Here is a 918,056-nt window from a genome sequence, read left to right as displayed (position 1 = left end):
CGCTTGACGCGGTCGCGCGATTCGGCGATCAGTTCTTCGCCGAGCTTCTGCAAGGCAGTCATCTCGCGCTTGAGCTGGGACTTGGAGGGACGGTCGTATTCTTGTTCGAACTCGCTGGACTGAAAGCCGCAGGAGCCCCGATTGGGATTTGGCATGATGTAAAGGGTGCTTCCATACTGTAAACGACTGCTATGATAACCGTTTTATACCTAATTCGAAGAAAACCGACCCATGAGCGACTCCGTATTTACCCATAGTCAAGCCCAATTACAACAGCTGGCGCAGGATGTCTTGCGTTATGCGCGCGAAAAAGGCGCTTCCAACGCCGCCGTTGAAATCAGCGAAGGCAGCGGCTTGTCGGTGGGCGTACGCAAGGGCAGCGTCGAAACGATCGAGCAAAACAAGGACAAGGGCATGGGCGTCACCGTCTACCTGGGCGAGGAAGGCCATACCCGGCGCGGCAATGCCAGCACCTCGGACTTTTCCGCCAAAGCCTTGCAGGATACGGTCGAAGCGGCCTATAACATTGCCCGTTTCACCGCCGAAGACGACTGCGCCGGCTTGCCGGACGTTGATACTTTGGAAATGAATCCACGGGATTTGCAACTTTGCTCGCCGTGGCTGATTTCGGCCGAAGAGGCGGTGGAGCTGGCGAAACGTTGCGAGGCGGCAGCATTTGCCGTCGACAAGCGCATCACCAACAGCGAAGGCGCCGGCGTCTACGCCCAGCAATCGCACTTCGTCAGCGCCAATTCGCGCGGCTTCATGGGCGGCTACCCGTTCTCGCGCCACACCATTTCGGTGGCCCCCATCGCCGGCAAGGGCGGCAACATGCAGCGCGACGACTGGTACTCTTCCATGCGCGACCCCAAGCAGCTGGCCAAGCCGGAAGCCATTGGCCGCTATGCCGCCGAGCGCGCCCTGGCGCGCCTGAATGCGCGCCAGCTGGATACGTGCAAGTGCGCGGTGCTGTTCGAAGCGCCATTGGCGGCTGGTTTGCTGGGCGCTTTCGTGCAGGCGGTGTCGGGCGGCGCGCTGTACCGCAAGTCCTCGTTCCTGCTGGACAGCCTCGGGCAGCAGGCATTTGCGCCGCATATCCAGATCGTTGAAGATCCGCACGTGATCGGTGCGGTCGGTTCCGCGCCTTTCGACGAAGAGGGCGTCAAGACCCAGCGCCGCGACGTGGTCAAGGATGGCGTGGTGCAGGGTTACTTCCTGTCGACCTATTCGGCGCGCAAGCTGGGCATGAAAACCACCGGCAATTCGGGCGGTTCGCATAACCTCAGCATGACTTCTTCGCTGACCAAGGCCGGCGACAATTTCAAGGCGATGCTGAAGAAGCTCGATACCGGCTTGCTGGTCACCGAGCTGATGGGGCAGGGCACCAACTACGTCACCGGCGATTACTCGCGCGGCGCTTCCGGCTACTGGGTGGAGAAGGGCATCATCCAGTATCCGGTCGAGGAAATCACGATCGCCGGCAACATGAAGGACATGCTGGCGCAGATCGTCGCCATCGGCGCCGATACCCTGATCCGCGGCACCAAGCAGACCGGTTCGGTGCTGATTGAAAGCATGACGGTCGCCGGCAATTGAACCGCGCTTAAAAAAGCGCCGTCTCGGCGACCCCGTCCAGGGGCGCGAAAGAGTTATCCGCTGCGCTAGCGCACTGAGCGATACAGCCCCTTGCGGCCGCGCTTGCTCAGCACCAGCTGCCACAGCTGTCCCTGGCCTGAGCGGAAAAAGCCGGCCGAGGACAGGATGAAGTATTTCCACATGCGGTAGAAGCGCTCGCCGTACTTGTCTTGCAACGTCGGCCAGGCCTTCTCGAAATTGTCCCACCACGCCATCAGCGTGCGGTCGTAGTCCTGGCCGAAATTGTGCCAGTCCTGTATCAGGAATTTCCCTTCCAGCGCATACGTGATTTCCTTGGCCGAGGGCAGGTGGCCGTTGGGGAAAATGTATTTGTCGAGCCAGACGTCGCGCTTTTTCTCGGTCTCGTAATTGCCGATGGTGTGCAGCAGGAACAGGCCGTCCGGCTTCAGCAGCCGGGCGACGACATCGAAGTATTCGTCGTAATTTTTTGCGCCCACTGCCTCGAACATGCCGACTGAAACGATCTTGTCGAATTGCCCTGCGAGCTCGCGGTAGTCGATCAGTTCGATCTGGACCGGCAGCCCGGCGCATCGTTCCTGCGCCAGTTTCTGCTGCTCCTTCGAAACCGTGATGCCGACCACTTCGGCCTGATAGTGTTGCGCCGCATGGCGCGCCAGGCCGCCCCAGCCGCAGCCGATATCCAGCAGGCGCTCGCCCGGTTTCAGTTCCAGCTTGCGGAAGATCAGGTCGAGCTTGTGCAGCTGCGCCTGTTCCAGGTTCTCGGCCTTGGGCCAGTAGCCGCAGGTATATGTCATGCTGGAATCGAGCATCTTTTCAAACAGGTCGTTGCCGATGTCGTAGTGCTGCTCGCCGACCTGGAAGGCGCGTTTGCGGCTTTGCAGGTTGAAGAATTTCTGTCGCAGGATTTCCAGGAAGAAGCCGATTTTTGCCGGGCCGACCACTGTTTGCTCCAGGTCGTGGCTGGTGACCCTGAAGAAGAACTCATCCAGCTGCTCGCAATCCCAGTCGCCATCCATATACGACTCGCCAATGCCAAGCTCCCAGGTCGCAAACATCTTTTGAAAGAACGCCGGGTCATGGATCTGCATGTCCCAGGGCTGGTCGCCGTTGAGATGGATGCCGGCGTGTTCAAACAATTGGCTGATGATTTTCGCGCTGTTCGTATCCGGGATCCTTGGCGTCGGCTGGCCGGCTTTCACATTGCTCATGCAGTGTCCCTTTTTGGTTGGAGTTATTCGTACACGGATGGAATCTTTGCGTGGAGCGGCTTTTATGAGCGGAATTCTTGTCATGGAAGCTTGGGAGTAAAGGGTAGCACCGCTTTACCGGATTTTGGTTAAGAAAGCATTAAGTTCCTCGGAATTAACTTTTACGGCAAAAAAGCAAGCGCTTGCGCAAGCGCTTGCTTTGCACTAGTATTGGTCTCAAATCAGGCCGCCGACTGCATTTTCCGGCCGCGGCGACCTAGGTAAAAAAGCAAGAGCGCCAGGAGACAAATGAAAATACCGTATCGCGACGAGGTGATCCGACCTCGTTGTCCTTTGTCAAAAAATATCAATATTGATCATTCGCTCTCGCCGGAGCTTTGCCGGTCACTGGCGATTGCTTGGCAGTGGGCCGATGCCCGCATCTTGCTATCCGTGTTTTTATTTTGGGTTGAGCATTCATTCAAACTGAGGGGCCGCCTATGACGCCAGCAACCACACCCATCCTGGAGATGCGCGGCATTTCCAAGACTTTCAGCGGTTTGCGCGTATTGAAAGAAGTCGATCTCACGGTCTACGCCGGCGAGGTGCATGCCCTGATGGGCGAGAACGGCGCCGGCAAGTCGACCTTGATGAAAGTGCTGTCCGGCGCCCATGCCGCCGATGCCGGCGGCGAAATCCGCATCGACGGCAAGACGGTCGCCAATTACGGCCCGCGCGCGGCCAAGGAGCTGGGCGTGGCGGTGATCTACCAGGAGCTGAGCCTGTGTCCGAACCTGAGCGTGGCGGAAAACATCTATCTGGGCCGCGAGCTCAAGCGCGGCTGGACGGTCGACCGCAAGGCGATGGAAGCCGGTTGCGTCGATGTGCTGACGCGCCTGGGCGCCGACTTCGGGCCGCAGACCAAGGTCAGCAGCCTGTCCATCGCCGAGCGTCAGCTGGTGGAAATTGCGCGCGCCATCCATGCCCATGCGCGCATCCTGGTGATGGACGAGCCCACCACGCCCTTGTCTTCGCGCGAGACTGACCGCCTGTTCGCCCTGATCCGCCAGCTGCGCCAGGAGGGGCTGGCGATCGTGTACATCAGCCATCGCATGGCCGAGATCTATGAATTGTCCGACCGCGTCTCGGTGCTGCGCGACGGCAAGCATGTCGGCATGCTGCCGCGCGCTGATCTTTCGGCCGAGGCGCTGGTGAAAATGATGGTCGGGCGCGATCTTTCCGGCTTCTACAAGAAGGAACATGCGCCCTACGATCCCGGCAATGTGGTGATGCGGGTGCGCGACATGGCCGACGGCCGCCGCGTGCGCGGTTGCGGCTTCGACCTGCATGCAGGCGAGGTGCTGGGCATCGCCGGCCTGGTCGGCGCCGGCCGGACCGAGCTGGCGCGCCTGATCTTCGGCGCCGATCCGCGCATCGCCGGCACGCTGGAAGTGGCCGGCCAGGCGGTCGCCAGCCTGCGCAGCCCGACCGACGCCATCCGCGCCGGCGTGGTCTACCTGACTGAAGACCGCAAGGCGCAAGGCTTGTTCCTCGACATGAGCGTGCGCGACAACATCAATGTCTGCGCCTGCGTGCCGGATTCCCGCTACGGCGGCGTGCTGGACCGCAGCCGCGGCGCCCGCCGCTCGGCAGAGGCGATCAGGTCGCTCTCGATCCGGGTCGCTTCCGGCGCCGTCAACGTCGGCGCGCTGTCCGGCGGCAACCAGCAAAAGGTGCTGCTGGCGCGCCTGCTGGAAATCAAGCCGCATGTGCTGATCCTGGACGAGCCTACGCGCGGCGTCGATATCGGTTCCAAATCAGAGATCTACCGCATCGTCAATGAACTGGCCAAGGCCGGCGTCGGCGTGGTGGTGATTTCCAGCGAACTTCCGGAAATCGTCGGCACCTCGGACCGCGTGCTGGTGATGCGCGAAGGAGAGCTGGTGGCGGAACTTGGCGGCCATTCGGGACGCGAGATCAGCCAGGAAAACATTATCGAACTGGCCACCGGCGCGCAGCAGGTAGAGCCGCAGGCGGCTTGATCGGCAGGCCGCATCAGCGAAGGACGGCAATCATGAACCAGAACAGCAAGGAGACAATGATCATGGAAGCAAGCAGCAAGATCACGGCCGAGACCATCGGCAAACGCGAGCAACTGCGCGGTGTGCTGCGCACGGCCGGCATGCTGCCGGTGCTGTTGCTGCTGGTGCTGGGTTTCGCCCTGATGAGCGAAAACTTCTTTACCGTGCAGAACCTGTCGATCATCACCCAGCAGGCCTCGGTGAATATCGTGCTGGCCGCCGGCATGACTTTCGTGATCCTGACTGCCGGCATCGATCTCTCGGTGGGCGCGATCCTGGCGGCCTCGGCGGTGGTGGCGATGCTGGCTTCGCTGTCGCCGCAGTTCGGCATGCTGGGGATCGCCGCCGGCGTCGGCTTCGGCCTGCTGCTGGGCTTGGCCAACGGCGTCCTGATCGCCTTCATGCGGCTGCCGCCTTTCATCGTCACGCTCGGCGCCCTGACCGCCATGCGCGGCCTGGCGCGCCTGCTGGCGGACGACAAGACGGTGTTCAACCCGGACCTGCCGTTCGCCTTCATCGGCAACGATTCAGTGCTGGGCGTGCCCTGGCTGGTGATCATCGCGCTGGTGGTGGTGGCGCTGTCCTGGTTCATCCTGCGCCGCACCGTGATCGGCGTGCAGATCTATGCGGTCGGCGGCAACCATGAGGCGGCGCGGTTGTCCGGCATCAAGGTATGGAAGGTGCTGCTGTTCGTGTATGCGGTGTCCGGCCTGCTGGCCGGCCTCGGCGCCGTCATGACGGCTTCGCGCCTGTCAGCCGCCAACGGCTTGCAGCTGGGGCAGTCTTACGAACTGGATGCGATTGCGGCGGTGATCCTCGGCGGCACCAGCTTTACCGGCGGCGTCGGTTCCATCGGCGGCACCCTGATCGGCGCCCTGATCATCGCCGTGCTGACCAACGGCCTGGTGCTGCTGGGCGTTTCCGATATCTGGCAATACATCATCAAGGGCATCGTGATCATCGGCGCGGTGGCGCTGGACCGCTACCGGCAGTCGGGTGCGCGCACTTAACTGATTTGACAGACCACCGGGGACGGCAAGCTGGTCGCTGCCCCTGGATTTCCATATGACCGGCAACAGGAGATCAAGCATGATGAAAAAATTCGCTTTAGCCGCAATACTGCCGTTGACGCTGGCGTTGACTGTCTCGGGCGCAGTGCAGGCGCGTGAACTGAAAGCAGTGGGCATCACCGTCGGTTCGCTCGGCAATCCGTATTTTGTGACGCTGGCCAATGGCGCCAAGGCCAAGGCGCAGCAGATCAACCCGAACGTCAAGGTCACGGCGGTGTCGGCCGACTACGACTTGAGCAAGCAGTTTACCCAGATCGACAACTTCATTTCCGCCGGGGTCGACCTGATCCTGCTCAACGCCACCGATCCGGTCGCCATCGAGCCGGCCATCAAGAAAGCGCAGAAGGCAGGCATCGTGGTGGTAGCGGTGGACGTCGGCGCCAAGGGCGTCGATGCGACGGTGCAGACCGATAATGAACAGGCCGGCCGGCTGGCTTGCAAGTACCTGGTCGACAAGCTGGGCGGCAAGGGCAACGTGATCATCCAGAACGGACCGCAGGTGACGGCCGTGACCGACCGCGTCAAAGGCTGCAAAGCCGTATTCGCTGCCGCCCCCGGCATCAAGATATTGTCCGATGACCAGGATGGCAAGGGTTCGCGCGAAGGCGGCCTGAATGCCATGCAGGGTTATCTGACGCGCTTCCCGAAAATCGACGGCTTGTTCACCATCAACGATCCGCAAGCGATCGGCAGCGATCTCGCCGCCAAGCAGCTCAAGCGCAGCGGCATCGTCATCGCTTCGGTCGACGGCGCACCGGATATCGAAGCCGCGCTGAAGTCAGGCCCCTCGATCCAGGCTTCCGCCAGCCAGGACCCATGGGCCCAGGCGCAGGATGCGGTGGCCATCGGCTACGACATCCTGAACGGCAAGCGTCCCGCCAAGCCGGTGGTTTTGCTGGCGCCGGTGCTGATTACTCATGATAATGTCGCTAGCTACAAAGGCTGGTCCAGCGCGCGCTGATGTAAAGAGGGCTGCTGCCGGAGCGGGATTGCCGGCAGCCGCCGGTCTGAAGAGGAGGAGAATAATTGGCTACGATGGATGATGTCGCAAGAATCGCGAAAGTGTCGACTTCGACGGTTTCGCATGTCTTGAACGGTACGCGCAAGGTGCGGCCGGCGACGGTGCGCGCGGTGGAGGCGGCGATCCAGGCGCTGGGCTACATACCCAACACGCTGGCGCGCTCGCTGGCGCGCTCCACCTCGAACACCATCGGCGTCGCCATTTCCGCGCTCTCCAATCACTATTTCAGCGAAACCGTGCACGCCATCGAAACCGAATGCGCCAAGCACGGCATCATGATGCTGTATGTCGATACCCGCGACGATCCGGAACAGGAACTGCGCGCGGTCAAGGCGCTGCATCACCGGCGCGTGGACGGCATCCTGCTGGCGCCGTCCGCCGATCCGCAGCACCTGGCGCTGGAGTACCTGCGCGCCAACGATATCCCGGCGGTGCTGGTCGACCGCCTGATGGCGCAGGGTTTTGACCAGGTCGGCGTGGAAAACAAGAAATCCTCGCAGCAGCTGGTCAGCCACCTGGTCGAGCACGGCCATCGCCGCATCGCCCTGATCGCCGGCCGTGCCGGCCTGACCACCACCGACGAACGGATCGACGGCTACCGCGCCGCGCTGGCTGCCGCCGGCCTGCCGTTTGACGCAGCGCTGCTGGTCAACGGCGAATCGGCCAGCGAACCGGCGCGCAGCGCCACCCGCCATTTGCTGAGCCTGGCGGAGCCGCCGACCGCGATCATGGCCGCCAACAACCTGATGACCATCGGCGCCATGCACGCGCTGCGCGACGCCAGGATCGATGTGCCGGAGCAGATCGCGCTGGTCGGCTTCGACGATTTCGACTGGGCCGACTTCTTTGTGCCGCGCCTGACGGTGATGGCGCAGCCGGTCAAGGAGCTGGGCATGCGCGCCGTCAAACTGCTGATGAAGCGCATCGAAGAGCCGGACGGCAAGAAGCAGACAGTGCGGCTGGCGCCGACGCTGCGGGTCCGCAATTCATGCGGCTGTCTTTGAACATTATTTCACCGGAAAGCAACATCTATGGGTAGTCCCATCTCTCTCGGGATTGATCTCGGCACGTCGGAACTGAAAGCCGTGCTGCTGGACGAATGCGGCACGGTGCTGGCGCATGCCGGCGCCAGGCTGAGCGTCTCGCGGCCGCAGGCCGGCTGGTCCGAACAGGATCCGGAAAGCTGGTGGCAAGCCTGCCTCTCGGCCTTGCAGCAATTGCGGCAATCCCAGCCGCAGGCCTATGCCCGGGTCTGCTGCATCGGCCTGTCCGGCCAGATGCATGGCGCGGTATTGCTGGACCAGGCGGACCGGGTGCTGCGGCCAGCCATCCTGTGGGACGATTCGCGCGCCATTGAGCAGGCGCAATGGCTGCAGCAGCGGCACCCTGAGTTTTCTGCTGTCACCGGCAGCCTGCCGATGGCCGGCCTGACGGCGCCCAAGCTGCTGTGGCTGCGGCAGTACGAGCCGCAGGTTTTCAGCGAGATTTCCTGCATCCTGTCGCCCAAGGATTACCTGCGTCTGTGCCTCACCGGCGAACGCATCAGCGATGTCTCCGATGCCGCCGGCACGCTCTGGCTGGATGTGGAAAAACGCGACTGGTTTGAGCCGATGGTGCAGGCTTGCGGCTTGCAGTTGAAGCAGCTGCCGCGGCTGGTGGAAGGTTCCGAGGTCTCGGCCGGACTCTGCGCCGCCGCGGCAGGGCAGCTTGGACTGCGCGAGCAGTTGCCGGTGGCCGGCGGTGGCGGCGACAATCCGGTATCGGCTGTCGGCATCGGCGCCATAGCCGCCGGCCACGGCTTCATCACGCTCGGCACCAGCGCCGCCATCGTCGCCATCACCGGTCATGCTGCCGGCAATCCCGCCAGCGCGGTCCACAGTTTTTGCCATGCGCTGCCGCAGCGCTGGTACACCATGGGAGCGATGCTGGCCGGCGCCAGCTGCCTGCGCTGGGCCACCGGCCTGCTGGGGCAGCCGAATGAACAAGCCTTGCTGCAGCTGGTGCAAGCCGGCTTGCCGCAGACGCAGCCGGTGGCGGCCGGCGTTCCCTTGTTCCTGCCGTATCTGGCGGGCGAGCGCACGCCGCATAACGATCCTCTGTTGCGCGGCGGCTTCATGAACCTGGGCTACGACAGCTCGCCGGCGATGCTCGGCTATGCGGTGCTGGAGGGCGTCGGCTTCGGCTTGCTGGATGCGCTGCATGCGGTGCAATCGGCCGGAGCGGCGGTCGGCGCCTGTGCGCTGGTCGGCGGCGGCGCCCGCAGCAACTATTGGGCGCAATTGCTATCCAACATCCTCGACCGCGAAATCCATACCCTGGCGGGCAGCGAGCTGAGCGCTTGCATAGGCGTCGCCAAACTAGGTTTCCTCGCCTATGGGCAGGGCGCTGATTTGCTGGCGAGCGGCATGCCAGTGAAAGAGCGCTTCCTGCCGGTTGCCGCGCAACAGCCGATGTTGCAAGAGCGCTATCAGAAATTCCGTGGACTGTTGGCAGCGGCGCAAGCCCTGCACGATTGATTTTTAAATATTTACAAGGAAAAGGCTTAACCATGAATCAGCTGGAACAATTGAAGCAATACACCACGGTCGTTGCCGACACCGGCAATTTCAAGCAGCTGGCGCAATTCAAGCCGCGCGACGCCACCACCAATCCTTCGCTGATCCTGAAGGCAGTCCAGCAAGCCGACTACGCGCCCTTGCTGGCCGAGACCGTCGCCACCTACGCGGACAGCAAGCTGGACCAGATCGTCGACCAGGTGCTGGTGCGTTTTGGCCTGGAAATCCTGAAAGTGGTGCCGGGCCGTGTCTCTACCGAAGTCGATGCCCGTCTCAGTTTCGACACCGCCGCCACGGTGGCGCGCGCGCGCCGCATCATGGCGCTGTATGAAGCGGCCGGCATCGGCCGCGAGCGGGTGCTGATCAAGATCGCCTCGACCTGGGAAGGGATACAGGCGGCGCGCCTCCTGGAGCTGGATGGCATCCGCTGCAACCTGACGCTGCTGTTTTCCTTCTGCCAGGCAGTGGCTTGCGGCGACGCCAAGGTGCGCCTGATTTCGCCGTTCGTCGGCCGCATCTACGACTGGTACAAGAAATCGGCCGGCGCGGCCTGGGACGAGTCGGCCAACACGCTGGCCAACGATCCGGGCGTCAAGTCGGTAGCGCAGATCTACAGCTACTACAAGCGCTTCGGCATAGAGACAGAAGTGATGGGCGCGAGCTTCCGCAACGTCGGCCAGATCGCCGCGCTGGCCGGCTGCGACCTGCTGACCATCAGCCCGGAACTGCTGGCGCAGCTGCAGGCCAGCGACGCCGCCTTGCCGCGCGCGCTGGACAAGGATGCCGCTGCCGGCGCCGATCTGCAGGCGGTCAGCTACAACGAAGCGGAATTCCGCTTCGCCCTGAATGAGGATGCGATGGCGACGGAAAAACTGGCGGAGGGGATACGCGGCTTTGCCGCCGATGCGATCAAGCTCGACAAGATCATCGAGGGCTTGATCGCATCAGCGCACAAGTAGGCGCACAAGTAAGCGCGCAAATAAACGAGGCGGCGGGCGCTCAGGCCGCCGTGTCGTCTTTCAATACCCGCTGGCGCCAGCGCCAGTTGAGCAGTCCGAGGGCTAGCACGGCATGCAGCAGGGCGACGCCGAGCATGGTCCAGGCGCTGCCGAGATGCAGCGGCATGAAAAATATCGCCAGTCCCTTCAATCCCAGCACGCGCGCCATGAACGGCAGCAAGCCGTTGATCACCGCCAGGTACAGGATGGTGGTGGCGCCGGCGCGTTTGCCTTTGCCGGAAAAGGCGAAGAACAGATAGACGCAGCTATCGCGCAGCAGCATCAGGGCCAGCGTCACAGCCAGCAAGGGACTGTAGGCGAAGCTCGGCGGCAGCTCGAACGGCGGCGTCTGGCCATTGCTGACCAGGAGCAGCAGGGCAAAGCAAAAACTCAACAGCAGCGTGCTGGGCCAGATCGGCAGGCTGCGCAGGAAGCCCTGCCAGTTGCCGGATTCAATGCGGGCAACGATACGCTGCCAGAGCGCGATATCGTTTTCTTCCGTGAACAAGGCGGCATAAGTCATCGCCATGGCCAGCAGCAGGCCTATCCACAGCAGGCCGACGCCGTCGGCAAAACCGGCCAGGTAGGCGGCCAGCAGGCAGCAGCCGAGCGGCCAGGCCCAGGGCATGGTGCTGATCTGCAGCGCGCTGTTCATGCTGCGCCAGGCGGCAAAGACGGCCAGCGCGGCCAGGAACACCATGCTGGCCAGCAAGAAGGGGCCGTAGGAAAAGGCCGTGCCCCACCACTGGATGGTGGTGTCGAGGCGGGAACGGAACGGCGGCGCGAACATGACCGCGATCACCACCACTGCCCAGGCGATGCCGCCGCGCTGCACGGCGCGAATGTCGCTGCGCATCAGGTGCAGGTTGAGGGCGATGGTGGCGGCATGCATCAGGATGCCAAGCGCCACCAGCGTCAGGCCCGCGCTCAGGGTCATGCTGCGTTCGCCGGCAATTGCCGTGACTGCAAACGCCGCCAGGCAGATGATTCCGCCATACCAGTTGAAGGCGGTGGCGCCAAACAATTTACCCCAGGTCATGGTCCATGGATCGAGCGCGCTCATGCGCTGCTGGTCCCAGGTCTTGTCGCGGATCTCATCGATCACGGCATTGCTGGCGTTGCGCGTGCCCCACAGGCAGACGATGCCGGCGAACAGGATCAGCGCCATGCTGTCGAGCGCAACGCCGCCGGGAAAATTGGCGGCGGCGATGCTGAGCGTGAAGAAGACCAGCCCGAGGATGGCTGGCATGGCGATCAGGCGGTGCAGGGAAAACTGCAGCCACAGGTTACGTTTGAATTCAGGATTGATCACGATGCGCTCCCGGCTATGCTTTGGCGGTTGGTTTGTCCGTTCTGTCCATTCTCGTACGTCGCTACCGAGCGCAGATAGGATTGCTGCAGGTTTTCCTTTTGATCGGCCAGGCCGCAGACGGGCAGCCCGGCGCCGACCAGGCGCGCCAGCAGGGCGGCCTGGGCGTGCTCGTCGCCGCTGAAATTGAAGTCGGCGCTGCGTTCGTCGCTGGCGCTGACTTGCAGCGCCGGCTCGGCCGCCAGCAGTGCTTGCAAGCGGGGGTCCGGCTGCGCCAGCGTCAGCCGCAGCGAGCGTTGCGGGGATTGTCCCAACGCCGGCTGGCTGCCGTTATGGAGCAGGGCGCGGTACTCCAGCACGCGGCCCTCGCGCAGCGCCAGCATGTGGGTAGAGTATTCATCCAGCTCGGCCAGGATATGCGAGGACACCAGCAACGTCATGCCGTTGGCTTGCAGCTGGCGGAACAGGCCCGCCAGGCTGGCGCGCGCTTCCGGGTCGAGGCCAGAGGCCGGTTCGTCCAGCAGCAGGATCTTCGGTCCATGGATGATGGCCTGGCCGATGGCGACCCGCTGGCGCAGGCCGCGCGACAGTTTGTCGCAGGTCTGCTGCAGGCGGTCGCTCAATCCCAGCTGGCGCGCGGTGGTCTGTATCGCCTGCGGGATGTCCGGCGCCGGCAAGCCTTGCGCCGCCGCCGCATATTCAAAGCACTGGGCCACGGTCAGCGCCTGGTACAAGCCGTAGAAATCGGACAGGTAGCCCATGATCCTATGTACTGCACGCGGCTGTTCCAGCACGTCCATGCCGGCCACGCTGATGGACCCGGCGAGCGGGGTTTCGAGGCCGGCGATGCAGCGCATCAGCGTGGTTTTGCCGGCGCCGTTGGAGCCGACCAGCGCGGTCACGCTGCCGGCTTCCACTTCCAGGCTGACCTGGTGCAGCGCGCGGTGGCCGGGATAGTCGAAGGTAAGACCAGAGATTTTTATCATGGGAGTCGATCTTATCGAGATATAGAGACGGTGTGGACATGATAGCAATGTAAGTTGGCAATAATAAAGCAATCCGCGCCGGAAGCCGCAAATTGCGCCCGGCAACACGTTGTATCAATAGGCTGCCAGCTGTTACCAAATGATTCACCTGCCGCATTGGCATGGCAACTCCGGTTAAATACGCGTTTTGATCCGAGGAGACTGCAATGCAGGGAAAGCCGCTGTCATCAACCTTGAAGCTTGCTTCACTGGCCGTCATGGCGAGCCTGAGCCTGGGGCTGGCGACGCCTGCGACGGCGTCGCCGGTGATGGATTTTCGCACCGAGGATCTGTTGTCGGTAGCCGACGGCCTGAAGGACGATCTGCACCTGAACCCGAACCAGCAAACCTTGTGGCGCCAGCTCGAAGGAAAGTCGCGCGCGATCATCAACGAGCGCGAAAAGCGGCAGCACCTGATCCAGGCGAACATGGCGAACGGCTTGAATAACCCGGCGCTCGACCTGCGTCAGCTGTCGGCCGCGATCGACGCGGAATCGGCCTTGTCAGGCCAGGACGGGCGCCAGCTGCGCGAGCTGTGGCTGACCATGAACGATGCGCTCGACGACCAGCAGCTGCAGACGGCGAGGGCTTTCCTGGCGGACCGGCTGCAACGAGTCGATGTGGCGTCCTGCGACCGCAGTTCGGCGGCGCCCAAGGATAAATCGTCCGGCAAGGGACGCGGCAGGGGAATGGGCGGCGGTTTGTAATGTCATGTGAAATTGTTGAACGTCATTTTTTGTAAGTTTTTTTTCGGCCGGCGGCATTTAACAAAAATTTGCAAATTGCCATGCTTTGATCGCCTCGTGTCCGTACTTTCTCCTCTAGAATGTTTGCAGCCGCTCTGGCTGATGTCTATCAATGCATCGTCGATCTGATCGATGGCTTATCTAGTGGATGGTGGAATGCGGTTAAAACGGATTAGTGGTTTGCTGGTGCTGTGCGCGGTAATGGGATTGAGTGCTTGCAGTTCGGTATTGACAGAAGGCAGTTCCGCCGCCGCCGGCGTTGCCGGCACTGCGCTGGCGGGCAAGGTGACCAATAACGCCGCGGTGGCGACCGGCATCGGTCTCGGTGTGCAGGCGGCGGCGCGCGCAGGCTTGCAATATGAGCAGCGCAAGATACACGGCGAAGAGCAGGACAGCATCGCCAAGGCCGCCGGCGAACTGGCGGTCGGCGCCGTCGGCAAATGGCAGGTCAGGCACTCCTTGCCGATCGAAGATAATCTGCGCGGCCGCGTCACGGTCAGCCGCGTCATCAGCACGGAAGGCATGAGCTGCAAGGAAATCGTGTTTTCCGTCGATGGCCTGGTGGACCAAGTCAACAAGCCGGACAGCGAGTTTTATGTGGCCACTGTCTGCCGCGCCGGCCAGGGCTGGAAATGGGCCTCGGCCGAACCTGCGACCGAACGCTGGGGAGCTTTGCAGTGATGCCGCTGCCGCGCTTGCCGCGTAATGCGATCGCCGCCGCTGCCGTGCTGCTGGCGACGCTGACGATCAGCGGCTGCAGCAGCATCGGCGGTTTTGCCGGCGCTGCCGCCGGCGTCGCCAGCGGCGCCGTCACTTCCAATCCTGCGGTCGGTTACGCCATCGGCATCGGCGTCCAGGCGGCCACCGACGCCACCACCAAATACATCTTCCGCAACTGGCAAAAGGGCGAACAGGATGAGATCGCCGCAGTCGTCGGCAACCTCGATGTCGGCCACGCCAGCCGCTGGGCGATCGTGCACCAGATCCCCTATGCCAACGAGCACGGCGAAGTGCGCGTGGTGCGCCTGATCGATACGCCGCTGGCCGTGTGCAAGGAAGTCATCATGTCGGTCGACAGCGGCGAAGGCGACCAGCTCAAGCGTGCCTGGTACACCGGCAGCGCCTGCCGCAGCAACGATATCTGGCGCTGGGCGGTGGCCGAGCCGGCGGTTGAACGCTGGGGCAGCTTGCAATAAATCCGCGCGGCAGCGATGCCTGGAAAGATCGGTCGCCGCCTGCATGACAGCTATTCAGATGAAATGTATAGTGTGCTGATTCTTTTCAGGATCAAAAAATGACCGCACCTTCAAAAACCCCGTTGCAGGTTGTGCAGGCGCAGCTTGATGCCTACAACGCTAAAGACATCGATGCCTTGCTGCTGGCCTATGCGCCCGACGCCGAACAGTACGCGCTGCATGGCGAACTGCTGGCGCGCGGACAGGAACAGATGCGCCAGCGTTTCCTCGCCAGGTTCGCGGAACCCGACTTGCATGCGCGCCTGCTCAATCGTACCGTCATGGCGAACGTCGTGGTTGACTACGAACTGATCACCCGCAATTTTCCTGAAGGCGTCGGCACGGTGGAGATGATCTGCGTCTATGAAGTGGCGAACGAACGGATCCAGAAGGCTTCCTTCGCCGTTGGCAAAACCAGGCTGAACCCCCGTCCTTGAACCCGGGTTAGCGCTTCATCCATCTGGATGCCGGCAGTGCCGTGCGCTCAGCCGCCCAGATACGCTTCCAGCACCTTCGGATTATCCAGCAGCCTGCTGCCGCTGTCGGCCAGCACGATCTTGCCGTTTTCCAGCACATAGCCGTGCTGGGCAATCCGCAGCGCCTGGCGGACGTTCTGTTCCACCAGCAGTATCGTCAGTCCGGTGCGGTTGATTTCCTCGACGATGCGGAAGATTTCCTGCACCAGCAGCGGCGCCAGCCCCATCGACGGTTCGTCCAGCAGCAGTACGCGCGGCTTGGCCATCAGGGCGCGGGCGATGGCCAGCATCTGCTGTTCTCCGCCCGAGAGGTTGCCGGCCAGGCCATCCTTGCGCCGCTGCAGCACCGGGAACAGGGAATATACCCACTCCAGGTCCTTGGCGATATTTTCCTTGTCCTTGCGGGTGTAGGCGCCCAGCGCCAGGTTTTCGGCGATGCTCAGCGTGGTGAGCGTGGCGCGGCCTTCGGCGACCTGCACCACGCCGCTCTGGACGATCTTGTGCGGCGACAGCCGGGTCAGGTCTTGCTGCCCGAGCAGCACCTGCCCGCGCTGCGGCTTGAGCAATCCCGAAATGGCCAGCAGGGCGGTGCTCTTGCCGGCGCCGTTGGCGCCCACCAGCGCGGTGATTTCGCCTTCGTTGAGGACCATGTCGATGCCCTTGACGGCTTCGATATGGCCATAGGAAACCGCCAGGTCCCGCACTTGCAGGATAGGCGCCGGGTTGTTGTTTGCGGTAGCCGTCATTCGCTGTCTTCCTTGCCCAGGTAGGCTTCGATCACTTCCTGGTTATTCTTGATCTCGTCCGGACTGCCTTCGGCGATGATGCGGCCGAAGTTGAGCACGGCGATGCGGTCGCACAAGCCCATCACGAAGCGCATGTCGTGCTCGATCATGAAGATGCTGAAGCCGCGCTGCTTGATATTCAGGATTTCCGTCATCAGTTCGGTTTTTTCGGCGGGATTCATGCCGGCCACCGGTTCATCCAGCAGCAGCAGTTTCGGCTTGGTCGCCAGCGCCCGGGCGAACTCCAGCTTGCGCTGTTCGCCGTAAGACAGGCTGTCAGCCAGCATCTGCGCCTTGTGGTCCAGGCGCACCCAGGACAGCAGTTCCAGCGCCCGTTCGCGCGCCTGCGCTTCTATCCTGCGGTAGCTGCCGAGATTGAGCAGCGCGCTGCCGAAGCTGTAATCCATATGGTCGTGCATGCCGACCACGACGTTTTCCAGCAGCGTCATTTCCTTGAACACGCGGATGTTCTGGAAAGTGCGGGCGATGCCGCGCTCGGTGATCTTGTGCGGCGCCACCTTGCCGATATCCTCGCCGTCCAGCGCAATGACGCCGCCGGAAGCGCGCAGCAAGCCGGTGATCAGGTTGAAGACGGTGGTCTTGCCGGCGCCGTTCGGGCCGATCAGGCCGAAGATGCCGCCTTGCGGCACATTGAAATTAACGTCCTGCAGCACCTGCAGGCCGCCGAAGTTCTTGCTGATGTTCTTGAGTTGCAGCATTAGTCGAAGCCTCCCGCTTGCGGCTTGCGCTGAGAAAAAGTGCTAACCCAGGTACGGATCCGGCGCGGATCCCAGATGCCCTTCGGCAGGTACAGGATCACCAGCACCAGGATCAGGCCGTTGACCACCGAGCGGTAGCTGTTGAAGTCGCGCAGCGCTTCCGGCAGCAGGGTCAGCAACATGCCGCCCAGGGTCGGGCCGACCAGGCTGCCGGTGCCGCCGAACACCGCCATCGTCAGGATCTCGACGGCGTTTTCGAAAGCATAGTTGCCGGGGCCGATGGTGAAGGTGTAATGGGCGTTGAGACCGCCGGCGACGCCGGCGATGGCGGCGCCGATCACGAACGCCAGCAGCTTGTAGCCAGCGACATTGACGCCCATCAGGCGCGCCGCCACTTCGTCTTCCTTGATGGCTTCGAAGGCGCGGCCGATCTTGGAGCGGCGCATGCGCGCCAGGATGTACAGCGTCAGCCCCAGCAGCAGCACGATGTGCCACCATTCGGTCTTGAGCGGGATGCCGTTCAGGCCGAGCGGGCCGCCGGTGATGTCCATGTTGAGCACCACCACCCGCACCACCTCGCCGAAGCCGAGGGTAGCCATCGCCAGGTAGACGCCGGACAGGCGCAGGGTTGGGATGCCGATGATCAGCGCCACCAGCGCCGGCAGCACGCCGCCGACCGCCAGCGCGACCGGGAACGGCAGGCCGGTCTGCATGCTGATCAGCGATGCGGCATAGGCGCCGATGCCCATGAAGGCAGCATTGGCCAGCGACAGCAGGCCGCAGGAGAGGGTGACGTAGATAGAGAGCGCCAGCATGGCGTTGACGCCGAGGCTGAAAATCACGGTGTTATAGGTCGACCAGAAACCGTCCCACCAGTCGATGAAGCCGGCCGCGCCGATCGTTGTCAGCAGTTCAGTCATGTCAGGCCTTCCTTTCCAGCACTTTGCCGAACATGCCGGAAGGCTTGACCAGCAAGATCAGGAACAGCAGGCCGAAGCCGACGGCGTCGCGGAAATCGCTGGAGATATAGGCCACGGTCAGCACTTCGGCGAAACCGAGGAACAGGCCGGCGATCATGGCGCCGCGGATATCGCCCATGCCGCCCAGGATGATCACCGCAATACCCTTGTGCAGCATCGGCTGGCCCATGAAAGGGGTGATGGCGTTGAACGACAGGCCGACCAGCACGCCGGCGGCGCCGCCCAAGGCGGCAGCGGCGAACGAGGTCAGGTAGAACAGGCCTTCGACATTGATGCCGAGCAGGTAGGCCGCCTTCGGCGATTCGGCGATGGCGCGCAGCGCGCGGCCCAGCTGGGTGCGGCGCATCACCGCCAGCAGCACCAGCATCAGGAGGAAGGAAATCACCACGATGCCGATCTGCACCGCGGTGACATGCAGATTGCCCCAGTTGTAGCTTTCTTCCGGAATGGTGCCCACCGGGAAACGCTTGTTTTCAGCGCCGAACAAGCCTTGCGCCAGGCTGGTCAGGATGGTGGCGACGCCGATGGTCGCGATCATCGGCGCCAGGTGCGGCGCGTTGCGTGCGCGCAGGGGCCGCAGCACCAGATAGTCGACTGCCAGGCCGAGCAGGCCGGAGGCCAGCATGGCGGCCAGCATCGCCAGCCACAGCGGCAGCGCCAGATGCTCGACCAGCAGCAACGCCGCATAGCTGCCCAGCATGAAGATGGCGCCGTGCGAAAGATTGATCACGCCCAGCACGCCGAAGACCAGCGTGAAGCCCAGCGCAAACAGCGCATAGACGCTGCCCAGCGAGAGGGCGTTGATGAGTTGTTGTTCAAGCATGAGGGCTTTTCTAAAAATCAGCGTAATTGCAGTCAATTGGGGTCAGAGTTTTTTTACGACGGCTGTATCGTCGTAAATTACTCTGACCCCAATTGACGGGTTACGGAGTGCAGGTGTCCGCGGTTGGTGCCGAATTCTTTCTCCGGACGCCGTCAATAGGGTACAGAGCCGCACGGGGAGAGTAATTCGTCGCGCTGCGGCGACTCATAAACTCTGTCCCCAATTGACTCCTATTGATTCGATTACTTCAACAAGATGAACTTGCCGCCCTTGGCAATATTCACAATCGCTTCCTGCTGCGCATCGTAGCCGACTTCCTTGCCGGTGACGGCTGGCGCTTTGCGGAAGGCGAACTTGCCGGTCGCGCCTTCAATCGTCACCGCAGGCAAGGCCTGCTGCAGGGCGATGCGGTCCTTGTCGATGGCGCCGCTCAGCTTGATCTTCTTCAGCGCATCGGCGACCACGTGCAGGGCGTCATAGGCTTGCGCCGCGAACTGATCCGGATCGCTGCCGAACTTGGCCTTGTAAGCGGCCATGAATGCCTTGTTGGCCGGCGTCAGGTTTTCCGACGACCATGGGCTGCCCATGATGGTGTCGTCGCCGGCGCCCTTGGCGATGTCGAACAGTTTCGGCGAGTTCAGGCCGTTGCCGCCGATGAAGGGCTGCTTCATGCCCAGCGCGCGGGTTTGCAGGATGATGTTGGCGGCTTCTTCGGTCAGGCAGGAGCAGACGATGGCGTCCGGGTTGGATGCCTTGATCTTGGTCAGCTGCGCCTTGAAGTCGACGTCGCCCTTGGCGTAGGCTTCGGTGGTGGTGACCGGAATTTTCTGGTCGGCCAGGGTGCCCTTGAAGACGTCGTAGCCGCTCTTGGTGAAGGCGTCGTCGTTGCCGTAAATGATGGCGACCTTCTTGATGCCGAAATGCTTGACCGCGGCGCGCGTGGTGACCGGCAGGACGTCGGCTTCCATCACGGAGTTGCGGAAGGTGAACGGGCCCATGGCGGTGATGCCGTCGGCAGTGTTGCTGGTGCCGAAGGCGACCACTTTGGCGGCATTGGCGATCGGGTCGGCGGCGAAGGCGGAGTTGGACAGGGTCGGGCCGAACACCAGCAGCGCCTTGTCCTTGAAGATCAGTTTCTTGAAAACGTTGATGGCTTCTTCTTTCTTGCCCTGTTCGTCTTCGATTATCAGTTGCAGCTTGTTGCCGTTGACGCCGCCGGCGGCGTTGACTTCATCGGCGGCCAGCGTAAAGCCGTTCTTGATGGCGACGCCGTATTTGGCCGCAGGGCCGGTCAGTGCCGCGGCCAGGCCAAGCTTGACGTCGGCGGCGTGGGCGGCGCTGCTCAGGCCGGCGGCCAGCATCAGAAACGGCAGCGTTTTCAATATGGTTTTGAATTGCATGTAGGTGTCCTCCAGTAGACCGTTCTTTTTAAGCGATACGTGAGGCACGGCGCAAGGACGCTGTGCAGCGCGTTATCGGCAGCGTTTTTATTTCGGCGCGCGCAAAGACGCACCAAAGGTGAACAAAGTATAAGGGATTTTCGGTCAGAAATTCCTGGTACGCAGCGTGGGGCTTCAGCGTGTGCGAAACGCCACGCCTACTACTCACGAGCCAGGTAAAAAACGGGTGTTTTACGCGGAGGATGCGGCGACTTTTGATCGCTTATGGAGAGATATTGCGTGATTCTGGGCAATTATACCCAACGCTGGATATTTGTGCCGGCCGCATTCATGCCAAATCGGCATGACGGCAAAGCATTGCGCTTCCCGTCATGCCGGCTTTTACATCAGCCTAACTGCTGGCGCAAATGCTGGATCGCCAAACGCACCTGGCGCGGCGCCGTGCCGCCGATATGGTCGCGCGCGGCGACCGAACCTTCCAGCGTCAGCACCTGGAAGATGTCGTCCTCGATCAGCGGCGAGAAAGCGCGCAGCTGTTCCAGCGACAGGTCGCTCAGGTCGCAGCCCTGGTCGACGCAGCTGCGCACGGCGTGCGCCACGGCTTCGTGGGCATCGCGGAAAGGCAGGCCCTTCTTGACCAGGTAGTCGGCCAGGTCGGTCGCGGTGGCATAGCCTTGCAGGGCGGCGGCGCGCATCGCGTCCGGCTTGACCGTGATGCCGCGCGCCATGTCGGCGAAGATGCGCAGCGTGTCGGTGAGCGTGTCGACGGTGTCGAACAGCGGTTCCTTGTCTTCCTGGTTGTCCTTGTTGTAGGCCAGCGGCTGGCCTTTCATCAGGGTCAGCAGAGCGATCAGGTGGCCGTTGACGCGGCCGGTCTTGCCGCGCGCCAGTTCCGGCACGTCCGGATTTTTCTTTTGCGGCATGATCGAGGAGCCGGTGCAGAAGCGGTCGGCGATATCGATGAAGCCGATCCGTGGGCTCATCCAGATCACCAGTTCTTCCGACATGCGCGAGACGTGGGTCATCACCAGCGCCGCGCTAGCGCAGAATTCGATGGCGAAGTCGCGGTCCGAGACGGCATCCAGCGAATTGCGGCAGACGTCGTCGAAGCCCAGCGTTTTCGCGACGCGCTCGCGGTCGATAGGGAAAGTGGTGCCGGCCAGCGCGGCGGCGCCCAGCGGCAGGCGGTTGACGCGCTTGCGGCAGTCCTGCATGCGCTCGGCGTCGCGGCCGAACATTTCGACATAGGCCAATACATGATGGCCGAACGTGATCGGCTGCGCCACCTGCATATGGGTGAAGCCGGGCAGGATGGTGTCGGCATGCTGTTCTGCCAGGTCCAGCAGCGCCAGGCGCAGTTCGCGCAGCAGGCCGCTGATGTCGTCGATGGCGCCGCGCAGGTAGAGGCGGATGTCGGTGGCGACCTGGTCGTTGCGCGAACGGCCGGTGTGCAGACGCTTGCCGGCATCGCCGACCAGCTCGGTGAGGCGTTTTTCGATGTTGAGGTGGACGTCTTCCAGGTCCAGCAGCCATTCGAACTTGCCGCCGGCGATTTCGCCCTGGATCTGGCTCATGCCTTTCTGGATCGCGGCGTAGTCGTCGGCGCTGATGATTTTTTGATATGCCAGCATCTCGGCATGCGCCAGCGAGCCCAGGATATCGACCTCGGCCAGGCGCTTGTCGAAAAATACCGACGCCGTGTAACGTTTGACCAGGTCAGAGACCGGTTCGGAGAAACGAGCCGACCAAGCTTCGCCTTTTTTGGAGAGTTGTGCTGTCATAATTGAGGTTTGAATCGCGCGTGAGAGTAAGAAGTGAAGTAAGCAATGAGCAGGCAAGGAATTATGCGATTATAAATCACTACCCTTGCACTACCCTCGCACTGCCCCGAAAATCGGCTGCGCCTGCTTGATACAGACATTTTACCCTGCGAGATATGCCTTACAACCAAGCCATGATTGTTTTTATGCCAACCAATGCCAGCGTCCATGCTTTCTGATCAGGCCGCCGATAGTTCGCCGGCGCAGCAACCCGGCGCGCAGGTGATTCCCGACGGCTGCAACCTGGGAGTCGTGTTCCGCGCGCTGATCGCGGTGAACCTGGCCGTCATGGCGGCGATCCTGCTGCGCAGCGATGGACTGATTGCGGCGATCGACAGTTTTGTCGAATCGGCGATGCTGGTCGAGCCGGCCTGTTTCCTGTCGCTGTCGGTATTGTGCGGCTTGCATCGGATTGCCCGCCACTTTTCTTTTGTGATGCAGCGGATCTTGTGCGCGCTGGCGCCTGCGCTGGTGACGATGGCGGTGATCTGGCTGCTGTCGGGCTTCGACTGGTTCCTGAACGGTTTTTCCCATCTCAACGCCGCCGGCGGCATCTTGCGCGCGGCGCTGGTGGCGGCCTTGTTCGGCATCGGCCTGCAGCATTATTTCGAATTGCGCGCACGCGCTTTTTCGCCGGTGCTGGTGGAGGCGCGCCTGCAGGCCTTGCAGGCGCGGATCCGGCCGCATTTCCTGTTCAACAGCCTCAACGCGGTGCTGTCGCTGATCCGCAGCGAGCCGCGCCGGGCCGAGGCGGCGCTGGAAGACCTGGCCGACCTGATCCGCGTGCTGATGCGCGACGGCCGCGCCATGACCACGCTGGAAAAAGAAATCCGCTTGTGCCGCCAATATCTGTCGATAGAAAAGATACGCCTGGGCGACCGCTTGCGGGTGCAATGGGAGCGCGAAGGCATCAGCGACGAGGTGGTGTACCGGGCGCAGATCCCGACCCTGCTGTTGCAGCCGCTGATAGAAAATGCGGTGCATTACGGCGTCGAGCCGAGCACCGAACCGGCCCTGATCCAGATCAAGCTCAGCCATTCGCTGGAGCGGATCGAGATTGTCATCACCAATCCCTACAATCCGTATAGCGGCAAGGGCGTCGCCGCGCTGCCGGAAGGAAACCAGATGGCGCTGGAAAATATCCGCGAGCGGCTGGCGCTGCTGTACGACGTCGAAGCGCAGCTGACCACCAGCACCACGCTGGGGCAGTTCCAGGTGCGCGCCAGCTTCCCCTATGTAAAGGCAGCGCTGGCGAAGCCCCCGGCCAGCAAGTAGAATCTGATCCGCCGACCATTCTTTAGCCAATCCGCCCAACCCATCAACATGATTCCTCGCATTTTCATTGTCGACGACGAAGCGCCTGCGCGCGCCAGGCTGAGCACGCTGCTGTCGGACATCGTTGCCGACTGTCCGCATTACCTGGTCGGCGAAGCCGCCCATGCGCAAGCTGCATTGGAAGGGATTGCCGCCACCGCGCCGGATATTGTGCTGCTGGACGTGCAGATGCCCGGCATGAGCGGCCTGCAGCTGGCCGAGCAGCTGGTGAGCAACGCGGATGCAGCCAAGATCGAGGCGCCCCTGATCATCTTCGTGACCGCCTATGACGATTACGCCTTGAATGCATTCGAGGTGCAGGCCTTCGACTATCTGGTCAAGCCGGTGCGCGCTGCACGGCTGGCGCAGGCCATCGCGCGCGCCAGCCGCCTGCGCCAGCCGCCGCAGTCGCTTGTCGCGCCGGCCGCCGACGGGGCAACGGCATCGCCGCGCCAGCATTTCGCCGTGCAGGAGCGCGGCCGCATGTCACTGGTGCCGATGGGCGAGGTGCTGTATCTGAAGGCGGAGCTGAAGTACGTCACGCTGCGCACCAAGAGCAAGGAATACCTGATCGAAGATTCGCTGGTGTCCATCGAAGAAGAACTGGCGGCGCACTTTGTGCGGGTGCACCGCAACGCGCTGGTGGCGCGCAACGCCATCATCGGCGTCGAGCGCGGCATCTACATCGCGGAAGGCGAGGGCGATGCCGACAAGCCGCAGGAAGTCTGGCAAGTCATCCTGCGCGACATCGATCACCGCCTGCCGATTTCGCGGCGGCAGTGGGCGGTGATCAAGGCGCTGGTGCGCTGAATCCGGCGGCCGCTACACCAGCAAATTCAAGGCATGCGGATTGCCCGCGCCATATTGCGGAAACAGTTTCTGCATGGCCGGATCGCCGATGCGCATATGCTTTTCCGCCAGCGTCGCCAGCACGGCGCGGAAGTCGGTGGTGACTGCCAGGTCGCGCCCCTCATTCAAGGACTTATCATCGATGCCGGGCCAGTGGCCGTGGATGGTGCGGCCGCGCACATTGCCGCCCAGCAGCCACATGGCGTTGCCATGGCCGTGATCGGTGCCGCCGTTGCCGTTCTCGCGGAAGGTCCGGCCGAATTCCGACATCACCACAATCACCGTATCGTTGAAAGCCGGTCCCAGCTCGTTCGCCAGCGTCGCCAGGCCGTCGGCCAGCGGCCGCAGCCGTCCGGCCAGCTGGCCGTTGCCATTGCCCTGGTTGGTATGGGTATCCCATCCGCCGACGGCGACGAAGCCGAGGCGGATCTCGGGATTGCCGCGCATCAGGCGCCCCAGGCGCGCGGTGTCTATCGACAAGCCGTTCGGCAGCGGCGCGCCGTTGTTCGCCATTTTTTGTTCCGAGCTGCTGGCGTCGGCCAGCAATTCCTTGCGCGCCGAGATGCCGTCGCGGTAGGACTTGCCGAGCGCGGCGTCTTGCGCATACAGGGCGGCGTAAGCCTGGCTGACTTCCGGCTTGTCGATCAGGGTGGGGCGGGTGGCGTCGCGTCCGGTCGGCATGTTGGCCACCACGGCGCGTCCGGTCAGGATGCGCGGCACCGATTCGCCCAGGGTCAGCGCCTGCATCGGCGACGGCGACTGCGGCATAAGCCCAGGTATGAGCGCTAGCATCCGGTTCATCCAGCCGTCGCGGGTGTTGTGTTCTCCCGGGGTGCCGGTTTCCATGTAGTCCTGCGCTTCGAAATGCGAGCGCGACATGTCGGGCGAACCGGAAGCGTGGATGAAAGCCAGCCGGCCGTCTTCCCAGTAGGGCAGCAGCGGCTGCAGCGCCGGATGCAGGCCGAAGTAGCCGGTCAGGTCGATGGCGCCGTTTTGCGTGCCCGGACGCGATACCGCAATGGTCGGCCGCGCCTTGTAGTAATTGTGGTCGCCATGCGGCACCACCACGTTCAAGCCGTCCACGGCGCCGCGCAGGAACACCACCACCATGCGCGGCGTGCCGTCGCCGGCGGCATGCGGCCGCAGCAGCGGATTGCCGTACGCAAGCGGGCTGTCTGCGGCCGTCGCAATGGTTACAGGCGGCGTCGCCTTGGCCTTGGCCAATGGCTTGGCGGGCGGCGCCACCACGCAGCCGGACAGGCCGACCGGGATCAGGATGGCGCCGCTGCCGGCGAGGCCGAGTTGGCGGATGAAATCGCGACGGTTCATGGCTTGCTCCTGGCTTTATCTTTTCATGAAATCCGGTCCGCCGAGTATCAGGCCGACCTGCAGATTGGGCGCTGCCGCGGTAATGGCAGCGAGACTGTGCGGTTCCAGCGCCGGCGCCAGCGTTTGCATCAGCTGTGCCGGATTCACGGGGGCGCCATAGCCAGGCATCGGGGCATAGGTGATCGGAGCCGGTGTCGGCGCCGCGGCTACTGCTGCGCCAGGCACGGGCGGAGGTGTTTCGGCGCGGGCGATCGGCGATTTGCCGTTGCTCAGGCCGTTGACGAAGTTGATACGGCGCAGCAGCGCATCCGGATTGAGCCACGCTTCTTCCGAGAACTTGTAACCCTCAGGCGTCAGCCAGCCATACAGCGGCTGGCCGAGCTGGTTCAGCACGCCGTCGATCGGCTTGACGTTCAGCACCGGCGTCGCGGTTGCGCGCAGCGACGACACCACATATTGATACGGCGTCTTGAACTGGGTCTGGTAATTGCTGCGGGCCCAGAATTCCTGGCTGTCGAACAGCGTGCGCAGCACCGCCTTGATGTCGCCGTTGGTAGCCAGGAAGCGGCGCGCCAGCTTCTCGGTCAGGGCCGGTTCCGGCTTGTCGGAGACGAAATACTGCACCAGTTTGGCGGCGACGAAGCGGGCGGTGGCGGGATGGCGCGCCAGGATATCGAGCGCCTGTTCGCCTTCCTGTTCGCCGCTGCCTTTGATGGTCTGGCCGAGGAAGATCTTGTCGCCGAAATCGTGGCGCTTGGGATTGAAGGCAAATCCGGGCTGGCCGTCCTTCATGGCTTTTTCATCGATGGTCCAGCCGGTCAGGATGCGTGCCAGCGCGATCACGTCGGCCTGGGTGTAGCCGCTGTCGACGCCCATGGTATGCAGCTCCAGCAACTCGCGGCCGTAGTTTTCATTGAGCCCCTTGAAGCGGCCCTTGGCTTCCGGCGTGTTGACGCCGCTGCTGAGCCAGTTGTCGAGGTAATACAGCATCGCCGGATGGTGGGCGACGCTGCCCAGCAGCTGGCGGAAGTTGCCCAGCGCATTCGGCCGCAGCACGTCTTTCTCATACTCGCCGTTCCAGTAGCGCACCCAGTCTTTGCCTTCGAACACATTGAAATGGTTGAACCAGAATTCGGTCATCACTTCCTGCAGCTGGCGCGGGCTTTCAGTGGCCAGCCACAAGCGCGCAAAATGGGCTTGCGGCGTGATGTCCTTGTTGGCGCGCTGGCGCGCCATGTTCTTTTCTTCGGGAGTGGCGCTGTTGGGCGGGAAGGAGGGCGGGCCGTATTGTTGGTAGAGCTGGGTGGCGCTGAGTTGATAAGTCGATAAGCCTGCCAGTTTTCCCGATAATTCTTCCGGCAGCGGCAGGCTGTCGGGCCGCAGCTGCTGGTCGATGTAGCGCTTGACGCCCATGCGCCTGACGGCGTCGACGTCGCCAGGGCGCGGGCCGTAGGCCAGCCGGTTCAGCACATGCAGCGCTTTTTCCGAATCGTTCAGCGGCGCCTGGACGGCTTGCGCGTGGGCGGCGCTGAGGCAGCCCAGCATCAGCGCCATGGACAGCAGTCCGGAGAGTCTTATGGTCGAGGTCATGTCCAGCCTTTTGCAGGTTTGCTTGCATCGGTACTTATTTGTCAGCTTATTTGTCAGCATAACGGCTGTTGGCAGGCATGCGACGACAGCCGCGGTGTAACAGATTGTAATGCGGCAACTTTTGGCGCGGCTGGTTTTAAATGACTTTGCCTGGATTCATCAGGTTGAGAGGGTCCAGCGCTTGCTTGATGGTTTTCATCAATGCGATTTCCACCGGCGATTTGTAGCGCAGGATTTCTTCGCGCTTGAGCGCGCCCAGGCCGTGCTCGGCTGAAATCGAACCGTCCATGCGGTTGACGCTGTCGTGCACGAGCAGGTTGATGGCGGCCTGCTGTTCGATGAAGCGGTCGGCTTCGACGCCTGCGGGCGGCGAAACGTTGTAGTGCAGGTTGCCGTCGCCCAGGTGGCCGAAGGTGACATTGCGGCAGCCCGGGAAGCGCTGCTGCAGCAGGGCGTCGGTGTCGGCGATGAATTCGGCGATGCGGGAGATCGGCAGCGAGATGTCGTGCTTGATGTTCTTGCCCTCTTTGGCCTGGGCTGAGGAGATGCTTTCGCGCAGCTGCCATAGCGCCCGCGACTGGGCGCCGGAGCTGGCCAGCACGGCGTCCTGGCAGATATCCTGTTCCAGCGCTTCGCTCATCAGTGCTTCCAGCAGCATGCTGGCATGGGGGGCGGGTTCGCTGTCGGACAGTTCCAGCAGGACGTAGTAGGGATGATGCTGGCCGAAGGGGAATTGCAATTGCGGGAAGTGCTTGGCCACCAGCTGCAGGCACAGGTCGGACATCAGTTCAAAGCCGGTCAGGGTGGCGCCGCAGCGTTCTTGCGCCAGCGTCAGCAGGCGCAGCGCGGCGGTCGGGCTTTGCAGCGCGGCCACGGCGGTCAGCTGGACTTTGGGTTGGGGGAAGAGTTTCAGGACGGCGGCGGTGATGATGCCTAAGGTGCCTTCGGCGCCGATGTAGAGGTCGCGCAGGTCGTAGCCGGTGTTGTCTTTTCTCAGGCCGCGCAGGCCGTGCATGATGTCGCCTTGGGCGGTGACGACTTCCAGTCCCAGGCAGAGTTCTCTGCTGTTGCCGTAGCGCAGGACGGCGGTGCCGCCGGCGTTGGTGGAGAGGTTGCCGCCTATGGTGCAGCTGCCTTCGGCGGCCAGCGAGAGGGGGAGCAGGCGGTTTGCTGTCGCGGCGGCTTCTTGCACCTGTTGCAGGATGCAGCCGGCTTCTGCGGTGATGGTGTGGTTTGTCGGATCTATGGCGCGGATCCGGTTCAGGCGTTTTAGCGACAGTACGATTGCGTGGCCGCTTTGGTCGGGGACGCTGCCCAGCACCAGGCCGGTGTTGCCGCCTTGGGGGACGATGGGGATGCGGAACTGGTTGCAGAGCTGGACCAGTCTGGCGACTTCGGCGGTGTTGGCTGGTTTGGCGACTGCTAGCGCCTGGCCGGTATAGCGCTGGCGCTGGTCGGTCAGGTAGCCGGCCTTGTCGGCGTCGCTGGTGAGCATATGCGAATCGCCAATGGCATCGCGGCAGGCAGCAAGAAAAGCGTCATTATTCATATCGTAAAATTTCGAAAAAGCAGTCAAATGCGCAGCCCACGCCGCAGTTAAATGGGGTCAGAGTTTTTTTACGACGGCCTTATCGTCGTAAATTACTCTGACCCCATTTAACGGGCTACGGAGTGCGTGCGGTGGCGTGCTAAGAACGGTCTGAGGGTTGCTAAAACGTTTTGTACTCCGTGGATGCTTGCCGGGGGCGGCCCGGCAGCCGCTCACTTTCTTTTGCTTCGCCAAAAGAAAGTAAGCAAAGAAAAGGCGACCGCAAAGCCATTGCCCTCCCTCCGGTCGGGTCCCCAAATCCGGCGCGCGCCAGCCGGGTGAGGGGCAAAACTCGCCTTCGGCTCAAACATGCCCCTCACAATTCCCGGCTGACACGCGCCGGATTTGGCAATGTCTCCATGCGGGGCACGTCAAAAGCAACGGCAACGTCAAAAGCAACCCCAACGTCAAAAGCAACCCCAACGTCAAAAGCAACCCCAACGTCAAAACCCACAGCCTCTTTGTTTCAGACAGCATCGCTGCTTTACCGTGACGCTTTCTTTATTGCTTCTTGCGCTACTTCCTTGGCTGCTTTTTTGTATGGGCGCAGGTAGAGGATGGTGCACAGGAAAAAGATGGTGCTCAGCGCCACTTCCAGCCAGCCGAGTCTTGTGCTGATCAGGTTGCTGTCGCTGGTGGCGCGGACTATGCCTTCGGTGAAATAGATCAGGATCAGCATCGAGGCCCATTGCATGGTGTAGACGTCGCGCTTGAGGACGCCGCGCAGGGGGAATAGCAGGGGCAGGACTTTCAGGACCATCCAGGAACCGCCGGGACGCAGCGGCGCCAGCACCAGTTCCCAAGCCAGGCCCAGTGCGATCAGGGCCAGCAGGCTGGCTACCGCGCCTAGGTAAAAGAAGCGCGGCTGGCGCGCGGCGTGCGGCAGCGGGTGGGTTGCCGTGTCGGGTTTCAGTTTGGTGGTCATCTTGGCCCCGCTGGGTTGAGCTTCAATGCGGTTTCGGCCAGCCGTCGCCCTTGGGCGATGGCCAGGGTGCGGCTTTCGGCGGAGACCGGCTGGGTGCCGTTCATGCCGGACCAGTGGCTGGCGCCGTAGGGAGTGCCGCCGCTGGCGGTGGTCATCAGATCGGGCAGGGTGTAGGGCAGGCCCATGATCAGCATGCCATGATGCAGCAAGGGCGTCATCATCGACATCAGCGTCGATTCCTGGCCGCCGTGCAGGCTGCCGGTGGAGGTGAACACGCAGGCCGGTTTTCCAGCCAGGGTGCCGGCCAGCCATTCGGTGCTGGTGCCGTCCCAGAAATACTTCATGGCGGAAGCCATGTTGCCGAAGCGGGTGGGCGAGCCGAGCGCCAGGCCGGCGCATTGGTGCAGGTCGGCCAGCTCGACATAGGGCGCGCCTTCGGTCGGGATATCGGGGGCGCTGGCTTCGGTCACGGTAGAGACCGCCGGCACCGTGCGCAGGCGGGCTTCGCAGCCGGCTACCGAGTCGATTCCCTGGCCGATCAGTTCGGCCAGTTTGCGGGTCGAGCCATGGCGCGAATAGTACAAAACGAGAATCGGTGTAATAACGTTAATGTTGGATGAGTTCATTTTGGTATTATAGGGCGCTTTAGCGCCAACTCATGGTGCAAAACGCATGCCGCGCCCGGTTTCCTGATGTGCCGCGGCGGGCAAAATGAGGTAACGCATGACGTCGATAAAATTTTCCAGACTGCGCGGCCTGTCCTGGGTGGAATTGCGCGATCTGTTCCGCTTCGCGGCGCGCCGCCTGGACGAGGAACGCTTGCCGCAAGTGGCCGGCAGCCTGACCTTCACCACCATCCTGGCGCTGGTGCCGATGCTGACCATCGCGCTGGCGATCTTTACCGTGTTCCCGCTGTTCAGCACCTTCCGCGCCTCGCTGGAACAGTATTTCGTGCATAACCTGATGCCGCGGGGCGTCGCCAACACGATTCTCGATTACCTGAACCAGTTCGCCACCAAATCGGCGCGCCTGTCCGCGGTCGGCGGGGTCGCCCTGATCGTGACCTCGGTGCTGACCATGTCGACCGTCGACCATGTATTCAACCGCATCTGGCGGGTCAAGACACAGCGGCCTTGGATCCACCGTGTGCTGGTGTACTGGGCCATCATCACGCTCGGCCCCTTGCTGATCGGCATCTCGATCACCGTCACCTCGTATTTGTCGGCAGCGGCCAACGGCCTGGTGGTGAGCTGGATCGGGCGCTGGTTCTATACGCTGCTGTCGGTGGCGCTGACCACCGGCGCCTTTACCCTGCTGTACGTGGCGGTGCCGAACCAGCGGGTCGATTGGCGCGATGCGATCTGGGGCGGTTTGCTGGCCGGCATCGCCTTCGAAATCGCCAAGCGCGTGTTTGCCGCCTACATCATCAAGTTCCCGACCTATACGATGGTCTACGGCACGCTGGCGGCCTTGCCGATATTCCTTTTGTGGATCTACATGCTGTGGATGATCACGCTGGTGGGAGCGCTGTTGGCAGCGGCGCTGCCGGTGGTGAAGTACGAACGCTGGTGGCATGTGCCGTCGCCAGGCAGCGCTTTCGTCGATGCCATGGCGGTGCTGCAGGTGCTGCACCAGGCACGCATGCGCGGCAGTTCGGCGGCGGTCGATGCGGGACAGATCCGGCGCGCTACGCGGCTAGGCTTCGATGAGTCCGAAAGCCTGCTGCAGCAGATGCGGGAAGCCGGCTGGGTCGGCACTGTGCAGACCGAGATGCTGGCGCGCAGCCAGTGGGGGCGCAAGGTGCGCATCAATGTCGACGGCTGGATCCTGCTGGCCAATACGGAAGTGCTGAAACTGGCCGATATCTACCGCATGTTCGTATGGAATCCTGCCGCCGGCAGAGCCATCGACAGCGGCCTCGACCGGTGCGTGGAAAGCGCCATCGAACACGGCCTGGAGCAGACGCTGGCGGCGCATTTCGCGCAGGTCCTAGCCAACCCGAACCTTGATCGTGCCGCCCTGCGGCAGTCTTGAAATCCAGAAATAGCTGATCTTTACCCTGCCGGGATACATCGGCTGGGTGTAGTTCATCAAGAACGAGGTCATCGGCCGGCGCGGCGCCACGGCGGCCGAGGCCGGTGCGGCGTCAGCCGGGTCTGGCTTCTTGAGCAGCGCCGGCAATGGATCGCTAGCTGGTGTTCCCATTAAAACTCCTGTCGCTATGCAGCGCGCCATGGCATGGATGGCGATGCCGGAAAACAAAGATACGAATTTTACGGGATAAACGGTTCACATTGCTGTGAAGAAGATTTTACATAGTTAATAAAAATGCATTCAGTAAAAAGATACCCGGCCGCTGAGCATCTGCCAGTACATTACCCAGTCGCCGAGGAATGAATACAAGGGCTGCCTGAAGGTTGCAGGGCGGTTCTTTTCAAACGCGAAATGACCGACCCAGGCAAAACCGTAGCCGCACAGCAGCGCCGCCAGCAGCCAGTAAAAATTGCCGGTAAATACCAGCATGACCACCGACGCCAGCGCCAGCGTGGAGCCGGCGAAATGCAGCTGGCGGCAGGTGCGGTTGCTATGCTGGCTCAGGTAGCTGGGATAGAACTCGGCGAAAGTCTCATACTTTTTTTCAAGCACGGTAGGCATGCTGTCTCCTGGCGGTGGCTGGATCCTGCTACTTGGTCGTCTTTATCCTTGCTGTTCCTTAAGCTTAGTCTTCCATGGCGGCCGCTGCAACCGTCGCCGCGCTGGCGAATTTGAACAGGTGATCCAGCACGGCATCCGGCTGCTCCGCCATCAGGGCATGGCCGCAAGCTTCCACCTGCACCACCTTGGCCTGCTTGATGGCGCCGATCAGGCCGGCGGCTGCCTTGGCCGGCGTCATGACGTCGCGCTGGCCCAGCAGGAACAGTGTGGGGCAGGAGACTGCCCGTGCCGCCTGTTCGCCGTTGGCGTAGGCATTGCAGGCGGCAAAGTCGGTGTAGAACACGGTCGGTTTGGCGGCCGACTGGCCGGCGATGCGCTGCATCAGGCGCTGGCTGGCGCCCTGCACGTAAAAACCCGGTCCTGGCGCCGATGGCTTGGGCGACATGGTGGAGTGCGACCAGATGTTCACCATGTCGATCGCGCTTTGCTGCGCATTGTTGGCGGCGTCCAGCAAGGCGTCCGCGACTTTCATCGGATAAGCGGTGCCGACCAGCGCAATACCGGCGATGCGGCTGGATTTCTCGGCGCGGCCGGCGCTTTCCAGCGCAATCAGCGAGCCCATGCTGTGGCCGATCAGGACCGCCTTGCCGACGCCGGCGGCATCCAGCAGGCAGGACAGCCAGTCGGATAATTCTTCGATGGTGGCCAGCGCCGGTCCCTGGCTGCGGCCGTGTCCCGGCAAATCCACCGCCAGCACGCCGAAACCGTGATGGGCGAAATAGCGGGTCTGCAGGATCCAGACGGAATGGTCGTTCTGGCCGCCGTGGATAAAGACCGCGGTCGGCAGCGCCGGGTCGAAGGCTTTGCCGCCGGTATAGCAATAGGTTTCGTGTTCGGCGCCGCGGAAATGTGTTTTCAGTAACATCTCATTTATCCTTCCGTTCAGTGCGTTGCGACATCTTCAGGCCGAAGGCCAGGTCTTCGATCAGGTCCTCGGCATTTTCCAGTCCGATCGACAGGCGCAAGGTGCCTTCGCTGATGCCGGCAGCGGCCAGCTGCTCGCTCGGCACCCGGAAATGGGTGGTCGAAGCCGGATGGATCACCAGCGATTTGGCGTCGCCGACATTGGCCAGGTGCGAAAAGATCTTGAGCGATTCCACCATGCGGCGGCCGGCCGCGCGGTCGCCCTTGAGGTTGAACGAGAACACCGCGCCGCAGCCCTTGGGCAGCAGCGTCTTGCTCAGTTCGTGGCCGGGATGCGAAGGCAATTCGGGATAAGCGACCGATTCCACCGCCGCATGCGCGGCCAGGAATTCCACCACCTTGCGTGTATTGGCGACGTGCTTTTCCATGCGCAGTCCCAGCGTTTCTATGCCTTGCAGGATGGCGAAGGCATTGTGCGGACTCATCACGGCGCCGAAGTCGCGCAGGCCCTCGCGCCGCGCGCGCAGCGAAAACGGCGCCACCGTCGACTCTTCCGAAAACACCATGCCGTGGAATCCTTCGTACGGTTCGCACAGTTCGCTGAAACGGCCGGTTTTTTCATAGGCTTGCTGCCAGTCGAAAGTGCCGCCGTCCACCAGCAGGCCGCCGACCGCGGTGCCGTGGCCGCACAGGAACTTGGTGGCCGAGTGGAACACCAGGTCGGCGCCATGGTCGAACGGCCGCAGCAGGTAAGGGGTGGTAAAGGTCGCATCCACCATCAGCGGCAGGTAATGCTCATGCGCCAGCGCGGCGATGCGCGGGATGTCCAGCACGTCCAGCCCCGGATTGCCCAGGGTTTCGCCGAACAGCACCTTGGTGCTGGGCCGGATCGCCGCGCGCCAGGCATCGATATCGCTGGGGTCGACAAAAGTGGTTTCGATGCCGAAGCGCTTCATGGTGTAGGACAGCAGGTTGTGCGAACCTCCATACAGCGCGCGCGACGCCACCACATGCGAACCGGCGCCGGCGATGGTGGCCAGGCCCAGGTGCATGGCGGCCTGGCCGCTGGCCACGGCAATCCCGGCGACGCCGCCTTCCAGCGCCGCGATGCGCTCTTCCAGCACGGCGTTGGTGGGATTGGAAATGCGTGAATAGACGTGGCCGGCGCGTTCCATGTTGAACAGCGAGGCGGCGTGGTCGGAATCCTTGAAAACAAAGGCCGAAGTCAGGTAGATCGGCGTGGCGCGCGCGCCGGTGGCAGGGTCGGGCACGCTGCCGGCATGCAGCGACATGGTGTCGAAGCCGGGATAACGGGGGCTGCTCATGATGTGGGAGGTCTCCTTCTATTTTCGATATATAGGGGCGGATGCTGCGCTGCGCGGTAGATTTTTGCTCTGGCTTACGCTACATTCTGCATACAAGCATAAGGGTAACTCTAAAAACCTACTGCGCGGCGCAATCTCTGGCCTGCGATGCTCACTGTACTAAAGTACGGCTCCGCTTCTCGACCAGACCTTGCATCATGTCAGCGCAGCCGAGGCCGCGGTTTTAAGAGCTGCCCATAACCAAAGTAAAGACTGGATGGCACCATGAAAGTATCTGAGATTCTCAAAGTCAAAGGCAATATCCTTTACACCGTGACGCCGGAAACGCCGCTGATCGAGGCAGTCAACACGATGGCGGAAAAGGATATCGGTTCGCTGGTGGTGATGGAGTTCGGTACGCTGATCGGCATGCTGACTTTCCGCGAGGTGCTCAATGCGATCCACCAGAACGGCGGCGCGGTAGGCAGCAACACGGTGCGCAAGCACATGGACGACAGTCCGATCACCGTGACGCCGGATACCGAAGTCAACGAAGTGCGCCGCATCATGCTGGAGCGCCATGCCCGCTATGTGCCGATCATGGATGCCCGCACCTTGCTGGGCGTGATGTCGTTCTATGACGTGGCGAAAGCCGTGCTGGACGCACAGGGTTTTGAAAACAAGATGCTGAAAGCCTATATCCGCGACTGGCCGGCGGCTAGCGAAGAGTAGGATTGATCCGGTCAATGAAGAGCCGTTTGCGGCAGCAAGATGCCGCAAACGGTTTTTTTTGTTGGTTCCTGGTGCAAAATGGCGGATTGGCGGATTGGCGGATTGGCGGCCAAGCCGAGACCGCGGCAGCAGCCGGTCAAAGCAATGCATTTTTATCGATTTGAAAGAGTTTATTCATGAATAATATCCGTCCGGACGGTTCCGTGATCGATACCCATAGCAAAGTGCTGGGCTATCTGCTGTGGATTTTCGGCTTTACCGGCGCCCACCGTTTTTATTACGGCAAGCCGGTCACCGGCACCATCTGGTTCTTTACGCTGGGCCTGCTGGGTATCGGCTGGCTGATCGACGTTTTCCTGATCCCGGGCATGAATCGCCAGGCCGACCTGCGCTTTACCGCCGGCGCCACTGATTACAGCGTGGCCTGGCTGCTGCTGACCTTCCTCGGTTTTTTCGGCGTGCATCGCATGTACCAGGGCAAGTGGCTCACCGGCATCCTCTATTTGTTTACCGGCGGCCTGTTCCTGCTGGGGGTGCTGTACGATTTCTGGACGTTGAACGAGCAGATATCGATGAAGAATGCGCAGCGCGGGTAGCATCGCGCTTGAATCGTTACCAAGGGATTGACGCGAGGGCGTCAGGGCTGATGCCGCAAGCTGCCGCGGCCGCGGCTTTCAGTCCTGTAAAACAATCAATTATTCACCACTGCCATACTGCGCAGCTTTCTCCCTAGCCTACCTATGTCCAAATCCAGTCAATTTTCCTTGTTGCGCCAGCGCCGGTTCGCGCCGTTCTTCTGGACCCAGTTCTTCGGCGCTTTCAACGATAACGTCTTCAAGACCGCCTTGCTGACGATCCTGACCTACGAGGCGATCAGCTGGACCAGCATGGACGTTAATGTGCTGAACAACCTGATTCCGGGTCTGTTCATCCTGCCCTTCGTAGTGTTTTCAGCGACGGCCGGCCAACTGGCGGACAAGTTCGAAAAATCCGGCCTGGCGCGCTACGTCAAGGTGCTGGAAATTGTCATCATGGCGGTCGCCGCGCTCGGCTGGATGACGCATACCCTGTGGCTGCTGATCCTGGCAGTGGTCGGCATGGGCGTGCATTCCACCATTTTCGGGCCGGTCAAATACGCCTACCTGCCGCAGCAGCTGCGCCCCAACGAGCTGGTGGGCGGCAACGGCATCATCGAAATGGGCACTTTCGTCGGCATCCTGCTGGGCGAAGTGCTGGGCGCGGTGCTGGTGGTCCGCAAGCCTTGGGGCATCGAGCTGGTGGCCGGCGGCACGGTCGCCATCGCAATCCTCGGCTGGCTGTTCAGCCGCCGCATTCCGTTGACCCCGGCCGCCGAGCCGGGGCTGAAGATCAACTGGAACCCGGTCACCGAAACCATGCGCAACCTGAGCTTCTCGCGCAAGAACCGTCCGGTGTTCCTGGCCATGCTGGCCAACTCGTGGTTCTGGTTCTACGGCGCCATCATCCTGGCGCAATTTCCGCTGTATGCGAAAAACTACCTGCATGGCGACCATAGCGTCTTTGTGCTTCTGCTGACGGTATTCTCGCTTGGCGTCGGCGCCGGCTCCCTGCTGTGCGAACGCCTGTCCGGCCACAAGGTGGAAATCGGCCTGGTGCCGTTCGGCGCGATCGGCCTGTCGGTGTTCGGCCTCGACCTGTTCCTGGCCAGCCTGAGCTATACCAACGCCGCCGCGGTGGACATGGGCAGCTTCGTGCAGCAGCACGGCAGCTGGCGCATCTTGTTCGACTGCGTGATGATCGGCCTGTTCGGCGGCTTGTACATCGTGCCGCTGTTCGCCGTGATCCAGACCCGCTGCGACCGCCAGCACCTGTCGCGCACGATCGCCGGCATGAACATCATGAACGCCTTGTTCATGGTCGTGGCGGCGCTGGTGGCGCTGACCTTGCTGAGCATGGGCTTCACCATTCCGCAGATTTTCCTGGTGACGGCGATCCTCAATGCGCTGGTGGCAATCTATATTTTCACCGTGGTGCCGGAATACCTGGTGCGTTTCGTCGCCTGGATCCTGATCCACACCATCCACCGCGTCACAACCTTCAACCGCGACCGCATTCCGGACGAGGGGGCGGCGGTGCTGGTGTGCAACCACGTCAGCTATGTCGATGCGATCGTGATCATGGCGGCCAGCCCGCGGCCGATCCGCTTTGTCATGGACCACCGCATCTTCAAGGTGCCGGTGCTGGCCTGGCTGTTCAAGACCGCCAAGGCGATCCCGATTGCGCCGGCCAAGGAGAATCCTGAATTGATGGAACGCGCTTTCGACCAGATCGCGGCGGCGCTGGCGGACGGCGACCTGGTCTGCATTTTCCCGGAAGGCAAACTGACCAGTACCGGTGAAATGAACGAATTCCGCGGCGGCATCAAGAAAATCGTCGACCGCAGCCCGGTGCCGGTGATCCCGATGGCGCTGCGCGGCCTGTGGGGCAGCATGTGGACCCGCAGCGGCGGCAATCCGTTCCAGCGTTCCTTCAAGCGCGGCCCGCTGTCGGCGCTGCAGCTGGCGGTGGGCGAGGCGGTGGCGGCTGCCCAGGCAACGCCGGAATACCTGCAGCAGCAGGTGCAGGCTTTACGCGGCGAATGGAAATGACCACGCAGACAGAAAAGGAATTAGAGTAATGGCGAAACTGAACAATCTCCTGTTGGATGAGGCCGTAGCGGTGCATGCCGCACGCCGTCGCTTCCTGACCGGCGGCGGCAAGCTGCTGGCCGGAAGCCTTTTACTGAGTACCCTGCCTATGCAAACCACGCTAGCCGCCGCTACTGTAGCTAACCCTGCAGCCGGCCCGGTTCCCCTGATCATCGACACCGATCCCGGCGCCGACGATGTGATCGCCATACTGCTGGCCTTGTCCGCGCGCGATCGCCTGGATGTCAAGGCGCTCACCACGGTGGCCGGCAATGTCCAGCTGCGCTACACCGCGCGCAATGCGCGCATGGTGCGCGAATGGGCCAACCGCCCGGACGTGCCGGTGTATGCCGGCTGCTCGCGGCCGATGCTGCGCGCGCCGATCTATGCCGCCGAGGTGCATGGCGCCGAAGGCGTCACTGGCGTCAAGATCTTTGAACCGAAGCAGCCGCTGGCCAAAGGCTCGGCGGTGCAATACCTGGTCGAGACGCTGCTGGCGGCGGCGCCGGCGAGCCTGACGATCGTGACCCTGGGCCCGCAAACCAACCTGGCCATGGCGCTGATCGAACATCCCGAGATCCGCCAGGGCATCAAGGAAATCATCATGATGGGCGGCGCCCATTTCAACGGCGGCAATATCACGCCGGCGGCGGAATTCAACGTGTTCGCCGATCCGCATGCAGCCGACGTGGTGTTCAAGAGCGGCCTGCCGCTTACTGTCATTCCGCTCGACGTTACGCACAAGATGCTGACCAGTCCGGAACGCATAGACCGGCTGCGCAAGATCGGCAACAACGCCGGCAAGATCGCCGCCGACATCCTCGACGCCTATGTCGAATATGACATCAAGCAATACGGCTTGCCGGGCGGGCCGGTGCATGACGCCACCACCATCGGCTACCTGCTCAAGCCGGACATGTTCAAGGGCCGCATGGTCAATGTTGAAGTCGATACCCGCGAAGGGCCGACCTTCGGCGCCACCGTGGTCGATTACTACCGCGCGACCAAGAAGCCGGAGAATGCGCGCTGGATCACCGAAGGCGATACCCAGGGATTTTTCGACCTGCTGACTGCGCAGCTGGCAAAATTGCCGTAGATGGGCAGCGGTGTCCTCCCGCGATCAAGGTGTTGAAAAGATAATGATTTTGCCGGCCGGGTAGCCCCTGAGGGGTGGCGCTGGTAAAATCATGCTTTTCAGCCCCTTTTTCTCTGGATTATCATGCCCGGCAATACCTTCGGCAGTCTGTTTAGCGTCACCAACTTCGGCGAATCCCACGGCCCGGCCATCGGCTGCGTGGTCGATGGCTGCCCGCCGGGCATGGAATTGTCGGAAGCCGATATCCAGCCCGATCTGGACCGCCGCAAGCCAGGCACCTCGCGCCACGTTACCCAGCGCCAGGAGCCGGACACCGTCGAGATCCTGTCCGGCGTCTACGAAGGCAAGACCACCGGCACCCCGATCATGCTGCTGATCCGCAACCAGGACCAGCGCAGCAAGGATTACGGCAATATCATCGATACCTTCCGTCCCGGCCATGCCGACTTTACCTACTGGCAGAAATACGGCATCCGCGATCCGCGCGGCGGTGGCCGCTCTTCGGCGCGCCTGACGGCGCCGGCGGTGGCGGCGGCGGCGATCGCCAAGAAGTGGCTGAAGCAGCAGTACGGCACCACTTTCAAGGGTTGCATGAGCCAGCTGGGCGAGCTGCCGATCGCTTTCGAATCCTGGGAGCATGTGCCAGACAATCCGTTTTTTGCCGCCAATGCCAGCCAGATCGCGCAGCTGGAAGCATATATGGATGCCTTGCGTAAAGACGGCGATTCCTGCGGCGCCCGCATCGATGTAGTGGCGTCCAATGTGCCGGTCGGCCTGGGCGAGCCGCTGTACGACAAGCTGGACGCCGAAATCGGCTATGCCATGATGGGCATCAACGCCGTCAAAGGAGTGGAAATCGGCGCCGGCTTTGCCTGCGTGGCGCAAAAGGGTTCGCAGCACGGCGATGAAATCACCCGCCACGGCTTCCTCACCAACAACGCCGGCGGCATCCTGGGCGGCATTTCCAGCGGCCAGGACATCACCGTGTCGATCGCCATCAAGCCGACTTCCAGCATCCGCACGCCCAAGCAATCGATTGACAAGCAGGGCAATCCGGCCACGGTCGAGACTTTCGGCCGCCACGATCCTTGCGTCGGCATCCGCGCCACGCCGATTGCCGAAGCCATGCTGGCGCTGGTCTTGATGGACCACGCCTTGCGCCATCGCGCCCAGTGCGGCGATGTACAGGTCGAGCGGCTGGTCGATCCGCAGTAATTTCTTCAGTAATTGCTTCCCGCGCCACCGTGATCCGGTGGCGTTTTTCCTTTCGCTTCCGCTGTTGATAATCGCCCGCCGGCGCCTGCGGTGCGCCGTTTGCCGCAGGCGCCAGTGGCGTCCGGGCATCAGCCCGTCATCGATTTTGCAATCCCGCTGGCTAATCTTCGGCAGCTGGCGTAGGTTTACGTTACGCTTGTTTAAATTGTGCTTCGTATAAAATGAAGATGCATGCCAGGCATGCCTGAAACCGACCCATCCGGAGAGAGAAGGGGACATCATGATCGATACACTTTCCAGTGCCGCCCTTGCTGGCGGCCTGTCCTGGGCCAGCGGCATCCGCCTCTACATGGCGCTCTTCATCGCCGGCTGGTTCGGCCGCGCCGGCTGGATCGATTTGCCGCAGGCGCTGCAGGTGCTGGAATCGCCCTGGGTGATCGGCGTGACCGGCCTGCTGACCGCAATCGAGTTTCTGGTGGACAAAATTCCCGGCCTGGATTCGGTCTGGGACGCCATCCATACCTTCATCCGGATTCCGGCCGGCGCGATCCTGGCGGTGGCGGCCATGGGCCACATGGATCCGGCCTGGACCACGGTGGCGGCGCTGGTGGGCGGCACTTTCGCCCTGGGCGCGCATGCCACCAAGGCCGGCAGTCGCGCCATGATCAATACCTCGCCGGAGCCGCTGAGCAACTGGACCGCCTCGTTTTCCGAGGATGCGACGGTGCTGGGCGGCCTGTGGGCGGCGTTTTTCCATCCCTGGCTGCTGTTTGCCTTCCTGTTCCTGTTTTTTCTGTTTGCGATCTGGCTGGTGCCTAAGCTGTGGCGCGGTATCCGCTGGGTCTTCCAAAGGCTTGCCACATGATTTTTTTGCAGTCCTTACGCATGACCCAGCGCGACTGGCGCGCCGGCGAATTACGCTTCTTGTTGATAGCCCTGATTGTTGCAGTTGCCTCATTGTCCGCGGTCGGCTTCTTTGTCGACCGCATGCGTGCCGGCCTCAGCCGCGATGCGCACCAGCTGCTGGGAGCGGACCTGCTGATTTCCGCTGACCAGCGCATCAATCCCGCCTGGCGCAGCGAAGCCGAGCGCCGTCACCTGACCCTGGCCGATACCGTGGTTTTTCCTAGCATGGCGCTGGCCGGCGAGGGCGACAGCGCACGCTCGCAGCTCGCTTCGCTCAAGGCTGTCAGCGCTGGATATCCTTTGCGCGGTAGCTTGGTGGTGGCCGATGCTTCCGGCGCCGCCGGTCAGGCCACGCGCCTGACGCCGGCCGCCGGCACGGTCTGGCTGGACGCCAACATGCTGACGGCCTTAAACCTGAAGGTCGGCGATCCGCTCAAGCTGGGCGACCGCAGCTTCACCATCGGCAAGGTGCTGGTGGTTGAACCCGACCGCGGCAGCGGCTTCATCAATTTTGCGCCGCGCGTGATGCTGTCCATGGCCGACCTGGCCTCGACCAACCTGATTCAGGACGGCTCGCGCGTCACCTATCGTTTGCTGCTGGCTGGAACCGGACCGCAGGTGCAGGATTTCCAGAAGTGGGTGGAAAGCGATATCAGCCGCGAGAACATCAAGGGCGTGCGCATCGAAGGCCTGGAAAACGGCCGCCCGGAAATGCGCGCCACGCTCGACCGCGGCGAGCAGTTCCTGTCGCTGGTGGGCTTGCTGTCGGCGCTGCTGGCAGCGGTGGCGGTGGCGATGGCGGCGCGCCGCTTCATGCTGCGCCATCTGGATGCCTGCGCCATGCTGCGCTGTCTGGGCATGACCCAGAACCAGGTGACCCAATTGTATCTGCTGGAATTCCTGCTAATCGGCCTGGCCGGCAGCGTGATCGGCGTGCTGCTGGGCTTCGGCGCCCATTTCATGCTGCTCGAACTGCTCGGCAAGTTCATCTCCAGCGACTTGCCGAACGCCAGCGCGATCCCGGCAGTGCAAGGCCTGGTCACCGGCCTGCTGCTGCTGATCGGCTTCGCCTTGCCGCCGATCCTGCAACTGCGCAATGTGCCGCACAACCGCGTGATCCGGCGCGAGCAGGACGCGCCGCAGGCGCTGGTGCTGGCCACCTACGGCCTCGGTACGCTGACCTTTATCGGCTTGCTGCTGTGGCAGGCCGGCGATCTCAAGCTGGGCTTGCTGACCGCGCTCGGCTTCCTCGGCGGCTTCGGCCTGTTCGCCTTGCTCGGCTGGCTGGCGCTCAAGGGCTCGCGCCATGTCCGCGGGCTGTCGCGCCATCCCAGCTGGCGCTTCGCGCTGACTGCGCTGCAGCGCCGGCCGGCGGCGACCGTGGTGCAGATCGTCGCCTTGTCGCTGGGTTTGATGGCGCTGCTGCTGCTGACGGTGATCCGCGGCGACCTGATCGGCGCCTGGCAGCAGGCCACGCCGGCCGATGCACCTAACCGCTTTGTGATCAATATCCAGGACGACCAGCGCGCCGAGATCGGCCAGCGCCTGCAGGGAATCGGTATCGCGCGGCCGGAACTGTTTCCGATGATCCGCGGCCGCCTGACCCAGGTCAACGGCAGGCCGATCACCGCCGATACCTATCCTGACGACAAAGCCAAGCGCCTGGTCGACCGCGAATTCAACCTGTCTACCATGCAGCAAGTGCCGCCGCAGAACATGGTCACGGCCGGCCAATGGTTCGACGACAGCCAGCCCGCCGCGTCGGTCGAGGAAGGGTTGGCCAAGACCCTCAAGCTGAAGCTGGGCGACCGGCTGCAGTTCGATATCGCCGGCCAGCTGGTGAGCGCGCCGGTGACCAGCATCCGCAAGCTGGAATGGGGTTCGATGCGGGTCAATTTCTTCGTCATCCTCAATCCCCGGCTGATGCATGACATGCCGCAAACCTGGATCACCGCCTTCAACCTGGCCGATGCGCATGCCGGCTTCGGCAACCAGCTGACGCGCGATTTCCCGAACCTGACGGTGGTCGATATCGGCAGCGTCATCAGGCAGATCCAGGGCGTGATCAACCAGGTGGTGGCAGCGGTCGAATTCCTGTTCCTGTTCACGCTGGCGTCCGGCGCGCTGGTGCTGTATGCGGCGCTGGTCGGCTCGCAGGATGAGCGCACCCGCGAAGCCGGCCTGTTGCGTGCGCTCGGCGCCACCCGTAAGCAGTTGTCACAGTCGCAATGGATAGAATTCGCCCTGATCGGCAGCCTGGCCGGCTTCCTGGCAGCCAGCGGCGCCGCCGCCATCGGCTGGGCGCTGGCGCAGTATGTGTTCAGCTTCACCTGGACCTTCAGCCCGCTGGTATGGCTGGCGGGGATGGCGATCGGCGCCGGCTGCACCTTTGCCGGCGGCTGGGTGGGTTTGCGCCATGTGCTGCGCCAGCCGCCGCTGCAGACGCTGCGCGAGGCCTGAAGCGGCACTGCATCTGCTTATTTCGAGGATAATGGCGGCTTACGCTATCATTATCCGCCATGACTACAGACACCACTGCCACCACCCAAGCGCCTGAGGAGCAATCCCAGGCCAGCATCTACGACCTGATCGGCGGCGCCGGCAAGCTGCGCGAGCTGGTCGACCGCTTTTACGACCTGATGGACCTGGAGCCGCAATTCGCCGTGATCCGGGCCTTGCATCCGACCACCCTCGACGGCTCGCGCGACAAGTTCTACTGGTTCCTGTCCGGCTGGAGCGGCGGCCCCGATCTGTACATAGAACAATTCGGCCATCCGCGCCTGCGCGCCCGCCACCTGCCTTACGCCATTGCCTCGCCCGAGCGTGACCAGTGGCTGCGCTGCATGGCGCTGGCGATGCAGGATGTCGGCATGGATGAATGGCTGCAGGAACGCCTGCTGACATCCTTCTTCCAGACCGCCGACTGGATGCGCAATAAACCAGATACTCCCCAATAACTGCTCGTTATCGAATAGCCTACATGCCCTCATCAGAATTACTCGTCCTACTTGCGGTTGCCGCCGTCATCATCGTGCTGCAGATCGTCGCCATCCTGCGCAGCGCGCGCGGCGCCGATCCGGCGCAGCAGCTGGCGCAGCTGCAGAACGATCTGCAACGCCATCAGCAAGATCAGCAAGATCGCGGCGAACGCCAGCAGCGCGACCTGCGCGGTGAAGTGCAGGGCAGCGCGCAAAACATGCGGCAGGAAATCGGCAACAACTTCGGCCAGCTGCAGCAAACGCTGGCGGCGCAGATGACCAGCGTCGCCACTTTGCAGAACAACCAGATCGACACCTTCGCACAGCAGCTGGTCAAGCTCACCGAGACCAACGCCCAGCAGCTCGACGGCATGCGGCTGGCGATGAACCAGCAGGCCCAGACCAGCCGCGAAGAGCAGGCGCAGTCGCTCAAGCGCTTCGGCGACACCCTCAACCAGACGCTGGCGGCGCTGACCGAATCGAATGCGCAGCGCATGGCCGAAGTGCGCACCACGCTGGAAGCCAGGATCAAGGACCTGCAAACCGACAATGGCTTGCGGCTGGAAGAAATGCGCAAGACCGTCGATGAGAAATTGCATGCGACGCTGGAACAGCGCCTGGGCGAATCGTTCAAGATCGTCTCCGACCGCCTGGAAAAAGTGCACCAGGGCCTGGGTGAAATGCAGCAGCTGGCGATCGGCGTCGGCGATCTCAAGCGCGTGCTGACCAATGTCAAGACGCGCGGCACCTGGGGCGAAGTGCAGCTGGAAATGCTGCTGGAACAGGTGCTGACGCCGGAGCAGTACGCCAAGAACGTGGAAACAGTTCCCGGCAGCGGCGAGCGGGTCGAGTTCGCCATCAAGCTGCCGGGCAATGACGACGGCGGCACGCCGGTATGGATGCCGATCGACGCTAAATTCCCGAAGGAACAGTATGAACGACTGGCGGATGCCGCCGACCGCGCCGATGCCGAAGGCGTTGCGCTGGCTTCGCGGGAACTGGAGCGGGCAGTGCGCCTTGAGGCCAAGACCATCGCCGAGAAATACCTGTCGCCGCCGCTGACCACCGATTTCGCCATCCTGTTCCTGCCGACCGAAGGCCTGTATGCCGAGGTCATGCGCCGCCCGGGCCTGGCCGACGAGTTGCAGCGCCTGCACCGCATCAGCATCGCCGGACCGTCTACCTTGTCGGCGCTGCTGAACAGCCTGCAGATGGGCTTCCGCACGCTGGCGCTGGAAAAGCGATCGTCGGAAGTGTGGCAAGTGCTGGGCGCAGTCAAGACAGAATTCGGCAAGTTCGGCGATGTGCTGGCCGCCACCAAGCTGACGCTGGAACGCGCCGCCAAGAACATCGACCAGGCCGAAGTGCGCAGCCGCCAGATGGCGCGCAAGCTGAAATCGGTAGAGGCTTTGCCGAGCGAAGCGGCGCAGCGGTTGCTGGGGAAAGAGCCGGATCTGTTAGGCGAGGATGAAAGCTGAAGCCTGTGTCGGGGCTGGCCGTGACGGGCTGGCTTTGTAACAAGCTGTTTCAATTAATCATTAGTAAAGCTTGTCTCTCAATTAATCGCCACGGGTATAATTGCCGAGGAAAAATATATTGAGAGTTGTGGAATGGATGAGCTTGACAAGCGGGTGTTTCCATTACCGCTGACGCCGACGCCTAAAAAGGACAGGCGATTCTCGTTGAGGCCCGTCATAGGGAAGTCTTTGGTCGCGACTATCGTGATCGTTGCCGCCATCTCCGGGATTGCCGCTTTAACGACTGGCGCGGATTTTTGGCGACACATTCATTCAGCCGACAATCTCAGCGATTCTGACCGGCAGGCCCGCAGCCAGGCATTTGCCACGCTGTCGTCTATGCGGCTGTTGTTGGTAAGTGATCACGATAGCGCGATCGCATTAGATGGCATGCAGCTTTCTCCCTCGGCCAAAGAAGCTCTGGCAAAGGATCTGCTGCCGCCTGAAACGGAGCCGGCAGCTGCCCCTGTTCCGCAGCAAGCGCCTCAGCACAGCGCTGCTGTTGCAGTCCAGCCTGCCTTGAAACCAACTAAATCAGCACCCGTTCAACTCGCCTGGATCACTCTTTGGGACACCGATGTAGAGGACGGCGACGTGGTGCGCATCGATAGCCGCGGCTACTCGCGCACAGTTACATTGACGACCAAGCCGCAGACCTTTGCGGTGCCCGTTCCGGTCGACGGCGTGATCCAGGTGACCGGTGTGCTGGATGGAGAGGGCGGCGGCATTACAGTCGGCCTGGGCTCGGGTGCTGCGCAGGCTGTATTTCCAGTCATGAGCGTTGGCCAGACCCTGGGCTTGAAAGTGAAGGTCGATTGATGCGCTGGCTATTGACGACCGCGAACAAATGGATGCCCGTTGCCTTTTTGCTGATGGCGGGGATTGCGATTGCCCAGTTCTGGTCGCAGCACGGCCCAAATGGCAGCGACATGGGCACTTATTTCCACAACGTGGCTGTTTTTTTGCATGCGTATGGATGGATTACCCTCGGTTTGGCGATACTTGCCTGGGCGATTGCATTCTTAGGTTATTTTTATGAGCGGGAACGCTCGAGTGGCGGCAAACTTGAAGGAAGAGGCTGGATGATGGACATACTGGACCGCTTGAGTAATCGTCGTATTCTCGAAGAAAAATTGGCGAGTGAACCATCTGCGATCTTCATTGATGCTGAACAGCTGGCGCAAGAACTCAAGAGTAAAGTGATCGGCCAAGATACGGTGTGCGACGACATGGCAGCGCAGATCCGGCGCCGGCTTGCGCTCAAGCAGCGCGGCAAGCCGGTTGGCGTCTTCATGCTGGCGGGGCCGCCGGGAACCGGCAAGACTTATCTGGCTAAATGCCTCAGCGTTCAATTGCAGCGCAAATTGCTGCATTTCGATATGACGCAGTTTTCCAGCGGCGGCCACGGTGCCAGCCAGTTGTTCGGGTCGTCCAAAGGCTATGTCGGATCGGATACCTACGGCAAGCTGACGGCGGGATTGCGCGATGCTCCAGAGGCAGTCGTATTGCTGGACGAGATCGAAAAGGCCCATCCCGATATCCACAAAAATTTTCTGACCGCATGGAATGACGGCTTCGTGACAGAGGCGTCGGATGGCAAGCAGATTTCCACGACCAATGCCATTTTCATCATGACAACCAATGCGGCGACTGACGCCATGCAAGCACTAAGCGTGACCTACGCAAACAATCCGGATGAACTGCGCCGAAGCTCGACCAATGTGCTGAAGGAAGCGGGATTTGCCACGGAAGTGCTGAATCGGATTGACCGCATCTTTAATTTCAAGGCGCTTTCAGGTTTGGACATCGCGCGTGTGACAGCACTGGAAATCGAAGCGATGATCAAGAATTATGAGCTGGACGTAAGCACCGGCGGCATCGATCCCGACGTGCTGATAGATATGATGCGTCGCCACGACAGACTTGGGAAAGGCGCTTCTTCGCGCGATCTGGCGCGATCCATCGAAGAATCGATTTCAGATTCGCTGATCGATGCGAAACAGAAGGGCTACACAAAGGTATCGCTTTATACCGATGGAGATACCGTGATCGCGAAGCCGGAAAAATGAAGGCCGCATCGTCGTCCGGCATGTGGGCTACGTTCAGAACGCTGTGGTTGAGGGCGCCGCTGTGGCGGCTCGCCGTCATGTCAGCACTGCTGCTGACAATGCTGTTTGTGCTCTATCCGCCACAACCTCTGGATGGAAAGCAGAAGCCCGCTAATACGGTAAAAAATACGGCTGACTATCTTTCACAGAAAACGGTGTTGCCGGTATTGCCTTTACCTAAGACACCGGTAGTAGCCGCAAAAAATCAGGCAGGTCCGGCCACGCCAGTAACCGGTAGTGCAGTGGCAGCACATTCCAAACCGGCAGTCGATGTTGCCGCGGCCGCTGCGATGCCAAAGACGGCAAGTGTGTCGATGGTGACTACCGACGCCAAGTCGGATGGCAGCAGCGGCATCAACAATGCAACCATGGGACGTCTCTACAGCGGATCGATTCAGATTGATGGATTCAAGCTTCCGCTTCCCCCAGGTAATTGGGTTCGACTTGCGGCTATTGGCATAAAAGTGCCTACCGCAACGGGAAACGGATTTTTCTTTGGGAAAATAGAAAATAAGCGCCTAGTCGCTGCTCTCAGCGGATATGTGTTGAAGAGCAAAGATAATCCTGGAGCAGGATTTAATGAAGCGAAGTCGTGCACGAAAGCCGACCCCACTCGAAATTTCGTCTCAATTGAAGAGGTGATCCCATTTGATAATGAAGCTTGCTGGCTCATTCATAGTTACTTTACGCCGCCATGGCAGCAGTGGGCAGATCGATCCATCAATATCAGTGTTATCGACCGCGCTGCTGCGGGGGACCTTACCGCTAAAGGCGTAACTTACCCGCAAGACTTGGTTGACGTTCATTTCATCCGGTTTGCAAAATGGGGCGGCATGGAGGTGCACTATCTGTTTAGCCCTGAGGCCGAAGGCATTTCTTCCAATACAGTGATGTCGTATGCCGACATGGATTGGCGTGGGAACAATATCGGTCGCTATCCGGAAAAAGTCGCCTATGTCGATAAGCTCAAGGCATGGGGAGAGATGTTTTGGCCGAAATTCAAAGCCGGCTTTGCGGAAGCTGAACCGGCTGCTGACTTGAAGTGAGATTCAGGCCGGCATCGCAAACGGCGGCTTGCCGGCCTGCTGCACCACTTCCACCTCAATCCCGAGACAAGTCCTGACGATATCCGGCGTCATGCTCAGCGCCGGGGTGTCCTGCACCAGCAAGGCGCCGTCCGCCAGCCAGGCTAGCTGGTCGGCATAGCGCGCCGCCAGGTTGGGGTCATGCATGATCGCCAGCACGCCGATATGCCATTCCTTGGCCAGTTGCCGCAAGGTGCGCAGCAGATGATGCTGGTGCGCCAGATCCAGCGCGGCGGTTGGTTCATCCAGCAACAGGTAACGTGCCGCCGGCAGGGTTTCCTGTTCGCTAGCGGCCGGCCGCAGCTGCGCCAGCACGCGAGCGAACTGTACCCGCGCCAGTTCGCCGCCGGAAAGAGTGGTGACATCGCGGTCCGCCAGGGCGGCGGCGCCGGCCAGCGCCAGGGCTTCCATCGCAATCAGGCGATCATTCGCACCGCCGCCATGCGGATAGCGGCCCAGCAAGGCGATTTCCATCGCTGTGAAGGGGAAGGAAAACTGCACGCTTTGCGGCAGCACCGCCCGGATCTGTGCCAGCTGGTGCGAGTTCATTTGATCGAGGGCGATATGGTTGATCGATATATGCCCGCTCAAGCGGGCATTGCCGCTTTGCAGCCCGCCGTGGAATTCTCCCGACATGGCTTTCAGCAGGCTGCTTTTGCCGGCGCCGTTACGGCCCAGCAAAGCTACGATCTGACCCGGCTGGATGTGCAGGTCCAGATTGCGCAGGATGGTTTTGTCGCCGCGCTGCAGAGAAAGATTGATTGCCGCTAGCATGATGGTTTTCCAGAAAATTTTAGGGTGACGCTACAAGCCAAGTTGCGCGCGGCGGCGCCACAGCAGCACGATGAAGAAGGGGCCGCCAAGCAGCGCCGTGAGTATGCCCAAGGGCAGTTCCGCCGGCGCCGCCATGGTGCGCGCCGCCAGGTCGGCCAGCAGGGTCAGCAGCGCGCCGAACAGCATGGCGCCCGGCAGCACCACGCGCTGGTCGGGGCCGCAGGCGAGGCGGATGCAGTGCGGCGCCACCAGGCCGATGAAGCCGATGGTGCCGGTGCAGGCCACCAGGCCGCCGACGCACAGCGAACTGACGATCAGCACCTGGCGCTTGACGTGCTGTACCGGCACGCCCAGGTGCTGGGCTTCTGCTTCTCCCAGCAGCATGGCATTCAAGGCTGCCGAGTGGCGCGCCATGGCCGCCACGCACAGCAGCACCACGGGTGCAGCTACCGCCAGCAAGGACCAGTGCGCGCTGGCCAGGCTGCCGAGATTCCAGAAGGTCAGGGTGCGCAGCTGGGCATCGCCGGCGATAAAGCTGAGCACGCCGATGCCGGCCATCGAGATGGCGTTGAAAGCGATCCCGGCCAGCAGCAGGATGGGCAGCGCCAGGCGACCTTTGGCGGCGCCGATCCGGTAGACCAGCAACGCCACTGCCAGGGCGCCGGCAAAGGCCGCCAGCATCGGCGCATAGATGCCGGCCACGCTGAGTGCGCTTGGCCACAGCACGCCGCCGAGCACGATGATGGTGGCGGCGCCCAGAGCTGCGCCGCTGGAGACGCCGATCAGGCCCGGATCGGCCAGCGGATTGCGGAACAAGGCTTGCAGCGCGCTGCCGGCGGCGCCGAAGCCGCAGCCGACCAGCACCGCCAGCAGCACCCGCGGCAGGCGGATATCCAGCAGCACTGCGCGTGCCTGCGCTTGCGCTGCCGAAAGTTCGGCGCCGGACCACAGCAGCCGCGGCACCTGCCATGGTTCGATGCGATAGGCGCCCAGTCCCGCGCACACCGCCATGACCGCCAGCAGCAGTAATGCCAGGACAGCCAGGACCATGCGCTGGCGCGACTGGCGCGCGAGCGCCAGCGGCGAAATTGCAACGGTGAATGTGTGTGCGACGGCGGAGTAAGAGGACGACATAGCGAATCAGGCAGTCAGTTGAGCAGCAAGGCGGCGCAGGGCCGCCGGTAGCCGCGGGCCGAAGCCGAGCAGCAGCAAGGCGTCCATGTCGGCGATCACACGCCTGTTGCGGGCAGCCGGGGTCAAGGCGAGGCCGGGCATCTTCAGCAACTGTTCGACGCCTCCCATGGAGGCCAGGCCTTCGCTGGTGGTCATCAGTACATCGGGCGCGGCGGCGATGGCGCTTTCGGCCGTCAGCGGCTTATAGCCTTTGAAGCCATCCTTGCCGCCTAGCGCATTGACGGCGCCGGCATAGCGGATCATGGCGTCGGCGGCGGTGTCGCGACCGGCGACCATGGCTTGGGTGCCGCTGTTGCTGAGGATGAACAGCACCCGCAATGGCGGCTTTCCCACCTGTTGCCGGCGCTGGCTTTGAATGTCTGCCATGGCCGCCTGCCAGTCGCTGTCGAAGCTCTTCAGCAGGCTGTTGCCGCGCAATGCCAGATCCAGCGCCCTGGCGCTGCCGCTGATCTTGTCGCGCACCGATTGCACATCGTGTTGTTCCGCCAGGGTGACGACACGCACACCGGCAGCGGCGATCTGCTGCAATGCCGTCGGCGGACCGGCTTCGGCCGACGCCAGCAGCAGGTCGGGGCGCAAGGACAGTACGCCTTCCGCCGACAACGCGCGCTGGTAGCCCATCTTGGGCAGCGCCAGTGCGGCGGCAGGATAGGTGCTGGTAGTGTCGCTGCCGATCAGCATGGCGCCGGCCTCCAGCGCATACACCACTTCCGTGATGGCGCCGCCGGCCACTGCTACCCGCAACGGTTTGGCGGCGGCGCGGGCCGGCAGCACGGTCAGCAACATGCCGGCCGCAGCCGTTCCCAGCAGCATGCGCCGTTGCTTGTCGACAGGATGTTTCACGCTTGTGCCTCGGCTTCGGTTTGCTGCGGCGGCAGGCTCATTACCGCCGCGCGCCAGGCGGGCAGTTCCGGCTGGCCCGGCTTGCGTACGCCGAACAACATGGCGATGGTGCCGCCGTCGGCGTCGAACAGTTCCAGCGAGGTGACTTCGCCGTCGCTGGTGGGTTTGCTGACGACCCAGCTGGAAGCGATCTTGTCTTCGCGCAGATGCAGGTTGAAGCCAGGATCCAGCACGTTCAGCCACGGCCCCATCGGCTTGATGTTGGAGACGGGGCCGGAATGGATCTGGATCATGCCGCGGTTGCCGACAAATACCATGATCGGCAAGCCGCTGGCGGCGGCCTGGTCGAGGATCAGGCGGACGGCGCCGTTGTCTACCCGGCGAACGAATTGCGGCGGCGCCAGGCGCAGCGCCTGGATGCGGCTGACGCCGAAATCGCGCAGCAGGCCGAAGAACTGGTGGGTGTCGGTCATGTTGCGCCAGGCGGAGCGGAAGCCGTCGCCGTCGATGTCGGCATCATTCTTGTCGATGACGGCCGGCGGCGCCGGTTCAACCGCGATGCCGGGCAGCTGCTGCGGATCGCGCCAACGCGCCACCAGCTCATCGAAAGCTGCGTGGTTGCTGTGCTCGCGCAGAAACACCTTATGCACCGCTTCGCCGTGCAGGTCATAGAACTGCAAGCTTTTCTGCAAGCTGGTTTCGGTCCCGCGGGTGATTTCTTCGATGACGGCGCAGCCGAAATGCCACTGCTTGTAGAAAATCCGCAGATCGATGGCTTCGCCCAGCGCCAGGCCGACCTGGCCGTTGTGGCTCATCTTTTCGTACAGGCCATCCTTTTCATGCACTACGTTGTCGTTGCGGGTAAGCGCCATGACCGCGCCCAGCCGCGGCATTTCTTCAAAAATATCGATGAAATCCGGCAGCAGCCGGATTGCTTCTGCGCCAACGCAGGCGGCCAGCGCTTCGCCTTCGGAAACGCCGATGGCGGCCGCGGCGTCGCGGTTGCGCAGCGTCCGGTCGCGCTTGGCGGCAAGGAATTGCGCGCGCAGCTGCTGTGCATCGGACTGCGGATTGCGAGTGGTGGTAAGCATGAGGTTCTCCTCCGGGAAGTTGAATGGTTAGTACTGGAATTTCAAGCCGACGTTGAAACTGCGGCCGGGGGCCGTGTAGGCATCCTTGACGGTGGAGCTGTCAGCCAGCCCGCGCACGTCCGGCCAGTTCCAGTACCGGCGGTTGAACAGGTTGTGGATGCCGGCGTACAGCGCCACGTTCTTGCTGATGTTGTGGCCGCCGCGCAGGTCCATCACGAACGCCGCCGGCGGTGCGAAATCAGTCTGTTTGCTCATGTCGCTGCGGCGCTTGGCGCTTTGGTAGATGACATCGGCCTGGCCGTACCAGACTTCGCTCGGCTCGTAGCGCAGGCCGAGCACCGCCATGAATGGGTTGACGGTGTCGAGCGGCGTGCTGCTGCCGTCGGCGCCTTCGGTATGGCCCTTGGTGTACGCCATGCCGGCCTTGACGCCGATGCCGTTGGCGAGCTGCCAGTCGATACGCGCTTCGGCGCCGCTGATGCGGGCCTTGGCCCGGTTCACGTACTGATAGATCAAGGGATCGACGAAGGGCCGGCCGCTGCCGCTGACTACTTCCTGCGAGATGAAGTTGCTGTAGCGGCCGGTGAATGCCGCCATGCTGTAGCGCAGGACGTTATCGCCGCCGCTCAGCTTGCCGCGCAGGCCAAGTTCAAAGGTGTTGCTGGTTTCCGGCTTCAAGTCCGGATTGCCGATGGTGGCGTAGCCATAGATCGGATTGCCGAAACTGTTGTTGACCTGGTCCGGCGTCGGCGTGCGGAAGCCGCGCGCATATTGGATATAGGGCAGCAGGGCAGGACTGATCTCGTACATCAGCGCCAGCCGCGGCGATACTGCGTTACCGCTGGAATCGGTCGGCTTGCCGGTGTACGCCGGATCGTTCTTCTGCGGAGTCAGGCGGTAGCCGTCGAAGCGCAGACCCGGCGTGATGGTGAGCGGACTATTCCGCGACAGGCGGAATTCATCCTGTAAAAACGCGCCGAACAGGGTGTAGTCGGTGGTGGGGAAAGCCTTGCTGGGGAAGGGCGATTCGCCGACGCCGGGAACGGTGCCGTCGCGCAGGCCTTCGATGTGCGCCGTACTGAGATCGAAGCCGTATACCAGTTTGTGTTGCAGGCTGCCGGTGGCAAAGCTGCTTTCGGCCTGGGCCGAGCCGCCGACAGTGCGTTCCTGGTAGGTGTTGGCGCGCGTGCGGTCGACCATCGGGAATCGCTGTTCATAGGAGAACTGATTGGTCTTGGCTTCCTGGAAGTAAAGCTGGGCGTGGGCGTTCTGGAAATAGCGGTTGGCGCTGTCCTTGAAATCGTAAGCCAGGCTGTAGCGGTTGCGCTCCAGCTTGTCGTTGGCGCGCAGCGCCAAAGTGCTTTTGGTGACGGCGGACAGCACGTCGGAATCGGTCTTCTGCTCCTGGTGGCTGATCGCCGCGCTGAAAGTGTCTTGCGCGCTGGCCTTGAACACCAGCTTGCCGAGCAGGGCATCGCCATGGATATTCTGAGGATTGGCGGTATCGCGGTTCGGGCCGTTGATATTGCGCGTGCCTTTGGTGTCGACCTCGTGGCCGTCGCGCTTGTTGGCGATCAGCAAGCCTTCAAAACGTTCGCCGCCGAAAGCTGCCACCGCGGTGGTCGAGGTGCTGCCATCGGTGGAATCGTAGGTCGGCTTGATCGAGAAGTAAGTCGGCTTGTTGAAGATTTTCAGGAAATCGGCGGGATCCTTGGTGATGAAATTGACCGCGCCGGTCAGGCCGTCGCTGCCGTACATGGCCGAGGCCGGACCGCGCAGGATTTCCACCCGCTTGTACATGTCCATCTCGACATAGTCGCCGCGGCCGGCTTCCAGCGGCCCGAATGAAAATGAACTGGGCAGGCGGATGCCGTCTTCCATCAGCAGGATGCGGTTGCCTTCCAGGCCACGGATATTGATGCCCTCGTTGCCGCCGCGGCCGCCTGCAGTGGCAGCGGAGGTCGGACGATAGGGGCCGTGGCGGACGGTCACGCCCGGTTCGTAGCGCAGCAGGTCCTTGACATCCCTGGGCTGCTGTTCCTCTATGGTGTCGGCGCTGATCACCGAGATGCTGCTGGGCGTCTGCGAGACCGCGGTTTCGCTGCGGGTCGCCGTCACCGATATCTCATCGAGCCGGTGAGCGGCAGCATAGTTACCGGCCAATAGTGGCGGCTGCTCCGCAAATGCCGGCGCGGACGCCGCGCACATGGCAAGGATGGCAAAGTGAACGGCCGCAGGCAGCCTGCGCAGCCTCGGCGCCGCAAGGCGGTTTGAATATGTATTGGGCAAAACGTCGTACTCCAGAACGATGCAGCATGTTTAGTGGCTGGCATCGCTGGAAGTGCGGCTGGCTGAAAATAGAGGTGAAGTGAGCAGGGTGGCGGAAAGCCTGGTGCACAGTTTAATTATAAATGAGAATGATTATTATTTGTATCTTTTCGTTTGACAAAATATCAGCATGGATTTTTGGGATGGAATCTCATTTGGCGGCGGTTACATCTGGTAGCAACAATGCATTCCCTGAAACAGAGACCCCCTGTGCCCTGACCTATACTATGATCACGGCATGGCTCGTGCGGATGCTGCATTTCCTGCGCATTCGTTCGCCGCCGGCATTTATCGCAGCCTGCCGCCAGGGCTGCTTGCAAGGAGTTTATTATGCGCAAATTCATTTTTCTGGCCGTGGCCGTCCTGCTGGCAGGCTGCGCCACGGATGCCGAACGTTCGCTGCAGGCGCAGAAAGACGTCGACCAGATGATGCAAATCTACGGTCCGGCGTGCCAGCGGCTGGGATATAAAGCCGACTCCAACGAATGGCGCAATTGCGTGCTGCGGCTGGACACCAAGAACAATGTCGAACGCTTCCCGACCACGACCACCTGCTTCGGCCATCCTGGCCTGTTCCAATGTAATACCTTCTGACGCCAGCATGCATTCATAGCGTAGCGTTCTGTAGTTCGCCGGCCGGACATCAAGACATCGATGTCCGGCTTTGCCATGGCGCTCAGGATTTTCTTTAAGCCGTCTGGATGGACGGGGGCTCATGGCAGCATACGCAGATCTTGTTGCCGTCGGCATCGCGGAAATACGCGCCGTAGTAGTGCGGATGGTATTCCAGGCGCAGGCCTGGCGGCCCTTCGCAGCTGCCGCCATGTTGCAGGGCCAAGCCATAGGCGGCGTCGACGGCGGCGCGGGTCGGCGCCAGCAGGGCGATCATCTGGCCATTGCCGGCAGCTGCGCTTGCACCGTTGTATGGTGCGCCGATAATGAAGAGAGGACGGGCATGGCCGGCCGCCATCCAGGCTGCCCAAGGCCTGGCATCGCAGAATTTCAGCTGCAGATCCAGTTCTTTCATGAGCGCGGAATAAAAGCGGAACGCTCTCTGAAAATCTGTGACGCCGACAAATACGTGAGAGATCACGTGCTTTTCCTTTCGGTAATTTATGCCGCGGGTATTTTTCCAATTCTGACAGAGTATCAGGACAGGTTGTTTTTGCGGAGGAAAGCCATGGACGATCAATATGATCTGCAACGCTTCGTGGCTGCCCAGCAGCCGCTCTTCGACATTGCATGCGAAGAACTGCGCAAAGGCAGCAAGCGCAGTCACTGGATGTGGTTCATTTTCCCGCAGGTCGAAGGACTGGGCCATAGTTCCATGGCGCACAAATTCGCCATTTCTTCGCTGGCCGAAGCCCGCGCCTATCTTGCGCACCCGCTGCTGGGACCCCGGCTGCTGGAATGCAGCCGGCTGGCGGCGGCCGTCGACGACCGCTCGGCAGAAGATATTTTCGGCTATCCGGACTACATGAAATTCCAGTCATGCATGACTTTGTTTGCCAGGGCCGCTCCACAGCAGCAGGTGTTCAGCGATTGCCTGCAAAAATATTTTGGCGGAGTGCAGGATGCGGCCACGCTGGACAAGCTGTGACCGTTCAGCTTGTTGCAGGCCTGGGTAAAGCTCAGCCGGGCAGCCTGCGCATGGGCACGAAGCGTATGCCATGCATTTCTACCTGTGCACCAGTGGGTGCAAAACCGAAGCGCTGGTATACAGGCAATGCGGATGGCGAGGAATTGACCGTAAAAGTTGCAGCGTCGGGAGACGATGCCAGGGCCGCCTGCCACAAGCGCGCGGCCAGGCCTTGCCGTTGGAACTCGGGTGCGATGAACAGGTGGAACACATGGCTGCGGTCGCGCATGGCGATGAAGCCAGCCAGCACGCCGCCGACGCAAGCGGTGATGTAGTGATAGCGCGGATCGGCGATATAGCCGGCTTCCGCTGCGACGGAGACCGATGCCAGGAATTGCTCGGCGCCGCTGCCGTCAGCGCTGATCGTGAATTCGCGCGTGAATTGCTGGATCAGTGTGCTGATGGCGACTGCGTCGCTGGCGTGAGCGGGGCGGAATTCATATGCAACTGTTGCCAAGGTTTTCGCGTCGTTCATGATTATGTAGTTTTGTCAGAGAGCGTGAACGCGGCAGGATATTCTCTCTGATACCAGCCATTAGCGGTATCGTGATCGGCGCCCAGGAATTCGCGCATCTTCGGAATCACCGCCAAGCCGATGCTGCACAGGGCGATCAGGATACCGAACAGCACATAGCATTGCGCCACCGATGCATGCAGCAAGGCCATGCCGGCAACCGCCGGGCCTAGCGTCGAGGCGAGCTGCCATACCATGATGTTGACCGATGCATTGCGCGCGCGGTATGCCGCCGGCATCGCCAGCAGGCGATGCGTGACGCCGACAAACTGGGTGGTCGATTGCGAGATGCCGAGCAGGAAAAATGCCATCGCCAGCATCAGCGGCGAAGTCGTCAGACCGACCACCAGGAGTGCGATGGCGCGCAGCTGGGCTGCGCCCATCAGGGCGCGGAAGCGTCCCAGCGTCTTGGAGAAGAAAGAGGCGCAGCCAAGGAAGCCCAGGAGCATGCCGGCCATGATGCCCATGTTGGTCGCGCCCAGCCAGAACGCTGACAGGCTCATGCTGGTCACTCTCAGGGCTGCCATCATGCCGATGGTCGGAGCGTAAAACACGCCGATGACAAGGTTAGTCAAGGTCCAATGGCGTTCCAGTGGAATATGCCATTTCATGCGCAGGCCTGCCTTCAGCTCATGCAGCCATTGCGCTGCTCCGAGCGCCGCGGGTTTGCCGGTCGTCAGCGCCTTGGGCAGGCGGGTGGCGGCAAGCGCTGCGATCAGCAGCAAGGCCACATGCACCCACAGCGCGCTGGCGACGCCGCTGGCGGCAATCACGCTGCCGCCTAGCGCCGGCCCCATGATGCCGCCGAGTGAACCGCTGACTTTTTGCATGCTCATGGCCAGCGACAGTTTTTCCGCCGGCACCAGTTCCGAGGCGATGGTCTGGACGCAGGGCATGATGATCGCCATGGCGCAGACGCCGATCATTTCGCAGGCGATGATGAGGTACAGATGATAGAAACCCGCTTGCGCCAGCAGCGCAAGCATCACGCTTTCGATAGCGATGGCGACGAAGCCGAACGCCATCAGGCGTTTCTTGGGATAACGGTCGCCCAGAGGCGAGAGCAGGGGAATGGCCAGCAGGCTGGCAGCTGCGACGGTGACGCCAAAGGTGGCGAGGTCGCGGGCGCCGCCGTGCTGAGCGATCCACCAGGCGATGGTGATGTTGCCGAGCAGGAGCGCACTCAGCGTCGCCATCTCGCTGACCAGCACCAGCATGAAAGGGCGGCCCAGCTGCCGCAGGTCCTGCCTGTATTGTCTGAGCATGTTTTAGTGTTCCTGGCCGACGGTGGGGATCAGATCAAACCGTCAAACAGGATCACTTCGACCTGGTCGCCGCTGGCGACGTCGGTCTGGTCGTGCGCCAGCACGATCATGCAATTGGCCTCCGCCATGGAACGCAGGATGCCTGAGCCTTGCGCAGCGGTAGGCCGCACCGACCATTGGCCGTCGCTCGTGCTGAGGATGCCGCGCTGGTATTCCGTGCGCCCAGGACGCTTGCGGATGGCGACTGCGGCGGTGGCGCGCATCAGCGGCAACGCCGAGGCTTGTGCGCCCATCATTTGCAGCAGCGCTGTGCGCGCAAAAAAGTAGAACGACACCATCACCGCCACCGGATTGCCCGGCAGGCCGAAGAACAAGGCCTGCTTGCCGCCGGAGGCGATGCGGCCGAAGGCCAGCGGCCGGCCCGGACGCATGCCGATCTTCCAGAAAGCGACGTCGCCCAGCTGCGCCATCATCTGCTTGGTATGGTCGGCATCGCCGACCGAGACGCCGCCGGAGGTGATGATGGCGTCGGCGTTTTCGCAGGCGCTGCGGAAGGCGGCTTCCAGCGCCTGCGGATCGTCGCCGACCACGCCCATGTCGATGATGTCGCAGCCGAGGCGTTGCAGCATGCCGTACAGGGTGTAGCGGTTGGAATCGTAGACGCAGCCCGGTTCGAGTATTTCGCCGACTGAGCGCAATTCATCGCCGGTGGAAAAGAAGGCTACGCGCAGACGCCGCCGCACCGAGATTTCAGCGATGCCGAGCGAGGCCAGCAGGCCGAGGTCGGCAGGACGCAGGATGCGGCCTTTGCCGATTGCCGGCGTGCCGGCTTTCAGGTCTTCGCCGGCCAGGCGGCGGTTGGCGCCCGCTTTGACTGCCCCTGCCGGGATGATGATCGAGCCGGCCGGGCTGCCGGCTGGAATCTGTACAAATTCCTGTGGAATCACGGTATCCAGGCCGGCCGGCATCAAGGCGCCGGTCATGATGCGGATCGCTTCGCCGCGGGACGCAGTGCCTTCATGGGCGCGGCCGGCGTGGGAGGTGCCGGCCACGTTCAGGATGGTATCGCTATCCTGGCGCAGGTCGGCCGAGTTGAAGGCGTAGCCATCCATCGCCGAGTTGTCGTGCGCCGGCACGTCGATGGGCGAGATGATGTCGCTCGCAAGCACCCGATCCAGCGCGCTGCGCAGCGCCACTTTTTCAATCGCGCCGACCGGCGTGATGAAGGCGTGGATGATGGCCTGCGCCTGCGCCACTGGCATGGCCTGCGGATCGTAGTCCGACAGGCAGCTGGTGAGTGAGGACAGCGATGGCTGGTGTGGGCGGCTCGAGGGTTTCATTTTGTTTTTCTTGGTGACTGCTGCAATTGTTCTTCGGTATTGATATTGCGGAAGGCGTGGTCGTCGCTGAACAGCGCTTCGCTGTAGTTGAGGCGGCGGTACCATGTCTCTATCTTACGTCCTCCGCCTTGCAGGTAGTCATTGAGATCGGTCAATAAACTGTTTTTCAGCAGCATGAATACCGGTTGCGGCTGCTGTGTTTGCGTGTTTGCGTCGATAGTAACGGCTACCGCCACGTCAGCGTCGGCGTCTTGCAGAGCTTTTGCCAGGTTTTGCAGCAGGTCAGATGGCAGATAGGGCGAGTCGCAGGGTGCGGTCAGCAGATAGGGGGTAGGACAGTGGCGCAGGCCGGCCTGCAAGCCGGCCAGCGGTCCGGCGAAACCGGCCTGTTCATCCGGCCAGACCGGATAGCCGAAGGCGGCGTAGCGCTCCTGGCTGCGGTTGGCGTTGATGATAAGGCTGCCGACTTGCGGCGCCAGCCGTGCAATCACCTGCGCCACCATGGCTTGGCCGTCCAACAGAGCCAAGCCTTTGTCGACGCCGCCCATGCGCGTGCCGCGGCCGCCGGCCAGTATCAGGCCGGTGGTCAGGCTGCGAAAGTCGGGGTGGGCATGGATTTGCACGGCGCAGGCTCCGCTCAGCCGCCGATATACGACATTTCCACTTTCTTGCGGACCGGCGCCAGCCCTTCGGTATTCTGCGTGCGCTGCTCGGAATAGCGGTCGTCGCGCGCGCGCCATAGCTGGCCGATCACACTGGAGATTTCGCGGTCGCTGCATTCGCTGCGCAGCAGGGCGCGCAGGTCGTGACCGGCACTGGCGAACAGGCAAGTGTATAGCTTGCCCTCGGTCGACAGGCGCGCCCGCGAGCAGTCATGGCAAAAAGCCTGGGTGACGCTGGAAATCAAGCCGATTTCGCCGCTGCCGTCGGCATAGCGCCAGCGCTGCGCCGTTTCGCCGAGGTAGTTGGCGGCGAGCGGCTGCATCGGCAGTTCGCTCTGGATCAGCTGCGCCACTTCGGCAGAGGAGACGACTTCATCCATTTTCCAGCCGTTGGATGCGCCTACATCCATGTATTCGATGAAGCGCAGGATGTAAGGCGTGTTCTTGAAATGGCGCGCCATCGGCAGGATTTCCTGCTCGTTGACGCCGCGCTTGACCACCATGTTGACCTTGATCGGGCCGAGCCCGACCTGATGCGCCACGTCCAGTCCGTGCAGTACCTCGGCCACCGGGAAGTCGGCGTCGTTCATGCGTTTGAAAATCTCTTCATCCAAGGCATCCAGCGATACCGTGACGCGCTTGAGGCCGGCGTCTTTCAGTGCCTGCGCCTTCTTGGCCAGCAACGATCCGTTGGTGGTCAGGGTCAGGTCGAGCTCCTTGCCGTCCGGCGTCTTCAGCACGCTCAACATGGCGATCAGCTTTTCGATGTGCTTGCGCAGCAGCGGCTCGCCGCCGGTCAGGCGGATCTTGTGTACGCCGTGGGCGACAAACAGGCTGGCCAGGCGCGTAATTTCTTCGAACGACAGCAGGGCGGTATGCGGCAGGAACGCATAGTCCTTGTCGAACACCGCGCGCGGCATGCAATACACGCAACGGAAGTTGCAGCGGTCTGTCACCGAGATGCGCAGATCGTGCAGCGGCCGCCCCAGCTCATCCGCTATCAGGCCGTCGGGCGTTTCAAGTATGGAGGGCAAGGGCAGGGGAGGCGGCAGGGAACTGCGGCGGCTGTCGATCAGCGGGATGACTTTCTTAGTCATGATGTGTTTCTTGGAAGATATGCAAAATCTGCTGCTTCTTATACTAGGTGGTAACTTCTACAAGATACCATGGTCATCGGTTTTTGGCTTCAGGTGGCGACAGATACCGTGTATGGCGCCGACGCCAGACGTGACAAAGGGAGTCTTGGACTCCCTTTGTTTATTGCTATTTCAGCATGCCGCCGGCTGGCGGCGGCATGGATTGACGCTTATGACTGCGAGCGCTGGGTTTCGATCTGCACCAGCGGTTCGCTGACCTGGACCGGCGCCGGCTTGCGTTCACGCGGTACGCGTGGCGCGGCGACGATGCTGGCGTTGGCTTCCTGGGCTGCACGCAGCTTGCTCGGATCGGTTGCCGCCAGTGTCAGGCCTGCTGCCGCCAGGACGGTTTGCAGGTCTTCTACCTTAGGCGAGGAGCTCGATACCGCGACCTTGACTGCAGCCGGTGCCGCTTCTACCGGCGCTGGCGCAACTGCTGCCGGCGCTGGTGCAAGCACCACTGGGGCCGGTTCAACGACGATCGGGGTCGTTGCTTCTACCGGCGCTGCGACGTGCTCAACTGCGGCTGGCGCTACAACTGTCGTCACCAGTGGTTCGACCACCGGATCTGCTGCTACCGGCGCTGCCACGACTGCTTCAGGCTCTGTGACCGTTGGCGCTGGTGCAACTGGAATCCACACTGGCGCGGACGCCGGTGCTTCTTCGATTGCTGCTGCCGGGGCGGCTTCCGCCACCGAGGCAACTTCCTGCGGCACCAGCGGTGCGGCGATCGCATTCGACAGTGCTGTCGGTGCAAACGTCTCCGGCTGGGCCGGAGCGGCAACTTCTTGCGTGACAGGCACGGAGGAAGCCATCATCGGCACTTCGTTGCTGACCTGGCTGACTGGCGCTGCATGCGCTGGAGCAGCGACTGGCTGCTCGGCTTCGTGGACGACAGCAGGAGCGGCGGCTGGACTTGCATCGGCTGGCGCTGCGACGACTTCGGCCGCAGCGTTTTCGCCGGCTTCCATCTCATCGCTACCTTCGCTGCTGCCTTCAGTCGCATCGGCGGCATCACGGTCGCGACGATTGCGGTTACGGCCACCGCGACGGCGACGGCGACGTGGTTCTTCGTCACCTTCGGCCTTGGTTTCGACCCGGCCGCTATCGGCCTGGACTGCTTCGCTGGTTTCTGCAACGGCGGCCACGGCCAAGCCGGCGCCGGCGGCAGCAACCACGCCGCCCTTGAGCAAGGTTTCATCGACTTTGACTTCGCTCAGGTTTTCCTTGCGCTCTTCGCGTGGCGGACGCGGTGGGCGTTCGCTGCGCTCGCGCTTACCCTCGCGGCCTTCGGCGCTGCGGGTATCGGCTTTGCTGTCGTTGGCTTCGCGCTGTTCCCTTGGCTCCCGCGGCGGACGTGGCGGACGGGCTTGCTGGGTCTTGGCTTCAGCAGTCTCGGTCACTACCGGCTTCTTGGCGCTGTCGTCGCGCGCTTCGCTGCCGTCGCGGTTGCGGCCGCCACGGTTGCGGCCGCGCTGGCCACGGTTGTTGCGGTCGCCGCGATCGTTACGGTCGCGCTGTTGCGAGCTCTTGGTTTCTGTCGTTGCGGCAGGCGCAGCAACCGGCGCTGCCGGCTTGCTGAAGAAAAAGCCGAAGATCTTGCCGAGGAAGCCGGTTTCTGCCGGAGCCGCGGCTGCGACTGGTTGTGCTTCCACCGGTTTGCGCTCGACGATAGGGGCCGGCTGGTCTGGCGTGATGCCCTTGACCACGGCTTCCTGGCGCGGCTTGCCTTCTTCTTTCTGGGTCTTGCTGTAGCCGATGTCGGTATCGGCTTGCTCTGCCATCGCATAGCTGGCCTGGGTTTCTTCCAGGCGCGGATCGTCATGCTTCAGGCGTTCCAGCTTGTAATGCGGGGTTTCCAGATGCTTGTTCGGGATCAGGATGATGCCGACGCGGTGACGCGTCTCGATCTTCAGGATCTCGCCGCGCTTCTCGTTCAGCAGGAAGGCGGCGACGTCGACCGGCGCCTGGACGTGGATCGCCGCCGAGTTTTCTTTCATCGCTTCTTCCTGGATGATGCGCAGGACTTGCAAAGCGGACGATTCGGTATCGCGGATGTGGCCGGTGCCGTTGCAGCGCGGGCAGGTCACGTGGCTGCCTTCCGACAGCGACGGACGCAGGCGCTGGCGCGACAGTTCCATCAGGCCGAAGCGTGAAATCTTGCCCATCTGGACGCGGGCGCGGTCATAGCGCAGTGCATCTTTCAGGCGGGTTTCGACTTCGCGCTGGTTCTTCGAGTTCTCCATGTCGATGAAGTCGATCACGATCAGGCCGCCGAGGTCGCGCAAACGCAATTGGCGCGCAACTTCTTCCGCTGCTTCGCAATTGGTGTTGAAGGCGGTGGTCTCGATATCGCCGCCGCGGGTCGCGCGCGCCGAGTTGACGTCCACCGAAACCAGGGCTTCGGTATGGTCGATCACGATGGCGCCGCCGGATGGCAGGGGCACGGTGCGGGAATACGCGGTTTCGATCTGATGTTCGATCTGGAAGCGGGAGAACAGCGGCACGTCGTCGCGGTAGCGCTTCACGCGGTGCACCATGTCAGGCATGACGTGGGCCATGAACTGCTGGGCCTGGTCGTGGATTTCGTCGGTGTCGATCAGGATTTCGCCGATATCCGGCTGGAAATAATCGCGGATCGCGCGGATCACCAGCGACGATTCCTGGTAAATCAGGAAGGCGCCCTTGCCTTGGGTGCCGGCGCCTTCGATGGCGCGCCAGAGTTGCATCAGGTAGTTCAAATCCCATTGCAATTCGTCAACGTTACGGCCGATGCCGGCAGTGCGGGCGATCACCGACATGCCGCTAGGCAGGTCCAGCTGATCCATGGTTTCGCGCAGTTCCTGGCGATCTTCGCCTTCGACCCGGCGCGATACGCCGCCGCCGCGCGGGTTGTTCGGCATCAGGACCAGGTAACGGCCTGCCAGCGAGACAAAGGAGGTCAGGGCTGCGCCTTTGTTGCCGCGCTCTTCCTTTTCGACCTGGACCATGATTTCCTGGCCTTCGCGCAGGGCATCCTTGATCGATGCGGTACGGACGTCGACGCCTTCCTTGAAATAGGTGCGGGCGACTTCCTTGAACGGCAAGAAGCCGTGACGCTCTTCACCGTAGTTGACGAAGCAGGCTTCCAGCGACGGCTCGATACGGGTAATCACACCTTTGTAGATATTGGACTTGCGTTGCTCGCGTCCGGTGGTTTCGATATCGATGTCGATGAGCTTTTGCCCGTCAACAATAGCCACGCGCAGTTCTTCCTGCTGCGTAGCATTAAACAACATGCGTTTCATTTTTTCGCTCCGTGACCCTTGGGTCAATTCAATGGCGCTTAATGATGCTGTTCTTCAGCATTCTGTCAGCGCCAAAAAGTACAGGGATGTACGCGAGAACGGAGTGTCTGGGGGGAGAGAATTGCCTTGGCGTGCAGCGCCTGATCTACATTCGTAGGGCGCAATGCACAGGCGCGGATACAGTGCTGTCGTATTACAGAAGACTACCAGCGTGCGCCGGCACAGCGTCTTGCAGTTCGCGGATCGCGAGCATGACGCCGGGCGGTGAGCAGCTTGATAGAGCCAAATGAAGCATTGGTTTCAGTAAAGTTAATCGACTTGTTTATAAGCACTACATCAACCGGCGAGCTCGTCGCGACTGAATCGCATCGGGCTCGCCGGACTTTATCCTAATCATCCAGACATTCTTGTTCAGCATCCGTGCGCGCTATCCGATGACAACAACGGTGCGACCTTGACTCGCGCAGGGGTGATGCGTACACATTTCCCATCAAATTTGCAAATTGGCGAGGCTGATGGGGACGCCCCTGTGTAGAATGGTCTTTTTATTCTTACACCAGCAACTGTTTCCGAACAGTCGCGCAACAATTATATATTCAAAATGAAGGACTTAGCGAGATTTTCTGGAGGGCGAGTCAAGTCTCGCCCGGAGCCGCGGACACAAGCCGCGGCCAAGTACAAGGCTGAGCCCAAAGTAGCTGTGGAGCAAGAGGTGAAGCCGCCTCCGGCGCCGCTGCAAGTTCAACTGCTGACCATAGGCGAAGAGGATGCCGGTCAACGGATCGACAATTTTTTGTTGCGCATTTGTAAAGGTGTACCCAAAAGCCATATTTATCGTGTACTGCGTTCGGGCGAGGTCAGGGTCAACAAAGGCCGTATCGACCAGACCTACCGGTTGCTGGAAGGCGATGTGATCCGGGTGCCGCCGATCCGCATTGCTGAAAAACAAGAACAAGTGGTGCCGGGCGCCGAATTCAAGATATTGCTTGAAGATAATCATATGCTGGTGATAGACAAGCCGGCCGGAGTTGCGGTGCATGGCGGATCCGGCGTCAGCTACGGCGTCATCGAGCAACTGCGGGCAGCACGTCCGCAAGCTAAATTCCTAGAACTGGTGCACCGACTGGATCGCGATACCTCCGGGATTTTGTTGTTGGCAAAGAAACGTTCGGCGCTGACCAATCTGCACGAACAGATGCGCGACGGCGATACCGACAAGCGATACCTGGTATTGGTGCACGGCGATTGGCAGAACGAGCGCCAGCATATTAAATTGCCCTTGCATAAGTATACGGCGGCCGATGGCGAACGCCGGGTGCGAGTGCAGGCCGACGGCCAGGCATCGCACACCATCTTCAACCTGATTCGCCGCTACGGCGACTATGCCTTGCTGGAAGCGGAATTGAAGACCGGACGCACGCATCAGATCCGGGTCCATCTGTCCTCGAGCGGCTTTGCCATTGCCGGCGACGACAAGTATGGCGACTTTGCGCTGAATCGCGCCTTGCAGAAGGCGGACGGCCAGCGTATTGCCCTGAAGCGGATGTTTTTGCATGCCTATCAGATTACCTTTGCCCATCCCGAGACCGGCAAGCCGGTGACCTTGAAGGCGCCACTGCCGCCGGAATGCGAGAAATTCCTGAAAAGTTTGCCTCAGGAAAACAAATCGGATGTTGCTCCTGCACCATCACGTATCACGGGCGATTAGAATATCAGTTAGTATTTATCTATCTATTGGTTTGCCGATCGCCGATTGCGCATTGTCGGCCGGCAGGCAAAACCCATGAACAGGAGCTGGCAAGCGATTGCCGGGCAATATGGCAAGAAAGAATTTTGACTTAATCGTATTTGATTGGGATGGCACCTTGATGGACAGTACCGCCATCATCGTGAAATGTATCCAGGCTGCGGCCAGGGACCTGGGCTTGCCGATTCCGGACAACAAGGCGGCTTCGCATGTGATAGGACTCGGCCTGGGCGAAGCAATGCAGGTCGCGATGCCGGGTCTGGACGCCAACCAGTATCCGCGTGTGGTGGAGCGCTATCGTTATCATTATCTGGCGCAGGACCAGGACCTGACCCTGTTCGACGGCGTCCGCGAAATGCTGGCCGATCTGTCGCAGCAAGGTTATTTCCTGGCGATCGCCACCGGCAAGAGCCGGGTCGGGCTGAACCGCGCCTTGCATGAAACCAAGCTGCTGTCGGTATTCGATGCCACGCGCTGCGCCGACGAAACCTTCTCCAAGCCGCATCCCGCCATGCTGCAGGAACTGACGCGCGAACTGGGCCAGGATCTGAAGCGGACAGTGATGATCGGCGACACGACGCATGATCTGCAGATGGCGATCAATGCCGGCGCCGCCGGCATCGCGGTGCAGTATGGCGCTCATCCTGCGCACGAACTGAATGCGCTGAAGCCGCTGTTCAGCGCGACGTCGACGCCGCAGCTGCATGACTGGCTGATCAATAACGCCTGAATTTAAAACTGATGCAGGTTGCCAACGAGAGTGTCACGCGATGTCTGAACAAGCCGTAAATAGTCTGCGCATTCCCATCTGCGCTTCCGCCGCCCTGGCGGAGCGCGGCAAGGGCGTGCGTTTTCCGGTGACGGCATGGGGCGACGATGCGGTGGCGTTTGCCATCCGCTATGACAATGTCGTGCATGCCTACCTGAATCGTTGCGCTCACGTGGCGATGGAGCTGGACTGGAACGAGGGCGACTTCTTCGAATCCAGCGGCCTGTACTTGATGTGCGCCACCCACGGCGCGGTGTATGAGCCGGAAACCGGGCGCTGTGCCGGCGGTCCCTGCCGCGGCGGACGCCTGCACAAGATTTTAGTTGAAGAAAGCAATGATCAGGTGTTCTGGATCCCTGATGAATATGTGCGGCCGGCGCTGGCCTGATCTGGCCTGGCGACCTGTTGTGCCTATTGAACGATCCCTGATAATCGACGTGAGTGAGCACCATGAGCAATAACGAATTTGATAATGTTGGTTCCGCGCTGCCGGCAAAAAAAGAAGGCTGGGAACGCGAACTGCTGGAAAAGCTGGCGTTTGCTTCGCTGCGCGAGCAGCGCGCCCGCCGCCGCTGGGGCATCTTCTTCAAGCTGGCGGTCCTCGGCGTGATCGGCTTTGCCTTTTGGCTGGGCATGAATTACGAAGGCTCAGATACGCAAACCGTCGGCGCCCATACCGCGCTGGTGAAGATCAACGGCGCCATCGAATCGGAAGGCAACGGCTCCGCCGGCGTGGTGGTGCCTGCGCTCGACAATGCTTTCGCCGCCGATGATTCGGTCGGCGTGATCTTGCGCATCAACAGCCCTGGCGGCAGTCCGGTGCAGGCCGGCATCATCAATGATGAAATCACCCGCTTGCGCAAGGAATATCCGAACAAGCCTTTGTATGTGGTGGTCGATGAGATGTGCGCTTCCGGCGGTTACTACATCGCCGCCGCAGCCGACAAGATCTATGTCAACAAGGCCAGCATCGTCGGCTCGATCGGCGTGCTGATGGATGGCTTCGGCTTCACCGGCTTGATGGACAAGGTCGGCGTCGAGCGGCGCCTGCTGACTGCGGGCGAGAACAAGGGTTTCCTTGATCCGTTCAGCCCGATGAGCACGACGCAAAAAGGTTATGCGCAAACCATGCTGGCGGAGATTCATCAGCAGTTCATCGATGTTGTCCGCAAGGGCCGCGGCGCACGCTTGAAGGAGACGCCGGAAACCTTTTCCGGCCTGTTCTGGAGCGGTTCCAAGGCAATCGACATGGGCCTGGCAGACGGTTACGGCACGGTCGACAGCGTGGCGCGCGATGTCTTGAAGCAGGAAGATATTGTCGATTACACCAAGAGCGAAGGCTTGCCTGAGCGCGTGCTGAAAAAATTCGGCGTGGCGATGGGCGCAGGTGTGGTGCAGTCGCTGGCGAACCAGGTACGGCCTAGCCTGCGTTGAGCTTTCTGCATTGATTTTTTCGCATTGAATTTTTGCGTTGGATTTTATTTAACGAACCCGCTTGCGAGAAATCGCTGGCGGGTTTTTTGTAAAACAAGGAATGTTGAAAGCGTTATAAGGTAATACCGTATTACCGTAATTCGCCTTGTATCTTAGCGATCCTGGCGTATATTGAAGGGACCAAAGGAATAGCGAACGGAGGAGGCGATTATAGAAATAGCAAACTCGTTGGCCACCCAGTTGCAATTGCTTCGGTAGCAAAGAATCGTTCCAGCGGCAATACAACCCCTTGCTTTGGAATCGTTGTTGACTACCGGACAAACCACCGCATCATTGATGCGGCACCGAGAAGTTTTCGACTTCTCAACCCCTGTCTTTCGAGACTAGCAAAAACGGCGACGGCGCAATACCGTTGCCGTTTTGCATTTGGTGCGCAGTGTTTGCCGCTGAAAAAAAACATTGCCTGAAAAGCTGCACGAAAAGCGCGGGCAAATTTTCCCGGCTGCTTTTTCAAATAAACATTACTGCGCCAGAAATAAAAACACAGTCGGCTTTTTGTGGAAGTCCGGGTGCTTGCCTGCGGCCAGCGCGCTCTTCCATTTGGCTGCTGTCTGCGTCTTGATGGTTTCAGTGGGCAGGGTCAGGTCGGTGGCGACGCAGATCAGCGTGCCGGCCTGGCAACTGTTGGCCAGCGCTTCCAGGAAGGCGCCGTTGCGATAGGGGGTTTCAATGAACAACTGGGTCTGCTGCTCCTGGCGCGAACGCAGCTCCAGTGCCTTGATGCGCTTGCCGCGCTGCTCGGCATCGGTAGGCAGGTAGCCGTTGAAGGCAAAGCTCTGGCCGTTGAGGCCGCTGCCCATGATCGCCAGCAGCAAGGACGAGGGGCCCACCAACGGCCGCACCAGGATGTTGTGCGCATGCGCCAGACGCACCAGGTTGGCGCCGGGATCCGCTACCGCCGGCACGCCCGCTTCCGAGATCAGGCCGGCGTCCTGGCCCGCCAGGATGGGCGCCAGCAAGGCCGGCAAGGCGGCGCTGGCGGTATTCACGTTGAGTTCGGCAATCTGGATTTCCTGCAGCGGCTTGATCAACGGTTGAACGCCATTGACCAGCTTCAGGAACGCGCGCGTGGTCTTTGCGTTTTCAGCGATGAAATAATCGAGCCCGGCGGTCAGCGCCTGGACTTCGGTCGGAATGACGGCGGCCAGCTGTTGTGCCGGACCGGCATCGCTTTGACCGAGGGTGTTTGGAATTAAATACAGAATGCCTGGCATGTTGGGTTCTAGTTAGTCGGGGCCAGAGTAATTCGCCACGCTGCGGCGGCTCACAAACTCTGTCCCGCAATTATTTTCTTTGTGAAAAACGGAAGGGCGGCGCGGCGTAGCATACTGGTCAGGGCGATCAATGGCAATCCGGTCAGGGCGGTCGGATCGGTGCTCTCGATTTTTTCCAGGATGGCGATGCCCAGGCCTTCATTTTTTGCGCTGCCTGCGCAATCGTAGGGTTGCTCGATGCGCAAGTAGGCGTCCAGCTCGGCGTCGGGCAGGTCGCGGAAGGTGACGAAGGTCTGGATGTTTTCGATCTGCGCCGCTTTTTCCGGCTGCGCTGCGCGGCCATCCCACAGGCACAGCGCGGTATGGAAGATGACGCGGCGGCCGCGCATCTTCTGCAGCTGTTTCAGCGCATTGACATGATCGCCCGGCTTGCCGATCTGCTCGCCATCCAAGGTGGCGACCTGATCCGAGCCGATCACTAATGCGCCGGGTGCCAGAAGTGCGACGGCACGGGCTTTTTCGAGCGCCAGGCGTAGGGCCGTGGCTTGCGGGGTTTCGCCGGGAAGGGCGGTTTCATCGATGGCCGGCACCATGACATCGAAGGGGATTTGTAGCCGGGAAAGCAATTCTTTGCGGTATTTGGAGCTGGAGCCAAGGATCAGGCGCGGCAGGGGTGGTAACATATCGGTTGCAATGCGTCCGTGTTGTAAAGAGGCCATGATTTCCGTCATTTGAGCGCACGCCTGGCGATAAAAGGCGAAAAATGCGCTAACACTTTGACGAATAAAGGAAAAGGCTGTTATTATCGCAGGTTTTCCGGGTTCGGCAGAGTTCGGCTATATTATATGAGTGCTTTTGTAATCGACGCCTTTGAGTATTCGCGCCATAAAGAGCGCCGTGAAGGCGACATCGCTGTGGCTGACCTCGGTCGCCTGGCAGATGAGTCGGCAGACCGCTCCGGCGCGCTGCACTGGATCCTGGTTGGCGGCGTCGACTCCTTGGGGCATCCGCAACTGACGATGTCGGTCACCGGCGCGATCAAGATCATGTGTCAACGCTGTTTGACGCCGTTTGCCTTCGATATCGATGCGGAATCCGTACTGGTGTTGGCAAAGGATGAAGAAAGCGCCGATGAAATCGATGCGCTTCTTGATAATGACGAAATTGACGTCATCGTCGGCACCAAATCACTGAATATTATTGAATTGATTGAAGACGAGGCCTTGCTGGCCTTGCCGCTATCACCCAAGCATGCGGTCTGTCCGGATCAGTCTGCGCTTGAAGGGCTCAAAGCCAGCAAAAAAGAATCCCCGTTTGCGATGCTTAAAAGTTTGAAGAATTAAAACGAATTGCGGTAAATTTGTCGCGCTGATTTTCACAGTCGTAGAGTGTGATTTTGATGATGTGTGACTAAGGTGTGGCAATAGGTAGTAAAATCCGCGCATTCCATACGCGGCAGGAGTATCCAGCCTTTCCCTGTTCTGAGGGTTGGATATGTTAAACTTTAGATCTTAAGAAAGCAGGAGTTATCATGGCAGTTCAACAAAATAAGAAGACCCCATCCAAGCGCGGCATGCACCGTGCCCACGATTTTCTGGTTGCGCCTCCGCTGGCTATCGAGCCAACGACTGGTGAAACACATCTGCGCCACCACATCAGCCCGAACGGCTTTTACCGTGGCCGTAAAGTGTTGAAGACCAAGAACGACGAGTAATCTCTGTTCTTGTGATGCAGGTTGAAGGCGGCGCGATGAGTTTTCTCAGCAGCGCCGTTTTTGTATGCGTAAGCTATGCGTAATAAGTCCTTGCGTCATTTTGAATCGCGCTCAATCTGCCTCATAATGATGGGGTTAGAGTAGGCACTGAATCAAAACAATGACAATTAAAATTTCTATTGACTGCATGGGTGGCGATCACGGCCCGTCGGTTACCGTACCTGCTGCAGTGTCGTTCGCCAATCGCCAGCCTGAAGCTGAATTGGTGCTGGTTGGGCTCGAAGAGGAAATTCGCGTCCAGCTGAAGAAGCACAAGGCCAGCGCGCACCCGCGCTTGTCGGTATTGCATGCATCCGAAGTGGTGACGATGGATGACTCGATCGAAACCGCATTGCGCCGTAAAAAAGACTCCTCGATGCGGGTCGCCTTGCAACTGGTCAAGGATCAGCAGGTGCAGGCTTGTGTCTCGGCCGGCAACACCGGCGCCCTGATGGCGGTTTCCCGCTATCTTCTCAAGACCTTGCACGGCGTCGACCGTCCGGCAATCTGCACGTTGCTCCCTAATCAGAAAGACGGTCCGACCTATATGCTCGACCTGGGCGCGAACGTCGACTGCGAACCGCAGCATCTGCATCAGTTTGCGCTGATGGGATCGGCCCTGGTCTCAGCCATGGAAGGCAAGCCGCGGCCGACTGTCGGTTTGCTGAATGTCGGCGAGGAAGATATCAAGGGCAATGAAGTGGTCAAGCAGACCGCCGAACTGCTGCGCGCGGATCATGAAAAAGGCATCCTGAATTTCTACGGCAATGTCGAGGGCAACGATATTTTCGAAGGCACGACCGACATCGTCGTCTGCGACGGTTTCGTCGGCAACGTCACGCTCAAGGCCTCGGAAGGCTTGGGACGTTTCGTCAAGACCGTGCTCACCACTGAATTCAAGAGCGGCGCGCTCAACATGCTGGGCGCGGTGATCGCCCGCGGCGCCATCAAGGCCATCTCGCGCCGCCTCAATCCTTCGCGTTACAACGGCGCCAGCCTGCTCGGCCTGCGGGGGCTGGTTTTCAAGAGTCACGGCGGCGCCGACGCCTATGGCTACGAGTGGGCCATACAGCGCGCATTCGACGCAGCCAAATATGATGTATTGTCTCGTATTGCCACCACGATTGCGGAGCTGATGCCGCAAGCCGATGCTGCACCCAAGGTTGCCGATGCCGGCACGGGTGAGGTCTCCGGTGAAATCGTCAATACTGAATCAACCCAACAAAAGACAGCATGACTACATATAGCAAAATTGTCGGTACCGGCAGCTATTTGCCACCGAAGCGGGTAAGCAATCAGGAGCTCACGGCGCAGCTCGCCGAGAAGGGGATTGAAACGTCCCACGAATGGATTTTTTCGCGCAGCGGCATCGCCGCGCGCCACTATGCCGAAGCCGATGTGCAATCGAGCGACCTGGCGGTAGCGGCCGCCAAACAGGCGCTGGAGATGGCGCACATGCAGGCCGAGGACATCGACCTGATCATCGTCGCCACTTCGACCCCGGATTATTTCGGCGGCTTTCCCAGCACTGCCTGCGTGGTCCAGCAAAAGCTCGGCATCGCCAATGGCGGAGCAGCGTTTGACGTGCAGGCAGTATGCAGTGGCTTCGTCTATGCAGTGTCGATTGCAGACGCCTTCATCAAGTCCGGCGCACATAAGAATGTGTTGGTGATCGGCACTGAAGTTTTTTCGCGCATCCTGAATTTCGATGATCGCACTACTTGCGTGCTGTTCGGCGACGGCGCCGGCGCCGTGGTCATGACCGGTTCCGCCGAGCCAGGCATCCTGGCCACCAAGCTGCATGCCGACGGCCGCTATAAAGACATCCTGTGCGTACCCGGCAAGGTCAGTTCCGGCGTGGTCGAAGGCAGCGCTTTCCTGTACATGGATGGCCAGGCGGTATTCAAGCTGGCAGTCTCGGTGCTGGAAAAGGTCGCCAACGAAGCTTTGCTGATGGCTGGCATGGAAGCGTCCGAAATCGACTGGCTGATCCCGCACCAGGCCAATATCCGCATCATGCAAAGCACTGCCCGCAAGCTGGGTCTGGACAACGAGCGTATGGTGGTGACGGTAGACCAGCATGGCAATACCTCGGCCGCTTCGATTCCGCTGGCGCTGGACAAGGCAGTGCGCGACGGCCGCGTCAAGCCTGGACAGAACGTCATGATGGAAGGGGTCGGCGGCGGTTTTACCTGGGGCGCAATATTGGCGCGCATGTAAAGACGCATTGAGCGCTTCAGGGCGCAATCTGGCAGCAGATTGCTGCCAGCGCGCTGTGCTACGCCGGCGCGTGTTTGATAAATTTGATATCCACAGGTAAGGCATGAATAAATTCGCATTTGTTTTCCCGGGCCAGGGTTCGCAGGCCGTTGGCATGTTGAACGGTTTTGCCGATAACCCGGTAGTGAAGGACACGGTGGCGGAAGCTTCCGAAGCGCTGCAATTTGACCTCGGCAAGCTGATCGCTGCAGGACCGAAGGAAGAACTGGACTTGACCAGCAACACCCAGCCGGTCATGCTGACGGCGGCGGTGGCTTGCTACCGGGCCTGGCTGGCGGCTGGCGGCAAAGCGCCGTCGCTGGTGGCTGGGCATAGCCTGGGCGAGTATTCGGCGCTGGTGGCTGCTGGCGTGATTGCGTTCAAGGATGCTGTGCCGCTGGTGCGTTTCCGCGCGCAAGCCATGCAGCAGGCGGTGCCGGTCGGGCAGGGCGGCATGGCCGTTATTCTGGGCCTGGCAGACGAGGACGTGCACGCGGTCTGTGCGGCGGCGGCGCAGGGCGAGGTGGTCGAGGCAGTCAATTTCAATGCGCCGGCGCAGGTGGTGATTGCCGGCCATAAGGGGGCAATCGAGCGCGCTTGTGTGATTGCGAAAGAAAAAGGTGCAAAACGCGCCTTGCCATTGCCGGTTTCGGCCCCATTTCATTCCTCGCTGTTGAAGCCGGCCTCGGATCGTTTGCGTGAATACATGCAGGATCTGGTTTTCTCTGCCCCGCAGATCGCCTTGATCAACAATGTCGATGTCGCCATCGTCAGCGATCCGCAAGCCATCAAGGATGCGCTGGTGCGCCAGGCGGCGAGCCCGGTGCGCTGGGTGGAAACGGTGCAGAAGATTGCTGCCGAAGGCGTCACACATGTGGTTGAATGCGGTCCGGGCAAGGTTCTTGCTGGTTTGACCAAGCGCATTGACGACGGCTTGATCGGCGATGTCATCGTCGACCAGGCGTCGCTGGATAAAATGTTGGAGACATTCAAGTGACTTTACAAAATACAGACGTACAGAACCTGGTGGGCCAGGTCGCCCTGGTGACCGGCGCTTCGCGCGGCATCGGCCGCGCCATCGCGCTGGAACTGCTCAAGCGCGGCGCCAAGGTGATCGGTACCGCGACTTCGGAGGCCGGCGCTGCCGCCATCACCGAATACATGCAGGCTGCGCATGCCGGCAACGGTCGCGGCATCATGCTCAACGTCAACGATGTCGCGGGCTGTGCTGCCGCGGTAGAGCTGACGCAAAAAGAATTCGGCGGCTTGTCGATTCTTGTCAATAATGCAGGTATTACCCAGGATCAACTGGCGATGCGCATGAAGGACGAGGAATGGGATGCCGTGATCGCTACCAACCTGACCGCGGTCGGGCGTTTGTCGCGCGCCGTCTTGCGTGGCATGATAAAGGCCAAGCATGGCCGCATCATCAATATCACTTCGGTGGTCGGTTCGGCCGGCAACCCGGGCCAGATGAACTATGCTGCAGCCAAGGCTGGCGTCGCCGGCATGAGCCGCGCGCTGGCGCGCGAGATCGGCAGCCGCAATATCACGGTCAATTGCGTCGCTCCGGGCTTTATCGATACCGACATGACCAAGGAGCTGGGCGAGCAGCAAACCGCCGCCTTGCTGCAGCAGATTCCGCTGGGACGCTTGGGCGCCGCAGAGGACATCGCTGCGGCTGTGGCTTTCCTGGCATCGTCGCAAGCCGGCTACATCACAGGCACTACCTTGCATGTGAATGGCGGCATGTATATGGGCTAAATCGGGCTTTTGCCTAGTATCCTTGGTCGGGCCGAAGTAAGGCCTGGTCCGGGGTTAGAAGTAAGTAGTACCTATTTAGAAGCTTTTGACATGGTTTTGCTAAATATTAAAGACTAATGTCGAAAGTAAATTTTCAATGCGCAAACCTGCTAAAATGCGCGCACTTTCTGTAACCTAATGGAGGCATCACATGTCCGATATCGAACAACGCGTTAAAAAAATCGTCGCTGAGCAACTGGGCGTCGCAGAAGCTGACATCAAGAACGAATCGTCGTTTGTCAACGATCTGGGTGCTGATTCGCTCGACACCGTTGAACTGGTGATGGCGCTGGAAGATGAGTTCGAAATGGAAATCCCTGACGAGCAAGCTGAAAAGATCACTACAGTGCAACAGGCTATCGATTACGCTACGGCGCACGTCAAGGCCGCCTAAGCACGCTTTGCATGTATCCAGGAGAACCGCTTGAGCCGCACACGTGAACGCCGCGTTGTGATAACCGGCCTGGGTTGCATTTCACCGGTCGGCAATACTATTGCCGATGCGTGGAGTGCGATTATTTCAGGCAAATCGGGTATCGCAACCATCACCAAGTTTGACGCCACTGCCTTTTCCACGCGTTTTGCGGGAGAAGTCAAAGGCTTCAATATCGAAGATTACATTCCGGCCAAAGAAGCACGGCATATGGATACTTTTATCCACTATGGCATGGCGGCGGGAATGCAGGCGATGCAAGACAGTGGCCTGGAAGTAACTGACGCTAATGCTGAGCGGATAGGCGTCATTATCGGCTCCGGCATTGGTGGCTTGCCTTTGATCGAAGAAACGCACGCCGAACTGACTAATCGCGGTCCGCGCCGCATCAGTCCGTTCTTCATCCCGGCATCGATCATCAATATGATTTCCGGCAATCTGTCGATCAAATACGGTCTGAAAGGACCGAATCTGGCGATTGTGACTGCCTGTACCACGGGCTTGCATTGTATCGGTGCAGCCGGCCGCATGATTCAGTACGGCGACGCCGACGTGATGATTGCCGGTGGCGCAGAATCCAGCGTATCGCCGCTGGGTGTCGGCGGCTTTGCCTCGGCACGCGCCTTGTCGGCGCGCAATGACGATCCTGCCACCGCTTCGCGTCCCTGGGACAAGGACCGCGACGGTTTTGTATTGGGCGAGGGCGCCGGCGTACTGGTGCTCGAAGAATACGAACACGCCAAGGCGCGCGGCGCCAAGATCTATGCGGAACTGCTCGGCTTCGGCATGAGCGGCGACGCTTATCACATGACGGCGCCAAGCCTGGATGGCCCGCGTCGCTGCGTCGGGAATGCCTTGCGCGATGCCGGCGTCAATGCCGATCAGGTGCAGTACCTGAATGCGCACGGAACATCGACGCCGCTGGGCGACAAGAATGAAACCGATGCCATCAAGGCGGCTTTTGGCGATCACGCCTACAAGCTGGTAGTGAACTCCACCAAGTCGATGACCGGGCATTTGCTGGGCGGCGCCGGTGGCCTGGAGTCGGTATTCACTGTGCTGGCTCTGCATAACCAGATTTCGCCGCCGACCACCAATATCTTCAATCAGGATCCTGAGTGCGATCTTGATTACTGCGCCAATACCGCGCGGGACATGAAGATCGACATCGCTGTCAAAAACTCATTCGGCTTTGGCGGTACGAATGGCACCTTGGTTTTTGGCAAAATCTAAGCTTTTGCAAAACGGCTTTGAACCGGTTTCCCTGGCGACCGGTTCAAAATTCGCTTCAGGCTAGGCATCATGTCAATCGCCCTTAGTACCGTTATCAAACCGTCCAGGTTGCTGCTGGCCTTGGTGGCGACGGAATGCGCGCTGGCCGGGCTGGTTGGTGTTCTTATTGCCAGCGGAGTTATTGGTAATTTGCTATTGCCGGTACGTGCCGCTCTGGCCACACTATGCGTGTCGGCAGCTGCGTACGGCATGCTGCGCTACTATCGAGGGCGCTGTGCGATTCAGCTCGATATCGCCGCAAACGGCCAGATCAGAATGGCTGAAATTGCTGCCAGCAATATCAATCGGATCTCAAATCCGGCGCCGGTGCAGCTGCTTGAAAGCACTATCATCTGGTCACATTTACTGTTGCTGCGCCTCCGATTGGCTAGCGGCTCGGTCCGAACAATCGCTATACTGCCTGATTGTGTTTCTAACGATACTTTTAGAGTTTTGTCCGTGGCTTGCCGCTGGATTGCCGCACACCGCGGCGGCACGCACAAAACCGGGGGCGCTGGCTTGGCTAATGAATGAGCTTTTCATTGAACTTATGTTATTGCTTACTATCTATGTCCGGTCCCGTATGCAAGTCGCAACAAAACAAGGGAATGGGGTTTGACGACAGAACGCGAAATTGATCAACTGCTTGTCGAGCGCGTGCAGCGCGGCGATAAGAAGGCGTTCGAGCTGCTGGTTCTCAAATACCAGCGAAAGCTAATGCGTCTTGTTTCGCGCCTGGTGCGCGATCAGGCAGAAGCCGAGGATGTTGTGCAGGAAGCCTTTATCAAGGCTTACCGGGCGCTGCCTCAGTTCCGGGGCGACTCGGCCTTTTATACCTGGCTGTATCGCATTGGCATTAATACTGCCAAAAATTATTTGGTGACCCAGGGGCGCAGGGCGCCGACCTCAACCGAGGCAAATTCAGAAGAAGCAGAAACTTTTGACGACGGCGAGCAACTAAGGGATATAAACACTCCTGAATCTTTGCTGGCCACCAAGCAGATAGCGCAAACCGTGAATACTGCAATGGAGGCTTTGCCGGCAGAGCTGCGTACGGCCATCACCTTGCGCGAGATCGAGGGTTTGAGTTATGACGAAATTGCTGACGCAATGGGGTGTCCCATAGGTACGGTACGCAGTCGGATATTTAGGGCACGGGAAGCTATCGCAGATAAGTTGAGGCCATTGCTGGGTACGGCCATCGACAAACGTTGGTAAAAAAGATAGTGGTTTTTCGGGAACGAAGGGGTTGGCCAGGTTTTAAGGTGACTTATGAATACCAAAGATATGACCCAAGAGCAGATTTCTGCCTTGGCTGATGGGGAGTTATCCAGCGCCTATATTGACATGGCGCTAGCGGCCTTGCGCCAGGCCGACGGCCGCGATGCGTGGGATGTCTATCACCAGATAGGCGATATCCTGCGTTCCGACGATATGGCGCTGACCATGAGTTCGGATTTTTCCGCGCGCATGGCGGCGCGGCTCGATGCCGAGCCAACGATCATTGCAGCGCCGTTGGCCGTCACCGCGCAGCCATCTGAACAGATCGCTGTCGGTGGCGGCCAGCCTGTGCATATCGCTGTCGCAGGCGGCAGACGCAGCATCAAGCGCTTTGCCCTGCCAGGCATGGCAGCGGCGGCGGTAGCAGCGGCGGCATTCATCATTTCGCCTCAGCTGGCGATCGTCAGCGCTCCGGCGCCTGCTCCTGCTGCGGTGGCAGCGCCGCAACTGGCCCTGGCGTCCAATGCCGGAGATGTTCGCGTGATGACGCATGCCGGAGAAGTATTGCGTGATTCCCGGATGGATGAATATCTGTCGGCGCATCAACGTTTCTCTCCTTCCCTTTACAGTGCTGCGCAGTATGCACGGCCGGCCAAATTTGCACCTGATGCTGATAACTAATATGCGGCAGGCGCGAGTTTTGCCGGGAGTATTGCTGGGAGTATTGCTGTCGATGATGATAGTGCTTTCCGCCCAGGCGGAAAGTACGGATGCCGGAAATGCTGCCGACAGGCAGGATGCGCAAGCCTTGCTGAAAAAAATCCAGGCGGCGGCGCAAAAGCTGAACTATTCCGGCACCTTCATCTACCAGCAGGCCAACCAGATACGTACTTCACGTATTACGCATGTGCTCGAAGGCCGGAATGAGATAGAAAAACTGGAAATCCTCGACGGTCAGCCGCGCGAGTATATCCGGCGCAATGAAGACGTCACCGGCTACATGCCGGAGACGAAAACCAAGATCGTCGAAAAGCGCGTCACCCAGGATGGTTTTCCTGCGATCCTGGCCGCGCTGCCGTCCGACTTGAGCGATTACTACAATATAAAACTGGGCGAGACCGGTCGGGTTGCCGGTTTCGACTGCCAGGCTGTGCTGCTGGAGCCGAGGGACAATATGCGCTATGGTTACAAGCTGTGGGCGGAAAAGAATTCCGGCCTGCTGTTGCGGGCGCAAACTCTGAACGGCAAGAATGAAATCATCGAGCAGATTTCATTTACCCAGATTGGCATAGGCAATGTCGACCACCGCAGCCTGAAGCCGAGTTTCGGCAACACCAGCAGCTGGCATACGGAAAGCAATGTCATTAATCCGGCCAACCTGAACGAATGGAGCGTCACCGGCATGCCTGCCGGTTTCAAGAAGGTGCGCGAGCTCAAGCGCCTGGTGACCGATGGCCCGCCGGCCAAGAGCAGCGCCAGCGCGCCTGCGACGGCGGCGCGCCGTGAAGTATCGCAATTGATTTTTTCGGATGGGCTGGTGGCGATTTCCATATTCATCGAGCCGGGCAGTCAAAGCCGTACCGAAGGCTCCCTGCAGCAGGGCGCTTTGAATATTGTCGGCAAACGGCAGGGGGATTATTGGTTGACGATTGTTGGTGACGTGCCGCCAGCAGCGATGAGGCAGGTGGCGAATTCTATTGAACTCAAAAACAAATAAAACTTTATGACTATGAAAATGCTTGGGCCGATTCGTGGTGTTTTATCTGCAATGGCAGTCAGTGCGACTGCCGCTTTTTTTGTTCCAGCCATGGTCGGCGCAGGCCCCCAGGCAATTGCCGCACCGGTATCCGGCCTGCCGGACTTTACCGATATCGTTGAGAAGACCGGGCCGGCAGTAGTCAATATCCGCACCACCGAAAAGATCAGGTCCGGCCAGGGCGATTCAGGCGACCCGAGCGACGACGAGATGCAGGAATTCTTCCGTCGTTTTTTTGGCGTTCCAATCCCTAACATGCCGCGTCCGCAAGTTCCTGGCCAGCGTGGCCGCAAGGCTGATCCGAAGGCGCAGGAAGAAGTGCCGCGCGGCGTCGGTTCCGGTTTCGTGATCTCCGCCGACGGCTATGTGATGACGAATGCCCACGTAATCGACGGCGCCAGCGAGGTCTATGTCACGCTGACCGACAAACGTGAATTCAAAGCCAAGGTGATAGGCGCGGATACCCGCAGCGACGTCGCCTTGCTGAAAATCGACGGCGCCAACCTGCCGCGCCTGACCATGGGCGATTCCGACAAGATCAAGGCCGGCGAATGGGTGCTGGCGATCGGCTCGCCGTTCGGCCTGGAAAACACCGTGACCGCGGGCATCATTTCAGCCAAGGCGCGCGATACAGGCGACTACCTGCCGCTGATCCAGACTGATGTTGCCGTCAACCCCGGCAATTCCGGCGGCCCGCTGATCAATATGCGTGGCGAAGTGGTTGGCATCAATTCGCAGATCTACAGCCGCTCCGGCGGCTTCATGGGAATTTCGTTTGCCGTGCCTATCGATGAAGCGATGCGCGTCTCGGATCAGCTGAAAGCCTCGGGCAAAGTGACGCGCGGCCGCATCGGGGTGCAGATCGGCGAAGTCACCAAGGACGTGGCGGAATCGCTGGGCCTGCCGAAGGCTGAAGGCGCCCTGGTGGCGCGGGTCGAGGCGGATGGTCCGGCGGCCAAGGCCGGCTTGCAAGCGGGCGACATTATCTTGAAATTCAACGGCACGGCTATCGAAAAGGCTAATGATCTGCCACGCCTGGTTGGTAATGCCAAGCCCGGCGCGCGCGGCACCATCAGCGTCTGGCGCAAGGGCAGCAGCCGCGATTTCCCAATCGTCATCACTGAACTGGCCGCCGACAAAGTCGCCAGCGACGATGATGCCAAGCCCAAGAAGGAGCAGCAGGTCGCCAATGCGCTCGGCCTGATCGTCAGTGATTTGAGCGACGCCAAGAAGAAAGAACTGGGCATCGACGGCGGCGTGCAGGTCGAATCGGCTGAAGGCAGTGCGGCCAAGGTCGGATTGCGTGCCGGCGACGTGGTGCAGCGCCTGAATAATACCGATATCAAGGACGCCAAGCAGTTCAACGCGCTGGTGGCCAAGCTGGAGCCGAAGAAAATGGCGGTGCTGCTGGTGCGACGCGGCGAGTCATCGCAATTCGTGCCTTTGCGTCCAAGCAATTGATTTAACCGGTAATTCTTGTCTGGGGCTGCAGATCTGTATGATCTGCAGCTTTTTGTTTTCCGGCCTGGTTTTTCCAAAAGCGTGAATGCATGCCAAAAAAACATTTCATCTTGTATAGCCGCTCATACTGCCATCTTTGCGAAGACATGTTGCAGGCTCTGCTGGCCTTGCGGCCCGCGGATGGGAATGATGCGGGCTGGTTCACCGTCGACGTGGTTGATGTCGACGCGGATCCCGCACTGGTGGCGAAATACGATGAGCTGGTGCCGGTTCTGACGGGCGGCTATAACGGTGGGGCAGCGATCCAGCTCTGCCACTATTTCCTCGATGCGGAGTCGGTAAAGCAATTTTTGAGCGAATAAGCAGGGACTCTGCGGCTCAAAAATTCATGATTTATTTGCAATAAACAGACATTGCTTTGCATTGCTTGCTTAATTCGCACTAAATCAACTTATGTACCTATACTCCGGCACTGATGCTCAAAAATAGCGCGGGACCACGCTGTTCTTAAGGTGTTTTTAAGATACTTGTAGGAGTATGTCGATAATCCGCTTTCCTTGTTATACTGGAAGGCAATACTCTCAGGCCATTGATTTGTCGGTTTTCCCCTCTGAAATCCGGTAAAATGGCGGCACTGAATAACCTGTCATAAAAGGCGCTCGCCTGGGACACAAGTGCAGTGTTTCGTACTTGCCGGCACAGCTCGTCTTTTTGCCCCATACGTTGTTGCGCATGCCCGCGATAGTTCGCTATCGCTCTGCTGCGCGCCGCGTCCGGGACAAAAATTCCTTTGTGCCGCCAAACACAAGACACTGGACTGAGCCCGGCTCAGAGCGCTTTTTTTGTAATCGCGCCTGTCAATGAACAACATCCGTAATTTCTCCATCATCGCCCATATCGACCACGGTAAATCTACCCTGGCGGACCGTATCATCCAGTCTTGCGGCGGCTTGTCCGACCGCGAGATGGAGGCGCAGGTACTCGACTCCATGGATATCGAGCGCGAGCGCGGCATCACCATCAAGGCCCAGACCGCGGCGTTGACGTACAAGGCGATGGATGGCCAGATCTACAATCTGAACCTGATCGACACCCCCGGCCACGTCGACTTCAGCTATGAGGTCAGCCGTTCGCTGTCGGCCTGCGAAGGCGCGCTGCTGGTGGTGGATGCCTCGCAGGGCGTGGAAGCGCAGACCGTCGCCAACTGCTATACCGCGCTGGACCTGGGCGTGGAAGTGGTGCCGGTGCTGAACAAGATCGACCTGCCTTCGGCTGATCCGGATAATGCGATTGCCGAAATCGAAGACGTGATCGGGATTGATGCTCACGATGCTGTGCATTGCTCGGCCAAGACAGGCCTCGGCGTACGCGAAGTGCTGGAATCCCTGATCCTCAAGGTGCCGCCGCCGAAAGGCGATCCGGATGCGCCTTTGCAGGCCCTGATCGTCGATTCCTGGTTCGACAATTACGTCGGCGTCGTCATGCTGGTGCGCATCAAGAACGGCACCTTGCGTCCGAAGGACAAGATCCTGCTGATGGCTACCGGCTCCCAGCATCTGACCGAAAGCGTCGGTGTGTTCACGCCTAAATCGCAGTCGCGCGAATCGCTGTCGGCCGGCCAGGTGGGCTTCATCATCGCCGGCATCAAAGAATTGAAGGCAGCCAAGGTGGGCGACACGGTCACGCTGGCATCCAAGCCCGCCGCCGAAGCGTTGCCTGGCTTTAAAGAAGTGCAACCGCAAGTGTTTGCCGGCCTGTTCCCGGTCGAAGCGAATCAGTACGATGCGCTGCGCGACTCGCTGGAAAAGCTCAAGCTGAATGACGCTGCCCTGCAATACGAACCGGAAGTATCGCAGGCGCTGGGCTTCGGCTTCCGTTGCGGCTTCCTCGGCTTGCTGCACATGGAAATCGTCCAGGAACGTCTCGAGCGCGAGTTCGACATGGACCTGATCACCACCGCGCCTACCGTCATCTACGAAGTAGTCAAGCGCGACGGCACCATCCTGCTGGTCGACAATCCGTCGAAGATGCCGGATCCGTCGAATATCGAGGAAGTGCGCGAGCCTATCGTCACGGTCAACCTGTACATGCCGCAAGAATATGTGGGCTCGGTTATCACGCTGTGCACGCAGAAGCGCGGCCAGCAGGTCGACATGAGCTATCACGGCAAGCAGGTCAAGCTGACCTATGAAATCCCGATGGCCGAAGTGGTGCTGGATTTCTTCGATCGCCTGAAATCGACCTCGCGCGGCTATGCCTCGATGGACTACGAGTTCAAGGAATACCGCTCGGCCGACGTGGTCAAGGTCGACATGCTGATCAACAGCGAAAAAGTCGATGCGCTGGCGATCATCGTCCACCGCGCCAACAGCCAGTACCGCGGCCGCGCCGTCGCCGCCAAGATGCGCGAACTGATTCCGCGCCAGATGTTCGACGTGGCGATCCAGGCGGCCATCGGCGCCAACATCATTTCGCGCGAAAACGTCAAGGCGCTGCGCAAGAACGTGCTGGCCAAATGCTACGGCGGCGATATCAGCCGCAAGCGCAAACTGCTGGAAAAGCAGAAGGCCGGTAAAAAACGCATGAAGCAGGTGGGGTCGGTCGAGATCCCGCAAGAAGCATTCCTGGCAATCTTACAAGTGGATGAAAAATGACATTGCAATCGATCTTAGGAAATTTCGCATTAATCCTGTTTGTCCTTACCATTGTCACCGGCGTCATCTGGTTTTACGATCGCTTCTCCTTGAGCAAGCAGCGCCGCGCCAAGGCTGACGCTGCGCTGGCTGAATTCGATGCGCGCAACGCCAAGCTGAGCGCCGACGGCATCAAGCTGGAAAACAGCGGCCGCGCCGCGCTGGAAGCAGACCTGCTGCGGCAGCCGACCTGGGTCGAGTACTCGGGCAGCTTCTTCCCGGTGATCGCCATGGTGTTTTTCCTGCGCTCGTTCCTGTATGAGCCGTTCAAGATTCCATCGAGCTCGATGGTGCCGACCCTGCTGGTGGGCGACCTGATCCTGGTGAACAAATTCACTTACGGTATCCGTCTGCCGATCATCAATAAAAAAGTGATCGAGATGAATCATCCGCAGCGCGGTGATGTGATGGTGTTCAAATATCCGAAGGATATGTCGCTCGACTACATCAAACGCGTGGTTGGGGTGCCCGGTGATAAAATAACTTACCAAAACAAGCGCTTAACAATTAATGGTCAAGCTCTTTCTTATGCGCCGTTGCCGGATTACCTGAATGAAGATACGCTGGATTACTCCCAGCAGTACACAGAGAATTTGTCGAACGTACAACATACGATTGCGGTGCGCAGCAGCCGGATGCCGATCTCGCTGGAAGGCGTGATGGATTTTCCTAACAAGGATGCCTGTAGCTATAACCCGGAAGGTTTCACCTGTACGGTTCCTGCTGGAAATTATTTCATGATGGGGGATAATCGGGATAACAGCGAAGACAGTCGTTACTGGGGATTCGTGCCGGATGAAAATATTGTCGGAAAGGCATTCCTGGTCTGGATGAACCTGGGTAATTTCAAGCGTATTGGTACTTTCTTTAAATAAATCAAATAATTGAAAGCGGAGTCAGGGATGACAAGAATGTCTGTAGCACCACGCAAGCAGCAAGGCATCACGTTGTTTGGCTTGATCGTTGTTCTGGCGGTACTCGGTTGCATCGGCGTGCTGGTGGCCAAGGTGACGCCGACCACGATTGAATATTTTTCTATCAAGAAGGCGATTGTCAGCGCCAAGACGGGCGGCACTACGGTGCAGGAAATCCAGAACGCATTTAACAAGCAGGCTGAAGTGGGTTATATCGATGCGATTTCAGGCAAAGACCTGGACATCAGCAAGAACGGCGACGAAATCCAGATCAGCTTTGCGTACCAGAAAAAAATTCCGCTGGTTGGACCGGTCAGCCTGCTGATCGATTATGCCGGCAGCACTGCCAAGTAGTAAAACAGTAAAATAATCAAACAACAACAGCAGCAGACGGCGACCATCGGTGTCGACGAAAAAATGGATCTCATGTTATTGCAAAATCGGCTAGGCCACACTTTCAAGGATGCTACTTTGTTGCAGCAGGCCTTGACGCATCGCAGCCATAGCACCTTGCATAACGAGCGCTTGGAGTTCCTCGGCGATTCGATCCTTAACTGCGTGGTCGCGTCCCTGCTGTTTGACCGCTACACCAAGATAGACGAAGGCGATCTGTCGCGGGTGCGGGCCAACCTGGTCAAGCAGCAGTCGCTTTACGAAATCGCGCAAAGGCTGGAATTGTCGCAATTCCTGCGGCTGGGCGAAGGTGAGCTGAAATCGGGCGGCTTCCGCCGTCCTTCGATCCTGGCCGATACGCTGGAAGCCTTGTTTGGCGCTATCTTCCTGGATGCCGGCTTCGACGCCGCCCGGGATGTGATCCGCGCCCTGTATATCCCGATCCTGGATACGGTCGATCCCAAGACCCTGGGCAAGGATGCCAAGACCCTGCTGCAGGAATACCTGCAAGGGAAAAAGATCGCTTTGCCGCAATATAATGTGGTCGCCACGCATGGCGCCGCGCACAATCAGGAATTTGAAATTGAATGCCTGGTGCCCAAGCTGGATATCCAGGTGTTCGGCAGCGGCGGCAGCCGCCGTGCCGGCGAGCAGGCGGCAGCCAAGCTGGCGCTGGAAGCGGTGCAAAAAGCCTTTGTCAAAGCCCCCTCGGCCGCAAAAAAAGCCAAGCCGCGTACCGCGCAGCTGAAACTGAGCGGCATCGCCACGATCCAGCCGGACGCTCCGGATGCGCCTGCCGCAACGGCGGCGACAGCGCCGGCAGAAGTTGCCGGCGCCAAGACTGGCGCCGCGGCCAAGGAAAAAGCCGTGGCCGAAATGCCGGCTAAGGTGGCGGTCAAGGCAGCCAACGGCAGCGTCGAAAACGTTGCGCCAAGTGCCGCGGCCAAGGCAGGCACGACGGCCCATGCCATCACTGAAACAGCCGTCGCAGCAGCAGCGGGCAACCCTGCCGCCGCGACCGTACCGACCCCTAATGCAGCACCCCATACTACGAGTAAATCGAAAACCGCATGACAGACTCTACACCCAAGGCCCCGACCACAGTAACGCCGGCAGCTGATTTTCGTTGCGGCTATATCGCGATTGTCGGTCGCCCCAACGTAGGCAAGTCGACCCTGATGAATGAACTGATCGGGGCCAAGGTCAGCATTACCTCGCGCAAGGCGCAAACCACGCGGCACCGGATTACCGGCATCCAGACCGTCGCCGATACCCAGTTCGTCTATGTCGATACGCCCGGTTTCCAGACCCGCCACTCGAATGCGCTGAACAAGACGCTGAACCGCACCGTGACCACCACGCTGACTGCGGCCGACGTCATCCTGTACATCATCGAAGCCGGCACTTTCGGTCCGGCCGACCAGCAGGTGATGGCGCTGCTGCCGGCCAACGTGCCTTGCATCCTGGTCATCAACAAGTCGGACCGCGTCAAGGATAAGGCCGTGCTGCTGCCGTTCGCACAGAAGATCGCCGCCATGCGCGACTTCGCCGCGGTGGTGCCGGTATCGGCCAAGCTGCGCTTCCAGCTGGACAACCTGCAAGGCGAGATCCGCAAGCATCTGCCGGCCAATCCGCCAATGTTCGGCGAGGACGACATTACCGACCGCAGCGAAAAATTCCTCGCCGCCGAAATCGTCCGTGAAAAAGTGTTCCGCTTCGTCGGCGATGAGCTGCCGTACACCAGCACCGTGCTGATCGAAAAATTCGAACTGGAAGGCAACCTGCGCCGCGTGTTTGCCGCGATCCTGGTGGAGCGCGATACCCACAAATCGATGGTGATCGGCCAGAAGGGCGCGCGCCTCAAGGATATCTCCACCCAGGCGCGGCTCGACATGGAGCGCCTGTTCGGCGGTCCGGTCTACCTGGAAATCTGGGTCAAGGTGAAATCCGGCTGGGCCGACAACGAAGCCGGATTGCGCGCCTACGGCTACGAATAAGCCACCCGCCCACCACACGCCTAACCGCCAGACATGAACGCGATCATCGCTGACGCCGATGCCGAGCAGGCGCTGCCGGAAGATGCCGCCGTGTTGATCAGCATCGCCCCCGGTCCGGCCGCCACGGCAGCCGCTGCCGCCCCCAAGCGGCGCGCCCGGGCTCCAGAACGAGATACCCGTGTCACCGGTCAGCCAGGCTTTGTCCTGCACAGCTATCCGCATCGGGAAACCAGCCTGATCATCGATGTCTTCACCCGCGACTACGGCCGCATCGCCCTGGTCGCCAAAGGCGCCAAGCGGCCTTTGTCCAAATTGCGCGGCGTCTTGCAAACCTTCCAGCCGCTGTCGCTGAGCTGGAGCGGAAAATCCGAAATCCGCACCTTGATCGCCGCCGAATGGGTAGGCGGCCTGCTGCCGCTGGAAAAATCGGCGCTGCTGTGCGGCTTCTACCTGAATGAATTGCTGGTCAAGCTGGTCGCGCGCGACGATCCGCATGCCGCCTTGTTCAATCATTACGTCACCACCCTCAATCAGCTGGCCCACCTGGAACCGGCGCCCATCGTCCTGCGGCAGTTTGAAAGAGCGCTGCTCAAGCAGACCGGCGTGGCCGGCGATTTCACCCGCTGCACCAGCAGCCGCCAGCCGGTCGATCCGGCTGAAAGCTACGTGGTCGATCCCGAGCGCGGGCCGAGGCTGGCGCGCGCGGCCGATGCCTGGCCGCGGGTCAGCGGCAAGACCCTGCTCGACATGGAGCGCGAAGACTACAGCGATCCCGCCACCCAGGCGCAAAGCAAGGTGCTGATGCGTTTCCTGCTGGCGCATCATCTGGGAGGGGCGCCATTGAACACGCGCCAGATCCTGATAGACCTGATGCAGTTGTAGGGCAACCGCTCAGCGCTGCTGGGCGCGCCATTGAGTGGATAACAAGTAGCCGATATATAGTTGATAGCCGATGAAAAATTTCCCCTGGTCTAGCGTCGCAGCCGGTTTTGTTACGGTGCTGGTAGGTTTCACGAGTTCCGCAGTCATCGTCTTGCAGGCCGCAGCCGCCGCCGGCGCCACGCCACAGCAGATCAGTTCATGGATGCTGGCGCTGGGCCTCGGCATGGGGTTGACCTGCATCGGCTTGTCGCTGCGCTACAAGGCCCCGGTAGTGACCGCATGGTCGACGCCAGGCGCTGCCTTGCTGGTCACCAGCCTGTCCGGGATTCCGATGGCGGAAGCGATCGGCGCCTTCATGTTCGCCGCCGCCCTGGTCAGTTTGTGCGGCGTCACCGGCTGGTTCGAGCGCGCCATGGGCAAGATCCCGCTGTCGATCGCGGCCGCCATGCTGGCGGGCATCCTGGCCCATTTCGGCATGAACGTATTCGTCGCCATGAAGCCGCAATTCATCATGGTGTTCGCCATGTTCATGGCCTACCTGCTGTGCAAGCGCTGGCTGCCGCGCTACGCCATCATCGTCGTGCTGCTGATCGGCGTCGCCCTGGCGGCCGGCCGCGGCCTGCTGCATTTCGAACATTTCCATTTCGCCTGGGCGGCGCCGGCATTCACCATGCCGAGCTTTTCCTGGTCGACCATCATCGGCGTCGGCATTCCCTTGTTCGTGGTCACCATGGCGTCGCAAAATGCGCCCGGCGTCGCCGTGATCCGCGCTTCCGGCTACCGCACGCCGATTTCCCCGCTGATGACCTGGACCGGGCTGACCACGCTGGTGCTGGCGCCGTTCGGCTGCTTCTCGCTCAACCTGGCCGCCATCACCGCCGCTATCTGCATGGGCAAGGAAGCCCATGAAGATCCGGCCAAGCGCTACTGGGCGGCAGTGGCGGCCGGCGGCTTCTATTTGCTGGTGGGCGTGTTCGGCGCCACCGTTGGCGCCTTGTTCGCCGCTTTCCCGCAGGAACTGGTGCTGGCGATCGCCGGCCTAGCGCTGTTCGGCACCATTGCCAACAGCCTGACCATGGCGATGGCTAACGACGCCCAGCGCGAAGCGGCGCTGATCACCTTTCTGGTTACCGCCTCGGGTGTTACCCTGTTTGGCGTCGGCGCCGCATTCTGGGGACTGGTGGCCGGCGCCGTGGCATTCTTTGTGTTGAACTGGAAGCGGCATGCAATGGCCTCGCCAGAGACGCCGGCATTGCCAGCGCGCCAGAATTAATGCAGTCTTGATACTCGATAAACTCCATCCATACACTGAGCAACCGATGAGCTATCTCAATCCAACATCGTCGATCATCGACCTTGGCATCAATATCGATCACGTGGCGACGCTGCGCAATGCGCGCGGCACTACTTATCCAGATCCTTTGCGGGCGGCGCTGCTGGCGGAAGAGGCCGGCGCCGACGCCATCACCCTGCATCTGCGTGAAGACCGCCGCCATATCCGCGACGCCGACGTTGAAGCGATTCGTCCGCAACTGCGCACGCGCATGAACCTGGAAGCCGCGGTGACACAGGAAATGATCGATTTCTCTTGCAAGATCAAGCCGCAGGATTCCTGCCTGGTGCCGGAACGCCGTCATGAGCTGACTACCGAAGGCGGCCTCGACGTGGTGAAATATTTCACCCAGGTGCAGGCTGCGGTGCGCCAGCTGCAAGGCGAGGGCATACGCGTCAGCCTGTTCATCGATCCCGAAGCCGACCAGATCCAGGCCGCCGCCGAAGCCGGCGCGCCGGTGATCGAACTGCACACCGGCCGCTATGCCGAAGCGCATGATGACGCGGAACAGCGCGCCGAACTGGAGCGGGTGCAGCGCGCGGTGCAAGAGGGCGTGCGGCGCGGCCTCAAGGTGAATGCCGGCCACGGCCTGCATTACACCAATGTGCAGGCCATCGCGGCGATTGCAGATATCGCCGAACTGAACATCGGCCATGCCATCGTGGCGCATGCAGTGTTCGTCGGCTGGCAGGCTGCGGTCAGCGAAATGAAGGCGTTGATGGTGAAGGCGCGTTTGGCGCATCCGGCAAAACCGAATTGAACATGGTGCTAAGCTGACAGAGTCATCTGGGGTCAGAGTCGACTTTCGCGGTGCTTTTTCGCGAAACTCGACTCTGACCCCACATGACGGATTCGGAGAAAATAGAGTGCGATGTGCGGGTTTTTTACGCGACACGGCACGCACTCCGTAGCCCGCTAAGTGGGGTCAGAGTGAAGTTTCTGCAAAAGGCATGCAGAAAGTTCACTCTGACCCCAGTTAGCTACATTTGTTAAGCGCGACGAAAAACCGGGTTGTAGTTTTGTCGTGTTTTATGAAATTTCAACAGGAAAAAATCAGCATGATCTACGGCATCGGCACCGACATCATCCAGATTCCGCGCATCGCGGCGGCGTTGCAGCGTAACGGCGACCGTTTCGCGCAAAAGATCCTCGGCCCGCAAGAGATGGAAAAGTACCTGCAGCGCAAAGCCAAGGTGGAAGCGCGCGGGATTCGTTTCCTGGCCACCCGCTTCGCTGCCAAGGAAGCGTTTTCCAAGGCACTCGGGCTGGGCATGAAGATGCCGATGACCTGGCGCGCCATGCAAACCTTGAATGCGCCCAGCGGCAAGCCGATCGTGGTGGTCAATCCGGCGCTGGAAGAATACATGCAACAGAAGGGCTTGACTGCGCAGGTGTCGATCACCGACGAGGTCGAATACGCGGTCGCCTTTGTCATTGTGGAACAACATCGCGTGGAGCAAAAATGAGTGGCGGCAATCCTGTAGCAAAAACGGCGCTGGGCCCGGTCATGCTGGACGTCGTTGGCGCCAGCCTGAGCGCGGACGATATCCGCCGCATCCAGCACCCGCTTACCGGCGGCGTGATCCTGTTTACCCGCAATTACCAGGACCGCGCCCAGCTGTGCGCGCTGACTGCGGCGATCCATGCTGCACGGCCTGGCATCCTGATTGCGGTCGATCATGAAGGCGGCCGCGTCCAGCGTTTCCGCACTGACGGCTTCACCCGCCTGCCGGCGATGCGCCTGCTCGGGCAGTTGTGGGACCGTGATGTGCTGGCGGCGACCAAGGCCGCCACCGCAGTCGGCTTCGTGCTGGCCAGCGAGCTGCGCGCCTGCGGCGTCGACCTGTCGTTTACGCCGGTGCTGGATCTCGATTACGGCGATTCCACCGTCATCGGCGAACGCGCCTTCCACCGCGATGCGCGCGTGGTGACGCTGCTGGCGAAAAGCCTGAACCACGGCCTGGCGCTGGCCGGCATGGCGAATTGCGGCAAGCATTTCCCCGGCCATGGTTTTGTCGAAGGCGATTCGCATCTGTCGCTGCCGATCGACGAACGCAGCCTGGAGCAGATCATGGAAGAGGACGTCAAGCCCTACGACTGGCTCGGCATGAGCCTGGCGGCGGTGATGCCGGCGCACGTGATCTATTCCAAGGTGGACCGGCACTCGGCCGGCTTTTCAAAAAAATGGCTGGACATCCTGCGCCAGGATGTCGGTTTCGGCGGCGTGATTTTCAGCGACGACCTCAGCATGCAGGCAGCCAGTTCGGCCGGCGGCGTGCTGGATGGCGCCAAGGCTGCATTGGCAGCCGGCTGCGATGTGGTCCTGATCTGCAATTCGCCGGACAAGGCCGACCAGTTGCTGGGCGGGCTCGGCGGCGTTGCCGACGACGATCGTGCCGCTGCCTCGCGTGCGCGCCTGATGGCGCTGCTGCCGCAAGGCGCGGCGCTCGGCTGGGAGGCATTGCAGGCCGACGCCCGCTACCAGGCTGCCAGGTCGCTGGCGCAATCATTGCTGGCCTGAATGAGCAGAAAGCCATGACTGAAGCTGAACTGCCCGATCCGCGCGCGCTGGTGCTGGAAACCGTCGCCAAGCTGCCGAACCTGCCCGGCGTCTACCGCTATTTCGACGCCGCCGACAATATCCTGTATGTCGGCAAGGCGCGCGACTTGAAGAAGCGCGTATCGAGTTATTTCCAGAAGAACCTGGCCAGCCCGCGCACCGCCATGATGGTGGAGCGCATCGCCCGCCTGGAGACCACGGTGACGCGCAGCGAAGCCGAGGCGCTGATCCTGGAAAGCAACCTGATCAAGTCGCTGCAGCCGCGCTACAACATCCTGTTCCGCGACGACAAGTCCTATCCCTACCTCAAGATCAGCAACCAGGAATATCCGCGCATGGCCTACTACCGCGGCGCGGTCGACAAGAAGAACCAGTACTTCGGTCCGTTTCCAAATGCCTGGGCTGTCAAGGAATCGATGCAGATCCTGCAGAAGGTTTTCCTGCTGCGCACTTGCGAGGACAGCGTGTTCGCCAACCGTACGCGGCCTTGCCTGCTGCACCAGATCCAGCGCTGCAGCGCGCCCTGCGTCAAGCTGGTCAGCCATGAAGACTACCAGACCGATGTCGACAATGCCGCCAAGTTCCTGCGCGGCCGCCAGACTGAAGTGCTGTCCGCGCTTGAGCAAAAGATGCACGCCTATGCGGCGGAGCTGAAATTCGAGCAGGCGGCCGGCGTGCGCAACCAGATCACTTCGCTGTCGCGCGTGCTGCACCAGCAAAGCATGGAAACCGTGGGCGACAGCGATATCGACATCATCGCCGTCATCGTCCAGGGCGGACGCGCCTGCGTCAACCTGGCGATGGTGCGCGGCGGCCGCCACCTGGGCGACCGCGCGTATTTCCCCAGCCATGTCGACGGCGCCTTGTCGAGTCCGGAGGAAGCCTCCGGCGAGTCGATCGAGGCAGCTGTGCTGAAGGCCTTCCTGGCGCAGCACTACATCGACATGTTCATTCCCGGCATCCTGATCCTCAACACCGAATTCGACGAACCGGCGCTGATGGTGGCGCTGATGGAGCAATGCGGCCACCGCATCAACCTGCTGTTCCAGCCGCAGGGTCAGCGCCGCCAATGGCTGGAAATGGCGCACAAGGGCGCCGAGATCTCGCTGGCGCGGCTGTTGTCGGAGCAGGGCTCGCAGCAAGCCAGGACGCGCGCCCTGGTCGAAGTGCTGGGCCTGGAAGTGGAAGATATCGACAGTTTGCGCGCAGAGTGTTTCGACATCAGCCACACCTCGGGCGAAGCGACCCAGGCCTCCTGCGTGGTGTTCCATCACCATGCGATGCAGAACGGCGAATACCGCCGCTACAACATCAAGGACATCACCCCCGGCGACGATTACGCGGCGATGCGCCAGGTGCTGATGCGCCGCTATGAAAAAGTGGCGAACGGCGACGGCGTCATGCCGGATATCGTGCTGATCGACGGCGGCAAGGGCCAGGTGGAAATGGCGCGCCAGGTGCTGGCCGAACTGGGCCTGGACATCAGCCTGATCGTCGGCGTTGCCAAGGGGGAGGGCCGCAAGGTCGGCCTGGAAACCCTGATCTTCGCCGACGGCCGCGCCGCGCGCGAGCTGGGGAAGGAATCGGCCGCCCTGATGCTGATCGCACAGATCCGCGACGAGGCGCACCGTTTCGCCATCACCGGCATGCGCGCCAAACGCGCCAAGGCGCGCCAGAGCTCGCGCCTGGAAGAGATCGAAGGCATCGGCGCCAAACGCCGCCAGAAGCTGCTGGCGCGCTTCGGCGGCCTGCGCGGCGTGGCCGACGCCAGCATCGAGGATATCGCTTCGGTGGAAGGGATCTCGCGGCAGCTGGCCGAGGAAATCTATCGGCAGCTGCATTGAGCCGGGGAAAGCTGATATTGACCTTGGACACATCCGGTAAATCAAGCGGCAATCGGACATGTGTTGCAATTGAGGCGCTGCTTGTTGCTTTTGCAGGTTTTATTTCCCAATAGCTTCATACTCCTAGATAATTAGCGCAGCGGCTTCCTTATCAATCAAACTATTTATGCCATTTAATATTCCGATTTTACTGACCTGGCTGCGGGTCGCATTGATCCCGCTGGTGGTCGGCGTTTTCTATCTTCCTGAGCTTGGCTTCCACGGTTTTTCAATATTGCAATTGGGCCTGGCTTCGACCATCATTTTTATCGTCGCTGCAGTGACCGACTGGTTCGACGGCTTCCTGGCGCGGCGCTGGAACCAGACTTCGGCTTTCGGCGCCTTCCTCGATCCGGTCGCCGACAAGCTGATGGTCGCCGGAGCCTTGCTGGTGCTGGTGCATCTGCAGCGGGTCGATCCGATCATCGCTTTCGTCATCATCGGCCGCGAGATTGCGATCAGCGCGCTGCGCGAATGGATGGCGCAAATCGGCGCCTCGAAATCGGTCGCGGTCAGCTCCATCGGTAAAATTAAAACCACCGCACAGATGGTGGCAATCCCAATGTTGCTGTATTATGGCGGTCTGTTTGGCATCGACACCCGTTTCTGGGGGCAGGTGCTTTTACTGATTGCAGCAGTGCTCACGGTCTGGTCGATGTTTTACTATTTGCGTAAAGCCTGGCCATTAATCAAAGAGAGTACGGCGGTAAGCAGTGAAAACAACAAGCCGTGAAGTAAAAGTCGGCGATTTGAAAAAAGTTGGTGAAAAATTTCAAATTTCGTTGACAAACTCTGTAGATCAACTATAATGTCGTCTCTGTAGTTGATGCAGAAATGGCGTAGTAAAAAGAAACAAAATGCGGGAGTAGCTCAGTTGGTAGAGCGCAACCTTGCCAAGGTTGAGGTCGAGAGTTCGAGCCTCTTCTCCCGCTCCAGATTCAAAAAAAGGAAGCTGGCAAAGCTTCCTTTTTTTATTAAGTTTGAACGAGATATCGGTTGTAGAAGGTGATACACCGATATTGATTTAGTATTTTGGCGCAACACCCCTGGCGGGGTAGCAAAGTGGTTATGCAGCGGCCTGCAAAGCCGTTTACGCCGGTTCGATCCCGACCCCCGCCTCCAAAAACTCCTTACGCGGGAGTAGCTCAGTTGGTAGAGCGCAACCTTGCCAAGGTTGAGGTCGAGAGTTCGAGCCTCTTCTCCCGCTCCAAATGCCAGGCCAGGAAGGTATTATTGCCTTCCTGGCCGGTTCAGTAAGAAAATCCCACCTTGATTTTTCTCCTGATGTGCAACGTGTGTTTTCACGTCCGCATGATTTCCATGGAGTCGCCGCTATCGTGGCATGATCGTTCTCCTTGCCGGAACCGATAAACGAGTAGATTCACCTTTCGCCGAGGCCACTTTCCAGATAGGACTGGGTTTCGGGAGTCTCCTCCTTTATCGGTGAGAATGCCGCCATCCGCCGCATTGTCGGGCGCAGCCGTTTTCCTTGCAGGAGCCGATAAACGAGTAGATTCACCTTTCGCCGGGGCCACTTTCCAGATAGGACTGGGTTTCGGGAGTCTCCTCCTTTATCGGTGAGAATGCCGCCATCCGCTGCATTGTCGGGCGCAGCCGTTTTCCTTGCAGGAGCCGATAAACGAGTAGATTCACCTTTCGCCGGGGCCACTTTCCAGATAGGACTGGGTTTCGGGAGTCTTCTCCTTTATCGGTGAGAATGCCGCCATCCGCCGCATTGTCGGGCGCAGCCGTTTCCTTGCAGGAGCTGATAGACGAGTAGATTCACCTTTCGCCGGGGCCACTTTCCAGATAGGACTGGGTCTCGGGAGTCTTCTCCTCTATCGGTAAACGCCGCCATTGGCAGGGCATCGTCAAAGCACGGCAAATCACTGCCATCAGCCGGATGCAAAAAAACGCCCCGTTTGCTCACGCGAACGGGGCGTTTTTCATGCATGCCGAATTTACATCCGGCAATCGCGGCTTGCCGGCATGGATCCGCAGCGCTGCGCAGATCCATCTGCCGGCTTTACCTTCAGACCTGCGCGGCGCTCAATGCAGCATTGAAGGTCGCGCTTGGGCACATGACGGCTTCCATCTTCTTCGGGTCGGGCAGGAAATAGCCGCCGATATCCACCGCATGGCCTTGCACATCCTTGAGTTCGGCGGCGATCTTTTGCTCGTTCTCGGTCAGGGTCTTGGCCAGCGGCGCGAAATGCGCTTGCAGTTCCTTGTCTTCGGTTTGTGCCGCCAGCGCCTGCGCCCAGTACAGGGCCAGGTAGAACTGGCTGCCGCGGTTGTCCAGTTCGCCGGTGCGCGGCGATGGCGACTGGTTGTTGTCGAGCAGCTTGCCGGTAGCATCGTCCAGGGTTTTCGCCAGGATCTTGGCCTTGTTGTTGCCGGTCTTGATGCCCATGTCTTCCAGCGATACCGCCAGCGCCAGGAATTCACCCAGCGAATCCCAGCGCAGGTGGTTTTCTTCCACCAGCTGCTTGACGTGCTTAGGCGCGGAGCCGCCGGCGCCGGTTTCAAACATGCCGCCGCCAGCCATCAGCGGGACGATCGACAGCATCTTGGCGCTGGTGCCCAGTTCCATGATCGGGAACAGGTCAGTCAGGTAGTCGCGCAGGATGTTGCCGGTGACCGAGATGGTGTCCTTGCCGCGGATCACGCGTTCCAGCGTGTAGCGCATGGCGCGTACCTGCGACATGATCTGGATATCCAGGCCGGTAAGATCGTATTCTTTCAGGTAGGCGCGGACCTTCTTGATCAGCTCGGCTTCGTGCGGACGGTACTCGTCCAGCCAGAAGATCGCAGGCATGCCCGACAGGCGCGCGCGGTTGACTGCCAGCTTGACCCAGTCGCGGATCGGTTCGTCCTTGACCTGGCACATGCGCCAGATATCGCCTTCCTCAACGTTCTGTTCCAGCAGCACGGTGCCGTCGAGCTTGACGATGCGCGCCACGCCGTCGGCCGGCACTTCAAAGGTCTTGTCGTGCGAACCGTATTCTTCCGCCTTCTGCGCCATCAGGCCGACGTTCGGCACGGTGCCCATGGTGGTCGGGTCGAAAGCGCCGTTGGTCTTGCAGAAATTGATCATTTCCTGATAGATGCGGGCGAAGGTGCTTTCCGGGATCACCGCCTTGGTGTCCTTCGGGCGGCCATCGGCGCCCCACATCTTGCCGCCCAGGCGGATCATCGCAGGCATCGAAGCGTCGACGATGACGTCGTTCGGCGCGTGCAGGTTGGAGATGCCCTTGGCCGAATCGACCATCGCCAGTTCCGGGCGGTGCTCGTGGCAGGCGTGCAGGTCCTTGATCACTTCATCGCGCTTCGATTCCGGCAGGGTGGCGATCTTTTCGTAGACGCTGGAGAGGCCGTTGTTGGCGTTCACGCCCAGTTCTTCGAACAGCTTGCCGTGCTTGGCGAAAGCGTCCTTGTAGAAAATCTTGACGGCGTGGCCGAACACGATCGGGTGCGACACCTTCATCATGGTTGCCTTGACGTGCAGCGACAGCATGACGCCGGTTTCGCGCGCATCTTCCATTTGCTCTTCGTAGAAGGCGCACAGGGCCTTCTTGCTCATGAACATGCTGTCGATGATTTCACCGGCCAGCAGCGATACCTTGTTCTTCAGGACGATGGTTTCGCCGGCCTTGGTGACCAGTTCCATGCGGACGTCGCAGGCTTCGGCCAGCGTCATGCACTTTTCGCTGGCGTAGAAATCGCCGCCGTGCATGTGCGACACGTGGGTGCGCGAAGCCGGGCTCCACTTGGACATCGAGTGCGGATGCTTGCGCGCGTAGCGCTTGACGGCGGCTGGTGCGCGGCGGTCGGAATTGCCTTCGCGCAGGACCGGGTTGACGGCGCTGCCGATGATCTTCGAATAGCGCTTCTGGATTGCCTTGTCTTCATCCGACTTCGGATCTTCCGGGAAATCGGGGATGTTGTAGCCGCCGGCCTGCAGTTCGCGGATCGCCGCGATCAGCTGCGGCACCGAGGCGCTGATGTTAGGCAGCTTGATGATGTTGGTGTCGGGGAGCTGGGTCAGCCGGCCCAGTTCAGCCAGGTTGTCCGGCACTTTCTGCTCTGGCTTGAGGTTGTCGGAGAACTCGGCAAGAATCCGCGCTGCCACCGAAATATCACTCTTGACGACGGCTATGCCTGCCGGTGCGGCGAAAGTCTTGATGATAGGCAGAAAAGAAGCGGTCGCCAGCAGCGGCGCCTCGTCGGTCAGGGTGTAGATGATGGTCGATTTACTTGCAGTCACTGTAACTCTCCTAGCGGTTGATGCGTTGGTCGGTGCCGCCACATGATATTGGTGTTTGCTTTCACCAAGCTTAAGGGCGCGCTGAATCAGCTGAATTAGTTTGCGGATTGCTCATTTTTTCGGGCAATGCTTGCCTGGATGAAGGCCGCGTCCATCCCGAGGGATGAAATTTCATCTCAAAGGATGAAGTTTATTCGTAGTTGGGTTCCAGCACCAACAAAATGTTAGCGATTGACATGCATTGGCGGCTTGGCAATGCATGTTGCACCGGAGTGGGGCACGGAGGCGTCTTGCGCTTGCCGGGAAGTGCCAATGTGGCAATGGTTTTCGCGGGTCACGGCCCTTGGGCGGGTCAAGCGGGATTAAAAAAAATCCTGGCGGCCAGGAAGGCCGACAGGATATTGCTACAGTGTGCGAGCCGGCTGCTTACTGCGGCGCCGGCGCCGGCACAAACCGCCCATTCTTGAAGTCCGTGAAGGCCTGGGCGATTTCTTCCTCGCTGTTCATCACGAACGGACCATGGCCGACGATAGGCTCATCGATAGGTTCGCCGCTCAGCAGCAGCACCACAGCGTCGTTGTTGGCCTCCAGCGCGACCTTGCTGCCGCTGGCGTCCAGTAGGACCATCTGCGATTCACGGCTGACGGTTTCGCCGTTCACCAGCACCGTGCCGCGCAGCACGACCAGCGCCGAGTTCCAGCCATCCGGCAGCGTCAGTTCGGCCACGCCGTTCTGTGCCAGCCGCAGGTCCCACACGTTCATCGGACTGAAGGTGCGCGCAGGGCCAGCATGGCCGTCGAAACTGCCGGCGATCACGCGCACCGTGCCGGCCTGGTCCGGCAAAGCCACTACCGGGATGTCGGCATTGCGGATCGCCTGGTAGCCGGGCGCCGTCATCTTGTCCTTGGCCGGCAGGTTGACCCACAGCTGCACCATTTCCATGGCGCCGCCGGTCCGGGTGAACGCTTCCGAATGAAACTCTTCATGCAGGATGCCTGCGCCGGCAGTCATCCACTGCACATCGCCGGGGCCGATCAGGCCGCCCTGGCCGGTCGAATCGCGGTGCGCCACCTCGCCCTTGTAGACGATGGTCACGGTTTCAAAGCCGCGATGCGAATGCTGGCCGACGCCGCGCGGTTTCTTAGCCGGGTTGAAATCGATAGGCCCGGCGTGATCCAGCAGCAGGAACGGGCTCAACTGCTTGCCGTGGCTGTCGTAGGAAAACATCGAACGCACCGGAAAACCGTCGCCGACCCAATGTGGTCGGGGTGCGCTATAGACGCCGAGGACTTTTTTCATTTCCATCTCCTTGCAAAGTTTGCAAAAATTGTTGATGCAGGAATGATAGGGCAGGAACGATGAAGGCGGTAGGATGTAAAATTCATCTTCAGTGTTCTATATTGTGAACGATGGAGGAGCCGGATGCAGGACTTGAACGACCTCTACTACTATGCCCAGGTAGTCGAACATGGCGGCTTTGCGCCGGCGGGGCGGGCGCTGGGCATGCCCAAATCCAAGCTCAGCCGGCGCGTCGTGTTGCTCGAAGAGCGGCTCGGTGTGCGGCTGCTGCAACGGACCACGCGTCACTTTTCAGTGACGGAAGTCGGCCAGACTTACTACGAGCATTGCAAGGCGATGCTGGTGGAAGCCGAATGCGCCCAGGATGCGATCGACATCACCCGCGCCGAGCCGCGCGGCATCGTCCGCATCAGTTGCCCGGTCACTTTGCTGCAGGCGAATGTCAGCGTCATGCTGGCTGACTTCATGGTCAGCCATCCGCGCGTCACGCTGCATCTGGAAGCTACCAATCGCCGCGTCGACCTGGTGGCGGAAGCGATCGATATCGCGATCCGTGTGCGGCCGCCGCCGCTGGCCGACAGCGACCTGGTGCTGCGGGTGCTGGCCGAGCGCGGGCAGTGCCTGGTCGCCAGCCGGCTGCTGTGCGAGGGGCGTGCATTGCCGCGTGCGCCGGCCGAGCTGAACGACTGGCCGAGCCTGGCGCTGGGGGCGCCGCAGCAGGCCCATGTCTGGAACCTGCTGGGCCCGGACGGCGCGCAAGCCAGCGTGCATCACACGCCGCGCTTCCTCAGCGGCGACATGATCGCCCTGCGCGATGCGGCGCAGGCCGGGGTCGGCATCGTGCAGCTGCCGAGCATGATGGTGCGAGATCAGCTGGCAGATGGCAGTCTGCTGCGCCTGCTGCCGGCCTGGGCGCCGCGCAAGGACATCATCCACCTGGTGTTTCCGTCGCGCCGCGGCTTGCTGCCGTCGGTGCGCAGCCTGGTGGATTATCTGGCGCGGCGCTTCGAGGCTCTCAACGACGAATGAGCAGGGCGCTCAGGCCAGCCCGAACGGCGGCGGCCGGCGCTTGATCGGCTGCGCCTTGACGATGGCGGTATTGGTCTCGGCCTTGTCGGCGATGCGGTCGATGATCTGGTCGAGCTGGGCTATCGAACGCACAAACAGGCGGGCGATGAAGCAATCCTCGCCGGTGACCTTGTCGCATTCGCAGAATTCGGGCGTCTGCTCGATCAGCTTCTGCACCATCAGCAGCTTGCCGGGCAAGGGACGGATGCGGACGATGGCTTGCAGCTGGTAACCCAGCGCTTGCGGATCGATGTCGATGGTGAAGGCGCGGATGACGCCGCGCTCTTCCAGGCGCTGCAGGCGTTCCGAGACGCTGGGAGAGGACAGGCCGACTTGCGCGGCCAGGTCCTTCAGCGAAATGCGCGCATCGCCCTGCAGTATTTCCAGGATGCGCTGGTCCATATTGTTGAGCATTTTCGATTCCTTGGAAAAATTTCAATATTGCCTTATATAGTAAGGTAAATCCTGCAAAAATCCTTTCCGTAGGCATGGAAAACCTTGCGGCTAAATGCGATTATCAATTTCTGACGTTTTCCAGGGAAGAGGCATGGACAAGAAAGTAAGCGGCACGATAGAGATGACGGCGGCGATGGTGATCTCCGGCACCATAGGCTGGTTCGTGGTGGTCTCCGGCCAGCCGGTGCCGGACGTGGTGTTCTGGCGCTGCGTGTTCGGCGCGGCGACGCTGCTGGCGGTGTGCGCGGCGCTGGGGCTGCTGCGCGGCGCCTTCAACTGGCGCCTGCTGGGCCTGGCGGCGCTCGGCGGCGTGGCGATCGTACTCAACTGGCTGCTGCTGTTCGGTTCCTACTCGCGCGCGTCGATTGCGATTTCCACCGCGGTGTATAACACCCAGCCCTTCATGCTGGTGGCGCTCGGCGCCGTGTTCTTCGCGGAGCGCCTGACGGTGGCCAAGCTGACCTGGCTGACGCTGGCCTTTATCGGCATGCTGCTGATCGTGCAGGCCAAGCCGGAAGCTGCCGGCGGCGGCAGCAACTATTTTGCCGGCATCGTGATGGCGCTGGGCGCGGCGTTCTGCTATGCCGTCGCCGCCATCATCACCAAGAAACTGGCCGGCACGCCGCCGCATCTGATCGCCCTGGTCCAGGTCTGCGTCGGCATCCTGATGCTGGCGCCGTTTGCGCATTTGTCGGCGCTGCCGGCCGGCGTCCATGCCTGGAGCATACTGCTCGCGGTGGGGGTGGTGCATACCGGGCTGATGTATATCCTGCTGTACGGCGCGATCCAGAAATTGCCGACCCATCTGACCGGTTCACTGTCCTTCATCTATCCTATCGTCGCCATCCTGGTCGACTACCTGGCTTTCGGCCACCGGCTGCAGCTGAGCCAGCTGCTGGGCGCCGCCGCCATCCTGGTCGCCGCTGCGGGCATGAATCTCGGCTGGTCCTTGTGGAAACCGAAGCTGCAGGTCGAGGATTCCAGTCCGCTCCGCTGAAAGCCGGCAGGCGCTCTGCCGTGGGCTCATGCGGGCTTCGGGAAAGCGCTCCAGCAGCAGGTCCGAGAGCACCCGCAACCGGCTGCTGATATGCCGTCGCGACGGATACGGCAGCCAGGTCTGAGATGGCCAGCCGCACAACTGCAGCTAGCGGCGCGGCTTCTTCTGTCTGCTGGCCAGCACCAGCGCAATGCCGCCAAGGATTGCCACGGAGGCAGCCGCCAGGCGCGGCGTGATTGCTTCCGACAGGAAGGCCACGCCGCCGAATGCGGCGATGAGCGGCACCGACAGTTGCACCGTCGCCGCGCGCATGGCGGAAAGCCTGCTCAGCGCGGCATACCAGATGACATACCCGAGGCCGGAGGTGAGCGCGCCGGAGGCAATCGCCAGGACCACTCCGGCCGCATTCGCGTAAGCATTGGCGACGGAGAGCAAGCTCAGCACCAGGGCCAGCGGCGCCGCCCGCGCGAAGTTGCCCGCGGTGGCGGCCAGCGGATCGGGCACGCCACGGCCGCGCAGCGAGTACACGCCCCACGCCACGCCGGCAACCGCCATCAACGCGGCGCCAAGGAGCGGCGGCGCAGCCACGCCCGGCGACACCAGGTAGACCAGCCCCGCGACAGCCAGCGCAAGGCCTAGCCATGCAATGGCGCCGAACATTTCGCCCGAGCGCAAGCCGACGATGAACATCGTCAGTTGCACCGCGCCGAATAGAATCAAGGCGCCGGTACCTGCCGGCAAGCTGAGATATGCGAAGGAGAATAATGCGACATAGGCAAACAGCATGGCTGCGGCGAGCCAGTCGGCATGGCCGGGCGAGGAGCGTGCGGCCCTGAAGCGCACAAAACGCACAATCGCGGCCAGCGTGATCGCGCCGGAAACCAGCCTGATGCTGGCAAAGCTGGCCGGATCGATGCCCCCTTGCTGCAGCGCCAGCCGGCACAACAGGGAATTGGCCGCGAAGGCGAGCATCGCCGCCGCAGTGAGGATGATCGTCTGCAAGGCGGACAGGCTGTTGCGTTCTTCATGCATGGGTCGCCACCAGGACCACGGCCCAGGACAGCAGCGCGATACCGAGCGGCGCGCTGAGGCGCCGGCCCCAGCGCACATTTTTTTCGATCGCCATCGCGGCCGCCAGCAGGAGCATCCAGCCAAGGCTGCCGGCGCCGAGCGCGAACATCAACAGCATCAGCGCCCAGCAGCAGCCGACGCAGAACAGGCCGTGCCGCAGGCCAAGCATAAACGCGTGCCGCGCTTGCGCCTGCCCGCGCCAGCGTTCGATCACGAAACTCAAGGGCGTGCGGCACTTTTCCAGGCAGCGGTATTTGAGCGAGCTGAACTGAAAGGCGCCGGCCAGCGCAATGGTGGCGGCGCCGATCAGCCAGCCGTGCCAAGCCAGTACGGGTATGTTGGCGAGCAAGAACAGCACTGCGCCATGCAGCGCGTGCGCCAGCAGCCCGAAGGCGCCCCACACCGTCATGTAGCCCAGCCCGAGCAGCGTCAGCAGGCGCCCATGGTCCGGACGCCGCGCCGTCAGCCGCTCGAAGGTGCTAAACAAGGGTAAGGTGGTTGGCAGCATCATGGCTGCCGTCATGAGTATCCAGGCAGCGGCGTAGAGCGCCATCGGCACGACCACGGCGCCGGCGGGAACGACGCGGCATAGAAACGCCGCCGGTCCCGAAGCGGTCCAGTCGCCGTGCTCAAGATAGCGTCCGTACGGACTGCGCGCCCATGCCCACAGCGTCAGCCACGCCAACCCGATCAACGCCGCCAGGAGCGGCAGGAACACCCGCCGGCGACGGGCGTTGCCGGGCGGCAGCGGGCCTGCCGAAGCGTTCATGCGTCGAAGACGAAGATGCTCTGCAAGGCGTTGTGGTTCTTGATGTTGAGATCGATGCCGAGGGCCGCGTTTTTGGATCGATAGACGGGGGCCTTGCCGACAAACACCGGCGCTCCCGGGACCGTCGAGAACACGGTGTCGGAGAGGGTAGTCTGGCCGCCGGTCGCACCGAGATAGGGATCGAGTTCGGCGTAGTAGTTGTTGCCGATTGCAAGTTCACCCTTGCCTTCGTTCACGTTGAAGCGTATCGGCGCCCGCTCTACCGACACCACCTCGCCGATCAGTGCGGCGAGCTCGGCGACCGGTCCGCCGGCCTTGCCGGTGTAGACCTTCAGCAGCGCCTCTTCCTGCGCTTTGGAGGCTTGGTCGTCGACGTAGATGGCGGCAGTCCAGTTGCCTAGCAGAATATTGCCGGGCACATGCGCCACGGCCGCGATGGTGTTGCCGCCCACATCGACACCGTCGACCATTCCCTTGTCTATGCGCCAGGCGACGATAGTGTCGCAGGTGCCGTTGTCGGGATCTTCGCCGATCCAGCAGGGACACAGGACCTTGCAATTGCAAACCTCAAGCAGGCGACCTTCCAGGTGATAGCTCATACCGACCTCCGCAGCAGTTGCACGAACACGGGCTTGTCGCCGCGGCTCACAGCGGCAAGGAATAAGTCATTCTAGGTTGCGTGGTGGGGCAATTCAAGCTCGATGACGGTCAGGAAAACCGCCGTGCGAAGCCGCTTTTTTCTTTGATTGAAATCCTGCAGGCGTAGTCGTTTTTACTGATTTATCTTCTTTGCCGGCAAGCTTGTCCGGTTGTAATCCGAGCTTGCGGCGAGCTGCCGCGGCGGCATTGAATTGAGGGAGAACAGCTGTCGAATTCACGTCAATTCAGCCTACGTTCCGACGCCAGGACTTGCGGAACGGATAGGACTATCATTGCGCAATGAATACGCTAAACATCCGGGCACTGCGAGCGAGCGTGCTTGGCACCATCGCCCTGGCGGCCCTGCTTTTTATCCCGGCGGGGACCCTGGATTATTGGCAGGGATGGCTGTTCATGACGGTCTTCGTAGGCGCATCCTCCGCAGTCACGGTATATCTTGCCATCAAGGATCCTGAACTCCTTGAACGGCGCATGAGTGCAGGGCCGACAGCTGAGAAGGAGCGTACGCAAAAAGTCGTGATGCTCATTGCGATGACGGGATTCATTGCCATGATTGTTGTTCCCGCCCTCGACCATCGTTTCGGCTGGTCGCCGGCGCCGCCATATGTGTCGCTGGCAGGAGATGTGCTGGTCGGATTCAGCTTCCTACTGGTGTTCATGGTGTTCAAGGCCAATACCTACGCCGCGTCGACGATCCAGGTCGCCCAAGGACAGCAGGTCATTTCGAGCGGGCCGTACGCGCTGGTGCGGCATCCGATGTATGCCGGCTCGCTGCCGCTGCTGATCGGCATGCCGCTGGCGCTGGGCTCGTGGCTGGGATTGATCGTGCTGCTGCTGTTCATGCCTGCGCTCATCTGGCGGCTGCTGGACGAGGAAAAATTCTTGCGGAAGAACCTGGCGGGATATGCGGCCTACTGCCAGGAAGTCCGCTATCGTCTGCTGCCTTATATCTGGTAGCCGCTTAACGCACAGGCCCTAAGCTCAGTCGGCTATCATCCGCGCAAACTCGCCGCTATCGATCAGGCGCTGCAAGTCGGTTGCGCCGCCCACCAGCACACCCTTCACGAATATCATCGGGAAAGTCGGCCAGCCGGTCCACATCTTGAGAGCATTGCGGCGCTTCCACTGACCCAGGTAGCTGCCGTATTCAAGATATTTATAGGGCACGGAAATCGCATCCAGCGTCTTGCGCGCCTTGCGCGGAAAAGGGTTTTGCCTCATGCCGACCACGACTACCTTGTTGCTGGCGATGGCGTCCTGCACTTCGCGAACGATGTCGGCATGCTTGTCGGCGATGGTCTGGCGGATGGCGGGGTGGATCTGGGCTTCGTCGAGCACGTTGCGGGTCATATTGGCTTTCCAGGTTGGTATCGCGTTGTCGCTGCAACAGGAGTTGAATCGTCTCACATTATCGGCCGCTTTTGCAGCCGTTTCCGATGCCAATTTGTAGTGGCGCAAAAAAAGCCGGCGATTTATTCAAGCGTCATTTCCGATCCCGTTATTGCTATTTCACCTTCTTTATCAATGTTTCATAGCTTGACCATTGCGGATCGGCGGCGCTATGAATTTCAATGGGAAATGGCGGCTTTCCGGCGAGGGCTTGGTTAATCGCTGAGATAAACTGCTTTTCCGATTTTGCATAGTATGTCCATTCCCTGAGATTGTTCCCGGTCGAAACCAGGACCAGGTTGGCCCTGTCATCGCTTTCTATCACGGGCTGAAGCAGATTTTCCAGGTCATTCATCCTGGCCTGTTCCGCAGTCGACGGCATTCCTTTGTCAGAGGCATATTTCCAGACCAGGATAATGCGGGCCGGCTTTGCTGCCCGGTCAAAGTTCGGCGCAAACTCGGATATGTATCGGAAAATAATAACCCGGTCATCGCTCCGGTGCTTCGATACCGCGAGCGACCACATCTCGGCGGAAGCATCCGTGATCATCAGCAGCGACAGCAAGGCGCTGCAAAGGAAGTGGTACGACATATTATTGCGCATCATTTTGGCTGGAATTTAGACAGCAGCGTCCGCAACAAGGGCCGCGTGAATCTGGCGATGAATACCATCAAAGCCGCAGCCACAAAAACCGTCGCGGCCATTTCAAGGTATGGGTTTGACGGTTCGCCGTTTGCCAGCTTTTCTGCAAAGCGAGAGAACAGTGGCACTGTTGCTGGATGCAGCATGGCAGCAGCCTTTTCAGTTGAAGACGACCTGTACGCTGATCAGGGAATTGTCTCCGCGTTGAGCGGTGCACAGGCGGCCTGTTTCCACCGAATCGATTGAAATCGCTGCCTTTTTCGCTTCATCGGCAGAAAGCGCCGGCATCAATTTTTGCATCGCTTCGATTTTTTCCGGCGCTACTTCTGTCGGCGCCTCGATTTGCGGCACGCAGATCAGGCTTATTTTCTCGCCTTGCTGTGTAGCGACAATACCTTTGGTAGTTTCGTCATCAATACCTTTGAGAATGGATTTTCCGTCTATCTTCAACACGTAAACGTCGTGTGCAAAATTCCCCTGTGATACGCAGAGCTCGATTTTTTGCGATGTTTCGCCAAGTTGGCGGACAGTTGATTCGCATACGGATTTTCCTGCCGCTGCGGCAATTTTCAGAGAAGTCTCTTCCGCACCGACGGCGGCGGCTGTCAGAAATGAGCTCGTTAATATGATTGCCAATATCTTCGCTGAACGCTGCATAAAGATTCCTGATGTGATGAGGATGAAAATCAAGCTGCAGGATGGCGCACAGTATTCTTGCGCTATTTTCATAGTAGGCATGGGACGCGAGAACTGTAGACATTGCGTCATTGCAATAGTCTGTCTATTGTCGCTGCAGTATTGTATTTTTGCAATTGGTGAACGGGAGCGTATGGTTCTGGTCTTTGTTATTCTCGATAATTATTGATAGATAAAATTGATTTTAATTAAAATATCAATAGTCAATTGCTGCTGATATGCCTGCTCTCATATTCCGGTCTTTTAAAGTCGAAAACATGACCATAGCGTCCATGCGGGTTCCAAACCATGATGATTCAGGTACATATTGTCCAAAGTCGAAAACACATTAGCGTAAGCACGGGGACTCGGCGTTTCTCCAACAAATAAAGTCGAAAACTAATCGTTTCGATACGTCGAGATCTAGTCACAACCGTTAATAGCCGAGATTTTGTGTGTGATCTCGGTAAATCCCGGGATCTTACAGCTCTGCTATTGGACTCCTTATTGGAGGCGCTACTGCTCAGGCCAGAGGTCGTCTATGCTGCTAGGTTTGCGTTTTCATATATTCCTCATATTTCCATGTTAAATTGCTATTTTGCAATATATAACAAGTAGAATGCTATGGAGCCTCGGATTGATACACCTCTGCCGTCCAGCGGTGCGTTACAAACGGTGTATTTCCCAGTACCGATGTGGCGTTATCCTCATCGTTTTGGCATCTGTAACTGCATACACAAGAATGGAGCTTTTGCGCGACGTATCATTTTTTTGAAATGAAATAGGAGACATATGAAAATATTTTTCGTCACACTGACACTCGTCTTGTCTCTTCCATTATCCGCTTCAGCATCGCCGCCAGAGCAAATCTCTACTAGATTACAGCTGGCACAAGTGGACTATGCAGTGATGCATGACCGCCTAATTGAAAAATGCAAAACATCTTCTCCTGAATCTATTCCTGAACTTACTAAAGCAATCGCACAATGGGATAGCAATAATTCGCCGGCTCTGAGGCAGTTAAAAATAATTTCAAGCGAACATATTGCGAAGATACGAGGTATTTCTCAAATTGAAGCTACGGCACAATCTGAAAAAATATCCGAGATGATGACAAATGGATTGAGAACTCAATTTGACAATGTCTCTGGTGACGAATTGAAGGCGGCATGCAATGGTGGTTATGCTGCCACCTCGTTACAAAGCCCAATGTTGAATTTTTCAGAATTGCTTAATGAAGTGGTGCAAGGCAAGAAAGCTGAATAGTTTTCGTTTCTGCTTTTGAACAAACTGACTGACCGTTTTTTGTCAAATTGAACCGGTCACAACCGGCTCAATACGGCCAATTGCGGCCAGTCTAAAGTGTCTGTCAAATTGATGGCGAGTCATAGCGGAGCCTATAGAACTGATTGGTCACCATAATCGAAACAAATTTAAAAAGGAATGAATATGCTGTTGGTTCCGGGGCCGTTTCGTTACTATTGTGAGCCTGATGAAGATTATTTCTTCGCTTGGTTGAAAGCCATTCCCGCAGTTAAGGCTGTTGTTGGCACTCCCTCTGGCCTGGAGTTAACTTTGGAAGCACCAATAGATAAAACAAGTTTTTACGAGCTCGTCGGCTTAATGGCCAGATATGGTTTGGATCGAAAGTGTCTCCGGCCCTTATGTCAGTCGCAATCAGATCCATGGTTCAACGATCCCCAAAACTATTGGTATGAGGCTGTCTTTGGCACTTAGGGACTGATAGGGGCATTCACGGTTGCCTGCAATCGGCCAGAAGCAGCCATTTAAGAGATTTCGTGAAAGCGGCCATTCAGTATGCCAAAATCCATCCTCTAACTATGCAATCACTTTCGTCGTCGTCGACCTATTTTTATAAATTTATACTGCCAGTATTGTTGGCGGTGGTAGCTTGCGTTATATATTTTCGGGTGCTAGCTGAGGATAGATATAACGCACCGTTGGTTCTATTTACCTCTGGCGTCATTTTATTTCTTGAGTACTGGTTCTTTGGTCGAGCAAAGAAAATCTCACTCGATGGCGCGACTTTGGTGATATCAAATTTTCGGCAGGAAGTTCGGGTTCCGCTATCAAATCTCGAAAAAGCATCTGGTAGTCTCGGAATGAAGCCCGATGTAGTTTGGCTATATTTTCGACAGGCCACGCCCTTCGGCAAAAAAATACTTTTTGTGCCAACTGAAAGGGCATTTCCGGGTTTTAACCAGCATCCTATCGTTGCCATGCTTAACGCAAAGGCTAGAACTCACCACTAACCAATCAACCGGTTGCAGTCGGCCAATTTCCGCCATCCAGATATTGGTCTTGAAAGTAACTGGAAATCTTAAATGACTTATGCCGTACTAACTCATACTAAACTTCATCGCCCTGGGTATCGAGGCGTCGGTGCTACTATCATGGAACTCAACAATGCCGACACCTCTCTCCCCAGGGGCATGTCTCGAAACGGCGGTACTAAAACCGAACGCGACTCTTCCGATTTCTTGATTAACGGTCAGTCCTTGCTGCATCTTCTCGTTGCAATCAATGGCGGGCACGGCGATTTCATGGGCTGTTTCGTTCGAGGCTCCGAAGATGCTATCAAGATGGCCCTTGATGAAATTTTGCCTACCTCTGACAATGCGCCTCGAAGAGTCGGGCTCTACATCTGCCCGGAATGTAGCGATATCAGCTGCGGAAGATACTCAGTACTAATTGAGAAGAAATCTGAGGCAGTGTTTTGGAGCGAGTTTGCCTATGAAAACGACTATGAGCCTGCCTGGTTGATTGAAGGGCTAGGGCCATTCCAATTTGAATCCGTTCAGTACGAGCAGGCCATTCGAGAAGCGGCCAGCCCTTGAAGTTGGCTTCAAACGGCCATTAAGAGACAGTCAGGCGTAACATCTATTTGATATTATCCAAACAATTTTTTTAATTTGCGGAGATGAGTGAAAACGAAGTATGCGAATACTATGTACTAGCCATGATGTCATGCGGATTTTTAGAATCCTCCTTCTCGTATATCCATCTCTTGTGTTCGCCCAAGCACCCAGCACTATCACGCAGGGAGATGTGCATTACAGCTATCTCAATGGAAAGCGATTTGCATTCGTCATATCTAAAGAAAAATACGCATCGATGCGGTCTTGGAGCCCTTTGCTATCTCCTAACCCTCCCGTCAGCGCTCAACGCGCATTGCAGTTGGCGCAGACTCGTTTGTCTTCTATTCCAATACCAGACGGCTTTGGATGGAATCTAGAGGAAATATCCCTTATACCTGGCTTACAAGAAGCGAAATGGATGTACGAAGTGAGATTTCGTTACGTCCTGAAGGGACAACCTATGACGGGTGTATGGCCAACAATGAACTTTATAGTCACTATGGATGACGAACTTATCGAGCCAAAAATCGACCCCTATGAGCCTAACCGATGATGGCTTAATCCAATATTGACTGCGCTCGTGAGTTGGATTGCTTGAATCTTACGGTACAGACGGAACCCTTATCTTTCCGCGCGGACTGGCAGCTTTGAAGCTGTAGCGATGGCGGGTTTGGGTCGAAATCGACATGTTGCGGCCGGCTCAAAACGGCCAAGATCGGTCGTTAGGTCCGACATGAGAATTTCACGTTTTTTTGCGGCGATACAGACGCTTAACTGCAAACTATATAGTAGAACATAAATGACTATGTCAAAAATAGACGCGAACCTTGTACGGATGCTCGTTGAAAACGGTCGTGCCAAGGATATTGCTGATTTATTGGAAGGTGAGTCTAAATTTCATTCAAATTCCTCCAAAAATATACCTAAATCCGAAGATGAGCTTACTTTTTGTAGAATGGCATTGGACCACATACTATTTGTCGCTAAGTTCGGTACAGAGATAAAAAAAGCGAAAGACGGTTCCCATTTTTATGCAGCATATCCCGACTATTTTGAAAAATGGTTGGCGGCAGGATGCCTTGGGATCGATGCGCAAGATTTGGCATCGTATTTGGTAAGCAAACCTTTCAAATAATCTAAATAGCAGGATCGATGTCAGGTCTTGCAATGACATATTTCATGTGCATTAACGCTGACTTGATCTGACAAGAAATGCCAGTTCAAGTCTAGAGCGACCAATGATTTTATTGGCTGCAATCGGCCAGTAGCGGCCGTTGACGGACTAGTCTTAAATGATGCTGCGAGGCTATCCGAACACTCTCAAAGCTGAGTCAATATTCAACTCCGTAAGAATGACACGCATCTAATACGAAGCGAGACTGATATGAGGATTAAACGATTCAAGCCAATATTATTGTGGCTTGTAGGTAGTACGATGGTGATTTCTCTTAGTGGACCGAGCTCATATGGAGCAACTCGCACAGCGAACGATCGGCGGCTTACATCTGCAAGCGAGCTTGTTGCAATGCTGAAGTACGATATGCAACTCCAGGATATGTTGAGTCGCTGCAAGGAAGTGGCGGGAGTAGTTACCCCCGAAAGTTACCTTAAGTCAAATCCCGACATCTTCAATGGTATTGCGCCTGGATCCATACTTTGGCCGCAAGTGGTGGGAGCATTCAGGGAATTTTATACAGAAGCTTGCGGGTATATCGACACCAATATGCTCCTCGCATCAATGGCTCAGGCGTACTCGTCGAATTTGACAGAACGAGAGTTGGCGGAGGTAATTAAATTCTATTTTTCGCCAGTTGGTAAAAAGCTCATTGTCGCAAATGTCGCCGCAAATATTGCCTTGCAAAGAACTTCGTATGAGCAACTGCCAGAAGTTGCTCAAAAGGCGAATGCGCATTTAATTAAAACACTTGCCGATTTAGCAAAAAAGAATGGCGAATTAAATCAAAAACCTTGGTGGCGATTTTGGTAAATGCACACGTAGTCGTTAGCCCTTGATCGAGGGCCATCCTTCAATCAGACGCCGGCGTCTCAATAAATAGAGAAGCGGCGATCCCAATCAGAAGTAGAAATTTAACGGACAAAAATGAATATCGAATACCCAGCGTCAAAATCTATGAATTGGCGCGCCGTGTTTTTGGGAGCATGTGTGTCGATTGCTCTGAGCGCCTTTTTCGGTACACTGCAGTTTCACGTTTTTCGTTGGCTGGGAATGAAAATTCCAACTACTCTTTCGGGAGACCCGGTAGATTACGTATGGTTCATGGTACCCATTATCTACAATATGTGTGGCGGATATATATCGGCATCATTCAGCCAGAGTCGTAAGATACTTCATGGACTGGCCTCAGGGTTGGGACCTTTTGTATTTATGGCTGTAATGCTTCTGGCGCCAGGATCAGTTCAATTGATGGGTTTATTGGGTGTTGTACTAGCTTTTTCTTGTCCCATTTTAGGGGCACCCTTGGGAGCTTGGCTATACGTACGACGCACGAAAATATGAGGCAAAGGGCTGTGAAGGGCCGTCTTGATGCGAACCGAATGAATCCACAGGCTATAGCAGACCGTCAGTTTTCGGCCAAGAGCGGTTAGTCAAAAAATCACAGAAATTAACGTAAATAAATGAGATTAATTGAACGAAAAAAAATCATCAGTTTACTAATAACTTCATTTTCAACTTTATTAGTTGGATGTGCCACCGATTTAGACAAAAATATTAGCCAAACGGACCAAAAATTTTCCAAGACAATGAAGGACAATAAATTGGAAGAGAAACAAATAAATTCTACTGATGAGTCATGGTACACCTTGCGTAATGCCGTATATTCGCACGATTTCGTAGAGGCATCACTGCTCGTTAAAAAAAAGCCGTCTTTGTTAAGTTCCACGAACTCAATTGGTGAAACAGTCCTTCATTTCGTTGCTGTTGAAAACGATTTGGAAGGAGTTGAATGGCTGCACGCCAACGGCGCGAATATAGACACAAAGAATGAATTTGGCGAGCCTGTCATTTTCGAGGTCGCGTCTTTGGGATATAAAGAACTGTTCGCTTGGTTTGCAAAATCAGGAGCTAATTTACATGTTATTGACGCAGAAAATCGGGACGTAGTTGCCTATTTAATAGCATTTGATAAACATGAAATGGCCGAATGGATTCGAACTAATTACCCTGATATTCAAAAAAATTAACGGGCAGATTTCGACCAATCGCGGACGGTCGATAGTGTCCGCAAAATTGATGGCGATTCAATATGACTAAAATGGCTGGTGGTTGTTTATCAAAACTGTATTTGGAAATTGATCATCATGCCCAACGTATTGATCGGGCAGTACTTTGTTTGGGCGACAGCAATTGGATTGAGTTAACTGCAATTGTCACAAATGGCCAAGGCGGTTTTAGCATACCTATGCCGTTTGGATGCGAATGTACTGTGACTGATATCACGGATCGTCAATGGGGTAACGCGAACTACGAAGTGGAATTCGCCTCATCGTATTCCAGAGATGGGGTTTTCTGGGCCAAGGGTTTTCGTGAAGTCGCGGGCATTTAGTGTAATAAGCAAGACTGGCAATTGGGCGATATATCTCGTGTTCTAACTAACAATGCAGCAATAAGCCAGCAGCACGCGGCCAATAGCCGGCATTAAAAACGTCCCTTCGCTAGCATTTTTTTAAAATTTAAATTACGAAAGGGCCCGATTGTGCAATATCCTCCCGTACTCGAACCTTCCAAAGTAGGTACGTACCCAGCCCTTGCAAAGGCTGGTGGTGGTTTTGTTTGGGATGCTGTTCTCGAATACAGAGTGTGGTGTCACACAGAACGAGGGGCGCCCGATGATGAGGATGGATCTGATTATTATTACGCCTTTGCCAGTTACGAAGATGCCGATGCATTTTCCAGAACTAATGACGGAACAGAGGAGCCGCTGGTGTTAGTCTTGCAACGTAAGTACATTGAGGAATCAATTCCCGGACAATATGTTCATGTTCAGGAGCAGCGAATTACTGAATGGCCTGTGGCATTTCTATCCAGACCGCAGCGCGATGCAACGACTATTCCAGAGTTCTTTGCTTCTAATACTCCTGCGAATCGCTTAGAGATTCTGCGGGGACTCGCTCTGAGAAAGAGTCGTGATACCTAGTTGACGCGCACAAAGGGTCTGTGAACTGCCAAAAACAGTCCTTTAATGCAACCGCGATACTTGACTCTCGACACGATGTGCGCCCCGTTTAACTGCATACTCGTTGGAACTCTATGTCAGACCGTCCCGAACTTACCGACTATCTAGGTTTTTTTGAAGCCGAACCCGTGATACTCCACCCTGAAGTGGGATGGTACTACGGCGCGAAATTCGTGTCGGTTCGCAACTGTGACCGGATAGTAGCCATCATTGCACCAGATGATGGTGAGATTTCATTCAGGTGGTGGCACAACGATACGCTTCGCACAGATTTTAACTTGAGGGGTGTGGTCGATTGGAACCTCGAGAGTAACTCTCAACGAGAAGTCCTATTCCTCAAATTCCAACAACCGGGGATTGGCTTTTTCTCGCTACAGTTAAAGCCAGTAATCAGCTTTTCGTGGGTCACAGAATGGGCATAGGCAAAAGTCTCAAGTGCGAAAATCGGCGAGAGTCAGACGTTCAATTTAATGAACAACTAATACAGATATGGGCACCTCCAGCACCTCTCTTTTTGCAGACGACGTGGCGTCCGACGTACGTGATGAATTCACCGAACTATTGGCCCGTGGGGTTAGCGCTACCGACGCAACCCAGTCACTCGTGCAGTCTTGGTCCACTGCAATCGACGATATCGATGATGGGCCAACGTTTTGGCTGGCGCTTGCCGCAACCCAGTGGAAGTTCGGCTGCCTTGGGCAAGAAGTTCAGACCCGCGCCATTGAAGTGATTGACAGTGGGCGCGATCTCAACAAATGGAATGGTGCCTCCGCTATACGCCGCGGCGCAGTTCTTTCGGCCCTAAAAGATAAACTGCTTTCACCGCCACCACCTTTACGGCGACCGCGTCGACGGAAAATCGTCGTAGTTCCCTCAATCAAAGTTTCATCCCCTGACGGACGCGGGCTAGCCACGGCTTTTGAAATAACGCCAAGCTCGGCTCTCACTACTCCGCAAATGCAGGTAATGGTTGAGTTGGTAGTAGGGCAGTCTCGAGGAGGAGGCGGAGTGTTTGTCGCGGATTGCGAATTCGACAAAGTCACGCTCGACTGGCTTGATGCAGAAACGTTGCAGATTTCCTATCCGCGCTCTGTCGCGATAAGTTCCAAAAGCGCCAGCTCTTTCTACTGTGGACGCGTCGTCCAAATCAAGTACATCTCAACACCAGATTAATTCATGATTTGGAGCTTGCCACGGACCGTGAGGGGCCGCTTTGATGCAAACCGGATGAATCCACAGGCTATGGCAGACCATCCGTTTTCGGCCACTGCCGGCCAGCTACAGTTGTCATTACGTTTTCGTTGTACCACGAAGTTATACTGGATATGAAAAACAACCGCATGCTGCAAATTTTCGGCTCGTTCGCCCTGGGCGCCTTTTCGGCGTGGGCTCTCCCTTCAGGTTGGTTCCTTCACGTATTTCTGGTTTTTATAGGCGTTACACTTCTGTTTGGGATACTTTGCACGATAGGTGTCGACGAGCCAAACAAACTTCATCCAGTCACTAAAGCTATTTCGTTCCTCTTAATCAGCACAAGTAGGCCAAACGCCATCATCAAAGAACGCTGGGATTTGTGGTTGTTTCTTCTCTCGGCTGCTTGGGTGCTGGGCATGGGTGTTGGTATTATTTTGATGACAAACGCTTAGAGGCCGATATATGCAGTGCCAACACTCAGGAACCGCAGAAGTAACATGTTGAGCGCCCGCTTTGGGGAAACTCGACTGGCGGCTTAGGGTCGAAATCGACCTGTTGTGGCCGGCTCAAAACGGTCATCACCGGCCGCTGACAAATCAATGGATAAATTTGTCTCGATAATATAACCGTGGCGTAGAAATCTATCGTGGGAATTTTAAATTTTGTTCTTGTGGCAGTTACCTTCTTTGGGGCTTACATTTTCCTCGTGCGCTGGCTAACTGGCTGGAAGACTCTTGAAGAAAAATATCGGTGTGATCGAGAAAGCCCGAACGAATTAATTTCAAATGGCTCCTACCGCTGGGTACCTGCTTCTCTCAAAGACACCAAGATCGTCGTAGCTGTTGAGGTATATCCTGATGCTCTTTGGCTCCGCTCGACCCTTCCTCTAACTATCATATTTAAGCCTTTGCGTGTTCCATGGCATTCTATAGAGTCAGCCGGATTGAGATCTAGTTTCTTCGGTAAGAAAGCATGTTTGAAAATTGCGGGGATCAAGTCACCTATCTATATTTTAGGAGAGGCTGGCCAAAAAGTTTGCGAAGCGGTCCAGCAATCCAACGCTTCGATATGATCGAAGAGATCCACGCTGGCGACAATCGGCCAGAAGCAGGCGCTATCTTCCCCCCTTCCTTTTTTTGAGCGCAGGTTTAAGAGTGAGATATGAAATTCAGTTACTCGTTTAGCATTACGCCCCCACCGCTCAAAAAGTCGCCCGAGAAGCTCACTGAGTATTCTTACAACGAGTTCCTTCTTGACTTGCTCCGACCTTGACGATGACACCGTTATGGTTGGTTTGTACGCTCGAGGAAAATTGCAACGCGATGCGTGGCAATCTAGTTCCTATGTGACGGTTACGCCACCTTGATCGCCTGTCTTTGATGCGCGGACAAGAGGCGATTTTCAAAAATTCCAAAGTCGTATGACCGGTTTAGAGAAATCGCTATGTCGCCTTTGGGTCGGGTCCGGTCTCTCAAAGTTTAGAACCCGGCCATTCAAAAAAAGCGACGCTAAAGTGTTTGCTATTTGAATCGGCGAACGGCAGCTATGTGAATTGAACCCGCCGTTCAGGATTACATCTGAGGCAGGCCAATCCCGTCAACATCAATTTCCGCAGCCGCATTGCAGGCGCTCAAGGAACCTGCTTGACCATGTGATGGCGGCGCTTGCCGCTTGTCGCAACACGCATTTGGTGGTCATTCATGAACCGAGGTCAACGCCACCAGGAAAGGTTAGCGCGAACCAGCTGGTACACCCTGCAGCAGAAGAGTTTCCAGCCTTGTTCCCAGTTTGTATCCAAACTAATAGCCTAGTCGCATCCCCAACTAATGGGCGTTTCCAGTAGTTAGCATCTTTGTTCTGAAGGGTCACCAATGTTTTCGACTTTAATTGTAAGGAACATCTCAGGCAGCCGGCAGTGGAATCCATTCAGGGTCCCCCGGCACCGGGTCGAAACGCTGCTCGCGCCAGTTTTGCTTGGCGGTCTCGATCAGTTCAGAGTTGCTGGCGACGAAATTCCACCAGATCAAGCGCGGGCCGTCGACAGGCTCGCCGCCCAGCAGCATGACCTGGGACGGCTCGCTGGCAACGATGTTGACCGCTACGTCCGGCTGCAATACCGCCAGCACGCCCAGCTCCAGGGCTTCGCCATCGAGGGTGACGCTGCCGCTGGCGACATAGACGGCTTGCTGCGGATATTCCGGCGCCAGCGTGAACTGCGCGCCGGCGGTCATGTCGGCGGCGACATACAGGGTCGGCGAACTGACCTTGACCGGCGCTTCCTGGCCGAAGGCGCGGCCGGCGATCACGCGCAACTGGTAGCCCTCGCCCTGGATCAAGGGCAGGCTGGCGGCCGGGTGATGGGCAAAGGCCGGCGCGCATTCTTCATCGGCCAGCGGCAGCGCCACCCAGGTCTGGATGCCGTGCAGGCGCCAGCCGTCGGCGCGCTGCGCGTCGGGCGTGCGTTCGGTATGGACGATGCCGCGGCCGGCGGTCATCCAGTTGACGTCCCCAGGAATGATTTCCTGGTCGTTGCCGAGGCTGTCGCGATGGCGGATCGCGCCCTCGAACAGATAGGTGACGGTGGCCAGGCCGATATGCGGATGCGGCCGCACGTCTATGCCCTGGCCGCTGGCGAATGCGACCGGCCCCATGTGGTCGAAAAACAGGAACGGGCCGACGCTCTGGTGGTGGCCGGCGGGTAGGACGCGGCGCACTACCAGTTCGCCCAGATCGCGGGCGCGTCCCGGAATGCGGTAGGCAATCGATGAAGTCATGATGTATCCAGTCTGAATAGGCAAAATCGGCAGATGAGACCTTAGCATATTTGCATGTGCCTGGCGGCGGACAAAAAAGCCGGCTTGTCTCGCAATCCATTGCGGAACAAGCTGACCTTTATTCTAGCCTTGGTGATCGCCGCATGTTGCCGGCGCCGTGCGATCCGGATTTTTAGAACGCCCCGCTCAGCAGGCAGCCGCCTACCGCCGCAATTGCGATGCTGCCTACGCGCACCGCCTGCGCCGCCGTTTTCTGGCCGGCGGCCAGTCCGATCGCCAGGCCCGACAGATGCAGCAGGGCGGTGGCGGCGACAAAGCCGGCGCCGTACCAGAGTGCCGATGCGCCATGCGGCAATTCGCTGCCGTGGGCGTAGCCATGGAACAAGGCAAATACCGACACCACGGCGGCACCTGCCCACACCGGCATGCGGATGGCGAAGGCGATCAGCAGGCCGAGCACGGCGACCGAGACGGCGATGCCGGTTTCCACACCCGGCAGCGCGACGCCGGCCAGCGCCAGCAAGGCGCCTGCCGCCATCATCAGCGGAAACGCCAGCGGCAATACCCACAGCGCCGAGCGCTTGTTTTGCGCAGCCCACAGGCCGACCGCCAGCATCGCCAGCAAATGGTCGAGGCCGCTGAATGGATGGGCGAAGCCGTCGTTGAAGCCGAAGGCGTCGGGATGGCCGGGATGGGCCAGGGCAGCGCTGACGCCAAGTACGGCGAGGGTCAAGGCGCTGATGCGGCCGCAGGTTCTGGCTGAAAGATGGGACATGGCTGGTTCCTGTGAGGAAGTAAGAAAGCGATCTGTACGAACGCTTATTTGGGTTGCTTATTTGGGTTCATCAAGCAGCCCTTGCCTGCGAATGAAAGCGATCACTTGCTCGACGCCGTCGCCGCTGCGCAGGTTGGTGAAAATGAACGGCCGTTCGCCGCGCATTCTTTTGGCGTCGTGCGCCATCACGTTCAGGTTGGCGCCGACATAGGGCGCGAGGTCGGTCTTGTTGATGATCAGCAGGTCGGAGCGGGTGATGCCGGGGCCGCCCTTGCGCGGGATTTTTTCGCCGCCGGCGACGTCGATCACGTAGATGGTCAGGTCCGACAGCTCCGGGCTGAAGGTGGCGGCAAGGTTGTCGCCGCCGGATTCCAGCAGGATCAGGTCCAGGTTGGGGAAATCCGCGCTCATGCGCGCGATCGCTTCCAGGTTGATCGAGGCGTCTTCGCGGATGGCGGTGTGCGGACAGCCGCCGGTCTCCACGCCCATCAGGCGTTCCGCCGGCAGCGCATCGGCGCGCAGCAGGATCTCCATATCTTCCTTGGTGTAGATGTCGTTGGTGATGACCGCCATGTCGTAGTGGTCGCGCATGCCCTTGCACAGCATTTCGCACAGCGCGGTCTTGCCGGAACCGACCGGGCCGCCGATGCCGACGCGCAGGGGATTGGAGGTGGAGGAAGTGCTCATTTTGAGAATCGCTTAAGAAGTGTGAGTGCTTGGTTTCAGGATCGGTAGAGGCGGCTGTACTGTTCTTCATGCTGCATCGACAGCAGCGACAGGCCGGGCGCCCAGTTGCATAATTCGTGATCGGCCAGCCGCTGCGCGCGCGCGGCGGCAGCTTGCAGTTCCGCCTGCAAGGACAGCAGCAGGCGCTGGCCGGCGACCTGGCCCAGTGGAATGGTCTTGACGCACACCAGCACCTGGTTTTCCGCCCAGGAAAACAGCATGCCCAGCAAGGCGGCCTGATGCGGCACCCGCAAGGCGACTGCGGCATAAGCGTAGGCGGTCGGCAGCGGCAGTTCCGGCTGCGCCTGCAGGATAGCCAGCAGGGTGGCGTCGCCGATCTGCAATTCGATCGCCAGCTTGCCCAGCGAATAGCCCATCTGTATGGTTTCGGCGCGGAATTCGGCGCTGTCGCGGGCGGCGATGAAGCGTTCAGTCCAGAACTGCACGGCGGCGCCGTCGCGCTGCTCGAAGGCCTGCAGCAGACGCCATGTCACGGGTGCCTCGAACAGCGCAACCACTTGCTGCAAATGTTCGCAGATCCAGCCATGCGCCGATGCCGCATCCTTGACCCAGCCTTTGTCGATGGCGCTCTCCAGTCCTTGCGAATAGCTGTACGCGCCTATCGGCAGCGACGGGCTGGCCAGTTGCAGCAGGTGGAGCAGTGCGGTCGGCTGCATATCGTGTATTTGTTTAAATGAGCGCTCAGTTGCTATCGGCATCGCCGGGGCGATGGATTTTCTGGCGCAGCGGCACCGGCGCCAGCAGGCTGTCGTGATGGTGGTGATGACCGCCGCTGTCGTGTCCATATGCCCCGGATTCAGGTTCGAACGCCGCCAGTTCTTCGGTCACCTTGGCTTGCAAGCCTTCCAGCATTTCCCTCAGCACCGGGTCCTTGCGTATGCGCAGGAAGCCCTCGCCGACGTGCGCCTGCGTGTGGCGGTTGCCCAGGTGGAAAGCGCAGCGCAGCAGGTCATGCGGGTTCTGGCATTCGATGCGGTAGGTGGTCTCGGCAGCCGCCAGCACCTTGACCACGCGCTGCCTGCCGCTATCGTCCGCGCCCTTGATCAGGTCGCCATGGCGCAGCACCGTGCCGCGCACGGTGAACACGCCGACTTCCTCGCCGCTGCTGAGGGTGGCGCGCAGGCGGCTCTTTTCACGCAGGTCGTAAGGCAGGATCAGTTCGCCTTCGATCAGGTCTGCGTGTTCTACTTTGGTGTTGAGGATTAACATCTTGTGCCGTCAATGTGGGAATGAAAATCGGAATCAGAACAGGAAATAACGCTGCGCCATCGGCAGCACGCTGGCCGGCTCGCACACCAGCAGCTCGCCGTCGGCCCGCACTTCATAGGTTTCCGGATTGACTTCCATGTGCGGCGTGGCGCTGTTGTGGATCATGTGATGCTTGCGCAGATGGCGCACGTCCTTGATCGCTATCACCGGCTTGTTCAATTTCAAGCGCTCGGCGATGCCGTCGTCGTAAGCCGCTTGCGAGACAAAGGTCAGCGAAGTCTTGAGGCCGCCGCCATAGGCGCCGAACATCATGCGGTAGTGCACCGGCTGCGGCGTCGGGATGGAAGCGTTCGGATCGCCCATCTGCGCTGCCGCGATCATGCCGCTCTTCAGGATGGTGGATGGCTTGACGCCGAAGAAGGCCGGCTTCCACAGCACCAGGTCGGCGATCTTGCCGACTTCGATCGATCCCGCCACGTGCGAGATGCCATGGGTGATGGCGGGATTGATGGTGTATTTGGCGATGTAGCGCTTGACCCGGAAATTGTCTGCCTTGCTGCCGCTGTCTTCCGGCAGCGCGCCGCGCTGGACTTTCATCTTGTGCGCGGTCTGCCAGGTGCGCATGATGACTTCGCCGACCCGGCCCATGGCTTGCGAATCGGAAGACATCATGCTGATGGCGCCGATGTCGTGCAGGATATCTTCGGCGGCGATGGTCTCGCGCCGGATGCGCGATTCGGCGAAGGCGACGTCTTCCGCGATCGCCGCATCGAGGTGATGGCAGACCATCAGCATGTCGAGATGCTCGTCCAGCGTGTTGACGGTAAACGGCCGGGTCGGGTTGGTGGAAGAGGGCAGCACATTGCTGTTGCCGACCGCGGCGATGATGTCCGGCGCGTGGCCGCCGCCGGCGCCTTCGGTATGGAAGGTGTGGATGGTGCGGTCCTGGAACGCCGCCAGCGTATGCTCCAGGAAGCCGCCTTCGTTCAGGGTGTCGCTGTGGATCGCGACCTGCACATCCATGCGGTCGGCCACGCTCAGGCAATTGTCGATGGCGGCCGGGGTCGAGCCCCAGTCTTCATGCAGCTTGAGGCCGATGGCGCCGGCGCGCACCTGCTCTTCCAGCGGTCCCGGCAGGCTGATGTTGCCCTTGCCGAGGAAACCCAGGTTCATCGGAAAGGCGTCGGCCGCCGACAGCATCGCATGCAGGTGCCAGGGGCCGGGCGTGCAGGTGGTGGCGAAGGAGCCCGCGGCCGGGCCGGTGCCGCCGCCCAGCATGGTGGTGACGCCGCTCATCAGGGCTTCTTCCATCTGCTGCGGGCAGATGAAATGGATGTGGGTATCGATGCCGCCGGCGGTGACGATCTTGCCTTCGCCGGCAATGATCTCGGTGGCGCCGCCGATCACCATGGCCACGTCCGGCTGGATATCGGGATTGCCGGCCTTGCCGATGGCGGCGATCTTGCCGCCCTTGATGCCGATGTCGGCCTTGACGATGCCCCAGTGGTCGACGATCACGGCGTTGGTGACCACCGTGTCCATGACATCGCGGTGCAAGCGCTGCGACTGGCCCATGCCGTCGCGGATCACCTTGCCGCCGCCGAATTTCACTTCTTCGCCGTAGGCGGCGTAGTCGTGTTCGATTTCGATGAAGAGTTCGGTATCGGCCAGGCGGATGCGGTCGCCGACGGTCGGTCCGTACATTTCGGCGTAGGCATGCCTTGAGATTTTGCTCATGATTTCACTCGTTTCGTCAGTGCGCCCATGACCTTGCCGTTGAAGCCGTAGACGATGCGGTCGCCCGCCAGCTCCACCAGTTCCACCGTGCGTTTCTGGCCCGGCTCGAAGCGCACCGCGGTGCCGGCGGCGATATTGAGCCGCATGCCGTAGGCATCCTCGCGCTCGAACAGCAAGGCCGGGTTGACTTCGTAAAAATGAAAGTGCGAACCGATCTGGATCGGCCGGTCGCCGCTGTTGGCTACCGTCACAGCGTGCACGCGGCGGCCGGCATTGAGCTCGATGTCGCCGGCCTGGACCAGCATTTCTCCTGGGATCATGGGGTTCTCCGCTTGTCTCTATGCTATGGAATCGGGTGATGCACGGTGACCAGCTTGCTGCCGTCCGGGAAGGTGGCTTCGACCTGGATGTCAGGAATCATTTCGGCGATGCCGTCCATGACATCGGCCCGCGTCAAGATCTTGCTGCCGTAGGACATCAGCTCGGCCACGCTCTTGCCGTCGCGCGCGCCCTCCATGATGGCGGCGCTGATCAGGGCGACCGCTTCCGGATAATTCAACTTCAAGCCGCGCGCCAGGCGCCGCTCGGCCAGCAGGGCAGCCGTGAAAATCAGCAGCTTGTCCTTTTCTCTTGGCGTCAGATCCATATGGTTCTTTCTTGTGCGGTGACTTTAGTTGATCGTGTTTGCTGCAAGCCGCTGCCGGGTTGTATCACGGCCCGCAGCGGCGGCATATCAAGTGTTCCAGATGCGCGGTATATGCGCTGCATGCCCCAATAGTTCCGGACGCAGCATCTGCCAGGCCTGCATCGTCCATTGCCTTGCCAGTTCGCTGGAATGCCCGAGATGGCGCAATACCAATACCGATTTCACCTGGCTGGCGCCGACGCTGGCGCGGCCGTCCGACAGCTGGCTGGCGCAGTCGCGCAGCTGCTGCACAAAGCTGCCGGGGAAAACCTTGCCGGCCACCACCAGAGTGGCGCATACCGTGCAATCCGCCAATCCGAGACGACTTTGCATGGCGGCGCTGCCGCCTCCCATCGCGCCTTGTTCAAACCACAATAATTTGCCGTCGCGGCGGATGCTGGTCTGCTGCGAGATGCGGCCGCTGTTGAACGATTCGCCCGAGGCGGTGCGGCCGAAACACAGGATCTCGCCGCCGATATAGCGGGCGTCGCCCTGCAGCTCTACCTGATGTTCCAGCGCGACCTCGGCGCGGTCGAAAAAAATGGTTTCCTGCGGCAGCCATTCCAGCGCGGCGCCGCCGGCAACTTGCAGCCGCACTTGCTGCTGTGAGAGCTTGCCGTTGGCCTGGTACCACTTGGCGGCGCCCGGTGTTGTAAGGAAAGCATGGGCGCCTTCGCCGACGCTGGCCTTGATCGTCAGTTCGTCGCCCCCGACCACGCCGCCGGGCGGATGGACGATGATGGCGTGGCAGATCGACGGGTGCTCGGGATACAGCGCCTTTTGCACACGCAGGGGGCCGTAATGGGCGCGGTCCAACAGGCGCGTGGTGCCTTGGTCCTCAGCGAAGGCGAGCGACAGCCAGGCCTGGTTGGAGTTGTTGTGAAATTGTTCAGCCGGCAGCGCGTCGGGCAGCGTTGGAACAGTCAGATTATCCATGCGGCACTATACCGCCAAGTGTCGTTTCACGCTGTCGTCATCCATGGCTGCCTGGCTGCCGGCAGCCACCACCTCGCCGCGCGACAGCACTACGAAATTGTCGGCCAGGTCGCGTGCGAAATCGAAATACTGCTCACACAGCAGGATGCCGATGTTGCCGCGTTCGCGCAGCAGGCGGATCACGCGTCCGATATCCTTGATGATGGAGGGCTGGATGCCTTCTGTCGGCTCATCCAGGATGATCAGCTTGGGTTCCGCCAGCAGGGCGCGCGCGATCGCCAGCTGCTGCTGCTGGCCGCCGGACAGGTCGCCGCCGCGCCGCTGCAGCATTTCCTTCAGCACCGGGAACAGCTCATATACTTCTTCCTTGATCAGCAAGGCTTGCTTGCCGGATTTGGTGGCCATGCCCATCAGCAGGTTTTCTTCCACCGACAGGCGGGCGAATATTTCGCGTCCCTGCGGCACATAGGCGATTCCCAGCGCAGCGCGCTGGTGCGGCTTCAGGCTGGTGATGTCGCGCCCCTCCAGCATGACCTTGCCGCTGGCGCTGGGCAGCACGCCCATCAGGCATTTCAGCAGGGTGGTCTTGCCGACGCCGTTGCGGCCGAGAAGGGCCAGGCACTTGCCTTTTTCCAGCGACAGCGAGATGCCGCGCAAGGTGTGCGAGGAGCCGTAGTACTGATTCAGTTGGTCAACGTTTAACATGTTGTGCTAGCGCCCAAGATAGACTTCGATTACCCGTTCGTCGGCCTGGACTTCCGACATCTTGCCCGCTGCCAGCACCGAACCTTCATGCAGCACCGTGACCTTGCCCTCCTGCGCGATCTCGGCGACAAAGCCCATGTCGTGCTCGACCACCATGATCGAATGCTTGCCGCGCAATTCGTTGAGCAGTTCCGCCGTGCGTGCGGTTTCCGCATCGGACATGCCGGCCACCGGTTCGTCCAGCAGCAACAGCTGCGGCTCCTGCATCAGCAGCATGCCGATTTCCAGCCATTGCTTCTGCCCGTGCGACAGCAGGCCGGCCAGCCGCCGTTCGTTGCCGTTGAGGCGGATCAGGCGCAGGCAGGCATCGATCTTGTCGACTTGTTCCGAGCTCAGGCGCGAAAGCAACGTCCTTTTGACGCGCTTGTCCATCTTCATCGCCAGCTCCAGGTTCTCGAACACGGTGTGCTGTTCGAATACGGTAGGCCGCTGGAACTTGCGGCCGATGCCGGCGTGGGCGATGTCGTATTCGGTCAGCCTGGTCAGATCTATGCTCTGGCCGAAGAAGGCGGTGCCGGCGCTGGGCCGGGTCTTGCCGGTGATGACGTCCATCATGGTGGTCTTGCCGGCGCCGTTGGGGCCGATGATGCAGCGCAGCTCGCCCACCGAGATATCCAGGTTCAGGTTGTTCAGCGCCTTGAAGCCGTCGAACGAGACTGTGATGTTTTCCAGGTAGAGGATGGCGCCGTGGGTAGTGTCGACGCCCTCCGGCTTGATCCGCGCATACGAGGTGCCGTAGTCGGCGTGGAGCGCGTTGTCGACCTTTTCCGACGGCTGCGCCGGATCATAGATCGGGCTGATGCGCGGGTTGACAGGCTGATTCATGCTGCCTCCTTGCTGCCGCTGGCTTCGGTCTCAGGCTGGCTTGCGGGTTTGCTTTTCAGTTTGTTTTTCAGATTCGCCGCCAATCCCAGGATCCCCTGCGGCATGAACAGCGTCACCAGGATGAAGATCAGGCCCAGCGCATACAGCCAAAGGTCAGGGAAGGCGCCGGTGAACCAGCTCTTCAGGCCGTTCACGGAGAAGGCGCCGATGATGGGGCCGAGCAGCGAGCCGCGGCCGCCGACCGCGGCCCAGATCACCATTTCGATCGAATTGGCCGGCGACATCTCGGAGGGATTGATGATGCCCACCTGAGGCACGTACAGGGCGCCGGCGATGCCGCACAAGATGGCCGACAAGGTCCAGACAAACAGCTTGAACCACAAGGGGTTGTAGCCGATGAACATCAGGCGCGATTCGGAGTCGCGCACCGCTTGCAGCACGCGGCCCAGTTTCGAGGTCACGATCCAGCGGCACAATACCAGCGCAGCGAGCAGGAAAGCCAGCGTGATCAGGTACAGCGCCGCCTTGGTCGACGGCGCGGTGATGGAGTAGCCGAGGATGCGCTTGAAATCGGTGAAGCCGTTGTTGCCGCCGAAGCCGGTATTGTTGCGGAAGAACAGCAGCATGAAGGCGAAAGTCATCGCCTGCGTGATAATCGAAAAATAGACGCCCTTGATGCGCGAGCGGAAGGCGAAGTAGCCGAACACGAAGGCCAGCACGCCCGGCACCAGCACCACCAGCGCCATGCAATACCAGAAGTTGTCGGTGAGCGACCAGAACCAGGGATAGGTCTTCCAGTCGAGGAACACCATGAAGTCCGGCAGGTTGCTTTGGTAGACGCCGTCGCGGCCGATGGCCCGCATCAGGTACATGCCGTGGGCGTAGCCGCCCAGCGCAAAGAACACGCCGTGGCCGAGCGAGAGGATGCCGGTGTAGCCCCACACCAGGTCCAGCGCCAGCGCCGCCATGGCATAGCACATGAACTTGCCGACCAGGGCCACTGTGTAGCTGGAGATATGCAGCGCGTGGCCCGCCGGGAAGGCCAGGTTGAGGATCGGCAGCAGCGCCAGGATCGCGCAGCAGAGGACGATGCCGGTCCAGGCCGGACGCGAGAACAATGGAGTCTTCGCCATGGAAATTTGCATGGATGCGGTTTTCATTCGACGCTCCTGCCTTTCAGCGCAAACAGGCCTTGCGGGCGTTTCTGGATGAAGACGATGATGAACACCAGGATCGCGATCTTGGCCAGCACCGCGCCTGCCATCGGCTCCAGGAATTTGTTGACTTCGCCCAGTCCGAAGGCGGCGATCACGGTGCCGGCCAGCTGGCCGACGCCGCCCAGCACCACCACCATGAAGGAATCGACGATATAGCCTTGGCCGAGGTCGGGGCCGACATTGCCCAGCTGCGACAGGGCGACGCCGCCGAGGCCGGCGATGCCGCAGCCGAGGCCGAAGGTCATCATGTCGATCTTGCCGGTGGAGACGCCGACGCAGGCCGCCATGCGGCGGTTCTGCATGACTGCGCGCACGAACAGGCCGAGCCGGGTCTTGTTCAAGATCAGCCACACCGCCAGCACCACGAACAGCGCAAAGAAAATGATCACGATGCGGTTATACGACAGCACCAGCGAACCGAGCACGGTGACGCCGCCCGACATCCAGCCGGGGTTGGCGACTTCGACATTCTGGGCGCCGAAGATCGAGCGCACGGTTTGCATCAGGATCAGGCTGATGCCCCAGGTGCAGAGCAGGGTTTCCAGCGGCCGGCCGTACAGCCAGCGCAGCACCAGCCGTTCCAGCACGATGCCGACGGCGGCGGTGACGATGAAGGCGGCCGGCAGGGCGACCAGCAGGTAGCCGTCCAGCGCCGCAGGGAAGTACTGGCGGAACAGCAGCTGGCACATGTAGGTGGTGTAGGCGCCTATCATCAGCAGTTCGCCGTGCGCCATGTTGATGATGCCCATCAGGCCGAAGGTGATCGCCAGGCCCAGCGCGGCCAGCAGCAGTACGCTGCCGAGCGAGACGCCGTAGAACACTTTGCCGATGAAGTCGACCGTGGCCAGGTGGCGGTCCAGCACGCCCAGGGTGCGCACGGCTTCGATGCGGACGGCGGGATCGGCTTCGATGTAGCTGCCGTCGGGATTCTTGTTGAGCAGGTTTTGCAGGGCCGGGCGGATGTTGGCGTTGGTGCTGGCGGCCAGCGTCTGCACCGCGGCTTTGCGGGTAGCGGCGTCGGGCGAGTGCAGGTTGGCGGTGGCGATGACCTGTTGCAGGATGTCCTGGATCTCGGGGTCGCTTTCCTTGTGCAGGGCTGTGCTGATCAAGGGTATCTGGGCCGGATCGGCGGTTTTCATGAGGTCGGTGGCGGCGGCGATGCGCAGCTTGCGGTTGGCTGAGAACAGCTTCAGTCCCGAGAGTGCGCCTTCGACCACGCCGCGCAGGCGGTTGTTGACGCTGATGCCGTCGGCGTCGTCCGGCGTGGGCAGGGTCTGGCCGGTGGCGGGGTTGAAGGCCTGTGTATCGTCGACGATCAGGACGGTGCCGTCGGGCCGGGCGTAGAGGGTATCGGTATTGAGAGCGTTGAGGATCTTGAGAGCATCGTCGTTGGCCAGCGCCGCGATCTGGTTGACGGCGGTGATGCGGGCATCGGGATCGTCGCCGGCCAGCGGCTTGAGCAGCGCGGGGTCGATCGCGGCATGGGCAAGCAATCCTTGCATGCAAAGAGCTACGGCGAGAAGAATTTTTCGTGAGATTTTCATCAGTATTTTTTATCGCCACCTGAAAAGCAGTTATAGCGCTGCCACAAAAGCAGTTAAATGGGGTCAGAGTTTTTGTTCGGCGGCCTTATCGCCGAAAATTACTCTGACCCCATTTAACGGGCTGCGGAGTACATTCGGCAGTATGCAAAGAAAGGTCTGCTGGTTGATAACACGGTTGCTACTCCGTGGATGCTTGCCGGGGGCGGCCCGGCAGCCGCTCACTTTCTTTGCTTCGCCAAAGAAAGTAAGCAAAGAAAGGCGACCGCAAAGCCGTTGCCCTCCCTCCGGTCTGGTCCCCAAATCCAGCGCGTATCAGCCGGGTGGGAGGACCAACTCGCCTTCGGCTCAAACATGTCCTCCCACAATTCCCGGCTGACACGCGCCGGATTTGGCAACGTCTCAATGCGGAATTCAAAAGCAACGGCAACCCCAACGTCAAAAACAACCCCAACCCCAACGTCAAAAACAACCCCAACCCCAACGTCAAAAACAACCCCAACCCCAACGTCAAAAACAACCCCAACCCCAACCCCAACGTCAAAAACAATCGCAACCCCACGCAGTTAAATGGGGTCAGAGTTTTTTTACGGCAGCCTTATCGCCGTAAATTACTCTGACCCCATTTAACGGGCCACGGAGTACATACGGTAGGCATTCGCCTTCAAAGCCTCCAACCCTTCCAGCCATCAAAGCTTCTGCTTGCCCTCATTCCCCGGAATATACGGACTCCAAGGCTGCGCGCGAATCGTGGTCTTGGTTTTGTTGACTACGTTGAACTGCCCATCCGCCTTGATTTCGCCGATCATCACCGGTTTGTGCAGGTGATGGTTGGTGGCGTCCATTTCGAGTTCATAGCCGGACGGGGCCTTGAATTTTTGGCCGGACATGGCGGCGATGACTTTGTCGGTGTCGGTGGACTTGGCTTTTTCCACCGCCTGCTTCCACATGTAGATGCCGGCATAGGTCGCTTCCATCGGATCGTTGGTGACGACGGTGGCGGCGTTCGGCAGGTTCTTGGCTAATGCGTAGGCTTTCCATTTCTTGATGAAGGCCGCATTCACCGGATTCTTGACCGATTCAAAATAGTTCCAGGCTGCCAGGTGGCCGACCAGGGGTTTGGCGTCGACGCCGCGCAGTTCTTCTTCACCGACCGAGAACGCTACCACCGGCACGTCCGTGGCTTTCAGGCCGGCGTTGCCCAGCTCCTTGTAGAACGGCACGTTGGAGTCGCCGTTGATGGTGGAGATCACCGCGGTCTTGCCGCCGGCGGAGAATTTCTTGATGTTGGCGACGATGGTCTGGTAGTCGGAATGGCCGAACGGGGTGTAGACCTCGTCGATGTCGCTATCCTTGACGCCCTTGCTGTGCAGGAAGGCGCGCAGGATCTTGTTGGTGGTGCGCGGATAGACGTAATCGGTGCCCAGCAGCACGAAGCGCTTGGCGCCGCCGCCTTCTTTCGACATCAGGTATTCGGTGGCGGGGATCGCTTGCTGGTTCGGCGCGGCGCCGGTGTAGAACACGTTTTTCTCCAGCTCTTCGCCTTCATATTGCACCGGATAGAACAGCAGGCTGTTGAGTTCCTTGAACACCGGCAGCACCGATTTGCGCGATACCGAGGTCCAGCAGCCGAACACCACCGAAACCTTGTCCTGCGAAATCAGCTGGCGCGCCTTCTCGGCGAACAGCGGCCAGTTGGAGGCCGGATCGACCACTACCGGTTCCAGTTTCTTGCCCAGCACGCCGCCGTTGGCATTGATTTCGTCGATGGCCATCAAGGCCACGTCTTTCAGCGAGGTCTCGGAAATCGCCATGGTGCCGGACAATGAATGCAGGACGCCTACCTTGATGGTATCCGCGGCAAAGGCGGACGGCAGCCAGGAACTGGCGGCAAGGGCGAAAGCGCCAAGCGCGGTGGCTTTCAGAAGGGTGCGACGTGACATGATTTTTCTCTCCCTGTAGCGAACGATGAATATGCATGAACCCAGAACAAAATCGAACAAGAAATCAGCGAGCCCTATGGCGGCAGGCATGGAGCCGGAGTGCCGGGGCTACCACATGCCTATAGCAGAATGCATGCCAATGGCCTGGCAAGGCAGGTAGCGGGGATTTTTATACCCAGGCTTAAATTTGAGCGAGCTGGCAGGGCTGTAAAGAAAGGCTATGCGCCCGGATTTGGTGAAAACGGCTTTTGGCGCGAAACAGGCGCACCAGCGTGGTGCCGCCAGCAAGGAAACAGGCGCCCGGCTGGCGGCGGTCGCTGCGAATGTGTTCAGAAGTCAGGAGATTTGACAGGCGAGGGAGGTAGGCGCCGTCGGAAGTTTTCGGACATCATGCCGGCGGGGTTGGCTTGAGCCAACCCCGCCATGGAACTGCGGGGAACTTTGAGGCGATCAAGGCACAATCGTGGTGAACAGGTAGACCGCGAAGATCACCAGGTGCACCGTGCCTTGCATCACCGTGGTGCGACCGGTGCCGAGCGACAGGGTGGCGACGATGAAGGACAGCAGCAGCAGCACGGTGGATTTGATGTCCAGCCCGAGCGACAGCGTCAGGCCGGTGGTCAGCGAAACGATCGCCACCGCCGGAATGGTCAGGCCGATGCTGGCCAGCGCCGAGCCCAGCGCCAGGTTGAGGCTGGTCTGCAAGCGGTTGGCGCGCGCCGCCCGCACTGCCGCCAGGCCTTCCGGCAGCAGCACCACAGCGGCGATGATGATGCCGACCAGGGTCTTCGGCGCGCCGATGCCGGCGACCGCGGTTTCCAGCGCCGGCGCCAGCGACTTCGCCAGCAGCACCACCGCGCCCAGGCAGACCAGCAGCAGGCCGGCGCTGACGGCAGCCACCTTGCCGGATGGCGGCGGCGCATGCACGTCTTCATCGGCGACGGCGTCCTGCGGCAGGAAATAATCGCGGTGGCGCACGGTCTGCACCAGCACGAAGGTGCCGTACAAAATCAGTGAAATGATGGCGATGAAGGCTAGCTGGCTCTTGCTGTAGAACGGCCCCAGGGCGCTTGAGGTGTAGTTCGGCAGGACCAGCGTCAGCACCGCAATTGCCGCCAGCGTCGCCAGCGAGGCGCTCACGCCCAGCAGGCCGAAGCTTTGTTCGCGGTGGCGGCTGGCGCCCACCAGCAGGCAGATGCCGACGATGCCGTTGAGGATGATCATGATGGCGGCAAACACGGTGTCGCGCGCCAGTCCGGTGGTTTCCTCGCCGCCGGCCAGCATCAGCGAAACGATCAGCGCCACCTCGATCAGGGTCACCGCCAGCGCCAGCACCAGCGTGCCGTAGGGTTCGCCGACCCGGTGCGCCACCACTTCGGCGTGGTAGACCGCCGCCAGCACGCTGCCGAGCAGGCCGGCTACCAGCAGCAGTGTATAGAAGCCGCCCGGATTGAAGCTGGCGCCGCCCAGCAAAAGCCAGCCGGCTATCGGGGCCGCAATGGACCATATAGGGAGTGCAGGGGAAATTTTCATAAGGCGATTGAACACTTAACAAGCTTTTTTTGCAAGCATTGTGTGCATCGCCTGTGTCTTGCCAGCCGCGCACCGGGCTATCCCGTGGGCGGCGAATCGATCGCAATTTCGCCCGAATGCAGGCGCCGCAGCTCAGGCGCAGGCGCTGCAGCAGTGGCCGTAGAGCGCCTGGTACAAGGCGCCGAGCGAGGCGTCGTCCCGTTTTGTCGCCGACAAATGAAGAAAGCGCAAGCTGGCGATGCTGGCCGACAGGGTTGACATGAGCTGTTGCCCGGCCGGGCTGTCGTCGATCAGCGCCACCAGCGGCAAGCCCGGCCTGAGCGCGCTGGCGGTGTGCATGCTGGCGGCCGGCGCTTCGTCCGCGCGCCAGTTCTCGGCGCTGACGGCGAACAAGGCCAGGTCAGCGTTCGCAAGTGCGCCGCGCGAACCGTCGTCGTCGCGTTTCGGCAGATGGACCAGGATGTCGTGATAGCTGCTTTTGGCGGCGGCAAGTTCAGCGCCGATATCCTGGGCAGCGATGCTGCGGATTTCCGCGCCGGTCTTGATCGCCGTCGCCAGCCAGCCGGCCTGCGGCATTTCCGGATCTTGGTAAACCAACAAGACATTGCGGCCGGCGCGCGCCCGTCGCCGTGCTATCGCGGCGGCCAGCGAAGCGGCGATATCGGTTGAGGCGCTGGGGACATGTTCAGAAGCGATGGTCAGGATCATGAACGGCTCATCTCACCAGTCCCAGTTGGCGTGATCTGCCGCCGATGGAAAATCCCGGCTTCTCGATTTTCATCGCAAACGGCAGCGCCATCAGCTCATCCAGCGCACGCGCCAGCTTGACCCGGCCGACCGCCGACATCGGCGTCATCGGCAAGCGCAGCTCATCCTGGATATGGCCCTGCAGCGCCAGCGCGGCCTTCACCGGCGCCGGGTTGGGTTCGGAAAACAGCAGATGGATCGCCGGCAGCAGCTGCTTGAACAGGGCGCGTGCGCGTTCGATCTGACCGGCCCGCACCAGTTCGAACAGGCGCACGAACAGGTCCGGCCGGATATGGGCGGCGGCGGAAATCGCGCCATGCGCGCCCAGGCAAAGCGTGTTGAACAGCTGGGCGTCGTCGCCGCACAGGATCTTCAGGCCGCTGTGATGAATCAGTTCCGTGGTTTGCGCCAGGCTGCCGCCGCATTCCTTGATGGCGACGATGTTCGCATGGCGTTCCAGCGCAATTACCGTGGCCGGCTCGATATTGACGCCGGTGCGTGCGGGGATGTTGTACAGCACGACAGGGCCGTGCGCGGCGGCGGCGACTGCTTCGAAGTGGAGCCGTATGCCTTCCTGCGATGGCCGTACGTAGGAGGGCGCCGAGACCAGGAAGCCGGCCGGCTGCAGCGTGTTCAGGTGGCTGATTTTTTCAGCGACGGCGCGGGTATCGCTGCCGCTTACGCCCATCAGCACCGGGCAGCGGTTTTGCACCGCTTCCAGGACGCCGCACAGCAGCTTGTCTTGCTCATGCTCATTCAAGGTCGCTGCCTCGCCGGTGGTGCCGCAGACTACCAGCCCGTGTATACCGGCGCCGGACAGGCTCAATGCCAGTTGCTGAGCGCCGTGAAGATCCAGCTTGCCCTGGCGGAAAGGCGTGACGAGAGGAACCCAGATGCCTTCAAAGGTGGCCATGATGTCCTGATTTCAGTAAGAGTTGATTGAGAATGTTTGTCGCAATGAAGGCACGCGTTGGCGCTTATGCAGGCAGCATGGGAGTGATGCGGCCGAACTCGGCCTGCGGCAGGGCGCGCATGATGTTGCCGATGACGGAGTCTATCGATTTCTTGTTCAGGCACAGCCAGAATTTCATCTTGCTGGCGTGGTCTACCGGCTTGACGCGCATGTAGAGCATGAGGTCGCCGCAGGTGCTGACGATCACGCGGCGCAATTCAGATACCGACGCCGCATCGACCGTGATGAGCATCATGAAATCTTTCTGGGTGGGGAGATGTTGGCGACGGCGGAGCGGAAAAGGCAAGGCGGCTTGCATTTTTTTTGATGCTGCTTCTGGAAGCAATGAAAAATGCCATGTCGAAGCTGCTGAAATTACCTGATTCATAGAAGGATTCTACTGGTCGTTTTGGTAGTTACAGATTAGCAGCGGCTACGTAAAGATTCTCTAAAAAGGGATGCCGCCGCTGTAAACGCGGCGTAAAAATTGAAGGCGTCTGTGTATTTCGGAAAAAGGAAATCAATCTGCCTTTTCGGAGAGATATCTGCTTGGCGAGACGCCCAGTGCGCGGCGGAACATGGCGATGAAGGCGCTCAGGCTGTCATAGCCCAGCTCAAGCGCGATGCTGGTCACCGGCTTTCCGGCGGCCAGCAGTTCCAGCGCGCGCAACAGCCTGGCGCGCTGGCGCCACTCGGACAAGGGCATGCCGGTTTCGGCGGCGAAGCGGCGTGTCAGGGTGCGCGGCGCAATGGCAGCCCATTGCGCCCATTGCAGCAAAGTGCGGCTGTCGGCGGGATCGTCGGCGATGGCCTGGGCGATTTTCTTCAGGCGGCGTTCCGCCGGCAGCGGAAGCGCCAGTTTCTCGCCGGGCAGGGCGGCGATCTCATCGAGGATCACCGCCAGCACGCGCGCTTGCGCAGCTTCAAGCTGGATTGCCGCGGACCAGCCGGCCGCGCGCAGCACGGCGGCGCGCAACAGGGCGGACACCTGGATCACCAGCGCGCGCGCCGGCAGCTGGATTTGCGCGGCGGCGACATACACGCTCCAGCCGTCGAAGGGGCCATGCGAGCGCAGGCTGTGCGGCTGGCCGGGCGGCACCCAGATCGCATGGCTGGGCGGCACCACCAGCCGTTCCTGGTCGGTGTCTATGGTGAGCAGGCCGCTGTTGGCGGCGATCAGCTGGCCGCGCGCGTGGCTATGGCGCGGCGTAGCGCGGAAGTCATTGCTGCGGCAGGTCACCGCAATGACGCTAGGCCCGTCCTGCGCGTTGCTGCGGACGGCGTCCAACATGGGTTGTGGATTGGCTTGCATGCGATACATTATGGCTTAACCCCGCAAGCCGCGCCAGGAAGGGGCTCGCATACTGAAGTCCCTTTTCTAATGAAAGCACATCATGCGCGCACAAGACTTACTCCCCGATCAGCTCGACAGCCGCGAATTCAATGGCGCTGTCGTGCGCAAAGGCACGGTCGGGGCTTTCCTGGCCAACGCCAGGATGTTTCTCGATCCGGCAGCTTCAGCCGCCGACCGGCAGGAAGCCGAAGTCCATATGGTCGAAGCGATAGCCGCACTCGATGCGCTTGGCGTCTTCACTGTGCTCGAGATCCGCGATCCGGCCTTGCGCGCTTTCGTGGCCCGCCATCGGCGCTAACGGCCGGCAGGCTGGCGAGCAGGAAATCGACAAACACGCGCAAGCGCGGCAGCATGTGGCGGCTGGATGGCCACAGCACCGAGAAGCTGCCGTGGCTGATTGCGTAGTCGTCCAGCACCGTGCGCAGGCGGCCGTCGGCCAGCGCTTCCTGCGCCACGAACGAGGGCAGGTAAGCCAGGCCGAGGCCGTTGATGGCGGCCGCCAGCAAGGCTTCGATGTTGTTGCAGGTCAGGGTAGCCGGCAGCCTTAGCTCGGGCGCGTCATGTTCGCTGCGCAGGACCCAGTCCTGCAGCTTGCTGCTGGAGAGGAATTTATAACGCAGGCAGGCGTGCTGCAGAAGGTCTTGCGGCCGTTGCGGCTGGCCCCGGCGGTGCAGATAGCCGGGCGCGGCGCAGATCATGAAGCTGTACGGCCACAAGGTGCGCGCCATCAGGCGCGAGTCGGCCAGGCTGCCGCTGCGGATCACGGCGTCGAATCCTTCTTCGATGACATCCACCATGCGGTCGCTGAAGTCGAGGTCGAGTTCGACTTCCGGATAGGCTTGCATGAAGGCAGACAGCTGCTTGCTGAGCAGCCGGTAGCCGATCGCAGGCAAGCTGATCTTGAGGCGTCCGCGCGGCGTTTCGGTGGACTTCAGCAACTCGTTTTGCGCATCCTCAATGTCGTCCAGGATGCCGCGGCAGCGCTCGAAAAACAGTGTGCCTTCATCGGTCAGCCGGATTTGCCGCGTGCTGCGGTGAAACAGGCGCACGCCCAGCTTCGCCTCCAGCCGCGCAATGCTTTTTCCGATCGCCGAAGCCGACACGCCGAGCTGGCGGCCGGCCGCCACGAAGCTGCTGGTTTCGGCGGCTTGCACGAAGGCGGCCAGGCCGCTCAGGCTATCCATGCAGGCTCTCCATTAGGGATATTTTGTCCGTATATAGCGGACATTTGAGTGATTTAAACATGATTAAAGCCACTATATCATTCAAAACACTAGCTCTGAAAAGGAAGCCGTCATGCGCAATACCCGAAACTCCAACGAAATGCGACACCCGCTACAGCGATTTCTGGTGCTGGGCGCAGTCTGCCTGGCGGCATTGGTGATGCCGCTCAGTTTTACCGGCCCTGCGGTAGCGATGCCGGCGATCGCCAAGGCGCTGGGCGGCAGCCCGATCGCCCTCAACTGGATCACCAATGCCTTCATGCTGGCGTTCGGCAGCTGCCTGATGGCGGCCGGCGCGCTGGCCGACAGTTATGGCCGCAAGCGTTTGTTCATCGTCGGCGTTGCTGCGTTTGCCTTGAGTTCGCTGGCGCTGGCATGGGCCCCTGACATCCTCTGGCTCGATCTGTTGCGGGCGCTGCAGGGCGTGGCCGGCGCTGCTGCTTTTTCGGGCGGCGTGGCGACCCTGGCGCAAGAGTTCGACGGCCACGCCCGCACCCGCGCCTTCAGCTTGCTCGGCACCACTTTCGGCGTCGGCCTGGCGTTCGGGCCGGTGCTGGCCGGCGCCTTGGTTGAAAGCTTCGGCTGGCGTTCCGTCTTCCTCGGCGTGGCGGCGCTTGCCGCGCTGGCGCTGGCGGCTGGCCTGCGCTGCATCAGGGAGTCGCGCGATCCCGGCGCCAGCGGACTGGACTGGCCGGGCGCCATCAGCTTTACCGCCGCCCTGAGCTTGTTTACCTATGGCGTGCTGCGCATCCCGGAAAGCGGCTGGAACAGCCTGCCGACCTTGCTGCTGCTGGGCAGCTCGCTGTTGTTGCTGGGCGCCTTTGCCGTGATCGAAAAGCGGGTGCGGCGGCCGATGCTGGATCTGTCGCTGTTGCGCTACCCGCGCTTCGTCGGCGTCCAGTTCCTGGCAGCCGCTCCCGCCTATTCCTATGTGGTGCTGCTGGTGCTGCTGCCGATGCGTTTCATCGGCATCGAGGGCTGCAGCGCGATGCAGGCGGGGCAGATGATGATGGCGCTGTCGGCGCCCATGCTGGCGCTGCCGTTTATCGCCGGCGTGCTGACGCGCTGGATTTCCGCCGGCGTGATCTGCGGCGCCGGCCTGCTGATCTGCGCCGCCGGCCTGCTGTGGCTGGCGCAGATCGCTCCAGGTCAGGCGCCGTCTTCGCTGCTGCTGCCGATGCTGACCATAGGGTTCGGCATCAGTCTGCCATGGGGTTTGATGGATGGCTTGGCGGTCAGCGTCGTGCCGAAGGAACGGGCCGGCATGGCTACCGGGATCTTCAGCACAACGCGGGTAGCGGGCGAGGGCATGGCGCTGGCCATCGTCGCGGCCATCCTTGCCGCGCTGGTGCAAGCGCGCCTGCATGGCTTGCTGGCTTCGGTGCCGCCGCGGATGGCGGAAGCGGCGCAACGCTTGGCGATGGGCGATATGCCGCAGGCCTTGCAATTGCTCCCGCAAGCCAGCCAGGCGCTATTGGTGCAGAGCTATGGCGATGCTTTCCATATCCTGCTGTACATCCTGGCCGGGATCACGCTACTGTCGGCGGCGATGGTGTTCGGCTTTCTCAGCCAGCCGCACGTGCCGGCGGCTGGCCGGATCGATGCGCTCAATACAGACGAAGTCGAGGCCGTCTGATGCACAGCCGCTCAATGCGGCGCCGGCAAGCACTGGCGGATGCCGCTGGCGATGGCGTCGGCGGCGCGCTCGGCAAACTGCCGGGTAGCGAGGCGCGGTTCTTCGTCGGGATTGGCCAGCACGCCGACCTCCATCAGCAGCGCCGGCGATTCCGCGGTTTTCAGCACCACCAGATCGTCAAAGCGGTGTATCCCCAGGGTGCGGTCGATCAAGGGCCGGTTTTCGCCGCGAATCGGGGTGGCGTGATACAGCGAGGGATGTTCGCCGATGGCCAGCATATTGCGGCTGATGTCTTTGGCGCAATCCAGGCTGCGCCCGTAGTACGGCTTGCTGGCGGAAACGAACAGCGCGTAGCCGGAAAATTCACGGCTCCTGCCGGCGTCCAGCCAGGCTTGCTGCATCGAGTCATGGTGGATGGAGATGAACAGCGCGGCGCCGGTGCTGTCTTTGGTGCGCGCTTGCAGGGAAGCCGGCGCACCGGCCGCGGCGACATCGGTTACGCTCACGCCCTTGGTGCGCAAGGCCGTGACCAGGGCGATGGCCAGTTGGCGGTTGAGGTCGAATTCACGCTTGCCGGCGGGACCGATGGCGCCGGGTTTTTCGGTGGTGTGGCCGGTGTCGACGATGACTTGTTGGGCGCTGCAGATGGCGCTCAGCGCGTACAGGCAAGCCGGCAACAGCAGCTGTCGGCGCAGACAGGCAAGCGTCATGTGCCGGCCGCCAGCCGCGGCCGTTCCGCCGGCTTCAGGTCTGCTGCCAGATGCTGCACAAGATAATCGATGAACACCCGCATCTTGGGCGCCAGATAACGCGTCGGCAGATATTGTATGTAGGCCGTACCCTGGTAGGCGGAGACGAATTCCCACTCGCTCAGCAGCACTTTCACCAAGCCTTGTTCGATCGCCCCGCGCGCCGTGAAGTAGGGCAGGCAGGCGATCCCCAGGTGCTGCAGCACGCCTTGCAGCCGCGCTTCGCTGTGGTTGACGACGTAGCGGCCGCTGATCCTGACGATGGTGGCTTCGCCCTTGCGCAGGAAGCGCCAGTCGGCGTCGCCCGGGGTTTCTCCCAGCGACAGGCAGCTGTGGCCGCACAAGTCTTGCGGCTGGCGCGGCGTGCCATGCCGCGCCAGGTATTCGGGGGTCGCGCACAGCACCTGCGCCACCGACATCAGCGGCCGCGCCGCCAGTCCTTCAACCGGATTGCGGGTGATCTGGATCACCAGGTCGGCATCGTCGTCGAGCAGGTTCAACTGGCGATCGTTGAGGATCAATTGCATATCGACTTGCGGATATTTTTCCAGGAACCCCGGCACCAGAGGCGCCACTACCGCCTTGCCGAAGGCCTTCGGCATGCCGACCCGCAGCAGGCCGCGCGGCGCCGCCACGAACTTGTCGGCAACCTCCATCGCCGCCTTGGCGGCGTTGACCATTTCCTGGCAGCGCTGGAAAGCCTCATTGCCGGATTCGCTCAGGCGCAGCTTGCGGGTGGTGCGCTCCAGCAGCCTGACCGCCAGGGCCTGTTCCAGCCGCGACACCTGGCGGCTGACAGCCGAGGGCGTCATGCCCAGCTCCGACGCCGCGGCAGAGAAACTGCCGGTTTCCACCACGCGCACGAACACCGCCATATCCGGCATCAGCTTGATGTATCGATGATTGCTCATTTATTCCCGTTGGGTACAAGTGTTGTTCCGAGCCGATAGGTTATCGTATTTGCCCAGGTAAAACATAATAAGCGCTGGCGCAGAGTACGCTGATTATTCTCCTGACTTGCCGTTTTATCCTAGGCGATTTGCCTTTGGTTCCGTCCGGCCCCCACGCCGGACGGAACTTTTTTTTCCACCGATCGCGCCGTCGCCGCCGGCGGCCCCAGCCAGAGTAAATGCAATTGCCGACATCTCCTCCCGCCTCGCCAACAAAGAAAATCTGGATCGCCGACTTGCTGCTGTTGCTGGTCGCAGTGGTCTGGGGCAGCAGCTACGGTGTTGCCAAACAGGCCCTGGCTTTTTATCCGGTGCTGGGCTTGCTGGCACTGCGCTTCGGCATGACGTTTCTGCTATTGCTGCCCAGCCTGCGTCGGCTGATGCAGCCGCACGGCAGGGCGGCCTTGCGCGCGGGATTGCCGCTAGGGGCGATCTTGCTTGCGATATTGACATGCGAAACCTTTGGCGTAGCGCTGACCAAGGCGTCCAATGCGGCTTTCCTGATCAGCCTGTGTGTCGTATTTACGCCACTTGTCGAATGGCTGGTGATGGCGCGGCGCCCAAGCGGCAGCGCTTTCCTGATGGCGTTTGTCTCGCTTTTCGGCACCTGGCTGCTGACTTACGGCAGCAGTTTGACATTCAATCTGGGCGACGGCCTGATGCTGGCCGCCGCCGTGCTGCGCGCTTTCATGGTGTGCATGACCAAGCGCCTGACGCAAAACCGGAGCATGTCGACGCTGGCGCTGACGGCTGTGCAAGCCGGCGTGGTCGGGCTTGGCTGCCTGCTGCTTGCCACCTTGTTCCTGCAAGGCGGGCTGCCGTCCCTGCCAAGCGCTGCCGGCTTCTGGATAGCGACGCTGTACCTGGTTTTGTGTTGCACCATCTTTGCCTTCTTTGCGCAAAACTACGCTGTCCGCCAGAGCGATCCCACCCGGGTTTCCCTGTTGATGGGAAGCGAGCCGGTGTTCGGCGCGCTGTTCGCCGCCTTCTGGCTGGGCGAGCAGCTCAGCCTCTTGTCCTGGATCGGCGGCGCGCTGATCGTCGCTGCCACATTATGGGCGAGCCTGCCGCGTTCGATATTTGTCGCGCGGCTGGCAAAATAAATGCACGTCGCCATGTAACATCCGGAGCGGGATATCGCGCCGCATTTAACTGAATAATTTCGTCTTTTCCGCAATGGACGCCGGAGTTTCCCGGGGGATGAAAATATACTTGTCGTTAGCGATAACATCGCAATCTCCCATCCTGCAGCCGGATTCCAGCTGCATCAATCATGCGGCGCATCGTTTGACATTGGAATTTCGGTGTGCACATTCGAGCTTTATCAGATGCCAACTAAATTACTCAAGGCAGACAAAAGGCTCTAATAAATTCTGTTTACATGTGCCGGCGGCTGTCATATTATTAGCCTCACAAACTATACAGACCTGTATGTATATGAGAAATTTTTCATAGGACCGCAGATATTCAAGGGGCAGGAATTTGATGTTTTATATTCAATTGACGCCTCTGCGGCGCTTATAAGAAAACGATAAGAACTAACCAGTAAATCATCGGCCAGGAATCTGCTTGTGCGAGAAGAATCCAGCCGATTTTTACGGAGACGAATACAGCAAGCATGTCTTTGCCAAGACATGTGTTTGGCCCAATATCCTCGGTGCTCCCGCCGTTTGTTCCGCCTGCTCCCCGCGGGCGGAACGTTTTTTTTCCAGCTGTTGGCGCTGCCGGCGCCCGCTTGTTCCAGTGTAGTGTTTTGTAGGTAATGGCGCTTCAGAAATGGTGGATTTTCATGCCAGGCCAGGCGCGAACCGGAGCGATAGCGGGACTATCGCGAGGATTCGCAACGACGCATGGCGTGAAAAGATGCCGTTTCTGAAGTGCCATTATCTGCAAAACACTGCACTAGCATATGTAAAACAGTCGATGAAATAAGGTTTTATCTGTCGGAAAACGCAAACGAAATACGCGATTCGATAGAAGAAAATATCAGTTTATTTTGTATTGCCACGTAGAAATAAATGATTTATTCTGATTCATCGAAAAAGCATATTGAAGTTGTTGGAACAGGATGCATAGCGTTGATTTTTTACACGGCACTCGCTCCAAAAGAGCAATCGGTGCTGCTGTTAATCCTCAAGAGGGAAGTCCCATGATTTGCGCCAGACTCAATTTGAAATTCCTGCTTTTGCATGCGCCGCATGTTCCTTTCGCCGCAGCTTCCTCCGTCTTCCGGCACAGGCAGTGTTAACGCCGTCGCCAACCCCTTAACGGACTAGCACCGTTATCCGCTGCATCGCTACCCGCGTTGCAGACTCCAGCGCCAACACCCTTTGCATTGCAGATCGCCCTGCAAGGCTGCGGCGTCCTTCATTTGTTCCATTCAAGAGGAATAAGCGTATGAAATCGAGAATCACAGCAGGAAATTCCAAGATTCCCCAGGCTTCGGCATTGTCGTTAGCGCTGTCCCTGGTGTTTGCATCTTTGTCCGTCCACGCTGCCGTCGCTGACAACAGCACTTGGGTGGCCACCAAGACCCAGGCTTTCCTGCCCCAGGTCCAGGCCAATCAAAAGAGCCTGGCGGTCGACGCCAGCGTCGCAACGCCGGCAGAATCCGCCATGCAGCTGGCGCAAGGCGAGCCGGTGCATGTCACGCTGAGCCTGAACCTGCGCAACGAAGCCAAGCTGGATCAGTTCCTGCAAGACCTGCATACCCCTGGCAGCGCTTCCTACGGCAAGTTCCTGACGCCAGCGCAATTCGCTGAAAAATTTGCGCCGACCGAAAAAGATGTGGCTGCCGTGGTGGCGCATCTGAGCAAATCGGGTTTCATCAACATCACCGTCTCGCCTAACCGCCAACTGGTTTCGGCCGACGGCACTGCGGCGACTGTGCAAACCGGTTTCCGTACCTCGCTGAAACGCTTCCAGCAAGATGGCCGCAATGTCTTCGCCAATACCGACGCCGCACAAGTGCCAGCCGCCCTGAGCAACATCGTCGGTTCGGTGCTGGGCCTGCAAAACGTCGCGCTGGCGCAGACCCATCATCGCTTCGTGCTGGATGCCGCGCCAGGCAGCGCGGTGCAAGCCAAGGTCACGCCAGCCGCAACGCCGGTGGCGACACCGCACAGCCCTGCGCAATTCCCTGCGATCTACAACGCCGGCAGCACGCCTACCGCCTCCAACACCACGGTCGGCATCATCTCCGAAGGCGATATCTCGCCGACCATTACCGACCTGAAGGCGTTCACTACCGCCAAGGGCCTGGCAACCGTCAATACAGCGGTGGTGCAGACCGGTCCTGCCGGCAGCGATTACAGCGATACTTCCGGCCAGGTCGAGTGGAACCTGGACAGCCAGACCATCACCGGCACTTCCGGCGGCGTCAAGAAACTGATTTTCTACGCATCGCCAGACATGCAGTTCAGCAGCATCACCACTTCCTATAACAAGGCGGTGACTGACAACCTGGCGAAAGTCATCAACGTCTCGCTCGGCGGCTGCGAAGCGGATACGCACAGCACCGGCACCCAGGCAGCCGATGACAATGTCTTCAAGCAGGCGGTGGCGCAAGGCCAGACCTTCTCGATTTCCACGGGCGACGCCGGCACCTACAACTGCCAGACCAGTTCGATTTCAGGTGCGCCAGGCGTACCGACAAACAAGTCGACCTATGACGTCAGCGAACCGGCCAGCTCGCCCTACGTGATCGCCGTCGGCGGCACCACCTTGTACACCAATGCCGGCGCCTACAGCAGCGAAACCGTGTGGAACGAAGGCCTGAGCCCGATCGGCGTCTATGATGCCCAGGGCGATTCCGATCCTACCAAGCGTCTGTGGGCAACCGGCGGCGGCTTCAGCAAGTACGAAGCGATACCTAGCTACCAGAAGGGCGTGGTCACCGCCGGCAAGACGACCCGCGGTTTGCCGGACATCGCTTTTGATGCCGCCAGCGCCAGCGGCGCCACCATCTACTACAACGGCCAGACCGGCACGGTAGGCGGCACCAGCCTGGCAGCACCGATCTTCACCGGCGTCTGGGCACGCTTGCAATCGGCCAACGCCAACGGCCTGGGCTTCCCGGCAGCCAGCTTCTACAAGTATTTCCCATTGGCTGCCAATGCTTCGCTGCTGCACGACGTCATTTCGGGCACCAACGGCGCCAGCAGCTCCTACGGCTACAAGGCCGCCAAGGGCTGGGATGCAACTACAGGTTTCGGCAGCTTGAACATCGCCAACCTGAATGCCTTCGTCAAGAAAACCTCGGATTTTGCGCGTTGATCGGCAAAGCGCCTGTCCGGGTTTTTTATAGAAGTTGAGCAGGACATCGCCGCTGCGGGCATTCCGGTCCGCAGCGGCGACGCAGCCGCAATAAATGGATCGGAAAAAAAAGGATGGTTTGACAGAATTGCGATGGCGTACGGAGAATCGACATGAATAAATCGAATCTGGCCTGGCTTGCCGCGGCGCTTGCGTTGGGTCTGGGCAGCATCTATGCCGTGTGGGCAGCCGACGATTCAGGCGCGGCAAAGCACGGCGTCGTCGCGGCGCAGGACAAGAACAGTGCTCCAGGCGTGGCGTCGGGCCCGCCAAAAGATGCCGTGAATATCAATCCGTTTGGGAAATAGCCCTGTCAGGCCTGCATTCAGAGGGGCGGAGCAGGCAAGCATTTGTAGAAGGAAGATTCAGCAATGACCGCATATCTGCAGCGACAAGACCGGCTGGCGCTGGTTACCCAGGCCACCGCAAACGTGACCGGCAAACGCTATTGTTCGCACCATCAGGGTGAAGTGGCGGTAGCGGAAGGCGATTTTGTGATGCGCAATAAATCCCGGCGCTGGATCTGCTTCCGCTGCCAGGAACGCAGCCGCTCGCACGGGCTGCTGAAACGGGCGGGATAGGATATATTTCAGGCGAAAAAAATCGCCACAGCGTGGCGATTTTTGTAAAGGCAGACCGTGCTGCGGCGTTGCTTCGGTCTAGCGGAATGCCGCCAGCGGATCGTAATGCTGGCCCGGCTTGTCTTCCTGTTCCTTGGCCTTCGCGCTGTTGCGGATAAAGCTCGCCGTTGCCGCGCGCCATTCGCCGCGTTGCAGCTTCCAGCCATGGATGACTTTGTGCCAGCCCGGCTTCAGGTAATGCTGGTCGGCGCGCGCCAGTTCCCAGTGGCCGGCTTCCCATACATACCAGCCATCGACGTAATCCCAGAAACCAGGGCTCCATACCAGCCCGGCGCGCGCGTGCGGTTCGGCTTCCTGCTTGGCTGGCGGCGGCGGATTCCTGAGAATGACGCTGGGACCGGCCGGGATAGGCCCGCCTCGGCTTTTTTGCGAGGGGTTCACGAAAGACGAGAAGTGTCCGGCGATGATCGCTGCGATGCTGAGTTGCTGTTTCATATGCGCTCCTGAATGAGTTCAGTGCTAACGATTGTACGAAGCCAGGTCCGGAATAATGTGTCCTGTGCATTTACTTACACTTTTCACCGCTCATTTACAGGGGAGCAAACGGGGAGGAATGCGCGCCATCGGCGCTGCCCTTGATGTGATTTACCTATGAGAAATGGGAATTTACGAAGCTGCCGAAGGCGCTGGAAACCACTGCGATCAGCTTGTCATTAAGCTAAGAGAATGATTTTCCTTTCCTAAAAATAGAGGATTTCGACTACCGCTGCGGGAAAATAAGAAGGATTTGTTTCTTAATGTGTCACTGCTCCTTGATATATATTAGGCGTTCCCACCGCCGCTTAAAATCAAGAGGAAAGCGCCATGACAGAGACTCGCCGCATCACGTTTTTTCATTGCCCGAACACGCGCTCCAAGGGCACCCGTATCCTGCTGGAAGAGCTGGGCGCAGACTATGAACTGCACGCCCTCAACATCAAAGCCGGCGAGCAGCGCAGCGCCGCTTACCTGGCGATCAATCCGATGGGAAAGGTGCCGGCGATCAGGCATGGCGATGCTCTCATCACGGAACAAGGCGCTGTCTTCCTGTACCTGGCGGATCTCTACATGGACAAGGGCTTGGCGCCGGCGCTCGACGATCCCTTGCGCGGCCCTTACCTGCGCTGGATGGTCTACTACGGTTCTTGTTTTGAGCCGGCGGTGGTCGACCGCGCGCAGAAGAATCCGCCGGCATCGCCATCGACCTGTCCCTACGGCGATTTCGACACCATGCTCAAGACGCTCACCGACCAGTTGCAGCAGGGGCCGTACATGCTAGGCGAGAAGTTCAGCGCCGCCGATATCCTGTGGGGCACGGCGCTGACCTGGACCACCGGTTTCCAGATAGTGCCGATGTCGCCGGTGATCCAGGCCTATATCGACCGGATCAATGCCCGCCCGGCGGTGCAGCGGGTGACGGCCCTGGATGCAGAGCTGTCAGCGCAGCTCGCCGGCCAGGCAGCAGCGAAATCCTGAGCGGATGAGCGCAGGGAAAATCCGGCAGCCGCAGCTTGCCGGTCCGCCGGCCTGCGGCTGCGCGGCATCGATAAATCGAATATCAAATATTAAATATCAAATATCAACAATAGGGAGCTCTTCTTGAATACTATCGCCAACCTGCTGATCGCCCTGGTCGCTCTACTGCACGTGTATTTCCTGGTGCTCGAAATGTTCTTGTGGGATAAGCCGTTCGGCCGCAAGACTTTCAAGTTGACGCCAGAGTTCGCTTCCGCGTCCAAGGCGCTGGCCGCCAACCAGGGCCTGTACAACGGCTTCCTGGCCGCAGGCCTGGCGTGGGGCATCTGCCTGGGCGAAGCTGGCTTGTCGATTAAGGTTTTTTTCCTCGCCTGCGTGATCGTCGCCGGCATCTTCGGCGCCATCACGGTGGGCCGCAAGATTCTGTTCATTCAAGCTTTGCCGGCCGCGCTTGCGCTGGCCTTGCTGCTGGCGTTCCGCTAGACCGGCAGGCGCGCTATCCCGGCGGACCGGGATGCCGCTGCAGCGTCAGCCGTGCAGTTTCTTGTAGTCGTCGGACAGCATGCCGCCGAAGCCCCAGTCGTCCTCGTTGATTTCCTGGATCACGATATGGGTCTGCTCGGGCTTTTTACCCAGCACCCGCACCAGCGAAGCGGTGACGTCCTTGACCAGCTCTTCCTTCTGCTGGCGGCTGGCGCCCTTGGTGATTTGAATATTTACATATGGCATAGCGTGCTTTCCTTTTGAGGCGATGGCGATGCTGAATCATACAAGCTAAACGCTAGCGCTGCTGTGTGCCGCCAGCCGCCACCGCAGCCCGCAAGGCCGCCAGCGCGGTACGCAGCAGCGCGGAAATTTCGGGGTGGGCGGCGATCTGTTCTTCGCTCAGTCCAGAGCCCAGGACCGGCACGGTGACCGATGCCTCTTCGACGATCTGCGCCGACATCATCGTCACTATTTCTCTTAGTGATGCCTGTGCGTGCGTTGCCCGCGGCGAAGCGTTGAGCAACGCCACCGGCTTGTGCACGAAAGCTTCGCAGCCGACCATCCAGTCCAGCGCATTCTTCATCGCACCGGTGATGCCGTGCGCATATTCAGGGCTGGCGATCAGCAGGGCGTCGGCGGCTATGATGCGGGCGCGCAGCGCCGCCACCGGCGCCGGATCGCTGGCTTCGATGTCAGGATTGAACAGCGGCAGGTCGCCCAGGCCGCGATACAGCTCGATGCTGGTTGCGGCCGGCGCCAGGCGCGCCATGGCGCGCAGCAGGGCGGAATTATGCGAGGCAGCGCGCAGGCTGCCGCAGATGGCGAGGAATTTCATGTGGCCCGAAGTAGGTGCAGGGGCGATCATTATGCCGACAAGCTCGCTTTGCTGCAGGCGCTAAAAAACAAGCCCGCGCGAAACAAGTCGGCGCGGGCTTGCTGCCGGCAGCGCGCCAAGGCCGTTTGCGGCCCTGGCGCGGCCAGACAGTTGCTTACTTGGCTGGGGCCGGCTGCGCAGCAGGGGCTGCCGCATGCGCCGCCGCAGCCTGGTCGGCCGCTTTTTTATTGGCCAGGTGCCGTCCGACCACGCAGCCGCCGATAGCGCCAACCACAGCATGATGACCGGCATAGTGCCCCGCCACGCCGCCTACCGCAGCGCCTTTCAGGCAGCCTTTGGCGCTGGCGGCGCCGGTGGTGCCTGCCAGTGCAAGCGCGCATAACATGACAGCAATGATTTTCGTTTTCATGGTGTTCCCCTATTCGTGGTGGATGGCAGCGATTGCGCCGTTTCAGCTTGATTCTGAGTTCATTAACGTCAGGCGCCGGGCGCGCGGTTGACAAGCCGGTAAAAAAAATGCCGGCAGAGACAATTGTTGATCTTCCGGCGTCATAGATCAAGTAGCTGGCTAGCGTATTTTTAATGCAAATAAGCAATCCCACGCAGCGCAGTATTAACGGCCTCGGCGCCGCTGATCTGCGACGATGCCCCGGGCGTAGACAGAAGCGCCGAACATGCCAGGATAAACGCCGAAATCGTCGATTTCTTCGGCCGCAAGCTGCCTTCCCGGCAATGAAGCGGCCGCGGGGGAGCATCTGGCGTCGCAAAAGCGCGCAGCTGGACGCTTCCGGTTATAGAATTGGGGTTTTCACGAACGGATACTCCCATGCCTCATTCCAACCATATCGGCGCCGCCGCCGCCCTGCAGACGCTCACTACCTGGACCGCAGCCGAAGGCCGCGACGCGATTCAAAAGACTTTCAAGTTTGCCGATTTCAACGCTGCCTTCGGCTTCATGACCCGCGTCGCCTTGCTGGCTGAGAAAATGGATCATCATCCGGAATGGTCCAACGTATATAACCGCGTCGACGTGCTGCTGACCACGCACGATGCCAACGGCGTCACCGACCTCGACCTGCGCCTGGCGCAATTCATGGATAGCAGCGCTGGCGCTGCCGCCAAGCATTGAGCACGCCGGCTACGCAGCAGCCGGTGGCGCTGATCACCGGCGCTGCCCGGCGGGTCGGGCGGGTCATTGCCGAGCGCTTTGCCGCCGCCGGCTATGCCGTGGTGGTGCACTACGGCAGCTCGCAGCAGGACGCTCTGCAGACAGTGCAGGAAATTGAAGCCGGAGGCGGCGTTGCCGTCGCCCACCGGGCCGACCTGCAGTCGCCGTCGGAATTGGCGGCCATGGTCGACGCCGCCTATGCCGGCTTCGGCAGGCTCGACGTGCTGGTCAACTGTGCGGCGATTTTTTTTCCCGACACGCTGGCCGATTTTGCGCTCGATGACCTGGAGCGCTCCTGGCAAGTCAACTGCCGTGCGCCGCTGCTGCTGACCCAGGCTTTTCATCGGCAAGCGGCGCAGCGCGGCCAGCAGGGCGTGGTGATCAATGTGGTGGACCAGAAGGTGAAGGCGAATTTTCATCCGGAGGATTTCAGTTACACCGTGGCCAAGGCGGCGCTCGGCAACCTGACCGCAATGCTGGCCATGTCGGCGGCGCCGGTGCTGCGCGTGAATGCGCTGTATCCTGGCCTGATGACGCCCAGCGGCGACCAGACCCAGGCCGATTTCGAGTATTCCTCGGCCCGCTCGACGCCGCTAGGCTATATCGCGCCGACCACGGAAATCGCCGACGCCATCTTGTTGTTGACGAGGCAATCTTTCAACGGCGCGGAATTCGTCGTCGATGCCGGGCAGAACCTGGTGCGGGTGGAGCGGGACGTGATCAACCTGTACCGGGCGCCATAGGGATGGGCCTGAGGCCGGGCGGATTTGTAAGGAAGCGGCGCGCGCTACGACCAAGCTTCACATGACCAGCCAGGAGACTCAGGTGCCTACCTCTATCAACCTTACTAAAACCTTTGTTCTGGGCGCGCTTGCGTTCGGATTTTCCGCGAGCGTCCACGCCGCCGACTATATGGCGCAGAGTCCGGCCAACCGGGTGGCGCTGGTCGAACTGTATTCCAGCGAAGGCTGCAGCAGCTGCCCGCCGGCAGACCAGTGGCTGTCCAGGCTGGGCGCCCAGACCAGGCCGGACCGGGCGGTGCCGCTGGCCTTGCATGTCGATTATTGGGACAACCTGGGCTGGAAGGACCGCTTCGGCGATCATCGGTTCACCGCGCGCCAGCAGGAGCTGGCGGGCTATGCCAAAACCACCCTGGTGTATACCCCTGAAGTCTTTGCCGGCGGCCGCGAACTGCGGCGCTGGAGTTCCGCCAGCGCGTCTGACGCCGCCATCGATAAGATCGCGGCACAGCCGTCGCCTGCGGATATTGCGATCAAGCTGTCCGGCACCGCGCCGCGCAGCTTCGACCTGGCCGCCAGCGTCAAGCTGCGCCAGGATTCCAAGGATGCCCACGAGGCCTATATCGCCGTCTATGAAAACAAGCTGGTCTCCAACGTGGCGGCTGGCGAGAACGGCGGCGTCACCCTGCATCACGACTATGTGGTGCGGCGCTGGCTGGGCCCGTTCGCACTGAAGAACGGCATGGTGCAGATCCATGAAAAGATTGCGCTCGACAGCATCGCCCCCGACCTGCGCGCCGACCGCTTCGGCATTGTCGCCTTCGTCCAGAATACGGGCAGCGGCGAAGTGCTGCAAGTGGCCAGGCTGGCGGTCGATCACTGAGAATTTCATAAAGAGCGGCAAAACCGCAACCAGGTTTTTGTCGCGCTTAACTTACGCAGCTAACTGGGGTCAGAGTGAATTTTCTGCGTGCTTTTTGCAGAAACTTCACTCTGACCCCACTTAGCGGGCCACGGAGTGCATGCTCCTGCACTGTCAAAAAAAGCACGTAGCACGCCCGTTCTTTCTCCGAATCCGTCATGTGGGGTCAGAGTAATTTACGACGATACTGCCGTCGTAAAAAAACTCTGACCCCACATGACTCTCTCCATTTAATTATTGCGCAACAGACCTTCCACCGCCAGGCCGATCTCCAGGATTTTCCTGTCCTGCCCGGCAACGCCCGCCAGCATCAGCCCGACCGGCGCTGCGCCGGGCGCATGGCAAGGCAGCGACAAGGCGCAGCCGTCCAGGAAATTGATCAGCGCCGGATTGCGCAGGATCATGCCGTTGGCGGCAAAATAGGCTTCATCGCTGGCTTCCAGCGTCGCAATCGGGGGCGCGACGATAGGCACGGTCGGCATCAGCATGGCGTCGTAGCCGGCGACGCGTTGTTCAATTGCAGCGATCCATTGCTTGCGTGCCGCGAACAGGTCGAGCAGATCTGCTGCGCTGATTTCCTGGCCGCGCCGGATGCGGGAAATCACGCGCGGGTCGTAGCTGGCGGCGCGTTCGGCGATCAGCTTGCGGTGCCAGGCATAGGCTTCGGCAGCAGTGAAGCCGCCTTTGGCATTGATCGTTGCTGCGGTCGAAAATTCCGGAATCTCCACTTCGTCGACCAGGGCGCCGGCCGCTTGCAGCCGAGCGCGGGCGCTGGTGAACGCTGCGGCTACCTGCTGATCGACCCCGTCCAGCACCAGCGTGGTCGGCAGCGCCAGGCGCAGGCCGCGCAGTGGGAACGGCGTCAGGCTCGGCACCGGCTCGCCGGCCAGGATGGCATCGAGCACCGCGCAGCAGCTGACGCTGGCGGCGATCGGACCAAGCGAATCGAGTTGCGCCGACAGCGGCAGCGTACCCTCCAGCGGGACGCGGCGCGCGGTCGGCTTGAAACCGGTCAGGCCGCACAGCGCCGCCGGAATGCGCACCGAGCCGCCGGTGTCGGAACCGATGGCGGCCACCGCCATGCCGTCGCTCACCGAAACCGCTGCGCCGGAGGAGGAACCGCCGGGAATCCGGGCATTGGCGCGGTCCCAAGGATTGCGCGGGGTGCCGTAGTGCGGATTGACACCGAGCCCGGAGTAGGCGAATTCCGTCATGTTGGTGCGGCCGACGATCACCGCGCCCGCCGCCAGCAGGCGCTGCACCGCCACGGCATTGACGCTGGCTGGCGCTGCATCGTTCAACACTACCGAGGCGGCGCGGGTCACGCTGCCGGCGACATCGAACAAATCCTTGACCGAAATCGGCAAGCCCTCTATCGGCGAACGCGGCTGGCCGCTGGCGCGCAACAGGTCGGAGGCCTGCGCCGCCGCCCTTGCCGGCGCGGCATACAATTCGGTAAAAACACGGCGGCCTTCGCCGGCCGGATCCAAGGCACGCGTCAGCGCTGCTTCGGTGAGCGAGGTCGAGCTGGCGCGGTTCTGTCGCAGGGCCTCTGCCAGGCTGTGCAGGGTAGGGAGTGTCTCAGTCATACATGCTCGCAAATGAAGTAAAGGCGGTGCTGGATTCAGGTCCCGTTAGGCGACTTCGGGCAGCACTTCCACAGTGTAGTGATGGCGCAGCGCGCGTTGCCGGCGCGGATCGAACAATTCCATTGTAAATGAATGCGCCGGCCGGATGCCGCCGATCGCCGCCACGGTGCCGCAGGTCATGCCGCTGCCCTCCGGCAGGATGACTGCGCCGCCGGTGTAGCCGGCGATCAGGTCCTGCGGCGTGCGCAGCGAAGCCAGCGCGCCTTCCTGGTACAGCAGCCGGGCGCCGTTTTCCTCGATGTAGGATCGGATCACCAGCTCATCCCAGTAGTCGGCTACCTCGGCCAGGCGCCAGGCACGGCTTGCCACCGGCTTGACGCAAGCCTGTTTCGACAGCGCCACGCTATGCGCTTCCAGCTTGCGGTCGGTATGGTCGGAGGCGATGCTGACATACAGCTCGCCGCCGGCGGCGAAGACAAAGGTTTCCACCTCGCCGGAAGAATCCGGCCCGACTACCTGAACCTGCGACGCTTGCGTCAGCTGGTTGCTGGCGATGCGGTAATACAGCGGCACCGCGCTCGGGCGCGAAATGCCGAGTGCGGCCAGTTCTTCAATGTGGTGCTCGATGGCGGCGTGGTCGCGCCCGGCCCAGCCGGCGACGATCAGGGTGTGGATGTCGGTATCGAGCTGGCGCGAGCCATGTTCGGTGTCTACCTGAAAAGAAATATGCATGATGATTCCAGCTTTAAAGAAATGGAGCGTGACGGATCCGGCCGGCAAAGCGGCCGGTAAAACAGGACAGCAGGATCAGCGGACTTTTTTTATGAACAGCAAGACCAGCACCGTCGCCGTGAATTCCAGCCCGGCGACAAAGTACAAGCCTGCAGACAAGCTGCCGGTGCTGGTCTTGAGCGAGCCGATCATGTAAGGCGCGGCAAAGCCGGCCAGGTTGCCGATCGAATTGATCAGCGCAATGCCGCCGGCGGCCGCGGTGCCGGTCAGGAAGGCTGCCGGAATCGACCAGAACACCGGAAATGCCGCCAGGATGCCGATCGCCGCCAGCGTCAAGGCGCACAGCGCCAGCACCGCATTGCCGAGGAAGAAGCCGGTCAGTATCAGGCCGATGCTGGCCACCAGCGTGGCTATGGCGCAATGCAGGCGCCGCTCGCCGCTCTTGTCGGAATGGATGCCGTTCCACACCATGGCGATGGTGCCGGCCAGAAAAGGAATAGCCGAAATCAGGCCGATCTGCAGGTTGCCGACCACGCCGATTTCCTTGATGATGGACGGCGACCAGAAGGCGATCGTGGCATTGCCGCTGACCACGCAGAAATACACCGCGGCGCAGATCCAGACGCGGGAATTGAGGCAGGCGTCGCGCAGCGAAGCATGCTTGTGGCCATGGTTTTCCGCCGCCAGCGCCCGGGTCACCGCCTGCTGTTCGGCAGCCAGCAGCCATCTGGCGTTGACTGGTTTTTCCGGCAGATAGATCAGCACCAGGATGCCGGCGATCACAGAGGGAATCCCTTCCAGCAGGAACAGCCACTGCCAGTTGGCGAAATGGCCGACGCCGTCCATGGCGCTCATGATGAAGCCGGCAATCGGTCCGCCGACCACGCCGGCGATGGCGAACGAGGTCATGAATAAGCCGTTGACGCGAGCGCGCCGCTCGGCCGGGAACCAGTAGGTCAGGTACAGCACCACGCCGGGGAAGAAGCCGGCTTCGAACACGCCCAGGAAAAAGCGGATGATATAAAACATGGCGGGCGTCTTCACATACACCATCGCCATCGAGGTCAGGCCCCACAGGATAGTGATGCGCGCCAAGGTTTTGCGGGCGCCGATTTTTTCCAGCAGCAGGTTGCTCGGCACCTCGAACAGGAAATAGCCGACGAAGAAGATGCCTGCGCCCAGCCCATAGATCGCCTCGCTGAACTGCAGGTCCTGCAGCATCTGCAGCTTGGCGAAGCCGACATTGACGCGGTCTATCCAGGCCAGCACGAACAGGAAAACCAGGAAAGGAATCAGGCGCCAGGCGATTTTCCGATAAGTGCTTTCCAGCAAATCTGGCGCTGCGTTGATATTGTTGCTCATGTGATGTCACCCGATAGAGGATTCTGCTGCGCCGCGGGCGGTGCAGGATGAAGCGGCGTTTCTGTGACGGCCGTCACCGGCGGCTGCGCGTGCTGCCGGATGAATCGAGTATGCGTAAGGGGCTGACGGCTGTCCAACAAGAAATTGTCAGCGCGATTGATTGGAAAATCTTATGAGCAAAGTTGGGGCGGGTGCGCACCAATAGCGCCGGTGCAGACCTGGCAATCTTATACCGGGGGAAACGGCAGTTCCAGCGGCTCAGCCGGCAGCCTGGCGATCTCCGGTCCCCAATTGAGTGCGAATTCAGAGGCGGTTTCCTGGGCGATGCTGGCGATGGTTTCGGTCAAGGCATTTTCCGGATCGTTGCGGAACGAGGCCATCAGCTGCAGCGCCGGGAAATCGGCGTCGACCCGCAGCTGCTGCAGGCTGCCGTCGTTCAGTTCGCGCTGGATGATGGCCGGCGGCACCACCGCCACGCCGAAGCCGTCGCTGACCAGCCGTATCATGGTGGCGACAGAAGTGATGCAATTGATATGCAGGGAGCCGCGCTCGCTGTCGGAAAACAGTTGCTCCAGCACGGTATGCGGCCCGGAATTGCGGGCGAAGCTGACCAGCGGGAAGGCCGCCAGGTCGGACAGGCTCAGGGTTTCATTGCCGATGTCGAGCTTGGCGCTGCCGACCCAGCGCATCGGGAATTCGCACAGCTTGAGATTGCGGATATTCGGCGCGATCACCGCTTCCGCCTGCAGCACCAGGTCGAGGTCGCCCTTGCTGAACTGTTCGCGCAGGTGGATGGTGGTGTCGCTGGCGATTTCGATTTCCAGCTGAGGAAACAGCTTGTGGATGCGGCCGATCAGGTCCGGGAACCAGCTGTGCACGATCGATTCGATCACGCCGATGCGCAGCACGCCGGAATAATGATCCTTGGCCGACATCTCGTCCTTCATCTCGCGCATCAGCTTGACGATGCGCTCGGCGTACGCCAGCGCCTTGCCGCCATCGGTAGTCAGGGCCACTTCGCGGGCGCCGCGGTCGAACAGGCGCACGCCGAAATCCTGCTCCAGCGTGGCAATGCGGCTCGATACCGCGGCCTGCGTAGTGTGAAGCTTTTCTGCCGTCAGCCGGAAATTCTTGAGCTTGGCCAGCCAGACGAAGGTTTCGAGGAAGCGGATGTTCATCGGCGCTGTCCGGAATCTATGATGGGTCGTACTGCAGTGTAGCGCATTGCGATCCGCGGCAGAAGGACGGGCTTACTCCTCATCCAGCGGCAGCTTGCCGTCGTCGGTCAGGCTGATGAAGCGTCGCAGCAGGGTGCGCAGGGCGACGGTGTCGACCGCGCCCAGGCTGTTCAGCAGCGCCAGCTCGGTCTGCTTGCCGCTGTCGCCGATCTCCTGCGCCAGGGCGCGTCCGATGGCGGTCAGGTAGAACAGGCCGTGGTCGTTGCGTTCGCCTTTATCCACCACGACCTGCAGCAAGCCGCGCGCGGTCATGTCGTCCAGCACATTGATCAGCGGCGTATGGCCGGCATACACGAACAGGCGGTTCAGTTCCGCCAGGCTGCGGCCGTCGCGCGCCGCCAGCGTATTGAGCACAAAAAACTCGGCATCGTTCAGGCCCTTGGCGGCGCCGAATTCGCGCAGCTTGCCGTACAGATGGAAATACGCGCTGCCGAGCAGGTAGCTCATCGAACTTTCATCGAAGCTGCTGGAGGCTGCAGTGGCCTTGATCAAGGCTTCCGCTTCGTCGGCCAGCTCCTTGCGGGTGGCGATGGCGTAATTGCCGCGCTGATAGACCAGCGGGGCGATATCGGAATGCTCGAAATGCATCACCTCGCCGACCATGATGATATGGTCGCCGCCATCATAGCGGTAGGCGGTCTTGCATTGCATGCGGGTGGTGCAGCCGGCCAGCAAGGGCGCGCCGCCCATGCCGGACTCGATCTCCAGGCCGGCGAACTTGTCGTGGGCGCGCTTGCTGAAATGGGTGGCCAGCTGGTCCTGGTCGTGCGACAGGATGTGCACAGCCCAGTGTTCGGCGGCTTCAAACGCCGCCAGGCTGTTGGATGACTTGGCCAGGCTCCATAGCACCAGCGGCGGATCCAGCGAGACCGAGTTGAAGCTGTTGGCTGTGACGCCAACCAGCTTGCCGTCGGCCTGGCAGGCGGTAATGATGGTGACGCCGGTGGTGAAGGTTCCCAGGGCGTTGCGGAATTCGCGCTGGTCGAACGGAGTTGACGGCTGGTTTGCGGTGGACATCTAGATTGCTTTCTGACAAATGCTTTTTTGCATCATGTTATCAGGCAAACGGGTTAGTGTGGCGCTCCCCCCATTTACGAAGCACCACGCCAAACGAGAAATGTTTATGTTTGGACTTATGCGAGGCCAGGTTTGCCCATGCTACGATATCAATCTATTAATCCGCCAGGCGTTGATGTGTCTGATATGTGTCTGATATGCGCCTGATAATTTCCCAAGGATCGCCCGATGTGGATAGATACGCACTGCCATCTGGATGCCGCTGAATTCGGCGGCGAACAGGCACAGGTCGCCGCGGCTGCCGCAGAGCAGCAGGTAAGGTGGATCGTGATCCCGGCAGTGGAGCGCGCCAATTTCGCCTCAGTGGCGGCGCTGGCCGCGCAACTGCCTAACTGCAGCTATGCGCTTGGCATTCATCCACTCTATGTAGAACACGCCGACGACGGCGATCTGCTAGCCTTGCGCGCGGCCGTCGGCGCGGCCATGGCGGACCCGCGCTTTGTCGCCATCGGTGAAATCGGCCTGGATTTCTTCGTGCCCGGCATGGACCGCGGCCCTTTGCGCGACAAGCAGGAATACTTCTATGTTGAACAGTTAAAGCTGGCGCGCGAGTTCGGCCTGCCGGTGCTGCTGCACGTACGGCGCTCGCAAGACATCCTGCTCAAGCATCTGCGCCGGATCAAGGTCACCGGCGGCATCGCGCATGCCTTCAACGGCAGCTTCCAGCAAGCGCAAGCCTTCATCGGCCTGGGTTTCCGGCTCGGCTTCGGCGGCGCCATGACGTTTACCCGCGCTTTGCAGATCCGCCGCCTGGCGGTGGAGTTGCCGCTGGACGCTTTGGTGCTGGAAACCGATGCGCCCGACATGTCCCCGGCATGGCTGCATCCCGCCACCAACCAGCCCCAGCAAATCCCCCGCATCGGCGCCGTGCTGGCCGAGCTGCGCGGCATGCCGCTGGCCGAGCTGGCGCATGCCACTGCCGCCAACGCCCGCGCCGCATTGCCGCGCCTGGCGGCCTTGGCCTGAACCAGGTAGGAGCGCGCTCCGGATGCGTAGCGCGATCATCGGCTTCCTGCTTGGGGTTGTCTTTTTGCAAATTCAGGCGGTCTTGCCGCCAGTCTGGCTGCTGGCAGGCCTGGCGCCGGCGGCGATATCGCTGGCTTGCGCGGCTTATAAGATCCCCAATTGGCAGCTCAGGTTTGCCGCCCGCCTGCTGGCAGGTTTTGCCTGCGGCTTCGCCTGGGCGGCCTTGTTCGCGCATTGCTACTTGCGGCAAGAGCTGGCGCCGGAATGGGAAGGGCGCGATGTCACGGTGATTGGCACGATAGCCAGCCTGCCATCGAATTTTGAAACAGGCGCGCGCTTCGATTTTGCCGTCGAAAATGTCGTGCAGCAGGACGGTGAGTCGCCGCTCATCCCGCAGCGCCTGGCGCTGGCCTGGTACCGCAACGGCGACCAGGAGCAAGCGCCGCAGCCGCTGCTTGCCGCAGGAGCGCGCTGGCAGCTGACGGTGCGTTTGAAGCGGCCCCATGGCAACGCCAATCCGCATGCGTTCGACTATGAGGCCTGGCTGCTGGAGCGCAACCTGCGCGCTACCGGCTATGTCCGCGGCGACCCGGGAGCGAGTTCAGGGAACCGCCAATTGCAGCCGTTTGTATTCAGCCCTGGCAATCTGGTGGAGCTGTTGCGCGGCCGTTTGCGCGAACGCATCCTGGATGCCTTGCCCGGACATCGCTACGCCGGCGTGCTGGTGGCGCTGGCGATCGGCGACCAGCGCGCCATCGACCAGTCCGACTGGGAAATCTTCAACCGCACCGGCATCAGCCACCTGGTCGCGATCTCAGGCTTGCACATCACCATGATTGCCGGCATGTTCGCCGCCGCCATGGCTGCGTTATGGCGGCGTTCTTTTTTCACAAAGGCTGCCTTGCCCTTGCTGCTGCCGACGCAAAAAGCCGCCGCCCTGAGCGGCGCGCTGGCCGCCCTGGCCTATGTGCTGCTGGCCGGCTTCGGCATACCGGCGCAACGCACCCTGTACATGCTGCTGGTAGTGGCGCTGGCTTTGTGGAGCGGCCGCATCGCCAGCGTTTCGCACGTGCTGTGCATCGCGCTCCTTGTGGTATTGCTGGTCGATCCCTGGGCCGTGCTGTGGCCTGGATTCTGGCTATCGTTCTGCGCCGTCGGCGTGATCCTGTACACCAGCGTCGGCCGCCGGCCGGCCGCGCGCGATGATGGCAATACGCGCATTTCAACATGGTGGCAAGGCTTGCGGGCCGCCGGCGCCACGCAATATGCGGTCACCATCGGCCTGCTGCCGCTTACTGTCCTGTTGTTCGGACGTGTTTCGCTGATTGCGCCGCTGGCCAATGCCGTGGCGATTCCATTGGTCGGCCTGGTGGTGACGCCGCTGACGCTGATCGCCAGTGCGCTGCCGGCGCCGCTGTCGACCTGGCTGTGGCGCGCCGCGCATCTGCTGCTGGAACAATTGGCGCTGCTGTTGGGCTGGCTCAGCGCCTTGCCGTTTGCGGTATGGCAGACGCCGGCGCCGCCGGCGTGGACCTCCGCGCTGGCCTTGCTGTCCACCGTGTGGCTGCTGGCGCCGCGCGGCTGGCCCCTGCGCTGGCTGGCGCTGGCCGGCTGGCTGCCCCTGCTGTTGGATAACGGCAGCCGTCCGCCCGCCGGTGAAATGTGGGTGACCGCCCTCGACGTCGGCCAGGGCATGGCGGTGCTGGTGGAAACAGCCGACCAGCGCCTGCTGTACGACAGCGGTCCCTACCACTCGCCCGGATCCGACGCCGGCAACCGCGTCATCGTCCCCTACCTGAAAGCGCGCGGCATCACCGCGCTGGACGCGCTGGTGATATCGCATGTCCACAACGACCATGCCGGCGGCGCCCTGTCGGTCATGGATGCCGTCAAGGTCGGAAAAGTGTATTCATCGCTGCCGCCGCAGCATCCGATCGTCCAGGCCGCGGCCGATCATCAAGCTTGTCACGCAGGGCAGGCATGGCAGTGGGGAGAGATGAAATTCGAAATGCTGTATCCGGATATTGCGCAATACCAGGCATCGGCCGCGCAACAAAAAAGCAAACCGCACATAGTCAGTTGCACGCTCAAGGTCAGCCATGGCCCGCATGCCATTTTGCTGCCCGGAGATATCGAAGCCGCGCAGGAGCAGCAGCTGGTTGCCCGCTATGGCGAGGATTTGAAATCCACTGTGCTGCTGGCGCCGCATCACGGCAGCGGGACTTCATCCACGGCGGCATTCCTGGCGCAGGTTGATCCTCAGATTGTGTTGTTCCAGGTCGGCTATCGCAACCGGTTTCATCATCCCAAACAGCAGGTGGCGGCGCGCTATCAGGAACGCGGGGTAGAGGGATTCCGGAACGACGAAGGAGGAGCGATCTTGTTGAAATTTGGAGATGACGTGACGGTGGATACCTACAGGAACCAACATCGCCGGTATTGGTACGGGCGTTGATCTGATAGCCTTTAACTTGCTTATCGGCGATCATCTGCGCAATTGGCAGCGTTGTTAACCTGGATTCATATTTGATGAAACGAGCACTATTCATTTGCAGTCAGAACCGCCTAAGGAGCCCGACCGCGGAACAAGTTTTTTCCACCTGGCCAGGCGTTGAAAGCGATTCGGCCGGCTTGGGCGGCGACGCGACTGTTCCCTTGTCGACGGAGCAGATTGAATGGGCGACGATCATTTTCGTGATGGAGAAGGCTCATCGCAGCAAGTTATCTGCCAAATTCAAGACCCATCTCGGCGGCAAGCGGATTATTTGCCTCGATATCCCGGATGACTATGAGTACATGCAGCCTGAACTGGTGAAGCTGCTTACTGCGAAGGCTGGTAGATTTTTAGTGCAGAGCTAAAATGATATTTTTCCTGTGTTATAAAAAAGCTTGCGGATTTGCGATGACCAAAGGCCGGAAAAAGCGCCATGTTTTTTTGACGAACTCTCGGGTCATCGATGCCTTTCGTCATTATCTGCATGACCGGCAAAAGCAAGAAGGGATTTTGTTCAATTACGATGCTGCACTATTCCTATCGCAGAAAGGTGATGCGTTTTCACCCAACACCCTGCAACAGCTATTTCATTGCATGTTCCGAGAGGCCAGATTGCAGGGAGCATCGAGCCATTTTGGGCGCAGATCATTCGCGACAGCATTGATCGAAAAAGGGATAGACATCAAAGCAGTCTCGACGGTGATGGGACATTCTAGCATCGCTATGACCGCGAAATACGTTCAAAACAATCCCGTGCGATTGAAACAGATTTGCACCGATCTGTTCTAGTGCCGGCGAAGTACCTTATCTCATCTGAGTTCAAAAGCTCGCACCATTTATTTTCAATTTTTTTGAATAGCTCACTCTCTTTCGGTTCGCGTATTCGTAATACATCTAGTCCCACAAAAGCCACATGCCTTCCCCGGGGAAGGCATCGGTACGAACGGCGAGTCACCAAAAGCAAGTCCCAGCAGATCGATGCGCTGTAAGGGATTCCCTCCGATATAGTTGAACTCATTTATTCCGCCCAGTTACTCACTCACTGGCATTTAGACAGTAAATGTCGAAATCAACACTAGCGTTAATTTCGGCCAGTAATTTTATGATCCGCTCGTCCAGCGTAAATGCCGGCGCGCAATTTCTAATATATGCACAACAAGCCAGTTGTATAACCGAATTATTTGGAAGATATTGGAATTTATCCTTGATTGGATTTAAATTTCTGAAAATGTCGTCAAACAAATCACGAAAATCCAATACTTTTTCTTCGGAATCCAAATTTGAACACCACGCCCAGCCATTTTCTTGGTGTCTCAGAATGCCTTTACCTGTTTTCGAAACAATTTCCCCCTTAACCCACGTTGAGGTGGGCTGGAGATTCAAGCATTTAGTAATTTCAGACGGATCGCATCCGAATTCCAAAATCCTCAATTCCGCATTTATCTCAGAATCCATATCTAAATATTTCGCCTGTTAAAAATGATTTATATTAAGACCCGTTGGAGTCCCAGTTCCCACTCCATTTTTCCTAAACACGTAGATATCGCCGTCTGGAGTTTTATAGAGATCAAAATCCGACCCTCCTTTTTTTGGTTTAAGGTTATGAGGATCTTCCCCGCCCGCTTTCAACTTATCGATTTCACCTTTTGAAAGCATCTTGCAATTTTTAGCAGTGACTTCGTCATTTTCATGGGAGTTAGCTGCCTTAATTGCATCCGCGAGCCTATTCACGGCCTGGTACGTTCGGTAGGCCCTATAGCCTTGATAGGCAATTCGTCCAACAATAATTGCCTCACCAATACAGAGGTCCTCAACACACAGTCCACTTGGATCTGAGAAGCTTAGTGGATTCCCTTCAACGTAGCTGAACGTATTCAGCCCCCCATTTAACCCAATCGGATCGGATTGAACGTAGCGCCCTTGCTGCGGATCATAGTCGCGATAGTAGTTGTAGAAATTGTTGGTCTCTTTATCGTACACCTGACCGGGGAAGCGTTGGTTGTAGGTGAAGGTTCCCAGGCTGCTCGGATTCTCATCCGGGGGTTGTAGCCCAAACGGATCCGCATTGTCCCAACGCCAAACCATCTGATTGTCGGTTGCCTGTGTAATTACTCGCGGCGTGTTGATGTGGTCTGCATAGACATAAAAGACGTTCGTCGTTGTGTTCTGACTTGATCCTGTGCCTGTAACCGCTTGCTTCAGTACTGCCACCGGCAAATTGCCCAGATACACCGTCTCTTCAATGGACTGTTGATTGGCATCGTATTCACCAATCAAGTGCCCCGCACTGTCATACACATAGCTGTTGCTGCCTGTGGCGATGATGCTGGTCGGTCCTTGCTTTTGTACTCGCTCCTCAATGCCATTGTGGGTGTACGTGACAGTATTGCCACCGTTAGTCGCACTGACCATTCTTCCACGGTCGCTATAGATATAGCTGATGGTGCCGTCACTGGTCAGGTTGCCTGCAGCGTCATAGGTGTTGCTCTTGGCCGGTGTTGGTCCAGTCGTGGCCGTCAGCTGATTGCTGTTCGCGGCAATCGTATTGGCGTAGCTGCCGCTGCCGAAAGTCGCTTGAGTTCGGTTGCCGTTCTGATCGTACTGGAAGCTCTGGTTGCTGGTACTGCTGCTGCCCGTGACGGAGTTAAGCCGGTCCAGGTTGTCATAGCCGTAGCTTTGGTTGAAGTTGGCCGGTGCGCTGTTGCCGATGCCCGTACCGCTGTGGCTAGTCGCTGTGATACGGCTAGCTGCATCGTAGCTGATCGTCCGGTTGGTACCGTTGCTTAAGGCATTGCCCAGCGGGTAGCTGGTGACACGACCATCCAGGTCAATTCCCCTGGCATAGGTGTTCGTGCTGGTACTGCTGCTATTGCCCCAGGTCCAGGCATTCACAGGACCGAAGGCTTGGTAGCCGATACCGGTGAGTAAGGGGATGGTGCTGCCGGTATTGGTGCCGCCACCGGTCGCATTGGTCGGATTCAGGGTCAGACTATTGATCCGTCCTGCAGCGTCATAGCCGTAGTTGATCCGGTTGCCGCTTGGGTAAGTCGTGCTGATCAATTTACCGGTGGTGGTGCCGCTGCTGCCGTAGGCGTAGCTGATCGTGCTGCTGGTGCCCGTACTGCTCAGTGTCTGCACCTTGGTGAGCAAGCGACCAAAACCGTCGTAGGCATAGGTCGTCTGACCGGAGCCGTCGATCATCCGTGTCAGGTGGCCCTTGGCGTTCGGGGCGCCTGTTGATCCCCCATCGTATTCAAACTGGGTGGCAGTACCGCTGGCATAGCTGATCTGGGTCAGGCGGTTGAGGGCATCGTAGCTGTAGGTGGTGGTCTTGCCACGGGCATCGGTACGGGTCTTCAGGTTGCCGGCGGCATCATAGGTTTTACTGGTGCTGCCGGTATCGGGGCTGGTGAGCGCGTTCTGGTTACCCAGGCCATCGACCGTATAGCTGGTCACCAGGTTACGCGGATCCGTGACGGTATTGATTTGGTCCTGGCCGTCATAGGTAAAACTGACGGTGGGGCTGGCGCCGCCTGCGGCCGGAACCGGTTGGACCTGCTGGATCAGGCGTCCCAGCGGATCGTAGCTTTGGGTGGTGATGTTCCCCAGGGGATCGGTGATCTTGGTCTGATTCCCCATGGCATCGTATTCATAGCTGGTAGTCGTGTTCTGGACCGCTTGCGCCAGTGCTGCCGTGCCATTGACACTGCCCAGCAATGGACTGTAGGCCAGCGTGAACAGGACCGCACTGGCCAGGGTCTTGATACCCGCTTGTTTCCCCATGAAACGCCCTCTCATTGCACTGCTCCCGTGATTTGTTGTATGCGATTTAAGGCATCTACGACACGACTGGTCTGGCGTGCCAGAGCACCGCTCGGATCTTTGACTTGTTCACTGATCCGGTTACCCATGTTGTCCAGGGTATAGGCGATGCTGTTGCCAAGGCTGTCGGCGATGTTGGTCAGGCGATGGGCCGGGTCGTAGGTGTAGCTGACCGTAGAGGTATTGGGCAGTGTGACCAGGGTCAACTGGCCGACGCCGTCGTAGCCATAGGTGGTGGTTTCAACCGTACCGCCAGAGGTCACCGTCTTGCCGGTCAGCCAGCCGCGTGGGCTGTAGGTCAAGGCAGTCGTCGCGCCATTGGCATCGGTGATCAGTCCTACGCGGCCATTGGCGTCGTAGTTCGACAAGGTCGTGACTTGACCGATGGCGTTGGTGATTGTGCTCAGGTTGCCGGAGGGGTCATAGGTATAGGTGGTCTTGTCTGTCACATCGGTTCTGGGACCGGCAGCCGTCAATACCTGACCAAAGTTGTTGTAAGTGTAGCTCCAGGTGCGCGCTGTGCCGACCAACGTTGGCGACAAGCCCTGGGCGCCTATTGCATCGCTGGTGGCTTGCACCGTCTTGCTCAACAGGTTACCGGACGCATCGTAGACATAGGTCGTCAACAGCTTTGGCTCGGCAATCGTCAGAGGCAAGCGATAGGTCGCGTGCCAAGCGGTCGTGATCGTTCTGGTTTGCGCTGTCCCCGACGCCTCTACCCGACGGGTCTCCAGATTGCGTGTCAGGTCGTAGCTATAGGTAGTGACTGCGCCGTTGAAATCGGTAGCGGTAGCGACATTACCGTTGGCATCGTAAGTCTGCGTCGTGGCGCTCTGGCCACAATAATCGCAAGGAGCATCCAGCGAAGTCAAGCGGGCTACACCAAATTGCACAGCAAAGCCGAAAGTACGCGCCTTCGCCAACGCATCGGTCACTGTCGTCGTGCCATCGGCGTTGAAAACAACGCTAGTCCGGTCTATGGTGCCACTGCTGTAGGCGCCGTGCACGCTCAGAATGCCGCGTCCGCTACCGTCATAAGCCCAGCTTGCATAGCGGTTGCCGTTTTCATCGATGATGCCAGTCAAGGCATGCGTTTGTGCGACACCGCCGTTCTGTGCCGCTTCGTTATAGACATAGGTGCGCGTTGTTGCCGAGCCGCTGCTGTCAGGATATTGCACGCTGGTCAAATTACCATTGCTGTCGTAGGCATAGCCATAGACCTCGCCTAGGTTGTCGGTGATACTCGCCACTTGTCCAGCAGGGTTGTATGTGAAGGTGAGAACGCGACCATTCGGGCCGGTGACCTTCTGTACATTATTGCTGGGCCGTCCAGTGCTATCCAAATAGCCCAGTGTCTGAGTTAAACCAGCGCGATTGGTGACCGTGGACAACCGGCCTTGCGTGTCATAGGTTTCCGTCTCATCGTCCTTATTGATATAGGTCCAACCCAATGCGCTTGCATTGCTGGTTTGCCACTGCAACCGTTCAGCGGTGTCGCCGTCGGTTGTCCACACGCCTCCGACCAGCAAAAATTTCTGCATCATCCCATCGTGCCGATACATGACTGCGCTGTCGATGTCGCCGCCGCTCATCGACGGATAGGCCGCGATGTTGCGTTGATAGGTATGCGACCAGCCGACACCCAACGGGATCGGCGCGTTTTCCAGGGTGCGATTGCTGTTATAGAAGCGCTCAAACCGCAGTGGGAACAAGCCGCCGCTGACTAGATCGGTTTCCCGTTGGAATTTATTGCCGGAAGCGGAGTGGATCGGATTAGTACCGTTGGCACAAATGCCGCAACATGACGAGGTGCATTTTGGCTTGCCGCACTGTCCGGTATCGGGATCAGAGTAATTAGGGATGGCGCATTGGTTGGCCCCACCCTGCGGGCCATACACCAGGGTATCGACCAGTTCGACCGTCACCCAGTTAGACGCATAAGTGCGTTCAATGACGCCACGGCAGACGCGTTCGCCGATACCCTCATCGGGGCCGACATTCACTGAGCGATAGCGAAATTTGACGTTGGGGTTCGTCTCGGCGGAGCGACGCGTATTCATCCGGGTCATCAGCTCACCGGTGACGCATGCTTCTTCCCCCGTCCGGTAGTGAGCCAGGGCATCGTTAGAATTGGAGTCCAGCCAGTAAATGGCAGCTTGGGCTGATGGCGCGAACACCAGCATGGTCAATAGCAATGTGACAAAAACACATAATCGCGATGCAACAGACGAACACAAACGGCCAGCCTGAAAAGCTTGCTGCATAAACGGCACTCCTTATTTTGATATCGCGTGCATCGCTTGACTCATGCTTCTTCAATGGACGCACTATGTATGCGGCAGACAAGCTTTTTACTCTGTCTCAAAACACAACATAAATTTCTGTACTGCAATAGTATCTGATGTTTATTACAATGAGTTACTTGTAGGTAAATAAATCTACAAATGTTTTTGTTGCCTTAAGGGAAATTTATATTGTCAAAACATGCACGGGCCGCATTTGCGCTCATAGTTCAGACGGTATTGGGTCTTTCCTTTATGGCATGAGTTGTTAGCAACCTCGCCTGCGGGAATAGAACTTGAGTGAAACATGGGGAAGTCTTGAGACTATTTTTGGGGTGCAGTTCAGGAATGCCGGTGCTAACACACGCCGTCTAGTATTTACAGAAGTTAGAATTGAGTTAGCACCCTCCCCAAGCCTGGCTCTTGAATTTAAGAATGGCCTAGTATGCTTTTTCTTCCAGAATGTTTATTTGTTGCCTTTGCAATAATTATTAAAACATTCTTCTTGCCTCCTGCCTTTCCTGCCTCGAAAAGGTGGCATCAGATATAGGCATGTTTACTAATTGCATTTAGCAAACATTTCCGATAGGCGAGTAGAGCATCCCCACACAACTTGACACACAACATATTTGATGCGTAACATCGGACATGTCTACTAATTTCATCATTTCGAACGACCGCCAAGCACGCGAAACCGCAACGCTAATTGACCAAATTAACCATGCGTTGTCATCTGAGCAGGTATTGAAATCTATTGTTGAGGGCTTGTCCCGTGAAGTCATCGACGGAGTGCGGCGATCCTTAACTTCTGAAAAAAAAGAGCTATCTGAAGTACTAAATGCTTACCTGAAGGCAAAAGACGGTGATTTCGAACTTTTGAAGAAACGTGCAGGGAATGATCTTGGAGATTTTCTCATTGTCGCGAGGATAACAAATGGCTGGTCCCAAAAGGACTTAGCTAGAAAGCTTGGCCTTCGAGAGCAGGCGATTCAGCGGTATGAATCTGAGCGTTATCGCAGCATTAGTCTAGCTAATTATATGAGAGTTGCACGAGTGCTCTCGGTACATCTGTCGGCGGATTTTCTTCCGGCGCTAACCAGAGATTGGCGCCCAACTTTTGAAGCACCTCCTAGCGAAGTGCAAAAGGTCTTGAAACATGCACGTACAAATGGCTGGTTACAAGACAATGATGAATCTGATGAAAATGCGAAAAACCAGTTAATTCGTTATGTTGCCGAACATGTGGAAATGCACGGCACCCCATCATTGCTTAGAACAGGCTTGAATGTGGAGGACCATTCAGAAGACTGGATTTTGTTGTCATGGAAGGCACAAATAACCCGCCGCGCCAAGGCAATAATTGACCGAGATAAAGTCAAGTATCGACCCTTAGATGTTTCATGGTTAGTCGATCTTGTAAAGTTGAGTAAGCTGGACGATGGGCCAATGCGAGCCGGTGAATTACTGAAAGAGCATGGCATTATCCTTATAGTTGAGCCGTATATTCCGGGGATGAAGGTTGACGGTGCAGCCTTTCTAGTAGATCAAATTCCAGTCATTGGAATGACATTGTTGCGTGACGCACTTGATAATTTCTGGTTTACCCTGCTGCATGAGGTTGGTCATGTAATTCTTCATTATCGCACTGGCCTCGCGGCAGGATTCTTTGATGATTCTGAGTCGATGCAAGTGGACGAACTGGAGGAAGAGGCCAACCGATTTGCTGCCAATATGCTAATTCCAGAGGAGTTATGGTCTCGCTCACCGGCACGAATTGCGAAAACGGCAGGCCCCATTGAGTCGTTTGCAGAGCAGCTTGGTATTTCGTCAGCTATAGTATTTGGCCGTGTAAGGTTGGAACGAAAGAATTACGCAATATTTTCCGACAAAATTGGACGTGGCAAGGTCCGTAAGCAACTTCTTCCCACAACCCTTGGAGACGCTTAATGAGTGGGCTTGAAAAGATTTTGTATTCCCCTGCTTTGCGATTGAAAGCTGGTGAATTAAATGGTGTCCGCGATCTCAAACATGATGTCGCAGCTTATGTTGTGCCACGCTTTATTGTGCCTCCGTTAGGAGAGCGCGATGATAACCAGGATGAGCTATTCCCTCCCGGAAAAGCGCCTGATGTTGGTGGAATTTTGTCTAAGTATTGGTTTGGCCGCCGTGCCTTCGTTGATCTGACCTATCTCATCGACGAGGCGGGGCGAGAAAGCATTGCGACGTGGTTGCCCCAGATGTTTGTTCGTGCACGTAGCCTGAAGGCCAGGGGGATTCCAATGGCAATGCTTCGTGATCTCATTGGCGACGAAGCATTAGCCTTTAAGGCTGCAATACCGCAGGACGAGACACTAAAGTTCGCTATCTGCGTTGCGTCCGGTGAGCTGGTGAATACTGATTTGGGTGTCCAAGTGAATGCGGCCTTGGCGAAATTAGGTTTGAATGCCACTAACTGCGCAATAATTGCAGATTTTTCGGATTCTGATTTTTCGCAACCTGATCACGTCGCTCCGGTTATTAGTGGCGCACTTGAGCAGTTGCAGGAACTGGGGGCTTGGCAGCATATTATCTTCCAAGCCACACATTATCCTGAGAAGAATCCTGCTGAACCAGGACAAAGCGCACTGTGCCCGCGCAACGAATGGGCGGCTTGGCGTCAGGCGGTAAAATTTGATCCCACAACTGCGGAGTACATGACCTTTGGTGACTTTGCTGCGGACTCTTCCAAAATGTCTTTCGGTGGTGCAGGTGGTGCTCCTGCAATTCGACATTACCGCTATACGACAGAAGATGCGTGGCTTGTCGTACGCGGCGAAAAGTCTGGCGCTGATAAAGCCATTATGAAAGATGTATGCAGCAGAATTGTGGCAAGCGGCCATTTCGCCAGTGCACGTTTTTCAACAGCAGATGCCTATATTTATCGCACGGCAAATGATTTGGATGGCCCAGGAAATTCCACCATGTGGCGACAAGTCAACACCACGCACCATATCACTCGCGTGGTGACTGATGTTGCCAAAGTGAGAGCTATTCCAATTTCCGAAATTCAGGAAGAACCAATTGCTCAACAAATGTCACTACTGGAGCAATGAATAAAGACAGCTTAACGCTGTCGATGCAACTTACATAAGGTAGTCTATGGCGGTCGCATCCCCTAAGACGTGGTAAAAGTGATTTGTAATTCACGTCTCTATTGTTTGTTTCCTGCACAACACAATTCTGGTATAGTCGAGTTGCTCCATGCAAAGGTATGGAGGGACTTCACATGATGTCAAGCCCGCCGAAGCCCGCAACATGGCACGACAGCGAGATTGATAGCACAGTCTGGACGATTAGCTTCATAATTGCCTCCATGACTACATGGTAATACATTTCTAACATACGTGGCTCGGCCTGACTTAGTCGGGTGAAATAGTTGGAGAAAGACCGCTGGCCTAATCCGGACGGGTGGCTCATAGATTGCCACCATCTTTCACCTGTCCGGTTTGCTAGAACTCCTATGTCTAATCGCAAGCATCCCTGGTTTCGGCACAGGGGGTACCCTCATTTTGACCATCCAATAAGCTTTCGCGAGGCGAAGCGTATTGTGAAAGACCCTGAGCAGGTCGCTCGACACAGTTTTTACCCATTCGTCGAATTTTCCATCCAGACTTTCAAGGTCAAGCGCAATAAGATTACTGATAAAGTTGAACGAGTCGGCAAGACTCGCCCAATTGCATATGCGTCACATGTAGATTGTCATATCTATTCGTACTATGCTTTTCGTATATCAAAGTTATACGAAAAATGGATTAGATCGAATAACCTAGACGAATCTGTGCTGGCCTTTCGGTCACTTGGGAAAAGCAACGTTCATTTTGCAGCTAATGCGTTTGATGCCATTCGGAAACTTGGCAATTGTTACGTCGTCGCACTTGATATAACAGGCTTCTTCGATAATCTTGATCATAAAATTCTCAAAAATTCATGGGCCGATGTGCTAGATGAGAGCGCATTACCACCGGACCACTATGCAGTATTCAAATCGCTAACAAAATTTGCTACCGTAAATAAGGGTGCGCTATACGAAGCACTTGGTATTTCGCTAAATAATCATAAATCTAGCCCTAAAAGGCTTTGTACTCCTGAAGAATTTCGCGAAACAGTTCGTAAAAACAACTCGCTTGTGAAGAGGAACGCGGAAGCAAAGGGAATACCCCAGGGATCTCCAATTAGCGCGTTGTTGTCAAATATCTACATGCGTCAATTTGATATCGAATTGCATTCTTTTGCATCGAACTGTGGCGGATTTTATTTTAGATACTGTGATGACATTCTGCTGATTGTTCCCCCAGTTCGAAAGGACGATGTGGAAGGTTTTGCGATGGATGAGATTGCAAAACTTAATCTTCCAATTAATCCGACTAAGACCGATCGAGTTTCATTCGAGGTGAGTGCTGACGGCCAACTCAAGGGCAGTAAACCACTTCAATATCTTGGTTTCTTATTTGATGGTCAGCGCGTTATTCTTCGGTCGGCATCACTGGCACGTTATTCGGAGAAGATGAGAAGAGGCGTGCGGATCGCTAAAGCCACTATGGCTAAGCGAAATAGTGCTCGCATTGTACGAGGTGATGAGGTAAAACCATTATTTCGTCGTAAGCTCAATAGCAGATACACCTATTTGGGGCGGCGAAACTTTATTACGTATGGCTACGCGGCTGCTCGGGTGATGGACTCGCAAGCAATTCGAAAGCAGTTGCGTGGATTATGGCAGCGCCTGAACGACGAGATCGACAATGATTGAGGAAGCATTCAGACCGCACTAAGCTATATGCCTTCCATCGTACTCAATATTCATCTGGCAGAAGAAGCGTTGTTGACGAACGGTCGGCTTCCGTAATGATCCATATTTTGGCGTCTGCACTGAATCGGTAACTGGAAAATATGCGCATGCCCGAACGTATTGCGATCAAATTTTGCTGTTGATCTCCCTCACATAAATCGCCCCAATCGCCCGTGATATGGCGGTGAATCAGTCTATCGGGTGGAATACCGAATTCGATCATTGTGTTCAATGCGCCGCGTGTTGCGACAACTTGGCCGAGTGAGAACAAAGGCTTGCCACTAGACGGCGATGGTTTTAAACCGTCACTCATTACCGTCTTTCGCTTTGATCGAATATCCTTCTGAAATCAGGTTGCCGAGCCATATATACAGACTGTCGTTTAGCACGCGTTTTGCCAGAATATCGATGTGATTCTTGCGTGGCGAATAAACCGAGTCAGACATGTAAGCATCGTGATACGTCAGGGCTTCGGCCATGCCGCTGTGAAGATAGACCGCAATGGTCATTTCCGGATTGCTAAAGACCTTGCCAGATTTGTGCCGGTCGATGTGACTCAGCGAAATAATTAACTTTTCCTGCGTGCGTTGTATGACGTCAAAAGTGAGTGGCATCAGTCCGTCTACTTCGGATACGCTGGTGCCATCGATGGTGCGCAAATCAGGTATCACATCGAGTAGCCGATGAAAGATTCGAGCGTGGATGTTCTCGAATGAATAGTCGTGAGTCATCGTAATCCCTAAACAGTTCGATGATCGTCAGGCGACGACAGAAGTTAAAACTTTCCGTGGCCGCCGTATGTTGACGATAGCAATTTAGATTTCGATGATTTGATGGACGATGGCTTGAACTGCCGGATCGCTCTTTTTGAGCAATGCAGCAAAACGGGCAACGATCAATCGATTCTTCCGAGTTTCGATCTTGTTGATATCACGCAGAGCAGCATGATCGAGTGGCTTACCTGGTTTCAGATTTTCGATAGTGGATTTCACCAACGCTGTGCGGTCGGCATCCAGTTGTTCGATTGCTGCCTTGAGTTTGACCGCTGGCGATGTTGTGGTTGCGGTGTCGGCAGGTTGCTTTTGTTCTGTCTTATCGACTGGCTCGATTCCGACAGTAGCTGCAATGGTTTGCTTCGATTCAGGTTTGGTGCTCATGCTGTTCTCCGTAAGTATTTGTCAAAACGACAATTACACACTATCCAGCATTTTTGATTTCGTACATATCTATTGCCTAATTGCAATATATTATGCTTTGCCCGAACGATTGAATGAGGGATGACGTATTCCAAATGTAAATTGCTCTATGAAGAGAATTTGTTGTCTTGGATTAATGTTTTGGCCCAATTCTGCGACTATAGGCAAGTTCAGCCAATTGGTAGTGACTAAGGTCGCATCCAAATACCATCGTACTTTTTTCCATCGAGAATATCTGGATGGTCGTTGCTGTCATGTCGATGACTTGAAGTAGAAACCATGATGTCATGAAATTTTATTTTTTGCGGACGGACATAAAAACCTAGCTATGCAATGAGCAAAATCTGCTTGTTCGTTATTTTCTCGAAAGGGTATGTACTCCATGTCAGTGCCATATTTTGACCCCCGAACGTTGTGGGCGAAGTCTCCAGATGACTTCAACGCGTGGCGCGAAGCCAATGACTTGCCGATTTTTCTCACTTTCGTCCTAAAACGACTACCCGGATTTCAACAATGGATGGCTGAACATAAAATTGATGCACCGCTGTTCTGTAAGCTTGTTCCATCAGGAGACTGGTTTTATGGGGAAGAACGAAAACTTATCGTTCGCACTGAGAACGACATGCGAACTCACAAATACTTGATAGCTTATGCACCTCAGTCAGATGATACGTTCGAAGCGATGAAGAGCCGCATCGATCCCGAGAAAATTGTGACCGAAATTGAACCGTATTTCAATTGGGCTCGTCGTACATTGGGGCGCGATCGCTTTTTTCCAATCAACGGCATTGATGGCGTAAAAACGGAGAGTCTGCTTTTTAATTCATGGGATGCATACGATTCTCCACATCATTCACGAGCTACATTGCTAAGCGAATTTATTGTATTGAAATTGGGGGGAGTGGTACTCGAGGAAATGGCCAACATTGGAAGACGCAATTTGGATTTCGCCGATCTTGACCATTTGACGATTACCGGAAAATATCACTCTAACTATCGTGTTCCAATTAACTTTAGCTCATGCAAGAAAATACAATTTCTGCAAGCAAGGGTAGCGTTCTTTGCCTTTCTTCATTGCTACCTAGAAGATTTGAATTGCGAAAACTCTCAGTTCTATGACATGTCATTCATAGATTGCGAGGCCTTCAAAGCAAAGTTTTCTGGCTGTCTTCTGCATAAGATGACATTTTCCTCGACCTTAATTCGTCCAATGTTATCTAATTGTGAGCTTCGAGATATCCAATTTCAACCGGCATCTATGCATGACCCATCTGGTATCGCGGACGTGTATCGATTACTTCGCAGTGCTTATCAGCAAGGGGGGCAAATACAAGAGGCTGCTGAGCACTATTATTTAGAACGAACGTATCGACGGAAGGCCTTATGGGAGCCATATTATGGCTACGAATACATCGAATATTTTCCTAAAATTTCAAAAGGCATGCGCAGCAATGCATTCAATAAAGGTGTTGAACGTGGCATTTACATGGAATCTCAGAGAAGAGAGCAAGCTAGACTCTATTGGAAATACCTTTGGACTGTATGGACAACACCTCGTAGTGCATGGCACGCTCTCCGATTTAAAATGAAGTGGCTGTGTTCGTGGATAGACAACGCAATTTGGGGATATGGTGAACGTCCGCTTCGTATTTTTGGAACGGCTGCCGTACTGATAGCTAGCTACACGGGATTGTATTACGTGTGGGGCGAGACTCTGTCTGTCGCAACGGATGGCAAAGTACCGCTGCTGGAATGCCTTTATTTTTCGCTTGTTACTTTTTCCACTCTTGGATATGGGGATATAACACCTGTGCAAATGCCGATGAAATTATTGTGCGGTTCGGAAGCGATATTGGGCGGATTTACCATGGGATTGGTGGTTGCTGGATTTTCGAACAAAAGCCGTTACTAATATCGGAATATAAAGTCCGTCGAAGATGGCAAATGATATGAGCTAATGCCTGAACCGCAGTGCATGGATTTTTATGATCCCTCCTCACAGCGAATGCTGTTGGTGATCAGACGATTATTTCGTGTATTCATAGTCTCTATGTTGCGATCTCAGGCTTGCACATCACCATGATTGCCGGCATGTTCGCCGCCGCCATGGCTGCGTTATGGCGGCGTTCTTTTTTCACTAAGGCTGCCTTGCCCTTGCTGCTGCCGACGCAAAAAGCCGCCGCCCTGAGCGGCGCGCTGGCCGCCTTGGCCTATGTGCTGCTGGCCGGCTTCGGCATACCGGCGCAACGCACCCTGTACATGCTGCTGGTAGTGGCGCTGGCTTTGTGGAGCGGCCGCATCGCCAGCGTTTCGCACGTGCTGTGCATCGCGCTCCTTGTGGTATTGCTGGTCGATCCCTGGGCGGTGCTGTGGCCTGGATTCTGGCTATCGTTCTGCGCCGTCGGCGTGATCCTGTACACCAGCGTCGGCCGCCGGCCGGCCGCGCGCGATGATGGCAATACGCGCATTTCAACATGGTGGCAAGGCTTGCGGGCCGCCGGCGCCACGCAATATGCGGTCACCATCGGCCTGCTGTCGCTTACTGTCCTGTTGTTCGGACGTGTTTCGCTGATTGCGCCGCTGGCCAATGCCGTGGCGATTCCATTGGTCGGCCTGGTGGTGACGCCGCTGACGCTGATCGCCAGTGCGCTGCCGGCGCCGCTGTCGACCTGGCTGTGGCGCGCCGCGCATCTGCTGCTGGAACAATTGGCGCTGCTGCTGGGCTGGCTCAGCGCCTTGCCGTTTGCGGTATGGCAGACGCCGGCGCCGCCGGCGTGGACCTCCGCGCTGGCCTTGCTGTCCACCGTGTGGCTGCTGGCGCCGCGCGGCTGGCCCCTGCGCTGGCTGGCGCTGGCCGGCTGGCTGCCCCTGCTGCTGGATAACGGCAGCCGCCCGCCCGCCGGTGAAATGTGGGTGACCGCCCTCGACGTCGGCCAGGGCATGGCGGTGCTGGTGGAAACAGCCGACCAGCGCCTGCTGTACGACAGCGGTCCCTACCACTCGCCCGGATCCGACGCCGGCAACCGCGTCATCGTCCCCTACCTGAAAGCGCGCGGCATCACCGCGCTGGACGCGCTGGTGATATCGCATGTCCACAACGACCATGCCGGCGGCGCCCTGTCGGTCATGGATGCCGTCAAGGTCGGAACGGTGTATTCATCGCTGCCGCCGCAGCATCCGATCGTCCAGACCGCGACCGACCATCAAACTTGTCACGCAGGGCAGGCATGGCAGTGGGGAGAGATGAAATTCGAAATGCTGTATCCGGATATTGCGCAATACCAGGCATCGGCCGCGCAACAAAAAAGCAAACCGCACATAGTCAGTTGCACGCTCAAGGTCAGCCATGGCCCGCATGCCATTTTGCTGCCCGGAGATATCGAAGCTGCGCAGGAACAGCAGCTGGTTGCCCGCTATGGCGAGGATTTGAAATCCACTGTGCTGCTGGCGCCGCATCACGGCAGCGGGACTTCATCCACGGCCGCGTTCCTGGCGCAGGTTGATCCTCAGATTGTGTTGTTCCAGGTCGGCTATCGCAACCGGTTTCATCATCCCAAACAGCAGGTGGCGGCGCGCTATCAGGAACGCGGGGTAGAGGGATTCCGGAACGACGAAGGAGGAGCGATCTTGTTGAAATTTGGAGATGGCGTGGCGGTGGATACCTACAGGAACCAACATCGCCGGTATTGGTATGGGCGATAGATATTTGCGGATTTGACCAAGAAGATTTCAATAAAAAAGCTCGCGGATTTGCGAGCTTTTTGTGAGCTCATTATTTGCAACGGGCCACATGCGGCCCATTGACCCGGCATCGGCAGAGCCTTCATTTCCTCCAGCTACTTCGAAGCCACCGCCGCCAACGGCCTATGCAAGCGCGGCAAGGCGCACAGCACTGCAACCGCCATCAGCGCCGACAATAGCGCGATCACACTCATCCCGCTCAGCCTGCCATCCACCGTCTCGCCCAGCATCAGGCTGGAGGCCACCGCAGCGGCGGTGATCGCCAGATCCTGCACGATATTCTGCAAGGACATGAAGCCGGCCCGTTCATGCGGCGCCGGCACCCGGCTGGTGAGGGCGGCCAGGGTGACGTTGCGGCCGGCGTTGCCGGCCATGAACAGGATGAAGGGCAGTACCAGCGGCATCACGCCGAGGTCAAAAAACGGCGCGAGGCCGGCGCAGAAGGCGAGAGAGGCGATGGCTGCGGCCGGCAGCGGGCCGGCGCGGTCGGCCAGGCGGCCCAGCAACTGCACCGTGACCATCGCGGTGACGCCGCCGGCGAAGTACAGCATGCCCAGGCGTTCGCGCGGAAAGCCGAGGTTCAGCAGCAGGTAGGCGGAGAATTGCGGGATCACCAGGAAGGCGGAGAACTGGCTGAGCGCTTGCACCAGGCAGGCTGCGCGCACCGCCGGCTGGGCCAGCAGGCTGCGTGCCGACACCGTTTGCTTGCGCGGCTGTTCCAGGTGGGCGCGCAGGCTGGGCAGGCGCCATGCCGCCAGCAGCCAGACCAGCGAGGCCAGCGCCGCCACTGCATAAAACGGCAAGCGCCAGCCGCCCCAGCGCGCCAGTTCCAGCGCCAGCGGGACGCCGGCGATGACTGCCATCGAAAACCCCAGCATGACCTTGCCGATAGCGCGGCCGCGCTGCTCCGGCGGCGTGCTGTCGATGATGATCGCCATGCCGAGCGCGATCGCAGGGCCGCCGCACAGGCCGGTCAGGCCGCGCGCCAGCATCAGCGTCGGCAGGCTGCTGGCGAAGGCGGCCGCCAGCGTGCACAGGCCGACGGCGCCGAACGCCAGCAGCAGCACCGAGCGGCGGTCGAAGCGGTCGAGCAGGCGCACCGACAGCAGGCCGGAGACTACCGCGGCCGAGGTGTAGACGGCCGACAGCCAGCCCAGCTTGTCGCTGGGGAAGGCCAGCGCCCGCGCCAGGTCGGGGCCGAGCGGCAGCAGCATGATGAAATCGAGGATGTAGACGAACTGGATGGCGGCGACGATGACGATGGCTTGAGTGGGCGACAGCTGTTTCATTGCATTCCTGTAGTGCTGGTATCGATATCGGTTTCGATGCGCGCCGGCAGCGCATCGCGCAGTTGCGCGGCGGCGTCGCGCAGCATGGCGGCGGTGCCGTCCCAGTCGACGCAGGCGTCGGTCACCGAGCAGCCATAGCGCAGCTGCGCCAGGTCGGACGGGATAGCCTGGTTGCCTGCTTCGAGAAAGCTTTCGATCATGCTGCCGAGGATGCTGCGGTTGCCATGGCGGATCTGCCGCACCAGGTCGGTCATCACGGCCGCTTGCAGCCTGTGGTCCTTGTAAGAGTTGCCGTGGGCGCAGTCGATGACGATGTTGGGCGCGAGCTTGGCCTTGGCCAGTGCGCGTTCGGCCAGGGCGACGCTGACGCTATCGTAGTTGGGCCGGCTGCTGCCGCCGCGCAGCACCAGATGGCTGTGGGCGTTGCCGCGGGTGCGGATGACGGCGGCGCGGCCGTCGCTGTCGATGCCGAGGAAGGCGTGCGGGCGCGAGGTCGACAAGATGGCGTTGACCGCGGTCTCGACGCCGCCGTCGGTGCCGTTCTTGAAGCCAACCGGCATCGGCAGGCCGGACGACATCTCGCGATGGGTTTGCGATTCGGTGGTGCGGGCGCCGATCGCCACCCAGCTGATCAGCTCGCCCAAGTAGTGCGGCGAAACCGGATCGAGCGCCTCGGCGGCGGCTGGCAGGCCGAGCCGGTTGACCGCCAGCAGGAAGCTGCGGGCCTGCTGCATGCCGTCGGCGATGCGGAAAGTATTGTCCATGCCGGGATCGTTGATCAGGCCCTTCCAGCCGATGCTGGTGCGCGGCTTTTCGAAATACACCCGCATCACGATATATAGCGTGTCAGCCAGTTCGGCCGCCAGCTGCCGCAGCCTGTGCGCATATTCCAGCCCGGCGGCCGGATCATGGATGGAGCAGGGCCCCACCACTACCAGCAGGCGCGGATCGCGCCGCTCCAGGATATCGCGCACGGTGCGGCGGCCCGTGGCGACCGTCTGCGCCGCCAGCGCGTCGAGCGGCAGCAGGCTGCGCAGCTCGGCGGGCGAGGGCATGGGATCGATGCCGGCCAGGTTGAGGAAGCTTTCTTCATCGACGACAAGTTGGTCTCTTTTCATGAGGGTGCTCGGTAGGTGGTGGCTGCCTTGGCTGCGCGAATTGCGGGGCTGGATGCGAGGAGGAATATCTGTCTGCCATGCATATTAATTCCATTCGGTTAATAAATCAATTGCTAATCATTCTCATTTGCATTTACAATCTCATTTACAATTGGTTACGTCGAGCACGCTCTTGCCGGCCTCCCGTTCTGCTCAAGAAGCATGAACGGCAGCGGAAATAAAGCGCGCAACTGATCGCGCCGAAGGCAATGCAATCGTTCCGATGCGGACGACGCATTCGCTGGCGGGCAGGGCAACCATTCATCCGGCTAGCCGCATGCCACGCCACCACTCATTTCTTGCGAGGACCGTCATCATGAACGACAGACTTCATCATGCATTTTTAAAACAAGCCAGCGCCGCGGATCTGCTCCAGCACTACCAGGCCGGCGCCACCTTCTTTGCATCGCCGCGGCGCTCGTTGCTGGCGCATGGCGTCAAGGCGGTATTGCCGCCATGCGAGGCCGGCCAGCTCGCCGCCAAGGCGGCAGCCTGGCTGCAGGAAGTCCAGCAGGAAGGCCGGCCGCCCGCCGTGCTGATGGGCGCGCTGCCGTTCCGCCTGGACGGCAGTTCGGCCTCGCCCTACCTGTACATGCCGCAGCAGCTGGCCAGCGGTGCCGGCGTCGACAGCGCGGTCGCCGCCTTGAGCCCGGCGGAAAAATCCTGCGGCGCCCAGCTGTCGACGACGCCTTTGATGCAGCCGACGCCCGAAGCCTACCGCAGCAATGTGCGCAGCGCGCTGGCGGCAATCCGCGATTTGCGCTTTGAAAAAACCGTGCTGTCGCGCTCGCTTACGCTCGACGCCCAGATCGCAGTCCCGGCCCTGCTGCAGCGGCTGGCGGCACGCAATCTGCGCGGCTACACCTTTGCCATCGACCTGGCCGACGCGGCTGCAGCGCGGGCAGGGGGGCATCGCACGCTGATCGGGGCCAGCCCCGAACTGCTGCTGGCGCGCTACGGCCGCGAGCTGGTGTCACATCCGCTGGCAGGTTCGATCCCGCGCAGCGCCGATGCGGCGGAAGACCGCCGCCGCGCCGATGGCTTGCTGCAGTCGGTCAAGGATCTGCATGAACATGCGCTGGTGGTCGATGCGGTGGCCGCCGCCATGCGGCCGTATTGCAAGAGCCTGAAGGTGCCGGCGGCGCCGAGCCTGCTGGCGACGCCGACCATGTGGCATCTGGGCACGGAGCTGCGCGGCGAACTGGCCGATCTCGCCACCACCTCGCTGGAAGTGGCGCTGGCGCTGCATCCGACGCCGGCCGTATGCGGCCATCCGGCTGTGCCGGCGGCCAAATTCATCGCTGACGCCGAAGGTTTCGACCGCCGCTATTTCGCCGGCCTGGTGGGCTGGTGCGACAGCCATGGCGACGGCGAATGGGCGGTGACGCTGCGCTGCGCCGAAGTTGGCGCCGATAGCGCGACGCTGTATGCCGGCGCCGGCATCGTCGCCGGCTCCGAGCCGCAGCTGGAACTGCTGGAAACCTCGGCCAAGCTGCGCACCATGCTGGCGGCGATGAACCTGGAGCTGATGCTGGAAGACGAGCAGGCGAAGGCGGCGTCATGAGCAACGCCGATCAGCTTGACTATTTGCCGGGATTCACACCCTGGCCGGCGGAGGCCGCCGAGACCTACCGCGCTGCCGGCTACTGGACCGGTGAAACCTTCGGCGCCATGCTGCGCCGGCGCGCGCAGCAATATCCATCGCGCCTTGCGCTGGTGTGCGGTGCGCGGCGCTGGACCTATGCCGAGCTGGACCGTCGCAGCGATCAGCTGGCGGCGGGTTTCGACCGGCTCGGCATCCGCCCGCGCGAGCGGGTGGTGGTGCAGCTGCCGAATATCGCCGAATTCTTCGCCGTATGCTTTGCCCTGTTCCGCCTGGGAGCGGTGCCGGTGTTTGCCTTGCCGGCGCATCGCCGCACCGAGATCGGCTATTTCTGCGCCCACAGCGAAGCGACGGCCTACGTCATCGCCGATGTCGATGGCGGTTTCGATTACCGCCAGCTGGCGCGCCAGGTCCTGGCCGAGCAGGCTGGCCTGCGGCATGTCGTCGTAGTGGGAGAGGCGGAGGAGTTTTGCCCGCTTGACAGCCTGTATGACGAGGCGCGCACCTTCCCTGAGCCGCGCGCGGATGACGTCGCTTTCCTGCAGCTGTCCGGCGGCAGCACCGGCTTGCCCAAGCTGATTCCGCGCACGCCCGATGATTATCTCTACAGCATCCGCGCCAGCGCCGAAATCTGCGCCTTGACGGCGGACAGCGTCTATCTGTGCGCGTTGCCGGTGGCGCACAACTTCACGCTCAGCTCGCCGGGCACGCTCGGCATCCTGTATGCCGGCGGCTGCGTGGTAATGACGCGGCGCGCCAGTCCCGACGATGCATTCCCGCTGATCGAAGCGGAACGGGTCACCATCACCTCGCTGGTGCCGCCGCTGGCGATGGTGTGGCTGGATGCTGTCGGCAACAGCAACAGCAACGGCGACGATAGCCGGCGCCGCGATTTGAGCAGCCTGGCGCTGCTGCAGGTAGGCGGCGCCAAATTCACCACCGAAGTCGCGCAACGCGTGCGGCCGGTGCTCGGCTGCGCCTTGCAGCAAGTGTTCGGCATGGCCGAAGGACTGGTCAACTACACCCGTGACGAAGATACCGAGCAGCTGGTCACCTCGACCCAGGGGCGACCCATTTCGGCCGCCGATGAAGTACTCGTGGTGGATGACGAAGACCGCGATGTGATGCCGGGAGAAGTCGGCCATCTGCTGACCCGCGGCCCGTACACCATACGCGGCTACTACAAGGCGGAAGAGCACAATGCCCGCGCATTTACCGTCGATGGCTTCTACCGCACCGGCGACCTGGTATCGCGTCTGCCGTCAGGCCACCTGGTGGTCGAGGGCCGCGCCAAGGACCAGATCAACCGCGGCGGCGACAAGGTGGCCGCCGATGAAGTCGAAAACCATTTGCTGGCGCACCCGAACGTGCACGACGTCGCCCTGGTGGCCATGCCGGACGCTTACCTTGGCGAGCGCAGCTGCGCCTTCGTGATTCCGCGCGGCCAGGTGCCGCGGGCCATGGACCTGACCGGCTTCCTGCGCGAGCGCGGCATCGCCCACTACAAGATCCCGGACCGCATCGAATTCGTCGACCGCTTCCCCAAGACCGGCGTCGGCAAGGTCAACAAGCGCGTCCTGCGCGAACGCATCGCAGAACAGCTGGCCAAGGCCGGCGTCCATCCTTAACCAATCACCAGTTCAAGACATCACCATGACTATTCCAAGAATCGCTTCCTATCCCATGCCAGCCGCCATGCCCTCCAACCGCGTCGACTGGAAGCCTGATCCGGCGCGCGCGGTGCTGCTGATCCATGACATGCAAGAGTATTTCCTCGATTTCTACGATAGCAAGGCGGCGCCGATCCCGGCCCTGCTGGAGCATATCGGCCGCTTGCGCGATGCCTGCGACGCCGCTGGCGTGCCGGTGGTATACACCGCGCAGCCGGCGCAGCAGGCGCCGGAGCAGCGCGGCCTGCTGCAAGACTGGTGGGGCCCCGGCCTGACGGCGCAGCCGCAGCGGGCGCCGGTGGTGGCGCAGCTGGCGCCGCGCACGCAGGATATCGTGCTGACCAAGTGGCGCTACAGCGCCTTCGTGCGCAGCGACCTGCTGCAGCGCATGCAGGCGCAGGGGCGCGATCAGCTGATCGTATGCGGCGTGTATGCGCATATCGGCTGCCTGATGACCAGCGCCGACGCCTTCATGAACGACATACAGCCGTTCCTGGTGGGCGATGCGCTGGCCGATTTTTCGGCCGAACAGCACGCCATGGCGCTGGATTACGTTTCGCAACGCTGCGGCGTGGTCAGCAGCGCACAGGATGTGATTGCTTTCTTGCAGCCTGCTGTGGTCAATGCCTTGCCGGCTAGTCAGGCCGCGCTGCAAGAGGAAGTGGCGAAGCTGCTGCAAATGCCGGCCTCTGATTTGCGGGCTGACGATCATCTGCTGCACGCAGGCCTTGATTCGATCCGCCTGATGAGCCTGGTGGAACGCTGGCGTCGCGGCGGCTCCAGCCTCACTTTCGTCGACCTGGCAGAGAAGCCGACGCTGGCCGGCTGGTGGAGCCTGCTGGCGCAGGCGCGGAGCAACTAGGATGGATATCGCCCGCAAGGAGCAACTGGCTGAGCCGGCGCCGCTGCCGCTGTCGGCGGCGCAGTACGGCATCTGGCTGGGCCAGCAGCTGGACCCCGCCAGTCCCGCCTACTGGACCGCCGAGGCGGTCGAACTGCATGGCGCGCTGGACCAGGCTGCCTTTATCGCGGCGGTGCGGCAGGCGGTGGCCGGGTGCGACGCCCTGCATCAGCGCTACGCCAGCGACGGCACGCAGGTCTGGCAAACATCGGCTGCCGAGCGCGACTGGCAGCTGGAGCAGCTCGATTTCAGCGCCGCCGCCGCACCGTTCGAAGCGGCGCAGCGCTGGATGCAAGCCGACCTGCTGCAGATCGCCGATCTGGCGTCAGGCCCGCTGTTTGCCAGCGCGCTGCTGCGGCTCGGCGGCGCGCGCACGCTGTGGTATCTGCGCGTCCATCACGTGGCGCTGGATGGTTTCGGCTATGCCTTGCTGGCGCAGCGCGTGGCCGATCTGTATTCCGCCGATACCGCAGGAAAGGCGCTGCCGCCGGTGCGCTCCAGTGCGCTGGAACCGGTGGTCGCGGAAGACCTGGCTTACCAGTCTTCCGACGCCTTTGCGCGCGATCGCCAATTCTGGTGCACCCGCCTCAAGGATGCGCCGGCGCCGCTGCTGCTGGCGCCAGCCAAGCCGGTGGCGCATGGCGTACGCCGCCTGCGCGGAGCTTTGCCGGCCGCCAGCCTGAGCGCATGGCAGGCCGCCGCCGGCGCCGCCGGGGTCGACTGGAGCGCGTGGCTGATAGCTGCCATCGCAGCATGGCTGCAGCAGAAGACCGCCGCCAGCGAAATCACGCTGGGCCTGCCGGTCATGGGGCGGCTGGGTTCGGTGGCGCTGAGCGTGCCGTGCATGGCCATGAATATCGTGCCCCTGCATTTGCGGTTCGACCGCAATGCGGGGATCGGCCAGCTGGCGCAGCAGGTCGCCGCTGAGATGCGCGCACTGCGGCCGCACCAGCGCTATCGCTATGAACAGCTGAAACACGATCTTGGCCTGAGCGACGGCCGCCGCCTGTTCGGCGCGGTGATCAACCTGATGCCGTTCGACCGGCCGCTGGAATTCGGCGGCTTGACGGCGAAATCTCATCCGGTCTCGGCCGGTCCGGTGGAGGATCTTTCTATCGTGGTAGCTCCCGGCGCCCATGGCGTCCGCTTGGATTTTGAAGCCAATCCCGATGCCTACGACAGCGCCACGCTGGCCGAGCTGCATGCCAGCCTGCTGGCGGCGCTGGACCTTCTGGCCGATCCGGCGCATGGCGCGGAACTGTCGCTGGCGGCCGCGCTGGGCGCCGATGCTAGCGAGCCGGCGCTATTGTCCGGCGCCGCCTTGGCGCAGCCGCCTGAAGCGGTGCTGGACGCCTTGCGCCGGCACGCCGCCAATACGCCAGGACAGCTGGCGCTGGCGCAGGATGGCGTGGCGCTGACTTATGCCGAACTGCTGGCGCGCGTGCAGAAGCTGGCCGCGCGCTTGCTCGAACAGGGCGTGCAGCCGGACAGCCGCGTGGTGCTGCTGTTGCCGCGCGCGCCGGATACCGTGGTGGCCTTGCTGGCTATCCTGTGGGCCGGCGCCGGCTATGTGCCGCTCGATCCCGACGGTCCGCCGCTGCGCATCGCCGCCGTGCTGGAGGATGCGCAGCCGTTGCTGGTGCTGACCTTGCGCCGGCATGTCGACAAGGTCGGCGCCGGCTTGCCTTTTCTGTGCCTGGACGATGCCGACGCATCGGACGTTGCGCCATTGGATGCACCGGTCATCGTCGCGGCGGATGCGCTGGCGTATGTGATCTATACCTCCGGCTCCACCGGCCGGCCGAACGGCGTCATGGTGGGGCGCGACGCCCTGGCGCATTTTGTCGCCGGCGCCACGGCGCGCTATCAGTTGTCTGCGAACGACAGGGTGCTGCAGTTTTCGCCGCTGCATTTCGATGCCAGCGTCGAAGAAATTTTCCTCAGCCTGTGCAACGGCGCCAGCCTGATCCTGCGCAACGACGAGATGCTGGAATCGCTGCCGCGCTTTTTGCAGGCTTGCGCCCGGCTGCAGATCAGCGTCCTGGACTTGCCGACGGCGTTCTGGCACGAACTCAGCTTTTGCATCAGCCGGCATGAAGCAGCCTTGCCGGACAGCGTACGGCTGCTGATCATCGGCGGCGAGGCGGCGCTGGCGGAGCGGGTGGCGCGCTGGCGCAGCTCGGTGCCGCCGCATGTGGTGCTGCTCAATACCTACGGTCCGACCGAAGCCACCGTGATCTGCACCACGGCGCAGCTGGCCGGCCCTGAAGCGATCGGCTTCGGGGGCGATATGGTGCCTATCGGCCGGCCATTGCCGGGCGTTGCGATTGCGGTGGTCGATGCTGCCTTGCGCGCGGTTGCGTACGGCGAGGAAGGCGAACTGTGCCTGCTGGGCGGAGGCCTGGCGCGCGGCTATCTTGGCCGCGAACAGTTGACCGCGCAGCGTTTCGTGCAACTGGAAAATTTTGACGGGCAGGGCGGCAGTCGCCGGGCTTACCGCAGCGGCGACCGGGTGCTGCTCGGCAGCGACGGCCAGCTGCGTTACCTGGGCCGGCTGGACGATGAATTCAAGCTGAGCGGCCATCGCATCGACCCGCTGGAAATCGAAGCCGCCTTGCTGCAATACCCTGGCATGCGCGAAGCCGCAGTGGTGGCGCAGACTCTGGCCAACGGCGGCAAGCGCCTGGTCGCTTGCCTGGTGGCAGACCAAGTCCTGCCGGCGCCGGCAGTGCTGCGCGCTTTCCTGGAGGAGCGCCTGGCGGCGGCGGCAGTGCCGGGCAGCTACCTGGTCTTGCCGCAGCTGCCGCGCAACGCCAACGGCAAGATCGACCGCAAGGCGCTGTCTGTCTTGCCGTCTGATGCCGAGGATGCGCAGCCCGATGCCGCCGCCAGTAAGCTGGAACAAACCGTGATGGCAGTCTGGCGCGAGGTGCTGGGCGTGAGCGCGGTGCGGCTGACGGACGACTTCTTTGCCCTTGGCGGCAAGTCCCTGCAGGTGATCCAGGTGGCCAATCGCCTCGGCATCGCTTTGCAGCGCGAGATCGCGGTATCGGCGCTGTTCCGGCATCGCACGGTGGCGGCGCTGGCGCACTCGCTCAGCACCCTGGCCGGCCATCCGCCGCCGCCTGCCGCCGCAGGTTCTGAATTCGCGCCTTTGCTGGTGATCCAGCGCGGCACGGAGCGAGACGAACCGGCCCTGTTCTGCGTGCACCCGGCGGAAGGCTTGTCGTGGTGCTACCTGGGCCTCACCATGCAGCTGCCGGATATGCCGATCTACGGCCTGCAGGCGCACGGCATCAGCGGCGCCTTGCCGGCTTCGGTGGACGAACAGGTGGACTGCTACCTGGCGCTGTTGCGCAATACCCAGCCGCACGGACCTTATCGCCTGCTGGGCTGGTCTTCCGGCGGCGGCATCGCCCATGCAATGGCGGTCAAGCTGCAGGCGGCCGGCGAAGAGGTATCCATGCTGGCCATGATGGATGCCTATCCCAGCGATATCTGGCACGGCAAGCCGCCGCCGCAGGAGCGCGACGCCCTGCTGACCTTGCTGGACGTGATCGGCGCCTCGCCGCTGGACGCCGATGGCCGGCCCTTGTCGGAAGAAGCCATGCTGGCGCGCTTCCGCCAAGCGGACAGCACCCTGGCGGCGGCAGACGAGGCGCGCATGGCGCGTCTGCTGCAGAGCGCCTTGCACGGCATGTTGCAATACCGCGACCTGCGGCATCAGCCTTATCGCGGCGACCTGCTGTTTTTCCACGCCTCGCGCCGTACGCCGGAAGCGCCTGACTGGCTCGGCTGGCAGCCGTATGTGCAGGGACGCATGGAGCGGGTCGAGATCGACAGCACCCATATCGGCATGAGCAAGCCGGCGCCGCTGGCGCATATCGGCCGCGAACTGGCCAGGCGCCTGAGCCTTCAATCCATCCTGAAAAATGATCATGAGTAAAGCCCCTACACCTACACCAGCGGCGACGCCGCGCACGCCGCCGCGCATGCTGCGCGTGCGCCGCACCCTGCAGCTGACGCCGCACATGCGCCGCATTACGCTGGCCGGCCCCGCGCTGGCCGGTTTCCCGCTCGACAGCAACGGCGCCCATATCAAATTGCTGCTGCCGCGTCCGGGCCAGGTCGAGCCGGTCTTGCCGACCCTCGGGCCGGACGGCCCGGTCTGGCCGCCGGACGACATCCGGCCGATTGCCCGCACCTACACGGTCGGCCGCTACGATGCCGAGGCGGGCGAACTGGATGTCGATTTCGTCCTGCATGGCGATGACGGCCCGGCGTCCAGCTGGGCCTTGCACGCGGTCGCCGGCACGGCGGTCGGCGTGGCCGGGCCGGGCGGACCGCCGCGTTTTGTGCCGGACGCCGAGTACTACCTGCTGCTGGGCGATCCGAGTGCGTTTGCCGCCCTGGCGGCGGTGCTGGGGGCCTTGCCTGGGCATGCCCGTGGAGAGGCGCTGATCGAAGTGCCGGACCGCAGCGAAATCCAGCACCTGCGCCATCCTCCTGGCATCGCCGTGCGCTGGCTGTCGCGCGAAGGCGCGCCGGCCGGCAGCAGCACGCTGCTGCTCGACCATGTGCGTGAACTGCACTGGCCGGCCGCGGCCGTGTCGGTGACGCTGGCCGGCGAAAGCACGCAAGTGGTGGCGCTGCGCGAATACCTGCTGAAGGAACGCGCGGTGCCGCGCCGCGCCATGTACGCGGTGCCTTACTGGAAAGACGAGCACACCGAGGAGGCTTATCACGCCGAACGGCACCGCATCATGGACGCCTTCGAACTGGCTGAAGAGAACGCCGCCACCCACATCAAGGAAACCGCATCGTGATTCTCCGCACACTCCGCAGCGCAATGCTGGCGCTGGCCTTCCTGTCGGCTGCCGCCGTCGGCGCCGAACGCAGCCTGGTCGACGCCGCCGGCCGCACCGTGGTGCTGCCGGCGCAGCCGCAGCGCGTGCTGGCGCTCTCCGAAATCGACCTCGATTCGCTGCTGGCGCTCAAGCTCAAGCCGGTCGGCGCCACCAACGGCCGCGGCCAGAGCGCCATGCCGCATTACCTTGGCAGCGCTGTCAGCGGCATCGCCAGCGTCGGCAATTTCGGCAGCCCGGTGCTCGACCTAGTGATAGGCGCGCAGCCGGACCTGATCCTGGTCGGCAGCTTGCCGGATCCGGAACTGCTGGCGCAGCTGAGCAAGATTGCGCCGACCGTGGTCAGCTACAAGCAGGGCGAGAACTGGCAGCTGGCATTGCGCCGCATCGCTGCCGTGGTGGGACGCAATGCCGAGGCGGAAGCCTTGCTGAGCGCCTACCAGCGCCGCGCCGACAGCGTGCGCGCCAAGCTCGGCGCCCAAGCTAACGCTACCGTCAGCGTGGTGCGCTGGAATCCGCAGGGACCGGCCTACATGCTGAAAGACGCCTTCGCCAGCCTGGTGCTGGCAGACGTCAAACTGCGCCGGCCGGCGGCACAGATGCAGGCCGGCGTCGCCCATTCGCCGCCCTTGAGCCTGGAAGCCTTGTCGCGCATCGACGCCGACTGGCTGTTTGTCGGCACGCTCAACACCAGCCAGGCCAACGATGCCTTGGCGGCGGCGCGCCAGAGCCCGGCTTTCCGCCAGTTGGGCGCGGTGCAGAAGGGCCATATGGTGGCGGTCGACGGCTCGTTGTGGACCAGTCCCGGCGGCCCGCTGGCGGCGCAGGCGATCCTGAACGACATCGAAAAAGCCATGCTGGGCGGCTAGGCTGAAAAATTAAACATGCTTCTTAGGACGTCATTCCTGCGAACGCGGGAATCCATTTTGAATCAGTAACATGGATTCCCTGTTCGCGAGGACGACGGCATTTTTGAAGGCCGCTTTAAAGCACCTTCCCGGAGTCTTTGTGCTTGAACCTGTAAATCGCCCGGCGTTGCGCCGGGCCTTGCTACTGTTATTGCTGTTGTCGGTGCCTGTGCTGGCGCTGGCGTCCTTGCTGATTGGCGCCGGCGAGATCCGTCCGGGCCAGGCCCTGGCTTTCCTGCTGGGCGATGCCGCTGCGCGCAGCGATGCGCAGCTGCAGACGGTGCTGCTGAGCCTGCGCTTGCCGCGCATGGCGGCGGCCTTGCTGGTCGGCAGCGCGCTTGGCGTGGCCGGCATGCTGATGCAGACCGTGACCCGCAACCCGCTGGCGGAGCCCGGCCTGCTGGGCGTCAATGCCGGCGCTGCGCTGGGCGTGGTGGTCGGCATTGCCTGGGCCGGCGTCGAGAACGGTCCCGGCTATCTGCTGTGGGCGGGGCTCGGCGCTTTGCTGGGCAATGCCTGCGTGCTGGCGGTGGCGCAGGCCGGCCATCATGCGGCGGCGCCGTTGCGGCTGGTGCTGGCCGGGGTCGCGCTGGGCGCTACCTTCATCGGCATCAGCTCGGCCATCCTGCTGTCGCAGCCTGCCGGCTACGACCAGTATCGCTTCTGGGTGCTGGGTTCGCTGGCCGGCGTCACGCCGGGCATGACGCTGTGGACAGCGCCGGTGGTGCTGGCGGGTTTGTGTTCTGCGCTGCTGCTGGCGCGGCCCTTGTCGGCGCTGCTGCTGGGCGACGACATCGCCCGTTCGCTGGGGCACCGGCCCTTGCCCTTGCGGCTGGGCGTGGCCTTGAGCGTTACTTTGCTGACGGGCAGCGCGGTGGCGCTGGCTGGTCCGATCGGCTTCCTGGGCCTGCTGGCGCCGTATTTGTCACGCTTCTTGTCGCGCTCCCTGGCGCGGGCTCTGATGCCGTCTTCACACCACGCCGGACTGGCAACGCAGCTGCTGATCGCAGCCTGGCTGGGCGCCGGCCTGCTGCTGGCGGCCGACCTGGCGGCGCGGCTGGCGGTGCAGCCGTTTGAAACGCCGATCAGCGTGATGACGGCGCTGGCCGGCGCGCCGCTGCTGATCTGGCTGGCGCGCTCGAAGGCCTGGCAGAACGGAGCAGCCTTATGAACGACGCCTTTCCTGCAGCGGAAAATCTGCCGCCGAAGGCGCCGCCTGTACAGCTGGAAAGCGGCGCGCAGCTGCTGCGCTGCGGCCGCTTTTCCCTGCTGTTTGCGCGCCGCTCCTTGTGGGCCGGCCTCGGCTTGTGCGCATTGCTGTCGGCCGCTGTCGGCGTGGCGCTGATGGCCGGTTCGACCTGGCTGTCGCCGCAGCAGTTGCTGGCGGTGCTGCGCGGCCAGGGCGCGCCGGGCTTGCAATTGCTGGTGCTGGAATTCCGCTTGCCGCGGATCCTGGTCGGCTTGCTGGCCGGGATCGCGCTGGGACTGGCCGGCTGCCTGATCCAGGCCCTGACCCGCAACCGCCTGGCAACCCCTGATCTGCTGGGCGTGGCCGATGGCGCCACGCTGGGCGTGTTCGTGGCGCTGATCAGCAGCGCGGCCGGCATGTTCGGCCCGTGGTGGGTCGGACCTTTGGGCGCCTTGGGCGCAGTGCTCCTGCTGCTGATCGCGTCCGGCAACCTGGGACGGCGCGGGCAGCGCCTGCTGATCGTCGGCCTGGCCTTGTCCAGCCTGTTGCGCGCAGTGACCGAACTGGCCTTGTCGCGCCAGGAACTGATGCATGCCAGTTCGCTGTACGCCTGGAGCATCGGCAGCCTCAACGGCCGCTCATACGCCGCCGTAGCGCCGCTGGCTATCGGCCTGCTGATTCTGTTGCCGCTGACTATGTTGAGTACGCGACGGCTGGCGCTGCTGCGTTTCGACCTGGAGATCGCCAGCGGCCTGGGCTTGCCGGTGCGGGCGACGCAGTGGCAGGCGCTGCTCAGCGCGGTGCTGCTGGCAGGGCTGGCGGTCGGCGTCTGCGGACCGATTGCCTTTGTCGCGCTGGCGGCGCCGTTCATCGCCGAAAGGCTGGTCGGCGGCGGCCGCATCGCCTTGTTCAGCGCGGCGCTGACGGGCGCGCTGCTGGTGGTCGGCGCCGATACGCTGGGGCGGGTGCTGCTGGCCGCGGCTGAATTGCCGGTAGGCGTGATTTGCAATCTGCTGGGCGGGCCGTTCCTGCTGTGGCTGCTGCTGAGTGAACGTAAAAAGGAAATGTAATGAGCAACGACCAGACGCTGGTGGTGCAAGACCTGCACGCCAGCCATCAAAAAACGCCGGTCCTGCATGGCATCGACCTGCGCATCGTCCCTGGAAAAGTGACGGTGATCGTCGGCCCCAACGGCTGCGGCAAGTCGACCCTGTTGCGCTGCATGGCGCGCCTGCACAAGCCGAGCCAGGGCGCCATCCGGCTCGGCGCCGACGATCTGTGGCAGCTGCGTCCGCAACAGGCCGCGCGCCGCCTGGCCTTGCTGCCGCAGGCGCCGCAAGCGCCGGAAGGCATCAGCGTCAGCGGCCTGGTGCGCTACGGCCGTCATCCGCACCAGGGCTTGCTGCAGCAATGGTCGGCCGAGGACGAGCGTGCAGTGCGCCATGCCTTGCAGGCGACCGATGTGGCGGCTTTGGCGCAACGGCCGCTGGAGCAGTTGTCCGGCGGCCAGCGCCAGCGCTGCTGGCTGGCGATGGTGCTGGCGCAGGAGACGCCGCTGCTGTTGCTGGACGAACCCACCAGCATGCTGGACCTGGGACACCAGGTCGATGTCCTCAATCGCATCCGCTTGCTGGCTGCCGCCGGGCGCGGCGTGGTGATGGTGCTGCACGACCTGATGGCGGCGGCGCGCTACGCCGATACCCTGGTGGCGATGCGCAACGGCCGCATCCTGGCCAGCGGCGCGGCGCGCGACATCGTCACGCCGGAGCTGGTGCGGCAACTGTATGAAGTCGAGGCAGACGTGCTGGCGGCGCCGGGCGATGGCGCGCCTGTGGTGGTGCCGGCGGCGTTCCATGGCGCCGCCGTTGCGGTGCGTACAGATGCTGACAGCGCGCTCGTTGCACAGCTTTGATTAACAACTCAAGGAAAGACAAGATGGAATTTCAAGACAAGGTAGTGCTGATCACCGGCGCGGCGCAAGGCATAGGCGCGGCTGTCGCGCAGGCCATGGCGCGGCAGGGCGCGAGGTTGGCGCTGTTCGATGTGCAGCCGCAGGTGCTGGCGCAGCAGGCCGATGCGCTCGCCGGCAGCGGCGCGCAAGTGCTGGGCATTGTCGTCGACGTTGCCGACAGCGCGGCGGTCGATGCAGCGGTAGCGCAAGTCGAGCGCGAACTGGGGGCGATAGACATCCTGGTCAATGCCGCCGGCATCTTGCGCCTTGGCTCTGCGCTCGATTGCAGCGACGCCGACTGGGATAAGACTTTCAGCGTCAACGTCGGTGGCGTATTTCGCCTGTGCCGCGCAGTGGCCAGCAGCATGGTGCCGCGACGGCGCGGCGTGATCGTGACGGTGGCGTCGAATGCATCGGCGGTGCCGCGCCAGCAGATGGCGGCCTATGCTGCATCCAAGGCTGCTTCGGCGCACTTCACCCGTTGCCTCGGGCTGGAGCTGGCGGTGCACGGCATCCGCTGCAATGTGGTCTCGCCAGGTTCCACCGATACCGCCATGCAGCGCCAGCTGTGGACCAGCGACGAACACAGGCAGGCGGTCATCAACGGCTCGCTGGCGCAGTTCCGGCTGGGGATTCCGCTGAGCCGGATTGCCGATGCCGCCGACATCGCCGATGCCGTGATCTTCCTGGCCTCGGAGCGCGCCCGCCATATCACCATGCATGAACTATGCGTGGACGGCGGCGCCACCCTCGGCGCCTGACAGAAGACTCAGGACAAGCTGGCGCAAGCCGGTTACCCACCAAAATCATCACCAATAAAAATTATCAACTAGAACCACGAGGGAGCTGTAGAAATGAATTTGAAATTGAAAAGAAGCACCATGCAATGCGCACTGGCGCTGCCGGCCTTGTGCGGCGGCGTGTTGTTGAGCGCCGGCCCGGCTTTTGCCGAGACCACCTTGAAAGAGGTGGTGGTGACCGCCAGCGGCTACGAGCAGCAGATCAAGGAGGCGCCGGCATCGATCAGCGTGATCACCCGCGAGCAGCTGGAAAAGCAGCCTTTCGCCAACCTGCAGGACGCGGTCAGCCACCTGGAAGGGGTCAGCATCGTCGGCGGCGACAATAATTCCAAGGATATTTCGATACGCGGCATGCCCGGCGAATACACCCTGATCCTGGTCGACGGCAAGCGCCAGGGCACGCGCGAAACCAGCTCGCGCGGCACCGGCGGCATCCAGTCCAGCCTGATTCCGCCGCTGGCGGCGATCGAACGCATCGAAGTAGTGCGCGGCCCGATGTCGTCGCTGTACGGTTCGGATGCGATCGGCGGCGTGATCAACATCATCACGCGCAAAGTGCCGAAGGCCTGGGGCGGGGCGCTCAACGCCAGCACCATCCTGCAAGGACGTTCCAACCTGGGCAATGAATACCAGGGCGAACTTTACCTGGCGGGACCGATCAAGGACGACGTGGTCGGCCTGCAGCTGTACGGCAACCTGAATACCCGCGAGGAAGACCGGGTCGTGGACGGCACTGCCCAGACCGATACCCGCGCGCTCACCGCCAAGCTGGGCATCAAGCCGGCCAGCAACCAGGACATCACGCTGGAAGCCGGCCATGAAGAACTGAAGCGAACTTATACGCCGGGAAAATCGCTGGCCGCGGACGACAGCCAGACCATTTCGGAAGATACCCGCAGCCATTGGGCGGCCAGCCATAACGGCCGCTGGGCCTTCGGCAATACCGACGTCAGCCTGTACCAGGAAATCGGCAAGTTCAGCGGCAAGACCGACGGCCCCGCCGGCCCCGAAGCCGCGCTGGCCAGCCCGAAGATCACCAACACCATCCTCGACGCTCAGGCTACGCTGCCTTTCACTACCAATATCTTGAAAGTGGGTGGCCAGTACACCCACAACCAGCTGGATGGCACCGCGGCCGAAAGCCCGAGCCGGATCGGCAAGACCGTGCTGAACTATGTCAATCCGGGTTCGATCACGCGCAAGTCGTGGGCGCTGTTCGCCGAGGATGAATATTTTGTCACCAGCAAGCTGTCGCTTACCGGCGGCCTGCGCCTCGACCACGACGACAAGTATGGCCAGCACTTCAATCCGCGCGCCTATGCGGTGTACCAGTTGTCGCCGACGCTGACCTTGCGCGGCGGCGTCGCCAAGGCCTTCCGCGCGCCTAACCTGCGCCAGAGTTCGGCCGGCTACGTGATGTCCAGCGGCGGTCCGACTTCGATGCCGGGCGTCCTGTACGGCAATCCGGACCTGAAGGCCGAAACCAGCGTCAACCAGGAAATCGGCTTGCGCTACGACGGTCCGGATGGCCTGACGGGCAGCGTGACGGTGTTCAACAACGACTTCAAGGACAAGATCGTGAGCGACTATGCGGGCCGCAACGATCCGCTGACCGGGCTGCCTTTATACACTTACAACAATATCGCCAAGGTGAATATCCGCGGCGTCGAGTTCGGTGCGACGGTGCCTTTGTCGAATGCATGGAAGCTGTCGGGCAACTATACCTATACCGATTCCAAGCGCGAAAGCGAGGGCGAAACGGCGTTCAACGGCAGTTCCCTGAAAGGCCGGCCGCTGGACAAGACGCCCAAGCATGCCGCCAACCTCAAGCTCGACTGGCAGCCGAGCGATGCAGTATCCAGCTTTGCGCGCGTCAATTACGTCAGCGAGCAGTTCTGGGCGGCCTATCGCAATGGCGGCGCCGGCGTGCGCACGCGTCCGGCCACCACCACCTTCGACCTCGGCGCATCCTACATCGTCAACAAGATGCTGACGCTGAACGCCTCGCTGCTGAACGTCGCCGACAAGGTAGTCGACGTCGACCGCCGCCCGCGCGCCACCATCAACGGCAACTGGCTGGTGGATGAAGGCCGGCGCCTGTGGCTGGGCATGAACGCGCGTTTCTGATGATTGCCGGCCAGGGTTTGCGGCGGTTCTAGCCGCCGGCTGTCCTTGATCCGTATGCGCATCCCCGTGGTCAGGACGACATGGGGATGTTTTTTTGGGCACGCCTCCTGAGCAGCGGCTCTAATATTCCCTTTGGCGCATCGCAACTTTCGGTTTTAAATAAGACCCCATCAAAACAGGTTTCTTGTCTTATCTATGACCGATCCGATTCACCCGATTTTGCATTTTGTTCACGGTAACAGTTTCCCCGCAGGCACTTATCGCCAGTTCCTGGATTTTCTGCGGCGCGACTATGACGTCCGTTCGCTCGATATCCACGCCCATAATCCGAAGTACCCGGTCACCGACGGCTGGCCGGCGCTGGTGCAGGAATTGATCGACGAGCTGGCGGCGCGCTACAGCCGGCCGGTGATCCTGGTCGGCCATTCGATGGGCGGCGGGCTTTCCCTGCTGGCGGCGCAACGGCGGCCGGACCTGGTCAGCTGCGTGGTGATGCTGGACACGCCGGTCGTGGCGGGCTGGCGCGCCACCTTGCTGCGCGGCGCCAAGGCGCTGGGCCTGGACAACCATGTGCCGCCGGCCAGGTTTTCCGCCAAGCGGCGCAACCTGTGGCCGAGCGCCGAGGCGGCCTACCAGCATTTCGCCGGCAAGCAGGTGTTTGCCAACTGGGCGCCGGAAGTCTTGCGCGACTACATTACCTGCGGGCTGGAAGAAGAGCAGGGCAATATGGTGCTGCGTTTCCGGCGCGATATCGAAACCGCGGTCTACCGCACCTTGCCGCATAACATGAGCACCGTGCTCAAGCGCGGTTTTCCTGTGCCGATCGGCTTTGTCGGCGGCGTCGATTCGGTCGAGTGCCGCCAGGCCGGGCTGGATGCGACCAAGCGGCTGGTCGGCAAATATTTCAAGCAGATCCCGGGCGGCCACCTGTTTCCGATGGAGTCGCCGGAACTTGCCGCCGCTACCACGCGTCAGATGATCGAGTCCCTGCTGAATCGCGGCGAGGCAAAGGCCCGCCGCTCACGCAACCAGGCAAGCAATGCATAAATGATGGCCGTTTTATGGTTTCAGGCCCGGCATGTTGTAGGATACAGGGCTATTTCCATCGAATATTGCTATGTCATCAACAAACAGAACCAAGCAAGATACAAACAACGCGCACTCCGGCAACTCCAGGAAAAACGGTAAGGGCAGCGTAGCCCACGCATTGCTGCTGACGGTGGGCGGCCTGTTCCTGGCGGGCGCTGTCATCGGCGGGCTGTTGCTGACGTATGCACTGGTAGTCATGACGCCGCAGCTGCCGGACCTGGGCGCCATCACCGACTACCAGCCTAAGGTTCCATTGCGCATCTACACCGCCGACCATGTCCTGATCGGCGAATTCGGCGAAGAACGGCGCAGCCTGGTCAAGCTGGACGATATTCCGGCCGACATGAAGAATGCCGTGCTGGCGATCGAAGATGCGCGTTTCTACCAGCATGGCGGCATCGACGTCATCGGCATCCTGCGCGCCGGCCTGACCGACATCATGCATGGCGGCGCATCGCAGGGCGCCAGCACCATCACCATGCAGGTCGCGCGCAACGTCTTCCTGTCCAGCGAAAAAACCTATTCGCGCAAGATCTATGAAATCCTGCTGGCCTACAAGATCGAGTCGGCGCTGAGCAAGGACCAGATCCTGGAGGTCTACATGAACCAGATCTACCTGGGCCAGCGTTCCTTCGGTTTCGCCGCGGCCGCGCGCACCTATTTCGGCAAGGACCTGAAGGACATCACCCTGGCGCAGGCGGCGATGCTGGCCGGCTTACCGAAAGCGCCTTCAGCCTACAATCCGGTGGTCAATCCGAAGCGCGCGCATGTGCGCCAGCAATACATCCTCAAGCGCATGCTCGATCTCAAGTTCATCACCCAGGAACAGTACGACCAGGCGGCAGCGGAAGACATCCAGGTCAAGACCAAGGGCAACAACTACAATGTGCATGCCGAATATGCGATTGAAATGGTGCGCCAGATGCTGTTTGCGCAGTACAAGGAAGATACCTATACGCGCGGCCTGACGGTGATCACCACGCTCAATTCGGCGGACCAGGCCGCGGCCTACGATGCGGTGCGCAAGGGCGTGATGGACTACGACCGCCGCCATGGCTACCGCGGCCCGGAAGCGACCATCGAACTGCCGGCAGCCGGCGACGAGCGCGACCAGGCGATCGAAGACGCCTTGCAGGATAAGCCCGACAACGACGATATCCTGCCGGCCGTTGTGCTGAGCGCCGATCCCAAGCAGGTGCAGGTCATGCTGCGCAACGACAGCACCGTCACCATCAGCGGCGAAGGCTTGCGGCTTGCCGCTTCCGCCTTGAGCGCCAAGGCCGGCAAGAACCTGAAGATCCAGAAGGGTTCGGTGATCCGCGTCATCAATACCGCCAAGGGCTGGCAGATCACCCAGCTGCCGCAGGTGGAAGCGACCATGGTGTCGCTGACGCCGCAGAACGGCGCCATCCGTTCGCTGGTGGGCGGCTTCGACTTCAACCAGAACAAGTTCAACCACGTGACGCAAGCCTGGCGCCAGCCGGGTTCGACCTTCAAGCCGTTCATCTATTCGGCGGCGCTGGAAAAGGGTTTCGGCCCGGCATCCATCATCAACGATGCGCCAGTGTCTTTTCCGGGCGGTCCCGGCCAGGATGCCTGGGAACCGAAGGACGACGACCAGCCTGACGGCCCGATGCCGCTGCGCACCGGCCTGCAGCGTTCGAAGAACCTGATATCGATCCGCCTGCTCGATGCGATCGGCGTCAAGTATGCGCAGGATTTCGTCACCAGCCATTTCGGTTTCGATGTCGACAAGACGCCGCCCTACCTGCCGCTGGCGCTGGGCGCCGGCCAGGTGACGCCGCTGCAGCTGGTAGGCGCCTATGCGGTGCTGGCCAACGGCGGCTATCGCGTTAATCCCTACCTGATCGCGCAAGTGACCGACTCGCGCGGCAACGTGCTGTCCAAGGTCGAGCCGCAGGTCGCCGGCGAGAACGCCACGCGGGTGCTGGATGCGCGCAACAGCTACATCATGACCAGCCTGCTGCAATCGGTGGCGCAGCGCGGCACCGGCGCCGGCACCAATGTGCTGCACCGTACCGACCTGGCCGGCAAGACCGGCACCACCAACGATGCTTTCGACGGCTGGTTCGCCGGCTACCAGAATACCCTGGTGGCGGTGGCATGGATGGGCTACGACCAGCCGAAAAGCCTGGGCAGCCGCGAGTTCGGCGCGCAGCTGGCCTTGCCGATCTGGACCGAGTACATGGGCCGCGCGCTGCGCGGGGTGCCGCAAACCCAGATGCCCATGCCGGCCGGCATCACCACCATCAACAACGAGTTCTACTTCGATAATTTCACGCCGGGCAATGGCTTTATCGCCTCGCTGGGATTAGGCGCCGGAGCGGCGCCGCTTGAAATCGGCCCCGATGGCGTGCCGCTGCCGCCGCCAGCACCGCCAGCCCCCGGAGCGCCGCCGGCGACGCCGCAAGAGGAAGAGAAGCAGAATATCCTGAAGCTGTTCAGCGGCCACTGAGACCGCCTGCTGATGGGCTGCAAGCAAGCCGGCGATATCCATACAGGGTATCGCCGGCTGTTTTGATTCAGCGCTGCGGACGCATTGTTTTCGACAGGGGGGCAGGCTTTTTCTGCCCACGCGGATGCATGTCGGTCACGCGAGGGAAAGAAACCTGCCAACCCTGCCTGCCGATCCGTCGGCTAGCTGGCCCAGGTCCGCTGCAGGATGGTTTTATGCAGATGCGGCGGCGCCAGGGTGCCGTAGACGCGGCCGCCCGTGGCTTCGCTGCGGCTGGCGATGAAGGCTTCGGCGATCACGGCCGGCGCGTGCTGCAGCATCAATGCGCCTTGCACTGTCAGCACCAGCCGCTGGACGAAGCGCCGTCCCAGCATTTCGCGCTGATCCGGCGGCGTCGCTAAATCCTTCATCAGGTCGTCCAGCATGCTGCGCAGGCCCGGATGCTGGCTGGCGCTTTCGCCCAGCTGCGCCAGCAGCAGGCCGAAGCCGGCCGGCTCGCGTTCGATGGCGCGCAATACGTCCAGGCACATCACATTGCCGGACCCTTCCCAGATCGAGTTGACCGGCGCTTCGCGGTAGAAGCGCGCCATCGGTCCGGTCTCGACATAGCCGTTGCCGCCCCAGATTTCCATGCATTCGCCGGTGAATTCCAGCGCGCGCTTGCAGATCCAGAATTTGGCGGCGGGCGTGACGATGCGGCGCCAGGCCCGCTGCAGGGGATCGTCGGGATGCTCGAAGGCGCTGGCCAGCTGCAGCATCAGCAAGGTCGCCGCTTCGCTTTCCAGGGCCAGGTCGGACAAGACGTTCTGCATCAGCGGCTGCTCCGCCAGCTCGCGGCCGAACGCGCTCCTGTTGCGCGCGTGGTGCAGCGCCTGCACCAGCGCCTGGCGCATCAGGCCGGCCGAGCCGATGACGCAATCGAGCCGGGTGTGGTTGGCCATTTCGATGATGGTCGGGATGCCGCGCCCTTCGTCGCCGACCATGATGCCGAACGCTTCCCTGAACTCGACTTCGCTGCTGGAGTTGGAGCGGTTGCCGAGCTTGTCTTTCAGGCGCTGGATCTGTACCGGATTCTTGCTGCCGTCAGGCCGCCAGCGCGGCACGAAAAAGCAGCTCAGGCCCATCTCGGTGCGCGCCAGCACCATGTGGGCATCGCACATCGGCGCCGAGAAAAACCATTTATGGCCGGTCAGCAGGTAGCCGGCGCCGCGCCCGCTGCCGCCTTCCAGCGGCAGCGCCGCGGTGGTGTTGCTGCGCACATCGGAGCCGCCTTGCTTTTCCGTCATGCCCATGCCGATCAGGATCGAGTGCTTGTGCTCGAGGGCGAGGTCGCGGCTGTCATGTTCACATGACAACAGTTTTGCCTGCAGGGCGGCATACAGCGCCGGCTCCTGCTGCAGCACCGGGATAGCGGCGAAGGTCATGGTGGTGGGACAGAGCGAGCCGGCTTCCACCTGGGCATGCAGGAAATAGCCGGCCGCGCGCGCCACATGGCTGCCGCTTTGCGGCTTGATCCAGGGCAGGGCGTGCAGGCCCTCGCGCCGCAGCATGCCCAGCAAGGCATGCCAGGCCGGATGGAATTCGACGGAATCGATGCGGTTGCCGGTGCGGTCGAAGGTGTTCAATTCGGGCTGGTGGCGGTTGGCCAGTTCGGCCAGCTGCCAGCTTTCCTTGCTGCCGAGCTCGGCGCCGTAGCGCGCCAGCGCATCGGCATGCCATTGCCCATGCAGGCGCTGGACGCCGCTTTGCAGGATGGTGTCGTCGAGGTAAAGATTATTGCCATACAGCTCAGCAACCTGGTTCGTCACTTCGTGGGTCTGTCCTTGCATGCCTGGTCTCCTGATATGCTTCGGTATTGGGGTATATCGCTTGACTTTACCCCTTGACTTTACCCTTTGCCGCGGCCTTCGGGTAGCTGCTTTATTGCAATTGTTTAGAGCCCGCTTTCAGTCCCGCAGCCATTGCCTGGCCGACAGGATTCGGGGCTGCCGGCGGCTGCCGGCAAGGCGCCGAGTTTAAAAAGCATGCTGGCTTCGTCTGTCAGGTAAAATGTCGGTTGTATTTCACAACATGCAGACCCTATTCGCCTCTATGTCCTATCAAGTCCTCGCCCGTAAATATCGCCCCAGAAGCTTCGATACGCTGGTCGGCCAGGAACACGTCGTAAGGGCCTTGACGCACGCCTTGGAGCAACAGCGTCTGCACCATGCCTATCTGTTCACCGGCACCCGCGGCGTCGGCAAGACGACCCTGTCGCGCATCCTGGCGAAATCGCTCAATTGCATCGGCGCCGACGGCAACGGCGGCATTACCGCAACGCCGTGCGGCGTGTGCGACGCCTGCGTGGCGATCGACGCCGGGCGTTTCGTCGATTACATCGAGATGGACGCCGCCTCCAACCGCGGCGTCGATGAAATGGCGCAATTGCTGGAACAGGCTGTGTACGCGCCGTCCAATGCCCGCTTCAAGGTCTACATGATCGACGAAGTGCACATGCTGACCAACCATGCCTTCAACTCGATGCTGAAGACGCTGGAAGAGCCGCCGGAACATGTCAAGTTCATCCTGGCCACCACCGATCCGCAGAAGATCCCGGTGACGGTGCTGTCGCGCTGCCTGCAGTTCAACCTGAAGCAGATGCCGCCCGGACATATCATCAGCCACCTGGACAATATCCTCGGCCAGGAAAAAATTGAATTCGAAACCCCGGCCTTGCGCTTGCTGGCGCAGGGCGCGCACGGTTCGATGCGCGATGCGCTGTCGCTGACCGACCAGGCGATCGCCTATGCCGCCGGCAAGGTGACGCTGGAAGCGGTGCAGGGCATGCTCGGTGCGCTCGACCAGTCTTACCTGATCCGCGTGCTGGACGCGCTGGCGCAAAAGGACGGCCCCGGCCTGTTGGCGGTGGCCGACGACATGGCCAGCCGCAGCCTGTCCTACAGCGCCGCGCTGCAGGATCTGGGCACCTTGCTGCACCGGATCGCGCTGGCGCAAAGCGTGCCGGCCGCGCTGGCCGACGATTTGCCGGAACGCGAAGAAATCATCCGCCTGGCCGGCTTGTTCGATGCCGAAGAAGTACAGCTGTTTTACCAGATCGCCGTCCACGGCCGCAATGAACTGGGCCTGGCGCCGGATGAATACGCCGGCTTTTCGATGACCTTGCTGCGCATGCTGGCCTTCCGTCCGCAAGCCGATGGCAGCACGGTGACGCCGCCGGCTGCCAGCCGTCCGCGGCCGCAGGCTAATGCCGCTCCGGCGGCGGCTGTTGCGCGGCCGGCGCCGGCTGCCCAGGCTGCCGCTCCCGCCGCAGCACGCTTGAGCAGCGCGCCGCAGACGCTCAGCACCAGCGCGCCCGTGACCCGCCTCGACACCAGCGGCATGAGTCCGGCCAGAGCCGCACTGGAGGCGGCCCGCGCCGCAGCTTCTTCGCGCAAGGGCGGTAGCGCTGCGCGCCCGGCAGCGGCACAGTCGGTTGCTGCTGAGCCCATGCCTGCGCCGGCTGCGACTGCTCCGCCGGCGGCAGCCAGGCCGCGGCCTGCGGCGCCAGTCTACGAACCGCAAAATTCGTCGGTGCCGCCATGGGAAGAAGAGATCCCGCTGCCGATGGATTTGCCGGATACCGAGTTTTCCAGCTCAGCGGCTGAAAAAAAAACTGAATCGTATTCGCCAGCGCCGTCGCGCCCGACTGCCAATGGCGCCGGCAATGCGCGCCAGGCGCCGCGTCCCGAGCCTGTGGCGCCGCCGCCCCAGATTCCGGCCGAGCCGTTGCCGCCGATGGTGCTGCAGCCCGACGCCAACCTCAACTGGGACGGCAACTGGCCGGTGCTCGCTGCCGGCCTGGCGGTGCGCGGCGTAGCGCATCAGCTGGCGCAGCAGAGCGAGCTGATCAAGTGCGACAGCAGCGGCCCCGCGGCGCTGATCCATTTGCGGATTCCGCTCGACACCTTGCGTTCCGCCGGCAGCGTTGATAAATTGGCGGCCGCGCTCAGCGAACACTTCGGCCGCACGGTGAAAGTGGAAACCGAACTTGGCAACGTACGCCATACCGCCAACGCGCAGGCGATGGCGGCGCAGGCGGAACGGCAGCGGCTGGCGGAGCAGACCGCGCAGAACGATCCTTTCATCCAGAGCATGATGCGTGAATTCGGCGCATCGATCGTACCCGGATCAATCAAGCCGATAGGCGAAGCGAAGTAGGCGGGCATAGTGTCCGCTCCTTGTTTTGCAAATTTAATTTTTTTACAGGAGAAGTATCATGATGAAGGGCCAACTGGCAGGGCTGATGAAACAAGCCCAGGCAATGCAGGACAACATGAAAAAGATGCAAGACCAACTGGCCTTGATCGAAGTCGAAGGCGAGTCGGGCGCGGGTCTGGTGAAAGTCGTGATGACTTGCAAGAACGCGGTCAAGCGCGTGGCGATCGATGCTTCGCTGCTGGCGGACGACAAGGACATGCTGGAAGACCTGGTGGCTGCCGCGTTCAACGACGCAGTACGCAAGGCGGAAGCGCTGTCGGCCGAAAAAATGTCGGGCCTGACCGCCGGCATGCCAGCCGGTTTCAAGCTGCCGTTCTGATCATCCCTTCACTGAGCGCTGCGTGAAAGTACCTTCCAGTCTTACCTTGCTCACTGAAGCCTTGCGTCATCTGCCAGGCGTCGGTCCGAAATCGGCTCAGCGCATGGCTTATCACTTGCTGCAGCATGACCGTGACGGCGCCGCCCTGCTGGGGCGGGCGCTGACCCAGGCGGTCGAGCAGATCCGCCATTGCGCGCTCTGCAATACCTTTACCGAGAACGAGGTTTGCGAAACCTGCCTCGATCCCGAGCGCGATCCGACCTTGCTGTGCGTGGTCGAGACGCCGACCGACCAGCTGATGATCGAACAGACCCTGACTTTCAAGGGGCTGTACTTCGTCCTGATGGGACGGCTGTCGCCGCTGGACGGCATCGGTCCCAAGGACATCCAGCTGGAAAAACTGGTGGGCCGCGCTACCGACGGCGTCGTCAAGGAAGTGGTGCTGGCCACCAATTTCACCAACGAGGGCGAAGCCACGGCGCACTACATCAGCGAAACCATGAAAGCCCGCGGCTTGCAGGTGAGCCGCCTGGCGCGCGGCGTGCCGGTCGGCGGCGAGCTGGAATATGTGGATGCCGGCACCATCGCCCGCGCCATGCTGGACCGGCGGGCGACTTAACTACCCGGTACGTGCAGAACACGAAACCCACGAAAGAAGCGCAGATCAGCTCATATCGATTTTGCTTTTTTCGTGGGTTTTTCGTTTTTCGGAAAGAATTTTCCATAGATGGCTAGACAGATCGTGCCGGCCCGCGAGAATTCTGTTATTTTGCTTAAGTGTTTTGCATCAGTAGAGCGAAAGATATCGCCAAGCATGTATACCGACATCCCGAAAAGAATCATGAGGAGACAACATGAAATTAAGCTGGAAGCAGTTCGCAATTGCTCTTTGTTTGTTCCTGGCCGGTTATCTGACATTCAACAGCAACCTGTTTGCGCAGACGCCGGAGAAGACCAAGGTATCGATCGCGGTCGGCGGCAAGAACCTGTTCTATTATCTGCCTTTGACGATCGCCGAACAGCTCGGCTATTTCAAGGATGAAGGCCTGGATGTACAGATTTCCGATTTCGCCGGCGGCGCCAAGGCCTTGCAGGCGCTGATCGGCGGCAGCGCCGACGTGGTTTCCGGCGCATTCGAGCACACCATCAGCATGCAAGCCAAGAACCAGCGCATCACCGCCTTCGTGCTGCAGGGCCGGGCGCCGCAGATCGTCATGGGCGTATCCAACAAGACCATGCCCAACTACAAGACCATCGCTGACCTCAAGGGCAAGAAGATAGGCGTCACGGCGCCGGGCTCCTCGACCAGCATGATGTCCAATTTCGTGCTGGCCAAGGGCGGCCTCAAGCCGACTGACGTTTCCTACATCGGCGTCGGCGCTTCGGCCGGCGCCTTGTCGGCGCTGCGTTCCGGTTCCATCGACGTGATCGTCAATCTCGATCCGCTGATCACCATGATGCAGAAAGATAACGAGATCAGGATCATCTCCGACACTCGCACCCTGAAAGACACCAATGCGGTGTTCGGCGGCCCGATGCCGGCGGCTACCTTGTATGCTTCGGCCGATTTCATCAAGAAATATCCCAACACCACGCAAGCCCTGACCAACGCCATGGTGCGCGCGCTCAAATGGCTGCAGAAGGCTTCGCCGGCAGACGTCGCCAAGGTCGTGCCGGAGAGTTACCAGCTGGGCGATCGCGACTTGTATCTCGACGCCTTCAACAAGATGCGCGAAGCGCTGTCGCCGGACGGCATGATCCCGGAAGAAGGTCCGAAGGTCGCCTTGCATACGCTGGAGGCCTTCGATCCTGAACTGGCCGGCAAGAATATCGACCTGTCGCAGACTTACACCAATGAGTTTGTCAAGAAGGCCGACGCCAAATACAAGTAATCGACAGCGCGCCGCCCGCCTGCCGGCGGCGCGGCGGCTGGTTGTGGACGGCTTCCGTTGAAATCTGCTTCGGCCCCGGCCGTATTGCCTATGACTTCCGCTTCAACTCCCGCTCTTTTCCTGGACAACATCAGCTGCACCTTCGTCTCCAAGGACGATCGTTCGCAGCGCTATACCGCGGTGGCCGACACCAGCCTGTCAATTGCGCCGGGCGAATTCGTTTCCGTAGTGGGACCGACCGGCTGCGGCAAGTCGACCCTGCTGAATGTCGGCGCCGGCTTGCTGCAGCCTTCGTCGGGCAGCGTCAAGGTGTTCGGCGAGCCGCTGGCCGGCATCAACCGCCGCGCCGGCTACATGTTCCAGGCGGAAGCGCTGATGCCTTGGCGCAGCGCGCTGCAAAACGTCATCGCCGGCTTGCAATACCGCGCGACCGATGAAGCCAGGGCCCGCCAGCTGGGCGAGGAATGGCTGGCGCGGGTCGGCCTGCAAGGCTTCGGCGACCGCTACCCGCATCAGCTGTCGGGCGGCATGCGCAAGCGGGTGGCGCTGGCGCAGACCCTGATCCTGGATCCCGACATCATCCTGATGGACGAGCCGTTTTCGGCGCTCGATATCCAGACCCGGCAACTGATGGAAAACGAAGTGCTGGAGCTATGGAGCGCCAAGCGCAAGGCGGTGCTGTTCATTACCCACGACCTGGATGAAGCGATCGCCATGTCGGACCGGGTGGTGGTGCTGTCGGCCGGGCCCGGCACCCATCCGATAGGCGAGTTCGCGATCGACCTGCCGCGGCCGCGCGACGTGGCGGAAATCCGCAACGAAGCGCGTTTTGTCGAATTGCACCAGCAGATCTGGAGCGTGCTGCGCGACGAGGTGCTGAAGGGTTACCAGCAACAGAAGAAAGTCGCCTAGCGGCAAGCTGGCAAGCAATTCGTGGAACCAGGAAGACAGGGATAAAACAGGATCATGTGGAAAGCCATCAAGCCCAATTATAAAAATCTGCGTGTCTACCAGGTGCTGGTGCTGCTGATATTTTTCTGCATATGGCACCTGGCCACGCGCAATCCGCAGACCGCGTTTTTCTTTGGCGAGCCGCTCAAGGTGCTGCTGCGTATCTGGCAATGGTTTACGGTGGGCGGCGGTTCGGTGGAAGTCGGCTTCGGCGACCATACCTGGTTCACCCTGACTTTCCCGGCGGAGATTTATTCGCATCTGCTGGTGACCCTGACCGAAACCATGCTGGCGTTCGGCATCGGCACGGTGTTCGGCCTCGGCGTCGGCTTGTGGCTGGCGCTGTCGCCGCTGACCTCGGCCATCCTCGATCCCTACATCAAGGCCTCCAACGCCATGCCGCGCGTGATCCTGGCGCCGATTTTTGCCATGTGGTTCGGACTCGGTATCTGGTCCAAGGTGGCGCTGGCGGTGACGCTGGTGTTCTTCATCGTATTTTTCAACGTTTACCAGGGCGTGAAAGAAGTCAGTCCGGTAGTGCTGGCGAACGCCCGCATGCTGGGCGCCAACCAGCGCCAGCTGCTGCGCACGGTGTACCTGCCGTCGGCTACTTCCTGGGTGTTTTCCAGCCTGCACACTTCGGTCGGGCTGGCGTTTGTCGGCGTCATCGTCGGCGAATACCTGGGCTCGGCGCGCGGGGTCGGTTACCTGATCCTGCAGGCCGAGGGCAGCTTCGATATCAACACCGTGTTTGCCGGCATCCTGGTGCTGACTGCCTTTGCGCTGGTGCTCGATACGGTGGTGGGGATGATCGAGAAGCGCTTGATGAAGTGGCAGCCCAAGAGCGGCGAGACCGAGCGCCTGTGATTTTTGCCGGTGCAGATGCTGCTGATGTCTGTCCTCGTTCTCTGATTTTCCTGAATCTAGGTAACCGCTTAGTCCGCATTATCGCAAAGTCGATAGTTTGGGACACTCAGTCCCATCAGTGATTCGCCTGGCTGCATCGCGGATGCTGATGCCGATGCTGATCGACACTTCCTCGTTTTGATTAATCACTTTCTCCTGTGGTCGCCGCATCTACTGTTACGGCGGAATTTGCCTATTGTATCTGCCGCTATTTCCTATCATCAATGTTCCTGGGGCTCCTATGATGAAGACCGAGCGGAAGTTGTCGAGCTGAGCTGACCGATTGGAATACATGAACCCGTCCGGGCTGGCGGCTGCTGAGCATTCGTCAACGACTGCCTCATGATCATTTGGTGTCCACCATATGATGACCTTTCAAAAGGAACAAAAATGAACTGGCTTCTTAAGTTGATCCTCAGTGCAGTGTTGATATCAGGCAGTTTCACTTCTGTTGCAGCATACGCTGTTGTCGCTGGCGGCATGGCTGTAGTTGACCGGAGTTGGCCACAAGTTTCGGATGGATATAGCGATATGGAGTTCACGATTACCATCACTAAGGAACCTGGGTATGACGGTAGAACTTATTGGGCACATCAATGGGACTATACCGGGAGTAAGGAAGGGGGTTACGTCGGCCTGCAAAGCACGAGTGGAAATAATAAGATATTGAATTTCGCTATTTGGGGGGCTACGGGGTGGCAAAATTCGGAAGGGGCCAATTGTTCGAATTTCGGTCATGAGGGAAACGGAGTGCAATGCTCGACAGATTACCTTTGGGAAGAAGGCACTACTTATCAAATTCGAATAGAGAAATCCGGAGATAGCGGGTGGACTGCATCTATAAAAAATACCTGGACTAATGCAAGCAAAGTTGTCGCAACCATTCTTGTCCCGCAGAGCTATGGTGGGCTGGCGAGCCTTTCTGAATGGGTTGAGAATTTTGCACAAGGCGATGACCAACATCCATCTTGTTCCGCCGTACCTCAGGCAATAGCGGTATATGGCATGCCAAAAGCTAACGGAGGTACGGTGAGTCCGAGCGGGAGCAACACTTACACCTATGGTAATTGCGCCGCAATAGCAAAAACGGTGTGTACAACGGAGCAAGTTTGTACGATGAGCGTCAATCCAAGTCCATCTTTAATACAAAAACAGTTAAAGAACGAATCCAGCGGATATTGCCTTGATATGTTGGGCGGCGGGTCGGTGGCAGGACTATGGCACTGCACGAACAATAATAATCAGGTATTCACACAAGATGATAATTTCCGCTTTCATCAATCCAGCAACGACGGGTTTTGTTTAACTGCTGACAGTAATGATGTTGTTAAGACCTCAGTCTGCAACAATAGTGCACACCAGCAGTGGTTGAAAGTAAACCGTACTGGAACTTTTTTCAATGCAGGCACCGGGCAATGCATGGATCCACGTAATAATGCTGCGTTAGAGGCCCCAGTTGGTGTATACCAATGCCTAGGTAATGATTTTCAACGTTGGAGCACAATCCCATGACAGGCCCGGTGGGTGTGATACGCCGATGAGGGAGATCGAGAATCCCACCTGCCGCCTGATTTCGTGCCGGCCGGCGGCAAGCCTGCCTGTGGAGACCTGATGACAGCAACAGGCAAGCAGGAAATGGCGGCCTACGCCGCCGGCCTGCATATCCTGGACGAGGGCGACGATTGCCGCCAGGGCGGCACGTCGAACTGATCGTCGTATTTTGCATTGTCGGGACAAATCTGCGGGATTCTTTCCTCGGCGCGCCGCTAGGAAGCCATCCTTGGTCGCCATCAGGTCCGGCTCGAACACGCTAGCGCCGTCTTCAATCGCCTGAGTATGAGGGGGCAGGGGCAGGAGACTTGTTCGTATCATGGCCGGGGCGAACGAGGGTAGCAGAAGTGGCCAATTCCACGAGTCGGTTGCGACATTGAAATGACAATTATTCAATAAAAGAAGATTCGTAATAGCTTGTTTTATAACAATTAAATACAAAAGCGATTGCGATTGCCTTCAAATCACCTATTCTCATCATGTCATAGTGATGATGTTGTCCATTCTCCAACGTAATAAAATGCCGACCCCCAGATGAATGCCCGGCAGGGGCTTTCGCTGGATCTTACGAACATGCGCAACCATCGCCGGCAGTTGAAACGGCGGCGGCGCTGAGGCTGTTCCCTGGTTTTTGAGGAGAAATACATGACAAAACTCGACCTTTCGCGTCGCAGTTTTTTGAAGGCCAGCGTAATCGCCGGAGTCTCGGTTTACGTAGCGCCCATGGGCGGCAAGGCATTCGCCGCCCTGTTTGAAGAAAAAATCCTGACGCCCATCCAGTGGGACAGCGGCAACGGTCATGTCAAGTTTCGCATCGACGGCATTGCCAAGGTCACAGGCGCCAAGGTGTTTGCCCGCGATGTACGCGCGCGCGACATGCCGCACTGGCCGAACCAGCAAGCCCATGCCTTCATCCTGCGCGCCACCAAGGCGGACCGCAGCTTCCTCGGTTTTGACCTGAGCATGCTTGGCGACGAATTGATGCCGGACCGGGTAGTCACCGCTGTCGACCTGGCGCGCGACGGCATCGCCTTCCCAGTCTTCTATGGCGAAGACATGCTGCTGCCGGCCGGCAAGACTCCCGCATACCTGGGGCACGCCGTGGCGATCCTGATCTACAACGATTTCGCCCGTTTCCGTTTCGCCAAAGACAAGCTGCAATTCAAGGATGAAGTCATCAAGTACGGTCCGGTGACCGGCCCGCTGGAGCGCGATCCATGGGGCAGCTTCCGCTTCGTGCGGGTGGGCGGCGCGACATCGTTCGACGACGATGTCTTCTCCAGCCTGAAGAATGCGCCGGTATTCCCGAGCATGATGCGCAAGCACCAGCCGGTCTGGCCGGACGGCCAGGAGCACGGCAAGCTGGGCGAGCAGGGCATGTTCTACGCCGCCCAGATCCAGGAACAGCTGGACCACCCGCCGGCCGACTGGCTGGTCATGGAACGCAACTACAATACGCAGTCGATAGATACCGCGGCGCTGGAGCCGGACAACGCCAACTGCTGGTACGACGCTGCCAGCCAGGCCCTGCACATGGTCGTGCCGACGCAATCGCCGGCGGAAGTGGTCGAGAGCGCCATCGAGATGATGAAGAAGGGAAAATTCCCTCTCAAGAAGCTGTTCCTGCATCCTTGCTATACGGTCGGCTACGGCTCCAAGGATCACTACAATTTCCCGTTCTACGGCCTGCTGACTTCGCTGTATGCGGACGGCAAGCCGGTGCGCCTGGCCAACGACCGCTACGAGCAGTTCCAGACTTCGATCAAGCGCCACGCCTTCAAGATGCACTACCGCATCGCGGTCGACCGCAAGAGCGGCTTGCTGCAATCGTTCAAGGGCGAATTCGAAGCCAACGGCGGCGGCCGCGCCAATTTCTCGCCATCGGTGGCGATGGTGGGCGCAACGGCAGCGCAGTCGATCTACTACTTCCCGAAGAACGACCTGGCGGCGGTCGCGATTGCTACTCGTGCAATCGACGCCGGTTCGGCGCGCGGCTACGGCACCTTGCAAAGCATGGCGGCGACCGAAATGATGATCGACGAGATGGCTGAAAAGCTCGGTCTCGACGCCATCGATTTCCGCCTGAAGAACGCGCTGCGCTCCGGCATGAAGAACACCCAGGGCGCGATTCCGGCGGGCGCCATCCGGGTCGACGAAGTGCTGCAAAAAGCCAAGCTGCATCCGCTCTGGGTCAACCGCGCCAAGAGGAAAGCAGAGTACGAAGCCAGCCATCCGGGCTACCGCTACGGCGTCGGCTTCGCCTGCGTACAGAAGGATTTCGGCACCGGCGCCGAAGCGTCGTTCGCCAAGGTCGAGATCAGCGCCGACGGCCAGATCCACCTGTCGCACAGCGCGGCTGAAATCGGCACCGGCATGTCGACTTCGCAGGCGATCGCCTGCGCCAAATGGCTGGGCAAGCCGGCCCATGAAGTGCGCACCTCGATCACCGATTGGAGCGATCTGCCGGTGGTCACCAGCGGCGATCCTTATATCATGAGCCAGGCCGAGCAAGACAAGCTGGCGGCCAATCCGCGCTGGTCGCCGGGCTATTCCTCGCCGGCCAGCGCCACCAATTCGGCTTTCTACTTTACCCACAGCACGCGCGAAGCGGCGCGCGTCATCTTCATGCACGGCCTGTGGCCGGCGGCGATGGCGATCTGGAGCCAGGGCATAGGCGGCGGCCAGGCGGCGCCGTTGGTGGTGCGGGTGGAAGATGCGCGCTGGGTCGACGGCAAGCTGTCGGCCGCCGGCCTGCAAGCGCTGCCCTACGAACAGCTGGTCAAGAAAGCCCATGAGCTGGGGCTGGTGACCGGCGCCACGGTGCACGTCTTCAATCGCTGGCAATGGACCGAAGCCGATTTCGAAATTCTCGGAAAGCTGGTGCGGGTACCGCTGGACGGCTTGTCGGTGCGTTACGGCGAGGGCGCCGCCAAGGCGCAGCAAGCCAAGATGACTACCAGCGGCGGCTACGAAGTGCTGAACCGCAAGAAGGTCTTGATCCCGCCGACCCAGCGCAACAACGCCGCCGTGACTTACTACAGCGCGGTCGGCACCCTGGTCGAGCTGGCGGTGCATGAAGCCAGCGGCAAGGTCGAGCTGCTGACCCATCATTCGATCATGGAATGCGGCAACCAGATCTCGCCGCAGCTGGTCTCCGGCCAGCTGCAGGGCGGCCTGGCGATGGGCATCGGCCATGCCTTGCACGAATACCTGCCGCTGTACGAAGACGGTCCCGGCAACGGCAGCTGGAACTTCAACCGCTACCAGCTGCCGCGTGCCAAGGATGTCGCGGTCTGGAGCCAGACCAGCGAGGTGCTGCCGCCGCTGACCGAGACCGATCCGCCTAAAGGCATCGCCGAAGTGGTGATGATCCCGGTGGTCGGCGCCATCGTCAACGGCATCGCCCACGCCATCGGCCACCGTTTCACCGATCTGCCGGTAACCCAACAAAATATCCAGGAGGCTCTGGCATGAGCATGACCATACACCCCATCACCATGCATATCAACGGCAAGCCGGTCGGCCCGGTGCCGGTGCCGGAAGGCATCATGATGATCGATTTCCTGCATGAATACCTGGACCTGACCGGCTCGCGCCTGGGCTGCGGCCAGGGTCTGTGCCGCGCTTGCGTGGTGATCCTGGACAAGCCGGACGGCACCAGCGAAGAAGTGCGTTCCTGCATCACCGGCGCCCATTTTTTCGAAGGCAAGAAAGTGCGCACCGTGGAAGGCCACGCCCAGCGCAACGAGCAGGGCGAAGTGGTGGCGCTGTCGCCGATCCAGCAGAAATTCCTGGAGCACTACAGCTTCCAGTGCGGCTACTGTACGCCTGGCTTCGTCAATGCCGCCACGGTCCTGGTGGAAAAGCTGAAACGCCAGCCGGTCAGCAAGGCGCAGCTGGATGACGTCATCACGGAAGGCTTGAACGACCACATCTGCCGCTGTACCGGCTATGTCCGCTACTTCGAGGCGGTCAAGGAAGTGGTGCTGAGCACGCCGGGACTGGTGAAGGACGCCAAATGATGATCAAGCCTCGATATCTTCTTCGCACGGTCCTGCGCGGCCTGGCGCTGCCGGTGCTGGCGGCAAGCCTGCTGGCCGCCTGCGACGGCGGCAGCAGCTCGGCGGCGGCATCCGCCCAGGCCGCCGGCCAAAGCGCGGTCAAGCCCGGCAGCGCTGACCAGGTCGCCCTCGGCCGCTACCTGGCCAAGGCTGCCGATTGCGCCGCCTGCCACACCACGGCCACCGGCGCGCCTTTCGCCGGCGGCGTCGAGCTGGCTTCGCCGTTCGGCAAGTTCTACGGCTCCAACATCACGCCCGACAAGGAACACGGCATCGGCAAGTGGAGCGCCGACCAGTTCTACAAGGCGCTGCACGATGGCGTCACGCCGGACAAGCATTTGTACCCGGCCATGCCTTATACCTCCTACCGCTCGCTGACGCGGGCCGACAGCGACGCGATCTATGCCTACCTGATGCAGCAAAAGCCGGTGGCCGTGCCAACCCGCGCTCCGGACTTGAAATTCCCGTACAACATGCGCTTCGGCATGATGTTCTGGAACGTGCCTTTCCTCAAGGACCAGCTGGCTGATGCGTCCGTCGGCAAGTCGGCCATGTGGCAGCGCGGCCAGTACCTGAGCAATGCGTTGGGCCACTGCGCTGAATGCCATACGCCGCGCGGCGCTTTCGGCCAGCTGGATCTGTCGAAATCGCTGACGGGTTCTGCGCTCGGCCGTGTCGCCGCACCGAACATCACGCCAGCCGGCCTGGCGGCGGTGGGCTGGACTGCAGCGGATTTGCAGACCTTTTTCGCCAGCGGCATCGCACCCCAGGGTTCGGCTTACGGCGAAATGTTCCCGGTAGTGCATCTGAGCACGCAATACCTGAGCAAGGATGACCTCGCCGCGGTGACGACTTACCTGATGGGCGACCAGCCGCTGCCGCCCGAGCCGGTCAAGGCCGTCACGGCGGACGCGATCGAACTGGATGCCGGCAAGCGCCTGTACACCGCGGTGTGCGCCGGCTGCCATGGTTTCCAGGGCGACGGCAAGCCGCATGTGGCGGTGGCGATGAAGGGCAATTCGACGGTGCGCAACGCCGATCCCCATAACCTGATCGTCGCCATGCTGGACGGCATCGAAGCGCAGAAATTCCCTGGCACCGAGAGCCTGCAGGACATGCAGGGATTTGCCGGCCAGCTGAACGACAAGGAACTGGCGCAGCTGGCCAATTTCCTGCGCGCCACCTGGGGCGGCCAGTCGGCCAGCATCACTGCCGATCAGGTCAAGGCGTTAAGGCTGAGCGCTGCTGCACATTAACCGGTCGCCGCCGGCAGTTCGACAGGATCCACCGTGCAAGCGGTCGATCCTGTTTTTCATTACACTGGTGAGAATTGAAAGAGGAATCAAGCGAGCATGAATGCAGTCGACTATCAAGTATTGAAGAGCGCCGCCGCCTGGCTGCAGCAGGGTAAGCGGGTCGCCATGGTGACGGTGGTGCGCAACTGGGGCTCGGCGCCGCGGCCGCTCGGGTCGCTGTTCGCGATTACCGATGCCGGCGATTTTACCGGCTCGGTTTCCGGCGGCTGCATCGAAGACGACCTGATGCAGCGCTTCGCCGCCGCCTTCCCGGAAAAAATCGAACTGGTCCGCTACGGCATCAGCGCCGAACAGATGCGCCGTTTCGGCCTGCCTTGCGGCGGCACGCTGGAGCTGGTGATCGAGCCGCTCAGCTCAGCCGCCGCGCTGACGCCTTTGCTGGAGGCCGTCGGCGGCCGCCGGCTGGTGCAGCGCCGCCTCGACATGCGCAGTGGCGTGGCCACTGTCGAAGCCACCGCCGCCGATTTCGCGCTGCGTTTCGATGAAGAAGAATTGCTGCAGGTCTTCGGGCCGCGCTGGCGCCTGCTGATCATCGGCGCCGGCCAGGTCTCGGAATACCTGGCGCAGATGGCGCCGGCGCTGGATTTTTCTGTCTACCTGAACGATCCGCGCGAAGAACAGCGCCGCAACTGGCAGGCTGACGACGTCACCTGGCTGGACGGCATGCCGGACGATGTCGTGCTGGCGTTCAAGCCCGACCGCCGCACCGTCATCGTCACCCTCAGCCATGATCCGAAAGTCGACGACATGGCGCTGATGGAAGCGTTGAAGACGGATGCTTTCTACGTCGGCGCGATCGGTTCGATGGCGAGCACCGAAGCGCGCAAGGAAAGATTGCTGACGCTGGACCTGAGCAGCGAGCAGATAGCACGGCTGCATGCGCCGATCGGCATGCAGATATGGAGCCGCTCGCCGGCGGAAATCGCGGTGTCTGTGCTGGCCGAACTGGTGCTGTTGCGCAACCGCGGCAGCGTGGCGGCATCGCCCTCCAGCTGCGCTGTCGGCGCCAACGATGTGCGGATGGTCGAGCGGCCCTGAACGCCAGGGTTTGACCGCTTCCGGCGGCATCGATATACGCAAAAATCCAGGAAAACCATGAAGATGACTGATATCCCTTTCGGAACCACCGACTGGGCAAGCGTGGAACGGACTGAACACAAGGGCGAAAGCGGGATGGCCTACTGGCGCACCCGCCATTTCGGCGAAATCCGGGTGCGCATGGTCGAATATACGCCGGGCTACCTGGCCGACCACTGGTGCAGCAAGGGGCATGTGCTGTTCTGCCTGGAAGGAGAACTGGAGACGGAACTGGAAGACGGCCGCAAGTTCGTGCTGAAGCCGGGAATGAGCTACCAGGTGGCGGATGGCGCCGAGCCGCACAGGTCGTTTACCGCCGTTGGCGCCAAGCTGTTTGTGGTCGATTAGGCTGTGAATATTGCAGCGCACCCTTTACTGTGGCGCCTAAGCTGCTAGTATGAAATTAGACGATCCGCAACAAATCAGGACATCGGCGGCTGGCTTGCCGCCGGTGCCAGAATCGTTAAAAAGCCAGGCGAGCAGACAGGAGTCCGGCAATGGATTTCACGCTGGAACAGGAGCGGCCGATCAGGAAGCTGGTCGGCGTCAGCATTGTCGTCTTGATGCATATCGCGGTCGTATATGCACTGGTGACAGGTCTGGCCCGCAAAGTGGTGGAGGTGATCCAGGAACCGGTGATCACCAAGATCATCGCTGAAATCAAGCCTCCGCCGCCCCCGCCGCTGCCCGACAAACCGACACCGCCGCCGCCGAAATCCACCGCGCCGCCGCCGCCGCCGTATGTGCCGCCGCCTGAAGTCAAGGTAGCGCAGCAGCCACAGGAAAATGTGATTGCCGCCGTCACCAGCGTCAAGCCGCCGACCAACGAGCTGCCGACTTCTGTCGCCCAGCCTTCTCCCGCGGCGGCAACGACCGCGCTCGCCGGGCCAGAGCATACCAGCGCGCGCGTGAGCGGCAATTGCGAAAAGCCGGAATACCCCAGGACTTCGCTGCGCAATGAAGAAACCGGGACGGTGAACGTGAAGCTGATCATCGGCGCCGACGGCAGCGTGGTCGACGCTTCGATTGAAAAAAGCAGCGGCTTCAAAGAATTGGACCGCGCTACCTTGAAAGCCTGGAGCCTTTGCCATTTCACGCCTGCAATGGCGGACGGCCAGCCGGTGCAGTCGACTACCCGCATGCAGTATGTCTGGAAAATGGAATGAGCCGGCAGGACAAGACCGGAAGCATGCCGCTTCCCGGCCCTGGTCTTATTTGCGCTTCGGCCGGATGTCGCGTTATCTGTCCCAGTGACCGCTCAATTCGCGCGCCGCGCGGCTGCCGACCTTGAAGGCGGCTTCCAGCGAGGGCAGGCAAGCGGAACATCTGCCCGGTCAGCCGGTCGCCCTTGATCGCCTTCGGCGACTGTTGCTGCGATACGAATAGTTGTCTTTTTGATATTGTTCGCGACGGCGTGCCGGTGCAGTCCGAGACGAGAATGCAATATGTCTGGAAACTGGACGGTGTAGCGCTGCTGCAGCAGCCTGCCGCAGCGCAAGATCTATTCCTTGGTCTTGCCGGCAACCTGTGAAATCCTGTCGCGCACTACGCGGATCGCCTGCTTGAGCGTGTACACATCCTGGAAATAACGCTGCGGGATCCGGATCTGGCTAGCGTTGGCGTCGATGTTTTCGATATCCTCGCGCCACTGCGCAATCTGTTCCGGACTTGGCTGTTTGTTTTGCCATATCTCATCTTCCAGCGACTTGATCTCCCGATACCACACCACCAGCCGGTTTTTCATGCGCGCCTCCACCATGCGCGGCAAAGCCTGCAGCAGGCCGAACAGCAAGGCCATGAAAGGCAGCAGGATCAGCAAACGCCGCTCGATGAAACTGGCCAGCCAGAACGGCAGGTAGCGCTGCAGGAAAGGGCGGCCGGATTTGAAGTAGCGCGTGCTCTCGTCCGAGACGGGGAAATCATCGGTGTTGAGGTTGGGGAACACGCCGCGCGGCGTGAAATAGTCTTCGCGCGCATGCGCGGCGTTGGCCGCTTCCAGCAGCAGGTAAGCCAGCGCCGGGTGCAGCGTGTCCTTGGAAACCAGCAGCGCGGTCGCCGCCAGCAGGGTGACGTCGGCTTGCGGCAGGTCGTTGACGACGCTGGTCGAGGCGCGCGGGAAGATGATCTTGGAAAGCGAAGGAAATTTCAGCACCAGCGCATCGGCCTGGGCAAAGCTCATCAGCTTGAGGTCGCTGTTGAGCAGCATTTGCTGCATAGGCGCATCCGGCCGGCCGATGAAGAAGGCGGCGTCCAGCTGGCCGCTTTCCAGGCTTTGATAGGCCTTGTAGGCATCCATTTCCTGCAGGCTGGTGTTATCGGCGCTGACGCCGCTGTGACCCAGCAGCACCCGCGAAACCGTCAGCAGGCCGCTGCCGGGAACGCCGATAGAAATCCGCTTGCCGCGCAGCTGCGCCAGCCGGTTGACGACGGCGTCGCCGCGATAGAAGACCCAGATCGGCTCGTACGATACGGCGGCGATGGTTTGCAGCCGGTCTTCGGGCGAGGGCGCGGCGGTGCCGGACTGGATGAAGCCGACTTCGTATTCGCTGTCTGGATCCTTCAGCCGCTGATAGTTTTCCACCGAACCGGAAGAGCTGCGGATATCCAGGGTGATGCCTTCGCGCTTCAGCAGCGGCGCGTAACGGTCGGCGAAACCGGCGTAGATGCCTTTGTCGGCGCCGGTGGTGATCACGATGGTGCGCTGGATCGCCGGCTTGAGGACGACTGCCAGGCCCCAGCCCAGCAAGGCCAGCAAGACGATTCCGCCGAAGATCAGGAAGCGCAGCCGGCGCGCCGTCATGGGCGGTTTGTGGATGCGGTGCAGCGCTGGATTGTGTCTCGGCATGGGCTATGGAAAGCGCTTGGTTGGGCAACTCGGAAACCAGACTGCGGCTTGGGAACCGGTCAAGGCTCCCGTGCGATTACACCTTTTTGACGAACTCCGATTTCAGGCTCATGGCGCCGAAGCCATCGATCTTGCAGTCGATGTCGTGGTCGCTGTCGACCAGGCGGATGTTCTTTACCTTGGTGCCGACCTTGACCACGCCGCCCGAGCCCTTCAGTTTCAGGTCCTTGATGACGGTGACGGTATCGCCGTCCTGCAGGATATTGCCGACAGCGTCGCGGTAAACCTTGGCGCCGTCGCCGGCGGCATCGGCCGCCGCCTGCTGCGGCCACTCGTGGGCGCACTCCGGGCAAATATAGAGGCCGCCGTCCTCATAGGTGAATTCGGAGCTGCATTTGGGGCAGGCTGGCAGAGTGCTCATGATCTTGTCTTTCGGAGTAAGGCTGTCGCCGTAAAAAGCCAACAGTATACAACCTGCCGCGGGGAGTATCGTCAACCACCTGCTGCGTCACCAGGCCGGGGGGTGGCCCAGGATATCCGCACCGATTCGAATCAGCACATTATTTGTTGGCTTTCTGGAGCAACCAGGCGGTCTCCGTCGACGCCACTTTCCCCTTCAATCCACCCGCGACATCCCTGTTTTCGACTAGCGTCAATTGGTAAGCAGCGCCATAGCGTTGCTTTACTTCGTCACCGTTGACCGAAAACGGCGGACCATCCATCAGCGCTTGCTCGTATTCGTAAGTGATCAGCAATTGCGGTGCCGCGCCGGTTATTTTCATCAGGTACGACGCATATTTCTCTCGTGCGGAAAGGGGCAGGGCAACTAACGCCGCACGATCGTATATCGCGTCTATAGGCCCGAGATATTCGGCAGACACGTCAAAAATATCCCCTACCAATATGTCGATATCTTTGGCGCTGTAACGTGTCAATTTCCCGACTTTGGATATTTTCGGCTCCAAGGCAAGTTCTTTAAACAATTCGCTGACGGCATGTCCGCTCAATTCTGCTCCGGCAACTCGATAGCCGCAGGCAAGCAGCCATGCAATATCACGTGTCTTGCCGCACAAGGGCAGGAATACGCGACTGCCATTTGCCGGATGCAATTTTTCAAAATGTGCTGTCAGCAGCGGGTTTGCCTCGCTCTCATGAAAATTGATCTCGCCTCGTTCCCACTTTTTATGCCAAAAACTTGCTTCCATATCGGCTCCTTGAATTCCTGATGTGTTGATATATAAGCAACGTGAGGCCAACTTAATGATTCAAGCAATGTGTGAAGTTGGGTTGCGGGCCAGGATACAAGTTAAAGTGGGCTTTAAGTCAAGCCATAATTGCGATAGATGAAATGACGGATATAGCTGAACGCGATAATCAGTAAGCTTGATAGACGGCTTTGACCGATATGTGCGCGCGTGCGTCAGGCGCGGACGCTGATGATCGTTGCCTGCATGGGCGACCATTTTCCACGTGGGGGCCCGACAAGGTTCGGACTTCATTACGTGCTTTTATGCGCTTACAAGAGCTTGAAGCGTTGGGAACGCGGTTCAATTGGATTCGGTATCCGTGCTTGCGCGGTATTGTTCGTCGGTGGTTTTCTCCATCCATGTCACGGCTTTTCCATCGAGCGATTCCGCGATTGCAATATGTGTCATGCCAGTTGCAGGCGCGGCGCCATGCCAATGTTTGGTATCCGGCGGAATCCATACGACATCGCCTGCCCGAATGCGCCGGATCTTCCCGCCCCACTGCTGGACCAATCCCGCTCCCGCAGTGACAATCAATGTTTGTCCCAGAGGGTGGGTATGCCACGCGGTGCGTGCGCCGGGTTCAAAGGTAACGATTGCGCCACCGACTCTTGCCGGCATGGCGGCCCGAAATGGAGAGTCGACGCGCACCGTGCCGGTGAAATTGGCAGCCGGCCCGACGGTTGAGTCTTGCGAGCCGACTTCGGTGACTGTAATTTTTTCATCCAGTCCGCCGGACACGGCAGAGTTGGCAATTAACGAGGCTGCGGCCAATGCGACGTAGCTTTTCATGGTATTCCCTTCTTGTCTTCGACAGGTGTTTTTTTAAAAACTTCTCTAGCCACCGAAATTGCAGTCACGGCATTTGGCCATCCGGAATAAAACGCCAGATGCGTGATCGTTTCAATGAGTTCTTCTTCACTCAGCCCGTTCTCGCGCGCTAAGGCAAGATGGGCGCGCAGTTGATCCGGGCGATTCATGGCGACAAGTGCACTTACGGTGATGAGGCTGCGATCCCGTTTGGATAACTGGGGCCTCTGCCATACGTCTCCGAACAAGACATCGTCCGTCAGTTCCGCCATCTTAGGGGCAATGTCGCCCATCAGCTGTTGAGCCCGCGTCGGTTGCCAGCTAGCGCTGGTCTCTGTGACAGCAGCAGGCGCCGCGCCCTGGGCATGCGCCTCGACCGACAGGCCGCAGAGCATCATGCTCGCTGCGTGGAAGAGGCTGATTGCGCGATGTTTCAAGTATTTCTCCCGAATGATTCCTTTGGGGCGTCCGTCGTTCGCTCTAGAGGGTTCTTGCATAAAACTTGGCCAGTTTTCCCACGGCGGCGTCCACATACTTAGGCACCCAATAGGTTTCAATATGCGTTGCGCCATCGATTTTGAACAGCTCTTTATCCTTGGTTCCGGATGCCTTGGCAAAGGCCTGCTCTGTCATGTACAGGCTGTCGGCTTTGCCGCCGGCGATCATCAACAGCGGTTTGTCAATCAGATCAATGTGATCCGTGGCATCGAAACTCATCAGGTCCAACAGGCTGCTCAATGTATATTTAGGATCCGAATTCGGGTGGGCATGGGTTTTTCCGTAATATTCAAATCCTTGGCGATACATTTCAAACGGAAGCTTGGCAATTTTCTCATCGGTCAATTGCACGTTGTTCGCATAGAGGACTTCCCCGCCAGCGGCTTCCTGGGCGCGGGCATTGGAGGCCTGCTGAAGGCGTTCTTGAATGGTGGATAGTTGTGAATCCATGAAGCCGTTGCGGCGAACCATTCCGGAGTTGAACATGCTCAAGGTCGCAACCGATTTGAATCGCTTGTCTGTTTGCGCCGCTGCCAACGAGTACCCGCCGCCGCCGCAGATGCCGAGCAAGCCTAAACGGGCCTGATCTACGCCAGGATACCGGGTGATGAAGTCCGCCATTCCATGGATATCCTCAATACGGTTTGCTGGCTTGTCCGTATTGTGCGGCTGGCCTCCGCTCGCGCCTTGATACGCTGCATCCGCGGTGATCGCGATGTAGCCTTGTTCCGCCAGCCTCTGGGCATACAAGCCTGCCGTTTGCTCTTTCACCCCGCCATTCGGATGCGCCACTACCACGGCGGGATAGGTTTTCTTCGGATCGTAGTTGGCTGGGGTATAGATGTTGGCGGAAATATCCAGGCCGTTCAGCTTGTAAGTGACCGGATGCATATTGACCTTGCCCGGTAGATTTTGGGTAATTGCGCCCTCGTAGACCAAAGTGAAGGGATTCTTTCTGTAATCCGCCGCGTCGGCCTGGCTTGCCGAGACCGCAACCGCCGCTGCCAGGACGATGGAATTTAAAGCTTTGTGCACCATATGAATGCTCCTTGTTTGTAAAACTCAGGTTTCAGAAAATTGGATGGGCTGTTGTCGCCATTGCGGTTTGCCCGCGTGCGATGAGGGCAATGACGGTGATCTGGTTATATGTTTCGCCCCGTATTGCGTCGAGCGACGCTGAACAGGGCAATAATCAATGCCAGCGCCAGGAGAACTGCGCCGGCGGACATCACCGTCGCAATACGATGCGCAAGGTCAACCCGGCTGTCGGCAATGCCGGCGCCTCCGGCAGACGCAAAGACGACAATCAGCGTCGCCAGGCCCAGGGAGCCGCCCAGCTGATGCGCCACATTCACCAGGCCCGAAGCAGCTCCCGCATCTTCCGCAGCAATCCCGGCAACACCGGCAACCGTGAGTGGGCTGAGCGAGGCGCCTTGTCCGGCGCCAATGAGCAGCATCGGCAACGCGATACCCGTTAAATAGGAGGTATCTACAGTGACCTGTCCCAGCCATGTCATGCCGATGACTGAAGTGGCAAGGCCCGCAACAAGCAAGCGGGAATTACCGAAACGCTGCGCCAGCCTTGGCACCATCATCGCTACCGCAAAATTCATCAGCGTCGCAGGCAGGAAGGCCAGTCCCGCTTGCATGGGCCGCATGCCCAATATGCCCTGCAAGAACTGTGTGGTGTAAAACCAGAAGCCGATCATGCCGCCGAGGAACAGCATTCGCGACAGATAGGCGCCATTGCGCGAAAGATTGGAGAACAAGCGCAGTGGCAATATTGGCTGCTGCACCCGGGACTCGTTGAAAACGAACAACGCCAGCAAAATCAGACTGGCTCCCAGCGTCGCTACCGTCTGCGGGTGGCTCCAGCCGCGCGCGGCGGCATTGACCAGGCCATAGACCAGAGCGCTCATGCCAAGCGTTGAGGTGACGGCGCCCACGATATCCAGCTGGCCCGAGCGGCGCGGCGTCTCCTGGATATACTTGCGCGCCGCCCAGATCAGCGCCATGCCGATCGGCAGGTTCAGGAAAAAGCCGACGCGCCAGGAAAGCAGGTCGGCCAGGACGCCGCCTACCACCAACCCAACGCTGGCGCTGATGCCGGCCGTCGCGCCATAGTATCCAAGCGCCCGGGTGCGCTCGGGACCTTCCGCAAAATTTGTCGATAGCAACGCCAAGGTGGATGGGGCCAGAATGGCAGCGCCCACACCTTGTATCGCGCGTGCGCACACCAGCCAGGCAGGGGTTGCTGCCAGTCCGATCGCCATCGATGCGCCGGTGAATACGGCCAATCCAGTGATGAGCATTGCGCGTCGGCCAAGGATGTCTCCGGCACGCGCACCCAGCAACAGCAAACCGCCGAACGTCAGGGTGTATGCGTTTTGCACCCAGGACAAGGCTGTGGCGGAAAAGCCCAGGCCGTCACGAATTTTCGGGAGACCGGTAATCACGATGGAGACATCCAGCACGATCATCAGATAACTCAAAAGAATGATCGCCAGCAAGGGGACTCGATGTACCAGGCGTACTTCCTCAAACCGATTGAAAGTAGTCGCCTTCATGGACAGCCCATATTCATGCCGTCGAGTCCAGACGAGAAGGCTTCGATGCCGTCAAGACCAAATTGATGCTTCTGCATTTTTTCATATTTACAAGACTCAACCTTCCTGGCGCGTTGGCCGGAATAGAATTTCGTTCACATCGATTTCCGGCGGCTGACTGATGGCGAAGGCGACGGCACGCGCAAAGGACTCCGGCGGGACTGCATATTCTTCATAGAACTTGCTGATAAAGCCCGCGACATCCGGCTCAGTCACGCTGCCTGGAAGATCTGTGGCGACGGCGCCTGGCGAGATCACGGTGGTCCGCAAGTCATACGGCTTCACTTCCTGGCGCAGGCCTTCCGAAATCATCAGCACGGCGGCTTTGGTTGCCGCATAGACGGCACTGCCGGGCCGGACCTGACGACCGGCAACCGACGAGACATTAATGATGTGGCCGCTTTTCTGCCGTTTCATATGCGGCAGCGCTGCCGCGATGCCATGCAAGACACCCTTGATATTCACGTCGATTGTCTGGTTCCAGTCTTCGATCTTGAGGCGTTCAAGAGGGGAGTGAGGCATCAGTCCGGCATTGTTGATCATGACGTCAATGCGCCCAAAGGAAAGCACTGCTGTGTCGACCAATGCTTTCACCGCTTCGTGGTCGGTGACGTCGGTTGCGACTGCGATGGCCTTTCCGCCGGCGCGGGTCAATTCTTCCGCCAATGCCTGGATGCGATCCGTACGTCGAGCGCCTAGCGCAACTGTCGCACCCAGCGCGGACAAGTGCCGGGCGGTGGCTTCACCTAGCCCGCTGCTTGCCCCGGTGATAACGACGACTTTTCCTTCGATGTTGTTGCCAGTTGGGTTGCGGGTATCCATGCAATTTCCTTTTGAGGTGTCACGGCCAACGCGTCGCCGTGCGGGCGAGAGCGGATCGATCGGTGAGTGAAGCGGGGCGCACATGAGAAATGCTCGATGCCGACAGGCACCGTTGGGCGCCTGTCGGCGTTCTGTCGGATGCAGTATAGGTTGCTGCGCAATGCTCAACAATCCAGTAAGATATGTACAATCTATTGAGTAAAATTCATCTATGCTGCAAGCAGGCTTATCCGAACTCACAGCTTTTGTTGCTATCGCAGAACAGAAAAGCTTTCGTGCGGCCGCGCGCGAGATGGGGGTCTCGCCATCGGCATTGAGTCACGCCATGCGGAACCTCGAAGAGCGGCTTAACGTGCGATTATTTAACCGGACAACCCGCTCTGTTGCGTTAACCGAGGCCGGCGAGCAATTGCTCCGACGTGTCAAACCTGCTATCACCGATCTGACGGACGCAGTGAACGAAGCCGCGTCTGTTATCAATCGTCCTTCCGGTTCGATACGCATCAGCGCAGCCGAAGCCGGCGCCAAGCCCCTGGTGCGCCACGTACTTCCAGACTTTCTGAAGAAATATCCAGATATTCATGTGGAAATCGTTGTGGATACAAGATTCGTGGATATCGTGGCCGATGGTTTCGATGCAGGCATGCGGATATTGGAAGATGTGCCGCGCGACATGATCGCTGTCCGACTCGGCCCCGATATGCGGTTCGCTGCAGTTGCGTCGCCGGATTACCTCGCCAGGCACGCACCGCCGAAGACGCCGCAGGATCTGGAACACCATCGGTGCATACGCTTTCGGTTCGCGAGCGGCGCACTCTATCGCTGGAATCTGGAGCGCCAGGGAACAAACGTGAACATGGATGTCGCAGGACCAATGACGCTTGGCAATACCAACCTGATGGTCGATGCGGCATTGGCTGGAATTGGTATCGCTTGGGTGCCGGATTATCACGTGAAAGAGCATTTGCTGTCGGGTCGCCTGATTCAGCTGCTTCCCGAGTGGAGTCCCTCCATGCCGGGCCTGTGCCTGTATTACCCGGCCAACCGCCATCCGCCGACGGCGCTGAAACTGTTTACGCAGGCTGTGCGGGAGTGGGCAGGCATTGACCAATCCACACAATGAAAATCAGCAATCAAGCGCTTGGTACGCTACTCTTTTTGCTGCAGCTTTTCCGGCAAACCGTACATCAGGATCAGTGCGCATAACAAGGTCATGCCGCCGATCGCATACAGCGCCGGCGTAGTGCTGCCGGTGAGATCCTTGATGCTGCCCACCATCACCGGACTGACAATGCCGCCGAGCTGGCCCAACGTGTTGATCAAGGCGATCCCGCCGGCCGCACCGGCTCCCGTGACGAGCTTGGGCGGAAGAGATTGCTTAATGCCACGTGAAGGAAGTGTCAGGTCCAGCGGATAATGAGCGCGAGGGTATAGAGGATGGTTGCCAAGAGGGTGCCCCGAAACGGGATGCGGAAAAAATACCTCTTGGCGAGGAAGACGTAGCCGAACAGCAGTATCAGGCCGAGCAAGAGCAGAAAGACGGACTGGAACAGGAAGTCGCTGTGCGCAAGGGCCAGGTAGCCATACACGGCGCCGAACAGGATGAGGCCGTAGCTATGACTGGCGTTGAAGCCGACCCAGGCCTTCCACATCGTTGTTTGGCGCGTGATAACGGGCGAGACCTCTTGCATGCGCGTTTGCAGTTCACGATCGCGGGGGAACAGCTTGGGACCGTAGAAGGTGTACAGGAGATGCAGGAGGCCCAGCAGCAGAATGATCGCTGCACTGGCAGCGACGAGCGGAGGTGCGATGGCGTTCATGGCTGCGCCTGCCTGCGGCGCCAGCACCGGCAATGTGTACCTGGGCGGCTGCCGCAGCCACCTGACCGCGAAGAATTCCATGATCGGCACCTGGGCAGCCATGTATGGCTCGGTCCAGCACAGTAACCGTCGATTGCAATCGCAAAGCTCTGGACCCGAAGTCTCGGCATAGTATTCCTCGCAACTGGTTATCCGGAAACCTCAGCCTCAACCAGTTGCGCAAGAAGAGTGAGCGATTCCTGCCATCCAAGATAGCAAGCCTCGGGTGGAATGGCTTCCGGTATGCCTTCTTGCACAATGTTGACTTCAGTGCCGCAGAAGACCTTTTGCAAAGAAATCGTCGTTTGCATCTCCCCCGGCAAATTGGGATCGTCGAATTTGTCCGTATGCCGAATTCGTTCGTTGGGTATTAGCTCGAGATATTCCCCGCCAAAGGAATGGCTATGTTTCGTGGCGAAGTTCGTAAACGACATTTTGTAAGTGCCGCCGACTTTGGCGTCGATATGGTGGACCTTGCCAGTGAACCCGTTTGGTGGGAGCCATTTAGTCATCGCGTCGGCATCAAGAAACGCCCGGTAGATTCTCTCTGGAGGTGCCCGGAGTACGCGATGAAGACGGATTGTGTTCGTAGCCATGATTTCTTTACCTTTCCCTGTGCTGTGATGACGAACTTCGATATGGGACGCAGTATTGCAGGATAGCTCTGGCTGCCGCGGCATGGCTCCGCCGCGGGTCAAAGTCTGAGGCTGGCATGCCGCCTGCGTGTCCGGGATCTCGATGCCATTTTTGTACTGCACTCAATTTCCGCGAAAAGCTGCAAATCAGGATTTACCGCATTAGCATACACCTGAGGCGCCTGACTGACTGAAATGGCGCGGCTGTCGCGGGGCGGCAAATCCGCGTGCATCCAAGATGAGCAAATGCCCCTTGCGTGCCGTCCAGCGTGGCGCTACAGTGGGAACACCCGGCCCGGCGTGCCAAGCGCTCCGACACAGCCTCAAGCACGCGGCTCCCGCCAACCCATGGGAGATGATGCGATGCAAAACCTCATCCAGATCGCGTGCGCTGCCTGCCTGGCAGCGGCAACCGCCGCGACGGCGCAAACCCCGGCCCCGCAACCCCCGGCGGGCGGGACGCCCGACAAGATGCCATTCGAGATTCCCTATGGCGCCGCGATCGGCCTGGACAGCGCGAAGAAACTGCTCATGATTGCGGAAACCGAAGCCAGGAAACACGATTGGAAAATGAATATCGCTGTCGTCGATCCGCATGGCGAACTGCTCGCGTTCGAGCGCATGGACGGTGCGCAATTCGCATCGATCGCGATATCGCAGAACAAAGCACGCACGTCCGCCAGATTTCGCCGCGAAACCCGGGTCTTCTACAACCAGTCTGAGACCGGGCATGGATACGTGCAAACGCTGGATGCGCAGCTGGTGGCATCGCCAGGCGGGTTCCCGCTGGTAGAAGGAGGGAAGCTTGTCGGCGCCATCGGCTGTAGCGGCGGCACAGGCGATCAGGACGCCGCCGTGTGCAAGGCTGCAGCCGACACGATCAAGTAGTGCGCGCCGTTGTTCGCGGCAGCTGAGGGCATCGAGGCAGGCGTCAGCGACGTCCAGGCCACCGGCACTCTGCTGCGCGGCATCACCGCCCACATGCTGTTCCAGCATGTCGCCAGGGTGCGCGCATGATCGGCACTGTCGGCAGCGCGCTCCTGCCGCTCAACGAGCTTGGCCCCTACCGTTCCATCAAGCGGCAAGACCGCCGGCGGCGTCATCCTGCTGCCTGCTTGACTGGTGGACTGGTGGACTGTTCTGGCCGTTTGCCCGAAATTGAATTATTCCGGACCGGGCCGGTCGAAGTTCCGCTAGCTGGAAAAATGGCATCTGCCATCTGACGTTTGAAAGTGACAAGAATGGCTATGGAAATAACTTTGAAGCGGCGCATGCTGATCAAATCGCTGCTGGCGCTGGGCGCGTTCGGCGCTGCCGGCGGCGCCTGGGCCGGCTACAACATCTGGTCCAATGAATACACGTTTACGCAGCAACAGCTGCAGAGCGCCATCGAGCGCAAATTTCCGCTGCGGCTGCGTTATGCGGAAGTGTTCAACGTCGATTTGAAAAACCCGCTGCTGAGCCTCAATGCGCCGCAGAACCGGGTCGTCACGCTGGTGCATGTCAGCGTGCTCAGCCCCTTGCTGCTGGCGGCGCCGCTGAACGGCAATATCACCTTGAGCAGCCGCCTGAAGTACGACAAGGCAACGCGCGCCATCCGTCTTGACAGCCCCACCGTCGACACCATCGATTTCAGCAGCGTGCCGCCGCAATACCGGGAGCAGCTGAGCCAGATCGGCGCCATGGTTGCCGAGCAGGTGCTGAAGGATTACCCGATCTATACCTTTACCGCCGATGAACTGCGCCTGAGCGGGAAAGCCTTCGAGCCCGGCGAGATCACGGTGCAGGCGGACGGCATCGCGGTGCAGATCAATGAAACCTGACGGGACGCTAGCTTAAGCCAGGCGCTTGCTGAAAGTCGCCTTGGCGTAGGCCAGGCTGAAGCCCGCGCGTTCGGTGTTGCGCGCACTGGCGTTGGCCGGCCGGGCGGTGACGCTGGCCAGCCTGCAGCCGGCTTCGCGCGCGGCATCCAGCCTGGCGTGCAAGAGCGCCAGCTGCACCCCGCGTGCGCGATAGGCAGGCAAGGTGCTGGCGATGTACAAGTGCGCCAGCAAGCCGGCGGGCGTCTCGATCAGGCTCATCCCCGCCGTGCCGGCGATCTGGCCGTCTACGGTCGCGGCAAACAGCCGCGTGTCGCTGCGTCGCAACGCGATCTGCGCCAGCGCTTCCAGCAAGGCGGGCGGGCGCTTGACCGCCTGCACCGAAAATCCCGCGACCGAGTGCGTTGCAAACCTGGCGGCTACCCAGGCCTGGTCGCCGATTATTTCAATGCCGTTGGCTGCGGCGGTGCGCACATCTGCTGCAGCCAGGCTGCGCACATAAGTATTGCTGAAGGCATTGACCGCATAGCCGTGTTCTGCCAAAAGCGCCAGCGTCCCGCTGTGCGCATGCGGACAAAGATCTATCTGCGTCTCCAGCCCTTGCGCGGCATACATGCTTTCCAGTCCGGCCAGTTCTGCTGCCTGCAGCGGCGCATCCATGCCGCAGCCGGTGACGTGGTTGAGCTTGCGCCCGAAGGCCGGATCGGTCAGCGCCGCGATGCCGCCGGCGACGGCAATAGCCCGGGCGCGCGGGTTTCCGCTCCACTCACGGTAAGCGTCGGTCTGTCTGCTTAAATGGCTGGCTTCGGCAAATTCAAGTATTTGGGCAAGTTCGGGGCCGGTCAGGATCATGGCGGGATCGGGGCAAGAGAGATGAGGGAAATTACTTCGGCACAGGCTTCATTGTGTTCTATTATTTTATGCAGAGCGCAAAGACACAGCTCATATTCCCGAATGATAAATGAGAACGGACCCCATGATTTCGATGCTGCGCAGTCTTGTTGGCGTTTCGATATTCCTTTGCGCGGCCGGTGCCGGTGCCGCTGTCATGGCAGTGCATCTGGACCAGCCGGGCCGCGCCGCGGCGGACGGCCTTGGCGCATCGTGGATCATGAGCCTCGATGGCGAAATCGATGCCGCTGCGCCGGCGCGGGTAAAGGCAGCTCTGGCGCGGACCGGATCGGCAGGCGTGGAAGTCTATCTCGATTCGACCGGCGGCGATCTGTTCGCCGGCATGGAAATCGGCCAGCTGCTGCGGCAGGCACGGGCCAGCACGCATGTCGGACGCTATATGGCGGGGCGCGGCACTCAAGGCGGCGCCGGCCTGGCGTCAGCCGCGCCCCGGCCGGGTGTCTGCTACAGCGCCTGTTCGCTGGCCTTCCTGGGCGGCGTCTACCGCTATGTCGGCGAGGGGTCGCAATACGGTGTGCATCGCGTATCGCGCACCTCCGGGCCCGCTGCCGGCGACCTCGATACCGGGCAGATCGTGTCGGCCGGCATCGCGCATTACATCCGGGTGATGGGCGTAGGACAGGGTTTGCTCGATCTGCTGGTGCAGCAGGGCGAACACGGCATCTACCTGCTGAGCGATGCCGAGCTGAAGGCGCTGAATGTGGTCAACAACGGCCGTCAGCCTGCCGACTGGTCGCTGGAAGTGACCGATGGCGGCGAATACCTGCGCGGCATGCAGGACACAGAATACGGCCGCGGCAAAATCGCCTTCCTGTGCGACCAGCAAAAGATCCAGATGTTCACCTTTTACCAGGCCGGCGATAAAGCCGACGCCATGGCTGTCGGCCGCTGGGCCCATTCGCTATTGCTCGACGGCGGCATGGTCGCCTTGCCTGATCCGGACAGCGTGGTGGCTGACAAGGGCGAGCTGCAAACCTTCTTCACGCTGACGCCGGAGCAGGCCGGCCGCATAGCAGCGAGCCGCTCGGTCGGCCACGCCATGCAGGTCGCGCGCGACGACGCCGCCTTCTTCGGCTTCAAGGTGGATATCCCGGGAGCCGCTTCTCAAAAGGTGCGCGCCTTCATCAATCACTGCGTGGCGCCGCGTTCGTAGCGCCGTAATTTTCCCGCGCTTCCGCATCAGTCGGCCTGGCAGATCATCTCGCGCGACTCGCCCATCAGGTAGGGGCGGTTGGGTTCGATCACCTCGCGCAGATAACGCCATAGCGCCGCCACCCGCGCCACATTGCGGGTTTCGGTGGCGGCCACCAGCCAGAATGCGCGCTGGATATCGACCTGGCCATCCAGCACCGGCACCAGGTCCTCGCTTTGCTGCGCCAGGAAGCAGGGCAGGATCGCCAGCCCCTGGCCGCTGCGCGCCGCCGTGTACTGGGCGATCACGCTGGTGCTGCGGAAGGCGCGGTGGGCGGCCGGGGCGACGTTTTCCTTGTAGCGCAGCTCTTCGCTGAACACCAGGTCGTCGACATAGCCGATGAAGGCGTGCTGGCTGAGGTCCTGCAGTGTCTTGATCGGCGCGTGGCGGTCCAGGTAGGAGCGGGTGGCGTACAGCTTGAGCAGATAGTCGGTCAGCTTGGTGACCACATAGTTGCCGCTCTGCGGGCGTTCGATGGTGACGCCGATGTCGGCTTCGCGCTTGGAGAGGTTGACGAAGCGCGGCACCGGCAGCAGGTCGACCGTGATGTGCGGATGGCGTGCGCAGAAGTGCGCCAGGTGCGGCGCCAGCACGAAGGTGCCGAAGCCTTCGGTGGCGCCCAGCCGCACCTGGCCCGACAGCAGGCGGTTGTGGCCGCTCAGTTCCTCGGCGGCGGCGTACATGGTGCTTTCCATCTTTTCCGCGTATTCGATCAGGCGGTGGCCTTCGGCGGTCAGCGTGTAGCCCTGGTTGTTGCGCTCGAACAGCTGGCTGCCGATCTGTTCTTCAAAGCGGCGCATGCGGCGCGATACGGTCGAGTGGTCTATGCCAAGTTTCTTGGCCGCTTCCACCAGTCCCTGGCTGCGCGTCAGTTCCAGGAACACCCGCAGGTTGTCCCAGTCCAGCACGGCATTTGTCGGTTTCACCTGCATCTCCTCGCTTTGCAAAAATGCAAAGCCATTGTGGATTATTGTCTATTGTTTCAATAATAATGCACATGCAGAATGTCTCTACAGAAAATTTTATAAAAACGACGCAGAGCGGGCATTGCGTGCCACCCTGCAAACAGGAGACAAGGATGACAAAGCGCAGGCTGCTTGCAGCTGGTTCGGCCGTGGTCTTTTCGTTAACGGGTTTGCTGGCGCTCGGCCAGGCGCGGGCCCAGGACAGCGACGTCTACAAGGTCGGCATCCTGACCGATATGTCGGGTCCGTATGCGGCGATGGGCGGGGCGGGCTCGGTGGCGGCGGCCAAGATGGCGATCGAGGATTGCATGAAGGCCGAATGCAAGGGCATGAAAATCGAGCTGCTCACCGCTGACCATCAAAACAAGGCGGACATCGGCGCTTCCAAGGCGCGCGAATGGCTGGACCGCGACAAGGTGGACGCCATCGCCGACCTGACCAATTCCTCGGTGGCGCTGGCGGTGCAAAAGCTGATCCGCGACAAGGGCGGCATCGCCATGTACGGCGGCCCGGCCACCACCGTGCTGACCAACGCCGAATGCGCGCCTAACGGCTTCCACTGGATGTTCGATACCTATTCGCAAGCGGCCGGCGCCGCTGCCGCCTTGACCAAGATGGGGCAGAAATCCTGGTATTTCGTTACGGTCGACTACGCCTTCGGCCAATCGCTGGAAAAAGATGCGGGCGATGTCGTCAAGAGCCTGGGCGGCACAGTAGTCGGTTCGGTCCGCCATCCCTTGAACGCCAGCGACTTCTCCTCCTTCCTGCTGCAGGCGCAGAGTTCGAAAGCGCAAGTGATCGGCCTGGCCGATGGCGGCCAGGATACGGTGAATGCGATCAAGGCGGCACGCTCGTTCGGCGTCGGCAGCAAGAACCAGCGCCTGGCGGCACTGCTGGTGTTCCTGTCGGATGTCCATGCGCTTGGCCTCAACGATGCCCAGGGCCTGGTCTACACCGACGGTTTCTACTGGGATTTCGACAACGATACGCGCGCTTTCTCCAAGCGGTTTGAAGCGCTGAACAAAGGCAGCAAGCCGACCATGGTGCATGCCGGCGTCTACTCCAGCGTGTATCACTACCTGAAAGCCGCAGCTGCCGCCAAGTCGCACGACTGGAAAGTCGTGACCCAGAAGATGCGCGAAATTCCCATCCACGATGCGGTCATGCGCAACGCTTCCATCCGTGCCGACGGCCGCGTGATCCATGACATGTATCTGTACCAGGTCAAGACCCCGGCCGAATCGAAAGCGCCTTGGGATTATCTCAAGCTGCTGTCGACCATCCCGGCGCAGCAGGCGTTCAAGCCCATGGATGCTTCCTGTTCCTTGACCAAATAAAAATGCCGTTCGGCGCTGAGCCGGACGGCGCCTGTTTTTGCTTATTTTTGTCTGCGTTCTGTTTTTCATTTGAAGGAAGTCATCATGTCGATCCCAAACGTTCCGCTCTACATCGGCGGCAAAGCCGTACAGTCCACCAGCACTGAATGGCGCGACGTCCTCAATCCGGCCACCCAGGAAATCGTGGCGCGGGTGCCGTTCGCCACCAAGGCCGAAGTCGACCACGCGGTCGCCAACGCCAAGCAAGCCTTCGCCAGCTGGCGCAATACCTCGCTGGCGCAGCGCATGCGCATCATGCTCAAGTTCCAGCAGCTGCTGCGCGAAAACATCGCGCCGCTGGCCGAGCTGATCACCCGCGAACACGGCAAGACGTTGCCGGATGCCGAAGGCGAAGTCATGCGCGGCCTGGAAGTGGTCGAGCATGCCTGTTCCATCACCTCGCTGCAGATGGGCGAGCTGGCGGAAAACGCCGCCAGCGGCGTCGATGTCTACACCATCAACCAGCCGCTGGGCGTGGGCGCCGGCATTACCGCTTTCAACTTCCCGGTGATGCTGCCTTGCTTCATGTTCCCGGTGGCGGTCGCCTGCGGCAATACCTTTATCCTCAAGCCCTCCGAGCAGGATCCGTCGTCGTCGCTGTTCCTGGTTGAACTGGCGCAGCAGGCCGGCTTGCCGCCGGGCGTGCTGAACGTGGTGCACGGCGGCCCGGACGTCGCCAACATGCTGTGCGATCACCCTGACATCAAGGCGATTTCCTTCATCGGCTCGACCAGCGTCGGCACCCATATCTACCGCCGCGCCAGCGAAGCCGGCAAGCGCGCGCAATGCATGATGGGCGCGAAGAACCATTGCATCGTGCTGCCCGACGCCAACAAGGACCAGGCCATCAACAACCTGCTGGGCGCGGCCTTCGGCGCGGCTGGCCAGCGTTGCATGGCGAACTCGATGGTGCTGCTGGTCGGCAAGGCGCGTTCCTGGCTGCCGGAAATCGTCGAACGTTCGCGCGGCCTGAAGATCGGCCCGGGCAGCGACCGCCAGGCGGATCTCGGCCCGATGGTGTCGAAAGCCGCCAAGGCGCGTACCGAGCGCCTGATCGGATCGGGCGTGGAGCAGGGCGCGCAGCTGCTGCTCGATGGCCGCAACTGCCAGGTGGCTGGTTATCCTGACGGTAATTTCGTCGGCCCGACGATTTTCGCCGGCGTTACCGAGAAAATGGATATCTATACGCAGGAGATTTTCGGCCCGGCCATGTGCGTGGTCGAGCTGGAAACGCTGGATGAAGCGATCGCCTTCATCAACGCCAATCCGAACGGCAACGGCACGTCGATCTTCACTTCCTCCGGCTGGGCCGCGCGCAAGTTCCAGAACGAAATCGACGTCGGCCAGGTCGGCATCAACGTGCCGATCCCGGTGCCGGTGGCGTACTTCAGCTTCACCGGTTCGCGCGCCTCGAAACTGGGCGACCTCGGTCCTAACGGCAAGCAGGCGGTGCAGTTCTGGACCCAGACCAAGACCGTGACCGCGCGCTGGTTTGCGCCGGATGCGGATGGCGGCGAGATCAATACCACCATTTCGATGAAGTGACGAGGCAGCCTGCCGCCGCCATGCAGGTGACGGCGGCAGGCGATGCAAGACCACGCGAGAAAGAGACTTAGCATGAACCACGAAATCGTTTTTATCGGCCTCGGCAACATGGGTTTGCCGATGGCGCTCAACCTGGTCAAGGCTGGCCACAAGGTCAGCGGCCATGACCTGGTCGCCGCCAGCGTCGAGAAATTCGCCGCCGGCGGCGGCAGTACTGGCGCCGACCTGGCCGCCGCTGTCGGCGCCGCCAAGGTGATCATCACCATGCTGCCCGCTAGCCGCCATGTCGAAGGCGCCTATCTCGGCGCCAGCGGCATCCTGGCGCAGGCCGCGCCCGGCACTTTGCTGATCGACTGCTCCACCATCGCTCCCGACGCTGCCCGCAAGGTAGCGGCGGCAGCGCGCGACAAGGGCTTCACCATGCTCGATGCGCCGGTCTCCGGCGGCACCGGCGGCGCGCAGGCCGGCACGCTGACTTTCATGGTCGGCGGCTCGGCCGAAGGCTTCGCCGCGGCCAAGCCGTATCTGGAAAAGATGGGCAAGGCGATCTTCCATGCCGGCGACAATGGCAGCGGCCAGACCGTAAAGGTGTGCAACAACATGCTGCTGGGGATCCTGATGATAGGCACCTCGGAAGCGATCCGGCTGGGCATGGCGAACGGCATGGATCCCAAGGTGCTGTCGGAAATCATGGCCAAGAGCTCGGGCCGCAATTGGGCGCTGGAAGTCTACAACCCTTGTCCCGGCGTGATGGAAAATGCACCGGCCTCCAAGGGCTACAGCGGCGGTTTCGGCGTCGACCTGATGCTGAAAGACCTCGGGCTGGCGGTGGAGAACTCGCTCTCGACCGGCAGCAGCGTGCCGCTCGGCGCGCTGGCGCGCAACCTGTACGATATCCACAGCAAGAGCGGCGCCGGCGGCCTGGATTTTTCCAGCATTTTCAATATGCTGGCCAAGGCGGATTGATTTATCGCCTAGCCAGACTTGAGCAGGCGCTTGCGCTCTGCCGTGTACGACCACCACGGCAGCGGCTCGGCGCCTTCCATATAGCGCACCGCCGACATGAACACGTCGATCACGCAGGGATCGTGGCGGGCGCCGGTCGTGCTGCATAATTTCTCATACATCTGCAGCGGCGATTTGCCGATCAGCTGCGCCGGCTGCAGGATGCCGATGCAGCGCAGGTCGGCGGCGCCGGCCTTGCTGATATTCGGCAAATCCTCCAGCTCCACCACGGCGTCTCTTTCCAGGTACTTGGGCATGTTGTTCTCGTCATTCAGATAGTGATTGGCCGCGCGCGCCGGCAGCCTCATAAGCATATACCAAGATATTCGTTGCACGATTATCTGTATGCAATATAATTACAGTATGAAGTCCAGTCGATTTGCCGTCGCGGCGCATATCTTAGTCAGCGTGGAGTACGCCACCAGGGGCGGGGAAGTGTATTTCCCGTCCACGGCGATTGCTGCCAGCGTCAATACTAATCCGGTTTTCGTGCGCGAGCTGCTGCGCAAGCTGAGCAAGGCCAAGCTGGTGGTGACCAAGGAAGGCAAGGGCGGCGGCGTGCAGCTGGCGCGGCCGGCATCTGCCATCAACCTGGCCGAGATTTACCTGGCGGTGGAAGAGGGGCCGGTGCTGAAGCACAATACGCGCTCGAAAGACCTGTGCTGCCCGGTCAGCTGCGGCATGGACATGGTGCTGGACCCGGTGGTGTCGGAAGTGGAAAGTGCTTTGCTGGATATTTTGCGGGAAAGAAAGCTGTGCGAGCTGGTCAACAAGATCGCCGGCAGGGCTGGAAAATAGGCTGTTTTTTTATGGATAACTGTATTCTGGTATATTACAGTTAGTTTTTTCGGGGCAGGAAGGATCATTTCGATCCTATTTTTATGTTCTTAACTGTATCTAAAAATAATACAGTTTAATCGAGGCGCATCGTATCGCATCGCTTCGATGCCATTGCAGTGCAGTCGGCGAGCGGGCGGGTAGTGGGTAGCGGGTCAAGGCCGGCCGGCTGGTCTGAATCAATTTTTTATTCGGCTTATTTAATCGCTGGTCCTGGACCAGGCGCAGGGGAGTTTTACATGGAAAAAAATCTGGCGGCGCTCAGCGCGCAAAACGACAGCCTTCTGGATATGCCGGCCCACGCGGCCAGCGCGGCATCGCCGCTGCGCTCCTGGCTGTCGGTGGTGTCGGTGGCGATAGGCGCTTTTGCTTTCGTGACGACGGAATTCCTGCCGGTGGGTCTGCTGCCGCAGATCGCCAGCGATCTCGGCGTCTCGCCGGGCACGGCGGGCCTGATGGTGACCACGCCCGGCATCATCGCCGCGATTTCGGCGCCGGGCCTGATGCTGGGAGCAGGGCGGATTGACCGCCGCTTCATCCTGCTGGCGCTCTCTATCCTGCTGCTGACATCGAACCTGGTGTCGGCCTTCGCGCCCAGCTTCGGCATCATGCTGCTGGGGCGCGCCCTGCTGGGGGCGGCCTTGGGCGGTTTCTGGACCCTGGCGCTGGCGACTGCGGGACGGCTGGTGCGGCAAGAGCACGCGGCCAAGGCGACGGCGATGATACTGAGCGGCGTCACTTTCGCTACCGTGATCGGCGTGCCGCTCGGCACCTTCATCAGCGGGCTGTATTCGTGGCGCGCCTCGTTCATCGCCACCGGCGCCCTGGCAGCGGTGGCGCTGGCGGCGCAGGCTTTCCTGTTGCCATCCTTGCCGTCCAAGGCGGCGATCCGCTTCAGCGACCTGCGTGCCCTGCTGAGCCGCTCGACTGCCCGCAAGAGCCTGCTGATGGTGGCGCTGGTGTTTGGTGCGCATTTCTCGTCCTATACCTATGTCACGCCTTTCCTTGCGCAAAACAACTTCAGCTTGCCGGCGATTACGTCGGTGCTGCTGGGCTTCGGCTTCGTCGGCTTTATCGCCAACCTGGCGATCTCGACGACCGTGACGCGTCATCTGCAGGCTTCGCTGTTCGCCATGGTGGCGATCTTGCTGGTGGCCCTGGCGACATTGCCGCTGGTGCATGCGTCGCCCGCTGCGGTGGCGGTCATGGTGCTGGCCTGGGGCGTCGCCTTCGGCGCGATCCCGCTCTGCCTCAGCATTTGGCTGCAGCTCTCTTCTCCGGATTTGCCGGAAGCCGGCTCGGCGCTGTTCGTCAGCATCGTCCAGGTGGCGATCGCGCTGGGTTCCTTCACCGGCGGCGTGGTGGTCGATGCGGTAGGGATTTCCGCCACGCTGTGGCTGGGTGGGTTCCTGGCGCTGACCAGCCTGGCGGTGATTGCCAGTTTTGGCATGGGCAACAAGAGGCTGGCGGAAGTGCTCGCTAAGTAATCGGGCCGGCCAATAGCGCGGGGGCTTTGTCCAGGCGAGGCGACCCCGCCTGGTCGGCCGTGTCTGGGCAACCCCTCGCTGCGCGCTGCGGACTAGGTGTTCCCAACTAGGCGTCCCCGACTAGGCGTCCCCGACATTCCCGCGAACGCGGGAATCCAGGTTGCTGAATATGGCCGTGAAAATGGATCCCGCGTTCGCGGGGATGATGGAGTCAGTTAAGAAGTGAATCCTCGCTCAAATATCGACCTGATTTGATCCCGGACTTGATTTCCATGTCGGAAAACCAGCGCGGGTGGATGCTGTTTTTTTTTGGGGGGGGTGATGTGATTGAGCACTCGCTCCGAAAAATTGCGCAGGCAAAAAAAACGCCGCCGATGATCGGCAGCGTTTTTTAGCGGGCAGAAGGGGGGGGGCTATTATTAAGCGCGCTTCTTGAACTCGTTGGTGCGTGTGTCGATTTCAATCACGTCGTCGGAGCTGACGAACAGCGGCACCATGACGATGTGCTGGTTGGCTTCGATGGCGTTTTCAATCTTGGCTTCTTTCAGGACGTTGCCCGAAGTGTTGCCCTTGACCGCCGGCTCCGAGTAGACCACCTGGCGCTGGATCGTGGTCGGCAGTTCGACCGAAATTGCCTTGCCGTCGTAAAACACGGCTTCGCATTCCATGCCGTCTTTCAGGTAGTGCAGGGCGTCGCCCAGGTTTTCTTCTTCGATTTCGTATTGTTCGTAATCAGCATCCATGAACACGAACAGCGGATCGGCGAAGTACGAATAGGTGACTGGCTTCTTGTCGAGGACGACCACGTCGAACTTGTCGTCGCCGCGGAAGACGTTTTCCTGCGGGCTGTTGGTCAGCAGGTTCTTCATCTTCCACTTGTAGGTGAAGCCCGTGCGGCTCGAACCGTTGACGTCGGAGCGCAGAACGATCATAGGCTTGCTGTCAACCATGATGATGTTGCCGACACGAATTTCTTTTGCTGGTTTCATAGCGAATATACGTAAAAAGTAGGTTGCATAAAAATCATCTGTAGCCTACTGGCAGGAAGCACCGCAAGCCCACGTATGATTGAATTTTAGAATGCGTCAAAAATTAGCCCTATATTTTAACCTATTTTTCCATGCCCCTTACTTAACTGTTTCGACGAACTTGCATAAATTGGCGGCCAGGTCGCCATTTGCCAGCAATTGACTCTCCCAACTTGTAGACAATCTGGCAATTTCCGGCAGCTCGGCCTCAAGCCGGCGCCATGCCACGTTCCAGTCGACGGCTTCGCCGGCGGCGCCGTTCCATCCCAGGGTGAAAGCAATCAGGCTGGCGGTTTTTGCGCTGGTCGCTTGCAGGAAGGCATTGAGCTTGACGTGATGCAAATCCTTGTCTTGCGGATAGATATGCCAGATGAACGGCTTGGCGGCCCACTGCGCGCGCACGAAAGAATCCTCGCCGCGGACGAAATTGAGGTCGCAAGCCCATAGCAGCTTGTCGTAATCGGGCTGCGGCACGAAGGGCAGCACGCGCACGGTCAGCGCGCCGCGGTTGGCGCTGGCGCCTGCGGTGGCGGCTTGTCCGAGAAATGCCTGGACGGCATCGGTGGCCACGCCTTCCGGCACCAGGCAGGTGATCGTCCGGCCGCTGTCTTGCCAGGTTGCGAACAGCTCGGCAACCGGTGCCTGGGGGTAGCAGAACAGGGAGATTTTGAGGGATGCCATCTCGGCCGGCGTGACGCCGAACTGTCCGAGAAAAGCGCTGATTGCCGCCGCATCCTGCTGAAATGCCCGGCGCTGCTGGAGCAAGCCGGATTCCAGCGGCAAGCCGCCGGTGCGGCTGGTGAAGCCGGGGAAGAAGAAGTATTTGGTCAAGGATTGCGGCTGCGGCGACGACAAGGCGTGGCAGCCTTCCACCCATTCTTCCGCACTCAGTCCTTCCAGGTTCAGCCACACCGGACGCGGACTGCGTTCCGACATCGCCTGGATATAGCCGGGTGGAATGTCGCAGGCAAAAAACTCGATCACGATATCGGCCACGTCTTGCGCGCTGAATGCGCCTTGCTGGTCGCGCCAATGGCGTACCGTGACGCCGCTGATCAGCTGCAGCTCCTGGTCGACGCCGACTTCAGGGCAAATCCGCCGGAAGCTCTGCAAGTCGTCGACCCACAGGGTCACGGCAATCCCATGTTCCTGCTCCAGCTGCCGCGCCAGGCGCCAGCAGATGCCGATGTCGCCATAGTTGTCGACGACCTTGCAAAACAAGGCCAGGGATGTTGGCGGACGCTGGTCGGAAAGGGATTTCGGCTGCATGGTCTGATGATTCAAGATTCGGTTATCGATTATCGCGGGCATTTTTTATCGCCGGGCGGTGCCGTATCCGGCCGGCTAGTGTAATAATGCCAGCCCCGTATGATACAGGACCATGCACAGAACAATGAGGACCATAAAAGATGACGAATGAGCGCGACCTGATTGCCAACCTGACGCTGGCGGTGATCGACCTGGCAGGGGCGGTGGCGCAGATCGCCGAGACCATGCCGGAACATACCAGGGCGCAGATCAACGATTCCCTGAATGTGGCGGTGACCAAGCTGGAGCAGGTCGCTATCGCCATCAGCGTTGACGATGGCGCGCCGGCCGATGAAGCCGGTCACGCTGAAGCCGCGGCGCCGCAGGAAAGTTGCGCGGCCTGATGCCGGTGTCTCCCGGCCGCAGCATGGCGGCCGGTCCCTGTGTTGCATTTCGCAGCAGATGTGCCGCGCAACTGTTCAATAACTGAACATCTTCCTGGCGTCCAGGCATCCATCCGAAACCGATCTCCCCCTCTCTTGCCTGGTGTTTGGCCGCTCCTGGCATGCGCCGGCTGCTGGCACGTTCATTGCGCCATGTCAGGTGTAGTTTGTAACTATCCATCCTAGACAATGACTCCAACCAGGACAGAGGACGACATGAATCTCGCAGACATCAGCAAGCTAGCTACCCGCAATCCATTCAAGCAACGTTACGACAATTTCATCGGCGGCAAGTTTGTGCCGCCGGTCAAGGGTGAGTATTTCGAGAATGTCAGTCCGGTGATCGGCAAGACCTTCTGCGAAATCGCCCGTTCCAGCGCGGAAGACATCGAGCTGGCGCTGGACGCCGCCCACGCCGCCAAGACCGCCTGGGGCAAGACCTCGCCGGCCGAGCGCGCCAACATCCTGAACAAGATCGCCGATCGCATGGAAGCCAACCTGGAATTGCTGGCGATCGCCGAAACCATCGACAACGGCAAGCCGATCCGGGAAACCACCGCCGCCGACATTCCGCTGGCGATCGACCACTTCCGCTATTTTGCCGGCTGCATCCGCGCCCAGGAAGGCTCGGTGGCGACCATCGACGAGCAGACCTATGCCTATCATTTCCATGAGCCGCTGGGCGTGGTCGGCCAGATCATTCCCTGGAACTTCCCGATCCTGATGGCGGTGTGGAAGCTGGCGCCGGCGCTGGCGGCCGGCAATTGCGTGGTAATCAAGCCGGCCGAGCAGACGCCGGCTTCGATCATGGTCTGGATCGAGCTGGTGCAAGATCTGCTGCCTCCCGGCGTCCTGAATATCGTCAACGGTTTCGGCCTGGAAGCCGGCAAGCCGCTGGCGTCCAGCAAGCGCATCGCCAAGATCGCTTTCACCGGCGAAACCACCACCGGCCGCCTGATCATGCAATATGCCTCGCAAAACATCATTCCGGTGACGCTGGAACTGGGCGGCAAGTCGCCGAACGTGTTCTTTGCCGACGTGATGGACCAGGACGATGCCTTCTTCGACAAATGCCTGGAAGGCTTCGCCATGTTTGCGCTGAACCAGGGGGAGGTCTGCACCTGTCCTTCGCGCGCGCTGATCCAGGAATCGATCTATGAGCGTTTCATGGAGCGCGCGTTGAAGCGGGTCAAGGCCATCAAGCAGGGCAATCCGCTCGACAGTGCAACCATGATCGGCGCCCAGGCGTCGCAGGAGCAGCTGGAAAAGATCATGTCTTACATCGACATCGGCAAGCAGGAGGGCGCCAAGCTTCTCACCGGCGGCACGCGCAAGCAGCTGGGCGGCGATTTCGATGCCGGCTTCTATGTGGAACCGACGGTATTTGAAGGCAACAACAAGATGCGCATCTTCCAGGAAGAAATCTTCGGCCCGGTGCTGTCGGTAACCACCTTCAAGGATGAGGAAGAGGCGCTGGCGCTGGCCAACGACACCTTGTACGGCCTCGGCGCCGGCCTGTGGACGCGCGACGGCTCGCGCGCCTTCCGCATGGGCCGCGCGATCCAGGCCGGCCGCGTCTGGACCAATTGCTATCACCTGTATCCGGCCCATGCGGCGTTCGGCGGCTACAAGCAATCCGGCATCGGCCGCGAAAACCACAAGATGATGCTGGATCATTATCAGCAGACCAAGAACCTGCTGGTCAGCTACAGTCCCGACGCCTTGGGCTTTTTCTAAGGGCCCGTTAGGGAATAAGTTGGGCATTTGGGCGGCCGTAGCTGAATGCGATGCAAGGCGCCCGACGCGCTGCAGTGCGAGCACTGCAAGCGGTGGGCAACGCAGCAGCGCGCCAGCTACGGCCGTCCAAATGTTCAAGTTATTTCCTGGCGGGGCCTAAACCCGCTGCGGTCCTGCCTGGCAAGCGTCAGGCGGGACCGTTTTTGCCACCAGTTGCTTGCTACCTGCAAGGTCAATCATGCCCTCGATTATCGCCCGCGTCAGCGCCACCGCCGCCGCACTCGAGCTGTTGCGCAGCCTCAGGCAAAAGCACGGTCCGGTGATGTTCTTTCAATCGGGCGGCTGCTGCGACGGCAGTTCGCCCATGTGCTACGCGCTCGGCGATTTCCAGGTCGGCGATGCCGACGTCTATCTGGGCGACCTGGACGGCGCGCCGTTCTACATCGGCGCCGAGCAGTTTGAATATTGGAAACATACTCAGCTGATCATCGATGTCGTGCAGGGCAACGGCGGCATGTTTTCCCTGGAAAACGGCAGCGGCCTCAGGTTTCTGAGCCGCTCGCGCTTGTTCAGCGACGACGAATATGCCAAGGTGGCAGAAACGCCTTTGCTATTGGGCAGCCAGTCCAGCAACTGACGCTGCTGTCCGGGTTGGCTGGGGTACGCCTGGCGCAGCGGCAGGAGTTTCCTCCATCCCTCTTGACCATGCTGCGCCGTGCGTCGCAGTTTAATCACGTCGATAGTCATTCGAAGGTAGACTAAGGGTTAATTACCTCTAGAGGCGCGTCAGCGCCCGACGCAAAGGCGGGCATTGCCGGCCGAAGGAGACCCGATGAGTGACCTCTCATGCAACAGGCCGGCCGAGCGCTTCGCGCTGGCGGCCAGCGACCCCGGCGTGATCGAGAAATCGCACCAGCGTTCCAGCGCCTACGGCCTGGCGCGGCAGGACAAGCCCGATATCGGGCCGCTCGGGGCGGCTTCACTGTCCTTGCTGCTGGAGCAGAACCACGCACTGTACACGCATGCCTTGCCGGTCATGGAAACGCTCTACGAGCAGATCATCAATACCCACAACATGGTGCTGCTGACCGATGCCAGCGGCGTCATCGTGCATGCGCTGGGCGACGACGATTTCCTGGTCAAGGCCGAGCGGGTGGCGCTGAATCCGGGCGTGGCCTGGTCCGAACAAAGCAAGGGCACCAACGCCATCGGCACCGCGCTGGCGGAGCGGGCGCCGACCACGGTGCATGCCGACGCCCATTATCTGCAGGCCAACCATTTCCTGACTTGTTCGGCGGCGCCGATCTTCGACCACCAAGGCAAGATCCTCGGCGTACTGGATGTCAGCGGCGACCGCGACAGCTATCACAAGCACACCATGGCGCTGGTGCGGATGTCGGCGCAGATGATCGAGAACCAGCTGTTTACCGCCGCGTTTGAAAATGCGGTCGCCCTGCATTTCCACAGCCGGCCCGAATTCGTCGGCACGCTGATGGAGGGCATCGCCTGCTTTACGCCGGGCGGGCGCTTCCTGTCGGCCAACCGCAGCGCCTTGTTCCAGCTCGGCTTGCCGCTGACGGCATTGCAGTCGCATACCTTCAGCTCGCTGTTCGGCTTGCCGGTATCGACCCTGTTCGATCATTATCGAACGGCGGCGCCTGGCTTGCTTGATCTTTGCCTGCACAGCGGCGTCAGAGTATCTGCGAAAGCAGAGCTGCGGCTGTCGAACAGCGTGTTCCAGCATTTCAGCGAAGTCCGCCCCGCGGCGGATGCCGCCGCGCCGGCGCTGTCGAAATCGCCGCCGCGTCTCTCCAGCCTGCGTTACCTGAATACCGGCGATCCGCAGATGGCGGCGCTGATCGGCAAGCTGGACAAGGTAAGAGGGCGCGACATTCCGGTGCTGATCACAGGTGAAACCGGCACCGGCAAGGAATTGCTGGCGCAGGCGATCCACAACGATTCACCGCGCCGGCATGGCGCTTTCGTCGCCGTCAATTGCGCATCGATTCCGGAAACGCTGATCGAATCGGAGCTGTTCGGCTACGAAGAGGGAGCATTTACCGGCGCCCGGAAAAAAGGCGGCCAGGGCAAGATCCTGCAAGCCAACGGCGGCACCTTGTTCCTGGATGAAATCGGCGACATGCCGCTGGCCTTGCAGGCGCGCCTGTTGCGCGTGCTGCAGGAACGGATGGTGACGCCGCTGGGCAGCACCAAGTCGATTCCGGTCAACCTGGCGCTGATCTGCGCCACCAACCGCAACCTGCGCGAACTGATTGCCGCCAGCCTGTTCCGCGAGGACTTGTACTATCGCCTGAACGGGCTGGTGGTCAAGCTGCCGCCCTTGCGCGAACGTTCCGACCTTGAAGCCATCGTCAACAAGCTGCTGCTGGAAGAGCCCGGCGGCGAGCCTTGCTGTACGGTTGCGCCAGAGATCATGGCGCTGTTCCATCGCCACGGCTGGCCGGGCAATTTCCGCCAGTTGAGCAACCTGCTCAGGACCGCGGTGGTGATGGCCGGCGCCGACCGGGTGATCCGGCTGGAGCACTTGCCTGACGATTTCCTGGAGGATATGCAGGCGTTGCCGCCGGCAGCGCTTAACGCAGCCGGCAGCGGCAGTCTGGAGGATCGGGCTGTGACGGCTGTGAGGCAGGCGTTCGAGGCCAGCGGCGGCAACGTTTCCGCTACCGCCAAGGCCCTGGGTGTGTCGCGCAATACGGTGTACCGCAAACTGCACCTGCGCTGAAAGCTTGGCCCGTAGCGCTCAGGAAGGATGTTGCCGGAAGCGCGCATGTTCCAGCAGATGGCGCACGATCAGCCGATGGAAGGGCATGATCGTCGCCAGATAGGCGCGTCCCGCCAGGTTGTTGGTCTTGACGATGGTCGAGACCGTCACCTGCGTCGCTGCCGGGCCGTCCGGCGCGACCCTGATGCTGATGCGGAAATCCAGATGGCGGTCGTCAAATCCCAGCACCACTTCGCGCTCCGATTGCGTCACCAGCGGAAAGCCGCCAACCGTCTGCTCCGACGCGTGCGGATCGTCGACGCCGATATCCACCGTGCGCAGCCGGAACAGCCTCACCACGCAGTTGCGGGTCGCCACCAGTTGCCTGATCCAGCCCGGCGGATGCTTGATGATGGCGTCGGCGGCCTGCCTGGCGCGGAGTCCCGGCAGGCCGGCCTGCACCTGATAGGCGTCGACAAAGTCATGGCCGGGCAAGAGCGTTTCGCAATCCGGGCTGGGTGCAACCAGGTTTGCCACGGCATGGGCGGCGGCGCTCATTTCTTGCGTCCCCGTGCTTGTTCATGCTCGGCCGCAGCGCTTTCAAAGCGCTCCCGCGTGGTTTCTTCGTCGCGGCTGCCGAAGGCGTAGTTGGCCTCCAGCCACATGACGTTGATGATGCCGAAGGCCAGCGCCAGGCCGACGCCTAATATCCATGCGAAATACCACATAATCTTCTCCTGTCTGTGTGCTCAGTAAGCAGTGTGCTGGTTGTCTTCGATATGCTTGAGCGTGACCTTGCCGCGCATGACCCGGTACACCCAGCTTGTATACAGCATGATGACCGGCAGCATGACGACCACTACCCAGAACATGATGCCCAGCGTCTTGTGGCTGGATACAGCATCCCAGATCGTCAGGCTGCTGTTGGGGTCGAGCGAAGACGGCATGATGAACGGGAACAGCGAGGCGCCGGCGGTGAGGATGATGGCGGTGACGCAAAAGCCGCTTGAGAGGAAGGCGGCCATGGCCTTGTTGGCGGCGCTGAACAGCACGCACAGCAAAGCGCCGGCGACGGCGATGCCAGGCAGGGCCCAGATCGCAGGCCAGCGCGCATAGTTGTCGAACCAGGCGCCGTTGGCAGTAGCGACGGTCTTGACGATAGGCATGAAGGCGCCGTTGGCGTCCGGCATGGCGGTGACGCGATAGCCGTGGATGCCGAAGGCCACCCAGAAACCGCCGGCCACGAACAGCAGCACCGTCGCCAGTCCGGCTACCTTGGCGACGCCGCGCGCACGCTGGGCGATCAGGGCATCGGTCTTGACCTGCAGGTAAGCGGCGCCGTGCATCAGCAGCATGGCCACGCTCAGCAGGCCGGCCAGCAAGCCGAAGGGATTGAGCAGCTGGAAGAAATTGCCGGTGTATTCCACCCGCATGGTGTCGTCGTAATGGAAAGGCACGCCGAGGAACAGGTTGCCGAAGGCGACGCCGAAAATCAGCGGCGGCACGAACCCGCCGGCGAACAGGCCCCAGTCCCAGGCATTGCGCCAGCGCGTGTCGGCGACCTTGCTGCGGTAATCGAAGCCGACCGGCCGGAAGAACAGCGAGAACAGCAGCAGCATCAAGGCGACATAGAAGCCCGAGAACGCAGCGCCGTAGACCAGCGGCCAGGCCGCGAAAATGGCGCCGCCGGCGACGATGAACCAGGTCTGGTTGCCTTCCCACGTGCTGCCTATTGAATTGATGACGACCCGGCGTTCGCTGTCGGTCTTGCCGATAAAGGGCAGCATCATGCCGACCCCGAAATCGAAGCCGTCAGTCAGGGCGAAGCCGATCAGCAGTACGCCGACAAAGCCCCACCAGATTACTTTCAAGGTTTCATAGTCAAACATTGCGATTTCTCCTTATGCCTTGGCGTTCGAGGCCATTGTGGATGCTTCCAGGCGTTCCCAGTGGTACTTGCCGGTATGCAGGCTGCTCGGCCCGCGGCGGGCGTATTTGACCATCAGTATCATTTCAATGATGAACAGGAAGCCATAGAAGCCGAGGAAGCCGGCCAGGCTGAAGTAGAGGCTGCCAGGCTGCAGGGTGGAGGCCGACAGGTGGGTCGGCAGCACGCCCGAGATGGTCCATGGCTGGCGGCCGTACTCGGCCAGCAGCCAGCCCAGCTCGATGGCTACCCACGGCAGCGGGATGCTGTACACCGCCAGGCGCAGCAGCCAGCGCTGCTTGGCCAGCTGCTTGCGGATCAGGAAGTAGAACGAGCATGAGAAGATGAACAGGAACAGCATGCCCAGCCCGACCATCAGCCGGAACGACCAGAACATCGGCGCAATCTTCGGGAAAGTGTCGTTGACTGCCATGGCGATCTGTTCCGGCGTGGCGTCGACCACGTTCGGCGTGTACTTCTTCAGCAGCAAGCCATAGCCGAGATCGTCTTTCAGCTTGTCGAAGGCGGCCACCGCCTCGGGCGACTTGTCGCCGCCTTTCAGGCGGGTCAGGGCGGCGTAGGCCAGCATGCCGTTGCGGATGCGCACTTCATGCTCTTTCTTCAGGTCCTGGATGCCGGTGATCTGCTTGTCGGCCGAGCGGGTGCCGATCAGGCCCAGCACGTACGGGATCTTGACGGCATAGTCGGTGCGCTGTTCTTTCTCGTTCGGCCAGCCGACCACGGTGATGCCGGCCGGCGCCGGCTCGGTATGCCATTCGGCTTCCATCGCCGCCATCTTGACCTTGTTCACTTCACCCGCGGTATAGCCGGATTCGTCGCCCAGCACGATCACCGACAGGACCGAAGCCAGGCCGAAGCCGGCTGCGATCGCAAACGAGCGCAGGGCGAAGGCGGTGTCGCGGCCGCGCAGCAGATAAAAAGCGGAGATGCCCAGCACGAACATCGAGGCGGCGACATAGCCTGCGGACAGGGTGTGCACGAACTTCACCTGCGCCACCGGATTGAAGATGACGTCGATGATGCTGGTCAATTCCATGCGCATGGTTTCATAGTTGAACTCGGCGCCGACCGGATTGTTCATCCAGCCGTTGGCGATCAGGATCCACAGGGCCGACAGGCTGGAGCCGAACGCCACCAGGAAGGTGACCAGCAGATGCTGGACCCGCGACAGGCGATCCCAGCCGAAGAAGAACAGGCCGACGAAGGTCGATTCGAGGAAGAAGGCCATCATCCCTTCGATCGCCAGCGGCGTGCCGAAGATGTCGCCGACATAGTGCGAGTAATACGACCAGTTGGTGCCGAACTGGAATTCCAGGGTGATGCCGGTGGCGATTCCCATGGCGAAGTTGATGCCGAACAGCTTGCCCCAGAAGCGTGTCATGTCCTTGTAGATCGGGCTGCCGGTCATGACATAGACCGACTCCATGATGACCAGGATCCACGCCAGCCCGAGGGTGAGCGGCACGAACAGGAAATGGAACATCGCGGTCGCAGCGAACTGCAGGCGCGACAGGGCGACGACTTCATCGATAGGAATCATTGGCGGGCCTCAGAAGGGGATAGATGGGAAGGGGTTGCGGCGGGCTGCGGACTGAGCATGTGCTGTTCTACAAGGTCGGTCGGCATGCGCATTTTCTTGGTCTGCGGCTCGGAAAAGAAAGCTTTCCAGAGCACGGTCAGCAGCGCAATCTTGACGATCAGGATCAGGGTGATCTCGACCGCCAGCGGCAGGCGCGTAAGGCGTTTGTTCAAGGCGAAAGACATAGGGCGTCTACTCCTTCAGCTTGGCGTTCTGGTGCACATCGGGGTGATCGTTGCCGCTCTTGGTCTTGCTGCCCGAGCCAGGCATGCGGAACTTGTCGCGTACATCCAGCAGCTTCTTGACCTTGGAACCCATCTTCATCAGCGAAGCCAGGGTGTCCGGCGAGAGCCGCTGCACATCGTCAAACCAGGAACTGGACAGCTCGATCAGGTTGTACATTTCGCGCATCCGCTGCTGCGCCTGCTGGTCGGTCTCGTTGGCAGGGGTTTCCAGCAGCGCATCGCGCAACATCGATAAGGTCGGCTCGATTTCGCGGCGCCGGCGCTCTTCCAGCAAAGTCTTGAAAATGTCCCAGATGTCTTTCGGCGGTTCGAAATACTCGCGTCGATCGCCGGGGTGATGCAGCAGCTTGACCAGGCGCCACGATTGCAATTCTTTCAGGCCCATGCTGACGTTGGAGCGGGAAAACGTCAGGTACTCGGCAATCTGGTCGGCATTCAAAGGTTGCCCCAGGACATAAAGTAACGCATAAATCTGGCCGACGGTGCGATTGATGCCCCAGCGGCTGCCCATTTCGCCGAAGTGCGAGATGAAGCGCTGGGTGAGCGGCGTCAAGGGAGTCAGCGGAGCGCTGGCGATGCTGGTGTTGCCGGGAGGGATGGTGTGCATGGTATTTTGAATTTTCAGTAATTACTGAAATATAAGATAAAACAGAAATACTTGCAAGGATCGTGTTGTGCCGCATCATTTGCCGCGATTAATGCTTTGCCCGCAACGAAGCGCTGACAAATTGCTGAAAAGATATCGAGCAAGCGCAACATAACGTGATGTTGCATCGCACGATAAGCCCATCAGCCGTTATAATTTAAGGTTGCAGATGCAGTAGCAAACTTTTTAATTATTGACGAGAGCACACCATGAGTCTGAATCAAGTATCGGCCGGGCGCGATTTGCCAAACGATTTCAACGTCATCATCGAAATCCCGATGAATGCCGATCCGATCAAATACGAAGTCGACAAGGAATCGGGCGCGATTTTCGTGGACCGCTTCATGGGCACTGCGATGCACTACCCATGCAACTACGGCTATATCCCGCAAACCTTGTCGGAAGACGGCGATCCGGTCGACGTGCTGGTGATCACGCCGTTCCCGCTGTTCCCGGGCGTGGTGGTGCGCTGCCGTCCGGTGGGCGTGCTGAAGATGTCGGACGAAGCCGGCCAGGACGCCAAGCTGCTGGCGGTGCCGGTCGACAAGGTGCTGAGCATCTATACCCACTGGCAAAAGCCGGAAGACATGAATGAACTGCGCCTGAAGCAGATCCAGCATTTCTTCGAGCACTACAAGGACCTGGAAAAGGGTAAATGGGTCAAAATCGACGGCTGGTTCGGCCCTGACGAAGCGCGCAAGGAAATCCTGGCGGGCGTCGAGGCTTACAAGAAGTCCATCGCGGCTTGATTGGCCGGTACTACGGCCTGCCTGAGCGGGCCGGGTTTTACTGAAAAAGCGCACCGTGGTGCGCTTTTTTCATGGCCTGGCGGTTTTCAGCAGCAGCATCAGGCGGCCGCCGAACTGGTTCAGCAGCAAGCCGCACAGCACCAGCAGCCCGGCCGTGATTTTCCACGGCTGCAGCGCTTCTCCCAATATCAGGGAGGCGCTCAGCATGCCGGCCACCGGCACCAGCAGCGAGAACGGCGCGACCGTAGCCGCTGGGTATTTGCGCATCAGGGTCGACCAGATGGCGAAGCCGAGGATGGTGGTCGGATAGGACTGGAACAGGATGGCGCCGGCCGAGGTCCAGTTGAAGCGCTGCGCCGCATCCTGCCAGGCGGCCGCACCCTCAAACGCCAGCGATGCCAGCAACAGCGCCGGCGCCGCCATCAGCGCACCCCACGCCACCAGCGCCAGCGGATTGACTTTGCCGATCTGCTTGGTGACGATATTGGCGGCGGCCCAGCTGAGTCCGGCCGCCATCACCAGCAGGAAGCCGAGCACCGTTGCCGTGCCATCCAGATGGGCGGCGACCACGCCCATGCCGGCAAAGGCAACCACGGCCCCGAAGATCTGCGCCGCGCCTGCCCGTTCGCCCAGCATCAGCACCGCCAGCGCTACCGTAAAGAACACTTGCAGCTGCATCACCAGCGACGCCAGCCCCGGCGCGAATCCCAGCTTCATGCCGATGAACAGCAAGGAAAACTGGCCAGCGAACTGCAGGCCGCCGTAGGCAAGCAGCAAGCGCCATGGAATGGCTGGCCGCTTGATGAAGAACACCAGCGGCAGCGCCGCGAACATGAAGCGCAGCGCGCAAAACAGGATAGGCGGCAAACCCCGCAGGCCGATCTTGATGGCGACAAAGTTAAGGCCCCAGATCGAGACCGTCAGGATTGCCAGGAAAACATCGGTGGCTTGCATCTTGAATTACTCCGTGAAAGAAAGATGAAGCCAGTTTATTATTTCTGTATGATGATTAAATTAGGTTTTATAAAATCATTGATTCTATACAGAAAATATGATCGATTTGCAAAGAATGGTGGCTTTCGTCGCGGTGGCGGACCACGGCAGTTTTTCCATCGCGGCGGCGCGGCTGGAAGTGTCGAACTCGCATGTCAGCAAACAGGTCAGCGCGCTGGAGCGCGAGCTGCGGGTCAAGCTGCTGCAGCGGACCACGCGCAGCCTCAGCCTGACCGAGGCCGGCGAGGTGTTTTACCGGCGCTGCAAGGCGATCTTGTCGGAAGTGGCTGAGGCCGAGCAGGAAGTGCTGCGGCGCCAGGATTCACCGCAAGGCATCTTGCGGGTGACCGCGCCGGCTAATTTCGCCAATGTCTGCCTGCCGGATATCGTCTGTGATTTCATGCAGCAGCATCCGGAGATCGAGCTGGAGCTGACCCTGTCCGACCAGTTTTTCGACCTCGCCGAACGCTCCATTGACGTCGCGCTGCGGATCGCCAATACGCCGCCGGAGAACGTCCATGCGCGCATGCTGTACCGGGTCGGCTGGAGCGTGGTCGGCAGCGCCGAATATTTCGCCACGCGGCGCTTGCCGCAGACGCTGGAGGAATTGCCAGCCTACGACTGCCTGGCCGACAACATCATGGGCGCCAGGGACATCTGGCAGTTTGAAGAAGTGGGCGGCAAGCCTGGATCGCGCCACGAAATCAGGATCACGCCGCACATCAATTGCAATAACAGCGTCTGGCTGCACCAGTGCGTGCGGCGCGGCATGGGCATCGGCTTGCTGCCGGATTACATGACGGGCGCCGACCTGGCGCAAAAGAAACTGATCCGGCTGCTGCCGCAATATGCACCGCTGCCGCAGCGCTGCCTGTACGGCATTTATCTGCCGAACCGCTATCTGTCGTCCAAGGTCAGGCTGTTTCTCGACGCCGTCGAGCAGGGATTAGGCCGCATCGCGGCCAGCGCCTGAGCGCCGGCAGCAGGCGCCCGCCGAACCGGTAAAGCGGGATGGATTGCCGAGTCAGCTTGGGACGGAACGGAAAGGATTGCGGTCGTTCAATTCATCCATGTAGCTGTCGATGCCGTCCGATTCGCGTTCCAGGAAATTCGCCACCGCATCGGCAAAACCCGGATGCGCCAGCCAGTGCGCCGACCAGGTTTTCTGCGGCAGGAAACCGCGCGCCATCTTGTGCTCGCCCTGGGCGCCGCCTTCGAAACAGGCGATCTGTTGCTCGATGCAGAATTCCAGCGGCTGGTAGTAGGCCGTTTCAAAATGCAGGCAGGGCACGAATTCCAGCGCGCCCCAGTAGCGGCCGTACAGGGTTTGCTCGGTATGGATCAGCAGCGAGGAAGCGATCGGCCGGCCGTCGCGTTCGGCCACGATCAGCAGGATGTTGTGCGGCATGCTGGCGCCGATGCGCAGGAAGAAGTCCAGGTTGAGGTAGGGCGTGGAGCGGTGCTCAGCGTAGGTGCGCGCATAGCAGCGGTTGAAAAACGCCCAGTCCGCTTCCGTGGCGTCGACGCCGCGCACCCGGCGCAGGCGCACGCCGGCCTCGGCCACCTTGCGCCGTTCGGCCACGATGTTCTTGCGCTTCTTGCGTTCCAGCGTAGCGAGGAACTGATCGAAATCGCGGTAGCCGGGATTGAGCCAATGGAACTGCACGCCGCTGCGCAGCATGAAGCCGGCCTGCTGCAAGGCTTCGGCCTGTTCCGCCGGGGGATACAGGATGTGGGTCGATGAAGTCTGGGTATCGCGCCGCAGCGCCTGCAGCACCTTGAGCAGCGCCGCCCGCGCGGCGGCGTCGCGCGCCAGCAGGCGGCCGCCGGTCACCGGCGTGAACGGAATCGCCGACAGCAGCTTGGGATAGTATTCCAGGCCGTTGCGCTGGTAGGCGTCGGCCCAGGCCCAGTCGAACACGTATTCACCGTAGGAATGGTATTTGACGTACAAGGGCAGCGCCGCCGCCAGCTGTCCGGCCTGGTTCCACAAGGTGAGGTACTGCGGCTGCCAGCCCGATTTTTCCGAAGCGCTGCCGCTTTCGTGCAAGGCGTGCAGGAAGGCGAAAGAGAGGAAGGGGTTGGCGTCGGCTTGCAAGCCCAGCAGTTCGTCCCATGCCGCCTGGCCGACCTCGCTCAGCGAGGCGACGATGCGGGTGGCGAACTGGCTGGCGTTCGGCTCTGTTGTTTGATTGATCAAGGACTGGACGTACCGTGAATGAAGAGGAAAACGAAAACGAGAAGTTTAGCAGCATCCCCACCGCTCTGCCGCGGCATCCTGAGCCTGGCGCATTACATGCGATAATTGAAAGCATCACGCAGAGCGCAGGAAGAATGATGACAACCAATAAATTTCTCAACCTTTACTCCCATGATTTCGCGCGCGTCGCGGTTGCCGTGCCCAATTGCCGGGTGGCCGATCCGGCTTTCAATGCTGCCGAAACCATCCACCTGGCGCGCCGTGCTCAAGAGCAGGGCGCCGTGCTGGCAGCGTTTCCGGAGCTGGGTTTGTCTGCCTATACCTGCGACGACCTGTTTCACCAGCGCGCCTTGCTGGATGCGTGCGAAGCGGCGCTGGCCGAGGTGGTGGCGGCTTCGGCCGAACTGTCGCTGGCGATGATCGTCGGCCTGCCTTTGCGGGTTGAGCATCAGTTGTTCAATTGCGCGGCGATCGTGGCCGGAGGCCGGATCCAGGGCATCGTGCCGAAAAGCTATCCCCCCAACTACGGCGAGTTTTACGAATTGCGCCAATTCAGTCCCGCCGAAAATACGGCGGTGCGCGAGATATCGCTGCTGGGAGCCAGGGTGCCCTTCGGCGCCGGCTTGCTGTTCGAGGTCGCCAACCTGCCGCTGCTGCGCTTCCATGCCGAGATTTGCGAAGACGTCTGGGTGCCGATTCCGCCATCGTCGTTTGCTGCGCTGGCCGGCGCCAGCGTGCTGGTGAATCTGTCCGCATCCAATGCGCTGGTGGGGAAGGCCGCCTATCGCCACCAGCTGGTCGCCCAGCAATCCGCGCGCTGCGTGTCGGCCTATTTGTTCACCTCGGCCGGCAAGGGCGAATCGTCGACCGACCTGGCCTGGGACGGCCAGGCCCTGATCTATGAAAACGGCGAACTGCTGGCGGAATCGGAGCGGTTCCTGGACGCCTCGCATCTCATTTTTGCCGATATCGATCTTGAGCGTTTGTCGCGCGAGCGCATGCGGCAGACCACCTTCGGCCAGTCGGTGCGGCGCCATGCGGCGGAGGTGGCGAAATTCGATGTGGTGCGTTTTGAACTGGCGCTGCCGCTGGACCAGGCCTTGCCGCTGGAACGCAAGGTCGAACGCTTCCCCTATGTGCCGGCCGACAGCAAACGGCGCGACGAGCGCTGCACCGAGGTCTACAACATCCAGGTGCAGGCGCTGGTGCAGCGGCTCTCTTCCAGCAAGCTGTCCAAGGTGGTGATCGGCGTCTCCGGCGGGCTCGATTCGACCCACGCCTTGCTGGTCTGCGCCAAGGCCATGGACCGCCTGAACCTGCCGCGCGCCAACATCCTGGCCTACACCATGCCCGGCTTCGCCACCAGCGAGCGCACCTTGCAGCAGGCGCGGCAGCTGATGCAGGTGGTCGGCAGCACGGCGGCGGAAATCGACATCCGCCCGAGCTGCCTGCAAATGCTGAAGGACCTCGGCCATCCTTACGCCGCCGGCCAGGAGCAGTACGACATCACCTTTGAAAACGTCCAGGCCGGGGAGCGCACCAACCACCTGTTCCGGCTGGCCAATTTCCACCACGCGATCGTGATCGGCACCGGCGACCTGAGCGAGCTGGCGCTGGGCTGGTGCACCTATGGCGTGGGCGACCACATGTCGCACTACAACGTCAACGCCAGCGTGCCGAAGACCCTGATTTCCCACCTGGTGCGCTGGGTGGCCGACACCGGCGCCATCGGCTATCTCGGTTCCGATGTCTTGCTGAAGGTGCTGGATACCGAAATCAGCCCGGAACTGGTGCCGGGCAAGGCCAGCGGCAAACCGGAGCAGATCACCGAGAACGTCATCGGCCCATACGAATTGCAAGACTTCAATCTGTATTACATACTGCGCTATGGCTTTGCGCCCTCGAAAGTCGCTTTCCTGGCGTTTTCAGCGTGGCACGACAAGAGCAAGGGCAGCTGGCCGCATGAGGATAAAACCGTCGCCAGGAACCAGTACGACCTGGCGGCCATCAAGCGCAACCTGGGGATTTTCCTCGATCGCTTTTTCCGCAGCAGCCAGTTCAAGCGGTCCTGCGTGCCGAACGCGCCCAAGGTCGGCAACGGCGGTTCCTTGTCGCCGCGCGGCGACTGGCGCGCGCCCAGCGATTCGGAAGCGACGGTATGGCTGGAGGATCTGGCGAAGATTCCGGACTGAGCGCACGACAGTTCAGGCCGTGTTGCATAACTCTCTTAAAAACAGAGTTATTGATTGCCGCGTATAGACAAATAGAGTTTTTCATATACTCTACGAGATTGCGCTTGATCCGGGCAGGAATCGGGCCTGGACGACAAGCACACTGCAACAGATTTATATTTAATGCCTAAAGGAGTTGCCATGAAGCAAATTACTGCCGTTATCAAACCCTTCAAGCTGGACGAGGTGCGCGAAGCCCTCGCCGAAGTCGGCGTCACCGGTCTCACCGTGACCGAAGTAAAAGGCTTTGGCCGTCAGAAAGGCCATACCGAACTGTACCGCGGCGCCGAGTACGTGGTCGATTTCCTGCCGAAGGTGAAGGTCGAACTGGTGATCGACGACGCCCTGACCGAACGTGCAGTGGACGCCATCATCAAGGCGGCGCGCACCGGCAAGATCGGCGACGGCAAGATTTTCGTGCGCAATATCGAACAGGTGATCCGCATCCGCACCGGTGAAACCGGCCCTGACGCCGTTTGAGTTTGCATGAGCAAGGTTGATGCAGTTTTTGCAGCAGCCTGAGCAGTCGTACTTCCTTCCTTTCAAGTTCTGCTAAGTTCTCATATCTGGCCGCGGTCGTTCGATGTACTGGATGACTGGCCGCGGCTCCAGGCTCACCGCAGTAACGCTTTCCCCTCCCTGAACAAGTCTTTCAGTCCTGTCGTTGTGACCGTGCTGCAGGCAATCTGCAAGCGCTGAACGCCGGCAAAGCAATTTCCGCATACTCTCACGCGTTTTTCTTATTGGACGCCTGTCGCCTCTGCGCGCTATCGTTTTCTCTTGGCAACCGGCGGCAACCACAAGTTGCCGTCAACTGCGCTACCAGAGAGGTGATTCATGTCGTCTATCGCGACAACAGCAACGGATGCAAGCCAGGCAGACCTGTTACCCCGGGTTTTGCCGGCCCATCGCATCAGCAGGGACCAGGAAGCGCTCGATATCGCCCGCGAGCTGGCGGCCGAGTTCCGCTTAGAGGCCAGCGTGCGCGACAGCCAGCGCCGCCTGCCCTGGGCCGAAATCGAAAAATTCTCCGCCAGCGGACTGGGCGGCATCACGGTGCCGCGCGAGTTCGGCGGCGCCCAGGTTTCTTACCGCACGCTGGCGGAAGTGTTCCGCCTGCTGTGCGCCGCCGATCCGGCGCTGGGACAGATTCCGCAAAACCATTTCGGCATCCTTGGCGTGGTCGCGCACAGCGCCGACGCCGCGCAAAAGGCGCGCATCTACGGCGATGTCCTGAACGGCCTGCGCATCGGCAATGCCGGACCGGAGCGCGGCACCAGGAACATCCTGGAGATGAAGGCGCGCCTCACCACAACGCCAAACGGCTATCGCCTCAACGGCAAGAAATTCTATTCCACCGGCGCCTTGTTCGCGCACTGGGTGCCGGTCAAGGCGCTGGACGACCAGGGCCAGCCGGTGCTGGTGTTCGTCAAGCGCGGCACACCCGGCCTGACCATCGTCGACGACTGGTCAGGATTTGGCCAGCGCACCACGGCCAGCGGCACGGTGCTGCTGGAAAACCTGGCGGTGGCCGCGGAAAACGTGCTGCCGCTGCGCAAGCTGGCAGAACAGGCGGGCATCCAGGGACCGGCCTCGCAGCTGATCCAGGCCGCGATCGACGCCGGCATTGCCGCAGCCGCCATCGAAGACACCGTGCATTTCGTGCGCAGCCGCTCGCGGCCATGGGCCGACAGCGGGGTGGAGCGCGCCAGCGACGATCCTTATGTCATCCGCGACATCGGCGACCTGAAGATCCGCCTGCATGCGGCCAATGCATTGCTGGGCAAGGCCGCTGCCGCGCTGGACCAGATTTCAACCGTAGCGATCGATGCGGATGCCTCCGCCCGCGCCTCGATTGCGGTCGCCAAAGCCAAGGTGCTGACCACCGAGATAGCCTTGCTCGCCAGCGAAAAGCTGTTCGAGCTGGCCGGTTCGGCATCGACCCTGGCGGAACACAACCTGGACCGCCATTGGCGCAATGCCCGCACCCATACCTTGCACGATCCGGTGCGCTGGAAGCTGCACGCCATCGGCAACTATCTGCTGAACGGCATCGCGCCCGCGCGCCATTCCTGGAACTGACGCCATGACGACTTCTATCAACGCCGCCGCCGGACCGGTGGTGCGAATTCTCGACGATATCCAGGCGATTGCGGCAGCGCGCGCGCTGGCAGCCTCATTCACGCGCGAGGCCAGCCGGCGCGATAGCGAGCGGCGCCTGCCGCTGCATGAGCTGGAGCAGTTTTCCCGTTCCGGCCTGTGGGGGATTTCCGTGCCGCGCGCTTATGGCGGCGCCGGCGTCTCCCACGTTACGCTGGCCGAGGTGATCGCCGCTATCGCCGCCGCCGACGGCTCGCTCGGGCAGATTCCGCAGAACCATTTCTATGCGGTCGAGATCCTGCGGGTCAACGGCAGCGAGGCGCAAAAGCGCTATTACTTCGAACGCATCCTGGCCGGCGAGCGTTTCGGCAACGCCCTGGCGGAACTCGGCACGCGTACTTCGCAGGAGCGGCGCACGCGTTTGAGCAAGGATGGCGACGGGTTCCGTATCAACGGCCGCAAATTCTATGCCACCGGCGCGCTGTATGCGCACCGGATTCCGGTTTCGGCGATCGACGACGACGGCGTCCAGCAACTGGCCATCGTCAAGCGCGATGCCGAGGGCGTCAAGGTGATCGACGACTGGTCCGGCTTCGGCCAGCGCACTACCGGCAGCGGTTCCGTGGTGTTCGATAATGTCTGGGTAACTGCGGAGGAAGTATTGCCGTTCCAGAGCGCTTTCGAGCGGCCGACTTCACTGGGGCCGGTGGCGCAACTGCTGCATGCGGCGATCGATGTCGGCATCGCCCGCGCCGCCTTGCATGACGCCGCGGTATTCGTGCGCACGCGCTCGCGCGCCTGGATCGATAGCAAGGTCGAGCGCGCCATCGACGATCCGCTGACAGTGCGCGAGTTCGGCGACCTGGCGGTGCGGCTGGCCGGCGCCGAAGCGCTGCTGGAGCTGGCCGGCGCGGCGGTCGACGCCGCTGCCTGGGATCCGACCGCGGCAACGGTGGCGGCGGCTTCGATAGCAGTGGCTGAAGCGCGCGTACTGACGACGGAAATTTCACTGGCCGCCGGCAGCAAGCTGTTCGAGCTGGCCGGCACGCAAGCGACCCTTGCCGAACACAACCTCGACCGCCACTGGCGCAACGCCCGCACCCACACGCTGCACGATCCGGTGCGCTGGAAGTATCACGCGGTCGGCAACTACTATCTCAACGAAAAGAATCCGCCGCGCCACGGCGCCATCTGATTAAATCTATGCCGAAGAAGCAAATCCGCCTGAACGCTTTCAACATGAATTGCGTCGGGCACATCAACCATGGCCTGTGGACGCACCCGCGCGACCGTTCCAGCGAATACACCAGCCTCGAATACTGGACCGAGCAGGCCAGGCTGCTGGAGCGCGGCAAGTTCGACGGCCTGTTCCTGGCCGACATCGTCGGCGTCTATGATGTCTACCAGGGCTCGGCCGATCTCACCGTGCGAGAATCGATTCAGCTGCCGGTCAACGATCCCTTGCTGCTGGTGTCGGCCATGGCCGCCGTCACCAAGCATCTCGGCTTCGGCGTCACCGTCAACCTGACCTACGAGGCGCCGTACCTGTTCGCGCGCCGCATGTCGACCCTCGATCACCTGACCCGCGGCCGCATCGGCTGGAACATCGTCACCGGCTATCTGGACAGCGCCGCGCGCGCGATGGGACTGAGCGAACAGCCGGAACACGATGGCCGCTATGAAAGGGCGGAGGAGTTCATGCAAGTGCTCTACAAGCTGTGGGAAGGCAGCTGGGAAGACGATGCCGTGCTGCGCGACCGCCAGCGCCGGATCTTTGCCGATCCGGCCAAGGTGCACCGCATCAGCCATCGCGGCGAGCACTACCAGGTGGATGGCTATCATCTCAGCGAGCCATCGCCGCAACGCACCCCGGTGCTGTACCAGGCCGGCGCCTCGGACCGCGGCCAGCAGTTTGCCGCCGCCCACGCCGAATGCATATTCATCTCCAGCCAGAAGCCGGAGGCAGCACGCAAGCTGGCGAGCGGCTTGCGCGACCAGGCGCAGCTGGCGGGCCGCCAGCGCGGCGACCTGAAAATCTTCATGGGCATCTCGGTCGTCGTCGCGCCGACCGCCGCCGAGGCGCAAGAAAAATATGCCGAGTACTGCCGCTATGCCAATCCGGAAGCCGGCCTGGCGCATTTCGCCGCCGGCACCGGCTTCGATTTTTCCAGGTACGGCATCGACGACCCCATCAAGCCGGCCAGCAGCAACGCCATCCAGTCCTCCGCCAAGGCAGTGACAGCCGCCGATGCCGGCTGGACCGTGCGCAAGCTGCTGGACCAGCTGGCGCTGGGCGGACGTTACGCTACCATCGTCGGCTCGCCGCAGCAGGTGGCGGATCAGCTGGAAGCCTGGGTCAGGGATGCCGATATCGACGGCTTCAACCTGACGCGCACGGTGGCGCCGGAAAGCTTCGAGGACTTCATCGACCTGGTGATCCCGGAGTTGCAGGCGCGCGGTTCCTACAAGCTGGATTACGAAGAGGGAACCTTGCGCGAGAAATTGTTTGAACCCGGGCAGCCGGCCTTGCCCGCCAGGCATCCGGCCGCTGGCTACCGGCAGGCCGTCCGCGCCGATTGATACTTTCCTGCAACATGACAAATCTTGCTTGCCGTTCACCCTTTTAGGATGGGCACCAGTGCCCATGCGTAACCGCGATAACCGGAGCGAAGGCCTGCACGGCTTTCTCTGTTAGCCAGCGTACATACCAAGGCCGAATTGATCGATATCCTGTCTGCACTTTCCGGCCAAGACTGTCAGGCAGGCCCGCATTTTCTTGGAATGACATGACCGTTTCCCCAGGAAATTCTTCGCGCCCGATCATTGTCGAGGCGCTTGCGTAATGCCTGGAGCGGCATGTCAGATGTCCGGACAACCCTATCTTGGAAAGTATTTCACTATGCCCTCGAGAAGAAGGCGGATGTCGCCGAACAGCGTGCCTATTTCAACGCTGATGATGAACAAGGCGGTCTGGAAGGCCGCCGGATATTTTGCCAGCAGCATGCTGCTGTGCTTGTCGTATAGAGCGATGACGCTGCTGCGGCTGGACAGCGCTACGCAGGCTATGCCAAGGATGCCGCCTGCAATGATGTCCGTAGGGTAGTGCAAGCCAAGATATACCCGGGGCAGTGCGATGAAAAGCAGGACGTAAAGATAGACCAGCAGGCCAGCGGATCTTGAAATCAAGTAGATCCCTGTCGCCAGGCTGAAAAACAAGGCCGCATGGTCGCTGGGAAAGGAGCTCCAGATATACAAGGCCTGGCTTTCCGGCGCCGGCAAGCCGATGTGCGCGTGATATGAGAGTGCGCTGCTGGCAAAAGGGCGCGGCTGGTAAGGGCCGAGATTGTTTGCGAGCCTGGCAATCAGCACGGCAGCTACGCAGCCTAGCAAGGTGGCGATGATGATGCGTCTGCTATTGGATTTTGGATCGGCATCCCTGAACCAGAAATACCACAATATGCCCATGATAGGCAGGCCCTTGAACAAGTTGGAGCCGGAAATATAGTGAACGATCTGGTTGAAAGGCGCCGACATGGTCGTGAACTGAGATAGCCAATTCATCGCGGCAATATCCGCATTGTTGTTCCACATGATGTCTGTTTTTCCTTGAAAAAATTCGTCTGCTTATTAGAGGCGATAAGGAGCGATAAGAGTCGATGCTTTGGAAACAGGTTCGGTTTATTGAATATACGATTTATATGATTTCCATGATTTAATCCGCCGCATCGATTTGTGTAAAGCTATTTTTTTGTGCTTATTTGCTGCTTCGCAGCACATGGCTTTTGTAATGGAAAACCGGCATCAGGAAAGAAGTGACAGATTTTTTTCTGATGGCGAAAAATGTCGTCGCTGGTTTTTTTGTACATCTGAATTTATGTGCGCATATTCTGTCATAAATATTTTGAATAGTCTGAAAGTCCTTTTATTTATTGATCTCCGGCACATGCTGCGAGAAATTCAATGGATTGGAGATTTGATGTTTTTATGTATTTTTAAACAGTCAACGAAGTAGTTGTCAACGTGAGAACTGACAAAAAGTAAGATGTAACAAATCGTTTCAATGACGAACTAAGCTTTCGTGATGGGGGTCATTATGTTGTCGTGCAACATGCATTCGCAATGCGATTATTTCAGAAATACAGATCGAAACCTGGCGTTATCGGATCGTAACAAACTGACGTTGGTGCCAACTTTATTCAGATTACAGTACGAGCCGCAACTGGCTCCATGAGTATCTTGTTAAGGGAAATATCATGCGAAAAATCGCTCACCGTTTTTGTAAGAATTCCAATCCTCCTGGAGTACCGGCGTCTGGCGCGCAAGACCTGAAGCGTTTCCAGAAAATCGATGTCCGCATGTCGTACATCGTACGCAATCGTCTGAACGGCATTTCCTTTTTTTCCTTCCACCCGCTCTTGTTTCATCCGATATCGCAGTTGCCGTCAGCAGTTTGACGGCAGGCAGGCATTGTTGTCTGTAGCACAGTTCCAGCTCTCCGTAACTGGTAGTCAAGCCGGAATTCCGTCCGCAGCCTGGGGCGATATACCCGGTTTCTTCGCAATACTCAATCTTTGATCGCTTGATGGTTTTCCAAAAAAGCGAATCGATCCATAAGCGGCAATAAGCGGCAGATTACGCCGCGCCGCTTGCCTGGTAAAAAAATATCAATATCACGCCAGCCTGGATCGATGCATTTATGACGCAGCCGCTGCGTTAGAGAGGTGTGTAATGAACAGGCGTTCAAAATCCTGTAGCGAGCTTTACCGAATGCCATGGCAGATCGTTTTACTGATACCGATATGCTCTTGCGCCGCAACCCAGGCCAGCGCCGCCGACCTGGTGCCAACCGATATCATGCCGCCCGCCGACATCGTCCAGCCGCCGGCGGATGCGGTCACTCCCTATGCCGGCTACAGCGTCGGCTACGACAGCAATCTGCTGCGGTTGCAGAATTCCGCGGCGGCGCAGGCGATGGGGATAGGCAGCGATCTGTCCGATACCACGCAGCGCTACCTGTTCGGGCTGGCGGTTGACAAAACGCTCAGCCGGCAGCACCTGACGGCGAACTTGAACGTCGCTAAAGTGGATTACGACCGCTTTGATCAGCTCAATCATCTCGACAAGAATCTCGCCGCAAACTGGAACTGGCATGCAGGCGACCATTTCGAAGGCAATATCGGCGCCAATTATTCGGAAGGATTGACACCGTTCATCGACTTCCATCTGCTGGAGCGAAATATACGCACGCAGGAAAAAGTCTATGCCGACGGTTCCTGGCAATTCCATCCCAGCTGGCGCGTGCGCGGCGGCCTGGAGTACAGCAAGTTGAAATACGACCTGGTGTCGCAGCAGCCGGCCGACAACAACCAGAACCAGACTGAACTGGGCCTGGATTATCTCGCCGCCAGCGGCAGCACGATCGGCCTGCAGCTGCGTCACACGCACGCCGATTTCCCGAATCCCGAGCTGGACAACGGCTTGCAGGTGTTCAACGGCTATAACCAGGATGAAGTGAAGGCCAAGATAGACTGGCTGTTGAGCGGCAAGACGCAGCTGCACTTCCTCGGCGGCTGGGTCAGCCGGAAGCAGGATGCGCTTCCAGTCAGGGATTTCAGCGGCGTCAACACGCGCCTCTCCGCCGACTGGTCGCCGACCGGCAAGATCAAGCTCACCGTCGCCGGCTGGCGCGAGATAGGCGCAGTGGACGATCTCTCCACCGTCTATTCGCTGAACCATGGCGCCAGCCTGGCCTCGGCCTGGCAGTATTCGGAAAAAGTCCAACTGGTGGCACAGTACAAATATCAAAAAAGAGATTTCGGCCAGTCCTCCGGATCCGGCACCTTCGGTTCCATCAATCAAAACGATGTACTGCGCGATGCCGCGCTGAGCGTAGTGTACAACCCGACCCTGCGCTGGCGCGTCCAGCTGTCCGGCATCCGCAGCACGCAGACCTTGAGAAATGCGCCGGGCGGCTTCGTGAGCAACGGCGTGATGCTCAATACGCGCTATGCATTCTAGGGGCCGGCAATGACTGAGAACGACATCCCCCTGGTTTCGTTTTTCAAGCGCCTGCTTGACCCGGCGATTATCCTTGGCTCGCTGTACCTGATCGTCCTGACGCAGAATGAAATATTCACCGGCGACTATCTGCTCCTGATGATCATCGCCTTCTTTATATCTTCCTATGTCTACGAGCAGATCGACCTGTACCGCACCCTGCATATCGGCAAGCAGCTCGGCTACGCCGGCGATATTTTCATGGGCTGGGCGGCCACCGTCGTCATCCTTGTCCTGATAGGGCAGGGAACCGGGCTGCGCTACGAGTTTTCCGACAGCGTCATCCTGGCCTGGTTTGCGCTGGCGCCGTTCGCATTGCTGCTGAGCCGCCTTACCGCGCACATGCTGGCCTTCCATTTCGGCAAGGAGCTGAAGCTGCGCTCGGCGATCATCGTCGGTTCCAATGATCCGATCGACGATGTGCTCAAGTGCCTGGCCTCGGGCAGCAATGCCGGCATCGACATGCGCGGCTTCTTCGACGACCGCAACCAGGCCGAGCGTCCGGCCGGCATGAGCTGCCCGCATCTGGGCGCCATCGCGGACGTCGGCGCTTATGTGCGCGCCCACAAGATACGCACCATATTCATCTGCCTGCCGATGTCGGCGCAGCCACGGGTGCTGGCTCTGATGGAAGAATTGCGCGACACCACGGCGTCGGTCTATTTTGTACCCGATATCTATACCTTCGGCCTGATACAGGCCCGGCTCGACCACATCGCCGGGATTCCGGTCATCGGCATCTGCGAAACCCCTTTCATCGGCTTGCGCGGCGTCTTGAAGCGCGGCAGCGACATAGTCCTGGCGCTGCTGATCCAGATCATGCTGCTGCCGATCATGCTGGTCATCGCGATCGGGGTAAAACTTTCTTCGCCTGGGCGGATCATCTTTGCGCAACGCCGCTACGGCTTGAACGGCGAAGAAATCATCGTCTACAAATTTCGCTCGATGACGGTTGCCGAAGACGGCGCGGTAGTCGACCAGGCCAAGAAGAACGATGTCCGCGTGACGCGCTTCGGCGGTTTCCTGAGGCGCACGTCCCTGGATGAATTGCCGCAGTTTTTCAATGTGCTGCAAGGGCGCATGAGCATCGTCGGGCCGCGTCCGCATGCGGTCGCCCACAACGAGATGTATCGCAAGCTGATCAAGGGCTACATGCTGCGGCACAAGGTCAAGCCGGGCATCACCGGCTGGGCCCAGGTGAACGGCTACCGCGGCGAGACCGACACGCTGGACAAGATGCGCTCGCGGATCGAATTCGACCTGGAATACCTGCGCAACTGGTCGTTGGCGCTGGATCTGTGGATCATCGTGCGCACGGTCAAAGAGGTATTGAAAAAGGACAGCGCTTACTAGCGCGCATCAGGCTATGAAGAAATACGATCAATTCGATTAATACGGTCAATACGATGGACTTTGTCAGGAGAGAATCATGAAAAAAGTCGTGCTGTCGATGGGCTTGCTGCTGGCGGCCTATTACGCTCCGCTGATGGCCGCGGCCCCGGTTTTCCAGCTGCACGGGCAACGGCAGGAGGCGGAAAATGCGTCCGCGGCGTACGCCTATGCGTCGCAAGCCGAGGCCGCCGGTTCTGCTTCCGCTATCGCTGCCATGGTGGCGCCGGTGCCCGCCGCAGCGGCCGGGGAGGATGCATTTTCCGCACAGGGCGGCCGCGCCTGGCCTGCTGCCGGCATCGTTCCCGTGGCTTTTTCAAGTGCGCCCAAGCCGCTCCAGGTTCCCAGGAAGGCGGCCGCCGGGATGAATGCGTCGGACGAGCTGCTGTTCTATTTCCTCAAGGACTTCAGGGCAAGGCCGCCGCAAAAGCCGGCGCGCTGGGCCGTGCTGTTCATCGCGCTCAGTTTCCTGTTGTACCAGGTCCGCCGGCGCCCCATGCGCACCTCCATCGGTTTCGGTTCGGCGTCGCGGCTGGCCGGGCAGCATGCTGCCTGACGGTGCGCGCAAGCGCATCGATGGGAATCGTCTTGTCAACAAGAGTCGGGGAGTCGGATTTTGATGTGCTCTGAACGCATTGGCAGCAAATCATTCGTCAATAACGTATTAGGCGTGAAAGGAATAGGCATTCTGATGCTGCTTACCGTAATAAATTTATCTGCCTGCGACGACCAGAAAAAGAAAAGCGGCCAGGTAGTGGCCAGGATCAACGGCGAAGAGATCACTGCTCCTCAGCTGGAGGCTGAGCTGCGCTATGCAAGCAGGCTGCAGGACGATGGCGCCGCGCCGCGGCAAGCCATGCGCGAGCAAGCCGTGGAAGCCTTGATCGACCGCCAGCTGCTGCTGGGCGAAGCCCTGCGCAACAAGATCGACCGCGATCCGGCGTTGATATTGATCATCGAGCGCTTCAAGACCCAGGCCATCGTGCAGGCTTACCTCGAATCCAAGGCGGGAAACCAGGAGCAGCCCGGCAAGGCCGAAATCGACGGCTATTTTCAAGCGCATCCGGAGATGTTTTCCCGTCGCAAGGTATTTGAGGTGGAGCAGCTGATCATCGCCGACCAGGATTTCAGCGCGCCGCTGAAAGCCATGATGGATACGTCGAAGTCGCTCAGCCAGGTGGCCGCATGGCTGCAGAAGAACAAGATCGCCCATGTGCAAAGACAGTATTCGTACAGCAGCGCGGACTTGCCGCCGGAAGTAGGCAACCGGCTGCAGACGCTGGGCAGGAGCCGCCTGTTTGTCATGAAGGACGGGCAGCGAGATCTATTGTGCGCCTTGACCGAACTGCGTGACAGCCCGGTTGCGGCGGACGCCGCCAGGCCGCAGATCGAGCGTTACCTGATGAACAAGAAGATGCAGGAAATCGCCCTTGCCGAAATCACTCGCTTGCGTTCGGCCGCCAAGCTTGAATACATGGAGAAGCCGGCGGGCAGCATCGACAGCAGGGGCATGCCGGTGGCGGCGACGTCGCCGGGCAAGCAGCAGGCCGAGGTGAACAAGAGCATGGAAGTGTCCGGCGTGGCGGGGTTCAAATGAGCAGCCTGACGCCGCTTGCCGGAATCAACAATAGATGAATGGGATGGCCATCATGATGAGACGAACTTACCTGTGCCTGCTGGCGTTGCTGGCGGCGCTTTCTATCAATGCCGCCAATGCGGCGGACACGCCGATCGGTCCCGGCGACGGCTTGAAGATTTCGGTATTCGGGAATCCCGACCTGAGCCTGGAAACCAAGGTCAGCGACGCCGGCAACATCACGTTTCCGCTGATCGGCGCGGTCGGCATCGGCGGCTTGTCGACTGCCGAGGCCGAGAAAAAAATCTCCGGAATGCTGATCGAGGGCGGCTTCCTGCGCAAGGCGGAGGTCAATATCACGGTGACCGAGCTGCAGAGCCAGCAGGTATCGATACTCGGCCAGGTGCTGCATCCGGGGCGCTACGCGATTGCCGGCAAGCGCAGCGTGACCGACATGCTGGCGATGGCCGGCGGCGTCGGCCCCGAGGGCGGCGATACCGCCGTGGTGATACGCACCCGCAACGGCAAGACCAGCAAGCAGGTAGTCAATCTGCAGGACATGATCCAGGCAGCCGACATGAAGGCGAACCTGGACCTGGTCAACGGCGACATGATCTATGTCGACCGCGCGCCCAAATTCTATATCTACGGCGAAGTGCAGCATCCCGGCGGCTACCGGCTGGAACGCAACATGACTATCGCCCAGGCCTTGTCGATCGGCGGCGGCCTGACGCCGCGCGGCACCGAGCGCGGAGTGCGCATCAAGCGGCGCGACAGCAACGGCAATTTCCTGATGATAGACGCCAAGCGCGACGAAGTATTGCAGACGGACGATGTCGTTTATGTGAAAGAGAGCCTGTTCTGATGCTTGTTTCGATTCATTTGTCGGCCTGTTCACGCCGTTACTAGAGAGGAGCTTTCATGACTTTCCCACAGCTTCTAAGCATCCTGCGCGCACGCCACAAGGTGATCTTGCTGACCTTGCTGATCGCGGTGGCGGCGACCGCCGCAGTCAGTTTCGCCTTGCCCAGGATTTACCGGACCTCAGCGACGCTGCTGCTTAACTACAAGGGCACCGATCCGGTGTCCGGCCGCGTGCTGCCGGCGCAGCTGGTGTCCGGCTATACCGCTACCCAGGTCGATATCGTCGGCAGCAGGAGCGTGGCCTTGAAGGCGGTCGACATGCTTGGCCTGGCCGACAATCCGGTCACCCAGCAGCGCTTCAGGCAGCTGGCCAACGGCAAGGGTTCGATCCGCGATTGGCTGGCCGATTCCCTGCTGAAGATGATCGAAGTGGCGCCTTCGCGCGAGAGCAGCATGATAGAAATCACCGCCAAGGGCAGCGATCCGGCATTTGCGGCGCAGGTGGCGAACGGCATCGCGGCGGCTTACCAGCAGCTCAATCTGCAGATCAAGGTCGAGCCCTTGCAGCAGGCCGCCAAGTATTTCACGCAGCAGACCAAGGCTTTGCGCGTCGAGCTGGAGCAAGCCCAGGACAAGATGTCGCGCTACCAGCAAGAGCACGGCCTGGTCAGCGCCGACAGTCACCTGGATGTCGAGACTGCGCGCTTGAATGAGTTGTCCAGCCAGCTGGTGCTGGCGCAAGGGCAGGGGGCGGAAGCCTCGTCGCGCGGCAGCCAGGCCATGGGGCGCGGCGGCCGCGATTCGCCGGACGTGATTTCGAACGTGCTGGTGCAGAACCTGAAAGCATCGCTGGCGACGGCGGAAGGGAAGTTCGCCTTGCTGTCGCAGAACCTGGACCGCAACCACCCGCAGTACCAGGCCGCCAAGGCAGAGGTCGACCAGTTGCGCTCCGAACTCAACAGCAGCATCAGCTCCGCCAATGCCGGCGCCGCCAATAACGCCCGGATCCAGCGCCAGCGCGAGGGCGAGATCCGCGCCGCACTGTCGGCGCAAACCGCCAAGGTGCTGCAGCTGAACCGTGCCCGCGATGAATTGTCGGTGCTGGCCAAGGATGTCGAGAGTGCGCAGCATGCCTACGATGCCGCCGCCCAGCGCTTGAGCCAGACTGAACTGGAAGGGCAGTCGAACCAGTCCGACGTCTCTGTGCTGAGCCCGGCCACCGTGCCGACCCGGCCCGCCAGTCCGAATGTCCCGCTCAACATGGTGCTGTCGCTGCTGTTCGGCAGCATGTTTGGACTGGCCCTGGCGGTGCTGGCGGAAATGGCGAACCGGCGCATCAGGAGCGGCAGCGACCTGCTCAATGTGCTGGATGCGCCGGTGCTGGGCGCCATCGTCTGGCAAAAGCCGGCACGCAGGATCGCATTCCCGCAACTTTTTTTGTCGCGATGATCGCGCGCCAACCGGAAAGGTGAAGCAATATGAATAAGCCGGTCAGTCCTCTCTTCGGCAGCGCAATGGGGTCCCGCAAGGACGGCAATATGGGCCGCATGCTGGTGGAACAAGGGAAACTCACGCTGGAACAGGCCGAACGCGTAAGGCGTCTGCAACAGGAACAAGGGCTGCGTTTCGGCGAAGCGGCGCTGCAGCTGGGCCTGGTCAGCGAACTGGATATCCAGCAAGTGCTGTCGCGCCAGTTCGGCTACCCCTATCAGGACAGCGCAGGAAACTATCCGGAGGCCCTGGTAGCCGCCTATCAGCCTTTCAGCGCAGAAGTCGAGATGCTGCGTTCGGTGCGCAGCCAGCTGATGCTGCGCTGGTTTACCGGGACGCGCAAGACGCTGGCCATCGCCAGCGTCAATGCGGGTGACGGCACCAGCCTGCTGACGGCCAACCTGGCTATCGTGTTTTCCCAGCTGGGCCTGCAGACCTTGCTGGTGGACGCCAATTTGCGCAAGCCGCGCCAGCACCGGATATTCAACCTGGCCGCCGGCCATGGCTTGGCCGACGTGCTGGCCGGGCGCTCCGGCCTGGAGCCGCTCGCGGTTGCCGAATCGTTCGCCGACCTGTCGCTGCTGCCGGCCGGCGCATCGGTGCCGAATCCCCAGGAACTGATCAATCGCTCCAGCTTCAACGCTTTGAACCAGACTTTGCGCAGCCGTTTCGACGTCATCCTGTATGACACGCCGGCCTGCTCCAGCGCAGCCGACGTCCTGACGATCGCTGCCCGCGCCGGCGGCGTGCTGCTGGTGGTGCGCAAAGACCATACCCGGACGGCCGACCTCGGCGCCTTCAGCGACCAGCTGCGCCGCAGCGGCACGGAAGTCGTCGGTTCGGTGCTGGTCAGCTTCTGATAAAAGGAATCGCATCCATGCAAGGTTTCGCAAACATCAGGGATTTCTTTTTTCCGCGTTCGGCCGGCTTGTCGCTGCCGGCCGAACGGCTGACCTGGTGGATACTGATGGCAGCCCTGCTGTACCAGGCGGTCCTGTGCGCCATCCATACCAATCTCCATGCCATTTCCACCGCCGGCGTGGTGGTTTCGGAATTTGTCATTTACCTGCTATGCATGGCAGTGCTGAGCAAGAACATCAGGCTGGAACTGGTCGCCATCGCCGCCTTGACGGCGGCCTACCTGTTCCTGCTGGCGATCATGCGCAACCAGCTCGATCCGAAGGGATTCCGGGATGCGATGATTCCCATCCTGTTCTACGGCCTCGGCCGGCAGATCGGCGATATCCGATATGCCGACCGCATCCTCAAGCTGGCGGTGCTGCTGGTGCTGGCTTTCGGCTTCCTTGAGTGGTTTTTCCTGGATTTTTATTCGCGCATCTTCAATATTTTTTCCTATTACGTCAACCAGGGCGGCCTGGCTGCCGGCTCCAACTGGGCAAAAGACAGCGTGCTGGGACTGAACGGGATACGGCCGGAGGGAATCGGCCGCACCATACTGCCGGCGCTGCTCGGCAGCCACCGCATATCCTCGATTTTCCTGGAGCCGGTGTCGCTAGGGAATTTCGCCGTGATCATTGCGGCCTGGGGCTTGGCGAAACGGCGCGAAGAAATCAAGGATACGATTTTTTTCCTGCTGGCCGCCGCCGTCATGATTGTCATGAGCGACTCGCGTTACGGCATGATCACAGTTGCGGCGCTGATCGTGCTGCGCTGCTCGCCCCTGGCCGGGAGCCGCAATTCCTGGCTGATCGTGCTGCCCTTGCTGAGCGCGCTGATGCTGCTGCTGATAGGCGCGCTGTTTGACGGCGGTTACAGCGACAGTTTCCTGGGCAGGCTGTATGTGAGCGGCCGCACGCTGCTCAACCTCAATGCCGGCATGCTGCTGGGCCTGGACGGCTACAACACCAGTTTCGGCGACATGGGCTATCCCTCTTTGCTGACGCGGCTGGGGCTGCCGCTGTGTTTCCTGTTGTGGTGCCCTTTCTGGATGCTCAAGATGGCGGACCGGCGGGGCGACCGCTTCCGCAGCTATATCACGCTGTACATCTCCCTGATCCTCTGTGTCAGCGGCACTTCGCTGTTTGCCTTGAAGACCGCCGGCATCCTCTGGTTCCTGGTCGGCTGCGCCGCGGCCGAGGCGACCGCCTCTTCTTCCTCATCCCCGGCCGGCCCGGCAGTACGGCCGACGGGTAATACCAAGGAGCAAAAAAATGCCTATTAAAGTCACGCACATCGTGCGCCAGTATTCTCCCTCCATCGGCGGCATGGAAGACGTGGTGCAGAATATCGCCAGGCAGCAGCGCGATCACCATGGCCAGCTGCCGAAAGTGGTCACGCTCAACCGTTTGTTCAGGAATTCAGCCGAATTCCTCAGTTCCGAAGCCATGGTCAACGGTGTCGCGGTGGTGCGCCTGCCGTTCCGCGGCAGCAGCAGATATCCGGTGTGCCCGAGCGTGCTGGAGCATGTCGCCGACGCCGACGTGATCCACGTACATGGCATCGATTTCTTTTTCGATTACCTGGCGCTGACCCGGCCCCTGCACAGGCGGCCGCTGGTGGCGTCGACCCATGGCGGATTCTTCCACACCAGGTTCGCCTCCAGGCTCAAGAAAATCTATTTCAACACGGTCACGCGCGCTTCATGCATGGCCTACGACAAGATCATCGCCACCAGCGGCAACGACGGCGACATGTTCTCCGGAATCGTCAGGCCGCCCAAGCTGGCCGTGATTGAAAACGGCGTCAACGTGGAAAAATACAGCGGCCGGTCGGCGCTTGAGCCTACGCGGACGTTGATCTATTTCGGCCGCTGGTCCATCAACAAGGGCCTGCTCGAAACACTGGCCTTGTTCCAGCAGCTTGCGCAGCGCCAGTCCGGCTGGAAACTGATTATCGCTGGCCGCGAATACGACCACAGCGCGGAAGAATTGCAGGCATGGGCCAACCGGGAGCGGCTGGCGGACGCGGTGCGGATCGTCGCGAATCCTTCCGACCATGAACTGGCGGCGCTCATGGCGCAGTCCAGCTATTTCATCTGCCTGTCCAGGCATGAGGGCTTCGGCATCGCGCCGATAGAGGCGATGAGCGCCGGCCTGACGCCGGTCTTGAGCGATATCCCGCCATTTCGCAACCTGCTGGAACAATCCGGAGCGGGCTTGCTGCTGTCGGCGCAAGACCCAGGGCAAAACATAAGCCGCCTGCTGGCCCTGCACCAAGAGGTGCAGATGAATTACGCGCAGCGGCGGACCCAGATGCAGCAATTCGTGGAACGTTACGACTGGCGCAGCATCGCCGAAAAATATATCGATGTATACAAGGAGCTGGTGCCTTGAGACGACAGCTGACGGCATCCGGTGCAAGCCATGGATAGAGAAAAAATCGATGCAATCACGGGATTGCGCGGACTGGCGGCGCTGCTGGTGGTGTACGGCCACGCGCTGGATTGGTTCGCGCTGCCCTGGAAAAATCATCTTTCCGGGGAAATCGGCGTGACGATCTTCTTTTCCTTGAGCGGCTTCCTGATGGCCTATCTCTACCTCGGCAAGGGATTTTCGGCGATCAACGTGGCCGACTACGCGGTTGCCCGATTTTCCCGCATCGCGCCGGCCTACCTTGCCATCCTCCTGATTTCTCTCTTCATCTGCGTCTACGTCGATCCGAATTTCGTCTACGGGATATCGGGCAAGAATATCCTGCGCCATATTTTCTTCTCGGGCAATGTATCGGTATTCTGGAGCATCACGCCGGAGGTGGAGTTCTACTTCCTGTTCGTGCTGGCATGGGCCGCGAGCAGCCGCTACCTGATCCGCGCCGACATCGCCGGACTGTTGTTCCTGGTCCTGGCCAGCGTAATCCTGTTGTCGTACCGGGATATGTTTCCGGGCACCTTCGTCGGCTCGAAACTGCATTATTTCCTGTTCGGCATGGTTGCCGGCTTGATGCGATCCCGCATCCGGAGCGCGGACCAGAGCCGCAAGCTGTTCGCCGTCCTGCATGCGCTATCGATAGCCGTGCTGATATCGATTGCGGCGGGATGGCTGCTTCTTCCGTTCTCCGGCAACCAGGCGTTCTACAACAGCATCCTCACCGCCGTATTCGGCGCCTTGCTGGTATTCGGCCTGTCTTTTCCCTCTGCCGTCGGCAATGGCTTTTTTGCAAACCGGCTCATGCTGCTATGCGGCGAATGCAGCTTTTCCATCTATCTGCTGCATATGCCGCTTATTTACCTGCTCCGCAAAATCCATCCGGAACCGATGCCGCTCGCCATCCTGCTTCCCTTGCCAATTCTGGTGCTCTTGCTTTCATGGCTCAACTATCGACTGCTTGAAAAGCCCGGAGCGCGTTTGATCAAATCGGCGGGCGCCGTATTCAAGCGGAAATTCCTTGCCCTGTTTCCGATGCCTCGGACCTTGCCTTTAGGAGGCGACACCAGATGATCAAATCCCTGTTTTCCGCTGCAGCCTTGGTTTTAGCCTTGCTGTGCCAGCCGGCGCTGGCGGCCTGCCTGGACGGCAAGCCCCTAGCCGGCGTCAACCTGAGCGGGGCCGAGTTCGCCGCCGAGAAGTTGCCCGGCAAGGTATTTACCGACTACATGTATCCAGACCTGGATGAAATGCGCCTGTTCCAGGCCATGGGCATGAACGCCTTCCGCCTGCCGTTCCTGTGGGAGAGGGTGCAGCCGCAGCTGTTCGGCGCACTGGACCAGGCCGAACTGCAGCGCATCAAGGATAGCGTTGCGGCCGCCAGCTCGATCGGCGTCTGCCTGATCCTCGACGTGCACAACTACGGCCAGTACCGCGGCAAGCCTATCGGCTCGCCGGAAGTGCCGCGCGCGGCTCTGGTCGATCTTTGGCAGCGCCTGCTGGCCAATTTCAAGGATCCGGCCAACGTCGCCTTCGACCTGATGAACGAACCGGCCAAGCTGCCGACCGCGGAATGGGCGGCGACTGCGCAAGAGACGCTGAGCGCCTTGCGCAGGAAAGGTTCGCGGCATCTGATCATGGTTCCCGGCGGCGGCTGGAGCGGAGCCCACTCCTGGTATGCCAAGGACGGCGCGGTTTCCAATGCCGACGCCTTCCGCTTCTTTCACGATCCGGCCGATAACTACATGATCGAAGTCCATCAGTACGCGGACGCGAATTTTTCCGGCACCGGCAACGACTGCGTGGAGCCCGCCCGCTTGAGCGCGATCATGGCCAACGTCGCCCTATGGGCCACTTCGACCAGGCGCCGCCTGTTTCTGGGTGAATTCGGCGTGCCGGCAAATCAGCCGTGCCTGGCAGCCTTGTCGGCAATGGCCGATGCAATGAAAGGCAATCCGGCCTGGGGCGGCTGGACCTATTGGGCCGCGGGGCAATGGCTGGGGACTTATCCGTTCAGCCTGCAGCCGGACAGCGGCGGCGAGCGGCCGCAAATGTCGATCTTGAAAAAGGCCATGCCATCCAAGGACACGCAATAGCGCCCGGCAGAGCATGCCCAGCCAGAACGCAAGACTGAAAGGAACGCAAATGAAATTTTCGCTGGTGTTAGCTACGGTAGGACGGTTTGACGAACTTGTGCGGTTTTTGGAATCGCTGGACGCGCAAGACTACCGCAACTTTGAATTGATCGTGGTCGACCAGAACAGTGACGACAGGCTGGCGGCGCTGCTGCAGCGCTATCGCCAGAAGTTCTCGCTGCGCCATGTGCGCGCGCCGGCGCGCGGCGTATCGCGCGCACGCAATCTCGGCCTGGACCTGGTGGATGGAGACGTGATCGCCTTCCCCGACGACGATTGCTGGTACCCGCCGGGCTTGCTGCAAAAGGTCGCAACCGTATTGAACGGCCATCCGGAACTGGATGGGATTACCGGCCGTTTCACCGATGGCGACGGCAATACCGAGGGCCGCTGGCTGGCAAGCAGCGTGTTGCTGGACCGCTATAACGTATGGCGCGGCGCGATTGAATTCAGCATTTTCCTGCGCCGGCGCGTGGTCGATGCGATCGGGCCGTTCGACCAGACGCTGGGTGTCGGCGCGGGTACGGCCTGGGGTGCGGCGGAGGGCACCGACTATCTTCTGCGCAGCCTGCACCATGGGTTCAAGCTCAAATTCATGGCCGACATGACTTTGCATCATCCGGTAAAGACCAGCCATTTCGATGCCGGCGCCTGCAACCGGCAGCAAAAATATGAGGCTGGAATAGGGCGTGTGATGCGCATCAACCACTATCCGTTCTGGTATTTCCCGGTGACCTGCATCAGGACTTGCTGCGGTGTCATGGTGGCGCTGGCGAGCGGTAATTTTCTCAAGGCCCGGTTCAAGTACCTGAGCGTGCTGGCGCGCATGCGCGGCTGGCGCGCGTAGCAACCAAGTGCTTGCCCGCGCCGCGATAGCCGGCGCCGGCAGCGATGCTTATCTGGAATGGGAGCGTTATGAATCAGAAGACCAGTGGCTTAGCGTCCGGATCGATATGGTCGATCGTGGACAATCTCGCACAGCAGATCATTTCCTTCGTGATCTTTGCGGTGCTGGCGCGCTTTCTGGCCCCGGATGCGTTCGGCCTGTTGACGGTCGCACATCTGTTCATCCTGTTTACCCGGCTGGTGGTGTTCGATGCGATTGCCATGCCGGTGATACGCGGCGGGACCCCGGACGACAGGCTTTATTCCTGGGTGTTTACCTGTTGCGCGGCGGCGGCCTTGCTGCTGACCGTCTTGATGTTTTTTTCCGCGGGCGTGGTTTCCTCCATGTACCGGGCGCCGGAACTGAAGCCGGTATTGCAGGGCATGAGTCTTTCGGTGTTGTTTTTTGGCCTGATGCGCGCCTACGAAGCCAGGCTGGTGCGCAACATGATGTTCCGCCAGCTGGCGATACGCTCGATCGGTTCGGTATTGACCGGCGGCGTAGCCGGCATTGCGCTTGCCGCCAGCGGCTGGGGCGCGATGTCGCTGGTGGTGCAGCAGGTGACTGGATCCGGCCTGGCGCTGGCGCTGATTGCGCTGCAAAGCCGCTGGCTGCCGCGCATCGTGTTCGACCGCGCGTTGAACAGCAAGTATTGGAACGACATCCGCCAGGTCGGCTTGACCGGCGTCTTGAGCTTTGCCAACACCAATGGCGATTCGCTGCTGGTGAGCATTTTCCTGGGACCTTACGCCACTGGCTTGTACAACCTGGCAAAGCGCGTGACCTCGTCGGTTTACATGGTGATCGCCAGCTCCATGCAGAAAGTCGCCTTGCCGGTATTTTCCGATGCGGGCGCCGACTTGTCAGCGCTCAGCCGCGGCTATCTGAAGATTGTCGGTATCACGCTGTTTTGCGTGGCTCCCTTGCTGTGCTTCCAGGCTGTGCTGGCAGAACCGCTGGTGGCAGCCGTATTCGGCGACCAATGGCTGCCGGCGGCGCCGATAGTCGGCGTACTCGCCTTGCTGTACCTGCTGTCGTCCATCGTCCATCTGAACGATTACCTGTTTTTCTCCTTGGGGAGAAACCGTGTTCCGGTACTGCTCGGCATCGCGCAACTGACGCTGGCGACCATCTTGGCTGTGAGTTTCTATCGCTTCGGCCTGTTCGGCATGAGCTTGTCGTTCTGCTGCGCCTACCTGCTGGTTTTTCCCGTATCCCAGATCCTGCTGAACCGCGCGCTCGGCCTGAACGCGCGGGCGATGTGGTACGCGCTGGCGCCGCCGCTGGTGGGCAGCATCATTCTGGTTTTAGGGCTGCTGCTTTACTTGTCGCTGATTCCGCCAGGTCTTGGCAACGTGATTCTAGTTGCGGGCGGTGTTCTTATTGCCTGTTTTTTGTACCCGTTCATGGTGGCCGTCACCGGCTGGCAGATCAGAACGGTTAACGCTTCCTGGCACGGCTTGCTGCTTTCCGCCATGCGCCTTGGCCGCATGCGATAAGCGGCCAAGGCGTAGCCATGGGCATTTGCGCGTCCTCAGCGACGCGGTTTAGGAGAGATTTTTCATGAGCACAAAGAAGACAATTCCGATTGCAGGCTTTCCGATAGTGGCGACGACTTCCTCCGCGCTGACCAGGTATCTGCTGTACGCGATGTGGCTCAACAAGAAGATAACGCTGTTTTTCGCCAACACGAATTTTATCGTCCGCTGCAACCATCTGCTGGAGAAGATGAAAAGCAATTCCGTGACGATAGTCAACGACGGCGTCGGCATGGATATCGCCGCGTTCCTGTTCCGCCGCGACGCCTTCAAGGAAAACCTGAACGGCACCGATTTCATACCCCAGCTGCTGTCTGGAGCGGACGGCGCCAAGCGCGTATTCATGGTGGGAGGAAAGCCGGAGATCCTGCCCAAGGCGGTGGAGCATGTGCGGGGGAAGCTGAAACAAACCGTGGTCGGCAGTTGCGACGGCTATGCCGAGTTGCAGCAGCGGCGCGCCGGCCTGGTCGGGGAGATCAACCGGGCGCAGGCCGACATCGTGCTGGTGGCGCTAGGCAATCCGCTGCAGGAAGAATGGATACTCGCTAACCGCCAGGCGCTGGATGCGAAAGTCGTCATCGGCGTCGGCGCCCTGTTCGATTTCTGGGGCGGTTATAAACCGCGCGCGCCGCAGCTGGTGCAAAGGATGCGGCTCGAATGGCTGTATCGCCTATGTCTTGAGCCGCGCCGCCTGTTGCGCCGCTATACCGTCGACATCCTGAAATTCCTGCTGCTGTGCCGCAAGCACGACAGCCATAGCCGGAAAACCTGAAGACGTTGCCCGTTGAGGCGGCTGTCCGACCCGATCTTGTTCAAACTTATGCGAGGTGAAAAATGAAAGCAATGATTCTAGCTGCAGGCAAAGGGACGCGCGTTCGTCCGCTGACCTACGATCTGCCCAAGCCGATGATACCGATCCTGGGCAAGCCGGTGATGGCTTACCTGGTTGAATATCTCGCCAGTTACGGAGTGCGCGAGATCATGGTGAACGTGAGTTACCTGCATCACAAGATCGAAGAATATTTTGGCGACGGCAGCCAGTACGGGGTGCAGATCGGCTATTCCTTCGAAGGCTACACCAACGACCGCGGCGAAGTGGTGGCGGAGCCGCTGGGTTCGGCTGGCGGCATGAAGAAGATACAGCAGTTCGGACACTTTTTTGACGACACGACCGTCGTCATCTGCGGCGACGCCTTGATCGACCTGGATCTCGCTTCGGCCTTGTTCGAGCACAAGAACAAGGGCGCGATGGCCAGCGTCATCACCAAGGAAGTGCCTTGGGACAAGGTCAATAACTACGGCGTGGTGGTGATGGACCAGGATGGCAGGGTGCAGTCATTCCAGGAAAAGCCGGAACAGCACGAAGCCTTGTCCAATTTCGCCAGCACCGGCATCTACATCTTCGAACCGGAAGTGATCGACCTGATTCCGGCAGATACGATGTTCGATATCGGCTCCGAACTGTTTCCTCTGATGGCCAGGAAAAACCTGCCGTTCTATGCGCAGCAGCGCTTTTTCAACTGGACCGATATCGGCACCGTGACCGATTTCTGGAGCGTCCTGCAAAGCGTATTGCAGGGTCACGTCGCGCAGCTGGATATTCCGGGCAAGCAGATCGCCGATGGCTTGTGGGCTGGCCTGAACACCAGCATCGACTGGCATGGCACCACTATCGAGGGGCCGGTGTATATCGGCTCCGGCTGCCGCATAGACGCCGGCTGCAAGATTGTCGGCCCGACCTGGATAGGGAACGGCAGCCATATCTGCAGCGGCGCGCAGGTGGAGCGCAGCGTGCTGTTCGAATATACCCGTATCCTCGGCGATGCGCGGCTGGACGAGGTCATCGTATTCAAGGAATACAGCGTCAACCGTGCCGGCGAGATGCGCCGCCTGTCCGAAGCCAGGGTGCAGGATTGGGGCGACGCCCGCGACCGCCTGCTGGAACCGGTAACCTCCCTGGAGTGAGCCGACATGAAAATATATCCAGTAATCCTTGCCGGAGGTTCCGGAACGCGTTTGTGGCCGCTTTCGCGCGAAGCCATACCCAAGCAGCTGTTGGCGCTGCGCTCGCAATATTCGATGCTGCAGGAAACCTTGCTGCGGCTCTCGGACTGGCCGGAACTGATGCCGCCGCTGCTCACCTGCGGCAATGAGCATCGCTTCATGGTGGCAGAGCAGCTGCGCGCAATCAGCATCGCTCCGCTGGCCATCCTGCTGGAGCCGGAAGCCAGGAATACGGCGCCGACGGTTGCGGTGGCGGCGCACTACCTATTGCAGCACGATAGGGATGCCATCATGCTGGTGCTGCCGGCAGACCACGTGATCGGCGATCCCCAGGCCTTCCATGCCGCCGTCCGGCGTGCTGCGCAGGCAGTCGAAAAGGGCGCACTGGCCACTTTCGGCATCGTGCCGACCTCGGCCGAAACCGGCTACGGCTATATTCGCCGCGCCCCGGCCGCCTACGGCGGCATCGGCGGCTGTCATGCGGTGGAGAAGTTCGTCGAAAAGCCGGACAAGGCAAATGCAGAGATTTTTGTCGCCGATGCCGCGTACAGCTGGAACAGCGGCATGTTCCTGTTCCAGCCGGCGCGCTATCTCGCTGAACTGCGAGAATTCCGCCCGGCTATCGCCGACAGCTGCCGGCTGGCTTTCGATGCGTCCTATCGCGACCTGGATTTTTGCCGGCTGGATGAGGCGGCCTTCGCAAAGTGCCCGGCCGAATCCATCGATTATGCGGTCATGGAACATACCCGGCACGCGGTGGTGGTGCCGGCGGCGATAGGCTGGAGCGATATCGGCTCCTGGTCTGCGCTGTGGCAGATCATGGACGGCGATGACGACGGCAATGTATTGCGCGGCGACGTGTATGCGGACGGCGTGCGCGATTCGATGATACGCGCGGAAAGCCGTTTCGTGGCCGTGATCGGGGTAAAAGACACCATCGTGGTGGAAACCAAGGACGCGGTGCTGGTGGTGCACAAGGACCAGGTGCAAGGCGTCAAGAAAATCGTCGACGCCCTGAAGAAAGACAGTCGTACCGAACACATGAATCACATGCGCGTCTACCGGCCGTGGGGCTGCTATGAAGGCATAGACGCCGGCGACCGCTTCCAGGTGAAGCGGATTACGGTTAATCCGGGCGGGAAACTCTCGCTGCAGATGCATCATCATCGCGCCGAACACTGGGTGGTGGTCAGCGGCACGGCGCGCATCGTCTGCGGCGAAGAGGAGAAATTCCTTACCGAGAATGAGTCCACTTATATTCCCATCGGCGTCAAGCATCGTCTGGAAAATCCCGGGAAATTGCCGCTGCACCTGATTGAGGTGCAGTCTGGAAGTTATCTGGGCGAGGACGATATCGTGCGGTTCGAAGACATCTATAAACGCTGTTAAGGCATTCACTTCAGGAAAAAACATGCTGCAACTATCAAAATCCATCTTCAAGGCTTATGACATCCGCGGCGTCGTCGGCGCCACGCTCGATGAAGGGATTGCGCGCCAGATCGGCCGGGCATTCGGCATCGCTGCCCGCGCCAGAGGGGAAAGCACGGTGATCATCGGCCGCGACGGCAGATTGTCGGGGCCGGAACTGAGCGCTGCCTTGGCGACGGGCTTGCAAAATGCCGGCATCGGCGTCATAGATCTCGGCGTAGTGGTCACTCCCATGGTGTATTTCGCGACGCATGTGCTTGGCGCACAGTCCGGCATCATGGTCACCGGCAGCCATAACCCGCCTGATTACAACGGCTTCAAGATGGTGCTGGCCGGGGAAGCGATTTATGGCGAAACCATCCAGCAGCTGTATCACGCCATCGCCAATGGCAGCAGCGGGGCTACCATAGCAGCGCCCAACGGCAGCTATCGGCGGCACGACATCAAGGATGCCTACCTGCAGCGCATCGTCAGCGACATCAAGCTGGCGCGGCCGATGAAGATCGTGGCCGACTGCGGCAACGGCGTCGCCGGCGCCTTTGCCGGCGAGCTGTATCGCGCCCTCGGCTGCGAGGTGCAGGAACTGTTCTGCGAAGTGGACGGCACTTTCCCCAACCATCATCCCGATCCGGCCCATCCGGAAAACCTGCAGGACGTGATCCGCGCCTTGCAGAACTCCGATGCGGAAATCGGCCTGGCGTTCGATGGCGACGGCGACCGTCTTGGCGTGGTCACGAAAGACGGCCAGATCATTTATCCGGACCGGCAGCTGATGCTGTTTGCCGCCGACGTGCTGACGCGCCATCCCGGCCGTGAGATTTTGTATGACGTCAAATGCACCCGTCACCTGGCGCCATGGATCACGGGACGCCGCGGCAAGCCCTTGATGTGGAAGACCGGCCACTCGCTGGTCAAGGCCAAGATGCGCGAAACCGGCGCGCCGCTGGGCGGTGAAATGAGCGGCCATGTTTTCTTCAAGGATCGCTGGTATGGTTTCGATGACGGCCTGTATGCCGGTGCGCGCCTGCTGGAACTGCTGAGCCGCGAAAGCGATCCGTCCGCGCTGCTGAATGCCTTGCCGCAATCGTCCAGTACGCCTGAGCTGCAATTGAAACTGGAGGAAGGGGAGAATTTCGCCCTGATCGAGAAATTGCAGGGGGAGGCGCATTTCCCCGGGGCGGAAGAAATCATCAAGATCGACGGCTTGCGCGTTGAATACGCCGATGGTTTCGGCCTGGCGCGTTCCTCCAACACCACGCCGGTAGTCGTGATGCGCTTCGAGGCCGAATCGGAGCAGGCGCTGGCGCGGATCCAGTCGGAATTCAAGCGCGTGATCCTGGCTGCCAAGCCCGATGCGGTACTGCCTTTTCCTGCCGCCGTCAGGTGAAGGCTTTCCCGATGCACGGCCACCGTTCGTCCGCTGAGAATTCATCCGATCGCCATGTCTTCATCGACAATGCCAAGGCGATCGGCATCGTCCTGGTGGTTGTCGGCCATAGCAAGGGCCTGCCGGACTACCTGGTGCGCCTGATCTTCAGTTTTCACGTTCCGCTGTTTTTTTTCATTTCAGGTTTTTTGCTGAAACCGGATAAGCTGCAGCAAACCATTCAAGGCAATGTGAAAAAGACCTTGCGCACCTTGGCCGTACCGTATCTGTTCTTTTTCTGCTTCGCCTTCGGCTACTGGCTGCTTACCCGCAATATAGGCGAAAAGGCCGCATTGTCCGCCGGCCGCGCCTGGCATCAGCCCCTGATAGGCTTGCTGACCGGCCTGGAGACTGATCTTTATATCGATCCGCCGCTCTGGTTTTTTCCTTGCCTGATCCTGGCCGCCATCCTGTACCAGGCAGCGCGCAAGCTGCTGACGGCGCCGGCGGCGGCCTGCTGCTTTGCCGCGCTAGGAATGGCCGTCACGATATTCTGCAATCAACCGTCCTACCGGCTGCTGCTGGGATTGGACAGCATGTGGGCGGCGCTGTCCTTTTATGCGCTCGGGCAGCTGGCCCGCGAAAACGCCTGGTTCAGCAAGACCGGAATCGCGCATCTGATCCTGCTTGGCTTGACGGCATCGGCGCTGCTTGTCTGGGCCGGTTCGTTTAACGACCGGGTCGATCTCGCCACGATGTATTTCGGCGTGCGGCCGGCGCTCTACCTGCCGACTTCGCTGCTGGGCATAGCCGCGGCGCTGTCAATCGCAAAGCTGTTGCCGGCATCGAGGATGGCCAACTGGCTTTCGGAAAATACGCTGATCATTTTTCCCGCGCATTTCATTTTCCTGGGGCTGGTGCGCGGTATCGCCTTGTCCCTGCACGCGATTCCCGGCGACTATCACTACGCGCTGGGCTGGAGCGCGGCCAGCAGCGCTTTGGCTATTTTCCTTTGCCTGCCGTTGATCCATGTCCTACGTTTCTTGTCTATTCGCCTATAGAGCGGCGGTCGGCGCCGTAAGCGCGCAAGCATGCTTCTTCCGCGCATTCCAGCCGAATGCGCTACAGTACGCCTCATGAACCTCCTCCCTGCCGACCTGGAAAAAATTGCCGCTCTCACGCTGGAGCATTACAACCTGCGCGCCGAAGATTTCCGTGAAGGCACGCGCGACCACGACGTCAGCCAGAATATCGCGGCCTTGCTGCGCCATATCAACGGTACGGGGCCGTTCGCCATCCTGGATGTCGGCTGCGGTCCCGGCCGCGATTTGCGCACCTTCAGCAAGCTTGGCCACACAGCCATCGGCGTCGAAGGCGCTGTCCGTTTCGTGGAAATGGCGCGCGCCGACAGCGGCTGCGAAGTCTGGCATCAGGATTTCCTCCATCTCGATCTTCCCGACGGCCGCTTCGACGGGATCTTCGCCAACGCTGCGCTGTTTCACATCCCCAGCCAGGAATTGCCGCGCGTCCTGAAGCAGTTTCACGCCACGCTCAAGCCTGGCGGCGTGCTGTTCAGTTCCAACCCGCGCGGCAACAATGACGAAGGCTGGAATCACGGCCGCTACGGCAGCTATCATGACCTCGCTGCCTGGCAAGGCTTCATGGCGGCGGCTGGCTTCGTCGAACTTGAGCATTACTACCGGCCTGCCGGTCTGCCGCGCGAGCAGCAGCCATGGCTGGCGAGCGTCTGGCGCAAGCCGGTTTAGCGCAAGTCATCAGGGATGCTGAACAATGTCATGTCGACCGGCGTACGGGTTTACCTGGATTGAGCATCGCTGGCGGACGGGCGCAGTGCGGTCTGTCTCGCGCCAAATTGCGATCATCGATGTGCAGGCGCGCGAGCAGCGCGGCGGCTTTACGACGCCGGCTTTCTGTGCGATTCGCCGGGCAGGAAATACAAGGCCGCGTGCGGCCTCCGCTGAACCCATGCCTGATCTCGTTTGTTGCAACGCAACCGGCAACGATGCCGAAACCGGTATTCGTGCGCTGTAAAAATTCATTGGATTGATTGCCGCACCCTGACTACTATCTGGAGTCATCGAGACCGCGTGTCGGCATTGCCATGGACGCTTGATTGTTACCTCGGCGATGCTGCAGATTGATTTTACAGTCGCAAGACATGCGCAGTGTCGTGACGATAAAAAAAGGAGACTGCAATGAAAAGACGAGATTTTCTGGGCTATGCCGTGGTGACTCCGCTGCTGACCGCTTGTGGCGTAGGCGGCAGCGATAGCACTTCATCCAATGCGCCGGCTGCGAAGGCATTCGCCGCCGCAGCCGGCGGCACAGGCAATGCTGTGTTCGCCAGCGGCGGCAATCATACGCTGTCCTGGAACAGCAGCGGCAGCTGGATGATGGATGGTTCCGCGTTCCAGTTCTTCGGCGGCGAAATCCATCCGGCGCGGGTGCCGTCCCAGTATTGGGACCATCGCATCAAGATGATCAAGGCCCTGGGTTGCAACACGATCTCGCTCTACGTCATGTGGAATTTCCACGAGCTGTCGGACGGCAGTTTCGATTTCACTTCCGCCGACAAGAACATCGGCCATTTCATCGACCTGTGCGGGCAGAACGGCATGTGGGTATTGCTGCGCCCCGGTCCTTATGTCTGCGCCGAATGGGACTTCGGCGGCCTGCCGCCGCGCATGCTGGCCGATCCGCAATTCCGCGACAGCGCCGGCAAGCTGCAGATACGCGGCAATTTTCCCAATTACATGGCAGCGGTCAATAAATGGAATTCGGCGCTGTACAACAACGTGGTCAAAGGCCGCACCCTGGCTGCCGGCGGCCCCATCATGCTGGTGGCGGTGGAGAATGAATACACTTCCTGGTCGCCCGACGACGGCACCTATCCGAACGCGATCGCGCAGCAATGGACGGCATTCGGCTATGCGGAAAAATTCTGCGTGTGCGACGGCTGGGCCAACGGCTTCAAGGACAAAGGCATCGCCATGCCGGCCAATACCGCCTACGGCATGACCGCGGAAGGCTCCTCGGCCGGCAACTATGCGATTGCCGCCAGCAATTACGGCGTCGGCGCGTTTGGCGCGGAATGCTATCCGGGCTGGATTTGCCATTGGGGAGACAGCAATCAGACCGTGCATGTGGGCGATTTCGTCAATCAGGTCACTTCCCTCGCCACTGCGAAATGTTCCTTTGTGTTGTATGTGGCCCATGGCGGCACCAATTTCGGCTTCACCGCCGGCGCCAACGGGGTCAGCGATTCATCCTGCCAGCCAACGATGACTTCGTATGACTACGGTGCGCCGGTGTCGGAGTCCGGCGCCGCCAATCCGAACTTCTATCCGATCCAGGGGGCGTACGTCGCCAACGCTTCCTACAATGTTCCCTTTGCCGGTGCGCCCGCCGGCATCGCCCATATCAATGATGGCGACATAGCGGCGGTGACGGCCAGCCAGCTGACTTTCAGCAGCTTCTTGTCCGGCCTGAACCTGAATCTCCAGAATGCGCAGCCGCAAACGCTGGAAGCGATGGCGCTGACCCTCAACAAGAACCAGCCGGCCAGCGCCGGCGTCTATCCTTCCGGCGTCGCGGTTTACCAGACTGCATTGCCGGCCGCCGGCGGCAGCATCAAGATCACTTTTGACCGCGCGCCCGACTATGCCCTGGCCTTTGTGAACGGCGCGCGGGTGCCTGGCGTGGTGCTCAGCACGATTGCCAATGGCGCGCTGACGCCGACCACCTCGCTGACGATCAGCAACGCCGCGCCCGGCGCCACGTTGCAGATAGTCTGCCTGCCGTTCGGCCGCGTCAATTACGGCGCGGGCGGGATGAATGCCGAGGGCAAGGGCTTGTCCGGCAATGTCTACGCCAATGGCGTTGCTCTGAGCAACTGGAGCATGGCGCTCTCGCCGCTGTCGGCCAGCCAGATCGGCGCGCTTGCCTTCAGCGCCGCGGCGCCTGCCGCCAGCCAGCCTTTCTTCGCCAAGGCCAGTATCAGCATCGCGACGCCGCAAGACATGTATATCGACATGTCGGCCTGGGGCAACGGCTATGTCTTCGTGAATGGCTATAATCTCGGCCGCTACTGGAGCGCGGCCGGTCCGCAGAAGCGCTTGTACTGTCCTGGCGTGTGGCTCAACAGCGGCAGTAATGCGGTCGTGGTGTTTGAGTTTACGCAGGGCAGCGCGGGCAGCCTGAGCTTCTATGGCAGCAGCGCGCTGCCGCAGAACATCACCAGCCCGGTCAGCACCGCCGCGGTGCCGCCGCCGGTTGTCAACGCAACGTATTTCCTGCAAAACGTCAACAGCGGCCTGTATCTGGACGTGCTGCCGGCGGTGGCCGGTTCGGCCTACACCTATCCCGGCCTGCAGCCGCTGAGCGCGGCGGCGACGCAAGGGTGGACGGTGAGCACCGACAGCTACGGCAACCTGAAGATCGCCAACGCCAGCACCGGCACGGTGCTGGACGTGGCCAACAACAGTTCGACGCCGGGTTCGTCGGTCATTCTGTATGGCGCCAACGGCGGCGCCAACCAGAGCTGGCAGGCGGCCGGCGTCAGCACCGGCGTCTATACCCTGGCGGTCAAGCAGAGCCAGTTGCTGCTCGATGTGAACGGCGCCTCGAAATCCGCGACTGCCATTTCCTCTTCCGGCTCGGTCGCCAACATTCTGGTCAACGCCGCCGACGATCCGACGCAGCAATGGCCGTTCAGCCAGCAATGGCGCTTCATTCCCGCCCTCGTTAACAATGGCGTCTATACCATCACCAGCGCTATCAGCAGCCTGATGCTTGGAAGCTACCAGGGCGGTACCGCGGCCGGCACCCGGCTTGGCATCGCCGCCGCCAGCGGCGGCCAGGAACAGCAGTGGCGTTTGACTATCGCCAGCAACGGCTACTGGCAGCTGACGAATATCAAGAGCGGCCTGGTGATGGACGTGACCGGCCAGCAGACCGCCAACGGCACGGCGCTGGAAATCTGGCAGGGCAATGGCGGCGCCAACCAGCAGTTCGCGCTGGTGCCGCGCTCGGATGGCGTCAGCTATGGCATTCGCGGCGTGCAGAGCGGGCGCGTGATCGACGACAATAATTCCGGAACGTCGCCGACCAGCTATGGCAGCACGAACGTCTCCGCCATCACGCTGTGGGATGACAATGGCGGCGGCAATCAAAGCTGGAAGTTCACCAAGGTCGGCTGACGGCGGGCCGGGCGGGCAAGCCTTGTTGCCCGTCCGGCGCGTCTTTTGATCAATGCCGGATGGAGATTGCATCCCTCGCTGCGGCCGCCAGCGCCTTCATCATGCGCAGATAAGGATCCGGGCCGTAGCTGAGGCGCGCGACGCCGGCGTCCGCCAGGTTTTTCAGCGACGGCGTTTTTTCGCTGACCATGATGTTGAGGGGAAGCGGCGAGGCAGCCGCCAGCCGGGCAATCAGCTTTTCGTCAGCCAGGCCGGGCACGAAGATGCCGTTGGCGCCGGCTTCGGCATAGGCCTGCGCGCGTTCGATTGCGCTGGCCAGCATCGCTTCATTCTGTTCTGCCGGCAGTCCCTGGAAGAACACATCGGTGCGCACGTTGATGAAGTAGGGCAGTTTCTGGTCGTCGGCGGCAGTGCGAGCCAGGCGGATCCGCTGCATCTGTTCTTCGACAGGGCGCAATTTCCCGTTTCCTGGAAGGCTGTCCTCTATATTGCAGCCGATAGCGCCGGCCCTGATGCTGCGTTCTATCGATGCGGCGACCTCGCTTGCCGTTTCGCCGTAGCCTCTTTCGAGGTCGACGGTGACCGGCAGCTCCGTCGCCTGGACGATTCGGTGCAGGTTGCCGATGACAATATCGAGGGGAGTTTTCTCGCCGTCGTCGTAGCCGTATGCGCTGGCTACCGAATAGCTACCCGTCGCGAGCGCTTCGGCCCCGCCTGCCGCAACCGCTTTTGCGCTGCCGGGATCCCAGATGTTGAACAGCACCAAGGGTTCCCGAGGACGGTGCAGCTTGTGGAAGTGCTCTGCTTTTTCTTTGGAATTCATCATGATGGATCTCGCTTCTGAAAAAAATCCAGCCTGTCGGGACTCGCCTCAAGGCTGGCTATTGCATCGTCATGTCTTTCTGCTTTTGATGGTTTCAATCAGTTATGGCCTGGCTGCCGAGTCGCCGCCCTGGCCGATTTTTCGGCCTCCCGCAGCTTGGCGGCGCATTCCTCGCAACAGACTTCTACCGGCTTGCCGCCGATGTTGACCAGGATCCTGGTGTCGTCGAGTTTGTAATCGCATGCGGCGCAGGTTTGTTCGTTCATGATGAGTCTCCTGAAATACCCGAAGGCCGGGTAAGGCATTGGACTACGCCAGGTAAAAGGCGACTATCGGATTCTTTAGTGAAATGACGCGGTATCGGCAATCGGGCGTGGGCAGCGCGGAATGGCGGATCAATTGGATTGCAGGAAATTCCAGCCGTATCGCCGCCGGACTTGCGCGCTAACCTTGGCTTGCGGCTTGCTTGAAAGCAGAGGGCGAGCGGCCGAAGGCCTGGCGGAAGGCAGCGCTGAAATGGCTGTGGCTGGAAAACCCGAGGTCGAGGCCGAGGGCGGACAGGTCGTCGTATTGATGAATCAGGTCGAGCGCGCGCGCCAGCCGCAGCTGCATCTGGTACTTGTACAGCGGCATGCCTTCGACCTGCTGGAATACCTGGGTCAGATAGACCGGCGAACCGCCGGTTTCCGCCGCGATCTCGGCCAGCGTCCAGCGCCGCGAAAGATCGCTGGTCAGCACCAGCTTGGTTCTCTCGGCCAGCTTGCGGTGTCCATGGCTTGCGCTGGAGCTGTACTTTGCGTTCAGTCCCATGGCCCGCCGCACCAGCGTGAACATCAGGGTCTCCGCTTCCAGCGATTCGATGACGCCATTGCGCAAGCTGTGCCTGAGCAGCGCAACCAGCGCCTGGGCGCGCGGATTGATGCGTTGCTGCTGCCGTTTGAAGGAAGGCTTCTCCCGCGTTTCCAGCAGCTCCCCGGGCATCAGCTCCAGCAGCAAGGGGGCGTCGATTGCGATCGACAGGCAGCCGTCGCCGCCGCTGACCGGGTGGCTGATCTGATACTCCTGGCCGGCATTGAAAAAGAGAACCTGGTTGGCCTCGGCGACGGCGCTGTCGCTGCCGACATGGCGCACATAGACGCCGCGGTAGGGGAATACCAGGTGGGTGGCGGAAGACCATTCCGAAGAGCTTTTATGCTTGCAATTGCCCAGGCAGCAAACGTCCTTGACGGCGATTGCCGGTGTCTTCAGCAGGGTCTGGAAGGTGACTTCCTGTCTTTCATTCCTGCTGTCGTCGTCCATGGGTGTCTCCATAGGTCGGGCGATTTAAATGGCGTGTGTGCGGATCGGCAAACTCATTGCGCTATTGAACTACACAGCGGCTAAACCGGCTATCAAAATCTTTAGCTGCCATTTGTTGTTACATTGAAAACCAGGGTTGATCAGTTTTCCTTGTCCGTTGCCATCCGCGCTTCAGTGCCATCGATGTGATCCAGTCCCCAAGCCTTGATCTGGGCCATCAAGCCCCGGAGCGAACGTCCTTTCTCGGTCAGGCGATAGGCCTCTCTGCCGGCAATGTCGCTGGACGGGTAGCGTTCGACAAGACCGTTGGCGGCAAGCCGGGCGAGCCGCTCGGCAAGGATATTGGTGGCGATTTTCTCCGGCGAGGCGAGGAATTCCTTGAAATGCGACTTGCCGCTCATCAGGTCTCGCACGACAAGCAGCGTCCACTTGTCGCCTAAAAGGTCCAAGGTGCATGCGACCGGGCATATCGAGCGGCGATGCGCGTTTTGGGCCGGACCCGCGTTGTCTGGGGGGCGGGCAGCGCCCTGCTTGGTGCGTGGCAAGGAAGCTCCTTGATAACGGTCGGTGGGACAGAATCGTTTTTTTTGCTTTCGGTTCCTTGACTTTATCCAAAATACTTGCAAAATGCAAGTATGAACTTGCGTTTTGCAAGTTGTGCTCCGGCGCCAACCTGCAGCGGCAGGGCATTGGCGCTGGCGCAAGGTCAGGCGTCGCCCTCTGCGATCCATGTCGCAAAACATTTTGCTGGAGGCTTGTATGGAATCCGTCAGAAATCTTGCAACCTTACTTCCCTTTGCCGCGAGCGTTACGTTCGGCTTGCTCGCGTGGGGCGCTGTTTGCCTTAGCTATGTCTGGCCGCGCATGCGCGAGCTGCCCCTGCACACGGCGGTACGGCCGATCCTGCATCTGCATCTGTTCCGGTTCATAGGCTTGGCCTTCATCGTGCCGGGTATCGTCGACCCGAATCTTGGAACGGGATTCGCCGCGCCCGCGGCGTACGGCGATCTCGTTGCAATGGCGTTGGCGTGGCTGGCCTTGATGATGGGATCAGGTCGCTATGCGCGCATCGCGATCTGGGCGTTCAGCCTGTGGGGTTTTGCCGACCTGCTGTTCGCCTACTACCAAGGCGCGATCGGCGTAGGCATCGACACGGCTTCGCTTCGCGCTGCCTGGTTTATCCCGACTGTCTGCGTTCCTCTCTTGCTTTGGACCCATGTCATGGTGTTCGCGATGTTGCTGCGTACATCACGCTCCGCGAGTTTCCTCGCCCGCGCGGCGCAGTAAACGGGCGCCGGCGTCGAAGCCGCGGCAAGCCGCGGAGGCGATCACGCCGGTGACGGCAAGCATAGCCGCCGTGTGGACACCTACCGCAGCGAGCGCCAGCGAGCCGGATGCTGTGATCGCGCGCGCCGGCGCGTCTGCCATGCACAGCGGGATGAGCGCCGGCGCCAGCATCAGTCCGGCGCCGTGCGCAGTGGACATCATGAAAGACCAGAGCGCCAGCCCGGCATGACTTGCCGGCGTCCGCGTCCGCCTGGTTTTGCGGCCGGCCAGGTGATATATCGCGACGGCGGCCAGCAATACGCCCGCCAGGGCTTGCAGCACGATGCGATCCATCGCCATGCCGAGCGCCAACGCGGCGGCCGCCAGCGCGACCGATGCGGCGTGCCCGGCCGCGATCGGCGCCAGGGCCCGCAGCGCCTGCGCCCGGTCGCGCGATTGCACGCCCCAGGCGGCGGCAAACATCCAGCCGGTGGCAGGGTTCAGCCCGTGCAGGGCGCCAAGCCCCGCGATCGCCAGCCATGGCCAAAGGTTTGACATGATGCGTTCGGATAGCGCGCGTTTCAGGTATGCGCGCAGCAGGAACCGGCCGCCGCCTCCGGCCCGTAGCGGTCGTGGTGGCGCACCCACTCCATCTTGTGGGGCACGTCTCGCTCGTCACGGCCCTTGGGTGTCAGGTCCATCATGTTATACGCGCCCATCATGACCTCCACGCCGCGGCCGTAGGTCGAGTAGGTGTGGAACACTTGGCCCGTATCGTCCTTGTAGAACACGCTGACGCCAGGCGCCTCTTCGACCGGGAAGGGCCGCATGCCGTAGTTGTAGTAGACCTCGCCCCTGGCCTGTTCCTCCGGCGTGAAGCTGACGTTGAAGTCGTGGTTGAAATCGCTGCCATGCGAGGACACCCACCTGAACCGCCAGCCCATGCGCTGGCGAAAGCGCGCGATGTCGGCCAGCGGTGCGCGCGAAATGGCGACCAGCGTGATGTCGCGCTGCGCCAGGTGCACGTTCATGCCGTCTGTGTGGTCGGCCATGAAAGAGCAGCTCGGACAACCTTGCTCCCATCCCGGGCCGAACATGAAGTGCTGCACCAGCAGCTGGCGGCGGCCGTCGAACAGCTCGGACAGCGTGCGCCGGCCCTCGGCGGTGTCGAACACGTAGTCCGTCTCGACGCGCTCCCACGGCAGCGCGCGGCGCTCGCGCGCGACCTGGTCGTGCAGGCGCATCAGTTCCTTCTCGCGCGCCAGCAGCGTCTTGCGCTCGCTCAGCCAGCGCTCGCTGGAGACGACGGGATGGTTGTTTATTTCGGATGTAGCGGTGTTCATGATCTGCTCCTTGGTTGATGACTGGCGGTAAAGGATTCAGGCGGCTGCAGGCTGTTCGCGGCGCAGCGCCGCTTGCACGGCGGGGCGGGCAGCGATGCGTTCCTGGAATGCCTGCAGGTTCGGGAACGGCGACAGATCGAGATTGACGAATGCCGACCAGCGCGTCACCACAAACAGATAGGCATCGCAGATGCTGAACTGTTCGCCCAGCAGGAATGGCGTGAAGCCGAGCGTGGCGTCGATCAGCTCATAATGCTTGCGCAGATGGGCCATGCGGCCGGCGCGTACTTCATCGCTGGTCTCCGGATAGAACAAGGGCAGGTAGCCCTGGTGCAGCTCTGAATTGATATAGCCCAGCATTTCCTGCAGGCGGTAGCGCGCCATGCTGCCGTTGGCGGGCGCCAGCTGTGCTTGAGGCTTCAGGTCGGCCAGGTACTGCGCCACGGCCGGGCCTTCCGTCAGCACGCGGCCGTCGTCCAGCCGCAGCGCGGGCACGTAGCCTTTGGGATTGATGGCGAGGTAGTCTTCGCCGTGTTCGGTGCGTTTGGTCTTGCTGTCGACCTTCACCAGTTCGATGGGCAGGCCAAGTTCGTTGGCAATGATGTGCGGGGACAACGAACAGGCGGACGGAATGTAGTACAGCTTCATGGTCTTGCTCCTTGGATGGGGGGGATCAGGCCGTTGCCTGAATGCGATGGGCGTGCGGCGGCGCTCGGCTGCACCGAAGACGCAGTCCAGCTCGACGTGCTCCTGCGGCGATTACGAGCCGGCTGCTTTCGGGCGTCGCACGGCGCGCACCTTGCCGCTACCTCCGCCGCCGCAGTAAAACAGGCCGGCACCGTCGGATTCGAGCCCGCTGACGTTGATGCCAGGCGGCATTTCCAGGCGCTCGAGCACGGCGCCGCTGTCTGGGTCGACGCGGCGGATTTCGCTTTCGTCGCCTTCCCATGTGCCGTGCCACAGCTCGCCGTCGACCCAGGTCACGCCGGTGACGAAGCGATTGGACTCGATGGTGCGGATGATGGCGCCGGTAGCCGGATCGATCTGGTGGATCTTGCGGTCGCGGTGCTGGCCCACCCACAGGCTGCCCTCGGCCCAGGCCAGCCCGGAGTCGTGGCCGTGGCCGGGCGCCGGGATCGAGGCCAGCACCTTGCCGCTGGCGGGATCGATCTTGTCGATGCGCTGCTCGGCGATCTGATACAAGTGGCTGCCGTCGAAGGCGGTGCCGGCATCGCAGGGGCAATCCAGCGTGCGCGTGGGCTCACCGCTCTCGGGATCGAAGGCAATCAGCCTGGCGCCGGTGGCCGCCCAGACGCGCTGGCCGTCGTGGGTCACGCCGGCTATGCTGGCGGCGCCGGCGAAGGGACCGTATTCGCGCACGATTTCGGCCGGGCGCGCTGCCGCCTGAGGTTTGTCTTTGCTGGTTTTTTGGGTCATTGCTGGCTCCTGATGGCGCATCTCGGATCGGCGCCGTAAGACAACTCTATTCCATCTGCAGCGTAGCGGGGAGTAACAAGATTGTCGTGAATCCTGCCAGCGGCGGCGCCAGCCAGCGGCGCATCCGGGTCTGCCCGATTGAACGTACCCGTCCGGCGGCCTCCAGCTCGGCCAGCGCGCGCTGCACGGTGCGCTGGCTATCCCCAAGGGCCAGCGCCAGGGCCGAGGTCGACCAGGCCGCGCCGTCGGCCAGCAGCGCTGCCAGCGCCGCCTGGTCGCCATCGATGGGCGGCGCCAGCACGGCCACGGCGCGCTCGGCTAGCGGCTTGAGGACAAAACCTTGCGCGGTAGCCTCGATCTGCGCCAGTTCCGTCACGAGTGCGCGCAGACGGCCGATCTCGACCCGCAGGCGCGCCCGGTGCGATTCGTTGGGGTGGCGGGTGCCGAATGCGCAGGCGATCAAGGTTTCGCGCCCAGCATCGCCAGGCCAGGCCTCGGCCAGCGCGCGCGCCAGCGCGAACAGCACCGGCCTGCGCGCCAGCGATTGCCACGCAGCGCCAGTGCCCAGCCCGCGCCGGCAAGCGTCGACCACCAGCGCGTCGGAGGCCAGCAGCGCTGCCACCTGGTCGAGGCGCAGCATGTGCTCGCCGCCGGCGCAGAGGCGCCTGGCGGCAGGACGATCGAGCGTGGCCTGCGCTTCCGCCGCCTCGGCCAGCAGCGCCGGCACGCCTGCGCGCCCGGCCGCCTCATGCGCACGAGCTAGCGCCGCCCGTGCCGGTCCGATGCGCAAGGAGCGCAGCGCCAGCTCAGCCGCCGCCAGCTCGGCCACTGCCGCCAGCGACGGCGGCAGGCCGCGCGCATCAAGCGGCGCCAGTGCCGCCTCGGCTTCGTCCAGGCGGCCAAGCAGCAAGAGTTTGCGCACCGCGATGAGCTGCGCCTGCAGCGCGTTGGCGTGATCGCCGTGCGCTGCAAGCGTGGCCAGGGCCGTCGTCAGCGTGCGCGGCGAGCTGCCGAGGTCGCGCACGGCCAGCGCCACCTCGGCCTCGGCCACCACGCAGCGTGCGCGCGCCAGCTCCTCGTTGGCGCCGAAGCCGCGGGCGGCGCGCCGCAGCAGCTCGCGGGCGCGCGCGTGCTCGCCCAGCTGGGCCATGGCGATGCCGCGCAAGGCTAGCGCCGGCGGGTCGTCGCGCAGGGCGACCCGCTTAAGGGCGCCGAGTACGTCGCCGGCAGCGAGGGCGCGCGCGGAGGCGGCTATCAGGGAGTCCATGGCGATAGAATACACCGCCGTGCCACGACGTCCCCGGATGCTGTTGCATTTGCCTGGTTTACGCTAAAATACTGTATATACATACAGTAATTGGTGCTTCGATGTCAGATCAGCAAAAAAAACATCCCGCCCAGGTAATGCATTTCCAGGGAGCCAGCGTGGTGCGCAAAGGCCGGGGTGCGACCAGCAATATGCAAGGCCGTTACGAAACCGACCAGCGCGAAGATTTCGACGACGGCTGGGCCGGCGAAGATGAGCAGCTTGATCCACCCGTGGTGCGCACCATCGTCACCGAGGAACAGGCAAAAAGCATCCTCAGCCGCAATGCCTCGCCGGACCTGCCGTTTGGCGTTTCCCTGAATCCCTATCGCGGCTGCGAACACGGCTGCATCTATTGCTTTGCGCGGCCTACGCACAGCTATCTCGGCCTCTCGCCAGGGCTGGATTTCGAGAGCCGGATTTTTGCCAAAGTGAACGCGCCGCAGTTGTTGCTGCGCGAGCTGGCCAAGCCATCCTATGTGCCGGCGTCGATCGCCATCGGCGTCAATACCGACGCCTATCAGCCCTGCGAGCGCGAGCTTGGCTTGACGCGCCGCATCCTGCAAGTGTTGCACGATTGCGAACATCCGCTGGCGCTGATCACCAAGTCGTCGCTGATCGAGCGCGACATCGATTTGCTGGCGGCGATGGCGGCCAAGAACCAGGCGGTGGCAGCGGTCACCATCACCACGCTGGATCCGGCCATTGCGCGCACGCTGGAACCGCGCGCCGCTGCGCCGGCGCGGCGTTTGCGCACGATCAGGACCTTGGCCGAGGCTGGCATCCCGGTCAGCGTCAGCATTGCGCCGCTGATCCCCTTCATCAACGAACCGGACCTGGAACGGATTATCGAAGCAGCGGCGGAGGCCGGCGCGGTGTGCGCCAATTACATCGTGCTGCGCTTGCCGTGGGAAGTGAACCCCTTGTTCCAGGACTGGCTGAACGCCCATTTTCCGGATCGCGCGAAAAGGGTCATGAACCATATCAGGGAAATGCGCGGCGGCGCCGACTACAATGCGGATTTCGCTACGCGCATGCGCGGCGAAGGCATCTGGGCCGATTTCCTGCGGCAGCGCTACAAGAAAGCGACGGCGCGTTACGGGCTGGTCCAGCGCGGTTCGTTCTCCAAGCTGGACAGCTCTCGGTTCAGGCCTCCGCAGCTGCCTGTGGAGCGGAAGCCGACGCCGCAGATGGATTTGTTTTAGCGATGATCCCTGGCGCCGGCTTGGGTGGAACAACGAGCGATGAGATGCGCGATGAATGGAGGGCGGACGTGACGGATTACCGGATTGAACTGGCGTCGATAGAGGACGTGCCGGCTTTGGCTGCGGTGGAGCAGGCCGCGGCTGCGCTGTTTCCTGAACGCTTGCTGCCGCTGCATTTGCGCGGCGAAACGGTGGCGCCTGAAAAATTGGTGGCGGCGCAAGCGGCTGGCATGCTGTGGGTGGCAAAGGACAGCGCTGCCACGGTGCTCGGTTTTGCCTGCGTCGCCATGCATGGCCAGGTGGCGGTGCTGGCGGAACTTGACGTCCTGCCGGCCTATGGCCGACACGGCATAGGCAGCGCCTTGCTGGCGGCGGTCGTCGCCTGGGGCAATGCGCGCGTGATCCCGACTTTATACCTGACCACTTTCCTGGAGTTCGCGCCCAGCCAGGCGTTGTATCGCAAGTTCGGCTTTGTCACGCTGGGCGCCGCGCCGGATTTCCTGGCTGCGGCGCTCAGGCAGGAGGCTGAAGCGGGGCTGGGGCAACGGGTTGCCATGCGGCTGACTTTTCCGCGCCACAAGGCGGCTAAAAGCTGCCCGTCACGCGATTGAATTGCGATGCAAGCAGAGGGGAAGAGATTTACAACTGGCCTTTGAGCAGCACCAGCAGGGCGCCTGAGCCGCCCTCGGCCGCGGTGGCCTGGCAGAAGGCCAGTACTTCGTCCTTTTGCACCAGCCAGTTGCGCACCTTGGATTTCAGCACCGGTTCCTTGTTGACCGAACCCAGGCCCTTGCCATGGATGATGCGGACGCAGCGCCAGCCGCGCTTGGCGGCCAGGCGCAGGAATTCAGCCAGGGCTTCGCGCGCTTCTTCGCGCCGCAGGCCGTGCAGGTCGAGCTGCTGCTGGATGGTCCAGTGACCGCGCCGCAGCTTGCGCATGACATCGGGGCCGATGCCGTTGCGGGCAAAGCTGAGCGTGTCATCGGTGTCGAGCAGGGTTTCGATGTTGAAATCGTCCGACAGCGATTCTTCCAGCGCGGCTTGTTCGTCGGCGATGTGCTGGCGGGCTATCGGCAGCGGGCGCGGGATGGCGGGCGTGAATTTGGGCGGTACGGCGAGCGGCTTGACGTTGCCGATGCTGCTGCGGAAGATGTCGGCGTCGCGCCGCGCTTCCTGCTCGCGGCGCTTGGCTTGCGCCGCGGCGGCCTGGCGTGCTTCGTCCTGCGCCTTGATTTCCTTGCGCAGCGATTTGAGGGCGCTGAAGTCTTTGATCGGGCCGGCCATGATATGTGCGTGCTGATAGTGAAAGGCGGCGGTGCGCAGCAAACTAAAGGTGGCGACGATAGGATCGCGTCGCTGCCGCCGTCTACGAAGCAGGGCAGGCACATCGTGCCCGCCCGTGAACCTTAGTCTTCCAGGAAACGCTGTGCATCCAGCGCTGCCATGCAACCGGTGCCGGCGCTGGTGATGGCCTGGCGGTAGATATGGTCCTGCACATCGCCGGCGGCGAATACGCCCGGTACGCTGGTCGCTGTCGCCATGCCTTCGAGGCCGGTCTTGGTCTTGATGTAGCCGTTATGCATCTCCAGCTGGCCGTCGAAAATGCCGGTGTTGGGCTTGTGGCCGATGGCGATGAAGACGCCGTGCAGCGCGATCGGCGTAATGCTGCCGTCGGCCACCGACTTGATGTTGATGCCGGTGACGCCGCTGGCATCGCCGGTGACTTCGTCCAGCGTGTAGTTGTACTTGATGACGATCTTGCCTTCGGCGACCTTGGCGTTGAGGCGGTCGACCAGGATCGGTTCGGCGCGGAACTTGTCGCGGCGATGGATCAGCGTGACCTTGCTGGCGATGTTGGACAGGTACAGCGCTTCTTCCACAGCGGTATTGCCGCCGCCGACCACAGCCACTTCCTGGCCGCGGTAGAAGAAACCGTCGCAGGTGGCGCAGGCGGAAACGCCTTTGCCCATGAAGGCTTCTTCCGACGGCAGGCCGAGGTACTGGGCCGAGGCGCCGGTGGCGATGATCAGGGCGTCGCAGGTGTATTCGCCATTGTCGCCGAGCAGGCGGAATGGCCTTTCCGACAACTTGGTGGTGTGGATATGGTCGAAAATGATTTCGGTGTTGAATTCTTCCGCGTGCTTGAGCAGGCGCTGCATCAGTTCCGGGCCTTGCACGCCATGCGGATCGCCCGGCCAGTTTTCAACGTCGGTCGTGGTCATCAGCTGGCCGCCTTGCTCGACGCCGGTGATCAGCACCGGCTTCAGGTTGGCGCGCGCGGCGTAGACGGCAGCGCTGTAGCCTGCAGGTCCGGAGCCGAGGATCAGTACATGGGCGTGCTTGGCGGGTTTGGTAGTAGTCATGGAAGAAGGCCTTAGGTAACAAATGTCGGGAGCGTCATGGATTTGAAGAATGCCGTTTTATGCACGCTTGCGGCGGATAAATATTGTCAAGATCATCAAATGGCGCTCAAAAACTCGGTAAGATTATAGTCGAGCAAGCCGCCGCACGTGTGCGGCGCATCAAAATTCGCACGCGCCAGGCTTGTTTTTGACGCATGTTGCAACTGGAAACATCAAACACTGGTTATATATATAGGTATTGGGTGCATAATTTCAACTTGCCATGCATGATTGAGCCAGGGTTTATCCGTGGAACTTATGCGAGATGCAAGGTCTTAGACCATTTTCAAGACGCAACACTAAAGCAACATCAACCGGATTTATGACTAGAACAAGCCAAGCCTATACCCGCAATGCCAAACCGCAGGACGCGGCGCCTTTGCCAAGCCGTCTGGTGCGGCTGTTGTATGAAGCGCGCTGGATCATCTATGCGGTCATCACGGCCTATCTGCTCATCATTTTCGCCACCTATTCCAAGTCCGACCCCGGCTGGTCGCACGGCGCCCTGGTGCCGCGCATGCATAACTGGGGCGGCCGCGTCGGCGCCTGGGTTTCCGACCTGATGCTGTTCGTCTTCGGCGCCTCTGCCTGGTGGTGGTGCGCGCTGCTGCTGCGCACCCTGTGGCAGGGCTACCGGCGTATTTCGCAGCGCTTCGTGGTGGAGAAAAACGCCGAGCCGGAACACAGCCAGGAAGGCTTGATCCGCGGCGCCGGCTTTGTCCTGATCCTGGTCGGCAGCCTGGGCCTCGAATATACCCGCATGCAATGGCTGGCGGCCCACGTGCAGCTGCCGCGCGCGCCGGGCGGCGTGCTGGGGCAACTGATCGGCAGCGGCGCGCAGAATGCGCTCGGCTTCACCGGCGGCACCTTGTTCCTGCTGCTGCTGTTTGCGCTCGGCATCAGCCTGTTTTTCCATATGTCCTGGCTGACGGTGGCGGAGCGCATCGGCGCCGGCATCGAAAACGGCCTGCTGTGGCTGAAGAATTTCTACATCGCGCGCCAGGACCGGAAGGTCGGCCAGGTCGCCGCCGTCAAGCGCGAAGAGGTGGTGGTGCAGGAGCGCGCCAAGATCGTGGTGGCGCCGCCGATCCGCATCGAGCCGCAGATCGTCGCGGTGCCGAAATCCGAGCGGGTGCAGAAGGAAAAGCAGAGCGCCCTGTTTGAAGACCTGCCCGATACCAACCTGCCGCCTTTGTCGCTGCTGGATGAAGCGCCGCCGGCGCAGCAGACCGTGAGCGTCGAAACGCTGGAGTTCACCAGCCGCCTGATCGAGAAGAAACTCTCCGATTTCGGCGTCCAGGTGACGGTGGTGGCGGCGCATCCGGGGCCGGTGATCACGCGTTATGAAATCGAGCCGGCGACCGGCGTCAAGGGCAGCCAGATCGTCGGCCTGGCGCGCGACCTGGCGCGTTCGCTGTCGCTGACCTCGATCCGCGTGGTTGAAGTCATCCCGGGCAAGATGTACATGGGCCTGGAATTGCCGAATCCGAAACGGCAGATTGTGCGCCTGACCGAGATCCTCGGTTCCAAGGTGTATAACGACGGCGTTTCCAGCCTGACCATCGCGCTCGGCAAGGATATCGCCGGCCATCCGGTGGTGGCCGACCTGGCCAAGATGCCGCACTTGCTGGTGGCGGGCACTACCGGTTCGGGCAAGTCGGTGGGGATCAACGCCACCATCCTTTCCTTGCTGTATAAATCCGACCCGAACCAGGTGCGCCTGATCCTGATCGATCCGAAAATGCTGGAGCTGTCGATCTACGAAGGCATCCCGCACCTGCTGGCGCCGGTGGTGACCGACATGCGCCAGGCCGGCCATGCGCTCAATTGGGCAGTGAACGAAATGGAGCGCCGCTACAAGCTGATGTCGAAGCTGGGCGTGCGCAACCTGGCCGGCTATAACCAGAAGATCATCGACGCCGACAAGCGCGAAGAGAAAATCCCGAATCCGTTCAGCCTGACGCCGGACGCGCCGGAACCGCTGGAGAAGCTGCCGACCATCGTGGTCATCATCGACGAGCTGGCCGACCTCATGATGGTGGTCGGCAAGAAGGTGGAAGAACTGATTGCCCGCATCGCGCAAAAGGCGCGGGCGGCCGGCATCCACTTGATTCTGGCGACACAGCGCCCATCTGTAGATGTGATCACCGGCCTGATCAAGGCCAACGTGCCGACCCGCATCGCGTTCCAGGTCAGCAGCAAGATCGATTCGCGCACCATCCTCGACCAGATGGGGGCGGAAGCGCTGCTGGGCATGGGCGACATGCTGTACATGCCGCCCGGCACCGGCTTGCCGATCCGCGTGCACGGCGCCTTTGTCTCGGATGAAGAGGTGCACCGGGTGGTCGATTACCTGAAAGAACAGGGCGAACCGAATTACATCGAAGGCATACTGGAAGGCGGCGTGCTGGAAGACGGCGGCGACGGCGCTGTCGGCGGCGCAGCCACCGGCGGCACCGAAGGCGATGAACTATACGACCAGGCGGTGGCAGTGGTGCTCAAGAACCGGCGGGCTTCGATTTCTCTGGTGCAGCGCCATCTGCGCATCGGTTACAACCGCGCAGCGCGCCTGCTGGAGCAAATGGAAACCAGCGGCCTGGTCTCAACCATGCAATCCAACGGCAACCGGGAAATCCTGGTGCCGGCGGGTAATGGCAACAGCAGCAATACGGAGTAGGAATATGCAAAAGAAAATTACCGCCAGCCCGATCGGCGCACCCAGGAACAATATGTTTGCCAGGATCAAGTCGGGACGCCTGATTATCGGCCTGTCGCTGAGCATGGCGCTGCTGCCTTCGCTGGCCGGTGCCAGCGCGCTGGAACAGTTCAAGTCCTTCGTCAGCAGCACGCAATCGGCCAAGGGCGAGTTCTACCAGCAGCTGGTGAAAATCGATGCCGGCAGCAAGGCGCCGAAGGTTTCCAGCACCTCCAGCGGCATCTTCGTTTTCGCGCGGCCGGGCAAGTTCATCTGGACCTATCAAAAGCCGTACGAGCAGATCCTGCAGGCCGATGGCGACAAGCTGTTCATCTACGACAAGGACCTGAACCAGGTCACCACCAAGAGCCTGGGCAATGCGCTCGGCTCGTCGCCGGCGGCGATCCTGTTCGGCAGCAACGACCTGGAAAAGAACTTTGTCCTGAAAGAAGGCCAGGCCAAGGACGGCATGGAGTGGCTGGAAGCGACGCCGAAAGCCAAGGACACGACTTTCGACCATATCGGCATCGGCTTGCGCGACGGCATACCGCAGGCGATGGAGCTGCGCGATTCATTTGGCCAGGTGTCGCTGCTGACCTTCAAGAATTTTGTCAAGAATCCGCCTTTGTCAGCCGGACAGTTCAAGTTTGTCGTGCCCAAGGGCGCGGACGTGCTGAATCAATAGTTGGGCAGGGTGCCCGTGCTGACGCGGACGTTCAGGCCAGCTTGAGGAATTCCAGCTTGTTGGCGACTTCGCGCCAGCTTTCATGGTCGGGCAGCGGCGCTTGCGAACGGGTGATCGGCTGCCAGTCGGGATGTGCCGCCAGGCGGGCGTTGATCTCAATGAAGTGGCGCTGCTCCGGCGGCAGGTCGGTTTCGTTGTAGATGGCGCCGACCGGGCATTCCGGCACGCACATCGAGCAGTCGATGCAGTTGTCCGGCACGATCACCAGGAAATTCGGCCCTTGCCGGAAGCAGTCCATGGGACAGACTTCGACGCAGTCGGTGTACTTGCACTGGATGCAGGAATCGGTGACGACAAAGGGCATGATGGTGCGGTCCGGGTTGGGGCTGGCGTGCAATGGCGAGGCTGGCGTTGGCATCGAAATCGAGCGGCATTCTCTCACAGTTGCGTTTTTTGCGCCGGCAACGGCGCTACGACTGATCGGCGGGATTCTGCCCATGCATCATCTGGTTTCATTTTTCAAACAAAGCGCATTTTTCACAGAACCATCTTCATGTCCGACCTCTTCAAAGTAGAACCCACTCCGCCATTGGCCGAAGCCCTGCGTCCGGCGACCCTGGATGAAGTGATTGGGCAGAGCCATTTGCTGGGCGCGGGCAAGCCGCTGCGGCTCGCGTTTGAGTCGGGCAGGCCGCATTCCATGATCTTGTGGGGGCCGCCGGGCGTCGGCAAGACCACGCTGGCGCGTTTGACTGCGAATGCCTTCGACTGCGAATTCATCCCGTTGTCGGCAGTGTTTTCCGGCGTCAAGGATATCCGCGCGGCGATGGAGCAGGCGCAGCAGTACCTGGCGCAGGGCAAGCATACTATTCTGTTCGTCGATGAAATTCATCGCTTCAACAAATCGCAGCAAGATGCCTTGCTGCCGTATGCAGAATCGGGCTTGGTGACTTTCATTGGCGCGACCACCGAAAATCCTTCGTTTGAAGTCAATTCGGCTCTGCTGTCGCGAGCGCAAGTGTATGTGTTACAGGCGTTGAGCGACGATGAGCTCAAGCAGTTGCTGGCGCGCGCGCAGGAGCGGGTGTTGTCGCACCTGCAGTTTGACGATGCCGCCGTCGATACCCTGATCGGCTACGCCGACGGCGACGCACGCCGATTGCTCAATTTGCTGGAGCAGAGCGGCAGCGCTATCAAAGCTTCGGGCGTGACGCAAGTGACCGCCGAGTTCCTGCAAAATGCGCTGACCTTGAATGCGCGCCGTTTCGACAAGGGCGGCGATAATTTCTACGACCAGATTTCCGCCCTGCATAAATCGGTGCGCGGCTCCAGCCCGGATGGCGCGCTGTACTGGCTGTGCCGCATGCTGGACGGCGGCGCCGATCCCAAGTACCTGTCGCGGCGGATCATCCGCATGGCATGGGAAGATATCGGCCTGGCCGATCCGCGCGCGATGCAGATCGCCACCGACGCCGCCGCCACCTTCGAGCGGCTGGGTTCGCCGGAAGGCGAGCTGGCGCTGGGGCAGGCCGTCATCTACCTGGCGATCGCCGCCAAGAGCAACGCCGGCTACAACGCCTTCAACCAGGCCATGGCATTTGTACGCAAGGACAAGTCGCGCGAAGTGCCGGTGCACCTGCGCAATGCGCCGACCAAGCTGATGAAGGAACTCGGCTACGGCCACGAGTACCGCTATGCGCACGATGAGCCGCATGCCTACGCGGCAGGAGAAACCTACCTTCCGGACGGCATCGAAGATCCCGGCTGGTACCGGCCGGTGCCGCGCGGCGTGGAAGCCAAGATTGCCGAGAAAATGCAGTTCCTCCGCAGCCTGGATGACGATGCCAGGGGCGGCAGGTAGGCGGACACTGCGCTGGCCGAGTCATGTGGGGTCAGAGTTTTTTTACGACGGCAGTATCGTCGTAAATTACTCCGACCCCATATGACGGGTTCGCAGAGAGCCGGGCGCATTCATCGTTTTGTTTTTCTAACGACCGGGCACGCAAGCCGTAGCCCGCTAATTGGGGTCAGAGTCGAATTTCTGCAAAAAACGTGCAGAAATTCGACTCTGACCCCAATTAGCTCTGACCCCAATTAGCTACGTGTGTCCGTGCGACGAAAACCTGGTTTTGGCTTTGTCGCGTTTTATGAAATTCTCGATCATTCGGTCCTGGTCGATTGCCCTTGGAACAAGCGAGCGCCGTTGTTCCCGCCCATCAGAATTCTGCCGAGACCTCATCTGCTTCTCGCAGAGGCACAAGCTTGGACCACGCTCTCTCTCCAGGGCATGGGTTGAGCACCAAATTGGGGCGGTTTGGCAATTGCTGCCAAAACTTGTCAAATGAATTCCATCCGCTTTGTTTGCATGCCGCGCCGTTCGCAGCGTCATTCTGGCCGGCGCGCCTATGGCGCTGGCGCTACGGCCCAACGCGCGCGAGGAAAAAGAAAAGAGCGCATCTTTCTATAGATTTTTTTGTTCTATCTATATACGTTTTTTGCGATAAGAAAATCCGGCAGAAATCAGCCGCGCTTGGCCTCGATATTGCTTCTGTTCGTGAAGTGAAGCGGCTTGCTTCATTACCCTGTTGTGTCCACCGCGCCGTCCCATAGACAACCCTGTCTGTCTGAATGTCAAATGACGACTGCGCGTCCGGGTAACAATCGTCGCCGCCATTTGCAGACTTGTTAACAGCAAGCTAAGCAAATGTTCAAATAATTAAATGTTTAGTGAGGATTATGTTGCTTCGCCCCTTTTGTCTTGTTGACGGCCAGCGTAAATTAGCCCTACATTTTGGTCTTGAATTAAGTAGAGCTAAAATTCAGTACGCGTTTTTTTTGCATTGTGTTGGTTTTGCAAAGAGGCGTCGCAGGAGCGTCAGTACTGGAAAAAGCCAAGCTGTTTTTACGCAATTGCCTGCATCCCTGATTTTAAGCTTAGCCCTGCCTGCGGTTGGCAGAGCGCGTCTCCCATGAGGAAAGCTGCCAGTCACATGCCGAAAAATGCCGCAAAAGAGCCACATAGGAGAGCCGCTTATGCCCAAGGTTGAGGCTACATCGATACAGTCCTTATATATTGAGCACCATAACTGGTTGCTCGGATGGTTGCGTCGGCGTCTAGGCAATATCGACCACGCCGCGGATATTGCGCAGGATACGTTCGTGCGCGTGCTGCTGAAGTCGGCGATCGAGGTGATCGAGGAGCCGCGCGCCTACCTGACCGTCATCGCCAAGGGCCTGGTCGCCAATGCCCATCGGCGCGATGCCCTGGAACGCAGCTATTTGGAAACGCTGGCGACAATGCCTGAGGCGCTGGCGCCGTCGCAGGAATATCGTGCGATGCTGCTTGAGACCTTGTTTGAAATCGATGCCATGCTGGACCGGCTGCCGGCCAAGGCGCGCAGCACTTTCCTGCTGTCGCAGCTGGAAGGCCTGACCTATGCCGAGATCGCCGAGCGCCTGGACATTTCAGTGCGTACCGTCAAGCGCCACATGGTGCTGGGCTTTGAACAGTGCCTGATGTTTTCCCTGCCATGAGCGAAACCCCTATCAATCCCGCGATCATCCGCGAAGCCGCAACCTGGCTGATGACCTTGCATGGCGGCGAGGCGACCGAAGCCGACCAGCAAGCCTGGCAGCGCTGGCGTTCGCGCAGCCCCGAACACCAGCGCGCCTGGCTGTGCGCGCAAAAAATCAATAATGCATTCAGCGACATCCCGGCCGAGCTTGGCATGCCGGTGCTCGATCGCCCGGCGTCGTACCAGCAGCGGCGCACGGCGCTGAAAGCCTTGTCGCTGCTGCTGACAGCGGCCCCGGTAGCGTGGCTGGCGACCAGGATGCCGTGGGAGGAGTGGACTGCGGAGTATCAGACCGGCACCGGCGAACAGCGCGATGTTGCGTTGTCGGACGGTTCCCGGCTGATGCTGAACACAGCCAGTTCGATCGACGTCAAATTCGATGCCTCCAGGAGGCTGGTGCGGCTGTACACCGGCGAGATGCTGGTCAACAGCGGACGCGACCAGCTTGTCCCGGCGCGGCCGTTCTTGGTGCAGACCCGGCACGGCATGCTGCGCGCGCTGGGTACCCGTTTCGATGTCCGGCAGGAGGGCATGCGCAGTCATGTGGCGGTGTTCGAGGGCGCCGTCGAAGTTGTCCCGCAAAAATCGGAAGGCAAGGCGGTGCTGCTGAAGGCTGGCCAGCAATGCGTATTTACTGCCAAAGGCGTAGAGCCGGTGCAGAAGGCTGACGGTACGCTGGCGCTGTGGTCGCAAGGCGTGCTGGTTGCCGAGAAAATGCGGCTTGCCGATTTCATCGACGAGCTGGCGCGCTATCGTCATGGCCGTCTTGTGTGCGATCCGACGGTAGCCGATCAGCTGGTGTCGGGAGCATTCCAGCTGAACGACACGGACCAGGTGCTGTTTTTGCTTAGCAAGGTATTGCCGGTGCGCGTGGAAAAAATAAGCCGCTATTGGGTGACGGTGACTAAAGCCTAGCGGGCATGGCGCATCTTTCGATATCTTCCAATGCAGCCGGATTTGAAATTTGATGTGGTGTGGTTTGACCTGACAGAGCAAGCTCTTTTTCCTGCGATTTTATGCGATGGGGTTTGCCGGGCAGGCGCTTCTGATAGCTAACCGAGAAAGCAATTCGTATGGTTCTACAAAATTCTCGGCGACGGATTTTTGATACATCGCGGCCGCTTTCTGTGGCCATGCGCTTACACATGGCTTGCTGGTGCCTGGCATCGGCAAGCTTTGGCGCCCCTCAGCTGGCATGCGCCCAAGCGGCGCAGCAGGCAAAAAATTACGCAATAAACGCAGGCAAATTGAACCAGGTGCTGGCGGTCTTTGCCGCGCGGGCCGGCATTTCGCTTGCCTATGATCCGGCGCTGGTGCTTGATAAGGTCAGCCCCGGCCTGAATGGAACACATGCCGTGGCCGATGCTCTCGTGCGTCTGCTGAGCGGCACCGGGCTGGAAGCCGTCGCCAAGGCCGAGGGCGGTTATGCATTGCGGCCCCAGGCGTCGGCGCCATCGGCGCAGCGGCCGTTGCAGGCAGCCGATGTGCAGGCCGCGGCGGTCGGCGCCAGGGACGATGCGCTGCTGATGGAGATGATTGTCTTTCCGCCGCCCGATGGCGCGGCCGTACAGGGTTTTGCCGCCGTCAGCAGCAGCAGCGCCACCCGCACCAGCATGCCGCTTTCCCAGATTCCGCAATCGGTGCAGGTGGTGACGCAAGAGGCGCTGGCCAGTCAGCAGTCGCAGTCGGTGCTGGATGCCTTGCACGACGTCAGCGGCGTCAATATCTATAACCTCGGCGTCGATACCACGGTGTATATCCGCGGGTTCCTGGCGCCTACCCGCATCAACGGCCTGGAGCAAGGCGCATCCCGCATCGACAATGCCAGTTCGCCGCTGCATACGCCGCTGGCGGCGATCGACAGGATAGAAGTCATCAAGGGCGCCGATTCGATCGTCGCCAACGGCGACATGGAACCGGGCGGGCTGGTCAACATCATCACCAAGCGGCCGCAGGCCGAGCCGGTGCGGGAGCTGACGGTGGAGGCAGGAACCCAGGGCCACCAGCGCTATGCGTTCGACCTGGCCGGCGCGCTGTCGGACGACCAGGCGTGGACGCACAGGGTGATCATCTCCGGCAGCCGCGACTCGGATGCAATCGACCGCTACGACAGTGCGCGCGACGTCTATTTCGCGCCGTCGCTGGGCTATCGCCGCGACGGCACAGTGGCCGTGGCCGGCATCAATTATCAGCGCAACCAGCAGGCCAACGGCGGCCTTGGCCCGATCGGCGTGGTGGACGACGGCTTGCTGAGCACCAGCGTCGGCGCCAGCTATGACGTACAGCAGAAGATGGGCAGCAGCTGGGGCTGGCAGAGCAAGGGCAACTATATGCGGACGCGCTTGTCGTCGCGTTCATATAACTGCGTGCAAAGCGATGCAGCCGGCGCCGGATTGCGGGATTGCCAGACGCAAGCGCTGGAATCGAGCGCCTATGGCTGGAATCTGGAAAACAGCGTGCACGGCACTTTTCATAGCGGGCAGGTCAAGCATACGGTGCTGGCAGGCGTAGCGCTCAGCTATAGCTGGCGGGCGGTGCCGATGGCGGAAATAGGTCCGCCCATGATGGCGACGCTGTCCCGCAGCAGCCTGCCGGAGGTGCCGGCAACCAATCTGACGCCGTTCGGTCCGGCGGTGACGCTGAACTATAACAACTGGTTTTTGCAGGACCAGCTGAGCTGGCGGCGCTGGCGTTTCCTGGTCAATCTTGGCTATACCCGCGCCTGGTCGCACGCTACCGACCCGCAGACGGAAGAGGTCACGTCGCTGCATCCGCAGAGCAAGCCGGTCTACAATATCGGGCTGTCCTACCAGTTGAACGATCATGTCACGCTGTACGCCAACCGGCAGAAAAGTTTTGTGCTGCAGGCGCAGCCGTCGGGCATCCGCTACGGCGGCGGCCCTCCCGGTCTGTACAACCTGCCGCCGACGGATGGCAAGTCGCTGGAAGCGGGCGTCAAGCTGAATTTTCTGGATGAACGCCTGATACTGACGACTTCAGTATTCCGGGCGTCCCATGCAAATGTCCTTTACGGCTTTGCCTACGATGCCGACGGCAATCTGTACACCGGGCTGCTGCCGCCCACCATCAGCCGCGGCACGGAGTTCGACCTGGCCGGCAGTCCGCTGCCAGGCTGGAATCTCGTCGCCTCCTACAGCTACACCGACTTTAGCTATGCGCAGCCGGCCGGCTTTGTGGTCGAGCCTTCGCTGATTGCGCGCCACCAGGCCAGCTTCTGGAGCAGCTACGACCTGCAGACGCCAGCCTGGCGCGGCTGGGGCTACGGCGTGGGGGCGACTGCCCGCACCGGCTATCCCAGCAACAGCGGCGACCATATCGGCGGCCAGGTCTCGCTCGACGGCAACCTGCGTTACGCCGCCAGGCGCTGGTCGCTCACGCTCGGCGCTCGCAATCTGCTCAACCGCCGCCTGTACGGCAGCTTCGCCAATCTGCAGCAAGGCATCGGCTTTGAGCCGGGCAGGGTGTTCGTGCTAACCGGCCGTTATAATTTCTGACATTGGCAAGCGCAGCGCCTGGCGGCAACAGGGAGCCGATAAAAACTTGTGGCTCCCCGCGCCGGCAGCAGCCTGGTGGACTGTAACAACCCAATTCACTCTCGATTCGGCTGTTACAGTTCACTAGCGCACCTTTTCCTGCGCCGGCATTACCGTCAGGTTCTCACCCTGCGGCGTGCGCAGCGCCTTGCCTGCCATCTTGCGGACCGCCCTGGCGTTGCCGACAGTGACCGGCAGCGACACCGCCTTGGTGCGGTCGCCCAGCGTGACGAACACATTCAGCTCATACACGCCGTCGGCCGCGGCACGGACGTTGGGCGTATCGGTGGCCACGCCATCCTGGTTGCTGACCAGGTTGGCGCTGCCCAGCGTGACCACGGACAAGCCGGCATTGCCGCGGTATTCCACATGCAGCGGGGTATTCGGCTGGTCGGTAGTGAATTGCAGCAGGATCGGCAGGGTGGCGTTCTTGCTGGTTGCGCTGCCGGACGCCAATTCGACGGTGACCGGCGCGCTGACTTTTTCGCCATGGCGGGCGCCTGCCGGTTTTTGCGCGATCTCCGGCAGGGGCTTGGCGATGCCATGCTGCATGCCGCAAGCCAGCGCAGTGAGCACAGTCAGCGCCAGCAGGCTGTTTTTCATGAGGACGGTCATTGCATTTCTCCGGTTTTGACCTGCGCAAGCAGGATCTTGAAGCAGCCGCTATTGGCGACGGCGTTGATGGTGGCGACATAGTCATCCTGCGCCGGCAGGTCATAGTCGACATTGTAGGCGCCGCCGAGATTCGGATCTTTCACCATATTGCCCGCGATCGGCTGGCCTTTGCTGTACAGCTGGAAGAAAGGATACAGCCCGCCGTCGGCGCTGATGCGCACCGTGTGCTTGCCTTTCTGCGGCAGGCTGAAGCGCAGGTAGCGATAAACGCCCAGCTTGTTGTTCTTGCCGTAGGCGCTGGTGGTGCATACCGTCGCATCCTTGCCGATAGTGCCGGTCTTTGATTTGACGCCGGCTTCCAGCGCGGTATACACCGGCAGCACGAACCCCTTGTTGGCAGCGGTCACGGCCGGCGGCAGATCGGCTTGCCTGAGGCCGAACATGTCGAGCCGGTCCTTGTTGACGGTGTTGATTTCCGCCAGCAGATTGTCGAGCGTGGCCTGGCCGGCGGCATTGACGTTGCCGCGCAGCGCGGTGGCGAAGGAAAACAGGCTGGTGAAGGCGGGCGATTTCTTTTGCGCCGCCATGGCCTGGTAGATCGGCAGGAAGCCGATATCGGGCGACTGGTGCAGGCGGTACAGCACGGACTGCACCGCGACTTCGCCGAACCAGGCTTTGGCTACTTCGTCCGGGATCTCATCGACCTTGAACACCACGCCGACATTGGCTTGCGCTGGGCCCTGGGTGTCGACATACATCGGATCGCTGCGCGCCATGCTGGAAAACGCATTGCCCCAGCCCTCGCTGAACGCCAGCCGCATGTCGAGCAGGTTGGCGCTGCTGTGCGGGCCGCCGGTGCTGTCGTCGCGTGAGAAGCTGGCCTGGAAATAGTGCCCCCACTCGTGCGCAATGACGCCGGCATCGTACTCGTCGGTGTCGACATCTTCGTGGCCGAGGATATGCAGCCCGCGCAGGGTCTTGTCGCCGACGCCGTTGAAGTAGGTGCCGTCATCGCTGCCCGGACTCCAGAATACATTCAAAGGCGGGAAGCTCAGGTTCTTGTCGGCTTCCAGCACCTTGTGGCTGGCGCTGTAGACCGTATCGAGAATGGCGAACGGACCGGCGCTGCGCGGATTGGCGTAGCTTCCAGTCACCGCATCCCAGCCGGAGGCCGCATTGAGGTCGTGGATGCTGGCTTTCCTGCCGCTGTTGAAGCTGGCCCCATCCATTGCAAACAAGGCGGCGCCGTCGACCGTGACGCCGTAGCCGTCCGATGAGCTGTCGCGCACCGCGAAGTTCCAGCTCGGCCCGGCGACCTTGCCGGCAGTGCGCAGCATCTGCGCCTTGGCGCGTACGTGGACCGCGGTGTCGAGCGGGGCCTGGAAGCTGTAGTTGCCATGCGCATCGGTTTCGGTCGACAGCAATACCTTGCTGCTTTTGTCGTTGATCAATTCGACCACCACATTGCGCGCCGGCTTTTGCACGGTCTTGGCATAGTCAAGCTTGGCCAGCCATTGGCCCTGGCCGTCCTTGCTGGCCACCGCCGGCACGAAATCGTAAGTGATCTTGCCGGATACGGTGGCGGCCGCAGGCGGATTTTTCACCGCTGCCATGCTTTGATTCTGCGCACTCTCCGAACTGGCGGCCGGCGCCGAACTGCTGCCGTCGCCGCAGCCTGCAAGCAGCAGCGCGGCCAAGGTCATCATCGCCAGCTTGCCTTGCGCTTGATTGGTGTCGCTCATCTCTGTCCCCGAATATGAAAAGAAGCATTCATTTCGGCTGCCGGCTCGGCGCCGGCAAGCAAGGCATACCGCCTCGAATCCGCCCATTCTCTGTAACCGCCCATATGCAAAACTCCCGATTTATAGTTTAGAAGCGAGCACTCGGCCGTCGATTGCAAAACCTTTCATAGTGGTTTTATCAACAGTCCTTATCTAGGTTGCCCCGCGAAAATATAAAAGAGGCCAAACGGGATAAATGTTTTTTTGCTTTGGGGGCGACCATCGTTGATCGATGCCGGCGTCATGGCGCCATTTTCTGTCGCAGGCAGTTACAAATAATCGGGCCGAGACATGGCCCTTTTTCCTTTCTGGACGGGCATTCCTTGTGAAAGCGGACATCAGCGTCGACAGCATCGGCGCCGATACGCTTTGCAAGCGAATGGCCAGGCGCGCGCCGGGTGCTGCATTTTTTTTGATTTTTTTGAATTAATAGAAAGGAATCGAGCGTGACCGCTTATGCAGATAGATCGGACCGGCTTTCGTTGCTGACCCAGGCCGCTGCCGAGGCGACCGGCAGGCGTTTTTGCTCGCATCATCAGGGCCAGGTAGCGGCCGGCGAGGGCGATTTCGTCATGCGCAATAAAGTCCGGCGCTGGGTTTGTTTCCGTTGCCAGAACAATATCCAAAGCCAGAATGCGGCTTTGCTGAAGCGGCGCGCGTGATTGCCGCTGCGGCATCCGGTGCGGCTGTTACAAATTATTTTGGGCCGGAATGGCCCTTTTTTGCGTCCTTGCGGGGCAAGCAAGGTAGGGGAGTTAGAAGTCCTAATATCGCGACCGAAAAGAAGTGAGCAGCCATGTCGAGCATCTACGGAATCAATCGGGATCATGCCGGGAGTGCGGTTTTCTCGGGAAAAAAGCAAAATACCGCTACTGCATCGTATATGAAGTTGAAAGACGAGCAATGGGAGAAGCTGGAGCCCATGCTGCGCGGAAGAGAGGGGGATGCCGGCGCCAGGGGCCGCGACAACCGCCTGTTCATCGACGCCGTCTTGTGGATTTCAGGCAGCCGCCGCCTGTGGCGCGATCTGCCGCTGCGGTTTGGCAAATGGAACACCGCCTACATGCGCTTCATGCGCTGGAACCAGGACAATCTCTGGCGCCGCCTCGCCGAAAACATCAAGGACGATCCCAAGCTGCGTGCGGCGTTTGACAACATCGTCGACTATGGCGATGAATGGAGCCTGCGCATCAGGCAGCGCGCTTCCAGGCGCGTCAGCCGCGAGGCTTACGATGCGGCCGTCAAGCACGCCACGACCGAAGCGGCGCTGCCCGCGGACGACGACTCGACCTTGCACTGGCTCAGCCTGGTGAACGAGAAACTGTCGCCAGAATAAGCCTGGGCGCTGCCGCCATGAGGCGACAGCGCCGGGTTTGCCGGGCAGGCAGCGGACCACCGCCCGCCTACGATCATCTTCCAGACTGTGCAATGACATCAACGCGCCCCGTCATGGGGCTGCGCACCACGCGTATTGCCAGCGCGCTCATCCGCTCAAGCTATCATTCCCCCGCAGTTCTAAGGTAATCTAAAAAAGATCCTTGACTCCAGTTTTAGTCTGACTATAATTTCCGACGCCTGACCGAGGATGCAACAGCTGTAATCGTTATCGTAGTTGCCATCGCAGTTGCTATATTAATTATTAAAAAATTACTGTCGGATCAGCACGGCGCAGATTGTGCTTTCCGATTTGAATGTAATAAACATCAGGTACAGGCCGGAGACAATTGAATGGAAATACCAGAGCTGGGGATCTCTATCCGCACGCGGCGTCATGCCATCAACAAGACGCTGGTGGAACTCGCCACCGAAACCGGCCTGACCGCCGGCTTTATTTCACAGCTGGAGCGCAATCTCACCAGTCCCTCGATCACCTCGCTGGTGGTGATCGCCAAGGCGCTGGGCGTGTCGATCGGCGATCTGATCCAGCAACCCGCGCAACTGCAGCCCGACACCTATCGCGGCCAGCGCCAGCCGTACTCCGTGGCCAGCGGCCGCGTCAAATACGAAAGGCTGTCGACGGTGTTCCCCGGCAGCCAGGTGCATTCCGTGAAATTCACCATGCCGGCCGGCTACAAGTCAGAAATGGTTTCGCACGAAGGCGATGAAATGATCTATGTGCTCAGCGGCCGGGTCGGCTACACGGTGGGCAAAGACAGCTACGTGCTGAATGTCGGCGACAGCCTGCACTTCGACGCTAACATCCCTCACAGCATCGAATCGCTGCCGCATGACAGCCAGGTGGCCGAAGTGATCTGGGTCGGCACCGTATCCCTGTTCGACGGGCCGCAGCAGCCTGAACCCGCGGTGCAGAAGCATCTGTTGCGCGGCACCGAATTCTTTTGAGGCTTTACCTGTAAGGCGATTCTGGCCGTTTTATGGCATGGTTTTTGCACTTGCAAGACGGGTGTTGCCGCAGGCGTCCAGCGCCTGCGGCGGCGTAATATTTATAGTCAGTGTGCGGTTGTGATGGAGTGGCGATGGAACAGATGATGTATCGGGAATGGAAACAAGCAATAACCGGCCGCGATTGCCGCGGCGGCCTGCGGGGTGCGCATGTTTGAGCCGACGGTCTACGCGCAGCGGCGCCGCCGGCTGAAGCAGCAGTTTTCCTCCGGCTTGCTGCTGTTGCCGGGGAATGCCGATGTCTCCATGAACTATCCGCACAATCATTACTGGTTTCGCCAGGATTCTTCGTTTTCCTATTTCTTCGGCCTCGACCAGCCCGAGCTGGCCGGCCTGATCGACATCGACGCCGATGCCGACATCCTGTTCGGCGACGACGCCGGCCTGAGCGAAGCAATCTGGGCAGGACCGCAGGATCCCTTGGCACAGCGCGCCTGCAGCGCAGGCATCGAGCGCGTGCAGCCGGCCGGCGAGCTGGCGGCAACGCTGGCGCAGGCGCGCCGCCAGGGCCGCACGATTCACTACCTGCCGCCGTATCGCGGCGAAACCGTCCTGCAGCTGGCCGGCTTGCTGGAATGTACGCCGGCGCAATGCCAGGCCGGCGCTTCCGAGAGTTTGATGACGGCGGTGATTGCGCTGCGTGAAATCAAGAGCGACGCCGAAATCCAGGAAATCGAAAATGCCCTCAGCGTCACGCGCGACATGCACCTCGCCGCCATGCAGCTGGCCAAGGCCGATACCTTTGAATATCAAGTGGTGGCGGCGATGGAAGGCATCATGCGCAGCCACGACCTGCAAGGCGCCTATCCGGTGATTTTTTCCCGCAGCGGCGAGATCCTGCACAACCGCGACCATCGCAACCGCTTGCGCAGCGGCGACCTGGTGGTCAACGACGCCGGCGCTTCCAGCACCCTCGGCTATGCCAGCGACATTACCCGCACCTTCCCGGTCGGCGGCCGCTTCAGCGAGCGCCAGCGCAGCCTGTATGAAATCGTGCTGGCGGCCCAGCAACTCGCCATCGGCATGATGCGGCCAGGCGTTTCTTATCTCGAAGTACACAAGCTGGCCGCGCGCCATATGGTGGCAGCGATGTCCGAGCTTGGCTTCTTCCACGGCACGGCGGAAGAGGTGGTCGAATCGGGCGCTTACGCGATCTGCTTCCCGCACGGCCTAGGGCACCAGATGGGACTGGACGTGCACGATATGGAAGGCCTGGGCGAAACCCGGGTCGGCTACGACGCCAGCGTCAGCCGCAGCGAACTGTTCGGCTTGCGCAACCTGCGCCTGGCCAAGCCTTTGCAGGCCGGCATGGTGGTGACGGTCGAGCCGGGCATTTATTTCATCCCGGTGCTGATTCAGCGCTGGCGGGACGAGGCGCGCCACAGTAACCTGATCAATTACGAGAAGTTTGCCGAATACCTGGACTTCGGCGGCATCCGCATCGAAGACGACGTGCTGGTGACCAGCTCCGGCGCACGCGTGCTGGGGCCGGCGATTCCCAAGACCTGCGCCGAGATCGAAGCCTTGATGGCGGCCTGAGCGGGCAATATGCCATTGCAGCAGCGGCATCTGGACGCAATACGGATACAAGCTTGTGCACCCGACGTGAATTGATGTTAAATGAATCAGTTTCACCATAACCTAACGAAAGAAAGAGACCTATGATGAAAAGAAAATTGATTGCCAAGGCCGCGCTGCTCGCCGTCATGTGCGCCACCGCCGGCTATGCGACTGCCGCCAAGACCCTGGTGTTCTGCTCGGAAGGCAGCCCGGAAGGCTTTAATCCGCAGTTGTACACCACCGGCACTACCTTCGATGCGTCATCGGTGCCGATGTACAACCGCCTGGTCGAATTCGAACTGGGCACCACCAAGCCGATTCCCGGCCTGGCGGAATCCTGGACCGTCTCCGACGACGGCCTGACCTATACCTTCAAGCTGCGCAAGGGCGTCAAGTTCCACAGCAGCGCCAAGTTCAAGCCGACCCGCGATTTTAACGCCGACGACGTGCTGTTCTCGTTCAACCGCATGGGCGACGCCAGCCATCCTTACCACAAGCTGGCCGCCGGCCAGAGCTTCGGCTACTACCTGGACATGGGCATGGACAAGATCATCGACAAGGTTGAGAAGGTCGACGACAGCACCGTGGTGTTCAAGCTGAAGCATCCGGAAGCGCCATTCATCGCCGACCTGGGCATGGACTTCGCCTCCATCCTGTCGGCCGAGTATGCCGACAACATGAAGAAGGCCGGCACGCCGGAAGTGATCGACCGCGAGCCGGTCGGCACCGGACCTTTCCAGTTCGTCTCCTATCAAAAAGATGCAGTGATCCGCTACAAGGCTTTCGATGCTTTCTGGGGCGGCCGTCCGAAACTGGACAGCCTGATCTATGCGATCACGCCGGATGCCTCGGTGCGCTACGCCAAGCTCAAGGCCAACGAGTGCCAGGTGATGGCGTACCCGAAACCGGCTGACATCGAATTGATGAAAGCCGATCCAACCATCACCATGATGACCAAGCCGGGCTTGAACATCGGCTACATCTCCTTCAATGTCGAGAAAAAACCGTTCGACAACAAGCTGGTGCGCCAGGCGCTCAACATGGCTGTCGACAAGCAAACCATCCTCAAGACCGTTTACCAGGGCGCAGGCCTCTCGGCCAAGAACCCGATTCCGCCGACGCTGTGGGGCTTTAACGACAAGATCAAGGATTACGTCTACGATCCGGCCAAGGCCAAGGAATTGCTGGCCAAGGCCGGCTATCCGAACGGCGTCGAGGTCGAGATGTGGTACCTGCCGGTGACCCGTCCCTACAATCCGGACGGCAAGCGCATGGCCGAGCTGATCCAGGCCGACTGGGCCAAGATCGGCGTCAAGACCAAGCTGACAACCTATGAGTGGACCGAGTACCTGAAACGCAGCAAGCAGGGCGACCAGCACTCGATGATGTTCGGCTGGTCCGGCGACAACGGCGATCCTGACAACTTCTTCGCGCCGCTGCTGGGCTGCGAGGGCGTCAAGGGCGGCGGCAATACCGCGCGCTGGTGCAACAAGGATTACGAAGCATTGATCCAGAAAGCCAAGCTGACGCCGAAGCAGGATGAGCGCGCCAAGCTGTATGAGCAGGCGCAGGTGATCCTGCATGAAGAGGCGCCATGGATCGACCTGGCCCATTCGGTGCGTTTCACGCCGATCCGCAAGGAAGTGTTGAATTTCAAGATGGCGGTGTTCGCTCACCATCAATTCGAGAAGGTTGATCTGGCCGCCAAGTAAGGTCGCAACGGGGCAGGGCGGGCCGGCGCAGCAATAACGCGCGGGTCGGTTCTGCCCCGTCTTTGTAGTGCTCGCAATTTTTATCACGATAGGTATTCCCATGTTTGGATTCCTCCTGCGCCGTGTCGGCCTGGTCATTCCGACCTTTCTCGGCATCACGCTGCTGGTGTTTTTATTGATACATCTGATCCCCGGCAACGCCGTCGAAGCCATGACCGGCGAACGCGGCATGGACCCGGCCCGCTATGCGCAAATGGCGCACGACCTGGGGCTGGACCAGCCGATCTACATGCAGTATTTCAATTATCTGGGGAATCTGTTCAAGGGCGACCTCGGCATGTCGATCATGACCCATACCTCGGTCCTGAGCGAATTCAAGACCCTGTTCCCGGCGACGCTGGAACTGTCCTTTTGCGCCATCCTGTTTGCGTTGATCATCGGCCTGCCTGCCGGCATGCTGGCAGCACTCAAGCGTAATACTGTGCTGGACTATTCGGTGATGGGCGCCTCTCTCACCGGTTATTCGATGCCGGTGTTCTGGTGGGCGCTGCTGCTGATCCTGCTGTTCTCTGTGACGCTGGGCTGGACGCCGGTCTCCGGCCGCATCGATATCCTGTTCGACGTGCCGCCGGTCACCGGCTTCATGCTGATCGACAGCCTGCTGTCGGACGATAGCGGCGCCTTCAAGTCGGCGCTCTCGCATTTGATCCTGCCGACGATTGCGCTGGGCACCATCCCGCTGGCCGTGATTGCGCGCATGACGCGTTCCGCCATGCTGGAAGTCTTGCGCGAAGATTATGTGCGCACCGCGCGCGCCAAAGGCCTGTCGCCATGGCGCGTGGTCGGCGTACATGCCTTGCGCAATGCACTGATTCCGGTAGTGACTGTGGTCGGCCTGCAGGTCGGCACCTTGCTGGCCGGGGCGATCCTGACTGAAACCATCTTTTCCTGGCCGGGCATCGGCAAGTGGCTGGTGGCAGCGATCCAGCGCCGCGATTATCCGGTGGTGCAGGGCGGCATCCTGCTGTCGGCGATCACCATCATCCTCGTCAACCTGGCCGTCGACCTGCTGTACGGCGTAATCAATCCACGCATTCGCCACCGCTCATGAACCATACCGACACAACGCAGGCGCCAGCGCCGCAAGCCATTTCCGTTCCCAAGGCGGCCAGCGCGCCGCCGCATCCGCTGCGCGAATTCTGGGGCTATTTCAGCCAGAACCGCGGCGCCGTCATCGGCCTGGCGATCATCGTCGCCATGGTCCTGATGGCGCTGTTCGCCGATATCATCGCGCCGCATTCGCCGATCGAGCAGTTCCGCCAGTCGACCTTGGTGCCGCCGGTGTGGCAGGCGGGCGGCAGCAGCCAGTTCCTGCTCGGCACCGACCCGGTCGGCCGCGACATGCTGTCGCGCCTGATCCATGGCGTGCGCCTGTCGCTGCTGATCGGCCTGGTCTCGATCTCGCTGTCGCTCACCACCGGCGTGCTGCTCGGCCTGCTGGCGGGCTATTTCCGCGGCATGGTTGAAATCGCCATCATGCGCCTGATGGACATCATGCTGGCCTTGCCCAGCCTGCTGCTGGCGATCGCGGTGGTCGCCATCCTCGGCCCGGGCCTGATGAACGCCATGTACGCCATCGCGGTGGTGATGCTGCCGCACTATGCGCGGCAGACGCGGGCAGCGGTGATCGGCGAGATGTCGCGCGACTATGTCAGCGCCTCGCGCATCGCCGGCGCCGGCACCTTGCGCATCATGTTCAACTGCGTGTTGCCGAACTGCCTGGCGCCCTTGATCGTGCAGGCCACGCTCGGTTTCTCCTCCGCCATCCTGGACGCCGCGGCGCTCGGCTTCCTCGGCATGGGTGCGCAGCCGCCGACGCCGGAATGGGGCTCGATGCTGGCCAGCGCCATGGAATTCATCCAGAGCGCGTGGTGGGTAGTTGCCTTCCCCGGCCTGGCGATCCTGATCTCGGTGCTGGCGTTCAATTTGATGGGTGACGGCCTGCGCGACGCGCTGGATCCGAAGCTGAAACGATAAGGCAGGACTATGGCATTGCTAGACATTAAACAGCTGCGGGTCGAATTCGGCTCGACGGCAGCGCCGTTCACCGCGGTGGACGGCCTCGACCTCAGCATCGAAGCCGGCGAAGTGGTCGGCATCGTCGGCGAATCCGGCTCCGGCAAGAGCGTTACTTCGCTGGCCTTGATGGGCTTGATCGATTATCCGGGCCGGGTCAAGGGCGAGCGCATGGCCTTCGATGGCCGCGACCTGCTGACCATGCCGGAGAAGCAAAGGCGCGGCCTGCTGGGCAAGGATATCGCGATGATCTTCCAGGATCCGATGACCAGCCTCAATCCGTCCTTCACCGTGGCGTACCAGCTGATGGAAACCCTGCGTGTGCACCAGGGCGGCTCGAAGAAGGAATTGCGCGCCAAGGCGCTGGCCTTGCTCAAGCAGGTCGATATTCCCGATCCGGAACGCCGGCTGGATGCCTACCCGCACCAGCTGTCGGGCGGCATGAGCCAGCGCGTGATGGTCGCAATTGCGATCGCCTGCAATCCACGCCTGCTGATCGCCGATGAACCGACCACGGCGCTGGATGTCACGGTGCAGGCGCAGATGCTGGAATTGCTGCTGCAACTGCAGCGCGACCGCGGCATGGCGCTGATGCTGATCACCCACGACCTGAGCGTGGTGGCGCAGACCGCGCAGCGGGTGGTGGTGATGTACGCCGGGCAGGTAGTGGAAACCGGCCGCGTGCCGGATATTTTCAACGCTCCCAAGCATCCGTATACCCAGGCCTTGCTGGCGGCCCTGCCCGAACACAATATCGGCCGTGCCCGCCTGCAGACCATTCCCGGCGTGGTGCCGGGCCAGTACGACAGGCCGGCCGGATGTCTGCTCAGCCCGCGCTGTGCTTATGCGCAAGACCGCTGCCGCGACGAGCGTCCGCAATTGCTGGGCGCGCCGCAGGAGCAGGTACGTTGCCATTTCCCGTTGGATCACGCTGGCCATCCGAGCAACGGCTGGTCCGAGATTTCCCGCAAAACGCCTGAAGCTTTGCTGAGCAGTGGGGCTGCATGATGATGAATTCCAATATGAACGAAATCGCCAGTCCCGTAGTCCTGCTGGAAGCAAAAAACCTGATCAAGCACTACAGCGTATCGCAGGGTTTGTTCAAGCCGAAAGCCACGGCGCGCGCGCTGGACGGCGTGTCGTTCGCGCTGCAGCCGGGTAGGACGCTGGCGGTGGTGGGCGAGTCCGGCTGCGGCAAGTCGACCCTGGCGCGCCAGATCACCATGATCGAGCCGCCTACCGGGGGCGAGCTGTGGATGGATGGCGCCAATATCGCCGACGCCGACCACGCTACCCTGAAACGGGTGCGGCCGCTGGTGCAGATGGTGTTCCAGAATCCCTACGCCAGCTTGAACCCTCGCAAAAAGGTCGGCCAGATGCTGGAAGAGCCGCTGATCATCAACACCGGATTGAACAATGCCGAGCGCGCCGAAAAAGCGCGCGCCATGATGGCCAAGGTCGGCTTGCGGCCGGAGCATTATGGCCGCTATCCGCACATGTTTTCCGGCGGCCAGCGCCAGCGGGTAGCGATTGCGCGCGCGCTGATGCTGGATCCCAAGGTGATCGTGGCCGACGAACCGGTATCGGCGCTGGACGTTTCGATCCAGGCGCAGGTGCTGAATCTGCTGATGGATCTGCAGCAAGCCAGCGGCGTCGCTTATCTGTTCATCTCGCATAATTTATCGGTGGTGGAGCACATCGCCGACGACGTGCTGGTGATGTATCTCGGCAAGACCGTCGAGCATGGAAGCAAGCAGCAAGTGTTCAGCCGTCCGCTGCACCCCTATACCAAGGCGCTGCTGGCCAGCACGCCGCGCATCGATCCGGCGCAACGCCAGCAAAAGATGATGCTGCCGGGAGAACTGCCGTCGCCGCTGGCGCCGCCGCCCGGCTGCAGTTTCAATAACCGCTGCCCGTATGCGGTTGAACGCTGCCGCCAGGAAGTGCCGCTGCTGCGCGAGTTCGGTGGCAGCATGGTGGCCTGCCATCGGGTGGAAGAGATCCATTGAGAAGGAATTGCATGAGCAAGAAGCTGAAACTGACCGTCGCAATCAGCATGGCGGTGCTGCTGGGCGCCGCCACCAATGTGGCGCTGGCGGCAAAGACCCTGGTGTTTTGTTCTGAAGGCAGCCCGGAAGGCTTCAATCCGCAGCTGTTCACCACCGGCACTACCTTCGATGCCTCCTCGGTGCCGATGTACAACCGCCTGGTCGCTTTTGAGCTGGGCACCACCAAGATCATTCCGGCCCTGGCGGAATCCTGGACCGTGTCGGACGACGGCCTGACTTACACCTTCAAGCTGCGCAAGGGCGTCAAATTCCACAGCAGCGCCAAGTTCAAGCCTACCCGCGATTTCAACGCCGACGACGTCCTGTTTTCCTTCAACCGCATGGCGGACGTCAGCCATCCCTTCCACAAATTATCGACCGGCGCCAGCTTCAGCTACTTCCTTGACATGGGCATGGACAAGATCGTCGACAAGGTCAGCAAGGCCGATGATTACACCGTGGTGTTCAAGCTGAAGCACCCGGAAGCGCCGTTCATCGCCAACCTGGGCATGGACTTCGCCTCGATCCTGTCTGCCGAATACGCCGACAAGATGAAGGCCGCGGGGACGCCCGACGTGATCGACCGCGAGCCGATCGGCACCGGCCCGTTCCAGCTGGTCTCCTATCAAAAGGACGCCGTGATCCGCTACAAGGCTTTCGACGCCTATTGGGATGGCCGGCCTAAGCTGGACAGCCTGATTTTCGCGATCACGCCGGATGCCTCGGTGCGCTACGCCAAGCTCAAGGCCAATGAGTGCCAGGTGATGGCGTTTCCCAAGCCAGCCGACATCGAGTTGATGAAAACCGATCCGGCGATCACCCTGCTGACCAAGGAAGGCTTGAACGTCGGCTACATCTCGTTCAACGTCGAGAAAAAACCTTTCGACAACAAGCTGGTGCGCCAGGCGCTCAACATGGCGGTCGACAAGCAAACCATCCTCAAGACCGTGTATCAGGGCGCCGGCCAGATCGCCAAGAACGCGATTCCGCCGACGCTCTGGTCCTACGACAACAAGATCCAGGACTACGCCTACGATCCGGTCAAGGCCAAGGCCCTGCTGGCCAAGGCCGGCTATCCCAACGGCGTCGAAGTCGAACTGTCTTACCTGCCGGTGACCCGTCCGTACAATCCGGACGGCAAGCGCATGGCCGAGCTGATCCAGGCCGACTGGGCCAAGATCGGCGTCAAAGCCAGGCTCAACACCTACGAATGGACCGAATACCTGAAGCGCAGCAAGCAGGGCGCACAGCAGGCGATGATGTTCGGCTGGTCGGGCGACAACGGCGATCCGGACAATTTCTTCGCCACCTTGCTCGGCTGCGAATCGGTGCGCAGCGGCGGCAATACCGCGCGCTGGTGCAGCAAGGATTTCGAAGCCCTGATCCAGAAAGCCAAGCTCAACACCAGCCAGGCCGAGCGCAGTAAGCTGTACGAGCAGGCGCAGGTGATCGCGCATGAAGAAGCGCCATGGATCCCGCTGGCGCACTCGCTGACGCATACGCCGATCCGCAAGCAGGTGATCGGCTTCAAGATGTCGGCGTTCGCCTTGCACGACTTCAGCAAGGTCGATCTGGGCAAGTAATCCAGCAAATAAGCGGGCAGGGCGTTAGACCTGGCGCCATGCCCGGCCCAGCGCCGCTTGGTTTGTTATTGCGTTTTTAATAATTTCATTCACTTAGATTGGCTGGCCGAGCACTGGCCGGGCTTGGTACAATGGCGGCTTATTCTTTCGTCCATTTACCTACGTCCATGATCGACATCCAACTTCTTCGCAAAGACATCGCCAGCGCCGCCGACCGCCTCGCCACGCGCAAATACAAGCTCGACGTCGCCAGCTTCAATGCCCTGGAAGCCGAGCGCAAGCAAATCCAGACCCGCACCGAAGAATTGCAGAGCCAGCGCAACTCGCTGTCCAAGCAGATCGGCATGCTGAAAGGCAAGGGCGAAGACGCTTCCGCAGTCATGGCAGAAGTGGCTGGCATCGCCGACGAACTGAAGGCATCGGCGACCCGCCTGGACCAGGTGCAGGAACAGGTCAGCACCTTCCTGCTGGCCGTGCCCAACCTGCCGCACGAATCGGTGCCGGTCGGCGCCGATGAAGCCGCCAATGTCGAAGTGCGCAAGATCGGCACGCCGCGCAGCTTCGATTTCGAAGTACGCGACCACGTCGATGTCGGCGCCGCCCTCGGCCTCGATTTCGACGTCGCCGCCAAGCTTACCGGCTCACGCTTTTCCGTGATGAAGGGCGGCATCGCCCGCCTGCACCGTGCTCTGGGCCAGTTCATGCTGGACACCCAGACCGCCGAGCATGGCTACACCGAATGCTATACGCCCTACATCGTCAACGCCGATTCCCTGCGCGGCACCGGCCAGCTGCCGAAGTTTGAAGAAGACCTGTTCGCGGTCAAGAAGGGCGGCCAGGAAGGCGAGCAAGCCGCCGACGCTGCCGCGCTGTACCTGATCCCGACGGCGGAAGTGCCGCTGACCAATATCGTGCGAGATGAAATCCTCGCCGGCGAAACGCTGCCGCTGAAGATGGCCGCCCATTCGCCATGCTTCCGTTCGGAAGCCGGCAGCTATGGCCGCGACACCCGCGGCATGATCCGCCAGCACCAGTTCGACAAGGTCGAAATGGTGCAGATCGTCCATCCGGAGAAATCCTATGAAGCACTGGAAGAAATGGTCGGCCACGCCGAAAACATCCTGAAGAAACTCGGCCTGCCGTACCGCGTGGTGTCCCTGTGCACCGGCGACATGGGCTTCGGCGCCGCCAAGACCTACGACCTGGAAGTCTGGCTGCCGGCGCAGAACACCTATCGTGAAATTTCCTCGATTTCCAATTGCGAAGCCTTCCAGGCACGCCGCATGCAGGCTCGTTTCCGCAATGTCCAGGGCAAGACCGAACTGGTGCACACCCTGAACGGCTCCGGCCTGGCGGTCGGCCGCACCCTGGTAGCGATCCTGGAGAATTTCCAGCAAGCCGACGGCAGCGTGGAAATCCCAGCGGTGCTGCATCCGTACATGGGTGGCATTACCCAGCTGAGCGTATAAGTAATTGATTTGACGGGCTTATTTTTGTACGTGAAAGCGGGCAAACCGGCTGTGACAGGGAGGCAATAAAAAGGCTTCCCAATATCAAAAAAAGCCTGCTATAATCTTGCGCTTTGCTGCATTAAACACAGCAAGTCGACCGAAAACCGGAGAGGTGGCAGAGTGGTCGAATGTACTTGACTCGAAATCAAGCGTACGTTAAATCGTACCGTGGGTTCGAATCCCACCCTCTCCGCCAGTATATGTATCAGAAAGCCCCGCAAAGATCCTTAAAGTCTCTGCGGGGCTTTTGTTTATGCGGATCTCCTGTCCTTTTCCCTCACAAGTCGTTCCGTCCAATTTTTGTATATCTGACAGCTATAGTGGTATTTTATTGTGGTATCAACCATTGGATACCACACCACCATGCCGTTAACAGCAAAACAGGTTTCTGCAGCACAACCAAAAGATAAGCCTTACAAGCTGACCGATGCAAATCGGCTCTATCTCTATGTAGCCGTTTCAGGCACGAAGTCGTGGCGTTGCAATTATCTTGACGGCGGCAAGGACAAAACAAAAACGTTTGGCCAGTATCCTGCGATGTCGCTTGCTGATGCGCGCATGCCCAATGCCTGATTTTCTTTGGTCTTGGCGTGCTCCTTCAGAATCAGGTCGTTGATGCGGCTGAGCTCCTTCTGATCGGCGTCAACGGCGGCCTGTACCTGCTCGATCAGCTGTTTGTTGGCCCCGCCATTGGTCGCTTTGAGATTTTCCAGACGAGTTGTGCTGCCTAGGTAGCGCTTTTGCGCCGCTTCCATCTGACTGGCATAGGTGCTCGGACCAATGGCACGCCCGAGCAGCTGATCGACCTCGATAATGATGTTTTTCCAGCCCTGCCAGATCGTCATCACCAGACCGATGTCCTTGCCGGCATCCGACGTCATGCGCTGATGGGAATCGTGCAAGGCATCGATCACGACCTTGGCCGCGCCGGCCTTGTCGCCGGTGTCCGCATACTGGACCGCCAGCTGGTACTGCGCGGCGCTCATGAAATGGTGTCGTTTCTGGTATTTCTCCGCCCAGGCCGCGGCGTCGTCCGCCAGCGCGCAAGATCGGCCGTCACGTCCGCAATGCTCCTGCCGGTGTCCTTGGCCATCTCCAGCGCCACCTGACCGAAGCTGCCCAGCTGGTCGCCGCTGATGCGACCGGTATTGACCAGGCTGACCAAGGCTTCATTGGCCTCGCCAATGAAGCGCGAGCTGCCGGCCAGCTGGGTGGCCATGCTGGCGATTTGGTCCGCGGTGAGTCCCGAAAAGCTGCCGGAGGCCGCAATCGATCTATTTACCTCCTCCAGGCGCTGATGGCTGGCATACCCGTCGTCCGGTAAAGGAGCCGCCGCCCAGATAGGCGGACCAGAAGTCCGTATCCGTCAGGGCAATAGGCACACCCAGCCACTTCAGGACGCTCGATTTGACGCGCCCCGCCGGCTTCGTTTTAGTTTGACTCATTGATTTCCTATTAGGCGATGAGGATGTCGCTGATCCAGTCGTCGCTTTGATCGGGTTCGGCCAGCATTGCGCGACCGACTGCCGTAATCGCGGCGACAACACCGTCGATCTTGTTTTCCTGCTTTTCCTTGCGGGGATAGACGTTATCTTTCGCGTCCAGCTTCGCCACCACGTTCGACATCATCCACGTCAGCACCGGGTTTCCATCGTGATGCAACCGGCCCGCCTTGACGGCGCTCTCCAGCTCCTTCATCGGCAGCGACATGTTTTGCACGGTCTGCCGGAATTCAACAGCTTCCGCGCCTTCCTTCATGAGCTCCTGCGCCAGCTGCGCGGCGCGCCATGGGTCAAATACCACCTCCTGCGGCGCATACACGTCCATGTCCGCCAGCACCAGATCGCGCACAATCGCAAAATCGATTTCGGCACCCTCATGCTGATCAAGGAAGCCCCCGATCAAGCGCCGTTACCTGGGAGCGAGCAATGATCCAGCAAATTAACACGGCGGCCAATCTCGTGTTGGTGGCCTTTTGCTTGTGGGCAGTATTGAACAAGCGCCTCGAAACCCATGTGTTCGGGACTTTCGCGTTGTCGCTGGTGGCGATCACCTCGTTTGTGAACATCATGCGGCCAGACGCCTTTGGTTTCTGAGCGCCTCGGCAATGCTGTGTATGGAGGACGGCTGGGCAACGGGGCAGAGGCCACTGGCGACGGGTATTTGTTCCGCGGGCGCGGGCTGATCCAAATTACCGGCCGGACCAACTACACGGCACTGATGATGGCGCTCGGCGTCGATTGTGTCGAGCATCCCGAGCTGATTGCGCGACCGTCCGGTGCCTGTCGGTCCGCCGGCTGGTTCTGGCAAAGCAATAACCTGAACAGGCGGGCGGATGTTGGAGATTTGGACGGTGTCTGCGATGTGATCAATTTCGGGCGGAAGACGCCGACCGTCGGCGATGCGAATGGTTATGCGGATCGCCTTGCGCTGTATGAGAACTCAAGGAGGGTGCTGCTATGACGCTGATATTGGCTGGAGTGTGGCGAGCGGTACGGTCTGGTCCAACGTGGTTGTGGGGACTGCTATTGGGACTTCTTTTTGCGGCGGCGCTGGTCTTTGTTGGGGACCAACACGGCGCCGGCCGCATACGCTCCGAGTGGGGCGCGGAAACAGAGCGGAGAAACGAAGCTGATCGGGAAGTCGCGCGCGCCAACAGGGCGATTGCAGCGAAAACAGAGATTATTTATCGCGATCGCATCCAAAAGATCTATATCAAGGGAGATGAAATTGAAAAGCAAGTACCGATCTACATTACGGAAGTTGACAGTAGTCGCTTCGCTGTCAATGCTGGCTTCGTGCGCCTGTATGACGCCGCCTGGTCAGGGGAGTCTGCCGGACCTGCCGCCGAGTCTGACCGAGAGCCCGCCGGAATTTCGCTTGCTGAGGTTGCTGCAGTCGAAGCCGGCAACGCGACCAGTTGCCGTGCTTGGCGTGAAATAGCAGTCGGTTTGCGTGAGTATTATGCACATCTTCAGGTGATCACCAATATGTCCGAATAATTTTGTTCGTACCGATATAATTTAAAATGTGGGAAATGCTCTCACAGTTCAATTTGATTTCACTGGGGTGACCATAAGATCAAGTAGGTAGTGCAATGTACCGGGTTTCAGATTCTGAATCCGTTCCAAAGCAGGGACAATGGCATCCGAGGAATATAAACCTGTTCCAAACGCATCTTTCGGACTATTGGAAAAATTCTGCGCTTCCTTTAAAGCGCGCTCCAATGCCGGTACTGCCCGCACTGCGTTCGGGCCAATATTCCCAAGAGTTACTGCGGCGTACAACCTGATGACATCCTCCCTGTCAGAAAGCAAGGTCGCTATTTTATCGATTAATTCATTACTAATGTCCGATTTATCAGCTTGCTTGATTAAGTCCGGCAATTGTCTAGCGAATGCTGCTCGATCAGAGTCAGGAAGCTCAGATGTGGTCTTTGCTATTAACCCCTCGATCTTGATCACGGTGGTCATGGAGTCCTGTTGTCCTTTAACTTTATTGTCATTTTGTGCAAATGCTATTCCTAATGTGAGTGACAATAACAGAATAGTGGTCAACCCGATCCGAAACGTCCGTTTCATTTTTTTCTAGACTCAATTTTTTCTTCGGCGTCGACACTTGCGTAAATTTAGACGCTCATTCGGCACGGTACCACAGCACCTTACTTAGTTTTGATAACTACAAGTTATCATTTTATTTAACAACGAATTCAATCGAACCAGTCGAACCTAATCCAGATCCCATTGCTAAGTATGGCGTTCCTGAGACTAATTGTTTTGCCTTCACCGTTTCCGAGAAGCCATGTGGCGTCTCGCCATATTTGAATTTACTAACCTCTAATGCACTTCCAGGTTTAAGTTCAAAAGCCCATAGAGGATTTTTGTAATCCCATTTGCCCCGTATTTTTTCAACGACACTGAAGTTGTTAAGCTCAACGGTACTGTTGATTTTCGTCAAAAAATTCTTTTTTTCCAATTTGAAGTACAGATGTTCAAGAGTGACATCTTCAACGACAATAGCAAATCTGGACGAAAAGCCAGTTATAAAACAGAAAACTAAAAGCAGGGCTACTATTCGAGTAAATCTACTCATTGGCAAATCTCCATCACAAAAATTAGTCATAACTGTTACGGGCAGTCTTTCTGACCCAGTCCTTTGGGATTCAGCATCTTTTTAAAATCGTCAATACTTGGCAAATTTTGTTGCAAGGCTCGATAGTAGTCAGCAAGAATTGCCGCTTGTTGCTCGTATCCATAGTCGCCAAATGATTTATTCGAATCAAGGCTATATTTGTATGTATCGCTCTTCAGCCCTTCCGCTGCGGCTTTTATCCAGCTGTAGTTTGGATCGTTTTGACCTTGGTAAATATGTCCAAATTCATGAACAAGCCACATCTGATTTGATAAATCAGTCGTTGAAAAATCTGATTGATAACCTGACGACGGGAAATGGATAGTATTTTCTAGCGTGACTGCATTGCCTGTCGCAATTGGCCCCCAGGCACGGGGATCAAAACCACCCCCTGATTGAATATCAACCTTCCCAAAATCTACTGTGTCATTAAATATAGGAGTGAGCATTGTAATTTCGCCGGAAGTAGGCGGCCGCAATCCATTTGGATCAACGATGTTTACCGGATTCCCCCTAACATAGTTGTACGTTGAAGTCTGCCCACCACGTATTCCAATCGGATCACTTTCTATGTAGCGTCCCGTGCTCGGATCGTAATCGCGATGGTAGTTGTAGAAATTGTTGGTTTCCTTGTCGTACAACTGCCCCGGGAAGCGTTGATTGTACGTGAATGCTCCCAGGCTGCTCGGGTTCTCGTTCGGCGGTTGAAGTCCAAACGGATCGGTATTGTCCCAACGCCACACCATTTGATTGTCGCTCGCCTGTGTGATCACCCGTGGCGTGTTGATGTGGTCCGCATAGACGTAATAAACGTTGGTCGTTGTGGCCTGACTTGATCCTGTACCTGCAACTGTTTGTTTCAGCACCACTACCGGCAAGTCGCCCAGATACACCGTCTCTTCAATGGCTTGCTGATTGGCGTCGTATTCGCCAATCAAATGCCCTTGTTCGTCATACACATAGCTGTTGCTGCCGGTAGCAATGATGCTGGTTGGTCCTTGCTTTTGCACCCGCTGGTCAATACCGTTGTGGATGTAGGTGACGGTGTTTCCAGCGTTCGTCGCACTGACCATTCTTCCACGGTCGCTATAGGTATAGCTGGTGGTGCCGTCACTGGTCAAATTTCCGACTGCGTCGTAGGTATTGCTCTTCGCCGGTGTCGGTCCGGTCGTGGCCGTCAACTGATTGCTATTGGTCGCAATCGTATTGGTGTAGCTACCGCTACCGAAGGTGGCCTGGGTGCGGTTGCCATTCTGGTCGTACTGGAAGCTCTGGGTATTGGTACTGCTGCTGGCGACGCTGTTGAGCCGGTCCAGATTGTCGTAGCCATAGCTTTGATTGAAGTTGGCTGGGGCGCTGTTGCCAGTACCTGTGCCGCTGTGGCTGGTGGCTGTAATACGGCTGGCAGCATCGTAGCTGATGGTCCGGTTGGTGCCGTTGCTCAAGGCATTACCGAGCGGGTAGCTGGTGACACGGCCATCCAGATCTATCCCCCTGGCGTAGGTGTTGGTACTAGTACTGCTGCTATTGCCCCAGGTCCAGGCATTCACAGGACCAAAGGCTTGGTAGCCGATACCGGTGAGTAAGGGGATGGTGCTGCCGGTATTGGTGCCGCCGCCAGTAGTATTGGTCGGGTTCAGGGTCAGGCTGTTGATCCGTCCTGCAGCGTCATAGCCGTAGTTGATCCGGTTGCCGCTTGGGTAAGTCGTGCTGACTAATTTACCGGTGGTGTTGCCGCTGCTGCCATAGGCATAGCTGACAGTGGCGCTTTGCGCACCCGCACCACTGCCAATGATTTGGGTTTTGCTTTGCAAACGCCCTAAGGGGCCGTAACTATACGTGGTCTGACCAGAGCCATCAGTGATTTTAGTCAAGCGTCCATTGGCATTCGGCGCGCCGGTGGTGCCGCCGTCGTATTCGAACTGGGTGGCGGTGCCGCTGGCGTAACCGATCTGCGTCAGTCGATTCAAGGCGTCGTAGCTGTACGTGGTGGTCTTGCCTCTGGCGTCCGTCCGGGTGGCCAGATTGCCGGCAGCATCATACGTTTTACTCGTACTGCCGGTATCCGGGCTCGTGAGCGCGCTCTGGTTGCCCAGGCCGTCCACGGCATAGCTGGTCACCAGATTTCTGGGATCGGTGACCGTACTAAGTTGATTCTGGCCGTCGTAGCGCAAACTGACCGTCGGACTGGCGCCGCCGGTGGCCGGGACCGGCTGTACTTGCTGTACCAGGCGACCAAGCCCGTCGTAGCTTTGGGTGGTGACGTGACCTAAGGGATCCGTGATCTTGGTCCGATTACCCATCGCGTCGTATTCATAGCTGGTGGTAGTGTTTTGGGACGTTTGAGCGACTGCCCGTGTGCCGGTAACACTACCCAGCAGCGGGCTATAGGCCAAAGTGAACAGCACCGCACTGAGCAGGGGCTTGATGCCGGGTTGTTGGGAGATGAAACGTCCACTCATTGCACCGCTCCCGTGATTTGCTGTACCTGATTTAATGGGTCCACTGCACGAGTGGTCTGACGTGCCAAAACGCCACTTGGGTCGTTCACCTGTACACTGATGCGATTGCCCATGCTGTCGAGGGTATAGGCGATGCTGTTGCCGAGACTGTCGGCAATACGCGTCAAACGATGCGCGCCATCGTAGGTATAGGCAACCGTGGAGGCATCGGGCAATGTGATCAGCGTCAATTGACCAGCTCCGTCATAGCCGTAAGTAGTCGTCTCTGCCAGGCCGCCGCCGCTGACGCTGCGACTGGTCAGCCAGCCGCGCTGATTGTAGAGCAATGTCGTGGTGACGCCGTTCTGATCCACGATCGTACCGGCATGTCCCAACGCATCATAATTTGAAAGCGTCGTTACTTTTCCTAATGCATTGGTGATGGTCGCCACATGCCCCTTGGCGTCATAGGTGAAACTGGTCTTGTCAACGACGTCGGTACGTGGACCGGTGACAGTCAACTTCTGTCCCCACTGATCGTAGGTGTAAGTCCATATCCGTGCAATGCCGGCGGTCTGCGCAGAGAACGCCAGGCTGCCGTTCTGATCCGTGGTGGCGATCACCGATGCTGTCAGCAAATTGCCTGTCGTCGAACTGTAAGTCAATGTCGTCAACCGTAACGGCTCCGCAATTTGCACAGGCAAGCGATAGGTCGAATCCCATTTGGTCGAGATGGTTCTTGCTTGCGGCGTGCCGGAGGCTTCGGTGCGGCTGGTTTCCAGGTTGCGCGTTGTGTCGTAGGTATAGCTGGTCACGTTGCCGTTGAAATCGGTGCGGCTAGTGACATTGCCGTTCGCATCGTAGGTTTTATGAGCGATTCGGCCATCCGAACAAGTATTGCAGGCATCCGATAGGCCAGTGTTCTTGGATGCGCCAAGGATGGAAGTCGGACTGAATATGCGGCTCTTGTTAAGGCTATCTGTGATGGTGCGGGTGCCATCAGCATTGTAGGTAATGAATACCTTTTCAGTGCCGTTGGTATGCTCTGCCGACACGGCTCGGCCTTGACTGTCGTAATGCCAGCTTGCATAGACGTTATTGTTCTCGTCCAGGATGCTGGTCAAGACTTGGGGTAGGTCGGCGCCGCCAGTGTTGCTGGGTTCGTTGTAATTGTATTTTTTGGTTTTTCCATCCTGGTACGTGACTTGCGTCAAGCGATTGATGTCATCGTAAGCATAGACAATCTGCTGTCCCGCTGGATCGGTCACGCTGCTCAAGCGGCCCGTTGCCGGGTCGTAATTGAACGTCAAGGTATTGCCAAACTGGTCCTGAACGCTCGACAACAGCGTAGTGTTCGGGTCGTAGGTCAGCGTATGAGTCATGCCGGCGCGGCTGCGGATGGACAAGAGTTTGCCGCTATCGTCATACGATTCGATGTCGCCGTCCTGCGTAGTGTATTTGACGTTGGTGATCTTCCCCTGGATTGTGTCGGTAGTCAGACGACCGTTGACATCGCCGTCGCTGGTCCAGATGCTGCCATTTTGCTTGAAAGCATAGAGTTTGCCGTCTGGCCGATATACCAGGGCGACATAGGGCGGAACAATTTGAATAATGCCGGCGCTCGCCACATAGTTGTACCGCCAGTTCAAGCCAAATTCACCGTACTTCGCAGCGCGGCTGTTATAGAAGCGTTCCAGTTTGATGGGGAACAGCCCCGTTCCTTGGTAATCTACTTCGGTCTGGTAGTGGTTTCCTGATGCATAATTAATTGGATCAGCAATGGATGTGCAGGAATGGCCGTCGTCTTTTTGGCCATTGTTACCGATGATGAGATCGGTATATTCCAGCGCGATCTTCTCTTTATCAACCAAAGGCGGATCTTCCGAGCCAGTGACAGTAGATTCAGTCAGAAAATCGGCCTTGGCAAGCCCCAAATTTCGAGCGAACCAAAGTTCGTCCGTGTGTTTCGTGATCAGTTGAGCACCGCTGTTATCTGGCACCGTTATCGTGGCCGTTCGCTCCATATGCACATGCAGCGCATCGCTGAAAGTACCTAAAGGTACGGTGATGCTTTCGATGCCCACAATCGTGGCCGTGTACTCGATCAACGTGGAAGTGACGGAAGAATCAGGGGCCACGCAATTCACAGTGGTGCTGGTGGAGGCAGTTTGACCGGCGGTTGCATCGGGCGGTAGAAGCGTCAGCGCGTTAGAAAAAGGGGGAGGGGGACAGGTGCCGCCCCAGTTAATCGGAATCTGATCCGTATTCGCATAATGAACTTGCGTGCCATTGGCGACGGACTGTGAAGCATAGGCCCAATACCCGTCCCGCATCCACAGAAACTCGGTTGTTGGGACACCATGATAGACCGGCCCCGGCTGAGAGTGAACGACCGCAACCTTACCTGGAGCCTTGGAGCTGCTGTATAGCCAATAATGATTTGGTGAAATTGGGAAATAAGGATTCGTGCTGGAAGCATGGGACGGTATGGATACGGTCGCCAGGGCAATGAGCCGACAGACCAGGAGAAGTCTCCGTATCACGATAGGACGCGCGTGAGATTTGTGGAATACATCGTATCGCGAATCGGCAAACGCGCCAGGATGACTAAAAGGTCTAACTGAAACGAATAGCCGGTATGCCACGTGCGACAAGACCGCGCCAAAATTCTTCGGGCGCAAATTGAACACTCTTCCCCCTGTATTGGTTGGCTTTGCCAACAATGATTTTTATGGCTCTGCTTGAGCTGGCGACGATTATCGTTTTCTAACAACGGCTAAGAATTAATAGATACAATAAATTACTTTTCGGAAACAATAGTTGACATTGAGAAATGTGTCAATGGGGCAAGTAGTTTGCTGCAGATGAAAAAATTGTCGCAGCGAGGTCATTTGGCATATTTATAAGGGTTGAGGCAACCTGAGGGGTGTTGGAGGTGGTGAGAATCTAATCAGTGGCTACGCGTACTGTTGGGGGGATTTTTCTGCCACATTCCCTGCACTGGAGGAGAATAGGGGGCTGTATGCATATACAGCCCTCCTTATTTCATGCGGGTTTCAAGGTGGTCATAGTTCGAATACCCCACTCGAAATCAAGCGTACGTTAAATCGTACCGTGGGTTCGAATCCCACCCTCTCCGCCAGTACACGTAGTATCCATGCGGGTTCCAGAGCATGGCAAGAAATCAAAGCCACCCTAGCCGGTGGCTTTTTTCTTTTGTGGGGGGATTTTCTTGCCATCATGTTGATTTCCGGCGAATCTTCCCGACGGCAACTGTCAGCGTATCGATCGCCAGATGGCTATATCGCCGAGTGCTGCGCGGGTCTTTGTGACCCAGTACTCGGCCGACCGTAAATAGGTCCACACCGGCATTGATCAGCTCGCGCTCCACATGAGCGCCAGTCTTCAATTGCGGCAGTCGCTCTAGGATGTAGACGTTGACGGCATCCTTGATGGAACATTCAACGTGTTCGATTGCGGTTCCTGCCGTATAGAGTCCGGCTGTTTCTTGCCGGTCGAAAGCATTCGCTTAGGGCTGGGTCCAAGTTTTCGGAAGGTATTTTCGAGCGCGGACCCGCCGGCCGTCAATAACACGGTTGAATTCAAAGCGGTAGCAACCTCGCGTTTTGTCGCGGTATATCGGCTTGATTGCAGATAATCCTGAGCGTCGGTTTGGTTGAAGACGATGCGTTTACCGATCCTGACGCATGGAGTCGGGCCGCCAGGGCTGCCAGCCCATAGACCTAGCGAACTGGATACTCCCAATATCTTCGCGGCTTCTACGGCTGTTATTTGATCGATCATTGCTTCATCTCGTCGATACATTTAAATTCCACCACCCATACCTAAGTCATCAAACGGATCAGTTCTTGGGAGGTTGCAGTGGGCGTATTTTTCGTTGATGGCAAGGTTGAGTTCATGCGGCGGACCCGCTCCAACCTTCGACAGTAGAGTGATGATGCTGACCATCCAGTTAGTCGATGCCTACGACAAGGCTGCCGATTCACGGATTGTTATGCAGGAGCTCAGAATCTTTTATCCACGGGAGATTGCATGAAGCGGTCAGTTGGCCATTTCGAGCGAGACGAAAGATGCGCGGCTTTAGATGGAATCGACATTGCCCTACTAGATTGGGCCGATTGGATACAGTACGACAAATGTCCTGCAGGTTATCCAAGCAGAGCTGCCGGGATGGCCGCTCCCAGTTGGATAAAAGACAGCGAGGAGCTGCATGAGGCGAACGACGAACTTCGCGCCGAAGCCACGAATGCGGCAATTGATAGTCTTGGGGACGTGAGTCTAGGGGCTAGGGGCTAATCTATTAGCTGTTGTCTGCATTCGCCAATACCGGTCCTTCGCGCCTAACGCCAATTTAATATTATGTAAACCATTTTATGGTCAAGGTATGTCATTCAAATTTATCCAATGGCAGTGTGAAATGACAAGGGTTTTATGTCGGCTCAGAAGGCAAGAGACACGCGGAGGTTAATGATACGAACAGTAAAAGCATAGAACATTGAAGAAGGAGCTTGAGAAATGTGAAAAATCATGCAAACGATAACCTCGAAAATATCCTAAGAAAGTATGCTGCACTAGGCATGTTTGAGGATTGCTCGATAACTTCGCCAACTAGTCCTGGACCGGATGGTGACACCCCTTTTCACATCGCTGCTTATGACGGGGATATCGATGTGGTAAAAATCATGCTTCCATTTGTGAGTGACATGAATTTAAAAGGGGACATCGGAAATACGCCGCTACACTATGCGATATCCGGTCGGCAACTGCCGATGGTTGAAATGTTGATCTGTAGTGGCGCTAATTTAAGTCAGGGAAATGATTATGGTGTTACACCATTCAGCTATATGGAGGGGGATGAACTGTTTTCGCTGATTCTCGGGGAGCGTCAACACCCTGGGGCGACTTAGGGCGAAAAGCGGTAGCCGAATATTCAGCACAAAAACAAAGCCAACTCATCGGCGGGCATAAAAAAAGTCCCCCGAAGGTGGCTACTTAGATTTCATTGACAACGTTACGGTAATACTGGCGGTGTAGCCTCAACATAAATGACCATCGCTCTATGGGACTTCCGAAATATTTTCTGCAATATGTGCAGCGGAAACATCGTCCACCGATTCAGTATTAACCAAAATATACGGGGGAATTTTGTCTTCATCGGCACATCGCGAATTCCAGATTTTTTAGTCCGTTCAAGCATGCTTAACTCAAGTTTGAGGGCCTCACTGCGATGCACCAAAAAATTTGACAGCGGGAAAAGAATATTTGAGAGAGGGAAAGTCAGGCCGGCTGTGTGTTTGACATCCCACCCAGCCGAGCTAAGAAGACTTCTAGCTGAATCGGCCGTGTACCGGCGATAATGACCAGCAATTTCGTCCTCAATTCCCCAGTGTTTCGGAGAACCAGGAACAATAGAAATCATTTGTCCGCCATATTTCAAACACTGGCGAGCTCGATCTATAAACTGACGCTCCCCCCGCTCGTCAAAGTGTTCCATGACCATACATGAAATGACCAGATCGCATAACTCTTTCTGATCAGCTTTGAGCCAGTCCTGATTTTTTGCCTTGTATCGCCCAGAAGCGATCTCGCCGGAAAACCTACGTTCAATTTTTGCGACCGTTAATGGCTCCAGGTCATAGGCAGTGCCTTGCCATCCCATAGAGAGAAGAAGCGAGGAAATATTGCCGGCGCCTGGACCAATCTCAATAAATCGACCTGGCCGAATCTTGGCCAAACGCTCACGAAGATACATAAGTTGAAGAATCGTACCTGGGGGCAGAATTGCCATCGATTTAGCCTCATGGTATTTTTAAGCGTTCTCGCCTCGGATCGGTGGTAACTCCACTGAATAAGACACGGAACATCCTAGAACGAGTATCCGAAGCCATTGTAGTTGAAAGTAGCAGTTCCTGCGGTTGCGTAGTATACGGTTTGCGGGGTGAGCACTGGAACGTCGCGAAATGGGCAACCCATTGTTACGCGTTCGTTGCCAATCCCTGAAATGCTGTGTGACGCGGTCGCAGTGGATGCAAGCAAGGTTATTAGATTGCCAGTGACAGTAGGTGTAGCTCCTCCTGAGCAAAATAACTTAGCATTCAGTGGGACTGCGCCAGCAATAGACAGCAGCGTTAGGCCGGCATTCCCCGGTCCAGTATACAAATTCCTAAAGGGTGTAAAAATGCTCCGATCCGATTGGGAGCTAATATCCAAAAGACTTGCCTCCGTTGTCGGCCACACGGAAGATAGTAGGCGCCACTGCAATGGTAGCGTTGGTTGCCAAAATGCTTGTCGCACCCGTACTCGGCTTATAGATCGCATATAGCGCGACATATCTGCTGACCGGAGCGGCGCCAGTGTCCGTCCCGCCGGCGCCGGTGATTGCCAGATTAATCGTCTGGCTGTAACTCGGAAGCAGATACTCCAAACCGTTGAGCGCAGTTCCGACGACGACCTGGTCAGCCGTGAACGTCGCACTTGCCGACGCGGCAGTCACCGACATTTTGGCATTGCGCATCGACCCGACAAGGCCGGTCAGCTGGCCGAATTGGATGGCATGGCCGGATTGCAAACCAGGGGCAATTTGCTGAGCACCACCTGTGCACTCCATAACGATCCAGGCACCATTGCCAGAATTGACGGTCGATGTAACGACGTACATCAGGCATGCCACGCCCTTGACGATCAATTCACCACCCTGAAGCGGCTGGAGTCCGAGACCGAGAATAGGTTTCGTGCCAAGGCCATCGACGTTTAGCGTAGATGCACCGGTATTTGCATTGACAATACCGACGTCGATGATCAGCCCGGAGACGCTCGGATAGGCCGAAAATGCAGATAAGTTTACTACAACATACGCATTGGCTGCGCCTGTATCGGTCAGGACAGGATTTTGTCGCGCCGAAACTGCAACGGCTGTTGCGAGGTTCGCAATCAATGTCGCGGTCGTGCCATCGTCAATTGCCGACTGGCCAGATTGGTTGACGATGAACTGGGCCAGAACGGCACCTATGATGGATGACTGGCGCCATGTCTTGTTCAGTTGCGCCTGATTTTAATGGATATATTGATTCCGCCCTCTCCGCCAGTACACGTAGTATCCATGCGGGTTTCAGAGCATGGGCAAGAAATCAAAGCCACCCTAATCGGTGGCTTTTTCTTTTGTGGGGGATTTTCTTGCCATCATGTTGATTTCCGGTGAATCTTCCCGACGGCAACTGTCAGCGTATCGATCGCCAGATGCTCTATCGCTGAATGCTGCGCGGGTCTTTGTGACCCAGTAGCATCTGCGCATGGCTAGCGTATTCCTGTCGTACATTTTTGACTACTGGCACGATCATCCGGGAGGCTGGGTCATCCTTGCACATGTTATGGTGCTTCCAGCCGATTGCCACTTAATGGCGCCCGTCGGCGGCGCATTTTCGTACTCACGCGGCACGTACGCTGGAATCGTTCAAGTCTTGAATGGCACGGCACGGGCAGCCCGCACCGCAGCTCCGCCATCCCCGCGAACGCGGGGATCCACGTTGCTTAATAAGCTATTGAAAATGGATTCCCGCGTTCGCGGGAATGACGGCTGCAACAAGCTCAAGCGCCCATTCCACGGCGCCGCCCAGCCGGCCTCACAACCGCCCGCCGCGTCTCAAAACGCCCACAACAGTGTTAATTCTTGCAAAATTCGCCTGCCTTGGGAATTTCCTTTTGGCAATTAAAGCCGCCAGCGGGTATGATTGAATGAGATTTTACCAACTAGTACATCAGCAAAAAATATTGTTGAAATGATATTTTGCTGCTGGCAGTTCAATTCCCGGGGGCCCCCGCATGAGTAGCTTGTTTCAATCCCTGTCCGCCTTGATCCAAGGCCGGCAGAACAACCGTATTCTTCGGCTGTCTTTCCCCCACGACGACGGCCCGCACGCCCAGCTGCTGGTGAACAAGTTCAACGCCGTCGAAAGCCTGTCGCGCGATTTTGACTACACCGTGGAATTGCTGTCCGATGACGCCGAGCTGGCCCTGAAGGATCTGCAAGGCAAGCTGTTCTGCGTGGAACTGGTGCGTGGCGACGGCAGCCTGCGTTACTTCTCCGGCTACTGCTTCGAATTCCGCCTCGTGCGCACCGACGGCAATATCGCCTTCTACCAGGCCAAACTAGGGCCCTGGACCCACTACCTGCGCCTGCGCAAGGACAACTACATCTTCCACGGCAAGACCCTGCGCGAGCAGATCGACAGCATCTGCGCCGACTACGGCACCTTGCCGGATTGGGATTTCCGCGTCAGCAGCGCCGACCCGGTCATGACGGACGCCATCCAGTTCGACGAAAGCGACCATAACTATCTCCATCGCCGGCTGGAAGCGGCCGGCCTGCTGTACTACTACGAACATACCGACAAGGGCCATAAGCTCATCATCACCGATGACTCCACCCAGGCCGCGCCCATCGACGGCGGGGAGGAAATTCGCTTCCAGCGCCATGGCGGCGCGATAGAGGAAGACGGCATCGGCGAATTCTCCCCGGTGCGCCAGATCGTGCCCGGTTCCGTGTCGCTGTCCGGCTTCAACTTCAAGAGCCCGGTGCCGATCCATGCCGGCGTGCCGACCCTGAACAAGCAGGGCAATGTGCTCGATGTCGAATCCTACGAATATGCCGGCGCCTATGGCGTCAAGGGCGTCCAGGATGCGGACAAGCTGTCGCGCCTGCGCATGGAAGAGATCGAAGCGGCAGGCAAGCACTTTACAGCGGTAGGCAACAACCGCTACGTGCTGCCGGGACGCTGGTACCGCCTGAGCGGTCATTTTGCTTCCAGCCCGTTTGCCAGCCATGAAGACGCCGGCAAGAATGAATTCCTGATCATTTCCGTTCACCACATCGCCAGCAACAACTACCTGCAGCAGGCAAGCGAGAAGGCCGAATACCGCAACGCGCTGACCTGCCTGCGCAAGACCATCCCTTGGCGTCCGGGCCGCAATTACCATAGCGTCAACACCAAGATTCAAGCTCCGCAAACCGTCACGGTAGTCGGCCCATCCGGCCAGGGCAGCGTCCACACCGACGAATACGGCCGCATCCGGGTCCAGTTCCACTGGGACCGCATCGGCAACAACGACGAGCGCAGCTCGGCCTGGGTGCGGGTCGCCAGTTCCTGGGCCGGCGGCGAGCTGGGCGCCAAATCGATTCCGCGCGTCGGCGCGGAATGCCTGGTGCAATGGCTCGACGGCAATCCCGACCGCCCCATCGTCACCGGCAGCGTCTACAACCAGCGCAACATGCCGCCGTGGAAGCTGGCGACCCAGCAATCCTTGATGGGCTTCAGGAGCCGCGAACTGACGCCCAACGGCGGCAACCAGCCCGGCGGCAGGAGCAACCACCTGGTGCTGGACGACACCAACGGCAAGATCCAGGCGCAACTCAAAAGCGACCACCAGCACAGCCAGCTGAGCCTGGGCAGCATCAGTCGCATCGAAGACAATGCGGGGCGCAAGGATGCGCGCGGCGAAGGCTGGGAATTGCGCACGGATGGCCACGGCGTGGCGCGTGCGGCCAAGGGCATGCTGATCACCACCGAGGCACGCAGCAATGCGAGCTCGCATATCAAGGATATGGGCGAGACGGTCAGCCGGCTGACGGCTGCACGGGATCAGCATGAGTCGCTGGCCGATGCGGCGCAGCAGGCTGGGGCGCAGGAGAAGCAGGGACAACAAGCTGATGTCGCGCAAACCTTGAAGGCGCAGAATGATGCGATCAAGGGAGGTGGTGCAAGCGAGGAGGGCAGTTTCCCGGAATTGTCACAATCGCATCTCGTGCTGGCCAGCCCTGCCGGGATTGAGACTACCACCAGCGGCAGCACCCATATCGCCAGCGACCAGAACACGGCCATCACGACCGGCAAGAGTTTGTCCATTGCCAGCGGCGACAGCCTGTTCGCCAGCATCCGGAATACCTTCCGGCTGTTTGTGCAAAAGACGGGCATCAAGATGGTGGCGGCTGCCGGCGACATCGATGTCCAGGCGCTGACAGACAGCATCAACCTCCTGGCAAAACTAAATATCACACAAACTGCCAATCGCATCACGATCACCGCCAAGGAAGAAGTACTGATTAACGGCGGCGGCAGCTATGTCAAATTCAATGCCGATGGGATTGAGCATGGAACGAACGGCGCTTATGTGGCGCATGCGGCTTCGCATAGCTTACCGGGCCCGAAGAGTTTGGATCGCAAGGTACTGCTCCCAACCCAAGGCGGCCACGATCCTGACGGATCATTTATCTTTTCTGCCTAACCTGACCATTCTGACCAACGATGATCATCACTTACCCCATTCAGCTACCTTACAGCCTTGGTAAAGAGCAGCGTGTTGTGCCTGATCCGGTTTACAACAACAGTGAAATTCTCAGCGGTTCCTTCCCAATGGGGAAGAACCGGTTCTGGCATGGTGGAGTGCACATCCATCCTGCTGATAGAAACATCCCGATCCGCGCCATTGCGGATGGCGAGCTGGTTGCTTATCGCTATGATGAAGCGGATGCCAAAGACGATTTTTTTGACAAAGTGCCATATTCACGCAGCTTTGTATTGCTCAAGCACGAAACAGTAATGGGTCAAACCACTCTGGGTACTAGCAGATTGACCTTTTACTCCTTGTATATGCATTTGCAGGCATGGAATGAGGTCAAGGATAAGAAGGATGCTCAAGCGGTAAACTTTCTTAAAAAACTCGTGCCTGAACATGCGCAAACGGATAAAGATGGAAAACCTGTGCTAGACAAGCACAAGAAGCCTGTCATGGTCAAAGCTCATGTCGATATATTGAAACCCGTTGCAAACGGGGCTTGCAACGATGGGAGTGGCAATGCAAAGGTAAATCGCGGCGATATTCTCGGCTACTGCGGCGACATTCCTGACAATCTAGCTACCCCTTCGAGGGGTATTCACTTTGAGATATTGTTGAACGATGTCCAATTTTTGGATAACTCAAGCCAAACAGTTTGGGGGCAATGCATTTTGACGGACTCGTTGGAAGTGCGAGACGAATTGCTAAAGAAACAGACCTTGAGCGTAGACCCTAAGAAACCCCTTGTTCTTGACAAACGTCAAAATGGAGGTGGATATACTAAGTTGCTCAATGATAAGCATGCGCTATGGGTAAGCGACGACCAATTGACTACGGAGGAAATTGAAGTCCCTGATCCGAAGCATAAAGGAAAAAAGCTCAAGCATACGCAACATAAAGCTCGTGACAAAAACCTTCAAGTTTATGATAAAGATCCCGTAAAAAATGTGAGTACGCTTGCCAAAGGCACCCCTGTTATACCCTGGCTAGATCCGTTGTTGAAATCAGGTGAATTTCTTCAGGAAGAGCATGAAGGAAAAACTTGGGTGCCAATATTTACTCCTGATAACAACAAATTGCATTGGGCTGAAAAAACAGAAATTAAATATAGCAGCGATGCGGATTGGCCTGATTTTCAAAAAATGGAAGAGCATGGACAGTACAGTGACGATGGTTTCATTGATGATGAGGGAATGCAGAAACTCCTGGAAGCCTACGATAAAGACCGTGCCGAGGCCAGTAAAGATAAGTTGGCGCAGGACGAGAAAAAACTACAGCACCTTATTACTAAGCATCCTACTGAATGGAGTAAACAGGACATAGCCAAGCGATTTGGCCGTGTCGCGACTGATTCCTTCGGCCCGTCAAAACTGACACCAGAACAGTTCGCTAAATTGACTAAGCATATTGAGCGCCTGGCATTTTGGGAGGATGTACCTAATCTGCCGGATGCAAAGGGAGTTTGGCATGCACACCCGATAAGATTTATTGAACAACTGGCCAAATGCATGTGGTTAAGTGATCAGGAAATTTACAGATTGATGCCACAAACAAAAGCAGAAGTAGTTAGTGCCCACGCGCTTAGCCTCAATAAGACAATGCTTCAATGGGGATTTTCTGACAGATTAGAGCAAAGTCATTATTTGGCCCAGGGTGAGCATGAGTCGGGGGGGATGAGTTTGATGACAGAACTCCCGTCTAAATATGCAAGTAGTGCTTCTCACTATAAGGGCCGTGGTTTTGTACAAATTACATCTGAGGGAAATTACAAAGCATTTAACTCTTACGTGGTGAAGTACATTAGAAATGTTGATGTCGTAGCGAATCCGGAGCTTTTAGGTTCTGATTCATATCTTGCCTTTGCCGCCTCCTGCTGGTACTGGAGGTCAAACGATGTACGCCGCTCTGCGCACAAAGGCTTTACAGATGAAGTGGTCGATGAGGTAGGGCGAGTGATTAACAGAGGGCCCGGCCGACGGGATGAACCTGACTATCCCCCTGTTAATCGAGAGGATCGGCTTGATAAATTTCATCAGACAAAAGAAGTGCTATTAGATTGAGGAATGACGATGAAAGAATTGTATTTTCGAAATGTGACGGTTTTTTTTCTTCTGTATTTTTTCTCGAATTTTATTTTTGCCGTCGAAAAGAATGATGTTGAGGTCTTGCATAGCACCCTGAAAGCCGGCTACATCAAAAATGTGACGATCAAATTCGATGGAAATGTTCAGGAAATAAAGCTGCCATCTTCAGGAGCTAGGGAAAAATCCTTCTCCGTTAGCGGGTTGCGTTGGGGAGGTTCGCGAATGCTTGGGGTCACCCTTGATGATCGCGGTCAAATTCCCTCTATTGCATATTTTCAAATCGAGGGCAAGAAAAGCTGTTTTGTTGGGGAGCATTCTCTATTGAGTTTTGACAATGAAAGTAATTTTGTTGTAGAGCCAATGCATTCCAGCGCTAGCGAACAAGTCATTAACCGCTATAAATTGAAAAAATGTGAGTTGAGCTTTTATGATCAACTTGTTGATAAGGCAGTAGAGGCAGATGATCCTGACGTAATCACGAGACGAGTCATCAGAATTAAGGGAGTGGATTTGCCACGCTACGAGTGTGACTACACAATCAAGCAAGGGAAAATCCTTGACGCTGATAATTGCTTCAGGAAATAGTTCGTCGACTTCACTATCGCGCAGATATAGGCAATTTTGCGTCATTCTAGGAGTTCACATCTTTCTGGAAAGGTGTGTCTGGCTTTTTTCCTGACGATAGTGGGGCAATCATATCTGTCCTGCTGGGAGGATCACCAATTGAAATGGCTATGAAAGCCATGTTGAAATTTCCAACGTGCAATGAAAATATTGTTTTATTGTTATCCAATGTTCATTTTTATGACCAATACTAACATTTGTTAATTACATTTAAGACTAGTCCAATATATAGGGAAAGTCTTAATCAACATACTCGCTCCTATCAAATTTTCATTCAGATAGGAGCCAGTCATGAACCAAATCCATCGTGTGCTGTGGAGCGAAACCACCGGGACTTTTACTGCGGTTGCGGAAACCGCCAAGAGCAAGGGCAAGCGCTCGCTTGGCCGTATCCTGCGCCGTGCAGCTGTTGCTGGCGTACTAGTGCTGGGGGGCGGCATGACGCTGTCCAGCAGCGCCGCCGAACTGTCGCCAAACGGCGCGACAACAGCGCCATTTTGTACTACACCGGATGTGAATAATCCGGATGTTTGTCTGGATGATGGCAATCATGCCGCTTTGACCGGTGGAGGAATTGGGACGTTTGGCGGAATCGGAACCTTTGCTTTGACGCCAGGTACGGGTGGCGTGGCTGTCAGTGTCGGCAGCTACGCACAACCCGGCACTGGCAGCGTCGGCGATTTGGCAATTGGCGCCACTGCGGTAGCCGATTCTTCCGGCGTCGGAGCGCCCGGTGATCACGCCTCGATAGCAATGGGGTTTGGCGCAAATGCCACGGCGTTTCGCGGTATTGCCACGGGTATGTATGCCAAGGCATCTACGACAGATACCATTGCAACGGGGTACCTGGCAAACGCATCGCAAGTTTCTGCCATTGCTATCGGCGCTAACGCGAATGCCAGCGCGGTCAATGCGGTGGCGCTGGGTGCCGGCTCGGCGACCGGCGCGCGCGCCAATGTGGTCGCGGTCGGTTCAGCAGGCAGCGGTCGTCAGATCATCAACATGGCTGCGGGTACCGCCGGCACCGACGCAGTCAACGTTAACCAGCTCGCGCCTGCCGTGGCAGCCCTGGGCGGCGGTGCGCAGATAGACGCCATTACAGGTATCGTCACCGGTCCCAGCTACACGCTGGCCAACGGCGGCGTCCAGACCACCATTGGCGCCGCGCTGAGCGGTTTGGATACGGCGTTAACTGCCACCAACGCCAATGTCACCACCAACTCGACCACCATCACCAATCTCACCACCCAGCTCGCCAGCGGCGCGATTGGTCTCGTACAACAGGCTGCGACGACTGCCGACATCACCGTGGCGGCCGCTCGCGGTGGCACTGCAGTAGACTTCATGGGTACCGGCGGCACACGAACGCTCAAAGGCGTGACGGCGGGCGTCAACGATAGCGATGCCGTGAACATGAGTCAGTTGAAGGCCACTGACGCCAGCGTTGCCGCCAACGCGTCGAGCATCGCGGCAAACACAACGAGCATTGCGGCCAATGCTGCTAACATCGCCACGAACACAACGAACCTCGGCAATCTCACCGGTCGTGTAGCAGTGAGCGAAGGCGATATTACTAACATCAAACAGCAATTGGTTGATATCGGCGACGGTAGCGCCGGCCTGGTGCAGCAAGACGCGACGACTAGAAATATCACTGTTGCCGCCGCAAGCGGCGGTACTGTCGTTGACTTCAGCGGCACGGACGGTGCTCGTACGTTGTCCGGCGTTGCCGCCGGCGTTGCCGACACGGACGCGGCGAACATGAGCCAGTTGAACGCCACTGACGCCAAGGTTGCCGCCAATACGACGAACATTGCGGTGAACACAGCCAATATTGCAAACAACACTAGCAACATCAGCATTCTCGATGGCCGCGTGACCGTGAGCGAAGGCGATATCAGCGGCATCAAGCAACAATTGGTGGAGATCGGCGACGGCACCATCGGCCTGGTCAAGCAGGATGCCGGCTCAGGCAATATCTCTGTGGCAGCGGCAACCGGCGGTGCGCTCGTGGACTTCAGCGGCAGCGCCGGTGTGCGGACCTTGACCGGCCTTGCCGATGGCAACATCGCAGCAGGCAGTGCCGAAGCCGTGACGGGTAATCAATTGTTTAACACCAACAATGCGGTCTCGGCTTTGGACGCCCGTGTCGGCGCCACTGAAACCAGCATCACCAGCATCAACGGTGCGCTGGCGGACCTGGGTTCGTCGATGACAGGGGCGGTGACCTATAACGCCGATCGTACGATGGTGTCTCTGGGCGGCGTTGGCGGGACTGTTATCGATAATTTGAACAGCGGCATCGTCTCGGCCTCCAGCATGCAAGCGGTCAACGGCAGCCAGTTGTTCAGCATGCAAGCGGCATGGGATCAGAAGCTGCAGGATCTGGCCGATTCGTCAGATGTTGCGCTGGCCGACCTGAAGTTGAAAGTCGACGATTTGAGCGGCACGGTAGCCGATCAAGGCAAGCAGATCGGCGATGTTAACGACCGCGTCGGCAATATTGAAACTGGCATCGCCGACGGCTCAATCGGCGGCGGTGGCGGCGATTCCGGCGTCAATCCGGCGGGCAATGCGCAGATCGGTGCTGGGGCCTCGGCGTCAGGCAGTAATTCGTCCGCCGTCGGCAGCGGCGCGGTCGCTTCCGGCGACAACAGCACAGCGGTTGGCGCTGACGCATCGGCCACCGGCGACAAGAGTACGGCGCTGGGCGCCAATGCATCGGCAACGGGCAGCAACTCAGTCGCCATCGGTGCAGGTTCGGTGGCGGATCGCGACAATAGTGTCTCGTTCGGTTCTGCAGGCAACGAGCGTCAGTTGACCAACGTGGCCGATGGCACGCAAGCTACCGATGCTGTCAACAAGCGTCAGCTGGACGGCGCCATCGCTGGCGTGAACGAGCGCATGGACGGCATGAATAGCCGTATCGACCGGCTGGACAAGCGCGTCGACGAAATGGGAGCAATGAGTACTGCCGCCGCACAGATGGCGCTTTCCACTGCCGGTCTGGCGGGCACTCATCGTCTCGGTGTCGGCATCGGTGCGCAGAATGGCCAATCAGCGCTTGCCCTGGGTTATCAGCGTGTGTTGGATAAAGGGAGGCGGACTCTGAACCTGGGCGGCTCTGCCTCGACACGCGGCACAGTATCGATTGGAGCCGGGGCGGGGTTCTCCTGGTAAGCAATCGATCATTGACGACTGATCCTTGCCGGTAGCCACGCCGCCAAATCTCGCAATGGCGAGGCGGCCATGGCGCTGCGCGCCCCGGGAAGGGAGCCTTCGCTTGCTCAGTTCGCTGAAACCGATTCGGCTTGCGCCTGGAATCTCATCGAGTTGCGCGTTTCTTTTATCCAGGACTGTTGGGGCGGGCCATTGCGACGTCAATCGGGCGTTCGGCAATCATGCTGTCACGACATCGTCCCAATCGATGCGATAGCCATGCAAGGAACCGAACATCTTTTCCGGTGTGAAGAAGGTCTTCATCGCAATCGGCATCAAAAGGCTGAACATTGCCTTGGCCACCGGCCCGGAGGCCTTTCTATTGTTGGTCCTCGCGGCGTCCGCGGCGACTTTCTCGACCCTGGGCCGGCGCAGCCGCTCGTAGGCGAGAAAGGCCGTGGCAACGTCGGGCAGGTCGCGCAGGCAGCGCGCCAGCTGGATGGCGCTCTCCATGGCGAGCGACGCGCCTTGGCCCGAACTCGACGATGGCGCATGCGCGGCATCGCCGACCAGCACCATGCGGCCACGATGCCAGCGCGGCACTGGCGGCAGTATCTCTCCCGCACCTGTGACGAGCAACTGTTCGGGACTCGTGTGGGCAAGCAACGCGCCGCCGGGAACGTCATAGCGATAGACCTCGCGCAATGTCTCCAGCCACTGTGCCGCCGGCACGGCCCTTGCCTCTGCCGCCGTCAACGGCGTCGGGTGCGGCAGATTGCCAAACCACATGGCGCTGCCGTCCGGCTCCATCCAATGGCCGAGAAATGCGTGCTTTCCATGCACGAAGTGCATGGCGCCAGGGCGGCCAATTGCATCGCTGCCCATCGCACGGCCGCCGAATCCAAGCAGGCCGGTGTACTGCGGTCCTGGCGCCTGCGGATCGATCAACATGCGGACTGCGGATCGGATCCCGTCTGCGCCTATCAGCACGTCCGCACTGGCGTTGCTGCCGTCGGAAAATCGTGCGGTAATGCCCGTAGCAGTCTGGTCGACCCCAATCACGCGCTTGCCGTATTCAACGGAGACACCATGTGCTGCTGCATGCCGGTGCAGCACGCGGCACAGCTCGGAGCGCCATATGAGCAGGCTTGGCGGCATGCCGGGCAGGCCGGGAAACTCGCCGACAGACTTGCCGCGCCCGTTTGCCATCACCATGCGCGTAATCGGCAGGCCGATGGCGCGAACAGCCTCGTCTGCACCGATGATGCGCAGTGCGTCGAGGCCGTTCGGCGCGACCATGAGGGTGCCTCCAACGCCCTGCGCCGAGCTTGGGTACGCCTCGTGGACAGTGGCTTCGATGCCTGCTTTACGCAGCGCCAGGGCCGTCACCGGCCCGGCGATGCCGCCGCCGATTATCAAGGCTGTTTTAATATTTGCCATGTTTTTCTCCAGGATGTCCGTTGAATGCGCCCGTCTGGTAACATTCATACAATTGATCGTATATTACTTAGTAACTAAGATACTTTTACTCTAAGATATTTGGGGCGACTATGTCAAGCGTCAAAACAAGGAAGGCTGCCTTGCTGCAGGCATTAGGGCTGGAGGTTCGCCGCATGAGCGCGCAGGGCGTATTGTTGAGCGGCGCGGTGGCCGAGCGGGTGGGGGTGTCCAGCACAGACCTGGAATGTCTGGACTTCATCGTGATGGCTGGCGCTGATGCGTTGACGCCGAGCCAGCTGGCGACAGCGACCGGACTGACGACGGGCGCCATCACCGGGCTGGTCGACCGGCTGGAAAAGGCCGGCTTCGTCAGGCGCGAAGCCGACCCCACCGACCGCCGCAAGGTGCGCGTCGTTGCCTGCGAAGAGCGTGTGCGTCAGATGGGTATCTACTATGAGCGGCTGGCTCGGCGTACCGAAGCCGTATGGGCGCAGTTCAATGAAGAACAGTTGCGCACGGTGCTGGAATTCGCGCGCCGTTCCAGCGAGGTATCGATGGAGGAGGTGGCGTACATCCGCACCTTGCCGGTCTTGAAGGCGATCGATACAGCGCGCAAGCTTAAACCGAAGGATTGATTCGGCGGCATGTCAGCCTGGACGGATAAGCCTATGCGCTCCAGGAAACGTCATCGTTGCAGCGGGCCACAATCCTATTCAATACAGTGAGCAGGACTAATGTTCAATCGTCCGGATATTCTGCCAGGCCGTAATTGAAGCGCATATATCGGGCCTGTCGCTCGGCTGAATCAGGCCGGATTTTTCATGCGCAGGTCAATAGCTTGGACCTTGCTCGTGAGATGGCGCGGCCTTTCAGGCGAATGCTTGAAACAGGGCATGTCAGTGCTGGTCGGCGATCATGAAAAGGATGCGGCCCAACTGAAAGCGACCTCGCCCCTCGCAAATGCCGCGCGTATCACACAACCTTTACTTTTAGCATGCGGTGGATCCGACTTGCGGGTCCCTATCATACGCGGCGCGAAGTTCCGTGATGCGGTCAGGGCAACCAATCCAAATGTGGAATGGGTTCAGTATCCCGAAGAGCGGCATGGTTGGCGACTGAAGAAAAACAACGTCGATTTCTGGACTCGCGTCGAAAAATTTCTGGATAGAAACTTCGGCAAATCGTGATTGCGTCATAAGCGCCCAGTACTTCAGCGCATTCAGCGCATTTTGGATGACGCCCGTTTTATGCATGTTCCCAAGTCGAACATTGATTCTCTGTGCCCAGCGTATACCTACGCCAACTCGCAGACTGGCGGCAGGGATGACTCAACAGCCCGTTAGGCGGCTTAATCAATTCCATTTCTAATTTTTGCGCTCCCTCTTGACAGTTCATTTCGCACGATGTATTAATGTCGACATCTGACATATCAGTTGACGACAAGGTGGCGACAAATGGAAAAAATGGCGGTTGACGTTAGAACGGTTGAAGATCTCCAATGTGATGTGCTGGTTATCGGTGGTGGGGCAGCTGGAGTTGCCACGGCAATAACGGCCCGGCGACAGGGATTGCATGTGGTGCTGCTAGAACGCTATGGATTTTGTGGCGGCGGCGCTGTAGCTGGGCTGTCAGGCACTGTCTGTGGACTGTATCTTGCAACCGACCGCGCTGGCGCGAAACCGGAGCAGGTTGTTTTCGGGTTTGCGGAGGAATTTTGCAAGGCGTTGGAAGCACGGGGAGGCCTTGGCGCACCATTGCGCTACGGAAAAACTTGGACGCGCGTTCATGATCCTTTGATATGGCGCGATGCCGCAGACGCTTTGTTGATTGAAAATGGCGTCCAGGTGATCTACCACGCTGTTGCAACAGGAACCCTTCTCGACGGCAAAGAGCGGGTCGAAGGTGTCCAGGCATGGACCAAACAAGGACCTCTGACGATTCGAGCCAAGATCACTGTAGATGCCAGTGGAGATGCCGATCTGGTGGCAATGGCTGGACTGGATAGTTTCGTCGGCGACAAGGGCCGTGTGCAGAATCCGACCATGATCTTTCGCCTGCAGGGGGTCGACGTCGAACGCTTCACTGCCGCTTATGGCGACGACACGATCATGGGCGAAGCCGTATCAGCCCTGATACGCGAACGCCAGTCCGCTGGCGACGATCTCCCACGGACAAAAATCTGGCTTTTCCCAACAACCCGCGCCGGAGAGCTGCTGTGCAATTGCACTCGGATAACCGGTACAGACGGGCGCGAGCTCAATCCTCTTTTATATCGCGACTTCACTGAAGCCGAGTTGAATGGCCGGCGCCAGGTGCACGCGTATGCTCGCTTTTTTAGAGAGTATGTGACTGGATGCGAAAACGCCTTCATAAATGACACCGGCGTTCAGGTCGGCGTGCGTCAGACACGGCAGGTCGAAGGTGTTGCAAAGCTCATGAATAACGATGTGGTCACGGCCCGTAAGTTTTCCGACGGCATTGCACGCTCGCCTTGGCCAATTGAATTGCATAGCGGCGCCAGGCCAAAAGTAGAGTGGATTCTGGACGACTACTACGAAGTGCCGTACTCGTGCTTCGTGCCGACGCATGGCGAGGGCTTGCTGGTTGCCGGCCGATGCCTCTCTGCCGAACATGAAGCGGTTGCTTCGGCGCGGGTTACAGCTCAGTGCTTTTCATACGGTCATGCGATAGGACACGCGGCGACCATTGCAATTCGTCATGGATTGGAGCCGCGTGAGGTAGACCCGCAGGAAATACGTGCAGCACTTGAGCGAGATGGTGCGCATTTATTGTAAGACGAATTATTTGATGAACGACAAAAGGAGAAATTGTTAATGATCATTGAAAACATAGGTCAGGTTCGGCATCTGACATTAAATCGACCTGCGCGCCGTAACGCTCTGGATAGCAAATCAATCGAAGAACTCGCACAAGCGTTGCAAGACGCCGATCGGGATCCGGCGGTCCGAGCCATCGTCCTGTCCGGCGCGGCGCCGGCTTTCTGCTCCGGCAGCGATCTGAAAGAGCTCAGCGCAATGTCGATCCAAGAAATGTGCGACTCCGAATTAGAGACCGCGCAAGTGGCGCGATCAATTGCCGGCCTGTCCAAGCCGGTGATTGCGTCGGTGGAAGGTTTCGCGCTTGGAGGAGGATTTGTTCTCGCAATTTCTTGCGATATCGTCGTTACCGCCTCAAATGTACGTTGGCATCTTCCTGAAGTCCCGAATGGCTGGTTGCCGCCATGGGGATTGCAGGCGCTGCTAGCTCGCGTCGGTCCGGTTCGTGCACGGATCCTGACTTGGGCCGCGGACGTCATCAATGGCATTGAAGCGCATCGCCTGGGCGTTGCGGACTACTTGACCGAGCCTGCATGCGCCAACCAGGAAGCCCTCGCGCTGGCGCAACGACTTGCCGCCTTGCCGCCCGAAGCCATCACTTCCACCAAGCGTTTCTTCGAACCTTTCGTCACATACGATGGCGAGCGACTCGACCGTGTGGCCACCCAGCACTTTGCCAGCAATTGCGAAGGTGGGACCGCGCAAGCACTTTTATCAAAATTCAAGGTGAAATCGTGACAAAAATTATCTCTGCAGAACAAGCCGTAGCGTCAATCAAGGACGGGCAAACCGTTGCCTCAGTCGGGGTGATCGGCTGGACGGTGCCAGACGCTACGCTTGAGGCGCTAGGCAAGCGTTTTCGCGAAACGGGCGCGCCACGCAATCTGACGTTTTATTTTCCTTGCGGTACAGGGGATGCTGTCGGCATACGCGGGATGGACCACGTTGCGCAGGAAGGACTGATGAAACGCATTGTTTCGGGGTCTTACATCAATCCGGTGAATCCACATACCGGCAAACGTCCGGACCTGATGCAACTGATTCAAGAGAACCGGATTGAGGCATATTCCTGGCCGATAGGCGCATCCATGCATTGGCTGCGCGAAGTCGCGCACAAGAGTCCAGGTTATATCACGCGGGTTGGAATCGGCACGTACGCCGATCCGGACAACGGCGGAGGAAAGTTCACTAACCGTTGCCAGGATGATTTGATCCAGAAAATATGCCTGAACGACGAAGAATTCCTGTTCTACCCGACCTGGCCAATTGATGTTGCAATTATTCGCGCCAGCAGCGCCGACGAGTTTGGCAATCTTTCATTCGAAGATGAGCCGTTGGTGTCATCAGGCCTGGCGCTGGCATTGGCGGCAAAGGCAAGCGGCGGCCGGGTGATTGTGCAGGTCAGAAGAATCGTTTCGCGCGGGGAACGATTGGCGACCTCGGTCCGATTGCCGGGCATGTTTGTTGACGCATTGGTTGTTGAGCCTGACATGATGATGAGCACCGATACGCCATATGACGAAGCGTATTTGCGTCCAGGTGCCGGCTACGTTCATTTGCCGGACATTCCCTTCGGCCCGGATAAAGTCATCGCTCGACGCGCTGCGTTGGAAGTGCGTAAGCATGAACTGTCCATCTTCGGTTTTGGCGCCGCGGCTGATGTTCCACTGGTGATGGCAGAACAGGGACTGATCGATCCAGAAACCGGTTCAGACGACTACTGGTTCACCACCGAGCACGGTTCCTATGGAGGCATTGTGATGAACGGCTGGCAGTTCTCGGCAAATCTTCATCCGCAGGCGCTTCTCGACGGCGTTACTCAGTTTGATGTGATTGACGGTGGATTGTGTCGCTTCGCCGCGCTGGCATTTGCCGAGTACGATTCTCATGGCACCGTTAACGTCAGCAAGTTCGGAAAAGTGAATCCCGGTTCCGGCGGCTTCATCGATATTGCAATGAATGCGCAGCGTCTGGTGTTTACCGGCTCGTTTACCACCGGCGGGCTCGATATCGCTTATGACGGCGGGCGCATGACGATTCTGAAAGAGGGGAAAGTAAGTAAATTCGTCAACACGGCCCAAAGCATTACGTATTCGGTCGGAAAGGGAGTAGCCGGCGGGCAAAGCGCATTGATCATCACTGAACGCGCCGTTTTCGAAGCGACCTCGCAGGGATTGGTGCTGATCGAAATTGCTCCTGGCGTGGATTTGCAGCGCGATATCCTTGCGCATATGGCGTTTGCACCGCATCGCATTCTCGACCCATTGCCGCTAATGGAGGCATCGCTGTTTGATCCAAGGCCGGGTCGGGGTTTTCAGCCACCGTTTTTCAGTAAAAAAATGGATGTGATCGAGAAGGATTCATCTATGGCGTGAAACAGCGCATGAGGCAGGTTGCTCGTCAATCGGGAAAGTGACGACAAGCGAAATCCTACTTGACGGCGTACCGTGGGGAGATCGCCCGATTATTGCTTCCTTAGTTCATCTAATGCGCGTATCTAGATCTAGGTCTAGATCGCGCAGATAAAAATATTCCAGCCTGCAATGGTTTGGACGGAGACAATCATGAAATTTCGTTGGTTCATTGTTTTTATGCTGTTTCTTGCGTGTGTGATCAGTTATCTTGATCGTGCGGCACTGTCAGTTGCAGCACCTTTAATCGCCAAGGATTTTAATTTGGATCCGGCGCATCTGGGAATCGTTTTTAGTGCATTTTTCGTCGGCTATTCATTGTTCTGTTTTATCGGAGGATATGCAGCCGATCGCTTTGGCGCAAGACGGGTTCTGATTGTGGCCATTGCATTCTGGTCTATATTCTGTAGCCTGACTGCAGTTGCTTCCGGCCTGATTAGCCTGCTGATCATTCGGGTTGTTTTTGGGGCCGGGGAAGGTCCCTTGGCAACCTGTACCAATAAGATCGTCAGTGGCTGGTTCGACAGAAGGGAGCAGACTACCGCTGTTGGATTCGCCAATTCGGGTCTGCAGTTGGGGGCAGCTCTTGCCGGGCCGGTAATCGGGCTGATGGCGGTCAAATGGGGGTGGCGGGTTCCATTTGTCGTTATCGGTATCGTAGGGATGCTGTGGGTGCTTATGTGGTCGATCTTCTCCAGCGACCGGCCAGAGGGGAATCGATGGATTCGCGGGACGATGAAGCTGCCGGTTTCGGACGACGCTGCTAGTGGGAAAGTAGCAGAGGTGCTTCCCCGCAAGCCATTGAGCGCTTATCTCAAGAGCCCTATAATTTTGGCTACCTCGCTGGCATATTTTGGCTATGCCTACATCCTGTATTTTTTCCTTTCCTGGTTTCCCAGCTACCTGATGATGGAGCGGCACTTGAGTCTTGCCTCAATGAGCATCGTCAACGTCATACCCTGGGTTCTCGGTTTTATGGGGATAGCATTAGGGGGCTTTACTTCCGATCTGATTTTTCGGTGGACCGGAAATGCCCTGAAATCGCGCAAAATTGTAATTGTCGTTGGGTTGCTGGTTGCTGCCGCATGTGTTGCATTGGCCGGAATTGCAAACAGTGTCGGCATGGCAGTTGCATTGATGAGCATCACAGTATTTTTCATGAACCTGACGCTCAGCGTGTATTGGGCCATCATTCTGGATACGGTCGAGCCGGCACGCATGGGCGGTGTGGGCGGATTCATGCACCTGCTTGCTAACACCGCAGGTATTCTTGCCCCAATATTGACGGGCTTCCTTGTACAGTGGACCAAAGTTTTTACAAGCGCGTTTTTCTTCGCCGGGGGAATTTCGCTGGCTGGCGCGCTTGCGGTGGCTTTTTTTGTGCGACTGCCACGAAAATCTTCCGCATCTGTTGATAATCTGAATGTGGAGACCGCACATGCGCTAACGGACTAGAGCGTGGGGGCGAGGCGGTCAGAATATTTGGCCGCCTCGGCAAAATCCATTCTTTAGTGCTCGGAATTTAGCAGCAGATGTTAGATATTTACACACGTTGCCAAGCGTGGAGCGGGGATAATGTCCCCCTTTTTTTTAATAAAATTTCAATAAAATTCTTCCAGATTGCACTTGCCAATATCAACGTTGCTTCATATTTATATAGCAATATTTGGTTTCTACGTATATTTCAAAGCATTTTTGTATGCCTCTTCAATGGATGCTGAGTATTCGTTTGGCCAGCCCTGCATTTGTTATCGATCTTCCACGCACTCGAAATTAAAAGAATGAATTTGATTCAATGTAAAATGTCGTCATGAATAATAGTCTTCTTGCTAACGATGCTTCCAAGCCTGAGCTCATGAATGCGCCGGAACAACTGCTGACCGATGTGGCATTCAATCAAATCGAGGAAATGATTATCACGCGTCGCCTTCCTCCCGGATCAATGATTTCGGAGGTGCAACTTTCTGTTGAATTAGGGATGGGACGCACGCCAATCCGAGAGGCGCTTCAGAGATTGCGACAAATTGGGTTTGTCGAGATGCTGCCGCGTCGTGGCACTCTTGTTTCAGGAATCGACATTCGTCAACAACTGGAACTGCTGGAGGTTAGACGTCCGCTCGAGGAACTGGTGGTTAGATGCGCCACTTTGCGTGCGACATCGGAAGAGAGAGCGCATCTGCAAATACTCGCTCAGCGGATGATCAAAGCCGCCGAAGAAGAAAATATGGATGATTGGATTCGAGTCGGCCGTGAGATTCACGAAGCTGAAGTTCTGGCGACTCACAACAGCATGCTGATTACCAGCATGCAGTCGATCCACGCGCAATCAAGACGATTCTGGTACTACCATATTGGACATAATCGGGCCTACGTCGAAGGTGCGCAATTGCACGCCAGCGTATTGAATGCCATTGCCAATGAAGATAGCGATGCTGCGGTGTCAGCGGCGCACGAATTGATGCAGTTTATTGAACGTTTTACTCGCTCCGCACTTGATACTTTTTAATGGCGCCGCCAAGATTTTTCTGCGGACATTGTAAATGCCGGATAGCTACATTGCCGCGAGCAACGGAGACTCACGGCGCGATTAGATTGTACTTGCTGGCTGCATGGCGGTAGTAGAGCGCCAGCCCATAGCCGAACGCTCCACCTATCAGAAATGCCATAGTCACGGCAAACATGATAGGTGCTCCAACCGGGGACAAAAGAGAATACCAAGTAAAGGTCCCCCACGCCGCGCCGAACCATATCGCAAAAAAAAGGAAATTGAATCTGGCGCTAGCAAGATGCGGAGGAGGCACTGGAATGCCCACGCACCATAGCAAACGATGTGGAGGCGGGGCGTAGTTGAAGCGCGCAATTCCGGTCGCCTCTAATAAGCTTAATGATGTTTTGATTGCTGCTGGATACGACATAAGGGAGCGCCTCGCGTTGTGGTGTCAATATGCAGTTATCGTTACGAACGATGCCCCGAATTTTCTACGGAACGAAAAATCAAGGCGCCTCAATAACGATCAACGACGCCGCATAGTTGAGGGTCTTTCTGTAATCCGGAAGGCTTGGATGCGTGAGATGGCCCAAGGTCAGCAATTTATTTTTGAAAGCCAATAGATTGCATTCGGGATCTCCTGATTTTTTCAGAATCAGATAGCGGCAAACCTCATTGATCGCGACATGCACCTGGCCGACGACGTTCATGCCGTAAAGCGTAAGCGTTGCCAAGTTTGAGATTTTATCGATGCATTCATCGAGCACTTTGTCGCCAGAGATCATTTTCATATAATTTATGCCGCAGGATGATTAAGGAATCATCCTAGACATCAGGCCGCCATCAGTCCATTGCTTTGTGCGATCTTTCACAATGCTTATCAATTCCAATCTTATTCGGTAATACTTGGTTCTTACGGGCAAGCATTCGACGTGTCTTTTTTTGCGAGTGCTACGCGCACTGCGCTGAAGACGAAACTCCATCATTGCTTACGCTTTCTTGAGGATCTGGCACGGTCCAGCTGAACCCTTCAATAACTGCTGCGTGTTTTTGCGTACGGCAAGTTATCCAGAAACACTCGCCAGCGGCTTATGTCGCCGAAAAATCCTGCCACGCATTTTAATTTTGGCCAGCATCTACTCGCGACTGGCACAGTCGCTGAGGTCGTTGCGGCGTTCCGCTCTGCCATTGAATTGAACCCCCTTTCGCAGGAACAAACAATCATGCATGCGCGGTCCCTGGCCGCTGCCGGCGCCATCTCCTATGTTCTCGCGCAATGCGGTGACAGGGGCGGCGCATTAGAGCTGACTACCCTACAGGCAACGGCCGGCGTCAACATTCGCATAACGCATCTGGCGGTGATTGCCCTGGATCTGCTTGACGAAGCGGTGCTCAAGGTGAAGAGGGTGTGCATGTGGGGTATGGCAATTTCTGATGGAAGTCCTTGCCCTTCTCGTTAGATTTTGATGTGAAAACAACAAATCCTTACGGCTTCATGATGGTTTGGTGAACGATTGTTGAAGTTCCTTTTTTCAATGAACTTGGCATCTATATTTGCAAATATCCAAAGTGGGGCGCCGATGAAATGCAGATTAATTTCATCCAAATAAGTTTGCAGAAGCCAGATCACCGAGTCTATCAAATTCACTAAGAGTGAAACTCAGGAACTAGTTTGATCGATTCTGGAATGTCGACCCGAGGCGCTTGGATGTTTGCGGACGCTGGAACATCGTTGCCGAGCGCGGGAATGTCGGATTACAGAAAAAATCGAAACTAAAGAGAAATATCGTGAATAAAAACTATCGGAGCATCTGGAATGAAGCTACAGGCGTGTGGACCGCCGTATCTGAAAATTCGACTGCTCGCGGAAAGTCAAAAAAAAGGGTTGTCCTGGGAGCTCTCGCAGCTGTGGTAATGCTATGCGAGGGAGGGGCTGAGGCTGCTGGATATGGCGTGGCTGGGGGCAATGCCACGACTACCGCTTCAATTGCAATTGGAGATAACAATGTAGCCCCCACAGCAACTGGAGCTGGTGCGATTGCTATTGGTGATAACACTACAGCTAATGGCTCAGTTACTACAGCCGTGGGGGCTAGCGCTAATGCTACCGGCACCAATGCAACGGCCTTTGGCGAGTACACCACTGCGGTTGGTAATGCTACTGCGATTGGTGGCGGTGCGAACGCATCAGGCTCTAGTGCTACTGCGGTTGGCTATAGTTCCAACGCAGCGGGTGGTTATTCTGTTGCAGTTGGAAATTTTGCCAATGCTTCCGGAGCCGGCGCTATTGCGATAGGTGATAACGCCACTACCGCTGCAGTTTCGGCAGCCTCGGATGGGATAGCTCTAGGTGGCCAGTCTTCTGTGTCGGCTACCAGCACTTCGGGTATTGCCATCGGACGTGGGGCAGGGGTCACAGCGGCTTATGGCATTGCCGAAGGTGATGGCGCTGTATCAAGCGTCATTGGTTCGGTAGCGATTGGCAAAGGGGCTACGACGACCGGAACGTTATCGGCCGCGACAGGCGGTACAACCAGTATAAGTACTGCTCCGATAGGAACTGCCACTTATAGCGGATTCGCTGGCGCCAGTGCCGCGGCAGGCGTAGTGAGCGTAGGCGCGTCTGGAACAGAGCGTCGGATTCAGAATGTCGCCGCTGGGCTGATTACTGCCGGTAGTACAGACGCTATTAACGGGAGCCAATTGTATAGCGTGGCAAGCACGCTGGGTTCCAATATCACCTCTTTGTCGACATCGACGTCAACAGGGTTGAGTACAGCAACAAGTGGAATTGCATCGCTGTCGACTGGCCTGAGCACAACCAACAGCAACGTATCTTCGTTGTCGACTTCGACCTCAACCGGATTGAGCACGACCAACAGCAGTGTGTCGTCATTGTCGACGTCAGCATCGACGGGTATTAGTACGGCGCAAAGCGGCGTGAATTCGCTTTCCACTGGTCTGAGTACAACGAATAGCAATGTGGGTTCGTTGTCGACTGGCCTGAGCACAACCAACAGCAACGTATCTTCGTTGTCGACTTCGACCTCAACCGGATTGAGCACGACCAATAGCAGTGTGTCGTCATTGTCGACGTCAGCATCGACGGGTATTAGTACGGCGCAAAGCGGCGTGAATTCGCTGTCCACTGGTTTGAGTACAACGAATAGCAATGTGGGTTCGTTGTCGACTGGCCTGAGCACAACCAACAGCAACGTATCTTCGTTGTCGACTTCGACCTCAACCGGATTGAGCACGACTAATAGCAGTGTGTCGTCATTGTCGACGTCGGCATCGACGGGTATTAGTACGGCGCAAAGCGGCGTGAATTCGCTTTCCACTGGTTTGAGTACCGCGAATAGCAATGTGGGTTCGCTGTCGACAGGGCTGAGCGCAATCAACAGTAACGTGACCTCGCTGTCGACCTCGACCTCGACGGGTATCAGTACAGCGCAAAGCGGCGTGAATTCGCTTTCCACTGGCTTGAGTACCACGAATAGCAATGTGGGTTCGCTGTCGACAGGGCTGAGCGCAATCAACAGCAACGTGACGTCGCTGTCCACCTCGACCTCGACGGGCATCAGTACGGCGCAAAGCGGCGTGAATTCGCTGTCCACTGGCCTGAGTACCACGAATAGCAACGTGGGTTCGTTGTCGACAGGGCTGAGTACGACCAACAGCAACGTGACGTCGCTGTCCACCTCGACCTCGACGGGCATCAGTACGGCGCAAAGCGGCGTGAATTCGCTTTCCACTGGACTGAGCACAACGAATAGCAATGTGGGTTCGTTATCGACAGGCTTGAGTTCAACTAACAGTAACGTGACTTCGCTGTCGACCTCGACATCGACGGGTATCAGCACGGCACAAAGTGGTGTGAATTCACTGTCCACAGGCTTGAGTACGACGAATAGCAATGTGGGGTCGTTGTCGACTGGCTTAAGCTCCACCAACAGCAGTGTGACGTCGCTGTCGACGTCGACTTCGACCGGCATCAGCACCAATGCCAGCAACATTGGTTCATTGTCGACCGGCTTGAGCACGACCAACAGCAACGTGACGTCGTTGTCAACCTCGACTTCGACCGGTATCAGCACGAACGCCAGCAACATCGGTTCCTTGTCGACAGGTCTGAGCACGACCAACAGCAACGTGACCTCGTTGTCGACTTCGACCTCGACGGGCATCAGTACGGCGCAAAGTGGCGTCAATTCATTGTCGACAGGCCTGAGTACAACGAATAGCAATGTGGGGTCGTTGTCGACAGGCTTGAGCTCCACCAACAGCAGTGTGACTTCGTTGTCGACTTCGGCTTCGACGGGCATCAGCACAGCGCAGAGCGGCGTGAATTCGCTGTCCACCGGTCTGAGCACAACGAATAGCAATGTGGGTTCGTTGTCGACAGGCTTGAGCACAACCAACAGCAACGTGACGTCGTTGTCGACCTCGACTTCGACCGGCATTAGTACCAATGCCAGCAACATCGGCTCCCTATCGACCGGGTTGAGCACGACCAATAGCAACGTGACCTCGTTGTCGACCTCGACCTCAACCGGTATCAGCACAGCGCAGAGCGGCGTGAATTCACTGTCCACCGGCCTGAGTACAACGAATAGCAATGTAGGTTCGTTATCGACCGGCTTAAGCTCCACCAACAGCAATGTGACTTCGCTGTCGACCTCGACCTCGACTGGTATCAGCACGGCGCAAAGCGGTGTGAATTCGCTGTCCACTGGTCTGAGCACAACGAATAGCAATGTGGGTTCGTTGTCGACTGGCTTGAGCTCCACCAACAGCAACGTGACTTCGCTGTCGACGTCGACCTCGACCGGCATCAGCACGAACGCCAGCAACATTGGTTCCTTGTCGACCGGGCTGAGCACAACGAATAGCAATGTGGGTTCGCTGTCGACTGGGCTGAGTACGACCAACAGCAACGTGACTTCGCTGTCGACCTCGACCTCGACTGGCATTAGCACGAACGCCAGCAATATTGGTTCGCTGTCAACAGGGCTGAGCACAACCAACAGCAACGTGACTTCGCTCTCGACCTCGACTTCGACAGGCATCAGCACGAACGCCAGCAACATTGGTTCGTTGTCGACCGGCTTGAGCACGACCAACAGCAACGTGACCTCGCTGTCGACCTCGACTTCGACTGGCATCAGCACGAACGCCAGCAACATCGGTTCGCTATCGACCGGGCTGAGCACGACCAATAGCAACGTGACGTCGCTGTCGACGTCGACCTCGACCGGGATCAGCACCAACGCCAGCAATATCGGCTCGCTGTCGACAGGTCTGAGCACAACCAACAGCAATGTGACCTCGCTGTCTACTTCGACCTCGACCGGCATCAGCACCAACGCTAGCAATATCGGTTCATTGTCGACTGGGTTGAGTACAACTAACAGCAATGTTGGTTCCTTGTCGACAGGTCTGAGCACGACCAACAGCAACGTGACCTCGCTGTCGACCTCGACTTCGACCGGCATCAGCACCAATGCCAGCAACATTGGCTCGCTGTCGACAGGTCTGAGCACTACCAATAGCAATGTGACATCGTTGTCGACGTCGACTTCGACTGGTATCAGCACCAACGCCAGCAACATCGGTTCCTTGTCGACAGGGCTGAGCACAACCAACAGCAACGTGACGTCGCTGTCGACTTCGACTTCGACTGGCATCAGCACGAACGCCAGCAACATCGGTTCACTGTCGACCGGCTTGAGCACGACCAACAGCAATGTGACTTCGCTGTCGACGTCGACCTCGACCGGCATCAGCACGAACGCCAGCAATATCGGTTCCTTGTCGACTGGTCTGAGCACGACCAATAGCAACGTGACTTCGCTGTCGACGTCGACCTCGACAGGCATCAGCACGAACGCCAGCAATATCGGTTCCTTGTCGACCGGCCTGAGTACGACCAACAGCAATGTGACCTCGCTGTCGACGTCGACCTCGACTGGCATCAGTACGAACGCCAGCAACATCGGCTCGTTGTCGACCGGTCTGAGCACTACCAATAGCAATGTGACATCGTTGTCGACCTCGACTTCGACCGGCATCAGCACCAACGCCAGCAACATCGGTTCGCTGTCGACAGGGCTGAGCACAACCAATAGCAACGTGACGTCGCTGTCGACGTCGACCTCGACTGGCATCAGTACCAATGCCAGCAACATTGGTTCGTTGTCGACCGGCTTGAGCACGACCAACAGCAACGTGACCTCGCTGTCGACCTCGACTTCGACTGGCATCAGCACGAATGCCAGCAATATTGGCTCACTGTCGACAGGGCTGAGCACGACCAACAGCAACGTGACTTCGCTGTCGACTTCAACCTCAACCGGCATCAGCACGAACGCCAGCAATATTGGCTCGCTGTCTACTTCGACCTCGACCGGCATCAGCACCAACGCCAGCAACATTGGTTCGTTGTCGACCGGCTTGAGCACGACCAACAGCAATGTGACGTCACTGTCGACGTCGACTTCGACCGGCATCAGCACGAACGCCAGCAACATCGGTTCGCTGTCGACAGGGCTGAGCACAACCAATAGCAACGTGACTTCGCTGTCGACCTCGACTTCGACCGGCATTAGTACCAACGCCAGCAATATCGGTTCGCTGTCGACTGGGTTGAGCACGACCAACAGCAACGTGACCTCGCTGTCGACCTCGACTTCGACTGGCATCAGCACGAACGCCAGCAATATCGGCTCGTTGTCGACCGGTCTGAGCACAACCAACAGCAATGTGACCTCGTTGTCTACTTCGACCTCGACTGGCATCAGTACGAACGCTAGCAACATCGGCTCGTTGTCGACCGGTCTGAGCACTACCAATAGCAATGTGACATCGCTGTCGACGTCGACTTCGACCGGCATCAGCACGAACGCCAGCAACATCGGTTCGCTGTCGACGGGGCTGAGCACGACCAACAGCAACGTAACCTCGTTGTCGACCTCGACCTCGACCGGCATCAGCACGAACGCTAGCAACATCGGTTCGCTGTCGACGGGGTTGAGCACGACCAACAGCAACGTAACCTCGTTGTCGACCTCGACCTCGACTGGCATCAGTACGAACGCCAGCAACATCGGCTCGCTGTCGACTGGCCTGAGCACGACCAACAGCAACGTGACCTCGCTGTCGACTTCGACTTCGACCGGGATCAGCACCAACGCCAGCAACATCGGCTCGTTGTCGACAGGGCTGAGCACGACCAACAGCAACGTGACGTCGTTGTCAACGTCGACTTCGACCGGCATCAGCACGAACGCCAGCAACATTGGTTCGTTGTCGACCGGCCTGAGCACGACCAACAGCAACGTGACTTCGCTGTCGACATCGACCTCGACCGGCATCAGCACGAACGCCAGCAACATCGGCTCGCTGTCGACCGGCTTGAGCTCCACCAACAGCAACGTGACGTCGTTGTCAACTTCGACCTCGACCGGGCTGAGCACGACCAACAGCAACGTGACGTCGCTGTCGACGTCGACCTCGACTGGCATCAGTACGAACGCCAGCAACATCGGCTCGTTGTCGACTGGTCTGAACACTACCAATAGCAATGTGACATCGCTGTCGACTTCGACTTCGACTGGTATCAGCACCAACGCCAGCAATATCGGCTCGCTGTCGACTGGATTGAGCTCCACCAATAGTAATGTGACGTCGTTGTCGACTTCAACCTCGACGGGCATCAGCACAGCGCAAAGCGGAGTGAATTCACTGTCCACTGGCCTGAGTACGACGAATAGCAATGTGGGTTCGTTGTCGACCGGCTTGAGCACGACCAACAGCAATGTGACCTCGCTGTCGACGTCGACCTCGACTGGCATCAGTACCAATGCCAGCAACATTGGTTCGCTGTCGACTGGCCTGAGCACAACGAATAGCAATGTGACTTCGCTGTCGACGTCGACCTCGACCGGCATCAGCACGAACGCCAGCAACATTGGTTCCTTGTCGACCGGGCTGAGTACGACCAACAGCAATGTGACTTCGCTGTCGACGTCGACTTCGACCGGCATCAGCACCAACGCCAGCAACATCGGTTCGCTGTCGACAGGTCTGAGTACAACCAACAGCAATGTGACCTCGCTGTCAACGTCGACCTCGACAGGCATCAGCACCAACGCCAGCAACATCGGTTCGCTGTCGACTGGCCTGAGCACGACCAACAGCAACGTGACGTCGCTGTCGACGTCGACCTCGACTGGCATCAGTACGAACGCTAGCAACATCGGCTCGTTGTCGACCGGTCTGAGCACTACCAATAGCAATGTGACATCGCTGTCGACGTCGACCTCGACTGGCATCAGTACGAACGCCAGCAACATCGGCTCGTTGTCGACAGGCTTGAGCACAACCAACAGCAACGTGACGTCGCTGTCGACCTCGACTTCGACCGGCATCAGCACCAACGCCAGCAACATCGGTTCGTTGTCGACCGGGCTGAGCACAATCAACAGCAACGTGACGTCGCTGTCGACCTCGACTTCGACCGGCATCAGCACCAACGCCAGCAACATCGGTTCGTTGTCGACCGGTCTGAGCACTACCAATAGCAATGTGACATCGCTGTCGACTTCGACTTCGACTGGCATCAGCACCAACGCCAGCAACATCGGCTCGCTGTCGACTGGCCTGAGCACGACCAACAGCAACGTGACGTCGCTGTCGACTTCAACCTCAACCGGCATCAGCACGAACGCCAGCAATATCGGCTCGCTGTCGACTGGGTTGAGCACGACCAACAGCAACGTGACTTCGCTGTCGACCTCGACATCGACCGGCATCAGTACGAACGCTAGCAACATTGGTTCGCTGTCGACAGGCCTGAGCACAACCAACAGCAATGTGACCTCGCTGTCGACTTCGACTTCGACCGGCATCAGCACCAACGCCAGCAATATTGGCTCGCTGTCGACTGGACTGAGCACAACCAACAGCAATGTGACCTCGCTGTCGACCTCGACTTCGACCGGCATCAGCACCAACGCCAGCAATATTGGCTCGCTGTCGACCGGGCTGAGTACAACCAATAGCAACGTGACGTCGCTGTCGACTTCAACCTCGACCGGCATCAGCACGAACGCCAGCAACATCGGTTCATTGTCGACTGGTCTGAGCACGACCAACAGCAACGTGATTTCGTTGTCGACTTCGACCTCGACCGGCATCAGCACGAACGCTAGCAACATCGGTTCGCTGTCGACGGGGTTGAGCACGACCAACAGCAACGTAACCTCGTTGTCGACTTCGACCTCGACCGGCATCAGTACGAACGCTAGCAACATTGGTTCGCTGTCGACTGGGCTGAGCGCGACCAACAGCAACGTGACCTCGTTGTCGACTGGCCTGAGCACGACCAATAACAATGTGTCGTCGCTGTCGACAGGGGTTGCCAACTCGCTTCAATATGACAACCCTGGTCACACCAGCGTTACTTTGGGAGGCGTTGGCGCGACAACGCCGGTGACGCTGACCAATGTGGCTGCCGGTGTGAGGCCAACGGATGCTGTGAACTTCAGCCAGTTATCGTCTTTGTCCACTTCGACGTCGGCCGGCATCAATTCGCTGTCAACCGGCTTGAGCTCGACTAACAGCAACGTGACATCGCTGTCGACCTCGACGTCGACAGGGATCAGTACGGCGCAGAGCGGCGTAAATTCGCTGTCGACGGGGCTGAGTACGACCAACAGCAATGTGTCGGCGTTATCGACATCGACTTCGACAGGCTTGAGCACGGCGGCAAGCGGCATCAGTTCGCTGTCCACCGGCCTGAGCACCACCAACAGCAGCGTATCGTCGCTGTCGACCTCAACTTCAAGCGGCTTGAGCGTGGCGACGAGTGGCATCAATTCCTTGTCAACCGGCGTTGCGTCGATATCAACCGGGCTGGGGCAACTGACGTCGCTGACGACCAGCATGACGGGGGTCAGTTCATTGTCGACGTCGTTGAAACCGATCGCGGATGCATCAAGTGGTGCGGCAGCTAACGGTTCGACGATTGGCGTTACCACGATCGGCGGCGCCAACAGCGACGGCACGGTACAGACGCGCGGCACCAACGGTACGGTGATCAGCAATGTGGCGCCGGCAACGTGCAGCACGGTGAAGGGCATCGATGCGACCGGTTCCGGCTTGTGCGTGCAGGCGACGAAAGATGGCGCAACGGCATTCGGTTCCAACGCACAGGCAACCGATGCCAATACCACGGCTGTCGGCTACCGCGCCTTGGCGTCGCAGGCCGGATCGGTGGCGATAGGCAATAACGCCCAGGCGACTGGCGATCCTACTGTCGCGATTGGGCAGAATTCGCTGGCCTCGGGCAATAACTCTGTCGCCACCGGGGCTGGGGCGCAAGCTACCGGGAACAATGCCGTCGCAATCGGTGCGGCAGCCCAAGCGACCGGGACCAATTCAGTGGCATTGGGCGCAGGTTCGATAGCGGATCAAGCCAATACCGTATCGATGGGAGCTCCTGGCAGCGAGCGCCGGATCACTAACGTGGCGCCGGGTATCAATCCGACCGATGCGGTAAATGTTTCACAGTTGAACGCCGTGCAAAATCAGATTGGTGATGTACAGCGAATCGCTTATTCCGGTATCGCCATGAGTATGGCATTGACGGGAGCCGTCATGCCAGCTTTGGACGCCGGAGAGAAGGGGGTTGGCGTAGGTATCGGTTCATACCAAGGATATGGGGCGTTAGCATTGCAATTTAAGTCCATCAGCAAGACAGGCAATAGTGCTTGGGGAGCCGGAATCAGCACAACGGGCAAAAACACAGGTTTTACCATCGGCTATGGCTTTAAGTGGAAGTAATTCTGTCATGGAAATTAACGCGATATTAATGCTGTCTTAATGCTGTCTTAATGTTATTGAATTGATCTCGCTTTATACTGGCGCCGTCATGCTATGACGGTATTCCCATCCCTGATGTACCTTTTGCCCGCAACTGAGAAGTTGGCGGGCATTTTTTTGAAAGGAATTTTGATGCTCAGATCTGCAATCGCTGCGCTAGTCGTGCTTGGGCTGACGGCATGCGCCGCAGATCCATATTCCGGCGGTTACAGCCAGTATTCCAGTTCGGGCAACTACGGCTATACGCCGGCGCCAGTTCCGGCATATGGCGGCGGCTATGGCAGGGACTACTCGCGCGGCGACGACGATTGGGCACCTCCAGGCAGTTATCGGCAGTCTTGCCGCGATATCATCGTGCGGCGCGGCGTGCTGGAAGCCACCTGCGGCAACGGTAATGGCAGCGTGCGTACATCGACGGCGCTGTATTCGTGCCGAAGCGGGAATTTTGAAAATATCAACGGCAACTTGCAATGTGCCGGCGGCCGTGACCATGGCCGCAACAACAGGGATTTGCCGCCGGGGAGCTATCTGCAGTCTTGCAGCGATATTGGCGTACGTAACGGCGTACTGGAAGCCAGCTGCGGCGGCAGCGGCAACCGCAGGGTACAGTCATCCGTCTCGATTTCTTCCTGCAGAAGCGGAAGCTTCAGCAACATCAACGGTTATCTGCAGTGCGACCGCTAGGTTTGACGAGCAAGGAATCGCTCTTCCGATTTGAGAAATCCGTTTCCAGATTTCGCCCAGCCAGCGAGCGGTATGGAAAGCGGATGACGCGGACCGCTCTGAGTTGAGCGTGACCGTATCCCGAAATGAGTATCACGGCATTGCAAGAATGGCTGCAGCACGTTTTTCGGCGTATCCGGCATTTTCCTCTCGTCCGGTCTGGCGATATACCAAGGCCAGCTGGCTGAGCGTGTTGGCGATATCTCGATGGTCCTTACCAAGTATCAGCTCCTTTATCGCCAGCACGCGCTTGAGAAGCGGCTCTGCCAGTGCATATTGTTTTTGGGTAGAGTATAGCCACGCAAGATTACTCATTATTCCCGCAACATCCAGAGGCAGCGAGGCGGCTGTTCCCTGGATGACTTGGAGAGCGGCCTTCTCTGCGATGATGGCGGCGGTAAACTGTCCTTGCTGGCTCAGCGCCACAGCCTGGTTGTTCAAGCTGCCCCAGTTATCTTCTTCCGCATGTGCCAGCTGATTTCCGCCAAATGCCAGCACAAGCAACAGCAATGGTTTCGTCAATATTTTCATGAATTTGTCAGCCTCTTCTATATCGAATGATTCCAAACGGTTCATATCTTTGATAGTCCCGCCAGGACTGATCTTGAAGCCCAGGAATAGCTGATTTCTACCGCACTCCGGTAAGTCGGCCTCGTATAGTTCATTGAAAACAATTGCGGTGCAGCGGGAGCGGCTGGCGATCCCCGCACCGCGGCTTGACCTGGTTTCTGCGGTGTGGGCATATTTTCCGTCTTCGATGTTTTCATATCAGTTGTAGTTTCTGAGTCATTGCTTGATAAAAGGACGCTCAAACTAGACGTTTGCAACGTCCAAACGGGTCATGGCTATGAAGAATCGGGGGATTGTTGCTTGCATTTGCCGCGGCAATTTCAGCCAAGACTTCTTTTATCGTCGTTACGGAAACGCCATACCGGTTGGATAGCATCCGGGTAGGCGCAATGCTGCCGGCATTGATCAGCGCCATGTGTTCGGCTTTCAACGCCGCGTGGTTCCATGTTCCGTCTTGGTTCTTGGCTGCGCCGGGATTTTTTGCGATTGGCATATTGGGTGGGTTTCTGTGTCGCGCTCTAGTGTTCCAAGGCGCCAGCCTGACCAGGAAGGCGACTTTGTTCTTCGCTGTTCATCGCCATGGCGACGTCATTTTCTTGGCGAGACGATAGGGCGGTTTGCGGCCTATCGTTTTGGATGGCTCTGGCCAGCGTAGCGCTGCCCGATCTGGTCCCCCTGGAGAATGTGATGAACAGGGCATAGGGTCAATGACGTCTGTCTGAATTCTTGTGAGCGGGGAGCCGCTTGAAAAAGACACGATGCCTGAACATTTTTCTCAGGATGATGATGCCCGCCGCGAAAGCTCCTATCCCCACACCCCACGCGACGAATGCCAGTTCGCCGGGAACGATATTTGATATTTTGTATTCCAGGGCCACGCTTAACGTGGCAACTGTGACATATACGACCAATGGCATGCCGTACTCGACTTCGGCTGCGCAGCCTCGGCAAACATTAGCGCCGCGTATGATCAATCTGCGGCAGTGAGGGCATGCAATATATTTCAATTTAACTATCCTGTGCTCGCTGGATGGCGGACTTGAGAAATGAGCGGGCCGATACCGCAGGAAAAAAAACTCACAGGCGGCGATATTCAAGAGAGTGGGTCCACGTCAATCTAAAACTTTCGATTGTAGGAAAATAGAAGCCCGGCTATCCCAAGCAAGGAAACATCGACTGCATCCCTTGACGTTATTTTCCAACCCACAGCAGGCACCAGGATCGGCGATAACCCGTTGTAATTAAGCGGGACTTTATCTTTGTACTTCCCCACATACCCGTACATTAGTCCAACTCCCAATTTGGCATAAAGGGCGGACTGTCCAAATAGTCGATCCCATGTGTAGCCCATATACGCGGTACCTGTCGGTTGTCCAAAGGAGTTGGAGAACAGCGCTCCCCCGATGAACCATTGATCACTTCGATGATGTTCTATGCCGATCAAAACCACATCTTTATGTTCGGGACTGTATTGATAATGATAGGTATACGGAGAAATCTTCAGTTCCCAATAATCATTGCTTGTGGATGTCAGCATTTCCTCTGCATGCAATGGAAGGGAGATAAACAACGAGCCAATCATTAAAATTGCTGCTGGAAAATTTACAAAAAACATTGCGTCCCATCTCATTTTTATTTCGACATTGCAAAGCACCTGGCAACGCCATACGAAGAAGTAGCGAGGACAGTCAGCAACTGGTCAGGCCTTATGAATGGCAATCAGCCAAGCTGCGTATTCCAAGGTCGATTTGTAACCCGACATGCTGGGATGTGTGTGTTTGGCCGCAGTGCTTAATTGGTCTTTTAACGCCAGCAAATACGCTTTAGGGTTGTCGGCGTTGTTCCTGGCAAAGTGGCAAATATCCTTGACGATGTGATGTGTCGCGATTTTGACGTTTTGACCGTAGAGCGACAGGGCTGCCAGCGTTTCAATTTTTTTGAAATACTCATCGTCCAAATAATTTTCGAGCTGAGCGCCCATTACCTGCTCCAGAAAACAGAACTGCCATAGATATAGTTAAGAGGATATTAGGGATAGATAGACTGTCTGTCTATTCGCTTGGGCGGCATTTCACAAGAGTTTTCAAATTCATCATGAATAGAAAATGATGTGTGTCTTTTGACGCGCAATCAACGCATATGGAATGCAGAATCGCGCGGTTTGCCGTTGCCGAACAGACGTGGATTCGCCGTGTCTCGTTGCGTCTTCTGAAGAATTATCTGAAACAATCGCGTTTCATGATTGCTTGCCTACCTGCCTGGAGAGGCGCGACTCCTTGCTCGCGGAAAAGAAATCGCAACGGCTGGCAATCCGATCCGGCATCGGCTTTAGTGCGTGATTTTCAGCGAATCGCGGTGCTGGCGAATGCCAGCCAGATCGCGGCCGCTGCGGTTTCCTTACACCTTATTGGTATAAGGTTGCCCGGTAGGATCCGAATCGAAGACGCGCTTTCCCGATTCATATTCAATAGGACGTGTCCGTTCGCGCTTTTCGATAACCAGCATGCTGTCGTAAAAGTGCAGTGAATGCATATGCCGAGTCTGCTCATTGACCGCGAAGCTCTCCGCATCTTTTGAATGCCATGCATTGAGTTGGTCGATTAAATCTTTTGACATTTCTATGAAAGTATCCCGCTTGCGGTAGCCGCCGCCATGGCTGGTCCAGTAGCTGGTGTGCAGATCTTCACATACATATATGCCGCCATCTTTGAGATGTGGGAACAAGACGTCGAAGGACTTTATTTGCTGATGCATGAAATGTCCGCCGTCGTCAATAATAATGTCGAGTGGAGGCAATTGCGAGACAAGCCGATTCAGGAAATTGTCATCGCCTTGGTCGCCGATATAGATCGACACATCCGCTTCCTCTAATTGTTTGCATCGGACATCGATATCTACCCCATGCACATGGATCTGTGGACCAAAATAGTGCCGCCACATCTGTAGGGATCCACCGTGATAGCAGCCAATTTCGAGGATATGAAGCGGCTTGCCTTTGAATCGTTGGAAATGCCATTCGTACGCTTCGAAATAATGCGACCATTTCCGCATATAACGTCCTTGATTGCCGTAAAAATATTCGGCCAATTCATTGTCAGCGATAGGCATTATAAATACTCCACTCTTAAATGATTTAGGTTGTCGCTATTTGCTTGATGCGTGTTTTCTTCAAGCTGGTTGTGATTGTTTTTGATCATTTCTGATGTTGGCATGTCGATGGAAATCAAATAAGAAATGATCAAAAATATTTGCAACGAACGGTGCAGATGCGTCATTGAAGCTCTTGATAGAACAAACGGTCCAGAGCAGCTATATCCTTGACATCCAGATATTTGGCGTGACTCCATTCGGCACGCCGTTGGTTCAGCAACGATACCAGGCAGGCCTTGGTTTCTTCAACGTCCAGTCCCCAGCGCGGGTCAATTTCGCGCAAGGCAACTGCTACGGCTCGATGTAAAGCGCCCAATGATTCCAATTCGAGCGGCGCATCGAATCTGTACTTGTACAGCAGCATCAGGTGACGTATGTCATGTCCGCTAAGCCGGGGGAAGAAGGCGGGCAACATGCGCGCATACAGCCGCTCTTTGCCTTGATATAGAAGGTTCGCATTCAGGTTGAGTGAGGTCATGCCGCCATGAATGCGGTATGAGGTCAATGCACCAGGTAAATTGGCAAACCGCGCTCCCAGCAGCAGGCAATCAAACCAAAAACCCAGATCGTCTGTTATATAAAGATTCGGGTCGTACCTGAGCGCATGGCTTTGGACGAAATCGCGGCGAAACATGACGCTGGGATTGGCAAGATATGCATTACCACTGATGAAACGGGCCTTGATACGCCCATCATCAAGCGGGAAATCACTGCGTCCTTCTTCGAGCCCAAAATGCTGGATCTGGCTGCCGACAACCGTGACATCAAGATGTGTGTCAAGAAACCGTGTCTGCTGGAGCAAACGCTCGGGGTCCGCAAGATCGTCGTGATCCAGGCGAGCGATATACTCACCGCGCGCTAAGTCGAAAGCGCGATTGGCGTTGGCTATGCGGCCCTGATTATTTTCATGGCGATAAATTCGGACCCGCTTGTCTCCAACCGCCCCGATTAGATCAAGCGTGTTATCGGTACTTGCGTCATCTAGTATCAGTACTTCGAAATCGACGTCTTTTTGCGCGAGTATTGAATTTAATGTCGCCTGAATGTGGAGGTGCGCATTAAATGTCGGTATGACTACTGATACTTTTGGCATGGATGTTTTTCCTGCTAGATTCTACGAGGCGGTGCTAGGGTCCTGGGCGATCGATTTGACGAAACGGGTGCTCTCTGCAATTTCGGTCAGGTCGACATAGTGCGAATCGGCGGCCTTGGCCCTTGCTGCGATGACCGGTGCCAGGAAATAAGGGCAGGCCGGCAGGGCGGCGTTGCGGATCGCGGTCAGCCATGGTCGGGAAACAGTCGTCGCTGCGCGACAGCAGCTTGAGTATGCCGTTACCGATGCTGCCGGCGCCAGTAAGAATTAATTGAATAGTCATTTAGCCGTGGAGTTTGCCGGCTTGGCGGCAAAGCTCGCCTATTACAACGTGCATGTGGCCTATAGCATTCTCACCTAAAGGCGCCGCTGTTCATTTTCATGTGATTCATGATGCTTGCCAACTAAGGAAGTAATCTTAGAGATCAAGCTGCCATCGGTCCATAGCTTTCGGAGAGTTTTTACAATGATTATCAATTGCATCATTGTTTGCGAATAATTTGCATGCTTTCAGGAGGAGTGCCAGGCACTAGCCAAGCTCCGATAGCGTCAAGTCAAGCTATCCGGATCGGGCCGGACGCATTGAAATTTGAAGCTGCATATGCAATGACTTTTGCCACAGCCCATCTGCAAGTCCGCTTCCAAATAATCCCGGCAATCCGTTTCAATGTGCCGTTCCCAGCGCATTAGGCCTTGCTCGGCTGAAGCGCTTTTTTAGCCATACTAACATTCGCATTGCATGTAAAGACAATGGGGAAATTGCGGCTGTCCATCCGGGGGAGATACTTCAGAGGAGACCTTGTTATCATGCAAATCCCTTGGGAAAGCGTAACAATCGGCATTGAATAGTAGATAGAATATGAATGATGCAAATTTGGTTGTCGATGATTGTAAAGATCGCATGAAATGATTCGGATCGCTGGAAATGCATAACTCATCAGACGCACTTGCCGATATAGATCCTGCATCCGCCGGGTTCGATGTAGACCGGGATGGTTTTGTTTCTTACAAAAATTCACTTCTCTTTCTGCCTCCCAAGGAACGCGGGGCCTTTCGTTTGCTGCTCAATGCGTGGCCGAAAGTCGTTTCAAAGGAAGATTTTTCAAAAAATGTCTGGGCTGGGCGCATGTCGGATGAAAGTTTGGCCCGCTGCATCGCGCAGCTGCGCCGGGCCCTCTCCAATCTAGGCGTGGTGGAGATCGATGCCTTTTATGGCCAAGGTTATCGTCTGACGATTTTATCGGATAAAGTGCGGCGGTTATCACCTGCGCCGGCGGCGGTTCATTCCCGCAAATCCGATGTGGCAAAGCCCCATGCCGCATTAGTCGAGGCTTGCATCCACGCCCGGCAATTGCTTGAACGCCGTTCTCTGGATGCCTTTTCCCAGGCTGAATCGATACTCAAAAATGTGATCTCCAAGGCCCCCGACTATATGGTGGCGAAGCTGTTGCTCGCACAATACGTGGCCGACAGAGCCTTTTTCGATGGGAACATACAGCGCTCGCAAATCGACGATGCTCTTGGCGAGTTAAGATCCGTTCAAGATGCCGAGCCATATTTGCAAGGCCTGCAATCACAGATCGGCTACCTCCTCGATTGCAAGTGGCATTTCGATGACGCCAAGGGCGCGCACGAACAGGCGCTGCAAATGTCGCCTGATGATGACGTCGCCTATTATCGTTATGGCTTTCACCTGCTGACCAGCAATGCTCCGTCCGAGGCCGTCAGCGCTTTGCGTTCTGCCGTTCAACTCAATCCATTCTCGCCGAATATGGCGGTCGGACTGGTGCGTGCCTACGCTTGCGCAAACATGGATCCCGCCGACGTGCTTGTTCATGCGCGAAGCGCATATTCAGCTCATCCGGATAGTCCTTCAGCTTATGTGAATCTGCTCTACACGCTGGCCTGGGTAGATCCGCAGCCGGAAATCGCCCATGCGGCGCGGCATTTCGTGCAAAAGAACCGCTATGCGCACGCCCTTTCGTCGAGGGCCGTAGCATACGTACTTGCGCGTTGCGGCGATCATGCGGGGGCGCTGGAAATCATTGAGAAGCATAGCAGCACCCATGGAATACATCTGGCGGCGTTAGTCGCCATGGGAATGCTCGACGAGGCGATGGAGAAAGTGAATGCCGCTGCTGAAACCGGGTTCGGCGTCTTGCCTTTTTCAATCAGCGTTCCGGAATGCGACGCGTTGAAACAGCATCCGGATTATCCCCGGGTGCACGCCAAGGTATTTTCCAGGATGCCCGGAAAATAAATTTAACGGCAATCTCAATATAACGTCTTTCGTGGTCAAATGCATATTGATCTGCGTCAGGAAATTCGGATCAACCGGAGAGCGAGTTTTTCTGCAAACTATCTTTTTAACGAAAGAGGTTTTCCAGGAGAGAGGAAGCATTTTTCAGTTGAGCAAATTCAATGGGAAAGAGACACAATCGGTATCGAATAATAGATAGAATTTGCGTGATGCGAATTTGGCTATCGATGATTGTAAAGATGGCATGAAATACTTTGGGCCACTGGAAATGCAAAATTCATCAGGCGCACTTGCCGATATAGATCCTGTATCCGCCGGGTTCGATATAGACCGGGATGGTTTTGTTTCTTACAAAGACTCACTTCTCTTTTTGCCTCCAAAAGAACGCGGAGCCTTCCGTCTGTTGCTGAATGCGTGGCCGAAAGTCGTTTCAAAGGAAGATTTTTCAAAAAAAGTATGGGCCGGGCGCATGTCGGACGAAAGTTTGGCCCGCTGCATTACGCAACTGCGCCGGGCTCTCTCCAATCTTGGCGTCGTGCAGATCGATTCCCTATATGGCCAAGGTTATCGCCTGGCGATTTTGTCGGATAAAGTGCGGCGATTGTCCGCCGTGCCGGCGATTGCGCATTCCCCCCCAAAATCCGATGCGGCAAAGCCCCATGCTGCGCTAATCGAGGCTTGCATCCACGCCCGGCAATTACTTGAACGCCGTTCGCAGGATGCCTTTTCCCAAGCTGAATCAATACTCAGAAATGTCGTGTCCAAGGCTCCCGACTATATGATGGCCAAGCTGTTGCTCGCGCAATACGTCGCCGAGAGGGGGTTTTTTGATGCGAATATACAGCGCTCGCAAATCGACGATGCGCTTGACCAACTAAGAATCGTCCAGGATAGCGAGCCCTATCTGCAAGGCTTGCAATCGCTGACCGGCCATCTTCTCGATTGCAAATGGCATTTCGATGAGGCCAGGGGCGCGCACGAACGGGCCTTGCAAATGTCTCCCGACGATGACGTCGCTTATTATCGCTATGGATATCATCTGATCTACGCCAATGCCGGATCCGAGGCCGTTAACGCTTTCCGTTTCGCGGCGCAACTCAATCCGTTTTCAGCGAACATCGCCACTATGCTGGTGCGCGCCTGCGCTTGCGCAAACATGGATCCGGCCGAAGTACTGGCGCAAGCACGAAGCGCCTATCTCTCTCATCCGGATAGTCCTTGGGCTTATGTGGTTTTGCTCTATACCTTGGCCTGGGTGGATCCGCAGCCGGAACTCGCCCACGCCGCACGTCATTTCGTGGAAAAGAACCGCTATGCGCACGCCCTCACGTCCAGGGGCGTGGCATACATACTTGCGCGTTGCGGCGATCATGCGGGAGCGCGGGAAATCATTGCAGAGCATAGCAGCGTTCACGGCATACATCTGGCGGCCTTAATTGCCATGGGAATGCTTGACGAGGCGATGGCAAAAGTGAAGGCTGCGGCCGAAACCGGATTTGGCGTCCTGCCTTTTTTACTCAACGTGCCAGAAAACGCTGCCTTGAAACAGCATCCGGATTACGCCCAGGTGCATGCCAAGGTGTTTTCCCGCATGCCGCCGGAATGAGCGATGCCGGCGGGAGAAATATTCTATGTTTCATTACTGCTTTTTTTGATCAAAGCGCTCGCAGAACAACACAATCTGATTCAAAAGGAATTGCAGTTCTTGATCTTCAATCTGATTGCTTGCCAAGGAGCGCCAGATTTTGCGCTGATGCCAGTCGAGCAAGCGGAGGTAATGGGCAGGCCATTTTCCAAATCTGGAGGGCAGGTTGCGCCATGATTCATGATTCAGCACTACCCACAATACTGCCTCAATGAACAAACGATTATCTTTTCTGAAATGATGCGCACCTTTGGGAAGCGACAAAATGAAGTTTAATTTTTCCCAGTGACCATCAGTTAGTTTTTCGCCGTATATCGACATCTCCGATCCCGCAATAATTTAAGTCTGGCTAATCGACTGCTGCCGCCCAAAGCGGCACACCCCATTGATCGCGACATGCACCTGGCCGATAGCATTCATGCCGTAAAGCGTAAGCGCTGCCAGGTTTGAGATTTTATCGATGCATGCATCGAGTATTTTGTCCTCGGTGATCATTTCCATATAGCTTGTAACGCGTGGTAATCAAGCCTGACATCCTAGAGAGCAATCTGCCGGCAGTCCATTCCTTTACGCGGGCTTTCACAATGGTTGTCAATTTCCATATCGTTTGGTAAAGCTTTTTCTCGCCAGCATGCATTTCATTCTCTTCACTGCGCTTCGTAAGTGATCTTTGTATCGCATCATCTTCAAGTGAATAGACGCCACAAATGATTACGTCTTCTTGATGATTTCGTTAATCATTGTCTTTGTATGTCACACGGAGAGGGGAATCACATATATTGCATTCTGTGCCGACCACGTTGCGGTTGCCTTATATCTCTTACTTAGTGGGTGCCAGTCATGATTCTTCGAGATGATCAATGGGAAAAATTGGAGCCGCTACTGCTTGGCAGGCCAGGTGCTCCTGGCGCAAGCGGGCGCAATAATCGCTTATTTATCGAGGCAGTCCTTCTGCATGTATCCGGACGCTGCTGCTGGCGCGAGTTGCCATCTCAATTCGGAGGATGGAATGCCATTTATATGCGGTTCAGGCGCTGGAATCAGAGCGGCTGCTGGCACCAGATCGTGCAAGATCTGGGCGGAGAGAAGGAGCTGCGCGCCGCGATGGAGAAGGTTGCCGAATATGCTGATCAGCAGACGGAAAGCGCCGTCAGAAGAAAAACCAGAAGAGTCGAGCGTCAAATTTATACCGCCTCTGTAACTCCGTTCAGAAACGGCGCGGAGCAAAATAGGGAAAGCGAGGCGGATGTGAACTGGCTGTCATTGGTAGGGGCGACTTAAGTAGCTGGGGCGTGAAATTTCTGGATGCAGGCGGAAGAATTTGTGCGTGCGTCTGATTTGAACAGATCCGGGAGAAATTGATGGCTGAATTTCAGAGTGCCGATGAAGGACGCGACACGAATATTTTTGAACATCCGACTGAAGAAACGTTCGTGGCAATTGCGAGAAGAAAGGTCGAGGTGCGCCGAATGCTCGAGGACGTGCTGGAAGAAAACAGGCAACGCCGCGCCGAGTGGAGCGGTATGTCAGAGTCATGACGGCAGTGGCCTGATTGCAACCAATAATTACGTCTTTATGATGATTTGGCAAGCTAAGGCGTATTGTCGTTACAACGCTTCAAAGTGCAGATAGCATGAGAAGAGCCCAGGAAGAATTTGGAAGAAAACGATATTTTTTCCAAGTGAAATCAGCTGGAGAAATTACTGAATATAAAACGGCTTTCAATATTATTTAATTGAATTCCATGTCGTTGACTGTGGCGCTGATCGCAGACGAGAAATGTCAGACAGTAAGAGATAAAGCAATAGTTGTTTTCGAATATTACAAGAAAAGAAAATGCAGCCCTGGCATCGGAAAATTTCGGGCATTGCTCCCGCATCTGTTGGATTTACGGTCGATCAACATGGATTTGTGGCTTATAAAAACGCGATACTGGATCTGCCGCCCAAAGAGAGGGGAGCATTAAGTCTGTTGCTTCACGCATGGCCGAAATCGGTTTCAAAAAAGGATTTTGCCCAGCATGTATGGAATGGGCGGATGTCTAATGAAAGTCTTGCGCGCTGCATGGCGCAACTGCGGCGGGTGCTGTCCCATATTGGTATGATAAAAATCGATTCATTGTATGGGCTCGGATATCGCCTGACCATCCAGCCAGAGGAAGCCGATGCATCGGTCCTGGTGTCATCGGATCGCGGCCGTCAATCCGGTACGGTCAAGGTGCATCCTTCGGTAACGGCTGCATGTTTCTATGCGCAGCAAGTGCTGCAGAACCATTCACCGGCGGCTTATGACCGAGCGGGATCGATTATCAACGATGTCATCTCTCAAGCGCCTGATTACATTCCGGCGAAACTGGTATTGGCCCAATGCATGGCTAGTCGAGCGATCAACGGAGTGCCATGCGGTCTGCAAATGATTGACGAAGCGCAGAATATACTGAGGTCTATCGAGCGCACCGAGCCTGGCGCATTGGGTTTGCAGTCGCAAAAGGCCAATCTTCTCGATGGCAAATGGCAGTTTAATGAAGCTCGCTTCATGCATAAGCAAGCGTTGCTTCTGTCGCCGGAAAATCCTGTCACGCATTTCAATTACGGCTTGCATCTGCTGGCGACGGGCGCAGCTGCCGATGCCGTCGCGGCGTTCTCCTCCGCCATCGAATTGAATCCCTTCTCGCCTGAACAATCGATCATGCATGCACGGTCCCTGGCCGCTGCCGGCGCAAGCGCCATCGATATTGTCGAGCACGCGCGCGAGGCATATCGCATCCATCCAGACAGCCAGCAAGTCTATCTGTATTTGCTGGGCATGCTGGCGTTTGCGGATCCGCAGCCGGAACTGGCGCACGCCGCACGGCAAATAACGTTAAGCCGCTCTTCCTGGATCTACGCTGCCGGCATCATCTCCTATGTTCTCGCGCAATGCGGCGACAGGGACAGCGCCTTGGAGCTGATTGCCGCACAGGCAACGGCCAACGTCAACATCCGCATAACGCACCTGGCGGCCTTGATTGCCATGGATCTGGTTGACGAAGCGGTGCTTAGAGTGAAAGAGGCCGTGCGCGCGGGGTATGGCCATTTGCCGATTTTGTTGAGCTTCGTTGAAAATTCCGCGCTTAAGCAGCATCCGGAATACCCGGCCATTCTTGCGCACATATTTTCTCGTTAGTCACCATCCAATGCGTGATTCATGGATCGTCCGTGATTGCCGGGACCACGCCAAATTTCCTGCGGGTGGCCATTTTTGTCGATATCAAGAATATTTCGCCGTTGATGGCTAGGCGCTTTATAGCTTGACGCTAGCGGTCTCCTCGCGTCCTTCCGTAAATTCAAAACAATTCTTTTGGGCAATTAATCCGGGTTCGCTTTCGACAAAAGGGCATTTGCTTTTTGCATTGCATTTTCAATGCCATGGCTTTTTCAGCGGGTCATTTTTTATTTAATTCGATGCAAAAACAACAAATGCTTACGGCTTCCTGATGGTTTCGTTAAGCATTGTTTGGTGAGGTCGCAACTCATAAAAATCCATCTACATTAGTAAATATCAAATTCGTTGTCAGCGATTTCGCGGCGGCGGAGGCGGCTGTTTCTGTTTCAGCGAAGCCCATATGGATTGGAAGAGCAGATTTGGCCTGTTAGTTGAAAATTTCTGGGGATATAAAAATGAATAAGGTTTACCGAGTCATCTGGAATAAAACCTCTGGTGATTATTGCGTAGTGGGGGAATTGGCAAAAAATGCTTGCAAGGGGAAGGGCAATGTCTCGGTGTCACAGGTCACCGAAGCAGAGGGGCGGAATTTTTCTGCAAAGACTATTGCTAAAAACATTGCTGCTATTTTTTTATTGGGATTTTTTACAGATATAGCGTGGGCTGGGTATATAGGAAATTGTGCCGGCCCGACCCTTAACTCTTGGACTTTGGTAGGGGTAACATCGACGGGTTGGCAGGGTATGAATGATGCAGGGGCAGCTGGGGAAGGAAATTGCGGTCCTTCGGCTACACAAGGAACGGGGGTAGTAATATCAGAAAATAATTCGGGAAACGGTGGGACGGCTAGTGCTACGTCGGCGTACATGTATATTGGTGGTACAGGAAACAATCCAGCTGGAAGTATTATGCTTTACGGCCCTACAGGTATAAATCTAAAGGGCAATAGCGCCGTAACTGGGACATTTTCCAGTAGCGGTCTTGCGACATTTTCCGGCGGAGCCAGCTTGGCTGGAAATAAGCTTACTAATGTCGCGGCAGGTACAGTAGCAACTGACGGAGTGAATTTCAGTCAACTCAGTTCGTTGTCGACTTCAACATCTACAGGCCTAAGCACAACCAACAGCAGTGTGACATCGTTATCGACCTCGACCTCAACAGGTCTGAGCACTACCAACAGCAACGTGACATCGTTGTCGACTTCGACCTCAACCGGTCTGAGCACGACCAATAGCAGTGTGTCATCGTTGTCAACCTCGACTTCGACGGGCATCAGCACAGCACAGAGCGGCGTGAATTCGCTATCGACAGGCCTGAGCACAACCAACAGCAACGTGTCGTCGCTGTCAACTTCGAGCTCGACGGGTTTGAGTACGACCAATAGCAGCGTGTCATCGTTGTCAACCTCGACTTCGACGGGTATCAGCACAGCGCAAAGTGGCGTGAATTCGCTATCGACAGGCCTGAGCACAACCAACAGCAACGTGTCGTCGCTGTCAACTTCGACCTCGACGGGTTTGAGTACGACCAATAGCAGCGTGTCATCGTTGTCAACCTCGGCTTCGACGGGCATCAGCACAGCACAGAGCGGCGTGAATTCGCTATCGACAGGTCTGAGCACAACCAACAGCAACGTGTCGTCGCTGTCAACTTCGACCTCGACGGGTTTGAGTACGACCAATAGCAGCGTATCATCGTTGTCAACCTCGACTTCGACGGGCATCAGCACGGCACAAAGCGGAGTGAATTCACTGTCTACTGGTCTGAGTACAACGAATAGCAATGTGGGTTCGTTGTCGACCGGCTTGAGCTCCACCAACAGCAATGTGACTTCGCTGTCGACTTCGACCTCGGCTGGTATCAGCACGGCACAAAGCGGTGTGAATTCGCTGTCCACTGGGCTGAGCACCACGAATAGTAATGTAGGGTCGCTATCGACAGGGCTGAGCTCCACCAACAGCAATGTGACTTCGCTGTCGACTTCGACCTCGACTGGTATCAGCACGGCACAAAGCGGTGTGAATTCGCTGTCCACTGGACTGAGTACAACGAATAGCAATGTGGGTTCGCTGTCGACCGGGCTGAGTACGACCAACAGCAACGTGACCTCGCTGTCGACGTCGACTTCAACCGGCATCAGCACGGCACAAAGCGGTGTGAATTCGCTGTCCACAGGTTTGAGTACAACGAATAGCAATGTGGGCTCTTTGTCGACTGGCCTGAGCACGACCAACAGCAATGTGACATCGCTGTCGACGTCAGCCTCGACCGGCATCAGCACGGCACAAAGCGGTGTGAATTCGCTATCTACTGGCCTGAGTACAACGAACAGCAATGTTGGCTCTTTGTCGACTGGCCTGAGCACGACCAACAGCAATGTGACTTCGCTGTCGACGTCAGCCTCGACCGGCATCAGCACGGCACAAAGCGGTGTGAATTCGCTTTCCACTGGGCTGAGTACGACGAATAGCAATGTGGGCTCGCTGTCGACTGGCCTAAGCACGACCAACAGCAACGTGACGTCATTGTCGACGTCGACCTCGACTGGCATCAGTACCAATGCCAGCAACATTGGTTCGCTGTCAACAGGGCTGAGCACAACCAACAGCAATGTAGGTTCATTGTCGACTGGCCTGAGCACGACCAATAGCAACGTGACGTCGTTGTCGACGTCGACCTCGACTGGCATCAGTACCAATGCCAGCAACATTGGTTCGCTGTCAACAGGGCTGAGCACAACCAACAGCAATGTAGGTTCATTGTCGACTGGCCTGAGCACGACCAATAGCAACGTGACCTCGCTGTCGACGTCGACCTCGACAGGCATTAGCACGAACGCCAGCAATATTGGCTCGCTGTCAACAGGGCTGAGCACAACCAATAGCAACGTGACGTCGCTGTCGACTTCGACTTCGAGCGGCATCAGCACGAACGCCAGCAATATTGGCTCGCTGTCGACCGGCTTGAGCTCCACCGACAGTAATGTGACGTCGCTGTCGACTTCGACTTCGACAGGCATCAGCACCAACGCCAGCAACATCGGTTCGCTGTCGACCGGGCTGAGTACGACCAACAGCAATGTGACTTCGCTGTCGACGTCGACCTCGACCGGCATCAGCACCAACGCCAGCAATATCGGTTCCTTGTCGACTGGCCTGAGCACGACCAACAGCAACGTGACATCGTTGTCGACTTCGACCTCGACCGGCATCAGCACCAATGCCAGCAATATCGGTTCGCTGTCGACTGGCCTGAGCACGACCAACAGCAATGTGACTTCGCTGTCGACGTCGACCTCGACCGGCATCAGCACCAACGCCAGCAACATTGGTTCGTTGTCGACCGGCTTGAGCACGACCAACAGCAACGTGACGTCGTTGTCGACGTCGACCTCGACTGGCATCAGTACCAATGCCAGCAACATCGGTTCGCTGTCGACTGGCCTGAGCACAACCAACAGCAATGTGACCTCGCTGTCGACCTCGACTTCGACCGGCATCAGCACCAACGCCAGCAATATCGGTTCGCTGTCGACAGGGCTGAGTACAACCAATAGCAACGTGACCTCGCTGTCAACCTCGACTTCGACCGGTATCAGTACAGCACAAAGCGGCGTGAATTCGTTGTCCACCGGTCTGAGCACAACGAACAGCAATGTGGGCTCGCTGTCGACTGGCCTGAGCACGACCAACAGCAACGTGACGTCGCTGTCGACGTCGACTTCGACCGGCATCAGCACCAATGCCAGCAACATTGGTTCATTGTCGACCGGCTTGAGCACGACCAACAGCAATGTGACCTCGTTGTCGACCTCGACCTCGACCGGCATCAGCACGAATGCCAGCAATATTGGTTCACTGTCGACAGGGCTGAGCACGACAAACAGTAACGTGACATCGCTGTCGACCTCGACCTCAACGGGCATCAGCACCAACGCCAGCAATATCGGCTCGCTGTCGACTGGCCTGAGCACGACCAACAGCAATGTGACTTCGTTGTCGACGTCGACCTCGACCGGCATCAGCACGAACGCCAGCAATATCGGCTCGCTGTCGACAGGTCTGAGCACAACCAACAGCAATGTGACCTCGCTGTCGACGTCGACCTCGACTGGCATCAGTACGAACGCTAGCAACATCGGCTCATTGTCGACCGGTCTGAGCACTACCAATAGCAACGTGACGTCGTTGTCAACGTCGACTTCGACCGGCATCAGCACGAATGCCAGCAACATTGGTTCGTTGTCAACCGGCTTGAGCACGACCAACAGCAACGTAACGTCGTTGTCAACGTCGACCTCGACCGGCATCAGCACCAACGCCAGCAACATCGGTTCGCTGTCGACTGGCCTGAGCACGACCAACAGCAATGTGACCTCGCTGTCAACGTCGACTTCGACCGGTATCAGCACCAACGCAAGCAACATCGGTTCGCTGTCGACCGGGCTGAGCACAACCAACAGCAACGTGACATCGCTGTCGACCTCGACCTCGACCGGCATCAGCACCAACGCCAGCAATATCGGCTCGTTGTCGACTGGTCTGAGCACAACCAATAGCAACGTGACGTCGCTGTCAACGTCGACCTCGACCGGCATCAGCACGAATGCCAGCAATATTGGTTCACTGTCGACAGGGCTGAGCACGACAAACAGTAACGTGACATCGTTGTCGACTTCGACCTCAACGGGCATCAGCACCAACGCCAGCAATATCGGCTCGCTGTCGACTGGGTTGAGCACGACCAACAGCAACGTGACTTCGTTGTCGACGTCGACCTCGACCGGCATCAGCACCAACGCTAGCAACATTGGTTCGTTGTCGACTGGGTTGAGTACAACTAACAGCAATGTTGGCTCCTTGTCGACAGGCCTGAGCACAACCAACAGCAACGTGACTTCGCTGTCGACTTCAACCTCGACCGGCATCAGCACCAACGCTAGCAATATCGGTTCGCTGTCAACGGGGCTCAGTACCACCAACAGCAACGTGACATCGCTGTCGACCTCGACCTCGACAGGCATCAGCACGGCACAAAGCGGTGTAAATTCGCTGTCCACTGGCCTGAGTACAACGAATAGCAATGTGGGTTCCTTGTCGACAGGGGTTGCCAACTCGGTTCAATATGACAACCCTGGCCACACCAGCGTTACTTTGGGAGGAGTTGGCGCGACAACGCCGGTGACGCTGACCAATGTGGCTGCCGGTGTGAAGCCAACCGATGCTGTGAACTTCAGTCAGTTATCGTCTTTGTCCACTTCGACGTCGGCCGGCATCAATTCGCTGTCAACCGGCTTGAGCTCGACTAACAGCAACGTGACATCGCTGTCGACCTCGACGTCGACAGGGATCAGTACGGCGCAGAGCGGCGTAAATTCGCTGTCAACGGGGCTGAGTACGACCAACAGCAATGTGTCGGCGTTATCGACATCGACTTCGACGGGCTTGAGCACGGCGGCAAGCGGCATCAGTTCGCTGTCCACCGGCCTGAGCACCACGAACAGCAATGTATCGTCGCTGTCGACCTCAACTTCAAGCGGCTTGAGCACCGCGGCGAGTGGCATCAATTCCTTGTCAACCGGCGTTGCGTCGATATCAACCGGGCTGGGACAACTGACCACGCTCTCAACAAGCCTGGTCGGTGTCGGCTCATTGTCGACGTCGCTGAAACCGCTGGCGGACGCCTCTGCTGCCGCTGCTGCGAATGGTTCGACGATCGGTTCCACTACGATCGGCGGCGCCAACAGCGATGGCACGGTGCAGACGCGTGGAACCAGCGGTGCGGTGATCAACAATGTGACGCCGGCAACCTGTACCACAGTGAAGGGTGTCGATGCGACCGGTTCCGGCTTGTGTGCGCAGGCCACCAAAGACGGCGCAACGGCATTCGGTTCCAACGCGCAGGCAACCGACGCCAATACCACTGCCGTGGGCTTCCGCGCCTTGGCGTCGCAGGCCGGATCGGTGGCGATTGGTAACAATGCCCAGGCGACTGGCGATCCTACTGTCGCGATTGGGCAGAATTCGCTGGCCTCGGGGAATAACTCCGTGGCGACAGGGGCGGGGGCGCAAGCCACCGGGAACAATGCGGTGGCCTTGGGCGCCGGTTCGATAGCGGATCAAGCCAATACCGTATCTGTCGGAGCTCCTGGCAGCGAGCGCCGGATCACCAATGTGGCGGCCGGCGTCGATCCAACCGATGCGGTGAATGTCTCGCAATTGTCGGCCGTGCAAAACCAGGTCGGGGATGTTCAGCGCATCGCCTTTAGCGGCGTGGCGATGGCTGGGGCCTTGGCCGGTCTTCCGCAAGTCGATAGCGGCAAGACATTTGCGTTGGGCGCCGGCATCGGCAGTTATGCTGGTTACACGGCTCTGGCCCTCGGCGCCAGTGCTCGCGTCAATCCGAATACTGTCATCAAGTTCGGCGTCAGCACAACTTCCGGTACGCGCACATTAATCAATGCTGGAGTTGGCTTTTCATGGTAACGGTAAGCTAGCTTTTTAATTGTGCTTCGAATGAGCGTCCTTGGACGCTCATTTTTTTTAATAAGCATGATTCTAATGAGACATGAAATTGATGATCCGGACCTTGGCGCTTGTCGTCCCAATCCATTTTCCGTTTGCTCGCGTCCTGGGATCACGTTTGTCATCTGTTTAAACCCAGGAAAGCGGCGAGAACAGCAATCGGCGCCGCTTTCGGCAGCAATAGCTTGTATTTTTACCAGTATGAAGTGTCTGTTTGACATGGTAGATTTTCCTTTTGAAAACTATCTACGGGAAATACATGCCGCAATTCGAGACGGAGCATAAAGGAAGTGTGATCAAAGTCACCAGCACGATTGCCCGAGGCGGGAAGTATTGCTGGGCCGTTTTGATAGACGGGGTATTGCAGCAAGCGCCGGTGCTCGATCCGTCCAATACATGGCGCGACGCCCGCGATCAAGGATTGGCGTTCGCAAAACATCTGATCGACACCGGTAAATGATTCCATGCTGTCATCACGATCTTGCAAGGCTGGCTGTGCACGTACTCTTTTCCGGGTAGCATGGCGAACATGACGCATCAATTTGAATACAAAGGCATCCATTATTCGATTGATGTTTTGGAAGTGAGAAATGGCGGATGGACCTGGTCATATCAAATTCAGGATGGGCCGGTCCGCAAGTGCAAGGACCTGCTCCTGGACAGCGAAGAGACAGCGTTTAGCGAAGCTAAGCGCAAGGTCAAATGGATGATTGACCACCGCAAATGACTTGCTCTCCACGATGGATAACCTATCCGGTTGTCTTTATGCAGCGGCTCTTGCAGGACGGGCGCTGGGGAGTCGCGGGCGTTTCAGGTGCGCCCGCCGCACAATTGCGAACCCGTATTCTCTATCTGGCCGCCATCACCGCATACTCAGAGTCCCGCGCTTCCAGGCCGGATCCTGCCACCGATAAAACAGGCTCAGCGAACGCGGATTGTCGGCCTGTTTTTCGACATCCATGGTATCCATCCGTATCACTTCAAAGCTGCGCTTGAAACGCCCGTCCACGCGCGCTTCGCGCACCGCCAGCATCTTGGCGCTGCCTGGCACCCAGCCGGCAAATTCCAGGTAGCCGACATCGGGCGCGTTGGCGGCCGGCGGCAGGATGTCGATGGTCCAGCCTTTTTCTCCCTGATGGAATACCCACAGCTCGCGCCATGAATCGAGCGGCTGCACGGCCAGCGCCAGCGCGCTTTGCTGGGCGTTGACGCTGGCCGAAGCTTTCCAGACCAGGCCGTAGGTGCAGCGCTTGACGAGCGGATTTTTTTGATCGTGCTTGGCGTCTATCAGCGCGACGCAGGTTTCGCCGCTTTCACCGGGCGTGGTGACGACGGCCAGGCCGTTGCCGGCGCTGACGGGTTCAGGTTCCGCCGCCCAGCGCGAGGCGGCGACGCGCACAGCGGCGTCGGTATAAGCGGCCGCGTCCGGTTCGGCGATTTCTTCCTTGTTGACGCCAGCCAGTTCCTGCAAGGCGCGGTTGGCGGCTTCCTGCGCCGGCTGATGCTGCCTGGTGCGCTCGAAGGCGATGCTGGCCCAGACGCTGGCGCGGCGCAGGCGCAGGCGGTTTTTCTCGTATTCGGGCAAGTTGGTCAGTTGCACACGGTCGAGGACGTCGGCGCGCCAGGCGTCGAGGCTGTTGCGCTCGGTGGGTGTGATGTTCGGGTCTACGCATTCGGGCCGGGTCAGCGCCAGGGCGGCGCGGGCGCGCTGGCCGTCGTTCGATTTCATGGCCAGCACGCGGCGGAAGGCTTCGCCGTTGTAGCACAACTGCACGCGACCGTCGCGCTCGAAGCCCTGCATGCCGATGCCATAGCTGGAGGCCACTTCAAGATGGGCCGACAATACGGTGTCGTCGGCCTTGCCCCTTTTGGCGGAAGCACGGCGCGCCAGGCGGTCCGCCATGGTCCCCAGCGCATCGAACGGTTCAGGGCCGATGGCTTCGGCCGGCGCCGCTTTCAGGTAGGCCGCCGCGTAGCTGATGCCGAGCGCCTCGGCGCCCGGCGTGTCGCGCAGGAAGCGCACGACGGCCAGCAGGTCGGGCGCGTCCTTAGGTTCCAGGGACTGGGTGCGCACTTGCGAGGCGCGGATATAGCCGCCGTGTTCGCGGCGGTGGTCGTAGACCTGCAGGTAATCCATCTTCTCGCCGCGCACTTCAAGGCTGTCGCCTTGCCACAGCACGGCCTGCTGCTGGGCGGATTCGCGCGGCGCGGCGCGCAGGGCGGCGTTATCCTGGGTGACGATGGCGACCAGGGCCAGGGCGGCGAGCATCATTGTTGTGTCTCCTCAGCAGCGGCAGCGCTGGTTTGCGGGTTTTGGGAGGCGGTTGCCTGCGTGCTGCCGAGCAGGGCCGAGCCGATGAAGCCGCCGCTGGCTGGGGGCGGAGCGATGATTACCGAAATCTTGTCGGACAGCTTGTCGGCCATGGTTTTCTGGATCAGCAAGGGATTCTTGGTGATCAGCGCGCCATCGCGTTCCAGCTGGGCGCTGGTGACCTTGCCGACCGTTTCCAGGCGATAGGCTTCGACGTCGGCCAGTTTGCGGCGCGAATCGGCTTCGCCGGTGGCCTCGATGCGGCGCGCTTCTGCGCTGCCTTCGGCGGTCTTGATGCGCGATACCTTTTCTGCTTCGGCTTCATACTGGCGCTGCTCGATCTGCTTTTGCTTGAACGGCAGCACGTGTTTCATGGCTTCTTCCTGGGCCTTGGCGGCGATGATTTGCTCGTTGCCGGCCGCTTCGGCCGATTTTTCGCGCTTGACCTTCTCGGCTTCAGCTTCCAGTTCGGTTTGCTGGACTTGCTTGCTCTTGAGCTCCAGCGTGTATTTCATTTTTTCGCTTTCCAGCTCTTCGGCCAGCAATTTTTCCATGCCCTGGCGGTATTCCGGCGGCAGGTCGACCTGACCCATCTGCACGCCGCGCAGGATGATGCCGTCGGCCGCCAGTTTCGGTTTCAACTCGTTTTCTATTTCTTTCTGGATTTCACCGCGCTTGGTGGAAAAGATGTCGCGCACCGAATAGCGGGTGAAAGACTTGTAGATCACGCCTTGCACCATGGGCTCGACGATCTCGCCGTTGATGTCGGCAGGCAGTTCCTTGGCGATGCCGGCCAGCCTGGCCGGATCGATGGCATAGCGTATGGTCAGGTCGACGCCCAGCGACAGGCCCTCGATCGACTGGAACGGCGCTTCGCCATTGGCCTTGCTGCTGCGCACCGGGCGATACACCTGGTCCAGCAGCGAGTAGCGCCGCAATTCATGCAGGCCGGGGATGACTACGACCAGGCCGTCTTTGACCTCGGCGGTGCCGCCGGTGAGCTTGTTGGAGCGGATGCCGACCTCGCCGGGCTCCAGGGTCTTGAACGGCGGATGGGTGATCAGTTCGTAGCCGGCGCCGCCTATCAGCCCGATTGCCAGCAACAGCATCCAGGCGCGCCGCGCGGCACGGCCCAGGCCGGCCAGCGTGGCGCCGATTGCAGAAATGGTTGTGGTGAGCAGTGCAAGCAGACCTTGCAGCAGTGATTCGAGCCGTTCAGACATGATATTTCCCCTGGTTGATGTGGTAATCCGATGGTCGGGAGCGGCATGCAGTGCTTTTCCCTGGGAAGAATCTTGCGCTCCAGGCGGCGGAAGTAACAATGGGCAGGCAGGGGCAGTCGCGTTATCCGGGGGTGGTGAATGCTCCGCAACGTCGCAGTCCGGTAAGCCGTGTGAAGAAATACTCACAGCGCGGCGCAGACTTTTCATGGGAAAGCGTGGATACTTTCATGAATCCTTACTCTTGCAAGCAGGTTCTTCTCATTGCAGGTGCGTCATCGATAGTGGAAGCAGCGGAGAAAAAATGTCAAAGCAGGCACAAAAAGTAGCGGTGATCGAAGACGACATCCCGACCAGCAACCAGCTCAAGGGCTGGATCGAGGCGGCCAAGCCCGGCATCCACGTCGACCAGTGGTACACGCGCGATGACGCCGAGGCGGCGCTGGCGCGTGAAAATTACGACCTGGTGGTGCTCGACATCGAGCTGGGCCGCGAACGGCATGCCGGCGTCGCCATCATCAATGCCATCAACAAGGGCCAGGCGACGCCGGTGCTGGTGGTGTCGGCCATGCCGGCCACCATCTACCGCAGCATCATGAAGGCCTTGGACGCTTGGGATTACCTGCAAAAGGCGACCTTCGAGGAATCCGATTTCATCGATACCTTCCTGGAGATCCTGCGCGCCGCCAAGGACCGCAACGGCGCGAAGGAGAGCATGCCCACGGCCAGCAGCAATGAACTGTCGATCGACCCGCTGCGCCAGAAGACCCCGATCTGGCGCGCGCAACGCATCAACCTGCCGCTGACGGCGCAACGCCTGCTGGCGGCGCTGTACGAGCACCGCGGCCAGGTGGTGACCTACGAGCAGCTGTTCCAGGTGGTCAAGAGCGGGCGCAACCGCGACAATATCCGCAAGCATGTCAGCACCATCCGCGATGCGTTTCGCGAGGTCGATGCCGAGTTCTCCTGCATTGAAAATATCCCGATGCGCGGCTTTCGCTGGGTCGACCAGGAAAAATGATGCGCGGCCACTTCGACAGCGGGAATGACTGCCCATGAAGATCAGCTTTCCGAATCTCGCCCAATACCGCCTGCGCATCCTGTTCCGGGGCGCCTTCCTGCTGCTGGCGGTGGCTACGGTGGCGCTGGCGCTGTATGTGCTGCAGCAGGAAAAGCAGCTGAGTTACAAGAATTACCAGGCCAGCTTCCGCAAGACCAGCGACCAGATCCTGGCCACCTTGCGTCATCCCGCCGGGCAATTGGCGCTGCTGAATCCGCGCGCCGAAAATGGCGGCGCAGCCGCGCTGCATCCGGTATTGCTGCCGTTTCCCTCGCTCGATTTCGACGACCAGAACAAGGTGCGGCAGGCCATCACCATGTCCGGCTGCCTGGTGCAGTATGGGGATGACGGCGCGCTCTGCGTGGCCGTCGGCAACAACCCTTGGGCCGGCGGCTTCATTTATGCGGCCGGCAGTTTTGTCAGCGATGAACTGGTGCCGCACCAGCGCGGCGAACAGGATATCGGCGACGCGCATCGCCTGCGGGTGACGGTAACGCTGCGCGGACAGACCTACCGCTGGATTGCACCGTTCGAAAAGAACGGCGATCCGAATGCCGTGCAAACGCGTGGCGCGCATGGCCGCCTGACCGGTTTTCTCGATGACGATAGCGGCCGGGTGGGAGCCAGGCCGGTCAAGGATTTCCGCGGCTGGATCTGGCAAAGCACCTTATGCAGCAAGCCCGGGCAGGGCGATGCCGATTGCCCGCGCAGTTCGTTTTTCTCGTTGCGCCTGCCGATAGGCGTCCTGCAGGATGCCCTGTTCCAGGAAAAAAATCCGGTTTGGCCGCCCGCCGACCTGGACAAGATCGAGGTGCGCATCGAGGTCTTGCCTCCGGGCGACGGCCCGCTGCTTCTTGACAGCAAAAGCGCGAGCGCAGCGCGGGCATTTGCCGTGAGCGACCTTGCTTCGCTGCTGTTGCCGGGCGAGAGCTTGCGCATCAGGAAGCGCGGCGCGGCAGGCGGCGCTGACCTGGTCAGCCTGAGCGGGGCCGAAGATCATCCGGACGACAGCTCGCGCCTGCTAAGCCGCCTGGTGCGCCGCCTGCCGGTGGACGAAGTCGGTCCGCCGAACGACAGCCGGGAATCTGTGGTGACGGCAGCGGGAATCTATGATGTGACCTTGACGGGCGACGAGCGCAGCGTCAACCGCAGCCTGGGCGTGGTGGCTGCGCGGGTATCGTGGTTTGTCGGCGCCATGCTGCTGGCCTTGTTCGTCGCCTGGCTGATCATCGAGATCGGCATCATTCGCCGCATCACATTGCTGACCCGGCGCGCCGCCAAGGTGTCCAAGATCGTCAAGGGTTCGGGCGGGCTCGACCAGTTCGACCTGACCGACCTGCGCGGCGCCGACGAGCTTGGCGTACTGGCAAGCTGCCTGCACGACCTGCTCAGGCGCGTCAAGGAAGACCTCGAGCGGGAGGAAATCCGCGCCGAGCAGGAAAAGGAAATGTGGCATGCGGTGGGCCATGAAATCATGTCGCCGCTGCAGTCTTTGATGGCCCTGCACGGCGCCGCCGAAAGCCAGAGCAGCCGCTACATCAACCGCATGCAGCAAGCGGTGCGGGTGCTGTATGGCAGCGCCTCTCCCAGCGAGGCGTTCCAGTCCACGGTGCTGCAGGTGACGGCCATCGACATCGGTGCTTTTCTCGGCAACGTCGCGGACAATGCGCCGCTGGTCGGCATCGCGGACGTCAGCTTCTCCGGCGGGCAGCAGGGCGTGATGGTCAGGGCGGATGATTATTCGCTGGAGGATGTGGTAACTCACGTCCTGCGCAATGCCGATCGTTGCCGCCTGCCGGGCACCATGATTTCCATCGACCTGAAAACCACTGAAACCGCGGCCACCATCGCCATTCATAATTACGGGCCGAATATCGCTGGTGAACTGATCGACAAGATTTTCGAATACGGCGTGTCCGACCAGCTTGACGCCGGCGCCAACGGCAGCCGGGGGCAGGGGCTGTTTGTCGCCAAGACTTATATGGCCAAGATGGGCGGCACCATCACCGCGCAAAATGTGGCGGATGGGGTGGTGTTTTCACTGGGGTTGCAGCGGGTGTGATTGGACGCAGGCTGGAGCAAGGGATGCGGCAGAACGTTGCTCAACCATTGCTCTCAACACCCGCGCGGATTTTTTCAATGTCTACGGCATCCATGTATTTCGGAATGTTTTTCCACAGCGAGTGGTATCCGTAGCCGCCGTCAGTCAGCTCTTCCAGCGCCTTTTGCTTGCTCCAGTCCTGGAATACGACGCGGTACATCGCGGTGACCAGGCCGGTCCGGTCGGCGCCATGCCAGCAATGTAGCAAGACCGGGCCTTCCTTGGCGCCGGCGCGTATCGCGCGCAAGGCATCGATCACGTTCTGATCGTTGATTTCCCAGGTGTTGATGCCGACATGCACGGCCTTGATGCCGGTATCTTTCAGCAAACCGTCATCCGAGTGGAATGAGCGCAGGTTGACCACTGTTCTGATGCCCAGCTGGTTGAGCGTCTTGATATCCTGTGGCCGCAAGGCGGCGCTGCGATAGAAATTCTTGTCGACCAAATAAAGATTGGCCGAGGTGTCCACGGCCTGAGCCCATTCTGGCTTGCGGACGGCCATTTGGCCTGTATCCGCTTGCGCATGTGGTGTAAAGGCGAATTGGATCAGCAGGGCTGATTGGGCCAGGCGTTTCAGGAGATGAGATGTCATTGTTTGCTGTCGCTAGTTACCGGAGTTTTCTTGATGCGGTCGGGAATCGCCTGATGCTGCTGGTCCGCCAGGCCAGCCAGCAAGGCTGTGCCATCGCGCGCTACGCGGAAGATTGCGTAGCGGGCCAGGGCGAAGCGGGCGCCTTCGCCCTCGGCGAAGAAATAACTGCTGCTCGGCAGGTGTGCGCCATTGTCTTCCCATTTCAGGCGCACCAGGGTTTCGCCGGCTTGCGGTTGTTCGCCGGCCTGGGCCATCCGCAGAAATTGCGCAACGCCGTCAGCGTCGGTGCCGAGTATTACGCCGAGCGCCTGACCTGGCGCCGGGGGTGTTTTGGCAGCGACCAGCTGCTTAGTCAGCTGTTGCGTCAGTTGATAGTCAAGCGCCATGTAATCGCCCTGCATCAGCGAACGCGGATCGACCGGACGCAGCGGCAGCAGTATCGCGCGGCCCTGCGCCAGGGTTTGTTCGTGCCGCCAGACGATGCCGTTCAGGAACAGCAGGGTGATCAGCGCAGCGATGATGAAAAGAGGCAGGCGCCACCGCATCATGTTGCTCTCCTCGACATGGACAGCCACATCAGCAACAGTGCGATGCCGCTCGCCATCAGCAGCAGTCCCTTGTACAGCAGGGGCCAGTTCAAGTTGTAATAGAAAGCGCCGAAGCCGGCCAGTGCAGCGGCAATGCCGAGCGCCGTCAGATAGCTGCGGCCTTCGGCCAGGCCGATCCAAAGCACCAGCGCCGCCGTCGCTAACGCCGGCGACAAGACGCAGAGCGGCAACAGCACCGCCAGCGGCAAGATCCTGGCGGCCAATCCGGGGTTACGGCGCAGCGTCATGAATACGGCAACCAGTAACGGCAGCAGGTCTAGCAGCCGGTAGGCAAGCCAGAGGCCATTTGGCGCCAGCCATTGATCGGCATCGGACGGCGCCACGAATAATTCGTGCCAGCCAATGGCCTGCCATACCTGCGCGCCAAGCCAGAACCACAGCAGGGCATGGCGCACCGGTTGCCAGACCGCCGGACCGAGGCCGGACAGTTTCAGCGGGTGAGTCCACAGCCACCACAGCGCCAGCGAAAACAGCAGATTGCGCAGCGGCGCCAGTTGCCACATCCACGTGGCGTGCTCTCGCAGGCCGTAGTTGTAACGCCCCAGCCATGGCGTCATCCAGTACCACAGCACCGCCAGCATGACGCCGGCCGCAATGAAGCGCAGCAGGCGGTGTCCGGACAGTGCGAACAGTATCAGCGCCAGCACGAAGGCCGGCAGTTCCCACGAATCCGGCTTCAGGCCGGCGCCGACCAGCACGGCGCCGGCAATCGCTACCGGCACCGCCATCTGCGGCAGGAAAAACGATTGCCGATTGAGCCGCATCACGGCTGTCGCAACGGCTATCAGCAGCACGCCGCAAACGATCCAGGCGCTTTCGTTGCTGGCGATGAAGGCCGGCACTACCACTGCCGCCACCAGCAAGGCAGCGGCAATCCAGGCGGCGATGGTTTGCAGGATCATGACCGACCAGGGCAGGGCATCATCGCGCCCGGGCAAGGCAGCGTCCTGGCGCAGCGCGCCGCTCTCGCGCAAGCCGGCGATCACGCCGTCCCAGTCGGCAATCTGGTTGCTTGGCTGGCTCATTGCGCCGCCTCCATTAATGCCGGCTGCGACGCGGCTTGCCATTGCTGGTGGCGGGCGTGCAGCCACCAGCCGATGGCGCCGAGGCCGCCGATCGCCAGTATGGAAACCGGATACAGCCAGTTGTCGCCATGGGCGGAACCGATCACCCAGGCCAGCACGGCGACCCAGACAGAAAACAAAGGCAGCGCCAGCAGCAACAGATCGCGCCGCTGTAAATAAAAATAGAGCGCTGCAACCACGCAGGCTAGCCACAAGATCAGGATTACAGGGTTGCTGCTGGCTGCCGAAAGCCCGAAAACATGCTGATGCGCGCCGGCCAGCACCATGCTGGCCTGGATCGTCAGCAGCAGCGCCAATCCCAGTCCCAGCAGGCGTGGCAGGATGCGCGCGGTCCATGGCGCCGCCGCGCTTTGCAGCCGTTCGGCCAGGGCCAGCGCCGCCAGCCAGAAGCCGATCAAGGGCAGGTTGGCTTCATCGAACAGGCCCCAGGACGACAGCGCCGGACGCCACGGCGCATGCGGCAGCCACAGCTGCAGCGCCAGCGATGCAATGACGATCCACAAGCCCCACAGCGGCGCGAAATCGGCCAGCAGCGCCCATGGCAAGGCCAGCGCCGCCCATAGCGCAAACAGCTGCCAGGCATCGGCGCCGGTCTGGTAGGTTTGCCCGATCACCGCCAGCCAGATGCCGGACATGGCAGCCACGGCAAACAGCGCCCAGCGCCGGCCGTCGCTGTCAGGCCGGGCCAGGAAAGCCCATGCCAGCAGCGCCAGCCAGCCGGCTTCGGCGACGCCGACCCGCGCCAGGCGCGGCCAGGTCAGCCAATTGGAAGCGAATACCATCACTGTGCCGGCCAGCAGGCACAAGGCGCCGCTGATCAACAGCAGCAATGCCGCCAGCCGGCGCCAGCGCTCGGCGTCAGGCGCCAGATGCAAAGCCAGCAGCGCGCGCCGATAGCCCGGCTGGTCGAGCGCGCCGCTGTCCTGCCAGTGATCAAGAATGCTGCGTGCATTCATCGTCGGACTCCATTTTGGGATGATTGGTGGCGGGGTAGCATGTGTTAGCAGAGCAGTCGGTCACCGGGAACCGGCCACGATTGGCAATATATTAAGCCATTTATTTTTACTTATTGCTTTTTATAAACGAGGGCTTCATCAAAACTTTATCTTGATGAAGCGCAGTCTCAGGACGGTGTGGACAATTTTTGGAGAATGGTCAGGGTTTTGACGGCGACGTCGCTCAGTAGTGCAAGGCGTAGGCATAGAATCCGATAACTTCCCGGGCCAGCGAATATATGTCACGCCATTCAAAAAAAACAGGATGGGCGTTGTAAAGGCGCGATATGCCGCATTGCTTAAAGGCGAGGCGCGCCCGCGCAATGTGAAAATACTGGGACACAAGCAAAGCGCTCTTGTAGCCATGCAGATGCATCAACGCAGTGCTGTTTTTTGCTGTGTCAGCCGTTGTGTCGCCATGGCTGTCAACCAATATCGATGCAGCCGGCACTTGCCGCGCAACGAGATAGTTTTTCATGGCGACTGCTTCATCCACGCCTTCCTTGCCGGTGCCGCCGCTGACGATTAAATGCGTAATTACTCCTGACTTGTACAATTCGCCAGCCTTGTCCAGGCGTGCAGCCAGGCGCGGAGAGGCGGTGCCGTCGGGGTTGACCTTGGAGCCGAAGACAATTGCTACATCACTTGCCTCAATACGGTCGGAAAGTCCGACAGCGGCGATCGTCACGGCCGTCAGCAAACCCAGGCTGAATATTCCCAGCAATCCGAATTTGAAAAACATGCTGGCAGTCTTGCAGAATTTGCGATGTTGCATCTCGGTCCGGGAATAATTGAAAAAGCTGGTTTGTGATGAGCGCCATCAGGTCACGGAAACTACCCGGAGCCCCTGCAGCGCACGCGCAGCCGAAACAATATCAGAGAAACGCAGCCGTTCATTGCCAAAACACAGGCCGATCAGACATAAGCGTCTGTCGGCATGCATGGTCTGATCCTGCACCGGCGTCATGGCGCTGACTGCCTTGAAGTGATGCCGCAGCGACGACACGCTCATGCCTGCGCGTTGCGCCAGTTCCGCCATGCGCAGCTGCTCGCCGTAGTTGGATTTGAGCCAGGTGATGAACGCGCTGGCCGATTCACCGGCGCTCGCCATGGCTGCCATGCCCCGGATAGGATTTATTTGCACTGCCAAGTTTACTTTTTTATGTTATAAACTACACTGTGTAGTGTAATATATTTCAGTTTTCAGCAGAAATCATCAAATAACCGATATCCGGACAGGACAACCAGCATGGCAAGCGAAACCCTCGAGGCTTTTGATACGGCTCTCCCCATCCAATATTCAATGCGGCGCGACGGCAAGTTCAGGAACCGCCAGCCGATGCACAAGAACGGCTTGCGCAAGACCTTGCAAGTGTTGTGGCGTTTCATTTTCGACAAGCCGGCTGGAACGGTGCCGGCGCGGCCGATCCCGGTGCAGGCGATCAGCACGGCGCAGCTGCTGGCGGCGCCCGACCGTTCGCTGTTCCGCCTCGGCCATTCAACTATGCTGCTGAAGCTGCGCGGCGCATTCTGGCTGACCGATCCGGTGTTTTCCGAGCGCGCTTCGCCGCTGCAGTGGATCGGTCCCAAGCGCTTCCACCAGCCGCCGATCGGCATCGCCGATTTGCCGCCTATCGAGGGTGTGATCCTGTCGCATGACCATTACGATCATCTGGATCACGCTGCGATCCTGCAGCTGGCCGGCAAGGTAAAGCACTTCCTGACGCCGCTGGGCGTGGGCGACACGCTGATCAAGTGGGGCATTCCGGCGGAGAAGGTGCAGCAGCTGGACTGGTGGCAAAGCACCCGGGTCGGCGGCTTGCAGCTGGCGGCGACGCCGGCGCGCCATTTTTCCGGACGCGGCCTGACTGACGGCAACCGTACGCTGTGGGCCTCCTGGGTGATCATCGATGACGATCTGCGCCTGTTCTTCAGCGGCGACAGCGGCTATTTCGACGGCTTCAAGGAGATCGGCCGGCGCTACGGCCCATTCGACCTGACCATGATAGAAACCGGCGCCTACGACCATGACTGGCCGGACGTCCACATGCAGCCGGAACAGACGCTGCAAGCCCACCTGGACCTGGGCGGCAAGCATTTGCTGCCGGTGCATAACGGCACCTTCGACCTTGCCCTGCATCTGTGGCAAGACCCGTTCGAGCGCATCGTCGCGCTCGCTGGGGAGCAGGGAGTTCCGGTCAGCACGCCGCAGATGGGTGAAATGCTGAGCGTCGCCGCGCCCCAGGCCGGGCGGCGCTGGTGGCGCGAGCAGGACGCCTGACGCTCAAGTCTGTCTGCCAGGGCAGGAAAATCGAAGTGCGATTATGCCGGAGGAAGAAATGGATACACCTGTCATTTGCGAAAAGGAATATCTGCGCATCGTGGCTGAGTTTGATTTCTTATGGGGGCGGAGAACCACCATGCGGGAGCGGGCCCGCATGGATTATCTGATCACCTTGATCAATGTGTTCGACGCCGCTTTGGCAGCTGAGCCGGCAGAAAATTGAGCGCCGCTTTCTAAAAGCTCCGTCTAGGCGCAAGGTGGAGGCGCGAATGACAGAACAGAACTATGTGAGCAGCCCTAGCCGCTCATGCCAATCCGCCAATGACTCATGCGGGAATTCGGCGAACTGCTGGTCTTTACGGCCGGCCTTGACTTCCACCCAGGGCGCCTTGTAGGCGAGCAGCAGATGGGTGTGTTCAGGCGGCGTCGGCAGCGGCGTGTCAATGGCTGAGGCAAACGGATGCACCAGCTCCGGCCATTCCGGACTGAACAGCCACAAGGCGCTGCCGCAGCGCCGGCAGAAATGCCGTTGCGCGGTGCTGGTATGGACCCGGCGCTCGCCCTTGCGCTTGAGCTTGGCGTGGTAGACGCTGACGTCGTCACGGCCGGTGACCTTGAGGGTGCCGGCGTCGCCGCCGATATTGATGGTGTAGCCGCCACCGCCCTGGGTCTTGCGGCAGATCGAGCAGTAGCAGCGCTGGTAAGGGTAGGGCGTAGCGCTTTCCAGGCTGAAGCGGACGGCGCCGCAATGGCAGGATCCCTTGAGTTTCATCGCTATCTCCTGATGGTGATGCTGCATCGACATCGACATCAACTAGCCCCGGATCTGCGCATCGCGCCCGGGCCGGTCACGGCCCAGGCGTCCCCAGGCTTACTTCATGGTCCAGTTGGTCACCTTGACCACGTCCGCATCGGCATTCTTGAGGTCGGTTTCTCCCAGGCCCAGCAGGGTGCTCCATTCTTTCACCCGGTTCTTGCCGTTAGGCGGCTGGTTGTACTGATTGGTATCGACGATCTTGCTGCGTTGCGCGTAGAAACTGGTCATGAAGGTTTTTTCATCGGTGCTCTTGCCCGAACGCGACAGCACGCCTTCCAGCGTGCCGGAATCGCCGCTGGCGCCCTGGTTCAGCGCCGTATCGACAAACGAGCCGATGGTCAGCGCCGAGGTGAAGCCGCGCTGGCGCGCCTGCTGCAGGCTGTACTTGATATAGACATTATAAAAAGTATGCCACATGGCTTCGCGCCATGCCGGGTTGTTTTGCAGCGCCCCGATCTTCTTGTAGAAATCCGCCTTGCTATCGGTGATCTTCAGGATCGCGCCTTGCATGTTGCCATGCGCGCCGGCGCGCGCCAGGCCGCCTGCGATCGAAGGGTTGGCGGCGCCGCTGGCGGCGTCGAATTCCTTGAACAGCGCCGGACCGTCCGGACCTTCATCGTTGGGGCCGCCAGTGGTGGCGCCGAAAATCCCGATGGTGTAGCCGCGGTCGTCATTGATGTTTTCGCAGTAGCCGTAGTATTTGGTCCAGTTGAGCGAATCCTGTTCCGGCTTGTTGATCAGCTTCATGATGTTGTCCCACTGCTCGCCGTCCAGGCCGGTATTGGCTTTCAGGAATTGCAGCGTGGCCGGAGAGAAATTCGCATCATGGTCGTTGGCTGCCGCCTTGGCCTGCTGGCAGCTGGCGCCGCTGATCCATGGCTGCGCCGTTGCAATGGCGCCGCTGCTGCTGGCCGGATTGTTCCCCTGGGTCCAGTAGACAGCGCTGTAGTTGACGCCGCCGTAGCTGACCTTGTCGCCAGCGGTGTAAACGGCGCCGTCGACCCAGGCAGCGTCGCAGGGGGCGACCCTGGCGTCCAGCCTGGCCTGGCTGCCGGCCGCCAGGCCGTGCGCCCCGGCGTTCAGGGACAAGGCCAGCAGGCCGCAGGAAAGCAGCAGGGCTTTCGATATTGTCTTCATGGGTAAATTAGGCAAAGTATTCTCCAGAATGAATGATGTCGTGGTTGATTAATTTGTAAGCCAAACATTTGTCAACTAGAACAATTCCCGAGCAGGTAAGCCTGCGTATCTTTATTTCGCCAGCCTGACTACGCTGGAGCCGGCGTTGGCGCTATTGCCATACTGGTTGATGACGTGCGTGATCTCACCGACGCCGCCCAGCGAGACCGTCGTCATGTTATGGAACATGGCGCCGTTCAAGCCGGAGGCCGGCGCTTCGATCGCGCTCGATACCTTGACGCTGCTGTTGCTGCTGAAGTAGCAGTAGATGCCGACTCCCCATGCCTGGTGGCTGGCGACCGAGTCGGCTACCTTGTAGGAGGCGTAGCCGTTCTTGCCGCCGTTCATCCAGCTGCCCTGGTCCGGCACATCGTAGGGCAGTTCGCTCTGGTAGAAATAGACACGGCCGCCGTTGCCGTTCCAGAGCGTCTGGTATTGCTGGAAGTGCTCGACAAACAAGCCGTAGATAGTGACATTGGCGCCGTTCACGATGAGGCCGTTGGTGGCGGTGTTGCTGCTCCAGCCGACGCCGTAGGTATGGTCGGCGCGCCAGATCCAGAAATCGTCGCCGATGACGTCGCTGCTGTTGATTTTCAGGCCGACCGCGGCCTTGCCCACGGTTGCGCCGCCGATGCGGAAGAACAGGTCGTGCAGGGAGGTCGGATTGGCGGCATGGCTGGCGCTGCTTCCTGTCGGTCCGACTTCCAGCAGGACAGGCGAGCTGAGCGGACCGGCATCGAACAGGATGCCGGCGATCTTGACGCCGTCGACGTCGGCCACCGACATGGCGGCCACGCCGTTATCGGGCAGCAGCGTCGCCAGGCCGAGGCCCAGCACCACGGTGTTGGCGCGGGCGATGCGCAGGGTGTCGTTGAGATGGTAGACGCCCGGCGTCAGGATCAGGTTCTTGCCCTGGCTCAGGGCGGCGTTGATGCTGGCGGCGGTATCAACGCCTTCCTTGGCGATATAGAAACTGCTGATGGAGAGCGATTGGCCGGCTGCGGCGCCGCTGGTCCAGCTGACGCCGTGATTGTTGCTGGCGAGCGCGGGAACGAAGACGTTATAGTTGCCGCCGGCGTCGATGGTGAGGAAAGGCTTTTCCCGCACCAGCGGCGTGGTCGCCAGCACAGTGTCGGGAGGATTCGGCCAGACCACGCCGCCGGGCGCGCCGTCGACCCCGGCGAACACCATGTTCCAGTTGGCGCCGCTCCAGCTGCCGATTTGCGAATCGCGGGTGAACCATTGCTGCTGGCCGCCGGACTGGACCTGGCCGTCGACCTTGGAGTCTGCCAGGAAGCCGCCGCTGGACCAGCCGCCGTCATCCAGCGCCAGGTTGCCCTTGATATGCATGCGGCGCAATGGCGAGCCCTGCGATACCGCCCAGCGGTCCAGGCTGCCGCTCGGATTGACCGCCATGTTTTCGGCGCCGCGCCAGAAATTCTGCGTCGCGTTGCCGTTGTCCCAGTCGGCTTCGACGTGCACCGCGCCGGTGATGTTGACGTCGTCGGGCGAATTTCCCAAGCCGAGCACCTGGGTATAGAAACCGACATTGACGTCGACGTTATAAGCGCCGGGTTTGAACAGCAGTGCATAGCGGGCGTTGCCGAACTGGTTGCTTTGCTGCTGGCTGAACACTGTATTGAGCCGGCCCTGGATGGCGGCGGCCGACATGCCGGGATCGAAGATCAGCACATTGGGACCGAAGTCGGGCGCGGCGCCGGCGCTGCTGACGACAAGCCAGTTGAAGTTGCCGACCGCACCGCTGCTGCCGGCGCTATCCATGTACAGCTGGATGACGTGCTGGCCGGCCGTCAGGCTGATGCTGGAGGAGAGCGTCTGCCAGTTCTGCCAGCCCTGGGTGTCCGGGATGGTCAGCTGCGAAGTCGCCGCCGTCCCGTCCACATTGACATGGAAATTGCCGCCCTGGCCCAGGCTGGCGACCCGCACTTGCAGCGTGTAGCTGCCGGTCGCCGCGACGTTGACCGTGTAGTTGAGCCATTCTCCGGCCGTAGTCCAGCCGACGTCGTAGCCGGCGCCGCTGTCGCTGGAGGCTTCGATGCCGACGCCCTCGGCGCTGCGATACTGGCCGCCCTGGTTGGTGTTGGCGGCGTTGTAGTAGCCGACACTTTGTCCTCCGTTGTCGAAATTTTCCGCCTGGATTGTTCCTGGCAGCGGCCATGGCGTGCCGCCGTAAGGAGAGCCGGCAGTAGCGGCGGCCGCGCTTTTCGCGCTGCTGGCGGCGCTGCCTGGGCTGGCGCTGCCGCCGTCGCCGCAGGCGCACAGGATGCTGGCGCTGGCAAGGGCCAGCGTGAAGTTCTTGAATAAGTATCCGAGGGCGTCAGTGTTCAACATGTTCTCCAGTCGGTTTTGTGGCGCGCGGCGAGAAGTTACAACACGCATGCTCCATGCGTAACTGCCGCGGCGGGTGTTATTTCGCGGGGCTGCCGCCATGCGTCAGGGTTTCCAGGATGACGTCGTGCAAATCGTCCGGACTGGCTTTTGGCCTGACGTCGTTGACCAGGTGCTTCAGGGTCTGCGGCAATGCAACGCCCAAACGATTGTGATAGGCGTTATAGCCCCGTTCCATGGTGCCTTTCAGCACAGGGATATAGTTGCCGTCGCATAGTCCGGGGAAGCCGGCGGGGATGGGGACGCTGTCGGTCTGCGAGGTGTTGCGCACGCCTTGCAGCATGCGTGCATGGTATTCCAGCGTCGTGGTCAGGCGCGCCTGCATAGGCGTGTACAGGTCGGTGCCCTGGATATAGGCGGTCTCGGCGCCATTGAAGGTGGCCGCCATGCCGAGCTGCACGTGCTGGGTGTCGCGGCAAGTCTCTTGCGATACGCCGCTGGTGGCTGCGTTGAAGACGGTCTGGCCGTTCCAGCTGCTCGGGCTGCCGCTGAATTTCACCGGCGCGCTGCCGTCTTGCGCATGGTTGTAGAAATAAGCGGGCACCCATTTCTTCCACAAGCTGGTTGCCGCAGCGAACAGCGCCTTGTCTTCGGTGAATACGGCAATGCCGAGCATGCCGTCGATCATGCTCAGTTCCCAGTTGCCGTTCTTGCCCGCGCCCTGGTTGTTGTTGATGTAGGGTAGGTACTGGGTAGTCAGCATTTTTTGAAACGCCGTGACGTCGGCAGCCGCCCAGCCGCTATAGGTGTAGCGGATGATTTCCGCCGCTGCAGGCCATTTTTCCGCTGTCCATGCCGATTGCAGGGGAGCGTTGGAACCGGTATGCCCGCCGCTCAGGTTGCGCGCATAGGTGTTCATGATGGCGATCGCATTCTTGGCGTAGGTGGCGTTGCCCGAAATGAACCACAGCAGCGCCTGGGTATAGGCGGCTGCGGCGTCGCTGTCTTCGGTCGAACAGCCGTGATCCGGCACCGATCCGGAGCCGCATTCGATCACGTGGCTGGCGGGCGGTCCTTGCACCCGGTAGCTGAGCGATCCTTGCGTCGTGCTTTTGGCCGCTTCATAGGCCGAGGCAAAAGGCTCGGCGCCGGCATTGACCTGGCTCTTGATGTAGTTGAGGCGCGCAAGGTCGACCAGCACGCCGGGATGCTTGAAGCCGGCGGCCCAGCTGCAGCCGCTCAGGACTACCGCATTGGCGAGGGAAAAGGCGGCGCTGACGGCGAGATATTTAACGGAGGGAGTTTTCAAGGTCGTTCCAGTCCAGTAGAAAGTGTGCTTCACGTATCAGAGAAGCGTTGCGGGGAGCCGCGCGCAAACAAGGGGTGCCATTCCCGGCTTGCTGCCGGGTATGGACGCGCTGGTGCTATCGATGAATGCGCTGCCTAGAAGCCGAGCGCCGAGAGGAACTTGTTGGTGTAGCCCAGGGTTCCGGCCTTGCCGTAGTTATTGCAGGTGTCGGAGGAGTTGTTGTCCGACGTCGCCGGAGCGCAGTCGCGGTCGCGCGCGAAAGCCCAGAAATGCACGCCGCCCAGTTTCTTCGACAAGGCATAGTTGGAAACGGTGACGGCATCGGCCAGGGTGAAGGTTTCGTCTATGCTGTCGTTGCCGCCTATCATAGGCGTGACCTCGATCTGGCTGTATGGCACTTTCCAGTGATTGTGCAGGCTTTCGGCGGCGCTGATGGTTGACTTGCCCATATCGCATTTGCCGCTGCCGTTAAGCGTGCACAACGCGGAATTTTCCTGTCCGGAATTGGCGAAATCCATGGTCATCAGGTTGATCGTGTAATTCTTCAAGCCGTAATTCTGGATCGCCGTCATCACTTTTACGCCCATGTCCCCCAGGCTCTGGCTTTCATTGCCGCCGTCGGTCGCCAGCGTGAAGCTGTAGCGCAGCTTGGGATAGGCCGCCTGCGCCGCAGCTACGCGCGCGACCAGGTTGTTGATGTCGCTCTGGGTCTGGGTGTTCTCGATATCGAAGTCGATGCCGAGCAGGTTTGCGCTGTAGTAGGTCTTGATGAATTTGGCGAAATTGGCGTCCGAAGTGCAGGTGAAATTGGCGCCGGCGCCGCCGGTCGAGACGATGTATTTTTTGCCGGCGCTGACAAAGCTTGCCACGTTGGCCTTGGCGAACGCCGCCGCCGATACGCCATTCCAGTTTTCGCTGCCGCAGCTGCCGGTGGCAAATGCCCAGGTCACCGCCGTCAGCCTGGCGGGCATGGCCTTGAGCAAGGGTTGCGAGCTGCCGGTAACGGCCGTATTGAGCTGGTCGCCGCTGGTGTCGCCGGAGTAAAAATAAGGGCTGTAGATGAGGCCGCTTGAAGGCGCCGGCGCCGGCGAACCGCTGCAGGTGGTCGGCTGCCAGTACCAGGTGCTGATGGTCGGATCGGTGCCGTCGCTGCCGTTGCTGCCGGCGTTCACTTCTTTATAGAAAGAACCGTTGGCCGGATATTGGACGATGGCGCCTATCGCATAGTTGACGCCGGCGGTCCAGGCGCTGTACTGGCAGCTGGCTGCCGGCGCCGCATTCAATCCGGCCTGGGCGATGCCTGCACTGCCGCCGGCAGAAGCCTGCAGCCCTGCGCCATGCGCCGACAGCGCAGTGTATGAAAGACAGATTGCCAAGCTTTTTATCATCTTCAGTTTCAATTTCTTCTCCTGGATAGAGTGGCGGCTGGTGCAGCCCTGCCTGCGGCCGCGGTGTGAAATCGTGATCGAAAACTGCAGCGAACAATCGTGGGGAAACAGGGGGGGCACAATGTTCGCAAAATGTTCGATTAATGCCTGGATGCCGGTTGCCATTGATCGATGCGCTTGCTTGCAGGGCTAATAAATTTCCACATGGAAACTTCTATTGAGGGACTTTAGGGACCCGAAAAGTGGTTGTCAACCTGTATTAAAGTGGTATTGACATATAGAAATATCACTTCTGTTACGTTTTTTTAAATGCGCTCATAAACCGTTGTTTGCATTGGCTTTTATTCAAGTTGTAGGATCTGTTGTTTTTGCAGGTGGACTTATCGCTATTTTTTCGCGGTGAAGGAAAAATGGCGAAATACATGCGTATTTCCTGAACGGGATGACCTTGTGGTTTCAAAAAAGTGCGCTGGAATGGGAAATGCGAATTGTTTTTTTGGTTAGTGATCGCATGACATGTGGGCTGATTTTCGTTGGCGATGGCTGCCACGAAACTGGGAAGGAAATTGGTTTACTTTATGTCTGGTGAAATTCCGGATAGGGAATTTATGTACGGAAAATAAGTCGCTTTCCGCAGCATACAAAATGTTCCTTCGAGCTTAGTTCTCTATATAACGCTAGTGCCGATGATCGGTATCTACTTGCCGCGTTGACATGAATGCCATTCGTAATTCAAATTTGGCAATTTTTATCGGCAACACACAATAGATATATTGCAAAATGTTGTTATTTGAATGTCTACGAATGTGCAGTGGAATAAATAGTGATTTCTGGATTTCTGGATTGCTGGAATTGCTTTCCCGTAATACATTTGCGTTCCCGTATGTAACTTAATGTGCGGTGAGCATGATTGAGTCCGGGAAAACATGGCTAGCTCAAGGAAAGAGGATCTTGTTCCTGGATCTGCCATAGCTTCTTAGTTGCGTAAAAAGAAATTGCGCATTTAAGGACTGATGACAGTGCGGCACAGGAGTTTAGTTTCGGGCGTACAAAAGGGATCGAAATGACGGAAGTGAAAAGTACGAGTGTTGTGTCGATGCAGTCAACCATGGCAAAACTGATTGATATAGAAATGAGCAATGGCTCAACTTCGAATGATTTGAACCTTGTTATATTGAGAAATCGACCAAAGCGGATTTTTGTTGGACTCGTAATCGCGTCAGCAATTCTGTTAGAACATAAAGCGAGTCATGCTGCTGGTTATACTTGGTCAGGGGGATTTCCCGATGCAATTGCTGCGTGTAAGTACTATGTAGGAAATTTGACTGGTACTTTTGCTGTTTTACCTTGGGGCATTGGTGATCCAGGTCCGATGACGTGCTATGTAGATGGGAGAGCTGCTGGTGTTGTTGTGTCGCCCGAAGGTTCATGTGGCGTGCCCAATCTAGTTAGCGCTATTGGTGCTTGTGGTGCTCCGCCGCCTCCCGATTCTTCGTGCAAACCGGAGCCCAACAACCCCAACAGCTGCCAATACAATTCCGGCACAGCGCCGAACGACAAAAATACCGGTAAACCTCCCGCCAGTTGCAAAGCCAGAATCTCGATCGAGAACGGCAATCCGATCAATCACGGCAACGGCAACAAACGACAACTGGAATCCGACTATCTGAGTATTGCAGGCGGTGGTGTGCAATTACAGCGCACCTATAACAGCAACAGTATTCGCAATAGTCGCTACGGTGCCCGCTGGAGCAGCAACTACGAACGAATGATATGGTCCGACGCCGCATATCCGAACAATATCGGCGTCCAACGTGATGACGGCAAAATGCTGACCTTCACCTTGGTCAATGGTAGATATCAACCAGATGCAGATATCACGGATAGCTTGACGCGCCTGACCTACAACGGTGTCTATACCACCGGCTGGCAATACCGTGTCGCTGCTGACCAATCGCAAGAAAGCTATGATGCCTACGGAAAGCTGCTGAGTATTACCAGCCGCGACGGCTCGGTGCAAACGCTGAGTTATTCCGACGCGACTACGCCCGCGGCGGTCGCACCGCAGCCAGGATTGCTGTTACGTGTCACCGACCAATTCGGTCGTCAGCTCAATTTCACCTACGACAGCAATAGCCGTGTGAGCCAGATGACGGATCCGAGCGGCAAAACAGTCAGTTATAGCTACGACAGCAATAACAATCTCGTCAGCGTGACCTATCAGGACGGCAAGACACGCACCTATGTCTATAACGAGCCGGCCTATACCGCCGGTGCAAACTTGCCGACTGCACTGACCGGTATCGTTGACGAAAACAATGTGCGCTTTGCCACCTTCAATTACGACAGCAGTGGCCGAGGAATTTCGACCGAGCATGCCGGCGGCGTGGAGAAATATAGTATCGGCTACACGCAGCCAGGCAGCCAAAGCACCGTCACCGATCCCTTGGGGACGGTCCGCACTTACGCATTTCAAACCTTGCTCAACACGATCAAGAGTACCGGTCAAAACCAACCGGGCGGCGCCGGTTGCGGTGCAGCGTCGTCGGCCGTCACGTATGACGCCAACGGCAATGTCGCAACGCGTACCGATTTCAATGGCACCGTCACCACGTACAGCTATGATCTGACGCGCAACCTAGAAACCAGCCGTGTGGAAGCATCCGGCACGTCGCAGGCCAGAACGATCACAACGGCTTGGCATGCCACCTACAGTTTGCCATTGCAGATCGCTGAGCCGAAACTGTTGACGACCTACGCCTACGACACCTCCGGCAATCTGCTCAGCAAGACGGTGCAAGCCACCAGCGATGCTACCGGCGGCCAAGGCTTGTCGCCAACGCTGGTCGGCACAGCGCGCACCTGGAGCTATACCTACAACACGATCGGCCAGGTCTTGACCGCCACCGGCCCGAGGATCGATGTGGCAGACAAGACCACCTATACCTACGACAGCAGCGGCAACCTGAGCACAATCACCAACGCCATTGGTCAAGTCACGACCCTGTCGAACTACGACGCCAACGGCCGGGTAGGACTGATCACCGATGCCAATGGCGCGACGACTGCCTTGACCTACAGCCCACGCGGCTGGCTGACCGGCAAGACGGTGACCTCTGGCGGTACGATAGAAACCACCATGTATGGCTACGACGGCGTCGGCCAGTTGACGCTGGTCACGCTGCCCAATACCGCCACGGTCAGCTACACCTACGACCCCGCCCATCGCCTGACCAACATCGCCGACAGCCTTGGCAACAGCATCGCCTATACCCTGGACAACATGGGTAACCGGATCAGTGAGCAAGTCAAAGATCCAAGCGGCGCCTTGGCGCGTCAGACCAGCCGTGTCGTCGATGCCTTAAATCGCATACAACAAATCACGGGAGCAGTGCAATGAGAGGGAGTTTCATGGGGAAACAAGCGGGTATCAAGACCCTGGCCAGTGCGGTCCTGTTCACGCTGGCCTACAGCCCGCTGCTGGGCAGTGTGAATGGCACGACAGCACTGGCGCAAGCGGTCCAGAACACGACTACCAGCTATGAATACGATGCCATGGGCAATCGGACCAAGATCACCGATCCCCTGGGGAACATCACCACCCAAAGCTACGATCCGCTGGGACGCCTGATCCAGCAGGTTCAACCGGTGCCGGCCGCAGGCGGCGCCAGCCCCACCGTCAGTTTTACCTATGACGGCCAGGACCAGCTCAGCACCGTCACCGATCCGAGAAATCTGGTAACCAGCTATACCGTCGATGGCCTGGGTAACCAGAACGCGCTCACCAGCCCCGATACCGGCAGCACCAGTAAAACCTATGATGCCGCCGGCAACCTGAAGACCCGTACCGATGCCCGCGGCAAGACCACCAGCTACAGCTACGATGCCCTCAACCGTCTTACCCAGATCAGCTATGCCAGCGGTACTGCCACCCAGTTTGAATACGATGGGGGAACAACAGGTGCCCCGAACGCTATCGGCCACCTGACCCGGATGATCGACGGCTCCGGTCAGACCACCTATGCCTATGACGGCTTTGGCCGCTTGCTGACTAAGGTGCAGACACTGAGCAGCACCGGCACCAGCAGCACGATCAGCTACGCCTATGGCAGCAGCGGCAACACCACCGGTAAATTAGTCAGCACGACTTACCCAAGTGGTAACCGGATCAACTACGGCTATGATGCTGCAGGCAGGATCAACAGCCTGACCCTGAACCCGACCAATACTACTGGCGGCGGCACCAATACCGGCATCAGCATCCCCTTACTCACCGGTATCGGCTACCAAGCCTTTGGCCTGGTCAATGCCTGGACCTGGGGCAATAGCAGCAGTACCAGCACGAACACCTATGCCAGGGGCATTGATCTGGATGGCCGTGTCACCAGCTATCCACTGGGCAATGCCTTGAGCAACGGCACTAACCGGACCATCAGCTACGATGCGGCCAGCAGGATCACGGCGAGTAGCCACAGCGGTACGGGCACCGGCAACAGCGCACCGGCCAACTTCAATCAAAGCTACGGCTATGACAATCTGGACCGGCTCAACAGTGTCACCGGCAGCAGCAGTACCAGCAACCAGAGCTTCCAGTACGACCAGAATGGCAACCGAACTCAAGCGACTTTCGGCAGTGGCAGCTACACCAACACGATTGCTGCGAACAGCAATCAGCTGACGGCCACGACTGGACCGACACCGGCGAAGAGCAACACCTATGACACGGCAGGCAATCTGACCAGCGACGGCACCATCAGCTATACCTATAGCGATCGTGGAAGAATGGTCAGTGCGACGAACGCAGGAAATACCATCACCTACAGCCACAACGGCATTGATCAGCGGGTACAGAAGCAAGGCCCGATCAGCATCGTCGCCACTGGTAGCAACAGTTATGTGTATGACGAGCAAGGTCATTTGATTGGCGAATACGACGCTAATCAGCAGGCAATTGAAGAGACGGTGTATTTGGGGGACTTGCCGGTGGCAGTACTGAAGCAAACCGTAACAGGAACCGGAACAAGCCAGACCACCGCGACCAATGTCTATTACGTTTACGCAGATCACATCAACTCGCCACGGGTGATTACGCAAGCGACCGATAATCAGATGGTCTGGCGTTGGGATAATGCCGATCCATTTGGGCTCCAACCGCCGGATGAGAACCCGAGCAGTTTGGGCGCTTTCACCTACAACCAACGTTTCCCGGGACAGCTGTACGATAAAGAGACAAACAACTTCTACAACATCAACCGGGACTATGATCCGCAGCAAGGGCGATATGTTCAATCGGACCCGATTGGGCTAGGCGGAGGAACAAATACGTATAGCTATGCCATGGGCAACCCGATCAGTAATATAGACCCGACAGGATTGATATGCTTTAATTTTGATCAGTTTGCAAATGATGTTGCTGAAAATAGGTTTGATTTGGGTACTACATTGGGCACCCTTACTGGAGATCTCGCTGTTGGGACAATGCCAAAAGTGCCAGGGGAACTTAGAGGTCTGGGAGTGCCAAAAAATGAGCTGAATCCCATCACTAGTCAATTAAGTCGTTGGTCTGGAAGGCTGGGGATTAGGGCGTTGCGAGAATTGGGGCGAAGTGCTGCGGGCATGGCGGTGGGAGCAGTGGCTACAGGAGCAGTGGTTTTTGAGGGTTTTTATGATTGGTCAGTTATTGCCCAAGCTGCGGTAAAGGCAACTACGGCAGACGATTGTTCCTGCAAAAAATAAGGAGGTACTCATGAATGTGTCTGAGAAAATAATACGTGAGCGAGCGTTTGCGCGAATCGCTGAAATATTCAACGTCCCTATCGGACTATTACGTCAGGATGCTAAATTTGGAGAAGACCTGAAGGCAAGCTTTGTTTCAGACTTTAGACACAACGAATTTGATAGAGTTGATCAGGACATTCACGACGTTGCTGATCGAAAAATCACTAAGGAACTCAGCAAAGGAATTGTGATAATTCGAACAGTGGAGGAATATTGCGATCACATGGTTCGGTGTCATGAAACTAAACCGGAAGATGTTAATAGAATATTGCGACTACTTTAGCGGGTAGAGGGCCGACGGATCGTGCTAAATCATAGAGGCCGAAAAGAGTGCTCTCGGATGGCCATGGATCCGCACACGATGTATTGCAGTTATATCGGGCGTACCAGTGCGGTGTGAAGCGACAATTCATTCGGCCAGGAAAGCCTATCGAAAATGCCTACATCGAGAGCTTTAATGGTCGATTGCGCGAAGAATGTTTAAACCAGCATGCGTTTCGCAGCCTGCAAGAGGCTCGTGAGCGCATCGAAGTATGGCGAATTGATTACAACTCGGTTCGCCCGCATAGCGCCCTTGGGCAAATGGCAACGGATTCTATGACCAGACGCGCAGCGCTTTCACTGTGTTAACCGGTCGTCATATCCAGTTCGGCCTCATATAAACCTTTACGCCTGCGTTGTTGCTATTGAAATCAATTAATATGTATTCGTTCTGTGCCTGGCATCGTTGGATGCCGGTTTGTTGTCGATTCTGTATTTTTAATTGAGGAATGTGCGATGGATTTAGGTGTGCTGGTGTATGTCGACAACAGGGAAGAGACGATCGAGGAATTTCATTGGCTCTACAAGAGCATGATTTATTCCAATCTGTTTGCCCGCGCAGAGATTATCGCCGTGTGCCATCCGGACGCCATCAGCGCGCTGCCGGCAGATGCGCGGATCAAGCTGCTGCCAAGCGCGCCTTATGCGGACAGCCATAGCGAATGGACCGGGTACGGCTACATCAATTCGGTTGCAAATCTGTGCCAGCCGGAAGTCCTCGATCTGTGCAAAACGTATCAATACATCCTGAAGACCGATTGCGACACCTTCGTCACCTCCGCGATGGCTGATTTCCGTCCGAGCGGATTGTGTTTCGGATTTGGCGCCTACGCCTATACCGAAGAGGTCCGCAAGAAATTGGTCGAGTGCAGCCTGCGCTGGGGATTTCCGCATTCCGGCGTGCATAATGTCGGCGCTTCGCTGCTTGGACCAAGCGAATTCGTGGGCAATTTCGTTATCGCCCAGATGGACTATTGCCAGAAACTTCTGGACGAAGAATTCCGCGACTTCGAGGGCGCGTGGCCCGGCTGGTGCAAGAATGTCCTGACCATGTACGCCGGAGAGCTGGCGCTGCGCCGCACTTATCCGCAGCGCTGTTCGCAGGGCTTTCTCGATCATTTCCCGCATGCGGGCCGCGCATTGGGCAGCGACGTCTTGCATATCCATGCATGGCATACCGAGGAGTATTGGTCCAAGCGCGATTTCCGTGCCGGCAAATACGACCACATGCCGCTTGCCGAAATCGACCGCAATACGCTTGCCGGTTACTGCCACTGGCTGGCGGCAGCCGATATCGAGCAGGTGCAAGCCAGCGTTTCCTCAGTTTCCCGCTGAGCTGCCGCGATACATTTTCAGCGTAATGCTACGCAATCCGATAATTGATTTTATTTAGCCAGGATACCGATCATGCCGTTTTCCGCGAGTTCATTTGACGAAGTTACCGGCGCGCTGCTTGGTGCGCTTGCCCCGGAGCGCATCCTGGATATCGGTTGCGGCGAAGGGAAGTACGGCCGCCTGGCGAGACAGGTTTTGCCGCATGCAATCGTGGAAGGCGTGGAAATAGAGCGCAGCTACGTTGAGAGATTCGGCTTGCAGAATATTTACTCGCCGCTGCATGTGATGAGCGCGGTCGACATTCCTTCCACGATGACCGATGAAATGTTCGACTTGACCGTTATCGGCGACTGCATCGAGCATTTGCCGAAATCGGCGGGCCTGGATTTGCTGAATTTCCTTACCTATCGCTCTGCTTACACGGTAGTGGTCTTGCCTGAGGCGGCGATTCAGAATTCGGTCGAGAATGTGCGTTCCGAGGCGCATGTATCGGTATGGTCGGAACGTGATTTTTCCTGGCATGACAACTGGGCGTGGGCTCAGGTGTGGCAGATGCAATACTACATTTTGCGCGGCTATGCGCCGGCGAAAATCAGCCTTGCCGATCTGATCGCCAGCCTGCATGCCCGCCAGTTCATGCTGCATTACGATACCGTCCAGGTTCCTCTGGCGTTCAACCATGTGAATCACACCAAGCTGTATCCGGGCGCCGGCGGCGGCAGTGTTTATTGGCGCCAGCAATAGCCGGATTGATGCCGGCGACGTCGCCGGCCTGCTTTATCGGAGTGATGAAGACAGCGAGTCCAATCCGCTATCCCGTATCGCGTCCTGAGCTGCCGGGGAAGCCAGGTAGCGAATCAGCTTTCTGCCGGCCTCGGGATGCCGGGCATTGCTGGGAACGCCGGCGGCAAAGGTAGTGATGCTTTGCGCCTGCTCCGGAATCTTGCCGGCAAAATCGACGCCGCTCACCGGCAGCAATTCGCTGACTTGCTGGAATCCCAGTTCATATTCTCCTTGAGCGACCAGGCTGGCGACCGGGATCTTTTGAATCATGCGGGCCTTGCCCTTGACCTGGTCTTCGATGCCGAGCAGCTTGAACAGCTTGCTTTCTATGTAGACGCCGCTGGCGCTGTCCGAATAGGCGATCGATCTTGCGTTCAGCAAGGCTTGGCGCAAGCCGTCCATGGTGCTGATGTCCGGCTTTGCGGCGCCGCTCTTGACCACCATCCCGATCCGTGAGTCCGCCAGGTCCTGGCGGCTGTCGGCGCTTACTTTTCCTTGCCGGATCAGATCATCCAGGGCATAGCCGACCATGATCACCACGTCGGCCGCTTCGCCGCGCTGCAGCCGGTTGGGAATCGCCTCGGGCGAGGCGCCCATGGACGGGCCCCAGGCGGTGTTCAGGGTATCGCCGCTGGCCTGTTCGAAGCCGGGCGCGAGCGCCTTGTAGGCTGCGCTGAAGCCGCCGGAATTCATGACGTTGATTTGTTCTGCGCGGGCGCCGCCGGAAAACAGGGCGATGACGAGCATAGCGGATGTCAGGCAGCGGGCGAAATGCATTTTGCGTTGCATAGCGAATTCCTGTTTGTTGTTGCAGGCCAGTAAAATATTTTTCAAAGGTAATGTGAAGATATATCATTCGGGAGCCGTCCGGACACACTACAGGGTCCCGCAAAAAAATTCCAGGAAAACCAAAACCAAGGAGAATTCATGTCCACGCATATCGCCACCGTCGCATGGGAACGGGGCGCTGCCGCCTTCGTCGATAACCGCTACAGCCGCGCCCATCAGTGGCAGTTCGACGGCGGCGCGGTGGTGCCGGCCTCCAGCTCGCCGCACGTGGTCAGGGCGCCTTTGTCTGATCCGGCCAACGTCGATCCCGAAGAAGCCTATGTCGCCGCGCTGTCCAGCTGCCACATGCTGTGGTTCCTGGACATCGCCAGGAGCGCCGGCTACCTGGTCGAGCGCTATGTCGATAACGCCCAGGGCCATATGCGGCGCGGCGCCGACGGCAAAAGCTGGGTGGCGCTGGTGGAGCTGCTGCCGGCAGTGACTTTCGGCGGCGCCAAAGTGCCGGACGACGCGGTGCTGGAACATCTGCACCACAAGGCGCATGAAGAATGCTTCCTGGCCAGGTCGGTCAAGAGCGAGATCACGATCCAGGGCAGCTGGAGCCATCAGGCCGGGTGAAATTCAAGAACTCAAGAACTCAAGAAAGGGAATGGCCATGCTGTTGTTGAAACCGAATTGCGAATGCTGCGACCGCGACCTGCCGCCGGACTCGGCGGACGCGCGCATCTGCACCTTTGAATGCACGTTCTGCGTGGATTGCGCCGACCAGCAGCTCAAGGGTGTATGCCCCAATTGCGGCGGCAATTTCGCCGCCCGCCCGATCCGGCCGCCGGCCATGCTGGCGCGCCATCCTGCTTCGACTGAAAGATATCTGCGCGAGCAGCCTTGTCAAAGTCCATCCTGACGCATTTGCAGTCCAGTTGTCCGCAGGCGAGTAAAATACCGGCGGCAGAGAACTTGCCGCCGGCGCCTGGTCGCTGGCGGGTTTGTTGTCAAACTGCTACAACATGATGGTTTTGACTGGAAAAATAATGGCAAAGAAGAATGAAGAGCTGGATCCGGAAACGCTGGCTCTGATCAACTGGTGTATCGAAGTAGAAGGTTTCCTGGTCGCCGGCGGCGCGACGCTGGAGCAGGCGCAGGAACATATCGAAGAGCAGGTGGAATGGTTCACCGACCAGTTTTATGACGGCTTGACGCCGGAACAGGCTGCCAAAGAAGCGTTGGCCGATTGAAAGCCGCGGCCCAGCCGGCCACTTTGACTCTGAGCCGGATGCCATGAGCCAGCATGAAATAGGGCGCGGCATCAGCCTCTCGGTTGGCGCATCGATGCTGTTCGCCTTGCTGTCCGGCTATACCAGGCTGCTGGCGCCGCTCGACGGCCTGGATATCTTTGCCTGGCGTGTGGTGTGGACCTTGCCCGGCGCGCTGGCGCTGCTGTTCCTGCGGCGGCGCTGGCCGCAGGCGCGCGAGCTGCTGCAGCGCCTGCGGCGCGAACCACTGACCTGCCTGATGCTGGTGGTGGTGGCGTCCCTGCTCGGGGTGCAACTCTGGATTTTCCTGTGGGCGCCGCTGCATGGGCGCGCGCTGGAAGTGTCGCTCGGCTATTTCCTGCTGCCCTTGAGCATGGTGCTGGTCGGCCGCTTCTATTATCACGAACGGCTGGATATCTTCCAATGGCTGGCGGTCGCCTGCGCCCTGGTCGGCGTGCTGCATGAGCTGTGGATGACGCGCAGCTTTGCCTGGCCGACGCTGGTGGTGGCGCTCGGCTATCCTCCTTACTTTATCTTGCGGCGCAAGATCAATGCCGATCCGGTGGCGGGCTTCGTCCTCGAAATCGCTTTGCTGCTGCCGTTTGCCGCCGCCATGCTGTATGCGCGCGATTCCCTGGCGGTGGTTGCGCAGCAGTCCGGCATGTGGCTGTTGCTGCTGCCCGGCCTCGGTTTGCTCAGCACGGTGGCGCTCGGCCTTTACCTGGGCGCCAGCCGGCTGCTGCCGATGGCCTTGTTCGGCATCCTCGGCTATGTCGAACCGGTGCTGCTGGTCGCCGTCGCGCTGCTGTTCCTGGGCGAGGCGTTGGCGCCGGGCCAGTTGCTGACCTATATTCCGATCTGGTGCGCAGTGGCGCTGACCGCGGTGCATAGCGTGCGCCTGCTGCAGAAAGAACGGGCGCTGCGGAGCTCCTGACGCGGTTCAGTATCGGATTGTGCTAGCCCGCGCCATTGCCGCCATGGCGCTGCGCCAGCGCGTTCAATGCCGCCACCGCCTCGCCGGCGCGCGCGGCCGGCACGAAGATGTGATCATGAAAACAGGCGGCCAGCACATTGGCGCTGATGCCGGCCCTGGTCAGTTCAGCCGCCACCGCGGCGGTCAGCCCTACCGCCGCCAGGCTGGAATGGACGCTCAGCGTAATCATGGCGAACACTCCCTCGTAGGCCAGTCTGGCGCGGTCGGCTGCCGGCTGCGGCAGGATCAGTGTCAAACCTTCCTTTTCCTGGAACGAAGCGAGCGGCGCCAGGTCCGCATGCGCACCGTAGCGGCCGTCGGCAATGCAGCAGAAGACGAACAGGCCGTCGCTGGCGAGCGGGCTCATGGAGCCGAGCAGGGTGTCGAGATCGGTGATGGCGCTCATGGTCGGAGATGGCTGGTTGGCGAGCCGCTATCATACCTGACAGGTGGGCGGCCGAAGTCATCGTCCTGTCATACGGCTGCTATATGTTGGCGTCAAGAACGGCTGTGAAAGCCCTGGTTCTCCCTGACGGATAGACAATGTATAAAAACAGCAAGCGATTAATCATTCTCGATGCAGACGGCACCACCATCGACGCCTACAGCGCCATCGACAAGACCTTTTCCCGCCACGGCATGGAGATCGGCGATGAAGAAAGATTCCAGAAGCGGCGCCGCCTGTTCAAATACCTGGGCGGCTTGAAAGAATTCCCAGCCAATCTGAAAAAGCAGATCGGCAAGCAGAACCGCAAGCAGCTGATCGCTACCCTGACCGAGGTCTACCGGGAAGAAGCCCGGCTCTATCCCGGCATCGCCGAACTGGTGCAAAGCCTGGTCGCCGCGCCCGACATCGCGGTCGGCCTGGTGACGCGCAACATGACCAACGACCCGGAGCACACGCTGCGGCTGCTGTTCCGGCGCCACGATATCGATATCGACAGCTTCGATTTTTTCGCCCACGTGCCGCTGCACCTGGAAAAGATGCAGGAATTCCGTTCCATCCGGGAACGCATGGACATCAACCCGGCGCGCGGCTACATCTGCGGCGACGAGCACAAGGATTACCTGGCGGCGATCGGCTCCGGCATGCACCCCTTCATGGTGTCCTACGGTTTTGAGAGCCACAAGCGGCTGATCAAGAAATTCAGCGTGCCGGAAGAAATCATTTCCCGTTCGCCGGACGAGTTTTGCGGGCGGGTGCGGCATGCGCTGGGCCTGGAGGTTCCGCGGCCGGCTGCAATCCCGGCGACATGACAGCTTCACTCCCTGTTAGAATTTATCTTCCAAAAGATAGAACGGCGGGGTTGCATGTACACACTCTATGGCTTCAAGGGCTGCGGCTCTGCCGTGGTGGAAATCGCGCTGGAGATGGCCGGGCAGGGCTATCGGCTGGTTGATGCGGCCTCCTGGGAGCCGGGTTCGGCAGTCGACGCGCTGCAGCAATGCAACCCTCTCAGGCAAATCCCCACTTTGCAGCTGCCGGATGGCAGCGTGCTCACCGAAAGCGCTGCGATCCTGCTGCATCTCGGATTGACCCACCCGTCCGCCCGATTGTTACCCGACAACGAAATGCAGCGTGCCCAGGCCATCCGCGGCCTGGTGTTCATCGCGGCCAACTGCTATGCGGCCATCGGCGTGATCGACTATCCCGAACGCTGGTGCCTCAACGCCGACGAGGCGATCAAGGAGCAGATCCGGCAAGGTGCGCGCGAACGCTTGTACCGTTATTGGGAAATCTTTGCCGATACTTATGCCGCAAGCCCATTCCTGAGCGGCGCCGAGCCCGGCGCGCTCGACCTGCTGGCGGCGGTGGTGAGCAAATGGTCGGGCGCACGGGGACACCTGGGAAAAGCCCGGCCGGATTTCCTGGCGCTGCTCGACAATATAGAAATCCATCCCAAGGTAGCACCCATATGGCAGCGTCACTGGCCAGACTGATTTCGCAGCAGATGTTTGCAGCACCTCATCCGTCGCCACAGACGACGGACTCACACAAGAAAACGGAGACCCATCGTGCAGTCAAATACAGAGATGTCTGAAGACCAGTTGATGAAGAAAGTAGCGTGGCGCCTGATGCCATTGCTGATCGTGATGTTCCTGGTGTCCTTCATCGACCGTCAGAACGTCGGCTTCGCCAAGCTGGACATGGTGCATGCCTTGCACATGAGCGAGGCCGCCTACGGCCTGGGCGCCTCCCTGTTTTTCATCGGCTACCTGCTGTTTGAAATCCCCAGCACGCTGGCCTTGCACAAGTACGGCGCCCGGGTCTGGCTGGCGCGCATCATGTTCACCTGGGGCGCGGTGACGATCTTGCTGGGCTTTACCACCTCGCTGCCGATGTTCTATGTGCTGCGCTTCATGCTGGGCGTGGCCGAAGCCGGCTTCTATCCCGGCGTGATCTATTACCTCACGCTGTGGTTTCCGCAGGCATACCGGACCCGGGTGCTGGGCGTGTTTACGCTCGGCAGCGCGCTGGCCAACATGCTGGGCGCGCTGGTCGGCGGCTTGCTGCTGAACCTGAACGGCACGCTGGGGCTGGCGGGCTGGCAATGGGTGTTCATCGCCACCGGCGCGCCGGCGGTGCTGCTGACGCTGGTGGTGATGGGATATCTGCCGGGTTCCATCGCTGAAGCCAGGTTCCTGTCGGCGGCGCAGAAGATCAAGCTGAACGACATGATGCGGCGCGACACGCCGGCCAACGTCACCCGCGGCAATCCACTGGCGGCCCTGTGGGATCTGCGCGTGCTGATGTTTGCCGCCACCTACATGCTGATGTCGACCTCGCTGTACGGCGTTACCTACTGGCTGCCGACGCTGGTCAAGGGCTTCGGCGTCAGTTCTACCATCAACGGCTTGCTCAACATGATGCCGTGGGGCCTGGCGGTCTTGCTGCTGCTGTGGCTGCCGGGGAAATTGCGGCACGACCGCGTGGTGTACAAGGCGATCGCCGTGATCGGCCTGCTGGGGTTGGCATGCTTTGCTTCCAGCGCGCTGCTCGATTCCAATGTGCTGCGCTTCGGCGCGCTGGTGGTCGGCGGCGCCTGCATCACCTTGCTGTATCCCTGTTTCTGGTCCTTGCCGCCCAAGTTCTTCCAGGGCGCGCGCGCGGCGGCCAGCATCGCCGCCATCAATTCGATCGGCAATCTGGGCGGCTTCTTCGGCCAGAACCTGATGCCCTATGTCGGCAAGCTGACCAATAGCAATGTAACGCCGATGCTGGTGCCGGCAGCCTGCCTGGCGGTGCTGGGCGTGGGCGGGCTGGCGGCGGTGAACTGGCAGCGCAAGCGCGACCTGGCGCATGAAGAAGGCTTGCAGCGCGCAGTGGCGGTGCAGGAAGACGGCAGCGAAGATCCGGGCGCCGGCATCGACCTGATGCTCGACGCGCATCCCGACCATATGCACATGCCGCAGCAAAAATAGCGCGCCTTCGCTTCAATGAAAGTCGCGGCTGCTGGTATCGAGCCTGCCTAGCAGCGGCGACAGGTCGACCAGCCGTTTTGCCACCAGGTGGCTGACGTCGTCATGGGTTTGCCAGACGCCATACACGCCCATCAAGGCCGCTCCCCGCAATTCCTTGCGCTGGCGGTCCACCAGGTCCGGCCAGACGATCACGTTGACGGTGCCGGTTTCATCTTCCAGGGTGACGAACACCACGCCCTTGGCCGTGCCGGGGCGCTGGCGCACCGTGACGATGCCGCAGGCGCGCGCCAGCTGGCCGTCGGCAAAGGTGTTCAGCACATCGGCCGGCAGGAAGCGCCTGGCGCTCAGGGTCGTCCGCAGCAACGCCAGCGGATGGCGGCCCAGGGTCAGGCCCAGCGTGTGGTAATCGTGCAGGATGTTCTCCGCTTCTCCCGGCGGCGCCAGCAGCAGTTCTTCCTCGTCGACCTGGGCTGGCCTGAGCAAGCCTTTTTCTGGGGCGCTGACCAAGGCTTGCCACAAGACCTGGCGGCGGTTGCCGGAGAGCGGCGCGAGCGAGCCGGCGGCGGCCAGCGCCTGCAGCTGGTCGCGCCTGAGGCCGGTGCGCAAAGCCATGTCCTTGAGGTCGCTGAAGGGGCGTACCGCGCGCGCGGCTTCGATTGCTTCGGCATTGTCGAAACTCAGGCCGCGCACCAGGCTGAGTCCCAGCCTGACTGCCGGCCGCGCCGATGCGGTGGGCTCCAGCGCGGCTTCCCAGTTGCTGCGGTTGATATCCACCGGCAGCACTTCGACGCCATGCCGGCGCGCATCCTGCACCAGCTGCGAGGGCGAATAAAAACCCATCGGCTGGCTGTTCAGCAGCGCCGCCAGGAAGGCTTCCGGTTCGTGGCATTTGAGCCAGGAGCTGGCGTAGGCCAGCAAGGCGAAACTGGCGGCGTGGCTTTCCGGGAAGCCGTATTCGCCGAAGCCTTGGATCTGCTTGAAGATGGCTTCGGCGAAATCTTTTTTATACTCTTTTGCGACCATGCCGTCGATCAGCTTGCGCTCGAATTTTTCCAGTCCGCCTTTACGCTTCCAGGCCGCCATCGAACGGCGCAGATCGTCCGCTTCGCCCTGGGTGAAGCCGGCGGCGATGACGGCGATTTGCATCACCTGCTCCTGGAAAATCGGTATTCCCAAGGTGCGCTTCAAGGCTACTTTTAATTCCTCGCTGGGGTAATCGATTTCCTCCGGCTTCTTTTTCCGGTTTTTCAGGTAAGGATGCACCATGCCGCCCTGGATCGGCCCGGGCCGGACAATGGCGACCTGGATCACCAGGTCATAGAACTCCTTTGGCTTGAGGCGCGGCAGCATGCTCATCTGGGCCCGGCTTTCGATCTGGAACACGCCTATGGTATCGGCCTGGCGAATCATCTCGTAGGTGGCCGGATCTTCGCGCGGGATATCCTGCATTTCAAAGGACGCGCCGCGCTGGCGCGAGACCATCGCCAGCGCCCGCTGCAGCATCGACAGCATGCCCAGCGCCAGCACATCGACCTTGAGGATGCGCAGCGCATCGAGGTCGTCCTTGTCCCATTGCACCACGCTGCGGTTCGGCATCGCCGCGTTCTCGATAGGCACCAGCCGCGAGAGCTTGCCGCGCGAGATGACGAAGCCGCCCGGGTGCTGCGACAGGTGGCGCGGAAAACCCATCAGCGTATGCGACAGCCCGGCCCAGTGCTCGGCAATCGGCGTATCGGGGTCTATGCCCAGTTCGCTGAAGTTCTGCTGCAGCTGCTGCTTGTCGTCCCACCAGCGCTGCGATTTGGCGACCTGGTCGACCATGCCGGGATCGACCCCGAGCGCCTTGCCGACATCGCGCAGCACGCTGCGCGGCCGGTAGCTGATCACCACGGCGGTCAGGGCGGCGCGGCGGCGGCCGTATTTTTCATAGATGTACTGGATCACTTCTTCGCGCCGCTGGTGCTCGAAATCGACATCGATGTCGGGCGGCTCGTCGCGCTCCTTGCTGATGAAACGGCCGAACAGCAAGGTGCTGCGCGAGGGATCGACTTCGGTGATGCCGAGGCAGTAGCACACCGCCGAATTGGCGGCCGAGCCGCGGCCCTGACACAGGATCTCCTTGCTGCGGGCGAACTGGACGATGTCGTACACCGTCAGGAAATAGGATTCGTACTTCAGCGCATGGATGATCTCCAGCTCGTCTTCCAGCTGGTTCTGCACAACCGCCGGGATCTCATCGGCGTAGCGCCGCCGCGCGCCGAGATAGGTTTGCTGGCGCAGGTAACTGGCGGCGCTATGGCCGGCCGGCACCACTTCATCCGGATATTCATAGCGCAGTTCATCCAGCGAGAAGCGGCACTTGCTGGCAATCTCGACGCTGGACGCCAGCGCCGCCGCCGGATACAGGTTGGCCAGCCGCAGCCGGGCGCGCAGATGCTGTTCGGCGTTGGGCGCCAGCGCATAGCCGCAGTTGGCGACCGGCTTGCCGATGCGGATCGCCGTCATCGTATCCTGCAGCGGCTTGCGCGAACGCCGGTGCATGCAGACATCGCCGGTCGCCACCACCGGCAAGCCTTGCGCCTGCGCGACCTGCTCGACGACAGCGCGTTGCCGTTCGTCGCCGGCCTGATGCAGCAAGGTCAGGCCGAGCCAGCAGCGGCCGGGGAAATTGGCGTGCAGCCAGGCCGCCTGCTGCATCAGCGTGGCGCTGCCTATGCCATGCGCGGGCAGCAGGATCAGCAGGCAGTCGGGCAGCTGGCGCAGATGGGCGTTGTCGGCCTCGGGGTTGTCCAGGTCTTGCGGCGTCAGCAGGTAATGGCCTTTGCCGGCGCGGCTGCGCGCCAGCGTGATCAGTTCCGACAGGTTGCCGTAGCCTTCGCGGTTCTGCGCCAGTGCAATCAATGAAAAGGCCGGGCTGCCGTCGGCTTCATGCAGCTGGAACTGGCTGCCGATCAGCAGCTGCAGGTGATGTGCCTTGGCTGCCACATGGGCGCGCACGACGCCGGCCAGCGAGCATTCATCGGTCAGCGCCAGCGCCCGGTAATCGAGCTGGGCCGCGCGTTCCACCAGTTCCTCGGGATGCGAAGCGCCGCGCAGGAAGCTGAAGTTGGAAACGCATTGCAGCTCTGCGTATTCCGGCAGCGAGCCCGGAACGATATCTGAGAGCGAGGGATTGGGCTTGATCTCATCCATGGCTTATTCCTTGGCGTCAGGCGAACAAGCCATGCAGGAACCAGTGGACTTCATCGCCGCTGCGCTGCCGGTAGATCCAGTAGCAAGCGGCGTCTTCGCCTTCCGCGACGAAATAATCGCGCATCGCCGCCACGCCGTCCCACCAGCTGCATTCGATGCGCTCAGGACCGGCCAGCAACCGCAAAGGGGAGCTGTAGAAGGGGCGGTGATTGCGTACCGTCAAGGCCAGCGGCGCCTGCAACAGCCAGAACGGACGCGCGGGCGGGAGTGCGCGTCTGTTCTCGTCTGGCGTCCGGCGGCCTTGGGCGGTAGCGGCTTGCCAGGCATTCGCCACTTCCGGCCGGTGATCGGCTTGGGCCGCAGGCTGCAGCACATTTTCGCTGCCCAGCCGCGCGCTTAGCAGTTCCAGCAAGCGGGCGTAGGCGCCGGGCGTGCCGCCCGGTTCGGGAAACAGCGAGGCGGTCGGCGGCAGCATGGGAGCTACCTGCGTGGCTTGCAAGCGCAAGGCGATCACCGGCGCCTCCAGCTGCAATCGGCCCAGTCGTTCTTTCAGCAAGCGCAGCAGATGTTCTTCATGCCAGGCGGCTTCGGCCAGGGAAATTTCCAGCGGCGTCGGCGCAATCGCCTGGCGGCCGCGTTCATGTTCCAGCGACAGCAGGAAACAGGAGACCGCCAGCTGCTGCGCCACCAGCCAGCCGGTCATCTGCAGCACCAAGCGGCGCGCGGCGAACAGCACTGCCTCGGCATGCTCGACGCGGTCCGGCAGTTCCAGCCAGGCGGAAAAAGCCGGCGGCGGTTGCACCCAGTCGAAGATTTCCGGCGCTGTGCCGTAGGCGCGGTCCAGGCTGGCCAGCAGCTGCTGGTCGCTGCGCCGCTGCAAGCCGGCGCGCGGCAGCTTGCGCAGATCGGCCAAGGTCTGGCAGCCGATGCCGGCCAGCCATTCCTGGTAGGGGCGGGCCGCCGGCAGGATCACGAACGGCAGCGCATCCAGCCGGCGCTGCATGCTGGCCATGCCCAGGCTGCGCCGTTGCCGCGGCAAGGGAGGATTGCGATGGCGGCGCCGAAAGCGCGCCAGCAGCCATGCTCCCTGGGCGGTCGGCGCCATGCTGAGCCGGGGACTGAAGCCGAGTGCCTGGATGCTGTCGCGGATGCGGCGGCACAGCGCCAGGCGGCCGCCGAAAGCGCTCAAGCTGGCGCTGACGTCGAGCAGCAGCGAGTCCTCTTCGGCATGCGCGACTTCCGGCGTGTATTGCAGCAGGGTCAGCGCGATATCGTCGCGCGCGCCTTGTTCACGGATCATTGCGCGCTCGCACAGCAAGGCTTCCGGCGCCAGCGCCAGCACGCCGCCGCGGCGCATGCCCGGCCGCACGCCGGCGGCGGCCGCGCTGGCGCTCATGGCCAGTACCTGCTCATGTTCCAGCACCGCGAACATGCAAGGCTTAGACCAGCGCGGGCGCAAGGTTTCCAGCGCCAACAGCGGGAGATGTATGCCTATCCAGAGTGCCATGATGAGGTGTTGCCGGAGGGTTTAACAAAGTAGGCGCAGCCGCGCCGATTTCGGGAACGATGGGCGGCAGCGGCAAGTAGAAAGCGTGTTCATGCTGAGGGCCTTTACGCTTGAGCAGCTGGATCTCGACGCCATTGCGCGCCGGCAGCAAGGACAGGCGCAAGGGCGAGGGCGACGACTCATGGGCGGCGCTGAGCGGACGGATCATCCACAACACGGTGTCGCTGGCCTGCGCCGCCAGATGCAGGCGGCGCAAGGCCTCGCCACGGATATGCGACTGCCACATCAGCAGCGCGCCGCAGCTGCCGTTGCGCAAGACCTGTTCCGCCGACCATAGCGCATCGGTGCTGCGAGCGGTCTTAATCCAAAGCAATTTCTCGCTGGCCAGCCCGGCGCCTTCCCAGGCCGCCAGCTGCGGCAAATGCGGCGGCTGCAGCAGCACGATCCGCCGCTGTTGCGCAATTTGCAGCAAAGCCGGCTGAAGCAGCCGCATCTCGCCGCAGCCGCTCTGATGCAGCAGCAGTTCGATCAGCGCCGAATGCGGCCAGCCCCCATTCGGCAATTCCCGGTCCAGCGCCGCATAACCGGAAGCCGTAACCACCCCCTGATAATTCCCCATCTGATCCGCCCGCCACAAGGCATGCGGCAAAGTCGAAACAACCGACTGAACCGCAGCGGCAAGGTTGGATGAAGCGCTGGCAGAGAGAGGCATGACTAAATGGAGGTAAGGAAAAACTTAAGAGAGAAGATATTATACTGTATGTATGTACAGTATAAATTCAATCTGGATTTAGTCAATTCGGCTAATATTTCATTTTCTTTGCGGGTGATTGTGTTGCTTATTCTTGCGTTTTATCTAAAAAGCAATGGCAATGCTCGATTAGCTTAGCCAAGGTCGCGGTGTCGATTTTGCTGTTGCTTTTGAAGTTGCAGTTGCAGTTGCAGTTGCTTTTGACGTGTTCCGCATTGAGACGTTGCCAAATCCGACGCGTGTCAGCCGGGAATTGTGAGGGGCATGTTTGAGCCGAAGGCGAGTTTTGCCCCTCACCCGACTGGCGCGCGCCGGATTTGGGAACCCTCCCGAAGGGAGGGCAACGGCTTTGCGGTCGCCTTTTCTTTGCTTACTTTCTTTTGGCGAAGCAAAAGAAAGTGAGCGGCTGCCGGGCCGCTCCCGGCAAGCATCCACGGAGTAGCAACCGGTTTAGTTACGCACGAACCGTGAGTCGAATGTCGCCGCATGTACTCCGTAGCCCGTTAATTAGGGTCAGAGTAATTTTCGCAAAAGGCCGCGAAAAAAAACTCTGACCCTAATTAACTAAGCGAAGAGGGGGTAAAACGGAAATCACGCAACGGCCGTAAATCGCGGTGGTAAATAATCCCGATAAAAATATCCGACCGAATACCACGAAGCCACAGCCACAATCAGATAGCGGCAGCCTGAGTTATCCGCATATCCCGCGCCGGGCGGAAATAGGCAGCCACCCAATGCGCAAACCACCCCAGCCCCGAACACAACAGAAAATAAATCAAGCCGATAAACATGAATATCTCCGCCGGATAAATCATCACCCGGCTGTTGACCTGCGCCGCCACGAACGACAACTCGCCGACCCCGACGATATACGCCAGCGAACTATCCTTGATCAAGGTCACCCATTGATTAATGAAAGACGGCAGCATCATCTGCAAAGCCTGCGGCAGCACGATATGCCGCAACACCGCCACCCGCGTCATCCCCAGCGACAGCCCCGCATCCCACTGCCCGCAGCCGATGCCGCTGATCCCCGCATGCACCGAATGCGCCAGATAAGCGCCGCCGACCAGCGCCAGGGCGCACATCACCGACAACACCCCCGGCACATCGATATGAAACACAACCGGCAACAGAAAATAGGTCCAGAAAATCAGCATCAGCACCGGAATGGCCCGGAAGAATCCGATCACCGCAGTCAGCAGAAAATTAGGGAAGCCGCGCGACATCGACAAGCCTATCCCCAGCAGCAACCCCAGCCCTGCCGACGCCAGCGCCGAGCCCAGGCTCAGCAATACGGTCAAGGCAGCGCCGCCCAGCGGCCCGTCGGGATAAGCGCCCCACAGTAGGTAAGGCAGGTTGTCCGTCAAGATGCTGAATTGCATGCTCATCGCCGCGCGTTCCCGGTCATGGCCAGGCGCCGGCGCCGCTGCAGCAATTGCCCGGTCATTTCCAGCACGGCGATCACCGCGATATAAAACAAGGTCGCCACGCCAAAGGCCTGGAAGGTCTTGAAGGTCTGCGCCTCCACCTGGCGCGAGACATAGGACAGCTCGGCCAGGCCGATCGCCATGGTCAGCGAGGTGTTCTTGATGATATTCATGTACTGACCCAGCAGCGGCGGCAGGGCGATCCGCATCGCCTGCGGCAGGATTACGTAGCGCAGCACCTGCCAGCGCGTCAGGCCGAGCGCAGCGCCGGCCAGTTGCTGGGCTGCCGCCACGCCGCGCATGCCGGCGCGGATTTCTTCGCTGACGTAGGCGGCGCAATACAGGCTCAGGCCGATCACGGCGCAGAGCAGCTCGAAGGATGGCCAGCTTAGCGTCAGGTAGCTGCCGAGAGCCAGGCTATGCGCCGTATTCAGCCATTCTCCCGAACCTTCCGGCAGCAGGCTGGCGACGCCGAAGTACCAGAAAAACAATTGCACCAGCAGCGGCGTATTGCGGAATGCCGCAAGAAAAGCAGCAGCCGGCAGCGCCAGCCAGCGGCGTCCGTTGGAGCGCGCTGCGGCGATCGCGATGCCCAGCAAGGTAGAAAGCAGGGCGACCACGGCGGAAACGTGCAATGTCATCCACAAGCCGTCCGCCAGCCAGCCCAGGTATTCGGGGGCCAGCGCCTGCCCCAGCAGCGATTGAAATTCAGTCATTTTTACTTCACAGCCAACCACGGGCCTGAACGGCCGCAAACAAAAAAACACTGGCAACCCGCAAGGATGGCCAGTGCAAGACAGACATCAGGAGAACAGGAGAAAAGCGCAGGAGAAAATCGCAGGAGATCGGTCAGTTCTGGCTCAGCCTGGTGTCGCCGATCTTGAACAGGCGCGGCAGCGGGGATTTGCTGTCGGGGCCGAACCATTTGTCATAGATCTTGAGGGCGGTGCCATCTTTTTCAAATCCACGGAGGGTGTCGTTGAGCGTATTCACCAGCCGGGTTTCGCCCTTGGGCACGCCGACGCCCTCGTATTCTTCAGAAATGGCGAAGGCCGGGATTTCATATTTTTCCTTGTCCGGGATGTTGGCCAGCAGCGCAATCAGCTTGGAGCCATCCTGGGTGATCGCCTGCACGTTGCCATTGCGCAGGGCGGCCAGGGCGAACGGCGTATCGTCGTACAGCACGACCTTGGCAGCCGGATATTTCTCGCGCAAGGTGGTTTCCATGGTGGTGCCCTTGTCGGTGCCTATGCGCAGCTCGGGAATCTGGGAAGCCGTTTTGAGCACGCCTTTCTTGCTCAAGAACTGCTGGCCGGAGGCGAAATAGGGGATGCTGAAATCGATCACCTGGGCGCGCTCGGGATTGATGGTGAAATTGGCGAATACCAGGTCGACTTTGCCCGATGTCAGCAAGGGAATCCGGTTAGCCGGATTGGTCGGCACCAGTTCGACCTTGACGCCGAGTTTCCTGGCGACGGCGTTGGCGTAGTCGACGTCCAGGCCGATGATTGTATTGGTCTTCTGGTCGACAAAGCCGAACGGCGGATTGCCGTCGAAAGTGGCGACGCGCAGCACGCCGGCTTTCTTGATGTCGTCCAGTTTGTCGGCATGGGCCAGGCCAGACAGCAGCGTCAGGCCGGCGAATAAGATGGCAGTTGATTTCATATTGTTGTGGTCCCTGGTTGATGTTTCCGTTTGTTCCCGTTGTTCAGGCCGCTCGAAAAATCGCGCGCCATGCAGGGCAGATTAACAAAACAAAATCACTGAGTGAACGACCAAAGTCGCATTTGATTATTACAAGTTTGCAAGCGATGCCGGGGCGGGCGACAGGCTTGAGGCGAAACATCGTTAGAATAAGGAAAACAACCACCCAGGAGCATGGAAATGGCAGTCAGCAAGAAAGTCGCATTAGTCACCGGCGCCGGTTCCGGCATCGGTAAGCACATCGCCCTGGCGCTGCTGCGCAACGATTACAGCGTGGTGCTGGCGGGGCGGCGCATTGCGGCGCTGGAGGAGACGATGGCGGCCGCCGGCGCGCTGGCGGCGCATGCCTTGCCGGTATCGGCGGATGTCAGCGATCCGGCATCGGTCAAGGCGTTGTTTGCCAAGGCCGGCGAACAGTTCGGCCGCCTGGATCTGCTGTTCAACAATGCCGGCATCTTCACCAAATCGGCGTCGTTGGAGGAAGTTGATTTCGCCCAGTGGAAGGCATCGGTCGACGTCAACCTGACTGGCGCCTTCCTGTGCACGCAGGAAGCGTTCAAGATCATGAAGGCGCAAACGCCTGGCGGCGGCCGCATCATCAACAACGGCTCGATCGCCGCGCATGTGCCGCGGCCGAATTCGGTGGCCTATACCGCCACCAAGCACGCCATCACCGGCCTGACCAAGTCGACGTCGCTGGATGGCCGCAAATACAATATCGCCTGCGGCCAGATCGACATCGGCAATGCCGCTACCGACATGACGGAACGGATGGAGCAGGGCATCCTGCAAGCCAATGGCCAGGTGGCGGTGGAGCCGACCATGTCGGTGGAAAACGTCGCCAATGCGGTGCTCTACATGGCGAGCCTGCCGCTGGATGCGAACGTTCAGTTCATGACGGTGATGGCGACCAATATGCCGTTCATCGGCCGCGGCTAAGCTCAGTACGCGCAGTCGCAGGCTTGCCGCGAATTGAATCCTCGCTACGGCTTCAGCTGTACGTTGAACGCCTCGCCGGTGGCAAAGAAGGCGCCGCCGGACAGGTAGTGTACGGAATGCCGGTCTGCGCTGGGGAAGTGCCAGCGGCCTTCCGAGAACGCCTCAGCATCGGCCCAGGCGGCTACCACCTCGGCGATGAACAGGTCGTAGCGCTGCTCATTATGCGGCTCCGGAATGATCTTGCATTCCAGCCACGCCAGGCAGCCGGACATCAGCGGCGCGCCGATTTTCTGCGATGGAAAAGTCGCAATATCCAACGCCGTGAACTTGTCGCCATCGCGCCCCGAGCTGGACCCGACCGCCAGCGTCTGCTCGGCCTGCGCCCGGGTAGGAATGTTCAGCGCAAACTCGCCCGAGGCTTCCACCAGTTCACGCGTCAGCGTGCTTTTGTCGATCACCACCAGCACTTTGGGCGGATCGAAATCGAGCGCCATGGCCCACGCCGCCGCCATCACGTTGCTGGCGCCGGCATGGGCGCTGGTGACGATGGTGGTAGGACCGTGGTTCAACAGGCGATAGGCTTTGGCCAGTTCTACAGCTTGGATGTTTTGCATGATGATTTCGGAAGTGGGATACAGCCGGACAGTTTATCCGACTGCCGGATTTTTAGTGCGATGGGCTGGATTGCCACAGCCGGAGCCATGTTTCAGGCAGCGCGCGATTTTTGAAATAGCCGGATTTATGCTTGACATGGCTATTCTTTCATCGATAAACTTCGGGCATTGCATTATATGGAGGTCCACTGTGGACTCTGGTTCTAATAGTAGAAGTGGATGGGCGATCAGCCCGGCACAGCACGCATAGCAGTAGCAGACCTCCCTCCGCTACGACTCTGCGTACGCCGAGTTGTAGATGCGATCAGCAAGACCGCACTTTAAATCCCCATCCAGTCGTTTAATCCATTTGTTCCGGATATTCCGGTTGTTCCGCCGTTTCTGCCATGCAGCGGCGAGATTTTTCGCGCCCGCCCTTGCGGTTGTGTCCGCGCCGACTGATCACGTCCTCGCTGTTGCCTGATGCCGGATCCAGGAGATTGGCATGGTTTATTTTTCCAGGCACGTCGTTGCCGCTCCACGCTGCATGAGCGCTATCGTTCCGCAGTCCGCCCACCAGCTGCCGGCCGCTCTGGCTGCCGCTCCAGCGCGTTTATAAAGGAATGTTGACATGGACTGTCCCCCCAGTTGCCCCTTACGTAAAACATCTTTAATACGCAAGCGGGGCGCGCAAATTTCCGGTCTTTGCCCGTTGCATAGCCAACGGCCCTAGTCCGCCGCCCCAGCTCGCCTTCGATCACGGCTCCTCATATGCAGAGCCGCTATGCAAACACGTCTATCGAGGCTCATCATGACTATCGCATCAATCATCAACGCGCAAAAAATCCGCGTCGCGGAAACATCGGCCAAGGGTTGGACTTTTGGCTGGACTTCCTCCCAGGCTGCCAGCCTTGCCAGCCTTGCCCGTCATGCCTGTAATGCGCGCTCCGAAAAATCCCGTCAGCCGGCACAGAGCTGCGGCATGTACGGCACGTTGATCGGCGGCAGCGGCCGCTAAGGAAGCAGCATGCATCAGCACTTTTTAAGCGCAAGAAATGCGGTGCTGCTGGCGTTGCTTGCAGCGTTGGCCTGGCTGTTCATCCTGCTGAGCCTGTTGCCGCCGCTGGCGGCGCACAGCAAGCCGCAGGTGCACGCGGCGCCCATTTTCATGCCGCAGTAAAAATCCGCTCCCGTCTCTTTGCGGGGCACCCACTCAACCACTTTTCATTGCAAGGAAGCACATGGAAGACGACAGCGAAGGTGGCGATAGGCCGCCCGCTTGGATAGTCAGCACGATAACCACAGCGGGCGACCTTCGTCCCGAATTTTTGACCAACCGAACACGCTTAGCCGTGGCGCGGCAGGGGATAGTATTGTCTGAATGAAGACAGGATTTTCCCGTGCCGTCCATGCGGCACAGGAAAATCATATGAACCAGACAGCCAAGAACAAAGCGGGCAAGCCCAAGCAGAAGCAGAAAGGATTCATCTCCGGATCCTCTGCGCCGGAACAGAAAATCTCGATGCGCGTCGTCGAAGAGTCCGGCAAGCCTATTCAATCGACCTTCAACCGCACCAAAACCTCGCCTTTCGGCCTGTTCAACCATGACGCCGCCGAACGCCTGCAGCGTTCCGGCCCCAATGAGGTAGCGCACGACAAGGCGCCGCACGCCCTGGTGCAGCTGGTCCTGTCTTTCAAGAATCCCTTCGTGATCGTGCTGCTGATACTGGCCACCATCAGCTATATCCTCGATGTCCACCTGGCCGAGCCGGACGAGCGCAGCTGGAAAGGGGTGATCATCCTGGTGACGATGGTGACCATCAGCAGCCTGCTGCGCTTCTTCCAGGAATACCGTTCTAACAAGGCAGCCGAACGGTTGAAATCGATGGTGCGCACCACTGCCACCGTGCTGCGCCGGACCAATGACGCCGCCAATCCCCAGCGCCAGGAAATTCCGATGCGCGAACTGGTGGTGGGCGATATCGTCAGCCTGCAGGCCGGCGACATGATCCCGGCCGATATCCGCCTGTTCGCCTCGCGCGACCTGTTCATCAGCCAGGCCGTGCTGACCGGGGAAGCGCTGCCGGTGGAGAAATACGACACGCTGGGCGCGGTGGCGCAGAAGTCCGCCGACGCCAATCCTGCAGCCGACAGCCAGGCCGACTTGCTCGACCTGTCCGATATCTGCTTCATGGGGACCAATGTCGTCAGCGGCACCGCCACTGCGGTGGTGGTGGCCACCGGCGCCAATACCTATTTCGGTTCGCTGGCCAAGAATGTGGTCAGCCACAAGCGCATCGAAACCAGTTTCGACCGCGGCGTCAGCAGCGTTTCCTGGCTGCTGATCCGCTTCATGCTGGTGATGGTGCCTATCGTCTTCATGATCAACGGCGTCACCAAGGGCGACTGGATGTCGGCCCTGACCTTCGCGCTGGCGGTGGCGGTCGGGCTGACGCCGGAAATGCTGCCGATGATCGTTTCGGCCAACCTGGCCAAAGGAGCGATGGCGATGGCGCGCCGCAAGGTGGTGGTAAAGCGCTTGAACTCGGTGCAGAACTTCGGCGCCATGGATGTGCTGTGCACCGACAAGACCGGCACCCTGACGCAAGACAAGATCATCCTGGAACGCCATCTCGACATCAGCGGCAACAAGGATGAAAGCATCCTGCAGCTGGCGTGGCTGAACAGTTTTCACCAGAGCGGGCAAAAGAACCTGATGGATATCGCCATCGTCAGCCATGCCGACGAGCGCGGTGCGGCCGCCAAGCTGCTGCAATACAGCAAGATCGATGAAATGCCTTTCGATTTCGTGCGCCGCCGTTTGTCGGTGATCGTCGAGGACCAGGGCGGTGCGCAGCTGATGGTGTCGAAAGGCGCGGTGGAAGAAATGCTGGCGGTCTGCAGCCATACCCAGCAGGGCGATGCGGTGCAGGTATTGGATGCCAAGGCCCGCACAGCGCTGCTGGAAAAGGCGCGCGAATACAATGAAGAAGGTTATCGCGTATTGATCGTCGCCACACGCGAAATCGACCCGGCGCACGCCAAAACGCAGTACAAGACCGAGGATGAAGCGCAGCTGGTGGTACGCGGCTTCCTCACTTTCTTCGATCCGCCCAAGGATTCAGCGGCGCCGGCCATCCGCGCCCTGCAGGAATACGGCGTGGCAGTCAAGGTGCTGACCGGCGATAACGCCATCGTCACGCTCAAGGTCTGCCGCGACGTCGGCCTCGATCCTGGCACGCCGCTGACCGGCCAGGAAATCGAAGCCATGTCCGAGCAGCAGCTCAACGAGGCAGTGAAATACACCACCGTGTTCGCCAAGCTGACGCCGCTGCAGAAATCGCGCGTGGTCAAGGCGCTGCAGGCCAATGGCCACACCGTCGGCTTCCTCGGCGACGGCATCAACGACGCGCCAGCCTTGCGCGACGCCGATGTCGGCATTTCGGTCGACAGCGGCGCCGATATCGCCAAGGAAACCGCCGACATCATCTTGCTGGAAAAGAGCCTGATGGTGCTGGAAGAGGGCGTGGTCAAAGGCCGTGAGACCTTCGGCAATATCCTCAAGTACCTGAACATGACGGCCAGCTCCAACTTCGGTAATGTGTTTTCGGTGCTGGTGGCTTCTGCCTGGCTGCCGTGGGAGCCGATGCTGGCGGTGCATCTGCTGATCCAGAACCTGATCTATGACATCTCGCAGATGATGCTGCCCTGGGACAAGATGGATGAAGACTTCCTCAAGAAGCCGCGCAAATGGGATGCCGGCAATATCCGCCGCTTCATGATCTGGATCGGCCCGACTTCATCGGTGTTCGATATCACCACTTATATCCTGATGTGGACCGTGTTCGGCGCCGGCGCGATGTATGCGGCGGATGGCGGCAGCGCCGGACAGAGCATCATGAATTCCGGCTGGTTCATTGAAGGCCTGGTGTCGCAGACGCTGGTGGTGCACATGCTGCGCACCCGCAAGATCCCGTTCATCCAAAGCACGGCGGCGCTGCCGGTGCTGCTGTCGACCGGCATCGCGATTGCGATCGGCTGCTACCTGCCGTTCTCGCCGCTGGCGGAATCGATCGGTTTCGTGGCGCTGGATAAATCGTACTTCTACTGGCTGGTCGCCACCATGGTCGGCTACATGATCCTGGCGCAAACCGTGAAGACCATCTACATCCGCCGTTACGGCCAGTGGTTCTGAACCTGCATTGATACCTGCTTGGACAGCAAGCCGCTGCCGGACGCAACACCTCCGGCAGCAGGTTTGCGGCATATGAAAACTGTGGAACAAATTATCGGAATACATTATGAAAATTTTATTGAGCATCATCGGCGGCAGCTGTGCATTGGCGTTTTCTCCTGCAATCCAGGCCCAAACGGAAATCCCTGCAGTCGGAAAAAGGACCGCTGCGCCAAGCTCCGTAGTGTTTTATGGCGTGCTCGATGCTGGCGTCACCTTGGTCAATAATGACGACGGGCATGGCAACGCCAAGCTGGATACCGGCGTGATGGAAGCGAATCGCTGGGGCATCAAGGGTGTTGAAGACCTTGGCGGCGGCCTGAACGCGGTGTTTCAGCTGGAAAGCAGCTTCAACCTGGACGACGGTTCCTTGTCTTCGCCTGGCACGATGTTCGACCGAGTGGCGATGGTCGGTTTGGCCGGCCGCTACGGACAAGTTACCTTTGGCACCCAGTACGATCTGATCAACGACTATGTCACGCCCTTCAACATCAGCGCCGGCGCCAGCGGCTACGCTGCGCACCAGGGGAATTTCGACCGCATTGCCGGCAACGCCATCCAGCGATCGATCAAGTTCGCCAGCGCCGATTTCAACGGGCTGACCTTTGGCGCGCTGTATTCATTTGCCGACAAGAGCCTGCATCCGGACGAGAATGACAGCGAGGGCGCCGGCAGCGGCACGGCCTGGAATATCGGCGCCCATTACGCATACGGCCCATTTTCCGCCGGCGCCGCTTACATGCGCTTGAACACGCCGCGCGGCACCCAGGCGATTGGACCTTATCCAAGCCTGGGCCTGACGCATTTCCTCGGCCAGCCTACCTTTGCCATCGATGCCGGCAGCGGCGAACGCGTTCCGCTCAAGAACATGGCGATCGACAGCCAGAAGATCTTCGCCATCGGCGCCGCCTATGAAATCGGCAACCTGACCGCCATGGCGAATTTTGCGGATATCGAGTTTCGCGGCTATGGCCAGGCATCGGATCTGCGCCTGATCGAGGTCGGCGGCCGCTATCATCTCAGCGCGGCGCTGGACGGCACGCTGGGCTACCAGCGCATGCATTTTGAAGGCACCAGGGCGAACCAGTTGTCGCTGGGGCTGGATTACCATCTGTCCAAGCGCAGCGATCTGTATGTGTCAGCCGATTACCGGCGGGCGTCGCGCGGCGTGAATGGCGTCATCGGCAATTCATTTGCGCCGTCCAGCAACAGCGCGCAGGGATTGCTGCGGATGGGGATGCGGCATGTGTTTTAATGCGCCAACCCGGACGTAGTCATCTGGGGTCAGAGTGAAGTTTCTGCAAAAAGCGCGCAGAAAATTCAATCCAACCCCAGTTAGCTGCGTGTATCGGGCGCGATGTAGTCATCTGGGGTCAGAGTCGACTTTCGCGGCGCTTTTTCGCGAAACTCGACTCTGACCTCACATGACGGATTCGGAGAAAGAACGAGCGTGTTACGTTTTTTTGCCAGTGCAGGAGCATGCGCTCCGTGGCCCGCTAAGTGGGGTCGGAGTGAAGTTTCTGCAAAAAGCGCGCAGAAAATTCACTCCGACCCCAGTTAGCTGCGCGTATCCGGCGCGATGTAGTCATCTGGGGTCAGAGTCGACTTTCGAGTCATCTGGGGTCAGAGTCGACTTTCGCGGCGCTTTTTCGCGAAACTCGACTCTGACCTCACATGACGGATTCGGAGAAAGAACGGGCGTGTTACGTTTTTTTTTGCCAGTGCAGGAGCATGCGCTCCGTGGCCCGCTAAGTGGGGTCGGAGTGAATTTTCTGCAAAAAGCGCGCAGAAAATTCACTCCGACCCCAGTTAGCTGCGCGGCTTAAGCGCGACGAAAAGCGGGTGACGGTTTTGTCGCGCCTTACGAATTATCAACAAGCCTTACTGCGTCTTCGTCACTTTACTCAAATGCCGCGGCTGGTCGGGATCCATGCCGCGTGCTACCGACAGCTGCGCCGCCATCACATAGAAAGCCTGGATCGCCACGATCGGATCGAGGTCCGGCGTAGCGGCTACAGGCAATGTCAGGTCGCGCGCCGCCACATCGTCGGGTGCGGCCAGCAGCACCTTGGCGCCGCGGCCGCGCATTTCGTCGGCCAGCTTGAGCAAGCCGGCCTGGGTCGGTCCGCGTGTGGCGAAGATCAGCAGCGGATAACCTTCGTCGATCAGGGCCATCGGGCCGTGCTTGATTTCGGCGCCGCTGAAGGCTTCCGCCTGGATCGCCGAGGTTTCCTTGAATTTCAATGCCGATTCCAGCGCCAGCGGCAAGCTGATGCCGCGGCCGACCACCATGATGCGGGAAGAGGGCGCCAGCACCTCGATGGCCGCGCTCCAGTCGAGCTCGGTGGCGGCGCTCAAGGCTTGCGGCAGGGCTTCGATGGCGGCCAGGAAGGCGGCGTCGTCCTGCCAGCATGCGGTGAGGCGGGCGGCGGCCACCAGGCTGGTGATGAAACTCTTGGTGGCGGCCACGCTCAGCTCCGCGCCGGCATGCAAGGGCAGCGCCCATTCGGCGGCGCCGGCCAGCGGCGACGCGGCGTCATTCACCAGCGCCACCGTAGCGGCGCCGCTGTCGCGGAAATAACGGATCGGTTCAATCACGTCCGGGCTTTGGCCCGATTGCGAAATCGCGATGGCGAGCGCATCGCGGGCGATCAGCGGCGCCTTGTTGAGCGTCACCAGCGACAACGGCAGCGAAGCGACGATGCGGCCCAGGCGCGCCATGATCAGGTAGGCGCAATAGTTGGCGGCATGGTCGGAACTGCCGCGCGCCACGGTCAGGATGCTCGATGGCGGCGCGGCGCGCAGGCGCTGGCCGAGCTCGGCATAGCGCTCGCGGTCGCAGCTGAGCTGCAAGGCGACATGTTCTGCCGCCGAGCGGGCTTCTTTAAGCATCAACGAGGTCAATTCTTTCTCCTTCTACATAGACGGCTTTGAGTTTGAGCTGGCGGTCGAGCACCAGGATATCGGCGAAACAGCCTTCTTTCAGGCGTCCGCGTTCGTGCATGCCGAGGTAGTCGGCCGGATAGGTGGAGACCCGCAACGAGGCTTCGGCGATTTCCAGTCCCAGCGACACCAGGTTGCGCAGCGCCTGGTCCATGGTCAGCGTGCTGCCGGCCAGGGTGCCGTTGTCCAGCCGCACGCCGCCCAGGCATTTGTGCACCACCTGGCGGCCCAGCATGTAGTCGCCGTCCGGCATGCCGGAGGCGGCGGTCGAATCGGTGACGCAGAACAGGCGCGGGATCGCCCGCAACGCGGTCTTGATGGCGCCCGGGTGGACGTGGAGCAGGTCCGGGATCAGCTCGGCATATTCGGCATGCGCCAGGGCGGCGCCCGCCATGCCCGGCTGCCGGTGATGGAACGAGCTCATTGCATTGAACAGGTGGGTAAAGCCGGCCGCGCCGTTTTTCAGGGCGGCGACGCCGTCCTCATAAGTACCCAGGGTATGGCCGATCTGCACCCGCATGCCCAGTTTCGACAGTGTCTTGACCAGCGCCATGTGGCCGTTGATTTCCGGCGCGATGGTGATCAGCTTCAAGGGCGCGAAGCTGCGCAGCCAGTCGATCTGCTCGACCGTGGCGGCAATCGCGAAATCGGGCTGGGCGCCGAGCTTGCCCGGATTGATGTAGGGACCTTCCAGATGCGCTCCCAGCACCCGCGCGCTGCCGGCGCGGCGGCCGCGGCAAGCCTTGCCGATCGCGCCCAGTGCCGCTTCCAGCTCTTCCAGCGGCGCCGTCATGGTGGTGGCCAGCATGCTGGTGGTGCCGTGCTGGGCGTGCAGGCGCGAGACCACATGGACGGCGTCGCCGGCCTCCATGATGTCCTTGCCGCCGCCGCCATGCACGTGCAGGTCGATGAAACCGGGCAGGATATAGTCGCCTTGCTCCGGCGGCTGTTCCAGCGCCTCGCCGCTGATCTCGGCGATCATGTCGCTGAAGCCGATGCTGCCGGCGACCCAGCCCTCGGTGGTCAGGACATTGCCATGCAGTTGCGTCAGGTTGCTGGTGGTGTTCATGCTTGTTCTCCTGCAGGTTCGGCGGCGGTTGCGAGTTGACGGCGCAGCAGCAGCAGTGCACCGGCCGCAGCGCCGGCGCGCGGCGTGATCGCGCGTGATTTCAATGGTTCTGGCAGATACGCCTGGAGCGGCACAGCCAGGCCGCCGCATAGCGCAATCGGCAACTGCTGCGATGGATCCAGCGCCAGCGCGATCTGGTCGATTTCGGCGCCGGCCTTGCGCAAGATGGCCTGCGCCGCCTGGTCCTCACCGGCATGGGCCACTACCAGCGGCGCCAGCTGCGCGAAGATGCTCTGGTTGGCGCTGTTGACCCAGGCGATCACCCGTTCCCGGTTCTGGCTGTTGCTGAAGTCGTCGGCGCCGCCGCAGAAACGGACGATGGCCCTGGCCAGCGGCCCGGCGGTGGCGCGGCCGTCCAGCGCCCGTTCAACGTGGTTGGCGGCGCGCAGGCCGATCCAGCCGCCGCTGGCTTCATCGCCGGTCTGGAAACCCCAGCCGCCGACTTCCCGGCGGCTGCCGTCGGCCAGCAAGACTTCGCCGACGCTGCCGGTGCCGATCGCCACCACCACGCCGGGCTGGGCCAGGTGGGCGCCCAGCAGGGTGGTGAAGGCGTCGGTGCCGATGGCCAGCGCGCCGAAGCCCGGATTCTGCTCGGTGAACTGATGCGCCCACTGCGGATTGTTCACCCCGGACAAGCCGCAGCCGGCGGCAATCGCCGCATACGGCGGGCGCGCGATGCCGGCCGCCAGGAAGGCGTTGTCCAGCGCCGTGACGATGGCGCACCAGGACTTGCTGGTGCCATGCATCAAGGCCGACGGTCCGCTGCTGCCGTCGGCGACATGGCTGCCGTCCGGGCGCTCCACCCGGACCACGGTCTTGGTGCCGCCGCCATCGACCCCGATCAGATATTCGAATGCTGTTTTCAACTCAACTCCCACGCCTTTTTGAAGGCGCATAGTGTATCCATTTATTCATCCATTTCTATTGTTTGGATGAAATCATATTTCCCGGCTTCAGTCTTTCCAGGGCGAGGCCCTGGGCGTCGAACACGTGGAAGGCGCTGCTCGGCGCCGACAAGGTGACGCTGTCGCCGATATGCACCGGATTGTTGCCGTCGCCGCGCACCAGCAGGTCCTGGCCGTCCTGCAGGGTGACATAGATGAAATTCGCTTCGCCCAGGTGTTCGACGATGCTGACCTTGCCGTTGAATACTTCTCCACTATGCGCGTTTTCCAGGATATGTTCAGGGCGCAGGCCAACCGTGACCGCATCGCCGGCCTTGGCTGTGCCGGCGGCGACGTCGGCGCGGATTTCCTGGCCGTTGCCGAGCTTGATGTGCAAACAGTCGGCTGCCACCGCGCTGACCGTGCCGGTGAACAGGTTCATCTTCGGTGAGCCGATAAAGGTCGCGACAAACAGGTTTTTCGGACGCTGGTACAGCTCCAGCGGCGAGCCGGCCTGCTGGATGAAGCCGTCGTTCATCACCACGATCTTGTCGCCCAGGGTCATGGCCTCGACCTGGTCATGGGTGACGTAGACAATGGTGGCTTCGAGCTGCTTGTGCAGCTTGGCGATTTCCAGCCGGGTCTGCACCCGCAGGGCGGCATCCAGGTTGGACAGCGGCTCGTCGAACAGGAACAGTTTCGGCTTGCGCACGATGGCGCGGCCGATGGCGACGCGCTGGCGCTGGCCGCCCGAGAGCTCGCGCGGCAGGCGCTCCAGCAGATGGTCGATCTTGAGGATGCCGGCGGCGTGGCGGATGCGCTGGTCGATGGCGGCCTTGTCGGCGCCGGCGATCTTCAGGCCGAACGCCATGTTCTTGTACACCGTCATATGCGGATACAGGGCGTAGCTCTGGAACACCATGGCGATGCCGCGTTCGGCCGGCGGCAGGTGGTTGACCACGCGGTCGCCGATAGACAGTTCGCCGCTGGTGATCGATTCCAGGCCGCACAGCATGCGCAGCAGGGTCGACTTGCCGCAGCCGGAAGGGCCGACCAGCACGACGAATTCGCCGTCCTTGATTTCCAGGTTGAGGTCGGCCAGCACGTTCTGCTTGCCGTCGTACGATTTAGTGATTTGCTTAACGCTTACGTTTGCCATAGGAGGTCTCGTTTTCTGCTTTGTCTATTACTTGACCGCGCCGGAAGTCAGGCCGCGTATCAGTTGCCGGGAGAAGATGACGTACATGATCAGGATCGGGATCACCGCTAGCGAGAGCGCCGCCAGCACCGAATTCCAGTCGGTCACGTACTGGCCGATGAATTGCTGCACGCCGAGCGTGACGGTCTTGGTTTCATCCGAAGGCGCCAGGATCAGGGGGAACCAGAGATCGTTCCAGGCCGGGATCATGGTGAACACCGCTACCGTAGCGATGGCCGGGCGGATCAGCGGCAGGATGATCTGGAAGAAGATCTTGAATTCGCCGACGCCGTCGCAGCGCGCCGCATCCTTCAGTTCCTTGGGGATCTGGCGGATGAATTCAGACAAGATCATCACCGCCAGCGGCAAGCCCTGCGCGGTGTAGACCAGGATCAGCGCGGTCCGGGTGTTGATCAGGTCGAGGCTGACCACCAGCTGCAGGATGGAGACGGTGCCGAGCCGGATCGGGATCATGATGCCGAGCGCCAGGTACAGCGCCATCAAGCGGTTGCCGCGGAACTTGTACTCCGACAGCGCCCAGCCGGCCATGGCGCCGAACAGCACGATGAGGGCTAGGGAGCCGAGCGTGACTACCAGGCTGTTGCCGAAGTAGAGCATGAAGTTGGTGTTGTGCAGCACCTTTTCAAAGCCGATCAGCGAGAACGAGTCCGGCGTCGGAAACGCCAGCGGGTTGTCGAAGATGGCGTCGCGCGACTTGATCGAATTGATCAGGATCAGGGCGATCGGGAACAGCGCGATCACGGCGTAGGCGCACAGCACCAGGTGGACCCAGATGCGGCCGAGGTTGGCGAAGCGGCTGCGGGCGACGACTGGCGCAGGCGCCGGCGTCGCGGATGCGGCGGAAGAGAGCGAGGAGATGGATGTCATGATAAGTCCTCGTTACAGTTCGTAGCGTGTCAGCTTGCGCTGCACAAGATAGAAATAGCCGGCGACGCCGAGCAGGATCACCAGGAACATCAAGGTGGCGACCGCCGCGCCCATGGTCGGGCTGCCGATCTGCGCCTGGTAGCCGAAGAAGGTACGGTAGAAGAAAGTGCCCAGGATGTCGGTGCTGTAGTTCGGTCCGGCCAGCGCGCCCTTGACCGAATAGATCAGGTCGAAGGCATTGAAATTGGCGACGAAGGTCAGGATCGTCACCAGGCCCAGGGTCGGCAGGATCAGCGGCAGCTTGATTTGCCAGAAGATGCGGAACGCGCTGGCGCCTTCCGCGTAGGCGGCTTCCAGCACTTCTTCCGGCACCGCCAGCAGCGCCGCATAGATCAGCATCATGGGGATGCCGACGTATTGCCAGACCGAGATCAGGCCGAGCGTCAGCAGGGCGCTGCTTTCCTGGCCCAGCCATGGCGCAAAGTAGTCGTCCAGGCCGATGTGCTGCATCAAGCCCTCGCCGACGCCCCACAAGGGCGACAGGATCAGCTGCCAGATAAAGCCGATGATCACCACCGACAGCAGCGTAGGCAGGAAAATCAGGGTACGGTAGGTGCGCGCGCCGCGCAGCCCCTTGAGGCTGAACAAGGTGGCCAGCAGCAAGCCGATCGGATTCTGCAGCAGCATGTGGATGGCGAAGAATTTCAGGTTGTTCAGCATGGCGTTCCAGAACGCCTTGGACCAGTCCGAATCGAACAGGATGGTATGGTAATTGGCGAGGCCGACGAAGCTGTGGACGCCGGCATCGTTGCTGGTATAGAAACCGAGGCGCAGGGTGTCCAGCAAAGGCAGGGCGCTGAACATGGAATAGATGATGACCGCTGGCGCCAGGAACACCACGATGTGCCAGGGGAAGGTCTTTTTTTGAAGATTCATTCTGGTTTTCTTTGAATGCAAGTTCACCCGCAGGCGCAGCAATCTCACGGGGGAGAACGTGAAGACGACTCCTGCCCGCAGAGCGAACTCTGAAATACGGACGTGATGGCGGCTTATTGTTGTGCGGATGCCGTTCTTCACGGGCCTGACCTTAGCGGGCTGTAACCGCTGCTGGCAAGCCTTGGATGCTAGTGTAGTACTTCTTGAGTAGTGTTTCTGGCGAAGCGCTACGCTAGCTGGCTTGTCGGCAAAGGATGGGGGCTATCTTAATCCCATCCATTGCCAGACGATAGCATTCATGCAATAAAGGCTTATTGCTGCGGCTTGTACCATTTGGCAAAACCGGTCTGTATCTGCGCTGCAGCTTCCTTAGGCGCCAGCTTGCCGTTCAGCACTTGCGCATTGACGTTCCACAGCTGGTTTTCCATGCTCGGTTCGCCGCGGTTCAGGATCTGCGCATTCAGGCGGATGGTCGAGGAGCAGGACTTGCGCCAGTCGATCATCTGCTTGGCGACCGGATCCTTGACCGAGATCAGGTGATCCGACAGCGAGAAGAAGCCGGTGACCTTGTTGGTGTAGATGTCGGCAAACTCTTGCGAGCCGAGCCAGGCCAGGAACTTGTAAGCATCTTCCTTGTTCTTGGACTTTTTGTTGACGCCCATGCCGATATCGTTGTGATCCGAGATGTAGCACTTGTCGCCTGCCTTGGGCACCGGCGGCGGGAAGGCGCCCATCGAGATCTTGGAGTTGTCGTTGAAATAGGCGATATCCCAGGAACCGGCAGGATAGATCGCTGCCTTGCCCAGGGCGAACTGGTTCTGGCTGTCGCCATAGGTTTGCGAGCTGGCGCCCTTGGACAGGTACTTGCCGAGCTTGGCTTCGTATTCAAAAGCGTTGACGAAGTTAGGATCGGTGAATTTTTCCTTGCCGGCGATCAGCGCCTTGCGGCCTTCTTCGCCCTTCCAGTAGTTAGGACCCACGCCGGTGAAGATGATCTGGCTGGATTCCCACTGGTCGTTGGTGCCCAGCGCCAGCGGCGCGTATTTGCCGTTGCTCTTGATGGTGTCGAGCACCTTGAAGAATTCAGCTTCGGTCTTGGGCGGTTGCAGGTTCAGGTCTTTGAAGATCTTCTGGTTGTACAGGAAGCCGTGGATCACGGAAGCGATCGGCATGCAGAAAGTGTCTTTGCCGTCATCGCTCTGCCACGCGGTTTTGGCGGAAGCAGGGAAGTGTTCCATGCCTGGCTTGCCGTCCAGCTTTTCCAGGTTGCCCTTCTTGTACAGGGACAGCGAGACGTCGAACGGACGGCAGGCGATCAGGTCGCCGGCAGTGCCGCCGGCCAGCCGCGCGGAGAGGCTGGAATCGTATTCGGTTGGCGCGGTAGGTGCAAATTTGACTTCGATGCCCGGATTTTTTTTCTGGAAAGCCGGGATCAGCACGGTTTCCCACAGGGTCTTGTCGTCGACGCGCCAGCTTTCGATGGTCAGCGTGCCGGCTTGTGCCGTGCCGCAGGCCGCCAGGGCGATCAGTACGGCGTTGCGGATAGTGCGAATTCGGTTGACCGTTTGCATCTAAGTCTCCTCTTGGATTTTTATCGGATTGGATTTTGCGGCTCTCCATGCAGAGCAAACCGCCGCGAACAGACATTAGCACCATAAAAATTGTGCCGCCATCTTTCACATCGATCGGCCGCATGATTTTCATAAGCTATTGATTTTATTGATGAAAGGCGAAGTTGGCAGCTTTTGGCGATTACATATCTTTACAGTATGGCCAATGAAATTTTATGCTCCCATACGGCAATTATCCAGAATACTTGCGCTAATGCGATGCTGATTGAAAAGATAACTTTACGAAAACTTACGTTTCTTTACAAAACGAGAAGAGCGCTAACGTTGCGTGCAGGAGTTGCGCTATAGTCACACGCGTTGTGGGGAGACCAGGTAGTGTTCATAAAAAATATCAACAAGGCACACATGATTGATAAACGACTCCTTGAACGGCTCTGGGGGAGATGCAAGGATGACAGGGGAAGGTGGCTGACAGCATATCGCAGCTGGTTGGCGCTGCTGGGGCTTGGCTTTCTGCTGAACTGTGCGATCGGCGCGGCAGGCGCAGCCGGCCTGGCGCCTGCCGTCAACGCCGGCCAGCCGCCGGCTTCCTTGCAGGTGCTGCACTGGTGGACCTCGGCCGGCGAGCGCAAGGCGGTCGATGTCCTTGCCGGCAAGCTGGCGGAAGAAAACATCCAGTGGCGCGACGCCGCCGTTCCCGGCGGCGCCGGCCTCGGCGCCAGCAAGGTGCTGAAGAGCATGGTGCTGGCCGGTAAAGCGCCGGAAGCGACCCAGCTCAACGGCATCGTGTTCGGCGAGTGGGCCGATCTCGGCTTGCTGCTGGAGCTGGACGATGTCGCCACGCCCGGCAACTGGCAAAAGCTGCTGTTCCCTACCGTCTGGTCGCTGGTGCTCAACCGCGGCCATGTGGTGGCCGCGCCCCTGGGAATTCATCGCATCAACAACCTGTTCTATAACAAGAAGATCTTCGATCGCCTGAACCTGGCGCCGCCCAAGACCTGGGCCGACTTCAGCCGCGCCGCCGACAAGCTCAGGCAAGCCGGCATCACGCCGCTGGCGCAAAGCAGCGAAGCTTGGCAGGTCGCCACCTTGTTCGAAACGCTGGTGCTGGCGGAAAGCGGCCCGGCTTATTACCGCTCGCTGTTCGTCGATCTCAATCCGCTGGCCTTTGGCGACCAGCGCATGACCCATGCGCTCAAACGCTTGCGCGCGCTCAAGGAATGGATGCCGGCGCCGCTCAAGGAGAGGCCCTGGCCCGAGATGACGCGCCAGCTGGCCAGCGGCGAGGCCGCCATGTTCGTGATGGGCGACTGGGCCAAGGGCGAGCTGCTGGCCTGGGGGCTGAACACCGACCGGGACTTTGCCTGCAGCACAGTGCCCGGCACCGCCGACTACCATCTGTATAGTGTCGATACCCTGGCCATGTTCGCCGGCGACTATTCGCACCAGCCGGCGCAGGAAAAGCTGGCGCAGATCATCATGTCGCCGCCGGTGCAAACCGCATACAATCAGGTCAAGGGCGCGATCCCGGTGTGGCGTGCGCCGGATCTGTCGAAGATGGACAGCTGCGCGCGCGCCTCATGGGCCGCGTTCAGCAAGGGCAGCGCCTACCAGGCGCCGAGCCTGGTGCACCGCATGGCCGCCGACGAAACCGCCAAGGACGCCATCGTCGCCGAAGTGCATCGTTACTTCATCGACGACAAGATGTCCGAGAGCGATGTCCAGCGCAAGCTCGCCAGCATTGCGCGGACCGTGACGAAAACAGGAAAGTTGGAATAATGCGCAAGATACTCATAGTCGACGATGACCAGAAGACCCGGACGCTGCTGAAAGCCTACCTGGAAAAGAACCAGTACGAAGTGCGCCTGGCGCATAACGGCGAAGCCTTCCTGGCCGAGTTCCAGCGCTACGCGGAAGAACTGTCGCTGGTGATCCTGGATGTGATGCTGCCGGATACCGACGGCTTCGCCCTGTGCAAGACGGTCCGGCGCAAGTCGAACGTGCCGATCATCATGCTCACCGCCAGCTCCGACGAGACCGATCGCGTGGTCGGCCTGGAGCTGGGCGCCGACGACTATATCGCCAAGCCCTACAGCCCGCGCGAGCTGCTGGCGCGCATCAAGGCCATCCACCGCCGCAGCGGCATCGACAGCGCGGTGGCGCCGCGCTACTACCGTTTCGTCGGCTTCACCCTCGATACGGTGGAGCGCACCCTGAGCGACCCGGAAGGCCAGCTGGTGGCGCTGACCGGCCTCGATTACCAGTTGCTGAAGTATTTTGTCGAGCATCCGGGCGATGTGCTCGACCGCGGCGTCTTGTGCGAGGAAACCCGCGGCCGCGATGTCGGCCCGCTGGACCGTTCGCTGGATGTGCAGATCAGCAAATTGCGCCTGCGCCTCAACGACGGCGGCAAGGACCCGCACCTGATCAAGACCGTGCGCGGCGTCGGCTATGTGTTCTCGGCCGACGTGGCGGCCGCGCATAGCTGAAGCCATGTCGCGAGCGACCTGGTCGGCCGGCTACAACCGGCTGCTGTCATGGCTGCTGCCGCATACGCTGCTGGGCCGGCTGTCGGTGGTGATGGTGTTCGGCGTGCTGGTGACGCAGCTGGCCGGCGGCCTGATCTGGTCGGCGCAGCTGCGCAGCAAGGCCGAAGTCGAGACCAGGACCGCTTCCCAGCACCTGGCCCACAGCGCCGCCAGCGCCATCCGCTTCTTCATGAGCCTGCCGGCCAATTACCGGCCTATCCTGATCCAGCAGCTGCGCGAAATGGGCGGCACGCGCTTCTTCGTCAACGCCAACGACGGTCCGGTCACCATCCGCAAGATCGCCGACAATCCGCTGGCCGACATGGCGCTGGGCGAGATCGGCGCGACCCTGAAAACCGACCTGCCTTTCCTGCCCGGCTTCCGCCTGGCGTTTGCCTGGCCCGAGGACCTGACGGTGTCGACCGACGGCCTGAAGGTGGCGGACTTGCCGGACAGCTGGGTCCAGCATACCTTGCTGATCAAGCCCAATCCGGCGCCGGTGCTGGTGATCCAGACGGAACTGGAGCCTGGCACCTGGCTGTATCTGGCAGCCCTGATGCCCAATCCGTATTTCCTCGACAGCGATAACCCGCTGTCGGCCGGACGCCTGCTGCTGCAAGGCGTGTCGCTGGCGACCGTGCTGCTGCTGTCGATCCTGGTGGTGCGCTGGACCACGCGCCCGCTGGCGGCGCTGTCGGACGCTGCCGACGCCTTCGGCAAGGGCGAGGCGCCGCCGGAACTGCCGGAAACCGGCAGCCGCGAATTCATCAAGACAGCGCGCGCCTTCCGCGCCATGCGCGAGCGCATCAAGCGCTACCTGGACGACCGCGAACGGCTGTTCGTCTCGATTTCGCACGATTTGCGGACTCCGATCACCCGCTTGAAACTGCGCACCGAACTGCTGGACGACGAAGAGCTGCGCGGCGAATTTCACGAGGACCTGGACGAGCTCGACATGATGGTCAAAGGCGCCTTGCAGTCGGTCAAGGATAGCGATATCCATGAAAACCGCACCGAGGTACGGCTTGACGCCCTGATCTTGCGCATGATCCGCGACGCCCGCATGGCGGGGCACGAGGTGGCGTTCAGCGAAACCGGGCTGACAGTGATGGCCAAGCCGCTGGCGCTCAAGCGCGCCATCGGCAACCTGTTCGACAATGCCCTGCATTACGGCCACAAGGTGGAAATCTCGGTGGCCAGCCTGATCAATGAGTCCGGCGCCAATATCCAGATCCAGATCCGCGACCATGGCCCCGGCGTGCCGGAAGAAGCCTTGCTCAGCCTGTTCGATCCCTACACCCGGCTGGAGCACGGGCGCGACCAGAATGCCGGCGGCATGGGACTGGGGCTGGGGATTGCACGCAATATCGTGCAGGCGCATGGCGGCGAACTGCTATTGCGCAACCACCCCGACGGCGGCCTGGTGGCGACCATTGTCTTGCCGCAGACTTGAGCGGATCGCGCCTCTCAGTCGGGCGTATGTTCTTAGCCGTCCTTGGGAGCGAGCCGGTCGATGAGCTGAGCGTGTTCCGGGTTGTTGCGCCGGAACGCGCTTAACTCTTCCTGGCCGGCGATCTTGAATTTGGCGAATTCAAACGGTCCTCTGCATTCGCAGGTAACCAGTCCATATTCTCCGCTCGGATAGGCGCCGAACCAGTCGCCGAATCCGGCGGCATTTTTTTCGATGACGACGTCGTTGTCGTCAGTCACCGTTTCCGCCGGTTTCCAGCTGCCGTCGCTTCCGATTTTGGGAATGACCAGCGCGTCGCCCGAAATCAGCTTGAATCTCTCTTCGGTGTCTTGCAGGCTGTGCCAGCTGGAAATCGCCTGCTCCGGCAGCAGATAGAAAATCACGGTGTACGCCTGGTTGCGGATGAATTCGCGGTAGAAGCCGCCTTCCGGATGGACTTCCAGCGCCAGGCCGTGCCGGATATGTGCGGCAGTCAGGCGCTGCTGCGCGGGCAGGGCGTGCAGCGTCTCCAGGTAATGCTTGATGTTGAGCGCCTCGGCCGGCAAACCGCCGGCGCCGGCCGTAATGAGCTGCTCCAGTTCTGCAAGATAAGCGCTTAAATGCCGGATCAGTCTGGCAGGCGTGTACATGCGGTTTCCTTTTTTACAGGCCGAAGGAGTAGTTTTTTGCCACGTGCAGCGCGGCTTCGCGCAGATCGTGGGCAAGCTCCGAGCGGATGCCGCCGCTCGGGTAGGCCAGCACATACTTGTAGGTGATGTCGGCCTTGAACGGCCGCGTGACGACGCCGTGCGGGCGCCAGATCTTGGCCGCGAACGGTTCCACGATGGCGACGCCGAAACCGTTGGCCACCATCGCATAGCGGGTATGCGAGGTGTGCGTCTGGATCGTGTAGTTGGGGCGGATCGCCGCCGAATTCAGGGTCGACAGCTCGCGGTCGTAGGATTGCGCGCTGTTGGGCATCCAGCCGATGACGTTTTCGCCGTCCAGGTCTTCCGGCAAGACGATCTCCTTTTGCGCCAGCGGATGGGTGGCCAGCATCGCGCACAGCACGGTCGCTTCCATGATCGGTTCGACCTCGATGCCGGCGAACGGCGGGAACGCCAGGCTGAGCGCCATGTCGACCTTGAGATCCTGCAGGCTGACCAGGATTTCCGGCACGGTGCAGCTGTCGATCTTGACCGAGACATCCGGATGCTGCTTGAAGAAGCGTTGCAGTACTTCCGGCAGCAGGGTGGTGGACAGCACCGGCAGGCAGGCGACGGTCAAGCCTTCCGGCGCTTCATGGCGGATGTTGCCGGCCACTTGCATCAGCCGCTCCAGGCCCAGGAAGTTTTCCTCCACCGCCTTGTAGAAGCGCACCCCGGCGTTGGTCGGCTCAAGCCTGCCCTTGGCGCGGTTGAACAGGCGGAAGCCGAGATCGGCTTCAAGGTCGGCGATCAGGCGGCTGATGGCCGGCTGGGTGACGTGCATGCGGCGGGCAGCGGAGACGCTGGTGCCGGAGATCATCAGTGAACGGAAAGCTTCGATTTGGCGGAAACGAATCATGATGTGGTGTCAATGCAAGAGTGCGGTCTCGTGTGTGCATGGAGCTGCTAAGGCTTCGTCAGGCAATAAGCGCTGCAACAAAAACCGTCGGAGACAGCGGCAGCAACCGCTATAACAAACAGCTATGGCACATACAAATTTGTGAGTGGACATGATATTCCATTCTTGTAACACTGTGTGCACTGAAAATGTTGTTGTGCACCACAGCAATCGACGTTTGTCACATGGATTTTTTGATTGAACCGCGGTTCAATGATTGCTCCGGCCGATGTGCTGCCAGTTTTGCGCCGCCGGCGGAGTTGAAGATTTCTGGTTATGTCCAGATTTGCCCACAAGGCGCCCTGTTTTTAGAGATTTCGAGGCCCTCACAAGGTGGCTTTCGGATCCTGGGGTTGCATCAGCCCCAGCCCGCGCCTGTACTGCTGCCGATATCCCTGCTTTTATACTCCTTTTCCCACTCCCTGTTTTTTCGCCTGCGTTTACTTTCGCCATCAGCGGATGAAATAGCCTGAGACTTTCCAGCTGCCATCCTTTTCACGCATGGGCGTGATCGTTTCGAGCGCAGCTTTTTTGTTTTCGAACTGGGTCTCGTACTGGATCACCACGTATTCGCCGTCAGGCGCGCCGGGCAGGGTAGTCGCATATTCTGTGCTTTTGAGTTCGCGCGCCTTGACGCTGCCAAGCGGCGCCCGCAACGAGCGCACGCCGGTTTCCCAGGTGCTCTTGGAAATGCCCGTCTTGAAAAACGTGCCGGCGCGTTCCCAGCTCTCGCCGTATTTGCCGGCATCGGTCAGCGCGATCCATGCCTTGGCTGCGGTTTCGGCTTGCTTGATGATTTCTGCTTGCGGCTCGGCGGCGAAAGAAGGGGCTGCGTTCATCAGCAGCACTGCGGCTAGCGCCAATATGGTTTTCATTTCCGTTTCCCCCTGGATGAAGTTTCCTTAGGTCGCGCAGATGGATGCATGCCGTTCCGATACGTTCAGATCATAGGGGTTGCGGCAGCTATTTGCAATGCAGCCGTATTGTCGATGCCGTCTGGTAATGAGCCGCGGCAGCGAAACTGAAAAACAACATTTCCAGGGTTTGCATTGACACATATAATGAGAATCATTATTGTTTCGACCTTTGCAAACTCACCGCCAGCCAGTATCTTCCGTTTCCGACCACGTCGCGTAGCAATAGAACAGCCAGTGCAAACATGACGCGTATCAGGAGAATAAACCGCATGGCTGTCCTCGAACTTCCCCAGACTCTGAACACCCCGCGCTTGAAGTGCTCCGCTGCCGTCGCCCTGGCGCTGGCAGTGCTGGCCTTGCCGGCGACGTTGCATGCGCAGCAGGTTGACTCCAGCGCTGCGGCCGAAGAGCATGCGCTGGAGTCGATCCAGGTCAGCGGCGACTGGCTCGGCACCGGCCTGCAAAACAGCGTCAAGCGCTATCCCGGCGCGCGCACGGTGGTCAAGAAAGAAGATATCGAAAATTCCGGCGCCGCCAGCATCGGCGACGTCATGCGCCGCATTCCTGGCGTACAGGTGAGCGACAATTCCAGTTCCGCCGGCAGCTCGGTTTCGCTGAATATCGGCGTGCGCGGCCTGGCGGGGCGCTTCTCGCCGCGTTCCACCGTGCTGCTCGACGGCATTCCGCTGGCGGTCGCGCCGTATGGCCAGCCGCAGCTGTCGTTTGCCCCGGTCAGCCTCAACAACATCGAGGCGATCGACGTCGTACGCGGCGCCGGCTCGGTCCGTTTCGGTCCGCAGAATGTCGGCGGCATCATCAATTTCAAGACCCGCTCGATTCCGACCGAGCCGGGCTTCAACGGCGACGCCAGCGTGCGCACCAATAACGCCACCGAGGCTGGCGGCGCCAACCGCCAGTACAGCGCCTTCGTCGGCAGCCAGCTCGATAACGGCCTCGGCCTGGCGGTACTGTATTCCGGCGTCGACGGCTCCGGCTGGCGCGCCGACAGCGGCGAAACGGTCAACGATTTTGCCTTGAAATACCGCTACCAGCTGACCTCGGGTTCAGAGATCTACGGCAAGCTGTCCTATTACGACGTGCGCTCGCAGACGCCGGGCGGCCTGAGCGCTGCGCAATACGCTGCCAATCCGTTCCAGAATACCCGGCCCACCGACTTCTGGAGCGGCACCCGCAAGGGCGCCGACGTCGGCTACCTGAATACGATTTCCGATACCCAGGAATTCGAGATCCGCACTTATTACAACGAGAGTTTCCGCCAGAGCACGCTGATCAGCGGCAAAGTCCTCGGCCATCAGCCGCGCACTTACCAGACGCTGGGAATCGAGCCGCGCTATACGCAGCGCTTCAATCTCGGCGGCAGCGTCAACGATGTGACAGTCGGTTACCGCTATATCCGCGAAACCGGCAATGACCTGGTGTACAACAGCGCGCTGGCGACCGGCATCGCAGCGCCGCCATCGAGCTCTTTCGATAATTTCACCGGCGCCCATGCGGTCTATATCGACGACAAGATCGCACTGGGAGACTGGCGCATTACGCCTGGCATCCGCTACGAGCATATCCGTTCGACCCGCACCGATGTCCTCAACGGTCCGGTATTCCCGGTAGCTAACAACAAGGCCTTGCCGTCGCTCAGCGTAGCCTATCTGCTGAGCCAGAACCTGACGCTGTTCAGCAATTACAGCACTTCGTTCGGTCCGGTCCAGAATACCCAGCTCAATGCGGCGATCGCCGGCAACCCGCTGGTGCCTGAAGTGGCCAAGACCGCCGAAATCGGCGCGCGCTGGAAGAGCCGCCAGCTGTCGGCTGAGATCACCGCTTTCGACATCCGTTTCGACAACCAGATCCAGCAGGTGGCAGGCAGTTCGCCGGCGGTGTTCCAGAATATCGGCGCCACCCGCCATGACGGCATCGAGACGGCGATCGACTATGCCTTCGACAAGGCCGGCGCGCTGGCCGGCCTGAATCTCTACGCCAACTACACCTACACCCGCGCGCTGCAGAAATCCGGCCCGACTGCTGGCCTCGATGTGCCGTTCTACTCGCGCAATACCGACACCATCGGCGCCCGTTACACCGTCGGCGCCTGGGGTTTCGATATGTCGAGCACGCATCAAAGCCGGCAGTTTGCCGACAACGCCAACACCATCGCCGAAAGCGCGAACGGCGGCAACGGCGAGATTCCCGGTTTCCGCACCTGGAATGCGCAAGCCAGCTGGAAGGTGCCGGGCCTGAAGGGCGCCGAACTGCTGGCCGGCGTCAACAACCTCGCCGACAAGCGGTATTTCACCCGCACCACCGATTCGAATATCGGCAAGCTGGTGGGCGCACCGCGCACGGTGTACCTGCAGGGACGCATCGCTTTCTGAACGCAGGGAGGTATCGTACGGGAAGAAGAATGGAAGCCAGTTGCCGATGGCTTCCATTTTTTATTGCAGCTACCAGGAGAAGCTGCCGCTGCCCTGGATCGCCACCTGACCGCCGTTGGCGGCGCTGGCGCCAAAAGCCAGCTGGGTATGCTGGGAAATGCTGGAAGCGAAAGCGATGCCGAGCGCGCCGTAGCCGCCGTAGCTGGCGGTGCCCAGCGCCACGCCGCTGCTGTCGCCGCGCGCGATGTACACGTGCGGGATCGCCATCGCCTGGGCGGTGGCGCGGGCTGCGTAGCTCTTGCTTTGGTTCAGCGTATCCTGTGCCGATGCCTGCATCTGGTTCAGGTTGACGGCGTCGGTGCCAGCCGTGCCGGGAGCGACATTGGCGATCTGCCGTTCGCCGCCGGCATAGCCGACCGATACGGTATTGGCGCGCGTCGCCACCGAACCTTGTCCCAGCGCCACCGAGTTGGAGGCCGAGGCCACCGCATTGGCGCCCACGGCTACTGAGTTATTGCCGCTGGCGATCGCATTGTTGCCGATGGCCGTGGCCGGGTCGGCAATCGCTTGCGCGCCGGCGCCTATCGCCACCGAGCCGTTGAAGCTGGCCGTGGCGCCGGCGCCCAATGCCACCGTGTTGTCGCCATTGGCGCTGGCGTTGGTGCCCTGGGCGATGGCGTTCGCGCCCTTGGCCGAGACGCCGTTGCCGCAAGCGACGCTGCCGCCGGCGCCGATCTTGCAGGCGCCGCTGTTGAACAGCGAGACCAGGGCCTTTTGCATCTCCGTCAGCTGCCCCACATTGGCGGCATCGGTGGCGGCAACGCCGGCAGCCACATTGTTGATGACGGTGCCGGCGCCGTTGTTGGCGTTCAGCACCAGCGCGGTGCCGCCATTGCCGTACTGGGCCGAGTTGCTGGCGCTGGCGGTGGTGGCGCTGGTGGCGGTCACTGCGGTCTGTTCCAGCTTGGCGGCGCGGGCATCGATGCCGACCACACGCGTATCCAGGCTGGTGAGCGAGGAGCGCATGCCGGTCATCCAGATATCCACGGCTGAGAATGCATCGCCGACCTTGGCAGAGCTGACGCCCTGGATCACATAGGAAGGCGCCGTCAGCGCGCCGGCTGCGTTGACCGAGGCATTGCCGCCCAGCGCCGTCACCAGGCCGCGGTATTGGGCAAGGTTGGTGGCGTCGTTGTCCTGCGTGCCCGCGGCGACATTGATGATCTGGCGCTGGAACGGCGCCGTGACGTTGCCGTCGCTGTCGGTCACGCTTTGCACGCTGCCGACGGATACGGTGTTGGCGCGGTCAGCCACCGAGTTGGCGCCCAGCGCCACGCTGTTGTCGGTGCTGGCGCGGCTCAGCCGCCCCAGTGCGGTGCTGTTCTTGCCATTGACCAGCGCCGATTCGCCCACCACCGTGGCGTTGACGCTGAAGGCATTGGCATTCGCGCCGACTGCGGTGCTGCCGGCCTCGCCGGCAAAACTGTTGGCGCCGACAGCCGAGGCATTGGCTTTGACGGCCGCGGCATAGGCGCCTACCGCAGTGGTGTTCTGGTCAACGGCCTGGGTGCCGCTGCCCAAGGCCGTCGCCAGTGCGCCCGAGGCGACGCTGGTATTGCCGGCGGCTACCGCGTCGACGCCTGCGGCCTTGGCGTTGTCGCTGCCGTCCTTCAAGCCGTTGGCATCAAAGTAGGAAGGTGCAGCCTGGGCGCCGGCGTCGGCCGGCAGCCAGCCCAGTGCGGCGATGCACAGGCTCATTTGCAACAGCGAAAAACCGGATACGCCATCTCTTGTGCGGCTATTCTTCATCGAAATTCCCTAAGGTAAGGTAATGAACAGAAGTAATGGACAGAAGCAGTTCAATGCCATGCCGCATATTGCGCATCAGCCTTGCTGCCGACCAGGCACATCTTCAGGCTCTGCGCCTGCGCCGGCTTGAACAGCTTGGCCTCCAGCCGCGACTGGATGTAGCGGCCGGTGCAGTCGCGGTAATCGCCGACCGTGGCTGAGGTCTTGGCGCACAGTTTGAGATTGGTCACCGCGTTGGCGCCGGGGATCAGGCCGCCCGGAGAGGAGACCGGCACGCTGGTATTGCAGTCCAGCAGGCTCAGGTTGCCGCGGTTGACGCCCCAGCCGATATCCATGAACAGTGCGGGCGTCAGGTCGAGGTCGGCCTGGGCGATCACGGTGGAACTGGCGCTCGGCGCCATCAGCGGCGTCGGCAAGAGATTCTGGTCGAAATGCGAGAACGTCGATCCCGGCAGGAACCCTGGCGGAGCATTGATCTTGGCGCGCCGGATCGCTGCGCCGGCAGGATCCGCGCCATCCGCAAGCACGCCGGCCAGGCGGCGGTCCGCATAGGGACCGATGCCGCCGGCCGCCAGGCCTTGCAGGTTGGCGCGGAGCTGCTTGCCGAACGCCTGCGGCACCAGTATCGAAGGGATGGTGACCTGGTCCGAACCATTGCCGGTGCCCATCAGGCCGACAGTCGAGCCGCCGTTGTCGGCGATGATCGCCGCCACTGCGCCGGCCTGCTGGGCATACAGGACTTTTTGCGAAAAATTGCATGAGCCGCGATCAATCAGCGCTATCCGCTGCGTCAGTGCGGCGGCGTTGGTGAAGGGCTGGCAGCCGTCGGTATGCACGACATTGCCAGCATCCGTGTAGACAGCCTGCACCACAGCGCCGGTGAAGGCGGCGGCAGTCGCCGGCGAACCGAAATCGGCGATGACGAATGCGCTGTAGCCGGCCGCCGCTGCCGGCGCCGTGATCTGAAAGGCCGGTTCTGGTTTTAGCTTGATCGGCACCTCGGCGGTAACCTGCGGGCCGGTCCATACCAGATGGTCGCCGATCCGGGCCGCGGCCCGCTCGGCGTTGCTCATCGCATTCCAATCGGCGCCGCCGGCGCTGCGGACAAAGCGATTGTAGATATTGCTGGGATCGGCGGCTGTGCGGTCGGTAGCGCTGTTGCCGGCAAAACCCAGGCCGTGCCCGATTTCGTGGGTGACGACGTCGAGGAAATTGGTTTGGCCTTTTGGCGTGCGTCCATCCAGGCCGTAGTACCAGCCCTTGGCCGCGCCGCCGACATCGATGTCGGTGGTGAATTCGGAATGGATATCGTCCGATTGCGGATTGTTGTCCACGCCGCGCAGTGAATTGGCGAGCGCCTTGCTGTACCAGGTGTTGGGGAGCGGGGCGTTGGCGAAATCCCGAAAGGTATAGATCGCGTAGGCCTGGCCTAGGATGTCATTGCCGGCCGAGTTTTTGCCCAGCGATTTGAAGGAGGCCTGGACCCTGATCGGCACCGCGCTGTTCAGCAGCGCGCCATACATATTGAGCGCGAATTGATAGACCAGGCGGCGCTGCTCGCCCAGGGTTGCGCCGGGATTGCCGCCCACCGGCGCGGCGGCGGTGAGGTCATTCAGGCCGGCTCCGGCGGGATCCTGGTTGACCAGGACCAGTTCGGCGGATTGTGCTGCCTGTATGCCGTACAGCAAGGCCAGTATTCCTGCGCAATGAATAAGGCGTTTCATCAGCGCACCTCTGCTTTCTTCTGAGGCGCCGAGATCTCGGCCGAGTGCTGCACTACAATAGTGCCGTCGGCGGCCTTTACAGCGACCAGCGGCGGCATCGCTTCAGCTTTCATCGCCACGCCGTCCCCCGGGCGCGCACCCTGGCGAGCGGCGCTATCGCCGGCAGTAGTTTGGGGAGTTTTATTTGGCGCGGGAGACGGTTCGGCTGCAGAGGCGGCCATCGGCGCCGCTACGCCAAGGACGAGCGACAGGGCGTGCGCGCCCTTGCACAAATTCCTGATAGGGTTGTTCATGGTTTGAGCTCCTCTATGACACGCTGCCGGTTGCAGCGGATCGTTATTGGTATGGGATTGAACGGACGGATTTCATCCTGGACAGCAGCTGCAACGACACGACTCTCGTGCATGGAGTCTTATCTGTTATGCCCGGCGAGATGGAAAAAGGGGACACGAAGCGAGCAATTATTTATACAAATTCTTGCCGCTGATGGAGGAAAGGGGGGGATTGGCGATAGATTGGGATTGGCGCGGCCGATCAACGCCAGCGATGCCGGGGCGCGCATTCGACCGGCCGCCGGCTGGTGCTGCAGGTGTGCGGCGTTGTCTCAGCCGCACTCGTTCTAGTTGGCGAAGGCCGCGATCCCGGTCTGGGCCCGGCCTAGGATCAGGGCATGGACGTCATGCGTGCCCTCATAGGTATTCACCACTTCCAGGTTCACCAGATGGCGGATCACGCCAAACTCGTCGGAAATGCCGTTGCCGCCCAGCATGTCGCGCGCCATGCGGGCAATATCCAGTGCCTTGCCGCAGGAATTGCGCTTCATGATGGAAGTGATTTCCACCGAGGCGCTGCCTTCTTCCTTCATGCGGCCCAGCCGCAAACAGCCTTGCAGCGCCATGGTGATCTCGGTCTGCATGTTGACCAGCTTGAGCTGCACCAGCTGGTTGGCGGCCAGCGGCCGGCCGAACTGCTTGCGCTCCATGGTGTAGCTGCGCGCCGCATGCCAGCAGAATTCGGCGGCGCCGAGCGCGCCCCAGGCAATCCCGAAACGCGCCGAATTGAGGCAGGTGAACGGACCCTTCAGGCCACGGACGTCGGGGAAGGCGTTTTCTTCCGGGCAGAACACCTGGTCCATGACGATCTCGCCGGTGATCGAAGTGCGCAGGCCGACCTTGCCGTGGATCGCCGGCGTCGACAGGCCCGGCCAGCCTTTCTCCAGGACGAAGCCGCGGATCGCGCCCTCGTCGTCCTTGGCCCAGACCACGAAGACGTCAGCGATCGGGCTGTTGGTGATCCACATCTTGCTGCCGCTCAGCGCGTAGCCGCCGTCGACCTTGCGCGCGCGCGTGACCATGCTGCCGGGGTCGGAGCCATGGTCCGGCTCGGTCAGGCCGAAGCAGCCGATGAATTCGCCGCTGGCCAGCTTGGGCAGGTATTTCTGCCTGGTGGCCAGGTTGCCGAATTCGAAGATCGGCAGCATCACCAGCGAGCTTTGCACGCTCATCATGGAGCGGTAGCCGGAATCGATGCGTTCGATTTCACGCGCGATCAGGCCGTAGCTGACGTAGTTGAGGCCGGCGCCGCCGTATTCTTCGGGAATGGTCGCGCCGAGCAGGCCGAGCGCACCCATCTCGCGGAAGATTTCGATGTCGGTGCGCTCATTGCGGAAGGACAGCAGCACGCGCGGCGCCAGTTTGTCCTGTGCGTAGGCGGCGGCGCTGTCGCGCACCATGCGCTCCTCGCTGCTGAGCTGCTGCTCCAGCAACAGCGGGTCGTCCCAGTGGAAGCTGGCGTGTGATGAGGACATGCGTTTTCTCCAGAAATCAGTTGTCTGCGATCTACCTGTCCGGCAGGTAGATATTAGCTTTGCAATTCGCTTTACCGCTTGCCATTATCGTACTAAAGTTCCGCTCATGTTAAGCGATTAACCGATGATGCTTGCCGGGCGAGCGGTCGCTCGTTATTGAGGCGGAAATCGGCCCGGACCATTACAACAATATTGACATGGCAGGAGGCCAGCATGGAATTCAATCAAGGCGGCAACGCACGCCGCAGGTTTTTGCAACAGGCCGGATTCGCCGCCACCTCGCTGGCGCTGGCGCCCATGCAGAGTTTTGCGGCGGCGACCGCCAGCATCCCGGTGGACAACGGCGAGCGCGAGCTGGTCGCTTATCCGCAAAAGCGGCCGCTGATGCGCATCACCACGCGCCCGCCGCACCTGGAAACGCCGTTCAGCGTTTTCAATGAAGGGCCGATCACCGCCAACGATGCGTTTTTCGTGCGCTATCACCTGGCCAATATACCGACCTCCATCGACGCCGACAGCTACCGGCTGAAGATCGCTGGCCGCGTGACGCGCGAGCTGTCCTTGTCGCTGGCTGAACTGAAGGCGCTGGCGCCGGCGGTGGAGGTGGTGGCGGTCAACCAGTGTTCCGGCAACAGCCGCGCGTTTTCGACGCCGCGGGTGTTCGGCGCCCAGCTGGGCAATGGTTCCATGGGCAATGCGCGCTGGGTCGGCGTGCCCTTGAAGGCGGTGCTGGAACATGCGGGCGTGCTGGGCGATGCGCGCCAGGTCAGCTTCAACGGCCTCGACGAGCCGGTGCTGCCGACTACGCCGGATTTCATCAAGGCGCTCGATATCGACCATGCGCTGAGCGGCGAACCGATCATCGCCTGGTCGATGAATGGAACGGATATTCCCTTCCTGAACGGTTATCCGCTCAAACTGATCGTGCCGGGGTATTTCGGCACTTACTGGGTCAAGCACCTGAACCAGATCGAGGTGCTGGACCATGTCTTCGACGGCTTTTTCATGAAGACGGCGTACCGGGTGCCGGATAACGATTGCATGTGCGTGGAGCCGGGGACGGCTGCGGCCAAGACGCGGCCGATTGCGCGTTTGAAGACGCGTTCGTTCATCACCAGCCTGCATGACGGTTCGGTGGTGCATGCGGGGCGGCGGCTGGAATTGAAGGGGATTGCCTTTGATGGCGGCACGGGGATCAGGGCAGTGGATATTTCGGTCGATGGCGGGCAGAGCTGGAAGAGTGCGGTGCTGGGCAAGGATCTGGGCAAGTATTCTTTCCGCGAATGGCGCTTTGGCATGACGCCGTTGCACAAAGGGGAGTTGCCGCTGATGGTGAGGGCGACCTCTAACGGCGGCGAGGTGCAGCCGCTGGAGGCTACCTGGAATCCGGCGGGCTATGCGCGCAATGTGATTGAAACCACCAAGATCAATGTCGCTTAGGGGATGGCCATGAAATATCTGAATTCGACGGTGGGCGGGGTTTTGCTTGGCGTGGTGCTTGGGGCGTCGGCTGCGCCGGTGACGATTGCCTTGCCGCAGGAGACGGCGCAGTTGCGGCCTTCTACCCATCCGGGCTATGTGATTGCGACGCAGATGTGTGCGATTTGCCATTCTGCTGACTATATCAATCAGCAGCCTGGAAAGATGACGCTGACGCAGTGGACGGCGGAGGTGGCCAAGATGCAGCACGCGTATGGCGCGCCGTTGAGCGACGACCAGGTTAAGCAAATCGGGGAGTACCTGGCGATCACCTATGGCAGCGAGAAGCCGGCGTCGCAATAGTCAATTCTGGCGCAGGGTTTGCGGTCCAGATTCAGGTCGCGCAGTCAAATGGGGTCAGAGTTTTTTTACGACAGTTTTATCGTCGTAAATTACTCTGACCCCATTTGACGTTCTACGGAGTACATGTCTTGGCGCACTAAGAACGGTCCACGGGTTGTTAACATCGTAGCTACTCCGTGGATACAAGCCGGGAGCGGCCCGGCAGCCGCTCACTTTCTTTTGCTTGCCTACGCGGCCTTGCCAAAAGAAAGAGGTAACTGGGGTCAGAGTTTTTTTTCGCGGCTTTTTGCGAAAATTACTCTGACCCCAGTTACCGGGTTACGGAGTGAGTGCGGTGGCATGCTAAGAACGGTCTGCGGGTTACTAAAACATTTGCTACTCCGTGGATGCTTGCCGGGGGTGGCCCGGCAACCAGTCACTTTTTCTTGCTTCGCCAAGAAAAAGTAACCAAAAAGAAGGCGACCGCAAAGCCGTTGCCCTCCCTTCGGTCGGGTCCCCAAATCCGGCGCGCGCCAGCCGGGTGAGGGGCAAAACTCGCCTTCGGCTCAAACATGCCCCTCACAATTCCCGGCTGACACGCGCCGGATTTGGCAACGTCTCCATGCGGAATTCAAAACCAACTTCAAAAGCAACCCAACGTCAAAAACAACCCCAAAAACAACGTCAACGTCAAAACCCATGGCTCGCAATTTTCGCGGGCTTCGCAAATCTCCAGGCGAAAAAAATCCCGCTTGCCGTAAAGTGGTGGTGCGCAAGCGGGATTGGAGAAGGCTTTGCTTCGGCTTATGCTTCGGTCAGCGCCGGGTAGTCGGTGTAGCCGTGCTCACCTGTGCCGCCGTAGAGCGGGGCGTCGCTGAAGGGGACGTTGAGGGGCAGGTTGTGCTGCAGGCGCTGCACCAGGTCGGGGTTGGTGATGAAGGCGCGGCCGAAGGCTACCAGGTCGCCGTGGCCGCTGGCGATGGCTTCGCGCGCCATCATGCGGTCATAGCCGTTGTTGACCAGCCAGGCGCCGTCGAAGCGCTGGTGCAGCGCTTCGTAGTCGAACGGGGCGTTGTCGCGCGGGCCGCCGGTGTGGCCTTCCACTACGTGCAGGTAGGCCAGGCCGAATTTGTTCAGCTGTTCCACTACATAGTTGAACAGCGGCTGCGGCTGGCTTTCGCTGGAGTCGTTGACGGGCGATACTGGCGACAGCCGCACGCCTACGCGGCCGCCGCCGATTTCGGCGGTGGTGGCGGCGACCACTTCCAGCAGCAGGCGGGCGCGGTTTTCGATGCTGCCGCCGTAGTTGTCGGTGCGGTGGTTGGAGCCGTCGCGCAGGAAGCTGTCCAGCAGATAGCCGTGGGCGCCGTGGATTTCAATACCGTCGAAGCCGGCTTCCAGGGCACGTCTTGCGGTCTGGCGGAAGTCGTCCACCACGCCCGGGATTTCGGCCAAGGTCAGTTCGCGCGGCACCGAGGTGTCGACGAAGCCTTCGCCGACCACAAAGGTCTTGGCGTCGGCGCGGATAGCCGATGGCGCTACCGGCGCCTTGCCGTCCGGCTGGAACGACACGTGCGACATGCGCCCGGTGTGCCAGATCTGCACCACGATGCGGCCGCCTTTTTCATGCACGGCGTCGGTGATTTTCTTCCAGGCGGCGACTTGTTCCGGCGTATGCAGGCCGGGCGTGTTGGCATAGCCTTGTGCCTGGGCAGACACCTGGGTCGCCTCGGTCACGATCAGGCCGGCCGAGGCGCGCTGGGCGTAGTACTTCAGGTTCAGTTCGTTCGGTACATTGCCCTCGCCGGCGCGGTTGCGGGTCAGCGGCGCCATGACGATCCGGTTGGCCAGCTCGATGTCGCCGATGCGGGCGGGCTGGAACAGGCTGTCTTCGGTGCGGGCTTCTTTGGTGTGGCTCATGTTGATTCCTTCTTCATTAAAACGCGCTCAGGCGCTGGGTGGTTAGGATTACGGCAGGCAATGCAATTCAATATGCTTTAAATGACCGGTCGTCTCAAATTTGTTTTAAAAAATCCCGTTCAAATTCCCTGCAGTCTTCATGGCGCCGGCTGCAGGGGACAACTGTTTACTGCGGCAAGAAAAAATGATCAAACATCAGGTTGACGCATGCCCGCACCGGTGCTGTCGAGCGCTCGATCTTCATGCGCAGCAATGCGCCTTCCCAGGCATTCCAGAAAAAATCGGCAAGCTGTTCGGCGCTGAGGTCGGTGCGCACAGTGCCATCGGCCTGGGCTTTGCGCAGATAGCTGACGAAGCGTTTGCGCCAGCCGCTGACGACTTCTTGCAGGGTGACCCGACACACTTCGCTGGATTCCGACATTTCCGCGGCAAAATTGCCCAGCAGGCAGCCGGCTTTCACTTCGCACTGCTCGTGGTAGCCGATGATGCGTTCGTAGGTATAGCGCAAGGCGGCCAGCGGCTGCTCCGGGCCTTCAGCAAAATACTTCGACCAGGTCGCGGCGAAACCGTCGGCGTAATGCGAGATGACTTCGCCGCCGAAATCTTCCTTGCTCTTGAAGTAGTTGTAGAACGAACCCTTGGGCACGCCGGCGGCATCGACGATTTCCTTGATGCCGGTGCCGTTGTAGCCTTGCTCGACAAACAGCTTGAGCCCGGTTTCCAGCAGCGTCGCGCGGGTGTCGTTGGGAGTGTGAGCTTTATCCATGCCGCCATTATATGACCAGTCGTCTCAAAATGTTTGACGACTTTGATTGATTAAATCAATGGCAACAATAGCGTTGTTCCCCCATGTTGATAAATCGCGCTTTGGACAGGAGCCGGGCAGGCGTCTCCCAGGTGTCTCATTCAAGACAAAAACCGCTTATTTATTGATGGAAATACGTAAAAGCGGCAGGCAAACGGGTATCATTTGCATAAGCTTTTTATCCAAAGCTTTGCGCGCCGCACTCGCATATTTCGCTCACTTACCCAGTTTGCCGCCTTCAAAGAGTTGCCATCATTTTTAATGCCTTCCGTCTATTTTTCATGCGCAAGCTGTCGGCCGATCCGATGCTGCGCCACCACGATTTCCGCCGTTTCTGGCTGACCACCACCATCGCCAGCTTCGGCGAACAGATCAGCAGCCTGGCCATCCCGCTGACGGCGGTGCTGCTGCTGCACGCCACTCCGGCCCAGATGGGGACGCTGATTGCCCTGCAAACCTTGCCGTTCGCCTTGTTTTCACTGCCGGCCGGGGTCTGGCTGGACCGCCGCAGCAAGTATCCGGTGCTGCTGTGGTCGGAATTCCTGTTCGGCTGCGTGCTGGTGATGATTCCTATCAGTTACTGGCTGGGCCTGCTGTCCATGCATGTGCTCTATACGGTGGGTTTCCTGATGGGCGTCGGCTTCGTGGTCGGCGGCAGCGCGGCCCAGGTATTCCTCGCGCAGCTGGTCGGCCGCGAGCATCTGCTCGATGCGCAAAGCAAGTTCGCCGCTACCGATTCCATGGCGCGCCTGATCGGTCCGGGCATCGCCGGCATGCTGGTGCAGCTGCTGACGGCGCCGGTGGCGGTGCTGGTCAATGCCCTCAGCTTTCTGTCGTCATGGTGGAACCTGCGTTACCTGCGCAAGCGCGATCCTTATCCGGCGCCGTCCAACCGCCATCCGTTCCGCGAAATGGTGGACGGCATCAAGATGGTCAGGAATCACGAAGTGCTGTGGGCCCTGGCCTGGGGCACCGCGCTGTGGCAGATACTGTTCAACGGTTATCTGGCGTTGCAGATCCTGTTCGCCACGCGGCAGCTGGGCATGTCGCCTGGTGTGCTGGGCGCCGCGCAAACGCTGGGCGGCTTCGGCGTGCTGGTCAGCTCGATGCTGCTCAAGCCATTGTCGCGGCGCTTCGGCAGCGGCCGCACGATCCTGATCGGCCTCGGCGGCACCGCGGCCGCCTGGCTGCTGCTGGCGGCGATTCCGCCCGCCATCTTCGGCTCGTCCCTGCTGAGCGCACTGGCTTATGGCGTAGTGGTGTTTGTGTTCGATTGCAGCGCCATGCTGTACTTCATGCCTTACCTGGCCTTGCGCCTGAAGCTGACGCCGGATGCCTTCCACGGCCGTATGGTGTCGACCATGCGCTTCATGACGGTGGCGGCAGCGCCGCTGGGGGCCTTGTCGGCCGGCTGGATTGCAGAACACCTGGGCGTGCGCAGCGGCCTGATCGCCATCGCGGCGGGCGGCAGCCTGCTGACTTTCGGGCTGATCAAGGCCTCCCCTTTGCGCGATATCCGTGACTGATTTGCTGCCGTTGCAGCGTTCGGTGACTAGCTGCGCTTGAGCTGGGCGGGAATGCCGAGACCGTCCCGCTCATCTTCCCAGGCCAGCGACACCATCTTCCAGCCGTCTGCCATGCGTATCAGCTGCAGGGTCTTGACGCCGTAGGCGTGAAACGCCTTGCCGTCCAGTATGCCGCTCTTTTCATAGACGCTGTAACGTTGCGCAATGCCGCCGAAGATATCCGTGCGCGCCGACACTTCCTGTTCCTGGAAGTCCACCAGCTGGCCGCCGGTCAGCAGCTTCAGGCGCGGCGCGATGAATTGCTGGAGCGTATAGATCTCGCGCTCGGCGCCGTTGCATTTGATGATCAGTCCCTGGGGAATGAACATGCGATGGATGGCGTCGACATCCGGCCGGGCGCCGTTCTTGTTGGTGAACACGGAAAAGAAGGCGCGCACCAGCGCGTCGATTTCGGATTGGTCGGCGGAAGGCGCAAGAGTCGGCATGGTCAGAGAGGCGGGTGGGCGAAGTGAAAAGATTAAGCTGCCCGCAATCGTTGCGCAAGCTCTATCTTGACGAAAAAAATGGCGATGCCGGCAGCACTGCCAGGCATCGCCATTTTCATGCGGACAGATTCGCTTACCGGGCCGCCAGCGCGGCAGGCGTTGCGGCAGCGGCAGAAGTGCCCCAGCCGCCGCCGAGCGCCCGTATCAGGCCCACCGACGCCACCGCCCGCTGGCCGACGCTCTGGCTCTTGGCGCGTTGTGCGGAGAGGCTGGAGCGCTGGGCGTCGATCACTTCAAAATAGCTGGTCGAGCCGTTGCGGTAGCGCGAATCGGCCAGGCGTGCGGCCAGCTGCGCCGATTTCACGGCGTCTTCCTGGAAGCGGATCTGGTTATCCAGCGTACGCATCGCGCTCAGGTTGTCCTCCACATCCTGGAAGCCGACCAGTACCTGCTGCCTGTAATTGGCCACTACCGATTCATAGTTAGCATCGGCCTTGGCCAGGTTAGCCTTGTTGCGGCCGCCATCGAGCAGGGGCAGGTTCAGCACGCTGCCCACCAGCGGGCCCAGCATCCAGCTGCGGCTGGACCACTGGAACAGGTTGTGCAGCGCATCCGAGGCGAAGCCGCCGGAAGCGGTCAGCACCAGGCTCGGGAAAAAGCCGGCCTTGGCGACGCCGATGCGGGCGCTGGCGGCCGCCAGCTGGCGCTGCGCCTGGGCGATATCCGGGCGCCGTTCCAGCAGGTCGGATGGCAGGCCGGGCGGCACGCTGACCGTTACCGGCTGCAACGGCGCAGTGGCCAGGGTGAACTGGGCCGGCGCCTTGCCGAGCAGGATCGCCAACGCATGGTCGCGCTGGGCGCGGCTGCGGCTGACGCCTTCCTGTTCAGCCTGGGTCACCGACAGCTCGGTCTGGGCTTGCGCCACATCCAGTTCGCTGGTGTCGCCGGCATCGTAGCGATGCTGCACCAGTCGCAGGTTTTCCTGGCGCAGCTTGATGGTTTGCTGCAGCACGTCGAGTTCCGAATCGAGCGAGCGGATCGCGAAATACTGCTGGGCGACGTCGGCCTGCAGCGCCAGCAGCACCGAGCGATACGCTGCTTCCTGCCCTTCGGCATCGAGGCGGGCGGCGCGGCTGCTGTCCGACAGGCGGCCGAACAGGTCGACCTCATAGGAGGCGCCCAGCTGCGCCTGCCATTGGGTGGAGGTGGCGCTGGCGGTGCCCTGGCGGGTCGGGCCGAAGGCGGCGCCCAGATGGAAGGCGCGATCGGCATCGGCCAGGCCGGCGGTGGCGCGCGCTTCCTTGACGCGCGCCAGGGCCATGACCAGGGTCGGGCTGGACTGGGTAGCGTCGGTGATCAGCTTGCTGAGTTCGGCATCGCCGAACACCGACCACCAGGCGCCGCGGTCGGCGGCGTCGGCGGGTTGCGCCACTTTCCAGCTGCCGTCCAGCGCTGCCGCTTCGCGATACTGGGCCGGCATGTCGACCGCGACCTGTTCCGGCGGTTTGGTGGTGGAGCAGCCGGCCAGCACCAGCGCCGCCATCATTGCAGTCAGTTTCAAGTTAAAGCTTTTCATGTTCAGATTCCTTCAATTTGCGCGGTGCTGGCAATCGCAGGCGTGACGCTGCCGTGCGGAGCAGGGGCCGGGCCGGTGTAGGCTTCGGATTCATGCTTGCCGGTTGTCCAGCGCGATGCCAGGGTGCGCAACAGTACGTAAAAGATCGGCGTCAGGAACAGGCCGAAAGCCGTCACCCCGATCATTCCCGAGAACACCGCCACGCCCATCGCATGGCGCATTTCGGCGCCCGCACCGGAAGACAGGATCAGCGGCACGACACCGGCGATAAAGGCGATCGAGGTCATCAGGATAGGCCGCAGGCGCAGGCGGGCAGCTTCGATCGCCGCTGCGTAGATGGAACGGCCCTGCAGCTCCAGCTCATGGGCGAACTCGACAATCAGGATGGCGTTCTTGCACGCCAGCCCGACCAGCACGATCAAGCTGATCTGGGTGAAGATGTTGTTGTCGCCCCGTGTCAGCCAGACGCCGGCAATCGCCGACAGGATCCCCATCGGCACGATCAGCAGCACCGCCAGCGGCAAGGTCAGGCTTTCATACTGCGCTGCGAGCACGAAGAACACCAGCAGGATCGACAGCGGCAAGATGATGAACAGGGTATTGCCGGCGATCTTGTCCTGGTAAGTGATTTCGGTCCATTCGTAGCTGATGCCGCGCGGCAGGGTCTCGGCCGCGATGCGTTCCACCACCGCCTGCGCCTGGCCGGTGCTGTAGCCTGGCGCCGGGCCGCCGTTGACGTCGGCCGAGGGGAAGGCGTTGTAGCGCACTGCCTGGTCGGGGCCGTAGCTTTGCGTCATTTTCAGCAACGAGGACAGCGGCACCATTTCGCCCTTGTCGTTGCGCGCTTTCAGCAAGCCGATATCTTCGGCATGGGCGCGGAACGGCGCATCAGCCTGGACCCGTACCTGGAAGGTGCGGCCGAACTTGTTGAAATCGTTCACGTACAAGGAGCCCAGGTAGATCTGCAAGGTATCGAACACCGAAGGGATGGACACCCCCAGCTGCTGGGCGCGGACACGGTCGACGTCGGCGTACAGCTGCGGCACGTTGATCTGGAAACTGGAGAACATGCCAGCCAGTTCCGGCGCCTGGTGCGCTTTCGCCATGAAGGCTTGCAGGGCATCGTTCAAGGCCTGGTTGCCCAGCGCGCCACGGTCTTCGATCTGCAGCTTGAAGCCGCCGATGGTGCCCAGCCCCTGTACCGGCGGCGGTGGGAACACGGCGATGAAGGCGCCCTGGATGGCCGAGAATTTCTGGTTCAGCTGCTGCGCAATCGCTTCGCCGCTTTGGTCGGCGCTGCGGCGTTCGTCGAACGGCTTCAGCGTGGTGAACACGATGCCGGAGTTCGGGCTGTTGACGAAACCGTTGATCGACAGGCCGGGGAAGGCCACGGCCGATTCCACGCCAGGCTGTTTCAGCGCGATCTCGGACATCTTGCGCATCACGTCCTCGGTGCGGTCGAGCGAGGCAGCGTCCGGCAGCTGGGCGAAGCCGACCAGGTACTGCTTGTCCTGCGCCGGGATGAAGCCGTTCGGCACGGTGTGGAACAGCAGCATGGTCAGGCCGATCAGCACGGCATACACGCCGAGTGCCGCGGTCTTGCGTTTCAGGATGCCGGTGACGCCTTCGCCGTACGAGGTCGAGCCGCGGTGGAAGACCTTGTTGAACACCGAAAAGAAGCCGCCGAAGACACGGTCGATAGCGCGCTGGAAGCCGTCCTTCTTGGCGCCGTGGCCTTTCAGCAGCAGCGCGGCCAGGGCAGGCGACAGGGTCAGCGAGTTGAAGGCCGAGATCACGGTCGAGATGGCGATGGTCAGGGCGAACTGCTTGAAGAATTCGCCGGTGAGGCCGCTGACGAAAGCCAAAGGCACAAACACCGCGCACAGGGTCAGGGCAATCGCCACGATCGGTCCCGATACTTCGCGCATCGCCTTGTAGGTGGCTTCCTTGGCGGACAAGCCGTTTTCGATATTGCGCTCGACGTTTTCCACCACCACGATGGCGTCATCGACCACGATCCCGATCGCCAGCACCAGCCCGAACAGGCTCAGCGCGTTGATCGAAAAGCCCAGGCCCATCATCACCGCAAACGTGCCGATGACCGAGACCGGCACCGCCAGCAGCGGGATGATCGAGGCGCGCCAGGTCTGCAGGAAGATGATGACCACGATCACCACCAGCAGGATCGCTTCCAGCAGGGTATGCACCACGGCTTCGATAGAAGAACGGACGAACTGGGTCGGATCGTAGACGATCTTGTAGTCGACGCCTTCCGGCATGTCTTTCTTCAGCTCGGCCATGGTGGCGCGGACGTTGTCGGAAATTTCCAGGGCGTTGGAGCCGGGCGCCTGGAAAATCGGAATTGCGACCGCCTGCTTGTTGTCGAGCAGCGAGCGCAAGGCGTATTCGCTGGCGCCGAGCTCGATGCGCGCCACGTCTTTCAGATAGGTCACCACGCCGTCGGGCGAGGTGCGGATGACGATGTTGCCGAACTCTTCTTCATTGGCCAGGCGGCCGCGGGCGTTCACCGAGATCTGGTAATTGACGCCAGGGACGGCAGGCGAGGCGCCGATCACGCCGGCGGCGACATTGACGTTCTGCTCGCGGATGGCGTTCACCACATCGGTGGCGGCCAGGCCGCGCTCAGCCACCTTGCGCGGATCGAGCCAGACCCGCATCGAATAGTCGCCGGAGCCGAACAGTTGCACCGAGCCGATCCCGGGCAGGCGCGCCAGCCGGTCCTTGACGTTCAGCACCGCGTAGTTGCGCAGGTAGGCCATGTCGTAGCGGTCGTTGGGCGACAGCAAGTGCACCACCATGGTCAGGTTGGGCGAGCTCTTGACGGTGGTCACGCCCAGCCGCTGCACCACATCCGGCAAGCGCGGCAGCGCCTGGTTGACGCGGTTCTGCACCAGCTGTTGCGCCAGGTCGGGCGAGGTGCCGAGCTTGAAGGTAATGGTCAGCGTCATCAGGCCGTCGGATGTGGCCTGCGAAGACATGTAGAGCATGCCTTCGACGCCGTTGATCTGCTCTTCGATCGGCGTGGCGACGGTTTCCGCGATGGTTTGCGGATTGGCGCCCGGATACTGCGCCTTGACGATGACGGATGGCGGAATCACTTCCGGGTACTCGGAAATCGGCAGGCTGAGCATGGAAATGAGGCCGCCGATCAGGATGATCGCAGATAGCACGCCCGCAAAGATCGGGCGGTCGATAAAGAATTTAGAAATATTCATGGTGTTGGGCTCTGCTGTGTTTTGGCGTCGCTGCGATGTGCGATCGTTCTGATATCGCTCTGGAAATCGTCGGCGCCCTTGTTATTTAGCTGCGGCCACGGCCAGTGCATTCTTCGCTGGCGCGAGTAACTCACCGTCCATGGCCACCGTCACCGGTGTGACTGTGTCGTTCGGCCGGATCCGCTGCAGGCCGTTGACGACGATCCGTTCATCCTTCTTGAGGCCGGAGCGCACGATCCGCAGGCCGTCGACGATCGGGCCCAGCTTGATCGTGCGATAAGAGACCTTGTTGTCGGCGCCCAGCACCATGACGTACTTCTTGTCCTGGTCGGTGCCGACCGCCTTGTCGTCGATCAGCACGGCGGTCTCTGCCGCCGCGCCGCCGGTGCGCACGCGGGCGTACATGCCGGGCGTCAGGGTGCCGTTCGGGTTATCGAACACTGCGCGCACCCGCATCGTGCCGGAGGCGGTATCGAGGCGGTTATCGAAAGCCTTGATCTGGCCCTGGTGCGGATAGCCGTCTTCGCTCGCCAGGCCGATGGACACCGGCAGGTTCTTGACGCCGGAATTGCCGACCGCGCCGTTGGCGGCGTAGCGGATATAGGTCTGCTCATCGACCTCAAAGTTGACGTATACCGGCGATACCGACACCACGGTGGTCAGGGCAGGGGAGCTGACGCCGGCCCCGACCAGGTTGCCGACCGTGATCTCGGCGCGCGAGACGCGGCCGCTGACCGGCGCCGTGATCGCCGTGTACTGCAGGTTCAGGCGCGCGCTCAGCACCGCCGCTTCCGCCGCTTTCAGGCTGGCGTCGGCTTCCAGCAGGGCGTTGTTGCGCTGGTCCAGTTCACGCTGCGCTACCGCGTGTTCTTCGATCAGGCGGCTGGTGCGCGCCAGTTCGGTCTTGGCCAAGGACAAGCCGGCCTGGGCGCCGGCCTGGGTCGCCACCGCACGCGCCAGTTCGGCTTGATAAGGGCGCGGGTCGATGGTGAACAGCAGGTCGCCTTTCTTGACCAGCTGGCCTTCCTGGAAATGCACGGCGTCGATGGTGCCGGAGATGCGCGGACGTATTTCCACGCGCTCGATGGCTTCCACCCGTCCGGAAAAATCATCCCATTCGGTGACTGATTTTTCCAGCACCGAGGCTACCGAAACCGATGCCGCTGCCTGCGGCGGGCTGGCCGGCTTGGCGGCGCGGCTGGTGAGGGTGACAGTGCCCGCAGCGGCGAGGATGACAATGCCGACGGCGATGGCAATGGCTTTGCGAGAGAGTAAAGGTGTCGAAGTGTGCATTTGGGGCCCCTGGTAACGATAAACGAGACGAAAAAATAAACTGCAAAAAAGAAAGCTGGTAAAGAAAGCAGGGTGAGCCGCGATCTGGAATCGATAGCCTGCTTGGCTGCTACTGCATTCCGGCCGGATTCGGGAAGAGGTGGTTGGGAAGATCAGAGCAATTGCTGTAAATCACGATTAGCAATATAGAGGTGGCGAGCCGTCGGCCGATAGCCGCTTACTGCACACTTCTTGTCTGATCCTCCAAATCCATCCTGCAATCTCTGTCCAAAGGCAAAAAGCGGCCGGGCAATACGCCAAACTTGATTCTGTGAGACACTAAAATTTCCATGTAGCCACATTTAAGGCCGGATACTCATAATTAAATAGCGATCACTACGAATTAGAGTGTGACTCTAGCGGGCTTGTTTTCCGCTGTCAAGTGGTTTAATATCGATCACTATGGAAATGACACAAGACAAGCCGCGCAAGAAGCCCGGCCGCCCTTTATCCTTCGATAGGGAGCAGGCGCTGGAAAGCGCGATGCTGGTTTTCTGGCGCTACGGCTACGAGGCGACCTCGCTCAACGATCTCACTAGCGCCATGGGAATCACCCCGCCCAGCCTGTACACGGCTTTCGGCGACAAGGAACGCTTGTTCCTGGAAGCGGTGGAATATTATCTGCAGAAGAAACCCTGCTTTTTCGCCTCGATCGCGGCCGAAGCCCTGACCGCCAAGGAAAGCATTCGCAGTTACCTGGAAGTGATCGCCGTCTCGCAAAGCGACCCCAATCAGCCGCCCGGCTGCATGGTGGTCACCTCGGCCACCAATTGCACTGCGGCCTCGTCCCATGTGCAGGAAGTGCTGGCGGAATACCGCATGCAGATGGAGAGCGGCATCAAGGTACGCCTGGATCGCGGCATCAGCGAAGGCGACCTGGCGGCCGATACCGATACCGCCGCGCTGGCCAGCTTTTTCGTGACCGTCATCCACGGCATGTCGACCCAGGCGCGCGACAACGCCAGCCGCGAGAAGCTGCTGGCAATCGGCGCGCAGGCGATGCGCGCCTGGCCGGATCCGGCTTGAGCGCGGTTTGCATCAGATCCTGACAGCAGGCCCGGTACTTTCCCTTCCATCCGGTCATGGCTTGCGCCTGGCCGTGACTCGCTGCGCTGCGCGTGGCGTTTTCAGCCCTCCTGGCGGCTCCTGCCGGCGGCTTTTCCCCGCACCTCGCTGATCGTTGAATCCCCCAGTCTCGCGGCTGATGCCGGCGGCGGCACGTGCTGACGTGACGCTTGCATTTTCAGACCGGTCCTACATTAATTGATATGACGGGTGGCTAGAATGATAAGCCTGGGTCTCAGTCGTATCGCTATGCAGTTTGTCTCCCTGGCGGCAGAACTAGTCGCTATCGATGGCAGATTGAAGCGATCACGAAAAGAGGCGTTTTGCGCAAGCAAGAATTTTTCTAGAGGCTGTCATGATGAATCAGGTGCAAAGACATGAAATCAAACTTCGGGATGGTCAATGGCAAAAGCTGGAGCCGCTGCTTACCGGCAAGTCGACCGACCCCGGAGCCCGCGCAAAAAACAACCGGCTGTTCATCGAAGCTGTGCTCTGGATCGTGCTGAACAAAAGCCTGTGGCGCAATCTGCCGCAGCGGTTCGGCAATTCCAGTACGGCGTACATGCGCTTCCGGCGCTGGACCGAATGCGATTTCTGGCGCCAGCTGACGCGCAGCAGGCTGGAAGACGAGGAGCTGCTGCAGATGCTGGAGCAGATTGCCGAGTACGGCGATATGTATACGCAGCGCATCGAACAGCGTTTGGCAAGAAAAGCCAAGAAGACCATCTATAAATCCGCCATCAATGCAGCCAAGTCGATCAAGCCGAGCCAGCGCACGCAGCTTGCATCGGAGGAGTCCACCTTGCATTGGGTCGGGCTGGTGACGCCGTAGAAATCGCTCAAGATCGGCGCGGATGCTGGTTTTCGGGGTGATGGGCCTTGAATTTGGCGGCCGAAAACGGGCTCCCGCAAGGCCGGAAACAACATCATTTTTCGGCCTCGATAGAAATTTATGCGAAGAGCTAGTAAAAATAATAAACAGCAGCTATAATTCGTCCCCTGTTGGGGCGTTAGCTCAGCTGGTAGAGCAGCGGACTCTTAATCCGTAGGTCGAGTGTTCGAATCACTCACGCCCCACCAACAGAACATTAGCAAGTGCCAGTAGATAAAAAGGGCTTCCGAAAGGAAGCCCTTTTTGCTTTGCGCGGTAGGTGCCTGGTGTGTGCCGAATAATCACCCAAGCCGGATTCATTATGTGCCCTGACTGACGGCTTCAAGCACTCCTGCCAATTCGTGCAGCCCTGCGGCAGACACGTGAACATGCTTCATTGCGGCGGCGCTTCAACTTCAATTGAAATGATGCCTGCGGATCGTGCATCTGCTTGCCGCCGCATTAGTTCCTATCGCGCCACTCTATAAGAGTCCCATTACCACAGCCATCACTACCGCCGCGGTCCTGTTGGTCACATTGAGTTTCGTAATTGCATTTTTGATATGGAAATTGACGGTGTGTTCCGATATGGACAAGATCAAGCCGATTTCTGCCGAAGTCTTGCCGTCCCCGATCCATTTCAGGGCCTCCGCTTCACGCGGAGTGATCGGGCTGTTTGGGCCGTTGGTCAATGTCGGCATGATATGCCGCGACATGTTCAAGTGGGCCGCTTGCGCCAGCCAATTCATTTGCGAACTCTTGTGCTGCAATTCGGCCTCGGTGAGCAATTCTGCAGAGCGAGCTAAAGTCAGTATTCCAAAGATCCCGTTCCTTTCGATGCAGGATTTCGCCCAACCGAAGCGAAGGCCGAATGATTGCGCTTCACTCCACAACTCTGGTGAATTTGCGAACATCTCATCCGACCAGACCATGGCTTGGGTCGAACTCTGTCCATGCCTGACCGTAGGGTCTTGCAGAACGTAATCCCGTTCCCTATACATGTTCTGCCAAGTCTCTGGGTAATTGTTGAGCAAGGTGGCCTGTCGATTAAACAGTGGATAGCTCACCCTCAAACCATATGCGCAGTATTCGAAACCAAGTGCACGTGCGCTTTCCGCCAATTCAGCGAAGCACTCGTTCGCGTCATGGCCGCCATTGATTAAGTTTAGAATATCTTCTTGCCAATTTTTCATTGATTGAACCAGCCTGTGCTCATAACTAAAGGGGACCCATCTATCAAGACAATTTTTCGGCGAGTTTGAGTTGTGTCCGTTTCCAATGCTGCAGCTGGTCGGCGCTGCCCCGTGATGCTATTTTTTCGCGCTGCTATATCTTTCGACGATCAGCGCCCACCGCCCACCACCAATCCCGCTGAGATAGCCGTTGGCCGGCGTCCGGTAAACAAGGGATGGGTGCGGTCGCTTTGCGTTTAGAACCCGAAGTATTGCGTCAATCCCGCCATCGGCTCATCCATGCTGGCGTAGTCTTTCAAGTGCACATCCTCGTGCTTCACGTTGCGCCACAAGCGCTCGACGAAGATGTTGTCCAAGACGCGCCCGCGCCTGTCCATGCCAATGATCACGCCTTCGCGCTTGAGCACGTCCTTAAAGGCGGTGCTCGTGAACTGCGAACTCTGTCGCTGTTGAATACCTCGGGCTTGCCATGCTCGCGCAGAGCGTCTTCAATGTCAATACCGAACCGAAAATTACCAAACTGCGCGTTAAAAGTGTACCAATCCGGATTAATAAGTGGAGTCGTTGAGGCCTGGATTCTTCTCTTTTCAATTCACATTTCAATACCGTCTGCCTCTATTAGCGCTTGATAGCGCTAACATGTGTCGCAAAAAAATTCCATCGCGTTGCAGGCACGAGACATGCTCCCAAGTCAGGCTGCAAGATTGCGCAGGCCGACCACGTGCATGATGACATTCTGAGGACGCCTGTGCATGGGATTTCTCCTTGGCGCTTATGTGCTGGCGTGATCCCGGATTTGCTTCTGGCACTGCCTTGCCATGCCTTTGTTAGCGTCAGATCTCCGCTCCGTGGATAGCAAAAAAACTGATTCGTTAGCGCCTCCTTCCCGTGCATTCATTTTCTTTCCCATCGATTGCAATCGCTTCACGCCTGACATCTTGAGACGCATTGTGCGCCCTCCAAAATTTGGTAGCTATCGCTGCCGACGCTAATCGTTGAAGATCGCCCTGTTCCCGATTTAAGGAAGTCGCTGTTAGGGAGTTTCATTGGACGGGCATATGCAGAAATACGCCCAGGTACAGCTCGCTGAACCTGGGTGAGTTGAGTCCAATTGAATCCTGCTTGCGTCGCGATGGATGGATTTCTTTCTCAATGCCTGTTGAATTGTTCAGCGCAGCCGCCTTCCATTGACGACGCCACAAATTGATGCTCGCAACAGCATCGAAAGAGGTTGCGACTGTGCCCTTTCGGCCAGATAAGAATTGAGTTGTCCCCTTCAGTGACAAGGTCGCTGGGCAAGGCATCTATTTGGGATGCTGTGACATATGGAGAATGTTAATGACAGACGGTGATATCAAATCTAATCCTGTTGCTCTGGTGAGCGGCGGATCGCGTGGAATAGGAAAGGCAATTTGCATCGCGCTGGCGCAAGCCGGCTACAACATCGCATATTGCTACCGCACTGCCGGAGACGCGGCGCTGGAGACGCAACGTCAATGCGAGCAATTCGGCGTGCAGGTATCGGCCACGCAATGTGACGTTTCCGATGGAAGTGCTTGCAACGATTGGCTCAAGTTGACGACCGCTCGTTTCGGCAAGATCGACGTGCTGGTCAACAGCGCGGGCATCAATCGAGATGTCGGCTTGGTGAGCATGTCTCCGAACGACTGGTCAGAGGTCATCAATATCAATTTGAACGGCGTGTTCAATTTGAGCAGGGCGGCGATATTCCATTTCATCAAGAACCGCGCCGGTACGATCGTCAATATTTCATCGGTATCGGGTGTATACGGCAATGCCACGCAGACCAATTACTCCGCGGCCAAAGCTGGAATCATCGGTTTTTCAAAAGCACTGGCGAAGGAAGTTGCCGGTTACGGCATCCGGGTCAATGTGGTTGCTCCCGGTTTCATCGAAACCGATATGACCGCGGCGTTGTCCGAAAAAGCCGCTGCCGCCATGCTGCTCCGTATTCCATTGAAACGATTCGGTCGATCCGAGGAAGTTGCATCCATGGTCCGGTTCCTGGCGTCAGAGCACGCTGCCTATGTCACGGGCCAGGTATTCCAGGTGGATGGCGGGATCACCATCTGATCGGAACTGACGCATGACGACGACAAAATCATTCCATCAAGCCCGCGCGATTCGCACATTCGAGCAATGGCATTGCCATGCCGACGGCGATTGGGAGTTTGAATGGAAATTCAAGCCGGATGACGTGGCCTTTCAAGGTCATTTCCCGCAGCAGTCACTGCTCCCAGGCGTATTCCTGCTGGAGATGTCGCAACGCGCCGCCGAATTTGCGCTGCTTCGGAATGGTTTCGTACGCCCCAGGCTGCTGCGCGTTGAACGCTTTCGTTTTTTTCAGCCGATCATGCCGGGCGACGTCTGTGTGCTGAAACTAGATTGGGAATCGTCTTTGCTAAATCACTCCATCCAGGTTGGATTGCTCTTCGAAAAACTTGGAGAGCGCGTGGCGCAGGGCCGAGTCACCATGGTGTGCGGAGGAGCAGTCGATGAACTTTGATGCGGCGCATATCCTGCATGTCATGCCACAGCGTTATCCGATGCTGCTGATAGATCGCTTCGAGGCGCTGCCGGATCCCGAGCGCGGACTGGCGTTCAAGAATATTACGTTGAACGAACCCTGCTATCAGCACGTCCAGGGCACGCCTGTCGCCGACGAGATGCTGGCCTATCCCTTGGCATTGCTGCTCGAGTCGTTCGGCCAGGGAGTGGGTTTGCTGCTGTCGCAACAAGGGTTCCTGGCGCAGACGCAAGAACAGTGGGCGGTGGTATTCGGTGAATTCATCGGTGTTGAGGTCAAGGGCGAGGCTTACCCTGGCGATCGCCTGCGCCACGAAATCAAGCTGGACCTGGTCAGCGCGACAATGGCCGTGGCCAGCGGCGAGACCAGGGTTGGCGAGCGCAGTATCGTTTCCTATCGCAGCGTCAAGGTGTTTCGCGTACCCCATGCGACGCTGGTCAGGGAGCTCAGCGATGCGTGAGGCCTCCCAGTTGCATGATCTTGTTTCGACGGAACCGCTGGCGATGGTGGTCGGGCTGGGCGCTGTGTCGCCCATTGGAGACTGCGTTGCCGAATTCTGGGATGCGCTGTTCCAGCAGCCTGCAGATCCCACTGTCGAGGCCATTGCCGGCTTTCCCGAACAAGACCAGACGCCGCGCCATGCCTACGCCATGCCGGCCCATCACGTCGGATGCGAAGTACGCGGCTGCCAAGCCAGCCGCTTCGAGAGCATTGTGGCGGGTGCGATCGAAGAGGCCTTGGCCGATGCCGGATGGGACGATGTGGCAGATGAGGACTTGGTGCTTGGTTTTGTCCTTGGCACCGCTGCCGGCGATACCGAAATTGCGGAGAGCCTGCGCTGCGGGGGCGGCGTGCCACGCTTCGCAGAGCACAACAGCTATCGCTTGCTGGATCGCGTGGGCGAATTGACCGGCCGTGATTTTTCGGGACCGATGTTTGCGATGAGCAACGCTTGTTCCGCCGGCTTGTATGCCTTGACGCAGGCAGCCGAACTGATCGCTAGCGGATCTGTCGACGCCATGTGCGTGGTCAGCGCCGACGTGCTTTCCCGCGTGACCCAGGCCAGCTTCCATCGCATGACGGCATTGGACCCTGAGCGCTGCCGGCCGTTTGATGCGGACCGGCAGGGCACGGTGTTCGGCGAAGGTGCGGCGGCAATGCTGTTGGTGTCGCCTGCCGTGGCCAAGCGCCTGGAGCGCCGTGCATATTGCCAGGTACGCGCATACGGCGCCAGTTGCGATGCGTTTCATCCGACCTCGCCGCAGCCCCAGGGGCGCGACATCGGCTTGGCGATCAAGCGTGCGCTCGAGAACGGCCGCGTCAGCAGCGAACAGATTCAGTTGATGTTCCCGCACGGGACGGGAACTCCCATGAACGACCGCATAGAAAGCGACATGATCGAGCAGCTGTTTGATTGTTCTGCCGACGATTTTCACGTGCTGCCGATCAAGGCGCACATCGGACACTGCGCTGGCGCGTCGGGCAATTTTGCGGCGCTCGTCGCGGCCAAGGCAATCTCATTGCGTACGGCTCCGCCGACCCTGCACATACGCGTGCCTGATCCGGATTTGCCGCTGCCGTTTCCAAAGACCGCAATCAGCCTGGCGCAAGCGCCGGCGGTGCGGGTCCTGGTCAACGCCTATGCCTTTGGCGGAAGCAATATTTCAATATTGCTGGAGGCGCCTGGCCATGGCTGATGTTTATTTCGGATCCATGGCGGTGCTGGCTCCCGGCGTCTCGCATAACTGGAGTGCAGGGCAGGCCATGCTCAGCTTCGACCGGCCGGCCGCGCCGTGGAGCGCGGCTTGGTTCGATGCCAAGCAGCAGCTGCCCGGTGTCAAGCATCGCTATTTGAATGACGCCTCGCGCTATAGCCTCGCTGCCTCCCTGTCTTGTCTGCGGTCCAGTCCGTCACTCGAGTGGCATGGGGCCGCGGAAGAGCGCCGTGGCGTGATCGTTGGAACCGCCGTGGCTGATTACGCGGTGCGCGAGCACTATGACAGCAGTGTGCTGAGCGGGGAGACCGATGGGCTCAACGCGATATCGTCGCCCAACGTCTCCGCCAATATTGCGTCCGCCCACGTTTCGATTGCATGCCATGCGCGGGCGTTCGCCACTACGCTTACTTCGCCCTTCCTGGCGGGCTTTGAAAGCTTGGCGGTCGGCTTTATGGCAGTGCGCTCCGGCCGCGCCGACGCCGTGCTGGCCATCGCGGCGGAGGAAGCCCTGCCTGCTGCCGATGACCAGCGGATTACCCCGGGCGCGATCGCCTGCGGCTTGCAGCGCCAACCGTCGACGGCTGGCCGCCGTCTTGTCGATGTCTGCTGGGGGCGTCATCAGCCATCCTCGGCGCGCCTGGCGAAGGATGCGGAGCGCTTCCTCGCTGCGATCGCGGCTGACGGGACGCAGGTGCCGGATTGGATTGTGATACGAGACAGATCAACACCAGCTGCGAACACTGCTCGCACCTGGCTGCAGCATGCGCGACGCGCCGGAGTAGCCGTCACGCCGCGCGAGCTGCTGATTGAAGAAGCAGGAACCGTTGGACCGTTGCTCGCGGCGATCAGCATGATCACCGACGGCAAGCAAGTAGTTTTGTCAGTGATTTACCAGAGCCGTTATGTCGTACTTTTCATAGCCTAATTAACCACCATCAAAGAAGGAATATGCACATGAATACTATGGTTACCAAACAAGAGCGTCTCACTATCATCAAGAATATCGTCTCCGAAATCCTGGAGATCGAACCAAGTGAAATGACTGAAACAAGTCTGTTCAAGGAAGAGCACGACGCCGATTCGTTGCGGGCGATCGAAATCCTCGCCACCCTCGAAAAGGCGTTCGGCGTCGAAATCTCTCAGGAAGCCCTGGCACGCATGGTGAATCTGGCCGGCGTCTACGACGTGGTACGGGAAGCGGCCCACTGGCAGGACTAAGACCCGGAAACCACTGCGCGATGACCAATGGGAGAAATTATCTCCGCTTTTACCGGGCAAGCCGAGCGACCTTGGGGCGGCCGCACTGGATAACAGCCTGTTTTTGGAGGCTGTGCCGTGGATCGTGCGTACCGGCTCACCGTGGCGGGACTTGCCTGCTGAATTGGGTAATCGGCGCACGGCATGCACCCGGTTCAAGCGCTGGGGCAAAACCGGTGTATGGCTGCGAGTCGTCGAAGTTTAGTGATGACCGGCGTCTGTATAAGGACCGCAATCTGGTCGAACGTTTTTTTATTGGATCAAGCAATTCCGACGAATCGCAACACGTTATGAAAAGCCGGCGCGCAACTGCCTGCCGTTTCTTAATGCCGTCTGCGCTGACATCGGGATTGCTTGAATGTAGGCAGGCCTTAGTTCGACCATTATTTTTTTAGGAGAATAGAGCATGCGACGAGTCGTCGTGACCGGCATCGGTGCCGTCAGTAGTGTGGGTATGGGTGTCAAAGCGTTTGCTCAAGCGCTCAAGGATGGCGTTTCCGGTGTTTCCGAAATCAGGTCCTTCGATACAACGGGTTTCGCTTCCAACAAAGGGTGTGAAGTTCAGGGGTTCGAGCCTGAACAGTGGATGCAGCGGGTTGAGCCTGGCACTCTCGGGCGCAGTGCGCAGTTTGCCGTGGCGGCTGCCAAGATGGCGGTCGCGGACGCCGGTGTCGATCCGCGAGAATTATCAAGCAGCCGCTGCGGCGTATCGATCGGCACCACCGACGGCGAGTCGCAAGTCATAGACAAACTGACCGAACAGGCTGTCCGTTCCGGTTATGCGTCGATTGATTATGAGCTGACCCGGCAGGTGCCGTCGCATCGTCTTTCCTTCGCCATTGCGCGCGAGCTGGATCTGCGCGGCGGTGCGGTGACGATTCCTACCGCATGCTCGGCCGGCAATTATGCGATCGGATATGCCTATGACAGCATTGTTCTCGGCGATACCAATTTCATGTTGTGCGGCGGCGCCGACTCGATTTGCCGGAAGACTTTCGCCGGCTTCTATCGGCTGGGTACGATCGCGCCTGAAGTTTGCCAGCCCTTCGATGCCCACCGCAAAGGCATACTGACCGGCGAAGGAGCAGGCGTCCTGCTGCTGGAGTCCCTGGACAGCGCATTGGCGCGCGGCGCCAAGATCTACGCTGAAGTTCTTGGCTACGGCCTGACCTGCGATGCGGACCATATGGTCGCACCGAACCGCGCCAGCATCGCTCGATGCATCCGCCTGGCTCACCAGAACGCCGGCGTTCAGGCACAGGACATCGACTATATTTGCGCTCATGGAACCGGTACGGTGGCTAACGACATTACCGAAGCCGGCGCCATCCATGAAGTATTTGGCGACGGCAAGCCGCCGGTCTCGTCGATCAAGTCGATGATCGGCCATACCATGGGCGCCGCCAGCGCGCTGGCCAGCATCGCCTGCGCGGTGGCAATCAAGGACGGCTTCATTCCTCCAACCATCAATCATCGCGAAACCGACCCGAACTGCAATCTGGATTGCGTTCCCAACCACTCGCGCAAGGCCAGCTTGCGTGTTGTGCAGAACAACGGTTTCGCGTTCGGCGGCAACAACGCCATCACTATCTATGCACACTACGACCGTTAAGAGGAGGACATCATGGCATCGTTAGGAATCGCCGTAACCGGTTGGGAGGCAATATCGCCGTTGGGCATCGGCGCGGGGGCTTTGTCCGCGCCGCAGCTATCCGCCGCCGTTGCTGCGCCACCCATGCATGTGGACCGAGAACATTTTCCGGGAGATATCCACTATCGCACCGCGGATTTTGATGTGGCTGGCATATTGGGCGCCAAAGGCATCCGCACGATGGATCGGACCACCGCCCTGGCCGTGTCCACATCCAAGCTGTTGCATGACAAAATCGCCTATCAGCAATTCATTCCGTCGGAGCGTGTCGGCTTCGTCGTCGGCACCAGCACCGGCAGTATCCGCAGCACTAGCGACTTCACGCGCGATTCGCTGGTGCAGGAAAGGCCTTTCCTGGTCAATCCTGCGCTGTTCCCCAATACCGTGATGAACTGTGCGGCTGGGCAATGCGGCATCTGGTTCAAGGCTCGCTCGGTCAATGCCACCATTTCCGGCGGACGTCTGTCAGGATTGCTGGCTTTCAAATATGCATTGCAGATGCTGCGCCGCCGCTATGCCGATCTGTTGTTCACCGGCAGCGTGGAGGAACTGTGTCCGCAAACCGCGTGGGCATATCGTCAACTGATACACCATGAGCGCAGGCGCCCGGCGCCGCTGGGAGAAGGGTGCGGCATGTTCGCGCTTTCGCGCTCCGCCGATGTAGTGGTCGGAGCCGGACCGGCGGTTGCGGAGATTCTGGCTCTGCAATACGGACGTTATTTCCAGGATTTACGGACGGATCCTGCTGCTGCGCCGGACGGTGTGCGGCAATGCCTGGCCGAAGCGCTCGACCAGGCCGGCATCGGGCCGGAGCAAATCGAACGCTGCATCCTGTGCGGCGCGGCGGACATCGGCAATGACGAGCTGGAGCGTCAGGCGGTGGCGCGCATGTTCGGCAGCGATATGCCGGTCCATGGAAGCGAGCTGCTCGAGCAGTTCGGCGATACCTACAGCGCCACTTTCGCCCTCAATCTCGGCTGGCTGCTTGCCCGCCTTGGCCAGTCGAAGGAGCAAGGTCCGCGCTACGGCCTCTTGCTGACGACCAGCAAAGATGGTCACGTAGGCTGCCTCGTCGTGCGCGTTTCCGGGGAGGCATCATGAAACTTGCCATCACTGGTTCCGCAATGATCACCTGCGTCGGCAACGACAAGGCGGCAAGCTTCGCCGCGCTTTGCCGCGGCGAGTCGGGGCGCAAGGCGTTGCAATCCTTCCCGGCCGACAAGTTCAACGTAAAGCATGCTTACGAAATCGCCGACCGGCCGGCTGGCCGCGACCGCACGCTGCGCACCAGCGAGTTGCTGGCCAAAGCTGTGGCTGCCGCTGCAGCGGAGGCAAAACTGACGTCCGCCGATACGCGCTGCGTGGTCGTCGTCGGCACGGGACTGCGCGAGCTGCGTTCGCTCGAGCTGTTCTGGACCGAGGGACAGCAGGTATCGCTGGACCAGATGCACTTTGAGCGCACTTTGAATGAAATCCTCGGTTATGCGCTGCCGGTCATCACAATCTGCAATGCCTGCTCGGCATCGAATTTTGCGCTGGCCCTGGCGGAGGACTTCATCCAGGAGGGCAGCTACGACCGTGTGATAGTCGCCGGTTGCGACACCATCACCGAGAGCATGTTCGGCCTCCTGGACCGGGTCAACCCCTTGCACCCGGACATGGTGCAACCGTTTGAACGTGACCGCAAAGGGGTCCTGATGGGGGACGGCGCTGCTGCCGTGGTGCTTGAAGCGCCAGATCGGGTACGCGACCGGAAGGCCGAGCCGCTGGCCCTGCTGGCGGGCGTCGGCACCAGCTGCGACGCTAACCATGAGACCGCGCCCAACGCCGACGGCATCGTGCGTGCGATCGAGGACGCCTACCGGCGCGCGGCTGTTCAAGCGTCGGATCTCGACCTGCTTATGGTGCATGGCACGGGCACGGCATTGAATGACAAGACCGAGGCCATCGCCCTGCACCAGGCCATGGGCGCCGCGGCATGCACGATTCCCGTGTCGGCGATCAAGTCCATGACCGGCCACACATCGGGGGCGTCGGGCCTGATCGGCGTCGTTGCGGCGATTGAAACTTTGCGCCAAGGACGCTTGCCGCCCACCGCAGGTTTTTTCCATCCCATGGAGGAAGCAGCTCACATGAATATCGTCAACGTCCGGGCGCTTGATCTTCCGTCCGCACGTTTGGCCCAGATCAATGCCTTTGGATTCGGCGGCGTCAATGCCGTAGCAATCGTGGAGAAACTGAATTGAGTAATGCAACTCGTACCCCTGTGGCAATTACGGGCTATGGTTGGGAATTGCCGTCGCTGGGCAATCCCCGCAACCTGGCGGATGTGTTGTGTCAGCCTGTCGCAAGTGCAATTCCTTTCGCGCCTGAGGACAAGCTGGGCAAGAAGGGCCTGCGCTACAAGGAGCGCGCAACGCTGCTGGCGTTGTGTGCTGCCAAGAGTGCGTTGCAGCACGCGGGCTGGCTCGATGACACAACGGAAAAACTGGAAGCCCCGGACTTCGGCGTCGTCGTCGCCTCCAACACCGGCAACTTCGATACGGTGTGCGGAGCGGCTGACACCATCAGGCGCGAACATGTTGACGCTACCAGCTCGATGGACCTGCCCAATGCCTCGAGCAACGTCATAGCGTCGACGATTGCCATTCGCTTCGGTCTCCAGGCCATTAACCTGATGGTGTGCTCGGGCTCGTCAGCTGCGCTCGATGCATTGGTCCTGGCGGCCAATACGATCCGCAACGGACGCGCAAAGCGCATGCTGGTGGTTGCGGTGGAGAGCGATGGCGTCGCCTTGCGCAGCCTGCTTGCGCAGCAGCGCCTCACCGCCTTGGAGGAGGAAGCGCCGATACTGGAAGGTGCTTGCGCAGTCGTGCTGGAAGCCGCCGAGGAGACACTTGCCAGCCACGCCAACGTCTACGGCTTGCTGACCGACTACGCCTATGTGCACGCTGACGCGCCCGATGCGCATCCGATCTACAACTTGCTGGATCGACATCAACGCAAGATCAAATACCTGTCCGGCGCGTCTTTCGCCAAGGCACTGTACGAACGAGGGTTCGGTGCTGCGGACGACACCGTGATCGACCTGGGAGATCACGTGCTGCGCAGTTACGGATCGGCCGCGTTGCTGCAGCTGCTGCACTATTGCGAGCAACAGGGCGGCGTCACGGCTACAGCGAAGGAAACCGGCGGGCATGGCGCTGTCATCATGGCCGGCGGCGTCTGGGCGGACCGCCGCGCCGGCGCCGTCGTGGTCCTGGCGCCGCCGGCGGCTGGCGAGGGAGCTGCGCTGTGACGAGCCAATCCGTACGCCTGGACGGTTATACGCTGTCGGCCCACTGGAGCGGCGCCGCCGACGATGATGCGCCGCTTGTTGTCCTGCTGCACGGATTGCTGGAGCCCGCAATGGTGTGGGCTCCGGTCATCGCCAAATTGCCGTCTTACTGCCGTTACGTGGTGCTGGACATGCCGTGGAATGGCCAGCAAGGCGGTCACTGGGGCATGCGGCGCCGGCCGGAGTCATGGATGGACGCCGCAATGAAGGCGTTCGAATTGCAACCCGATGCCTTCGTCGCGCATTCATTTGGCGCGAGCACGCTGTTGAGTTATCTGGCGAGCGATGCCGCGGCCGGCTTGCGCCACGGCGCGACGATACTTGTTTCGCCGTTTTACAAGAGGCGTCACGCCGAATTCGACTGGGATCTGTTCCGGCGTTACGTCGCCCATTTTCCTCTATTCGTGGAGGAAAGCGTCAGCCAACGCTCTGGCGGCCGGACCATCGATCGTGATTTGATGTCGCGCATGGTTGAGACCGGCTGCGAAACCTTCGGAGTCTACAACTGGATGGAATTCTGGCAGTTGTTTTCTCGCATGCCGTCGCTGGACTTGCAGCGGCTGACGCAGCCCGTATTGCTGATTAGCGGGGCCGACGATTTCTCGGCGCCGCCGGCGGACCTGCGTGCCCTGGCTGCGGCGTTGCCGCAGTGCAGTACCGAAATATTGCCGCAGACCGGCCATTTTCTGCTCGACAGCCGCCATGCAACGCTTGCCAGCTATATCGGCCGTTTCCTTGGCGCCCATTTTCATGCACTTCCATGAGCGGCTCCCTCGGCGCTCATGCTTAAGCGAGAAATGAAGGGAAGGCGCGCGCCAACCTCCTGCTTTCGTGATCCATCAACTTTAAAGCAATCATTCTGAAAGGTAACGCAATGAATAAACCGCAATCCCTGGAACCGATTCTGATGAATCGCACTACCGCCGTGCTGAAGCCTCGTTTCGAGGGATCGAATATCTGTACCTGGATCGGCTTCAAGCATGTGATGTATGTCGTCGAGGAAGCTGTGCTGGAACACTTCCGGACGCAGGACCTGGCGCCGCGGCAGTTATATGAAGAAGCGGGACTGTGCCTTGAGATCGTTAATTCCAACGTCCGCGTCCTGCATGCGCTGCACATGGATGACAGCGTGCACGTCAATGTCATACCGGTTACCAAATCTACCGATACCGAGATGGTCATGCACATCGAGGTCATGGTGCGCCGCGACGACAAGGAACTGAAGGCTGTGACGGGTACGGTGAATGTTTTGTTCCGCCTCGATGACAGCGTGGTGACGGCGCACGCCGGCTCTGCTGAACGCGATCCGCGCATCGACCGCTACACGCACACGCGGATCCTGCGCGGAGACCGCAAGTCGATCAGCGGCCTGAACCTGGCGCGATCCCCAGGCGTGGTCGCCCCCGATGTGCTTGCCGCGCTGGGCGCCGACAAGACCAATTCCTTCGTGTGGAAGTGGCATGTGCCGTACTTTTACTGCCATTTCAACGATCGCATGCAGCATTCCGGCTATCTGCGCCTGATGGAAGAGGTGCTTGATCTGTTTGTCGCCGATCGTGGCATTTCGATCCGCACCTTGCTTGAGAACAAGCGCTGGATACCTGTGGTTCCCGCAGCCAATCTGCAGATCCTCGATGAGGCGATGATGGAGGACACCATCTACACAGTGTTTACCGTCGAAGATATCTTCAAGGACACTACCTACAAGTCGCGCATGGATTGTTATGTGGAACGGCATGGCGGACTGGTGCATACCGCCACCGGCCACATCACTCACGGCTATGCAGTGGTCGACAGCAGGCGCGACTGGTCGCTGGTGCAGTTTGACGCGGAAGTCGTGGCGGCGTTGAGTGGAAAGACGAAAGCCGGCAACGCATGAAAACCCCCGTGCCGACGTTCTACTTCTCGTTGCGGAGTCCTTATTCATGGCTGGCCTGGCACGACTTGAAGACTTTGTACCCGAAGTTGCTGCAACGGCTACGCCTGGTGCCGTTCTGGGAGCCGGACTCGGCTTACCGGGACGCGCTGGGAGAAAAAGGCGAAGTCTTTCTGTACAGCGCGATGTCCCGTGAAAAGCATCTGTACATCTTGTCCGATGTCAGGCGCCTGAGCCAACGACGTGGTTTGCCGGTGCGTTGGCCGGTCGACCGCGATCCGCAGTGGGAGGTGCCTCATCTGGCCTACCTGGCAGCGGACAGAGCGGGAAAGGGCAGGGACTTCATTGATGTCATCACCCGCTTGCGGTGGCAGGAAGGGGCCGATATCTGCGACCCCGAAACTGTCGCTGCGGCGGCTGTGGAGCTGGCTCTCGATCCTGGATTGCTGAGCAATGCCCATCGCGATCCGGGCTTGCGCGAGCAAGGTCTCTTGCCGCTGCGGGCCTGCATTGCCGATGGCGTATTCGGGGTCCCCATGTTCAATGTCGGCCGCGACAAATTTTGGGGCATTGACAGATTGCCGGATTTCATCGCGGCGGTGGCCGGCGCGGCAGTGTCGGCGGCGCCGGACGAAACGCCGCTGGGACGTCCGGTGCAAGCTTTGTTTGACCACGCCGGCGGTTGTGGCTGAAAAGGAGAGATCAATGACTGTGATGGCTGAAGAGGGCGCCCCGACCGGCGTGGCGCGCCTGCTCATGGTGGAAACCCGTTCGCCCTGGGAGTCCGGCGATGTTGCCGACTTCCTGGGCCTGGTCGACAGCCTTTTGCGCAGCGGCGCCGAGGTGCATTTGCACTTGATCCAGAACGGCGTGCTATGGCTGCAGCGCGATGCCGCTGCCCTGAGCCGGCGCAAGCAGGAATTCGGGGAGCGGCTGCGTTTGAGCTGCGACGATTTGTCGCTGGATTTGCGCGGGATTCCGCACGCCGAAATGGCGCAGCACGTAGAAGTTCAAGGTATCGACGAACTGATGTGCAGGATGCTCAACGCGTCGGTCAAGACGATTTGGCATTCTTGAAACAGGAGATTGGATGCGATGACTGAAATACATGAACACCTTGCTCGGCCTCCCGCATCAAGGCAGGCTTTATCGAAGGACCAGGATACGCCGCAGCCGGAGGGAGGCAAGCCCAGCCTGTTTTTTGGCATGATGGGCACGCCGTTCCAAACGGAGACGACGACTTCGCTGTTCCGCATGGTTGAGTCGGCGCTGTCGAAAGGACATCGTGTAACGGTATGGAATTGCGGTTATGCGACAGGACTGTCGCAGAGTTCGCTGGTCCGTCCGCGCGATTCTTTTGCCGGCCCGGAAGACCAGACCCATAACCCGACCACGGCTGAGTTGATTCAGGGGCTGATGCGCCGCTATGGCGGGGGAGGGCAGATGCTGGACTGGCTGGTGTGCCGCTATTGCATGGAAGAGCGCGGGGCGACGCAGCAGATACCCGAAGCCAAGGTGAAGATTCCCTTTACCTTCCAGCATTACCTGAGCGAGGCTGATGTGTCGCTGGTGCTGGGAGTCAAATCATGAGCGCGGTTTCCGCCACTATTGCTCCCCGCACCAGGCGGCGTTCAAAGAGTTCGCTGGCCATCGTGGAGCGGGCTTTCCGCGGGAGCCTGGAGGAACAGTACGGCCATATCGTCTGGCTGAGCCGGGTCATGCGCCGGATGGGCGCAAATACCGGATTGCTGCTGAAAGGCGATGCCGTGATGTTCGGCCGGTGCCGGCAAGAGCGTGTCGCGCTATCCCTAGGCGATCTGCGGATCGACGATATCTCTCATTACGAGACCACCTTGCAGCATCTGCTGCAAGACGGGGTCCCGGTCTACGCCTGGCAAGCGGACTGCGAACGGCTCCAGCTGATGCCGGAGAACCTGATGAAACAAATACGGCTGGTGCAGGATGACGACATGCCCGGATTGATCCAACAATATGACTGTGTCTGGTACTGGTGAACCAACTATGAACGATATTATGAGAACAGCCGCGCTGCCTGCCGACAATACTGCGGCAGACTCCGAAATGCGAACCCATCTGTTCGTCAGTGGTAGCGATATCTTTGCCCTCGGCCACTATCCGAACAACCCGATCTATCCCGGGGTCTTGATTGCAGAGCAGTTTCTCCGCCTGGCCGAGGCCGTTGCCGGGAAAGTGTTCGGCGGCCCTGCGACAGTCGCCGCGATCAAGCGCATTCAATACCTTGACGCAGTTGTTCCCGGCGATGTGCTCGAACTGGTGGCGTCGGTGAAAAAGAGCAGCCAGGACGGGCTTGAAATCGCGCTGCAGGCCCGGGCCGGCGAGACGGTAAAGACCAGGGCCACCCTGTTGTGCAAGCCCGGAATGCGCCCCGCCAGCGAAGTTACGGCGCCGGCGCTGCCTGCGGCGCCAGGCGAGCGGACCATCGGTCACCGCGCATTGACAGAGATCCTGCCCCACCGCTATCCATTCCTGCTGGTCGACGTCATAGAGGATTTTCAAGCCGGGGACTGGCTGCGCGCGCGCAAAGTGGTCAATCGCGCCTCGCCCCTGTTTCTTGATGGCTTCCCGTCCAGCTATCCGCATGGACTGGTGCTCGAATCGATCGGGCAGGCAGGCATCGCATTGTATTTCTTGTCGCGCGACGGCAGCCAGGCCGTGGACATCGTGCTGGGGTCGATTTGCGATGCCGAGCTGATCAGCGACATCCCGTTCGATGCGGTGCTTACGATCGAGGCACGCATCGAGCGGCAATTGGCAAACGGCGTGGTGCTCAGTGGAGAGGCAAGGATCGGTCAGCAGGTGGTAAGTCGCGTCGGCAACTTGATCGCAATGGTGGATCCGCGCTAGGGCGGACAGTTTTCGGCATCGTTTTTAATTTTTACAAGGATTCAAAATGCGTATAGATGGAATTTCCTTCTTGCCGGCGTCGCGCGAGATGAGTAATCAGGATGTGCTGGACGAAATCCGCAAGCATAGTGCGGATCGCTTCGACGGCGACCTTGACCGAGCGTTGACATACATCAACGGGATGATGGAGAGTACGCAGCTGCAGAAACGATATTGGTTCGCCGAGGACGAGCGTCCCCTGGACCTGATGGTCAAGGCGGCGCACAAGGCAATGGCGCAGGCCGGCTGCAAGGCGGAAGACATCGATTTGCTGATATACGCCGGCAACTGCCGCGGTTTCATCGAACCGGGCGACGCCTATTTCGTGGCGCAGGCGCTGGGCATGGACGGCGTCGATTGTTTTGACGTGCTTGATGCCTGCATGGCCTGGACGCGCAGCTGCGATATCGTGCAGAGCCACTTTGCGGCCGGCCGCTACAAAAAGGCATTGATCGTCAACGCCGAGTCCTATTACGTTCCGGGCGGCGTGTCCTATCCCAGCAATTTTCAGCTCACCGGTTTGCGCGATATCGCCCACTGCTTCTCAGCCTATTGCGGCGGCGATGGCGCGTCCGCCACCGTGCTTGCAGCGGATGGCGGCGATGACTGGGAATTCAATTTCTCGTCGGTAAAGAGCGGCGCCGACCTCTGCACGATTCCCTTGGGCGGCTACGAATCCCGTTCCATGCCGAGCAAGCGGATCGGCCTCAACGGGTTAGGCGCGTTCACCTCGTTCAGCTCTCAAGTATTCAATATCGCCGGCGAACATATGGTGGCGAGCTTGAGCAAGCTTGCGCCGCAGCGCGACCAGATCAAGATCGTTTTCCCTCACTCCGGAGGATCGGTCGGCGAGTATCGGAAATGGGCTGAGCAGGCAGGGTTCGGCGATGTCGTCAAATTCATCTATCCGCAATTCGGCAACGTCGGTTCTGCCTCGATTCCTGCCTCGATTCCTGCCGCGATAGCCTTGCATGTCGAGAGCGGCGAGGTCTGCCGCGGAGACCGCATCGGATTCTGGCTCGGCAGTTCCGGCATGTCGTTCGTTGCTGCGACGCTCTGCTATTGAAATGGCCCGCCGGATGACGTCGTTTCGGACCCGCCGCCGGCGGGAAGCCGGACGGCGCTTGTCTTGGCGCGGCATCAACGCCTAGTTTTTTATCGGTCGAAGGACGGATGAGCTGTTACAAGGAGATTGGTTATGAAGCGCAATGATTTTGCCGGCCATGTCGCGCTGGTGACGGGAGCTTCTTCAGGATTGGGGGCGGAATTCGCCAGGCAGTTGCATGGCATGGGCGCCGACCTGATTATTGTCGCCAGGCGCCAGGCGCTGTTGCATGAGCTGCAATCTGAATTGGAGCAAAGGCGCGCCAATTCGGTTCGTACGCTGACGATTGACCTGGTGGACGGCGAACAGCTTGCTGGATTGATCCGGATGGTGAAGCAGGAGCGCATCGATATCCTGATCAACAACGCGGGCAAAGGTTGTTTCAATGCGTTTTCCGAATCGCCGGAGCTGGCGCAATCCGAGATGATCGACCTCAACATGCGCGCTCCCACGATGCTGCTGCATGCGGTCTTGCCGCAGATGGCGCAACGGCGGCAGGGCTTTGTCGTCAACGTTGCGTCGATTGCCGCGTTTTCTCCTTCCCCCTATCTTGCTGTCTATTCGGCCAGCAAGGCGTATTTGCTGTCGTTGACAATATCGCTGCGGCATGAATTGCGCGATAAGGGAATCAGGATGACCGCGCTGTGCGCCGGCGCCACGGAAACCGAGTTCACCGCAGCGGCCGGCGTTCCGCGCCAGGCAGTGGAGAAAGTGCCGCATCTTTCTCCTCGATTCGTGGTTGGGCAGTGTCTCGATGCCTTGCAAGACAACCAGGCGCGCGTCACGCCGGGAGCCATGAACCGCATTGTGGGATGGTTGCAGCGCGCGCTGCCGGCGACCTGGTCCGCCAGCGTATTCGGCGCATTCCTGGGTAAATTTGCCGGACGAACGGACAAGACAGCCTAGCAGGCGCCGCGCTTGCCAGCCAGTTCATTCAATAGAAATAGGAAATCGACAATGTTCGCGAACTCTCTCATCATCAGCGCTGGCGCCGCCAGCGTACTGATTGCGTTGCTCCACGTGTATGTGATCTTGAAAGGCCCTGTCGCCTATCGCCAGTTCGGCGCCGGCGAGCGTCTTGCCTCAATGGCTGAGCGCGGTTCGTGGCTGCCGGCCCTGCTGACCTCTGGCATTACCATCACTTTCCTGATTTTCGCCTACTACTACATTGCCGCCGGCGGATGGGTGCCGATCCCGCCATTTTTGCAGGTGGGGCTGCTCGCCATTGCAGCGCTGTATACCGTGCGCGGAGTGATGATCGTGCCATTGCTGGTGGGCGGCAGGACGTTGACGCGATTTGAATGGGGATCGTCGCTGCTGTCGCTGCTGATCGGTCTGCTTCATTTCGCTGCAACTTCGCTTTACCTGCAGCATTCGGCGGCACTTGCGTAAGCGAGCGTAGTCAGCGTGCGTAGTAAGCATGCATATTCAGCAGTGCCTTATATATCCCGTATCTGAGGAGCATTTCACATCATGAATAAGAGAGTCGCCTATGTATTCCCAGGGCAAGGTTCGCAAAGTATCCGCATGCTGGATGCATGGTCTGGCGAGCCGACGGTCCGGAACACCGTTGCCGAAGCGTCGGACGCGCTGGGATTGGATTTATGGAAGCTGATCGAGTGCGGGTCGGCGGAGACGCTCAACAGTACCGACAATACCCAGCCGGCGCTGGTCGCGGTGTCCGTTGCCTTGTTCCGGGCCTGGCAAGAACGCGTGCCGATGTCGCCTGTCGCGGCAGCCGGACACAGCGTAGGAGAATATTCCGCGCTGGTCGCCAGCGGCGCGATGACGCTGGCCGATGCGATCCGTGTTGTGCGCTTTCGCGGCCAGGCCATGGCCAAGGCAGTGCCGCCGGGCAGCGGCGGGATGGCGGCCGTCCTTGGCCTGGGTGACGAGGCGGTGGAGCAGCTGTGCATCGATTGCGCTGGCGATGACCTCCTGCAGCCGGCCAACTATAACGCACCGGGACAGGTGGTGGTGGCGGGGCACCTGGCTGCGATCGAAAGGATCAAGAGCAAGGCAAAGGAAGCCGGCGCCAAGATGGTATTTGTCTTGCCTGTCAGCGGACCGTTTCACTCCGCGCTGATGCAATCCGCCGCGGATAGCCTGGGTGCGCGCCTGCAATCCCTGTCGGTGGAACAGCCGGCATTCGATGTGCTCCAGAACAGCGACATGCGCGTAGCGCATCAGTGGTTCATCAAGGAAGCGTTGGTAGCGCAGCTCACACGGCCAGTCAGATGGGTCGAGACCATCCGTCGCTTCGAGCAAGTCGGCATTACGCACCTCGTCGAAATCGGGCCGGGCGAGGTGTTGACTAACCTTACTAAAAGAATTGCGCCGGCAATACAGTGCATGCCGATCAATTCGCCAGTCTTGCTGGAGTCCGCCGTCGAAGCAGTGGAGAAAAGTCAGCCAATCGCGGCATGACAAGGCTAACCGCGGCGCAGATTGGACGGCGTTGGATAAAGGACGATATGAAACAAATCGAAAATTGCTGCCAATGGCAAAAAAAACCAGGCGCAAATGCAGATGGGTGCAAATATCGAAAGCGCACCTCGCATGAGCCATGCATGGCCGGAGCCGATCAAAACATGAGAGAAATTGATGCGTAAATTTACTGAAACGATTATTCGGTTTCGCTGGCTATCCATCGTAGCGACGCTGTTGCTGACGGTGGTCCTGGCGTACTTTGCCTCCGGACTGCGCGTTGTCATTGATCCGACGGCGCTGAATCCGCAAAGCCATCCGTTTACCCAGTCCACCAAGTTGATCGACAAGGTGTTTGGATCGGAGTATCTGGTCCTGATCGGTGTCACGGCCACGGAGGGAGACATTTTTCAACCGGCGGTATTGCAGCGCGTAAAGCAAATTACCGATGAGCTGGAGGCCACCCCAGGCGTGGTGAAAAGCACGCTGGTCAGCCTTGCCGCGCCGCAGGCGAAAAACATCCATGGCACGTCGGAAGGGTTCGAGGCCCGTCCGCTGCTGGGCAAGACCGACCTCAGCGAGCAGGAGCAGAAAGACCTGAGGGCGGCATTGAAGGCCAACCCGGTTTACATGAATACCATTGTTTCGCCGGACTTCAAGACCGCCGCGATACTGGTGGAATTGAAGGAGAGATCGGATGGATTCGCCAAGATGGTCGCGCCGGTCAAGGCGATTGTCGATGCGCAGGCAGGCCCCGAAGTGAAGTTGACCATGGGCGGGAATTCGGTTTATCTGGATAAGTCGGAGGAATTCGCCGGCCGCATGGGCTACCTCTTTCCCATCGCCGTGTTGGTGATCGGTTTGCTGCATTTTGAAGCGTTTCGCAGCAAACAGGGGCTGATATTACCGTTGGTTACCGCAATTCTCGGGGTGATCTGGGGGCTGGGAATCATGGGGGCTCTTGGCCAGCAGCTCGATATCTTCAATTCGCCCACGCCTATCCTGATCCTTGCCATCGCCGCCGGGCATGCGGTTCAATTATTGAAGCGCTATTACGAAGAGTACGAGCGGCTGCGCCAGACCACCTCGCTTGCGCCGCAGGAGGCCAACAAGGAAGCCGTGATACGTTCCATGGTCGGCGTGGGGCCGGTGATGCTGATTGCAGGCGGCATAGCGGCAATCAGTTTTTTCTCGCTCCAGATATTCGATTTATCGTCCGTGCGCGCCTTCGGTCTGTTTACAGGAATTGGCATCGTGAGCGCGGTAATGCTCGAGATGACTTTCATCCCTGCAGTGAGGTCGCTGTTGCGCGCGCCAAATGACAAGGAACGCGCGATTGAAGCCAAACTCAGGATCTGGGACCGGATCCCGCGCTGGATCGGCAGGCAGGTGCTCAGCAAGAAGCGCCGAAAGATCATCGGCCTTTGCTGCGTGCTTCTGGTCGCGACGAGCGCCTTCGGCATATCGCATATCGTGGTCAACAATGCCAGCAGGATTTACTTCGCCGACGATTTGAAAATCCGCCAGGATGACGATTTTTTGAATCGCCAGATCGGCGGCACCAACAGCCTGTATCTGATGATTGACGCGGGCGCAGCGGACGGCATCAAAGATCCGGCCATCCTGCGCGGGATGGACAGGCTGCAGCAATTTGTGGCAAGCCAGCCCAATGTCGGCAAGATCGTCTCGATCGTGGACTACATAAAACGGATGAACCAAGCCATGCATGCCGATGCTGCCGATGAATATCGCATTCCGGCTTCGCGTGAACTGGTGTCGCAGTACCTGTTGCTGTATTCCATGTCAGGGCAACCGGACGATTTCAATGCCTATGTGGATTACAACTATTCATCGGCAAAGATGACGGTCCTCCTCAAGACTGGCAATACGGATTACCTCAAGCAGCTTATCGGATCGATCCAGGCAAAGGCGGCGGATGAGTTCGGCGACCGCGCGAAGCTGATGGTAGGCGGCGACGTGGCCTTGAATATTGCATTGACCGACACCATGGTGAACGGCAAGACCAAGAACATCATACAGATTGCCATTGTGATCTTCCTGGTGTCTGCGCTCGTTTTCCGTTCATTGACCGTGGGGCTGATTGTACTGGCGCCGCTATTCGTCACCATCTTGGTGATCTTCGGCACGATGGGTCTGTTTGGCATCCCGATGAATATCCCGAACTCGCTGTTCGCCGCGATGGCGGTCGGTATCGGCGCCGACTATGCGATATATCTGCTTTATCGATTCCGCGAACAAATCAAGTCGGGTGAAGATATCGATGGAGCGATCCAGCACACGCTGGCGTCGGCTGGCAAGGCGATACTATTTGTGGCCACTGCAGTTGCCGGGGGTTACAGCGTTCTCTCGTTGTCCATTGGTTACCTGCCGCACCTCTGGCTGGCGATTTTCATCGTGCTCGGCATGTTTGTCAGCGCGTTCGCTTCGCTGTTCCTGGTGCCGACGCTCATCATCAGTCTGCGCCCGAAATTCATCTACACCCAAACCTTGCCTGCCGATCTTGAAGAAAGGGCCGCAACATGATATCGACCACTATTATCGGCCGGCTGGCCAGCGTGCTGACCTTGGGCATTGCGCTGCAGATGCCGGCAATGGCTGCGGAAGACACAGCGTTGAGCATCATGCAGAAGAGCGCTGCCGCGATCAAGCTGAAGGACTCGGTGTTCAAGGCAACGTTCACATTGATCAACCGGGACGGCAGCACCAGGATCCGGCAAACTTCGGCCTATACCCGCCTGCAGGGCGATAGTGCGGACAACATGCGGCTGGTGCGTTTCCTTGCCCCGGCCGATATCAAGGGCACGGCAACGCTGCTGATCGAGCATACCGCCAGCGATGACGACATGTGGATCTACCTGCCTGCGCTGGGCAAGGTCAGGCGCTTGTCAGCCTCCAACAAGAAAGACAGTTTCGTGGGGACCGATTTCAGCTATGGCGACGTGATCGGCTACAAGCCCGAGGAATGGTCCCATCGGCAACTGCGCGAGGAAAACGAGGGCAGCCAGCCGTGCTACGTGATCGAATCGCTGCCAGCCACCGATGCGGTGAAACAAAACTCCGGTCAAAGCAAGCGCGTCACATGGGTGCGCAAGGACAATTTCGTGGCCGTTAAGTCCGAGGCCTGGGACACTTCCGGGCAACTGGCCAAGCGCATTACGCTCAGCGACGTCCGTCCGGTCGGCAGCAACGGACGCTGGCAGGCCATGGTGTCCGAAGCCCAAAACCTTTTGACTGAGCACAAGACCACGATCAAGTACGAGGAATTTCAGGTTGATCAGAATGTCCCGGAGAAAATGTTCAACCCGCGCGAACTGGATAGATGAGTCGAATCGATAGCCGGCTGAGGAGGCGGTTTCTGCAGGTTGCCGGCTTGCTGACGATGGCGTTGATACGGGTACCGGTGTTTGCAGGCGATGTGGCGCCGCCGTTGGCGTTGGATGGCACACTGTCGCTGCGTAGCGACGTCTGGCAGCACTCGCGCGATCTGGATCTGCGCGGCCCGATTGCAACAAGTTCGGCCTGGGCTCGCTTCAAGGTCGATCTGGACAGCGCCGGCGATGTGCTTGGAAGCGGCTGGTTGCGTGGAGAAACCGGCAGTGGAAAGTCCGGCGAGACAAGCGGCTTGGTCCGTGAACTCTACTGGAGGCGCAATCTGGGCCCGGCGGAATTGCGCCTGGGACGGCAAATGGTGGTCTGGGGGCGTGCCGATGCAATCAATCCGACGGATAACTTGTCGCCCAGGGACTATACGTTGCTGGTGCCGGAAGATGCCGACCAGCGCTACGGCAACACAGGCGCCCAGGTGAGCGTCGACGGCAACCTTGGGACTTTCTATGGCTTGTGGTTTCCGTCGATGGCTTCGCACAACCTGCCGCTGCCGATCAATCCGGCGCTGCACTATGACCGCGCGCCATTGCGATATCATCCGCAGCTGGCGTTGAAATGGGAGGGCCGTGGCGACAACGTTGACGGTTCCATATCGTATTTCCACGGCACGGACCTCACGCCGGATCTCTATTTCGGCGGCATGCTCGGCGACCAGTTCAAGGTCCAGGTCAAGAATCGACGCCTGGACGTGATTGGCGCTGACATCAGCATGAGCCGCAACCAGACCGTATGGCGCGCCGAGGCGGCTTACACGTTTACCGACAGCAGCGGCGAACGGGACTTCTCGCACAAGAAATCGCAGTTCAAGCTGGTCGCCGGCGGCGAATGGCGGCTGAGCGAGGCAACCAGCCTGGGATTGCAGGCCGTGGTGCGGCGAGTGTCACGATTCTCCAGTCCCGATACGATCGATGATCCGGCGATGCGGGCAATAGCGTGGGCCCAGGCCGACCTCAGCGACCAGGCTTCACGCTGGCAGCGCGGTTTGGTTTGGCGGCTGGCCGGCAATTGGTGGAACGATACATTGCAGATGGAATTCTCCGGCCTGCAGGTATGGCCGGGCAAAAGCGGCGCGTTGCGCACAAAGATAGCCTACGCAATCAATGACCGTTGGCACGTGCGGGCAGGCAGCGACTATTATTTTGGCGCGGATCACAGCTTCTGGGGGCAATTGAAAGGCAACCGCAACATATATGTTCAGTTGCGCTATACATTGTGATGACAAATAGGTAGACATTTGGCGGCAGGCAAAAGTACACTGAGTTGTTTTGTGGCAATATTCGGCCGCCAATGTACCGGCCATCGGGATGCAGGCGTATTGCAAGGACGGCGGCTGTATGCGCCGGCAGTTTTGACCCGGCTGCCATGAAAACCTGCACCGCTGACTACTTCGACCAATCCTCTCCGCCAAGCCGCAATGCAGCCAATCACGCAAGTCCTGCCAAGCAAGTCCCATCGAAACAATGGCCTGGACACGCTGCGCGCAGCGGCCATCATCCTGGTGTTCATGTATCACTACATGTGTTTCGTCAGTCAGGAAGCGACCTTCGGCTGGGCCAGCAAGATAGGCTGGGTCGGGGTCGACCTGTTCTTTGTGCTGAGCGGCTATCTGATCAGCAACCAGATCTTTGCTGGTATCGCCCGAGGGCAGCGGCTTTCACTCACGAATTTCTACGCGCGCAGATTCCTGCGCACTTTGCCTAATTTCTATGTCGTGCTGGGTTTGTATTTTCTCTTTCCTGTCCTCATGGGGGGAAACACGCCACCGCCGCTCTGGCGCTTCCTCACGTTTACGCAGAATCTCTGGCTGCAGCCGGGTACGGCGTTCTCGCACGCGTGGTCGTTGTGCATCGAGGAACAGTTTTATCTTTTGCTGCCCGCAGTGGTGATCATTGCGGCGCGCTATGGCAAGTCGATCCGGCTGGCCTGGATTGCGCTCTTTGTGCTGGTGCTGGCCGGAATCGCGCTGCGCAGCCTGTTATGGCTGCAATATGGGCGGCAAGCGGGTGGGGCGATCGGCGGCTACTATCCAAACGTCTACTACTCAAGCTTTTGCCGCTTTGATGAATTCCTGCCAGGAATTGCGGTGGCGCTTCTCAAGAATTTTCACCCGCAGGCCTGGCAAAAAATCCTGCGCCGCGGACAGGCGCTGCTGCTTGCGGGAGCAGCGGCGACGGCGCTGCTGTTCTACCTGGCCGTCAACTATTACATGATCGACGGCTATGGTTACGGCTATTTCATGACCGGCTTCGGCTATTCGCTGCTGGCCGTCGCTTTTGCGCTGCTGGTGACGGCGGCGCTCAGTCCGGCCAGCTATCTGCATCGCTGGCGGATTCCTGGCGCCGCGCAGCTGGCCGCCTGGTCGTATGCGATCTATCTGGCGCACAAGCCGTTGTCCATGATCGCGCACAAGATGCTGCGCGGCTCCGGTCTCAATGCCGTTGCCGAGGCAAGTTTGATCATTGCGTTGAGCGTCGCCGCCGGGTGGCTGCTTTACCTGCTGGTAGAAACGCCTTTCATGAAACTGCGCGACACCCGCTATCCGAGCAATTTCATGGCGGATGCCGGGCCGTCTTTGGCAGCCAAGGCGGCTGCCTAGACCTATCTTTCCTGCCCGCCGGCCTCGATGCGCTTATAGAAGATGGTCGTCGCACACAGGCCGCCTTGCGGCAGCAGGGCATAGTCCGGAATCACGCCGGACGCTTGCCAGCCGAGGCGTTTGTACAGCCGTTCCGCGCTGTCGCTGGCGGTATCGAGCACCAGCACGTTCTTGCCGGCGCCGGCGGCGGCTTGTTCCGCGGCGATCATCAGTTTCTCTCCCAGCCCTTGCTTGCGCGCCTTGCGATGCACCAGCAGCTTGGCGACATCGGCCCGGTGCGGCTGGTTCTCCGGCTGGCTCAGCACGACTTGCACGGTGCCGAGGACGGCGCCATGCCAGTCTTGCGCCGTCAGTAATATGCGTTCGCCGGCAGCGACGCTGGCGGCAAGGCTGCGCCAGAAATTTTCTGCGCGGGCTTGCGACAGGGGCTGCATGAAACTGACGGATGCGCCGCCTTCCACGCAATCGACCAGCAGTTCGCCCAGGCCGCCAAGCAATGCTGGATCTTCAAGCGCGGATACGCGATGGATTTGTATATTGGTTTGCATGCTTGCGTCCTTGTCATTGTGCGGGTTCGGTGCTGGTGACCACCGCGTAGCGCGCCGCCTTACGGTGGGGGTTATGGAAAGCGGTAGGGCAGTCCAGCTGAAACGCCAGGCAGTCGCCGGGTTCCAGCGCGTACCGGCTGGTGCCGACGGTGATGTCGATGCCGCCTTCCAGCACCCAGATTTGCTGATGCACGCGGGCGTCGCGGGCGGCGGTTTCATAAGTCACTTGGGCGCCGGCAGGAAACTCCACTTCGACTATCCGTATCGGCGTTTGCGGATTGGGCGGCGAGATATTGCGGCGCAGGTATCCCGATTGCGGATCGCGCCACTCCGGCTGCTCGGCCCGGCGCATCAGCGGGGCGACGGCGGCCGGCGCTTCTTCGAACAGCGCCAGCAGCAGCACGCCGAGTCCAGCCGCCAGCTTTTCCAGGACGACAGCGGTAGCATTGCTCTGGCCGCGTTCAATCAGCGAAATCATGGAGCGGCTGACGTCGCACCGGGCCGCCAGCGCGTCCAGCGACAAGCCGCGTTGCTGGCGCAGGAAACGTACGCGGGAGGCGATGCGGGCATTGATATCCATCCGGGCGAGTCTTTCGATATCCATAATATTGGAATTATTATCCAGTATATTAGATTGACGAGTCAAGTCGCTTGCGGGGCTCAATTGCCATGAAGAAGCTGGACATTGTTCGATGTATGATTCAAGCGCAACAGGAACACTGCTTTGCAGGCAGGATGGTTGCCGCGACCAGGGACAGCTTTGCAGCAAAAATTAATTGACAGATACGATGCAGACAAGCGCTTCGATTGAAGATATTTACCGTAGCGAATCGCGCCGCGTATTCGCTACGCTGGTGCGCCTGCTGGGCGACTTCGACCTGGCTGAAGAAGCCCTGCAGGAGGCCTTCAAGGCAGCGGTCGAGCAGTGGCCGCGCGATGGCATTCCGGCACAGCCGGTGGCCTGGCTGGTCTCCGCCGGCCGCTTCAAGGCGATCGACACCATACGGCGGCGGGCAAGGTTTACCTCCTATGAAGATGTCGCCGAGATAGTCGATGAGATGGCCGAAGAGGCGCCGGACCAGCACGAGCATCTCGAAGACGACCGCCTGCGCCTGATTTTTACCTGCTGCCATCCCTCGCTGGCGCCCGACGCCCAGATCGCCCTGACCTTGCGCGAAGTCTGCGGGCTCAGCACCGAAGAGATCGCCCACGCTTTCCTCACCCCGGCGCCGACGCTGGCGCAGCGCATCGTGCGCGCCAAGGCGAAGATACGCGACGCCCGCATTCCTTACCAGGTTCCCGAGCGCGATGAATTGGCGGTGCGCCTGCACAGCGTGCTGCGCGTTATCTACCTGGTGTTCAACGAAGGTTATTCGGCGTCGTCGGGAGCGTCGCTGACCCGGCACGATCTGTCGCAGGAAGCGATCCGCCTGGCGCGCCTGCTGCTGGAGCTGCTGCCGGAACCCGATGTGGCGGGCCTGCTGGCCCTGATGCTGCTGCATGAGTCGCGCCGCGGCGCGCGCAGTACTGCGGATGGCGACCTGGTGCCGCTGGATGAGCAGGACCGGAGTTTATGGAATGCGCAGTATATTGTCGAAGGATCGGCCCTGGTGGAGCGCGCCTTTTCGTCGGGGCGCATTGGCGCCTACACGCTGCAGGCGGCAATTTCCGCGGTGCATGCCCAGGCCGCCAGCGCCGACGCCACCGACTGGCAGCAGATCGTCGGCCTGTACGACGCTTTGCTGCGGCTGGAGCCGACCCCGGTGATCGAGCTCAATCGCGCGGTAGCCGTGGCCATGCATCAGGGACCGCAAGCCGGGCTGGCGCTGGTGGAAAAACTGATTGCCGACGGCCAGTTGCAAAACTACCATCTGGCCTACGCGGCGCAGGCCGATTTCCATCGGCGCCTCGGACATGTCGCGGAAGCGCGCGCCGCGTATGGCAAGGCGCTGGCGTTGACGCAGCAGGAACCGGAACAGCGCTTCCTGAACCGGCGCCTGGCGGCTTTGCCGCAATAACAAACTCGGGAAGCAGTTTGTTTTCAAAGTATTAACGCCGGTTTCGCCAACACAAAATTTTTTGGCCAGCTGTCGATTACGCCGTTTGCCGTTCGATTAGCTAGTGTAAGTCAGGCAGTCGTTACTCAATATCCTCTATCGGAGACCACCATGAATTATCTATGCCTCGTCTATCTCGCGCATGACCAGCTGCACGCTTGTCCGGATAACGTGTGTTTTGCTTTTGGCCAGGAATTGCGTGAGAGCGGCCACTATGTCGCCGCCCAGGCGCTCAAGCCGGTCGACAGCGCCACCACCGTGCGGATACGCAACGGCCAGATGTCGCTGACCGACGGCCCGTTTGCCGAAACCAAGGAGCAGCTGGCGGGCTTCTATCTGATCGACGCCAAGGACTTGAACGAAGCGATCCACTGGGCATCGAAAATTCCGCCGGCGCGTTTTGGCAGCATCGAAGTGCGGCCGGTGCGAGAGCTTGAGCTCACCGACCTGCCGTCCATGTCCGCCACCGTCTGAGAATACGTCGCTTACCTGAAAGGCCATATCATGCACAAGCAAATCTATGTCAACCTGCCGGTCAAAGACCTGCCCAGGTCCATGGCTTTCTTCAAGAGCCTTGGCTATACCTTCAATGCAAAATTCACCAATGAGCAGGCCGCCTGCATGGAGTTGGGCGAGAATCTGTACGTCATGCTGCTGGTGGAAAAATTTTTCGAGGGCTTTGCAAAAAAGCCTGTCAGCGATGCCACCAGGCAGACCGAAGTGCTGCTTTGCGTTTCTTGCGACAGCCGCCAGCATGTGGACAAGCTGGTGGCGCTTGCCATGGCGGCGGGCGCACAGCAGATGGAAGAACCGAAGGACTATGGCTTCATGTATGGCAACAGTTTCCACGATCTCGACGGCCACGCGTGGGAAATGATGTACATGGAGCCGGAAGCGGCCGGGCAAGCAGCGTCTGCAGGCAGCGAAAAGCACAGCGCAACGGTGTAATCGTCTTCATTTTCCCGGGAATGCTTCGGGGGAATGCTTCAATCTTCCCGGGGCTTAGAGGAGCAAGCCAAAATGCAAAAAATCTCTCCGTTCTTATGGTTCGATGGCCGCGCCGAAGAGGCCATGAATTTTTATACCTCGGTTTTCAAGGACGCCAAGATTGGCGACGTCCAGCGCTATGGCGATGCAGGTCCTGGGCCGAAGGGCTCGGTCATGTCGGCCACCTTCCAGCTGCATGGCCAGGATTTCATCGCGCTCAACGGCGGCCCGCAATTCAGTTTCACGCCGGCCATCTCCTTTTTCGTGAATTGCGAAAACCAGGAGGAAGTGGATGCGCTGTGGAACAAGTTCCTGGACGGCGGCGAGCCGCAGGGCTGCGGCTGGATCAAGGACAAGTTCGGGCTGTCCTGGCAGATCATCCCGACCGCCCTGGGCAGGATGCTGCAGGATAAGGATCGGCAAAAATCCCAGCGGGTCATGCAGGCCATGCTGAAAATGACCAAGATCGATGTCGCGCTGCTGACCCAGGCTTACGAGCAGCAGTAAGGCGCCGGGCGGGCCGCCGAAGGAATGCCGTCCAAATCCTGACTGAACGGCATTGCCGACAGGGTTATTTGGCCTGCGCCCGCCATTTTTTCAGATACGCGTCAATCGTTGCCGTGTGATACATCTGCGGTTCGGAATGCAGTATTTCGCCATCCTCGTCCTTGAGCTTGGTATCGTCTGTTTCCCAGGTGGTGACCAGCGCCTTCGCCTTGTCGAAGGCTTCGCTGAACGAAGCGCTGTCCGGCAAGGACTTCTGGAAAAACGCTCTGCCGAAATAGGTGAAGTCATTGTCGTCGGCGCAGCCGAAGGAGGTGCGGTCGCGGCGCGCGGCGGCAATCACCATGGTGTGCGCATTCTTTAGCGGATCGATGAAGCCGCCGGCATAGCAGGCGGATACAACCACTACCTTCCAGCGTATCCCGGTTTCCTCCAGCAGTTTCGCCAGTTCCTTTGCCTCCAGGTTACGCAGGCTCATGCCGTTTTGCGCCAGCGACAGCTCATGGCTTTGCGATCCGTGGCTGGTCAGGTAGAGGAACAGAATATCGTTCTCCTTATCCATTTTCCCGGCGATCGCGCCCAGGCTCTCGCGGATGCTGGTGATCGTCGCCATCGGCTGCTCGGCCACGGTATTGCGGCTGTTAACCAGCGCCATCGATCGCCCTTGAGTGCCGAAATCGCGATCGAACTGTTTGCGGACAAATTCGGTTTCGCGGCGAAATACCTCTTGCGAGCCGTCGCCGGCAACTGCCAGCAGATAGAGATTGATTTTTCCCGGTGCATGCGGCGCAAGCGCCGCCAGGCTTTTGTCGAGCAATGCGCGCTGGCCGTACAGCGCGGTTTCGATATTGATTTTTGTTTGTCGCTCTGCGGCCTTGTCCACCAGCTTGCCGTAACGCCAGACGCCGATGTCCTTGCTGCGGCCGTCTTTCTGCGGCGATGCGTAGATCAGGATGCCGCCGCCGTTGAACAGGTCGTACGCAAGGCTGCCCTTGTACTCGTCGCCGTCGGCGTTGCGGTAAATCCCCATGCCGTCGAATTTTCCATCCTTGAAATCGCCCAGGTAGCGGCTGCCGTCCTTGCCGGCGAAGCGCCCTGGCCGATTCAGCTCGCCAGCCTCAAATACGCCTTCATAGGTATTGCCGGCGGCGTCGGTAAAGCGGCCGGGGCCGTCGGGCAGCCATTTCTTGAAGGCGCCGACATGGCGCGAGCCGTTCTGTGCCTGGTAAATGCCGTGCCCGGTGAAATCGTTATTGCTGAATTCGCCTTCGTAATATTCGCCGGCCCGGACCTCGTATCGCCCTTTGCCCTGAAAGCGGCCGCTGGCGAAATCGCCCTTGTATTTGCGTCCGTTCTTGTACTTTATTTCGCCTTTTCCGGAAAATAATCCCTGTTCAAAATTACCCTCATAGATATCGCCGTTCGCCCAGCTTATTTTGCCCTTGCCCTGCAGTTTGCCGTCTACCAGCGCCCCGTGATATTGGCCGCCATCCGGCGTTATCGCGTCCACGGCCGGAGCTGCGGCCGTGGACGCGCCGATGGCCAGCCCGGCAAGGACCGCAAATAGGGCGGCATGGCGCACGAACGTGCGGCGGCAAGCGCCTGGGACGAGTCCGGGTTTGGTCCTGTACATGTACTTTCCTGTCTACTGGGTTTTTAATCTGAGTAAGTTGCAATTTGGAAATTTAACACGAGATATTGCTATTTCATATAGAGACGTTTGATGCGCACAGCGAATTTGCATGTGCCTGCGTGACTGATACTGCCAGCCTGCGGCAGGTTCGCTGAACTTCCGGGCATCGTGCCGGATTATTGCTATGTGCGCTGGCAGACAGTCTGCCGGCAGGGCTTCATGCACACTGACAGTGCTACCCGACATTGCATTCGTCAATAACGCAATTTCTATCTGCCGTCTTGTTTCAGATAGAGCAGCTATATACCGGAGAACCAGTTTGGGCATCGTCGAGAACCATCTTGTCGAGTTGCTTCCGCATAGGGAGCGTTCGCGTTTGCTTGCAGCTTGCGAGACCATCCGGCTGACGTCCGGCGAAGTGCTGTGCGAACCCGGCAAGGCAATCACCCATGCCTATTTTCCGCTGGAGGCTTCGATTTCATTGCTTGCCCTGATCGACGGCAGACCAGGGGTGGAAATCGCCATGGTGGGAAGCGAAGGGATGCTGGGCGTGCAATTGGCCCTCGGAGTGACTGCCGCATCCGTGCATGCGCTGGTTCAAAGTCCCGGCGCGGCGCTGCGCATCGCCGCCGTCGCATTTCGCAATGAACTGGCGCACAGTCCGGCTTTATTGCGCAGCATGCATCATTATCTTTATGTTCGCATGGCGCAGATGGAGACTTCGGCCGCCTGCCTGCGTTTTCATTTGATCGGGCCGCGGCTGGCGCGCTGGCTGCTGATGAGCCAGGACCGGATTCACGCCGACAGTTTCCATGTCACGCACGAGTTCCTGGCCGCCATGCTCGGCGTACGGCGCGAAGGCATTACAGCTGCGGCGAGCGCACTGCAACGGAGCGGTTTGATCGCCTACCGGCGTGGAAACCTGACTGTGCTTGACCGGCAGGGACTGGAAGCGGCTGCCTGCGGTTGTTATGCGGCAGAACGCGAGGCCTATGACGCCTTGCTGTGCTGATGGCAGAGGGGGAAGAGCAGGTCGTTCGCAGATGTGCCAAACGCATCGACGCGCCTGCCTGCTGCTGGCGGCGGCGTCGAATTTTTTCTATTTCCAGGCCGTGCCGGAAGCAGCTTAGCGCTTGCCGGCCTGGTTGCCGATCACGCCGCCTACCGCTGCGCCGCCCACGGTGCCCAGGGCGCTGCCATTGGTTAACACAGCGCCGCCGACCGCGCCTATGCCGGCGCCGATGGCTGTGTCTGCGCCGCGCCGGGACATGCCGTCGCAAGCGCTCAAGCCAAGCGCCATCATCAAGGTAATCGCACTGATTGCCAGTCTTTGAGTCGTTTTCATTGGAACACCTCTTTGTGAAAAATTCCTGTTATAGGGGGAATGCCTGCACCCTGGCTTCCAAAGTAGTCTCAAAAGCGCAGGGCGTCAGTGCGGTAGCGCACCTAAGGCTGCTTTGCGTCGATTGTCTTGTCTCCCCGATAACGCTGCTTTCTGCGCGGTAAATTTCCGGGCGGTTGCCACCGCCTTGCATTCGTGGCAGCATAAACAGCGTAACTTCACGCCGTTCGCAGTCATCACCGGGAGTATCGGGCTATGAATATCGACGAACTGAAATCGGTTGCACGCGCCATCGTGGCGGATCAAAAGGGCATTCTTGCCGCGGACGAAAGCGGACCGACGATCAAGAAACGCTTCGATGCAATCAAGCTGGAGTGCAGCGAAGAAAACCGCCGCCGCTATCGCGAAATCCTGTTCACTACCGTGGGAGCCGAGCGCTATCTGGGCGGCGTCATCCTCTACGATGAAACCTTGCGCCAGAGTAGTACCGAAGGAACTCCCTTCGCCGAGCTGCTGGGCGGCCGCGGCATTATCCCTGGCATCAAGGTCGACGGCGGCGCCAAGCCGCTGGCGCTGCACGCCGGAGAAAAGATCACCGAAGGGCTGGACGGCTTGCGCGAACGCCTGCAGGAATACGGACAGCTGGGGGCGAAGTTCGCCAAATGGCGCGGGGTGATAGAGATCGATGCCGCCGCGCTGCCGAGCAGCTATGCGGTCCGCGCCAATGCGCACGCCCTGGCGCGATATGCCGCCCTGTGCCAGGAAGCCGGCATCGTCCCCATCGTCGAGCCCGAAGTGCTGATGGATGGCGCGCACAGCCTGGAACGCTGCGAAGCCGTCAGCGCGCAAGTGCTGGAAGCGGTGTTCGAAGAGCTGGCGGCGCATGGCGTTGCGCTGGAAGGCATGCTGCTCAAGCCGAACATGATCATCGCCGGCATGAAATCGCCGCAGCAGGCTGGTATTGGGCAGGTGGCCGCGGCCACCATGCGTTGCCTGGCGCGCCATGTGCCGCCGGCCGTGCCGGGCATCGTCTTCCTGTCAGGCGGCCAGGGCGCGGAGGACGCCACCGCGCACCTGAGCGCCATGAACCAGCTCGGTCCGTTTCCCTGGCAGGTGAGTTTTTCCTACGGGCGGGCGCTGCAGGCGCCGGTGCTGGACAGCTGGAAAGGCGTGGAGCAGAACGTGGCGGAAGCGCAAAAGATTTTCTTGCGGCGCTGCCGGCTGAACAGCCTGGCGTGCGCAGGCAATTACGACAGCAGCATGGAGAGCGGCGCTTAGCGGCTGTCATCCGCTCTCATGAAAATGCCGGGCAAATTGGATTGCCGGCACGGCTTCCTGCGGCAGCGGATTCAGCCCGCTTGATTGCGTATCTTGGCGACGGCTTCCGCGCGCAGGCGAAAGCCATCCGGCATGCCGGATCCCAGCAAGGGCCGCAGATACTGGTGGAAGGCGTCGCTGACGTCGGTGCCGCTGGCGGCGATCAGCTCGTCTTCCATGACGCGGGTTTTGCCTGCCACCACATCCAGCGCCAGCAATTCGTAATTGACCGAATAGGCGCCGCTGCGCTTGATGGCGACGGTGCCGTTGCTTGCCCTTTGCACGGCAAACTGCAGCGCCTTCTCGCCCACCTCGCGCGCTTCGCGCTGGTCGACATCCGAGACGCAGCCGGCAAATGAACGCTGCAAGTAGCCAAAGGTATCGCCGCGCACACGCTTGATGTTCAGCTTGGCCTTGATCTCTTCGCACAACAGGTCTGCCAGCGCGCCGTTGCCGGACAGCTGCACATTGCCATGCGCATCGCGCTCGACCGTCTCGGTCAGCAGGCTGGCGATAGGCGTGCCGGATTCATCGTGTATGCCTTCCGAAACCGCGATCACGCAGCGGCCCAGGCGTTGATATACCTCCTTCACGTCGGCCAGGAATTTTTCCAGCACGAAGCTGCGCTCAGGCAGGTAGATCAAATGGGGGCCGTCGTCGGGAAATTTCCGGGCCAGCGCCGAAGCCGCCGTCAGGAAGCCGGCATGGCGCCCCATCACCACGCCGACGTAGACGCCGGGCAGGGCTGCATTGTCCAGGTTGGCGCCGGCAAACGCCTGCGCGACGAAGCGCGCGGCCGACGGAAATCCCGGCGTGTGATCATTGCCCACCAGGTCGTTGTCTATGGTCTTGGGGATGTGGATGCAGCGCAGCGGGAAGGCCAGCTTTTCCGCTTCCAGGCTGAGGATGCGCAGCGTATCGGAAGAGTCGTTGCCGCCGATATAAAAGAAGTGGTTGATCTGGTGCGCTTGCAATACCTGGATGATTTCCTGGCAATACTTGAGATCGGGTTTGTCGCGTGTCGATCCCAGTGCGGAGGAGGGGGTGCGCGCCACCAGTTCCAGGTTGTGGCTGGTTTCCTGCGCCAGGTCGAGGAAGTCTTCATTGACGATGCCGCGCACGCCGTTGCGGGCGCCGTAGACCAGTTCGACATCGCGCATGCCGCGTGCCGCCAGCACCACGCCCACCAGCGACTGGTTGATCACCGCGGTGGGGCCGCCGCCTTGCGCAATAAGGATTCGTCTCGCTTGCATTTGCCTGCTCCTTGATCCATCGTTGTAAGGGCCGTCACCTGATTCTACCCCGATAGCCTGGCGGCGCCAGTCCAATACGCATGCCAGCCGCGGCGCGCGGACTTATCTTCCCCAGATTTTTTTATACTCGGCGCGGTAGCCGTTGTTCGGCTCAAAAGTGTTCTTGTCGCCGCCGTGAAAAGCGATGTTCTGTTCCGTCACCAGGTAGGCCGGCGTGGTATAGGCGCTGGCCTTTTCGCCGGAAAACGCGCGATTGAGTTCGTCGATGATCTGCCATCCCTGCTGGCCGAAAGGCTCCGGCACGGTGGCGATCTGCAGGCTCTTGCTGCGGATCCGCTGGTAGGCCGATTCGGAACCTTCGCCTGCCGACAGCGTCTGGATCTTGCTGCTGGCGAGCAGGCTCATCGAGGCCGGCGTCGTCAGCAGGTCGAGGTAGCTGTCGTTGACGCCGATGATGTGCGTCCATTTCTTGCCGAAGCGCTGCTGCAATGCCGCCAGCAAGGCCGGCATCTTCTCGGGCGAGGTGGTGATAGGCAGGGCTTCGACGCTAAGCAGGCTGCAGGTGCGGCATTGCTTGATCACCGCCACCACTTCATTCGATTTGGCCTGCGAATACAGGCTGGCCGGATCGGTGAACACCACCACGCCGGCCTTGCCGTTGGAATCGACCACGCCCAGCAGGCTGGCGATCAGCGCTTCTTCTTTCGGATCGGCGGTGACGTTGGAAAACAGGCCGTCGCTAGGACCGACCCGGGTCGAGGCATGCCAGCCGACCACCGGGACATTCTGTGCATTGGCGGCGTTCATCTCCTTCGGCTGTTCGTTGGCGTCGATGCCGGCCAGCACGATGCCGTTGGGTTTCAGCGCCAGCGCGCGGCTGAAGGCTTCGGCGTGCTTGTTGTCGACGCCCCAGCAATCGATCACGAAGACTTCCCAGCCGGCTACCGCGGCGGCCTCCTGGACCCCCTTGGAAACGCGCAGGACGCTATTGTTCTTGAGATTGGAAGCGATGACGACGATGAGTTTTTTTTGCGCTGCGATCTTGGGGCCGCTGGTAGGGCCGTCCCAGTTGTTCTTGAAAGCCATCGCCTTGGCGATCTTGGCATTGGCCCGATTCAAGAACAAAGTCGGATCTTCCTGCGCAAATGCTGAACTGATAAGGCCGAAGACAAGTGCCACCGTTACAAAATTTAAATTTGTAAATTTCATTATTTTTTATCCGGATTTTGACTGCGTATGGTCGGAGCGGATTTCCCGCTTGTCTTTTATTGCAAACGAATGCAAATTATTATTTGACAACAACTCCCTGCACTGCAATTTCCACCATCTCCCTTAGCCAGTACCGGCGCCGCTTTCCGTTAATTCTGTCTCCTGCTGAAAGGGCCCCGGACCTGGCTCGCCTTAGCTTACGCAAAGGTTAAATAATTGTCTATTGGAAATCAAGCCCAGGCCTGATGTAAAGCACTTTTTGCGCCAGGCCAAGAAAGCTCTTTCAGCGCCGCACTGCACCATGGGAGGGCTTTTCCGCGCAAAAGTGCAGGCGAACAAAAGAACAAAAAAACAAAAGGGCTACCGGCCGTGGCGGCGGGTAGCCCTTCTTGGCGTTGCTGCGGATTGCTGCTGCAATACGCGGAAAGCCGTCGCTTCAGGTCAGCGCGGAGGTCACTTTCAAGACTTCTTCCACCGTGGTGACGCCTTCCAGGACTTTCAATGCACCAGCAAGCCGCAAAGGTTTCATGCCGTCGGCGATGCTTTGCTTTTTCAGTGCATGGATGTCGGTTTCGGCCTGGATCATTTTTGAGAATGGCTGTGTGATGGTCAGCAGTTCGTACAGGCCGGTGCGTCCGCGGTAGCCGGTCTGGCGGCACTCGGGGCAGCCGACCGGATGGTAGACGGCGGCCGGCTTGGGCAGGTTCCAGTTTTCCGCCAGCGTTGCCCAGACTTCGTCGGCGACCTGGCCGTCGGCGCTCTTGCAATGCGTGCAAAGCGTGCGCACCAGGCGCTGCGCCATGATGCCGATCAGCGTGGTTTCCAGCAGGTAGTAAGGCACCCCCAGTTCGAGCAGGCGCATGACGGCGGACGGCGCATCGTTGGTGTGCAGGGTAGAGAGCACCAGATGGCCGGTGAGGGCGGCCTGGATCGCCATCTCGGCGGTTTCCAGGTCGCGGATTTCACCCACCATGATGATGTCGGGGTCCTGCCGCATCAAGGCCCGCACGCCGTCGGCAAAGGTCAGGTCGATGCCATGGTTCACCTGCATCTGGTTGAACGATGCTTCCACCATTTCGATCGGATCCTCGACCGAGCAGACATTCACTTCGGAAGTGGCGAGCGCCTTCAGCGTGGTATATAAAGTGGTGGTCTTGCCGGAGCCGGTCGGGCCGGTCACCAGGATGATGCCGTGCGGGCGTTTGGTCAGCGCATCCCAGCGCAACGCGTCGTCGGTGGGAAAGCCGAGTTCTGGCAAGGTCTTGACCACCACGTCCGGATCGAAAATCCGCATCACCAGCTTCTCGCCGAAGGCGGTCGGCAAGGTCGACAGGCGCAGCTCGATTTCCTGGCCGCCGGCGGTGCGGGTCTTGATGCGGCCATCCTGCGGCCGGCGTTTTTCGATCACGTCCATCCGTCCCAGCAGCTTGATGCGCGCGGTCATGGCGATCATGACCACCGCCGGCACCTGGTACACCTGGTGCAGCACGCCGTCGATGCGGAAGCGGATCGCGCTGAAATCGCGCTTCGGCTCCATATGGATATCCGAGGCGCGCTGTTCAAACGCATATTGCCACAGCCAGTCGACGATGTTGACGATGTGCTGGTCGTTGGCGTCGACCTGCTTGTTGGTTTTGCCGAGTTCGACCAGCTGCTCGAAATTATTCCTCAGCGCCAGCTCCTGGCCGCCCGATTTATGCGCGCTCTTGATCGATTTCGCCAGCGTGAAGAACTGTGTGATGTATTGCGTGATGTCGAGCGGATTGGAAATCACCAGGCGGATGTTACGGCGCGTGATCTTGGAGATTTCCGCTTGCCATTCAGTGCGGAACGGCTCGGCGGTGGCGATCACCAGTTCGGTCGCGCTCAGTTCGACAGGCAGGATGTTGAAGCGGGTGGCGTAGCTGGCCGACATGACGTCGGCGACCTTGGCGAAGTCGATCTTGAGCGGGTCGATCCGATAGAACGGCATGTGGACCTGGCGCGCCAGCCATTCGGTCAGCCAGTCCAGCGTCAGGACCCGATGCGGCGGCAAGGCCGACTGCCGCTTGCATTGGGCGACGGCGCTAAGCGGATGGATCGCGATCGCGGCGTTGCGGAATATCCCCTGGGCCTGGGTGTAGAAAGCTTTTATTTCATTCTTGTCGACCGTGCCGTCGTTCAGCAGCCAGGTGAAGATCTGCTGCAGGTCGAGTGTTTTGGGCGCTGCACTGTTCATTGCATTGTTCATCGCGATGGGCGGTTGGATTGGTAAGGCCGGCGCTGGCCGGCACGATGTTCAGCGTAGCCGTTCATTGCGGCGAATGCCAGGCCTTGAGGCCGTTGACCCAGGATTTGGCGGGCAGTTTGGTCGCTGCGGTAATTTCCGCCGCGCGTTCGTACCAGGCGCTGAAATCGGCTGGCGGGGCTTGCTTGAAAGCGATGGCGATGACGTTGCCCTCGTGGACTTCCGGCAGGCACCAGACGTCGTCGAAGGCGAACCGCATGGCTTTCAGGTTCTTGGCATAGCTCGGATGGTCGCCGAACAGGTTGACGGTCATGATGCCGTCGTCCTTCAGGCAGGCCGCGCAAGCGCTGTAGAACTCTGGCGTGTCCAGCACCGGCCCGCGCGCGGTGGCGTCGTACAGATCGACTTGCAGGGCGTCGATGCTGTCGTGGTTGACCGGATCGAGGACGAAGTCCATGGCGTCCATTTCGACCACCGACAGCCGTTCATCGTCGGGCGGCAGCTTGAACATGGAAGTGCAGATTGCCAGCACCGAAGGGTTCAGCTCGATCGCGGTAACCCGGGCTTGCGGAAACTGGCGATAGCTGAACTTGGTCAGCGCCGCGGTGCCCAGGCCCAGCTGGACGATATGCTGCGGCTGTGGATTGAACAGCATCCACGCCATCATTTGCTGGGCGTACTCAAGCTCCGGCCAGTCCGGCTTGCGCAGCCGCATGGCGCCTTGCACCCATTCGGTGCCGAAGTGCAGATAGCGGACCCCGTCCTGTTCCGACAGGGTGACGGGGGCGAATTTCGGTTTGCGGGCGGGTTTGGGAGTGTCTTTTTTTGCAACGGCGGCGCGCTTGCGCGGGCCTTCCATGCGGTTGGCGTCGGCTTCTATGGATTTGCGTTTGATCAGCATCAGGTGAATTAATTAGGCAAAAAAGCGGGTAAAAATGGATATGCAGCAATGATACCGCGCCACAGCTGCTGATTTAGCCTAAATATTGTTGCATCTCGCTTGCTGTCCTCGCTTGCCAGCCCTGGCCATTGCCGTTATCCATAGCTGTAGCGGCAGCCTATGAACATGGATTTTTTGCGGGTATCGCGGCCGGGGCCGGATCGCGGGCCGCGCTCCTGGTCGTAGACGAAATAGCCGTCGCGGCCGCACAGTTCGGCGGCTTTCTTGTAGCAGGCGCGCCAGGATTGTTCGGCATCGGTGCATTCGACCAGGAAGGCGTCGCGGCCATCCGGGCCGGGGATGCTTTCGGCGGTGACGCAGCCGCCAAGCGCCAGCAGCACAGGCAGGCTCAGCGCGAGCAGGTAAGGCTGCGGAAAGCGCCGCGGCAGGGAGAGTGTCTTCATATGGCTTGTGCTCCGGCTTAAAGGCTGAGGCCAAGAGAGACGCATGCCGACAGCGACGCCAGCAAAGCCAGTGCGACGGTATAGCGTAAAAGATTCTTCAGCAGTGACGACATGTTCATTCCTTGAGAGATGGGAGCTGCTCATTCTAGGGAGCCGGCGCCGCTCAAGGTTTGTCGATTTGTGGAGAAAGTGTGAGTGTTTTGTAATCGGCTGTCAGCGCTCTTGCAGAACGATCCAGGCCGCCAGTTTTTCCGCGTAGGGCCGGGTGTAGGCCGGGCTGCTGGAAGGCAGCAGGAGGATGCGATAACGGCCGGCCTGTTCTCCCAATGCCTTCAGTCCCAGTTTGGCGGCAGTGCCGCCATTGAAGGCGATGGTGTGCAATTGCGGCAGCCTGGCGATCAGGCCGGTCAGGTCGTTATGCGCGTGGTCGCGGATATTGCTGTCCAGGCTGCCGTCGCGGCGCGCCTCGGCGACCACGTCCCACAAGCCGATGCCGTGCGCCAGCAGCACCGGCAGCCGCTCGGCATAGGGCAGCGCCGGCAAGTCGACGCCGACGACTTCCGCCAGCAGTTTCCAGAAACGGTTTTGCGGATGGGCGTAATACTGGCTGTGCGCCAGCGATTGGACGCCAGGAAGGCTGCCGAGGATCAGCGTGCGGACTTGCTGATCGACGACCGGTGGGAAGCTACGCTTGCGGTTCATTTTTTCTTGCAAAATGCGCCCTGATATTTTCGTGATATGGATCTGGAATGTGCAACTCTGGCATGACTCGCCAGTCAAATGCGGTTAATCGCAGCCTGATTATAATGGGCCGGGATTAGCGGCAATCGGCGGGGCCGGGAGGGCGAGTGCGCCGCCCTTGCCTTGATGCGTAAAAAATGAGGAAGCAAGCATGTCGAAACCAGTCATGATCGTTACCGGCGGCGGCCGCGGCATCGGCGCCGCCACCGCGTTATTGGCCGCTGCGCGCGGCTATGCTGTTTGCGTCAACTATGTCCACAGCCGCAGCGCTGCCGAGTCGGTGGCGGCGGCTATCCGCGGCAGTGGCGGCGAAGCGCTGGCGGTGGCCGGCGATGTCGCAGTCGAAGCCGATGTCATGGCCCTGTTCCAGGCTGTCGACGGTCAGTTGGGCAAAGTGACAGCGCTGGTCAACAACGCCGGCATCCTGGAGCGCCAGATGCGCGTGGAAGAAATGGACGTGGCGCGTTTGCAGCGGGTGCTGAACACCAATGTCGTCGGCAGTTTCCTGTGCGCGCGCGAAGCGGTGCGGCGCATGTCGACCCGCTTCGGCGGCGAAGGCGGCGCCATCGTCAATCTGTCGTCGATGGCGGCCAAGCTGGGCGGTCCGGGCGAATACGTCGATTACGCCGCCTCCAAGGGAGCGATCGACGCCATGACCATTGGCCTGGCGAAGGAAGTGGCCGACCAGGGCATCCGCGTCAACGCCGTCCGTCCAGGCGTCATTTACACTGAGATACATGCCAGCGGCGGCGAGCCGGACCGGGTCGAGCGGGTCAAAGACAGCGTGCCGATGCGGCGCGGCGGCAGCGCCGAAGAAGTGGCGCGCGCAGTGCTGTGGCTGCTGTCGGAGGAAGCGTCGTATTGCACCGGGACCATTATCGACGTCTCCGGCGGACGCTGAGACCTGATCCATGGTTAAACAGGCAAGCAAGCTGGTCTTTTTGGCAAAAAAACGGCGGTTTTGAAAACATTGCTAGAATGCGCGTTGCTGGCGAATAGGTTTGGCAAGTATCGCGCATGTAAAAAGTTTCCGTGTTGCACTATAATTGATTTAGCAACCCCTCTGCTGGTGCGCTGACCGAGTTATCCGGGTGCGGCAATTTTAATGTATGAGCAATTTACGATGGAGTTATCAAGAATGAAGAATCTGATTATTGTTGCCGCCTTGGTGGCGCTGGGCGGTTGCGCCGTGCCTCCGAATTCCGCCAATGTGTATGGCACCAGTCAGGCGCAGGGCGAGCAATCGGTGCGTATGGGCGTGGTGGATTCGGTGCGTCCTGTGACGATTGATAAGAGCCGCGGCGGCAACGAAGCTGGCACCCTGGCTGGCGGCGCGCTCGGCGCGGTTGCGGCCGGCTCGACCATCGGCAAGGGCAATGGCTCGCTGGCGGCCGGCGTGGTTGGCGCGGTGCTGGGCGGCATCGTCGGCAACCAGGTGCAAAACAATCTGAACCAGCGTCCGGGCCTGGAAATCACCGTGCGCCTGAGCAGCGGCGAATTGCGCGCTATTACCCAGGATGCCGACGAGCGCTTCAACGTCGGCGACCGCGTTCGCCTGCTGTCTTCCGGCGGCGTCACCCGCGTCACGCATTAATTGCCGTAGCGGCTGGCAGCCTGGCTGCCGGCGGCAAAAGCCAAGGGGTGGAACAGCGATCGCAATCGCTGTTCCCCCCCTTTTTTATGGAGCTGCCGGGCAGTTGCGGTTCGTTACGGTCCGTTGTGGATCACCACCAGCAAGGCGGTGGCGGTGCTTTTGCCGACATTCTTGATGTAATGAGGGCGGTCGGCGGCATATCTTGCCGTTTCGCCAACCTTGATTTTGCTCAGGTTGCTGCCGCTCTGGACTTCCAATGTACCGGACAGGACGGTCAGGTGTTCGCGCGAAGCCGGCTCATGCGCTTCCGAATCGAGGCAGCCGCCCGGCTCCAGCGACAGTTCATACCATTCGAACTGGCCGGCCAGCTCGATCGGGCCGAGGATGCGCAACTCGCAATGACCATCCCGCGAACGCAGCGACGGCGTGGCGTGGCTGGCCACGGTTTCAATCGAGGCCGGGACTACCTGATTGCCATCCACCAGCAAAGAGATAGGCACGCCCAGCGCATTGGCCAGGCGCCACACCACGGCCACCGTCGGATTGGCCTGGTTGCGCTCGATTTGCGACAGCATCGACTTCGATACGCCGGCGCGCTTGGACAGGGCGTCCAGCGACAGGCCGTCGGCCTGGCGCAGCCTGACCAATGTGTCGCCGACTTTTGGCGGCGCGTCTTCCAGCATCTTATCTGCCATGCTTATTTTCCATGTTATTCCCGCTGTTTTTTTTCGCTGAATTGCCGTGCATCCGGTTGACAGTCTGGTTATTGTGCATTATCGTGGAATTTGTGTTCGATATATCGAATTAAAACAATATATTATATAAGATCGAGGCTCGCAATGACCGTGACGCAAGAGAATACCCAAAACCATGGCGCTCCGCAGTTCTACAGCCACCTGCGCGACGAATTGAGCGCAATCGAAGCTGCCGGCCTGCTGAAATCGGAGCGCCTGATCCTTGGCCCGCAGGGCGGCAAGATCAGCACCGAAAGCGGCGAACTGATCAATTTGTGCGCCAACAACTACCTGGGATTGTCTTCCCATCCGGCCTTGATCAAGGCTGCGCATGATGCCCTCGATTCGCACGGCTTCGGCCTGAGCTCGGTGCGCTTCATCTGCGGCACGCAGGATATCCATCGCCAGCTGGAGCAGCGCCTGTCGGCTTTCCTCGGCACCGAGGATTGCATCCTGTATGCAGCGGCTTTCGATGCCAACGGCGGCTTGTTCGAACCTTTGCTGGGCGAGCAGGACGCGATCATCAGCGACGCCCTCAACCATGCTTCGATCATCGACGGCGTGCGCTTGTGCAAGGCGAAGCGCTATCGCTATGCGCATAACGACATGGAAGACCTGGAGCGTTGCCTGAAGCAGGCCAAGGCCGACAACGCCCGTTTTTCCATGGTGTTTACCGACGGCGTGTTTTCGATGGACGGCACGGTGGCGCAGCTGGATGTCATCCGTCAGTTGTGCGACAAGTACGGCGCGCTGCTGGGCGTCGACGATTGCCATGCTACCGGCTTCATGGGCGCAAAAGGACGCGGCACGCATGAGGCGCGCGGCATCTTCGGCAAGGTCGACGTCATCACCGGCACGCTGGGCAAAGCCTTGGGCGGCGCCAGCGGCGGCTTTACAGCCGGGCGGCGCGAGGTGATCGACCTGTTGCGGCAACGTTCGCGGCCTTATCTGTTCTCGAATACCTTGATGCCGGCGATTGTCGGCGCCTCGATCGCCGCGCTCGATCTGCTGGAAGCATCGACTGAACTGCGCGACCGCCTGGAGCGCAACACGGTCTACTTCCGCAAGGCGATCACTGACGCCGGCTTTGAAATCAAGCCGGGCACCCATCCTATCGTGCCGCTGATGGTGTACGACGCCGTGGTCGCGCAAAAATTGTCGCGCCGCCTGTATGAGCTGGGCGTATATGCGGTCGGCTTCTTCTATCCCGTGGTGCCGCAAGGCCAGGCGCGGATCCGGGTGCAGATGTCCGCCGTCCATGATGAGGCAACCTTGCAGCGCGCAGTGGCCATTTTCCGGCAAGCCGGCGAAGAACTCGGCCTGGTGAAAAACTGAAGAAGAACTGAAGAAGAACGGTAAAGAGACTAAGATGAAAAAAGTATTGGTAATCGGCGCAAACGGACAGATCGGCACCGAACTGGCGACGGCGCTCGTCAAACTGCACGGCGCAAGGCAAGTGGTCGCAAGCGATATCCAGCCTGCCGGCAAGCATCCGGAGCTGGCGTATGAAACACTGGACGTCACCGATGCGAAGCGCCTGGCCGAAGTGGTCAGCCGACACGACATCGGGGAAATCTATCACCTGGCGGCAGCGCTCTCGGCAAAAGGCGAAGAGCACCCCGAGTGGGCCTGGAACCTCAACATGACGGGCCTGCTGAACGTGCTGGAAGTGGCGCGTCAGGCCAAGCTGTCCAAGGTGTTCTGGCCTAGCTCGATTGCGGCATTCGGCCCCTCGACCCCGCGCGACAATGCGCCCCAGGTCGGCGCCATGGATCCCAAGACCGTCTACGGCATCTCGAAGCTGGCAGGCGAACACTGGTGCACCTGGTACGCGGAGAAGTACGGCATGGATATCCGCAGCCTGCGTTACCCGGGTCTCATCAGCTACTCGGCGGAACCCGGCGGCGGCACTACCGATTACGCCATCCAAGCATTGTTCGCGGCAGCTGACGGCAGCGCTTTCACCAGTTTCCTGGGAGAAGAAAGCACATTGCCGATGATGTACATGCCTGACGCCGTGCGCGCCACTATCGAACTGATGAGTGCGCCGAAAGAAAATCTCAAGACGGCCGGTTCATACAACCTGGCCGCATGGAGCTTTTCTCCGCGCGAGCTGGTGGCCATCATCCAGCAGCGCTGCCCATCTTTCCAGGCAACTTACAAGCCGGATTTCCGCCAGGCGATCGCCGACGCCTGGCCGCGCTCGATCGACGATTCCAGTGCGCGTCAAGACTGGGCATGGCGTCCTGCGTATAGCCTGAGCGAGATGGTTGACGACATGTTGAAGCACCTCGCCGGGCGCAAATCGGCGAGCCAGGAAAAGCAAGTTGCCTAAGTTTGCGGCCGTTGTCGTTGTCATTGTTTAGATAAGATAAGCGCTTAAGACTGCGCAAGTCAGCGAAAAGGCCGGAGATGAAATGTCTTCCGGCCTTTTTTTATAATTATAAGAATCCAGTTAGTTTCCCCGAAAGCTCGGGAGACGGCACTGGCATGGTCTGCCCCTTTTTCTATTTCTTCAGCAATCTGATTTGCGCGTTCAATTTTTCCGGTACCGGATAGTCCGGATAGGCGCGCTTGAACTTCTCCCACTCTTCCAGCGCATCTTGGCGCAGGCCGGCCTTGAGCATCTCATCGATCGCCGACAGCCATGCTTCTGCTCTTGGCGTCGATTCCGCTTTTCCCGACGGTGCGACGACGGGCGCCATTTCCGATTGCGTTGGTAACGCCCTTGCTCCGGCGCCGGAAGCAAGGGCCGGAGCTGGGGCGGACGAGTACGTCGGCGCAGGGGCGGCAGCTGCCGGTGCTGGGGGGGGCGAATAGTTTGCATCGGGAGCAGGAGCTACCGGCGCAGGAACGTCTGCAACCGGAGCGGCCGGCATGATGATTGCCCGCGCTCTCGACGCGGAGCTTTCCGGGCTTGCAGGCTGCGATGGCGAGGCCGCGTAGTTTTGCCTTGATAGAGCGGAGGGCGGCGCAGGTGCGGGCGCCGGCGCCGGAGCATATGCAGGTGTCGCTTGCATATCCTGGATATTGAGCGGCGCCGATGATTTCGCTTCAGATGTCGTTGTTGTTGGAGGGGACGCCTTGCGGGCGGCAGTTTTTGGCTGCGGCAATTGCGGCTTTGCCTGCGGTTCCATGTCAACTGCTGCTGTTGCTGCTGCTGGCGGCGCCGCAATTGGCGCAGCAGGCTGCGCAGCCGGTTCGGCCTGGGGCGCGGCATCGTACGGCTGCACTGCCGGCTCTGCCTGCCAGCGCAGCGTCGCCAGAACCGCCAGCACCGTGCAGGCGGCCATTGCCAGCTGGGTGGACCAGCGCATCAAGAAATGTGGCTTGCCTGGCTTTGCGGCTTTGCCCGATAACGCATCGTTAGCGGCCTGCGGAGCTGGCGCTTCGGCTTTGGCCAAGGCATCGGCCTGCGCCAGGATGGCGGCGTCCAGCGCAGCCGAAGGCGATGGCTGCGGCAGTCCCCGTAACTGGCGCGCCAGTTCGCCTTCGCCCTGCAGGAAGGCCTCAAACTCGGCGTCGTCCAGGCGATTGCTGTCTTCGGAAGTCATGCTGCCTCCTCGCTGGAATCCAGGTCTTGCGCCAGGTGCTGCCGCAATTTGCGCATGGCGTAGCGCAGCCGGCTCTTGATGGTTTCTTCCGGCACAGCGACGATCAGGGCGATCTCTGCAAGACTCATTCCGTTAAATTGCTGCAAAATCAAAGCCTCTTTCTGTTCCCCGGGCAGCAACCGTATCGCCGCGTGCAGCCTGGCGATGCGCTGGCGGTTTTCCAGCGCGGCTTCGGGCGACAGCGTTTCCTGCGCTGTTTCGGCCAGGTAGTCGAACGCCGCCTGTTCCTCATTTCCTTGGCCGATCTCGCTGGCCAGCAAAGCCTGCTGCTGGCGCAGCAGATCAATCAGGCGATTGCGCGCAATCTGGAACAGATAAGTCCGGAACAGCGATTCCGGCTGATAGCGGGCGCGTGCATGATGCAGGCCTGCCCAGCTGTCTTGCGCGATTTCGTCGACCCAGTCGCGGCGCGGCGAGCGCCAGGCGATGAACTTGTATAAGCCTTGGCTATGGCGCCGGTACAGCTCCCTGAACGCGCCAAGATCGCCGTCACGGTAATTGAGCATCAGCGATTCATCGGAGGGTTCGGCGGGCATGGCGGATTGGCGGCTGCTTCTTTACCCGGCAGGGCGGTAGCGGCGATTGTGACGCCTGCCGTGCAAGAAAGCAATACGCCGATGCATGCTCGCCTGTCAGCCGTTCTGTACTGCATCAGAAATTTTTTTTGCCAATTTAACCCTCCAGCCGACACGGAGCCGTTTCATATCACAAGCCGGCGTATCGGCATAAACGGAGAATAATATGTTACGAGGCTTGTTTGGCGCGCTTTGCGCGCTGCTCCTTTTGCTTCCCGCGGCAGAGGCAAGGACGGTGATGCCGCCCAGATTGATTATCGCCAACGGCGCCGAAGAACCGATCGTGCTGCAAAGCCTGCACGTCAGCGGCGAAATCAGCGGCGGCATGGCGCAGACTACAGTGCAGATGGTGTTCTTCAATCCCAACCGGCGCCTGCTTGAGGGGCAGCTGCAATTTCCCTTGCTGGATGGCCAGCAGATCATCGCATTCTCGCTCGATATAGAAGGACGGCAGCGGCCCGCCGTGCCGGTCGAAAAGGCCAAGGGACGCCAGATATTCGAAGCAATCGAACGGCGCCGGGTCGATCCCGGCTTGCTGGAAGCCACCCAGGGCAACAATTTCAAGTTGAGGATCTACCCGATCCCGGCCAACGGCACGCGCACCGTTGAAATCACATACGTGGAGCCGCTGGCGCGCCAGGGCAAGAACTGGCTGTATCGTTTGCCGCTGGCTTACGGCGACCGCATGCGCGACTTCGATCTGACGCTGAACGTGCATGGCGCCGCAGCCATGCCGCAGCTCAGCGGCACGCTGGGCGCCGTCGGCCTGGTGCGGACTGGCGAACAGTACCAGATGCATGTCAATAAAAGCGGATTCGCCGCGGCCGGCATGCTCAGTCTGCTGATACCTGCCAATGAAAAGCCGCAGACTTACACCCAGGTGCGCGATGACGGCACCTGGTTTGTCACCGAAATTCCGGTGGCCGAGACACGTACCGCGCGTAACTTGCCTAAGGTGATCGGTTTGCTGTGGGATAGTTCGGGCTCCGGAGCCGGACGCGACCATGACGCTGAGTTTGCCGTTCTCGATCGCTACTTCAAGGCGGCCGGCAACGCGGAAGTACGTTTGACCCGCTTGCGCGACAGGCCGGAGCCGGGCCAGTCATTCCACGTTGCTAACGGCAACTGGAACGCCTTGCGCCAAGCCTTGCAAAACACGGCCTATGACGGCGCCAGCGCGCTGGGCGACTGGCAGCCGGAGGCCGGTGTCGGCGAATACCTGCTGGTGAGCGATGGCCTGAGCAACTACGGCAATGCGGCTTTCCCCAAGCTTGCGGTAGCGCAGCGCCTGTACGCCTTGAACTCGGCGCTGGCGGCGGATGCCGGCTTGCTGTCCGCCTGGGCGGAAAACACCGGCGGCCGTTTGATACAGGTTTCGGCGCAATCGGTGGCGGCAGCAACGCAAGCCTTGCTGACCGAAGCGACCCATGTAGAAGCATTGACCGCGACGGGCGCCAGCGATCTGCAGATCGAATCGCATGATGCCAAGAACGGCATCCTCCGCATTGCCGGGCGCTTGCGCGGCCAGGACGCCCAGCTCACGCTCACCACGCGGCAAAACGGCCGGCTGGCTACGACGACGATTCCGGTTTCGGCCGCGGCGCCCGGGCATCCGCTGGCAGCCTACCTGTGGGCCGGATATCGCTTGCATGAACTGGAAGCGAACCGCGACCTGCATCGCGCAGAGATTCGCCGCATCGGACAGCAGTTCGGCCTGGCGACCCGTGAGACCTCGCTGATCGTGCTTGAACGCCTTGACGATTATGTACGCTACGATGTCGCCCCGCCGCAGGAATATCAGGCGGCGTTCAACCAGTTGAAGAAGCTGCGTGACGACGATCTCAGGCAGACGCGTAGCCGGCATATGGAAAATGTGCTGCGGCAGTTTCAGGGCAAGATTGCCTGGTGGGAGAAGGATTTCTCTAAGGACGGCGTGCCGAGGCCTAAAAAAGCCATGCCTGACGCCCTCAACGGCGCCGGCCTGGCGCGTTCGATCATTCAGCCGCCGACCATGCCTGCCCAGGAGTTGGCGGCGCCTGCTCCTGTTTCGGTAGCTCCGATAATAGCGCCTCCCGCAGCAACTGAACCACGACCAGCGCCGTCTCCGGCCCCGGTTGCCAGCCGCCAGCGCTTCTCTGAAGGGAATGCAAATTACGCGGCAAAATCCGCGGCAACAAGCGATGCCGCGCCCGCAACGCCGGAAATCAGCGTAGCGCTGCAGAAATGGAGCGCCAATGCGCCCTATATCAACCGTCTCAAGGCCGCGACGGCGGATAACGCCTATGCCATCTATCTCGACGAAAAGCCGGGCTACGCAAACAGCAGCGCTTTCTTTCTCGATGCCGCCGATATCCTGCTGGAGAAAGGGCAGCGCGACCTGGCCCTGCGTGTCTTGTCCAACCTGGCCGAGATGGACCTGGAAAACCGCGCCGTATTGCGCATACTGGGCTACCGCCTGCTGCAGGCCGGGGCCCCGGCGCTGGCCATCCCTGTCTTTGAAAAGGTAAAACAGCTGGCCGAGGAAGAGCCGCAATCGTTCCGCGATCTCGGCCTGGCTTATGCCGCCAACAAGCAGTACCAGCAAGCTATCGATCAGTTGTACGAAGTGGTGCTGCGGCCATGGGACGTACGCTTTCCGGAAATCGAAACGATCGTCCTGGCGGAACTGAACCAGATCGTGGCGACCGCCGGCGTTCCGCTTGACACCAGCCGGATCGATCCGCGTTTTCTGAAAAACATGCCGCTCGATTTGCGCGTCGTGATGACCTGGGATGCGGATAACTCCGATATGGATCTGTGGGTGACCGATCCGAATGGCGAAAAATGCTTCTACGGTTATCCGCTGACGCACCAGGGAGGCCGCATGTCGCGCGATTTCACGCAGGGCTACGGGCCGGAGGAATTTTCGCTGCGCAAGGCCAAGCCGGGCAAGTACAAGATCGAGGCCAATTACTACGGCAACAGCCAGCAGCTGATTGCCGGCGACACCACCTTGCAGGTCAAGCTGACGACCGCGTTCGGCACCGCCCGGCAAAAGGAGCAGATGGTGACCTTGCGCCTGAAGGATCGGCAGGACACGGTCTTTGTCGGTGAATTCGACGTTGCGCCATAACCCCGCAGGCCGCCGGCCATAAAGAAAAGGGCTGCCAGACAATCCGTCTGGCGGCCCTTGATTGCTTGCCTGCGGAACAGGCGGCAAACCGGTTTCGGCTTACTTGCCGGCCATGCCCAACAGCATTTCATTCAAGCGCTTGACGAAACCGGCCGGATCCGCCAGGGCGCCGCCTTCGGCCAGCAAGGCCTGGTCGAACAGGATGTGCGACCAGTCGCCGAACTTGGCTTCTTCGTATTTCAGGCGCTGCACCAGCGGATGGTCCGGATTGATTTCCAGGATAGGCTTGGAGTCCGGCGCTTCCTGGCCGGCAGCCTTGAGCATGCGCAGCAGGTTGCCCGACAGTTCGTTTTCATCGGCCACCAGGCAGGCTGGCGAATTGGTCAGGCGGAAGGTGACGCGCACATCCTTGGCTTTGTCGGCCAAGGCGGTTTTCATCTTTTCGACCAGATCCTTGAACTGGGTTTCGGTTTCTTCGTGCTGCTTCTTCTCGGCTTCGTCTTCCAGTGTGCCGAGATCGAGGCCGCCCTTGGCTACCGATGCCAGTTCCTTGCCTTCGAAATCCTGCAGGAAAGACAGCATCCATTCGTCGACGCGGTCGGTCAGCAGCAGCACTTCCACGCCTTTCTTGCGGAAGATTTCCAGGTGCGGGCTGTTCTTGGCGGCGGCAAAGGTTTCGCCGGTGGCGTAATAGATCTTGTCCTGGCCTTCTTTCATGCGGCCGATGTAGTCGGCGAAGGACACGGTCTGCATATCGCCGTCATTGCTGGTGGAGGCAAAGCGCAGCAGCTTGGCGATGCGGTCCTTGTTGGTCGCATCTTCCCCGATACCTTCTTTCAGCACCTGGCCGAATTCTTTCCAGAAGGTCGCGTACTTGTCCTTTTGCGCCTGGTCGTCGCTGTTGGCCAGCTCTTCCAGCAAGCCCAGCACGCGCTTGGTCGAACCTTCGCGGATCACGCGCACATCGCGCGATTCCTGCAGGATTTCACGCGATACGTTGAGCGGCAGGTCGCTGGAGTCGATCACGCCCTTGACGAAGCGCAGGTAGACCGGCATCAGCTGCTCGGCATCGTCCATGATGAAGACGCGCTTGATGTACAGCTTGATGCCGCCGCGCTTGTTGCGGTCCCACAGGTCGAACGGTGCACGGCTGGGCACATACAGCAGCTGGGTGTATTCGCTGCGGCCTTCGACCCGGTTGTGGGTGTAGGTCAGCGGCGCTTCGAAATCGTGCGAGACATGCTTGTAGAACTCGGTGTACTGTTCTTCCGTGATATCGGACTTGCTGCGTGCCCACAGCGCGCTGGCCTGGTTGACGGTTTCGTATTCGTCCTTGACGACGGTTTCCTTCTTTTCTTCGTCCCATTCTTCTTTCTGCATCACGATCGGCAGCGAGATATGGTCGGAATATTTGCGGATGATGGATTTCAGCTTCCAGGCCGACAGGTATTCGTCTTCGCCTTCGCGCAGGTGCAGCGTAATGTCGGTGCCGCGTGAAGCCTTGTCGATCGCTTCGATGCTGAAATCGCCGGCGCCGGCGGATTCCCAGCGCACGCCTTCGGTGGCGCTGGCGCCTGCGCGGCGGGTGTCGACCGTGATCTTGTCGGCGATGATGAAAGCGGAGTAGAAGCCGACGCCGAACTGGCCGATCAGCGCCGCATCCTTTTGCTGGTCGCCGGACAGTTTCGAGAAGAATTCCTTGGTGCCGGACTTGGCGATGGTGCCGAGGTGCGAGATGGCTTCATCGCGGCTCATGCCGATGCCGTTGTCCGAAATCGTGATGGTGCGTGCAGCCTTGTCGAATGCGACCTTGATCTTCAGCTCAGGATCGTTCTCGAACAGGGCGCCGTTGTTGATCGCTTCAAAGCGCAGCTTGTCGGCGGCATCGGATGCATTGGACACCAGCTCGCGCAGGAAAATTTCCTTGTTGGAGTACAGCGAGTGGATCATCAATTGCAGCAGCTGCTTTACTTCTGCCTGAAAACCAAGGGTTTGCTTTTCGGATACGGCCATTGTTTCCTCTATGTGTAAATTAAATAAGCGTAGAAAAAGTGATGTGAAAGTGATACGAGCGCGATAAAAACGGCAAAGCGGCCGGCATAGCGCCGCTTTCGTCCTGTGTATTTGTCAAAAAATGGGGAGCAATCCGGATTTTACAAGAGCGGATTGCGAGAGGATTGCTTAACTTGCTTATTTGTCATTTTCATTTGCCACATTCCTGTTCCAGGAAGCGCCAGATGGCCGGGTCAGACATCGCCGCCACATTGATCCGCATGCGCGAGGAGGGCAGCTGGCTGGGCGAGAACAGGGCGCCGGGCGCGAGCAGGAAGCCCTCGGCCAGGGCCTTTTCCGCCATCACATTGGTGTCGTGGCCGGTATCGGCCCAGACAAAGATGCCGGCCGGGGTGCTGATGTCGACCGTCATGCCTATCCTCTCCATCTGCCGGATGGTGCGGTCGCGCACGCTGTCGAGCTTGCTGCGCAAGCGGTCGAGGTGCTTGCGGTAGTGGCCTTCAGACAGGATTTTATAGACCACCCGTTCGCTGACTTCGGCGCTGGTCAGGTTGGTCAGCATCTTGCGGTCGGCAAAATGCTGGGCCAGTTCGGCTGAGGTGGCGATGAAGCCGGAGCGCAGGTTGGGCGAGAGCGTCTTCGAAAATCCGCCCATGTAGATAACGCGGTTGAGCTGGTCGAGCGATGCGATGCGGGTCGCCGGCTGGATTGCCGAGCCGGGATGCATGTCGCAATAGATATCGTCCTCGACAATCATGAAGTCATGCTCCTCGGCCAGCTTGAGGATCTGGAATGCCTTGGCTGCGGAAAGCGAGGTCGAGGTCGGATTGTGCAGCACCGACACCAGCACATACAGCTTGGGCTTGTGCAGCGCCACTAGTTCCGCCAGCTTGGCCATGTCGGGGCCGTCAGCCAGGCGCGGCACGCCGACCACCTTGGCGCCCAGCGCCGCAAAGGAGGCGAACATCAGGAACCAGGAAGGGTCGTCCACCAGGATGACGTCGCCGGGTTGGGTAAAGTGGCGCGCCACCAGGTCCAGCGCCTGGGTGACGCCGGTGGTGGTGACGAACTGTTCCGGCGTGGCGGCGATTTCCAGCTCGGCCATTTTCAGCTGCAGTTGCTGGCGCAGCGGCAAGAAGCCTTGCGGAATCCCATATGAAAGCAATTGCGCCGGATTCTGCCGGCTGATGCTGCGCAGGGCGTTGGCGATCAGGTCGGCATCCAGCCATTCGCTGGGAAACATGCCGGAGCCGGGCATTTTCTTGTTCGGCGCCTGCTGGTGCATATTGCGCACCAGCCAGACCACGTCGATCAGTTGCGGCTGTTTGTCGCTGGCCGGGTTGCTGCCGCGTTCTGCCAGCAGCGGCGAGCGTTCGCGCACATAAAAACCTGAGCCGCGGCGCGATTCCAGGCAGCCCTTGGCTACCAGCCGGTCGTAGGCTTCCACCACCGTGAAGCGCGACACGCTGTGGCTGTCGGCGAACTGGCGGATCGACGGCATGCGGGCGCCGCTGCGCAGCAGGCGGTCGCTGATGCGGGTTTCGATGCTGCGCACGATCTGTTCGACCAATGAAGTGTCGCTGTCGCGCGACAGCAGTTGCGGGGCGGATGGCAGCTGGCTGCTGCTCAGCTTGCGGGGCGGGACTGTGTTGGTCACTGTGATGGTTACTGTATTGGTAATTCAGCCGGGACAATGTCAGAAACTACTTGTTTAACTGTATTGGTACTGTATTGGTTTATTGGCTTAGCATAGACCTAAATCCTTAATGCTGCAAATCCGGAAGAGAGTGCGCCATGCAAACACTATTCAAACAACAATCTCATACCTTGGCGGGCGGCAGCGTGCTGTCCGGCGTGACCGAACAGCACTTGATCCTGAAGGTGGTCAGCGGCCGCGTCTGGGTGACTTTCGAAGGGCAGCCGGAAGACCACTGGCTGCACGCCGGCCGCTCGCTGACCTTGCTGCCAGGGCGGGTAGTGGTGGTTGAAGCCGATCCCGGCAGCAGCCGCATCAGCCTGAGCGGCTTGCCGCAACGCGGGACGCCGGGCATCCTGCGGGCGCTGCTGGCACGCTTGCGCGGCCCGGGCTTCCATCCTGCCACCAGCGTGTCATGATGCTGGCGTCCTTGCTGCCGCTCGCCGTGTTCGCCTTCGTGTCGTCGATCACGCCGGGGCCCAACAACATCATGCTGACCTCGTCCGGCATCATGTTCGGCTTCAACCGCACGATTCCGCACATGCTGGGCGTCACCTTCGGTTTCGGCGTGATGCTGGTGCTGTGCGCAGCCGGCATCGGCAGCCTGGTGCTGGCCTTGCCGGCTATCCATGTCATTCTCAAAACCCTGGGCTCGGCTTATTTGCTGTACCTGGCCTGGAAGCTGCGCAAGATGTCCTTCAAGTCCGAGCTGGAGAGCGGCCACCGGCCGATGACTTTCCTTGGCGCGGCAATTTTCCAGGCCGCCAATCCCAAGGCCTGGATCATGGCCGTCACCAGCGCCTCGGCTTTCCTGCCGCCGCTGCAGCCGATCTGGCTGTCGATTGGCCTGTATTGCCTGATTTTCTCGGTGATCAACCTGCCATGCGTCAGCGTCTGGGCCGCCGCCGGTTCGGGACTGCGGCGCCATCTGGCGCGGCCGCTGTGGCAGCGCGTGTTTTGCGCGGTCATGGTGCTGCTGACCATCTATTCAGCGATCTCGATCTGGCTGTGAGTGCGGGACTGCTCCGATTCAATTCAAGCAATCAATAATGGAAGACTGGCGACATGACAGATGAATCGAAGGGCATGTGGCTGGGGCTGGCTGGGGTGGCGATATTCAGCCTGACCTTGCCGTTCACGCGGATGGCGGTGGCGGAGCTCAATCCGGTGCTGGTCGCCTTCGGCCGGGCGGTGGTGGCGGCCTTATGTTCAGTACCGTTGCTGTGGAAGCTGAAAGCCGCCTGGCCGCGTGGCGCGCAATGGAAAGCGCTGGCGTTGACGGCGCTGGGCGTGGTGGTCGGCTTTCCCTTGTTCTCTTCGGTGGCGATGCGCTACGTGCCGGCTTCGCACGGCGCCATCGTGCTCGGCATCTTGCCGCTGGCGACCGCCATGTTCGGCGCGCTGCGCTTTGGCGAGCGGCCATCGGCCGGTTTCTGGATCGCAGCCCTGGCGGGTAGCGGCCTTGTCCTTGCTTTTGCACTCAGCCAAGGCGGCGGCCTGCAGCTGGCTGACCTGGCGCTGCTGGCGGCCGTCGTGGCTGCCGCCATGGGTTATGCCGAAGGCGGGCGCCTGTCGCAAACCATGGGCGGACAGCAGGTGATCGCCTGGGCCTTGCTGCTGTCGTTGCCCGTCCTGCTGCCGATTACCGTCTGGCTTGGCTGGCGCTACGGCGCAAGCGCCTCGCCCAAGGCCTGGCTCGGCTTTGCCTACGTCTCGCTGTTCTCCATGTTTATCGGCTTCTTCTTCTGGTACAAGGGGCTGGCCCTGGGTGGTATCGCTCGTGTTGGGCAGGTGCAACTGTTGCAGCCGTTCATGACCCTGCTGGGAGCGGCGCTGCTGCTGGGCGAGACGCTGGTAACCAGCAACATGCTGTTTGCCCTGGCAGTGCTGGTGGTCGTCGGCTTTGGCCGCAAAACGGCGATACGGCGTCAGCCTGCCTGATATTCCGCAAAAATTGGATGGCAAAATATAACGCCGCACTGGTCGCCAACTCGGCGCTGGGGTGAGATAATTGTTGGCTTCCCGGGCTTGGAAGAATGGCCATGGCCCGGCGTTATCCCATTTACCCTGTCATTGCTGCTGGCGTCACAAGCGTTGGCAAATGATTATATTTTTCGGAGTATCTGATGTCTGTATATGAAAAGTTGCAAGCCCTGAATATCACTTTGCCTGCGGTCGCTGCGCCTGCGGCTGCCTATGTGATGTATGCCCAAAGCGGCAATACGGTCTACCTGTCCGGCCATCTGTCCAAGAAAGACGGCAAGATCTGGGTCGGGCAACTCGGCAAGGACATCACGACCGAAGAAGCCAAGCTAGCCGCACGCGGTATTGCGGTTGACCTGATCGCTACCTTGCAAGCCGCTTGCGGCGGCGATCTGTTGCGCGTCAAACGGGTCGTCAAGCTGATGAGCCTGGTGAACTCGACGCCTGACTTTACGGAGCAGCACCTGGTCACCAACGGCGCCTCCGAACTGATCGGCGAAGTGTTTGGCGAGCAGGGCAAGCATGCCCGTTCCGCATTCGGTGTGGCACAGCTGCCGCTGGGCGCCTGCGTAGAAATTGAAATGATTGCTGAAATCGAATAAACCTCGCAGTTCTGGTAGCGCTAACCGCACTTGGCGCTACCGGCCCAGGAGACGGCAGATCATAAAAACCTTGGGCTGTTGCGCATCGGATCCGGCTATGACAGTTCACCAGCCGCGGCGATCGACAGCAGCCTTTTAAAATAAGATCACTTGAAGAGAATCGTATGAAAATCGAAAACCCAACCCCGCTGCAATGGCGTTTCTCGGAACGTGCACAGAAGCTGCAAAGCTCTGCCATCCGTGAAATCCTCAAGATCACCATGCGTCCGGAAATCATTTCCTTCGCCGGTGGCCTGCCGTCGCCGGCGACGTTCCCGGTCGAGCGCCTTAAGATCGCCTTCGACAAGGTGTTGTCGGATCAAGGCAAGGTCGCGCTGCAATACGGGCCGACCGACGGTTATGGTCCGTTGCGCGAGTGGGTGGCCAATTCACTGTCGACCGACGGCGCCAAGATCATGGCCAACCAGGTCATGATGACCTCCGGTTCGCAGCAAGGCCTGGACCTGCTGGGCAAGGTGCTGATCGATGAAGGCAGCAAAGTGCTGGTTGAAACCCCGAGCTACCTGGGCGCCTTGCAGGCGTTCTCCCTGTACGGTCCGGAATTCGTTTCCGTGCCTAGCGACGATGGCGGCCTGATGCCGGAAACCGTGGCGACCCTGGGCCAGGGCGCGCGCATGCTGTACGCCTTGCCGAATTTCCAGAACCCGACCGGCCGCACCTTGTCGGTCGAGCGCCGCCAGGCCCTGGTGAATATCTGCGCCCAGCTTGGCCTGCCGCTGATCGAGGACGATCCTTACGGCGCCCTCAGCTATCGCGCCGAGCCGCTGCCGAAGATGCTCAGCATGAATCCGGGCGGCGTGATCTACATGGGGTCCTTCTCCAAGATCCTGACGCCAGGCATACGCCTCGGTTACGTCGTCGCTCCGCGCGCGCTGATCGAGAAGATGGAGCAGGCCAAGCAAGCGACCGATCTGCACACTTCGCAGCTGACGCAGATGGTGGTGTACGAAACCATCAAGGACGGTTTCCTCGACCAGCATATCCCGACCATCCGCAAGCTGTATTCGGACCAGTGCGACGCCATGCTCGATGCGCTGCAAACCTATTTCCCAAGCGGCGTCAGCTGGACCCGGCCGGAAGGCGGCATGTTCATCTGGGTGACCCTGCCTAAGCATATCGACAGCACCAAGCTGCTGGCGGAAGCAGTAGAGCAGCACGTGGCCTTCGTGCCCGGCGGCCCGTTCTACGGCAATACGCCGGAACAGCATACCCTGCGCCTGAGCTTCGTTACCGTACCGCCAGCCAAGATCCGCGACGGCATCGAAAAACTGGGCAAGCTGATTGCTGCGAAACTCTAAGGACCCGATTGCCTATGGAACCGCTCGTGCCGTCGTCGTTGCCGCCGTCTTTGCAGCATTTTGCCTCCGATAACCAGGCCGGCATCTGCCCCGAAGCGCTTGAATATCTGCTCAAGAGCAACGGCAGCGGTCACGAGCCATCCTATGGCGACGACACCTGGACCCAGCGCGTATGTGACCGCATGCGCGATCTGTTCCAGACCGATTGCGACGTCTTCTTCGTGTTCAACGGCACCGCCGCCAACTCGCTGGCGCTGGCATCCTTGTGCCAGTCTTATCACTCAGTGATCTGCCATGAGCTGGCGCATATCGAAACCGATGAATGCGGCGGTCCCGAGTTCTTTTCCAACGGCTCGAAGCTGCTGACAGTCAAGGGTGAAAACGGCAAGCTGACGCCGGATGCGATCGAGGCGCTGGTGACCAAGCGCGCCGATATCCATTACCCGCGGCCGAAAGTGGTGAGCATCACGCAATCGACCGAAGTCGGCACCGTCTACACGGTTGAAGAAGTGCGCGCCATCGCCGCGATCGCCAAGCGCCGCCAGCTGCGGGTGCATATGGACGGCGCGCGTTTCGCCAACGCCGTAGCGGCGCTGGATGTGCATCCTTCTGAAATCACCTGGCGTGCCGGCGTCGACGTGCTGTGCTTCGGCGGCACCAAGAACGGCTTGCCGGTCGGCGAAGTGGTGGTGTTCTTCGATAAGAAGCTGGCCGAGGATTTCGCCTATCGCGTCAAACAGGCCGGCCAGCTGGCCTCCAAGATGCGGTTCATATCCGCGCCATGGCTGGGTTTGCTCGACAACGACGTCTGGCTGCGCAATGCGCGCCACGCCAATGCCATGGCCGCGCTGCTGCACCAGCGCCTGCTCGACATCGCCGGCGTCAAGGTGCTGTTTGAACCGCAGGGGAATGCCGTCTTTGCCGAACTGCCGGACCACGCCGCCAAGGCCATGCGCGCGCGCGGCTGGAAGTTCTATCAATTTATCGGCGCCGGCGGCTGCCGCTTGATGTGCGCCTGGGATACACAGCAAGAGACGGTAGAGCGGTTTGCCGCTGAGCTGCGCAGCTTGTGCGTCTGAGTATCTAATCCAACTCTCGATATCACGCAGAAATAAAATGGGGTCAGAATAAAATGGGGTCAGAGTCGAATTTAATAATTCGACTCTGACCCCATTTTTGCTGACCCCATTTTTGTGCGGGAGCCGGAAATCGGCTGCCTTGTCAGGATTGGGCTATGGCGTCACGGGCGTGAGAGTGAGCGGTTTCAGTTTCGATTCCAGCAGTTTCCCCTTGCGGGCGCGTTTGCCGATATGCGGCGCCAGGCCGGATGCCGACAACGCTACCTGCTGGGCTTTGCCGCCGCGGCCGACGCCGGTCACCAGCACGCCGCGCTGGCTGATCGGTTGCGCTGCCAGCAGCTTCTCGTTGGCCTCCAGTTCCATCAGGATCACGCCGCGGCCGCCATTGCTGAGCGTCTTGCATTCATCCAGTCCAAACACCAGCAAACGGCCTTTTTCCGACAGGCAGGCGATGGCGCTGGCGGTGCTGCTCAGCGCTTGCGGCGGCAGCGGCAGGTCGCCGTCGTCCAGCGTGACGTAGGCTTTGCCGGCCTTGACCCGGCTGAGCATGTCGCCGAGCTTGGCGGTGAAGCCGTAACCGCCGGAGCTGGCCAGCAGCAAGACGGTGTCCAGCGGACCGGCGAAGTAGTGCAGGATGCTGCTGCCGTTGGCGAGGTCGATCAGGGTGGTGATCGGGACGCCGTCGCCGCGCGCGTTCGGCAGGGTCGCGACCGACACCGAATAGATGCGGCCGTTGGAACCGAAGGCCAGCAGGTTGTCGACTGTGCGGCATTCGAATGCGCCGTACAAGGCGTCGCCGGCCTTGAAGCCGAACTGGCTGGCGTCATGGCCGTGGCCGGTGCGTGCCCGCACCCAGCCCTTTTGCGAAATGATGACGGTCACCGGCTCGTCGACGATCTTGGTTTCGACTACCGCTTTTTCGGCCGCTTCGATCAGGGTGCGGCGGGCATCGCCGAACTGTTTCTGGTCGGCTTCGATTTCCTTGATGATCAGGCGCTTCATCGATGCCGGATTGTCGAGCAGGTCTTGCAGCGTGGCTTTTTCGCTGCGCAGCTCGGCCAGTTCCTGCTGGATCTTGATTGCTTCCAGGCGCGCCAGCTGGCGCAGGCGGATTTCAAGGATGTCTTCCGCCTGGCGGTCCGACAGGTTGAAGGCGGCGATCAGCGCCGGCTTCGGCTCATCCGATTCGCGGATCAGCTTGATCACCTTGTCGATATTGAGCAGGATCGCTTCGCGGCCTTCCAGGATGTGGATACGGTCGTCGATCTTTTGCAGCTTGAATTGCGAACGCCGCGTGACAGTGACGAAGCGGAAGCTGATCCACTCGCGCAGGATCACGCCCAGGCCCTTCTGGCGCGGCCGGCCATCGCCGCCTATCATCACCAGGTTGATCGAGGCGCTGCTTTCCAGCGAGGTGTGGGCCAGCAGCATGTTGGTGAATTCGGTCTGGTCCAGGTTCTTCGACTTCGGCTCGAACACCAGGCGCACCGGCGCATCGCGGCCCGATTCGTCGCGCACCGTGTCCAGCACCGACAGGATGGAAGTCTTGAGCGCGATCTGGTCAGGCGTCAGGGTTTTCTTGCCGAGCTTGATTTTCGGATTGGTCAGTTCCTCGATTTCTTCCAGGATCTTTTGCGATGACGCGCCCGGCGGCAATTCGGTAACGACTGCCTGCCACTGGCCGCGCGCCAGGTCTTCGATTTTCCAGGTGGCGCGCACTTTCAGGCTGCCGCGGCCGCTTTCGTACATCTCGGAAATCGCCGTCGCCGAGGTGATGATCTGGCCGCCGCCCGGAAAGTCCGGGCCTGGGATGATTTGCATCAGTTCGGCATGGCTCAGCGCCGGATTGCGGATCAGGGCAACCGCGGCCTTGGCCACTTCCTGCAAATTGTGCGATGGAATTTCCGTGGCCAGGCCCACCGCGATACCCGAGGCGCCGTTCAGCAGGACGAAGGGCAGGCGTGCCGGCAGCAGTTTCGGTTCTTCGGTGGAGCCGTCGTAGTTAGGCTGGAAATCGACCGTGCCCATGTCGATTTCTTCCAGCAGCAGCCGGGCGATCGGCGTCAGGCGTGCTTCGGTATAACGCATCGCCGCCGCGCCGTCGCCATCGCGCGAGCCGAAATTGCCCTGGCCGTCGACCAATGGGTAGCGCAGCGAGAAATCCTGGGTCATGCGCACCAGCGCGTCATACACCGACTGGTCGCCGTGCGGATGCAGCTTGCCCAGTACGTCGCCCACCACCAACGCCGATTTACGCGGCTTGGCGGCGGCGTTCAGGCCGAGTTCGCTCATCGCGTACAGGATGCGGCGCTGCACCGGTTTCTGGCCGTCGGAGACGTCCGGCAAGGCGCGGCCTTTGACTACCGAAATGGCGTAGTCGAGATAGGCGCGTTCGGCAAAGGTGGCAAGGGTTAAAGATTCAGCGTCCGGAGTTGGTGCATCTGGTGTTGCAAACAGATCGTTTTGGTCGGTCATGGAGAGTCGTGAATGATTCGGGCTGTTATTCGGGCAGTTATTCGATGAAAGGGGTTGGCGCTGCAGGCAGCGCCGCGGCTGGCGGAATCAGGCTGGCGGCAGGCGCCGGCGCGATGTCGGCCGGCATGCTGCGGCGGCCGGGAATCACCAGCTGGATACGTTTCAGGCCGTTGCCGCCATTGCCGCCAGATCTGGCCAGGGCTGGCTGGTACAGCTGATAAAACTGCCGCACCAGCTGCACGTAATTGCGGGTTTCCGGATAGGGGGGCACCTGGTTCTTGTACTTTTGCACCGCGCCTTCGCCGGCATTATAAGAGGCGATGACCAGCTCTTGCTGGGCCGGATAGAGCTTGAGCAGGTCGCGCAGATAGCGCGCGCCCAGGCGGATATTAGTGCGCGGGTCGGTGAGTTTCTGCTCGACCGGCTTTTTCTTGTCGCCGGTGAGGCCGTAGCGTTCGGCGGTGGACGGCATGATCTGCATCAGGCCGATTGCGCCTTTGGGCGATACGGCGCCGGGGTTGAATCCAGACTCGGCTGCCATCACCGCCTTCAGCAAGGCAGGATCGAGGGCAAACTCTTGCGCTGCCTGGTTCACCAGCGGTTCGTATTTTTTCAGGTTGGGATGCTGCGACAGATAACGGAACAGGGCGCTGTCGCGCACTGCCGGATCGAGCGGCTTCTGGCCCTTGCCGCTGAGCTGGGAGGAATCGAAAGCGCCGTCGCCGCGCATGAACAGCTGGTAGCGCTCATCCAGTTTTTCAGTCGAAAAATGGCCCATGCCTTCGGCATCGATATAGCCGAAAATATCCGCGCGCGCGCTGGTGACCGAGGTCAGCATTGCGAACGTCAGCAAAGTGGCGGCGAGGAGCCGGCCCAAACGATGGCGAAGCAGGTTCATCTATGACTGCTGGCCAAGTTTCGGGCGTACGGCATGACGGCGTTTCATTAAAAGCAATATCCTTTGTGTTGGCAAGTTCATGTGTGAACTGCGGTAAAACTCACGCGCATGGACAAGGCGGCTGCCCATGCTGCTGCAGGGACGCGACTACATGGAAGATCGGTTGAGCGCTGGCGCCCCGGCGCGCCGGGGCGTGGCTAATGAATCTCAAAACAGTGCCCATGATAATACGTTTCGCCGTTACCGATGGCCGACGGTAAAATTGTTACCAATTTTGCCATCTCCTGACATCCGTAGCATCCGTAACATATCTTGCGGCTGCACTCAGATATCTGCCTCGGCCTCGTTCCCGTGTTCTTCAATCCAGGCGCGCCGGGCTGCCGCTTCGCCTTTGCCCATCAGCATGTTGAAGCGGTTTTCCGATGCGTCCAGGTCGAAATTGCCGAGCGAGACCGGCAACAGGCGACGCGTGTCCGGATTCATCGTGGTTTCCCACAGCTGCTCGGCGTTCATCTCACCCAGGCCTTTGAAGCGCGAGATCGACCAGGCCGTATCCTTGACGCCATCCTTGCGCAATTTATCTTCGATGGCCTCCAGTTCGCCGTCATCCAGGGCGTAGATCTTTTGCGCCGGCTTCTTGCCGCGCGCCGGGGCATCGACCCGGTACAGCGGCGGCCGCGCGATGCAGATGTTGCCGCGGTCGATCAGTTGCGGGAAATGGCGGAAGAACAGGGTCAGCAGCAGCACCTGGATGTGCGAGCCGTCGACGTCGGCATCGGACAGGATGCAGATCTTGCCGTAACGCAGGCCGCTGAAATCGATGGTGTCGCCCTTGCTGTGCGGATCGACGCCGATGGCGACCGCGATGTCATGGATTTCATTGTTGGCGAACAAGCGGTCGCGTTCGGTTTCCCAGGAGTTCAAGACCTTGCCGCGCAAGGGCAGGATCGCCTGGAATTCCTTGTCGCGGCCCATTTTCGCCGAGCCGCCGGCGGAATCGCCCTCGACCAGGAACAGTTCATTGCGGGTGATGTCGCTGGATTCGCAATCGGTCAGCTTGCCCGGCAAGACGGCGACGCCGGAAGATTTCTTCTTCTCGACTTTTTGCGCCGAGCGCAGGCGGTTCTGAGCCTGTTTGATGACCAGGTCGGCCAGCTTCTTGCCGTATTCGACGTGCTGGTTCAGCCATAGCTCCAGCGCCGGCCGGGTATAGGTCGAGACCAGCCGCACTGCATCGCGAGAATTGAGGCGTTCCTTGATCTGGCCCTGGAACTGCGGGTCCAGCACCTTGGCCGACAAGACGAAGGAGACGCGCGCAAACACGTCTTCCGGCAACAGCTTGACACCCTTGGGCAGCAGCGAGTGCATTTCGACGAAGCTCTTGACGGCGCCGAACAAGCCTTCGCGCAAGCCGGATTCGTGCGTGCCGCCGGCCGAGGTAGGGATCAGGTTGACATAGGATTCACGCACGATGGCGCCGTCTTCGGTCCAGGCCACCACCCATGCCGCGCCTTCACCCTCGGCGAAGCCTTCGGCGTCGGCATTGGCGTATTGCTCGCCTTCGAACAGCGGAATCAGCGGCTCGGCATTCGAGGATTGCGCCAGCGATTCCATCAGGTAGCCGCGCAAGCCCTGGTCGTATTGCCAGGTCTGGCTGTCGCCAGTCTTGGCGTTCAGCAGCGTCACCTTGACGCCCGGCAGCAGCACTGCCTTGGAGCGCAGCAGGCGCTGCAGTTCCGGCTGCGAGATGGCCGGCGAATCGAAGTATTTCGGATTCGGCCAGGCGGTGACGCGGGTGCCGGATTTCTTGTCGTCGCGGCCGAGCGGGCGAGACTTGAGCTTCTCAATCACGTCGCCATCGGCAAACACCATGTGGTGCACGCCCGCTTCACGCCACACCGTAATCTCCAAGCGCGAGGAGAGGGCGTTGGTGACCGAGACGCCGACGCCATGCAGGCCGCCGGAAAAGGAGTAGGCGCCGCCGCTGCCCTTGTCGAACTTGCCGCCGGCGTGCAGGCGGGTGAACACGATTTCCACCGTCGGCACTTTCTCTTCCGGATGCATGCCGACCGGGATGCCGCGGCCATCGTCCTCGACGCTGACGCTGCCGTCGGTATTCAGGGTCACCAGGATATTCTTGCAATATCCGCCGAGCGCTTCGTCCGAGGCATTGTCGATCACTTCCTGAATGATATGCAGCGGATTTTCGGTGCGGGTGTACATGCCCGGGCGTTGCTTGACCGGTTCCAGGCCCTTCAGTACACGGATCGATGATTCGCTATAGTCAGATTGCGATGATTTTTTGGTTGCCATTCAGTCGGTTCAGGTAAATGTAAAATATTGTTAATTTGCAACTAAATTCGGGATTGCTGGTTAATATCCTGACCGCATTCTAATGAAAAAGCAGCCGGGGCGGGCACAATGTGCGCTTGCAATAAACGTATGGGTGGTCCGGCATGGGAGTTGCATGCTGTCGTGCATCATCCCGCGGCAGCCAAGTAGAGGCCTGCGCCTGGGCCTAGCGCCAATTTTGTTGGTGTCTGGAAATGGAATGTTGTTGTTTTTGTACAGTATGTTGATAAAAATAAAAGCTAAATAAAGACGCTGCTATGATGATCTGTCGTGATTCGCGCAACAGGGGGGCATACAAAAATGAAAAATCATAACGCACCATTCGCCATTCGCTTCATCGGCTTTTCCGCGCGCGAAATTAATATTTTCGATGCCACATTCTCGGTCGAGCAAAATCGCCAGAAGCAGTATTTTCGCTTATTCGCAGACAGCCTGCAGGAGCCGGACCTGTATCTGGTCAATTCCGACGATCTGAAAGCGCTGGCGATGCTGGCCGACATGGAGCCGAACAATTTGCGGCCGGCGCTGCTGGTCGGCACGCCGCATGTGGATCTGCCGTTTGCCAATGTCGAGCGGCCGATCCGCTGGCTCAAGCTGTTCGACGCGCTGGATATCCTGATGGAGCGGCGCCTGATCATGCTGGCCAAGCAGAATCCTGCCGATGCCGCGCTGGTGAACAACGTGCCTGAGCGGCGCCGGCGCGAACGTCTCGACCTCGACCTGACAGATCCGCAGGAATACGAGCGCATGCGCAACAAGGCGCCGCAAAGCGACCGCATCCTGGTGATCGATAATCAATCGACCTTTCGCGATGACCTGGCGATGGCTATGGCGCATCACGTGGTGCCGGTGGAGTGGGCCGGCAGCCTGGATGCCGCGGAGGAGGTTTACACGCGGCTCAGCATTTCCGTGGTGCTGATCAACCCCAGGCTGGCGCAGATCGATCCCTACGAGCTGTGCAGCACGATCAAGCGTCAGCATGAGAATACGCGGATAGCCGTGGTTTTTCTGAGCGATAAAGATTTCGCCTACGATCAGGTGCGGGCCAGCGAGGCGGGATGCGACGGCTTTCTGAACCGCCACCTGGAGCAGCCGCAAATCCTGCTGGCGCTGGGCAAGTTCCTGTCGATGCGGGACCGAGTTTAAGAGGCAGCACAGGGAAAACCGCCGGCGGGGCGATTTTCACCTGCTTATCTGTTTATTGGCTCATTTGCTTAGCAGTCGCATGCCGCGTTCCAGGCCGTCCATGGTCACCGGAAACATGCGGTTGCTCATCAACTGCCGGATCACTTCCACCGATTGCCGGTACTGCCACAAGCCTTCAGGCTCGGGATTGAGCCAGATGAACTTGGGGAAGGCGCGGGTGAAGCGCTGCAGCCACTCGGCGCCGGCTTCCTCGTTGTTGTATTCGACCGAGCCGCCGGGCTGCAGGATTTCGTAAGGACTCATGGTGGCGTCGCCGACAAAGATCAGCTTGGTGTCCGGCGTGTACTTGCGCAGGATGTCCCAGGTCGGGAAACGTTCGGCATGGCGGCGCTGGTTGTTTTTCCACACGTAGTCATAAACGCAATTGTGGAAATAGAAGAATTCCATGTTCTTGAATTCGGCCTTGGCCGCGCTGAACAGTTCTTCGGTGCGGGCGATGTGGTCGTCCATGGTGCCGCCGACGTCCAGCAGCATCAGCACCTTGATGTTGTTCTTGCGCTCCGGCCGCATCTTGATATCGAGGTAGCCGGCGTTGTTGGCAGTGGCGCGGATGGTGTCGTCCAGCGCCAGTTCTTCGGCGATGCCTTCGCGCGCGAACTTGCGCAGGCGGCGCAGGGCGACCTTAATGTTGCGCGTGCCCAGCTCGCGCTCATCGTCATAGTCGCGATAGGCGCGCGCATCCCACACCTTGACCGCGGTGCGGTTGCCGCCGCTGCCGCCGATGCGGATCCCTTCGGGATTGGCGCCGCCGTGGCCGAACGGCGATGTGCCGCCGGTGCCTATCCATTTGTTGCCGCCTTCGTGCCGGCCTTTTTGCTCTTCCAACAACTCCTTGAGGCGGTCCATCAGCTTGTCGTAGCCGAATTTTTCCAGCTGCGCCAGCTGTTCCGGCGACAGCTCGCGCTTCATGCGCTGCACCAGCCAGTCCAGCGGGATTTCGGCGTTCTTTTCAAAGATGGTCTGGATGCCTTTGAAATAGCGGCCGAAAGCCTGGTCGAACTTGTCGAAGTGGGCTTCGTCCTTGACCAGCGTAGTGCGCGCCAGATAATAGAAATTATCCAGCGTCGGTGAAATGACCTTCTTTTGCAGTGCTTCCAGAAGGATCAGGAATTCCTTGATCGACACCGGAATCCTGGCGTCTTTCAAGGTGAAGAAGAAATCGATCAGCATCTTGGTTGTTCGCGCTTATCCATCCGATTACCGGTTCTTTCTTGCCATGAAAACCAGGCGCTCGAACAGATGCACATCTTGTTCGTTCTTCAGCAGGGCGCCATGCAAGGGCGGCACCACGGCCTTGGCGTCGCTGCTGTGCAGCGCTTCCGGCGGAATGTCTTCCGCCAGCAGCAGCTTGAGCCAGTCGAGCAGTTCGGAGGTGGACGGCTTCTTTTTCAGGCCGGCCACATCGCGCACCTGGTAAAAGGTCTCCAGCGCCTGCGCCAGCAAATCCTTTTTCAGATGCGGGAAGTGTACATTGACGATCTCCTGCATGGTCGCCTTGTCCGGAAACTTGATGTAATGGAAAAAACAGCGGCGCAGGAAGGCGTCCGGCAGTTCTTTTTCATTGTTGGAGGTGATGATCACCAGCGGCCGATGCTTGGCGCGCACCATTTCACGTGTTTCGTAGACGTAAAATTCCATACGGTCGAGCTCGCGCAACAAATCGTTGGGGAACTCGATGTCCGCTTTGTCTATCTCATCAATCAGCAGCACCACTTGTTCGTCTGCGTTGAACGCCTGCCACAGGACGCCCTTGACGATGTAGTTGTGGATGTCCTTGACCCTGGCGTCGCCCAGCTGGGAATCGCGCAGGCGCGACACGGCATCGTATTCGTACAGGCCTTGCTGGGCTTTCGTGGTCGATTTGATATGCCATTGCATCAAAGGCATGTCGAGCGCGGCGGCCACTTCTTCCGCCAGCATGGTTTTGCCGGTGCCCGGCTCGCCCTTGATCAGCAACGGCCTTTGCAGCGTCAGCGCGGCGTTAACGGCTAGTTTCAGGTCGTCGGTGGCAACGTAGCTGGCGGAACTTTCAAAACGTGTCTCAGGTCGCATTATGGATAGTCATGTGTAAGCAAATAAAGCCGAGTATAAACGAGATGGCCAATTGGCTGGCCCCGACGGCTCCAATCGTGACAGCGATAAAACGTTGTCATCGCAATCAGGCAACTTGCCTTCACCGTCACCTAGATAGCCAATGAGCGATAGCCAATGAAATTTCTTCTTCTTCGCCTGCGGGTGATGTGGCGCCGCTTCCGGCATGGCGAGCAGCGCCAGGCCGACAACCGGCATTACACCCGGCAGGTCGACGCATTGATGCGTCGCGCCAACCCCTTTTCTGCCTGGCAGGAACGTGCCGACTGGATCATCGACGTGGTCCACTGGCTGCGCCATGTGCCCAGGGTATCGATGCTGGACGAGGACGGCCGGGTGCGTTTCAGGCAGGAGCGCCTGCATTTCCTGCTGCGCTGGCTGGACAGCAACCGCGATCTGCGCCGGGTAGTACAGGCGACCTTGCAGAAAACCTTGCGCGAAGCTGCCGGGCCGGAACTGTTTTGCGCCACCGGCCTGCCGCATGAGCCGGCGTTCTTCAGCGAACTGTCCGAGCATATCGTCAAGCTGGCATTGCCGAAGCCGCCGTTCGAAGCGGACTTGTCGGCGCTATTCACTGTGCTGTTTCCGACCCCGGAAGATGCCGGCTGGCTGCTGGCGCTGGACCGCCACAGCGTGGCGCAGCTGTGGAAGCTGATGGCCGACGACGGTATCGCCCATAACTACCAGCAGCAGATCGATGAAGCGCTGATCTATCTCGCCACCATGGTGCTGGCGGACGGCATCAGCAAGGCGTTCCGGCAGAAGCTGGACCCCAAGATGCCGCTGCAGGCAACGCCGTTCATGGTGCTGCGGCGCGAGCTGGAAACCTATTTGTACGTCAACCCGCGCGATGAGGCGGCCCTGCGCAGCGTGCGCATGCTGATCGCCGTCTGCCAGGCGCAGACCGACCGCATCTACGCCCACCTGGATGAACACGGCGTGTCGGTCAGCCTGGTCTACCGGGTCGAGCGCATGCGCGCCCAGCTCACGCGCATGGCGCTGCTGACCGATCTGCGTTCCGTGATCTACAGCAACGGCAACGGCGGCCGGCAGGACGGGCAGGGCGCCGGCCAGGTGCAGGCCTTGCTGGGCGACCTGATCGCGGCGCATCACCAGCGCTCTTCGGTGCGCGGTTTGATACAGCGCAGCTTCTCTCTGCTGGCGCGCAAGATGGTCGAGCGCAATGCCGACCACGGCGAGCGCTACATCGCGCGCGACAGCAAGGAATACCGGGCGATGCTGAAAGCCGCCGGCCGCGGCGGCGTCATCACGGCATTTACCGTGCTCGGCAAATCCATGGTGACAGCGCTCGGCGCCGCCCGTTTTTTCGAGGGCATTTTTGCATCGCTGAATTATGCTGTCAGCTTCATGGCGATTTCCGCCGTCGGCGGCGTCCTGGCTACCAAGCAGCCGGCGGTGACGGCGCCGGTGCTGGCTTCCAAGATGGGGCAGCTGGATACGGTCGAAGGCCTGCGTGCCTTGCTGACTGAAATCGCGCAGCTGCTGCGCTCGCAGGCGGCGGCCGTATTCGGCAACCTGATCGGCGTGATCCCGGCGATGCTGCTGATGTCGGGCCTTATCCTGCTGGCCACCGATGCTCCCATGATGACGGCGGAACATGCCCGCGCCAGCCTGCACAGCTTGTCGGTGATCGGGCCGACGCCCCTGTTCGCCGCCTTCACCGGCATCCTGCTATGGCTGTCGAGCCTGGCCTCCGGCTTTGCCGACAACTGGTTTGCCTTGCGCCGCCTGCGCGAAGCGCTGGCGCACCAGCGCCGCCTGGTGTATGTACTGGGCGCGATGCGGGCGGAGCGCTGGGCTGATTGGCTGGACCGCAATGTGGCGCAGATTGCCGGCAACGTCTCGCTCGGCCTGCTGCTGGGGATGACGCCGGTGCTGGCGCAGTTCTTCGGCCTGCCGCTGGATGTGCGGCACGTGACGCTGGCTACCGGCAGCCTCACTGCCGCCGCCGGCAGCCTCGGCTGGGAAGTGCTGGCGGCGCCGCAGTTCTGGCTCGCGGTGGCCGGGATTGCCAGTATCGGCGTCTTGAATGTCGGCGTCTCATTCGCCTGTGCGCTGACCCTCGCCTTGCGCGCGCGCGATGTGCCGGCACGGATCAGGCGGCTGGTGTTCCGGGCGGTGCTGCGCCGTTTCAGCGCCTCGCCGCGTTCCTTCCTGTTCCCTGAAGCGGCCATGGCTGCGGCCAAACCGGGGGCGCAGGCAGAATCGGATGCCGCCGATACGACTTTCGGCGACACGCGGCAAGCGGACGCGGGGCAGTCGTCGGATTCAGCGCCGCCGGACAGGCATCCCGGCAGCCGTCACGGCTGACGCGGCTTGCCTGCTTGCTGCCAAAAGAGCCGGTAGCGGACAACTTCCGCCAAAAGCCGGTAATTCCATGGAAATACGGGGTTTCCGGCGGAGGCCGAGGCTGCCCCGCCGATGCTGCCTGGTTGGCATCGGCGGGCGTGGACTATGCATGTTTCTTGGGGTAAAATTAGCCGGTTTTGGTGTAGGGTGGCGACGGCGGTCGGCGTCAGGCAGGGCTACCTTATTCCTTGCCTGCGCAGTATATGCAACGCAGCATAGGCCGTATATGGTTTGCTTGCGCTGTATGTCTCCGGGCATTTGAGGCAGTATTCGTGGCAGTTTCGAATAAACGTTTTCGCTACAATTACCCAGCTACTATGAAAAAACTAATTGCACTTCTCGCGCTTGCGGGTCTTGCCAACATGGCCGCGGCAGCGGACGTGGTCGGCAACGCTAAGGCAGCGGAAAACAAGATATCGATGTGTATCGGCTGCCATGGCATTCCCGGCTATAAGGCCACCTTCCCGGAAGTCTATCAAGTGCCCATGCTAGGCGGGCAATCGGCGAAATACATTGAAAATGCACTGATCGCCTATAAAAAGGGCGACCGCAAGATGCCGACCATGCGTGGCATCGCGGCCAGCCTGTCCGACCAGGACATGGCGGATATTGCGGCTTACTATTCGCAGCAAAAATAAGGGACCCACACAATGAAAAAGACTCTTGCTGGCGTGGCGTTCCTGCTTTCCACCAGTGCGTTCGTGAGTGCCCATGCTGCCGGCAATATCGCAGCCGGCGAAGCGGCGACGAAAAAATATGCCTGCGCCTCCTGCCACGGCGCCGATTTCCACAGCCCGATCGATCCCAGCTATCCCAAGCTGGCGGGCCAGCCGCAGGATTACCTGCAGCACGCCCTGATCGCTTATCAGCGCGGCAGCGATGGTCCTAACGGCCGCAGCAACGCCATCATGAGCGGCCAGGCCAAGGCCTTGTCGCATCAGGACGTGCAAGACATTGCAGCCTACCTGCACAGCCTGCCGACGACGCTGGTGCTGCGCAAGTAAACGCAAGTAAAGCAAGCCGGACCCGGCGCAGGGATGGAATAAAAACCACGCAATCGTTCCTGCGTGGTTTTTTTATGCCTGAGGGTTGGGGAAATACAGGGTAAACACGGTCAGCTGGTCTGCCGAGCGGCTGAGTTCAACCCGGCCGCCGTGCAGTTTCATGATCGATTGCACGATGGCCAAGCCGAGGCCGGCCGAAGAGGCCGAATCGCTGCGGGCAGGGTCGGCGCGGTAGAAACGGTCAAACAGGCGCGGAATGGCGGACTCGGCAATCTGCGTTCCCGGATTGCCGATCCGGATGTTGGTGCCGTGGGCTTGCGGCTGCGCTTCCAGCAGGATGGCCTGGCCCGCCGCCGTGTAGCGGATCGCGTTGGCGACCAGATTGCCGATGGCGCGCCGCAACAGCATCGGATCTGCATGCACTGTGCCGGTTGCCGCAATACTCAGGCGCACGCCGCTATCCTCTGCCACACCTTCAAAATAATCGGCGATGCGTTGCAATTCCTGACGGCAGTCGAGCTGCTCGCAGGCGGCAGCCACATGCGCATTGTCGGCACGCGCCAGGAACAGCATATTGTCCAGCATGCGCGCCAGCCGTTCGTACTCCTCGACATTGGATACCAATAGTCCCTGGTATTCTTCCGCGTTCCTGGGCTGCGCCAGTGCCACCTGGGTTTGCACCATCAGGTTGTTGATAGGCGTGCGCAAGTCGTGCGCCAGGTCGGCGGAAAACTGCGACAGCCGCTGAAAGCTGTCGTGCAGGCGGTCCAGCATGCCGTTGAAAGCCGCCACCAGCTGCTGCAATTCGTACGGCGCGCTGGCGACGTCGAGGCCGCGGTCAAGACGCTGGGCGGTGATCGAATGCGCCTGCTGGGCGATCAAGCGGGTAGTGCGCAAGCCGCGGCGCACCAGCACATATCCCAGCAAAGCCGCCAGCAGGGCGCCGCACAATGCGGCCCCGATGATCTGCTTGCGATAGCTGTCAAGCATGATCAGGCTATCGCTGACATTGTGAGCGACAATGATTTGCACCTGCTCGCCGCTGCGGTCGATCCGGCCCCACAGCGCCGTGGCGCGCACCGGCATGCCGGTTGAGGTGCGCAGGTTCTTCCTGGCTTGCTGGTCCGGGGTCTGGCCGATGGCGCTGAGCGGCAGGGCGGGCAAGCTGCCGGCGGCGGGTTGCGTATCGAGCAGCGGCGCGCCGTCCGCGCTGCGCAGTACCAATAGCAGGTCGTTGTGGCCGAGTGCGGCATCCATGAACAGGTGCGGATCGTCGCGGATCGCCTGCACCGAATCGGCCTTGCCGACCAGGTGCCGCATCAGCTGGATCTTGCCCAGCAATTCCTGGTCGTCATGGCTCTCCAGCTGGCGCGCCAATGAATAGTACAGATAGCTGCCGACCAGGGTGAACGTGAGCAAGGTCGCCAGCGCAAACAGCAGCGCCAGGCGTACCGTCAGCGAGCGCGGCGCCGATGGCTTCAAGCGCGGTCCTCCAGCACGTAGCCCATGCCGCGCACGGTATGTATCAGGGGGCGGGCGTAGGGTTCGTCGATCTTGATGCGCAGGCGGCGGATGGCGACATCGACCACATTGGTGTCGCTGTCGAAATTCATGTCCCAGACCTGCGAGGCAATCAGCGAGCGCGACAAAACCTCGGTCTGGCGCTTGGCCATCAGATACAGCAAGGAAAATTCCTTGGTGGTGAGGTCGATCCGTTCGCCGTTGCGGGTGACGCGACGCTTCATGACGTCGATTTCCATGTCGGCGATCTGCAGCGTGTCCGATTCGCGGATCGGACCGCGCCGCAGCAGCGTGCGGATGCGGGCCACCAGTTCGGCAAAGGCAAAGGGCTTGACCAGGTAGTCGTCCGCGCCCAGTTCCAGTCCCTTGATGCGGTCGTCGACTTCGTCGCGTGCGGTAAGAAACAATACCGGCGTCGAATGGGTCTTGCGCAATTCGCGGATCACCAGCCAGCCGTCCATGCCGGGCAGCATGACGTCCAGCACGATCAGGTCGTAGCCTTCCGTGGTGGCGCAATGCAGGCCGTCGGCGCCGGATTGCACCCAGTCGACCACATAACCGGATTCGGTCAATCCTTTGCGCAGGTATTCGCCAGCTTTTGGTTCATCTTCTACCAGCAGGATACGCATGTTTCATCCTTCTGTTGTCCGGGTTGAGCCCTGATTATCTTCCATAAAGCCGTGGCGGTGGATTACAAAACCGTAATCCCGCCGTCACCATCCCGTTTCCGTCTCCTTTCTACACTTTGCTTCAACGATGTGGCCCAGGCAAGGGCTGCCCGTTGAAACCCTTTCATTTTTGGAGATTGACATGAACGCTAAACAACTATTTTCCATCGTCGCACTGTTGTCTGCTTCGGGTATCGCGATGGCGCAAGCCCCGGTTGCTGAAAAGCCGGCGGGTGCAGTCGTCCAGAACGCCGGCGCAGAAACAAAAAACCTCCAGGACAAAAAACAGGCCCAGGCGGACGGCAAGCCGGCGAAGCCTTCTGCACATGACCATAAGGAAGACGGTCCGAAAAAGACGATTCACTCGGGCGCCTGAACGACGTATCCAATAACCAGCTTTCCAGTGTCTTGGATTGATCCGACTTACTCAGGGGCTGGTTGATGAAGGCGATTCCATGGCGCGGCGCAAACCAGCCACGCCATGCAGTCCGAGCCATCCCGGCTTTTTTTGGAGTAGGCTATGCACAAGTTTTTCTTGCCGCTCGGTTTCGCGGTATTGGTATGCCAATTGTCATTGGCGCAGGATGCTGCTCCAGCATCGGCGCCGATAACTGGCCAGCAGCCGGTTATCAACTACAAGCTGCCGCCCCTTGGCAGCGATGAACTGGCGGCGCCGCTGACGCTGCGGCAAGCGTTGCTGCAGGCTTTCAAGAGCAACCCCGAGCTGGCAGCCGCAGCGCTCGAAGTCAAGGCGGTCGAGGCGTCGATTCTGCAGGCCGGCGCCAGGCCCAACCCACAAGTCTCGGCCCTGCTGGAAGATACCCGCAAGGCGACCAGGACCACCACCGTACAGTTGAACCAGACCTTGGAACTCGGCGGCAAGCGCGACGCCCGCATCAAGGCGGCTGAAAAGGGGCGTGACGCGGCCCAAGCCGATTATCTGACCAAGCGCGCCGATGTCCAGGGCGCCGTGGTGAGCGCTTATTTTTCTGCGCTGGAAGCGCAGGAGAACCTGCAATTGCTGCAAAATTCCTTGCAACTGGCACAACGCGCGAGCGAAATGACGGCCAAGCGCGTCGCTGCCGGCAAGGTGGCGCCGATCGAAGCCACCAAGGCACGCGTCGCCGAGGCAGGTGTGCGGGTGGAGCTGCAGCAAGCGAGCAGCAGCCTGAATATCGCGCGGCGGACGCTGGCGGCAACCTGGGGCGATATAGTGCCGGCCTTTTCTACAGTCGATGGCCATATCAATGAGCTGCCCGCCTTGCCCGATCTGGCAGTCGCGCTGGAGCGCTTGCAGAACTCCCCGGCCTTTGTGAAGACCCGGGTGGAAGTCGAGCGTCGCCAGGCGCTGGTCCAGCTTGAGCGCAGCCGCCGCATCCCCGATGTTACCGTCAGCTTTGGCGGCAAGCGGGTAGAAGAAAACCGGCAAAACCAGATGATCTTCGGCTTGTCGATGCCTATCCCCGTGTTCGACCGCAATCAAGGCAACCTGCAGGAAGCCTTGCAGCGCGCGGACAAGGCGCGCGATGAGCTGCGCGGCGCCCAGCTGAAGCTGGATGGCGAGCTGCGCGACGCTTATGAGCGGCTCAAGCTGGGGCGGCAACAGGTGGCCGCCTTCCAGGGCGAGATCCTGCCGGCCGCACAGAACACCTATGAGACTGCAACCAAGGGCTTTGAACTCGGCAAGTTCAGCTTCCTGGAAGTGCTGGATGCCCAGCGTGTGCTGTTCCAGGCCAAATCGCAGGCGCTGCGCGCACTCGCGGAAACCCATCGTGCCGCCACCGAGATAGAGCGCGTGGCAGGCGCTTTCCCGTCAACCGACTCTTTGTAAACAGCCGACATGAAAATCAATTTGAGCAAAAGCAAAGCTATCGCAACTGCGACGGCCATTCTTCTCCTGATGGCAGGCGGACTGTATTTCAGCAGCGCCAACGAGTCCAGCCAGGAGGCCAAGGAAGAGGTGCACCGCGATGCGGTTGCCCATGGCGACGGCGAACACCACGGCGAGACGGCGACCGAAAAACACGGCCATGCCAATCAGCATGCGGACGGCGAGCACCATCGGAAATCAGAGGCAGCCAGCAAGGGACCGCACGGCGGCAGAATGTTTACCGAGGATGGGCTGGCGCTGGAAGTGAGTATGGAGGAAGCGGCGGGAGAGGCGCACTTTCAGGCCTGGCTGTTCAACGGCGGCAAGGCGTTGGCGCCGGATGGCGCTACATTGACGCTGCAACTGGTGCGGCCCGGCGGCGAGGTTGAGAACATCGTCTTCGTGCCGGAAAGCGGCTCTCTCCGCAGCAGCGTGGCGATTGCGGAACCGCATGTGTTCGATGCCAGGTTCCGGCTGCAATATGGCGGGCAGAAGCTGCAGGCGGCATTCGCACAGGAAGAAGGAAAGATCGAACTGAGCGAGGCGCAGGTGGCGGCGTCCGGCGTCAAGCTGGGAAGCGCCGGCGCTGCGCGAGTCAAGACAGCCATCACGCTGCCGGGGGAAATCCGCTTCAATGAAGACAAGACCGCGCACGTAGTGCCGCGCCTGGCGGGCGTCGTCGAGCAGGTAGCCGTCAGCCTGGGGCAGCAGGTCAAGCAGGGACAGCTGCTTGCGGTGGTCGCCAGCACAAGTCTGGCGGAGCAGCGCAGCGAACTGCTGGCGGCGCAGAAGCGTTTCACCTTTGCCCGTACTACCTATGAACGTGAAAAGAAACTGTGGGAAGAAAAGATCTCGGCCGAACAGGATTACCAGCAGGCGCGCCAGGTCATGAACGAAGCGGAAATCGCGCTGCAGAATGCGCGGCAGAAATTGAATGTGCTGGGCGCCGGCGCCGGCAGCGGCGGCGCCTTGAACCGTTATGAAATCCGGGCGCCGTTCAGCGGCCTGGTGACCGAGAAGCATATCGCCCTGGGCGAAGCGGTAGCAGCCGATGCCAGCATTTTCACCATTTCCGACCTGAGCACCGTTTGGGCCGAGATCATCGTGCCGGCCAAGGACCTGAACCTGGTGCGGCTGGGTGAGAAAGTCCAGATCAATGCCACCGCCTTCGAGTCGAGCGCGAGCGGCAGTATTTCCTACGTCGGCGCGCTGCTGGGCGAGCAGACCCGCACCGCCAAGGCCCGCGTCACCCTGGCGAATCCGGACATGGCTTGGCGGCCGGGCTTGTTCGTCAATGTCGACGTGGTTTCCAGCGATGTCGAGGTAGCAGTGGCGGTGCCGCCGCAAGCGATACAGACGCTGGACGGCAAGCAGGTGGTGTTTGTCCGCATCGCCGACGGCTTCATGGTGCAGCCGGTCAGCACCGGGCGCGCCGACAGCAGGCAGGTGGAGATCGTCAAGGGGCTCAAGGCAGGCACGCGTTATGCGGCCGAGGGCAGTTTCGTTCTCAAATCGGAACTCGGCAAGAGCAGCGCCGAACACGCACACTAAGCGCATACCAAGGACCGGATCCCATGTTTGAACGCATCATACGATTCTCGATCGAGCAGCGCTGGCTGATCATGCTGGCCGTGTTCGCGATGGCGGCACTCGGCATCTACAACTACCAGAAGCTGCCTATCGATGCAGTGCCGGACATCACCAATGTGCAGGTGCAGATCAATACCGCCGCGCCGGGCTATTCGCCGCTGGAAACCGAACAGCGGGTTACCTTCCCGATAGAGACGGTCATGTCAGGCTTGCCGCATCTGCAGCAGACCCGCTCCCTGTCGCGTTACGGCCTGTCCCAGGTGACGGTGATTTTCAAGGACGGCACCGACATCTACTTCGCCCGCCAGCTGGTCAATGAGCGGATCCAGGAAGCCAGAGGCAAGCTGCCGGCCGGAGTGGCGCCAGCCATGGGACCGATCTCCAGCGGCCTCGGCGAAATCTATCTGTGGACGGTGGAAGCCAAAGACGGCGCAAGGAAGCCTGACGGCAGCGCTTACACGGCCACCGACCTGCGAGAAATACAGGACTGGATCATCAAGCCGCAATTGCGCAATGTCAGCGGCGTTACTGAAATCAATTCGATCGGCGGTTTCGCCAAGGAATACCAGGTGGCGCCGCAGCCGGAAAAGCTGGCGTCGTACGGCCTGACCCTGCAAGATATCGTGACGGCGCTGGACCGCAACAACAGCAATGTCGGCGCCGGCTATATCGAAAAGCGCGGCGAGCAGCTGCTGATCCGGGCGCCGGGCCAGGTCAGTTCGATGGACGACATACGCAACATCATCCTTGGCAATGTGCAGGGCGTGCCGATCCGCATCCGCGATGTCGGCGACGTCGCTATCGGCCGTGAACTGCGTACCGGCGCCGCCACCGAGAACGGCAGGGAAGTGGTGCTGGGGACGGTTTTCATGCTGATCGGCGAGAACAGCCGGGCTGTGTCGCAGGCAGTCGACCGCAAGATGGTGGAAATCAACCGCAGCCTGCCTGCCGGCGTCGAGGCTGTCACCGTATATGACCGCACGGTGCTGGTCGACAAGGCGATCAATACCGTCAAGAAGAATCTGCTGGAAGGCGCCATCCTGGTGATCGCCATCCTCTTCATGTTCCTCGGGAATATGCGCGCCGCGATCATCACCGCGATGGTGATCCCGCTGTCGATGCTGTTCACGTTCACCGGCATGGTGCAATACAAGGTGAGCGCCAACCTGCTCAGCCTGGGTGCGCTCGACTTCGGCATCATCATCGACGGTGCGGTGGTGATCGTGGAAAACTGCGTGCGGCGGCTGGCCCATGCGCAGGCGCATCACGGCCGTCCCCTGACTCGTAGCGAGCGCTTCCATGAAGTCTTTGCGGCATCCAAGGAGGCGCGCCGGCCCTTGCTGTTCGGCCAGGTCATCATCATGGTGGTCTACCTGCCGATCTTCGCCCTGACCGGTGTCGAGGGCAAGATGTTCAATCCGATGGCCTTGACGGTAGTGATCGCCTTGGTCGGTGCAATGATCTTGTCGATTACCTTTATCCCGGCGGCGGTAGCCTTGTTCATCGGCAAGCGCGTATCGGAAACGGAAAATTTCCTGATGCGCAGCGCCAAGCGCTTCTATGCGCCGGTGCTGGAATGGGTCATGCAACGCAAAACCCTGGTGCTGGGCAGCGCGCTTGCCGTGCTGCTGCTGTCCGGGGTGCTGGCGACGCGCCTTGGCAGCGAATTCGTGCCGAGCCTGAATGAGGGCGATATCGCGATCCAGGCCTTGCGCATCCCCGGCACCAGCCTGACACAGTCGCTGGAAATGCAAAAGCAGCTCGAAAGCACGCTGAAGCGGCAGTTCCCGGAAATCGAACGCGTGTTCGCTCGCAGCGGAACGGCGGAAATCGCTTCCGATCCAATGCCGCCGAATATTTCCGACGGCTACATCATGCTCAAGCCGGAAGCCAGCTGGCCTAAGCCGAAGAAGACAAGGCCGGAACTGCTGGCAGCGATCCAGGAAGCAGCCAGCAATGTGCCGGGAAATAACTATGAGTTTTCCCAGCCTATCCAGCTGCGCTTCAACGAACTGATTTCGGGCGTGCGCAGCGATGTCGCGGTCAAGATTTTCGGCGACGACATGACTGTCCTGAACGACACCGCCGACAAGGTCTCGGCGGTGCTGGGCAAGATCACCGGCGCGGCAGAAGTGAAAATCGAACAGACTTCCGGCCTGCCCATGCTGACCGTGAACATCGACCGCGACAAGACCGCGCGCTACGGTCTTAACGTGGCCGACGTGCAGGATGTGGTCGCTACCGCCATCGGCGGCAAGGAAGCCGGCACGCTGTTCCAGGGCGACCGCCGCTTCGATATCGTGGTGCGCCTGCCGGAAGAGCTGCGCAGCGACCTGGAAGCGTTCAAGCGCCTGCCGATCTCCTTGCCGCGCGGTGCGGACGGAGCAGGACGCACCAGCTACATTCCGCTGGGCGAAGTAGCGAGCCTGGAACTGGCGCCAGGGCCTAACCAGATCAGCCGCGAAAACGGCAAGCGGCGGATTGTGGTGAGCGCGAATGTGCGCGGCCGCGATATCGGCTCGTTTGTGAGCGAGGCCGAGGCCAGGCTGCAACAGCAGGTCAAGATTCCGTCCGGCTACTGGACCAGCTGGGGCGGCCAGTTCGAGCAGCTGCAATCGGCCACGCAACGGCTGCAGATCGTGATCCCGGTAGCCCTGCTGCTGGTGTTCACGCTGCTGTTTGCGATGTTCGGCAACGTCAAGGACGGCCTGCTGGTATTCAGCGGCATTCCATTCGCGCTGACCGGCGGCATCGTCGCCCTGTGGCTGCGCGGGATTCCCCTGTCGATATCGGCGGCGGTCGGCTTCATTGCGCTGTGCGGGGTGGCGGTGCTGAACGGACTGGTGATGATTGCTTTCATCCGCAGCCTGCGCGAGGAGGGCCGTGCTCTCGGCCAGGCGATACGGGAAGGCGCGCTGACCCGCTTGCGGCCGGTGCTGATGACGGCGCTGGTGGCTTCGCTAGGCTTCGTGCCGATGGCGATCGCCACCGGCACCGGCGCCGAGGTGCAGCGGCCGCTGGCGACAGTGGTGATCGGCGGAATTTTGTCGTCCACGATCCTGACCTTGCTGGTGCTGCCGATCTTGTATCAGCTGTTCCATCGGCGCGATGAAGACGCCGCGCGGCCGATAGCTGAGGATGCGGCCGTCCGGCATTGATCTGCTGAAGAGAGTCTTTCTCGCCCAAGCGTCCCCTTGGGTTTGTGCGCCCGGAGACTTGCCAGTGTCCGGGCGTTTTTTTACAGGCGCTTTTTCACGCACTCGATATAGGCGGCGCCATCCGGCGGCAAGCCGCTGCGCTGCGAATTCCAGATCATCTCGCCCAGGCATTCCATGATGTGGTGATGCGCCTCGTGCTCCGATTGCAGCCTTTGAGTCAGGGCAGTGGCGGCGGCCTTGATCCCCGGCGGCTGGTCGATCGAGATCTGCTCGGCGATCGACAGATGCATGGACAGGTGCAGGAAGGGGTTGGTCTGGCCGTTCTCCACCGAGTAGTCGGCGCCGAGCGCGGCGTCGACATCTTTCAGGTCGGCGGCATATTCGGGATGTTGCGCCAGCCAGTCGCTGGCGATGGCTTCCAGCGGCGTCAGGATTTCCCCGGCGCGATGCTTGCGGTAGGTCTCGCAGAAAAAACGGCGGACATCGTCTTGGGATGGATTGAACATGAAGTAAGTCTTAAAGCCTTTGTTGATGCGGGTTTGCGAAGATTGTCCAAAATTCTTCCGAAATGAATATCGCTATTTTACAGAGACTTCCTGATAAGCGTTCCCGGTAGGTCGTCATAGACGACCGTTGTTTTAGCTTCTTCGTGTCCCACTATTGCTTGCGCGAAGTCGGCGCATATTGTTCTTTGTGCAATCTCTCGGCTAAATGATTGGTGAAGGTCGCACGATCTAGCTTGTTTCCTCGGTAGGCTCAAATAACGTTTTTGAGGCTGCAGCAGGTTGAATGCCGATGACGCGGCCTTGGTCAGTGAACTCGCTCAACGAAAAGAAAACAATTGCAAAATCCGTCCCTTTTCAACGACATGACAATCATTAACATTTTTTTTTGGACTAGAGTTGGGCTGCCATAGAGCGCATAAAAATGGAGCAAAAGTGACCCCTGGATTTCGGGCACTTTCGTCTGTTAGGCAGTAAATAACTTGAAAGGAAATTTTATGGGGTTTATAGCGTGGTTAATTGTTGGCGCGATTGCCGGCTGGCTGGCGGGAGTTGTTGTGAAGGGCGGGGGCTTTGGTGTGTTGGTTGACATCATCGTCGGCATTGTTGGCGGCTTCATCGGCGGTTGGCTGGCGGGGGTGCTTGGCATTCATATCGGCAGCGGCATTATCGCGTCGATTGTGACCGCCACTGCTGGCGCGGTGATATTGCTCTTCATTCTGCGACTGATCAAACGCACTTGATGTTTTTAGATCATGAACAACGGACTTGAAATTCCCGCTTAAATGCGGGTTTTTTTCGCCAGCGGAATTTTATGACAATCGTTAACAGTAGTGCCGTCATTTAATCCGCAGTTTCGGCATCCGCTGGGAATGTCAGAGCAGTTTTTTAAGTTGATCGCCGCAGGGAATCGACACATTTTTAGCTCTAAATTGATGTACTTGATCGCCGTTGCAATGGCGCGCCATGTACACGCAATACGCATAACTCATTACATGGAGAAAGACTATGCTGAATCCAAGCAAAATTAACCTGGCAGTTTTTACCCTGTTCGCAGCATCTGCGCTCAATGCATCTGCGCAAAGCGCTCCCGTTGCTGCCTATAACCCATCCTGGTATGTCGCACCAAGCATTAATCTGCTTGACCCCGATGCCCGCTTCCTCAGCGGGAATGACAAAAATGGTCCTGGTGTAGGTTTGCGGTTTGGCCGTGCTGTTTCACAGGATTGGGATGTTCAATTGGGCGGAACCTACGGGCGCGCCAAAGACAAAGACATGGGGATCACCTATCGGCAAAGTACATTGGGCGCCGACGCACTCTATATGTTTTCACGTAGCGCATTCCAACCATTCCTGTTGGCCGGTGCAGGCGTCGAATACGACAAGGTCACCAACGCTGGCGGCAATGCCTCCAAGACTGCTCCTTACATCAATATTGGCGCCGGCTTGCGCTATGCCCTCAATGATCAGTGGAGTATGCAGGCGGATGTGCGGCGTTCGGTTGGTTTCCTTGGGAATAACAGTGATTTCGGTTTCAAGAGAGACAACAACACGACATTCGGCCTCGGCCTGATCTATACCTTCGACAAGCCGCCGGCACCGATGGCGGCGGCGCGGCCGGCACCGGAGCCGGTTCCGGCGCCGGTCGTCCCACAAGCGGCCCCTCAGCGCTTCGAGAAAGTCACGTTGTCGTCGACCCAGCTATTTGGCTTTGACAGTGCGACGCTGCGCATGCCGCAGCCGAAGCTCGATGAAATCGCGAGCGTGCTGGCGGCAAATACTCAGGTGAACAATATCGTCGTCAGCGGCTACACCGACCGTCTCGGCTCTGATCAGTACAACCAAAAACTGTCGCAGCGCAGGGCAGAGGCTGTCAAGAACTATCTGGTCAATAAAGGTGTTGAGGCGAACCGTTTGACTTCGGTAGGAAAAGGAAAAGCCAATCCAGTAGTTGAATGCAATCAGAAAAAGAAAATTGAACTGATCAAATGCCTGGAGCCGAATCGCCGCGTCGAGGTGGAGCAGGTCACTTTTGAGAAGCCGGTACGCTAGATCGGGCAGTAAGTGCCGGAGGCGAGTATGGACGGCTTTTCCGCCGTCGTTGTCAGCGGACTATCGAGGCTGGAGTCGTCTTATCTTTTTGGGGAGAAAATATATGAGCATCAATCTTTTGCAACTTGCGCAAACGACCCTTGGCGGACAGGTTGTTCAACTCGCGAGTACCCACTTTGGCATTGACGCAAGCAAGGCAAAGGCAGTTTTTGAAACCTTGACGCCAAGCTTAATTGCTTCTTTGCTCAAGAAGGCTGATACCCCTGATGGGGCTCGCGCATTGTATGCATCCATCATGTCGCATAAAGTTGACGCGAACATCGGTGCAAATCTGGTTAGTCTGCTTGACAATCCGGTGTCGGCGGGAAATTTGATCAAAGCTGGCGGTGAGCAGGCTGTGGCCCTGCTCGGTGATAAAGCGCAAGACCAGTTGACGAATGTGGTGGCTCAGCACACTGGCACAGCGGTCGGCGCTGTCACGGCAATGACAGGAGTGGTCACAGCCACCCTGTTCGGTTTAATCAAAAACCACCTGCAAACAAGCAAAGGCCAACAGCACACCTTGATTTCGACATTGGCGCATCAAGTGTCTTTCATTCAGGGGAAAGTGCCTGAGAGTGTGGGGGCGGCTTTGGGAGCGGGGACGGCGTGGGAGTTTTTTGACGGCATAGGCAACAAGCTCAAGGCGGCACTATCGGCCTTCCACGTGGAGTCGCCGCCAGCCGCGCATACAGGCTTCAATCCTGTGTCCAAGGAAAAGACGGGTATAGGAAAATGGTGGTGGCTGTTGGCGCTGTTAGCTTTGGCCGCGTTGCTGTTCTTTTTGCGCAGCTGCAATAAGGAACCGGCATCTGCGTCGACGCCGGCTACAGCATCAGAGGCATCGACTGCCTCAGCAGTGCTTAGCAAGGAGCCGACGCTGTCGTTGACGACAGATAAAGACGGTAAGGCTGCCGTTGTTGCTACCGTAGGCAGTGAAATGGATAAATCAGCCATTCTGGAGGATTTGAAAAAAAACTATGGCGATGCGGTTAATGCGGATATCAAGGTTGACGCGGCGACCAAGCCAGCCGGTTGGATTGGAGAATTGCCTGACTTGCTGACAAGCCTCAAGTTGTCGAATGCCGAATTGACGATCAAGGGCAACAATATAGAAATCGGTGGGGCGGCGACGGATCCAAAGCTGCAGTTGCTAGACAAGACGAAAGCGCTTTTTGGCGCTGGATACGCTGTATCTTTGTTTGATCTTTCCGAAGCAATGGCCAGCAGCAAGAAGAAATTTGAAGACGCGTTAGCCGCGCTCAAACCAGGCTCTTGCACTACGGCCGACGTTGTGAGCGCCATGAATACCTATTCGTTCAATTTTTCTTCCGGTGCCTTTGATATTCCCAAGGAAGACGTGCTGGAGTTCGGCAGGGCGGCAACCGCGATCAAGGACTGCGCCAAGGATGCAAAACTTGAAATCGGTGGGCATACCGATAACCAGGGAACGTCTGCGGTCAACATGGAATTGTCGCAAAAACGAGCTGATGCGGTGCGCGACTTCTTTGTATCAAAAGGTATTGCTGCAGCTACTTTTACGACCAAGGCATACGGTGATTCCCAACCCATAGGCGACAACGATATCGCGAGCGGCCGTTTCAAAAATCGTCGTATTGAATTTAGTGAACAAAAATAGTCATTTATGGATATGGATTCAACCCGCGCCGAAAGGTCAGCGGGTTTTTTGAGGAACAAGAAAGCTTGAATATCTCCTCTTTGTTGGGGCCTTCTTTATAAAATAAAAGCCACATTTTTTACCTCTCTTTAAGATAAGTTTTCGCATCGCAGGTTCTATAGGAGCACACGATGGATGCTCATATCGAAGAAAAATTGATTAGCGAGTACGTAGAAAAAATCCACCTGCTTGGCATCAAAGCGCTTTACGGAGATGAGGTCGGTACTGCCGTTTACAACACAGTCAATGAAGCATGCTATTTCATGATTATGTTGAACAACTGTAGTCCGACAGTCAATTTACGATCGTTCAGAAAAGGCTTGCAACAACTAGCTGACACTGGGCATGAAAACTCTACAGAGTACGAACAAGTCTTAAACAATGCCATCTTCCTTGTTACCTTGTACGTGCATCAAAGACGTCATTTAGCTAATCGATGCTACCCGGTCGCTGCTGCAAAATCCCATGGCCCCCGACATCGGTGATGCTTGCATTGGCAAGATGCGCGAGGACGTGCCTGCGCTGGAGGCGATGCCGGCTGGCGTCGTGAATGGGCGGTGATGGTTTTAACCTGGTTAACAAAATTTAACCAAGGTTCAAAGAATGAATATGTGCATCCGGATTGCCGAGAACGATAGTGAGAGAGTGCTACCGTCGACGATGCTCAGTATTAGCTAAGTTTGATTCCGTAGATTCTCCATTACGCAAATGTCTGCGTTCTTTGGGAGAAGAATATGTCCAGTTACACCAAGCTTTCCATCCTTGCTATCGTGCTCGCGGTTGTTGGCATTTCTGCCTACGCGGAAAAAAATAAAGATAGTGATGCTCTTGCCGTCACTCAAGCCAAAACATCTTTGACACAAGCGATTGCCACGGCCGAACAGCATGTCAATGGCAAGGCATCGCATGCCGAGTACGAGCATTCTAAAAAAGGATGGGTCTATGAAGTGGATGTCGTCAGCGGCAGTAAATTATTCGAAGTCAAGATAGATGCCGATACCGGTGCAGTCATTGCATCCAAAGAAGCGAAGGTCGATGATGAACATGAAGAAAAAGAGTGATTTTTCCATCGATATGTCGTATCCCTTGTCGATGGGATGATGTGATTTCGAGGCCGTTTCAGACGGGAGCGGGCTGCCTGCCTGCGCCCGTCGTTCGGCGTCGCTGCCGCCTATCTGGCAAAGGCCTTGTTGCATAAATCAGGCAACGCGATGCTCAGTGGCTCCATCAGGCAAGCTGAAAGTGCGAACGAACCTGCTTCATTGTGATGCCGAACGACGAATTCCAGGGAGTGCGACGCAGCGCTCAAGGCATGTGGCTCGCTCTGGACAACGGGATACATATCATGTGCATCGAACTGGCTCTTGCTCTCATAGCCTGCGCAGAGCAAGGGTGGGTATTTTTGATTTTGGCCCGATTCTCTGATTGCAATTTAACTGAAACTTCCCGCAAATTGATAACGATGTCCAGGGTGCCACATGATAGCTACTGAGGCTACGCCACCGACTGAGACAGTTTTACGCTTAAGGACAAGGCAAGGGTCCTTAGGTTTGATCGCCAGCATCTCGGCAATATCCTTTGGCGCTATACATGCTTCAATGCGGTAGTCAGCGCCCTGCAGTGGTGCTGCGGTCATTAAGTATTCGTTAGGTGTCGTTGTAGAGAAATCCAATCCCATGTAGTCCGGCGCAAGGTCGGGGTTGACCCAGCGATCTTCAACCTGAATCGGGGTATCGTTTTCGAAATGGACTATGACCGAATGGAACAATGGGTGTCCGTGGCGAAGTTCAAACTGATTGGCTAACGACTCGCTCGCCTTACTGCGTTCAAGGCAATAGAGTTTGCTGCTATGAATGTGACCGCGGCCCCTGATTTCATCGGCAATATTTTTAACCTGCAACAGCGCGGCCTGATATTTTTGTTGTGCGACATAGGTCCCTGAACCCTGAACGCGGTTCAATATCTGTTCGGACGTCAGCTCCCGCAATGCGCGATTGACCGTCATGCGCGACACCTCGAATTGCTTGGACAGTGCATATTCTGTCGGAATTACATCTCCCTCCCGCCAGTGCCCCAAGTGAATCTCATTCAGGATGTATTCCTTGATGCGCTGGAAAATCGGGGTATCGGTTCGCTCGCCTTGTCTTGCCAAAATACTCTCCTTTTTGCCCCCTACCTGGAGCGATTAACGCAATTGCAACTAGATATTTTATCACCGGCAACAAATGCTTCATCAACTAAAATAATTATTGACTTAGTTGTATATACAAATTAGGATTTGATCACTGTCCTGTTTTATTTTTTTGCGTCGCTTATTCTCAGCCTGCTTTTATCTTGAAGGAAGAAACTTGCCATGAACACTTCATCGGAAAATCTACAGTTGGATCATGATCCTCGCTACGATGCCAGTCGTATCGTTTGCGCACCGCGCGGTGCCGAAAAGGTGTGTAAAAGCTGGCAGACGGAAGCGGCCTATCGGATGCTGCAAAACAATCTCGACCCGGAAGTGGCGGAAAACCCTAAGCACCTGGTGGTATATGGCGGCATTGGTCGCGCCGCTCGTAATTGGGGGTGCTTCGATAAAATCCTGGCTGTACTGAAAGATCTGAACGACGACGAGACCCTGCTGGTGCAATCTGGCAAGCCGGTAGGCGTGTTCAAGACTCATGCCGATGCGCCGCGGGTGCTGATCGCCAATTCGAACCTTGTGCCTAAATGGGCAAATTGGGAGCACTTCAATGAACTCGATCGCAAAGGTCTGTTCATGTACGGCCAAATGACGGCCGGTAGCTGGATCTACATAGGCAGCCAAGGAATTGTGCAGGGAACCTACGAAACTTTCGTCGAAGCCGGCAAGCAGCACTTCAACGATGATTGGCGCGGTCGCTGGATCCTGACTGCGGGCCTGGGTGGCATGGGAGGCGCGCAGCCACTGGCTGCAACCTTGGCTGGAGCGGTGTCGCTGAACATCGAGTGCCAGCAAAGCAGTATCGATTTCCGTCTGCGCACCCGCTATGTCGATAAGCAGGCTAAAGACATCGATGACGCCATTGCACTGATTCAATATCATTGTGAGCGCAAGGAAGCGATCTCGATTGGTTTGTTGGGCAATGCTGCAGACATCCTGCCGGAACTGGTTAAGCGCGCCAAGGCGGGAGGAATTCGGCCGGACCTGGTCACCGATCAAACCTCGGCACATGATCTGATCAATGGCTATTTGCCATCCGGCTGGAGTGTCGCTGAATGGAGAGCAGCGCAGCAAGACATCAGTCAGCATGTCCGTCTGACGCAGGACGCAGCCGCTTCTTGCGCGAAACATGTGCAAGCGATGCTCGATTTTCATGCAATGGGCATTCCAACCGTCGACTACGGCAACAACATTCGCCAGGTTGCCTTTGATCAGGGGGTGCAGGATGCGTTCGCTTTTCCTGGTTTTGTACCTGCTTATATCCGTCCAATGTTTTGTGAAGGCAAAGGGCCGTTCAGGTGGGTGGCGCTGTCGGGCGATCCGGAAGATATCTACAAAACAGATGCCAAGATCAAGGAGCTGTTTCCAAATAATAAGCACGTCCACAATTGGCTGGACATGGCGCACGATCGCATTGCCTTTCAAGGTTTGCCTGCGCGAATTTGCTGGCTTGGTCTGGGCGAACGTCATATAGCCGGCCTCGCATTCAACGAGATGGTGCGCACAGGTGAGCTGAAAGCACCGATCGTCATTGGCCGCGATCATCTGGATACCGGATCGGTGGCCAGTCCCAATCGTGAAACAGAAGGCATGAAGGACGGCACCGACGCGGTGTCCGATTGGCCACTCCTGAATGCGCTGCTAAATACCGCGGGCGGCGCCAGCTGGGTATCGCTGCACCATGGCGGCGGTGTTGGCATGGGCTACTCGCAACATTCGGGCATGGTGATCGTCGCCGATGGGACTGACGCCGCTGCTAAACGACTCGGGCGCGTATTGATCAACGACTGCGGCTCTGGCGTGATGCGCCATGCGGATGCCGGATACGACGCCGCTGTTGACTGCGCGAAGCGCAATCACTTGCATTTGCCGATGATTGATTGAACGTCATTACATTTCAGCCAACCGAACTTAACAAAGACATTCATGACACAGCCAACATTAACATTAGAGCCGGGCCAATTTTCACTGGCGGATCTCCGTAACATCTGGGAGAAGCCACTGCAAGTGAGGCTGGCGGCTTCAGCTTATCCCGGCATTCATGCATCGGCAGATGCGGTACAGCGTATCGTCGCGCGCGGCGATGCAGCTTATGGCATTAATACCGGTTTCGGCATTCTTGCAAAAACCCGTATTCCGGATGCGCAACTAGAGCAATTGCAGCGCAACTTGATTCTGTCGCATTCGGTAGGAACCGGCGAGCTATTGAGTGATTCTGTAGTACGCCTGATCATGCTGATGAAGATCGGCAGTCTGGCGCGTGGTTTTTCGGGTATCCGGGCGTTGGTCATCGATAGCCTTATTGCCTTAGTGAACGCGGGAATCATGCCTGCTATTCCTGCGAAAGGATCGGTGGGCGCCTCAGGCGATTTGGCGCCGTTGTCCCACATGACGCTGGCCCTGCTTGGCGAGGGAAATGTGCGCGTAAATGGGGAAATCGTGGCGGCGCGAGACGCACTGGAACAGGCTGGCATAGCGCCCGTGGTGCTGGCTGCGAAAGAAGGTTTGGCACTGATCAACGGCACCCAGGTGTCTACCGCCTTGGCGCTGCACGGCTTGTTCATGACAGAGCGCATGTTGGAAGCTGGTACCGTGGTTGGCGCATTGTCGGTTGATGCGGCCAAAGGCAGCGACGCGCCGTTCGACCCGCGTGTGCACGAAGTGCGGGGGCAACTTGGCCAAATAGCCTCAGCAAAGATCTATCGTCAATTGCTGACAGGTAGCGCTATCCGAAAATCGCATTTTGTGGACGATGAACGTGTACAGGATCCATACAGTCTGCGTTGCCAGCCCCAAGTCATGGGCGCGTGTATCGATATTATCAATAACGCTGCGCGCACCTTGCTCAGAGAAGCCAATGCGGTTACCGACAACCCATTGATTTTTGCCGATGCTGAGCGCAGCACCGTTATTTCGGGGGGGAATTTTCATGCGGAACCGGTTGCATTTGCCGCAGACACGCTGGCACTGGCGATTGCTGAAATTGGTGCTTTGTCGGAGCGTCGGATTGCTTTGCTGATCGATGCCTCGCTGTCTGGCTTGCCGCCGTTCCTGGTCAAGGACCCCGGCGTCAATTCGGGGTTCATGATCGCCCATGTGACCGCCGCCGCCCTGGCTTCGGAGAACAAATCAATGGCGCATCCGGCCAGCGTTGACAGTCTGCCGACGTCAGCCAACCAGGAAGATCACGTGAGCATGGCAACTTTTGCTGCAAGGCGTTTGCATGAGATGGCCCACAACACCGCGGTGATTGTCGGTATCGAATTGCTGGCTGCTGCACAAGGGCTTGATTTTCACCGGCCACTGACAAGTTCTTCAGCACTGGAGCAGGTGCATAAAGTAGTACGTGAGCAAGTCCCGTACTATGCCTCAGACCGTTTCTTCGCCCCTGATATCGAGGTGGCGAAACAGCTGGTGCTCAACGGTACGCTAAGTGAATCCTGCAAGGAGTTGTTCGTGCCTTTATTTGCGTAAAAAATTGGTGCGTGTTGCGCATTAACCTAGATGCGCATTTTGATTTGCGGCTGAGTGATCGCGCCAGTTCAGGTACGCCATTTCGCCAGGTCGCCGAAGATTGTGCTGCCAGAGGCTGGCCATTTCATTACTGTTGTCTAGGTGTGAGCGGGCTTGCTAATACTGCAGCCTTGTTCGAGCGAGCGGAGCAATTGGGCGTTGTCTGACGGCTTGATGAAGGTATGGGGGGCGGACAATATCTCGGAAACTGCAGCAACATTGCTGCAGTTCCTGGAGGAGGTCGATGACGTTTATTTCACTATCTGCCTGGACGTTTTTCCCGCTTCGGTGATGCCCGGCGTCAGCGCACCCGCTGTGTATGGCGTCGCGTTAGAGGCGGTCGAGTCTTTGTTGGATATCGTGACTGCTTCCGGTAAATTGCGGCTCGCCGATGTGGCCGAATTGAATCCAGCACTTGATATTGACAACCGTAGCGCGCGTATCGCGGCCCGTCTGGTGGCGCGGATCGCCAACAACATGGCGGCTTGAATGGCGCATGGACTGGGGAAGCCGGCGGTGAATCCGATCATGAATCCGTTTATGGCCTAGTGCGCCAAAAAAATAACTTGGCGCGATGATTGAATCAACAGTGCGTCAGGAAGCTTCAATCCGCATATCGGCAGCGCCATGCCGCGATGTTCGCTTACTTATCTGGCCCTGTCGGCCATTCTCAAAACATCCAATGAGCGTGGAGCTTCCACGCAGTCAAATCGGCGTTTGACGACATCCCATTTTCTGTTGTCGTTTTGGCGTTTTCCACAATGATTTCGATAATGCTTCGACTCATTGCCTGGAGCCACTCTTCCCGTTCTTCGTATCAATCGAATGTGGCCTGATGGCCATTATTTTTATTTTTAGTTTGATTTTTGTTGTATATACCTTTATTTTGATTTAATCTCATATTTGTATACTCAAATACTGAAAATTACCTGTAAAGATATAGGCAATTCAGTTAATGCACCAAGGCGACGCCGGAGCGTTTCATTGGCAAGGCGGTAAAGCAGGGTTGCGTAAAAGAAATCAAAAGATGGCCGGATAAATTTCCTTTATGGCAATGGTTCCTTAATAAGAGACGGATCGTAATCCGCACACGTTTGAAGTACAAAAAGTACTCATCAGTAAAACATCCAATTGGAGGACACATGAAGACGATCAAATTCTTAGTAACGGCGATGGCAAGTCTGGTGGTGTGTGCGGCCGTGCAGGCGCGCTCATTCGAGGATATTAAAAAGGATGGAAAAATTGTCATTGCCACAGAGGGCACATATCCGCCATTTAGTTATTTTCAAGGTTCCAAACTAACCGGCTTAGACATCGAGCTTGGCGAGGCGATTGCAAAAAAAATGGGCGTGGGCGTGGAATGGAAAGCTTTGTCATTCGACGCGCTTCTGTCGGGTCTGCGTCAAGATCGTTGGGACATGGTGATGGATTCCATCGGCATTACGGAAGAGCGCGCCAAGGCAGTCTCATTTAGCAATCCGATTTATTGCAGTGGCGGCGTCATTGTTTCCAAGGACGCCGCCATACATACGGTCGAATCCTTAAACGGCAAAACGGTCGCTGTGCTGACCGGTACGACCTACATGGATAGCCTCAGAAAGCTTCCTGCCATTAAAGAAGTAAAAAATTTCCCGCAGGATCCGGATGCGCGTTCTGCCTTGATGAATGGCCGCGTTGATGCGTGGGTGAGCGATCGATTTGCTGTCAAGGCCGCACTGGAAGCCAGTCCGAATTCCGGACTGAAAAAAGGGGATTACCTTTTTGTCGAAAAAATTGCGGCAGCCATCAAAAAGGGAAATCACTCTCTTGATGCGGCGATCAATAAGGCACTGGCAGAAATCATGCTTGATGGGACATATCACGCCATCACTGAAAAATATATGCATGAAGATATTCAATGCCACTAATCGGCTTGACAGCCAAGTAGCACTGCCTTGTTGCACAGTTCAGATATAGGAGAGTCAATTGAGAGCCGCAATCACACTTTTGCCTGTCGCCTGGTCGCGCGAACGGCGTAGCGCCATTACCATTGCCTTGGTGACCGCGGGCATGGTCGCATTTTTATGGCTAATGACCATTCCGCTCAGCTGGATGCCAGAGCCTATCAAATCGGCGGCGATTCAATTCGCTGAAGGCGCTCGAGTCACGATGGGGCTTACTGTCGTCTCCGGCGCAATCGGTATCTTGCTCGGCATACTTGCCGCGTTGGCTAAGCTATCCAAGTTCCTGCCATTTCGATGGGTGGCCAATTTTTATGTTTGGGCCATCCGCGGCACACCATTGCTTGTCCAGGTGCTGTTTGTCTTCCTCGCCTTGCCAGGTTTGGTGCCGGGCCTAGAGTTATCGGATTTCAATTCGGCGGTGGTGGCACTGGCTTTAAACGCCGGCGCCTACAACGCGGAGGCCATCCGTGCCGGCATCCTGGCGATCAACAAGGGGCAGACCGAAGCAGCGCGTTCATTGGGCTTGAGTCCATTCCAAACCTTTCGCGATGTAATTTTTCCGCAGAGCTTCCGGATTGCGCTGCCGCCTTTGGTCAACAATTTCGTGTCGTTGCTGAAAGACTCCAGCCTGGCCTACGTGATCGGCGTCGTGGAATTGTCGAATATCGGCAATCGCATCCAGTCCGTCACGTTCCAGCCGATTCCTGTTTTTATCACGACTGCCTCCATTTACTTGATCCTGACAACTGCGCTCACGCAGATTTCGGGGGCTATTGAGCGGCAATTAGATGTGGAGCGTCATCAATGATCGAGGACAAAACAATGAATCCGGCAGACCGTGCGCTACAGCCAAGCGAAAAAGCGCCATTGATTACTGCAGATAAGGTGAACAAGCACTTTGGCAGCTTCCATGTCATCAAGGATGTGTCTACCGCATTTTATCAAGGAGAGGTGACGGTCATTATTGGCGCTTCGGGGTCGGGGAAATCCACTTTCCTGCGGATGTTGAACCGGCTGGAAACTCATGACACCGGCAACATCGTAATCGATGGCATTGAACTTAATGCTGATCTTAAGCACATCGACGCTGTACGACGCGAAGTGGGCATGGTGTTCCAGAGTTTTAATCTGTTCCCACATTTGACGGTATTGGACAACGTCACTCTGGCGCCGCGTCGTTTGCGTGATGTCACGCGTGCCCAGGCTGAAGTAGCTGCCCGGGAGCTGCTGGCGAAAGTGGGGCTGGCTGACCATGCGCACAAATATCCGCATCAGATTTCTGGCGGACAAGCGCAGCGCGTAGCGATTGCCCGGGCGCTGGCGATGCAGCCAAAAGTGATGCTATTTGACGAGCCAACCAGCGCACTCGATCCAGAGATGATCAAGGAGGTGCTCGACGTGATGAAAGATTTGGCACGTTCCGGCATGACCATGATCGTCGTCACTCACGAAATGGGCTTTGCGCGCGAAGTGGCGGATCGTGTCATTTTCTTCGAGAAAGGCCAAATTCTCGAAGAGGCGCCGCCTGCAGAATTTTTCAGCAATGCGCGCAACGAGCGGATCCGCGCATTCGTAGGAAAAATTAGTTAGCAACGAAAATAAAACAATTCATCGGGGACAAAAATGAAATTGAAACACGCATGCCTGAGTACGTCTATCGTATTCATTTTCTCTGGCGCCGCTATTCCGTCTTATGCGCAGACGGCACAAGACTTTGAACAAATGCGCGCGGAAATCAAACGCCTGAGCGAGCAATTGAACCAGCTCACAAAGGCCAAATCGGCAGCGCCACAGCAGGATTTAGTCGATCGGATAGAGCAGGTCGAATTGAGCAGCAAGGATGCAGTGGTAGCCGGCGATATTCCCGGCTCTTTCCGCCTGCCTAATTCCGAAACCTCTGTGCATCTTTATGGATTTGGCGAGCTCAACTGGGTGCATGAGATGCGCGGCGACAATTCCAGCAACGACTATTCCACTTTTTTGGCGTATGCGCCGCTACGCGGTGTCGCGGCAGGGCCGAATGACCCGTCGATTCCAGCGAATAAAACCGGCCGCGATTATTTGACGGCACGCACATCTCGCTTCGGCATTGAGACCAGCACGCCAAGTTCTTATGGCCCGATCAGCATCAAGGTCGAAGGCGATTTCAACAACGACCCACGCACCGGCAATTCTGCGGTATCGGGCACCGCAGCGAATATTTATACGCAGCAGTCAACCAATAGCTACAATTTCCGTCTGCGCGAGGCTTATGGCCAATTCAATGGCTTCCTCATCGGTCAGACCTGGTCGACTTTCATGGACGTTGATAATGCCCCTGAGACTGTCGATTTCAATGGACCCATTGGTTCAACATTCATCCGTCAGCCGCAAATTCGCTACTCCTATCCAACCAAGGATTTTGGCAAGTTCAGCGTAGCTTTGGAAAATTCGGTGAGTTATGTGCTGGACAGAACCGGGGCAGTCGATACCAATGGCTTTTCGCATGTGCCGGATCTGGTCGGGCGTTGGGACAAGACGTTCGATTGGGGCGCAGTGAGCTTGCGCGGAGTGACGCAAGACAATCGCGTCAATGACGGCGCTGGCGCTTCCTTGTCGCGTCGCGGCTATGGCCTGGCTGCCAGCGGCACTTACAAAACCTGGGGTGACGATTCCATGAACTGGGCGATTACCGGCGGTACCGGTATTGGCCGCTACTTCAACTATATCGAGGGTGCTTTCTTCGACGATGTCAATCACAAATTATTGCTGGAGAAAGTAGTGGGTGTTGTACTCGGTTATCAGCATAAGCCGTCTGCCACCCTGCGCTTCAATGGGTCGATCGGATTTCAGCGCAATTTCAACAACGACTACACTGCTTTCGCTATGGCCAACGGCCTGGGCAGCGGCAACGGCGCTTTGGGTAATTTTGCGATCAATCGTGAACTTCTGCAGTCGCATCTGGGCTTCATCTGGAATCCGGTTGCGAATGTTGATATTGGTGCCGAGTATATCTTTGGTCGGCGTAAAACCTTGGCCGATGAGACGGCTTATATGAGTCGGGTTGATCTGTCGGCCAAATATCATTTTTAGCGTATTCAAAACAAAAAAGCTTCAGAGATGGGGCTTTTTTGTGGCCCTCATTCACCTGCCAATGATTGTAATGCGATGGAGAGTATTTCCACGGCAAGTTGCCATTTTTGATGTTTGTTGCAATTCACCTTGGTAGATGGCTACGGCGGATACGGGCGGACCCTATGAAAATTGCTGTTCTTTATGACGAATCCAGTCAAACTGAATCAGTTTGCCAGGTACTCACGTCCGCCGGGCATCTCTGTCATGCGTATCAAAGCAGTGAAGAAATGTTGAGACAGCTGCATAGAGAGGGCTGCGATATGCTGATTCTAGCTTGGCTAGAGCCGGATTTCAGTGGAATCGAGGTATTGCGCTGGGTAAGAGACAAATTTCCCAGGATTTTCCCAGTCTTGTTTATCGCCAGTCGTGCAAGTGAGGACGGCGTCGTCGCAGCCCTGGCGGCGGGGGCTGACGACTGCATGATCAAACCGATCCGTCATGGTGAACTGATTGCGCGCGCTCAAGCCTTGTTGCGACGTGCCTATCCAATTCAAGATTCGAGTCATAAACTCGTGTTTGGCGATTATCTATTCGAAACACGTGCCGGTCGCTTGATCTTGGCAGGCAAACTCATCGAGATTACGCAAAAGGAATTTGAGCTTGCATTGCTGTTTTTTAGAAATCTGGATCACGCGCTTTCACGCACCTATATCCTCGAGGCGGTCTGGTCCCGCAACATAGCCATTCCATCCCGGACCATCGATACGCACGTTTCCCGCTTGCGAACTAAATTGCAACTACGGCCAGAAAGCGACTATAGGCTCGTCCCTGTCCATTCCTACGGCTACCGACTAGAGAAAATGAATCCTGATAACAAGTAGCGCAAAAAGTAGTACAAAATTTTAATGTCATGACCGTATCCAATCCCGCTTGGTCGCTCGTGTCCAGCTGCCGCGCCATCTTATATGCTGTCATCGCTTGTTTCTAGTCGATAGCCCTGGCCGTAGACGGTTTGCAGGCGCAAGCCGCGGGCCGCGTATAAGCCCAGTTTTGCGCGCAGGCCAGTTCGCCGTCGTGTCCCATGCTTTCCATCAGATAAGCGCGGGATACCGCCTGGCCGAGTTTGCGGAACAGGGCAAGGGCCAGCCTGAATTCGCGTTCGGTGAGTTCGAAGCGCTGCTTTTCGCCATCCTGTTCCACGCTGATGCTGGACGAGGGCCGGTCGAACACCCAGTTGCCGTAGCGTTCCAGCGATTTCGACGCAGCAGGACGATTGCGCTGCAACAGGCGCCGCACCCGCGTCGCCAGCTCCAGCGGCCGCAGCGGCTTGACGATATAGTCGTCGGCGCCGATGCCAAGCCAGGCGCGCAGACGGCCATTACAATATTTAATTCATTTTTGCAACTAAATTTGATCATAAAGCGGAATGCAATTCTGATGAATTCTCGCGGAATGATTTCGGCCGATTTTTTTTCAATATCATCGCTCCATGCAAACTCAAGACAAGGCGGCTAGCGGTTTCGTCGGGCTGAAAGTGTCAGGGCTAGTGGGGCAATTTCAGGAGATGGAATCATGGTTCAAGCAGCTCGGGCTGTAATCCTGCGGACGGCGACGAAGTCCATATTGCTGTCGATGGCCACTGCGGGTGTTGTCCTGCTCGGCGGCTGTGCCGGCATGTCGCGAGAACGAGCCAGTCTTGCGGCGCCGCAGGATAGGGATTTTCCGAATCCGAGTTCTTCCATATTGCGGCAAGGTACGGTCCCCACCACCGAAGCGTTGCGCCTGATGCGCATCGGCATGGATAAGGATCAGGTGCGCCAGCTGCTGGGTCCGCCGCATTTCAGCGAAGGAGTATTTGGCGTCCGCGAATGGAATTACCTGTTCCGCCTTCGTGGCAGCAAGGAAACGGAGGATGTGGTTTGCCAGTACATGGTGCGTTTCGACGGCAGTGTGCGCGTCAACGGCATGTACTGGCGCGACCCGGATTGCGCATTGCTGGTCGAACCGCCGCCGGTTGAAGCGGTCCAGGCGAAGGCCGCAATGACGCCGCAAAAACTGACCTTGAGCACGGACAGCTTGTTCGGCGCGCAGGGCAAGGAATTAAAGGACATGCCGCCGGAAGGCCGCTTGAGAATCGAACATCTGGCAAACGACATCAAGCGTAATTTCAGGCGCATCTATTACGTGGTCGTGACGGGGCATACCGACCGTCTCGGCTCCGAGGCGGACAAGATGGCGCTGTCGCTGGCCCGGGCCGATGCGGTAAGCAAGCTGCTGGCGCAGCAAGGCATCGACGCCAAGGTCATCCGCGTTGCCGGCATGGGCGACCGGCAGCCGCTGGCGCAGTGTCCAGGCACGGTGCAGACGGCGGTATTGCAGGATTGCCTGCGCGCCAACCGCCGCATCGAGATTGAAGTGGTCGGGGAAGAATGAGTTGGGTGCTTTTCTGGATAACGACAGTGCGATGCATGTGCGCCAAGCCGTCGGTGCTTTATTGCCGGGATAAATTTTCAGTAGAGCTTGTTCATGGATGAGATGGATAAATACGAGATGAAACTGCGCGACGATCAATGGCTGCAACTGGAGCCGCTCATGATCGGCAAGGCCAGCGATCCTGGCATGTGCGGCAGGAATAATCGCCTGTTCATGGAGGCAATCCTGTGGATGGTGGAGAACAAGGGTTTATGGCACCGGATACCTGCTGAGTTTGGTAATTGGAACGCGACTTATATGCGGTTCCGGCGCTGGACCGAGAGCAATTTCTGGCGCTTCCTGGCGCAAAGCGGAATAGAAGATCCTGGCTTGCGGCTGATGCTGGGGGAGATTGCCGACTACGCTGATTTATACACCCGGCGCAGGGAATTGCGGCGGGTCAGGAAAAACTACAAGAAGCTTTATATGGCGGAGTAGGTACAGCGAAAGGCGTCGGCCGCCCCGGATTTGGGGTAGTCGCTTATCGATTCTAATTGTTAACAAATGTTACTCTATGGCAAGTTAAGAAGACGACGAAATCAAATCCCACGCTAGTTGCGAACGGTTCAGGGCGCATACGGCAAATTCGGTTTTGAGTTGATCACGCTATCTGCCTTGGTCAGGCACTGTGCGAATGGGGGCGTGCGGTTTGAGAAAAATGATGTCCGCCAATCGTCTTGGTAATTGAGGTGCGGCAACATTGTCGCCAACAGTTGTTCGGTAAATTTCCCGCGAGAAATTTATATGTCAACCAATGTTAAAAATCACTCTTGATTGCAAACAATTGTTAAATAAGAATAACTTTGAAGAAGGAAAGTGCTAGCTTTTATCAAAGCCAAAAACGATTGAGATCGTGCGCGAAGTCGGTGGTGAAGTGATGCTGAAAGACAATGTTTCCATAATTTTTTTGGAAGCATCGAAATACGGAGGAGACATGAAAAAAATACTTGAGGCTATAAGCATCGGGATAAATGCGGACCGAGGTATGGCATCAGGATCCAATACGGTATCTGTCATTGCCAAGCTAATCATCCTGTGCCTGAGTATGTCGTTGGCACTGCATGCTGTAGCGCAACCGCCATCCGCCGATGCTGCCATTGACTCCGCTCTGCAGTGGCTGAAATTAGCCGACTCCGGGCAGGTTGAAAAGATGTGGGAACAAAGTGACCCATTGATGAAAAAGCAGTTGGAACAGACGGCCTGGGTCAAATATGTCGGGAATATGCGCAGCCAGTTAGGCCCCCCACCCGAACGGCGCATCTGGCAATCGATGTGGCATCAGATCGACAACCCTAATTTGCCTCGGGGCGAATTCACCAGCGTTACTTTTCTATCCAGCTATTCCAATGCGCCGGCTTGGGAAAGGGTTTCCCTTGTCTGGTCGAACGAACACTGGACGCCTGTCGGATATCAGTCTGGTCTGATTGCGGCAACAGCCAAACAATAAATTATCCGCTTCGGAACTTTCTTCAGCTTTCTTCAGTTTTTTGCGCTACTGCGATTAAACCGATTGACGTTTAAAAGTTGTGTTTGTAGTAATTTTTGGCTGGGAGCCAATCATGAATAAAATTTACCGCACCGTCTATAGTCAAGCACTTGGCGCCTCTGTTGTTGTGTCAGAAATAACCAATAACAAGAGCAAGTCGAATCGCTCATCGATTCTCACGCGAGGCAAAGGGAAGTCTGGCCGTTCTGCGAAAGCCGCAGTGCTAACTACATTGCTTGCTGGTGCGACGGTTCTAATCGGCATGCCAGAAGCCGCTCTAGCGGCACCGACTCTCGGTGGCACCAATCAAGGTTTTACTATCGGCTCTGCCACAGCCGGCAATGCAGCTTGTATCGCCATCGGCGGTAGCGGCAGCTTTACCGCCACGGCCACTTGTGGTGGTGTAGATTCGTTAGCGGTCGGTAATGGTACTGTGGCGAATGGGCAAGCTGCGACTGCGCTGGGCGTGTCGGCCAATGCTACGGGGGTAGCTACGGTAGCTGTCGGCTCCGGTTCGATAGCGTCGAATACATCAGCCACCGCGGTCGGGACCGGCGCAAATGCTAGCGGCACGAATGCTGCCGCGTTTGGCAGCTTGAGTAATGCGGCCGGAGGCGGGGCGGGAACCATTGTTGATAACTGGCTGGCAGGGAGCACTCAACGGTCAGTGAGTTATGTGGCCGGCAGTACGGCGATTGGAGCTAGTGCGGTCAGTAACAATAACGGCACGGCTGTTGGTAATTCAGCGCAAGCCAACGGCGCTTCAGCATTTGCGGGAGCCTCGGGCGCAAATGCCAGCGGACGCACTGCGATTTCCATCGGCGCCGGTAGTCTCTCATCCAATGATGCAACGGTGGCAATCGGCAATACCGCTACTGCTTCCGGTACGCAAGCCGTCGCGGTAGGCGCAGGGGCCGAGGCAACAGCTGCGGGAGCGGCATCGTTTGGATTTGCGGCCTTTGCCACCGGCGCCAATTCGACGGCTCTCGGCGTCTCGAGCAATGCGGGGGGGGGCAGCGCTGTCGCGATTGGAAATATAGCCAACGCCGGCGGGCCCAGTGCTATCGCGATTGGAACTACAGCTAACGCCGGCGGGAACAGTGCTATCGCGATTGGAAATCAAGCTAACACCTCCACGGGCACCAACAACATCGCGATTGGATCTGCATCCAACTCGACCGGCATCAATTCAATTGCTTTAGGCAATCGCAGCAGCGCTACGGCGAATTACGCGACCGCATTGGGCGGTACTGGCACCACGGCCACTACAGCTTCCGGTGTCGGCGCCACGGCAATCGGCTCGAATGCGACCGCAGGCGCAGCAGCCGCGGCACAGGATGCAATCGCCATCGGCGGCCAGTCAGCTGTCGGCGCGGCGAATACTTCAGGCATTGCGATAGGACGCGGCGCCACAGTCAACGGCGCCTTTGGCATTGCGCAGGGGGATGGCATCATCAGCGGCGCAACCGGCCAGAACGTCGCGATTGGCTCTTCCGGCACGACTGCAAATTCCGGTACGGCAGCCGGCGGGGCAGTAGCAATTGGACGTGGACAGAGTGCCACCGGCAACGGTGCGGTGGCGATAGGTGATCCGAACGTATCGAACGGCACCGGCGCGGTGACACTGGGGGCGAATAATACTGCGGCAGGCAATGCCGCCGGCACTACTGCTGCCAATGGCGCGGTGGCGATTGGTAATTCTAATAGCGCTATCGGGCAAGGAGCGGTTGCACTTGGCAATAGCTCCGCTGCAGCAGGCGCCTCTGGTGTGGCGTTAGGCGATACGGCGAATGCCTACAATAACGAAGACATAGCAATTGGTCTCCACGCGACGGCGGGCGTTTCGGGTTCCGTCAGCGCTGTCAACACACGCGACACTGCCATTGGCAGCAATGCTTCGGCAACCGGCGGCAATTCTACCGCCGTAGGCGATTTCAGCAATGCGTCCGGCAATTTCGCCACGGCTGTGGGTGAGGGCGCGACTGCTTCAGCTGCCAGCAGTGCTGCCTTGGGTGTGGGCGCGACTGCCAGCGTAGCCGGCTCGGTGGCGTTAGGTTCCGGCGCAACCACAACCAGCGCGGCATCGGCAGCTACCGGCGGCACCGGTAGCGTGACCAATGCGACGATAGGCAGCACGACCTTTGGTCCATTCGCGGGCGCCAGTTCGAACGCAGGCGTGGTAAGCGTCGGTGCGCCGGGTACTGAACGCCGGATCCAGAATGTCGCCGCCGGACTGATTGGCGCCAGCAGCACGGATGCGATCAATGGCAGCCAGTTGTACACCGTGGCAAGCACCGTCGGTTCCAACATAAGCAGCTTGTCGACCTCGACGTCAACCGGTTTGAGCACGACCAACAGCAGTGTGGCTTCGCTGTCGACGTCAACCTCGACCGGTCTGAGCACGACCAACAGCAGTGTGGCGTCGTTGTCGACGTCAACTTCGACTGGCCTGAGCACAACCAACAGCAGCGTGGCATCGCTGTCGACCTCAACCTCGACGGGCCTGAGCACGACCAACAGCAGTGTCGCGTCGTTGTCGACGTCAACTTCAACGGGCTTGAGCACGACCAACAGTAGCGTGGCATCTTTGTCGACCTCAACCTCGACAGGGTTGAGCACGACCAATAGCAGTGTAGCTTCGCTGTCGACATCAACCTCGACTGGTCTGAGTACGACCAACAGTAGCGTGGCGTCCTTGTCGACATCAACATCGACTGGTTTGAGTACGACCAACAGCAGTGTCGCTTCGTTGTCGACGTCGACCTCGACTGGCCTGAGTACGACCAACAGCAGCGTGGCATCACTGTCGACCTCCACTTCCACCTCGGTCGTTTCGCTGTCCACTGGTATCAGCACGGTGCAAGCCCATACGGACAATCTCGGGAACAGCACCGCGAGCACGCTGGGCGGGGGCGCCACTTACAATCCGGCGACCGGCACGATCAGCGGCTTCAGCCAGCCGATCAACACCGTGAGTGCTACCGGCGCCGTGACTGGGCCGACGGCGCAGACCACGGTTGCAGGCGCTCTGACTGCATTGAATACCAACATCGACAACACCGCCAATATCGCGGTCAAGTACGATGCGGTCGGCGGCAACAAGATCACCCTGGGCGCCACCGGCGGCGCCGGTGCGGGCGCGCCGGTGACGATCACCAACCTGGCCCCGGCAGCCTTGAACGCGACCAGCACCGATGCCGTGAATGGTTCGCAGCTGTTTGCGACAAATAGCTTGATTAACAACATCAACAACGGCGCAGGCATCAAGTATTTCCACACCAATTCGGTCCTGGCGGACAGCTCGCCGACCGGTACCGATGCGATCGCCGTGGGACCGGCAGCCAGTGCTTTCGGCAATGACTCGATAGCACAGGGCTTGAATGCGGTCGCTGGCGTCAGCGGCACGCCGGCAACGGCGAACGATATTGCCTTGGGCAATGCTGCGAAGGCAACGGGCGGCAATTCGATCGCCCTCGGCGCCGGGGCCAACGCTAGCGTTGCTGGTTCCATTGCATTAGGTCAATCATCAACCACGACCAGCACGGCATCGGCAGCTACCGGCGGCACGGGTAGCGTGACCAATGCCACGATCGGCAGCACAACCTTTGGACCGTTCGCCGGCGCCAGTTCGGGCGCCGGCGTGGTAAGCGTCGGTGCGCCGGGTTCTGAACGCCGGATCCAGAATGTCGCTGCCGGACTGATTGGCGCCAGCAGCACGGATGCGATCAATGGCAGCCAGTTGTACACCGTGGCAAGCACTGTCGGTTCCAATATCAGCAGCTTGTCGACCTCGACCTCAACCGGTTTGAGCACGACTAACAGCAGTGTGGCGTCGTTGTCGACATCGACCTCGACTGGTCTGAGCACGACCAATAGCAATGTGGCCTCACTGTCGACATCAACGTCGACGGGCTTGAGCACGACCAATAGCAATGTGGCTTCGCTGTCGACGTCGACCTCGACTGGCCTGAGCACAACCAACAGCAACGTGGCATCGCTGTCGACATCAACCTCGACTGGTCTGAGCACGACTAACAGCAGTGTGGCGTCGCTGTCGACATCAACATCGACGGGCTTGAGCACAACCAACAGCAGTGTGGCTTCGCTGTCGACGTCAACATCGACTGGCCTGAGTACGACCAACAGCAGCGTGGCTTCGCTGTCGACATCAACCTCGACTGGTCTGAGTACGACCAACAGTAGCGTGGCGTCCTTGTCGACATCAACGTCGACAGGCTTGAGCACGACCAACAGCAGTGTGGCTTCGCTGTCGACCTCAACCTCGACAGGGTTGAGCACGACCAATAGCAGTGTAGCTTCGCTGTCGACATCAACCTCGACTGGCTTGAGCACGACCAATAGCAGTGTGGCTTCGTTGTCGACCTCAACGTCGACTGGCTTGAGCACGACTAACAGCAGTGTGGCATCGCTGTCGACGTCAACCTCAACGGGCTTGAGCACGACCAACAGCAGTGTCGCTTCGTTGTCGACATCAACTTCGACGGGCCTGAGCACAACCAACAGCAGCGTGGCATCACTGTCGACCTCCACTTCCACCTCGGTCGTTTCGCTGTCCACTGGTATCAGCACGGTGCAAGCCCATACGGACAATCTCGGGAACAGCACCGCGAGCACGCTGGGCGGCGGCGCCACTTACAATCCGGCGACCGGCACGATCAGCGGCTTCAGCCAGCCGATCAACACCGTCAGTGCCACTGGAGCAGTGACGGGACCGACGGCGCAGACGACGGTTGCCGGTGCTCTGACTGCATTGAATACCAACATCGACAACACCGCCAATATCGCGGTCAAGTACGATGCGGTCGGCGGCAACAAGATCACCCTGGGCGCCACCGGCGGCGCCGGTGCGGGCGCGCCGGTGACGATCACCAACCTGGCGCCGGCGGCCTTGAACGCGACCAGCACCGATGCCGTCAATGGTTCGCAGCTGTATGCGGTTACCAGCGGCAAGGCGGGTCCTTTTGTATCGGACAATAGCGTGACGGCGGTGCAGCCGGTGTCGAGCGGCGCCAATGCCAGTGCCGGCGGCTTCGGCGCCACGGCAACCGGCGCTGCTTCCACGGTGCTGGGCAACCAGTCCACCGACAACGGCAACGCCAATGCGACGGTACTGGGCCAGGGCGCCAGCATCGCGGCTGGCACGGCCGGCAGCAATGTGGCGCTGGGCCAGGGCAGCACGGTGGCCGCAGCTGCGGTACCGACAGCGGGTGCGACCATAGGCGGCACGGCCTATACCTTTGCCGGCGGCGCGCCGACCGGCGTGGTGAGCGTGGGCAGCGCCGGCTCTCCACGTCAGGTGACGAATGTGGCGGCAGGGCAGTTGAGCGGAACCAGCACCGATGCGGTGAATGGTTCGCAATTGTTTGCCACCAATACAGCCATCAACAACATCAACAATGGCGGTGGCATCAAGTACTTCCACGCCAACTCGGTCCTGGCGGATAGTTCGCCGACGGGCACCGATGCGATTGCTGTCGGGCCTGTAGCCAATGCTTTCGGCAATGATTCGATAGCACAGGGCTTGAATGCGGTCGCTGGCGTTAATGGCACGCCGGCGACGGCCAACGATATTGCCTTGGGCAATGGCGCGCAAGCGACCGGCGGCAATTCGATTGCGCAAGGGACCGGAGCGATAGCCAATTCCGCCGGCGCCATCGCCATCGGCCAGACGGCTACTGCAACCGGCGGCAAGGCGGTTTCGATCGGTGTCGGTAACACGGCCAGCGGCAATGGTGCGGTAGCCATCGGCGATCCAAACTCAGCCACCGGCACCGGCGCCGTGGCGCTGGGCGCCAACAATACTTCCAACGGCCAGGGTGCGATAGCGCTCGGCAATGCCAACACGGCGACCGGCCGGGGCTCGGTGGCGCTGGGCAACGCCAGCACTGCGGCAGCGGCGGGTGGGGTAGCGTTGGGCGATACGGCGGTAGCTAGTAATACCAACGATGTCGCCTTGGGTTCGCATTCAAGCACAGCGGCGCCGCACACCGGCACGACAGCCCAATTTGGCGGTACCGCCGCAGGCGTGGAAGCGGGGGCTTCGACCAACGGCGTTGTTTCGGTGGGGGCTGCGGGTACTGAGCGTCAGATCCAGAATGTGGCCGCCGGCGTGATTTCGGCCACCAGCACCGATGCGATCAATGGTTCGCAGCTGAACTCGGTCGTCACCGGCGTCAACAACCTGGGCGCCACGACGGCGAGCACGCTGGGCGGCGGCGCGGCCTATGACCCTGCCACAGGCAACATCACTGGTTTCAGCCAGCCGATCAACACCGTGAGTGCCACCGGTGCCGTGACGGGACCGACGGCGCAGACGACGGTTGCAGGGGCATTGACAGCCCTTAACACCAATGTCGACAACACCGCCAATATCGCGGTCAAGTACGATGCGGTGGGAGGCAGCAAGATTACCTTGGGCGCCACTGGCGGCGCCGGTGCGGGTGCGCCGGTGACGATCACCAACCTGGCGCCGGCGGCACTGAATGCGACCAGCACCGATGCCGTCAATGGTTCGCAACTGTATGCGGTTACCAGCGGCAAGGCAGGTCCTTTTGTCTCGGACAATAGCGTGACGGCGGTGCAACCGGTCTCGAGCGGCGCCAATGCCAGCGCCGGCGGCTTCGGTGCAACGGCAACCGGCGCTGCTTCCACGGTGCTGGGCAACCAGTCCACCGACAACGGCAATGCCAATGCGACGGTACTGGGCCAGGGCGCCAGCATCGCGGCTGGCACGGCCGGCAGCAATGTGGCGCTGGGCCAGGGCAGCACGGTGGCTGCTGCTGCTGTGCCGACCGCGGGTGCAACGATTGGCGGCACGGCTTATACCTTTGCCGGCGGTGCGCCGACCGGCGTTGTGAGCGTCGGCAGCGCCGGCTCTCCACGTCAGGTGACCAATGTGGCGGCGGGCCAGCTGAGCGGGACCAGCACCGATGCGGTGAATGGTTCGCAATTGTTTGCCACCAATACAGCCATCAACACCATCAACAATGGCGGTGGCATCAAGTACTTCCACACCAACTCGGTCCTGGCGGATAGTTCGCCGACGGGCACCGATGCGATCGCCGTCGGGCCAGCAGCCAATGCTTTCGGCAATGACTCGATAGCACAGGGCTTGAATGCGGTCGCTGGCGTTAGCGGCACGCCGGCAACGGCGAACGACATTGCCTTGGGCAACGCTGCCCAAGCGACTGGCGGCAATTCGATCGCCCTTGGCGCCGGGGCCAACGCTAGCGTTGCTGGTTCCATTGCATTGGGTCAATCGTCAACCACGACCAGCACGGCATCGGCAGCTACCGGCGGCACCGGCAGCGTGACCAATGCCACGATCGGCAGTACAACCTTTGGTCCGTTCGCCGGCGCCAGTTCGGGCGCAGGCGTGGTAAGCGTCGGTGCGCCGGGTACTGAGCGCCGGATCCAGAATGTCGCTGCTGGACTGATTGGCGCCAGCAGCACGGATGCGATCAATGGCAGCCAGCTGTACACCGTGGCAAGCACCGTCGGTTCCAACATCAGCAGCTTGTCGACCTCGACCTCAACCGGTTTGAGCACGACTAACAGCAGTGTGGCTTCGCTGTCGACATCGACCTCGACCGGCCTGAGCACGACCAACAGCAGTGTGGCTTCGCTGTCGACCTCAACCTCGACCGGCCTAAGCACGACCAATAGCAGTGTCGCTTCGTTGTCGACATCGACCTCGACTGGCCTGAGCACGACCAACAGCAGCGTGGCATCATTGTCGACCTCCACCTCCACCTCGGTCGTTTCGCTGTCCACCGGCATCAGCACGGTGCAAGCCCATACGGACAATCTCGGGAACAGCACCGCGAGCACGCTGGGCGGGGGCGCCACTTACAATCCGGCCACCGGCACGATCAGCGGCTTCAGCCAGCCGATCAACACCGTGAGTGCTACGGGCGCCGTGACTGGTCCGACGGCACAGACCACGGTTGCAGGGGCTCTGACTGCATTGAATACGAATATCGACAACACGGCCAATATCGCGGTCAAGTACGATGCGGTGGGAGGCAGCAAGATTACCTTGGGCGCCACTGGCGGCGCCGGTGCGGGTGCGCCGGTGACGATCACCAACCTGGCGCCGGCGGCCTTGAACGCGACCAGCACGGATGCCGTGAATGGTTCGCAACTGTATGCGGTCACCAGCGGCAAGGTGGGTCCTTTTGTCTCGGACAACAGCGTGACGGCGGTGCAGCCGGTGTCGAGCGGCGCCAATGCCAGCGCCGGCGGTTTCGGCGCAACGGCGACGGGGGCGGCCTCGACGGTGCTGGGCAACCAGTCCACCGACAACGGCAACGCCAATGCCACGGTACTGGGCCAGGGCGCCAGCATCGCGGCTGGCACGGCCGGCAGCAATGTGGCGCTGGGCCAGGGCAGCACGGTGGCAGCCGCAGCAGTGCCGACAGCGGGTGCGACGATTGGCGGCACGGCCTATACCTTTGCCGGCGGCGCGCCGACCGGCGTTGTGAGTGTCGGCAGCGCCGGCTCTCCACGTCAGGTGACCAATGTGGCAGCCGGTCAGCTGAGCGGAACCAGCACCGATGCGGTGAATGGTTCGCAGCTGTTTGCCACCAATACAGCCATCAACTCCATCAACAATGGCGGCGGCATCAAGTATTTCCACACCAATTCGGTCCTGGCGGATAGTTCGCCGACGGGCACTGATGCGATTGCTGTCGGGCCTGCCGCCAATGCTTTCGGCAATGATTCGATAGCACAGGGCTTGAATGCGGTCGCTGGCGTCAGCGGTACGCCGGCAACGGCGAACGATATTGCCTTGGGCAACGCTGCCAGCGCGACTGGCGGCAATTCGATCGCCCTCGGCGCCGGGGCCAACGCTAGCGTCGCTGGTTCCATTGCATTAGGTCAATCGTCAACCACGACCAGTGCGGCATCGGCAGCTACCGGCGGCACGGGTAGCGTGACCAATGCCACGATAGGCAGTACAACCTTTGGTCCGTTCGCCGGCGCCAGTTCGGGCGCCGGCGTGGTAAGCGTCGGTGCGCCGGGTACTGAACGCCGGATCCAGAATGTCGCCGCCGGACTGATTGGCGCCAGCAGCACGGATGCGATCAATGGCAGCCAACTGTACACCGTGGCGAGCACTGTCGGTTCCAATATCAGCAGCTTGTCGACCTCGACCTCAACCGGTTTGAGCACGACTAACAGCAGTGTGGCGTCGTTGTCGACCTCGACCTCGACCGGCCTGAGTACAACCAACAGCAGTGTGGCATCGCTGTCGACATCAACGTCAACGGGTCTGAGCACGACCAACAGCAGTGTCGCTTCGCTGTCGACCTCGACCTCGACTGGTCTGAGTACGACCAACAGCAGCGTGGCGTCGTTGTCGACCTCAACCTCGACTGGTCTGAGTACGACCAACAGTAGTGTGGCGTCCTTGTCGACATCAACATCGACTGGTTTGAGTACGACCAACAGCAGCGTCGCATCTTTGTCGACCTCAACCTCGACAGGGTTGAGCACGACCAATAGCAGTGTAGCTTCGTTGTCGACGTCAACTTCGACAGGGTTGAGTACGACCAACAGTAGCGTGGCGTCCTTGTCGACATCAACCTCGACTGGTCTGAGTACGACCAACAGTAGCGTGGCGTCCTTGTCGACATCAACGTCGACTGGTCTAAGCACAACCAACAGCAGCGTGGCATCGCTGTCGACCTCCACTTCCACCTCGGTCGTTTCGCTGTCCACCGGCATCAGCACGGTGCAAGCCCATACGGACAATCTCGGGAACAGCACCGCGAGCACGCTGGGCGGCGGCGCCACTTACAATCCGGCGACCGGCGCGATCAGCGGCTTCAGCCAGCCGATCAACACCGTGAGCGCTACCGGTGCCGTGACGGGACCAACTGCGCAGACGACGGTTGCCGGTGCTCTGACTGCATTGAATACCAACATCGACAACACCGCCAATATCGCGGTCAAGTACGATGCGGTCGGCGGCAACAAGATCACCCTGGGCGCCACCGGCGGCGCCGGTGCGGGCGCGCCGGTGACGATCACCAACCTGGCGCCGGCGGCCTTGAATGCGACCAGCACCGATGCCGTGAATGGTTCGCAGCTGTATGCGGTCACCAGCGGCAAGGTAGGTCCTTTTGTCTCGGACAATAGCGTGACCGCAGTGCAGCCGGTGTCGAGCGGCGCCAATGCCAGCGCCGGCGGTTTCGGCGCAACGGCGACGGGTGCGGCGTCGACAGTGCTGGGTAACCAGTCCACCGACAACGGCAACGCCAATGCGACGGTATTGGGCCAGGGCGCCAGCATCGCGGCTGGCACCGCCGGCAGCAATGTGGCGCTGGGCCAGGGCAGCACGGTGGCAGCGGCTGCGGTGCCAACTGCCGGAGCAACGATTGGCGGCACGGCCTATACCTTTGCCGGCGGCGCGCCTACCGGCGTGGTGAGCGTCGGCAGCGCCGGATCTCCACGTCAGGTGACCAATGTGGCAGCCGGTCAGCTGAGCGGGACCAGCACCGATGCGGTGAATGGTTCGCAATTGTTTGCCACCAATACAGCCATCAACACCATCAACAATGGCGGCGGCATCAAGTATTTCCACACCAATTCGACGCTGGCCGACAGCAACGCGGCGGGTACCGACAGCATCGCCGTCGGACCGGTCGCCAACGCCTACGGCAATGATTCGATCGCCCAGGGCCTGAATGCGGTGGCAGGCGTCAACGGCACGCCGGCGACCGCCAACGACATCGCGCTGGGCAATGGCGCGCAAGCGACAGGCGGCAATTCGATTGCGCAAGGGACCGGAGCGATAGCCAATTCCGCCGGCGCCATCGCCATCGGCCAGACGGCCACGGCAACCGGCGGCAAGGCGGTATCGATAGGCGTGGGCAATACTGCCAGCGGCGACGGCGCGGTAGCGATCGGCGATCCGAACACTGCGACCGGCACGGGCGCGGTCGCATTGGGCGCCAACAACACCGCTAACGGCCAAGGCGCCTTGGCGCTGGGGAATGCCAATACGGCGACCGGCCAGGGCGCGGTAGCGCTGGGCAATGCATCGCAGGCGAACAATGCCGGCGCCATTGCATTGGGCGATACCGCGACGGTGTCGGCTGCAGCGACGCAAGGGATTGCCATCGGTGCCGGCGCGTCTTCCAGCAATGCCGGCGCAGTCGCTTTGGGCGCAGGAAGCACCACGGCGGCGGCAATTGCAACAACGGGCGGGACCATCAACGGCACTGCCTACAATTTTGCCGGCACCACGCCGGCGAGCACGGTGAGCGTCGGTAGCGCCGGCAATGAACGCACCATCACCAACGTTGCTGCCGGTCAGGTCAGTGCGACCAGCACGGATGCGATGAATGGTTCGCAACTGTTTGCCACCAATACGGCGATCAACACCCTGGGTACGACGGTCACGAATATCACGAACGGCAAGGCCGGCCCATTCGTGTCGGACAGCAGCGTGACTGCGGCGCAGCCGGTCTCGAGCGGCGCCAATGCCAGCGCCGGCGGCTTCGGCGCGGTGGCGTCGGGAACCAACAGCACGGCCTTGGGCAATGGCGCTCAGGCTACCGTTGCCAATAGCACCGCCGTTGGTCAAGGGGCGACGGCCAGTACGGCCAACAGCGTGGCACTGGGCAATGGTTCGACCACCGGAGCAGCGGTTGCGACGACTGGCACCACGATCAAGGGCACCAGTTATACCTTTGCCGGAGCAGCCCCAGTAGGGGTGGTCAGCGTGGGCAGCGCCGGCAGCGAGCGGCAGGTCACCAACGTGGCGGCCGGCCAGCTGACCGCCAGCAGCACCGATGCCGTGAACGGCAGCCAGCTGTTCGCAACCAATACCGCGATCAATAACCTGACCTCGGTGGTGGCGCTGGGCCAGACCAAGTACTACAGCGTCAATTCGACTGGCGGCAGCAATGTCAACAACGATGGCGCCACGGGAATAGATGCAATTGCTTCTGGCAAGAGCGCCAGCGCAACCAGCATGAATGCGGTCGCCATTGGCTCTGGTGCAAGTTCGACGGTGAGCGGCGGTGTGGCGCTGGGTAGCGGTGCGACGGCTGACCGTGCCGGCATGAACGGCGGCAAGGAGCAATTCTCCAATACCGCGGTGGCGTCCACCCAAGGTGCGGTTTCAGTGGGTAGCGCCGGCAACGAGCGCCAGATCACCAACGTGGCGGGCGGTACGCAGGCAACCGACGCGGTCAACGTGCGCCAGTTGCAAGCGGTGCAGTCAGGCGGCGTGCGCTACGACACCAATCCTGACGGTACGACCAACTACAGCAGCGTCACCATGGGCAACGGCAGCTCAGCTGGCCCGGTCACCATCCATAACGTCGCATCGGGGACTGCGCCGACGGATGCCGTCAACGTTTCGCAACTCAATACCGGCATGGGGGCAGCGGTGCAGCAAGCCAACCAGTACACAGATAGCAGGGCGCAAGCTTTGCAGAACTCGGTCAATTCCAACCGGCATGATGCTGATGGCGGCTCCGCGGCGGCGATGGCGGTAGGTGGATTGCCGCAGCCGTCAGCACCCGGGAAGAGCATGGTGGCGATTGCCGGAAGCACGTTCCAAGGGCAAACCGGATTAGCGTTAGGGATTTCGACGATCTCCGAAAACGGACGTTGGGTCTACAAGGCTGCCGCGACATCGAGTAGCCGAGGTCAAACAGGCGGTGTGGTATCCGCTGGCTTCCAGTGGTAATGAAGCCGGCCATGAGGGATGCGAGCATCCCTCATGGGGCTAATATCCTGAACGTCTAACGGAGGAAGAAAATATGAAACGGTCAATAATGAAGCTGAACAATCTGTGGGCGGCCGTCTATGCCGGCGTACTGCTGCTTGTCGCTGGTTCGGCCCTGGCGGAGGATCCGCCGGAAAAATTCCCGGATCGCGACTCTTCCTACATGCAAGAAGGGACCTTCGTTTCGACTGAAAACCTGCGCAACATGGGGCCTGGCCTAAGCAAGACCCAGGTCTACGACTTGCTGGGCGTGCCGCATTTCCACGAAGGCGTCTTTAACGTGAGAGTTTGGAATTATATTTTCAATTTCCGTACGGGTAAAAACAACGAATATGTGACTTGTCAGTTCATGGTCAACTATGACTCGAACTATCATGTCGCCTCTACTCGCTGGAAAGACCCGGATTGCCAGAAATACGTCAATCCGCCTGGCTCGACGACGGTTCTGGCAGACCAGCCTTACCATCAGCGCGTCACCCTTGCCGCCGACGGCTTGTTTGCCTTCGGTAAATCCGGCCTGGCCGACCTGACCGGGCCGGGCCGCGAAAAAATCGACAGCCTGGTGAGCCAGCTCAAGCAGGATGGCGTCAAGCTCACTTCCGTGGTTGTGACAGGCCACACCGACCGGATCGGCACCGAAACCGCCAATTTCACCTTGTCCAAGGCGCGGGCTGAAACCATCCGCAGCTACCTGGTGCAGCAAGGCTTGGACGACAAGGCGATCAAGGCCTATGGCGCAGGACTGTCGCAGCCGCTGGTCCAGTGCGAGGGCGAAGCCGTGACGCCGCAGCTGGTGCAGTGTTTGCAGCCGAACAGGCGTGTCGAGATTGAAGTCTTGGGAGAGAAGTAGAGGGCTGGCATGAGCCTGCTGGAGAATGCGCAGCGGCCTGGCCTCGATTCGATTGGGAGAGACAAATGATTTCATTGTTTAAAAAAGCCGCCGGTATCTGGGCGATCGCGGTGATCGGCCTGGTCTTGGCCAATCCGGCGTCGGCCCAGATAGACGGCTCGATCGACAGCGCCGTCGTCACTGCGACCCAGTGGGCGGCGATGGCCGATGCCGGCCAGGCCGACCGCATGTGGGACCAGAGCGGTCCTGCCATGCAGAAAAACATCAGCAAGGATGGATGGGTCAAGTACCTGGGGGCGGTGAAAAAGGACCTGGGCACTATCGGCGGACGTCAATGGGTGCAGATAGTGCGCATCACCGATCCGCCTAGCTTGCCGCCGGGCGAGTACATCAATATCGCATTTTCATCGCGCTTTGCAAAAGGCATGGCGGTGGAAAAAATCTCGATGCTGCAGACGACGGGGCAATGGATTCCTGTCGGTTACATCATCACGAAAATCGACGCCGGGGCGGCAGCGCCGAATGCGGCCAAGACGAAATGAACCGGCAATCATATGTATGAATATAAGTGGGAATGAGGCAGGCAAAAATATGCGGAAGAATATTTCAAAGCACTTTTGACGGCTAACCGTGTGCCAGAAAAACACGGAATATTGCCGGTCAACATTGAATTTGATAACTCTTGTGAAATGCCGTGAACCCCAATGGACATGCGGCTCGCCACTCACTAAGATTATTCTTAACGCAATTTTCCGCAATGCTGTTTCTGGAGTACGTAATGGACATCCATATCGAACACTGTTTTATCGATGAATGCGTAGACAAAATTCAAACGCTGGCAGCGCTGTCCCTCTACGGCGATAGCGTGGAGCTGGAAATCCTGGTCGTCATCCACGATGCCTGCCGTTATCTCATCCTGAGCAAGCCGGGCGATCCCGAGCTTAATTTGCTGGCGTTCAAAGAGCGGCTTGCCAAGCTGGCGGCGCATACGCATCGCAGCCTGCCGCATTACAAGAAAACGCTGGCGTACGCAGCCTCGCTCATCGTGATTCATCAGGTCTGAGAGCCTGATCTGCTTTATGCAAGGCTACTAAAATCGTCAAATATACCGCTGGTAAGGCATTCAAAGGCGGGATCAACAAAAAAAGAAATTTGCAAGTCTCGCGTTCGAGTTGATTTCGATGCGCGAATGTGGGCCGCTGCATCGACGCACGGCGCTTATTAGATAAGGTTTGCCAGAGTATTCGAAAGAGGTAACGGTCGTCAAATCGCATCACAACGTTTGAGGGAGCACAAAATGGATTTATCCAGTTTTTTTATCTCGCTGCAAAACACGTTGGGAGCCTATCTGCCAAAGATCGCCGGCGCGCTTGGCATTCTGATCGTCGGTTGGCTGATTGCTGTTGTTGCCCGGGCCGCCGCTCGCAAATTATTGAATGCACTGAAAGTCGATCAGCGTATCACCGAGAGCACCGGGCAGGGCGCCCGCATCGAGGGCATGATCGCAAGCGGGCTATTCTGGCTGATCCTTCTCATTACCGCCGTGGGCATCTTCAATGTCCTGAACCTGTATGCGGTCTCCAACCCATTCGCGCAACTCATTACGAGGATCATCAACTATCTGCCGAACCTGATCGGCGGAGCGGTGCTGGCGCTGGTTGCCTGGCTGATTGCATCGTTACTGCGCAGCATCGCAGACAAGGCGCTGCGCTCCAGTCAATTGGATGACAAGCTGGCCGAAGCTGCCGACATGCAGCCTATGAGCGGCTATCTGGGTAATGTGCTGTTCTGGTTGGTTATCCTGATGTTCATTCCCGCCATTCTGGCCGTGTTCAATTTGAACGGCCTGTTGACGCCGGTGCAAGGCATGACTGACAAGTTGCTGGCGTTTGTGCCCAACATCTTTGCCGCGGCTGTGATTGCGTTAGTCGGTTGGATTCTTGCCAAGATCCTGCGCGGTCTGGTTGTCAATCTGCTGGTAGCCGCTGGCGCGGACAAACTGGCGCAAGGGACGGAGAGCGCTACGCCGGTCAAGCTGTCCAGTCTGGCTGGCACGATAGTGTATATCTTCGTTTTCGTGCCGACGCTGATTTCGGCCCTGGATGCGCTCAAAATTGAAGCAATTTCCCGCCCAGCCACCAATCTGCTCGACCAGTTCCTTGGCGCCGTACCTAATATCGTCGCCGCTGTCGTCATCCTGCTGGTCACTTTTTATGCTGCGCGCTTTGTCGGCGCATTGTTGCAAAAGCTGCTGGTAGCCGCGGGGGCCGACAGTCTGCCGTCACTGCTCGGCCTCGAAAAAGTGTTCACCAGCTCTCTGCAGCCGTCGACGCTGGCGGGGCGTTTGGTGGTTTTCTTCGCCATGCTATTCGCGGTCGTGGAAGCGGCCAATCGGCTTGGCTTTTCGCAGGTGCGGGATGTCGTGACGCTGTTCATTGAATTTGGTGCGCACATCCTGATGGGCAGCGTCATTCTGATGATTGGTTTCTGGCTGGCCGGACTGGCGCGTCGTGTCATCCAGCAGGCGGATAACGACAACAGCAATTTGCTCGCACGCATTGCTCAGTTTGCCATTCTCGGACTGGTATTCGCGATGGGCTTGCGTGCAATGGGAATTGCCAATGAGATTGTGCAAATTGCCTTCGGTTTAGTCTTGGGTGCGATTGCGGTGGCGATTGCATTAGCCTTTGGACTAGGTGGGCGCGAGGCGGCCGGCAAATTGCTGGAGCGCTGGTTCAACGGTCGTTCCGGAAAAGACTGACGACTGACGGCCGCACTTTTAGTAAGGTCAATCTCTCAACTAGTTATGTGTGAAGCGGTTGGGTATTTTTACACTGACGGCTTCACAACAGGAGCTTACGGCAGCTGAAGATGCAACTGCAATTTTCCAGTGATTGAATGCAGAGGGGAGGGCTGACCCGCTCCCGATAAGCAGATCAAGCAATTGAAGTCATTTCGCCCCCAGGGTGCTAGGTGTCTTCCCAATTCTCAACGCTCGCGCCGGCCAGCGAGCGCACTCTTGCTTCATCGCTTGCAAATTCTTTGGCGGCGCCCTGAAAAACGACGCGGCCGTCATCAAGCACGCAGGCGCTGTCTGCGATCTCGACCGCGGCACGTACGTTTTGCTCCACCAGCAGTATCGAAATACCTTCATCGCGCATTGTTCCAATCACGTCAAATACCTCTTGAACGAGGAGCGGCGCCAATCCTTGCGAAGGTTCATCCAGCAGCAATAGCTTGGGATTGAGCATGAGCGCGCGTGCAATCGCCAGCATCTCTTGCTCTCCGCCAGATAGTTGCCGCCCCTTGTTCGTGCTGCGCTCCTTCAGGCGCGGAAACAGCTTATAGATCCGTTCGATCGTCCATGGGCCGCTCCGTTCGAGCGGCACTAAGAGATTTTCTTCCAGGGTCAGATTTTGGAAGACGCACCGTCCTTCGGGGACATAGCCAACGCCGAGCGCGGCGATACGATACGGGGGCCAAGCAGTGGTCGTTTTACCCAAGATGCGTACATGACCCTGGCTGGCCTGCGTCAATCCCATCAGGCTGCGCAGCGTGGTAGTCTTTCCTGCGCCGTTGCGGCCCAGGAGGGCAACGATTTCTCCTTCTCGGACGCAGAGTGACACCGCGTGCAGAATATGGCTCTTGCCATAAAATGTATGCAAGCCTTCGGCGTCCAAGACATTCATTTTGTTTTTCCCAGGTAAGCGGCTTGTACCTCTTCATTTGCTGCGATTTCACCTGGCGTGCCATCAGCCAGTACCTGTCCTTCAGACAGTACCGTGATGCGTTGGGCCAAGCGAAATATGACACGCATATCGTGCTCGATAAGAATCATTGAAAGTGCGTGATCCTTATGCAGGTTTCGTATCAATTGAGTGATATCGTAAGTTTCCTGGTCGCCCATGCCGGCAGTCGGTTCGTCAAGCAGCAGAAGGCGAGGCTTGAGCGCAAGGGACATAATGATCTCGACGGTGCGCTGGTCGCCTGGCGACAATTCTCCGACCAGCCGGTCAGCCTTGGCATTCAGGCCGCCCATAGCGATCAGCTCATCAACGCGTTCGCTTACCCTCATCGTTGCGGCCCGCGACAGCCACGGGCTCAGTCGGTGGCCCGCGACGATTTCGGCCGGAATTCGCAGATTGTCGCGCACCGATAGCTCAGGAAATACTTCGGTAATCTGAAAAGTGCGAGCCATGCCCATTGTCACGCGTTGATGGGGCGGCATTGCGGTGACGTCTTGCCCATCGAACAGAATGCGTCCTGCCGTGGGGGGAAACAAGCCGCTGATCAGATTGAAGAAGGTTGTTTTGCCGGCGCCATTGGGGCCGATTACGGCCCGTAGTTCGCCCGGTTCGATAGTCATCGATATTTCGTTGACCGCCCGCAAGCTGCCGAAATGGCAGGAAACGTTTTCAACCGTCAGCAAGCTCATGAATTCTCTTTTCTGCGGACGATACCGAGGACGCCACGCGGGAAAAACAGCACGACGAGAATGAACAGCAGGCCGATGAATGACATCCAGTTCTCGGTTCGACTGGAAATATAGTCCTGTAAAACGACAAAGATTGCCGCGCCAATCAACGGCCCCCATAGCGAACGCATGCCGCCGAGCACTGTCATGATGACGAAGTCTCCGGATTGATCCCAGCGCAGGCCATGCGGGTCAGCGAAATTGTTGAGCAACGCATAAAGCGTGCCGGCCAAGCTCACGAATAGGCAGGAAATCACGAAAGACAACCAGATGTGGCGCTCTATCGGGATACCGAGAAAGCGCGCCCGGCGTTCATTCTCGCGGATCGCCAGGAGGGTGCGTCCAAACGGCGAACGCAGCAGGGCCGCCATGATGGCGACGGCGACGGCGAAGCAGATCAGCACAAGATAATAGAACGCTTTGTCGCTGCCCAGGATGTCGATGGTCCGAAAGCCCAGGTTGATAGGCATGCGATGCCAGCCGGAAAGACCATCGTCACCGCCTGTGACGTCATTCCAGCGAAATGCGATGAAATAGAACACCTGCCCGAAAGCGATTGTCGCCATGGCAAAATAAACGCCCCGCAGCTTGACGATCAACGCGCCGATGACGGCGGCAGCGGCGGTGCCGATTGCCACTCCGACCAGGATGCCAAGAGCCGTGCTGGGCGCCAGGTACTTGATCGTCATGCCTACGCCGTAGGCTCCCAGGCCGAAATAGGCTGCGTGACCGAAGGACAGCACGCCGGTAAACCCCAGCAGGAAATTGAGCGACATGGCGGCCAGCGCCATGACCAGGACGCGGCTACCCAATGCGGGATAACCGCCAATCCAGTGCATCCAGAACGGCATGGTGAGCAAGGCGGCCCAGATCACGAGGTCGCCGGTGAACCGATAGCGGCTGTTCATCGCAGCCTCCCTTCTTCTCCCAGCAAGCCTCGCGGGCGCAGCAGCAGCACGAGCGCCATCATTACGTACATTACTGCCTCAGTTGCCGATGGAAAAAATACCGAGGTCACGCTAGACGCGACTCCGATTAAAATCCCGGCCAGCAACGTGCCGGGCAGGCTGCCCAGGCCGCCGACGATGATGGTAACGAAGCTTGGCATGATCAAGGAGTCGCCTATGGTCGGCTGCAAGCCGAGCATGCCGGCGGCCAGCACGCCCGCCAGTCCGGCCAGATAGATGCCTAGGCCGAAATTGAGGTTGCGCAGTATCCGGACATTGATTCCCAGCGCGGACACCATGTTGAGATCGGCAGTCCCGGCGCGGATCCGTATGCCAAGTCGCGTGTGATTGAGGATAAGGAACAGTCCGATCACTGTGGCCAAGACCAGCAGCATCATAAGCAATCGATATCCCGTCAGGAAAAACAAGGTCGAGTTCAGCGGTGTGGCCAGCGCAGCAGGTATTTCATAGGGAAGGGTCTGTGGCCCCCAGATGTAGCGGGTGCCGTCTTGAAATATGAATGCCAGTCCGAATGTCAGCAGCAGGCTGTACAAAGGATCCCGTGCATACAGCCGGCGGATCAAGATGCGTTCCACGACTAAACCAAGCATGGCAGTGAGCATTGGCGCGAACAGCAAGGCCAGCCAGAAACCCGTGTAGGGGATCAGCATATAGGCCAGGTAGGCGCCCGTTGCCAGGAAACCGCCATGCGCAAAATTGATGATGCCGCTAAGGTTGAGGATAAGCGAAAGGCCGAGCGCCATCAGCGCGTAGAATGCGCCGATGATGATCCCGTTGAAGATGTTGAAGAGGATGAGCTCGGTCATGCTGCTTTCGCCGAGGCCGCCCGGTACCTGATCCTGTGGGCAGCTCAATCTGATTCGGCGACTCCTTCCTGTCCGCTGGTTGTGCACCAGATGTTGCTCGGCGCGCATCAGTCAGTCGTTTTAACCAAGTGCGCAAACCCTGTGGCGAGCTGGCAATCGGGTACTTATGGCCGGTACTTATGGCCGGTACTTATGCCCGGTACTTATGTCCGGTACTTATGTCCGGTACTTATGTCCCGTATTTATGTCCCGTATTTATGTCCACTTCATGCTGCAACCCGTCTGTGCGACCGGCAGCGCCACATCGACGCCTTTGACCACGGCGTCCACATGAAAAAGATCTTCTGGCAGCGCTCCCTTCTCGACGGCATGTCCGACGTACAGGTTCGGCATCAGTTGATGATCGCCAGCGCGGAAGAACGGGGTGTCTGGCATCAGGGCCACTTCGGGCGGCAACTTGAAGCCCTCCAGCGCCTTGGCCAGCTTGACTGCGTCCAGAGTCTTCTCCTGATTGGCGACGAGCGCGAGAGTCCATGCCGAAACGTAGCCGAACCAGTGACGCGCCGTTGGCACTCGACCTGTTTTCTTCTTGATTGCCGCGACGAATTCGCTCACATGCGGGACGTTAGGTTGATTCCAGTACCATTCAAACACCCAGGTGCCAATACGGGCATTGGCGGGAAGTCCTTCCAGTACTTCAAGTTCCTGTTGGGCGCCCGCTATATGAAAACGCTTGTCCAAGCCGAATTGCACAGCCTGCTTGAGAGAGTTGACCGAGTCATCTCCTGCAGTCAGGAAGAGGACTACGTCTGGATTTGCTGCCTGTGCCTTGATCAGGTAAGGCGAATAATCGGTCGTCCCGAGCGGGGCCAATGCGGCGCCGACCTCTGTTCCTCCGAATGTCTTGAGACTGGCTTCAAAGCCTAGCTGCAAGGTGTGTCCGAAGGCATAATCCGGTGTGATGAAAAACCATTTTTTACCGTACTTGTCGAACAGGATTTTGGACACGGAATTGGTTTCCATGCGCGTGGTATTGCAGACCCGGAACACATTCCAGTGACAGTCAGAACCCGTGACGGCGTCGGTGTGTCCGCCGGTGACGATGTGCAAGACCTTAAGTTCGTTGGAGACTTGGCCGATCGCCAGGGCCATCGCCGAATTGACGTTGCCAAGTAGAAAATCCACCTTGTCGCGCATGATTAATTTTCGGGCTTTCTGCACGGCGGTACCAGTGTCAGCGCTCGTGGAGTCTTCTACCACCAGTTGCACCGGGCGCCCGAGAATGCCTCCCTTGGAATTGATTTCCTGAATGGCTAGCTCACATCCTGTCTGCTCGTTTTTCCCGAGTTCTGCGTAAGTACCTGTAAGGGGGTCATTGAGTCCGAATTTTATCGGCGACTCCGCTCCGTAGGCCTTCGCGATGAACGGCGCAGTAGCTTGCAAAACGCCGACTGCGGCTACGGCCTTCAGAACCTTCCTGCGCTGCTGATTGCGGATAGCTGTGCGATTGTCCATTTTTTTCTCCTTCTATGGCCAATGATCATGCTAGCTAAGGCTCGGCAGTAGGTCTCCTGAGAGCGAAGTTCGCCTTGGAACTGGCTACTGCTGCACAGGCCAATCCATGCGTAGTTCAGCACGCCAACATTTTTTGCCGAGTCGACAAATGTACTTGCGTACTGATTAACAACTTCGCTGATTTGAATATAGGACACGATCTAGTCCAGAACAAGTGCCTGGATGGTGCTGTGTCGACGGCTTCCTGCGCACAGGAATGCTGGAGTCGGCGCTTTTTGGCAATGCTTTTTGCTTTTCCGCTTTTGCCAAGAATTACTGAAGCAGCGCACGATAAATGCGTCTTGTTCGTTTGCTGAGTCGGGCCCGCCCGCCAGATTCTCGCGAACGCTGCGCTCCTGTCATAAGAGCCCTCAAAACCCAATTGCCGGATTAAACCTGGGTAGTCAACTGATCAGTCTGGCGATGGAAAAGGCTGCTGCGGCGGCCAGGCCGCCCACCATCAAGGTTTGCAGCGCCGACTTGAAAGCGCCGGTGCCGGTGACACTGCCTTTCAGGAAGCCGAAGATAAACAAGGCCAGCAGGGTGACGACGGTGGAAACCGCCAGCGCTTGCGGAATCGAATGCATCAGCATATACGGCGCCAGCGGAATCAGGCCGCCCACCAGGTAGGAGAGGGCAATGGTGATGGCGCTTTTCCTGGCGGCGCCGGCTTGCGGTTCTTCCAGCCCCAGTTCAAAGCGCATCATGAAATCGCGCCAGGCTATCGGGTTGCGTTCCAGCCCGGCCAGCATCGGTTCGCACTCCTGCTTGGTGACGCCGTATTGCGCCATGATGTCGATCACTTCCTTGCGCTCGCGATGCGGCACCTTGAGGATTTCCTGCTCTTCGCGCTCGCGCTCGGCGTAGTAGTGCTGGCGCTGGGTGCGCCCCGCCAGGTAGCCGCCCAGGCCCATGGCAATCGAGCCGGCGGCGATTTCCGCGACGCCGGCGGTGACCACGATATCGATGCCGACCGCCGCGCCGCTGATGCCGGCCGCCAGCGCGAACGGCACGGTGAGGCCGTCGGCCATGCCGATCACGATATCGCGTACCGTGTCGCTGGCTTCAAAGTGATGTTCGGTGTGCGGATGAGAATGTGGCATGAGGTCAGATCCCTTTTTCCGGCAGCGGTGTCTTGGCCTTGAAGTCGCACAAGTCGGCGATGCTGCAATTCCAGCAGAGGGGCTTGCGCGCGATGCAGGTATAGCGGCCATGCAGGATCAGCCAGTGGTGGGCGTCCAGCAGGAACTCGGAGGGCACCAGCTTCATCAGCTTGTGTTCTACCGCGTCGACATCCTTGCCCGGTGCGATACCCGTGCGGTTGGAGACCCTGAAAATATGCGTGTCGACGGCAATCGTCGGCACGCCGAAAGCGGTATTGAGCACCACGTTGGCAGTCTTGCGGCCGACTCCGGGCAGCGCTTCCAGTTGTTCGCGGGTGCGCGGCACCTGGCCGCCGTGCAGTTCCACCAGCATGCGGCAGGTTTCGATCACATTCTTGGCCTTGGTCCGGTACAGGCCGATGGTCTGGATGTACGGGATCAGGCCGTCGACGCCGAGCGCATGGATTTGCGCCGGCGTATTGGCGACCGGGTACAGCTTGCGGGTTGCCTTGTTGACCGAGACGTCGGTCGCCTGCGCCGACAGGATCACCGAGATCAGCAATTCGAAAGGCGAGGTGTATTCCAGTTCGGTGGTCGGATGCGGCAGCGCTGCGCGCAGGCGGGTGAATATTTCCCGGCGTTTTTCGGCGTTCATGGAGAGTCCTTGGCAGCCTGTCCGGCTTGTTGTTCTTTCTTCAGGCGGGCGCGTTCGATGGCGGCCTGGATGATGGCTTTCTTGCGCTGCAGCTCGGCTTGCTGTTCCGGGGTAGCGGCCGCCGCGGCGGCGACGGCCTTTAGTTTTTCTGCCGCCTTGGCCGCCAGCCGGTCATCATTTTCCTGTTTCTCGCGGCGCAGCCGGAAGCTATGGAAGTCATGGCGCGCTCGCGCAGCGTCGGCCTGCAGCTGGGTCCATGCATCCCAGCCGGTTTGCCCGGCGCTGACATCGACCATCGCAATGCAGTCGACCGGGCAAGGAGCCACGCACAGGTCGCAGCCGGTGCAGAGCTCGGCAATCACCGTATGCATCTGCTTGGCGGCGCCGGCGATGGCATCGACCGGACAAGCCTGGATGCAGAGCGTACAGCCGATGCAGGCGGCTTCATCGATGACCGCTACCGGCCGCGCCCGCTCGGCGCCGTTCAGAGGATTGAGCGGGATGACCGGCCGTTGCAGCAGTTGCGCCAGGCGGGCCACGCCTTCCTTGCCGCCTGGCGGACACTGGTTATAACCGGCGCTGCCGTCAGCGACAGCTTCGGCATACGGCCGGCAGGCAGGATAGCCGCACTTGGTGCATTGCGTCTGCGGCAGCAGCGCTTCGATGCGGTCGGCGAGGGAGGGCGAGGATGGCGCGGGCACTTGTGGCGGGAGGCTGGGTGATGACAACATGGCTCGTATTATACCGGGGCTGCAATGCCGGCGCTGCATGGCGGCGCCACGTCAAATGAAAAAGGCCGTTCCTGTGCAATGCACTGTATTTTTCTTCAAAATCAATTGGGTTAACTAATTTTCCGCAGCGATGTCGCACATGACGCGCTGTCATCGTTGATGTGGAATACCCCAATTGATCTTGTGCCGCTGACATGCCGCTGCTCTCTTCTTTATTTGCCTTGGGATCGTCTCCAGTTAAAAAAAATAGCAAGTTCCGTCGTGTAGAATAGTGTTTCTAAGACATTTCTAGGCAACACTATGCTTTCCCCAGCCTTCTTATTTCTGCTCTTGTGGATTCCCCAGATCATTGTGCATTATTTTTGGGCAGAATCCTTTGATCCATTTTTGAATGAGGCATGGATAATTGTTGCTATCGCAATTACTGGATTTCTCATTGGGACATCTGGAGCGGGGCGTCTCAAGCTCCCTGGAAAACCATTTCGCATCAGATACGTTTCTCCAAAATGGGTAAAACGCTTTATCTATTTTGCGCCATTCCTATTTGTAGGCATAATTTATTGGTTCGTAGTGAATGCCGATTCAACTTCTCCTATAGCGATACGCCTGGCAATCATCAATGCAAAATTTGCTGGCCTGCAGACCTATGAAATAGCCATCAAATTATTGATTATTTATTCTGCCTTTTGCCTTTATTTTCTTTGCTATGTAGAGAACTTGAATCGTAGATTGATAACGTTATTGCTGCTTGTCGGTACGATCGCTTCGATATTGACGACAGGACGCCTTCAATTGCTCGTGTTTACGATCGCTGCTATCGCAATTCTGAAGCGTCGTGGAGCAATTAAGACTCGGCATATGTTAATTTTTGCCGCCCTATTCGTAGTGCTCTTTTTTGGAATTGCCGTAGTTCTTGGCAAAGGTGAGGGTGATGATGGATTGATGGAGCAGATCGGTTGGAATCTGCAGGTCTATTTATTCAGCAGCCTGTCATGCTTCAATAATTTCTTGAGCACTGGAAGTCCCGCAGTCGATAGTCTCGCAATGATGCCGTCATTCTTGCGGCCGGTGTTCGACATGTTGCCACGCGATCCAGTCAATGAATTTGCTCAGATCCCGTTCAATTGCAACACATATACGGCACTGTTTCCAGTGACCCATGATTTCGGTTCGATCGGCGTTTTATGCCTTTTTATTTTCCTGGGCATATTTCACCAACGTCTTTATATGCGTTACCTCCAGTGGGGAACACCTCTCTCGATATATCTCTATGCCTTATCCCTGTACCCACTCATGATGACGGTTTTCGAAGATGCTTATTTCTCGTCATATGGTATCTGGCTGATGTTCTGGCTTCCTGTGATTGCTCATTCAATATTCTCAAGAATAGGATTTCGAGCAAGGAGAACTATTCCAATTGCCAAACCTGAAGCTGTATAACAACTTCAGCGAGTAGACCAGGTAATCCGCCTGGCGATGTCTGCAGCACCGGCATTGGAGTGGAAGAAATTGGTTTTTTGCGGAAAAGATTGCCGTTTGCGGAAATCTTATTTTTTATAAATACGCCGCACGGCCTTATATAAAAAGACTTTGCCGAATATTGCGAAAATTATAGCCGTTCCTGTGCAAGGAACGGCTTCATTACTGCGGTTCGAGGCGATAGCGCTAACGCTCAGGCGTTGGCCTTGATGAACGCGGTGATCTTCGGGCAAATGATCTCGCGCCAGCGGCGGCCGGAGAAGATGCCGAAATGGCCGCATTTTTCAGCAGTGAAATGCTGCTTCTTGGCTTTCGGGATGGCGCTGCACAGGTCGTGGGCCGCCTGGGTTTGCCCCGGGCCTGAAATGTCGTCCAGTTCGCCTTCGATGGTGAACAGCGCCACCGTCTTGATATCCTGCGGACGGACCAGCTTGCCTTCGATTTCCCAGGTGCCTTGCGGCAGGCTGAAATCCTGGAACACCGTCTTGATGGTTTCCAGATAGTATTCGGCCGGCATGTCCAGCACCGCATTGTATTCGTTGTAGAACTTGCGATGGCTTTCCGCGGATTCGTTGTCGCCCTCGCGCAGATGCATGTAGAAATCCCAGTGGCTCTGGGCATGGCGGCTGCGGTTCATCGCGACAAAGCCGGCGTGCTGCAGGAAGCCCGGGTAGACCTTGCGGCCGAAGCCAGGGTAGTTGGCCGGCACGCTATAGATGACGGTATTCTCGAACCAGCTGAACGGCTTGTCCGTGGCCAGATTGTTGACTTCGGTCGGCGATTTGCGCGGATCGATCGGGCCGCCCATCATGGTCATGCTTTTCGGCAGGTGGCTGTCTTTTTCCGTCGCCATCAGCGAAATCGCCGCCAGTACCGGCACGGTCGGCTGGCAGACGGAGATCACGTGCAGGTCCGGGCCCAGCAGGCGGATGAACGCCTGCACGTAATATATATAGTCATGCAGGTGGAAAGCGCCGGCGCTGGCCGGGACCATGCGGGCATCTGTCCAGTCGGTGATGTAGACATCGTGTTCCGTCAACAGGCCGCGCACGGTATCGCGCAGCAGCGTCGAATGGTGGCCGGACAGCGGCGCAACCAGCAGCACGGTCGGCTGTTTCAGGGCGGCGCTTTCCTTATTGCTCAAATTTTTCTTAAAATGCAACAATCGGCAAAACGGCAGGGAGGTGACGACTTCTTCGGTAATCCCGACTTCCTTATCCTTGACCAGCGTATTGACGATGTCGAATGTCGGCTTTTCATATTCCTTGCCGATGCGGTACATCAGTTCGTAACCGGCGGCGATACGTTGCGCAAACGGCGTGTGGGCAAGCGGCGAGATTGGATCGGTGAAGAGTCGGGTGCCTGCATCTGCCCATTGCACCAGCGGATGCAGCAGAGAGCGGTTGAATTCGTGGAATTGATAGAGCATGCCTTACCTCTTGGGTGGTCCAGTACAACGGGATCGGCAGTTGCAAATTATGCAATGCAAGTCCCATTTTATCTTATGCACAGAAATGCCGCAAAAATCCTGTAGTTTAACAACAACCGTATAAATCGAAATACTTTTAAACGGCTGGCCGCAAATATACCACCTGCCAGCGCGCTATGCAGGTTTTCGAACAGGCTTCTATTTGGCGATCAGGTCCGGCGACATGACCGCCTTGAGGAAGTTGGTCGTGATGTCGCCGCGCTCGCGTTGGGCAATCCACCAGATGCTGCCTTTTCGGATAGACCATTCCTGCATCTGGCCGGCTACCAGCAAGGCCGCGGCCTGGCCCAGCGTCGGCTGGTGGCCGATGATCAGCACCGGTTCGCGGTTGTTGGGCCAGTTGGCGACGGCCAGCAATTGCTCGGCGCTGCAGTCGGGGGCGAGGTCGGGATGGATCTTAAATTTGCGGCCGAGCGCCTCGGCGGTCTGCAGCGTGCGGGTAGCCGGGCTGCTGATGATCTTGCAGCTGTGCGGCAGGTTGCGGTCCAGCCAGTCAGCCATTTTCCACGCCTGCTTGTGGCCTTTGCCGGTCAGGGCGCGGCCTTCGTCCGGTTCGCCGATTTCCGCCTCAGCGTGACGCCATAGGATCAATTCCATGTTTTTTCCTTGCTCACTTGTTGGCAGGACGGGAGGGCGACTGCGAGGGAGAAAGTGCACCCAGCGCCAGCATCAGGTGGCGTTGCGCATTGTATTGTTTTTGCCGCCGATGTTGCCTGGGTTTGTTCCAGTTGCCGTCGGAACCGAGGTTCCAGGCGTTGGTGTTGTCTTTCAGGTAAGGCGTCAGGCCTTCGTTGATGACTCGCCGCTTGAGTAATTTGTCGAGTACCGGGAAGCCGACCTCGACGCGCCGGAACAGATTGCGGTTCATCCAGTCGGCGCTCGCCAGATAGACGTCATGCTGCAGATTGTTGCGGAAGTAATAGATGCGGCTGTGCTCAAGGAAACGGCCGATGACGGAGCGCACGTGGATATTCTCGGACAGGCCGGGAACGCCGGGCCTGAGCGCGCAGGCGCCGCGCACGATCAGCTCGATCTTGACGCCGTCGGCCGAGGCTTGGTAGAGGGCGCGGATGACCGATTCGTCCAGCAGCGCATTCATCTTGGCGACGATGCGCGCCGGCCGGCCCTTGCGGGCAATCTCGGCTTCATTGTGAATGGCCCGGATGATTTCCTTTTGCAACAGGAAGGGCGCCAGCCACAGGTAATCCATTTTCTTGGGCTTGGTCAGGCTGGTCAGGTGCATGAAGACTTCATTGACTTCGGTCGCCAGCTTCTGGTTCGAGGTGAGCAGGCCGAAGTCGGTATACAGTTTAGTGGTGGTCGGATGGTAGTTGCCGGTGCCGAGATGCGCGTAATAGCGCAGCTCGCCGTTGCCGTCCTTGTCGCGCTCGCGGCGGATCACCAGCGACAGCTTGGCGTGGGTCTTGAGGCCGACTACGCCGTATACCACCTGGGCGCCGGCGCGTTCCAGCCTGTCGGCCCAGTTGATATTGGCCTCTTCGTCGAAGCGCGCCATCAGTTCCACCACCACGGTGACTTCCTTGCCGCGTTGCGCCGCCAGGATCAGCGCTTCCATCAGGTCGGAGTTCATGCCGGTACGGTAAATGGTCTGCTTGATTGCGACGACATTGCCGTCGAAAGCCGCCGAGCGGACGAAATCGACTACCGGCTGGAATGACTGGAAAGGGTGGTGCAGCAGGATATCTTTCTGCTTCAGCTGTTCGAAAATGTCGCCGCCCGAGTCCAGCTGCGGCGGCAGGCCGGCAGCGAAGGGCGGGAAGCGCAGCTCGGGAACGTTGATCTGATCGATCATTTCCGACAGCCGCACCATATTGACCGGGCCGTCCACGGCGTACAAGCGGTTGGGGGCGATGGCAAACTGTTCGAGCAGGAAATGCGCCAGATGGTGCGGACAGTTGCGCGCCACCTCCAGCCTTACGGCGACGCCGAACTGGCGGCTTTGCAATTCGCTTTGCAGGGCTTGCCGCAGGTTTTTTACTTCTTCTTCATCCACCCAGAGATCGCTGTTGCGGGTGACCCGGAATTGCGAATAGGCCAATATCTCCCGCCCGCTGAACAGATCGCCTATATGGGCATGGATGATCGACGACAGCAGGCAGAACGAGGCGCCGCTGGGCGACAGCACATCCGGCAGCCGGATCACGCGCGGCAGCACGCGCGGCGCCTTGATGATGGCGATCGAGGTGCTGCGGCCGAAGGCATCCTTGCCTGCCATTTCGACAATGAAATTGAGGCTTTTGTTGACTACCTGGGGGAAGGGGTGGGCTGGATCCAGCCCTATGGGGGTCAGCAGCGGCCGGATTTCCTGGTCAAAGAAGGCTTTTACCCAAGCCCGCTGCTCTTCGTTGCGGTCGCTGTGCCGCAGCAGGTGGATGCCGCTGGCCGATAGCTGCGGCAGGATGGTCTGGTTGAGGATGGCGTACTGGCGGTCGACAATCTGGTGGCATTCGATGCTGGTGCGTTCCAGCGCGGCTATCAGGGCCGGCGGATCGGCGCTTACTCCTTCAATCTGGCTGTTGGCCAGCAGGCTGGCGATGCGGACTTCAAAGAATTCGTCGAGGTTGTTGCTGACTATGCATAAGTATCGCAATCGTTCCAGCAGCGGTATATGGCGGTCTTCAGCCTGGGCCATGACGCGGCGATTGAAGGCAAGCTGCGACAATTCGCGATTTAAAAAGCTGGGGTTGGCGCCTAACCGGGCGCTAAGTTGCTTCGTATTATCGTCCGACTTGGTTTTTTTGTTCATGAATCAGGCAGCTGGTCTCATGGTTAGGGCGAAGTGTATGTAGTGAATATGACAGCTTGATGAAGAAAATGGAAGAGCTTGAGAGGTTAGGCAATGTTATCTGGCGTGAGGCGGACCCACCCGGCAAGCCTAGTATAGCCATCTTTAATTGCGGTGCAGCAATTGTTATTTTACTGACAATCAAATGCCTTTAACATTCATTTTTTCTTCGTCATAAAGCTGTCATAAATCTTGGTTAGAGTTCGCCCTGTCTTAGGGGCTGTTGTGAAACTGGCTTCACTGCAAAGAGAACAATTTCACAACAGTCTCGACCTGGGCACACCACATTTACAGTCAACAAGGGAGTAATAAATGCGATTGAATTACCTCGTTAAAGCCGCCATTCTCGCAATGGGTTCGACACTGGCGGTTTCTTCAGTCATGGCTGCCGAAATCACCGGCGCCGGCGCTTCTTTTCCTTATCCTATTTACTCGAAGTGGGCTGAAGCCTACAAGGACGCAACCGGCAACAGCCTGAACTACCAGTCGATCGGTTCTGGCGGCGGCATCAAACAGATCAAGGCCAAGACCGTGGACTTCGGCGCTTCCGACATGCCACTGAAGGTGGAAGACCTGAATGCTGACAACCTGGCGCAGTTCCCTGCGATCATGGGCGGCGTGGTGCCTGTCGTCAACCTGGACGGCGTGACTCCAGGCCAAGTCAAGCTGACCGGCCCTGTTCTGGCCGACATCTACCTGGGCAAGATCACCAAGTGGAATGCACCTGAAATCACCGCGCTCAATCCAGGCGTCAAGCTGCCTGCGGCCGACATCACCGTGGTGTACCGCGCCGACGGTTCGGGCACGTCCTTCGTGTTCACCAGCTACCTGTCGAAGACCAGCCCTGACTTCAAGAGCGGCGTCGGCGCCGGCACTGCTGTCAAATGGCCAGTCGGCGTAGGCGGCAAGGGCAATGAAGGCGTTTCCGCCAACGTGCAAAAGATCAAGGGTTCGATCGGCTATGTTGAATATGCCTACGCCAAGAAAAACAAGCTGCTGCACACGCAGCTGAAGAATCGCGACGGCGGCTTCGTGCAGCCGGACGACGAAACTTTCAAGGCGGCCGCAGCCGGCGCCGACTGGGCCAAGACACCGGGTTTCGCAGTCGATTTCACGGACGCAGCCGGCAAGACCAGCTGGCCTATCACCAGCGCTTCGTTCATCCTGATCCACAAAACCCAGCCTGATGCAGCCAAGGGCAAGGAAGTCTTGAAATTCTTTGAATGGGCTTACAAGAACGGCGGCACTGCAGCCACCGAACTTGACTACGTTGCCATCCCGGCATCGGTCGTGAAGCTGGTGGAAGAGTCCTGGAAGTCGCAAATCAAGGACAACGCCGGCAAGGCAGTCTGGTAATTGTTGCAAGCCGCCGCCAGTCCGGTTTTGCCTGGCGGCGGCAATGTTTGCCGATGCAGATGGTTCAGAAGTACAGCGGGCAGCAGCTCAGGGAAGATTGAGCACTGCCCGTGTCGTTGATATTGTTTAGTCGCAAAATAGTCTCCACGCGAAACATCTCCAGGTCGAGCGCGGTCCGGCTGCTGGATGTTTTTGCCGCCGCATCTTATTCTTCATCGGATATCGCTACTCATGAGTGCAAATATTCCTGTCATGGCACAATCGATCTCTCCCCAGGCAAGCACCGCTGAACAGGCGGGCATATCGCACCAGACCTTGCTGGCGACCATGCGCAAGCAACGGATTCAGGATTTCCTGTTCCACAAGGTCACGCTGCTGTTTTCGCTGATCGTGCTGTTCGTCCTGCTGGGGATCATCGTCTGCCTGGCGATCGGCGCCTGGCCGGTATTCCGCGAATTCGGACCTTCCTTTATCACCACCGTCGAATGGGATCCGGTCAACGACCATTACGGCGCCATGATCGCCATCGTCGGCACCCTGGTGACTTCCTTCATTGCACTGGTGATTGCATTCCCGGTCAGTTTCGGCATTGCCCTGTTCCTGACTGAAATCTGCCCGGCCAAATTGCGCCGGCCGCTCGGCACCGCCGTAGAACTGCTGGCCGGCGTGCCAAGCATCATCTACGGCATGTGGGGCTTGTTCGTGTTTGCGCCGCTGTTTGCCGAATACGGCCAGCCTTTCCTCGCTTCCACGCTGGGCAACGTGCCGTTCATCGGCGTCTTTTTCAGCGGCCCGAAAATGGGCATCGGCCTGCTGACCGCCGGCCTGATCCTGGCGGTCATGATCATTCCCTTCATTTCCTCGGTGATGCGCGACGTCTTTGAAGTCGTCCCTGCGGTATTGAAAGAATCGGCCTACGGCCTTGGCTGCACCCGCTGGGAAGTGGTGCGCAAAGTGGTGCTGCCGTATGCCAAGACCGGTGTCGTCGGCGGCGTCATGCTTGGACTGGGACGAGCCCTGGGCGAGACCATGGCGGTGACTTTCGTGATCGGCAATGCGCAGCGCCTGTCGTGGTCGCTGTTCGCCTCCGGCAACAGTATCGCCTCCACCCTGGCCAACGAAATCGCCGAAGCTTCCACCACGCTCCACGTATCGGCCTTGTTTGCGCTGGGCCTGATCCTGTTCGTGATCACCTTCATCGTCTTGTCGATCGCCAAAATCATGTTGATGGGCATGTCCCGTAAAGAAGGTGCCAAATAATGAACTCTCCGCAAACCAACATCGACGTCCTGGCCACGCCGCTGGTCAACCCGGTCTACCGCAAGCGCCTGCTGATGCACCGTTTCGGCATGGTGCTGTCGTTTCTGGCGATGGCGCTGGGACTGGCCGTGCTGGCATGGATCCTGGCGACCCTGGTGATCAAGGGCTTCGGCGCCCTCAACATGGGCATCCTGACGCAAAACACCCCGGCGCCAGGTTCCGGCTCCGGCGGCTTGCTCAATCCGATCATCGGCAGCCTGATGCTGGTCGGCCTGGCAACGGTGTTCAGCACCCCGATCGGCATCCTGGCCGGCATCTACCTGGCCGAATACGGCGAGGAAAGCAAGCTGGCGCAGGTGACGCGCTTCGTGACCGACATCATGCTGTCGGCGCCATCGATCGTCATCGGCCTGTTCGTGTACGCGATCTACGTCGCCAAGGTAGGCCATTTTTCAGGCTGGGCCGGTTCCTTCGCGCTGTCGCTGATTGCGGTGCCGGTGGTGGTGCGCACGACCGACAATATGCTGAAACTGGTGCCGGGCAATCTGCGCGAAGCGGCTTTCGCACTCGGTGCGCCGCGCTGGAAGGTTGCATTGCTGGTGCGCCTGCGTGCGGTCAAGGCTGGTGTCGTCACCGGCGTGCTGCTGGCGGTGGCGCGTATCGCCGGCGAAACCGCGCCGCTGCTGTTCACGGCGTTGAACAACCAGTTCTTCAGCACCAACATGAACAAGCCGATCGCCAACCTGCCGGTCGTCATCAGCCAGTTTGCCATGAGCCCGTTTGACAACTGGGTGCCGCTGGCTTGGGGCGGGGCGTTGCTGATCACCTTCAGCGTGCTGGCCTTGAACATCGTATCGCGGTCATTATTCAGCCAGAAGATTCCAGGTTAATTTCCAGGCTAATTTCAGGCTCATGTATTCACTTAGATTGCCATCCCTATCATGCAAACCTCAATGAAACCGAATCAACTCGATATGACTTCGATAAAGGCGCCAATGAAGCAGCCGACCATAGAAATCTCGCAGCTGAATTTCTTTTACGGTAATTTCCAGGGCTTGAAGAATATCAATCTGCAAGTGAATGAAAAGAAGGTGACGGCATTCATCGGTCCTTCGGGTTGCGGCAAGTCGACCTTGCTGCGTACGCTCAACCGCATGTACGACCTGTATCCGGGCCAGCGCGCCGAAGGCAAGATCATCTACGCCGGCCGCAATATCCTGGAGCCGGGGCAGGATCTGAACATGCTGCGCGCCAAGGTCGGCATGGTGTTCCAGAAACCGACGCCGTTCCCAATGTCGATCTACGACAACATCGCTTTCGGCATCCGCCTCTACGAAAACCTGCCTAAGGGCGAAATGGACGAGCGCGTCGAATGGGCGCTGTCGAAAGCCGCCTTGTGGGGCGAAGTCAAGGACAAGCTGAACAAGAGCGGCCTGAGCCTCTCGGGCGGCCAGCAGCAGCGCCTGTGCATCGCCCGCAGCGTCGCGGTGCGTCCCGACGTGCTGCTGCTCGATGAGCCGACTTCGGCGCTGGACCCGATCTCGACCGCCAAGGTGGAAGAACTGATCAGCGAGCTGAAGCAGGACTACACGATCGCCATCGTCACCCACAACATGCAGCAGGCCGCGCGCTGCTCGGACTATACCGCCTATATGTACCTGGGCGAGCTGGTGGAGTTCGGCGAGACCGACCAGATTTTCATGAACCCGGCGCGCAAGGAAACCCAGGACTACATCACTGGCCGTTTTGGTTGATGCGATCTCAGGTTAAGAATACACACCGCAAAGCACAGAAAGAAATCAGATGACAGGCGAACACTCTTCAAAGCAGTACGACACCGACCTGGAAACCATTCGCTCCAAGGTATTGCTCATGGGCGGCCTGGTGGAGCGGCAGTTTCAGGAAGCGATCAACGTTTTCCGCAACGGCAACCTGGATGCGGCCGAGCGCGTGATCAAGGATGACGATCAGGTCAACCGCCTGGAAGTCGAACTGGACGATGCCTGCAGCCACCTGATCGTGCGCCGCCAGCCGACCGCCAACGATTTGCGCACCGTGATGGCGACCATCAAGGTGATTACCGATCTCGAGCGCATCGGCGACGAGGCCGCCAAGATCGCCCGTACCGCGATCCATTTGCACAAGCGCGGCATCGGCACCATCGACCATACCGAAACGGTGCGCGTGATCGCCAGCGGCGCCGCCGACCTGCTGCACGATGCGCTGGACGCGCTGGCGCGGCTGGACGAAAAGCAGGCGATGCGGCTGATTGCCCAGGACGCCGTGATCGACCGCGATTTCCGCTCGATCATGCGCAACCTGATCACTTTCATGATGGAAGATCCGCGCACCATTTCGGCCTCCATGGATACCCTGTGGGTGGCAAAGGCGGTCGAACGCATTGGCGACCACGCCAAGAATATTGCCGAATACGTGATCTATATTGTCGAAGGCAAGGATATCCGCCACACCGATTATGCGACCAGCCAGCTCGACGACGAAGTTTAATGTTTTTGATGAATATTAACTACGCATTGAAAAATGGCCGCCGATAAAACCTCTATCCTGATTATCGAAGATGAGCCGGCAATTGCCGAATTGATAGGCTTCACCATCAAGGAAGCAGGCTGGACCCCGTCCATCGTTCATACCGCTGCCGACGGCTGGGAATTCGTCCAGCGCCGCATGCCGCACCTGGTGCTGCTGGACTGGATGCTGCCCGACCAGAGCGGCTTGCGCCTGCTGTCGCAAATGCGCGCCGACCGCCAGCTGCAATCGATGCTGGTGATGATGCTGACCGCGAAAAGCATGGAAGAGGATAAGGTCCAAGGCCTGGACAACGGCGCCGACGACTACATGACCAAGCCGTTCTCGCCGCGCGAGCTGACCTCGCGGGTGAAGGCGCTGCTGCGGCGCAAGGGCGGCGATGAGGCGCCAGGCATGATGTCGGCCGGCGCGGTGTCGCTCGATCCGGCCAGCTGCTCGGTATGCCTGGAGAACCAGAAGATCGATATCGGCCATGCCGAGTATCGCCTGCTGAAATTTTTCATGGCGAATCCGGACCGGGTGTTTTCCCGCAGCCAGCTGCTGGACAAGGTATGGGGCGACCACGTAGTGATCGAAGAGCGTACCGTCGACGTCCACGTGCTGCGTCTGCGCAAGGCGCTGCGGGAATCTGAGCACCTGATCCGCACAGTGCGCAGCGTCGGCTACATGCTTTCGGCAAAGTAGCGCAAAATACAAGCCAGCCAGGTCCTGGCAGATCGCCGGCGGGGTTCGTCCTGCCGGTGGCTTAACCGATGCTTCCATCGCAAAATAGTGATTTATGAATCCACAGATGCTGTTCTGGATCCCGGCCTTGCTGCGGATCCTGTTGATCTTTGTCGTCTCAGGCGTGATCTGGGCCTTGTTCGGCGCCACCCCCGGCCTGCTGCTGGGACTCGCCCTGATGTCGGTGGCGGTGGTGGTGCAGCTGCATTACCTGTTCCGTCTCAGCGGCTGGCTGGACAATCCGCGCAGCGAGAAGCTGCCGGACGGCTGGGGCGCCTGGACCGATATTTTTTCGCGGCTTTACAGATTGCGGCGCGACGACGAAAAGCACCAGACCGAGCTGAGCGAATGGCTGGCGCGCTTCCGCCAGGCCATGCATCTGCTGCCGGACGGCGTCGTCATCATGGACGACGTGCTGTTCCTGGAGTGGTGCAATCCGGCCGCTGAACGGCATCTGGGCCTGCAGCACGGGCGCGATAAAGGGATGCGTGTTACCAACCTGATCCGCACCCCGGATTTCATCGACTACATCATCCTCGGCCGTTACGACCAGCCGCTGACGCTGAGCTTGCGCGAACGCAAGCTGATCGTGCAGATCATTCCGTTCGAAAACCGCCGCCAGATCCTGGTGACGCACGACGCCACCGAATCCGAGCGGATCGACATGATGCGGCGCGACTTCATCGCCAATGCCTCGCACGAGCTGCGCACGCCGCTGACCGTCATCAACGGCTTCCTGGAGATCGCCCAGGCACAGCCCGACCTCGATCAGAAAACCCGCTCCGCGCATTTGCAGCTGATGACAGAACAGGGCCATCGCATGCAAAGCCTGATCGGCGACATGCTCACCCTGACCCGGCTGGAGTCGGTCGATTATCCCTTGCGGCCGGAGCGCGTGAATATCGACGCCATGCTGCACAACCTGCTGCTGGAGGCGGAAATCCTCTCAGCCGGCAAGCATGTGCTGTCGCTGACGGTCGACGGCCCGGACATCAATGGCAGCAGCGACGAGCTGCGCAGCGCCTTCAGCAACCTGATTTCCAACGCGGTGCGCTACACGCCGGCCGGCGGCAAGATCCAGATCGCCTGGCAAAACAGCAAGGCCGGTCCGCAGCTGGTAGTCAGGGATTCGGGCATCGGCATCAGCAGCGAGCATATTTCCCGCCTGACCGAGCGTTTTTACCGGGTCGACAAGAGCCGTTCGCGGGAAACCCAGGGCACCGGCCTCGGCCTGGCGATCGTCAAGCATGTCCTGCTGCGCCATCACGGCACCCTGGGCGTGGAGTCGCGGCCGGGCGAGGGCAGCGTCTTCACCGTCAGGCTGCCGGCAAGTTCGATTGTTGCTGAAGAGGAAGTTTAAGCGTCCGCGGCACGGGCTGAAATCGTCAACATCGGCTACAATTCTGCGGCGACAGCCTGTCGCCTATTTGCCCGCCAACCTGCAGACCGCCATGCCATCTTTGCACCTATCCCCGCGTTTCGCCATTAGCCTTGCCCTGTGCGCCGTTCTATCCGCGTGCGGCGGCGGCCAGACCACATCGCCGACGCAGCCGGCGCCGGTTGTGCCAACGGTGCAGCCGAAAATCAGCAAGCCGGTCAAGATCGGCCTGGCGCTAGGTGGAGGCGCTGCGCGCGGCTTTGCCCATGTCGGTGTGATCAAGGCGTTGGAGTCGCAAGGCATCGTGCCTGACATTGTTGTGGGCACCAGCGCCGGCAGTGTCGTCGGCGCGCTGTACGCAGCCGGCAACAACGGCTTCGCCCTGCAAAAGATTGCGCTGCAGATGGACGAGGCGGCGATTTCAGACTGGTCGGTGCCATTTTTTGCCAAGGTCAGCGGCGTGCTGAAGGGCGAGGCGATCCAGAACTACGTCAACAAGACTATCCACAATGTACCGATTGAAAAACTGAAGATCCCGTTCGGCGCTGTGGCGACCGACCTGAACAGCGGTGCGCCGATATTGTTCCGACGTGGCAATACAGGGACCGCCGTGCGTGCTTCTTCGGCCGTTCCTGGCGTATTCCAGTCAGTGCTTGTCGGCGGCCGGCAATATGTCGATGGCGGCCTGGTGTCGTCGGTGCCGGTGCGCTTTGCCCATGAAATGGGGGCGGATTTCGTGATCGCCGTGAATATTTCCGCATCGCCGGAAGCGCAGGCCGCTTCCAGCTCGGTCGATGTGCTGCTGCAGACGTTCGCCATCATGGGCCAAAGCATCAATAGCTATGAATTGAAAGATGCGGACATCGTCATCCGTCCTGAGCTGGGGGCGATGAAGGGTAATGATTTTGCCGCGCGCAATACCGCGATCCTGGCGGGCGAGCAGGCGGCCATGGCCCAAATGGCCGTCATCAAGAAGAAGCTGAAGGACAAGCGCGAAGAATGACCGGGGGTATTGCAATCCCGTTGGCGCTGCGGGTAGCTGTATCGCCACCGGCAGGGGATTTTTTGCGCCAATTGCGATTGAGCGCTGCTTACTGCTTATTGTTTATTGCTGATTGTCGCTGCCCGGCTCGGGGTCGTTGATGCGGCGCGCACCATTGAAGCGCGATTTCCAGTAGGCCAGGTCCATGCTCTCGATACGCACCTTGCCGCCGCTGGACGGGGCGTGGATGAATTTGTTGTCGCCGAGGTAGATGCCGACGTGAGAGAAGCTGCGGCGCAAAGTGTTATAAAACACCAGGTCGCCCGGCTTCAAATCCTGCTTGTCGATTTTTTCGCCGCTGCGGCTCAGCTCCGCCGCCGTGCGTGGCACATTCACGCCCCAGGCGTCTTTGAATACATAGCGTACCAAACCGCTGCAATCGAGGCCGTTTTCCGGGTTGTTGCCACCGTATTTGTAATGAATTCCGATCATGCCCATCGCGCTCACTGCCAAGTCCGAGGCGCGGTCCGTGAACTGCTGGAGTTTGCTGCGGGTGGTGAGAGGCTGGGGTTGCGGTTCAAAGACGGTAATGTCGGAAGCCCGCGCGGAGCTGCACAGCCACAAACTGGCGATCAGCGTGCAAGCCAGGACCAAGGTCTGGAAATGAGGGACGGCTTCTTTAATCGTCATCGTGTTAGATGGGCTCTGTGACATTACGACCGCATGAATGTAAGTGAATAAGACCCGCCTGTCAAACCGGAGAGGCGAAAGGCAGCTACTTTACCATGACAATATTGCAATTAATATCGGACTAATCAGAAAGATGGTCGGCATGCTGCGATTTTCATGGTTTCTGCAAAGCAAATATCGCGCCAGAAATTATCTGGGCGAGGAATGTTGCTGGTTGATGTCTATTGCGAGGCACTAAAGTACAATAATCAGTTATTTTCACAAGGAGCAAAAATGAAATCGAAACAAGTGTTGACACTCGATGATGTCAAGAAAATTGCCGCTGCAGCAGAGGCGGAAGCGCTGGCGAATCACTGGGCGGTGACGATTTCCATCGTCGACGACGGTGGTCACCTGCTGTGGCTGCAGCGCATGGACGGTGCAGCGCCGATTTCGGCGCACATTTCGCCGGCCAAGGCCAAGACTTCCGCTTTGGGTCAGCGCGAATCGAAGATTTACGAAGACATGATCAATAACGGGCGTTTTTCGTTCATTACTGCACCAAACCTGGAAGGCCTGCTCGAAGGCGGTGTGCCTATCGTTGTCGGCGGTGAGTATCTGGGTGCGGTTGGTGTATCCGGCGTGAAGTCGACTGAAGACGTGCAAATCGCCAAGGCTGGTATTGCCGCCCTGGGCCTGTAAGCGGAAAGCGCGGCATGCAGTTGCGGAGAGGGGCGCGATTGCCGTCCCGGCAATCTGCAACTGTGTGTGTGTGTGTGTGTCCGTGTTTGAATGCCAAACCGGCAAGCTGACAATTATTGGCAGATGTGACGGTTTGGCAGGTATTGGCAGGCATCGTTGGTCAGGTTTGTTGTCGCTGCATCAACGGCAATCGTCTTGCATAATTATTTATACAAAAATCCTCGGTATGGCATCGGTTCAGATTGCCGGGCAGGTGGTTGTCGGCTATAATTGCAGGGTTTAGCCCAATTTACTCCGCCGTAGCGCATACCACCTTCCATTTCGTCCCAAAAAGACTGATAAACCGTCAAATCAACGCTGTTCGGGCGCTGTTTGGGGATTCATAGCGGTCGTTTGGCGCAGCGCAGCGGCGGTAACAACATCAGGAGTTACCCCTTGCAGCCATTTTTTTCTGGCCTCACCGTACCGGCCATCCTCGCGCTAGCAGATGGGACGATTTTCCAAGGTATTTCCATTGGCGCCGTTGGGCATACGACAGGTGAAGTCGTATTCAACACCGCCATGACCGGCTACCAGGAAATCCTCACCGATCCAAGCTACAGCCGCCAGATCGTCACTCTCACTTATCCGCATATCGGCAATACCGGCGTCAATAAAGAGGATATCGAATCCTCCCAAATCCACGCCGCCGGCCTGATCATCCGTGATCTGCCGCGCCTGGTATCGAATTTCCGCTCCACCCAAAGCCTCGATGCCTACCTGCAGGAGTCGAACATCGTCGCCATCGCCGGCATCGATACCCGCATGCTGACCCGCATCCTGCGCGAAAAAGGTGCGCAGGGCGGCGCCATCGTCGCCGGCGAGCCGGACATTGCCGCCGCAACCGCGAAAGCGCTGGAACTGGCGCGCGGCTTCCCCGGCCTGGCCGGCATGGACCTGGCCAAAGTTGTGTCGACTACCAAGGCTTACAGCTGGAGCGAGACGGAATGGCGTCTCGGCCGTGGCTACGACCAGCAGATCACCCCGAAGTACCACGTGGTGGCGTTCGACTACGGCGTCAAGTTCAACATCCTGCGCATGCTGGCGCAACGCGGCTGCAAGATCACTGTATTGCCGGCGCAAGCTTCGGCTGCCGATGCACTGGCGCTCAATCCGGACGGCATTTTCCTGTCGAATGGCCCTGGCGACCCGGAGCCGTGCGACTACGCGATTGCCGCTACCAAGGAACTGATCGAGCGCGGCGTGCCGACTTTCGGCATCTGCCTCGGCCATCAGATCATGGCGCTGGCTTCCGGCGCCAAGACGCTCAAGATGAAGTTCGGTCACCACGGCGCCAATCACCCGGTGCAGGACCTGGACAGCAAGCAAGTGCTGATCACCTCGCAAAACCACGGTTTCGCAGTGGATGGCGCGACCCTGCCGGCCAATTGCCGCGTCACCCACGTATCGTTGTTCGACGGTTCGCTGCAAGGCTTCGCCCGCACCGACAAGCCGGCGTTCTGCTTCCAGGGCCACCCGGAAGCGTCGCCCGGCCCGCATGACATCGCCCCCTTGTTCGATCGTTTCATTCAATTGATGAATCAAACGATGTTGGAGAAAAATAAAAATGCCTAAGCGTAGTGATTTAAAAAGTATTCTGATCATCGGCGCCGGCCCGATCATCATCGGCCAGGCTTGCGAGTTCGACTATTCCGGCGCCCAGGCTTGCAAGGCGTTGCGCGAAGAGGGTTACAAGGTCATCCTCGTCAACAGCAACCCTGCGACCATCATGACCGACCCGGAAATGGCCGACGTCACCTACATCGAGCCGATCACCTGGCAGGCGGTGGAACGCATCATCGCCAAGGAAAAGCCGGACGCGATCCTGCCGACCATGGGTGGCCAGACTGCGCTGAACTGCGCGCTGGACCTGCATCGCCACGGCATCCTGGAAAAGTATAAGGTTGAACTGATCGGCGCCTCGCCGGAAGCCATCGACAAGGCCGAAGACCGTTCCAAGTTCAAGGAAGCGATGACCAAGATCGGCCTCGGCTCGGCACGTTCCGGCGTCGCCCATACCATGGACGAGTCCTGGGCTGTGCAGAAGGAGCTTGGCTTCCCAGTGATCATCCGTCCTTCGTTCACCATGGGCGGCACCGGCGGCGGCATTGCTTACAACGCCGAAGAATTCGAAACCATCTGCAAGCGCGGCCTGGAAGCATCGCCGACCAAGGAACTGCTGATCGAAGAATCGCTGATCGGCTGGAAAGAGTACGAGATGGAAGTGGTGCGCGACAAGGCGGACAACTGCATCATCGTCTGCTCGATCGAAAACCTGGATCCGATGGGCGTGCATACCGGCGACTCGATCACGGTCGCGCCGGCGCAGACGCTGACCGACAAGGAATACCAGATCATGCGTAACGCCTCGCTGGCGGTATTGCGTGAGATCGGTGTCGATACCGGCGGCTCCAACGTGCAGTTCTCGGTCAATCCGGCCGATGGCCGCATGATCGTCATCGAAATGAATCCGCGCGTATCGCGTTCTTCGGCGCTGGCGTCGAAGGCGACCGGTTTCCCGATCGCCAAGATCGCGGCGAAACTGGCGGTGGGCTTTACGCTGGATGAGTTGCGCAATGAAATCACCGGCGGCGCGACACCGGCGTCGTTCGAGCCTTCGATCGATTACGTGGTCACCAAGATCCCGCGTTTTGCGTTTGAAAAATTCCCGACTGCCGACGATCACCTGACCACTCAGATGAAATCGGTGGGCGAGGTGATGGCGATCGGCCGCACCTTCCAGGAATCGTTCCAGAAAGCGTTGCGCGGCCTCGAAGTCGGCGTCGACGGCATGAACGAAAAGACGCAAGACCGCGAAGTGATCGAAGAAGAACTCGGCGAGCCGGGTCCGGACCGTATCTGGTATGTCGGCGACGCGTTCGCCCAAGGTTTCACGCTGGAAGAGGTGCATCAGCTGACCCATATCGATCCGTGGTTCCTGTCGCAAATCAAGGAAATCGTCGATATCGAACTGTGGCTGGAAAAAAACCAGACGCTGGAAGCGCTGGACCGCGACACGCTGTTCCGCCTGAAGCAAAAGGGCTTTGGCGACCGCCGCCTGGCCAAGCTGCTGAAGACCACGGATACGGCAGTGCGCCTGAAGCGCCTGGCCTTGAATATCCGTCCGGTCTACAAGCGGGTGGATACCTGTGCCGGCGAATTTTCGACCAACACGGCCTACATGTACTCGACCTACGAGGAAGAGTGCGAATCGAATCCGACCGACAAGAAGAAGATCATGGTGCTGGGCGGCGGTCCTAACCGTATCGGCCAGGGTATCGAATTCGATTATTGCTGCGTGCATGCAGCGCTGGCGATGCGTGAAGACGGCTACGAGACCATCATGGTCAACTGCAATCCGGAAACCGTCTCGACCGACTACGACACCTCGGACCGCCTGTATTTCGAACCGGTGACCTTGGAAGACGTACTGGAAATCGTCGACAAGGAAAAACCGTACGGCGTAATCGTGCAGTACGGCGGCCAGACACCGCTGAAGCTGGCGCTGGATCTGGAAGCCAACGGCGTGCCTATCGTCGGTACTTCGCCGGACATGATCGACGCTGCCGAAGACCGCGAGCGTTTCCAGAAGCTGCTGCACGACCTGAACCTGCGCCAGCCGCCAAACCGCACCGCGCGTACTGAAGAAGACGCATTGCGCCTGGCGCAGGAAATCGGCTATCCGCTGGTGGTGCGTCCATCCTACGTATTGGGCGGCCGCGCGATGGAAATCGTCCACGAGCAACGCGATCTCGAACGCTACATGCGCGAAGCGGTCAAAGTCTCGCACGATTCGCCGGTATTGCTGGATCGCTTCCTGAACGATGCTATCGAAGTCGACGTCGACTGCCTGTCCGACGGCGAGCGCACCTTTATCGGCGGCGTCATGGAGCATATCGAACAGGCTGGCGTGCACTCCGGCGATTCGGCTTGTTCGCTGCCGCCTTATTCGCTGTCGCAGGCAACCATCGAAGAGATCAAGCGCCAGACATCGCTGATGGCCAAGGGTTTGAACGTGATTGGTTTGATGAACGTGCAGTTTGCGATTCAGCAGATCGATGGCAAGGACGTCGTGTTTGTGCTGGAGGTCAATCCGCGCGCCTCGCGTACCGTGCCGTTCGTATCCAAGGCGACCGGTTTGCAGCTGGCCAAGATTGCCGCCCGCTGCATGGTCGGCCAGTCGCTCGACAGCCAAGGCATCAAGGAAGAAGTCGTGCCGAAATACTTTAGCGTCAAGGAAGCGGTATTCCCGTTCGTTAAATTCCCCGGCGTCGACACCATTCTCGGACCGGAAATGAAATCGACCGGCGAAGTAATGGGCGTTGGCAAGACTTTCGGTGAGGCGTTCGTCAAGTCGCAGCTCGGCGCCGGCGTCAAGCTGCCGAGTTCCGGCAAGGTGTTCCTCAGTGTCAAGGGCAGCGACAAACCGCGTGCAGTGCAGGTTGCCAAGGATCTGGTGGCGATCGGCTTCACGGTGGTGGCGACCAAGGGTACCGCGGCGGCAATCAGCGCTGCCGGGATCCCGGTGGAAACCGTCAACAAGGTGGTCGAAGGACGTCCGCACGTGGTCGACATGATCAAGAACAATGAGATTTCATTGGTGATCAACACGGTTGAAGAAAAGCGTAGCGCGATTGTCGACTCGCGGGCGATCCGTATCTCGGCCCTGGCGGCACGCGCCACGACCTATACCACGATTGCCGGTGCAGAAGCGGCGGTCGAGGGCATGCGTCATCTGGACGAGTTGCATGTCTATGATTTACAAGGCCTGCATAAAACCTTACACTAAGGTCAGATCAGGATGTGCCTAGGCACATCCTGAATCGCTTTCGAGGCCGCATTGCTGCCTGGAAGCCGCCGAAACGTACAATTCAGCTACAGAAGTTCCTGCGGAGGTCAAAAGCGCACTGGTGCGTTTTTGACCTCCGTGACCTTTTATTGTGTACGTGATAAATCCTGCGTCATAAACCTTATTAAATATTTGTTGAATAGCATCCCTATGAGCTCAGTACCTCTTACCAAGCATGGCGCGCAATTGTTGAAAGATGAGTTGCATCATTTGAAGACCAAGGAGCGTCAAGCTGTCATCAAGGCCATTGCAGAAGCGCGCGCGCATGGCGATCTTTCCGAAAACGCGGATTATGATGCGGCGAAAGAGCGCCAGGGTTTTGTCGAAGGCCGGATTGCCGACCTGGAAGGGAAGCTGGGAGCCGCGCAGGTTATTGATCCGGCAACCCTGGATGCGGACGGGCGCGTAGTGTTTGCCTCTACGGTCGATCTGGAAGACCTGGAATCGGGCGACAAGGTGACTTATCAAATCGTCGGCACCGATGAAGCCGACATCAAGCTGTCCAAGGTTTCCGTGACTTCGCCGATCGCCCGCGCGCTGATCGGCAAGACCGCCGGCGACGTGGTCGGCGTGCAAGCGCCGTCCGGCATTCGCGAGTATGAAATCCTGGAAGTCCGCTACGTCTAAAGCGTGGCCATGATGGCGCCCGGCGGCGTCAACGCAGCATTCGATCGGAAAATCCGGGAGCAGCGATGTTTGTAGTGCGATGCAGATTGTTAGTCGCGACCTTGTGGGTCGGTAGCTTGTGGACGATAGGCGGCCTGGTTGCGCCGGTCTTGTTCGCCACCTTGGCGGACCGTGCGCTGGCCGGCACCATCGCCGGCAACCTGTTCCGCATCGAAGCCTGGCTGACGGTGGCTTGCGGCGTCCTGCTGATCTTGCTGTTCAGCTATCGCACCCATGACGATTCGGCGCCGCTGCGCAAGACCTTGCTGCGTTTCACTTTGCTGATGCTGGCTTGCACCGTGGTCGGTTATTTCTGCCTGCAGCCTTTCATGGCAAGCCTGCGTGAAGCAGCGGCTCAGGCAGGCGGCGTCATGAGTGACAGCGCCAGGACGCAGTTCGGCATCCTGCACGGGGTTTCCAGCGGGATTTACCTGATCCAGGGCTTGCTTGGGGTTGGATTGATCTTGAAATTGCGCAGCCTGCGCTAGAGACAAGGTCTCGCAGGGCATGGGGAGGGCGCTAGCAGTATGCTGGCGCCGCCGTAGCGGAATACGGCCCCCTCGGTATCGGGATGTGATGGCTGCCGAAGCGGCCGGCCCAAATTGTGGAAATTAACGGCCCAATGCTGATTTCTTGCTGCTCTTCTGGCGCGGTTTGGCGCGCTTGATGTTGCCGCCCTGGGTCACGCGCTCATTGCCTTTGACCATGACCTTGGTCACCGACGGCCGCTTGGTGCCGCTCGGGCTAGGCTTGACGATGGTGACTTCGCGCATGCCGCGGCCGCGGGTTTCGCTGCGTTCTTTGGCGGCATCTTTCTGTGGCCGGTACAAGACCAGCAGCTTGCCGATGTGCTGCACCGGCGCTGCGCCAAGTTTTTCACAAATAGTTTCGTAGATGGCAATCCGTGCCTCGCGATCATCACCGAATACACGCACTTTAATCAGACCATGCGCATTCAGGCTTAAATCGATCTCTTTCATCAGGGATGGCTTCAAGCCATCTTCGCTGATCAGGACCACTGGATCCAGACCGTGGGCCTGGGAACGGAGCTCGCTACGCTCGGCAGATGTAAGTTTCAACATAAAAATTCCTTAAAAACGGTATTCTACGCGAATGGCAAAGAAGAAATTAAACAAAAACTGGCTACACGACCACATTAACGACCCTTATGTGAAGCTGGCGCAGAAAGAAGGCTACCGTGCGCGGGCTGCCTACAAGCTGAAAGAAATCGACGAACTTGACAAGCTGATCAAGCCTGGCCAGATCATTGTCGACCTTGGCTCCACCCCCGGCAGCTGGTCGCAGTATGCCCGCAACAAGCTGGCCGGACAGGATGGCGGTGGTATCCACGGCATGATCATCGGCCTTGACATCCTGCCGATGGAACCTATCGCTGACGTTCATTTCATCCAGGGCGACTTCCGCGAAGCCGACAGCGTGCGCCAGCTGGAGCGCTTGCTGGACGGGCGCAAAGTGGACCTGGTGCTGTCCGACATGGCGCCCAACCTGTCCGGCATCGCCATATCCGATGCGGCGCGGGTCGAGGAAATTATCGATTTGGCAATTGAATTCGCGCAGATGCACATGAAACCGACTGGGGCCTTGCTGGCGAAGTGCTTCAACGGCACCGGCTACAACGAAGTATTGATGAAATTCCGCCAGGAGTTCAAAACCGTGGCGTCGAGGAAGCCCAAGGCCAGCCGCGATAAGTCGTCCGAAATCTTCCTCCTCGGAAAAATATTGAAAAATCCACGTTAATCAGCAATTTTTCCTTGAATTCCCATGGATGCGGCCGCATATGCTGCCAAAGGGACTCGTCTGGAATCCGGCAGCGGCGGCTGAAAAATATTTGTTTAGCTATTTTTTCAGCCGTGGTCCGCTAACTCAGGCGAGCCTCCTAGCAAGCTGTACCTATTCCGAGTAAAATCAAAGGAATATCTCGATGCTGTACCTATGTCAGGCGCGCAGCGCGTCCAAGGAGTTCTAGTGAACAACATGTTTTCCAAAGCCGCCATCTGGGTGGTCATCGCCCTGGTGCTTTTCACCGTATTCAAGCAGTTCGACGGGCGTGGACTGGCCAGCGGCGCAGGGCCGATTGCCTATTCCGATCTGATCACTGAAATCAGGGCAGGGCACATCACCGATGCGACGATCGAAGGCAGCAGCATTGTCGCCAGCACGTCGGACGGCAAGAAAGTGAAAACCGCCATCACCATGCTGGACCGCGGCCTGATCGGCGACTTGGTCAACAACAACGTCAAATTCGAAGTCAAGCAGCCGGAAGAGCCTTCGTTCCTGCAGCAGATCTTCATCTCCTGGTTCCCGATGATCCTGTTGCTGGGCGTCTGGATTTTCTTCATGCGCCAGATGCAGGGCGGCGGCAAGGGCGGCGCTTTCTCGTTCGGCAAGTCGAAAGCGCGCATGCTCGATGAGAACAGCAATTCCGTGACCTTTGCCGATGTCGCCGGTTGCGATGAAGCCAAGGAAGAAGTCTCCGAGCTGGTCGATTTCCTGCGCGATCCGACCAAGTTCCAGAAGCTGGGCGGCCGCATTCCCCACGGCGTACTGATGGTTGGTCCTCCAGGTACCGGCAAGACCTTGCTGGCGCGCGCCATCGCAGGCGAGGCGAAAGTGCCGTTCTTCACCATTTCCGGCTCGGATTTCGTTGAAATGTTCGTCGGCGTCGGCGCCTCCCGTGTGCGCGACATGTTTGAAAACGCCAAGAAGCACGCCCCCTGCATTATCTTCATCGATGAAATCGATGCGGTCGGCCGCCATCGCGGCGCCGGCATGGGCGGCGGCAATGACGAGCGCGAACAGACGCTGAACCAGATGCTGGTCGAGATGGACGGCTTTGAAGCCAATTCCGGCGTGATCGTGATCGCTGCTACCAACCGTTCCGATGTGCTGGACAAAGCCTTGCTGCGTCCGGGCCGTTTCGACCGCCAGGTGGTGGTCGGCTTGCCGGACATCCGCGGCCGTGAGCAGATTTTGAATGTGCACATGCGCAAGGTGCCGATTTCGACCGACGTCAAGGCCGATATCCTGGCGCGCGGCACCCCTGGTTTCTCAGGCGCCGACCTGGCCAACCTGGTCAATGAAGCAGCTCTGTTTGCAGCGCGTCGCGCCAAGCGCCTGGTGGAGATGCAGGATTTCGAAGATGCCAAGGACAAGATCGTCATGGGCCCTGAGCGCAAATCGGCGGTCATGCGTGAAGAGGAGCGACGCAACACCGCTTATCACGAATCCGGCCATGCCGTGGTCGCCAAGCTCTTGCCCAAGGCGGATCCTGTACACAAGGTCACCATCATGCCGCGCGGCTTTGCGCTCGGCCTGACCTGGCAGCTGCCTGAGCACGACCGCATCAACATGTACAAGGACAAGATGCTGGAAGAGATCGCCATCCTGTTCGGCGGCCGTATTTCCGAAGAGATTTTCATGCACCAGATGTCCACTGGCGCTTCCAACGACTTTGAGCGCGCTACCAAGCTGGCACGGGCGATGGTGACCCGTTACGGCATGTCGGAAAGCCTGGGCACCATGGTCTACGAAGATACTGAGCAAGACGCGTACTTCGGCCGCATGTCGTCCAAGACCGTGTCGGAAGTCACTCAGCAAAAGGTCGATGCCGAAATCCGCAGCATCCTCGATCAGCAGTATGCATTGTCGCGTCGCCTGCTGGAAGAAAACAAGGAAAAGGTTGAAGCCATGACCAAGGCCCTGCTGGACTGGGAAACCATCGATGCCGACCAGATCAACGACATCATGGAAGGCCTGGAGCCGCGTTTGCCGAAGGCTGGCAGCTCGGTGCGCAAGGCGTCTAGCGACAGTTCATCCGGCGGCGTGTCGCCGAGCGCCACTGCGCCGGCCTGATCCGCTTAACCACGCCTGGCCGGCGTAGCTTGTGAATGCACGATATGCCAGCAAGAATGAGCAGCAAGGGTGAGGAGCGATCCTCACCCTTTTTATTTGAGCGCCGGCTTTATGACGATGGTTGAAACTATATCGCCCACGACAAATCTGTCCGCTTCAAGCCAGCTTTTTCCAGAACCAATATAACTCTCTCACTATGCAACAATTTTTCCAATGCGGCCGCTACCGGCTGCCGGTCAATACGCCCGAGGCGCGGCCGCTGGTGATGGGCATCCTCAATGTCACGCCAGATTCGTTTTCCGATGGCGGCAAATTTCACGCACTTGAATTTGCCTTGTCGCATGCGGAGCAGATGATTGCCGATGGCGTCGATATCATCGACATCGGCGGCGAATCGAGCCGCCCCGGCAGTCCGGCGCTGTCGCTGGAGGAGGAGCTGGATCGCGTCATGCCGGCGATCTACGCCTTGCGCGATTGCGGCAAGCCGCTTTCCATCGATACCTACAAACCGGCAGTCATGCGCGAGGCGATCGCCGCCGGTGCCGACCTGATCAACGATATCAGCGGCTTTCGCGGCGCCGGCGCGCTGGAGGCGGTGAGCGAGAGCGATTGCGGCTTGTGCGTCATGCATATGCAGGCGGATCCGCAAACCATGCAGGCGAGGCCCGAATATCAGGATGTGGTGGCCGAAGTCAGCGCCTTTTTGAGCGAGCGCGTTACTGTCCTGGAGCTGGCCGGTGTTGCAAGAAATCGCATCAGCATCGATCCAGGCTTTGGCTTTGGTAAGACCTTGGCGCATAATGTTGCATTGTTGCAAAGCATAGGCGATATCCAGCACAGGCTGGACCTGCCGCTGCTGGCGGGCATCTCACGCAAGTCGATGCTGGGCGAGCTCACCGGGAAGCCGGTCGAGCGGCGCCTGGCGGGTAGCCTTGCGGCGGCGCTGGCGGCGGTGGCCCAGGGCGCCCGGATCGTGCGGGTGCACGATGTGGCGGAAACGGTCGATGCGCTCAAGGTCTGGCATGCCGCGAATATATCAAAAGCAATGTGATTGCGATTCACACGAAAACTGACAGAAGGTTGAAATGACAAGAAAATATTTTGGCACCGACGGTGTCCGTGGCCGCGTAGGCGTGGCGCCGATTACCCCTGATTTCGTCATGAAACTGGGCTACGCCGCCGGCAAGGTGCTGGCGCAGGCGAAAGCGGGCAGCAGGCCGACCGTCCTGATCGGCAAGGACACCCGGGTTTCCGGCTACATGCTGGAAGCGGCGCTGGAAGCCGGCTTTGCCGCCGCCGGCGTCGACGTCATGCTGGCCGGCCCGATGCCGACGCCGGCGATTGCCTACCTGACGCGGGCCCTGCGCCTGGCGGCCGGGGTGGTGATTTCGGCTTCGCACAATCCGTATGAAGACAACGGCATCAAGTTCTTTTCCGCACAAGGCAACAAGCTGCCGGATGCGGTGGAGACTGCGATCGAGGAGGCGTTGGAGCTGCCCATGGACTGCGTCGCCTCCGACAAGCTGGGCAAGGCCAGGCGATTGGACGACGCTGCCGGACGCTATATCGAATTCTGCAAAAGCACGTTTCCTAACGAGCTCGACTTGCGCGGCCTCACGATCGTGGTCGATAGCGCCCACGGCGCCGCCTATCATATTGCGCCGCACGTTTTCCACGAACTGGGAGCGGAAGTGATTGCCATCGGCAACCAGCCCAACGGCTTCAACATCAATGCCGGTTTTGGCGCCACCGCGCCGGATGCGCTGGCGCTGGCGGTGCGCGCCAATCGCGCCGACATTGGCATCGCGCTGGACGGCGACGCCGACCGCCTGCTGATGGTCGATGCGACGGGCCGTATCTACAACGGCGACGAGCTGCTCTACGTGATGGTCAAGGACCGCATGAAGATCGGGCCGGTGAAAGGCGCGGTCGGCACCCTGATGACGAATATGGCGCTGGAAGTAGCGTTCCGCAACATGGGCGTCGAGTTTGCGCGCGCCAATGTCGGCGACCGCTACGTGCTGGAAGTGATGAAGGAGCGCGGCTGGAATCTTGGCGGCGAGGGCTCCGGCCATCTGCTGTGCCTGGACAAGCATACCACCGGCGACGGCATCGTCTCTGCCCTGCAGGTGTTGTCGGCGCTGAAGCGCACCGGTGAAACCCTGGCGCAGCTGACGGCCGATATTGCACTCTATCCGCAGACGCTGATCAACGTCAAAGTCGCGGCGGGTTTCGACTGGAAGAAGAATCCGGCGATGGTGGCGGAGAAAGAAGCGGTGGAGCGCGAGCTGGGCGACAACGGCCGCGTGCTGATCCGCGCCTCTGGCACCGAGCCGCTGATCCGGGTCATGGTGGAAGCCAAGGGCGCCGACCTGGCGCAATCGATGGCGCGCCGTATTGCGGATAAAGTGAGCGCCTGAACTGTTGCCGAGTTGCTGAATTGCTGAATTGCTGGATTGAATAGAGTTAATGCCTGATGTCGAAATATCAAACCCACATTCTGATTGTCGAAGATGAACCAGGCATTGCCGAGCTGCTGCGCTTTACGCTCGACGACGCAGGCTTTTCCTGCGAGATTGCGTATAGCGCCGCCGAGGCGCGTCAGGCTATCGTCGGTGTCTTGCCCAAGGCGGTGTTGCTGGACTGGATGCTGCCGGATACTTCCGGCCTGGCATTGCTGCAGGAGTGGCGCGGCCAGCCGCGCAGCGCTACGCTGCCGGTCATCATGCTGACCGCCAAGGGCATGGATGAAGACAAGGTCAGGGGGCTCAACGCGGGCGCCGACGACTATGTCACCAAACCGTTTTCACCGAAGGAACTGATCGCGCGCATCCAGGCGCTGCTGCGGCGCAAAGTGCCGGAACTCGGACAAAGCCTGCTGACGCACGGCTTGATCCGCATCGATACCGACCGTTACCAGGTCACTGTCGATAACCGCGAAGTCGAGCTGGATCAGGCAGAATTCAAGCTGTTGCGTTTCCTGGTGGCGCATCCCGACCGGATTTTTTCGCGTGCGCAATTGCTCGATAAAGTCTGGGGCGACCATACTTTTATCGAGGAACGCACGGTCGACGTCCACATCATGCGCCTGCGCAAATCGCTGGGCCTGGCCGCCGATTACGTCAAGACAGTGCGCGGCGTCGGCTACAAGCTCAACGCTGAGCCGGTGGCGTGACGATGCTGGCAGCCGGCACGCGCAGCGCACGTAAATTCTGGGTGCCGGCGCTGCTCTGGTTTGGCCTCTTGTCCTTGATCGCAGTTGCGGTAGGGGCTGCCTTCGGCGCAGTCGTCGGCCTGCTGTTCTACAGCTTGTCGCTGGCGAGCCTGTTGTTCTTGCAGATGCGCTCGCTCTATCAGATCGAACAATGGCTGGACGCTCCGGTCGGCAGGCCGCGGCCGAAGACCTGGGGCTTGTGGGCGCATGCATTCGCGGCGTTGGAAGACATCCGCCATGAAGACGAGCGCTCGCGGGCCGAAATGGCGGAGTGGCTGGCGCGCTTCCGTCAAGCCATGAGCCTGCTGCCGGACGGCGTCGTGATTGTCGATGGCGTCATGCATCTGGAGTGGTGCAATCCGGCGGCGCAGAGCCATCTGGGGCTGGACCTGGAGCGCGATGAAGGACGTTTGCTGACCAATCTGATCCGCTCTCCGGATTTCGTCGACTATATGCTCTCGGGCCGGTTCGAACAGCCTTTGCCCTTCATGCACCACGACCGGAAAATACTGGTGCAACTGATTTCCTTCGAAAGCCGGCGCCAGATCCTGGTGACGCACGACGTCACGCAAAATGAAAAAATGGATACCATGCGGCGCGATTTCATCGCCAATGCATCGCATGAGCTGCGCACCCCGCTGACGGTCATCAACGGTTTTCTGGAGCATGCCCTGAGCAGCGAAATGAGCGAGGAAACCCGCCAGCGCCAGCTGCATCTGATGGCGGAGCAGGGGCAGCGCATGCAGCGGCTGGTGGCCGACATGCTGACGCTGACCAGGCTGGAATCGCTGGTGCAACCGCCCTCCGGCGACACGGTGCGCATCAAGCCTCTGCTCACCCGCATCGTAGAAGAGGCGAGGGCGCTATCGGGCGGCAAGCACAGCATCACATTGCGGCAGGTGCAGGAGGTCGACCTGAAAGGCAATCACGACGAACTGGAAAGCGCATTTGTGAATCTGCTGTCGAATGCAGTGCGCTATACGCCCGACGGTGGCCGCATCGATATCAGCTGGGCGATGGAAGACGATAGTGCGGCTTTGATCGTGGCCGACGATGGCATCGGCATCGCGGCAGAACATTTGAGCCGGCTCACCGAGCGTTTCTATCGCGTCGATAAAACCCGCTCGCGCGCGACGCAGGGAACGGGTCTCGGGCTGGCGATTGTGAAGCATGTTTTATTGCGACACCGCGGCCGCCTGGAAATTTCTTCCGAATATGGGAAAGGCAGTCGTTTCAAAGTCATTTTTCAGCGCGCGCAATTGGCCTTGCGGCAGGATTGAAATCCTGTCGGATAAATCTGTAAATGATTTTGCGCTGTCGATTTGCTTAAAACATCGGCAGCTTTTTTACAAATCTGCTGACGTATTAAGCAGAACTGAAAAAAGTTTGAATATTTGTCGAAAAAGACGTTTTTTTTATCGCATATTTTTCTGAAATCTGGTCTAATCCGTCTCTCAAGTTTTTCAGCAGATAAGTTGTTGGCGGTACCGTTATTGGGTTGGTTTTTGCAGCAAAATTTAAAAATTTTCCTGTATAAAAATTTGACAAAAATCGGAATACTGTTTATTATCTTGCTTCTCGGAGTGTAGCGCAGCCCGGTAGCGCACCTGGTTTGGGACCAGGGGGTCCAAGGTTCGAATCCTTGTACTCCGACCAATAAGTAGAAAAGGGGCTGTCTTCGGACAGCCCCTTTTTTCATTTCCGCTTGATAAAAATCAAGCACTGCAATGAGTCGATCTGACGATCGGAATCAGGCATCAAAGCGTATGAATCCGGCCGTAGCTCAACTGGATAGAGCATTCGGCTTCTACCCGAAATGTTGGGGGTTCGATTCCCTCCGGCCGGACCAGTTTGTTGTTGTAAATCAATAACTTATGCTTGTTTTATGTTTGCTGGGGGATGGTTTAGGGATATTCCCCTGAATTTGAGCCTCGGTCTTGTCCAGTTCTGCAGCGTTTGCTTGTCATTTTCCACGTTGCATAGTTCTTAAAAAAATACCCCCTACGCCATTGCCCGAGCGTCCCCGCGATAGACCGCCGGCTGGCGCTTGGCATCCCGTCATTTGCTGTGTCGGTGCTGCCTATGCAGCATGTCCAAGATGCCCCTTTACTTGCTGAATTGAGCCTCGCCAACTGATCCAGTCGGCATCTGCAGCGAGTAAGAATTTCACTTATCACTATTGCAGAAATCAACGGCTGCCGGCATTGGCCTGGATTGACGCAAGATCCTCCACTGCTGTTTGACAGGTCCGTGTCTTGATAGCGCGGTGCTTGTTGCACGATTGATTTTTCAGATGTCAATATTGACAGGTGTAGAAAAGGGGATTTGAGGATAGCCTCAAGTAATCGAATCGGATAGGACGCATCAACGTCAGTTACCACCCCAAGGAGTTAGTCATTTACGGCGTGTCAGGAATTTCCAACTTTGAATGAAAGCATTTCAAAATGGCTCGCAATAAAACACATTATCTTTGCAGCGACGCTGAGAGAACTCGGGAGTGGACCGTCGACTCGGATGGATTTGTCAGAGAAACCTATAAGGTGGAACAAACTCGCACGAGTTTTACTATTAGCCCCGACAGCAACGCAACCATCAAATTCGGAGCAAACGACGCGGCTTATCTGGCGGCGACGCATGCGTACAACACCGACAGCCGGACCTCCCATACAGATACTACTAACGAAATGAGCTGCGCTACCTCACAAAGCGCAGTGAATGCGATTGCAAGTTGTACGCCAGAATAATTTTGGCAGTGGCTTCCCTTGTGTCTGGCAAATCATTGGGAGGTGACGCTTTTCGTGCCGGGGGCGAAGGCCGCTTTAATTGATATGCATTGTTCTTCACCGGGATCGGCAATCAACTCAAGGGGAGCTCTCAAATGCTTGAAAAGAAAATGACGTCACTGTTGGTTGTCGTTACTTTGATTCTTGCAGCTTGCGGAGGCGGCGGCGACGGATCGGCTCCAGTAACGCCCATAACAACCACGACTGCTGCAGGGAAGGCGGTAGACGGTTATTTGACCGGAGCTTCGGTTCTCTGCGATACCAATAACAATGGTGCAGCCGATGTGGGTGAAGCAGTTGTCGCGACTGATGGCCAAGGCAATTTTGCATTTGCGCCCGCATGCTCGAGCACGATAGTGGTGAGCGGCGGAACCAGCATCGATACCGGCTTGCCATTCGCGGGGACCCTGAAGGCGCCGGCCGGCAGCGTAGTAGCTACGCCGCTGACTACCCTGATGGCGAATTCCGGCATGACCGCTTCCCAGATTGCCATTGCCATGAATCTGCCGGCTGGTACTGACGTCAGTAAGACTGATCCGATGACCAATGCTGATCTCCATAAAAAGACTTTGGCAATGCAGCAAATTGTCCAGCAAATCACTAATACGCTTGGAGCTCTGGCGCAAGACTCCAGTCCGGCGACTATCCAGGCAATTTATTCGCAAGTGGCAAAGGCGGTCGTGACAACGCTGACGGCAAATCCTGCCGCCGCTCTGGTTGGCGCCGACAACAGCGTCGATGCTTCGCTAGTGTCCGGCGTGGTGCAGCAGTCGGTAAAAAATATTGCTGCCGCCAATGACGCGCCGCTGGCGGCAGCCAAGACTGGTCTGGGCGGCTTTAGTGCGAACAGCGTGGCTGTACTTATCTCGAGCGCTGTCGCCGGCCAAGCAGCGGCATTGACTACAGCCAGCGACGCCAACCTGCTCAGCCAAACGCAGTCGCTTCAATCCAATCCTACGATCGCAAACGCTGCCTATGGGGTCGCAAGCTTGCTGAGTAGCGCTGTCGCCAGCAGAGTGGATTTAACGACGTTGGGGCGCGCGCTCTCGCAATTGAATGACAACAATGCAGCGGCAGGCGCCGCGGTGTTGTCGGCTATTGCGACGCAGGCCCAGCTTGCCGGGATTCCAGTCCCGGTAGTCGGCATCAGCGACTGGTCGCAGCCTTCCAACTACCTTGCGATTCAAAAAGACAGTATCGCCATCAACGGCAATCCCTATACCTTGGATCAGTTCTTGAGCGGTGTGACGCTGCCCGGCAAGCCGACGTCTGCCGACACGCTCAGCCTGGCCTACGCAGTGGTGGGTAATCCGATCCCCAAGAATGCCAGCGGCGTCATGACGACGCGAGTGAGCCTGGGTGCGGAGATGACCGACACCGGCAGCAGCGGGCTGGTATTGCAATTAATTGTGGATCAAGCTGATCTGTCGCTGGACGGCAATCGTCAATTGTCTATTTCGGTGCCGGCAGGCGCCAGCATGTATGTGTTTGTCAAGGCGGGCAGCAGTGCCGGCGCCAATTTTACACTTGCCAAGATTTCAGAAAACCAGTTCATTGAGATCACCAACAATAATTTGACAGTCAACACGGGTACGGTGCTGAAGCACATACTCAGCCAACTCGGCGGACAGTCTGTGGCCTTGCTTGCCGGCCTGAAAAATCTCAGCGGGACATTTAACATGAAATTTGTTGTATCCAACTTGAACGTCAGGAGCGAGACGAACAAATCTGCCGTGAAAGGCTTATCTGTTCTGGTCACAGGATCCGGCCAGCCCGCGGTGAGTGGCCTTGGCATCCAAGGGATTTTCACCATCCCATAGGCACAGGATTTAATGGCCAGCCGTATTGAATAGCTGTGTATCTTCAATAAGCCATCAAGCGGTACTAGCAAGAGAGTGTCGCCGGGAAAAGCGACATGCGTATTTGCAAGGTATGGAGCGAACGGGTATGACGCACCAAAATGTCAATCGGGAGATCTTCTATGAAAAAATGTGTGCGGAACGGTATTTTCATCATCGCATCGGCAATTGTTTATAGTAGTGCGTCAGCGGGTACTGGCACCGCCACCATGACCAATACGGTCACCATTGCTAATAACTGCAGCATTTCCACGCTCGGCTTCACAACGAGCTATGACCCGATCGTCACCAATGCCACGGCCAACCAGACCGCGACCGCCAGCGTTACCACCACCTGCACCACAGGCGACAATCCTGTCATTACGCTTGGGCAGGGCGCTAACGCCAATACCGGATCCACTAACGCAGTACCGTTGAGGCGACTCTCCAGCGGCGGAGGTACGCCGACATATCTCAATTACGGCTTATTTTCAGACAGTGGTTATACCGTGACATGGGGGAATACAGCGGCAACCTCGCCGTCCGCCGTCACTGCAAACGGCACCCCTACGGCAATCACCATTTACGCCAGCGTTCCGGCAGGCCAGATTTCGGCAATTGCCGCCACCTACACTGATACTGTCGTCGCCACCGTCACTTTTTAAGGCGAATGAATGCGGCGCCTTAATGCGATGCGCCGAGCGTCAAGGTGGGCGCCGGTAAATCTTCAAGCAAGTTAGGTGCACACTTAGAGCGGCTCTCTTCTGACCGACATTATGATTGTGTTATTGACATCTCTTTGATGTCAAATATCTGGCGCCGCATATCTGCCGCGGCGCCTTCATGGTCATCTGTCATCGAGGAGAATTGCATGCACGCTTTAGCCAATCTGTTCGCAACCAAAAAATTGGGTGCTTCGCATCGCGTCGGGAATGATTGTAAGAACGCCCTGCGCGGCAGTTTTTTTCCTATAGCATTGGCGCCGATCGTTTTTGCGCTGGGTCTCGGCGCTGCGCCTGCCATGGCAACACCGGAATATGTCGATGCGGTCAACTATCCCGACCAGGAGCAGGGCTGGGACGCATTTCATGGCCTTGAGCGGCGCCTGGTGAAGGATTTCGACGACATCTGCGGCGACACCTTCTGCGAAGGCGAATTCAGCAACTTGCAGGCTTTGCGCTACCGCTGTTCGGTGCGGCAGGCCGACAGCATCATCGGTGAATGCATCTGGACTTTTGCGGGCAGCAATGCAGCGATCGATAGCGCTACCGGCAAGGTGATGGTCGATGCGCGGACCTGGGCATGCCGTACGCCACTGGCGCCGCAAACTCCGATAGCGACGTTCTACAGTGCGTTGTCGGTTGCAAATCCGATGCGGGCGACGCTGCCGGCCACGACAACGACCATCCATGAGGGCTTGTCGAATTGTTTGAATTGATTGAAACAAAATATCCGGGCGCTGTATTCGCGGCGGACGGCGTTCAGGATGGGAGGGGAGGAACTGCATGGCCGGCTTCGCCGGAGGTAGGGGTTGATCAGGTCTGGACTGCTGGTCCGGCCCGATCGTCATGCACTATCTTTTATGCGGGATCCTGCCGGTGGCGCCGCTAACAGCGGCACCACCGGTTTACCTGGATTCAGCTGGTTTAACGGCCGCGTCCGCCGGAGCGGCGTGGCGCCGCCGGGCGTGCCTGTGAACCGTTGCCGCCGCCATGACCGCGCGATGGCCCCTGGGCCGGCTTGGCGCCGCCTGGCGCGCCGCCGGGCGAACGGCCGCGGCCACCGCCGCCACCGGCACGTTGGCCGCCACCGCCGCCGCTACGCAGTTGGATAGGCTGGGCGCGGGCGTTGGGATCCGGCTCAAAGCCGGCAATCACTTCTTTCGGCAGTTCGCGCTTGATCAGCTTCTCGATGTCTTTCAACATCTGGTGTTCGTCCACGCATACCAGCGATACGGCTTCGCCGGTGGCGCCGGCACGGCCGGTACGGCCGATCCGGTGCACATAGTCTTCCGGCACGTTAGGCAGGTCGTAATTGACCACGTGCGGCAACTGGTCGATATCGATGCCGCGGGCGGCGATGTCGGTCGCTACCAACACTTGCAGGCTGCCGTCCTTGAACTCGGCCAGCGCGCGGGTGCGGGCAGACTGGCTTTTGTTGCCGTGGATCGCCATGCCGCTGATGCCGTCTTTTTCCAGCTGCTCGACCAGTTTGTTGGCGCCGTGCTTGGTGCGGGTGAACACCAGCACCTGCGACCATTGATGGGCCTTGATCAGATGCGCCAGCAACGGGTGCTTGCGGTCGCGGTCCACCGGATGGATCTTTTGCTGGATCACTTCCACGGTCGAATTGCGGCGCGCCACTTCGATCATGGCCGGCGAGTTCAGAAGATTGTCGGCGAGGATCTTGATTTCGTCGGAGAAGGTGGCGGAGAACAGCAAGTTCTGGCGCTTCTTCGGCAGCACCGCGAGAATCTTCTTGATGTCGCGGATGAAGCCCATGTCCAGCATGCGGTCGGCTTCGTCGAGAATCAGGATTTCTACATGGTTCAGATTGACGGTGCCTTGCTGCATGTGGTCCAGCAGACGGCCCGGGGTACACACCAGGATATCGACGCCATGCTTGAGCAGTTTGATTTGCGGATTGATGCCGACGCCGCCGAAAATCACGGCCGAGGTCAGCTTCAGGTATTTGCCATACAGGCGCACGCTTTCCTCGACCTGGGCTGCCAGCTCGCGGGTCGGGGTCAGCACCAGCGCGCGGATCGGGCGCTGGCTGCCGGTCGGATTGGTGGCCGAGGTCGACAGGCGGTGCAGCACAGGCAAGGTGAAGCCGGCGGTCTTGCCGGTGCCGGTCTGGGCGCCGGCCAGCAAATCGCCGCCGGCCAGAACTGCAGGAATCGCCTGCGTCTGGATCGGGGTAGGGGTAGTGTATCCGTGTTCGGTTACGGCACGAACGATGGCTTCGGACAAGCCGAGTTCAGAAAAAGACATGACAACTCAATAGAATAATATCGGCCTGTCGCCTTTTGTGAGGCGCCAGTCGCAGGCAAACGGGATTAGAGGAGATTGGAGCCACCCTGACCGAGGGATACGCTCCCGGGTCCGATAACATCCTTGACAGCAGTATTTGACTGGAGAATTTGCTGTGTCGCCGCAGAGTATAACAACGGCGCGCTACAGGCAAGCGTTTCCGCTGCATTCAGCGAGGTGCGACGCAAAATGACCGCCGGCGCGCCTGGCGGTCGGTAGAAACTTATTTCATTGCAGCCGCGGAACGTTCACGCAACTCTTCTTCCGAGTAATCGGCGATATGGGTGCTGACGGTCCAGACGTGGCCGAACGGATCCCTGAGGGTAGCGGAGCGGTCGCCATAGAACTGATCTTGCAGCGCCCTGATTTCTATCCCGCCGGCAGCAATTGCCTGGGCGTAGGTGACATCGACATTGTCGACGTAAAGCACGATGCTCATGCCAGCAGCGCCAAGCGACTTGGGGCTGCGGATCAGCATTTCCGGAGATTCATCCGCCAGCATGATGCGCGCGTTGCCGATCTGTATTTCCGCGTGGCCGATTTTTTTGTCGGGGCCTTCCATGCGCAGTATTTCTACAGCATTGAATGCTTTTTTATAGTATTCGAGTGCTGCGGCTGCGCCGTCGATGGCGAGATAGGGAGTGACGCTGGTGTAGCCTTCGGGGATAGCTTTGACTGCCATGTTGCTCTCCTGCGCGTTGAGAGATGGTCGTTAAAAGTGTCCAATGATGTCGTTGCGCATGCATTGTAATCCCTCAGCCGCGCAGTTGAACTGACAAAAGTGCCAGTTTCCAGAATGACAGCAAGGTCTGGCATTTCTTGCTGTCATTGCAAGCTCTTATTTTGTTGCGTATGGCGACAGCAGGCTGACCATTTGTGCGAACACCTTAGGGCTGCCGGCCAGCACGTCGCCCTTGTACAGGTAATCGGACTCGCCGGTGAAGTCGCCGATGATGCCGCCAGATTCGCTGATCAACAGGGAGCCCGCAGCGATGTCCCAAGGTTTCAGTCCTTTTTCAAAGAAGCCATCCAGGCGGCCCGCCGCCAAGTAGGCCAGGTCGAGTGCAGCGGAGCCGGGACGGCGCAGGCCGGCGCAGTTCTGGGTCATGACGCGGAACATCTTGATGTACTCGTCCATGACCGGGCCTTCGGTTTCGCGGAACGGGAAGCCGGTGCCGATGAGAGCATCAGCGATCTTGTCGCGCTTGCCGACACGGATCCGCTTGTCGTTCAGGTAGGCGCCGGAGCCCTTGGTGGCGGTGAACAGGTCGTTGCGGGTTGGATCGTAGACCACGGCCTGGGTGATCTGGCCGCGATGTTGCAAGGCGATAGAGACGCAATACTGCGGGAAGCCGTGGATGAAGTTGGTGGTGCCGTCGAGCGGATCGATGATCCAGACGTTTTCGTTGTCGTCGTGCAAGTTGGCGGAAGCACCCGATTCTTCCGCCAGGATGGCGTGGTCGGGATAGGCATTTTTCAATACGTCAATAATCGCGGCTTCGGCAGCCTGGTCGACTTCGGTGACGAAATCGTTGTGCTGCTTTTTGGTGACTTTCAGCAAGTCGAGGTCGAAAGAGGCGCGCGAGATAACCGCGGCGCCGCGACGTGCGGCCTTGATGGCCGTATTGAGCATTGGATGCATGATCGGGTTCCGTTAAAATGGCGGCACTGTGCCAACCGGGAACAGAACCGCCTATTGATTGATAATAATGAACGATGCGAATTTTCCGGCGCCTATTGACGCTTATTTTGATAAATAAGCAGCTTTTAGTCGCAGAAATCCGCGTTATGGCGCTATTTTAAACCTAGATTGCATAATTGATTGCTTACTTTTACCCGAAAGGCCAGATGAACACAGATTTTCTTTCATTTGATAGCGCTCGTCGCTTGAGTGGGGAGCACAAATGAACACGGCGAAAATCAATACGTCTCTTTTTCAGCGGCTGCGCTTCGTGCTGGTCGAAACCAGCAGCCCCGGCAATGTCGGCGCTGCCGCCCGCGCGATAAAAACCATGGGATTTTCCGAGCTGGTCCTGGTCAATCCGCGTTTCCCTGACGTCTTGCAGCGCGAAGAAGCGATAGCGTTCGCCAGCGGCGCACAGGATATCCTGGCTTCGGCGCGAATCGTCGACAGCGTAGAGCAAGCCTTGGAGGGGTGCAATTTTGCGGCGGCCCTGAGCGCCCGCTTGCGCGAATTCTCGCCGCCCCTGACTGCGCCGCGCGCGTTGGCGGCGCAGCTCGCAGGCGACGTCAGCCTCAATGCCGCGGTATTGTTTGGCAGCGAACGTTACGGTTTGCCCAATGAGGTGGTGGAGAAGTGCAATGTCCTGCTGAATATCCCGGCCAATCCGGAATACTCATCGCTGAATCTGGCGCAGGCGGTGCAGGTGCTGGCCTATGAATGCCGGGTTGCTGCCAGCGAGGATTTGTCGCCCGCAGGCGCCGGCGAGATCGGTTTCCAGGGCAACGCGGCCAGCCTGAGCGACATCGACGGCATGTTTACGCATCTGGAACAGGCTTTGATCGAAATTGAATTTCTCGATCCCGCCAGCCCGAAAAAATTGATGCCGCGCCTGAAGCGGCTGTTTTCGCGGGCCCAGCTGGAAACCGAAGAGGTCAACATTCTGCGCGGCATCGCCAGCCAGATATTGACCAAGCGGCGCCGGCTCGACCGCTCCTGACGGCGGTCTGCCGTTGCGGCAGGTAGGACCGTGTTTTTTTTGGGGGGGCTCCTTAGTTCCAGCTGCGCAGCAGGCCGACCGCAAGGCCTTCCAGGGCGAAGTCTTCCTGAGCGTTGACAACGATGGGCTCAAAATCGGGATTTTCGGGAAGCAGCTGGATCACTGAACCGGATTTCTGATAGCGCTTGACGGTGACGTCATCACCCAATCGTGCCACGACGATCTGGCCGTTCCTGGCGCTATCGGCTTTCTTTACTGCCAGCAAATCGCCATCCAGGATGCCGGCGTCGCGCATCGACATGCCGCGCACTTTTAGCAGATAGTCCGGCTTGGCGCTGAATAGCGCCGGGTCGACGTTGTAGCTGGCCTGGATGTGTTCCTGCGCCAGGATAGGCGAGCCGGCGGCAACGCGGCCGACCAGCGGCAGGCTGAGCTGCATCAGGGCCGGGTGGGGCAGCGCCAGTTGCGTGCCCTGGCTGCGCAGCGTAGTTTCCGTCAGGCGGATGCCGCGCGAGGTGCCGGGGGCGATCACGATGGCGCCCTTGCGCGCCAGCGCCTGCAAATGCTCTTCTGCCGCATTCGCCGAACGGAAGCCGAGTTCGGTCGCGATTTCCGCACGCGTCGGCGGGAAGCCGGTGTTTTCGATGGCGTCCTTGATCAGGTCGAGGATTTGCTGTTGGCGGGCGGTCAGTTTAATCATAAGTGTTTGAAGGCAAGGTTTGACAGCCGAGGCTATCCAGTTCATTCGGATAGACGCGCAAAGCGACATGGGTGCGTTGCGCTGCATTTGTGCTGTGTATATCAACAGTCTGTATTTTTGTACAGTATTTGTGCAAATGCAAGATAAATTGATGCAGATTAGCCACTTCCTTATGCTTAGGCGGTCGCAGGCGCCTGAAAACATTGAGTTTTTTCGCAATTGCGCGTACTATTGCTGGTTTTCCTCTTCCCACACTCGTCTTGACGCCGAGGTGGGCGATTCTTCAATCAGTCCAAAAGGAGCTTACATGCGTCATTATGAAATCGTATTTATCGTCCATCCAGATCAAAGCGAGCAAGTGCCTGCAATGATCGAACGCTACAAAGGTATCGTCACTACACGTGGCGGCACTGTGCATCGCGTGGAAGACTGGGGCCGTCGTCAACTGGCATACCTGATCCAGAAACTGGCGAAAGCGCATTACGTTTGCCTGAACATCGAGTGCGACAGCGAAACTCTGGCTGAAATCGAAACCGGCTTCAAGTTCAATGATGCAGTATTGCGTCATCTGACCGTCAAGCTGAAGAAGGCCGAAACCGGTCCTTCGCCAATGATGAAGGCTGTGCAGAAGGAAGATGCTGCCAAGAGCCATCGCACTGAAGCGCCGGCAGCCTAAATTGCCCGGCCTGCCAGCATTCTTATAGCCATCGAGTCCATCTGGAGTGAGCCAAGCCAATAACGTGTTTCAGCTGGTTGCCGAAATTGCCGAACGTGAAGTCATACGTTATACACCGGCAGGCATTCCGATCGTATCTGCAAGCCTGCAGCACCGTTCGGAGCCGATTGAAGCGGGAATAAAGCGTTTGATCGAATTCGAAATCGCCGCGCTAGCCGTCGGCGAGATTTCAGGAAGATTCAGTCAGGCGCCGTTGGGCGGCACCTTCTGGTTTACAGGTTTCATGGCGCGCAAGAGTCGCAATGGCAGGAGTCTGGTATTTCACATCACGGATTTCGCTGCAATGGAAGCGGATGGTTCCCAGAGAACATAGCGGAAATTGCAGATTAATTATTTTAGATACAGGAGCCAAAAATGGCATTCGGTAAAAAGTTCGATAAAAGCAAACTGAAAAACAAGCGTCAACAACAAAACCCGCTGTTCAAGCGCAAGAAATTCTGCCGTTTCACCGCTGCACACGTTGCCAGCGTTGACTACAAGGATGTCGACACGCTCAAGGATTTTGTCCAGGAAAACGGCAAGATCATGCCAGCACGTCTGACCGGCACCAAGGCAATCTATCAACGTCAAGTGGACACTGCGATCAAGCGCGCACGTTTCCTGGCGCTGCTGCCATACACCGATCTGCACAACGCTTAATTGACGACTTGAAATAGGAGAAAAATATGCAAGTTATTCTGTTGGAAAAAGTCGTTAATCTCGGCAACCTGGGTGAAGTTGTTCGCGTCAAGGACGGTTACGCACGTAACTTCCTGATCCCGCAACGCATGGCGCGTCGTGCTACCACTACCGCTATCGCTGAATTCGAAGCGAAGCGCGCTGACCTGGAAACAGCAGCGGCAGCCAAGCTGGCTGTGGCGCAAGGCCAGGGCGAAAAACTGAACGGCCTGACTGTTCAGATCTCGCAAAAGTCGGGCGTTGACGGCCGTCTGTTCGGTTCCGTGACCAACTTCGATATCGCTGAAGCGCTGACCAAGCAAGGCTTCCCAGTTGAAAAAGCACAAGTGCGCCTGCCGAACGGCCCGCTGAAGACCACTGGCGAACACGCTGTTGCGGTTGCTCTGCACACCGACGTCGTGGTTGACATCGTCATCGCAGTGATCGGCGAGCACGTTTAATACGCTGTTGCCAAAAAATCATTGCAGTCAAAAAAAGCCGGGTTTTCCCGGCTTTTTTTACGCCCTTTTTCTGGCAGTGCAGCAAGACGCTTATAAGAAGCAGGTATAATTCGCGCCATGAAAGCACCTTCTAAAGCACCGTCCGATCCGCAGTTAGATTCCCTCCGCGTACCACCCCATTCTATCGAAGCAGAACAGTCCGTTTTAGGCGGATTGTTGCTGGACAATGCGGCGTGGGACAAGATCGCGGACTTCGTCAATGCTGACGATTTCTATCGCTACGATCATCGGATCATCTTCCAGCACATGGTCAAGCTGATCAACGGCAGCAGGCCTGCCGACGTGATCACGGTCTATGAATCGCTGAGCGGCACCGGCAAGGCGGAAGAAGTCGGCGGCCTGAGCTACCTGAATGCGCTGGCGCAAAATACGCCATCGGCGGCCAACATCCGGCGCTACGCCGAGATCGTGCGCGATCGCGGCGTCTTGCGCAAACTGATTACCGTCGCCGACGAAATTTCCGGCCAGGCTTTCAGCCCGCAAGGCAAGGAAGTCAAGCAGATGCTGGACGAAGCGGAATCGAAGATTTTCGCGATTGCCGAAGAGGGTGCGCGCGGCGCCCAGGGCTTCCAGGAAATCCAGCCGCTGCTGACGCAGGTGGTGGAGCGCATCGATGAGCTTTACAACCGCGACAACCAGAGCGATATCACCGGCGTTTCGACCGGCTTCATCGATCTCGACAAGATGACTTCCGGCCTGCAAAAGGGCGACCTGGTGATCGTGGCGGGACGGCCGTCCATGGGCAAGACCGCGTTCTCGGTCAACATCGGTGAGAACGTGGCGATCGACAGCGGCTTGCCGGTGGCGATCTTTTCGATGGAAATGGGCGGCGCCCAGCTCGCTATGCGTATGCTGGGTTCGGTCGGCAAGCTTGATCAGCACCGCCTGCGCACCGGCCGCCTCAACGACGAGGACTGGCCGCGCCTGACCCACGCGATCCAGAAGATGAACGATGCCCAGCTGTTCATCGATGAAACCCCGGCGCTCAGCTCGATCGAACTGCGCGCCCGCGCGCGCCGCCTGTCGCGCCAGTGCGGCACGCTGGGACTGATCATCATCGACTACCTGCAGCTGATGTCAGCCAATAACGCCGGTGAAAACCGCGCCACCGAAATTTCCGAAATCTCGCGTAACCTGAAGGGCCTGGCCAAAGAGCTGCAGTGCCCGGTGATCGCACTGTCGCAGCTGAACCGCTCGCTGGAACAACGCCCCAACAAACGTCCGGTCATGTCCGACCTGCGCGAATCCGGCGCTATCGAGCAGGATGCCGACGTCATCCTGTTCATTTACCGCGACGAGGTATACAACCCCGATTCGCAGGAAAAGGGCACCGCGGAAATCATTATCGGCAAGCAGCGTAACGGTCCGATCGGCAGCGTGCGCCTCAGCTTCCTCGGGCAATACACCAAGTTCGACAACTATGTCGGCAATCTGGACGCGCCGTACGGCGGCGATTGATTACTGCTGCTGATTTTGTTGCATTAACGAAAAATTTACAAAAACCTGCTAAGCGCTGGTTGAGCGAGCCTGATATATTTCAGTTTCGTGACATTGTTTGCTTTAAATTAATATCCTTGGTTTAAATGTAAACGTAGTTGTAGTTTTAGATTTAGCTTAACCCTCAATAGAGAGAATAAAACATGTTTGGACGATTGATGCCCACCGAGGGCAAATTCTTTGAGCTCTTTAATCAGCATGCAGAGTTATGCGTCAAGGGCGCCAAAGAAATGGTGGCGTTGATGACTAATTTCGACGATCTGGAAATCCGCGTGCACGCGATCGAAGGCATTGAGAAGCAGGCCGACCAGGTCACGCATCACGCGATCGACATGCTGCACAAGACCTTCATTACGCCCATCGACCGCGACGACATCCACCAGCTGATCACCCGCATGGATGACATTCTCGACCTGCTCGAAGATGCGGCGCAGACCATCTCGCTGTACGACATCAAGGCCATCACGCCTGAAGCCAAGCGCCTGGCCGAGCTGTGCCTGGGCTGCGCCGAGAAGGTCAAGGCCGCGGTAGGCTTGCTGCACAATATGGACAACTCGCGCGAGATCCTGGCCATCTGCGTCGAGATCGACCGCCTGGAATCGGATGCCGATCACGTGATGCGCGCTGCCATGTCGAAACTGTTCCGCGACGAGCCTGATGTGCGCACCCTGATCAAGCTCAAGGCAATTTACGAAATCCTGGAAACAGTGACCGACCGCTGTGAAGATGTGGCCAACATCATCGAAGGCATCATCGTCGAAAATGCCTGATGCAGAGTAGGGCGACGGCGGCCGCTGGCCGCTGCCGCATCGATGTAATCCTAAAAAAAAACCACTCTGGCTACTCATGCACACTCTTCAAATCAGTATTTACGCTCTCGTCTTCCTCATTGCACTGGCGCTGGTGTTCGATTTCATGAACGGCTTCCATGACGCCGCCAATGCAATCGCTACCGTGGTTTCCACCGGCGTCCTCAAGCCGCAGCAGGCGGTGGCCATGGCTGCGCTGTTCAACTTCATCGCGATTGCGGTATTCCAGCTGCATGTCGCCGCTACCGTCGGCAAGGGCACCATCGATCCGAACGTGGTCGATCATTACGTCGTCTTCGGCGCGCTGGTCGGGGCCATCTGCTGGAACATCTTGACATGGTACTACGGCATTCCCTCGTCATCCTCGCATGCCCTGATCGGCGGCCTGGTCGGCGCCGCGGTGGCCAAGGCCGGCACCGGATCGCTGATCTCGGCCGGCCTCATCAAGACGATCGCCTTCATCGTGCTGTCGCCGTTGCTGGGCTTCGTGTTCGGCTCTATCATGATGGTCCTGGTGTCGTGGATTTTCGTGCGTTCGACGCCGCGCAAGGTCGATAAATGGTTCCGCCGCCTGCAACTGGTGTCGGCGTCCATGTATAGCCTGGGGCACGGCGGCAATGATGCGCAAAAGACCATCGGCATCATTTGGATGCTGCTGATCGCCACCGGATTTTCGCAAGCCAGCGACGCCCTGCCGCCATGGTGGGTGATCATTTCCTGCTATAGCGCGATCAGCCTTGGCACCTTGTTCGGCGGCTGGCGCATCGTCAAGACCATGGGCCAGAAAATCACCAAGCTGAAACCGGTGGGCGGCTTCTGCGCCGAGACCGGCGGCGCCATCACGCTGTTCCTGGCGACCATGCTCGGCGTGCCGGTATCGACTACCCATACCATCACCGGCGCCATCGTCGGCGTCGGCGCCGCGCGCCGCGTTTCAGCGGTGCGCTGGGGCGTTGCCGGCAATATCGTCTGGGCCTGGGTGCTGACGATTCCAGCGTCGGCTTTCATGGCGGCGATAGCCTGGTGGATAGGCAAGCATATCTTGTAAATGATGTACAGGGCTGGCTGGGTGAAGCGGTCTTCCAAAGCAAAACGGGCGGTGCATAGTGAATATGCACCGCCCGTTTTTTTATCGGCCCCGCTATCGGGGCGGCCCTGCGTTTATGGCTTAGTGCGCGCCGCCGGCATCCACAGGCAGGCTGGAACGCTGCGGCTTGGTCAGCCATACCAGTGCAATCAGCATCAGGAACAATACCGCCGAGAGCCAGAAGATATCGGTTGCTCCCTGGGTGGCTGCCTTGACCGAGATCAGGCGGTCGACAGTGGCCCAGGCTGCCGGCTCAGGCATGCCCTGTACTGTCAGATTATTCACTGCCTCGGTGAATGCCGGGCTGTGCGGGCCGGTAAACTCTGTCAGCTGCGAATGGTGCAGGGAGGTGCGGCGGTCCCACAAGGTGCTGGTGATCGAAGTGCCCATGCCGCCGAACATGATCCGCACGAAGTTGGACAGGCCCGCGGCCGAAGGAATCTTGTCGGGCGGCTGGCCGGACAGGATGATCGACGTCAGCGGGATAAAGAACATGGCCATCGCCGCACCCTGGATGATGGTCGGGATCATCAACGTGAAGGTGTCGACGTTCTCGGTGAACTGCGAACGCAGGTAGAACACTATCGCAAAGATGAAGAAGGCGGTGCTGGCGACCCAGCGGGCATCGATCTTGGGCAGCAGCTTGCCGATGACGGGCGACAGGATGATCGCAAAGATCCCCACCGGCGCCATCACTTCGCCGGCCAGCGTTGCCGTGTAGCCGAGCGTGGTCTGCAGCCACAAGGGCAAGATCACCAGGCCGCCGAACATCAGGCCGTAGCCGACCGAGATGGCGATCACGCCGCCGCTGAAATTGCGGCCCTTGAACAGCCTGAGGTCGACCACCGGGTGGTCGTCGCCGAGTTCCCAGATGATGAAGTAGATAAAGGCGACCAGCGCCACCGCGCCCAGTATCACGATGGTCGAAGAATTGAACCAGTCGAGTTCCTTGCCCTTGTCCAGCATGATCTGCAGCGAACCGACCCAGATCACCAGCAAGGCCAGGCCGACTTTGTCGATCGGCAGCTTGTAGGTGACGGATTCGCGCTTATGGTAGATCGACCAGGTGGCCCAGGCGGCGAACACGCCGACCGGGATGTTGATGTAGAAAATCCATGGCCAGGTGTAGTTATCCGAGATCCAGCCGCCCAGCAGCGGCCCCATGACCGGCGCCACCAGCGTGGTCATGCCCCAGAACGACAGGGCCATGCCGCTCTTGGAGGGCGTATAACTGGATAGCAGCAGCGACTGCGACAAGGGAATCATCGGCCCTGCGACGGCGCCTTGCAGCACGCGGGCGGCGATCAGCACTTCCATGCTGGGGGCCAGTCCGCACAGGATCGAGGACAGCACGAACAGGATGATCGAGGTAACGAACAGCCGCACCTGGCCGAAGCGCTGGGTCAGCCAGCCGGTCAATGGCACCGAGATGGCGTTGGCCACCGCGAACGAGGTGATGACCCAGGTTCCTTGCTGCGGCGAGACGCCGAGGTCGCCGGAAATGGCGGGGATGGAAACGTTGGCAATCGACGAATCGAGGACGTTCATGAACACGGCGAGCGACAAGGCTACCGTACCCATGACGAGCTTGCCGCCGGTCAGCGGCGGCAGCGGTTGCGAAGGCGGCCGCGGCGGCGGCGCTGGTTTTGGGGAACTCATGAAGGCATTCCGGTAAGGGTTATTGCATATCCGCTGCCGTGAGCGCAGCCGCCGGGAAGGCGGCATCCGCGACGGCAGGCGCCGGCAAACTGCAGGTTATCAGTGCGCTGCCGCTGCATTGTTGTTGGCAGCGATGATGCTAGCGATACGCGCATCGGCCTCCTGGCCGCTCTTGTCGAATACATCGGTGGTGTAGGCCGGTGCGGTGCGCGCCGTGCCTGCCGTCAGCGACGTGCCTTCGGTCTGGGCGATGTCGACGCTGGCGTCCATCGATACGCCTATGCGCAGCGGATGGGTCTCCAGGTCTTTCGGATCCAGCGAGATGCGCACGGGGATGCGCTGTACGATCTTGATCCAGTTGCCGCTGGCGTTTTGCGCCGGCAGCAGAGCGAACGCAGAACCGGTGCCGGCTGCCAGGCCGACCACCTTGCCGTGGTATTCGATCTTGGAGCCGTACAGGTCGGACTTCAAGGTCACCGGTTGGCCGATGCGCATATTGTTGATCTGCACTTCCTTGAAGTTGGCATCCACCCACAGGGCATTCAACGGCACGATCGACAGCAGCGGGCTGCCGGCGGCGACGCGCTGGCCAACCTGCACCGACCGCTTGGCGACATAGCCGGTGGTCGGCGCCAGCAGGGTGGTGCGGGCCAGGTTGATATAGGCATTGCGCACCTGGGCGGCGGCGTTCTGCACGTTTGGATGCTGCTCAACCGAGGTGCGGTCGGTCAGCACCTTGTTGGAGGCCAGCTGCTCGCGCGCCGATTGTAAGGCCGCTTCCGCGCCCTGTACCGCAACCTTGGCGTGATCCAGTTCTTCCTTGGAGACGGCGCCGGTGCTGATCAGCTGCTGGCGGCGCGCGAGGTCGGCGCGGGCGCGTTCCAGTTCAGCGCTGCGGGCAGTGACGGCGGAAGTGAGGGTGTTATTGTTGACGAACAGCGTGCGCACCTGGCGCACGGTCTGGGCCAGCTGGGCCTCTGCCTGGTCCAGCGCGACCTTGGCGTCGGCCTTGTCCAGCTCCACCAGCGGCTTGCCGGCCTGCACCAGTTCGGTATCGTCGGCATTGATCGCCAGCACCGTGCCGCCGACCTGCGGCGTCACTTGCACCACATTGCCGCCGACGTATGCATCGTCGGTGCCTTCGTAGTGGCGGGCGTAGATGAACCACCAGATGCCATAGGCGATCAGGACAATGATCAGGGCAATGGTGACGCCGATCAGCAAGCCACGGCGCTTGCCATTACCGTTGCTGGCAGCGGCAGCCGGCTGCGCTGTTGCTTCTTGTGGGTTTTGATTTGATGTTGTCATGGCGCGGATTTCGCAATAAGTGAACGGTTGTTTTAGTTAATCAGTTAGCGGCGCTGGTTTGCGGATTGCTGGCGGCAGCCGTCGCTGCAGGGCCCAGGCCGGCGGCGTCTGCGTCAAAGCCGCCGCCCAGCGACTTGATCAGGTTGACGCGCAGGTCGGCCCGGCGCGCGCGCGTATCGAGCTCAAGCTTGCGCTGCGCCAGCCAGCTGATCTGGCTGCTCACCACCTGCAGCATGTTGGCGGTGCCGACCTGTTGTCGCTGCTCGGCCAGCTTCATGCCGCGCTCGGCTGCATCTACCGCGGTCTGCTGATTCTTGCCTTGTTCTTCCGCGGCACGCAGCGACTGCACACTGTCCGCCACTTCGTGGAAGGCATCGTTCAGCGCCTGGTTGTAGGTTGCCACCGCGCCGTCATAGGCGGCGACACGTCCCTTGAGCTGGGCACGCAGTGCGCCGCCTTCAAAGATCGGCAGATGGATGGCAGGCCCGGCGCCGAGCACCTTGCTGCCGTGGTTCAGGAATTGCGAAAAGCTCAGGCTGGAAAAGCCGATCATCGCCGACAGGTTGATGTCCGGATAGAACTCAGTCTTGGCCACCTTGATATCGCTTTGCGCCGCTTCTACCTGCCAGCGCGCCGCCAGCACATCCGGCCGCCGTCCCATCAAGCCCAGCGGCAGCTGGTCGGGTAGGGCGATGGCGCTGTCCGCCGGCAGCGTCGGCTGGGCGATGGCCAGGCCGCGGTCCGGGCCCCGGCCCATCAACGCCGCGATCTGGTTGCGGGTCAGTGCGATCGCTTCCTGCCATTGCGAACGCTCAGCACGCAGGCCTGCGACTTGCTGGCGGCTCTGCTGGTTGTCGCTTTGAGTATCGAGACCGGCGGCAAAACGCTGCTGGGTCAGCTTGTCCAGCTTGTCGCGCAGCGCCAACTGCTGGTCGGTCAGGTCGAGCTGGGCATACTGGCGTCCCAATTGCAGCCAGGCTTTCGAAATGGCGGCGGTCAGCACCAGCCGCGCGGCGTAATGTTCCGCTTCAGCGGCCTTGCTTTGCGAGATGGCGGAGCGCAGCTGTTCGCTATGCTTGCCCCAGAAATCCAGGTCGTAGCTAAAGTTCAGCGCCGTTTCATAGTCGGTCACGTACATGCCGCCGAATGGCGGCGGGTAAATGCTGTTCTGGGAAAAGCGTTCCCGCGTCGCCGACAAGCTGGCGCCGACTTGCGGCTTGCTGGTGGCGCCGGCCGCTTCCACCATCGCACGCGAGGCGGCGATGCGGGCGGATGCTGCCTGCAGGTTCGGGTTGGCGGCCAGCGCTTCATCGACCAGTTGCTGCAGCTGGCTGCCGCCGATCGTGCTTACCCAGGAGCTGCTCGGCCAGGCGCCGCCCTGGCCCGGCAGGGAAGACGCGGATGCGTAGTCATCCGCGCTGTTCGAATGGGCGCTGCTGTGAATGCCGCTGAAGTTGGCGCAGGCTGCCAGCAGCAACACGGCAGCACTGATGGCAAGGCGTTGCGTTGCTAGTTTCGGCAGGTTGCGTCTGGATGAAGATGAAAGAGGGTTCATGTCGGGGTTGATTTGACGATTAGATTTAGCGGCCACGGATAAATGACTATAAGGAATACAACAACAGGGAACGACACAGGCGTTTGTTGCTTGCTTAAAAATAATACTGTATGGATAGTTCTTGCATAGTCAATGTGTTTTCTCTGCCGGCGCGTTGCTTTCCAGCAAGCGCCGCAGCATTGATTTCAAAAAGCCGATTTCTTCCGGGCTGAAATCCGAAAAGTGCTTATTCAGTACGCCGCAAAATGCTTTTGGCATTTTTTTCGACAGCTCCAGGCCGTCGGCGGTCAGGTGCAGCTTGATCAGGCGCCGGTCGTGCGCGCAGGGTACGCGTGTGATCAGGTCGCGCGCCGCCAGGCGATCGATCATGCGTTTGGTCGATGCTGCGTCGGTATACGTCTCGCGCGCCAGGTCGGCGGCAGTAGAGTATTTGCCGGTTGATAGCATCAACAGAATCGCACCCTGAGCATGGGTAATGCCATATTCCGCCAGCGATTCATCCGAACTCTTCACCAGCATGGCGCGCGAGCGCGCCAGCAGATAGCCGATGCTTTCTTCTATCTGATAGTTTTCCACGGTGAATATGGCTGCTCGCTTGCTCACGGATTGCTTGCTCTTCTTTGCTGGTACATTAACTATTTGTTATTTATTTACCACTTATTCGGGTAAATACTTGTATAGGTATTCGTTGCCTAGGCAATAATGTACTGCAAAATAAATTTCCGTGCTGGGGATGTCCTAGAACTGATGTTCAAGTTCTGTTTGCGTTGCCGGACTCTGCACAGGCTGGCAGATGCACCAGCACGGTCAGGCCGTTTTGCTGGCCGGAGGCCGCCAGCGTCACCGTGCCTTGCGCGGCGATCACGATTTCCTTGACGATGGCAAGGCCCAGGCCTGTGCCTTCCTGGCCTGGCGCAGCGTTACGGAAGAAGCGTTCGAACACACGGTCGCGCACTTCGGCCGGAATGCCGGGGCCGTTGTCGCTGACGCGGATGGCGACCTGTTCGGTGCTGGCGGCAATGCTTACGGTGACCTTGCCATGCGCCGGGGTGTAGCGGATGGCGTTGTCGACCAGGTTCATCATCATGGCGTTGAACAAGCCCTCGTTACCCATGACCCAAGCCTGTTCAAGCGCGGTGTCTAAGCCCAGGTCGATATTCTTGCGCTGCGCCAGGTCGACAATCTCTTCCAATACCGTGGCGGCCACCGCAATCAGGTTCACCGGATGGCGCAGGAAAGCGGTGGTGTTGGATGCCTCCGCCTGCGACAGCAGCAGCAGCTTGTTGGTCAGTTCGGTCATGTTGCGGCTGCTTTCCTGCAGCGCCTGCAGCACTTCGCCGCGCCGCTGTTCGTCGGTCAGGCGGCGCGCGAACTGGATCTGCGAATCGATCAAGGTCAACGGCGTACGCAGCTGATGGGCGGCGTCGGCGATAAAGCGCTTTTGCGCGGCGACCTGGGTGTTGAGGCGCTGGATGGTCTGGTTGATGGCTTCGACGATGGGGCGCAGCTCCAGCTGCAGCTGGCCGGCTTTGATCGGCGACAGCGAGGTGGCGTCGCGCAAGGCCAGCTGGTCCTTCAGATGCATCAGCGGCCGCAGCTCCATGGTCAGGCCGATCACCACCAAGGCGACGGCCAGCAACAGCATGGCGATCTGGCCATGCAGGGCAGGGCGCCACAGGTCGGCCAGCATCTGGTCGTGCGCGCGCGTGGTCTGTCCTACCAGCACGGCGATCTTGCGCAGCTGGCCGGCGTTGTACAAGATCCGCACCTGGCTCACCACGCGCAGCGCCTGGCCGTGATAATCGATGTTGCTGAATGCCGGCGCCGTTACCGGAAAGCGCAAGGCTGGCGGGAAATCGGGGCGTCCGGCCAGCAGGCTGTCATGATCGGTGATGACCTGGTAAAACACCTGGTCCTGTTCGGGCGAGACCAGCAACTCCAGCGCCGCCGGCGGCACACTGGCGTGCGGAACGCCGTCCAGCCACTGGATTTCGCCGGCGATCACCTGGGCCGCGGCCAGCAAGGCATGGTCCTGGATCAGGTCCGCAGTCTGGCGCGCGCTGCGGTACGTCAGCGTGGCGCTGATGGAGACGAATAATGTCAGCGGAATCAGCAACCACAACAGTAAGCGCAGGCGCAGGCTGATGATCAAGTGAGGTCTTTCTGTTTGAGCAGATAGCCGAGCCCGCGCAAGGTCATGATGGCGGCCTGGCAGTGTTCCATTTTCTTGCGCAAGCGATGGATATAGATTTCGATGGCGTCCGCGCTGGGTTCGTCGTCCAACCCGAACACGCCGTCCATCAGGGCCGTCTTCGAGACGGTCTTGCCTTGCTTCAGCATCAGGATTTCCAGCACGTCGTGCTCGCGGGCGGGCAGCGCCAGCAGCTGGCCGGCGATCGAGAATTGCCGGGTATTGCTGTCGTAGTGCAGGTCGGCGCAATGCATTTCCGCTGTCTTGCCGGGCGTCTGGCGGCGGATCAGGGCCTTGATCCTGGCTACCAGTTCGCGTACTTCAAACGGCTTGACCAGGTAATCGTCGGCGCCGGCGCCCAGGCAGTCGACCTTCTCGTCGACCGAACCGCTGGCCGTCAGGATCATCACCGGCACGTTGTTGTGGCGCTGGCGCAGCCGCCGCAAGACGCTCTTGCCGTTCATCTTCGGCAGCTGCAGGTCAAGCAGGACGACATCGTAGCTTTCGCTTTGCAGCAGGCTGTCAGCCATTTCGCCATCGGTGGCGAGGTCGATGGTGAACTTGTCTTCCTTGAGTATCTTGCTAAGCCACAGTGCAAGCGGCGGATTGTCTTCGATCAGGAGTAATTTCATGGAGGCTGGCTAGGTTATGTTGCACTGCAATCTAAATTGTACCGATTTGGAAAGCTGGATGAAAGTTATCGCATCCTAGAATACGCTCAAGATTGGAACAATGGCAGCCTGTCATATGTATCCAGCGATTATCCCAAAAAACAAATGGAGACAACGCAATGCATACCCTCATCCGCGGTTCATTGATTTCTGCTGTGCTGCTGTCCGGCGCGGTACTTGGCGCCAGCCAGGCCGTCGCGGCAGATTCAGGAAAAATCACCATCATGGTCGGCGGCATCACCAAGATGATCTATCTGCCGGCCAAGCTGACTGAACAGCTCGGCTATTTCAAGGAAGAAGGACTGGACGTCGAGCTGCAATCGCAACCGGCCGGCGTCGATGCGGAAAACGAATTGCTGGCCGGCGCGGTGCAGGCGGTCGTCGGCTTCTACGACCACTCCATCGATCTGCAAAGCAAGGGTAAGGAAGTCACCGCGATCACGATCTTCGGCCAGGTTCCCGGCGAAGTGGAAATGGTCTCGGCCAAGGCTGCCGCCACTATCAAGAGCATGGCCGACGTCAAGGGCAAGACCCTGGGCGTGACCGGACTCGGTTCTTCCACCAATTTCCTGACTCAGTACCTGGCGGCCAAGAACGGCATCACTTCCAACCAGTATTCAGTGCTGCCGGTCGGCGCCGACAATACCTTCATCGTGGCGATCAAGCAGGGCCGCATCGATGCCGGCATGACCACCGAACCGACAGTCTCGCAGCTGTTGAAAACCGGCGAAGCGTCGGTGCTGGTCGACATGCGCACCGTCGAAGGCACGGTCAAGGCGCTGGGCGGCTTGTATCCGGCCTCCAGCCTGTATGTTCAGCGGCCATGGCTGAACACGCACAAGGTGGAAGCGGCCAAACTGGCGCGCGCCTTTGTCAAGACGCTGAAATTCATCAACACCCACAGCGCTGCCGAGATCGCCGACAAGATGCCGAAGGACTACTACGGCAACAACAAGCCGATGTACGTGCAGGCGCTGCAGAATTCCCTGCCGATGTTTTCCGCCGACGGCACCATGCCGGCAGGCGGCCCGGAAACCGTATTGCAGGTTCTGTCGGGATTCAATCCGAACGTCAAGGGCAAGCACATCGACCTGGCTAAAACTTATACCAACGAGTTCGTCAGCGCAGCCAAATAAACGCAACGCTGAAATTGTAAAGACCGGCACATCCTGCGCTTAGGCGCAGGGCGGCCGGCAAACGGACGGCCTGGCCGGCGCGATGTTCGCGTGCGGCGGGAGTCCGGCCGTCCGGAATTAACAAGGAAACTGAAATGACCCAAACAGCATACGCCTCGGCTGCGCCAGCCTCACCCGTCAAGCTGGCGACGCCGGAACCGTCGCGCGATACGCCAGCCATCGAACTGCGCAACGTCTCCTGCCGCTTCATCTCGCCGGATGGCAAGGCGACCGTGGCCTTGCGCGACTTCACGATGAGCGTGGCGCGCGGTGAATTTGTCGCGGTGGTCGGTCCTACCGGCTGCGGCAAATCGACCACCCTGAGCATGATCACCGGTCTGCTCAAGCCGACGGTAGGCGAGGTGCGCATCATGGGCGAGCCGGTCAACGGCATCGATCCGCGCATCGGCTTTGTATTCCAGAACGACGCGGTCTTCCCGTGGCGCAGCGTGCTGCATAACGTTGCTGCGGGGCCGCTGTTCCGCGGCAAGCCGAAGGATGCTGCGTATGCCTTGGCGGAAGAATGGATACGCCGCGTCGGCCTGGAAAAATTCGGCAATCACTATCCGCACCAGTTGTCCGGCGGCATGCGCAAGCGCGTGGCGCTGGCCCAGACGTTCATCAACAGCCCTGAAATCCTGCTGATGGACGAGCCGTTCAGCGCGCTCGACATGCAGACCCGCACCCTGATGCAGGATGAGTTGCTGCAGCTGTGGTCGTCGCAAGCCGGTTCGGTGGTGTTCGTCACCCACGATCTGGAAGAAGCGATTGCGCTGGCCGACAAGGTCTATGTGCTGACCGCGCGTCCAGCCACCTTGAAGAGCGTGTATGAAATCGACCTGCCGCGGCCGCGCGTGATGTCCGAGGTGCGCTATGAACAGCGCTTCATCGATATCTCACGCAAGATCTGGGCTGACCTGCGCGAAGAAGTGCACATCAGCTGAATCGTTTTATTCCATTACACAGTGTCGCCTGCCGCTCTGGATTCCAGGGCAGGCGACGGCAAAGAGGCAAACCATGAATCAAGCACAAACCGTCGACAAGCTCAGCGCCGCCAGCCTGGCTACCGTCGAACAAGAAGCACAACGAAAAATCAAGCAGCGCTACTGGCTGGTGATGTCCTTGCGCGTCGGCATCCTGATCCTCACGCTGGGCGGCTGGGAGCTGGCGGCAAGGCTGCAATGGATAGACCCGTTTTTCTTTTCGCAACCTTCGCTGATCGTGATCCAGATCTACGACTGGATCAAGGACGGTACGTCGCAAGGGCCGCTCTGGACTCAGGTGCTGGTGACGCTGGAAGAAACCGTGCTGGGATTCCTGATCGGCTCGGTGGCGGGTGTGGTGTGCGGCATCCTGCTGGGCCGCAACAAGCTGCTGTCGGATGTCTTCAGCATCTATATCCAGGTTGCCAATTCGATTCCACGGGTAGTGCTGGGTTCGATTTTCGTGATCGCGCTGGGCCTGGGCATGGCCTCCAAAGTGGCGCTGGCGGTGGTGATGGTGTTCTTCGTGGTGTTCGGCAATGCCTTCCAGGGTGTGCGTGAAGCCGACCGTTACATGATTGCAAATGCACAAATCCTTGGCGCATCGCCGCGCCAGGTCACCATGTCGGTCGTGATTCCATCGGCGCTGAGCTGGATCCTGGCGAGCCTGCATGTCAGCTTCGGTTTTGCGCTGGTCGGCGCCGTGGTGGGCGAATTCCTCGGCTCCAAGCAGGGCATCGGCTTGCTGATTTCGACCGCGCAGGGCGCTTTCAACGCCAGCGGCGTGTTCGCCGCCATGATCGTGCTGGCTGTGGTGGCTCTGGCGGCAGATTATTTGCTCACTACGCTAGAAAAACGTTTGCTGAAATGGCGTCCTGTGGCATTCTAGTTTCCAAGTGCAATTTAGTGGCTTAAGGTTGCGGCGCATCGTAAGATGCGCCGTTTTTTTTGTAGCTATTGCTTGCCGCCGCTGCGCTCGTCATGCGAGTCAATCCCATTCGCCTTTTCGTTCTTAGGATGTACGGCGGCCTTGTGGCTTTGCTGGTTGCGCTTGATTGTTTCCCGTGATGGCGGGTAGTCCGCGTTCCTGGCCGGAATTTCACCGTCGTGCTGCGCCCGCGCCAGCTCTTGCTTGACCTCTTGCCGCGTCTTGCCCTTGGTGCTCGATGTACTTTCTGCGGCGACCGCGCCCAATGAGAAAGACGCCGCGGTCAGCGCCAGCATCAATTGATTGAATTTCATTGCAGACTCCTTTGTATTGAGAGATTGGACTACGCAAACGACACCGTTTTTTCCGGCATGCTTTCCTGTTCTGAAAGCTGCTGGTGGGAGCCGTTTTAATAAAGTCGACGGCGGCGTCAGCCGCTGTGACTTTGATGCCAAGTATGAAAAGGATGTGGCTGCGGGAAGGTGACCGCACGATTACATTTTCGCAATCTGCGGTTTTGCTCTGGAAGGAAGGTAACAATTAATTGCGCGGGCGCCAGCGGCCTGGCCGGCAGCTCAGGATGCAGCCCTTCCCGTAAGCAGCCAGCGGGCCCAGTCGTCCCGGCCGTTTCTTGCAGCCTCGGCTGCGGCTTTGTGATGGTCGTAGCCGACGCAATGGTGGCCGACGCGCCAGCCATGCATGTCTTTTTCGCAAATCGCATAACGCGCATGCGGGCTGCCGTTTTCGACGACATGAAACCAGGGCAGGTCGTCATCGTAGGCTTGCAGGCCTACGCTGCCTGGATTGACCACCAACCGTCCGCCGGAAACGGCGCAGCTGCGCGGCTTGTGGCTGTGGCCGCAGATCATCAGTTGCTGGCTGACGCCGGCGGCGTACGCTTCGATCTGCGCCGCCGGAGCCATGTGGCAGCCATGCTGGTCGACTTCTTCCAGGAAATAAATCAGATCGCTGGCCGGCGTGCCGTGGCACATGTAGACGTCGTCGGCGACAACCAGCGTGCCGGGCAATCCCTTGAGCCAGTCGCGCTGCGCCTGGGTCGTGTTTTCAAAGGCGAACTGGTCGGCCGGATGTCCGGTTTTGGTCGCGCAGGAGAGCAGCTGGCGCTCGTGGTTGCCGGCGATGGTGGGCAACTCCAGCGACATCAGCAGATCGGCCGTGGCGGCCGGCGCCAGCGGGCCGGACAGGATGTCGCCGGCATTGACGACCAGGTCCGCGCCTTGCCGCCTGATATCCGCCAGGACGGCTTCCAGCGCCCAGATATTGGCGTGGATATCGGAAAGAATGGCGAGTTTCATGATGGTATTCCTTGGCTGATGAAGTGAATATCACATCATCAAATAAAAACGGGTGTAATTCAATCAAAGCGCTTGCCGCGCCCATCGAATCACACCCGTCGGCCATCATCCCGGCGGCGCCTCGCAGCGCCGCCTTCCTGCACGATTACAGCACGTCGCTGGCGTGGTCAGCCAGGCGCGAACGCTCGCCGCGCGCCAAGGTGACATGGCCGCTGTGCGACCAGCCCTTGAAGCGATCGACCACATAAGTCAGGCCGCTGGAACCCTCGGTCAGGTACGGCGTATCGATCTGCGCGATGTTGCCCAGGCAGATGATCTTGGTGCCCGGACCGGCACGCGTCACCAGCGTCTTCATCTGCTTCGGCGTCAGGTTTTGCGCTTCGTCGATGATCAGGAACTTGTTGACGAAGGTGCGGCCGCGCATGAAGTTGAGCGACTTGATCTTGATGCGCGAACGTATCAGATCCTGGGTGGCGGCGCGACCCCATTCGCCGGCATCGGAATCGGATTTGTTGAGCACTTCCAGATTGTCGTCGAAGGCGCCCATCCACGGCCCCATCTTCTCTTCTTCGGTGCCTGGCAGGAAACCGATATCTTCACCGACCGGCACCGTGACGCGGGTCACGATGATTTCGTTGTAGGTCTTGGTTTCCAGCACTTGCGCCAAGCCGGCCGCCAGCGCCAGCAAGGTCTTGCCGGTGCCGGCCTGGCCCAGCAGGGTGACGAAGTCGCAGTCCGGATTCATCAGCAAGTTGAGCGCAAAATTCTGCTCGCGGTTGCGGGCAGTAATGCCCCACACGCTGTTCTTGGCGTGACCGTAGTCGCGCAAGGTTTGCAGCACCGCGGTCTTGCCGTTGATCTGCGTGACCTGGCCGTAGAACGCCGGTTCGCCGTTTTTCGGTTCGATGAAAACGAACTGGTTCACCAGCAGGGTCGGCACCAGCGGTCCGCTCAGGCGGTAATAGGTATAACCGGTGCCATGCTTGTTTTCTTGCCAGGATTCGATGCCCTTGCCGTGCTTGATCCAGAAATCGTCCGGCAATTGCTGGATGCCCGAGTACAGCAGGTCGGTATCTTCCAGCACGTGGTCATTGAAGTAGTCTTCCGCCGGCAAGCCCATGGCGCGCGCCTTGATGCGCATGTTGATGTCTTTCGACACCAGCACCACCGCGCGTCCCGGGGTTTCCGCTTCCAGTCCGCGCACCACTCCGAGGATCTGGTTGTCGGCTTTCCCGACCGGCAAGCCTTCCGGCAGGTCGGCGTTTTGCAGCTTGGTCTGGAAGAACAGGCGGCCCTTGGCATCCTTGTTGCCAAGTTTGGACAAGGGGATGCCGTGGTCGATCTGGTCGTCGCCGATATCGCCTACCAGCGCGTCCAGCGAACGCGATACCTGGCGGGCGTTGCGGGCGACTTCCGACATGCCCTTCTTGTGGTTGTCCAGCTCTTCCAGGGTCACCATCGGCAGATAGATGTCATGCTCTTCAAAGCGGAACAGCGAGCTTGGATCATGCATCAGCACATTGGTGTCCAGCACGAATAACTTGCTGACGCCGGATTTGTCGGCGGCGCGGCTGGTGCTCGATTTCGGGCGGATATGGCCTTCGGCCGGCTTGGCCGGCTTGTCGGCGACGCTGCGGCCATTTTCCGCCGGCGCCTTGGTCTTGCGGCTTTCCACCGGCTTGACGGCGGGCTTGGCGACGGACTTGTCGCGCGCTTGTGGTGCAATTTCCTTGTTGCGGGTAATCGGTTCAACAACAGCAATACGTGGTTTGACGGCTTTGCCGGCTTCCGCTTTTGGATAATCTTGAACGGACAGTAAAGCAGCGGGTTTGGTCGGTAATTTTGGTAGGGGCATCAGAACCTCGCTTTAAAGATGAAAAAATGTTCGCTTGGGTGAGAACGCGAACTGGACCAAACAGATGAAGCTACGGCTGGAACAACAATATGGGTAAGGAACATCAGGGAACACTCACGATAAACAGGCCCATAACACGCCATTTGGGCAGGCCTGGCCGGTTAAGCACAAATTAAAAAGTAAAAAAGCCGTTTGGGAAGGCCCTCGGGCCTTTTCCTCAAACGGCTTAACAAAATAATTTTTTGTGAATTCAATGACTTACAAACTCCAATACTTCCTCAACGTGCGCAGGCACCTTCACTCCACGCCATTCTTTCACCAATGTGCCGGCGGCGTCAATCACAAACGTGCTGCGCTCGATGCCGCGTACTTGCTTGCCGTACATGTTTTTCATTTTCATGACGTTGAACATGGCGCATAGCGTTTCATCCGGATCGGCAATCAGCTCGAAGGGGAGATCCAGCTTGGCTTTGAAACCTTCGTGCGAGCGAATGCTGTCGCGGCTGATACCGAATATGACAGTATTGTGACCCTGGAATTCCTGATACAGGTCGCGGAACTGGATGGCTTCGGTAGTGCAGCCTGGCGTGTTGTCTTTAGGGTAAAAATACAACACTATTTTCTTGCCATGATAGTCCGACAACTTGAATGTCTGTGCACCGGTCATGGCTGCAGAGAAGTCGGGCACCGTCATGTTGATGATGGAAGGATGGTCTGCCACTGTATTGTCCTGTTCATTAGAGATTATGATGAATCGGTTGCCAATCAAGGGCTTGATCCGCTGATCACGTTTCCTGCATGATCATTTCGCCTGAACGTCCCGGCAACTCCGCCCAAGTTAGCGGCGCAACTGGTAAGACCTGGTCTTTGACGTGCTGGTAATAATCTCCCATCGAAACCAGATCGTAGCCTTGCGCCCGCCAGCCCTGCAGCAACCGCTCGAATATGGGGGCGAGTTTTTGCCCTTCAAGCTCTGCGTGCAGAGTAAATACATGATCGCGCGGGGTTGCTGTCAACGCCAGGATGTGATCGGCGATATTTGCCGGCGTCAGCTCGACGCCGTTGAAGCTGCGGCCCAGCAGTTCGTCCAGCGTCGGCAGGGTGGTCGGCAGCTGGATGCATGCCAGCGTCTTGCCGTTGACCTGCAGGCGATGCGGCCCGGCGGCCTGGTCGGCCAGCGCGCCGTCGTCGCTCAGCATGGCGCGGCCATCGGAGGCATAGGCCATGCCGAATTTTTCCAGCTGCTCGAAGGCGTAGGGATTCATCTGCCAGCCGGCGGCGCCATGGGTCTGCGGCGACCGGCCGAAAATCTGGCTGAAACGGTCGAACGAACGCTGCATCTGCTGGCTGGTCCAGTCGGCGCCGCGTTGCCGCACATGGTCTTGCCAGACGCGGTGGTCCCAGGTGTGGATGCCGCATTCGAAACCAGCGGAGTCTACGGCCCGCATGTATTCGGCGCAGGTCTTGCCGATGTCCGGCGCCGGCAGCAGAACGCCGTACATCAAGGTCTTGAGGCCGTAGTGCTCGACCACCGAGGTGCGCGATACTTTCTGGAAGAAGCCAGGGCGGAACACCTGCTTCAATGCCCAGCCGGTATGGTCGTAGCCGAGGGAAAACAGAAAAGTGGCGCGCGCCTGGTATTTGCTTAGCAGGCGCACCAGGTTAGGTACCCCTTCACGGGTGCCGCGATAAGTGTCGGCGTCGATTTTTAGAGTGAGGAGGGGCAAGTTGTCTGGTCTGGCTGTAGTAAGGAAAAACAGCGTCCGCGAAAAACACAAGGCGTCTTGTGTCTCGCGCGGACCGTGGCGTAAAACTTAGTCCATCAAGGCGCGCGCTTCGGCCACCTGGCCGCGGTAGGCGTCGAAAATATTGCGCAGGGTGTCGGCCATGGTGGTGGTCGGCTGCCAGTTCAGTTCGTCGCAGGTGTTGGTGATCTTCGGCACGCGGTTCTGCACGTCCTGGTAGCCCTTGCCATAGTAAGCGGCGGAAGTGGTCTCGACCAGCTTGACCTTCTTCGCCGAGTCGGCGTACTCAGGATATTCCGCAGCCAGTTTCAGCATCATGTCGGCCAGATCGCGGATCGAGTAGTTGTTGACCGGATTGCCGATGTTGTAGATCTTGCCGCTGGCGACGCCATCCTTGTTGGCGATGATCTTGATCAGGGCGTCGATGCCGTCGTCGATATAAGTGAACGCGCGTTTTTGCTGGCCGCCGTCGACCAGCGAGATGTTCTCGCCGCGCACGATATGGCCGAAGAATTGCGTGACAACGCGCGAGCTGCCTTCTTTCGGCGTGTGGATCGAATCGAGGCCGGCGCCGATCCAGTTGAACGGACGGAACAGGGTGAAGTTCAAGCCTTCTTCCATGCCGTAGCCCCAGATCACGCGGTCCATCAGTTGCTTGGCGCAGGAGTAGATCCAGCGCGGCTTGTTGATCGGGCCGCAGATCAATTCGGACTGCTCAGGATCGAATTCCTCGTCGTGGCACATGCCGTACACTTCCGAGGTCGACGGGAACACCAGGTGCTTGCCGTATTTGGCGGCGGAACGCACGATCGGCAGGTTGGCTTCAAAGTCCAGTTCGAATACGCGCAGCGGCTGCTTGACGTAGGTCGACGGCGTGGCGATCGCCACCAGCGGCAGGATCACATCGCACTTCTTGACGTGGTACTCCACCCATTCCTTGTTGATGGTGATGTCGCCTTCGAAGAAGTGCATGCGCGATTTGTATTCTTCGTTGTCCAGCAGGTCGCGGATGCGGTCGGTCATCATGTCCATGCCGTAGACGTGCCAGTCGGTGGTCTCCAGGATGCGCTTGGAGAGGTGATGGCCGATAAAACCGTTGACGCCGAGGATAAGGACTTTTTTCATAATATTCTATTGTTGTTAGAGTAGCATTCCGCGCGGCGAAACCGCGGCGGAACATGAAGCGCTGGGGTTCCCGAAGAGCAGAGCGGCGGCAAAGGCCGTCTTGCCCGCGAAATCACGCAGCCGTTTATAAAAGGATGTTTTTCAGTGCTTCCGGCGTGACCGCCTGGTCATTCGCCAGCAATTGGTTAATCAACAACGCCCGGCCATCGCCGCAGACGCCAACAATGTGATTATCCACTACCGCCAAGCCTTGAGGCAAATTTACCAGCGCATCGGCAGCGAAGTCGGCGGGAAAGCTTGCTTTTCCAACAATGAAGGTGTGGCCTTTGGCAATGGTCCAGGCGCCGGGATAGGGCGGCGCCACTGCGCGATACAGGTTGTATACCCGCTGCGCCGGCTGGCTCCAGTCGATTTCGCCATCGGCCGGCTTGCGTCCGCCGAAGTAACTGCCCTGCGCCAGATTGTTCGGCAGCTTCGGGGTCTTACCCGCCAGCATGGACGGCAATGCGTTCCACAGCGTCTGTTCTGCCGCCACTACCACTTTGCCGAATACTTCATAAGCCGTATCGTCGGGCAGGATTGGCACCGAAGTCTGCGCCACGATATAGCCGGCGTCAGGTTTGGCGGCCATTTCATGCAAGGTGGCGCCGGTTTCGCTTTCGCCATGCAGGACCGCCCAGTTGATCGGCACGCGGCCGCGATACTTCGGCAGCAAGGAGCCGTGCATATTGAAGGCGCCGTGCCTGGCCAGCGCCAGCAGGGCGACCGGCAGCATGTGGCGATAATAGAAGCTGAAAATGAAATCAGGCGCCAAGGCAGCCACCTGCGCCAGTAATTCCGGTGCAGCCGGATTGTCCGGCGCAATCGTCGGGATGCCGTGCTGCCGGCACAGCGACGCTACCGATTCGAACCAGATGGTTTCCTGCGGATTGTCTTCGTGGGTGACCACCAGCGCCACTTCGACGCCGCGCGCCAGCAAGACCTTCAGGCAGCGTACGCCGACATTGTGATAGGCAAAGACGACGGCTTTCATGAGGCTTGCTTGTCCTCTGCAGAAGACTGCTCCAGCATGGCCTGCACCACGTAGCGCGGACGCGCGCGTACTTGCTGATAGATGCGGCCGACATATTCGCCGACCAGGCCGATGCCGAACAGGATCATGCCCATCAGGAAGAAGGCAAAGGCGAACAGAGTGAACACACCTTGCACTTCAGCGCCGAACAGGAAGCGGCGCACCACCAGCACCACGAACAGCGCGGCGGAGGCGAAAGACAGCACGATCCCTATCAGCGAGAACAGCTGCAGCGGTACGATCGAAAAGCCGGTCACCAGGTCGAAGTTCAGGCGGATCAGGCTGTACAGCGAGTATTTCGATTCGCCGGCCGAGCGTTCTTCATGCTCGACCACGATTTCCGCCTGCTTGCGGGCGAAAGTGTAGGCCAGCGCCGGCACGAAAGTATTGACTTCCTTGCACTGGTTGATCAGGTCCACCACGTTGTGGCCGTAGGCGCGCAGCATGTTGCCCTGGTCTGTCATCTTGATGCCGGTGATTTTTTCGCGCAGCAGGTTCATGGCCTTGGAGGCGACGGTGCGCCAGGCCGAATCCTGCCGCTTGCGGCGGATCGAGCCGACATAATCGTAGCCTTCGCGCATCTTGGCGACCAGGTTGCCGATTTCTTCCGGCGGGTTCTGCAGGTCGGCGTCGAGTGTCACGACGATGTCGCCGCGGGTCGCTTCAAAGCCGGCCAGGATCGCCATGTGCTGGCCGAAATTGCCGTTGAACAGGACCACGCGGGTGACGTCCGGCCGCAAGCGGAACTGTTCCGCCAGGATGGCCGCCGATTTGTCGCGGCTGCCGTCGTTGACGTACAGGATTTCATAGCTGATGCCAAGTGCATCGAGCGCCGGGTAGAGGCGCTCGAACAGTTTGGCGAGGCCCGATTCCTCGTTGTATACCGGGATGACGACGGAAAGTTCTGGTTTCATCAAGCGATAGTCAATTTATTGAAGCACGGATTTTACCGCGGACACAGCGCGTTCGACATCGCTCTTGGTCATGGCGTTGAACATAGGCAGCGAGACGATCAGGCGGCCGACCTTTTCGGCAACCGGGAACATGCCATCCTTGAAGCCGCGCGCGCGGTACATGCTCAACAGATGGATGGCCGGATAGTGATAGCCGATGCCGACGCCCAGCGCCTGCATCTGTTCCATGAAGGTGGCGCGCGCCGGCTTGCCGTCCTGGCGTTCGGGCAGCACCAGCTGGAACATGTGCCAGTTGCTGTTCTCGAAATCCGGCACCGGCAGCTGGGCGCCGTACTTTGCTTCAAAGTCGCTGCCGAAGCAGCTGAAATAATATTGCGCCAGTTCGCGCCGATGGGCGGTGATGGCTTCAATGTGGGCAAACTGGCCGAGACCGATGGCGGCGGCGACATCGGTCATGTTGAACTTGCCGCCGAGGACGTCGACGTCGAGTCCGTCGAAGCCGCTGCGGGTCACGCCTTGCAAGCGGTATTTTTCCGCCAGCCGTGCTTCTTCGGCATTGTTCAGCACTAGGCAGCCGCCTTCGGAGGAGGTGATGTTCTTGTTGGCCTGGAAGCTGAACGAGGCAAAGTCGCCGAAGGCGCCGATGCGCTGGCCGTTCCAGGTCGATCCCAATGCCTGCGCCGCATCTTCCACTACGCGCAGATTGTGTTTCTTTGCCAGCGCATATAGGCGGCCCATGTCGACCGGCAGGCCGGACAGGTAGACCGGGATGATGGCCTTGGTGCGCGGCGTGATGGCGGCTTCGACCTGGGCCAGGTCGATATTGCGCGTGACTGGGTCGATGTCGGCAAATACTGGCGTGGCGCCGGTTTCGATGATCACGTTGGCGGTAGCGACCCAGGAAATCGGCGTGGTGATCACTTCGTCGCCAGCGCCGATGCCGGCGATGCGCAGGGCGATTTCCATGGTGCAGGTGCCGGAATTGAAGGTGCGCACCGGACGGCCGCCGAAATATTCCGACAACTGCGCTTCGAATGCCTGCACCTTAGGACCGCTGGTGATCCAGCCGGAGCGCAGCACATCGCCGACTGCGGCGATGGTGGCTTCATCGATGGTGGGCTTGGCGAACGGTAGGAATGGTTGTTGGCTCATATTGTTTTATAAGTATGGATCTTGACGAGAGGGCAGCTTAATTGGAGCAGCTTAGCTGCGGGTTAGCAATACTACGCCGACTATGATGACGCCGATAGCCACCAGGCGCTGGGCGGATACTGCTTCGCCCAGGAAGTACCAGGCGCCGACGGCGCTGATGACGTAGCCGAGCGACAGCATCGGGTAGGCAATCGTGACATCGACCCGCGACAGGCCGATGATCCAGACGATCAGCGAGATCACGTAGCAGGTCAGGCCGCCCAGGATCGGCAGCTGGGTGGCCAGCTTGATGCCGGTGGCAAACCAGTTTTGCGGCGTCAGGCTGATGACGCCGATTGCGTTGGTGCCGGCTTTCAGCAGGAGCTGCGCCACGGCGTTGAGGCAGACGCCGGTGATGATAAAAGCAAATGTGGTGAGATTCATGTCGGTGCAGGGTTAGTAGGGGGCGCCGGACGTTGCCGGCGCAGGCGATTGAGCCGACGCTTCGGGGTTTGCCGCAGGAGCAGGCGGAGCCGGAACCGGAATCGGAGCAGATGCGGCGGCGGGAATGCCCTGGTTGGTCACCACCACGCGGCGCGGATCCTGGCCGATGACGCGCATCGGCACGCCTTGCTCGGCCATTTCCTTGTACTTCTCCGGACGGATGATGGCAATGTCTTTCTTGCCGGCCGCAGCATCGGCATTCCATTTGACCACAAACGCTTCAATCGTCGGAATCCATAGCTGCGGCTCTTGCCCCAGGCCGAACTCCAGTTCATCCATATGCTTGACCATGGTCATGGTGCGGCGCAGGTAGAACGGCAGCGACTGTTCATATTTGTCGACCACGTACAGCGTGGTTTGCGGCGTCATCTCGGCGTTGATCGCCGGCACCAGGTCGATGCCGGCCGAGTAGCGTCCCTGCGGATCGTGGCCGTACATCAGCAGCTGGCCGCCGATGAAGCCGGCGGCGGCGAGAGCGACGATGGCCCATTCCTTCTGGCGGCGCGCCAGCAGCAGCGCCGCGCCGGCGCCGGCAAAGGCGACCACGGAAGCGGCGAATACCCAAGGCACATGCGCCTGCAGCAGCGGCAGCGAGTAAGCATCCTTGGCCAGTGCAGGGATTTTCCAGGACAAGGCCAGGCCGGCCACCGCCGGCAACAGCAGCAGCACGGCCGAAGCGGTGACTGCCTTGCTCGACGCCTTGTCCAGATGGCAGGCAATCAGCAGCGCCAGCGCCGGGAAGATCGGCAGGATGTAGGACGGCAGCTTGGAATCCGAGATGCTGAAGAACACGAAAATGAAGATGCTCCAGATCAGCAGCATTTTCTTCGGCTGGAAGCCGGATACGGTATGGCTTTCGCGCGCGGCATTCCACAAGCTCTGGAACATGACGCCCAGCCACGGCACGATGCCGAGGATCAGGATAGGTACGAAATAGTAGGGCGGGCCATAGCGATTGTGGATCTTGCTGGTGAAGCGCTGGAACTGTTCATGGATAAAGAAGAATTGCGGGAATTCAGGATTCTTCAGCGAAATCAGCACGAACCACGGCACCGTGATGGCAAAGAACAGGATCAGTCCAAGCACCAGGTGCAGGCGCTTCCAGATCGGCCAGTCGCGTGAAAACAAGGTATACAGCACCAGCACCGCGCCGGGAATCAGCAAGCCGATCAAGCCTTTCGACAGCACCGACAAGGCCATGCCGGCCCAGCACAGCAGCATCCAGTTGCGTTGTTCACTGTTGCTGATGTCGCCGCGTTGCGCCAGCAGCAGCGCGCACAGCGCGATCGCCATCATGCCGGACAAGCCCATGTCGAGCGTGTTGATGTGGCCGAGGCCGGCCCAGAGGAAGCTGGATCCGAGCACCAGCGCCGCAAAGAAGCCGATGCGCGGCGAGAACACGCGGCTGCCGGTAAATGCAACCAGGACTACGCCCAGCAAACCGCAGAGGCCGGTCCACAAACGGGCTTGCCATTCGCCCAGCCCGAACAGCTCGAAGGTCAGGGCATTCATCCAGGTTTGCAGCGGCGGCTTTTCAAAATACTTGATGCCGTTCAGGCGCAGGGTGATCCAGTCGCCGGTGGCGACCATTTCGCGCGCCATCTCGGCATAGCGCCCCTCATCGGTCGGCACCAGCGTGCGCGCGCCCAGCATATAGCACCAGACGATACAGAACAGCAGGAACAGCAGCCAGACGAAAGTTTTTGATTTATGCAGTTCACGCATCTTGGGCGGTTTCCTTGTTGGTGTCGAAAATCAGGGCGAGGACGACTTTGCGTCCCTCAGCCATCAAAATATTGTAAGTACGGCAAGCCGCCTGGTTATCCATGCATTCGACGCCGACGCGGCGCGCAGTCAGCACGGTGGTCAGTTTCGGATGCACAAAGCGCTGCCGCACTCCGGTGCCCAGGATCACTACGTCCGGCCGGGTGCTGTCTATATGGGCAAAGTGTTCGGGGGTGAGGGCGTCGAAACTGCTGACCGGCCAGATCTCCGGCACCGATTCGGGCAGCACCAGCAGGCTGTGCTCGTAGCGGATCGCATTGATTTCCACGCCCTTGTCGTCGTAGGCAGTGACAGTCTGGTACTGCTGGGTAGAGGTGGTATGTAGCTTCATTGCTTTGTCTTTAAATAGCTGAGGGCCGAGCGCGATACCCGGTCCTGCAATTAAATTAACATGTCATGACCGGCGGGGTGACAATGGGAAAAACCAAAGGATAGACCGCAGACAGCGTGCAAATTCCCGAAAAATGGAAAATAAAGTGCTGCATTGTAGCGTTTTCCGTCCATAAGCTTGCGTTATTGATTGATAAAACCCCACGCTTTCGGCAGAATGGATGGTTCTGGCAGGGTTTTGTGCACTGCCGAAAAGCTGTCTGAAAAGTCGTGAAATGCTGGGGCGCATAGCTCCGGGGCGCCCTTACAAGGGGTAGCTGCAAGCATTTATTGCGGCGCACCTACTCCCGTGTGACGATACCCCAATTTTCCAGACAGCTTTTTAAAGCTGGATAATGTTGCGTAAAATACAAGGGATTGTGCTGTGCGACCGATTCAAAAATCGAAAAAACTGGATGACGTTTGTTATGACATTCGCGGCCCCGTGCTGGAAAAAGCGCGGCAGATGGAGGAAGAGGGCCATAAGATCATCAAGCTGAACATCGGCAACCTGGCCGTGTTCGGTTTCGAGCCGCCCGATGAAATCGTGCAGGACATGATCCTGAACATGGGCAACGCCTCCGGCTATACCGATTCCAAAGGTATGTTTGCGCCACGCAAGTCGATCATGCACTATTGCCAGCAGAAGCGGATCCAGGGCGTCACGATCGACGACATCTACCTGGGCAACGGCGCTTCCGAACTGATCGTGATGAGCATGAACGCGCTGCTCAACACCGGCGACGAGGTGCTGGTGCCGGCGCCGGACTATCCGCTCTGGACTGCTGCGGTCAGCCTGTCGGGCGGCACGCCGCGCCACTACGTCTGCGACGAGCAGGCCGGCTGGTTTCCCGATATCGAAGATATCAAGAAAAAGATCAACAGCAACACGCGGGCGATTGTCGTCATCAATCCGAACAATCCGACCGGCGCCCTCTATCCGGTCGAATTATTGCAGCAGATCGTCGACCTGGCGCGCCAGCACCAGCTGATCATCTTTGCCGACGAGATCTACGACAAAGTCTTGTACGACGGCGAAACCCACACCTCGCTGGCCGCGCTGGCCGACGATGTGCTGTTCATTACCTTCAACGGCTTGTCTAAAAATTACCGCTCCTGCGGCTACCGCGCCGGCTGGATGGTGGTGTCGGGCGAGAAAAAACATGCCAAGGGCTATATCGAAGGCTTGAACATGCTGGCCTCGATGCGCCTGTGCGCCAATGCGCCGGGACAGTATGCAATCCAGACTGCGCTGGGCGGCTATCAAAGCATCAACGACCTGGTCGGGCCGCATGGCCGCCTGACGCGCCAGCGCGATATGGCGTACAAGCTGCTGACCGATATTCCGGGGGTGACCTGCGTCAAGCCGAAGGCCGCGCTGTACATGTTTCCGCGCCTAGATCCGAAGATGTACCCGATCGCCGACGACCAGGATTTCGCCTACGAATTGCTGGCCGAGCAGCGCGTGCTGATCGTGCAAGGAACGGGCTTCAACTGCCCGACGCCGGACCACTTCCGCGTGGTGTTCTTGCCGAATACCGATGACCTGGCGGAGTCGATGGGGCGTATCGCCAGTTTCCTGGAAGGTTACCGCCGGCGTCACGGTCACGCTTAAGACAGAACTTTTACACGCCGGGCAGACGAGCTTGCCCGTCCGGCATCAGCAGATTTTTTCACAGACAACAGAGATCATGAAATCCATCAAGGTAGGTTTGCTTGGCATAGGTACGGTCGGTTCCGGCACGTTCAACGTATTGAAGCGCAATCAGCAAGAGATTGCAGCGCGCGCAGGGAGAGCTATTGAAATTACCATGGTGGCCGATCTCGATACCGAGCGCGCCAGGCAAATGACCAACGGCGACATCGCTGTGGTGAACGACGCCAAGCTGGTAGTCAACAATCCCGACATCGATATCGTGGTCGAACTGATCGGCGGCTACGGCATCGCCAAGGACCTGGTGCTGCAGGCGATCGCCAACGGCAAGCACGTGGTGACCGCCAACAAGGCGCTGATCGCCGCCCACGGCAACGAGATCTTCAAGGCGGCGCAGGAGAAGGGCGTGATCGTGGCGTTTGAAGCTGCGGTAGCCGGCGGCATCCCGATCATCAAGGCGCTGCGTGAAGGCCTGACCGCCAACAGCATCCAGTGGATCGCCGGCATCATCAACGGCACCACCAATTTCATCCTGTCCGAAATGCGCGACAAGGGCCTGGACTTTGACGTCGTGCTGAAGGAAGCCCAGCGCCTGGGCTATGCCGAAGCCGACCCGACCTTCGATATCGAAGGCGTCGACGCCGCCCACAAGCTGACCATCATGGCATCGATCGCATTCGGCATCCCGGTGCAGTTCAACAAGGCGCATGTGGAAGGCATCACCAAGCTGCAGGCCACCGACATCCGCTATGCCGAACAGCTGGGCTACCGCATCAAGCTGCTCGGCATCACCAAGCGCACTGCCGGCGGCATCGAGCTGCGCGTGCATCCGACCCTGATCCCGAGCAAGCGCCTGATCGCCAATGTCGAAGGCGCCATGAATGCGGTGCTGGTGCGCGGCGACGCCGTCGGCGACACGCTGTATTACGGCAAGGGCGCCGGCGCCGAGCCGACTGCTTCGGCCGTGATCGCCGACCTGGTCGACATCACCCGCCTGGCCACTGCCGATCCCGAACACCGTGTACCGCACCTGGCGTTCCAGCCGAACGCCATGGCCGACACGCCGATCCTGCCGATGGCGGAAATCACCACCAGCTACTATCTGCGCATGCATGTCGCCGACCAGCCGGGCGTGCTGGCCGATGTGACGCGGATCCTGGCCGATTCCTCGATCTCGATCGATGCCATGCTGCAAAAAGAGCCTGCCGCAGACGAGACCCGTACTGATATCATCATGCTTACGCACCAGACCCAGGAAAAGAATGTGGAAGCGGCGATTGCCAAGATCGAAGCATTGAGCACCGTGGTTGGCAGCGTCACCAAGATTCGCCTGGAAGAGCTGGGTTGATCGATGTACCGCTTCGCCTGTCTTGCTGGCCCGCGCTGCGCCGGGCAGAGCGGAGCGACTCCAAGGAGAGTGTATGCGTAAGATGTTGATGGCATTTTGCCTGGTGGTGCCTGCGGCAGCGTTTGCCCAGGTTGATCCATGTCTGTCGCAGAGCAATACCGTCGAAATGAATACCTGCGCCAAGGCCGCTTTCGACAAGGATGAAAAAACCTTGAACGAAACCTATCAGCAGCTGGTCAGGCAGATCACCAAGCCGGACCAGGACGGCGTGCGCTACGGCGAGGTCAAGAAAAAGCTGATCGAAGCGCAGCGCGCCTGGGTCGGTTTCCGCAAGAAGGATTGCGATGCCGTGTACACCTACAACGAAAGCGGGACCATTCGCGATATCGAATTCCTCGGATGCATGCGCGCCCACACGGAGCAACGCACGAAGGAACTCAAGAATTTCATCGTCGAGAAATAATCTGCCCGCCTTGGGTCCATGACCTGGGCAGGAGATAAAAAAGCCGCGGCAGATCGCACTGTGCCGCGGCTTTTTTATCGCCCGCACTTTTGTTCCGCAAGCGGGTGCGGCGGAATAACGTGTTTATCATGAGTTCGAGCCGCCGATGCTACGCAAGGGTATTTGGCATTGCGATATTGATAGTTATCTTTGCCTGCAAGACCGGCGGGGAATATGAGGTGTGATGTCCGGGAGGGGGAGACGGCTGCAGAAACCCGGTTTCTGCAGCGGCAAGGCAGGCAGCGGGGCTGCTTTATTCCAGGTTTTGCACCTGTTCACGCATCTGGTCGATCAACAGCTTCAGCTCCATGGAGGCGTCGGCCAGCTCCTTGATCGCCGCTTTCGAGCCCACCGTGTTGGCTTCGCGGTTGAGTTCTTGCATCATAAAATCCAGTCGCTTGCCGACCTGGCCGCCTTTTTTCAGGATGTGGCGGGTTTCATTGAGGTGGGCGGCGAGGCGCGACAGCTCTTCGGCGATATCGATGCGGATGCCGTACAGCGTGACTTCCTGGCGGATGCGGTCCAAGGCTTCTTCGCGCGACAGGCCGGCATTGCCGGCGTCCTGTTGCGCCAGGCCGAGCGCTTCCTGCATCCGTTCTATGGCTTTTTGCTGGAATTGCGCCACTACCTGTGGCACCAGCGGCGTGATCCGCTGTACGATGGCATCCATGGCGTCGATGCGGGCGATCAGCGTAGCCTGCAGCGCCGCGCCTTCGCGCGCACGCGATTCGACAAATGCTTCCAGCGCGGTGTTCATGGTGGCCTGGACATCGGCTTGCAGGGTGTCCTGGCTGATCACGGCTTCTTCGATGACGCCAGGCCAGCGCAGCAGTTCGTTGACTGTCAGCGGCGCGGCTTCGATGAATTGCTGGCGCACCGCGCTTTGGAGGTCGGCCAGGGAGGCCAGCAGCTCGATGTTCAAGGCTTGCGATGCGCCGGATGCCGCTTTGCGGCCGAAACTCAGCCGGCACTCGACCTTGCCGCGGGCAACGCGGCCGATAATGGCCTCGCGCAGCGCCGGTTCGAGCGAACGCAAGTCGTCGTTGATGCGGAATTGGAGGTCGAGAAAACGCGAATTGACGCTCTTGATCTCGATGGTAATCGTGCCTGCAGCCGTCTCGCGGTTGGCAACGGCATAACCTGTCATGCTACAGATAGTCAAAATGCTGTCCTTTGTTTCTGGTTTGCAAGGGTTTTTCTTTACAAATCAGCGATTTATCAAGACAATCCTTACACCATTTACTAGGGTAGGATCGCATGGCCGCACAAAACAATGCTCCATTGCCTGATGGGCTGAAAATTGCTGGATACCGCATTGTAAAGAAGATTGCTTCTGGCGGGTTCAGTATTGTCTATCTGGCATACGACGAGGATGGCAACGCAGTCGCCATCAAGGAATATCTGCCAAGCTCGCTGGCCTTGCGCCAGTGGGGCGAACTGGCGCCGGCAATTTCGCCGGAAAACCTGCCGACCTTCAGGATCGGCTTGAAATGCTTTTTCGAGGAAGGGCGCGCACTGGCGCGCATCGCGCATCCGAACGTGGTGAGCGTGATCAATTTCTTCCGCGCCAATGAAACCGTCTACATGGTGATGGCGTACGAGTCCGGCCGCTCCCTGCAGGAACATATCCTGCGCCGGCGCGACAAGGGCGAGAAGCCGCTGGTGTCGGAAAAATTCATCCGCAAGATGTTCCGTCACGTGATGAACGGCTTGCGCGAAGTGCATACGCACAAGCTGCTGCACCTGGACCTGAAGCCAGCCAATATCTACTTGCGCGCCGACGGCACGCCGATCCTGCTCGATTTCGGCGCCGCCCGCCAGACGCTGCGCTCGGATTCGCCCAAGCTGTATCCGATGTATACGCCGGGTTTTGCTCCGGCCGAATTGTATGAGCGCAATGGCAACCTTGGACCGTGGACCGATATCTACAGCATCGGCGCCTCGATTTTCGCTTGCATGGTCGGCGCGCCGCCGCAGCCGGTCGACCAGCGCAAGGTCAACGACAAGATGGAAGGCCATTTCCGCAAGCTGGAAGGCCTGTATTCGCCGGAGCTGATCCAGGTAGTGCGCTGGTGCCTGATGATCGATCCCCTGCAGCGGCCGCAAAGCGTGTTCGCGGTGCAGCGGGCGTTGATGGAGCCGGTGCAGGAAGAGGAAGTGAGCGTGCGCGACATGGTGACGCGCAAGATCCGCAGCGTCTTTTTCACGCATATCCAGTTCCGCCGCAAGGCCGAGAGCAATCCGGACACGACCATCCAGGAAAATACTCAGTAAGCCGTCGGCCGGGTGCTTGGCGCCCGTGCCGGCCGTGTCTTAGTCTTTTTGTTAGTAAGAACACCACATAGAGAAGTCATGCGATTTTCTGTATATCAAGAAAGCCATATCGGCGGCCGCAAGGTCAACCAGGACCGGATGGGTTATAGCTTCACGCGTGACGCCTTGCTGCTGTTGCTGACCGATGGCATGGGCGGCCACCTGCACGGCGAGATCGCCGCCAACATCGCGATGCAGACCATAGGCTCGCTGTTCCAGAAGAATGCCCAGCCGTACATCAAGAAGCCGGAGCGCTTCCTGGAAGACAGCTTCTATGCCGCGCACATGGAAATCCATCGCTACCGCGAAGTGCACAAGCTGTCGGAAACGCCGCGCACCACGGTGGTGGCCTGCCTGATCCAGCACAACAGCGCATTCTGGGCGCATTGCGGCGATTCACGCCTGTACTGGATGCGCAACGGCCAGATCCTGGCGCGCACGCGCGATCACTCGCGCATCGAAAGCCTGATCGCCCAGGGCAAGGCCGATCCCTCGGAGCGCGCCACCCATCCTGACCGCAACAAGCTGTTCAACTGCCTCGGCGCCACCAACATGCCGATCGTCGAACTGTCGCGCCGCGTCAGCCTGCAGGCCGGCGACGTCATGCTGCTGTGCTCCGACGGACTGTGGTCGATGCTGCCGGACCATGTGCTGGCGCAGCGCCTGCAAACCAGCACCATCGTCCGCGCGGTGCCGGAGCTGGTGAACAATGCGCTTGGGATTGCCGGTAAAACCAGCGATAATATTACCGCTTTGGCAATGGCCTGGGGCAGCGATCCGAATATTGACGATCCATCCAGTTCCATCGTCACGCACACGCTGCCGATCGGCAGCCTGACCACCACCATCCAGGCGCCGCGCCTGGGCGCAGTGGATGTGCCGGACGGCTTCAGCGATGCCGACATTGAACAGGCGATCGCGGAAATCCGCGGCGCCATTGAAAAGAATATTTAAGGAAGCGCATGTCTACTATTACACGTCCTAGCGGACGCGCCGCCGATGCCTTGCGCTCCGTGCGCCTGACCCGCAATTACACCAAGCACGCTGAAGGTTCTGTGCTGGTCGAGTTCGGCGACACCAAAGTGATCTGCACCGCCAGCCTGGAAGAAAAGGTTCCCGGCTTCCTCAAGGGCAAGGGGCAGGGCTGGTTGACCGCGGAATACGGCATGCTGCCGCGCTCCACGAATACTCGCATGGACCGCGAAGCCGCACGCGGCAAGCAGTCCGGCCGCACCCAGGAAATCCAGCGCCTGATCGGACGTTCCTTGCGCGCGGCTTTCGATCTGGAGGCATTTGGCGAGCGCACCCTGCACCTGGACTGCGACGTCATCCAGGCCGACGGCGGTACCCGTACTGCTGCCATCACCGGCGCCATGGTCGCCGCTTACGATGCGTTTGCCCGGCTGCTGGAAAATAAAGCGATTGCGGCGATTCCGCTCAAGCACTTTGTCGCCGCGATTTCGGTCGGCGTCTACCAGGGCGCGCCGGTGCTGGACCTGGACTATGTCGAGGATTCCGGCTGCGATACCGACATGAACGTGGTGATGGCCGATACCGGCCATTTCATCGAAGTGCAAGGCACGGCGGAAGGCGTCGCCTTCGACCGTCCTACGCTGAACAGCTTGCTTGACCTGGCGCAAGGCGGCATCAGCGAATTGATCCAGCTGCAGAAACAAGCTTTGGGCCTGGCTGAATAAATAACTTAGGGTGGACGCAAAAACGCGCCCACCCATGCCTGCATGTCATCGATGGCGTCCGCAAGCGATATAATCCTGTCCATGTATATCGATTCCCACTGCCATATCAATTTTCCGGAACTGTCCGCCAGGATGCCGGAAATCCTCGCCAAGATGGCGCAAAACCAGGTGACCCATGCACTGTGCGTATCGGTTGATCTGCCGGATTTTCCGCAGGTGCTGGCGCTGGCCGAGACCTATCCGCATATCTATGCCTCGGTCGGCGTGCATCCCGATTATGAAGATACGCCGGAACCCAGCGTCGACGACCTGATCCGCCTGTCCGACCATCCGAAGATCATCGCCATCGGTGAAACCGGCCTCGACTATTACCGCCTGCAGGGCGACCTGGAATGGCAGCGCGAGCGCTTCCGCCGCCATATCCGCGCCTCGCGCGCCACCGGCAAGCCGCTCATCATCCATACCCGCGCCGCCTCGGCAGACACCATCCGCATCATGCAGGAAGAGGGCGCCGGCACCGATGCCGGCGGCGCCGGCGGCGTCATGCATTGCTTTACCGAGTCGCTGGCGGTAGCCGAAGCGGCGATCGCGATGGGTTTCTATATTTCCTTTTCCGGCATCGTCACCTTCAAGAGCGCCAAGGAGTTGCAGGCGGTGGCGCTGGCCGTGCCTTTGAGCAGCACATTGATTGAAACCGATTCGCCCTACCTTGCGCCGGTGCCGCATCGGGGCAAGATGAACGAGCCGGGCTGGGTCATGCATGTCGGCGAATTCCTGGCCAACCTGAAAGGCGTGCCGGCGAGCCAGGTGGCGCAGCAAACCACCGATAATTTTTTCAATCTGTTCAAACTGGCAAAGGATCAGGCCCATGCTTAACTTGCAAACCCGCAGTCGTTCTTGTTTTTCCGCCGTGCTGTTGCTGCTGGCGGCGTTGGCGTGGCTGCCGTCGACCGGCCGGGCCAGCAACAGCGACGACTTTTTCAAGGCGGCCCAACTGGACGACGAGCGCAGCATGAAGGCCTTGCTGGCTGCCGGCGTCAGTCCCAACCTGGTGCGGAAAGAGCGTGGCGAAACCGGCCTGATGGTGGCTGTGCGCGAAGATTCGAAGAAGGTTTTCAATGTCTTGCTGAATGCGCGCGGCATCGACCTGAATGCGCGCGCCCGCAACGGCGATACCGCGCTGATGATCGCTGCCTACAAAGGCGACGTGGCGACGGTGAAGGCCCTGCTGGACAAGGAAGCCGAACCGAACAACACCGGCTGGACGGCGCTGCATTACGCGGCGGCGATAGGCAACGATGAAATCGTGCAGATGCTGCTGGACGCTTCCGCCTATATAGACGCCGGCTCGCCTAACAATACGACGCCGATCATGATGGCCGCGCGCGCCGGCAAGATCCAGACGGTCAAGCTGCTGCTCGACAGCGGCGCCGACGTCACCCTGAAAAACGATGTCGGCATGAATGCGATCGACCTGGCCAAGAAATTCGATCACGACGACATCGCCGACGGCTTGACGCAGCGCCTGAAAAAGGCCGGCAAGCTCTAATGAGTAGCCCGCAGGTCAGCTCAGGATCTGCGGTCCCACATCTTTAATATCCTTGGTGCCGGTCAGCGCCATGCTGACATCCAGTTCCTGCTGCAGGATCTGCAGCATGCGGGTCACGCCGGCTTCGCCCATGGCGCCGAGGCTGTAGAGGAAAGCGCGGCCGATCATGGTGCCCTTGGCGCCCAGCGCAACTGCTTTCAAGACATCCTGGCCGCTGCGGATGCCGCCGTCGAACCAGACTTCGATCTGGTCGCCGACCGCGTCGACGATCGCCGGCAAGGCTGAAATCGACGACACCGCGCCATCCAGCTGGCGGCCGCCGTGATTGCTGACAACGATGGCGTCGGCGCCGGTGGTGGCGGCGATCTTGGCGTCCTCCACATCCAGGATCCCTTTCAGGATCAGCTTGCCGCCCCATTGTTCCTTGATCCAGGCGATATCATCCCAGCACAGGGTCGGATCGAACTGGCTGGCAGTCCATTTGCTCAGGGTCATGATGCCGTCGGCGCCGGAGACGTGCCCGGCCAGGTTGCCGAAGGACTTGCGGCCACTGAGCGCGCGCAGGGCCCAGCCGGGTTTGGTGGCGAGATCCAGCAGGTTGGCGATGGTCATCTTGGGCGGCACCGACATGCCGTTCTTCAGGTCCTTGTGGCGTTGGCCGAGGATCTGCAGATCCAGCGTCAGCACCAGCGCCGAACATTTGGCGGCCTTGGCGCGTTCGATCAGCGATTTGATGAAGCCGCGGTCGCGCATCACATACAGTTGGAACCAGAACGGCTTGGTGGTCACGCTGGCGACGTCTTCGATAGAGCAGATGCTCATCGTCGACAGGGTGAACGGAATGCCGAATTTTTCGGCTGCGATGGCGCCCAGCATTTCGCCGTTGGCCCATTGCATGCCGGTCAGCCCGGTCGGCGCAATCGCCACCGGCATGGCGACCTCTTCGCCGATCATTGTGCTGCGGGTGGAGCGCTGGTCGACATTGATGGCGACCCGCTGGCGCAATTTCAGGGCTGCGAGGTCGGTGCTGTTGGCGCGATAGGTGCTCTCGGTGTAGGAGCCGCTGTCGGCGTAGTCGTAGAAGGCTTTGGGGACGCGTTTCTTGGCCAGCAGACGCAAATCTTCAACGCAGGTGATGACGGGCATGGAGTTCTCCGCAAGTCTAATATTTATAGTGTGACGCTATATTAGATGAAAAGAATGCATCCGCAATGCAATTCAATTGATGCCTGGCATGAAGCTTTTTCAACCCAGGCATCATAAAACAGGGGGCGTCGCAGCCGGCGGCGCGCCGACGCCAGCCAGGCCCCGGTCAGTCGATTTTTTCCCGGGGCTGGACAAGTTCCTGCATTAACAAGGCGGCACGCTGAGACTGCATGAGCAAAGAGTCGATTTCTACATGTTCCTGCGGAGAATGCTCGCCGCTGCCATGGGCGCCGATTCCTACCAGGCTGGTCGAGACATAGGGGGCGATATACGAGATGTCGCCACCGCCGCGCAGGTTGGCGGGCAATAGCTGCATTTCGCCGTAACCCAGTTTTTGACTGATTTGACTGTAGCGCTTGAACAGGCCCAGGCTCTTTTCCGTGGCTGGCATCGGCGGCAGTACTTCGTCCAGCTGAAAGGTGGCGCTCGTGCCCGGCAGGTTGCTGCCGACGATGGCTTCCATTTTCTTTTTTGCCAGATCTCTTTGCGCCGCCGTCAAATAGCGTATGTCGCCGTTGACAAGCGCTGTTTGCGGGATGAGATTGGTCCTGCCAAAACTATTGCCACGACCGCTGATTTTGTCATAGTCTGTTTTGGTGCCGCCGACAATGATGCCCGGATTGAATGTCAAGCCGTCCTCGCCGCCCAGTTTTTCCCGCATCTGGTTGAGGATGCGCGCCGTTTCGAAGATGGCGCCGTCGCCAGCCTCTTTGCTGAAAATGATCGAAGAATGGCCTTCGTTTCCTTTTGCTTCGATCAGCCAATGCGCGGTTCCTCTTCTGCCAACGGAGGCGTGATTGCGAATAGTCGGTTCGAAATCCAATGCAATGTCGCTTTGCTTGGCGAGCTCAATCAACGGCTGCCGAGAAATGGAAGTTGGCTTTCCATTGTTTTCCTCGTCGCCGGTCATGGCCACGGCGATGCTGGCGTCATCGAGCGCATGAGCGGCTTGCAAAGCTTTCAATGCGTAGAGAATGACAACGAGGCCTCCTTTGTTGTCGATTACACCGGGGCCGGTGGCGATATTTCCTTTTTGTTCAAATTTCTGGAACGGGCTGTCTTTTTGGAAAACCGTATCCAGGTGCGCAATCAGCAGTAGTTTTTTCCCTGCGCTGCCTTTTCGCTCGGCAATCAAAGTGGGGGCGCGCTGCATGCCGGCAGGCAGTTCCGCCCAACGTGTTTTAAATCCTAAAGCTTCAAATTCAGCTTGCAATATTTCCCCGATTTTTTTTACTCCCTCGATATTTTGAGTGCCGCTATTGATGTTGACCAGTTTTTCAAGAAAAAGAAGCTGTTCATTTTTTCTTTCCGCAAGATAATTACTCATCAGGTTTTCTTGTGCTGACAGCTGAGGTGTATTAGCTAGCAAGCTTAAGGGGAAAAGAAGTGAAGAAAGAATTAATGGCTTCAATATTGGCATGTAACTGTCCATGTGATTGTTCAAATTTCTTCGCTTGAACGGGATTGAGTGAGGCATTGCAAAAATGGCATTTTCTATTGCGAAAGCCTTATGTGCAAGCGAGAATAATTTTAGTCTCGGATAAGATAATCTAATGGCTGCGTCTTATGTGGAGGCATCGGGTGTTTTACGAAATGCATGCCTTCGGCATATGGAAGCGTCATTGCGGTTAGCCGGGAGTCCGGCCTAGGGGGGGATTGATCAAGCGGCAGGCATGGCTGTGCCCGGGCAATTCGACAGCCGCGCTTATCGTCGCCCGGGTATTTATGAGCCGAGCAGCAGGCGCGCCGCGGCCTGTCCACTGCGCACGGCAGCTTCCAGTGTTGCCGGATACTCGCTGGCGGTGTAGTCGCCGGCCAGCATCAGCCGTTCCAGGCCGCTGTCGTTGGCCGGCCGCGCCAGGCCCGGGGTGCAGGCGAAGGTGGCGCGTTTCTCTGAAATCACCTTGGTCCACAAGGGCTGCGCCAGCTGCGGCTGCTTGAATGCGGCGGCGAGCTGGGCGGCGACCGCGTTGCCGAGGGCTTGATGGCCGTCCTGGATCGCTTGGGACGATGCGCTGATGACCACCGCCAGCAAGCCGGCCTGGGCTGGGTCGAGCTGGCCACGGTCGAACACGAACTGGCCCCAGGCCGCCGCGCCGCTGGCGTTGGCCGGATCGTCGACCAGGGCGAAGAAGGGCTGCGGCAGGCGTATCGCGCCGGCATATTGCAGATAGCAGGTGGTGATCGGTTCGTAGGTGAAACTGCGCAATGTGGAAAGCAGTTCGGCATCGGCGCAGCCATCCAGCAGCGTGGCCGCGGTTTCCGGCGGCGTGGCGATGACCACGGCGTCGAAGTTCTGGCTGGCGTCGTTGCTTTGCAGTTGCCATTGCTGGCCGTCGCGCCGGACTTGCCTGACGCTGCGGCCGGATTCCAGGCTGCCGCCGCGTTCTTCAATAAAGGCGGCGGCCTGTTGCGGAAACAGGCTGCTCAGGTCGCGCCGCGGCAGCAGCATGTCGGATGCGCTTCTGCGGGCGCCGAGGCTGTCGCGCAGCACCGCCAGGAAGACCTGGGCCGAAGCCTGTTCAGGGCGGGTGTTGAGGGCGGCGATGCACAAGGGACGCCACATCAGCTGGATCAGGCGGCCGGTCTGGTCGAAGCGCTCCAGCAAGGTGCTGACGCTGCAGTCGTCGTTCAGGCGCCAGTCCATCCAGCGCGCCGCCGAGGAAAAGCGCGCCAGCGCCAGCTTGTCCTCGCGCCCCAATCCGCGCGCGCGCCACAGCGCCACCAGCAGATGCAAGGGCGCCGGCAGGCGTGGCGCTGTAAAGCTCATGCCGCCGCTGCCGGCCGGGTAGTTCATCTGCAGCGGCAGGCGCAGCATGGCTTGTTCCGGAGCTATGCCGACCTTGCGCATCATCTGCAAGCTTTGCTTGTAGGCGCCGAGCAGGATGTGCTGGCCGTTGTCGAGCACGATATCGTCGATGTCGACCCGGCGCGCGCGGCCGCCCAGCTGCCGGCTGGCTTCATACAAGGTGACCTGGTGGCCGGCTAGCGTCAGTTCGACGGCGGCGGTGCAGCCGGCCCAGCCGGCGCCGATTATCGCGATATGTCGCGAGTTAGCGGCCATTTCGCAAGCCTCGTATATCTCCCTCTGCGTCCCTGGTGGTTCCGTCTACGGCGACCCCGTCTATGGCGACCCCACCATTCCCGCGCACGCGGGAATCCATTTTGATCAGTAACTTGGATCCCCGCGTGCACGGGGATGACGGATTTTTTTGTTTAACCGTGTTAACCGCGTACATAAGTTTTCCACGCCAGCCACAATTTACGGATAGGTGTCAGCGAAATGCGCTGGTTCAGCACATGGAAGCCGTCGCGCTCGATCTCGTTGAGCAAGGCGCGGTAGATCGCTGCCATCATCAGGCCAGGGCGCTGGGCCCGGCGGTCTTGCTTGGGCAGCAGGGCAAAGGCGTCGTCGTAGGCCTGCTGGGCGCGCGCTACCTGGAAGCGCATCAGGTTGACGAAGTTCTCGCTGTAGCGGGCGTTGAGGATATCGGCGGCGGTGACATTGAACTGCTGCAGCTCGTTCACCGGCAAATAAATGCGGCCCTTGCGGCCGTCTTCGCCGACGTCGCGGATGATGTTGGTGAGCTGGAAAGCCAGGCCGAGCTTTTCGGCGAACTGCAGGGTTTGCGGCTGGCTTACGCCAAAGATGCTGGCCGAGAGGATGCCAACCACGCCGGCCACATGCCAGCAGTATTGCTTGAGGCCGGGGTAGTCCAGGTAACGGGTCTGGTTCAGATCCATTTCCATGCCGTCGATGATCGCTTGCAGGTGCTTGCCTTCCAGTCCATAGGTCTGCAAGTGCGGCTGCAGCGCCTGGGTCACCGGGTGCGACGGATTGCCGGCCAGCATGGCGGCGATTTCCTTGCGCCACCACATGAGCTTGCTGCGCGCCACGCTTTCGTCGGTGCATTCGTCGACGGTATCGTCCACTTCGCGGCAAAACGCGTACAGGGCGGTAATGGCGCGACGACGCTCGACCGGCAGGAACAGGAAGCTGTAATAGAAACTGGAGCCGCTTTGGGCGGCCTTTTGCTGGCAGTAATCGTCTGGGGACATGGATATAAAAACGGTAATGAGCGGTAAAGAATACTTAATACTTACTTGGATACTCTTGGCTGCGGACAGCTTGAAAACAACTTGCCCGAAGTATACGTAAGAAATGCTGCCTGTTTGCTGATTTTTATCATTTCATCCGCAAGGCGCGCCAGATCAACAGCAGCCAGTCGGCTTTCCCCAGTTTCGGCCGCTGGCGGAACATATCGTATTGCGCTGCTTCCAGCATTTCCAGGATGCGCAAGCCGCCTTGCACCACCAGCCGCAGCTCCCAGCCGATCCGCCCCGGCAGCCGCAGCGCCAGGCCCTGGGCGCCTGTCATCATGGTGCGTGCGCGTTGCACTTCGAATTCCATCAGGCGGCGCCAGGCATGGTCGGTGGCGCCGCCGGCGAGCTGCGCCTGCGATACGCCGAAGCGCTGCATGTCTTCCAGCGGCAGGTAAATGCGCGCCTTATCCCAGTCGATGGCGACGTCTTGCCAAAAATTGATCAGCTGCAGCGCCGAGCAGATCGCATCCGAGTCGCGCAGGTTTTGTTCGCTGGCCGCGTCATACAGGTGCAGCATCAGCGCGCCGACCGGGTTGGCCGATCGGCGGCAATAGTCGAGCAGGTCGGTAAACTGGTTGTAGCGGGTGGTGACTACATCCTGTTTGAAGGCGGACAGCAGGTCGCGAAACGGCGCCAGCGGCAAGCGATATGCCATGATGACCTCCTGCAGCGTCTGGAACAGCGGGCTTTCGGCGGCTTGCCGCTGTTCTATCCGGTCCAGCGCGGCTTCATAGGCGCCCAGCTCACGCAAACGCTGCTCGGGGCCGGCGTCGCCTTCATCGGCAATGTCGTCGGCGCTGCGGGCAAAGGCATAGATGGCCTTGACCGCGGGGCGCAAGCGGGCGGGCATGAGTATTGATGCTACCGGGAAGTTTTCGTAATGATTAGTGGACATGGGCGCGGGCCGGTAAAACATTGATTAAAAAGATACTTTCATGCCTGTTGTCGGCAGCTGCAAAAAAGCCTTGAGCAAAAGTGATCGCCCGCAATTATAATTACTGACTTTAGAGTTAGTAATTTTTTGAAGGCGGGATGAAAGCTGTCGCCGCAGCCCGTCTTTCTATAGCAATGTGTCCTGATGGCAATGCGCAAACCGACAACAGCCCAGAATAGTAAAGGAAAAAACGTGTCGACCTTGATAAATCCGCGTTCTCTCGCCCGTGCCGATGGCTTGATGAGTGCTCCCCGGCGTGTTCCCGGGCTATTGCTTGTTTGTACATTATTCTTGCTGGCGGCTTGCTCCAAGGCGCCGGAAAAGGCTGAAGATATCCGTCCGGTGCGGGTGACTGTGCTCAGTCCGGCCAACGCCGACGTCACGTCAGAGCTCCCAGGCGCAGTACAGGCGCGCTATGAATCGCAGCTGGGTTTTCGTGTCGGCGGCAAGATCATCGCCCGCCAGGTAGACCTCGGCACAGTGGTCAAGCGCGGCCAGGTGCTGATGCGGCTGGATCCGAAGGATTTGCAGCTGGCGCAGGCGCAGGCGGTGGCGGCGGTGACCTCCGCCGCCAGCAACCGCGATACGGCCAAGGCCGACTTGAAGCGCTATCAGGAGTTGCGCGATAAGAATTTCGTCAGCCAGGCGGTGCTGGATGCGAAAGACACCGCTTTCAAGGCGGCGCAAGCGACTTATGACCAGGCCGAGGCGGCGTTCAAGGGGCAGTTGAATCAAACTGCCTATGCCACGCTGGAATCCGATGTCGATGGCGTGGTGACCGCCATCAATGCTGAAGCGGGGCAGGTGGTGGCGGCCGGCACGCCGGTCGTCAGCGTGGCGCGCCAGGGCGCCAAGGAAGTCGTCGTGGGTGCGCCGGAAAACCAGGTCGATCAGTTGCGTCGCAGCAGCGACGTCCAGGTGCGCCTGTGGGCCGATCCCAAGCAGCTGATCCGCGGCACGGTGCGTGAGGTGTCGCCGATCGCCGATCCGGTGACGCGCACCTATGCCATCAAGATTGCGATTCCTGACGATACGCCCAACGTCAAGCTCGGCATGACGGCCTATGCCTCTTTCATCAGCAAGACCAGCGACGACGCCATCAAGGTGCCGCTCACCGCGCTGCTGCGCGTGCAGGAGCACAGCGTTGTGTGGGTGGTCGATGGCGGCGCTGTACATCAAGTGCGCCAGGTGCCGGTGGAAATCACCGGCCAGCATGGCAATGAGGTATGGATCCAGGGCGCGCTGAAAGCCGGCCAGCAGGTGGTCACGGCAGGCGTCAATCAATTGAAGCCCGGTCAGAAGGTTGCCATCCTGAACGCGCCGGAAGCCAGCCTGCCGGCCGCCAGGAGCGCGGCAGCCGGCGCCGCTGTCGCTGTGAGCGGAGCGGCCCGATGAGCGATGGTAAAAAGGGCGGTTTTAATCTGTCGCGCTGGGCGCTTGAACACATCCCGCTGACGCGCTACCTGATGGTGGTGCTGGTGATCGGCGGCATCCTGAGTTACGGACGGCTGGGGCAGGACGAAGACCCGCCGTTTACTTTCCGCGCCATGGTGGTGTCGGCGCAATGGCCGGGCGCCACCGCCCTGCAGATGGCCGACCAGGTGACTGACAAGCTGGAAAAGAAACTGCAGGAAACGCCGCATATAGACACTATCCGCAGCTATTCCAAGCCGGGCGAAACGCTGATCATCCTGACCTTGCAGGAATCCGCCACGCCCAAGGACACGGTGGACGCCTGGTATCAGGTGCGCAAGAAGGTCGGCGATATCAAGCTGACTTTGCCGCAGGGCGTGCTGGGCCCATTCTTCAACGATGAGTTCGGCGAAACCTACGGTTCCATCTTTGCAGTGTCCGGCGACGGTTTCAATTATGCCGATGTCAAGGATTACGCCGACTTCGTGCGCCAGCAGCTGCTGACCTTGCAGTCGGTCGCGAAAGTGGATCTGTTCGGCGTGCAGGATGAAAAGATCTTCATCGAATTTTCGCAGAAAAAATTCTCCCAGCTGGGCATCTCGGTGCAGGACATCGTCAACCAGCTGAGCGCGCAGAATGCACTGCAAGCCAACGGCATATTGGTGACTGCCAGCGACAACCTGCAGATCCGCGTGAGCGGCGCGCTAGCCTCGCCCAAGGACCTGGAAAACCTGCAGCTGCGGGCCAATAACACGACCTTCCGGCTGGGCGATTTCGCCGCCGTCAAGCGCGAGTACATCGATCCGCCGTCGCAGAAGATGCGCTACAACGGCAAGGAAGTGATCGGGCTCGGGGTCTCCATGGTGAAGGGCGGCGACATCATTGCACTGGGCAAGGATATGGCGCGCATCACTGCGGAAATCAAGGCCAAGCTGCCGGTCGGCATTAACCTGGAGCGGGTATCCAACCAGCCGAAAATCGTCGCCGAATCGGTCGATGAATTCCTCAAGACCTTGATGGAAGCGGTGCTGATCGTGCTGGCGGTGAGTTTCCTTTCGCTCGGATTCCATACCAAGCCATTCCGCATCGATGTCTGGCCGGGCCTGGTGGTGGCATTGACGATCCCGCTGGTATTGGCGGTGACTTTCCTGTTCATGCGCATCTTCAGCATCGACCTGCACAAGATCTCGCTGGGCGCGCTGATCATCGCCCTCGGCCTGCTGGTCGACGATGCCATCATCGCGGTGGAAATGATGGTGCGCAAGATGGAGGAGGGCTTGTCGCGGCTGGAAGCGGCGACCTTTGCCTACACTTCGACCGCGATGCCGATGCTGACCGGCACCCTGATCACCGCCGCCGGTTTTCTGCCGATCGGCCTGGCCAAGTCCGCTGCAGGCGAATACACGTTTTCCATGTTTTCGGTAAACGCGCTGGCGCTGCTGATTTCCTGGCTGGTGGCGGTGCTGTTCACGCCGTATATCGGCTATCTGCTGCTGAAGGTCAAGCCCGCCGCCGGCGCCGACGGCCATCACGAACTGTTCAACACGCCGTTCTATTCACGCGTGCGGCGCGCCGTCAACTGGTGCGTCGAGTGGCGCAAGATCACTATCGCCCTGACGCTGATGGTGTTTGCGCTGGGCGTGTTCGGCTTCAAGTTCATCGAAGAGCAGTTCTTTCCCGATTCCAGCCGGCCGGAACTGATGATCGAACTGTGGCTGCCGGAAGGTTCTTCGTTTGCCGCTACTGAAGCGCAGGCCAAGAAGTTCGAGGCGTTTATCCATAATGCACCGGAGCTGGAAAGCATGACCACCTATGTCGGCAGCGGCAGCCCGCGCTTTTACCTGCCGCTGGACCAGATCCTGCCGCAGACCAATGTGGCGCAGGTGGTGCTGCTGACCAAGGACCTGGCCTCGCGCGATGCCTTGCGCCTGAAGATCACCGACGCCTTCAAGCATGGTTTCCCCGAAGTGCGCGGCAGGGTCAAGCTGCTGCCGAGCGGACCGCCGGTGCCGTATGCGGTGCAGTTCCGTGTCAGCGGCACCGATGCCGCCAAGGTCAGGGTAATCGCCGACCAGGTCAAGGGCGTGATGAACGGCAATCCGAACATCATCGGCCTGAACGACAACTGGAATGAATCGGTCAAGGTGCTGCGGGTCGATCTCGACCAGGATAAATTGCGTACGCTGGGGATTGGTTCGCAAACCGTGATGCAGACCGTCAACACCCTGCTGACCGGCAGCACCATCGGCCAGTATCGCGAGCACGATCGGCTGATCGATATCGTGGTGCGCCAGCCGCTGGACGAGCGTGCCACCATCGACGCTTTGAGCCAGGCCAATATCCCGACCGCCAGCGGCAAGTCGGTGCCGCTGGCGCAGGTCGCCACGGTCAAGCTGGTATGGGAGCCAGGGGTGGTCTGGCGCGAGTGGCGCAACTGGGCAATCACCGTGCAGGCCGATGTCATCGACGGCGTGCAAGGACCTACCGTGACCGACCAGATCAATCCGCAGCTGGACAAGATCCGGGCGCAGCTGCCGCCGGGCTATGTGATCGATATCGCCGGCGCCGCCCACGACGCGGGCAAGGCGCAGGATTCGATCGCCGCCAACGTGCCGCTGGTGATTTTCATCATCTTCACTTTGCTGATGCTGCAGCTGCATAGCTTCTCGCGTTCGCTGCTGGTGTTCCTGACCGGGCCGCTGGGAATCGCTGGCGCCGCTGCCGCGCTGCTGATCCTGCACCGGCCGTTCGGCTTCGTCGCCCAGCTCGGGGTGATTGCGCTGTTCGGCATGATCATCCGCAACTCGGTGATCCTGATCGACCAGATCGAGCACGATATCGCCAGCGGCGTGGCGCCCTGGGATGCCATCGTCGAATCGGCGGTGCGCCGTTGCCGGCCTATCATGCTGACCGCGGCGGCAGCCGTGCTGGCCATGATCCCCTTGTCGCACTCTGTGTTCTGGGGGCCGATGGCGGTGGCCATCATGGGCGGCCTGATTGTCGCTACCGGCCTGACCCTGCTGTTTTTGCCGGCTTTGTATGCCGCCTGGTTCCGGGTCAAGAAACCGCAGTAGTGAAAGGATACCCGGGGATGCCCGCGAGGGCAGAATTTTGTCAGGAAAACAGTCTTGCCCCTCGCCATATCGGGCAGCTTGCAGTAGAATAGCGGGCTGCCCGATATTGCTAAACAGTGTCGGGCGGCGCGAAGCAAATGCGACCGTGGCGAAATTGGTAGACGCAACAGGTTTAGGTCCTGTCGAGAGCAATCTTGTGGAGGTTCGAGTCCTCTCGGTCGCACCAGCTCTGTCGGTATTCACTTACCGTCTGGCTGAATATTCAAGAACCCTCTGCCGAGGGTTTTTTTACGTCCCTGTATTTTGTATCGGAGGCTGCTAAAAAAGCGGCCGCTTCGGCATACAATCGGATTTTTCGAATTTCTCTTTCTTGGAATAACTATGCCTACAACATCCCGCTGCCTGGCGGCCTTGCTTGGTTTTGCTGCAGTTGCCGCGGCTTCGGCGCCGGTGCTGGCCGCATCGGAGCAGGTCGGCGAGGTCAGCACTGCCTTTCGCTGGGTCGGCCGCAACGACCGGGTCGTGGTGGAGGCGTACGACGATCCCAAGGTGCAGGGCGTGACCTGCTATGTTTCGCGCGCCCGCACCGGCGGCGTCAAGGGCACGGTGGGCCTGGCGGAAGACCGGGCCGAGGCTTCGATCGCCTGCCGCCAGGTTGCCGCCGCGGTGCAATTCACCGGTAAATTGCCATTGCAGGAAGATGTATTCACCGAGCGCATGTCGATATTGTTCAAGCGTCTACATATCGTGCGTTTGGTCGATCCGAAGCGGAATACGCTGGTTTATCTTACCTATTCGGATAAGCTGGTCGATGGCAGTCCGCAAAACAGCGTGACCGCCGTGCCGGTGCCGGCCAGCAGCCCGATTCCGCTGAAATAAGCGGGCCTGGCCGGTTTTGCCGCCTGGATAGCTATCTAAATAGCTTGCAAATACAGGCGCGCAGTGACGCGTTTTGGCGCAACCGGCTGTTTTACGTATAGAATATCGGACTTTAGCGCGACAGGGTTGGGGTGAAAATGACAACATTTAACCTGTTTACCCTGGTCGCACCACGGAATTTTTAATTTTTGGACGATCCACATGGCAACTGCAGTCGAAACTCTGGATAAACTTGAACGCCGCCTCACCCTCACTATCGCGATCAGCGAAGTACAAACCGAAGTCGAGAAACGCCTGAAGGTTCGCGCTCGCACCGCTAAAGCGCCTGGCTTCCGCCCAGGTAAAGTGCCGATGAAGATGGTCGCCGCACAATACGGCTATCAGGTGGAAACCGAAGTGTTGAACGACAAGGTCGGCAATGCTTTCAACGCTGCAGCCAACGAAAACAACCTGCGCGTCGCCGGCTATCCGAAGATCGAGCCAAAGAACAGCGAAGGCGTGGCCGAAGGCACGCTGGCTTTCGATGCTACTTTCGAAATCTACCCTGAAGTCAAGATCGGCGATCTGACCGCAGTGGAAGTCGAGCGCACCAAGGCTGAAGTCAGCGATGCGGAAATCGACAAGACCATCGACATCCTGCGCAAGCAGCGCGTGCACTACCACGTCAAGGGCGAGCAAGGCGCGCACGGCGATGGCGGCGGCGACCTGACAGCCAAGAACGGCGATCGCGTGACGGTCGACTTCGTCGGCAAGATCGACGGCGTTGAATTCCAGGGCGGCAAGGCTGACGACTACGCTTACGTTCTGGGCGAAGGCCGCATGTTGCCTGAGTTTGAAGCGGCAACCATCGGTCTGAAAGTCGGCGAAGCCAAGACCTTCGAGCTGGCTTTCCCTGCGGATTACCACGGCAAGGATGTGGCTGGTAAAACTGCCGAGTTCACCATCACCCTGAAGAAGCTGGAATGGGCACACCTGCCGGAAGTCGACGCGGAACTCGCCAAGACCCTGGGCATCGACGACGGCGACCTGACGAAAATGCGCGCTGACATCAAGCTCAACCTGGAGCGCGAAGTCGGTTCCCGCGTCAAGGCCAAGAACAAGGACAGCGTGATGGATGCGCTGATCAAGGTCAGCGAACTGGAAGTGCCTAAGGCGCTGGTTGACCAGGACGTCGAGCGCCTGGTCGAAATGACGCGCCAGGACATGGCGCAACGCGGCATGAAGGTCAATGACATGCCTTTCCCGCCTGAGCTGTTCACAGCGCAAGCGGAGCGTCGCGTCCGTCTGGGCCTGATCCTGGCCGAAGTGGTCAAGGAAAATAAATTGCAGGCGACACCGGAGCAGGTCAAGGCGCAAGTCGAAGACTTCGCTCAGAGCTACGAAGACCCGAAACAAGTCCTGAAGTATTATTTCAGCGATCGTCGCCGTCTGGCAGAGGTCGAAGCCCTTGTTTTGGAAGAAAACGTCGTTAACTACGTGTTGGGCAAATCGAAAGTGACTGAAAAGTCGGTTGCATTCGATGAATTGATGAGCAACAACGGGCAACAGGCTTAATCAGCCTGCATAACCGGAGCCAGGCCGCAAGCCTGGCCCCGGTCAGCGGATTGATTGGGTTTTGAGCGCTCTCCATAAGGAATGCTATGACAGGCTTTAATCGTAATTCGGCACTGGATACTGACATGCTCGGCATGGTGCCTATCGTGATTGAGCAAAGCGGCCGCGGTGAGCGGTCGTATGATATTTATTCGCGTTTATTGCGCGAGCGCGTAATTTTCCTGGTGGGTCCGGTCAATGACCAGACCGCTAACCTGATCGTGGCGCAATTGCTGTTCCTGGAAAGCGAAAATCCTGAGAAGGATATTTCCTTGTACATCAATTCTCCTGGCGGTTCGGTTTCAGCCGGCATGGCGATTTTTGACACCATGCAGTTCATCAAGCCGGATGTCTCGACGCTGTGCACCGGCATGGCTGCTTCGATGGGCGCTTTCCTGCTGGCCGCCGGCGCCAAGGGCAAGCGCTTCTCGCTGCCGAATTCACGCATCATGATTCACCAGCCTTTGGGCGGCGCCCAAGGACAAGCTTCGGACATCGAAATCCAGGCGCGCGAAATCCTGTATTTGCGCGAGCGCCTGAACGGTATCCTGGCCGACAAGACCGGCAGAAGCATCGAGCAGATCAGCAAGGATACGGATCGGGACAACTTCATGTCGGCGGACGCCGCCGTGGAATATGGTCTGATTGATAAAGTCCTGGCGACGCGCGCTTGATTACTGCGTAATTGAAGGAATTGCTGAGCGCCCGGCCATAAGGTACGGGCGTTTTGCTTTTCAAAAATGGCCTGCGCGTGACGAATCTTGATTTCGCGGGTAATATAAAATCAATGTTCGTCATCTGTCCCCTTTAATGCGCCACCCTAGTTTTAACTAAATACTGCCTTTATGCCTGATAAAAAATCTTCTAGCGGCGAAAAACTGCTTTACTGCTCCTTTTGCGGCAAAAGCCAGCATGAGGTGAAAAAACTCATCGCCGGGCCATCGGTATTCATCTGCGATGAATGTATCGATCTCTGCAATGACATCATTACCGATGAAGCTTCGAACGTCGAAACGCTGGATGGTCAGAAATCGGAATTGCCGACCCCGCAGGAAATCAGCGAGCTGCTCGACCAGTACGTGATCGGCCAGGAGCCGGCCAAGCGTATCTTGTCGGTGGCGGTATATAACCACTACAAGCGTCTCAAGCATCTCGGCAAGAAGGACGACATCGAGCTGGCCAAGAGCAATATCCTGCTGGTAGGCCCGACCGGTTCCGGCAAGACCTTGCTGGCGCAGACGCTGGCGCGCATGTTGAACGTGCCTTTCGTGATCGCTGATGCGACTACTCTCACTGAAGCCGGCTACGTCGGCGAGGACGTCGAGAACATCATCCAGAAGCTGCTCCAGAACTGTAATTACGAAGTCGACAAGGCGCAGCGCGGCATCGTGTATATCGATGAGATCGACAAGATCTCGCGCAAGTCCGACAATCCGTCGATCACCCGCGATGTCTCAGGCGAGGGCGTGCAGCAGGCCTTGCTGAAGCTGATCGAAGGCACCATGGCGTCGGTGCCGCCGCAGGGCGGCCGCAAGCATCCGAACCAGGACTTCGTGCAGATCGATACGACCAATATCCTGTTCATCTGCGGCGGCGCTTTCGACGGCCTGGCGAAGATCATTTCCGAGCGTTCGGAAAAGAGCGGCATTGGTTTTTCGGCAAATGTGAAGAGCCAGAGCCAGCGTACTTCCAGCGAAGTGTTGCTGGATGCCGAGCCTGAGGACCTGACGCGTTTCGGCCTGATCCCCGAACTGGTCGGCCGTTTGCCGGTGATCGCTACCCTGGCGGAGCTGAACGAAGCCGCCTTGATCGAGATCCTGATCGCGCCGAAGAACGCGCTGGTCAAGCAATATTCGAAACTGCTGCAGATGGAAGGCGCAGAGCTGGAAATTCGTCCTGCCGCCTTGCAGGCCATCGCCAAGCGTGCGCTGGCCCGTAAAACCGGCGCCCGCGGCCTGCGTTCGATCCTGGAGCACGTCCTGCTCGACGTTATGTACGATTTGCCAAGTCAGCAGAACGTTGCCAAGGTGGTGGTCGATGAAAATACCGTCAACAGCGGCGCCAAGCCCTTGTTGATTTACCATGAGCAGCCAAAGGTCTCCGGCGCGAAGTAAGCGTCAGGCTTCCGCAGGCGCTGGCCGGAGCCGATTCGGGCCGGCCGACGCCAGGCGGGCAAGACCTGCAGATTTGTAAAGCCTTGTAAAAAGCAGGGGTTTAAGCAGGATTTTGAGCCAAAAGTAGTACAATTTCCCAAAATATACGATTTGGCTTCAATCGCAAAGCCACCCGAAGTCAGCTTCGCGTGTGGCTTTTTTATTGCCCCATGCAAAAACCGGGGGCTTTCTCGAAGGCTCCCATAGAAGTGGTGATTTATTGTTGAAACCGGGGCTTGAGTTTCGGCCACTCGTGCCAACATCATTAGTAAGTTTTTTTGATAAGGCTCGCCATGACGACTTCTACATTTACTGAACAGACTCAGTTGCCTCTCTTGCCTTTGCGGGACGTGGTTGTGTTTCCGCATATGGTGATCCCATTGTTCGTCGGTCGCCCTAAATCCATCAAGGCCCTGGAAGCTGCCATGGAGCAGGGCAAGAGCATCATGCTGGCGGCGCAGAAAGCCGCCGCCAAGGATGAGCCGTCGCCGGACGACATCTATGAAATCGGCTGCGTCGCCAACATCCTGCAAATGCTGAAACTGCCTGACGGCACCGTCAAGGTATTGGTGGAAGGTGCGCAGCGCGCCCGCATCCATCACATCAGCGAACTCGACACGCATTTCGTTGCCGACCTGACGCCGCTGGAATCCGAGCTGGGCGACGAGGCTGAGGTGGAGGCGATGCGTCGCGCCATCGTCCAGCAGTTCGACCAGTATGTCAAACTCAACAAGAAAATCCCGCCGGAGATCCTGACTTCGCTGTCCGGCATCGATGACGCCGGCCGCCTGGCCGACACCATCGCCGCCCACTTGCCGCTGAAGCTGGAGCAAAAGCAGGTGATCCTGGAAATTTTCAATATCGCCAAGCGCTATGAGCATCTGCTGGGCCAGCTCGAAGGCGAACTGGATATCCTGCAGGTGGAAAAGCGCATTCGCGGCCGCGTCAAGCGCCAGATGGAAAAATCGCAGCGCGAATACTATCTGAACGAGCAGGTCAAGGCGATCCAGAAGGAGTTGGGCGAAGGCGAAGAAGGCGCCGACCTGGAAGAGCTGGAAAAGAAGATCCTGGCTGCCAAGATGCCGAAGGAAGCGCTGGAAAAAGCCCAGAGCGAACTGAAGAAGCTGAAGCTGATGTCGCCGATGTCGGCAGAAGCGACCGTGGTGCGCAACTACATCGATACGCTGGTCGGTTTGCCATGGAAGAAAAAATCCAAGGTCAACAACGAGCTCGGCAACGCTGAAAAAGTCCTGGAAGGCGATCACTATGGCCTGGACAAGGTCAAGGAACGCATCCTGGAATACCTCGCCGTGCAACAGCGCGTCGACAAGCTGAAAGCGCCGATCCTGTGTTTCGTCGGTCCTCCGGGCGTGGGTAAAACCTCGCTGGGGCAATCGATCGCCCGCGCCACCAACCGCAAATTCGTGCGCATGGCTTTGGGCGGCGTGCGCGACGAGGCCGAGATCCGCGGCCATCGCCGTACCTACATCGGTTCGATGCCTGGCAAGATCCTGCAAAGCCTGACCAAGGTCGGCGTGCGCAATCCGCTGTTCCTGCTCGACGAGATTGACAAGCTCGGCATGGATTTCCGCGGCGATCCGTCTTCGGCGCTGCTGGAAGTGCTGGACCCTGAACAGAACCATACTTTCTCGGATCACTACATCGAAGTCGATTTCGACTTGTCGGATGTGATGTTCGTGGCGACATCGAACTCCTTCAACATCCCGCCGGCATTGCTGGACCGGATGGAAGTGATTCGCTTGTCCGGCTACACCGAAGATGAAAAGACCAACATCGCGCAACGCTACCTGCTGCCCAAGCAAATCAAGAATAACGGTTTGAAGGCTGAGGAAATCACCGTGGCCGAAGGCGCGATCCGCGACATCATCCGCTACTACACGCGTGAAGCAGGGGTGCGTTCGCTGGAACGTGAAATTTCCAAGATCTGCCGCAAGGTGGTCAAGCTGCTGCTGTTGAAGAAACAAGAGAAGAAAGTGGCCGTCACCTCCAAGAACATCGACAAGTTCCTCGGTGTGCGGCGCTTCGACTACGGCGTGGCAGAGAAAGAAAACCAGATCGGCCAGGTAGTCGGCCTTGCATGGACCGAAGTCGGCGGCGAATTGCTGACCATCGAGGCAGTCAAGATGCCTGGCAAGGGCGCCATCATCCGCACCGGCACCTTGGGCGATGTGATGAAGGAATCGATCGAGGCAGCCCGCACCGTGATGCGCAGCCGCGCAGCGAAACTCGGCATCAAGGGCGAAGCTTTCGAGAAGAGCGACATCCACATCCATGTACCGGAAGGTGCGACGCCGAAGGACGGACCGTCAGCCGGCGTCGGCATGACTACGGCGCTGGTGTCTATCTTTACCGGCATCCCGGTGCGCGCCGATGTGGCGATGACGGGTGAAATCACCCTGCGCGGCGAAGTCTTGCCGATCGGCGGCTTGAAAGAAAAGCTGCTGGCGGCGCATCGCGGCGGCATCAAGACGGTGTTGATTCCAGAGCAGAACGTGAAGGACTTGGCCGAGATTCCGGACAACGTCAAGAACAAGCTGGAAATCGTGCCGGTGCGCTGGATCGACAAGGTGCTGGAAATTGCCCTGGAGCGTCAGCCGGTGCCGTTGACCGAAGAAGAAGCGGTGCTGGATGCGGCCACGGTCGCCAAGACCGGCGAGAAGAGCGATCCTAGCGTAGTCAAGCACTGAGGCTTGCTAAGCTGTTGAATTCACGGTCTTAATTTTCGTAATTTAAAAAGCGTCCGCAAGGGCGCTTTTTTTCTATGCGCGCATCTATTTGATGTTGAATCTATCAAGTTTGTAAAATCAGGTTAAACCTACCTCATATTGCCGGGAAGGCGCTTGACACAAGGCTTTGCGGCTTGTTTAATACCAGCTTGCAGATTTCTTCTGCACTCCGCCCGCGATATTTTCGCAGCCGATGCCAGCCTTGCTGCATCCCGAAAATCGCATCTCGAATTTCCATTCATATGAGGGGACCTAAGTGAATAAAACCGAATTGATCGATCATATTGCCAAGTCGGCAGACATTTCCAAGGCTGCATCCACGCGCGCACTGGATGCGATGATAGCGGCAGTAAAGACCACGCTGAAGAAGAACGGCAGCGTGACGCTGGTTGGTTTCGGCACCTTTTCGGTGGGTAAGCGTGCGGCCCGCACCGGACGTAATCCGCGCACCGGAGAAGCAATCAAGATCAAGGCAGCGAAAGTTCCTAAATTTAAGCCTGGCAAAGCTTTGAAAGATGCTGTAAACTAGCGTTCTTTGGCGTTGTGACAAACGCCAAAATGTTTGACCGGTTGGTTTGTCGTGTTTTCTGCGGCATGGTCACACAAGAAAATGCGAATTTGTTTTATAAGATTTGCGAGCAGTCTCAGGAGTGGTAGTTCAGTTGGTTAGAATACCGGCCTGTCACGCCGGGGGTCGCGGGTTCGAGTCCCGTCCACTCCGCCAAAATACAAAAAAGGTGAACGAAAGTTCACCTTTTTTCTTATGTGCATTTGGTTTATATTGTTGCCTCATATGAAGTATTCCTATATGTTGCAGCTTTATTTATTAGCCGCTTGATCTCGATTGGCCGACCATGTTTGAATTTGTCCGTACCCATCAGCGCTTGATGCAGTTCTTGCTACTGCTGTTGATCATCCCTTCCTTCGCTCTAGTCGGTCTGCAAAGCTATAGCAGCTTTGGCGACAGCGCCAACACGGTAGCGAAAGTCGCCGGCCAGCCGATCACCCAGCAAGAGCTGGATGGCGCCTTGCGCCAGCAGATGGAGCGCATGCGCCAGGCCTTTGGCGACCGTTTCGATCCGAAAATGATGGAGACGCCCGAAGCCAAGCAGGGCGTGCTGGATAATCTGATTTCGCAACGAGTGCTTGCAGCAACTGCCAACAGCGAGCATTTGACAGTCGCTGACCCGGCCATACAGCAAATCATCCTCAGCCAGTTTCCAAACCTGGTTGGAGCGGACGGAAAATTCGACAGCAAGACATTCGATCAATTGCTGGCAATGCAGGGCATGACGCAGGTTTCCTACGCTGCCCGCTTGCGCCAGGATATGGCCATGCAGCAGTTGAACGGCGCCGTGCAGTCGACCGCATTCACGCCGAAGACCGTCGCCACCCGCTTGTCTGATATCAATGATCAGGAGCGCGAGGTGCAGGAACTGCTGTTCAAGGCCGCCGATTATGCTGCCCAGGTCAAGGTTACGGACGCCATGCTGCAGGACTATTACAGCAAGAATCCGAAGGAGTTCGAGATTCCGGAACAGATCAAGGCTGAATATGTGGTGCTCGACAGCGCCGCCGTGGCAGGCCAGATCACGGTCAGCGATGCCGATATCAAATCCTATTACGATCAGAATGTCAGCCGCTATACCGAGGCGGAAGAGCGCCGCGCCAGCCATATCCTGATCGCGGTGAAAAAAGATGCGCCGGCTGCAGAGCAAGCTGCAGCCAAGGCCAAGGCGGAAAGCCTGCTGGCGGAAGTACGCAAGACGCCGGCCGATTTTGCGAAGGTCGCCAAGGCGAATTCGCAGGATACCGCCTCCGCTGAACTGGGCGGCGATCTCGGTTATTTCGGCGCCGGCAGCATGGTCAAGCCTTTCGAAGACGCAGCGAACAAACTGAAGCAAGGCGAGATCAGCGATCTGGTGCAATCCGATTTCGGTTACCACATCATCGAACTGACCGGCATCAAGCCAGCCAAGGTCAAGCCGCTGGATGAAGTCAAGACGGAAGTCGCCGGTGAAATCAAGAAGCAGCTGGCTGCACGCAAATTCACTGAAATGGCTGAAGCCTTCAGCAATACCGTGTATGAGCAGGCGGACAGCCTGAAGGCAGTGGCCGACAAATTGCATCTGCAAATCCAGACCGCGGAGAATCTGGGCCGCCAGCCTAACCCTGCTGCCGCGCCTACCGCTCCGTACAACAATCAAAAATTCCTGACTGCACTGTATTCGGACGAGGCGTTGAAGAACAAGCACAACACCGAGGCGATTGAGATTGCGCCGAGCACCTTTATCGCCGGCCACGTCCTCGAATACAAAGCTGTGACCAAGCGGCCGTTTGAAGAAGTCCAGGCAGTCATCCGCGACAAGGTGACGCACACTGAAGAAGCCGCGCTGGCCAAGAAAGCCGGCGAAGAGAAGCTGGCCGCCTTGAAGGCGCAAGACAACACCGGCGGTTTCGCTGCTGCGCAAACCGTATCGCGCACCAAGAGCCAGGGCGTCAATCCGCTGGCGTTTGAAGCGGTGATGAAGGCCGACGCCAATAAACTGCCTGCCTATGTCGGCGTCACGCTGCCGCAGCAAGGCTATGTCCTGTATCGCATCGGCAAGGTAGGACAGCCTGCTGCCCAGGATCAGGCGCGCCGCGTCGCTGAACAGGAGCAGATCACCGGCATCCTGGCGCAGCAGGAAATGCTGGCATACGTGGACGTCTTGAAAGAGAAGGCCAAGGTCAAGATCCTCAAGCCGATAGCCGTGGCGCCAGTGGACGGCGACGGCAGCAGCAAGTAAAGCCAGGTGCTTCGAGTGGAATAGAAAAAGCCCGTGCAACGCAAGTTGCATGGGCTTTTTGCATTTCTGCCTGGACAGCAGGGCGTGCGTGTGGAAATTAATCTTTGCTGGCCTGACGATGGCCTTGGTGCCGCCGCTTGATCGCGCGCCCAATGCAAGGAGCCAGGCCTGCTGCTATTTCATCAGCAGCGGCTTCAATCCAGACCAGACGTTGTTCAAGATGATTGGATGTGCCTGGGCAAGCGGGTGGATCCGGTCCGCCTGGAACATGTCCGCTTTGTCGGGCACGCCGTCCAGCAGGAAGGGCACCAGCGGCACCTTGGTTTGTTTCGCCACCGTAGCATATTGCGAAAAGAATTTTTCGGTGTAGTCGCGGCCGTAATTCGGCGGAATCCGCATGCCAACCAGCAGCACCCTCGACTTTGCTTGTTGCGCGGCGCTGATCATGGCCCTCAGGTTGCTTTCGGTGGCGCTCAGCTGCAGGCCGCGCAAGGCATCGTTGCCGCCCAGCTCGATGATGACGATGTCAGGCTTGTGCTGCAGCAAAGCCGGCAGGCGCGTCTTGCCGCCGCTGGTGGTCTCGCCGCTGATGCTGGCATTGGTGATGGTGGCGTCGATTTTTTCCGCCTGCAGCCGCTGCTGCAGCAACGCCACCCAGCCGCTGCCGCGCGCCAGTCCGTATTCGGCGGAAAGACTGTCGCCTAACACCAGGATCGATTTTGATGCAGAATAGGCACTGTTCGTCCATACTAGAGCCAGCAGGCCAAGCAGCAAGAGCGCCCGCCGCGAACTGCCGACAATCTTGCGGGTCATACGCCCAATCCGTTTCTGACAACCATTCCCCAACCCGGAGTCGATAATCTGCATGCCTCAGTCCTCTTCTGTTAATCCTGCAACGGCCAATGCCAGGGCGCCTGCCATCGATGTCCAGCATTTGAGCAAGCGGGTCGCCGACGCCAGCGGCGAGCTGGTGATCCTTGATGATATCAATTTTAACGTCCAGGGCGGCACCACGCTGGCGATTGTCGGCGCCTCGGGTTCCGGCAAGTCGACTTTGCTGGGCCTGCTGGCCGGCCTGGACACGCCGTCCGCGGGCACGGTATGCATCGACGGCAGCGATATTTTTTTGCTGGACGAAGACGGCCGCGCAGGATTGCGCAAGGAAAAACTTGGTTTTGTGTTCCAGTCTTTTCAGTTGCTGAGCCATCTGAGCGCGCTGGAAAACGTCATGCTGCCGCTCGAACTGCGTGGCGACAAAGATGCGCGGCAAAAGGCGCAAGCCAAGCTGGAGCGGGTAGGCCTGGGCAGCCGCTTGCAGCATTATCCTAAATACCTGTCAGGCGGCGAACAGCAGCGCGTGGCGCTGGCGCGCGCTTTCGTCACCGAGCCGCCGCTGCTGTTTGCCGACGAGCCAACCGGCAGCCTTGACGCTGCTACCGGCGATGCAGTGATCCAGCTGATGTTCGATCTGAACCAGGAACGCGGCTCTACCTTGGTGCTGGTGACGCACGATGCTTCGATTGCCGAGCTGTGCCGCCAGACCATTACCATCGCTGCCGGACGTTTGCTGCGGCCGGGCGATACGGCAGCGACGGATAAGCAGATATTTCAGTAAGCTCGGATCAACTCGGATTCGCGGTACAGAACAGGCAGGCAATTGGAGGTGATGGATGTCAGCATGGGTTTCGGTAACAAAGGCGATACTTCCGTATGTAAGCGACATTATTTCAGTGGCGGTGCCGGTATTTACTCGCCGCAAAGGGAATACGGAGGAGAGCCAGATCCAGATTTTGCAGCAGCAGGTGACAGAGTTGCAGGGAGCGTCTTTGCAGAACGCCGGCGACATCAAAGCGCTGGCGGAGCAGCTGAGCGCGGCCTTGCTGATGCTGGAGCGGGAGGTGCAGGCGGTTGACGCCAAACTGGCGCGCGCCGGCCTGCTGTGCGGCGTCAGCATCGGCGTCGCCGTGCTGGCGCTGGTGGTCAGCTTCGTGTCCCTGTTGAGTAAATGAGCGTGGCGGACAAACTTGAAGAAAATCTACGGTAAATAAGGACAATATAGATGGACCGCTTGCAATCCATGCGCGTATTTGCAAAAGTGGTGGAGCAGGGCAGCTTTGTCGCTGCCGCTCAGGTGCTGGACATGTCGAACGCGGTCGTTACGCGCCTGGTCGCCGATCTTGAAAATCATCTTGGGATCCGCTTGCTGCACCGTTCGACCCGCCGCATGGCCCTGACCGAGCCGGGCCAGGCCTATCTGGAGCGGGTGCGCCAGATCCTCGACGAAATCGACGAGGCCGAGGCCGCCGCCTCGGTGCTGTCGACCAATCCTGCCGGCACGCTGCACATCTATTCGCAGATCGGCTTTGGCCAGACGCAGCTGGCGCGCTTGCTGCCGCTGTACTCGAAGCAGTATCCGGACGTCCAGCTCGACGTGACGCTGTCGGACCGCACCGCCGATCTGATCGAAGAAGGCTTTGATGTCGGGATCTTCTCCGTCAACCAGAAATTCGATGTCAGCATGGTGGCGCGCCAGCTGGGCATCGCCGAGGTGCTGCTGTGCGCTTCGCCAGCCTATATCGCCCAGCATGGCGAGCCGCAGGCGCCGGAGGATCTGGCGCGGCATGCCTGCCTGAATTTTTCACTGGAACACTTGCGCCATCACTGGACTTTCCAGTCGGCGCAAGGCACCTCGGTGGTTCCGATTGCCAGCAAGGTGATGTCGAATAACACGGAACTGCTGCGCCATTGCCTGCTGGCGGGGATGGGAATCGCCATGCGCAGTTCGTACACGCTGGGCGACGACATGGCGGCGGGCCGGGTAGTGCGGGTGTTGCCGGACTATCAAATCAACAAGGTGGCGGTGCGCCTGGTGTATCCTAGCCGGCGGCTGCTGTCGGCCAAAGTGCGCAGTTTTGTCGACTTCATGATGGCGCAGTTTCCGCATCCGGATTGCGATCCCTGGCTGGTGTCCTGAGCAGGCTGTGTTTCAGCTGTTCGTCAGCCGCCGCAGCAGATTGCCTTCCTGTTGCCACAGGCGGCGCTCTTCGCTGCTCTGGGCTTCGCTCCGCAATTCATCCGCACTCTTGCTCATCTGCGCCAGCAGGATGCGCTCGGCCAGGCGCAAATCCATTTCAACCGGGGCCAGGAAAGTCACGATATCCCCGCGCTGGATCAGCAAGGTGGGAAAATTATCGATGTCCAGGTCGCCGACCAGTTCTGCCTGGTCTTCGATATCTATCCACGCAAACTGCACTTGCGGATGGCGCTGCGCCAGTGCCGTGAAGTTCGCGAAGTATTCCCGGCAACTGCCGCACCAGGCGGCGCACAGGCAAGCCACCACCCAGCCGTCTTCGCTGAGGATGTCGGCAAGCTGCGCGTGATTGTGGTGGTCGAGAGTGAGGATCCGCATAGCGGGTATTTTACCGTGACTGCGCTTGATTCTGGTTGAATAGCAATCCGGGCCGCGCCTGGCGCGGTAAAATACTGCCTATGCAGACCATTCTTGCCATCGAAACATCTACCGAACTGGCCTCCGCCGCCTTATTGCGGGGCGGCCAGGTGATTACCCGCGAATCGGCGGGCGTTCAAACTCATTCCCTTGCCATCCTGCCGATGGTGCAAAGCTTGCTGGCCGAAGCCGGCATCAGCCTGGCGCAATGCGACGCGCTGGCGTTCGGCGTCGGTCCCGGTTCGTTTACCGGCGTGCGTACCGCCTGCGGCATCGTCCAGGGCCTGGCGTTCGGCGCCGGCCTGCCGGTGCTGCCGGTGGTGACCCTGGCCGCCATGGCGCAAGCCTGCCGCGACCTCAACGGCGCCGACGATGTGCTAGCGGTGCTGGACGCGCGCATGGGCGAGGTCTATTGGGCGCAATATCGCTTTGCCGACGGTCAGTGGCAAGTCATCGTCGAGCCGACCTTGTCGGCGCCGGCAGCCGTGCTGCCCCTGCCTTTGAATCCCAGCGCCAAGGCTTTGCAGGCCTGCGGCAATGGTTTGTCGGCATATGCCGAGGCGTTTGCGGCGGCGCCGTTTGCCGCGGCGAGTTTGCCAGGCGTGATGCCGAATGCACGCCAGATCGCTGCTTTGGGCAGCAACGCTTTTTCTCAAGGAAAAGGCTTGAATGCGGTAGAAGCCCAGCCTTTGTATTTACGTAACAACGTCGCACTCACCACCGCCGAGCGCGCGGCCAAGGCGCAGCCATGAACGCCAGCGTGCAAGAGTCCCCGGGTTTGCGGCGGCCGCTCGCCTTCGCCGAGATGCGTGTCGAAGATCTGGATGAAGTAGTCGCGATCGAAAAGAGCGTGTATTCCCATCCATGGACCCATGGAAATTTTGTCGATTCGATCCAGAGCGGCTACCAATGCTGGGTGCTGCGCGATGCGGGCGGTGTCTTGCTGGGGTATTTTTTCATGATGGCGGCGCTTGACGAAGCACATTTGCTGAATATCAGCGTGCATGGCGACATGCACCGGCGCGGCATCGGCAAAATGATGCTGGATAAGGTCTGCATCCTGGCGCATCAGCAGCAGATGCAGTCGGTGCTGCTTGAAGTGCGGCCGTCGAATACGCGCGCGATAGAGATTTATCGGCGCTATGGTTTCGCCGAGATCGGCCGCCGCCGCGACTATTATCCGGCCGCCGACAACAAGCGCGAAGAAGCCATCGTCATGAGGCTGCCCTTATGAGCGAAATGACCCGGCGCAGCGTTTTCCTTGATGAAATCGGCTTGGGGCCGATCTGGCTGCGGCGCGAGGGCGTTGCTGCCTTGAGCGAGGATGCGCCAGAATCGATCGATGTTGCGCAGCAGGAGAATATGTCTGCGGAGATTCCGGTTTCTTTGATGAGCGATCCGGCTCCGCAAGCCGACAGCGCAGCTGCGCCGGCGACGCACGCCTTGCCGGCGCATGACGCATCCCCTTCGCCCTGGAATGACGATGACGTCGTCTCTGCGCCGCCGGTGCCAGCTGTCTCGCTACAGTCGCTAACGTCGCCGATGGCGATGGACTGGCCGCAGTTGCAGAAAGCCGTGGCGGAATGCACTGCATGCGGGCTATGCCGCGGACGCAAGAATACCGTGTTCGGCGTCGGCGACAGCAAGGCCAGATGGCTGTTTATCGGCGAAGGTCCGGGACGCAACGAGGATATCCAGGGCGAACCGTTTGTCGGCCCGGCCGGCAAGCTGCTCGACAATATCCTGCTGGCGATGGGCCTGGCGCGCGGCGAAAACGCCTACATCGCCAACATCGTCAAGTGCCGTCCGACCGATGAAAACGGCCGCGACCGGCCGCCTGCCGCCGATGAGGTGGCGGCCTGCCTGCCGTATCTGCAGCGCCAGATCGAACTGATCCAGCCCACCGTGCTGGTGGCGCTGGGCAAGACCGCTGCCCTATCACTGCTCGGACTGGATTCGTCCACGCCGGTTTCCAAGCTGCGCGGCAGCGTCCATCGCTATGCGGATCGGCCTCTGATAGTGACCTATCACCCGGCCTACCTGCTGCGGCAGCTGGCGGACAAGGGCAAGGTCTGGAGCGACCTGTGCCTGGCCATGAGCACCTATGCCAACATCCCCGAATGAGGCAGCAGGGCTTGCGGCGCTGACGCCTGGCTGCACCTGCCAGGAACAGTTTCACCGCCGCTGGAATCACTTGCGCGATCCCCACGTCCGTGCGCTGGCATGGCTGCTGGATGCTCCCGACCTGCTTGATCCGCAGGCCGCGCAATGGCAGGGCCGGATCGCCACCTATGTCGATGCGGATCTGGCGACTTGGCTCAATGAGCTGGATCAGCAGCCGCAAAAACTCCAGGATTTGCATGGGTATATAGGCAGCTTGCCCTCGACCCGCCTCGGCCTGTATGCGGAAAAACTGCTGGCGTTCTATTTCGAGCGGCGGCAACTGCTGGTGGCCCACAGCGTGCAGGTGCGGGCCAGCAAAAACGATACGGTAGGCGAATTCGATTTCCTGCTGCGTCTCAATGGCGGCCTGGTCCACTGGGAGTTCGCCAGCAAGTTCTATTTGCTGGAAACCAGCGGCGCCAGCCTGCAGGCGGACGATTTTATCGGCCGAGACATGGCCGATTCGCTGGGATCGAAAATGCAAAAGCTTTTGCAGCATCAGCTGGCTTTGTCGCAGCATCCTGCAGCCCAGGCACATCTGAGCGAAGCGGTTGTGTCGGCGCGGGTATTGATGAAGGGCTGGCTCTTTTACCAGGACCAGCGGCATCCGGCTGACGTTCCCGGCGTATCGCCAAATGCCTGCCGCGGCTATTGGTGCGCGTGGCCCGATTTGCAGCTGGATGAGACTGCCGGATACTATCTCTTGCCCCGCCAACGCTGGCTGGCTCCGGCCAAGGTGGCGTCTGAAGATGTGCGAAGCGCGGCACAAATGCAATTAGCCTTGTCGGGATATTTTTCCGGCGATGCCTCGCCAGTGCTGCTGGTCACTTTACGTCCCGAAGGCGAATTTGGCCTGGAAACCGATCGCGGTTTCGTAGTGCCATCCGACTGGGCGGCGCGTGCGGCTGTCCGGCGCCACCGACGTTAGCGATTTATTTGCTCAGCCTGACAGGCGAAGAGTTCTCCTCGCTAAAAATTTCTTTCCAGGCAATGTTGTTCCCGGCATAATGCGCATGTAATTTAATATGTCAAAATCGGCGCGTCAATAACAAGGGAATGCATGGGGAAGCTAGCAATAATCACAACAGCACTGCTTGGTGCTTTTTTTTCGTCTGCTGCTCAAGCGGAGGACATCATTTCTCGTTTTACAGTTCGGGATCAGGGACAGTTTGCCGTTGACGGCAGCTTGTCGGGCAGCCGCAGTAATTCTTCTTACAGTAGCCCTTATGCACCAGGATACTCAGCGGAACAGCATGATTACGAAAGCAGGGCAATTCTCGGTGGAAATGTCGGACTGGGCTATGGCATCGAATTGTTTGCCGATCTTCCTTATGTCCTAAGCAATCATGTTGGAATGCGTTATACCTATGCGGGTAAGAGTGCTTCCCGCGACTTTGATGGTGACAAGGGCTTCAGCGATGCGACTTTCGGTCTGAAATATCGCGCTTTTAAAAGCGCTGATGGTAGCAATGAAGTGCTGCTCAGGGCCTCCGTCTTGCATCACAGCGGTTCGTCGGGATTTGTAAATGCTGACGCAAGCTACCTGCACATATTTACTCCGGCAATCAAGACAGCTTTTTCGCTGAATTTTGAAAAAGCGCAGGGAGGGCCTGATAGTGCCGGACTGGGCGCTTTTCTCATATGGCAGGCATCGCCGCAAATTACCTTCGTGCCATATGCCCGCGTCAGTCGTATCGACGGATATCAGGGGCTTTCCAGCTATAACACGGTAGCTGGCGGCGCGCAGCTGCGCTATACGCCGGTTAAAGGCTGGAATATCACACCGGGCCTGAGCGGAACCCATACCGGCAAGCGTAGCAGCTATATCGGTACTTGGAATTCCCTTGGCGCATCGCTGACGGTACAGAAGGAGTTTTAATCATTCCGGTGATGCCGCACGATTAGAAAAAAAGCGGGCAAGCCCGCTTTTTTGTTGCCTTGTGAATATTTTGTTAGTGTTTGATTTCGCCAATCAAGGCCAGCGAATCATGCTCGCGCTGGTTGGCGGCGTGCTTGCGCATGATGAGCAGCATGATGCAGGCCACAAACGAGCCGAACATCAGGATGACGATATTTACGTCCAGATCGATCTTGATCATCAGGGCGTACAGCACCAGCATGGTCAGCACTGACAGGTTCTCGTTGAAATTCTGCACCGCGATCGAATGGCCTGCGCTCATCAGCACGTGGCCGCGATGTTGTAATAGCGCATTCATTGGCACCACGAAATAGCCTGAAAGGGCGCCGATGATGATCAGCAGCGGGTAGGCCACCCAGATTGAGTGCACCACGGTCATGGCCATCACGACTACGCCCATTACGATGCCCATCGGCATCACCGTCAGCGATTTTTTCAAGGGAATCATGCGCGCCGCGGCGCCGGCGCCGATGGCTACCCCAAACGCCACCACGCCTTGCAGGATGGCGGCCTTGTCGAGCGGCATGCCGAGCGACTTCTCCGCCCATTTCAAGACGATGAACTGCAGGGTGGCGCCGGCCCCCCAGAACAGGGTAGTGACGGCCAGCGAGATTTGTCCCAGCTTGTCTTTCCACAGGATCGCGCAGCAATTGGCGAAGTCGACGATCAGCTTGCTCGGCCTGTGCTGCTGGTGCGGGTAGCGGGCGCCGGTGTCAGGGATCTTCAGGTTGAAGATGGTGGCGATCACATACAGCGCGCCGATCACCATCAGTGCGGCATGGGTTGGGGTGTTCAGGTGCCAGTTGATGATGGGTATGTGCCACTGCAGCAGTATCGAGACTACGTGCGGGCTGACCAGGGCGCCGCCGAGGACCGTGCCGAGGATGATGGAGGCCATGGTCAGGCCTTCGATCCAGCCGTTGGCGGCAACTAGTTTCTCTGCCGGCAATAGTTCTGTCAGGATACCGTACTTGGCCGGCGAATATGCTGCCGCGCCGAAGCCGACGACTGCATAGGCAATCAATGGATGGACATCGGCGAACATCATCAGGCAGCCGGCGATCTTGATCATGTTGGTGATGAACATGACTTTGCCTTTTGGCAAAGAATCGGCGAAAGCGCCGACAAAAGCGGCTAACAGCACGTAAGACAGGACAAAAAACAACTTCAGTAAGGGAGTCATCCAGTCCGGCGAGGACATTTCCGCCAGTAAGGCGATGGCCGCTATAAGCAGGGCGTTGTCGGCTAGCGAAGAAAAAAACTGCGCTGCCATGATGGTGTAAAAACCGCGATTCATCCGCATCCCAGAATGTAACAATGTGTCCCCGGCCTGCTTTATACCATGAAAATATGACCGGTCCGTGATTATGACGGATGCAAAAGCCAAAACGTTCAGGCGGATTATTGAGAAATTGCCAAGCCTTTGCCGGACTTGCTTCCGGTAAAATAGAGTGCTCTACGAATCTTCAGCATTTCTGCCATTCATGCCCAGACCCCTCGTTGCCTCGATAGATATTTCTGCGCTGCGTCACAACCTGCGTATTGCCAAATCGCATGCTCCGCAGGCGAAAATCTGGGCGGTGGTCAAGGCCAACGCCTACGGCCATGGCCTGGAGCGCGCCATGCGCGGCTTCGCCGACGCCGATGGACTGGCCCTGATCGAACCCGAAAACGCTTTGCGTTTGCGCGAACTGGGCTGGCAAAAGCCGATTTTATTGCTGGAAGGTATTTTTGATGCCGCTGACCTGGAAACCGCGATGCAGGCCGGCCTCGATGTCGCGGTGCATTCCGCGGACCAGATCCTGCTGCTGGAACGGACCGCCTTGAAGGGCGCGCTGGACGTCCACCTGAAAATGAACAGCGGCATGAACCGCCTGGGTTTCAAGTCCGAGCTCTACCGTGCGGCCTATCAGCGGCTGCGGGCGATTCCCATCGTCCGCAAGATCACGCTGATGACGCATTTCGCCAATGCTGACGATCCGCTCAATCCCGGCTTGCCATTGCAGCAACAAGTGCAGCTGTTCGAGCAAGGCACGGCCGGCATCGAGGAAGAGCGCAGCATCGCCAATTCCGCGGCGGACCTGATGCATCCGGAGCTGAAGTCGGACTGGGTGCGGCCCGGCATCATGCTGTACGGCGCCAGCCCCGGCGGCGCCAGCGCCGAGCAGTTCGGGCTGAAGCCGGCGATGACGCTGACCAGCAAGATCATCGGCATCCAGCGCATAGGCGCGGGCGAAGCGATCGGCTACGGCAGCCGTTTTGTCGCCGCCGCGCCGATGCTGGTGGGCGCGGTGGCCTGTGGCTACGCCGACGGTTATCCGCGCCACGCCCCCAACGGCACGCCGGTGCTGGTCGATGGTGTCCGTACCGTCACTGTCGGCCGGGTGTCGATGGACATGTTCTCGGTCGACCTGACCAATGTGCCCGGCGCGGCGGTCGGCAGCAACGTGACCATGTGGGGCGCCGGCTTGCCTATAGATGAAGTGGCCCATGCTGCCGGCACGATAGGCTATGAATTGATGTGTGCTTTGGCCGCGCGGGTTAAAGTGGTGGAGTCTTGAGTGCTGGGCAATAAAAAGCCGTCCACAAAAATCGAAAAAAATGCGCCGATAAATAGGCGGACAAATTAATTATGTACGCACCTTATGAAACTATAGAAGCGAATGGCCAAAGCTAAAACCAACTACACCTGTACCGAATGCGGCGGCGTCGCAAATAAATGGACTGGCCAGTGCCCCTCGTGCGGGCAATGGAACACATTGGTGGAAACCATCGTGGAAGCAGTCGGCAACCGTTTTTCAAACCAGCACCAAGGCCTGGCGCAGACCGCGCCGGTGATGACCCTTGCAGATATCGAAGCGATCGACGTACCGCGCTTCGGCACCGGCATCGAGGAATTCGACCGTGTGCTCGGCGGCGGCCTGGTGGCCGGCGGCGTGGTGCTGATCGGCGGCGATCCGGGCATCGGCAAATCGACCTTGCTGCTGCAGGCGCTGGCCAATCTGTCGAAAGTGAAGAAGGTGCTGTACGTCAGCGGCGAAGAGTCGGGCGCACAGATCGCCTTGCGCGCCAAGCGCCTGGCGGTGGATGCCGGCGACCTGCGGCTGCAGGCCGAAATCCAGCTGGAAAAAATCCTCAACACGCTGGTCGATCACAAGCCGGAGGTGGCGGTGATCGATTCGATCCAGACCGTCTATTCAGATGCGCTCAGTTCGGCGCCGGGCTCCGTGGCGCAGGTGCGCGAATGCGCGGCGCAGCTGACGCGGGTCGCCAAGCAGTCCGGCATCACCATCATCATGGTCGGCCACGTCACCAAGGAAGGCGCGCTGGCCGGGCCGCGCGTGCTGGAGCATATCGTCGATACCGTGCTCTACTTTGAAGGCGACACCCATTCCAGTTTCCGCCTGGTGCGTGCATTCAAGAACCGCTTCGGCGCCGTCAATGAACTCGGCGTGTTCGCCATGACCGAAAAAGGTTTGAAGGGCGTGTCGAATCCGTCGGCGCTGTTCCTGTCCCAGCATGACAGCCAGGTGCCGGGCTCCTGCGTGATGGTGACGCAGGAAGGCACGCGGCCCTTGCTGGTCGAAATCCAGGCCCTGGTCGACGCCTCGCACGTGCCGAACGCGCGGCGCTTGTCGGTGGGGCTGGAACAGAACCGGCTGGCGATGCTGCTGGCGGTGCTGCACCGGCATGCCGGCATTGCAGCGTTCGACCAGGATGTGTTCATCAACGCCGTCGGCGGCGTCAAGATCACCGAACCGGCGGCCGATCTGGCGGTGCTGCTGGCGATCAATTCCTCCATGCGCAACCGGCCGCTGCCGCGCGGGCTGGTGGTGTTCGGCGAAGTCGGCCTGGCCGGCGAGATCCGGCCGGCGCCGCGCGGCCAGGAGCGTTTGCGGGAAGCCGCCAAGCTGGGCTTTTCGATCGCCATGATCCCCAAGTCGAACGCGCCGAAACAAGAGATCGAAGGCTTGAAAGTGATCCCGGTGGAGCGCATCGATGACGCCCTGAGCAAGATACGTGACGCTGAATAAATGGCAAGCCTGGTAGCTTTAGTGAATAATCCTTTAGTCCCCAATCCCAATTCCAATACATACTGAAATACCGGTAAAGGTCAATCAAATGAAAACCAAAGCAGCTATTGCATGGAAAGCCGGTCAGCCACTGACCATCGAGGAAGTCGAACTGGGCGGCCCGCGCGCCGGCGAAGTGCTGGTGGAGATCAAGGCCACCGGAATTTGCCATACCGATTACTACACCCTGTCCGGCGCCGATCCGGAAGGCATCTTCCCATCCATCCTGGGCCATGAGGGGGCGGGCGTGGTGGTCGATGTCGGCCCTGACGTCAAGAGCCTGAAAAAGAACGATCACGTGATTCCGCTCTACACGCCGGAATGCCGCCAATGCAAATTCTGCCTGTCGCAGAAAACCAATCTGTGCCAGTCGATACGCTCGACCCAGGGCCGCGGCCTGATGCCGGACGCCACCAGCCGTTTTTCCATCGACGGCAAGCCGATCTATCACTACATGGGCACCTCCACTTTTTCCAACTACATCGTGGTGCCGGAAATCGCCCTGGCCAAGATCCGCGAAGATGCGCCGTTCGACAAGGTTTGCTACATCGGCTGCGGCGTCACCACCGGCGTCGGCGCGGTGCTGTTCACCGCCAAGGTCGAGGCGGGCGCCAATGTCGTGGTGTTCGGCCTCGGCGGCATCGGCCTCAACGTGATCCAGGCGGCGCGCATGGTGGGCGCCGACAAGATTATCGGCGTCGACATCAATCCGGCGCGCGAAGCGATGGCGCGCAAGTTCGGCATGACGCATTTCATCAATCCGGCCGAAGTAGAGAACGTGGTCGACGCCATCGTGCAACTGACCGACGGCGGCGCCGACTACAGCTTCGAATGCATCGGCAACACGACTACCATGCGGCAGGCGCTGGAATGCTGCCACAAGGGCTGGGGCCAGTCGATCGTGATCGGCGTCGCCGCCGCCGGCCAGGAAATCAGCACCCGGCCATTCCAGCTGGTCACCGGCCGGGTCTGGAAGGGCTCGGCTTTCGGCGGCGCCCGCGGCCGCACCGACGTGCCGAAAATCGTCGACTGGTATATGGACGGCAAGCTGAATATCGACGACCTGATCACACACCGTCTGCCGCTGGAGCGCATCAATGAAGGCTTCGACCTGATGAAAAGCGGCGAGTCGATCCGTTCGGTGGTGATCTACTGATGGAAATCCTCAGCGAGCATGCCTGTTTCGGCGGTACGCAGGGATTCTACCGTCACGCGTCGGCCGAGATCGGCCTGCCCATGCGGTTTTCCGTGTACCAGCCGCCGCAGGCCAGGCTGGGGCCGGTGCCGCTGCTGTTTTTCCTGGCAGGGCTGACCTGCACTGAAGAGACTTTCATGATCAAGGCCGGGGCGCAGCGCTATGCAGCGCAGCACGGCATCATGCTGGTGGCGCCGGACACCAGCCCGCGCGACACCGGCATAGACGGCGCGGGCGACAGCTGGGATTTCGGCAATGGCGCCGGCTTCTATCTGGACGCGACGCAGGCGCCGTGGGCGCAGCATTTCAGGATGTACTCCTATATATTGCATGAGCTGCGGCAAACCGTGATCCGAGAGTTTCCGGCGCAGGCCGGCAATATCGGCGTCTTTGGCCACTCGATGGGCGGCCATGGCGCGCTGGTGCTGGCCTTGCGCAATCCGGATGTGTTTCGCTCGGTGTCGGCCTTTGCGCCGATTGCCGCGCCTAGCCAATGTCCGTGGGGGAAAAAGGCATTCGGCCATTATCTGGGAGCGGACCAGGCCGGCTGGCGCGACTATGATGCGACGCAGCTGATGCTGGGTTTGCAGCGGCCGTTTCCGCAAGAGATATTGATCGATCAGGGCCTGGGAGACAAATTCCTGACCGAGCAACTGCTGCCGGAACAGTTTGAAGCAGCCTGTGCGCGGGCGGGCCAGCGCTTGATGCTGCGCCGTCATGCAGGATACGACCACGGTTACTACTTCATCTCGACCTTGATGGAGGATCATCTGGCTTTCCACCAGCGGATACTGTCGGCAGACTCCTGAGCCGAAAAAAATCCCGCCTGGTGTCCAGGCGGGATTTTCATATCGTACTTCTCTCGTACTTCTCAATTCCTGGATTTTATTCAGTGACCTTGGCGCCATCGCGTCGCTTCGAAACCATCCAGCCGCCGCCCAGCACCGCCACAAAACCCAGCACGTAAGCAGCATAGTTCAGCCCGGGCAGGCTATCCCAGAACGGTTGCAGGACCGGTTCCGTAACGATCATGTGCATCGCGGTGTAGACCAGGATCGCTGCGCCGATGAAGATCGTCAGCGGGAAGCGTTCGATCAGCTTCAGCGCCAGGGTCGAACCCCAGACCATGATAGGCACAGAAATCAGCAAGCCGATAATCACCAGCGCCATGCTGCCTTTGGCGGCGCCGGCGACACCCAGGACATTGTCGATGCCCATGACGGTGTCGGCGATGATGATGGTTTTCAATGCGGCCGCCATGGTGGTGGCTTTGACGCCATGCGCTTCGCCGTCATCCGACTGCGTCAGCAAGCGGTAAGCAATCCACAGCAAGGCCAGGCCGCCGACCAGCAGCAGGCCAGGTATCTTGAGCAGCCAGACTACGCCGATAGTCATCAGCACACGCATGACGACCGCACCCGCGGTACCCCAGATGATGGCCTTGCGGCGCAAGTGGTCGGGCAGGCTGCGCGCCGCCATCGCGATCACGATGGCGTTGTCGCCGGCCAGCACCAGGTCGATCACGACGATCGCCGCCAGTGCGGCGAAGAAGGCGCCGGCATTCCAGTCCGCCATGCCCAGCATTGAAAGTAAACCAGAAAAATCCATAAAGTAGTCTCCAACAGGGTTAACAAATAACCTCACGCATGGATAACGACAGGAGTGGCGGGAAGTAAACGCGACACATTGCCTGCATGGAATCCATGCTGACAAAGGTCTTGCCCAACAGCGCTGCTGCCAAGGTAACCGGGCGCAGGCGTTGTGCCTGTTCCGTGATGACGACTACCTTGCAGAACATTGGACAGCCAATAAGGTGCCGTGCCGATGTTCAGGAGCTACTCCCCTTTGAGAGGGTGCTGCACGCAGAATACCGTGCAACTGGGCGCCATTGTACATCAGCCCGGAAAAAAGTGGGGAGGGCGGTCAGCCGTGGCGCCAATATTCGGGCTGGGCATAGGCGCGCCGCAAGAAATCGACAAATACCCGGATCCGCAAAGGCAAATGCCGTCGTTGCGCGAAAACGGCATAGATATCGTTGCCCGGTGCGGCGAATTCATCCAGCACCGTCACCAGCTTGCCGGATTCGATCTCGCTGCCGACTTCCCACATCGAGCGCCACGCCAGTCCTTTGCCCGCCAGCGCCCAGTCGTGCAGCACCTGGCCGTCGTTGCAGACCATGTTGCCGGCTACCCTGACGGTGACGATCTTGCCGTTCTGGCGGAAGCTCCAGCCGCGCTGGCTGCCTTCGCTGCTCATCGCCAGGCAGTTGTGCTTTTGCAGGTCGTCCACGGTGAGCGGTTTGCCGTGCCGTTTGATATAGGCGGGCGAGGCCACCACGATGCGCTTGTTGTCGGCCAGCTTGGCGCCGATCAGCGAGGAATCCGACAAGGAGGCGATGCGGATGGCGACGTCGATGCCTTCGCCGATCAGGTCGACCACGCGGTCGTTCAGGTTGAGGGTCAGGGTAACGTCGCGGTGCTCGGTGAGGAAGGAGGGCATCAGCGGCGCCACATGCTGCCGTCCGAAGCCGGCCGGCGCCGAGATCAGCAGATGGCCGCTGGCGTGGGCGCTGCGCTCCGAGACCGCGGATTCGGCATTTTCCAGGTCCGACAGGATGCGCTGGCAGTCTTCAAGGAAGGCTTCGCCCTCGTTGGTCAGGGCGATCTTGCGGGTGGTGCGTTGCAAAAGCTTGACACCGAGGCGTTCCTCTAATGCATCCAGCCGCCTTCCTATCATGGCCGGGGCGATCCCCTCGGCGCGCGCGGCGGCCGACAGGCTGCCTTTGGCGGCCACTTCGACGAAGGTAGAGATCTGCTTAAACTGGTCCACTGCGTTGGTCCATTGCCTTGATTGAGTGCGCTGCCGCCTTGGGTTTGAGGAAAGGGAGCTGTGGTAAGCTCACTTGTGACTAAAACGCATAGATAAAATGATAATTCGTTCAACCTATGATGATTTAGTTTAAATATACTATATAGCGTAAAAATTAGATAATGCCATTCGGGTTTATGCATAGCCGACATGGTAAAAAGCGGAATGTAGCACTGCACCATGGCACCATGGCGCAGGCTGTAGAAGAGACCAATTCATAGAACAAACAGGAGTAGAGCATGACGCAACTGACACTGCCCGCAGGAATGGAAATCAACGGCGCGATCGAAGCCGGCTACGCCGAAATTCTGACCCCCGATGCGCTGGCCCTGGTGGCCAAGCTGAGCCGCGCTTTCGAAGCGCGCCGTCAGGAATTGCTTGCAGTGCGCGTCGAGCGCGCCAAGCGCCTGGACGCCGGCGAGCGCCCGGACTTCTTGCCGGAAACCGCGCACATCCGTAACGGCGACTGGAAGATCGCGCCGATTCCTCAGGCGCTGGAATGCCGCCGCGTCGAAATCACCGGCCCGGTCGAACGCAAGATGGTGATCAACGCCTTCAACTCCGGCGCGGACAGCTACATGACCGACTTCGAGGATTCCAACTCGCCGGTCTGGGACAACCAGATCACCGGCCAGATCAACCTGCGCGACGCGATCCGCAAAACCATTTCGCTGGAACAGAACGGCAAGTCGTACAAGCTGAACGACAAGGTCGCCACCCTGGTGGTCCGTCCACGCGGCTGGCACCTGGATGAAAAGCATGTGCTGGTCGACGGCAAGCGTGTCTCCGGCGGTATTTTCGATTTCGGCCTGTTCATGTTCCACAACGCCAAGGAACAGCTGGCGCGCGGCGCCGGTCCTTACTTCTACCTGCCGAAGATGGAATCGCACCTGGAAGCGCGCCTGTGGAACGACATCTTCGTGATGACCCAGAACGAACTCGGCCTGCCGCAAGGCACCATCAAGGCCACCGTGCTGATCGAAACCATCCTGGCCGCTTTCGAAATGGATGAAATCCTGTACGAACTGCGCGAACACAGCTCCGGTCTCAACGCCGGCCGCTGGGATTACATTTTCTCTTGCATCAAGAAGTTCAAGCTGGACAAGGACTTCTGCCTGGCCGATCGCGCCAAGGTGACGATGACTGCGCCGTTCATGCGCTCCTACGCATTGCTGCTGCTGAAGACCTGCCACAAGCGCAATGCGCCGGCAATCGGCGGCATGGCGGCACTGATCCCGATCAAGAACGATCCGGAAAAGAATGAAATCGCCATGGGCGGCGTGCGTACCGACAAGGCACGCGATGCCACCGACGGCTACGACGGCGGCTGGGTTGCCCATCCAGGCCTGGTTGAGCTGGCCATGACCGAATTCAAGAAAGTGCTGGGCGACAAGCCAAACCAGATCGGCAAGCAGCGCGAGGACGTCAGCGTCAGCGCCGCCGACCTGCTCGATTTCAAGCCGGAAGCGCCGATCACCGAAGCCGGCCTGCGCTACAACATCAACGTCGGCATCCATTACCTGGGCGCCTGGCTGGCCGGCAACGGTTGCGTGCCTATCCACAACCTGATGGAAGATGCCGCTACCGCGGAAATCAGCCGCGCGCAGGTATGGCAGTGGATCCGCTCGGCCAAGGGCGTGCTGGAAGACGGCAAGAAGGTGACTGCAGAGATGGTGGTCGCGATGATTCCGGAAGAGCTGGCCAAGGTCAAGGCGCTGGTGGGCGATGGCGCTACCTACGACCGCGCCGCCAGGATCTTTGAAGAAATGTCGACGTCGGCTTCGTTTGCCGAGTTCCTGACGTTGCCGCTGTACGAGGAAATCTAACTAAGTGTAGCTGGCGGCGGATGCGCCGCTCGCTCGCAGAAAGATAAAAAGGCCGGTCGCAAGATCGGCTTTTTTTATTCTCGCTTGCAGTTGAAGTGATAGCGGCGCCGGTGGCTGTCCGGCGCTATTCAAATCGCATAGATGCGCATGAAGGCATCGATGGCGCGCTCTGTCGATGCCTTTATCTTGTCCGGCGTCGCCCCCGTCACCACGCCCAGCATCCTGATTTCCATCCACTCGGTTTCCACCAGCCCGCGCAACTGCAAGGCAGCCACCCAAGGGTCGGCTGTGCGCAACTGCCGCTTGTCCATTGCCCGCTTCAGGAAATTGGCGACCCGGGTCCAGCCGAGTTTGGGGCCACGCTCATACAGCATCGTGCCGATATCCCAGCGCTCGGCGTGAGACAGCACCAGGCGCTTGACCGACACCACTTCCGGCATCAGGATCACTTGCAGGTACTTGGCGCCCAGGCGTTGCAGGGTCAGTCGCAGATTGTCGTTCTCGACCAGCTGCTCGAATACCGCTTCATAGTGCTGGCCGATCTGCTGGCGCATGGTTTCGACAAAGATCTCTTCTTTTGACGAAAAGTAGTTGTACAAGGTCGCCTTCGATCCCCCCAGGCGCGCCGATATCTCCGACATCGATGCTCGTTCAAATCCTATTTCATTAAAGATCGCTGCCGCGACATCGATGATGGCCTGCCGCCGTTCCTCGCTTTTCTTGCGCATGTGTCAATTTTTCCTGTTTTACGGCATCAAAAGCGCCGTATTTGTGCGTTGCTTTTTGGGTTTGTCGGCGCCTAGTTTTACTTGACGACGTTCAAAAGTCAATATTATACTGTACCGTACAGTTCAGTTATGAATGGATTTTCTCATGCAAGGATCTCGCTTTTCCCCACACTTCTCGCCGTATCTGGCGCCTGCGCTGCGCGGGATCGCCAGCCTGTGCGTGCTGGCGTTCACCCTCAGCGGCTGTGCGCAATTCTCAGAAATCGGCCCGCGTGCCGAACCGAAGGAGATCGCTGCTTACCAGGCTTCAGAGCAGCTAGCCGGCAATGCAATCGCCTGGCCGGACGACAAGTGGTGGAGCGTCTACGGCGACAAGCAGCTGGATGCGCTGATCGGCGAAGGCTTGCAAGGCGCGCCATCGCTGGCCGCGGCGCAGGCGCGGCTGCTGAAAGCGGAGGGCAGTGCGCAGCAGCAGGGCGCCGCCTTGCTGCCGCAAGTCGCCGCGAATGCCTCGGTCAACTATTTGAAGCAGAGCTACAACAATGGCGTGCCGGCAGAGTTCGTGCCACAGGGTTATAACAGCGAAGGCAGCGCCACCCTCAATTTCAGCTATGAAATCGATTTCTGGGGCAAGAACCGCGCCGCGCTGGCCGCCGCCACGTCGGAGCTGGAAGCCGCGCGCGCCGATGCAGCACAGGCCAGGATTACCTTGTCGACCTCGATTGCCGCCGCCTATGCCGAATTCGAACGGCTGCTGAGCCAGCGCGATACCGCCGAGGCGGCGTTGCAGGTGCGCCGCGAAACCTACGATCTGTTCGAGCAACGGCGTATCAATGGCCTGGAAACCCAGGGCAGCGTCAAGCAAGTACTGGCGCGGCGCGCCATGGCGGAAGCCGATTTGCTGAGCGTGACCGAATCCATCAATCTGCAACGCAACAAGCTGGCCACGCTGGTTGGCGCCGGACCGGACCGCGGCTTGCGCCTGCTGCGCCCGGAAATCGACATGTCGCATCCGTTCGGCATGCCGCAGCAGTTGCCGGTGAATCTGCTAGGCAGGCGCCCGGATGTGGTGGCGTCGCGCTTGCGGGTGGAAGCTGCGGCCAAGCAGATCAAGGTGGCTAAGGCGCAGTTTTATCCGAACGTGAACCTGACTGCCTACCTGGGTTTGCAGGCGCTGGGCCTGGGCATGCTGAGCAAGGCCGGTTCCGACGTCGGCAGCATCAGCCCGGCGATTTCGCTGCCCATCTTTGAAGGCGGCCGCCTGCGCGGCCAGTACCGTTCCGCCAGCGGCAGCTATGACGAGGCAGTTGCCAATTACGACAGTGCGGTGACGCAGGCCTTGCAGGACGTAGCCGATGTGGCGGTCAGCGAAAAAGCGTTGAACGGCCGGCTCGACAAGACGCAAGAGGCGGTCGCCGCGTCCGAGGATGCTTACCGCATCGCCCGCAACCGCTATGAAGGCGGCCTGGCTACCTATCTCGACGTGCTCAATGCACAGGACACCTTGCTGACCAACCAGCGCGAGCTGTCGACGCTGCGCTCGCGCCTGTTCGCGCTCGACGTTGCGCTGGTGCGGGCGTTGGGCGGCGGCTATCAGCACGATCAGCACAATCAGCGCGATGGGCGCAATGCACGCGTCGCCGGCTGAGCAAACATTCAAAACATATTCTAAGGATAGCAACATGTCACACAGCGATTCTCAAGTCATCAAGGACCTGGCGTCGGAAGAAGTCATCGCCAAGGCGGAAGCCAAGGCCAACAGCCAGAAACGCAAGAAGCTGTTCGGCGCGCTGGCTGGCGCGATCCTGGTTGCCGGCGTCGGCTACACAGCCTACTGGCATTTCATCGGGTCGCGCTATGTCAGCACCGACAATGCCTATACTGCAGTGGAAATCTCGCAGCTGACGCCAGCCATCAATGGCATCGTCGCCGACGTCAAGGTGGTCGATACCCAGGCAGTCAAGCAAGGGCAGGTGCTGGTGGTGATCGACGACAGCGACGCCAGGCTGGCGCTGGCACAGGCTGAAGCCGACCTGGGCCGGGCGCAGCGCCGGGTGCAAGGATATTTTGCCAATGACAGCGGGCTGGCGGCGCAGGTGCTGGCGCGCGAAGCGGAGCAGAAGCGGGCGGCGGCGCAGACCATTTCGGCGCAGGCCGACCTGCAGCGCGCCGAGCTGGATTACCGCCGGCGCGAAGCCTTGTCCAAATCGGGCTCGGTATCGGGCGAAGAACTGAGCAATGCGCGCAGCGCCTTGCTGACCATGCAAGCCAACCTGAAAGTGGCGGAAGCAGGCGAAGTGCAGGCCAAGGCCAATCGTTTCGCTACCGTGGGCGCGCAAAAAGCCAGCACGGTCCTGACCGCCGACACCACTGTCGAGACCAATCCGGAAGTGGCGCTGGCGCGCGCCAAGCGCGACCAGGCCAGGCTGGACCTGGAGCGCACCGTGTTGCGGGCGCCGGTGGACGGCGTGATCGCGCGGCGCCAGGTGCAGATCGGCCAGCGGGTGCAGGCCGGCACCGTGCTGCTATCGATTGTGCCGACCCAGTTGATGCACGTCGACGCCAATTTCAAGGAAGGCCAGTTGACCGAGGTGAAGGTCGGGCAGGCGGTCACCATGAAAGCCGATCTCTACGGCGGTTCGGTGGAATACCACGGCACGGTGCAAGGCTTGTCCGGCGGCAGCGGTTCCGCATTCGCCGTGATCCCGGCGCAGAACGCGACCGGCAACTGGATCAAGGTGGTGCAGCGGTTGCCGGTGCGGATTTCCATCGATCCCAAGCAGTTGCAGCAGCAGCCGCTGAGCGTCGGCCTGTCGATGGAAGTCGAGATCGATACCCGCGCCGGCAAGGCAGCGCCTTCCGCGACCATGTGAGAAAGCGGCATCATGTCATCCACTTCCTCTTCCGAACTGCCGGTGCAGCCGCTGCAGGGCGCGCAGCTGATCGGCGTCGGCCTGCTGCTGGCCGCCGCCAACTTCATGGCGGTGCTCGACACCACCATCGCCAACGTCTCTGTCTCCACCATCTCCGGCGCGCTGGGCGCATCCTCCAGCCAGGGCACCTACGTGATCACTTCCTACGCGGTGGCCGAGGCCATCACCGTGCCGCTCACCGGCTGGCTGGCCAACCGCTTCGGCGCGGTGCGCGTGTTCATTGCCTCGATGATCATGTTCGGCATTTTTTCCGCGCTGTGCGGGCTGGCCAATTCGCTCGGGTTGCTGATTGCCTTTCGCGTCATGCAAGGGCTGGCCGGCGGCCCGCTGATTCCTTTGTCGCAAACCTTGCTGCTGCGGATTTTCCCGAAAGAGAAAGCGCCGGCGGCGGTCGGGCTGTGGGCCATGACCACCCTGATTGCGCCGATTGCGGGGCCGATACTGGGCGGCGTACTGTGCGACCAGTACAGCTGGCCCTACATCTTCTACATCAACGTGCCGGTGGCGCTGATCTGCGGCTATATCGGCTGGAAAATGCTGAAGCGCTTCGAATCGCCGCTGGTGAAGCTGCCGATCGACAAGGTTGGACTGGCGCTGATGATCGTCTGGGTCGCCGCCTTGCAGCTGATGCTGGACAAAGGCAAGGAACTCGACTGGTTCGCCTCGACTGAAATCGTGATGCTGGCGCTGACCGCCGCCATCGGTTTCATCGCCTTCCTGATCTGGGAGCTGACCGAGCGCAATCCTATCGTCGACCTGCGCGTGTTCCGCCACCGCGGCTACTCGGCCAGCGTGACCACCATCTGCCTGGCCTTCGGCGCCTTCTTCGGCGCCACCGTGCTGACGCCGCTGTGGCTGCAGGGTTATATGGGCTACACCGCGACGCACTCGGGCCAGACCACTGCCTTGTCCGGCATCCTGGCGGTGCTGACCGCACCCTTCGTCGCCAAGCTGTCGACCAAGGTCGATCCGCGCAAGCTGGTCTGCTGCGGCGTGCTCTGGCTGGGCATGGTGACTCTGCTGCGCAGTTTCAACAGCTCGGACATGACCACCTTCCAGATCGGCTGGCCGCTGCTGATGCAGGGCATAGGCATGCCGTTGTTCTTCGTGCCGCTGACGGCGCTGGCGCTAAGCAGCGTGAATCCCTCCGAAACCGCCTCGGCGGCCGGGCTGATGAGCTTCTGCCGCACCATGTCCGGCGCGATTGCCACCTCGCTGGTCAACACCGGCTGGGAAAACAATGCCACCTACTATCACGCGGAACTGTCCGGGCTGGTGGACAAGTTCGGCGACGCTGCCAACAGTCTGGCGCAGTCAGGCATGTCGGCCGACCAGGCTAGGGCCAGCATAGAACAGACGGTGCAGTCGCAAAGCATCATGCTGTCGACCAATCATATGTTCATGATGGCGGCGCTGTCCTTCCTGCTGGGGGCGATCGCGGTGTGGTTTGCGCCCAAGCCGACGCGCGTCGCGGATACCTCCGCAGCGCACTAGGGCCTGACGACGCCGGGAAAGCCTGCTAGTAAGTGATGGTGACGGTCACCGTGTCGCTATAAGTTCCTGCCGGTTTGTTTTGCGCGCCGGGGATGCGGCCATACGGCGTGTAGTGGCGAGTCGTGGGCGTCAGCAGGATCACATAACTGTCGGATTCGGTTTGCGTGGTGCCGGAGCCGTCGCCCCAGACGATGCTGCGGGCGGTATCGGTGTAGATGTTGTAGTTGAGGGAGTTGCCGCCAGAGATTAACGCTCGATTGGCAAAAGTGCCGCTGCCCGTGCTGAGGGCGATGGTATAGCTGCCGGTGCCGATCACTAGCGTGGCAGTGCAGGTGACGGCAACGTCGCCGGTGCTGTCTGCGGTGCCGCCGCCGGGAGAGGTATAGGCAGGAAATGTGATTCCAGTAGTGCTGACGGTGCACGTTGCGAGCAGTGCATGGGCGCTCAGCGGCAGTGCCAGCACGCCTAGGGAAAGCAGCCATTGCCAGCGGCGCATCATTTCGTCTCCTGGCCGCAGGAAAACGGTCCCAGTATAGGGAAAACCTCTGCCTTGGCAGGTGCGGGAATGTCGAAACTGCACAGCGGCCGGGCCGCACTGTCGGTGACTGCAATCCTGGCCGGATACGCCATCGCCGGAATAAAGACCTGCCCGCGCAAGGCCACTTCCTGCGCCTCCGCACTGCCGTTCAAATACACCAGGCTGCCGGTCGCCAGCGGCGTTCCTTGGCCGTCCCTGAGCACCAGCGTGGCGCTCTGGTTCTGCTGGGCGCTGAATTTCAGCAGGCTGCCGCTGCGCGGCCCCGGGGTGACGGATTTCTGGTTCAGGTCCAGCGTCATCGACAAGGGCAGGCCGGCGGTATCCAGATAGACGTTATTCCGCTCGTAAGGCACCAGGCGAGGAACGAAGCCGACCCCATATTTGTCAGTCTGGCCGACCTTGACATTGTTGGCGTAGATATCGATAGGCTGGGACACCGGTACTTCCACCATGGCGAAGCTCTCGTCCATCCAGCGTGTCGCCCGGGCGTGGCCGCCAAGCAGGGCAATGCCGCCGCGTGCCTCCAGCTGCAGGTTGCTTTGGCCATCGGCATGATTCGCGCTGATCGTATATTCGCCTGTGTCGCCCAGGTAATTGACGCCGATATCTTCGCCGCCATTGTCGAAGAACGCCTTGCGCGCGCGGTAGCCCCAGCCGCCTTCCTGCGGCGCGGTTTGCTGGTATCCGGCGCTGAAGGATTTGCTGCCCGGCTGGCCAGTGGCCACCACCTGCGCGAAACTCTGGTGTTCCAGCGGAATCACCCAGACCACGTTGGCCGACAGCGGCCGGTCCTGCGTCAGCGATTTGAGGAAGCCGACGCTGACAGTGCCGTAGCCGCGCAAGTTGAAATTGATGCCGGCGTTCACGGCCCGCACATTGTCCTGGCCGCGGTTGACCTGGCTCAGGTAGCCTAATGCCAGGTTGGTGCGCGCGCCCAGCGACACATTGGCCTGGGCCTGGATCTGTTGCGCCGGCGCCAGGATATCGTCGCCCAGGCCAAGCTGCCAAAAGCGTGCGCCGGCCGTCTGTACGCGCACAGTCATGGCATATTGGCTGCCCTGGCGGTCGAACTGCAGGTATTGTAAGGTGTCGTTGCCGCGCTCCGAATTGCTGGCGGCGACGCCGCCGCTCAGCAAGCCGATATCCGTCAGCGCCACGGCGCCGCCGATGCCCAGCGACTCCCGTCCGCGCATCGCCTCGCCATGGCTTTCGACGGTGCTGCTGTTGCTGACGCCGTAGCGTACGGTGGCGGAACCGAAGGCCTGCCCATAGTCGCTGTTCCTGCTGCCGAAATTATTGCGCAAGGCTCCGACTTCATAGGAAACATCCTTGCTGCCTTGCCGCAGCAGCTGGGCGCTGGTGATATAGCTTTGGGTGTAGACCTGCTGCCGTCCCAGCACATCGTGCACTACCATCTGCACATTGCCCTGGCCGGCATACACCGGCAGGTTGTTGATGGTGAACGGGCCGGTGTCGACTGCTTGCTTGAGGCGCAGGATATTGTCGACGTAGATGTCGACCACCGATGGCGCTGCCGCCGTACCGCTGAATGCCGGCAAGGGGATCGCCTGGTAGCCGGGAATGGTGGAGAATTTGGTGTGCCATTGAATGCCGCCGAAATACACCTGGCGCGACAGGGCGCTGTTGCCGGTGACGCTGTCGCCCAGCACCAGGGTGGCTTGCTGTTCCGGGAAATCCCGGGTGTACTGGCTGTCGAGCCGGAACACCGAGCGCTTGCCGGTCAGGTCCTGGCCGACAAAGCGGCTGGTGTAGGTGCCGCCGCCGCTGAACACGCCGACTTCCGTCACCGCGGAAAGATTGTTCTGGCCCTGGCCCTTGGCGTAATTGATGTCGTAGTTCAGGAAGGCGCCGGTTTCGGAAGTCTGTTCCAGCAATTGGCGGTGATCGCCAAGATTGAATTCCGAGTCGATGAAGGCGGTTGCCTGCGCCTGGATGACCAGCGTCTGGGTGCTGCTTTCGATCTCGGCGTGGACGCCAGGCAGGGCATCGAGCGGATAGTAGTTTTCCTGATGGCTGCTGATGGCGGCAGTATTCGGCAAGCGCAAGCGGGCCTCCGTCAATAACTGCGACGGCACGATGATGCCATTTGCCGCAGTGCGCAGAATAAGCGTTGCGTCCGTCAATTTCTTGTCGTTGACGACAACGGCCAATAATATTTCCTGCTCTGCCGATGGCTTCTCCGCCGCGGCCAGCGCCGGGGTTTGGCAGGCGATCAGGCTAGCGGCTAGATACCTGGTCAGCCTCCAGCGTGAGGTGTTCTTCAATATCGCCCTTGTCTGTCTGAATGTGCAGCCGGACCGCGCCGTCACGGATTTTTCCGTTTGCCAAGGACCATTCCTTGCGCTGGCCCGGTAAAACATAAGCGGGTGTGCCGATTTGCACAGCATCCTTGTCTTCGGCGTTGCGGAGCAGGATGCGGTTAATTTTGCTGTGGACGTTGCCCTCGTTGGCGGCGCTCAGCTGCAGCGCGCCGGACACGTGCTTCAACTGCCAGGAAATCTTTTCCTGGCGGATCTTCGGACCGATGAATACCGGAATGCTGACCCTCAGCAAAGTCTTCAGGCCGGACCCTTGCAAGCCAGCTTGCGGAACTTCATCGATCAGCAGCCGATAGCTTTTCTCGCTCGGCGAGTTTTCCGGATGACGCAGGCCGAAGCGCAGGAACTGCATCCGGTCCGGCTCGATGGTGAAGATCGGCGGATTGAGCAACAGTGCATCGGTATCCCTCAGCACTTCCTGGCTGCCGTCGGTGCTCCAGTCGACTGCTTGCACCTGGATGCGCAGCGGCTGGTCGCCGGTATTCCTGATTTGCAGCACACCGGAACTGCGCTCGCTGCTGAGGTTGAAGCCGATGGGATTGACATTGAACGATGCTGCCTGCGCGTTGCCGGCCAGGACTATGCATAAGCCTGCGAGCAGACACCGCCATGTATTGAGCATGAGCGCCATTGATAGCCCCGCTTAAAACGTGACGGTGGCAACGACGGTATCGGTATAGGTTGCAGCAGGCTGGGACTGGGCGGCCGGAATGCTGGCGTAGATAGTGATCGGGGTTGCCAGGCCGGTGGCGGTGACCGCGGTAGGCGCGGTGCCGGCCGTGTTGCCCCAGGTTACGGTATGGCCGCTGTCGGAAAACAGGCCGTAGTTGAGGTAGGTCGGGCTGCCGCCGCCGCTGGACAGGCGGCGCAGCGGCACCGCGTTGGTCGACCCGGTATTGGCGTTGGCGCCCTGGCCCAGGGTAATCACCGGACTGGCGCCAACGGTGCAAGTGGTGGAGACGCTGGCGGTCGTGGTCTGGGGCGTCGAGAGGTTGGCGACAATCGGATCGTAGGTGGTGGTGAAGCCGGTCGTGGAGATGATGCAATTGTTGGAAATGGTGACCGTATTGGTCATGGTTGCCGTGGCGGTGGCTGCGGAAGCGGTGTTGGAAACGGTGTTGTATGCCGTTGCTGAAGCGATAATCAAAATGCCGTTCCGTACAAACTTTTTCATGACAAATCTCCCGATTGACATTTTTCGTTGTGGAATCCCAGGTAAACGCCTGGACATTTGTTTATGCCGCACTTCCCCAATAATGCTTTCCTTATGGAAATATTTTATTGGGCCATTATTGGCTTCATAGGGAAGCGGCGTCAAGTTACATTTTGTAGATGCATTTTGTATTTTGTTGAACATGCAAAGATCCTTTGCGTTTGCCAGTAGCGCGCTCTCGATCAGCAAATGTCATTCAGGAAGGATTGTTAAATCGGCTTATTGTTGCTTTTTAAATGCAACAATTGTATGATGAGGACATCCCGGACCCATGTTCCGCTCTCGGCAGGAAGCAAAGTCATGCAATTCACCAAATTTACAGATTTCGGCTTGCGCGTTTTGATGTATCTGGCCGCCACCCCGGAGCAGGGCGTGATTACGGTAGGCGAACTGGCGAGTCACTTCGATATCCCCAAGAATCATCTGAACAAGGTGGTCAACCGCCTGGTCAAGCTGGGCTGGATCAGCGCCACGCCGGGCCGCAATGGCGGCCTGCGGATGGCGCAGGCGCCGGCCGGCTTGCTGCTGGGCGACATCCTGAGCGCGCTGGAAGGGCACAAGGGGCTGGTGGATTGCGATGAGCCGCCATGCGCATTGCGCGGCAGCTGCCACTTGAAGCGGGTGCTGGATATCGGCCAGCGCGAATTCTATGCCGGCATGAACCGGCATAACCTGGCCGAACTGGTGATGCCGCCGACCTCGACGGTGATTGCGCGCATGCAGTTCCAGCCCATGGCCGTACACTGATTTCATCGATTGCAGGAGCGCCGCCCGTTCCTTCCCGGGCCGATATGGCGGCGCGTTTTTTTAATCTAATTGTAGTATTTAAAATGTCACAATAGGAGTTTGATATGCTTTCAGCCGCTTCCCGTCCCTACATCGCCGCTTCCGTTCCCGTCCTGCGCGAGCATGGCGTCACCATTACCCGCTGCTTCTACCAGCGCCTGTTTGCCGCGCATCCCGAACTGAAGAACATCTTCAACATGCCGAACCAGGAATCCGGCGCCCAGCAACAGGCGCTGGCCTCGGCCATCTTCGCCTATGCCGCCAACATCGATAATCCCGCCGCGCTGGCGCCGGTCATCAGCCGCATCGTGCAAAAGCACGTCAGCCTGGGAATCCGCGCCGAGCACTATCCGATCGTCGGCAAGCATCTCCTGGACGCCATCGCCGAAATCCTCGGCGCCGCAGCCACGCCGGAATTGCTGGTCGCCTGGGCTGAAGCCTATGGCTTGCTGGCCGATACCCTGATCGCGGAAGAGCGCAAGCTGTACCAGGCGCATGGCGTCGAGCCGGGCGAATATCGCGCGGTCAGGATAGTCCGCAAACAGAAGGAAAGCGATACCGTCAGTTCCTTCTATCTGCAGGCCAGCGACGGCGCCGAACTGCCGCCGTTCCAGCCGGGCCAGTACATCAGCGTGGCCGTCAATGTGGCCGAACTGTCCTTGCGCCAGCTGCGCCAATACAGCCTGTCCGGCGCGCCGGACAGCGGCTACTGGCGCATCAGCGTCAAGCGCGAGGAGGGCAGTCCGGCCGGGCTGGTGTCGAACCTGCTGCACGACCAGTTCCAGGAAGGCGACGTGCTGTGGGTCAGCCCGCCCTGCGGCGATTTCGTGCTGGCGCCGGATGACATGGATACGCCGCTGGTGCTGATCAGCGCCGGCGTCGGCGTCACGCCGATGATGAGCATGCTGCACAGCAGCCTGCAATTGAGCCCGCAGCGGCCGGTCAACTTCCTGTATGCCACGCTCGATGGCCGGCATCATCCGCTCAAGCGCGAATTGGACGGCCTGCTGCTGCGGCACAGCCGGATGCAGTCTTATGTGGCTTACGAAAGGCCGGCGGCGAATGATTGCGTGCCGCAGGATTACCAGCAGCAAGGCTACCTGCAGCTGGCGGCCGTGCCCGATGCGCTGCTGCCGCAGAACGCCGCGTATTTCCTGTGCGGCCCGGCGCCGTTCATGCGCGCCCAGCGCAATGCCTTGCTGGCGCGCGGCGTGCCGGAACGGCAGATCCAGCAAGAAGTCTTTGGTCCTTCCTTGCTCGAACACCTGCAATAGGCGATAGGCAAGCGAGGCCGCCGACGGCTGAAACGGCCATGCATTTTCCAGCCGTTTCAGCCGCTGCAAATCGTGCTCCCGATTGTCAAACAAGAGCGCAAATACAGCCGGATGAATGTCAAATAGCCGCCGCTGAATCTGACCTGCATTCCGGGTGACGATTCTCATTTCTGTGTGGTAATGTCTCACTCCTAAAAATTATTTAATGTTAGGAAGACGATGCGAATTCATTGGTTTTTTGCGGTACTGCTGGTGCCAGGCATGAGCATGGCGGCGGAGGGGATGTGGACCTTGGACAATTTGCCGAAGGCGAAGATGCAGGCCGAGTACGGATTCACCCCGAGCGACGCGTGGATCAAGCGCACCATGCTGGGGTCGGCACGGATTGCCGGCGGCTGTTCGGCATCCTTTGTTTCGAAAGACGGGCTGGTGATGACCAATCATCACTGCGCATCTGAATGCCTGGATCAGATGTCGACGGCTAAAAAGAACCTGATCAAGGACGGCTTCCTGGCCAAGAACCGCGAGCAGGAACTGAGCTGCCCGGAAATCGAACTGAACCGTCTGGAGCAGATCACCGACGTCACCAGCGAGGTCAAGAAAGCCACCGCGGGGCTGGACGGCGCCGCCTTCAAGAACGCGCAGAATGCCGTCAAGGCCAGGCTGACATCGGCCTGCGTCGGCAGCGACAAGGAAACCGTCCGTTGCGACGTCGTCGACCTGTATCACGGCGGCCAGTACCAGGTGTATAAATACCACCGCTTCCAGGACACGCGCCTGGTGTGGGCGCCGGAAAAGGCTGCCGCGTTCTTCGGCGGCGACCCGGACAACTTCAATTTCCCGCGCTACGACCTCGACATCACTTTGCTGCGCGCCTATGAAGACGGCAAGCCCGCCAAGATCGAGAACTATTTCCCGTTCAGCAAAGACGGTGCGCAAGAGGGCGAAATGGTGTTCGTCACCGGCCAGCCGGGTTCGACCCAGCGCCAGCTGACCGTCTCGCAACTGACCACCATGCGCGACCTGACCCTGGTCAACGCGCTGATCCGCTTGTCCGAATTGCGCGGCGTGCTGGAACAGTACAGCAAGAGCAGCCCGGAAGCAGCGCGCAATGCAGGACAGATGCTGTTCGGCGTGGAAAACGGCTATAAGGCCCTGCGCGGCCGCCTGAGCGCCTTGCAAGACCCGGTGCTGATGCAGCAGAAGCAGGACGATGAAACCGCCTTGCGTACATTCGTGGCGCAGACGCCGGCGCTGCAAGCCAAGGTTGGCGGCGCCTGGGATGCGATTACCGCGTCCCAGCAAGCCTATCGCCAGATCGAAGCGCCTTACGGCATGATCGAAGGCGGCCGCGGCTTCAGCAGCAAATACTTCAGCTACGCGCGCGACCTGGTGCGCGGCGCGGAAGAACGCGCCAAGCCGAACGGCGAACGGCTGCCGGAATATGCCGACGCCAAGCTGCCGGAAGTAGAGCAGGAACTGTTTTCCACGGCCCCGGTTTATCCTGATTTCGAAAAAGTGACGCTCGGACTTTCCTTCACCAAGATGCGTGAAATCCTTGGTACCGACGACGCTTTCGTCAAGCAGGTGCTGGGCAAGCAATCGCCGGATCAGCTCAGCGCTGCCTTGATCGACAACACCCGGCTGGGCGACCCGGCCGTGCGCAAGGCCTTGTGGCAGGGCGGCAAGGAAGCGATCCTGAAATCCGACGATCCGTTCATCAAGATGGAGCTGGCGCTGGACCCGGCCGCGCGCGCGATCCGCAGCCGTTATGAAAAGGAAGTGGAATCGGTTCAGCAAAAGAATTCGGAACTGATCGCCCAGGCCCGTTTTGCCCAGCAAGGCACCAGCGTCTATCCGGATGCGACTTTTACCCTGCGCTTGTCGTACGGTGAAGTGAAGGGCTGGAAAGAAGGCGACAAGCAGATTCCGCCGTTCACCACCATCGGCGGCGCCTTTGCCCGCGATACCGGCGCCGATCCGTTCGCCTTGCCGGATTCCTGGCATGCCGCCAAGAGCAAGCTGAACCTGGCGCAACGCTATAACCTGGCGACCACCAACGACATCATCGGCGGCAATTCCGGCAGCCCGATGATCAATCGCAACGGCGAAATCGTCGGCCTGATTTTCGACGGCAATATCCACTCGCTGGGCGGCGCCTTCTGGTACGACCCGCGCTACAACCGCTCGGTGGCGGTGCATAGCGGAGCGATCCTGGAAACCCTGGAAAAGGTCTATGGCGGCGGCGAGCTGGCCAAGGAAATCCTGGCCCACTAAAAAAGCACATTTCTCATATAATGAATCCCTCCCGGCGGCGACGCGGGGAGGGATTTTTCATTGCAGCTCCCGTCGATAGCTTGTCTTCAAGGAGAGTGATTTGGAAATTTTAATTCTCGGCCTGCTGCTCTTCATCGGCCTCCACCTGATTCCCACCTTACCGCCTCTGAAAGCCGGCCTGCAGCAATCGCTGGGTGAAAACCGCTACAAAGCCATGTTCGCCATCCTGGCTGCGCTTGGGCTGATCCTGATCATCGTCGGCTACGCCAAGGCGCCGGCCGAACCACGTTTTTTCAACTCGTTCGTTGGCGCGAGGCATGGCGCTCCGCTGGCCATGGCGATCAGTTTCATCCTGCTGGCGGCGGCGAACATGAAAGGCCACATCCGCGCCTGGGTCAAGCATCCCATGCTGCTGGGGGTAGGCATCTGGGCGCTGGTGCATCTGCTGGCCAACGGCCACGAAAAAGCGACCATTCTGTTTTCCGCGTTCCTGGCTTTTGTCGTGATCGATTTGATTTCGGTGCTCAGGCGCGACAGCTACAAACCGTTTGAGCCGGCGCTGAAGTACGATGTGATCGCGGTGGTGTCGGGACTGCTGCTGGCGCTGCTGGTGATGACTTTCCATCGCCAGCTGATGGGAGTGGCGGTGGTGCCTTGGGGGCGCTAACAAAGCCAGCCGCGTTGCAAATGCTCTGTTAATTTAACTCCGGATCGATATGAATTTTCTGCAATACGTGGCGACTTTTTTCGCCGGCGCGTTTCTGTGCAATTGCATCCCGCATTTGTCCTGCGGTTTGCGCGGCGAGCTTTTTCCTACGCCGTTCGCCAAGCCGCGCGGAGTGGGCGATTCGTCGCCGACCGTGAATTTCCTGTGGGGGTTGGCCAATCTCGTGGCCGGCGCTCTTTTGCATGCGGCTTATCCGCTAACGGTTGGCTTCAACCTTGGATCGGCCATGTTCTTGGCCGGCTTCGTGATCCTGGGGCTCTACCTGTCACGCCATTTCGGCGCAGTCCGCCGGAGCAAAAAATCGCAATAACGCCTGGCTGTCAGCGGTCCTGCACCAGCTGGTTCAGCAACAGCCGGACTTCCGGAATCAGCTCGCCGGCGGTCAGGCCGATCGGCCCTATACCTTGCGCAACCAGCTGATCGGCGGCGCGGCCGTGCAGCCAGGCTGCCGCCAGCGCCGTTTCCCATTGCGGCCAGCCTTGCGCCAGCAGGGCGCCGCAGATGCCGGACAAGACATCGCCGCTGCCGGCGGTAGCCAGCGCCGGATTGCCGGTGGCGTTGACCACTACAGCACCATCGGCGCGGGCGATGATGCTGCCGGCGCCCTTCAGCACTACGACCGCATTGAAGCGGCAAGCCAGCTTGCGCGCTGCCGTCACCCGGTCGGCCTGGATTTCGCTGGTGCTGAGGCCGAGCAGGCGCGCGGCTTCCAGCGGATGCGGCGTTATCAGCATGGCGTGCTGGCGCTGCGCTGCCCGGATCTGCAATTGCGGCTGGCGCGCCAGCAGATTGAGGGCGTCGGCGTCCAGCACCAGCCAGCTGAGCGCATCCAGGGCGCGCGTCAGCAAGGCCTGCGCGCTGTCGGCCATGCCCAAGCCAGGGCCGAGCACCAGCACGGCGGCGGAAAAATCCAGATCGTCGGCGTGGCGGCACATCAGTTCCGGCTGCATGCTGTCATATGCCGGCGGATTGTCCGCAAAGCCGACAAACACACGGCCGGCGCCGCATTTGACGGCGGTGCGCGCTGCCAGGATCGGCGCGCCGGCCATGCCGGGGGCGCCGCCGATCACGGCGACGTTGCCGAAACTGCCCTTGTGCGAATTGCGCCTGCGCGGCAGCAAGTAGTCGCTGAACAGATCCGGGTGATTCAGCCACATGCCCGGCGCAGGCAGGTGCTGCTCTGCAATCTCCAGCGTCGCCAGTTCGACGCTGCCGGCATAATCGGGACCGTCGCCGGTATGCAGGCCGGCTTTGTCGGCGATGAAGGTGATGGTGTGGCTGGCGGCGACGGCGATGCCGCTGGCGCCGCCGAGCACGGCGCCGGTATCGGCATCCAGGCCGCTCGGCACATCCAGCGCCAGCAGCGGGCAGGGCATGGCGTTCACCGCCTGCACCAGGCTGCGCCAGTCGCCGTCGAGCGGGCGGCTGAGGCCGATGCCGAACAAGCCGTCGATGACCAGCGTCCATTGCGCGCCGTCAATGTCGGCAAACTGTTCGGGCGGCATCAGGTGCACGCCTTGCTGCTGGGCGCGGACCAGCGCCTGGGAGGCATCGGGCGGCAATTGCGAGGGCGGGGCTGTCAGCAAAACCAGCACTTCGGCGCCGGCCTCGGCCAGGCCGGCTGCCGCTTCCATGGCGTCGCCGCCATTGTTGCCGGGACCGGCCAGCACCAGGATCGCGGCGCTGTGAGGCGGACAGGGGAGCAGGCGCAGGGCGGCTTCGGCGGCAGCCTGGCCGGCGCGTCGCATCAGGGTATAGGAGGGCAGGTTGCGCAAGGCGGCCTGCTCGATTTTCCGGATGTCGGCGATGGAGTAGATGGCGCTCATTTTGGGACCTTGTCCATTCAGTGGGGACAGAGTCATTTTACGACGATACGGCCGGCCGTAAAAAAACTCTGATCCTGGCTGCCCCAGCCGGTCATCCGCCGCGGCGTTTTTTAACGGTAACGCGCAACGGTCAGGCCGTCCAGGTCCACTTCCGGCACGCGGCCGGAGACCTGGTCGGCCAGGACCTTGGCGGCGCCCAGGGCCATGCTCCAGCCGGAACCGCCGTGGGCGATGTTGACGAACACATTGCTGGCGCCGGTCGGTCCGATCAGGGGCACTTCGTCGGCCAGCATCGGCGTGTGGCCGCACCAGAAGCTGGCGCTGTTGAAATTGGCGGCGTCGGGGAACCAGTCGTGCGCCACTTTTAGCAAGGTGCGCAGGGCCTTGTCGTCGAACGCCATGTCCTTGGCGCCGAATTCGGCGATCCCGGCCAGGCGCATGCGGGCGCCGATGCGCGCCATGGTGATCTTGTAGCTGTCGTCCAGCACCGCCATCTGCGGCGCCACTTCATAGTTCTTGACGCTGGCGGTGGCGGTATAGGTCTTGATCGCGTGCAGCGGCAAGCGCAGTCCCAGCGGCCGCAGCAGCTGCGCGCTGGCGCTGCCGGCGGCGCACACCACGGCATCGGCGTTCAAGACTTCGCCGCCTATGTGCAGGCCTACCCGGGCGCCTTGCGGATCGATGGCGGTGACCGTGCTGTCGAAATGGAACTGCACTCCCAGTCCTTGCAGGATGGCTTTCAGCTGTTTGGTGAACAGGGTGCAGTTGCCGGAACCGAGATCTGGAAAATGCAGGCCGCCGGCCAGCCTGCCGGCGCCGGCCAGGGCCGGCTCCAGCGCCCGCACCGCGTCCTGGTCCAGCAACTGGTGGGCAACTCCGCATTCGCCCAGCAGCTCACGCGTGGGCTGCAGTGCCGCCAGTTCGGCTTCGCTGCGGAACAGGCGCAGCATGCCCGGGCTTTGCTCGAAATCGAGCTGGAAGTGCTGCTGTATCTGATCGAGCAAATCCTGGCTATAGGACGCCAGGCGCTGCATCTGGTGGGTATGGGAGCGGAAGCGCTGGATCTCGGATTCCGCCATCCAGCGCCGCATCCAGCGCCACAAGGAAGGGCTGAAACGGGCGTTGAGGACGTTGGCGGCTTCCTGATTGAACATGCCTGCCAGGATTTTCTTGCGCATGCCGGGCGCGGACCAGGGCAGGGCCGAACCGGCCGACAAGATGCCGGAATTGCCCAGCGTCGACTGCTCGGCTACATTGCTGCGTTGTTCGACTACGGCGACCTGATGCCCGGCTTCGGCGAGGAAGTAGGCGCTGCAGACTCCCATCACGCCGCCGCCGATCACCACGATTTGTTTCTGTGTGTGTTGCTGTATCACTATTGTTCTCAAGGGGTTTTGCGCAGATATCCGGGCAGGTGCGGCAATTGCTCCTGGATGTTTTTCTGGTCTGCGTACTGGATGCAGCGATCAGAATCATACCTTGAATTACTTGATAATAGGACAGCACCGCAAGCATTTAGTCTTTCCGCGGCGAGCGGCCGAGGGATTGCCGATTGCCGCGGTTACAAATCAAAGGCGCCGGCGTCATAAGCCTTGCAATAGGTCTGCCAATCCTTGCGCACCTGCGCCGCGCAATTCTGGGCAGCGTCCAGCAATTGCTTTTTCCACTTCTTGCCCTGGCCGAAGGCGATCAGCTCGTCGGCGATCGCCGAGCCCTGGCGGCCGGCGCTGCGCAGCTGCGCCCAGGCGACGATGTCGCCCATGACAGTCATGACTTGCTGGATTTCGGCGGTGCTGTGACGCGGCTGCTTCAGCGCTACCCGGTCTTCGCTGGGTTGCAGGCCGCGCAGCACATACGAGGTCTTGCCCAGCATGACCGGCTGCAGGAAGGCCATGGAAACCGCCTGGCAGCGACGTTGCAGGGCTACTACGCGCTGCGCCTCGCTCTTCCATTTGGGCTGCGCCACCTTCAGGTAGGGCGTCAATGAAGAAGGCAGCGCCTGCTTCAGGTCCAGCAGGTAGTTGCCGTTGGGAGAACCCTTGCCCTCGACCAGGATCACATAGCGGTCGACGCCCAGGCTGCCGGTGCCGGCGATGCGGCGCGCCACGTCCAGCACCTTGTAGAACGCCGGATTGGGTTGTTTGCTGGCGAATTTCTGCATGAACCTGGTGACTTTGGCGCGCTGCTTGTCGGATACCGGCAGCGCTTTCTTGCCGTCCGCCCGCAGTACCCGCTGCTTGCCCTTGCGCAGGCTGCGGCTATCGAGATAAACCGAGCGCTGGCGGCCGCGCAGGCCGTTCAGCAGGTCGCCCACCATGCCGGTGGCGGTGTCGCGTTCTACCCAGCGCGGCTTGCCCAGGCTCAGTGCATTGGCATAGGCGTCGATAAAGCTGCGGCACAGCAGGCGCGTATCGGCAGGACTGGCGGAGGAACCGTCGGCCGCAATCAGCACGCTGGTCAGGAACCGGACCAGTTCCCAGCTCGCCGGCGCCAGCACAGCCTCGTCGAAATCGTTCATGTCGAAGTAGGCCAGGCGGTTGTCGCCCTTGTAGCTGCCGAAGTTTTCCAGATGCATGTCGCCGCAGATCCACGCCAGCGGCGCGCTTCGCATCAAGCCGCTGTATGGCAGGCGTTCATAGAACAGATGGCAGGTGCCGCGCAGGAAAGTGAAGGGATCGTTGCGGATATTCTTGTATTTGAGTTGCAGGCGCTGCGGATCGCGGCCGGCGTTGTACTCCTGGATGCGCTTTACTACATTCACCATGTCAGGCCTCTTGAAAGGGAAGGATTGGCTGCGCTTAACTTATTCCTAACGAGCCCTTATTGTGCAGCCAATCTTACTGCATCATCTTGACAAAATCCTGACATCTTTTGACAAAGTCGCTGACAGCGATGATGCAGCTTACCCTGAGGCGGAGGTGAATTACCAGACCCGGTAAACCTGGCCGGTCTGCGCGCCTTCGACGCTGCGGCTGTAAGCCAGCGCCACGCGGCTCGCCGGTGCTGCTTCAAAGCCGTAGAAGAACGGACCATAGCTGGCCAGCGATTCCTGCAGCACGGTCGGGCTGACGATGTTGATACGGATGCCGCGCTTGAGTTCGATGGCGGCGGCGCGCACGAAACCGTCGAGCGCGGCGTTGACCGTGCTGGCGTTGACCCCTTGCAGGATTGGTTCGTGGCTCAGGATGCCGCTGGTGAGGGTGATCGAGCCGCCGTCGTTGAGGTGGTGCTGGGCCACCAGCGCCAGGTTGATCTGGCCCATCAGCTTGTCGCGCAGTCCGACCTGGAATTTTTCCGGGGTCAATTCCTGCAGCGGGCCGAAATGCAGTTTGCCGGCGGTCGAGACGATGGCGTCGACCTTGCCGATCTGTTCGAACAGGCGTTCGACGCTGTGAATGTCGGTGATGTCGACCTGGTACTGGCCGCTGCTGTTGCCGACTTCGATGATGTCGTGGCGCGCCGCCAACTGCTGGACGACTGCCTTGCCGACTGTGCCTGTGGCACCGATAACCGCTATTTTCATGTTGCGCTCCTTAATAGGTAAGTAGGTAAGTAGGTAAGTAGGTGAGTAGGTGAGTAGGTGAGTAGGTGAGATCAGGGACCGATTATGATTGCTTCTCATTGGTGGATAAATACCTTATTATTCCTATCACTTGTAACTGGTGGTGTTTAATTGAGGGCGGACGGCAAATCATGGATAGATTGACCAGCATGCAGATTTTCGTCCGCGTGGTAGAGAAGGGCGGATTTTCCGCCGCCGCCGAGGAAGCGGGGATTTCGCCCACCATGGTCGGCAAGCATGTGCGCCAGCTGGAGGAGCAGCTTGGGGTGCGGCTGCTCAACCGCACCACGCGGCGTCAGAGCCTGACCGAGATCGGCCAGCTGTATTTCGAGCGCTGCAAGCAGGCGCTGCTGGAAATCGAGGCGGCCGACGCCTCGGTCAAGCAAATGCAGCTGCTGCCGCGCGGCGTGCTGCGGGTGACCGCGCCGGCAACGTTCGGCGGCTTGATGCTGACCGCGGTGATACGAGAATACCTGGAGCGTTATCCCGACGTTGAACTGGACCTGTCCCTGAACGACCGCGTGGTCGACCTGGTCGAAGAGGGTTTCGAGGTCGGGCTGCGGATCGGCCCCTTGCCGGATTCGAGCCTGATCGCGCGGCCTTTGCAACCGTATCGGGCCATGGTTTGCGCTTCGCCGGATTACCTGGCGCGGCATGGCGCGCCGCAAACGCCGCAGCAGCTGCTTGAACACAATTGCCTCAGCTTCGTCCATGGCAGCCGCTATAACCTGTGGCAGTTTTCCCTTGGCGGCGTACAGCATGAGATCGAGGTGCACGGCAATTTCCGCGCGAATAACGGCCTCGCCTTGCGCACCGCCGCCTTGCAAGGCATCGGCATCATCATGCAGCCGGAAGCCCTGCTGCGCGACGAGGTGGCGGCCGGACGGCTGCAGCGCCTGCTGGCTGATTACGAACTGCAGCACCGGCCGATGCACCTGGTGGTGGCCTCGAACCGCAAGATGACGCCGAAGCTGAAATCGTTCATCGATTTCGTGCTTGCGCATTTTGGACGCGACCGCATTCTGGACGACGCTGTCATGGCTCCACTGTAACGACGATGCTTTCTTCGTAGCTGCCCGGCCGTATATTCTGGCTGGCGCCAACCTTGCCAAACACGTCCAGCACCACAACCCCTGCGCCAGAGTTTGTGATAGGCGAGGTCGCCTGTGTGCCGTCGCCCCAGATCGTCGTATGGTTCCAGTCTGTATACAGCTGGTAGCCGAGCGTATCGTCGCCGCCGACCTGGTTCATCAGGCGCAGGAAATAGTTTCCGGTTCCGTTGCTGGGAGTGACGGTGGCCGTAATGGTCTGGAAACTGTCGCAATTGACCGTCATGCCCCATGAGCCATTCAGCGACGTGGCCTGGCCGGATACATACCTGCCAAACGTAAAATTATTGATTATCAGCGTGCAGGCGCCGGCAATCGCCGGCGCCTGATTGGCATTGGCCGCGCGCCCGTTTCTTGCCTTGGGCTGGGGAATCGCTAATGACGGCCCTGATCCGAGCGGCACCGCGCCGCCGCTCAATTGCGCGTGCGCCATCGGCAAGGCGCTGAGATGCAACGCCAGTGCGGCCAGCAAGGCAAACGGCAGATGCAGGCATGGCGATCTTTTGGCGCAGGCATCATTCATCTTCACAATGCACGTCTCCCGTCTGGAATATCGCGGGCGCGTCTGGCGGCACCGCCACGGTGGCGTGGCAGCTGCCGGCGACACGCAAGCGATAACTGCCGGCGCGAATGCCGTCGAGTTCAAAGAAGCCGTCGCTGCCGGTGCGGGACATGCTTGTCTTGCCGTCCGGGCCGGTGATTTCAATGCTGCGATTTTTCACCGGGCCATCGGTTCTGCGTAAATTGCCGCTCATGGCGGCAATTTTCGGCAATGCAAACTTCAGCAATAGCCCAGCGCCATCGGCGGGCACGGCTTCCAGCTGCGGCGCGAGCAAATCGACATCCAGCGGCAGGTCGTCCGCTTCGATTGCGATCGTGGTGTCCGCATAGGGCGCCAATTGGGGGATCAGGATCGATCCGCCAGCATCCGTGCGCCCGATCATCTGGCCAGAGCGATAGACCCGGACATCGGGATATCCCACCGAGGCAACCGCAAACGCTTCACGTATGAATGGCGCCGCGCGGATTTCTCCCCCGACCGTCGCCAGCGCCCCGGAGACCTGCAGCCGCTGGGCTTCGTAGCTGGTAGAGCCGGTGTTGGCGCTGCGCGCGCTGCCGCTCAGTTCCAGCCACTTGGCCTGCCAGTTGAATTCGGCTTCTTGGTCTTTGTTGCCGGCCTGCTCGCTGCCGTACAAGCGATAGCCGAAACCGCCGTCGGAGGCGATATTCTGCGCCGCCTGCAGATAGTACTGCGGCGGGCTGTCCTGGTTTTTTCGGAGGCCGCCGTTGATATAAGAGCGTTCGCCGAGTGCAAAGCTGGCCGAGATGAACAAGGAGCGCTGCCGCGTGGTGTCGCCAAAGGTGGTCAGCGCGCCGACTTGCAAGGTGCCGCGCCCCGGGAGTTTGTGCGACCAGGAGATCGAGGCGTCGGCTTCCATCTTGCCGTCAAAGCGCCAGCGGCGCGTCGCTACCGTAGAGAAGTAGCCTAGCGCTCCTAAATTCTGGTCCCAGCCCAGCGACAGCGCGTCGTGCGCGCGAATATCCGGCAGCAGCTGGACGCCAGGCGATGCTGGCGGAGCATCGTCAAAGCCGTTCGAGGTGGCGCGCCATTGGGCACGCAGGGTGGTTCCGCGTTGTTGTGCGCTGAGATTCAGTTCCTGGGCGGAGTAACGCTGCCCGTCATGCCAGCGCGTGGCCGCGATCAATGTCGCAACGGCGACCGTCCCCAGCCGCGCTGTCAGCAATGGCGATAGCCGCTGGTCGCCCGGCACGGAATTGCCGCGCAAGCCGACGGTCATATCGTCGCTCAATCCGTAGCGATACTGGCCGCTCGCCGCCAACCCGCCGTAGCTGCCGGAACCGTAGCCCTGGCGCTGCTGGCCGGTACCGATGTCGAAATCGTCGATCCCCTTGCGCAGCAAATTGTTCGTGAAATAAAACGGCAAGGAATAGGTTTTCTGTGCGCCTGAGGCGTCGCGCACGACAACCTGGATGTTGCGCAAGCCGCCGTAATCGCGCAGATTCTGTAAATTGAATGGTCCCGCGCCCAGGTTCGTGGTGGCGGTCAACACTCCGTCCATATAGATGTCAGCTGTCGACGGAGTTGCGGCGACGCCGGACAAGGTGGCCGTCTGGTCGCTGATGAAACCCGGCTGAAGATTGTAATTGCGTTGCAGGCGCAGGCCGAAAAATGGGGTGGCGCGCCCCAGTTCCGCCGTATCGATGGTGTTGTCGCCGAGCGACAGCCGCAACGCTTGCGCCGGCCAGTCATGAAAGGCCGCGGTTTGTATGCGCTGCTTGAGAAAACCGCTGCCGCTGTTCTGGAAAACGTGATCGTCATAAAGCGACCAGCCGAACAGCCGCAGATGCGACGACAGGCTGCCTTGACGCGCGAGATTGCCGCGGGCGCGGGTCTCGCTGTAGCTGTAGTCGAAATAGGCCGACCATGGCGGTTCTGGCGACAGCGGCAATATCTTTGCCGGCGAAAGATCAATGGTTTGCGCCTTGAGCCGTTCTGGCGGCACATGCAAGTGATATTTTTGCTGATCGAAGTCGGCGTTGACTTTCGCCCCCTCAATCTGATCCGGCAGGAAATACATGCCATCGTCGAAAGGCAGCAAGGCGGGGAAGGGCGCTTGCGTGACGATGCCGGCCTCCTGCAATAGCGCCTGGGGCAGATACACCAGCTTGCCGTTGGTGCGGGCAAAGACTTCAATGTCGGGACGGCCGTTGATGTCGACCAGCCAGACCGTCGGCTCGCCGGTTTTGGGCGTGGCGGAGGCAGCCCAACTGGCGGCGGGGATCGAGTGAGAAATGCAAGCTGCGAGCAGCACGCTGCTTGCCATTGTGAAGTCATATCTTGCCATTGCGGCGGCATGTCCCGTGGCCATCCTCACTCATCTGTCTGCCGCGGCCAGCTATTTGCCGCTGCATGTCTCGACGGGCAGGGCGATGCCGACCGGGATAACGCGGCTGTCGGCGCGTACCTGCAGCGTGACCTTGCGATCGCTTGCCTGGCACAAGGCGGGCGTCACCTGGAGGCGGTAAGTACGCTCCGCGGCGGGCAACAGATACCACTGCTTGAATTGGTTCTCATCGATGCCTTCCGGCTTGGAGCGGATGGTTTCGATGCGCGCGTGTGCGCTGCCCGTGTTTTTCAGCTTGACATCCACCGTGCCGGGACTGCCAGTGACCGCTACGGCGCTGAGCGCTGGCGCGGCATTGTCTTGGCGTATGAAAACCGGCAGGCCGAAACGCACTTCCAGCTGGATGGCTTCGCCATGCTGCGCGTGCTGCGCCGGCGGCAACTCGGTGATGTAGAGACGGTAGGCGGCTTCGACGGCTGGCCGCGGTGCGCCAGGCTTGGCGCTGACCCGGATGCTGCGTTTCGCATGCGGCGCCAGGCTGAACGCCGCGGGATAAAACGCCAGCGCATCGGTTTTCTGATGTTGATCGGCCGCGGTCTCGTCTTGCGTCCAGGTCATCGCATTGACGGCCAGGTCAAGTGTGTTGTCGCTGTCGTTGCTGATAGTGACAACCGCGGATTTATTTGCCGCCAGGTCCAGCCGCAGCGGCGTCACACTCATGTTCGCCGCCATGCCCGGCCCAGCGCAGGAGATCAGCAAGCCAACAATCCCGGCCGTTGCGGCCCTCATTTTTTTATGCACGATACCCCCTGTCTTGACGATGGATTATGGTTCGATGGTAATTACCAGATTGTCGCGGTAAGCCGCTGCAGCTGCGTTCCTGACATCTTCTGCGCGGACCGTGGCGACCATCTGGAAGGTGTCTGGCGGCGTCGGTCCGTTGCCGATGTAAGGATTGCCAGGCGGTTCCTGCAAGGCGTAGGGAAGCGTGCCGCTGCCTCCTTCCTGCATCATTTGCCGCAGGCCTTTGCCAGCATCATAGTTCTCGCCGTTGCCAAGCTGAATGGTATATGGCGTGCCTTTCGCACACCAATAGCTCACTGTGCCTGTCGCCGTTGCCGGGTTGCCGCTGGCGGGATTGAGCACGCCAAAGTTGAGTTCGCCGGAATCGACGATGGTGCATCCGCCTTCGACAATCACGCGCACCAGTATGTCGCCGGTATCGGCCCGTCCGTCGCGCGCGGCCAGTTGCAGCAGGAGCAGGAAAATGCACAGGACATGGCAGCGGTAGCGTGCAGCGGGCCAAGCCGCTGGTGACTGTGTGTGGCTGCATGGCGCCATGGCGTCGCTATGGCTCGATGGTCACGATGACATTGTCCAGGTAGTTCGCGGCGGCGGCATTTTTGACGTCGGCGCTCAGTATGGTTCCTGTCAGCGTCAGCCGTTCATTGCTTGCAGGGCCAAGGCCGCTGCCGCTGTTCTTGTCCGCGGTGAGCTGATAAGGAAGCAGCGCTGCGCCCCCGTTTTGTTTCATTTGCCGGGTTGCGCTGCCCGCGTCGTAATTTTCACCATTGCCCAAGGTAATCGTGTAAGGCGTATCTTTTGTGCACCAATAAGTTACCAGGCCGTTGGCGGTGGCGGGGCTGTTGCTGGACTGGTCCAGGCCGCCAAAATCCAGTTCTCCGATACCGGCTATTGTGCAGCCCCCGGCAATCGACGCCTTTACCACCACATTTGCGCTGGCGGCCCAGGACGGGCTGGCGAACGTCGCGCATAGCATCGCGCTTGCTGACAAAACGGCTTTGAGTTTCATATTGATGTCCCTCGGCTCTGCAGCGATGAATTTACTTCTAAGGATTGATTATCAGATATGAAGGTTAAATATTTCCATGGGGATTTTTTTAAATATAGTCCCAAGCCTGGATTGCAGTCAATAAAAGTCAAATCCGCAGATTCGCGCAACCGCTTTTGTGTACTGTTTACTCCACAATATTCGACAAGTTTGGCGAGGAATTTTTTGCAGCGGGATGGCCGCGCACGTTGGAAGCTCAGCCGGGAGTGGCGATTCCAGATGCGTTTTCCAGCGCGGCAAAACGCTCGCGCAAGAACGCCAGCAAGGCGCGCAGCGACGGCGACATGCTGCTGCGGTGCGGATACACCATATTCAGCGGCGTGTCTTCGCCGCCGAACTGCTCCAGCAGGATTTCCAGCCGGCCTTCCACCACATCCTGCCGCACGTCAAGCCAGGATTTGTAGGCGATGCCGATGCCGGCGATGGCCCAGGCCCGCGCAATCGCGGCATCGTCGCTCATGCGGTCGCCGCGCACCTTGACGTCGATCGGCGTCTTGCCTGAATAGAAGCGCCAGTTGTTGAACAGGCCGTGCTGCAGGTAATACAGCAGGCAGTTGTGGCCGGCAAGCTCCTTGGGCGTCTGCGGCCGGCCGTGTTTTTCCAGATAGGACGGCGCCGCCACAGCGACGCGCCGGCTGGCTGCCAGCGCTTGCGAGACCAGCGTCGAATCGTCCAGCGGACCATAGCGGAAGGCGACGTCGACCGGATCGCGGAACAGGTCGATGACGCGGTCGGAAAACTGCAGCGACAGCGTGACTTGCGGATGGCGCGCCTGGAAGGCGTCGAGCCAGGGGAGCAGCACATTGCGGCCGACATCGGACGGCATCGACAAGCGCAAATGGCCGCTCACCGGCCCGCCGGCATGCAACAGCGCCTGCCCTTCATTCAACAGGGCCAGGGCCTGGCGGCTATATTCCAGGAACACGCTCCCTTCAGGCGTCAGGCGCATGCTGCGGGTAGAGCGCACAAACAGGCGGGCGTTGAGCTGCCGTTCCAGCCGCTTCAGGCTGGCGCTGGCGGTGGCCGGCAGCAGGTCAAGCTGACGCGCCGCATTCGACAGGCTGCCCAAGTCTGCCGTGTGGATAAAGAGCTGAAGGTCGGTCGTTGAATACATTATCAAATTTCAATTGAAAGTAAATCAAATACTGCCATGTTTATAAAATAATTCAACATTATCATAATGGCGTTCAGCTAAGCCAATCCACGACCGGATTCAGACTGAAACGGTCTCTACGCAAGGAGTTTGAACATGAAAGCCATCGCTTTAACCCGTTATCTGCCCATCGACAACCCGGAATCGCTGCTCGACATCCAGCTCGACCAGCCGGTTCCGAAAGGGCGCGACCTGCTGGTCGCCATCAAGGCCGTCGCCGTCAATCCGGTCGACGTCAAGGTGCGCGCGCCGAAAGACACTGTCGAAAAATCGCCGCGCGTGCTGGGCTGGGACGCTGCCGGCGTAGTGCAGGCGGTGGGGCCGGAGGTCAGCCGTTTCAAGGTCGGCGACCGCGTGTTCTATGCCGGCGACATTACCCGTCCGGGCAGCAACAGCGAATTCCAGCTGGTCGATGAGCGCATCGCCGGCAACATGCCGCAGACGCTGTCGTTCGAGCAGGCGGCGGCTTTGCCGCTGACCGCGATCACGGCCTGGGAAGCGCTGTTCGACCGCCTTAAGGTGCCGGCTCGCTCCGAGGCTGCCGCCAAATCGCTGCTGATCATCGGCGGCGCCGGCGGCGTCGGCTCGATCGCGATCCAGCTGGCGGTCAAGCTCGCCGGCCTGGATGTGATTGCGACCGCATCGCGTCCCGAGTCGGAACAATGGGTGCGCGAGCTGGGCGCGCAGCACGTGATCAACCATTTCGGCGACCTGCCGGCACAGCTCAAGGAGCAAGGCTTCGAGAGCGTCGACTATGTGCTGATCCTGAATGACACCGATCGCCACTTCCCGGCTGCCGCCGCGGCAGTGGCGCCGCAAGGCATGATCTGCACCATCGTCGAGAACGCCGCGCCGCTGGATGTCAGCCTGCTGAAAGCCAAGAGCGCCGGCTTTGTCTGGGAATTCATGTTTACCCGTTCGATGTTCCAGACCGCCGACATGCAGGAGCAGGGCAAGCTGCTGGACCAGGTGGCGCGGCTGATCGATCAGAAAACGCTGGTCACGACGGTAAGCCAGGTCTTGTCGCCGATTAACGCCGCCAATCTGCGGCAGGCCCATGCCATGCTGGAAACCGGGCGCGTGATCGGCAAGATCGTCTTGAAGGACTTCTAAGTAATAAATTGTTTTAAATGCAATTGCGGGCCGGGGGCTTTCCAGCTTTTCCGGTCCGCAAGGCTTTTGCGTACGCAGAAAGGGTGATTTTGTCATCACCGGCAGGGGCATGGGACAGGGCATCACTGTATAATGGCGGCTTCTGATTTAACCCGCAGCCACGCTGCATCAACTCCCCCCTCGCCATGTTGATTTTGCCCGGTTCCAACGCTCTCCCTGCCTTCCGTTCCCAACGCCTTCTGGCCCAGTTACAAGCGATCGACAGCAATGTCGTCGAAGTCAGCGGCCGTTTCGATCATTTTGTCGACGCCTCGACCCCGCTCAGCCAGGACGACATCGGCCGCCTGAACGCCTTGCTGACCTATGGCGACCCGTTCGGCGCCAGCGAAGGCGGCGAAGAATTCATCGTGATCCCTCGTTTCGGCACCATTTCGCCGTGGGCCAGCAAAGCCACCGACATCGCCCACAACTGCGGCATGGCGCATATCAAGCGCATCGAACGCGGCATTGCCTATCAGGTCAAGCTGAAGAGCGGCTTGCTGGGCGGCGCCAAGAAACTGAGCGAAGACAGCGTACGCGCCATCGCCGATGTACTGCACGACCGCATGACCGAAACCGTATTGCGCAGCGCCGAGCAGGCGGCCGACCTGTTCCGCGCGCTGGACGCCAAGCCGCTGGCCTTCGTCGACCTGCTGGCAGGCGGCAAGGCTGCGCTGGAGCACGCCAACAGCGAGCTGGGCCTGGCGCTCTCGGACGACGAAATCGATTACCTGCTGAACGCTTTCACCAGCGCCAAGCGCAATCCGACCGACGTTGAGCTGATGATGTTCGCGCAAGCCAACAGCGAGCATTGCCGCCACAAGATTTTCAACGCCGACTGGGTGATCGACGGCGCAGCGCAGGACAAGTCCTTGTTCGCCATGATCAAGAACACCCACCAGCTGGCGCCCAAGGGCACCATCGTCGCCTATAGCGACAACTCGTCGATTATCGAAGGCGCCACCGTGTCGCGCTTCTATGCGCGCGGCGCCGCCGAAGGCAATACCTACCGTGCTTCGGAAGAGCTGACGCACATCCTGATGAAGGTCGAGACGCACAACCATCCGACCGCGATTTCGCCATTCCCTGGCGCCTCCACCGGCGCCGGCGGCGAGATCCGCGACGAAGGCGCAACCGGCCGCGGCGCCAAGCCGAAGGCTGGCCTGACCGGTTTCACCGTATCCAACCTGCTGCTGCCGGATGCGCTGCAAGCCTGGGAAAATGCTGCCGATGTGACTGCCGCCGGGCAGGGCGATGCTGTCGCGTACGGCAAGCCGGAACGCATTGCTTCGGCCCTGCAGATCATGATCGACGGCCCGCTCGGCGGCGCTGCTTTCAACAACGAATTCGGCCGGCCCAACCTGGGCGGCTATTTCCGTACTTACGAACAAAACGTCGGCGGCAATGTGCAGGGCTATCACAAGCCGATCATGATCGCCGGCGGCATCGGCAGCATCTCCGACAAGCACACCAAAAAGAACGAGCTGCCGGTCGGCAGCCTGCTGGTGCAGCTGGGCGGCCCCGGCATGCGCATCGGCATGGGCGGCAGCGCGGCGTCGTCGATGGCGACCGGTTCCAACACGGCCGACCTGGATTTCGATTCGGTCCAGCGCGGCAATCCGGAAATGGAACGGCGCGCGCAGGAAGTCATCAATGCCTGCTGGGCCATGGATGACAAGAATCCTATCCTGTCCATCCATGACGTCGGCGCAGGCGGTTTGTCGAACGCCTTCCCGGAAATCACCAACGACGCCAAGCGCGGCGCGATTTTCGATTTGCGCAAGGTGCCGCTGGAAGAAAGCGGCATGGCGCCCAAGGAAATCTGGAGCAACGAATCGCAGGAACGCTATGTCCTCGCGATTGCGCCGGAAAGCCTGCCGCTGTTCGAATATTTCTGCCAGCGCGAGCGCTGCCTGTTTGCCGTGGTCGGCACCGCCACGGAAGAGCGCCAGCTGAAGGTCATCGACCCGGAGCACGACAACAATCCGGTCGACATGCCGATGGATGTCTTGCTCGGCAAGCCGCCAAAGATGCTGCGCGACGTCAAGCACCTCAATCCGGTGCTGCCGGCAGTCGACCTGACCGGCATGAACCTGCTGGACGTGTCGCAGCGCGTGCTGAAGCTGCCGACCGTGGCTGACAAATCCTTCCTGATCACCATCGGCGACCGCACCGTCGGCGCCACTTCGGTGCGCGACCAGATGGTCGGCCCTTGGCAGGTGCCGGTGGCCGACTGCGCAGTCACCAGCATGAGCTTTGAGGGTTACCTGGGCGAGGCGATGGCGATGGGCGAGCGCACGCCGCTGGCCGTCATCAATGCGCCGGCTTCCGGCCGCATGGCGGTGGGCGAAGCCTTGACCAACATTGCAGCCGCCGCGATCGCCGATATCTCCGACGTCAAGCTGTCCGCCAACTGGATGGCTGCCTGCGGCCAGCCTGGCCAGGACGCCGCCTTGTTCGATACCGTGAAAGCGGTCGGCATGGAGTTGTGCCCGGCGCTTGGCATCAGCATCCCGGTCGGCAAGGATTCGCTGTCGATGCGCACTACCTGGCAAGATCGTGATCAATCCAAGGCCGTGACTTCGCCGGTGTCGCTGATCGTCTCCGCCTTCGCGCCGGTCAGCGACGTGCGCCGTTCGCTGACGCCGCAACTGCGCAGCGATACCGGCGAAACAGCGATCATCCTGATCGACCTCGGCCGCGGCAAGAACCGCATGGGCGCCTCCGCCCTGACGCAAGTCATGCAGCAGATCGGCAATGAAACGCCGGACGTCGACAGCGCCGAAGACTTGAAGGGTTTCTTCGCAGCGATCCAGCAACTCAACCGCGAACAGAAGCTGCTGGCCTACCACGACCGTTCCGACGGCGGCCTGTTCACCACCTTGTGCGAAATGGCCTTCGCCGGCCATAGCGGCTTGTCGATCAATCTCGATATCCTGACCATGGAAAGCGAGCATGCGGCCGACTGGGGCGATTCCAAGAACTGGACCGGCCAGGTGGCCGAACGCCGCAACGAGCTGACCTTGCGCGCGCTGTTCAACGAAGAGCTGGGCGCAGTGCTGCAAGTGCGCGCCGAGCAGAAGTCGGAAGTCATGAACGTGCTGCGCAGGTTCAACCTGGGCGCTTGCAGCCACATCATCGGCAAACCAAACACGCGTGACGTCATCGAATTCAGCCGCGACGCCAAGACCATCTACAGCCAGACTCGCATCGACCTGCAGCGCCTGTGGAGCGAAACCAGCTGGCGCATCGCCCGCCTGCGCGACAATCCGGCCAGCGCCGACGCCGAATATGACCGCATCCTGGATGCCGCCGATCCCGGCATCACGCCGAAGATCCCGTTCGACATGCAAGAGAACATCGCCGCGCCTTTCCTCAACCTGGCCGCCAAGCCACGCGTGGCGATTCTGCGCGAGCAAGGCGTCAACTCGCATGTGGAAACCGCCTATGTGATGCACCAGGCCGGCTTCACCGCGGTTGACGTCCACATGAGCGACCTGATCGCCGGCCGCGCGCGCCTGGACGACTTCAAGGGTTTCATCGCCGTCGGCGGCTTCTCCTACGGCGACGTGCTGGGAGCCGGCGAGGGCTGGGCCAAGACCATCCTGTTCAACGCCAGGCTGGCGGAGCAGTTCTCCTTGTTCTTCCAGCGCGGCGACACCTTCGCGCTGGGCGTCTGCAACGGTTGCCAGATGATGAGCAACCTGAAAGCCATCATCCCCGGCGCCCAGGCATGGCCTAAATTCACCCGCAACAAGTCGGAGAAGTTCGAAGCACGCTTCTCCATGGTGCAGGTTGAATCGTCGCCGTCGATTTTCTTCCAGGACATGGCCGGCACCCAGAGCGCGATTGCCATCGCCCACGGCGAAGGCTTTGCCGATTTCTCGCAAACCGGCGATATCAAGGAAGCGCTGGTGGCCATGCGTTTCGTCGACAACAAGGGCCAGGTCAGCGAAGGCTATCCCTACAATCCGAACGGCTCACCGCAGGGCATCACTTCGGTGACGACGCCGGACGGCCGTTTCACGGTCTGCATGCCGCACGCCGAGCGCGTATTCCGCAGCGTCCAGCAATCCTGGCATCCTGAATCGTGGGGCGAGGATTCGCCGTGGATGCGCATGTTCCGCAATGCGCGCAAGTGGGTCGGCTAAGCCCGGCCGGCTGCGCGATGGCGCTTCATCATGAAGCGCCATCGGCCGTCTTGTAAGAATATGATCTGTAAATAAAAACGCAGCCGCTGATACAGGGCTGCGTTTTTATTTTGGCCCAAGCCGGTTTGCTCTCTATTCTTTGAGCGCATCGCGCCGGAAGCGCCATACAGCCAGGCCGCCGAACAGCGCGGTAAATCCCAGCAGCACCGCCATTGCCGGCAGTGCGGCGTCAAATCCCAGTCCGCGCCAGGTCATGGCATCGAGGCCATCGACCGCCCAGCGCGTCGGCACTGCCAACGTCAGCGTCTGCAACCACTGCGGAAACAGGAAAGTCGGCACCCAGGCGCCGCCCAGCATGACCATGATCAGCGTCGCGAACATGGCCAGTCCGCGCGCCGCTTCCGGGGTCTTGCCAAAGGCGGCGATCAGCAAGCCGAAACTGGCGGTGACCAGGGCGAAACAGATGCCGACGCCGATAAAGCCAGGCAGGCTGCCGGCGATCTGTACTTTCAGCGCCAGCATGGCGAACAGGAAGATCACGCACAGGAGGATAAAGGCGATGATCGCGCTGGACAGCGCGCGCGCCAGCAGCACCGTATTGAGCGTGATCGGCGCGGCCAGCAGCCGGTTCCACAGGCCCATGCGACGCCACAGCAGCACCGCGATGCCGGCGTCGATGCCCATGAACAGGATGAACTGCACGCTCATGCCGGCGAAGGCATGGGCGTAGCCATTGTATTTCTGCAGTCCGGCAGTCAGCGCCTGGTCGCTGGTGGAATAGGGAACTGACAAGCCGGCTTGCTCTGGCGTCGTTGCTTGCTGGTCGGCGCCGCTTTCTTCTTTTTTGGCGGCGCGCGACTGGTATTCCTTGATGCTGCCCAGCATTTTCAACAGATCCGGATTCTGCGAGGCATTGCGCTGCAAGGCTTCGATGCTGGTGTTCAGGTAGGAATCGGTGGCCTTGATATCGAACATCTCGGCGCTGACATTCTGCATCACGTACTGGGTCAGCATGCCTTTCACCATCGCCAGCACTGCTTGCTGCGAGGGATCGTAGTACATCGCTATCTCGGGCTTGTTGCGGCCGCTGAAGAAGGCATTCTTGGCAGCCGCGCCGAAGCCGGCCGGCAGCATCACAGCTACGCTCAGCTTGCCATGGCGGACCTTGTCCTGGGCCGCCGCCAGAGGCAGTTCCTGTACATCGAGCGTGCTTTCGCCCTTGAGTCCCGCAGCGATCTTGCGGCTGGTGCCGCTGTCGTCGAGCTGGACCAGGGCGATGTCGATCTTGCCGTTGCTGACCGCGCCGGAGCCGCCGAACAGGTAGCCGAAAAAGGTGCCCAGCACGATCGGCAACAGCAGGCTGATCAGCAGCGCACGGCGGTTGCTCAGGTACAGGATCAGGTCCTTGCGGACCAGTGCGGTCAAGGCGCTCATGGGCGATGCTCCGAAACGAGAAAAGGGGGGGGAGTGTTGGTGCTTGCCGGCGCTCAGTCGCGCAGGCTGCGTCCGGTCAGGCCGAGGAAAATGTCTTCCAGCTTGGCCTTGGCGGTCATGAAGTGCAGCGGAGGCTGGCCGCTGGCGGTGAGCCATTGCAGCAGCGGCAGCGCATCCTCCGTTGCGCGCAGTCCGATCTCCAGGCTGCTGTCTTTGCCGGCGATATCGATGACGCCCGGCTGGCGGCGGATCTGATCGAGCAGGATGGCGTCGGCCGGCGACGCCAGGTCGACCCGCAGCGCTGCCTGGGCCGGCAGCCGCCGGTACAGCGCGGCCGGGGTTTCATCGGCCAGCACCTTGCCGTGATCGATGACGACGATGTGGTCGGCCAGTCTTTCGATTTCTTCCATGTAGTGGCTGGTGTAGATCAGCGAACGGCCCTGGCGCTTGAGCTGCTCAAGGCTGTCGAAGATGGCGTTGCGGCTTTGCGGATCGACGCCGACGGTCGGTTCGTCCAGGATCAGCAGCTGCGGGTCGTGCAGCAGCGCGGCGGCGATATTGAGCCGGCGCTTCATGCCGCCGGAAAAACTGCTCGGCTTGTCGGCCGCGCGGTCGCTCAGGTTGACCAGCGCCAGCACTTCGCTGCAACGGGTCTTCAGGTGGCTGCCGCCAAGGCCGTAGAGCGCGCCGAACAACTTCAGGTTTTCGTTGGCGGACAAGTCTTCGTACAGCGCCAGGTCTTGCGGCACCAGTCCGATCTTGTGCTTGGCGGCGCTGTTGCCGGCGTTGACGGCCACCCCGTCCAGCAGGATCTCGCCGGCGTCCGGCCGCAGCAGGCCGCAGATCAGGCTGACCGTGGTCGACTTGCCGGCGCCGTTGGGGCCGATCAAGCCTAGCGTCTGCCCCTGCCGGACCTGGAACGAGATGCCGTCGACTGCCCGGCGGTCGCCGTAGGATTTGCAAAGGCTTGATACGTTGAGCAGCGTGGCGGCCATTGTGCAATCCCGAGTTTGAGTTGCCTCATTGTAATTGCTGGGTTCACTTTTCTCAACGCCGATCGCCAAGTGCGAGGGCGTAAAAAAAGCGCTCCGAAGAGCGCTTTTCTTTTTGCGGGTGTTTGACCGGCTATGCTACGCAGGTCTTATTGCACCTTGGCTTTGGCGCGCAGATCTTGCTGGTAAGCCTGCAGTTTTTTCTGTTGCAGAGCTTCAGTGATTTGCGGCTTTACTTCTGCCAGGGTAGGGATCTTGGCGGCGCGGACTTCGTCCAGCTTGATGACGTGGTAGCCGAACTGGGTCTTGACCGGTGTTTCAGTCAGTTGACCTGGCTTCAGCGCCACCAGCGCATCGGAGAATGGCTTCACGAACGAAGCTGGCGTTGCCCAGCCCAGATCGCCGCCGTTGGCTGCCGAACCTGGATCCTTCGATTGCTTGGCCAGGTCTTCAAACTTGCCGCCGGCTTTCAGCTTGGCGATGATGGCTTTGGCATCGGCTTCGTTTTCAACCAGGATATGCTGTGCGTGGTATTCCTTGTCGCCGGCCTGTGCCTTGAACTTGTCGTACTCAGCCTGGATGTCGGCATCCTTGATCGGGTTCTTCTTGATGAAGTCTGCGACCAAGGCGCGGATCAGGATCGATTGACGAGCGATGTCGGCTTGCGCCTTGACGTCAGCGTTGTTGCCCAGGCCCAGCTTGTCGGCTTCCTGGATCAGCACTTCACGGTTGATCAGTTCATCCTTGACCATGTTGCGCAGCTCTGGGGTATCAGCCTGGCCGCCTTGTGCGGACAATTGCTTGACCATCATGTCAGCGCGCGACGAAGGGATAGCCTTACCGTTCACGACTGCCAGGTTTTGGGCCATAACAGGCAATGCAGCAGCTGCAAAAAGTACCACCAGTAAACGTGAAGGTTTAAATGTCATTATCAAATCCTAAATTGGGGAGGTTGTTAATAAATTAATGCGAAACCAGGGCAGAATAACCGAAGTATATTTGAAGGACAATTAAATTATTCTTTCCGATTACATATATAAATATGTTCTACGCAGCTTTTGTTTCAGATGGTGCCAGTGCAGTGATAGCCAGTGCATGAATTTCGGCGTGCATCATTTCAGCCAGGCAATCATACACCAGCCTATGCCGTTTTAAGCGGTTTTGTCCCTCAAAAAGCGCGCAAACTATTCGCACCCGATAGTGGCCGCCGCCTGAGGCGGCACCGGCGTGTCCCACATGCAGCGCCGATTCATCCTCCACTATACATTCCAGCGGTGCCAGCGCAGCTGTCAATTTGTTACGAATGGTATCAAGCCTTGGGTTCATCGGGGTCCTTGATGTATTTGGAGAGCAGGATGCTTTGGCCTATCACGAAGGCGAACATCAGTCCCATGCCGCCGAACAGCTTGAAGTTGACCCAGGTCGCGGTCGGATAATTGAAGGCGATGTACAGGTTCAGGCAACCCATGAGGGCAAAGAAAGCGATCCAGGCAAGGCCGACGCGCATCCAGATCGGCTCAGGCAGGGCCAGCTGTTTTTCCATCATGGTGCGGACCAGGTTTTTTTTCAGCAGCAGCTGGCTGACCGTCAATGCCGCCGCAAAGGCCCAGTACAGCACGGTCGGCTTCCATTTGATGAAGGTCTCGTTATGGAAATAGATGGTAGCGCCGCCGAACACGGTGATGATCAGCAGCGAAACCCACAGCATGGCGTCGACTTTCTTGCGGCGCAGCAGCAGGTAGCCGATCTGCGCCACGGTAGCGACTATCGCCACCGCGGTCGCCAGCAGCACCGGCGCTTGCGCAGCGGTGACGACGCCGCCCGAAACGAAGCCTGACAGATACTGGCTGACCAGCGATTGCGCGGCCTCGGGACTTCCTTCGCCCCACTTGAAGATGCCGAAGAAAAGTATTACCGGGAAAAGGTCGAACAGGAACTTCATGTGTTTGCCGTGCTTTCAGTCAGGATAAATTAAGTGAGCGGTTGATAAATCAGCCCGCCGGTTCAAACCGCAGCGACGCCGAGTTGATGCAGTAGCGCAGGCCGGTAGGCGGCGGCCCGTCCGGAAACACGTGGCCGAGATGGGCGTCGCATACCTTGCATAAAATTTCAGTGCGCATCATGCCATGAGTACGGTCAACGCGCTCTTCTACATTGTCAGGATTGATGGCCTTGAAATAACTGGGCCAGCCGCAGCCGGAATCGAATTTGGCGTCCGATTCGAACAAAGGCGTGTTGCAGCACACGCAGGTGTAAATGCCATGTTCGTGATGGTCCCAGAAGCGGCCGGTGAATGCCCGTTCGGTCGCCGCATGGCGGGTCACTTCGTATTCCATGGGATCAAGCTCGGCGCGCCATTCGGCATCGGTTTTGACGATTTTGCTGCTGCTCATGTTTTAAGTTCCAATATTTAGTCTCGTATCACGCCGCTAGGACGAACAGCTCACTTCCAGTCCACGCGCCCAGTCAGGGGGCAATTCGGCGTACTTCGCGTGTTGCGGCTGTTCGTCAAACGGGTTTTCAAGAATTTCCAACAGTTTCCTGACTTCCGAGAAGTCCTTATTTTGCGCCTGTTCGATTGCGGTTTGCGCCAAATAGTTTCGTAATACGTATTTGGGGTTGCAGCCATCCATTGCAAGCTTGCGGCTGTCGTCCCGGCTATTTTCCAGTTTCAGGCGCGCCCGGTATTGTAACGCCCAGGCATCGAATGCCGCACGGTCCATGAACAAGTCGCGCAAAGGGGCATCGGCGCCGGCATCGTCCAGGCGCAGATTGCCCAGGCGGCGGAAAAACAGTGTGAAATCGACATGGCTGGCTTGCATCAGCGCAAACATGGCATCCAGCAATTTATCGTCGTCCGGCTGGTGCGTCGTCAATCCCAGCTTGGCATGCAGCAATTCGTCAAGTTTCGCCCCGTATTGCGCCTGGTAGCTGCTCAGCGCTGCTTCGGTCGCTTCGACGCTGCCGATCAGCGGCAGCATGGCCTGGCCCAGCGCAAAGCAGTTCCAATGGCCGATCTGCGGCTGCTTGTTATAGGCGTAACGGCCCTGCTGGTCGGTATGGTTGCAGATATGGCGGGGGTCGTAGGCTTCCATGAAGCCGAACGGGCCGTAGTCCAGCGTCAGCCCCAGGATAGACATATTGTCGGTATTCATGACGCCATGCATGAAGCCGACCGCCTGCCATTGCGCCATCAGATGAGCGGTGCGGCGCGTGACTTCGGCCAGCAGCGCCTGGTAAGGGTTGGCGGCCGCCAGCAATTCCGGATAAAAGCCGGCGATGACGTAGTCGGCCAGGGTTTTCAGGGTGTCGTGCTGGTTGTTGTAATACCAGTGCTCGAACGAGCCGAAGCGCACAAAGCTCGGCGCCATGCGCGTCACCACCGCCGTGGTCTCGGGCCGCTCGCGCATCGCCAGCTGGTCGGAACCGACGATCGCCAGCGCACGTGAAGTAGGAATGCCGAGCGCGGCCATCGCTTCTGAACACAGATATTCACGGATCGAGGAGCGCAGCACGGCGCGGCCGTCGCCCATGCGCGAGTAGGGCGTCGCACCGGCGCCCTTGAGCTGCAGTTCCATGCGTCCGCCATTATTGGCGGCGACGTCGCCCAGCAAGATGGCGCGGCCATCGCCTAATTGTCCTGCCCAGACGCCGAACTGGTGGCCGGAGTAGACCGCGGCCAGCGGTTGCGAGCTGGCGGCGATGCGATTGCCGCTGAGCGTCTGGATCAGGTCCGCGCTTTCAAATGCGGCGGGGTCCAGTCCGATCAGCTGCGCCGCTGAACGGCTGGCATCCACCAGGTAGGGGGATGGCAGCGGCGTCGGCGCCAGCCGCGTATAAAAGGCAGCGGGCAAATTTGCAAATGCATTGGCAAACGGCAAGTGTTCCGGCGCGGGCGTTTCTGGAATAGCCAAAGGGATGCTCATTGATTGCAGTAAAGAATAGTGGCGGTCTCCAAGTATCGCATGGACAGGACGGCCGTGAATGCAGGCACGCGCGCGTTCATGGCCGTGCAGAGAAGGCGCGGCTTGCCAGTATTCTCAAATGGTCGCGCACATCCGCTGTCCAGGTCTCGATCAACGACTCGAACCCGGCCTGGTCGCCGGCAAACAAGGCTCGCGTAGCTTCGTCGAAATTCACGCTGTTGCCAGCCATGGCCGACATGAAGCGATAGGCATATTCCTGGGCGCGGCGCAGCTGGTCGCGCTGCTCGCTGTGCCGCCGCGCGTCTTCCACCAGCTTGCGCAGGGCGACCGAGGCGCCGCCCGATTGGGCGTTGAGCCAGTCCCAGTGGCGCGGCAGCAAGGTGACTTCGCGGCCGATGACACCCAGTTTAGGGCGGCCCGGACCGCGCGCGGGCTCATGACTGCCGGAGTTCTCCCTGGGAGCGGCGGCAGGGGGCTCGTTGGCCGCCAGGCGCTGCAGCACTTGCTCTGCGCTGCCGCGGAAGTCCACTTCGACCTGCTCGCTGGTGACGTCGTCGAAAATCAGGATGGCGGCGCTGTCGTTGCGGTCTATCAGTTCTTTTGCTTTCAAGGCCACCAGCGCGAGCTGGCCGGCGGCGATACGGTGCGATCCGGCAAAGGCGATCACCGGATTGGTGGAAGTGCTCATGGCGCAATCACTCTCTTAAGTTGGTTCAGTTGGATATGTGATGCAATATTACCCCGGTTTAATTGCGGGGTCAATATTACCTTGGTAAAAATACTTGCTTATGCAACGCCATCTCTGGCCGAGCCCGCCGGCAAGCGTCCGCGCATCAGGCGAACTGGAAATCGGCTCCGGGACAAAGCGGTAGAATGCCGGACCCGGGCATCACATATCGCACAATGGAATTTACCCTCATCACTCTGCTGAACGGCCTCAGTTATGGACTGCTGCTATTCCTGCTGTCGTCAGGCCTGACGCTTATTTTCAGCATGCTGGGGGTGCTGAATTTCGCCCATGCCAGTTTCTATATGCTGGGCGCCTATTTCGCCTATGCCATCAGCATCCGGCTGGGATTCTGGCCGGCGCTGCTGCTGGCGCCGCTGCTGACCGGTTTGCTGGGCGCGCTGGTCGAGCGGGCCGGCTTGCGCCGTGTGCGGCGCCATGGGCAAGTGGCGGAACTGCTGTTCACTTTCGGTCTGTCCTATGTGATCGTCGAACTGGTGCAGCTGGCGTGGGGTAAATCGGCATTGCCGTACGCGATCCCGGCGCAGCTCGACGGCCCCTTGTTCACCTTGTATTCCACGGCCTTTCCGGCCTATCGCGGTTTCATGATGCTGCTCGCGCTGCTGATATTGCTGGCGGCGAGCTGGCTGCTGAAGCGCTCCCGCGTCGGCTTGCTGATCCAGGCGGCGCTGACCCATCCGCAGATGCTGGAAGCGCTCGGCCACAATGTGCCGCGGCTGTTTACCCTGGTGTTTGCCGCCGGCTGTGCCTTGGCCGGCCTGGCCGGCGTAGTCGGCGGCAACGCCTTCGTCACCGAGCCGGGCATGGCGGCGGGGGTGGGCAGCATCATTTTCGTGGTGGTGGTGGTCGGCGGCCTGGGTTCGCTGAAGGGCGCTTTCGTTGCCTCGCTGCTGATCGGCATTTTGCAGACCTATGCGGTGGCGCTGGATGTTTCCCTGTTGAGCAGCCTGGCGCATTGGGGCATCCGGCTGGCGCCCGACGCCGTCGGCTATCCCTTGCTGCGGCTGACGCTGGCCCAGGTGGCGCCGGTCTTGCCTTATCTGCTGCTGGTGCTGGTCATGCTGTTGCGTCCGCGCGGCTTGTTCGGGGTGCGGGATTGATGCTTTCTTCCTGGCGCGGAAAACCGGCGTGGCTGGCGTTCGCCTTGATCTTGCTGGCGGCGCCGCTGGCGTTCCCCCAAAGCGCTGCGCTCTCCATCCTGTCGCAATGCGGCTGCATGATGCTCCTGGCGTTGTCCTTCAACATGCTGCTGGGGCAGAGCGGCATGTTATCTTTCGGCCATGCCCTGTATGCAGGCCTGGCGGCTTTCGCCAGCGTGCACCTGATGAACCGGCTGTCCGGCTGCAGTGCGGCCGCGCTGTTGCTGGTGCCTTTGGCTGGCGGCGCGGCCGGCATGCTGGCCGGCGCGCTATTCGGCTATGTCACCACGCGCCGGGCGGGCACGGCGTTGTCGATGATCAGCCTGGCGCTGGTCGAGTTGATGGCCGCCGCGGCGCTGATGTTTCCCGGATGGTTCGGCGGCGAGAGCGGCGTCAGCGCCGACCGCGTGCTGGGCGCGTCCTTGCTTGGCATCGATTTTTCCTCGCAGCTGCAGGTCTACTACCTGATCGCGTTCTGGCTTTTCATCTGCACCGCGGCCATGTACGGCTTGACGCAGACACCGCTGGGCCGCATCGCCAATGCCGTGCGCGACAACCCGCAGCGCGCTGCCTTCATCGGCCACGACCCGCGCCGGGTGCGTTACCTGATGTTCATGCTGTCGGCCTTCTTCGCCGGCGTCGGCGGTGCGCTGACCGCGATCAATTTTGAAATCGTCAGCGCCGAAAACCTCGGCCTGCTGCGCTCCGCGCAAATCCTGCTGTTCACTTTCATCGGCGGCATCGGCTATTTCTTCGGGCCGATGATAGGCGCGATTGTCGGCGTGCTGTTTTCTTCTTTGCTATCGGCTTATACCCGTGGCTGGCAGTTGTACCTGGGCTTGCTGTTTGTGCTTGTCGTGCTGTTTGCGCCGGGCGGCATCGCTGGCGTCTGGATAAGTTTGCTGGCCGGCTGGCGCCGGATGACAATGCGATTTCTGCTGCGCCTGGCCGGTGCGCTGCTGATGGCCGGCGCCGCCGTGTTCCTGGTTGAAATGCTGTACCGGCGCGCGGCGGTCCTATGAGCGGAACAGTAAATCCTGCCGTTCTGGAGCTGCGCAATCTGCACAAGCAGTTCGGCGCCGCGCGCATCATCAAGGGCGCCGATTTGCAGTTGCGGCAAGGGGAGAGGCTGGCCTTGATCGGCCCCAACGGCGCCGGAAAATCGACCTTGTTCAACCTGGTCTCGGGAGGCATGGCCGCCAGCAGCGGCGAGATTCTGCTGCACGGGCGCGAGATAGGCGGCATGAGTCCGTTCCAGGTCAGTCGGCTGGGCCTTGCGCGCAGCTTCCAGATCACCAGCATTTTCCCGCGCCTGAGCGTGGCGGACAATCTGCGGGCGGCGGTATTGGCTGCGCATGGCTACCGCTATACCTTCTGGCGGCGTCTGTCCGGGATGAAGGAAGTCAATCGTCGGATCGAAGAACTGCTGCAGCAATGCGGCTTGCAGGCCAGCAGCGCCACGCCGGCCGGCGATCTCAGCTACGCTGGGCAGCGCGCGCTGGAAATCGGCATCACGATTGCCGGCGATGCCGATGTGATCTTGCTGGATGAACCGACCGCTGGCATGAACCGCGAGGAGGCTGCCGCCTCCACTGCGCTGATCCGGCGCGTGAGCGCCGGCAAGACCCTGCTGCTGATCGAGCACGATATGGACGTGGTGTTCAGCCTGGTGGACCGTATCGCGGTGCTGGTCGACGGCCGCATCATCGCCTGCGATACCCCGGCGGCGATCCGCGCCAATGGCGCTGTGCAGGCGGCCTATCTCGGCAGCCTGGAGGCGCAGCAGCCATGAGCGCCTTGCTTGAGATCCGCGGCTTGCATGCTTTTTATGAGCAAAGCCATGTATTGCATGGGGTTGATATCGATGTCGGCGCCGGAGAAATCGTCAGCCTGCTGGGTCGCAACGGCGCCGGCCGCTCCACTGCACTGAAAGCGGTCATGGGGATGCTGCGCTGTAGCGGCTCGGTGCGGCTGGGCGGTGTCCAGCTGGCCGGCCTGAAAACATTCCAGATCGCCCGCCAGGGTCTGGCCTATGTGCCGGAAGAGCGGGCCGTATTTCCGACGTTGACGGTGCAGCAGAATTTGTTGCTGGGGCAGCTGCGGCCAGAGCCGGCCGCCTTGGACGAAGTGTGGCGCCTGATGCCGCAGCTGGCCGCGCGCAAGCATGTCGCTGCCGGCCTGCTGTCCGGCGGCGAGCAGCAGATGCTCAGCCTGTGCCGCAGCCTGATGGGCAAGCCGCGGCTGCTCATGGTGGATGAACCGACCGAAGGACTGGCGCCGGAGATGGTGAGGGCGGTGGCGCAGCATTTGTCGTCGCTGCGGACGCAGGGCTTGGGTGTATTGCTGGTCGAACAAAAGCTCAGCATCGCACTGGAAATTTCCGACCGCGTGCTGGTGATGGGACACGGCCGGATTGTGTTTGCCGGGACGCCGGCGGAACTGTGCGCCAGTGCCGCCGTGCGGCAGAAATGGCTGGAAATCTAAAAAATATTTCGAGTTACCAGTAATCCTCGGTCACAAACTGCCCCGGCGCCGCCCGCCGGCAAGGCCGCAAGCCGCGCTGGTGCAGGATGTCGCGCGTTTCGGTGATCATTTCCGGATTGCCGCACATCATGATGCGCGATGCTTCCACCGTGATCGCCAGTCCGGCCGCGGCTTCCAGCGCGCCGCTGCTCAGCAGGGTAGTGATGCGTCCCTGCAGGTTGCCGGGGGCGGCTGCCGCGTCTCGCGTGGTGGCGCGGATCAGTTGCAGGCGGGCGCCGCCGGCGGCCAGTTCGGGCCGTTGCGGCAAGGATGCCAGCAGTTCCTGATAGGCCAGCTCTTCGGCGTTGCGCACGCAATGCACCAGGATCAGGTTGCGGAATTTCTGCCACACCATCGGGTCCTGCAAGATTGAAATGAAGGGGCCGAGTCCGGTGCCGGTGGCCAGCATCCACAGATCCTCGCCGTCGACGAAGCGGTCGGCCGTCATGAAGCCATAGCTGAATTTCTCCACCATCACCGGATCGCCAGGTTTCAGGCTTTTCAACTGTTCCGTGAACTGGCCGCCAGGCACTTGCACCAGGAAATACTCCAGTTCATTTTCACCGGCGGCTGAGGTGACCGAATAGGCGCGCCACAGGGTTTCTGCACCGGCCGTCACGCCGAGGCGGGCGAACTGGCCCGGCGTGAACTGATAGCCGGCCGGGCGCGTGGTGCGGAAGGAAAACAGCTTGTCGGTCCAGTTGTGCACGCTGGTGACGGTTTCCGTGCTGGCCTTGAGCGGCGAGACCGCTGGTTTTGGGGGCGTGCTGCTCATGGCAGAGGTTCCTGTAGTGGCCGATCGTGTTGATTGTGCTGGCCGGGTTGATCGTCGCGGATGGCGCCCGGCGTCGCAGTTGCCGGCGCCTTCAGGCGCAAGGCCTGGCGCACCGTGAAAAACGCCAGCAATGGCGCTGCCGCAAAACAGATGAATAGCCATTGTGCCGCATTTGCCGCTCCCGGCAAACCGCCCGGGTCGGCCAGGCCGGCCAGCGAAGTCGCCATGCCCGCGAGGGCGGCGCCGATGGCGGTCGCAAACAGTTGCACCGTGGTCAGCGAATACGCGGCCAGGCTGCCTTCGTCGGGATGCGCGCTGCTCAATATGCTGGCCATCAGATGCGGCATGCCCATGCCGATGCCGAAGCCGACCAGTATCAGTGCGATGCACAGCGGCAGCAGGCCGTAGCTGTCCAGCGCGGCGGTCGACGGCAGCATGGAGGCCAAGGCCAGCAATGCGGCGATCACCACCAGCGGTCCGGCCTTCATGACGAATTGCGCGCGGGCGCCGCTGTAGCTGGAGAACAGCAGGGCCGCCAGGGTCCAGCCGCAGGACATGATGCCGGTCAGGTAGCCGGCCAGCAGCGGCGAGTGGCCCTGGATCACCTGCAGGAAATACGGCACGTAGATTTCCGTGGTCAGTCCCAGGATCATCAGTATCATGGTGGCGTACAGGGCGCCGATGCGGCTGCGCAGGGAAAATGCGCCGCTGGGCAGCAAGCGCGTGCCGCCACGTCGCTCCAGCCAGGCGATCAGGCCGATCAAGGCAATGCCAAAGACGATGCCGCCGATATTCATTGCGGTGCTGCGGAACAGGCTGGCCGCCGACACCGACAGCACCGCAGCCGCCAGCAGCAATATCTTGGCGATGGGAACGCTGCCCGGCTTGTCTTCCGAACGCGTTTCCGCCGGAATTTTCAGCGTGAACTGCACCAGCAGCGCGAGTACGACAGCCGCCGGCAACAGCGACCAGAAGGCGCCGCGCCAGCTGCCGGCCTGGGCAAACATGCCGCCGATAGCCGGGCCGGACAGGGTGGATATGCCCCACATGCCCGACATCAACGCCATCGCGCGCGACCATAGCGGCGGTGCGAACACTACCCGGATCATGGCATAGGACAGCGCCACCAGCACGCCGCCGCCGAAGCCCTGGATAGTGCGCGCCAGCAGCAGCCACACCATGTGCGGCGCCAGCGCGCAGCCGGCCGAGCCGATGGAAAACACCAGCAAGGCCAGCAGGCAGGCGGCGCGGTAGCCCAGCCATTCCGTCAGGCGCGAAGCCAGGCCGGCGGCGATGATGGAAGCCACCACGAACAGCGAGGTGGCCCAGGCATAGTATTCCAGGCCGCCGATATCTTTCACTACCGACGGCAGGATGGTGGTGACGATATAGACGTTGGTGGCATGCATGCCGATGCCGCCGGCCAGCGTCAGGGAGCGCAGGGCGTTGCGTCCCGACAGCAGGTCGGCCCAGCTGGCCGGAGGCGGGTCGGTGTTGATAGCGGTAGGTGCAGGCGACATGGTTGAGTCTGTCCAGAGTGATGCTGATAAGTTGAAATGGGCGTGCGCAGCCGCAATCGGCGCCAGGCGCCGACGCCACGCGGTCCGCCTTGTATTAGAAGCCGCCGGTAAACTGATACCTTGAGCCGGGGTGCCACAGCGTCACCGCGGTCGCCACGGTGTCGCCCACCCAGGTGCGGCGCGACAGCAGCAGGCAGGGTTCGCCGGCTTCCATCTGCAGCTGCTTGCGCATCGCCGCCTCCGGCATCTTCGATTCGATGCTGTATTCGGCGCGGTCGAGCGGCGCGATCTGCACCATGTAGTGGTTCGGCGTCACCAGGTGGAAATCCTGCCGCAGGTAGTCGGGAAACAGTCGCGGATTGGTGTAGCGGTCTTCCAGCTGGATCGGGATGTCGTCGGCGAAATGCACGATCACCGAGTGGAACGCCGGTCCGGCATCCAGTCCCAGCGCTTTCAGCGCCACCGGCGTGGCGCTCGCTTCCAGCGTCAGCACCTGGCTGCGGTAGCGGTGGCCGCGGGCAACAAGTTCGTCATCGATACTGCGGATTTCCACCAGTGTAGACTGGTATTTTCCAGGCGCCACATAGGTGCCGGAGCCCTGGATCCGAACCAGCAGCTGGTTGTCGGTCAATTCGCGCAGGGCGCGGTTGACGGTCATGCGCGACAGGTTGAACTGCACCATCAGTTCGCGCTCGGATGGAATCAGGTCGCCCGGCTTCCATTCGCCGCTGCGGATCTGCTGCTGCACGTGGTCTTTTACCTGCTGGAATGCGGGAATTGCTTTTTTTGCTATTGCGCCATGCATATGCTGGCTCCTACTCAATAAAATTCATCACGGATACTAACTCAGTTACCAGCGCAGTTGCCGACCAGGCAAGTATGGAAGTTCAAGTGGACTTGAAGTCAACACCTTTTTTCACAGGGTAAGGGATAGCGGCTCATTCGGGATAGCGAAAAATATCTAAGGACTATGCATAAATTCGATTGACTAAGTTGTATAGGCATTATATTTTACTGGACTATACAACTTGTTGTTTATTTTCGGGCGGTCAGGATAGCAAATCGGCGCACCGATACTTTTAAGGAGATGAGCCAGCATGACTACAAACAATATCGCCAACGCCGATCCACGGCGCGACCCTAGCCGCACTATCCGCGCCGCCCGCGGCACTGCATTGACTGCCAAGAGCTGGCTGACCGAAGCGCCGCTGCGCATGCTGATGAACAACCTCGACCCGGAAGTGGCCGAACGGCCGAACGACCTGGTGGTGTATGGCGGCATCGGCCGGGCGGCGCGCGACTGGGCCTGCTTCGACAAGATCGTCGAAGCCCTGACCAACCTGAACGACAACGAAACCCTGCTGATCCAGTCCGGCAAGCCGGTCGGCGTGTTCCAGACCCATGCCGACGCGCCGCGCGTCTTGCTGGCCAATTCCAACCTGGTGCCGAAATGGGCCAACTGGGAACACTTCAACGAACTCGACCGCAAGGGTTTGTTCATGTACGGCCAGATGACCGCCGGCAGCTGGATCTACATCGGCAGCCAGGGCATCGTCCAGGGCACGTTTGAAACCTTTGCCGAAGCCGGCCGCCAGCATTTCGGCGGCGATCTCTCCGGGCGCTGGATCCTGACCGCCGGCCTCGGCGGCATGGGCGGCGCGCAGCCGCTGGCGGCGACCCTGGCCGGTGCGGCCTCGCTGACCATCGAGTGCAAGCAGTCCAGCATCGATTTCCGCCTGCGCACGCGCTATCTCGACAAGCAGGCCAAGAACCTGGACGATGCGCTTGACCTGATCAAATACCACACCGAACGCAAGGAAGCGATTTCCATCGGCCTGCTCGGCAATGCCGCGGAAGTGCTGCCGGAACTGGTCAAGCGCGCCAAGGCCGGCGGCATCAAGCCCGACCTGGTGACCGACCAGACCTCGGCGCATGACCTGATCAACGGCTACCTGCCGATCGGCTGGAGCGTCGAGCAATGGGTGGCGGCGCAAAACGATCCGTCGCAACAGGCGCGCCTGACTGCCGATGCCGCGCAGTCCTGCGCCCAGCATGTGCAGGCGATGCTGGACTTCCACGCGATGAGCATCAAGACCGTCGACTACGGCAACAACATCCGCCAGGTGGCGTTCGACCAGGGCGTCAAGAACGCCTTCGATTTCCCCGGTTTTGTGCCGGCCTACATCCGGCCGCTGTTCTGCGAAGGCAAGGGGCCGTTCCGCTGGGTCGCACTGTCCGGCGATCCGGAAGATATCTACAAGACCGACGCCAAGATCAAGGAACTGTTCCCGCACAACAAGCACGTGCACCGCTGGCTGGACATGGCGCGCGAGCGCATTTCCTTCCAGGGCCTGCCGGCGCGGATTTGCTGGCTGGGCCTGGGCGAGCGCCATATCGCCGGCCTCGCTTTCAATGAAATGGTGCGCACCGGCGAACTGAAGGCGCCGATCGTGATCGGCCGCGATCACCTCGACACCGGCTCGGTCGCCAGCCCGAACCGCGAAACCGAAAGCATGAAGGACGGCACCGATGCGGTCTCCGACTGGCCGCTGCTGAACGCTTTGCTGAACACCTCCGGCGGCGCCACCTGGGTCTCGCTGCATCACGGCGGCGGCGTCGGCATGGGCTATTCGCAGCACTCCGGCATGGTGATCGTGGCCGACGGCACCGATGCCGCCGCCAAGCGCCTGGCGCGCGTGCTGGTCAACGATTGCGCGTCCGGCGTCATGCGCCATGCCGATGCGGGCTATGAAGCGGCGATCGAATGCGCCAAGCGCCACAACCTGAACCTGCCGATGATCAAGTGACTGGCTTTGCCATAAAATCGACTTCTGCAATACGCTAATCTGAAAGAAATGAATATGAAAACATCGTTGACTCTGCAACCAGGAAAAATGACGCTGGCAGAGATCCGCAGCATCTGGGCCGCGGCCGTGCCGCTGGCCTTGCCGCCATCCGCTTACGATGCCATCAATGCCTCCGCCGCTACCGTGGCGCGTATCGTCGAGCGCGGCGATGCCGCCTACGGCATCAATACCGGTTTCGGCAAGCTGGCCAAGACCCGCATTCCGGACGAACAGCTGGAACTGCTGCAGCGTAACCTGATCCTCTCGCATTCGGTGGGCACGGGCGACCTCATCGACGACGGCGCTGTGCGTCTGATCCTGGCCATGAAAATCGCCAGCCTGGCGCGCGGTTTTTCCGGCATCCGCGCGCAAGTCATCGACACCTTGCTGGCGATCTACAATGCCGGCATCATGCCTTGCATCCCGGTCAAGGGCTCTGTCGGCGCCTCGGGCGACCTGGCGCCGCTGTCGCACATGACGCTGGCGATCCTGGGCGAAGGCCAGGTGCGCGTCGACGGCAAGCTGGTCGACGCCAAGGAAGCGCTGGCCAAGGCCGGCATCGCGCCTATCGTGCTGGCGGCCAAGGAAGGCCTGGCGCTGATCAACGGCACCCAGGTGTCGACCGCGCTGACCCTGAACGGCCTGTTCCTGGCCGAGCGCGTGCTGGAAGCAGCTACCGTCACCGGCGCGCTGGCAGTCGACGCGGCGCGCGGCAGCGATGCCCCGTTCGATCCGCGCGTGCATGAAGTGCGCGGCCAGCCGGGCCAGATCGCCACCGCCAAGATCTATCGCCAGCTGCTGAGCGGCAGCGCGATCCGGCAATCGCACCTGGTCAACGACGAGCGCGTGCAAGACCCGTACAGCCTGCGCTGCCAGCCGCAGGTGATGGGCGCCTGCGTCGACATCATCAGCAACGCCGCGCGCACCCTGCTGATCGAAGCCAATGCCGTGACCGACAATCCACTGATCTATGCCGAGCGCGATGAGGTCATCTCCGGCGGCAATTTCCACGCCGAGCCGGTCGCCTTCGCGGCCGATACCCTGGCGCTGGCGATTGCCGAGATCGGCGCCTTGTCGGAGCGCCGCATCGCGCTGCTGATCGATTCTTCGCTGTCCGGCCTGCCGCCGTTCCTGGTGCAGTCTTCCGGCCTCAATTCCGGCTTCATGATCGCGCACGTGACGGCAGCCGCGCTGGCGTCCGAGAATAAGGCGCTGGCGCATCCGGCCAGCGTCGACAGCCTGCCGACTTCCGCCAACCAGGAAGACCACGTCAGCATGGCGACTTTCGCCGGCCGCCGCCTGCATGAAATGGCGCACAATACGGCTGCCATCGTGGCGATTGAATTGCTGGCGGCAGCACAGGGCGTCGACTGCCATCAGCCGCTGACCACCTCGCCGATGCTGGCCCAGGTGCACCAGCGTTTGCGCCAGGAGGTAACGTTTTACGACAAGGACCGTTTCTTCGCGCCGGATATCGAAGCCGCCAAGCAGCTGGTGCTGCAAGGCGCGGTGAGCGATAGCTGCAAGAGCTTGTTTGCCGAGTTGTACAGCCGTTAAGCAAGAGCCGGGCTGGGTCGGCAGTTTTCATCCGGCCCGGAATGTGTCAATGAGTTTGTAGAGCGAGCCAATGAAACTGATTGAGTTTGAAGACTTGCCGGCCACGCCGTGGAAAAACGGCGGCGGCGTGACCCGTGAGCTGTATTGCCAGCCGCCGGGAGCGTCGTTCGATAATTTTTTGTGGCGCGTGAGCATCGCCGACGTCAGCCAGTCAGGCGCCTTTTCCAGCTTCGCCGGCGTCGACCGGGTCATCACCTTGCTGGAAGGCGATGGCATGGACCTGGTGTCAGACAGCGGCAATCACGTGTTGCTGTCGCACCTGCAGCCGCACCGATTTCGCGGCGAAGACAAGATCGACGCACAGCTGGAGGGCGGCGCCTGCCGGGATTTCAACCTGATGCTGAGGCGCGGCGCGGCCGCCGGCGAGGTGCAGGTGTGGTCTGTCGACCAGGACCTGGAGCAGGGCTGCAACCTGCTGTTTTGCGTGCAAGGCCGCTGGGATGTGCTGACGCAGGACGGCGAGCACGCCACCCTGGCGCCGCGCCAGAGCCTGGCATGGGATGATCGGCCGGGCAAGATGGCGCTGCGTTCCCTGAGCGCCGGCAGCGTCCTGATCGGCGTCAACGTCAATCTGAAATAGTGCAATAGGAAAACAGCATGGCGCATAGTCAATACGAGCAAGCCGATGGCATCTGGACCAACGCCAGGATCGCACCCGCCGGCGATCCGGCGCAAGTCATCCTGGACGGCGCCATGGTAGTGCGCGGCGGTTTGATTGCCTGGCTCGGCAAGGCGGCCGAATTGCCGGCTGCATACAGCAACGAAAACCTGGCGCGGCACGACGCTGGCAAGCGCTGGATCACGCCCGGCCTGATCGATTGCCACACCCATCTGGTGTATGGCGGCAACCGCGCCGATGAATTTGCCTTGCGGCTGGCAGGCGCCAGCTATGAGGAAATTGCGCGCAGCGGCGGCGGCATCGTCTCGACCGTGCGGGCGACGCGGGCGGCAGACGAGGACAGCCTGTTCCTGCAATCCGCACGGCGTCTGGAAGCCTTGCTGGCGGAAGGCGTCACCACGGTTGAAATCAAATCCGGCTATGGCCTGGACCTGGCCAGCGAGCGCAAGATGCTGCGCGTGGCGCGCTGCCTCGGCGAGCATTATCCGGTCACGGTCTACACCACCTTCCTCGGCGCCCATGCCTTGCCGCCGGAATACCAGGGCCGCGCCGACGACTACATCACGCTGGTGTGCGAAGAAATGCTGCCGGCCCTGCATGCGGAAGGCCTGGTCGATGCGGTCGACGTATTTTGCGAAAATATCGGCTTTTCAGTGGCGCAGAGCGAACGCGTGTTCGCAGCCGCCGCCAGGCTCGGGCTGCCGGTGAAAATGCATGCCGACCAGCTCTCGAATATCGGCGCCACCCAGCTGGCGGCGCGCTTCAAGGCCTTGTCGGCGGACCACCTGGAACACCTGAGCGAAGCCGATGTGCTGGCGATGAAGGAAAGCGGGACTGTGGCCGTGCTGCTGCCCGGCGCCTATTACTTCATCCGCGAAACCAAACAGCCGCCGCTGGAACTGCTGCGCCGCCATGGCATACCGATGGCTATTTCCACCGACAGCAACCCCGGCACTTCGCCGACCGCATCCTTGCTGCTGATGCTGAACATGGCATGCACGCTGTTCCGCATGACCACGGCGGAAGCCTTGCTGGGCGTCACCAGCCATGCCGCGCTGGCGCTGGGCCAGGCCGGCCGGCACGGCTTGCTGGCGGCTGGGCGCAGCGCCGACTTTGTGCTGTGGGACGTGGCGTCGCTGGCCGAACTGGCCTACTGGTCGGGACTGAATCCGTGTCACACCATCGTTCGCGGAGGCCGCTTCAGTCCGGCCGCGCCGCAGGGAATAGATCAAGGAGCCTATCCATGAAACCCGTCATCAGAGAATTGATCGCCGACCGCGCCTTGCTGCCGGACGGCTGGCGCAGCAACGTCCTGCTGGAGTGGGACGAGCAGGGCATACTCACCGCGGTGCGCCCTGACGCCGAAACCCTGGCGCTGGCGCCGCGCGCCGCCGCCACGGTATTGCCCGGCATCGTCAACCTGCACTCGCATGCGTTCCAGCGCGCCATGGCGGGACTCACCGAATACCGCTCCGATCCGAGCGACAGTTTCTGGAGCTGGCGCACCTTGATGTACCAGTTTGCGGGCAAGCTGGCGCCGGCCGACCTGAAGGCGGTGGCGCTGCAGCTGTATATAGAAATGCTGCAGGCCGGCTATACCTCGGTGTGCGAATTCCACTACCTGCATCACGACCGCGACGGCAAGCCGTACGCCAATCCGACCGAAAACCTGGCGTGCCTGATTGAGGCCGCGCAAGAAGCCGGCATCGGCCTGACCTTGCTGCCGGTGATGTACCAGCACAGCGGCTTCGGCGCCCAGGCGCCGCATGCCGGACAGGCGCGTTTCATCAATTCGCCGCAATGGATGATGGCGGCCCTGCAGCGGCTGCAGGCCGACCATCCGCAGCATGCCGGCTTGCGCTACGGCGTTGCGCCGCATTCCCTGCGCGCGGTGTCGCCGCAGTCATTGCAGCAGCTGCTGGCTGAGCTCAGGCAATGGGACGCGCAGGCGCCGGTGCACATCCACATCGCCGAGCAGCGCAAGGAAGTCGAGGATTGCAGCGCCGCCCTGGGCGCGCCGCCGGTGGCCTGGCTGCTGGACAATGTGGAAGTCGATCGCCACTGGTGCCTGGTGCACGCCACCCACATGACGGCGGCGGAAACCCTTGGAATGGCGCGTAGCGGTGCTGTCGCCGGCATTTGCCCGACTACCGAGGCCAACCTGGGCGACGGCATTTTCAATGGCGTCGAGTATGCGGCTGCGCATGGCGCCTGGGGTGTCGGCTCCGATAGCCATATCAGCACCAGCCTGAGCGAAGAATTGCGCCTTTTTGAGTACAGCCAACGGCTGCAGCATCGCCAGCGCAATGTGCTGGCCGACGACCAGGGCGCTTCGGTCGGTTCGTATTTGTACCGCAAGGCCTTGCACGGCGGCGCTGCCGCCAGCGGCCGCCAGGTGGCGGGGCTGCAGGTGGGGCAGCGCGCAGACCTGCTGGTGCTGGACCAGCAGCATGCGGACCTGGAAGGCAAGCATGGCGACCAGCTGCTGGACAGTTTCGTGTTTTCCCATCACGGGCAAACGCCGGTGCGGGATGTCATGGTGGGCGGCCATTGGGTCATCAATGACCGCAAGCATCGCCTGCAAGACGCCAGCCTTGCTGCTTATGCGGGCAGCATGAAGAGATTGTTGGCTTAACCTGAGAAATCCTACCGAGTTCAATCATGGAAAAATTCCTGTTTCATCGCGGCAACCTGCCGCTGCTGGTCTCGATGCCGCATGCGGGGGAGCATATTCCTGACGATATCCGGGCCGGCATGAGCGCGCCGGCGCTCGATATCGCCGACACCGACTGGCACCTGCCGCAGCTCTACAGCTTCCTGCAGGAACTCGGCGCCTCGGTGCTGGTGGCCACCCATTCGCGCTATGTGATCGATCTCAACCGCCCGCGCGACAACGTCAATCTCTATCCCGGCCAGGATACGACCGGCCTGTGTCCGGTCGACACCTTCCACAAGGAACCCTTGTACCAGTCAGGCAAGAATCCCGGCGACGCGGAAATACAGCGCCGCGTCGAACTCTACTGGCAGCCTTATCATCAGCAGCTGGAGCAGGAACTGCAGCGCATGCGCGCCGAGCACGGCATCGCCATGCTGTGGGATGCGCATTCCATCGCTTCGGTGGTGCCGCGCTTTTTCGAGGGACGGCTGCCGGACCTGAACCTGGGCACCGCCTCAGGCGCTTCCTGTGCGCCGGAACTGGAGCAGCAGCTGCTGCAGGTTGCGGCCCAGGCAGACGGCTATAGCCATGCCTTGAACGGGCGTTTCAAGGGCGGCCATATCACGCGCCATTACGGCAAGCCGCAGGACAACATCCATGCGGTCCAGCTGGAGCAGGCGCAAATCACTTATATGGAAGAGCAGCTGCCGTTTGCCTTCGACCCGCAACGGGCCGCCCGGGTCCAACCTGTGTTGCGCCGTTTCATGGACGCGATGCTGGCATGGGCCGCTGCGCATCGCGCCTGAGCTGCGTCTAAGTCTATCTACAGCCAGTAGCCCAGCGAGCGCGCCGCCCATTCCTTGACCCGATCGGAAAACGGCCGCTGCCGCCATTGTTCCAGCGTGATTTGCTGCGAGCCGCGCACGTCCTCGCGGAAGGCTCTTTCCATCTCGTGGCCGAACTGATCGTCGATGACAATCACGTTGGCTTCGTAGTTGTGCAGGAAGCTGCGGATATCCATGTTGGCGGAACCGACCGTGGACCAGCTGCCGTCGATGACCGCGGTCTTGGCGTGCAGCACCGAGACCTGCAACTGGTAGATGCGGATGCCGGCGCTCAGCAGCTGGGTATAGAAGGACTGGCCGGCGTGCAGCACCAGGCCGCTGTCGGTCACGCTGGGCAGGATCAGGCTGACATCGACGCCGCGTCTGGCGGCGGCGATCAGCGCGTCGGCCAGCTGGCGGTCGGGCGCGAAGTAGGGCGTGGTAATGTGGATGCTGTTGCGCGCCTGCTGTATCGCCAGGATATAGGCTTTATACAAGCTGTAGTCGCCGTCCGGCTGGCTGCCCAGCACGTGCACGGTCTTGTCGCCGGCCTGTTCCAGCTTGGGAAAATAATCCAGGTCCGGCAAATCCTCCGCATGCTGGCTGCTCCAGGTTTGCAGGAACAGCAATTGCAGCGAGGCCACCGCCGGGCCTTCTATCTGCACATGGGTATCGCGCCAGCCGACCGGGCCGGCGCTGCTCCGCAGACGTGACCGGAACAGCGAGCTGTTGGCATACGCCGCGCTGATATTGACGCCGCCGGTGAAGCCGATCTTGCCGTCCACCACCAGGATCTTGCGATGGTCGCGATGGTTCAGCTGCCAGCGGCCGAAGCGTTTCAAGGGATTGACCGGATTGAATTCGACCAGGCGGATGCCGGCGGCGCGCATGCGCTCAAAGAATTCGGCCGGGGCGCCTATGCTGCCGACGCTGTCATAGATGATGTTGACCTGCACGCCGGCGCGCTGCTTCTCAATCAAGATGTCGGCAAAGCGCTGGCCGAGCTGGTCCTGATCGAAAATATAAGTTTCAAAATTGATGGTGCTCCTGGCCTGGCCGATGGCAGCGATCATGGCCGTCATGGTCTGCGGGCCGTCGAACAGCAGGCTGACCTTGTTGCCCTTGACGAGCGGACTGCCGGTGACCGCTTCTTCCATCGCCGCCAGCGCGTCCAGGCGCGCCGGGCCAATGGCGCGGCCAGCAGCCGGCGTGGCGAGCGGCGGCAGCGAAGCGCTAAGCTTGCTGACGTCGGGCAGGGTCGAGCAGGCTGCGGCCAGGAGGCACAGCAGCACGATCGCACAAAACCGGAAAGGGCGCAGCCAGGGCAGATCATTCAGCATGTAAATTCATCTCTCGCGGCGTATTCATCGTTATTGCCGTTCGGATACTACCTTGTTGCCTCGCTTTTTGCATGCATCCGTTCGGATGCCGCGGACCGGACCGGCTGGTCCGGGTACATCCTCAGGCGTTGGGGCTTTTCTCGCTGTCCTCCGGGATGGGCATTCTCTTTGGCGGAATGAAGAAATCCTTGGGACCTTTCAAAAAGCGCGAGAACACCGCCTTGGCCAGGGTCCAGCCATGGCGGAAATGCACCTGGCGCGCGCGCAAGGCGACGAACAGCGCCAGCGAAAAGCTGACCCACAGGTTGACGGTGCCAATGCCAAGCACGCCGAGCACGGAAGCGATCGCTGTACGCCAGCTCATGTGATTATCGAGGCCGACCAGCGCCGTGGCGAAGTTGGTCGCCGAAAACGTGATGTGGCGGATATCGATAGGCAAGCCAAGCATGAAGCCGATGGTGCCGATGGTGCCGAGCAGGATGCCGAAGTAGAAATTCCCCATCAGGCCGCCCAGGTTGCGCTCCAGGTATTCGCCGAGCCTGGCCAGGCGCGGCTGGCCCATCAGCTTGCCCAGCCAGTGCGCGCGCGCCACCCGCTGCGCCATATGGGTGTAGAGCGCCTTGTTGTCGTAGTAGCCGGAAATCAGGCCGGCCAGGAACAGGCAGACGCCGGCGATCGCCGCGTGGAACAGCGCCAGGCTGGCGAACGGATCGATGTCGTGCAGCAGGTGGGCCGCCTTGTCCGGGTTCACCAGGTGGTGGCCGAACAGCGCATGGTAGCCGAGCGCGATCAGGTAGGCCACCGGGAAGGCCAGCATCAGGTTGCCGGCGACGGCGATGAACTGGGTGCGCAGCACCTTGACGATCAGTTCCACCAGGCTGTCGATGTCGATATTGCGGCCATCCCGGCTGTGCAGGCCGGAGGCGATGCGCGAGGCGGTCATGGCCGGCTGCTTGGTGGCGACCGTGAAATGCAGCACGTGGATCAGCATGAAGCCGGCGGAGTAATTCACGCTGAACAGGAAGGCTTCCACCAGCGGCGCCGCGCGCAGGTAGGAGGCCAGGATTTTGAGCAGCGACATGAAGCCGATGATGAAGCCGGCGCCGGCGGCGGAGCGGAACATGGCGCCGTACTCGCCGCGGTCTTCGGCGATATAGTGCTCGCCGGTGCGGCTGGCGTTTTCGGTGACGTTGCGCGCCAGCAGGTTGATATTGTCGGCGAACAGTTCGCGCACCGCGTACTTGCGGTTATGTCCTTCGATCAGCTCCCGTCCCAACGCCAGCGCTTGGTTGCGCTTGGCCGCGAGTTTCGCGCTGGCCTGTGCTTCCGCTTCATCGCGCGGTACCGGACCTTCCGGCTTTTCGGTATTCGGCGCGCTGATGCTGACTTCGCCGACGTCGACCAGGTTAAGCAGCTTGCGCAGGCGGGCGATGCTTTGCTCCAGCCGCACCAGCAGGTAGGTGAGCGAGACGCTGCTGCCCATGCGCAGCGCGTTCTTGCGGATCTTGAGGACGATGGTGTCGCACTGGTCCAGCATCACCGACAGGTGGCGGGCATCTTCCAGCGGCGGCAATTCGGCCAGAGGCACGGCCGAATCGGCGGCAGCCAGGTGCTGGCGGTAACTGTTCAGGTACAGATGCAGTTCGACATTCTGCATCAGGAACGGGGATTCGAATTCGTCGATGCTGGGATACAGCCTGAGCAGCGCCGGCTCCAGGCCCATGGCGCTGATGCGGTAAGACAAGGTCTGGATCGCTTCCAGCAATTCGCCGACGGTCTTATGGCGCTCGATGGCGTCGCTGGCGGCATTGTTGTCGGCGTCGGTGTAGGGCGCGGCCTGGCTCAGCAGGTCGAACAGGCTGAGCCAGTCCTCGCTGGGGACGGCGTTGATCCAGAGATAGTCGGTTTCGGCCGGCAGCAGGCGGTCCAGGCAGTCGCGCAGGTAATTTTCATCCAGCGCCGGCGGCAGCATGCGAAACGACAGGCGCTGGAACAGTTCGGTGAAAAAGCCGGCGTTGGGCAAGATGCCGGTGTCGGTATACAGGCTGATCTGGCGCCGGGTCGAAAACAGTCGTAGTACATAATGGCGCAAGGCGCTCGCCTGGTCCGGTTCGCCCTGCAGGAGCTGTGCCAGTATCCGCACATTTTCGGCAGCTTCCGCCGCCTGTTCAGGTTTGCGCGGACGCAGGGTCTCGATCAAGGCTGCCAGATGACCTATATCGTCAGTGTTGGGATCGGCGGCGATGAGTTTTAGTGTTGACAGCATGTAAGGCTTTATAGAATACGAAGTCGATAGTGTACGTTCAGTTTAGCTAAACCCGCTTTCGATGTGCTCGAATGTTGTGTGAAAATTATGTTTTTGAATGTTGAAAAAGGAAATATGAGAGTCATTGTTTGGAAGTTTCACGGCAAGTTCCTTGCCTGCCTGTCATTCTTGCTGCTGTTGGCGGCCTGTCAAAGCCTGCCGCCGGCGCCGAATCCAGCCGATGCCGCGGCCGCCGATCACCTGCTGCAGCTGATCGACCAGCGCCTGGATGCCGCTCCCATGGTTGCCAAGGCTAAATGGAATTCCGGCGGCGCCATCAACGACCCGCCGCGCGAGCAACTGATCCTGGACGCCGTGACAGCGCAAGCCGGCGACTTGGATGCGCGTTTCGTGCGGAGCTTCTTCCAGGCCCAGTTCGACGCCAGCAAGGCCTTGCAGCTTGGCCTGCATGCGCAGTGGCGGCAGCAAGGCGCCGGCAAGTTCAGCGACGCTCCCGACCTCGGACGCGATGTGCGGCCGCTGCTGGACCGGCTGACGCCGCAGCTGATTGCTTCATTGCGCCAGCTGCAGCCGCTGCTGGCCGAGCCGGGCATGCGCGCCTATATCGAAGCCCGTTCGGCCGTGCTGGTGCGGGCTGATTTTGACGGCTTGCCGCGCCGCGTGGCGGTGGCGGGGCTGTTCGCCAACTAGTTAGTCAATTGATGGATCCGCGCCGGCGCTCATCGGGCCGGACGGCCCCTGTTATGCCTGGTGGCATGGCGCATATGCCGCTGGTAGTTGGTTGACGGATTTGCAAACGCTTCCATGCCGCGCTGGTAACCATACTGCCATTGCGCTTCCACATCTTCCAGGTAGGTTTCGTAGCGGGCGGGCATCAGCAGGCTGAAACGGTTCTTGGTCCAGGATATCTTCATTTGCATGCCGCGCTTGTCGAACCGGCTGTCGACATCGGAAGCATCGATCCAGGCGTCGGCATATTGGCCATGCATGTGACGCAGCCTGTGATTGCCGTCGACGCCCAGTACAGCGCGCCAGGCCGGGATGGCGAGCGTCTGATTGAACGGCGCTTTCAATTCCATGATCACGCGCCGCCCCAGTCGCTGGGCCAGTTCGATAGGGAACAGATCCACCACGCCGCCCGTATAGTGCCCGCTTTCATGCACGTGGCAGGGGAAGTAAAACATGTCGGAAATGGAGATGCGCACCGCATCGCCAATCGGCATGGCAACGTCGGTGAGCAGCTCCCGGGCAATGGCGTTTTCGCCCCATATCGGATCGCTTAAGGGCGAATCCATGCCCTGCAGCAGCGCCGCGGTGCGCGGCTCGCCGAATACCACCTCTGAAAACAATTTTCGCTTGCTTCTGGGCTGCCCGACCTGATCTTTTGAAAACAATATCTTGCCGCCGACGATGGCGACCGCGACGGAATTTCCGGACTGCGGTCTGGGCAACGGTAATTCGGGCGGTATGTCAAAAAAGTAATCGTTGAACAGATCCGGGATCACTGGCGCCCGCCTGCTATCCAGGCGGCGTTTTGCGGCATGGATGAATGCGCGCCCGATAGCAGCCTTGGGCGTGGTTCGCAAACCGCAGAGGAACTGATACATCGCCGGCGAACTGATCCACGCCTTGCGTTGGGCGTCGTCAGGCAGGGCTTGGATGACGGCGGCCGCGATGGCGCCGCCGCAGCTGGCCAGCAGGACATCTGGCTTGTTGTTGGTTTCTACTGCTGCTGCGTACATGCCCAGGTAGTAACCAAAGCGAAAGCCTCCGCCTGCCATCACCATGCAGCATTGATATTGTTCGGTTCGATTCATAGGCTGGAATAGTGCATCACTTCCAGCACAAAAAACAAGCCCTAACAATGCGCCCAGAACATCCTGGTTTGCAGGTCGTCGCGTTCACGCCGCATGCGATCGTGCATGTAGTACAGCTGGCGGCGATGGAGCATGCCGTTCAGCCAGTCGCGGCGCCGTCCCAGGGCCGGGCAGTCGACGGTCGGTTCGGTGCTGATAGAGGTGACGGGTTCGATCACGCCGCCCGCCGGCGCAGCCTGCGCCAGTGCCGGCGGCGGCTGGCGGAAAGTTTTTTCAACCGTGGCCCGGTCGTAGCCGGGAATCACCGCGTTATCGGTAATCTGCAGCGGCTTGGCTTTGCTGCCTTGGGGGCAGCCTTTGTCGGTATAGACGATCTTGCCGTCGACATTGCATTTGGCGATAGTGTTGGCGGCTTGTGCAGGCGGCGCGGCGGCGATCAGCGGCAATGGCGATGGAGCGCTGGCGGCAGGGGGCGCCGCTGCTGCCGCTGGCGCTGTCGGAGCGGCTGCCTGCGCGACGGCGCTGCCTGCTCTGGACCGACTGGCGGCAGCGGGCTTGCCGTCGACCGGAGCGTGCGGGCGGTCGATGGCGTACAAGGCGGCGCTGAGCAGGGCGATGGCAAACAGGAATGCGGCAAAAATCCTGACGATCGGGTGCATGGCTTGGTTCAAAGAATTAATCGGGCGCCGGGATCAAGGCAGCATCTGTCCGCGGATCTCGCCGCCGGGATTGGTGGCGCTGTGGACGTTGATGTACAGGTTGCCTGCCAAGTAGCTGGCGTACTGGGCGTCGGTGAGCTTGGCGCCGGCCGGGACTTCCCAGGTGTCGTCGCCGACCTTGGTCAAGGGCACCAGAATTGGGCCGTTCTTGCCCAGCGCGCCTTCGTGGATATGCGCCACCTTTCCTTGTATGCCGCGGGTGTTGACGGTGCCGCTGACAGATTTATCCGCTGCGACCTTGATGGTGGCGCTGCCGCTCGCCGCCGAATTGGTCGGGGGCACTTCGTGCGCGCCGTCCAGGGTCACTTCGCTGGTGTGGTTTTGATCCATCGACATGCTCGAACAGGCTCCCAGCAACAAAGCCAGAGTGATAGAAGCGAACAACGACAGCCTGAAAGTTTGTAGCAGCTTGGTCATTTTTTTTCCTTGGTTTTGTTTTGGGGAGGAGCAACTATTAGTTTAGTCCGCTTTTGGCGCTGTGAAATATTTTATGTATCTGCTTGACCTTAAAGTAACTACAGGGTTTTTAATGGGGGGCATATCAATACAGCATCTCAATGCAGCACCTTAATGCGAAGGAGTATCAAATGAGTTTTCTCAAGAATTTGCTGGGCATGGGACATCACGGTGGCGGCAACCGCGGCGGCGGCAACACCTCGCACCAGCAGCGCAACAGGCATCATGGCTCTTCGCAGCCGCATGGCGGCAGCCGGTGGAACGAGTGGGGAAATGCTCAGGCAGATCAGCATAACTGCGTCAGCTGCAACGCAGGCAATCCGTCCGGCGCGCGTTTTTGCCAGCAATGCGGCAATCCGCTGACGTTGAAAAACTGCAGCGGCTGCGGCGCCGCGAAAACAGCCGGGGCGAAATTCTGCGCCAATTGCGGCGCGCCGCAATAAGGCGGTACATTACATCAATGCCAACTTTCAAGGACGATATCCATGAGCGCAGGCCATACACACGCCTTACCCAGCGGCAGCAATGAAAGATACATCTGGATTGCGCTCGGCCTGACTTCCACCTTCCTGGTGGTCGAAGTGATCGGCGGCCTGGTCACCGGCAGCCTGGCGCTGATATCCGATGCCGCCCACATGCTGACCGACACCATGGCGCTGGCGATTGCGCTGGCGGCGATCCGCATCGCCAAAAGGGCGGCCGATGCGCGCCGCACCTTCGGCTATCACCGCTTCGAAATCCTGGCGGCGGCTTTCAATGCGGTGCTGCTGTTCCTGGTGGCGCTATACATTCTGTACGAGGCCTATCAGCGCTTCCGCAGCCCGGCCGAGATCCAGTCCACCGGCATGCTGGTCATCGCCGCCATCGGCCTGGCCGTCAACCTGGTCAGCATGCGCCTGCTCAGCAGCGGCAAGGATGCCAGCCTTAACGTCAAAGGCGCTTATCTGGAAGTCTGGAGCGACATGCTGGGTTCGGTCGGCGTCATTGCCGGCGCCTTGCTGATCCGCTATACCGGCTGGACCTGGGTGGATTCGGCGGTTGCAGTCCTGATCGGCGTCTGGGTGCTGCCGCGCACCTGGGTGCTGTTGAAGGAAAGCGTCAACATCCTGCTGGAAGGGGTGCCGGAGGGCATGGACATAGAACAGGTGCAGGCGGCGATGCGCGCCGTGCCGGGCGTGGTGAGCGTGCATGACTTCCACCTGTGGGCCGTCACCAGCGGCAAGGCCAGCCTGACCGCGCACGTGGTCTACGATGCGGCCTATTCAGCGGAGCAGCAGTTGCTGCCGGCGCTCAAGGAAATCTTGGCCTCGCAGTTTGCGGTATATCACACCACCTTGCAGTTCGAGACGCTGCCGTGCGCACATACGGAGGACGGCTGCAACTACAGTGCGCCGGCAGGGCAGCATGATGAATCGCACCAGCATGCGCATGGCTAGCAGCGGCGCCTGGCTTTCCTGATGGTCCGAACGGATGCGCACATTTCAGTGCGCATTTTTTTTGCCGAGCCCTGGTTATATTTTCACGACTATCTTCGTTAAAAATTTATTGATAATAATAATCATTCGCATTACTATTCTATTTTTCTGAAAGCCTCCACTGTCCGCCGAATATTTCCTTTGCTCCGGGTGGCGTCATGCCTGCGGCTGACCGGCAGCTGCTGCGGCGCCTCGCGGGTGCGTGCAGATGGCTTTTGATAACACTGCTTGCCAGAAAACATAAATAGTTCTTCACCATAAATAGTCTCGGGGAATACAGCTTGACAACCAACATGATGCGCGCGCCCGCGTCCGTCTTTTCACGCACTCCGCTCAACCGGCCGGCTTTGAACGCCATGAGCCTGGCGGTCGCTCTGACGCTGTCGGCGACAGCGCCGCGGCTGGCGCAGGCGCAGCAGCTTGCTGCGGCCGCCAATGACGCGGCGTTGCCGGAAGTCGTGGTGACCGCCGGCAGCGACCAGCAAAGACCGAGCGAGAAAAGCGGCAGCTATACCGTGCGTAAGAGCAGTTCCGCGACCAAGATGGACATGTCGCTGCGCGAAACCCCGCAGTCGGTGTCGGTGGTCACGCGCGCCAGGATGGATGATTTCAAGCTCGACAGCGTCGACCAGGTGCTGGCCGGCGCCACTGGCGTCACCGTCGAGAAGGTCGAAACCAACCGCACTTATTTCACCGCGCGCGGCTTTGATATCACCAATTTCCAGTTCGACGGCGTCGGCATCCCGCTCACTTTCGGCCTGCAGAACGGCGATCTGGATACCGCCATCTACGACCGCGTGGAAGTGGTGCGCGGCGCCAACGGCCTGACGTCATCTACCGGCAATCCGTCGGCCACCGTCAATTTCGTGCGCAAGCGTCCAACCTACGATTTCCATGCCTCCACCGGCATCAGCTACGGCTCCTGGAACACGCGCCGCATCGACGCCGATGTCTCCGGCGCGCTCAACAGCGCCGGCACCGTGGCGGCGCGGGTGGTGGCGGCGCACGAGGACGGCAATTCCTACCTGGAGCGCTACCGGCCCGGCAAGAATGTGTTCTACGGCGTGATCGAAGCGAACCTGAGCAGCGATACCTTGCTGACCCTGGGCTACAGCTATCAAAAGAATGACGGCAAGGGCGCGCTATGGGGAGCCTTGCCGCTGTATTACACCGACGGCTCGCCGACCAGCTACGGCACGGGCGCCAGCACGGCGGCAAACTGGTCGTACTGGAACTCGGAAGAGCAGCGCGCTTTCGCCGAATTGAATCATCATTTCGGCAATGACTGGCAATGGAAGACCACGCTCAGCCGCAACAAGCTGACTACCGACGGCAAACTGTTCTACGTCTACGGCACGCCCGACCGCAGCAGCGGCGCCGGCCTGTTCAGCTATCCGTCGCGGTACAACTCAGACAACCGGCAGACCGTGATCGACAGCTACCTCAGCGGCAAGGTCATGCTGGGCGGCCGCCAGCATGACCTGACCGTCGGCGCCAGCTGGTCGCGCGCGACGCTCAATGACATATCGCATTACGGCCAGGGGATCGGCACGCCGCTGAGCGCCGGCGGAGCGTTTGATGGCAGCTATCCGGAGCCGGCTTTCGATGCTTCGATTGACGGCAGCAGCTACACCGACAAGCGCAAGACCGTGTACGGCGCGACGCGCCTGAACCTGGCCGACGATCTCAAGCTGCTGCTGGGCGCCAACCACACCAGCTCCGATACCACCGGCCTGGCTTACGGCGTCAGCCGCCAGACCAGCGCCAGCAAGGCCACGCCGTACGCGGGCCTGGTCTACGACCTCAACAGGAACGTGTCGGCGTATGCCAGCTACACCGAGATTTTCAGCCCGCAGTACCAGACCGACAGCAGCGGCGCCACCCTGAAGCCGCTGACGGGCAAGAGCTATGAACTGGGTTTGAAGAGCGAATTCTTCAACAGGAAACTGAACGCTTCGGCAGCCCTGTTCCGGGTCGAGCAAAACAATGCGGCGGAGCAGGCGGGTTATATCGGAACGAAGGCTTATTACCGCGGCATACAGGCGCATTCGGAAGGGCTGGAGCTGGACCTCTCCGGCGAACTGGCGAAGGGCTTGCAGGGCAGCGTCGGCTACACGATGATGACGATCAAGGATGCGGACGGCAATTCGGCCAAGAACTATGTGCCGAAAAAATTGCTGCGCCTGGCCGCGACTTACCAGGTCCCGCAATTTGAAAAGCTGCGTGTCGGCGCCAGTCTCAACTGGCAAGGCAAGACCAGCCGTTTGCAGACGCCCGACGTCACCACGGTGCAGCAAGGCTATGCCTTGCTCAACCTGATGGCGCGCTACGACATCAACAGGCAGCTGAGCGTCACGGCCAACCTCAACAACGTCACCAACAAGAAATACATTGCGAGCCTGTATGCCTCGCAGGCTTATTACGGTGCGCCGATCAACGGCAGCCTTGCGCTCAACTGGAAATATTAAGAGAACATCATGGTTCTGCGTCCTCTCCTGGTGATGGTGCACCGCTGGTTCGGCCTGGCTGCCGCGCTGTTCCTGTTCATCGCCGGCGCGACCGGCGCCGTCATTTCCTGGGACCATGAGCTGGACGCCTGGCTCAATCCGCAGCTGTTCCATGCCCGCAGCGCCGCGCAGCAGTCTCCCGGTCCGGTGCTGCCGGGGCTGGAGCTGGCGAACCGTGTGGAAGCGCAGGACCGGCGCTTGCGTGTCACTTACGTGATGAGCGAAAGCGAGCCTGGCCGCACCAGCAGCATGATGGTGGCAGGGCGCCTGAATCCTGCCAGCGGCCTGCCTTACGACCTTGGCTTCAACCAGATCGCCGTCGATCCGGTGACCGCGGAAATACAGGGCAGGCGCATGTGGGGCGCCTTGTCCCTGGAGCGCGAAAATCTGTTGCCATTCCTCTACAAGCTGCACTACACCATGCATTTGCCGGAGCTCGGCGGCGTCGAGCTCGGCGTCTGGCTGATGGGCATCATCGGCGTGGTGTGGACGCTCGACTGTTTCATCGCGCTCTGGCTTTCTTTCCCTAACTGGCGCAGCTGGCGCAAATCCTTCGCCTTCCGCTGGCGCCAGGGCGGCCACAAACTGAATTTCGACCTGCATCGGTCCGGCGGCGTCTGGCTCTGGATCCTGTTGCTGATCCTGGCCGTCACTTCGGTGTCGATGAATCTTGAACGGCCGCTGGTGCGTCCCATCGTGCTGGCGCTGTCGAGCCTGACCCCGAACGCGTTTGACACCCGCACGCCGCTGTCGCCGGCGCAGGCAGCCAAGGCCGAAGCCGGCGTCAGCCGTGAACAGGTGATGGCGCTGGCAGCCCAGGAGGCGCAGTGGCGCGGCTGGACCTTGCCGGCCGGCGGCGTGTTTTATTCATCAGCGTTCGGTTTGTATGGCGTCGGTTTCTTTGAAGCCGGCAACGATCATGGCGATCTCGGGCTGGGCAACGCCTGGCTGTATTTCGATGCCGCGGATGGGCATGCCGCCGGCGCCAAGATTCCAGGCACCGGCAGTGCCGGCGATCTGTTCATGCAGGTGCAGTTTCCCCTGCATTCGGGGCGCATCCTCGGCCTCGGCGGGCGCATCATGATTTCGCTGCTGGGGCTGGCGGTGGCGATATTGAGCGTGACCGGCGTCATCATCTGGGCCCGCAAGCGCCGTGCGCGCATGCTGGCGGCGCGCCATGCAGCGCCGGCAGGACGGGCGCGGGCCGCCTGAGGCAGCGCAGCCTGGGTTGCCGATCCAGGCTGCCCGCTCTTGCCGGATTTACTCCTGGGCGATCTCGACCCGGTTCTTGCCGCCGCGCTTGGCGCGGTACAGGGCCTGGTCGGCGGCTTCCACCAGCTTTTCCTGCGAACTGCCGCGTTGCGGCACCATGCTGGCGCCGCCGATGCTGATGGTGACACGGGCGTCGTTGTTGGAGGTGACGTGCGCGATGCCCAGCGCGTGCACTGCCGCCTGCAGTTTGTCGGCCTGGCCCTCCATGTTCTCGCGCGACATGGACGGCAGCACCAGCACAAATTCTTCGCCGCCGATGCGCGCCGCCAGATCGGTCGGCCGCCTGGCGAAAGTGCCTATGCTTTCCGCTACCTGCTTGAGCGCGGTGTCGCCTGCCAGGTGGCCGTAGGTATCGTTGTACAGCTTGAAATCGTCGACATCGATCATCAGCAGCGACAGCGGGCTTTGCTCGCGTTCGGCGCGCTTCCATTCGGCGCCGAAATATTCGTCGAAATAGCGGCGGTTGGCGAGCCCGGTGAGGCCGTCGGAATTGGTCAGGCGCTGCAGTTCCAGGTTGGTTTCCAGCAGCTGCTGCTGACTCTGCCGCAGCGCGCGGTAGGCTTCGTCGCGCTGCAGCAGATTGACATAGGAACGCGAGTGATAGCGGATGCGCGCCACCAGTTCGATGGTGTCGGGAAGTTTCACCAGATAGTCGTTGGCGCCGGCGGTGAACGCTGCGCTCTTGACCGCCGGGTCTTCGCGGGTCGAGAGCACGATGATAGGGACGTTGCGGGTGGCCGCATTGGCGCGATACTGGCGCACCAGGGTCAGGCCGTCGATGCCGGGCATCACCAGGTCCTGCAGGATCACCGTGGGCCGGGTTCTTTGCGCGGCTTCGATGGCTTCGTCGGGATGGGCGCAGTAATGGAAGTCGATGTTGATCTGGTTGGCCAATGCGCGCCGCACGGCTTCGCCCACCATGGCCTGATCGTCCACCAGCAGCACCATCACCGGATAGTCGTCTGGCGGCTGGTCGGTGTCGAGATTTAATTCGTTATACATGACTTGCTCCGTATCTGAACTCAGTGTTGCTCTGGTTTGTTATTGTTTGCTGTTATTGCTTGCCGCTACTGCTTGCCGATGAGACTGACCAGCTTGTCTGCAATCCTGTTCACCGGCAGGATAGCGTCGGCGGCATTGAGCTGCGCCGCCGCCTTCGGCATGCCATATACTGCGCTCGAATCGCGATCCTGGGCGATCGTGTAGTAACCCTTGTCGCGCATGGCTTTCAGGCCCAGCGCGCCATCCCGGCCCATGCCGGTCAGCAGGATGCCGATCGCCTTGCCGGCCCATGCCTCTACCACGCTCTGGAAAAATACATCGATCGAGGGCCGGTACGGATAGCCGCTCGGCTGTTCGGTGTAACCCAGCTGAAACGGCCGGGTCAGGCGCAAATGGTCGTCGGTCCCGGCCAATAATACGGTACCCGGGACAGGGCTGTCTCCCGCCAGCGCCAGCCGCACCGGCAGTTTCGACTGGCTGCCCAGCCACTCGGCCATGCCGGCCGCGAACTGGGCGTCGACATGCTGCACCACCACCAGCGCCGCCGGAAAATCCGCCGGCAGCTGCGACAGCAGGGTTGCCAGCGCCGCCGGGCCGCCGGCAGAGGCGCCGATGGCGACCAGGTACTTGGAATTTGGCGCCAGCGGCGACGGCTTGCGCGGCGCAGCGGCAGGCCTGGCCGGGGCTGCGGCCGATGTCTCCGGGGCCGCCGCGATCTCGGGCGCGGCCTGGCGCTGGTTGATCAGCTTTTCGATCGAATCGATCTTGGCCAGCAGGGAATTGACGCCGTTGCGCGGATGGCCGGCCAGGGTGCTTGGGGTGTCGATCGCATCGAGCGCGCCGTAGGCCATGGCGTCGTACACCGCCGAGACGTTGGCGCCGACGTCGCCGGTGACCACCAGGATCGCGCACGGCGTATGGGCCATGATGTGGCGGGTGGCACCCACGCCATCCAGCACCGGCATCATCAGGTCCATCAGGATCAGGTCCGGCACTTGCCAGGCGCACAACTCGATGGCGCGCCTGCCGTCCTCCGCAATCCAGATGATTTCGTGGTCCTGCCGCAGCGCCAGCGTGCGGCGCAGCGCTTCCACCGCAATCGGGGCATCGTTGACGATACCTATTTTCATTATCCAGGATTCCTTTGCTAAAAACGTGTGTCATCGCGCCGGTAAGGCTTGCTACTCAACAGGTAACATTGAATGACTGAAAATATACACGCGTTCATCAGGTTTTTTGGAGAAAAATAGGCGCTCGATGCAGCAGTCTAGGCGTCATGGGCTGCGCCGATCAGGTCCTCGACCGCCTCCAGCAAGGTCTCGTCATGGAAGCTGGCCTTGGCCAGATAGTAGTCGGCGCCGGCTTCCAGTCCGCGCTGGCGATCTTCCTGGCGGTCCTTGTAGGAAACGATCATCACCGGAATCGCTTTCAGCTGCAGGTTGCTCTTGATCAATGTTACCAATTCGATGCCGTCCATGCGCGGCATGTCGATATCGGTGATCACCAGGTCGAACGGTTCGCTGCGCAAGGCGTTCCAGCCATCCATGCCGTCCACCGCGATCCTGACCGTATAGCCGCGGCTGCTGAGCAGCTTGCGTTCCAGTTCGCGCACGGTGAGCGAGTCGTCGACCACCAGCACCCGCTTGCTGGCCTGCAGCTGCTGCTGGCTGCCGCCGTCGTGGATTTTGTCGAGCTGGCCGTGGGCGATCAGCTTGTCGACCGAATGCAGCATGTCCTCGACATCCAGTATCAATACCGGCGTGCCGTCTTCCATCAGCGCCGCCGCCGCGACATCCTTGATCTTGCCCAGCCGCGCGTCCAGCGGCTGCACCACCAGCATGTGCTCTCCCAGCAGGCGGTCGACCTGCAGGCCGTAAGTCTGGCTCATGTCGCCGATCACCACCAGCGCGATGCCGTCATCACCGGCAGCGCTCTCGCCGCTTTGCAAGATCTGGCTGGCGGCAACCAGGCCGATCTGCCGCTCCTCAAAGCTGAAGTGCTGGCGGCCTTCGAGCATTTCGATCTGCGTCTTGTCCAGCACCATGGTGCGGTTCACATAGGCCAGCGGGAAGGCGTAAGGTTCGCCGCCGATGCTGACCAGCAGGCTGCGCACCAGCGACAAGGTCAGCGGCAGCTGCAGCTGGAAACGCATGCCGCGGCCGCTTTCGCTGAAAATCTGGATGGTGCCGCGCATGCGCTTGAGCATGTTGTGCACCACATCCAGGCCGACCCCGCGTCCCGAGATTTCGGTAACCGTGTCGCGCATGCTGAAGCCGGGCAGCAGCAGGAAGTGCAGCAGTTCGGCGTCGCTCAGGCGCGCCGAGGTGGCGTTGTCGACCAGGCTGCGCGCCACAATGCTGGCGCGCAGCTGTTCAAGATCGATGCCGCCGCCGTCGTCGCTGACGGTGATCTGCAGCAGGCCGGCATGGTGGCGCGCGGTCAGGCTGATCACGCCTTCCTCGGCTTTGCCGGCAGCATGTCGCTGCTGCGCCGGCTCGATGCCGTGATCGAGCGCATTGCGCAGCAAATGCACCAGCGGCGCATCCAGCTGTTCCAGGATATCGCGGTCGACCTGGGTGGTCTCGCCGCTGATTTCCAGCCGGACCTGCTTGCCGAGACTGCGCCCGAGATCGCGCACCATGCGGTCGTAGCCGACCACGCGATCGGCGAACGGCCGCATGCGGCAGGCCAGCGCCTGGTCGTACAGCCGTTGCGCGCGGCTGCTGTTGCGGCGCTCAAAGGATTCCAGTTCGGCCAGTCGCTCCGTCAGCATTTTCTGGCAGGCGTCGACCTGCTGCCGGGAATCTTGCAAGGCCGTGAATAGGGCGGCAGCCAGGCCGTTTTCGCGCAGCGTGTCGTGCAATGCTTCCAGCGCCTGCGCCGCGCCTTGCTGCTGGCGCTTGAGGCGCAGCAAGGATTCGTTGAAGGCCGGCAGCCAGCGCGACTCCACCAGCGATTCGCCGGACAGGCTGACCAGCTGGTTCAGGTGCGCGGCGGTGACCCGCAGCATGCGGTCGGCGCTTTCGGCCTTGTCCTGCAGTTGCTGTTGCTGTTGCTGCAACTCGCCGGCAAGCGGCAGTTCGCCGGGTGCGGCCGCCGGCGCGCTTGGCGTTGCGCGGACGCTGTCGTCGGCTTGTAGCAGGCTGTTTTGCAAGCCCTGCAGAAAGGCGTCGATTTCCTTGCGGCCATCGCCGGCTTGCCACAGCTGCAGGTCTTCCGCGCTCACGGCAATCCGTTGCAGCAGGTCGACGCCGCGCAGCAACTGGTCGATGCGGCGCGGGCCGAGCTGGATCTTGCCTTGTTGCGCCGAAACGAAACAGTCTTCCATCACGTGCGTGACGTCGACGCCGGCCTGGATGCCGACAATCCGCGCCGCTCCCTTGATCGAGTGGGCGGCGCGCATGCAAGCTTCCAACTCCTGCGGCGAAGCGCTGCGTTCGATCGCCAGCAGGCCGCTGCTCATCACTTGCGCCTGGGTCTCTACCTCCAGCCGGAACAGGTCCAGCATCGAGGCATCGCGCATGTCGTCGGCGTTCATGCCAGGCTCCGATCCAACGTGTGGAACAGCAGTTCCTGGTCCAGCAGGCCGACGCTATGGCCGTTCCACTGGATCAAGGCGTAGGTGAAATGGCCGGCGGCGCGGGTCAGCGTGGTCGGCACCGGCTGCTGCTCGGAGACTGCGACGCGCAAGGTGCCATGCACTTCGTCGGCAGTGAAGGCGGTGGTCTGGCCATTGCGCCTGACGATCAGCATGCGGCGCAGCAGTTCCTGGCGCGCCGCTGTCGCGCCGTCGGCGGCGATGCCGAGCATGGCTGCCAGCGAGATGCAGGTCACCAGGGCGCCGCGGATATTGGCAATGCCGAGCACGACGGCATTCTTACGATGGGGCAGGCCATGGATGCCGCGCAATTCGGTGATTTCCTCCAGCAATGCAGTGGGCAGCGCCAGCCACTCTTCGCCAATGCGGAACAGCAGCCATGAAGTGAGGTCGGCGCTTTGCTCCTGCGCCGGCTCGGCCTGCTCGCTCCAGCCGTCCGTCATCTGTTCCACCTGCAAGCGGTCCAGCAGTTCGGCCGCGGCGCGCGCATGCACCGGACAATTGCGGCAGTCGATATGCTGCGCCAGCTTTTCGCAGGAACCGTCGCCGCGCACGCCGATGCGGTTCCAGCAATCGTCGATCACTGGCATGGCGATATCGCCGGCAGGGTGCTTTGCGGCGTTGTTCATGGCAGGCAGCGCCAATGGTAGCTGCCGCGGCTAGCGGCGGGCGCCATGGATCGGCAGCTGCGTGGCGGGGTGGGTTTCAGGGCTGGGTTCATGTCAGGACGGATTGTTTTCGGTCGAGCGCCGCGCGCGCTGCTGCAACAGCTTGGCGCCGGCGTGGTCGCCCATGGTTTGCAGCAGGGCTGCCAGGTGCGTCATGGCATCGGCGTGGCTCGGCTCCAGGTACAAGGCTTTGCGATAGCAGTCGGCGGCGGCCTGTTTGCGGTCCGCCGCGTCATGGATGACCGCCATCAGATAGTAAGCGGCGGCCGAAGCGCCGTGCTGCCTGATGAATTGTTCGCACAGGGCGGCGGCCTCGCTCAACTTGCCTTGGTCAGCCAGCAGTTGCGCCGCCGTCAGGCTCACTGGCGACTGCTGCTGGGCGGCGCTGCCGGCGGCTGGCCTGGCCTGGGCGGTCCGCGTCACCGCTGCCCTGGGCGTCCGCACTTGAGTTTGCGGAACATAGGCGGCAAGGGGCGGTGCTGCCGTCCTGGCGACTTCCGGTTTCGGCGCTCCTTGCCGGAAAGCGAAGGCCATCGGCGCCTTGATCGGCGTCAGCTCGTGCAGCATCATCAAGGCGCTTTCAGCCGGACCGACGAACACCAGGCCTTCCGGCGCGAGCCGCCGGATCAGGATGGTCACCGCCTGATGCTGGGTGGCGCGATCGAAATAGATCAGCAGATTGCGGCAAAAGATGATGTCATAAGGGGCTTGCCCGGCGAGCAGGTCGGCTGCGAACAGATTGCTTTGCGCGAACCGGACCTGCTGCCGCACCGTCTCGGACAGTGCATAGCCTTGTTCATTGAGCGCAAAGTAGCGGTCGCGGAAACTCAGGTATTCGCCGCGAAACGAATTCTTGCCGTACACGGCTTGGCGCGCCACATGCAGCGATTGCGGGCTGATGTCGATCGCATCGATCTGGAAATGCTGCGGCGGCACGCCTGCATCGAGCAGGGCCATGGCGATCGAGTACGGTTCTTCGCCGGTAGAGCAGGGCAGGCTGAGGATGCGCAGCGGCTGGCTGGCGCTGATCAGGCGCGGCCAGCGCTGCTGCAGCTGGACCATTTCCTGGAACGCTTCGCGATTGCGGAAGAACCAGGTCTCCGGCACGATCACGGATTCGATCAGCTGCAGCTGCTCCTGCTCGGACATCTGCAGCAGCAGCCAGTAGGCGTCAAGATCGGCCACGCCGCAGCTGCCTTGCCGTTCCTGCAGCGCGCGTTCGAGCATGGGCCGGCCTATGGACTGGATATCCAGGCCCATGGTGCGTTTCAGCATGGATTCGAATTTTGCCAGCGGCATTATTTCTCCATGCCTGGAAACAATTGCGCGCGCACTTCCGGCGGCAGCAGATCCTGCACCTGCACCGACTGGATCAGGCCGCGCGCATCGTCTGTGACCGGGCCCAGATAGGGGGCATCGCCATGATCCAGGCCGCTGTCGCGGAATTCCGACGGCGCGCGGCGCATGATCTCGCTGGCCTTTTCCAGCACCAGGCCGAGCAGGCGGCTATCCGGTCCCGGCGCCGGATAGTGCACCAGCACGATGCGGGTGCTCAGGCGTTGCCGCGACGGCTTGCCGATCGCCAGCTGGCTCAGGTCGATCACCGGCACCGAGCTGCCGCGAAAGGTGAACACGCCAGCCACCCACGGCGCCGTCGCCGGCATCTGTTTCAGCTTGACCAGCGGCAGCACTACCGCGACCTGGCGGGTATCCAGTGCGTAGTGGTCCTGGCCGATTTGGAACAATAAAAAAAGCATGTGGCGGGATATCTTTTCTTGGATGCGCGTGCACAAAATGTCCATCGTCGCTTGCAGCCCGGGCCCATGCTATATGAGCCTGGCGCGTCCGGCTTCAGGCTGGTTTCAGCTTGAAACGCGATACGCCGTTGCGCAAGCCGTTTGCCGTCAACGTCAATTCGTCGATCGCCTGGCTTGACTGCCGCAGCGATTCGACGCTCTGCTGGGCTGCTTCGCTCAATTGGCTCAATGCCTGGCTGATCTGTTCCGCACCTACCGCCTGCGCCTGCACGCCTTCATGTACGGACTGGAAGCGCGGCGTCAGCGCCTGCACCTGATGGATGATCTGCGACAGCTGGACGCCGACGTTCTGCACATCGGCGATGCCGCGCCGGACTTCTTCGGAAAACTTGTCCATGCCCATCACCCCGGCTGAGACCGCGGACTGGATTTCCTTGACCATCTGCTCGATGTCGTAGGTGGCGACGGCGGTCTGGTCGGCCAGGCGGCGGATTTCGATCGCCACCACGGAAAATCCGCGGCCGTATTCGCCGGCTTTTTCCGCCTCGATGGCAGCGTTCAGCGACAGCAGGTTGGTTTGACCCGCTACCTTGGTGATGGTGGTGACCACCTGGTTGATGTTGCTGGCTTTCTCGTTGAGGATGGCCAGCTTGGCGTTGACCGAGCCGGCCGCATCCATCACGTGGTGCATGGTGTCTTCCATCTGCGTCAGGCCGGCCTGGCCGGCGCCGCCCAGGCGCGCGGCTTCTTCCGCGCCGGAAGAAACTTCATTCATGGTGCTCACCAGTTCGCGCGAGGTGGAATAGATTTCGCGCGAGGTGGCGCCGATCTCGGTGGTGGTGGCGGCGGTTTCGTTGGCGGTGGCTTGCTGCTGCTTGGCGGTAGCGGCAATCTCGACCACCGAGGTGGTGACCTGGATCGCCGATTTCTGCGCCTGGCCCACCAGGCCGGTCAGCTCGTCCGACATGCGGTTCAGGCCGACTTCCAGCGCCTGGAATTCATCGTGGCGATTCAGGTTGAGGCGTTGCGACAAATCGCCTGAACGGATCACCTCCAGCGCCGCGACCAGTTCTTCCATCGGCCGCGTGATTGCGCGCAAGAGGAAGAAGCCGCAAATCAGCGCCACTATCAGGGCGATCGCCAGCGCGGCCAGCAGCGTGCTCTTGGCCACAACCACGGCGGTTTCGATCTTTTCAACTGAGCGTACCTCGGACTGCTGGTTGAAGTCGCGCAATGTGGTGGCGGCGGCGCGGCCGCGCTGCCAGGCCGGCTCCAGCTGTTCGATCAGCAGGCTGCGCGCCTGGGCATTCTTCTGGCTATCGTCCAGCCGCAGCACTTCCGCCATCAGACTGGCGTATCCAACGCGCGCTTGCTTGAAGGCGTTGAAATTGAGCCGGTCCTGCGCTTCGAAAATGGTTTTCTCATAGTCGGCGACCAGCTTGTCCATTTTCTCGTTATCGGCGAGCAGTGTCGCCAGATCCCGTTTGCGCTGCTCGGGCTGGATGTCGACGGTAATCGACTGCAGCACCAGCAGATAGCTTTGGAACCAGGTTGAGCGAATCCCCGTGCTCAGTTCCAGGCCGGGCATGGAGTCGGTCTGGAAGCTGTTGGTTTCGTGCTCGATCGCCTGGAGTTTCACGTAACTGACGGCCGCCATGAAGCCCATCAGCAGCAGGATCACGCCAAAACTGACCAGCATCCGTTGTCGAATAGTCCATTGCTTCACGTGTCATCACTCCTGTCGTTGATTGATGTTCGCAGCATTCTCATTTTGCGGCCGGGAGAATGTCTGGAAATTGCTCATGTAACAACTGCGCCGAAATGCTATCTTTCTAAGCGGATACAATAAACCAGGCGGCTCGAATGCGGGGGAAAATTCGGCGCCGGCGAGCCTAGTGTCGCGTCACGCTTACTCTATCGGCATCTTGCTTGTCCTTGACCCGTATCGCGTCGTTGCGCCTCGTCGCCATAGCCCCGCTATGTCTCCTCTGCACGCCTAGCGCTACGGGCCAAGGCCGGCGCGATATACCGGCAGGGGAGGCGTGACGCGACACTAGGCAGCGCGGGATTATTGCAGGTTTTCAGCTGCAGGTTTGTAGCAGATTGTTAAATGATTTGGGTAACAGTTAATATGTGTTGCATTGGCCGCGCAATCTGTCAAATCGCCGTGTAGTAACATTTAATTCCGGCTGAAAGAAAAGGTCAGGCGCCGCGGCCAGGAGGTATACTTGCGGGAAATATCTCGCTTGCTTCGTCAAGCGAGCCCGCAGATGATGTTTTGCAAACATCGCTCCCTGCCTCCCTCCAATACACAGATCGAGATCGCCCCATGCACTTGAATTCCACCTTGCCAGCCTCGCCGCTGGCGCATCTCGTATGACTGCCGCCGAACAGCCGTTGATCCGCTGGATCGAGAACGATCAGGAATGCTCGGCGCACTGGCGCTCGGAAAGCGGCAATCCTGCGCCGAAGCGGGTGGTGATTGCGGACGACCGCATGACTGCCGACAGCGCCTACCGCCTTGCGTGCGAAGGCACCGGCATGCTGTGGCGCGGCGATTTCCAGAATGCCAGGCAGTTGCTGCAGGCGCTGGCGCGGCGGGCCGAACCCAAGCCCAAGAAGCGTCCCAAGCTGCCGGCCTCGCCGACCGATGCCTTCAACCTGCATCGCCAGGCGCAATCGCAGCGCGCCCGTACGCTCGGCATGCTGCTGCTGCCGTTCGAGGCGGACTACAGCATTCCCTTGCGGCGCGCGCCCGACGTGCGGCTGGCCTGCAACGAAGCGTACGGTGCTGCGACAGAACCTTTCGTCGCTTCGCTGCGTGAGTTGCTGGGCCTGATCGGCGCCCACGAGTGGCGCAAGAAAGGCGTCGAGATCCCGGCGCTGGGCGAGCGCATCCATCCGCACTACGGAGTCTACTCTCCGGTGCGCGGCGAATACGTCGGACTGGTGGCTGATGCGCCGCTGCCGTCCACCAAGCTGGCTTTCGACATCGGCACCGGCACCGGCGTGCTGGCGGCCTTGCTGGCTAAGCGCGGCGTGGCCAAGATCGTGGCGACCGACATGGACCCGCGCGCGCTGTCCTGCGCCAAGGAAAACCTGCTGCGCCTGAACCTGGACGGCCAGGTGAAACTGGTGCAGGCCGACCTGTTTCCCGAGGGGCGGGCGCCGCTGGTGATCTGCAATCCGCCGTGGATTCCGGCGCGCCCCAGCTCGCCGATCGAACACGCCGTCTATGATCCTGAAAGCCGTATGCTGCGCGGTTTCCTGAGCGGCCTGACGCAGCATCTGGAGCCGGGCGGCGAAGGCTGGCTGATCCTGTCCGACCTGGCCGAACATCTGGCGCTGCGCAGCCGCGCCGAGCTGCTGGCGGCAATCGATGCGGCCGGACTGAAAGTCGTCGGGAAAATCGACGTCCGGCCGCAGCACCCGAAGGTCTCCGATGCGTCCGATCCCTTGCACGCCGCGCGCGCCGCTGAGTTGACTTCCCTGTGGCGGCTGGCGGCGGCTTGAGCATGCCGCTCCGATAACCTGGTCTCAGCGGCGCCCGATGGACGGCGCCGCCTGATTCCTGCGTTGCACTATCCTCGCCCGCCAAAACGGCTATAGTCTCTATATCGAATCCGGCCATGCAATATGGCCCGACCGGAAATCTGAAACCGATATGGAGAATGTATGGCGTCTGTTCACTTGCAAAGCGTTACCGGTTTTGCCCAACAAATCCAAGCCAGGACGCATCAGTTGCATGCCGACGAGCCGCTGGACAACGGCGGCACCGACAGCGGTCCTGCCCCTTATGAATTGCTGCTGGCCGGACTGGCTGCCTGCACTTCGCTGACTCTACGCATGTACGCCGACCGCAAGCAATGGGATCTGGGCCTGATCGATGTCCGCCTGCGCTTTTCGCGCGATGAGCAGGGGCAGGAAAAGATCGATCGCACAATCGCTTTCGGCGCCCAGCTGAGCGAGGCGCAGATCGCCAGGCTGGCTGAAATCTGCGAGAAGACGCCGGTCACCAAGACCATCCGCCAGGGCACGCCGATTGCCACCGTCTTGCAGCAGACCAAGCTTGATGCACCCAGCTAACCGTTTACGCCCAGCCAACCGTTGAGGAGAAGCACATGACGAAAATCGTCGGAGTAGCAGGAAGTTTGCGCAGCGGCTCGCTGAATGCCGCCTTGTTGCGGGCGGCGGTGGACCTGATGCCGGCCGGCGCGACGCTGGAAATCGGCACCATCAAGGGCATCCCTTTGTATGACGGCGATCTTGAGCAGGCGGAAGGAATCCCGGCGGCGGTAACGCTGCTGAAGGAACAGATCGCGGTGGCTGACGCGCTGCTGCTGGTGACCCCGGAATATAATAATTCCATGCCGGGCGTGTTCAAGAACGCGCTCGACTGGCTGTCGCGGCCGCCAGCCGACATCGCGCGTATCTTCAATGGGCGGCGGGTGGCGGTGATCGGCGCATCGCCGGGCGGCTTCGGCACCATCCTGTCGCAGAATGCCTGGCTGCCGGTGTTGCGCACGCTAGGCATGCAGCCCTGGTTTGGCGGCCGCCTGATGGTGTCGCGCGCCGGCAAGGCGTTCAATGAGAACGGCGAGCTGGTGGATGAACAGGTGCGCGACCAGTTGCGGGAATTTAATCGGAATTTCGTTGAGTTTTTGAAAAATTGAACGAAGGATGAAATGAAATTCAAAGACTACTATAGTGCCCTTGGCGTCGAGCGGACTGCCAGCGCGGCTGAAATCAAGCAAGCGTATCGCAAGCTGGCCCACAAATACCATCCGGACGTTTCCAAGGATCCGTCCGGGGAAGAAAGATTCAAGGAAATCGCCGAAGCCTATTCGACCCTGAAAGATGCCGAGAAGCGCGCCGCCTATGACCAGCTGGGCAGCCACCAGCCTGGCGAAAACGTTGAGCCGCCGCATGCCTGGCAGCAGGGTTTCAGCGATGGCGGTGCTTCCTTCGGCGATGTCGACATGGCCGACATCCTGGCGGCTTTTGCAGCATCGCGCCAGGGCGGCCGGCCGCGGCCGAGCAGGGGCGAGGACTACGAAGTGAACACGCCCATCACGCTGGAGCAGATTTACGAAGGCGGCGAAACCGATGTCCGGCTGAGCATGCCGGAGTACGATGAACACGGCAAATTGCACCGGGTGCCGCGCACCTTCCGGGTGCGCATACCGAAAGGCGCCGAAGACGGCCAGCGCCTGCGTTTGTCAGGCAAGGGCGGGCAGGGCAGCGATGGCGGCAAGCACGGCGACCTGTATGTGATGATGAAGCTGATCCCGCACCCGCTGTACCGGGTCACCGGCAAGGACCTGTATTTCGATTTGCCTCTGGCGCCGTGGGAAGCGGTGCTGGGCGCGGTGGTCCAGGTGCCTACCCTGGGCGGCAAGGTGGAACTGAACATTCCTGCCGGCACCGCCGCCAACCGCCAGTTCCGGCTGGCCAGGCGCGGGCTGCCGTCCGCCAGCGGCGAACAGGGCAATCTGTATGCGGTGATCCGGATAGAGGTGCCGAAGACTCCTACGGCGCGCGAGCGCGAGCTGTTTGAGCAGCTTGCCGCGGAATCGGCTTTCGACCCACGTCAGCATTTGCATTGAGGAGAGCGGGAATGACTAGTCTGTTGGTAGAAGCGGTCTGGCTGAACGATGCCGATGCCTGCTCGCTGGACGAGCTGGCCGAATATTCCGGACTCAGCCATGCCGAGCTGGCGGAGCTGGTGGCGCTGGGCGCCATCGAGCCGGACCGCAGCCCGGAGGCCGAATATGTATTCCGGTCGCAGACCATTGTGGTGGCCAGGACCGCGCGCCGCCTGCGCGACGATTTTGAGCTCGACACCCAGGGCCTGGCGATGGCGCTTAGCCTGCTGCAACGGATCCAGGCGCTGGAAGCGCGGCTGGCAGCGGCGGACGCCCGTCTGCCCCATCCTGTCTGACAGGCGGCGCAAGCGGGAGCAATCCTAGGCTGGGTTCGCCACGTTGGGAGTGGATTTTCCGCTCAAGGCATCCAGCAGGTTCTGCGCCGCGCACAGCGCCATGCGCTTGCGCGTTTCATGCGTGGCGGAGCCGATATGCGGCAACGCGACCACATTCGGCAAGCTCAGCAGGCGTGAATCCGCGGGCAGCGGTTCGCGCTCGAATACATCCAGTCCGGCGGCGCGCAGGCGGCCGCTTGCCAGCGCCTCGGTCAGCGCTGCTTCATCGACGATGCTGCCGCGCGAGATATTCACGAGAATGGCGCTGGAACGCATCTGCGCCAGCTCAGCCTTGCCTATCATGCCGCGGGTTTGCGGCGTCAGCGGCGCCGTGATGCAGATGAAATCGGCATTCTGCAACAACTGGCCGAGCGGGCAGAAGCGCGCCGCATAGGCGGCTTCAGCGGCAGGGTCGGGGCTGCGGTTGTTGTATAAAACCCGCATGCTGAAACCCAGCGACGCGCGCCGGGCAATCGCGCCGCCGATGCGGCCCATGCCGATAATGCCCAGGGTTTTTCCCTGGACGTCGGTGCCGAAGCAATCCTCGCCTATGCTGTGGGTCCAGCGTCCCTGCTTCACATAGCCAGCCATTTCCACTACCCGCCTTGCCGCGGCCAGTATCAGCGCAAAGCCGGTATCGGCAGTGGTCTCCGTCAAGACATCGGGCGTGTTGAGCAGCACAATGCCGCGCCGCCGCAGGTCGGCCGGGTCGAACTGGTCGACGCCGACGGAAATGGTCGAGATCGCCTTCAGCCGCGGCGCGTGGTCGAGGATTTCGGCATCGATCTTGAGGCTGGCGCCGATCAGGCCGACGGCATCCTGCAATTCGGCCATGAAGGCGGCACGGCTGCCGGCGTCGACGCCGTCGAACTGCACCACTTGGTAGTCCTGCTGCAGCATTGCCAATACATCGTCGGCGACCTTTTTGTAGAGTACGATTTTCGCTTGCATCATTGTTCCTGATCGATTGCTCATTGCGTGACCGACTGCGGCAGCGGCAGGGCTTGCGTTTCCGGCTTGACTGACATGGTCAGCACCACCGCGGCCAGCAAGCCGCCGGCCATGAACAGATAAGAGGCGAACGGGCTGCCGGTGGCGCCGTTCAGGTAGCCGACCACATAGGAGCCGAGGAAAGAACCGAGCGCGCCCATGCTGTTGATCAGCGCCATGGCGCCGCCGGCGACATTTTTCGGCAGCAGCTCGGGAACGATGGCGAAGAACGGTCCGTAAGGGGCGTACATGGCGGCGCCGGCAATCACCAGCAAACTGTAGGACAGCCAGAAATTGCTGCTGCCAAGCAGGTAGGAACCGAGGAATGCCAGGGCGGCTATCAGCAGCGCCGGCCAGACAAACAGCTTGCGGTTCTGCATCTTGTCCGAAGCCCAGGAGGTCAGCAGCATGGCGATCACCGCCGCCAGGTAGGGCAGGGAAGAGAGCCAGCCGGTTTCCACCATGCTGATGTCGGCGGCGTTCTTCAGGATGGACGGCAGCCACAGCACGAAGCCGTAGACGCCGATGCTCCAGCAGAAATACTGCGCGCACAGCTTGATCACCGCCGGCGACTTGAAGGCTTCGGCATAGTTGCGCATCGGCTTCATGCCGACCTGCTCCAGATCGAGCGCCGCCTTCAGGTCGGCCTTTTCCTGCGGTTTCAGCCAGGTCGATTGAGCCGGCTTGTCCTGCACCACGAACCACCAGATGCAGGCCCACACAATCGCCGGCACCCCTTCGGCGATCATCATGTGGCGCCAGCCGAAGCTGTTGACCAGGTAACCGGACAGCACCGACATCCACAGCACCGTGACCGGATTGCCCAGGATCAGGAAGGTGTTGGCGCGCGAGCGTTCGGTTTTGGTAAACCAGTTGCTGATGTAGATCAGCATGGCCGGCATCACCGCCGCTTCCACCACGCCCAGCGAAAAGCGGATCACCATCAGCATCGGGATATTGCTGATCACGCCGGTCAGGGCGGCGCAGCTGCCCCACAGCACCAGGCTCCAGAAGATCATCTTCTTGACGCTGCGCCGCTCCGCATAGATGGCGCCGGGAATCTGGAAGAAGAAATAGCCGAGGAAGAACAGGGCGCCGATCAGCGACGAAGTGCTTTGCGCGATGCCGAGATCGCGGTTGATGCCGGCAGCGCTGGCGAAGCCGAAATTGGCGCGGTCCAGGTAAGCCAGGCTGTAAGTGATGAAGACGATGGGCATGATGAACCACCACCGCCGCATCGCCAGTTTTCTTGTTTCCATTGCTTGTCTCCTCGTTTTGATTGTCCGCTCTTCAGGTCTGCTGCCAGCCTGTTGTTTTTTAGCGGCGTTGTTTTAGTGGATTGTTGCAGTCCACTAGCCGTTTTCGTGTTGGCAATCCTTCGCTGTCGCCGCTGACCTGGATCGCCATCGCGCCGATCAGGTTGCCGCGGGTTGCCGCAAAATGCGCGTCGCGCCCCTCCAGCAAGGCGCTGACGACGCCGACGGCAAAGCCGTCGCCGGCGCCCACGGTGTCGACCACCTTGGCGACCGGCGCGGCGGGGATAGTGGCTTCCTGGCGCGCCGTGCGCAGGTAGGCGCCGGCGCTGCCGAGCTTGACGATGACGCCGCTGGCGCCGCGTGCAAGGTAGAAGCCGGCGATGTCATGCGGGCTGGCCAGGCCGGTCAGGATGCGGCCTTCTTCCAGGCCCGGCAGCACCCAGTCGGCGTAGGAGGCCAGGGCATTGAGCCGGTCCGTCATGATTTCCCGCGAACGCCACAGGGTGGGGCGCAGATTGGGATCGAAGCTGATGCTTTTGCCGGCGGCGCGCATCTCGCCGGCGACGTGGAAGGCCAGTTCCAGCGACGAGGCGGAAATGGCCGGCGCCACGCCGGACAAATGCAGATGGCGCGCCGCCTGGAAGTATTCCGGGCGGTAGTCGGCGATCGACAGCTGGCTGGCGGCGGATCCTTGGCGGAAGTATTCGATTTCCGGGTCGCTGCCGTCGTCGTTGCGCGATTTGAGCTGAAATGCGGTGGGATAGCGTTCATCGACGGTGACGGCTGCGCTGTCGATGCCCTCGCTGGCAAGCGTCTCCAGCACGAAGCGGCCGAAGGAATCGCGGCCGACCCGGCTCACCCAGCCGACCCGGAATCCCAGCCGCGCCAGGCCGGTGGCGACATTCAGTTCCGCTCCCGCGGCACGCTTGACAAAGCTTTTTGCCTTGGCCAGATCGCCGCTTTCGCTGGCGACAAACATCGCCATGGCTTCGCCGTAGGTGACGACGTCAAGGGATTTTACTGGCATGTGCCTGCTCCGCAAGAAAGGGATGCCGCCGCCGCACGCAGTTGCCGCACATGGCGAGCCTGGGCTGCCGGATCGGCGGGCAAGGGATATTCGATTGCGCGCGGCACGGCGCCGGGAAGCCGGCTCAGGCAAGCGCGCCAGTCGACGCTGCCTTCGTCAAGCGCTACCGCAAAGCGCCGCATGCCGCTGCCCTGTACGTCCTTGCAATGAATATAGCGCACGTGCGGCGCCAGCGCCTGGACTGCGGCCACGGGATCCTCGCCGGCCCAGCTCCAGTTGCCGATGTCGAAAGTCATTGCCACCGGGATCGCCGGGAAGCTGGCGCTGCAGGCAGCAAAGAAACCGGCGAATTCGCTGATGCGGCAGCCGCTTTCCTGCTGGCCGTTTTCCAGCAACAGCGTTGCCGGCGACCGGCTGAGCGCGTGCTGCAGGGCAGGCGCGTCGACGCGGCCGGCATAGCCGTGCATTTGCAGCTTGAGCGTGGCGGCGCCGAGGACTTCCGCTTCATGCAGACGCGACGCCAATAGCGCCAGATCGAGATCGCCGTCTTGGCGGAACAGGGATTCCGGCGCGGAGTACATCGCTTGCAAGCCATGCGCGTCAAAGATGCTTTTTAAGCCGGCAAGCTGCAGCGCGATTTCCGCATCCGAATCGGGGAACAGTTCGCGGCGGACTTCGAGTCCGTCTGCGCCGGCATTTGCCGCCAGCGGCAGGACTGCTGCATGGCCTTGTTTCTGTACAAAATCGACACCATAGGCGGACGCCACGATGAAGATGCTCGATGGTGATTGGGGTGATTGCGTTGCTTGCAAATCTGTCTCCTGGATAAGTTTCTGCTTCGCATTTCTGGGATGCGTTTGTGTTTTGGAACCGGTTCCATAAAAGAGTTAAAAAATTGCCTGATACGCAATATCAGGCAATGCGGGAATACATTTGGAACCGGTTCCAAAGTAATCCATAAAAAATCAGCCGTCAAGCCTCCGTTACACTTTTCAGCGACTGGGTGGAGCCGCGTATCATCAATTCGCCCGGGAAGGCTTGCATGCGCGCCGGGCTGGCGATGCCGTCGATGCGCTGCACCAGAAAGTCCAGCGCGGCATGGCCGATGTCGAACGTCGGCTGCCGAATGCCGGTGATGCCGCTGCCGGCCAGCGCCGCCCAGCTTGGATCGTCAAAACCCAGCAAGCCAATATCCTCAGGCCAGCGCGCGCCCAGTTGCTGAAGGCCGAGCGCCACGTTCAGCAGCATGCGGCCGTTGCCGGCAAAAATCGCGGTGCGCTTCTTGCTTTTCAAGGCTTTCTGCAGGGCGAGGGCGAGGCCTGCTGTGTCCGCCATGTCGAGTTCCGAGGTGGTTGCCGAATACCCCTTGCCGGCTGCCGCCACCACCTGGCGCAGCGCCTGCTCGCGCTCGCTGCGGCTGCTGACCTGGCCGATCGGTTCGGTAAAAAAATGAATCGATTGAAATCCCTGCTGCAGCAAGTGCTGTGCCGCCAGGGTAGCGGCTTGCCGGTTGTCCAGGCCGACCATGTCGCACTGCAGGCGGACGGCACGGCGGTCAATGATGACCAGCGGCAGGCCGGTGTTGCTGATGGATGCCAGGTCTTCTTCAGGCAAGCCGATCGGATTGATCACCAGGCCTTCGACCCGGTAGTTGGTCAGCAAATCCAGGTAGCGCTTTTCCAGCTCCAGCTGGTTGTCCGAATTGCACACCATCAGCATGAATCCCTGTTTCTGGCAGGCCGCTTCGACGCCGCGCATGACCTCGACCGAGTAAGGATTGCTGATGTCGGCGACCACCATGCCGACCATGCGCGTGCGGCCGCGCTTGAGTCCGCGCGCCATCTGGTTGGGGCGGAAGCCGAGCGTGCTGATGGCCTGCTGGATGCGCAGCCGCAATGCGTCGGAAAGGCTGTCGAATTCGCCGTTGAGGTAGCGCGAAACGCTGGTTTTGCCTACTTTGGCTTCGCGTGCAACATCGGTGATGGTTGGCGTGCGCAGCGCATCGTGGTTGGGGGTAGGGGACATGGACGAGCCGGTAAAAATGTTGGATCAGGAAATGCATTCCTGCGCATTATTCCATGCCTGCCTTCAGGCGTAGCAGAATCTTTGCGGGCCGGTCCGGCAATGGCAAGTCGGCCGCAGGCTGGGTTGCAGGGCAATGCCCTTCAGGCAGCCGATCCGGTCCGCAAGGCAAACACATCCAGCGAGATGCGAAGCAATAACCGTCACCGGTTCTTTTGCGTCCATAAATGCACCGCTATCTCATGTCCCGAGCGACGGTTAAATGACGCCGCATCAAGGCGGATGCCCATTCCCTGTTGTCATTTTCCAGCGCTTCGATGATTTGCAAATGCTCTTTGCAGGAATCGATCTGGCGCGGCTCCCGGGAATGCGCGATACGGTCATCGAGCCGCCTTAGCTGGTTTTGCTGCTGTATCGCCTGCAGCAGGAAACGATTGTTGGAGAAGCGGGCCAGCATTTCGTGAAATGCTGCATTGACGGCAAAAAAGGCAGCGGCGGAATATTCGTCTTCCGCCTGATGCAGCAGCTTCTCATGCGCCAGGCGGCTGTTCCGCAATTGCTCGGCGTCGGCCTTGAAACTGTTTTCCAGCAGGCCGGCGCATTCCACGGCGATACGGAACTGATAGCTCTCGTTCATCAGTTCCTGCGTGCTGACGATGGGCGGGAAGTTCCAGCCCTGGCCGCGCCTTTTCTCGATCAGGCCGTCCGCCGCCATGCGCACCAGCGTTCCTCTGAGCAGGCTGCGCGATACTGCGTATTGCTCCAGGAAGTCGGTTTCCGTCATGGTGTCGGGCAGCAGATTGTGCTTGCGGTCGCGGATCATCTGTTGGTACAGGGCGTCGCCGCTGACGCCGGCGACAAGCCTGTCCGGAACCGGTTTCGGACTGATGCTGGCGCTGACGAAATAGCCGCTGTTGACGTGGTAATCAAGCAATCCCTGCTGCGCCACCAGACGCAGTGCTGCTTTGACCGGCGTGCGGGAGACATCGAAACGGCTGGCCAGGCTTTCTTCGGTCAGGTGGGTCCCGGCCGGGAGTTCACCGGTAGTGATTTGCTGGATCAAGCGATTGGCCAGATCGAGTTGCAATGGGCTGGGGCGGCTGGGGTATGTGGGTTTGCTCATTCTCTCGCCGCAGAGTAGTTGATAAAAATACATTCTAATCAATGTTAATTGATTAATATCATATGAGTAAACCTCTCGGCAAGTGACAAGGGCAGGTGGTTGGAATAAGGGGGATTTTTAAAAAATCCGTTTATTGAATTTATAAAAAAATTAATGCAATATAAAAAACTTGCGTGTTGATTAATTTTTTTGAGCGGGACGCGCTTGCGCATGCGTCAAGCAGATGCCGACCGAGTCGGCCAGGGGGCGTTTCAATATTCCTTGATCGCTTCTACGCTGATGTGCAGTGTGACGGCATCGCTGACAAAGGGGGCATAGCGCCCCAGTTTGTAATCGCTGCGCAGGATATTGGCGGAGCCGTTGGCGCCGCAGGCTTGCTTGCCGTAGATAAGCATGAAGCGGCAGCTGAAATTGCTGATCTGCAGCGTGACAGGATGGCTGATGCCCTTGATGGTCAGGTCGCCGTCTACCTGTGTCAGCAGCGGTCCTTCAAAGTGCAGGGCGGAAGATTTGAAGCTGATCTTCGGATAGTTGGCGCTGTCGAAGAAATCGCCGGAACGCATGATCTGGTTGAAGCTGTCGCTGCCGGTGCTGATCGATGCAGCGTCGATGTCGATCTCGATGCTGCCGCTCTGGCTGTCGCGGTCAAGCTCGATCGTGCCGGTAGTGATGTCGAAGCGGCTGCGCTGCATCGACAAGCCCCAGTGGCTGTATTCGAAGTAGGTATAGGTGTGCTCGCTATCGATCTGATAGCGATCGGCGGCGCTGCTGGCGTTGCCGCCCAGCGCCAGCAGCAACAGCGAAGCGCGCAGCAGCAAGCTGGCTGTCCTGGTCGCTGTGCGGGGGCTGGTGCGGTATGGTTTCATCGTCTTGGATAAATTGGCGGCTGCAATAGTCATCATGCCTTAGCCGGCATGGTTATGCCATAGCTGTACGGGTATTCTTTCCCGGAAACATATAGAATCCCATTCCGCACTGTGTAATGCAAGCATGTCTGCGCCAGTCGGATCCCGTGCACCTATTTGCGTTTAACCATAACAATTCAAAACGGAGTGTTTGCCATCATGTATGAGCTGTATATCGCCAATAAAAATTATTCGTCGTGGTCGCTGCGCCCATGGGTGCTGATGCGTGCTCTGGGGCTGGGATTCAAGGAACACCTGGTGCCGTTTTCCGACGATGGCATTGGCGCCAACTGGGACGCCTTCCGCAGTTTTTCGCCGACCGGCAAAGTGCCGGCCCTGAAAGACGGCGCAACCGCGGTCTGGGATTCGCTGGCCATAGTCGAATACCTGGCCGAGCGCCATGCAGGCGTCTGGCCAGCCGATACGCAAGCCAGGACCTGGGCCCGTTGCGCCGCCGCCGAGATGCATTCCGGCTTTGGCGCCTTGCGCGAATACTGCACCATGAACTGCGGCATCCGGGTCAGGCTGGCGCAGGTGCCAGCGGCATTGGCGCGCGATATTGCGCGGCTGGATGAATTGTGGAACGAGGGTCTGCAGCGCTTCGGCGGTCCCTTCCTGGGCGGCGCCGGTTTCAGCGCCGTCGATGCATTCTTTGCGCCGGTCGCCTTCCGGGTGCAGACTTACGGCTTGCAACTGAGTCCGGCGGCGCAGGCCTACGCCGCGCTGCTGCTGAACCTGCCGGCGATGCAGCAATGGCAGGCGGATGCGCTGGCGGAAACCTGGCGCGAGCCGGGCCATGAAGCGGAAGCCGCCGCGGCCGGCAGCGTGCTGGAGGATCTGCGCAGCCAGGGGTGACATTGCCCCTATAATAATGCGCATGTTTCCTCCTAACGACGACAAGCTGCTGCGCATTACCGACTCGCTCGCCATTCCGCTGAGCGAGATCGAGATCAGCGCCGTGCGCGCCCAAGGGCCGGGCGGTCAGAATGTCAACAAGGTGTCCTCTGCCATCCACCTGCGTTTCGATATTCCGGCATCGTCGCTCTCTGAGTTCTACAAGGAAAAGCTGCTGGCTCTGAACGACCAGCGCATCACCAAGGACGGCGTACTGATCCTCAAGGCGCAGCAGTCGCGCAGCCAGGAAAAAAATAAGAGCGAGGCCATGCTGAGGCTGCAGGAACTGCTGCTGAGCGTGACTGTGGTCCAGAAAAAAAGGCGGCCCACCGCGCCCAGCCGCAGTTCTCAGCTAAAGCGCGTCGACAGCAAGACCCGGCGCGGCAAGGACAAGGCCATGCGCGGCAAGGTCCTGCTCTAGCGCTATTTATGCGGGGACCAGCCGCAGGCGGGTAATTTCAGAAGGTGCGAAAAGACGCTTGGGCGGCCCCCAGTAACCGGTGCCGCGGCTGGTGTACACCCACAGATTGCGCAAGCGGTTCAAGCCTGCTGTGTACGGTTGCTGCAAAGGCACGAACAGGTTCCAGGGAAAGAACTGGCCGCCGTGGGTATGGCCGGACAGCTGCAGATCGAAGCCGGCATCGGCCGCCGCCGTGGCGGAGCGCGGCTGGTGCGCCAGCAGCAGCTTGACGGCGACATGCTGCGGACTTCCTGCTAGCGCTGCGCGCGGATCGCTGCGCCCGGCCTCATCGAAATGGTGGGCGCTATAGTCGGTAACCCCGGCCACCAGCAGCGAGGCCCCCTGATGCTTGAGGACCACATGCTCGTTCATCAAGACCGTCAATCCCAGGCGGCGCACCTCGGCCACCCATTCCGGCGCGTTCGAGTAATACTCATGATTGCCCGTGACAAAGTAAGCCCCGTGGCGCGATTGCAAGTTGGCCAGCGGCGCTGTGTGCGGCGCCAGTTCCTGCACGCTGCCATCCACCAGGTCGCCGGTAATGGCGATCAGGTCCGCTTTCAGGGTGTTGACCTTGTTGACGATGGCATCCAGGTAGCCGCGTTTGATGGTCGGGCCGACATGGATATCGCTGATCTGCGCGATGGTGAATCCTTGCAAGGCGGCAGGCAGGCCGCTAATGGGGATATCGATGTCCACCACGGCGGCCAGCCGGCGCGCATTGAAATAGCCGACCAGGCTGGAAACCGCGGCCAGCAGCAGTACCGCCAGCGCACTCCAGGCCGGCAGGCGCACATCGTGCACGCCAAGCCAAGGCAACACCAGCAAGCACAGCTCACGCAATAAGGTAATGACCAGCAGCGATGAAAAAACGCCCATGGCCAGCATGCCGGCCCATGCCAGCCGGTCTGACAAGGGCTGGCGCTTGATGACGCGGCCCAGCATGCCGGCCGGAATCAGCAGGAACGACAACAGCAGCCACAGGCCGAGCAGGGTTTGCAGCAGGGGCATTGCGGCCAGCGAGGGCATCAGCAGCCAGCCGATCAGGGCGTGCAAGGCGCCCAGCAAAAACAGGACGGTCAAGATAGCGGAGCGGGATGGCATGTGGAAACCCGTGAAAAGAAAGGCGGAATGTGATGGGCGGCAAAGCGAGCGCCGCGCTTCTTACCCATATCAGGGCGCACGCCCGGGCTTCAAGAGCGCGCAGCCTGGATAAAACCTCGGATGTAGCGGCTGTCCCAAGTGCTTATTCAAATATAATCGTGCGGGTCATTGTTTAATAATACCGATATCAGGTGTTTTCCTGCGACTCATGTCCCTTTTGAAGCGAAATATTGTGAATTTCCGTCTGCTACGCAGCATCTGCGTCTATTTCGGCTGCCTGCTGCTGGGCCTTGCCCATGCCGGCGCTGCAACCGCGGCGCCCGAGCTGGGAATGGATGCTGTTAAAAAAGCAAGCGACGATCCTCACGCCAGGCCGCGCATCGGCCTGGTGCTGTCCGGCGGCGGCGCCCGCGGCTATGCCCATCTGGGCGTGTTGCAGGCGCTGGAGAAAATGCATATCCCGATCGATTATGTCGCGGCCACCAGCATGGGCGCGGTGGTCGGCGGGCTGTATGCGAGCGGCCTGTCGGTTGACGAGCTGAACCATATCTTGACCGGCACCAATCTGAGCGATATTGCGTTTGACCGCAATGAGCGGGCCGACCTGCCGCAGTCGCAGCGCGAAGATGATTATCAATATCCGATCGGCCTTTCCGCCGGCTACGGCGACGGCAAGCTGAAGCTGCCGGCGGGCCTGGTGCAGGGGAACAATCTGCTGGCGCTGTTGCAGAACTGGATGCCGCAGCTGCCAGCCAATATTTCCTTTGACAAGCTGCCGACGCCATTCCGCGCGGTGGCGACCGATCTCGGCAGCGGCGAGGAAGTGATCCTCAGCCAAGGCTCCTTGCCGCGCGCAATCCGCGCCAGCATGGCGGTGCCGGGCTTGTTCGCGCCGCTCAAGCTGGACGGCCGGACGCTGGTGGACGGCGGCCTGGTGCGCAACCTGCCGGTCGACCAGGCGCGCGCAATGGGGGCCGACATCATCATTGCGGTCAATATCGCCGCTGATCTGCAAGATCCGACCACGCTCGAATCGCCCACCGCGGTGGCGCAGCAGATGGTGACCATCCTGATCCGCCAGAACGTCAAGCGGCAGGTCGATTCGCTCAATAAGGACGACATATTGATTGAGCCGGACATGGGCGACCTGGGCTTTGCCGATTTTTCGCGCGGCAACGATGGCGTCAAGGCCGGCTACGACGCTGCCGAAAGGCAGCGCGCCAAGCTGGCGCCGCTGGCCTTGCCGCCGCAGCAATGGAAGGCCTATCTGGCCGCTCGCAACGGCGGGCCGGTGCTGGCTCAGAACACGCGCATCGACGCCATAGAGATCAACAGCAAGGGGCGGGTGCCGGCAGCGGTGGTGCGGCGCTCGCTGAATGTGAAGGAAGGCGATTTCTACAACCCGATCGCGCTCAACAAGGAGATGGCGAGCTTGTCGACCAACGGCGATTTCAAAAGCGTCACGCAGGAACTTGTGACTGAAAATGGCCGCAATGTGCTGAAGGTCGACGCCGACGATAAATCATGGGGGCCGCATTTCCTGTTGTTCGGCCTGGGCGTTTCCAACAGTTTCAATGGCCGCGGCGACTTCAATCTGCAGGTGGGTCACCGCCTGCCATGGATGACCGACAGCGGCCTGGAGTGGCGCAACGACCTTGTGCTGGGCAGCAAGCAAGCCAGCCTGCATACTGAATTGCGGCAGCCGATCTGGAACACGGTCGGACTGTATGTGGCGCCCTATGCGGAGTATGCGCGCCGGCACATCGACCTGTATTCGGACGAGGGCACGGTCACTTCCAGCACCGTACCGGTGACAGCCTACCGGATAGACACCACCAAAGTCGGGGTCGATCTTGGCATGCCGATCGGCCGTTTGGGGGAGTTGCGCACGGGTGTCTATTATCAGTGGCTGGAGGCGAGGCCAACCTACAATTTGCCAATGGAATTCATCGATATCGCGCCGGAGCTGATATTCGACAGCTTTCGCGTAAAGCAGCCGGTGGTGCGCACGCAGCTTACCGTCGACCAGCTCGACGACCCGCTGTTCCCGCGCAAGGGCTACTATCTTTCCGCGGTTAGCAATGTGGCTTTCGGCGGCGCCGCCAACAGTTACAGCGATGCCCAGGGCAAGGCGCTGTGGGCGGTCAGCCGCGGCGGCAACACGCTCAACCTGGCGCTGGAAGCGGCCGGTACTTACGGCAACGAGCAGAACGGCGCCGGCGCCAATGGCGGACTGGGATTCACGCTGGGCGGATTCCAGCATTTGTCTGCCTACGCCCCCGATCAGTTTTCCGGCAACTACCTGTTATATGGGCGCATGACCTATCTGCGCGACATGCCGGGGCTGGATTTGCCTGGCTTGCGCAGTACGGTGCTGGGCACCAGCCTGGAGGTGGGCGATGTCTGGCAGAGCAGGGATGCTTTTGCGACAGGGCCGTTCAAGAAGAGCGCCAGCATGTTCTTAGGCGGCAACAGCTTCCTCGGACCTCTGTATTTTGGCGCGGCGATTGCTCCGCGCGGCGTCTGGAACCTGTATTTGCAGCTGGGACGGGTTTTCTAGGGATATGGCGCGCTAGGCGTCAAGCTTGCCGGCGCCGCGCATCCGCCGCGCCGGCGCCGGCGGATAGCCGAAGAATTCCAGCACGCTGTTGGTGACCAGGTCGCGGTCGTTGTCGACGCAAATCATGTGGTAGCTGTTCTCCAGCACCACCACCCGCACATCCGGCAACGCCGCCTGCAGGAATTCGGCCGATTTCAGGCTGGTCAGTTCATCTTCGCGCGCATGCACCACCAGCGTCGGGCAGGAGATATCGCGGGCGCCGGCCAGCACCAGGCGGCGCAGGCGGTCGACCTGGCGGATGCAGGCCAGCGGCACCCAGCGGTAATGGAAATTGTCGCCGCGCGCGAACTTGGCCTTGACGATCGCCCGCACCGTGGCGTTCTTGATGCCGAAGGGCTCGTCTTCTTCCACTTTCATCTTGTCGGACATGCCGGGGATGCAGTACACCACGTGCCGCAGCTGGCGATACCATGGGGTCGACCAGCCGTCGATGAAGACCGGCGGCGCCAGCGTCACCAGCTTGCCTTTGGCATGCTGCACGCGCTCGCACAAAGCCAGCGCCAGCAGCGAACCCAGGCACATGCCGAGCACATGGAAAGTGTCGTACTGCGGCGCCAGTTCCCGATACGCGGCGGTGACCGTGTCGAGCCAGTCTTCCATGCGCACGTCCACCAGGTCCTCCGGCTGGCCGCCATGGCCGGGCAAGGTGACGGCGTGGGTTTCCACTCCCGCGCGCTGCAACACCTTGTGCATGGAGCCCAGATCGAATTGGGTGCCGCCCAGGCCGTGAATCAGCAGGGCGCCGGTACGAACGCTCATAAAGCGGCAGACCCCTGGCGCGGTTGCCGTTCGTCTTCGCGGATATGCAGGCGCCAGGCACCGGCCACCATGGCGACCGATTCGTCGGCATCGAGCAGCACTGCGCTCATGTCGGTCATCTCGGTGGTGTGTCCGACCGGCAGCAGCAGGCGAAAACGCAGATCGGGCCGGACATCGTCGTCCATGTCGTCCAGCCAGCGGCTGCGCAATTGCTCGCGGTCGTCGGGGTGGACATGCGCCAGCACCTGGTCGAGTTCGCTGAAGGCATTGGCCGGCAGGCCCAGCAATCCTTGCAGGTCGCCGTTCCAGCACAGCTTCCTGCTATGTGGATCCATGCTGTAGACCAGCTGGCGGCTGACGGTCAGCGCCAGTTCGACATCGCTTTTCCATTGCGCGGCGTCTTCGTGCAATTGCTCGCGGGTGGTCTTGAGGGCACTGATCAGCAGGCAGAGCAGGGCGGCCACGGCCAGGTAGAGCTGGGCTTCCAGCAGCGAATGCTTGGAATAGGTGTCGGCGAAGGCAGCAAACGGCCCCTCGCCCTGCACCGTGTTCAAGAGCGCAAAGAAGGCCAGCATGGCGACTGCCAGCGAGCCGCCGCGGCCGCCCCACAGCAGGGTTACCACCGCGGCGAAAAACAGCGGTACGTAGGTCAGCGCAAAATTGACGCCGGCTGAAAAATTGCTCAGGGTGTGGCCATCGAAAATCAGGTAGGCGGTGACGCCGAGCGCAATGAAAGCCGCCAGCCCCAGCAGGAAATCGCTGCGGTCCATGCCGCCCGAACGCATGGCGTGGAAACGCGACCAGCCTGCCAGCACCGGCGTGACGATCAGGATCCCGACCAGGTCGGATGCCGCCCAGATGCGCGCGGTCGGCCAGAAAGGCACGTCCTTCACGATCAGGAACCAGGCCGCGCCGATCGCTGCGCTGACGGTGCTGCAGGCGACGCCGGCAATCAGCAGGCCGCGCACGAAATACAGGCCTTCCATCGGCAATTGCGTCATCCGCACCAGCGCCACGGCAATCGCGGCGACGCCGATCTCATCGAGGGCGAACAGCGTTACGCGCAGCAGGTCGCGATTTTCAATCCAGCCCAGCAGCAGTTGCGCCAGCGCGAAGCCGATGATCACCGGCAGCCAGCGCGCCATCCTGGTCAGCATGAACGCGGCCACCGTCACGCCGGCCGGCAGCCAGATATAGCCGGTAGCGGCGATCGGCCCGTTGAGCTGATGCGAGGTGTAGCCCATGACCAGATACAGCAAGCCCCATAGCAGGGCGATGACAGATTGGTTGGTCAGTTTCACTGTAGATATCCTTGTCGGTTTGCGGCTTCGTTCCTCTGCGCGCTTGCCAGGCGGCGCTTGAGGTGCTGCACATTATAGGATAAGTCTGACAATTATCAGACTGGCAGTGAGCATCCCGGAGCGCTCGGATCAACGGGCAGGCAACTGTAAACGTTGCCAGTTACGCAGCCCTGTCGTTGGCAGCAGAATCGACCTGCCCGCCGCAGCGATGCCGGCGGCGCATTTGTTCACTGCATGCCCGTTAGGAGAAATAATGAAACGCATATCGTCCCGTCTGACTTTAATGCTGGTGCTGGCGGCGCCGCTGGCGGCCCTGGCGCACGGCTACATCGATGCCCCCAAATCGCGCGCTTTCATGTGCAAGACGCAAGAGAATTCGGCTTGCGGCGCGATTCAGTATGAACCGCAAAGCGTAGAAGGTCCGAAGGGCTTTCCCGCAGCCGGTCCGGCCGACGGTACGATCGCGGCTGGCGGCCTGGCGCAGTTTTCCGAACTGAATGTGCAAACGCCGACGCGCTGGAAGAAAGTGGCGTTGAAGACCGGGGTCAACGATTTCAGCTGGTACTTCACCGCCGGCCACATGACGCAGGACTGGCGCTACTACATTACCAAGCAGGGCTGGGATCCGAGCCAGAAGCTGAGCCGGGACGCATTTGACTTGCAGCCGTTCTGCGTCGTCAAGGGCGGTTTCGCGCCACCCAGCAACAGCCATGCCACGCATCGTTGCACCATTCCAGCCAACCGCAGCGGCTATCACGTGATCCTGAGCACCTGGAGTATCGCCGATACCGGCAATGCCTTCTACCAGGTCATCGATGCCCAGATCCAAGCGGGAGCGACGGTGAATCCGCAGAAAGTGATGATCAATCCCTTCAAGTGAAATGATCCGGGGCGGGACTGATATCCCGCCCGGCAAAAAGCCTATTCGACAGGCGTAGCGACCCGGCCGTTGCCACAGGCTGGGTTTTGTTGCGTCTGGAGTTATTGAAGCTGGTAATATGCAGCGTGTCGGCGTCCTCGCGGGATCGTCGTAATGCGCGTACTGCAGGGAAAAGTGCTGTTGCTGGAATTTGCCAGGCACTCCCGGACGTATCGTATTGCTATGCCGGGAGGCATGGAATCTTGCGGAGAGCCAGACCCCGAAAAGGGTCTGGTCTATGGTATATGGTGCCCACGGAGGGACTCGAACCCCCACACCTTGCGGCACATGGACCTGAACCATGCGCGTCTACCAATTCCGCCACGTGGGCTTGAGAGAGCGAGATTATAAGCTAATGCGAGAATATGTCAACTACCATTTGAAAGAAGATAGAGCAGGGCAGCAAAAGCGGAAGATATAAGCTGCTTGGTTAGGAGAATGTCACAATCCTCCGTTACACTAAGCGTTGATGAATAACAACCAGTTGAAGAGCCTTTTGAGCCAATATTCCTACACAATTCCCAGCCGGGAGGAAATTCTCGGCCTTCTGCGGACCTCCTCCGAACCGCAAAACGCCGCCGCCCTGGCTGCCGCACTAAGTGTCAAGCCCGATGAAATGGAAGGTTTGACGCGCCGCCTGAATGCCATGGAACGTGACGGACAGATCAAGCCTGACCGCAGCGGCATCTACAAACTGACCAATTCCCCCGGTTTTATCGAAGGCCGCGTCAGCAGTCATCGCGACGGTTTCGGTTTCCTTATCCCCGACGAGGGCGGCGACGACGTTTTCCTGCCTGAAAAGGAAATGCAGAAAGTGCTGCACGGCGACCGCGTCCAGGCGCGCATTGTCGGCACCGACCGCCGCGGCCGTCCTGAAGGAACAATTGTCGAAGTGGTGGAGCGCGCCAATACCCACGTCATCGGCCGTCTGCTCAATGAAAACGGGGTGTGGGTGATTGCGCCCGAAGACAAGCGCATCGGCCAGGACATCATCCTGGCAGGCTCGCCGGGCAAGGCCAAGGCCGGGCAGGTGGTGAGCGTGCAACTGACCGAACAGCCTTCGCGGTTTACCCAGCCGGTCGGCAAGATTGTCGAAATCCTCGGCGATATCGACGATCCGGGCATGGAAATCGAAATCGCGGTGCGCAAGTACGGCGTGCCGCACGAATTTTCCGAAGCCGCAAAAAAACTGGCCGCCAAGCTACCGGGCGAAGTGCGTGCCGCCGACCTGGCCGACCGCGTCGATCTGCGCGACGTGCCGCTGGTCACCATCGATGGCGAAGATGCGCGCGACTTCGACGATGCCGTCTATTGCGAGCCGGTCAAGATCGGCCGCGCCAACGGTTATCGCCTGATCGTGGCGATTGCCGACGTCAGCCATTACGTCAAGCCGAACGATGCGCTGGATGTGGACGCGCTGGAGCGCAGCACCTCGGTGTATTTCCCGCGCCGCGTGATTCCGATGCTGCCCGAGAAGTTGTCCAACGGCCTGTGCTCGCTCAATCCCGATGTCGACCGCCTGACCCTGGTGTGCGATGCGGTGATCAGCGCCAAGGGCGAGATCAAGGCTTACCAGTTTTATCCGGCGGTGATCCATTCCGCCGCCCGCCTGACCTATACCGAAGTGGCGGCGATCCTGGGCAACACCAAAGGTCCTGAAGCGGCCAAGCGTCCCGGCCTGGTGCCGCACCTGCTGCATCTGTACGAAGTGTTCCATGCGCTGCTGCAGGCACGGCAGGCGCGCGGCGCCATCGATTTCGAGACCACCGAAACCTACATCGTCTGCAATGCCGCCGGCAAGATCGAGAAAATCCTGCCGCGCACCCGCAACGATGCGCACAAGGTGATCGAAGAATGCATGCTGGCGGCGAACGTGTGCGCCGCCGACCTGATGGAGCGTCACAAGCATCCGGGCCTGTTCCGCATCCATGCCCATCCGACCAAGGAAAAGCTGACGATCCTGCGTACTTTCCTCAAGCAGGTGGGTTTGAACCTGGCCGGCGGCGATACGCCTTCGGCGTCGGATTACGCCGAGCTGATGCCGAAGATCAAGGCGCGGCCCGATGCGATCCTGCTGCAGACCATGATGCTGCGTTCCATGCAGCAAGCGGTCTATAATCCGGAAAATATCGGCCACTTTGGCTTGTCGTATGAATCGTATGCGCATTTCACCAGCCCGATCCGGCGCTATCCCGATCTGCTCACGCACCGTACCATCAAGGCCATCCTGCAAGGCAAGCGCTACGATCCGAAAGGGCTCGACACCAGCGCGCTGAACACCATGCTGTCGCCGGCCGGCCGCAAGAAGCAGGCGGAAGACAAGGCGGCAGGCAAGAAGAAAAGCGAAGGCAGCCTGGCGATCTGGGAAGCCCTCGGCGTGCACTGTTCGGCCAATGAGCGGCGCGCCGACGAGGCTTCGCGCGATGTCGAAGCCTGGCTCAAGTGCTATTTCATCCGCGACAAGCTTGGCGAAGAATTCACCGGCGTGATTTCCGGCGTCGCCACCTTCGGCATCTTTGTCCAGCTTGACGCCTTGTATATCGAAGGCCTGGTGCACGTGACCGAGCTCGGCGCCGATTATTTCCAGTACGACGAAGCGCGTCACGAATTGCGCGGCGAACGCACCGGCATCCGCTACCAGCTGACCGATCGCGTCACGGTACAAGTCAGCCGGGTCGACCTGGATGCCCGCAAGATCGACCTGCGCCTGGTCAACGAGCCGGGCATCAAGACAGTGCTCAAGAACGAAGCGCGGCGCGCCGACAATGAACAAGGCCGCGGCGCCAAGCCCAAGGCTGGCGGCAAGGCTGCGCCGCAGAAAACCGCGAGGGTAACGACGGCCGCCAAGACTACGCCGGCCGGCAAGGCGGGCAAAGCCAAGAAGGCCAGCGGTTCTGCAGAGAAGGCGCGGGCGCCGAAGGGCTTCACGAAATCCAGCAAGCGCAAGCGCTAGATTGCTGTCGGCAGTTGGCAGTCAGATTGAACCAGATAGATTCAGATAGATTTAGACAGATTCAGATAGATAGAATATGAAAAGTAAAATGATTTTCGGCTTTCACGCCGTCACCGCGCGTTTGCGTCATGAAGCGTCGTCGGTGGAAGAGATTTACGTGGATGCCAGCCGCGTCGACCGCCGCATGCAGGATTTGCTGCAGGCAGCGAAAGCCGTGGGCGTGCGCGTCATCCCGGTGGATGACCAGCGCTTGTCGAATATTGTCGGCACCCGCCGCCACCAGGGCGTGGTGGCCAAGGCCGGCGAACTGTCGCTGGCGCGTAACCTGGATGAATTGCTGGACGCGATCGTCGGTCCGCCGCTGCTGCTGATCCTCGACGGCATCACCGATCCGCACAATCTCGGCGCCTGCCTGCGGGTTGCCGACGGCGCCGGCGCCCACGCCGTGATTGCACCGAAAGACCGTGCAGTAGGCCTCAATGCCACGGCCGCCAAGGTCGCCAGCGGCGCTGCGGAAACAGTTCCTTATATTACCGTCACCAACCTGGCGCGCACTTTGCGTGAGCTGAAAGAGCGTGAAATCTGGCTGATCGGCACCGATGAGGATGGCGAAAAGGGCTTGTATGAAGCCGATTTCTCGACCCCGGCCGCGATTGTGATGGGCTCCGAAGGCGAGGGCATGCGCCGCCTGACGCGTGAGACCTGCGATGTGCTGGTCAATGTGCCGATGTTCGGTTCGGTCGAAAGCCTGAACGTCTCGGTCGCCTCCGGCGTCTGCCTGTACGAAGCGCGCCGCCAGCGCATGGTCAAGGGTTGTTGATTCCACTTCCGCACTACCTGTGCTGAGCCCGATCCGCCACCTGCCGGCGGACCAGCTCCAGACACCTTTCCGGCCGCCGCCCAGTCGCTGCTTTCGCGGCGGTTCCTGAAGTCCTGCGATAAAAGACGGCCGGCGTAATTTGGAATAACATTACGCCTCCGCATTCATTCGATATCCCTATGTTCAGCAACATTCGTGAAGACATTGCCAACATCATGGCACGCGATCCCGCCGCCCGTACCCAGTGGGAAGTGCTGACCTGCTACCCGGGGCTGCATGCCATCATCCTGCACCGCTGGGCGCACCATTGCTGGCACAACGGCTTCAAATGGCCGGGGCGCTTCATTTCGCACATCGCGCGCATTTTCACCGGGATTGAAATCCATCCCGGCGCCACTATCGGCCGCCGGGTCTTCATCGACCATGGCTTCGGCGTGGTGATCGGCGAAACCGCCGAAGTCGGCGACGACTGCACCATCTACCAGGGCGTCACCCTGGGCGGCACTTCGCTCAACAAGGGCGCCAAGCGCCATCCAACCCTGGCGCGCGGCGCCATCATCGGCGCCGGCGCCAAGGTGCTGGGCGGCTTCACCGTCGGCGAGGGCGCCAAGGTCGGCTCCAATGCCGTGGTGGTCAAGGAGGTGCCGCCGGGCGCAACGGCGGTCGGCAACCCGGCCCGCATCGTGCAGAAGGAAAGCGGCAGCAGCAAGGACGAAGCAGCAGCGCGCATGTTCGCGGCCTACGGCGTTACGCCGAACGGCGACGATCCCTTGTCGAAGGCGCTGCATGGCCTGATCGACAACGCCGCTGCGCAGGAGCACCAGATCGACCGCATCATTGCGCTGCTGAAGAAATCGGGCATCGCTTGCGAGAGCTTGCCCGAGCTGGAAAAATTTGATCCGGACCAGCTCAACAAGCTGGTTGAGTAGGTCCGCGCACCAGGAGAACTGTCAATGAATCAAGACGACAACGAAATTGCCGGCGGCGAGCAGCCGCAAGCGGATGCTGTCCGCACAGACGATTTTCTCGATCCCTTTGAAATCCGCGTACTCGCGGTGCTGGCCGAGAAAGAAGCGCTGACGCCGGATAATTATCCCTTGTCGCTGAACACGCTGACCAACGGCTGCAACCAGCTGTCCAGCCGTGATCCGGTCATGTCGATCAGCGAGTCCAGCGTGCTGGATATCCTGCAGCGGCTGATGCAGCGCAAGCTGGTGGTCGAGGTCAGGCAGGCCGGCGCCAGGGTTTCCAAGTACGAGCACCGGATGCGCATCAAATGGGTGCTGGAGCAGGACAAGCTGGCGGTCTTGACGACCCTGATGCTGCGCGGCATCCAGACTGCCGGCGAGTTGCGCAGCCGCAGCGGCCGGTTGCATGAGTTCGCCAGCGTGGGCGAGGTGGAAACCGCCTTGCAGTTCCTGGTCGATAAATATCCGCCGCTGGTGGCGCGTCTGGCGAAAGCGCCGGGCACCAAGGAGCCGCGTTATGCGCACCTGCTGGCCGGCGAGGAAGCGCTTGAGCAGCAGGCCATTGCGGATGCGATGTCGGGCAGCGCTTCCGTGGTCATGGGCAGCAGCCAGGACAGGATCGCCCAGCTTGAGGAAGAGGTGTCAGGCTTGCGGCGGCAAATGGATGATCTGAGCGCGCAGTTTGCGGAGTTCAAGCGGCAATTCGATTGATTGACGCGCCGACTACGCCGGATCGTCTGGAATTTCCTGGCCGTCGTGCCCAAAGCGCCGGATCACGCCTGCGGCATCAATGGCAATCCAGCCGCCGCGCTGCGTCTTGACGTCATATTCCCAGTCCGGCAATACATAGCGTGTGCGGATGCCGTGATTGTGCGGCATCTGATGGCATGCCGGCCGATGCGTATGGCCGTGAATCAGCGTGCTGGTGGCAGTGGCGTCAAACAAGGCACTCACTGCCTCGGCGTTGACGTCCATGATTTCCATTGTTTTATGGCGCTGCTCTTCCTGGCTTTCCTTGCGTACGCCGGCGATGATCGCCTTGCGTTGCGCCAGCGGCAAGACCAGGAATTGCGTTTGCCATTGCGGTTGCCGCACCTGCGCCCGGAACGCCATATAGGCGAGGTCATCGGTGCATTGGGCGTCGCCGTGGGCAATCGCCAGGCGTCGACCCGCGACCTCAATTACTGAGGGATCCGGCAGCATGATCAAGCCGGCAGCCCGCGCGAAGCCTTCGCCGACCAGGAAATCGCGGTTGCCTGCGATCCAGAAAACCTTGACGCCGCCGGCGCTGACTTGCCGGATCGCGGCGGCGATGTCGCTGTTGTAGGGCGTTTCCAGGTCGTCGTCGCCAGCCCAGTACTCGAACAGGTCGCCCAGCAGATACAGTTGCTGCACTTGCATCGCCCTGGCTTGCAAGAAATCGAAGAAGGCTTGCGTGGTGCGCGGGTGCGCCGCCTGCAAATGCAGGTCGGAGATAAACAGCGCGACGGTAGCTGCCGGCTGGTTCGAGTCTGTAGCTGTCATGAAAGGGCTTGAGGCTTGGAATGGTGCTATTAAGCGACTACTTCAGCTTTTTCGATGATGACATCGGTTTCCGGGACGTCGGCAAACATGCCGCTGCGCGTGGTCTTGACTTTTTCGATGGCATCAACGACATCGGTGCCTTCGACTACTTTGCCGAAAACACAATAGCCCCAGCCGTCCTGGCCTGGATAGTCGAGGAAGCTGTTGTTCTTGACGTTGATGAAGAACTGCGCCGAAGCGGAATGCGGCGCCGAAGTACGTGCCATGGCCAGGGTGTAAGGCTCGTTCTTGAGACCGTTCTTGGCTTCGTTTTCGACAGGGTCGTTAGTCGGCTTTTGCTTCATGCCTGGCTCGAAGCCGCCGCCTTGCACCATGAAACCGGGAATCACGCGGTGGAAAATCGTGCCGTTGTAATGGCCGGCGTTGACATAGGCCAGGAAGTTTTCGACGCTCTTCGGCGCTTTTTCAGCATCCAGTTCGATCTTGATCTTGCCGTGGTTGGTGGTGAGGATGACAGCCATGGTATTTCCTATTAGTGGTTGGTGTGTGGATTGATAGAGAATAAATATTATTTGGTGACGGTGGCCGATTCGATGATCACCGGCGTGGTCGGCACGTCCTGGTAGGCGGTCTTCACTTTCTTGATCTTGTCGACCACGTTCATGCCCTTGATGACCTGGCCGAATACCGCATAGCCCCAGCCGTCGCGGCCAGGATAGTTGAGGAATTCATTGTTGTTCACATTGATGAAGAACTGCGCGCCGGCCGACTGCGGGTCAGCGGTGCGCGCCATGGCGACGCTGTAAGGAACGTTCTTGAGGCCGTTCTTGGCTTCGTTCTCGACCTTGTTGGGAGCCGGTTTCTCGACCATGTCCTTGCTCATGCCGCCGCCCTGGATCATGAAACTGTCGATCACGCGGTGGAAAATCGTGCCGTTATAATGCCCGCTGTTGACGTAGCCCAGAAAGTTCTTGACTGTCTTCGGCGCTTTTTCCGGATTCAGTTCGATGACGATGTCGCCCATGTTGGTTTTCAACAGAACATGCGGCTTGTCGGCAGCGCTGGCAAGCGATGGGCTAGCTGCAAAAGTGACGGCAGTTAACGCCGATGCCAATGCCAAAGTGAACTTGCGACGGGACAAACCAAGAGGTGCGGTCATAAAAATCCTTCATGTAAGGGGTGCCGTGTTCGTAATCCATGTGCTGCATTTTCGCTTTTCAGTAATGATATACTGCGGCGAAAAGCAACATTTTATCAAACTAAACACTGCAAAAGAGTTTTGACGGCCTTGTTGTATTGGCGTCGCGCACGGAAAGTGCGTGGATGCGTGGAACGGCGTGCAATATTTCTGTGCTTATTTCCTTGCCTTATTTCTGTACCTGAGCCGTAACTTCCCATGAGCGACCTGAAAATATATAACACGCTGGCGCGTGAGAAGCAGCCGTTTTCTCCGATCGAAGCGGGCAAAGTCCGCATGTATGTATGCGGCATGACGGTTTACGACTATTGCCATCTTGGCCACGGCCGCGTGATGGTGGTGTTCGACATGGTGCAGCGCTGGTTGCGGCAGTCGGGCTTTGAGGTCACTTATGTGCGCAATATCACCGATATCGACGACAAGATCATCAAGCGCGCCGTGGAAAACGGCGAAACCATCTCGCAGCTGACCGGCCGTTTCATCCAGGCCATGGATGAAGACGCGGCGGCGCTGGGCGTGCAAAAGCCGGATCACGAGCCGCGCGCCACAGCATTCGTGCCGCAGATGCTGGCTTTGATCGAAAGACTGGAACACAAAGGCCTGGCCTATCAGGGCAGCGACGGCGACGTCAATTATTCGGTGCGCGACTTCAGCGGCTACGGCAAGCTGTCGGGCAAGTCGCTGGATGACTTGCGTGCCGGCGAGCGGGTCGACGTCAACGTCGGCAAACGCGATCCGCTCGATTTCGTGCTGTGGAAGGCCGCCAAGGCCAGCGAGCCTGAAGAAGTCAAATGGACCTCGCGCTGGGGCCAAGGGCGGCCGGGGTGGCACATAGAATGCTCTGCGATGGCCGAGCAATTGCTGGGCGAGCAGTTCGACATCCACGGCGGCGGCCAAGACCTGCAGTTCCCGCATCATGAAAATGAAATCGCGCAATCGGAAGGTGCGCATGGCCACCAGTTCGTCAATTACTGGATGCACAATGGCTTTGTCCGCATCGACAATGAAAAGATGTCCAAGTCGCTGGGAAATTTTTTCACGATCCGCGACGTCTTAAAAAAATACGACGCCGAAGTGGTGCGCTTTTTCATCCTGCGCGCACATTACCGCAGCCCGCTGAATTATGCCGATACCAACCTGGACGACGCCAAGCAAAGCCTGACCCGTCTCTATACCGCCTTGAAGGAAGTGGCGGCGGACGACTTGCCGCTGGACTGGAGCGAGGCGCATGCGCAGCGCCTGGCTGCCGCCATGAATGACGATTTCAACACGCCGATGGCGATTTCCGGCTTGTTCGACCTGGCCAATGAAGTCAACAAAAGCAAGTCCGCCGCCGCCGCCCGTCAGCTGAAAAAGCTGGCCGGCGCACTTGGCCTGCTGCAGCGCGCGCCGGAAGATTTTTTGAAGGGCCGCGCCCTGGCGGGCAGCGAAATTGACGGAAATGGCATTGCGCAAGCGGCGTTGTCGGAGCAAGATATCCTACTCAAAATTCAAGCTCGTCAAGCAGCAAAAATAGCCAGGGATTTTTCTGCGGCAGACCAGATCCGCAAGGATTTGCTGGCCGAAGGCATTTTGCTGGAAGATAAGCCCGGCGGTCTCACCGAATGGCGAAGGGCGTAAACGTATGCAAAAAACGATAGCTGTCGACTCCTCTTTTTTTGTGCCTGCGTATTGGGAAGATGCGAAAAACGAGTTGATGAAGCGTGACCGTATCATGCGTAAGCTGATTCCTCAGTTTGGCGATCTGCACCTGGTCGGCCGCGGCGAAGCGTTTACCACGCTGGCGCGTTCGGTAGTCGGTCAGCAGATCACGGTCAAGGCAGCGGAGCAGGTATGGCAAAAATTTCTGCAGGTCTGTCCCAAGACTACCCCGGCCCAGGTTTTGAAAGCAGGCCCCGAACAATTAGCAGCTTGCGGATTATCGAAACGTAAAGCAGACTATATTCTTGACCTGGCCGAGCATTTCAAGGCAAAGCGGGTCGATGCCGAGCAATGGCAAGAGATGGAAGACGAGGCCGTGATTGCGGATCTGACGCAAATCCGCGGCATCGGACGCTGGACAGCGGAGATGTTTTTGATATTTAATTTGCTCCGGCCCAATATTTTGCCCCTGGATGATCCGGGCTTGCTCAAAGGCATCAGTGTCAATTATTTTTCAGGCGAGCCGGTTTCGCGCAGCGATGCGCGCGAAGTGTCGGCAAATTGGGAGCCCTGGCGTACTGTGGCAACATGGTATTTGTGGCGTAGTCTGGATCCGGTATCAACAGAATATCAAGTCGCTACTGAGTAAATAGGCAACTAATCGGACCAGGTCGTGGCCGGGCTATAACTTATTCTGATTCTGATTTGGCCGGCAGCAAATCGGCAATGACGAATTAATAAAGGGAACAATATGAGCAAAACAACATTTCTAGGTTTCGAGCAACCGATCGCCGAGCTGGACGCCAAGATCGAAGAGCTGCGTTTCGTCCAGGACGATTCGGCCGTGGATATTTCGGAAGAAATCGACCGCTTGTCCAAGAAAAGCCAGCAGCTGACCAAGGATATCTACGCCAAGCTGACGCCATGGCAGGTATCGCAGATTTCGCGCCACCCGCAACGTCCCTACACCATGGATTACGTGAATGAAATTTTCACGGATTTCCATGAGCTGCACGGCGACCGCACTTATGCCGATGACCAGTCCATCGTCGGCGGCCTGGCCCGCTTCAACGGCCAGTCTTGCATGGTGATCGGCCATCAGAAGGGACGAGACACCAAGGAGCGCGCCTTGCGCAACTTCGGCATGCCGAAACCGGAAGGCTATCGCAAAGCCCTGCGCCTGATGAAGGTCGCGGAAAAATTCGGTTTGCCGATCTTTACTTTTGTCGATACTCCCGGCGCTTTCCCCGGCATCGATGCTGAAGAGCGCGGCCAGTCGGAAGCGATCGGCCATAACCTGTACGCCATGGCGGAACTGAAAGTGCCGCTGATCGCCACCATCATCGGCGAAGGCGGTTCCGGCGGCGCATTGGCGATTGCCGTCGGCGATGCGGTGTTGATGCTGCAGTACGCGACTTATTCGGTGATTTCGCCGGAAGGCTGCGCCTCCATCCTGTGGAAGACCGCCGAGCGCGCAGCCGATGCCGCCGACGCGCTGGGCCTGACGGCGCACCGCCTGAAAGCGGTCGGCCTGATCGACAAGATCGTCAGCGAACCGCTAGGCGGCGCCCATCGCGATCCGAAGCAGATGGCTTCGCTGCTGAAGCGCGCGCTGGCCGACACTTTGCGCCAGTTCCAGGGCGTCAAGACCAAGGATTTGCTGAATGCGCGCCATGAAAAACTGATGAGCTACGGTAAATTCAAGGAAGTACTGGCTACAGAATAGGCGTGTCAAATCCTCACTCACCAAGTATCGATGCGTACTTAGAAAATACACTGGCGGCGCTGGCCGGCGCCGCTGTTTCGCCGGCGCCGGTCCGGCTGGCGATCGCTTATAGCGGCGGTCTCGATTCCACAGTCTTGCTGCATGCGGCGGCGCGCTATGCCGCCAGCCATGGCGCCAAGCTGCTGGCGTTTCATATCCATCACGGCATCAGCCCGAACGCAGACCGGTGGCAAATCCATTGCGCCGAGACCTGCGCGCAGCTGGGCGTTGAATTCCATGCCCGGCGCATCGAGCTGCGCGACGCCGAAAAGAGCGGCGTGGAAGAAGCCGCCCGCAACAGCCGCTATGCGGCGCTGGGCGACTTGTGCCGCCTGCATCAGGCGTCGCTGCTGCTGACCGCGCATCATCTGGACGACCAGGCAGAGACTGTGCTGCTGCAACTGTTGCGCGGCTCCGGCGCGGCCGGCCTGTCGGGCATGGACAGCTGGAATACAGCGCCCAGCCTGCTCGGCGACGCCAGCTTGCTGATGGTGCGCCCGCTGCTGAAAGTATCGCGTGCGGCAATGGAGCAGTATGCCGCGGCCCAGCAGCTGACCTATGTCGAAGACGAATCCAATCACGATCCGCGCTACGCCCGCAATGCCTTGCGCCAGCAGGTGATGCCGGTGCTGGCGCAGTATTTTCCTGGCTTCCAGGAGCGCTTCTCGCGCAGCGCCGGCCATATGCAGACCACGCAAAAACTGCTGGTCGCGCTGGCGGCGCAAGACATGGCGCTGTGCGCCGACGGCGCCTGCCTCAATATGGATCAGCTGCGCCTGCTCAATCCGGAACGGATCGATAACCTGCTGCGCTACTGGTTCGGCCTGCACCATCTGCGCATGCCCTCCAGCGCCTGGCTGAGCGAAATGCGGCAGCAGCTGCTGGAAGCGAAAGCCGATGCCCAGCTGTGCGTGACCCATCCGGATTGCCATATCCGGCGTCACCGCAACCGCGTGTTCTTGACGCCGCGCGACGATGTCGACCGTTCCGAAATCGAGCCGCAGGATTTTCGCTGGAATGGGGAAGCCGAAATCGCCTTTCCGGCATTCGGCGGCGTCATGCATTTCGAGCCGGCGGAGCAGGGCGTGGGCGCCGACTGGCTGCGCCAGCAAGCTTTGCAGATACAATTCCGCAGCGGCGGCGAAAAGCTCAAGCTGGCGTTCAACCGGCCCACCAAAAGCGTGAAATACCACTACCAGGCCTTTGACGTGCCGCCTTGGGAGCGCGAGCGGCTGCCGCTGGTGCGCAGCGGCAAGCAGATGGTGTTTGCGGCCGGCATCGGCTTCGATTGCCACGTGCTGGCGACCGAGCCCGGCCTGCGCATCGCCCTGCGCTGGCAGTCGGACGTGTTGCCGCTGAGTCAAGATATTCGATTTGACGCATAAGCGTTATCTGTAATTTCTGGCCAGTAATCCACTTGTCATAATGGGCTGTTGCGGGTACATTAAAGGGTTGATTTTTTATTTTTCTTGCACTAAGTCCGCTTCCCGCACCCAAAACACACCCTATGGCTTTAATCGTCCACAAATACGGCGGCACTTCGATGGGCTCGACCGAGCGCATCAAGAATGTCGCCAAGCGCGTCGCCAAATGGCATGACGCCGGCCACCAAATCGTCGTGGTGCCTTCCGCGATGTCCGGTGAAACCAACCGCCTCCTGGGCCTGGCCAAGGAAATCAGCGCCCAGCCCGATCCGCGCGAACTCGATATGCTGGCCTCCACCGGCGAGCAGGCTTCGGTAGCCCTGCTGGCGATGGCCTTGCAAGCGATCGGCAAGCAAGCGGTGTCCTACGCCGGCTGGCAAGTCGCGATCAAGACCGATTCGGCCCATACCAAGGCGCGCATCCGGTCGATTGACGACACCAAGGTGCGGCAAGACCTGGATGCCGGCAAAGTCGTGATCATCACCGGTTTCCAGGGCGTCGACGAGCACGGCAACATCACCACCCTGGGCCGCGGCGGTTCCGACACTTCCGCGGTAGCAGTGGCGGCTGCCCTGCAGGCGGCGGAATGCCTGATTTACACCGACGTCGACGGCGTCTACACCACCGACCCGCGCGTCGTCTCCGATGCGCGCCGCCTGAAGACGGTGACCTTTGAAGAAATGCTGGAGATGGCGTCGCTGGGTTCTAAAGTGCTGCAGATTCGCTCGGTCGAATTCGCCGGCAACTACAAGATGCCGACCCGCGTGCTGTCGTCGCTGACCGACCCATTAATGCCATTGGAAGAAGAAGCAATTTCCGGCACCCTGATTTCGTTTGAGGAAGATACCAAGATGGAACAAGCCACCATTACCGGCATCGCGTTTAATCGCGACGAGACCAAGATTACCGTGCTCGGCGTCCCTGACCGTCCTGGCATCGCCTACCAGATCCTGGGCGCTGTCGCCGATGCCAATATCGAAGTCGACATGATCATCCAGAACCAGTCGGTGGATGGCAAGACCGACTTTACCTTTACCGTGCCGCGCGGCGAATACACCAAGGCCATGGATGTGCTCAACGAGAAGGTCAAGACCCATGTCGGCGCAGCCAGCATCACCGGCGACGCCAAGGTGTCCAAGGTGTCGGTGGTTGGCGTCGGCATGCGGAGCCATGTCGGCATCGCTTCGCAAATGTTCCGTACCTTGTCGGAAGAGGGCATCAATATCCAGATGATCTCGACTTCTGAAATCAAGATCTCGGTGCTGATCGACGAGAAGTACATGGAGCTGGCGGTACGCGCCCTGCACAAGGCTTTTGGCCTGGAAAGCGCCTGATAAGCGCCTGATTCGGCGCAAATCTCTCAAAACCGCGGTCCCGCTGCGCTGATTTGGCCCGGGGCCGGCCGGCGCAGCAGGTTTTCAGCGGGTTTTCAAAAAATTTTCAAAAAAAACTGTTAATTTGGCATAGCGTTATTGACCGATGCCCTATGAAAAGTTATTATTCGTGTCCTTAACGCGGCGTTGCTAAAAGCCGTTTAAGCTTGGAGGCGTGGCCGAGTGGTCGAAGGCACTTCCCTGCTAAGGAAGCATACGGGCTTAAACCTGTATCGTGGGTTCGACTCCCACCGCCTCCTCCAAGAACATGTTGCGGTTCATTCCGGAACGTACAAAAAGCCGCTCCCAGCCTCGTGCTGGAGCGGTTTTTTTGTTTCCGCCCGCAATTTCTTTGCCGGTTTATTACTTGCCGTCACGAACCTTGCTTTGTAAACTGGCTCTTACCAGGTGGTTAAGCAACTTCCGCTTTCCGTGCCCGAGGCGTGGACGGATTAATTAAGGTCACATGGCAAGTCATTCTTCCCCGTCAAAAACAGACAAGACAATCGCCGGCGCGAATCCCGCCGCCGCGCAAAAGACCGGCATCAGCTGGCGTGCATGGGCCACGGCGCTGCTGGTGCTGATTCTCGGCGCGCTGGTGTTCAAGTCGCTGCATGCCTTGCTGGCGGATGTGCATTACCGCAGCATTGTCCACGCGGTCAGGCATACCCCTGTGAGCAACCTGCTGCTGGCGGTGCTGGCGACCGCCGTCAGTTACCTGTCGCTGGCCGGCTACGATGTCTCCAGCTTGCGCTACGTCGGCGCCAAGGTGAAAGGGAGCACCATCGGCCTTACTTCATTCATCGCTTACGCGCTTGGCAACACGGTCGGCCTCGGCGTGCTGACCGGCGGCACGGTACGCATGCGCCTGTACACGGCAAGCGGCGTTGAAGCATCCCAGGTGGCGCAGGCGGTCGCCTTCAATGCCAGCGCGTTCGGCTTGGGCATGAGTACCTTCGGCGCGCTCGGTCTCCTGTGGGGCGCGCCGCAGATCGAGGCGCTGGCGCATATTCCGAGCTGGCTGCTGCGCGCGCTGGCGAGCCTGCTGCTGCTTGGCGTGGCCGGGTTCATGGTCTTGTGCAAAGTGCGCCGCGAGGTAATGCTGTTCGGGCGCTGGAACCTGCGCTTGCCGGAAGTCGGGCTGGCGCTGCGCCAGCTGCTGATTTCGGCCGTCGACCTGAGCGCGGCCGCGGCTACCTTATGGTTCCTGCTGCCGGGCGGCGTCATCGATCTGCCGACTTTCGTCGCTTTTTACGCTATCGCCATGGCGCTCGGCGTGATCAGCCATGTGCCGGGCGGCGTCGGCGTGTTCGAGGCGGTGATTTTGCTGGCTTGCGCCAATCACGCGCCGACCAGCGGCATCGCCGCGGCCTTGCTGCTCTACCGCAGCATCTATTTTCTATTGCCCTTGCTGCTGGCGACGATCCTGCTCGCCGCGATTGAAATACGCGCGGGCACCGGCGCACCGGTGGCGCGCGCGGCGGTGCGTTTGTCGCCCTGGCTGCTGACCGCGCTAACCCTTGTCACCGGCACCATGCTGCTGGTATCCGGGGTGACGCCGGCCACCCGCCATGCTGAGGAATTGCTGCGGCTGCACGTGCCGCTGTTCGTGGTGGAGGCCTCGCACCTGATCGGCAGCGTGGCCGGACTGGCGATGCTGTTCCTGGCGCGCGGCCTGCTGCACAGGCTAGACGCGGCATGGTGGGCGTCGCTGGTGCTGACCATCATTGCCGGCATCCTGGCGCTCCCCAAGGGGATCGCGGTGAACGAATTCATCGTACTGTTCCTGCTGGCTTCGCTGCTGGTAATTTCACGCAAGCAGTTTGACCGCCGTTCCTCGCTGTTTTCCCAGACCTTTGAACCGGGCTGGCTGATTGCGGTCGCCTGCGTGCTGGCGGCTTGCGGCTGGATACTGCTGTTCGCCTATCGCGATATCGATTTTGCCGACCGCATGTGGTGGCAATTCGCTTTTGACGATTACGCACCGCGCTCGATGCGAACCCTGATGGTGGTGGCGATCATGGCGCTCGGCCTCGGCCTGTGGCAGCTGTTCCGCCGTTCCACCGGCGTCGCCGAGCGTCCCGGCGAGGAGGAGCTGCAGCGCGCCGCCGGGATCCTGCGCAAGCAGCCGGCGGCGGATGCCTGCCTGGCGCTGATGGGCGATAAAAGCCTGCTGTTTTCAGCCTCTGGCAACAGCTTCATCATGTACGCCAAGCACAATCGCTCCTGGGTAGCGCTGTCCGATCCGGTCGGCGAGCAGCAGGAATGGTCGGAATTGATCTGGCGTTTTATCGAACTGGCCGACGGCTACGGCGGCCGCGCCGCGTTCTACAAAGTGCGGCCGCAATCCTTGCCGCTGTATCTCGATGCCGGCCTGCGGGTCTATAAGCTGGGCGAAGAAGCCTATGTGCCGCTGGACCAGTTCAGCCTGCAAGGGCCGCGCCGCGCCAATCTGCGGCATGGCGTCAACCGCGCTGAGCGCGAGGGCTTGAGCTTCGAGATCGTCGCACCGGCGCAGCTGTCGTCCGTGATGGCTGAACTGAAGACTGTCTCGGACGCCTGGCTGGCCGATCAGGACACGCGCGAAAAGGGTTTTTCGCTGGGCGGCTTTGACCAGGCTTATATCCTGCGCCAGCCGGTCGCGGTGATTCGCCGTGCACAGAAGATCATCGCTTTCGCCAGCCTCATGTGTCCGGATGTGTCGCGGGTCGAGGCCGCTATCGACCTGATGCGGCAACTGCCGGATGCGCCGCCCGGCACCATGGATTTCCTGTTCTCCAGCCTGATGCTGCATTTCAAGGAACAGGGTTTCCAGCGTTTCGGGCTGGGCATGGCGCCGATGTCAGGCATGAAAGACCATCAGCTGGCTTCGCGCTGGCACCGCTTCGGCCGCATCCTGTTCATGCATGGCGGTCGCTTTTACAATTTCCGCGGCTTGCGCAATTTCAAGGACAAGTTCGATCCGGTGTGGGAAGCGCGCTACCTGGTGAGCAAGGGCGGCCTGGCGCCGATTTTCACATTTACCGATACCGCTGCACTGATCAGCGGCGGTCTCAAGGGGGCGGTCAGCAAATGAAAAAAGTATCAGCGGTGTGGGCGGCCTGCCTGGCGGGCGCTGTGTTGGCCGGCGGCACCGTCGCGGCCGAGGAATCGCATCAGCGCCTGAGCCATGGCCGTTTCAAGAGTATCGAAATCTATAAGCCGAGCGGCGCCATGAACGGTGTCGTCCTGTTGCTGTCCGGTGATGCCGGCTGGGACAAGAGCGCGGCTGAAAAAGCGAAGGCACTGGCGGCGCAAGGCGCTTTGGTGGCGGGGATCGGCACGCCGCAGCTGTTCGCCAGCCTCAACGCCGACGGCGGCGACTGCGCCTTTCCCGACGGCGATCTGGAGAACCTGAGCCGCTTCGTGCAAGCCTACGAAAAGGTGCCGGGATATTTTCCGCCGCTGCTGGTGGGCCAGGGCGCCGGCGCCACTTTGTCGTACGCCATGCTGGCGCAAGCGCCCGCGAACACTTTCAGCGGCGCCCTGACGCTGGGATTCTGTCCGGCCCTGGCCTTGCGCAAGCCGCTATGCAAAGGCGAGGGCGTGCATTTCAAGGCGCGCGCCAAAGGCGAAGGTGTCGAGCTGCTGCCTGTCTCTAAATTACCTGCTGCATGGCATGTCCTGCAAAATACGCAGGCCCCGAATGACGGACTGTGCAGCGCCGGCGTTACCCAGGCGTTTGTCGCCGGCGTTGCCGGCGCCGCGCTGATCAATGTGGACGGCGCCGGACAAAACCAGGCGGCTGCGCTGGCTGCGGCCTACGCCAGCTTCGCGGCCAGGCAGCCGCTGGCGCTGCCGGCGCCGCCGGCAGCGGTATCGGACCTGCCGGTGGTCGAGGTCGCCGCCATCGCGCAATCACAGCCGCCGCGCGATGCCGACACCATGGCGCTCCTGATCAGCGGCGACGGCGGCTGGGCCGGCATCGATCGCGATGTCGCGGCTGCGCTTGCCAAGCGCGGCGTGCCGGTAGTCGGCGTCGATTCTCTGCGCTATTTCTGGAGCGCCCGCACGCCGGTCTCGACCGCCAGGGATGTCGAGCGCCTGGCGCAGTTCTATATGGCGCGCTGGAAGAAAAACAAGGTGCTGCTGATCGGCTATTCGCAAGGAGCCGACGTCTTGCCTTTTGTGGTCAACCGGCTGTCGCCGGCAATGCTCTCATCGGTTCCGCTGGTCGCCATGATGGGCCTGGGTAAAAAAGCAGACTTCCAGTTTCATATGACCAACTGGGTCAGTTCCAGCAACGATGGCTTGCCGATAGCGCCGGAAGTCGCCAGGTTGCCGGCAGGTTTGGGAATGTGCATCTACGGCAGCGAAGAGACGGACACTTCCTGTCCCAGCCTCGATGCCAGCCGTGTCAAGCTGTTGAAGCTCACTGGCGGTCATCATTTCGACGGCAACTACGAAGGCCTGGCCGGCTTGATTCTTGATGCGGCGCGCAAATAACCGCATGCTAGTATTTTCCTGGTGAATATCAGGTATCACAACAATCAAGCAGACGGATATGCTGCGCTGCGATATAGTGCACCTGTCTCCTCCAACACCTCATAAGGTTTGGATTCAGCCCGCAACGAAAGTTAGCGGGCTTTTTTTTGTCCGAACCAGGGCGCCGAACTGCCGGCGGCCCTCAGCGCATGCCACGGAACAGATACCGAAATGCGTATCTGAAGGGCGAAAAATTTCATTGGATAGTCTCCTGCTTCCCTCCTAGTATGGTGCGCGCACATCCCCCAAAAATCTTTTTTACAGTAAAAAAATAATACCGGAGGGATGGCTTTGTCGCGCCGGTCAGGCCAGCGATCTGCGTTGCGAAAAATGCCGATAAATTAACGGAGACAAGCAATGAAAATGACACGCAGAACGGTACTGAACGCAGCTCTTTGCCTGGGATTGGGATTCGGAATCGCTTCCGGCGCCAGCGCCGAGAAGGCCTTGGTCCTGGGATTTTCGCAGGTCGGCGCGGAGAGCGAGTGGCGTACCGCGAATACCGTATCGATCAAGGATGCGGCGAAACAGGCCGGTGTCACACTGAAATTCGCCGACGCCCAGCAAAAGCAGGAAAACCAGGTGAAGGCGATCCGTTCCTTCATCGCGCAAAAAGTCGACGTGATCGCCTTTTCGCCGGTGGTCGAGTCCGGCTGGGATACTGTGCTGGGCGAAGCGAAAGCCGCCAAGATCCCGGTGATCCTGACCGACCGCGCGGTCGACGCCAAGGACAAGTCGCTGTACGTGACGTTCATCGGTTCCGATTTCGTTGAAGAAGGCCGTCGCGCCGGCCGTTGGCTGCTGGAGCGCGCCAAGAGCATGCCTGCCGGCGATATCAATATCGTCGAACTGCAAGGCACGGTCGGTTCGGCGCCGGCGATCGACCGCAAGACCGGCTTCGCCGAGACTATCGCCGCCAATCCGCATCTGAAGGTCATCCGCTCGCAATCCGGCGACTTCACCCGCGCCAAGGGCAAGGAAGTGATGGAAGCCTTCCTCAAGACCGACGGCAAGAAAATCAATGTGCTGTACGCCCACAACGACGACATGGCGATAGGCGCGATCCAGGCCATTGAAGAAGCCGGCCTGAAGCCCGGCAAGGATATCCTGGTGATCTCGGTGGATGGCGTCAAAGGCGCATTTGAAGCGATGATGGCCGGCAAGCTCAACGTCACGGTAGAGTGCAGTCCCTTGCTCGGGCCGCAGCTGATGAAAGTGGCGAAGCAGGTGGTCGCCGGCGAGACCGTGCCCAAGCGCATCACGACCGAGGAGAGCGTATTCCCGGCGGAAGTCGCCGCCAAGGAATTCCCGAACCGCAAATATTGAAGACCGATCCGGATGGCGATGCGATTTCCGCATCGCCACGTTTATCGTGATGGTGCGCCGGACGTACCATCTTGCATGAAAACCTCGGGATCGCAGGCGGATGACTAAAACGGTAACAGGCACTACCGGCGAGGCGCAGGACAGCGGCGCTCCAACCCTTGCCCTGAGCGGCATATGCAAGACATTTGGCGGCGTGACGGCGCTCAGCGATGTGGCCTTGCGGCTGTACCCGGGTGAGGTCCACACGTTGATGGGCCAGAACGGCGCAGGCAAATCGACGCTCATCAAGGTATTGACCGGCGTCTATGCGCCTGACAGCGGCCGCATGCTCTTGCATGGCCAGCCGGTGCAGCCGCGCTCGACGCTGGAGGCGCAGGGCCTGGGCATCAGCACCGTGTACCAGGAGGTCAATCTCTGCCCGAACCTGTCGGTGGCTGAAAACATCTTCATCGGCCGTTACCCGAAAAAATACGGTGCGATCGACTGGAAAACCATGCAGCTGCAAGCGCAGCGCCTGCTGAGCGAGCTCCATGTCAGGATCGATGTGGCGACGCCGCTTTCCAGGTTTCCCCTGGCGATCCAGCAAATGGTGGCGATTTCCCGCGCCTTGAGCATCTCCGCCAAAGTGCTGATCCTGGATGAGCCGACCTCCAGCCTTGACGACGCCGAGGTCAAGCTGCTGTTCGAGGTCTTGCGCAAGCTGCGCGGACGGGGCATGGCAATCCTGTTCGTCACCCATTTCCTGGAACAGACCTACGAAATCTCCGACCGCATCACAGTGCTGCGCAACGGCGTGCGCGAGGGCGAATACCTGGCCAGCCAGCTCAGCCGGCTGGATCTGGTGAACAAGATGGTCGGCATGCAAGCCTCATCGCCGTCCGATGCGGATGCCGGCAGCGAGCGCACTGAAGCATTGGCTGGCGATGGCCGGCACGCCGTGCTGCAGGCCCGGGGAGTGGGACGGAACGGCATACTGGCGCCTCTCGATCTCGATTTGCGTGGCGGCGAGGTGCTCGGCCTGTGCGGCTTGCTCGGTTCCGGCAGGACCGAAACGGCGCGCCTGCTGTTCGGCGCCGACAAGCCCGACAGCGGGACCATACAGGTACGAGGGAAAGCCGAAAAATTCCATTCGCCGCGCGATGCGATCGCTGCCGGCGTCGGCTTCTGCTCGGAAGACCGGAAAAAGGAAGGCGCGATACTGGAATTGTCGGTCCGGGAAAACATCATCCTGGCCTTGCAGGCAAGGGCCGGCTTGCTGCGCGTGATTCCGTACAAGCGGCAGCAGTCGCTGGCCAGCGACTACATCAAATGGCTGGGCATCAAAACCCCGGATATGGAAACCCCGATCGGTGCACTGTCCGGCGGCAACCAGCAGAAAGCCTTGCTGGCGCGCTGGCTGGCCACCGATCCCGCCATGCTGATTCTCGACGAACCGACGCGCGGCATCGATGTGCGCGCCAAGCAGGAAATCATGGACCACGTGATCGCCCTGTGCCGCAAGGGCATGGCGATTCTGTTCATCTCATCTGAAATTTCCGAAGTGCTGCGGGTCAGCGACCGCATGCTGGTGCTGCGCGATCGCAAGGCTTGCGGCGAGTACCGGCGCGGCGAGCTGGATGACGATTCGGTGCTGCAGGTGATTGCAGGGGAGTGCGGATGAACATTCCATTGAACCCGGATGCCGGCAAGCAAGCCGGGCAGGCGGCGTCCCCACCTTACACTCCCATGGAACAGTTATCGGGTTTTGTGCAGCATCCTCTGTTCCGGCCTGTGGCGGCCCTGGCGCTGCTGCTGGCCGTGGACTTTTTCATGATCCCGGGCTTTTTCCGGCTGGAGTGGAAAGACGGCCATCTCTACGGCAGCCTGATCGATATCGTCAACCGCGCCGCGCCCTTGATACTTACCGCGCTCGGCATGACCCTGGTGATTGCGACGCGCGGCATCGATATCTCGGTCGGTGCGGTAGTGGCGATCTCTGGCACCGTCGCCGCCTTGCTGATCGGCGGCACGCTGCAGATGCATGGCGGCGTGCCGGAGTACGCCAGCCGCATCCCGATGGCATGGGCAATCGCGGCGGCCTTGGGGGCAGCGCTCCTGTGCGGCGTCTGGAACGGTTTCCTGGTTTCCTCCCTGGGCCTGCAGCCGATCATCGCCACCTTGATACTGATGGTCGGCGGGCGCGGCCTGGCGCAGCTGCTGACCGACGGCCAGATCATCACGGTCTACTACAAACCGTTTTTCTATATCGGCAGCGGCTATCTGCTCGGCTTGCCGTTTTCCTTGTTCATCGCCCTTGGCGTTTTTCTAGCGGTGGCTGTTCTCATGCGCAAAACGGCGCTGGGCTTGTTCATCCAGGCGGTCGGCATCAATCCGGTGGCGTCACGGCTGGCCGGCATCCGCACCGCGGCGCTGATCTTTTTCGTCTATATGTTTTGCAGCGCCTGCGCCGGCGCCGCCGGGCTGATGATCAGTTCCAACATCAAGAGCGCGGACGCCAACAACGCCGGCCTGCTGATGGAACTGGACGCCATCCTGGCGGTGACCCTCGGCGGCACTTCTTTAGGCGGCGGCAAGTTCAGCCTGGCCGGCAGCGTGGTCGGCGCGTTGATCATCCAGGCGCTGACCTATACGATCTATTCGATGGGCGTACCGCCCGAAGTCAATATGGTGGTGAAGGCAGTCGTGGTGTTCGCGGTATGCCTGTCGCAATCGAAGGAGTTCCGCCATCTGATGCCGCGCTTGTCTGGCGGCGCTTCCCGGATGCGCAGCTCGGCCGGGGACAAATGATGAAAATATTCCGCTCGCTGCTGGCGTCTCCCTATTTCACTTCCATGGTGACGGTGGCATTGCTGCTGCTGACATTCGGCCTCGGTTCTGTCGCTTATACCGGCTTCTTTTCCTTGCAGGTGGTGCTTAATCTGCTGATCGACAACGCCTTCCTGCTGGTGATCGCGATAGGCATGACTTTTGTGATCTTGTCGGGCGGGATCGATCTCTCGGTCGGCTCGGTGCTGGCGCTGACCACCATGATCTCGGCTTACCTGCTGCAATACTGGCACTGGCCGCCGCTGCTGGTGATTGCCTGCGTGCTCCTGATCGGCGGCGGCTTCGGCGCCTGCATGGGAGCGCTGATCCATTTTTTCAAGCTGCAGGCGTTCATTGTCACGCTGGCGGGAATGTTTCTGGCGCGCGGCCTGTGCTACCTGATCAGCATCAATTCCATCACCATCGACCAGCCCTTGTATGTGACGCTGTCGCAGGCCAGGATCGGCGTGTTGGGCGCTTTCGTCTCTCCCAGCGTGCTGATCGCCATGATGATGCTGGCGCTGGCCATCTATCTTGCGCACTACACCCGGTTCGGGCGCGCTGTCTATGCCATCGGCGGCAATGAGCAATCGGCCCTGCTGATGGGCTTGGCGGTAGGGCGCACCAAGGTGCTGGTTTACGCCTTCAGCGGTTTCTGCGCGGCGCTGGCCGGCGTCTTGTTTTCATTCTATATGCTGTCCGGCTACGGTTTGCATGCGCAGGGCACCGAGCTGGATGCGATCGCCGCGGTGGTGATCGGCGGCACTTTGCTGACCGGCGGTTACGGTTATGTCGCCGGCACCCTGAGCGGCGTGCTGATCCTGGGCCTGATCCAGACCTTGATCGCCTTCGACGGCACACTCAGCTCCTGGTGGACCAAAATCGTGATCGGCGTGCTGCTGTTCGTTTTTTGCATGGCGCAACGCCTGATGTCTTTGGGCGCAACGAGGAACGGGGCGGCTGCCGCGGCAGCTGCTTGACCGACGTCCTGGGTCCGATTCACGCGTTTTGCGCGCTCTGATCGTCTATCTATCGGTGAAATGCGAACAGGTACATGCCGCAAAGGAAGAGCGTCGGGCAGTTCGCGCGAGGGGACAATTTGTGTCGGACATGTAGGTTGCGTTCATGAGGCGTAGTCCCATGAAGCGTTCGGCAAAGCCAATGCGTCGAACGGCAATGTCCCATGGTCTGACTGGCGTTCTGTCCTCCTCATCCTTTCAACGATCAAAGAAACCCAAGAAGCGCATCAAAATCCGTCATAAGCCTTTGACCAAGATACACGCCTCCGCGCGCGACCAGGAAGGCACATTGCGCTTTCCCGGCGTTTGTAACTATCACACCGATACGACGGTTCTTTGCCATTCCAATTTGCTGGAGGACGGCAAGGGCTATGGCATCAAGGCGCCAGATGAGAAGGGCGCCTATGGGGTGAGCGCCGATTACCTGCTGGGGCTCTCCAATGAGCCGGAGCGGGATCCGCGCACGGCAGAGCAGGTGGCCGTGTTGCGGTCGGTACAGGGTGCCGTCGAGCAAAACGTCGCCGCAATGGTCACTGTCTTGCTCAAGAATGCTGGGGAGGTGGCGCCATTACGTTCGCACCTGGAGAGCCTAACTCAGCGAATCAGCCAGCTGCAGGAAGCGTACGACAAGGTATGCCGCAAGAACGAGGAATTCCAGAATGATGTTCTGGCAGGTTCGATCCTGGAGAGCGCTGTTGATGCCGCCGGCGACGCTGCGTGTAAGGCAAAGCAGTTTGTGGAACGTCGATCAATGATTGCCGAATTTTGCGTGAAAGCGGCAACGGACGATGGTAGCTATCCATTATTTGTGTTGGCTCAAATTTGACCCGGCATAGGCCTCAGCCTGTCTTAATGTTATTGCATTGATTTCGTTTTATATTGCCCCGGTCGTTCGTCATTACAGTAACCTGCATCTTTGGATGGGGCATTCAAGATTTTACCGACGCAGTAAGTCATCTCAAAGCTGTCCAAAGAACTCCTGGTAATTTTGTATCAGGGGAGGACGATAGAGCGCCATTTGGCCACATCACATCTTTTCTATTTTCAAAAAAATATGCTACGTCTTGAACCTTTGGCACCTGATGACTTTAGAGATTACATGACTCGATCTACTCAGCAGTATGCGGAAGATATCGTCCAAAGTAGTGGTTGCTCTTATTCCGTGGCATACGCCAAGGGGGAAGATAGCGTGCATCAATTGCTGCCACACGGCATGGCAACTGAAGGTCAATACATCCTAAGAATTATCTCTGAAACAGAAGGTGGTCCGGTTGGGATTGTTTGGTATGGTATCGATGACTCCGTCGCATTCATATATGACTTTGAGATTTATTCGAAATTTCGTGGTCAAGGTTACGCAAAACAAGCGCTCGAATTGTTAGAGAATATAGCGCGCGAATTGAAATTGTCACGATTAGAGCTAAATGTCTTTGCACATAATGTTGTGGCCCGAACTTTATATGAGCGTGCCGGATTTCAGCCTGCCGAAATAACGATGCTGAAAAAAATCGTGTGATAGTGCCAGAGTAACTGAACCAGGACCAATTGTTACCCGCTATGACAAGCTGGGCTCGCGCATCGAGCCGTTCCTAATCATTGCCGCTTCGAGGTTGTAGCTGAAGTATTGTAGATACACTCTAGCGGTCGCACTGCAGATAGTCGTTGTTTTTGTAAGGTCTGCTTCCGGCCAGGAACGGTCAGTCGAGGGTAACCTTCAATTATTAGTTTAAGCACTGGGAAATTGGGTATATGAAACAAATCGGATTGCTCTTGGCTGTAGCAGCCATATTTAGTTTTTTTGCGAGCGCCAATACATCGTTCGCCAAAGATAATTCTGGAATTTCATCAAACCAACAAGAATTGGAAGAATTCAAGGCGGCTCTCATTAAGATTCCAAAATTTCCCAATACGGGAGGCGCCTTGCAGGAGAGGCTGTTAAAAATAACGGCAGGCGCAGAAAAAGAGGTTAATCCAAATTTTGTTGATGATATTTTCGATGTTTCTGCGTGGCCATGGAAAGAGCGTCGGTCTATTGACGGTGGACTTTTGCGAATAGACTACGGAGTGATTCCCATTGAAGGGGATTTGTATATTCACTTGAGAGAAATTGATAAAAAGCCCATGTGGGCATTTCAAATGATGCTGATGCACTTGAGTTTTGATAATGCATTGGTTGGGATTGACCCTATGGCAGCACCGAAAGTAATGTGTGTTTCAGACAAAAACATAATAGCTGCTGTGCTTCAGCAAGGCTGGAAATTGGAAACAAACTTGCAACGGACTCCTCAAGAGTTGTGGGTGGGGACTTATGGATTCACCAAAAAAGGTGGGTATTCCATCATCATGAAATTTACGGAGCCAAAACAAAACAATGATTCATGTTTGACTTATATGAGCGTTAATTAATGGGTGTCCGTTATTAGGAAGTAGCTATGTCCGCTTCGGGTCGAATTGAGGCTGTCGCGACCGGCTCAAATCGGTCTGGAGCTGCCGGTTGCCGTGATGTCCCATTACGGTCACTCAGCAGCGCTATATAACTAAGGATCAGACCTGCATGAATCAGTTATTTTTTTCGCTAGTTGTGACTATGCTTTTGATCGTCGCCCCAGTCGCCGAAGCCCATCATCCGTGTTTTCACTTTAGCTGTAAGGATCTACAAGAATGCAAAGAGGCTGCCGAATGGATTGTTGAAGCGACTGTCGTCGACATCACTCACACAGGAGGTCAGAAAGAGTGTGAAACTGGCCCATATGGCCCGCTGTGCGGTTATGTCGAGAATCCGGAAGTTTTGATTCTTGCTAACGCACAAGTCATCAAAGGTAAATTCGACTTAAGACAGAACGGCGAAGCCTCAGTTTCGCGTAAAGATTCGTGTTTTTCTGGAGCATTGGCGTCAATGAATGACAAACCTGAACTGGGAACTCAGGGCGACAGAATTCGTCTGTATGGCGACAATTTAAACAGACCACCGTTCATTCATCCCGGCTATTTTTTTGTCGAATCTATCGAGAGCCGTCGTGTACCTTAAAGCTGCTATCGGCCAGAAGCGGCCGGTCAGACTGTCTAAAGGCTATGCGAATTAAATTTTTATAATTTTTCACTGGAACGTCCATGACGATTTTTTACCACGATGTCGATTCTCTAGCTTTGATGCCTTTTCATAGGGACTGAATAGTGGTATTTCAAATCCATTTACCAGCAACACTTAATCCGATGACGTTAACTATGCGGCAAGATGATCATGCTTATGGGCTACTTTCTCTAGCGATGGCGCGAGCTGCGCACAATTGCGCCGAGAACGATACAGCAGTGGCCGAATTCGTTGCACGTGAATTTGATGTCCATCAACTCGTCTTTTATCACCATCATCTATCCAATCTTGAAAATATTGCTCAATCTCTGACCGAACTACAGGTGTTGAAAGAGGTGGCGGATAGTGGTTGTTATTTCACATTCGCACATGAAGTGACGGAGGTCGCCAAAGTGGCTGTTTCTCATCGAGAGGAAGGTCCAGACTTTCAGCATATGCTGCATTATTTTTGCTACCACTTTTCCAATTACGGCACAGATTATTATGGCTTGAATTTCCACATCGATACACCCTTCTGCCCACAACGCGGCATGGAAGAAGTGGTTGATGCGCTGGCAGAGCTTGGGTATGCACGCAGGCTGGGAGTGGGTTCAGTCGTTCCGGTTGAAAATCTCGGCTTATCTCGGAGGCCGGAAAGACTGCAGTTCCTGAAGGGTATGGGCAAGCCGTGCTTCATCTGGTCCGAGCGGATGCAGGCCATAGCTGCGGATGGAGTGGTTTGGGATGAGCTTGAAGATTTAAGTGATCGTATCTAAAAGGCCCACAGTAACGGGAACATTTTTCTTTTGTTCCACAATCGGCCATGAGAAGACGGTAATAGCATTAATGATGCACTCGTATCTTTCACGTTAGGACTCACAGATGGGCATCTTCGGATTTGGCAAAAAACCTCAGCCAGTTGACCGCTATGCTGGAAAGCCATTCCTTAAGCTTGTTGACTCATTCGTATTGAAGTCTATTGGCGAGCTAGACTCATACCAAGAATCGCTTCTTGTACGCATGACTCCCACATTTCAAAAAACTTTTTCCTCCAGTGGTACTTGGGAAGAAATTGTCATGGCCTAGCCTCCTACAGCAAATCCATTCATGCAATTGAATTCAATTTCACGGACTAAAGCACTAATAAAATGACACCACCAATTGCTTTCATATTTACGGCGTTATTGCTTGAGTCTGCTCAAGCTGAATCTCCTTTGAACGTCGAGGGACGCTTTAATGCAGATGTTCATTTTGAACGCACGGCAACAACGCCATCTGCAAGCGAATTACAACGTTTCACTGACACTATCAACAGAGTAAGAAAATCCGAGTTTTGTCCATTAGAGGTCGTGATTGCCGTCGGTCATGCTGAAGCAAGCGAAGGAAATCAGCAAGAAACTCAAGAGCTTTCAATGAAGCGAGCTCAGTATATCGACCACATTCTGAAAGCTGAGGGAATCCCCTCAAGCGCTATCATGGTTGAACATAAGGGCGCCACTCAACCAATCGTTTCCGCACCCGATCAGCGGAACGCTCGTGTCGAATTGGAATTTATTGGATCTGCGTATCCAAGTTCGCCTTGCACAATTCCTGTCGGTGCCAAAGGATTCCGACTAAGAACGCCATGAGAAAAGAACCGCAAATTTTCGGGGTGATGGCAAACCAACGATAGGTACGTGATTACCATCACAACTGAATGTCTGGTTTCGGTAAACTCCAACTTCCGCTTTGGGTCGCAAGCAGCCTGTCACCAGTGGCAGCAATCGCCCATATGCGGCCAATGGGCGTGCCCGTATATATCGCTTACAATTCCAGTTATCGCTTAATTACCTCTAGGGAAGGTACTCAAATGATCGACCATGTCTACATCTCTGTCACTGACATCGACAAGTCACTGGCCTTCTACTCTGAAACGTTGAAGCCACTCGGTTGGAGCATATTCGGCAACTACGAATCCGCTTCGGGCCCCGACGGTGTCCCTGATCTTTACGGCATCGGTGACGATGTGTACGGAAAGGGAAAGGCGGTTGGGTCAAGCATCTGGCTACGTCAACGCAAGCCTGGCGAGACCGGGCTGTACCTCGGGATTGTCTGCGACACCAATGAACTGGTCGACGTCGCCTACGCAGCTGCAATCAAAGCCGGTGGCACCGACGAGGGGAAGCCAGCAGATCGCACCCACTTTGCCCCCGGCTACTATGCCGCCAATGTCTCCGACTTCGACGGCAACCGCCTTGAATTCGTACACAAAGCATGGAACCCCAAGCGGCACTAATAGCAATCTCTGGGCTGTACTACAGCGAGTAAATGGCTGTTTTGCGGAAGTGCGATTGCCCGAAACGGGGCGATTTGAGCTTTTTGCGACAAGCTCAAAACGGCTAGAAGCAGACACGCAATAAAAACACGCAGATAGAGGGAATAGTTATGTGGCCATCTAGGAGAGAGTCGGAAATGTTCAAGATATCTGCTCCGCAGCCGTTTATAGACTTGGGTCAGCGCTGGGGTAAAAAGGTAAATATTAAAAAAATACTCGCGCTAACGCTATCCACATTATTGTTTTCTGGCTGCGATGTCGAGTTCGGGCATTTTGCCAAGGATAGACAAGCCGCAGAAGCTGGTGTTGTGGAGTTTCGGCGTCTTTACGCTGAGGGAAATTTCCTTGGCTTGTACCAGCTGGGGTCAGAGGAGATGCAACGAAATGTCTCACAAAAGAATTTCGTGGACGCAGCTCAGAGCAGTATCAACGCGTTTGGCGCATTGAAGACTGCAAGACAGGTTGCAGCATCATGCTTTCCAAATCAGGTTCGTTTCGTTTATCTTGCCGAATATGAAAAGGGACAGGCAACGGAGATGATGGCGTGGACTGTCCACCATGGGAAAGCCTCTTTAGCGATGTACAGCGTTTCGCCTGGCTATGTAGAAGTAAAAAACAATGAGAACGCTAAGTGTCAATCGTAGCCTTATCCGTTAGAGAAAAATATCCATCGCAGCAGTCCGTAATCGGCCATCTCCGGCCGCTGATGCGACTCCTCCCACGCTCGAATTTACGTCCGGTTTACGTGCGACACCTGCTGTTCGATTGGTCCTGAAACTCACGATAGAGATGGGTGAAGCAGCGCCGGATGCCGGGTCCGCGTCAATGAGCCGTGTGCAGGTCGAATCCATACTTTTCCAACTGAGCCTCGCGCTGCAGGGTAATTACATTCGATGTAATTGCCGTACAGCGCAGCCGCCTCTATTCTTTGGCTGTCGCGCCACCAATTCGGTGGCGCTCACCGTCAAGGAGATACCATGCCCAGCTATCCCGTTCACACGATCGAATCCGCGCCCGAGCAATCGAAGCCCGTGCTCCAGCAACTGCAACAGGCGTTCGGCCTGATCCCTAACATCGCGGCCACGATGGCCGCTTCACCGGTGCTAATCAACGGTTTCATCGGCCTGTTCGAGCGCGTGCATGCGAGCAGCCTGACGGAGCAGCAGATCCAGACGGTGTTGCTGACCAACGCCATCACAAACGCCAGTCAGTGGCCGGTCGCGTTTCACACTGCGCTTGCGCTGAAGGAGGGCGTGCGTCCCGCTGATGTTGACGCAATCCGCCACGGCGGCCTGCCTGGTGACGCCAGACTCGCCGCGCTGTCAACGCTGGCGCGTACGCTGATCGAAAAGCGCGGCCGCCTTGCTGAATCGGACCAGAGACGCTTCCTCGAAGCTGGGTTCAGCTCCGAGCAGATACTTGAGGTCATTGCGGTGGTTGCAGCATCTACTATTACGAACTACACCGGTAGCGTTACACAGCCGGCACTCGAAGCGACGTTCGAGGAATTTGCCTGGCATTCGCCCGCCGCCTGAGTCCGCTATAATCAGCCGTCTCGAATAGGGAAATCCGATGAACGTCACTAGTCCCGACCCGAAAATTCCGCCGAGTGAACTTGGTAGTTTGTTGCGCTATTGGCGAGACGTGCGTGGCGTGAGTCAACTCGATCTGTCGCTCGAGGCCGGGGTCTCGCAGCGCCAGATCAGCTTCATTGAAAGCGGACGCAGCGTGCCGGGTCGGGACACGCTATTGACCCTCGCGCAGACGCTTGATGTGCCGCTGCGTGAGCGTAATGTATTGCTGCTCGCCGCTGGCTACGCACCCGTGTATTCGGAGGCGCCGTGGAACGCACAGGAGATGCACAGTGTCGTTCGCGCGCTCGAACGTGTCGTTCGCCAGCACGAACCGTTTCCGGCGATCGTGATGGATCGCCACTGGAACGTGCTGATGACCAACGACGCAGCACCGCGCTTTTTCAACTGTTTCATCGACATGGCCTTGCGCGAAGGTCCACGCAACATGCTGCATCTGATCTTCGATCCGAAGGGGATGCGCCCGTTTGTAGCCGATTGGGACAACGTCTCGCGAAGCCTGCTGCAACGGGTGTATCGCGAATCGGTCGGCCACGTGATTGATGATCGCACCAAAGGTCTGCTCGATGAACTGCTTGCGTATCCCGACGTGCCGCGCGACTGGAAGACGTATCATGCGCCGTCCGTGGCGCCCGCGATGCCGGTTATTCCGCTTGGTTTTATCAGCGAGGGTGTGGTTCTTCGTTATTTTTCGATGGTAACGAGCGTTGGAACACCGCAAAATATTGCTGCGCAGGAGCTACGCCTGGAATGCATGTTCCCTGCCGACGATGCAACCGAAGCACGTCATCAGCAACTGCTTGCAACGCATTCAACGGAACGCTGAACGCCTTCTGGATGTCCTGTCGTGTTCTCCTGCCGGGGCCGAGACCGTCAGTTAGAACAGCCACACCGCCGTCCTTTGGGTGTCTGATTGACCTCCTAGACCGTCATTCAACAGGTCCGGCATCGTACGGCTGAAACGGGTCGCAAGCTGCCTATCGTCCGTGGCTGTAATCGACCAGTTGCGAACGGTCGAAAGTGTCTTCCAATTGATGGTGATTCAGCAGCTGTAGAGCGCCGTTCGATGATTGCGGATTTTCGCGCGAAGGCGGCAACGGACGATGGCAGCTATCCATTATTTACTTAGTTGAGTAGTGCCCACTTAATCTGATATCAAATGTCAGGTCACCCATTAAACGACCGATTTTCTGAATTGACCTTAGGTGTACGCAAACGGTATAAGAGGGCCGCGGGTTCGATTCCCGCTGCCTTCACCAATATATCGTCTTAAATCGAAGCTTAAAAATATAACGCTGTCATTAATTGGGCTACTTTGGGGCGGTTTAGACTCCTGAATGACAACACAATGGCAGCATTTATTTTCCCCTCTGTTGAAGCGAATTTGATTCACTCCTCTTCTAACGCTGGACGTCTATCGAGATCTTTCTAGGCACGAAAATTGAGAATTGCCGCAGCAGCACACTAATGTAATGTCTGCCGGTAAAATCTACCAGGTGAATCCGTATCCAATCTGCAGAACTGTGTTTTGACCGGTAGTGCTGACACCTGCTCCCCAGGCGCTATTGCCGCTAGTGCTTACCTGTTTGAACTGCAATGCAAGCGCGTTATAGCCCTGGTACGAGCCCAATCCCACTCCTAACCCTCTTTTTCCAGGATTCACAGTAGGCATCACCACACCTGAAAGAGCTGCGCCCATAGCAACACCGGAGTAGGCAATGCGTTTGACGTCACCAACCTGGTTTTGCACATTTTGTAGCTGAGACACATTTACCGCGTCAGTAGGATTGATCCCTGGCGCCACATTGGTAATCCGGCGTTCATTACCTGTCGAACCCACCGACAATGTGTTTGCCTCATTGGCCACGGAATTTGCGCCGACCGCTACCGAATTGTTTCCTGTCGCCTGGGCGTTGGTACCAATTGCCACGGAATTTACCCCACCTGCTTGCGCCGTTGCACCCACGGCTACTGCATTATTGCCGGAAGCCAGTGAGTTTTGACCAATCGCGACAGTAGGGTCTCCGGTTGCTTGGGCATTATTGCCTATTGCCACTGAACCGGCTTGTGAGGCCAACGCTCGAAAGCCTACCGCTGTAGTGTTGAAATCAGTTGCTTGGGCGTTTGAACCAAGCGCCGTCGCCCCATCTTTTGTTGCTTGCGCACATAGGCCGGAACCAGTGGCATCAACGCCACTGACATGACTACATGTTGCCGCCGTAACATTAATGATTGCGGTACCCGCAGTACTGCGAGTTTGCACGGTACCATCGGCGTTGGCACCACCCATTGTGGTGCCCCCTAGCGCAGCTCCATTTGCAATCGCGTTATTTGAAGCAGCGGCCAACGGAGTCAACGCAGCATTAGCAGTTGAAATTCCTGTAATTTGGCCCAGTCCCGTCGACAATGATGACAGTCCAGTCGACAACGACATGACATTGTTGTTTGTCGTGCTCAAGCCCGTCGACAACGATGTGATGTTGCTGTTGGTGGTGCTCAAGCCTGTCGAAGTCGATGTGGATAACGATGACAGAGCATTGTTCGTCGTACTCAAACCTGTCGACAGTGAATTTACCCCACTTTGTGCCGTGCTAATCCCTGTCGATGTCGATGTCGACAGCGATGACACGTTGCTGTTCGTCGTGCTCAAACCAGTTGACAGCGACGTGATGCCCGTCGATGCCGACGTAGACAAAGATGATAACTGGCTGTAATTCACCGCATCAGTTGGATTCACGCCTGCGGCTACATTCGTGAGAGTCACTGGTGTCGTAGCACCAACTCCCCCCAAAGTAACTCTAGTGTGGCCTGGATTGTCATACTGAACAGAATTAGCAACCCCGGTCGACAAGGAGGAAATGCCCGTCGACAGCGACGTCACATTGCTGTTGGTTGTGCTCAGACCAGTAGACAACGATCCGATGTTGCTGGTGTTAGTGCTGATGCCCGTCGAAGTCGAGGTCGACAACGAAGATACGTTGCTATTTGTTGTGCTCAGACCCGTCGACAACGATCCGATGTTGCTGGCGTTCGTGCTGATGCCGGTCGAGGTTGACGTCGACAACGAGGTCACATTGCTGTTGGTCGTGCTCAGACCTGTTGACAGCGAACCAATGTTGCTGGCATTGGTACTGATGCCAGTCGAGGTCGACGTCGACAGCGATGTCACATTGCTGTTGGTCGTACTCAGACCCGTCGACAACGATCCGATGTTGCTGGCATTGGTACTGATGCCGGTCGAGGTCGACGTCGACAGCGATGTCACATTGCTGTTGGTCGTACTCAGACCTGTCGACAGCGAACCAATGTTGCTGGCATTGGTACTGATGCCGGTCGAGGTCGACGTCGACAGCGATGTCACGTTGCTGTTGGTCGTGCTCAGGCCGGTGGACAAGGAACCCACATTGCTATTTGTTGTGCTCAGGCCCGTGGAAAGCGAATTGACGCCGCTTTGCGCCGTGCTAATACCCGTCGATGTTGACGTCGACAATGACGATATGCTGCTATTTGTTGTGCTCAGGCCGGTGGACAAGGAGCCTACATTGCTATTTGTTGTGCTCAGGCCCGTGGAAAGCGAATTGACGCCGCTTTGCGCCGTGCTAATACCCGTCGATGTTGACGTCGACAATGACGATACGCTGCTATTGGTTGTGCTCAAACCAGTTGAAGCCGAGGTCGACAGCGAAGTCACGTTACTGTTGGTCGTGCTCAGGCCAGTCGACAGCGAACCGATGTTGCTGGCGTTGGTGCTGATGCCGGTCGAGGTCGACGTCGACAGCGATGTCACATTGCTGTTGGTCGTGCTCAACCCGGTCGACAGCGAACCAATGTTGCTGGCATTGGTACTGATGCCGGTCGAGGTCGACGTCGACAGCGACGTCACGTTGCTGTTGGTTGTGCTCAGCCCTGTCGACAGCGAACCGATGTTGCTGGCGTTCGTGCTGATACCAGTCGAAGTCGAGGTCGACAACGAAGATACGCTGCTATTTGTTGTGCTCAATCCCGTGGACAGTGAAGTGATACCTGTCGAAGCAGATGTAGACAGTGAGGTTACGCTGCTGTTCGTGGTACTTAAGCCCGTCGACGTTGAGGTCGACAGCGAAGCCACATTGCTATTCGTTGTACTCAGGCCGGTGGACAGCGAATTTACACCGCTTTGCGCCGTGCTAATACCCGTCGATGTTGACGTGGACAATGACGATACGCTGCTATTGGTTGTGCTCAAACCAGTTGAAGCCGAGGTCGACAGCGAAGTCACGTTGCTGTTGGTTGTGCTCAGGCCGGTGGACAAAGAACCCACATTGCTATTTGTTGTACTCAGGCCCGTGGATAGCGAATTGACTCCGCTTTGCGCCGTGCTAATACCCGTCGATGTTGACGTGGACAATGACGATACGCTGCTATTGGTTGTGCTCAAACCAGTTGAAGCCGAGGTCGACAGCGAAGTCACATTGCTGTTGGTTGTGCTCAGGCCGGTGGACAAAGAACCCACATTGCTATTTGTTGTACTCAGGCCCGTGGATAGCGAATTGACTCCGCTTTGCGCCGTACTAATACCCGTCGATGTTGACGTGGACAATGACGATACGCTGCTATTGGTTGTGCTCAAACCAGTTGAGGCCGACGTCGACAGCGAAGTCACATTGCTGTTGGTCGTGCTCAAGCCAGTCGATGTCGACGTCGATAACGAGCTCAACTGGCTGAAATTCACCCCGTCAGTCGGGGCTGTACCTGCAGCGACATTGGTAAGCTGATTTCCTGCCAGACTGGCTCCGCTGGAAAATGTCGCAAGACCGCTACTGGAAAAAGTACCGGTCACAGCTGTGTTGCCTTTTAGGTTTATACCAGATGGCCCATAAAGCGTAATGGCCCCAGTAGCATTATTTCCGGTAGCGCCAATCCACATATATGCACTAGTACCAGCCACCCCGCCGCTCGCATTATTGTTTTCTGAAATAATCACACCGGTACCAGTACCGCAATTCCCCTCGCCGCCAGACCAATTGGATGTCTGCCAAGGACCACCACCAGAAACAGTACTACCATAATCTCCGGTGCTAGTACCGTTACAATTACCAATTGCGCCAGCCCACGCGGCATCCGCCGCAACCATCATAAAGAAGATAGTAGCAACGCCTCTAACGATCGGCTTCAGAAGAAAACTTCGCCCTATTGCATCAGATAGCTTGGTGCTCCGCTTCGCAGAAACAGTAGTCGTTCCTCTCCGATTGCTCTTCGCCAGCTCGCCAACCACGCAATAGTCACCCGTGACTTTGCTCCAAATAATTCGATAAATTTTGTTCATTTTTATTTCCCTTTAAAATTGCGATCAATTTAAATTAGAGAAAAAGCGCACAAAAAATCGGTCGGGAGAATATTTGTGTTGATCTGTATTGAGTTCTGGATGGCAGCGTCGAGAAAGGGCTAGCTGATTTCATTGGTCATAAAATTGCCCACAAGATACTAACGTTACATGATTGGCTGATTTTCTTTAAATAGCCATTTTATTTAACAATGAGTAACATTCGTATCAATGTAATATGAATATTTGTTTGCGCGCAGACAATGTTGCGTGTGGGAAATTTAACGTATTTGCATAGAGAAATCTTGATCAAAAAATGATATTTATTTTTTATTCAAGAACTCATTTCCTAATCAATTCCAGTGTTGTCTGCCGCGTGTCACTACGCTCATATCTCAAGGCTTGCGTTACAGCCATCTGGCTCCGAATTTTCTTGATGTTGATGTGCCGGATCCCATCACAACACCGCAGCCCAAAGGCAGAGCAGGCGTATGAAATACTTTCCCCTGCCTGGTCCAATCGCAAGGACTCAGTTCAAGGAACCTAGATGAACTTGGGAAGCTTTGGCTTTTAGCTGCTAAATTGGAGGCTTGTTCTCTAGTCTCAATCGTAGGTGCCAACATCAATCACGACACCGGGCGATAGGTCTTTTAGATATTGGTGCTAGCTGTAAGAATGAAGCGTTCCAGAACGATGCCCTGGACGGCTTGATCCTGGAGGGAGCTGTGAACGCCGCCGGCGATACCGCGTGCAAGGCAAAGCAGTTTGTAGAGCGCCTGTCGATGGTTGCCGATTTTCACGAGAAGGCTGCAATGGACGATGACAGCTATCCATTATTTACGAAAGAAGGTCATGCGTAAAAGGGGCGGGTGGGTACACTGATATAGTGTCAGGATCAGATATGGCTGTAAGCCGAACTGACGAACGTTGAACAGCAGGTCATGCTGGAAGTCTGGAAAAGTAACTAGGCGCTGCGTACCGAAGCGGAGAACCTGAAAAGTACCGACATCCTGTTGCGGCAGCGCTCGGCAATCCTTCGAGGTGGCAAACGGGCGCTATAAGGCCGGCGTGGGTAATATTTCGGAGTTGCTCAAGGCGCAAAGCGACTTAGCTGGAGCGCAACAGCAGCGCATCCTTTCGTTGACCAACTGGCAAACCGTAAGACTACGACTGGCCACCAGCTTGGGGCGATTGCGAACGAATGGGATTTAGGAAGTGTTGTGTGGTTAGTGGTATGAGCAGAATTTGCAGTTAAGGCCTTATGTTTTTAATTAGAAGTGCAATTTTTACAAAGTTGCACTTCTAATTTGAATTCAGATTACTGAAAACCTATTGATCCTGTTGCGAGAAACGCATACGGATCTTGGGGTTTCCATTGCTGCGCGATAGAGCCATTGAAGGGATAAGCCCAGAGCGGATTGCCTGGGGTGGTGCCCCTGACTTTGTCATCGATGACCAGAGAAGTGTTCGCCAACGACGTGATGTAGCCCTTCCGCGCAGTAAAGCTCCATTGCTGCGATTTCGTTGGCGCCCCATTGTAGACGGAGAGAACAATCGGCACTTCGGCGGCAACCCGCCCATCTTTGAAGTCAACCGCCAATGTTTGTCCGCCGGCCTCGAGGAGGATCACGTTCTTGATGAGATCGATGTTCCATACCAAATTTGCCCCCGATGCTCCGAGAGGATATAGTCCCAGTGCCGCGCCGGCGATTTGATCCTCCACTCCCATGCCAAAAAAAGTGTTCGCCTGCCATTGAATGAATTTCTCAGACATTTTCAACTCCTTTTCAAGTGGTTAATAGTTTCGCGCCCGTTGTTTCCTTGAGCTTATTTTCGGCCTGGCCAGGACCATCAATGGTTCCGAAACGGCGCCAGACCATCTTAGTATCCACACATTGTGATTAATAGCTGTAAAACTTGACAGCCCTAAAGGGGGGCACTTCTCAATTCAGGAGATAAGAATGCTTGCGCAGCGGAAGGACTTGAAGCCCTGAGCGGGGCGCGCGCCGAGTTTGATCGGACGGGGAAAGTCGCATGCTCCGTTCTTAGGGGGCGGCGGCGCAGCAATGCGCTGTTGTTACCCGACGTGCAGGTCCTAGCCGACAGCTTTTTTCATAGCAAGGCAACAATGTCGGGACGTAAAAAAGCCGCGTGAAGCGGCTTCAGACGCTGCCGTAACAACATGCCGGCGGCAGGTATACCGTCAGCGCCCGGCGCGCCTGAGCGCCTCCTGTTCCTTCTGGCAGTCGTCGCGCAAAGCGGCGGGATCATCAGCTGCTATGCCTGGTGCGCTCGGCGGCACGTTTGGCTGGTTTGAATTGGACAGGTTTGATTAACACGCCGGTAGCGTAGAGGGCAATGTCTGTAAAAGCCTCTGTCAGGAAGTCGGGAGCTACATCAGAAAATGGAAAACCGCAAAGAGGGCTGGTTTTTTATGCATTCTAATAGTGGTTCGCCTAGAGGTGCAGTGGCCCTTGATTACCTTAAAATACCTCGCAACAGAGGTTCATGGCCGATCAAAGGCTAAATGGGCAAACGGTGCAAGCGAGGGTTTTGCGGAAAAAATCCCGAATTGCGGAAATAATGAAAAAAGGCCCCCATCGCTGAGAGCCTTATATTCATTGGTGCCCGAGGCCGGACTTGAACCGGCACACCCTTACGAGCGAGAGATTTTAAGTCTGCTGGTTATTTTATATAAATCAATGACTTAGGATCTATGCCGCTCCGCAATTGTATAAATGCAGTCGGCTTGAAACCCAATGAACTCGCGGGGCGATTTTCGTTTGCGGAGCAGAAATCTGGCTATTTTGTGGGGCTGACAAGCTTACCGCGGCGGTGCCGGACATAATGCGATGTCATTACGGGGGTGGAGTGTCCGAGCTGGGCCTGAGCCTTTTCCATGCCACCGCTTTCTTCTTTATCCGTGCCGGCCTTGGCACGCAAGTCGCGGATCTGAAATGCTCGGATTTCCTTTTCACGGTCGGGATTTGCCAGAACAGCAGCGTCCCGTGCACGATCAAATGCTCCACGGATCATAGAATAGGTCATTGGCTCGCCGTCTTCATTGTTGATCAGCATCATACCTATGACCTTGCGGCTGTTGAGGCGTTCGATGATAGCACCAAGTTCGCCATCAAGAGATATGCGCAGTTTGGTTTCTCCCTTGTTTTGCTTTATGTGCAGCGCTCCGTCCTTGATGTCAGCACGGGATAGTTTGCGCACGTCGGCGGGGCGTTGGCCGGTGAGGTAGGCGATGTCCAGGGCATCACGCAATGGTGTTTCAGCGGCCTCCCATACCATTCTGTAGATGTCGTCATCGATGTAGATGTCGCGGCCTTTCTCTTTGTATCGCTTCACGCCGGTGCATGGATTGGCTTTGCTGATAAGTCCTTTGTCACGGCCGAAATTCCAGACATTGCTGAAGAGTGCAACTTCTCTATTTGCTCGAACTTTTGCTGATTTGCGCCAATCGAGATATTGACGAATATGGATTGGCTCCGTGCTTTCCATAGCTGCTTCCGGATCTTCAAAAAACTTGAAGAGCTGTTTAAATTCGCGTAGGTATATACCCTGCGTAGCCGATCCCTTAGTAGGTAAAAATTCTTTCTGAAAGCGCTCGGCGACATAACGGAAGGTGATCAATGCTCCTCTAGGCGCAACGCTCGCAGTCAGCTCAGCCCATTTTTTGACAGCCAGTGTGTAATCCGATCCGAGCGGAATTTCCGTGCGTGGTAAGGCACCCGTATCCAGGTAGTAGTAGATCTTGCCGCTGCGTTGCTTACGCTTGCGCATTCCGCGCGGCAAATTCAAATTCTTTGTCGGCTTCCTTCCCATTATCCTGCCGTCCTTAGCATGCGCGGCACCCAGGCGGCTTTAGGCGTGTCATCTTTTCGGCCTTCAATAGCAGATCTGGTTACTATCGCGTGGCCAGTTGCATTTATGAAAAATGGTATTCCCATTTGGCGAAGTGCGACAATCTGGCGAGTTTTCATCTTTCGGCCAGTCAACTCGGAGACCTCATTCTGATCTAGAAATATTCCCATCATTTCGCCTCAATCATAATTTTTCGACTCATGGCTGTTCGATTTTTTGGTGTTCAAGGGCATGCGCGATGTGTCGTGCATATGTCGATACGGCGCGCCAATATGCTGCCATCGGCCCCTTTCGTTTCGCCCATGATTTCTCGGCTTCGGTGTTGGCCTGGCGTCGCAGGGCGCGCATTACCTTGGCGATGCGAATGCGATCCTCCGCCGGAAGCTGCAGCAAATCTCGGCCGGCTGGAAGTTGAAGCAGCGGGTTCAAATAGCCCATTACGTTGCTCCCTGGGATTGCATGGCTGCATCGATCGCTTTGCGCAGAGAGATTCCCTCACCAAGTGAAATCCGGTTACGATCGTAAAGGGATGTTTTGATCGGCGTGCCGCGACCGCCGGTCTGCCACTGCAGTGCATGGATGTGGTCTTGAGCATCAAGCCAGTCCATGCGCAGCGTGTCACCGTGATTTTGTGTGATAGCTGCGGCGTATGCTGCCTTAAGGGCGCCGTGATCCTCGTGCCGGCAGAAGAGCATCATCGCGAAGTTCGCGACGTCGATGGGATCGCCTTTGGCGACCGCTTTTAGGAGCAGTTGCGCCAGGTGCTCTCCAGTGCGCTGGCCCATGTCGTTCCAGCCGGCGCTACCTTTCTCGCGCTTCAACTGAAGTTTTTTCTTCATCGCGTTAGCCAGCAGATCGACCGCATGGTCGTCCAGCACCGCCGCTTCATCGTGACACTTGAATGGGTTTGTGGTCATGGTAGGATTGCCTTTTGATGTAGGAGATCGCTATGGCTGAACGCGTGAATGTTCTTTACAGCGGATTCGAGATTTCGGTGCTCCCGGTTTTGGAGTACGGACCGCCTCCTCCAAATCCAAATTATTCGTATACAGCCTTCATTTGCCGGCCGGGGGATGTGGATTCGAAAGGGGCCGGAATGAAAATTCTGTATTCGCAGGTACTTCCTGTGTATTCGAATGAAGCGGCCGCAGTCGCTGCCGGACTTCAGCAAGGAAAATTGATCGTCGACGGCGCAGACCCACATCATTCGATTAAAGGGCTGTAGATTCATGCGGCCCTCGCAATCTCGCGCTCATGGGCGAAGTTCAAGGCGTTGTGAATGCGGCGGCCTAACCACAGCATGCAAGTGACGGCCATCGAGTTGCCTAACGCTTTATAGCGCGGCCCATCCGGCGCCATTTGCTTCGCTTCCATCCGAGTGATATGTGGATACTCAGCGCGTAGGTACACGATCCATTCTTCCATCTCGTGGGGTTTGACGGACGAACCGCGTGCGGTCGGGATTAGTGTGTAATCGTCTGGGAATCCCTGCAGGCGTTCGCACTCACGCGGCGTAAGGCGACGAACTGCCATCCCGATCATTGCCATCGGAATACCTTGTCCAGGCTTGCCGCCACCCGTTGATAGCGCCCCAGTACGGCTGCCATCACCACCCTCTATACGAATCTCCGAACGGCTGTTTTCGGCGAAGGCCGCTACAATCGGTTGGCCGCGCCCAGTTCCATCTTCGCTGGCATCAAATCCTTCAGCCTTCAGTGTGTGCGTCAGGTCGCCAGTGACACAAACCGCCTGCGCCTGTGGGCTTGAACCACCCAAGGCCCCGAACACATGATCGTTACTAATCGGATCCTGGCGACAATCGAATGCTATTGCCGGCTGCTGGCCGCCATTGGCATGACTCTTATCGTGGTTACCAGATCGCAGGGTTGGCGAAAGGTCGACACAGGTATCGCGACCGTTGTCTTTGCTGCTGAATGCGATAGGGGCAGCCGCGCTGTATGCTGGCACCAGCATGCCGCACTCTGCATCCTGTTGAGTCGCGCTTCCGGCGGCCTTGCCATTTGACAGCAACGTTCCTGAGACATGCTGAATTAGGAACGTTTCAGTTTCGAAGTCCATTCTTCCGCTGGCACTGCCGCATGCGTTGCGCGCTGTGGCGACATCTATGCATCCACTCGTGTTATTTCCACCGAAGGCTACTGGTTGCAATCCTTCGGCGCATTCGAAATCTGTGCCAAATCCGCCACCGCCTGAAGAGCGGCTGCTAATTGTGCCGGTAATGCCTTGCCCCTTTTCACGGCTCGGCGGAGTATCCCGGCGCATGCCTTCGAACTCAAAAAGTACCTCTGTGGGATCGAAGTCGTCTCTAGCACTTGCGACAACGAACACACGGCGGCGTCGTTGGGCCACTCCTGTGTATTGGGCATCGATGACCCTCCATGCGATTGTGCGCTTGGGTCCATAAACACAACCAGCGTTCGGCCATGACTTTCGCCGACGCTTGTGGTCCCTTGGAGGTTCGAGCTCGCAAGCTTCGCCGGCAAGCCCACCCAAAAAGCAGCCGAACGCATTCGTTTTATCTGAGAGGACGCCGGGGACATTCTCCCAAACGAGAATAGCGGGTTGCTCTCCGCGAAGAGATCGAGTTGTGTCAATTGCATCTGCGAGATTTACGTAAGAAATTGTAAGTTGACCACGAGCGTCATTAAGGCCATTGCGCAGGCCGGCTACCGAGTATGCTTGGCACGGTGTACCGCCAACTAAAACGTCGGGAGGTACGACGTCGCCGGCACGCACCATTGCTTCTATCTTCGTCATGTCGCCCAGGTTAGAAATTTTTGGATAGTGATACGCTAGGATGTTGCAGGGAAAATTTTCAATTTCAGCGAACCATGCCGGTTGCCAGCCCAGTTGATGCCAGGCTACGGTCGCCGCTTCAATACCGCTGCATACAGATCCATACTGCAGTGGCGGAATGATGGGATTGTCACTTTTCATTGAGTTGCGAGTCCCGCCAACGCTTTGATTTCCTTGGTGGTTATACCGGTGGCCTCGTGCAGCTTTACCAGCAGCGTGGAGCCAAGCGGTTGCACGCCGTTGCGCACTTTGCTGATAACAGGTGGAGCGACTTCGAGTGCCCGAGAAAGGGCAGCGTCGTTCTTCAGCTGCAGTAGCTCCAACACGGTATCGAGCATGTGAGCGACGGAGTTCGTTGATTCGTTGGTTTTCATTGCGGTCCTTATAGGTAGATTCGTTAAAATGGGGGGATTCGGTTTGATTACTGCATCTTCTGTTCGCCGCGGCGGTTCGCTTGATGCGTCCGCCATGCTTCAATCGTTGCTTGCGCCGCGACCATCTTCCAGCGGTGGACTTCATCTAGTTCAATCGCGGTGCGCATGGCTTCGAGGTGCGCGATATATTCGGGACTGGAGTAGGCGTCGCGCTCCTGGGCTGTGAGGGTCTTCTCGGAACTAGCGGCCATACAGTTGGCCTTGATCGTTTTCCGAAACTCTTCCATGTAGATGCGATTGGCGCGGGAGATCGCGGCCTCGCCGGCCTGGAAACGTAGGAAGTCGAGCGCTTTCTGAGCGGCTTCATCGCTGAAGTGGTCTATCCTGGTTTCGGTCATAATATGTTCCTATCTAAATACCGGATTACTTGCGGCGGGCGGTGATGCCGGCCTGCGGGAAGGCGCGAACGCCATCAATCTTCATGTTCGCTTTCAGCGAGGTCGCCATCTGCTTGATTGGCGTCATGTTTGCTTGCAAGAACGTGATGTACTGAGGATTGGCAGCCACATACTTAACCAGCGTTAGCAGGTCGGTGACTTCAGCAGTCCAACGCTCTGAAGTGGATACGCCGGCAATCTTTGGCGCCGCGCTGGCGACGACCGGGGCGGTCATGACGCTGGCGATGGTTTGATTGAGCGTGACGCGAGCGTGGGCTACTTCGGCATCTGCTTGGGCGGCGGCCTGCATTTGGGTAGCGGCTAGTGCTTCGGCGCTGGCTTTGTTTGCTGCTTCAGTGTCGCCGGCTGCGGTTGCTTCCTCGGCGACCTTGGTAGCGGCTGCCGCTTTCTCCGCCGCAGCCTGGGCTTCCCGAACCTTCTGATCTGCTGCCGCTTGCTGATCGCGGGCTTCCTTCTCCAGGCGCAAACGTTCTTGGCGGGCCTGTTCGTCGGCGATGCGCTGGGATTCCGCAGCTCTTTTCTTCTCGGCGGTCACATAGTCGAGCATGAGCTTCTTCAGAAACGCGATGCCGGCTTCGCAGCGTTCAATCGGGCCACGGAACAGGTCCATGACTTCCTTCTTCGACGCATCCATCGGGCGGGTGATCTTGAAGCGTTGTTCTGTCAGGTCGTCGACCTTACGCTGGAGCTCCGTCAGCTCTTCGACCGCAATCTCATACATGGCCGGCGAATTGATCGTGATTGAATTCGCGACGGCATTCACGCTATCTGCGACTTTCTCCAATGCCGCCTTCTGAGGCAGAGCGGGGAGGGTGGCGGGGCGGATGTCCTCAACTAATTCCATGTCTTTGTTTCCATTTCCGTAAAGTTAAAAGTGAAATAAATGCTGCAAAATCTGTTGGGTCGGTATAGGGAACCAGTCGGTACGTTCCATCGGGGCGCAATCCCAAGGCGTAGCGGTCGACAATCGCCGCGCCTTCCAAGTTGTGGGTGGCCTGGTAGGCGGCGAGCTGCGGCCCGATCACTGGCCCCAGCGTCATCATCTTCTTGATGTCGAGGACAGCGCGCCGGCCACGCACCGCGCCGGTCCGGTCAGATGTGCCGCAGTAGCCATGAAGCGGGTGATACATGCGCTTCTCGATGGTGTCTGGTACAAAGCCGGTATCGGCGCGAAATGTCTTCCAGCCGGCCAGGTAAGGCAACATCTCCGGAGCCAGGCTGTCTTCATCCAGATCGTCCAGGTCGTGCAACTCGGTCATGCGGTGGACTGCCTGACCTAGCAGTCGGGCGCGCTCCAATGCTTCGGGCGGCACCATCGCGTAATTAATCAAAGGGCTGAGAATCTGCGTCACACTTGGCACAACTTCGCCGTGCCAGCGATATACGTGGCTGGGTTCATCGAAAGTAAGCATCAGGCCGCCGGATTCTTGATCCAGGTCAGAACGTCATTGAAATTGGCGTTCGTAATATCAGCCATGGCAAAGCCAAACTGCCTCTGAATGTCAGTCGAGCTCAGGGCCGCCGTTTCCAGCTTCATCTTGAGGTAGTCAAACTGCGCCTCGGAAAGCGGCGATTCGTTCTTTGGCTCTTGCAGCGGCAGCTCATCCTTTTTTTGCGGTGCAGCGCTTTCGGCCGCTTTGACCGGTTCTGCCGCTTTTGCCGACTTAGATTGAGGCATCTTTGGCGGCGCGGCAGGAAGGTCCACATTCGCGAAAGCTTGTTCCGGTGTGGTGTCGCCTTCTTTAATAGCGGTCAGGATGCCGCGCAAGGTCACGAGCTTTTCCAGGCCAATGTCGTCCGTGCCGGACACGCCCAGCGTTGAGCAGATTTGTTCTTGCGTCACGCCGTAGGACTGAAACGCCTTGATGGCATCGGCGCGTCGATTCGCCAAGGTCTTGAAGTCGCCCATGACAGTAGCGCGCGCCGCGTCGTACATATCAGCCCAGAATGCCTTCGGCACGCCCTTCAAAATAGCGTTGCGAAGCGCGATAGAGCAGGCGGCATTCGCTGTGACGCCGATCATGTCAGCGTTGTAGCGCTTCCCACGGCTGTCCGTAATACGCCGTTGCACCTCATAGGTAATTGCAACGTTCTTCTCCAAATCATGGAAAACGCCCTGTGTCGTCACAAACTCGCCCTGGTCACTAACGACACGTGCGCCGGCGCGGCTATTGCCCCATGCTGACGCGATGACTTCGGCAAAGCGGGCACTCGGGCCTTCGATAGTCTTCCCGGCGCGAGGCAGGGAATAGATACACTCGCCAGCCACTTTTTCAGTCAGAGTCACCATTTGCATGGCTTCGTCGCGAAATCTTTTGATGGAGCGCGGGAATTTGTGTGCGGTCGTGACCTGCTGTTCGATTTCCGACTTGTTCAGCAGCGCAATCGTGCCACTTTCGATCGTCATGATGTCTTGGACTTCCATGTGATTACCCTCAATGTGTTGAATTTGTGACGCCAGAGCGTCGTAGAGTGAACGGGCGCTGCTAATGGCCGTGCTTCAGTTCGGCGTGGCATGCGCGACGAAACGCCAATTTGCTGTTTTCATCGTCCGGCCAGCCGTGCGCTTCGCAGAGATCTTTCAATGTTGGGGCTGCGTAGCTGTCGGTGTCAGTGCAGATTGCATAGGCCGAGAACACGAGCAGAAAAAAGCAAACGGCGAGCAGCCATGAGGACAATGTGGCTCGCGTCATTGCCGCACCATTACAGTTACACCAAGTGCGCCGGCGTCGTAGGCAGCGTCCATCAGCGCATTGCGATCACCGATGTCGGAGTAGGTTTCAGTGCCGCCGTCCTGCGTCTTGATCGTGATTTGAAAGCTCATGCCGGCACCTTGTGCGCATCGCGCATGTGGTCTGGCAATCCTGTTGGCTTAACCTTGCGACCGCATACAGTGCATTTGGCTTTTGGTTTCGGCGGCTGATAGGCTGCTGCTTTGGCCTTCTTTTCCTCGGCCCTGCAATTGCGGCAGCTGCATGGAAAGCCAGGCGCATCTTCGTTAAGAAATACGCCACAACCTTGGCAAAGTGTTCCGTCCAGCATCATGTCTGACATATCACCCATTCCAGTTCCTTTTAGTAAGAATGGAAGAATGTTAAAGTTTAACTTGTAATAAATCAAGTTAAACTTGTAATTAATTTAAACTATATTTCTACGGAGCAATTAGGGGAGAATGTGAAATTGCAGTGAGTGCATTGGAGAGTGGTAGCGTTAATGAATAACAGTTAACAATATTTGCAAACATGCGAAGGATATTTACGATGAAGCTAGCCGAAGTACGAATCCGTAATTTCAGATGCTACAGAGACGAATTTTCCATCTCGTTTGACGCGCTAACTTGCATCATCGCAAAAAATGACGTTGGGAAATCGAGTGTACTTGAAGCTCTTGATGCTTTTTTTAATCTCGAAAAGCTTGATGGCGAAGATCGTGCAATCGGCGTGCGCAACACAGAAGCAATTGAGATCACCTGCGTATTCGACAATATCCCAACTGAATTAGTGGTCGATACAGATGCTGTGATTGCACCGCAAAGCGAGTATTTGCTAAATCACGATGGCCGCTTAGCGATAAGAAAACGCTTCTCTGGTGCGGCCTTGAAATGCGAAGAAATATATGTCGAAGCTCGCCATCCAACTGCTCCAAATTATAGTGATCTATTTAGTCTAACAATTGCGGCTCTTCGGGAACGTGCGCAGGTGCTTGGCGTAGATTTAGGCGGCGTGAATCAAACGGTAAAATCGGCGATCCGTCATGCCATTTGGTCAAGCGTACCGTTGGAAAGCCTCCAGCTTGACGATGTGTCGGTGGAGATAAAAGCGACGATCTGGAAGCCGCTTCAGAATGCGCTTCCGTTATATCAGCTCTTTCGCGCTGATCGTCCAAGTTCTGATCAAGATTCTGAAGCACAAGACCCGATAAAATTCGCGATCAAGGAGGCACTTACAGGAAAGAGTGCTGAATTGGAAGCCGTGGGAGCCTATGTCATGGAACAAGTCGAACAAGTCACGCGCGCGACGATTGAAAAAATACGAGAAATGGATCCAACTCTGGCCGGTGAGCTTAATCCGATTTTTTCATCATTCAATTGGAGCAAGGTTTTCTCCGTTTCCCTTACTGGCGAAGGCCAAGTGCCTTTAAACAAACGGGGTAGTGGAGTAAGGCGTCTTTTCCTAATTAATTTTTTCCGTGCGAAGGCGGAGCAGCTATCAAGTGGGCGCGGAGCTCCAGATATTATTCTCGCCATTGAAGAGCCGGAGACGTCCCAACACCCAAATAACCAGCTACTCCTATTGGAAGCCCTACAAGAACTATCACTGGACTTTGCCAATCAAATTGTATTTACAACTCATAATCCATTGTTGGCTCGGAAAATTGATAGAAACTGCGTGCGTTTTCTCGGCAAGAATGACGTCGGCACACGTTCCGTAGCGCCGAACGACGACGCTACTGCCGCTCTCATCCGCGACACGCTTGGAATACTGCCCAATCACAACATTCGTGTATTCGTTGGCGTTGAAGGCCCGAACGATGTGGAATTCCTGAACCGCATTTCAGAAATATTGTCGACAACTGAAGCCGATATTCCGAATTTATCGGCAGCTGAAAACGCCGGCCAGCTTGTATATATACCCATGGGCGGTTCAACATTGGAACTTTGGACGAACCGCCTTGAAGGGCTTAACCTGCCAGAGATCCATATTATGGATCGCGACGTGGCGCCCCCAGCACCGCCGAAGTATCAAGATGCAGCGAACCGCGTGAATGCGCGCGGGGGAAATTGTCGTGCATTTACAACCACATGTAGGGAAATGGAAAACCTCATTCATGCTGACGCCATCAATGAAGAATTCGGTATAGCACTTGCACCTGTGCGCGACTTTGATGATGTTCCTTTCCTTGTCGCGGAATTAGTGCACGCCTCATCAGGCTCACCAAACGCCTGGGCAGATCTCGACGACGAGAAGCAATCAAGAAAGGCAAGCAACGCAAAGCGCCGCTTAAATCGCGGCGCCATAAGTCGTATGAATTCGGTTCGACTCGATCATTCCGACCAGAGCGGGCAAATACGCGAGTGGCTGAGAATTATTGGGGCACAACTACAATAATTGATAACATTGCTATATATCTTTGATTTTGTAAGCATAGATGAGTAAGTATATATAGGGCAACGATCCGTGACCGCTCGTTGATTGATGGCTACTTTGACATACAAATTGGTGGCTGTTTTCACGCGCGGAACGGTCGCTGCTTTAATGCAAATATGCACGCAGACGTTTGCACGACAGTTGCTCTCGAAAAAAGCGTATGAGGGACACAAGAAATGACGCGCTATGATTTCAAATCATTATCGCCCCAGGATTTCGAAGAGCTAACTCGTGATCTTCTTCAAGCAGAATGGGGCGTAACCGTAGAGGCATTCAAGACAGGGCGCGATCAGGGGATAGACCTGCGGTACAGCTCGCTCGACGGTGGAACTACGATTGTTCAATGCAAGCACTTCGCTGCATCGACCTTCAGTAACCTGCAATCGCAGCTCCGCAATTCTGAGTTGCCAAAGGTTCAGCGACTGCAACCAACGCGATACCTGATCGTGACATCGCTCGGCCTTTCTCCGGCCGACAAAGACAAAGTCGTTGAGACCATGCGCCCATTTATCCTCCGTGCATCGGATGTCATAGGCGCGGGTGATCTGGATGGCCTTCTCGCGCGACATCCCGAGATTGAGCGAGCAAACTTCAAGCTTTGGCTCACGAGCACCTCTGTCATAGAACGCGTTCTCCATAATGCTGAAATCTGCCACACGCAGTTTGAGGTTGAGCGTATACGGAAAAAACTTCCGGTTTTCGTGCAGAACAAGGCGTACCCCCGCGCGCAACAGATCCTGGATGAACAGCGTGTGGCAATTATCTCTGGCGTTCCTGGAATCGGCAAAACAACCCTAGCTGAAATGCTGCTCTATGCGCATCTCGACGATGGCTATGAGCCGATCGTGGTGCAAAGCGACATTTCCGAGGGCAAGAAGCTATTCCGCTCGCAGAGCAAGCAGATCTTCTACTATGACGATTTTTTAGGCCAGACCTTCCTTGGTGATCAGCGTTCCTACCTCAATATGAACCAAGATGTGGCGCTACTCTCTTTTATGGAAATGGTCCGTAGCACCCCACACAGCCGCTTCGTACTGACAACGCGCGAGCATGTACTGCGGCAAGCCTTTCAGATGTCTGAGCGGTTTTTTCAAAGCACTCTGCTGGCTCATAAATGTGTTCTCGAACTTGGCGACTACTCATTCGCGCAGCGCGCACGGATTCTCTACAACCATCTCTACTTCAGCAGTCTGCCGCAAGTGTACAAGGACGTTGTACTCGAGGACGACTTCTTCCTGGAAATCATCAAGCACGAGCATTTCAATCCACGCCTGATCGAATGGCTCTCATCGCTTACGCGATTGCAGTCGCCTCGGTACGACCAGTACAAGCAGAGCATCACCGATTTGTTGCAGTCACCCGAGCGTCTCTGGTCACATGCATTCGAGACACAAATTTCTGATCCAGCACGCAATCTTCTTTTGACACTTTATTCTATCGGAGACCTGGTAGACATAGTCGACCTTGAGCCGGCATTCGAGGCGATCCATCAGGGCGCTTGCGACCGATACCATCGTCCTCGCAGCGCAGAAGATTTTCGCATAGCGCTCAATGAACTTGACGGTGCGTTTCTGAGCTTTCGCTTTGGGCGCGCGAGGTTCCTGAATCCGTCGATTCGTGATTTTACAGCCGGGGTGCTTTGTAGAACTCCAGCTAGAGCGCTCGACATGGTGATCGATGCGACGCGCTTCAAGCAACTGAGGAATATATGGGATTTGGCAACGAAGCGCCAAGATCAGCCTCTGCTAGCGGTTCTTTGTGCCAACGCATCTTTATTGCGAACGCACATAGAGCGCCTTATGTACTGTGAGTCATTGACATGGGAGGACACGCCCAAGGGGCCACGAGGCCGCTATGTTGACTCCGAGGAAGAGACTCGCTTAGCTGTCATAATGGAACTCGCTGAAAGTCTTCACGATTTGATCTTCGTAGACGTGGCCCATATATACGCCGCATTTCTTGTTTCGTATTGGGAGAAGCGGCCTGTATATGTCGGCGCCGCCGTCCGGACTCTTCGCACGATGAAGGAGAGTGTTTGGTTCTGGGCTCAGGGCGGTCAATCGATCTATCGAGTTGTCATCGATGGACTGCTTGCTAACATAAATTCGGTAGGGGCACAGGATTGGATAACACTACTTGAGTTCCCAGACAATGCGCCGGAATGGACTGAAAATGACGAAGAGCGGTTGGGCGAGGGACTTGAGTACTATCGCCGCGACGGTGTGGATTATGATCGTGACAATTGCTCCGACGTCAGCGATCTGGAGGCGTTGAATGTATCACTTAAGGAGCTCAATGAGCGCTTCGGAGTTGACTTCGCACGAACCATCAAATCGATCGAATCTGAGATAGCTGAGCGCGAAGAACGCACTCGTGATGATGATGTCGAAGGAGGCGGATTCTCACGCGGGGCCGACACGTCGCCAGCCGATTTCGTCACGGAGGAGGATGTTCGGGAGATGTTTAAGACCCTTAGAGAGTAAACGCATGGGGACTCAAATGATTACAGCAGGAGAGATTCTAGAAATCTGTACTGCACCAAACTTTAAGAACTCGAGCTAGGACCTCAAAATCCATTTCTGGTTTGATGGTCCATTCTTTGTATGCTTTGTTCTCTGATATAGCGATAATTCCTTCACCCGGTATTCGTTGCAGTCGCTTGATAAAACCTTCGTCACCAACTCTAAAAAAATAAACAGAATCGAACTCAACGGTTTGCACACCTCGATCCACAAGAAGTGGGTCACCTGGATTAAACATGCCTCGCATGGAATCGCCAAATCCGGTGACGATGGCTAAATTATCTACTCCTGTGTGTTGCTTTACGTTCTTTTGAATCCATTCTGGACTTACGTGCCAACTTTGAATTACCCCTGGCTGATCGCGCAATAAAACGCCATGGCCCATCGCCCCACCTGTGTTGTATTGCCGAATTTCTATTTCCTTCGATTTTTCTTTTTGGTCGTGATGAGAGATCACGACGGAAGTCCCTAAGTTTGCGGGGGCTTCTCCTCCGTACATCAGATCAGATTCGGAAATGCCAAAATATTGAGCAATTGACTCCAATCGTTTCTTGCGCGGCATCAGACCTTTCATTACCCATTGTTGGACAGCTTGTGGCGAGACGCCACAATGCGTCGCCAGCGCAGTCATATTTCCGCTGTCTTTTGCATCCAACAATTGTTTGAGCCGATGTTTGAATTCCATGGATAGAAGTGTACAAGCGTACCTTGTAAATAGCATCTAAAGAAATACTTGTATCAATACAAGTTAAACTTTAAAATGATGCGATGAAAACTTCAATTGAGAAGGCTTGCCACATCGCGGGCGGCCAAACGTCACTGGCGCGAATGCTTGGAGTAAGTCCTCAAGCTGTTCAGCAATGGGTTGCAAGAGGGAAGCCGCCTTCGGGTCGTTGTATTCCAATCGAGAATGCTGTTGAAATGGAAATAACTCGTTTTGATCTGCGGCCGGACATATTCGGTAACTCCTTTCAGGGAAGTGCTACCGGCCGGCATGCAATCAAGCTACGAAAATTTTCAGCGTTCTCAGAATTTTGTGACTGATTTCTCATGGCAGAACTATAGCCATAGTTGCTCCAAATAATAACCACCACAAAGAGGGAATGTAGGGATGAATTTACGTCAGTCGTATTTAGGCATGATCAAGGCATTTTCGGGCGGATGGGATGCGATGTGCGGCGCCCTTGGGTACTCGCGAGATGCGTTGGAAAACCGTATATACGAAAAGAAGGGCCAATCACTATGGGTTGAGACTGCATTGCAGATGCAGTCATTGTCGGGAACGACGCTGTTCGCGGAGGCGGTCGCAACTGCAAGCGGTGGTGTGTTTGTGATGTTGCCGGCGTCAAGTGAAATTGACAATGAGGCACTGCTGAGCAAGTTCAACAAGCTGCACACTCATATTGGTCTGTTGTCACGCCGCTTCAACGAGGCAACGGAAGACGGAGAGATCGACAAGCGGGAACGTGCTGACTTGGCTGCCATTGGTGACGAAATCCACAAGCATACCCAGGAATTGCTTGCACTGACCTTCCGCATCTACTGCCGCGGCGAGGAAGAGAAGGTGGCAGCGTGAGCGAACCAATTATATCCATCGCCGGCATCATCCAGCACGCGCATGAAGCGGCGGAGCAGGGCAGGCCGGTGAGCGTCTGCCGGTATCCATTCAATTCTGAAGCAGCAGAGCGTTGGCATGTTGCGTATCACGCGCGCCAGAAGGAGCTACGTGAAATGGCGGCTACATGATTCCTGTGTCTGTAGGTGAACCACGGCATGCGGCAGATCGCTATGCCGAACGCACGGCGAAGATGGTTATTTTCAATCATGCCCAGCGAGTCTGCAAAGGGGCATGCCGCAAGAGGAAGAGTGTGGGGCAGTTCGCACGCGGGGACGATCTATGCAGGATGTGTAGGTTGCGCGCATGACAGTACCATCCCGTCCTGTTTTACGATACCACGGCGGAAAATTCCGCTTGGCACCTTGGTTGATCAATTTTTTTCCTGCGCATCGCGTGTATATAGAGCCCTTCGGTGGGGCTGCGTCTGTGTTGCTGCAGAAGGAGCGCAGCTATGCCGAGGTTTACAACGATTTGGATGGCGAAATCGTCAATCTGTTTAGGGTGTTGCAGAACCCAGGTCAAAGCGCCCAATTGGTCAAGCTTTTATGCCTAACGCCATACGCGCGTGCGGAGTTCGACCTGGCTTGGCAGCCTGCTGCAGATCCGGTTGAGATAGCGCGTCGCACCGTTATCCGCGCTCAAATGGGCTTTGGGTCTGCTGGCGCCACGAAGGGAAGTTCTGGATTCCGTATTGATACCGCTCGGAAGTATTGTACGGCGATGATGGACTGGGAGCGCTACCCGGTGTGTCTACCGCCGATCATTGAGCGCTTGAAAGGCGTACAGCTAGAAAATCGTCCTGCGCTGGACGTGATTCGCAGTCAGGATAAAGAGGATGCCCTGTTTTATGTGGATCCGCCATACCTGCACGATACTCGCGTGATGAACGGTAGTACACGCTATTACCGGCACGAAATGACCAATGATGATCACATCGAATTGCTGGCGCTTCTATCTGAGGTGCGGGGAATGGTGGTTCTCAACGGCTATCCAAGTCGTCTTTATGACGATGCGTTGCCAGGTTGGGTCAAACGTTCCGTTTCAGCGAGAGCTAGCGCAAATCGGGGAACCGCCATTCGTACGGAGGTCGTTTGGCTGAATCCGGCGTGTGTTGCAGCGCTTGCCGCCGAAGAGTCGCAGCAGCGGATGTTCGCATGAAGCGAAGTCCTATGAAACCCTCCGCAAAGCCAATGCGTCGTACTGCCATGTCGCGCGGTCTGACCGGTGTACTGTCTTGCTCCTCCTTTCAGCGATCCACGAAGCCGAAGAAACCTATCAAGGCTCGACGCAAGCCTTTGACCAAGATACGCGCCTCCGCGCGCGACAAGGAATGCACGCTGCGATTTCCGGGCGTTTGCAACTACCGTACCGACACGACTGTTCTCTGTCATTCCAATTTTCTGGCGGACGGGAAGGGCTATGGCATCAAGGCGCCAGACGAGAAGGCGGCATATGGCTGCTGTCGATGTCACGACGTCTTGGATGGCCGCGCAAAGCGCCCCGTTGGCATGAGCTACGAGGTGATGATCGATTTATTTTATAACGGCGTCGCGCGGACGAATGCGATTTTGCGCGGCCTGGGACTGATGGAGGCAATTTAGTGAGTGTTCGTATTATGTCGATGGTGTTTGAGCGCTATCAAAACGGCGGTGGTGAGATGCTGCTGGCCCTTGCACTAGCTGATCATGCCCATGATGACGGGACCAGTATCTATCCGTCCATTGAGCAATTGGCCTATAAAACGCGCCAGTCGGAACGTACCGTGCAATACCAGTTACGGGCGATGGAGAAGAGCGGATGGTTGATCCTGGTCAACTTTGGGAATGGTGGTCGTGGTGCCCGCCGCGAGTATCGTATTTCTACTGATTGGCTGAAGGGTGCAAATATTGCACCCTTATCCAAAATTCCCATAGGAGAGATTTCTGTAAAGGGTGCAGAAATTGCACCCCAAGAAAATAAGGGTGCAACTGACGGTCAAAAGGGTGCAGCCCCAGGCAGAAAGGGTGCAACTGACGACGCAAAGGGTGCAAAGCTTTTGCACCCACATATAACCGTCACTAATCATCATGAACCATCAGAGAATCGTCAGGACGCTCGCGGCAAGCGCTTGCCGAAAGACTGGACCTTGTCGAAAGCTTTGGGGGATTGGGCGCTGGAAGAGCAGCCGACCTGGACGCCGGAACATGTTCGTCGCGTTGCTGACAAATTCCGAGACTACTGGGTAGCCGTTGCCGGCAAGGCCGCCAAGAAGACGGATTGGCCGGCGACCTGGCGCAACTGGTGCCGCAACGAGAAGCCACTGGTGGCGGGCAAGCCAGCAGGGCAAGGGGCGTGGTGGGCAACTGATGATTCTGTGATGGCCAAGGGTGCTGAGTTCGGACTCAAGCCGCTGGCAGGAGAGTCGATGCCGGCCTTCAAGGGGCGCGTGCAGGCGACGATCGATAACGGCGGCCAGGTGCCACTTCCGCCGCCAAGCAGAATCGCGGCTGTCCGTAAAAAAACCGACGATGAGCGCGGCACCAAGCCGAATGGATTGAATTTGAAGGCATTGATTAAACAGAAAGGCCGGCTAGATGATTTGCACTGAAGGTGCCAAATTGGAGTTGGGGGCATCAAGTCCACCTGTGGCTGTAATCAATTTCGTCGTGGACGGCCAGCCGGTGGCGAAAGGCCGCCCGCGCTTTGCTCGCGTAGGGAAGGGCGTCAAGGCATACACCCCGGCTAAGACGGCAGCTTACGAGCAGCGGGTGAGCTGGGCGGCAAAGGCGGCGATGCGTGGCGCCAGCCCGTTGGCTGGACCCGTTGAGCTGTACGTCGCCCTGTACATGCAGGTCCCTGCCAGTTATTCCAAGGGGAAGCGTGCCCTGGCGATTGCCGGCGAGCTGCGACCAACTAGCAAGCCTGACTTGGACAACGTGGTCAAGGGTATCAAGGACGCGTGCAACAACATTGTTTGGGGTGATGACTCGCAGGTAGTTCGGATAGTCGCGAGCAAGCATTACGCCGCGCGCGCGTCTGCCACCGTTATCGCGACCCCTGTGGAGGGGAATTCGTAATGGCTGGCACTAAGAGACCCCGCAAAGCATATAAGCCGAGAGGAGCATTCGTTCCGATGATGCGATGCACCCGCAACGACCTGGCGCTGGAGCTGCGACTTGCAATCGAGCTGCTGATTGCCGAACCAAGTCCGGATGCGTACAACCAGCTATCGAAGATGCTCCTGGCGATGGGGAATACCGGCGCCCGCGGCGAGTCGCTGGCGAGAGCTAACAGCACCATGCTGGAAATCTGCGATCGCTTCGATAGGGTTGGCAAGGTTGGCCTATCTGCTGATGAGGCTGCATCGCTGCGTTGCGCCGCCGGCGGACTGGATGAAATGCTCAGTCACATTCCTATCAACGTATTTAGCGCTGCAGTCGCCGTAGTGACTGCGCAGTGTCTGGAGCTGGGCGTATGAACGATTTGGAAAAGCGAAATGAAAATGGAGGGGCATGATGGGATACGTTAATGACATTGCGGCGTTTTCGGCGTCAGTGGATCGGCGTGCTGGCGCAGGCGCCCAGGTTGGCGATAGAGGCGAGGAGATTTGCCGCCGGCTCATTCTGGCCAGAAAACTCAACCATCTGGATCAGCGGGAAGCGGCGAAGACTTTAGGCTATAGCAATTCGTCGCAGTTATCCAAGATTGAAGCCGGTCAGGCCAGCGTATCGCGAGAGTTCATTGTGCGTGCGGCCATCGCCTATGGGGTGAGTGCCGATTACCTCCTGGGGCTGTCAAATGAACCAGAGCGGGATCCGCGCACAGCCGAGCAAGTGGCAGTGCTGCGGTCGGTGCAGGGAGCGGTCGAGCAGAACGTTGCGGCGATGGTCACGGTCCTGCTGAAGAACGCGGGGGAGGTGGCGCCATTGCGTTCGCATCTGGAGAGCTTGACCCTGCGAATCAGCCACTTGCAGGAAGCGTACGATAGGGTGTGCCGCAAGAACGAGGCATTCCAGAACGATGTCCTGGCGGGTTCGATCCTGGAGAGTGCCGTGGATGCCGCCGGCGACGCCGCGTGCAACGCCAAGCAGTTTGTAGAACGTCGTTCGATGATTGCCGATTTCCGTGCGAAGGCGGCAACAGACGACGGCAGCTATCCGTTATTTACTTAGACGGGTTTTGGCGAAGAGGGTGGGCGCCGTGCATCTAAACTGTCGGGAAGCATGGTATCGATACAATCGGCCAATGCTTCAACTCTCTCGCCCAGAACTCTTCCTCGTGGAGTCAAGGAATATTCCACGTGGGGCGGTACGGTCCCATAAGACTTCCGATGAACCAACCCGTGTGCTTCCAGGCGTTTCAAGGTTTGCGATAACATTTTTTCACTCACACCTCCGACCATTCTGCGCAGCTCGCTGAAACGTCGAACTTCGCCCATCAGCACAATAAGCAGCAATATGCCCCAAGGACTGGTGACGTCTTTAAGCATCTCACGACACGGGCATTCAGTTGATGGGAGCCCCTCGCGTCGGACTTGTGCGGAAAAGGAGTCGGGTGCGATCAGTTTGGTTTGCGTTGCCATCTCTACACTAACCTTTCGGTGCGTACTTATGGAAAGTAAGGTAATGCCTTATTGTAAGTGCCTTACTCAACCAAACCAAGGAATTTGTCATGATAGTTGTTACAGGAGCCACAGGTCAGCTCGGTCGTCTGGTAATTGAAAACCTTTTACGCTCGGAACCCGCATCAAGCATCGTCGCTGTAGTTCGCGATCCAGCGAAGGCGGCCGACCTATCGAATCGCGGCGTTCAAGTCCGTCAGGCTGATTACACACAGCCGGCGTCGCTTAGGGTAGCGTTTGCTGGTGCGGATAAGCTACTGCTTATATCTTCGAGCGAGCTCGAGCCCGGACAGCGCGCCTCTCACCATCGCGCCGTAATTGACGCGGCGATTGATTGTGAAGTCAAGTTGATCGGATACACGAGCGTTCTACGCGCCAACACGACTCCTTTGGGGTTGGCGGCTGACCACGTTCAAACCGAGGCGATGCTTAAAGCTTCAGCCATCCCATTCGTTGTGTTGCGCAATGGTTGGTACACCGAAAACTACACCATCTCAATTCCAACGGTGCTGGCTCACGGTGCGCTGATGGGTAGCGCCGGCGACGGAGGAATTGCTTCGGCTTCGCGGGCTGACTATGCCGCTGCGGCTGCTCTGGCGATGACACTTCCCGATCAAGCCGGACGGGTCTACGAACTGGCGGGGGATACTGCCTACACCTTGTCGGAGTTCGCGGCCGAAATCTCGCGGCAGTCCGGCAAGACGGTCAATTACATGAACCTGCCGCGTGAGGAATACAAATCGGCGCTCGTGGGCTTTGGTCTGCCCGAACCAGTCGCGGATCTGCTCGCAGATTCTGACAGCGGCGCGTCACAAGGTGGCCTTTTCGATGATAAGCGCCAGCTTAGTGCACTGATCGGTCGACCGACAACGCCTATGGCTGAGACGATTGCAACGGAAATTAAGGCGTAGATAACTGTTGGTGCTGTCGCCAAATCAATGCATTGTCAACCAAGGTGACGCGTCGCATTGTGCTGAGCTGTTGATTGCACTCAGCCACTGCAGCTTGGCCGCTGATCAACTGATTGATTTCGCTGGTAGTGTCAACGATCAGTTTTTTGTTTTCACAGGAGGATTCAATGGGTATTCGATTTCTCAAGATCGCAGTGATCTATCTATTCGTCGGTGCGCTATTTGGTGGCTTTATGGGGGCGACCGACAACTTTGTTTTGGCTCCAGTCCATGCGCATCTCGCTTTGCTAGGATGGGCTTCGCTCGCGCTTGCGGGTTTGATTTATCACCTTTACCCGGCCGCGGCATTGACGCTCCTCGCGCGAATTCATTTTTGGTTGCACAACATCGGCCTGCCATTTTTCATGCTCGGTCTCGGCTTGGTGCTTACCGGTCATACATCTGCAGTTCCCATCGTATCCATCTCTGCCGGTAGCGTCACTATTGGCCTGGCAGCGTTCACCGCAAACGTTCTGACGAACGTGAAAACTAATGCCGGTCGAAAGTAATCTGGTAGAGAAGCTGACAAGTTGGTTGTAGTCGGCCAACTCCGCTCATTCATCGCGCATCTTTTTTTTGGGGAGGGGAGTGGAAGCCGCCTGTGAGGTCGCGCGCAAGGCAAAGCAGTTTGTAGAGCGCCGGTCGATGATTGCCGATTTCCTCCGCGCGAAAGCGGCAACGGACGATGGTAGCTATCCATTATTTGCTTTGGTTCAAACTTGACCTGACATCTCCCGGGCCTGCCTTAATGCCATCTTAATGTTATCTTAATGCTATCGGATTGATTTTGCTTTATATTTGGTCCGTCATTCTTCATGACAGTAAGTCTCCTAATCCCTAATGGACTTTAATGTGCCTGCAACCGATAGGTTGCGGGCATTTTTTTGAAAGAAATTGTGAGGGTCAACTAAGGTGGGTCGGCCGTGTCAGGTGTTTGTAGTCTCTAGGCGGCTCGGCGATAAATGACACCTAGCTCTTCCATGAAGTGGTCCGCTCATTTGAAACGCTAAACGTTCGGCCACAGAGCTGCAATATAGGATAACTCTGCATCAACAATGAGCTTTGAGCAGTAAGACTGAAATCGTACGACGCAGCATTCCATAAAGGCATATATTTTGTTCGCGAAAATCCGCATTAAACATCTTCTCTATTTATTGATCGGCACAGGACTAGTGCTATTCGTAGCGAGCTGTGGACGGCTTGATCCTCAGAAAGAAGCGCAATTACTCACGTCAAAAATTAGTACACATGCGATTATTATTCCGGTAACTATTTCGAATAAAACATACCATTTCCTCTTGGATACAGGCGCCAGCTATACGGTGATTGACAATCATCTGGCAAAAACGCTCACACAAAAAGCAACAGAAACTCAGATTTCTGCTGTGGTCCACGATATGGTGAATAAAGGCCTAAAAAGCGTCGATAGTCGTCTGCAAAAAAATGAACTGACTTTTTGGCAGCCTCGCCCAATTGTGATAGGCGACTATGTGATCCCGGAATCCGATCCCTGGTTGGGACTGGACTTGGATGCGCCCAGTCAAGCCGTTGGCGTAAAGATAGATGGCCTTATTGGTGCCGAAATTTTCCGCCAGTTGAATTGGGCAGTCGATAACCGTAGCAATTCATTGACGGTTTGGAGGCATGCCCCCTCCACTCTCGGCTACCAGCAGTGCATTCCCTACAGAGACCAATATGGCAGCTCCCCTGAGCTGCAAATGGACTATAAGTCCCACGCGATTTTTCTCAACGTAGATACCGGTGCGGATATCAGTTATATGTCCGACGAATTTATGAAATTTCTTAAAGGCGAAGATCAAGAAAATGTAACGCCAGATATAAAGAGCGGCCGCCAAATTTCCGCCACTGGCTTATACGATGGAGACGATTATTTCATTAACGGCTTATATTTTAATGATATGTCTGTAGGGCGTATGAAGGTTGGCGAGAACAAGCAAGGGATGTACGGTATTGGCATGAATTTTCTTTCCAGATTTGATAATTACCTATTTATTCCAAGCAAAATGTTGTTTTGTTATAACGCCAGTAATTTCACCCGCCATGATAAGGAGTCATTGCGTAAGATCAGTGTGCGCTATTTTGCACAACACGTTGAAGTGTTCTATAACAAGTCGGAGGATATCGCTCGATTCGGCCTGATGAATGGGGATGTACTATTAACTGTCAACGGCCAAAAAATAACTCCAGCGAAGATTGACGATCTACGCCAACTACTTTCATATACACCATCCGGCGCACTGACATTGATTCTTGAACGTAACGGCAAGCAACAGATGATTAAGTTTTAAATTTTCAGAGTCGATTTACGGCAACGACGGGCTCACTACAAAACATTTTCCTACTGAGTACGTTCGCCTTACGCCTATCCAGGCGTATCTAACACCTCTTGTATATTTGAACGGTCGGTTTCGAGAAATATCTATGTCGCCTTTGGATCGAAATCGACCTGTTGTGGCCGGCTCAAAACGGCCACAAGCTGACGTTCAAGCCAAGTTCTTAAAATCAACCATTGCAAATTCTCAACCTGTCTTAGATGGCTTTATGCTTCGGGGTGCCGTTCATTCGCTCCAGCACCTCAAATATCGCCATACCCGCCAGCATCGCAAGGAAGAACAGCCATGGTTTAGCATCACCTTGTGCAAGCAAGGCCAAGACTGGCCCTGGGCAATAGCCTGCCAAGCCCCAGCCAACACCAAAGGTCACGCCACCCAGTGCCAGCCGCAGGTCTATTTTCGTGGCCGTTGGCAAACGCATGGCGTCGCCTAAGAAAGCCTTCGGTCGTTTTGCCGCAAAGGGAAAGACGAACGAGCCAATCAGAACCGCACCACCCATTACGAACGCTAAAGATGGGTCCCAGTTTCCAGCCAGGTCGAGAAAGCCTAATACTTTGGACGGGTCAGTCATGCCCGAGAGAATCAGTCCCAAACCAAATACCAAGCCGGACAAAAGTGCCATAACAAGGCGCATCATCTACTCCTCAACTCAAAACGTGGCGAACGACGAACACGGTCGCGAAGCCGGCAAACATGAAAGCAATTGTTGCGACGGCAGAACGAGGTGACCGACGGGACAAGCCGCAGACGCCGTGGCCACTAGTACAGCCCGCGCCGTAACGCGTACCAATGCCAACCAGCAGCCCGGCAATCACTAAAGTGAGCGTTCCCGCCTCAATCTGCACGTTCGGGAGCGGCAATACAATCCCGAACACGAGTGGCGAAACCATAAGGCCAATTACGAAGGCAATCCGCCAGGTGATATCACCGCTGACCGGGCGTAAAAGCCCCCCCCACAATGCCGCTGATGCCGGCAATACGCCCGTTAAATAAGAGAAATATTGCTGTCGCAAGGCCAATCAACAGGCCGCCGGCCAACGACAACCAAGGAGTAAAGTTTGACCAATTGATTATCATGTCATGCCTCCTTTTCCTTGGGGCAATACAGGGCATACAGCACTTCCAATACCGCCATCGCTTCCTTGCTGGCGATGCTGTAGAAAATCTGCTTGCCTTCACGCCGGGTGTTGACCAGTTCCTCTTCGCGTAACACGGTTAGTTGCTGGGACAAGGTCGGTTGCCGTATTCCCGTCATCGTTTCCAGCTCGCTTACGCAAAACTCGCCCTGCGTCATCTGGCAGAGCAGAAGCAAACGGTCGGGATTGGCTAGTGTCTTCAGCAGGCCGTATGCCCGTCCGGCGGCGGCCTGTAGCACGGCGGGGTTTATCTGATAGGGTGCATTCATCTTGGTGGTTGCTGTCTAGTGCGAGGCATTACTATATCACAGTATAATATATAATATTATATATTGAGTTGCGAAAGCTATAGTTAATTTGTCGATACTTACCAGTAAGGGGGTACCATGATTTTCCGGCAACTATACGAACCGGTGTCCAGCACTTACACCTATCTGATTGGATGCGAAGAAACTGGCCACGCTATCCTTATCGACCCAGTGATTGCCTCCATGGAGCGTGACTTGGCTGAAATGAAGCGTCTAGGCCTCACACTAGCCTACACCGTCGATACTCATATCCATGCCGACCACATCACGGCTGCCTTGGAAATGAAGAGTGCGATTGGCAGCAAGATTGCCGCACCGGCTTACGACCACCTTCCGTGTACTGATGTTGGAATCGAAGAAGGCAAACCGTTCCAGGTGGGCAGCATCACGTTACAGCCACTTCATACACCCGGGCACACCGATGGACATTTTGCGTATCTCTTTAATGACCGCGTCTTCACCGGTGACGCCTTGCTGATTGACGGATGCGGACGAACTGACTTCCAGAACGGCGCTGCGGATGCCCTGTATAGCGGTGTGCGGAAAAAGTTGTTTACGCTGTTGCCGAGTGAATGCAATTTGGTCCTTCGAAAATCGTTCAGGAAGGCGAAGTCCGCCCTCAATCTGGGCTGTTCCAAAGAGCCTGAATTCCTTCCTCATTATGGAGGATGCCGGACTGATATTGGGTATATGAAACCACGGTCGCAACGGTAATTAAAGCGAAGGCGATAACGTTCCAAAGTGCTAATTTCATTTCCGCCTCATCTCGTTCGGCTGATGGTTTATATTACGCCCACTTGGCAAAGCTCGTATGCCCGCACTAAAATGAGCTTCGATGCTAGTGTCAGGTCGTTCCGCCAATATAGAATGGCGCAATGCCAATTTCAAAAGGAACTGGCCTCGACAAGCAATGCTGACGATGTAATTCAAAAGGCTTGTGAAGCAGAATTAAATTCAACGCGTGTCGAACGGCTGAAGGCGGAGATGTGGCGATTTAATTAGCGCATACTTTTTGTGGTCGGCAATCGTCGGCCAGCAGCGGACGCTGAAACATCTACTAGAAAGCTTTTATATGGCCGGACTTGGTTCGTTCGAAAGAGTTTATGTCGAAAATGAATGGTACGACGGACCACGAGTGGGTCTTGCCGACATCCATGGCGTCCCTCATCGATTCAATTCGCTGTTTGACGAAAGGGAGGACGAGTATCTTTCAACCTTTGAAGTGTGGCCAATTAGTCGCGAAGAACTTGAACTCGAAATCGAGCAATGGTGCATTTTTGTTGAGTGGAATACCAGATATGAATCAGGCGAAGCCGATACTGACTCGCATCCTGGACACGGGGGACTCAGCGAGCGCTGGGACGAGATTGAGTCGCTCGTTAAGAAAAGCCGGACCAATGTGCCCTTAAATGCAAGGCGAGCTAGAGCCCAGCTAGCGTCTGCCAACAGAGAGCATCGATATGAAGTAACTGGACCAAACTATTTGATGTGCTGGGAATTCCAATAACGGTCAGATGCGGACATATGAACCCTGACATCAAATGAACTGCATCGACGTACGCTGACGGCACGAAAACGAATTGGACCCAATTAGGTTAGTGTCCGAGCTTGATGCAGACAATTTTGAAACGAGAAAGTTGGAATTTTTCGTGTTGGAAGCGTTGGCTTTGCCAGCAAATTTGGAGCTTCGCGTGGCGTTGAGCTCGGCGTAGTAGCAGTGCCGTCGCTGGAGGATATTAACAGTGATGAGCAGTTCAACGGAGTCGAAATCAGTAGGGCCGATTTCGAAATGCTGACCGTGACTGCGACAAACTTGCGTCGCAATCCGGTTCGTTTGTTGTGTTCTCTGCGTCGGCGTTGTAGTCGGGCATATTCTCCTGCCAGGCGGGATTCAACTGGATGGGGAATATTGCTCGTGCTTGCTCCGCTTGTCTTCTCGCACATCTTGCAAGCGAGCGTTTTCCAGCGTCAGTTCAGCCACAATTTGTTTCAGCTTGGCGTTTTCTTCCTGCAGGCATTTCAGGTCTTGCGTATAGTCAGGCAGGCCTCCGTATTGCCGCTTCCAGTTAAGGAAGGTGCGTTCCGTGATTCCTGCTTGCTTGATGACGTCGGCCAACGGCATGCCCAGTTCCTCCTGCTTCAGGGCTGCAGCGATCTGGTCGCTGGAGAATGGCGAGCGCTTCATGGCATGGCCTCGCATTCTTTTTAGCGATTTTTTAAGGCGGACAAATCCGGCATTTTGCTATCCAGGCCAAGACGGGCTCGAATCAATGGGTCTTTATATTGATCGCCGATGTTCATCAGGTTCTGGCTGACGGCATTGTTTTCAGCGGAAGGCGCGGCCGGGGCAGCAGGTGCGGCGGCTCTTTCCATGCCAGGGCAGGAGCGTCCGGTCGATTCAACCGCCTTGCGGTTGGCTTCGCTTTGGCAGAGTAGAGCAAGCGCTACATCGTTCAGGCCCATGGCGCGAAATTCCCTGGAATCCAGGCGCCGTACGCATGCCTGGTCGACCATGGTGGTGCCGCCGGTGGCGCCGAAACCTGTGAACGACAAGCCGAACGATGCTGAGCCCATGCAGGTGTCGGACAGAGTTGTCGTCAGCGATGGCGCAACGATATTTGGCACGGTCTTGATGGAATACGTGCCGCCGTAGTCGACCGTGGTCTTGGTGTTGTTGGGGCTGCTGCCTGGATCACCCGCGGCGGCGCTGCTGGCTCCTGCTCCTGCAGACGTCCCTGTGCCTGATGTTCCGGTCCCCGATGTGGTTGGTAGGGAAACCGATACGCTCACACTTGAATTGCCGCCGGTGCCCGAGCCGCCGGTTGCGCTGCCGCCATTGGTGGCCGATGCGCCATATGTTCCTGAAATCGTATTGGAAGCGGTGCCGCCTGCTGCGGTGCCTCCTGCTGCCGAGCCGCCGGTGCCGCCCGCACCGCCAGTCGCTGTGGCTGTCGATGTGGAGGTAGGTGTTGTCTGCGCTAGCGCTGGTACTGTGAAGATCGAGGCTACCAGGATACCTATAAGTATGCGCTTCATAGCTTCTCCATCGTAATGGTTGGTTTTATAAACGGGAGGGGAAAATTGCTTTTCCCTCCCGCAACTCATAGCTAGCCGAGACGTTGCTTGCTGTTGCTATTAAAATCCAGCGATTGCTTTCGATGCTGCGCTGCCGCCGTTACCGCCATTCCCAGCATAAGCACTGCCAGATGTGGCGCCGCCGGCGAACACGAAGTTGCTAGCCGAGCCGCCGACATTGGTGGCGCCGATCGAGGCGTCAGAGTAGCCGGTGTGGGAGCTGGCCGATCCACCGCCTGCCAGTGCATTGCCGTTATAGGCTTGTGTACTGCCAGTGGTGCTTGGCATGCCGCCTGCACCGCCAGTCGAGCCGCCATGCATGGTATTGCCGGCATTGCCGCCGCTGGCGCCGCCGCCGGTCGTTCCGCCACTGGCTGTAGTAGCGCCGCCAGTTGCGGAGCCGCCGCCAGCGCCGGTCCAGTTATTGCCGCTGGTTGCTGAGCCGCCGGTAATGGTTTGAGATGCATTGCCACCTGTTGATGAGCCGCCGGAGGCTGTGCCGCCGATTGCGCCGCCTGAAGTTGCCGAGCCGCCTGCACCGCCTGCGCCACCGACCGAAGCCGCAGTTGCAACGCTAGTGAAAGTGGCTGTGGTAGTGGTAGTGGTGGTGCCCGAAGATTGATGAGCGAATGCAGAGACGGCGAAGAGTGAAACTATGGATGCGGCGATAATTTGCTTTTTCATTTCTGTTTCTCCTTGGAGTGGGGGGCATCATTCACCAGATTGTCTTGCCCATGCGCCCCAGGCCATCGGCAAGCGTTACCACGAATAAAGATCATGCCGGGAGCATGCTGCGCATAAGAAGTGCGCTGAATTAGAGTGAGCTTCTTGTGTGGCAACAATCGTTGCGAATATCTCACTCATTTAAATTGAAATGCCTGTTTTCGATAAGGTAGAGCACGACCGAAACACTGTGGTCTGGATGCAATCTGCGCAGGACTCATCAAGCGACTGCATTCACGATAATAGAAGTGCAAAACCCAGTGTCCACGACAAAATCTTGTCAGCTTCGGACAGGTAGGTTGGCCGATTTGGCCAATGCTTTTCCGTGCTGCATCTTGGGTGCGCTAACAAAAAAATATAAAAACCAATTCATTCTTGCGCCTGAAATGGTCTAGCGGAGAAAAATGACGCACGGGAAAACTGTTGAGAGAACGCGATGTCCGTTTTTGACAAGGTGCAAAACAACATATACAGATGCCGGATTGTTGCGGCGGGCTGTGCATCGAGGAAATGCGTGAATTTTTTACGCGGTGGCGATTATCGGATAGGTGGGGGAGACGACTGCGAGTCGGATACTGGATCGGGAAATGGAAAAGCCGCAGAGGAGCACGGTTTTTTTGGGATTCTAATAGTGGTCCGTCCAACTCTTATGATGCCTCAGAATGTCCCATCCTCAAATTACGTCTGTTAAGTCATCGATTGAACGCTTGCCTGTCGTCATGGCAAGAACCGGAAGAAGTCGCGCTTCGATCTATCTCGACATGAAGAAGGGCATCTTTCCGCAGTGCTTTAAGGTCGGAATCCGAGCTGTCGGCTGGCTGTCTAGCGACATTGATGCGTGGATTGGAGTCCGTGCTCAGGCTGGCCGAGCCGGACATGTAGGCGTGGGAAATGTGAATGGCTAAGGTAACTACGCCCGGACCTCCGGCGCGCAAGGCAACCAAGAGGGGGGTAAAAGATTCTACGAAAGATGTTACGCGTGACGTCGCTGACCAGCTGCCGGTGGCTGAGAGTGCAGAACAGGCCCGGTTCCGTCGCGCGCAGGAGATCGTAAATGGCTTTGATCTTCCACCTCGTATCAAGCTCTTCGTGGTGGAGTACACCAAGGACATGAATGGAACGCAGGCTGCTATCCGTGCGGGATATTCGGCAAAGACTGCCCAGGAGCAGTCGTCGCAACACTTATCAAAACTTATGGTCAAGCAAGCTGTGGATGCGGTAGTGAACGATCGCATCGAGCAGGGCATCTTCGACGGCGACATGGTGATTTCCCGGTGGGTGGAGATCTCGCAGGCCAATCCGAACAGCTTGACGCAGTATCGCCGTGTGAATTGCCGCTACTGCTGGGGCGAGGGTCACCGCTATCAATTCACGCCGGCAGAGATGGAGGATGCCAAGCAGGCGCTGGATGATAGCAATGCCAAACGCGCGCTGGACGAGCTCCCTGAACTGGAGTGGGACAATAAGGGCGGCCTGGGCTTCGTTGGCAATCGTGATCCGCATCCTGAGTGCCCGGAATGTTGGGGCGAGGGTGTTGGGCGCCCGTTCTTCACGGATACGCGCAAGCTTGGTCGTGAGAGCCTGCCGCTATACGCCGGGGTGAAGCAGACCAAGGAAGGCCTGGAGATCCAGATGCACAACCAGACCGATGCCCTGGATAAGCTGGCCCGCCACTTCGGCCTATATAAAGACAAGCTGGCCGATGCGGTAGAGAAGAGCTATACGCGGGAAGCGCTGGAAGAGCGGTTCGCCGGCGCCATGCAGCGCGCCCAGGAGCGTCAGCGTCAGGTCGATGAAGAGCGCGGAACGGTCGTGAATGGCTAAGAAGCGCCTGCTGGATGACCCGCGCTACCCAGAGTTCGTAGAGCGGTATCAGTTTGACCCGCTGCGCTTCGCTGTCGAGGTATGTGGCGTGTCGCCCAGCGCGGACCAGATTGATCTGTACCAGGCCATGGAGCCTATGGACGCCAAGGTCAGCGTGGTGTCCGGTACGTCCACGGGCAAGACCAACTCGTTCGGTCGTATCGCGCTCTGGCATCTACTGTGCTATCCCTATGCGGTCTACGACGGCAAGCTGGAGATTGGCTCGAATACCTATATCGGCGCGCCGAACCTGCAGCAGGTGGCGGACGGCGTGTGGAAGGAAATGCAGGACTCGAAGATTGCCATGGCGAACGGCCCGCATGCCTGGCTGTGCGATTATTTCGTCATCACCAAGACCCGGGTGTATGTGACTGGTTTCGAAGAGCAGTGGTTTGTTGGCCGCGTCGCGCTTGCCAAAGGGCAGTCTGTCGGTATCGCCGGTAAGCACCGATGGGCGCAGCTGATCATCGTCGATGAGGCCGCCGGCGTGAGCGACGACCACTTCGACGTGATCGATGGTACGCAGACGCAGCCTTGCAACCGCACGCTGATCGCTTCCCAGGGCGTCCGCAGCAGCGGCCGGCATCACGCCTCTCATCACAAGCTGTCGGCGCGCAATGGCGGCTCATGGCATTCGCTGCGCTTCAACTCCGAGCGCTCGCCGTTCGCGACGACCAAATGGCTCAAGGAGCGCGAGAAAGAGAGCGGCGGCAGGGATTCGGTCGAATATCAGATCCGTGTACTGGGTCTGTTCCCCGAGCAGTCAGAGCGCTTCCTGCTAGGCCGCAGCCAGGTGGAGAAACTCGTTGGCGCCGAGCGCACCATTAGCGCCGGTGAACCCTATGGCAACCTATTCATCATCGACGTCGCGGCCGGCGTGTTCCGGGACAAGACCGTCGGCACCTATGCGCGGGTGATCGGCAACGGCGACCGCATCGACGCCGACCCGCGCCGCGTGGACATCATGGATGTGCCCATCTTTTCGAACGCCCTGGATTGGCAGCACATCGCCGGCGAGGTGTTCCACTACACGCAGCGCCTATCCAACTGCACCATTCTGGTCGACGTCGGCGGGCAGGGTATCCAGTTCGCCAAGATGCTAGAAAACCTCGGCTGTCCGAACGTCGTCAAGATCAACTGGGGCAACCCATGCTTCAAGAAAAAGAATAAGGATCGCTTCTTCAACCTGCGTGCGCAGTGTTCCGTGCTGGCCGCCGAGGCCGTGAAGGACGCTCGAATCACGTTTTCCAACCAGCACGTCCAAGACCTGCTAGACCAGGCGTCCAAGATTCCGTATTTCTTCGATGAGAAGGCCAGGTATCACATCGAGCCCAAGGACAAAATGAAGGAAGAGGGCATTCCATCGCCGGACCTGTGGGACACCGTGTGCATGGCCTTCCTTGAGAATGCGCATTACATAGTGTCGGCGGACTACGACTCTCGCTATTGTGGCTTGGATGCGGCGTGGCGGGCTGCTGAGGACGCATTTGTTAATGCTTGAGTTAGAGATTTCGATGCAGTGACCATCGTATCTATTCATTAGTTCTCGCGATGGAGAAAGGCTGAAGGCACGTCCAAATTTCGCTTTTATTGATTCAGTCAATCTTTTATAAATTCGTAAATCGATACAGCTCCTATGACGGTTGTTTTTTTGTGACATTTCATGCGTATTTATCGGCTAATAGGGAATATTTTGAATGGATGACACTCATTAACACCTTTTTGCAATGAATAACATTTTTCTTTGCGCTATTGTTCGAATGATGGTGCTAAAAAGTCTTGCAAGTGTCTTGATCAATGCACGTTCAAACGTTCATCGTGGCGAAAGGTGGAAGCAACCAAATCCCGAAAACAGTCCCGCAGTTTGAAACAGATCTATATGGATTTGCGTGAGTCGCGCTTTGACGAGATCTAAGGTTGAATTGTTGCTTTTGTGTGGCAATAACGACTGGATCGGTGGATTGGAGCCATGTGCGCACATCCTAAACGTACATTTTTTGTTTCGCCTATTCTTCTTTTTGTATGGCCGGCCAAGTATGGCGTTCAGAATATTCTTGTCTTAATTTAATTGAGGTGGCCTGACATTTTCGAACACGCCCGTTTGATAAATTTATTAAGGCGAGTGATAAAAGGACCAAGTCCATAAAACACCGGCCTAATTATAAGGGAGTTAGTTCCGTATTTTTCTCCAAATAAAAATAGGAGTAGTCAATGCAACCACCACTAGATTTATCGAAAGCTCGGCGTATTGTCGTTCTCGGTGCTGGTACAGCAGGACTATTTGCGGCCTTGGAGATGCGGCGTATTTTCGGCCCATCTGCTGATATAACGGTTATAGAGTCGCCCAATGCGCCGATCGTAGGGGTCGGGGAAGGCGGCATATTAAATCTGCCACAGACCTTGCGACGCTTGAATATAGATGAACGCGACTTCGCCGAGAAGACTGGTGCCGTCATCAAATTGGGCTTTGCTTACCTCGGATGGAAAAATGGTCAAAGCGACGACATATTTTTTCACATGTTTCATGAGGGGAGGACGGGAGCACCTCAGGCGCCTATTTATGCGGGTTTTGCTCCAAATTGGTCCGGGATGCTGGCTAACAAGGTTCCGTTGCATTACGCGATGACTAATTATGAATTGATCGAAGCAGGTCGGTCGCAAGAAGATGTCTGGCGCGCTCTTGCAGAGAATCCAGGAAAATATTCCTATTCGTTTCATTTTGCCGCGGAACGAGTCGCTGAATATCTCCGTTCAATCGCCATCAAACGTGGCATCCGTTGCTTGAAGCGGGAAGTGGTCGACTTTAAAATTGATTCTTTCTCCGGTCATGTTCGGGCTCTTAAGTTTGCCGATGCCGGGGATCTAGAGGAAGTTGATTTTTTGATCGACGCGTCGGGATTTGCGCGTCTTGTTATCGGCAAACTGTATAAAACCCCTTGGCGCAGCTTCAGAGACCATCTTCTGCTCGATCGCGCTATTCCTTTCCACATGCCTCACCAAACGCCTCACCCAGCCTTGGCAACTCGCGCATTGGCGATGCGAGCGGGATGGATGTGGCAAATACCGGTTCGCGAGCGAATTGGAGCGGGTTATGTTTATTCCAGTCGCCATCTGACGGATGACGATGCGCTACGTGAGATTGAAACGACGCTTGGTTTTCCCATTGAGCCGATGCGAACGTTGCGCTTTGAGCCCGGACATTTTGAGGTGATCTGGCGCGGTAATGTACTGGCCGTAGGTCTCGCATCCGGCTTTGTAGAGCCTTTAGAGGCAACGTCGATCGGCGTGATGCTCGACCAAATTTGGTCCTTTGGCTTTGACATTGAAAACTGTGGAAAGATTGTACCCCAAACTACAATAGATTTATTCAATGCCCGTAGCGTATCTACCTGGAGTCAAATTCGAGATTTTCTTATTCTTCATTATGATTCTCAGCGTCGTGATACCGTCTTTTGGCGCGACATAGCCAATTTAACTCGACCAACTGAATATAGCGCTCTCATGACGACATGGGGCTTGAGAACGCCGCGCCCAGGCGACGTTGCGTCATACAGCTTTTCCCATAGTCTTATCTTCGATTGGCCCAGCTGGCTTATGGTAGGGCAAGGGGTAGGCGCGATTGCTCCTTCTTCTGCTGCGACGGAACTAGCGATCTTGCCTTCCAGCGTACGCCATGATGTCGGACGCTTTCTTAACTCACTTCATTCATCGCATCGTGTACCTCCCACAAGCGATTTAGATGAATTAAAGGAGGCCGCGGTCCACTCCGAACTGGTTGGGGGCGCGAATCGGGAAGCTGAGCATAAGGTGAATATCGGTGTTCAACAATTGAGTCAGGGGCAATTGACTGCGGCGATGAACAGTTTCAATCAGGCGGCCCAGATAGATCCATATCTTTGGCAGGCACAACTTAATCTCGGTCGGCTCCTGAGAATTAATCGTTCATACAATGAGGCAGAGGCCAAGCTACGCACAGCAGTGAAGCTCCGTCCGAAAAACGAAGCGCCCTGGAGAGAATTGGCGATACTATTGCACGAAACTGGGCGCCTTTTCGACGCCAAAGCTGCTTTTCAAGAAGCGATTAGCCTTGATCCGTCCGCTATTGCGATGCGATTTGGATTGGCGCTCTTGTTGCAAGAGCTTGGCGATCAGCCTGGCTGGACGGAGCAGCTCAGACTTGCCACTGAAATTGCTCCAAAGTCGGCAGAAGTTTGGCGACGGGCCGCCGAGCTTCAAGCCAGCGGCGGAGAGGTGGAGTCCGCAATCTCGGCATTCTGCCGAGCTGTTGATCTAGCAGGCGAATATCCGGTTTCTACCGATTTTTATAATATTGCTAGACTTCGTTTTACTCAAGGTCGATTTAGAGAGGCTAAATCGAACTATGAAAGCGCTATCCATATTTCTCCTAATCTCGCCGAGGCTCGTGTCCATTTGGGTAATCTACTCGTCAATCAGAAATTGGGTCTGGAGAGTGAGGCGGAAATGCATTATCTTGCGGCGTTGGCTGTAAAGCCCGATCTCGTAGAAGCGCATTACGCAATCGGCCTTTTATACCGCAGATGGGGGGACGTGGCGCCTTCCAAGGCGTACATTGAAGCGGCGTTTCATCTCGATCCGCAATTGGCGAAATCGCTGGAGGCCGCCGAGAGCAAAAAATGACCTTACTGCTGGAGATTGGATTGTGGGCGCTCAAGCTGGGTCAATATCTATCTTGCCGGGGTCATATAGAACCTCCAGCCGTACTCTCTGTTGTGTCAAGCGCTCAGCATCTCGCACGCTGAAAGTCGTATTGCAAGTTGAGCAAATTAGTCTACGTCCACGGTGGTCGGAGCCGCCAAGGAATTGCTTCTCACCTTCAGCGCCGCAACGTGGGCACTGGATGTGAGCGCGAGTCTTTATCCCCAGGCGGACCTTGGCCTCCCACCGGCCTGATGGGTCTAGCTGCAGCAGCCACAATCTAATTTTCTTCGCCCAATTTGCAATAGTTTTGTAATCTACGCCGAGCCGCCTGCATGCTTCTTCATATGGTATTTGTTGCGACAGTAAGCGTATAAATGCCGGCATTACTTCCGTGTGCCGTAGTCGCGCCAGTGGCGTGGCAGTCAATCGATTGAATCGTTTATCACATTTCCCACAATAAAACGCTGGTCTCGGCAAGCGGGCATGCGGTTTAGCGGCCAAGGCCGTATGCCGGGAATGACAATACGGGCAAGCAATAGGCTTTAGGTCGAGAGAGTAAACTTCGGCCAAAGCCCTTTCCAAGAAGGCCGTCAATGCTTTGTCCTCTGTATCAGGATAGGATGCGCCCGTACGTCGGTACTGCGGCTGATCAACGAGGAAACGTCTTTTCGTCGGAGCGGCAGCTGGTTCTGGGGGAACGGGCGAGGGCTGTGTTTTAGCAATAATGCTACTGAGCTGTTCTGAGCGAGGTCTTGCTGGCGCGATGTTCAACTGGCGCCGGCGCCAGCTCACTTGCCAAACAGTGACACCAAATTTTTGTGCAATGACGGTATCAAGAACCCTGCCTAGATGCGACTCCATTTCTGCAGTCCACGCCAAGGCCGCGGTACCAAAAGGAGCAATTCCCAATTCATGCCGGCGACGTGTAACAGTAACGTGGCTAACTTTTAATCGTGCAGCGATCGAACGATCTGAGGCCGTACCTAGTAACGCCTCTGTTGCTGCAGTCCAGATTCTGCGACGCGGACTGTCATCGCGATTCGACGGAAAATGTTTTTTTGGAGTGAAGGCAGTCATGATTGCTTTTGCGGCATTAAGACTAAATTTTACAATGATGTTCTAGGCTGGAAGGGACTCATGTGTCATAAGCCGAGCCATGGTGGTTGCTTTTATCAAGAGGACGATTTTTCTAGAATCGATCTGAAGCCTACTGGCACAGCTCCAGTCGGTTATTCGCGCGAGTCACGAAATTGGTAGCGCTTGACGTGAAAAAGACACTTGTTCGACATGGCATCTTTGTTTTTGAAAACAATCGTTAAATGCTGCAATTGCCAATGGACAAGTTGCACACGAGTACCTAGGATGACTTCCATGGTCTACTACAACGCTGCCCGCAATAGGACTTATGAAAACCTACTCCAACGATCCATTTCTGAAGAACAGTCTCGACAAAATCTTGGGACTGGCGACACTGACGCTATATGGTGTCAATGTTCAACTTGCTGTTGACGGTGTCATCGACGGCGTTTTTCATTACCTGACCACGAACAAGCCACGCGATCCTGATGCTTTTCTGCTGGCATTCAAAAGCGGTTTGACGACGCTGGCCGACCGTGCGGACGAGAGTATGACGTCTTACAGAAAGACATTGCATGATGCGGCGTTGCTTATACGAATGACGCGCATTCCTCCTCATATGAAGTCTGTCGACTCAACACAAATCGCTAGTCTGTTCCAGAAGTTTCAACTGAAGATGGGGCATTCTTAGCCTCAGTCTCTATGTTGTATCCGTAAAGAAGGATGTTGTTCTGATTTCTTTGACGGGGAGATGATGGCACTGGCCCGCGATCGATTGTATCAACGAGCTTCTTCAAGCCAAGGTTTCAGTCAGCCGCAAATCTTTCGCGATGGCCGTTAAATATTCTTTGATTTGGGATGATAGTCACCCATACGAAATTTTGCCCGATGGTCTCCCATCAAGGCACGCAATTCTTTGATTGGGAGATCGCTGATTTCTTCCATTCGGACCAGAAGGGATGCGCCAACAGGCAAACGATGATGTCGGATCTTGCTGACGACCGGCGGTGCAACTTCGAGCTCGCGCGCCAGCGCCGCATCATTTTTCAAATGCAATTTCTCGATCAAAGAATCTAGCAGGTGATTCGGATCATAGGTCGCTTGCTCATTAAGCTTGTTGCGGCTTGGGGCGACTGGGGGAAGGGTAGTACTCATGTCAAATTAACTCCTTAAGTTGCTTTCGAGAATTGTCATTTTTAACATAGAGACAATAGTCAATATAGCAAAATTATTTTCAATTTGACATATCTATATTGTTGTTGTTTTACTAAATATTCACATTTGATTTCCCCAAAAAACATTGCGATATGTCTAAATATTTTTAGACGAGACAAAATGCAGAGGCGGTCTTGGCGCGTGAAATTTGCGAGACATTGAATTGCTATAAATGAATGGCAGGGGAATCCTGTCGCTCCTTTCTATGCCGTCTCAAAACTCCAACAGCAGAAGTGTGAATTCTTGCAAAATTATCCACGCAGGAGGTGTTTCTAACTAGCAACTAAAGATGCGGGTCGTTATAATTTAATAGAATATTTATCAAGTAGAATGATCGGTCTGTTTTGCTGAAAAATTGTGTATTAATGACGGTTCAATTTCGAGGAACCCCGCATGAGTAGTTTGCTTCAATCCTTATCGGCCTTGATACAAGGGCGACAGAACAGCCGTATTCTGCGCTTGTCGTTTCCCCATGACGATGGGCCGCAAGCTCAGCTCCTGGTCAACAAGCTCGATGCAATCGAAAGCCTGTCGCGGGATTTTGAATTTTCTCTTGAGTTGCTGTCCGACGATGCCGGCCTGGCGCTCAAAGAACTGCAAGGCAAGCTGCTTTGCGTGGAGCTTGTCAGGGCTGACGGCAGCCTCCGCTATTTTTCCGGTTACTGTTTCGAGTTCAGATTGACTCGCACAGATGGGGCGATCACCTTCTACCAGGCCAAACTAGGGCCGTGGACACAGTACCTGCGTCTGCGTAAGGACAACTACATTTTTCACGGCAAGACGCTCCGCGAACAACTCGACAGCATTTTCAAAGACTACGGCACCCTGCCCGACTGGGATTTCCAAATCAGCGGCGAAGATCCAATCATGACCGACGCTTTCCAGTTTGACGAAAGTGACCACAACTACATACACAGGCGCCTGGAAAACGCCGGCTTGCTGTATCACTTCCAGCACCACGCCCAAGGCCACAAGCTGATCATCACCGACGATTCGACGCGCGCCGAACCGATAGACGGCGGCCCCGAGATCCGTTTCCAGCGCCATGGCGGCGCCACCGAAGAAGATGGCATAGGCGAATTTTCGCCAGTGCGCCAGATCGTCCCTGGCTCGGTATCAATAGGCGGCTTCAACTTCAAGAACCCTGTTCCAATCAATGCTGGCGTGCCAACCCTGAACAAGCAAGGAAGCAGCGTCCTCGATATCGAATCCTATGAATATGTGGGCGCCTACGGCGTCAAGAATACCCAAGGCGCCGACCAGCTATCGCGGCGGCGCATGGAAGAGATTGAAGCGATAGGTAAGCACTTCGAAGCGTCCGGCAATAACCGCTCGGTCATCCCCGGATGCTGGTTCCGCCTGAGCGGCCACTACGGTTATAAAGAATCGGGTAAGAATGAATTCCTGATCCTGACAGTGCGGCACGTCGCGATCAATAATTATCTACAGGAGGCCACGGAGAAATCCGCCTACGGCAATACCTTCACCTGCATCCGTAAAACCGTACCCTGGCGGCCTGGCCGCAATTTCAACAGCGTCGACACCAGGATCACGTTTCCGCAAACCGTCACGGTCGTCGGGCCATCCGGCCAGGGCAGCGTCCACACCGACGAATACGGCCGCATCCGGGTCCAGTTCCACTGGGATCGCATCGGCAACAACGACGAGCGCAGCTCGGCCTGGGTGCGCGTGGCTAGCTCCTGGGCCGGCGGCGAACTGGGCGCGAAATCCATTCCGCGCGTCGGCTCGGAATGCCTGGTGCAATGGCTAGACGGCAATCCCGACCGCCCCATCGTCACCGGCAGCGTCTACAACCAGCGCAACATGCCGCCGTGGAAGCTGGCGACCCAGCAGTCCTTGATGGGCTTCAGGAGCCGCGAACTGACGCCCAACGGCGGCAACCAGCCAGGCGGCAGGAGCAACCACCTGGTGCTGGACGACACCAACGGCAAGATCCAGGCGCAACTCAAAAGCGACCACCAGCACAGCCAGCTGAGCCTGGGCAGCATTACCCGGATTGAAGACAATGCGGGGCGGAAGGACGCTCGGGGTGACGGCTGGGAGCTACGCACCGACGGCCATGGCGTTGCGCGTTCGGCCAAGGGCATGTTGATCACTACCGAGGCCAGAAACAACGCTGCTGCGCATATCAAGGACATGGGTGAGACGGTGGGAAGGCTGACTGCTGCACGCGACCAGTACGAGTCGCTGGCCGATGCAGCGCAGCAGGCTGGGGCGCAGGAGAAGCAGGGGCAGCAGGCTGATGTCGCACAAACCTTGAAAGCGCAGAATGATGCGATCAAGGGGCAGGGCACAAGCGAGGAGGGTAGTTTCCCGGAACTGTCGCAACCTCATCTCGTTCTGGCCAGTCCTGCCGGGATTGAGACCACCACCAGCGGCAGCACCCATATTGCTAGCGGTGACCATACCGCCATTACTACCGGCAAGAGTTTGTCGATCGCCAGCAATGACAGTCTGTTTGCCAGTATTGGCAAAACTTTCCGCTTGATGGTGCAAAAAGCCGGCATGAAGATGGTCGCCGCTGCGGGCGACGTCGACGTCAAGGCTTTAAAAGACAGCATCAACCTACTCGCCAAGCTCAATATTACGCATACGGCAAACCGTATCACGATCACGGCCAAGGAAGAAGTGCTGATCAACGGCGGCGGCAGCTATGCCAAATACAATGCCAGCGGCATCGAACACGGAACAAACGGCGCCTATGTTGCACATGGCGCGACGCATAGTTTGCCAGGTCCGAGAAATATGGCAATTCCTGTTTTGCCGCAAGGAGCCCCAATGGTGCCCCTCACCACGGGCAATCATAGCGTGCAGTTCTTAATGAAATCACAAAAGGGGAAGCCGCTTGCTGAGTATCCCTATGTTATGGAAAGTAAATCCGGGCTTCGTTATGAGGGTGTAACAGATTCGCATGGGCAGACCATGCGAATTTTTACCGCTGACAAAGAAAAATTCACAGTTAAGGCCAACACCAAATTTACGGACAATGATGTCGATCTGCCGCCAGCTTCGGAGCGCTTTATATGACTGAGAAAACAGCAGCCCCCTTAGGGCAAACCGACACAAACTCGGATCACACAAGGGTTGAAGAAGTCATTGTCGAGTGTGCGTGCAACCGTGATTTGACACTGGATGAGTTACGCGCCGTTTATCCAGAGCGTGGCCAAAAGACCTTGGAAAAATATCTCGATAGTCTCAACGAAACGATGAAGAAATACGAGATTACGTCTTGTTTGCGTAAGGCCCATTTCTTGGCCCAGGTTGGTCACGAATCGTCTGAATTGCAATATGTCGCCGAGTTCCTTGATAAAGATCCTGCAAAGGACGAGAAAATTGAGAAGGAAAAATACGGTGGATATAAAGGGCGAGGATTTCTACAGATAACGACTGAGACCAATTACACAACATATGGCGACTATGTCAAAGAAGATCTAACCGACGAGAACAGAAAGAAGGTAGAGCAGCCCAAGTACGCAGCAGATAGCGCCGGCTGGTACTGGAAAGTATTTTTAGGCGAGGACCTGAGCGCGTCTGCAGATCAGAATGATTTGTTGTATATCACAGCAAAAGTGAACGGCGGCTATAACGGGTATGAAGGGCAATCAACGTCTCGTCTGAAATTGTTAAAAAACGCTGCGACTGCGTTACACGTGACGATGTGCCCGCAATTAGATGCGCTGTTCAAGGCATTCCCCGAATTTGAAAAATTCACCTACGATTCATATACATTGGAAAAAAGTAAGGCATACGATACACCTGACATGTCGTTTGCCTGGGGACTTTGGCATGATCCAAAATCCAAGCAAAAAGGTACAAACAAAGACGGTGTGCAAGCTAAGCTTGGTTATAGTCGATATGCGGAATTTGTGAATAACAAAACTGTGAAAAGCAAGAAAAAACGGTTCAACATGACACGAGAAGAAATGGCAGCTCTTGCCGAAAAGCGGGTAAAAGAACTTTAAATATTTTGGTGAAAAGAATGAAAATTAAATACTTAACTCCTTTCCTATTAGTCTTTAGCATTGCACATGCACACGATACAGATTTTAAAAAAGAAGTAACTGATAAAGTCAATGCGAAAAGTTTCGTGACGATGATCCTGCCTCAGAAAATTGATGGCCAGATTTATACTCCTCTTGCCGCACAATATTTCCAGGGTAACGATTTCATGCCGAGTTGCTCCTTGTTTAATCGAGAGGATGTCCAAAAACAATTGGAATTGATAGCTCCCTCAGAGGGGCAATTCGGAAACTGTCACCAGGTTATAACTAAGCCAACTGTAAGTAAGATTAACGCAGATTATTACGCGACTTATCGTTATGTAGTGGAAGATCCAAGAAACGAATTTACTCCAACATATCAGTTGGTGAAATTGACCAAGGATGGTTTTTACAAGTGCAAAGAGGATTCAGCAATTAATAAAAGTATTGACCTGTCTATTAAGAAAAAAATAAGCGTAGATGGTGCCGTGAAATCTGCTATCAAGAAAATCGGCTGTACTGTTGATGAAAAGACGTTCGACTAGACCCGCGGTGTAAGTCGAGAACTCAGGCCACTGCTCGATGCCAACGGCCCGCCAAAAGGAAAAATCTCTATGTTGAAGTATTTCGTTTTAATCGCATCCCTGTCGTTGCTTGCATCCATCGCCTTTGCCGAGGATGAGGACGGAGATATCGCGACACGCTTCGGTGCGCTACGAATAAACGATGAGAACGTGCTTCTGTATAAAAACAAGCCATTGAATCCTTCGATTCGCGGGAACAGTAGTCTTCAGGAAGTCGGCACCTATCAACTCGGAAAAAATGATGTCGTTCTCATCCAAGACAACGGTGGGAGTGCCTGTCCTGTTCAGCTTTATTTCGTTACCGTTTCGGCTTCAGGTGTGAAAGCAACTCCTCCATTCGGAACTTGCACCGATTATTTTGATGTAAAAAAAATGGCAGATTCGATTTCAGTAACAATGCCGGCATGGATCGGGTTAATGGCATCAGAATCCTTGCAACGAAAGGTCGCAAAGGAAAAAGACCATGTTTTCCTTTTTAAAAGTGGCGTAGTGACTGAGAACGGGAAACCGGTTCAAGCGAGATAGCGATTGCAGGCTGCTTGGCAGCAGACACTTACGGCCACCGCTCAGGTGGCCTTTTCTTATTCTCCGATGGTTGGGATCTGATACAGGAAAACCTCCGTTTTTCACCAATGGCGATGGCTCTATCATCATCGCCATGAAACCGACGATCACCGCCCAAGACATTCAATCCATGGTCAGCCACTGGCTGAGTACGCCACCTAACGGCTATCTCGGCTCGGATTACGGCGCTGATCCCCAATCGTTGCTGCAAAATCCCATGGCCGCCGGCATCGGCGATGCGTTCATCGGCAAGATGCGCGAGGACGTGCCGGCGTTGGAGGCAATGCCGGCTGGCGCCGTGAATGTTTTCTATGTCGATGCCTTGCCGGATCGCCGCGAATTGATTGTTGACGTCGCCGGCTGGCAGGAGCGGGTGAGCTGACATGGCCTATTCCAAGGAAGACTTTGATCGGGTGATCGTCAATTCGGTCTCGCAATTTCCCGAGCTAGCCGCGCTGTACCAGGTAGGCGATCCGCGGCTGCTGCAGGCGCAGTCCGCCATTGCCCAAATGATGGCGATGATGTCGCAGCAGATCGAGCTCGGCGCGATGGAACCCTTCGACAAGGTAAGGGATTCGACGGTGCTGGCCGATGCCTCGCTGAAGGGACTGATGCCGATGGCGACGCCGGCACGGGTGCGGGTGAGAGTCGACAATCCAACGAATCTTCCCTTTGCCATTGGCGCCGGTCGCGGCCTGCTGGATTCCAGCGGGCGCATGTACGTTACCGATTCGCCGGTAACGGTTCCTGCCGGCGGCGTGGGGCATGCTGAGCTGCTGCAGAAGCAGGTTCGCGCCATTGAGCACACTGTGACCGTCTCGCAGCCGTTCTATAAGATTGAGGTGCCGCAGCCCAGCGACGGGCGCTTTATCAGCGGTATCTCCGTAGTCGACTCTGCTGGCACACCGTATACATATAGTGTGGAATTTACGAATGTTGCCAATGGCGACAAGGTATTCCATGTGGAATGCGACGAATACCGGCGCTTGTTCGTCGTGTTCGGCTATACCGGTTATGTGGGTTATCAGCCCAACGTCGGCGAGGCTCTCACCCTGACCGTATATGAGACCACAGGGGACGTGCGGCCGGACGCCGGCAGCCCCTTCGCCCTGGATTATGCGATAGCGCCGCAAGACGGCCTGATCAAGATCACGATGGATTCGTTGCTAATTCCTGGTGCTGCGCCTATTGATATCGCGACGCTGCGGGAACTCTGCAAATACCCATCCGCCTATGACCAGACAGCGGTGTATCTGGGCGAGTTCGACTTCCTGGTTCGCCGTAATATCGCCGGACTGAAATTTCTCTCCATTTGGAATGAAACGATTGAAGAGCTGGTGCGCGGGCCGAGCCTAGATAATATCAACCGACTGTTCGTCTCCTTTGTACCGCCCGATGGCGCCACGCGTGAATCGATCGAACAGGAGATTGTGCGGGTGATCAAAGCCGCCGACGACTCCTATCGGATTGTGTTCACCACGCCAGCCATTCTTGCCATTGGCATAACAATCGTTGCCGAGGTGGCGCGTATTCACGACGCCGCGGCTGTCAAAAAGCAGATTCTCGATGTGCTGCTCAAGGAATACGGCGAGAAGGCCGTGCCGATCCGCGCCGGCATGCTGGTGGTGAAATACAAGGCGATCTACGCGCTGTTGAAGAACAATGTCCAAGCGCTGCAGGATTCGGGTAGTGACTTTTCAGTGACGATCGCACCTATGCAAGGCAAGCAATTGCCGGAGCATTTCCGCTATATGACGTTGGATAGCGTGCATGTCTCCGTGACCCTGGCCAATTACAACCTGGGTTCCTGGGGGCAGTAATGGGCGCAGATAGCAAAATCCCATCGCTTGGCCCGCTCCAGCACAGCCACGACGCCAACGCGCTGGAAGCTGAGCTAAAGCAGCTGGTCCTGTTTTTGTTCAAGACCCACTTGCGGGACGCCGAGCGCGAACTCAACGTTTATGGCGTGCCGCACCTGGGTTCCTTGCCCTTGATCGAACGGCACGTGAAGCGGGAAGGATTGGCGTTGATTCGTACCGAAGAGCCGGCCATGCGCTATCTCTATAAAGCCTGGCGTGCGCGGAATCCCAAGCGAGGGCTGCATTTCCTGAGGATGTATCTGCAACTGCTCTGGCCGAACGGCTGGATCGTGGAGCAGCTCTGGCAGGATAAGAGCAAGCCCTATCCAACCGCCTTGAGTAGCGCCAGCGGCATCGGCAGCGCAGATCCGGGTGTCACGCATTATCTGACCAGCCGGATCCGGGTGTCGATCGATGATGAGGGAGAAATGGGGATGAACATTCCAATGGTAGCGCCCGCGTTGCGCGCGGTGATCGCTGCCAAGTATGTGCTGCAGCTATCGCTGCTGAAGCGCTTTGAGAACGAAATCGGTCTTTTTAATGGCGCCATGGCGCAGCAGTTTTATCGGGCTGAGGGCGAGGCGATGCTGCCTTCACCGCACTAGACAGGAGAGAGTAGGATGCGAACAGGTGTGATTCAGTACAACCTCAATGATCGCGGTCGCGAACTGACGGGGAAGCCGCGGCATTTTAATATCGACAAGGTCGCCGCGTTTATCAATGGCGCCAGGACGCAGGAGCGCATTCAAAAGCGCGATATGTTCGGCTATTACGGCCATTGGCCGCGCGTTAAATTCGGCATGATGCCGCCGGAGGGTGGAATTTACCAAGGCAAGCTGGTCAAGTTGGAGCCGGCGATCTCAACCATCCATTTGAAGGCGTACCCAGACGGCACCATCGAGCACGAGGAAGAATTTCTGGCGACCGATGCCGGCCGTACTGCGCAAAAGATGTTTGAGAGTAAAAAGGGCGGCTTCTCGTCGGCGCTCAGCGAGGTTGAAGGGCGCTTCTTTGGTTTCGATTACGTTAATGAGCCCAACTTTGATGACAACCGCGGTTATGTGCTGGATGCGGCTAGCGCAGATGACGGCGGTGTGGTGCTAGATGATGCGGTGATTGCCGACTACAACCAGAATTTGCATGGCATGCTGGCGCTGCTGGATAGCGCCCAGGCTAGCCTCGGGGATGCCCGGGCCGATCATGAGCGTGCGCTGACGGTGATTGCCAGGCTGGAGGAAGAAAACGAACAATACCTAGCGATGCTGGCTAGCAGGCAGGTCTCGCTGGATTCGGCGGGAGCACTCCCTATGGTCGTTAGCAAGAGCACATTGAACTCGATGCGTGCGGGTGCGGCTGAATTTAAGCGCGCGATCTTGCCGGGTATCGTTGTACCGGACCAGCCAGAAAGTCGGTGCGTCGACAACCTGGTCAATCGCCTTCTGCGCCGCTGAGGATCCCATGCTTGAATTGAAAGAGGCCTTTGGCCGCTATATGGGGCGCTATTACGCCTCCCTCACGCCGACCACTAGGGCGATGAAGTCGTTTGTCGAGCGCGGGATCAGTCAAAGCATCGTATGGGCGCCGGATCGAATGATTGACCAGGTGCAGGATATGCTGGCCGCATGGCGCAAGAATGACAATGACGACGGTCCGGGCAGCAGCGCGTATTTGCCGGTCATGATTGTGGCGACCGGCAAGGATTATTCGCCGGTGCTGGGGGATTTTTCTCGGCAGGTGCCGGAGCCGGAATGGGTGACGTTGCCGGGCGATCCGCTGAACCGGATTTTTCAGCTACGGCAGATGCAGGGAGAACGCCGCGCGCAGATCGTCATTTGCGCCGCCGAGGATGAGACGGCGCGCAGCATGGCAGCCCAATTCACCTTATTTATTGCGGCGATCGTCAATCGTCGGTTTGATGCGACATACCGCTTTGCTGGCATCAACCATCACTGGCCGGTGATGCTGGAGGCTACTGACGTGCCGGCGATGAATGTCGACTCTGGGCAGAAGAACTTGACGATCTTGGCGATCGATCTGACGCTGAGAGAGACGATTCCCTTGTTCTCAGGACCGAAGGCGGGCGAACAGAACGACGGGAAGGGCGATGGCAGCGCCGATAATCCGCATGGCTATCCGGCAGTGGGACAAGTGATCTCGCACGACCTGGTGCAAAACGTCCATAGTCATGTCGTTGACGGGGCTCCAGATGTGCCATGGCTTCAGGGTGTGCCGGAGCTATGAAAATCCAAGCCTCGATCTCCGGCTACGGCATGATGCCGGCGACGGTGTATTCCTACTACGAGGCGGAATCCGACATTCTGCTGGTCAGCAAAGAGGCGGTCTTTCGCGCCGACCGCTTCAGCGACGCGATTCTGATCGGCGGCGTCGGCCTGGCCGAACGGGACTGCCTGTTCACCGATGTCGATTTCATGGACGCCATCGAGGAGTTCTTCATTCGTTCCAACAGTAAGACGCTGATGATTGATGATAAGGCCGCGCGTTGTGACCCGCGCCAGAAGCTGGAGCCGGATGGCATGAGCGACTTTGGCAAGCGGCTGTATCGGGTGTCGCCGGACATCACTTGCGGGCAGGTGGCGGTGCTGGCGACGGCGTTGTATGTCAAGAAGGCGCTGGGAATTGGCAGCGCGATGGAAATGCAGGACTGGTTTCTCGATGCTGGTCAGGGCGGGTTCGTGACGATCTGAATGGAAAATGTCATCATTTGCAGGGAATGGCGTAGCAGAAAATAGCAGCTATATTTTCAGCTACGGCGGCCAGACCCGCTGCCCTCCATGTGATGAGCCCCCCAGTCAAGACGCAACCAAGAACAATTAGTCCGATCCTCACCGGGGCCGGCGTGATGGCCGCGATCAATGTCCCAAAAACCGGGATTGAGGTGGCTGTTACCCGTATTGCTTTCGGTACAGGTAAATACAGGCCAAATGGCACCGAAACTAGCCTGCAGCATGAAATGATGTGGGTCACCATTGCAGGTGGCGGCAAGGTGTCCCCGACGCAGGTTCAGGTGCATGCTGAAGCGATCGCACCCGTTGGATCGCCATTCTGGTGTAGCGAAATTGGCTTTTACGCTGGCGACACCCTGTTCGCGATCTACAGCAAGCCCGATCAGCCCATCCTGTATTTTGCAGATGACAGCGTGACCACCGTCTCTTACACGCTGGGCTTAACTGCGCTACCGGCCGATTCGGTAACGGTGTTGGTGGATCCGAACGTCAATACGGCGATCCAGCTCATCGGTGCGCATGAAACTGCTGGCGATTCGCATCCGCAGTATTTGACCGAGCCACGTGGGGACGCGTTCTACGTCAAAAAAGCGGGTGATGTCATGGGACCGCTTTCGGTTGCTGCTGGCAAGGCTGATCCGGCGCGCACATCATTCGCGCTGGAAATCCGCGAGGCAACACGAGCCACCGACACCAATGGGCGAGACATTAGTTACGCCCCCAAAATGGTGTTCCATTGGGGAGGTGTCTGCGTGTCTCAGCTCCGACTGACTGCTGACAATGTTTTAGAAGTGGTTGCGGGCGACGGTGCGTCATACGGTGCATTGCAGGTTGGCAGCATCAATGTCACGTCAGCGATGACCATCGGCGGCCAGTCTGTGTGGCATCAGGGTAACTTTGATCCTAGCAGCAAGCAGAATACCATCGGTTATGTCCCCGCTAGGGCAGCGGCCACCAGCAGTTACGGTATTGGCGTGGATGTTTCTGACCGTGAGAGAAATGTCCTTCCCAAAGATCGTGACTTCGGTTTGTATCCCGATTTTGCCAATAATAGTGCTGATGGCCTCAATGATGGCGGTATCACGCATGGCCGGTTGACGTTCCGTCAGTATGGTGATGGAACCGATTTTTCTGGCGGCCCGGCGCACCAGCTTGGCTTTTCCGTCAACGGCAATCTTTGGTATCGCAACGGAACCGGTGTCACCTGGAACGGTTGGAACAAATTCTGGCATTCCGGGAATTTCGATCCAGCGTCGAAACAAAACAAGCTTGACTACACGCCTGTCCAGCAAGGCACCGGCATCGGCCAGCTCTCTAATTTGGTAAAAATTGGCTGGGCAAATGACGGTCTGAAAGCCACCGTCGACGTCACCGACCTGGGTTATGTTGTGTTTGGTGACCGACCCATGCGCATGCGCTGGGCGGGTCAACCTGGTCAGCCGCCGTGGTTGTTGGGTGGCAGCGGCCCAGGCGATATTTGTGCCTTCAATCCAGCTGAACTCAGTGTTAAAAACGCCACCAATGCCGGCGGCGCACAGACTGCGGAAAAAATCAGCAATAGCAACAGCTATATGCAGCTTCAGTGGTCGGACCCCGGCGGCCAGCCCGCGTATCTGTGGGGCAGCGATGGGCCAACCGCTGCGCGTCTCGCTGCCATCAGCAATCTCAGCGTCGGCAATGCACGCACCTGGAGTGGTATGCCGCTGCGGTATGCCGAGAACCCGCTAGCCAATCAACCTTATTACATACTTGGTATCGAGGCCGGTCACAGTGAGTTCTCCATCTACAACCGTACTGCGCTGGCCGTGGGATCGTGCGTGGCCGCCATGTACGCCAATCAACTTTCCGGTCAAGGCTTACAGCATGGCGGCGTCGGCGGTTACATATTGAACAAAAGAAAAGATGGTACAGGCCTTGCAGGTATCTGGGAGCAGCGCGGTCAGGTGTACGACTACGGATCGGGGGCAGTGGAAGGTAATGAATCGAGTTCAGTTTTATGGCAGAGGGTGGCGTAATGGAAACCAAGAAAAGCACACGAACGACGGACGTGGATGTTGGGAATATTGAAGAACAAGCGTCTGCGCCTGTATTCGATCTGCCGGAGCTAGCGCCTCCCGTTTTGATGGTACCGCAGCCTGCGCCGACCTTGGTGCCGTCCGAGCTGCCTGACCGGGTAGATCCGTTTGCCTATTCCGACGTCAAGACCGTTGTGCGTATGCCGAACGGTTTTCAGTGTTCCGTCAAATTTGATGCTTGGGACGACTATCGGACCTTCCTGGCGTGCGCCGACGATATTGAAGCCCATGGACGCGCAATATACGCCGAATGCAAGTCAGGTAAGCGTGGACCCACGCCGGATTATTTGCCGACCCAAGCCGAGCTACGGGATGCGGCGCAAGCGCGTATTGCACGCGAACTGCGCCGCGCCAATAGCGAGGTGACGAAATATCAGGATCGCGTCGACGTGGATGAGGCCAGTGATGCGGATGTTGCTCAGGTCAAAGCTTGGAAGAAATATCGGGTGAACTTGAACCGCGTCCCCGAACAAGCGCATTTCCCGCATCCCATCGTCTGGCCGGTGGCGCCTGATGACGTCAGCACAGCATTGGTTTCAGCATGAGCGCCAACAAGAACACAGCATCGACCGCGATCTTTTATCGTCAGGTGCGTGACTTTGTGGAAAAGACGCCGGTGTGGGGAATGGCGATTCGCTATCAAACCAAGCCGGATGAGCGCTTTGATATGACCTTGATCTCTCGGCGCGTCTATGGGCGCCCGGATGAATTCCTGGTGGTGATGGCTGCAGCCGGCTTGGATTCTGTCGAGCAGGAACTGCCGGAGCAATTGCTGGTGCTGCCGACGGAGTCTCAGTTGCTGACGCTCAAGACGACCGCGCGCTTTGGGAACTTTGGATAATGACAAATATCAATAGCGCAAAATTGGCAGCCGTGCTGGGTATCCGTGGTTCAGCAAAGGCCGTCGATCAACTCCGGAAGGCCGATGCAGAGCGACGCGCTAAGGCAGTCAATCTGTTACGTCCGCACGAAGTCAAAGGGGAATACAGCGCTGAACGCTTGTTGCTGACCTCCTTGGGCGGCGAGGTTCGCCTGATTACCAACGATGACCTGGTGGTTTTCAGGAAGAACGCCAAGGCACTCGGTAGCAAACTAAAGCCTGGGCTAACCGCGCAGCAAATTATTAATCTGTCTTTGCCGGAAGATCGCGAACGCGCCAATGAGCAGATCCGAATGGCTGTGCCGGCGGGAACGAATCGGGGGGACATTCGCTTTGTGACAGATGCCTCGGCTGATTCGGACGTGACCCGCCACTATGTGTCGGTGGAAATTATGAATTTCGATGCGGCGGTCGCATCGCCGACAGATCCCAAAGCACTGGCTAAGTGGCTGGTCAAAGACAGCCCTTTAAAATTTGAATGCGACTGCGGCCGTTTTACTTACTGGTATCGCTATATCGCCACCGTAGGGGGCTTTGTTAAAGGGCGGCAGGAAGCCGCGTATCCAAAGTTGCGCAATCCCAGACTCAGCGGGGTGGCCTGCAAGCACGCATTACGCGTGATGAAGGAATTCAGCAGTAGCCTGGCCGTGCGCGGCATTGTGGCCGGCATGGTCGAGCGTGGGCAAAAGGGCGCCATCAAACAGTCAGCGGTGATTGCGCAGGCCAAGGCGCGCGAAATCGCCGCGGCACAAGCGCGTAAAAATCGTGGCATCAGTGTCAAGAAGCCAAATAAATCGGCGGCGAGCCTCAAAAATGCTGTGCTGGCTGCAGCCAAGAAGGCGGATAAGGTGGCAGGTATGGCGGTCATTGAAGCGCAAAAGACATTACAAAAACTCAAAGATGCCGGCCAGCTCTCCCAGGCGGAATTTGACGTGATCACAATGAAACTGAAGGATTAATGATGCTGCACTCTGTACCAACGCAAATCAACAAGGCGGCGCGTAGTGTCACGTTGCGCCATCCGAATGGCATTCCATGCCATGCTTTCCGGCAGCGGTTATTGCGCCAGGCTGACGGCAGCATGGGCGGCATGCCGACGCTGGGCGGTCTTGGTGTCTTGGATTCCTCGGATGAGCCGGACGTCGAGTGGGAACTGCTGGGGGACGCTAAGCTACTGATCGTGGAGAATTTTCAGGCATCCACGGTTGTTGATCGTGGTGACGCGTTAGACAACGCCGAGCCGCAAATCCTCGCACTGATCGAGGCAACTATTCCGGTAGAGGATCATGCGCACTTTACGGCGAAGACAAAAGATGTGCTGTACATGCTGCTGCATGCCGACGTGAAGATCGCCTACGAGGTTGTGGCGATCGACGGTAGCATCAATATTGCCCCGTATAGCAGACGGTACATATTACAGAAGCGTGATGACCTGACACACATCGAAGGATTTAAGGAGTGAACTGTCGATACGGATCGTCGGACGAGTTTTCTTTAGATCGTTTGTTCGGAACTCTAGCTAACCAGAAACTCCAAAAAATCTGCGTCTTCATTGCCAATAAAATCTATAGCGATGCTGATGGAACCTATCAATTTTGACAGGTTAAGCTTTCTCGTTGGAAGTATATAATTTTTAACGACCATTTGGCAGAGAGGTCATATAGGCGATTGAAGTTTTCTTTCGCCTGTTTTTGATCCTGGTCGTTTCCCATGGAGAAAAAATATGTGCGGATTCACGAGAACTGAGCAACACGGCGGTAGTGGTGGTGGTGCATTTTCTACTGATCTAACCGAGACTTGCCAATTGGTAGGTATTAATATTCGCCATGGTTCTGGGGTGGATGCTATTCAAGCCGTCTGGAGCACCCCATCGGGAAGCCGCACTACTGGTGCGTGGTACGGTGGAGACGGCGGTGAATTGAGTAGCATCAATTTGGCCGCCAATGAGTATATAACTCGGGTCGAAGGACGGTCTGGCTCAGGGGTCGATCAACTGAAATTTATAACAAGCACGGGAGCCGCATATGGTCCGTTTGGCGGTGGTGGCGGTGATCCTTTTCTTCTGACGAATTTGCAGGATGTCCGCGGATTATTTGGCCGAAGCGGGAGCGGATTGGACGCGATAGGTTTCTTTGTCCCAGCGAAATGTTAAGAGAGACAGCAAGTCCGTAATCCTGCTTGCAGCAGGGTAAAAGGTGGAGCTTCTTGGCTCCTCTTTTTTTTTTGAGAAAATTCAAAGTCGCTCCAGTTCTACCAGCAGGAAAACACCTCTCAAATTGTGCTCCCGTTCCCCCTATCATTTGCTGCAATGAAGGGGATACATGGACGAATACACACGCATCGAAGCCGATGCCCATCGTGGCGCAATGGGCCACAACAATCTGTCGGAGCCGACTCAGGCCCAGAAGCTGGCAGGTAATTACAAAGTAGGCAGAACGACCCTTCACGGCATGGCAATCGCCATTGAGCAGCCGCGCGGCTCGTTTCGGTCCGGCGTCGATGCGGCCGGCCGCCTATGGCAAAACAGGATGTCGGCGCATTACGGCCATCTCGTTGGCACGATCGGCAATGATGGCGACGCGCTGGATGTCTTCATCGGCTACTACCCAGAATCCCGAGCTGCTTTTGTGATTAACCAGGTCGATCAGCAGACCGGTGCGTTTGACGAGCACAAAATCATGCTGGGATTTCCGGATGTGCAAGCGGCATCCTGTGCCTATCTGGAAAGCTATCACCGAGGCTGGCGGGGGCTGGGCGACATCGCCCCGATTTCAATTCCTCAACTCATATGGTGGGCCAAGCACGGCAATCACACCAAGCCGATCAACGCGGCGACTCTTCCAATTTTAGGGTACGACAACATGAAAAAAGTAATGTGGGACGGCGAGTCCCTCATTGGCAAGACATATGACGGTCTGCTGTACGACATTCGGCGTCACGATGAAGGCGGGTTGATGTACGACCCGTTGAGCGTGACGGATATTCTGGATGACGCAGAATGTGTCTATACCTTCGATGCGCTGGTGACGCCATTTTCGAAGCTTGAACGCAAGATGCAGATCATGCAGAGCGTCATGGAGCGCACTGGCGGCACCGTCAAGCCAGTCGCCATGCAGATTACGGAGCCATTCAAACAGCGGGGAACGGCCAATGTAGCGGTGGTCTACGAACTGTCGGACGGACAGACGCTCAGTATCTACTTTCACAATCCGGATGTGACGCCGCAAAAAATCGCACCAGCGGACGATCTGATTTCGTGGAAATGGATGCTCAATAAAAAGGACGTAACGATTGTTGCTGCCCCTGAGCGCGGTGTTGATCTCAATGTGCGAGAGGTGGCGAATCGCCTGATGCGCCTAGCCGAACGGAATTCGGCCACGTTCCAGCGCGCCAATGCGAAGCGCTCTGCGCGCATGCGGGCGATTGAAGCATTGAAGACAGCGATCACGGAAAAGGAGGCAACCCTGGCACGGTTGCGGCGCGAGTTGGAAGTCAGGCGCGTCGAGAAGGAGTCTACGCCCAGTGTTCCCGATAGTATCGGCACCGCGCCGACGGCACCTATCTCTGAGCCTGTCGCCGAGCCGGTCGCTGAACCGGCTCCTGAACCAACCCCAGAACCAGTCCTGGAACCAATCGCCGCAGTCACCATACCATCGGAACCTGTCGCGGATCCTGTTTCCACCGAGGCGGGTGAAGTTGTACCGGACGAGATCGTGACGCCAGAGGTCATTGAAACACCCGAGGGTAGCAATCCAATCTCTGAAGGTGGGATGCCGCTGATGGCCGCTGACCTTGTTTCTGTCACCCCTGCTGGCGTGACCGTTGATCCGGTTGTCGAAGCTAGTCCGGTTATTGTGGAGCCGATGGCAATGACGGATCCCGTCGTGGATCCTGTGAGCGAGCTAACGCCAGTTTCAGAACCGCAGCCGACGACCGAATCGCCAATCGTTGCCGAAGCCGACGTCATTCCTGCACCGGCGGAAGTTACCCAAGAGGTCGTTGCTGAAACTACCGTGGCGAGTGAGCCGACACCGGTTGAACAATCCGCGCCCGCTATTCCTGAGTCGCCTGCAATGACAGCAGACGAGGTGTTCCTGCAGTCGGTAATCGACGGCCAGGTCGACATCTTTGATCCGGCGCTGTCGACCAATATCGAGACGGTCCTGACTCGCAATCCCAACAACGCCGAGATCCTTGCGAAATGGCAGCGTGCCGTTTCCATCTATACCGCCGCCATGATGGCAGCAGCTTCCCAAACATTGAGTAATTGAACACCATGAACGAAGTATTAACTGTACGTGCTATAGAAACAAGTGAAATTCCCGATGTACCTGTGGTTCTTGATACGGCGTTTCAGCAAGCCTGGGAGGGGCAGCGTAGCGTTGTTCCCGTGGACGCCGAATTCGTCACCCAGTTTATCTCCGGCCGGCAGATCCAATATCGCAATGCGCCAGCGGCAGACGCTCCCTATGAATACGCAAGCTATGCGTTTCGCGATGGCAGTGGATTTGTCACCGTTCAGGACGCATCCGGCGGCGAGCTGTCGACCATTGAGGTGCGCGCCGTCGACGTACCAGAATACCTCCAGGGTCTGACCGATCCGAGTTTAGTGGAAGGCGCGCAACTGGATGACGCCGGCTCGCTTGCTACGTTACGCCTGACCGCCGAGCTGGGCAGCCTTGTGGTGCAGTACAGCAAGCTCAAGGGCAGCGACCAGGTAGCGGATCAGCTTGCGATGTTGAAGCTGGCTGCGCGCGTGAGCGAAATTATGGCGCTCTTGGGGCGGGCGCAGTTATCCGACGCCGCGGCGAGTATCGACACATCGTCCTATTTTGAGTTCGATGAGAACATCAAGCCGTCCGCGCGTCAGAAGAAGAACAAGGCCGCCATGGCGCTGCTCAAGCAGATTGACGCCGGTCAGATCGATGCCGAGGCATTGAGCGCGGAACAAAAGACCGTCCTGGCCGGATATTCCGGCAATGGTGGCGGCATGACGGGCGCGGACGGCAAGACCGGGAGCCAATACGAGTATTACACCCCGAAGCCGCTGGCCGAGGGTGTCTGGTCCTTGATGGCCGACATGGGTTTTACGGGCGGCAAGGTGCTTGATCCTGCCGCTGGTACTGGCATTTTCGGCGCAACCTCGCCGCAACATGCGGTGATTGATGCGGTGGAGCTGGATACAACCTCCGGTCGCGTCAATCAGCTGGTCAATGGCAGCGCGCGCAATCACGTCACCGTCAGCGCCTTTGAAGCGGTGGCCGCTAATACGCCAGACGAGATCTATGATGCCGTCGTCACCAATGTGCCGTTTGGCGACAACGCCGCGCGCGGTAAAGAGAAACTCAAGGATCCGCGCTATCAAAGCGAATCGCTGGAAGCCTATTTTATCTTGCGTTCCCTGGAGAAATTGCGCCCGCGCGGCTTGGCCTGCTTTATCACCAGCAAAGCCTTCGTCAGCAGCGTCAATGAGCAGAAGCTGCGTTACAAGGCGTCGCTGAAGGCCGAATTCATGGGTGCATATCGCTTGCCGAACAAGATGTTCGATGCGACGGGCGCCGATGTGACCACGGACGTGATTGTGTTTCGCAAGTACAGCAGCGAGGCCGCCGAGAAGATCGAGGAATTACAGCAGCAGGATCCCGACAAGTTGCATGTGGCTGGCGTTCTATGGGACGAATTTCTGGCCGGCGGCTATTTTAAGGGTACTGGCCGGCGTTTTATGCTGGGCGAAACCACCATGGACAAGGGCCGCTTCGGCGAGGTCGAGAAAGTAATTAGTGACAACAGCATCGGCAACATCTCGAAGTTGCTGCGGCGTTTTGGCGAGTCGCGCATCGATTGGGACAGCTTGAACGCCGCGCCGACGCTGCCGATCAGCTATAGCGAAGGCGATGCGATTGCGGTCGCCGGCTGCACGATGGTCTATCAGAATGGCGTGTTTACGCCTGTAAAACAGTCGCCGGCGGATGCCGAGATGATCGATATAGCCGATCGTCTGTATTCGCCACTGCGCGCAGTCAACCAGGCCGCCACATGGAGCGACGCGAACCGTCTATATGCCTACATGATCGAGAAGGCGGATTATCAGGGTATGCCGGCGTGGGTCAAGGATTGTGTCGTCGGCATCGACAATGCGGTCAATCTGAGCGACCAGGCGGCAGTGTTCGATGTCCTTAAAACCGCGCTAGCACTGCGGGATGTCGTCAATCAGCATGCGCCGGAAGAGCCGTTTAGCTATGCTGAGGTCTACCCGCAACTTGGGGATGCGATCAAAGGTCAAGTCAAGGGCGTCAAGGCTGTGCCATCTAGCATGCCGAAAGCCTTGCGCGATGCTGCAGCCCTCCTGGGCATTTGGTACAACGTCAAGACCCGTGCCTTCAGCAATCGCTGGATGGGCACGTCCTTGGCTGAAGTGGCGGTCGCCGAGCTGGCGCCAACCCAGAAATACGAGCGGGTCAAGTATGAGCATGCGGACGACGCCGGCTTTATCGCGCTGGCGCACCTGAAAGACGCATTGGGCAACGACTTCGACCCGATGGGCGGCGACGCCTGGTGTATTTCACGGGACGGCCAGAGCGTCATGTCCGCCGAAGATTATTACGCCGGCAACTATGCCGATTTCTTGAAGCGCAATGCGGCGGAAATCGAGGCGGTGAGCGATCCCGCCATTCGCGACAAGCTGGTGCGCCAGCGGCAAGCCGCCGATGAGCGTTTGGTGAAACCGGATGTGTCGGCGTTGACGATGAACCTGGCGACGCCGTTTGTCGAGATCGAGCGCAAGGCCGAATTCTTGCGCAAATACTTGCATCCGGGCTTTGCCGTCGTGTCCAGCGCGGATGGGCCGGTGATCGGCTTCGAGGGCACGAAGGGTAAAATGGCGGATGAAGACTTCCGCAATCTGAAGCGCTACGCCGAATACGTCAAGAGCGGGGGCCTTAGCACCCGTACCAAGCAGGAAGACAAGGCCATCGATTCGACCCTGGAGCCGGTGCGCATCGAGCGCCTAAAACAGCTCATTACCCAGACCAATCAGAAATTCGACGCCTGGACGAAAGCCAATACCAGCATCCAGGCCAGCCTGAAGTCCCAGTTCGAGCGCCCTGACAATCTGTTCTTCCGCGAGGTGGACGATACGACGCCGCTGGAAATTCCCGGCTTGAATCCCGCATTTCAGCCGCATGGCTACCAGAATGCCACGATTCGCCGGTATGCCAAGCGGATGGGCGGCATCTTGGGTTTTGATGTCGGCCTGGGTAAAACATTTACCTCATTGACGACCGTGCAGCACATCCAGAGCATCGGCGTGAAGAAGAAAACCTTCTTTGTTGTCCCCAACTCGACCTTGACCAACTGGCAGAAGGAAACCAAGAGCTGCTACGCCTCGGCCGAGGATTGCCTGTTTGTCGGCCTGGAGACGGCTACCGATGGATCCACCCAGTTGAATTCCGGTAACTACGCGCGTGACCTCAATATCGTGCTGGAAAATCGTCACCGTAAAATCTTTATGACGTTGGAGGCGTTCGCCATGATTCCGATGCGTACAGCCACACTAGAAGAATACGAAAGCCATTTGAAGCAGCACGACGCTTCCTATGACGGCGATGAGACGAAGAGCAAGGCCGCCTCAATCATCAAGGAAGGCAAGCTGGCCGGCGTCACGAAGTCCGGCGGCAAGGGTTCGGCGGCGGTACCGTTCTTCGAAGACATGGGCGTGGATTCGCTGGTCTTCGATGAAGGCCACACCATGAAGAACAGCAAGACCACGGTGGATTTCAAGGGCGCCAAGTTCCTGTCGGCGCCAGTGACCTCCGACCGTGGCCTCAATGCGCAAATTAAAACTTGGTATGTGCGCGGTAAAAGCAAGCTGGGTGACGGCGTGCTGGTGCTGACGGCCACGCCGATCACCAACAGCCCGCTGGAAATCTACGCGATGTTGACGCTGGCGGTGGGTGAGCAGGAAGTCAACCGGCGTATGGGCGGCGTGCGTGGTGCAGATGCCTTTATGGAAGCATTCTGCGACATTACGGAAGAAGAAACGACCTCCCTGGCTGGGACCGAGCGGCTGTCGCGCGTCTTCCGTGGCTTGCAAAACACGGCGCTGCTGCGCGACGTGCTGGGGCAGATCGCCAATATCAAGACGGCCAAAGAGGTGGACTTGTCGATTCCGGAAGCGCAGGAACAGCCCACGGCGGTCGAGCTGCCGGAAGCGATGACGGAAGAGCTGAAGCACATGCAGCGCCTATACAGCACGGCATCGCGCCTCGTCCGCGAAAGGCCTGTGTCACCGCATGAACAGGACGAATTGTTTGCTTACCTAAAACAAAGCCGCGAAACGCCGGAGCTGGTCGCGCACCCGTTCAATTTTATCAACAAGGTCAGCAAGCTGATCGCGGATCCGGAAACTGCGCGCCAAACCTCGGTCTACTTGTTCCCAGCATCGCAAGCGGAGCTCGCCCGGCAGGCTGTCGATCAGTTCAATGCCAAGAAGGTGACGGAAGAGCGAAATCGACCTACCTTGATGCAAAGTGACGAGAGTGTCGTCAGGCGCACGATCAAGAAAGGCGGCGGTGACGGCGATGGCGCCGATGTCGAGGTGCTGACGGTCCGCGTTGTGGCGACGATCGATGGCGACAAGATCGTGATCGATACCGAGTCACAGTCTACCCAAAACGTGTTCCTCAAGATTGCGACCGCCCTCAAATTGGATTTGGATGTCACGATCCCGCCCAAGCTAGCCGCGTTCTTGGTCAACTTCCAGCAGGAGCAGGCCGCGCCCAAGGCGGGCGGCAAGGCGAAGCAGTTGGTGTTTTGTGACATGCTGGCGCTGCATAACAAGATACGCATCATGCTGGGCAAGCGCTGCGGCATTTCGTCTGGTGCGATTGCCATCGTCAATGCCGAGGCAATCAAGGACGCAGGCCAGATGCAGGATGTGCAGGACGGTTTCAATGCGGAAGGCGAGCAAAACCGCTTTACGATCGTGATCGCCAACAAGAAGGCCGAAGTCGGCATCAACCTGCAAAAGGGCACGCAGGCAATCCACCATCTGACCGTTGGCTGGACGCCAGATAGTCTGCACCAGCGCAACGGGCGCGGCGTGCGCCAGGGAAATCAGCTGCAAAGCGTGACGATTTATCATTACGACGCCGACGGCACTTTCGATGAATACAAGCGCGGCATCGTCAGCAAGAAGGCGGATTGGATCGGCGAACTGATGTCCGGCAAGGGTAACTCCGTCAAGATTGCCGGCGGCATTTCTAATCAGGATGTGGAGTTGCTGGCCGAAGCGGCCGGCAGCGCCGAGGGCATGCGCGCTGTCCGTGAAAAAATTGCCAGCCGTGAGGTGGTGGAGCGGCAACGTAGCGCCAAAGACGCGCTGACGGCCAATCTGTCGACCATGATGGCGCAGCGGGAAGTGGTGGCGCGATACCCGACTGTCGGCATCTACCTGGGTGAGCAAGTGGCCGATGCCGCAGAGGCCTATCTGAAGCTGGCAGCGGTGAAAGGCCGTTATGCACGCTACGCCGACGCCAAGGACCCGGCGCAGACCGCGCGCGCTGCAGAGCTGCTGTCGAAGGCCCAGGCGGTGTATGACCGAATCGCCAATCCGATCAAGGCCAGTATCGCAATTACCCCTGGCAGCCGCCTCAAGACGCTGGAAGAAGCGTTTGGTCAAACGAGCTGGGTCGAGACCGCGCGCGGATCGCAGGTAGTCAAGGGGATCAATCGCAACGGCATTATGAATAGCGTAGCCAGCTCTGCCGGCGGCAATTCTTATGCATCGTTTCAATTCTCCGTCATCGACGATTCGCCAATTGCGCAAAACTGGGATGCCGAGACCACGACGGCGCGCGTGCTTGCTGACGAGTCTGAAGCGAAGGCGTTGAGCCTCTGTGCTGATGCCGGCGTGTCGCTGGGCCGGATTGAACAGGCCAAAATCGGTGAGGCCAAGATTATTCGCAATCAGATCGTCGGTACGGGGGACTTCGTGATTGATCGCAAGGATCGCCTGTGGATAGTCGAAGATGGCAAGACGAGTAGCGTGCGGACGATCGACGCCGAAGCCGCGAAGGTTCAGCGCGCGGATGAAAGTATAGTCTTTAGCGGCAATATCATTACCCAGGAACACCCCGATAATGCCGTTTATCGTGCCACGGTGCTGCGGGCCGCGGCTGTCGATGACGGCATGATTGCGCGCGGTCAAGGCGGCATGAATGCCGCTGCAATCGGGCTTTTGTACTCAGCGTTAAATGCAGATGTGAAGGCGGCCTTGAAGGTGGGGCCGAGGATTAGCGCGCTTCCCGACGAAGTTGCTTTACCGGAGCCGATGTTTCCACTCGTGCTGAAACAAGGGGCTGACCAGTCTTTGCCGCTGATCAAGCGTATCGTCGCCGAACAGGAAGGGAAGGTTGAATACGTCACAGATCAGCATGGCGCCGTCCGCGTGCTGGTGCCGGATGATGCCATTGTTGAGCGTTACAGCAAACCGTCTTTAGAGAAAGCCACCAAAATGTTGGTGCGGTACGGCATCGCACGAGGGATGAAGGTGAGCGCGGCGGCGCTGAAAGCTTTGTATGACGAAGATGACGCGGACTTGGTTGCTGCGCTTGTCAGGGCAGTGAACAGTACGATTGGCACAATTGACTACGACATCATGGTTTCCGCGATAGAGGCGGCCACCACGTCGGATGAATTGGTGTGGTTGTGCAAACGGGCTTACGTGTCCTATTATGCGGCCTTGGATTGGGACGACGTAGCGATCAACGCGCATTACAGGGAGACGTTTTCGGTATTCGTGAATGCCGCTTATCGTCGTAAATCCCTGGCGCTCACGCAGCCTGCACCGACGCCAGCGGTCGAGACGCCTGCCGCGACCATTCCTGAAGTTGCATTGCCGTTGGAGAAGTACGTGGCAATCATCGGGAATACAATGGCTTTCAAGGATACGATCAAATCGGTTGCGCTGACGATGGGCTTTAAGGCCATGTTCCGAGGCAAGTGGCCGTCCAGGCAGCTACAGAGCGCGCCGGTCAATTCCTGGGTGGTGCCGCGGGAGGTTTACGAAGCGATCTTGCGTGACTATGCGGATCAGGTCCGCACCTACAATATCTCTATCGCTTAACAGGAAGTACATATGCAATTCGTCAATTATTTACCCGATCAGGTCTACCTGGCTGACAAGCTGGCAGACCATCGCGCCGAGTTTGAAAAGAACAACCCAGGTCAGTCGCATAGCGAGTTCATGGCCAGGCTTGCCAACAAGATCGTGGGCGCGGCACCGCAAAACTATCTGCGCTTCGGCCCGTACTGGTGGGCATTGAAGGCGGCGTTGATCGACCGCGGCTACGCGTATTTTGGTGAGCTTGATCCGCTGATCGCCAGCATCTACTGCGGCTTGAATGAAAAAGGGGAGCTCGATGCCGACATCACGATCGTGGCCGCCTTTGAATTTGCGGAAATGTACGACGCCACCCAATTCCAAGGAGTGCGGCAGTTCGACCTGTTCGGTAATGGCGAGTTTTACGTGTTGATGGATGAGAGCGTCGAGATGACGCCCCTGTAATTAATGCGTCACTGGCTCAAACGCCAGACCCATTTCTTCGGCGATGACCTTGAGGCGCTTGTCTCGGGTCCACAGGCGACCAGCATGGATTGCTGTGCTGGCTAGCAAGTGCGTATCGATATACCCAATGCCACGCCCCATGAGCTTGTGTTGTTCGATGAAGAACAACGTTTCCTCGTTGGTGGCGGTGGGTAATTGCGGTAGCGATTGCAATAAATTTAAGATTTCACTCCGATTGCCCAAGCTGCCGCAAGCGAGTTCACCGATGACGAAGGGGTGACAATAACCCCTTCCCATTTCTAATAGTCCAGCGAGTGCTGGGCTACCGACGCGCAAATGGTCAATCCAGATGGATGTATCGACCAAAATCATTGCGTCTCGCCTTTGCGACGTGCAATTTCCTGCAATTGTGGTTCGCTGCCGCCCAAACGCGCCAGGCGACGTGCGCTTTCACGCTGGATTAATGCGTTCAGCGCTTCCTTCAATAGGGCATTGCGTTCCTCTAAGCCGCACAATGTTTGCGCGCGGGCAAGAAGGGCATCATCCAGATTGACTGTGGTACGCATAGGGTGCTCCTTGTAAATAAGTGAATCAATTATAGCATCAAATGATGCTTAAAATGGTTCTTTATGCCTTCCCCGAGATGGAAACCGCCGAATAGTCGTGTTGATCTTTTGCCCGACAATGCTGAATACAGACGATTCAGAGCGGATATGGCAAAAGATATTGAGAAGAATGCGCCCGGCCTCTTTGGCAAAATGGGCACGTCGGCAAAAAAATGGTTTTCCGGGAACGTCGAGAAGGTGGACGACCTGGGCAAAGATGATCCCTATGCCTTTGATTTCGCGACGGCATCGCAATCTCTCTTAGGTACTGGCCGTCGCGCCGCCCGCATGCGTGCGCAGATTTATCAGAAATGGTCGTTCATGGAAGGCGACCCCATTGTGTCCGGCGCGCTGTCGCTGATCGTCACGTCTGCACTCGGTGGCCATGAGACGACCGGCAATACGGTGTTCATCGAGAAAAAAGCCGAGACGATCAAAAATATCAAGCTCGCCAAGATGGTTGATGAGATCGACGCCGCCTTGACGCCCAAGCTCAATCAAATGGCGCATTGTATGGCCTATAACGGTGCGACCTTCGGCGACAGCTACGCGCGGCCCTACGTCGATAGCAGCGGTATCCGTGAATTGTATTTCGGTGAGATTGTCCGGCCGCCTATGGTGCAAGCGTACGAGAAGGGCAACCGTACTGTCGGGTACATGGTGTATTCCGGCGCCAAGGCGATCGAGCGGCTGGATACGACGCAGTTGCTGCGCCTAAAAATGCCGCGACTGGTCTGGGTGCCGCAATTTGCGGTGCAGGACAAGGTCATCAAAATGGCATTGTCAGAAAATGACCTGGATGAATTGCCGATTCTGCCGTCGATGGTGGGCGGCTCCTTCTTGCACCAGGCGGAAGAGGCCTACGACCACCTGTACGCGTCACTGCTTGGCCTGATTGGTCAGCGCTTTGCCGATTCGATTGATGAGCGCGTGCTGGGATTCAATGGCGATGGCATGACGGCGGATCAGAAGAAGAAATTCGGCGATGGCGTCATGACCATGCTGAAGCAGGCTAAACAGCGTGCGCAGTGGGCAATTGAACATGGTCAGCCGATTCTGGAGAAATTCACTACCGTACTGCCGTACCACGGCGACAAGCAGCTCACGAATTTGTCCCAGCTGGTCGGCGATTCAGGCCGCAACGGCGAACTGTCGATCGAGGACGTGATGATGCACGCACGCTTGCTGGGCGGCGCGCTGGGGGTGGATCTGTCGATGCTGGGCTTCGCCGACCAACTATCCGGCGGCTTGGGCGATGGCGGGTTCTTCCGCGTCAGCGCTCAGGTGGCCGAAAAATCCCGCATCATTCGCGGCGCGCTGTCCGACTTCTTCAATTCCGTCATTGATTTGCACACGATGCACCGCTACGGGATTGTGTTTTCGGAAGAAGAACGCCCTTGGAACATCAATTTCTATGGTTCGATTTCTGCTATGGAAGCCGAGAAGCAGCGGACGCGCCTGGAGTCAGCGAATTCAGCGGCCATGCTGGCGCAGGTCATGTCCCAGATTAAAGAAATTGGGATGGATGAGAAGACGGTGGCCATGTTCCTGGCGAAGCAAATGCTGCTAGACGAAGATGAAGCCGCCGCCTATGCCAAGGCCATGGTCGCTAAAGCTGCCGAGGAGAGCAATATTGGGGCTGTTTGATAACGTGGCCAATAGCATCGCCTTGCCAAAGAGCGCCGGCGCCATTGCGGCCATCGGCCAGGCGAAGAAATATCTGCCGCCGCGTTTGGGCGCGCTGATCAATACGGGCTTGGGTGTCGGCAATAAGCTGCTGAGTGGTGATCTGGGTGGCGCTGCGCTCTCTGTCCTGGATTCGGGGCTACTCGCGAATTATTTCCCGCGCGTGGACGGCCTGGCCGCGTTGGCAGCGTATTGGGCCACGCCGGCGCCACTATTAGGCGGTATCACACCGGCGGAAGCCAAGGCGATTTTTGACGAATGTTCCGCAACCAGGTATGCCAAGAAAAACCTATTTCTGGTCGAAGTCACCGATCTGATGCCGTCCACCATGGAGTCCTTGGTATCGAAGCTGACGGCCGGCGATGGCGCCAGCATGTTCAATCTGTTTGCGACCGAGGTAAATTATTCACCCTGGACGATTACCGGCGACAAGGTACGGGTGGGATCGGCCTCAATCGACTCGGTGAATAGCCTGGAATCTGTCGATCTGCGATTGACCACCATGGACGATTCGGTGGGCACGCTCAAGAAATGGTTTGAATCGAAGGCGGCCGCCGCGACTAAGCGGGATGGCTGTGTCGGCGTGCCCATCGAATACCTGGTCAAGATCCGCATTTTGCATTCGTTCATTACCGAAGCCAGCAATCGCGGTGGCTACGAGAGCGTTCTATATATGCGTCCGGCCAGCATTGAATACGACCTGTCGCGGCGCGACGACACGGTGCAAGAAATTCAAATGACGTTCTCGCAGTTCGATTCCTTCTTTCCGGTAGCCTGACATGACAATTCAATCCGATCGTTTTGGCTTCCTGGTAGGCGATCCTGCTGATTGGGGCGAAGCGCTGAAATTATGGGCGGCGATTCAGGATGACGTGCGTGGCATCCGCCAGGCGATGACCTCAAGCGCTGCTGCCGTTAAACGAGCGACTCAGAGCAGCACGGCCCCAATTCTTGCGTTACCACGCCGTCAAAGTGCCGCGGTTGCCAAGATGGTACAGATAACCTCCAGGACGGTCGTGCAGCCGACGTCGTTGCTGAAGACGGCGGTTGTCAGCAAGGAGGTGCTACGGGCGGCCGTTCCTGCAACTGTGAGCCGCGACGCCAATGGTAGGTTCGTGCGGACAGCCACACCAAATGTACCGCGCGCCGGGCAAGGTCAGCAGAGGGACCACAAGGAAAAGGGCGAAAGCACTGGCAGCCGCAAGGCTGCTTCCGGAAAAATTGGCACGATGGGCGCCATGGCATCGAATGCGATTGAGCGCACGCCCGATGTGGATCCGACCATCGCTGCCGCCAAGGAGCTCAGCGCAATCGTGACGCCGGTCGGACGCGGCTTCGGCAAGATGTTTGGCCGTGAGGGGGAAGAAAAGAAGAAGGGTATTTGGTTCAAACGACTTTGGACAGAGTTACGAGGATTACGCCGAGACGAGACTGAGTTCAGTAAGGCGCAACTGCGCAAGCTTGCGGCGATTGAAAAGAAGCCCGCCGCCGCCGGCAACAGCTCAGGGGGATTGTTGAGCCGTTTGGCGCCAAAAATTCCGGGATTCGGAATGTTGGGCAATTTGCTCGGGAAGGGACTGTTCGGGATCGGCAAGGGCTTGTTCCGACGCTTACCATTGCTGAGCGCATTGCTGGCGGGCGGTTCTGCGCTGGCCGGCATGTTCGGGAACGATGATCCGGACAAAACGCCGGCTGAAAATCGAAAAGGCCGCTTTGCGGGGGGCGGCAGTGGCATCGGTGCGTTGATTGGTGGCGGTATAGGGCTGGCTTTTGGCGGTCCGATTGGTGTGATGATCGGCGGGTTCATCGGCGACAAGCTGGGTGAAGTCACCGGCGAATGGCTATCCACCTTTGACTGGAAAGAGATTGGCGACAAGATCACGGCAACTTGGGGCGCTGGCGTTCAGAAATTCAGTGACGGGTGGGATGCGATTACGGGCCTTTTTAAGGATAAATTTGAGATTGCCAGGAATGTCGCCAATGTGGTGAAGGATCTCGCCGTTCAGGCGGGAAACGCTGTTAACGAGGTCGCCAAAGAAAAAGCCGGCATCGATGTCAAGGCGAACGTGGCCAATGCTGTTACGGCAGTCAAGAATACGGCTGTCTCTGCTGTGGAGTCTGTCGATCAGCATGTCGTCAAACCAGTGACGGCCGCCGCTGGCGCTGTTGCCAATTATGGGCAAGAACGTGTTGCCAAGATGGCGACACCGATTGGCCGTGTGGTCAATGAGCGCTGGCAGGTTGCAAAGGATTATCTGGTCGGCGGAGCGAGTTCTGCTGGTGTTGATCCTGGTGTGGTGGCGCAGATCGCACATTTCGAGAGCGGTTTCAATAAGGACGCCGTCCCGATCCAGAAAAACGGCAAGAAGCTGTCGAGCGCTCACGGCTACGGCCAGTTTCTCGACGGGACTTGGACCGATATGATCAATAAGTATGGTGGCAAGTATGGCGTTGATGATGCCGGGAAATTGTCGAAACAAGATGCGGAGAAATACCGGAGCGATCCTAAAATTCAGGCTGGTATGCTAGCTGAATTTACCCGAGAGAATATTGAAAAGGGGAGGAAGTTCGGCGGAATGGACGACGCGGCGAACGTCTACGCTTATCACAATCTCGGCGACGGTGATGCTGGTCGCATCCTGAAAGCAGTGAAAAATAATCCAGAAACCACTGTGCGGGATGCGCTGATAGCTGGCCGGCAGGTCACTGACAGCGAGCGCGTGCGGATTGAGGCCGTAATTAAAAACAACAAAAGCCTCTACGGTGACGGGATGATCTCTGCTGGTGCCGCTTATCAAAACATGGGCAACAAAATGCGCATGGGCGAATTCTTCGCGCAGGATGCGAGAGCGATGCAGGTGAAGAGTGTTTTACCATCGCTGGCGGTGACGCCGCAATCGCCAGCGGTGCCGAATATCTCTGCCATCCCGAATATACCGACCGCGCCTACTATTGCGAAGATACCGGATATTCCCGAGATTGCGTCAGTATCGCCGGCGACGCAGCTCAATGGCAGGTCGTCAAGCACATCGGTGACGGTCGTGGCGCCGAAGTTTGACGTTGGCCAAGATTTGCGTGATCGGAAGATTGCTCATGTGGTGACGGGAGGTATGTCAGCGGGGAGTTAGCCACAGAGTTACTGAAAAATGGCCGATCTGGATGAAATCTAGATTGGCCATTTTCGTTCTGTGTACGACTTCAGAATCAACTGGTGACGTAGCAAAAGGCCTTGCAACGCTGCAAGGCCTTTTTTTATATCGAGGAATTTTTATCGTTATGCTGCTTTTTTCGCAGTGTCAGTAGTTGATTGCTTGTGATGCTTCTTCGCATGCTTTTTATGCGAATGGGCCTTCACTGGTTTGTCATTGACTACGGCCTTTTGTGCAGGCGCAGGAACATTTGCTGGTAAGGCGCCAGCACTCGCTGGTAAGGCTCCGATGGAGGATGTTTTGGCATCTACTTTAGCGGCAGCCGCTGACGTTACATTGTTTGCGGCATTCGTAGCTGCCGTTTTCGCGGTTGTGGTTGCAGAGGTTTTAGCTGCATCGACTGCACCATTAGCCATGGCATTAACGTCAGCTTTAGCTGGTATTTGCGCATATGCAGTACCGATGGCAAAAGTTGCGATAGCGACGGCGGAGATCAGCTTTTTCATGATGTATCTATCCTTTGAAATTTATATGCAGGCATTTCCCACATGCTCCAATAACGTGAGCAGTGAGAATGTGTTGACGCAACAATGTGAACAATTGAAAAATATGCGTTTTGATCAACGCTCTTTTATCGCATTGCAATAGACTGTGCGTCAAATCAGTTCGCTGATTCTAAAAACATAAGCCGCTCGCATTTACAATTTTTTAAAGGAAACAACGCGATGAATAAAACTGAATTGATCGACGCCATTGCCGCGGACGCAGAGATCTCGAAAGCCAGCGCGCAACGCGTACTGGAATCGGTAATTAACCATGTGGTCAAGGTAGTGACCAAAGGCGATACGGTGCAACTGATCGGATTCGGTTCATTTTCCTCAGGCAAGCGCGCCGCACGCGTTGGCCGTAACCCGCAGACAGGCGAAGAGATTAAGATTGCAGCCGCCAAAACGGTGAAGTTCGCAGCGGGCAAGGGGTTCAAAGATACCGTGAATAAAAAGAAGAAATGATGTCAGACAAGCCTCTTGATGGCACTCTAGGGGCTTGCTCGCTTTGGTCGCCACTTTTGCTCCCCAGTTATATCTTCTTATTTTTAGCAGTCTGTGCGGTTACTCAAGCTGGGGCGGATACGATTCCGGACAAATCTTCCATACATGTAGTGTCGGTGTCGGAAGATATACCGGGAGTCGACAAGTCATCTCCTGCTTCGGACATCATTCCCAATTCCTCTGTCCCCAGCGAATCGACGCCGCCATTAGCTCCTGATATACCTAATGATCAGTCCCTGAACCAAATGCAAGCAGTAACGCCCAACCAAAATCTTCATCTTGATGGGGATATGCGCTTGCGACCTGGTTTCGGCACCGTTGTTCAGCGTGGTATGGCTTCTTGGTATGGATCAGGATTTCATGGGCGAAAATCGGCGGACGGTGAACGCTTCAATATGTATTCGATGACAGCTGCGCATCCTAATTTGCCACTACATAGTTGGGTGCTGGTTCGTAATGTTCGCAACAACAAGGTAGCGTTGCTCAAGGTGACTGATCGCGGGCCGTATCGTAGCAAACGAATTCTGGATGTCTCCTACGCTGCAGCGAAGCAGTTGGATTTCATCCGTAGCGGCACCGCCCAAGTCGAAGTCCGCCAGTTGTCGCAAAGTGAGGTCAGTTGGGTGCGTCGTCAGTTAGATGAAGGAAGCGAAATGTCGGCGGAAGAGCGGGCCAGTTCATCGGTCGATGCCAGCTATGAATCAGCAGTTAAAGTGCAGCAGATAATTCGATACGACGACAAATAATCGATTTGCTCAAATCAGAAAACCCGCAGTCAAGCGGGTTTTTGAAAAAAATCAGACTTCAACTTCGTCACTAATTCAAGCGCGCTTAATAAGCCGCAGAATGAACAACAAGATAATTGCTCCTACGGTAGCAGTGATGATTGATCCGATAATACCGCTGCCGATATGAATGCCTAGTACGCCAGCTAACCAGCCGCCAATAAATGCGCCGACGATACCAACGATGATATCGATCAACACACCGAAGCCGCCACCTTTCACTACAACTCCCGCCAGCCATCCGGCGATCGCGCCAACTATCAACCAAACGATAAGACCCATGTTGTTCCTTTTTAAATTGGTTGTCGTCAAATTACGCAATAAGAGTAGCCCAAAAGAACGTTAGAAAAAAGCATATTACGGGTCGAAAACGTTAAAGATTGTGATTTCCTCCGGTACTAGTTTTGGCATGGAAAACATTCCAATTTAAGGTCGTCATGAGCCGGTAAAGTTAGGCGCATCATCTAACTTACCCGCATGAGGGCACCATGACCGTATCCAATCCCGCTTACCTGCAGAGCTTGTATAACACCACCCGGGCGATGGGTGACAAAGCTATCTCCAGCGATGCTGCCTTTGAAATTGAAGGCTTCGAGCAAATGTGGCTACTGACCAAGCAGTTTCCGTGGCCCGAGTTGTCCAGCGCCGGCGAAATTGAAATTCCCATGCCACTTGGCGCGGCCAAGTGGGAAGCGCAACAGGTCAAGATCAACCAACAAGGCCAAATCACCTTGATGGAGACCAAGGCCGGCCACGTCTCCAAAATGATGCTGAACCTGATCCGTACCGGCGGCAAGTTCAATGCCAAGGTGTACGAAGGTACACCGTCGCAGTTCTCTGTCGCCAAGCCGATTTACGATTGCTTCATCCAACTGGATAACCCGGATCGTGATTGGGAAAACCGTTCTCAGGTACTCAATATCTCGGGAACGCTGTTTTTCCACTATTTCAACGAAGAAATTCCAGGCAACATTTAAGCATCATGGCGGAGTTTTCTAAAACACTGAAAGCGCTGGCCTTGCTCTTTCTGGTAAAGGAACGCCCGGTGGGTATCGTGCTGGAGGAAGAAACGGTGCTCGCCCAGGCGCTGGCCGCCGCCAGGTATTGCGGTGGCTACGGAGCGTTTGATGCTTTGCTGCCGGCGGCTCCTGTAGCAGCGATGCCGCCTGAGATGCATGATCCCTGGGGGGCTTCGTTGTCGTATCCACGTTTTCCTGTTCCGGACAGCTTGTATCCGACGAGCGACTTTGTCGAAATCGACACGCCGCTGACGCAGAGTGAATGGGCGATTGTGCGCCCGCTGTTCATGCTCTACGTCGAGCGAGAAAACGCCGTCTATCTGGAAGCCTCGCGCTCGCTCGGCGTGGACGTCTACGGACGCTCGGCGTCCGAGATCGCTCAGGATATCGTCCAAAAGGAGACGGATGTCCAGCGCTTGATGTTCTGCATGCCTGTTGTGACGGTTTAGCGCATGCAACTGATTTTGTCCTCCGGCACGGTGCTGCACGGTGATCTGTTGCTGAGCGCTTGCCTGCATTCCGATCTGGCGCCGGTGCCGATGACACTGGAAGCGGTCGTCAGAGCGACCGATGCAACGGTCGCGGGGCTCACGCAAGGTGAAACTATCAGCGTAGCCAGTGAAGGGTACGTGTTTCGCGTCGTCCAGGTTCAGCGCAGCAAGGTGTCGGCCAATGTTCAAGGTAGCGACCAGATGGCCGCTTTACACATTGTGGCGCTGTTTGAGCCCTGCCACAAGATCGCGTTCCGCCGCAAGACCGCTGTGATTAAGGAAGGGGCGACACTAGGGAGTATCTATGGCGCGTGCGGCGCGCGCGTCAAAATTAATGCCGATTATCCGATTGCGCGCTTTGCATGTTATGCCGGTGGCGTGCCGAGCTACGAAGTTGCCAAGGTGCTGCAGGAAGAGGGCGGCGCGATTTATACCGATGGCCGTGAAGTCACGTTCATTCGCCTGCAGGATATTTTTAAGCAAGAGCCGATATTGTGCCTGGAGCAGGATACGACTGAGAATATCGATAGCGGCTTCATGGAGCGCCATGAAGTGCCGTCTTTCTTTTCGATTGATGCCGCCGGCGCATTTGTCTATGGCAATCGCGCCAAAGTGCGCGCTATTGGCTATCAGCCAAGGACAGATGCCCGCATGCTGTGGAACATGACGCGCGCCATAATTCAGAAAAAAATCTTGAAATCCGACTATCTGCCGATCATTAATGCCGGCAAGGTGATCCAGATAGAGCGCATCAACTACGCCATCATCACCGCCGCACATGCCTTCGAGAGCGGATCGGACGGCGGTGATAGTCGCCTGTATTCCAAGTTCTGGCTTGGCACGCTGGAGGAATAACTATGCTGCCTTCCCGACTTCCCGGCATTGTCCGATCCTACCTGGCAGCCTCGCGCGAATGCCGTGTCGAAATCCCTGGCCTGACAGATGGCGCCGATGTGCTGCCGTTGGCTGAGATCGAGTATCCGATTGGCGACAAGAGCCGTGCGGCCAGTCATGCTACCGAGATTGAGATCCTACCCGGTGATCTGGTGTGGCTGGCATTCGAGGGTGGCGATCCGCGCTATCCGATCATTACTGGCTTTCGTAATGCTAGGGCCGGCAACGCGATTGACTGGCGGCGCTGGCATCACGCCAACATTGAGTTGACCGCGGACGGGATATTCCGCGTCAATTGCGCGCGCTACGAGATCAATGCTAGTGAAATGGTCGACGTGAAGACGCCGCAGGCGACATTTTCCGAGAAGGTGACTTCTGTCGGCTTGCTTACCTATCAGGCAGGGCTGGCGGGATCTAATGGCAGTGGTGGGCCAGGAGCACAAATTCAAGGTGGCATCGAGAATACCGGTGGCGAGATTGTCAGCAACGGCATCGGGGTGGAATCGCACCATCACGATGAACACGACGGCCCACCTACCGGCCGGGCAAAAGCATAAACAACAATGACGAGGAACGGTATGGCAAAGAATCTCATTTTCAGTTTTGACGACATGGGTAGTAAGAAAGACGCGGCAACCCGGGCAGTCGTGCGGTATTTCGCCCGCGCAGGTTCCCATATTGTCCAGGGCGACATCTCTCCCAATATCAAGCGCTCATCCGGTGTGTCGTATCGAGAAATGGTGCTGACGTTCGCCGATAGCCAGGTGGTGACGTTTTCCATTAAACAATCGGGGGATATTTTTCAAGTGAAACTGAACGGGAAGGTTGTACCGCTCAAGTATCAGGACGATCAGGTGGCGGCCATTGGCGAGATGGTCGGAATGATGGATGCTGGTCGCTTGAAATTCCAGGCCGCCATGGCGAAGGTGCGTATCCAATTGCCGGACAGCATACGGACGGCGGCGCCAAAAATGGAGATCGCGCTACAAGAAAAATCGGCGGCACTCGATGTCGCCATTGCTGCCATCACGGAGGAAATTGCGGCATTAGCCTAAATCCCGCGAAGATGGAAAACCGCCAAAAATACCTATTCATCACCGCGTAATAATGGACTTGCACATACCGCGTGGGTACTTCACCTGCGCCGACATTGGGGCAAATCTTAATTACGATGAGGGTGACACATGCCAAAGCAACATGCGGAATATAACAACGCAAAAACAGAAAGAGTCAGTACGTTTTACACGAAGTTGAAAGAAACGGCGGTCAGCAGCACCGGCGTGTTTGATTCTGCCAGCGCCGGTGCATTCATTGCCGATGCGCAGAGCCTATCCGCATCAATTACCGGTGTCGAGGTCCCAGAGGATTTGCAGATTCTCTTTGATGAATCGGGCGATGGCCGTACCGGCATCGCTGGTGCGATTCTGGATGGTGCTGCCTTCTACGAGGCCGAACACGGCGTCGAGCCGACCGCCGACGTGTTGCAATGGGCGATTCACCAAGCCTATGCGACATCGGAAAGCGCGCGTTCCAAATACAAGCTCGACTCGGCGTCCAACCTAGCGCACGATCCGATGTCCCTGCAGCAGAACCGCGCCGTGATCTCGATTACGGCCGCCATGGCCGAGGCTATCCCGGTCGCGAACTATTTGCCCGCTGATATCGGCTCCAATGAAGCGCCGCTGGTGATTGTCTCTCATGAAGCCGGCAGCACCTTCGGCCACTATGGCGCTGGCGACCTGATGGACGGTGTCCTGAGCGGTCGGGCCTATACCTCGGCACAACGTACCCATTTGCTGAAGCGCACCGGTGACGACTTTGGCGGCAAGGTCACGCCGATTCAACTGACGGCAGATACCTGCGATCAGGATGCACCATCGGCCAAGCTGCTCAAAGGCCGCACTATCATCTACATCAACGGCTTGCCTGTGGCGAAAGAAACCAGTGCCGACGCGCCGGCTTCGGCATCGCCGATTAGCGGCTATGTCCGCCTGGGCGGTACGTTGTTCACTGTGTCCGGTTCGATGAATTCGGATACGGGCGCTGTGAAAGTGACGACTGTACCGGCCTTGCCGGCGAATACGCCGGTGATCGCTGAAGCGGTGATCGATTTCGAGAACAACAAGGGCATTATCCCGATCGTCAATACCATCGCGACGCGCTTTATCTTGCGTGCTTCGCCCTGGAAGGCCAACGCCTTTGTGTCGACCGATAGTCAAACGCAGATGGCCAATGAAATCGGCTTGAATCCCATGGGCGAATCCATGCTGGCCATTCGTAACCAATTTGCCAACGAGCGGCATTACCAGGTACTGGAGAAGGCCGCCCGCATCGGCGCCAACAATGCCATGGTCTGGGATTTCAAGTGGGACACGCAAGGCCTGGAAAAGACCCGGGCGCAGATCTGGCAGGACGGCTCGTGCATCCTCGGTGCGGCCAGCCAGCAGATGGCTGAAGACACCATGGATCACGGCATCACCCATTTGTACGTTTCCAAGAAGATGGCCGCGATGCTCCTGGGCTTGCCCAGCACGCTGTTTACGCCATCCGGCGTGACCGCGCGCCCTGGCATCTATCGCGTCGGTCGCTTGTTTGGCCTGTACGAGGTGTATTACTCACCACGCATCGTGGATGTCGATCATAAAACCTCGCGGATTATCTGCATCGGTCGCTCGACCCAGGTCGCGCGCAATCCGTTTGTCCTCGGCGACGCCGTGGCCCCCATGTTAATCAATATGAACGCCGACGAAGACCAGCGCTACAAGCAGGGTTTCTATGCGCGTAACTTCACAGCGGTCAATCCGCATCTGCCGTCCGCGATGGGATGCGCCGTCATCGACGTAATCAATCTCGACTAATCCCCCTACACCGAAGGAGCAGCACAAATGGCAGAAATACTACATTTGGGCGCTTCTTCCCTGACGGGGAAGAGCGTCAATGCACTGGTCGAGGACGCATTTGGCAAAGCCGAATTTCCTCTCGCCTTACGACTTACGAATCACACACCACGCCATCTGGTGTTTCCCGACGTTCGGGCTGAGCTGAAGCCGAATTTCAGCGTGCCAGACAATGCGGTTGAGGTCACTTTTAAGGATCATGCCCAGCTGACGCGCTTTGCGTCGGACGTGGATTCTTTGTCGGAACTGAACCAGTGGGGTGATGCAATGAGCATGAACATGTTGGACGACGGCCAACCTGATGAGGCGGTCGCCAAAATTCCCGCTGCTGGCAAAAGCCAGAAAAAGGCCGCCGCTGAACTGAAGCCGCCGGCGGATAAGGCAACGGACGACGCGGCTAATACCGACAAAAAATAAGGATCTTCTATGTCTACTGCTTTTAATCGGCAGCTTGGCTCTCAATCGGGCGTGCAATTGAATCCTTTGCGGGATATGACCGATGGCTACGCGCCGGACAATTCCGATCAGGTGTTCGGCATCGTCATGCGCGCCACGCGCGGGCGTATTGACAAGCCGTTTCGGGTCAATCGCGGCAATTTCCAAAAGAAGCTCGGCCGCGGCGAGTCCTTACGTGCTTCAGCACTGAACGAGGCACATATCCACGTCTATGAAGCGTTGCAAAAGGGCGCGGCCTCGGCGGTGGTTCAGCGTCTGACGACCAGTACCGCCGTACTGTCGACCATCATCGTGACCCAGCCGGAGGCGCCAGCGACGGATCTGCTTTTCACCGTAGCCGCCGATGTACCGACCGACAAGCCATTTTTGTTGTCGGTAAAGCATCTTGAATGCTACAACGATGGGATTGTGGTCGAGCTGCATGCTGACGCGGTGACGGAAAACGGTGTACTTGTCGCCAATCGCCAAGTGACGCTGCGCCTGCGCGACAAGGACCGCAATACGCTCTACGAATTTGTCGGATCGCTCAATCCGGATGCCGTGGACGACTATCAACAAAGCGCCTATTTGCCGGACGTGGTGGAGCGGACGACTGACAACGTTGAGGTGCTGGTGGGGCATGGCGCCCAGATTGCGCCGACCTCGAATGCTTACGGGCGGGATGCCAATGGCCGCGCCAAGGTCGCCATTTCTCCGGTGATGGCCTATTTTACCGAGGGCAGCACCGCCTATGGGGTGGCGGACTTTGCGCGTGCACGGGATTTGCTGCAGAAGACGGAACATGATTACGCCTATATCGTCAGCGGCGGCTCGCATGCGTCGGCGCTGCTATCGGCTTTGGCCCAGCTGGCCTATGACACCAATCGGCAGTTTGCTTGGGATGTCCCTGGCACGCTGTCGCCGGAGGCAGCGATTGCCTTCATGGCGCAACTGAACTTCGATTCTCACTATTGCCAGGCATTCTGGGCGCCGTTGAAGTCTGACGATCCGTTGGGCCTGAACGGAAAAGTAGTGCTCGGCACCTCGGCGTACAACGTGGCGCGCCGGTGCTTGCGCAATGCCCAGATCGATGCCAATGGCTTCGCGCCTAAAAACTATCCGATTGCTGGCAAAAACTGGCCGTTGGACAGAACAGGCATTGTGCAGATCTACTCGCCGGACGACGACTTGAGCGATCTGGCGGACGCCAAGATCAATCCGGTGATCTACGTCAAATACAACGGCGGCGGCAAATATGTGTTCAGCGATTCGCTGACTTGCGCCAAAACGGCGGTCTCCATGAAAAAGCTGATCTCGGTGGCTGATATGTCCAGTTCGATCGATGACTGGGTCACGCGCTTTGCGAAAGAGGCGTTGCAGTTGCCGATGGAAGTCTCCGTTAAAAAGACCGATGCTTTCCTCAAAAAGCTGTTCAAGGATGCCAAGACCGCTAAGTGGATCGTGCCCAGCGCTGAGATGGACGGGGAGGCGTTTCAGTATGTGGTGCAGCCCAATGCGCTGCGGCCGGCGGATCGCATGGACGTGTCCTATTCCTTGAAATACGACGGCACCAATCGCCAAACCTTTGTCACCCAAACACTATCCCGCTAATCGGGGCATACAAAATGAAAGGAAAAAGATGAGTCATCTGGCTGCAAAAGCGATTCGCCATACGCTACACGTGAAGGAAATTCCAAAGAAGCTACCGGAGGTGGTGCTCGATTCTGCCTCCGATGATGAGGAGGGCAATGCCGCGGCGGACTATGCCGCCACGCACATTGCGCTCGGTGCCGCATCGACGATCCAGGAGTGGATTGAAACCGATGATCTCGATGATGAGGAATCCCTGGCGGACCGTCTGATGGCGAATATGGTTGGCCTGGTGGATGCGAACAAGGACGGTGAGCTCAGTGACGATGAGGCCGATGTGCTGGAGACGGCTCTCGAATTTGCCTGGGACTACCTGGCCGAGAAGGGCGTCTCGGATGAAGACTGCGACAAGCTCCTGAACGATTGGGATGAAGCTGCTGCAGACCGGATCCGGGATCTGCTGGCCGCCAGTTTGCCGGATGGCGATGAGGCCTCCAGCGCGGATATCGACAATTTTGTGTTTGGCGATGAAGGCAGCGATGCAGTGCTGGATGCCACTTACAAGAAGCGCATGGTGATCCGCAATGGCAAGAAGGTGCGGATCAACAAGCGTATTGCGGGGCGCGTTCGCCTGACTGCCAAGCAGAAGGTCAGTATCCGCAAGGCACAGATGAAGGCGCACACGGCCAGTGCCACCATGCGTCGCATGAAGTCGATGCGGCTGAATCGGAAGATGGGCCTGAGCAAGTAATCGTTCCCAGTGTGAATTAACACTTCAACACAGCGGGCAGCCAGGTGAATCGGCTGCCCGCTATTTTATGCAAGGTTGAAACATGGCCGCACCAGGGCAGGGCACGACGGCAGACCAGCAGATCCTCGGTTCCCAGTGGTTAGGGCTCTCCGAGCATTTGATTGCCAAGATTTATCCGGTTGACAACAAGGGGGTGCGTGCGGGGCAAGAGCAAATCGAGGTGCATGCGCCCGTGACTGCCGGCGGCAATATGGAAGCGACGCTGAATTGGCAGTCGCCATTCGAGCAAAGCAGTCCTGACAGCAAAGCGCCGGCCTTGATTGCCATGTTGCAGTCGGGCGCGCTACTGCCTGGAATGAATGACTTTTACTCCTTCTTCGGCCGTAAATCAAAGTCGGGATCCAGTAGTGGCGAAGTCGGCGCCATAGAACGCAATATCAAGAAATTTGAAGGCCGCACTGGTATCACCAAGTTGAACTCGACCCAGATCTTTACCGGGATGCCGCCCATCAAAATCAACGTGTCCTTGGTGTTTCGTGCCTTTAGCGATCCCAAAAGGGAGGTAGCGGTACCGCTGCAGCAGCTATGGGCCTGGGCGCTGCCGCAGAAACTCAGCGGCGATAGCCTGGTCGGGCGTGCCGCGAGCGGTGGCGATGGTATTGATGGCGCCATCAACAGCATGT

822 protein-coding genes, 11 tRNA genes and 16 pseudogenes (2 of these 849 only partly in view) are annotated in these 918,056 nt (G+C 59.1%); 507 read left to right on the top strand and 342 right to left on the bottom strand.

Annotated elements, in window-relative coordinates; all coding sequences use genetic code 11:
- Positions 1-155, bottom strand: the beginning of a protein-coding gene (gene yjgA / locus KHU30_RS08555) for a ribosome biogenesis factor YjgA (RefSeq protein ID WP_211442106.1). 445 nt of this gene lie to the left of the window's left edge; the window shows 155 of its 600 coding nt (coding positions 1-155); its start codon is at positions 153-155; the stop codon falls past the left edge of the window.
- Between the two features lie 76 nt (positions 156-231).
- Between yjgA and pmbA the strand changes: the two genes are divergently transcribed.
- Positions 232-1,596 carry a metalloprotease PmbA gene (pmbA, locus tag KHU30_RS08550; RefSeq protein WP_211442105.1) on the top strand — a complete coding sequence of 455 codons (1,365 nt, stop codon included), beginning with the start codon at positions 232-234 and terminating at the stop codon, positions 1,594-1,596.
- 65 nt (positions 1,597-1,661) lie between these two features.
- Here pmbA and cfa read toward each other — a convergent pair whose 3' ends face one another.
- Positions 1,662-2,825, bottom strand: coding sequence for a cyclopropane fatty acyl phospholipid synthase (gene cfa, locus KHU30_RS08545; RefSeq protein ID WP_211442104.1), 1,164 nt, complete (start codon positions 2,823-2,825; stop codon positions 1,662-1,664).
- 479 nt (positions 2,826-3,304) lie between these two features.
- On the opposite strand from cfa, the gene KHU30_RS08540 reads away from it, so the two are divergent.
- From KHU30_RS08540 to tal, 6 genes are all read left to right on the top strand, one after another.
- On the top strand, positions 3,305-4,846 hold the full coding sequence (locus KHU30_RS08540; protein ID WP_211442103.1) for a sugar ABC transporter ATP-binding protein: 1,542 nt from the start codon (positions 3,305-3,307) through the stop codon (positions 4,844-4,846).
- A 32-nt stretch (positions 4,847-4,878) separates the two neighbouring features.
- Positions 4,879-5,895 (top strand): ABC transporter permease subunit, encoded by a 1,017-nt coding sequence (locus KHU30_RS08535; RefSeq protein ID WP_211442102.1) that lies wholly within the window; start codon positions 4,879-4,881, stop codon positions 5,893-5,895.
- Between the two features lie 79 nt (positions 5,896-5,974).
- Positions 5,975-6,916 (top strand): ABC transporter substrate-binding protein, encoded by a 942-nt coding sequence (locus tag KHU30_RS08530; protein ID WP_230427237.1) that lies wholly within the window; start codon positions 5,975-5,977, stop codon positions 6,914-6,916.
- A 74-nt stretch (positions 6,917-6,990) separates the two neighbouring features.
- Positions 6,991-7,980, top strand: a complete 990-nt coding sequence (locus KHU30_RS08525) for a LacI family DNA-binding transcriptional regulator (RefSeq protein ID WP_230411364.1) — start codon at positions 6,991-6,993, stop codon at positions 7,978-7,980.
- 39 nt (positions 7,981-8,019) lie between these two features.
- Positions 8,020-9,492: a xylulokinase gene (gene xylB / locus KHU30_RS08520; protein WP_407928046.1), complete on the top strand. Its 1,473-nt coding sequence runs from the start codon at positions 8,020-8,022 to the stop codon at positions 9,490-9,492.
- A 32-nt stretch (positions 9,493-9,524) separates the two neighbouring features.
- Entirely contained in the window at positions 9,525-10,490 is a 966-nt protein-coding gene (tal, locus tag KHU30_RS08515; protein ID WP_211442099.1) for a transaldolase, read from the top strand.
- Positions 10,491-10,530: 40 nt separating this feature from the next.
- On the opposite strand, the gene KHU30_RS08510 is transcribed toward tal, so the two are convergent.
- Both KHU30_RS08510 and KHU30_RS08505 read right to left on the bottom strand, forming a co-directional pair.
- Positions 10,531-11,841: a hypothetical protein gene (locus KHU30_RS08510; protein ID WP_211442098.1), complete on the bottom strand. Its 1,311-nt coding sequence runs from the start codon at positions 11,839-11,841 to the stop codon at positions 10,531-10,533.
- Positions 11,838-12,824: an ABC transporter ATP-binding protein gene (locus KHU30_RS08505; protein ID WP_211442097.1), complete on the bottom strand. Its 987-nt coding sequence runs from the start codon at positions 12,822-12,824 to the stop codon at positions 11,838-11,840. Before KHU30_RS08505 ends, KHU30_RS08510 begins: the two co-directional genes overlap by 4 nt.
- Positions 12,825-13,030: 206 nt before the next feature.
- Here KHU30_RS08505 and KHU30_RS08500 point away from each other — a divergent pair, with 206 nt between their 5' ends.
- From KHU30_RS08500 to KHU30_RS08485, 4 genes are all read left to right on the top strand, one after another.
- Positions 13,031-13,570, top strand: a complete 540-nt coding sequence (locus KHU30_RS08500) for a hypothetical protein (protein ID WP_211442096.1) — start codon at positions 13,031-13,033, stop codon at positions 13,568-13,570.
- Positions 13,571-13,765: 195 nt separating this feature from the next.
- Positions 13,766-14,290 (top strand): hypothetical protein, encoded by a 525-nt coding sequence (locus tag KHU30_RS08495; RefSeq protein WP_211442095.1) that lies wholly within the window; start codon positions 13,766-13,768, stop codon positions 14,288-14,290.
- On the top strand, positions 14,290-14,805 hold the full coding sequence (locus tag KHU30_RS08490; RefSeq protein ID WP_230427293.1) for a hypothetical protein: 516 nt from the start codon (positions 14,290-14,292) through the stop codon (positions 14,803-14,805). Before KHU30_RS08495 ends, KHU30_RS08490 begins: the two co-directional genes overlap by 1 nt.
- A gap of 98 nt (positions 14,806-14,903) precedes the next feature.
- Positions 14,904-15,281: a nuclear transport factor 2 family protein gene (locus KHU30_RS08485; RefSeq protein ID WP_211442093.1), complete on the top strand. Its 378-nt coding sequence runs from the start codon at positions 14,904-14,906 to the stop codon at positions 15,279-15,281.
- Between the two features lie 47 nt (positions 15,282-15,328).
- Here the strand turns inward: KHU30_RS08485 and KHU30_RS08480 are convergent, their stop codons facing one another.
- From KHU30_RS08480 to argH, 6 genes are all read right to left on the bottom strand, one after another.
- Positions 15,329-16,066 carry an ABC transporter ATP-binding protein gene (locus KHU30_RS08480; protein ID WP_211442092.1) on the bottom strand — a complete coding sequence of 246 codons (738 nt, stop codon included), beginning with the start codon at positions 16,064-16,066 and terminating at the stop codon, positions 15,329-15,331.
- Entirely contained in the window at positions 16,063-16,824 is a 762-nt protein-coding gene (locus tag KHU30_RS08475; protein ID WP_211442091.1) for an ABC transporter ATP-binding protein, read from the bottom strand. The genes KHU30_RS08480 and KHU30_RS08475 overlap by 4 nt, the downstream gene beginning before the upstream one ends.
- Positions 16,824-17,744 carry a branched-chain amino acid ABC transporter permease gene (locus tag KHU30_RS08470; protein WP_211442090.1) on the bottom strand — a complete coding sequence of 307 codons (921 nt, stop codon included), beginning with the start codon at positions 17,742-17,744 and terminating at the stop codon, positions 16,824-16,826. Before KHU30_RS08470 ends, KHU30_RS08475 begins: the two co-directional genes overlap by 1 nt.
- A gap of 1 nt (position 17,745) precedes the next feature.
- On the bottom strand, positions 17,746-18,627 hold the full coding sequence (locus tag KHU30_RS08465) for a branched-chain amino acid ABC transporter permease (protein ID WP_211442089.1): 882 nt from the start codon (positions 18,625-18,627) through the stop codon (positions 17,746-17,748).
- 242 nt (positions 18,628-18,869) lie between these two features.
- Positions 18,870-20,027, bottom strand: a complete 1,158-nt coding sequence (locus tag KHU30_RS08460) for an ABC transporter substrate-binding protein (protein WP_211442088.1) — start codon at positions 20,025-20,027, stop codon at positions 18,870-18,872.
- A 386-nt stretch (positions 20,028-20,413) separates the two neighbouring features.
- Positions 20,414-21,808, bottom strand: coding sequence for an argininosuccinate lyase (argH, locus tag KHU30_RS08455; protein ID WP_211442087.1), 1,395 nt, complete (start codon positions 21,806-21,808; stop codon positions 20,414-20,416).
- A 207-nt stretch (positions 21,809-22,015) separates the two neighbouring features.
- Here argH and KHU30_RS08450 point away from each other — a divergent pair, with 207 nt between their 5' ends.
- Both KHU30_RS08450 and KHU30_RS08445 read left to right on the top strand, forming a co-directional pair.
- A complete protein-coding gene (locus tag KHU30_RS08450; protein WP_211442086.1) occupies positions 22,016-23,122 on the top strand; it encodes a sensor histidine kinase in 1,107 nt (368 codons plus the stop codon).
- Between the two features lie 48 nt (positions 23,123-23,170).
- Positions 23,171-23,971: a LytR/AlgR family response regulator transcription factor gene (locus KHU30_RS08445; protein WP_211442085.1), complete on the top strand. Its 801-nt coding sequence runs from the start codon at positions 23,171-23,173 to the stop codon at positions 23,969-23,971.
- Between the two features lie 12 nt (positions 23,972-23,983).
- On the opposite strand, the gene KHU30_RS08440 is transcribed toward KHU30_RS08445, so the two are convergent.
- From KHU30_RS08440 to wrbA, 5 genes are all read right to left on the bottom strand, one after another.
- On the bottom strand, positions 23,984-25,339 hold the full coding sequence (locus KHU30_RS08440; RefSeq protein WP_211442084.1) for a DUF1501 domain-containing protein: 1,356 nt from the start codon (positions 25,337-25,339) through the stop codon (positions 23,984-23,986).
- 15 nt (positions 25,340-25,354) lie between these two features.
- Positions 25,355-26,929, bottom strand: coding sequence for a DUF1800 domain-containing protein (locus tag KHU30_RS08435; RefSeq protein ID WP_211442083.1), 1,575 nt, complete (start codon positions 26,927-26,929; stop codon positions 25,355-25,357).
- 136 nt (positions 26,930-27,065) lie between these two features.
- The gene (locus tag KHU30_RS08430; RefSeq protein WP_211442082.1) at positions 27,066-28,478 is read right to left on the bottom strand and encodes an FAD-binding oxidoreductase; all 1,413 of its coding nucleotides are present in this window, start codon (positions 28,476-28,478) and stop codon (positions 27,066-27,068) included.
- Positions 28,479-29,001: 523 nt separating this feature from the next.
- Positions 29,002-29,442 carry a DUF2069 domain-containing protein gene (locus KHU30_RS08425; RefSeq protein WP_211442081.1) on the bottom strand — a complete coding sequence of 147 codons (441 nt, stop codon included), beginning with the start codon at positions 29,440-29,442 and terminating at the stop codon, positions 29,002-29,004.
- Positions 29,439-30,068 (bottom strand): NAD(P)H:quinone oxidoreductase, encoded by a 630-nt coding sequence (gene wrbA, locus KHU30_RS08420; protein ID WP_211442080.1) that lies wholly within the window; start codon positions 30,066-30,068, stop codon positions 29,439-29,441. The genes KHU30_RS08425 and wrbA overlap by 4 nt, the downstream gene beginning before the upstream one ends.
- 97 nt (positions 30,069-30,165) lie before the next feature.
- On the opposite strand from wrbA, the gene KHU30_RS08415 reads away from it, so the two are divergent.
- The gene (locus KHU30_RS08415; RefSeq protein ID WP_211442079.1) at positions 30,166-31,476 is read left to right on the top strand and encodes a YihY family inner membrane protein; all 1,311 of its coding nucleotides are present in this window, start codon (positions 30,166-30,168) and stop codon (positions 31,474-31,476) included.
- Here KHU30_RS08415 and KHU30_RS08410 read toward each other — a convergent pair.
- From KHU30_RS08410 to KHU30_RS08395, 4 genes are all read right to left on the bottom strand, one after another.
- Complete coding sequence (locus KHU30_RS08410; RefSeq protein WP_211442078.1) at positions 31,432-31,647, bottom strand: hypothetical protein; 216 nt, start codon at positions 31,645-31,647, stop codon at positions 31,432-31,434. The genes KHU30_RS08415 and KHU30_RS08410 overlap by 45 nt on opposite strands.
- Before the next feature lie 129 nt (positions 31,648-31,776).
- Positions 31,777-32,097, bottom strand: a complete 321-nt coding sequence (locus tag KHU30_RS08405) for a DUF962 domain-containing protein (protein ID WP_211442077.1) — start codon at positions 32,095-32,097, stop codon at positions 31,777-31,779.
- A 64-nt stretch (positions 32,098-32,161) separates the two neighbouring features.
- Positions 32,162-33,022 carry an alpha/beta fold hydrolase gene (locus KHU30_RS08400; RefSeq protein WP_211442076.1) on the bottom strand — a complete coding sequence of 287 codons (861 nt, stop codon included), beginning with the start codon at positions 33,020-33,022 and terminating at the stop codon, positions 32,162-32,164.
- 1 nt (position 33,023) lies between these two features.
- Positions 33,024-34,346, bottom strand: a complete 1,323-nt coding sequence (locus KHU30_RS08395; protein WP_211442075.1) for an O-acetylhomoserine aminocarboxypropyltransferase — start codon at positions 34,344-34,346, stop codon at positions 33,024-33,026.
- Positions 34,347-34,610: 264 nt separating this feature from the next.
- On the opposite strand from KHU30_RS08395, the gene KHU30_RS08390 reads away from it, so the two are divergent.
- The 13 genes from KHU30_RS08390 to KHU30_RS08330 all read left to right on the top strand — a co-directional run bounded on the left by KHU30_RS08390 (position 34,611) and on the right by KHU30_RS08330 (position 48,589).
- The gene (locus KHU30_RS08390; RefSeq protein WP_211442074.1) at positions 34,611-35,057 is read left to right on the top strand and encodes a CBS domain-containing protein; all 447 of its coding nucleotides are present in this window, start codon (positions 34,611-34,613) and stop codon (positions 35,055-35,057) included.
- A 14-nt stretch (positions 35,058-35,071) separates the two neighbouring features.
- A complete protein-coding gene (locus KHU30_RS08385) occupies positions 35,072-35,221 on the top strand; it encodes a hypothetical protein (protein ID WP_211442073.1) in 150 nt (49 codons plus the stop codon).
- Positions 35,222-35,233: 12 nt separating this feature from the next.
- Positions 35,234-35,653 (top strand): NINE protein, encoded by a 420-nt coding sequence (locus tag KHU30_RS08380; RefSeq protein WP_211442072.1) that lies wholly within the window; start codon positions 35,234-35,236, stop codon positions 35,651-35,653.
- A 144-nt stretch (positions 35,654-35,797) separates the two neighbouring features.
- Positions 35,798-37,684 (top strand): MFS transporter, encoded by a 1,887-nt coding sequence (locus tag KHU30_RS08375; RefSeq protein WP_211442071.1) that lies wholly within the window; start codon positions 35,798-35,800, stop codon positions 37,682-37,684.
- 28 nt (positions 37,685-37,712) lie between these two features.
- Positions 37,713-38,819 carry a nucleoside hydrolase gene (locus KHU30_RS08370; RefSeq protein WP_211442070.1) on the top strand — a complete coding sequence of 369 codons (1,107 nt, stop codon included), beginning with the start codon at positions 37,713-37,715 and terminating at the stop codon, positions 38,817-38,819.
- Between the two features lie 123 nt (positions 38,820-38,942).
- On the top strand, positions 38,943-40,034 hold the full coding sequence (gene aroC / locus KHU30_RS08365) for a chorismate synthase (RefSeq protein ID WP_211442069.1): 1,092 nt from the start codon (positions 38,943-38,945) through the stop codon (positions 40,032-40,034).
- A 280-nt stretch (positions 40,035-40,314) separates the two neighbouring features.
- Positions 40,315-40,899 carry a DUF4126 domain-containing protein gene (locus KHU30_RS08360; protein WP_211442068.1) on the top strand — a complete coding sequence of 195 codons (585 nt, stop codon included), beginning with the start codon at positions 40,315-40,317 and terminating at the stop codon, positions 40,897-40,899.
- Positions 40,896-43,400: an ABC transporter permease gene (locus KHU30_RS08355; RefSeq protein WP_230427236.1), complete on the top strand. Its 2,505-nt coding sequence runs from the start codon at positions 40,896-40,898 to the stop codon at positions 43,398-43,400. Before KHU30_RS08360 ends, KHU30_RS08355 begins: the two co-directional genes overlap by 4 nt.
- A 59-nt stretch (positions 43,401-43,459) precedes the next feature.
- Positions 43,460-43,897: a group II truncated hemoglobin gene (locus tag KHU30_RS08350; protein ID WP_098496208.1), complete on the top strand. Its 438-nt coding sequence runs from the start codon at positions 43,460-43,462 to the stop codon at positions 43,895-43,897.
- Between the two features lie 23 nt (positions 43,898-43,920).
- Positions 43,921-45,396, top strand: a complete 1,476-nt coding sequence (locus tag KHU30_RS08345; protein WP_211442067.1) for a DNA recombination protein RmuC — start codon at positions 43,921-43,923, stop codon at positions 45,394-45,396.
- A 132-nt stretch (positions 45,397-45,528) separates the two neighbouring features.
- Positions 45,529-46,254, top strand: a complete 726-nt coding sequence (locus KHU30_RS08340) for a hypothetical protein (protein WP_211442066.1) — start codon at positions 45,529-45,531, stop codon at positions 46,252-46,254.
- Positions 46,254-47,504: an AAA family ATPase gene (locus KHU30_RS08335; protein ID WP_211442065.1), complete on the top strand. Its 1,251-nt coding sequence runs from the start codon at positions 46,254-46,256 to the stop codon at positions 47,502-47,504. The genes KHU30_RS08340 and KHU30_RS08335 overlap by 1 nt, the downstream gene beginning before the upstream one ends.
- Positions 47,501-48,589, top strand: a complete 1,089-nt coding sequence (locus KHU30_RS08330; RefSeq protein WP_211442064.1) for a hypothetical protein — start codon at positions 47,501-47,503, stop codon at positions 48,587-48,589. The genes KHU30_RS08335 and KHU30_RS08330 overlap by 4 nt, the downstream gene beginning before the upstream one ends.
- Positions 48,590-48,592: 3 nt before the next feature.
- On the opposite strand, the gene KHU30_RS08325 is transcribed toward KHU30_RS08330, so the two are convergent.
- Genes KHU30_RS08325 through KHU30_RS08305 form a run of 5 tightly spaced genes read right to left on the bottom strand, consistent with a single transcriptional unit; the run spans position 48,593 to position 54,693 of the window.
- Positions 48,593-49,402 carry an ATP-binding cassette domain-containing protein gene (locus tag KHU30_RS08325; protein WP_211442063.1) on the bottom strand — a complete coding sequence of 270 codons (810 nt, stop codon included), beginning with the start codon at positions 49,400-49,402 and terminating at the stop codon, positions 48,593-48,595.
- Between the two features lie 30 nt (positions 49,403-49,432).
- The gene (locus KHU30_RS08320; RefSeq protein WP_211442062.1) at positions 49,433-50,536 is read right to left on the bottom strand and encodes a FecCD family ABC transporter permease; all 1,104 of its coding nucleotides are present in this window, start codon (positions 50,534-50,536) and stop codon (positions 49,433-49,435) included.
- Positions 50,537-50,542: 6 nt separating this feature from the next.
- The gene (locus KHU30_RS08315) at positions 50,543-51,409 is read right to left on the bottom strand and encodes a heme/hemin ABC transporter substrate-binding protein (protein WP_211442281.1); all 867 of its coding nucleotides are present in this window, start codon (positions 51,407-51,409) and stop codon (positions 50,543-50,545) included.
- A 26-nt stretch (positions 51,410-51,435) separates the two neighbouring features.
- Positions 51,436-52,530 (bottom strand): hemin-degrading factor, encoded by a 1,095-nt coding sequence (locus tag KHU30_RS08310; RefSeq protein WP_211442061.1) that lies wholly within the window; start codon positions 52,528-52,530, stop codon positions 51,436-51,438.
- Between the two features lie 27 nt (positions 52,531-52,557).
- Positions 52,558-54,693: a TonB-dependent hemoglobin/transferrin/lactoferrin family receptor gene (locus tag KHU30_RS08305; RefSeq protein WP_230427235.1), complete on the bottom strand. Its 2,136-nt coding sequence runs from the start codon at positions 54,691-54,693 to the stop codon at positions 52,558-52,560.
- Between the two features lie 495 nt (positions 54,694-55,188).
- Here KHU30_RS08305 and KHU30_RS08300 point away from each other — a divergent pair, with 495 nt between their 5' ends.
- Positions 55,189-55,452: a hypothetical protein gene (locus KHU30_RS08300; RefSeq protein WP_211442060.1), complete on the top strand. Its 264-nt coding sequence runs from the start codon at positions 55,189-55,191 to the stop codon at positions 55,450-55,452.
- Between the two features lie 94 nt (positions 55,453-55,546).
- Here KHU30_RS08300 and KHU30_RS08295 read toward each other — a convergent pair whose 3' ends face one another.
- Complete coding sequence (locus KHU30_RS08295; protein ID WP_211442059.1) at positions 55,547-55,951, bottom strand: VOC family protein; 405 nt, start codon at positions 55,949-55,951, stop codon at positions 55,547-55,549.
- 87 nt (positions 55,952-56,038) lie between these two features.
- Here KHU30_RS08295 and KHU30_RS08290 point away from each other — a divergent pair, with 87 nt between their 5' ends.
- Positions 56,039-56,458: a DUF1810 domain-containing protein gene (locus KHU30_RS08290; RefSeq protein WP_211442058.1), complete on the top strand. Its 420-nt coding sequence runs from the start codon at positions 56,039-56,041 to the stop codon at positions 56,456-56,458.
- 31 nt (positions 56,459-56,489) lie between these two features.
- On the opposite strand, the gene KHU30_RS08285 is transcribed toward KHU30_RS08290, so the two are convergent.
- The 6 genes from KHU30_RS08285 to KHU30_RS08260 all read right to left on the bottom strand — a co-directional run bounded on the left by KHU30_RS08285 (position 56,490) and on the right by KHU30_RS08260 (position 64,701).
- On the bottom strand, positions 56,490-56,972 hold the full coding sequence (locus KHU30_RS08285) for a GNAT family N-acetyltransferase (RefSeq protein ID WP_211442057.1): 483 nt from the start codon (positions 56,970-56,972) through the stop codon (positions 56,490-56,492).
- Positions 56,973-56,974: 2 nt separating this feature from the next.
- The gene (locus tag KHU30_RS08280) at positions 56,975-58,276 is read right to left on the bottom strand and encodes an MFS transporter (protein WP_211442056.1); all 1,302 of its coding nucleotides are present in this window, start codon (positions 58,274-58,276) and stop codon (positions 56,975-56,977) included.
- A gap of 29 nt (positions 58,277-58,305) precedes the next feature.
- On the bottom strand, positions 58,306-59,616 hold the full coding sequence (gene moeA / locus KHU30_RS08275; RefSeq protein ID WP_211442055.1) for a molybdopterin molybdotransferase MoeA: 1,311 nt from the start codon (positions 59,614-59,616) through the stop codon (positions 58,306-58,308).
- Entirely contained in the window at positions 59,613-60,239 is a 627-nt protein-coding gene (gene mobA, locus KHU30_RS08270; protein ID WP_329956647.1) for a molybdenum cofactor guanylyltransferase MobA, read from the bottom strand. Before mobA ends, moeA begins: the two co-directional genes overlap by 4 nt.
- Positions 60,240-60,253: 14 nt before the next feature.
- The gene (gene moaA, locus KHU30_RS08265; RefSeq protein ID WP_211442053.1) at positions 60,254-61,375 is read right to left on the bottom strand and encodes a GTP 3',8-cyclase MoaA; all 1,122 of its coding nucleotides are present in this window, start codon (positions 61,373-61,375) and stop codon (positions 60,254-60,256) included.
- Positions 61,376-61,584: 209 nt separating this feature from the next.
- Positions 61,585-64,701 carry an Rne/Rng family ribonuclease gene (locus KHU30_RS08260; RefSeq protein WP_211442052.1) on the bottom strand — a complete coding sequence of 1,039 codons (3,117 nt, stop codon included), beginning with the start codon at positions 64,699-64,701 and terminating at the stop codon, positions 61,585-61,587.
- Positions 64,702-65,302: 601 nt separating this feature from the next.
- On the opposite strand from KHU30_RS08260, the gene KHU30_RS08255 reads away from it, so the two are divergent.
- The 4 genes from KHU30_RS08255 (at position 65,303) to KHU30_RS08240 (ending at position 68,651) form a co-directional block, all read left to right on the top strand.
- Positions 65,303-66,409 carry an RluA family pseudouridine synthase gene (locus tag KHU30_RS08255; protein ID WP_211442051.1) on the top strand — a complete coding sequence of 369 codons (1,107 nt, stop codon included), beginning with the start codon at positions 65,303-65,305 and terminating at the stop codon, positions 66,407-66,409.
- A gap of 109 nt (positions 66,410-66,518) precedes the next feature.
- Complete coding sequence (locus KHU30_RS08250) at positions 66,519-67,178, top strand: HAD-IIIA family hydrolase (protein WP_211442050.1); 660 nt, start codon at positions 66,519-66,521, stop codon at positions 67,176-67,178.
- 40 nt (positions 67,179-67,218) lie between these two features.
- Positions 67,219-67,605: a Rieske (2Fe-2S) protein gene (locus KHU30_RS08245; RefSeq protein ID WP_098496224.1), complete on the top strand. Its 387-nt coding sequence runs from the start codon at positions 67,219-67,221 to the stop codon at positions 67,603-67,605.
- A 62-nt stretch (positions 67,606-67,667) separates the two neighbouring features.
- A complete protein-coding gene (locus KHU30_RS08240; protein ID WP_211442049.1) occupies positions 67,668-68,651 on the top strand; it encodes a S49 family peptidase in 984 nt (327 codons plus the stop codon).
- A 521-nt stretch (positions 68,652-69,172) separates the two neighbouring features.
- On the opposite strand, the gene KHU30_RS08235 is transcribed toward KHU30_RS08240, so the two are convergent.
- Complete coding sequence (locus KHU30_RS08235; RefSeq protein WP_211442048.1) at positions 69,173-69,925, bottom strand: SAM-dependent methyltransferase; 753 nt, start codon at positions 69,923-69,925, stop codon at positions 69,173-69,175.
- Between the two features lie 50 nt (positions 69,926-69,975).
- Positions 69,976-70,644: a Maf-like protein gene (locus KHU30_RS08230; RefSeq protein ID WP_407928045.1), complete on the bottom strand. Its 669-nt coding sequence runs from the start codon at positions 70,642-70,644 to the stop codon at positions 69,976-69,978.
- Between the two features lie 126 nt (positions 70,645-70,770).
- Between KHU30_RS08230 and KHU30_RS08225 the strand changes: the two genes are divergently transcribed.
- The 29 genes from KHU30_RS08225 to KHU30_RS08085 all read left to right on the top strand — a co-directional run bounded on the left by KHU30_RS08225 (position 70,771) and on the right by KHU30_RS08085 (position 95,748).
- On the top strand, positions 70,771-71,268 hold the full coding sequence (locus tag KHU30_RS08225; RefSeq protein ID WP_211442047.1) for a YceD family protein: 498 nt from the start codon (positions 70,771-70,773) through the stop codon (positions 71,266-71,268).
- Between the two features lie 188 nt (positions 71,269-71,456).
- On the top strand, positions 71,457-71,639 hold the full coding sequence (gene rpmF, locus KHU30_RS08220) for a 50S ribosomal protein L32 (protein WP_014006864.1): 183 nt from the start codon (positions 71,457-71,459) through the stop codon (positions 71,637-71,639).
- A gap of 160 nt (positions 71,640-71,799) precedes the next feature.
- Positions 71,800-72,915: a phosphate acyltransferase PlsX gene (gene plsX, locus KHU30_RS08215; protein WP_211442046.1), complete on the top strand. Its 1,116-nt coding sequence runs from the start codon at positions 71,800-71,802 to the stop codon at positions 72,913-72,915.
- Complete coding sequence (locus KHU30_RS08210) at positions 72,912-73,898, top strand: beta-ketoacyl-ACP synthase III (RefSeq protein ID WP_211442045.1); 987 nt, start codon at positions 72,912-72,914, stop codon at positions 73,896-73,898. Before plsX ends, KHU30_RS08210 begins: the two co-directional genes overlap by 4 nt.
- Positions 73,899-74,001: 103 nt before the next feature.
- On the top strand, positions 74,002-74,934 hold the full coding sequence (fabD, locus tag KHU30_RS08205; RefSeq protein ID WP_211442044.1) for an ACP S-malonyltransferase: 933 nt from the start codon (positions 74,002-74,004) through the stop codon (positions 74,932-74,934).
- Positions 74,931-75,701 (top strand): 3-oxoacyl-ACP reductase FabG, encoded by a 771-nt coding sequence (gene fabG, locus KHU30_RS08200; protein ID WP_211442043.1) that lies wholly within the window; start codon positions 74,931-74,933, stop codon positions 75,699-75,701. Before fabD (KHU30_RS08205) ends, fabG (KHU30_RS08200) begins: the two co-directional genes overlap by 4 nt.
- Positions 75,702-75,891: 190 nt before the next feature.
- Positions 75,892-76,134 (top strand): acyl carrier protein, encoded by a 243-nt coding sequence (gene acpP, locus KHU30_RS08195; RefSeq protein ID WP_211442042.1) that lies wholly within the window; start codon positions 75,892-75,894, stop codon positions 76,132-76,134.
- A gap of 30 nt (positions 76,135-76,164) precedes the next feature.
- The gene (gene fabF / locus KHU30_RS08190; protein ID WP_211442041.1) at positions 76,165-77,406 is read left to right on the top strand and encodes a beta-ketoacyl-ACP synthase II; all 1,242 of its coding nucleotides are present in this window, start codon (positions 76,165-76,167) and stop codon (positions 77,404-77,406) included.
- Positions 77,407-77,475: 69 nt separating this feature from the next.
- Complete coding sequence (locus KHU30_RS08185; RefSeq protein WP_211442040.1) at positions 77,476-77,979, top strand: flagellar hook-length control protein; 504 nt, start codon at positions 77,476-77,478, stop codon at positions 77,977-77,979.
- An 81-nt stretch (positions 77,980-78,060) separates the two neighbouring features.
- Positions 78,061-78,663, top strand: a complete 603-nt coding sequence (rpoE, locus tag KHU30_RS08180) for an RNA polymerase sigma factor RpoE (RefSeq protein WP_211442039.1) — start codon at positions 78,061-78,063, stop codon at positions 78,661-78,663.
- 54 nt (positions 78,664-78,717) lie between these two features.
- Positions 78,718-79,347, top strand: a complete 630-nt coding sequence (locus KHU30_RS08175; RefSeq protein ID WP_211442038.1) for a sigma-E factor negative regulatory protein — start codon at positions 78,718-78,720, stop codon at positions 79,345-79,347.
- 1 nt (position 79,348) lies between these two features.
- Complete coding sequence (locus KHU30_RS08170; protein ID WP_211442279.1) at positions 79,349-80,383, top strand: MucB/RseB C-terminal domain-containing protein; 1,035 nt, start codon at positions 79,349-79,351, stop codon at positions 80,381-80,383.
- Positions 80,384-80,434: 51 nt separating this feature from the next.
- Positions 80,435-81,883 (top strand): DegQ family serine endoprotease, encoded by a 1,449-nt coding sequence (locus tag KHU30_RS08165; protein ID WP_230427234.1) that lies wholly within the window; start codon positions 80,435-80,437, stop codon positions 81,881-81,883.
- Positions 81,884-81,972: 89 nt separating this feature from the next.
- Entirely contained in the window at positions 81,973-82,245 is a 273-nt protein-coding gene (locus tag KHU30_RS08160) for a glutaredoxin family protein (protein ID WP_211442037.1), read from the top strand.
- Positions 82,246-82,743: 498 nt separating this feature from the next.
- A complete protein-coding gene (lepA, locus tag KHU30_RS08155; RefSeq protein ID WP_211442036.1) occupies positions 82,744-84,537 on the top strand; it encodes a translation elongation factor 4 in 1,794 nt (597 codons plus the stop codon).
- Positions 84,534-85,451 (top strand): signal peptidase I, encoded by a 918-nt coding sequence (gene lepB, locus KHU30_RS08150; RefSeq protein WP_211442035.1) that lies wholly within the window; start codon positions 84,534-84,536, stop codon positions 85,449-85,451. Before lepA ends, lepB begins: the two co-directional genes overlap by 4 nt.
- A gap of 27 nt (positions 85,452-85,478) precedes the next feature.
- Positions 85,479-85,844, top strand: a complete 366-nt coding sequence (locus tag KHU30_RS08145; protein ID WP_211442034.1) for a DUF4845 domain-containing protein — start codon at positions 85,479-85,481, stop codon at positions 85,842-85,844.
- 63 nt (positions 85,845-85,907) lie between these two features.
- Complete coding sequence (gene rnc, locus KHU30_RS08140) at positions 85,908-86,957, top strand: ribonuclease III (RefSeq protein ID WP_211442033.1); 1,050 nt, start codon at positions 85,908-85,910, stop codon at positions 86,955-86,957.
- On the top strand, positions 86,954-87,880 hold the full coding sequence (gene era / locus KHU30_RS08135; RefSeq protein ID WP_211442032.1) for a GTPase Era: 927 nt from the start codon (positions 86,954-86,956) through the stop codon (positions 87,878-87,880). Before rnc ends, era begins: the two co-directional genes overlap by 4 nt.
- 33 nt (positions 87,881-87,913) lie before the next feature.
- A complete protein-coding gene (recO, locus tag KHU30_RS08130) occupies positions 87,914-88,762 on the top strand; it encodes a DNA repair protein RecO (protein WP_211442031.1) in 849 nt (282 codons plus the stop codon).
- A 70-nt stretch (positions 88,763-88,832) separates the two neighbouring features.
- The gene (locus tag KHU30_RS08125) at positions 88,833-90,035 is read left to right on the top strand and encodes a benzoate/H(+) symporter BenE family transporter (protein ID WP_211442030.1); all 1,203 of its coding nucleotides are present in this window, start codon (positions 88,833-88,835) and stop codon (positions 90,033-90,035) included.
- Positions 90,036-90,081: 46 nt separating this feature from the next.
- Complete coding sequence (gene pdxJ / locus KHU30_RS08120) at positions 90,082-90,855, top strand: pyridoxine 5'-phosphate synthase (RefSeq protein WP_211442029.1); 774 nt, start codon at positions 90,082-90,084, stop codon at positions 90,853-90,855.
- Positions 90,856-91,153: 298 nt separating this feature from the next.
- The gene (gene acpS, locus KHU30_RS08115; protein WP_211442277.1) at positions 91,154-91,561 is read left to right on the top strand and encodes a holo-ACP synthase; all 408 of its coding nucleotides are present in this window, start codon (positions 91,154-91,156) and stop codon (positions 91,559-91,561) included.
- Positions 91,558-92,616, top strand: a complete 1,059-nt coding sequence (gene nagZ / locus KHU30_RS08110; RefSeq protein ID WP_230427233.1) for a beta-N-acetylhexosaminidase — start codon at positions 91,558-91,560, stop codon at positions 92,614-92,616. Before acpS ends, nagZ begins: the two co-directional genes overlap by 4 nt.
- Positions 92,617-92,630: 14 nt before the next feature.
- Positions 92,631-94,499, top strand: a complete 1,869-nt coding sequence (gene uvrC, locus KHU30_RS08105) for an excinuclease ABC subunit UvrC (protein WP_211442028.1) — start codon at positions 92,631-92,633, stop codon at positions 94,497-94,499.
- Positions 94,500-94,665: 166 nt separating this feature from the next.
- A complete protein-coding gene (pgsA, locus tag KHU30_RS08100) occupies positions 94,666-95,271 on the top strand; it encodes a CDP-diacylglycerol--glycerol-3-phosphate 3-phosphatidyltransferase (RefSeq protein ID WP_211442027.1) in 606 nt (201 codons plus the stop codon).
- A 126-nt stretch (positions 95,272-95,397) separates the two neighbouring features.
- A tRNA-Gly gene (locus KHU30_RS08095) sits at positions 95,398-95,473 on the top strand.
- A 113-nt stretch (positions 95,474-95,586) separates the two neighbouring features.
- A tRNA-Cys gene (locus KHU30_RS08090) sits at positions 95,587-95,660 on the top strand.
- A gap of 12 nt (positions 95,661-95,672) precedes the next feature.
- A tRNA-Gly gene (locus KHU30_RS08085) sits at positions 95,673-95,748 on the top strand.
- An 822-nt stretch (positions 95,749-96,570) separates the two neighbouring features.
- Here the strand turns inward: KHU30_RS08085 and KHU30_RS08080 are convergent.
- Together KHU30_RS08080 and KHU30_RS08075 are read right to left on the bottom strand one after the other, a co-directional pair.
- Complete coding sequence (locus KHU30_RS08080; protein WP_211442026.1) at positions 96,571-98,805, bottom strand: NADP-dependent isocitrate dehydrogenase; 2,235 nt, start codon at positions 98,803-98,805, stop codon at positions 96,571-96,573.
- A gap of 426 nt (positions 98,806-99,231) precedes the next feature.
- The gene (locus KHU30_RS08075) at positions 99,232-100,104 is read right to left on the bottom strand and encodes a pirin family protein (protein ID WP_211442025.1); all 873 of its coding nucleotides are present in this window, start codon (positions 100,102-100,104) and stop codon (positions 99,232-99,234) included.
- A gap of 123 nt (positions 100,105-100,227) precedes the next feature.
- Between KHU30_RS08075 and KHU30_RS08070 the strand changes: the two genes are divergently transcribed.
- Positions 100,228-101,133, top strand: coding sequence for a LysR family transcriptional regulator (locus KHU30_RS08070; protein ID WP_211442024.1), 906 nt, complete (start codon positions 100,228-100,230; stop codon positions 101,131-101,133).
- A gap of 9 nt (positions 101,134-101,142) precedes the next feature.
- Here the strand turns inward: KHU30_RS08070 and KHU30_RS08065 are convergent, their stop codons facing one another.
- Complete coding sequence (locus KHU30_RS08065; protein ID WP_211442023.1) at positions 101,143-101,586, bottom strand: Lrp/AsnC family transcriptional regulator; 444 nt, start codon at positions 101,584-101,586, stop codon at positions 101,143-101,145.
- A gap of 133 nt (positions 101,587-101,719) precedes the next feature.
- Here KHU30_RS08065 and KHU30_RS08060 point away from each other — a divergent pair, with 133 nt between their 5' ends.
- On the top strand, positions 101,720-102,625 hold the full coding sequence (locus tag KHU30_RS08060; protein ID WP_211442022.1) for a DMT family transporter: 906 nt from the start codon (positions 101,720-101,722) through the stop codon (positions 102,623-102,625).
- Between the two features lie 147 nt (positions 102,626-102,772).
- Here the strand turns inward: KHU30_RS08060 and KHU30_RS08055 are convergent, their stop codons facing one another.
- The 4 genes from KHU30_RS08055 to KHU30_RS08040 all read right to left on the bottom strand — a co-directional run bounded on the left by KHU30_RS08055 (position 102,773) and on the right by KHU30_RS08040 (position 105,343).
- Positions 102,773-103,657 (bottom strand): DMT family transporter, encoded by an 885-nt coding sequence (locus KHU30_RS08055; RefSeq protein WP_211442021.1) that lies wholly within the window; start codon positions 103,655-103,657, stop codon positions 102,773-102,775.
- Complete coding sequence (locus KHU30_RS08050) at positions 103,650-104,465, bottom strand: DUF2182 domain-containing protein (RefSeq protein WP_211442020.1); 816 nt, start codon at positions 104,463-104,465, stop codon at positions 103,650-103,652. The genes KHU30_RS08055 and KHU30_RS08050 overlap by 8 nt, the downstream gene beginning before the upstream one ends.
- Positions 104,462-105,064: a DUF1326 domain-containing protein gene (locus tag KHU30_RS08045; protein WP_211442019.1), complete on the bottom strand. Its 603-nt coding sequence runs from the start codon at positions 105,062-105,064 to the stop codon at positions 104,462-104,464. Before KHU30_RS08045 ends, KHU30_RS08050 begins: the two co-directional genes overlap by 4 nt.
- A 93-nt stretch (positions 105,065-105,157) precedes the next feature.
- Entirely contained in the window at positions 105,158-105,343 is a 186-nt protein-coding gene (locus KHU30_RS08040; RefSeq protein WP_211442018.1) for a hypothetical protein, read from the bottom strand.
- Between the two features lie 61 nt (positions 105,344-105,404).
- On the opposite strand from KHU30_RS08040, the gene KHU30_RS08035 reads away from it, so the two are divergent.
- A complete protein-coding gene (locus KHU30_RS08035; protein WP_211442017.1) occupies positions 105,405-106,082 on the top strand; it encodes a methyltransferase family protein in 678 nt (225 codons plus the stop codon).
- A 24-nt stretch (positions 106,083-106,106) separates the two neighbouring features.
- Here the strand turns inward: KHU30_RS08035 and KHU30_RS08030 are convergent, their stop codons facing one another.
- The 4 genes from KHU30_RS08030 to KHU30_RS08015 form a co-directional block, all read right to left on the bottom strand.
- Positions 106,107-106,475 (bottom strand): glutaredoxin domain-containing protein, encoded by a 369-nt coding sequence (locus KHU30_RS08030; protein ID WP_211442016.1) that lies wholly within the window; start codon positions 106,473-106,475, stop codon positions 106,107-106,109.
- Between the two features lie 154 nt (positions 106,476-106,629).
- A complete protein-coding gene (locus KHU30_RS08025) occupies positions 106,630-107,121 on the bottom strand; it encodes a DUF695 domain-containing protein (protein WP_211442015.1) in 492 nt (163 codons plus the stop codon).
- Positions 107,118-107,303 carry a hypothetical protein gene (locus tag KHU30_RS08020; RefSeq protein WP_211442014.1) on the bottom strand — a complete coding sequence of 62 codons (186 nt, stop codon included), beginning with the start codon at positions 107,301-107,303 and terminating at the stop codon, positions 107,118-107,120. The genes KHU30_RS08025 and KHU30_RS08020 overlap by 4 nt, the downstream gene beginning before the upstream one ends.
- Before the next feature lie 13 nt (positions 107,304-107,316).
- On the bottom strand, positions 107,317-107,814 hold the full coding sequence (locus KHU30_RS08015; protein ID WP_211442013.1) for a hypothetical protein: 498 nt from the start codon (positions 107,812-107,814) through the stop codon (positions 107,317-107,319).
- A gap of 810 nt (positions 107,815-108,624) precedes the next feature.
- On the opposite strand from KHU30_RS08015, the gene KHU30_RS08010 reads away from it, so the two are divergent.
- From KHU30_RS08010 to KHU30_RS07955, 12 genes are all read left to right on the top strand, one after another.
- Positions 108,625-109,098 (top strand): hypothetical protein, encoded by a 474-nt coding sequence (locus tag KHU30_RS08010; protein WP_211442012.1) that lies wholly within the window; start codon positions 108,625-108,627, stop codon positions 109,096-109,098.
- Positions 109,099-109,281: 183 nt separating this feature from the next.
- Positions 109,282-109,569: a hypothetical protein gene (locus KHU30_RS08005; protein WP_211442011.1), complete on the top strand. Its 288-nt coding sequence runs from the start codon at positions 109,282-109,284 to the stop codon at positions 109,567-109,569.
- 62 nt (positions 109,570-109,631) lie between these two features.
- Positions 109,632-110,105 carry a hypothetical protein gene (locus KHU30_RS08000; protein ID WP_211442010.1) on the top strand — a complete coding sequence of 158 codons (474 nt, stop codon included), beginning with the start codon at positions 109,632-109,634 and terminating at the stop codon, positions 110,103-110,105.
- 72 nt (positions 110,106-110,177) lie between these two features.
- Entirely contained in the window at positions 110,178-110,690 is a 513-nt protein-coding gene (locus KHU30_RS07995) for a hypothetical protein (protein ID WP_211442009.1), read from the top strand.
- Between the two features lie 820 nt (positions 110,691-111,510).
- Positions 111,511-111,846 (top strand): hypothetical protein, encoded by a 336-nt coding sequence (locus tag KHU30_RS07990; RefSeq protein ID WP_211442008.1) that lies wholly within the window; start codon positions 111,511-111,513, stop codon positions 111,844-111,846.
- Between the two features lie 390 nt (positions 111,847-112,236).
- A complete protein-coding gene (locus KHU30_RS07985; RefSeq protein ID WP_211442007.1) occupies positions 112,237-112,698 on the top strand; it encodes a DUF2059 domain-containing protein in 462 nt (153 codons plus the stop codon).
- 650 nt (positions 112,699-113,348) lie between these two features.
- Entirely contained in the window at positions 113,349-113,915 is a 567-nt protein-coding gene (locus tag KHU30_RS07980) for an ankyrin repeat domain-containing protein (protein WP_211442006.1), read from the top strand.
- A 62-nt stretch (positions 113,916-113,977) separates the two neighbouring features.
- Positions 113,978-114,277 (top strand): hypothetical protein, encoded by a 300-nt coding sequence (locus KHU30_RS07975; protein ID WP_211442005.1) that lies wholly within the window; start codon positions 113,978-113,980, stop codon positions 114,275-114,277.
- 150 nt (positions 114,278-114,427) lie between these two features.
- Entirely contained in the window at positions 114,428-114,868 is a 441-nt protein-coding gene (locus tag KHU30_RS07970; protein WP_230427232.1) for a GCN5 family acetyltransferase, read from the top strand.
- 528 nt (positions 114,869-115,396) lie between these two features.
- The gene (locus KHU30_RS07965) at positions 115,397-116,080 is read left to right on the top strand and encodes a hypothetical protein (protein WP_211442004.1); all 684 of its coding nucleotides are present in this window, start codon (positions 115,397-115,399) and stop codon (positions 116,078-116,080) included.
- 152 nt (positions 116,081-116,232) lie between these two features.
- On the top strand, positions 116,233-116,553 hold the full coding sequence (locus KHU30_RS07960; RefSeq protein ID WP_211442003.1) for a hypothetical protein: 321 nt from the start codon (positions 116,233-116,235) through the stop codon (positions 116,551-116,553).
- Between the two features lie 194 nt (positions 116,554-116,747).
- Positions 116,748-117,173 carry a hypothetical protein gene (locus KHU30_RS07955; RefSeq protein ID WP_211442002.1) on the top strand — a complete coding sequence of 142 codons (426 nt, stop codon included), beginning with the start codon at positions 116,748-116,750 and terminating at the stop codon, positions 117,171-117,173.
- 829 nt (positions 117,174-118,002) lie between these two features.
- Here KHU30_RS07955 and KHU30_RS07950 read toward each other — a convergent pair.
- The 19 genes from KHU30_RS07950 to KHU30_RS07860 all read right to left on the bottom strand — a co-directional run bounded on the left by KHU30_RS07950 (position 118,003) and on the right by KHU30_RS07860 (position 135,778).
- The gene (locus tag KHU30_RS07950; RefSeq protein ID WP_211442001.1) at positions 118,003-118,875 is read right to left on the bottom strand and encodes a pirin family protein; all 873 of its coding nucleotides are present in this window, start codon (positions 118,873-118,875) and stop codon (positions 118,003-118,005) included.
- A gap of 172 nt (positions 118,876-119,047) precedes the next feature.
- The gene (locus KHU30_RS07945) at positions 119,048-119,650 is read right to left on the bottom strand and encodes a HupE/UreJ family protein (protein WP_211442000.1); all 603 of its coding nucleotides are present in this window, start codon (positions 119,648-119,650) and stop codon (positions 119,048-119,050) included.
- A 57-nt stretch (positions 119,651-119,707) separates the two neighbouring features.
- Positions 119,708-120,337 (bottom strand): urease accessory protein UreG, encoded by a 630-nt coding sequence (gene ureG, locus KHU30_RS07940; protein WP_211441999.1) that lies wholly within the window; start codon positions 120,335-120,337, stop codon positions 119,708-119,710.
- A gap of 35 nt (positions 120,338-120,372) precedes the next feature.
- Positions 120,373-121,053 carry an urease accessory protein UreF gene (locus KHU30_RS07935; RefSeq protein WP_211441998.1) on the bottom strand — a complete coding sequence of 227 codons (681 nt, stop codon included), beginning with the start codon at positions 121,051-121,053 and terminating at the stop codon, positions 120,373-120,375.
- Between the two features lie 25 nt (positions 121,054-121,078).
- The gene (gene ureE / locus KHU30_RS07930; protein WP_211441997.1) at positions 121,079-121,606 is read right to left on the bottom strand and encodes an urease accessory protein UreE; all 528 of its coding nucleotides are present in this window, start codon (positions 121,604-121,606) and stop codon (positions 121,079-121,081) included.
- Between the two features lie 33 nt (positions 121,607-121,639).
- Complete coding sequence (gene ureC, locus KHU30_RS07925; protein WP_211441996.1) at positions 121,640-123,343, bottom strand: urease subunit alpha; 1,704 nt, start codon at positions 123,341-123,343, stop codon at positions 121,640-121,642.
- On the bottom strand, positions 123,340-123,663 hold the full coding sequence (locus tag KHU30_RS07920; protein WP_211441995.1) for an urease subunit beta: 324 nt from the start codon (positions 123,661-123,663) through the stop codon (positions 123,340-123,342). Before KHU30_RS07920 ends, ureC begins: the two co-directional genes overlap by 4 nt.
- A gap of 23 nt (positions 123,664-123,686) precedes the next feature.
- The gene (locus tag KHU30_RS07915; RefSeq protein WP_092356730.1) at positions 123,687-123,989 is read right to left on the bottom strand and encodes an urease subunit gamma; all 303 of its coding nucleotides are present in this window, start codon (positions 123,987-123,989) and stop codon (positions 123,687-123,689) included.
- A gap of 87 nt (positions 123,990-124,076) precedes the next feature.
- The gene (locus KHU30_RS07910; protein WP_211441994.1) at positions 124,077-124,964 is read right to left on the bottom strand and encodes an urease accessory protein UreD; all 888 of its coding nucleotides are present in this window, start codon (positions 124,962-124,964) and stop codon (positions 124,077-124,079) included.
- A 6-nt stretch (positions 124,965-124,970) separates the two neighbouring features.
- Entirely contained in the window at positions 124,971-125,669 is a 699-nt protein-coding gene (gene urtE / locus KHU30_RS07905) for an urea ABC transporter ATP-binding subunit UrtE (RefSeq protein WP_211441993.1), read from the bottom strand.
- 6 nt (positions 125,670-125,675) lie between these two features.
- Positions 125,676-126,554: an urea ABC transporter ATP-binding protein UrtD gene (gene urtD / locus KHU30_RS07900; RefSeq protein ID WP_211441992.1), complete on the bottom strand. Its 879-nt coding sequence runs from the start codon at positions 126,552-126,554 to the stop codon at positions 125,676-125,678.
- Entirely contained in the window at positions 126,551-127,714 is a 1,164-nt protein-coding gene (gene urtC, locus KHU30_RS07895; protein WP_211441991.1) for an urea ABC transporter permease subunit UrtC, read from the bottom strand. Before urtC ends, urtD begins: the two co-directional genes overlap by 4 nt.
- The gene (urtB, locus tag KHU30_RS07890) at positions 127,711-129,273 is read right to left on the bottom strand and encodes an urea ABC transporter permease subunit UrtB (protein ID WP_407928029.1); all 1,563 of its coding nucleotides are present in this window, start codon (positions 129,271-129,273) and stop codon (positions 127,711-127,713) included. Before urtB ends, urtC begins: the two co-directional genes overlap by 4 nt.
- Before the next feature lie 728 nt (positions 129,274-130,001).
- Positions 130,002-131,255, bottom strand: a complete 1,254-nt coding sequence (gene urtA / locus KHU30_RS07885; RefSeq protein WP_211441989.1) for an urea ABC transporter substrate-binding protein — start codon at positions 131,253-131,255, stop codon at positions 130,002-130,004.
- A gap of 450 nt (positions 131,256-131,705) precedes the next feature.
- Positions 131,706-132,788: a calcium:proton antiporter gene (locus tag KHU30_RS07880; RefSeq protein WP_211441988.1), complete on the bottom strand. Its 1,083-nt coding sequence runs from the start codon at positions 132,786-132,788 to the stop codon at positions 131,706-131,708.
- A 132-nt stretch (positions 132,789-132,920) separates the two neighbouring features.
- On the bottom strand, positions 132,921-133,496 hold the full coding sequence (locus KHU30_RS07875; protein WP_211441987.1) for a hypothetical protein: 576 nt from the start codon (positions 133,494-133,496) through the stop codon (positions 132,921-132,923).
- Between the two features lie 7 nt (positions 133,497-133,503).
- The gene (gene dapA, locus KHU30_RS07870; protein ID WP_211441986.1) at positions 133,504-134,448 is read right to left on the bottom strand and encodes a 4-hydroxy-tetrahydrodipicolinate synthase; all 945 of its coding nucleotides are present in this window, start codon (positions 134,446-134,448) and stop codon (positions 133,504-133,506) included.
- A 64-nt stretch (positions 134,449-134,512) separates the two neighbouring features.
- The gene (locus KHU30_RS07865; protein WP_230411340.1) at positions 134,513-134,743 is read right to left on the bottom strand and encodes a hypothetical protein; all 231 of its coding nucleotides are present in this window, start codon (positions 134,741-134,743) and stop codon (positions 134,513-134,515) included.
- Positions 134,744-135,007: 264 nt separating this feature from the next.
- A complete protein-coding gene (locus tag KHU30_RS07860) occupies positions 135,008-135,778 on the bottom strand; it encodes an AraC family transcriptional regulator (protein WP_230427231.1) in 771 nt (256 codons plus the stop codon).
- Positions 135,779-135,881: 103 nt separating this feature from the next.
- Here KHU30_RS07860 and KHU30_RS07855 point away from each other — a divergent pair, with 103 nt between their 5' ends.
- A complete protein-coding gene (locus tag KHU30_RS07855; protein ID WP_211441984.1) occupies positions 135,882-136,139 on the top strand; it encodes a hypothetical protein in 258 nt (85 codons plus the stop codon).
- Here KHU30_RS07855 and KHU30_RS07850 read toward each other — a convergent pair.
- The gene (locus KHU30_RS07850) at positions 136,078-137,025 is read right to left on the bottom strand and encodes a LysR family transcriptional regulator (protein WP_211441983.1); all 948 of its coding nucleotides are present in this window, start codon (positions 137,023-137,025) and stop codon (positions 136,078-136,080) included. The two genes, KHU30_RS07855 and KHU30_RS07850, sit on opposite strands and share 62 nt — an antisense overlap.
- A 112-nt stretch (positions 137,026-137,137) precedes the next feature.
- On the opposite strand from KHU30_RS07850, the gene KHU30_RS07845 reads away from it, so the two are divergent.
- Positions 137,138-138,700 (top strand): MFS transporter, encoded by a 1,563-nt coding sequence (locus tag KHU30_RS07845; RefSeq protein WP_230427230.1) that lies wholly within the window; start codon positions 137,138-137,140, stop codon positions 138,698-138,700.
- An 11-nt stretch (positions 138,701-138,711) separates the two neighbouring features.
- Here KHU30_RS07845 and KHU30_RS07840 read toward each other — a convergent pair whose 3' ends face one another.
- Both KHU30_RS07840 and KHU30_RS07835 read right to left on the bottom strand, forming a co-directional pair.
- A complete protein-coding gene (locus KHU30_RS07840) occupies positions 138,712-139,410 on the bottom strand; it encodes an N-acetylmuramoyl-L-alanine amidase (RefSeq protein WP_211441982.1) in 699 nt (232 codons plus the stop codon).
- Positions 139,407-140,360, bottom strand: coding sequence for a LysR family transcriptional regulator (locus tag KHU30_RS07835; RefSeq protein ID WP_211441981.1), 954 nt, complete (start codon positions 140,358-140,360; stop codon positions 139,407-139,409). The genes KHU30_RS07840 and KHU30_RS07835 overlap by 4 nt, the downstream gene beginning before the upstream one ends.
- A gap of 218 nt (positions 140,361-140,578) precedes the next feature.
- Here KHU30_RS07835 and KHU30_RS07830 point away from each other — a divergent pair, with 218 nt between their 5' ends.
- From KHU30_RS07830 to KHU30_RS07815, 4 genes are all read left to right on the top strand, one after another.
- Complete coding sequence (locus tag KHU30_RS07830; RefSeq protein ID WP_211441980.1) at positions 140,579-141,502, top strand: DMT family transporter; 924 nt, start codon at positions 140,579-140,581, stop codon at positions 141,500-141,502.
- Between the two features lie 1,294 nt (positions 141,503-142,796).
- A complete protein-coding gene (locus KHU30_RS07825) occupies positions 142,797-144,674 on the top strand; it encodes a S53 family peptidase (RefSeq protein ID WP_211441979.1) in 1,878 nt (625 codons plus the stop codon).
- Between the two features lie 152 nt (positions 144,675-144,826).
- Positions 144,827-145,021 (top strand): hypothetical protein, encoded by a 195-nt coding sequence (locus KHU30_RS07820; RefSeq protein WP_211441978.1) that lies wholly within the window; start codon positions 144,827-144,829, stop codon positions 145,019-145,021.
- A 63-nt stretch (positions 145,022-145,084) separates the two neighbouring features.
- The gene (locus KHU30_RS07815; RefSeq protein WP_098496297.1) at positions 145,085-145,294 is read left to right on the top strand and encodes a hypothetical protein; all 210 of its coding nucleotides are present in this window, start codon (positions 145,085-145,087) and stop codon (positions 145,292-145,294) included.
- 78 nt (positions 145,295-145,372) lie between these two features.
- Here KHU30_RS07815 and KHU30_RS07810 read toward each other — a convergent pair whose 3' ends face one another.
- Positions 145,373-145,789, bottom strand: a complete 417-nt coding sequence (locus KHU30_RS07810; RefSeq protein WP_211441977.1) for a hypothetical protein — start codon at positions 145,787-145,789, stop codon at positions 145,373-145,375.
- A gap of 369 nt (positions 145,790-146,158) precedes the next feature.
- Between KHU30_RS07810 and KHU30_RS07805 the strand changes: the two genes are divergently transcribed.
- Entirely contained in the window at positions 146,159-146,809 is a 651-nt protein-coding gene (locus KHU30_RS07805; protein WP_211441976.1) for a glutathione S-transferase family protein, read from the top strand.
- 123 nt (positions 146,810-146,932) lie between these two features.
- Positions 146,933-147,292 (top strand): DUF1304 domain-containing protein, encoded by a 360-nt coding sequence (locus tag KHU30_RS07800; protein WP_230411338.1) that lies wholly within the window; start codon positions 146,933-146,935, stop codon positions 147,290-147,292.
- 45 nt (positions 147,293-147,337) lie between these two features.
- Here the strand turns inward: KHU30_RS07800 and KHU30_RS07795 are convergent, their stop codons facing one another.
- From KHU30_RS07795 to KHU30_RS07785, 3 genes are all read right to left on the bottom strand, one after another.
- Positions 147,338-147,538 (bottom strand): tautomerase family protein, encoded by a 201-nt coding sequence (locus KHU30_RS07795; RefSeq protein ID WP_038487586.1) that lies wholly within the window; start codon positions 147,536-147,538, stop codon positions 147,338-147,340.
- A gap of 52 nt (positions 147,539-147,590) precedes the next feature.
- Positions 147,591-148,130, bottom strand: coding sequence for an NADPH-dependent FMN reductase (locus tag KHU30_RS07790; RefSeq protein WP_230427229.1), 540 nt, complete (start codon positions 148,128-148,130; stop codon positions 147,591-147,593).
- Between the two features lie 154 nt (positions 148,131-148,284).
- On the bottom strand, positions 148,285-148,539 hold the full coding sequence (locus KHU30_RS07785; protein WP_211441974.1) for a hypothetical protein: 255 nt from the start codon (positions 148,537-148,539) through the stop codon (positions 148,285-148,287).
- Positions 148,540-148,956: 417 nt separating this feature from the next.
- Here KHU30_RS07785 and KHU30_RS07780 point away from each other — a divergent pair, with 417 nt between their 5' ends.
- The 3 genes from KHU30_RS07780 (at position 148,957) to KHU30_RS07770 (ending at position 150,921) form a co-directional block, all read left to right on the top strand.
- Positions 148,957-149,259, top strand: a complete 303-nt coding sequence (locus KHU30_RS07780) for a 4a-hydroxytetrahydrobiopterin dehydratase (RefSeq protein ID WP_211441973.1) — start codon at positions 148,957-148,959, stop codon at positions 149,257-149,259.
- A complete protein-coding gene (locus KHU30_RS07775; protein ID WP_211441972.1) occupies positions 149,256-150,041 on the top strand; it encodes an SDR family oxidoreductase in 786 nt (261 codons plus the stop codon). Before KHU30_RS07780 ends, KHU30_RS07775 begins: the two co-directional genes overlap by 4 nt.
- 82 nt (positions 150,042-150,123) lie before the next feature.
- The gene (locus KHU30_RS07770) at positions 150,124-150,921 is read left to right on the top strand and encodes a DUF1223 domain-containing protein (RefSeq protein WP_329956646.1); all 798 of its coding nucleotides are present in this window, start codon (positions 150,124-150,126) and stop codon (positions 150,919-150,921) included.
- A 269-nt stretch (positions 150,922-151,190) separates the two neighbouring features.
- Here the strand turns inward: KHU30_RS07770 and KHU30_RS07765 are convergent, their stop codons facing one another.
- The 5 genes from KHU30_RS07765 to KHU30_RS07745 all read right to left on the bottom strand — a co-directional run bounded on the left by KHU30_RS07765 (position 151,191) and on the right by KHU30_RS07745 (position 156,898).
- Positions 151,191-152,549: an amidase gene (locus tag KHU30_RS07765; RefSeq protein WP_211441970.1), complete on the bottom strand. Its 1,359-nt coding sequence runs from the start codon at positions 152,547-152,549 to the stop codon at positions 151,191-151,193.
- A gap of 45 nt (positions 152,550-152,594) precedes the next feature.
- Entirely contained in the window at positions 152,595-153,281 is a 687-nt protein-coding gene (locus KHU30_RS07760; RefSeq protein ID WP_211441969.1) for a DUF2848 domain-containing protein, read from the bottom strand.
- Positions 153,282-153,356: 75 nt separating this feature from the next.
- Positions 153,357-154,643 carry an MFS transporter gene (locus KHU30_RS07755; RefSeq protein ID WP_211441968.1) on the bottom strand — a complete coding sequence of 429 codons (1,287 nt, stop codon included), beginning with the start codon at positions 154,641-154,643 and terminating at the stop codon, positions 153,357-153,359.
- A gap of 227 nt (positions 154,644-154,870) precedes the next feature.
- On the bottom strand, positions 154,871-155,821 hold the full coding sequence (locus KHU30_RS07750) for a LysR family transcriptional regulator (RefSeq protein WP_211441967.1): 951 nt from the start codon (positions 155,819-155,821) through the stop codon (positions 154,871-154,873).
- Between the two features lie 72 nt (positions 155,822-155,893).
- Entirely contained in the window at positions 155,894-156,898 is a 1,005-nt protein-coding gene (locus tag KHU30_RS07745) for a flavin reductase (protein ID WP_211441966.1), read from the bottom strand.
- 228 nt (positions 156,899-157,126) lie between these two features.
- Here KHU30_RS07745 and KHU30_RS07740 point away from each other — a divergent pair, with 228 nt between their 5' ends.
- The 4 genes from KHU30_RS07740 (at position 157,127) to KHU30_RS07725 (ending at position 161,207) form a co-directional block, all read left to right on the top strand.
- Positions 157,127-157,924 carry a TatD family hydrolase gene (locus tag KHU30_RS07740; RefSeq protein ID WP_211441965.1) on the top strand — a complete coding sequence of 266 codons (798 nt, stop codon included), beginning with the start codon at positions 157,127-157,129 and terminating at the stop codon, positions 157,922-157,924.
- Between the two features lie 22 nt (positions 157,925-157,946).
- Positions 157,947-160,379, top strand: a complete 2,433-nt coding sequence (locus tag KHU30_RS07735) for a DNA internalization-related competence protein ComEC/Rec2 (RefSeq protein WP_211441964.1) — start codon at positions 157,947-157,949, stop codon at positions 160,377-160,379.
- Between the two features lie 74 nt (positions 160,380-160,453).
- Positions 160,454-160,783 carry a low molecular weight protein tyrosine phosphatase family protein gene (locus KHU30_RS07730; protein WP_211441963.1) on the top strand — a complete coding sequence of 110 codons (330 nt, stop codon included), beginning with the start codon at positions 160,454-160,456 and terminating at the stop codon, positions 160,781-160,783.
- Position 160,784: 1 nt separating this feature from the next.
- Positions 160,785-161,207, top strand: a complete 423-nt coding sequence (locus tag KHU30_RS07725; protein ID WP_211441962.1) for a tyrosine-type recombinase/integrase — start codon at positions 160,785-160,787, stop codon at positions 161,205-161,207.
- A 246-nt stretch (positions 161,208-161,453) separates the two neighbouring features.
- Here the strand turns inward: KHU30_RS07725 and KHU30_RS07720 are convergent, their stop codons facing one another.
- The 3 genes from KHU30_RS07720 to KHU30_RS07710 are packed head-to-tail and all read right to left on the bottom strand — an operon-like array spanning position 161,454 to position 166,504.
- A complete protein-coding gene (locus KHU30_RS07720) occupies positions 161,454-161,873 on the bottom strand; it encodes a DUF4279 domain-containing protein (RefSeq protein WP_211441961.1) in 420 nt (139 codons plus the stop codon).
- 18 nt (positions 161,874-161,891) lie between these two features.
- Positions 161,892-164,201: an RHS repeat-associated core domain-containing protein gene (locus KHU30_RS07715; RefSeq protein WP_211441960.1), complete on the bottom strand. Its 2,310-nt coding sequence runs from the start codon at positions 164,199-164,201 to the stop codon at positions 161,892-161,894.
- Positions 164,202-164,212: 11 nt separating this feature from the next.
- On the bottom strand, positions 164,213-166,504 hold the full coding sequence (locus tag KHU30_RS07710) for a DUF6531 domain-containing protein (RefSeq protein WP_211441959.1): 2,292 nt from the start codon (positions 166,502-166,504) through the stop codon (positions 164,213-164,215).
- A gap of 666 nt (positions 166,505-167,170) precedes the next feature.
- Here KHU30_RS07710 and KHU30_RS07705 point away from each other — a divergent pair.
- The 3 genes from KHU30_RS07705 to drt2 all read left to right on the top strand — a co-directional run bounded on the left by KHU30_RS07705 (position 167,171) and on the right by drt2 (position 171,308).
- The gene (locus KHU30_RS07705) at positions 167,171-168,469 is read left to right on the top strand and encodes an XRE family transcriptional regulator (protein WP_211441958.1); all 1,299 of its coding nucleotides are present in this window, start codon (positions 167,171-167,173) and stop codon (positions 168,467-168,469) included.
- A complete protein-coding gene (locus KHU30_RS07700; protein ID WP_211441957.1) occupies positions 168,469-169,614 on the top strand; it encodes a beta family protein in 1,146 nt (381 codons plus the stop codon). Before KHU30_RS07705 ends, KHU30_RS07700 begins: the two co-directional genes overlap by 1 nt.
- Before the next feature lie 407 nt (positions 169,615-170,021).
- Positions 170,022-171,308 (top strand): antiviral reverse transcriptase Drt2, encoded by a 1,287-nt coding sequence (gene drt2, locus KHU30_RS07695; protein WP_211441956.1) that lies wholly within the window; start codon positions 170,022-170,024, stop codon positions 171,306-171,308.
- A 43-nt stretch (positions 171,309-171,351) separates the two neighbouring features.
- On the opposite strand, the gene KHU30_RS07690 is transcribed toward drt2, so the two are convergent.
- The 3 genes from KHU30_RS07690 to KHU30_RS07680 form a co-directional block, all read right to left on the bottom strand.
- Positions 171,352-171,660 (bottom strand): hypothetical protein, encoded by a 309-nt coding sequence (locus KHU30_RS07690; RefSeq protein ID WP_211441955.1) that lies wholly within the window; start codon positions 171,658-171,660, stop codon positions 171,352-171,354.
- Positions 171,653-172,078: a DUF1249 domain-containing protein gene (locus KHU30_RS07685; RefSeq protein WP_211441954.1), complete on the bottom strand. Its 426-nt coding sequence runs from the start codon at positions 172,076-172,078 to the stop codon at positions 171,653-171,655. Before KHU30_RS07685 ends, KHU30_RS07690 begins: the two co-directional genes overlap by 8 nt.
- Positions 172,079-172,162: 84 nt before the next feature.
- The gene (locus tag KHU30_RS07680; protein ID WP_211441953.1) at positions 172,163-172,504 is read right to left on the bottom strand and encodes a hypothetical protein; all 342 of its coding nucleotides are present in this window, start codon (positions 172,502-172,504) and stop codon (positions 172,163-172,165) included.
- Positions 172,505-172,925: 421 nt separating this feature from the next.
- Between KHU30_RS07680 and KHU30_RS07675 the strand changes: the two genes are divergently transcribed.
- Both KHU30_RS07675 and KHU30_RS07670 read left to right on the top strand, forming a co-directional pair.
- Complete coding sequence (locus KHU30_RS07675) at positions 172,926-174,455, top strand: ion channel (protein ID WP_211441952.1); 1,530 nt, start codon at positions 172,926-172,928, stop codon at positions 174,453-174,455.
- 113 nt (positions 174,456-174,568) lie between these two features.
- On the top strand, positions 174,569-176,245 hold the full coding sequence (locus KHU30_RS07670) for a DNA internalization-related competence protein ComEC/Rec2 (RefSeq protein ID WP_329956658.1): 1,677 nt from the start codon (positions 174,569-174,571) through the stop codon (positions 176,243-176,245).
- Between the two features lie 134 nt (positions 176,246-176,379).
- Here the strand turns inward: KHU30_RS07670 and KHU30_RS07665 are convergent, their stop codons facing one another.
- Positions 176,380-177,573: an MFS transporter gene (locus KHU30_RS07665; protein ID WP_211441951.1), complete on the bottom strand. Its 1,194-nt coding sequence runs from the start codon at positions 177,571-177,573 to the stop codon at positions 176,380-176,382.
- A complete protein-coding gene (locus KHU30_RS07660; RefSeq protein ID WP_211441950.1) occupies positions 177,570-178,691 on the bottom strand; it encodes a 3-deoxy-7-phosphoheptulonate synthase in 1,122 nt (373 codons plus the stop codon). The genes KHU30_RS07665 and KHU30_RS07660 overlap by 4 nt, the downstream gene beginning before the upstream one ends.
- Before the next feature lie 355 nt (positions 178,692-179,046).
- Between KHU30_RS07660 and KHU30_RS07655 the strand changes: the two genes are divergently transcribed.
- From KHU30_RS07655 to KHU30_RS07595, 13 genes are all read left to right on the top strand, one after another.
- The gene (locus KHU30_RS07655) at positions 179,047-180,294 is read left to right on the top strand and encodes an isochorismate synthase (protein ID WP_211441949.1); all 1,248 of its coding nucleotides are present in this window, start codon (positions 179,047-179,049) and stop codon (positions 180,292-180,294) included.
- Positions 180,291-181,961: a (2,3-dihydroxybenzoyl)adenylate synthase gene (locus tag KHU30_RS07650; RefSeq protein WP_211441948.1), complete on the top strand. Its 1,671-nt coding sequence runs from the start codon at positions 180,291-180,293 to the stop codon at positions 181,959-181,961. Before KHU30_RS07655 ends, KHU30_RS07650 begins: the two co-directional genes overlap by 4 nt.
- A 25-nt stretch (positions 181,962-181,986) precedes the next feature.
- Positions 181,987-182,865: an isochorismatase family protein gene (locus KHU30_RS07645; protein WP_211441947.1), complete on the top strand. Its 879-nt coding sequence runs from the start codon at positions 181,987-181,989 to the stop codon at positions 182,863-182,865.
- A gap of 1 nt (position 182,866) precedes the next feature.
- Positions 182,867-186,850 (top strand): non-ribosomal peptide synthetase, encoded by a 3,984-nt coding sequence (locus KHU30_RS07640; RefSeq protein ID WP_211441946.1) that lies wholly within the window; start codon positions 182,867-182,869, stop codon positions 186,848-186,850.
- The gene (locus KHU30_RS07635) at positions 186,843-187,730 is read left to right on the top strand and encodes a siderophore-interacting protein (RefSeq protein ID WP_211441945.1); all 888 of its coding nucleotides are present in this window, start codon (positions 186,843-186,845) and stop codon (positions 187,728-187,730) included. The genes KHU30_RS07640 and KHU30_RS07635 overlap by 8 nt, the downstream gene beginning before the upstream one ends.
- Complete coding sequence (locus KHU30_RS07630) at positions 187,727-188,638, top strand: ABC transporter substrate-binding protein (protein ID WP_211441944.1); 912 nt, start codon at positions 187,727-187,729, stop codon at positions 188,636-188,638. Before KHU30_RS07635 ends, KHU30_RS07630 begins: the two co-directional genes overlap by 4 nt.
- Positions 188,639-188,777: 139 nt before the next feature.
- Complete coding sequence (locus KHU30_RS07625; protein ID WP_211441943.1) at positions 188,778-189,848, top strand: FecCD family ABC transporter permease; 1,071 nt, start codon at positions 188,778-188,780, stop codon at positions 189,846-189,848.
- Entirely contained in the window at positions 189,845-190,936 is a 1,092-nt protein-coding gene (locus KHU30_RS07620) for a FecCD family ABC transporter permease (RefSeq protein ID WP_211441942.1), read from the top strand. Before KHU30_RS07625 ends, KHU30_RS07620 begins: the two co-directional genes overlap by 4 nt.
- On the top strand, positions 190,936-191,778 hold the full coding sequence (locus tag KHU30_RS07615) for an ABC transporter ATP-binding protein (protein ID WP_211441941.1): 843 nt from the start codon (positions 190,936-190,938) through the stop codon (positions 191,776-191,778). The genes KHU30_RS07620 and KHU30_RS07615 overlap by 1 nt, the downstream gene beginning before the upstream one ends.
- 23 nt (positions 191,779-191,801) lie before the next feature.
- Entirely contained in the window at positions 191,802-192,578 is a 777-nt protein-coding gene (locus KHU30_RS07610) for a 2,3-dihydro-2,3-dihydroxybenzoate dehydrogenase (protein WP_211441940.1), read from the top strand.
- Positions 192,579-192,671: 93 nt separating this feature from the next.
- On the top strand, positions 192,672-194,744 hold the full coding sequence (locus KHU30_RS07605; protein WP_230427226.1) for a TonB-dependent receptor domain-containing protein: 2,073 nt from the start codon (positions 192,672-192,674) through the stop codon (positions 194,742-194,744).
- Between the two features lie 195 nt (positions 194,745-194,939).
- Positions 194,940-195,791 (top strand): alpha/beta fold hydrolase, encoded by an 852-nt coding sequence (locus KHU30_RS07600; RefSeq protein WP_211441939.1) that lies wholly within the window; start codon positions 194,940-194,942, stop codon positions 195,789-195,791.
- Positions 195,792-195,861: 70 nt separating this feature from the next.
- Complete coding sequence (locus KHU30_RS07595; protein WP_211441938.1) at positions 195,862-198,309, top strand: penicillin-binding protein 1A; 2,448 nt, start codon at positions 195,862-195,864, stop codon at positions 198,307-198,309.
- Positions 198,310-198,491: 182 nt separating this feature from the next.
- Here the strand turns inward: KHU30_RS07595 and KHU30_RS07590 are convergent, their stop codons facing one another.
- Positions 198,492-200,138, bottom strand: coding sequence for an isovaleryl-CoA dehydrogenase (locus tag KHU30_RS07590; protein ID WP_211441937.1), 1,647 nt, complete (start codon positions 200,136-200,138; stop codon positions 198,492-198,494).
- A 262-nt stretch (positions 200,139-200,400) separates the two neighbouring features.
- Between KHU30_RS07590 and KHU30_RS07585 the strand changes: the two genes are divergently transcribed.
- The 7 genes from KHU30_RS07585 to KHU30_RS07555 all read left to right on the top strand — a co-directional run bounded on the left by KHU30_RS07585 (position 200,401) and on the right by KHU30_RS07555 (position 208,146).
- Positions 200,401-202,506, top strand: a complete 2,106-nt coding sequence (locus tag KHU30_RS07585; RefSeq protein WP_211442269.1) for a DNA polymerase III subunit gamma/tau — start codon at positions 200,401-200,403, stop codon at positions 202,504-202,506.
- 58 nt (positions 202,507-202,564) lie between these two features.
- Positions 202,565-202,885, top strand: coding sequence for a YbaB/EbfC family nucleoid-associated protein (locus KHU30_RS07580; protein WP_014006791.1), 321 nt, complete (start codon positions 202,565-202,567; stop codon positions 202,883-202,885).
- Positions 202,886-202,907: 22 nt separating this feature from the next.
- On the top strand, positions 202,908-203,504 hold the full coding sequence (gene recR, locus KHU30_RS07575; protein WP_211441936.1) for a recombination mediator RecR: 597 nt from the start codon (positions 202,908-202,910) through the stop codon (positions 203,502-203,504).
- Between the two features lie 235 nt (positions 203,505-203,739).
- Complete coding sequence (locus KHU30_RS07570; RefSeq protein WP_211441935.1) at positions 203,740-204,777, top strand: ABC transporter substrate-binding protein; 1,038 nt, start codon at positions 203,740-203,742, stop codon at positions 204,775-204,777.
- A gap of 90 nt (positions 204,778-204,867) precedes the next feature.
- Positions 204,868-205,689: an ABC transporter ATP-binding protein gene (locus tag KHU30_RS07565; RefSeq protein ID WP_211441934.1), complete on the top strand. Its 822-nt coding sequence runs from the start codon at positions 204,868-204,870 to the stop codon at positions 205,687-205,689.
- Between the two features lie 54 nt (positions 205,690-205,743).
- Entirely contained in the window at positions 205,744-206,595 is an 852-nt protein-coding gene (locus KHU30_RS07560) for an ABC transporter permease (protein WP_211441933.1), read from the top strand.
- 429 nt (positions 206,596-207,024) lie between these two features.
- Positions 207,025-208,146, top strand: a complete 1,122-nt coding sequence (locus tag KHU30_RS07555; RefSeq protein ID WP_211441932.1) for a DUF3472 domain-containing protein — start codon at positions 207,025-207,027, stop codon at positions 208,144-208,146.
- A 126-nt stretch (positions 208,147-208,272) separates the two neighbouring features.
- On the opposite strand, the pseudogene KHU30_RS25710 reads toward KHU30_RS07555, so the two are convergent.
- A pseudogene (locus tag KHU30_RS25710) lies at positions 208,273-208,479 on the bottom strand (hypothetical protein); the annotation flags it as partial.
- A 351-nt stretch (positions 208,480-208,830) separates the two neighbouring features.
- Here KHU30_RS25710 and KHU30_RS07550 point away from each other — a divergent pair.
- The 6 genes from KHU30_RS07550 to KHU30_RS07525 all read left to right on the top strand — a co-directional run bounded on the left by KHU30_RS07550 (position 208,831) and on the right by KHU30_RS07525 (position 215,805).
- Positions 208,831-211,659 (top strand): xanthine dehydrogenase family protein molybdopterin-binding subunit, encoded by a 2,829-nt coding sequence (locus KHU30_RS07550; protein ID WP_211441931.1) that lies wholly within the window; start codon positions 208,831-208,833, stop codon positions 211,657-211,659.
- Positions 211,656-212,207: a (2Fe-2S)-binding protein gene (locus tag KHU30_RS07545; protein WP_211441930.1), complete on the top strand. Its 552-nt coding sequence runs from the start codon at positions 211,656-211,658 to the stop codon at positions 212,205-212,207. Before KHU30_RS07550 ends, KHU30_RS07545 begins: the two co-directional genes overlap by 4 nt.
- Positions 212,204-213,502: a c-type cytochrome gene (locus tag KHU30_RS07540; RefSeq protein WP_211441929.1), complete on the top strand. Its 1,299-nt coding sequence runs from the start codon at positions 212,204-212,206 to the stop codon at positions 213,500-213,502. Before KHU30_RS07545 ends, KHU30_RS07540 begins: the two co-directional genes overlap by 4 nt.
- A 96-nt stretch (positions 213,503-213,598) precedes the next feature.
- Entirely contained in the window at positions 213,599-214,600 is a 1,002-nt protein-coding gene (locus KHU30_RS07535; RefSeq protein WP_211441928.1) for an XdhC family protein, read from the top strand.
- A gap of 57 nt (positions 214,601-214,657) precedes the next feature.
- Complete coding sequence (locus KHU30_RS07530; protein WP_211441927.1) at positions 214,658-214,987, top strand: DHCW motif cupin fold protein; 330 nt, start codon at positions 214,658-214,660, stop codon at positions 214,985-214,987.
- 149 nt (positions 214,988-215,136) lie between these two features.
- Positions 215,137-215,805 (top strand): energy transducer TonB, encoded by a 669-nt coding sequence (locus tag KHU30_RS07525; protein WP_211441926.1) that lies wholly within the window; start codon positions 215,137-215,139, stop codon positions 215,803-215,805.
- Between the two features lie 335 nt (positions 215,806-216,140).
- Here KHU30_RS07525 and KHU30_RS07520 read toward each other — a convergent pair whose 3' ends face one another.
- The 8 genes from KHU30_RS07520 to KHU30_RS07485 all read right to left on the bottom strand — a co-directional run bounded on the left by KHU30_RS07520 (position 216,141) and on the right by KHU30_RS07485 (position 223,467).
- On the bottom strand, positions 216,141-217,484 hold the full coding sequence (locus tag KHU30_RS07520; protein WP_230427225.1) for a TAXI family TRAP transporter solute-binding subunit: 1,344 nt from the start codon (positions 217,482-217,484) through the stop codon (positions 216,141-216,143).
- A gap of 76 nt (positions 217,485-217,560) precedes the next feature.
- Positions 217,561-217,905, bottom strand: a complete 345-nt coding sequence (locus KHU30_RS07515; protein WP_211441925.1) for a zinc ribbon domain-containing protein YjdM — start codon at positions 217,903-217,905, stop codon at positions 217,561-217,563.
- Positions 217,906-218,044: 139 nt separating this feature from the next.
- Positions 218,045-218,689 carry a thiopurine S-methyltransferase gene (gene tmpT / locus KHU30_RS07510; protein WP_211441924.1) on the bottom strand — a complete coding sequence of 215 codons (645 nt, stop codon included), beginning with the start codon at positions 218,687-218,689 and terminating at the stop codon, positions 218,045-218,047.
- A gap of 342 nt (positions 218,690-219,031) precedes the next feature.
- Complete coding sequence (locus KHU30_RS07505) at positions 219,032-219,523, bottom strand: (R)-mandelonitrile lyase (RefSeq protein WP_211441923.1); 492 nt, start codon at positions 219,521-219,523, stop codon at positions 219,032-219,034.
- Positions 219,520-219,978: a carboxymuconolactone decarboxylase family protein gene (locus KHU30_RS07500; RefSeq protein ID WP_230427224.1), complete on the bottom strand. Its 459-nt coding sequence runs from the start codon at positions 219,976-219,978 to the stop codon at positions 219,520-219,522. Before KHU30_RS07500 ends, KHU30_RS07505 begins: the two co-directional genes overlap by 4 nt.
- Positions 219,979-220,021: 43 nt before the next feature.
- A complete protein-coding gene (locus tag KHU30_RS07495; RefSeq protein ID WP_211441922.1) occupies positions 220,022-221,077 on the bottom strand; it encodes an alpha/beta hydrolase in 1,056 nt (351 codons plus the stop codon).
- Positions 221,078-221,181: 104 nt separating this feature from the next.
- Positions 221,182-222,606 (bottom strand): MFS transporter, encoded by a 1,425-nt coding sequence (locus KHU30_RS07490; RefSeq protein WP_211441921.1) that lies wholly within the window; start codon positions 222,604-222,606, stop codon positions 221,182-221,184.
- Between the two features lie 96 nt (positions 222,607-222,702).
- Positions 222,703-223,467, bottom strand: coding sequence for an SDR family oxidoreductase (locus KHU30_RS07485; protein WP_211441920.1), 765 nt, complete (start codon positions 223,465-223,467; stop codon positions 222,703-222,705).
- A 211-nt stretch (positions 223,468-223,678) separates the two neighbouring features.
- On the opposite strand from KHU30_RS07485, the gene KHU30_RS07480 reads away from it, so the two are divergent.
- Complete coding sequence (locus tag KHU30_RS07480; RefSeq protein ID WP_211441919.1) at positions 223,679-224,590, top strand: LysR family transcriptional regulator; 912 nt, start codon at positions 223,679-223,681, stop codon at positions 224,588-224,590.
- A 26-nt stretch (positions 224,591-224,616) separates the two neighbouring features.
- Here KHU30_RS07480 and KHU30_RS07475 read toward each other — a convergent pair.
- The 3 genes and pseudogenes from KHU30_RS07475 to KHU30_RS07465 form a co-directional block, all read right to left on the bottom strand.
- A pseudogene (locus KHU30_RS07475) lies at positions 224,617-224,841 on the bottom strand (MFS transporter); the annotation flags it as partial.
- Positions 224,842-224,867: 26 nt separating this feature from the next.
- The gene (locus KHU30_RS07470) at positions 224,868-225,389 is read right to left on the bottom strand and encodes an LIC_13387 family protein (protein WP_211441918.1); all 522 of its coding nucleotides are present in this window, start codon (positions 225,387-225,389) and stop codon (positions 224,868-224,870) included.
- Between the two features lie 86 nt (positions 225,390-225,475).
- Positions 225,476-225,922: an SRPBCC family protein gene (locus tag KHU30_RS07465; protein ID WP_211442266.1), complete on the bottom strand. Its 447-nt coding sequence runs from the start codon at positions 225,920-225,922 to the stop codon at positions 225,476-225,478.
- Positions 225,923-226,324: 402 nt separating this feature from the next.
- Here KHU30_RS07465 and KHU30_RS07460 point away from each other — a divergent pair, with 402 nt between their 5' ends.
- The 3 genes from KHU30_RS07460 (at position 226,325) to KHU30_RS07450 (ending at position 227,784) form a co-directional block, all read left to right on the top strand.
- Positions 226,325-226,849 (top strand): GlcG/HbpS family heme-binding protein, encoded by a 525-nt coding sequence (locus KHU30_RS07460; RefSeq protein ID WP_211441917.1) that lies wholly within the window; start codon positions 226,325-226,327, stop codon positions 226,847-226,849.
- A gap of 125 nt (positions 226,850-226,974) precedes the next feature.
- The gene (locus KHU30_RS07455) at positions 226,975-227,184 is read left to right on the top strand and encodes a hypothetical protein (protein WP_211441916.1); all 210 of its coding nucleotides are present in this window, start codon (positions 226,975-226,977) and stop codon (positions 227,182-227,184) included.
- A gap of 24 nt (positions 227,185-227,208) precedes the next feature.
- On the top strand, positions 227,209-227,784 hold the full coding sequence (locus KHU30_RS07450) for a DUF1439 domain-containing protein (RefSeq protein ID WP_230427223.1): 576 nt from the start codon (positions 227,209-227,211) through the stop codon (positions 227,782-227,784).
- A 12-nt stretch (positions 227,785-227,796) separates the two neighbouring features.
- Here KHU30_RS07450 and KHU30_RS07445 read toward each other — a convergent pair whose 3' ends face one another.
- Positions 227,797-228,633, bottom strand: coding sequence for a GNAT family N-acetyltransferase (locus tag KHU30_RS07445; RefSeq protein WP_211441914.1), 837 nt, complete (start codon positions 228,631-228,633; stop codon positions 227,797-227,799).
- Positions 228,634-228,829: 196 nt separating this feature from the next.
- Between KHU30_RS07445 and KHU30_RS07440 the strand changes: the two genes are divergently transcribed.
- Positions 228,830-229,846: a COG3904 family protein gene (locus KHU30_RS07440; RefSeq protein WP_211441913.1), complete on the top strand. Its 1,017-nt coding sequence runs from the start codon at positions 228,830-228,832 to the stop codon at positions 229,844-229,846.
- A 26-nt stretch (positions 229,847-229,872) separates the two neighbouring features.
- Here KHU30_RS07440 and KHU30_RS07435 read toward each other — a convergent pair whose 3' ends face one another.
- Positions 229,873-230,793, bottom strand: coding sequence for a LysR family transcriptional regulator (locus KHU30_RS07435; RefSeq protein WP_211442265.1), 921 nt, complete (start codon positions 230,791-230,793; stop codon positions 229,873-229,875).
- Positions 230,794-230,963: 170 nt separating this feature from the next.
- Here KHU30_RS07435 and KHU30_RS07430 point away from each other — a divergent pair, with 170 nt between their 5' ends.
- From KHU30_RS07430 to mmsB, 3 genes are all read left to right on the top strand, one after another.
- Positions 230,964-232,187, top strand: coding sequence for an ABC transporter substrate-binding protein (locus KHU30_RS07430; protein ID WP_211441912.1), 1,224 nt, complete (start codon positions 230,964-230,966; stop codon positions 232,185-232,187).
- An 84-nt stretch (positions 232,188-232,271) separates the two neighbouring features.
- Complete coding sequence (locus KHU30_RS07425) at positions 232,272-233,771, top strand: CoA-acylating methylmalonate-semialdehyde dehydrogenase (RefSeq protein WP_211441911.1); 1,500 nt, start codon at positions 232,272-232,274, stop codon at positions 233,769-233,771.
- Positions 233,772-233,843: 72 nt separating this feature from the next.
- On the top strand, positions 233,844-234,737 hold the full coding sequence (gene mmsB, locus KHU30_RS07420) for a 3-hydroxyisobutyrate dehydrogenase (protein ID WP_211441910.1): 894 nt from the start codon (positions 233,844-233,846) through the stop codon (positions 234,735-234,737).
- Positions 234,738-234,745: 8 nt separating this feature from the next.
- Here the strand turns inward: mmsB and KHU30_RS07415 are convergent, their stop codons facing one another.
- Entirely contained in the window at positions 234,746-235,090 is a 345-nt protein-coding gene (locus KHU30_RS07415; protein WP_230427221.1) for a helix-hairpin-helix domain-containing protein, read from the bottom strand.
- Between the two features lie 49 nt (positions 235,091-235,139).
- Here KHU30_RS07415 and KHU30_RS07410 point away from each other — a divergent pair, with 49 nt between their 5' ends.
- Together KHU30_RS07410 and KHU30_RS07405 are read left to right on the top strand one after the other, a co-directional pair.
- On the top strand, positions 235,140-235,574 hold the full coding sequence (locus KHU30_RS07410; protein WP_211441909.1) for an Rrf2 family transcriptional regulator: 435 nt from the start codon (positions 235,140-235,142) through the stop codon (positions 235,572-235,574).
- A gap of 278 nt (positions 235,575-235,852) precedes the next feature.
- Complete coding sequence (locus tag KHU30_RS07405; RefSeq protein ID WP_211441908.1) at positions 235,853-237,100, top strand: MFS transporter; 1,248 nt, start codon at positions 235,853-235,855, stop codon at positions 237,098-237,100.
- A 419-nt stretch (positions 237,101-237,519) separates the two neighbouring features.
- On the opposite strand, the gene KHU30_RS07400 is transcribed toward KHU30_RS07405, so the two are convergent.
- Positions 237,520-238,089 (bottom strand): elongation factor P, encoded by a 570-nt coding sequence (locus KHU30_RS07400; RefSeq protein WP_211441907.1) that lies wholly within the window; start codon positions 238,087-238,089, stop codon positions 237,520-237,522.
- 138 nt (positions 238,090-238,227) lie between these two features.
- Positions 238,228-239,397: an elongation factor P maturation arginine rhamnosyltransferase EarP gene (earP, locus tag KHU30_RS07395; protein ID WP_211441906.1), complete on the bottom strand. Its 1,170-nt coding sequence runs from the start codon at positions 239,395-239,397 to the stop codon at positions 238,228-238,230.
- Between the two features lie 140 nt (positions 239,398-239,537).
- On the opposite strand from earP, the gene KHU30_RS07390 reads away from it, so the two are divergent.
- The 4 genes from KHU30_RS07390 to KHU30_RS07375 all read left to right on the top strand — a co-directional run bounded on the left by KHU30_RS07390 (position 239,538) and on the right by KHU30_RS07375 (position 244,299).
- Positions 239,538-239,780 carry a hypothetical protein gene (locus KHU30_RS07390; RefSeq protein WP_211441905.1) on the top strand — a complete coding sequence of 81 codons (243 nt, stop codon included), beginning with the start codon at positions 239,538-239,540 and terminating at the stop codon, positions 239,778-239,780.
- Positions 239,781-240,035: 255 nt separating this feature from the next.
- Positions 240,036-241,556, top strand: a complete 1,521-nt coding sequence (adh, locus tag KHU30_RS07385) for an aldehyde dehydrogenase (RefSeq protein ID WP_211441904.1) — start codon at positions 240,036-240,038, stop codon at positions 241,554-241,556.
- 238 nt (positions 241,557-241,794) lie between these two features.
- A complete protein-coding gene (locus KHU30_RS07380) occupies positions 241,795-242,193 on the top strand; it encodes a DUF779 domain-containing protein (RefSeq protein ID WP_211441903.1) in 399 nt (132 codons plus the stop codon).
- A 195-nt stretch (positions 242,194-242,388) separates the two neighbouring features.
- The gene (locus KHU30_RS07375) at positions 242,389-244,299 is read left to right on the top strand and encodes a sigma-54-dependent Fis family transcriptional regulator (RefSeq protein ID WP_211441902.1); all 1,911 of its coding nucleotides are present in this window, start codon (positions 242,389-242,391) and stop codon (positions 244,297-244,299) included.
- An 18-nt stretch (positions 244,300-244,317) separates the two neighbouring features.
- Here the strand turns inward: KHU30_RS07375 and KHU30_RS07370 are convergent, their stop codons facing one another.
- From KHU30_RS07370 to KHU30_RS07345, 6 genes are read right to left on the bottom strand one after another with little or no spacing between them, the layout of a single operon-like run.
- Positions 244,318-244,836 (bottom strand): DUF2867 domain-containing protein, encoded by a 519-nt coding sequence (locus KHU30_RS07370; RefSeq protein WP_211441901.1) that lies wholly within the window; start codon positions 244,834-244,836, stop codon positions 244,318-244,320.
- Entirely contained in the window at positions 244,833-245,006 is a 174-nt protein-coding gene (gene cydX, locus KHU30_RS07365; protein ID WP_211441900.1) for a cytochrome bd-I oxidase subunit CydX, read from the bottom strand. Before cydX ends, KHU30_RS07370 begins: the two co-directional genes overlap by 4 nt.
- A gap of 21 nt (positions 245,007-245,027) precedes the next feature.
- A complete protein-coding gene (cydB, locus tag KHU30_RS07360) occupies positions 245,028-246,167 on the bottom strand; it encodes a cytochrome d ubiquinol oxidase subunit II (RefSeq protein WP_211441899.1) in 1,140 nt (379 codons plus the stop codon).
- Between the two features lie 12 nt (positions 246,168-246,179).
- Positions 246,180-247,766 (bottom strand): cytochrome ubiquinol oxidase subunit I, encoded by a 1,587-nt coding sequence (locus KHU30_RS07355; protein ID WP_211441898.1) that lies wholly within the window; start codon positions 247,764-247,766, stop codon positions 246,180-246,182.
- Entirely contained in the window at positions 247,763-247,990 is a 228-nt protein-coding gene (gene cydP, locus KHU30_RS07350; protein ID WP_211441897.1) for a cytochrome oxidase putative small subunit CydP, read from the bottom strand. The genes KHU30_RS07355 and cydP overlap by 4 nt, the downstream gene beginning before the upstream one ends.
- 7 nt (positions 247,991-247,997) lie before the next feature.
- Positions 247,998-248,657: a GbsR/MarR family transcriptional regulator gene (locus KHU30_RS07345; protein WP_211441896.1), complete on the bottom strand. Its 660-nt coding sequence runs from the start codon at positions 248,655-248,657 to the stop codon at positions 247,998-248,000.
- A gap of 248 nt (positions 248,658-248,905) precedes the next feature.
- Here KHU30_RS07345 and ppa point away from each other — a divergent pair, with 248 nt between their 5' ends.
- Positions 248,906-249,445, top strand: coding sequence for an inorganic diphosphatase (gene ppa, locus KHU30_RS07340; RefSeq protein WP_062114092.1), 540 nt, complete (start codon positions 248,906-248,908; stop codon positions 249,443-249,445).
- Positions 249,446-249,514: 69 nt separating this feature from the next.
- On the opposite strand, the gene KHU30_RS07335 is transcribed toward ppa, so the two are convergent.
- Positions 249,515-250,399 (bottom strand): EamA family transporter, encoded by an 885-nt coding sequence (locus KHU30_RS07335; protein ID WP_211441895.1) that lies wholly within the window; start codon positions 250,397-250,399, stop codon positions 249,515-249,517.
- 97 nt (positions 250,400-250,496) lie between these two features.
- Between KHU30_RS07335 and KHU30_RS07330 the strand changes: the two genes are divergently transcribed.
- On the top strand, positions 250,497-251,411 hold the full coding sequence (locus KHU30_RS07330; protein WP_211441894.1) for a LysR family transcriptional regulator: 915 nt from the start codon (positions 250,497-250,499) through the stop codon (positions 251,409-251,411).
- 51 nt (positions 251,412-251,462) lie between these two features.
- On the opposite strand, the gene KHU30_RS07325 is transcribed toward KHU30_RS07330, so the two are convergent.
- On the bottom strand, positions 251,463-252,638 hold the full coding sequence (locus KHU30_RS07325) for a GNAT family N-acetyltransferase (protein ID WP_230427220.1): 1,176 nt from the start codon (positions 252,636-252,638) through the stop codon (positions 251,463-251,465).
- A gap of 137 nt (positions 252,639-252,775) precedes the next feature.
- On the opposite strand from KHU30_RS07325, the gene KHU30_RS07320 reads away from it, so the two are divergent.
- From KHU30_RS07320 to KHU30_RS07300, 5 genes are all read left to right on the top strand, one after another.
- Entirely contained in the window at positions 252,776-254,830 is a 2,055-nt protein-coding gene (locus tag KHU30_RS07320) for an NAD(+) synthase (protein WP_407928027.1), read from the top strand.
- 180 nt (positions 254,831-255,010) lie between these two features.
- Positions 255,011-255,349: a P-II family nitrogen regulator gene (locus KHU30_RS07315; protein ID WP_038487829.1), complete on the top strand. Its 339-nt coding sequence runs from the start codon at positions 255,011-255,013 to the stop codon at positions 255,347-255,349.
- Between the two features lie 357 nt (positions 255,350-255,706).
- The gene (locus tag KHU30_RS07310; protein WP_211441892.1) at positions 255,707-256,951 is read left to right on the top strand and encodes an SfnB family sulfur acquisition oxidoreductase; all 1,245 of its coding nucleotides are present in this window, start codon (positions 255,707-255,709) and stop codon (positions 256,949-256,951) included.
- Positions 256,952-256,955: 4 nt separating this feature from the next.
- Positions 256,956-258,164: an SfnB family sulfur acquisition oxidoreductase gene (locus tag KHU30_RS07305; protein WP_211441891.1), complete on the top strand. Its 1,209-nt coding sequence runs from the start codon at positions 256,956-256,958 to the stop codon at positions 258,162-258,164.
- Positions 258,165-258,172: 8 nt separating this feature from the next.
- Positions 258,173-259,549: an LLM class flavin-dependent oxidoreductase gene (locus tag KHU30_RS07300; protein WP_211441890.1), complete on the top strand. Its 1,377-nt coding sequence runs from the start codon at positions 258,173-258,175 to the stop codon at positions 259,547-259,549.
- 297 nt (positions 259,550-259,846) lie between these two features.
- On the opposite strand, the gene KHU30_RS07295 is transcribed toward KHU30_RS07300, so the two are convergent.
- Both KHU30_RS07295 and KHU30_RS07290 read right to left on the bottom strand, forming a co-directional pair.
- Positions 259,847-260,560, bottom strand: a complete 714-nt coding sequence (locus KHU30_RS07295; protein ID WP_211441889.1) for a phosphatase PAP2 family protein — start codon at positions 260,558-260,560, stop codon at positions 259,847-259,849.
- 973 nt (positions 260,561-261,533) lie between these two features.
- Positions 261,534-261,743, bottom strand: coding sequence for a hypothetical protein (locus KHU30_RS07290; RefSeq protein WP_211441888.1), 210 nt, complete (start codon positions 261,741-261,743; stop codon positions 261,534-261,536).
- Between KHU30_RS07290 and epsL the strand changes: the two genes are divergently transcribed.
- The 20 genes from epsL (at position 261,737) to KHU30_RS07190 (ending at position 286,245) form a co-directional block, all read left to right on the top strand.
- The gene (gene epsL, locus KHU30_RS07285) at positions 261,737-262,987 is read left to right on the top strand and encodes an XrtB/PEP-CTERM-associated polysaccharide biosynthesis outer membrane protein EpsL (RefSeq protein WP_230427219.1); all 1,251 of its coding nucleotides are present in this window, start codon (positions 261,737-261,739) and stop codon (positions 262,985-262,987) included. The genes KHU30_RS07290 and epsL overlap by 7 nt on opposite strands.
- 9 nt (positions 262,988-262,996) lie before the next feature.
- Entirely contained in the window at positions 262,997-264,379 is a 1,383-nt protein-coding gene (locus KHU30_RS07280; RefSeq protein ID WP_211441887.1) for an undecaprenyl-phosphate glucose phosphotransferase, read from the top strand.
- 76 nt (positions 264,380-264,455) lie between these two features.
- The gene (locus KHU30_RS07275; protein WP_211441886.1) at positions 264,456-264,971 is read left to right on the top strand and encodes a hypothetical protein; all 516 of its coding nucleotides are present in this window, start codon (positions 264,456-264,458) and stop codon (positions 264,969-264,971) included.
- A 135-nt stretch (positions 264,972-265,106) separates the two neighbouring features.
- Positions 265,107-266,012: an EpsD family peptidyl-prolyl cis-trans isomerase gene (locus tag KHU30_RS07270; RefSeq protein WP_211441885.1), complete on the top strand. Its 906-nt coding sequence runs from the start codon at positions 265,107-265,109 to the stop codon at positions 266,010-266,012.
- A 55-nt stretch (positions 266,013-266,067) separates the two neighbouring features.
- On the top strand, positions 266,068-266,856 hold the full coding sequence (gene epsE / locus KHU30_RS07265; protein ID WP_230411351.1) for a polysaccharide export protein EpsE: 789 nt from the start codon (positions 266,068-266,070) through the stop codon (positions 266,854-266,856).
- A gap of 56 nt (positions 266,857-266,912) precedes the next feature.
- Complete coding sequence (gene epsF, locus KHU30_RS07260) at positions 266,913-268,304, top strand: chain length determinant protein EpsF (RefSeq protein WP_211441883.1); 1,392 nt, start codon at positions 266,913-266,915, stop codon at positions 268,302-268,304.
- A 29-nt stretch (positions 268,305-268,333) separates the two neighbouring features.
- Positions 268,334-269,206 (top strand): chain length determinant protein tyrosine kinase EpsG, encoded by an 873-nt coding sequence (gene epsG / locus KHU30_RS07255; protein ID WP_211441882.1) that lies wholly within the window; start codon positions 268,334-268,336, stop codon positions 269,204-269,206.
- A gap of 17 nt (positions 269,207-269,223) precedes the next feature.
- On the top strand, positions 269,224-270,528 hold the full coding sequence (locus KHU30_RS07250) for a polysaccharide polymerase (protein ID WP_211441881.1): 1,305 nt from the start codon (positions 269,224-269,226) through the stop codon (positions 270,526-270,528).
- Entirely contained in the window at positions 270,518-271,639 is a 1,122-nt protein-coding gene (locus KHU30_RS07245; RefSeq protein WP_230427218.1) for a glycosyltransferase family 4 protein, read from the top strand. Before KHU30_RS07250 ends, KHU30_RS07245 begins: the two co-directional genes overlap by 11 nt.
- 30 nt (positions 271,640-271,669) lie before the next feature.
- A complete protein-coding gene (locus KHU30_RS07240) occupies positions 271,670-272,743 on the top strand; it encodes an acyltransferase family protein (RefSeq protein WP_211441880.1) in 1,074 nt (357 codons plus the stop codon).
- Positions 272,740-273,765: a glycoside hydrolase family 5 protein gene (locus tag KHU30_RS07235; RefSeq protein ID WP_211441878.1), complete on the top strand. Its 1,026-nt coding sequence runs from the start codon at positions 272,740-272,742 to the stop codon at positions 273,763-273,765. The genes KHU30_RS07240 and KHU30_RS07235 overlap by 4 nt, the downstream gene beginning before the upstream one ends.
- A gap of 49 nt (positions 273,766-273,814) precedes the next feature.
- Positions 273,815-274,651: a glycosyltransferase family 2 protein gene (locus KHU30_RS07230; RefSeq protein WP_230427217.1), complete on the top strand. Its 837-nt coding sequence runs from the start codon at positions 273,815-273,817 to the stop codon at positions 274,649-274,651.
- 44 nt (positions 274,652-274,695) lie between these two features.
- Positions 274,696-276,189 (top strand): lipopolysaccharide biosynthesis protein, encoded by a 1,494-nt coding sequence (locus tag KHU30_RS07225; RefSeq protein WP_329956645.1) that lies wholly within the window; start codon positions 274,696-274,698, stop codon positions 276,187-276,189.
- A gap of 64 nt (positions 276,190-276,253) precedes the next feature.
- Positions 276,254-277,000: a WecB/TagA/CpsF family glycosyltransferase gene (locus KHU30_RS07220; protein WP_211441875.1), complete on the top strand. Its 747-nt coding sequence runs from the start codon at positions 276,254-276,256 to the stop codon at positions 276,998-277,000.
- 62 nt (positions 277,001-277,062) lie between these two features.
- Positions 277,063-278,193: a sugar phosphate nucleotidyltransferase gene (locus KHU30_RS07215; protein WP_211441874.1), complete on the top strand. Its 1,131-nt coding sequence runs from the start codon at positions 277,063-277,065 to the stop codon at positions 278,191-278,193.
- A gap of 6 nt (positions 278,194-278,199) precedes the next feature.
- Entirely contained in the window at positions 278,200-279,621 is a 1,422-nt protein-coding gene (locus KHU30_RS07210) for a mannose-1-phosphate guanylyltransferase/mannose-6-phosphate isomerase (RefSeq protein ID WP_211441872.1), read from the top strand.
- 22 nt (positions 279,622-279,643) lie between these two features.
- Positions 279,644-281,047: a phosphomannomutase/phosphoglucomutase gene (locus tag KHU30_RS07205; RefSeq protein ID WP_211441871.1), complete on the top strand. Its 1,404-nt coding sequence runs from the start codon at positions 279,644-279,646 to the stop codon at positions 281,045-281,047.
- A gap of 11 nt (positions 281,048-281,058) precedes the next feature.
- Entirely contained in the window at positions 281,059-282,087 is a 1,029-nt protein-coding gene (locus KHU30_RS07200) for an acyltransferase family protein (RefSeq protein ID WP_211441870.1), read from the top strand.
- Between the two features lie 75 nt (positions 282,088-282,162).
- Positions 282,163-282,792 (top strand): class I SAM-dependent methyltransferase, encoded by a 630-nt coding sequence (locus KHU30_RS07195; RefSeq protein ID WP_211441869.1) that lies wholly within the window; start codon positions 282,163-282,165, stop codon positions 282,790-282,792.
- 450 nt (positions 282,793-283,242) lie between these two features.
- On the top strand, positions 283,243-286,245 hold the full coding sequence (locus KHU30_RS07190) for a beta-galactosidase (RefSeq protein WP_211441868.1): 3,003 nt from the start codon (positions 283,243-283,245) through the stop codon (positions 286,243-286,245).
- Positions 286,246-286,294: 49 nt separating this feature from the next.
- Here KHU30_RS07190 and KHU30_RS07185 read toward each other — a convergent pair whose 3' ends face one another.
- The 4 genes from KHU30_RS07185 to KHU30_RS07170 all read right to left on the bottom strand — a co-directional run bounded on the left by KHU30_RS07185 (position 286,295) and on the right by KHU30_RS07170 (position 288,912).
- A complete protein-coding gene (locus KHU30_RS07185; RefSeq protein ID WP_230427216.1) occupies positions 286,295-287,071 on the bottom strand; it encodes an isocitrate lyase/PEP mutase family protein in 777 nt (258 codons plus the stop codon).
- 95 nt (positions 287,072-287,166) lie between these two features.
- Positions 287,167-287,334, bottom strand: a complete 168-nt coding sequence (locus KHU30_RS07180; protein WP_211441867.1) for a hypothetical protein — start codon at positions 287,332-287,334, stop codon at positions 287,167-287,169.
- 178 nt (positions 287,335-287,512) lie between these two features.
- On the bottom strand, positions 287,513-288,367 hold the full coding sequence (locus KHU30_RS07175; RefSeq protein ID WP_211441866.1) for an AraC family transcriptional regulator: 855 nt from the start codon (positions 288,365-288,367) through the stop codon (positions 287,513-287,515).
- Between the two features lie 140 nt (positions 288,368-288,507).
- Positions 288,508-288,912 carry a winged helix-turn-helix transcriptional regulator gene (locus KHU30_RS07170; RefSeq protein WP_230427215.1) on the bottom strand — a complete coding sequence of 135 codons (405 nt, stop codon included), beginning with the start codon at positions 288,910-288,912 and terminating at the stop codon, positions 288,508-288,510.
- 214 nt (positions 288,913-289,126) lie between these two features.
- Here KHU30_RS07170 and KHU30_RS07165 point away from each other — a divergent pair, with 214 nt between their 5' ends.
- Positions 289,127-289,654 carry a hypothetical protein gene (locus tag KHU30_RS07165; RefSeq protein WP_211441864.1) on the top strand — a complete coding sequence of 176 codons (528 nt, stop codon included), beginning with the start codon at positions 289,127-289,129 and terminating at the stop codon, positions 289,652-289,654.
- Here the strand turns inward: KHU30_RS07165 and KHU30_RS07160 are convergent.
- The 5 genes from KHU30_RS07160 to KHU30_RS07140 form a co-directional block, all read right to left on the bottom strand.
- Positions 289,616-290,191: a hypothetical protein gene (locus KHU30_RS07160; RefSeq protein WP_211441863.1), complete on the bottom strand. Its 576-nt coding sequence runs from the start codon at positions 290,189-290,191 to the stop codon at positions 289,616-289,618. The genes KHU30_RS07165 and KHU30_RS07160 overlap by 39 nt on opposite strands.
- A gap of 23 nt (positions 290,192-290,214) precedes the next feature.
- Positions 290,215-290,976 (bottom strand): DUF899 domain-containing protein, encoded by a 762-nt coding sequence (locus KHU30_RS07155; RefSeq protein ID WP_211441862.1) that lies wholly within the window; start codon positions 290,974-290,976, stop codon positions 290,215-290,217.
- A gap of 36 nt (positions 290,977-291,012) precedes the next feature.
- On the bottom strand, positions 291,013-291,624 hold the full coding sequence (gene gstA / locus KHU30_RS07150) for a glutathione transferase GstA (RefSeq protein WP_211441861.1): 612 nt from the start codon (positions 291,622-291,624) through the stop codon (positions 291,013-291,015).
- Positions 291,625-291,735: 111 nt separating this feature from the next.
- Complete coding sequence (locus tag KHU30_RS07145; protein ID WP_211441859.1) at positions 291,736-292,413, bottom strand: Vgb family protein; 678 nt, start codon at positions 292,411-292,413, stop codon at positions 291,736-291,738.
- A gap of 46 nt (positions 292,414-292,459) precedes the next feature.
- Positions 292,460-293,680 carry a helix-turn-helix domain-containing protein gene (locus tag KHU30_RS07140; protein WP_211441858.1) on the bottom strand — a complete coding sequence of 407 codons (1,221 nt, stop codon included), beginning with the start codon at positions 293,678-293,680 and terminating at the stop codon, positions 292,460-292,462.
- A gap of 101 nt (positions 293,681-293,781) precedes the next feature.
- Between KHU30_RS07140 and KHU30_RS07135 the strand changes: the two genes are divergently transcribed.
- Together KHU30_RS07135 and KHU30_RS07130 are read left to right on the top strand one after the other, a co-directional pair.
- Positions 293,782-294,924 (top strand): PA0069 family radical SAM protein, encoded by a 1,143-nt coding sequence (locus KHU30_RS07135; protein ID WP_230411609.1) that lies wholly within the window; start codon positions 293,782-293,784, stop codon positions 294,922-294,924.
- Positions 294,925-294,968: 44 nt separating this feature from the next.
- Positions 294,969-295,535 (top strand): GNAT family N-acetyltransferase, encoded by a 567-nt coding sequence (locus tag KHU30_RS07130; RefSeq protein ID WP_211441857.1) that lies wholly within the window; start codon positions 294,969-294,971, stop codon positions 295,533-295,535.
- 28 nt (positions 295,536-295,563) lie between these two features.
- Here the strand turns inward: KHU30_RS07130 and KHU30_RS07125 are convergent, their stop codons facing one another.
- Together KHU30_RS07125 and trxB are read right to left on the bottom strand one after the other, a co-directional pair.
- On the bottom strand, positions 295,564-296,208 hold the full coding sequence (locus tag KHU30_RS07125) for a Smr/MutS family protein (protein WP_211441856.1): 645 nt from the start codon (positions 296,206-296,208) through the stop codon (positions 295,564-295,566).
- Positions 296,209-296,330: 122 nt separating this feature from the next.
- Complete coding sequence (trxB, locus tag KHU30_RS07120; protein ID WP_211441855.1) at positions 296,331-297,287, bottom strand: thioredoxin-disulfide reductase; 957 nt, start codon at positions 297,285-297,287, stop codon at positions 296,331-296,333.
- 361 nt (positions 297,288-297,648) lie between these two features.
- Here trxB and KHU30_RS07115 point away from each other — a divergent pair, with 361 nt between their 5' ends.
- Positions 297,649-300,003: a DNA translocase FtsK gene (locus KHU30_RS07115; protein WP_211441854.1), complete on the top strand. Its 2,355-nt coding sequence runs from the start codon at positions 297,649-297,651 to the stop codon at positions 300,001-300,003.
- A 52-nt stretch (positions 300,004-300,055) separates the two neighbouring features.
- Positions 300,056-300,706 (top strand): outer membrane lipoprotein chaperone LolA, encoded by a 651-nt coding sequence (gene lolA, locus KHU30_RS07110; protein WP_211442258.1) that lies wholly within the window; start codon positions 300,056-300,058, stop codon positions 300,704-300,706.
- A 31-nt stretch (positions 300,707-300,737) separates the two neighbouring features.
- Here lolA and fdxA read toward each other — a convergent pair whose 3' ends face one another.
- Positions 300,738-301,070, bottom strand: coding sequence for a ferredoxin FdxA (gene fdxA / locus KHU30_RS07105; protein WP_211442257.1), 333 nt, complete (start codon positions 301,068-301,070; stop codon positions 300,738-300,740).
- A 189-nt stretch (positions 301,071-301,259) separates the two neighbouring features.
- Here fdxA and KHU30_RS07100 point away from each other — a divergent pair, with 189 nt between their 5' ends.
- From KHU30_RS07100 to KHU30_RS07085, 4 genes are all read left to right on the top strand, one after another.
- Positions 301,260-302,567 (top strand): replication-associated recombination protein A, encoded by a 1,308-nt coding sequence (locus KHU30_RS07100; protein ID WP_211441853.1) that lies wholly within the window; start codon positions 301,260-301,262, stop codon positions 302,565-302,567.
- Between the two features lie 1,172 nt (positions 302,568-303,739).
- A complete protein-coding gene (locus KHU30_RS07095; RefSeq protein ID WP_211441852.1) occupies positions 303,740-304,240 on the top strand; it encodes a sigma-70 family RNA polymerase sigma factor in 501 nt (166 codons plus the stop codon).
- Positions 304,237-305,196, top strand: a complete 960-nt coding sequence (locus KHU30_RS07090) for a FecR domain-containing protein (RefSeq protein ID WP_211441851.1) — start codon at positions 304,237-304,239, stop codon at positions 305,194-305,196. Before KHU30_RS07095 ends, KHU30_RS07090 begins: the two co-directional genes overlap by 4 nt.
- A 341-nt stretch (positions 305,197-305,537) precedes the next feature.
- Positions 305,538-307,796 carry a TonB-dependent siderophore receptor gene (locus KHU30_RS07085; RefSeq protein ID WP_329956657.1) on the top strand — a complete coding sequence of 753 codons (2,259 nt, stop codon included), beginning with the start codon at positions 305,538-305,540 and terminating at the stop codon, positions 307,794-307,796.
- Between the two features lie 123 nt (positions 307,797-307,919).
- On the opposite strand, the gene KHU30_RS07080 is transcribed toward KHU30_RS07085, so the two are convergent.
- Together KHU30_RS07080 and KHU30_RS07075 are read right to left on the bottom strand one after the other, a co-directional pair.
- Complete coding sequence (locus KHU30_RS07080) at positions 307,920-308,450, bottom strand: hypothetical protein (RefSeq protein WP_211441849.1); 531 nt, start codon at positions 308,448-308,450, stop codon at positions 307,920-307,922.
- Positions 308,447-310,192, bottom strand: a complete 1,746-nt coding sequence (locus KHU30_RS07075; RefSeq protein WP_211441848.1) for a hypothetical protein — start codon at positions 310,190-310,192, stop codon at positions 308,447-308,449. Before KHU30_RS07075 ends, KHU30_RS07080 begins: the two co-directional genes overlap by 4 nt.
- Positions 310,193-310,677: 485 nt before the next feature.
- Between KHU30_RS07075 and KHU30_RS07070 the strand changes: the two genes are divergently transcribed.
- The 13 genes from KHU30_RS07070 to KHU30_RS07010 all read left to right on the top strand — a co-directional run bounded on the left by KHU30_RS07070 (position 310,678) and on the right by KHU30_RS07010 (position 323,697).
- Complete coding sequence (locus KHU30_RS07070) at positions 310,678-310,893, top strand: hypothetical protein (protein ID WP_211441847.1); 216 nt, start codon at positions 310,678-310,680, stop codon at positions 310,891-310,893.
- A 221-nt stretch (positions 310,894-311,114) separates the two neighbouring features.
- Positions 311,115-311,567, top strand: a complete 453-nt coding sequence (locus KHU30_RS07065; RefSeq protein ID WP_211441846.1) for a transposase — start codon at positions 311,115-311,117, stop codon at positions 311,565-311,567.
- Positions 311,568-311,959: 392 nt separating this feature from the next.
- Positions 311,960-312,574 carry a helix-turn-helix domain-containing protein gene (locus KHU30_RS07060; RefSeq protein WP_211441845.1) on the top strand — a complete coding sequence of 205 codons (615 nt, stop codon included), beginning with the start codon at positions 311,960-311,962 and terminating at the stop codon, positions 312,572-312,574.
- Between the two features lie 210 nt (positions 312,575-312,784).
- Entirely contained in the window at positions 312,785-314,173 is a 1,389-nt protein-coding gene (locus tag KHU30_RS07055; protein WP_211441844.1) for an aminopeptidase P family protein, read from the top strand.
- Between the two features lie 122 nt (positions 314,174-314,295).
- Positions 314,296-315,906 carry an ABC transporter substrate-binding protein gene (locus KHU30_RS07050; RefSeq protein ID WP_329956644.1) on the top strand — a complete coding sequence of 537 codons (1,611 nt, stop codon included), beginning with the start codon at positions 314,296-314,298 and terminating at the stop codon, positions 315,904-315,906.
- 100 nt (positions 315,907-316,006) lie between these two features.
- Positions 316,007-317,017 (top strand): ABC transporter permease subunit, encoded by a 1,011-nt coding sequence (locus KHU30_RS07045; protein ID WP_061939440.1) that lies wholly within the window; start codon positions 316,007-316,009, stop codon positions 317,015-317,017.
- The gene (locus KHU30_RS07040) at positions 317,014-317,943 is read left to right on the top strand and encodes an ABC transporter permease subunit (protein WP_230427214.1); all 930 of its coding nucleotides are present in this window, start codon (positions 317,014-317,016) and stop codon (positions 317,941-317,943) included. Before KHU30_RS07045 ends, KHU30_RS07040 begins: the two co-directional genes overlap by 4 nt.
- Before the next feature lie 9 nt (positions 317,944-317,952).
- Entirely contained in the window at positions 317,953-318,990 is a 1,038-nt protein-coding gene (gene dppD / locus KHU30_RS07035; RefSeq protein WP_211441843.1) for a dipeptide ABC transporter ATP-binding protein, read from the top strand.
- Positions 318,987-319,991: a peptide ABC transporter ATP-binding protein gene (locus KHU30_RS07030; RefSeq protein WP_230427213.1), complete on the top strand. Its 1,005-nt coding sequence runs from the start codon at positions 318,987-318,989 to the stop codon at positions 319,989-319,991. The genes dppD and KHU30_RS07030 overlap by 4 nt, the downstream gene beginning before the upstream one ends.
- Positions 319,992-320,002: 11 nt before the next feature.
- Positions 320,003-321,613: an ABC transporter substrate-binding protein gene (locus KHU30_RS07025; protein WP_211441842.1), complete on the top strand. Its 1,611-nt coding sequence runs from the start codon at positions 320,003-320,005 to the stop codon at positions 321,611-321,613.
- Between the two features lie 167 nt (positions 321,614-321,780).
- Complete coding sequence (gene serS / locus KHU30_RS07020) at positions 321,781-323,082, top strand: serine--tRNA ligase (protein ID WP_211441841.1); 1,302 nt, start codon at positions 321,781-321,783, stop codon at positions 323,080-323,082.
- A gap of 148 nt (positions 323,083-323,230) precedes the next feature.
- Positions 323,231-323,320: transfer RNA gene (locus tag KHU30_RS07015), tRNA-Ser, on the top strand.
- Positions 323,321-323,487: 167 nt separating this feature from the next.
- Positions 323,488-323,697 carry an Arm DNA-binding domain-containing protein gene (locus KHU30_RS07010; RefSeq protein ID WP_211442253.1) on the top strand — a complete coding sequence of 70 codons (210 nt, stop codon included), beginning with the start codon at positions 323,488-323,490 and terminating at the stop codon, positions 323,695-323,697.
- Here KHU30_RS07010 and KHU30_RS07005 read toward each other — a convergent pair.
- The 3 genes from KHU30_RS07005 to KHU30_RS06995 all read right to left on the bottom strand — a co-directional run bounded on the left by KHU30_RS07005 (position 323,610) and on the right by KHU30_RS06995 (position 325,029).
- Complete coding sequence (locus tag KHU30_RS07005) at positions 323,610-324,110, bottom strand: hypothetical protein (RefSeq protein ID WP_211441840.1); 501 nt, start codon at positions 324,108-324,110, stop codon at positions 323,610-323,612. The genes KHU30_RS07010 and KHU30_RS07005 overlap by 88 nt on opposite strands.
- Positions 324,107-324,466 (bottom strand): phage tail length tape measure family protein, encoded by a 360-nt coding sequence (locus KHU30_RS07000; protein WP_329956656.1) that lies wholly within the window; start codon positions 324,464-324,466, stop codon positions 324,107-324,109. The genes KHU30_RS07005 and KHU30_RS07000 overlap by 4 nt, the downstream gene beginning before the upstream one ends.
- 113 nt (positions 324,467-324,579) lie before the next feature.
- Positions 324,580-325,029, bottom strand: a complete 450-nt coding sequence (locus KHU30_RS06995) for a terminase TerL endonuclease subunit (RefSeq protein WP_211441839.1) — start codon at positions 325,027-325,029, stop codon at positions 324,580-324,582.
- A 23-nt stretch (positions 325,030-325,052) separates the two neighbouring features.
- On the opposite strand from KHU30_RS06995, the gene KHU30_RS06990 reads away from it, so the two are divergent.
- Genes KHU30_RS06990 through KHU30_RS06980 form a run of 3 tightly spaced genes read left to right on the top strand, consistent with a single transcriptional unit; the run spans position 325,053 to position 326,126 of the window.
- On the top strand, positions 325,053-325,220 hold the full coding sequence (locus KHU30_RS06990; protein ID WP_211441838.1) for a hypothetical protein: 168 nt from the start codon (positions 325,053-325,055) through the stop codon (positions 325,218-325,220).
- Positions 325,210-325,587, top strand: a complete 378-nt coding sequence (locus KHU30_RS06985; protein ID WP_211441837.1) for a glycoside hydrolase family 19 protein — start codon at positions 325,210-325,212, stop codon at positions 325,585-325,587. The genes KHU30_RS06990 and KHU30_RS06985 overlap by 11 nt, the downstream gene beginning before the upstream one ends.
- Positions 325,584-326,126, top strand: a complete 543-nt coding sequence (locus KHU30_RS06980; RefSeq protein WP_211441836.1) for a hypothetical protein — start codon at positions 325,584-325,586, stop codon at positions 326,124-326,126. The genes KHU30_RS06985 and KHU30_RS06980 overlap by 4 nt, the downstream gene beginning before the upstream one ends.
- Before the next feature lie 48 nt (positions 326,127-326,174).
- On the opposite strand, the gene KHU30_RS06975 is transcribed toward KHU30_RS06980, so the two are convergent.
- The 4 genes from KHU30_RS06975 to KHU30_RS06960 form a co-directional block, all read right to left on the bottom strand.
- Positions 326,175-326,681: a HEAT repeat domain-containing protein gene (locus KHU30_RS06975; protein WP_211441835.1), complete on the bottom strand. Its 507-nt coding sequence runs from the start codon at positions 326,679-326,681 to the stop codon at positions 326,175-326,177.
- A gap of 136 nt (positions 326,682-326,817) precedes the next feature.
- Positions 326,818-327,216: a hypothetical protein gene (locus KHU30_RS06970; RefSeq protein ID WP_211441834.1), complete on the bottom strand. Its 399-nt coding sequence runs from the start codon at positions 327,214-327,216 to the stop codon at positions 326,818-326,820.
- A 35-nt stretch (positions 327,217-327,251) separates the two neighbouring features.
- Positions 327,252-329,717, bottom strand: coding sequence for an RHS repeat-associated core domain-containing protein (locus KHU30_RS25120; protein ID WP_230427212.1), 2,466 nt, complete (start codon positions 329,715-329,717; stop codon positions 327,252-327,254).
- The gene (locus tag KHU30_RS06960; protein WP_211441833.1) at positions 329,714-332,416 is read right to left on the bottom strand and encodes a DUF6531 domain-containing protein; all 2,703 of its coding nucleotides are present in this window, start codon (positions 332,414-332,416) and stop codon (positions 329,714-329,716) included. Before KHU30_RS06960 ends, KHU30_RS25120 begins: the two co-directional genes overlap by 4 nt.
- A gap of 1,818 nt (positions 332,417-334,234) precedes the next feature.
- Between KHU30_RS06960 and KHU30_RS06955 the strand changes: the two genes are divergently transcribed.
- Complete coding sequence (locus KHU30_RS06955) at positions 334,235-334,624, top strand: ankyrin repeat domain-containing protein (protein WP_211441832.1); 390 nt, start codon at positions 334,235-334,237, stop codon at positions 334,622-334,624.
- Between the two features lie 104 nt (positions 334,625-334,728).
- Here KHU30_RS06955 and KHU30_RS06950 read toward each other — a convergent pair whose 3' ends face one another.
- Complete coding sequence (locus tag KHU30_RS06950; RefSeq protein ID WP_211441831.1) at positions 334,729-335,505, bottom strand: class I SAM-dependent methyltransferase; 777 nt, start codon at positions 335,503-335,505, stop codon at positions 334,729-334,731.
- A gap of 411 nt (positions 335,506-335,916) precedes the next feature.
- The gene (locus tag KHU30_RS06945; protein WP_211441830.1) at positions 335,917-336,651 is read right to left on the bottom strand and encodes a hypothetical protein; all 735 of its coding nucleotides are present in this window, start codon (positions 336,649-336,651) and stop codon (positions 335,917-335,919) included.
- An 884-nt stretch (positions 336,652-337,535) separates the two neighbouring features.
- Here KHU30_RS06945 and KHU30_RS06940 point away from each other — a divergent pair.
- The 4 genes from KHU30_RS06940 to KHU30_RS06925 all read left to right on the top strand — a co-directional run bounded on the left by KHU30_RS06940 (position 337,536) and on the right by KHU30_RS06925 (position 345,934).
- Positions 337,536-339,995, top strand: coding sequence for a type VI secretion system Vgr family protein (locus KHU30_RS06940; protein ID WP_211441829.1), 2,460 nt, complete (start codon positions 337,536-337,538; stop codon positions 339,993-339,995).
- Between the two features lie 20 nt (positions 339,996-340,015).
- On the top strand, positions 340,016-342,106 hold the full coding sequence (locus tag KHU30_RS06935; RefSeq protein ID WP_211441828.1) for a glycoside hydrolase family 19 protein: 2,091 nt from the start codon (positions 340,016-340,018) through the stop codon (positions 342,104-342,106).
- 9 nt (positions 342,107-342,115) lie between these two features.
- A complete protein-coding gene (locus KHU30_RS06930) occupies positions 342,116-342,715 on the top strand; it encodes a hypothetical protein (protein WP_211441827.1) in 600 nt (199 codons plus the stop codon).
- Positions 342,716-343,045: 330 nt separating this feature from the next.
- A complete protein-coding gene (locus tag KHU30_RS06925) occupies positions 343,046-345,934 on the top strand; it encodes an ESPR-type extended signal peptide-containing protein (protein ID WP_211441826.1) in 2,889 nt (962 codons plus the stop codon).
- 219 nt (positions 345,935-346,153) lie between these two features.
- Here KHU30_RS06925 and KHU30_RS06920 read toward each other — a convergent pair whose 3' ends face one another.
- Positions 346,154-347,353 carry an FAD-dependent oxidoreductase gene (locus tag KHU30_RS06920; RefSeq protein WP_211441825.1) on the bottom strand — a complete coding sequence of 400 codons (1,200 nt, stop codon included), beginning with the start codon at positions 347,351-347,353 and terminating at the stop codon, positions 346,154-346,156.
- 110 nt (positions 347,354-347,463) lie between these two features.
- Between KHU30_RS06920 and KHU30_RS06915 the strand changes: the two genes are divergently transcribed.
- The 7 genes and pseudogenes from KHU30_RS06915 (at position 347,464) to KHU30_RS06885 (ending at position 355,107) form a co-directional block, all read left to right on the top strand.
- The gene (locus KHU30_RS06915) at positions 347,464-347,988 is read left to right on the top strand and encodes a MarR family winged helix-turn-helix transcriptional regulator (RefSeq protein WP_211441824.1); all 525 of its coding nucleotides are present in this window, start codon (positions 347,464-347,466) and stop codon (positions 347,986-347,988) included.
- Between the two features lie 255 nt (positions 347,989-348,243).
- Positions 348,244-348,540 (top strand): annotated as a pseudogene (locus KHU30_RS06910) (alpha/beta hydrolase family protein); the annotation flags it as partial.
- Between the two features lie 267 nt (positions 348,541-348,807).
- Complete coding sequence (locus tag KHU30_RS06905) at positions 348,808-350,148, top strand: FAD-dependent oxidoreductase (RefSeq protein ID WP_211441822.1); 1,341 nt, start codon at positions 348,808-348,810, stop codon at positions 350,146-350,148.
- A gap of 39 nt (positions 350,149-350,187) precedes the next feature.
- Positions 350,188-350,928 (top strand): enoyl-CoA hydratase/isomerase family protein, encoded by a 741-nt coding sequence (locus KHU30_RS06900; protein WP_211441821.1) that lies wholly within the window; start codon positions 350,188-350,190, stop codon positions 350,926-350,928.
- Positions 350,925-352,565 carry a CoA-transferase gene (locus KHU30_RS06895; RefSeq protein ID WP_211441820.1) on the top strand — a complete coding sequence of 547 codons (1,641 nt, stop codon included), beginning with the start codon at positions 350,925-350,927 and terminating at the stop codon, positions 352,563-352,565. The genes KHU30_RS06900 and KHU30_RS06895 overlap by 4 nt, the downstream gene beginning before the upstream one ends.
- Before the next feature lie 189 nt (positions 352,566-352,754).
- Entirely contained in the window at positions 352,755-354,056 is a 1,302-nt protein-coding gene (locus tag KHU30_RS06890; protein WP_230427210.1) for an MFS transporter, read from the top strand.
- A gap of 355 nt (positions 354,057-354,411) precedes the next feature.
- The gene (locus tag KHU30_RS06885; protein ID WP_211441818.1) at positions 354,412-355,107 is read left to right on the top strand and encodes a GntR family transcriptional regulator; all 696 of its coding nucleotides are present in this window, start codon (positions 354,412-354,414) and stop codon (positions 355,105-355,107) included.
- Between the two features lie 70 nt (positions 355,108-355,177).
- Here the strand turns inward: KHU30_RS06885 and KHU30_RS06880 are convergent, their stop codons facing one another.
- Positions 355,178-355,516 (bottom strand): DUF6404 family protein, encoded by a 339-nt coding sequence (locus tag KHU30_RS06880; RefSeq protein WP_211441817.1) that lies wholly within the window; start codon positions 355,514-355,516, stop codon positions 355,178-355,180.
- A 79-nt stretch (positions 355,517-355,595) separates the two neighbouring features.
- On the bottom strand, positions 355,596-355,880 hold the full coding sequence (locus KHU30_RS06875) for a hypothetical protein (protein WP_211441816.1): 285 nt from the start codon (positions 355,878-355,880) through the stop codon (positions 355,596-355,598).
- Between the two features lie 300 nt (positions 355,881-356,180).
- Between KHU30_RS06875 and KHU30_RS06870 the strand changes: the two genes are divergently transcribed.
- The 4 genes and pseudogenes from KHU30_RS06870 (at position 356,181) to KHU30_RS06860 (ending at position 366,657) form a co-directional block, all read left to right on the top strand.
- Complete coding sequence (locus KHU30_RS06870) at positions 356,181-356,549, top strand: hypothetical protein (protein ID WP_211441815.1); 369 nt, start codon at positions 356,181-356,183, stop codon at positions 356,547-356,549.
- Between the two features lie 328 nt (positions 356,550-356,877).
- Positions 356,878-356,982, top strand: a pseudogene (locus tag KHU30_RS25540) (ESPR domain-containing protein); the annotation flags it as partial.
- Between the two features lie 192 nt (positions 356,983-357,174).
- A complete protein-coding gene (locus KHU30_RS25705) occupies positions 357,175-365,934 on the top strand; it encodes a YadA-like family protein (RefSeq protein WP_456236963.1) in 8,760 nt (2,919 codons plus the stop codon).
- A 171-nt stretch (positions 365,935-366,105) separates the two neighbouring features.
- Positions 366,106-366,657, top strand: a complete 552-nt coding sequence (locus tag KHU30_RS06860; protein ID WP_211441814.1) for a CVNH domain-containing protein — start codon at positions 366,106-366,108, stop codon at positions 366,655-366,657.
- Between the two features lie 132 nt (positions 366,658-366,789).
- On the opposite strand, the gene KHU30_RS06855 is transcribed toward KHU30_RS06860, so the two are convergent.
- The 6 genes from KHU30_RS06855 to KHU30_RS06830 all read right to left on the bottom strand — a co-directional run bounded on the left by KHU30_RS06855 (position 366,790) and on the right by KHU30_RS06830 (position 371,509).
- Positions 366,790-367,272 (bottom strand): tetratricopeptide repeat protein, encoded by a 483-nt coding sequence (locus KHU30_RS06855; protein WP_211441813.1) that lies wholly within the window; start codon positions 367,270-367,272, stop codon positions 366,790-366,792.
- A 232-nt stretch (positions 367,273-367,504) separates the two neighbouring features.
- On the bottom strand, positions 367,505-367,759 hold the full coding sequence (locus KHU30_RS06850; protein ID WP_211441812.1) for a hypothetical protein: 255 nt from the start codon (positions 367,757-367,759) through the stop codon (positions 367,505-367,507).
- A 624-nt stretch (positions 367,760-368,383) separates the two neighbouring features.
- The gene (locus KHU30_RS06845; protein ID WP_211441811.1) at positions 368,384-368,896 is read right to left on the bottom strand and encodes an ABC transporter ATP-binding protein; all 513 of its coding nucleotides are present in this window, start codon (positions 368,894-368,896) and stop codon (positions 368,384-368,386) included.
- 69 nt (positions 368,897-368,965) lie between these two features.
- The gene (locus KHU30_RS06840) at positions 368,966-369,247 is read right to left on the bottom strand and encodes a hypothetical protein (protein WP_211441810.1); all 282 of its coding nucleotides are present in this window, start codon (positions 369,245-369,247) and stop codon (positions 368,966-368,968) included.
- 416 nt (positions 369,248-369,663) lie between these two features.
- Positions 369,664-370,374, bottom strand: coding sequence for a class I SAM-dependent methyltransferase (locus KHU30_RS06835; protein WP_211441809.1), 711 nt, complete (start codon positions 370,372-370,374; stop codon positions 369,664-369,666).
- A gap of 163 nt (positions 370,375-370,537) precedes the next feature.
- A complete protein-coding gene (locus KHU30_RS06830; RefSeq protein WP_211441808.1) occupies positions 370,538-371,509 on the bottom strand; it encodes a glycosyltransferase family 2 protein in 972 nt (323 codons plus the stop codon).
- Between the two features lie 925 nt (positions 371,510-372,434).
- On the opposite strand from KHU30_RS06830, the gene KHU30_RS06825 reads away from it, so the two are divergent.
- The gene (locus KHU30_RS06825; RefSeq protein ID WP_211441807.1) at positions 372,435-373,769 is read left to right on the top strand and encodes a winged helix-turn-helix domain-containing protein; all 1,335 of its coding nucleotides are present in this window, start codon (positions 372,435-372,437) and stop codon (positions 373,767-373,769) included.
- Between the two features lie 202 nt (positions 373,770-373,971).
- Positions 373,972-375,375 (top strand): winged helix-turn-helix domain-containing protein, encoded by a 1,404-nt coding sequence (locus KHU30_RS06820; protein ID WP_211441806.1) that lies wholly within the window; start codon positions 373,972-373,974, stop codon positions 375,373-375,375.
- A gap of 33 nt (positions 375,376-375,408) precedes the next feature.
- On the opposite strand, the gene KHU30_RS06815 is transcribed toward KHU30_RS06820, so the two are convergent.
- A complete protein-coding gene (locus tag KHU30_RS06815; protein WP_211441805.1) occupies positions 375,409-375,735 on the bottom strand; it encodes a transposase in 327 nt (108 codons plus the stop codon).
- Positions 375,736-375,753: 18 nt separating this feature from the next.
- Entirely contained in the window at positions 375,754-375,915 is a 162-nt protein-coding gene (locus KHU30_RS06810) for a hypothetical protein (protein WP_211441804.1), read from the bottom strand.
- A gap of 339 nt (positions 375,916-376,254) precedes the next feature.
- Here KHU30_RS06810 and KHU30_RS06805 point away from each other — a divergent pair, with 339 nt between their 5' ends.
- From KHU30_RS06805 to KHU30_RS06780, 7 genes and pseudogenes are all read left to right on the top strand, one after another.
- Positions 376,255-376,695 carry a transposase gene (locus tag KHU30_RS06805; RefSeq protein ID WP_211441803.1) on the top strand — a complete coding sequence of 147 codons (441 nt, stop codon included), beginning with the start codon at positions 376,255-376,257 and terminating at the stop codon, positions 376,693-376,695.
- Between the two features lie 80 nt (positions 376,696-376,775).
- A complete protein-coding gene (locus tag KHU30_RS06800; RefSeq protein ID WP_211441802.1) occupies positions 376,776-376,952 on the top strand; it encodes a hypothetical protein in 177 nt (58 codons plus the stop codon).
- A 298-nt stretch (positions 376,953-377,250) separates the two neighbouring features.
- The gene (locus KHU30_RS06795) at positions 377,251-378,579 is read left to right on the top strand and encodes a winged helix-turn-helix domain-containing protein (RefSeq protein ID WP_211441801.1); all 1,329 of its coding nucleotides are present in this window, start codon (positions 377,251-377,253) and stop codon (positions 378,577-378,579) included.
- 494 nt (positions 378,580-379,073) lie between these two features.
- Positions 379,074-379,700, top strand: a pseudogene (locus tag KHU30_RS25835) (ESPR-type extended signal peptide-containing protein); the annotation flags it as partial.
- A gap of 861 nt (positions 379,701-380,561) precedes the next feature.
- Complete coding sequence (locus KHU30_RS25830; RefSeq protein WP_456236962.1) at positions 380,562-385,103, top strand: beta strand repeat-containing protein; 4,542 nt, start codon at positions 380,562-380,564, stop codon at positions 385,101-385,103.
- 274 nt (positions 385,104-385,377) lie between these two features.
- Positions 385,378-385,602, top strand: a complete 225-nt coding sequence (locus KHU30_RS06785; RefSeq protein ID WP_211441800.1) for a hypothetical protein — start codon at positions 385,378-385,380, stop codon at positions 385,600-385,602.
- A gap of 69 nt (positions 385,603-385,671) precedes the next feature.
- Positions 385,672-385,869 carry a hypothetical protein gene (locus KHU30_RS06780; RefSeq protein ID WP_211441799.1) on the top strand — a complete coding sequence of 66 codons (198 nt, stop codon included), beginning with the start codon at positions 385,672-385,674 and terminating at the stop codon, positions 385,867-385,869.
- Positions 385,870-386,004: 135 nt separating this feature from the next.
- Here KHU30_RS06780 and KHU30_RS06775 read toward each other — a convergent pair whose 3' ends face one another.
- Together KHU30_RS06775 and KHU30_RS06770 are read right to left on the bottom strand one after the other, a co-directional pair.
- On the bottom strand, positions 386,005-387,414 hold the full coding sequence (locus KHU30_RS06775; protein ID WP_211441798.1) for an SH3 domain-containing protein: 1,410 nt from the start codon (positions 387,412-387,414) through the stop codon (positions 386,005-386,007).
- Positions 387,411-388,676 (bottom strand): SPFH domain-containing protein, encoded by a 1,266-nt coding sequence (locus KHU30_RS06770; RefSeq protein ID WP_230427209.1) that lies wholly within the window; start codon positions 388,674-388,676, stop codon positions 387,411-387,413. Before KHU30_RS06770 ends, KHU30_RS06775 begins: the two co-directional genes overlap by 4 nt.
- A 301-nt stretch (positions 388,677-388,977) precedes the next feature.
- On the opposite strand from KHU30_RS06770, the gene KHU30_RS06765 reads away from it, so the two are divergent.
- Together KHU30_RS06765 and KHU30_RS06760 are read left to right on the top strand one after the other, a co-directional pair.
- Complete coding sequence (locus KHU30_RS06765; RefSeq protein WP_211441796.1) at positions 388,978-389,694, top strand: response regulator transcription factor; 717 nt, start codon at positions 388,978-388,980, stop codon at positions 389,692-389,694.
- A gap of 34 nt (positions 389,695-389,728) precedes the next feature.
- Positions 389,729-391,795, top strand: a complete 2,067-nt coding sequence (locus KHU30_RS06760) for a sensor histidine kinase (protein ID WP_211441795.1) — start codon at positions 389,729-389,731, stop codon at positions 391,793-391,795.
- Between the two features lie 40 nt (positions 391,796-391,835).
- On the opposite strand, the gene KHU30_RS06755 is transcribed toward KHU30_RS06760, so the two are convergent.
- The 6 genes from KHU30_RS06755 to KHU30_RS06730 all read right to left on the bottom strand — a co-directional run bounded on the left by KHU30_RS06755 (position 391,836) and on the right by KHU30_RS06730 (position 396,264).
- Positions 391,836-392,336, bottom strand: coding sequence for a tyrosine-protein phosphatase (locus KHU30_RS06755; RefSeq protein ID WP_211441794.1), 501 nt, complete (start codon positions 392,334-392,336; stop codon positions 391,836-391,838).
- A gap of 86 nt (positions 392,337-392,422) precedes the next feature.
- A complete protein-coding gene (locus tag KHU30_RS06750; RefSeq protein WP_211441793.1) occupies positions 392,423-392,974 on the bottom strand; it encodes a GDYXXLXY domain-containing protein in 552 nt (183 codons plus the stop codon).
- A complete protein-coding gene (locus tag KHU30_RS06745; RefSeq protein ID WP_211441792.1) occupies positions 392,971-394,059 on the bottom strand; it encodes a DUF4401 domain-containing protein in 1,089 nt (362 codons plus the stop codon). Before KHU30_RS06745 ends, KHU30_RS06750 begins: the two co-directional genes overlap by 4 nt.
- Positions 394,056-395,075, bottom strand: a complete 1,020-nt coding sequence (locus tag KHU30_RS06740) for a DUF2157 domain-containing protein (protein ID WP_211441791.1) — start codon at positions 395,073-395,075, stop codon at positions 394,056-394,058. Before KHU30_RS06740 ends, KHU30_RS06745 begins: the two co-directional genes overlap by 4 nt.
- Positions 395,076-395,298: 223 nt before the next feature.
- Entirely contained in the window at positions 395,299-395,889 is a 591-nt protein-coding gene (locus tag KHU30_RS06735) for a YdcF family protein (RefSeq protein ID WP_230427208.1), read from the bottom strand.
- 45 nt (positions 395,890-395,934) lie between these two features.
- The gene (locus KHU30_RS06730) at positions 395,935-396,264 is read right to left on the bottom strand and encodes an AraC family transcriptional regulator (RefSeq protein ID WP_211441790.1); all 330 of its coding nucleotides are present in this window, start codon (positions 396,262-396,264) and stop codon (positions 395,935-395,937) included.
- Between the two features lie 99 nt (positions 396,265-396,363).
- On the opposite strand from KHU30_RS06730, the gene KHU30_RS06725 reads away from it, so the two are divergent.
- Complete coding sequence (locus KHU30_RS06725; RefSeq protein ID WP_211441789.1) at positions 396,364-397,395, top strand: MBL fold metallo-hydrolase; 1,032 nt, start codon at positions 396,364-396,366, stop codon at positions 397,393-397,395.
- Between the two features lie 58 nt (positions 397,396-397,453).
- Positions 397,454-397,621: a hypothetical protein gene (locus KHU30_RS06720; protein ID WP_230427207.1), complete on the top strand. Its 168-nt coding sequence runs from the start codon at positions 397,454-397,456 to the stop codon at positions 397,619-397,621.
- A 60-nt stretch (positions 397,622-397,681) separates the two neighbouring features.
- On the opposite strand, the gene KHU30_RS06715 is transcribed toward KHU30_RS06720, so the two are convergent.
- The 5 genes from KHU30_RS06715 to KHU30_RS06695 form a co-directional block, all read right to left on the bottom strand.
- Positions 397,682-398,170 (bottom strand): GFA family protein, encoded by a 489-nt coding sequence (locus tag KHU30_RS06715; protein ID WP_211441787.1) that lies wholly within the window; start codon positions 398,168-398,170, stop codon positions 397,682-397,684.
- Between the two features lie 99 nt (positions 398,171-398,269).
- Positions 398,270-399,367, bottom strand: coding sequence for a chitosanase (locus KHU30_RS06710; RefSeq protein ID WP_230427206.1), 1,098 nt, complete (start codon positions 399,365-399,367; stop codon positions 398,270-398,272).
- A 96-nt stretch (positions 399,368-399,463) separates the two neighbouring features.
- Positions 399,464-401,743 carry a carbohydrate-binding protein gene (locus KHU30_RS06705; RefSeq protein WP_211441786.1) on the bottom strand — a complete coding sequence of 760 codons (2,280 nt, stop codon included), beginning with the start codon at positions 401,741-401,743 and terminating at the stop codon, positions 399,464-399,466.
- Between the two features lie 76 nt (positions 401,744-401,819).
- Complete coding sequence (locus tag KHU30_RS06700) at positions 401,820-403,049, bottom strand: alginate lyase family protein (RefSeq protein WP_211441785.1); 1,230 nt, start codon at positions 403,047-403,049, stop codon at positions 401,820-401,822.
- Positions 403,050-403,183: 134 nt separating this feature from the next.
- On the bottom strand, positions 403,184-404,425 hold the full coding sequence (locus KHU30_RS06695) for a glycosyl hydrolase family 18 protein (protein ID WP_230427205.1): 1,242 nt from the start codon (positions 404,423-404,425) through the stop codon (positions 403,184-403,186).
- Between the two features lie 1,075 nt (positions 404,426-405,500).
- On the opposite strand from KHU30_RS06695, the gene KHU30_RS06690 reads away from it, so the two are divergent.
- From KHU30_RS06690 to KHU30_RS06665, 6 genes and pseudogenes are all read left to right on the top strand, one after another.
- Positions 405,501-407,837, top strand: coding sequence for a DUF6531 domain-containing protein (locus KHU30_RS06690; protein ID WP_329956640.1), 2,337 nt, complete (start codon positions 405,501-405,503; stop codon positions 407,835-407,837).
- A gap of 11 nt (positions 407,838-407,848) precedes the next feature.
- Entirely contained in the window at positions 407,849-410,173 is a 2,325-nt protein-coding gene (locus KHU30_RS25500) for an RHS repeat protein (RefSeq protein ID WP_211441782.1), read from the top strand.
- A gap of 10 nt (positions 410,174-410,183) precedes the next feature.
- On the top strand, positions 410,184-410,498 hold the full coding sequence (locus KHU30_RS06680; protein WP_211441781.1) for a hypothetical protein: 315 nt from the start codon (positions 410,184-410,186) through the stop codon (positions 410,496-410,498).
- A gap of 98 nt (positions 410,499-410,596) precedes the next feature.
- A pseudogene (locus KHU30_RS06675) lies at positions 410,597-410,845 on the top strand (integrase core domain-containing protein); the annotation flags it as partial.
- A 147-nt stretch (positions 410,846-410,992) separates the two neighbouring features.
- On the top strand, positions 410,993-411,871 hold the full coding sequence (locus tag KHU30_RS06670; protein WP_211441779.1) for a DUF7164 domain-containing protein: 879 nt from the start codon (positions 410,993-410,995) through the stop codon (positions 411,869-411,871).
- A gap of 72 nt (positions 411,872-411,943) precedes the next feature.
- A complete protein-coding gene (locus KHU30_RS06665; protein ID WP_211441778.1) occupies positions 411,944-412,615 on the top strand; it encodes a class I SAM-dependent methyltransferase in 672 nt (223 codons plus the stop codon).
- Positions 412,616-412,648: 33 nt separating this feature from the next.
- On the opposite strand, the gene KHU30_RS06660 is transcribed toward KHU30_RS06665, so the two are convergent.
- A complete protein-coding gene (locus tag KHU30_RS06660) occupies positions 412,649-413,401 on the bottom strand; it encodes a substrate-binding domain-containing protein (RefSeq protein ID WP_230427279.1) in 753 nt (250 codons plus the stop codon).
- A 180-nt stretch (positions 413,402-413,581) separates the two neighbouring features.
- Here KHU30_RS06660 and KHU30_RS06655 point away from each other — a divergent pair, with 180 nt between their 5' ends.
- From KHU30_RS06655 to rarD, 4 genes are all read left to right on the top strand, one after another.
- Positions 413,582-414,061, top strand: coding sequence for an OsmC family protein (locus KHU30_RS06655; RefSeq protein ID WP_211441777.1), 480 nt, complete (start codon positions 413,582-413,584; stop codon positions 414,059-414,061).
- Positions 414,062-414,098: 37 nt separating this feature from the next.
- Complete coding sequence (locus KHU30_RS06650; RefSeq protein WP_211441776.1) at positions 414,099-414,347, top strand: DUF1272 domain-containing protein; 249 nt, start codon at positions 414,099-414,101, stop codon at positions 414,345-414,347.
- 127 nt (positions 414,348-414,474) lie between these two features.
- On the top strand, positions 414,475-414,678 hold the full coding sequence (locus KHU30_RS06645) for a hypothetical protein (protein ID WP_061941816.1): 204 nt from the start codon (positions 414,475-414,477) through the stop codon (positions 414,676-414,678).
- Positions 414,679-414,721: 43 nt separating this feature from the next.
- The gene (gene rarD / locus KHU30_RS06640) at positions 414,722-415,630 is read left to right on the top strand and encodes an EamA family transporter RarD (protein ID WP_211441775.1); all 909 of its coding nucleotides are present in this window, start codon (positions 414,722-414,724) and stop codon (positions 415,628-415,630) included.
- 22 nt (positions 415,631-415,652) lie between these two features.
- Here rarD and KHU30_RS06635 read toward each other — a convergent pair whose 3' ends face one another.
- On the bottom strand, positions 415,653-416,075 hold the full coding sequence (locus tag KHU30_RS06635; RefSeq protein WP_211441774.1) for an ACT domain-containing protein: 423 nt from the start codon (positions 416,073-416,075) through the stop codon (positions 415,653-415,655).
- A gap of 137 nt (positions 416,076-416,212) precedes the next feature.
- Between KHU30_RS06635 and KHU30_RS06630 the strand changes: the two genes are divergently transcribed.
- The 3 genes from KHU30_RS06630 to KHU30_RS06620 all read left to right on the top strand — a co-directional run bounded on the left by KHU30_RS06630 (position 416,213) and on the right by KHU30_RS06620 (position 419,092).
- Positions 416,213-416,926, top strand: coding sequence for an HAD family hydrolase (locus KHU30_RS06630; RefSeq protein WP_211441773.1), 714 nt, complete (start codon positions 416,213-416,215; stop codon positions 416,924-416,926).
- A gap of 54 nt (positions 416,927-416,980) precedes the next feature.
- On the top strand, positions 416,981-417,610 hold the full coding sequence (locus tag KHU30_RS06625) for a glutathione S-transferase family protein (protein WP_230427204.1): 630 nt from the start codon (positions 416,981-416,983) through the stop codon (positions 417,608-417,610).
- A 93-nt stretch (positions 417,611-417,703) separates the two neighbouring features.
- Positions 417,704-419,092 (top strand): MFS transporter, encoded by a 1,389-nt coding sequence (locus KHU30_RS06620; RefSeq protein ID WP_211442245.1) that lies wholly within the window; start codon positions 417,704-417,706, stop codon positions 419,090-419,092.
- A 12-nt stretch (positions 419,093-419,104) separates the two neighbouring features.
- On the opposite strand, the gene KHU30_RS06615 is transcribed toward KHU30_RS06620, so the two are convergent.
- The 6 genes from KHU30_RS06615 to KHU30_RS06590 all read right to left on the bottom strand — a co-directional run bounded on the left by KHU30_RS06615 (position 419,105) and on the right by KHU30_RS06590 (position 427,637).
- Positions 419,105-422,284, bottom strand: a complete 3,180-nt coding sequence (locus tag KHU30_RS06615; protein ID WP_211441772.1) for an error-prone DNA polymerase — start codon at positions 422,282-422,284, stop codon at positions 419,105-419,107.
- 16 nt (positions 422,285-422,300) lie between these two features.
- Positions 422,301-423,791 carry a Y-family DNA polymerase gene (locus tag KHU30_RS06610; protein ID WP_211441771.1) on the bottom strand — a complete coding sequence of 497 codons (1,491 nt, stop codon included), beginning with the start codon at positions 423,789-423,791 and terminating at the stop codon, positions 422,301-422,303.
- Positions 423,724-424,503, bottom strand: a complete 780-nt coding sequence (imuA, locus tag KHU30_RS06605) for a translesion DNA synthesis-associated protein ImuA (RefSeq protein WP_211441770.1) — start codon at positions 424,501-424,503, stop codon at positions 423,724-423,726. Before imuA ends, KHU30_RS06610 begins: the two co-directional genes overlap by 68 nt.
- Positions 424,504-425,213: 710 nt before the next feature.
- On the bottom strand, positions 425,214-425,927 hold the full coding sequence (locus tag KHU30_RS06600) for an amino acid ABC transporter permease (RefSeq protein ID WP_211441769.1): 714 nt from the start codon (positions 425,925-425,927) through the stop codon (positions 425,214-425,216).
- Positions 425,928-425,929: 2 nt separating this feature from the next.
- Complete coding sequence (locus KHU30_RS06595; protein ID WP_407928026.1) at positions 425,930-426,688, bottom strand: amino acid ABC transporter permease; 759 nt, start codon at positions 426,686-426,688, stop codon at positions 425,930-425,932.
- Between the two features lie 133 nt (positions 426,689-426,821).
- The gene (locus tag KHU30_RS06590; protein ID WP_211441768.1) at positions 426,822-427,637 is read right to left on the bottom strand and encodes an ABC transporter substrate-binding protein; all 816 of its coding nucleotides are present in this window, start codon (positions 427,635-427,637) and stop codon (positions 426,822-426,824) included.
- A gap of 219 nt (positions 427,638-427,856) precedes the next feature.
- Between KHU30_RS06590 and KHU30_RS06585 the strand changes: the two genes are divergently transcribed.
- Complete coding sequence (locus tag KHU30_RS06585; RefSeq protein WP_211441767.1) at positions 427,857-428,615, top strand: SDR family oxidoreductase; 759 nt, start codon at positions 427,857-427,859, stop codon at positions 428,613-428,615.
- Positions 428,616-428,659: 44 nt separating this feature from the next.
- Here the strand turns inward: KHU30_RS06585 and KHU30_RS06580 are convergent, their stop codons facing one another.
- Positions 428,660-429,229, bottom strand: a complete 570-nt coding sequence (locus KHU30_RS06580) for a flavin reductase family protein (protein ID WP_211441766.1) — start codon at positions 429,227-429,229, stop codon at positions 428,660-428,662.
- 763 nt (positions 429,230-429,992) lie between these two features.
- Here KHU30_RS06580 and KHU30_RS06575 point away from each other — a divergent pair.
- The 4 genes from KHU30_RS06575 to KHU30_RS06560 all read left to right on the top strand — a co-directional run bounded on the left by KHU30_RS06575 (position 429,993) and on the right by KHU30_RS06560 (position 434,697).
- The gene (locus KHU30_RS06575) at positions 429,993-430,226 is read left to right on the top strand and encodes a hypothetical protein (protein ID WP_211441765.1); all 234 of its coding nucleotides are present in this window, start codon (positions 429,993-429,995) and stop codon (positions 430,224-430,226) included.
- Positions 430,227-430,235: 9 nt separating this feature from the next.
- A complete protein-coding gene (locus tag KHU30_RS06570; protein ID WP_211441764.1) occupies positions 430,236-430,388 on the top strand; it encodes a hypothetical protein in 153 nt (50 codons plus the stop codon).
- 249 nt (positions 430,389-430,637) lie between these two features.
- Entirely contained in the window at positions 430,638-433,403 is a 2,766-nt protein-coding gene (mgtA, locus tag KHU30_RS06565) for a magnesium-translocating P-type ATPase (RefSeq protein WP_211441763.1), read from the top strand.
- A 106-nt stretch (positions 433,404-433,509) separates the two neighbouring features.
- Positions 433,510-434,697, top strand: a complete 1,188-nt coding sequence (locus tag KHU30_RS06560) for a porin (protein ID WP_211441762.1) — start codon at positions 433,510-433,512, stop codon at positions 434,695-434,697.
- 626 nt (positions 434,698-435,323) lie between these two features.
- Here KHU30_RS06560 and KHU30_RS06555 read toward each other — a convergent pair.
- From KHU30_RS06555 to KHU30_RS06525, 7 genes are all read right to left on the bottom strand, one after another.
- Positions 435,324-436,346, bottom strand: a complete 1,023-nt coding sequence (locus KHU30_RS06555; RefSeq protein WP_230427202.1) for an SIS domain-containing protein — start codon at positions 436,344-436,346, stop codon at positions 435,324-435,326.
- Entirely contained in the window at positions 436,327-437,454 is a 1,128-nt protein-coding gene (nagA, locus tag KHU30_RS06550; RefSeq protein WP_211441761.1) for an N-acetylglucosamine-6-phosphate deacetylase, read from the bottom strand. Before nagA ends, KHU30_RS06555 begins: the two co-directional genes overlap by 20 nt.
- Positions 437,451-438,380 carry a BadF/BadG/BcrA/BcrD ATPase family protein gene (locus KHU30_RS06545; protein WP_329956639.1) on the bottom strand — a complete coding sequence of 310 codons (930 nt, stop codon included), beginning with the start codon at positions 438,378-438,380 and terminating at the stop codon, positions 437,451-437,453. Before KHU30_RS06545 ends, nagA begins: the two co-directional genes overlap by 4 nt.
- 55 nt (positions 438,381-438,435) lie before the next feature.
- Positions 438,436-439,557 carry an ABC transporter ATP-binding protein gene (locus KHU30_RS06540; RefSeq protein WP_211441759.1) on the bottom strand — a complete coding sequence of 374 codons (1,122 nt, stop codon included), beginning with the start codon at positions 439,555-439,557 and terminating at the stop codon, positions 438,436-438,438.
- A gap of 27 nt (positions 439,558-439,584) precedes the next feature.
- Positions 439,585-440,484 (bottom strand): carbohydrate ABC transporter permease, encoded by a 900-nt coding sequence (locus tag KHU30_RS06535; protein WP_211441758.1) that lies wholly within the window; start codon positions 440,482-440,484, stop codon positions 439,585-439,587.
- A gap of 12 nt (positions 440,485-440,496) precedes the next feature.
- Positions 440,497-441,420 (bottom strand): carbohydrate ABC transporter permease, encoded by a 924-nt coding sequence (locus KHU30_RS06530; RefSeq protein ID WP_211441757.1) that lies wholly within the window; start codon positions 441,418-441,420, stop codon positions 440,497-440,499.
- A 311-nt stretch (positions 441,421-441,731) separates the two neighbouring features.
- On the bottom strand, positions 441,732-442,991 hold the full coding sequence (locus tag KHU30_RS06525; protein ID WP_211441756.1) for an ABC transporter substrate-binding protein: 1,260 nt from the start codon (positions 442,989-442,991) through the stop codon (positions 441,732-441,734).
- A gap of 405 nt (positions 442,992-443,396) precedes the next feature.
- Between KHU30_RS06525 and KHU30_RS06520 the strand changes: the two genes are divergently transcribed.
- From KHU30_RS06520 to KHU30_RS06510, 3 genes are read left to right on the top strand one after another with little or no spacing between them, the layout of a single operon-like run.
- Positions 443,397-444,770: an ABC transporter substrate-binding protein gene (locus KHU30_RS06520; protein ID WP_230427201.1), complete on the top strand. Its 1,374-nt coding sequence runs from the start codon at positions 443,397-443,399 to the stop codon at positions 444,768-444,770.
- The gene (locus KHU30_RS06515; protein ID WP_329956562.1) at positions 444,767-445,480 is read left to right on the top strand and encodes a response regulator transcription factor; all 714 of its coding nucleotides are present in this window, start codon (positions 444,767-444,769) and stop codon (positions 445,478-445,480) included. Before KHU30_RS06520 ends, KHU30_RS06515 begins: the two co-directional genes overlap by 4 nt.
- 4 nt (positions 445,481-445,484) lie before the next feature.
- Positions 445,485-446,972 carry an ATP-binding protein gene (locus KHU30_RS06510; RefSeq protein WP_211441754.1) on the top strand — a complete coding sequence of 496 codons (1,488 nt, stop codon included), beginning with the start codon at positions 445,485-445,487 and terminating at the stop codon, positions 446,970-446,972.
- Positions 446,973-447,004: 32 nt separating this feature from the next.
- Here the strand turns inward: KHU30_RS06510 and KHU30_RS06505 are convergent, their stop codons facing one another.
- The 3 genes from KHU30_RS06505 to KHU30_RS06495 form a co-directional block, all read right to left on the bottom strand.
- Positions 447,005-447,619: a cupin domain-containing protein gene (locus KHU30_RS06505; RefSeq protein ID WP_211441753.1), complete on the bottom strand. Its 615-nt coding sequence runs from the start codon at positions 447,617-447,619 to the stop codon at positions 447,005-447,007.
- Positions 447,620-447,632: 13 nt separating this feature from the next.
- Positions 447,633-448,535 carry a LysR substrate-binding domain-containing protein gene (locus tag KHU30_RS06500; protein WP_211441752.1) on the bottom strand — a complete coding sequence of 301 codons (903 nt, stop codon included), beginning with the start codon at positions 448,533-448,535 and terminating at the stop codon, positions 447,633-447,635.
- A gap of 491 nt (positions 448,536-449,026) precedes the next feature.
- Entirely contained in the window at positions 449,027-449,449 is a 423-nt protein-coding gene (locus KHU30_RS06495) for a DUF4019 domain-containing protein (protein WP_211441751.1), read from the bottom strand.
- A gap of 311 nt (positions 449,450-449,760) precedes the next feature.
- Between KHU30_RS06495 and KHU30_RS06490 the strand changes: the two genes are divergently transcribed.
- A complete protein-coding gene (locus tag KHU30_RS06490; RefSeq protein WP_211441750.1) occupies positions 449,761-451,881 on the top strand; it encodes a TonB-dependent receptor family protein in 2,121 nt (706 codons plus the stop codon).
- Between the two features lie 69 nt (positions 451,882-451,950).
- Here the strand turns inward: KHU30_RS06490 and KHU30_RS06485 are convergent, their stop codons facing one another.
- From KHU30_RS06485 to KHU30_RS06470, 4 genes are all read right to left on the bottom strand, one after another.
- Entirely contained in the window at positions 451,951-453,690 is a 1,740-nt protein-coding gene (locus KHU30_RS06485) for a YadA family autotransporter adhesin (protein WP_211441749.1), read from the bottom strand.
- A 50-nt stretch (positions 453,691-453,740) separates the two neighbouring features.
- A complete protein-coding gene (locus tag KHU30_RS06480; RefSeq protein ID WP_211441748.1) occupies positions 453,741-455,414 on the bottom strand; it encodes a PA domain-containing protein in 1,674 nt (557 codons plus the stop codon).
- Complete coding sequence (locus tag KHU30_RS06475; protein ID WP_211441747.1) at positions 455,414-455,707, bottom strand: hypothetical protein; 294 nt, start codon at positions 455,705-455,707, stop codon at positions 455,414-455,416. Before KHU30_RS06475 ends, KHU30_RS06480 begins: the two co-directional genes overlap by 1 nt.
- A gap of 326 nt (positions 455,708-456,033) precedes the next feature.
- Positions 456,034-457,221 carry an acyl-CoA dehydrogenase gene (locus KHU30_RS06470; RefSeq protein ID WP_211441746.1) on the bottom strand — a complete coding sequence of 396 codons (1,188 nt, stop codon included), beginning with the start codon at positions 457,219-457,221 and terminating at the stop codon, positions 456,034-456,036.
- Positions 457,222-457,434: 213 nt separating this feature from the next.
- Here KHU30_RS06470 and sorA point away from each other — a divergent pair, with 213 nt between their 5' ends.
- Both sorA and sorB read left to right on the top strand, forming a co-directional pair.
- A complete protein-coding gene (gene sorA / locus KHU30_RS06465) occupies positions 457,435-458,661 on the top strand; it encodes a SorA family sulfite dehydrogenase catalytic subunit (protein WP_211441745.1) in 1,227 nt (408 codons plus the stop codon).
- A gap of 9 nt (positions 458,662-458,670) precedes the next feature.
- Positions 458,671-459,003 carry a SorB family sulfite dehydrogenase c-type cytochrome subunit gene (gene sorB / locus KHU30_RS06460; protein WP_211441744.1) on the top strand — a complete coding sequence of 111 codons (333 nt, stop codon included), beginning with the start codon at positions 458,671-458,673 and terminating at the stop codon, positions 459,001-459,003.
- 783 nt (positions 459,004-459,786) lie between these two features.
- Here the strand turns inward: sorB and KHU30_RS06455 are convergent.
- Both KHU30_RS06455 and KHU30_RS06450 read right to left on the bottom strand, forming a co-directional pair.
- Positions 459,787-460,902: an alkene reductase gene (locus KHU30_RS06455; RefSeq protein ID WP_211441743.1), complete on the bottom strand. Its 1,116-nt coding sequence runs from the start codon at positions 460,900-460,902 to the stop codon at positions 459,787-459,789.
- 166 nt (positions 460,903-461,068) lie between these two features.
- Positions 461,069-461,668: a TetR/AcrR family transcriptional regulator gene (locus KHU30_RS06450; RefSeq protein WP_211441742.1), complete on the bottom strand. Its 600-nt coding sequence runs from the start codon at positions 461,666-461,668 to the stop codon at positions 461,069-461,071.
- Positions 461,669-461,988: 320 nt separating this feature from the next.
- On the opposite strand from KHU30_RS06450, the gene KHU30_RS06445 reads away from it, so the two are divergent.
- Positions 461,989-463,233, top strand: a complete 1,245-nt coding sequence (locus tag KHU30_RS06445; protein ID WP_230427200.1) for an MFS transporter — start codon at positions 461,989-461,991, stop codon at positions 463,231-463,233.
- Positions 463,234-463,259: 26 nt separating this feature from the next.
- Here KHU30_RS06445 and KHU30_RS06440 read toward each other — a convergent pair whose 3' ends face one another.
- The 4 genes from KHU30_RS06440 to KHU30_RS06425 all read right to left on the bottom strand — a co-directional run bounded on the left by KHU30_RS06440 (position 463,260) and on the right by KHU30_RS06425 (position 469,823).
- Positions 463,260-463,718 carry a hypothetical protein gene (locus KHU30_RS06440; protein ID WP_211441741.1) on the bottom strand — a complete coding sequence of 153 codons (459 nt, stop codon included), beginning with the start codon at positions 463,716-463,718 and terminating at the stop codon, positions 463,260-463,262.
- A 133-nt stretch (positions 463,719-463,851) separates the two neighbouring features.
- Positions 463,852-465,294: an efflux transporter outer membrane subunit gene (locus KHU30_RS06435; protein WP_211441740.1), complete on the bottom strand. Its 1,443-nt coding sequence runs from the start codon at positions 465,292-465,294 to the stop codon at positions 463,852-463,854.
- A 2-nt stretch (positions 465,295-465,296) separates the two neighbouring features.
- Positions 465,297-468,530, bottom strand: a complete 3,234-nt coding sequence (locus KHU30_RS06430; protein ID WP_211441739.1) for an efflux RND transporter permease subunit — start codon at positions 468,528-468,530, stop codon at positions 465,297-465,299.
- An 81-nt stretch (positions 468,531-468,611) separates the two neighbouring features.
- Positions 468,612-469,823, bottom strand: coding sequence for an efflux RND transporter periplasmic adaptor subunit (locus KHU30_RS06425; protein WP_211441738.1), 1,212 nt, complete (start codon positions 469,821-469,823; stop codon positions 468,612-468,614).
- 441 nt (positions 469,824-470,264) lie between these two features.
- Between KHU30_RS06425 and KHU30_RS06420 the strand changes: the two genes are divergently transcribed.
- The 3 genes from KHU30_RS06420 to KHU30_RS06410 all read left to right on the top strand — a co-directional run bounded on the left by KHU30_RS06420 (position 470,265) and on the right by KHU30_RS06410 (position 472,007).
- Positions 470,265-470,888 carry a TetR/AcrR family transcriptional regulator gene (locus KHU30_RS06420; protein ID WP_211441737.1) on the top strand — a complete coding sequence of 208 codons (624 nt, stop codon included), beginning with the start codon at positions 470,265-470,267 and terminating at the stop codon, positions 470,886-470,888.
- A 394-nt stretch (positions 470,889-471,282) separates the two neighbouring features.
- Complete coding sequence (locus KHU30_RS06415) at positions 471,283-471,759, top strand: transposase (protein WP_211441736.1); 477 nt, start codon at positions 471,283-471,285, stop codon at positions 471,757-471,759.
- Between the two features lie 172 nt (positions 471,760-471,931).
- A tRNA-Lys gene (locus tag KHU30_RS06410) sits at positions 471,932-472,007 on the top strand.
- 273 nt (positions 472,008-472,280) lie between these two features.
- Here the strand turns inward: KHU30_RS06410 and KHU30_RS06405 are convergent.
- Both KHU30_RS06405 and KHU30_RS06400 read right to left on the bottom strand, forming a co-directional pair.
- Positions 472,281-472,991, bottom strand: a complete 711-nt coding sequence (locus KHU30_RS06405) for an autoinducer binding domain-containing protein (protein ID WP_211441735.1) — start codon at positions 472,989-472,991, stop codon at positions 472,281-472,283.
- A 117-nt stretch (positions 472,992-473,108) separates the two neighbouring features.
- A pseudogene (locus KHU30_RS06400) lies at positions 473,109-473,487 on the bottom strand (integrase core domain-containing protein); the annotation flags it as partial.
- An 842-nt stretch (positions 473,488-474,329) separates the two neighbouring features.
- Between KHU30_RS06400 and fabG (KHU30_RS06395) the strand changes: the two are divergent.
- The 26 genes and pseudogenes from fabG (KHU30_RS06395) to KHU30_RS06270 all read left to right on the top strand — a co-directional run bounded on the left by fabG (KHU30_RS06395) (position 474,330) and on the right by KHU30_RS06270 (position 497,839).
- Complete coding sequence (gene fabG / locus KHU30_RS06395; protein WP_211441734.1) at positions 474,330-475,085, top strand: 3-oxoacyl-[acyl-carrier-protein] reductase; 756 nt, start codon at positions 474,330-474,332, stop codon at positions 475,083-475,085.
- A 13-nt stretch (positions 475,086-475,098) separates the two neighbouring features.
- Positions 475,099-475,518: an ApeI family dehydratase gene (locus KHU30_RS06390; protein WP_211441733.1), complete on the top strand. Its 420-nt coding sequence runs from the start codon at positions 475,099-475,101 to the stop codon at positions 475,516-475,518.
- Positions 475,508-475,999, top strand: a complete 492-nt coding sequence (locus KHU30_RS06385) for a hotdog family protein (protein ID WP_211441732.1) — start codon at positions 475,508-475,510, stop codon at positions 475,997-475,999. Before KHU30_RS06390 ends, KHU30_RS06385 begins: the two co-directional genes overlap by 11 nt.
- Complete coding sequence (locus KHU30_RS06380) at positions 475,992-477,236, top strand: beta-ketoacyl synthase N-terminal-like domain-containing protein (RefSeq protein WP_211441731.1); 1,245 nt, start codon at positions 475,992-475,994, stop codon at positions 477,234-477,236. Before KHU30_RS06385 ends, KHU30_RS06380 begins: the two co-directional genes overlap by 8 nt.
- Entirely contained in the window at positions 477,229-478,182 is a 954-nt protein-coding gene (locus KHU30_RS06375; RefSeq protein ID WP_211441730.1) for a beta-ketoacyl synthase N-terminal-like domain-containing protein, read from the top strand. The genes KHU30_RS06380 and KHU30_RS06375 overlap by 8 nt, the downstream gene beginning before the upstream one ends.
- A 29-nt stretch (positions 478,183-478,211) precedes the next feature.
- Entirely contained in the window at positions 478,212-478,475 is a 264-nt protein-coding gene (locus KHU30_RS06370; protein WP_230411379.1) for an acyl carrier protein, read from the top strand.
- Positions 478,476-478,488: 13 nt separating this feature from the next.
- Positions 478,489-478,698, top strand: a pseudogene (locus tag KHU30_RS06365) (transposase); the annotation flags it as partial.
- Between the two features lie 222 nt (positions 478,699-478,920).
- Positions 478,921-480,126 carry a beta-ketoacyl-[acyl-carrier-protein] synthase family protein gene (locus tag KHU30_RS06360; protein ID WP_211441729.1) on the top strand — a complete coding sequence of 402 codons (1,206 nt, stop codon included), beginning with the start codon at positions 478,921-478,923 and terminating at the stop codon, positions 480,124-480,126.
- Between the two features lie 60 nt (positions 480,127-480,186).
- Positions 480,187-481,266: a beta-ketoacyl synthase N-terminal-like domain-containing protein gene (locus KHU30_RS06355; protein WP_211441728.1), complete on the top strand. Its 1,080-nt coding sequence runs from the start codon at positions 480,187-480,189 to the stop codon at positions 481,264-481,266.
- The gene (locus tag KHU30_RS06350) at positions 481,263-482,411 is read left to right on the top strand and encodes a beta-ketoacyl synthase N-terminal-like domain-containing protein (protein WP_211441727.1); all 1,149 of its coding nucleotides are present in this window, start codon (positions 481,263-481,265) and stop codon (positions 482,409-482,411) included. The genes KHU30_RS06355 and KHU30_RS06350 overlap by 4 nt, the downstream gene beginning before the upstream one ends.
- On the top strand, positions 482,408-483,463 hold the full coding sequence (locus KHU30_RS06345) for a beta-ketoacyl synthase N-terminal-like domain-containing protein (RefSeq protein WP_211441726.1): 1,056 nt from the start codon (positions 482,408-482,410) through the stop codon (positions 483,461-483,463). Before KHU30_RS06350 ends, KHU30_RS06345 begins: the two co-directional genes overlap by 4 nt.
- Positions 483,460-484,266: an alpha/beta fold hydrolase gene (locus KHU30_RS25495; protein WP_211441725.1), complete on the top strand. Its 807-nt coding sequence runs from the start codon at positions 483,460-483,462 to the stop codon at positions 484,264-484,266. The genes KHU30_RS06345 and KHU30_RS25495 overlap by 4 nt, the downstream gene beginning before the upstream one ends.
- Before the next feature lie 110 nt (positions 484,267-484,376).
- Positions 484,377-485,381 carry a hotdog family protein gene (locus KHU30_RS06335; RefSeq protein WP_211441724.1) on the top strand — a complete coding sequence of 335 codons (1,005 nt, stop codon included), beginning with the start codon at positions 484,377-484,379 and terminating at the stop codon, positions 485,379-485,381.
- Positions 485,378-486,070 (top strand): 2-hydroxychromene-2-carboxylate isomerase, encoded by a 693-nt coding sequence (locus KHU30_RS06330; protein WP_211441723.1) that lies wholly within the window; start codon positions 485,378-485,380, stop codon positions 486,068-486,070. Before KHU30_RS06335 ends, KHU30_RS06330 begins: the two co-directional genes overlap by 4 nt.
- A gap of 13 nt (positions 486,071-486,083) precedes the next feature.
- A complete protein-coding gene (locus KHU30_RS06325) occupies positions 486,084-486,455 on the top strand; it encodes a hypothetical protein (protein ID WP_211441722.1) in 372 nt (123 codons plus the stop codon).
- Positions 486,456-486,473: 18 nt separating this feature from the next.
- Positions 486,474-486,968, top strand: a complete 495-nt coding sequence (locus tag KHU30_RS06320) for a DsrE family protein (protein WP_211441721.1) — start codon at positions 486,474-486,476, stop codon at positions 486,966-486,968.
- Positions 486,965-487,393, top strand: coding sequence for a hypothetical protein (locus tag KHU30_RS06315; RefSeq protein WP_211441720.1), 429 nt, complete (start codon positions 486,965-486,967; stop codon positions 487,391-487,393). The genes KHU30_RS06320 and KHU30_RS06315 overlap by 4 nt, the downstream gene beginning before the upstream one ends.
- 7 nt (positions 487,394-487,400) lie before the next feature.
- The gene (locus KHU30_RS06310; RefSeq protein ID WP_211441719.1) at positions 487,401-488,264 is read left to right on the top strand and encodes a hotdog family protein; all 864 of its coding nucleotides are present in this window, start codon (positions 487,401-487,403) and stop codon (positions 488,262-488,264) included.
- 46 nt (positions 488,265-488,310) lie between these two features.
- Positions 488,311-489,369: a beta-ketoacyl-[acyl-carrier-protein] synthase family protein gene (locus tag KHU30_RS06305; protein WP_211441718.1), complete on the top strand. Its 1,059-nt coding sequence runs from the start codon at positions 488,311-488,313 to the stop codon at positions 489,367-489,369.
- Between the two features lie 132 nt (positions 489,370-489,501).
- On the top strand, positions 489,502-490,314 hold the full coding sequence (locus KHU30_RS06300) for an SDR family NAD(P)-dependent oxidoreductase (RefSeq protein WP_211441717.1): 813 nt from the start codon (positions 489,502-489,504) through the stop codon (positions 490,312-490,314).
- Between the two features lie 51 nt (positions 490,315-490,365).
- The gene (locus KHU30_RS06295; RefSeq protein WP_211441716.1) at positions 490,366-490,800 is read left to right on the top strand and encodes a hypothetical protein; all 435 of its coding nucleotides are present in this window, start codon (positions 490,366-490,368) and stop codon (positions 490,798-490,800) included.
- Positions 490,801-490,881: 81 nt separating this feature from the next.
- Positions 490,882-491,835 (top strand): ACP S-malonyltransferase, encoded by a 954-nt coding sequence (gene fabD, locus KHU30_RS06290; RefSeq protein WP_211441715.1) that lies wholly within the window; start codon positions 490,882-490,884, stop codon positions 491,833-491,835.
- Between the two features lie 177 nt (positions 491,836-492,012).
- On the top strand, positions 492,013-494,379 hold the full coding sequence (locus KHU30_RS06285) for an efflux RND transporter permease subunit (protein WP_211441714.1): 2,367 nt from the start codon (positions 492,013-492,015) through the stop codon (positions 494,377-494,379).
- Positions 494,376-495,179, top strand: a complete 804-nt coding sequence (locus KHU30_RS06280; protein ID WP_211441713.1) for an outer membrane lipoprotein-sorting protein — start codon at positions 494,376-494,378, stop codon at positions 495,177-495,179. The genes KHU30_RS06285 and KHU30_RS06280 overlap by 4 nt, the downstream gene beginning before the upstream one ends.
- Positions 495,176-496,459 (top strand): DUF1302 domain-containing protein, encoded by a 1,284-nt coding sequence (locus KHU30_RS06275; protein WP_211441712.1) that lies wholly within the window; start codon positions 495,176-495,178, stop codon positions 496,457-496,459. Before KHU30_RS06280 ends, KHU30_RS06275 begins: the two co-directional genes overlap by 4 nt.
- A 198-nt stretch (positions 496,460-496,657) precedes the next feature.
- Entirely contained in the window at positions 496,658-497,839 is a 1,182-nt protein-coding gene (locus KHU30_RS06270) for an acyltransferase family protein (RefSeq protein WP_211441711.1), read from the top strand.
- 2 nt (positions 497,840-497,841) lie between these two features.
- Here KHU30_RS06270 and KHU30_RS06265 read toward each other — a convergent pair whose 3' ends face one another.
- Together KHU30_RS06265 and KHU30_RS06260 are read right to left on the bottom strand one after the other, a co-directional pair.
- The gene (locus KHU30_RS06265; protein WP_211441710.1) at positions 497,842-498,387 is read right to left on the bottom strand and encodes a GNAT family N-acetyltransferase; all 546 of its coding nucleotides are present in this window, start codon (positions 498,385-498,387) and stop codon (positions 497,842-497,844) included.
- Between the two features lie 13 nt (positions 498,388-498,400).
- The gene (locus KHU30_RS06260; RefSeq protein ID WP_230427199.1) at positions 498,401-498,991 is read right to left on the bottom strand and encodes a helix-turn-helix domain-containing protein; all 591 of its coding nucleotides are present in this window, start codon (positions 498,989-498,991) and stop codon (positions 498,401-498,403) included.
- 172 nt (positions 498,992-499,163) lie between these two features.
- On the opposite strand from KHU30_RS06260, the gene KHU30_RS06255 reads away from it, so the two are divergent.
- From KHU30_RS06255 to KHU30_RS06240, 4 genes are all read left to right on the top strand, one after another.
- Positions 499,164-500,405: an RNA polymerase sigma factor gene (locus KHU30_RS06255; RefSeq protein WP_230427198.1), complete on the top strand. Its 1,242-nt coding sequence runs from the start codon at positions 499,164-499,166 to the stop codon at positions 500,403-500,405.
- 150 nt (positions 500,406-500,555) lie between these two features.
- Positions 500,556-500,918, top strand: a complete 363-nt coding sequence (locus tag KHU30_RS06250; RefSeq protein ID WP_211441709.1) for a YciI family protein — start codon at positions 500,556-500,558, stop codon at positions 500,916-500,918.
- Between the two features lie 30 nt (positions 500,919-500,948).
- The gene (locus tag KHU30_RS06245; RefSeq protein ID WP_211441708.1) at positions 500,949-501,392 is read left to right on the top strand and encodes a VOC family protein; all 444 of its coding nucleotides are present in this window, start codon (positions 500,949-500,951) and stop codon (positions 501,390-501,392) included.
- A gap of 72 nt (positions 501,393-501,464) precedes the next feature.
- Positions 501,465-501,938 carry a VOC family protein gene (locus KHU30_RS06240; protein ID WP_211441707.1) on the top strand — a complete coding sequence of 158 codons (474 nt, stop codon included), beginning with the start codon at positions 501,465-501,467 and terminating at the stop codon, positions 501,936-501,938.
- 64 nt (positions 501,939-502,002) lie between these two features.
- Here KHU30_RS06240 and KHU30_RS06235 read toward each other — a convergent pair whose 3' ends face one another.
- Positions 502,003-503,568, bottom strand: coding sequence for a C13 family peptidase (locus KHU30_RS06235; RefSeq protein ID WP_211441706.1), 1,566 nt, complete (start codon positions 503,566-503,568; stop codon positions 502,003-502,005).
- A gap of 376 nt (positions 503,569-503,944) precedes the next feature.
- Between KHU30_RS06235 and KHU30_RS06230 the strand changes: the two genes are divergently transcribed.
- A complete protein-coding gene (locus tag KHU30_RS06230; protein ID WP_230427197.1) occupies positions 503,945-504,580 on the top strand; it encodes a Crp/Fnr family transcriptional regulator in 636 nt (211 codons plus the stop codon).
- Between the two features lie 114 nt (positions 504,581-504,694).
- Here the strand turns inward: KHU30_RS06230 and KHU30_RS06225 are convergent, their stop codons facing one another.
- Positions 504,695-504,871, bottom strand: coding sequence for a glycine zipper 2TM domain-containing protein (locus tag KHU30_RS06225; protein WP_407928044.1), 177 nt, complete (start codon positions 504,869-504,871; stop codon positions 504,695-504,697).
- Positions 504,872-505,165: 294 nt separating this feature from the next.
- Between KHU30_RS06225 and KHU30_RS06220 the strand changes: the two genes are divergently transcribed.
- The gene (locus tag KHU30_RS06220) at positions 505,166-506,188 is read left to right on the top strand and encodes a class I fructose-bisphosphate aldolase (protein ID WP_211441703.1); all 1,023 of its coding nucleotides are present in this window, start codon (positions 505,166-505,168) and stop codon (positions 506,186-506,188) included.
- 71 nt (positions 506,189-506,259) lie between these two features.
- Here the strand turns inward: KHU30_RS06220 and KHU30_RS06215 are convergent, their stop codons facing one another.
- The 6 genes from KHU30_RS06215 to KHU30_RS06190 all read right to left on the bottom strand — a co-directional run bounded on the left by KHU30_RS06215 (position 506,260) and on the right by KHU30_RS06190 (position 512,962).
- Positions 506,260-507,480 (bottom strand): 6-phosphofructokinase, encoded by a 1,221-nt coding sequence (locus tag KHU30_RS06215; protein WP_211441702.1) that lies wholly within the window; start codon positions 507,478-507,480, stop codon positions 506,260-506,262.
- A 102-nt stretch (positions 507,481-507,582) separates the two neighbouring features.
- Positions 507,583-508,605 (bottom strand): substrate-binding domain-containing protein, encoded by a 1,023-nt coding sequence (locus KHU30_RS06210; RefSeq protein ID WP_211441701.1) that lies wholly within the window; start codon positions 508,603-508,605, stop codon positions 507,583-507,585.
- 520 nt (positions 508,606-509,125) lie between these two features.
- Positions 509,126-510,907, bottom strand: coding sequence for a GspE/PulE family protein (locus KHU30_RS06205; protein ID WP_407928025.1), 1,782 nt, complete (start codon positions 510,905-510,907; stop codon positions 509,126-509,128).
- Between the two features lie 73 nt (positions 510,908-510,980).
- A complete protein-coding gene (locus KHU30_RS06200) occupies positions 510,981-511,817 on the bottom strand; it encodes a spermine/spermidine synthase domain-containing protein (RefSeq protein ID WP_211441699.1) in 837 nt (278 codons plus the stop codon).
- 134 nt (positions 511,818-511,951) lie between these two features.
- Positions 511,952-512,260 carry a hypothetical protein gene (locus tag KHU30_RS06195; protein WP_211441698.1) on the bottom strand — a complete coding sequence of 103 codons (309 nt, stop codon included), beginning with the start codon at positions 512,258-512,260 and terminating at the stop codon, positions 511,952-511,954.
- 213 nt (positions 512,261-512,473) lie between these two features.
- Positions 512,474-512,962, bottom strand: a complete 489-nt coding sequence (locus KHU30_RS06190) for a DNA-deoxyinosine glycosylase (protein WP_211441697.1) — start codon at positions 512,960-512,962, stop codon at positions 512,474-512,476.
- 190 nt (positions 512,963-513,152) lie between these two features.
- On the opposite strand from KHU30_RS06190, the gene KHU30_RS06185 reads away from it, so the two are divergent.
- A complete protein-coding gene (locus KHU30_RS06185) occupies positions 513,153-513,902 on the top strand; it encodes an SDR family oxidoreductase (RefSeq protein WP_211441696.1) in 750 nt (249 codons plus the stop codon).
- 237 nt (positions 513,903-514,139) lie between these two features.
- Positions 514,140-514,595: an outer membrane lipoprotein gene (locus KHU30_RS06180; RefSeq protein WP_211441695.1), complete on the top strand. Its 456-nt coding sequence runs from the start codon at positions 514,140-514,142 to the stop codon at positions 514,593-514,595.
- Positions 514,596-514,708: 113 nt separating this feature from the next.
- Here KHU30_RS06180 and KHU30_RS06175 read toward each other — a convergent pair whose 3' ends face one another.
- On the bottom strand, positions 514,709-515,290 hold the full coding sequence (locus tag KHU30_RS06175; protein WP_211441694.1) for a helix-turn-helix domain-containing protein: 582 nt from the start codon (positions 515,288-515,290) through the stop codon (positions 514,709-514,711).
- Between the two features lie 144 nt (positions 515,291-515,434).
- On the opposite strand from KHU30_RS06175, the gene kbl reads away from it, so the two are divergent.
- Together kbl and KHU30_RS06165 are read left to right on the top strand one after the other, a co-directional pair.
- Entirely contained in the window at positions 515,435-516,664 is a 1,230-nt protein-coding gene (kbl, locus tag KHU30_RS06170; RefSeq protein WP_211441693.1) for a glycine C-acetyltransferase, read from the top strand.
- Between the two features lie 34 nt (positions 516,665-516,698).
- Entirely contained in the window at positions 516,699-517,664 is a 966-nt protein-coding gene (locus KHU30_RS06165; protein ID WP_211441692.1) for an NAD-dependent epimerase/dehydratase family protein, read from the top strand.
- A gap of 172 nt (positions 517,665-517,836) precedes the next feature.
- Here the strand turns inward: KHU30_RS06165 and KHU30_RS06160 are convergent, their stop codons facing one another.
- Positions 517,837-518,883 (bottom strand): hypothetical protein, encoded by a 1,047-nt coding sequence (locus KHU30_RS06160; RefSeq protein WP_211441691.1) that lies wholly within the window; start codon positions 518,881-518,883, stop codon positions 517,837-517,839.
- A complete protein-coding gene (locus KHU30_RS06155) occupies positions 518,880-519,479 on the bottom strand; it encodes a sigma-70 family RNA polymerase sigma factor (protein ID WP_211441690.1) in 600 nt (199 codons plus the stop codon). Before KHU30_RS06155 ends, KHU30_RS06160 begins: the two co-directional genes overlap by 4 nt.
- A gap of 277 nt (positions 519,480-519,756) precedes the next feature.
- Here KHU30_RS06155 and KHU30_RS06150 point away from each other — a divergent pair, with 277 nt between their 5' ends.
- A complete protein-coding gene (locus KHU30_RS06150) occupies positions 519,757-522,630 on the top strand; it encodes a VIT domain-containing protein (RefSeq protein ID WP_230427196.1) in 2,874 nt (957 codons plus the stop codon).
- Positions 522,631-522,729: 99 nt separating this feature from the next.
- On the opposite strand, the gene htpG is transcribed toward KHU30_RS06150, so the two are convergent.
- A complete protein-coding gene (gene htpG, locus KHU30_RS06145) occupies positions 522,730-524,643 on the bottom strand; it encodes a molecular chaperone HtpG (protein WP_211441688.1) in 1,914 nt (637 codons plus the stop codon).
- Positions 524,644-524,833: 190 nt separating this feature from the next.
- The gene (locus KHU30_RS06140) at positions 524,834-526,300 is read right to left on the bottom strand and encodes an aminotransferase-like domain-containing protein (protein WP_211441687.1); all 1,467 of its coding nucleotides are present in this window, start codon (positions 526,298-526,300) and stop codon (positions 524,834-524,836) included.
- A 137-nt stretch (positions 526,301-526,437) separates the two neighbouring features.
- On the opposite strand from KHU30_RS06140, the gene KHU30_RS06135 reads away from it, so the two are divergent.
- The 6 genes from KHU30_RS06135 (at position 526,438) to KHU30_RS06110 (ending at position 531,361) form a co-directional block, all read left to right on the top strand.
- Positions 526,438-526,758 (top strand): DUF2917 domain-containing protein, encoded by a 321-nt coding sequence (locus KHU30_RS06135; RefSeq protein WP_230411384.1) that lies wholly within the window; start codon positions 526,438-526,440, stop codon positions 526,756-526,758.
- On the top strand, positions 526,758-527,351 hold the full coding sequence (locus KHU30_RS06130; protein WP_211442236.1) for a LysE family translocator: 594 nt from the start codon (positions 526,758-526,760) through the stop codon (positions 527,349-527,351). Before KHU30_RS06135 ends, KHU30_RS06130 begins: the two co-directional genes overlap by 1 nt.
- 53 nt (positions 527,352-527,404) lie before the next feature.
- The gene (locus tag KHU30_RS06125; RefSeq protein WP_211441686.1) at positions 527,405-528,280 is read left to right on the top strand and encodes a DMT family transporter; all 876 of its coding nucleotides are present in this window, start codon (positions 527,405-527,407) and stop codon (positions 528,278-528,280) included.
- Positions 528,281-528,465: 185 nt separating this feature from the next.
- Positions 528,466-528,924, top strand: coding sequence for a RidA family protein (locus tag KHU30_RS06120; protein ID WP_211441685.1), 459 nt, complete (start codon positions 528,466-528,468; stop codon positions 528,922-528,924).
- Between the two features lie 164 nt (positions 528,925-529,088).
- The gene (locus KHU30_RS06115; RefSeq protein WP_211441684.1) at positions 529,089-530,282 is read left to right on the top strand and encodes an aminotransferase-like domain-containing protein; all 1,194 of its coding nucleotides are present in this window, start codon (positions 529,089-529,091) and stop codon (positions 530,280-530,282) included.
- Positions 530,283-530,332: 50 nt separating this feature from the next.
- Positions 530,333-531,361: a threonine aldolase family protein gene (locus tag KHU30_RS06110; RefSeq protein ID WP_211442235.1), complete on the top strand. Its 1,029-nt coding sequence runs from the start codon at positions 530,333-530,335 to the stop codon at positions 531,359-531,361.
- A 153-nt stretch (positions 531,362-531,514) separates the two neighbouring features.
- Here the strand turns inward: KHU30_RS06110 and parC are convergent, their stop codons facing one another.
- From parC to KHU30_RS06095, 3 genes are all read right to left on the bottom strand, one after another.
- Positions 531,515-533,836, bottom strand: a complete 2,322-nt coding sequence (gene parC, locus KHU30_RS06105; protein ID WP_211441683.1) for a DNA topoisomerase IV subunit A — start codon at positions 533,834-533,836, stop codon at positions 531,515-531,517.
- Between the two features lie 37 nt (positions 533,837-533,873).
- A complete protein-coding gene (locus KHU30_RS06100; RefSeq protein ID WP_211441682.1) occupies positions 533,874-534,734 on the bottom strand; it encodes a lytic transglycosylase domain-containing protein in 861 nt (286 codons plus the stop codon).
- A gap of 324 nt (positions 534,735-535,058) precedes the next feature.
- Complete coding sequence (locus KHU30_RS06095; RefSeq protein WP_211441681.1) at positions 535,059-537,047, bottom strand: DNA topoisomerase IV subunit B; 1,989 nt, start codon at positions 537,045-537,047, stop codon at positions 535,059-535,061.
- A 339-nt stretch (positions 537,048-537,386) separates the two neighbouring features.
- Between KHU30_RS06095 and KHU30_RS06090 the strand changes: the two genes are divergently transcribed.
- Entirely contained in the window at positions 537,387-538,232 is an 846-nt protein-coding gene (locus KHU30_RS06090; RefSeq protein WP_211441680.1) for a response regulator, read from the top strand.
- A gap of 60 nt (positions 538,233-538,292) precedes the next feature.
- On the opposite strand, the gene KHU30_RS06085 is transcribed toward KHU30_RS06090, so the two are convergent.
- Together KHU30_RS06085 and KHU30_RS06080 are read right to left on the bottom strand one after the other, a co-directional pair.
- Complete coding sequence (locus tag KHU30_RS06085; protein ID WP_211441679.1) at positions 538,293-539,462, bottom strand: vWA domain-containing protein; 1,170 nt, start codon at positions 539,460-539,462, stop codon at positions 538,293-538,295.
- A gap of 27 nt (positions 539,463-539,489) precedes the next feature.
- Positions 539,490-540,344, bottom strand: coding sequence for an AAA family ATPase (locus tag KHU30_RS06080; protein WP_098496614.1), 855 nt, complete (start codon positions 540,342-540,344; stop codon positions 539,490-539,492).
- A 156-nt stretch (positions 540,345-540,500) separates the two neighbouring features.
- On the opposite strand from KHU30_RS06080, the gene KHU30_RS06075 reads away from it, so the two are divergent.
- From KHU30_RS06075 to KHU30_RS06065, 3 genes are all read left to right on the top strand, one after another.
- Positions 540,501-542,714, top strand: a complete 2,214-nt coding sequence (locus tag KHU30_RS06075; protein ID WP_211441678.1) for a site-specific recombinase — start codon at positions 540,501-540,503, stop codon at positions 542,712-542,714.
- Between the two features lie 356 nt (positions 542,715-543,070).
- The gene (locus KHU30_RS06070) at positions 543,071-543,391 is read left to right on the top strand and encodes a c-type cytochrome (RefSeq protein WP_098496616.1); all 321 of its coding nucleotides are present in this window, start codon (positions 543,071-543,073) and stop codon (positions 543,389-543,391) included.
- Positions 543,392-543,403: 12 nt separating this feature from the next.
- On the top strand, positions 543,404-543,757 hold the full coding sequence (locus KHU30_RS06065; RefSeq protein ID WP_098496617.1) for a c-type cytochrome: 354 nt from the start codon (positions 543,404-543,406) through the stop codon (positions 543,755-543,757).
- A gap of 72 nt (positions 543,758-543,829) precedes the next feature.
- On the opposite strand, the gene KHU30_RS06060 is transcribed toward KHU30_RS06065, so the two are convergent.
- On the bottom strand, positions 543,830-545,239 hold the full coding sequence (locus KHU30_RS06060) for a heavy metal sensor histidine kinase (protein ID WP_211441677.1): 1,410 nt from the start codon (positions 545,237-545,239) through the stop codon (positions 543,830-543,832).
- Positions 545,236-545,907, bottom strand: coding sequence for a heavy metal response regulator transcription factor (locus tag KHU30_RS06055; RefSeq protein ID WP_211441676.1), 672 nt, complete (start codon positions 545,905-545,907; stop codon positions 545,236-545,238). The genes KHU30_RS06060 and KHU30_RS06055 overlap by 4 nt, the downstream gene beginning before the upstream one ends.
- A 181-nt stretch (positions 545,908-546,088) precedes the next feature.
- Here KHU30_RS06055 and KHU30_RS06050 point away from each other — a divergent pair, with 181 nt between their 5' ends.
- The 4 genes from KHU30_RS06050 (at position 546,089) to KHU30_RS06035 (ending at position 552,564) form a co-directional block, all read left to right on the top strand.
- Positions 546,089-546,322 carry a hypothetical protein gene (locus KHU30_RS06050; protein ID WP_211441675.1) on the top strand — a complete coding sequence of 78 codons (234 nt, stop codon included), beginning with the start codon at positions 546,089-546,091 and terminating at the stop codon, positions 546,320-546,322.
- Positions 546,323-546,466: 144 nt separating this feature from the next.
- On the top strand, positions 546,467-547,777 hold the full coding sequence (locus tag KHU30_RS06045) for a TolC family protein (RefSeq protein WP_211441674.1): 1,311 nt from the start codon (positions 546,467-546,469) through the stop codon (positions 547,775-547,777).
- Positions 547,778-547,786: 9 nt separating this feature from the next.
- Positions 547,787-549,367 carry an efflux RND transporter periplasmic adaptor subunit gene (locus KHU30_RS06040; protein WP_211441673.1) on the top strand — a complete coding sequence of 527 codons (1,581 nt, stop codon included), beginning with the start codon at positions 547,787-547,789 and terminating at the stop codon, positions 549,365-549,367.
- A gap of 23 nt (positions 549,368-549,390) precedes the next feature.
- Entirely contained in the window at positions 549,391-552,564 is a 3,174-nt protein-coding gene (locus KHU30_RS06035) for a CusA/CzcA family heavy metal efflux RND transporter (RefSeq protein WP_211441672.1), read from the top strand.
- An 80-nt stretch (positions 552,565-552,644) separates the two neighbouring features.
- Here KHU30_RS06035 and KHU30_RS06030 read toward each other — a convergent pair whose 3' ends face one another.
- Positions 552,645-553,070: a DUF1841 family protein gene (locus KHU30_RS06030; RefSeq protein ID WP_211441671.1), complete on the bottom strand. Its 426-nt coding sequence runs from the start codon at positions 553,068-553,070 to the stop codon at positions 552,645-552,647.
- Between the two features lie 494 nt (positions 553,071-553,564).
- On the opposite strand from KHU30_RS06030, the gene KHU30_RS06025 reads away from it, so the two are divergent.
- The 5 genes from KHU30_RS06025 to KHU30_RS06005 all read left to right on the top strand — a co-directional run bounded on the left by KHU30_RS06025 (position 553,565) and on the right by KHU30_RS06005 (position 557,897).
- Entirely contained in the window at positions 553,565-553,810 is a 246-nt protein-coding gene (locus KHU30_RS06025; protein ID WP_211441670.1) for a GlsB/YeaQ/YmgE family stress response membrane protein, read from the top strand.
- A 265-nt stretch (positions 553,811-554,075) separates the two neighbouring features.
- Positions 554,076-555,119, top strand: coding sequence for an OmpA family protein (locus tag KHU30_RS06020; protein WP_211441669.1), 1,044 nt, complete (start codon positions 554,076-554,078; stop codon positions 555,117-555,119).
- A 103-nt stretch (positions 555,120-555,222) separates the two neighbouring features.
- Entirely contained in the window at positions 555,223-556,797 is a 1,575-nt protein-coding gene (locus tag KHU30_RS06015; RefSeq protein WP_211441668.1) for an OmpA family protein, read from the top strand.
- 170 nt (positions 556,798-556,967) lie between these two features.
- A complete protein-coding gene (locus KHU30_RS06010; protein ID WP_211441667.1) occupies positions 556,968-557,321 on the top strand; it encodes a hypothetical protein in 354 nt (117 codons plus the stop codon).
- A 249-nt stretch (positions 557,322-557,570) separates the two neighbouring features.
- Positions 557,571-557,897: a PepSY domain-containing protein gene (locus KHU30_RS06005; RefSeq protein ID WP_211441666.1), complete on the top strand. Its 327-nt coding sequence runs from the start codon at positions 557,571-557,573 to the stop codon at positions 557,895-557,897.
- A 371-nt stretch (positions 557,898-558,268) separates the two neighbouring features.
- Here KHU30_RS06005 and hutC (KHU30_RS06000) read toward each other — a convergent pair whose 3' ends face one another.
- A complete protein-coding gene (hutC, locus tag KHU30_RS06000; RefSeq protein WP_407928043.1) occupies positions 558,269-558,991 on the bottom strand; it encodes a histidine utilization repressor in 723 nt (240 codons plus the stop codon).
- 198 nt (positions 558,992-559,189) lie between these two features.
- Here hutC (KHU30_RS06000) and hutU (KHU30_RS05995) point away from each other — a divergent pair, with 198 nt between their 5' ends.
- The 8 genes and pseudogenes from hutU (KHU30_RS05995) to KHU30_RS05960 all read left to right on the top strand — a co-directional run bounded on the left by hutU (KHU30_RS05995) (position 559,190) and on the right by KHU30_RS05960 (position 568,415).
- The gene (hutU, locus tag KHU30_RS05995; RefSeq protein ID WP_211441664.1) at positions 559,190-560,908 is read left to right on the top strand and encodes a urocanate hydratase; all 1,719 of its coding nucleotides are present in this window, start codon (positions 559,190-559,192) and stop codon (positions 560,906-560,908) included.
- 42 nt (positions 560,909-560,950) lie between these two features.
- Positions 560,951-562,498, top strand: coding sequence for a histidine ammonia-lyase (hutH, locus tag KHU30_RS05990; protein WP_211441663.1), 1,548 nt, complete (start codon positions 560,951-560,953; stop codon positions 562,496-562,498).
- 20 nt (positions 562,499-562,518) lie between these two features.
- A pseudogene (locus KHU30_RS05985) lies at positions 562,519-563,026 on the top strand (arginase family protein); the annotation flags it as partial.
- A 653-nt stretch (positions 563,027-563,679) separates the two neighbouring features.
- Positions 563,680-564,444: an ABC transporter substrate-binding protein gene (locus KHU30_RS05980; protein ID WP_211441662.1), complete on the top strand. Its 765-nt coding sequence runs from the start codon at positions 563,680-563,682 to the stop codon at positions 564,442-564,444.
- Between the two features lie 58 nt (positions 564,445-564,502).
- Positions 564,503-565,288, top strand: a complete 786-nt coding sequence (locus KHU30_RS05975; protein ID WP_230411389.1) for an amino acid ABC transporter permease — start codon at positions 564,503-564,505, stop codon at positions 565,286-565,288.
- Positions 565,285-566,070: an amino acid ABC transporter ATP-binding protein gene (locus KHU30_RS05970; RefSeq protein WP_329956560.1), complete on the top strand. Its 786-nt coding sequence runs from the start codon at positions 565,285-565,287 to the stop codon at positions 566,068-566,070. Before KHU30_RS05975 ends, KHU30_RS05970 begins: the two co-directional genes overlap by 4 nt.
- A gap of 33 nt (positions 566,071-566,103) precedes the next feature.
- Positions 566,104-567,552: a DcaP family trimeric outer membrane transporter gene (locus KHU30_RS05965; RefSeq protein WP_211441661.1), complete on the top strand. Its 1,449-nt coding sequence runs from the start codon at positions 566,104-566,106 to the stop codon at positions 567,550-567,552.
- Positions 567,553-567,716: 164 nt separating this feature from the next.
- Positions 567,717-568,415 carry a response regulator transcription factor gene (locus KHU30_RS05960; protein WP_211441660.1) on the top strand — a complete coding sequence of 233 codons (699 nt, stop codon included), beginning with the start codon at positions 567,717-567,719 and terminating at the stop codon, positions 568,413-568,415.
- A gap of 103 nt (positions 568,416-568,518) precedes the next feature.
- Here the strand turns inward: KHU30_RS05960 and KHU30_RS05955 are convergent, their stop codons facing one another.
- Entirely contained in the window at positions 568,519-568,830 is a 312-nt protein-coding gene (locus tag KHU30_RS05955; RefSeq protein WP_211441659.1) for a response regulator transcription factor, read from the bottom strand.
- Positions 568,831-569,106: 276 nt separating this feature from the next.
- On the opposite strand from KHU30_RS05955, the gene KHU30_RS05950 reads away from it, so the two are divergent.
- The 9 genes and pseudogenes from KHU30_RS05950 to KHU30_RS05915 all read left to right on the top strand — a co-directional run bounded on the left by KHU30_RS05950 (position 569,107) and on the right by KHU30_RS05915 (position 587,869).
- A complete protein-coding gene (locus KHU30_RS05950) occupies positions 569,107-569,967 on the top strand; it encodes an OmpA family protein (RefSeq protein ID WP_211441658.1) in 861 nt (286 codons plus the stop codon).
- A gap of 93 nt (positions 569,968-570,060) precedes the next feature.
- A complete protein-coding gene (locus tag KHU30_RS05945; protein ID WP_211441657.1) occupies positions 570,061-570,444 on the top strand; it encodes a transposase in 384 nt (127 codons plus the stop codon).
- Positions 570,445-570,859: 415 nt separating this feature from the next.
- Entirely contained in the window at positions 570,860-571,453 is a 594-nt protein-coding gene (locus tag KHU30_RS25100; RefSeq protein ID WP_211441656.1) for a DUF4019 domain-containing protein, read from the top strand.
- A gap of 112 nt (positions 571,454-571,565) precedes the next feature.
- A pseudogene (locus KHU30_RS25695) lies at positions 571,566-572,399 on the top strand (ESPR-type extended signal peptide-containing protein); the annotation flags it as partial.
- 135 nt (positions 572,400-572,534) lie between these two features.
- Positions 572,535-584,219, top strand: a pseudogene (locus KHU30_RS25090) (hypothetical protein); the annotation flags it as partial.
- A 73-nt stretch (positions 584,220-584,292) separates the two neighbouring features.
- Positions 584,293-585,108, top strand: coding sequence for an OmpA family protein (locus KHU30_RS05930; RefSeq protein ID WP_211441654.1), 816 nt, complete (start codon positions 584,293-584,295; stop codon positions 585,106-585,108).
- A 65-nt stretch (positions 585,109-585,173) separates the two neighbouring features.
- Positions 585,174-585,650 (top strand): DUF4019 domain-containing protein, encoded by a 477-nt coding sequence (locus tag KHU30_RS05925; RefSeq protein WP_211441653.1) that lies wholly within the window; start codon positions 585,174-585,176, stop codon positions 585,648-585,650.
- Positions 585,651-585,886: 236 nt separating this feature from the next.
- The gene (locus KHU30_RS05920; protein ID WP_211441652.1) at positions 585,887-586,171 is read left to right on the top strand and encodes a hypothetical protein; all 285 of its coding nucleotides are present in this window, start codon (positions 585,887-585,889) and stop codon (positions 586,169-586,171) included.
- A 234-nt stretch (positions 586,172-586,405) separates the two neighbouring features.
- Entirely contained in the window at positions 586,406-587,869 is a 1,464-nt protein-coding gene (locus tag KHU30_RS05915) for a mechanosensitive ion channel (RefSeq protein ID WP_211441651.1), read from the top strand.
- Positions 587,870-588,077: 208 nt separating this feature from the next.
- Here the strand turns inward: KHU30_RS05915 and KHU30_RS05910 are convergent, their stop codons facing one another.
- The 8 genes from KHU30_RS05910 to rsxB form a co-directional block, all read right to left on the bottom strand.
- On the bottom strand, positions 588,078-588,797 hold the full coding sequence (locus tag KHU30_RS05910; RefSeq protein WP_211441650.1) for an ABC transporter ATP-binding protein: 720 nt from the start codon (positions 588,795-588,797) through the stop codon (positions 588,078-588,080).
- On the bottom strand, positions 588,794-589,543 hold the full coding sequence (locus KHU30_RS05905) for an ABC transporter ATP-binding protein (protein WP_211441649.1): 750 nt from the start codon (positions 589,541-589,543) through the stop codon (positions 588,794-588,796). Before KHU30_RS05905 ends, KHU30_RS05910 begins: the two co-directional genes overlap by 4 nt.
- Positions 589,540-590,490, bottom strand: a complete 951-nt coding sequence (locus KHU30_RS05900) for a branched-chain amino acid ABC transporter permease (protein ID WP_211441648.1) — start codon at positions 590,488-590,490, stop codon at positions 589,540-589,542. The genes KHU30_RS05905 and KHU30_RS05900 overlap by 4 nt, the downstream gene beginning before the upstream one ends.
- Positions 590,487-591,356 (bottom strand): branched-chain amino acid ABC transporter permease, encoded by an 870-nt coding sequence (locus KHU30_RS05895; protein WP_211441647.1) that lies wholly within the window; start codon positions 591,354-591,356, stop codon positions 590,487-590,489. Before KHU30_RS05895 ends, KHU30_RS05900 begins: the two co-directional genes overlap by 4 nt.
- A 255-nt stretch (positions 591,357-591,611) precedes the next feature.
- Positions 591,612-592,871 carry an ABC transporter substrate-binding protein gene (locus KHU30_RS05890; RefSeq protein WP_211441646.1) on the bottom strand — a complete coding sequence of 420 codons (1,260 nt, stop codon included), beginning with the start codon at positions 592,869-592,871 and terminating at the stop codon, positions 591,612-591,614.
- Between the two features lie 443 nt (positions 592,872-593,314).
- Entirely contained in the window at positions 593,315-594,013 is a 699-nt protein-coding gene (locus KHU30_RS05885; RefSeq protein ID WP_211441645.1) for a VIT1/CCC1 transporter family protein, read from the bottom strand.
- Between the two features lie 4 nt (positions 594,014-594,017).
- Positions 594,018-594,668 (bottom strand): endonuclease III, encoded by a 651-nt coding sequence (nth, locus tag KHU30_RS05880; RefSeq protein WP_211441644.1) that lies wholly within the window; start codon positions 594,666-594,668, stop codon positions 594,018-594,020.
- Complete coding sequence (gene rsxB / locus KHU30_RS05875; RefSeq protein WP_230427195.1) at positions 594,665-595,399, bottom strand: electron transport complex subunit RsxB; 735 nt, start codon at positions 595,397-595,399, stop codon at positions 594,665-594,667. The genes nth and rsxB overlap by 4 nt, the downstream gene beginning before the upstream one ends.
- Before the next feature lie 300 nt (positions 595,400-595,699).
- Between rsxB and KHU30_RS05870 the strand changes: the two genes are divergently transcribed.
- Positions 595,700-596,839, top strand: coding sequence for an O-antigen polymerase (locus KHU30_RS05870; RefSeq protein ID WP_211441642.1), 1,140 nt, complete (start codon positions 595,700-595,702; stop codon positions 596,837-596,839).
- A 232-nt stretch (positions 596,840-597,071) separates the two neighbouring features.
- Here the strand turns inward: KHU30_RS05870 and KHU30_RS05865 are convergent, their stop codons facing one another.
- The 3 genes from KHU30_RS05865 to ppk1 all read right to left on the bottom strand — a co-directional run bounded on the left by KHU30_RS05865 (position 597,072) and on the right by ppk1 (position 601,134).
- Positions 597,072-598,307, bottom strand: coding sequence for a polyhydroxyalkanoate depolymerase (locus KHU30_RS05865; RefSeq protein ID WP_211441641.1), 1,236 nt, complete (start codon positions 598,305-598,307; stop codon positions 597,072-597,074).
- A gap of 198 nt (positions 598,308-598,505) precedes the next feature.
- Positions 598,506-598,964 carry a SixA phosphatase family protein gene (locus tag KHU30_RS05860; RefSeq protein WP_098496636.1) on the bottom strand — a complete coding sequence of 153 codons (459 nt, stop codon included), beginning with the start codon at positions 598,962-598,964 and terminating at the stop codon, positions 598,506-598,508.
- 13 nt (positions 598,965-598,977) lie between these two features.
- Positions 598,978-601,134, bottom strand: a complete 2,157-nt coding sequence (gene ppk1, locus KHU30_RS05855) for a polyphosphate kinase 1 (RefSeq protein WP_211441640.1) — start codon at positions 601,132-601,134, stop codon at positions 598,978-598,980.
- Positions 601,135-601,524: 390 nt separating this feature from the next.
- Between ppk1 and pstS the strand changes: the two genes are divergently transcribed.
- From pstS to KHU30_RS05815, 8 genes are all read left to right on the top strand, one after another.
- Positions 601,525-602,529, top strand: coding sequence for a phosphate ABC transporter substrate-binding protein PstS (pstS, locus tag KHU30_RS05850; RefSeq protein ID WP_407928042.1), 1,005 nt, complete (start codon positions 601,525-601,527; stop codon positions 602,527-602,529).
- A gap of 231 nt (positions 602,530-602,760) precedes the next feature.
- On the top strand, positions 602,761-603,789 hold the full coding sequence (pstC, locus tag KHU30_RS05845; RefSeq protein ID WP_211441638.1) for a phosphate ABC transporter permease subunit PstC: 1,029 nt from the start codon (positions 602,761-602,763) through the stop codon (positions 603,787-603,789).
- Positions 603,789-604,679, top strand: coding sequence for a phosphate ABC transporter permease PstA (gene pstA, locus KHU30_RS05840; protein ID WP_211441637.1), 891 nt, complete (start codon positions 603,789-603,791; stop codon positions 604,677-604,679). Before pstC ends, pstA begins: the two co-directional genes overlap by 1 nt.
- A 63-nt stretch (positions 604,680-604,742) precedes the next feature.
- Positions 604,743-605,543 carry a phosphate ABC transporter ATP-binding protein PstB gene (gene pstB / locus KHU30_RS05835; protein WP_230411388.1) on the top strand — a complete coding sequence of 267 codons (801 nt, stop codon included), beginning with the start codon at positions 604,743-604,745 and terminating at the stop codon, positions 605,541-605,543.
- Positions 605,544-605,592: 49 nt separating this feature from the next.
- A complete protein-coding gene (gene phoU / locus KHU30_RS05830; RefSeq protein WP_211441636.1) occupies positions 605,593-606,297 on the top strand; it encodes a phosphate signaling complex protein PhoU in 705 nt (234 codons plus the stop codon).
- A gap of 33 nt (positions 606,298-606,330) precedes the next feature.
- A complete protein-coding gene (locus KHU30_RS05825; protein WP_098496642.1) occupies positions 606,331-607,020 on the top strand; it encodes a winged helix-turn-helix domain-containing protein in 690 nt (229 codons plus the stop codon).
- A gap of 94 nt (positions 607,021-607,114) precedes the next feature.
- The gene (phoR, locus tag KHU30_RS05820; protein ID WP_211441635.1) at positions 607,115-608,419 is read left to right on the top strand and encodes a phosphate regulon sensor histidine kinase PhoR; all 1,305 of its coding nucleotides are present in this window, start codon (positions 607,115-607,117) and stop codon (positions 608,417-608,419) included.
- A 91-nt stretch (positions 608,420-608,510) separates the two neighbouring features.
- Positions 608,511-609,440 (top strand): patatin-like phospholipase family protein, encoded by a 930-nt coding sequence (locus KHU30_RS05815; protein WP_211441634.1) that lies wholly within the window; start codon positions 608,511-608,513, stop codon positions 609,438-609,440.
- Between the two features lie 102 nt (positions 609,441-609,542).
- Here the strand turns inward: KHU30_RS05815 and KHU30_RS05810 are convergent, their stop codons facing one another.
- A complete protein-coding gene (locus KHU30_RS05810; RefSeq protein ID WP_211441633.1) occupies positions 609,543-610,109 on the bottom strand; it encodes a C40 family peptidase in 567 nt (188 codons plus the stop codon).
- 273 nt (positions 610,110-610,382) lie between these two features.
- Here KHU30_RS05810 and KHU30_RS05805 point away from each other — a divergent pair, with 273 nt between their 5' ends.
- The 5 genes from KHU30_RS05805 (at position 610,383) to KHU30_RS05785 (ending at position 616,832) form a co-directional block, all read left to right on the top strand.
- Complete coding sequence (locus tag KHU30_RS05805) at positions 610,383-610,790, top strand: GlcG/HbpS family heme-binding protein (protein WP_211441632.1); 408 nt, start codon at positions 610,383-610,385, stop codon at positions 610,788-610,790.
- A 435-nt stretch (positions 610,791-611,225) separates the two neighbouring features.
- The gene (carA, locus tag KHU30_RS05800) at positions 611,226-612,404 is read left to right on the top strand and encodes a glutamine-hydrolyzing carbamoyl-phosphate synthase small subunit (protein ID WP_211441631.1); all 1,179 of its coding nucleotides are present in this window, start codon (positions 611,226-611,228) and stop codon (positions 612,402-612,404) included.
- Positions 612,397-615,618 carry a carbamoyl-phosphate synthase large subunit gene (gene carB / locus KHU30_RS05795; RefSeq protein WP_211441630.1) on the top strand — a complete coding sequence of 1,074 codons (3,222 nt, stop codon included), beginning with the start codon at positions 612,397-612,399 and terminating at the stop codon, positions 615,616-615,618. Before carA ends, carB begins: the two co-directional genes overlap by 8 nt.
- A gap of 210 nt (positions 615,619-615,828) precedes the next feature.
- Positions 615,829-616,305: a transcription elongation factor GreA gene (greA, locus tag KHU30_RS05790; RefSeq protein ID WP_092394134.1), complete on the top strand. Its 477-nt coding sequence runs from the start codon at positions 615,829-615,831 to the stop codon at positions 616,303-616,305.
- 65 nt (positions 616,306-616,370) lie between these two features.
- On the top strand, positions 616,371-616,832 hold the full coding sequence (locus tag KHU30_RS05785; protein WP_211441629.1) for a DUF4149 domain-containing protein: 462 nt from the start codon (positions 616,371-616,373) through the stop codon (positions 616,830-616,832).
- 123 nt (positions 616,833-616,955) lie between these two features.
- Here the strand turns inward: KHU30_RS05785 and KHU30_RS05780 are convergent, their stop codons facing one another.
- Entirely contained in the window at positions 616,956-617,426 is a 471-nt protein-coding gene (locus KHU30_RS05780) for a YhbY family RNA-binding protein (protein WP_211441628.1), read from the bottom strand.
- Positions 617,427-617,457: 31 nt separating this feature from the next.
- Here KHU30_RS05780 and KHU30_RS05775 point away from each other — a divergent pair, with 31 nt between their 5' ends.
- The 11 genes from KHU30_RS05775 to KHU30_RS05725 all read left to right on the top strand — a co-directional run bounded on the left by KHU30_RS05775 (position 617,458) and on the right by KHU30_RS05725 (position 629,490).
- Complete coding sequence (locus KHU30_RS05775; protein WP_211441627.1) at positions 617,458-618,102, top strand: RlmE family RNA methyltransferase; 645 nt, start codon at positions 617,458-617,460, stop codon at positions 618,100-618,102.
- 228 nt (positions 618,103-618,330) lie between these two features.
- On the top strand, positions 618,331-620,217 hold the full coding sequence (gene ftsH / locus KHU30_RS05770; protein WP_329956558.1) for an ATP-dependent zinc metalloprotease FtsH: 1,887 nt from the start codon (positions 618,331-618,333) through the stop codon (positions 620,215-620,217).
- A gap of 196 nt (positions 620,218-620,413) precedes the next feature.
- Positions 620,414-621,268, top strand: coding sequence for a dihydropteroate synthase (gene folP, locus KHU30_RS05765; RefSeq protein ID WP_211441626.1), 855 nt, complete (start codon positions 620,414-620,416; stop codon positions 621,266-621,268).
- A gap of 34 nt (positions 621,269-621,302) precedes the next feature.
- Positions 621,303-622,637: a phosphoglucosamine mutase gene (gene glmM / locus KHU30_RS05760; RefSeq protein ID WP_211441625.1), complete on the top strand. Its 1,335-nt coding sequence runs from the start codon at positions 621,303-621,305 to the stop codon at positions 622,635-622,637.
- Positions 622,638-622,693: 56 nt separating this feature from the next.
- Positions 622,694-623,392 (top strand): winged helix-turn-helix domain-containing protein, encoded by a 699-nt coding sequence (locus KHU30_RS05755; RefSeq protein WP_211441624.1) that lies wholly within the window; start codon positions 622,694-622,696, stop codon positions 623,390-623,392.
- A 2-nt stretch (positions 623,393-623,394) separates the two neighbouring features.
- A complete protein-coding gene (phoR, locus tag KHU30_RS05750) occupies positions 623,395-624,711 on the top strand; it encodes a phosphate regulon sensor histidine kinase PhoR (protein ID WP_211442230.1) in 1,317 nt (438 codons plus the stop codon).
- 299 nt (positions 624,712-625,010) lie between these two features.
- Positions 625,011-625,087, top strand: a tRNA-Pro gene (locus KHU30_RS05745).
- A gap of 116 nt (positions 625,088-625,203) precedes the next feature.
- Positions 625,204-625,280: transfer RNA gene (locus tag KHU30_RS05740), tRNA-Arg, on the top strand.
- Between the two features lie 1,029 nt (positions 625,281-626,309).
- Positions 626,310-628,034, top strand: a complete 1,725-nt coding sequence (locus tag KHU30_RS05735) for a hypothetical protein (RefSeq protein WP_211441623.1) — start codon at positions 626,310-626,312, stop codon at positions 628,032-628,034.
- 161 nt (positions 628,035-628,195) lie between these two features.
- Positions 628,196-628,717, top strand: coding sequence for a spore coat protein U domain-containing protein (locus KHU30_RS05730; RefSeq protein WP_230411465.1), 522 nt, complete (start codon positions 628,196-628,198; stop codon positions 628,715-628,717).
- A 44-nt stretch (positions 628,718-628,761) separates the two neighbouring features.
- Positions 628,762-629,490: a hypothetical protein gene (locus KHU30_RS05725; RefSeq protein ID WP_211441621.1), complete on the top strand. Its 729-nt coding sequence runs from the start codon at positions 628,762-628,764 to the stop codon at positions 629,488-629,490.
- 208 nt (positions 629,491-629,698) lie between these two features.
- On the opposite strand, the gene KHU30_RS05720 is transcribed toward KHU30_RS05725, so the two are convergent.
- The 3 genes from KHU30_RS05720 to KHU30_RS05710 form a co-directional block, all read right to left on the bottom strand.
- Entirely contained in the window at positions 629,699-631,045 is a 1,347-nt protein-coding gene (locus KHU30_RS05720; protein WP_211441620.1) for a DEAD/DEAH box helicase, read from the bottom strand.
- Positions 631,046-631,307: 262 nt separating this feature from the next.
- A complete protein-coding gene (locus KHU30_RS05715) occupies positions 631,308-631,766 on the bottom strand; it encodes a VOC family protein (RefSeq protein WP_211441619.1) in 459 nt (152 codons plus the stop codon).
- A 156-nt stretch (positions 631,767-631,922) separates the two neighbouring features.
- The gene (locus KHU30_RS05710; RefSeq protein WP_211441618.1) at positions 631,923-632,726 is read right to left on the bottom strand and encodes an inositol monophosphatase family protein; all 804 of its coding nucleotides are present in this window, start codon (positions 632,724-632,726) and stop codon (positions 631,923-631,925) included.
- A 262-nt stretch (positions 632,727-632,988) separates the two neighbouring features.
- Here KHU30_RS05710 and KHU30_RS05705 point away from each other — a divergent pair, with 262 nt between their 5' ends.
- The gene (locus KHU30_RS05705; protein WP_211441617.1) at positions 632,989-633,765 is read left to right on the top strand and encodes an RNA methyltransferase; all 777 of its coding nucleotides are present in this window, start codon (positions 632,989-632,991) and stop codon (positions 633,763-633,765) included.
- 52 nt (positions 633,766-633,817) lie between these two features.
- Here the strand turns inward: KHU30_RS05705 and lexA are convergent, their stop codons facing one another.
- A complete protein-coding gene (gene lexA, locus KHU30_RS05700; protein ID WP_211441616.1) occupies positions 633,818-634,465 on the bottom strand; it encodes a transcriptional repressor LexA in 648 nt (215 codons plus the stop codon).
- 307 nt (positions 634,466-634,772) lie between these two features.
- On the opposite strand from lexA, the gene rpsF reads away from it, so the two are divergent.
- The 7 genes from rpsF to KHU30_RS05665 all read left to right on the top strand — a co-directional run bounded on the left by rpsF (position 634,773) and on the right by KHU30_RS05665 (position 639,733).
- The gene (gene rpsF / locus KHU30_RS05695; protein ID WP_038488331.1) at positions 634,773-635,141 is read left to right on the top strand and encodes a 30S ribosomal protein S6; all 369 of its coding nucleotides are present in this window, start codon (positions 634,773-634,775) and stop codon (positions 635,139-635,141) included.
- A gap of 46 nt (positions 635,142-635,187) precedes the next feature.
- Positions 635,188-635,514 (top strand): primosomal replication protein N, encoded by a 327-nt coding sequence (gene priB, locus KHU30_RS05690; RefSeq protein WP_211441615.1) that lies wholly within the window; start codon positions 635,188-635,190, stop codon positions 635,512-635,514.
- Between the two features lie 41 nt (positions 635,515-635,555).
- The gene (gene rpsR, locus KHU30_RS05685) at positions 635,556-635,840 is read left to right on the top strand and encodes a 30S ribosomal protein S18 (RefSeq protein ID WP_038488337.1); all 285 of its coding nucleotides are present in this window, start codon (positions 635,556-635,558) and stop codon (positions 635,838-635,840) included.
- Between the two features lie 26 nt (positions 635,841-635,866).
- Positions 635,867-636,319: a 50S ribosomal protein L9 gene (gene rplI / locus KHU30_RS05680; RefSeq protein ID WP_211441614.1), complete on the top strand. Its 453-nt coding sequence runs from the start codon at positions 635,867-635,869 to the stop codon at positions 636,317-636,319.
- 117 nt (positions 636,320-636,436) lie between these two features.
- Positions 636,437-637,837: a replicative DNA helicase gene (locus tag KHU30_RS05675; protein ID WP_211441613.1), complete on the top strand. Its 1,401-nt coding sequence runs from the start codon at positions 636,437-636,439 to the stop codon at positions 637,835-637,837.
- Between the two features lie 182 nt (positions 637,838-638,019).
- Positions 638,020-638,646: a DUF47 domain-containing protein gene (locus KHU30_RS05670; protein ID WP_211441612.1), complete on the top strand. Its 627-nt coding sequence runs from the start codon at positions 638,020-638,022 to the stop codon at positions 638,644-638,646.
- A 76-nt stretch (positions 638,647-638,722) separates the two neighbouring features.
- Entirely contained in the window at positions 638,723-639,733 is a 1,011-nt protein-coding gene (locus tag KHU30_RS05665; RefSeq protein ID WP_211441611.1) for an inorganic phosphate transporter, read from the top strand.
- 120 nt (positions 639,734-639,853) lie between these two features.
- On the opposite strand, the gene KHU30_RS05660 is transcribed toward KHU30_RS05665, so the two are convergent.
- The 6 genes from KHU30_RS05660 to KHU30_RS05635 all read right to left on the bottom strand — a co-directional run bounded on the left by KHU30_RS05660 (position 639,854) and on the right by KHU30_RS05635 (position 647,117).
- Positions 639,854-641,431: a DHA2 family efflux MFS transporter permease subunit gene (locus KHU30_RS05660; RefSeq protein WP_329956581.1), complete on the bottom strand. Its 1,578-nt coding sequence runs from the start codon at positions 641,429-641,431 to the stop codon at positions 639,854-639,856.
- A 99-nt stretch (positions 641,432-641,530) separates the two neighbouring features.
- On the bottom strand, positions 641,531-642,739 hold the full coding sequence (locus tag KHU30_RS05655) for an HlyD family secretion protein (RefSeq protein WP_230427194.1): 1,209 nt from the start codon (positions 642,737-642,739) through the stop codon (positions 641,531-641,533).
- A 40-nt stretch (positions 642,740-642,779) separates the two neighbouring features.
- Positions 642,780-644,294: an efflux transporter outer membrane subunit gene (locus KHU30_RS05650; RefSeq protein ID WP_230427193.1), complete on the bottom strand. Its 1,515-nt coding sequence runs from the start codon at positions 644,292-644,294 to the stop codon at positions 642,780-642,782.
- Positions 644,295-644,423: 129 nt separating this feature from the next.
- On the bottom strand, positions 644,424-644,897 hold the full coding sequence (locus tag KHU30_RS05645) for a MarR family winged helix-turn-helix transcriptional regulator (protein ID WP_211441609.1): 474 nt from the start codon (positions 644,895-644,897) through the stop codon (positions 644,424-644,426).
- Between the two features lie 148 nt (positions 644,898-645,045).
- Positions 645,046-646,446, bottom strand: coding sequence for a sensor histidine kinase (locus KHU30_RS05640; protein WP_211441608.1), 1,401 nt, complete (start codon positions 646,444-646,446; stop codon positions 645,046-645,048).
- Positions 646,443-647,117 carry a response regulator transcription factor gene (locus tag KHU30_RS05635; protein ID WP_211441607.1) on the bottom strand — a complete coding sequence of 225 codons (675 nt, stop codon included), beginning with the start codon at positions 647,115-647,117 and terminating at the stop codon, positions 646,443-646,445. Before KHU30_RS05635 ends, KHU30_RS05640 begins: the two co-directional genes overlap by 4 nt.
- A gap of 158 nt (positions 647,118-647,275) precedes the next feature.
- On the opposite strand from KHU30_RS05635, the gene KHU30_RS05630 reads away from it, so the two are divergent.
- The 3 genes from KHU30_RS05630 (at position 647,276) to KHU30_RS05620 (ending at position 650,203) form a co-directional block, all read left to right on the top strand.
- Positions 647,276-648,292 carry an ABC transporter substrate-binding protein gene (locus KHU30_RS05630; protein ID WP_211441606.1) on the top strand — a complete coding sequence of 339 codons (1,017 nt, stop codon included), beginning with the start codon at positions 647,276-647,278 and terminating at the stop codon, positions 648,290-648,292.
- 134 nt (positions 648,293-648,426) lie between these two features.
- Positions 648,427-649,275, top strand: a complete 849-nt coding sequence (locus KHU30_RS05625) for an ABC transporter ATP-binding protein (protein ID WP_230411463.1) — start codon at positions 648,427-648,429, stop codon at positions 649,273-649,275.
- 361 nt (positions 649,276-649,636) lie between these two features.
- Positions 649,637-650,203, top strand: coding sequence for an ABC transporter permease (locus KHU30_RS05620; protein WP_407928041.1), 567 nt, complete (start codon positions 649,637-649,639; stop codon positions 650,201-650,203).
- A gap of 65 nt (positions 650,204-650,268) precedes the next feature.
- Here the strand turns inward: KHU30_RS05620 and KHU30_RS05615 are convergent, their stop codons facing one another.
- The 12 genes from KHU30_RS05615 to KHU30_RS05560 form a co-directional block, all read right to left on the bottom strand.
- Complete coding sequence (locus KHU30_RS05615) at positions 650,269-650,556, bottom strand: DUF4148 domain-containing protein (RefSeq protein ID WP_211441604.1); 288 nt, start codon at positions 650,554-650,556, stop codon at positions 650,269-650,271.
- 261 nt (positions 650,557-650,817) lie between these two features.
- Positions 650,818-651,558 carry a metallophosphoesterase family protein gene (locus tag KHU30_RS05610; protein WP_211441603.1) on the bottom strand — a complete coding sequence of 247 codons (741 nt, stop codon included), beginning with the start codon at positions 651,556-651,558 and terminating at the stop codon, positions 650,818-650,820.
- Positions 651,559-651,703: 145 nt separating this feature from the next.
- A complete protein-coding gene (locus tag KHU30_RS05605) occupies positions 651,704-653,413 on the bottom strand; it encodes a PhoH family protein (protein WP_211441602.1) in 1,710 nt (569 codons plus the stop codon).
- Positions 653,414-653,663: 250 nt separating this feature from the next.
- On the bottom strand, positions 653,664-654,080 hold the full coding sequence (locus tag KHU30_RS05600) for a peroxiredoxin (protein ID WP_230427274.1): 417 nt from the start codon (positions 654,078-654,080) through the stop codon (positions 653,664-653,666).
- Positions 654,081-654,198: 118 nt separating this feature from the next.
- Positions 654,199-655,140, bottom strand: a complete 942-nt coding sequence (locus KHU30_RS05595) for a polysaccharide deacetylase family protein (protein ID WP_211441601.1) — start codon at positions 655,138-655,140, stop codon at positions 654,199-654,201.
- Positions 655,141-655,227: 87 nt separating this feature from the next.
- Positions 655,228-656,283, bottom strand: coding sequence for a bifunctional UDP-4-keto-pentose/UDP-xylose synthase (locus tag KHU30_RS05590; RefSeq protein ID WP_211441600.1), 1,056 nt, complete (start codon positions 656,281-656,283; stop codon positions 655,228-655,230).
- Between the two features lie 124 nt (positions 656,284-656,407).
- Positions 656,408-657,316: a formyltransferase gene (locus tag KHU30_RS05585; RefSeq protein ID WP_211441599.1), complete on the bottom strand. Its 909-nt coding sequence runs from the start codon at positions 657,314-657,316 to the stop codon at positions 656,408-656,410.
- A complete protein-coding gene (locus tag KHU30_RS05580) occupies positions 657,313-658,269 on the bottom strand; it encodes a glycosyltransferase (RefSeq protein ID WP_211441598.1) in 957 nt (318 codons plus the stop codon). The genes KHU30_RS05585 and KHU30_RS05580 overlap by 4 nt, the downstream gene beginning before the upstream one ends.
- Before the next feature lie 15 nt (positions 658,270-658,284).
- On the bottom strand, positions 658,285-659,421 hold the full coding sequence (locus KHU30_RS05575; RefSeq protein WP_211441597.1) for a DegT/DnrJ/EryC1/StrS family aminotransferase: 1,137 nt from the start codon (positions 659,419-659,421) through the stop codon (positions 658,285-658,287).
- Positions 659,422-659,472: 51 nt separating this feature from the next.
- The gene (locus KHU30_RS05570) at positions 659,473-659,844 is read right to left on the bottom strand and encodes an EamA family transporter (RefSeq protein ID WP_211441596.1); all 372 of its coding nucleotides are present in this window, start codon (positions 659,842-659,844) and stop codon (positions 659,473-659,475) included.
- Positions 659,845-659,856: 12 nt separating this feature from the next.
- On the bottom strand, positions 659,857-661,629 hold the full coding sequence (locus tag KHU30_RS05565) for a glycosyltransferase family 39 protein (RefSeq protein WP_211441595.1): 1,773 nt from the start codon (positions 661,627-661,629) through the stop codon (positions 659,857-659,859).
- Positions 661,622-662,020 (bottom strand): Mth938-like domain-containing protein, encoded by a 399-nt coding sequence (locus KHU30_RS05560; protein WP_211441594.1) that lies wholly within the window; start codon positions 662,018-662,020, stop codon positions 661,622-661,624. Before KHU30_RS05560 ends, KHU30_RS05565 begins: the two co-directional genes overlap by 8 nt.
- 423 nt (positions 662,021-662,443) lie before the next feature.
- Here KHU30_RS05560 and KHU30_RS05555 point away from each other — a divergent pair, with 423 nt between their 5' ends.
- The 3 genes from KHU30_RS05555 (at position 662,444) to KHU30_RS05545 (ending at position 665,523) form a co-directional block, all read left to right on the top strand.
- On the top strand, positions 662,444-663,673 hold the full coding sequence (locus KHU30_RS05555) for a pyridoxal phosphate-dependent aminotransferase (protein WP_211441593.1): 1,230 nt from the start codon (positions 662,444-662,446) through the stop codon (positions 663,671-663,673).
- A 76-nt stretch (positions 663,674-663,749) separates the two neighbouring features.
- On the top strand, positions 663,750-665,060 hold the full coding sequence (locus KHU30_RS05550) for a homoserine dehydrogenase (protein ID WP_211441592.1): 1,311 nt from the start codon (positions 663,750-663,752) through the stop codon (positions 665,058-665,060).
- Positions 665,061-665,133: 73 nt separating this feature from the next.
- Positions 665,134-665,523: a lysozyme inhibitor LprI family protein gene (locus KHU30_RS05545; RefSeq protein WP_211441591.1), complete on the top strand. Its 390-nt coding sequence runs from the start codon at positions 665,134-665,136 to the stop codon at positions 665,521-665,523.
- A 292-nt stretch (positions 665,524-665,815) separates the two neighbouring features.
- Here KHU30_RS05545 and KHU30_RS05540 read toward each other — a convergent pair whose 3' ends face one another.
- A complete protein-coding gene (locus KHU30_RS05540; protein ID WP_230427192.1) occupies positions 665,816-666,724 on the bottom strand; it encodes a YicC/YloC family endoribonuclease in 909 nt (302 codons plus the stop codon).
- Between the two features lie 95 nt (positions 666,725-666,819).
- On the opposite strand from KHU30_RS05540, the gene KHU30_RS05535 reads away from it, so the two are divergent.
- From KHU30_RS05535 to KHU30_RS05515, 5 genes are all read left to right on the top strand, one after another.
- On the top strand, positions 666,820-667,836 hold the full coding sequence (locus tag KHU30_RS05535) for a serine/threonine protein kinase (protein WP_211441590.1): 1,017 nt from the start codon (positions 666,820-666,822) through the stop codon (positions 667,834-667,836).
- 78 nt (positions 667,837-667,914) lie between these two features.
- Complete coding sequence (locus KHU30_RS05530) at positions 667,915-668,829, top strand: PP2C family protein-serine/threonine phosphatase (protein ID WP_098496710.1); 915 nt, start codon at positions 667,915-667,917, stop codon at positions 668,827-668,829.
- Positions 668,830-668,837: 8 nt separating this feature from the next.
- Positions 668,838-669,572 (top strand): ribonuclease PH, encoded by a 735-nt coding sequence (rph, locus tag KHU30_RS05525; protein WP_230427191.1) that lies wholly within the window; start codon positions 668,838-668,840, stop codon positions 669,570-669,572.
- Positions 669,573-669,653: 81 nt separating this feature from the next.
- On the top strand, positions 669,654-670,448 hold the full coding sequence (locus KHU30_RS05520; RefSeq protein WP_211441589.1) for a TatD family hydrolase: 795 nt from the start codon (positions 669,654-669,656) through the stop codon (positions 670,446-670,448).
- Positions 670,441-671,121: an ankyrin repeat domain-containing protein gene (locus KHU30_RS05515; protein ID WP_211441588.1), complete on the top strand. Its 681-nt coding sequence runs from the start codon at positions 670,441-670,443 to the stop codon at positions 671,119-671,121. The genes KHU30_RS05520 and KHU30_RS05515 overlap by 8 nt, the downstream gene beginning before the upstream one ends.
- Before the next feature lie 15 nt (positions 671,122-671,136).
- Here KHU30_RS05515 and KHU30_RS05510 read toward each other — a convergent pair whose 3' ends face one another.
- The 5 genes from KHU30_RS05510 to hpnC form a co-directional block, all read right to left on the bottom strand.
- Entirely contained in the window at positions 671,137-672,267 is a 1,131-nt protein-coding gene (locus KHU30_RS05510) for an alpha-hydroxy acid oxidase (protein WP_211441587.1), read from the bottom strand.
- Between the two features lie 166 nt (positions 672,268-672,433).
- Positions 672,434-673,747, bottom strand: a complete 1,314-nt coding sequence (locus KHU30_RS05505; RefSeq protein WP_211441586.1) for a M20/M25/M40 family metallo-hydrolase — start codon at positions 673,745-673,747, stop codon at positions 672,434-672,436.
- A 303-nt stretch (positions 673,748-674,050) separates the two neighbouring features.
- The gene (hpnE, locus tag KHU30_RS05500) at positions 674,051-675,391 is read right to left on the bottom strand and encodes a hydroxysqualene dehydroxylase HpnE (RefSeq protein ID WP_211441585.1); all 1,341 of its coding nucleotides are present in this window, start codon (positions 675,389-675,391) and stop codon (positions 674,051-674,053) included.
- Between the two features lie 161 nt (positions 675,392-675,552).
- Positions 675,553-676,386 carry a presqualene diphosphate synthase HpnD gene (gene hpnD / locus KHU30_RS05495; RefSeq protein ID WP_211441584.1) on the bottom strand — a complete coding sequence of 278 codons (834 nt, stop codon included), beginning with the start codon at positions 676,384-676,386 and terminating at the stop codon, positions 675,553-675,555.
- A 127-nt stretch (positions 676,387-676,513) separates the two neighbouring features.
- Positions 676,514-677,326, bottom strand: coding sequence for a squalene synthase HpnC (gene hpnC, locus KHU30_RS05490; RefSeq protein ID WP_211441583.1), 813 nt, complete (start codon positions 677,324-677,326; stop codon positions 676,514-676,516).
- Between the two features lie 231 nt (positions 677,327-677,557).
- Between hpnC and KHU30_RS05485 the strand changes: the two genes are divergently transcribed.
- The 11 genes from KHU30_RS05485 (at position 677,558) to KHU30_RS05435 (ending at position 692,013) form a co-directional block, all read left to right on the top strand.
- A complete protein-coding gene (locus KHU30_RS05485; protein ID WP_329956633.1) occupies positions 677,558-678,760 on the top strand; it encodes an efflux RND transporter periplasmic adaptor subunit in 1,203 nt (400 codons plus the stop codon).
- Positions 678,757-681,852 carry an efflux RND transporter permease subunit gene (locus KHU30_RS05480; RefSeq protein ID WP_211441582.1) on the top strand — a complete coding sequence of 1,032 codons (3,096 nt, stop codon included), beginning with the start codon at positions 678,757-678,759 and terminating at the stop codon, positions 681,850-681,852. Before KHU30_RS05485 ends, KHU30_RS05480 begins: the two co-directional genes overlap by 4 nt.
- A gap of 139 nt (positions 681,853-681,991) precedes the next feature.
- A tRNA-Leu gene (locus KHU30_RS05475) sits at positions 681,992-682,078 on the top strand.
- 155 nt (positions 682,079-682,233) lie between these two features.
- Positions 682,234-682,731, top strand: coding sequence for a CreA family protein (locus KHU30_RS05470; RefSeq protein WP_211441581.1), 498 nt, complete (start codon positions 682,234-682,236; stop codon positions 682,729-682,731).
- 201 nt (positions 682,732-682,932) lie between these two features.
- Positions 682,933-684,285 (top strand): trigger factor, encoded by a 1,353-nt coding sequence (gene tig, locus KHU30_RS05465; RefSeq protein WP_211441580.1) that lies wholly within the window; start codon positions 682,933-682,935, stop codon positions 684,283-684,285.
- 86 nt (positions 684,286-684,371) lie between these two features.
- Entirely contained in the window at positions 684,372-684,998 is a 627-nt protein-coding gene (gene clpP, locus KHU30_RS05460; protein ID WP_329956578.1) for an ATP-dependent Clp endopeptidase proteolytic subunit ClpP, read from the top strand.
- A 171-nt stretch (positions 684,999-685,169) separates the two neighbouring features.
- Positions 685,170-686,438 carry an ATP-dependent Clp protease ATP-binding subunit ClpX gene (clpX, locus tag KHU30_RS05455; RefSeq protein ID WP_211441579.1) on the top strand — a complete coding sequence of 423 codons (1,269 nt, stop codon included), beginning with the start codon at positions 685,170-685,172 and terminating at the stop codon, positions 686,436-686,438.
- A 332-nt stretch (positions 686,439-686,770) separates the two neighbouring features.
- Positions 686,771-689,185, top strand: coding sequence for an endopeptidase La (lon, locus tag KHU30_RS05450; RefSeq protein ID WP_211441578.1), 2,415 nt, complete (start codon positions 686,771-686,773; stop codon positions 689,183-689,185).
- 295 nt (positions 689,186-689,480) lie between these two features.
- Positions 689,481-689,753 carry an HU family DNA-binding protein gene (locus tag KHU30_RS05445; protein WP_062114624.1) on the top strand — a complete coding sequence of 91 codons (273 nt, stop codon included), beginning with the start codon at positions 689,481-689,483 and terminating at the stop codon, positions 689,751-689,753.
- A gap of 118 nt (positions 689,754-689,871) precedes the next feature.
- Positions 689,872-689,948 (top strand) — tRNA-Asp (locus KHU30_RS05440).
- 130 nt (positions 689,949-690,078) lie between these two features.
- Positions 690,079-692,013 carry a SurA N-terminal domain-containing protein gene (locus tag KHU30_RS05435; protein WP_211441577.1) on the top strand — a complete coding sequence of 645 codons (1,935 nt, stop codon included), beginning with the start codon at positions 690,079-690,081 and terminating at the stop codon, positions 692,011-692,013.
- A gap of 174 nt (positions 692,014-692,187) precedes the next feature.
- Here KHU30_RS05435 and KHU30_RS05430 read toward each other — a convergent pair whose 3' ends face one another.
- A complete protein-coding gene (locus KHU30_RS05430) occupies positions 692,188-692,826 on the bottom strand; it encodes an arylesterase (protein WP_230427190.1) in 639 nt (212 codons plus the stop codon).
- Between the two features lie 52 nt (positions 692,827-692,878).
- Between KHU30_RS05430 and KHU30_RS05425 the strand changes: the two genes are divergently transcribed.
- From KHU30_RS05425 to KHU30_RS05415, 3 genes are read left to right on the top strand one after another with little or no spacing between them, the layout of a single operon-like run.
- Positions 692,879-693,628 carry an ABC transporter ATP-binding protein gene (locus KHU30_RS05425; protein WP_211441575.1) on the top strand — a complete coding sequence of 250 codons (750 nt, stop codon included), beginning with the start codon at positions 692,879-692,881 and terminating at the stop codon, positions 693,626-693,628.
- 55 nt (positions 693,629-693,683) lie between these two features.
- A complete protein-coding gene (locus tag KHU30_RS05420; protein WP_211441574.1) occupies positions 693,684-694,022 on the top strand; it encodes a hypothetical protein in 339 nt (112 codons plus the stop codon).
- A gap of 50 nt (positions 694,023-694,072) precedes the next feature.
- Positions 694,073-694,987 carry a LysR family transcriptional regulator gene (locus tag KHU30_RS05415; protein WP_211441573.1) on the top strand — a complete coding sequence of 305 codons (915 nt, stop codon included), beginning with the start codon at positions 694,073-694,075 and terminating at the stop codon, positions 694,985-694,987.
- 12 nt (positions 694,988-694,999) lie between these two features.
- Here the strand turns inward: KHU30_RS05415 and KHU30_RS05410 are convergent, their stop codons facing one another.
- Positions 695,000-695,422 carry a thioredoxin family protein gene (locus KHU30_RS05410; protein ID WP_211441572.1) on the bottom strand — a complete coding sequence of 141 codons (423 nt, stop codon included), beginning with the start codon at positions 695,420-695,422 and terminating at the stop codon, positions 695,000-695,002.
- 80 nt (positions 695,423-695,502) lie between these two features.
- Here KHU30_RS05410 and tsaB point away from each other — a divergent pair, with 80 nt between their 5' ends.
- From tsaB to KHU30_RS05385, 5 genes are all read left to right on the top strand, one after another.
- The gene (gene tsaB / locus KHU30_RS05405; protein WP_211441571.1) at positions 695,503-696,213 is read left to right on the top strand and encodes a tRNA (adenosine(37)-N6)-threonylcarbamoyltransferase complex dimerization subunit type 1 TsaB; all 711 of its coding nucleotides are present in this window, start codon (positions 695,503-695,505) and stop codon (positions 696,211-696,213) included.
- The gene (gene rimI / locus KHU30_RS05400; protein ID WP_211441570.1) at positions 696,210-696,695 is read left to right on the top strand and encodes a ribosomal protein S18-alanine N-acetyltransferase; all 486 of its coding nucleotides are present in this window, start codon (positions 696,210-696,212) and stop codon (positions 696,693-696,695) included. Before tsaB ends, rimI begins: the two co-directional genes overlap by 4 nt.
- A complete protein-coding gene (locus tag KHU30_RS05395; protein ID WP_211441569.1) occupies positions 696,692-697,585 on the top strand; it encodes a uracil-DNA glycosylase in 894 nt (297 codons plus the stop codon). Before rimI ends, KHU30_RS05395 begins: the two co-directional genes overlap by 4 nt.
- Complete coding sequence (locus KHU30_RS05390) at positions 697,566-698,552, top strand: DUF1853 family protein (protein WP_211441568.1); 987 nt, start codon at positions 697,566-697,568, stop codon at positions 698,550-698,552. Before KHU30_RS05395 ends, KHU30_RS05390 begins: the two co-directional genes overlap by 20 nt.
- A gap of 132 nt (positions 698,553-698,684) precedes the next feature.
- Positions 698,685-699,503, top strand: a complete 819-nt coding sequence (locus tag KHU30_RS05385) for a hypothetical protein (RefSeq protein WP_211441567.1) — start codon at positions 698,685-698,687, stop codon at positions 699,501-699,503.
- Between the two features lie 73 nt (positions 699,504-699,576).
- On the opposite strand, the gene lplT is transcribed toward KHU30_RS05385, so the two are convergent.
- Positions 699,577-700,839: a lysophospholipid transporter LplT gene (lplT, locus tag KHU30_RS05380; RefSeq protein ID WP_211441566.1), complete on the bottom strand. Its 1,263-nt coding sequence runs from the start codon at positions 700,837-700,839 to the stop codon at positions 699,577-699,579.
- Between the two features lie 187 nt (positions 700,840-701,026).
- Between lplT and alr the strand changes: the two genes are divergently transcribed.
- From alr to fghA, 4 genes are all read left to right on the top strand, one after another.
- Positions 701,027-702,103 (top strand): alanine racemase, encoded by a 1,077-nt coding sequence (alr, locus tag KHU30_RS05375; protein WP_211441565.1) that lies wholly within the window; start codon positions 701,027-701,029, stop codon positions 702,101-702,103.
- A 102-nt stretch (positions 702,104-702,205) separates the two neighbouring features.
- Positions 702,206-703,576 carry a DNA repair protein RadA gene (radA, locus tag KHU30_RS05370; RefSeq protein ID WP_211441564.1) on the top strand — a complete coding sequence of 457 codons (1,371 nt, stop codon included), beginning with the start codon at positions 702,206-702,208 and terminating at the stop codon, positions 703,574-703,576.
- Between the two features lie 88 nt (positions 703,577-703,664).
- Positions 703,665-704,771, top strand: coding sequence for an S-(hydroxymethyl)glutathione dehydrogenase/class III alcohol dehydrogenase (locus KHU30_RS05365; RefSeq protein ID WP_211441563.1), 1,107 nt, complete (start codon positions 703,665-703,667; stop codon positions 704,769-704,771).
- The gene (gene fghA / locus KHU30_RS05360; RefSeq protein ID WP_211442220.1) at positions 704,768-705,619 is read left to right on the top strand and encodes an S-formylglutathione hydrolase; all 852 of its coding nucleotides are present in this window, start codon (positions 704,768-704,770) and stop codon (positions 705,617-705,619) included. The genes KHU30_RS05365 and fghA overlap by 4 nt, the downstream gene beginning before the upstream one ends.
- Before the next feature lie 76 nt (positions 705,620-705,695).
- Here the strand turns inward: fghA and KHU30_RS05355 are convergent, their stop codons facing one another.
- Together KHU30_RS05355 and KHU30_RS05350 are read right to left on the bottom strand one after the other, a co-directional pair.
- Positions 705,696-706,418, bottom strand: coding sequence for a TerC family protein (locus KHU30_RS05355; protein WP_407928023.1), 723 nt, complete (start codon positions 706,416-706,418; stop codon positions 705,696-705,698).
- A 315-nt stretch (positions 706,419-706,733) separates the two neighbouring features.
- A complete protein-coding gene (locus KHU30_RS05350) occupies positions 706,734-707,639 on the bottom strand; it encodes a LysR family transcriptional regulator (RefSeq protein WP_211441562.1) in 906 nt (301 codons plus the stop codon).
- A gap of 278 nt (positions 707,640-707,917) precedes the next feature.
- Between KHU30_RS05350 and aceB the strand changes: the two genes are divergently transcribed.
- Positions 707,918-709,504, top strand: coding sequence for a malate synthase A (aceB, locus tag KHU30_RS05345; protein ID WP_211441561.1), 1,587 nt, complete (start codon positions 707,918-707,920; stop codon positions 709,502-709,504).
- 128 nt (positions 709,505-709,632) lie between these two features.
- Here the strand turns inward: aceB and KHU30_RS05340 are convergent, their stop codons facing one another.
- Positions 709,633-710,232, bottom strand: coding sequence for a TetR/AcrR family transcriptional regulator (locus tag KHU30_RS05340; RefSeq protein ID WP_211441560.1), 600 nt, complete (start codon positions 710,230-710,232; stop codon positions 709,633-709,635).
- 145 nt (positions 710,233-710,377) lie between these two features.
- Between KHU30_RS05340 and KHU30_RS05335 the strand changes: the two genes are divergently transcribed.
- Genes KHU30_RS05335 through KHU30_RS05325 form a run of 3 tightly spaced genes read left to right on the top strand, consistent with a single transcriptional unit; the run spans position 710,378 to position 714,659 of the window.
- A complete protein-coding gene (locus KHU30_RS05335; protein ID WP_211441559.1) occupies positions 710,378-711,880 on the top strand; it encodes an efflux transporter outer membrane subunit in 1,503 nt (500 codons plus the stop codon).
- A gap of 34 nt (positions 711,881-711,914) precedes the next feature.
- Positions 711,915-713,105: an HlyD family secretion protein gene (locus tag KHU30_RS05330; protein WP_211441558.1), complete on the top strand. Its 1,191-nt coding sequence runs from the start codon at positions 711,915-711,917 to the stop codon at positions 713,103-713,105.
- A gap of 12 nt (positions 713,106-713,117) precedes the next feature.
- Positions 713,118-714,659, top strand: coding sequence for a DHA2 family efflux MFS transporter permease subunit (locus tag KHU30_RS05325; protein WP_211441557.1), 1,542 nt, complete (start codon positions 713,118-713,120; stop codon positions 714,657-714,659).
- Between the two features lie 25 nt (positions 714,660-714,684).
- Here the strand turns inward: KHU30_RS05325 and KHU30_RS05320 are convergent, their stop codons facing one another.
- From KHU30_RS05320 to KHU30_RS05305, 4 genes are all read right to left on the bottom strand, one after another.
- Positions 714,685-715,158 (bottom strand): Csu type fimbrial protein, encoded by a 474-nt coding sequence (locus KHU30_RS05320; protein ID WP_230427189.1) that lies wholly within the window; start codon positions 715,156-715,158, stop codon positions 714,685-714,687.
- Positions 715,155-717,368 carry a fimbria/pilus outer membrane usher protein gene (locus KHU30_RS05315; protein WP_211441556.1) on the bottom strand — a complete coding sequence of 738 codons (2,214 nt, stop codon included), beginning with the start codon at positions 717,366-717,368 and terminating at the stop codon, positions 715,155-715,157. The genes KHU30_RS05320 and KHU30_RS05315 overlap by 4 nt, the downstream gene beginning before the upstream one ends.
- A gap of 67 nt (positions 717,369-717,435) precedes the next feature.
- Positions 717,436-718,158, bottom strand: coding sequence for a fimbrial biogenesis chaperone (locus KHU30_RS05310; protein WP_211441555.1), 723 nt, complete (start codon positions 718,156-718,158; stop codon positions 717,436-717,438).
- A 21-nt stretch (positions 718,159-718,179) separates the two neighbouring features.
- Positions 718,180-718,710, bottom strand: a complete 531-nt coding sequence (locus KHU30_RS05305) for a spore coat protein U domain-containing protein (protein ID WP_230411458.1) — start codon at positions 718,708-718,710, stop codon at positions 718,180-718,182.
- 339 nt (positions 718,711-719,049) lie between these two features.
- Here KHU30_RS05305 and KHU30_RS05300 point away from each other — a divergent pair, with 339 nt between their 5' ends.
- The 5 genes from KHU30_RS05300 (at position 719,050) to KHU30_RS05280 (ending at position 724,123) form a co-directional block, all read left to right on the top strand.
- Positions 719,050-719,496, top strand: coding sequence for an RrF2 family transcriptional regulator (locus tag KHU30_RS05300; RefSeq protein ID WP_211441553.1), 447 nt, complete (start codon positions 719,050-719,052; stop codon positions 719,494-719,496).
- A 104-nt stretch (positions 719,497-719,600) separates the two neighbouring features.
- The gene (hmpA, locus tag KHU30_RS05295; protein WP_211441552.1) at positions 719,601-720,809 is read left to right on the top strand and encodes an NO-inducible flavohemoprotein; all 1,209 of its coding nucleotides are present in this window, start codon (positions 719,601-719,603) and stop codon (positions 720,807-720,809) included.
- 219 nt (positions 720,810-721,028) lie between these two features.
- Entirely contained in the window at positions 721,029-723,086 is a 2,058-nt protein-coding gene (locus KHU30_RS05290; RefSeq protein ID WP_211441551.1) for a S46 family peptidase, read from the top strand.
- A gap of 100 nt (positions 723,087-723,186) precedes the next feature.
- Positions 723,187-723,753, top strand: a complete 567-nt coding sequence (locus KHU30_RS05285; RefSeq protein WP_211441550.1) for an NnrU family protein — start codon at positions 723,187-723,189, stop codon at positions 723,751-723,753.
- Between the two features lie 58 nt (positions 723,754-723,811).
- A complete protein-coding gene (locus KHU30_RS05280; RefSeq protein WP_407928040.1) occupies positions 723,812-724,123 on the top strand; it encodes a hypothetical protein in 312 nt (103 codons plus the stop codon).
- 10 nt (positions 724,124-724,133) lie between these two features.
- Here KHU30_RS05280 and KHU30_RS05275 read toward each other — a convergent pair whose 3' ends face one another.
- From KHU30_RS05275 to KHU30_RS05260, 4 genes are all read right to left on the bottom strand, one after another.
- Positions 724,134-725,639: an NAD(P)H-hydrate dehydratase gene (locus KHU30_RS05275; protein ID WP_211441548.1), complete on the bottom strand. Its 1,506-nt coding sequence runs from the start codon at positions 725,637-725,639 to the stop codon at positions 724,134-724,136.
- A gap of 110 nt (positions 725,640-725,749) precedes the next feature.
- Positions 725,750-727,015, bottom strand: coding sequence for a D-amino acid dehydrogenase (locus tag KHU30_RS05270; RefSeq protein WP_329956632.1), 1,266 nt, complete (start codon positions 727,013-727,015; stop codon positions 725,750-725,752).
- A 185-nt stretch (positions 727,016-727,200) separates the two neighbouring features.
- Positions 727,201-728,403: a DUF2252 domain-containing protein gene (locus KHU30_RS05265; RefSeq protein ID WP_211441546.1), complete on the bottom strand. Its 1,203-nt coding sequence runs from the start codon at positions 728,401-728,403 to the stop codon at positions 727,201-727,203.
- 159 nt (positions 728,404-728,562) lie between these two features.
- Positions 728,563-729,162, bottom strand: a complete 600-nt coding sequence (locus tag KHU30_RS05260; protein ID WP_211441545.1) for a short chain dehydrogenase — start codon at positions 729,160-729,162, stop codon at positions 728,563-728,565.
- Between the two features lie 170 nt (positions 729,163-729,332).
- On the opposite strand from KHU30_RS05260, the gene KHU30_RS05255 reads away from it, so the two are divergent.
- The gene (locus KHU30_RS05255) at positions 729,333-730,253 is read left to right on the top strand and encodes a LysR family transcriptional regulator (protein WP_211441544.1); all 921 of its coding nucleotides are present in this window, start codon (positions 729,333-729,335) and stop codon (positions 730,251-730,253) included.
- Here KHU30_RS05255 and KHU30_RS05250 read toward each other — a convergent pair.
- From KHU30_RS05250 to KHU30_RS05225, 6 genes are all read right to left on the bottom strand, one after another.
- Positions 730,237-730,833, bottom strand: a complete 597-nt coding sequence (locus tag KHU30_RS05250) for a Csu type fimbrial protein (RefSeq protein ID WP_230427270.1) — start codon at positions 730,831-730,833, stop codon at positions 730,237-730,239. The genes KHU30_RS05255 and KHU30_RS05250 overlap by 17 nt on opposite strands.
- Positions 730,826-733,144 carry a fimbria/pilus outer membrane usher protein gene (locus KHU30_RS05245; protein ID WP_211441542.1) on the bottom strand — a complete coding sequence of 773 codons (2,319 nt, stop codon included), beginning with the start codon at positions 733,142-733,144 and terminating at the stop codon, positions 730,826-730,828. Before KHU30_RS05245 ends, KHU30_RS05250 begins: the two co-directional genes overlap by 8 nt.
- An 84-nt stretch (positions 733,145-733,228) precedes the next feature.
- Positions 733,229-733,897, bottom strand: coding sequence for a fimbrial biogenesis chaperone (locus KHU30_RS05240; RefSeq protein ID WP_211441541.1), 669 nt, complete (start codon positions 733,895-733,897; stop codon positions 733,229-733,231).
- Positions 733,898-734,002: 105 nt separating this feature from the next.
- On the bottom strand, positions 734,003-734,518 hold the full coding sequence (locus KHU30_RS05235) for a Csu type fimbrial protein (RefSeq protein WP_211441540.1): 516 nt from the start codon (positions 734,516-734,518) through the stop codon (positions 734,003-734,005).
- Between the two features lie 7 nt (positions 734,519-734,525).
- Complete coding sequence (locus KHU30_RS05230; RefSeq protein ID WP_211441539.1) at positions 734,526-734,990, bottom strand: Csu type fimbrial protein; 465 nt, start codon at positions 734,988-734,990, stop codon at positions 734,526-734,528.
- Positions 734,991-735,225: 235 nt separating this feature from the next.
- On the bottom strand, positions 735,226-736,143 hold the full coding sequence (locus KHU30_RS05225) for a LysR family transcriptional regulator (RefSeq protein ID WP_211441538.1): 918 nt from the start codon (positions 736,141-736,143) through the stop codon (positions 735,226-735,228).
- Between the two features lie 135 nt (positions 736,144-736,278).
- Between KHU30_RS05225 and KHU30_RS05220 the strand changes: the two genes are divergently transcribed.
- On the top strand, positions 736,279-737,295 hold the full coding sequence (locus tag KHU30_RS05220; RefSeq protein ID WP_211441537.1) for a zinc-binding alcohol dehydrogenase family protein: 1,017 nt from the start codon (positions 736,279-736,281) through the stop codon (positions 737,293-737,295).
- 185 nt (positions 737,296-737,480) lie between these two features.
- A complete protein-coding gene (gene purL, locus KHU30_RS05215) occupies positions 737,481-741,485 on the top strand; it encodes a phosphoribosylformylglycinamidine synthase (protein WP_211441536.1) in 4,005 nt (1,334 codons plus the stop codon).
- Between the two features lie 132 nt (positions 741,486-741,617).
- Here the strand turns inward: purL and KHU30_RS05210 are convergent, their stop codons facing one another.
- From KHU30_RS05210 to KHU30_RS05175, 8 genes are all read right to left on the bottom strand, one after another.
- Positions 741,618-742,919 carry an ABC transporter permease gene (locus tag KHU30_RS05210; RefSeq protein WP_211441535.1) on the bottom strand — a complete coding sequence of 434 codons (1,302 nt, stop codon included), beginning with the start codon at positions 742,917-742,919 and terminating at the stop codon, positions 741,618-741,620.
- A 53-nt stretch (positions 742,920-742,972) separates the two neighbouring features.
- On the bottom strand, positions 742,973-743,914 hold the full coding sequence (locus KHU30_RS05205) for an ABC transporter ATP-binding protein (RefSeq protein ID WP_211441534.1): 942 nt from the start codon (positions 743,912-743,914) through the stop codon (positions 742,973-742,975).
- A gap of 146 nt (positions 743,915-744,060) precedes the next feature.
- The gene (locus KHU30_RS05200; RefSeq protein WP_211441533.1) at positions 744,061-744,840 is read right to left on the bottom strand and encodes a peptidylprolyl isomerase; all 780 of its coding nucleotides are present in this window, start codon (positions 744,838-744,840) and stop codon (positions 744,061-744,063) included.
- Between the two features lie 118 nt (positions 744,841-744,958).
- Positions 744,959-745,237: a BolA family protein gene (locus tag KHU30_RS05195; protein ID WP_098496764.1), complete on the bottom strand. Its 279-nt coding sequence runs from the start codon at positions 745,235-745,237 to the stop codon at positions 744,959-744,961.
- Positions 745,221-745,853 carry a septation protein A gene (locus KHU30_RS05190; RefSeq protein ID WP_211441532.1) on the bottom strand — a complete coding sequence of 211 codons (633 nt, stop codon included), beginning with the start codon at positions 745,851-745,853 and terminating at the stop codon, positions 745,221-745,223. Before KHU30_RS05190 ends, KHU30_RS05195 begins: the two co-directional genes overlap by 17 nt.
- Before the next feature lie 49 nt (positions 745,854-745,902).
- Positions 745,903-746,304 carry a peptide-methionine (R)-S-oxide reductase MsrB gene (msrB, locus tag KHU30_RS05185; protein ID WP_211441531.1) on the bottom strand — a complete coding sequence of 134 codons (402 nt, stop codon included), beginning with the start codon at positions 746,302-746,304 and terminating at the stop codon, positions 745,903-745,905.
- A gap of 36 nt (positions 746,305-746,340) precedes the next feature.
- On the bottom strand, positions 746,341-747,837 hold the full coding sequence (locus KHU30_RS05180; RefSeq protein WP_211441530.1) for a protein adenylyltransferase SelO: 1,497 nt from the start codon (positions 747,835-747,837) through the stop codon (positions 746,341-746,343).
- 76 nt (positions 747,838-747,913) lie between these two features.
- Positions 747,914-748,525, bottom strand: a complete 612-nt coding sequence (locus KHU30_RS05175) for a DUF2239 family protein (RefSeq protein ID WP_211441529.1) — start codon at positions 748,523-748,525, stop codon at positions 747,914-747,916.
- A gap of 215 nt (positions 748,526-748,740) precedes the next feature.
- On the opposite strand from KHU30_RS05175, the gene KHU30_RS05170 reads away from it, so the two are divergent.
- From KHU30_RS05170 to KHU30_RS05155, 4 genes are read left to right on the top strand one after another with little or no spacing between them, the layout of a single operon-like run.
- Entirely contained in the window at positions 748,741-749,685 is a 945-nt protein-coding gene (locus tag KHU30_RS05170; RefSeq protein WP_211441528.1) for a branched-chain amino acid ABC transporter permease, read from the top strand.
- On the top strand, positions 749,685-750,746 hold the full coding sequence (locus tag KHU30_RS05165) for a branched-chain amino acid ABC transporter permease (RefSeq protein WP_211441527.1): 1,062 nt from the start codon (positions 749,685-749,687) through the stop codon (positions 750,744-750,746). The genes KHU30_RS05170 and KHU30_RS05165 overlap by 1 nt, the downstream gene beginning before the upstream one ends.
- Positions 750,743-751,516 (top strand): ABC transporter ATP-binding protein, encoded by a 774-nt coding sequence (locus KHU30_RS05160; RefSeq protein WP_211441526.1) that lies wholly within the window; start codon positions 750,743-750,745, stop codon positions 751,514-751,516. Before KHU30_RS05165 ends, KHU30_RS05160 begins: the two co-directional genes overlap by 4 nt.
- On the top strand, positions 751,513-752,208 hold the full coding sequence (locus KHU30_RS05155) for an ABC transporter ATP-binding protein (protein ID WP_211441525.1): 696 nt from the start codon (positions 751,513-751,515) through the stop codon (positions 752,206-752,208). Before KHU30_RS05160 ends, KHU30_RS05155 begins: the two co-directional genes overlap by 4 nt.
- A gap of 13 nt (positions 752,209-752,221) precedes the next feature.
- Here KHU30_RS05155 and KHU30_RS05150 read toward each other — a convergent pair whose 3' ends face one another.
- The 3 genes from KHU30_RS05150 to hutC (KHU30_RS05140) form a co-directional block, all read right to left on the bottom strand.
- Positions 752,222-753,022, bottom strand: coding sequence for a ferredoxin--NADP reductase (locus tag KHU30_RS05150; protein WP_211441524.1), 801 nt, complete (start codon positions 753,020-753,022; stop codon positions 752,222-752,224).
- Positions 753,019-754,542, bottom strand: a complete 1,524-nt coding sequence (locus tag KHU30_RS05145; protein WP_211441523.1) for an MFS transporter — start codon at positions 754,540-754,542, stop codon at positions 753,019-753,021. The genes KHU30_RS05150 and KHU30_RS05145 overlap by 4 nt, the downstream gene beginning before the upstream one ends.
- A gap of 94 nt (positions 754,543-754,636) precedes the next feature.
- Positions 754,637-755,347 (bottom strand): histidine utilization repressor, encoded by a 711-nt coding sequence (gene hutC, locus KHU30_RS05140; protein WP_211441522.1) that lies wholly within the window; start codon positions 755,345-755,347, stop codon positions 754,637-754,639.
- A 292-nt stretch (positions 755,348-755,639) separates the two neighbouring features.
- On the opposite strand from hutC (KHU30_RS05140), the gene hutU (KHU30_RS05135) reads away from it, so the two are divergent.
- The 6 genes from hutU (KHU30_RS05135) to hutG all read left to right on the top strand — a co-directional run bounded on the left by hutU (KHU30_RS05135) (position 755,640) and on the right by hutG (position 763,086).
- The gene (hutU, locus tag KHU30_RS05135) at positions 755,640-757,349 is read left to right on the top strand and encodes a urocanate hydratase (RefSeq protein WP_211441521.1); all 1,710 of its coding nucleotides are present in this window, start codon (positions 755,640-755,642) and stop codon (positions 757,347-757,349) included.
- Positions 757,350-757,397: 48 nt separating this feature from the next.
- Positions 757,398-758,945, top strand: a complete 1,548-nt coding sequence (gene hutH, locus KHU30_RS05130) for a histidine ammonia-lyase (RefSeq protein WP_211441520.1) — start codon at positions 757,398-757,400, stop codon at positions 758,943-758,945.
- A 70-nt stretch (positions 758,946-759,015) separates the two neighbouring features.
- Positions 759,016-759,585 carry a HutD/Ves family protein gene (locus tag KHU30_RS05125; protein WP_211441519.1) on the top strand — a complete coding sequence of 190 codons (570 nt, stop codon included), beginning with the start codon at positions 759,016-759,018 and terminating at the stop codon, positions 759,583-759,585.
- Positions 759,586-759,602: 17 nt separating this feature from the next.
- The gene (gene hutI / locus KHU30_RS05120; RefSeq protein WP_211441518.1) at positions 759,603-760,871 is read left to right on the top strand and encodes an imidazolonepropionase; all 1,269 of its coding nucleotides are present in this window, start codon (positions 759,603-759,605) and stop codon (positions 760,869-760,871) included.
- A complete protein-coding gene (locus KHU30_RS05115) occupies positions 760,868-762,259 on the top strand; it encodes a formimidoylglutamate deiminase (protein WP_211441517.1) in 1,392 nt (463 codons plus the stop codon). Before hutI ends, KHU30_RS05115 begins: the two co-directional genes overlap by 4 nt.
- Positions 762,260-762,285: 26 nt before the next feature.
- Positions 762,286-763,086 carry an N-formylglutamate deformylase gene (gene hutG, locus KHU30_RS05110; RefSeq protein ID WP_211441516.1) on the top strand — a complete coding sequence of 267 codons (801 nt, stop codon included), beginning with the start codon at positions 762,286-762,288 and terminating at the stop codon, positions 763,084-763,086.
- Positions 763,087-763,103: 17 nt separating this feature from the next.
- On the opposite strand, the gene cls is transcribed toward hutG, so the two are convergent.
- A complete protein-coding gene (gene cls / locus KHU30_RS05105) occupies positions 763,104-764,444 on the bottom strand; it encodes a cardiolipin synthase (protein WP_211441515.1) in 1,341 nt (446 codons plus the stop codon).
- A 121-nt stretch (positions 764,445-764,565) separates the two neighbouring features.
- Positions 764,566-766,710: a site-specific recombinase gene (locus KHU30_RS05100; protein WP_211441514.1), complete on the bottom strand. Its 2,145-nt coding sequence runs from the start codon at positions 766,708-766,710 to the stop codon at positions 764,566-764,568.
- Positions 766,711-766,824: 114 nt separating this feature from the next.
- On the opposite strand from KHU30_RS05100, the gene aroQ reads away from it, so the two are divergent.
- Complete coding sequence (gene aroQ, locus KHU30_RS05095; protein WP_211441513.1) at positions 766,825-767,400, top strand: gamma subclass chorismate mutase AroQ; 576 nt, start codon at positions 766,825-766,827, stop codon at positions 767,398-767,400.
- Between the two features lie 29 nt (positions 767,401-767,429).
- Here the strand turns inward: aroQ and KHU30_RS05090 are convergent, their stop codons facing one another.
- From KHU30_RS05090 to KHU30_RS05080, 3 genes are read right to left on the bottom strand one after another with little or no spacing between them, the layout of a single operon-like run.
- Positions 767,430-768,527 carry a patatin-like phospholipase family protein gene (locus KHU30_RS05090; RefSeq protein ID WP_230427188.1) on the bottom strand — a complete coding sequence of 366 codons (1,098 nt, stop codon included), beginning with the start codon at positions 768,525-768,527 and terminating at the stop codon, positions 767,430-767,432.
- A 41-nt stretch (positions 768,528-768,568) separates the two neighbouring features.
- Entirely contained in the window at positions 768,569-769,186 is a 618-nt protein-coding gene (locus KHU30_RS05085) for a hypothetical protein (protein WP_211441512.1), read from the bottom strand.
- 33 nt (positions 769,187-769,219) lie between these two features.
- Positions 769,220-769,663, bottom strand: coding sequence for a CHRD domain-containing protein (locus KHU30_RS05080; RefSeq protein WP_211441511.1), 444 nt, complete (start codon positions 769,661-769,663; stop codon positions 769,220-769,222).
- A gap of 170 nt (positions 769,664-769,833) precedes the next feature.
- Here KHU30_RS05080 and KHU30_RS05075 point away from each other — a divergent pair, with 170 nt between their 5' ends.
- The 4 genes from KHU30_RS05075 (at position 769,834) to KHU30_RS05060 (ending at position 774,896) form a co-directional block, all read left to right on the top strand.
- Positions 769,834-770,145, top strand: a complete 312-nt coding sequence (locus KHU30_RS05075) for a double zinc ribbon domain-containing protein (protein WP_211441510.1) — start codon at positions 769,834-769,836, stop codon at positions 770,143-770,145.
- Between the two features lie 42 nt (positions 770,146-770,187).
- On the top strand, positions 770,188-771,138 hold the full coding sequence (locus tag KHU30_RS05070) for a cation diffusion facilitator family transporter (RefSeq protein ID WP_211441509.1): 951 nt from the start codon (positions 770,188-770,190) through the stop codon (positions 771,136-771,138).
- A gap of 320 nt (positions 771,139-771,458) precedes the next feature.
- A complete protein-coding gene (locus KHU30_RS05065) occupies positions 771,459-773,645 on the top strand; it encodes a TonB-dependent siderophore receptor (protein WP_230427187.1) in 2,187 nt (728 codons plus the stop codon).
- 15 nt (positions 773,646-773,660) lie between these two features.
- Complete coding sequence (locus tag KHU30_RS05060; protein ID WP_211442213.1) at positions 773,661-774,896, top strand: PepSY-associated TM helix domain-containing protein; 1,236 nt, start codon at positions 773,661-773,663, stop codon at positions 774,894-774,896.
- 48 nt (positions 774,897-774,944) lie between these two features.
- On the opposite strand, the gene KHU30_RS05055 is transcribed toward KHU30_RS05060, so the two are convergent.
- The 7 genes from KHU30_RS05055 to KHU30_RS05025 all read right to left on the bottom strand — a co-directional run bounded on the left by KHU30_RS05055 (position 774,945) and on the right by KHU30_RS05025 (position 783,707).
- Positions 774,945-775,958 carry a GGDEF domain-containing response regulator gene (locus KHU30_RS05055; RefSeq protein ID WP_211441508.1) on the bottom strand — a complete coding sequence of 338 codons (1,014 nt, stop codon included), beginning with the start codon at positions 775,956-775,958 and terminating at the stop codon, positions 774,945-774,947.
- Positions 775,959-776,023: 65 nt separating this feature from the next.
- On the bottom strand, positions 776,024-777,088 hold the full coding sequence (gene cheB / locus KHU30_RS05050) for a chemotaxis response regulator protein-glutamate methylesterase (RefSeq protein ID WP_211441507.1): 1,065 nt from the start codon (positions 777,086-777,088) through the stop codon (positions 776,024-776,026).
- 137 nt (positions 777,089-777,225) lie between these two features.
- Positions 777,226-779,496 (bottom strand): hybrid sensor histidine kinase/response regulator, encoded by a 2,271-nt coding sequence (locus KHU30_RS05045; RefSeq protein WP_211441506.1) that lies wholly within the window; start codon positions 779,494-779,496, stop codon positions 777,226-777,228.
- Positions 779,493-780,185: a chemotaxis protein CheW gene (locus KHU30_RS05040; RefSeq protein WP_230427186.1), complete on the bottom strand. Its 693-nt coding sequence runs from the start codon at positions 780,183-780,185 to the stop codon at positions 779,493-779,495. Before KHU30_RS05040 ends, KHU30_RS05045 begins: the two co-directional genes overlap by 4 nt.
- 93 nt (positions 780,186-780,278) lie before the next feature.
- On the bottom strand, positions 780,279-781,523 hold the full coding sequence (locus KHU30_RS05035; protein ID WP_211441505.1) for a CheR family methyltransferase: 1,245 nt from the start codon (positions 781,521-781,523) through the stop codon (positions 780,279-780,281).
- Entirely contained in the window at positions 781,523-781,981 is a 459-nt protein-coding gene (locus KHU30_RS05030) for a chemotaxis protein CheW (RefSeq protein WP_211441504.1), read from the bottom strand. Before KHU30_RS05030 ends, KHU30_RS05035 begins: the two co-directional genes overlap by 1 nt.
- A gap of 94 nt (positions 781,982-782,075) precedes the next feature.
- The gene (locus KHU30_RS05025) at positions 782,076-783,707 is read right to left on the bottom strand and encodes a methyl-accepting chemotaxis protein (RefSeq protein ID WP_211441503.1); all 1,632 of its coding nucleotides are present in this window, start codon (positions 783,705-783,707) and stop codon (positions 782,076-782,078) included.
- 650 nt (positions 783,708-784,357) lie between these two features.
- Here KHU30_RS05025 and KHU30_RS05020 point away from each other — a divergent pair.
- From KHU30_RS05020 to KHU30_RS05000, 5 genes are all read left to right on the top strand, one after another.
- Entirely contained in the window at positions 784,358-785,494 is a 1,137-nt protein-coding gene (locus KHU30_RS05020; protein WP_211441502.1) for a methyltransferase, read from the top strand.
- 162 nt (positions 785,495-785,656) lie between these two features.
- Positions 785,657-786,067 carry an OsmC family protein gene (locus KHU30_RS05015; RefSeq protein WP_211441501.1) on the top strand — a complete coding sequence of 137 codons (411 nt, stop codon included), beginning with the start codon at positions 785,657-785,659 and terminating at the stop codon, positions 786,065-786,067.
- Positions 786,068-786,102: 35 nt separating this feature from the next.
- On the top strand, positions 786,103-786,654 hold the full coding sequence (locus KHU30_RS05010) for an NADPH-dependent FMN reductase (protein ID WP_211441500.1): 552 nt from the start codon (positions 786,103-786,105) through the stop codon (positions 786,652-786,654).
- 12 nt (positions 786,655-786,666) lie between these two features.
- Complete coding sequence (locus KHU30_RS05005) at positions 786,667-787,587, top strand: DnaJ C-terminal domain-containing protein (RefSeq protein WP_211441499.1); 921 nt, start codon at positions 786,667-786,669, stop codon at positions 787,585-787,587.
- Between the two features lie 11 nt (positions 787,588-787,598).
- Positions 787,599-787,922 carry a chaperone modulator CbpM gene (locus KHU30_RS05000; protein ID WP_230427185.1) on the top strand — a complete coding sequence of 108 codons (324 nt, stop codon included), beginning with the start codon at positions 787,599-787,601 and terminating at the stop codon, positions 787,920-787,922.
- A 24-nt stretch (positions 787,923-787,946) separates the two neighbouring features.
- Here the strand turns inward: KHU30_RS05000 and KHU30_RS04995 are convergent, their stop codons facing one another.
- The 7 genes from KHU30_RS04995 to KHU30_RS04965 form a co-directional block, all read right to left on the bottom strand.
- Positions 787,947-788,912: a 2-hydroxyacid dehydrogenase gene (locus KHU30_RS04995; RefSeq protein ID WP_211442211.1), complete on the bottom strand. Its 966-nt coding sequence runs from the start codon at positions 788,910-788,912 to the stop codon at positions 787,947-787,949.
- A gap of 20 nt (positions 788,913-788,932) precedes the next feature.
- Positions 788,933-790,210 (bottom strand): MFS transporter, encoded by a 1,278-nt coding sequence (locus tag KHU30_RS04990; protein ID WP_211441497.1) that lies wholly within the window; start codon positions 790,208-790,210, stop codon positions 788,933-788,935.
- A gap of 58 nt (positions 790,211-790,268) precedes the next feature.
- Positions 790,269-791,234 carry a sugar kinase gene (locus KHU30_RS04985; protein ID WP_211441496.1) on the bottom strand — a complete coding sequence of 322 codons (966 nt, stop codon included), beginning with the start codon at positions 791,232-791,234 and terminating at the stop codon, positions 790,269-790,271.
- Complete coding sequence (locus KHU30_RS04980) at positions 791,225-792,046, bottom strand: sugar phosphate isomerase/epimerase family protein (RefSeq protein WP_211441495.1); 822 nt, start codon at positions 792,044-792,046, stop codon at positions 791,225-791,227. The genes KHU30_RS04985 and KHU30_RS04980 overlap by 10 nt, the downstream gene beginning before the upstream one ends.
- Positions 792,047-792,206: 160 nt before the next feature.
- Positions 792,207-793,259, bottom strand: a complete 1,053-nt coding sequence (locus KHU30_RS04975) for a LacI family DNA-binding transcriptional regulator (protein ID WP_211441494.1) — start codon at positions 793,257-793,259, stop codon at positions 792,207-792,209.
- A 232-nt stretch (positions 793,260-793,491) separates the two neighbouring features.
- Positions 793,492-794,379 carry a GntR family transcriptional regulator gene (locus KHU30_RS04970; RefSeq protein ID WP_211441493.1) on the bottom strand — a complete coding sequence of 296 codons (888 nt, stop codon included), beginning with the start codon at positions 794,377-794,379 and terminating at the stop codon, positions 793,492-793,494.
- A 251-nt stretch (positions 794,380-794,630) separates the two neighbouring features.
- The gene (locus KHU30_RS04965) at positions 794,631-795,281 is read right to left on the bottom strand and encodes a YceI family protein (protein ID WP_230427184.1); all 651 of its coding nucleotides are present in this window, start codon (positions 795,279-795,281) and stop codon (positions 794,631-794,633) included.
- Positions 795,282-795,443: 162 nt separating this feature from the next.
- On the opposite strand from KHU30_RS04965, the gene KHU30_RS04960 reads away from it, so the two are divergent.
- Both KHU30_RS04960 and arfB read left to right on the top strand, forming a co-directional pair.
- Positions 795,444-796,139 carry a glutathione S-transferase family protein gene (locus tag KHU30_RS04960; protein WP_211441492.1) on the top strand — a complete coding sequence of 232 codons (696 nt, stop codon included), beginning with the start codon at positions 795,444-795,446 and terminating at the stop codon, positions 796,137-796,139.
- Between the two features lie 22 nt (positions 796,140-796,161).
- Positions 796,162-796,599 carry an alternative ribosome rescue aminoacyl-tRNA hydrolase ArfB gene (arfB, locus tag KHU30_RS04955; RefSeq protein ID WP_211441491.1) on the top strand — a complete coding sequence of 146 codons (438 nt, stop codon included), beginning with the start codon at positions 796,162-796,164 and terminating at the stop codon, positions 796,597-796,599.
- A gap of 6 nt (positions 796,600-796,605) precedes the next feature.
- Here the strand turns inward: arfB and KHU30_RS04950 are convergent, their stop codons facing one another.
- A complete protein-coding gene (locus tag KHU30_RS04950) occupies positions 796,606-797,742 on the bottom strand; it encodes a metallophosphoesterase (RefSeq protein WP_211441490.1) in 1,137 nt (378 codons plus the stop codon).
- 331 nt (positions 797,743-798,073) lie between these two features.
- Here KHU30_RS04950 and KHU30_RS04945 point away from each other — a divergent pair, with 331 nt between their 5' ends.
- Positions 798,074-800,302 carry a patatin-like phospholipase family protein gene (locus KHU30_RS04945; protein WP_230411471.1) on the top strand — a complete coding sequence of 743 codons (2,229 nt, stop codon included), beginning with the start codon at positions 798,074-798,076 and terminating at the stop codon, positions 800,300-800,302.
- Positions 800,303-800,314: 12 nt separating this feature from the next.
- Here the strand turns inward: KHU30_RS04945 and KHU30_RS04940 are convergent, their stop codons facing one another.
- Both KHU30_RS04940 and KHU30_RS04935 read right to left on the bottom strand, forming a co-directional pair.
- Positions 800,315-801,121 carry an alpha/beta hydrolase gene (locus tag KHU30_RS04940; RefSeq protein WP_211441488.1) on the bottom strand — a complete coding sequence of 269 codons (807 nt, stop codon included), beginning with the start codon at positions 801,119-801,121 and terminating at the stop codon, positions 800,315-800,317.
- Positions 801,118-802,422, bottom strand: a complete 1,305-nt coding sequence (locus KHU30_RS04935) for an MASE1 domain-containing protein (RefSeq protein WP_211441487.1) — start codon at positions 802,420-802,422, stop codon at positions 801,118-801,120. The genes KHU30_RS04940 and KHU30_RS04935 overlap by 4 nt, the downstream gene beginning before the upstream one ends.
- A 253-nt stretch (positions 802,423-802,675) precedes the next feature.
- On the opposite strand from KHU30_RS04935, the gene KHU30_RS04930 reads away from it, so the two are divergent.
- Positions 802,676-803,302, top strand: a complete 627-nt coding sequence (locus KHU30_RS04930; RefSeq protein ID WP_211441486.1) for a lytic polysaccharide monooxygenase — start codon at positions 802,676-802,678, stop codon at positions 803,300-803,302.
- A gap of 285 nt (positions 803,303-803,587) precedes the next feature.
- Here KHU30_RS04930 and KHU30_RS04925 read toward each other — a convergent pair.
- Positions 803,588-803,672: transfer RNA gene (locus tag KHU30_RS04925), tRNA-Leu, on the bottom strand.
- A gap of 165 nt (positions 803,673-803,837) precedes the next feature.
- On the opposite strand from KHU30_RS04925, the gene rnr reads away from it, so the two are divergent.
- From rnr to KHU30_RS04905, 4 genes are all read left to right on the top strand, one after another.
- Positions 803,838-806,294, top strand: a complete 2,457-nt coding sequence (gene rnr, locus KHU30_RS04920) for a ribonuclease R (protein WP_211441485.1) — start codon at positions 803,838-803,840, stop codon at positions 806,292-806,294.
- 76 nt (positions 806,295-806,370) lie between these two features.
- Positions 806,371-807,114: a 23S rRNA (guanosine(2251)-2'-O)-methyltransferase RlmB gene (rlmB, locus tag KHU30_RS04915; RefSeq protein ID WP_038488753.1), complete on the top strand. Its 744-nt coding sequence runs from the start codon at positions 806,371-806,373 to the stop codon at positions 807,112-807,114.
- A gap of 179 nt (positions 807,115-807,293) precedes the next feature.
- Complete coding sequence (gene cysE / locus KHU30_RS04910) at positions 807,294-808,043, top strand: serine O-acetyltransferase (protein ID WP_211441484.1); 750 nt, start codon at positions 807,294-807,296, stop codon at positions 808,041-808,043.
- Between the two features lie 24 nt (positions 808,044-808,067).
- Positions 808,068-808,793, top strand: a complete 726-nt coding sequence (locus tag KHU30_RS04905; RefSeq protein WP_211441483.1) for a YceH family protein — start codon at positions 808,068-808,070, stop codon at positions 808,791-808,793.
- 12 nt (positions 808,794-808,805) lie between these two features.
- Here the strand turns inward: KHU30_RS04905 and KHU30_RS04900 are convergent, their stop codons facing one another.
- The 3 genes from KHU30_RS04900 to KHU30_RS04890 are packed head-to-tail and all read right to left on the bottom strand — an operon-like array spanning position 808,806 to position 810,765.
- Positions 808,806-809,606 carry a UDP-2,3-diacylglucosamine diphosphatase gene (locus KHU30_RS04900; protein WP_211441482.1) on the bottom strand — a complete coding sequence of 267 codons (801 nt, stop codon included), beginning with the start codon at positions 809,604-809,606 and terminating at the stop codon, positions 808,806-808,808.
- A 29-nt stretch (positions 809,607-809,635) separates the two neighbouring features.
- Positions 809,636-810,127 (bottom strand): peptidylprolyl isomerase, encoded by a 492-nt coding sequence (locus tag KHU30_RS04895; protein WP_211441481.1) that lies wholly within the window; start codon positions 810,125-810,127, stop codon positions 809,636-809,638.
- A 47-nt stretch (positions 810,128-810,174) separates the two neighbouring features.
- Positions 810,175-810,765, bottom strand: a complete 591-nt coding sequence (locus KHU30_RS04890; protein ID WP_098496822.1) for a peptidylprolyl isomerase — start codon at positions 810,763-810,765, stop codon at positions 810,175-810,177.
- A gap of 237 nt (positions 810,766-811,002) precedes the next feature.
- Here KHU30_RS04890 and cysS point away from each other — a divergent pair, with 237 nt between their 5' ends.
- From cysS to KHU30_RS04780, 22 genes are all read left to right on the top strand, one after another.
- Entirely contained in the window at positions 811,003-812,424 is a 1,422-nt protein-coding gene (cysS, locus tag KHU30_RS04885; RefSeq protein WP_211441480.1) for a cysteine--tRNA ligase, read from the top strand.
- 4 nt (positions 812,425-812,428) lie between these two features.
- Positions 812,429-813,094: a DNA-3-methyladenine glycosylase family protein gene (locus KHU30_RS04880; RefSeq protein WP_211441479.1), complete on the top strand. Its 666-nt coding sequence runs from the start codon at positions 812,429-812,431 to the stop codon at positions 813,092-813,094.
- A 102-nt stretch (positions 813,095-813,196) separates the two neighbouring features.
- Positions 813,197-814,171 (top strand): acetyl-CoA carboxylase carboxyltransferase subunit alpha, encoded by a 975-nt coding sequence (locus KHU30_RS04875; RefSeq protein ID WP_211441478.1) that lies wholly within the window; start codon positions 813,197-813,199, stop codon positions 814,169-814,171.
- Positions 814,172-814,173: 2 nt separating this feature from the next.
- A complete protein-coding gene (tilS, locus tag KHU30_RS04870; protein WP_211441477.1) occupies positions 814,174-815,595 on the top strand; it encodes a tRNA lysidine(34) synthetase TilS in 1,422 nt (473 codons plus the stop codon).
- 122 nt (positions 815,596-815,717) lie between these two features.
- Positions 815,718-816,968, top strand: a complete 1,251-nt coding sequence (locus tag KHU30_RS04865) for an aspartate kinase (RefSeq protein WP_211441476.1) — start codon at positions 815,718-815,720, stop codon at positions 816,966-816,968.
- 208 nt (positions 816,969-817,176) lie between these two features.
- Positions 817,177-817,270 (top strand) — tRNA-Ser (locus KHU30_RS04860).
- A gap of 203 nt (positions 817,271-817,473) precedes the next feature.
- On the top strand, positions 817,474-820,083 hold the full coding sequence (gene mprF, locus KHU30_RS04855) for a bifunctional lysylphosphatidylglycerol flippase/synthetase MprF (protein ID WP_211441475.1): 2,610 nt from the start codon (positions 817,474-817,476) through the stop codon (positions 820,081-820,083).
- Positions 820,080-821,492, top strand: a complete 1,413-nt coding sequence (locus tag KHU30_RS04850) for a virulence factor family protein (RefSeq protein ID WP_211441474.1) — start codon at positions 820,080-820,082, stop codon at positions 821,490-821,492. The genes mprF and KHU30_RS04850 overlap by 4 nt, the downstream gene beginning before the upstream one ends.
- A 396-nt stretch (positions 821,493-821,888) precedes the next feature.
- Positions 821,889-822,857 carry an ABC transporter substrate-binding protein gene (locus tag KHU30_RS04845; RefSeq protein WP_211441473.1) on the top strand — a complete coding sequence of 323 codons (969 nt, stop codon included), beginning with the start codon at positions 821,889-821,891 and terminating at the stop codon, positions 822,855-822,857.
- Between the two features lie 100 nt (positions 822,858-822,957).
- A complete protein-coding gene (locus KHU30_RS04840) occupies positions 822,958-824,517 on the top strand; it encodes a sugar ABC transporter ATP-binding protein (RefSeq protein WP_211441472.1) in 1,560 nt (519 codons plus the stop codon).
- Positions 824,514-825,644, top strand: coding sequence for an ABC transporter permease (locus KHU30_RS04835; RefSeq protein WP_211441471.1), 1,131 nt, complete (start codon positions 824,514-824,516; stop codon positions 825,642-825,644). The genes KHU30_RS04840 and KHU30_RS04835 overlap by 4 nt, the downstream gene beginning before the upstream one ends.
- A complete protein-coding gene (gene yjfF / locus KHU30_RS04830) occupies positions 825,641-826,642 on the top strand; it encodes a galactofuranose ABC transporter, permease protein YjfF (RefSeq protein WP_407928022.1) in 1,002 nt (333 codons plus the stop codon). The genes KHU30_RS04835 and yjfF overlap by 4 nt, the downstream gene beginning before the upstream one ends.
- A gap of 160 nt (positions 826,643-826,802) precedes the next feature.
- Positions 826,803-827,507 carry a nuclease domain-containing protein gene (locus tag KHU30_RS04825; RefSeq protein ID WP_211441470.1) on the top strand — a complete coding sequence of 235 codons (705 nt, stop codon included), beginning with the start codon at positions 826,803-826,805 and terminating at the stop codon, positions 827,505-827,507.
- A 192-nt stretch (positions 827,508-827,699) separates the two neighbouring features.
- Positions 827,700-828,197, top strand: coding sequence for a GNAT family N-acetyltransferase (locus KHU30_RS04820; RefSeq protein ID WP_211441469.1), 498 nt, complete (start codon positions 827,700-827,702; stop codon positions 828,195-828,197).
- A gap of 233 nt (positions 828,198-828,430) precedes the next feature.
- The gene (locus KHU30_RS04815; protein WP_211441468.1) at positions 828,431-829,087 is read left to right on the top strand and encodes a hypothetical protein; all 657 of its coding nucleotides are present in this window, start codon (positions 828,431-828,433) and stop codon (positions 829,085-829,087) included.
- 148 nt (positions 829,088-829,235) lie between these two features.
- The gene (locus tag KHU30_RS04810; RefSeq protein WP_211441467.1) at positions 829,236-829,709 is read left to right on the top strand and encodes a hypothetical protein; all 474 of its coding nucleotides are present in this window, start codon (positions 829,236-829,238) and stop codon (positions 829,707-829,709) included.
- Positions 829,710-829,855: 146 nt separating this feature from the next.
- Positions 829,856-830,527 (top strand): hypothetical protein, encoded by a 672-nt coding sequence (locus KHU30_RS04805; RefSeq protein ID WP_211441466.1) that lies wholly within the window; start codon positions 829,856-829,858, stop codon positions 830,525-830,527.
- 372 nt (positions 830,528-830,899) lie between these two features.
- Positions 830,900-831,379 carry an OmpA family protein gene (locus tag KHU30_RS04800; RefSeq protein WP_211441465.1) on the top strand — a complete coding sequence of 160 codons (480 nt, stop codon included), beginning with the start codon at positions 830,900-830,902 and terminating at the stop codon, positions 831,377-831,379.
- Between the two features lie 221 nt (positions 831,380-831,600).
- On the top strand, positions 831,601-832,026 hold the full coding sequence (locus KHU30_RS04795) for a VOC family protein (RefSeq protein ID WP_211441464.1): 426 nt from the start codon (positions 831,601-831,603) through the stop codon (positions 832,024-832,026).
- Between the two features lie 176 nt (positions 832,027-832,202).
- Positions 832,203-832,709, top strand: a complete 507-nt coding sequence (locus KHU30_RS04790; protein WP_211441463.1) for a hypothetical protein — start codon at positions 832,203-832,205, stop codon at positions 832,707-832,709.
- A 333-nt stretch (positions 832,710-833,042) separates the two neighbouring features.
- Positions 833,043-833,600, top strand: a complete 558-nt coding sequence (locus tag KHU30_RS04785) for a carboxymuconolactone decarboxylase family protein (RefSeq protein ID WP_211441462.1) — start codon at positions 833,043-833,045, stop codon at positions 833,598-833,600.
- A 37-nt stretch (positions 833,601-833,637) separates the two neighbouring features.
- Positions 833,638-834,483, top strand: coding sequence for a helix-turn-helix domain-containing protein (locus KHU30_RS04780; protein ID WP_211441461.1), 846 nt, complete (start codon positions 833,638-833,640; stop codon positions 834,481-834,483).
- 663 nt (positions 834,484-835,146) lie between these two features.
- Here KHU30_RS04780 and KHU30_RS25685 read toward each other — a convergent pair.
- Together KHU30_RS25685 and KHU30_RS25680 are read right to left on the bottom strand one after the other, a co-directional pair.
- Positions 835,147-838,359: pseudogene (locus tag KHU30_RS25685) on the bottom strand (YadA-like family protein); the annotation flags it as partial.
- A 507-nt stretch (positions 838,360-838,866) separates the two neighbouring features.
- Positions 838,867-838,962 (bottom strand): annotated as a pseudogene (locus KHU30_RS25680) (ESPR domain-containing protein); the annotation flags it as partial.
- 722 nt (positions 838,963-839,684) lie between these two features.
- Between KHU30_RS25680 and KHU30_RS25365 the strand changes: the two are divergent.
- Both KHU30_RS25365 and KHU30_RS25675 read left to right on the top strand, forming a co-directional pair.
- Complete coding sequence (locus tag KHU30_RS25365; RefSeq protein WP_268907165.1) at positions 839,685-839,819, top strand: hypothetical protein; 135 nt, start codon at positions 839,685-839,687, stop codon at positions 839,817-839,819.
- A gap of 172 nt (positions 839,820-839,991) precedes the next feature.
- Positions 839,992-840,171: pseudogene (locus KHU30_RS25675) on the top strand (TolC family protein); the annotation flags it as partial.
- Between the two features lie 106 nt (positions 840,172-840,277).
- On the opposite strand, the gene KHU30_RS04765 reads toward KHU30_RS25675, so the two are convergent.
- The 5 genes from KHU30_RS04765 to KHU30_RS04745 all read right to left on the bottom strand — a co-directional run bounded on the left by KHU30_RS04765 (position 840,278) and on the right by KHU30_RS04745 (position 843,749).
- Entirely contained in the window at positions 840,278-840,733 is a 456-nt protein-coding gene (locus tag KHU30_RS04765) for an RICIN domain-containing protein (RefSeq protein WP_211441459.1), read from the bottom strand.
- A gap of 1,028 nt (positions 840,734-841,761) precedes the next feature.
- Positions 841,762-842,751 (bottom strand): tyrosine-type recombinase/integrase, encoded by a 990-nt coding sequence (locus tag KHU30_RS04760; RefSeq protein ID WP_230427183.1) that lies wholly within the window; start codon positions 842,749-842,751, stop codon positions 841,762-841,764.
- Positions 842,752-842,792: 41 nt separating this feature from the next.
- Positions 842,793-843,002, bottom strand: a complete 210-nt coding sequence (locus KHU30_RS04755; RefSeq protein WP_268907171.1) for a DUF4224 domain-containing protein — start codon at positions 843,000-843,002, stop codon at positions 842,793-842,795.
- 28 nt (positions 843,003-843,030) lie between these two features.
- Positions 843,031-843,270, bottom strand: a complete 240-nt coding sequence (locus tag KHU30_RS04750) for a hypothetical protein (protein WP_211441456.1) — start codon at positions 843,268-843,270, stop codon at positions 843,031-843,033.
- The gene (locus tag KHU30_RS04745; protein WP_211441455.1) at positions 843,270-843,749 is read right to left on the bottom strand and encodes a hypothetical protein; all 480 of its coding nucleotides are present in this window, start codon (positions 843,747-843,749) and stop codon (positions 843,270-843,272) included. Before KHU30_RS04745 ends, KHU30_RS04750 begins: the two co-directional genes overlap by 1 nt.
- Before the next feature lie 32 nt (positions 843,750-843,781).
- On the opposite strand from KHU30_RS04745, the gene KHU30_RS04740 reads away from it, so the two are divergent.
- Complete coding sequence (locus KHU30_RS04740) at positions 843,782-844,057, top strand: hypothetical protein (RefSeq protein WP_211441454.1); 276 nt, start codon at positions 843,782-843,784, stop codon at positions 844,055-844,057.
- Positions 844,058-844,059: 2 nt separating this feature from the next.
- Here KHU30_RS04740 and KHU30_RS04735 read toward each other — a convergent pair whose 3' ends face one another.
- From KHU30_RS04735 to KHU30_RS04700, 9 genes are all read right to left on the bottom strand, one after another.
- Positions 844,060-845,790 (bottom strand): DNA cytosine methyltransferase, encoded by a 1,731-nt coding sequence (locus KHU30_RS04735; protein ID WP_211441453.1) that lies wholly within the window; start codon positions 845,788-845,790, stop codon positions 844,060-844,062.
- Positions 845,787-846,023 carry a hypothetical protein gene (locus KHU30_RS04730; RefSeq protein ID WP_211441452.1) on the bottom strand — a complete coding sequence of 79 codons (237 nt, stop codon included), beginning with the start codon at positions 846,021-846,023 and terminating at the stop codon, positions 845,787-845,789. The genes KHU30_RS04735 and KHU30_RS04730 overlap by 4 nt, the downstream gene beginning before the upstream one ends.
- Before the next feature lie 47 nt (positions 846,024-846,070).
- Positions 846,071-846,421, bottom strand: a complete 351-nt coding sequence (locus tag KHU30_RS04725; RefSeq protein ID WP_230427182.1) for a hypothetical protein — start codon at positions 846,419-846,421, stop codon at positions 846,071-846,073.
- Between the two features lie 25 nt (positions 846,422-846,446).
- Positions 846,447-847,325, bottom strand: a complete 879-nt coding sequence (locus tag KHU30_RS04720; RefSeq protein ID WP_211441451.1) for a hypothetical protein — start codon at positions 847,323-847,325, stop codon at positions 846,447-846,449.
- Positions 847,312-847,893 (bottom strand): hypothetical protein, encoded by a 582-nt coding sequence (locus KHU30_RS04715; protein ID WP_211441450.1) that lies wholly within the window; start codon positions 847,891-847,893, stop codon positions 847,312-847,314. The genes KHU30_RS04720 and KHU30_RS04715 overlap by 14 nt, the downstream gene beginning before the upstream one ends.
- Positions 847,893-848,906: a hypothetical protein gene (locus KHU30_RS04710; protein ID WP_211441449.1), complete on the bottom strand. Its 1,014-nt coding sequence runs from the start codon at positions 848,904-848,906 to the stop codon at positions 847,893-847,895. Before KHU30_RS04710 ends, KHU30_RS04715 begins: the two co-directional genes overlap by 1 nt.
- Before the next feature lie 61 nt (positions 848,907-848,967).
- Positions 848,968-849,174: a hypothetical protein gene (locus tag KHU30_RS04705; protein ID WP_211441448.1), complete on the bottom strand. Its 207-nt coding sequence runs from the start codon at positions 849,172-849,174 to the stop codon at positions 848,968-848,970.
- Positions 849,171-849,305: a hypothetical protein gene (locus KHU30_RS25360; RefSeq protein WP_268907164.1), complete on the bottom strand. Its 135-nt coding sequence runs from the start codon at positions 849,303-849,305 to the stop codon at positions 849,171-849,173. Before KHU30_RS25360 ends, KHU30_RS04705 begins: the two co-directional genes overlap by 4 nt.
- Positions 849,302-849,544, bottom strand: a complete 243-nt coding sequence (locus KHU30_RS04700) for a hypothetical protein (RefSeq protein WP_211441447.1) — start codon at positions 849,542-849,544, stop codon at positions 849,302-849,304. The genes KHU30_RS25360 and KHU30_RS04700 overlap by 4 nt, the downstream gene beginning before the upstream one ends.
- 197 nt (positions 849,545-849,741) lie before the next feature.
- Here KHU30_RS04700 and KHU30_RS04695 point away from each other — a divergent pair, with 197 nt between their 5' ends.
- Together KHU30_RS04695 and KHU30_RS04690 are read left to right on the top strand one after the other, a co-directional pair.
- Entirely contained in the window at positions 849,742-851,589 is a 1,848-nt protein-coding gene (locus KHU30_RS04695; RefSeq protein WP_211441446.1) for an ATP-binding protein, read from the top strand.
- Positions 851,590-851,804: 215 nt separating this feature from the next.
- Positions 851,805-854,111: an nSTAND3 domain-containing NTPase gene (locus tag KHU30_RS04690; protein WP_211441445.1), complete on the top strand. Its 2,307-nt coding sequence runs from the start codon at positions 851,805-851,807 to the stop codon at positions 854,109-854,111.
- A 37-nt stretch (positions 854,112-854,148) separates the two neighbouring features.
- Here the strand turns inward: KHU30_RS04690 and KHU30_RS04685 are convergent, their stop codons facing one another.
- Positions 854,149-854,835 (bottom strand): LexA family transcriptional regulator, encoded by a 687-nt coding sequence (locus tag KHU30_RS04685; RefSeq protein WP_211441444.1) that lies wholly within the window; start codon positions 854,833-854,835, stop codon positions 854,149-854,151.
- Between the two features lie 83 nt (positions 854,836-854,918).
- Between KHU30_RS04685 and KHU30_RS04680 the strand changes: the two genes are divergently transcribed.
- The 8 genes from KHU30_RS04680 to KHU30_RS04645 all read left to right on the top strand — a co-directional run bounded on the left by KHU30_RS04680 (position 854,919) and on the right by KHU30_RS04645 (position 859,919).
- Positions 854,919-855,194, top strand: coding sequence for a transcriptional regulator (locus tag KHU30_RS04680; protein ID WP_211441443.1), 276 nt, complete (start codon positions 854,919-854,921; stop codon positions 855,192-855,194).
- 67 nt (positions 855,195-855,261) lie between these two features.
- Positions 855,262-855,726: a YmfL family putative regulatory protein gene (locus tag KHU30_RS04675; protein WP_211441442.1), complete on the top strand. Its 465-nt coding sequence runs from the start codon at positions 855,262-855,264 to the stop codon at positions 855,724-855,726.
- A 345-nt stretch (positions 855,727-856,071) separates the two neighbouring features.
- A complete protein-coding gene (locus KHU30_RS04670; protein WP_211441441.1) occupies positions 856,072-856,926 on the top strand; it encodes a DNA adenine methylase in 855 nt (284 codons plus the stop codon).
- 11 nt (positions 856,927-856,937) lie between these two features.
- Complete coding sequence (locus tag KHU30_RS04665) at positions 856,938-857,369, top strand: nuclease domain-containing protein (RefSeq protein ID WP_211441440.1); 432 nt, start codon at positions 856,938-856,940, stop codon at positions 857,367-857,369.
- Positions 857,369-858,355 (top strand): helix-turn-helix domain-containing protein, encoded by a 987-nt coding sequence (locus tag KHU30_RS04660; protein ID WP_211441439.1) that lies wholly within the window; start codon positions 857,369-857,371, stop codon positions 858,353-858,355. Before KHU30_RS04665 ends, KHU30_RS04660 begins: the two co-directional genes overlap by 1 nt.
- A gap of 37 nt (positions 858,356-858,392) precedes the next feature.
- Positions 858,393-858,824 carry a RusA family crossover junction endodeoxyribonuclease gene (locus KHU30_RS04655; protein WP_329956631.1) on the top strand — a complete coding sequence of 144 codons (432 nt, stop codon included), beginning with the start codon at positions 858,393-858,395 and terminating at the stop codon, positions 858,822-858,824.
- A gap of 56 nt (positions 858,825-858,880) precedes the next feature.
- Positions 858,881-859,225, top strand: coding sequence for a hypothetical protein (locus KHU30_RS04650; protein ID WP_211441437.1), 345 nt, complete (start codon positions 858,881-858,883; stop codon positions 859,223-859,225).
- 34 nt (positions 859,226-859,259) lie between these two features.
- Positions 859,260-859,919 (top strand): helix-turn-helix domain-containing protein, encoded by a 660-nt coding sequence (locus tag KHU30_RS04645; RefSeq protein ID WP_211441436.1) that lies wholly within the window; start codon positions 859,260-859,262, stop codon positions 859,917-859,919.
- Here KHU30_RS04645 and KHU30_RS04640 read toward each other — a convergent pair.
- Positions 859,916-860,236 (bottom strand): winged helix-turn-helix transcriptional regulator, encoded by a 321-nt coding sequence (locus KHU30_RS04640; protein ID WP_407928020.1) that lies wholly within the window; start codon positions 860,234-860,236, stop codon positions 859,916-859,918. The two genes, KHU30_RS04645 and KHU30_RS04640, sit on opposite strands and share 4 nt — an antisense overlap.
- Positions 860,237-860,418: 182 nt before the next feature.
- Between KHU30_RS04640 and KHU30_RS04635 the strand changes: the two genes are divergently transcribed.
- The 3 genes from KHU30_RS04635 to KHU30_RS04625 all read left to right on the top strand — a co-directional run bounded on the left by KHU30_RS04635 (position 860,419) and on the right by KHU30_RS04625 (position 863,627).
- Positions 860,419-861,279 carry an SDR family oxidoreductase gene (locus KHU30_RS04635; RefSeq protein WP_211441434.1) on the top strand — a complete coding sequence of 287 codons (861 nt, stop codon included), beginning with the start codon at positions 860,419-860,421 and terminating at the stop codon, positions 861,277-861,279.
- Positions 861,280-861,446: 167 nt separating this feature from the next.
- On the top strand, positions 861,447-861,827 hold the full coding sequence (locus KHU30_RS04630) for a hypothetical protein (protein WP_211441433.1): 381 nt from the start codon (positions 861,447-861,449) through the stop codon (positions 861,825-861,827).
- A 606-nt stretch (positions 861,828-862,433) separates the two neighbouring features.
- Positions 862,434-863,627 (top strand): aspartyl protease family protein, encoded by a 1,194-nt coding sequence (locus tag KHU30_RS04625; protein ID WP_211441432.1) that lies wholly within the window; start codon positions 862,434-862,436, stop codon positions 863,625-863,627.
- 241 nt (positions 863,628-863,868) lie between these two features.
- Here the strand turns inward: KHU30_RS04625 and KHU30_RS04620 are convergent, their stop codons facing one another.
- The 3 genes and pseudogenes from KHU30_RS04620 to KHU30_RS04610 form a co-directional block, all read right to left on the bottom strand.
- A complete protein-coding gene (locus KHU30_RS04620) occupies positions 863,869-864,306 on the bottom strand; it encodes a YeeE/YedE family protein (RefSeq protein ID WP_211442206.1) in 438 nt (145 codons plus the stop codon).
- A gap of 10 nt (positions 864,307-864,316) precedes the next feature.
- Positions 864,317-864,749 (bottom strand): annotated as a pseudogene (locus KHU30_RS04615) (YeeE/YedE family protein).
- A 1-nt stretch (position 864,750) separates the two neighbouring features.
- The gene (locus tag KHU30_RS04610) at positions 864,751-865,077 is read right to left on the bottom strand and encodes an ArsR/SmtB family transcription factor (protein WP_211441431.1); all 327 of its coding nucleotides are present in this window, start codon (positions 865,075-865,077) and stop codon (positions 864,751-864,753) included.
- Positions 865,078-865,194: 117 nt separating this feature from the next.
- Between KHU30_RS04610 and KHU30_RS04605 the strand changes: the two genes are divergently transcribed.
- The 4 genes and pseudogenes from KHU30_RS04605 to KHU30_RS25665 all read left to right on the top strand — a co-directional run.
- Entirely contained in the window at positions 865,195-865,830 is a 636-nt protein-coding gene (locus KHU30_RS04605) for an MBL fold metallo-hydrolase (RefSeq protein ID WP_211441430.1), read from the top strand.
- A gap of 63 nt (positions 865,831-865,893) precedes the next feature.
- A complete protein-coding gene (locus tag KHU30_RS25670) occupies positions 865,894-866,118 on the top strand; it encodes a lysozyme inhibitor LprI family protein (RefSeq protein ID WP_407928038.1) in 225 nt (74 codons plus the stop codon).
- Between the two features lie 10 nt (positions 866,119-866,128).
- Positions 866,129-866,623 (top strand): hypothetical protein, encoded by a 495-nt coding sequence (locus tag KHU30_RS04595; RefSeq protein ID WP_211441428.1) that lies wholly within the window; start codon positions 866,129-866,131, stop codon positions 866,621-866,623.
- Positions 866,624-866,696: 73 nt separating this feature from the next.
- A pseudogene (locus KHU30_RS25665) lies at positions 866,697-866,899 on the top strand (DUF6881 domain-containing protein); the annotation flags it as partial.
- 108 nt (positions 866,900-867,007) lie between these two features.
- On the opposite strand, the gene KHU30_RS04590 reads toward KHU30_RS25665, so the two are convergent.
- From KHU30_RS04590 to KHU30_RS04580, 3 genes are all read right to left on the bottom strand, one after another.
- Positions 867,008-867,301 carry a transposase gene (locus KHU30_RS04590; protein ID WP_211441427.1) on the bottom strand — a complete coding sequence of 98 codons (294 nt, stop codon included), beginning with the start codon at positions 867,299-867,301 and terminating at the stop codon, positions 867,008-867,010.
- Positions 867,302-867,321: 20 nt separating this feature from the next.
- Positions 867,322-868,152 (bottom strand): hypothetical protein, encoded by an 831-nt coding sequence (locus KHU30_RS04585; protein WP_211441426.1) that lies wholly within the window; start codon positions 868,150-868,152, stop codon positions 867,322-867,324.
- 99 nt (positions 868,153-868,251) lie between these two features.
- Positions 868,252-868,875 (bottom strand): hypothetical protein, encoded by a 624-nt coding sequence (locus KHU30_RS04580; RefSeq protein WP_211441425.1) that lies wholly within the window; start codon positions 868,873-868,875, stop codon positions 868,252-868,254.
- 701 nt (positions 868,876-869,576) lie between these two features.
- Here KHU30_RS04580 and KHU30_RS25355 point away from each other — a divergent pair.
- The 4 genes from KHU30_RS25355 to KHU30_RS04560 all read left to right on the top strand — a co-directional run bounded on the left by KHU30_RS25355 (position 869,577) and on the right by KHU30_RS04560 (position 875,436).
- Entirely contained in the window at positions 869,577-869,819 is a 243-nt protein-coding gene (locus tag KHU30_RS25355; RefSeq protein ID WP_211441424.1) for a helix-turn-helix transcriptional regulator, read from the top strand.
- Positions 869,812-870,738, top strand: a complete 927-nt coding sequence (locus tag KHU30_RS04570; RefSeq protein ID WP_211441423.1) for a terminase small subunit — start codon at positions 869,812-869,814, stop codon at positions 870,736-870,738. Before KHU30_RS25355 ends, KHU30_RS04570 begins: the two co-directional genes overlap by 8 nt.
- Entirely contained in the window at positions 870,731-872,278 is a 1,548-nt protein-coding gene (locus KHU30_RS04565; protein ID WP_211441422.1) for a hypothetical protein, read from the top strand. The genes KHU30_RS04570 and KHU30_RS04565 overlap by 8 nt, the downstream gene beginning before the upstream one ends.
- Before the next feature lie 710 nt (positions 872,279-872,988).
- A complete protein-coding gene (locus KHU30_RS04560; protein ID WP_211441421.1) occupies positions 872,989-875,436 on the top strand; it encodes a tryptophan 7-halogenase in 2,448 nt (815 codons plus the stop codon).
- 30 nt (positions 875,437-875,466) lie between these two features.
- Here KHU30_RS04560 and KHU30_RS25660 read toward each other — a convergent pair whose 3' ends face one another.
- Positions 875,467-875,841: a DUF746 domain-containing protein gene (locus KHU30_RS25660; protein ID WP_407928037.1), complete on the bottom strand. Its 375-nt coding sequence runs from the start codon at positions 875,839-875,841 to the stop codon at positions 875,467-875,469.
- 1,021 nt (positions 875,842-876,862) lie between these two features.
- Here KHU30_RS25660 and KHU30_RS04550 point away from each other — a divergent pair.
- Positions 876,863-877,225 carry a hypothetical protein gene (locus tag KHU30_RS04550; RefSeq protein WP_211441419.1) on the top strand — a complete coding sequence of 121 codons (363 nt, stop codon included), beginning with the start codon at positions 876,863-876,865 and terminating at the stop codon, positions 877,223-877,225.
- Positions 877,226-877,371: 146 nt separating this feature from the next.
- On the opposite strand, the gene KHU30_RS04545 is transcribed toward KHU30_RS04550, so the two are convergent.
- Positions 877,372-877,689 (bottom strand): hypothetical protein, encoded by a 318-nt coding sequence (locus KHU30_RS04545; protein ID WP_211441418.1) that lies wholly within the window; start codon positions 877,687-877,689, stop codon positions 877,372-877,374.
- Positions 877,690-878,142: 453 nt separating this feature from the next.
- Between KHU30_RS04545 and KHU30_RS04540 the strand changes: the two genes are divergently transcribed.
- The 19 genes from KHU30_RS04540 (at position 878,143) to KHU30_RS04450 (ending at position 902,022) form a co-directional block, all read left to right on the top strand.
- On the top strand, positions 878,143-880,797 hold the full coding sequence (locus tag KHU30_RS04540) for a type VI secretion system Vgr family protein (protein WP_211441417.1): 2,655 nt from the start codon (positions 878,143-878,145) through the stop codon (positions 880,795-880,797).
- Positions 880,794-881,732 carry a glycoside hydrolase family 19 protein gene (locus KHU30_RS04535; protein ID WP_211441416.1) on the top strand — a complete coding sequence of 313 codons (939 nt, stop codon included), beginning with the start codon at positions 880,794-880,796 and terminating at the stop codon, positions 881,730-881,732. The genes KHU30_RS04540 and KHU30_RS04535 overlap by 4 nt, the downstream gene beginning before the upstream one ends.
- A 17-nt stretch (positions 881,733-881,749) precedes the next feature.
- A complete protein-coding gene (locus KHU30_RS04530; RefSeq protein ID WP_211441415.1) occupies positions 881,750-882,295 on the top strand; it encodes a hypothetical protein in 546 nt (181 codons plus the stop codon).
- 69 nt (positions 882,296-882,364) lie between these two features.
- Positions 882,365-882,859 carry a hypothetical protein gene (locus KHU30_RS04525; RefSeq protein ID WP_211441414.1) on the top strand — a complete coding sequence of 165 codons (495 nt, stop codon included), beginning with the start codon at positions 882,365-882,367 and terminating at the stop codon, positions 882,857-882,859.
- A gap of 133 nt (positions 882,860-882,992) precedes the next feature.
- Positions 882,993-883,280 (top strand): hypothetical protein, encoded by a 288-nt coding sequence (locus KHU30_RS04520; protein ID WP_211441413.1) that lies wholly within the window; start codon positions 882,993-882,995, stop codon positions 883,278-883,280.
- Position 883,281: 1 nt separating this feature from the next.
- The gene (locus KHU30_RS04515; RefSeq protein ID WP_211441412.1) at positions 883,282-884,718 is read left to right on the top strand and encodes a hypothetical protein; all 1,437 of its coding nucleotides are present in this window, start codon (positions 883,282-883,284) and stop codon (positions 884,716-884,718) included.
- Positions 884,718-885,362, top strand: coding sequence for a hypothetical protein (locus KHU30_RS04510; protein WP_211441411.1), 645 nt, complete (start codon positions 884,718-884,720; stop codon positions 885,360-885,362). The genes KHU30_RS04515 and KHU30_RS04510 overlap by 1 nt, the downstream gene beginning before the upstream one ends.
- Before the next feature lie 15 nt (positions 885,363-885,377).
- Positions 885,378-886,208, top strand: coding sequence for a hypothetical protein (locus tag KHU30_RS04505; RefSeq protein ID WP_211441410.1), 831 nt, complete (start codon positions 885,378-885,380; stop codon positions 886,206-886,208).
- A gap of 7 nt (positions 886,209-886,215) precedes the next feature.
- On the top strand, positions 886,216-886,998 hold the full coding sequence (locus tag KHU30_RS04500; protein ID WP_211441409.1) for a hypothetical protein: 783 nt from the start codon (positions 886,216-886,218) through the stop codon (positions 886,996-886,998).
- Positions 886,995-887,462, top strand: a complete 468-nt coding sequence (locus KHU30_RS04495; RefSeq protein ID WP_211441408.1) for a hypothetical protein — start codon at positions 886,995-886,997, stop codon at positions 887,460-887,462. Before KHU30_RS04500 ends, KHU30_RS04495 begins: the two co-directional genes overlap by 4 nt.
- A gap of 155 nt (positions 887,463-887,617) precedes the next feature.
- A complete protein-coding gene (locus KHU30_RS04490; RefSeq protein ID WP_211441407.1) occupies positions 887,618-889,516 on the top strand; it encodes a hypothetical protein in 1,899 nt (632 codons plus the stop codon).
- Positions 889,516-890,121 (top strand): tail fiber assembly protein, encoded by a 606-nt coding sequence (locus tag KHU30_RS04485; RefSeq protein WP_211441406.1) that lies wholly within the window; start codon positions 889,516-889,518, stop codon positions 890,119-890,121. The genes KHU30_RS04490 and KHU30_RS04485 overlap by 1 nt, the downstream gene beginning before the upstream one ends.
- The gene (locus KHU30_RS04480) at positions 890,118-890,417 is read left to right on the top strand and encodes a hypothetical protein (RefSeq protein ID WP_211441405.1); all 300 of its coding nucleotides are present in this window, start codon (positions 890,118-890,120) and stop codon (positions 890,415-890,417) included. The genes KHU30_RS04485 and KHU30_RS04480 overlap by 4 nt, the downstream gene beginning before the upstream one ends.
- Positions 890,417-891,415, top strand: coding sequence for a hypothetical protein (locus KHU30_RS04475; protein ID WP_211441404.1), 999 nt, complete (start codon positions 890,417-890,419; stop codon positions 891,413-891,415). Before KHU30_RS04480 ends, KHU30_RS04475 begins: the two co-directional genes overlap by 1 nt.
- Positions 891,415-891,918 carry a hypothetical protein gene (locus KHU30_RS04470; RefSeq protein ID WP_211441403.1) on the top strand — a complete coding sequence of 168 codons (504 nt, stop codon included), beginning with the start codon at positions 891,415-891,417 and terminating at the stop codon, positions 891,916-891,918. Before KHU30_RS04475 ends, KHU30_RS04470 begins: the two co-directional genes overlap by 1 nt.
- A gap of 261 nt (positions 891,919-892,179) precedes the next feature.
- Positions 892,180-892,608, top strand: coding sequence for a jacalin-like lectin (locus KHU30_RS25655; RefSeq protein WP_211441402.1), 429 nt, complete (start codon positions 892,180-892,182; stop codon positions 892,606-892,608).
- Between the two features lie 169 nt (positions 892,609-892,777).
- Complete coding sequence (locus tag KHU30_RS04460; RefSeq protein WP_211441401.1) at positions 892,778-894,727, top strand: defense against restriction DarA-related protein; 1,950 nt, start codon at positions 892,778-892,780, stop codon at positions 894,725-894,727.
- A 5-nt stretch (positions 894,728-894,732) separates the two neighbouring features.
- Complete coding sequence (locus KHU30_RS04455; RefSeq protein WP_211441400.1) at positions 894,733-901,581, top strand: SNF2-related protein; 6,849 nt, start codon at positions 894,733-894,735, stop codon at positions 901,579-901,581.
- Positions 901,582-901,593: 12 nt separating this feature from the next.
- On the top strand, positions 901,594-902,022 hold the full coding sequence (locus KHU30_RS04450) for a hypothetical protein (protein ID WP_211441399.1): 429 nt from the start codon (positions 901,594-901,596) through the stop codon (positions 902,020-902,022).
- Here the strand turns inward: KHU30_RS04450 and KHU30_RS04445 are convergent, their stop codons facing one another.
- Both KHU30_RS04445 and KHU30_RS04440 read right to left on the bottom strand, forming a co-directional pair.
- Positions 902,023-902,394 carry a type II toxin-antitoxin system VapC family toxin gene (locus KHU30_RS04445; RefSeq protein WP_211441398.1) on the bottom strand — a complete coding sequence of 124 codons (372 nt, stop codon included), beginning with the start codon at positions 902,392-902,394 and terminating at the stop codon, positions 902,023-902,025. It lies immediately after the preceding gene.
- Positions 902,391-902,588 (bottom strand): type II toxin-antitoxin system VapB family antitoxin, encoded by a 198-nt coding sequence (locus KHU30_RS04440; RefSeq protein ID WP_211441397.1) that lies wholly within the window; start codon positions 902,586-902,588, stop codon positions 902,391-902,393. Before KHU30_RS04440 ends, KHU30_RS04445 begins: the two co-directional genes overlap by 4 nt.
- 147 nt (positions 902,589-902,735) lie before the next feature.
- Here KHU30_RS04440 and KHU30_RS04435 point away from each other — a divergent pair, with 147 nt between their 5' ends.
- The 3 genes from KHU30_RS04435 to KHU30_RS04425 are packed head-to-tail and all read left to right on the top strand — an operon-like array spanning position 902,736 to position 907,441.
- Positions 902,736-904,274, top strand: coding sequence for a hypothetical protein (locus tag KHU30_RS04435; RefSeq protein ID WP_211441396.1), 1,539 nt, complete (start codon positions 902,736-902,738; stop codon positions 904,272-904,274).
- The gene (locus KHU30_RS04430) at positions 904,261-905,091 is read left to right on the top strand and encodes a hypothetical protein (protein ID WP_211441395.1); all 831 of its coding nucleotides are present in this window, start codon (positions 904,261-904,263) and stop codon (positions 905,089-905,091) included. Before KHU30_RS04435 ends, KHU30_RS04430 begins: the two co-directional genes overlap by 14 nt.
- A 1-nt stretch (position 905,092) precedes the next feature.
- Positions 905,093-907,441 (top strand): lysozyme family protein, encoded by a 2,349-nt coding sequence (locus KHU30_RS04425; RefSeq protein ID WP_211441394.1) that lies wholly within the window; start codon positions 905,093-905,095, stop codon positions 907,439-907,441.
- Positions 907,442-907,587: 146 nt separating this feature from the next.
- Here KHU30_RS04425 and KHU30_RS04420 read toward each other — a convergent pair whose 3' ends face one another.
- Complete coding sequence (locus KHU30_RS04420) at positions 907,588-907,968, bottom strand: hypothetical protein (protein WP_211441393.1); 381 nt, start codon at positions 907,966-907,968, stop codon at positions 907,588-907,590.
- A gap of 219 nt (positions 907,969-908,187) precedes the next feature.
- Between KHU30_RS04420 and KHU30_RS04415 the strand changes: the two genes are divergently transcribed.
- Positions 908,188-908,472, top strand: a complete 285-nt coding sequence (locus tag KHU30_RS04415; RefSeq protein WP_211441392.1) for an HU family DNA-binding protein — start codon at positions 908,188-908,190, stop codon at positions 908,470-908,472.
- Positions 908,469-909,257, top strand: coding sequence for a septal ring lytic transglycosylase RlpA family protein (locus tag KHU30_RS25080; RefSeq protein ID WP_230427181.1), 789 nt, complete (start codon positions 908,469-908,471; stop codon positions 909,255-909,257). Before KHU30_RS04415 ends, KHU30_RS25080 begins: the two co-directional genes overlap by 4 nt.
- Before the next feature lie 75 nt (positions 909,258-909,332).
- On the opposite strand, the gene KHU30_RS04405 is transcribed toward KHU30_RS25080, so the two are convergent.
- Positions 909,333-909,578 (bottom strand): GlsB/YeaQ/YmgE family stress response membrane protein, encoded by a 246-nt coding sequence (locus KHU30_RS04405; protein WP_211441391.1) that lies wholly within the window; start codon positions 909,576-909,578, stop codon positions 909,333-909,335.
- 206 nt (positions 909,579-909,784) lie between these two features.
- On the opposite strand from KHU30_RS04405, the gene KHU30_RS04400 reads away from it, so the two are divergent.
- From KHU30_RS04400 to KHU30_RS04355, 10 genes are all read left to right on the top strand, one after another.
- Positions 909,785-910,273, top strand: a complete 489-nt coding sequence (locus KHU30_RS04400; RefSeq protein WP_144740598.1) for a hypothetical protein — start codon at positions 909,785-909,787, stop codon at positions 910,271-910,273.
- Between the two features lie 5 nt (positions 910,274-910,278).
- Complete coding sequence (locus KHU30_RS04395; protein ID WP_211441390.1) at positions 910,279-910,764, top strand: hypothetical protein; 486 nt, start codon at positions 910,279-910,281, stop codon at positions 910,762-910,764.
- Positions 910,765-910,767: 3 nt separating this feature from the next.
- Complete coding sequence (locus KHU30_RS04390) at positions 910,768-911,661, top strand: hypothetical protein (RefSeq protein ID WP_211441389.1); 894 nt, start codon at positions 910,768-910,770, stop codon at positions 911,659-911,661.
- 2 nt (positions 911,662-911,663) lie between these two features.
- Positions 911,664-912,257, top strand: coding sequence for a hypothetical protein (locus tag KHU30_RS04385; protein WP_211441388.1), 594 nt, complete (start codon positions 911,664-911,666; stop codon positions 912,255-912,257).
- Positions 912,258-912,278: 21 nt separating this feature from the next.
- Positions 912,279-912,755, top strand: coding sequence for a defense against restriction DarA-related protein (locus KHU30_RS04380; protein ID WP_211441387.1), 477 nt, complete (start codon positions 912,279-912,281; stop codon positions 912,753-912,755).
- A 129-nt stretch (positions 912,756-912,884) separates the two neighbouring features.
- The gene (locus tag KHU30_RS04375) at positions 912,885-914,558 is read left to right on the top strand and encodes a hypothetical protein (RefSeq protein ID WP_211441386.1); all 1,674 of its coding nucleotides are present in this window, start codon (positions 912,885-912,887) and stop codon (positions 914,556-914,558) included.
- 27 nt (positions 914,559-914,585) lie between these two features.
- A complete protein-coding gene (locus tag KHU30_RS04370; RefSeq protein ID WP_211441385.1) occupies positions 914,586-915,014 on the top strand; it encodes a hypothetical protein in 429 nt (142 codons plus the stop codon).
- 9 nt (positions 915,015-915,023) lie between these two features.
- Complete coding sequence (locus KHU30_RS04365; protein ID WP_211441384.1) at positions 915,024-916,643, top strand: hypothetical protein; 1,620 nt, start codon at positions 915,024-915,026, stop codon at positions 916,641-916,643.
- Between the two features lie 28 nt (positions 916,644-916,671).
- On the top strand, positions 916,672-917,373 hold the full coding sequence (locus KHU30_RS04360) for a hypothetical protein (RefSeq protein ID WP_211441383.1): 702 nt from the start codon (positions 916,672-916,674) through the stop codon (positions 917,371-917,373).
- 82 nt (positions 917,374-917,455) lie between these two features.
- Positions 917,456-918,056, top strand: the 5' portion of a protein-coding gene (locus KHU30_RS04355; protein WP_211441382.1) for a hypothetical protein. 218 nt of this gene lie beyond the right edge of the window; 601 of the gene's 819 nt are visible here — the first part of the coding sequence; its start codon is at positions 917,456-917,458; its stop codon lies off the right edge, out of view.

It is taken from the genome of Collimonas humicola (genome assembly GCF_018304945.1).
In the GTDB taxonomy this organism is placed as follows: domain Bacteria; phylum Pseudomonadota; class Gammaproteobacteria; order Burkholderiales; family Burkholderiaceae_D; genus Collimonas; species Collimonas humicola.
This window is presented reverse-complemented; position numbering and strand designations above follow the sequence as displayed.

What these genes read in the sequence shown, in the direction of transcription:
- KHU30_RS07250 (WP_211441881.1), top strand. Translation starts at nt 269,224, where the DNA reads ATGCAAGGTTTCGCAAACATCAGGGATTTCTTTTTTCCGCGTTCGGCC.
- KHU30_RS07095 (WP_211441852.1), top strand. Translation starts at nt 303,740, where the DNA reads ATGCCCAAGGTTGAGGCTACATCGATACAGTCCTTATATATTGAGCAC.
- KHU30_RS07550 (WP_211441931.1), top strand. Translation starts at nt 208,831, where the DNA reads ATGACAAAACTCGACCTTTCGCGTCGCAGTTTTTTGAAGGCCAGCGTA.
- KHU30_RS06195 (WP_211441698.1), bottom strand. Translation starts at nt 512,260, where the DNA reads ATGAAGACACTCTCCCTGCCGCGGCGCTTTCCGCAGCCTTACCTGCTC.
- KHU30_RS08525 (WP_230411364.1), top strand. Translation starts at nt 6,991, where the DNA reads ATGGATGATGTCGCAAGAATCGCGAAAGTGTCGACTTCGACGGTTTCG.
- KHU30_RS08165 (WP_230427234.1), top strand. Translation starts at nt 80,435, where the DNA reads ATGGCAGTCAGTGCGACTGCCGCTTTTTTTGTTCCAGCCATGGTCGGC.
- KHU30_RS08210 (WP_211442045.1), top strand. Translation starts at nt 72,912, where the DNA reads ATGACTACATATAGCAAAATTGTCGGTACCGGCAGCTATTTGCCACCG.
- KHU30_RS04445 (WP_211441398.1), bottom strand. Translation starts at nt 902,394, where the DNA reads ATGATTTTGGTCGATACATCCATCTGGATTGACCATTTGCGCGTCGGT.
- KHU30_RS05480 (WP_211441582.1), top strand. Translation starts at nt 678,757, where the DNA reads ATGAGCGATGGTAAAAAGGGCGGTTTTAATCTGTCGCGCTGGGCGCTT.
- KHU30_RS06335 (WP_211441724.1), top strand. Translation starts at nt 484,377, where the DNA reads ATGAATAAACCGCAATCCCTGGAACCGATTCTGATGAATCGCACTACC.
- KHU30_RS04875 (WP_211441478.1), top strand. Translation starts at nt 813,197, where the DNA reads ATGAGCAAAACAACATTTCTAGGTTTCGAGCAACCGATCGCCGAGCTG.
- KHU30_RS07005 (WP_211441840.1), bottom strand. Translation starts at nt 324,110, where the DNA reads ATGAGCGCCGCGCAGTACCAGCTGGCGGTCCAGTATGCGGACACCGGC.
- KHU30_RS08235 (WP_211442048.1), bottom strand. Translation starts at nt 69,925, where the DNA reads ATGCCAGGCATTCTGTATTTAATTCCAAACACCCTCGGTCAAAGCGAT.
- KHU30_RS06490 (WP_211441750.1), top strand. Translation starts at nt 449,761, where the DNA reads ATGGCTGTCCTCGAACTTCCCCAGACTCTGAACACCCCGCGCTTGAAG.
- hutG (WP_211441516.1), top strand. Translation starts at nt 762,286, where the DNA reads ATGGAAAAATTCCTGTTTCATCGCGGCAACCTGCCGCTGCTGGTCTCG.
- KHU30_RS07785 (WP_211441974.1), bottom strand. Translation starts at nt 148,539, where the DNA reads ATGAAAACGAAAATCATTGCTGTCATGTTATGCGCGCTTGCACTGGCA.
- KHU30_RS07050 (WP_329956644.1), top strand. Translation starts at nt 314,296, where the DNA reads ATGATGAAAAGAAAATTGATTGCCAAGGCCGCGCTGCTCGCCGTCATG.
- KHU30_RS05530 (WP_098496710.1), top strand. Translation starts at nt 667,915, where the DNA reads ATGCGATTTTCTGTATATCAAGAAAGCCATATCGGCGGCCGCAAGGTC.
- KHU30_RS05605 (WP_211441602.1), bottom strand. Translation starts at nt 653,413, where the DNA reads ATGCCCCTACCAAAATTACCGACCAAACCCGCTGCTTTACTGTCCGTT.
- KHU30_RS07245 (WP_230427218.1), top strand. Translation starts at nt 270,518, where the DNA reads ATGCCTATTAAAGTCACGCACATCGTGCGCCAGTATTCTCCCTCCATC.
- hmpA (WP_211441552.1), top strand. Translation starts at nt 719,601, where the DNA reads ATGCTTTCAGCCGCTTCCCGTCCCTACATCGCCGCTTCCGTTCCCGTC.
- KHU30_RS07650 (WP_211441948.1), top strand. Translation starts at nt 180,291, where the DNA reads ATGAGCAACGCCGATCAGCTTGACTATTTGCCGGGATTCACACCCTGG.
- KHU30_RS05430 (WP_230427190.1), bottom strand. Translation starts at nt 692,826, where the DNA reads ATGACCCGCAAGATTGTCGGCAGTTCGCGGCGGGCGCTCTTGCTGCTT.
- KHU30_RS05930 (WP_211441654.1), top strand. Translation starts at nt 584,293, where the DNA reads ATGAAACGGTCAATAATGAAGCTGAACAATCTGTGGGCGGCCGTCTAT.
- KHU30_RS07315 (WP_038487829.1), top strand. Translation starts at nt 255,011, where the DNA reads ATGAAGCAAATTACTGCCGTTATCAAACCCTTCAAGCTGGACGAGGTG.
- KHU30_RS08005 (WP_211442011.1), top strand. Translation starts at nt 109,282, where the DNA reads ATGCTGTTGGTTCCGGGGCCGTTTCGTTACTATTGTGAGCCTGATGAA.
- KHU30_RS04545 (WP_211441418.1), bottom strand. Translation starts at nt 877,689, where the DNA reads ATGAGTACTACCCTTCCCCCAGTCGCCCCAAGCCGCAACAAGCTTAAT.
- KHU30_RS05860 (WP_098496636.1), bottom strand. Translation starts at nt 598,964, where the DNA reads ATGGAATTGATCCTATGGCGTCACGCTGAGGCGGAAATCGGCGAACCG.
- glmM (WP_211441625.1), top strand. Translation starts at nt 621,303, where the DNA reads ATGACAAGAAAATATTTTGGCACCGACGGTGTCCGTGGCCGCGTAGGC.
- KHU30_RS07045 (WP_061939440.1), top strand. Translation starts at nt 316,007, where the DNA reads ATGTTTGGATTCCTCCTGCGCCGTGTCGGCCTGGTCATTCCGACCTTT.
- KHU30_RS07860 (WP_230427231.1), bottom strand. Translation starts at nt 135,778, where the DNA reads ATGTTGGACGCCGTCCGCAGCAACGCGCAGGACGGGCCTAGCGTCATT.
- KHU30_RS06925 (WP_211441826.1), top strand. Translation starts at nt 343,046, where the DNA reads ATGAACCAAATCCATCGTGTGCTGTGGAGCGAAACCACCGGGACTTTT.
- recO (WP_211442031.1), top strand. Translation starts at nt 87,914, where the DNA reads ATGAACGCGATCATCGCTGACGCCGATGCCGAGCAGGCGCTGCCGGAA.
- mprF (WP_211441475.1), top strand. Translation starts at nt 817,474, where the DNA reads ATGGCAAGTCATTCTTCCCCGTCAAAAACAGACAAGACAATCGCCGGC.
- KHU30_RS08030 (WP_211442016.1), bottom strand. Translation starts at nt 106,475, where the DNA reads ATGACCCGCAACGTGCTCGACGAAGCCCAGATCCACCCCGCCATCCGC.
- KHU30_RS06720 (WP_230427207.1), top strand. Translation starts at nt 397,454, where the DNA reads ATGGATACACCTGTCATTTGCGAAAAGGAATATCTGCGCATCGTGGCT.
- KHU30_RS05085 (WP_211441512.1), bottom strand. Translation starts at nt 769,186, where the DNA reads ATGCACCCGATCGTCAGGATTTTTGCCGCATTCCTGTTTGCCATCGCC.
- KHU30_RS05785 (WP_211441629.1), top strand. Translation starts at nt 616,371, where the DNA reads ATGTTTGTAGTGCGATGCAGATTGTTAGTCGCGACCTTGTGGGTCGGT.
- rpmF (WP_014006864.1), top strand. Translation starts at nt 71,457, where the DNA reads ATGGCAGTTCAACAAAATAAGAAGACCCCATCCAAGCGCGGCATGCAC.
- KHU30_RS04495 (WP_211441408.1), top strand. Translation starts at nt 886,995, where the DNA reads ATGAAAATCCAAGCCTCGATCTCCGGCTACGGCATGATGCCGGCGACG.
- rimI (WP_211441570.1), top strand. Translation starts at nt 696,210, where the DNA reads ATGAACGCCAGCGTGCAAGAGTCCCCGGGTTTGCGGCGGCCGCTCGCC.
- KHU30_RS04605 (WP_211441430.1), top strand. Translation starts at nt 865,195, where the DNA reads ATGATTTTCCGGCAACTATACGAACCGGTGTCCAGCACTTACACCTAT.
- KHU30_RS04565 (WP_211441422.1), top strand. Translation starts at nt 870,731, where the DNA reads ATGGCTAAGAAGCGCCTGCTGGATGACCCGCGCTACCCAGAGTTCGTA.
- KHU30_RS06040 (WP_211441673.1), top strand. Translation starts at nt 547,787, where the DNA reads ATGAAAATCAATTTGAGCAAAAGCAAAGCTATCGCAACTGCGACGGCC.
- pstB (WP_230411388.1), top strand. Translation starts at nt 604,743, where the DNA reads ATGAAACCGAATCAACTCGATATGACTTCGATAAAGGCGCCAATGAAG.
- KHU30_RS06760 (WP_211441795.1), top strand. Translation starts at nt 389,729, where the DNA reads ATGAAGATCAGCTTTCCGAATCTCGCCCAATACCGCCTGCGCATCCTG.
- KHU30_RS05950 (WP_211441658.1), top strand. Translation starts at nt 569,107, where the DNA reads ATGGTTCAAGCAGCTCGGGCTGTAATCCTGCGGACGGCGACGAAGTCC.
- KHU30_RS05920 (WP_211441652.1), top strand. Translation starts at nt 585,887, where the DNA reads ATGGACATCCATATCGAACACTGTTTTATCGATGAATGCGTAGACAAA.
- sorB (WP_211441744.1), top strand. Translation starts at nt 458,671, where the DNA reads ATGAAATATCTGAATTCGACGGTGGGCGGGGTTTTGCTTGGCGTGGTG.
- KHU30_RS08530 (WP_230427237.1), top strand. Translation starts at nt 5,975, where the DNA reads ATGATGAAAAAATTCGCTTTAGCCGCAATACTGCCGTTGACGCTGGCG.
- KHU30_RS06295 (WP_211441716.1), top strand. Translation starts at nt 490,366, where the DNA reads ATGTTCGCGAACTCTCTCATCATCAGCGCTGGCGCCGCCAGCGTACTG.
- KHU30_RS05670 (WP_211441612.1), top strand. Translation starts at nt 638,020, where the DNA reads ATGTTTGGACGATTGATGCCCACCGAGGGCAAATTCTTTGAGCTCTTT.
- KHU30_RS07140 (WP_211441858.1), bottom strand. Translation starts at nt 293,680, where the DNA reads ATGGACTCCCTGATAGCCGCCTCCGCGCGCGCCCTCGCTGCCGGCGAC.
- KHU30_RS06115 (WP_211441684.1), top strand. Translation starts at nt 529,089, where the DNA reads ATGAAAATCGAAAACCCAACCCCGCTGCAATGGCGTTTCTCGGAACGT.
- KHU30_RS06090 (WP_211441680.1), top strand. Translation starts at nt 537,387, where the DNA reads ATGAAAAATCATAACGCACCATTCGCCATTCGCTTCATCGGCTTTTCC.
- KHU30_RS06390 (WP_211441733.1), top strand. Translation starts at nt 475,099, where the DNA reads ATGACGACGACAAAATCATTCCATCAAGCCCGCGCGATTCGCACATTC.
- cfa (WP_211442104.1), bottom strand. Translation starts at nt 2,825, where the DNA reads ATGAGCAATGTGAAAGCCGGCCAGCCGACGCCAAGGATCCCGGATACG.
- KHU30_RS07600 (WP_211441939.1), top strand. Translation starts at nt 194,940, where the DNA reads ATGACCGATCCGATTCACCCGATTTTGCATTTTGTTCACGGTAACAGT.
- KHU30_RS04665 (WP_211441440.1), top strand. Translation starts at nt 856,938, where the DNA reads ATGAAACCCTCCGCAAAGCCAATGCGTCGTACTGCCATGTCGCGCGGT.
- KHU30_RS07405 (WP_211441908.1), top strand. Translation starts at nt 235,853, where the DNA reads ATGGAAAAAAATCTGGCGGCGCTCAGCGCGCAAAACGACAGCCTTCTG.
- uvrC (WP_211442028.1), top strand. Translation starts at nt 92,631, where the DNA reads ATGACTGAAGCTGAACTGCCCGATCCGCGCGCGCTGGTGCTGGAAACC.
- KHU30_RS04755 (WP_268907171.1), bottom strand. Translation starts at nt 843,002, where the DNA reads ATGGGAATATTTCTAGATCAGAATGAGGTCTCCGAGTTGACTGGCCGA.
- phoR (WP_211442230.1), top strand. Translation starts at nt 623,395, where the DNA reads ATGCTGGCAGCCGGCACGCGCAGCGCACGTAAATTCTGGGTGCCGGCG.
- KHU30_RS07755 (WP_211441968.1), bottom strand. Translation starts at nt 154,643, where the DNA reads ATGAGCAACAATATCAACGCAGCGCCAGATTTGCTGGAAAGCACTTAT.
- KHU30_RS04510 (WP_211441411.1), top strand. Translation starts at nt 884,718, where the DNA reads ATGGGCGCAGATAGCAAAATCCCATCGCTTGGCCCGCTCCAGCACAGC.
- KHU30_RS05205 (WP_211441534.1), bottom strand. Translation starts at nt 743,914, where the DNA reads ATGGCCGCCACGCTGCTCAACGTATCAAGCCTTTGCAAATCCTACGGC.
- KHU30_RS05825 (WP_098496642.1), top strand. Translation starts at nt 606,331, where the DNA reads ATGGCCGCCGATAAAACCTCTATCCTGATTATCGAAGATGAGCCGGCA.
- KHU30_RS05015 (WP_211441501.1), top strand. Translation starts at nt 785,657, where the DNA reads ATGGCGTCTGTTCACTTGCAAAGCGTTACCGGTTTTGCCCAACAAATC.
- KHU30_RS08055 (WP_211442021.1), bottom strand. Translation starts at nt 103,657, where the DNA reads ATGCATGAAGAACGCAACAGCCTGTCCGCCTTGCAGACGATCATCCTC.
- KHU30_RS07830 (WP_211441980.1), top strand. Translation starts at nt 140,579, where the DNA reads ATGCAATTGCCGACATCTCCTCCCGCCTCGCCAACAAAGAAAATCTGG.
- KHU30_RS04840 (WP_211441472.1), top strand. Translation starts at nt 822,958, where the DNA reads ATGACTAAAACGGTAACAGGCACTACCGGCGAGGCGCAGGACAGCGGC.
- KHU30_RS07220 (WP_211441875.1), top strand. Translation starts at nt 276,254, where the DNA reads ATGAGCACAAAGAAGACAATTCCGATTGCAGGCTTTCCGATAGTGGCG.
- KHU30_RS08225 (WP_211442047.1), top strand. Translation starts at nt 70,771, where the DNA reads ATGAGTGCTTTTGTAATCGACGCCTTTGAGTATTCGCGCCATAAAGAG.
- KHU30_RS06595 (WP_407928026.1), bottom strand. Translation starts at nt 426,688, where the DNA reads ATGACTGAATTTCAATCGCTGCTGGGGCAGGCGCTGGCCCCCGAATAC.
- ureC (WP_211441996.1), bottom strand. Translation starts at nt 123,343, where the DNA reads ATGAGCAAAATCTCAAGGCATGCCTACGCCGAAATGTACGGACCGACC.
- KHU30_RS04635 (WP_211441434.1), top strand. Translation starts at nt 860,419, where the DNA reads ATGATAGTTGTTACAGGAGCCACAGGTCAGCTCGGTCGTCTGGTAATT.
- KHU30_RS06215 (WP_211441702.1), bottom strand. Translation starts at nt 507,480, where the DNA reads ATGCAAGCGAGACGAATCCTTATTGCGCAAGGCGGCGGCCCCACCGCG.
- KHU30_RS05145 (WP_211441523.1), bottom strand. Translation starts at nt 754,542, where the DNA reads ATGTCGCCTGCACCTACCGCTATCAACACCGACCCGCCTCCGGCCAGC.
- KHU30_RS08310 (WP_211442061.1), bottom strand. Translation starts at nt 52,530, where the DNA reads ATGCTTACCACCACTCGCAATCCGCAGTCCGATGCACAGCAGCTGCGC.
- KHU30_RS07855 (WP_211441984.1), top strand. Translation starts at nt 135,882, where the DNA reads ATGCGCGCACAAGACTTACTCCCCGATCAGCTCGACAGCCGCGAATTC.
- KHU30_RS06125 (WP_211441686.1), top strand. Translation starts at nt 527,405, where the DNA reads ATGACAGATGAATCGAAGGGCATGTGGCTGGGGCTGGCTGGGGTGGCG.
- KHU30_RS08075 (WP_211442025.1), bottom strand. Translation starts at nt 100,104, where the DNA reads ATGAAAAAAGTCCTCGGCGTCTATAGCGCACCCCGACCACATTGGGTC.
- KHU30_RS06870 (WP_211441815.1), top strand. Translation starts at nt 356,181, where the DNA reads ATGTCGCCGAAAAATCCTGCCACGCATTTTAATTTTGGCCAGCATCTA.
- KHU30_RS07735 (WP_211441964.1), top strand. Translation starts at nt 157,947, where the DNA reads ATGCGTAGCGCGATCATCGGCTTCCTGCTTGGGGTTGTCTTTTTGCAA.
- KHU30_RS06905 (WP_211441822.1), top strand. Translation starts at nt 348,808, where the DNA reads ATGGAAAAAATGGCGGTTGACGTTAGAACGGTTGAAGATCTCCAATGT.
- KHU30_RS06415 (WP_211441736.1), top strand. Translation starts at nt 471,283, where the DNA reads ATGATGAATCAGGTGCAAAGACATGAAATCAAACTTCGGGATGGTCAA.
- KHU30_RS05780 (WP_211441628.1), bottom strand. Translation starts at nt 617,426, where the DNA reads ATGTTGAAACTTACATCTGCCGAGCGTAGCGAGCTCCGTTCCCAGGCC.
- KHU30_RS07990 (WP_211442008.1), top strand. Translation starts at nt 111,511, where the DNA reads ATGACTATGTCAAAAATAGACGCGAACCTTGTACGGATGCTCGTTGAA.
- KHU30_RS07380 (WP_211441903.1), top strand. Translation starts at nt 241,795, where the DNA reads ATGCCCTCGATTATCGCCCGCGTCAGCGCCACCGCCGCCGCACTCGAG.
- KHU30_RS06180 (WP_211441695.1), top strand. Translation starts at nt 514,140, where the DNA reads ATGAAGAATCTGATTATTGTTGCCGCCTTGGTGGCGCTGGGCGGTTGC.
- KHU30_RS05040 (WP_230427186.1), bottom strand. Translation starts at nt 780,185, where the DNA reads ATGAACAACGCCGCAAAGCACCCTGCCGGCGATATCGCCATGCCAGTG.
- msrB (WP_211441531.1), bottom strand. Translation starts at nt 746,304, where the DNA reads ATGAGCAGCAGCAAAATCGTCAAAACCGATGCCGAATGGCGCGCCGAG.
- hutU (WP_211441521.1), top strand. Translation starts at nt 755,640, where the DNA reads ATGACTACAAACAATATCGCCAACGCCGATCCACGGCGCGACCCTAGC.
- KHU30_RS05150 (WP_211441524.1), bottom strand. Translation starts at nt 753,022, where the DNA reads ATGAGCAGCACGCCCCCAAAACCAGCGGTCTCGCCGCTCAAGGCCAGC.
- KHU30_RS04380 (WP_211441387.1), top strand. Translation starts at nt 912,279, where the DNA reads ATGGCAAAGAATCTCATTTTCAGTTTTGACGACATGGGTAGTAAGAAA.
- KHU30_RS06725 (WP_211441789.1), top strand. Translation starts at nt 396,364, where the DNA reads ATGGCAAGCGAAACCCTCGAGGCTTTTGATACGGCTCTCCCCATCCAA.
- KHU30_RS08460 (WP_211442088.1), bottom strand. Translation starts at nt 20,027, where the DNA reads ATGCAATTCAAAACCATATTGAAAACGCTGCCGTTTCTGATGCTGGCC.
- lplT (WP_211441566.1), bottom strand. Translation starts at nt 700,839, where the DNA reads ATGAATCGCGGTTTTTACACCATCATGGCAGCGCAGTTTTTTTCTTCG.
- hutH (WP_211441663.1), top strand. Translation starts at nt 560,951, where the DNA reads ATGACACAGCCAACATTAACATTAGAGCCGGGCCAATTTTCACTGGCG.
- KHU30_RS07525 (WP_211441926.1), top strand. Translation starts at nt 215,137, where the DNA reads ATGGATTTCACGCTGGAACAGGAGCGGCCGATCAGGAAGCTGGTCGGC.
- KHU30_RS07310 (WP_211441892.1), top strand. Translation starts at nt 255,707, where the DNA reads ATGTCGTCTATCGCGACAACAGCAACGGATGCAAGCCAGGCAGACCTG.
- KHU30_RS04450 (WP_211441399.1), top strand. Translation starts at nt 901,594, where the DNA reads ATGCAATTCGTCAATTATTTACCCGATCAGGTCTACCTGGCTGACAAG.
- KHU30_RS08375 (WP_211442071.1), top strand. Translation starts at nt 35,798, where the DNA reads ATGTCCAAATCCAGTCAATTTTCCTTGTTGCGCCAGCGCCGGTTCGCG.
- KHU30_RS06175 (WP_211441694.1), bottom strand. Translation starts at nt 515,290, where the DNA reads ATGGCAGATAAGATGCTGGAAGACGCGCCGCCAAAAGTCGGCGACACA.
- KHU30_RS05575 (WP_211441597.1), bottom strand. Translation starts at nt 659,421, where the DNA reads ATGAGCCAACAACCATTCCTACCGTTCGCCAAGCCCACCATCGATGAA.
- KHU30_RS08395 (WP_211442075.1), bottom strand. Translation starts at nt 34,346, where the DNA reads ATGAGCAGCCCCCGTTATCCCGGCTTCGACACCATGTCGCTGCATGCC.
- KHU30_RS06100 (WP_211441682.1), bottom strand. Translation starts at nt 534,734, where the DNA reads ATGAACCTGCTTCGCCATCGTTTGGGCCGGCTCCTCGCCGCCACTTTG.
- KHU30_RS08325 (WP_211442063.1), bottom strand. Translation starts at nt 49,402, where the DNA reads ATGCTAGCGGCAATCAATCTTTCTCTGCAGCGCGGCGACAAAACCATC.
- KHU30_RS06130 (WP_211442236.1), top strand. Translation starts at nt 526,758, where the DNA reads ATGCTGGCGTCCTTGCTGCCGCTCGCCGTGTTCGCCTTCGTGTCGTCG.
- KHU30_RS04630 (WP_211441433.1), top strand. Translation starts at nt 861,447, where the DNA reads ATGGGTATTCGATTTCTCAAGATCGCAGTGATCTATCTATTCGTCGGT.
- KHU30_RS04670 (WP_211441441.1), top strand. Translation starts at nt 856,072, where the DNA reads ATGACAGTACCATCCCGTCCTGTTTTACGATACCACGGCGGAAAATTC.
- KHU30_RS06655 (WP_211441777.1), top strand. Translation starts at nt 413,582, where the DNA reads ATGTCCACGCATATCGCCACCGTCGCATGGGAACGGGGCGCTGCCGCC.
- KHU30_RS06610 (WP_211441771.1), bottom strand. Translation starts at nt 423,791, where the DNA reads ATGGCACTCTGGATAGGCATACATCTCCCGCTGTTGGCGCTGGAAACC.
- KHU30_RS08500 (WP_211442096.1), top strand. Translation starts at nt 13,031, where the DNA reads ATGCAGGGAAAGCCGCTGTCATCAACCTTGAAGCTTGCTTCACTGGCC.
- KHU30_RS08255 (WP_211442051.1), top strand. Translation starts at nt 65,303, where the DNA reads ATGAAGGACTTAGCGAGATTTTCTGGAGGGCGAGTCAAGTCTCGCCCG.
- KHU30_RS08410 (WP_211442078.1), bottom strand. Translation starts at nt 31,647, where the DNA reads ATGGGAACACCAGCTAGCGATCCATTGCCGGCGCTGCTCAAGAAGCCA.
- KHU30_RS08250 (WP_211442050.1), top strand. Translation starts at nt 66,519, where the DNA reads ATGGCAAGAAAGAATTTTGACTTAATCGTATTTGATTGGGATGGCACC.
- KHU30_RS04650 (WP_211441437.1), top strand. Translation starts at nt 858,881, where the DNA reads ATGATGCGATGCACCCGCAACGACCTGGCGCTGGAGCTGCGACTTGCA.
- KHU30_RS07290 (WP_211441888.1), bottom strand. Translation starts at nt 261,743, where the DNA reads ATGGCATTCGGTAAAGCTCGCTACAGGATTTTGAACGCCTGTTCATTA.
- KHU30_RS05070 (WP_211441509.1), top strand. Translation starts at nt 770,188, where the DNA reads ATGAGCGCAGGCCATACACACGCCTTACCCAGCGGCAGCAATGAAAGA.
- KHU30_RS07810 (WP_211441977.1), bottom strand. Translation starts at nt 145,789, where the DNA reads ATGAAACAGCAACTCAGCATCGCAGCGATCATCGCCGGACACTTCTCG.
- KHU30_RS07410 (WP_211441909.1), top strand. Translation starts at nt 235,140, where the DNA reads ATGAAGTCCAGTCGATTTGCCGTCGCGGCGCATATCTTAGTCAGCGTG.
- cysE (WP_211441484.1), top strand. Translation starts at nt 807,294, where the DNA reads ATGTTCAGCAACATTCGTGAAGACATTGCCAACATCATGGCACGCGAT.
- KHU30_RS06840 (WP_211441810.1), bottom strand. Translation starts at nt 369,247, where the DNA reads ATGGGCGCTCAGCTCGAAAATTATTTGGACGATGAGTATTTCAAAAAA.
- KHU30_RS08435 (WP_211442083.1), bottom strand. Translation starts at nt 26,929, where the DNA reads ATGACCTCGACCATAAGACTCTCCGGACTGCTGTCCATGGCGCTGATG.
- KHU30_RS05650 (WP_230427193.1), bottom strand. Translation starts at nt 644,294, where the DNA reads ATGAACCCTCTTTCATCTTCATCCAGACGCAACCTGCCGAAACTAGCA.
- KHU30_RS06950 (WP_211441831.1), bottom strand. Translation starts at nt 335,505, where the DNA reads ATGGCAATTCTGCCCCCAGGTACGATTCTTCAACTTATGTATCTTCGT.
- KHU30_RS05805 (WP_211441632.1), top strand. Translation starts at nt 610,383, where the DNA reads ATGAAATCGAAACAAGTGTTGACACTCGATGATGTCAAGAAAATTGCC.
- KHU30_RS07230 (WP_230427217.1), top strand. Translation starts at nt 273,815, where the DNA reads ATGAAATTTTCGCTGGTGTTAGCTACGGTAGGACGGTTTGACGAACTT.
- urtC (WP_211441991.1), bottom strand. Translation starts at nt 127,714, where the DNA reads ATGAAAACCGCATCCATGCAAATTTCCATGGCGAAGACTCCATTGTTC.
- KHU30_RS07225 (WP_329956645.1), top strand. Translation starts at nt 274,696, where the DNA reads ATGCTTATCTGGAATGGGAGCGTTATGAATCAGAAGACCAGTGGCTTA.
- KHU30_RS05905 (WP_211441649.1), bottom strand. Translation starts at nt 589,543, where the DNA reads ATGAGCTTGCTGACGGTTGAAAACGTTTCCTGCCATTTCGGCAGCTTG.
- KHU30_RS04995 (WP_211442211.1), bottom strand. Translation starts at nt 788,912, where the DNA reads ATGCAAGCGAAAATCGTACTCTACAAAAAGGTCGCCGACGATGTATTG.
- KHU30_RS06600 (WP_211441769.1), bottom strand. Translation starts at nt 425,927, where the DNA reads ATGCAATTCAGCATCTTGACGGACAACCTGCCTTACCTACTGTGGGGC.
- KHU30_RS25500 (WP_211441782.1), top strand. Translation starts at nt 407,849, where the DNA reads ATGGGGAAACAAGCGGGTATCAAGACCCTGGCCAGTGCGGTCCTGTTC.
- alr (WP_211441565.1), top strand. Translation starts at nt 701,027, where the DNA reads ATGCCCAGACCCCTCGTTGCCTCGATAGATATTTCTGCGCTGCGTCAC.
- KHU30_RS06385 (WP_211441732.1), top strand. Translation starts at nt 475,508, where the DNA reads ATGAACTTTGATGCGGCGCATATCCTGCATGTCATGCCACAGCGTTAT.
- KHU30_RS04440 (WP_211441397.1), bottom strand. Translation starts at nt 902,588, where the DNA reads ATGCGTACCACAGTCAATCTGGATGATGCCCTTCTTGCCCGCGCGCAA.
- KHU30_RS08495 (WP_211442095.1), top strand. Translation starts at nt 13,766, where the DNA reads ATGCGGTTAAAACGGATTAGTGGTTTGCTGGTGCTGTGCGCGGTAATG.
- KHU30_RS06205 (WP_407928025.1), bottom strand. Translation starts at nt 510,907, where the DNA reads ATGAACAGTGCAGCGCCCAAAACACTCGACCTGCAGCAGATCTTCACC.
- KHU30_RS06165 (WP_211441692.1), top strand. Translation starts at nt 516,699, where the DNA reads ATGAAAAAAGTATTGGTAATCGGCGCAAACGGACAGATCGGCACCGAA.
- KHU30_RS08145 (WP_211442034.1), top strand. Translation starts at nt 85,479, where the DNA reads ATGACAAGAATGTCTGTAGCACCACGCAAGCAGCAAGGCATCACGTTG.
- ureG (WP_211441999.1), bottom strand. Translation starts at nt 120,337, where the DNA reads ATGAGCACTTCCTCCACCTCCAATCCCCTGCGCGTCGGCATCGGCGGC.
- KHU30_RS07845 (WP_230427230.1), top strand. Translation starts at nt 137,138, where the DNA reads ATGCGCAATACCCGAAACTCCAACGAAATGCGACACCCGCTACAGCGA.
- KHU30_RS05080 (WP_211441511.1), bottom strand. Translation starts at nt 769,663, where the DNA reads ATGACCAAGCTGCTACAAACTTTCAGGCTGTCGTTGTTCGCTTCTATC.
- KHU30_RS04685 (WP_211441444.1), bottom strand. Translation starts at nt 854,835, where the DNA reads ATGGAATTCAAACATCGGCTCAAACAATTGTTGGATGCAAAAGACAGC.
- KHU30_RS08280 (WP_211442056.1), bottom strand. Translation starts at nt 58,276, where the DNA reads ATGCTCAGACAATACAGGCAGGACCTGCGGCAGCTGGGCCGCCCTTTC.
- KHU30_RS07100 (WP_211441853.1), top strand. Translation starts at nt 301,260, where the DNA reads ATGTCCGACCTCTTCAAAGTAGAACCCACTCCGCCATTGGCCGAAGCC.
- pmbA (WP_211442105.1), top strand. Translation starts at nt 232, where the DNA reads ATGAGCGACTCCGTATTTACCCATAGTCAAGCCCAATTACAACAGCTG.
- KHU30_RS04400 (WP_144740598.1), top strand. Translation starts at nt 909,785, where the DNA reads ATGACCGTATCCAATCCCGCTTACCTGCAGAGCTTGTATAACACCACC.
- KHU30_RS07415 (WP_230427221.1), bottom strand. Translation starts at nt 235,090, where the DNA reads ATGCTTATGAGGCTGCCGGCGCGCGCGGCCAATCACTATCTGAATGAC.
- KHU30_RS06825 (WP_211441807.1), top strand. Translation starts at nt 372,435, where the DNA reads ATGCATAACTCATCAGACGCACTTGCCGATATAGATCCTGCATCCGCC.
- KHU30_RS05330 (WP_211441558.1), top strand. Translation starts at nt 711,915, where the DNA reads ATGTCACACAGCGATTCTCAAGTCATCAAGGACCTGGCGTCGGAAGAA.
- KHU30_RS08480 (WP_211442092.1), bottom strand. Translation starts at nt 16,066, where the DNA reads ATGACGGCTACCGCAAACAACAACCCGGCGCCTATCCTGCAAGTGCGG.
- KHU30_RS04405 (WP_211441391.1), bottom strand. Translation starts at nt 909,578, where the DNA reads ATGGGTCTTATCGTTTGGTTGATAGTTGGCGCGATCGCCGGATGGCTG.
- KHU30_RS07455 (WP_211441916.1), top strand. Translation starts at nt 226,975, where the DNA reads ATGATCGGCACTGTCGGCAGCGCGCTCCTGCCGCTCAACGAGCTTGGC.
- KHU30_RS07195 (WP_211441869.1), top strand. Translation starts at nt 282,163, where the DNA reads ATGAACCTCCTCCCTGCCGACCTGGAAAAAATTGCCGCTCTCACGCTG.
- KHU30_RS07215 (WP_211441874.1), top strand. Translation starts at nt 277,063, where the DNA reads ATGAAAGCAATGATTCTAGCTGCAGGCAAAGGGACGCGCGTTCGTCCG.
- dppD (WP_211441843.1), top strand. Translation starts at nt 317,953, where the DNA reads ATGGCATTGCTAGACATTAAACAGCTGCGGGTCGAATTCGGCTCGACG.
- KHU30_RS07375 (WP_211441902.1), top strand. Translation starts at nt 242,389, where the DNA reads ATGAGTGACCTCTCATGCAACAGGCCGGCCGAGCGCTTCGCGCTGGCG.
- KHU30_RS06580 (WP_211441766.1), bottom strand. Translation starts at nt 429,229, where the DNA reads ATGCAAAACATCCAAGCTGTAGAACTGGCCAAAGCCTATCGCCTGTTG.
- KHU30_RS04750 (WP_211441456.1), bottom strand. Translation starts at nt 843,270, where the DNA reads ATGGGCTATTTGAACCCGCTGCTTCAACTTCCAGCCGGCCGAGATTTG.
- KHU30_RS06860 (WP_211441814.1), top strand. Translation starts at nt 366,106, where the DNA reads ATGCTCAGATCTGCAATCGCTGCGCTAGTCGTGCTTGGGCTGACGGCA.
- KHU30_RS07490 (WP_211441921.1), bottom strand. Translation starts at nt 222,606, where the DNA reads ATGAAGGCGACTACTTTCAATCGGTTTGAGGAAGTACGCCTGGTACAT.
- KHU30_RS05055 (WP_211441508.1), bottom strand. Translation starts at nt 775,958, where the DNA reads ATGTATAACGAATTAAATCTCGACACCGACCAGCCGCCAGACGACTAT.
- KHU30_RS08405 (WP_211442077.1), bottom strand. Translation starts at nt 32,097, where the DNA reads ATGCCTACCGTGCTTGAAAAAAAGTATGAGACTTTCGCCGAGTTCTAT.
- KHU30_RS06015 (WP_211441668.1), top strand. Translation starts at nt 555,223, where the DNA reads ATGAGCATCAATCTTTTGCAACTTGCGCAAACGACCCTTGGCGGACAG.
- KHU30_RS06370 (WP_230411379.1), top strand. Translation starts at nt 478,212, where the DNA reads ATGAATACTATGGTTACCAAACAAGAGCGTCTCACTATCATCAAGAAT.
- KHU30_RS08415 (WP_211442079.1), top strand. Translation starts at nt 30,166, where the DNA reads ATGACGTCGATAAAATTTTCCAGACTGCGCGGCCTGTCCTGGGTGGAA.
- KHU30_RS06530 (WP_211441757.1), bottom strand. Translation starts at nt 441,420, where the DNA reads ATGAATCTTCAAAAAAAGACCTTCCCCTGGCACATCGTGGTGTTCCTG.
- KHU30_RS07470 (WP_211441918.1), bottom strand. Translation starts at nt 225,389, where the DNA reads ATGGCTGCCCAGGTGCCGATCATGGAATTCTTCGCGGTCAGGTGGCTG.
- argH (WP_211442087.1), bottom strand. Translation starts at nt 21,808, where the DNA reads ATGACAGCACAACTCTCCAAAAAAGGCGAAGCTTGGTCGGCTCGTTTC.
- KHU30_RS07660 (WP_211441950.1), bottom strand. Translation starts at nt 178,691, where the DNA reads ATGAAAAGAGACCAACTTGTCGTCGATGAAGAAAGCTTCCTCAACCTG.
- tmpT (WP_211441924.1), bottom strand. Translation starts at nt 218,689, where the DNA reads ATGGAAGCAAGTTTTTGGCATAAAAAGTGGGAACGAGGCGAGATCAAT.
- KHU30_RS04480 (WP_211441405.1), top strand. Translation starts at nt 890,118, where the DNA reads ATGAGCGCCAACAAGAACACAGCATCGACCGCGATCTTTTATCGTCAG.
- nagZ (WP_230427233.1), top strand. Translation starts at nt 91,558, where the DNA reads ATGAGTGGCGGCAATCCTGTAGCAAAAACGGCGCTGGGCCCGGTCATG.
- KHU30_RS06420 (WP_211441737.1), top strand. Translation starts at nt 470,265, where the DNA reads ATGGAAATGACACAAGACAAGCCGCGCAAGAAGCCCGGCCGCCCTTTA.
- ppk1 (WP_211441640.1), bottom strand. Translation starts at nt 601,134, where the DNA reads ATGAACAAAAAAACCAAGTCGGACGATAATACGAAGCAACTTAGCGCC.
- KHU30_RS06770 (WP_230427209.1), bottom strand. Translation starts at nt 388,676, where the DNA reads ATGTCTGAACGGCTCGAATCACTGCTGCAAGGTCTGCTTGCACTGCTC.
- KHU30_RS07065 (WP_211441846.1), top strand. Translation starts at nt 311,115, where the DNA reads ATGAAGTTGAAAGACGAGCAATGGGAGAAGCTGGAGCCCATGCTGCGC.
- KHU30_RS06920 (WP_211441825.1), bottom strand. Translation starts at nt 347,353, where the DNA reads ATGGCAAATATTAAAACAGCCTTGATAATCGGCGGCGGCATCGCCGGG.
- rnc (WP_211442033.1), top strand. Translation starts at nt 85,908, where the DNA reads ATGGATCTCATGTTATTGCAAAATCGGCTAGGCCACACTTTCAAGGAT.
- KHU30_RS04985 (WP_211441496.1), bottom strand. Translation starts at nt 791,234, where the DNA reads ATGCCAGTAAAATCCCTTGACGTCGTCACCTACGGCGAAGCCATGGCG.
- KHU30_RS06440 (WP_211441741.1), bottom strand. Translation starts at nt 463,718, where the DNA reads ATGCCGACTCTTGCGCCTTCCGCCGACCAATCCGAAATCGACGCGCTG.
- KHU30_RS04890 (WP_098496822.1), bottom strand. Translation starts at nt 810,765, where the DNA reads ATGACCGCACCTCTTGGTTTGTCCCGTCGCAAGTTCACTTTGGCATTG.
- KHU30_RS06275 (WP_211441712.1), top strand. Translation starts at nt 495,176, where the DNA reads ATGAGTCGAATCGATAGCCGGCTGAGGAGGCGGTTTCTGCAGGTTGCC.
- KHU30_RS04960 (WP_211441492.1), top strand. Translation starts at nt 795,444, where the DNA reads ATGTATGAGCTGTATATCGCCAATAAAAATTATTCGTCGTGGTCGCTG.
- KHU30_RS04535 (WP_211441416.1), top strand. Translation starts at nt 880,794, where the DNA reads ATGACTGAGAAAACAGCAGCCCCCTTAGGGCAAACCGACACAAACTCG.
- ppa (WP_062114092.1), top strand. Translation starts at nt 248,906, where the DNA reads ATGAGTCTGAATCAAGTATCGGCCGGGCGCGATTTGCCAAACGATTTC.
- KHU30_RS07530 (WP_211441927.1), top strand. Translation starts at nt 214,658, where the DNA reads ATGAAGATGACTGATATCCCTTTCGGAACCACCGACTGGGCAAGCGTG.
- KHU30_RS05300 (WP_211441553.1), top strand. Translation starts at nt 719,050, where the DNA reads ATGCAATTCACCAAATTTACAGATTTCGGCTTGCGCGTTTTGATGTAT.
- lepB (WP_211442035.1), top strand. Translation starts at nt 84,534, where the DNA reads ATGACATTGCAATCGATCTTAGGAAATTTCGCATTAATCCTGTTTGTC.
- KHU30_RS04610 (WP_211441431.1), bottom strand. Translation starts at nt 865,077, where the DNA reads ATGAATGCACCCTATCAGATAAACCCCGCCGTGCTACAGGCCGCCGCC.
- rplI (WP_211441614.1), top strand. Translation starts at nt 635,867, where the DNA reads ATGCAAGTTATTCTGTTGGAAAAAGTCGTTAATCTCGGCAACCTGGGT.
- aroC (WP_211442069.1), top strand. Translation starts at nt 38,943, where the DNA reads ATGCCCGGCAATACCTTCGGCAGTCTGTTTAGCGTCACCAACTTCGGC.
- hutU (WP_211441664.1), top strand. Translation starts at nt 559,190, where the DNA reads ATGAACACTTCATCGGAAAATCTACAGTTGGATCATGATCCTCGCTAC.
- KHU30_RS07270 (WP_211441885.1), top strand. Translation starts at nt 265,107, where the DNA reads ATGCTGCTTACCGTAATAAATTTATCTGCCTGCGACGACCAGAAAAAG.
- KHU30_RS05390 (WP_211441568.1), top strand. Translation starts at nt 697,566, where the DNA reads ATGCCAACATCCCCGAATGAGGCAGCAGGGCTTGCGGCGCTGACGCCT.
- rlmB (WP_038488753.1), top strand. Translation starts at nt 806,371, where the DNA reads ATGAAAAGTAAAATGATTTTCGGCTTTCACGCCGTCACCGCGCGTTTG.
- KHU30_RS04760 (WP_230427183.1), bottom strand. Translation starts at nt 842,751, where the DNA reads ATGCGCAAGCGTAAGCAACGCAGCGGCAAGATCTACTACTACCTGGAT.
- KHU30_RS05425 (WP_211441575.1), top strand. Translation starts at nt 692,879, where the DNA reads ATGCCTCAGTCCTCTTCTGTTAATCCTGCAACGGCCAATGCCAGGGCG.
- KHU30_RS07790 (WP_230427229.1), bottom strand. Translation starts at nt 148,130, where the DNA reads ATGAAATTCCTCGCCATCTGCGGCAGCCTGCGCGCTGCCTCGCATAAT.
- KHU30_RS06765 (WP_211441796.1), top strand. Translation starts at nt 388,978, where the DNA reads ATGTCAAAGCAGGCACAAAAAGTAGCGGTGATCGAAGACGACATCCCG.
- pstA (WP_211441637.1), top strand. Translation starts at nt 603,789, where the DNA reads ATGAACTCTCCGCAAACCAACATCGACGTCCTGGCCACGCCGCTGGTC.
- KHU30_RS04880 (WP_211441479.1), top strand. Translation starts at nt 812,429, where the DNA reads ATGCAAAAAACGATAGCTGTCGACTCCTCTTTTTTTGTGCCTGCGTAT.
- KHU30_RS04385 (WP_211441388.1), top strand. Translation starts at nt 911,664, where the DNA reads ATGCTGCCTTCCCGACTTCCCGGCATTGTCCGATCCTACCTGGCAGCC.
- KHU30_RS06855 (WP_211441813.1), bottom strand. Translation starts at nt 367,272, where the DNA reads ATGAACCGTTTGGAATCATTCGATATAGAAGAGGCTGACAAATTCATG.
- KHU30_RS04725 (WP_230427182.1), bottom strand. Translation starts at nt 846,421, where the DNA reads ATGACCGAAACCAGGATAGACCACTTCAGCGATGAAGCCGCTCAGAAA.
- KHU30_RS05545 (WP_211441591.1), top strand. Translation starts at nt 665,134, where the DNA reads ATGCGTAAGATGTTGATGGCATTTTGCCTGGTGGTGCCTGCGGCAGCG.
- KHU30_RS05195 (WP_098496764.1), bottom strand. Translation starts at nt 745,237, where the DNA reads ATGAACCCAAGGCTTGATACCATTCGTAACAAATTGACAGCTGCGCTG.
- hutH (WP_211441520.1), top strand. Translation starts at nt 757,398, where the DNA reads ATGAATATGAAAACATCGTTGACTCTGCAACCAGGAAAAATGACGCTG.
- KHU30_RS06520 (WP_230427201.1), top strand. Translation starts at nt 443,397, where the DNA reads ATGATTGATAAACGACTCCTTGAACGGCTCTGGGGGAGATGCAAGGAT.
- KHU30_RS07335 (WP_211441895.1), bottom strand. Translation starts at nt 250,399, where the DNA reads ATGCAAGCCACCGATGTTTTCCTGGCAATCCTGACGGTCTCGATCTGG.
- epsE (WP_230411351.1), top strand. Translation starts at nt 266,068, where the DNA reads ATGAGACGAACTTACCTGTGCCTGCTGGCGTTGCTGGCGGCGCTTTCT.
- KHU30_RS08505 (WP_211442097.1), bottom strand. Translation starts at nt 12,824, where the DNA reads ATGATAAAAATCTCTGGTCTTACCTTCGACTATCCCGGCCACCGCGCG.
- KHU30_RS06500 (WP_211441752.1), bottom strand. Translation starts at nt 448,535, where the DNA reads ATGATTCGTTTCCGCCAAATCGAAGCTTTCCGTTCACTGATGATCTCC.
- imuA (WP_211441770.1), bottom strand. Translation starts at nt 424,503, where the DNA reads ATGCCTCTCTCTGCCAGCGCTTCATCCAACCTTGCCGCTGCGGTTCAG.
- KHU30_RS06070 (WP_098496616.1), top strand. Translation starts at nt 543,071, where the DNA reads ATGAAAAAACTAATTGCACTTCTCGCGCTTGCGGGTCTTGCCAACATG.
- KHU30_RS05010 (WP_211441500.1), top strand. Translation starts at nt 786,103, where the DNA reads ATGACGAAAATCGTCGGAGTAGCAGGAAGTTTGCGCAGCGGCTCGCTG.
- KHU30_RS05335 (WP_211441559.1), top strand. Translation starts at nt 710,378, where the DNA reads ATGCAAGGATCTCGCTTTTCCCCACACTTCTCGCCGTATCTGGCGCCT.
- KHU30_RS04435 (WP_211441396.1), top strand. Translation starts at nt 902,736, where the DNA reads ATGGCAAAAGATATTGAGAAGAATGCGCCCGGCCTCTTTGGCAAAATG.
- KHU30_RS07485 (WP_211441920.1), bottom strand. Translation starts at nt 223,467, where the DNA reads ATGGATACCCGCAACCCAACTGGCAACAACATCGAAGGAAAAGTCGTC.
- KHU30_RS06120 (WP_211441685.1), top strand. Translation starts at nt 528,466, where the DNA reads ATGTCTGTATATGAAAAGTTGCAAGCCCTGAATATCACTTTGCCTGCG.
- KHU30_RS07330 (WP_211441894.1), top strand. Translation starts at nt 250,497, where the DNA reads ATGATCGATTTGCAAAGAATGGTGGCTTTCGTCGCGGTGGCGGACCAC.
- KHU30_RS08175 (WP_211442038.1), top strand. Translation starts at nt 78,718, where the DNA reads ATGAATACCAAAGATATGACCCAAGAGCAGATTTCTGCCTTGGCTGAT.
- KHU30_RS07805 (WP_211441976.1), top strand. Translation starts at nt 146,159, where the DNA reads ATGACAGAGACTCGCCGCATCACGTTTTTTCATTGCCCGAACACGCGC.
- KHU30_RS05100 (WP_211441514.1), bottom strand. Translation starts at nt 766,710, where the DNA reads ATGCTGTCAACACTAAAACTCATCGCCGCCGATCCCAACACTGACGAT.
- KHU30_RS07675 (WP_211441952.1), top strand. Translation starts at nt 172,926, where the DNA reads ATGTCAGTGCCATATTTTGACCCCCGAACGTTGTGGGCGAAGTCTCCA.
- KHU30_RS06305 (WP_211441718.1), top strand. Translation starts at nt 488,311, where the DNA reads ATGCGTATAGATGGAATTTCCTTCTTGCCGGCGTCGCGCGAGATGAGT.
- KHU30_RS25670 (WP_407928038.1), top strand. Translation starts at nt 865,894, where the DNA reads ATGGTTTATATTACGCCCACTTGGCAAAGCTCGTATGCCCGCACTAAA.
- KHU30_RS06425 (WP_211441738.1), bottom strand. Translation starts at nt 469,823, where the DNA reads ATGCACACTTCGACACCTTTACTCTCTCGCAAAGCCATTGCCATCGCC.
- KHU30_RS06880 (WP_211441817.1), bottom strand. Translation starts at nt 355,516, where the DNA reads ATGTCGTATCCAGCAGCAATCAAAACATCATTAAGCTTATTAGAGGCG.
- KHU30_RS06245 (WP_211441708.1), top strand. Translation starts at nt 500,949, where the DNA reads ATGCACAAGCAAATCTATGTCAACCTGCCGGTCAAAGACCTGCCCAGG.
- KHU30_RS07115 (WP_211441854.1), top strand. Translation starts at nt 297,649, where the DNA reads ATGACTAGAACAAGCCAAGCCTATACCCGCAATGCCAAACCGCAGGAC.
- lepA (WP_211442036.1), top strand. Translation starts at nt 82,744, where the DNA reads ATGAACAACATCCGTAATTTCTCCATCATCGCCCATATCGACCACGGT.
- KHU30_RS04895 (WP_211441481.1), bottom strand. Translation starts at nt 810,127, where the DNA reads ATGGCTGTCATCCTCACCACCAACCACGGCAAGATCAAGATCGAACTG.
- KHU30_RS06830 (WP_211441808.1), bottom strand. Translation starts at nt 371,509, where the DNA reads ATGCCAAAAGTATCAGTAGTCATACCGACATTTAATGCGCACCTCCAC.
- cysS (WP_211441480.1), top strand. Translation starts at nt 811,003, where the DNA reads ATGAGCGACCTGAAAATATATAACACGCTGGCGCGTGAGAAGCAGCCG.
- KHU30_RS08015 (WP_211442013.1), bottom strand. Translation starts at nt 107,814, where the DNA reads ATGCAGCGTTCAGCGAAGATATTGGCAATCATATTAACGAGCTCATTT.
- KHU30_RS06575 (WP_211441765.1), top strand. Translation starts at nt 429,993, where the DNA reads ATGCAAACACGTCTATCGAGGCTCATCATGACTATCGCATCAATCATC.
- KHU30_RS06690 (WP_329956640.1), top strand. Translation starts at nt 405,501, where the DNA reads ATGACGGAAGTGAAAAGTACGAGTGTTGTGTCGATGCAGTCAACCATG.
- KHU30_RS08450 (WP_211442086.1), top strand. Translation starts at nt 22,016, where the DNA reads ATGCTTTCTGATCAGGCCGCCGATAGTTCGCCGGCGCAGCAACCCGGC.
- tig (WP_211441580.1), top strand. Translation starts at nt 682,933, where the DNA reads ATGGCAACTGCAGTCGAAACTCTGGATAAACTTGAACGCCGCCTCACC.
- KHU30_RS06990 (WP_211441838.1), top strand. Translation starts at nt 325,053, where the DNA reads ATGATCCAGCAAATTAACACGGCGGCCAATCTCGTGTTGGTGGCCTTT.
- cheB (WP_211441507.1), bottom strand. Translation starts at nt 777,088, where the DNA reads ATGAAAATAGGTATCGTCAACGATGCCCCGATTGCGGTGGAAGCGCTG.
- KHU30_RS07700 (WP_211441957.1), top strand. Translation starts at nt 168,469, where the DNA reads ATGAGTGGGCTTGAAAAGATTTTGTATTCCCCTGCTTTGCGATTGAAA.
- KHU30_RS07740 (WP_211441965.1), top strand. Translation starts at nt 157,127, where the DNA reads ATGTGGATAGATACGCACTGCCATCTGGATGCCGCTGAATTCGGCGGC.
- KHU30_RS06480 (WP_211441748.1), bottom strand. Translation starts at nt 455,414, where the DNA reads ATGAAACGCCTTATTCATTGCGCAGGAATACTGGCCTTGCTGTACGGC.
- KHU30_RS06800 (WP_211441802.1), top strand. Translation starts at nt 376,776, where the DNA reads ATGGCTGAATTTCAGAGTGCCGATGAAGGACGCGACACGAATATTTTT.
- epsG (WP_211441882.1), top strand. Translation starts at nt 268,334, where the DNA reads ATGAATAAGCCGGTCAGTCCTCTCTTCGGCAGCGCAATGGGGTCCCGC.
- KHU30_RS05125 (WP_211441519.1), top strand. Translation starts at nt 759,016, where the DNA reads ATGAAACTGATTGAGTTTGAAGACTTGCCGGCCACGCCGTGGAAAAAC.
- KHU30_RS07580 (WP_014006791.1), top strand. Translation starts at nt 202,565, where the DNA reads ATGATGAAGGGCCAACTGGCAGGGCTGATGAAACAAGCCCAGGCAATG.
- KHU30_RS08330 (WP_211442064.1), top strand. Translation starts at nt 47,501, where the DNA reads ATGAAGGCCGCATCGTCGTCCGGCATGTGGGCTACGTTCAGAACGCTG.
- KHU30_RS06915 (WP_211441824.1), top strand. Translation starts at nt 347,464, where the DNA reads ATGTCAAGCGTCAAAACAAGGAAGGCTGCCTTGCTGCAGGCATTAGGG.
- KHU30_RS06495 (WP_211441751.1), bottom strand. Translation starts at nt 449,449, where the DNA reads ATGAAAACCATATTGGCGCTAGCCGCAGTGCTGCTGATGAACGCAGCC.
- acpS (WP_211442277.1), top strand. Translation starts at nt 91,154, where the DNA reads ATGATCTACGGCATCGGCACCGACATCATCCAGATTCCGCGCATCGCG.
- KHU30_RS07945 (WP_211442000.1), bottom strand. Translation starts at nt 119,650, where the DNA reads ATGTCCCATCTTTCAGCCAGAACCTGCGGCCGCATCAGCGCCTTGACC.
- KHU30_RS08035 (WP_211442017.1), top strand. Translation starts at nt 105,405, where the DNA reads ATGAATACGCTAAACATCCGGGCACTGCGAGCGAGCGTGCTTGGCACC.
- rarD (WP_211441775.1), top strand. Translation starts at nt 414,722, where the DNA reads ATGAGCCAGCATGAAATAGGGCGCGGCATCAGCCTCTCGGTTGGCGCA.
- pdxJ (WP_211442029.1), top strand. Translation starts at nt 90,082, where the DNA reads ATGAGCTATCTCAATCCAACATCGTCGATCATCGACCTTGGCATCAAT.
- KHU30_RS04700 (WP_211441447.1), bottom strand. Translation starts at nt 849,544, where the DNA reads ATGGGTGATATGTCAGACATGATGCTGGACGGAACACTTTGCCAAGGT.
- lon (WP_211441578.1), top strand. Translation starts at nt 686,771, where the DNA reads ATGACGACTTCTACATTTACTGAACAGACTCAGTTGCCTCTCTTGCCT.
- KHU30_RS06225 (WP_407928044.1), bottom strand. Translation starts at nt 504,871, where the DNA reads ATGATGGCGCTTGGCTTGAGCGCTTGCGACGGCATGTCCCGGCGCGGC.
- KHU30_RS06970 (WP_211441834.1), bottom strand. Translation starts at nt 327,216, where the DNA reads ATGAGTAGATTTACTCGAATAGTAGCCCTGCTTTTAGTTTTCTGTTTT.
- KHU30_RS07565 (WP_211441934.1), top strand. Translation starts at nt 204,868, where the DNA reads ATGACTTCCGCTTCAACTCCCGCTCTTTTCCTGGACAACATCAGCTGC.
- KHU30_RS06625 (WP_230427204.1), top strand. Translation starts at nt 416,981, where the DNA reads ATGTACACACTCTATGGCTTCAAGGGCTGCGGCTCTGCCGTGGTGGAA.
- KHU30_RS07175 (WP_211441866.1), bottom strand. Translation starts at nt 288,367, where the DNA reads ATGGACGACGACAGCAGGAATGAAAGACAGGAAGTCACCTTCCAGACC.
- pgsA (WP_211442027.1), top strand. Translation starts at nt 94,666, where the DNA reads ATGCCATTTAATATTCCGATTTTACTGACCTGGCTGCGGGTCGCATTG.
- cydB (WP_211441899.1), bottom strand. Translation starts at nt 246,167, where the DNA reads ATGTTTGACTATGAAACCTTGAAAGTAATCTGGTGGGGCTTTGTCGGC.
- KHU30_RS05235 (WP_211441540.1), bottom strand. Translation starts at nt 734,518, where the DNA reads ATGGCGCCATGCAGCCACACACAGTCACCAGCGGCTTGGCCCGCTGCA.
- KHU30_RS07235 (WP_211441878.1), top strand. Translation starts at nt 272,740, where the DNA reads ATGATCAAATCCCTGTTTTCCGCTGCAGCCTTGGTTTTAGCCTTGCTG.
- KHU30_RS05965 (WP_211441661.1), top strand. Translation starts at nt 566,104, where the DNA reads ATGAAATTGAAACACGCATGCCTGAGTACGTCTATCGTATTCATTTTC.
- KHU30_RS07980 (WP_211442006.1), top strand. Translation starts at nt 113,349, where the DNA reads ATGAGATTAATTGAACGAAAAAAAATCATCAGTTTACTAATAACTTCA.
- KHU30_RS07480 (WP_211441919.1), top strand. Translation starts at nt 223,679, where the DNA reads ATGCTGCAAGCAGGCTTATCCGAACTCACAGCTTTTGTTGCTATCGCA.
- KHU30_RS05415 (WP_211441573.1), top strand. Translation starts at nt 694,073, where the DNA reads ATGGACCGCTTGCAATCCATGCGCGTATTTGCAAAAGTGGTGGAGCAG.
- KHU30_RS07205 (WP_211441871.1), top strand. Translation starts at nt 279,644, where the DNA reads ATGCTGCAACTATCAAAATCCATCTTCAAGGCTTATGACATCCGCGGC.
- KHU30_RS04500 (WP_211441409.1), top strand. Translation starts at nt 886,216, where the DNA reads ATGCTTGAATTGAAAGAGGCCTTTGGCCGCTATATGGGGCGCTATTAC.
- KHU30_RS06155 (WP_211441690.1), bottom strand. Translation starts at nt 519,479, where the DNA reads ATGCCCGCCGAACCCTCCGATGAATCGCTGATGCTCAATTACCGTGAC.
- KHU30_RS05925 (WP_211441653.1), top strand. Translation starts at nt 585,174, where the DNA reads ATGATTTCATTGTTTAAAAAAGCCGCCGGTATCTGGGCGATCGCGGTG.
- KHU30_RS07655 (WP_211441949.1), top strand. Translation starts at nt 179,047, where the DNA reads ATGAACGACAGACTTCATCATGCATTTTTAAAACAAGCCAGCGCCGCG.
- KHU30_RS08020 (WP_211442014.1), bottom strand. Translation starts at nt 107,303, where the DNA reads ATGCTGCATCCAGCAACAGTGCCACTGTTCTCTCGCTTTGCAGAAAAG.
- mmsB (WP_211441910.1), top strand. Translation starts at nt 233,844, where the DNA reads ATGAACCACGAAATCGTTTTTATCGGCCTCGGCAACATGGGTTTGCCG.
- KHU30_RS04825 (WP_211441470.1), top strand. Translation starts at nt 826,803, where the DNA reads ATGAAGCGTTCGGCAAAGCCAATGCGTCGAACGGCAATGTCCCATGGT.
- KHU30_RS05755 (WP_211441624.1), top strand. Translation starts at nt 622,694, where the DNA reads ATGTCGAAATATCAAACCCACATTCTGATTGTCGAAGATGAACCAGGC.
- cydP (WP_211441897.1), bottom strand. Translation starts at nt 247,990, where the DNA reads ATGTCTTTCGCCTTGAACAAACGCCTTACGCGCCTGCCGCTGGCGGTC.
- KHU30_RS05665 (WP_211441611.1), top strand. Translation starts at nt 638,723, where the DNA reads ATGCACACTCTTCAAATCAGTATTTACGCTCTCGTCTTCCTCATTGCA.
- KHU30_RS04675 (WP_211441442.1), top strand. Translation starts at nt 855,262, where the DNA reads ATGAATTTACGTCAGTCGTATTTAGGCATGATCAAGGCATTTTCGGGC.
- KHU30_RS05470 (WP_211441581.1), top strand. Translation starts at nt 682,234, where the DNA reads ATGCCTACAACATCCCGCTGCCTGGCGGCCTTGCTTGGTTTTGCTGCA.
- KHU30_RS05180 (WP_211441530.1), bottom strand. Translation starts at nt 747,837, where the DNA reads ATGAGCATCCCTTTGGCTATTCCAGAAACGCCCGCGCCGGAACACTTG.
- KHU30_RS04570 (WP_211441423.1), top strand. Translation starts at nt 869,812, where the DNA reads ATGGCTAAGGTAACTACGCCCGGACCTCCGGCGCGCAAGGCAACCAAG.
- KHU30_RS07685 (WP_211441954.1), bottom strand. Translation starts at nt 172,078, where the DNA reads ATGACTCACGACTATTCATTCGAGAACATCCACGCTCGAATCTTTCAT.
- KHU30_RS06780 (WP_211441799.1), top strand. Translation starts at nt 385,672, where the DNA reads ATGACGCATCAATTTGAATACAAAGGCATCCATTATTCGATTGATGTT.
- KHU30_RS06240 (WP_211441707.1), top strand. Translation starts at nt 501,465, where the DNA reads ATGCAAAAAATCTCTCCGTTCTTATGGTTCGATGGCCGCGCCGAAGAG.
- phoU (WP_211441636.1), top strand. Translation starts at nt 605,593, where the DNA reads ATGACAGGCGAACACTCTTCAAAGCAGTACGACACCGACCTGGAAACC.
- hutI (WP_211441518.1), top strand. Translation starts at nt 759,603, where the DNA reads ATGGCGCATAGTCAATACGAGCAAGCCGATGGCATCTGGACCAACGCC.
- KHU30_RS05970 (WP_329956560.1), top strand. Translation starts at nt 565,285, where the DNA reads ATGATCGAGGACAAAACAATGAATCCGGCAGACCGTGCGCTACAGCCA.
- KHU30_RS07190 (WP_211441868.1), top strand. Translation starts at nt 283,243, where the DNA reads ATGAAAAGACGAGATTTTCTGGGCTATGCCGTGGTGACTCCGCTGCTG.
- KHU30_RS07090 (WP_211441851.1), top strand. Translation starts at nt 304,237, where the DNA reads ATGAGCGAAACCCCTATCAATCCCGCGATCATCCGCGAAGCCGCAACC.
- KHU30_RS05310 (WP_211441555.1), bottom strand. Translation starts at nt 718,158, where the DNA reads ATGCTCAATACATGGCGGTGTCTGCTCGCAGGCTTATGCATAGTCCTG.
- KHU30_RS04540 (WP_211441417.1), top strand. Translation starts at nt 878,143, where the DNA reads ATGAGTAGTTTGCTTCAATCCTTATCGGCCTTGATACAAGGGCGACAG.
- KHU30_RS06190 (WP_211441697.1), bottom strand. Translation starts at nt 512,962, where the DNA reads ATGAACCGCAAGCGTAGCTTCCCACCGGTCGTCGATCAGCAAGTCCGC.
- KHU30_RS06250 (WP_211441709.1), top strand. Translation starts at nt 500,556, where the DNA reads ATGAATTATCTATGCCTCGTCTATCTCGCGCATGACCAGCTGCACGCT.
- KHU30_RS05160 (WP_211441526.1), top strand. Translation starts at nt 750,743, where the DNA reads ATGAGCGGAACAGTAAATCCTGCCGTTCTGGAGCTGCGCAATCTGCAC.
- KHU30_RS08340 (WP_211442066.1), top strand. Translation starts at nt 45,529, where the DNA reads ATGGATGAGCTTGACAAGCGGGTGTTTCCATTACCGCTGACGCCGACG.
- KHU30_RS08125 (WP_211442030.1), top strand. Translation starts at nt 88,833, where the DNA reads ATGAAAAATTTCCCCTGGTCTAGCGTCGCAGCCGGTTTTGTTACGGTG.
- KHU30_RS08290 (WP_211442058.1), top strand. Translation starts at nt 56,039, where the DNA reads ATGGACGATCAATATGATCTGCAACGCTTCGTGGCTGCCCAGCAGCCG.
- KHU30_RS06615 (WP_211441772.1), bottom strand. Translation starts at nt 422,284, where the DNA reads ATGGATGAGATCAAGCCCAATCCCTCGCTCTCAGATATCGTTCCGGGC.
- KHU30_RS06930 (WP_211441827.1), top strand. Translation starts at nt 342,116, where the DNA reads ATGAAAGAATTGTATTTTCGAAATGTGACGGTTTTTTTTCTTCTGTAT.
- KHU30_RS25080 (WP_230427181.1), top strand. Translation starts at nt 908,469, where the DNA reads ATGATGTCAGACAAGCCTCTTGATGGCACTCTAGGGGCTTGCTCGCTT.
- KHU30_RS06585 (WP_211441767.1), top strand. Translation starts at nt 427,857, where the DNA reads ATGGCAGTCAGCAAGAAAGTCGCATTAGTCACCGGCGCCGGTTCCGGC.
- KHU30_RS06280 (WP_211441713.1), top strand. Translation starts at nt 494,376, where the DNA reads ATGATATCGACCACTATTATCGGCCGGCTGGCCAGCGTGCTGACCTTG.
- nth (WP_211441644.1), bottom strand. Translation starts at nt 594,668, where the DNA reads ATGAACGCCGAAAAACGCCGGGAAATATTCACCCGCCTGCGCGCAGCG.
- KHU30_RS08320 (WP_211442062.1), bottom strand. Translation starts at nt 50,536, where the DNA reads ATGTCGTCCTCTTACTCCGCCGTCGCACACACATTCACCGTTGCAATT.
- fabD (WP_211441715.1), top strand. Translation starts at nt 490,882, where the DNA reads ATGAATAAGAGAGTCGCCTATGTATTCCCAGGGCAAGGTTCGCAAAGT.
- KHU30_RS04730 (WP_211441452.1), bottom strand. Translation starts at nt 846,023, where the DNA reads ATGAAAACCAACGAATCAACGAACTCCGTCGCTCACATGCTCGATACC.
- KHU30_RS05155 (WP_211441525.1), top strand. Translation starts at nt 751,513, where the DNA reads ATGAGCGCCTTGCTTGAGATCCGCGGCTTGCATGCTTTTTATGAGCAA.
- KHU30_RS06075 (WP_211441678.1), top strand. Translation starts at nt 540,501, where the DNA reads ATGAAATTTCTTCTTCTTCGCCTGCGGGTGATGTGGCGCCGCTTCCGG.
- hpnE (WP_211441585.1), bottom strand. Translation starts at nt 675,391, where the DNA reads ATGGCCGCTAACTCGCGACATATCGCGATAATCGGCGCCGGCTGGGCC.
- phoR (WP_211441635.1), top strand. Translation starts at nt 607,115, where the DNA reads ATGAATCCACAGATGCTGTTCTGGATCCCGGCCTTGCTGCGGATCCTG.
- KHU30_RS04745 (WP_211441455.1), bottom strand. Translation starts at nt 843,749, where the DNA reads ATGACCACAAACCCATTCAAGTGTCACGATGAAGCGGCGGTGCTGGAC.
- KHU30_RS08400 (WP_211442076.1), bottom strand. Translation starts at nt 33,022, where the DNA reads ATGTTACTGAAAACACATTTCCGCGGCGCCGAACACGAAACCTATTGC.
- KHU30_RS07275 (WP_211441886.1), top strand. Translation starts at nt 264,456, where the DNA reads ATGAAAAAAGTCGTGCTGTCGATGGGCTTGCTGCTGGCGGCCTATTAC.
- KHU30_RS08475 (WP_211442091.1), bottom strand. Translation starts at nt 16,824, where the DNA reads ATGCTGCAACTCAAGAACATCAGCAAGAACTTCGGCGGCCTGCAGGTG.
- KHU30_RS08345 (WP_211442067.1), top strand. Translation starts at nt 43,921, where the DNA reads ATGCCCTCATCAGAATTACTCGTCCTACTTGCGGTTGCCGCCGTCATC.
- KHU30_RS07595 (WP_211441938.1), top strand. Translation starts at nt 195,862, where the DNA reads ATGTCATCAACAAACAGAACCAAGCAAGATACAAACAACGCGCACTCC.
- KHU30_RS04740 (WP_211441454.1), top strand. Translation starts at nt 843,782, where the DNA reads ATGGCTGAACGCGTGAATGTTCTTTACAGCGGATTCGAGATTTCGGTG.
- rsxB (WP_230427195.1), bottom strand. Translation starts at nt 595,399, where the DNA reads ATGTTGTCATCACCCAGCCTCCCGCCACAAGTGCCCGCGCCATCCTCG.
- KHU30_RS05260 (WP_211441545.1), bottom strand. Translation starts at nt 729,162, where the DNA reads ATGAAAATAGCGGTTATCGGTGCCACAGGCACAGTCGGCAAGGCAGTC.
- KHU30_RS05435 (WP_211441577.1), top strand. Translation starts at nt 690,079, where the DNA reads ATGTTTGAATTTGTCCGTACCCATCAGCGCTTGATGCAGTTCTTGCTA.
- KHU30_RS07635 (WP_211441945.1), top strand. Translation starts at nt 186,843, where the DNA reads ATGAGTAAAGCCCCTACACCTACACCAGCGGCGACGCCGCGCACGCCG.
- KHU30_RS05710 (WP_211441618.1), bottom strand. Translation starts at nt 632,726, where the DNA reads ATGCATCCAATGCTCAATACGGCCATCAAGGCCGCACGTCGCGGCGCC.
- KHU30_RS05045 (WP_211441506.1), bottom strand. Translation starts at nt 779,496, where the DNA reads ATGAACGCCGACGACATGCGCGATGCCTCGATGCTGGACCTGTTCCGG.
- KHU30_RS06080 (WP_098496614.1), bottom strand. Translation starts at nt 540,344, where the DNA reads ATGCGACCTGAGACACGTTTTGAAAGTTCCGCCAGCTACGTTGCCACC.
- dapA (WP_211441986.1), bottom strand. Translation starts at nt 134,448, where the DNA reads ATGGCCACCTTTGAAGGCATCTGGGTTCCTCTCGTCACGCCTTTCCGC.
- urtA (WP_211441989.1), bottom strand. Translation starts at nt 131,255, where the DNA reads ATGTCACGTCGCACCCTTCTGAAAGCCACCGCGCTTGGCGCTTTCGCC.
- KHU30_RS07135 (WP_230411609.1), top strand. Translation starts at nt 293,782, where the DNA reads ATGTCAGATCAGCAAAAAAAACATCCCGCCCAGGTAATGCATTTCCAG.
- KHU30_RS06200 (WP_211441699.1), bottom strand. Translation starts at nt 511,817, where the DNA reads ATGCTGATCAAACGCAAATCCATAGAAGCCGACGCCAACCGCATGGAA.
- KHU30_RS05895 (WP_211441647.1), bottom strand. Translation starts at nt 591,356, where the DNA reads ATGACCGAGCTCATCCTCTTCAACATCTTCAACGGGATCATCATCGGC.
- KHU30_RS04965 (WP_230427184.1), bottom strand. Translation starts at nt 795,281, where the DNA reads ATGATGACTATTGCAGCCGCCAATTTATCCAAGACGATGAAACCATAC.
- KHU30_RS05210 (WP_211441535.1), bottom strand. Translation starts at nt 742,919, where the DNA reads ATGAGCGCCTTGACCGCACTGGTCCGCAAGGACCTGATCCTGTACCTG.
- KHU30_RS07515 (WP_211441925.1), bottom strand. Translation starts at nt 217,905, where the DNA reads ATGAGCACTCTGCCAGCCTGCCCCAAATGCAGCTCCGAATTCACCTAT.
- KHU30_RS05420 (WP_211441574.1), top strand. Translation starts at nt 693,684, where the DNA reads ATGTCAGCATGGGTTTCGGTAACAAAGGCGATACTTCCGTATGTAAGC.
- KHU30_RS06050 (WP_211441675.1), top strand. Translation starts at nt 546,089, where the DNA reads ATGAACGCTAAACAACTATTTTCCATCGTCGCACTGTTGTCTGCTTCG.
- KHU30_RS04590 (WP_211441427.1), bottom strand. Translation starts at nt 867,301, where the DNA reads ATGAAGCGCTCGCCATTCTCCAGCGACCAGATCGCTGCAGCCCTGAAG.
- KHU30_RS08355 (WP_230427236.1), top strand. Translation starts at nt 40,896, where the DNA reads ATGATTTTTTTGCAGTCCTTACGCATGACCCAGCGCGACTGGCGCGCC.
- KHU30_RS06715 (WP_211441787.1), bottom strand. Translation starts at nt 398,170, where the DNA reads ATGAAACTCAAGGGATCCTGCCATTGCGGCGCCGTCCGCTTCAGCCTG.
- KHU30_RS07780 (WP_211441973.1), top strand. Translation starts at nt 148,957, where the DNA reads ATGCCTCATTCCAACCATATCGGCGCCGCCGCCGCCCTGCAGACGCTC.
- KHU30_RS07055 (WP_211441844.1), top strand. Translation starts at nt 312,785, where the DNA reads ATGTTTGAGCCGACGGTCTACGCGCAGCGGCGCCGCCGGCTGAAGCAG.
- cls (WP_211441515.1), bottom strand. Translation starts at nt 764,444, where the DNA reads ATGCTGAATGATCTGCCCTGGCTGCGCCCTTTCCGGTTTTGTGCGATC.
- KHU30_RS06065 (WP_098496617.1), top strand. Translation starts at nt 543,404, where the DNA reads ATGAAAAAGACTCTTGCTGGCGTGGCGTTCCTGCTTTCCACCAGTGCG.
- KHU30_RS05170 (WP_211441528.1), top strand. Translation starts at nt 748,741, where the DNA reads ATGGAATTTACCCTCATCACTCTGCTGAACGGCCTCAGTTATGGACTG.
- KHU30_RS07060 (WP_211441845.1), top strand. Translation starts at nt 311,960, where the DNA reads ATGGAAATACCAGAGCTGGGGATCTCTATCCGCACGCGGCGTCATGCC.
- KHU30_RS06645 (WP_061941816.1), top strand. Translation starts at nt 414,475, where the DNA reads ATGGCAAAGAAGAATGAAGAGCTGGATCCGGAAACGCTGGCTCTGATC.
- KHU30_RS08370 (WP_211442070.1), top strand. Translation starts at nt 37,713, where the DNA reads ATGGCGAAACTGAACAATCTCCTGTTGGATGAGGCCGTAGCGGTGCAT.
- era (WP_211442032.1), top strand. Translation starts at nt 86,954, where the DNA reads ATGACAGACTCTACACCCAAGGCCCCGACCACAGTAACGCCGGCAGCT.
- KHU30_RS05385 (WP_211441567.1), top strand. Translation starts at nt 698,685, where the DNA reads ATGGGGAAGCTAGCAATAATCACAACAGCACTGCTTGGTGCTTTTTTT.
- KHU30_RS06510 (WP_211441754.1), top strand. Translation starts at nt 445,485, where the DNA reads ATGTCGCGAGCGACCTGGTCGGCCGGCTACAACCGGCTGCTGTCATGG.
- KHU30_RS07370 (WP_211441901.1), bottom strand. Translation starts at nt 244,836, where the DNA reads ATGAGCGCCGCCGCCCATGCCGTGGCAAACCTGGTTGCACCCAGCCCG.
- KHU30_RS07620 (WP_211441942.1), top strand. Translation starts at nt 189,845, where the DNA reads ATGAACGACGCCTTTCCTGCAGCGGAAAATCTGCCGCCGAAGGCGCCG.
- KHU30_RS08300 (WP_211442060.1), top strand. Translation starts at nt 55,189, where the DNA reads ATGCGCAAATTCATTTTTCTGGCCGTGGCCGTCCTGCTGGCAGGCTGC.
- KHU30_RS07840 (WP_211441982.1), bottom strand. Translation starts at nt 139,410, where the DNA reads ATGACGCTTGCCTGTCTGCGCCGACAGCTGCTGTTGCCGGCTTGCCTG.
- KHU30_RS06160 (WP_211441691.1), bottom strand. Translation starts at nt 518,883, where the DNA reads ATGACTTCCGAAGACAGCAATCGCCTGGACGACGCCGAGTTTGAGGCC.
- KHU30_RS08245 (WP_098496224.1), top strand. Translation starts at nt 67,219, where the DNA reads ATGTCTGAACAAGCCGTAAATAGTCTGCGCATTCCCATCTGCGCTTCC.
- KHU30_RS06035 (WP_211441672.1), top strand. Translation starts at nt 549,391, where the DNA reads ATGTTTGAACGCATCATACGATTCTCGATCGAGCAGCGCTGGCTGATC.
- KHU30_RS06570 (WP_211441764.1), top strand. Translation starts at nt 430,236, where the DNA reads ATGCATCAGCACTTTTTAAGCGCAAGAAATGCGGTGCTGCTGGCGTTG.
- KHU30_RS07610 (WP_211441940.1), top strand. Translation starts at nt 191,802, where the DNA reads ATGGAATTTCAAGACAAGGTAGTGCTGATCACCGGCGCGGCGCAAGGC.
- KHU30_RS07705 (WP_211441958.1), top strand. Translation starts at nt 167,171, where the DNA reads ATGTCTACTAATTTCATCATTTCGAACGACCGCCAAGCACGCGAAACC.
- KHU30_RS05255 (WP_211441544.1), top strand. Translation starts at nt 729,333, where the DNA reads ATGGATAGATTGACCAGCATGCAGATTTTCGTCCGCGTGGTAGAGAAG.
- aceB (WP_211441561.1), top strand. Translation starts at nt 707,918, where the DNA reads ATGACGCAACTGACACTGCCCGCAGGAATGGAAATCAACGGCGCGATC.
- hutC (WP_211441522.1), bottom strand. Translation starts at nt 755,347, where the DNA reads ATGCATGGCGCAATAGCAAAAAAAGCAATTCCCGCATTCCAGCAGGTA.
- KHU30_RS07130 (WP_211441857.1), top strand. Translation starts at nt 294,969, where the DNA reads ATGCGCGATGAATGGAGGGCGGACGTGACGGATTACCGGATTGAACTG.
- KHU30_RS04490 (WP_211441407.1), top strand. Translation starts at nt 887,618, where the DNA reads ATGGCCGCGATCAATGTCCCAAAAACCGGGATTGAGGTGGCTGTTACC.
- KHU30_RS05655 (WP_230427194.1), bottom strand. Translation starts at nt 642,739, where the DNA reads ATGACAACATCAAATCAAAACCCACAAGAAGCAACAGCGCAGCCGGCT.
- KHU30_RS07450 (WP_230427223.1), top strand. Translation starts at nt 227,209, where the DNA reads ATGGAAATAACTTTGAAGCGGCGCATGCTGATCAAATCGCTGCTGGCG.
- KHU30_RS07280 (WP_211441887.1), top strand. Translation starts at nt 262,997, where the DNA reads ATGACTGAGAACGACATCCCCCTGGTTTCGTTTTTCAAGCGCCTGCTT.
- pstS (WP_407928042.1), top strand. Translation starts at nt 601,525, where the DNA reads ATGGGTTCGACACTGGCGGTTTCTTCAGTCATGGCTGCCGAAATCACC.
- KHU30_RS06010 (WP_211441667.1), top strand. Translation starts at nt 556,968, where the DNA reads ATGGATGCTCATATCGAAGAAAAATTGATTAGCGAGTACGTAGAAAAA.
- KHU30_RS06850 (WP_211441812.1), bottom strand. Translation starts at nt 367,759, where the DNA reads ATGCCAATCGCAAAAAATCCCGGCGCAGCCAAGAACCAAGACGGAACA.
- KHU30_RS07040 (WP_230427214.1), top strand. Translation starts at nt 317,014, where the DNA reads ATGAACCATACCGACACAACGCAGGCGCCAGCGCCGCAAGCCATTTCC.
- KHU30_RS06265 (WP_211441710.1), bottom strand. Translation starts at nt 498,387, where the DNA reads ATGCAAACCAATATACAAATCCATCGCGTATCCGCGCTTGAAGATCCA.
- urtE (WP_211441993.1), bottom strand. Translation starts at nt 125,669, where the DNA reads ATGTTAAACGTTGACCAACTGAATCAGTACTACGGCTCCTCGCACACC.
- KHU30_RS08485 (WP_211442093.1), top strand. Translation starts at nt 14,904, where the DNA reads ATGACCGCACCTTCAAAAACCCCGTTGCAGGTTGTGCAGGCGCAGCTT.
- KHU30_RS05775 (WP_211441627.1), top strand. Translation starts at nt 617,458, where the DNA reads ATGGCAAAGAAGAAATTAAACAAAAACTGGCTACACGACCACATTAAC.
- KHU30_RS04645 (WP_211441436.1), top strand. Translation starts at nt 859,260, where the DNA reads ATGATGGGATACGTTAATGACATTGCGGCGTTTTCGGCGTCAGTGGAT.
- KHU30_RS04550 (WP_211441419.1), top strand. Translation starts at nt 876,863, where the DNA reads ATGAAAACCTACTCCAACGATCCATTTCTGAAGAACAGTCTCGACAAA.
- KHU30_RS06805 (WP_211441803.1), top strand. Translation starts at nt 376,255, where the DNA reads ATGATTCTTCGAGATGATCAATGGGAAAAATTGGAGCCGCTACTGCTT.
- KHU30_RS04785 (WP_211441462.1), top strand. Translation starts at nt 833,043, where the DNA reads ATGCCCAGCTATCCCGTTCACACGATCGAATCCGCGCCCGAGCAATCG.
- KHU30_RS06935 (WP_211441828.1), top strand. Translation starts at nt 340,016, where the DNA reads ATGATCATCACTTACCCCATTCAGCTACCTTACAGCCTTGGTAAAGAG.
- KHU30_RS06405 (WP_211441735.1), bottom strand. Translation starts at nt 472,991, where the DNA reads ATGAAAAATTGGCAAGAAGATATTCTAAACTTAATCAATGGCGGCCAT.
- KHU30_RS04475 (WP_211441404.1), top strand. Translation starts at nt 890,417, where the DNA reads ATGACAAATATCAATAGCGCAAAATTGGCAGCCGTGCTGGGTATCCGT.
- KHU30_RS05885 (WP_211441645.1), bottom strand. Translation starts at nt 594,013, where the DNA reads ATGCCACATTCTCATCCGCACACCGAACATCACTTTGAAGCCAGCGAC.
- KHU30_RS05090 (WP_230427188.1), bottom strand. Translation starts at nt 768,527, where the DNA reads ATGAATCGAACCGAACAATATCAATGCTGCATGGTGATGGCAGGCGGA.
- KHU30_RS06330 (WP_211441723.1), top strand. Translation starts at nt 485,378, where the DNA reads ATGAAAACCCCCGTGCCGACGTTCTACTTCTCGTTGCGGAGTCCTTAT.
- KHU30_RS06135 (WP_230411384.1), top strand. Translation starts at nt 526,438, where the DNA reads ATGCAAACACTATTCAAACAACAATCTCATACCTTGGCGGGCGGCAGC.
- KHU30_RS05305 (WP_230411458.1), bottom strand. Translation starts at nt 718,710, where the DNA reads ATGAAAAAGTTTGTACGGAACGGCATTTTGATTATCGCTTCAGCAACG.
- KHU30_RS04835 (WP_211441471.1), top strand. Translation starts at nt 824,514, where the DNA reads ATGAACATTCCATTGAACCCGGATGCCGGCAAGCAAGCCGGGCAGGCG.
- trxB (WP_211441855.1), bottom strand. Translation starts at nt 297,287, where the DNA reads ATGACTACTACCAAACCCGCCAAGCACGCCCATGTACTGATCCTCGGC.
- KHU30_RS07815 (WP_098496297.1), top strand. Translation starts at nt 145,085, where the DNA reads ATGACCGCATATCTGCAGCGACAAGACCGGCTGGCGCTGGTTACCCAG.
- lolA (WP_211442258.1), top strand. Translation starts at nt 300,056, where the DNA reads ATGTTTGCCAGGATCAAGTCGGGACGCCTGATTATCGGCCTGTCGCTG.
- KHU30_RS07835 (WP_211441981.1), bottom strand. Translation starts at nt 140,360, where the DNA reads ATGAGCAATCATCGATACATCAAGCTGATGCCGGATATGGCGGTGTTC.
- KHU30_RS07300 (WP_211441890.1), top strand. Translation starts at nt 258,173, where the DNA reads ATGCCGAAGAAGCAAATCCGCCTGAACGCTTTCAACATGAATTGCGTC.
- KHU30_RS04945 (WP_230411471.1), top strand. Translation starts at nt 798,074, where the DNA reads ATGGATGCTGTTAAAAAAGCAAGCGACGATCCTCACGCCAGGCCGCGC.
- KHU30_RS06535 (WP_211441758.1), bottom strand. Translation starts at nt 440,484, where the DNA reads ATGACATCCATCTCCTCGCTCTCTTCCGCCGCATCCGCGACGCCGGCG.
- KHU30_RS05265 (WP_211441546.1), bottom strand. Translation starts at nt 728,403, where the DNA reads ATGGTGAATGTAGTAAAGCGCATCCAGGAGTACAACGCCGGCCGCGAT.
- KHU30_RS06235 (WP_211441706.1), bottom strand. Translation starts at nt 503,568, where the DNA reads ATGTACAGGACCAAACCCGGACTCGTCCCAGGCGCTTGCCGCCGCACG.
- KHU30_RS05705 (WP_211441617.1), top strand. Translation starts at nt 632,989, where the DNA reads ATGAACACGGCGAAAATCAATACGTCTCTTTTTCAGCGGCTGCGCTTC.
- KHU30_RS06475 (WP_211441747.1), bottom strand. Translation starts at nt 455,707, where the DNA reads ATGAACAACCCTATCAGGAATTTGTGCAAGGGCGCGCACGCCCTGTCG.
- KHU30_RS08045 (WP_211442019.1), bottom strand. Translation starts at nt 105,064, where the DNA reads ATGAGCTATCACCTGGAAGGTCGCCTGCTTGAGGTTTGCAATTGCAAG.
- KHU30_RS04810 (WP_211441467.1), top strand. Translation starts at nt 829,236, where the DNA reads ATGAATCAGTTATTTTTTTCGCTAGTTGTGACTATGCTTTTGATCGTC.
- KHU30_RS25360 (WP_268907164.1), bottom strand. Translation starts at nt 849,305, where the DNA reads ATGAGCTTTCAAATCACGATCAAGACGCAGGACGGCGGCACTGAAACC.
- KHU30_RS07645 (WP_211441947.1), top strand. Translation starts at nt 181,987, where the DNA reads ATGACTATTCCAAGAATCGCTTCCTATCCCATGCCAGCCGCCATGCCC.
- KHU30_RS05735 (WP_211441623.1), top strand. Translation starts at nt 626,310, where the DNA reads ATGCTTGAAAAGAAAATGACGTCACTGTTGGTTGTCGTTACTTTGATT.
- KHU30_RS04900 (WP_211441482.1), bottom strand. Translation starts at nt 809,606, where the DNA reads ATGACAGCTACAGACTCGAACCAGCCGGCAGCTACCGTCGCGCTGTTT.
- folP (WP_211441626.1), top strand. Translation starts at nt 620,414, where the DNA reads ATGCAACAATTTTTCCAATGCGGCCGCTACCGGCTGCCGGTCAATACG.
- KHU30_RS05630 (WP_211441606.1), top strand. Translation starts at nt 647,276, where the DNA reads ATGCATACCCTCATCCGCGGTTCATTGATTTCTGCTGTGCTGCTGTCC.
- urtB (WP_407928029.1), bottom strand. Translation starts at nt 129,273, where the DNA reads ATGCAAGGATTGCTTGCCCATGCCGCGATCGACCCCGCGCTGCTCAAG.
- KHU30_RS06045 (WP_211441674.1), top strand. Translation starts at nt 546,467, where the DNA reads ATGCACAAGTTTTTCTTGCCGCTCGGTTTCGCGGTATTGGTATGCCAA.
- purL (WP_211441536.1), top strand. Translation starts at nt 737,481, where the DNA reads ATGTTGATTTTGCCCGGTTCCAACGCTCTCCCTGCCTTCCGTTCCCAA.
- KHU30_RS07730 (WP_211441963.1), top strand. Translation starts at nt 160,454, where the DNA reads ATGAAACGAGCACTATTCATTTGCAGTCAGAACCGCCTAAGGAGCCCG.
- KHU30_RS07680 (WP_211441953.1), bottom strand. Translation starts at nt 172,504, where the DNA reads ATGAGCACCAAACCTGAATCGAAGCAAACCATTGCAGCTACTGTCGGA.
- KHU30_RS06775 (WP_211441798.1), bottom strand. Translation starts at nt 387,414, where the DNA reads ATGATGCTCGCCGCCCTGGCCCTGGTCGCCATCGTCACCCAGGATAAC.
- KHU30_RS07985 (WP_211442007.1), top strand. Translation starts at nt 112,237, where the DNA reads ATGCTGAAGTACGATATGCAACTCCAGGATATGTTGAGTCGCTGCAAG.
- serS (WP_211441841.1), top strand. Translation starts at nt 321,781, where the DNA reads ATGATCGACATCCAACTTCTTCGCAAAGACATCGCCAGCGCCGCCGAC.
- KHU30_RS05660 (WP_329956581.1), bottom strand. Translation starts at nt 641,431, where the DNA reads ATGAGTTCCCCAAAACCAGCGCCGCCGCCGCGGCCGCCTTCGCAACCG.
- KHU30_RS07540 (WP_211441929.1), top strand. Translation starts at nt 212,204, where the DNA reads ATGATGATCAAGCCTCGATATCTTCTTCGCACGGTCCTGCGCGGCCTG.
- KHU30_RS04515 (WP_211441412.1), top strand. Translation starts at nt 883,282, where the DNA reads ATGGCCTATTCCAAGGAAGACTTTGATCGGGTGATCGTCAATTCGGTC.
- KHU30_RS06300 (WP_211441717.1), top strand. Translation starts at nt 489,502, where the DNA reads ATGAAGCGCAATGATTTTGCCGGCCATGTCGCGCTGGTGACGGGAGCT.
- KHU30_RS04970 (WP_211441493.1), bottom strand. Translation starts at nt 794,379, where the DNA reads ATGAGCAAACCCACATACCCCAGCCGCCCCAGCCCATTGCAACTCGAT.
- KHU30_RS07640 (WP_211441946.1), top strand. Translation starts at nt 182,867, where the DNA reads ATGGATATCGCCCGCAAGGAGCAACTGGCTGAGCCGGCGCCGCTGCCG.
- KHU30_RS06590 (WP_211441768.1), bottom strand. Translation starts at nt 427,637, where the DNA reads ATGAAATCAACTGCCATCTTATTCGCCGGCCTGACGCTGCTGTCTGGC.
- KHU30_RS04560 (WP_211441421.1), top strand. Translation starts at nt 872,989, where the DNA reads ATGCAACCACCACTAGATTTATCGAAAGCTCGGCGTATTGTCGTTCTC.
- KHU30_RS05225 (WP_211441538.1), bottom strand. Translation starts at nt 736,143, where the DNA reads ATGTATTCAACGACCGACCTTCAGCTCTTTATCCACACGGCAGACTTG.
- rpsR (WP_038488337.1), top strand. Translation starts at nt 635,556, where the DNA reads ATGGCATTCGGTAAAAAGTTCGATAAAAGCAAACTGAAAAACAAGCGT.
- KHU30_RS06450 (WP_211441742.1), bottom strand. Translation starts at nt 461,668, where the DNA reads ATGGATAAAGCTCACACTCCCAACGACACCCGCGCGACGCTGCTGGAA.
- KHU30_RS05220 (WP_211441537.1), top strand. Translation starts at nt 736,279, where the DNA reads ATGAAAGCCATCGCTTTAACCCGTTATCTGCCCATCGACAACCCGGAA.
- KHU30_RS04790 (WP_211441463.1), top strand. Translation starts at nt 832,203, where the DNA reads ATGTTCAAGATATCTGCTCCGCAGCCGTTTATAGACTTGGGTCAGCGC.
- KHU30_RS04470 (WP_211441403.1), top strand. Translation starts at nt 891,415, where the DNA reads ATGATGCTGCACTCTGTACCAACGCAAATCAACAAGGCGGCGCGTAGT.
- KHU30_RS05615 (WP_211441604.1), bottom strand. Translation starts at nt 650,556, where the DNA reads ATGAAATTCAATCAATTGATGCTGGCGCTGACCGCGGCGTCTTTCTCA.
- greA (WP_092394134.1), top strand. Translation starts at nt 615,829, where the DNA reads ATGAGCTCAGTACCTCTTACCAAGCATGGCGCGCAATTGTTGAAAGAT.
- KHU30_RS05410 (WP_211441572.1), bottom strand. Translation starts at nt 695,422, where the DNA reads ATGCGGATCCTCACTCTCGACCACCACAATCACGCGCAGCTTGCCGAC.
- KHU30_RS25120 (WP_230427212.1), bottom strand. Translation starts at nt 329,717, where the DNA reads ATGAGTGGACGTTTCATCTCCCAACAACCCGGCATCAAGCCCCTGCTC.
- plsX (WP_211442046.1), top strand. Translation starts at nt 71,800, where the DNA reads ATGACAATTAAAATTTCTATTGACTGCATGGGTGGCGATCACGGCCCG.
- KHU30_RS07665 (WP_211441951.1), bottom strand. Translation starts at nt 177,573, where the DNA reads ATGAAACAGCTGTCGCCCACTCAAGCCATCGTCATCGTCGCCGCCATC.
- KHU30_RS07025 (WP_211441842.1), top strand. Translation starts at nt 320,003, where the DNA reads ATGAGCAAGAAGCTGAAACTGACCGTCGCAATCAGCATGGCGGTGCTG.
- kbl (WP_211441693.1), top strand. Translation starts at nt 515,435, where the DNA reads ATGACCGTGACGCAAGAGAATACCCAAAACCATGGCGCTCCGCAGTTC.
- KHU30_RS04455 (WP_211441400.1), top strand. Translation starts at nt 894,733, where the DNA reads ATGAACGAAGTATTAACTGTACGTGCTATAGAAACAAGTGAAATTCCC.
- KHU30_RS04580 (WP_211441425.1), bottom strand. Translation starts at nt 868,875, where the DNA reads ATGAAAAAGCAAATTATCGCCGCATCCATAGTTTCACTCTTCGCCGTC.
- carB (WP_211441630.1), top strand. Translation starts at nt 612,397, where the DNA reads ATGCCTAAGCGTAGTGATTTAAAAAGTATTCTGATCATCGGCGCCGGC.
- KHU30_RS07915 (WP_092356730.1), bottom strand. Translation starts at nt 123,989, where the DNA reads ATGGATCTGACGCCAAGAGAAAAGGACAAGCTGCTGATTTTCACGGCT.
- KHU30_RS04795 (WP_211441464.1), top strand. Translation starts at nt 831,601, where the DNA reads ATGATCGACCATGTCTACATCTCTGTCACTGACATCGACAAGTCACTG.
- KHU30_RS06630 (WP_211441773.1), top strand. Translation starts at nt 416,213, where the DNA reads ATGTATAAAAACAGCAAGCGATTAATCATTCTCGATGCAGACGGCACC.
- KHU30_RS07125 (WP_211441856.1), bottom strand. Translation starts at nt 296,208, where the DNA reads ATGGCCGGCCCGATCAAAGACTTCAGCGCCCTCAAATCGCTGCGCAAG.
- KHU30_RS05900 (WP_211441648.1), bottom strand. Translation starts at nt 590,490, where the DNA reads ATGAACAGCCGCTATCGGTTCACCGGCGACCTCGTGATCTGGGCCGCC.
- fabG (WP_211441734.1), top strand. Translation starts at nt 474,330, where the DNA reads ATGACAGACGGTGATATCAAATCTAATCCTGTTGCTCTGGTGAGCGGC.
- KHU30_RS04375 (WP_211441386.1), top strand. Translation starts at nt 912,885, where the DNA reads ATGCCAAAGCAACATGCGGAATATAACAACGCAAAAACAGAAAGAGTC.
- KHU30_RS04525 (WP_211441414.1), top strand. Translation starts at nt 882,365, where the DNA reads ATGTTGAAGTATTTCGTTTTAATCGCATCCCTGTCGTTGCTTGCATCC.
- KHU30_RS04415 (WP_211441392.1), top strand. Translation starts at nt 908,188, where the DNA reads ATGAATAAAACTGAATTGATCGACGCCATTGCCGCGGACGCAGAGATC.
- KHU30_RS04425 (WP_211441394.1), top strand. Translation starts at nt 905,093, where the DNA reads ATGACAATTCAATCCGATCGTTTTGGCTTCCTGGTAGGCGATCCTGCT.
- KHU30_RS06430 (WP_211441739.1), bottom strand. Translation starts at nt 468,530, where the DNA reads ATGAATATTTCTAAATTCTTTATCGACCGCCCGATCTTTGCGGGCGTG.
- KHU30_RS04365 (WP_211441384.1), top strand. Translation starts at nt 915,024, where the DNA reads ATGTCTACTGCTTTTAATCGGCAGCTTGGCTCTCAATCGGGCGTGCAA.
- KHU30_RS08060 (WP_211442022.1), top strand. Translation starts at nt 101,720, where the DNA reads ATGGACAAGAAAGTAAGCGGCACGATAGAGATGACGGCGGCGATGGTG.
- urtD (WP_211441992.1), bottom strand. Translation starts at nt 126,554, where the DNA reads ATGAATCAGCCTGTCAACCCGCGCATCAGCCCGATCTATGATCCGGCG.
- lexA (WP_211441616.1), bottom strand. Translation starts at nt 634,465, where the DNA reads ATGATTAAACTGACCGCCCGCCAACAGCAAATCCTCGACCTGATCAAG.
- KHU30_RS06885 (WP_211441818.1), top strand. Translation starts at nt 354,412, where the DNA reads ATGAATAATAGTCTTCTTGCTAACGATGCTTCCAAGCCTGAGCTCATG.
- KHU30_RS06670 (WP_211441779.1), top strand. Translation starts at nt 410,993, where the DNA reads ATGGATTTAGGTGTGCTGGTGTATGTCGACAACAGGGAAGAGACGATC.
- KHU30_RS06470 (WP_211441746.1), bottom strand. Translation starts at nt 457,221, where the DNA reads ATGTCCTCATCACACGCCAGCTTCCACTGGGACGACCCGCTGTTGCTG.
- KHU30_RS04370 (WP_211441385.1), top strand. Translation starts at nt 914,586, where the DNA reads ATGGCAGAAATACTACATTTGGGCGCTTCTTCCCTGACGGGGAAGAGC.
- KHU30_RS05075 (WP_211441510.1), top strand. Translation starts at nt 769,834, where the DNA reads ATGAGTTTTCTCAAGAATTTGCTGGGCATGGGACATCACGGTGGCGGC.
- KHU30_RS07555 (WP_211441932.1), top strand. Translation starts at nt 207,025, where the DNA reads ATGAACTGGCTTCTTAAGTTGATCCTCAGTGCAGTGTTGATATCAGGC.
- KHU30_RS05340 (WP_211441560.1), bottom strand. Translation starts at nt 710,232, where the DNA reads ATGCGCAAGAAAAGCGAGGAACGGCGGCAGGCCATCATCGATGTCGCG.
- KHU30_RS04845 (WP_211441473.1), top strand. Translation starts at nt 821,889, where the DNA reads ATGAAAATGACACGCAGAACGGTACTGAACGCAGCTCTTTGCCTGGGA.
- KHU30_RS04800 (WP_211441465.1), top strand. Translation starts at nt 830,900, where the DNA reads ATGACACCACCAATTGCTTTCATATTTACGGCGTTATTGCTTGAGTCT.
- KHU30_RS05520 (WP_211441589.1), top strand. Translation starts at nt 669,654, where the DNA reads ATGTATATCGATTCCCACTGCCATATCAATTTTCCGGAACTGTCCGCC.
- KHU30_RS06150 (WP_230427196.1), top strand. Translation starts at nt 519,757, where the DNA reads ATGCCGCCCAGATTGATTATCGCCAACGGCGCCGAAGAACCGATCGTG.
- KHU30_RS07795 (WP_038487586.1), bottom strand. Translation starts at nt 147,538, where the DNA reads ATGCCATATGTAAATATTCAAATCACCAAGGGCGCCAGCCGCCAGCAG.
- KHU30_RS06650 (WP_211441776.1), top strand. Translation starts at nt 414,099, where the DNA reads ATGCTGTTGTTGAAACCGAATTGCGAATGCTGCGACCGCGACCTGCCG.
- clpX (WP_211441579.1), top strand. Translation starts at nt 685,170, where the DNA reads ATGCCTGATAAAAAATCTTCTAGCGGCGAAAAACTGCTTTACTGCTCC.
- KHU30_RS05890 (WP_211441646.1), bottom strand. Translation starts at nt 592,871, where the DNA reads ATGGACAATCGCACAGCTATCCGCAATCAGCAGCGCAGGAAGGTTCTG.
- KHU30_RS07995 (WP_211442009.1), top strand. Translation starts at nt 110,178, where the DNA reads ATGACTTATGCCGTACTAACTCATACTAAACTTCATCGCCCTGGGTAT.
- fabD (WP_211442044.1), top strand. Translation starts at nt 74,002, where the DNA reads ATGAATAAATTCGCATTTGTTTTCCCGGGCCAGGGTTCGCAGGCCGTT.
- KHU30_RS05290 (WP_211441551.1), top strand. Translation starts at nt 721,029, where the DNA reads ATGCGAATTCATTGGTTTTTTGCGGTACTGCTGGTGCCAGGCATGAGC.
- KHU30_RS06325 (WP_211441722.1), top strand. Translation starts at nt 486,084, where the DNA reads ATGACTGTGATGGCTGAAGAGGGCGCCCCGACCGGCGTGGCGCGCCTG.
- epsF (WP_211441883.1), top strand. Translation starts at nt 266,913, where the DNA reads ATGACTTTCCCACAGCTTCTAAGCATCCTGCGCGCACGCCACAAGGTG.
- KHU30_RS07535 (WP_211441928.1), top strand. Translation starts at nt 213,599, where the DNA reads ATGAATGCAGTCGACTATCAAGTATTGAAGAGCGCCGCCGCCTGGCTG.
- KHU30_RS07400 (WP_211441907.1), bottom strand. Translation starts at nt 238,089, where the DNA reads ATGAAACCAGCAAAAGAAATTCGTGTCGGCAACATCATCATGGTTGAC.
- KHU30_RS07745 (WP_211441966.1), bottom strand. Translation starts at nt 156,898, where the DNA reads ATGTCCACCGCAAACCAGCCGTCAACTCCGTTCGACCAGCGCGAATTC.
- KHU30_RS08425 (WP_211442081.1), bottom strand. Translation starts at nt 29,442, where the DNA reads ATGACCACCAAACTGAAACCCGACACGGCAACCCACCCGCTGCCGCAC.
- KHU30_RS06185 (WP_211441696.1), top strand. Translation starts at nt 513,153, where the DNA reads ATGTCGAAACCAGTCATGATCGTTACCGGCGGCGGCCGCGGCATCGGC.
- KHU30_RS06220 (WP_211441703.1), top strand. Translation starts at nt 505,166, where the DNA reads ATGAATATCGACGAACTGAAATCGGTTGCACGCGCCATCGTGGCGGAT.
- KHU30_RS08240 (WP_211442049.1), top strand. Translation starts at nt 67,668, where the DNA reads ATGAGCAATAACGAATTTGATAATGTTGGTTCCGCGCTGCCGGCAAAA.
- KHU30_RS05165 (WP_211441527.1), top strand. Translation starts at nt 749,685, where the DNA reads ATGCTTTCTTCCTGGCGCGGAAAACCGGCGTGGCTGGCGTTCGCCTTG.
- KHU30_RS08390 (WP_211442074.1), top strand. Translation starts at nt 34,611, where the DNA reads ATGAAAGTATCTGAGATTCTCAAAGTCAAAGGCAATATCCTTTACACC.
- KHU30_RS05020 (WP_211441502.1), top strand. Translation starts at nt 784,358, where the DNA reads ATGACTGCCGCCGAACAGCCGTTGATCCGCTGGATCGAGAACGATCAG.
- drt2 (WP_211441956.1), top strand. Translation starts at nt 170,022, where the DNA reads ATGTCTAATCGCAAGCATCCCTGGTTTCGGCACAGGGGGTACCCTCAT.
- KHU30_RS07030 (WP_230427213.1), top strand. Translation starts at nt 318,987, where the DNA reads ATGATGATGAATTCCAATATGAACGAAATCGCCAGTCCCGTAGTCCTG.
- KHU30_RS05715 (WP_211441619.1), bottom strand. Translation starts at nt 631,766, where the DNA reads ATGGCAGTCAAAGCTATCCCCGAAGGCTACACCAGCGTCACTCCCTAT.
- KHU30_RS04585 (WP_211441426.1), bottom strand. Translation starts at nt 868,152, where the DNA reads ATGAAGCGCATACTTATAGGTATCCTGGTAGCCTCGATCTTCACAGTA.
- KHU30_RS04420 (WP_211441393.1), bottom strand. Translation starts at nt 907,968, where the DNA reads ATGAAAAAGCTGATCTCCGCCGTCGCTATCGCAACTTTTGCCATCGGT.
- KHU30_RS05510 (WP_211441587.1), bottom strand. Translation starts at nt 672,267, where the DNA reads ATGCCCGTCATCACCTGCGTTGAAGATTTGCGTCTGCTGGCCAAGAAA.
- KHU30_RS07160 (WP_211441863.1), bottom strand. Translation starts at nt 290,191, where the DNA reads ATGTCAAACCTTTGGCCATGGCTGGCGATCGCGGGGCTTGGCGCCCTG.
- KHU30_RS05810 (WP_211441633.1), bottom strand. Translation starts at nt 610,109, where the DNA reads ATGACGATTAAAGAAGCCGTCCCTCATTTCCAGACCTTGGTCCTGGCT.
- KHU30_RS07615 (WP_211441941.1), top strand. Translation starts at nt 190,936, where the DNA reads ATGAGCAACGACCAGACGCTGGTGGTGCAAGACCTGCACGCCAGCCAT.
- KHU30_RS06795 (WP_211441801.1), top strand. Translation starts at nt 377,251, where the DNA reads ATGCAGCCCTGGCATCGGAAAATTTCGGGCATTGCTCCCGCATCTGTT.
- KHU30_RS06705 (WP_211441786.1), bottom strand. Translation starts at nt 401,743, where the DNA reads ATGTTGAACACTGACGCCCTCGGATACTTATTCAAGAACTTCACGCTG.
- KHU30_RS07850 (WP_211441983.1), bottom strand. Translation starts at nt 137,025, where the DNA reads ATGGATAGCCTGAGCGGCCTGGCCGCCTTCGTGCAAGCCGCCGAAACC.
- KHU30_RS08010 (WP_211442012.1), top strand. Translation starts at nt 108,625, where the DNA reads ATGAAAATATTTTTCGTCACACTGACACTCGTCTTGTCTCTTCCATTA.
- KHU30_RS07355 (WP_211441898.1), bottom strand. Translation starts at nt 247,766, where the DNA reads ATGATTCCTATCGATGAAGTCGTCGCCCTGTCGCGCCTGCAGTTCGCT.
- yjfF (WP_407928022.1), top strand. Translation starts at nt 825,641, where the DNA reads ATGATGAAAATATTCCGCTCGCTGCTGGCGTCTCCCTATTTCACTTCC.
- KHU30_RS07185 (WP_230427216.1), bottom strand. Translation starts at nt 287,071, where the DNA reads ATGATGAATTCCAAAGAAAAAGCAGAGCACTTCCACAAGCTGCACCGT.
- KHU30_RS08315 (WP_211442281.1), bottom strand. Translation starts at nt 51,409, where the DNA reads ATGCTGCTGGGAACGGCTGCGGCCGGCATGTTGCTGACCGTGCTGCCG.
- KHU30_RS08285 (WP_211442057.1), bottom strand. Translation starts at nt 56,972, where the DNA reads ATGAACGACGCGAAAACCTTGGCAACAGTTGCATATGAATTCCGCCCC.
- KHU30_RS07440 (WP_211441913.1), top strand. Translation starts at nt 228,830, where the DNA reads ATGGCAGTGCATCTGGACCAGCCGGGCCGCGCCGCGGCGGACGGCCTT.
- moaA (WP_211442053.1), bottom strand. Translation starts at nt 61,375, where the DNA reads ATGACTAAGAAAGTCATCCCGCTGATCGACAGCCGCCGCAGTTCCCTG.
- htpG (WP_211441688.1), bottom strand. Translation starts at nt 524,643, where the DNA reads ATGGCCGTATCCGAAAAGCAAACCCTTGGTTTTCAGGCAGAAGTAAAG.
- KHU30_RS07825 (WP_211441979.1), top strand. Translation starts at nt 142,797, where the DNA reads ATGAAATCGAGAATCACAGCAGGAAATTCCAAGATTCCCCAGGCTTCG.
- KHU30_RS07720 (WP_211441961.1), bottom strand. Translation starts at nt 161,873, where the DNA reads ATGGATTCTGAGATAAATGCGGAATTGAGGATTTTGGAATTCGGATGC.
- KHU30_RS04815 (WP_211441468.1), top strand. Translation starts at nt 828,431, where the DNA reads ATGAAACAAATCGGATTGCTCTTGGCTGTAGCAGCCATATTTAGTTTT.
- KHU30_RS06285 (WP_211441714.1), top strand. Translation starts at nt 492,013, where the DNA reads ATGCGTAAATTTACTGAAACGATTATTCGGTTTCGCTGGCTATCCATC.
- KHU30_RS25655 (WP_211441402.1), top strand. Translation starts at nt 892,180, where the DNA reads ATGTGCGGATTCACGAGAACTGAGCAACACGGCGGTAGTGGTGGTGGT.
- KHU30_RS05960 (WP_211441660.1), top strand. Translation starts at nt 567,717, where the DNA reads ATGAAAATTGCTGTTCTTTATGACGAATCCAGTCAAACTGAATCAGTT.
- KHU30_RS06815 (WP_211441805.1), bottom strand. Translation starts at nt 375,735, where the DNA reads ATGTCGATATACGGCGAAAAACTAACTGATGGTCACTGGGAAAAATTA.
- KHU30_RS05175 (WP_211441529.1), bottom strand. Translation starts at nt 748,525, where the DNA reads ATGAGCACTTCCACCAATCCGGTGATCGCCTTTGCCGGATCGCACCGT.
- KHU30_RS04705 (WP_211441448.1), bottom strand. Translation starts at nt 849,174, where the DNA reads ATGACGCGAGCCACATTGTCCTCATGGCTGCTCGCCGTTTGCTTTTTT.
- moeA (WP_211442055.1), bottom strand. Translation starts at nt 59,616, where the DNA reads ATGAAACCCTCGAGCCGCCCACACCAGCCATCGCTGTCCTCACTCACC.
- KHU30_RS07875 (WP_211441987.1), bottom strand. Translation starts at nt 133,496, where the DNA reads ATGATCCTGACCATCGCTTCTGAACATGTCCCCAGCGCCTCAACCGAT.
- KHU30_RS05915 (WP_211441651.1), top strand. Translation starts at nt 586,406, where the DNA reads ATGGATTTATCCAGTTTTTTTATCTCGCTGCAAAACACGTTGGGAGCC.
- KHU30_RS06380 (WP_211441731.1), top strand. Translation starts at nt 475,992, where the DNA reads ATGCGTGAGGCCTCCCAGTTGCATGATCTTGTTTCGACGGAACCGCTG.
- KHU30_RS04690 (WP_211441445.1), top strand. Translation starts at nt 851,805, where the DNA reads ATGACGCGCTATGATTTCAAATCATTATCGCCCCAGGATTTCGAAGAG.
- KHU30_RS07495 (WP_211441922.1), bottom strand. Translation starts at nt 221,077, where the DNA reads ATGGTGCACAAAGCTTTAAATTCCATCGTCCTGGCAGCGGCGGTTGCG.
- KHU30_RS07320 (WP_407928027.1), top strand. Translation starts at nt 252,776, where the DNA reads ATGACAACCAATAAATTTCTCAACCTTTACTCCCATGATTTCGCGCGC.
- tal (WP_211442099.1), top strand. Translation starts at nt 9,525, where the DNA reads ATGAATCAGCTGGAACAATTGAAGCAATACACCACGGTCGTTGCCGAC.
- acpP (WP_211442042.1), top strand. Translation starts at nt 75,892, where the DNA reads ATGTCCGATATCGAACAACGCGTTAAAAAAATCGTCGCTGAGCAACTG.
- KHU30_RS07910 (WP_211441994.1), bottom strand. Translation starts at nt 124,964, where the DNA reads ATGGATAATCTGACTGTTCCAACGCTGCCCGACGCGCTGCCGGCTGAA.
- KHU30_RS05600 (WP_230427274.1), bottom strand. Translation starts at nt 654,080, where the DNA reads ATGACCGGTGCACAGACATTCAAGTTGTCGGACTATCATGGCAAGAAA.
- KHU30_RS06350 (WP_211441727.1), top strand. Translation starts at nt 481,263, where the DNA reads ATGAAACTTGCCATCACTGGTTCCGCAATGATCACCTGCGTCGGCAAC.
- KHU30_RS05870 (WP_211441642.1), top strand. Translation starts at nt 595,700, where the DNA reads ATGCTTTCCCCAGCCTTCTTATTTCTGCTCTTGTGGATTCCCCAGATC.
- mgtA (WP_211441763.1), top strand. Translation starts at nt 430,638, where the DNA reads ATGAACCAGACAGCCAAGAACAAAGCGGGCAAGCCCAAGCAGAAGCAG.
- KHU30_RS07295 (WP_211441889.1), bottom strand. Translation starts at nt 260,560, where the DNA reads ATGTGGAACAACAATGCGGATATTGCCGCGATGAATTGGCTATCTCAG.
- KHU30_RS05365 (WP_211441563.1), top strand. Translation starts at nt 703,665, where the DNA reads ATGAAAACCAAAGCAGCTATTGCATGGAAAGCCGGTCAGCCACTGACC.
- KHU30_RS08065 (WP_211442023.1), bottom strand. Translation starts at nt 101,586, where the DNA reads ATGCTCAACAATATGGACCAGCGCATCCTGGAAATACTGCAGGGCGAT.
- KHU30_RS08185 (WP_211442040.1), top strand. Translation starts at nt 77,476, where the DNA reads ATGTCAATCGCCCTTAGTACCGTTATCAAACCGTCCAGGTTGCTGCTG.
- KHU30_RS06940 (WP_211441829.1), top strand. Translation starts at nt 337,536, where the DNA reads ATGAGTAGCTTGTTTCAATCCCTGTCCGCCTTGATCCAAGGCCGGCAG.
- KHU30_RS04695 (WP_211441446.1), top strand. Translation starts at nt 849,742, where the DNA reads ATGAAGCTAGCCGAAGTACGAATCCGTAATTTCAGATGCTACAGAGAC.
- KHU30_RS05590 (WP_211441600.1), bottom strand. Translation starts at nt 656,283, where the DNA reads ATGAAAAAAGTCCTTATCCTCGGCGTCAACGGTTTTATCGGCCATCAC.
- KHU30_RS05610 (WP_211441603.1), bottom strand. Translation starts at nt 651,558, where the DNA reads ATGAAACTCGCCATTCTTTCCGATATCCACGCCAATATCTGGGCGCTG.
- KHU30_RS05570 (WP_211441596.1), bottom strand. Translation starts at nt 659,844, where the DNA reads ATGAATCTCACCACATTTGCTTTTATCATCACCGGCGTCTGCCTCAAC.
- clpP (WP_329956578.1), top strand. Translation starts at nt 684,372, where the DNA reads ATGACAGGCTTTAATCGTAATTCGGCACTGGATACTGACATGCTCGGC.
- KHU30_RS08490 (WP_230427293.1), top strand. Translation starts at nt 14,290, where the DNA reads ATGCCGCTGCCGCGCTTGCCGCGTAATGCGATCGCCGCCGCTGCCGTG.
- KHU30_RS04905 (WP_211441483.1), top strand. Translation starts at nt 808,068, where the DNA reads ATGAATCAAGACGACAACGAAATTGCCGGCGGCGAGCAGCCGCAAGCG.
- KHU30_RS08230 (WP_407928045.1), bottom strand. Translation starts at nt 70,644, where the DNA reads ATGGCCTCTTTACAACACGGACGCATTGCAACCGATATGTTACCACCC.
- KHU30_RS07465 (WP_211442266.1), bottom strand. Translation starts at nt 225,922, where the DNA reads ATGGCTACGAACACAATCCGTCTTCATCGCGTACTCCGGGCACCTCCA.
- KHU30_RS07975 (WP_211442005.1), top strand. Translation starts at nt 113,978, where the DNA reads ATGACTAAAATGGCTGGTGGTTGTTTATCAAAACTGTATTTGGAAATT.
- KHU30_RS06085 (WP_211441679.1), bottom strand. Translation starts at nt 539,462, where the DNA reads ATGCTGATCGATTTCTTCTTCACCTTGAAAGACGCCAGGATTCCGGTG.
- hpnC (WP_211441583.1), bottom strand. Translation starts at nt 677,326, where the DNA reads ATGTCCACTAATCATTACGAAAACTTCCCGGTAGCATCAATACTCATG.
- KHU30_RS05325 (WP_211441557.1), top strand. Translation starts at nt 713,118, where the DNA reads ATGTCATCCACTTCCTCTTCCGAACTGCCGGTGCAGCCGCTGCAGGGC.
- KHU30_RS07430 (WP_211441912.1), top strand. Translation starts at nt 230,964, where the DNA reads ATGACAAAGCGCAGGCTGCTTGCAGCTGGTTCGGCCGTGGTCTTTTCG.
- KHU30_RS04640 (WP_407928020.1), bottom strand. Translation starts at nt 860,236, where the DNA reads ATGCTTAAAGACGTCACCAGTCCTTGGGGCATATTGCTGCTTATTGTG.
- KHU30_RS07560 (WP_211441933.1), top strand. Translation starts at nt 205,744, where the DNA reads ATGTGGAAAGCCATCAAGCCCAATTATAAAAATCTGCGTGTCTACCAG.
- KHU30_RS05980 (WP_211441662.1), top strand. Translation starts at nt 563,680, where the DNA reads ATGAAGACGATCAAATTCTTAGTAACGGCGATGGCAAGTCTGGTGGTG.
- epsL (WP_230427219.1), top strand. Translation starts at nt 261,737, where the DNA reads ATGCCATGGCAGATCGTTTTACTGATACCGATATGCTCTTGCGCCGCA.
- KHU30_RS06560 (WP_211441762.1), top strand. Translation starts at nt 433,510, where the DNA reads ATGAAAATTTTATTGAGCATCATCGGCGGCAGCTGTGCATTGGCGTTT.
- parC (WP_211441683.1), bottom strand. Translation starts at nt 533,836, where the DNA reads ATGACCGACCAAAACGATCTGTTTGCAACACCAGATGCACCAACTCCG.
- KHU30_RS04975 (WP_211441494.1), bottom strand. Translation starts at nt 793,259, where the DNA reads ATGTCCCCTACCCCCAACCACGATGCGCTGCGCACGCCAACCATCACC.
- KHU30_RS05250 (WP_230427270.1), bottom strand. Translation starts at nt 730,833, where the DNA reads ATGAATGATGCCTGCGCCAAAAGATCGCCATGCCTGCATCTGCCGTTT.
- KHU30_RS05000 (WP_230427185.1), top strand. Translation starts at nt 787,599, where the DNA reads ATGACTAGTCTGTTGGTAGAAGCGGTCTGGCTGAACGATGCCGATGCC.
- KHU30_RS06310 (WP_211441719.1), top strand. Translation starts at nt 487,401, where the DNA reads ATGAACGATATTATGAGAACAGCCGCGCTGCCTGCCGACAATACTGCG.
- KHU30_RS07165 (WP_211441864.1), top strand. Translation starts at nt 289,127, where the DNA reads ATGGAATCCGTCAGAAATCTTGCAACCTTACTTCCCTTTGCCGCGAGC.
- KHU30_RS06835 (WP_211441809.1), bottom strand. Translation starts at nt 370,374, where the DNA reads ATGCCTATCGCTGACAATGAATTGGCCGAATATTTTTACGGCAATCAA.
- KHU30_RS07725 (WP_211441962.1), top strand. Translation starts at nt 160,785, where the DNA reads ATGATATTTTTCCTGTGTTATAAAAAAGCTTGCGGATTTGCGATGACC.
- KHU30_RS07750 (WP_211441967.1), bottom strand. Translation starts at nt 155,821, where the DNA reads ATGAACATCCGCTTCCTCGAAACCTTCGTCTGGCTGGCCAAGCTCAAG.
- KHU30_RS07570 (WP_211441935.1), top strand. Translation starts at nt 203,740, where the DNA reads ATGAAATTAAGCTGGAAGCAGTTCGCAATTGCTCTTTGTTTGTTCCTG.
- KHU30_RS06740 (WP_211441791.1), bottom strand. Translation starts at nt 395,075, where the DNA reads ATGAATGCACGCAGCATTCTTGATCACTGGCAGGACAGCGGCGCGCTC.
- KHU30_RS07605 (WP_230427226.1), top strand. Translation starts at nt 192,672, where the DNA reads ATGAATTTGAAATTGAAAAGAAGCACCATGCAATGCGCACTGGCGCTG.
- pstC (WP_211441638.1), top strand. Translation starts at nt 602,761, where the DNA reads ATGAGTGCAAATATTCCTGTCATGGCACAATCGATCTCTCCCCAGGCA.
- KHU30_RS07960 (WP_211442003.1), top strand. Translation starts at nt 116,233, where the DNA reads ATGAAAAACAACCGCATGCTGCAAATTTTCGGCTCGTTCGCCCTGGGC.
- KHU30_RS07950 (WP_211442001.1), bottom strand. Translation starts at nt 118,875, where the DNA reads ATGACTTCATCGATTGCCTACCGCATTCCGGGACGCGCCCGCGATCTG.
- KHU30_RS04765 (WP_211441459.1), bottom strand. Translation starts at nt 840,733, where the DNA reads ATGTCTGAGAAATTCATTCAATGGCAGGCGAACACTTTTTTTGGCATG.
- KHU30_RS04680 (WP_211441443.1), top strand. Translation starts at nt 854,919, where the DNA reads ATGAAAACTTCAATTGAGAAGGCTTGCCACATCGCGGGCGGCCAAACG.
- KHU30_RS07200 (WP_211441870.1), top strand. Translation starts at nt 281,059, where the DNA reads ATGCACGGCCACCGTTCGTCCGCTGAGAATTCATCCGATCGCCATGTC.
- KHU30_RS06005 (WP_211441666.1), top strand. Translation starts at nt 557,571, where the DNA reads ATGTCCAGTTACACCAAGCTTTCCATCCTTGCTATCGTGCTCGCGGTT.
- KHU30_RS04930 (WP_211441486.1), top strand. Translation starts at nt 802,676, where the DNA reads ATGAAACGCATATCGTCCCGTCTGACTTTAATGCTGGTGCTGGCGGCG.
- KHU30_RS06875 (WP_211441816.1), bottom strand. Translation starts at nt 355,880, where the DNA reads ATGAAAATGATCTCTGGCGACAAAGTGCTCGATGAATGCATCGATAAA.
- KHU30_RS08260 (WP_211442052.1), bottom strand. Translation starts at nt 64,701, where the DNA reads ATGAAACGCATGTTGTTTAATGCTACGCAGCAGGAAGAACTGCGCGTG.
- KHU30_RS05395 (WP_211441569.1), top strand. Translation starts at nt 696,692, where the DNA reads ATGAGCGAAATGACCCGGCGCAGCGTTTTCCTTGATGAAATCGGCTTG.
- cydX (WP_211441900.1), bottom strand. Translation starts at nt 245,006, where the DNA reads ATGTGGTATTTCGCATGGATATTAGGCGTCGGCCTGGCGCTGGCCTTC.
- KHU30_RS04710 (WP_211441449.1), bottom strand. Translation starts at nt 848,906, where the DNA reads ATGGAAGTCCAAGACATCATGACGATCGAAAGTGGCACGATTGCGCTG.
- KHU30_RS06030 (WP_211441671.1), bottom strand. Translation starts at nt 553,070, where the DNA reads ATGTTCAATCCATCCCAAGACGATGTCCGCCGTTTTTTCTGCGAGACC.
- KHU30_RS07425 (WP_211441911.1), top strand. Translation starts at nt 232,272, where the DNA reads ATGTCGATCCCAAACGTTCCGCTCTACATCGGCGGCAAAGCCGTACAG.
- KHU30_RS06660 (WP_230427279.1), bottom strand. Translation starts at nt 413,401, where the DNA reads ATGCTCGTCATCGCCCTGTTTTCCGGCGGCGCCCGCGCAGAACAAATC.
- KHU30_RS05030 (WP_211441504.1), bottom strand. Translation starts at nt 781,981, where the DNA reads ATGCTTTTTTTATTGTTCCAAATCGGCCAGGACCACTACGCACTGGAT.
- KHU30_RS07585 (WP_211442269.1), top strand. Translation starts at nt 200,401, where the DNA reads ATGTCCTATCAAGTCCTCGCCCGTAAATATCGCCCCAGAAGCTTCGAT.
- KHU30_RS06315 (WP_211441720.1), top strand. Translation starts at nt 486,965, where the DNA reads ATGAGCGCGGTTTCCGCCACTATTGCTCCCCGCACCAGGCGGCGTTCA.
- KHU30_RS05585 (WP_211441599.1), bottom strand. Translation starts at nt 657,316, where the DNA reads ATGAAAGCCGTCGTCTTTGCCTATCACAATGTCGGCGTACGCTGCCTG.
- KHU30_RS06260 (WP_230427199.1), bottom strand. Translation starts at nt 498,991, where the DNA reads ATGGATATCGAAAGACTCGCCCGGATGGATATCAATGCCCGCATCGCC.
- KHU30_RS06755 (WP_211441794.1), bottom strand. Translation starts at nt 392,336, where the DNA reads ATGGCCGTCCGCAAGCCAGAATGGGCTCAGGCCGTGGACACCTCGGCC.
- KHU30_RS05355 (WP_407928023.1), bottom strand. Translation starts at nt 706,418, where the DNA reads ATGGATTTTTCTGGTTTACTTTCAATGCTGGGCATGGCGGACTGGAAT.
- radA (WP_211441564.1), top strand. Translation starts at nt 702,206, where the DNA reads ATGGCCAAAGCTAAAACCAACTACACCTGTACCGAATGCGGCGGCGTC.
- KHU30_RS07965 (WP_211442004.1), top strand. Translation starts at nt 115,397, where the DNA reads ATGGGCACCTCCAGCACCTCTCTTTTTGCAGACGACGTGGCGTCCGAC.
- KHU30_RS07010 (WP_211442253.1), top strand. Translation starts at nt 323,488, where the DNA reads ATGCCGTTAACAGCAAAACAGGTTTCTGCAGCACAACCAAAAGATAAG.
- KHU30_RS07345 (WP_211441896.1), bottom strand. Translation starts at nt 248,657, where the DNA reads ATGCACACCATCCCTCCCGGCAACACCAGCATCGCCAGCGCTCCGCTG.
- KHU30_RS07155 (WP_211441862.1), bottom strand. Translation starts at nt 290,976, where the DNA reads ATGAACACCGCTACATCCGAAATAAACAACCATCCCGTCGTCTCCAGC.
- KHU30_RS08070 (WP_211442024.1), top strand. Translation starts at nt 100,228, where the DNA reads ATGCAGGACTTGAACGACCTCTACTACTATGCCCAGGTAGTCGAACAT.
- KHU30_RS05240 (WP_211441541.1), bottom strand. Translation starts at nt 733,897, where the DNA reads ATGAGTGTGACGCCGCTGCGGCTGGACCTGGCGGCAAATAAATCCGCG.
- KHU30_RS04780 (WP_211441461.1), top strand. Translation starts at nt 833,638, where the DNA reads ATGAACGTCACTAGTCCCGACCCGAAAATTCCGCCGAGTGAACTTGGT.
- KHU30_RS07865 (WP_230411340.1), bottom strand. Translation starts at nt 134,743, where the DNA reads ATGATGCTCATCACGGTCGATGCGGCGTCGGTATCTGAATTGCGCCGC.
- KHU30_RS05505 (WP_211441586.1), bottom strand. Translation starts at nt 673,747, where the DNA reads ATGCCAATATTGAAGCCATTAATTCTTTCTTCACTTCTTTTCCCCTTA.
- KHU30_RS06845 (WP_211441811.1), bottom strand. Translation starts at nt 368,896, where the DNA reads ATGAGATGGGACGCAATGTTTTTTGTAAATTTTCCAGCAGCAATTTTA.
- KHU30_RS07145 (WP_211441859.1), bottom strand. Translation starts at nt 292,413, where the DNA reads ATGACCCAAAAAACCAGCAAAGACAAACCTCAGGCGGCAGCGCGCCCG.
- KHU30_RS07760 (WP_211441969.1), bottom strand. Translation starts at nt 153,281, where the DNA reads ATGCATATTTCTTTTCAGGTAGACACCGAACATGGCTCGCGCCAGCTC.
- KHU30_RS05580 (WP_211441598.1), bottom strand. Translation starts at nt 658,269, where the DNA reads ATGAAACCAGAACTTTCCGTCGTCATCCCGGTATACAACGAGGAATCG.
- KHU30_RS05320 (WP_230427189.1), bottom strand. Translation starts at nt 715,158, where the DNA reads ATGATGCGCCGCTGGCAATGGCTGCTTTCCCTAGGCGTGCTGGCACTG.
- KHU30_RS04850 (WP_211441474.1), top strand. Translation starts at nt 820,080, where the DNA reads ATGAAAAAAGTATCAGCGGTGTGGGCGGCCTGCCTGGCGGGCGCTGTG.
- rph (WP_230427191.1), top strand. Translation starts at nt 668,838, where the DNA reads ATGTCTACTATTACACGTCCTAGCGGACGCGCCGCCGATGCCTTGCGC.
- KHU30_RS04530 (WP_211441415.1), top strand. Translation starts at nt 881,750, where the DNA reads ATGAAAATTAAATACTTAACTCCTTTCCTATTAGTCTTTAGCATTGCA.
- KHU30_RS04485 (WP_211441406.1), top strand. Translation starts at nt 889,516, where the DNA reads ATGGAAACCAAGAAAAGCACACGAACGACGGACGTGGATGTTGGGAAT.
- tsaB (WP_211441571.1), top strand. Translation starts at nt 695,503, where the DNA reads ATGCAGACCATTCTTGCCATCGAAACATCTACCGAACTGGCCTCCGCC.
- KHU30_RS06360 (WP_211441729.1), top strand. Translation starts at nt 478,921, where the DNA reads ATGCGACGAGTCGTCGTGACCGGCATCGGTGCCGTCAGTAGTGTGGGT.
- gstA (WP_211441861.1), bottom strand. Translation starts at nt 291,624, where the DNA reads ATGAAGCTGTACTACATTCCGTCCGCCTGTTCGTTGTCCCCGCACATC.
- KHU30_RS05720 (WP_211441620.1), bottom strand. Translation starts at nt 631,045, where the DNA reads ATGTCTTTTTCTGAACTCGGCTTGTCCGAAGCCATCGTTCGTGCCGTA.
- KHU30_RS05230 (WP_211441539.1), bottom strand. Translation starts at nt 734,990, where the DNA reads ATGAAACTCAAAGCCGTTTTGTCAGCAAGCGCGATGCTATGCGCGACG.
- KHU30_RS04940 (WP_211441488.1), bottom strand. Translation starts at nt 801,121, where the DNA reads ATGAGCGTTCGTACCGGCGCCCTGCTGATTCACGGCCTGGGCGGCACC.
- KHU30_RS06055 (WP_211441676.1), bottom strand. Translation starts at nt 545,907, where the DNA reads ATGCGTATCCTGCTGGTAGAAGATGAACCAAAAGCTGGCGAATACCTG.
- KHU30_RS07820 (WP_211441978.1), top strand. Translation starts at nt 144,827, where the DNA reads ATGAATAAATCGAATCTGGCCTGGCTTGCCGCGGCGCTTGCGTTGGGT.
- KHU30_RS05535 (WP_211441590.1), top strand. Translation starts at nt 666,820, where the DNA reads ATGGCCGCACAAAACAATGCTCCATTGCCTGATGGGCTGAAAATTGCT.
- KHU30_RS04620 (WP_211442206.1), bottom strand. Translation starts at nt 864,306, where the DNA reads ATGCGCCTTGTTATGGCACTTTTGTCCGGCTTGGTATTTGGTTTGGGA.
- KHU30_RS05730 (WP_230411465.1), top strand. Translation starts at nt 628,196, where the DNA reads ATGAAAAAATGTGTGCGGAACGGTATTTTCATCATCGCATCGGCAATT.
- KHU30_RS06665 (WP_211441778.1), top strand. Translation starts at nt 411,944, where the DNA reads ATGCCGTTTTCCGCGAGTTCATTTGACGAAGTTACCGGCGCGCTGCTT.
- rpsF (WP_038488331.1), top strand. Translation starts at nt 634,773, where the DNA reads ATGCGTCATTATGAAATCGTATTTATCGTCCATCCAGATCAAAGCGAG.
- KHU30_RS07305 (WP_211441891.1), top strand. Translation starts at nt 256,956, where the DNA reads ATGACGACTTCTATCAACGCCGCCGCCGGACCGGTGGTGCGAATTCTC.
- KHU30_RS07880 (WP_211441988.1), bottom strand. Translation starts at nt 132,788, where the DNA reads ATGAAAATTTCCCCTGCACTCCCTATATGGTCCATTGCGGCCCCGATA.
- KHU30_RS08170 (WP_211442279.1), top strand. Translation starts at nt 79,349, where the DNA reads ATGCGGCAGGCGCGAGTTTTGCCGGGAGTATTGCTGGGAGTATTGCTG.
- KHU30_RS05190 (WP_211441532.1), bottom strand. Translation starts at nt 745,853, where the DNA reads ATGAAGTTCCTGTTCGACCTTTTCCCGGTAATACTTTTCTTCGGCATC.
- KHU30_RS07505 (WP_211441923.1), bottom strand. Translation starts at nt 219,523, where the DNA reads ATGAAAAGCTACGTCGCATTGGCCGCAGCCTCGTTAATTGCCAACTCT.
- KHU30_RS07765 (WP_211441970.1), bottom strand. Translation starts at nt 152,549, where the DNA reads ATGACTGAGACACTCCCTACCCTGCACAGCCTGGCAGAGGCCCTGCGA.
- aroQ (WP_211441513.1), top strand. Translation starts at nt 766,825, where the DNA reads ATGAGAGTCATTGTTTGGAAGTTTCACGGCAAGTTCCTTGCCTGCCTG.
- KHU30_RS07445 (WP_211441914.1), bottom strand. Translation starts at nt 228,633, where the DNA reads ATGATCCTGACCGGCCCCGAACTTGCCCAAATACTTGAATTTGCCGAA.
- KHU30_RS06735 (WP_230427208.1), bottom strand. Translation starts at nt 395,889, where the DNA reads ATGCAACATCGCAAATTCTGCAAGACTGCCAGCATGTTTTTCAAATTC.
- KHU30_RS08440 (WP_211442084.1), bottom strand. Translation starts at nt 25,339, where the DNA reads ATGAACCGTCGCGATTTCATCCGCCAACTCGGCCTCGCCGGCAGCGGC.
- KHU30_RS06635 (WP_211441774.1), bottom strand. Translation starts at nt 416,075, where the DNA reads ATGAGCGCCATCACCGATCTCGACACCCTGCTCGGCTCCATGAGCCCG.
- fdxA (WP_211442257.1), bottom strand. Translation starts at nt 301,070, where the DNA reads ATGCCCTTTGTCGTCACCGATTCCTGCATCCAGTGCAAGTACACCGAC.
- KHU30_RS05635 (WP_211441607.1), bottom strand. Translation starts at nt 647,117, where the DNA reads ATGAAATTACTCCTGATCGAAGACAATCCGCCGCTTGCACTGTGGCTT.
- KHU30_RS08540 (WP_211442103.1), top strand. Translation starts at nt 3,305, where the DNA reads ATGACGCCAGCAACCACACCCATCCTGGAGATGCGCGGCATTTCCAAG.
- KHU30_RS07935 (WP_211441998.1), bottom strand. Translation starts at nt 121,053, where the DNA reads ATGCAGCCGACCGCACTGCTCCACCTGCTGCAACTGGCCAGCCCGTCG.
- KHU30_RS06095 (WP_211441681.1), bottom strand. Translation starts at nt 537,047, where the DNA reads ATGGCAACCAAAAAATCATCGCAATCTGACTATAGCGAATCATCGATC.
- KHU30_RS04735 (WP_211441453.1), bottom strand. Translation starts at nt 845,790, where the DNA reads ATGAAAAGTGACAATCCCATCATTCCGCCACTGCAGTATGGATCTGTA.
- KHU30_RS05565 (WP_211441595.1), bottom strand. Translation starts at nt 661,629, where the DNA reads ATGCGTGAACTGCATAAATCAAAAACTTTCGTCTGGCTGCTGTTCCTG.
- KHU30_RS07920 (WP_211441995.1), bottom strand. Translation starts at nt 123,663, where the DNA reads ATGATCCCAGGAGAAATGCTGGTCCAGGCCGGCGACATCGAGCTCAAT.
- KHU30_RS25355 (WP_211441424.1), top strand. Translation starts at nt 869,577, where the DNA reads ATGTCCCATCCTCAAATTACGTCTGTTAAGTCATCGATTGAACGCTTG.
- KHU30_RS05945 (WP_211441657.1), top strand. Translation starts at nt 570,061, where the DNA reads ATGGATGAGATGGATAAATACGAGATGAAACTGCGCGACGATCAATGG.
- KHU30_RS05560 (WP_211441594.1), bottom strand. Translation starts at nt 662,020, where the DNA reads ATGAAGCTACATACCACCTCTACCCAGCAGTACCAGACTGTCACTGCC.
- KHU30_RS04505 (WP_211441410.1), top strand. Translation starts at nt 885,378, where the DNA reads ATGCGAACAGGTGTGATTCAGTACAACCTCAATGATCGCGGTCGCGAA.
- adh (WP_211441904.1), top strand. Translation starts at nt 240,036, where the DNA reads ATGAATCTCGCAGACATCAGCAAGCTAGCTACCCGCAATCCATTCAAG.
- KHU30_RS08050 (WP_211442020.1), bottom strand. Translation starts at nt 104,465, where the DNA reads ATGAACGCTTCGGCAGGCCCGCTGCCGCCCGGCAACGCCCGTCGCCGG.
- KHU30_RS06320 (WP_211441721.1), top strand. Translation starts at nt 486,474, where the DNA reads ATGACTGAAATACATGAACACCTTGCTCGGCCTCCCGCATCAAGGCAG.
- earP (WP_211441906.1), bottom strand. Translation starts at nt 239,397, where the DNA reads ATGCAGCCGAAATCCCTTTCCGACCAGCGTCCGCCAACATCCCTGGCC.
- KHU30_RS06540 (WP_211441759.1), bottom strand. Translation starts at nt 439,557, where the DNA reads ATGGCAAACGTAAGCGTTAAGCAAATCACTAAATCGTACGACGGCAAG.
- KHU30_RS05815 (WP_211441634.1), top strand. Translation starts at nt 608,511, where the DNA reads ATGCCATCTTTGCACCTATCCCCGCGTTTCGCCATTAGCCTTGCCCTG.
- KHU30_RS04950 (WP_211441490.1), bottom strand. Translation starts at nt 797,742, where the DNA reads ATGCCATCCCGCTCCGCTATCTTGACCGTCCTGTTTTTGCTGGGCGCC.
- arfB (WP_211441491.1), top strand. Translation starts at nt 796,162, where the DNA reads ATGTTTCCTCCTAACGACGACAAGCTGCTGCGCATTACCGACTCGCTC.
- KHU30_RS08335 (WP_211442065.1), top strand. Translation starts at nt 46,254, where the DNA reads ATGCGCTGGCTATTGACGACCGCGAACAAATGGATGCCCGTTGCCTTT.
- KHU30_RS08445 (WP_211442085.1), top strand. Translation starts at nt 23,171, where the DNA reads ATGATTCCTCGCATTTTCATTGTCGACGACGAAGCGCCTGCGCGCGCC.
- KHU30_RS04990 (WP_211441497.1), bottom strand. Translation starts at nt 790,210, where the DNA reads ATGGAAACAAGAAAACTGGCGATGCGGCGGTGGTGGTTCATCATGCCC.
- KHU30_RS05275 (WP_211441548.1), bottom strand. Translation starts at nt 725,639, where the DNA reads ATGAGCGCCATCTACTCCATCGCCGACATCCGGAAAATCGAGCAGGCC.
- KHU30_RS08380 (WP_211442072.1), top strand. Translation starts at nt 35,234, where the DNA reads ATGAATAATATCCGTCCGGACGGTTCCGTGATCGATACCCATAGCAAA.
- KHU30_RS06890 (WP_230427210.1), top strand. Translation starts at nt 352,755, where the DNA reads ATGAAATTTCGTTGGTTCATTGTTTTTATGCTGTTTCTTGCGTGTGTG.
- KHU30_RS06020 (WP_211441669.1), top strand. Translation starts at nt 554,076, where the DNA reads ATGCTGAATCCAAGCAAAATTAACCTGGCAGTTTTTACCCTGTTCGCA.
- KHU30_RS05910 (WP_211441650.1), bottom strand. Translation starts at nt 588,797, where the DNA reads ATGAATGTCTTGGACGCCGAAGGCTTGCATACATTTTATGGCAAGAGC.
- KHU30_RS08350 (WP_098496208.1), top strand. Translation starts at nt 43,460, where the DNA reads ATGACTACAGACACCACTGCCACCACCCAAGCGCCTGAGGAGCAATCC.
- KHU30_RS04520 (WP_211441413.1), top strand. Translation starts at nt 882,993, where the DNA reads ATGAAACCGACGATCACCGCCCAAGACATTCAATCCATGGTCAGCCAC.
- ureE (WP_211441997.1), bottom strand. Translation starts at nt 121,606, where the DNA reads ATGTTAATCCTCAACACCAAAGTAGAACACGCAGACCTGATCGAAGGC.
- KHU30_RS06620 (WP_211442245.1), top strand. Translation starts at nt 417,704, where the DNA reads ATGTCTGAAGACCAGTTGATGAAGAAAGTAGCGTGGCGCCTGATGCCA.
- KHU30_RS07690 (WP_211441955.1), bottom strand. Translation starts at nt 171,660, where the DNA reads ATGAGTGACGGTTTAAAACCATCGCCGTCTAGTGGCAAGCCTTTGTTC.
- KHU30_RS08160 (WP_211442037.1), top strand. Translation starts at nt 81,973, where the DNA reads ATGCCAAAAAAACATTTCATCTTGTATAGCCGCTCATACTGCCATCTT.
- KHU30_RS06900 (WP_211441821.1), top strand. Translation starts at nt 350,188, where the DNA reads ATGATCATTGAAAACATAGGTCAGGTTCGGCATCTGACATTAAATCGA.
- KHU30_RS08025 (WP_211442015.1), bottom strand. Translation starts at nt 107,121, where the DNA reads ATGATGCGCAATAATATGTCGTACCACTTCCTTTGCAGCGCCTTGCTG.
- hpnD (WP_211441584.1), bottom strand. Translation starts at nt 676,386, where the DNA reads ATGTCCCCAGACGATTACTGCCAGCAAAAGGCCGCCCAAAGCGGCTCC.
- KHU30_RS05865 (WP_211441641.1), bottom strand. Translation starts at nt 598,307, where the DNA reads ATGCTCTATCAATTCCACGAATTCAACCGCTCTCTGCTGCATCCGCTG.
- KHU30_RS05515 (WP_211441588.1), top strand. Translation starts at nt 670,441, where the DNA reads ATGCTTAACTTGCAAACCCGCAGTCGTTCTTGTTTTTCCGCCGTGCTG.
- KHU30_RS07210 (WP_211441872.1), top strand. Translation starts at nt 278,200, where the DNA reads ATGAAAATATATCCAGTAATCCTTGCCGGAGGTTCCGGAACGCGTTTG.
- KHU30_RS05550 (WP_211441592.1), top strand. Translation starts at nt 663,750, where the DNA reads ATGAAATCCATCAAGGTAGGTTTGCTTGGCATAGGTACGGTCGGTTCC.
- KHU30_RS06445 (WP_230427200.1), top strand. Translation starts at nt 461,989, where the DNA reads ATGCGCAAGCTGTCGGCCGATCCGATGCTGCGCCACCACGATTTCCGC.
- KHU30_RS06680 (WP_211441781.1), top strand. Translation starts at nt 410,184, where the DNA reads ATGAATGTGTCTGAGAAAATAATACGTGAGCGAGCGTTTGCGCGAATC.
- KHU30_RS06980 (WP_211441836.1), top strand. Translation starts at nt 325,584, where the DNA reads ATGACGCTGATATTGGCTGGAGTGTGGCGAGCGGTACGGTCTGGTCCA.
- KHU30_RS04715 (WP_211441450.1), bottom strand. Translation starts at nt 847,893, where the DNA reads ATGCTTACTTTCGATGAACCCAGCCACGTATATCGCTGGCACGGCGAA.
- KHU30_RS08360 (WP_211442068.1), top strand. Translation starts at nt 40,315, where the DNA reads ATGATCGATACACTTTCCAGTGCCGCCCTTGCTGGCGGCCTGTCCTGG.
- KHU30_RS06025 (WP_211441670.1), top strand. Translation starts at nt 553,565, where the DNA reads ATGGGGTTTATAGCGTGGTTAATTGTTGGCGCGATTGCCGGCTGGCTG.
- wrbA (WP_211442080.1), bottom strand. Translation starts at nt 30,068, where the DNA reads ATGAACTCATCCAACATTAACGTTATTACACCGATTCTCGTTTTGTAC.
- KHU30_RS04360 (WP_211441383.1), top strand. Translation starts at nt 916,672, where the DNA reads ATGAGTCATCTGGCTGCAAAAGCGATTCGCCATACGCTACACGTGAAG.
- KHU30_RS07520 (WP_230427225.1), bottom strand. Translation starts at nt 217,484, where the DNA reads ATGCCGAGACACAATCCAGCGCTGCACCGCATCCACAAACCGCCCATG.
- KHU30_RS07240 (WP_211441880.1), top strand. Translation starts at nt 271,670, where the DNA reads ATGGATAGAGAAAAAATCGATGCAATCACGGGATTGCGCGGACTGGCG.
- KHU30_RS06270 (WP_211441711.1), top strand. Translation starts at nt 496,658, where the DNA reads ATGCAGCCAATCACGCAAGTCCTGCCAAGCAAGTCCCATCGAAACAAT.
- KHU30_RS07075 (WP_211441848.1), bottom strand. Translation starts at nt 310,192, where the DNA reads ATGAGCGACACCAATCAAGCGCAAGGCAAGCTGGCGATGATGACCTTG.
- KHU30_RS05005 (WP_211441499.1), top strand. Translation starts at nt 786,667, where the DNA reads ATGAAATTCAAAGACTACTATAGTGCCCTTGGCGTCGAGCGGACTGCC.
- KHU30_RS07080 (WP_211441849.1), bottom strand. Translation starts at nt 308,450, where the DNA reads ATGACCGTCCTCATGAAAAACAGCCTGCTGGCGCTGACTGTGCTCACT.
- KHU30_RS06810 (WP_211441804.1), bottom strand. Translation starts at nt 375,915, where the DNA reads ATGGAAATGATCACCGAGGACAAAATACTCGATGCATGCATCGATAAA.
- KHU30_RS07390 (WP_211441905.1), top strand. Translation starts at nt 239,538, where the DNA reads ATGACGAATGAGCGCGACCTGATTGCCAACCTGACGCTGGCGGTGATC.
- KHU30_RS05675 (WP_211441613.1), top strand. Translation starts at nt 636,437, where the DNA reads ATGAAAGCACCTTCTAAAGCACCGTCCGATCCGCAGTTAGATTCCCTC.
- KHU30_RS06750 (WP_211441793.1), bottom strand. Translation starts at nt 392,974, where the DNA reads ATGATGCGGTGGCGCCTGCCTCTTTTCATCATCGCTGCGCTGATCACC.
- KHU30_RS07180 (WP_211441867.1), bottom strand. Translation starts at nt 287,334, where the DNA reads ATGAACGAACAAACCTGCGCCGCATGCGATTACAAACTCGACGACACC.
- KHU30_RS07460 (WP_211441917.1), top strand. Translation starts at nt 226,325, where the DNA reads ATGCAAAACCTCATCCAGATCGCGTGCGCTGCCTGCCTGGCAGCGGCA.
- KHU30_RS04390 (WP_211441389.1), top strand. Translation starts at nt 910,768, where the DNA reads ATGCAACTGATTTTGTCCTCCGGCACGGTGCTGCACGGTGATCTGTTG.
- KHU30_RS07715 (WP_211441960.1), bottom strand. Translation starts at nt 164,201, where the DNA reads ATGGGGAAACAAGCGGGTATCAAGACCCTGGCCAGTGCGGTCCTGTTC.
- KHU30_RS06485 (WP_211441749.1), bottom strand. Translation starts at nt 453,690, where the DNA reads ATGAAGAATAGCCGCACAAGAGATGGCGTATCCGGTTTTTCGCTGTTG.
- KHU30_RS07590 (WP_211441937.1), bottom strand. Translation starts at nt 200,138, where the DNA reads ATGCAAGGACAGACCCACGAAGTGACGAACCAGGTTGCTGAGCTGTAT.
- KHU30_RS08465 (WP_211442089.1), bottom strand. Translation starts at nt 18,627, where the DNA reads ATGCTTGAACAACAACTCATCAACGCCCTCTCGCTGGGCAGCGTCTAT.
- sorA (WP_211441745.1), top strand. Translation starts at nt 457,435, where the DNA reads ATGGAATTCAATCAAGGCGGCAACGCACGCCGCAGGTTTTTGCAACAG.
- KHU30_RS08385 (WP_211442073.1), top strand. Translation starts at nt 35,072, where the DNA reads ATGAAGAGCCGTTTGCGGCAGCAAGATGCCGCAAACGGTTTTTTTTGT.
- KHU30_RS06435 (WP_211441740.1), bottom strand. Translation starts at nt 465,294, where the DNA reads ATGAAAAGCTTTAACTTGAAACTGACTGCAATGATGGCGGCGCTGGTG.
- KHU30_RS05625 (WP_230411463.1), top strand. Translation starts at nt 648,427, where the DNA reads ATGACCCAAACAGCATACGCCTCGGCTGCGCCAGCCTCACCCGTCAAG.
- KHU30_RS06455 (WP_211441743.1), bottom strand. Translation starts at nt 460,902, where the DNA reads ATGAGCCACACCAAAGAAGCCCGCACCGAAGACAGCCTGTTCCAGCCC.
- KHU30_RS06505 (WP_211441753.1), bottom strand. Translation starts at nt 447,619, where the DNA reads ATGTACACGCCTGCCAGACTGATCCGGCATTTAAGCGCTTATCTTGCA.
- KHU30_RS07710 (WP_211441959.1), bottom strand. Translation starts at nt 166,504, where the DNA reads ATGCAGCAAGCTTTTCAGGCTGGCCGTTTGTGTTCGTCTGTTGCATCG.
- KHU30_RS04395 (WP_211441390.1), top strand. Translation starts at nt 910,279, where the DNA reads ATGGCGGAGTTTTCTAAAACACTGAAAGCGCTGGCCTTGCTCTTTCTG.
- KHU30_RS06375 (WP_211441730.1), top strand. Translation starts at nt 477,229, where the DNA reads ATGGCTGATGTTTATTTCGGATCCATGGCGGTGCTGGCTCCCGGCGTC.
- KHU30_RS05035 (WP_211441505.1), bottom strand. Translation starts at nt 781,523, where the DNA reads ATGCCGCTGGCAAAATTCGAATCCATGCTGAAACGCACCATGGGCCTG.
- KHU30_RS08535 (WP_211442102.1), top strand. Translation starts at nt 4,879, where the DNA reads ATGAACCAGAACAGCAAGGAGACAATGATCATGGAAGCAAGCAGCAAG.
- KHU30_RS04720 (WP_211441451.1), bottom strand. Translation starts at nt 847,325, where the DNA reads ATGGAATTAGTTGAGGACATCCGCCCCGCCACCCTCCCCGCTCTGCCT.
- KHU30_RS08470 (WP_211442090.1), bottom strand. Translation starts at nt 17,744, where the DNA reads ATGACTGAACTGCTGACAACGATCGGCGCGGCCGGCTTCATCGACTGG.
- KHU30_RS25660 (WP_407928037.1), bottom strand. Translation starts at nt 875,841, where the DNA reads ATGCCGGCATTTATACGCTTACTGTCGCAACAAATACCATATGAAGAA.
- KHU30_RS04865 (WP_211441476.1), top strand. Translation starts at nt 815,718, where the DNA reads ATGGCTTTAATCGTCCACAAATACGGCGGCACTTCGATGGGCTCGACC.
- KHU30_RS05115 (WP_211441517.1), top strand. Translation starts at nt 760,868, where the DNA reads ATGAAACCCGTCATCAGAGAATTGATCGCCGACCGCGCCTTGCTGCCG.
- KHU30_RS06745 (WP_211441792.1), bottom strand. Translation starts at nt 394,059, where the DNA reads ATGAGCCAGCCAAGCAACCAGATTGCCGACTGGGACGGCGTGATCGCC.
- KHU30_RS08430 (WP_211442082.1), bottom strand. Translation starts at nt 28,478, where the DNA reads ATGAATAATGACGCTTTTCTTGCTGCCTGCCGCGATGCCATTGGCGAT.
- KHU30_RS07545 (WP_211441930.1), top strand. Translation starts at nt 211,656, where the DNA reads ATGAGCATGACCATACACCCCATCACCATGCATATCAACGGCAAGCCG.
- KHU30_RS06525 (WP_211441756.1), bottom strand. Translation starts at nt 442,991, where the DNA reads ATGCAAACGGTCAACCGAATTCGCACTATCCGCAACGCCGTACTGATC.
- nagA (WP_211441761.1), bottom strand. Translation starts at nt 437,454, where the DNA reads ATGAACACCACCAGCAACCTGACGCAACTGCATGGCAATGTCCTGACC.
- KHU30_RS05200 (WP_211441533.1), bottom strand. Translation starts at nt 744,840, where the DNA reads ATGACATTTAAACCTTCACGTTTACTGGTGGTACTTTTTGCAGCTGCT.
- KHU30_RS04460 (WP_211441401.1), top strand. Translation starts at nt 892,778, where the DNA reads ATGGACGAATACACACGCATCGAAGCCGATGCCCATCGTGGCGCAATG.